This is a genomic window from Streptomyces sp. NBC_01515 (assembly GCF_045040345.1).
GTDB lineage: Bacteria > Actinomycetota > Actinomycetes > Streptomycetales > Streptomycetaceae > Streptomyces.
In genome coordinates, this window is record NZ_CP109416.1 from 6,610,308 (window position 1) to 7,520,492 (window position 910,185).

Consider the following 910,185-nt stretch of genomic DNA (forward strand, 5'->3'; position numbering starts at 1 on the left):
GTGACGCGGTCATGCAGGTCGACTCCCTGGAGGAGGCCATCGCCCGCGCCGACGTCGGCAGCAGCAAGCTCCCCTACGACCGGCTCCTGAACGTCAAACTCGCCGACGCGGCCGACGCGTTGCGGCTCGGCAAGGGCCTTGAGGCACTCCCCGAGTTCCTCAAGGAGGTACCGGTCATCGACGTCGCCGCGGCTGCCGCGTGCGGGTTGGTGGAGGCGAAGGACGACCACGACAAGGGGTGGTCGTGGCAGCACTCGGTGACGGTGGATGTCGGGGTGGCTGTGGGGGGTGTGGCGGTGGGGGCGCTGGCGGTGTTGGCGGCGCCGGTCGAGGGGGCGGCGGCGGTGGCGGCGGTGGGGGTCGGGGCCACGATCCTTGCGACCAGCGTCCTTGACCACGCCGTCCACGAGCACTGGAGCGAGGACATCCATGACCACGGCGTGGTCGGCGGTGTGCTCACCGGTACCGGCCATGTCGGCACGGAGACCTGGGACGACGGGAAACGACTGGCGAAGGACGTGTGGCACGGTGTCAAAAGCATCTTCTGAGGTCACCGCCGGGGCCCCCGTGGAGATCCCGAAACTGCCGAAGCTCGGTAGAACCTGGTACAAACGCGGCGCGCTCTACTGGCTGTGCCGGACCCGTACGACGCTGTTCCTCCTCATCCTGATGACGGGGATCTCCTTCTTCTCGCTGGCCCTCTACTCAGGGTTCCGGGACGAGATGCCGTCCACCGTACGCACGGTGTGTGACTGCGTGCAGGCGATCGCGGCCTGCGCGGCCCTGGTCTGGGGCTGGATCAAGCAGCGCCGGAGTCATCGGCAGGCACTCCTGGACCCGCCCAGCCCGAAGCAGACCTGGATCGCCAAGCGCGACCACAACAGGCAGGCCGGCAGGTCGGCCGGTTTCGGCGCGGCGGGCGGGCGGGTGCTCATCGCCCTGGCGGCACCCGTCATGCCGGCCTTCGCCGCGTACCTCGTCGGCTGGCTCGCGGCCTGGACCACCGTCCGCGAATACCCGAGCGAGGTCGGCGCCCGCCGCTGGATGCGGGAGCACCCGTCCGGAACATGACCCCGTCCGACATCCCGAACCTGCCCGGACTTCCGGAGCCCTCCTGCGGTTCGTCGTGCCGGCCTTCTCCCACTACATCGCGCTCGTCCGCTACGGCGGCTTCCGCACGAGCCTGCCGCGGGCTGTGCGCACGGTGGGGGACTGGGCGCAGGTGGCCCTGTCCTTCGTAGCCCTGGTGCGGGGATGGCGGGTGCAGCGCCGGGACCACCACAAGAAGCTGCTCGACCCGCAGTCACCCGACCAGGCCCGCCAGGCCGAACGGGACGAGACCCGCCGCTCCACCGGGCTGGCCGTCGCGTTCACCGTCCGCGAGTATCCCGGCGAGATGGGCGCCCGCCGAGCCCTGGAGCGTGCCCACCACCTTCCGGGCAATCAGAAACGCCTGCGCTGACGACTCCCCGAGTTCCTCTTCCGCCTCCCGCACGGTCCGTGACCGCACCCTGAACCCCGCCGCCTCCAGCAGCTCGGCCATCAGCTCCGGTCGCCGGCGTTCGAAGTCGAGGGTCACCGGGTGGCCGAAAGGTTGGTCGAGGGTGAGGGGTTGGTCCCCGGCCTGGAAGGCGAGCAGCAGATACCCGCCCGGTGCGAGGATCCGGTGGAACTCCGCGAAGAGGTACGGGAGTTGGTCCGCAGGCGTGTGAATGGACGAGTACCAGGAGATGGCCGCCGCCAGCGCCCCGTCGGGGATGTCCGGCTCCAGCATCGAACCCTGCCGGAAGCGCAACCCCGGGTTCTCACGGCGCGCGATCGCGAGCATCGACTCGGACAGATCGAGCCCGAACACGTCCAGGCCGAGGGAGGCGAGGTACGCGGTCGTCCGGCCCGGCCCGCACCCGAGGTCGGCCACCTGCCCGCCCCCGCTCCGACTCACCAACTCGGCGAAGCCGGCCAGCACCGCCCCGTCCCGCGGCTGGGTGCGCTCCCCGGCGAACATCTCCGCGTAGTCCTCGGCGATGGCGTCGTAGAAGATCCGGGTACTGGCCACGAAGCCGGCTTCGGCGGAGGCGGAGTTGGAGGGCATCGACGTCATGGCCGGGGACCCTACCGACCCCCACTGACAACCGACCGAGCTTCCGAGCCCCACCCGGCGACACCCACCCGGCGATGACAAAGCCCGCCCAACCGCCGGAGGCAAAGGCAGGAGCCCCGCTGCCTTGCGGCGCGGGGCTCCTTGGGTGTTGCTATCTGTTCCGGATCAAAGCACCAGGCTCCGAGACCGAAGGACTGCGATCAGGTGACTCAGACGGGGGTGACGTTCTCCGCCTGCGGGCCCTTCGGGCCCTGGGTCACGTCGAAGGAGACCGCTTGGTTCTCCTCCAGCGAGCGGAAGCCGCTCGCGTTGATCGCGGAGTAGTGAACGAAGACGTCGGGGCCTCCGCCTTCTTGGGCGATGAAGCCAAAGCCCTTTTCGGCGTTGAACCACTTCACGGTTCCGGTAGCCATAAGCCCTCCTTGGGCCCAAAGGGTTGCCCTGCTCCAGAACCCTGCAAGTGTGAAAACAAGTCCCGCACTACTGCATACGTCTGAAAACGACAAGAGCCCGCGGTTACATGCTCCGCAGGCTCTGTACTGCAAGGGAAACCAAACTGCAACTTGCGGCGAGCCTAGCACTCGGGCAGCCGAAAGCAATAGAGGCCAAGATCACATCACCCGGACGTTTGAAGATCGCCGCGGGCTTGACTGTGGGGCCGAAGTATGGAGCGTACCGCATGAGGTCTAGCCTCACGTTGTGGACAATTCTCGCACCCGGCCGCGCGTCGGCCACATCCAGTTCCTGAACTGCCTGCCCCTGTACTGGGGGCTCGCGAGAACAGGCACGCTTCTCGACTTCGAGCTGACCAAGGACACCCCGGAGAAGCTCAGCGAGCAGCTGGTGCAGGGCGACCTCGACATCGGGCCCATCACGCTCGTCGAGTTCCTCCGCAACGCGGACGACCTGGTCGCCTTCCCCGACATCGCCGTCGGCTGCGACGGCCCGGTGATGTCCTGCGTGATCGTCTCGCAGGTCCCGCTGGACCAGCTGGACGGCCGCCGGGTCGCCCTCGGCTCGACCTCGCGGACCTCCGTACGCCTCGCCCAGCTCCTCCTCGCCGAGCGCTACGGCGTCCAGCCCGACTACTACACCTGCCCGCCCGACCTGAGCCTGATGATGCAGGAGGCCGACGCCGCCGTCCTCATCGGCGACGCCGCCCTGCGCGCCAACCTGCTCGACGGGCCCCGCTTCGGCCTGGAGGTGCACGACCTCGGCTCGCTCTGGAAGGAGTGGACCGGGCTGCCGTTCGTCTTCGCCGTGTGGGCCGCCCGCCGCGACTACCTGGAGCGCGAACCGGTCATCACCCGCAAGGTGCACGAGGCCTTCCTCGACTCCCGCAACCTCTCCCTCGAAGAGGTCGGCAAGGTCGCCGAACAGGCCTCCCGCTGGGAGGACTTCGACGCGGAGGTTCTGGAGCGGTACTTCACCACCCTGGACTTCCGTTTCGGCGCGCCCCAGCTCGCCGCCGTCGCCGAGTTCGCCCGCCGCGTCGGTCCCACGACCGGATTCCCGGCCGACGTGAACGTGGAACTGCTCCAGCCGTAATAGCCGTATAGAAGGCAGAGGCCGTAGAACGCGGATCTGCTCCAGCCGTCATCGCCGGTGGGGTGTGGCGCACTACCCTGCTGGAAGTCGTGCGGGGGAGGGGTGGACGGCATGCAGCCGCTCGGAGACGACGAACCCAGGGTCGTGGGGCCCTACCGGCTGCTCGGCCGGCTCGGGTCCGGTGGGATGGGCCGGGTCTATCTCGGGCGCAGCGCGGGCGGTCGTACGGTCGCGGTCAAGATCGTGCATCCGCACTTCGCGCTCGACGAGGAGTTCCGCGCCCGCTTCCGCCGCGAGGTCGACGCCGCGCGCCGGGTGGGGGGTGCGTGGACGGCCCCCGTGCTGGATGCGGATCCCGAGGCCGCGGTGCCGTGGGTGGCTACGGCCTACGCCGCCGGGCCCTCCCTCTCCGCCGCCGTCGCGGACGGCGGGCCGCTGCCCACGGCCACCGTACGGGCGCTCGGCGCGGGACTCGCCGAAGCGCTCACGGCGGTGCACGAGTTGGGACTCGTGCACCGGGACGTGAAGCCGTCCAACGTGCTTCTCACCCTCGACGGGCCGCTGTTGATCGACTTCGGGATCGCCCGCGCCACGGAGGGCACCGCCTCCCTCACCTCCACCGGCGTCTCCGTCGGCTCACCCGGTTACATGGCCCCCGAGCAGATCCTCGGCAAGGGCGCGACGGGTGCGTCCGATGTCTTCTCGCTGGGGGCTGTGTTGGCTTACGCGGCCACGGGCGAGTCCCCTTTTCCCGGTGACTCCTCCGCCGCGCTCCTCTACAAGGTCGTCCATGAAGAGCCCCAACTCGGGGAGATGGACGGGGACTTGCGGGAGCTGGCGAGTGCGTGTCTGGCGAAGGATCCCGCCGCGCGGCCGACCCCGGGTGAGGTGGGACGGTGGCTCGCGCCGGACGGGGCCGCCCGGCTGGTGGCAGGAGGGTGGCTGCCGGGGGCGTTGGTGGAACAGGTCAGCCGAAGTGCCGTACAGCTGTTGAACCTTGAGGCCGCGGGGGTGGTCGAGGGGGTGCCTTCGGGGCCGGTGGCGTTCAGCAGTCCGTCGGTGGGGGCGGGGGCCGGGGCGTTCGGGCCCGCGCCGGTGATGCCCAAGTCACCTGCGGGGCCAACCGGGTTCGTCCCCGAACCCCGTGACGCGGCCCCGTACGACACCGTCCCACCGGCCTCCGGCCATCGGCCCGGAAAGGTCTCCGTCTCCGTCGCGGCGACGGCGGCTCCCGGGCCCAACGGGCGTGGCCGCAGGGTCGGTTGCGCGGTGGCGCTGTCCGTCGCCGGGGCGCTGGCGGTGGTGACGCTGGTGCCGGTGCTGTTGTACTGGATGCAGCCGGACGACAAGGGCAAGGATTCCTCGGCGGGCGCGATCCCGACCTCTTCCGCCACTTCCTCCGCTTCCGCTACGGCGAGCGGCGCGCCGAGCACGGGTGACGGCTCCTCGCTCCAGTCCATCCCCGACTCCTACCTCGGCACCTGGCAGGGCGAGGGCACCGCGCTGGGCGGCACGCTTCCCGACGGGACCTTCCGGATCACGATCGCCAAGGTGGGCGTGGGGCAGCGGCTGGGCATCCTCCGCCAGACCGACCAACTCGGCGGCGTCTGCGACGACATACTGACCCTGAAGCAGGTGACGAAGACCCGGCTCGTCGCCTCGGCCGCGGGCGCGACGTCGAACCGCGACGTCTGCAACCAGGCCGCCCACACCGTCACCCTCACCCCCGTCGGCGACGACCTCAAGTACCTGTCGGACAGCTCGGCCGAGGGCTCCCCGACCGCGCGGCTGTCCAAGGTCAAGTAGGGCGTCGGGGCCGGCGAGTGGACTACGACCAGCTGCTGATCGCCCTCGCGGGGGTGTGGGGCGCGGGTGCGGGAGCGGTGGTGGCGCGGGTCGGCCGGCGCGGTGCCGGTACCGCGCTCCTTGTCGTGCTGACGTGTGTCGCCCTCGCCGCCGCCACCGGGATCAGGCCCGAACTGGCGGTCTGGCTGCTGCTCGCGCCCGTCGCCGTCCTGTCCGCCGGTGCCGTCGGCCTGACGCTTCCCCTCGCGGGCGCCGCCCTCGCCCTCCTCGGTCTCGTCACCCTCCTGCCCGAGCACGCCGGGCACTGGACGACCGCGCTGCTCGGCGCCCTCGTGCTCGGCGGCGGGTACTTCGCGCTGAGCCGTATCGACTCCGGCAGCGGTGGCGGTCTGGGCATCGACGAGGTGAGGCTCGCGGTCGGGGCGGGGGTCGTGCTCGGGTGGTACGGGTGGCCGACGGTGATGCTGGGCGCGTTCGCGGGGTTCCTGCTGAGGGCGGTCTACGGGGTGTTCGCGGCCCGGAGACCGCGGGACGGCCGGGGGATCGTCGTCCCCTTTGGGCCGTTTCTGCTCGCCGGCGCCTTCCTCGGACTGCTGGTCGGCGCGTACACGGCCTGAGGTGCGGGCGGTATCCGCCGGGCGTCCGCCTGGCGTCCGGCGACGGAAACGGCTGGCGTAGGCTGGCCAGGTCCGTCAGCAACCGTTGCCCGTCCGCAACCCTTGACGAAAGGGACCTCCCGGTGACCGAGAAGGCCGAGCTTCAGTCCGTCCTCGACCGTGCCGCCGAGGGCGGGCGCATCACCCCCGAAGAGGCGCTCGACCTCTACCGCGACGCCCCGCTGCACGCGCTCGGCGCCGCCGCCGACGCCGTACGCAAGCGTCGGTACGCGGGTACGGAGCACATCGCGACGTACATCATCGAGCGGAACATCAACTACACGAACGTGTGCGTCACGGCGTGCAAGTTCTGCGCGTTCTACGCCGCCCCCAAGGACACCGCGAAGGGCTGGACGCGGGACCTCGACGACATCCTGCGCCGGTGTGCGGAGACCGTCGAACTCGGCGGTACGCAGATCATGTTCCAGGGCGGACACCACCCGGACTTCGGCGTCGAGTACTACGAGGAGCACTTCGCCGCGATCAAGGGCGCGTACCCTCAGCTGGTCATCCACTCCCTCGGCGCGTCCGAGGTCGAGCACATGGCCCGGATCTCGAAGGTCACCGTCGAAGAGGCCATCACCCGCATCCACGCGGCCGGCCTCGACTCCTTCGCGGGCGCCGGCGCCGAGCTGCTCCCCGCCCGCCCCCGCAAGGCCATCGCGCCCCTCAAGGAGTCCGGCGAGCGCTGGCTGGAGATCATGGAGGCGGCGCACAACCTGGGCGTCGAGTCCACGTCGACGATGCTCATGGGCACCGGCGAGACCAACGCCGAGCGCATCGAGCACCTGCGGATGATCCGCGACGTACAGGACCGCACGGGCGGCTTCCGGGCCTTCATCCCGTACACCTACCAGCCCGAGAACAACCACCTGAAGGGCCGCACGCAGGCCACGCTCTTCGAGTACCTGCGGATGATCGCCATCGCGCGTCTCTTCATGGACAACATCGCCCACATCCAGGGCAGTTGGCTGACGACGGGCAAGGAGGTCGGCCAACTCTCCCTGCACTACGGCGCGGACGACCTCGGCTCGATCATGCTGGAGGAGAACGTCGTCTCCTCGGCCGGTGCCAAGCACCGCTCCAACCGCATGGAGATCATCGACCTCATCCGCAAGGCGGGCCGCGTCCCCGCCCAGCGGGCCACGACGTACGAGCACATCGTCGTCCACGACGACCCGGCGAACGACCCGGTCGACGAGCGCGTGATGTCCCACATCTCGTCCACGGCGATCGAAGGCGGCACGGCTCACCCGGAGTTGAAGCTCCTGTCCGCCAACTAGGCCTCCTGTGCTGACGATTCACACGGCCGACGAGGGCGGGGCCGTCGCCGTCGAGGGCGCCCGGATCGTGGGCGTCGGGACCCTGGCGGAGATCCAGGACCGCTTTCCCGCCGCCCGGGTACGCAGTTGGCCCGGCGTCCTGGGCCCCGCCCGCGTCCACGAGGGCCCCCTCCCGGATGCCCCGAGCCCACGGGAGCGGATCCACGCCGTACTGAAAACGGGCGCGACCGCTGTCCTGGCGCAACACGCCGACTCACCCGAACTCCGGGCGGCGGCGGAGCGGAACGGGGTCATGGTCCTGGTCGCCGCGCGCCCTACGGCTCTTGCAGACCTCGGCCGAGCCGACCTCGCCGTATTCGACGAGGCCGGCGAGTGCATCGCAACGGTGTGTGGAGGGCGGCTCCTCTACAGACGCCGCTAGGTTTTTAGGGGCGCGGGGCTGTGTCGATTTGCGGCTCCGCCGCGTGGGCGCGACCAGCGCCGCTCAGGCCAACACCCTTCTTTTGGGGGCGCGGGGAACTGCGCGACCAGCCACAGCGGACCGTAAGTCGGCGAACAACCAGTCACCCGGCAAACGCTTCCCCGAACGCGCCGGCCGACTGCGTCACCCCACTGCAGTCCGTAGCCGCGTCATCGTCCGAACTCCCGCTCGCACACTGCTGATCCCGGAACGTCGACCACATAGACACCCACGCGACCTTCTTCGACTCGGCGAACGTCCGCACCTGCGCCGCGTCCGAGAGCGAGAACGTCTCCCCGGAGACATCGTTCACCCCGATCATCGACGTGAGCGCCATCCCCTGCCAGGCCCCCGCGTCCGACAACCCGAACACCTTCTTCAGCTGGGTGTGCGTGGCCGTAGCGGACGTGATCGCGTAGTCGCCCATGTCAGCCGTGTACGACTCGCCGTAGTTCATCGTCATGATGTTGACCGTGGAGACGGCCACCGCGTTGTCGTTGGCGGACTCCAGCAGCGCCAGGCTGTCGGAGTCGAGACCGGACGGCATCACGGGCAGGGTGAAGGAGACCTTGAGGCCGGTGCGCTCCTTCTGGAGCAGGGCTATCGCCTTGGAGCGCAGGGCGACCGACGTCGAGTCGGTCAGCGCGTCGCCCTCGATGTCGAAGTCGGCCTGGGACGAACCCGCCGCGTCCAGCGCCTCGCCGTACGCCTTCGCGAGGGCCGTCGCGCTGGTGCAGGTCTCCGCCAGCTCCTTGCCGGACGCCCCGCCGAAGGAGATCCGGACCGTGGCCCCGGAGGTCTTCAGCGCCGAAATCCTGGACTTGACGGCCGAGTTGCCGATCGCGGTCGTACCGTTCCACGTCGGCGTGCACGTGCTCCCGCTCGCGATGGCGAAGGACAGGTTGTACGTCGACGGCGACCCCTTGCTGTCCATGTCCGCGGCCGTCGTGGCGCTGACGTACGGGGCGTAGGACGTGGTCGACGACGAGCCCGACGAGGCGGACGACGACGGCGTCGACGACGGTGTGGACGTAGCGCTCTCCGTCTCTCCGGAGGACGAGTTCGACGAGTCACCGGAGCTGGAGGAGCATCCGGTGACCGCGAGGGCAAACAAGCAGGTGAGCCCGGCCGCCGGTTTCAGGAAACTCCTCATATGAGCATGCACCCTTTCCGTCTCGGGACGGTGATTTCTGTCTCAGGATGGAAACAGAGTCGGTTTCCGAAGGCTAAATGAAGCACATGGGGCTGTGTCTCACGAAGACAGAAAAAACATAGGAAACCCACGGGTATCGTTGCACGAAACGGTCAAGCCGGGCGGCGAAGCGGAAAATTGGGGACACTACTGACACCGGCCGCTCATAAGGCTTTTCCTGGGTTCTCTAAGGGAAGGCACAGGTTGCGACTTTTCTCTGGGCGGGCTCACAAGAGAATCAGAGTTTTGGTCACATAAAGGCGGCCTAATGTCTGGGGAATGCAATCCGAGTCCGCCATCGATAACCGCGCCTCTGCGCGGGGTCGCCGCCGCAAAGCCGGCAACGGGTCCGCTGAAGGTCCCGTGTTCGTTGACAACTCCGGCCGCCGGTCAAAAGTGCTGCGCCGGATCGGCCTCCTCATGGGCACCGTCTGCCTCGGGTACGCGTTCGTACTCGGCATGGCGTTCATGGGCTGGGGCATCTCGCTCAACCCCTCCTCGCTGCTGCCCTTCGGCGGCGGCCAGGCGGGTTCCGCTCCCGGCGGCGGCAACGCCCCCGACGGAGGCAGAGGCGGCGTAGCGCCCTCCGGTGTTCCGACCGGCGCCCCGACCGACATCCCCTCGGGCACCCCCACGGGTGCGGTCCCGTCGTCCTCAGCCACCGCACACTGACCGGAGCGCCCCCGCAGCCATGACTACGACGACTCCCTCGCGCGGGCGCCGACGCGCCCCGACCCGGATGGAACGCGCGGCCGGCAAGGCCTCCGCGCTCCAGCGACCCCGGGTGATTCTCGCCCTGCTGCTTCTCCTCGGCCTCACCTGCGTGATGCTGCTCGACGGCTACCTGCGCGCGGAAGTCGGCGGCGACGAACGCGTCCGGGACGGCGCGAGCGCCAACAAGGTCCCCGACAAGGTGCTCAACGGCGGCCCGATCCTGACCTTCCGGAACGGCAAGCCGGTCACCCAGACCATCCCGAAGAAGACCATCGTCCTCACCTTCGACGACGGCCCGAACCCCACCTACACGCCCACGGTCCTGAAGATCCTCAAGAAGTACGACGTTCCCGCCACGTTCTTCCTGGTGGGCTCGATGGTCTCGCGCTACCCGGACATCGTGAAGCAGATGGTCGCGCAGGGCAACGAGGTGGGCATCCACACGTTCACCCACGTCGACCTCTCCTACCAGAGCGACGCCCGCATCAAGCGCGAGATGGAGCAGACCCAGCTCGCGCTCGCGGGCGCGGCCGGCATCACCACCACGCTGTTCCGCGCGCCGTACTCCTCGGAGACGGACGCCATCGACAACTACAGCTACCCGGTCTACAAGAAGCTCGGCGCGTCCGGCTACACCAGCGTCTTCGTCGACACCGACAGCGACGACTGGAAGCAGCCCGGCGTCGCGAAGATCATCAAGTGGGCGACGCCGTCCGGGACTTCGGGTTCCTCGGTGCTGTTCCACGACGCCGGTGGTGTGCGTTCGCAGACCATGAAGGCGCTGCCCACGTACATCGCGAAGATGAAGGCGAAGGGCTACACGTTCACCACGGTGAGCGGCGCCATCGCCAAGAACAACTCCGCCACCCGGCCTGTCACGGGCACGGGCGCGGCAGCCGGGACGAGCACCGGCAACGTCGAGGCCGGCGCCCAGCCGTCCGCCGCACCCGGCGGCACCGGTGGGGCGGGCGGCACCGGCCGGACCCCGGTCGACTCGGCCGTCGGCGGCACCGGAACGGGCAACAACCGCAACGGCACCCGGCAGACCTCGGTCCTCCAGGGCGCCCACCGCGAGGCCACCGGCATGACCCTCTACGAGGGCAAGGCGCTCATCTACGCCGTCACCGTCGCCGAGTGGGTGGTGCCGGGACTCGCGGCCGGCCTCACCGTCGTCGGCGTCGCTGTCATGAGCCGCTTCGGGATGATGCTGATCCTCGCCCGGCGCCACTACAGACAGCGCAACAAACGCAGGTTCAGCTGGGGACCGACGGTCACCCGCCCGGTGACGGTGATCGTCCCGGCGTACAACGAGAAGGAGTGCATCGCCAACACCCTTGAGTCGCTGGCGAAGAGCACCCACCCGATCGAGGTCATCGTCGTCGACGACGGCTCCTCGGACGGCACCTCCGAGATCGCCCGCGAGGCGGCCCGCTCCTTCGGCATGACGAACGTCCGGGTCATCCGCCAGGAGAACGCGGGCAAGCCCGCCGCCCTCAACAACGGTGTGCGCAGCGCGAGTTACGACATCGTCGTGATGATGGACGGCGACACCGTCTTCGAACCCGACACCGTACGGCACCTCGTGCAGCCCTTCGCCGACCCCGAGGTCGGCGCGGTCGCGGGCAACGCCAAGGTCGGCAACCGCAACACGATCATCGGCGCCTGGCAGCACATCGAGTACGTGATGGGCTTCAACCTCGACCGCCGCATGTACGACCTGCTGCGCTGCATGCCCACCATCCCGGGCGCGATCGGCGCGTTCCGCCGCGAGGCCGTGCTCGCCGTCGGCGGCATGAGCGAGGACACCCTCGCCGAGGACACCGACATCACCATCGCCCTGCACCGCGAGGGCTGGCGGGTCGTCTACCAGGAGCACGCCAAGGCCTGGACCGAGGCCCCGGCCTCCCTCAAGCAGCTCTGGTCGCAGCGCTACCGCTGGTCCTACGGCACCATGCAGGCGCTGTGGAAGCACCGCAAGTCCCTTACGGACAAGGGTCCTTCGGGCCGCTTCGGCCGGGTCGGCATGCCGCTGGTGGTCATCTTCCAGATCATCACGCCGGTCTTCGCCCCGCTGATCGACGTCTTCACCGTCTACTCGATGATCTTCGTCGACTTCTGGGCGTCCCTCGCGATGTGGTTCGCGGTCCTCGGCATCCAACTCCTGTGCGCGGCCTACGCGTTCAGGCTGGACCGGGAGAAGTACCGCTACCTGCTGATGATGCCGCTCCAGCAACTGGCCTACCGCCAGATGATGTACCTCGTCCTCATCCACTCCAGCATCACCGCCCTGACCGGCGGCCGGCTGCGCTGGCAGAAACTCAAGCGCACCGGCGAGGTCGGCACACCGGCGGGGGCGAGCTGATGAGCTGGGAACAGCAACAACAACAGCAACAGCAGGGGTACGGGGGTGGCTACGGGCAACCGCAGCAGCCCCAACAGCCGTACGGCTACGACGGATACGGGCAGCCTCAGGCGTACGGCCAGCCCCAGCCCTACGTACAACACCCCTACGAGCAGCAGCAGTACGTCGACCACGGGCAGCCGCCGTACGCGACGGCGCCCCTGCCCGTCGTAGAACCGGAGCCGGCGCCCGAGCCCGAGCCGGTGGTCGAAGAGGTTGCCGAAGAGCCGACGCCCGTGCCCCAAAAGGTGGGCCGGGACCGGTACTTCGACACCTTGCGGGCCGTCGCGCTGGTCCGGGTCGTGACGTACCACACCTTCGGGTGGGCCTGGTGCGGGATGGTGTTCCCCTCGATGGGGATCATGTTCGGGCTGGCCGGGACGCTGATGGCGAAGTCGCTGGAGCGGCCGGCGTTCAAGGTGGTCAAGAGCCGGATGCGGAGGCTGCTGCCGCCGTTCTGGTTCTGGGGCTTCTTCGTGCTCGTGGCGATGATGATCCACGACTGGATGCCGGGCTGGCAGATCGTGTTCTGGATCGTGCCCGTCGGGGATCCGCCGGGCAACGCCTGGGGCACGCAGGCCTGGGAGATCCTCTGGTACCTGCGGACGTATCTGTGGTTCGTGATGCTCTCGCCGGTGCTGCTGTGGATCTTCCGCAAGGCGCCGATTCCGGTGCTGCTGCTGACACTTGTGCCGATCGTCGTCCTCAAGTACGTGTGGGCGGGGCCGGACAACCGCTTCGGCAACGCGCTCTGGGACCTGTCGACGTACCTCTTCTGCTGGATCCTCGGCTTCGCCCACCGCGACGGGGTGCTCCAGAAGCTGAAGCCCTTCCTGGTGGTGACCCTGTCGGTCGCCGCGATCGTCTTCGGCGGCTGGTACGCCTTCACGCACCAGGCCGAGGCCGGGACGTACGACCTGGACGAGAACCCGCTCGCCCAGACGTACTGGTCGGCCGGCTACGTCATGCTGCTGATGTGGGCCAAGGCCTACTTCAACATCGACTTCGCCTGGCTGACCCGGTTCAAGAAGCTCGACCGGATCGTCACGATCTTCAACTCGCGGGCCGTGACGATCTATCTCTGGCACGAGATCGCGCTGGTGCTCGCGGTGCCGCTGACCGACCAGTTCTGGAAGGTGCCCGCCTTCGAGAAGTGGCTGCCGCTGGGGAGCCAGTGGTTCATGTTCGGCATCGGCTGGATTCTCATCGCCGTCTTCATCGTGCTGTGCGGCTGGGTGGAGGACGTGGCGGCGAAGAAGAAACCGAGACTGCTGCCGTCGTGAGATTCCTTTTCGGTACGGGCGGTACGGGCCGGGCGCCTTCGGTGTGCCGGGCCCGTACTGCCACAATGGGCCCGTGACCCGCGCATCCCTGGACAAGCAGCCGCACGAAGTCGCCTCGATGTTCGACGACGTGGCGGAACGGTACGACCTGACCAACGACGTGCTGTCGCTCGGCCAGGACCGCCGATGGCGCAAGGAGGTCACGAAGGCGGTCGACGCCCGCCCCGCGCAGAAGATCCTGGACCTCGCCGCCGGTACGGCGACCTCGTCCCTCCCCTTCGCCCGCAGCGGCGCCTATGTCGTGCCCTGCGACTTCTCCCTCGGCATGCTCCAGGTCGGCAAGAAGCGCCACCCCTGGCTGCCGCTCACGGCCGGCGACGCGACGAAGCTGCCGTTCAAGGACGACACGTTCGACGCCGTGACCATCTCCTTCGGGCTGCGCAACGTGCAGGACACGGACACCGCGCTGCGCGAGCTGTACCGGGTGACCAAGCCCGGCGGCCGGGTGGTGATCTGCGAGTTCTCGCACCCCACGTGGGCGCCGTTCCGCACGGTCTACACCGAGTACCTGATGCGCGCGCTGCCGCCGGTCGCCCGGACCGTCTCCTCGAACCCGGACGCGTACGTCTACCTCGCCGAGTCCATCCGCGCCTGGCCCGACCAGCCCGCACTGGCCGAGCGGCTCCGTAAGGCCGGCTGGTCGAAGGTCGCGTATCGCAACCTCAGCGGCGGGATCGTGGCCCTGCACCGGGGTTTCAAGGACGGCGTGGGCTCCGCTACCTGATCACCGTCTCGAAGAACGCGTCGCCCGGCGGCTCGTCCAGCTCGCGCTGCATTCCGCCGCTCGGCGGCCGGGGGATGCGCGGCTCGCGCATACCGCCTCCGCCGTCTCCCTCGCCGAAGTCGAACCAGACGTAGATCACGGAGTCCCGCGGCACCTCGGCGTCGGGCTGCGGGTACTGCCGTACGACGTAGTCGACGACGGCGAGATGGAGGTCGGGCCGGTCCGGCGAGTTGATGAACAGCCCGCGCGACCGGGCCGTCTCGCGCGCGTCCACGGCCATCAGGCCGACGAGCCGTGGCACGCGCACTTCAGGTGTTTTGGGCGTTATACGCACAGATGTCACCCCCAGCGGTACCGGAAGGGTAACCCCGGTCCGGTGCCGACCGGAAGCGTCAAGTGTCGTTCTGTAGCGGATAGTTACTCTGAGTTACAGTTCGAGCCGGTAGCAGTGGCCCTCCTCCTCGCGCGAGGGCGTGGTGAAGACCTCGGCGAGATGCATGCCCAGCCGCTGGGTCACCGCGATGGACCGGGTGTTGCGGGCCAGCACCATCGCCACCACGCTCGGCACCCCGGCCGCCCGCACCCGCTCCAGGGTCGTCTCCGCGGCTGCCGTGACATACCCCTGGCCCCAGAACTCCCGCCCCAGCCGCCAGCCGATCTCGATCTCACCCTTCGGTCCCCAGTCCTGCGGCCAGGGCTGGGCGCCGGTGAAGCCGATGACGCGGTCCGACGCGTCGAGCATCGTCCACAGGCAGAAACCGCGCTCCGCGTCGTGCCGGCGCTGGCGGGCGGTGAGTTCCTCGTAGACGGACAGCTCCGCGGCTTTCCCGCCGTGGAACTCCATGACGTCCGGGTGGGCGAAGGCCTGGTGCCAGGCCACGGCGTCCTCGTCGGTCGGGACACGCAGCCGTACTGCGGGGAGAGCTCGGTTCACGGGGCAGCCCTTCAGCCTGGTGATCAGTGGCGCTGAATAGACTGCCCATGTCCAGTGCCGGTCGGCACGCAGATTCCGAACTTGGGGAGATCCCGCCGTGACCGAGCCCCTCTCCGAAAACACCGCCGACGTGATCGTCGTCGGCGCGGGGCCAGCCGGCTCCGCCACCGCCTATCACCTCGCCAAGTCCGGACTCGACGTACTCCTGCTGGAGAAGACCGAGTTCCCGCGCGAGAAGGTGTGCGGCGACGGACTCACCCCGCGCGCCACCAAGCAGCTCGTGGCCATGGGCATCGACATCTCCGAGGAGGCCGGCTGGCTGCGCAACAAGGGCCTGCGCATCATCGGCGGAGGCGTGCGACTCCAGCTGGACTGGCCGGAACTCGCCTCCTTCCCGGACTACGGCCTCGTCCGCAAGCGCGACGACTTCGACGAACAACTCGCCCACAACGCCCAGAAGGCGGGCGCCCGTCTCTACGAGCGCTGCAACGTCGGCGCCCCGATCGTCGACGAGCGCACCGGCCGGATCACCGGCGTCAACGCCAAGCTCGGCGAGGAGAAACGCGAAGTCACCTTCCACGCGCCCCTGGTGGTCGCGGCCGACGGCAACTCCACCCGCCTCTCCCTCGCGATGGGCCTGCACCGCCGCGAGGACCGCCCGATGGGCGTGGCGGTCCGGACGTACTTCACCTCGCCCCGCCACGAGGACGACTACCTGGAGTCCTGGCTGGAACTGTGGGACCGCCGCGGCGCCGAGGACCGCCTGCTGCCCGGCTACGGCTGGATCTTCGGCATGGGCGACGGCACCTCGAACGTCGGCCTCGGTGTCCTCAACACCTCTGATTCCTTCAAGGAGTTGGACTGGCGCGAGGTGCTCAAGGCCTGGTGCGCGTCCATGCCCGAGGACTGGGGTTACACCCCCGAAAACATGACCGGCCCGATCCGCGGCGCCGCCCTCCCGATGGCCTTCAACCGTCAACCCCACTACACGAAGGGGTTGTTGCTGGTCGGCGACGCCGGCGGCCTGGTGAACCCCTTCAACGGCGAGGGCATCGCCTACGCCATGGAGTCCGGCCAGATCGCCGCCGACGTCATCGTCCAGGCCCACGCCCGCCCGACCCCCGCGAGCCGTGAACTCGCCCTGCAGCGCTACCCGCAGGTCCTCAAGGACACCTACGGCGGCTACTACACGCTGGGCCGCGCCTTCGTGAAGCTCATCGGCAACCCGAAGGTCATGAAGATCGCGGCCCAGCGCGGTCTGACGCACCCCCTGCTGATGAAGTTCACCCTGAAGATGCTGGCCAACCTCACCGACCCCACGGGCGGCGACGCGATGGACCGCATCATCAACGGGCTGAGCAAGGTGGCGCCGAAGGCGTGACCGTGGGTGCGATCAGCCGCTGAGCGCGGCTGTCTTGGCGGCCCGGCGCGCGAACACCTCGTCGCGCCGGTCCGCCACCTGCCGCAGCGCCTCCTTGCGGTCCCGCTTGGAGAGCCGGTCCAGGTACACCTGACCGTTGACGTGGTCGGTCTCGTGGGCGAGGCAGCGCGCGAAGTACCCCGTGCCCTCGATCACCAGCGCGTTGCCGTCCTTGTCGAGCCCGCGCACCACGGCCCGGTCCGGACGCGGTACGTCCATCACGGCGCCCGGCACCGACAGGCAGCCCTCGCCCTCGTCGAGCAGCCGGCGCCCGGCCGGGTCGAGCGGGTCGAGGACCGGATTGACGATGTGTCCGACATGCCGGACACCATCGTCATCGGGGCAGTCGTACACGAACAGGCGCAGATCGACGCCCACTTGGTTGGCCGCGAGGCCGGCTCCTTCGGCGACGTACATGGTGAGGAACATGTCGTCGATGAGTGCGGCGAGGTCGGGCCCGAACTCGGTCACGTCCCGGCTCGGCCGGTGCAGGACCTCTTCGCCGACCTCGGTGACGCGTCGCACGGACCCGCGTCCGGCCTCGGGCGCGGGCCGGGGGTAGGAGTCGACGGGGCTGCCCTGGACGAAGACACGTGGCATGGCTTGCTCTCCTCATGTTTGGCGTCCGGCCGTCTGGTTAGCCGAACTTGAGAACCTTGAGAGGAGAGCCTTTCAGGAGAGTCGCGAACTCCGGTAGTGGGAACGCCCCGTGGGTCCGGGGCGACCGGAGGGTACGCCGAGGGGACCGCTGCCCCGAGCGGCAGCGGCCCCATGCTCACGGCGTCGTGCGCGGGTTCAGAGCACCCGCACCGCGCCGGTCGGCATGTCGTACGACAGCGGCCTCTCCACGATGCCGGTGGAGGGGTTCTGCGCGCCGACGAACATGCCGTCGCCCACGTACACCGCCACGTGGTAGGCGCTGCCTGCGCTGCCCCAGTACAGGATGTCGCCGGCCTGAAGGTTGCTCAGGGACACCTGAGTTCCCGCGGTCGACTGGTCCTGGGAGACACGCGGCAGGCTGATGCCCACCTGCTTGAAGGCGGCTCCGACGAGTCCGGAGCAGTCGTACGCGCTGGGGCCGGTGGCGCCCAGGACGTACGACTTGCCGATCTGCGCCTTCACGAAGGCCACGATGGTCGCGGCCGAACCGGTCGCCGTCGACGAGCTGGTGCTCGTGGATGCGCTCGTCGTCGCCGTAGAGGCCAGGGTGGTCCTCTGGGAGCTGCGTGAGGCTGCCTGCGCCGCAGCGTCCTTACGAGCGGCCTCCTGGGCCTTCTTCTTGGCCTCCGCCTTCTTCTTGGCGACCGCGAGGTCCGCCTTGGCCTGCTTCGCGGCGTTTGCGGCTGCCGTGTCGCGCTCGGCCTGCAGCTGGTAGTTCGCCGCGGCCTGCTGCGTGGCCTCGGCGGACTGGGCGACCTGCGTGGACAGGTCGGCCGTCAGGGTGGGCAGTTGCAGGGTCTGCGTCGTCTCGGCAGCGTTGGCCGAGGCTGCACCAGCCGCCGCCATGCTGAGAACGCCACCGGCAACCCCGGCACGCACGGCGATGTTCGTCGTCGCGCTGCGGCGGGGTTTCCGGTGGCTGCGTATGTGAGCGGTGTGGGACATGAGACCAACCGGTATCAGGGGCTCCTCCATACCTTCAAGAAACGTGTGCTGCGCCACAATTGTTCAACGGGCACCATCAACCCCTGGTGTCTCGTTCCTTATTGACGCCGTAACGGACATTGCGGACCTGGGCGATCAGGCCCGTGATCACGGCCTTTCGTCGGTACGCCCGAATTGCCCGTCACCTACCACCTGTTGGGACAGGTGGCCAAGCCCCGTTCTCATGCGCCTCTCATGAGTGTGGCGGAGGTCACGGAACGGTTACCGGAATGCGTGCGTCCTGCGTGGGTACCGCGAGCGAGTGACTTCGTGAACGCGTGCACGCGTCCACACCGTGCCGCGCGCCTCCCCCTGATGTGTGAACGGGCTTCCACTATCAAGCCGCCGCGTCCAACTCCAATTTGCATGCAAGGGAAGCCTCTTGATATTGAGATGCCACCCTCGGCCTGCGATGACGAGCGGAAATGTCACCTCTGGTGATCAGTCGGACGCTTCACGTGCGAAGATCACCGCCCGCCCGACTTGATGATCCACCGTCAGGTGGTGGAGATCACAAAGCTTGTGTAATACCCCGTGTCGCAGATCACAGAGCGCCGGGCATAAGATGCGAGGCAGTTGGGCTTGTGACCTGCTTCACATGTTCTCGATCTTCGTTGGGACGAACGGGGGTTGAGCGGCGCGTGAGCCGGAAGCGGACCCGATGCCATCGCCAGCAGTCAGTGCCGACTGAGAGGAGCGAGGAGCGGTGAACGCGTATGCGCCCATCCTCGTACTGGGAGCCCTCGGGGCAGGCTTTGCGATCTTCTCCGTGGTCATGGCCACGCTGATCGGTCCGAAGCGATACAACCGGGCCAAGCTCGAAGCGTACGAGTGCGGTATCGAGCCGACCCCCACGCCGGCCGGCGGCGGGCGCTTCCCCATCAAGTACTACCTGACGGCGATGCTCTTCATCGTCTTCGACATCGAGATCGTCTTCCTCTACCCCTGGGCCGTCACCTTCGACGCCCTGGGTGTTTTCGGGCTCGTGGAGATGCTGCTCTTCGTGCTCACCGTCTTCGTCGCGTACGCGTACGTATGGCGGCGCGGCGGCCTGGAATGGGACTGAGGGGCCTTTAACTCATGGGACTCGAAGAAAAGCTGCCGAGCGGTTTCCTGCTGACCACCGTCGAGCAGGCCGCGGGCTGGGTGCGCAAGGCGTCCGTCTTCCCGGCCACGTTCGGACTCGCCTGCTGCGCCATCGAGATGATGACGACCGGCGCCGGACGCTACGACCTGGCGCGCTTCGGCATGGAGGTCTTCCGCGGATCTCCCCGCCAGGCGGACCTGATGATCGTCGCGGGCCGGGTCAGCCAGAAGATGGCGCCGGTGCTGCGGCAGGTCTACGACCAGATGCCGAACCCCAAGTGGGTCATCTCCATGGGCGTCTGCGCCTCGTCGGGCGGCATGTTCAACAACTACGCGATCGTGCAGGGCGTCGACCACATCGTCCCGGTCGACATCTACCTCCCGGGCTGCCCGCCACGGCCCGAGATGCTGCTGGACGCGATCCTCAAGCTCCACCACAAGATCCAGACCTCCAAGCTCGGTGTGAACGCCGAGGAGGCTGCCCGTGAGGCGGAGGAAGCGGCGCTCAAGGCACTGCCCACCATCGAGATGAAGGGCCTGCTGCGGTGAGTGACGCGAACGGCACCAACGGAGCCGACCCGGAGCAGGACCCGGGCGACTCCAACCTCCCCGGCCAGCGCGGCGAGGGCGAGGAGATCCGCGTCCAGCGCGGCATGTTCGGCGCCAACAACGGCGGCGACACCTCCGGTTACGGCGGCCTGGTCCGCTCGGTCCGCCTGCCGGGCGAGACGAGCCGGCCCTACGGCGGCTGGTTCGACGAGGTCGCCGACGAACTGGAGGGCGCCCTGGAGGAACAGGGCCTGCTGCCCGGCAACGCGATCGAGAAGACGATCGTCGACCGCGGTGAACTCACCTTCCACATCGAACGCGAGCACCTGGTCCGCGTCGCCCAGACCCTGCGCGACGACCCGGCCCTGCGCTTCGAACTCTGCACCGGCGTCAGCGCGGTCCACTACCTGCACGACAAGGGCCGCGAGCTGCACGCCGTCTACCACCTGCGCTCGATCACCCACAACCGGCTGATCCGCCTCGAAGTCAGCGCCCCGGACAGCGATCCGCACATCCCGTCCCTGGTCCCGGTCTATCCGACCAACGACTGGCACGAGCGCGAGACCTACGACTTCTTCGGCATCGTCTTCGACGGTCACCCGGCCCTGACGCGGATCATGATGCCGGACGACTGGCAGGGCCACCCGCAGCGCAAGGACTACCCCCTCGGCGGCATCGCCGTCGAGTACAAGGGCGCCCAGATCCCGGCTCCGGACCAGCGGAGGTCGTACTCGTGAGCACGCAGTCAGCATCCGCTCGGGAAACCACCGAGGGCACCGTATATACGGTCACCGGTGGCGACTGGGACGAGGTGGTCCAGTCCGCGGCCAAGGCCGACGACGAGCGCATCGTCGTCAACATGGGGCCCCAGCACCCCTCCACGCACGGTGTGCTCCGTCTGATCCTGGAGATCGACGGCGAGACGGTCACCGAGGCCCGCTGCGGCATCGGCTACCTGCACACCGGTATCGAGAAGAACCTCGAATACCGCACGTGGACGCAGGGCACCACGTTCGTGACGCGCATGGACTATCTGACGTCCTTCTTCAACGAGACCGCCTACTGTCTCGCCGTCGAGAAACTCCTCGGCGTCGAGGACCAGATCACCGAGCGGGCGAAGATCATCCGGGTGCTCCTGATGGAGCTGAACCGCTTGTCCTCCCACCTGGTGTGCATCGCCACCGGCGGCATGGAACTCGGCGCCACCACGATCATGATCTACGGATTCCGCGATCGTGAAATGATTCTCGACATCTACGAGCTCATCACGGGCCTGCGGATGAACCACGCGTACATCCGCCCCGGCGGACTCGCCCAGGACCTGCCGCCCGGCGCGGTGGACCACATCCGCGAGTTCGTGAAGAAGATGAAGAAGAACCTCCCCGAGTACGACAAGCTCGCCACCGGGAACCCCATCTTCAAGGCCCGTATGCAGGACGTCGGTTACCTCGACCTGGCCGGCTGCATGGCCCTCGGCGCCACCGGCCCGATCCTGCGCTCGACGGGTCTGCCGCACGACCTGCGCAAGGCGCAGCCGTACTGCGACTACGAGACGTACGACTTCGACATCCCGACCGCCGACACCTGCGACTCCTACGGCCGCTTCCTCATCCGCCTGGAGGAGATGCGCCAGTCGCTGAGGATCGTCGAGCAGTGCCTGGACCGGCTGCAGCCCGGCCCGGTCATGGTCGCCGACAAGAAGATCGCCTGGCCCGCCCAACTCGCTCTCGGGCCGGACGGGTTGGGCAACTCGCTCGACCACATCAAGCAGATCATGGGCACCTCCATGGAGGCCCTGATCCACCACTTCAAGCTGGTGACCGAAGGCTTCCGCGTCCCGCCGGGACAGGCGTACGCGGCGGTCGAGTCGCCCAAGGGCGAACTCGGGGTGCACGCCGTGTCCGACGGAGGCACCCGCCCCTACCGGGTCCACTTCAGGGACCCGTCCTTCACCAACCTTCAGGCCATGGCGGCGATGTGCGAGGGCGGCCAGGTCGCCGACGTCATCGTCGCCGTCGCGTCCATCGATCCCGTGATGGGAGGCGTCGACCGGTGACCACCAGTTCTTCGGAGCAGGGCGTCAGTCTGGGCATGCCCCAACTGCCCGCGCCCGCCTACCCGGACGACGTCCGGGCCCGACTGGAGGCCGACGGGCGGGAGATCATCGCCCGCTACCCGGACTCCCGCTCGGCCCTCCTGCCGTTGCTGCATCTCGTGCAGGCGGAGGAGGGGCATGTCACGCGCACCGGGCAGCAGTTCTGCGCGACCCTGCTGGGCCTGACGACGGCCGAGGTCGCCGCGGTGGCGACCTTCTACTCGATGTACCGGCGCCGGCCGAGCGGTGACTACCAGGTCGGGGTCTGCACCAACACCCTGTGTGCGGTGATGGGCGGCGACGCGATCTTCGAGTCCCTCCAGGAGCACCTGGGCGTCGGCAACGGTGAGACCACCGACGACGGCAAGGTCACTCTGGAGCACATCGAGTGCAACGCGGCCTGCGACTTCGCGCCGGTGGTGATGGTCAACTGGGAGTTCTTCGACAACCAGACCCCGGCCAGCGCCCGGCGCCTCGTCGACGACCTGCGCACGGGCGCTCCGGTCGAGCCCACGCGCGGGGCGCCGATGTGCACCTTCAAGGAGACCGCGCGGATCCTCGCCGGCTTCCCCGACGAGCGGCCAGGGGCCGTCGAGGCGAGCGGCGGTGCGGGACCCGCGTCGCTGGTGGGCCTCCGCCTGGCCAGGGGAGAGACCGCACCCGCGCGCGTGGTCCATCCGCGGGGCTCCTCGGCGCCGCAGGACCAGTCGCCGACGACCGAGCACCTCAGTTCGCACGATGCGCCGCAGGACACGTCGGCCTCGGATCCCGCCCACCCGGCGGGGCCTGTCGCCGAGGAGGGGGAGTGATGACCTTGGCACCCGAACTGAAAGACCACAGCCCCGAGAAGTTGCTCGCACCCGTACTGTCGGCTTTCTGGGACGAGGACAAGTCCTGGAGTCTGGACGTCTACAAGAGGCACGAGGGATACGAGGGGCTCCGCAAGGCGCTCGCCATGTCTCCGGACGACCTCATCGCGTATGTGAAGGACTCCGGTCTGCGCGGTCGCGGTGGCGCCGGCTTCCCCACCGGAATGAAATGGCAATTCATTCCCCAAGGGGATGGAAAACCACACTATCTAGTTGTCAACGCCGACGAGTCGGAGCCGGGAACCTGTAAGGACATCCCGCTCCTCTTCGCGAACCCGCATAGCCTCATCGAGGGCATTGTCATCGCGTGTTATGCCATCAGGTCGTCGCATGCCTTCATCTATCTGCGTGGTGAAGTCGTCCCCGTTTTGCGGCGGTTGCACGAGGCCGTACGCGAGGCGTACGAGGCGGGCTACCTCGGCGAGAACATCCTGGGCAGCGGACTCGACCTCCAGCTCACCGTGCACGCGGGCGCCGGCGCGTACATCTGCGGTGAGGAGACCGCGCTGCTCGACTCGCTCGAAGGCCGCCGTGGTCAACCGCGGCTCCGTCCCCCTTTCCCTGCGGTCGCGGGCCTCTATGCGTGCCCGACTGTGGTGAATAACGTCGAGTCGATCGCGTCAGTTCCCGCCATTCTGCAAAAAGGCAAGGAATGGTTCAGGTCGATGGGCAGCGAGAAGTCTCCGGGCTTCACGCTCTACTCGCTCAGCGGCCATGTCACCAGTCCCGGTCAGTACGAGGCGCCGCTCGGCATCACCCTCCGTCAACTGCTCGACATGAGCGGCGGCATGCGGGCCGGGCATCGCCTCAAGTTCTGGACGCCGGGCGGGTCTTCCACGCCGATGTTCACCGACGAGCACCTCGACGTCCCTCTTGACTACGAAGGAGTGGGCGCCGCGGGTTCCATGCTCGGCACCAAGGCTCTGCAATGTTTCGACGAGACGACCTGCGTCGTGCGCGCCGTCACCCGCTGGACCGAGTTCTACGCCCACGAGTCCTGCGGCAAGTGCACCCCGTGCCGTGAAGGGACGTACTGGCTCGTGCAGTTGCTGCGCGACATCGAGGCCGGCAAGGGCGCCATGTCCGACCTCGACAAGCTGAACGACATCGCCGACAACATCAACGGCAAGTCCTTCTGCGCCCTCGGCGACGGCGCCGCCTCGCCGATCTTCTCCTCGCTCAAGTACTTCCGCGAGGAGTACGAGCAGCACATCACGGGCCGGGGCTGCCCCTTCGACCCGGCCAAGTCCACGGCCTGGGCCGACCGCACGGAGGTGAACGCATGACGGTACAGCAGTCGACTAGCGGCTCCGCCGCGGGCTCACGCTCCTCCGGAGGGAGCGACGCGGCGGTCCCGCCCGAGGATCTCGTCTCGCTGACGATCGACGGCGCCGAGATCAGCGTGCCCAAGGGCACTCTGGTCATCCGCGCCGCCGAGCAACTCGGCATCGAGATCCCCAGGTTCTGCGACCATCCCCTCCTCGACCCGGTCGGCGCCTGCCGCCAGTGCATCGTCGAGGTCGAGGGCCAGCGCAAACCGATGGCGTCCTGCACGATCACGTGCACGGACGGCATGGTCGTCAAGACCCAGCTCACCTCGCCCGTCGCGGAGAAGTCCCAGCACGGCGTGATGGAGCTGCTCCTCATCAACCACCCGCTGGACTGCCCGGTCTGCGACAAGGGCGGCGAGTGCCCCCTGCAGAACCAGGCGATGTCCCACGGCAACGCCGAGTCCCGCTTCGAGGGCAAGAAGCGGACCTACGAGAAGCCCGTCCCGATCTCCACCCAGGTGCTGCTGGACCGCGAGCGGTGCGTGCTGTGCGCGCGCTGCACCCGCTTCTCCAACCAGATCGCGGGCGACCCGATGATCGAGCTCCTGGAGCGGGGCTCGCTCCAGCAGGTCGGCACCGGTGAGGGCGACCCCTTCGAGTCGTACTTCTCCGGGAACACCATCCAGATCTGCCCGGTGGGCGCGCTGACCTCGGCGGCGTACCGATTCCGCTCCCGCCCCTTCGACCTGGTCTCCACGCCCTCCGTGTGCGAGCACTGCTCCGGTGGCTGCGCGACCCGCACCGACCACCGGCGCGGCAAGGTCATGCGGCGCCTGGCCGCCGTCGACCCCGAGGTCAACGAGGAGTGGATCTGCGACAAGGGGCGCTTCGGCTTCCGGTACGCGCAGCAGCGCGACCGGCTGCAGACGCCCCTGGTGCGCAACGCGGACGGCGTCCTGGAGCCCGCGTCCTGGCCGGAGGCCCTGGAGGCCGCCGCCCAGGGGTTGTCGGCCGCGCGGGGCCGCACCGGTGTTCTGACCGGTGGCCGCCTCACCATCGAGGACGCCTACGCGTACAGCAAGTTCGCGCGCGTGGCGCTCGACACCAACGACATCGACTTCCGCGCGCGTGTGCACAGCAGCGAGGAGGCCGACTTCCTGGCCGCCCGGGTCGCCGGCCGCGGCCGGGACCTCGACGGCAACGGCGTCACGTACACCTCCCTGGAGAAGGCGCCCGCCGTCCTGCTGGTCGGGTTCGAGTCCGAGGAGGAGGCGCCCGGCGTCTTCCTGCGGCTGCGCAAGGCCTCGCGCACGCACGGGCAGCGGGTGTTCTCGCTCGCCACCCACGCCACGCGCGGACTGGACAAGGCGGGCGGCATCCTGCTGCCGGCCGCTCCCGGCACCGAGACCGAGTGGCTGGACGCGCTCGCCAGCGGGTTCGGTCTGGAGAACGACGGCGCCCGCGCCTCCGAGGCGCTGCGCACCGAGGGCGCCGTGATCGTCGTCGGCGAGCGGCTGGCCGCCGTCGCCGGGGGTCTCACCGCCGCCGTACGGGCCGCGTTCGCGACCGGTGCCCGGCTGGTGTGGATTCCGCGCCGGGCCGGGGAACGCGGGGCGATCGAGGCGGGCGCGCTGCCGTCGCTGCTGCCGGGCGGACGTCCGGCCACCGACCCACGCGCGCGTGACGAGGTCGCCGTCGCCTGGGGCGTCGCCGAACTCCCGCACCGCTACGGCCGCGACGCCGGCCAGATCGTCGAGGCCGCCGCCGGTGGTGAACTCCGGGCACTGCTCGTCGCCGGTGTGGAGCCGGGCGACCTGTCCGACCCGGCACGCGCGCGTGCGGCACTGCACGAAGTCGGCTTCCTGGTGTCGCTCGAACTGCGGCCCAGCGAGGTCACCGAACACGCGGACGTCGTCCTCCCGGTCGCGGCGGTCGCCGAGAAGGCGGGCGCCTTCCTCAACTGGGAGGGCCGGGTCCGCTTCTTCGACGCCGCGCTCAAGCCCGACCAGATGACCCGCACCCTCGCGCCGACCGACGCGCGCGTGCTGCACATGCTGGCCGACGCCATGGACGTACACCTGGGTCTGCCCGATCTGCGCACCACGCGCGCGGAGTTGGACCGGCTCGGGCCCTGGGACGGGCCGCGGGCCAGCGATCCGCTGGAGACCGCGGGCGTGCTGCCCCGGCCGGCCGCGGGGGAGGCCGTGCTCGCCGGGCACCGGCTGCTGCTCGACCAGGGCGCGCTCCAGGAGGGCGACGAAGCACTCGCGGGCACCCGGCACGCCGCCCACGCGCGCGTGTCGGCCGCCACGGCCGCCGAGGCGGGCGTCAAGGACGGTGACGCGCTCGCCGTGACCGGCGGCTCCGGAACGGTCGAACTCCCGCTGCGGATCACGGAGATGCCCGACCGGGTGGTCTGGCTCCCGCTGAACTCCACCGGCGGGGGCGTCGCCTCCGACACCGGGGCGCTGCCCGGCGCACTCGTCCGCATCGGCCCGGCCACGCTCGCGGGCGAGGCCCCCAAGGAGGTGGAGGCATGAGCCCGTACCCGTACCTCGCTGCCGAAGACCTCTCGATGTTCGGCCGCGACCCGTGGTGGCTGGTCGTCGTCAAAGCGGTGTTCTGCTTCGCGTTCCTGATGATCACCGTGCTGTTCTCGATCGTCTGGGAGCGCAAGGTCGTCGCCTGGATGCAACTGCGCATCGGCCCCAACCGGCACGGCCCGTGGGGCATGCTCCAGTCGCTCGCCGACGGCGTGAAGCTGATGCTCAAGGAAGACCTGATCGTCAAGCGCGCGGACAAGGTGATCTACGTCCTCGCGCCGATCATCGCGGCCATCCCGGCCTTCATGGCGATCGCGGTGATCCCCTTCGGGCCCGCCGACAACGAGGTCTCGATCTTCGGCCACCGCACCACGATGCAGCTCACCGACCTGCCGATCGCGATGCTCTACATCCTCGCGGTCGCCTCGGTCGGCATCTACGGCATCGTCCTCGCCGGCTGGAGTTCCGGCTCCACCTACCCGCTGCTCGGCGGCCTGCGCTCCTGCGCCCAGATGATCTCCTACGAGATCGCGATGGGCGCCGCGTTCGCCTCGGTGTTCCTCTACTCCGGGTCGATGTCGACCTCGACGATCGTTGAACAACAGCACGACCGCTGGTACATCATCCTGCTGCCGGTCTCCTTCATCATCTACATCATCACGATGATCGGCGAGACCAACCGCGCCCCCTTCGACATGCCGGAGTCCGAGGGCGACCTGGTCGGCGGCTTCAACACCGAGTACTCGTCCATCAAGTTCGCGCTCTTCATGCTCGCCGAGTACGTGAACATGGTGACGGTCTCCGCGGTGTCGACCACGCTCTTCCTGGGCGGCTGGCGGGCCCCGTGGCCGATCAGCTCCTTCTGGGAGGGCGCGAACCACGGCTGGTGGCCGATGCTCTGGTTCGTCATCAAGGTCCAGCTGCTGCTGTTCTTCTTCATCTGGCTCCGCGGCACCCTCCCGCGCGTGCGCTACGACCAGTTGATGAAGCTCGGCTGGAAGGTCCTCATCCCGGTCTCCGTGGTCTGGCTGATGCTCGTCGCGACCGTACGGACCCTGAAGAACGAGAACTACGACTTCGCCGACATCGCCCTCTACATCGGCGGCGGTGTGCTCGTCCTGCTGTTGCTGTCCTTCATCGCGGACATGTTCCGCCAGAAGGCCAAGGACGACGCGCAACTGGCCGAGGAACCCGCCGGGTTCGACGCGATGGCGGGCGGATTCCCCGTACCGCCGCTGCCGGGACAGGAGTTGCCACCGGTGCCTCGGCGCCCCTCGCGACGCGAGCGGGAGCTGATTGTCAGTGGTGGCTCGGATACTGGCAGTGACGGATCTCTGGATGGAAAGGAGGCGTCCGATGGCTGAGGAGCCCAAGGAGACCAAACCCGGTTTCCAGAACCCCGTGGCCGGCTTCGGCGTGACCTTCAAGGCCATGTTCAAGAAGCGGCTGACCGAGCAGTACCCGGAGCAGGAGAAGACCACAGCCCCCCGGTTCCACGGACGGCACCAGCTCAACCGCCATCCGGACGGCCTGGAGAAGTGCGTCGGCTGCGAGCTGTGCGCCTGGGCCTGCCCCGCCGACGCCATCTATGTGGAGGGCGCCGACAACACCGACGAGGAGCGCTACTCGCCGGGCGAGCGGTACGGCCGCGTCTACCAGATCAACTACGCCCGCTGCATCCTGTGCGGCCTGTGCATCGAGGCGTGCCCCACGCGCGCGTTGACGATGACCAACGAGTTCGAGCTGGCCGACACCAGCCGCGCGAACCTCATCTACACCAAGGAACAGCTGCTGGCGGGCCTCGACGACACCATGGTCGACAGCCCGCACGCCATCTACCCGGGGATGGACGAACAGGACTACTACCGGGGCCTGGTGACGGAGGCCGCACCGGGCACGGTGCCCCAAGTAGCCGTCTCCAAGGGCGAGAAGCCCGAAGAAGAGGGGGCGGAGGCATGAGCGCGCAGTTCGCCGCCGCCTACTCCACCTCCACCGGCGAGGCCTTCCAGTTCTGGGTCCTCGGCACGGTCGCGGTGATCGGCGCCCTGTCCACCGTCCTCATGAGGAGGGCGGTGCACAGCGCGCTCTCCCTCGCCGGGACCATGATCATCCTGGCGGTCTTCTACCTCGCCAACGGCGCCTACTTCCTGGGCATCGTGCAGATCGTCGTCTACACGGGCGCGATCATGATGCTGTTCCTCTTCGTGGTGATGCTGGTCGGCGTCACGGCCGCGGACTCCCTGACGGAGACCATCAAGGGCCAGCGCTGGCTGGCCCTTCTCTGTGGACTCGGCTTCGGCATCCTGCTGCTCGCGGGCATCGGCAACGCCTCGATCACGCAGTTCAACGGCCTGGGCACGGCCAACGCGAACGGCAACGTGGAGGGCCTGGCCGCCCTCATCTTCACGAAGTACGTGTTCGCCTTCGAGATCACCGGCGCCCTGCTGATCACGGCCGCCGTCGGCGCCATGGTGCTCACGCACCGCGAGCGCACCGAGCGGCCCAAGACCCAGCGCGAGCTGTCCGAGCAGCGCGTCCGCGAGGGCAAGCACCTCCCGCCGCTGCCCGCCCCCGGCGTCTACGCCCGGCACAACGCGGTGGACATCGCGGGCCTGCTGCCCGACGGCACCCCGTCCGAGCTCACGGTCAGCAAGACACTCCGTGACCGCGGCCAGATCCGTGACGTGTCCAGCGAGGCGCTCAACGACCTGCGGGCCCTGGAGCAGCGCGCCGAGGAGCGTCTGGAGCGCACCGAGATCGAGCCGGCGAACCTCAAGCGGACCGAGGAGGCGTCGAAGTGAACCCCGTCAACTACCTCTATCTCTCCGCCCTGTTGTTCACGATCGGCGCGACCGGCGTGCTGATCAGGCGGAACGCGATCGTCGTGTTCATGTGCATCGAGCTGATGCTCAACGCCTGCAACCTCGCGTTCGTCACCTTCTCCCGGATGCACGGCAACCTCGACGGTCAGGTCATCGCCTTCTTCACGATGGTCGTCGCCGCCGCGGAGGTCGTGGTCGGGCTCGCGATCATCGTGTCGCTGTTCCGTTCCCGCCACTCGGCCTCGGTCGACGACGCCAGCCTGATGAAGCTCTGAGGGGTCGCTGAATCGTGGAGAACCTGATTGCGCTGCTGGTAGCGGCGCCTCTGCTCGGAGCGGTCGTCCTGCTGTGCGGCGGCCGGCGGCTCGATGCCGTCGGCCACTGGATCGGCACGATCCTGTCGTCCGCCTCCTTCGTGATCGGTGTCGTCCTCTTCACCGACCTGCTGGGGAAGAACGCCGAGCACCGGACGCTCATGCAGCACCTGTGGACCTGGGTCCCCGTCGAGGGCTTCCAGGCGGACGTCACCTTCCGCCTCGACCAGCTGTCGATGACCTTCGTCCTGCTGATCACCGGTGTCGGCTCGCTGATCCACCTGTACTCGGTCGGGTACATGGAGCACGACGAGCGCCGGCGCCGCTTCTTCGGCTATCTGAACCTGTTCCTCGCGGCGATGCTGATCCTCGTCCTCGCCGACAACTACCTTCTCCTGTACGTCGGTTGGGAAGGCGTCGGTCTCGCCTCCTACCTGCTGATCGGCTTCTGGCAGCACAAGCCCAGCGCGGCCACCGCCGCGAAGAAGGCCTTCCTGGTCAACCGGGTCGGCGACATGGGCCTGTCGATCGCCATCATGCTGATGTTCACGACGTTCGGGACCTTCGCCTTCGGCCCGGTCCTCAGCCACGTCGGTGACGCCTCCGAGGGCAAGCTCACGGGCATCGCCCTGATGCTGCTGCTCGCCGCCTGCGGCAAGTCCGCCCAGGTGCCGCTGCAGTCCTGGCTCGGCGACGCGATGGAGGGCCCGACCCCGGTCTCGGCCCTCATCCACGCGGCGACCATGGTGACCGCGGGCGTGTACCTGATCGTCCGCTCCGGAGCGATCTTCAACGCCGCACCCGACGCCCAGTTGGTCGTCACCGTCGTCGGTGCCGTCACGCTCCTGTTCGGTGCGATCGTCGGTTGCGCGAAGGACGACATCAAGAAGGCCCTCGCCGGCTCGACCATGTCGCAGATCGGCTACATGGTCCTCGCCGCGGGCCTCGGCCCCATCGGCTACGTCTTCGCGATCATGCACCTGGTGACGCACGGCTTCTTCAAGGCCGGGCTGTTCCTCGGCGCCGGTTCGGTCATGCACGGCATGAACGACGAGGTCGACATGAGGAAGTACGGCGGCCTCAGGAAGTACATGCCGGTCACGTTCATCACCTTCGGCCTCGGCTACCTCGCCATCATCGGCTTCCCGGGCCTGTCCGGCTTCTTCTCCAAGGACAAGATCATCGAGGCGGCCTTCGCGAAGGGCGGCACCGAGGGCTGGATCCTCGGCGGCGCGGCCCTGCTGGGCGCGGCCATCACGGCGTTCTACATGACGCGCGTGATGCTGATGACCTTCTTCGGCGAGAAGCGCTGGCAGCCCGACGAGAACGGCAACGAGCCGCACCCGCACGAGTCCCCGAAGACGATGACGATCCCGATGATCGTGCTGGCCTTCGGATCGGTCTTCGCCGGCGGCTTCTTCGGCATCGGCGACCGCTTCCTGCACTGGCTGGAGCCCATCACCGGCCACGAGGAGGGCAACTCCCCGGTCAGCGCCCTGACGGTCACCCTGGCCACCATGGTCGTCCTGGTCATCGGCGTCGGGATCGCCTGGGCGCAGTACGGCCGCAAGCCGGTCCCGGCCGTCGCCCCGCGCGGATCGCTGCTCACCCGGGCCGCCCGCCGCGACCTCCTCCAGGACGACTTCAACCACGTCGTCCTGGTGCGCGGCGGCGAGCACCTCACCCGCTCCCTGGTCTACGTCGACCACACCCTGGTCGACGGCGTCGTCAACGGCACGGCGGCCTCCATGGGCGGCCTCTCCGGAAGGCTGCGCAAGCTGCAGAACGGCTACGCGCGGTCGTACGCGGTCTCGATGTTCGGCGGTGCGGCCATCCTCGTCGCCGCGACCCTGCTGATGAGGGCGGTCTGATACCGATGTCCTTTCCCCTCCTGACAGCGACGGCGGCGCTCCCGGCCCTCGGGGCGGTGGCCACGGCCGCCGTCCCGGCCGCCCGGCGCACCGCCGCGAAATGGCTGGCGCTGCTCGTCTCGCTGGCGACGCTCGCGCTGGGCATCACCATCCTGGTGCGCTTCGACCCCGGCGGCGACCGCTACCAACTCACCGAGTCCCACGCCTGGATCGCCGACTTCGGGGTCCGCTACGAGCTGGGTGTGGACGGCATCGCGGTCGCGCTCATCGCGCTCACCGCCCTGCTGATCCCGTTCGTGATCCTGGCCGGCTGGCACGACGCCGACCCCCTGGAGACGGGCAACAAGCGCTGGCGGCCCACCCAGGGCTTCTTCGCTCTCATCCTTGCGGTGGAGGCGATGGTGATCATCTCCTTCGAGGCCACCGACGTCTTCCTCTTCTACATCTTCTTCGAAGCCATGCTGATCCCGATGTACTTCCTCATCGGCGGCTTCGGGGACAGCGCCCACGAGCACGGCGACGAGGCGGCGGCCACCCAACGGTCGTACGCCGCCGTCAAGTTCCTGCTCTACAACCTGGTCGGCGGGCTCATCATGCTGGCGGCCGTGATCGGCCTCTACGTAGTCGCCGGGAACTTCTCGCTCGCGGAGATCGCGCAGGCGCGGGCCAACGGCACGCTGCACATGGCGACCAACACCGAACGCTGGCTGTTCCTCGGCTTCTTCTTCGCCTTCGCGGTGAAGGCGCCGCTGTGGCCGCTGCACACCTGGCTGCCCAACGCGATGGGCGAGGCGACGGCGCCGGTCGCCGTACTGATCACGGCAGTTGTCGACAAGGTCGGCACCTTCGCGATGCTCCGCTTCTGCCTCCAGCTGTTCCCGAACGCCAGCAAGTGGGCCACGCCCGTCATCCTCGTCCTCGCCGTGATCAGCATCATCTACGGCGCGCTGCTCGCGGTCGGGCAGCGGGACATCAAGCGGCTGGTGGCGTACGCGTCGATCTCGCACTTCGGGTTCATCGTGCTGGGCATCTTCGCGATGACCAGCCAGGGCCAGTCCGGCGCGACGCTCTACATGGTCAACCACGGCATTTCCACGGCCGCGTTGATGCTCGTCGCCGGCTTCCTGATCTCGCGGCGCGGCTCGCGTCTGATCGCCGACTACGGAGGGGTGCAGAAAGTCGCCCCGGTGCTCGCGGGCACCTTCCTGATCGGCAGCCTGGCCACGCTCTCGCTGCCGGGACTCGCGCCCTTCGTGAGCGAGTTCCTCGTCCTGGTCGGCACGTTCTCGCGCTACCCGGCGATCGGGATCATCGCCACCTTCGGCATCGTCCTCGCCGCGCTCTACACCCTCGTCCTCTACCAGAGGACGATGACCGGTCCGGTGAAGCCCGAGGTCGCCTCGATGCCGGACCTGCGCCCGCGTGAACTCCTGGTCGTCGCCCCGCTGATCGTGCTGTTGATCTTCCTGGGCGTCTACCCGAAGCCCGTCACGGACATCGTGAACCCGTCGGTCAAGCAGACCTTGTCCGACGTGCACAAGAAGGATCCCAAGCCCTCGGTGGAGGCGGCCAAGTGAGCGCAACAGCCGTCCACAGCCTGTGGACAACGGCGGCAACCGCGGCCGACCCGATCTCCAAGATCGACGCGCCGAAGATCGAGTACGGGCAATTGTCGCCCACCTTGATCATCCTCGGCGCGGCCCTCATCGGGGTGCTGGTCGAGGCGTTCGTCCCGCGCAAGTCCCGTTACTACGCCCAGGTGTTCGTGTCCGCCGTAGCGCTCTGCGCCGCCTTCGCGGCGGTCGTGGCGCTCGCGGCGGACGGGTACGGCACCACCAAGGCGCACATCGCGGCGATGGGCGCGATCGCGGTCGACGGACCGGCCCTGTTCCTCCAAGGCGTGATCCTGCTGTCCGGACTGGTCGGCCTGTTCACCTTCGCGGAACGGCGACTCGACCCCGAGGCGCACGGCAACCGGGTCGACTCGTTCGCCGCCCAGGGCGCGTCCGTACCCGGCAGCGACAGCGAGAAGGCGGCGATCAAGGCCGGGTTCACCACCACGGAGGTGTTCCCCCTCCTGCTGTTCGCGGTCGCCGGAATGCTCGTCTTCCCCTCCGCCAACGACCTGTTGACCCTGTTCGTCGCCCTGGAAGTCTTCTCCCTCCCGCTCTACCTCCTCTGCGCCCTGGCCCGCCGCAAGCGGCTCCTGTCGCAGGAGGCCGCGGTCAAGTACTTCCTCCTCGGCGCCTTCGCCTCCGCGTTCACCCTGTTCGGCATCGCGCTGCTCTACGGCTACGCGGGCTCGATGTCGTACTCCACGATCGCGCAGGTCGTCGACGGCTCCATCACCAACATCAACCCGGCCCTCGCCGACACCATGGGCAACGACGCGCTGCTCCTCATCGGCGGCGCGATGATCGTCATGGGGCTGCTCTTCAAGGTGGGCGCGGTCCCGTTCCACATGTGGACGCCCGACGTCTACCAGGGCGCGCCGACCCCGGTCACCGGCTTCATGGCCGCCGCGACCAAGGTCGCCGCCTTCGGAGCACTGCTCCGCCTGCTCTACGTCGTGCTCCCGGGCCTGCGCTGGGACTGGCGGCCCGTCATGTGGGGCGTGGCGATCATCACGATGCTGGGCGGCGCGATCGTCGCGATCACCCAGACCGACATCAAGCGGCTCCTGGCGTACTCGTCGATCGCGCACGCGGGCTTCATCCTCGCGGGCGTCATCGCGACCACCCGGGACGGCGTCTCGTCCGTGCTCTTCTACCTGGGCGCGTACTCGTTCGTGACGATCGGCGCGTTCGCGGTCGTCACCCTCGTACGGGATGCGGGCGGCGAGGCGACGCACCTGTCGAAGTGGGCGGGGCTCGGGCGGAGGTCGCCGTTGGTCGCGGCCGTGTTCGCGGTGTTCCTGCTGTCCTTCGCGGGCATCCCGCTGACGGCCGGCTTCGCCGGGAAGTTCGCCGTGTTCAAGGCGGCGGCGGCCGGTGGCGCGGCACCGCTGGTCGTGGTCGGTGTGCTTTCCTCCGCCATCGCGGCGTTCTTCTACATCCGCGTGATCGTGCTCATGTTCTTCAGCGAGCCGAGGCCCGACGGCCCGACCGTCGCGGTCCCGTCTCCGCTGACCATGGCGACGATCGGGGTGGCCGTGGCGGCCACGCTCGTCCTCGGTGTGGCCCCGCAGTACTTCCTGCACCTGGCCAACCAGGCCGGGGTGTTCGTGCGCTGAGCACAGGCCGATGAGCCCATGCGCAAGGCCCCGGTTCGCTTCGAGCGAGCCGGGGCCTTCGCGTGTGCGCGGTCAGGCCGTGCGGTCAGGCCGTCGGGCAGATGACCTCGGGGTTCCACGCGGCGAACAGGCCGGCCGAGTTGGGCTTGTAGAGCCAGGCGTGCAGGGTGAAGTAACCGGGGAGCTGGTCCTTCTGGAAGGTCTGCCCGAACAGCGTCGGCGCGGTCGCCTGGCCCGTGTCCTTCACGACCCACTCCACCGCGACCAGCTTGCGTCCGTCGGTGAAGCCGGACCCGTCCGCGTACACGAGGGCCGCCGGCTTCTGCGGATCGACCGAGCCGATGTTCGCCGGGTTGACGTAGTGGTAGCCCATGCCGCCCTCGGTGGGGTCGGCGACGCAGGTGTCGGTGCGCGCGTATCCGCCGGCCGCCGCGAACCCTTCGTACCCGTACTTGGCGGTGGCCTGAGTCGTTCTGCTCAGCTGGGTCCACACGGACGGGTCGGGTTCGGGCGCGGCGTGGGCCGGGGCGGCGGTCAGCGCGAAGGCCGCGGCCGTCGCCGCCGCGAGGGTGGTCTTGACGGTGCTCCGCAGGGGCCGAGGGGACCGCGAGGACCGAGGGGACATGGTGGGGCTCCTTGGACTTTCGGGAGGCGTCCGCACGCACGGCGCGCCGTCCGTTCGGGGCGTGGCGGGCCTCCGCGGTCCCGCCCGAGCAGCATGTTCCGGCCGTATCCGTCGCGCCATGTGACGGGAGCCAATCGAATGACCACATTCGGTCACCGCCGCCAGCCTGTGGATAACTCCGACGCTGTCAGCGCGGAGCCCTATCGTGGACGCAGTGGTCGAGGGACGACGTACGGGGGACGAGCGATGCACGGGATGGGCGGGACGGTTGTGACGACCGAAGTACGGACGCCGGCGGCACAGGGCGAGAGCGAGGCGCTGGCCACGCTCCACCGGGTCTTCGGCTACGACAGCTTCCGCGGCGAGCAGGAAGAGGTCATCGAGCATGTGGTGGCGGGCGGCGACGCCGTCGTCCTTATGCCGACCGGCGGCGGAAAGTCGTTGTGCTACCAGATCCCGTCCCTGGTCAGACCCGGTACGGGAGTTGTCGTCTCGCCGCTGATCGCGCTGATGCAGGACCAGGTGGACGCGCTGCGGGCGCTCGGGGTGCGCGCCGGGTTCATGAACTCGACGCAGGACTTCGACGAGCGGCGCGTGGTCGAGGCGGAGTTCCTGGCGGGCGAGCTGGACCTGATCTATCTCGCGCCGGAGCGGCTGCGGCTCGACAACACGCTGGACCTGCTGTCGCGCGGCAAGATCTCGGTGTTCGCGATCGACGAGGCGCACTGTGTGTCGTCGTGGGGTCACGACTTCCGCCCGGACTATCTGTCCCTCTCGGTGCTCGGCGAGCGCTGGCCCGACGTTCCCCGGATCGCGCTCACGGCGACGGCCACGGACGCGACGCACAAGGAGATCACCCAGCGGCTGAACATGCCGACCGCCCGGCACTTCGTCGCGAGCTTCGACCGGCCCAACATCCAGTACCGGATCGTGCCGAAGGCCGAGCCCAAGAAGCAGCTGCTGAGCTTCCTGCGCGAGGAGCACGCGGGCGACGCGGGCATCGTGTACTGCCTGTCGCGCAAGTCCGTGGACACGACCGCCGAGTTCCTGTCGCGCAACGGCATCGAGGCGGTGCCGTACCACGCGGGCCTGGACTCGGGCACCCGCGCGGCACATCAGTCCCGGTTCCTGCGCGAGGACGGCCTGATCGTCGTAGCGACCATCGCCTTCGGCATGGGCATCGACAAGCCGGACGTACGGTTCGTCGCCCACCTCGACCTGCCCAAGTCGGTGGAGGGGTACTACCAGGAGACGGGTCGTGCGGGGCGTGACGGATCGCCCTCCACGGCGTGGATGGCGTACGGCCTGAACGACGTCATACAACAGCGCAAGATGATCCAGTCCAGCGAGGGCGACGAGGCGTTCCGCCGCCGGGCCGCCTCCCACCTGGAGGCGATGCTCGCGCTGTGCGAGACCGCGCAGTGCCGACGCGGCCAACTGCTCGCCTACTTCGGGCAGGACCCGGACGCTGCGGCCTGCGGCAACTGCGACACCTGCCTCACCCCGCCCGAGACCTGGGACGGCACGGTCGCCGCGCAGAAGGTGCTGTCGACGGTGGTGCGACTCCAGCGGGAGCGGGGCCAGAAGTTCGGCGCCCTGCAGATCGTCGACATCCTCATGGGGCGCCGGTCGGCCAAGGTGATCCAGTTCGACCACGACCAGCTGTCCGTGTTCGGCATCGGCCAGGACCTGGCCGAGGGCGAATGGCGGGGCGTCGTACGGCAGTTGCTGGCGCAGGGGCTGCTCGCGGTCGAGGGGGAGTACGGCACGCTGGTACTCACCGAGGCGAGCGGCACGGTGCTGCGGCGCGAGCGCGAGGTGCCGCTCCGCAAGGAGCCGAAGAAGCCTGCGGGCTCCTCGCGGTCGGGGTCCTCGTCCTCGGGCCGGGGCGAGCGCAAGGCCAAGGCCGCGGCGGTGGAGTTGCCCGAGTCGCTGCAACCCGCCTTCGAGGCCCTGCGCGCCTGGCGTGCGGAGCAGGCGCGGGAGCAGGGAGTTCCGGCGTACGTCATCTTCCACGACGCCACGTTGCGGGAGATCGCGACGATCTGGCCTACGTCCGTGGGGCAGCTCGGCGAGATCAGCGGGGTCGGCGAGAAGAAGCTGGCGACCTACGGGGAGGGCGTGATCGGGGTACTGGCGGGGCTGGGTGAGGCGCCGGCCGTTACTCCGACTTCGACGCCGGCTGCGGTGGAAGTGCCGGCGCCGGTACCGGCACCGGCGCGGGCACAGGCGTCGGCACCCGCTCCGGGTCGGGCGGCGAAGGATGTTGACCCCGGTGCGGATTACTGGCCGGAGATGGATGAGGAGCCGGAGCCCGAGGACTGGATGTAGGCGGTAGGGGCGGGACTGGGGTGTTGGGGCCCGGACAGGGGCATGGGTAGTTCCCGGTACGGCCCTCATCCCAGGGCGGTCAGGCTGGGGAGAGGGCGTCGGCGCAGTGCCGTGAGTCCAGGCTGCTCGGGCCAGGCTCCTCGGGTCGGGCCCCGCAGCGCCGGGGCCGTAGCTCGGTGCGTTCGGGTGGGCGCCGCCGGGCCGTCCCGTCGGGCGAGTGCGTCGGGCCGGAGCGTCGGGCCGGAGCGCCAGTCCGGTGCCGTGAGGCCGGGGCTGTCTGCCGTTGCCGTCAGGTCGGCGGTGTCGGCTGCTGCCGCCGGACACCGCTGTCGGGTCGCTGCCGTCTGCCCGGTGCCGTCGGCCGACTGCGGTCCGCCACAAGGTCGTTGACCCGGGACCACCTACCCAGTGCCGCCGGCCCGGGTGCGTCGGCGCGGAACCGTGAGCCCAGGTTCTCGGGCCCGGGGTGTGAGTTCAGGCCCTCAGCTCAGGGCCCTCAGCCCAAGGCCGTAAGCCCCGGTGCGAAGACGATCAGTAGGGGCAGCAAGGGGACCAGGGTCGCCACCGTCGTCGTCAGGGCTCGGTGGCGGCGGCCCAGCCTCGGGCGGGGGTCCAGGAGGCGGTTGACGCGTTCGCCCAGGAGGCGGTGGCTGGAGGCGCAGGAGAGGACGCCTCGGTGGTTGTTCAGTTCGATCAGGGCCAACGCCGTTGTCAGGTGGCCGCATTGGCGGGAGGCCGTGTCGTCGGCGGCCAGTTCGACCAGGCGGTGGGTCTGGTCGCAGAAGTGGGCGAACAGGGGGACGTGCGGGAAGCCCGAGGCCAGGGCGGTGGAGAGGTGCAGGAGCCAGTCGTGGTGGGCTCGGGCGTGGCCGCGTTCGTGGGTGAGGACCGCGTCCAGCTGGTGACCGGTAAGGCGGTGCAACGCGCCTGTGGTGACCACGAGTTGGGGTGGATGGCCGGGCATCCACCAGGCGTCCGGGTACTCGTCCTCCAGGACGAGCAAGGGGCCGCGTGCCGGGGGCAGGCCCGCCGGTAGGTCGGGGGCGCGTTCGCGGAGGTGGGCGCGGGCCTGGCCTCGGCGGCGGCGGGCCTCGGCGAGTTCGCGGGCCAGCATCGCGGTGGTCCAGGCGGCGCCGCAGGCCAGTGACAGCGTGAGGGCGACCGCCCAGACGGGGGCGGCGGAGAGGTCGTAGGCCGCGGTGACGGCCGGGGGAGCGGGGGCGAAGACATGATCGCGGACGGTGTGGAAGACGGCGGCGGCGCCCAGGACCAGGGCGGCCAGGCAGCACAGCAGGACCGTGGCGACCAGGCACTGCCACACCCACAGGCCGATGACGGGTTCCCGTTCGGGCCACAGCGCCCGGGTCAGCGCGCGTGGAGCCGGCACGGCGGCCGAGAGGGCGACGACGCTCAGCAGGAGCAGGCAGACAGTCATGCCATGGGCTCCGGATCCTGGTCAGCGGAACGAACGGAACGAACGGGGGGACCTGAAATCGCGGGTGCGGCTGTACCCGAGGGCCGGCACATGACGTGTGTGCTGCCCGCCGTCAGTATGACTGCACGGGCGGCTGGAGTCAGGTGTACAGAGACCACCGGACTCATCTCACCCGCCGGCCCCCACGCCTCGGACTCCGCCGACCCCGCCGACCCTCGCGCCTCAGTCCCGCGCCACGATCCGCCCCGTGACCTCGCCCAGTCCCACCCGCGTGCCGTCCGCCCCCGGGGCCCACGCCGACAGGGTGACCACATCCCCGTCCTCCAGGAACGTCCGCTTGCCATCCGGGAGTTCGAGGGGGTCGCGGCCGTTCCAGGTCAGTTCCAGCAGGGAACCCCGCTCGCGTTCCGTCGGGCCGCTGACCGTGCCGGAGCCGTAGAGGTCGCCGGTGCGGAGGGAGGCGCCGTTGGCCGTCATCTGGGCGAGTTGCTGGGCGGCCGTCCAGTACATGGTGGCGAACGGCGGCTCGGAGACCGTGTGGCCGTTGATCGCGACGGTGATGCGGAGGTCGTAGCCGCCGGGTTCCTCGGCCGCGTCGTCCAGGTAGGGGAGGAGGTCGTGGGTGCGCTCCGGCGGGGTTGCTCGCGACTCCTCCAGCGCGTCCAGCGGGGTGATCCACGCCGACACCGACGTGGCGAAGGACTTGCCGAGGAACGGGCCGAGGGGGACGTACTCCCAGGCCTGGATGTCGCGGGCCGACCAGTCGTTGAGGAGGCAGAGGCCGAAGACGTGTTCGCGGAAGTCGGCGAGCGGCACCGGCCTGCCCATCGTCGACGGCGCGCCGACCACGAAGCCGACCTCCGCCTCGATGTCCAGGCGGACCGACGGGCCGAAGACCGGCGCGGGGTCGGCCGGGGACTTGCGCTGGCCGGACGGGCGTACGACCTCCGTGCCCGAGACGACGACCGTGCCGGCGCGGCCGTGGTAACCGATCGGCAGGTGCTTCCAGTTGGGGGTCAGGGAGTCGGGGGCGTCGGGGCGGAAGATGTGGCCGACGTTCCGGGCGTGGTTCTCCGAGGCGTAGAAGTCGACGTAGTCCGCGACCTCGAAGGGGAGGTGCAGGGTCACGGACGAGAGGGGGTGGAAGTACGGCGTGATCGTGTCCTGGTGGGACGGGACCGTCACCCACGCGGTCAGCGCGCGGCGGACGTCGGACCAGGCCGTGTGGCCCGCCGCGAGCAGCGGGGTGAGGCTCGGGTGCGCGAGGAGGGAGACGTACGGCGAGCCGAGTGCCTCCGCTGCCGCGCCCGCGTCGAGCACGTGGTCGCCGAGCCGGACGCCGACCCTCCGTTCGTCCGAACCGACCGGCGAGAAGACGCCGTAGGGAAGGTTGTGCGGGCCGAAGGGGTCGCCCTCGGGAAGATCGAAGGGGGGCATGGGTGCTGCCTCACTCTCGTGCGTACTCGCATGTGGCCGCGCCACACGTTACGGGTGAGTTGCGGTAACCGGCAGTGTCTAAAGAGTTCGCAATGTCCGAATAGGCCTTGTCGGAGGAGGCAATTCCGGCTTAGCGTCCTTTGTGGGACATGGACGGGGTGGGTCCGGTCCGTAGGGGGGACACGTGGGGGGACCCGTGGCCAAGCGCACCAGCGGTGTGCCTTTCGAGGCCGACCGCGAAGTGCCGGGCCTGATCGTGAAGTTCGGCGACTATCCGCTGCATCACGGCGGGGTGGGCGCGATCCGGAGTCTGGGGCGCCTCGGCGTGCCGATGTATGCGATCACGGAGGACCGTTACACGCCGGCGGCCGCGTCCCGTTACCTGGAGCGCGCGTTCGTGTGGCCGACGACCGGCACGGAGGAACCCGGGCGACTGGTGGAGGGCCTGCTGCGCGTCGGGCGCCGTATCGGCCGGCCCGCGGTCCTCATCCCCACCGACGAGGAGGCCGCTGTCCTGATCGCCGAGCACCAGGACGTGCTCGGCTCCCGCTTCCTCTTCCCGCGGGTGGAACCGAAGTTGCCGCGTCACCTCGCGAGCAAGCAGGGCCTGCACGAACTCTGTGTGGAACACGGCATCCCCAGCCCCGCGGCGGCCTTCCCGCAGTCGTACGACGACATCGTCGACTTCGCCGAGAAGGCCCGCTTCCCGATCGTCGCCAAGAACAGGGAGGCATTCGTACGGCGCTCCCAGCCGGCCGTCAACGGTACGACGAAGATCACGACCCGCGAAGGGCTGCTCACGCTGGCCCGGGACTGGGGCGCGCACCCCGGCGTGATCCTCCAGGAGTACCTGCCGAGGGAGGACGCCGAGGACTGGATCGTGCACGCGTACTTCGACCAGGACTCGACCCCGCTCGCCATGTTCACCGGCGTGAAGGTGCGCTCCTGGCCGCCGCACGCGGGCATGACGGCAAATGCGTATGTCGTGGACAATCCGGAACTCGCGGACCTCGCCGCACGTTTCATCAAACAGATCGGCTTCACCGGAATCATCGACCTCGACCTGCGCTTCGACCGGCGCGACGGTCAGTACAAACTGCTCGACTTCAACCCCCGCATGGGCGCCCAGTTCCGGCTCTTCGAGAACGAGTCGGGGGTGGACGTGGTCCGCGCCATGCACCTCGACCTGACCGGCCGCTCCGTCCCGGAGGGGGAACAGCGCGCCGGCCACCGGTACATCGTGGAGAACATCGACCTGCCCGCCCTCCTCGCCTACCGCCGCAGCGGCTATACGACGCCGCACGCACCGGCGCGGGCGAGCGGGACGGAGCTGGCCTGGCTCGCGGGTGACGACCTGCGGCCGTTCTTCACGATGCTGGCCCGCTTCGTGCGGCCGGGCGCGAAGCATCTGTACCAACTGTGGCGCACCAACCGGCGCGGCAGCAGCACCAGCAGCGGTAAGCAGTAACTCCAGCTGCGAGCAAGTAGCGCAAGGGGCACGCGGGTTCGAGCAGCGGCCCCGGCACGAAGTGACGAATTGACGTCCTGGGGAGGGACTTCGTGATTCAACCGGTAGCAGTCATCGGCGCCGGGCCGTTCGGCCTTTCCACCGCCGCGCATCTGCGGGCGCGCGGCATTCCGGTCCGTGTCTTCGGCGAGCCCATGGTCAGTTGGCGTGACCACATGCCCGCCGGGATGCTCCTGAAGTCGACCCCCGCCGCCTCCAGCCTCGACGCCCCGCAGCCCGGCCACAACCTCGTCGACTACTGCGACGCGGCCGGCATCCCCCGCCTGGTCACCGACGAGGACATCATCCCGGTGGAGACCTTCATCGCCTACGGCGAGTGGTTCCAGCAGAAGCTGGTGCCCGAGTTGGAGCGGGTGCGGGTCGTCTCCGTGGACCGGAAGACGGGCGGCGGCTTCGAACTCAAGCTGGACTCGGGGGAGTTGTTCACGGCGAGGGCGGTCGTGGTCGCGACCGGCCTGTACGGCCTCGCCCACCTCCCGCCGGAGCTGGCCGCGGCGGCGGTCGACGGGCCCGCGCCCGCCGGTCCCGTCTCGCACAGTTCGCAGCACCACGACCTGAGCGGGTTCAAGGGCAAGGAGCTGATCGTCGTCGGCGCCGGTCAATCCGCCCTGGAGACGGCGGTGTTGGCGGCGGAGGCGGGCGCGAACGTGCGGATCGTCTCGCGCGGGCACGGCCGGGTGGCGTTCGGCGCACCTCCGTGGAAGCAGCCGAAGCTGCGCCCCGAGTCGCCGTTCGGGCGGGCTTGGTCGCTGTGGGCGCTGAGTTACCACCCCCAGCCGTACCGCTACCTCCCCGAGCAGGCCCGGCACTACCTGGTCCGCCGGGTGCTCGGGCCGCTCGGGGCGTGGTGGCTGCGCGAGCGGTTCGAGGGGAAGGTGCAGGTCAGCGAGGTCGAGCGGATCGTACGGGCGGAGGCGGACGGGGGCGCGGGCGCGGCGAACGGCGGCCCGGTACTCACCGTCGCGACACCGGGCGGGGGAACGCAGCAACTCACCGCCGATCACGTCATATCCGCGACGGGGTACCGGGTGGACATCGCGGCGATGGACTTCCTGGGGCCTGAGCTGCGCACCGAGCTGGCGGTGAGCCGGGGTACGCCGAAGCTCGGGGAGGGGTACGTGTCCTCGGTGCCGGGCGTGTACTTCACGGGGCTGCCGTCGGCGTCGTCGTACGGGCCGGTGATGCGGTTCGTGTGCGGGACGGAGTTCGCGTCGCCGAGGCTGGCGAAGCATCTGGCGTCCGCGCACGGGTAGTTGGCGACCGGGTGGCTGCGACGGGGGACGGGGGCTCAGTTCCTGACGGACCGGGCGACGCGGAAGCCCACGTCGTCCACCCGGAACGTCGGATGGCTTCGGCGGCGTACGGAGGCGCGGCAGCTCCAGTGCTCGTCGAACCAGCCGCCGCCGCGCAGGACGCGGTACGTGCCGTAGACCTCGGGGTCGTAGAGGTCCCAGCACCATTCCCAGACATTGCCCAGCATGTCGTGCAGGCCCCAGGGGTTGGGGAGTCGGGCGCCCGGTTCGTGGGGGCGTTCGTCGGAGTTGCCGCGGTGCCAGGCGATGTCGTCGAGGGGGCCGTAGCGCGGGCCGCTCGTCCCGGCCCGGCACGCGTACTCCCACTCGGCTTCGGTGGGGAGGCGGTAGCCGTCGGTGGAGGGGGAGCGTAGGAGGGGTTCGCCTTGGGCGTCGAAGTCGTACGCCGGGGTCAACTCCTCTTGCCGGGAGAGGGAGTTGCAGAAGAGGACCGCGTCCCGCCATGACACGGTCTCCACGGGGAGGTGGTCGTTGCCCTTCGCGGTGCTCGGGCGTTCGCCGGTGATCTGGGCGTACTGCTCCTGGGTGACGGGGAGGGTGCCGAGGTGGAAGGGGGCGAGGTCGACCGTCCAACTGCGTTGCGTGCGGCGGTCGTTGAGGGTGACCCGGCCGGGTGGGACGGGGGTGAGGTCGATGTGCGGGGGCGTGCCCATGGCCATGCCTTACGTCAGTTCCGCGAACATCGGCCTCAGGCGGGCCGTGAGTTCGGGGTCGGAGCGGTCGAGTTCCATTGTCGCGACCGTGATCGTCGCGGTCAGCGCACGGCGGAGTTCCGGTTCCGTGAGGGAGCGGACCAGGGTGGATTCCAGTGGGGCCGTGACCTCCTCGGGCAGCAGATGGGCGCCCTTCGTGTCGGCCGTGGGCAGGCCCAGACGCAGACAGGCCAGGGTGATCACATGGTCGCGCAGGGCGCTGATCCAGTGCTCGGCCTGCCAAGTCCGGCCGCGTACAAGGCAGTTGAGGGCGTGCAGCGCGTGGTGCCAGATGAGCCCGGCGAGCGTGTCCGCGTCGGGCGGCGGGAACGCTTCGACCGGCTGATCCCGGCCGAACACGGTTCGCCACTGTGGGCCCCGGGGGCCGAACTCGTCCTCCGGCGTGAAGGTGATGTCCAGTTCCACCCAGCCGGGCAGCAGGAACAGCCGGATGACGCTCGCACCCGGCACCGGCAGGTCCCAGTGGTGCCGGGTGCCGAACTCGTCGTAGATCCAGGCCGTCCATCGGTTCACGGCGTCGGCGACCCCGGTCTCGCCACGGACACCCATCACGATGTCCGTGTCCGACCAGCGGTCGCCGGTGCCGGTGGCGAGCGAGCCGGTGTAGGCGAAGCCGGTGATCGAGTCGTCGGACTCGGCGTGGGCGAGGAGTTGGGCGCGGGTGCGGTCGCGTTGTTCGGGGGTGAACATGCCTCGATGATGCCTTCCAGGTCTTTGCCACGCGTTGTCAGTGGGGCAGGGCATGATCCGGTGGATGCGCTGCACGACGTGGACTTCGGATCGCATGTTCGTCTCCTACCGGCAGTACTACCTGCAGGGCGACGAATTTCTCAGCGAGTACGACGACGCCGACACGGTCCGGCGGATCTTCGCGGGGAACAGCCTGGCGGCAGGGGGCCCGGAACACCTCACGGTGCTCGCGGGCACGCACACCGGCTGGATACGCCTGACCACCCGGCAGTGCGCGGACGAACCACCGCTGCCGGGCGAGGAGTGGGAGACCGTGGTGGACGTGAGCATCTGCAGTACGAGTGGCGACCTGCGGCTGTTCCGGTGGGGAGGTGACGTAGAGGAGGACGCCGGGAACTTCGCGACGGGCGGCGCGGGTTGGTATCGCGTCCGGGTCCAGGCGCGTGGACGCGATGAAGGCGAGGGGTACGCCGGTGACACCCCGGTGGAGGAGCACGTCCTCAGCGTGTGGCCGGCGCCGCCCGAACCCGACACCGTGCACCGCGCGAACGACACCTTCGCCCGCACGCACTACGACCCGACCCGGCCTCCCGGCCTGCCTGTTCAGCCCTGATCGGAGGTCTCCGGGCCGGGGCGGGTCAGTCCGTCGCGCGGCGGGGGACAGGACGCACGCAGAGCGGCCAGCTTCTCCGCGGCGGTGGTCTCGGCCGCGGTCGCACACGTGAGGATCCTGAGGTCGGTGCCGGCCGGAATCAGGGTGTCGATGTCGAGGGCGATGTCACCCACCAGTGGATGCTCGATGGTCACGTGGTCGCCGGCATAGGGGCCGGCAGTGCCGTTGGACCACAGACGGGCGAAGCGCCGGTTGCTTCGAAGCACGCGTTCGACGAGTGAGGCAAGACGTACGTCATGGGGATGGGCGGCGGCCGTCACACGGAGGTCGGCGACGAGGTCCTCCTCCTGCGCTTCGATGCCTTTTTCCGGCCGAATGGGCCATGCCGCAATCGGTGCCATTCCTCGGCTGCCGCTCGCCGGGAACGTCCCGGCAACGAGACTGCGCTCGTCCCAACCGTACGCACGGGGATCGCCGATCGCGGCCGTCCACATCCTGTTCCAGCCGAGGATGGTCCAGTCGGCGGCGAAGACCGCGGCGGGAACGTCTCCCAACTGCCGTACAAGTCGCCGCGCGCTCAGGGGTATCTCCCTGGAGACCTTCCCCACCGAGGGCGGTACGAGGCCGGCGCAGCGAAACAGATGGTCACGCTCGGACGGGTCGAGACGCAGTGCTCTGGCCAGAGCGGTGACCACTTGGACCGACGGATTGCGAGCGCGGCCCTGCTCCAGCAGCATCACGTAGTCGACCGATATGCCCGCCAGACCGGCCAGCTCTTCGCGGCGCAGTCCGGAGATGCGCCGTTCCCCGCCGACCGTCAGCCCGCTGTCCTGCGGTGACATGCGCTCACGCCAACCGCGCACAGCCATGCCGAAGTGGTTCATCACCGGCATGTCAACCGTGTCAACCGTGTCAACCGTGTCAACCGTGTCAGCCATGTCAGCCATGTCAGCCATGTCAGCCATGTCAGCCATATCGGCCATGTCATTGGAGAGTCCACGTCTGGTTGTCCCAGGCGTTGCATTCCCACAGGACCACCACCGTGCCGCTCGTGCCCCCGAAAACGGTGACGCATTTCTGTGACTGATCGGCCACCAGTTCCGTACCGGAGAAGTGGAATCGCTGGCTGGAGTCGCCGCTGCACGCGCTCAGTTGGATCTCGGTCCGGTCGTCGCTCGCTCCGCCGGCCACGGTCATGCATTTCCCCAAGGAGCGGAAGGTGCCCCCCGATCCGGTCTGCCAGCGCTGGGCCGCGGAGCCGTCGCAGGCGACATGGACCAGCTGGATTCCCTCGGTCCCGGCGCCGCCGCTCAGGCACTTCTGCGTGGCGGGGACCACCAGGGCCTGGCCGACGGCCGGGTCGACCGTTGCGTCGGATCCGCTGTCCTCGGATCCGGCATCGCTTCCGGACTCCGGCTCGGAGCCCTCCCGCACGGTCGTGGACGTCGGCTTCGAAGAGGCGTGCGGTGTCGGCCACTTGGCGCCGGAAGTCGCGGAGTAGGACGCCTTGGGGGAGGAGGCCGTGGGTGCGGATGTGTCCGTGGACCGCTGGGTGGGGTTGTCGGCCGGGAGCGGGCCGTCCGACGCGGTGGCGCTGACGCTGGCGCTGCTCTTCCCCGTTGGCAGGTTGGTCAGCAGTACGGCGATCGTGATCAACAGCGCCGTGGCGACGGCTGCGGCGAGCACGACCGGCTTCTTCGAACGGCCTGGGGGCCGGTGCGCCTGTTGGTCGGTCGTATCGGGCTGCGGAGGTTCTGCGGGTGGCTCGGCTGCGGGGGCCTCGCCGGTTCCGTGGTCCGAGTTGAGCCCCGATGCCGATGCCGATGCCGATGCCGATGCTGATGCTGATGGCGATGGCGATGGCGATGGCGATGGCGATGGCGATGCGGACTCGGGCACTGGGTTCGCGGCCGGAGTCGGAGCCGGAGCCGGAGCCGGAGCGTCGTCGGCCACGGCCGTTGGGTGGGCGGCGGCGGGTGGAACAACGGAGGACCCCGCTGCGCCCGCCGGTCTTCGCAGCATGCGTTCGGCGTCCTCGGCCGACAGCCGGTCGGCCGGTTTGGCCACGAGCAGGCCCTGGATCAGCGGGGTGAGTGGTCCGGCACCGCGCACTTCGGGGGCCGGTTCCATGGCGATGGCGTACATCGTCTGGGCCACCGTTTCCCGGAGGAACGGTGAGCGGCCCTCGACCGCTTCGAAGAGCGTCGCGCCCAGTGCCCACAGGTCCGCCTCCGGCCCCGGTTTGGCGCCGACCAGCCGCTCGGGGGCCATGAAGTCGACCGATCCCACCAACTGGCCGGTGCGGGTGAGCGCCGAGGTCTCGACGGCCTGGGCGATGCCGAAGTCGGTGAGGACCACGCGGCCGTCCTCGGCGAGCAGCACGTTGGCCGGTTTCACGTCCCGGTGCAGGACCCCGGCCCGGTGCGCGGCCCGTAGCGCGGCGATCACGCCCCGGCCGATCCGGGCGACCTCGTCGAGCGGGACCGTGCCGTACGCCTTGATCCGGTCGGCGAGGGTGGTGGAGCGCACGTACTCCATCACGATGGTGGGCCGGCCCTCGTCGTCCACGACGTCGTGGACGACAACGACGTTGCGGTGGCTGATCCGGGCGGCGCTGTGCGCCTCGCGCCGGGCGCGTTCGAAGAGGGTGGCGAGTTCGGCGTCGTCGAGTTGGGGCTGGGAGTGGAGCTTCTTCACGGCGACCTGGCGGCCGAGGAGTTCGTCGTGGGCGCGCCAGACGGTGGCCATGCCGCCCCGACCGATGCGGTCGAGGATGAGGTATCGGCCGGCGATCAGCCGTCCTTCGTCGGACACCGTGGGTTCCTTTTCTCTGCTTCAGGACCGATCCGGCCGACGGCGCCACGGGGTTCCTCCGGCCGACCGCACGCCCAACGGCCCCTTGCCTACGGCTAATTGAGGAGCATTGTGGCAGCGAAGGGCCCGGAAGCAGCCGCTTTCTACGGCGCGCCGGGCCCGGTTGTCGCGCGCGGGGCGACAACCGGGCTGTTGGTCGGTTCCATGAGGAGCAGGGCCCGGCCGCGAGCGGGGCGGCGCCGCCGTCTCACGTCAGGAAGGTCCGGCGACCGTGGTCGACGAACTCGCCGGGCCCTTCGCGTGCCGATCATCCTCTACGGGGGCGGCAGCGGCCTAGGGGGCAGGGTAGGGACAGCAGTACTACCCACGGCATTGCTCCAACCAACTCCAAGGGCGGGGCTGGTTGTTCGAGACGCAGGGGATGAAGTCGGTCCAGGTGGAGGGGATGAAGGTGAGGCGGGGGCCCAGGGTGTTGTGCTTGGAGTCGCGGATGTGGATCGTGGCGGGGTGGTGGCTACTTCATCGCCGAGATCAGCCCATCCGCCCTCAACACCTCCTCCGCCTTGTCCAGATACTCAGGCCGAGGAATCCGCTTCCCGCCCTCGATCTTGTAGACCCCTGCCGACAGCCCGGACAGCACTGGACAAGCACCGGACAGTAACCGTACGGGTTGGACTCGTCACTTGCGGGCGTTACGACCGGTACCGCCCCAGCGTCCTCAACCCCGGCAACGCCCTGTCCTGGAAGTCGAACAACGCCAGGTTCTCCCACGCGTTGCCGGACGTCGGGTCGGTCGGGTCCCAGCCGTCACCGGCCCGGTACGTCCACACGCCCTCCCAATAGCAGTAGCCCAGGCCCTTGTTGCCAGGCACATCCACCATCAGGTCCGCCACCGTCCGCAGCCACGCCGCCTGCCCCGCCGGTGTCGCCGGATACCCCTCCGTCAGCTGCGAGGGGTCGTACATGATGTCGTTCGTCGCGTCCTCGCTCTTCAGCGTGAAGGGATACGCCGTCTCCGCGATCAGCACCGGCTTGTCGTAACGCGCGGCCAGATCAGCCAAGTTGGCCGCGGCTGCCGCCGGGGCTCCGTGCCAGAACGGGTAGTACGACTGGGCGATGATGTCGAAGTCGACGCCGTCGGCGACCACGTTGTCGTACCACCAACGCGACGTGCCGTTGTCGCCGCCGGAAGCGATGTGGAGCATCGTGCGGATACGCGGGGTCGTGTCGCGCGCCGCGTTCAGGCCCGCCTTGAGGAACGTCGTCAGGTTGCCCCAACCCCCGCCGTCGTCACCCCAGTTCTTGCCGGTGGGCCAGAGCAGCCCGCCGTTGATCTCGTTGCCGATCTGCACCAGGTCCGCCGGGGTGCCCTGGCGGCGCAACGCGCCCAGGATGTCCGCCGTGTGGTCGTAGACCGCGCGCGTCAGGCCCGCCACGTCCAGGTCCGCCCAGGCCGCCGGCTTGGTCTGGTGGGACGGGTCCGCCCACGTGTCGGAGTAGTGGAAGTCGACCCAGATGCCGATCCCCGCCCGGCGCAACCGCTTCGCCAACGGCAGGATGTGCCGCTTGTTGTTGTAGCCGTCGGCCGGGTTCACCCAGACCTTGAGGCGGGCGTGGGTGACGCCCGCGTCGGCCAGGATGCGGATCGGATCGTCCCGGCGACCGTCCGCCCGGCGGTAAATCGCCCCGAACGCCTCGTCCTTGGGGAGCGACGAGATGTCCATCCCCCGGATCTCCAACCGGCGCCGGTCGGCAGCGGCTGCGGGCGTCGTGCCCAACACCGGTACCGCGAGCGCGGCGGCACCGACTGCCCCCGCCGCCGTAAGAACACTGCGTCTGCGCATCACGAAGTTCCCTTTCACCGAACAGAAACCACAGAACAGAAACACCAGAACTGGCGTACGCCACAAGCCAGTTGGTCAGTGCGGGTCCCGGAAGACCTCCACCCCGCCCGCCGGCACCGCCGCCCGACTCCCGTCCGGCAGCACCACCTTCACCTCGCCCCCGGTGTGGTTCACCGCGAAGCGAAACGTCCCCGACTCGCCCTCCCGTACGACGAGTTCGACATCGCGGGGCAGATCGACCGGCGTGATCCCCGCGTCCGCGAGGGCGAGGTCCACCACGGCGGCCAGGTCGGCACCGGTCAACCGCGTCGCCAGGTACCACGCCGCCCCCGACCCCACCGCGTGCCGCGTCAGCGCCGCCCCACCCGCCGTACGCCCATCGGCGAACACGGCGACCGTCTCGCAGCCCGCACCCGGCACGACCACCTCCGACCACAGATCCGCCTCGTACAGCGCGCCGTCCGTCCCCCGAACCGACACCACCTCACCCGGCAGCAAGGGGTCGAACTCCTCGACCGTCAGCCCGAGTACGTCCCGCAACGCCCCCGGATACGCCCCCGGATGCAGCGTGTCGTTCTCGTCGACGATCCCGGAGAAGAAGGAGACCAACACGGTCCCGCCCCGCGACACGTACCGCTCCAGATCCGCCCCCACCCCCACCGGCGCCGCGTACAACTGCGGTACCACCAGTAGCGGATACCGCTCCGGGTCCAGGTCGGACAGCCCCGTCGGCGGCAGGAAGTCCACCGTCAAGTGCCGGTCGTACAAGGCCTCGTAGAACGAATCCAACCGTTCCCGCGCGTCCAGGTCCTGGCTCGGCCGCCACTCCAGGCTCTGCGCCCACCAGGAGTCCCACGACCAGACCATCGCCACGTCACCCCGGGTCCGCGTACCCCGTAGACCGGCCCGGCTCAACTCCCCGACCCGGCGGCCGAGTTCCGTCACCTCGCGCCAACCCCGGTTGTCCGTACCGGAGTTCGCCAGCATCGCCGTGTGGAACTTCTCCGCCCCCGACTGCGACTGCCGCCACTGGAAGAACATCGCGCCCTCGGAACCCCGGGCCACGTGCCCGAGTGAGTTCCGCGCCATCTCACCTGGGCGCTTCGCGGGGTTGTACGGCTGCCAGTTGACCCCGGACGTGGCGTGTTCCAGCAGCAGCCACGGGCCGCCGCCCGCCACCGAACGCGTCAAGTCCGCCGCCAGCGCCAGGTTCACGTGCGTACGGCGGCCGTCGGTCATCAGGTAGTGGTCGTTGGTGACGAGGTCGACCTCCTTCGCCCAGGCCCAGTAGTCGACGGTCTGGCCCTGGCTCGGCGCGACCATGAAGTTGGTGGTGACGGGGACGCCGGGGGAGAGGCGGTGCAGGATGTCCCGCTCGGCGACGAAGTTGGCGCGGGCCTGGGCGTCGGCGAAGCGGTGGTAGTCGAGTTGCTGGGTGGGATTGCATACGGACGGGGTCGCCCGGGGCGGGGTGATCTCCTCCCAGTCGCCGTACTGCTGGCCCCAGAACGCCGTCCCCCAGGCGTGGTTGAGGGCATCGAGGGTGCCGTAGCGCTCACGCAGCCACCCCCGGAAGGCCGCCGCGCAGACATCGCAGTAGCAGGCGAGGACCGGGGCGCCGTACTCGTTGTGGACGTGCCACAGGACCACGGCCGGGTGGCTGCCGTAGCGCTCGGCGAGCGCCGTCGTGATCGTGGCCGCCGCCGAACGGTAGTCGGGGTCCGAGTGGCAGATCGCTCCGCGTGAGCCGAACGCGAGGCGCACGCCCTCCCGCGTCACCGGCAGCGCGGAAGGGTGCGCTCGGTAGAACCACGCCGGCGGCACCACCGTGGGCGTGCCGAGGTTCACCGCGATGCCCGCCGCGTGCAGCAGGCCGATCACCGTGTCCAGCCACTCCCAGTCGTACGCACCCGGACGCGGCTCCATCCGGGCCCAGGAGAAGACGCCGAGGGAGACCGTCGTGACCCCGGCCTCCCGCATCAGCCGTACGTCCTCCTCCCAGACCTCCTGCGGCCACTGCTCGGGGTTGTAGTCACCTCCGAAGGCGAGCGGCAGACGGTCGTGCGGGGCGGGGGACGGCATGGGTTCACTCCCGGGGATCGGTGACTGAGACGGCCAAACCGCGACTGAAACGCGGCTGTTTCTGTGATCGTGCACATGGATGGTTGTGGCGTCCATCCGTCAGCAACAAGTAGGTAACCCCAGGGTTCATCCATTGACAAGGGTCCGAAACAATTCTCTACTGTGCACGGTCACAGAGCCGTGCGGAGCAGGTGGGACACATCCGAGGCCGGCTCGCACTCAGTCAGGGGAGATGAAGATGTCGATCCACCGCCACCAGTTCAGCAGGCGCAGCATCCTTGCCGGGGCAGCAGCTGTCGGCCTCACGGGCACCCTCGCCGCCTGTGGCGGTTCCGACGACGACTCCGGCAAGAGCAGCGGGCCCGTCAAGCTGACCTACTGGACCTGGGCGCCGAACATGGAAAAGGTCGCCGCGATCTGGAACAAGAAGAACCCGGACATCACGGTCACCGTGTCCAAGCAGGCGGCCGGCAAGGACATCGTCTCCAAGCTGATCACCGCGAAGAAGGCGGGCAACGCCCCCGACCTCATCCAGGTCGAGTACCAGTCGCTGCCGACGCTGGTCTCCAACGACGTGCTCGCGGACATCTCGAAGTACGCGAAGTCCGCCAAGTCCCAGTTCGCCGAGGGACTTTGGAGCATGGTGACGCTCGGCACCGACGCGGTGTACGCGATCCCGCAGGACTCCGGGCCGCTGATGTTCTTCTACCGCGAGGACCTGTTCAAGAAGCACAACCTGACGGTTCCGGCGACCTGGGACGACTTCGCCAAGACCGCCCGCGCCGCCAAGAAGGCTGTTCCGGACGCCTACTTGACGACGTTCTCGTCCAACGACCCTGGTCTGTTCGCCGGGTTGGCGCAGCAGGCCGGTGCCAAGTGGTGGACCGTGCAGAGCGGCGGCAAGTGGACCGTCGGCATCGACGACGCGGCCACGAAGAAGGTCACCGACTTCTGGGGCGGGCTCGTCCAGGAGGGCGCGATCGACAACCAGCCGATGTACACGCCGGCTTGGAACAACGCGCTGAACAAGGGCACCCACCTCGGCTGGGTCTCCGCCGTGTGGGCGCCCGGTGTGCTCGTCAGCTCGGCCCCCGACACCAAGGGCAAGTGGCGCATGGCCCCGCTGCCGCAGTGGAGCGCGGGCGAGGACGTCACCGGCAGCTGGGGCGGCTCCTCCACCGGCGTCTCCACCGACTCCAAGCACACCGAGGCCGCGACCAAGTTCGCGAACTGGCTGAACACCGACCCGGAGGCGCTCGCCGCCCTGGTCAAGGAGGCCGGCATCTACCCGGCGGCCACCAAGGGCCAGTCCGGCTCGGTCCTCACCACCCCCGAGTTCTTCCCGAACCAGACCGACTTCTACGACACGGCCGCGAAGATCGCCGCCACCACGGCCGCGTCCGCCTGGGGCCCGAACGTCCAGGTCGCCTACGACACCTTCAGCGACGCGTTCGGCAAGGCCACCAAGGCGAAGAAGGCGGCGCAGTTCGACACCGCGCTCGCCACCATGCAGTCGTCGACCTTCACCGACATGAAGAAGCAGGGCTTCAAGGTGACCGAGGCATGACCAGCACTCCGCTCAAGGGCGCCGACCGGCCGACGGTCGGGCCCTTGGCGGACGGCACCGCCACCTCCGTCCGCCCCCGCCGCCTCCGTCGCCGTGGCCGCAGCGCGCCGTACTGGTTCCTCGTACCGGCCGTGCTCCTGTTCGCCGCCTTCACCGTCGTACCGATCGGGTACGCGGTGTGGCTCAGTCTCCACAAGGTCCAGGTCAAGGGCATCGGCCTCGGCAAGGGCGCCCGCCGGCAGGTCTGGAACGGCATCGGCAACTACACCGACGTCCTGCACGACTCCGAGTTCGGCCACAGCGTCCTGCGCGCCTTCGGCTACGGCCTGATCGTCATCCCCACGATGCTCGGTCTGGCCCTGGTCTTCGCGCTGATGCTGGACACCCCGCAGGCCCGCAGCGCCAAGTTCGCGCGCCTCGCGATCTTCCTGCCGTACGCCGTCCCCGGCATCATCGCCGCCCTGATGTGGGGCTTCCTGTACCTGCCGACGGTCAGCCCGTTCTACTACCTCCTGCGCGAGTTCAACCTCCCGCAGCCCGACCTGTTCGACGGCGGCAACCTGTACCTGTCCTTCGCGAACATCGCGGTGTGGGGCGGCACGGGCTTCAACATGATCGTCATCTACACCGCCCTGCGCTCCATCCCGCAGGAGATCTACGAGGCCGCCCGCATCGACGGCGCGTCCGACCTGAAGATCGCCCTGCGGATCAAGATCCCGATCGTGATGCCGTCCCTCGTGCTCACGTTCTTCTTCTCGGTCATCGCCACGCTCCAGGTCTTCACCGAGCCCATGGCACTCAAGCCGCTGACCAACGGCCTCTCCAGTTCCTGGAGTCCGCTGATGGCCATCTACGACGCCGCCTTCCTCAGGTCGGACATCTACGGCGCCTCCGCCACCGCCGTGGTGCTGGCCCTGGCGACCTTCGCGCTCTCCTTCACGCTGCTGCGCGTCTCCGACCGCTACACCCGGGAGGACCGGGCATGACCCCCCTCACCCTCACCGCCACCGACGCCCGCCCGGGCCCCGCGAAGCCGAAGCGCACCGCGTGGGTACCCACCGTGGTGCTGGTCATCGGCTCGCTGTACTGCCTGATCCCCGTGGTCTGGGTGGTCATCGCGGCCAGCAAGGGCCGCGGCGAACTGTTCTCCACGTTCACCTTCGCCCCCGGCTCCGGCTTCCTCGACAACATCAAGGACCTGAGCGCGTACCGCGACGGCATCTACTGGCAGTGGATGGTCAACTCCCTCTTCTACGCGGGCGGCGGCGCCCTGCTCTCCGCCGCGGTCTCGGCCGCCGGCGGCTACGCACTGGGCCGATTCGCCTTCAGGGGACGGGAGTTCATCTTCAAGCTGATGCTGGCCGGCGTCCTCGTCCCGAGCATCGTGCTGACCGTCCCCCAGTACTTCCTCCTCTCGAAACTGGGCCTGGCCGACTCGTACTGGTCGATGCTCCTCCCGTCGATCCTCTCCCCCTACGGCGTCTACCTCGTCCGTATCTACGCGGCCGCCTCCGTGCCCGCCGAACTCCTCGAAGCCGCCCGCATGGACGGCGCGAGCGAGTGGCGGATCTTCTCGCGGATCGCGGTGCCGATGATGATGCCGGGGCTCATCACGGTGTTCCTGTTCCAGTTCGTCGGCATCTGGAACAACTTCCTGCTGCCGTACGTGATGCTCGCGGACGACACCAAGTTCCCGCTCACGCTGGGCCTTTACACCCTGCTCAACCAGGGCGCCTCACAGCCCGCGCTCTACACCCTGGTCATCATGGGCTGCTTCCTCGCGATCCTGCCGCTGATCGCGCTGTTCCTGGTGATCCAGCGCTTCTGGTCCCTGGACCTGCTGAGCGGATCGGTCAAGGCCTGAGGTGTAAGCGCTGAGCCGTATCTCCCCCCACCGCACCTGAACCGGCAGAACGAGGACCATGGCCACCAGTCCGAACGGACGCCGTAAACCGCCCACCATCCACGACGTGGCCCGGGAGGCAGGGGTCTCCCGGGGGACCGTCTCCCGGTTCCTGAACGGCGGCCACTACGTCTCGCCGGCCGCTCGCACCGCGGTGGAGACGGCGATCAGGAAGACGGGCTACGTCGTCAACCGGCACGCCCGTTCCCTGAGCACCGGACGGTCGGACTCGGTGGCGTTCCTCCTCACCGAGCCGCAGGAGAAGTTCTTCGAGGACCCCAACTTCAATGTCCTGCTGCGGGGTTGCACCGAACACCTGGCCCGCCACGACATCCCGCTCCTGCTGATGCTGGCCTCGTCGAAGGACGAACGCCGTCGCCTGACCCGGTACATCACCTCGGGCCACGTGGACGGCGTCCTCCTCGTCTCCAACCACAGCGGCGACCCGGTGGCGGCCGAACTCCGGGACGCGGGCATCCCGTTGGTGGCCTGCGGCAAGCCGCTGGGCGCCGCCTCCAAGTACAGCTACGTCGCCGCGGCCGACCGCGACGGCGCCCAGGAGATGGTCCGCCACCTCATCGCCGCCGGCCGCCGCCGCATCGCCATGGTCACCGGCCCACTCGACGCACCCGGCGGCCCCGACCGCCTGGCCGGCTACAGGGACGTCCTCACGGAGGCGGGCTTGCCCCACGACCCGACCCTCGTGGTCGAGGGCGACTACCGGCGCACGGGCGGCGAGGAAGCGGCCCGCAGACTCCTCGCCCAGGCCCCCGACATAGACGCGGTCTTCGTAGCCTCGGACCTCATGGCCCTGGGAGTCGTCAACACCCTTCAGCAGTCCGGCCGTTCGGTCCCGGATGACATCGCTGTCGGAGGCTTCGACGACTCGGCGGCGGCCACCTCCATCACCCCGGCCCTCACGACGATGCGCCAGCCCTACGACCGCATCAGCGCCGAAATGGTGAGGATGCTCCTCGCCCAGATCGCCGGCGAGGACACGGCGGGCGTGATTCTGCCTACGGAACTGGTGGTACGCGAGTCGGCATAACGGTCGTAATTGTCAAACCAACCGGAACACGAGTACACGCATGTGAAGGCAGCAGCCGTCCGGTTCGTGTCGAGTCGGTGGGGCGTTCCATCCGTATTCTCTGATCATGGCCGCACCCCTCGCATATGCACTGATCGCCACCGACCTGGACGGAACGCTGCTGCGCGGCGACGACACGCTCTCCGACCGGTCCCGCGCCGTACTGCGGCGGGTGGCGGAGGCCGGTGCCCGGCACCTCGTCGTCACCGGCCGGCCCGCCCCGAGGGTGCGGCCCCTCCTCGACGACCTCGGCTCCAGAGGGCTCGCGGTGTGCGGACAGGGCGCGCAGTTGTACGACGCCGGCGCGGACCGTCTGCTCTGGTCGGTCACCCTGGACCGGGAGTTGGCGGAGACCGCGCTCGGCAAGATCGAGGCGGAGGTCGGCCAGGTGTACGCGGCGGTCGACCAGGACGGCGTGGACGGCCTGACGCTGATCGAGCCTGGCTACTTGATGCCGCACCCCACGCTCCCCGCGGTGCGGGTAGGCAGGCGCGACGACTTGTGGTGCGAACCCATCAGCAAGGTGCTGCTCCGTCACCCCGCCCTGGAGGACGACGAGTTGGCCTCCACGGCCCGCTCGGTGGTCGGTTCCCTGGCCTCGGTCACCATGTCGGGCCCCGGCACCGTCGAACTCCAGCCACTCGGCATCACCAAGGCGACGGGACTGGCTCTCGCCGCCCGCCACTTGGGCCTGACCCCGTCCGACACCATCGCCTTCGGCGACATGCCGAACGACATCCCGATGTTCGACTGGGCAGCCCACGGCGTCGCCATGGCCAACGCCCACCCCGAACTCAAGGCAGTGGCCGACGAGGTGACGTCCTCGAACGAGGACGACGGAATCGCGCTGGTCCTCGAAAGACTCTTCAGCTAGAACGCCCTGTTTTTAGGGGCGCGGGGAACTGCGCGACCAGCCACGACGGCGCTGCACTCAAAACACAACCCGTCGTGGCTGATCCAACGTTTTCTAGTAAGCGCCGTACACGTTGTCGATGGACCCATACACGGCCGCCGCGTAATTGCAGGCGGCGGTGATGTTCGCAACCGGGTCATACGGATCGAACGAAGTCCCGGCAACGTGATACGCGTTGAACGTCGGGTCGATCACCTGAAGCAACCCCTTCGACGGCGTACCCGCCGCCGCGTTGGAGTCCCAGTTGTTGATCGCGTACTGGTTCCCGGAAGACTCACGGATCACGTTCCGGTAGATCCCGTTGTACGTACCCGGAATCCCCTTCTGCGCCATGATCGCGAGCGACTCCCGGATCCACCCGTCAAGGGTGTTGGGGTACCCGGCAAGCGTGGTCGAGGCGGTGGTCGACGTGGTGGCCGCGGACGCGGTGGTCGCACCGACGACAGGCAGCGCGAGGATCGCGACACCGGTACCGGCGACAACGACACGGCGGACGAGGCGGGCGCGGCGGGACTGAGCGGTTGCAGGCATGACGAGGTTCCTCTCCGTCGCCTGCGAGGTGAGCTGTCGGGTTCGGGCTGGGAGGTGCCCGGCCAAGCCCTTGCGGACGTGACTTAACCCCAAGCCGTTCCGGTCATGACGACCGGCCCGGCGACTTACCTGGTTCCCCCGCTCCTGCCGTGCGAGAAGTTCGTGACTGGGATGCCGGGCGGCGGCAGGATTCGGCGTTCCGCTCGACAGGCCGGGAAACTATGCGAGAGCACATGTCCGGAACAAGTGGCGGAATCACACCTAACCCCTATTGACCTTGGTCTGAGGCGTATGGGGCGCTTGATCCTTTGCGCGAGCCAAGGGTCAACTGTCAAATGCCGTAAGGGAAAACGCGGGCAGACCAGGACACAGGTCACACACAGAAACGCGTGACCCAACTCACGGGAGGATTAAGAACGGCAAATCGGGCATTCGCCCTCAACTGGCAGTTCTCGGAATCCTTTTCTCCCATGTGCGGTGGAAGATCACTTCTTCGCCCTCGGTGCAGATGACCTCGTTCGAGGTAATAAATTCCGTTTCGTCGCAAGTAATCTCCGACCGCGTCCGCACGGTCGTGTCCCATCCCAGCTCCGGCCGGTGCAGCCGGATCGACCAGTCCGACCGGGTGCGCGCCGACAGCGGGTCCGACTCGTCGATCGTGTACGTCTCCAACGCGTCCTCGGTGAATTCGAGCCCGTCCGGGTACACGCGCGTGCCGCCGTACCGGGGATCCACTTCGAGCCGCCACTCGCCCTTCGCGACATCCCGTACGACCAACCGCTCGGGGCGTGGTTCGTCAAGGGTCGCCGGGTAGTTGACCCCGAGCGGCTCGGCCTCCTCGGGTTCCTCGAAACGGATGCCCTCCGTCAACTCCTGCTCCCGCACCGGGAGTTCGAGCGCGCTGCCCTCCGGGTCCAGCGTGAACCCCGCCGAAGACTCCGGCTGCGGCCAGATCCACGGCCAGTACGCCGACGACACCGCGAGCCGGATGCGGTGCCCGGGCGGGAACGCGTGCCCGATGCCGTTCAGCTCGAAGGTGACGTCCTCGGTGGTGCCCGGCGTCCACGGCACCGCCCGGTCCCGCCCGTGCCGCGCCGACAGGTTCAGCACACCCCGGGTGACGAGGGTCGAGGCACCGTCGGGGGCCACGTCGCACAGCCGGGCGATCACCTGCCCGCGCGGCACCCCGCAGGTCAGCCGGAGCCGTACCCTCGGCCGCCCCAGCACCCATGTCTCGGCCGGCACCTCGAACTCGAAGCAGGCCGACCGCGCGTCCTCGTCCCGCTGGTCCGGCGGGAGATCGGCGTCGTTCCCGAAGGGGAAGAAACGGCCCGCGTCCACACCGGTGTGCATGGGGGAGCGGACGATCACGGGCGCACCCCGGAGGCCGTACGTCGTCGTCTTCACGTGCGGCGAGGGCCACGCGGGCTCGCCGACCCAACGGCCCGGGAGGGTGTCGTAGACCGTGGCCGGGGGGTGGGAGTCGCTGACGTAGGCCCGTAGGAGCGGGTCGGACGTGACGCCGGTGTCCTTGTCCTTGAGCCAGTGGTCCCACCAGCGGAGGGTCTCCTGGAGGAAGCCGATCGCGGGGCCCGGCGGCAGGCCGCGGTCCGGGTACTGGTGCGACCAGGGGCCGATGAGGCCGCGTACGCGGTCCGGCGGGAGGTGTTCGACGAGCCGCAGGACCGTGTCGCGGTACGGGTCGTGCCAGCCGCCCACCGCGAGGACGGCCGCGTCGATCGCGCCGTAGTCCTCGCAGACACTGCCGTGCTTCCAGTAGTCGTCGCGGATCTGGTGGGCGAGCCAGGTGTGGATGAACGGGTCGATCCGTTCGAGGCGCTTGAGCCACATGTCGCGCCAGATCAGGCCCGCGTACTCGGGGTCCGGCGGGCGGGCGACGAAGGCGAGCATCGTGGCCGCCCAGGCGTGCAGGTCGACGGCGAGGGCGGAACCTCCCATGTAGTGCACGTCGTTGTCGTAGCGGTCGTCCGTGGAGCAGACCGTGACGATCGCCTTGAGCGGCTCGGGCGCGAGGGCCGCGATCTGGAGGGAGTTGAAGCCGCCCCAGGAGATGCCGAACATGCCGACCCTGCCGGTGCACCAGGGTTGCGCGGCAAGCCAGTTGACCACTTCTACGCCGTCGGCGAGTTCCTGGGCGTCGTACTCGTCGCCGGGGGCACCCTCACTGTTGCCGTGCCCGCGCACGTCGACCCGGACGGAGGCGTAGCCGTGGCCCGCGTACCAGGGGTGGCGCTGGGCGTCCCGGGGCGCGGTCCAGTCGGTCAGGCGGTACGGGAGGTATTCGAGGAGTGCGGGGACGGGTTCGTCCGTCACCGGGCGCCACACGCGCGCGTAGAGGCGGGTTCCGTCCGCGAGGGGGATGCGGATGTCCTCGTGGGTCGTCTCGTGGGGGAAGGACGTACGGATGCGCATGAGGGGACCCCTGGGTTCAGTGGACCGGATGCATGGTCCGGCGCAGCCACGGCGCGGCGGCCATCACCGCGAGGCCCGCGGCCACCGCGATCGCGCCGTTGACGCCGAAGTAGGCCGGCTTGGAGACGTCGTCGTAGAGCTTCACCGTCTGGGCCTGGATGCCGTTCGCGAGGGCGAGGGACAGGAACCAGAGGGACATGGTCTGGCTGGAGAAGGCGGCCGGGGCGAGCTTGGTGGTGGCCGACATGCCGGAGGTCTCCAGGAGGATGTCGCCGAGCCCGAGCAGGAAGTACGAGCCGACGATCCACCAGGCCGACATCCGGTAGGCGTCGCCGCTGTGCCCGCTGGTCGGCAGGACCATCAGAAGGAAGGAGAGGCCGCCGAGGACGACGCCGATCGCGATCTTGTTGGAGGCGTGCGGCTGGCCGCGGCCCATGCGGACCCAGAGCGCGGCGACCACGGGCGCGAGACCCACCTCGAAGGCACCGAGCGCGCTCGCGTACCAGCTGGCGGGGAAGTCGAAGCCCAGGATGGTCGTCTCGGCGTTCGACGCGGCCAGCAGCATCATCGTCGAATAGGCCTGGAAGAGAATGAAGTTGAAGACCGTGGAGGCCAGGAAGAGCACGATGTACGGGCGCAGCCGGCCGCGTTCCTCGGACGTCACCCGGGGGCTCGTGAACATCACCGAGAAGAACACGACCGGGGCGATCACGGAGATCACCGTGAGCAGGTCGACGAAGCGGCCCATCGTCAGCCAGCCGGCGGTGGCCAGCCCGGTCGCGAGCACGGCGGCGACCAGGATGCCCACGACGATCAGCCGCACCGCGCGGCGCAGCGCGTCCGGCGCGAGCGCGAACTCCGCGGTGTTCCTGCGACCGGCCAGGTGGCGGCGCCCTGCGACGTACTGGATGAGCCCGAAGGTCATGCCGACCGCGGCGGCCGAGAAGCCCCAGTGCCAGCCCTCGTGGTCGCCGAGCCAGCCGGTGATCAGCGGGCCCGCGAAGGCGCCGATGTTGATCGCCATGTAGTAGAGCGCGAAACCGGCGTCACGGCGCTCGTCGTCGGTGCGGTAGAGCTTGCCGACCATGGTGGCCACGTTGGGCTTGAGCAGGCCGGTGCCGGCGCTGATCAGGCCGAGGCCCACCCAGGTCATCGTGGAGGTGGGGACCGCCATCGCGTAGTGCCCGCAGGCGATCAGGATGCCGCCCCACAGCACCGCGCGGTACGAACCGAGGATGCGGTCGGCGAGCCAGCCGCCCGCGACCGAGACGAGATAGACCAGCGTTCCGTAGGCTGCCGACACGGACGCGGCCGTTCCGGACGACATGCCCATGCCGCCGTGCGCGACGGTATCCGCGAAGTAGAGGACGAGGATGGCCTGCATGCCGAGGAACGAGAAACGCTCCCAGACCTCAAGCCCGGAGAGCGTGAGCAGCCCCTTGGGCTGGCCGAAGAAGGCGTGGTCGTCCTCGGGGGGCGGTTGGTCGTCGGGTTCGGCTTCCAGTGCGGTTCGAGACACCATCCACTACTTCCGCGTAAGTCGATAAATATCCGTTCTTATCAGGTGATCGAAAACATACCGGTCGTGATCCGATACCGCCCCTGCTGGACGGGGTGGGCGGCATGGGTGATCGAAAGCTGACCGGATACGCTGACTTGAGTGATGCCAGCGACCTATCGACAAACCGTGTGACCGCCCAGGGACACCAGCAGACAGGAGACCCCTCGTGACCGTCGTCGGGCCGTTCGGGCTGAGCGTGCGGGACCAGGCTCTGGAAGCCGATGTCCAGGCCGGATTGACGGCCGTCGAGGAGGGTCTGCTCGAAGCCACCAAGAGCGAGGTCCCCTTCATCACGGAGGCCGCCCAGCACCTCGTGCGCGCGGGCGGAAAGCGGTTCCGGCCGCTCCTCGTGATGCTCGCCGCGCAGTTCGGCGACCCCTACGCGCCGGGTGTCGTGCCCTCGGCCGTCGTCGTCGAGCTGACCCACCTCGCCACGCTGTACCACGACGACGTCATGGACGAGGCGACCGTACGCCGCGGGGTGGAGAGCGCCAACGTCCGCTGGGGCAACTCGGTCGCGGTCCTCACCGGCGACTTCCTGTTCGCGCGCGCGTCGCACACCCTGGCCGACCTCGGCCCCGAGGCGGTGCGGGTGCAGGCCGAGGCGTTCGAACGCCTCGTCACCGGCCAGATCCTGGAGACCGCCGGCCCCTCCGACGGGCGCGACCCGGTCGAGCACTACCTCGACGTGCTCGGCGGCAAGACCGGCTCCCTGGTCGCGGTCGCCTGCCGCTTCGGCGCGATGATGTCCGGCTGCGACGACACGGTCGTGGACGTCCTCACCCAGTACGGCGAGCGGCTCGGCGTCGCCTTCCAGCTCGCCGACGACGTCCTGGACATCGCCTCCGACGGGGAGGAGTCCGGCAAGACCCCGGGCACGGACCTCCGCGAGGGCATCCCCACGCTGCCGGTGCTGCTGCTCCGCGAGCGGGCCGCCCGCCTGGGGCTCGCCGAGGACATCGCCCTGTGCGAACTGCTCGACTCCGACCTCACGGACGACGCCCGGCACGCCGAGGCGCTCTCCCGGCTCCGCGTCCACCCGGCCCTGGAGCAGGCCCGCCGCGACACCGTCCGCTACGTGGAGGACGCCCGCGCGGCTCTCGCCCCGCTCCCCGAGTGCGACGCCAAGGTCGCGCTTCTGGAGATGTGCGACGCGGTGGTGCACCGGGCGGGCTGAGGTCGGCTCCTTCGGGGGCCTCAACTGCTGTACGGAGGCGGCGTCTTCCCCCTAAGGGTTTGGGGAGGCGTCGCCTCCGTGTGTCATACCCCAGGCGTACGCGGAGTTGGCTCCCGGGTCTGACGCTTATCTCTCGGGGATTTGGTCAGATGGAGAACACGGAAAACACCACTCCTCACCGAATCGGGTGAGAATGGCGGCACAGGGTGGGACGCGTAGAAGACGGACTGGCCGCCGCCGACGACGGAGGTAAGGCAGACATGGCACCGTACGAAACCGACGACAGCACGGACACCGGAGAGCGCGACGAGCTCCGGGCCGGGCGGCGCAGGGCGGCGCGGTACATCGTCCCGGTCACCGTGGTGGGGGTGGCGGCGGCGACCATCGGACTGGTCCCGGCGCTCGCCGACTCCGGCGACCCGAACCTTCCCAAGGTCACCGCTCAGCAGCTCATCGACAAGATCGCCAAGTCGGACGTCCAGCAGCTGTCCGGCACCGTGAAGATCAGCACCGACCTGGGCCTGCCCGACCTCGGCGGCCTGGAGAGCGGCATGCTGTCCGGCGCCACGAAGTCCGGCGACGGCTCCTCCGCCGACCCGACGACCAAGCTCACCGAGCTGGCCACCGGCACCCACACCCTGCGCGTCGCGGCCGACGGCCCCGACAAGCAGAAGGTCTCCCTGCTGGAGAACGCGGCGGAGTACAGCCTCATCCACAACGGCAAGGACGTCTGGGGCTACGACAGCCAGACGAACGAGGTCTTCCACGGCACGACCGCGGCCGACGCCTCCAAGAGCGACGAGACCCGGGCCACGCCCCAGGGCCTCACCGACGAGGCGCTCAAGTCGGTCGACGACACGACGTCCGTCACGGTCGACGGCACGGAGCATGTTGCCGGGCGGGACGCCTACAAGCTGCTGATCAAGCCCAAGCAGTCCGGTACGACGGTCGGCGCGATCAGCATCGCGGTGGACGCGAAGACCGGCCTGCCGCTCAAGTTCACGCTCACCCCGGCGAGCGGCGGCGCGGCCGTCGTCGACGTCGGCTTCACCCAGCTCAGCCTCAGCAAGCCGGCCGCCTCGACCTTCGACTTCAAGACGCCCAAGGGCGCGAAGGTCACCACGGAGGACAGCCCGGGCAAGGCGACTCCGGACCACTCCGCCCCGTTCGGCAAGAACGACAAGACGAACAAGGCGGACAAGGGTCTGGGCAAGGGCGCCGACGATCCCACGGTCATCGGCAAGGGCTGGAACTCCATCGCCGTCTTCGAGACCGGCGGCCAGGGCATCCCGTCCGGCTCCAAGTCCGGTGGCGGCGACCTCGGCGGCTTCCTCAGCTCGCTCGGCGACCAGGTGAAGGGCTCCTTCGGTTCGGGCACGGTCTACTCGACCCGGCTGATCAACGCCCTGGTCACCGACGACGGCAAGGTCTACGTCGGCGCGGTCACCAAGAGCGCGCTGGTCAAGGCGGCGGACGCGGCGAAGTAGGTACCGGCGGCTGATCAACTGCCGCAGGGGCACGACGAATTGAGGGAGCCGATGGGCGAACCGTCCGCTGAGGTGCCGGAAAAGGTGGACCCGGGTGACGGCATCATCGCCACCCGTGGTCTCACCAAGCGCTTCCGCGGCGGGCAGCTCGCCGTGGACGGTCTCGACCTGACCGTCCCGGCGGGCAGCGTCTTCGGCTTCCTCGGACCCAATGGCTCGGGCAAGACCACCACCATCCGCATGCTGATGGGGCTGATCGAACCTACGTCCGGGACGGCCCGTGTGCTGGGGCGACCTATGCCTCGGTCTGTGCGTACGGTTCTGCCGCGCGTCGGTGCGCTGATCGAGGGGCCTGCCTTGTACGGGTTCCTGTCCGGTCGCGACAACCTGCTTCGGTACGACGCCGCCGACCCGACCGCCGATCCGCGTACCCGGCGGGATCGGGTCGCCGTCGCGCTGGATCGGGTGGGGCTGACTGCCGCCGCCGGCAAGAAGGCGAAGGCGTACTCGCTGGGGATGAAGCAGCGGCTGGGGCTTGCGTCTGCCTTGCTCCAGCCCCGTGAGCTGCTCGTGCTGGACGAGCCGACGAACGGGCTCGACCCGCAGGGGATGCGTGAAATCCGGTCTCTGATCCGGGAGTTGGCGTCCGACGGCACGGCAGTCTTCCTCTCCTCGCACCTCCTGGACGAGATCGAGCAGGTCTGCACCCACGCGGCGGTGATGGCACAGGGCAGGCTGATCACACAGGGCTCGGTGACCGAGCTGGCGGCGGGGACACGGGGCAGGCTGTTCGTGGCGACCCCCGACACCGGGGACGCGGCACGGGTGCTGAAGGAACTGGGGCTGGCCGACGTGGTCGTAGCGGAGGAGCGGGTGACGGCGGAGCCGCCGGAGCGTGAACTGGCCGAGGTGAACAAGGCGTTGGTGACCGCCGGAGTCCGCGTGCGTGGCTTCGGGGTCGAGCGGGCCTCGCTGGAGGACGCGTTCGTGGCGCTCACCGGGGAGGGCTTCGATGTCGCAGGCTGACCTCGCCGTGCGGGCACCCCGCCTGATGTGGACCTTCGGACTGCTGCGCAGCGAGCTGGTGACGACGTTCCGGCGCTGGCGCACGCTCGCGCTGCTCGGCGTGCTGGCCGCCGTGCCGATCCTGGTCGGGATCGCGGTCAAGCTGGAGACTCAGGACGGGGCTGGGCCTGGGCGTGGGGACGGGGGTGGTGGGCCCGCGTTCATCGCGCAGATCACCAACAACGGGCTGTTCCTGGTGTTCACGGCGTTGGCCGCTACGCTTCCGTTCTTCCTGCCGATGGCCATCGGGGTTGTCGCGGGGGACGCGATCGCGGGTGAGGCCAGCGGGGGTACCTTGCGGTATCTCCTGGTGGCTCCGGCCGGTCGTACTCGGTTGCTCCTCACCAAGTACGCGACGGTGCTGACGTTCTGTGTGGTGGCGACGCTGGTCGTGGCGCTTTCGGCGCTGACGGTGGGGGCGTTGCTCTTTCCGCTGGGGGATCTGACGACCATCTCCGGTACGCAGATCAGTTTCGCGGAGGGATTGGGGCGGGCGCTGTTGATCGCGCTGGTCGTTGCCGCGTCGCTTGTCGGTATCGCGGCCCTGGGGCTGTTCATCTCGACGATGACCAGCAGTGGGATCGCGGCGATGGCTACCACCGTGGGGCTGCTGATCACCGTTCAGATCCTTGACCAGATTCCCCAACTGCACGCGCTTCAGCCGTACTTCTTCTCCCACTACTGGCTGTCCTTCGCCGACCTCATGCGCGAACCGGTGTACTGGGACGACCTGGTGAAGAACCTGGGTCTTCAGGCGTTGTACGCGGCGGTGTTCGGGTCGGCGGCCTGGGCGCGGTTCACGGCGAAGGACATCACGGCGTAGGGAAGCGGGCGAGCGGGGCTTCCTGGGTGAAGAACGTCTTCGCTCGGGTCAGTGCCTCGGTGTCTTTCAGCACGTCTCCGGGGGCGCTGCCGTTGCCGAGCAGGACTCCGCCGAAGCGCATCTTGAGGTAGGCGGCCGAGTTGTTGAGCGTGCCGATCACCGGGTCGGCGACCACGGGTTCGGTGTCGGCGAGGGCGGAGACGCCCCAGAGCGTGCGGCCGGCCATCGTCGCCTTGAAGTCGGCGCCGGGGACGCGCAGCCAGTCGGACCAGTAGTCCAGGTAGCGCTTGGTGAGGCCGGAGAGCGAGTACCAGTAGACCGGCGAGGCGATCACGATGTCCGTCGCGGTGAGGGTGGCGTCGAGGAGTTGCCGGATGGTGTCGTTCTCGGTGGGCTGGACCGCCCCGACGATTCCGTCGTGCCGGATGTCCAGGAAGTCGGGGAGCGGGTGGTCGGCCAGGCGGATCCACTCCTGCTCGACGCCCGGGGGCAGCTGCTCGGCGGCCCTGCGGGCGAGGAGTTCGGTGTTGCCGTCCAGGCGGGCGCTGCCCAGCACGAAGAGGAAGCGGCGGGTCATGGGTCCCCCAGGGGTAATCGGCGTGCGGCGGTTATAGCCGTATGCATTATATGCGCGCGCAATCATCTGTCCATGGGGTGCCTGTGGAGAGTGCGGTGCGGGATGCGGTGGGTTCGCCCGCAGGTGTGGGGGTGGGCCGGGCTCGTGGGCCATCCCGGCCCGTTCCGGGCGGGCTTCAGCGTGGGTGGCGGATCGTGCCGGTGAGGCGGGCCAGGGCTTCTGTTTCGCGGGGTGGGTCGCCGGTGAGGTCGCCGATGCGCCAGGAGGGGACCCAGGGGACGCGGTAGACGTCGATCACCGACTCGATGGCCTTGATGTGCTGGACGAGTTGGCGGGGGAGACGGCCGGGTGCGTCCGCTACGAGGACTACGGCGTCCAGGTCGAGCCCCGCGGGGGCCTCGCCGCGGCGGAAGACCTCCAGGGCGCGGGAGACGGCGGCCAGCCCTGCGGCATGCGTGCGGGCGACGAGCAGGATGGACGGGGGGTCCTCGGGGCCCGGCCAGTCGCGGCCGCAGTCCTGGCCGCCGTAGACCTCGGCGAGGGTGGTGACGCCGGTGCCGCCGTGGGTGGCGACCCAGGAGAAGCGGCGGCGTGGGGTGGTGGCGATGCCGGCCGGGATGCGGGTGGGGATACTGGAGGGGCGCTCGGGTGGTTCCGGTGCCTCTGCGTGCGGGCCGTTGTCCACCGGCAGCGGTACCGGTCCGCGGAGCCAGATCTCCGGGCCCTGCCGTCCACCTGTCTGCATGACCGAGTTCCTCCCTCGTGGTCCCGCCGGTCCTCACGGAACTCCTGGGACGAGGCTGTGACGTCGCGGTTACCTGAGAACCTGAAGGGAACGGCGAGACTCAACAGTACGCGTACGAACGGATCTTGACGCTGGGGAACGCGGGCCGCCTCCCCGACGCATGCGAGTGAGGGAACCGATGACTCGACTCAGCCGCGAGAAGAAGCGGGAACAGAAGCGAGCCGCACGCTCGGCACCCGCCGCGTCACCTTTCGAGGTACGCGTCCCCGTGGACGGCACGGGCGCCGGGGGTGCGTCGATCGGTGGAGTGCCGGTGGCCGTGGCCGCGGGCGAGGAGATCCAGCAGGCGGTTCTGAGTCAGCTTCATCGCATCGCCTCGGCCACGGGGCACCCCGTGCACGCGACCGTCCACGACGACCGGATCGGGTACGTCGTTCCGCTCCAGATCGATCCGGACGGGTCCAGTCACTTCTCGGCGGAGCCGATGGCGATGGGCGGCCCAGGGGAAGGGGCTGCCCCGGTCGGGTTTCCGCCGCCGCCGCCCGCGCTGCCGCCGGCGGTGTCCGCCGACGTCGTAGGACCGGAAGCGGAATTGTCGCGGGAACCTGCGGATCGCCGTGGGGTGAGCGGTGATCCGGTGACCCATCGGCTGCGGGCCGTGTCCGCTCCGGGGGTGGAGGGGGAGGTGGTTCCGACCTTTCCGTTGCGGGCTGTGCCTGAGTCGGTGGGGGAGTCGGCGCCGACCTTTCCGCTGCACGCGGTGCCGGAGTCGGCCGAGGGGGGTGCGCCGCTGGGGTCGGTCCAGGCGCCTACGGGTGCGTTCGGGCCGCCGCCGGTGATGGACGCGGCGCCGGTCGCGGACGTACCGCCGGTCGCTCCGGAACGTGCCTCCCGTCCTGCCGCCATTCCCATTCCCGACCTCGCGCTCACCGCCCCGGAACCGGACCCCAAGCCGACGCCCGCGCGGGGGTTCGACGCCGTGGCCGAGGCCGTGCTCGGGGACGAACCGGTGACGACCGACGGTGCGGGGACCGCGTTTCTCATCGAGCCGATGGTGCGGATCAACGAGGCCGTCAAGGCGGGGCGGATCGAGGAAGCGGTGGGGCTGGCGGAGCGGACCGTCGGGGATGCGGCGGGCGCTCTCGGGCCTGAGCACCCCGAGGTTCTGCGGTTGCGCGAACTCGCCGCCTACATCGCCTACTTGGCCGGTGACCCGCTCCGCGCCTTCCATCTCTCCCTCGACCTCGCCCGCATCCGCCACCGCGCCCACGACGCGGAGGCCGCCTACGGCAACGTCCAGAGCGCGGCCACGGCCTGGCGCGCCGTACGCGACCCGGAGCAGGGCCTCGCCCTCGGCCGCGACCTCATCGACCTGTGGACCGGACTCACCACCGAGGACGGCCCCGCCGTAGAGGACATCGAGGAACTGGAGTCCGCCCGCGCCCGTATGGGGCGTCTCACGGAGCGCGCCCGCAGGGCTGCTGAGTGAAGCCCGGCCTCTAGGCCACGCAGAACTCGTTGCCCTCGGGGTCCGTCATCACGACCCAGGCGCCGGCCGGTTCCGTCACCCGGCGCAGCACGCTCGCGCCGAGGGTCGTCAGGCGTTCCACCTCGGCCTCGCGGTGGTCCGGGCCCGGGTGCAGGTCCAGGTGGAGGCGGTTCTTGGTGGTTTTCGGCTCGGGTACGCGCTGGAAGAGGAGGCGGCGGCCCAGGCCTGTGCCGCGGTCCTTGTCGTAGGGGTCGTCGGGGTGGCGTACGGCCATCAGGTCGCGGAAGGCCGGGCGGCCGTGGAAGTCGACGGTCGCGGCTTCGGGCAACGCGCCCATTTTCAGGAGCTGTTGGACGAGGGTGCTGTTGTCCTCGGGCTCGTAGTGGAGCGCCGCGGCCCAGAAGTCCGCCTGGGCGTGCGGGTCGGCGCAGTCGACAACCAGTTTCCAGTGGATGGGTGTGGGTGTGGATGCGGGCGTCTGTGTCATGCCCTTCACTCTGGCATCGGTGCGGTGTGCCCGCGGGCTACGCCTCTACCGTGTCCGCTGTGTCCAATGGGTTCGGACTTCCGGCCGGGGGCGTCTCCTGTGGGATCGCCGCCGCCGCTGCCGCCGCCCTGCCCCTCCGCGCCGTACGCCACGCGTCCGTCGTCATGAGGACGAGGGCCAGCCATACGAGCCCGAAGCCCGCCCAGCGTGCGGGTGGCATCGACTCGTGGAAGTACAGGATGCCCAGCAGGAACTGGAACACCGGTGCCATGTACTGGAGCAGGCCCAGGGTCGACAGCGGTACCCGGATCGCCGCCGCGCCGAAGCAGACGAGGGGGAGGGCGGTGACGATGCCGGTCGAGGCGAGGAGGGTGGCGTGGCCGACGCCCTCCTGGGCGAAGGTCGCCTTGCCGTGCGCGCCGAGCCACAGCAGGTAGGCCAGTGCGGGCAGGAACTGGACCGCGGTCTCCGCGGCCAGTGACTCGATGCCGCCGAGGTTGACCTTCTTCTTCACCAGGCCGTACGTCGCGAAGGAGAAGGCGAGGGTGAGGGAGATCCAGGGCGGCTGGCCGTAGCCGACGGCCAGGACGATCACGGCGGCCAGGCCCACGCCGACCGCGGCCCACTGCGCCGGGCGCAGGCGTTCCTTCAGGAGCAGGACGCCCATCGCGATGGTGACGAGGGGGTTGATGAAGTAGCCGAGCGAGGCCTCGACGACGTGGCCGCTGTTCACGGCCCAGATGTAGACGCCCCAGTTCACGGTGATGAAGGCCGCGGCGATCGTGACGAGGCCCAACTTGCGGGGCTGGCGCAGGAGTTCACCGGCCCAGGCCCAGCGCCGGATCACGAGGAGGGCCACGGCGACGAAGGCCAGCGACCACACCATGCGGTGGGCGAGGATCTCGGCGGCGCCCGCGGGCTTGAGCAGCGGCCAGAACAGCGGGACCAGGCCCCACATGCCGTATGCCGCGAAGCCGTTCAGCAGTCCTATGTGGTGCTGGTCGCCCTTCGGCTTCCCGCTCGGCTTCCCGCTCACGGGCCCCTCCTTCGTACGCGCCCTGCCGCGTCGATGCGGCCAGCACGAAGGTAGCGCCGAGCGGGCCCGGCTGTCATGGCCGTATCGCCATACGGTCATGACAGGCGAGGGGGTGAGCGTCTGACATGCGGTCGCGTCCAGCCGATGCCGAGATGGATGGGCGCGCCCTGTGTCGGTCCGAGCCCCCGCCGCGTGTACGCCGGAGCCCTGGAACGGAGCCCCCAGATGACTGACGCCGCCCTTCCCTTCGAGGACACCGCCGACTTCGAGAACGCCGACCGGGGCTTCGTCGACGCCCTCGATCCGGGGGTCGTGACGGGGGCCGACGGCCGTGTCGTCTACGACAACGACGCCTACGCGTTCCTTCAGGGGGACTGCCCGGACACCGCGCATCCCAGCCTGTGGCGCCAGGGGCAGCTCTGCTCCCGGCAGGGCCTGTACGAGGTCAGGGAGGGGGTGTACCAGATCCGGGGCCTGGACCTGTCGAACATGACGCTCGTCGAGGGGGAGCGCGGGGTGATCGTCGTCGACCCGCTGCTGAGCGTGGAGACGGCCGCCGCCGGGCTCGCGCTGTACCGGCGCCATCGCGGCGACCGCCGGTCACCGGGCTCATCTACACGCACTCGCACGCCGACCACTTCGGCGGCTCCCGCGGCGTCCTGCCGCCCGGTACCGAGGAGGACGTCCCGATCCTCGCCCCGGCCGGGTTCCTGGAGCACGCGGTCAGCGAGAACGTCTACACCGGCAATGCCATGACCCGTCGCGCGATCTTCATGTACGGCGACCGGCTGCCGAAGTCGGCCGAGGGGCAGATCAGCGCCGGCCTCGGCATGACGACCTCGACTGGCCGACCTGGGGGCACGGCAACATCGTCCAATTCCTCGCCACACAACGGGACTTGTACGCCTACCTGCACGACCAGACCCTGCGCATGCTCAACGACGGTCTGACCGGGCCCGAGATCGCCGAGCGGCTGGAGCTGCCGCCCGCGCTGGCCAAGTCCTGGTACGCGCGCGGCTATTACGGCCCTCAGCCACAACGTCAAGGCGATCTACCGGCGTTGCCTCGGCTGGTTCGACGGCAACGGCGCCCACCTGTGGGAGCACCCGCCGGTCGAACTCGCCCAGCGGTACGTGGAGTTGGCGGGCGGCACGGACGAGGCCCTGCGCAAGGCGCGCGGTTACGTCGAGGCCGGTGACCCGCGGTTCGCGGCCACGCTTCTCAATCACCTCGTCTTCGCCGACCCGGCCCGCGCCGACGCCAAGGAACTCCTCGCGCAGGTCTACGAGTTGCTCGGCCACGGCGCCGAGAACGGCACCTGGCGCAACTTCTGTCTGACCTCCGCCATGGAACTGCGCCACGGCGTCAACCCCATCACCATCGACACCGGCGGTTCGGAGACGGTGATGTCGCTGACCACGGACATGCTGCTGGACTCCGTCGCCGTCCGCATCGACGGCCCCCGCGCCTGGGACGACGACCTCACCATCGACCTCGTCCTCACCGACGAGGACCGCCGCCACCGCCTCACCCTGCACAACGGCGCGCTCACCCACCGCACCCTGGACACCCCCAAGACCCGGGCCGCCCTGACCCTCACCCTCACGAAGCCCCAACTCCTGGGCGTCCTCGCGGGCAAGGGCCTCGACGGCGTCACGACCGAGGGCGACGCGTCCCTGCTGGCCCGCCTCTTCTCCCACGTCACGCGGCCCGACAAGGGGTTCCCGATCGTCACGCCGTGACGGCCGGGGGAAGAGGCCGTCCGGAGGCGGGTCAGCCCTTCAGCGCGACCGCGATCGCCTCGCTGATCGGCGTGGTCGGGCGGCCCGACAGGCGGGACAAGTCGCCGCTGGACACGACCAGTTGGCCCTGCGCGATGGACGCGTCGACCCCGGCGAAGATCGCGGCGAACGCCTCGGGCAGACCGGCGCCGGTGAGGATGCCGATCAGGGTCTCGCCGGGCACGTTGTTGTAGGCGATCTCCTTGCCGGTCTGCCGGCTCAGCTCGGCCGCGTACTCGGCGAAGCTCCACGCCTCGTCGCCGCCCAGTTCGTACGTCTGGTTCTCGTGGCCCTCGCCGGTCAGTACGGCGACGGCGGCAGCGGCGTAGTCGGCGCGCGAGGCGGAGGAGACCCGGCCGTCACCGGCGGCGGCCACGACGGCGTTGTGCTCCAGCACGGGGGCGAGGTTCTCGGTGTAGTTCTCGTTGTACCAACCGTTGCGGAGCAGGGCGTACGGCACTCCGGACGCCAGCAGCGCCTCCTCCGTGCCGCGGTGGTCGTCGGCCAGGGCGGCGGAGAGGGGGCCGGGGGCGCTGGTGTAGGCGAGGAGCGCGACACCGGCGGCCTTCGCGGCCTCGATGACGACCTTGTGCTGCCCGACGCGGCCCTTGTCGAACTCGTTGCCGGAGATCAGCAGCACCTTGTCGCCGGCGGCGAAGACGGTGTCGTAGGTCTCGGGGGCGTTGTAGTCCGCGACGACGATCTTCACGCCGCGCTCGGCGAAGTCGGCGGCCTTCTCCGGCGTCCGTACGACAGCGGTGATCCGGTCGGCCGGGACCTTCTCCAGCAACTGCTCCACGACGTGACGGCCGAGGTGTCCGGTGGCTCCGGTGACGACGATGCTCATGGTGACGACTCCTTGTAGGGGTGCGGCGTGGTGCGGTGTGACGCGCTGCGGTGCGTGCCGCTAACCCTAGGGGAGGCGCTAACTCGTGGAAAGTACCCACTTTGAAGTAAGGTACCGGCATGGCAGTAAGTGCAGAGGTGGCCGGCGGCAGTCGCGCGGTGGGCGAGGCGATGTGCCCGCACCGCCTGATCATGGAACACGTCACGTCCCGCTGGGGCGTCCTGGTCCTCATCGAACTCCTCGACCGCCCCTACCGCTTCAGCGAACTCCGCCGGGCGATCGGAGAGGTACGGCAGGTCAGCGAGAAGATGCTGGCCCAGACCCTGCAGACGCTGGAGCGTGACGGCTTGGTCCATCGCGACGCGCAGCCGGTGATTCCGCCGCGCGTCGACTACTCCCTGACCGACCTCGGCCGCGAGGCGGCGGAACAGGTACGGGGGCTGGCGCTGTGGGCCACGGATCGGATGGGGCGGGTGCTGGAGGCGCGGGAGGCGTACGACACGGCGAAGGAGCGAGCCGGTACCGCTGGGGCGCGCTAGTCCTGCCCTGTGCGCGACGCGTCCTTCCGTACGCCCCCTTTCCGCCTGGCGCGCCGCGTTCGGGGGCGGGGCAGGGTGGTGGGCATGGCTGCGTCACAACAGGAGCAGCTAGTAGGGGAGTTGGCCCGGCAGCTCGGCCGTACAGCGGAGGAACTGCACAGGGCGAACCAGATACTGAGCACCTTGGACGGTGTCTCGGAGGGCAAGCGGCGGCAGCTGGTCTTCGCCAACAGGCAGTACGCGTTGATGTTCAGTCAGGGGACTCCTGCCCCGACCTCTTCGAGGTGGCCGACGGCAACTTCGCGGTCATCGGAACCGACCGCACCGAAGAACTCGACGCCCTGCTGCCCGCCGACACCGCCCGCGCCGACTACGAGCGCATCGTCGTCATCACTCGCGACACCCTGCTCCGTGCCAAGCGGGACATTCCCGACGCCTGATCAGCACAGTGACGGAAGGGCCGGGGTGCGAGAACCGCACCCCGGCCCTTCCGCGTGAGCGGAACCGTCAGCCCACAACAGTCCAGGTATCCCCGCCCGCCAGCAGCGCGGCCAGGTCACCCTTCCCGTTCTGCACGATCGCTGTGTCGAGCTGGTCGGCCATCTGTGTGTCGTAGACGGGGCGTTCCACGGACCGGAGTACGCCGATCGGGGTGTGGTGCAGGGTGTCCGGGTCGGCCAGGCGGGAGAGGGCGAAGGCGGTGGTGGGGGAGGTCGCGTGGGCGTCGTGGACCAGGATCTGGGACTCGTTGTCCGGGGTCACGTCGACCACCTTCAGGTCGCCCGTGGCCGGATCGCGGACCACACCCCGCGCACCCTCCGCGCCGAACCGGATCGGCTGCCCGTGTTCCAGGCGGATCACCGCCTCCTCGGCCTGCTGGCGGTCCTTCAGCGCGTCGAAGGCGCCGTCGTTGAAGATGTTGCAGTTCTGGTAGATCTCGACGAGCGCCGTGCCGGGGTGGGCCGCCGCCTCACGGAGGACCTGGGTGAGGTGTTTGCGGTCCGAGTCGATCGTGCGGGCCACGAAGGACGCCTCCGCGCCGATCGCCAGCGACACCGGGTTGAAGGGGGCGTCCAGGGAGCCCATCGGCGTCGACTTGGTGATCTTGCCTACCTCGGAGGTCGGCGAGTACTGGCCCTTCGTCAGGCCGTAGATCCGGTTGTTGAAGAGGAGGATCTTCAGGTTGACGTTGCGGCGCAGGGCGTGGATCAGGTGGTTGCCGCCGATGGAGAGGGCGTCGCCGTCACCCGTGACCACCCACACCGACAGGTCCCGCCTGGAGGACGCCAGGCCCGTCGCGATCGCAGGGGCTCGGCCGTGGATCGAGTGCATGCCGTACGTGTTCATGTAGTACGGGAAGCGGGAGGAGCAGCCGATGCCGGAGACGAAGACGATGTTCTCCTTCGCGAGGCCCAGTTCCGGCATGAAACCCTGCACCGCCGCGAGGATCGCGTAGTCACCGCAGCCGGGGCACCAGCGCACTTCCTGATCGGACTTGAAGTCCTTCATGGACTGCACTGCCTCGGCCTTGGGGACGAGTGAAAGTGCCTCGATCGTGCCCGTGCCTTCCGTGGACGTCTCAGCCATCGATGGCCTCCTTGAGAGCCGTGGCGAGCTGCTCAGCCTTGAACGGCATGCCGTTCACCTGGTTGTACGAGTGCGCGTCCACCAGGTACTTCGCCCGCACCAGCATGGCGAGCTGACCGAGGTTCATCTCGGGGATCACCACCCGGTCGTAGCGCTTCAGGACCGCGCCGAGGTTGCGGGGGAAGGGGTTGAGGTGGCGGAGGTGGGCCTGGGCGATGGACTCGCCGGATGCCCGCAGGCGTCGTACCGCCGCCGTGATCGGGCCGAACGTCGAGCCCCAGCCGAGGACCAGCGTCCGCGCCCCGTGCGGGTCGTCGACGTCCAGATCCGGTACGTCGATGCCGTCGATCTTGGCCTGGCGGGTGCGGACCATGAAGTCGTGGTTGGCGGGGTCGTAGGAGATGTTGCCCGTGCCGTCCTGCTTCTCGATGCCGCCGATGCGGTGTTCCAGGCCGGGCGTGCCGGGAATGGCCCACGGGCGGGCGAGGGTCTGCGGGTCGCGTTTGTAGGGCCAGAAGACCTCGGTGCCGTCGTCCAGGGTGTGGTTCGGGCCCTGAGCGAACTGGACGGTGAGGTCCGGGAGTTCGTCGATGTCGGGGATGCGCCAGGGCTCGCTGCCGTTGGCGAGGTAGCCGTCCGAGAGGAGCATCACCGGGGTGCGGTAGGTGAGCGCGATGCGCGCGGCCTCGATCGCCGCGTCGAAGCAGTCGGCCGGTGTGCAGGGGGCGACGATCGGGACCGGCGCCTCGCCGTTGCGGCCGAACATCGCCTGGAGCAGGTCGGCCTGTTCGGTCTTGGTGGGGAGGCCGGTGGAGGGGCCGCCGCGCTGGATGTCCAGGACGAGGAGGGGGAGTTCCATGGAGACCGCGAGGCCGATGGTCTCCGACTTCAGGGCCACGCCCGGGCCCGACGTGGTGGTGACCGCGAGGGAACCCCCGAAGGCCGCCCCGAGCGCCGCGCCGATGCCCGCGATCTCGTCCTCGGCCTGGAAGGTCCGTACACCGAAGTTCTTGTGCCGGCTCAGCTCGTGCAGGATGTCCGAGGCCGGGGTGATCGGGTACGAGCCCAGGAAGAGGGGCAGGTCCGCCTGTCGGGACGCGGCGACCAAGCCGTAGGACAGGGCCAGGTTCCCGGAGATGTTGCGGTAGGTGCCGGTCGGGAACGCGGTGGTGGCCGGGGCGACCTCGTAGGAGACCGCGAAGTCCTCCGTCGTCTCGCCGAAGTTCCAACCCGCCCTGAACGCTGCGATGTTGGCCGCCGCGATCTCGGGTTTCTTGGCGAACTTCGACTTCAGGAACTTCTCGGTGCCCTCGGTCGGCCGGTGGTACATCCACGACAGCAGGCCCAGCGCGAACATGTTCTTGCTGCGCTCGGCCTCCTTGCGGGTCAGGCCGAAGTCCTTCAACGCCTCGACGGTGAGGGCCGTGAGGGGCACGGGGTGCAGGCTGTAGCCGTCCAGCGACCCGTCGTCGAGGGGCGAGGCGGCGTAACCCACCTTCTGCAGCGCGCGTTTGGTGAACTCGTCCGTGTTGACGATGATCTCCGCACCGCGCGGCACATCGGCGATGTTCGCTTTCAGGGCGGCCGGATTCATCGCGACCAGCACGTTGGGCGCGTCGCCCGGGGTCAGGATGTCGTGGTCGGCGAAATGCAGCTGGAACGACGAAACCCCCGGCAGGGTGCCTGCGGGGGCGCGGATCTCGGCCGGGAAGTTCGGCAGTGTGGAGAGGTCGTTCCCGAAGGACGCCGTCTCCGAGGTGAAGCGGTCGCCGGTGAGCTGCATCCCGTCACCCGAGTCACCGGCGAACCGGATGATCACCCGGTCCAGGCGGTGGACGTCCTTCACCCCCGCCGGTTTGCGTTGTTCCCCTACCAACGTGCTGTCGGCTCCGTCGGCCTGCTCCGCTGGGCTACTGACCTGGCTGGTCACTGAACTGGACCTCCTCTTCGAGGACGCTGTCCGGGCATGGTCGTCACGCCGACCCTCCCAGGATCAACCCTACGTCTGTAAGGGTCGCCTTCCTTCGGCCGCTCGCATGATGGACGCTGTTTTGAGACGGCCTGACGCCCTGACTTGTCATGATTTCTCCCCCCCCCCGACACTTCCCTCGGAGACGCTCCCGTTGTGTTGACTGGTTCTCGGACCTGGCTGTCCGGCCCTCGGCCCCGGCTGACAGGCGACTGACGGCGGTGAACAACCGCCGGTCGGCGGCCGGACAGCTGACACGGTGTCAGTTTGGCAGGATTCTGTCAGGAGTTGAGGTAGGTGAGGACGGCCAGAACACGTCGGTGATCCCCGTCACTCGGCGACAGCCCCAGCTTCAGGAAGATGTTGCTGACGTGCTTCTCGACCGCGCCGTCGCTCACCACGAGCTGCCGGGCTATCGCGGAGTTCGTCCGCCCCTCGGCCATCAGCCCCAGCACCTCGCGCTCCCGCGGGGTGAGTCCCGCGAGCACGTCCTGCTTACGGCTGCGCCCGAGCAACTGCGCGACCACCTCCGGGTCGAGCGCCGTACCCCCCGAGGCCACGCGCACCACCGCGTCCACGAACTCCCGCACCTCGGCCACCCGGTCCTTCAGCAGATAGCCGACGCCGTGCGTGGAACCGGCCAGCAGTTCGGTGGCGTAGCGCTCCTCCACGTACTGCGACAACACCAGCACGCCGAGGCCGGGATGCGCCTTGCGCAACTCCACGGCCGCCCGCACTCCCTCGTCGGTGTGCGTCGGCGGCATCCGTACGTCGGCCACGACCACGTCCGGCAGCGCGCCCTGCTCGGCCAGCTCGGTGATGGTCTTCACCAGCGCGTCCCCGTCGCCCACCCCGGCCACCACGTCGTGCCCGCGGTCGGTCAGCAACCGGGTCAGGCCCTCCCTGAGCAGCACTGAATCCTCGGCGATGACCACCCGCACCCTGTCCTCCACGATGTTCGGCCCCCCATTGCCCGCCCTGCCGGCCCGCGTCGGTCCGCGTCCGTCCATACGACAGGTCCAGCATTCCAGGGTTCGCGACCCGGTGCGGGCGAGGGGATGGAATCGGGGGTCAGGGGGTGCTGGAGGCTGGGGGTAAATCTAACCGCTGTTGGGTGCGTTGAGTGGTTAGAACGAACCCCAGCCTGTGGAGGGTGGAGGGTGGAGGGTGGAGGGTGGAGGGTGGAGGGTGGAGGGTGAGGGGGAGGGGGAGGGTGGTGGGGGCGGAGGAGTCCGGCCCCTCCGATACTCCCCGCCCCTCAACCCCGCCAGGGCAGCTCCGCCGTGATCCGGGTGGGCCCACCCACCGGCGAGTCCACCACCAGAATTCCGTCCACGGCATCGAGTCGCCCGGCGAGACCAGCGAGCCCGGAGCCGCCGGAGGCATCCGCTCCGCCCACCCCGTTGTCCACGACCTGAAGCATCAGCCGGTTCTCCACCCGCCACACGTCCACCGCGGCCCAGGTCGCCTTCGCGTGCTTGCTGATGTTCTGCAGCAGCTCGGAGACGGTGAAGTACGCGATCCCCTCGATGGCGGCGGCCGGCCGCGCGGGCAGATCCACGTCCACCTGCACCGGCACCGTGCACCGCGAGGCCACGGAGGACAGGGCGGCGTCCAGCCCCCGGTCGGTCAGCACCGCCGGATGGATCCCGCGCGCCAGATCCCGCAGCTCCTGCAACGCCGTCTTGACCTCGCCGTGCGCCTCGCCGACCATCCGCGCCGCCGCCTGCGGGTCCTCCGTCAGCTTCTCCTTCGCCAGCCCCAGATCCATGGCCAGGGCCACGAGCCGAGCCTGCGCCCCGTCGTGCAGGTCGCGCTCGATCCGCCGTAGATCCGCCGCCGCCGTGTCGACCACGACACCCCGGTCCGACTCCAGCTCCACGACCCGGGTGGCCAGCGTCGACGGGCCGAGCAGCCCGTGCACCATGACCCGGTCCACCATCGTCAGTGCCCGCACGATCCACGGCGTGGCCAGCGTGAACAGCAGTCCGACCAGCGCGGTCACGGTGATCTCGAAGGGGTTGTCCAGATAGATCCGGTGGTGCTCGTCGCCGTAGAGCTGAAGGCCGCCCCCACCGCCGTACATCGGGAAGACCCAGAACCACAGCGGGTACGTCAGGAGGGCCCAGCCGTACGTCCAGAAGCTGAGGCCGACGACGAAGGAGAAGACCGCCCACGGGAGGTGCAGCAGGGCGTACAGCAGATGGCGCCAGGACGCGCCGCTCTTGAGGACCGCGCCCATCCAGGCCATCGGGCCGTTCTTCTTCATGCGCAGCGGCTCGGGGGAGGCGACGTCCAGGTCGAGCAGCCGGCGCGCCCGCGCCCGCTCCAACGCGCCGAAGCCGCGGCAGCCGGCCAGGGCGCCCGCGAGGACCGGCACGCCGAGGAAGGTGATCAGCAGGCCCGCGCCCAGCGACACCATCGTGACGGCGTAGGTGAAGAGCAGGATGCTGATCGGCAGGCTCAGCAGCACATAGCCGAACTCCCGCCAGCTGCGCGCCTCGAAGGGTGCGCGCAGCACGGTCGGCACCCGGTGCCGCCGCTGACGCCGCTCGTCGAGGCCGAACGTGCCGTGCGTTCCGTACCCCTGCCCGTACTCCGTGGCCATTGACGTCGTCCCGTTCTACTCGTTGTCCGCAGCCGTGCCGGCCGTGCTGTCGTATCTCCAGACTGCTCGACCGCAGGTCCGTGGACCATGGAGTCCGTCGGCCTCCCGGGAGGGGGGTTTTCCCTACCCCCGGCCCGGTTCGGCGGTCCGGTCACGCTCGCGCCACGGCAGCTCCGCCGTGACGGTCGTAGGACCGCCCGGCGGGGAGTCGAGGACGAACAGGCCGTCGACCGCGCCGAGTCGGTCGGCGAGGCCGCGCATGCCGGTGCCGCCGTCCAGGTTCGCGCCGCCGCGGCCGTCGTCCCAGACCTGGATGAGCAGGCGGTCCTCCGACCGCCACACGTCCACCGACGCCGAACGGGCGCCGCTGTGCTTGCTGATGTTCTGCAGCAGCTCGGAGACGGTGAAGTACGCGATGCCCTCGATGGCCGCGGCCGGGCGCGCGCCGATGTCGGCGGTCACCTTCACCGGCACCGTGCAGCGAGAGGCGACGGAGGAGAGGGCGGCGTCGAGCCCGCGGTCGGTGAGGACGGCGGGATGGATCCCGCGCGCGAGGTCCCGCAGCTCCTGGAGCGCCAGCTTCACCTCGCCGTGCGCCTCGTCGACCATCGCGGCGACCTGTTCGTCGGCCCGGCCCTCCAGCAACTTCTCCTTGGCCAGCCCCAGGCCCATCGCCAGATTGACCAGCCGGGCCTGCGCCCCGTCGTGCAGGTCGCGCTCGATCCGCCGCAGATCCGCCGCCGCCGTGTCGACCACGACACCCCGGTCGGACTCCAACTCGGCGATACGGCGCTCCAGTTCGTCGGAGGGGGAGAGGAGGCCGCGCACCATCGCCCGGTCCGCGTTCGCCAGCCCGCGCGCGATGAACGGCAGCACCGGCCACAGCACGAACAGCGAGGTCAGCGTGACGGTGAAGGTGACGATGCCCCACGGCAGCCGCATCCCGTCGTACAGCACCGTCCGCCAGCCGACCGGGTCCTTCAGCGCCATCCACACCCGTTGCAGCAGCCCGCCGCCCTTGCGCCACGGCAACGGGCTCGGCTCGTCGATCCGCACCCCGAGCAGCCGCCGGGCCCGGCCCCGCTCGAACTTCCCGATCAGCCGCGCGCCCATCAACCCCAGCGCGAGCAGCGGGAACCCGACCACGGTGACGGTCAGCCCGCCGCTGATGGCCAGCATCGTCACCACATAGACGAAGCCGAACACCGACACCGGCAGATTCGTCAGGAGATGCGCGATCTCCTTCCAGGTGTGTCGGTCGTAGGCGAAGCGGGCCGGCGGCAGCGGCTCGTCGAGCTCGCCGCCGGGTGCCGCCGGGTCGGCGTAGGGGATGCGTACGGTCATATGGGCCAGCGTGCCCCGCGACGCGCTCCAGCGCCATGAGGTCCGCCGCCCGGGTCTGCTGGGGAAAACCCCACCATCGCGTCCGTCCCGTCATTCCGAGCGGATCTCAAGCCGTGACGGGCTGCTTACCGTGCCTTTAACAGGGCCTAGACTCCCGTGCGTACAGATCGTCGAACACAGAGTTCACATGGGTCACGGGGGCACCGGGTCACCGGAGCGGGCCGTGGGCAAGCCCGTGCCGAGGAGGAGGGGTCGGACTTGCGGGAGATGTTGCCGGGGACCTTGCGGGAGCCGACCGCGGTCGTCGCGGCGGACTCGGCGGACTACTTCCGGTCCTACTCCGTCGTGGGACTGCTCGCCGTCGTCGGTGTCCTCTTCGTCGCCGTGGCCTTCGGCGCCGGCCGCCTGCTGCGCCCGGTCGTCCCCACCCCCGAGAAACTCATGACCTACGAGTGCGGCGTCGACCCCGTCGGCGAGGGCTGGGCCCACACCCAAGTCCGGTACTACGTCTACGCGTTCCTGTACGTCATCTTCGCCGTCGACTCGATCTTCCTCTTCCCCTGGGCGACGGTCTTCGCCGCGCCGGGCTACGGCGCGACCACCCTCGTCGAGATGTTCATCTTCCTGGGCTTCCTGACCGTGGGCCTGCTGTACGCATACAAGAAGGGCGTCCTGGCATGGACGTGACCCCCGAGCCCGTGATGCTGCCGGAGCCGAAACGCCTGGGCACCCTCGCCCGCCTCGCCCCCGAACCCATGAAGGTGGTCCTCAACTGGGGGCGCCGCTACTCCCTCTGGGTCTTCAACTTCGGCCTCGCCTGCTGCGCCATCGAGTTCATCGCCGCGTCCATGGCCCGCCACGACTTCATCCGCCTCGGCGTGATCCCCTTCGCACCGGGCCCGCGCCAGGCGGACCTGATGGTCGTCTCCGGCACGGTCACGGACAAGATGGCCCCCGCCGTGAAACGCCTCTACGAGCAGATGCCCGAGCCCAAATACGTCATCTCCTTCGGCGCGTGCAGCAACTGCGGCGGCCCGTACTGGGACTCCTACTCGGTCACCAAGGGCGTCGACCAGATCATCCCGGTCGACGTCTACGTCCCCGGCTGCCCGCCCCGCCCCGAGGCCCTCCTCCAGGGCATCCTCAAACTCCAGGAGAAGATCGCCCGGGAATCGCTGGGAGAGCGGTACGGGGTGGCCGGGGGCCGGGCTTCCACGGCGGCGCTGCAGAGCGGGCTGGTGACGGCTCCGGTGTCGCAGTCGGTGGTTGATGGGGGTTCTGCGGGTAAGGGTGCGGGTGCGGGGGCGGACTCGCCGGGTGCGGGTGCGGGTGCGGACTTGCCGGGTGCGGATGCGGGTGCCGGTCCGTCCTCCGACTCGGGCTCGTCCTCGGGCTCGGGCTCGGGCACCGACTCCGGCCCGTCCTCCGGCTCCGGCTTGGGCTCCAACTCCGGCTCGGGGGACGCCCGATGACCGCCGTCGGTTGGCTGCCCGCACCGGTCGAGGAACTGTTCGGCACGGAGGCCACGGCCGAGGAGTCCTACGACCTCCTCACGGTCGACGTACCCCCCACCGCCTGGCTCGCCGCCCTGCGCACCGCCCGCGACGGCCTGGGCTGCACCTACTTCGACTGGCTGAGCGCGGTCGACGAACCAGGCACCGGCTTCCACGTCTCCGCCCACGTCGTGGCACTGGCACCCGTACGCCGACTCCTCGTCCGTACGACCGTCCCGCACGAGACCCCGGCACTTCCCACCGCCGTCGACGTCTACGCGGGCGCCGCCTGGCACGAACGCGAGACCCACGAAATGTTCGGCGTCGACTTCGAGGGCCACCCGGCACTGGACCACCTCCTCCTCCCGGAAACCTTCGAAGGCCACCCCCTCCGCAAGGACTTCGTCCTCGCGGCCCGAGTCGCCAAGGCCTGGCCCGGAGCGAAGGAACCCGGCGAGTCCGACCACGGCGGCCCGAAACGCCGCCAGATGCTCCCGCCGGGCGTCCCCGACCCGAACGAGTGGGGCCCGTTGAAGGGCCAGCTTCCGGCAGCTCCGGCGCGACCTGCGCGGGGGGCGGGGCGGGCTGCGGGGGAGCGTCCGGTGCGTCCGGCGGGTGACCGTCCTGTACGTGCGGCGGGTGACCGTCCGGTGCGTGGAGCGGGTGACCGTACGACAGGTGCGGCGGGTGAGTCTCCGGCCCGCGCGGCCGGTGACGGTCCAGCACGTGCGGCGGCCGGCGATCGCCCTGTGCGGCGGGCTCGTTCGGCTTCGGAGGGGTCGGTGAGTCAGGGGGCGCCGGCTGGGGGTGCGGTGCCCCCGACTGGGGGTGCGGTGCCTTCGGAGGAGAGTGCGGGGTCGTCGGCGGGAAGTGCGGCGCCGTCTGCTTCGGGTGCGGTGTCATCGGCTGGGTCGGCAGGGGCGCCCGCCGGGAGTGAGGCCTCGCCGGTTGGGGGCGCAGCGCCGGCGAGTGAGGGTGCGGTGCCGTCGACAGAGGGGCAGGCTCAGTCGGCCGAGGGTGTTCGTGACCCTGCGGTACCGCCTGCTGGACCGCGCCGGGCGCGCAGCGCGAGCGAGGGTTCGGCATCGCAACAGGCGCCGGCGCCTGAACCTGTGGCGGCACCGGAATCGGCACCTGCGGCAGAACCGTCACAGGGACCGGCATCAACGCGAGAGGGCAGCACTGCCCAGCCCTCCGCCGCTCCCCGCAGCACGGACGCCCCGTGGCACAACGCCCGCCCAGCCTTCGAGGAGCCCGAGCCCGACTCGGACACAACTGCAGCTGACGCGGAAGCAGTTGAACGGCCCGATTCACCCCCCACCCCCGAAGACCCAACGCCCGAACCCCCCAAGCCCGACGACCCCCCAACTCCCGACACCCCCACAGGAGGCCCGCAGTGAACGACGTGCTCGACGTCGCCCTGCGACTCCTGATCGTCTTCGTCGTCTTCCTCACCTTCCCCCTGATCGTCGGCCAGACCGAGCACAAGGTGATGGCCCACATGCAGGGCCGCCTCGGCCCGATGTATGCCGGCGGCTTCCACGGCTGGGCCCAACTCGTCGCGGACGGCGTCAAGTTCGCCCAGAAGGAAGACATCGTCCCGGCGGGCGCGGACCGCCGTATCTTCCAACTCGCCCCCGCCGTAGCCCTCCTCCCGTACCTCCTCGTCCTCCTCGCCATCCCCATCGGCCCGAGCGAGGGCGCCGTCGGCCAGGTACTGGACGCGGGCATCTTCTTCGTCCTCGCGGTGATGGGCGTGAGCGTCCTCGGCTCGCTCATGGCCGGCTGGGCCTCCGCCAACAAGTTCTCCCTCCTCGGCGGCCTCCGCACCGCCGCACAACTCCTCGCCTACGAACTCCCCATGCTGCTCACCGCCGCCTCCGTGGCGATGGCAGCCGGCACGGTCTCCCTCCCCGGCATCCTCGACGCCTTCCACTGGTGGTGGCTGCCCTGGCAGATCGTCGGCGCGATCGTGTTCTTCATCGCCGGCCTGGCCGAACTCCAGCGGCCCCCCTTCGACATGCCCGTCGCCGACTCCGAGATCATCTTCGGCGCCTACACCGAATACACCGGTCTCCGCTTCGCCCTCTTCCTCCTCGCCGAGTACGCCGGAATCGTCGTCCTGTGCGGCCTGACCACCGTCCTCTTCCTGGGCGGCTGGCACGGCCCCTGGGGCGCGGACGGCCTCGGCTGGGTCTGGACCCTGCTGAAGGCCGGGCTCCTCGCGTTCGTCGTCATCTGGCTCCGCGTCACGTATCCCCGCCTGCGCGAGGACCAGCTCCAGAAGCTCTCCTGGACCCTGCTCGTCCCCCTCTCCCTCGCTCAGATCGCCCTCACCGGCATCGTGAAGGTGGTGTTCCTCTGATGGCCCCGATCCCCGGCTCCGGTCTCGCCAAGGGCCTGGCCGTCACCCTCCGCACGATGACGAAGAAGACCGTCACCGAGCAGTACCCGGACACCCAGCCCGACCTCCCGCCCCGCACCCGCGGAGTCATCGGCCTGTTCGAGGAGAACTGCACGGTCTGCATGCTCTGCGCCCGTGAGTGCCCCGACTGGTGCATCTACATCGACTCCCACAAGGAGACGGTCCCGGCGGCGGCCCCCGGTGGCCGTGAGCGCAGCCGCAACGTCCTCGACCGCTTCGCCATCGACTTCTCCCTGTGCATGTACTGCGGTATCTGCATCGAGGTCTGCCCTTTCGACGCGCTGTTCTGGTCCCCGGAGTTCGAGTACGCCGAGACCGACATCCACGAACTCACCCACGAACGCGACAAGCTCCGCGAGTGGATGTGGACCGTCCCGGCCCCACCCGCCCTCGACCCCAACGCCGAGGAACCCAAGGAGATCGCCGCCGCCCACAAGACCGCCGAGAAGCTGGCGGCAGCACAGGCAGCACAGGCAGCACAGGCCGCTCAGTCGACTCAGGGAGCACAGGCCGCGGAAGCCGCAGCGACCACGGAGATCATGCAGACTCCGGGGACCGCAGCGCCCGCAGGGACCGCGCAGACCAAGCCCGCAGAGACCGCTCAGGCCACGGAAGCCGCAGGGTCCGTGAAGGCCACGCAGGCCGTAGAGGTCACCGAGACTGCGCAGCCCAAGCCTGCAGAGGCCTCGCGGGTTGCGGAAACCGCAGGGCCCGCAGCCGCCACGCCAGCCACCGACGTCACCGGGGCCGAGCAGGCCAGGCCCGCAGAGGCCACCGAGACCGCGAAGCCCGACCCCGCAGAAGTCACCGAAGCCGCGCCGACCACCCCCACCGAAGCCGCGAAGCCCAACCCCACCGATCCGCCGGAGGGCCAGTCGTGACCCTCGCCGAAACCGTCGCCGTCACTGTCAACGCCACGGCACCCCTCGCCGCCCCCCACACCCACGGCTTCCTCTCCCCGACCGGCGTCGAGATCGCCTTCCTCCTCGTCGGCCTGGTCACCTTCGGCGCCGCCCTCGTCACCGTCACCACCAAGCAGCTGGTGCACGCCGCCCTGTGGCTCGTGGTGACCCTCGGGGGTCTCGCCGTCGAATACCTCCTCCTCACCGCCGAGTTCATCGCCTGGGTGCAGGTCCTCATCTACGTCGGTTCCGTCGTCGTCCTCCTTCTCTTCGGTCTGATGCTCACCAAGGCCCCCATCGGCCGCTCCCCGGACGCGGACTCCGGCAACCGCTGGGCCGCCCTCGCCGTGGCCGTCGCCGCCGCGGCGGCCCTGCTCTGGGTCGTCGTCGACGCCTTCCGCGCGACCTGGATGGACCTGGACGGTCCGGCCGCCGGCTCGACCGCGGTGACCGGCGCGAGCCTGTTCCAGAACTGGGTCCTCCCCTTCGAGGCCCTCTCCGTCCTTCTCCTCGCGGCCCTGGTCGGCGCGATCGTCCTGTCCCGCAAGACGAAGTCGGAGCTGAGCTCTCCCCCTCTGAACTCCCGGGGTGCGACCGGTAGTTCCCCATCCGCCCCGGATTCCCGTAATCACACGTTCAGGCGAAATAGCCGGTCTCAAGGCAACGATCCGACCCCGCGGGACAACCGGACCGAGCGGAACGACCCGACCGAGCAGAGCCAGACCACGCAGAACGACGCAACCGAGCAGAACGACGGAACCGCGCAGAGCGACGCAACCGAGCAGAACAACCTCACCGAGCAGAAGGGAGCCAGCTGATGCACCTGGTCTATCCCGCCGTGCTCGCCGCCCTCCTCTTCTGCACCGGCATCTACGGCGTCCTCGCCCGCCGCAACGCGATCCTCGTCCTCATGTCGGTCGAGCTGATGCTCAACGCCGTCAACCTGAACCTGGTCGCCTTCGACGTCTGGCTCAGCAGGACCGCCGAGGAGAAGCTGCACTCCGGCCAGGCCCTGACCCTGTTCACCATCGCCATCGCCGCCGCGGAGATCGGCATCGGCCTGGCGATCGTCCTCGCCGTCTACCGGGGCCGCGGCACCTCGGACATCGACAAACTCCGCGACACCGCCGAGGGCCACGAATCCGACGGCCCCGACGAATCCGACGGCCCGGACGGATTCAGCGGCCCCGACGGCCTCGGCGGCTCCGACGGCCCCGACAGCACCGGCGGGTCCAACCCCAGCGGCTCGGACAGCAACCGCACCGAGCCCCCCGCGGCCGAGAAGGCTGAGGCCACCGCGTGACCACGACCACCCTCGCCGTCCTCGTTCCCCTCCTCCCCATCCTGGGCGCCGCGGCCGGCCTGCTCCTGGGCCGCACCGCCCCCGGCTTCGTCCGCCCGCTCGCCGTCCTGCCGTCGCTCGCCGCGCTCGCGCTGGCCGCGGTCGTCGCCGTACGGCAGGGCGGCGACGCGGCCATCGACTCCGCCACCGAACTCACGCCCACCGGCTCGGTCCCCGTCGAACTCGCCCTGCACATCGACGGCTTCGCCGCCCTCGTAGCCGTACTCGTAGCCTTCGTCGCCACCTGTGTGCAGATCTACTCGACGGGCTACCTGCGCGACGACCCGCGCTACCCCTCGTACGCCGCGCTCGTCTCCCTCTTCACCTCCGCGATGCTCCTCGTCGTCTACTCCGGCGACCTGATCGTGCTGCTGGTCGGCTGGGAAGTCATGGGCATCTGCTCCTACTTCCTCGTCGGCCACTACTGGGAGACCCCGGAGGCCCGCGCCGCCTCCATCAAGGCCTTCCTCGTCACCAAGCTCGGCGATGTCCCCTTCCTGATCGGCCTGTTCGCGCTCGCCACCGACGCCGGGTCCTTCCGCATCACCAAGATCCTCAGCACCGTCGCGAACGGCGGGCTGCACCACCCGACGCTGATCGCCCTGCTGCTCCTGGCCGGCGTGGCGGGCAAGTCGGCGCAGTTCCCGCTGCACACCTGGCTCCCCGACGCGATGGCGGGCCCGACCCCCGTCTCCGCGCTGATCCACGCCGCGACGATGGTCGCCGCCGGTGTCTACTTCGTTGCCCGTCTCCTCCCGGTCTTCGAGGCATCCTCGGCCGCGATGGTCGTCCTCGCCGTCATGGCCGCCGTGACGATGGCCGGCTCGGGTCTCGCCGCGCTCGCCCAGGACGACATCAAGCGCGTCCTCGCCTACTCGACGATCGGCCAACTCGGCTACATGACCGGCGCCCTCGCCGTCGGCGACCGCGGTGCAGCCGTCTTCCACCTCCTGTCCCACGGCGCCTTCAAGGCGCTGCTCTTCCTCGCGGCCGGCGTGATCATCCACGCCTCCGGCACCAACTCGCTCGCCGCCATGTCCCGCATGGGCAACCTGCGCGCCCGCGTCCCCGACGCCTTCTGGACGATGACCGTGGCGCTCCTCGCGCTCGCCGCGATCCCGCCCTTCAGCGGCTTCTTCTCCAAGGAGTCCGTCCTCGGCGCCGCCGAACACGCGGCCTCCGGAGACACCGCGCACATCCCCGGCATCGCGGGCTGGATCGTCCTCGTCGCCGGCCTCCTCGCCGCCTTCCTCACCGCCGCGTACGCGACGCGCCTGTGGCTGCTCGCCTTCCACGGACGGGGAGTTGAGGCTCCCGACCACGGCAGGCAGCCCGTGGCGATGAACGCCGTGCTGTGGGTGCTCGCCGTCCCGTCCCTCGCCCTCGGCGGACTCGCCTACCGCGTGCTCCCCGACTGGTTCGACGGCCGCGACCTGACCCCCACGCTCACCACCTCGGTGCTGGGCACGGGTGTCGCCCTCGTCGGCGGCATCGTCACCTACGGCGCCTGGCGGCACACCACCGCGCTCGCGGCCCGCACACCGCTGGGCGCGGTCGCGGCCCACCCGGAGGGCGACGCCGGACTCGTCGAGGCCGAGGCCATCGCGAGCCACACGCCCGCCTACGGAGACGTGGCCTCGGCACCCGACCCGGCGGACCCGGGCCGGCTCCTGCTCGGCCCGCTGCACCGCCACGCGGCCTCCGGATTCCACCTGGACGCCGTCTACGCGGCCCTGTTCGTCCGCCCGGTGATGGCCGCGGCGAGTCTCGTCCGGTTCCTCGACCGCGAGGTCGTCGACACCTACGTACGCGGCGCGGGCACCCTGCCCCGCCTGCTAGGAGCCGCCGTCAGGCGCGCCCAGACCGGCAATATGCAGACCTATGTGAGCGCGCTGCTCGCCGGCACCGTCGTCCTGACGGTCGCCGTCCTCCTCGTCGCCACGGGAGCGTGAGCAGGCGTGATCGATATCAACGAGTCCGTGATGCAGGTCCTTCTGGCGTTCATCGTCGTCGGCCCGCTCCTCGGCGCCGTCACCGCCCTGCTCCCCGCCCCGCCCGGGCTGAAGGGGAAGTCGCCCGACCAGGCCGTACTACGGCACGGCGTGACCGTGACCGGCGTGATCCTCATCGCCGCGATCGTCCTCGCGCTCGGCTTCGACCACGACCATCCCTCGAAGATGCAGGCCACGACCGACATCAGCTGGATCCCCGCACTCGACGTGCGCATCCACCTCGGCATCGACGGCATCTCCCTCCCTCTCCTGCTCCTGACCGCGCTGCTGACCTTCCTCTGCGCGCTCTACTCCTACTTCAAGATGCCTGCGGGCCCGTCCCCGAAGGCATTCGTCGCCCTGATCCTCGTCCTGGAGTCCGGCACCCTCGCCACCTTCGCCGTCCTCGACCTGATCCTGTTCTTCCTCGCCTTCGAGACCGTCCTGATCCCGATGTACTTCCTCATCGCCCGCTGGGGCGGTGCCCAACGGACCCAGGCCGCCTGGAAGTTCATCCTCTTCACACTGCTCGGCTCCGTCGTCATGCTGCTCGGCCTGCTCCTGATCGGAATCAAGGCGGGCACATTCGACATGGTGGCACTCGCCACTGACAACGGCCGGTCGCTGACCACATCCGTGCAGGTCATCGCCGTTCTGGCGATCGGGATCGGACTCGCGGTCAAGACCCCGATGTGGCCCCTGCACAGCTGGCTGCCCGACGCCCACACCGCCGCCCCGACCGTCGGCTCGGTCCTGCTGGCCGGCGTGCTGCTCAAGATGGGCACGTACGGGTTCGTCCGCATCCTGCTGCCGATCGCCCCCGACGGCATGCACACCTTCGCGCCCTACCTCGCCGCCTTCGCCGTCGTCGGCATCATCTACGGCTCCCTGGCCTGCCTCGCCCTCGCGAAACAGGGCGCGAAGGGCGACCTCAAGCGCCTCATCGCGTACTCCTCCGTCGGCCACATGGGCTTCGTCCTGCTCGGCATCTCGACGATGACCCCGACCGGCGTGAACGGCGCGCTCTTCGCCAACATCGCCCACGGCCTCATCACCGGCCTCCTGTTCTTCCTCGTCGGCGCCCTCAAGGACCGCACGGGCACGACCGACTTGGACACCCTGGCCGAGGAGACCGGCGCCGCCCTCTACGGCAAGGCACCCCGCCTCGGTGGCCTGCTCGCGTTCGCCGCAGTCGCCTCGCTCGGACTGCCCGGACTCGCCGGATTCTGGGGCGAGATGCTCGCGCTGTTCGGCGCGTTCAAGCCCGCCGCCGACCTCAGCCGCCCGGCGTTCCTCACCTTCATGGCGATCGCGGCCTTCGGCACCCTGCTGACCGCCGCCTACATGCTCGCCGTGGTCCGCCGCGTCTGCATGGGCGCAGTGGCGCAGGAAGCGCCGAAGCTCGCCGACGTCCAGACGTACGAGTTCGCCGCCTGGACCCCGCTCGTCGCCCTCACCGTCGCCGCCGGCCTGTGGCCGAAGGCACTCCTCGGCCTGACCGACCCGGCCGTGCAGCAGCTCCTCTCAGGAGGCACCCGATGAGCGCCCTGGCGCAGCCTCTCGCGGAGTCGATGGTCCAGTCCGTCGACTGGCTCGCGATCGCACCGCCCACCATCACGGCGGTCGTCGGCCTGGTGGTCCTCGTCGCCGACTTGTTCCTCCAGGAGGCTCGAAAAGCCCTCCTCGGCTGGGCATCGGTCGCGGGCCTGGCCGCCTCCGCGCTGATGCTGCTGCCCCTCCTGGACGGCGACCGCGCCACCTTCTGCCTCACCGGCGACGCGACCGCCTGCAGTTACACGGCGGACCGCTTCACCCTGGTCATCCAGCTCCTGGTCCTCGGCGGCGCCCTATTGGCTGCCCTCCTGTCGATCACCACCCTGAAGGACGCCGACAAGGGACTCCCCGAAGGGGAGTACTGGTTCCTGCTGCTGTCCTCCGCCGCGGGCGCCGCCCTCCTGCCCGCCTCCCGCGACCTCGCGACCCTGATCGTCGCCCTGGAGGTCGCCTCCCTGCCCGCCTTCGCTCTCGTCGGCATCCGGCACGGCGACAGGAAGTCCGCCGAAGCGGCCCTCAAGTTCTTCCTGTCCTCGGTCACCGCGACCGCGGTCAGCCTGATGGGTGTCAGCTTCGTCTACGCCACCACGGGCACCCTGTACCTCACCCGGATCGCCGACCGCATCCAGCACGTGGACGGCCAGTTCCACACCCTCGCCCAGACCGGCGTCGCCCTCACCCTCATCGGCTTCGCCTTCAAGACGGCCGCCGTCCCCTTCCACTTCTGGGTACCCGACACCTACGTAGGAGCGCCCCTCCCGATCGCCGCCTACTTGTCGGTCGTCGGCAAGGCGGTCGGCTTCTCCGGCCTGATCCTCGTCACGGTCGTCGCTTTCCCGTCGTACGCCGACGTGTGGGGCCCGGTACTCGCCGCCCTGGCCGCCCTCACCATGACGGTCGGCAATCTGGGAGCCCTGCGCCAACAGACCACGCGCGCGTATAGCGCGGTACGGCTGCTCGCCTGGTCCTCCGTCGGCCAGGCCGGCTACCTCCTGGTGCCGATCGCCGCCGCCGCGTACTCCAAGGACGCCCAGAAGTCGATCGGCTCCACCGTCGCCTACGCCCTCATGTACGCGGCCGTGAACCTCGGCGCCTTCGCGGTGGCCGCACTGGTGGGCCGTAGCAGAGCCCTCAACCGCATCAGCGACTATCGCGGCCTGTACGCGTCGAACCCGCTCGCAGCACTGCTCCTGGCCTTCTTCCTGCTGTGCCTCGCCGGGCTGCCGCCGGGTGTCATCGGGCTCTTCGCCAAGGTGACCGTGTTCTCGGCGGCCGTCGACGCGGGCCTGGGCTGGCTCGCGGTCGTCATGGCCGTCAACGTGGTGATCGCGCTCTTCTACTACCTCCAGTGGACGGCCCTCCTGTTCCGCGCCCCCGAGGGCGAGCACGCCAAGCACCGCGTCCCCGCGCCCCTCACCGCCGCGCTCGCCCTCACCGGCGCCCTCGGAATCGCCCTCTCCGGAGCACCCCAACTGGTCCTGCGCTTCGCCGGTACCGGACTCTTCTGAGCCACCGGCACATACCACCGTCCTCACCCGGACGGCCCACCCCCGGCGTCGTACGCACAAGGGAACTAGAGCCCCCCGCCTGGCGTTGACCAGTACGGGAGGGTCCACTGGACGTGACACCACGACACCGGTGGCATCAGAGATCAGCAAGCAAAGGGTTCCCCTGCTGCACGATTTGGAGGGCGTACCGTGCACCGCCGGCACAACGGGCTCAGGACCGCAGTTCTCCTCGGGGGACTGTCCGCACTCATCATCGTCATCGGCAGCTTCTTCGGCCGCACGGGCCTCGTCGTAGCGGTCGTGATCGCGCTGGGCACGAACGCGTACGCGTACTGGAACAGCGACAAACTGGCGCTACGCGCGATGCGCGCCCGCCCGGTGAGCGAGTTCGAGGCCCCGGCCCTGTACCGGATGGTCCGCGACCTCTCCACCCAGGCCCGCCAGCCCATGCCGCGCCTGTACATCTCGCCCACGGAGGCCCCCAACGCCTTCGCGACGGGCCGCAACCCGCGCAACGCCGCTGTGTGCTGCACGGAAGGCATCCTGCGCATCCTGGACGAGCGCGAGCTGCGTGGAGTCATCGGCCACGAACTCAGCCATGTCTACAACCGCGACATCCTGATCTCATCGGTCGCCGGCGCCCTCGCCTCGGTGATCATGTTCCTGGTCAACTTCGCCTGGCTGATCCCGATCGGCCGCTCGAACGACGACGACGGCCCCGGCATCCTGGGCATGCTGATGATCATGATCCTGGGTCCCCTCGCGGCCAGCCTCATCCAGTTGGCCATCAGCCGCTCCAGGGAGTACGAGGCGGACGCGTCCGGCGCCCAGCTCACCGGAGACCCCCTCGCCCTCGCGAGCGCGCTGCGCAAGCTCGACGCCGGCACCAAGCAGCTTCCGCTGCCCCCGGAGCCCCGCATCGAGACCGCGAGCCACATGATGATCGCGAACCCCTTCCGCCCGGGCCAGGGACTCTCCAAGATGTTCTCGACACATCCGCCGATGGCGGAGCGCATCGCCCGGCTAGAGAAGATGGCAGGTCGCCCTCAGTGAAAACCATCCTGAACGTCATCTGGCTCGTCCTGAGCGGCTTCTGGCTGTTCCTCGGGTACCTGCTCGCCGGCGCGCTGCTGTGCATCACGATCATCGGCATCCCGTTCGGCATCGCCGCCTTCCGTATCGGCGTCTACGCCTTGTGGCCCTTCGGGTACACGACGGTCGAGCGCCGGGACGCGGGCGCCCCCTCCTGCGTCGGCAACGTCCTGTGGCTGGTCCTCGCGGGCTGGTGGCTGGCCCTCGCGCACATCGTCACCGGCATCGCCATGTGCATCACGATCATCGGCATCCCGTTCGGCATCGCCAACTTCAAGCTGATCCCGGTCTCGCTGTTCCCCCTGGGCCGCGAAATCGTGCCCACGGACCAGCCGTTCACCACCCGCTGACGGCGGGCAGCGGTGGGGGCGCCCAAGTACGTCCTGCTGTCGTACGACGAAGGCGCCGAGTCCACCGGCGAGCACGGCTACGAGGAGACCTGGGCCCTGTACCAGGACGCAGCCGACCTCTTCGCCGACCCGCCCCCACCCGCGCGCGGGACGTACGAACTGCTCGGCTGCGCACCCGAGGGCGACCTGCGAACAGCCCTCGCACGCGCGCGTACCGGCGGTTCGGCACCGCTCGGCCCGCTCACCCTGGAGACCCTCGACAAGACCGGCGGGGGAGAGGGCGAGTGGCGGCTGGAGGACGTGCGCGTTGTAGCCGACCGTCCCTGCGCGCGTGACCTGTCGTTGAGGGACGTCACCGTCGAGGGCAGGCAGTCCGACGACAACCCCTACGACTATCCGCAGTGCCCGCCCCTGTCCCCGGGCTACCGGGTACTGGGCGCGGACGGCGAACCATGGAGCGGTTACCGGGACCTGGCCCACGTCCAGGAGGACCGGCCCGAACAACTGGAGCCTCCTCTACGCCTGTTGGGCTGCTCCCCGCGCGGTGCGCTGCGGGCGGCACTGGACAGCGGGGAAGAGGACCTGGGCCACGTCAAGGCGGTGCGCATCGACACGTCCGGTCGGCCCGTGCAGCCCGCCGCCGAGGGCGAGTTACGGGCCTGGATCCCGTCCGCACGCGGCCCAAGCCTGGTCGACCTCACCCTCGACCCATGGTCGGAACGGCCCCCGCTCGCGGCCCGGGAGGTGTGGGACCTGTGGGGCGAGGGCCGCCCCTCCGAGCCCAACCGCTGGGCCGATTGCGACGCCGAAGGCCGCCGATCCTGGCTCGACACCGCCCTGACGAACCACGCCCACACCACCCCGGACCGTCCGCCGGGCACCACCTACCACCTCGACGGCAGTCACATCACCGACGCACCCGGCTTCTTCTGCGCCCTGGGCGAGGCGGTGAACGGCCCCGCCGGATACTTCGGTGGGGGCCTGGACGCTCTGAACGACTGCCTGCGCGGCAGTTGGGGAGCCACCCCGCCCTTCACCCTCGTCTGGCACGATGCCGCTGTGGCCCGCACCTGCCTCGGCGCCACCTCGCACACGGGCCGACGCCCGCCGACGTTCGAGGAGTTGCTCGGGTTCCTCGCCGAACGGCACGTCGACGTCCGCCTGGCCTGACCGCTCGTCACCGAACCACACCCGCAGCCGGGGCGTACGACCAGCGGTTTTCCACAACCGCAGGGTTGTCCCCAGGCCGGCCCGATTGTCAGTGGTGCGCGGCACTATGAAGCCATGACCGAGAACGAGCAGCAACTGCTGACACGGGGGGCCGCCGAGGCCCGCAACACCCGCCCGTCGGGCTGGACTTCACTCCCCGCCCCCGTGGACGAGGCCACGGTGACCCGCGCCGAGGCCGCCCTCGGCTTCCGCCTGCCCCCGCTGCTCGCCGCGCTCTACACACGCATAGGAGACGGCGGATTCGGCCCGGAGTACGGCCTGTTGCCCTTGCTCGACAACCCACCGACCGGTGAGCCCGCCGCCGTCACGCAGTACCTCGCCAACCGCGCGAGCGGACACAAGGACCCCAACTGGCCCTGGCCCGAGGGCGTCCTGCCGATATCCCACTGGGGCTGCGCGATGTATGCCTGCGTGGACTGTCGAACCCCACAGGCCACGGTCCTCCTCTATGAGCCGAACGCCGATGAAGCCGACCACGCGTGGTATGTCGACGCGCCCGGCCTCGCCGACTGGCTGCGCGCCTGGCTCGACGGCACGGGCTGGTACGGGGACTACGACGGTGCCCCCGAACCGACGCCGTGGACCGACTTCCGCATACGCGCGACGGCACCGGCATCCTGAGCGGTCGTCGCAGGCCACCGATGCCTGCAACCACCACACGCATCCGTGACGTCCTGTTCATCGGCACGGCAGAATATGCAGGGCACAGGCCGTGCGCAAGGACCTACGAACACAGCCTGTCCGGGCGGAATTCACAGCTCCGGATCAGTGCAAGCACAGCGTGAGAGGGCAGGTTCACGGCATGGGCATCATCAGCTGGATCATCCTGGGACTGTTGGCCGGAGCCATCGCCAAGTTCCTGCTGCCGGGCCGCGACCCGGGCGGCTTCATCGGTACGACCATCATCGGCGTCGCGGGCGCGTTCATCGGCGGCTGGATCTCAGCCCGCTGGCTGGACCACCCGGTCGCCAAGAACTTCTACGACGGCGCCACTTGGGCCTCGGCGATAGGTGGCGCGCTCGTCCTCCTGATCGCCTACCGCGTCCTGTTCGGCAACTCGCGCAACTAGGACCCGCCCGGCCGACCATGCCGCGGACGCGGGGCCCGGCACGCACTCCCACTGCCTCAAGGCGTGGGGGACGCCCCCCAGTGGTGTTGTTCGTCGGTCGTCGGTGCCGGTCAAGTGGCCGCTGCCTTCCCGCGACTTGGCCGGCCGGACAGGCCCCAGCGCGCCCCATGCCGCAGCCGGCAGGAGAGAAGGGTGGACATCGACGGATGCCCACCCTTCCTCGTAACGGCGCGCGGCGGACGCGCGAAGCGTAGTTCTACTGGTAGTTCACGAAGCTGCTTCTACCGGTAGTTCACGAACTGCAGCGCGAAGTCGAAGTCCTTGCCCTTGAGCAGGGACTGCACAGCCTGGAGGTCGTCGCGGCTCTTCGAGCTGACCCGCAGTTCGTCGCCCTGCACCTGGGCCTTCACGCCCTTGGGGCCCTCGTCGCGAATGATCTTCGCCACCTTCTTCGCGTTGTCCTGGGAGATGCCCTCCTCGATCGACGCGAAGATCTTGTACTCCTTGCCGGAGAGCTGAGGTTCACCGGCGTCCAGCGCCTTCAGCGAGATGCCGCGCTTGATCAGCTTGGACTGGAAGACGTCGAGGATCGCCTTGACCCGCTCCTCGGAGTTCGCCTCCATGACGATCTTCTCGGCGGACCATGCGATCGAGGCACCCACGCCCTTGAAGTCGTAGCGCTGGGAGATCTCCTTGGCGGCCTGGTTGAGGGCGTTGTCGACCTCCTGCCGCTCGACCTTCGAGACGATGTCGAAACTGGAGTCGGCCATGTCCTGTGGCTCCTTGTATCGGGGTGCGTATCGATGCGTGTCACTGCGTATCGGCGTGCGTGGGGGCAGCCGCCGAGCCCGGTGTAGGCCCCGGGCCGCATCCGCATAAGCGTAGCCACCCCCTTCCCTCCGAGCGCCGGTCAATCGGGTGGCGAAGCACCCCTGGGCATCGGGTATCGTTTACGTCGTTGCCACGGAGCACCGCCGAAAAGCGGTTCGAGAGGCAGCAGCCCCGGCGGTGTGCCCGAGTGGCCAAAGGGAGCAGACTGTAAATCTGCCGGCTTAGCCTACCCAGGTTCGAACCCTGGCGCCGCCACACGGAAACGAAGGGCCCGTGACCTGCACTCAGTGCAGGTCACGGGCCCTTCGTCATACGCCGTAGCGATTCAAGTGCTGTCTCGCTCTGTCTCGCATTCGAACGCCCTATCTCGAAGTGTGTGGACGGAGCGTGGACGGGATTTCGGGCCCCGTCACCTGCCCTGTCCCAGCCGAGCGGAGATCTTGGCGTTGGCAGCGTCATCGCCGTCCTTGAGGAACTTGGCGTAGACCCGGAAGAGCACCGCCACACTGTGGCCGGCGCGCTCGGCAACGAGCTGAGGTTCTACGCCTGAGCTGAGCCAAGTGGACACCGCAGCGTGGCGAAGATCATACGGACGCTTGGCCAACACAGACTCGAACTCACTGCTGGTCAGGGCCCGGATGCGAGCCTCTGCCCAGACCTCGCCATAGCCCGTGTCCTGGACCAGCCCACCGCGCATCGTTTGGAACACCCGTCCGTCAGTGGCCGTGCCGTACGCGGTGAGATGCCACCGCAGCAAGGCGACCAGTTCGGGCGGGATCGGCACGTGCCGGACGGCCTTCCGCGGGCGGTGCTTCAGGCCGCGTTTGTCGTGCGCTTCACCGCTGTCCGTCCAGGCCGTACCGGAACGGGGACGGGTGTCCCTGAGGCGGAGCAGGCCCCATCCGCGCCGGGGCAGGTCGCAGTCCCTGCGCCGTAGCCCGATGACTTCGGCCGGCCGTGCCGCCGCGTAGTAGATGCAGCCGAAGAATGCTGCGAGACGGCGACCGCGCGGGCTTTGGTCTCGTACGGCGGCCAACAACTTGCCTGCCTGCCGAGGGTTCGGCACGCAGGCCGGATCGACCTCTTCGACCACCTGCTCGGGGGCTTTCCACTTGATGCGGGTGAGTGGGTTGTCGGTGAGGAGTTCGGCCTCCACCGCGTACTCAAGGGAGTTGTAGAAGATTGCACGCTTTCGGCTGATCATTCCCGCCGATGCGGTCTTGCCGTCCAGCCGAAGGGAGACGGCATTGAGGGCGGCTCGTACGCGAATGAGGTCAGAGAGTGCCGACGTAGCCAGCGACTTGCGGTCGAACCAGTCCAGAACCTTGGCCACGTCGGCGGGAATCTCCTGATTCCGGCGCTTCATGTTGAAAGCCCAGCCGTAGAGGGCTGCGCGGGCGGCTCGTGCGTCCGGCATGCCCTTTGTGTCCTTCACGAACACGGGCGTCACGGTCGCCATGGCTTCGGCCAGCGTGCGGCGGGTCGACGCGGGGGAGTGGTCCCACTTCATCTCGATGTAGTTGCGTGCGTGCTCGTACCACGAGATGTCCCGGTCCTTGGCGACCAGTGACTTCGGCAGGCCGCTTTCCACATCGAACGGTTCGCCCTCACGTGCCGCTGTGACGAGTTGAGCCCGGCGACTCTCCGCCAGGCCCAACGTCAGGAACGATTCCGAGTGGGGGCGCAGTCCCACCTTCCAGCGGAGTTGGTAGGGCTTCCGATAGTCACGCTTGCGGATGGCCCAGATCTTTACGGTGTAGCTCCACTCGGTCACGCGGCATCCATTCCGTCGAGAAAGGCGTCCAGGACGCTCCGGCGCACGCGGATGCGGCCGGTCTGCGTGCGCTTGGCTTCAGGTCCGTAGCCGCGATTGCGCCAGCGGTACCAGGTCGCGCGGGTTATGCCGATTTCCACGAGTGCATCGCTCAGGTCCAGCCACGGATCGGCAGGGGTGTGGCGACGCCGGGTAGGGGTGCTCATGCGGAGATCTCCCTGGGGTGAGGAGAGGGCGAGGCGGGGCGGGATGTGGTTGGCCGCACAATGCTGTGGGTCGCGGACCATCGCGGACCACCACTGCTGACCAGCGGTTTTATTGGATTTGTTGTGCGGACCATCGCGGACCACTTGAAGGGGTGTGGTCCGCGATGGTCGTGTTTTTGGGCTGGGTGAATGCGCAGGTCAGCAGCGGTGGTCCGCGATGGTCCGCGACCCGGCGGAATGTCGGCGGCGCTCTACGCGGGGGCGTCCGGTAAGGGACGCAGGGTGATTCCGGTGTACGTCCGGACGCGGGTGTCGCCCTCTCGGGGGCGGGTGAGGGTGAGCTGGGGGACCACGGAGAGCAGGTTGCGGCCGAACACCTGCTTCGTGCCGGCGCGGACGCCGTTGTCTTCGGCCCACTCGCGCCAGACGGTCCACAGTGCGTCTACGGGGACCGTGCAGGTGGGTCCGGTGGTGCAGCGCTCACGGACGAATGCGCTGGTGGGTGAGGCGGTGTCCTGCATGGTGGTGACCGCTTCGCGGCTGGACTGCGGTTGGGTGATCCGTCCGGTGCGTTGGAGTCGGGCGAGGCCGTCCAGGGCCCAGTTGAGGATGCCCGGCATCTCTGCGGTCAGGCGGTCGACGAGGGTGGGATCTTCCTTGCCCAGCCACGACAACCGCATGCTGAGCAGCACGAACCGTTTGGCGATGACCCCGGAGGAGTCGCCGAAGTGCGGCAGTTCGTTGGACAGCATCATCAGCCGGGTGGGCAGTTTCCCGGTCCACACCTCGCGGTACTTGCGGTCGACGTCGATGGTGTCCTCACCGGAGATCGTCAACAGCCGTTCCACGACTTGGCTGTTGTCGTTGCCGGACAGGCGGGCGTCGGAGATGACCGCGAGGGGCTTGCCGACGAGGGTGGACAGTCCGAAGTTGGTGCCGAGTCCGGCGAGGGTGGGGCCGGCGAGGTTCTCCTTTCCGACGAGGGTCTTCAGGACGCGGGCGATGGTGCCTTTGCCGGAGCGGGAGGGGCCGACGATGAGCAGGATCTTCTGTTGGTCGGTGCGGCCGGAGAGGACGTAGCCGAACCATTCCTGGAGTGCGGCGATGGCGTCGGCGTCGTCGGGCCAGACCTGCGCCAGGAAGCGTTCCCAGGTCGGTGCCTGCGCTGCGGGGTCGTAGGCGAAGGGCACGGAGCCGAGGTTGAAGAATCCCGGTCCGTGCGGGAGCAGGGCGCGGTCGTGGATGCGTAGCAGGCCGTTCTCGCAGGCCACGATCAGGCCCTGGTCCTGCTCGGGGGCGCCTTGGTCGTCGATCCACGAGGGGGCGTCGGTGTCGGTGGGTACCAGGGTGATGGAGCCGAGCGCATCGAGCAGGTTGCTGATCTTCTGCTTCGTGGGTGCCCAGTCGCGTTCCTCGGTCTCCCCGTCCTTCGTCGGAGCCAGGAAGACGACGTGTTCGAGGCGCTCGTACATGGCCTTGCGGATCTGGGCCTCGTCGATCTCGCGCCAGCAGGTACCGGTCCAGCGCATCCACGAGGCACGCCAACGCCGGAACACGAGTTTGCCGTCCTCGCTCTGCCAGTCGGGCAGCAGACGGCGTGCCACGGCCAACGGGTTGGAGGGCGGGGGTAGTTCCTCGGTCTGGGTGTCGGGGCGGTTCATCATGCGGCCGTCCTCCCTTCCTGCGGGGCCCGCAGCGGGCACGTGTCGCGATGGCCGGCGTGCTCGGAGATCAGGGCGAGCACCTTGCGCGCGCCGAACGCGCGGCGGTCCCAGCCGCATAGGCACGCCGACCGGGCGGTCGGGGTGGCCCCGTACGGTGTGCAGATGGTCAGCCACGCGATCGGGTACCGGCCGTCTCCCCGCTGCTGGTCAGGGACAACAGCAGTGGGGACGCCTTCGGCGACGCCCTTCGAGTCGCCCAAGTCCGCCTGTGGCGAGGCGAGTTCGGCGGGGATCGGGCCGTCCGGGGTGGGGGTGAGGCTCTTCAGGCGGGGGCGGGGAGGGGTGTTCATGCCGCATTCCGCCTGCTCTGGTTGTGGGCGATGGACCAGTTCAGTGCGCTGCGGAGAGTGGAGCGGCACTCGGCGGCGGTGAGTCCGGTCGACTCCCCCGCCTCCTGAAGAGCCTGCTCGACCACGTGCCGGGGGAGGTCGCCCCACGCGATCAGCCGCCCCAGGGCGCGCGCCGCCCGGAACAACGAGGCTTCCCGCCCGCCCTGTTGGGCCGACGCCACGTTCCGCGTCTCGTTTTCGAGTGCGATGTCAGCGTATGAGCTGGATTGCGTCGTTACGGGCCCTGAGGGCGCCTGTACGGCCCTGGGGGCGGGTTGCAGGATGCTCAGCAGCCATGCGGGCACAGGGGCCGTCACGGGGGCGCTCAAGGCTTTGTAGTGTCCGGCGGGGGTGATGCTGCCGGCGGCGACGACGTACCCGCCCCATGCGCGGGTGTCGACCAACTCCCCGATGGTTCCCGCCGTGTTGGACAGCCGCACCCCGTCCTGGGCGGTGAAGTGCAGGTGCTGTCCGCCGCTCGCGGTCCGGGTCCGGTAGGTGTCGGGGACGGCATGGCCGGCGCGCTCGCAGAGCGCTGCGAAGATTGCCGCGCCGCAAGGCGCGTCCGAACTGCCCTTGACGTTCTGCTCCTTGGGCATGTCGAGGTCGACGACGAGCAGACCGGACGGGCCGGTGGCGATGCCGACGTTGAACGGGGCACGCGACCAGGCCGCACGGATGCGGTCGGGGTCGGTGGTGGCGCGCTGCTCCCACTTCCGGTGACCGTTCACGCAGGCGCCGGCGCGGGGGCAGGTGGCTTCGCCGTGCAGCGCGGGGCGCTTGGTGCCGGGCCGGAGGGGGAAGACGTGCCAGCCGCGCGCGGCGGCGTCCAGCGCTGCGCACAGCAGCGCGGATCGGGCGTCATGGGTCATGCTGGAGACCTCCAACAGGTCTGTTGAGGGCTGGTTGGGCAAGGGCGGCCCCGCGTTCTTTGGCGAGAGGTGGGGGCCGCCCTTGGCGCAGCTAGGCGGCGGTGCGGGGGCGCTGCTGTTCCTGCTGGCGCCATGCCGCGTACTGCTGGCGGACGTAGGTGCGGGGGTCGCCGGCGACGGTCGCGCCGTCCAGTTCGATGAGGAAGTGGGCCAGTTCCAGGGCCTGTTCGTCGCGCAGGTGGTGGTCGGGCGGGATGTGGGCGCTCCGGCGGTCGACGACGGCGGCGCGGCGCAGCCACCATTCCCGGTCCCGCTTGCCGAGGTGGGCCTGACTGATGAGCCAGTCGAACTCATCGCGGGGGTGCGGAGCGTCGGCGTAGGCCTCGCTCGCGGTGGGCCACTCCGGCACGGTCTCGCCGGTCACGGGCTCGCTGTCGGCGGTGGGCTGGGGTGCGGCGGTGTCGAGTCGGCGGGCGACGGCATGCAGTTTGGCGTCTAGGACGGCGGGCGGTGCGGTGGTGAAGGCGTGCAGGGCGACGGTCGCGGCGATGATGACGTCACAGAGTTCGTCGGCCACGTCCGCCGCGGTGTGGGTGGTGCCCTTGCGGGGGTTCTGGCCGGTCATCCCGATGTACGCGGCGGATGCCTCGCCCGCCTCCTCAACGACCTTCATCAGCCGCATCGCGGCCTCGTGCTCACTGGTGCCGTTGGCGGTGTTCAGGGCGGTGACGATGCGGGCTGTGACGGGCCACAGAACAGCACTCATGGAAGTCCCTTCCCGGGGTGGTTAGTTGCGGTGGTCGTTGTGGGTGCGGGCGAAGATCCCGCGCGTGTGGGTGGTCGTGTGCTCCTGCGTGATCGGGCCGGTGTAGTGGTGGTGGTGCGTGTCGGGGGCGGCCTCGCCGGCGCTGCGGATCAGGCGGGCGATGGCGAGGATGGGCACGGCGATCGCGGCGGGGGCGGCGCAGATCATGCCGATCACGGTGGGATCGGCGTGCCGGGAGGCGATCAGGACGCCGATCGCGATGAGCCCGGGCGGCACGGTGGACAGTCCGGCGGTGAGCATCAGCCGGGAGGCGTCCACGGCCCGTTGAGACATGGGCGGGGTGCCCGGCTGGGCGACCGGGGGCGTGCTGCCGTAGGCGGGCACGGGGCTCGGGTCGCGGTAGGACGTCGGCGTCTCGGGGGCGGGGCGGTAGGCGTCCGCGATGATCCGCGCGGCTTCGGCAGCCGCTTCGGCGTCGCTCATCACGGCGTCCTGCGGGGTGGTCTCGGGGTACATGCGGAATCCCTTCCGAACATGGGTCAGGGAGGCAGGGACACCCCCTTGCGGGGGCGTTGTGGAGGGGGTTTTCGGGGTCTGGCCTGCGGGTCCTCCCTGCCTCCCTGAACGATCATCTGTGCAGGTCAGGAGGAGGGAGGCGGGTCAGGGAGGGGTTTAGGGACTTCTCCCTGCCTCCCTGACCCGCCCGGGTGCGGCTCCCTGTCATCCGGCAGTGGAAGCGGAACCCTCGCCGTTGGTGTCGTCGTCGCGGTTGGCGAGGGCGCGGGCGAGGCGGTCACGGCCGATGACCATGCGGCCATCCGACTTGTACGGCTCGGCTCCGGTGCCGTCCAGGACGCGCTTGAGGTCGAGGAACGACCACTTCCCGTAGGCGTCCGCATTCAGCGCGGCGAGCCGCTTCAGCACGTCCTGGGTCAGGACCCGGGAGGCGTCACCGACCACGGACGCGATGTCTGCGAGCGGGTCACGGTCCTCGCCGCGCTCGATGACGGTCAGCGTGGTGACTCCGTCGCGCAGAGCCTTGGCGCGCTCGATGATGGCTTCGGCCGCGTCGTCGTCGACGTAGTGCGTGCGCACCGTGATCGAGGACTGGCCCTTGGGAATGTCGATGCCCGACGAGGCGACGACGAGGGTTCCCTGATCCAGACCGGGGCGCAGCAGGTTCGGCGCGGCGCCCCCGTCGACGGCCTTGTCCCCCAGCGCCATCCGCGCCTGCGACTCCGTACCGAGAGCGAGCGAGGCACGCGTGTGCGCCCCTTCGCGGACCAGCTTGGGCAGGTTCTGGTCGGTGGGGTCCTGGGTGCCCTGCCACATCAGCACGTTCACGGCACGGCCCTGATTGTGGATCTTGCGGACGGCCATGAAGTAGCGGGAGGTGGCTTTGGATCCGCCGTAGAAGCGGCCCTCGTCGTCCTTGAGCGGGCACATGAACGCCACCTGCGCCTCGTCGACCAGCACGATCAGGGCCGGGAACACGGTGCCGGGCGGGGCCATCAGGCGGCGGTTCATCTCGTCGACGGCACCTTCGACCATCTCGGTCACCTGGATGACGTGCTCGTCGGTCGGCCCCTGGATCAGCGTGGTCGCCACGCCGTCGAACATCTTCCAGTCGCCGATGCCCTTGAGGTCGCCCATGAGGAACTGCACCGACTTGTCGAGCGCGAGCCACAGGGCGAGGGAGCGCAGGGCGACGGTCTTGCCCTGGTTCGACAGGCCGGTGATGAGCAGGTGGCGCTGATACACGCTCAGGGCCGCGGCGTCCCCGCGCAGGTCCTGCCCCCAGGGGGCTTTGCCCTTGGTGTAGTCGGCGGTCATCGTTTCGTCGGTGACCAGCGGCGAGGGGCCGATCGGCTCATCGAGCGCCCCGGAGTCGGCGACCCACAACCGTACGGTGCGGGCGGCCTGCGGGATGGTGATGAACACCTCGTGCTCGTGCCGGGTGAGGTTCTCTGCCAGCTTGCGGCGCTTGTTCTGTACCTCGTTGGTCGAGACCCCGGAGGGCAGGGTGACGTCGACTTCCACGCCGCATCCGGCGATCCGGATCGGACCCAGCATCGCCGCGCCGGCGTCGCCCATTTCCTTGATGGCGTTGCGCAGGGCGGGCACGCCCAGGTCGCGCAGGGCCTTGACGACGATGGACGGGGTGATCGGCTCACCCTCGCTGCTGCGGGTGTTGGCGGGGAGCGCCCATTGGGGTGCGGCCTGCTGCTTGCTGCCGACCGCCCACAGGGCGAGCAGGGCGAACAGCGGACCGAGGACGACTGCGGTGGGCCAGATGATCTGCACGATCCGGATCAGGGTCGCGATGAAGTCGATCGTGGCCTTCAACGGGGTGATGACGTCGCCGACGTTCTTGGTGTTGATGGCCATCACGACCCCGAGCGCGACCAGCACCCCGACGCCCATACCGGCGCCAACCCCGACGCCCTTGGCCGCTTCCACGGGCGAGTGGAGCAGGTCCATGCGGCGGTGGTGGCGGGCGGCGCGGAAGCGCTGCAACCGCTCCTCCCACTCCTCCGCCAGCTCCAGGTTCCCCGCGGCTTCCGCCGCGCGGATCATCCGCTCGTAGCGGGCGCCGGTCTTGCCGTCCCAGGTGCGGCGGGCCACGATCCGCCCGCCGTTGAACGTGTAGAGGCTGTGCCGGGCGACCGCGCGGGCGGCGGCCTTGGTGTTCTCGTGGGTGACCGCAGTCTTCACGGCACGGCCGGAGCGCACCCACAGGGGGACCAGGGGCGTCGGCGGGGCGTCGGGGACCACGGTCAGCACCGTGGGGGCGACCTCCGGTATATCGCCGGTGGGCGGGGTTTTGAGGAGGCGTACGACGTTCTCGGACATGCGGGAACTGCTCCTGACTGCCCTGTGCGGGGCGGGAGTTCGAGGAAAGGCGCGGGGGTCAGTGCTGGTGCCGGTTGCGGTTCTCGGCGTGGCTGAGCTGGGACGGCTCGCTACGGGGGCCGTCGAACCAGCAGAAGGGGCGGGTCGTGTCGGCGGCCTTGAACACGCGGATGGCGGCGCCCTCGGGGGCGTCGGGCAGGGGGTAGACGCGGCCCCCGTCCAGGGAGGCCAACAGTCGGGCGCCGTGGTGCTCGCACCCGTCCGCGCCGTCGCCCGCCGGGTCCAGCACGGTCACGGCGGGCGGCCCGTCACAGGGGGTGGGGTCCTGCGGGTGGGCGGCAGGGCAACGCTGCTGGTTCACGCTCACCACCACCCCGACGCCTTCTTCGCGGCCTTGGCGCGGGCGGCCTCCGTGATGAGCCGCTGCTTCTCGGAGTGCAGGGCGGTCAGTTCGGCGTTCAGCCGGGACTCGGCAGCGGAACCGGTGGTTTCCATCTGCCGCTCGGCACGGCCCGGGTTCTTGCCGCGTACGACCTGGTAGGAGCCGCCCGCGATGGCGCGGGCCATGGCCCGGCGCTCCGAGCCGTTCAACGGCCACCACTCGCCCTTGCGGACCGCTTCCAGCTTGTTCTGCGTCTTCTGGATCTCACGGTCCAGACGGCGGATCTCGGACTTGGACACGGTCAACTCCCTTCCGTGGCCGGGGTGTTGGTGGGGTAGGCGCACAGGACGCACATGCCGAACGCGGCGGACATCAGGCGACCCGCTTCCATGCGGCGCGGAGGCGGACCTCGGATGCGGAGTGGCCGGCCGCCCGGAAGCGGATGGCCATCTCGCGATACGACAGGGCGGGGGTCTCGCTGTGGCGGATCTCGTCGACCAGGCCGTCAAGCTCAGCGTCGGACAGTGCAGGCGGCGCCCAACCGAGGGCCGGTACCGGCTCGGAGCGTCCCCACACGGGAAGCTCCCACTGGGTTGTGACGCTGGGTGTGACGGGCCTCGTCACGCTGGTCAGCGCCCTGCCGGTGTCCTCGCCTTGACGGGCGGTCTCCAGCGTCGACCACGCACGCGACAGACTCCCGGCGGTCCGCGCCTGCACCCGGGCGACGCTCGCCCCCGCCTGCGTCACAGCCGTCAACCGCGTCGTCTCCGTGGCCGCTTCCGCCCGCAACCGGGCACGGGCGACGGCGGCTTCGTCACGGGCTTCCTGCTGGATGCCCCGGATGGCGTCCAGCGCGGTCGGGGTGAGCGCGGTCCGCTCCCACATCCCATGGACCAGCCACAGGGCCTTGGCCGCGATCGGCAGCCAGGCCACCGCCAGCCACGCCCCGGAGGACGCTTCAGCGGTGAGCGCGTGGGCGACGAGGACGCCGGCCGCGATGGCACCGAAGCACCAGCCGACCCCCGTGACGACCCGGGAGTGGTCGCCCTGCGCGGCCAGGCGCCGTTCGTAGGCGAGGGTGGCGAGCCATCCGCCGTCGATCCCGAGTCCAACGACGAGGGCGACAAGCCACGGCATCGCGCTGCCGAGCCACATCGTGACGACGGCGAGGGTGAGGACCATGGATACCGCCGTCATGGCGACGGCGGGCAGCACGGTCTTTGCGTTCTTGGCCCTCATGCTGCACCTCCCACCGCGATCACAACGGCGAGGATGAGCAGGGCGCCGCCGGTGAGGGTGAGGTCGACCGCGCGGCGCAGGCCCGTGTACTTGGCGACCGCCAGACGGGACAGGCCCGCGATGTCGGCAGCGAGGTCACCGGATACGGCGTCGGTGATCTGTTCGGGGGTGAGGGTGGCCCACAGGGGGAAGCCGTGCCGGCCGCTCAGGTTGGGGCGTGCCGAGCGCAGCAACAGCCCTGCCGCGCCGATCAGCAACCCCATGCCGAGCGCGCCGACCACCAGGACGGGCGGGCTGAGGGGGAGGCCGTTCGCGATGGTCCAAGCGCCGGCGAGGACCGCGCCGACGAACGCCAGCAACAGGGCGGTCTTGTTGTCGGTCCGCGCGATCTCCGCCTTCACCTCAGCGTGCGCAGCGGTCAGATTCTGCTCGGTGGTCATGCCCCCACCTCCGGCAGCGTCGCGCCGGCGGTGCGGTTGGCCTGCTCGCGGTAGGCGGTGAGCAGGCGGCGCCGGGCGCGGCGGATGCGCTGCGCGTCCAGCTCGGACGGGGTGCGGTCCAGCGTGATGATCTGTGCGTCGAGCAGGTCGACGTCCGCGAGGATGACGGGCATCTCCTGCTCGATCGCGTCCAGTTCCGCGTCGGTGGGCTCAAGCCATTCGGCGAACGCGGTAACAGCGTCCTGAACAGTGACGATGTTGCTCATTGGGTCGTGGTTCCTCTCGAAGGGTGAACGGCCCGAACAGCACCCCCGGAGTTGGCCCTCCGGGGGTGCGCGCCGTTGGGGGGAGAGCCGCGCGAGGCGCGCGGCGTGACCGCTGAGCGGCGGTCGCAGTGGCCCCGGGCGGGATTCGGTCCCGCGCCCTCACGGCATGGATGCCGGGGCTGTGAAACGTGCGCGGACCAGGCCGCGCGGCCGTCTTTTCGACTCGGGGAGACGGGGCCCACCTGTTGAGTTGTCAACCAATGCGCGCTCACTTCGTACTCACCCCTTGCGGGGCTTTCCTCCGGGCACACCCCTAGGGTTCCCTAGGGTTCCCTGCGGTGTCAAGCGGTAAGGTAGGGAACCTCAGGGAAGCGACCACAGGGAGCGAGTGACATGGCAGGCCAGGCCGACAATCGGGCCCCGTACGCGAAGATTGCCGCCCACTACACGGAGCTGATTACGTCTGGTCAGCTAGAGCCGGGCACCCTCTTGCCGAGCATCAAGAACCTCGCGGAAGAGTGGAAGGTGAGCACCGCGACAGCCGAAAAGGCCCTGCGTAAGCTGCGCAACGAGGGTCTTGTGCGCGGGATCCACGGGATCGGGACGGAGGTCCTAGACCAGCCCGGGCCGATGTCTTCCGGGGCGCAACGCCAGGACCGGGGACGCCGTACCGGGTCTAGCTGGGGAGCAGGCGAAAGGTCCGACTCGCATCAGGCGGCTGTAGTGCCGGCCCCCGCCGAAGTGGCTCAAGCGCTGGACATTCAACCCGGCTCCGACGTGATCCGCCGGAGCCGGGTGTACCGCGACCGTCACGGCATCGTCGCCCACAGCACGTCATGGATTCCCGCGCGGTACGGGAAGTTGATCCCCCAACTCGCGGCGAGCGAGCGTCTTACGGGAGGGACCTCACTCCAGCTCATTGCTCAGGCGACCGGTCACCCGATCAGTCACCGCATCGACACGGCTTCAGCTCGCCTACTGACGCCGGAGTACGTAGAACTCTTGGAGCTGAGCCCCGAAAGCCCCCAGGCGGAACCCGTGGTCGTGATGACGGCAAAGTTCGTGAACAGTGAAGGAAGCATCGTGGAATACGGCGTGGACCTGGGGGGCCCGGGCCGCACATGGCGCACAGAATCCGAGGTCACCTCATGACGATCATGGATGACACGCTCATGAACGTGCTCGAAGAGCGCCTAGGGTCGCTGCTCACGGCCCGCAGAGCTGGCACAATCACGCTCGAAGCCGAAGCGGAGATGGCCGTCATCTCCCAGACCATGACGAGACCGATGCCACCACGTCCACCGTTCTGTGTCCTGATGGCCGGGCTCCCCGGCTCCGGCAAGACCACCCTTTCCCGCGTCCTCACAGATCGCGGGTTCGTACGGCTGTGCCCGGACGAAGAGATGTACCGCCGACATGGCGTCTACGGAGTCGACTTTCCGCGAGGCACTTTCCCCACTCTTGAGCGTCCGGTTCTTGAGGATGTCGCGGTTGAACTTCGCGAATACCTCATGGCGGGGCGCGATGTTGTGGTTGACCATGGCTTCTGGACTCCGGACGACCGCACCCGTTGGCGAACCATCGCAACCGATGCCGGCGCAACTCCGCTACTCGTCTACCTCGAAGCAAGTCACGATGAACTCTGGTCAAGGATCAACAAGCGCAACGAGGACCATGAGCACGATCCCAACTCGGTCTACTTTTCCGAGAGCGACCTCCAGCGCTACCGCACCCGATTCATACCTCCTGTGTCGGACGAACCGCACGTCCTCTTCGGCGGCGAGCCTGCGACCGTAATTGAGGTGCTGGAAGGGCGCCGCAAGTAGGCCTGATTCCTTCAGGTACCCCCGACAGCGGAGCTTTCGCCACCTGTGGTGGCGCGGTATGCTGCCGCGCCACCGTCTACCACTTGCCCAGCTAGACCCAGTGCCCAGTCGTATCCGCGTCTTCCATTGTTCAGTGTGAGCCGGGTTGAGCTAGGGGCAGTGTGACCTGTACGCCAGATTTCGCGAGACCCTTCCGCAGGCGTTCCATTGAACACTTGTGAAGGCGGATCGGTCAGTCGTCAAGTTCCAATTCTGGAGTGATGGCCGAGGGTTTAACTTCTCGATACACGGCAATCGGGATAACTGAAATTGCTGGCCAGGTTGGAGCTTCGCTCAGCCCCATCCCTTCCATTGCTCTGTTGGCCTCTTGAATCATCTTCTCAAGGATTCGGCGGTTCATCTCGCCCTTGTCAAGCGCAACCTGCAGAGTTGCCATCACTTGTTCGAATCGAACGGTAGGAGCGATGTGATCCCGTTCTGGAACCCTGCTGATTGTTGCTACTGTTGTCCACGTCTGAGGGTCTGCTCCGAGGCGAGAAAATAGGACCGACTTTTCACCGGCAAGATATCCTCCTGGATCAGAAATAACTCCGGAGTATTGATATTCCCAACCTTCTTCCCCGCAAGGGTAAACGCGGAGTGTCAGGTGTTCTCCATACATTGCTCGCACGATCTTGCCGACGTCCTGAGAGAAAGTATTATCGTCGCTCAATGAGTCGAATGCTGCTGCTGATGTCGCGAATGATGCTGGATAGATAGTGGATGTCGGAGCCGTAATTCTGATGAGTGACCCTGGATTGAGGGCTTTATGTATGCGCCCACGATTCCAGTTCTTTGGTTTCTTCGAGATCTCGGTAACATCCAGCAATATGTTAGCGTATTCGGCTGCGTCTTCTAGCATTGCAACATGGAGATCGGCCAGGGAGCGTACTTCTTGGTGGCGTGAACTTTCGTCATGCTGAGGGCCGTCGAGTCCGGTCAGTGAAACAGTCCACTGTCGCGTTCGCTCTGAATTCCGTTCCTCTGGCAAGCCGGAAGAAAGCTGTGCGAGAAGGGTTCTTACCCTTGCTGTGTCGACGTACAGATATTCGCGCACACTCGTCTTGCCTGTCTGGTCGGTCATGACATCTCCCGGAGCGAAGTGGGGGTTGAATCATACTCAGGTAGACACGAGATGGAAGAATGTCAAGCTAGCCTTGGCCAAAGCATTCATGTGCGTAACCATCTGCGGCTCGCCTGTGCCGCATGCGATAATGACATCGACAAACGTCAAGGGAGGCGCGGTAGAGTCGTCACGTGCCCTCTGTGAACGAAGACTTTGCGATTCTGGAGTACGTGTACGACAAGGCGGAACGCGACCTTGATAGAGCAGTAGATGTTTGGTCCGATTTTGAGCCTGACGACTGGGGTGCCGCAGCTCGCCGGTTGCAGCAATCTGGTTTGCTTGAGATGGCATCTATGGCAGGTGACTATAAAATCACTCCCCTTGGGCTCCACGTGGTCACTGAACTGCGCGCGAAGAGGCGTAACGGTCCAGCCAGAATGGAGGCTTTGCGTCTGGGGTTGGTGCAGTGGCTTTACGACTACTATCTTGAAGATGTTCGACCCGAAAGCACAAAGGATTTTCATTCCTCGGAAAAGGACCAGTATCTGGGGTTTCCCTTCCGTGGCCAAGAAGTTCTGAGGGCTCTTTCGTACATGCTGTCAAATGGGCTTATTCAAGGTGTTCAGGTCGACCAGACCGATCACTTGTTGCAGCCTTTTCTTACACCTAAAGGCCTAGATTGTGCGGAAAGCGGGAAAGCAGTGTCGGAATTTCTGAATCCGCCATCAAGTAATGGTCCGACGTTTAACGTTAGGATTGATGGTTCGCAGAATGTCGTAGTCGGGACTCAGTCCGACTTCACTCAAAACAATACTTCTGGGATCGATCCCGAAGTATTGGCCCGCGTTGCGCATTTTGCTAACGTGGCCCGTCAGGGAATTGCTTCCTATGGTCTGGGAGAAGATCAGCAAGTTGAGGTCGAGCAGATCGCCCAGGAGCTTGAGGCGGAGACTGCAGCCGACGCTCCGGACCGCGGACGCCTTGGTCGACTGACTGACCGACTTGTCGCAGCGATTGCGCCCGCTGCCGGGTCCGCGCTGGGTGGCATGGTCATGGCTCTCGGGGAGCAGGCTGCGCACGCGATTGCAGGATGACGTCACTCTCGGGTGCGGCGGTTGACCTGATCGGCGCCTGTAGCCGGAGTGCTCTAGGTGCCCTCGTGGTCTCGCGGCCAGGAGTCAACGGGTGACCAGTGTCAGCGGGCACCTGTGAACCCGCACGCAAACGGCCGTGGTGCCGGATGGCCTGCGCGGTTGTCTGGAGCGTCTGTGCCTGTTCTAGATCGCGTTCAGTGCAGCTCTGGACGAGGTGTGGACGGCAGGAAGCAGATTTGAGGCGAACGCCAATGTTTTCGCAGGTCAAGGGAACTATGCGTGTGTGATCTTGGGCAGACTGTAAATCTGCCGGCTTAGCCTACCCAGGTTCGAACCCTGGCGCCGCCACATGATCGAAAGGGTCTGTGATCAGCAGCAATGCTGATCACAGACCCTTTCGTCGTTCCCGGGGCCTTCCCGAGGCATCCCGAAGCCGCCCCCGAGGCATCCCCGCGGCCCCCTCCGCCCTGCCGCCAACCTTGACGTGCCCGTGCCACAGCCCTACTGTCGCGACACCGCGTTCACGTTGAAACATAAAGTTCATACACGTGAACGCTCGCTCCGCCAACCGAGTCGAGTCCACAGAGCAGACAGGAAGGCACCCCCCATGCGCATGCGTACGCTGCTCACCTCCCTGGCCACCGTCGTCGCCGTCACCGGCGGCCTCGCCCTCACGGCGCCCGCCGCGTCGGGCAGTACCGGCGCCGCCCACGTCGTCGCCTCCCCCCTGGCCGACCCCTCCGTCGCGCCCGGCGGGAACTTCGACCTGGGGGTGTGGCAGCTCCAGGAGCCGATCGGTTCCCCCGGCTCGCCCACGACGATCTCGTCGTCCCGCCTCCAGGGGGCCAACGGCTTCCAGGACTCGTACTTCTACACGGACACCCGCGACGGCGCGATGACCTTCTGGGCGCCGGAGAAGGGCGTCACCACCCCCAACTCGAACTACGCCCGCTCCGAACTGCGGGAGATGAACCGCAGCGGCAGCGCCGCCGACTGGTCGCTCAGCGGCACCCACACGATGAAGGCGACGCTACGGGTCGTCTCCGTCACCTCGAACGTCTGCGTCGGCCAGATCCACCTCGGCAGCGGCGGCACGTCCACCAAGCCGCTGCTGGAGCTGTACTACCGGTCGAGCGGCGACATCGTCCTCGGCACCGAGAACTCGCCCTCCGGCGGCCAGACCCTGCACACCGTGGGCAACGTGTCGGTCGGCAAGACGTGGAGCTACACGATCGGCGTCTCGGGCGGGAACACCATCAACCTGACGGTCAACGGGAGCACCACGCACTACGCCATCCCGTCGTCCTTCAACGCCTACAAGCAGTACTTCAAGGCGGGTTCGTACAACCAGTCGTCCTCCGACAGCACCACCAAGGGCGCCCGCGTCGCCTTCTACGGCCTCACCGTCGCCCACAGCTGAACGCGCCTGAGCGAGCCTCGACGGCCGACCCGGCCTGCGGCGGGGCAGACTGATCCCATGTCGTCTCGCCGCAGAAGCTGCCCCGAGTGCCGTCGTGAAATCGCCGTCGTGGCCGGCCGGTTCGCGCGACACGATCCGCCCGGCGCCCGGGAGAGCGGGGACCTCGTGTCGTGCCCCGGGTCCCGCCGCCAGGCGGAACTCGGGGCGGCCCAGCCCGCGTTGGACGGATACGTGGTCCCGGAGTTCCCCGGCCAGATGCCACTCTTCTGAACGGCGGCCCACCCCGCCGCCGGGGAACCCCAGTTGCTCAGATCCTCATTTGCTCAGACCCTCAGTTCCCCGCCACCGACTTCACCGCCACCGACACCGGCGCGGACCCGCCGATCAGTTCCAGCGTCAGGCCGGCCGTCGCCGGGGTCTCCACCAACTCCGCGAGTACGGCGGCCACATCGTCGCGCGGGATCGCGCCGCGACCGGTGTGGGCCTCCAGCCGGACCAGCCCGGTGCCGGCGTCGTTCGTGAGCGAACCGGGGCGCAGGATCGTCCAGTCCAGGGCATCCAGGCCGCGTACGTACGCGTCGGCCTCGCCCTTGGCCCGCAGATACACGTCGAAGACGCCGTCCCCGGAGTGCGTCGGATCCGCGCCCATCGAGGACACGACGACATGCCGCCGTACGCCCGCCAGGACCGCCGCGTCGGCGAACAGCACCGCCGAACCCCGGTCCACCGTGTCCTTGCGGGCCGTGCCGCTGTTCGGGCCCGCGCCCGCCGCGAAGACCGCCGCGTCCGCGCCCCGCAGTCGCGCCGCGACCTCCTCGACCGAGGCCGACTCCAGGTCCAGCAGCAGCGGTTCGGCGCCGGCCGCCCTTAGATCGTCGCTCTGTTCGGCGTTGCGGATGATGCCCGCGACCTCTTCACCGCGCGCGGCGAGCAGGCGCTCCAGCCGCAGCGCGATCTGACCATGACCTCCAGCGATGACAATGCGCATGCCTTCGACCGTACGCCCGGACGGCCGCACGCGCCGCATGACTTCAGCCGCGTCCCAGCGGCGCACACCCGCGACGGACGCGCCGGGCGCGCGGACCCGAGCCATGGCGCCTCAGGCGTACGCCCCGGCGCGACGACAGCCGCTCACGACAACTCGCCCCGTCCCTGCCGGGGCAGCCCCAACTCCGAGCCCGCCGCCGTGTTGCAGTACTCCCGCACCGCGCTGGTCCGTGCCACCACGCGCCCCCGGTGCACCACGATCCGGCTGTACGCCAGCGACAGCGCGCCCGCGAGCCGGTCGCCGCGCACCGCGAGCAGTTCGGCCGGAAAGCCCGCCTCGACGCGGACCTCGGGCAGACCGAGCGCCGAGCGCGCCGACGAACTCACCGTGTCGTAGGCGTCCTCGGGCCGCATCCCGTGCCGCGAGGCCAGCAGGTAGGCCGCCTCCAAGGGGTCCCCGCGGCCCACCGGGTTGGACACGTCCCGCAGGGCGCCGCTGCCCGCGGCGACCTGGACGCCGGCCGTGCGCAGCAGTCGTACGGGAGCCGTGCCCCGCCGGTCGACGCCGCCGCAGCCGCCCTGCGGCAGGCAGACCACCGTCACGTCGGCGGCGGCCAGTTGGTCCGCGATCCGCGTGACCGTGTCCGCAGGCAGCCGCCCCAGGCCGCCGCACGGGCCGAGTGTCACCCCGGGGCGCATCCCGCCCGCGACCGCCGCCAGCCGGGCCAGGCGGGTCGGGTCGGCGGCGTCCGTGTGCAGGTCGACCGGACAGCCGTGCTCGGAAGCGACCTCCAGGACGGCCTCCACGTACCCCGTCGGATCGGGGTCCAAATCTGGACAACCGCCCACTACGGAGGCACCCATTTTCAACGCGTCCCGCAGCATCGCGAGCCCGTCCGCCCCCGCCACCCCGGTCAGCAGCCGGGGCATCGCCACCGCCGTCAGCTCCGCCAGCCCCCGCAGCGCCCGCCGCGCCTGCAGTACGGCGGCCAGCGCGCTCAGCCCCTGAACGTCCCCCACGCGCACGTGTGCCCGCTGCGCCGTCGCCCCGTGCCCGAGTTGCAGGAGGGCGGCCTCGGTGGCGCGGCGCTGGACGTCCTGGGGGTCGTAGGAGACCGGTCCGCCGTTCTCGGCCGACAGGGCGGTGTCACTGTGCGTGTGCGGCTCGGCCGGGGCCGGGAGGAGGAGATAGCCACTGAGGTCCACGCGCGCGCCGCACGCGCGCGTGGCGTCCGTCGCCAGGCTGCCGGCCGTGCCGACCGCCTCGATGCGCCCGCCGCCCAGCCGTACGTCCACGGTCCGGCCGTCGGTCAGCCGGGCCCCGCACAGCAGGAGCGCGGCCGGGTCGGCCGGTCCCGACGAGCCTGAGGAACCCGACGGGCCGGACGACGAGGGGGACGGCTGGGGCTGGCTGTCGGGCATCGCGCTCCAGGGGCTCAGGGCTTCGCGGGCTCGGGGCTTCGGGGCTCAGGACTGGGGACTGCGCAAAGGGGCGCAAGGTCACGCAGAGTGAGTCGAGCCTAGGGCGGTGATCCGCTCACGGCCGGGAGGAGCGCAATAGTCGTACCGGTGTGGTCCCCCATACGTGAGGGGCCCCTGAGGCCTCTGGGAGGGCCTTGGAAGCGGCTGGAGCGGGGCCGCGAAACGGATTTGGGCGAACGGTCGCCGAGCGTGTAATGTCTTCATCGCTCGCCCCAATAGCTCAGTCGGTAGAGCGTCTCCATGGTAAGGAGAAGGTCTACGGTTCGATTCCGTATTGGGGCTCTGGTGTGAAAGGTTCTCGTCGCAAGATGGGAACCGATCGCATCACAGCGGTGTAGCTCAGTCGGTAGAGCAAGCGGCTCATAATCGCTGTGTCACCGGTTCAAGTCCGGTCACCGCTACTGACAGTAGCCGATTGCGGGGTCGGTCCTTCGATCGGCTACTCTGTTATGCGTTCATAGTCCCATCCGTTCGTCAAGGAGCACTCCTGTGGCTGCCACCGACGTCCGCCCGAAGATCACGCTGGCCTGCGTGGAGTGCAAGGAGCGGAACTACATCACCAAGAAGAACCGGCGTAACAACCCGGACCGTCTTGAGATGAAGAAGCACTGCCCGCGTTGCAATGCGCACACCGCGCATCGCGAAACGCGATAAGTATCAGGCTCGTACACGAGGCCGTCCCCGAAGTCTGGGGGCGGCCTCGCGTCGTTCTCCACACAGCAGGCCACATGCCAGGCCACACGGCAGCAGGAACATCAGGAGGTACCGGGCCATGGCGCTCGACCAGTCCTTCGTGGGGCGGACCTATCCGCCCACCGACCCCTACGAGGTGGGCCGGGAGAAGATCCGCGAGTTCGCGGAGGCGGTGGGCGACGCCAACCCGGCGTACACGGACCCGGAGGCCGCCAAGGCGCTCGGGCACCCCGATGTGATCGCCCCGCCGACCTTCGTCTTCTCCATCACGTTCAAGGCGGCCGGACAGGTCGTCCAGGACCCGCAGCTCGGCCTCGACTACAGCCGCGTCGTGCACGGCGACCAGAAGTTCGTCTACGTCCGCCCCGTGCGCGCCGGCGACCGCCTCACGGTCACCTCCACGATCGAGGCGATCAAGTCGATGGCGGGCAACGACATCCTGGACATCCGCGGCGAGGTCCACGACGAGGCCGGCGAGCACGTCGTGACCGCCTGGACCAAGCTCGTGGCCCGCGCGGCGGAGGGGAACTGACATGACGGCGAAGATCGCGTACGACGACGTCGAGGTCGGCACCGAGCTGCCCGCCCAGACCTTCCCCGTGACCCGCGCCGCCCTCGTCCAGTACGCGGGCGCCTCCGGGGACTTCAACCCGATCCACTGGAACGAGAAGTTCGCCAGGGAGGTCGGGCTCCCGGACGTCATCGCGCATGGCATGTTCACCATGGCCGAGGCGATCCGCGTGGTCACCGACTGGACCGGCGACCCGGGTGCGGTCGCCGAGTACGGCGTGCGCTTCACCAAGCCCGTCGTCGTCCCGAACGACGACCAGGGCGCGACCGTAGAGGTCAGCGCCAAGGTCGCCGCCAAGCTCGACGACAACACGGTCCGCGTGGACCTGGTGGCGATGAGCGCAGGCCAGAAGGTGCTGGGCATGTCACGAGCGGTCGTACGACTGGCGTGAGCTGAGGTAAGGGGCGTCCGCTATTGCGGGCGCCCCTTACGCATGGGTCGGCCGGGCCGATTCGGTCACCGGCAGTGACGCCGGCCAGTATCGGAGCCGTCCCGCCTGTGCGTCGTGTCACAGCGCGGAACGTCGCGCCACTCCCTGGAAGCCCGCCGCGCGGTACCCCTTGACGTAGTTAGTGATTGAGTACTAACTTTCTCGCATGGTCAGGATGAGCGCAGAAGAGAGGCGTGAGAGCGTCGTCCGCGCGGCGATCACCGAGTTCGCGCAGCGGGGGTACTACGGCACCTCCACCGAGGCGATCGCCAAGCGGGTCGGTGTCTCGCAGCCGTATCTCTTCCGGCTCTTCCCGGGCAAGAAGGCGATCTTCGCGGCGGCCTCGCTGCGGTGCGTGGCGGACGTGTGCCAGGCGCTGGAGGAGGCGGCCGAGGGGCTGGAGGGCGAGGATGCCCTGCATGCCATGGCCGACGCCTACGTGCGGCTCATCACGGAGAATCCCGAGAAGCTCCAGATGCAGATGCAGACGTACATCACCGTGGCCGCCGCCGAGGCGGAGGGTGACCACGAGTTCGGCGAGGTCGTGCGGAACGGCTGGATGAAGCTCTGGGAGATCGTGCATCTGCCGCTGGGGGCGGATGTCGAGGAGACCACGACCTTCATGGCGTACGGAATGCTGATCAACACCCTTGCGGCCATGGGTTTTCCGCCCGAGCACCGGGTCTGGGAAGGGTTGTATCCGGAGGCCCGTGTCACCGGTCGGCTGGAGAAGTCGTAGTAGCGGGCAAAGGGCGGATTCTGCGCCTTTTCATGCCCGGCAAAGTTAGTCATCAATAACTAATCATCGGTTCGAGCACCCTTTGGGGGAGCGATGTCACAGCCAACCGCACGTCGCGGGGGAATGGTCTGGGCCCTTGTCATCACCAGCGTCGCCGGATTCATGGCGGCCCTGGACAACCTCGTCGTCACCACCGCCCTGCCGTCCATCCGCAAGGACCTCGGGGGCGCGCTGGGCGACCTGGAGTGGACCGTGAGCGCCTACACGCTCACCTTCGCCGTCCTGCTGATGTTCGGCGCGGCGCTCGGCGACCGGTTCGGGCGCCGCCGGCTCTTCCTCGTCGGCATCACCGTCTTCACCGTCGCCTCCGCCGCCGCGGCCATGGCGCCCGGGATCGACTCCCTGATCGCGGCCCGCGCGGTCCAGGGTGTCGGCGCGGCGATCATGATGCCGCTGACACTGACCCTGCTGACGGCGGCCGTACCCGCCGCCAAGCGCGGGATGGCGTTCGGCATATGGGGCGCGGTGAACGGACTCGCCGTCGCCTCCGGACCCCTCATCGGCGGCAGCCTCACCGAGCACATCTCCTGGCACTGGATCTTCTGGCTGAACGTCCCGCTCGGCCTGGCCCTGATCCCGCTCGCCCGCCTGCGCCTCTCCGAGTCCCACGGCACCGGCGCCCCGCTCGACTTCCCCGGCACCCTGCTCGCCAGCGGCGGCCTCTTCGGGATCGTCTACGGCCTGGTCCGCGGGCCCGCCGACGGCTGGACCAGCTCGCTCGTCCTCACCGGGCTGTTCGCGGGGAGCGCGCTGTTCGCCGGATTCATCATCTACAGCGTCAACGCCAAGAACCCCATGCTCCCGATGCGGCTGTTCCGCTCCCGCGCCTTCTCCGGGATCAACGCGGCGAGCCTGTTGATGTTCCTCGGGATGTTCGGGTCGATCTTCCTGCTCAGCCAGTACATGCAGGGCGTCCTCGGCTACTCGCCCACCGAGGCGGGCCTGCGGATGCTCCCCTGGACCGGCATGCCGATGCTCGTCGCCCCCATCGCCGGCATCCTCTCCGACCGCATCGGCGGCCGCCCGGTCGTCGCCGCGGGCCTCTTCCTCCAGGCGGCCGGCCTCGGCTGGATGTCCTACGTGGTCACGACCGACGTCTCCTACGGCGCCCAGCTGCCCGGCCTGATCCTCAGCGGCATCGGCATGGCCCTGTTCTTCGCACCGGCCTCCAACCTGGTCATGTCCAGCGTCCGCCCCCAGGAGCAGGGCATCGCCTCCGGCGCGAACAACGCGCTCCGCGAGGTCGGCGGCGCCCTCGGCATCGCGATCATGGCCTCGATCTTCTCGGCCCAGGGTGGCTACCAGACCGCCCAGACCTTCGTCGACGGCCTGAAGCCCGCGCTGGTCACCGGCGCGGCGGTGGTCGCCCTCGCGGGAGTCGCGACGCTGCTGATCCCGACACGGCGGCGGGCGGCGGAGCTTGCGGCGACGTCCGCATCCGCTGAGCCGGTGGGGGCTTCCGAGTCCGACTCGGTACTGGAGAACGCCGGTCGCTGACCGGGACGCCTGTGCACGCACGCGTGGGGCCCTGCCATTGGTGGTGGGGCTTCACGCGTGCGTGCGGCTTGGTTGGTGGGGCTTGTGCGGGCGGGCGGGTTCGGTGGTGGGGCTTTACGTGGGTGAGCGGCTTCGTCGGTGGGGTTCTGCGTGGGCCGGCGTCTGCTGTCGCCGGGGGAGCTTCACGCGCGCGTGGGCTTGGCATTGTGGGGGGCTTCACGCGTGCGCGCGGGGGCCGGCTTCGGTGGTGGGGGTTCTACGGGTGTGTGCGTTCGGCTTCGCCGCGGGCGGTGAGGTGGTGGCCGGGGAGTTGGCTGCATGGGGACGCGTGGCCGGGGTGGAGGCGGAGGGCAGTGGCGGACGCGGTGCATCGCGCTGGGCGCGTGTCTCGTGCCCGGAGGCGGTGCCGGTGCCGGACGCGCGTTGCGCGGCGCACGCGCTGTTGGGCGCCCGCTCGACGGCGGTTGGGGGACCCGGGTCGGACACTTGCCTTGTGCTGAGGCGCGTTGCCTTGTGGCGGGTGGGTTCTCGTACTCGCGTCTGGCGCGTGTCCTGTACCGGATGCGTGCGTTGTGCTGGGCGCGTGTGTCCCGGATGGGGTGCCGGTGTCGGGCGTTCTCCTGGCCGTAGAGGCGGTGCCCCGTGGCGGAGGCGTGCCTCATGCCGGGTTCGGCACCAGTGCTGGATGTGCGCCTGCATGTCACGCGCTGCTGGTGTCGGCCACCCGCCCGGCAGCAGACGTGGTGCCTGGCGCCGGACGCGTACCCCGCGCCCCATTGGCGCCCTACGTGCTCTCGGCGCCGGAAGCCCTCCCCACACGCGGAGCTCCACCCCGCCGGCCCCGTACTCCTCCCCCCGCCCACCAAAATGACCACCCCCACCCCGCCACCCCCGGACTTGTCAGTCCCGTCTCGTAGTCTTGGCCCCGTGCAGGAACTTCACGACGCTCCCCTCGCCCCCCTCACCACCTTCCGGCTGGGTGGTCCCGCGACCCGGTTGGTCACCGCGACCACCGATGCCGAGGTGATCGGCGCCGTGCGCGCGGCCGATGACGCCGGGACGCCGTTGTTGGTCATCGGGGGCGGGTCGAACCTCGTCATCGGGGACAAGGGGTTCGAGGGGACCGCCCTGCGGATCGCCACCCGTGGCTTCGAACTCGACGGTACGCGGCTGGAGTTGGCGGCCGGTGAGGTGTGGACCGACGCTGTCGCCCGCACCGTGGAGGCCGGTCTTGCCGGTGTGGAGTGCCTGGCCGGGATTCCCGGTTCGGCCGGTGCGACCCCGATCCAGAACGTGGGGGCGTACGGGCAGGAAGTCTCCGCCACGATCACCGAGGTCGTCGCCTACGACCGCACCACCCGCGAGACGGTCACCCTCACCAACGAGGAGTGCGCCTTCTCCTACCGGCACAGCCGGTTCAAGGCCGAGCCCGAGCGGTATGTCGTGCTCCGCGTCCGCTTCGAACTGGAGGACGCGGACGGGCTGTCGGCGCCCGTGAAGTACGCCGAGACGGCCCGCGTCCTCGGGGTCGAGCCCGGTGACCGGGTGCCGTTGGCGCAGGCCCGGGAGACCGTGCTCGCCTTGCGTGCCGGGAAGGGCATGGTTCTTGATCCCGAGGACCACGACACCTGGTCGGCCGGTTCCTTCTTCACCAACCCGATCCTCACCGACGCGCAGTTCACCGCGTTCCACGCGCGCGTGGAGGAGCGCCTCGGGGAGGGCGTGGAGCCGCCCGCGTACCCGGCGGGGGAGGGGCACACCAAGACCTCCGCCGCCTGGCTGATCGACAAGGCCGGCTTCACCAAGGGGTACGGCAGCGGACCCGCCCGTATCTCCACGAAGCACACCCTCGCCCTCACCAACCGGGGCGAGGCGACCACGGCCGACCTGCTCGCCCTCGCGCGTGAGGTCGTCGCCGGGGTCCACGACACCTTCGGGGTCACGCTCGTCAACGAACCGGTGACCGTCGGCGTCAGCCTCGACGGCCAGTAGAACCCCCTCGGCCGGCCTCAATAGGCCAGCCCCACCCCCTGTTTCACCGTCCGGGGATCGTCGGTCATCGTCAGCATCGCGTGGGCGACATCGGCCCGCGCGATGAACCGGCCCTTGTCCGGGAAGCCGCCCACGACCGTGCGGTACGTGCCCGTCACCGGCTTGTTCTGGAGGCGTGGCGGGCGGACGCTCGTCCAGTCCGTGGCGCTGGCGGCGAGGGTCGCCTCCATCTCCCGCAGGTCGTCGTAGACGTCCTTCAGGAGCGCCGAGATCAGCCCGCGCGCGGTGCGGTCCAGGAGCCCGGCACCCTCCGGGTCCGGGCCGATCGGACCGGCGCTCACCACCAGCACCCGGCGCACCCCCTCCGCCTCCATGGCCGTCAGGACCGTACGCGTGAGCCGGGTCGCGATCCCCGCGTCCTTGCGGCTGCGCGCACCGAGCCCGGACAGCACCGCGTCCCGGCCCGCGACCGCCGGGCGTACCGCCTCCGGGTCGGTGAGGTCCGCGCGGAACACCTCAAGGCCCGAGCCCCGCGCGGTCAGCCGTGCCGGGTCCCGTACGACCGCCGTGACCTCGTGGCCCGCGGCCAGTGCCTGGCGGACGATCTCCTGGCCGATGCCTCCGGTGGCACCGAAAACGGTGAGCTTCATGGCGCACTCCTGCCCCTGTACGAGGTGGGTGAGTGTTTACTCACCCCTGCCTCCCTCTAGAGTGAGTAAGTACTCACCCACCCGTCAAGCCCGAACGGACCGGCCGTGGAATCCTTGGGCCCCATGCAGCAGAAACAGGCGGCGGAGCCCGCCGCGCAGAAACCCGCCCGGGTCCGCATCCTCGACGCCGCCCACGAGTTGATGCTCACCGTCGGCCTGGCCAAGGCGACCACCAAGGAGATCGCGAAGGCCGCCGGCTGCTCCGAAGCCGCGCTCTACAAGTACTTCGCCGGCAAGGAGGAGCTGTTCATCCGCGTCCTCACGGAACGGCTGCCCCAGCTGACCCCACTGCTGCGCAGCCTCGCCGCCGAGCCCGGACGGCACTCCCTGGAGGACAACCTCACCGAGATCGCCCGCCAGGCGGCCCTCTTCTACGAGCAGAGCTTCCCGATCGCTGCCTCCCTGTACGCCGAGACCCAGCTCAAGCGACGCCACGACGAGGCCCTGCGGCAGCTCGGCTCGGGCCCCCACAAGCCGATCGAGGCCCTGGACGCCTATCTGCGCGCCGAACAGGCCGCCGGCCGCGTCCGCCCCGACGCGGACACCTTCGCGGCCGCGTCACTCCTCCTGGGCGCCTGCGCACAGCGCGCGTTCGCCTACGAGGCCGCGGGGACCGGCGTACGACCGCCCGTGGACGAGTTCGCGCCCCGCCTGGCCCGGACGCTGCTGGGCGGAATCTCCGTTGCCGAGAACCCCTCCTGACCGGGGCCCTTGCCCCATGAGGCACCCCGTGTGGAGCTGTTCTCGTTCGCCGCGTACTCCCGGCACACCGTCGTGCACATCCCGCTGCGGGGAACTGGTCGATCTGGTGGTGGCGCACCAGGAGGCGGGCCTGCGCCCCTCCACTTCCCTACCCGGACGGCTAGCGCTGCCCCGAGCTCGCGATCTGTTTCAAGCCGTATCCGCCTTACGCCCACTTCAAGAGACCGGGGCACTGAGCCAGTCGTCGATGCCCGACAGGAGCTTGGTCTTCATGTCCTCCGGGGCGGCCGATCCGCGGACCGACTGCCGGGCCAGTTCGGCCAGTTCGCGGTCCGAGAAGGCGTGGTAGCGGCGGGCGATCTCGTACTGGGCGGCCAGCCGGGAGCCGAACAGGAGCGGGTCGTCGGCGCCGAGGGCCAGCGGGACGCCCGCTTCGAAGAGGGTCCTCAGGGGGACGTCCTCGGGCTTCTCGTAGACGCCCAGGGCCACGTTCGACGCGGGGCACACCTCGCAGGTGATGCCCCGGTCGGCGAGCCGCTTCATCAGCCGCGGGTCCTCCGCCGCGCGCACCCCGTGGCCGACCCGGGTCGCGTGCAGGTCGTCCAGGCAGTCCCGCACCGAGGCCGGGCCCGCCAGTTCGCCGCCGTGCGGGGCAGACAGCAGGCCGCCCTCCTGGGCGATCGCGAAGGCCCGGTCGAAGTCCCGTGCCATACCCCGGCGTTCGTCGTTCGAGAGGCCGAAACCGACCACTCCATGGTCCGCGTACCGGACCGCCAGCCGGGCCAGCGTGCGCGCGTCCAGGGGGTGCTTCATCCGGTTCGCGGCCACCAGGACCCGCATCCCGAGCCCGGTCTCGCGGGAGGTCGTCTCCACCGCGTCCAGGATCACCTCCAGCGCCGGGATGAGGCCCCCCAGGCGCGGTGCGTACGACGTCGGGTCCACCTGGATCTCCAGCCAGCCCGAGCCGTCCCTGACGTCCTCCTCGGCGGCCTCGCGGACCAGCCGCTGGATGTCCTCGGGCTCCCGCAGGCACGACCGCGCCGCGTCGTACAGCCGCTGGAAACGGAACCAGCCCCGCTCGTCCGTCGCCCGCAGCTTCGGCGGCTCCCCGCTGGTCAACGCCTCGGTCAGGGCGTCGGGCAGGCGTACGCCGTACTTGTCGGCGAGCTCCAGCACGGTGGTCGGCCGCATCGACCCGGTGAAGTGCAGGTGCAGATGGGCTTTCGGCAGTTCAGAGACATCACGTACACGCTCCATCTGGGAATCCTGCCGTACGTTTCCGCCGTCCCGGTACCACTTTCCTCGATCGTGGTCTTGCTCGCACAAAGCAGCGGGCCGCCTCCCCGGAGGGAAACGGCCCGCACGCACGCGTGGAGCACGAAAAACGTCAGCCCTTGGCCTCCGCCAGCAGCTTCTGGATGCGGCTGACGCCCTCGACGAGGTCCTCGTCACCCAGGGCGTACGACAGCCGCAGGTAACCGGGGGTCCCGAAGGCCTCGCCCGGGACGACCGCGACCTCGGCCTCCTCCAGGATCAGCGCGGCCAGCTCGACCGAGTCCTTGGGGCGCTTGCCGCGGATCTCCTTGCCGAGCAGCGCCTTGACCGACGGGTACGCGTAGAACGCGCCCTCGGGCTCCGGGCAGAGCACGCCGTCGATCTCGTTCAACATCCGCACGATCGTCTTACGACGGCGGTCGAAGGCCTCGCGCATCTCCGCCACGGCCGTCAGATCACCGGAGACGGCGGCCAGCGCGGCGACCTGGGCCACGTTGGAGACGTTCGAGGTGGCGTGCGACTGGAGGTTGGTCGCGGCCTTGACGACGTCCTTCGGGCCGATGATCCAGCCCACCCGCCAGCCGGTCATGGCGTACGTCTTGGCGACGCCGTTGACCACGATGCACTTGTCGCGCAGCTCAGGGAGGATCGCGGGCAGCGAGGTGAACTTGGCGTCGCCGTAGACCAGGTGCTCGTAGATCTCGTCCGTCATGACCCACAGGCCGTGCTCGACGGCCCAGCGGCCGATCGCCTCGGCCTCGGCCTCGCTGTAGACGGCGCCGGTCGGGTTGGACGGCGAGACGAAGAGGACGACCTTGGTGTTCTCGGTGCGGGCCGCCTCCAACTGCTCGACCGTGACGCGGTACCCGGTCGTCTCGTCGGCGACGACGTCCACCGGGACACCGCCCGCGAGCCGGATCGACTCCGGGTACGTCGTCCAGTACGGCGCAGGGACGATGACCTCGTCGCCCGGGTCGAGGATCGCGGCGAAGGCCTCGTAGATGGCCTGCTTGCCGCCGTTGGTGACCAGGATCTGCGAGGCGTCCACCTCGTAGCCCGAGTCGCGCAGCGTCTTCGCGGCGATCGCGGCCTTCAGCTCCGGCAGACCGCCGGCCGGGGTGTAGCGGTGGTACTTGGGGTTCGAGCAGGCCTCGATGGCGGCCTGGACGACGTAGTCCGGGGTCGGGAAGTCCGGTTCACCCGCGCCGAAGCCGATCACCGGACGTCCGGCGGCCTTGAGGGCCTTTGCCTTGGCGTCCACGGCGAGGGTGGCGGACTCGGAGATCGCGCCGACTCGGGCGGAGACCCGGCGCTCGGTGGGAGGGGTTGAGGCGCTCATGGGGCCCATCGTTTCAGACCGGAAACCCGCCCGGCACACCGGTTTCACAGACTGAACAGGATCGGGCGAGCGTTGAACAACCGTCCGGATTCCCGCCCCGGCCTGGGCGATCTTCCTCCGGCAATCCCCGTACAGGCACTTTCTGTTCGACGACCGGCCCCGGAGCACGTACACTCCTAGCTCGTTGGCCTTCAACAGCCGCGCCCTACCAGGTGCACACCGAGCACTCGGGCGGATGCGGTACGTTGGGGACGTCACAAAGGGTCGTAGCTCAATTGGTAGAGCACCGGTCTCCAAAACCGGCGGTTGGGGGTTCAAGTCCCTCCGGCCCTGCTACACACACCTTCACCAGGATGTGTGCGCAGCGCATGTACGTACAGCAATGCATCGCCGTGCGGCTCAGACCGGGCGCGGCACGGCCACGACCCGGGAACAGGTGAGGATGAATGGCGGACGCCGTGGGCTCCATCGACATGCCTGATGCCCAGGACGAGGTGACGGAGTCCAAGAAGAAGGCCCGCAAGGGTGGCAAGCGCGCCAAGAAGGGCCCGCTCAAGCGCCTCGGCATCTTCTACCGCCAGATCGTCGCGGAACTCCGCAAGGTCGTCTGGCCGACCCGTAACCAGCTGACGACGTACACGACGGTCGTCATCGTCTTCGTCGTCATCATGATCGGTCTCGTGACCGTGATTGACTATGGACTCAATCACGCCGCGAAGTACGTCTTCGGCTGAGGCCGGAAGCGAAGGGCGCCCTGACCGGCGCCCCTTTCGCGTGTTCCACCCCCATGTATCCAGGAAGAAGCAGCCACGTGTCTGACCCGAACCTGAACGAGGCCGTCGAGCCGGACGAGTCCGTGGAAGACGAACTCGACATCGTCGAGGGCGCGGACGAGGAGCTGGACGAGGTCGAGGCTGCGGACGCCGACGCGGGCGAGCCGGCCGAGGAAGCCGCCGTACACGTCGAGGACGAGGAAGCGGAAGCGACCGAGGACCTCGACGACGAGGCCACGGCCGAGGACGACGAGGAAGAGGCCGAACCGGCCGAGCCCGTCGACCCCGTCGTCGCCCTGCGTGAGGAACTGCGTCTCCTGCCCGGCGAGTGGTACGTCATCCACACGTACGCCGGTTACGAGAACCGCGTGAAGACCAACCTGGAGCAGCGCGCCGTCTCGCTGAACGTCGAGGACTTCATCTTCGCGGCCGAGGTGCCGCAGGAAGAGGTCGCGCAGATCAAGAACGGCGAGCGCAAGACGATCAAGCAGAACAAGCTCCCGGGCTACGTCCTGGTCCGCATGGACCTGACGAACGAGTCCTGGGGCGTCGTCCGCAACACCCCCGGTGTCACCGGCTTCGTGGGCAACGCCTACGACCCGTACCCGCTGACCCTGGACGAGATCGTCAAGATGCTCGCCCCGGAGGCCGAGGAGAAGGCCGCGCGCGAGGCCGCGGAGGCCGAGGGCAAGCCGATGCCGCAGCGCAAGGTCGAGGTCCAGGTGCTGGACTTCGAGGTGGGCGACTCGGTCACCGTCACGGACGGGCCGTTCGCGACGCTGCAGGCCACGATCAACGAGATCAACGCCGACTCGAAGAAGGTCAAGGGTCTCGTCGAGATCTTCGGCCGCGAGACGCCGGTGGAGCTCTCCTTCGACCAGATCCAGAAGAACTAGTTCTTCCTGGAGTTACGTCTTCCGCGCAGGTCAGACAGGCTGTCAAAAGCCTCTCTGACCTGCGCGGTTTTTAGCCGCACATAGATACCCGTTATCGTTGTGCGGTATGCCTCCATCCGGATTAACCGGACAGAGGCCGAACACTCTCACTAGGACCCGGAGAGAGCAATGCCTCCCAAGAAGAAGAAGGTCACGGGGCTCATCAAGCTCCAGATCAACGCCGGTGCGGCGAACCCGGCCCCGCCGGTCGGCCCCGCGCTCGGTCAGCACGGCGTCAACATCATGGAGTTCTGCAAGGCCTACAACGCGGCGACCGAGTCGCAGCGTGGCTGGGTGATCCCGGTGGAGATCACGGTCTACGAAGACCGCTCCTTCACCTTCGTCACCAAGACTCCGCCGGCCGCGAAGATGATCCTCAAGGCCGCCGGTGTCGAGAAGGGCTCGGGCGAGCCGCACAAGACCAAGGTCGCCAAGATCACCCAGGCGCAGGTCCGTGAGATCGCCACGACCAAGCTTCCCGACCTGAACGCCAACGACCTGGACGCCGCGTCGAAGATCATCGCCGGCACCGCCCGTTCCATGGGCATCACGGTCGAGGGCTGACCTTCACCTCGTAGGAAAGACCGTGGCAGGGCCTGCTCGGCCCACACCACGACTCCTCAAGAACACACACAGGAGCAGTAGTGAGCAAGCGCAGCAAGTCTCTCCGCGCTGCGGACGCCAAGATCGACCGGGAGAAGCTCTACGCCCCGCTCGAGGCCGTCCGTCTCGCCAAGGAGACCTCCACCTCCAAGTTCGACGGCACCGTCGAGGTCGCCTTCCGTCTGGGTGTCGACCCGCGCAAGGCGGACCAGATGGTCCGTGGCACCGTGAACCTCCCGCACGGCACCGGCAAGACCGCCCGGGTCCTGGTCTTCGCGACCGGTGACCGTGCCGAGGCCGCGCTCGCCGCGGGCGCCGACATCGTCGGTTCCGACGAACTCATCGACGAGGTGGCGAAGGGCCGGCTGGACTTCGACGCCGTCGTCGCCACCCCGGACCTCATGGGCAAGGTCGGCCGCCTGGGCCGCGTGCTCGGTCCCCGTGGTCTGATGCCGAACCCCAAGACCGGCACCGTGACGCCGGACGTGGTCAAGGCCGTCAACGAGATCAAGGGCGGCAAGATCGAGTTCCGCGTCGACAAGCACTCGAACCTGCACTTCATCATCGGCAAGGCGTCCTTCGACGACACCCAGCTGGTGGAGAACTACGGCGCGGCCCTGGACGAGATCCTTCGTCTGAAGCCGTCCGCCGCCAAGGGTCGCTACATCAAGAAGGCCGCGATCAGCACCACGATCGGCCCCGGCGTTCCGCTCGACCCGAACCGCACCCGCAACCTCCTCGTCGAGGAGGACCCGGCCTCCGTCTGAGCCCCGCGCTCACTCCGGTAGCCGCGTCCAGCGCGCGTCAGGATTCAGCGAGCCCCGCAACCTTCGAGTTGCGGGGCTCGTCCTCTTTCCGGACGGGGTGTCAGTGCGCTGCGCTAGCGTTTCTGGCAGGCACAGCAATCGCATAGGGGTGGGGACGAATGAAGAGCACGACCGTGCGCCGGGTGGGTCTCTCGATCGCGGTGGCCACCGCGCTGGCCTCGGTGGCCGCCTGTGGTTCCTCGGGGTCCTCCGGAGGCTCCGGCAAGGACGACAAGGCCGTGGGCAAGGGCTCGACCCGGGTGAGCCCCATAGCGGCCCTGCGCAGCGCCGAGCAGTCCACCGACAAGGCGGACTCCGCGAAGGTCGAGTCCTCCACCGTGATGGGCTCCCTGATGTCCATGGACGCCAAGGGCGACCTCGGCTGGGGCGACGGCATCACCGGCGTCCTCACGATGACGTACACCGGCGGCACGATGGCCCAGACGATGCGCGCGGCCGGCAGCACGTCGATGGAGGCCCGCTATCTGCCCGACGCCTACTACGCGAAGATGGGCGACAAGTTCGCCGAGCAGGCGGGCGGCAAGCACTGGCTGAAGTACGCGTACGACGACCTGGCCAAGCTCGGCGGCAGCTCCGGCGCGTACCTCAAGGACCAGATGCAGAACTCCACGCCGAACCAGTCGGTGAAGCTCCTGCTCGCCTCCGGGGACGTCAAGAAGGCCGGTACGGAGTCGGTCCGCGGCCAGCAGGCCACGCACTACTCGGGCACGGTGAACGTCGCCGACCTCGCCGCCAAGAACTCCAACCTCACCGCCAGCCAGCTCGCCGGCCTCAAGAAGCAGCTCATCGCGGCCGGCGTCACCACGGAGCAGGTCGACATCTGGGTCAACGCCCAGAACCTGCTGGTCAAGAAGGTCGAGAAGGGCCAGATGTCCTCGGGCCAGTACACCCAGACCGCCTACTACAGCGACTACGGCGTGAAGGTCGACGCGACCGTGCCCCCGGCGAGCGACACCGAGGACTTCACGGCACTGCTGAAGCAGCAGGGCCTGACACCGGGCAGCGCCGACACGGCGACGGGGTCCGGCACGAGCTCCTGAGCCGCTCACAACTCCGGTCGGGCGCAAGTCCGGCCAGGGTCAACTCCGGTCGGGGCCAAGGGACTTCGAGGGCCCACGGGAGCTTGCCGAGGCGCACGGGAATTCGCCGGGCTCGCCGCCCTGCTCGTCGCCGTCGGTACCGTCGACTGCTCGAAGCTCCTCGCGGACCAGTCGCCGGACATGGCGTGCGCGGCCGCCGTAGCGGAGGCGTCGAAGAAGACGGGGAAGGGCGTCGGCAAGGGCCGGGCGGCGCTGTACGTCGGCAAGGCCGCCCTCGCCGATGTAAGGCCACCGGGGAGCGGCGTGAGGCGAGGGTCAAGCCGTACGCGGGGATGGGCGTCGATGCGCCGACCATGGACATGTGGGTCGACGGCGACGGCCGCGCCAAGCCGTTCCGGATGCGCGGCGAGGGCGAGAAGGGCTCGCTCGACATGACGGTCGCCGCGCTGATGATGGACGCCCAGGGCTGAGCCGTACGGGCGGATTTGCTTCCGTCCGTGGCGCTCGCGTACGGTGGTCCAGAAGCCAAAGACCGCTGGTCGTTGCCGTGCCTGTCAAAGGGTGTGGTGACCGAAGGATCCGCTGAACAGTGGACGGCCCGCGCAGGTGAACTGGATGTGTTCCCGGAGATGTTGTTTCCGGTCGAGCTACGCCCCGTGCGCCTGCGCCGGGGCGTTTTTTCTGTCCCAGCCCCTTCTGAGCGGTCCTCATCACCCGGAAGGAGGCCGACGCTCTATGGCAAGGCCCGACAAGGCTGCCGCGGTAGCCGAGCTCGCGGACCAGTTCCGCGACTCGAACGCCGCCGTGCTGACCGAGTACCGGGGTCTCACCGTGGCGCAGCTCAAGACGCTGCGTCGTTCGCTCGGTGAGAACGCCCAGTACGCCGTGGTGAAGAACACGCTGACCAAGATTGCGGCCAATGAGGCCGGGATCTCTACGCTCGACGACCTGTTCAACGGTCCGACGGCGGTCGCCTTCATCACCGGTGACCCGGTGGAGTCGGCGAAGGGTCTTCGTGACTTCGCCAAGGACAACCCGAACCTCGTCATCAAGGGCGGTGTCCTTGACGGCAAGGTGCTGTCCGCCGACGAGATCAAGAAGCTCGCGGACCTTGAGTCCCGCGAGGTTCTGCTCTCCAAGCTGGCGGGTGCCTTCAAGGGCAAGCAGACTCAGGCTGCGCAGCTCTTCCAGGCGCTTCCGTCGAAGCTCGTCCGCACGGTGGACGCCCTTCGCGCCAAGCAAGAAGAGCAGGGCGGTGCCGAGTAATTCGGCTCGCATCATGACCGCCGCCTGAGGCTCCGCGCCCCACGGCAACGGTCGTAGCGGGCCGAACGTACGCCCGCCAGACATGTACACCCCGGCACCAGCCGAAATTAGTGGAAGGAAGCCATCGTGGCTCTCACCCAGGACGAACTGCTCGCCGAGTTCGAGACCATGACCCTCATCCAGCTTTCCGAGTTCGTGAAGGCGTTCGAGGACAAGTTCGACGTCACCGCCGCCGCCGCGGTCGCCGCTGCGCCGGCCGGCCCGGCCGCCGCCGCTGACGCCCCCGAGGAGCAGGACGAGTTCGACGTCATCCTCACGGGTGCCGGCGAGAAGAAGATCCAGGTCATCAAGGTCGTGCGTGAGCTGACCTCGCTGGGTCTCAAGGAGGCCAAGGACCTCGTGGACGGCGCCCCGAAGCCCGTCGTCGAGAAGGTCGCCAAGGACGTCGCCGAGAAGGCCGCCGAGTCCCTCAAGGCCGCCGGCGCCTCGGTCGAGGTCAAGTAACACCGTCGAGGTCGTGGACGAGGTCCCAAGGACCTTGTAACGCCTCAGCACTGAAGAGCGATCATCCATCTGGGTGGTCGCTCTTCGGCGTTCCTGGGTCGGGTGAGCGGCAGCCTTGCGATCAGGGGTTCGCGGAGTATGGTGATCTTCTTCGGGCCTCCGAGCATCCCTGGTGGCATGTGGTGTGGGCCATGGAGGCCTTGACGAACCGCACGCAGCGCGCAATTCTCAGGACGCGTCGTCACAACGATCCGAATCCGAGGCATGGATCGGCGGCGAAGAGGGCAGTATCAACGCGTTGAGGACGTGAGCTTGCCGAGGGTGTTGAGCACGACGAGGGTCTCAAAAAAGCGGGGCTGGACATCAGTGCGCCAAGTGGCTACACTGACCCTTTGCGCTGCCTGTTAGCTGCTCCCTGCCCGTCACCAGGGGCATGCCCTCACTTGAGCATCGATGACCGGACCAACCCTGACCTGGCCTTTCCGGGCCGTCTCAGGAAGTCCATGTCTCTTTGCCCCTGCGAGGGGCCGGTACGCGCGTAGTGAGTCCGAGCCCTCGGAAGGACCCCCTCTTGGCCGCCTCGCGCACTGCCTCGACCGCGAATATGAACAACGGCGCCAGCACCGCCCCGCTGCGCATCTCCTTTGCAAAGATCAAGGAGCCCCTCGAGGTTCCCAACCTGCTCGCGTTGCAGACCGAGAGCTTCGACTGGCTGCTCGGCAACTCCGCCTGGCAGAGTCGGGTCGAGGCGGCTCTGGAGTCGGGTCAGGACGTCCCCACGAAGTCCGGTCTGGAGGAGATCTTCGAGGAGATCTCTCCGATCGAGGACTTCTCCGGGTCGATGTCTCTGACCTTCCGCGACCACCGTTTCGAACCTCCCAAGAACAGCATCGACGAGTGCAAGGAGCGCGACTTCACGTACGCCGCCCCGCTCTTCGTAACCGCTGAGTTCACCAACAACGAGACCGGCGAGATCAAGTCCCAGACGGTCTTCATGGGCGACTTCCCGCTCATGACCAACAAGGGCACCTTCGTCATCAACGGCACCGAGCGTGTCGTCGTGTCGCAGCTGGTCCGTTCGCCGGGCGTCTACTTCGACTCCTCGATCGACAAGACGTCCGACAAGGACATCTTCTCCACCAAGGTCATCCCGTCCCGGGGTGCCTGGCTGGAGATGGAGATCGACAAGCGCGACATGGTCGGTGTCCGCATCGACCGCAAGCGCAAGCAGTCCGTCACCGTCCTGCTCAAGGCTCTCGGTTGGACGACCGAGCAGATCCTGGAGGAGTTCGGCGAGTACGAGTCCATGCGCGCCACCCTGGAGAAGGACCACACCCAGGGCCAGGACGACGCGCTCCTCGACATCTACCGCAAGCTGCGTCCGGGCGAGCCCCCGACCCGCGAGGCCGCGCAGACGCTTCTTGAGAACCTCTACTTCAACCCGAAGCGCTACGACCTCGCCAAGGTCGGCCGTTACAAGGTCAACAAGAAGCTGGGCAGCGAAGCCCCGCTGGACGCCGGTGTGCTGACCGTCGAGGACATCATCTCGTCGATCAAGTACCTGGTGAAGCTGCACGCCGGCGAGACCGAGACCGTCGGGGACAACGGCACGACGATCGTCGTCGAGACCGACGACATCGACCACTTCGGCAACCGTCGTCTGCGTAACGTCGGCGAGCTCATCCAGAACCAGGTCCGTACGGGCCTGGCGCGTATGGAGCGAGTCGTCCGCGAGCGGATGACGACCCAGGACGTCGAGGCGATCACGCCGCAGACCCTGATCAACATCCGGCCGGTCGTCGCCTCCATCAAGGAGTTCTTCGGCACCAGCCAGCTGTCGCAGTTCATGGACCAGAACAACCCGCTGTCGGGTCTCACCCACAAGCGCCGCCTGTCGGCTCTTGGCCCGGGTGGTCTCTCCCGTGAGCGGGCCGGCTTCGAGGTCCGTGACGTGCACCCCTCGCACTACGGCCGCATGTGCCCGATCGAGACCCCTGAAGGCCCGAACATCGGCCTGATCGGCTCGCTCGCCTCCTACGGCCGGGTCAACGCGTTCGGTTTCGTCGAGACGCCGTACCGCCGGGTCACCGACGGTGTCGTCACCGACGAGGTCGACTACCTGACCGCCGACGAAGAGGACCGATTCGTCATCGCGCAGGCCAACGCGCCGCTCGGGGACGACTTCCGGTTCGAGGAGTCCCGCGTCCTGGTCCGCCGTCGTGGCGGAGAGGTCGACTACGTCCCCGGTGACGACGTCGACTACATGGACGTCTCCCCGCGCCAGATGGTGTCCGTCGCGACCGCGATGATCCCCTTCCTGGAGCACGACGACGCCAACCGTGCCCTCATGGGCGCGAACATGATGCGTCAGGCCGTGCCCCTCATCAAGTCCGAGGCGCCGCTGGTCGGCACCGGCATGGAGTACCGCTGCGCGGTCGACGCCGGTGACGTCCTGAAGTCGGAGAAGGACGGTGTGGTCCAGGAGGTCTCCGCGGACTACATCACCACCGCCAACGACGACGGCACGTACACCACGTACCGCCTCGCCAAGTTCTCCCGCTCCAACCAGGGCACCTCCGTCAACCAGAAGGTTGTCGTGGACGAGGGCGCCCGGGTCATCGCCGGCCAGGTGCTGGCCGACGGCCCGGCGACCGAGTTCGGCGAGATGGCGCTCGGCAAGAACCTGCTCGTGGCGTTCATGCCCTGGGAGGGTCACAACTACGAGGACGCGATCATCCTGTCGCAGCGCCTCGTACAGGACGACGTCCTCTCCTCGATCCACATCGAGGAGCACGAGGTCGACGCCCGTGACACCAAGCTGGGCCCCGAGGAGATCACCCGGGACATCCCGAACGTCTCCGAGGAGGTCCTCGCCGACCTCGACGAGCGCGGCATCATCCGTATCGGTGCCGAGGTCGTCGCCGGCGACATCCTCGTCGGCAAGGTCACGCCCAAGGGCGAGACCGAGCTGACCCCCGAGGAGCGCCTGCTCCGCGCGATCTTCGGTGAGAAGGCGCGCGAGGTGCGCGACACCTCGCTGAAGGTGCCGCACGGCGAGATCGGCAAGGTCATCGGCGTCCGCGTCTTCGACCGCGAGGAGGGCGACGAACTGCCGCCCGGCGTCAACCAGTTGGTCCGGGTGTATGTTGCGCAGAAGCGCAAGATCACCGACGGCGACAAGCTGGCCGGCCGCCACGGCAACAAGGGTGTCATTTCCAAGATCCTGCCGATCGAGGACATGCCGTTCCTTGAGGACGGCACCCCGGTCGACATCATCCTGAACCCGCTGGGTGTCCCGTCCCGAATGAACCCGGGACAGGTCCTGGAGATCCACCTCGGCTGGCTCGCCAGCCGCGGCTGGGACGTCTCCGGCTTCAGCGAGGACTGGGCGAAGCGCCTGCAGGTCATCGGCGCCGACCAGGTCGCGCCGGGTACCAACGTCGCGACCCCGGTCTTCGACGGTGCCCGCGAGGACGAGATCTCCGGTCTCTTCCAGGCCACCATCCCGAACCGCGACGGCGACCGGCTGGTCAAGCCCTCCGGCAAGGCCAACCTGTTCGACGGCCGCTCCGGCGAGCCGTTCCCGGAGCCGGTCTCGATCGGCTACATGTACATCCTGAAGCTGCACCACCTGGTCGACGACAAGCTGCACGCCCGTTCGACCGGTCCGTACTCGATGATCACCCAGCAGCCGCTGGGTGGTAAGGCGCAGTTCGGTGGTCAGCGCTTCGGCGAGATGGAGGTGTGGGCGCTTGAGGCTTATGGCGCCGCTTACGCCCTCCAGGAACTGCTGACGATCAAGTCCGACGACGTGACCGGCCGCGTGAAGGTCTACGAGGCCATCGTCAAGGGCGAGAACATCCCCGAGCCCGGCATCCCCGAGTCCTTCAAGGTGCTCATCAAGGAGATGCAGTCGCTCTGCCTGAACGTGGAGGTGCTGTCCAGTGACGGTATGTCCATCGAGATGCGTGACACCGACGAGGATGTCTTCCGCGCAGCGGAGGAGCTCGGCATCGACCTGTCCCGGCGTGAGCCGAGCAGCGTCGAAGAGGTCTGACGGGAGTCCGGAGACCTGCGCCACGCAGGTCTCCGGCCCCAGGACCCCCGTATCAGACCCCAAGACTTACAACCCTGAGAGGGATTGACGCATAGTGCTCGACGTCAACTTCTTCGATGAGCTCCGGATCGGTCTGGCCACCGCTGACGACATCCGTCAGTGGAGCCACGGCGAGGTCAAGAAGCCTGAGACCATCAACTACCGCACGCTCAAGCCCGAAAAGGACGGACTCTTCTGCGAGAAGATCTTCGGTCCGACCCGGGACTGGGAGTGCTACTGCGGCAAGTACAAGCGCGTTCGCTTCAAGGGCATCATCTGTGAGCGCTGCGGCGTCGAGGTGACCCGCGCGAAGGTGCGCCGTGAGCGGATGGGCCACATCGAACTGGCCGCCCCCGTCACCCACATCTGGTACTTCAAGGGTGTCCCGTCCCGGCTGGGATACCTGCTCGACCTCGCCCCGAAGGACCTCGAAAAGGTCATCTACTTCGCGGCGTACATGATCACGTTCGTCGACGAAGAGCGCCGTACGCGTGACCTGCCCTCGCTGGAGGCGCACGTCTCCGTGGAGCGTCAGCAGGTCGAGAACCGGCGTGACTCCGACCTCGAAGCCCGCGCCAAGAAGCTTGAGACCGACCTGGCCGAGCTTGAGGCCGAGGGCGCCAAGGCCGACGTGCGCCGCAAGGTGCGCGAAGGTGCCGAGCGGGAGATGAAGCAGCTGCGCGACCGTGCGCAGCGCGAGATCGACCGCCTGGACGAGGTGTGGACCCGGTTCAAGAACCTCAAGGTCCAGGACCTTGAAGGTGACGAGCTGCTCTACCGCGAGCTGCGTGACCGCTTCGGCACGTACTTCGACGGTTCGATGGGTGCCGCGGCGCTGCAGAAGCGCCTGGAGTCCTTCGACCTGGATGAAGAGGCCGAGCGGCTTCGCGAGATCATCCGTACCGGCAAGGGCCAGAAGAAGACCCGTGCGCTGAAGCGGCTGAAGGTCGTGTCTGCCTTCCTGCAGACCTCCAACAGCCCCAAGGGCATGGTCCTCGACTGCGTCCCGGTCATCCCGCCGGACCTCCGCCCGATGGTGCAGCTGGACGGTGGCCGCTTCGCGACCTCCGACCTGAACGACCTGTACCGCCGTGTGATCAACCGCAACAACCGCCTGAAGCGGCTTCTCGACCTCGGCGCCCCCGAGATCATCGTGAACAACGAGAAGCGCATGCTTCAGGAGGCCGTCGACGCGCTCTTCGACAACGGCCGTCGTGGCCGCCCGGTGACGGGCCCCGGCAACCGTCCGCTGAAGTCGCTGTCCGACATGCTCAAGGGCAAGCAGGGTCGCTTCCGTCAGAACCTGCTCGGCAAGCGCGTGGACTACTCCGCGCGTTCCGTGATCGTCGTCGGTCCGCAGCTGAAGCTGCACCAGTGCGGTCTGCCGAAGGCCATGGCGCTGGAGCTCTTCAAGCCGTTCGTGATGAAGCGCCTGGTGGACCTGAACCACGCGCAGAACATCAAGTCGGCGAAGCGGATGGTCGAGCGCGGCCGCACGGTCGTCTACGACGTCCTCGAAGAGGTCATCGCCGAGCACCCGGTTCTGCTGAACCGTGCGCCCACGCTGCACCGCCTCGGCATCCAGGCCTTCGAGCCGCAGCTGGTCGAGGGCAAGGCCATCCAGATCCACCCGCTCGTCTGCACCGCGTTCAACGCGGACTTCGACGGCGACCAGATGGCCGTACACCTGCCGCTCTCCGCGGAGGCGCAGGCCGAGGCCCGCATCCTGATGCTGTCCTCGAACAACATCCTGAAGCCGGCCGACGGTCGTCCCGTCACCATGCCGACCCAGGACATGGTGCTGGGCCTGTTCTTCCTCACCACCGACGGTGAACTCCGCGACGTCAAGGGCGAGGGCCGTGCGTTCGGCTCCACGGCCGAGGCGACGATGGCGTTCGACGGCGGCGAGCTGGCGCTCCAGTCGGCCGTGGACATCCGCTTCCCGGTGGGCACCATTCCGCCGCGTGGCTGGGTGCCGCCGGTCCGCGAGGAGGGCGAGCCCGAGTGGCAGCAGGGTGACACCTTCCGCCTGAAGACGACCCTGGGCCGCGCGCTCTTCAACGAGCTGCTGCCCGAGGACTACCCGTTCGTCGACTACTCGGTGGGCAAGAAGCAGCTCTCCGAGATCGTCAACGACCTGGCCGAGCGCTACCCCAAGGTCATCGTGGCGGCGACGCTCGACAACCTGAAGGCGGCCGGCTTCTTCTGGGCGACCCGTTCCGGTGTCACCGTGGCCATCTCCGACGTCGTCGTTCCCGAGGCGAAGAAGGAGATCGTCAAGGGCTACGAGGCGCAGGACGAGAAGGTCCAGAAGCAGTACGAGCGCGGTCTGATCACCAAGGAAGAGCGCACGCAGGAGCTCATCGCGATCTGGACCAAGGCGACCAACGAGGTTGCCGAGGCGATGAACGCGAACTTCCCGAAGACCAACCCCATCTTCATGATGGTCGACTCGGGTGCCCGAGGAAACATGATGCAGATGCGTCAGATCGCGGGTATGCGCGGCCTGGTGTCGAACGCCAAGAACGAGACGATCCCGCGTCCGATCAAGGCCTCCTTCCGTGAGGGCCTGTCGGTGCTGGAGTACTTCATCTCGACTCACGGTGCTCGTAAGGGTCTGGCGGACACGGCCCTCCGTACCGCCGACTCGGGTTACCTCACCCGTCGTCTGGTCGACGTCTCCCAGGACGTCATCATCCGCGAGGAGGACTGCGGCACCGACCGCGGCCTCAAGCTGCACATCGCGGAGCGCGGCGCGGACGGTGTCCTGCGCAAGGCCGACAACGTCGAGACCAGCGTGTACGCCCGTGCGCTGGCCGAGGACATCACCGTCGACGGCAAGGTGCTGGCCCCGGCCAACACCGACCTCGGCGACGTCCTCATCGACGAGCTGGTCAAGCACGGCATCGAGACGGTCAAGACCCGCTCGGTCCTGACCTGCGAGTCCGCCGTCGGCACCTGCGCCATGTGCTACGGCCGCTCGCTGGCCACCGGCAAGCTGGTCGACATCGGTGAGGCGGTCGGCATCATCGCCGCCCAGTCCATCGGTGAGCCCGGTACCCAGCTGACGATGCGTACCTTCCACACCGGTGGTGTGGCCGGTGACGACATCACCCAGGGTCTGCCCCGTGTCGTCGAGCTCTTCGAGGCTCGTACGCCGAAGGGTGTCGCCCCGATCTCCGAGGCCCAGGGCCGCGTGCGGATCGAGGAGACCGAGAAGACCAAGAAGCTCGTCGTCACCCCGGACGACGGCAGCGACGAGACGGCGTTCCCGATCTCGAAGCGTGCCCGTCTCCTGGTCAGCGAGGGCGAGCACGTCGAGGTGGGCCAGAAGCTCACCGTGGGTGCCACCAACCCGCACGACGTGCTGCGCATCCTGGGTCAGCGTGCCGTCCAGGTCCACCTGGTCGGCGAGGTCCAGAAGGTCTACAACTCGCAGGGTGTGTCGATCCACGACAAGCACATCGAGATCATCATCCGGCAGATGCTCCGCCGCGTGACGATCATCGAGTCCGGCGACGCCGAGCTGCTGCCCGGCGAGCTGGTCGAGCGCTCGCGCTTCGAGCAGGAGAACCGTCGTGTGGTCCAGGAGGGCGGTCACCCGGCCTCCGGTCGTCCGCAGCTCATGGGTATCACCAAGGCCTCGCTGGCCACGGAGTCCTGGCTGTCGGCGGCGTCCTTCCAGGAGACGACCAGGGTGCTGACGGACGCGGCGATCAACGCCAAGTCCGACTCCCTGATCGGCCTCAAGGAGAACGTCATCATCGGTAAGCTCATCCCGGCCGGTACGGGCCTGTCCCGCTACCGCAACATCCGGGTCGAGCCGACCGAGGAAGCCAAGGCCGCGATGTACTCGGCCGTCGGCTACGACGACATCGACTACTCGCCGTTCGGCACGGGCTCCGGCCAGGCCGTACCGCTGGAGGACTACGACTACGGTCCGTACAACCAGTAGGCGAGCAGCCTGAGTTGAACTGAAGGGCGGTCACTCCGTTTCGTACGGGGTGGCCGCCCTTCGGCGTTGTCTCAGCGCGCGGTGATTTCGAGCCCGGTGACCACGACAGTCGCTACGGCGGCCAGCGCGCCGATGCTCGCCAGCGGCCGGCGGGAGCGTTCCAGGGCGTCCAACCGCTGTTCGTGCTCGGCGAGTTGGCGGCCGAGGGCACCCCCGAGGCGCCGCGGCCGAGCTGTCGTGTCCGCTGACGGAACTGCCGACCGGCCGCCTGCTGTGCCTGCTGCGTCTCTCCGGAGGTACGTTCCGGCCGGAGTCCCAGTCGGCCGTTGTCGTCCCGTCCGATGTACCGGCGTTCTCCTCCCGAGAGCTGGCCCGTGACATTCAGCATCAGGTTCTTCAACGTCGCCAGGGCGCCTTTGTTTTTTCGATGAAACCGGTGATCAGCGCGCGAACCTTGCCGACGAGAGCGACGGAGGCGCCGACAACGCCGATGGCCAGGATGATCTTCGCCAGAGGATCCTTACCCTGGAAAACATCCGCGATCTGCTTGAAAATCGCCAGAACTTCTCCGACGCGCGGCTGCTCCTTGGGGAGTTCCCAGCCGCTCTGATTCATCTCCTTTTTCTCTTCGGATGCCCCGGCGGAATTCCCGACCTTCTCGATCGCTGCCTTCAGCTCGGAAATCTTCGAGTCGAAGTGACCGGTGGTTCTGGGTCTTGCTCGCGTGACGGATTCTCGGTACCCTCGAAGATCCAATGCGGGAATGTTGGATTGAGGGGGAGAGGTGGCGGGTTTCCTGTTCTGGGTTATCGGTAGCTGTTTCCTTATTGCTGGACTGCTTTGTTTCTACTTCGCTTTCGCGTTTTTCCTCGGATGGCGACAGCGGTTGACCGGGTATTCGTTCTTGAGATTCTTTCTGTGTGCCAGCGCAGGAGTTGCCGCTGAGGGGCTCATGGTATTTTTCTTCAGATTCACACCTTGAGCGTGCGGCCCACGGCTGAGGTTCCTGATTCTGGAACTGTGAAACCTGGAACGTTATGGAGTCGAGTCAAGGGGGGATGCGGTGAGTGTAATCCTGGCCATGGCCGGAGTTATTCTGATTGTTCTCGGTACAGTCGCTTGCGCGCTCAATTCAGCCTCGTACACACTCCAGAGGGGATGTGATGGGTAACATCGCGGGTGTTGGATTCGTCCTGATGGGCATTGGCGCACTGCTCTGATTCGCGAATTCAGGGGGATTCGTGAAGTTTATGAAGCTGAGAAATCTTGAGCGTCACGGTGTCGAAGGGGAGGCGGTGTCCGACCTTCAGGAATGGATTAGCAGTGGGCATCGCGTCTACTACCACATCCGCATCCCGGGAGCCTCGCCCCAGGACGCACCGCCGCACTTCATCGAAGTCGGGCCGGAGCCGAGGGGGCCCGTGGGCACGGTCGTTCCGGTGGTGTACGACCGTAGAAAGCCGAAGCGGGCCAAGACCGGCAGTCTCGCGGAAATCGACTCTTCCGAAGAACGAGGCATGGTGGTGTTCTTCTGGGTTCCGGGATTGACGCTCATCATCGTGGGCGCCGCGCTCGCGATCTTCTTCCACTGAGGCCGTCAGGTGGTGGGCGCGCAGTGAGCATCCTGCTGAGTCTGGGAATTGTTCTTGCACTGTTCGGTGTTTTCGCTTTGCTGGCGCAGTCGGGGAGTTGCGTGGAATATCGCCTCATGCGTGCCCTGAGGGATCACGGCGTCGAGGGAGAGGCGGTTTTCCGGCGCGAGGAGTACGCGAGCGGGTCGAAGAACCGGATGTACTTCGATGTGTGCCTGCCTGAGGGGGAGGTCCAGGCAGAATTCCATGAGTACCTGCCCGGAATTCCGGGGCCGACGGGCACGGTCGTTTCGGCTGTCTACGATGCCCGGAACCCGAAGCGTGCTCGAACGGGGCTCCGGAAAGACCTCGACTTCGAGAAGGAGTGGCCGGTCGTCCTGTTGCTGGGAGGGGGAGGACTGGTGCTGTTTGGGGTGGGGGTTCTGTTGTGCGTGATCGATGCCGTGGCGTGAGGCTCTTCGAACGTGAGCGGTGCGGCCTTGCCGGAGCTCCGGGGCCCTTGCCCCGTGAAAATCGGACACTTCAGCGCGGAGTGTCACACTTTCGAGCTGCATCCTCCTGGCGCCGAGGGCTCACCGTGCGGGCAGCGCGCCGGTTCTCAGGGCGCCGGTGAACTCCGACCATGCCGCGCGGCTCACGGTGGTCCAGGGCAGTTCCGGGTGCTTCGAGTCGCGGAGCGCGATGAGGGGGCCGGCGGTCGCCATCTCGACGCAGTTGTTGGCGGATGCCTCGGAGTACGAGGACTTGATCCACTTCAACTCGGGCACGGCGGCTCTTCCTCTTACAGCTCTTTGATGATGTCGAGGATGGCGTCCCTCGACTGGCTGCGATTCAACGCTACTTGTTCGACCGCGTCCATACGGCGCCGGAAGTTGGCCAGTTGGGCGGGGGCATCGAAGAAGACGGCCCCGGTGGGTGAGTCCAACTGGACCGTGTCCAGGTGAGGGCTGTCGGCTGCGACGTAGAGCACGGAGTCGCCCGCCATGGGGAACCCGCCCGCGCTGAACGGGATCACTAGGAGCGTGACGTTGTCCCGTTCGCTCTCCGCGAGCAGGTGGTTGAGCTGTGCGCGGGCCACCTGCCGGCCGCCCACCCGCATACGTAGCGCGGCCTCGTGAATCACGCCCTGGTACCGCACCGGGGGCTGCTTGGTGATCACTGAGTGGCGGGCGAGGCGTTGGGCGATGCGCAGTTCCACCTCCAGGCGCGGCAGCGCCGGGATGAACAGGTCGAAGAGCGCGCGTGCATGGTCCTCGACCTGGAACATGCCCGGCAGATGGGCGGTCTGGAGCGTGCGCAGCGACGCCGCGTGGTGCTCCAGTTCGGCCAGGTCCAGGAAGTCGGGCGGCACCTTGCCCCGGTACTCGTCCCACCAGCCTCCGCTGCGCCCGCCCGTCATCGAGGCCAGCGCGTCGATCAGCGTCGGGTCGTCGCACTCGTAGATGGCGGCCAGACGCCGTAGGCGCTGCTCGCTGATGCCGAAGCGGCCCGCCTCCGTGTTGGAGATCGTGGTGCGGTCCGTGCCGAGGAGTTCGGCGGCTCGCGGCGCGGACATGCCGGTGGCCTCGCGCAACCGTCGTAGCTCGGCGCCGAAACGGCGTTGCCGGACTGTCGGGGTCTGCCTCGGTGCCATGTCGTCCTCTCCTCGCTCGCGCACAGTGTGCCCACCGGTGTCGGGCCCGTCCATCGAACACCAAAATTCAACCTGTTGGGGTTAATTTAGTCTCACGGGTTGGAAATCGCCGCTACGGTATGGCGCAAGCCGCTCATCGACTCCCCGCGAGGTGAACGATGGATCTCCCTCCCTTTAGCACCACCCCCACCCGCGTCGGTTGGGACACCTCCGCCCTCGACCCCCTCCGCCCCGTCGCCGAGGCCCGGCACCGGACCCGCGTCTGGCTTCAACAGCACTGGAAACTGGGCGAGTTGGCCGACTCCGTGGAGCTCGCCGTGGGGGAGCTGTGCACGAATGCCGTACGGCACGGTGGCGGGCTCGCCGGGTTGGAGCTGACCCTCGGGGCCGGGCGGCAGTTCGCTCCGCCGTTTCTGCGGGTGATGGTGACCGACCACGCCCCCGCGCTGGTGCCCGAACTGCCCGCGCGCGCCGACCTGTTGGACGAGGGCGGGCGGGGGCTGCGGCTCGTCGAGGCGTTGGCGCGGCGGTGGGGGTGGCACCGTACGGGGTTCGACGAGAAGCAGGTGTGGTGCACCTTCGGGCTCGGGTGCGGATCCGGAACCGCCCCTACGGGATCGGCGGATCCGGACCCTTCTCCTCACCGGTTTCGCTGAGGGGCGGTCACGGCCGTGTCGCTACGGCGCCTGCTCGACCGGCCGTGGGCCGAGGGCCGGCAGTACGAAGACGGACGCCCGGACAATGAGGCCGCCCAGCAAGGCGGTTGGGAAGTTGTCGACGTGGAAACCGCCCTGAATCTTGCCGCTGACCCAGGGGACGAGCGGCCAGATCATGGCGCTTCTGGTGTGCGACTCGGTCTCGTTGCGGGCGTTCCCGGAGCGCGGGGCCGTGCTCTGTGTGAACCTCGCGTGCCGTTGCCCGGCGCCGGACTGCGGCTGCCACGACGACCCGGCCCACCGGCACGGCTGGGACGAGGGGGAGTGGAGCCGATGACGAGGACCGAGGCGCCGACCCTGATCCCCGGACCGCTCGCCGCGCGGGAGGCCGGGGTCGCCCCCGCCGCCGTCCGCAAGTGGGTCCGGCTCGGGCGTCTGACGCCGGTCGGCAGGGCGGGGCGTGCGCAACTGTTCCGGCTGGAGGACGTGTTCGCGGCGGAACGTGCCGCCGGGGGTAGCAGGCGCGCACGCTGAGGGACGGCCACCCCGCTCCCCTCTGCAGGGGGCCAGGGGCTCAGGGGTTCTATATGGGGCGGGGGTGGCCGACCTCTTTCGGTATTGATGGGGAACCGGTGCCGTTTTCGGCGCGTTGGAGCATCATGGAGGCATTCGGTCTCCGGCGCCGGGGGAGGTGTTCCGTGTCGTACCCGACACCGTGGCAGGGGCAGTGGCCAGGACCGCACCAGCCGTCGCCGGCACAGGCCGGGGCGTCGATGCTGGCGGCGACCGCGGACCGGGAGCGGGCGGTGGACGTGCTCCGGGCCGGTTTCGCCGAGGGGCGGCTGCGCGAGGACGAGCTGGAGAAGCGGGTCGCGCGGGCCTACGACTCCCGGACCGTGGGCGAGTTGATGCTGCTGGTCGCCGATCTGCCCCAGGGCCCGCAGGTGACGCCCGTCCTCCAGGTGCCGCCGCCGGGATTCCGGCCGGTGCCGCCGACCTTCCTGCCGCCCCCGGTGCCGCCGACCAACGGCAAGGCGGTCGGCTCGCTGGTCTGCGGCCTGCTCATCGTGCCGACGCTGGGCCTCACCGGCATCCCCGCGGTGATCCTCGGCCACACCGCCCGCGCGGAGATACAGCGAACCGACCAGGGCGGCGACGGCCTCGCCCTGACCGGCCTGGTCTTCGGCTGGCTCGCCGTCGCGGGCTGGGCGCTGATGCTGCTGCTGATGATCGCGGCGACGGCGAGCTCGACCTGAGGCGTGCGGCCGGGGGTTTCGTACCGTAGAGCCGGCAGCTCGGAGCGGCGGAGTCGCCGTAGATTCGAAGATCGTGGACGGTGCGCGGCTTCGGCGTCTCTCGTGCCGAGCCGTGGGTGGCACCCATTTGTTTTGACCGCAGCGAATGAGGTAGGTACGCTCCTACCTTGTGCCTGGGGTGTGCCCTGGCTCCCGTGCGTGCCTTGAACCGCACTAAGGGAGCCGACACTGGCCACCGCAATCTGCGCCCCTTTTGCTCACCGGCGAAAGTCTGCGGGATTCGACACACCCGACCGCGTGGGTCGGCGACGTTCCAGGTTAGCTTCACCATCGGCACACAGAAACCGGAGAAGTAGTGCCTACGATCCAGCAGCTGGTCCGGAAGGGCCGGCAGGACAAGGTCGAGAAGAACAAGACGCCCGCACTTGAGGGTTCGCCCCAGCGTCGTGGCGTCTGCACGCGTGTGTTCACGACCACCCCGAAGAAGCCGAACTCGGCCCTGCGTAAGGTCGCGCGTGTGCGTCTGACCAGCGGGATCGAAGTCACCGCTTACATTCCGGGTGAGGGACACAACCTGCAGGAGCACTCCATCGTGCTCGTGCGTGGCGGTCGTGTGAAGGACCTGCCCGGTGTTCGCTACAAGATCATCCGCGGTTCGCTCGACACCCAGGGTGTCAAGAACCGCAAGCAGGCCCGCAGCCGCTACGGCGCCAAGAAGGAGAAGTAGAAAATGCCTCGTAAGGGCCCCGCCCCGAAGCGCCCGGTCATCATCGACCCGGTCTACGGTTCTCCTCTTGTCACCTCCCTGATCAACAAGGTGCTGCTGAACGGCAAGCGCTCCACCGCCGAGCGCATCGTGTACGGCGCCATGGAGGGCCTGCGCGAGAAGACCAGCAACGACCCGGTCATCACGCTGAAGCGCGCGCTGGAGAACATCAAGCCCACGCTTGAGGTCAAGTCCCGCCGCGTCGGCGGTGCGACGTACCAGGTTCCGATCGAGGTCAAGCCCGGTCGCGCCAACACGCTCGCGCTGCGCTGGCTGGTCGGTTACTCCCGCGCCCGTCGCGAGAAGACCATGACCGAGCGTCTGCTCAACGAGCTTCTGGACGCTTCGAACGGCCTCGGTGCGGCCGTCAAGAAGCGCGAGGACACCCACAAGATGGCCGAGTCCAACAAGGCCTTCGCGCACTACCGCTGGTAGTCGCTACCCACGACGAGACCGAGAGAAGACCGAAGCCTTATGGCTACCACTTCACTTGACCTGGCCAGGGTCCGCAACATCGGGATCATGGCTCACATCGACGCGGGCAAGACGACCACCACTGAGCGGATCCTCTTCTACACCGGCGTCAGCTACAAGATCGGTGAAGTCCACGACGGCGCCGCCACCATGGACTGGATGGAGCAGGAGCAGGAGCGTGGCATCACGATCACCTCTGCTGCCACCACCTGTCACTGGCCGCTTGAGGACAACGACTACACCATCAACATCATCGACACCCCGGGGCACGTCGACTTCACGGTCGAGGTGGAGCGCTCGCTGCGCGTCCTCGACGGTGCCGTCACGGTGTTCGACGGTGTCGCCGGTGTCGAGCCGCAGTCCGAGACGGTGTGGCGTCAGGCCGACCGTTACGGCGTCCCGCGCATCTGCTTCGTCAACAAGCTCGACCGGACCGGCGCGGAGTTCCACCGCTGCGTCGACATGATCAAGGACCGCCTCGGTGCGGTGCCGCTGATCATGCAGCTTCCGATTGGTGCCGAGATGGACTTCAAGGGCGTTGTGGACCTGGTCCGCATGAAGGCGCTCGTGTGGTCCGCCGAGGCTGCCAAGGGCGAGATGTACGACGTCGTCGACATCCCGGCCACGCACGCCGAGGCCGCCGAGGAGTACCGCGGCAAGCTGGTCGAGGCCGTCGCGGAGAACGACGACGACATCATGGAGCTGTTCCTGGAGGGCATCGAGCCCACCGAGGAGCAGCTGTACGCCGCGATCCGTCGCGTCACCATCGCGTCCGGCAAGTCCAACGGCATCACGGTCACCCCGGTGTTCTGTGGCACCGCGTTCAAGAACAAGGGCGTCCAGCCCCTGCTCGACGCGGTCGTGCGCTACCTGCCGACCCCCCTGGACGTCGAGGCCATCGAAGGCCACGACGTCAAGGACCCCGAGGTCGTCGTCAAGCGCAAGCCGTCCGTGGACGAGCCGCTGTCCGCGCTCGCGTTCAAGATCATGAGCGACCCGCACCTGGGCAAGCTCACCTTCGTCCGGGTCTACTCGGGCCGCCTGGAGACTGGCACCGCGGTGCTGAACTCCGTCAAGGGCAAGAAGGAGCGCATCGGCAAGATCTACCGCATGCACGCGAACAAGCGTGAGGAGATCGAGGCGGTGGGCGCCGGCGACATCGTCGCCGTCATGGGCCTGAAGCAGACCACCACCGGTGAGACGCTGTGCGACGACAAGAACCCGGTGATCCTGGAGTCCATGGACTTCCCGGCGCCGGTCATCCAGGTCGCCATCGAGCCCAAGTCCAAGGGTGACCAGGAGAAGCTGGGTATTGCCATCCAGCGTCTCGCGGAGGAGGACCCCTCCTTCCACGTTCACTCGGACGAGGAGACGGGCCAGACCATCCTCGGCGGTATGGGCGAGCTGCACCTTGAGGTGCTGGTCGACCGTATGAAGCGCGAGTTCAAGGTCGAGGCCAACGTCGGCAAGCCGCAGGTCGCGTACCGTGAGACGATCCGTAAGGCCGTCGAGCGCGTGGACTACACCCACAAGAAGCAGACCGGTGGTACCGGTCAGTTCGCCAAGGTGCAGATCGCGATCGAGCCGATCACCGAGTCGGACGGCCCGGCGTACGAGTTCGTGAACAAGGTCACCGGTGGCCGTATCCCGCGGGAGTACATCCCGTCGGTGGACGCCGGTGCGCAGGAGGCCATGCAGTTCGGCATCCTCGCCGGGTACGAGATGACGGGTGTCCGCATCACGCTTCTCGACGGTGCCTACCACGAGGTCGACTCCTCCGAGCTCGCCTTCAAGATCGCCGGATCGCAGGCCTTCAAGGAGGCCGCGCGCAAGGCGTCCCCCGTGCTCCTTGAGCCGATGATGGCCGTCGAGGTCACCACGCCCGAGGACTACATGGGTGAGGTCATCGGCGACATCAACTCCCGCCGTGGCCAGATCCAGGCCATGGAGGAGCGTGCCGGTGCACGTGTCGTGAAGGGCCTCGTGCCCCTCTCGGAGATGTTCGGCTACGTCGGCGACCTCCGCAGCAAGACCTCGGGTCGCGCAAGCTACTCGATGCAGTTCGACTCCTACGCCGAGGTTCCCCGGAACGTCGCCGAGGAGATCATCGCGAAGGCCAAGGGCGAGTAACACACACCGTTTGCACGCTTTAGGCTTGACACCGACCGCCGGGGTTCACCCGGGAGGGCAGACCTCGGCGGGCGGCATCCCAGCAAAGATCACCTGGCGCCGATGAGTAAGGCGTACCAGAACCACTCCGCAGGAGGACCCCAGTGGCGAAGGCAAAGTTCGAGCGGACTAAGCCGCACGTCAACATCGGCACCATCGGTCACATCGACCACGGTAAGACGACCCTCACGGCCGCCATTACCAAGGTGCTGCACGACGCGTACCCGGACCTGAACGAGGCCTCGGCCTTCGACCAGATCGACAAGGCTCCTGAGGAGCGCCAGCGCGGTATCACGATCTCGATCGCGCACGTCGAGTACCAGACCGAGACGCGTCACTACGCCCACGTCGACTGCCCCGGTCACGCGGACTACATCAAGAACATGATCACGGGTGCCGCGCAGATGGACGGCGCGATCCTCGTGGTCGCGGCCACCGACGGCCCGATGCCGCAGACCAAGGAGCACGTGCTCCTGGCCCGCCAGGTCGGCGTTCCGTACATCGTCGTCGCCCTGAACAAGGCCGACATGGTGGACGACGAGGAGATCCTGGAGCTCGTAGAGCTTGAGGTCCGTGAGCTCCTCTCCGAGTACGAGTTCCCGGGCGACGACCTGCCGGTCGTCAAGGTCTCGGCGCTCAAGGCGCTTGAGGGCGACAAGGAGTGGGGCCAGACGGTCCTCGACCTGATGGCCGCCGTCGACGAGTCGATCCCGACCCCCGAGCGTGACGTCGACAAGCCGTTCCTCATGCCCGTCGAGGACGTCTTCACGATCACCGGTCGCGGCACGGTCGTCACCGGCCGTATCGAGCGTGGTGTCCTGAAGGTCAACGAGACCGTTGACCTCATCGGCATCAAGCAGGAGAAGACCACCACCACGGTCACCGGCATCGAGATGTTCCGCAAGCTGCTCGACGAGGGTCGCGCGGGCGAGAACGTCGGCCTGCTCCTCCGTGGCATCAAGCGCGAGGACGTCGAGCGCGGCCAGGTCATCATCAAGCCCGGCTCGGTCACCCCGCACACGGAGTTCGAGGCCCAGGCGTACATCCTGTCCAAGGACGAGGGTGGCCGTCACACGCCGTTCTTCAACAACTACCGTCCCCAGTTCTACTTCCGCACCACGGACGTGACCGGCGTCGTGACCCTCCCCGAGGGCACCGAGATGGTCATGCCGGGCGACAACACTGAGATGACGGTTTCGCTCATCCAGCCCGTCGCCATGGAAGAGGGCCTGAAGTTCGCCATCCGCGAGGGTGGCCGCACGGTGGGCGCCGGCCAGGTCACCAAGATCAACAAGTAGTCTTGGCTGATCCGACCGGTCTCTGATCGGTAGGTCTCGAAGGGGCCCGTACGACTTCGGTCGTACGGGCCCCTTTGCTGTTCCCCGGCTGCTGTTACGAAACTATTCGGCGCGTACGACCCGTTGTTCCCTCCCTCCACTCGCCCCACCATTTGTCATGCCGCTGACCAAATTAGGTGTGGAGGGGTGTGCCATGTCTGCGTCCGTCAGGCGAAGGGCCGTTCTGGGTGCGGGAGTTGCTGCGGTGCCGGTGCTGTCGGGGGCGGGGTCGCCGAAGGCGTCAGGGCCCGTGGACGCGGGGGCGTACATCTCCTTCTCGCGTACGACGGGTGCGTTCCCCCTCGGCGGTGCCCCGGTCGTGGTGGACCCCGACGATCACCCCGGAGTCGTACGGGTGGCAGGGGACCTGAGGGATGACATCGAACGCGTCACCGGCGTACGCCCCGGGAGCGCGCTCGCGGCCGTGCGTTCGCGTGAGGTGGTGCTGGTCGGCACGATCGGGCGCAGCGCGCTGATCGACGGCTTGGTGGCCGCCGGGAAGCTGGACGTCTCCGGGGTGCGGGGCCGGTGGGAGACCTCGCTGCAGACGGTGGTCGAGCGGCCGATGCCGGGTGTGGAGCGGGCGTTCGTCGTCGCGGGGAGCGACCCGCGCGGCACGATCTTCGGTGCGTACGACGTGTCGTACGGCATCGGGGTCTCGCCCTGGCACTGGTGGGACGACGTGCCGCCGACGCGTCGCGACGAGGTGTGGGTGCGGCCCGGGCGGTACTCGCAGGGGACGCCGGTGGTGAAGTACCGGGGCTTCTTCATCAACGACGAGAACCCGGCGCTGGGGACGTGGGCGCCGGCGTACTTCGGGCCGGGCAAGGCGCCGGGGTATCCGGGCGGCTTCACGGCGGACTTCTACGGCAAGGTCTTCGAGGTGCTGCTGCGGCTGAAGGGGAACTACCTCTGGCCGGCGGTGTGGGGGCGGGCCTTCGCGGAGGACGACCCGGAGAACCACCGGCGGGCCGCGGAGTACGGGATTGTCATGGGCACGTCGCATGAGGCGCCGATGATGCGGGGGATCGAGGAGTGGAACCGGCACGCGGTCGCCGCCGTGCGGGACTCGTCCGGCGCGATCGTGACGCCGGGGCACGATCCGTACGGCGGGACGGGGGAGTGGTCGTACCGGCTCAACTCCCCGGCGATACGCGCCTATTGGCGGGCCGGGGTGCAGCGGATGGTCGACCAGGGCTTCGAGGGCGTCGTCACGCTCGGCATGCGCGGGAACGGCGACACGAGCCTGCCGGACGGTGACGGCATCGAACTCATGCAGGAGATCATCGCGGCGCAGCGGCAGATCATCGAGGAGGTGACGGGGCGGCCGGCGGCCGAGACTCCGCAGGTGTGGACGTTGTACAAGGAGGTGCAGCGGTATTGGGACCGGGGGTTGCGGGCGCCGGACGACGTGACGGTGGTCCTCACGGACGACAACTGGGGGAACGTCCGCAAGCATCCGGACGCGGGGGAGCGGGATCGCGTTGGGGGCTACGGCCTGTACTACCACTTCGACTACGTGGGCGCCGGGCGGAACTACAAGTGGGTGGACACGGCGAACCTGCGGAACGTGTGGGAGCAGCTGCACGCGGCGTACGCGTACGGGAACCGAGGGTTGTGGGTCGCGAACGTGGGCGACCTGAAGGGGAACGAACTGCCGACCGAGTTCTTTCTCGACTACGCCTGGAATCCTGAGGGTTGGGATGTCGATGCGCTTCCGGGCTGGGAACTCCGTTACGCGCGGCAGAACTTCGGCGAGGGGCAGGCGGAGGAGATCGCCTCGGTGCTGGCGGCGTACGGGCAGTTGCAGGCCCGCCGCAAGCCGGAGTTGCTGAACCGGCGGATCACTCTCGTCGACGGCCAGGTGGTCTACGACGATCAGCAGACCCCATTCGCCTTCGGGCACCGGGAGTTGGAGCGGGTCACGGAGGAGTGGCGGGAACTGGGGCGACGGGCCGAGCGGATCGGGCGGCGGTTGCCGGCCGGGGTGCGGGACGCGTGGTTCGAACTCGTCGGGTACGAGGTGCGGGCCACCGCCAACCTGTACGGGCTGCGGTCGGCCGAGTTTACGAACCTCCTCTACGCGGCGCAGGGCCGGGCCGCGACGAACGACCTCGCGGATGTGGCGGAGGCGGGGCTGGAGCGGGACCTCGCGCTGGCCGACCGTTTCAACTCGGCGGTGGCGGGCGGGAAGTGGGCCGGTTTCCAGACGCAGCCACACATCGACTACGGGGATGTGGAGCGGTACGGGCCCAACGCCGGGTGGCAGCAACCGGAGAAGGACAACGTGGCGTTGCCGGACGTGCTGTTCCCGGCGGTGCGGCGGATCGGGGTGCCGGGAGCGGCGGGGCTCGGGGTGTCGGTGGACGGTGCTTCGGGGTCGGAGTCAGGGGCGTGGTGGCCGGGGGGTGCGGCGGGGGCGGCGGCCGTACTCCCCGCGTTCAGTCCGTATCAGACACGGCCGCAGCAGTTCGTCGAGGTGTTCAACCGGGGGCGTACCGCCTTCGACTACCGGATCGAGGTGTCGGTGCCGTGGCTGGTGGTGGAACGGCCGCGGGGGCGGGTCGAGCGGCAGGTGCGGGTGGAGGTCGGGGTGGACTGGGCGCGGGTGCCGGTCGGGCGGGCCGAGGGCGAGTTGACGGTGACCGGCGCCGGGGGATCGGTCACCGTCGGATGCGTCGCCGAGCGGCCGTCGGGGCGGGGGCTGCGGGGTTTTGTGGAGGCGGGCGGTTATGTGGCGATCGACGGGGAGCACTACGACTGGGTGGTCGGCGGGTGGCGTCGTATCGACGGCATTGGTCGTACGGGTCGTACGGGTGGTCGTACGGGTCGTACGGGTCGTACGGGTCGTACGGGGTGGACCGGGGCGGGGATGACGCCGTGGCCGGTGACGCTGCCCAGGCAGACGCCGGGTGGGGTGGATTCGCCGCGACTGGAGTACGAGGTGAGTCTTCTGGCGGCTGGGGAGGTGACGGTGTGGGCGTACCTGTCCCCTCGTAACCCCGCGTTGCCGACGGGCGGTCTGCGCTACGGCGTCTCCCTCGACGGCGGGCCGGTCGAGACCGTCGACATCAACATCGGTGCGGATGACGGGCTGTTGAACGCGGTGTGGGCCCGCAACACCTCCGACAACGTCAACGCGACGGCGACGAAACACTCCGTGACGAAGGCCGGGGTCCACCGGTTGAAGTTCTGGATGGTGGACCCGACGGTGGTGCTGCAGCGGCTCGTGATCGACACGGGGGGTCTGCCGGCGCTGTACCTGGGGCCGTTGGAGAGCCGGCGGGTGTAACGCGCGGCGGAGGGCGGAGGGTTACGGGTGGGCGTGACGGGCGTTTCGGGTGGCGTGCCGGGTGTGCTGGACGTTTCGGGGGTGCCAGGTACGCCGGGGGTTTCGGCGCGGCGGGACCTGGCGTCCTCCCCGAGTGAGAAACGGGCGGCGGCTCGGGCGTTCGAGGATCACATCGAGCCCGGTACGCGTGCGGCGGGGCGGTGGGCGGACGACGAAAACGGCGCCGCTGTACGGGAGTTCGCCGCGAAGGACGGGGACGGGTGGGTGACGTCGGCGGCCCTGAAGAAGGCGCACGGGGCGTGGGCGGACCAGGTGAAGAACCTGATGGACCGGCTCGGCGCGGAGAGGGATGCGTTGCGGAGCGGGAACGCGGTGCTGACGAGTACGGATCTGGCGGTGGGGTCGACGCTGCGGGAGCGGTCGGCGTTGGACACGTTCTGAGGCGAGCGGGTGAGCGGGTGAGTGGGCCAACGGGCGGGTGGGCGAGTGGGCCAACGGGCGGTCGGGCCAGCGGAGTTATTGGGTCAGCGGAGCTATTGGGGCAACTGGGCGCATGCCGACGTATCACGAGATCATGACCACCGACCTCGCCGCGCTGACCACCGCGGCCGAGCGCTGGGAGGGCATGGCGGGCGAGTTCGAGAAACAGGAGACGGCGTACCGGCGGGATGTGCACGGCATCTCCATGGGCACGTCGTGGACCGGGCTCAGCGCCGACGCGGCGACCGCCCGCTTCGACGCCACGCTCAAGGAGTTCCAGTACGCGCAGACGGAGGCCAAGGGGATCGCGGCGCTGCTGCGGGACGCGCACGACCGTTTCGTGGAGTTACGGGGCCGGGTGGTGGCGGCACGGTGGGACGCGGTCCGGGCGGGCATGCGGGTCTCGGAGTCCGGGGTGGTGACCCCGAGTTCGGACCAGCCGCACACCCCCGCCGCTCCCCATGCAGCACAGCCGTGGCAGGACGGGATCAACAAGGCCGTACGCGATGTCACGGACGCGGACACGGGCGTCCGGGTCGCACTGGCGGCGGTGGTGATCGACTCCGAACTGCTGGCCGGCGGCCGGGGGTTCAACGGCAGGGCGCTGGGCGACATCGAGGCGTACGAAGCCGAGGAGACGGAGGGGTACCTCCAAAAACTGAGCGGGGGTGGAGAGTTGACGGCTGCTCAACTCAGCGAACTGGAACGCTCGTTCCGCGACAACAGCGAGGACGAGGGTTTCTCGCGGATGGTCCTGGACGACCTCGGCCCCGCCGGCACGCTCAAGCTCACGAACGAACTGAACGACCGCATCCATGTCCAGGGCGGCGTGGGCGCGGGTACGTACTCGTCGATCGAGACGGGCCTGGCGAACGCTCTCGCTACGGCCACGAAGCACACGAAGTCGGACTGGTACCGGAAGTGGCGCACGGCCATGCGGCACGCGGGCCTCGCGCACTACGCCACGGACGCCCAAGGCCTCCACCTGGACAAGGCCGTCGGGTACCAGTCCCTCGTCACGCTGATGCAGAAGGGCCACGGTTACGCCCCGGCGATGGTCGAGGACCTCACCGACGACATGATCGCCGCGGAGAAGAAACACCCCGGGATCTGGCAGGTGAAGGGCACGTATGCCGGGGCGCGTGGCGGTTGGTTCGCCAATGACCCCGTCGACGGCATGCTCGGCATCATGAGCCGCGATCCGGCGGAGGCGGCGCGGTATCTCCATTCCGACGCCCACATGAAGTACCTCATGAAGGACCGGGACTGGAATGTCGCCCTGAATGACGAGGGGGTTTCCAAGGGTGGGCATTATGTGCCGCGGTTGGACGGGGACGATCGGGCTGGATTCGGGGCGGCGTTGCAGGCGGGGGCGACGGGGATCGATCCGGGGGATCCGGGTGGGGGGCGTGTGGGGGATCGGGGGACTAACGATGCGGTGTTCAAGTCGGCGCTTACGTATTTGGCGGACAGCGGGGATGATTTTCCGCCTTCGTTGCGGAGGCCGATGGCCAACGTGCTTGTCAATCATGGGGATGCGGTGCATGCGGCTATGAGCGAGGTGGATGTCGCCAATTCACCCTTGGATCAGCATCGGCTTTTCGAGGTTGCGAAGCAGGTGTCCAAGGATGAGGGTGCGTATGGGGTTTTGAACGGTGGGATGAACCAGTCATTGGTGTCGGATATTCATCACGATCGCTCTCACTCGCCCGATTCCCTGACCCGGGCCGGACGAACCGTCGGTTTTCTGGAGGAGGCGCGGGTACAGGCTGCGGGGGACCCGAAGGTCGCCGAGTTCGAGACCAAGCCGTTCTTCGACAAGGCGATCAGTTATATCCCTGTGGTGAGTGGCGATGTACAGACGGGATTTGACTACGTGACGGACCAGTGGCTGGCTGATGAGCAGCGTAGGCTGGACGAAAAACAGGCGAACGCCAACGTTCAGGCGTACACCAAGAGGAACGGTCAACTGATGGCACTCGCGGAGGAGTGGAAGAAGACTCACCGTACGGATGGCGATTCATACTTCGACCCCAAGGTTGAGGTCAACAAGTCGGCCCGAGAAGGGATTGCGCAGGCAACTGGCATGTCCGGAGAGCAGCCGAAGTGAGTGTCCGCCAGTTTCTGATCGTGTTGGCGATTTCTGTTCTCGTGGTGTCCTGCAGCTCCTCCAGCAGTCGCGAACTTCCGGGAGCTATTTGCGGTACACCCATCAATCCCGCTGTCACGCGTCCGCTCTTGACGTCCACGGATGATTTGAACGAGTTCACCCGAGTTGATCGTCACGAGGCAATCACCGCACCCTGTGTGCTTCTCTCAGGGCGCGATCCTGTTCTCGATTTCCGATTCTCCTGGGATGACACGGAAAGGGACCTCATGTATCTGGCGATGGATACAGGATCGATCTCGGGAATCAGGGAACCGCAGGAGATCGACTTCACCTACAAGACCATCGTCGGCACCGACGGAGCCATCTCGATCGCCCCCTGCGAAACCAACGGCGGCAAATACTTCACCCTCACCCTCCAAGTCCCTCAAATCAAACTGATGGATCAGACCCACCGCAAGGACATCGAGAAGTTCATGCGGGCCTACTTCCCGGCGACGCTCAAGACCTTGGGGTGTAAGTGACGTTGCCTGAATGAGTACGGGCGCTTCATGTTCCAGCCCTCAGCCCCGGTGATCCCCCAGCACCCCCACCGCCCCCTCGAACCCAGAATCCCGCCCCGCCGCGAACTCCTCCTCCGTGAACACCGGCACCCGCACCCGCGGCGGAATCCCGGTGCCGTCGAACGTGTGGCCCGAGTGGGTCAGGAACTCCTCGTTCGGGAGCCAGGCCGCCATGCCGTTCGGTAGGTGGCGGGTCAGGGTGTCCGAGAAGACGCCCTGGGTGGGCTGGCCGATGCGGAGGGTTTCGCCGGGGCGGTTCATCAGGGCCTGGGTGAAGGTCTCGCCCGCGCTCACCGTCGAGCCGCCGGTCAGTACCGCGATCGGGCCGGTGTAGCGGGGGGCGTGGGCCGGGAGTACCGGGATCGGTTCGGGGCGGGTGTGGTGGGCCGGGTTCTTCGGGTCGTCGCGGGCGCGCTTGGCGTAGGCGATGTACGGGGTGTCCGTCAGCCGGGAGGCGATGTGGAGGCCCATCGCGTCGGAGCCGCCGCCGTTGATCCGGACGTCGATGATCAGGCCGTGCAGCCGGCTCACCCGCTTCGATGTGAGGATCGTGTTCAACGCCCGGTCCAGCTCGGCCAGTTGGGCCGCGTACGAGGCGTGCTCCTGCGGCAGGTAGCCGCCGAAGCCCGAGATGCGCAGATAGCCCAGGTGACCGTCGTCGCCTCGCAGATCCGCGTACGTGATGCGGCCGTTGGCGAAGTCCCGGCGGTAGGGGGCGCCCGCCAGGTCGTGCCGCTCGATGAACTGCTTTGTCCTGGCGTCCAGTTCGGGAGTCGGCGGCTCCGTGCCGGGGCGGCCGACTGCGAACACCTGGTCGCCGTCCTGGACCGCGACGTGCGCGTCGTGCAGCGGACGCACCATCCTGCTGAAGATGTCGAACAGTTCCGCCCTGGTCGTGTCCGTGTGCACCTGAGGGCGAAACTCGGCCCGTACCGCCCGCCAGTCGACGCCCTTGGCCGCGAAGAAGGGGTAGTTCTCCTCGAAGGACTGCCAGAAGACGTCGAAGGAGGTCAGGGGGTCCTTCGGCAGCTGCCTGGCGCAGTCCGCCGGGAGGGAACTGATCCGGTGGAGCTGCTTGTGGCCCGCGGAACTGGCCGTCGCGACCGACGCGCGGTTCCCGTCAGCGCCGAGCTTCACCGTCAGGACATCGCCGCCCACGGTGTACGTCCCCGGGTCCGTCCGCCGCGCGGTGTCGCCCTTGATACAGCTCACGGCGGTGGTCTGGTACTCCTGGTACGTCCCGTGGCCGACGGCGACGACCGTGCCGTAGCCGTCCATGCGCCAGAGGCCGTCGACGGAGGGCCGGCCAGGGCCGCGGGAGGCCGCGGCGGGGGCCGCGAGTCCGGCGGTGAGGAGCAGGGTCAGGGCGGCGGCGGTGGACGCGGTGGCGATACGCACGTTCGGTTCTCCCCGTGGCGTGACGACGCACATCTGTGTGCCTCATCACCCTGGCCGCCCGCCCGACGTCCCCACCATCCGGCACACCCGCGTATCGGGGTGAGGGAAACCCCCGGCACCCCCGTTCCGATGCGCGGGTGTCCCGAGCGGTCGAGTTGCAGCCTTACGCGGCTGGATCAGGAAGCTCCCTGAGCCGATCGCTCCTTCTCGATCTCTGCCGCCTGTTCCGCCAGGTACGCCCGTGCCGCCGCCTCCTGGTTCGCGCGTTCGGTGGGGGAGACGCTGTGGTACTCGCGGAAGCCCTGAACCATGCGGTCACCCAGTGCCTCCGCGTACGCGGGGACGCGGGCGGCCTCGCGCAGGCCCGCCCGGCCGCTGAGGACCTCGCGGGCCATCTCGCGCAGCGGATCGTCGGGGGCACGGTCGTCGGCGAGTTTCTGAAGGGCCTTGCGAAGCGACCGGGCGCGGGCCTGGTCGCCGCCGGTGATGTTCGTCAAGTCCGCGTCGCCGATGCGTAGTTCGTCGGACATGCGGGTCCTCCTCGTGGCGTGGGGGCGGTTGTCGGGTGCCGGGCGCGGCGTCAGATCGACGGGCTCGGGTGGTCGTACTCGCCGATCTTCGTGAACTCGGAGACCGTTCCGTAGAGGGTCGCGCCGATGGTCTCCACCACGCCGACGGTGCCGTTCACGATGCCCTGTACGTTGCCGAGGGCCTGGGTGGCCTGGCCCCACAGGCGGAGCATGGTGGCGATCTCCAGTGCCGCGAGGCCGTAGCCCACCGCCGCGCCGACGCCGGTCCACGACAGTGTTGTTGCGGCCGCCATCTCGACGGCCGTGATCAACAGGCCGTCGATGATGCCGCTCAGGTAGCCGTTGACGGCCTCGGCCGTTGAGTAGGCGGAGTGGGCGAGGTGGTCGTACTCCGTTCTCAACCTGTCGAACTCGCCCCTGATCTCTTCGAGTTTCGCCGCGCAGGTGTGGAAGTACGTGTACGCCGCGTCGGCGGCACGGCCGTCCCATGCCAGGTCGAGCGTCCTGTTGCCGGACCTGATGTTGCCGGAGACCGCCTCGACGGCCCGGCCCAACTGGCCCCAGACATCACCGCACTTGGCGAACGACTCCCAGTCGCCGGCGAACCACTTGATCGCTTCGTCGAGCGGATTGAAGCCGAAGACCGCGCTGTACGCCTCCGTCAGCCAGTACGTCGGGCTCATCAGATCGCCGCAGCTGTTGAACGTGTCGAGGATCGGGCCCTGGGCGTACTCGGCCGGTGCGGACGGGGCCCTGAGCAGAGCTGTCGGTTCGATGACATCGGTGAAGTCGGACATGGGGTTACCCGGCCGGGCGCTCGACGACGGGGTAGGTCGCGTCGACGCGTGCCGCCACGGCCAGGTCCGTGTGTGCGTAGTACTTCTTGTTGCGCTCCAGCTCCGAACTCGCCGCCCCCAGGACCTCCCACAGCCTGTCCATCGCCAGGTTGACCGTCTTCACCGTCGACGTGTGGGTGGTCAGGAAGAGGTTCAGCAGGCCCTGGTCCGAGGCGTCGACGTCGGTGTACCTGGTGCAGTGGGTCTTGAAATCCGCCGCGTCGTGCGCCGCGCGGCCGACCTGACGTGCGTATCCACTGAGGGCCCAAGGGCTCACCCTGAGGTTCATGTGAAGCCTTCCGTGCTCGCGGCCGTGCTGCCGCTTCTGCCAACTCCCGTAGGGGTGCGCGCGTTTCGCGATTCGCCGGAAGGAACCGGAAGGAATGATCGAACGTGGCGATCTACGTCAGTAAAGTGCCCAACGTGACGAACTACGGGAGTCGGGCAAACGATCGGAACGAGGTCGGCCTCGACGACGGCGCGGTCGCGCGGGCCGTGGTCGACGACCGTGGTCGGAGTCTGTTCTCCGGTCTCACCTGTTTCTGCGCGGTCCTGCTTGCTGTCGGCTCGCTCTCGGTTCTCGGTCGGAGCGTGGCGGGCCGGGGGGAAGCGCCCGGCGGGCTTCAGGTGGCCGCGGCCGTCATGGGGCTCGTGGTGGACGCGGCCGTGGTGTGGCTGGTGGTCCGGGCCCGGCGAGCCCAGAGCTGGGCGCCGCTGCTCGTCGCGTGCGGGAGCTGCGTGGGCTGGATGGGTGCCATGGCCCTCGCGGGGAGGGTCTAGGTGTGCCGTCCCGGCACGTTGGTGACGGGGGCTTGCGTGTGCCGCGTTGGTGTCGCTCTCCTGCGTTCTGATCCGGCGGGGAGGCCCTGGCCGCGGAGTTCCCGGCGGGCGTGCCTCGGATTCGTGGCGTTGTCGAGGGGCGTGACCTGCGCGGAATGATCAGGCTCGGCCTCGGGGCATTTCGGGGCAGCCCCGGGGGCCGCAGCGCGCATGTGTTTGACCTACGTCACTCCAGGGGTAATCTCTACGCCCCGATTGGCCAGCCGCCTGCGCCATATGGCAGACTGTCGGAGTTGCTCGGTCGAGTGTTGATGCTGCGCGCCTCCCGTCGGGAGGACCGGAAGCGAGTCCCACGGTACTCGTCGTCCCAACTGCCTTACGGCAGCGCTGGGGCGGACGTACGGGAATCTTTCGGGAAGTGTCAGTGCGGCGCCGGCCAGGCACCCGGTGGGCTTCTTCGCCCTCGGCTTGCGGTTCCGGAAGGGCCGTGCTTTCCCAGCAGGGAAGTTCCGTATATGGGACTTCTGTGTCGGTGAGAGCGCGACACACCCGACCGCGTGGGTCGGAGGAATCGAAGCGGTAAGAGAGCAGAAGGGCTTGCCGGGGTGCAGAGCGTTACTAGAGACAGGACTACTGAGTAGCCATGGCGGGACAGAAGATCCGCATCCGGCTCAAGGCCTACGACCACGAGGTCATCGATTCCTCGGCGAAGAAGATCGTCGAGACGGTGACGCGCACTGGTGCGTCGGTCGCGGGCCCGGTGCCGCTGCCCACTGAGAAGAACGTGTACTGCGTCATCAAGTCGCCGCACAAGTACAAGGACTCGCGCGAGCACTTCGAGATGCGCACGCACAAGCGCCTGATCGACATCCTCGACCCCACCCCCAAGACCGTTGACTCTCTGATGCGACTCGACCTCCCGGCCGGTGTCGACATCGAGATCAAGCTCTAGGGGCCGGTGAGCTGAAGATGGCTAAGCAGATCAAGGGCATCCTGGGCGAGAAGCTCGGCATGACGCAGGTGTGGGACGAGAACAACCGTGTTGTTCCGGTCACCGTCGTCAAGGCCGGCCCGAACGTCGTGACCCAGGTCCGTACGAATGACTCCGACGGCTACGAGTCGGTCCAGATCGCCTTCGGCGAGATCGACCCGCGCAAGGTGAACAAGCCCCTCAAGGGTCACTTCGCCAAGGCCGACGTCACCCCCCGTCGTCACCTCGTCGAGATCCGTACCGCTGGTGCCAGCGAGTACACCCTCGGCCAGGAGATCACCGCCGCGACCTTCGAGGCCGGCGTCAAGGTGGACGTGACCGGCAAGAGCAAGGGCAAGGGCTTCGCCGGTGTCATGAAGCGTCACAACTTCCGTGGCCTCGGCGCCGGCCACGGTGTCCAGCGCAAGCACCGCTCTCCCGGCTCCATCGGTGGCTGTGCCACCCCTGGCCGTGTCTTCAAGGGCATGCGCATGGCGGGCCGTATGGGCAATGAGCGGGTCACCACCCAGAACCTGACCGTTCACGCTGTCGACGCGGAGAAGGGACTGCTCCTCATCAAGGGAGCCATCCCCGGTCCGAACGGCGGCCTCGTCCTGGTCCGTACCGCCGCCAAGGGGGCCTGACATGAGCACCATTGACATTCTGTCGCCCTCCGGCGACAACGCCGGGACCGTTGAGCTCCCGGCCGAGATCTTCGACGTAGAGAAGATCAGCATTCCGCTGCTTCACCAGGTCGTCGTCGCACAGCTGGCCGCCGCCCGTCAGGGCACGCACAAGGTCAAGCGTCGTGGCGAGGTCCGTGGTGGCGGTAGGAAGCCGTACCGCCAGAAGGGCACCGGCCGCGCCCGTCAGGGTTCGACCCGCGCCCCGCAGTTCGCCGGCGGTGGTGTCGTGCACGGCCCGACGCCGCGCGACTACTCGCAGCGGACCCCGAAGAAGATGAAGGCCGCGGCCCTGCGCCACGCCCTCACCGACCGGGCCCGCAACGCTCGCATCCACGTCATCACCGGCGTGATCGAGGGCGAGACCCCCTCCACCAAGGCCGCCCGGAGCTTCCTCGGCAAGGTCAGCGAGCGCAAGAACGTGCTCCTGGTCATCGAGCGCTCCGACGAGGCCGCGCTGCTTTCCGCGCGCAACCTGCCCCAGGTCCACATCCTGGAGCCGGGCCAGCTGAACACGTACGACGTTCTCGTCTCGGACGACGTGGTCTTCACCCAGGCCGCTTTCGAGTCCTTCGTGTCTGGCCCCCAGGCCGCTGACACCGAAGGGAGCGAAGCCTGATGGCTACGCGTCACCCGAGCATCGCCTCGAAGGCCGCCAAGGCCAAGAAGGTCGCGCGCATCGCCAAGGCGAAGCGCCACGAGACCGAGGGCAAGAACACCGTCGAGACGCCGATCAGCAAGTCGTTCACGGACCCCCGTGACGTGCTGCTGAAGCCGGTCGTCTCGGAGAAGAGCTACGCGCTCCTCGACGAGGGCAAGTACACCTTCATCGTGGCCCCGGGCGCCAACAAGACCCAGATCAAGCAGGCCGTCCAGGCGGTCTTCTCGGTCAAGGTCACCGGGGTCAACACGATCAACCGCCAGGGCAAGCGCAAGCGCACCAAGACCGGTTTCGGTCAGCGCGCGGGCTCCAAGCGCGCGATCGTGACCCTCGCTGAGGGCGACCGTATCGACATCTTCGGCGGTCCGGCCGCGTAAGCGGGTCGGATCGTCCGATATCGGACGAGGACTGAGAAATGGGAATCCGCAAGTACAAGCCGACTACGCCGGGCCGCCGTGGCTCCAGCGTCGCCGACTTCGTCGAGGTCACGCGGTCCACGCCGGAGAAGTCGCTGGTTCGCCCCCTGCACAGCAAGGGCGGCCGTAACAATTCCGGTCGTGTGACCGTTCGCCACCAGGGTGGCGGACACAAGCGCGCCTACCGCGTCATCGACTTCCGTCGCCATGACAAGGACGGCGTGCCGGCGAAGGTCGCGCACATCGAGTACGACCCCAACCGCACCGCGCGCATCGCGCTGCTGCACTACGCGGACGGCGAGAAGCGTTACATCCTCGCCCCCCGCAACCTGTCGCAGGGTGACCGCGTCGAGAACGGTCCCGGGGCCGACATCAAGCCGGGCAACAACCTGGCGCTCCGCAACATCCCGGTCGGTACCACGATCCACGCGATCGAGCTCCGTCCCGGTGGCGGCGCCAAGTTCGCCCGCTCCGCCGGTGCCTCGGTGCAGCTGCTCGCGAAGGAGGGCACCATGGCCCACCTCCGCATGCCCTCCGGTGAGATCCGCCTGGTCGACCAGCGCTGCCGCGCCACGGTCGGCGAGGTCGGCAACGCCGAGCAGAGCAACATCAACTGGGGCAAGGCAGGCCGCAAGCGCTGGCTGGGCGTCCGCCCGTCCGTCCGCGGTGTTGCGATGAACCCGGTCGACCACCCGCACGGTGGTGGTGAGGGCAAGACCTCCGGTGGTCGCCACCCGGTCTCCCCGTGGGGTCAGAAGGAGGGTCGTACTCGCTCGCCGAAGAAGGCATCGAGCAAGTACATCGTCCGCCGCCGCAAGACGAACAAGAAGCGCTAGGAGCGGGTTTAGATGCCGCGCAGTCTCAAGAAGGGGCCCTTCGTCGACGGCCACCTCATCAAGAAGGTGGACGTACAGAACGAGGCCGGCTCCAAGAACGTCATCAAGACCTGGTCCCGCCGCTCGATGATCGTCCCGGCCATGCTCGGCCACACGATCGCGGTGCACAATGGCAAGATCCACATCCCGGTGTTTGTCACCGAGTCGATGGTCGGCCACAAGCTCGGCGAGTTCTCGCCGACGCGCACCTTCCGGGGTCACGTCAAGGACGACCGGAAGTCGAAGCGCCGCTAGCGCGGGGTGACTGACCATGACAAACACTGAAGGGACAACCATGGAAGCCAGGGCCCAGGCGCGGTACATCCGCGTCACGCCCATGAAGGCCCGCCGCGTGGTGGACCTCATCCGTGGCATGGACGCCACGGAGGCTCAGGCGGTCCTGCGTTTCGCCCCGCAGGCCGCGAGCGTGCCGGTCGGCAAGGTGCTTGACAGCGCCATTGCCAACGCCGCGCACAACTACGACCACACCGACGCCGGCAGCCTCGTCATCTCCGAGGCCTACGTCGACGAGGGTCCGACCCTGAAGCGGTTCCGGCCGCGTGCCCAGGGCCGTGCCTACCGGATCCGCAAGCGGACCAGCCACATCACCGTGGTCGTCAGCAGCAAGGAAGGAACCCGGTAATGGGCCAGAAGGTTAACCCGCACGGGTTCCGGCTCGGCATCACCACGGACTTCAAGTCCCGGTGGTACGCCGACAAGCTGTACAAGGACTACGTCAAGGAAGACGTCGCCATCCGTCGGATGATGACGTCCGGCATGGAGCGCGCCGGCATCTCGAAGGTGGAGATCGAGCGCACCCGTGACCGCGTGCGTGTGGACATCCACACCGCTCGCCCGGGCATCGTCATCGGCCGCCGCGGCGCCGAGGCCGACCGCATCCGCGGCGACCTGGAGAAGCTCACGGGCAAGCAGGTCCAGCTGAACATCCTCGAGGTCAAGAACCCCGAGCTCGATGCCCAGCTGGTCGCTCAGGCCGTCGCCGAGCAGCTCTCCTCCCGCGTCTCCTTCCGTCGGGCCATGCGTAAGAGCATGCAGTCGTCGATGAAGGCCGGCGCCAAGGGCATCAAGATCCAGTGCGGCGGTCGCCTCGGCGGCGCCGAGATGTCCCGCTCGGAGTTCTACCGCGAGGGCCGCGTGCCCCTGCACACGCTCCGCGCGAACGTCGACTACGGCTTCTTCGAGGCCAAGACGACCTTCGGCCGTATCGGTGTGAAGGTCTGGATCTACAAGGGCGACGTCAAGAACATCGCCGAGGTCCGCGCCGAGAACGCCGCTGCCCGTGCGGGTAACCGCCCGGCTCGCGGTGGCGGCCCGGGCGGCGACCGCCCGGCCCGCGGCGGTGGCCGCGGTGGCGAGCGTGGCGGCCGCGGCCGCAAGCCGCAGCAGGCCGGTCCCGCTGCCGAGGCCCCCAAGGCCGAGGCTCCGGCGGCTGCCGCTCCGGTCGAGGCCGCGCCCTCTTCTACCGGTGGAACGGAGGCCTGACCGAAATGCTGATCCCCCGTAGGGTCAAGCACCGCAAGCAGCACCACCCCAAGCGCCGTGGTCAGGCCAAGGGCGGTACGCAGGTTTCGTTCGGCGAGTACGGCATTCAGGCCCTCACGCCGGCGTACGTGACGAACCGCCAGATCGAGGCCGCCCGTATCGCGATGACCCGCCACATCAAGCGTGGCGGCAAGGTCTGGATCAACATCTACCCGGACCGCCCGCTCACGAAGAAGCCTGCCGAGACCCGCATGGGTTCCGGTAAGGGTTCTCCCGAGTGGTGGATCGCGAACGTGCACCCGGGCCGGGTCATGTTCGAGCTGTCCTACCCCAACGAGAAGATCGCCCGTGAGGCCCTCACTCGCGCAGCGCACAAGCTGCCGATGAAGTGCCGGATCGTCAAGCGCGAGGCAGGTGAAGCGTGATGTCGGCCGGTACCAAGGCGTCCGAGCTGCGCGAACTGGGTGACGAGGAGCTTCTCAACAAGCTCCGCGAAGCCAAGGAAGAGCTGTTCAACCTCCGCTTCCAGGCGGCGACCGGTCAGCTCGAGAACCACGGTCGGCTCAAGGCCGTCCGGAAGGACATCGCGCGGATCTACACCCTGATGCGTGAGCGCGAGCTGGGCATCGAGACGGTGGAGAGCGCCTGATGAGCGAGAGCAACGTGACTGAAGAGCAGACCGCGAGCCGCGGCTTCCGCAAGACCCGTGAGGGTCTCGTCGTCAGCGACAAGATGGACAAGACCGTCGTCGTCGCTGTCGAGGACCGCGTGAAGCACGCGCTGTACGGCAAGGTCATCCGCCGTACGAACAAGCTCAAGGCCCACGACGAGCAGAACGCCGCCGGCGTCGGCGACCGCGTCCTCCTCATGGAGACGCGTCCGCTGTCCTCGACGAAGCGCTGGCGCATCGTCGAGATCCTCGAAAAGGCCAAGTAGGTAGTTCCCGCAAGGGAATTCCAATGAATGCGGCCTGCGGGCAAACCCGCAGGTCAGTTCCGCCAGGCTCCGGGGGCCGTTCACTGAACGGCCCCCGGGGAACCGGCAGACGATCAGGAGATAGACGTGATCCAGCAGGAGTCGCGACTGCGCGTCGCCGACAACACTGGTGCGAAGGAAATCCTTTGCATCCGTGTGCTCGGTGGCTCCGGTCGCCGCTACGCGGGCATCGGTGACGTCATCGTCGCCACCGTCAAGGACGCGATCCCCGGTGGCAACGTGAAGAAGGGTGACGTCGTCAAGGCGGTCATCGTTCGCACCGTGAAGGAGCGCCGCCGTCCGGACGGCTCGTACATCCGCTTCGACGAGAACGCCGCCGTCATTCTGAAGAACGACGGTGACCCTCGTGGTACCCGCATCTTCGGCCCGGTCGGGCGCGAGCTGCGCGAGAAGAAGTTCATGAAGATCATCTCGCTGGCTCCGGAGGTGCTGTAAGCATGAAGATCAAGAAGGGTGACACGGTTCAGGTCATCACCGGCAAGGACAAGGGCAAGCAGGGCAAGGTCATTGCGGCCTACCCCCGCGAGGACCGCGTCCTGGTCGAGGGTGTCAACCGGGTCAAGAAGCACACCAAGGCCGGCCCCACCGCCAAGGGTTCGCAGGCCGGCGGCATCGTCACGACCGAGGCGCCCGTCCACGTCTCCAACGTCCAGCTGGTCGTTGAGAAGGACGGCAACAAGGTTGTCACGCGTGTCGGTTACCGCTTCGACGACGAGGGCAACAAGGTTCGCGTTGCCAAGCGGACGGGTGAGGACATCTGATGACTACCACCACCAGCCCGCGTCTCAAGACGAAGTACCGCGACGAGATCGCCGGCAAGCTGCGTGAGGAGTTCTCCTACGAGAACGTCATGCAGATCCCCGGCCTCGTCAAGATCGTGGTGAACATGGGTGTCGGCGACGCCGCCCGTGACTCCAAGCTCATGGACGGTGCCGTCCGTGACCTGACCACGATCACCGGTCAGAAGCCGGCCATCACCAAGGCCCGCAAGTCCATCGCGCAGTTCAAGCTGCGCGAGGGTCAGCCGATCGGTGCCCACGTCACGCTCCGTGGCGACCGCATGTGGGAGTTCCTGGACCGCACCCTGTCGCTCGCGCTTCCGCGCATCCGCGACTTCCGCGGTCTGTCTCCCAAGCAGTTCGACGGTCGTGGCAACTACACCTTCGGTCTCACCGAGCAGGTCATGTTCCACGAGATCGACCAGGACAAGATCGACCGCGTCCGGGGTATGGACATCACCGTGGTGACCACGGCGACCAACGACGCCGAAGGCCGTGCCCTTCTCCGTCACCTCGGCTTCCCCTTCAAGGAGGCGTAAGCGAGATGGCGAAGAAGGCTCTGATTGCCAAGGCTGCTCGTAAGCCCAAGTTCGGAGTACGCGGCTACACGCGCTGCCAGCGCTGCGGCCGTCCGCACTCCGTGTACCGCAAGTTCGGCCTGTGCCGCGTGTGCCTTCGTGAGATGGCTCACCGTGGCGAGCTGCCGGGCGTGACCAAGAGCTCCTGGTAGTCCGGTAGTTCCGGACTCCCGAAGCTCTCGGTAAGCAGAGGGCACGGTCAGGTGCCCACCCCTCCATGGCATAGGCTAGGAGGGTTGGGCGCCTGATTGCCGCCCATACGACTTACTACGCCGTAGGTCCACCGCACCGCACCCGCCTCGTCTCGGATCGAGGAGAGGGATGGGCACCAGGAAACCCCGGCGAGAGAGGCCGAAGGCCAATTCATGACCATGACTGATCCGATCGCAGACATGCTTACGCGTCTGCGGAACGCGAACTCGGCATACCACGACTCCGTGACGATGCCGGCATCGAAGATCAAGTCTCACATCGCGGAGATCCTCCAGCAGGAGGGCTTCATCACGGGCTGGAAGATCGAGGACGCCGAGGTCGGCAAGAACCTCGTCCTTGAGCTGAAGTTCGGCCCGAACCGTGAGCGCTCCATCGCGGGCATCAAGCGGATCTCCAAGCCCGGTCTCCGGGTTTACGCGAAGTCCACCTCCCTGCCCAAGGTGCTCGGTGGCCTCGGCGTGGCGATCATCTCCACGTCGCACGGTCTCCTCACTGGACAGCAGGCCGGCAAGAAGGGCGTAGGCGGAGAAGTTCTCGCCTACGTCTGGTAGCGGAAGGGAAACGGAAGAAGCTATGTCGCGTATTGGCAAGCTCCCCATCACGGTTCCCGCCGGCGTGGACGTCACCATCGACGGCCGTACGGTCTCGGTCAAGGGCCCCAAGGGCTCGCTGACCCACACCGTCGCTGCGCCGATCGACATCGCCAAGGGTGAGGACGGCGTGCTGAGCGTCACCCGCCCCAACGACGAGCGTCAGAACAAGGCCCTGCACGGCCTGTCCCGCACGCTGGTGGCGAACATGATCACCGGCGTGACCGAGGGTTACGTGAAGAAGCTCGAAATCAGTGGTGTCGGTTACCGCGTCGCGGCCAAGGGTTCCACCCTTGAGTTCGCGCTCGGCTACAGCCACTCGATCACGGTCGAGGCGCCCGAGGGCATCTCGTTCAAGGTCGAGAACCCGACGCACTTCTCGGTCGAGGGCATCGACAAGCAGAAGGTCGGCGAGGTTGCGGCGAACATCCGCAAGCTGCGCAAGCCCGACCCGTACAAGGCCAAGGGCGTCAAGTACGAGGGCGAAGTCATCCGGCGCAAGGTCGGAAAGGCGGGTAAGTAAGCCATGGCATACGGTACGAAGATCGCTAAGGGCGACGCTTACAAGCGTGCTGCCATCAAGCGTCGTCACATCCGCATCCGGAAGCACATTTCCGGTACGGCTGAGCGTCCGCGCCTGGTCGTGACCCGCTCCAACCGCCACATCGTGGCCCAGGTCATCGACGACATCAAGGGTCACACCCTGGCGTCGGCGTCGACCCTGGACACCTCGATCCGCGGCGGCGAGAGCGACAAGTCCGCGCAGGCCAAGTCGGTCGGCGCCCTGGTCGCCGAGCGCGCCAAGGCCGCCGGTGTCGAGGCTGTCGTATTCGACCGCGGCGGCAATCAGTACGCGGGGCGCATCGCCGCCCTGGCGGACGCCGCCCGCGAAGCCGGACTGAAGTTCTAGTCGCTTCCGTAGCTAGCGGAAAGAGAGAGGTAATCCAATGGCTGGACCCCAGCGCCGTGGAAGCGGTGCCGGTGGCGGCGAGCGGCGGGACCGGAAGGGCCGTGACGGCGGCGCTGCTGCCGCCGAGAAGACCGCGTACGTTGAGCGCGTAGTCGCGATCAACCGCGTCGCCAAGGTTGTCAAGGGTGGTCGTCGCTTCAGCTTCACCGCGCTCGTCGTGGTGGGCGACGGTGACGGCACCGTCGGTGTCGGTTACGGCAAGGCCAAGGAGGTGCCGGCCGCGATCGCCAAGGGTGTTGAAGAGGCCAAGAAGCACTTCTTCAAGGTCCCCCGTATCCAGGGCACCATCCCGCACCCGATCACGGGCGAGAAGGCCGCGGGCGTCGTCCTGCTCAAGCCTGCTTCCCCCGGTACCGGCGTCATCGCCGGTGGCCCGGTGCGAGCTGTCCTGGAGTGCGCCGGCGTTCACGACATCCTGTCGAAGTCGCTCGGCTCGTCCAACGCGATCAACATCGTGCACGCGACCGTGGCGGCCCTCAAGGGCCTGCAGCGTCCCGAGGAGATCGCGGCTCGCCGCGGTCTGCCCCTTGAGGACGTCGCCCCCGCGGCTCTGCTTCGTGCACGTGCGGGAGCGGGTGCGTAATGGCTCGCCTCAAGGTCACGCAGACGAAGTCGTACATCGGCAGCAAGCAGAACCACCGTGACACCCTGCGGTCCCTTGGTCTCAAGGGGATCAACACCGTGGTCGTCAAGGAGGACCGCCCCGAGTTCCGCGGAATGGTGCACACCGTCCGCCACCTCGTGACGGTTGAGGAGGTCGACTGATCATGGCGGAGAACAACCCGCTCAAGATCCACAACCTTCGTCCTGCCCCGGGCGCCAAGACCGCCAAGACCCGTGTGGGTCGTGGTGAGGCGTCGAAGGGTAAGACGGCTGGACGTGGAACCAAGGGCACGAAGGCCCGTTACCAGGTTCCGGAGCGCTTCGAGGGTGGCCAGATGCCCCTCCACATGCGTCTCCCGAAGCTGAAGGGTTTCCGTAACCCGTTCAAGACCGAGTTCCAGGTCGTGAACCTCGACAAGCTGGGCGCGCTGTACCCCGAGGGTGGCGAGGTCACCGTAGAGGGTCTCGTCGCCAAGGGTGCCGTTCGCAAGAACAGCCTCGTCAAGGTGCTCGGCCAGGGCGAGATCTCCGTGGCGCTGCAGGTTTCGGTTGACGCCGTCTCCGGCTCCGCCAAGGAGAAGATCACTGCCGCGGGCGGTACGGTCACCGAGCTCGTCTGATATGTCGGACCGAGCCTGACCTACGTCAGCAATGGCGGCCGGGGTTGGCCCTCTCTGAGGGTCAACCCCGGCCGTTTTTTCAGTAGTCGTGACTCATGGGACGTTCGATCGGTATCCCCTAGGGGCGTTGATGTAGGTAGGCTGTGCGGCTGGTACCCAGCGTCGTCTTGGCATGCCGTAATCTCGTTCCACAGGCCATCAACCACACTTAGTCGTCACCTCACGCGCACGCGCGCGGGGGTCGCAGGAGGCACCGTGCTCACCGCGTTCGCCCGGGCGTTCAGGACACCCGACCTGCGCAAGAAGCTGCTCTTCACGCTCGGGATCATCGTGGTGTACCGGGTCGGTACGCACATCCCGATCCCGGGCGTCGATTACAAGAGCGTCCAGACCTGTATCGACGTCTCGAACGGCAACCAGGGTCTGTTCGGTCTGGTCAACATGTTCAGCGGTGGCGCGCTGCTCCAGATCACGATCTTCGCGCTCGGCATCATGCCGTACATCACCGCGAGCATCATTCTGCAGCTGCTGACCGTGGTGATCCCGCGTCTGGAAGCCCTCAAGAAGGAGGGGCAGGCCGGTACGTCGAAGATCACGCAGTACACGCGTTATCTGACCGTGGCGCTCGCCATCCTCCAGGGCACCGGTCTGGTGGCCACCGCCCGCAGCGGCGCCCTCTTCTCCGGCTGCCCGGCGGCGAATCAGATCGTCCCGGACCAGTCGATCTTCACCACCGTCACCATGGTGGTCTGCATGACCGCCGGCACCTGCGTCGTGATGTGGCTCGGCGAGCTCATCACCGACCGCGGCATCGGCAACGGCATGTCGATCCTCATGTTCATCTCGATCGCCGCGACCTTCCCGTCCGCTCTGTGGGCCATCAAGAAGCAGGGCACGCTGGCCGGCGGCTGGATCGAGTTCGGCACCGTCATCCTCGTCGGCCTGGTGATGGTCGGCCTCGTGGTCTTCGTCGAGCAGGCCCAGCGCAGGATCCCGGTCCAGTACGCGAAGCGCATGATCGGCCGCCGTTCCTACGGCGGTACGTCGACCTACATCCCGCTGAAGGTCAATCAGGCCGGTGTGATTCCGGTCATCTTCGCGTCGTCGCTGCTCTACATCCCGGCTCTGGTCGCTCAGTTCTCCGGCGGTACGTCCACCTGGAAGACCTGGATCCAGACCAACCTGACCAAGGGTGACCACCCGATTTACCTGGTCAGCTACTTCCTGCTGATCGTTTTCTTCGCGTTCTTCTACGTGGCGATCTCGTTCAACCCCGAGGAAGTCGCCGACAACATGAAGAAGTATGGTGGCTTCATCCCGGGCATCCGGGCTGGCCGGCCCACCGCTGAGTACCTGAGTTACGTACTCAACCGGATCACCTGGCCGGGTTCGCTGTATCTGGGTCTGATCGCTCTCGTACCGACGATGGCGTTGGTCGGTTTCAACGCAAGCGGCAACTTCCCGTTCGGCGGGACCAGCATCCTGATCATCGTGGGTGTCGGTCTTGAGACGGTGAAGCAGATCGAGAGCCAGCTCCAGCAGCGCAATTACGAAGGGTTCCTCCGCTGATGCGAATCGTCCTCGTCGGGCCGCCGGGTGCCGGTAAGGGAACGCAGGCTGTGCGCCTCGCCAAGACGCTGCACATCCCGCACATCTCCACGGGCGACCTCTTCCGTGCCAACATCAGTCAGGCCACGGAACTCGGCAAACTGGCGAAGTCCTACATGGACGCGGGCAACCTGGTCCCGGACGAGGTCACCATCGCGATGGCCAAGGACCGCATGGAGCAGCCGGACGCCGTCAACGGCTTCCTGCTGGACGGTTTCCCGCGCAATGTGTCGCAGGCCGAGGCGCTGGACGAGCTGCTGAAGACCGAGGACATCAAGCTGGACGCGGTCCTCGACCTGGAGGTCTCCGAGGACGAGGTGGTCAAGCGCATCGCCGGCCGCCGTATCTGCCGCAAGGACTCCAGTCACGTCTTCCACGTGACGTACAGCCCGCCGAAGCAGGACGGCGTCTGTGACGTCTGCGGCGGCGAGCTGTACCAGCGCGACGACGACTCCGAGGACACGGTCCGCACCCGGCTGGAGGTCTACCACACGCAGACCGAGCCGATCATCGACTACTACAAGGCCCAGGGCCTGGTGGTCACGATCTCCTCGCTCGGTCCGGTGGACGAGATCACGCAGCGGGCGCTGGACGCGCTGCAGCGCGAGGACGAGAGCGCGAAGTAGTCGTCGAGCAGATCCGGCCGCGGTGCCCGCAGGGGCGCCGCGGTCGTACTGTTGTGTACGGCTATTTTGTGTACGGCCATTTTGTACAGCCATCCTTTGTGTCGCGGAAGACGGAGAGCGCAGGCCCCCATGGTGCAGATCAAGACCCCCGAGCAGATCGCCAAGATGCGCGAGGCGGGGCTGGTCGTCGCCGCGATCCACGCGGCCACGCGTGAGGCGGCCGTACCCGGCGCCAGCACGAAGGATCTGGACGAGGTCGCCCGCAAGGTCCTCGCGGACCACAACGCGAAGCCGAACTTCCTCGGCTACGGCGGCTTCCCCGCGACGATCTGCACCTCGGTGAACGAGGTCGTCGTCCACGGCATCCCGTCCGACGAGGTCGTGCTGAAGGACGGCGACATCATCTCCATCGACTGCGGCGCGATCATCGACGGCTGGCACGGGGACGCGGCGTACACGGCGTTCGTCGGCTCGGGGCACGCCCCGGAGCTTCTTGAGCTGTCGCGGGTGACCGAGGGGTCGATGTGGGCCGGGATCGCCGCGATGAAGCTCGGCAACCGGCTCGTGGACATCTCCCGGGCCATCGAGACGTACATCCGTCGGCAGCCGAAGCCGGGTGGGGGCAAGTACGGGATCGTCGAGGACTACGGCGGTCACGGCATCGGTACCGAGATGCACATGGATCCGCATCTGTTGAACTACGTCGAGAAGCGGCGGGGCAAGGGGCCGAAGCTGGTGCCGGGGTTCTGCCTCGCCATCGAGCCCATGGTGTCCCTGGGTACCCCGAAGACGGAGGTTCTCTCGGATGACTGGACGGTCATCACGACGGACGGGACCTGGTCGTCCCACTGGGAGCACTCGGTCGCTCTGACGGAGGAGGGGCCGCTTGTGCTGACGGCTCCTGATGGTGGTAAGGCGAAGCTGGCCGAGTATGGGATCACGGCTGCGCCGGATCCGCTCGCGTAGTTGCCTGGCTGACCGCCGGTGGGGGCTGGGCGCGCAGTTCCCCGCGCCCCTGAAAACGGGGCATTACAGGTGCCCTGTGCTTAACGATCTCCCCGTCGGGGCATCCTTCCTCGATTCGTCTTTCCGAGTGGCCTGACGTAGACTGACTCGTCGGCTCTCGTGCAGCCGCATGTCCGCATGCACCCCGTAAGGGGACGCACTGAGTCGATCAAGGTAGTCGATTCGAAGGGCGAAGCGTGGCCAAGAAGCAAGGTGCCATCGAGATCGAAGGCACTGTCGTCGAGTCTCTCCCGAACGCCATGTTCAAGGTGGAGCTCCAGAACGGCCACCAGGTCCTGGCACACATCAGCGGCAAGATGCGTATGCACTACATCCGTATCCTCCCTGACGACCGGGTCGTGGTGGAGCTGTCTCCGTACGACCTGACGCGTGGCCGGATCGTCTACCGCTACAAGTAGATCTTGCCCAGGTTCCGCGCAAGCGGCGCCGAAGGCAACTGACCCGGAGAACCTCACCAATGAAGGTCAAGCCGAGCGTCAAGAAGATCTGCGACAAGTGCAGGGTGATCCGCCGTCACGGTCGGGTCATGGTCATTTGCGAGAACCCGCGCCACAAGCAGCGCCAGGGCTGACGCAGGACCTTCCCTCTGCATCTTTCGCAGAGTTTCGCGCGACGCGAGCAGTACATGTTCATACGCAGGACCCGGGCGTAGTAGGCGCCCGACACCCCCGGCTCGGAGGCTGGGGACCCACGCCGTACCAAATCTTCGACAGAAGAGGCCGGCGGCTGGGATCCGGTTCTGCGGAAGACCTCCGAAGATCAACTGGAGCCATTGAATGGCACGCGTTTCCGGTGTCGACATCCCGCGCGAAAAGCGCGTGGAGGTCGCCCTCACCTACGTGTTCGGCATTGGTCGGACTCTTTCCCAGCTGACGCTGGCCGAGACCGGTATCGACCCCAACACCCGCGTTCGCGACCTCTCGGAAGAGCAGCTCGTCGCGATTCGTGAGTACGTCGACGCCAACATCAAGACCGAGGGTGACCTCCGTCGCGAGATCCAGGCCGACATCCGCCGCAAGGTGGAGATCGGCTGCTACCAGGGTCTCCGTCACCGTCGTGGTCTGCCCGTACGCGGTCAGCGCACCAGCACGAACGCTCGTACCCGCAAGGGTCCGCGTCGCGCCATCGCCGGCAAGAAGAAGCCGGGCAAGAAGTAGTCCGCAGCGGACAACGCTTCACCAGCGGTCTTCGCTGTAGGACCGACCACCTCCCCGTAGGAGTAATAGATGCCCCCCAAGGGTCGTCAGGGCGCTGCCAAGAAGGTGCGCCGCAAGGAAAAGAAGAACGTCGCTCACGGCCACGCGCACATCAAGAGCACGTTCAACAACACGATCGTCTCGATCACGGACCCCGCGGGCAACGTGATCTCCTGGGCCTCCGCCGGCCACGTCGGCTTCAAGGGCTCGCGCAAGTCCACCCCCTTCGCCGCGCAGATGGCCGCCGAGTCGGCTGCCCGTCGCGCGCAGGAGCACGGCATGCGCAAGGTTGACGTCTTCGTGAAGGGCCCGGGCTCCGGTCGCGAGACCGCGATCCGCTCCCTCCAGGCCACTGGCCTTGAGGTCGGCTCCATTCAGGACGTCACCCCCACCCCGCACAACGGCTGCCGTCCGCCGAAGCGCCGCCGCGTCTGACGCACGGTTGTCTCAGGTTTCGGGCGGTATGGCCTTTCGGGGCTGTGCCGCCCGTACCCTTGCAGTACTAGTCGGACATCAAATAGTGGGTGTCCATGACTGAAGGACTCACTTCATGCTGATCGCTCAGCGCCCCTCGTTGACCGAAGAGGTCGTCGACGAATTCCGCTCCCGGTTCGTGATCGAGCCGCTGGAGCCGGGCTTCGGCTACACCCTCGGCAACTCCCTGCGTCGTACGCTCCTCTCCTCGATCCCCGGTGCGGCTGTCACCAGCATCCGGATCGACGGCGTTCTGCACGAGTTCACCACCGTGCCGGGCGTCAAGGAGGACGTCACCGACCTGATCCTCAACATCAAGCAGCTGGTCGTCTCCTCGGAGCACGACGAGCCGGTCGTGATGTACCTGCGCAAGCAGGGTCCGGGTCTGGTCACCGCCGCCGACATCGCGCCCCCGGCCGGTGTCGAGGTGCACAACCCCGATCTCGTCCTCGCCACGCTCAACGGCAAGGGCAAGCTGGAGATGGAGCTCACGGTCGAGCGTGGCCGCGGTTACGTCTCCGCCGTGCAGAACAAGCAGGTGGGCCAGGAGATCGGCCGTATTCCGGTCGACTCCATCTACAGCCCGGTGCTGAAGGTCACGTACAAGGTCGAGGCCACGCGTGTCGAGCAGCGGACCGACTTCGACAAGCTCATCGTCGACGTCGAGACGAAGCAGGCCATGCGTCCCCGTGACGCCATGGCGTCGGCCGGCAAGACCCTGGTCGAGCTGTTCGGTCTCGCCCGCGAGCTGAACATCGACGCCGAGGGCATCGACATGGGCCCGTCCCCGACGGACGCCGCCCTCGCCGCTGATCTCGCCCTGCCGATCGAGGAGCTTGAGCTCACCGTTCGGTCGTACAACTGCCTCAAGCGCGAGGGCATCCACTCCGTGGGTGAGCTCGTGGCTCGTTCCGAGGCCGACCTCCTGGACATCCGCAACTTCGGTGCGAAGTCCATCGACGAGGTCAAGGCGAAGCTGGCCGGCATGGGCCTGGCCCTGAAGGACAGCCCGCCCGGATTCGACCCGACGGCCGCGGCGGACGCGTTTGGCGCGGACGATGACGTGGACGCGGGTTTTGTGGAGACCGAGCAGTACTGATCGGTTTTCGGGTGCGGGAGCATTGTGGCTGGTCGCGCAGTTCCCCGCGCCCCTTCCGGGAGCGCCCCTTCGGGGCTGCTCCCGGATCTCCGACGGGCGATCGCCCGCTCGGACACTGACCTCGGTACCTGATACGGCCGGGGCAGACACTGAGGAGAAAGACCATGCCGAAGCCCACCAAGGGTGCCCGTCTGGGCGGCAGTGCCGCGCACGAGAAGCTGCTCATCGCGAACCTCGCGAAGGCGCTCTTCGAGCACGGCCGCATCACCACCACCGAGGCGAAGGCCCGCAAGCTGCGGCCGTACGCCGAGCGTCTGATCACCAAGGGCAAGAAGGGCGACCTTCACAACCGCCGTCAGGTGCTTCAGGTGATCACGGACAAGAGCGTCGTCCACACGCTCTTCACCGAGATCGGCCCGCGTTACGAGAACCGTCCCGGTGGCTACACCCGTATCACCAAGATCGGTAACCGTCGTGGCGACAACGCGCCCATGGCTGTCATCGAGCTCGTCGAGGCCCTGACCGTCGCGCAGGCTGCGACCGGTGAGGCCGAGGCCGCGACCAAGCGTGCGGCGAAGGACACCGAGGCTGCGGCTCCGGTTGAGGTCGTTGAGGACGCGAAGCCGGTTGAGGTTGAGGCCGACGAAGAGGCCAAGGACGCGTAACACCGTTTTTGGCTGCCGGTCCGCTGTGGCTGGTCGCGCAGTTCCCCGCGCCCCTGAAGACGGGCGTGTTGGCGGGTCCGCTCCTTTCATGGAGCGGGCCCGCTTTCGTTGTTCTTGAGAGGATCTCGGTGTGAGTGACGACGTAGAGGCTGGGTTCGTTCGTGTGCGGCTTGATCTCTCCTACGACGGGACCGAGTTCTCCGGGTGGGCCAAGCAGGCCGGGGGGCGGCGGACCGTGCAGGGGGAGGTCGAGGACGCTCTGCGGACGGTGACGCGGTCGGGGGCGGTGGCGTACGACCTGACCGTGGCGGGGCGGACCGATGCCGGGGTGCATGCTCGGGGGCAGGTGGCGCATGTCGATCTGCCGGGGGAGTTGTGGGCGGAGCACCGCGAGAAGCTGCTGAAGCGGCTTGCGGGGCGGTTGCCGAAGGATGTGCGGGTGTGGGGCGTCGCGGAGGCTCCCGAGGGCTTCAACGCGCGGTTCGCGGCCCTGTGGCGGCGTTATGTGTATCGGGTGGGGGACCGGCCGGGGGGCGTGGACCCGTTGCTGCGGAATCATGTGCTGTGGCACGACTGGGAGTTGGACGTCGAGGTGATGGACGCCGCCGCCAAGTCCCTTGTGGGGGAACACGACTTCGCCGCTTATGCGAAGAAGCGCGAGGGGGCGTCGACCGTTCGGGAGATTCTCGACTTCGGGGTGCGGCGGCGCGCTGATGGTGTCGTCGAGATCGAGGTGCGTGCCGACGCTTTCTGTCATAACCAAGTGCGCTCGATGGTGGGCGCGTTGGTGTTCGTCGGCGATGGGCACCGGGGTGCCGAGTGGCCGCGGAAGGTGCTGGACGCGCGGGTGCGGGACAGTGCCGTGCATGTCGTACGGCCGCACGGGCTGACGCTGGAGGAGGTCGCGTATCCGGCGGACGGGCTGTTGGCGGAGCGGCAGTTGCTGGCCCGGCGGGTGCGGGGGGCCGTGCACTGAGGGCCGGCCGGGTGGGCGCGCTGGGCGCCAACTCCCGGTGGCGCCCAGCTTGTTACTGCGCAGCCGCCGAAGCCTGGGCCTCGCCGCGGGCGTGGATCTGGTCGAAGGCGAACTTGGCGAGGTCGTCGCCGATCGAGAAGACCTTGGTGTCCTTCGCCGTCACGTCCGTGCCGTTGGTGAAACCGGCGACGGTGAAGTAGGCGTAGCGGCCGTACGCGTTGGTCGTCGTGCGGCAGATCGCGCCGTCGCAGAAGGGTTTGACGCCCTTGCCGGACAGTGATCTGACGGCGCTCTTGGTGTCCGCCTGGCCCTTGGCCTTCGTCGCCTGTGCCTCGGTGTCGAAGAGGGCCACACCGACCGTGACCGCGATGTTGTCCTTGATGTACGAGACCCGCATGAGGCGGGTGCAGCCGTTCGCGGTGAGGACCTTGGGGAGGGTGCCCGAGGCGACCGAGGCGCAGTTCGTGGTGTCGGCCGTCGGGCCCTTCTTGTACACCGTCGAGGCGACCGTCAGCTGGGTGCCCGGGAAGAGGGTCGCGGGGCTGAGCGGTGCCGTGTCCTTCGCCTTGCTGGAGATGAACTCCTTGGGGTCCAGCGGCGGGGGCGCGCTGGTCGGCGCGAAGGACGGCGAGGTGGCGTCGGCGCTGGGCACGGAGGCGCTCGCGGGCAGGTTCGTGGGCTTGCCCGACGCGCTCGTGTCGTCGTTCGCCGACATGACGGCCATGGCCACGGCTGTCCCGACGGCCACCGTCGCGAGCGCGCCGCCGCCTATCAGCAGCACTCTCCTGCGCTTGTTGCGCGTCTCCGCCTGGTCGGCGAGCGCGGCCCAGTCAGGCGTGTCGTCGTCGTCGACGCTGCCGCCCCACGGCTGCTGCGAATTGGGTTTCCAGGGATCCCACTGGGACTGGGGTCCCCCCTGTCCGAAGCTCATGGGTCGCATCCTAGACGGGGTGACGGCGGTACCGGTGCGCCTCAATGAGGCCTGTGGCGACTGACGTTGGGGATGTCACGGTAAGTGTTTCCGCCGTCGCTTTCCGCATCCGTTCTGGCCGCTTTCCGCACCTGTTCCGGTGGCGCCGACCCCGTTTTGACCCGTCCGGGGCCGCGCGGGTACTCTTACGGTTTGTTATGCGTATCGGCTTGGTCGTTCTCACACGAGTGGCCCTTACGTAGGTTCCCTGGAGCAGTTTCCAGTGGGCGGCATACGGGCATCGTCCCCGGCCATTGTCGTCCCCAGCTGCACGATCGCTTCAGTGATGCCATGTGTCAGCACCCATCCACTGAAGAAGAAGGCTGCGAAGTGCGTACGTACAGCCCCAAGCCCGGCGATGTGACTCGCCAGTGGCACGTCATCGACGCCCAGGACATCGTCCTCGGCCGTCTGGCTACCACTGCTGCGAACCTCCTCCGCGGCAAGCACAAGCCGACCTATGCCCCGCACATGGACATGGGTGACTTCGTCATCATCATCAACGCCGACAAGGTTCACCTGTCCGGCAACAAGAAGACCCAGAAGCTGGCGTACCGCCACTCCGGTTACCCGGGTGGTCTGCGCTCCGTCCGTTACGACGAGCTGCTGGCGAAGAACCCCGAGAAGGCCGTCGAGAAGGCCATCAAGGGCATGATCCCCAAGAACACCCTGGGCCGTCAGATGATCAGCAAGCTGAAGGTCTACTCGGGCGACCAGCACCCGCACGCTGCCCAGCAGCCGGTGCCGTTCGAGATCACCCAGGTCGCGCAGTAGTTCCGGCCACACACCCCCTAAGACAGAAAAGAATCTGAGGAGAACCGTGGCCGAGACCACCGTTGAGCAGCCGGTCGAAGAGACTGAGACCGAGCTCGTCGACATCGAGAGCTACACCACCGAGTCCGACGTCCCCGTCGAGGGTGAGTACACGTCGGAGTCGCTCGCCGGCCGCTTCGGCGACCCGCAGCCCGCCGCCGGCCTGGGCCGTCGCAAGAACGCCATCGCGCGCGTTCGCATCGTGCCCGGCACCGGCAAGTGGAAGGTCAACGGGCGCACGCTTGAGGACTACTTCCCGAACAAGGTCCACCAGCAGGAAGTCAACGAGCCCTTCAAGGTGCTCGAACTCGACGGCCGCTACGACGTCATCGCCCGCATCTCGGGTGGCGGCGTCTCCGGTCAGGCCGGTGCCCTGCGCCTCGGCGTGGCCCGCGCGCTGAACGAGGCCGACGTGGACAACAACCGCGCCGCCCTCAAGAAGGCCGGTTACCTCCGTCGCGACGACCGTGCGGTCGAGCGCAAGAAGGCCGGTCTCAAGAAGGCCCGCAAGGCCCCGCAGTACAGCAAGCGCTAAATCGCGTCTGCTGTCTGTACTCCGAACGCCCCGTCGGCACGCCACTTGTGCCGTCGGGGCGTTCGTTTATCACAGCCGGGGGCGTATAACGGCACAAGACGCTCAAAGGCTTGTGTGATCGGATGAACAGGCATCGTATGCCTGGAATGCAGGACTTCAGCTCTGCGGGACTTCGGCCTCGCAGGACTTTCGCCTTCCTCAGGAGGACAAGTGGGACGACTCTTCGGCACGGACGGCGTGCGCGGTGTCGCCAACGTGGATCTGACGGCCGAGATGGCCCTCGGGCTCTCCGTCGCGGCGGCGCATGTACTCGCCGAGGCGGGCACCTTCGCGGGCCACCGGGCGACGGCCGTGGTCGGACGGGACCCGCGCGCGTCCGGGGAGTTCCTGGAGGCCGCCGTGGTCGCGGGCCTGGCCAGCTCGGGAGTGGACGTACTGCTCGTCGGTGTGCTGCCCACCCCCGCGGTGGCGTATCTCACCGGCGTGCTGGGCGCCGACCTCGGAGTGATGCTCTCCGCGAGCCACAACGCGATGCCCGACAACGGACTGAAGTTCCTCGCGCGCGGCGGGCACAAGCTCGACGACGAGCTGGAGGACCGGATCGAGAAGGTCTACGACGAGCACCGCACCGGCGCCCCCTGGGACCGTCCGACCGGCTCGGGCGTCGGCCGGGTCCGGCACTACAGCGAGGGCTTCGACCAGTACGTCGCCCACCTCATCGGCGTGCTCCCGAACCGGCTCGACGGGCTGAAGATCGTCCTCGACGAGGCGCACGGTGCCGCCGCGCGGGTCTCCCCGGAGGCGTTCTCGCGGGCCGGCGCCGAGGTCATCACGATCGGCACGGATCCCAACGGGCTGAACATCAACGACGGTTGCGGCTCGACCCACCTGGGTCTGCTCAAGGCCGCCGTCGTCGAGCACGGCGCCGACTTCGGCATCGCGCACGACGGTGACGCCGACCGCTGCCTGGCCGTGGACCACACCGGTGAAGAGGTCGACGGGGACCAGATCATGGCCGTGATCGCGCTGGCGATGCGGGAGCGTTCCGCACTGCGCTCCGACACCGTCGTCGCGACCGTCATGTCGAACCTCGGCTTCAAACTGGCCATGGAGCGCGAGGGCCTGACGCTCGTCCAGACCGCGGTCGGCGACCGCTACGTCCTGGAGGAGATGAAGGAGCACGGCTACGCGCTGGGCGGTGAGCAGTCCGGCCACGTCATCATCCTGGACCACGCGACCACGGGCGACGGCACGCTGACCGGCCTGATGCTGGCGGCCCGCGTCGCCGACACGGGCCGCACGCTGAAGGACCTCGCGTCCGTGATGACGCGGCTGCCGCAGGTGCTCATCAATGTGCCGGACGTGGACCGCACACGGGTCGGCACGTCCGCCGACCTGGCGGCGGCTGTCGCCGAGGCGGAGCGTGAACTCGGTTCCACGGGGCGGGTGTTGCTGCGCCCGTCGGGTACCGAGCCGCTGGTGCGCGTGATGGTCGAGGCCGCTGACATCGACCAGGCCCGGTCGGTGGCGGGGCGGTTGGCCGACGCGGTGAAGTCGGCGCTGGGGTAGGTGGGTTGGGCGGATGCCGTCGAGGTGGTGTCCGGTTCAGTGAGTTGAGCTGGTGCCGTGAAGTCGGTGTCCGGTCGGGTGAGCTGAGTCGGGGCTGTTGAGGCGGTGTCCGGTTGGATGAGCTGAGCCGAGTCGATGTTGTGAAGTCGGCGCGCGGCTGAGTGAGTTGGGCGGATGCTGCCGTGAAGTCGACGCCTGGCTAAGTGAGTTGTGTGGTGCGCTCGCGTTGCATCGTCCAGAACCACTTCTGGGCGAGCAGGGTGAGCGTGCCGGCCAGGACGATGCCGCCGAGGTTGGCGAGGAGTTGCCAAGTGGAGCCCCAGGTCTGGGAGTAGTCGCGGTAGCTGAAGGCGACGGCGGCGTTCGCGGCGGCCGGGACGGTTGTCACCGAGATGGCTACGCCGATCAGGGCGCCGGACTTGGCGGAGGTCAGGGACAGGGTGCCCGCGATGCCGGCCAGGAAGGCCACGACGAAGGACATCCAGTCGGGCTTCCAGATGAAGGCGGTGTTGGGGCGGGCGGCCTCCACCATGGACTTCTCGAAGAGCCCGAGGGTGTCCAGCAGCCAGCTGAAGCCCACCGTCAGCACCATGGCCGCCGCGAATCCGGCGAGCAGGGCCCACAGTGACCGCCACACCAGTTGGGGTGCCTTCCGCACCAGCGCCGTCGAGATCCCGGCGAGCGGCCCGAACTCGGGTCCTACGGCCATCGCGCCCACGATCAGGATCGCGTTGTCCAGCATCACACCGCAGGCCGCGAGCATGGTGGCGACGGTCAGGAACGCGACGTAGGTGACGGTGAGGGTGGACTCCTCGTGCGTGGCGTCGGCGAGGTGCTCCCACAGCACGGCGTCCGCGCCCTCGCCGGGTGCGTCGTCCTGGGCCTGGTCGGCCCGCTCCGACAGGGACAGGTCGATGTTCTCGACGGCGATCGAACCGGTGCGGTCCAGTCCCAACTCCCTTAGCGCGCCGATGAGTTCGTCACCGGCCTCGCGGGCGACATCGCACATGACGACGTCGCCGGGCGGGTTGCGGGCGGCGCCGGTCATGACGACGAGGTGTGCGGTGCCGACGGTCGTCTCGATGAGCCGGACCACGTCGTCGGTCCTGTCGGCGGGGGTGATGAGGCGCAGGTGCAGCATGACGCCTTTTTAACAGGCGGCGCGTGTGGGGCTGTGGGTCTGCGGGGTTACAGCTTGCGCAGGCTGAGGCGTCGGACCTTGTGGTCGGTGCCCTTGCGGATGACGAGGGTGGCGCGGCCTCGGGTGGGGGCGATGTTCTCCACCAGGTTGGGCTTGTTGATGGTGCGCCAGAGGGTGCGGGCGTAGTCGACGGCCTCGTCCTCGGAGACCTGGGTGTACTTGCGGAAGTACGAGTCCGGGTTCTGGAACGCGGTGGCGCGCAGCTTGCGGAACCGGTTCAGGTACCAGCGCTCGATGTCCTCGGCGCTCGCGTCGACGTACACACTGAAGTCGAAGTAGTCGGCGAGCCCGACGCGGGTCCGGCCGTCCTTGCCCGGGAGCGCGGGCTGGAGCACGTTGAGCCCCTCGACGATGAGGATGTCGGGGCGGCGGACGGTGAGCCGCTGGTCAGGGACGATGTCGTAGATGAGGTGGGAGTAGACGGGCGCGGTGACCTCGTCCTTGCCGGCCTTGATGTCGGCGACGAAACGGGTGAGCGCGCGGCGGTCGTACGACTCGGGGAAGCCCTTGCGCGACATGAGCCCGCGCGCCTCCAGGTCCCGGGTGGGCAGCAGGAACCCGTCGGTGGTGACCAGCTCGACACGGGGGTGTTCGGGCCAGCGGGAGAGCAGCGCCTGGAGGAGCCGGGCGACGGTCGATTTCCCTACGGCCACCGACCCCGCGACGCCTATGACGAACGGGGTGCCGGACTGGGAGCCCTGCTCGCCCAGGAAGGTGTTCAGCGCGTTTCTCAGGCCGTCCGTGGCGCCGACGTAGAGGTTGAGGAGTCTGGACAGCGGGAGGTAGATGTCACGCACCTCGTCGAGGTCGATGACATCGCCCAGGCCGCGCAGCTTCTCGACCTCCTCGGCGGTGAGCGGCAGCGGCGTCTTGTCGCGCAGCGCGCTCCACTCGGCTCGGGTGAGGTCGACGTAGGGAGTCGCCTCCGGCTTGTGCCGGTGGGCGCTCCGGGGCATCGGGGAGACCGGAGAGATCACAGTCCATTGTTAACGGAGTTTGAACGGGGTGGCGGGTGGGGTGCGTCACGCCGGGTGTCCGGACGCTTTATCAGGCCCTTCGGCCGGTGGCCGTAATTTCCGAAATCGGGCACGGAGTGCCGTGTTCGGGTGGGGTTCGGCGCCTAGGCTGCGGCGCATGTGCGGAATCGTGGGATACGTGGGGTCGCAGTCGGCGCTTGATGTGGTGATGGCCGGGCTGAAGCGGCTGGAGTACCGGGGGTACGACTCGTCGGGGGTCGCCGTGCTCGCGGACGGGGGGCTGGCGGCGGTGAAGAAGGCGGGGAAGCTCGTCAATCTGGAGAAGGAACTGGTCGACCACCCGCTGCCGGCGGGGTCGACGGGCATCGGGCACACGCGCTGGGCCACGCACGGCGGGCCGACGGACGCGAACGCCCATCCGCATCTCGACAACGCGGGGCGGGTCGCGGTCGTCCACAACGGCATCATCGAGAACTTCGCCTGTCTGCGGGCCGAGTTGGCGGAGCGCGGGCACGATCTCGCCTCCGACACGGACACCGAGGTGGTCGCGCATCTGCTGGCCGAGGAGTTCTCGGGGTGCGCGGATCTGGCGGAGGCGATGCGGCTGGTGTGCCGGCGGCTGGAGGGCGCGTTCACGCTGGTCGCCGTGCACGCGGACGAGCCGGATGTGGTCGTGGGCGCGCGGCGGAACTCGCCGCTCGTGGTCGGGGTGGGGGAAGGGGAGGCCTTCCTCGCCTCCGACGTCGCCGCGTTCATCGCCCACACGCGTTCCGCGATCGAGCTGGGGCAGGACCAGGTCGTCGAGCTGCGGCGGGACGGGGTGACCGTCACCGGGTTCGACGGGGCTCCGGCCGAGGTGCGTTCGTACCACGTCGACTGGGACGCGTCCGCCGCGGAGAAGGGCGGCTACGACTACTTCATGCTCAAGGAGATCGCCGAGCAGCCGAAGGCGGTCGCCGACACGTTGCTGGGGCGGATCGATGCGGCGGGCCTGCTCTCGCTGGATGAAGTCCGCATCCCCGTGCATGAGTTGAGGGAGATCGACAAGGTCGTCATCGTCGCGTGCGGTACGGCCTTCCACGCCGGGCTGATCGCCAAGTACGCCATCGAGCACTGGACGCGGATTCCGTGCGAGGTGGAGCTGGCGAGCGAGTTCCGGTACCGGGATCCGATCCTGGGCGCGCGGTCTCTGGTCATCGCCATCTCCCAGTCCGGCGAGACGATGGACACGCTGATGGCGCTACGGCACGCGAGGGAGCAGGGCTCGAAGGTGCTGGCCATCTGCAACACCAACGGGTCGACGATTCCCCGTGAGTCGGACGCGGTGCTGTACACGCATGCCGGGCCCGAGGTCGCCGTAGCGTCGACGAAGGCGTTTCTGACGCAGTTGGTGGCGTGTTATCTGGTCGCGCTGTATCTCGGTCAGGTGCGGGGCACGAAGTGGGGGGACGAGATCCAGGCCGTCATCCGGGACCTGTCGCAGATCTCCGGGGAGGTCGAGCGGGTGCTGGAAACGATGGAGCCGGTACGGGAGTTGGCGCGGTCGGTGGCGTCGAAGAACACCGTGCTGTTCCTGGGCCGGCATGTCGGATACCCGGTGGCTCTTGAAGGTGCCCTGAAGCTCAAGGAGTTGGCGTACATGCACGCCGAGGGCTTCGCGGCGGGGGAGTTGAAGCACGGGCCCATCGCGCTGATCGAGGAGGGGATGCCGGTCGTTGTCGTGGTTCCGTCGTCGCGCGGGCGGTCGGTTATCCACGACAAGATCGTGTCCAACATCCAGGAGATCCGGGCGCGGGGCGCGATGACCATCGTGATCGCGGAGGAGGGGGACGAGACGGTCGTCCCGTACGCCGATCACCTGATCCGGATCCCGGCCACGCCCACGTTGCTCCAACCGCTTGTCGCGACCGTGCCGTTGCAGGTGTTCGCCTGTGAGTTGGCCACGGCTCGGGGGAATGAAGTGGATCAGCCTCGGAACCTGGCGAAGTCGGTGACCGTGGAGTGAGGGCGGCCCTGGCCGGGGAGTCGGAGGGCTTCCGCCAGTTGGACGCTGTTGGCGAATCCGGTGCGGCCGGGCTACCTCTCCGAAAAAGTGTGACACTTCCGGGGAAAGTGTCACACTTTTTCAGGTGTGCATGGGGGCTGCGGCGTGCTGACGCGATTGGCCAACAGTGTCCAGAGCTCGTCGTGCGGGAGTTCGGGGACCCTGTTGGAGAAGATGGCTCGGGCGTAGTCCTCCGTCTGTAGTGGTCCTGGTACGAACAGTCGGCTGCCAAGGCCGGAGACCGGTATTTCAGGCTGGTCGCGCTTCGCTGAAAGCGTGCTGAGGGCGTCGTGAAACCCGGTGCGCGCAGGCTCTGTTGCAGAAGGAAGCCGATGCAGAACTGACGAACCCAGGAGCACATCACCATGGGCATCAACCTCACCGACCAGGACAAGCTCACCCTCCGTACCGCCGCGTACGGTGCCATCACGCTCATGGCCGCCGCCGGTGCCACCACCGGCTCGCCGCACCGGATCGCCACCCAGGGCAGCCTCGCCCTGGCCTCGGCGACCGGGCCGGTCGGGTACGTGCTCGCCGAGAACACGAAGATCCCGAACCTGAACGGCAAGTCCGTGGCCGAGATCGCCGATCAGGTGCTGCCGGCCCTCACCACCGCCATGAGCCTGCTCAAGAAGCAGGACCCGGCCGAGGCCGACAACTTCCGCGGCACCGTCCTCGTCGCCCTCGAAGCGGCCGTACGGCCCAAGAAGGGCGAGCCCGGCCCGGTCATGCTGGAGATGGTCCGCAAGATCACCGGAGCCCTCGACGCCGCCTGAGCCCGGTGACCACGGTCATCACGGTCGTCGCATGCGGCGTGTCATGTACAGCGTGCGGACGACCGCGAGCAGCGGGATCTCGAAGAGGAGGACGACGAGGACGACACCCCAGTCCGGGTTGGACTCGGTCAACTCGTCGGCGATCGTGACTGCGCCGAGCACGCCCCACACGGCCGCCAGCATGCCGAGCAGCCAGATGGCGATGGTCCAGCCCCAGGTCGCCTGGCCGGAGTCCTTGGACCGCTCGGTATCCGGCGTTGCCTCCCGCGGCTGCGGGATGCGCTCCGGAGCGCGGGCCGGCAGCCGTACCACCGCCGCCTCCGGTACCGCCGCGTCGATCGTCGCGATCCGGTCCGGGGTCACGTCGAGGTACAACGTCGGTTCCACGGTGACCGCGAAGCCGTCGGGGCCCGTGAGGCCGCGGGCTCCGTCGGGGCGGGTGGTCATCGCCACGCAGGTGTCGTAGGGGACGGTCACCGCGCCGCGCGGGGTCGTGACGCTCACGCCCTCCTCGCCGATGACCAGCGTGACGTTCTCGTTCTCCAGGGACTGGTGGCGGCTTCCCGCGACCGTGGTCCCGGAGTACTGCGGGGCCAGGGTCAGGCCCGCCCAGTCGACGCCCCGGTGGCCCGGGACCTGGAGCAGAGCGGACGCCCACGCCTCGCGGGCCACCTCGCGCAGGTCCGCGACCGTGACCGCCTCCAACTCGGCCCGGTGCTCGGCGGGGGAGAGGACGCGGTGGCCGAGGAGGAGGTTCAGGGCGTACCCGGGGAGGGAGGATGCGGCGAAGTCCGGGACGTCGTACATCTTGAGCTTCTTGCCGCGGACGGAGTCCAGTTCGGACTGTGCGATGGTGCCGTTGCGGAGGCGCGCGAGGGTGTCGACGAAGCCGCCGACCACCGCGTCCTGCTTCGTCGGCAGCGCGTCGGCGTACGCGGTGAGCGTGGCGAAGTCGGCGTCGCGCGGGGTGTAGTCGGCCTCCGCCGAGTAGGAGTATCCGCCCTCCTGGCGCAGGTCCTGGAAGAGCGCCCGGCCCAGGACGTCCGCGAACACGGTGGCCGCCGTGGACCGTCGTACGACCGCCGTCAGGACCACCTGGCCGTCCTCGCCGCAGATGTACGCGGGGGTCGTCGGGAGGGCGCTCGTCGCCGTGGGCGCCGGGTGACGGGTGCCTGTCGGCAGGGTGAGGTCCAGGCCGTCCGGGACGGACTCGCTCGTGATCCACAGGACCGCGTTCTCCCGGGTGAAACGGGTCCGCGCCCACTCGCCGACCTGGTCGGGTGTCACGCCCCAGGTCCCCAACTCGTTGTAGCTGGACAGTCCGTAGCCCTGAGCGCCGTAACGCCAGAGCGGGAGCTGGGAGTTGGCGCCGTTCTGGCGGCCCGCGGCCTCCGTGCGCAGGATCTCCCGCTCGGTGTCCAGCCGCGCCAGCGGCAGTTCGCGCAGGGCCGCGCAGACACTGTTGAGATGCGCTACGACCTCTTCCTCGTCGCCGGTCGCGTGGAAGAGGGTGTACGCGTTCGCCGTCGCGCCGTTGTAGTGCAGGTCGGTCAACTGCAGCCGGTGCAGGGCCAGATGCTCGACGAGATGGGTGAGCCCGGCCGTCGCCAGGGTCTCGTCGGCGCGGCCCACCCGGAAGAAGAGGCCGGCCGTGACCTCGCCGCCCTGGCGCGGGGCGTAGAGCGTGGGAACGCCCTGGGTGGTCGTGCAGCCGATCAGGCCGGCGAGGGCCTCCGGCGCGAACTCGGTGGTCTTCATCGTCGGCTCCCCCTAGAGCGTCGCGAGCGCGGACTTGCGGTACTTCACGAACGCGGCCTTCCAGCCGGGCAGGTACTGCCACTGGTACTCGCTCACCCGGTCTTCGAGGGAGACGAAGTGCGCGGCCGCGTCCTTGACATGGCCGCCGATCGAGAAGGCCAGGGCGAACGCGCTGTCCGCCGCGATCCAGCTCCACCCGGGGGCGTAGTCCGGGTGCAGCACGGACTTCCGCGCGGCGGCCCGCAGTTCGTCGCGGACGGAGACGCTCCGCATGTACGTGCGCTGCTCCACGCCGTCCAGTTCCGCCCAGTGCTCGATGTGCGCCTCGGCGACCAGCGCCCCGGCGTGCGAACCGGCAGGGGCCGCGGCCACGCACTCCCGCGCGAAGGAGTGCGCGTCCTCCCAGGAACCGCTCCACTTGGGGCACACCTGCTGGAGCAGCTGGGACTGCGCGCGGAAGTGGTGGGGGTGGTGGGCGGAGAGACGGTCGTAGCGGCGGCGGGCCTCGGTCTGTCCGAGTTCCAGGCCGCGGGCGGTGAGCAGCCGGGCGGTCCAGGCGGCGGCGTTGCCGGGCTGCTCGGCGCACACGTCGATCAGCAGCAGCTCGGCCCGCCGCAGCCAGTCGTGGAACTGGCCGAACTGGTCGCGCGAGACGTGCTCCGCGCGGGCGCGGCTGCGGATGGCCCAACCGATGCGGATGTAGCGCTCGGCGAGGAGGGTACGGGGGAGGGGGTCGGCGGGGTGCTCGGCCGCCGCCCGCTCCAGGTAGGTCTCCACGCCGTCCAGGCCTGCGAGTTGGCCTGACGCGAAGGACATCTTTTCTACGGAGTTCTCCACCGGGTTCTCGACCGGGTTCTCGGTCGGGTCAAGGGTGGTGAAGAAGGCCTGCGTTGCCTGCCAGTCGCCTGCCTGGGCCGCGTCCCGTAGCGGGGTGAGGTCGGGCAGCGTGGTGAACGGGTCCGTGACCGGTTCCGACAGGGCTACGGGTCTTTCGTCGTCGTCGGTCGTCGTGCTGGTGGTGGTCATGCTCCGCCCCCCTGGCGAATCCTGAACCCACGGCGCGTCTACTGGCCCCCCAGGGCGCGCGAACGTGAGTGGTGTCATGCGAGTTGCCGCAGGTTAGCAGCCGTCTGTGACAGGCGGGACGGGGGTGGGCGCGGTCGTAGGGTGCTCGGCATGAGCATCATCGGGGTTGGTATCGATGTGGCCGAGATCGACCGGTTCGCGGCGTCGCTGGCGCGTACGCCGGGGATGGCTCGGCGGCTGTTCCTGGACAGTGAGTTGTTGTTGCCGAGTGGGGAGCGGCGGGGGGCGGCCTCTCTCGCTGCGCGGTTTGCGGCGAAGGAGGCGGTGGCGAAGGCGTTGGGGGCGCCGGCCGGGCTGCACTGGACGGATGCGGAGGTGTACGTCGAGGAGAGTGGGCGGCCTCGGTTGCGGGTCACCGGGACCGTCGCGGCTCGGGCGGCCGAGTTGGGGGTGCGGTCTTGGCATGTTTCGTTGAGCCATGACGCGGGGGTGGCCTCGGCTGTGGTGATCGCGGAGGGGTGACGGGGTGGGGGGCGTACGGCCTCGGCTTCGCCTTCGGCCTCTTTTGTTTCCCGCCCGTGCTGCCCGTACAGCTTTCGTTGTCGGGGGCGGGGTGGCCCCTGCGGGGGTAGATCGCCGTTGGCGGCTGCCTGTTCCGTCGGGTGCGCGGGTGCGGTCTCGGTTGCTTACGGGGCAGACTCGAACGTATGCGTACTGCGTACAGCGTGGAGACGGTAAGGGCCGCCGAGCGACGGCTGATGGCGCGGGTTCCGGAGGGTGCGCTCATGCAGCGGGCCGCTGCCGGACTGGCCGTTGTCTGTGCCCAGTTGGTGGGGCGGGTCTACGGCAGTCGGGTCGTGCTGCTGGTGGGGAGTGGGGACAACGGGGGTGATGCCCTGTATGCGGGGGCTCGGCTTGCGCGGCGGGGGGCCGGGGTTGTGGCTGTGCTGCTTGCGCCCGAGCGCACCCATGCCGGCGGGCTTGCGGCGCTGCTGCGGGCCGGCGGTCGTAGCGTCGCGCCCGGTGAAGCCGAGGGACTGCTTCTCCGTGCCGACCTTGTTCTCGACGGGATCGTCGGGATCGGCGGCAAGGGCGGGTTGCGGCCCGAAGCCGCGCGGCTGGCCGGGCTTGCCTCGGAGGCGCGGGGGGTTGTCGTCGCCGTTGATCTGCCCAGCGGGGTCGACGCGGACAGCGGGGAGGTGCGGGGGGCTGCCGTGCGCGCCGATGTCACCGTCGCCTTTGGGGCGCACAAGCCCGGGTTGTTGATCGATCCCGCGCGGGAGTACGCCGGGGCCGTGCGGCTTGTCGATATCGGGCTGGGGGGTGAACTGCCTGGTGAGGCTGCGCTGGAGGCACTCCAACACGCGGACGTGGCGCGGCTGTTGCCCGTGCCGGGGGCAGAGAGCGACAAGTACCGGCGTGGAGTCGTCGGGATCGCCGCCGGGTCCGGGCGGTATCCGGGGGCCGCTGTGCTCGCTGTCGCCGGGGCCTTGCGGGGTGGGGCGGGGGCGGTGCGGTATGTCGGGCCGGCCTCTGACGCGGTGATCGCCCGGTTTCCTGAGGTGCTGGTGTCGGAGGGCGGGCCGCTCAAGGCCGGGCGGGTGCAGGCCTGGGTCGTGGGGCCCGGGGGTGGTGATGACGCCTCGACCGTGGCTGACGTGGTGACCGCTGATGTGCCTGTGCTCATTGATGCGGACGGGTTGCGGCTGGTCGACGCGGATGCCGTGCGGGGGCGGCGGGCGCCGACGTTGATGACTCCTCATGCGGGGGAGGCGGCTGCGTTGCTCGGGGTTCCTCGGGGGGACGTTGAGGGGGCTCGGTTGGAATCCGTGCGGGAGTTGGCCGGGCGGTATGGGGCGACCGTGTTGTTGAAGGGGTCGACCACGCTTGTCGCCGACTCGGGGGGTGGGGCTGTGCGGGTCAATGCGACGGGCACGGGGTGGCTGGCTACGGCGGGGAGCGGGGACGTGTTGTCGGGGCTCTGCGGGTCGTTGTTGGCGGCGGGGTTGTCGGCGTTCGACGCGGGGAGTGTGGGGGCGTATCTGCATGGGCTGGCGGGGAGGTTGGCCGCGGACGGGGCGCCTGTGGGGGCGCATGATGTGGCTGAGGCGGTTCGGGTTGCCTGGCGGGATGTGCGGGGCTGATTTTTCTCGCCCCCGCCGCCCCTACCCGTCCCATCACTGGGGGCTGCCGCCCCCAGACCCCCGCTTCGGCCTGAACGGCCTCGTCCTCAAACGCCGGACGGGCTGGTAGTGAATGCTCGGCAATAAGGGTGACCCCTCCGCGCGGCACCCGCCTCCCGGTGTACCGTCGCGTTTCTCTGATCGCATGATCAGTACACGAATCGCGCACAGAAGTATCGCGGTGCTGCTCACCGCGGTGATCGCTCTCCCCGTCGGGGCCGGTAGTGCCTGGGCGGACGGGCCGGTGCCGCCGGCGGCGGGGCCGGGGGAGACCGAGTTGGTGCCGGGGGTGCCGCCGGGGCCGTATCAGCCGTGGCAGATCGATACGCCGGATCAGGCGCTTCCGCCGGAGGTGTACACGCCCACCGCCGAGGAAGACCGGGTCGAGCCGCGCGACGCTGCCGTGGGGACCTACGCGCTCGTCGAGTACGTGCCCATCGCGGACGCCGTCGCCAAGGTGAGCTGCAGCAAGCAGACCGGGCCGTATCAGCGGGGCGTCGAACGCTGGCTGAAGCTCAAGGTGGACGGGAAGCAGTCGGGCCGCGACTGCACGGCCATCCGTGCCTTTCAGAAGAAGCAGGGCATCAAGCCCGCTATCGGGTTCGCCGGGCCTGTCACCTGGGCTCGTATGCAGCTGATCGGTGCCAAGAAGAATCCGAACGCCGCCCGGAAATGCCCTGTCCGCTCGTACCGCGTCGCCTGTGTCGATCTCGACCGGCAGCTCACCTGGGTGCAGAAGGGGAAGAAGGTCGTCTTCGGGCCCGTGCCCATGCGCAGTGGGCGGACCGGTCACGTGACGCGGGGCGGTTGGCACAAGATCTACTGGAAGCACAAGAACCACTGGTCGACGCTCTACAACAGCCCTATGCCGTATGCCCAGTTCTTCGACGGCGGCATCGCCTTCCACGCCGTCTACGGCAGCATCTACACCACCGTCGGCTCCTGGGGCTGCGTCAATCTGCGGCTGGCCGACGCCCGCAAGCTCTGGGGTGTCCTCAAGAAGGGCGACCGTGTGTACGTGTGGGGGCACCGGCCCGGGAACTAGCGAACAAGGAGGGCTCAGAGGGGGTGTCAGTCCCCTCTGAGACACTGGGGGTGCCATGAATGAGACAGCGACACAGCCCACCGCACCGTTGCGCGCCCGCGCCGAGATCGATCTGGGCGCCCTGCGGGCCAATGTGCGGACCCTGCGCGCCCTCGCGCCGGGCGCGGCCCTCATGGCCGTGGTGAAGTCCGACGCCTACGGCCATGGGGCGGTGCCCTGTGCGCGTGCCGCCGTGGAGGGCGGGGCCACCTGGCTCGGTACTGCCACGCCCGAGGAAGCGCTTGACCTGCGGGCGCGCGCCGGGCTGCCCGACGGCGTGCGGATCATGTGCTGGCTGTGGACCCCGGGCGGGCCCTGGCGGGAGGCCATCGAGGCCGACCTCGATGTGTCCTTGAGCGGGATGTGGGCCTTGGAGGAGGTCGTCGCGGCCGCTCGCGCTGTCGGGCTTCCCGCGCGCGTGCAGCTCAAGGCCGATACCGGGCTGGGTCGTAATGGGTGCCAGCCTGGTGATGACTGGGCCGAGCTCGTCGGGGGTGCTCTCCGCGCGGAGGCCGACGGGCTTCTCCGTATTACCGGGCTCTGGTCCCACCTCGCCTGCGCCGACGAACCCGGGCATCCCTCCATCGATGCCCAACTCGCCCTCTTCCGCGAGATGGTGGCGTACGCGGAAGAGCGTGGGGTGCGGGCTGAAGTGCGGCACATCGCCAACTCGCCTGCCACGCTCACCCGTTCCGACTCGCACTTCGATCTCGTCCGGACGGGCATCGCCGTCTACGGCATCTCCCCCAGCCCTGAGGTGGGGTCCTCGGCCGACTTCGGGCTGCGGCCGGTGATGTCCCTGAAGGCGTCCGTCGCGCTGGTGAAGCAGGTGCCGGGCGGGCACGGGGTCAGTTACGGGCATCACTACGTCACCCCGGGCGTGACCACCCTCGGACTCATCCCCGTCGGGTACGCGGACGGCATCCCGCGGCACGCCTCCGGTACCGGGCCGGTGCTCGTCGGCGGGAAGTGGCGGACCGTCGCGGGACGGGTCGCCATGGACCAGTTCGTCGTGGACCTGGGTGGGGACGAGCTGGAGGCCGGGGCGGAGGCGGTTCTGTTCGGGGCCGGTGATCGCGGTGAGCCAACCGCCGAGGACTGGGCGCAGGCCGCCGGAACCATCGCGTACGAGATCGTGACCCGCATCGGAACACGCGTTCCCCGCGTCTACGTCAATGAGGTCGCCGGTGAGGGCGGTTCCGGGGGCGGTCCCAAGGTCGTCCCCGAGGTCATCCCCGAGGTCATCCCCGGGTATGAGGGAGACGACGTAGCGCAGGGTCTTGACGTGAAGAGGAGCGGCACGTGAGCGAGAGCAGTGCGGAGGCGGTTGCCGCGGTCGCCTCCGCCGCCGCGGGGGCGGGCGGGAACTGGCGGAAGGTCACCGGTATCGCCGGTGCCGCGATAGGTGTGATCGCCGCCGGGGCCGCGGCCGGTGTCGCCATAGAGCGGATGACCGTCGGGCGCGGGATGCGCGAGCGGGCCCGGCTGGCGCTCGACTCCACCGGGCCGTACGGCTCGCTGCGCGGCACCCCCGGTACGGCCCGGGCCGACGACGGTACCGAGCTGTACTACGAGGTCGACGACATCGAGCCGGAGGTCGCCGTCACGCCCAAGCGGCGACGGCTCTTCGGGCGGAAGGCACCGGCTCCCGTCACCGTCGTCTTCAGTCACGGGTACTGCCTGAACCAGGACTCCTGGCACTTCCAGCGGGCCGCCCTGCGCGGGGTCGTACGGACCGTGCACTGGGACCAGCGCAGCCATGGGCGTTCCGCGCGCGGGGTGGCGCAGCTGGAAGACGACATGCCGCTCACCATCGACCAGTTGGGGCGCGACCTGAAGGCCGTGATCGACGCGGCCGTGCCCGAGGGGCCGATCGTGCTCGTTGGGCACTCCATGGGCGGCATGACGGTGATGGCCCTCGCCGACCAGTACCCCGACCTGATCCGCGACCGGGTCGTCGCCACGGCCTTCGTCGGTACGTCCTCCGGGCGGCTCGGCGAGGTCAACTTCGGGCTGCCCGTCGCCGGGGTCAACGCGGTACGGCGGGTGCTGCCCGGTGTGCTGAAGGCGCTCGGGCAGCAGGCCGCGCTGGTGGAGCGGGGACGGCGGGCCACCGCCGATCTGTTCGCCGGGATCATCAAGCGGTACTCGTTCGCTTCGCGGGACGTCGATCCGGCGGTCGCGCGGTTCGCCGAGCGGATGATCGAGGGGACGCCCATCGACGTCGTGGCCGAGTTCTATCCGGCCTTCACCGACCACGACAAGACGGCCGCCCTCACCCACTTCAAGGACATGCCCGTGCTCGTGCTCGCCGGGATCGGCGATCTCGTCACGCCCAGTGAGCACAGCGAGGCCATCGCCGACCTGCTGCCGGACGCCGAGCTGGTGCTCGTGCCGGACGCCGGGCACCTGGTCATGCTGGAGCACCCCGAAGTGGTGACGGACCGCCTCGCCGACCTGCTCACCCGCGCGGGTGCCGTGCCGGCAGGGGCTACCGTAAGTGGCTATGGAAGCACCAGCAGCACCGCACAACGCGGCTGAGCCCCTGTCCGTCTCCCTCACCGTCAACTCCCCCGAGCGCATGCGGGAGTTGGGGCGCCGCCTCGCCGAACTGCTGCGCGCGGGCGACCTCGTGATGCTCACGGGCGAGCTGGGCGCCGGCAAGACGACACTCACCCGGGGACTGGGGGAGGGGCTCGGGGTCCGCGGCGCGGTCACCTCGCCGACCTTCGTGATCGCCCGGGTGCATCCCTCGCTCGGTGAGGGGCCGCCGCTTGTGCATGTCGACGCGTATCGCCTGGGCGGCGGGCTCGACGACATGGAGGACCTCGACCTCGATGTCTCGCTGCCCGAGTCCGTGATCGTCGTGGAGTGGGGCGAGGGCAAGGTCGAGGAGTTGACCGACGACCGGCTGTCGCTCGTGATCCACCGGGCGGTCGGGGATACGACCGACGAGGTGCGGCATGTGACTGTCACCGGGCTCGGGCAGCGGTGGGCCGCGGTGGAACTGGGCGTGCTCGGCGGCTGACCGGGGGGTGCGAGGGGTGTGGGTTCCGACAAGGTGTCGGCAAGATGTTGCGTTCCGGGTCTCGCGCGTGGTCACATGGTATCCAGTTCGTAGTTAGGTCTACCTAACTACGTCTGCCCCCGGCTCCCAGGAGGCGTCCATGTCGGCTTCAGAGAACCAGTGTGAGCAGGCGCGGCGGTATGCGTTCGCCGGGGTGTCCATGCGGGAGCTGTTGGCGGCGGGGGACGCGGCGCTGGCCGTTTCGACGCCTCCTCGCGCGCCGGAGCCGGTGGAGGTGCCGGGCGAGCAGCGTCAGCGTAAAGCGGCGTAGTCGTCCGTCTGCGGGCGCGTCGTGGCTGGTCGCGCAGTTCCCCGCGCCCCCTGTTGGGTTGCGCTGCCCCCAGTTGAATTGCTCAGCGGATTACGACGATGCTCTGCCCGATCGTCGCGAACTCCCACATTGCCGCGCCGTCCTCGGGCGACTCGCGGATGCCGCCCGACTTGTTCATGGGGTCGGGGGCGTCCGTCGCGCCGCTGACCGCCGCGCTGAAGCCGATGGCGACGTTGTCCGCGTTGGTGAAACGGACGACGTGCTGGATGGGGGTGCCGTCGGTGCCGGTGATGGCGTTCGAGCGGGAGGTGACCGGATAGGTGCCCGTGGGCGGGTCCACCGTGCCGGGGGTGACCTTGAACGTGCGGTTGACCTTGTTGTTCTCGGCGACCAGCCACACCCGGTCGTCGTCCACCGAGTACACGACCCGCTCGCCCTTGCCGGAGCCGGCGGGCAGCGCGGCGGGGTTCTTCTTGTCGCGCGGGGCCTTCGAGGTGGCGACCGCCGCGGGTGAGGCGCTCGCGCGGGCCTTGTCCGCCAGCCCGGGCGGGACGGTCGCCGATGCCTGATAGGCGAGGAAACCGACCGTGGCGACGGCCGCCACGGTGAGCCCGGCCACGATTCCCGAGCTGCTGCCGGCCATCAGCGCCCACCTCCGCGTCTCATACGTCTACGTCCTGTGACGGTGCCTCGTACAGCCCCGTACGGCCCCGTACGTCCCGTAAGTCCGGTGACCCTAGGTGACCGTAGCAGCCGGGGCCGGGCCGACCGGGGCGGCCGTGCTCGCGGCGCCGGAGCCGTAGGCTGTTTGCGTGCTCTTGCTCGCTCTGGATACCGCCACCCCCGCCGTCACCGTCGCCCTGCACGACGGCGAGGCCGTCATCGCCTCGTCGAGTCAGGTGGACGCGCGCCGCCACGGTGAGCTGCTGCTCCCGGCCGTCGACCACGTGCTCGCCGACGCGGGGCTCACGCTCGACGCCGTCACGGGAATCGTCGTGGGCATCGGCCCCGGCCCCTACACCGGGCTGCGCGTCGGCCTGATGACCGCCGACACCTTCGGACTCGCGCTCGGCGTGCCCGTGCACGGTGTGTGCACCCTGGACGGCCTCGCCTACGCCGCCGACCTCGACGGCCCCTTCGTCGTCGCCACGGACGCGCGGCGCAAGGAGGTCTACTGGGCGCGCTACGCCGACTCCCGCACCCGCCTCACCGACCCGGCCGTGGACCGGCCCGCCGACATCGCCGAGCAGGTGGCCGGAGTGCCCGCCGTCGGCGCCGGCGCGCTGCTCTACCCGGACACCTTCCCGTCCGCCCACGAGCCGGAGCACGTGTCCGCCGCCGCGCTCGCCTCGCTGGCCGTCGAGAGACTCGCGGCGGGTGTCGAACTGCCCGCGCCCCGGCCGCTGTACCTGCGCCGTCCCGACGCCCAGGTGCCCAAGAACTACAAGGTGGTCACCCCCAAGTGACCGAATCCCTGAGCCCTCGGCTGCGCGAGATGCGCTGGTGGGACATCGACCCCGTGCTGGAACTGGAGAAGGACCTCTTCCCCGAGGACGCCTGGTCCCGGGGCATGTTCTGGTCCGAACTGGCGCATGCGCGGGGGGCGGAGGCGACCCGGCGGTACCTGGTGGCCGAGGCGGACGGTGCGGAGACCGGGAGCGGTGTGCGGGTCATCGGCTACGCCGGTCTCGCCACCGCCGGCGACCAAGCCGACATCCAGACCATCGCCGTCGCCCGCGACCACTGGGGCACCGGTCTCGGCTCCACCCTCCTCACCGAACTCCTCAGCGCGGCAAGCGAGTTCGAGTGCGCCGAGGTCATGCTCGAATGCCGCGTCGACAACGTCCGCGCGCAGAAACTGTACGAGCGCTTCGGCTTCGCCCCGATCGGATTCCGGCGCGGCTACTACCAGCCGGGCAACGTCGACGCCCTGGTGATGCGCCTGACCACAGATCCCGACAGCAGCTCCGCTGCGGGGTCACCTTCCGTACAAGGAACCGAGATCCATGACTGACTCACGCGACGAGCCCCTCGTCCTGGGCATCGAGACCTCCTGCGACGAGACCGGCGTCGGCATCGTCCGCGGCACCACCCTGCTGGCGGACGCGATCGCGTCCAGCGTCGACGAGCACGCCCGCTTCGGCGGGGTCGTACCGGAGGTGGCGTCCCGCGCCCACCTGGAGGCGATGGTCCCGACGATCCAGCGCGCGCTGAAGGACGCGGGGGTGAGCGCGCGGGACCTGGACGGCATCGCGGTCACGGCCGGGCCCGGCCTCGCCGGCGCCCTGCTGGTCGGCGTCTCGGCGGCCAAGGCGTACGCCTACGCGCTCGGCAAGCCCCTCTACGGCGTCAACCACCTCGCCTCCCACATCTGCGTGGACCAGCTCGAACACGGCCCGCTCCCGGAACCGACGATGGCGCTCCTGGTGTCCGGCGGCCACTCCTCCCTCCTCCTCTCCTCGGACATCACCTCGGACGTACGGCCGCTGGGCGCGACGATCGACGACGCGGCGGGCGAGGCCTTCGACAAGATCGCCCGCGTCCTGAACCTCGGTTTCCCGGGCGGGCCGGTCATCGACCGGTACGCGAAGGAGGGCGACCCCAAGGCGATCACGTTCCCGCGCGGCCTGACCGGGCCCCGCGACCCGGCGTACGACTTCTCCTTCTCCGGGCTGAAGACGTCCGTGGCCCGCTGGATCGAGGCGAAGCGGGCGGCGGGCGAGGACGTGCCGGTGCGCGACGTGTCGGCGTCCTTCCAGGAGGCCGTCGTCGACGTCCTGACCCGCAAGGCCGTACGCGCCTGCAAGGACGAGGGCGTCGACCACCTGATGATCGGCGGCGGCGTCGCCGCCAACTCCCGCCTGCGCGCCCTGGCCGCGGAACGCTGCGAGGCCGCAGGCATCCGCCTCCGCGTCCCGCGCCCCAAGCTGTGCACGGACAACGGCGCGATGGTCGCCGCACTGGGCGCGGAAATGGTCGCGCGGAACCGGGTCCCCTCGGACTGGGACCTGTCCGCGGACTCCTCCCTCCCGGTGACGGACCCGCACGTCCCCGGCCACTCCCACGATCACGACCACGTGCACGAGGTCAGCAAGGAGAACCTGTACTCGTGACGACGGTCGCGTTGATGTGGGAGGCCCGGGCGACGGACGGGCGAGGGGCCGAACTCCTCGCCTGGGCGCGAGCACAGCGACTTCCCGCCGAGCCGCTGCGCCGGGAGTTCCTGCGCGCACCCCAGGACCGGGTGCTCGTCATCACCTGGTGGGACGCGGAGTACGACGCGGACCTGCCCGAACTGCCCGAGCCGGGCGGGGAGTTGGTGACCCGGGCGGTGCATCGGTGGCGGTTCGAGTCGGTGGGCGGGTAACGGCGGTTTTCACCCCTCCCCGCGCACCTCCGTCTCGCACCGCAGCCGCCGCTCCGCCCCCACCACCCGCACGGGACCCGTCAGCGTCACCCGTGTCGTATGCCGCACCTCCGCGCTGGAAACCCCCAACCTCAGTTCCAGTACGCCCGGTTCGACCACCCGGCGGCCCGAGCGGTCCGTGAACGCCGACAGGTCGGCGTGGAAGGGGAAGGTCACCCGTGTCGCCTCGCCGGGGGCCAACTCCAGTCGCCGGTAACCGATCAGGCGGACGTCCGGGCGGGTCACCGAGGCGACCGGGTCGTGGAGGTAGAGCTGGACGATCTCCGTGCCGGGGCGGTCGCCGGTGTTGCGGACGGTGACGGGCAGGTCGTAGAAGCCGGCCGTGTCGATCTCCAACTCCCTCTCCAACTCCCCTGATTCGGCGGGCTCCCACTCGAACGTCGTGTACGAGCGGCCGTGGCCGAAGGGGTACAGCGGGGTCGGGTCCAGGCTGCTGACCTCGTCGGCCAGGCCCAGCGGAGGCTGGAGGTACGTCCACGGCTGGCCGCCCGGTGCGTGCGGGACGCTCACCGGGAGGCGGCCGGACGGGTTGACGCGGCCCGACAGCACTCCCGCCACTGCCGGGCCGCCTTCCTCCCCAGGGAAGAACGCCTGGACCACCGCGCCCAGTTGGCCGTGCCAGCGGCCCAGCGCGTAGGGGCGGCCGGTCAGGAGGACCAGGACCACCGGGACGCCCGTCGAGACCAGGGCGTCCAGCAAATCTGCCTGTACGCCGGGTAGTTGGAGGTCCGCCACATCGCAGCCCTCGCCCGACGTGCCGCTTCCGAACAGGCCCGCGCGGTCGCCGAGTACCGCCACGCACACGTCCGCCTCCGCCGCCCGCGCCACCGCCTCCTCGAAACCCGAGGTGTCCGGGCAGGAGACGTCGCACCCCTCCGCGAACGTCACCTTGGCGTCCGGGAGTTCGGCCCGGAGCGACTCCAACAGCGTCGGGATCTCGATGCCCATCGGCACCTCGGGGTGGTGCGTACCCACATGGGACGGGAAGGAGTAGCAGCCGAGCATGGCGAGAGCGTCCGCCGCCCGCGGGCCGACCACGGCGATGCGCGCGTCCGGCGTCAGCGGCAGCAGACCGTCCGGGTTGTCCAGCAACACCACTGACTCTTCCGCCAGTTGGCGGGCCAGGGCACGGTTCGCCGTCGAGTCCAGGTCGATCCGCCCGGTCGGCTCCGGGGACCAGTCCTCGTCCAGGAGCCCCAACTCGGCCTTCTGCACCAGCACTCGCCGCGCCGCCCGGTCCACCAGCGCCTCCGGGATCTCCCCCGCCCGCACCGCCTCCACCAACGGTTTCCCGTAGCACTTCAGCGTCGGCAGTTCTACGTCGACGCCCGCCTCCAGCGCCGCCCGCGCCGCCTGTGCCGGGCTGCCCGCCACCCGGTGCAGCGTCTCCAGGAAGCCGATGCCGAAGTAGTCGGCGACCACCGTTCCCGTGAACCCCCAGTCCTCGCGCAGGAGTTGGGTCAGCAGTGCGGGGTCCGCCGACGCCGGGACGCCGTCCGTCTCGTTGTACGCCGCCATCACCGAGCGCGCCCCGCCCTCCCGCAACGCCATCTCGAAGGGGGGAAGAGTGACGTCCGCGAACTCCCGCACCCCCGCCCGCACCGGCGCCAGATTCCGCGCCCCCACGGACGACGCGTACCCGGCGAAGTGCTTCAGCGTCGCGACGACCCCGGCCGACTCCAGCCCCCGCACATACGCCGTACCGATGGTCCCCACCAGGTACGGGTCCTCCCCGATCGTCTCCTCCACCCGGCCCCAGCGCGGATCCCGTACGACGTCCAGGACCGGGGCGAGACCCTGGTGGATCCCGGCCGCGCGCAGGTCCGCGCCGATGCGCCGGGCCATCTCCTCGACCAGCCCCGGGTCGAAGCTGGCGCCCCACGCCAGCGGCACCGGATACGCCGTCGCACCCCACGCGGTGAACCCCGCCAGGCACTCCTCATGGGCGACCGCCGGGATGCCGAAACGCCCCGCCGCCGCGATCCGGCGCTGCGCGCGGGCCAGCGCCTGCGCGCCCAACTCCGGGTCCACCGGCGCCGTACCGAAGGAACGGGTGAGCTGGCCAAGACCCCGGGTGATCAGCTCGTCCCAGTCGTACTCCGAGGTCATCTCCCGCTGGAGCGGGGCGACCCCGTCGCCGTCCGTCGCGGCGCCCACCCACACGCCGTAGAGCTGGGCGGTCTTCTCCTCCAGGGTCATCCGGGCGAGCAGGTCGTCGACGCGGGCGGCGGCGGGCAGGGCGGGGTCGCGCCAGGGGGCGGTGGTCATGAAACTCCGTTCGAAAAGGGTGAGTTGGGGCAGCTCACTTGCCGCCCACGCCCATCAGGCCGCCGACCAGGGCGCGCCGGGCCACCAGGTAGACGGCGAAGATCGGGATGCCGGAGAGGACGACCGAGGCGAGCAGGGCCGGGATGTTCACGCCGAACTGGCTGACGTAGTTGAAGAGTCCGAGCGTGAGGACCCTCGGTCCGTCGGACTGGGTGAAGATCAGCGGGAAGAGGAAGCCGTTCCAGGCCTGCAGCGCCGCGTAGATGACGACCGTGCTGATACCGCCCTTGGTCATCGGGATGACCAACTGGAACAGCATCCGCGTCGCCGACGCGCCGTCGAGCGCCATCGCCTCGTACAGGTCCTCCGAGATGTCCCGCAGCGTGCCGGTCAGGATCAGCACGGAGACCGGCATGGCGAAGGCCGCCGTAGGGAGGATCACCGCCAACAGGCTGTCGTACAGGTCGAGTTTGGCGATCATCAGGTAGAGGGGGACCACGACCGCCTGCGCCGGGATCGCCACTCCCATCAGGAACAGGCGGAAGGCACCGGTCGACCAGACCGTCCTCGTGCGGACGGCCACGTAGGCGAGCGGCACGCACAGCACCAGCACGATGCCCACGACCGCCGCCGCGACCAGTGCCGTGTTCGCGAGGAAGTGGCCGAAGCCGTTGTGCAGGACGGTGTTGTAGTTGGCGAAGGTCGGATCGGTGGGCGGTTTCAGGACGTTGTTGCCCAGCGCCTTGTCCTGGCGGGTGAGGGACGCCGAGATCATCGCGTAGATCGGGATGATGACGACCGCGAGCCAGAGGAGTGAGCCCAGGCCGGCCACGGGGTTGGGGCGCCTGGTCCAGTGCCGGCGCCTGCGGGTGCGCGGAGGTTCCACCGGTTCGCCTGCCGTCTTCACCGGACGCGGCAACGTGTCGTGTGACACTCCGTCACATCCCTTCGCGGGTACTGCGCATGGCGCCGAAACCGGTGAGCCTGACCAGGACCAGGGAGAGCGCGGTGGCGATGACGACCAGGAAGGTCGCGATCGCGCTCGCGTAGCCGAAGTCGTAGCTCTTGAAGCCGGCTTCGTACATCAGGTACGGCAGGATCGCCGTGTCCGTGCCGGGGCCGCCCTGGGTGAGGATCAGGACGGTCTCGAAGTAGGTGAGCGAGCCGACGATCATCAGCACGCTGGAGGTCGTCGCCGTGTTCCTGAGTTGAGGCAACGTGATCGAGAAGAACTGCCGGTAGCGCCCGGCGCCGTCAATTGCCGCCGCCTGATAGAGCACTTCGGGAATCTGCCGGGCCCCGCCCTGATAGATCAGCGTGTGGAAGGGGATGAACTGCCACCCCCCGACAAACACGATCGCGAGAAACGCACCGCTCGTGGAGCCCAGCGTGTCCTGGCGGATAACACCGAAGTTGGGGTCGAGGAGCGCGTAGAAGAGCAGCGCGATGGCGGTCGAGGAGAGCAGGAACGGCACGAAGAAGATCGCGGAGAGGATGGCCCGGTTGCGTTGACGGCCCGCCGCCCAAACACCGAGAAGGAGGGAGACCACCGTCTGGAAGGCCCAGCTGGTCACCGTCAACAGCACGGTAATCGTGAGGGATTGGGTCAGCCGATCGTCGTGCAGCAACTTGTCCCAGTTGGCGAGGCCTACTGGTTTCGGATCCCCGAGCCCGTTCCACGTGGTGAAGGAGAGATAGACGGCCAACACCATGGGCGCAACGGCGAAGAAGACGAAGAAGAGAACCCCGGGCACAGCCCACACGACGTGAGGTGAATTCCGGTGCGCTGATGAACTCCGCTGTGCTGGAGCGCCCCTATAGGGGCGCGGGGAACTGCGCGACCTCACTTCAACCCCTTCAGCGCTGAAACGAACTCCGTCGGCGAACTCTTCCCCACAAACAGCTTGTTGATCTCCGTCAGCATCGGCGTGGACACATCCGGATCCACCGCCTGGTCCCAGCTCAACGTGAACGCCGGTGCCTGCTGCACCATTTGGTACTGGAACTTCGCGAACTCCGGGTTGGGCGAGGAGTCGAGAAGCTTCTCCGCGTTGGAGGTGGTCGGAATATCCCCGTTGGCGACCAGGTCCTTCGCATACGCCTCCGACGCGCAGTCACGGAGGAACGCGATCGCCGCGTCCTTGTTGCCCGTACGGGCGTTCACGGACCAGTAGTTGGTGGGGTTCCCGACGACGTTACGGATATCACCGGCGCCGCCCTCGTACTTCGGGAACGCGGACCACCCCAGATTGTTCTTCGCGAAGTCGGGAAACTTCCCGAGCTGCGTCGAGTACTCCCACGACCCCATCAGATGCATCGCCGCCTTGCCCTTGGCGAACACCGCGGGCGCACCCCCGTTGACGTACGACACAGAGCTGAACCCCTTGCCGAACGCGCCGTCGTCGATGAGCTGCTTGACGGTCTCGGCGGCCTTGAGGACAGCCGGGTCGCCCCACCCGGACGCGTCCCCGTTCTTGATCTTGTCGAAGACCTCGGGGCCGCCGATCCGGTCGACCAGGTACTCCAGCCACATCAACTCGGGCCAGATGTCGGCACCCCCGAGCGCGAACGGCGTGATGTTCGCCGCCTTCAGCTTCTTGTTGATGTCGAGCAACTCGGCCCAGGTGGTGGGCGGTTGGAGCTTGTGCGCGGCGAAGACGGTCTTGTTGTAGAAGAGGATCACCGGCTGCATGCCGCGCATCGGTATGCCGTAGTTCTTGCCCTTGAGCGCGCCCGCCGCGAGCACCGACGGCAGGAAACCGTCCTTGAGGACCGAGTCGCTCTTGATGGTGTCGGTGAGGTCGACCAGCTGGTTCGCCTCCTGGTACGCCTTGATCGAGCCGCCGCCCCAGTTGAAGAAGACGTCCGGCGCGTTCGGCGAGCCCATCGCGGTGCGCAGCTTGGCCGGGTAGTCGGTGCCGGGCACCTTCTCCAGCTTGATCTTGCCCTTGGCCTTCTTCGCCGCCGCCGACGCGTTGAACCGGGTGACGGCCTTGACCTGCACCTTCGCCGCGTCGTCGCCGTAGGTGAAGGCGGTGACCGTGCTGCTGTCGCCGGTGTTGTCACTGGAGCCGCAGGCCGTGAGCCCGGTGGTGAGCAGGGTGGTGGCACCGGCGCCGAGCACCCAGCGCCTGCTGAACGTACGCCCGCCGTTGGACGTGTTGGGCTCCATGGACAGCACCTCTCGTGCGAATGTTTCGAGCCGTTCTACGAATGTTCCGGGAACGTAAGGCGCGCTGGGGGGTTCGTCAAGAGGTCGCGCAGGGATACGATCGCCGCCATGACAGCCCCGGATTCCGCCGAAACCCAGACAGCGGGTCGGCCGACCCAGACCGCCACGCTCGCCGAGATCGCCCGCGAGGCCGGAGTGTCGGCTCCGACTGTTTCGAAGGTCCTCAACGGCCGTGCCGACGTCGCCCCCGCGACCCGCACCCGCGTCGAGGACCTGCTCCGCGTCTACGGCTACCGGCGCCGGCGCGCGGAGGCGACCCGCTCCCCGTTGATCGACCTGGTCTTCCACGAGTTGGAGAGCGCCTGGGCGATGGAGGTCATCCGGGGCGTGGAGAACGTGGCGCGGGACTCCGGGCTGAGCGTGGTGCTGAGCGAGAGCGCGGGGCGGCTGACCCCGGGCCGGACCTGGGCCGACCAGGTCGCCGCGCGTCGCCCGCACGGCGTGATCCTCGTCCTCTCCGGGCTCGACGAGTCCCAGCGGGCGCTGCTCACCAGCCGTTCCATCCCGTTCGTGGTGATGGACCCGGCCGGTGACCCGGGCGCGGACGTGCCGTCGATCGGCGCGACGAACTGGCAGGGCGGGCTCGCCGCCACCCGGCACCTGGTCGAACTCGGCCACACCCGGATCGGCGCGATCAGCGGACCGTCCCGGATGATGTGCAGCCGCGCCCGGGTGGACGGATACCGGGCCGCGCTGGAGACGGCCGGGCTGCCGGTCGACCCCTCGCTGATCACCACCGGCGACTTCCACCACGAGGCCGGCTACCGACTGGGGCTGGAGCTCCTGCGCCGCCCGGACCGGCCCACCGCCGTCTTCGCCGGCAACGACCTCCAGGCCCTCGGTCTGTACGAGGCCGCGCGCGAACTCGGGCTGCGCATCCCGGAGGACCTGAGCGTGGTCGGCTTCGACGATCTGCCGGTGGCGCGCTGGGTCGGCCCGCCGCTGACGACCGTACGGCAGCCCCTGACCGAGATGGCCGAGGCGGCGGCCAAGCTGGTGCTCGACCTCGGGCGCGAGCAGAAGACCTCGGCGGCACGGCGGGTGGAACTGGCGACGAGCCTGGTGGTGCGGAGCAGTACGGCGGCGCCCGCCGAGTGACACCGGGGGCCGTGACAGTGAGATGCGTGGCCGGAAGGTGACGTATTGACGAGTGGGGTGCGTCGCCCCACACTCCTCCGAAGCCAATCGGTTGCACAACCGAAACTTTCGGAGGCACCCGCATGAGATCTCTGAGAACCGGCTTGTCCCTGGCGGCCCTGTTCACCGGCGCCGTCATGCTCTTCGCGGCACCCGCCGCGCACGCCGCCGACACCCCGCTGCGCGACCTCGCCGCCGCGAAGGGCAAAGTCATCGGCACCGCGGTCACCGGCTCCAAGCTCACCGGCACGTACGGCGACATCGCGGGCGGTCAGTTCAGCTCGCTCACTCCCGGCAACGCCATGAAGTGGGAGACGGTCGAGCCGACGCAGGGCAGCTTCAACTGGTCGGAGGCGGACCAGATCGTCGCCTTCGCGCAGGCCCACAACCAGCAGGTGCGCGGCCACACCCTGGTCTGGCACAGCCAGAACCCGAGCTGGCTGACCAACGGCACCTGGACGTCGGCCCAGTTGAGCAGCCTGCTGCAGAACCACATCAGTACCGAAGTCGGCCGCTACAAGGGGAAGATCACCGCCTGGGACGTGGTGAACGAACCCTTCAACGAGGACGGCACGTACCGCTCGACCCTCTGGTACAACGGCCTCGGCGCCAACTACATAGCCCAGGCGCTGACTTGGGCGCACGCCGCCGACCCGGCCGCCAAGCTGTACATCAACGACTACAACGTCGAGGGCGTCAACGCGAAGTCCACCGCCCTCTACAACCTTGTCAAGTCCCTGAAGGCGGCGGGCGTTCCGATCGACGGGGTCGGCCTCCAGGCCCACCTCGTCCTCGGCCAGGTCCCGGCCACGCTCCAGCAGAACATCCAGCGCTTCGCCGACCTGGGCGTGGACGTGGCGATCACCGAGCTGGACGTACGGATGGCGCTCCCGGCGGACAGCACGAAACTCGCCCAGCAGAAGGCCGACTTCAAGAGCGTCATGGCCGCCTGCGTGGCGGTGACACGCTGCGTGAACGTCACCGTCTGGGGCTTCACCGACTCCGACTCCTGGGTCGACAGCACGTTCCCCGGCTACGGGGCGGCGACACCGTACGACGCCAACTACGCGCCGAAACCGGCGTACTACGGCCTCTCGGAGGCGCTCGGCGGCACGACCACGACCCCGCCGCCGACCGGGGCGTGCTCGGCGACGTACAGCGTGGGCAGTCAGTGGAACACCGGGTTCACGGGGCAGGTGACGATCGCCTGTTCCGGGGCCTCGCTGTCGTCCTGGAAGGCGAGTTGGACGTACGGTGCCGGCCAGCAGATCACCCAGGCCTGGAACGCGGCCTGCACCCAGTCGGGCACGGCCGTGAGTTGCGCGAACGCGAGCTACAACGGGACGGTCCCGGACGGCGGTTCGGTGACCTTCGGCTTCAACGCGTCGTGGAGCGGGAGCAATCCGGTGCCGGTGGTGACCCTGGGCTGAGGGAGGCGGGGGAGGCGCACGGGAGAGCTTCGGGGGAGTGAAGCGGGGCTGAGAACCGTGAGATTTTCCGTAGAAAACCGTCCTGGGACGTCTCCCCTAACTTTCTCCTAATAATTCGGACTTACGTTCCTCCCCGTGACGGACACAGAGAACGTTGACGAGGACAGACGCGTTGGCCGGCGGTCGAGAGTGCTGAAGATCGCCGGCCTCACTCTGGCCGGCGCCCTCGTCCTGGGTGTCGCCACGGCCGGCTGGGCCTACTGGCACCTCAACAGCAACATCAAGAGCGTCGACATCGACAGCGCGCTCGGCACCGACCGCCCCGCGAAGGCGGTGACCACACCGTCCGCCGCCGCGTCCGCGTCCGCTGTCCCCGTGCCGACCGGCTCCCTGAACATCCTGGTCCTCGGCTCCGACTCGCGCAGCGGCAAGGAGAACAAGGCACTCGGCGGCGGCGACAGCTCCGGCGCCCGCTCCGACACCGCGATGGTGGTGCACATCGACGCGGGCCGTAAGAAGGCCACGATCGTCAGCATCCCGCGCGACACCCTCGTCACCCGGCCGTCGTGCCCGCTGTCGTCGGGCGGGTCCACGTCGGTGGCGTACAACGCGATGTTCAACACGGCGTACTCGGTGGGCGGGCCGGTCTGCGCGGTCAAGACGGTCGAGTCGATCACCGGCGTCCGCATGGACCACTACATAGAGATCGACTTCGCGGGCTTCGCGAAGCTGGTCAACGCGCTGGGCGGTGTCACGGTCACCACGACGCAGGACATCGACGACGACGACAGCCACCTGCACCTGAAGAAGGGCACCCATCACCTCAACGGCAAGCAGGCCCTGGCCCTCGCCCGCACCCGGCACGGCATCGGCGACGGCAGCGACCTCGGCCGAATAGGCCTCCAACAGATGCTGGTGAAGGCCCTGTTGACCCAGATCTCCACCCATGACCTCCTCACCGACCCCACCAAGCTCTACGAGGTCACCGACGCGGTCACCGACAGCCTCACCACCGACACCGGCCTCGACTCCCTCAGCGAACTGATCAGCCTCGGTCAGAGCCTGAAGAGCCTGTCGGCGGACGCGGTGACCACGGTGACGATGCCGAACGTCACGGCACCGTCCGACCCGAACCGGGTGGTGGCGAAGGAGCCGGCGGCGAGCGATCTGTGGGAGTCGCTGCGCTGACCTGCGTAGACAGGCGGGCGGAAAAAATCTTCGGGGTTTTCCGGCGAGTGTGTCGATCCGCTCGCCCCTCGTTCGACGCATGGTTGAAAGGCCGGGAAGAGCCCGGTCGGACAACGTCAGAGAACGTCAGCGAAACACCCGAGGAGTCACCATGCCCCGCTACCTCTCCCTCGTGCAGATCGACGAGAAGACCACCCCCGCCGAGGGCCCCAGCCCCGAGCTGATGCAGCGCATGGGCGAGCTGATCGAGGAGATCACCAAGGCCGGCGTCATGCTCGACACCGCCGGCCTCACCCCGACCGCGCAGGGCGCCCGCGTGCACTGGGAGGGCGGCAAGATCTCCGTGACCGACGGCCCGTTCACCGAGTCCAAGGAGGTCGTCGGCGGCTACGCGCTCATGCAGTGCAAGGACATGGCCGAGGCGATCGAGTGGACGAAGCGGTTCCTGAAGGTGCACGAGGAGTTCTGGACCGTGACGTGTGAGGTGCGGGAGATCGCGGAGGGCTGAGCCTTCCTTGGCACTGCTCGTCCTGCCGGTCTTCCTTGGTCTGAGGCCGCCGGGGGTGTTGCATGGTGGGTTGTGACTCCGGAATCACAACCCACCGCAGACCCGCGTGCCACCGCCACGAACGCTCGCGGCGACGCCACGGACCCGCACAGCATCATCGAGACCGTCTTCCGCATCGAGTCCCCGCGCATCATCGCCGCCGTCGCCCGCCTGGTCCGCGACGTCGGCATCGCCGAGGAACTCGCGCAGGACGCGCTCGTCGCCGCGCTGGAGCAGTGGCCGAGGGACGGCGTGCCCGACAACCCGGGCGCCTGGCTCATGGCGACGGCCAGGCACCGCGCCGTCGACCTGATCCGGCGCCGGGAGAACTACGCCCGCAAGCTCCAGGAGATCGGCCGCACCCTGGAGACGACGGCCCCGCCCGAGGAACCCCCGGCCCCCGACGACATCGACGACGACCTCCTGCGCCTCGTCTTCACCACCTGCCACCCGGTCCTGTCCCCGGAGGCCCGCACCGCCCTCACCCTGCGCCTCCTCGGCGGCCTGACCACGCCCGAGATCGCCCGCGCCTTCCTCGCCCCCGAGCCGACGATCGCCCAGCGCATCGTCCGCGCCAAACGCACCCTGGCCACCAGGAACGTCGCCTTCGAGGTCCCCTACGGCCCCGACCGCGAGGCCCGCCTGGGCTCGGTCCTGGACGTCATCTACCTGATCTTCAACGAGGGTTACGCGGCGACGGCCGGCGACGACTGGCTCCGCCCCAGCCTCTGCGAGGACGCCCTCCGGCTGGCCCGCCTCCTCTCCGGCCTGATGCCGAAGGAACCCGAAGTGCACGCCCTGGCCTCCCTGTTGGAGTTCCAGGCCTCCCGCTCGGCCGCCCGCACCGCCCCGAACGGCGACCCCGTCCTCCTCAAGGACCAGAACCGCCGCCGCTGGAACCGCCTCCTCATCGCCCGCGGCATCACCGCCCTCGGCCGCGCGGACGCCGTGGCGACGGGCGCCCCCGGCCCCTACGCCCTCCAGGCCGCCATCGCCGCCTGCCACGCCCACGCGTACACCTACGCCGAGACCGACTGGCAGACGATCGCCACCCTGTACGCCCTCCTCGCCGCCCGATCCCCTTCCCCGGTCGTCGAGTTGAACCGCGCGGTGGCTGTCTCGATGGCCGAGGGCCCGGCCCCGGCGTTGGAGATCGTCGACACCCTCGCCTCCGAACCCGCCCTGCGCGACTACCACTTGCTGCCGAGCGTCCGCGGCGACCTGCTGCTCCGCCTCGGCCGTACGACGGAGGCGAAGGAGGAGTTCACCCGGGCCGCCTCCCTCGCCCGCAACGAACGCGAACGCCAACTGCTGCTGCGCCGGGTGGATGAGGCGACCCAGAGGCGTCCTAGGCAGGCCGCCCGATCAGCATCGCCGGCGCCCCCGCCACCCGAGTGAGGAACACCGTCGCGGAGTTGGGCCCCTGGGGCTTCACCTTCCGCCGCAGTTCCTCCGGTTCGACGGCCGACCCCCGCTTCTTCACGGTGAGGACGCCCACCTCGCGCTCCCGCAGTAGCGCCTTCAACTTCTTGACGCCGAAGGGGAGTTGATCGGTGATCTCGTAGGCGGAGGCATAGGCGGTCGGCCGTAGCTCATCCGCTGTCACATACGCGATGGTCTCGTCGATGAGTCCGCCCCCGACCTCCTCCGCGACCTCGGCGACGAGGTGGGCGCGGATGACGGCGCCGTCGGGTTCGTACAAGTACCGCCCCACGGAGCGGACTTCAGGGTCGGGAAGCCCGCGTCCGTGCAGAACTCGCGGACCCGGCAGGAGAGTTGCCCGTACTGCCCCCGGCCGCACCCCCGTCCCGAACCACAGCACCGCCTCCTTCACGTCGCCCCCGTCCGAGATCCACTCCGCCTCGGCCGCCGCCGGGATCGCCTCGTGCGGTACCCCGGGGGCGATCTTCAGTGCGGCGAGCGGGGCCGTCGTAGCGGCGCCGATGGCCCAGGACAACGGGGGCGAGTACGCCTCGGGGTCGAAGATGCGGCCGCGGCCGCCGCGCCGTGCGGGGTCGACGAACACGGCGTCGTACGCGGACGTGTCGACGTCGGTGACATCCGCCTCGCGCACCTCGATCAGGTCGGCGAGGCCGAGTGCCTCCGCGTTGGCCCGTGCCACGGCCACCGTCAGCGGATCGCGGTCCACGGCCAGGACGCGCACCCCCGCCCGCGCCAGCGCGATCGCGTCGCCGCCGATTCCGCAGCAGAGGTCGGCGACGGAGGTCACGCCGAGGTCCAGGAGGCGGGCGGCGCGGTAGGCGGCGACGCTTGTCCGGGTGGACTGCTCGAAGCCGTTCGGGGTGAAGAACATCCGGTCGGCGTCCTCGGGCGTGAATTTCGCCGCTGCCGCGCGTTGGCGCAGCCGGGCCTGGCCGAGGGCCGCCGAGACGAGGTCGGCGGGGTGGTCGCGGCGCAGGCGGGTGGCGACGGCGAGTTCCTTGGCCGGGTCGGTGCCGCGGACCTCGTCGAGGAGGGCGCGGCCCTCGGGGGTGAGCAGGGCGGCGAAGGCGAGTACGGGGTCGGTCACCGGGTCAGTGGGGTCGTTCACCGGGACATTGTGGGCCAGTCGGTGGACGGTGTGTCTCCGGTGGCGGTGTCGGCGCGGGATCGGGGCCGGGGGCTGAAAAGATCCGACCCCATGCGAGTAGTCGTACAAAATGACATCAATCGGGCGCGCGGGGACCGGGAGGACCGAGGGGACCGGGGAACCCGGGGCGACCGCGGCAACCGGGGTCGGATGACGGGAGGCGCCCGTGGCGCGCTCGCCGCCCTCGCGCTCGCCGCTCTCGTCTCCGGGTGCGGGCAGCCCGGCTCGGGCGCGGCCGTGCACCCGGCGCAGGGCGCGCAGCCGCTGCACGCGCCCCCGGCCCGCGCGTTGGACTCCTACGCGACCAAGCTGCGCGCCGCGTACGCCGCGCGGGTTGCCGCGGCCAGGCGCTGGGGGCTGGCGAAGGTGCCGCTCGCGGCGCCGCCGGCGCCCGCGCACAAGCCGGAGATCACCGCGCGCAAGGGCTTCGAGGTGGACGACCAGGAGGAGTTGAACCTCCCGCCGGTCTTCACGACGATCCCCACGAAGCAGAAGATCGTCTTCCTCACGATCGACGACGGCGAGAACAAGGACCCCGCGTTCCTGCGGATGATGAGCGACCTGAAGATCCCGTACACGGCCTTCCTCAGCAACTACCTGGTGAAGGACGACTACGGCTACTTCCGGAAGATGCAGGCCGAGGGCCACACCATCAACAACCACACCCTCACGCACCCGTACCTGCCGGGCCTGTCCTACGCCGAGCAGAAGCGCGAGATCTGCGGGATGCAGGACATCATGAAGAAGCAGTTCGGCAAGGCCCCGACCCTCTTCCGGCCGCCGTACGGGAACTACAACCACGACACCCTCGTCGCCGCGAAGTCCTGCGGCATCAAGTACGCCCCGATCTGGGACGAGGAGGTGTTCGTCGACCACTGGGAGTACCGCGAGGACGACCGGTCCCTGCACCCCGGCGACATCGTCCTGACGCACTTCCGGGGCCGCGAGGACTGGAAGGGCACGATGGTCGACGACATGCGCCGCTTCCTGGGCAAGGTCACGGCCGAGGGCTACGCGGTGGCCCGCCTGGAGGACTACCTGTGAGGCGGGCGGGCCGTCTGCGGGTACCGGTGGCCGTCGCGTCGGCGGCCGCTCTGCTGCTCCTCACCGGTTGCGCCCAGTCCGTCGACCCCATCGAACGGCTCGGCAAGAAGGCCGCCCAACGCGTCCACCCGCACGGCCCGTCCCGCGAACAGCCGTACCGCCACTGGGGTTTGACGGCCCCGCTGGCACCCGCCCCCAAGCCCTCCCTCCGGCCCGCCGCCCGCTCGGCGGGCCCGGGCCTGCCACCCGTCGTGGACCACGTCCGCACCCACGACAGGGTCGTCTTCCTGACCTACGACGCCCAGGGCACGGGCGCGGACACGCGACGGGACCCGAGGTTCGCCGACCTGGTCCGCGAACTACGGCTCCCGGTCACGGTGTTCCCCGCCGCACCGCGCCCCGGCCACTTCGCCGGCCAGCCCTACGCCACCCAGCGCAGCGAGATCTGCGGCCACCGGCCCCGGCCCGACTCCCGGCTGCTCCGGCCCCCTTACGGCACGTACGACACGACGACCCGCCGTGCCGCGGCCGACTGCGGAGTCTCCGCCCTGGTCCTCTGGCGCGCCTCCACGACGACCGGAACCCTGACCTACGCCCGCGGGGACCATCACCTCGCCCCCGGCGACATCGTCCGCGTGGGCCCGGCCGACAGCACGGCCAGGCTGCTGCGGGGCATCCAGGGGCGGGGGCTGACGGTGGGGCGTCTGGAGGACTACCTGTAGGCCGGCGCCTTCGCACACGGACGGATGTTGTACCTCTCCAGCACCGTCCGCGACGTCCAGCACAGGCCCGCCACGCGGCTCAGGGTGACCTCGGAATTCCGGTCAAGCGCCGCGGGCATTGGCACTCCGCTTGACCGAGTGCTAATCGCAGTCATAGTCTCAGACCTGGCACTCCCCCCTGGAGAGTGCCAATAGCGACGGGCAGGTCCGGCACCCGCGACGACGGATCCACCTGGTCGCCACCTCAGACAGTTAACCCCGTGAGATCTCCGAAGGGGGAGGTCGGATCGTGACGACCACCAGCTCCAAGGTTGCCATCAAGCCGCTTGAGGACCGCATTGTGGTCCAGCCGCTCGACGCCGAGCAGACCACGGCCTCTGGCCTGGTCATCCCGGACACGGCCAAGGAGAAGCCCCAGGAGGGCGTCGTCCTGGCCGTGGGCCCGGGCCGCTTCGAGAACGGCGAGCGTCTTCCGCTCGACGTGAAGACCGGCGACATCGTGCTGTACAGCAAGTACGGCGGTACCGAAGTGAAGTACAGCGGCGAGGAGTACCTCGTCCTCTCGGCTCGCGACGTGCTCGCGATCATCGAGAAGTAATTCACCCAGTTTTGCAGTGAGCTGCGCCCCTGGCCCCCGCGACCTTATGAAGCCGGGCGTCAGGGGCGTAGTTCGTTTCACCCACGTTTTCCGAGAGGGCTGAACCGCTCCCATGGCGAAGATCCTGAAGTTCGACGAGGACGCCCGTCGCGCCCTCGAGCGCGGCGTCAACAAGCTTGCCGACACGGTCAAGGTGACGATCGGCCCCAAGGGCCGCAACGTCGTCATCGACAAGAAGTTCGGCGCCCCCACCATCACCAACGACGGCGTCACCATCGCCCGCGAGGTCGAGCTCGACGACCCGTACGAGAACCTCGGTGCCCAGCTGGTGAAGGAGGTGGCGACCAAGACCAACGACATCGCGGGCGACGGCACCACCACCGCCACCGTGCTCGCCCAGGCGCTCGTCCGCGAGGGCCTGCGCAACGTCGCCGCGGGTGCCTCCCCGGCCGCCCTGAAGAAGGGCATCGACGCCGCCGTCAAGGCCGTCTCCGACGAGCTGCTCGCCACCGCGCGGCCGATCGAGGACAAGGCCGACATCGCCGCCGTGGCCGGTCTGTCCGCGCAGGACAGCCAGGTCGGCGAGCTCATCGCCGAGGCGATGGACAAGGTCGGCAAGGACGGTGTCATCACCGTCGAGGAGTCCAACACCTTCGGTCTGGAGCTGGACTTCACCGAGGGCATGGCCTTCGACAAGGGCTACCTGTCGCCGTACTTCGTGACGGACCAGGAGCGCATGGAAGCGGTCCTCGAGGACCCGTACATCCTGATCCACCAGGGCAAGATCAGCTCCATCCAGGACCTGCTGCCGCTGCTGGAGAAGGTCATCCAGGCCAACGCCTCCAAGCCGCTGCTGATCATCGCCGAGGACGTCGAGGGCGAGGCCCTGTCGACCCTGGTCGTGAACAAGATCCGCGGCACGTTCAACGCGGTCGCGGTCAAGGCCCCCGGCTTCGGCGACCGCCGCAAGGCGATGCTCGGCGACCTCGCCACCCTCACCGGTGCCCAGGTCATCGCCGAGGAGGTCGGCCTCAAGCTCGACCAGGTCGGCCTGGACGTGCTGGGCTCCGCCCGCCGCGTGACGGTCACCAAGGACGACACGACCGTCGTCGACGGTGCCGGCGACTCCTCCGAGGTCGCGGGCCGCGTCAACCAGATCAAGGCCGAGATCGAGAACACGGACTCCGACTGGGACCGCGAGAAGCTCCAGGAGCGCCTCGCGAAGCTGGCCGGCGGCGTGTGCGTGATCAAGGTCGGCGCCGCCACCGAGGTGGAGCTGAAGGAGAAGAAGCACCGTCTGGAGGACGCCATCTCCGCGACCCGCGCCGCGGTCGAGGAGGGCATCGTCTCCGGTGGTGGCTCCGCTCTGGTGCACGCCGCCAAGGTCCTTGAGGGCAACCTCGACAAGACCGGCGACGAGGCCACCGGTGTCGCCGTCGTCCGCCGCGCGGTCGTCGAGCCGCTGCGCTGGATCGCCGAGAACGCGGGCCTTGAGGGCTACGTCATCACCGCCAAGGTCGCCGACCTGGAGCCCGGCCAGGGCTTCAACGCCGCGACCGGCGAGTACGGCGACCTGGTCAAGGCCGGCGTCATCGACCCGGTCAAGGTCACCCGCTCCGCCCTGGAGAACGCCGCCTCCATCGCCTCCCTCCTCCTCACGACCGAGACCCTGGTCGTCGAGAAGAAGGAAGAGGAGGAGCCGGCCGCCGGTGGTCACAGCCACGGCCACTCCCACTGACGCGAGTCGGTGAACCCGTAGGACGTGTACGTCGAAGGCCCGGCACCCCTCAGGGGGCGCCGGGCCTTCGCGTTCCACCGGAATCCTCGTCACCGAGCCCGCCCCCGCCGGGGCGGCCGCCGTCACTGCGGGCCGTACTTCCGCCCGGTCTTCGAGGTGATTCCGCCCAGCACCGCCTGCGGAGTGACCTTCACCAGACCCATCAGCGCCTTGTAGCGCGGGTCCGGGATCGACAGCGACTTGCCGCGCGCCAGATCCGCGAGCGCCGCCGCGACCAGCTTGTCCGCGTCCAGCCACATCCAGTTCGGGATGTTGTCCGTGCCCATCCCGGCCCGCTCGTGGAACTCGGTCCGCACGAACCCGGGCGCCAGCGCCATCAGCCGTACGCCCGTACCCGCCAGGTCCTTGGCCGCGCCCTGCGTGAACTGCACGACCCACGCCTTCGACGCGCCGTACGTCCCGCGCGGTACGAAGGCCGCCACCGACGCCACGTTGACGACCCCGCCGCGCCCGCGCTCCCGCATCGCCTCGGTCGCCGCGCTGGTCAGCCGCAGCACCGCCTCGCAGTGCACCTTGAGCATCTTCAGCTCGTCGGCCATGGGTACGTCGAGGTAGTGGCCCTTGTTGCCGAAGCCCGCGTTGTTGACCAGCAGGTCGACGGGGTTCTTGCGGTCGGCGAGGCGGGCGGCCACCGTGTCGATGCCCTTGTCCGTGGCGAGGTCGGCGGTCAGCACCTCCGCCTCGATGCCGTGCCGGTCGTGCAGTTCGGTCGCCTGCTCCCCGAGCCGCGCGGTGTTCCGCGCCACCAGCACGAGGTTGTGTCCGTCCGCCGCGAGCCGCCGCGCGAACGCGGCACCGATCCCCGCGGTCGATCCCGTAATCAATGCCGTTGTCATGGCGCAAGATTAGTGACCCGGAGCAAGCCGGTCCGATCTCTGCACAGGCCCTCCCGATCCGTGACGAACACGTGTCGAACAACGTGTCGAACAGGCCGTGACGGCTGGTCAGCCCGGCTGCTCCGCGACATATTTCCGGGCCTGCGCGAGGGACTCCGGATGCAGCGCCTCGCCCGCCGGAAGCAGCCGCGGCAGCAGCTCCCGCTCGGTCGTCACCGCCCGGAACTGCAGGGCCACCGTCACGTCGTGATCGGGCCGGTGCACGATCTCGATCGGATCGCCCGCGCGGATCTCACCGGGTTCGATCACCCGCAGATAGGCCCCCGGCGCACCCTTCACGGTGAACCGTTTCACCCACCCGCGTTCGCCCAGATGGTCCTGGAAGGTACGGCACGGGATCCGCCCGCAGGTGACCTCAAGGACCACCTCGGGACCGATCCGCCAGCGCTCGCCGATCCGCGCCCCGGACACGTCGAGCCCCAGGGTCGTCAGGTTCTCCCCGAAGGAACCGCTGGCCAGCGGGCGCCCCAACTCCCGCTCCCAGTCGTCGAGATCCTCGCGCGCGACCGCGTACACCGCCTGGTCGTCGCCCCCGTGGTGGCGCCGGTGACACACCGCGTCCCCGGCGAGCCCGCTCCCGGCGACGCCCTTGGGTCCGGGCGCGCTCACCCGCACCGGCGCGTCGGTCGGCCGCTTGTCGATGCCGGTCACGCCCTCGGGCTGGTCCGTGTACGGCACGGCCGTGGCCCGGCCCAGATTCAGCGAGAGAAGCTTCATGACGGCACGGTAGACGAGAGCCCCCCAAAGGCGCGGCGCATTATTCGTCGGCGTAGCAAAGAAGCACTTATGCTCGGGGCGTGATCGAGGCCCGACATCTCCGTGTGCTGCGTGCCGTCGCCGCCACCGGCTCCTTCTCGGCGGCCGGGCGTGAACTGGGCTGCACCCAGCCCGCGGTCAGCCAGCAGATGAAGGCCCTGGAGACCTCGGTCGGCACCCCGCTGCTGATCCGCACCGGCCGCGAGATGCGGCTGACCCAGGCGGGCGAGGCGCTGGTCCGGCACGGCGCCGGCATCCTCGCCGGTCTGACGGCGGCCGAGGAGGAGGTCGCCGCGATCGCGGGCCTGCGCGCCGGCCGGGTCCGCCTGGTCTCCTTCCCCAGCGGCAGCTCGACGCTCGTCCCCACCGCCCTCGCCGCCCTGCGCGCCGCGCACCCCGGCACCCGCGTCTCCCTGGAGGAGGCCGAGCCGCCGAACTCCGTCGACCTCCTCCGGGAGGGCGACTGCGACATCGCCCTCGCCTTCCGCTACGAGGCGGCGGCGGGCGCCGAGGACTGGTCCGACCTGGTGGTACGACCGCTGCTCAGCGACCGCCTGGTCGCCCTGGTCCCGGAAAAGCACCGGCACGCGCGCGTGCGGTCGGTCGCCATCGGCGAACTCGCCGACGACCCCTGGATCGCCGGTTGCCCGCGCTGCCGGGGCCAGTTGGTCGAGGTGTGCGAGGCCGCCGGCTTCACCCCGCGCATCGACTTCGCGACCGACGACTATCCGGCGGTCGTCGGCCTGGTGAGCGCGGGCCTGGGCGTCGCCGTCCTGCCCCAGCTCGCCATCGAGTCCGTACGGCCCAGGGGCGCGCGGACGGTGACGCTGGAACCGGCGGTGCGGCGGGAGATCGTCGCGCTGACCCTGCCCGACCTGGCGCGGGTACCGGCGGTGGCGGCGACCCTCGACCAGCTGGCGCGGGCGGCCCGCGACAAACAGGCCCGCGACAAACAGGCCCGCGACAGACAGGCTCGCGACAAACAGGCTCGCGAAAAATAGCGGGGCACGCGTGCGCGTACCCCTGGAGGAGAGCTGGGCGTGCCCCTGGTGGAAGGCTAGTTGGAGAAACGTTCCTTCAGTTGTTCGAAGCCATGTCCCCGGCGGCCGAAGCCGACACCAGCCGGTTGCGGGCACGCCCCATGAGCTCTTCGCGCTCGTCCTCGGTCAGGCCGCCCCAGACGCCGTACGGCTCGCGCACCGCCAGCGCGTGTGCCGCGCACTGTGCGCGGACCGGGCACCTCATGCAGACCTCTTTGGCCGAGTTCTCACGAGCGCTTCGTGCCGCACCGCGCTCGCCCTCGGGATGAAAGAAGAGCGAGCTGTCGACCCCTCGGCAGGCAGCCAGGAGCTGCCAGTCCCACAGGTCCGCGTTCGGTCCGGGAAGGCGGGAGAAATCTGCCATTGCGTGACCCCTTGTAGCCGTTATGGGCGGATACGGTGTCCACGACCGTACAACTACGATCTAAGGAGATGAAAATATGACTCATTGCGAATCTAGCCTCAGACACCAGTAAAAGGGAAGAAATAGGGCTGAATGGGGCACCGGTTGTGATGAAAGCTTGTGGGTCGGCCGCGCACGCCTCCACCGTGTCCGCACCCTCACGTAGAGTGCCGAAGATGGCACACGGCCCCGTAACTCTTTCGAGTGACCGTCGTTGAGAGTGCGAGGCGGTTGAAAACACAAGTGCTCGGGCAGGCGTCCGAGACGGTCGACCGCACAGGTGACGATTTCGTACCAGCCTGGAGGCTCAAGGTGACGCGCATCAGTTGCGGAGGGCGGCCATGACATCCGTCCTCGTCTGTGACGACTCCCCGCTTGCCCGAGAGGCGCTCCGCCGCGCGGTCGCGACCGTGCCCGGTGTCGAGCGCGTGACGACGGCGGCCAACGGCGAGGAAGTCCTCCGCCGCTGGGGTGCCGACCGTTCGGACCTCATCCTGATGGACGTACGCATGCCCGGACTCGGCGGTGTCGAGACCGTGCGGCGGCTGCTGTCCGCCGACCCGGGCGCACGCATCATCATGCTCACCGTCGCCGAAGACCTGGACGGCGTGGCCCTCGCGGTCGCGGCCGGCGCCCGCGGCTATCTGCACAAGGACGCCTCGCGCGCCGAACTGCGGGCCACGGTCACCCAGGCCCTCGCCGACCCGACCTGGCGACTGGCCCCGCGCCGGCTGCGGTCCGCCGAGATGGGCGCCGCACCGACGCTCACCGCGCGCGAGATCCAGGTCCTCGAAGGGATGAGCCACGGCCGCTCCAACGCGGAGATCGGCCGTGAGCTGTTCCTCTCCGAGGACACCGTCAAAACACACGCACGGCGCCTCTTCAAGAAACTCGGCGCCTCCGACCGGGCACACGCCGTGGCGCTCGGTTTCCGGTGGGGCCTGGTCCGTTAGGGCCAGGTCAGTGGGTCGTAGCGGGGATACGAGAATCCCCGCCCGCCACCGGGTGGGCGGGGACGGTGAAGGGGCTCGCCGGGCACCCGCTGCTCGTTTCGCCGCGGATGCCGCATCCTTGAGGTGTGGAGTTCCTCGGGGACGAGTCGGTCGAGCGGGAGGGGAGGGCGCAGGAGATGACTTCCGGCGCACCTGCTCATAACGCTTCGGTGCACAACAACGGACGCGGTGCCACGGACCCTTCGGCCGCAAGGCACCATGGACCGATGCGTGACGACGAGGCGGCCAGAGCCCCAGGGGCGATTGGTGGACTCGTCCTTCGCGCGGTCGACGGAGACGAGCAGGCGACCCACGATCTGCTCGCCCACGTCCACCCACTGGCCCTGCGCTACTGCCGCACCCGGCTGTCCCGACTCCCGGGCGACGCACGGCACTTCGTGGAGGACCTCGCCCAGGAGGTCTGCGTCGCCGTCCTCCTCGCACTGCCCCGCTACAAGGACACCGGCCGCCCCTTCGAGGCCTTCGTCTTCGCCATCGCCGCCCACAAGGTCGCCGACCTCCAGCGCGCCGCGATGCGCCACCCCGGTTCCACGGCCGTCCCCTCCGACGAGATGCCGGAGCGCCCGGACGACTCCCTCGGCCCCGAGGAGCGCGCCCTGCTCAGCAGCGACGCCGAATGGGCCAAGAAACTCATGGCCAACCTCCCGGAGAACCAGCGCGAACTGCTCCTGCTGCGCATCGCCGTCGGCCTCACCGCCGAGGAGACCGGCCAGATGTTGGGAATGTCACCCGGCGCGGTCCGGGTCGCCCAGCACCGCGCGCTGAGCCGACTGCGGGCACTGGCCGAGCAGTAACTCCCGTACGGGCACTGCCCTCGACGGCGGAGCCCTGCGCCGCGACGCCTTTCGTGAACAGCCGGGCGACGGCGTACGTACGAACATACGAAGCCCGGAGCGGGCCGTAGCCGTGGAATCGTGGAATGAGGTGACCGCGCTTCCCGTTAGCATGGACATCCGCACCGATCAAGGCCATTTGGGGAAGGTGTCATGACTGCCAACGTCGACGGAGTGCCCGCCAAATTCGCGACACTAGGGCTGACCTACGACGACGTGCTGCTGCTGCCGGGCGCGTCCGACGTGCTCCCGAACGCGGTCGACACCTCGTCCCGCATCTCGCGCAACGTCCGGGTCAACATCCCGCTGCTCTCCGCGGCGATGGACAAGGTGACCGAGTCCCGGATGGCGATCGCGATGGCCCGCCAGGGCGGTGTCGGTGTCCTGCACCGCAACCTCTCGGTCGAGGACCAGGTCAACCAGGTCGACCTCGTGAAGCGTTCCGAGTCCGGCATGGTCACCGACCCGATCACCGTGCACCCGGACGCCACGCTCGGCGAGGCCGACGCGCTGTGCGCCAAGTTCCGCATCAGCGGCGTCCCGGTGACCGACGGCAACGGCAAGCTGCTCGGCATCGTCACCAACCGCGACATGGCCTTCGAGACCGACCGCTCCCGTCAGGTGCGCGAGGTCATGACCCCGATGCCCCTGGTCACCGGCAAGGTCGGCATCACCGGCGCCGACGCCATGCAGCTGCTGCGCCGCCACAAGATCGAGAAGCTGCCCCTCGTCGACGAGGCCGGCATCCTCAAGGGCCTCATCACGGTCAAGGACTTCGTCAAGGCCGAGCAGTACCCGAACGCCGCCAAGGACGCCGAGGGCCGCCTCATCGTCGGCGCCGCCGTGGGTGCCAGCCCCGAGGCCCTTGAGCGCGCCCAGGCCCTCGCCGAGGCCGGTGTGGACTTTCTGGTCGTCGACACCTCGCACGGCCACAACAGCAACGCCCTCAACTGGATGGCGAAGATCAAGTCGAGCGTGAACGTCGACGTGATCGGCGGCAACGTCGCCACCCGCGACGGCGCCCAGGCCCTGGTCGACGCCGGTGTCGACGGCATCAAGGTCGGCGTGGGCCCCGGCTCGATCTGTACGACCCGTGTCGTCGCCGGCATCGGCGTCCCGCAGGTCACCGCGATCTACGAAGCCTCCCTCGCCGCCCGCGCGGCCGGCGTCCCGCTCATCGGCGACGGCGGCCTGCAGTACTCCGGCGACATCGGCAAGGCGCTCGCCGCCGGCGCCGACACGGTGATGCTCGGCAGCCTGCTCGCGGGCTGCGAGGAGTCCCCGGGCGAGCTGCAGTTCATCAACGGCAAGCAGTTCAAGTCGTACCGCGGCATGGGCTCGCTCGGCGCGATGCAGTCCCGCGGCCAGGGCCGGTCGTACTCCAAGGACCGCTACTTCCAGGCCGAGGTCGCCTCCGACGACAAGCTCGTGCCCGAGGGCATCGAGGGCCAGGTGCCCTACCGCGGCCCGCTGGCCAACGTCCTGCACCAGCTCGTCGGCGGGCTGCGCCAGACCATGGGTTATGTCGGCGCGGCCACCATCGAGGAGATGGAGACCAAGGGCCGCTTCGTCCGGATCACCTCGGCGGGCCTCAAGGAGAGCCACCCGCACGACATCCAGATGACGGTCGAGGCACCGAACTACAGCCGCAGCAAGTAGTCGGCAGGCTTCCTCAAGGGCGGCTCCGGACACACCGGGGCCGCCCTTGTCGTACCCGTCGGCGATACTGGAAGACGCTGAGACGCAAGAAGGAAAGGCCACACACGTGACTGAGATCGAGATCGGGCGCGGCAAGCGCGGCCGCCGGGCGTACGCCTTCGACGACATCGCCGTCGTCCCCAGCCGCCGTACGCGGGACCCGAAGGAGGTCTCGATCGCCTGGCAGATCGACGCCTACCGCTTCGAGCTGCCCTTCCTGGCCGCCCCCATGGACTCGGTCGTCTCCCCGGCCACCGCGATCCGCATCGGCGAGCTCGGCGGCCTCGGCGTGCTGAACCTCGAAGGCCTCTGGACGCGCTACGAGGACCCGCAACCGCTCCTCGACGAGATCACCGGGTTGGACGTGGACACCGCGACCCGCCGCCTCCAGGAGATCTACGCCGCTCCCATCAAGGAGGAGCTGATCGGGCAGCGCATCAAGGAGGTGCGCGACTCGGGCGTGGTCACCGCCGCCGCGCTCTCCCCGCAGCGCACGGCCCAGTTCTCCAAGGCCGTCGTCGACGCGGGCGTCGACATCTTCGTCATCCGCGGTACGACGGTCTCGGCGGAGCACGTGTCGGGTTCGCACGAGCCGCTGAACCTGAAGCAGTTCATCTACGAGCTGGACGTCCCGGTGATCGTCGGCGGCTGCGCCACGTACACCGCGGCCCTGCACCTGATGCGCACCGGCGCGGCGGGCGTCCTCGTCGGCTTCGGCGGCGGCGCGGCGCACACCACGCGCAACGTGCTGGGCATCCAGGTCCCGATGGCCACGGCGGTGGCCGATGTCGCCGCCGCCCGCCGCGACTACATGGACGAGTCCGGCGGCCGGTACGTGCATGTCATCGCCGATGGCGGTGTCGGCTGGTCCGGCGACCTCCCCAAGGCGATCGCCTGCGGCGCGGACGCGGTCATGATGGGCTCCCCGCTGGCCCGCGCCACGGACGCGCCGGGCAAGGGCCACCACTGGGGCATGGAAGCGGTCAACGAGGAACTCCCGCGCGGCAAGAAGGTCGACCTCGGCACGGTCGGCACGATCGAGGAGATCCTCGCCGGCCCGTCCCACATCCCCGACGGCTCGATGAACATCTTCGGGGCGCTGCGGCGGGCGATGGCGACGACCGGGTACAGCGAGCTGAAGGAGTTCCAGCGGGTCGAGGTCACGGTGGCCGACTCGCAGCACAAGCGGTAGGCGGTAGGCGGTTCTACGACGCTTCGAGGGGCCCGGGCCTGGGTGGTCCGGGCCCTTTCGTGTGCCCAAGTGGGTCTGGTGGGGCGCGTGTTGGGACTGGGGGGCGCACGGTTGCGTTCGGGGTGATGGTGAGCCGTTTGGCCGTATCGGGCGACTAGTGTCCTTGATCGGCGGCCCTGTTCTTCTGGGTCGCCCCCTTCCAGGGACATGGTTCCGGACCCGGGCTCTCGGGGCCCGGCCCGAGTTCCGACGAGCCGCCTACCGGGCCAATGGGTGGCGTCGCGGAAGGGGGCGCACCCATGGGTCGTCACCGCAAGCCCACCCGATGGGACCGAACTTGGCTTCGGCTGGTGAAGTTCCGGAGGAGGTGCATCTTGTGGATCTATGGAGGAAAGTGAGCGGCCACCCCTATAAGGACTAGACGAGTAGTTCCGATTGTGGGGTTCACGGACGCAGGGAGGGTGTCCAACATCGGGTTGTGACGACCGATTTAGACACCCTCTTGACGGCACTGTACGTGCATGTCGATGACCATTTGAAGACACCGCGGTGGCGTGGGCGTCCGCCGCTGCTGACCGATGCCGAGCTGGTGACCCTGGCGGTGGCCCAGGCCGTCCTGGGCTTCCACTGCGAGGCCCGATGGCTGCGCTTCGCGCACGCTCACCTGCACAGAATGTTCCCGTACCTGCCGCAGCGGCCCGCGTACAACAAGCGCCTGCGAGCGGCTCTGCCCCTGGTCAAGCGGGTCATCCGGTCACTGGCAGCCGACACCGACCTGTGGCTGGACCCGCTGTGGGTCGTGGACTCCACGCCCGTCGAGTGCGCCCGCTCCCGGGAAACCGTGCGCCGCTCGGACCTGGCCGGCTGGGCCAACTACGGCTACTGCCGCTCCCACTCCCGTTTCTACTGGGGCCTGAAACTGCACCTGGTGTGCACCCCGGCCGGACTGCCCGTCACCTGGGCCCTCGCCGACCCGAAGATCGACGAACGGCAGGTGCTGGCCGCCCTGATCGACGAGGAGCCGCACCTGGCAGCCGCCCGGCCGGGCCTGCTGATCCTGGCGGACAAGGGCTACACCGCCGCCGAACTCGACCGCTTCCTCGCCGCCCGCGGCATCCAGCTGCTGCGGCCCTCCTACCGCAACCGCGGCACCCCACACCCCGCAGAAGCCCTGCTCAAGACCGTGCGGCAGCTGATCGAGTCGGTCAACGACACCCTCAAGGGCCAGCTCGACCTCGAACACCACGGCGGCCGGACCATCGAAGGCGTCGGCGTCCGCGTGGCCCAGCGGATCCTGGCGATGACCTGCGCGATCTGGCACAACCGCGCCATCGGCGCACCCATCACCAGGTCACTGATCGCCTACGACCACTGAGACACATCGGAACTACTCATCTAGGGGTGGACACTCCGTTCACTTTTCAGGAGCCCGCCGCAGCGCCCGCTGCGGTGGGCTCCACCTGTTTCTTACGGTACCGGCGCCGCGAGTCGCACGCCACCAGCCCCCGACGCACACCCCACCTCATGCGCCCCCCTGCACAACCCGCGCGCCGGGGTCAGAGCGCAGCCTTCTTCGCGCCCGAGAACGCGGCGAACGCGGCGATGGCGAAGAAGACGAAGGTGAGCGGGTCGGCGTCGGCCTTCCAGGCGTCCTGGACGACGTCGAAGTGGTCGAAGAACACCTTGCTGAAGCTCACGCCGAGCTCCTCCGCGCCGATCATCGCCTCGCCGATCAGCTGGCCGAGGTAGACCGCGCCCAGGGCCAGGACGGCGCTGAACACGGGGAGGACGGGGTTGCGCCCGCCCAGCTTGCCCGCCGCGAGGCCGATGACGAAGCCGACGCCGACCGCCGCCCAGCCGATCTCGTGCTTGGTGGTGCCGATGACGACGCCGTAGATGCCGGCGGCGACCAGGGCAGCGGCGACGGCGGTCAGCAGGCCGAGCACCATGGTGTTCCGCTGGGGAGCGGGCGGGGCGTACGGAGCCGGGGGCGGCGGCGGTACGGCTCCGGGCTGCTGGGCGTACGGGTTGCCGTCGACCGGCTGCGGCTGTGGCTGCTGCGGTGGCGTGGCTGACTGGCTCATGACAGAAATCCCCCCACGGGATGTGAAGACAGGAAAGGTGAAGCGGAGTCGCGTGCGCGCAGATATGCGACAGCTGTGCGACGAGTGGGGGGGAGATTAGCAGGTCGACGTGCCCCTGTGACCAGTCGTTTTCGTGCTCGGAGCCGGTGCGCCTGCGTGCTCAGAGCCGGTGTGCCGCGCCCGTCGGTGTGGCCCCGCGCGTGTCCAGCAGCAACTGCGCCTTCACGGACAGGCCCTGGAGGTCGTACGTCCGGTGCTGCTGGAGCAGGATCGTCAGGTCGGCGTCGGCCGCCGCCTCGTAGAGGGAGTCCGCGCGGGGGACCGGGCGGTCCAGGACGCTCCAGGACGGGATGTGGGGGTCGTGGTAGCTGACGGAGGCGCCGAGTTCCATGAGGCGGATCGCGATCTCCTGGGCGGGGGTGCCCTGTTGGTCGGCGAGGTCGGCCTTGTAGGTGACGCCGAGGAGCAGGACGCGGGCCCCGCGCGCGGACTTGCCGTGCTCGTTGAGGAGCGTGGCGGCACGCTGGATGACGTAGCGGGGCATCTGGTTGTTGACCTGCTGGGCGAGTTCGACCATGCGGAGGGGGCGGGGGCCGTGGCCGGTGAGGTCCTGGGGGACGGCGTGGCCGCCGACTCCGGGGCCGGGGCGGAAGGCCTGGTAGCCGAACGGCTTGGTCTCCGCGCAGCGGATGACGTCCCAGAGGTCGACGCCCAAGTCGTGGCACAGGACGGCCATTTCGTTGACGAGGGCGATGTTGACGTGCCGGAAATTGGTCTCCAGTAGCTGCACGGTCTCCGCTTCGCGCAGGCCACGCGCGCGTACCACCTTGTCGGTGAGGCGGCCGTAGAAGGCGGCGGCCGACTCGGTGCAGGCCGGGGTGAGGCCGCCGATCACCTTGGGGGTGTTGGCCGGGGTGAAGTCGCGGTTGCCGGGGTCGACGCGGCTGGGGGAGTAGGCGAGGTGGAAGTCGCGGCCCGCGCGGAGGCCGGAGCCCTCTTCGAGGAGTGGGCGCAGGAAGGTTTCGGTGGTGCCGGGGTGCACCGGTGACTCCAGGATCACCGTGGTGTGCGGGCGCAGGTGGGCCGCGAGGGCGCGGGCGGCCGTCTCCACCTGGCTGAGGTCGAGGCCGCCGTCGGCGTCCCGGGGGGTCGGCGCGCAGATCACGGCGGTGCGTACGCGGCCGAGCTCGGCGGGGTTGGTGGCCGGCCGGAAGCCCCCCGAGAGCATCCGGCGCAGTTCGGCGGGGCTGAGGGAGCCGGCCTCAGGACCGGTCTTGAAGCCGACCGTGGCGATACCGGCGGCGACAGCGGCCTGGGCCAGGGGCAGGCCGAGAGGACCGAGTCCGATGACGGCGAGATCTGCGGGCATGGCGTGGGCCGTCCTTCCCAATAACCGAAGCGGGACAGATAACCGAAGCGGGACAGGTGCGCAAGCCCTGTGGACAGAACGAGCGAGCGCAATGTCAGACTAGGAGTAAATATGACCGTTATGCGGGATTGGACGGCTGTGTTTTTCGGCAGTCCTGTGATTGTTGTCCACAGGCTGGGGGCGAGTGGTGGCTGAAGTCGGGCAACCCGGTCAGAATTTGGGCAGGAGGGATACGAACCGGGCTTCGCCGAACGGGTGCGGCCGGCGCTACCGATAGCGGGAGGCAGCGGTGAGGACAGCGACACTGGGTCCGGCGCAGCGAGCCGAGGCACTGGCGGGAATGGCCGAGCGCGAACTGGATGTGCTCGTGGTGGGCGGAGGTGTGGTCGGCGCGGGCACCGCCCTGGACGCGGTGACGCGCGGCCTGTCCACGGGACTGGTCGAGGCGCGCGACTGGGCGTCCGGCACATCGAGCAGGTCGAGCAAGCTCATCCACGGAGGTCTGCGCTATCTGGAGATGCTCGACTTCGCCCTCGTCCGCGAGGCACTCAAGGAACGCGGACTGCTCCTGGAGCGGCTCGCCCCGCACCTGGTGAAACCGGTGCCGTTCCTGTACCCGCTCCAGCACAAGGGCTGGGAGCGCCTCTACGCCGGCTCGGGCGTCGCGCTCTACGACGCGATGTCCATGGCCCGCGCCCACGGCCGGGGCCTGCCCACCCACCGCCACCTGAGCCGCCGGCACGCCCTGCGCGTGGCACCCGCGTTGAAGAAGGACGCCCTGGTCGGCGCCCTGCAGTACTACGACGCGCAGATGGACGACGCCCGCTATGTGGCCACCCTGGTGCGCACGGCCTCGTCGTACGGCGCGAAAGTCGCCAACCGCGCGCGGGTGACCGGTTTTCTGCGCGAGGGCGAGCGCGTGGTCGGCGCCCGGGTGCAGGACGTCGAGGCGGGCGGCGAGTACGAGATCCGCGCCAAGCAGATCGTGAACGCCACGGGCGTGTGGACCGACGACACCCAGGCGATGGTCGGGGAACGCGGCCAGTTCCACGTCCGGGCCTCCAAGGGCATCCACCTGGTCGTCCCGAAAGACCGCATCAACTCCACCAGCGGGCTGATCCTGCGCACCGAGAAGTCCGTGCTGTTCGTCATCCCCTGGGGTCGGCACTGGATCGTCGGCACCACCGACACCGACTGGGACCTCGACAAGGCCCACCCGGCCGCGTCCAGCGCCGACATCGACTACCTGCTGGAGCACGTGAACTCGGTGCTCGCGGTACCGCTGACCAGAGACGACGTCCAGGGCGTGTACGCGGGACTGCGGCCCCTGCTGGCCGGCGAGTCCGACGCCACCAGCAAGCTGTCGCGCGAGCACACCGTCGCGCATCCGGTGCCGGGGCTCGTCGTCGTGGCGGGCGGCAAGTACACGACGTATCGGGTGATGGCCAAGGACGCCGTGGACGAGGCGGTGCACGGGCTCGACATGCGGGTCGCCGAGTGCGTCACCGAGGACGTGCCGCTGCTCGGCGCGGAGGGGTACCGGGCGCTGTGGAACGCGCGGGCGCGGATCGCCTCGAAGACCGGCATCCACGTGGTGCGCGTGGAGCACCTGCTGAACCGTTTCGGTTCGATGGCCGAGGAGGTCCTCGACCTCATCGCCAAGGACCCCGCACTCGGCGAGCCCCTCCAGTTCGCCGACGACTATCTGCGCGCCGAGGTCGTCTACGCCGCCTCGCACGAGGGCGCACGGCACCTCGACGACGTCCTCACCCGCCGCACCCGCATCTCGATCGAGACCTTCGACCGGGGCACGCGCAGCGCCCGTGAGGCGGCCGAGCTGATGGCACCGGTGCTCGGCTGGGACAAGGACCAGATCGAGCGCGAGGTCGAGCACTACGAGAAGCGGGTGGAGGCCGAGCGGGAGTCGCAACGCCAGCCCGACGACCTGACGGCGGACGCGGCGCGGTTGGGGGCGCCGGACATCGCGCCGCTGTAGCGGCCCCGGGCGGGGTCGGCTTCGCCCGGAGCCGGCTTCGCCCGAAGTTCGCCGCAGCCTCCGCCCGCTTCACTCGAACGAGTGTCGCGAACTGGGATCTTTGTCCGGAACCCGGCCGTTCTACGAGGTGCGGGGGCAGAACTCGGCGGCGAGCAGGGCCGGTTCGAGACCGGGGTCGGCCATCTCGCTCGTGTTCACCCGGAAGGTGAGGACACGACGACCGTCGACGGTGGCTGCGGTGCGCACGTAGCTGCCGGAGATCCGGCCGTTGTGCCCCCACACCGTGGTGCCGCACGGGAGCTTCACGGGGAACAGGCCCATGCCGTACGAGCCGTGTGCGGTACGTGTGTCGAGCATCTCGCGCAGCCAGTGCGAGGGCAGAAGTCCGCCGCCGAGCAGGGCCGAGTAGAAGCGGTCCAGGTCGGAGAGCGTGGTCACCAGCTCGCCCGCGGCGCCGGCCACCCGCGGGTCGAGATCGGTGACGTCGGAGCCGTCGGTCGCGTAGGCGCGGCCGTGCGGCGAGGGAAGAGTGGTGCGGGAGCCCGGGAAGGAGGTGCCCGTCAGACGCAGCGGAGCGATGATGCGGCGCTCGGCCTCGGTGGCGTACGAGTTGCCGGTGACCTGTTGGATCACCAGGCCGAGCAGCACGTAGTTGGTGTTCGAGTAGGAGAAGCGGCCGCGATCGACCGGAGGGTGGGTGACTGCTATACGGACGGCCTGAGTTGGGGAGACGGGGACCGTGCCCCCGGTGACCGCGGTGAAGTCGTACAGACCGCTGGTGTGGGTGAGCAGGGAACGGAGGGTCAGCGCGCGCCCGTCGTTGCCCGCTCCGTGTACCAGACCGGGCAGGTGTCGCTCCACCGTGTCGGACAGGGACAGCCGGTGTTCGGCGGCGAGTTGGAGGATCACGGTCGCGATGAAGGTCTTCGTGATGCTGCCGGCGCGGAAGTGGTCGGCTCGGCTGATGCCTTTTCCGGCCTGTGCGTATTTCGTCGTACCGAGTGCGTAGTCCGACTCGGACCGGGCGATGTCCGTCCCGGCCCGCGCGTCACCGGTCCCGGTCGGTGAGCTGCCGGAGCCCGTGCTGTCGTGGGCCAGTAGGGCCGCGGCGGGGGCCCTGCCCCGGGCGACCAGCAGTCTGACCAGGGCGTTCGTGTCCGGCGCGGGGTGGGCCTGGGAGGCGGCCGCGGACAGGCAGAGGAGGGTCAGGGACACCGGAAGGGCGAGCAGTGTCCGAGGTGTGGGCATCGTGATCCTCCGTTCTCATCGGTCATCCTGCCCGGCTTGGCTGTGTGACCTGCGGTGGATACGGGACCGGATGTGCTGTCGGTGCGCGGGGAGAGGCCCCCTGGGCGTTGGGCACTTGTTCGGTGGGGGACAATGGAGGCTCTGTCAGGGCGGGTTGCATGAGGGGACGCATGTCGGAGGCGGAGCGGGCGGGGACATCCCGTCAGGACAAGAGCGAACGTCTCCTCGCCGGGCGGTACCGGTTGGGAGCAGTGCTCGGCCGCGGAGGCATGGGCACGGTGTGGCGTGCCGAGGACGAGACCCTGGGCCGGACGGTCGCCGTCAAGGAGCTGCGGTTCCCGACCAGCATCGACGAGGACGAGAAACGCCGGCTGATCACGCGGACGTTGCGCGAGGCCAAGGCCATCGCGCGGATCCGCAACACCAGCGCGGTGACGGTCTACGACGTCGTCGACGAGGACGACCGGCCGTGGATCGTCATGGAGTTGGTCGAGGGCAAGTCGCTCGCCGAGGCCATCCGGGAGGACGGCCTGCTGGAGCCGCGGCGCGCGGCGGAGGTCGGGCTCGCGATCCTCGACGTCCTGCGGTCCGCGCACCGCGAGGGCATCCTGCACCGCGACGTGAAGCCGTCGAACGTGCTGATCGCCGAGGACGGCCGGGTCGTGCTCACCGACTTCGGTATCGCACAGGTCGAGGGCGACCCGTCGATCACCTCCACCGGCATGCTCGTCGGCGCGCCCTCCTACATCTCCCCGGAGCGGGCCCGTGGGCACAAGCCCGGTCCGGCGGCCGACCTGTGGTCGCTCGGCGGGTTGCTGTACGCGGCGGTCGAGGGCGCACCGCCGTACGACAAGGGTTCCGCGATCGCCACGCTCACCGCGGTGATGACGGAGCCGTTGGAGGAGCCGAAGAACGCCGGGCCGTTGAAGGACGTCATCTACGGCCTGCTGAAGAAGGACCCGGCCCAGCGTCTCGACGACACGGGTGCCCGGGCGATGCTCAACGCGGTGATCCACGCGCGCGAGCCGAAGGCGGCCGAGCCGGAGCCGGTGGCGGACGCGACGAAGGTGGTTCCGTTGCCCGCGCAGCCGGGGCCCGCGGAGTCCGGTGGCAAGAAGAGCGGTGGCAGTAGCGGGAGTTCGGGTCCTTCTGCGGGGGCCGAGCGGTTGCGTGGGGCGTTGCGGTCCATGCGGAAGGCTGCGGGTGGGTCGGCGGGGGCCGGGGCGGCCACGTCTTCGGCGGCTGCGGGTTCTGCCACGAGTCCCGGTGCGGCCGCGAGTCCGGCTACGGGTTCGGGTTCGGGTTCTGGTGGGGCTTCAACTCCCGTTGCCGGTAAGCCGGGTGGCTTGGGTGCGGGTGCCGGGGCAGCTGCTGCCGGGGCTGGTTCGGTCGGCGTCGCTGGTACTTCGGGCAAGAGCGGCTCCGGTGCTGCTGGGACCGCTGGTTCCGGTGGTGCGAAGGGCGCTGCTGCCGGCGGGAGTTCAGGGTCTGCTGCCGGACCTCGGACGCCCGGGGTGCCTTCGGCTCGGGCGGCGGATGCTTCTGGTGCGGCGACCCGTTCCGGGACGTCGGCCGGTGCGGGGACTGCGGCCGGCGCCGGGGCTCCGGCCGGTTCCGGGACTGCGGCAAGTTCCGGGACTGCGGCTGGTTCCGGTACTGCGGGCGGCTCCGCTGCGAAGGCCGGTGCGGCGGACTCGGGTACGCGTGACTTGGCGGGTGCACGTGACCCCGGTACCCGTGACCCCGGTACCCGTGACCCCGGTACGCGTGATCCCGATGTGCAGGCGTCCGGGCTGCGGGAGACGGGACTGGGGGACTCCGGTGCCCGGGACCTGGGCGCGACGCGCGAGTCGAGTACTCGGTCGGCCAACTCCGGTTCGGGTGGGCGGAGTTCCGGGTGGCCCGTGATGACGCCGCCGGATCTGCCGCCGCGGCCGGTGCCGAGGGCGCCGCTCACCGATGTGGTGCCGAAGCGGACGTTGGTGATCATCGCGGTCGTCGTCGCGCTCGCGGTGATCGGTGTCGTGCTGGCGTTCACGCTCGGTGGCGATGACGGCGACTCCAAGGGGTCGAAGCACAACGGCGGCGCCAAGGCGGACAGCAGTGTCAGCGCGAGCGCGAGTTCGAGCACCGACACCAAGAAGGACAGCGGCGACACCGGAAGTACGGGCGGTTCCCAGAGCGACTCCAAGGCGACGGCAACGGCCTCGGGGAGTAAGGCGAGTTCGGGTACGAACGCGTCCGGCGGGAGCGGTGACGAGACGGACGGCTCCTCGGGCGGCGCCGCGGTCGTGAAGACGTACAAGGGGAGCCAGGGTTTCTCGATAGGCCTGCCCGCCGGGTGGTCGTACCAGTCGACCGATTCCGCCGGGGTCCGGCTGACCGGGCCCGACGGGCAGAAGCTGCTGATCGCCTGGACCAGTACGCCGAAGGGCGACGCGGTGGCGGACTGGAAGAACCAGGAGCAGTACATGACGCGCTCCGGGTACCACCGGATCCGAATAGAGAAGGTGGACTACCGGAGCTGGAACACGGCCGACTGGGAGTTCACCTATGAGGACGGCGGGACGCAGTACCGCACCATCGACCGCGGGTTCGTCGTCAACAGCCATCTCGGATATGCGCTCATGTACACCGCGAAGGCGGCCAATTGGGGTACTGAGCTTCGTAAGGACACCTGGACGACCCTGACGAAGACGTTCGAACCGAAGTCCTGAGGCGGGTGGGTCCGGGTTTGGCGCGCCAGATCCGTCAACCCCTCTTTGGGGGTTGCCTCCGGCACGTATCGTGAGTGGTTGCGGACCGTACGCATCCAGGAATGTGGGCGGAACGGGGCGCAAGGCGAACGGAATTGACCAACCGGGCGGCCGGGGGAGGCAACGTGGACGACTATGCGGGTCGGGTGCTCGCCGACCGCTACCGCCTGCCGCTGCCGCCCTCCGACGAGTACGAACTCACCGAGACCCGGGCCTTCGACACCTACAGCGGGCAGGAAGTCCTGGTACGCCAGGTGCCGTTGCCGGAGGTCGTCGAGGCGGAGGTGCTCGGCGAGGACGGGCTGCCCGACGGGTTCACGGCGCGTGATCGCGGGGCGCGGCGGCCGGCCGCGGCGCGGACCGCGACGCGGCGGCCCTCCGATCCGGCGGTACGGCGCGCGGTCGAGGCCGCGCAGGCCGCGGCGCGGATCCCCGACCATCCCCGGCTGGACCAGGTCTTCGACGTGTTCGCCGAGGGCGGTTCGCTGTGGATAGTGAGCGAACTGGTGTCCGCCCAGACGCTTGCCACGCTGCTCGTCGAGAAGCCGTTGTCGCCGTACCGGGCGGCCGAGGTCGCCGCCGACGTGCTGATGGCACTGCGGGTGCTGCACGCGCACGGCTGGGTCCACCGGAACATCACCGCCCGCACGGTGCTCGTCTGCGACGACGGCCGCGTGATGCTGACCGGCCTCGCGGTCGGCGCGGCGGAGGAGGCACTGTGCGGCTACGACCCGGTGCCGGTCCAGGACGGCGACGAGGACGGACGCGGAGAGCAAGGACGGCACGGCGGCGGGGCGGCGGTACCCGCGAGTTTCCGGGCACAGGGCGGCGGCGCCGTACCGCGGGCGGGTTCCACGGCCCCGCACGGTTCCGCATCTCCTTCGGGCTCGACGACTCCGCCCGGTCCCAGGGCTCCCGGCGGTTCTACGGTCCCTGCGCTCCCCGGTAACTCCCGCGGCAGCGGCGCGATCGGCTTCGGCGGCGCGGGTGGCGGAACGGGCACAGGTGCAGCTGCCGCTGCCGTAGACCCCGGTGCTGTGGACCCCGAGGCCGCCCGGCGGGCCGCGATCGAGGCGCGGGCCGCCGGAGGGCTGCCCGGAGCCGGTGCGGAGGGCGGTGGCGGGAGCGGGCCTTCCGCCGCGCTGGCCCGCAGGGAAGCGGAAGTCGGCGGTGACGTCCGGGCCGCGCGGGCCGGTGCGATCGCCGCGTACCGGGCAGGCGCGCGCGCCGCCGCCCGGGTTCAGGAGACCCAGCAACCGGCACTCCCCGGTGCCCGGCCCCCGGCCGAGGGCGAACGCGGCACCGCCCAGGCCAACGGTTCGGCCCAACTGCCGTACTCCGGCGGCAACGGCGTGGAACAGCACCCGGCCGGCACCACACCCCCGGGCCAGATAGCCGACCCCTACGGCGTCCGCAACACCGCCTGGCACGGCGCGACACCGCGCCCCGGCACCGGCGACCCGGCCCCGAGCGTCCAGGGCGACCGGCCGTCCCCTCCGCAGCAGGGCGGCACCGCCGGTGCACCGTCCCCGGGCGGAACAGGCACGTTCCCCGGCACGAACACCCCGGCCCGCGATGGAGAGGCCCGCCCCTATGGCTCGGGCGCCTCGGCGTTCGGCCCAGGCGTCCCGGCCCAGGGCACCGATGCCCCGCCCTACGGCAGGGAAGCCCGCCCCTACGGCGAGGACGCGTCGGCGTACGGTCCGGACGCCCCGGCCCCCGGCGCCGGCACCCGTCCCCACGGTGCGGACCCTTCGGCCCATGGCCGCGAAGCTCGTCCCCACGGCGCGGACGCGTCGGCCTACGGTCCGGAGGCTCCGCCCTATGGCCCGGAGGCCCCGCCCTACGGCGGGGACACCCGTTCCTACGGCGGGAACGCGCCGGCCCGTGGCGGCGACCCCCGCCCCTACAGCGCGAACACCGGGGTCCACAGCACCGACCCCTCCACCTACGGCGCCCTAACCCCCGCCACCGGTCACCCCACCCCGCCTTCCATCGGCAGCCCCCACCGCCCCAGCCTGGACGGCCCCGTCCCTCCAGGTCGGGCCGTCGCACCCGCCTCCGGCAACTCCCCTCGCCCTCCGGCCCGTTGGGACGAGCTGGCTTCCGCAGGCGCACCTACCCACCGTGGTCCCGCCACCGCGCTGGCCGCCGAGCGTGCGCGCCAGGTGCGGATGACCGTCGTAGGGCCGGTCACCGAGCGGTGGGCGCCCGAGCAGGCCGTACCGGTGCATGAGAACTGGCAGTTGGCCGCGCCGATCGGACCCGCCACCGATCTGTGGGCGCTCGGGGCGTTGCTCTTCCGGGCCGTGCAGGGGCATGCGCCTTATCCCGAAGAGACGACCGCCGAGCTGGTGCAGCTGGTGTGTGCGGAGCCGCCCGCCTTCGCCGAGGAGTGCGGGCCGCTCAGGCCGGTCGTGGAGTCGCTGTTGCGGCAGGACCCGACCGAGCGGCTCGACTTCGAGGAACTGCGGGGCTGGCTGCGGTCGTTGGTGCGTTCGGCGCCCGAGCCCGAGGCCGGTACGCATGTCGTCGCCACCCCGCCGACCGATCCCCGGCGGCTGCCGATCGTCCGCAGGCGCGGCGAGTTGGTGCGCAGGCGGCGGGCCGGGCTGCCCGCGACCAGTCCGCACGGGCGGCACAAGCGGGCCAAGGAGGAGGTCGGTGGGTCGCCGCGGCGGTTGGGGCGGACCCTGTTGATTCTTATCTTCCTGCTGCTGGCCGGTGCGGTCGCGTACGCCATGGTCTTCCTGCCCAAGTCCGGGGAGAACTCCGGGGCGGGGCAAGGGGATCGGACCGGGGCCGCGGGGGAAGTCAGTACCGCGCCCACTCAGTCCTCGGCCGGGGCCAGTAGTCAGCCGCAGCCCGATCAGACCTCGCCCAGTGCCCACAACAGCCCCTCGAACTCGGCCAGTTCGACCGACACGCAGACGGACCCGAACGTCGCCGACGGGTTCGTGCTGCGCAAGGACCCCGCCGGGTTCCAGGTCGCCGTGGCCAAGGGATGGACCCGTACGCCCAAGAACGGCAGCGGCCAAATCGTCTACTCCCACGGCGACTTCGAGCTGATCGTCGTAGCCGGGCGGGACAGTGCCACGGCGGACGGCAGTGACCCGATGGTCTACCAGCGGGACAAGGAGGCCGAGTTGCAGCCGTACCGCAACTCCAGCTGGGCCACCGCGACCGGGCTGCGGACCATCACGGTGGGCGGAAAGACCATGGCCGAGGGGCAGTTCACCTGGACGGACAGTCAGGGGGGCGCCCTGTTCGTGCGCAACATGGCGTTCCTCATCAACGGGCGGTACCACATCGTGCAGGTGCGCGGCCCGGAGGCTCAACGGGACGAAGTGACACGGCTGTACGAGCAGGCGTCGTCCACCTATCAGTACACCGGGTGACCTGCGGAGGCGGCGCGCCGAGGCCCGGCGGTTCCCGTTCGGGCGCAGAAGCGACAACCGTCACAGTGCGGTCTCCGTGGTACCCCGCTGGTTCCCTGTACGAGGCCCTGTCCTTACGCTGAGCCTGTCAAGAGCATTGCGGGGAAACGTGAATCAGATGCAGGGCCTGCTCCTCGCGGGGCGCTATCGGCTGGCCGAATCGATCGGCAGCGGCGGTATGGGCCGGGTGTGGCGGGCGCACGACGAGGTGTTGCACCGGACCGTCGCCATCAAGGAGTTGACGGCCGCGCTCTATGTGTCCGAGAGCGACCAGCCGAGGCTGCTGGCGCGCACCCGCGCCGAGGCGCGCGCCGCCGCGCGGATCAACCACTCCGCCGTCGTCACGGTGCACGACGTCCTCGAACACGACGGCCGCCCATGGATCGTCATGGAACTCGTCGAGGGCAACTCCCTTGCCGACGAGGTCAAGGAGCAGGGCCGGATCGAGCCGGCCGAGGCCGCGCGCATCGGCATATGGGTGCTGCGCGCGCTGCGTGCCGCGCACGCCGCCGGTGTCCTGCACCGTGACGTCAAGCCCGGCAACGTGCTGCTCGGGCAGGACGGGCGGGTGCTGCTCACCGACTTCGGCATCGCGCAGATCGAGGGCGACAGCACCATCACGCGCACGGGAGAGGTCGTGGGCTCCGTCGACTACCTCGCCCCCGAGCGCGTCCGCGGCGCCGACCCCGGACCGTCCTCCGACCTGTGGGCGCTGGGCGCCACGCTCTTCACGGCGGTCGAGGGCCGTTCGCCGTTCCGCCGCACCTCGCCGCTGTCCACCATGCAGGCCGTCGTCGAGGAGGACGCCGGCGAACCGCGGTACGCCGGCGCGCTCGCGCCCGTCATCGCCGCGCTGCTGAACAAGGACCCCGCGCTACGGCCCGACGCGGACCAGACCGAGCAGATGCTCGCGGAGGCGGCCGAGGGGCGGCGCCCGCGCGCGGCGGAGGAGTGGCTGCCGACCCAGCAAGTGGGCTCCCGGCAGGGCGGGTTGGCGGAGGACTTCGGTTCGGGCTCGGGTGCGACGCCGTATCCGTCGGCTACCGGGGGTGCGGCGCCGTACGCGTCGGCGACCGGGGCCACGTACCAGCACACACCGCCCGTCTCCCTCGTGCCTCCCGGGGCGGTCGCCCCGCCGAAGCGCCGCCGGCTGCGCTCGGTGGTCCTCGTCGTCGTCGTCGCCGCGCTCGTCGGCGGCGGTACGGCGCTGGGGCTGCAGAAGTGGCATCAGGACCGGGACCAGGACCAGGGCGGCACCCCGGGCGCATCGGCCTCACAGAGCGCCACGCCGACCCCGCACAGTTCGGGTCCCGCCAACTGGCAGGTCTACCAAGACGCTTGGGGCTTCGACATATCCCTCCCCAAGGGCTGGGCGCGGAAGGTCTACGGCGACTCCGGCGGCATCAAGCAGGTCGACTACACGCCCGACAACGGCAAGCACTTCGTCCGCATAGCCATCGACACCTCCCCGGACTTCCCCACCGCGAACGCCCACCAACTCGACCTGGAAGCGCAGCTCCAGCGGCTGGTCGACTACAACCGGGTGACCCTGGAGGCGAACACCTACCGCGACCGTCCGGGCTCCCTCTGGGACTACACCTGGACCGCGCAGGCGAAGGACACGCCCTACCCGGGACCGCGGCGCGCCATCGAGGAGACGTACATGTCCCGTGACGGCGTCGAGTACGCGATCTACATGTCCGCGCCGGCCGCGGACTGGGCGACGACCGGCGCGCAGTTCAAGTCGGTCCTGCAGAGCTGGAGTCCCGACTCGGGCTGACCGCTTCCGGTTGCGTCATGATGGTGCGCATGGGGACCGAGGGGGACAACGCCCGGGTGATCGCCGGGCGTTACCGACTGGAGAAGCGGCTCGGGCGCGGTGGCATGGGCGTCGTGTGGCGGGCGACCGACCAACTCCTGGGCCGTCAGGTCGCGGTGAAGGAGATCGCCCAGGACGACTCCCTCTCCGAGGAGGAGGCCCGCCAGCAGCGCGACCGCACCCTGCGCGAGGCGCGGGCGGTGGCGCAACTGCGGCACCCGCACATCATCGTCGTGCACGACGTCGTCGAGCAGGACGAACGGCCGTACATCGTCATGGAGTTGATCGACGGCGGCTCGCTCGCCGAGCGGATCTCCGGCCGCGGCCCGGTCGACGCCGCCGAGGCCGCGCGGATCGGGATCGCCCTCCTCGGCGCGCTGCGCACGGCCCACGCGGCGGGCGTCCTGCACCGGGACATCAAACCGGCCAACGTCCTGCTGCAGACCGCCGCCGACGAGGCCGACTCCGAGCGGGTCGTGCTGACCGACTTCGGTATCGCGCAGGTCGCGGGTGCTACGACCCTCACCGAGAGCGGCGCGTTCGTCGGCTCGCCCGAGTACACCGCGCCCGAGCGGATGTCGGGTGTGCGGACAGGTCCCGCGTCCGACCTGTGGTCGCTCGGCGCGCTGCTGTGCACGGTGCTGAGCGGTGAATCGCCGTTCCGGCGCGACTCGTTGGGCGGCATCCTGCACGCGGTCGTCATCGACGAGATCCGCCCGCCGGAGCAGGCCCGGCCACTGCTGCCCGTCGTACGGGGACTGCTCGAACGCGATCCGGAACGGCGGCTGGAGGCGGCGGAGGCCGAGCGGATGCTCCGGGCGTTTCTGGACACCGGGCGGACGCCGAGCGCCGCGTCGTCCAGTCGTACGGCACACCCGACGCCGGGCTACACACCGACCCAACGTGACGTTCCCAGAAGGCAGTTGAGCACCCCGGCGTCGCCACCCGCCCCCGCGCCTTCCGTCCCCGTGCCGCCCGCCCCCGCGCCTTCCGCCACGGCGGAGCAGCAGTCGCCCCGGCGCAGCACACGCGGTGTGCTCGTCACCGCGCTGCTGGTCGCGGCGATGGCGGGGGCCGGGGTGTCGGCGGCGGCGCTGTTGATGCGGGGGGACGACGGAGGCGGGGGTGCGGGGGGTGCCCTGCCGGTCACCTCGGCGCCGTTGACCTCCACGAGTGCCGGTACGCCGTCACCGTCGCCCACCCCCTCGGCGGGCACCGAGACGCCCAACACCCCTACCGCGCCGTCCGGTTACCGCATCGCCCATGACCCCGACGGCTTCTCCCTCGCCGTACCGGAGGACTTCGTGCGGGTGCCGCAGGGGGAGCGCATCTTCTACATGTCGCCGGGGGAGACTTTCCGGCTCGGCATCAAGATGTCCGACCCCGAACAGGGCGGCCCGCTCGCGGTGATGAAGAGCGCGGCGGCCAACGGGGCGGCCACGAACCCCGGTTACCACGACGGCAAGGTCACCGACACCACGCACGACGGACACCCCGCCGCGCTCTGGGAGTTCAGCTGGAACGGCTTCAGCACGGCGGAGGGACCCCGGCACACGTACGACATGTGCTGGGAGGAGAACGGCCGGATGTACGACGTGTGGGTGTCCGCGCCGGTCGGGAAGGTGCGGGAGGCGAAGGAGTACTTCGACGTCGCGCTGGACACCTTCGCCCGCACGTGAAGCCGTACATGAAGGGTGCATTGGGGACATCCCGCGTCACGGGTCTGTGACCGGAAAGCACCAGAGGTGGATACGGCGGCGGTTGGCGCGATATGGATGGACGCATGAGCAGCAACGGGGGAGCCAGACACGGGGCCGACGAGCCGACGAGTTTCGCCCTGCAACCGCCGAACCCGCGCATGGCCGTACCGGCGCAGGTGCCGCACCCGAACAACCCGTACGCGACGCCGAGTTCATCGCCCGAGCCGACTCCGGATCCCGGCACCGGACGTCTCATAGCCGGGCGGTACCGGCTGCTCGGCAAGCTCGGGCACGGCGGTATGGGCACGGTGTGGCGGGCCAAGGACGAGACGGTGGACCGCGAGGTGGCCGTAAAAGAACCACGTGTCCCGGACCACCTTCCCGAACGCGAACGTGCCAACGCCTTCGAGCGGATGCGCCGCGAGGCCCGCGCGGCGGCACGGCTCGACCACCCCGCTGTCGTGAACGTGCATGACGTGGCCGTGGTCGACGGTCAGCCGTGGATCGTGATGGAGCTGGTCACCGGCCGCTCGCTGGGCGACGCGTTGCAGGAGGGCACCCTCGACGCGCGGGACGCGGCCCGGATCGGCCTCCAGGTGCTGGGAGCGCTGGAAGCGGCACACGCGGCGGGCATCCTGCACCGTGACGTCAAGCCGGACAACGTCCTGCTGGGCCGCCACGACCGCGTCGTCCTCACCGACTTCGGCATCGCCCAGATCGAGGGCGAGACGAACCTGACGGACACCGGCGGTATCGTCGGCTCACCCGAATACATCGCGCCGGAACGGGTGTTGGGCCAGCGGCCCGGACCCGCCTCCGACCTGTGGTCCCTCGGCGTGGTCCTGTACGCGGCGACGGAGGGCGTCTCCCCGTTCCGCCGCAGCAACACCCCCGCCACCCTCCAGTCGGTCCTCAACTCCGCACCCGCACCGCCGACTTCGGCCCCCGGCCCGCTCGCCGACCTCATCACCGCCCTCCTCGCCAAGGACGCCGCGAGCCGCCCGAACGCGGCCCAGGTACGCACCGCACTGGAATCGGTGGCCAACCCGCCGGCACCGGTGCCCACCCAGGAGGTGCGGTACGTCGAACGCCCCGGAACCGGAAGCGGATTCCGCCCGGGCCGCAAGACGTGGTTCGGCCTCGGCGCGGTGGTCGTCGCGGCGGCGGTGACGGCCTACCTGCTGATCGCCAACCCGTTCGCCGGATCGCGGACACTCCCGCAGGGCTGGAAGAAGCACCACGTGCGGGACGTCGCGGCGACGCTCGCGGTCCCGGCCAAGTACCAGCCCGGCCTGCCCGACCGCAAGACGGACAAGGGTCACTGGATCACGTACACCGACTGGAGCGGGAGCATCTCGATCGGCCTGGCCCTCGTCAAGAAGTCCGAGGACACCCTCGGCGAGATCAAGGACTCCGCCGCGGCCCAAATGTACGACGACAACGGCGACTTCAAGCAGAGCGGCAGCTCCGGCCTCGACATGCCGGAGAACCCGAAGACGGCCACGAAGCCGACCGACTCCTACCGGGGTAAGCCCGCCGCCATGAACACGATCGTCTACGACACCGACGACAGCCAGTACCCCCGCCCCCGCGAGGTCCAGATCTTCTACTACAAGACCACCTCCGGCAACATGTACCGACTCACGATCGGCTACCCGGGCAACGGCGACTTCACGGCCCGCGGGCGCGAGGTGGCGAAGGCGGCGATCGCGAACCTGGACGTCGACACGCTGTGAGCGGTGATACGGATGCCGACCTCGCGGTCCTGAGCGTGCGCGCGCTCGGCGACCGCGGTCTGCCGGCCGATGTGGTCGACGTGTACGCCGCCCGTCGCCACTACTCCGCCGTGGAACTGGAGCAGTTGGGCCTCCGGGCCGACGGCACGGACTTCGACCTCTTCGGCCTGCGCGACCGCCTGGAGAGCGTCGTCTGGGTGAGCGACGAGGAGTTCGCGGCGCACGGGCTCGACGCGGCGGAGATCGCGGAACTGCGGCGGTGGGCCCTGGAGTGGGAGTCCGATCTCGGGCTGCGGCTCGCGGAGGAGTACGACGACGGTCCTGACGGCGAGGGCGAGTAACTACGAACTCCCCGCCGATACCCGGTACTTCCCCGGCGTCACCCCGAACTCCCGGCTGAACGCGTGCGACAGGGCGTACGGGCTGCCGTAGCCCGCCTCCCGCGCCACCGCCGCCAATGAGGCGTCCGTGTCCCGTAGCCGCGTCGCCGCCAACGTCAGCCGCCACCACGTCAGATACGCCATCGGCGCCCGCCCCACCAGCGCGGTGAACCGGCGGGCCAGCGTCGCCCGGGACACGCCCGCCGCGGCGGCCAGGCGGTCGTTGGTCCAGGGGGCGGCGGGGTCGGAGTGCAGGGCCCGTAGCGCGGCCGTGGTGACCGGGTCGTTCAGCACGGACGGCCAACTGCCCGTCTCCGCCTCGGACATCCACGCCCGCACCATGTAGATGAGCAGCAGGTCGAGCAGACTGGGCAGCGCCAGGCAGGCCCCCGGCCGCCGTTCGTCGAGTTCGTTCGCCAACAGGTCTACCGCCGACCGGAGTTCGGGGTGACGGCCGACCCGGTTCGGCAGGTGGACCACCTCCGGCAGCTCCGCCATCAGCGGATGTGTCCGGCTCCGGTCCAGCCGGTACTTCCCGCACAGCAACTCGACCTCACGCCCGTTCCCGCCGTCCCCGTCCGGCCGCCGCATCTCCTCGAACGGCACCGCACGCGCCGTGTCCCCGGGCGAGTCCGCCAGCACGTGGCCCGCGCCGTGCGGCAGCAGTACGACGTCCCCCGCGCCCAGCGTCACCGGCTCGCCGCCCGTGTCGGGCACCAGCCAGCAGCCGCCCGCCAGCACGACATGGAACCCGGCACCGTCGTACGGCGCGAGCCGCGTGCACCAACTGCCGCCCACACGCAGGCGGTTGGAGGAGGGCCGCCCGGTCCGTACGGCGGAGATCGCGTCGCTCACCACGTCCATGCGGCCAGGCTACGCCAGAGACAGCAGTGGTGAGACGTCCACGTATCAGGGTGAGTCATTCACGCATTGAGACACTCACACCACCCTCCCTAAGCTCATTTCCATGACCGAGGACAACGCGCAGACCCGGATGAACACCGCACAGACCTTCACCATCGGCGACGTCCAAGTCGTCCGAGTCGTCGAGTGGGCGCGGCCCTACGCCCCCGCCCGCACCCTCGTCCCCGACCTGCCGCCCGGCGTCTGGCAGGAACACCGCGAGACGCTCGCCCCCGACCACTGGGACCCGGAGACCGACCGTGCCGTCGTGGCGCTCCAGACCTGGGTGGTGCGCAGCGCCGGCCGGACCGTGCTCGTGGACACCGGGGTCGGCAACGGGCGGGAACGGCCCGGCAATCCGCTGTTCCACATGAGCCAGGGCGACCTCCCGGGGCGGCTGGCGCGGGCCGGTGTACGGCCGGAGGACGTCGACGTCGTCGTCAACACGCACATCCACGGCGACCACGTCGGCTGGAACACCCATGACGTGGACGGGAGTTGGGCGCCGCTGTTCCCCAACGCGCGGTATCTCCTGCCCGCCGCCGACGACTTCCACTTCGGGCCCGAGAACCACTACGGCGGTGCGGTACGCCCCGACGACCGCCTGACCTACGAGGACAGCGTCGCGCCCGTGCACCGCGCCGGGTTGGCGACCCTGTGGGACGGCACGCACCGCGTCGACGAGCAGCTGACGTTGGAGTCTGCGCCGGGGCACACGCCCGGGTCGTCCGTCCTCCGGGTCGCCTCCGGCGGTGAACGGGCCGTGTTCGTCGGGGACTTGCTGCACAGCCCCGTCCAGATTCCGCATCCGGAGTGCAGCAGCTGCTTCTGCCTCGATCCCCGGCAGGCCGCGGACAGCCGTCGGCGTGTGCTCGAACGGGCCGCGGATGAACGGGAGTTGGTGATTCCGGCACACTTCGGCGGTACCGGTGTCGCGGCGGTGCGGCGGGTGGGCGACACGCTGGAGCTCGGGAAGTAGGACGCGCGTCGACAAGGCCGTACCGGGCACGGTACTGATGGGGGCATGAGCGAAGTCGGCGAACAGGTGCGCGACGGACGTGTGGTCGGCAGTCGCTACCGGCTGCTCGAACGGATCGGCTCCGGCGGCATGGGCACCGTATGGCGGGCCTTCGACGAACTCGTGGACCGCGAAGTCGCCGTAAAACAGCCGCGGTTGCCCGGCGACCCGGCGGACGAGGAGTTCCAGCGCGCCGCCCACCGGCTCTACCGGGAGGCCCGCGCCGCCGCCCGGGTCGACCATCCCTCCGCCGTCGCCATCCACGATGTCGTCATCGAGGACGAACTCCCCTGGATCGTCATGGAGTTGGTGCGCGGCGAGTCCCTGCACGAACTGCTCAAGCGAGGCCCCCTCGCCCCCGTCGACGCCGCCCGCATCGGCCGCGCCGTCCTCGGCGCCCTGCGCGCCGCGCACGCCGTGGGGATCGTGCACCGGGACGTGAAGCCCGCCAACGTCCTGCTCGGCCCGCACGACCGCGTCGTCCTCACCGACTTCGGCATCGCGCACATCCAGGGCGAGGAATCCCTCACCGCCAGCGGGGAGTTCGTGGGCTCGCTCGAATTCATCGCCCCCGAGCGCATGTCGGGCACCGGCGCCGGACCGGCCTCCGACCTGTGGTCCCTCGGCGTCCTGCTGTACGCGGCCGTCGAAGGGGCATCTCCCTTTCGCCGTACGAGTGTTGAGTCCACCCTCGGCGCGATCCTCGCCGGCGAACCACCCGAGCCGACCCGCGCGGGGCCTCTCGGGCCGCTGGTCGTACGGATGTTGGCGCGGGACCCGGAGGAACGGCCGGGGGCGGAGGAGGTCGGCGCGGTACTGGACGCGGTGGCCGAGGGGAAGGACGTACCGGAGCCGGCGGTCGCCCTCCAGGAGGCGCCGCCCAGCGAGGAGCCCGAGGGTGCCGCCGCCGTCTCCGACGCCGTACCGGAGCCCGAACCCGAGCCCGAACCTGAGACCGAGCCCACGCCCAAGTCCCGCCCCCGGCGCGCCCTTCTCATCACCCTCAGCACCCTCGGCGTACTCCTCCTGGCCGGTCTGGTCTTCGGCACCGTCGTCGACAGCCTCCTGGACCGGAACATCACCAAGAGCGCCCCTTGGACCGCCCACCCGGAGAAGGAGCTGTCCGCCGTCCTCTCCCTCCCGGACCGGTCCAAGCGGCTCGGCGCGCAGACGGGATCCGGCAGCCGTACCGTCACCTACGGCATCGGCACCCTCCGGGTCCGCCTCACCGAGTGGGACCCGGCCGCCGACTCGCCGCTCACCGAAGCGCACTCCCTGGGCAAGGGCACGTCCCATCCGCAGTACACCCGCACCAGCTTCCGGGGAAACAAGGACGCCGTCCTCGCGGACACGGTCTACGAACAGTCCGGCATCCCCACCCGCATCATGGCCCTGATCATCCGTACCGCGGACGGCCGTATGTACGAACTGCGCGTGGACATGCCCAAGGGCACCCCGGACGAGAAGAAGGGCACCGCGCTCTTCAAGGGCGCCCGCGCCCGGCTCGCGCTCACGGAAAAGTGATCCGGCGGGGTCCGGCGGCGGTCCCGTGGCAATCCGGTGGTGATCATCCCCGTACAACGCCCTGATCAGGGCGTTCGTTGCCAGTGATCGCTGGCGTGATGTGAGTACCAGGTGAATCCCGATTACCGACGGGTACCCAAACCTCCCCTCGCGGCATACCCTGCCGCACATGACGGACTCGCAGGCCCCGGAAAAGACCGGTACGGAAACGACGACCGGCACGAACCCCCTCGCGCCGGCCCCCACAGGCGCCCGTACCGCCGCCGATGTGGTCACTCCGGAGCTGGTCGCCCAGCTCACGAAGGGTGTGGTCGGCTCCGGCCGGACCGCCAACCACTCGCCGTTCACCGGTGAGAAGCTCGCCGATCTGCCCGAGTCCACCCCCGAGGACGTGGCGAAGGCCTACGACGCGGCCCGCGCCGCGCAAGCGCTGTGGGCGCAGACGCCGGTACGGCAGCGCGCGGCCGTGCTGCTCCGCTTCCACGATCTCGTCCTCGCCCGCCAGGCCGAGGTCCTCGACCTGATCCAGCTGGAGACCGGCAAGGCACGGCTGCACGCGCACGAGGAGGTGCAGGCCGTCGCCGTCGCGGCCCGCCACTACGGCCGCAGGGCCCCCGCCTACCTCAAGCCGAAGCGGCACACCGGCGCCGTCCCGACCCTCACCAAGGTCACCGAACTCCGGCACCCGCGCGGGGTAGTTGGGCAGATCGCCCCCTGGAACTACCCGTTCGAGCTCTCCGTCGGCGACGCGCTCCCGGCCTTCGCCGCGGGCAACGCGGTCGTGATGAAGCCGGACACGGAGACCTGCCTGACCGCCCTGTGGGCCCGTGACCTCCTCATCGAGGCCGGCCTGCCCGCCGACGTCTTCCAGGTCGTCCTCGGCGAGGGCCCGGTCGTCGGCCCCGAGGTCGTCAAGCACGCCGACTACGTCTCCTTCACCGGCTCCACCCGCACCGGCCGCGAGGTCGCGCAGGCCGCCGCCGCCCGCCTGATCGGCGTCTCCCTCGAACTCGGCGGCAAGAACGCCATGTTGGTCCTGGAGGACGCCGACATCGAGAAGGCGGCGGCGGGCGCGGTCCGCGCCTGCTTCTCCTCCGCGGGCCAACTCTGCGTCTCCATCGAGCGGTTGTACGTCCACGAGTCGATCGCCGACACCTTCCTGGAGCGCTTCGCCGCCCGCACGAAGGCGATGCGCCTCGGCACGTCCCTCGCGTACGGCGCGGACATGGGATCGCTGGCGGGGGAACGGCAGTTGGAGTCGGTCACCCGGCATGTGGACGAGGCGGTCGCCAAGGGCGCGAAGCTGCTGGCAGGCGGAGTGGCCCGCCCGGACATCGGCCCGTACTTCTTCGAGCCCACCATCCTCGACGGCGTCGAGGCCCCCATGGCCGTCTGCGCCGAGGAGACCTTCGGCCCGGTCGTCTCCGTCTACCGTTTCAAGACGGAGGACGAGGTGGTGGCGGAGGCCAACTCCACGCCGTACGGCCTCAATTCCTCGGTCTGGACGAAGAGCGGCAGCCGGGGCCGCGCGATCGCCGCCCGCCTCAGCACCGGCACGGTCAACGTCAACGAGGGCTACGCCTCCGCCTACGGCAGCGTCCAGTCCCCGATGGGCGGCATGAAGGACTCCGGCCTGGGCCGCCGCCACGGCTCCGAGGGCATCCTCAAGTACACGGAGGCCCAAACCATCGCCCAGCAGCGGTTGTTGCCGATGGCTCCGTCGCTGGGGATGGATGACGAGGGCTACGCCCAGTTCATGAGCCGCAGCCTCCGGGCGATGAAGGCATTCAGGCTCAGGTGAGTTGCTTCTAAGGGGCGCGGGGAACTGCGCGCTCAGCCACACACGACCCGCAGCGAATCTCAATGAGGAGAACACGTTGTCGCAAGATGCCTACGACTATGACGTCCTCGTCGTCGGTTCCGGTTTCGGTGGTTCAGTGACTGCCCTCCGCCTGACCGAAAAGGGCTACAGCGTCGGCGTGTTGGAAGCAGGCCGCCGCTTCACCCCGTCGACGCTCCCGAAAAACTCCTGGGACCTCAAGAACTACCTCTGGGCCCCCAAGCTCAACATGTACGGCATCCAGCGCATCCACCTGCTCGGCAACGTCATGGTCCTCGCCGGCGCAGGCGTGGGCGGCGGCTCCCTCAACTACGCCAACACCCTCTACGTCCCCCCGAAGCCGTTCTTCGAAGACCCCCAGTGGCGCGAAATCACCGACTGGGAAGAGGAGTTGACCCCGTACTACGACCAGGCCCGCCGCATGCTCGGCGTACGCCTGAACCCGACGATGACCCCGTCGGACGTGCACCTGAAGGCCGCGGCCCAGCGGATGGGCGTGGGCGACACCTTCCACATGGCCCCCGTCGGCGTCTTCTTCGGCGACGGCAAGGACGCCGAGGGAACGGCGAAGGCACGCCCCGGCGAGCAGGCCGCCGACCCGTACTTCGGGGGCGCGGGCCCGGACCGCAAGGCCTGCACCGAGTGCGGCGAGTGCATGACGGGCTGCCGGCACGGCGCCAAGAACACCCTGAACGAGAACTACCTCTACCTCGCCGAGAAGGCGGGCGCGAAGGTCCACCCCATGACGACGGTCGTATCGGTGACGGACGACTCGCAGGGCGGCTACGCGATCGCCACCCTGCCGACCGACGCGCGCCGCACATCGGAGGGCCGCACCTTCAAGGCCCGCCAAGTCGTCCTCGCCGCCGGCACCTACGGCACCCAGACCCTGCTGCACCGCATGAAGGCGGGCGGGCAACTGCCGTACCTCTCCGAGAAGTTGGGCGAGCTGACCCGCACCAATTCCGAGGCGCTGGTCGGCGCGCAGACGAACAACCGCCGTTACCGCAAGGCGACCGGCACCCGGCAGGTCGACTTCACGCGCGGGGTCGCCATCACGTCCTCGATCCACCCCGACGAGAACACCCACATCGAACCGGTCCGCTACGGCAAGGGCTCCAACTCGATGGGCGGCCTCTCCATCCTCCAAGTCCCGTACGCGGAGGGCTCGTCGAGGGCACTGGGCTGGCTGGCGAACGCGGCGAAGCACCCTCTCCTGGTCCTCCGCTCGCTCTCCAACCGGCGTTGGTCGGAGCGGACCATCATCGGCCTGGTGATGCAGTCGCTGGACAACTCCCTGACGACGTACCTGAAACCGGACGGCGTGGGCAAAGGGCTGTTGACGGCCCGTCAGGGACACGGCGCCCCCAACCCCAAGCAGATCAGGGCGGCTTCGGAGGGCGCGGCGGCGATCGCCGCCGAGATCAACGGCTTCGCGGGCTCGAACGTCGGCGAGTTGATGGGCACCCCGCTCACCGCCCACTTCCTCGGCGGCTGCCCCATCGGCGCCTCCCGCGAGACCGGCGTGATCGACCCCTACCACCGCCTCTACGGCCACGCGGGCATCTCGGTCGTCGACGGCTCGGCGGTCTCCGCGAACCTCGGCGTCAACCCGTCCCTCACCATCACGGCACAGGCCGAGCGCGCGATGTCGTACTGGCCCAACAAGGGCGAGCCGGACCCGCGCCCGGAGCAAGGGCTGTCGTACGAACGCCTGACGCCGGTGGAACCGCACCAACCGGCGGTCCCCGAGGGCGCGTTCGGCGCGCTGAGGCTGCCGTTCCTGGGGATACCGACGGTGCCGCCCAAGTCGTAGCCGATCAGGGGTACTTGAACGGTCGGCACAAGCAGAAGGACCTGCGCCCCCCTCCGAGCGCAGGTCCTTCCTTGTGCGGCGAGCCGTGTGTTACGCGCTCGCCCCGCTCTTGCGCCGGCGCACCATGACCACCGCGGCGGCACCCGCGACGACGGCGGCGCCGCCGACGAGGCCGATCACCGGGAGCGCGGAACTGGAGCCGGTCGCGGCGAGGTTGCCGGTCGGGAGGTCGGAGACCTCGCCCTGCGGCTTCTTCACCGAGGTGTCCTTGTCACCGGTGCTCGGGGTGGCGGTGCCCGGGTCGGTGTTGGTGGAGCCGGCCTTCAGGACCTCGAAGTCGTACTGGGCCCAGCCCTCGGCGATGCAGTCCTGGCCCTTGATGTTGTCGAGGTAGGCGCCGGAGCCGAAGGAGTAGGCGTCGCCGGCCGGGGCCTTCGCGCTGATGCCGACGCGCAGGTCGACGGTCTCGCTCTTCCCGGACTTCAGGGCGTTGATGTAGAAGAAGTAGTCGCCGGCCCACTCGTCGTTGCCGATGCGGTCCCACTTGCCGGACTCGGGGTTCTTGAACTCCAGGTCCACGTACGGGCTCAGGAACTTCGACTCGTCGAGCTCGTAGTTCTCGACCTCGGCGTAGAAGGCGACGCCCTCGACCGTGGTCTTCGACTTGTTGGTGACGGTCAGCTTGAAGCTGTGGAAGCCGTCGCCCGCGACGATCTTGCCCGGCAGGCCCTTGATGTCCGCGGACACCTTGGCGTCGGAGAAGTCCTCGTCCAGGTCCTCGCAGAACGGCACGTCCGGGTCGGTCGGCTCCTCGCTCGGCTCGGCCGAGGTGGAGGGCGTGGCCGACGTGGAGGCACTGTCGCTCGCCGTGGGCGAGGTCGAGTCGCTCGGCAGGGTGCTGCCGGACGGCGACGCGGAGTCGGAGTCGGACGGCGTCGGGGAGACCGAGTCGGACGGCGAAGCGGAGACGGACTCGCTCGCACTGTCGCTCGGGGTCGGTGACGCCGAGTCCTCCGCGAACGCGGCGGGCGCGGAGAGCAGGGCGAGGGGAGCGATGACGGCCGTCGCGGCCGCCGCGGCCATGGCACGGCGCAGCTTCATGAAGTCCTCGGGAAGTCCGGTGTGCCGCGGCAGCGCAGCACACTGGGCGGAGGGCTCCGCGTGTGGGGCGCGGGTGTGGCCCTTGGTTACGCAGGTGAGACCCGGGAAAGCTGTGAACGGTTGTGCCCACTCTCACCGGATTCTTATGTGTGCTGTGTCACACCCAAGGTCTCCTTGTGAACAGGCTTTCGGAACGTCTAGAACTTGGGGACGTGTCTGACAAGCCTCCCGAGGAACCGTCCTCGACCCCGGAGATCCCCGACGATGTCTGGGAACAGTTCGCCCGTGACACGGAGCGCGACATCCGCGCCTCCGCCCCGAAGGAACCGTCCGCCCGCGCCCGTGAGGTGACCGAGCGGCTGAAGAAGGCCGAGAGCAAGGGGAAGGGCAAAGGGAAAGGCAAGGGGAAGGCCGAGCGCCAGGAGCCCGAGGGCTGGCGGACCGGTCCCGCCTGGCAGGAGATGAACGGGCGGTCCCGGCGCAGGCGCCGCGTGTGGGCCGTCCTCGGCGTTCCGCTCGCGATAGCCGTCGCCGTGGTCGCGATGAAACCGTCGCTCATCCCCGGCGACCCCTTCGGCGGCAAGGCGGATTCGGACCCAGGCGCGGCGACCCCGCTCGCGCCGGAGACGGCCGCCCCGACCACCGCGCCCTCCGCCGTCGACCCCCAAACCCCCACCCTGGACCGGCCGTTCGCCGGTTCACCCGCCCTGAACTGGGCCGACGGCGCGGCCGGCATCGTCCTGCCGAAGGCGACGGCCGTGGGAAAGTTCTCGAAGGACCAGGTCGAACTGGCCCTCCAGCAGACGAAGATCCTGCTCGTCGGCGCCAACCTCGACCCGAAGACGATCCGTGGCGACCGCCCAGCCGCCGCGCTCGCCGTCCTCGACCCGAAACAGACCAAGACGTTCGACCGGCTGAACGCGTCCCTGACCGCCCCGACCAAGGCGCAGGACCCCACGCTGCTCTTCAGCCGCTTCGACCCCAAGGACGTGCGACTGGTCGGCGACGTCGTGAAGACGCGCGGACGCATCACCTTCGGGAAGAGCGACGACGGCGGCGTCACCGTGCACACCGACTACACCTTCGTCTACCCGCTGGTCCGCACCGACGGCTCCACCACGGTCGCCCGCACCATCGTCCGTCGCGTGATCGACCTGGAAGTCCTCGACCCCACGCGCTACCAGGCCACTCCCGGCCTGCTGGCACTCGGGCAGAACAACGCGGACTTCGGCAACTCGGCCTGCGGGGTCTACGACGGCTACCTGCACCCGGAGTTCGGCTCCGTGTCCTCGACGGGCGCCGCGCCCACCGGTCCGACGGAGGACCCGTACGACCGGAGCCGCGACCTAGGCAAGGGCGAGGGCACCTGCGGCACGGCCACCCGGACCTGACCTGACCTGAGGCCGGCAGGCAACGGGCAAGCGAAGGGCCCCGCGGGACGGAGCCGCGGGGCCCTTCTCCGTCAGCACCGACGTCAGGGCAGCGCCGGTGCCTGGGAGCGGCGCCGGGGGGTTGCGCCGCTAGTCTCAAGTGCCCTGGGTCGGCGCCCCGGCGCACACGGGGCGCGCGCTTGGTCTCGACCTTTGGCGGGGGTCCGGCAGAGGGACAGTGCACTGCAATGCGGTTGTCTGCATGGGGACTTGGGGTTTGGGGAAGCCTCAGGGCCCTCTACGCATCGTGCTGGATGGACGCGGCCTCCGCAACCGTTCGATCCGGCTTTGTGCATTTTTGCAGTTTCCGCCGGGCGGCCCCGGGCGTCCCCGGAGCCGACCGTTCTCTTGGGTGACCGGGCTGCTGTCCCCTGCCGTCCGGTCACGACCCTGGAGCGAGGTCCCACGACGCACGGCACGATCCGTACGTCTCATCGCCCCAGCCGAGCCACGCGTGGTTCTTTCGGGCCCGCCCCTGGCTGGCGCGGACACCACCCCCAACGAAGCGGTTCGCGAGGCGGTCACGCGCCGTACGGGTGAGAGCGGCCCCGAACTCAGATGCGACCGGCCTCAGATACGACCCCGGGACAGTTCGAGCAGCGTCATGGCCAGGGAGGTGCCGGGCTTGCCGAGCGCGGCACTGTAGTGGCTGAGGATCTCGTTCTCCCGGGTCAGGCTCACCCGCCGCCCACCCGACGCGATCCGCGCCTCCTGGACGACGGCGGACACGGCGACCCGTTCCTGGATCAGACCGATGATCCGGTCGTCCAGGGCGTCGATGCGCTCCCGGGCATCGGCGATGGTCTGCTCGGGCGTGGTGGTGGTCATAAGGATCTCCTCGTCGCGGAAAGGCCACCCCCGACCGACAACCCCCGGAAAACGACAGGCGCCCCGGGCCTTGTCGGCCCGGGGCGCCTGGAAAGTCGCTCGTCAGTAACTCAAGCAGCTCGACCATGGCAGCCGGCGGGCCGGTTGCCATAGGTAAAGAGGGAGGTCGGGTGCGTGAGCATGGGGCCGAGTATGGCACAGGCCCGGGAGTCCGGGGGCGGAGTCCCCAGGCACGACCCGGTGACCCACCCGAGCCCCGTTAGAATCGATACCCCAGACCCCCGCCCCACCGCCGGAAGGCCCCGCCCCCGTGTCAGCAGCGACCCCCGCCCCCGACACCGTCCTGGTCGTCGACTTCGGCGCGCAGTACGCCCAGCTCATCGCCCGCCGCGTCCGCGAGGCCCGGGTCTACAGCGAGATCGTGCCGAGCACCATGCCGGTCGCCGAGATGCTCGCCAAGAACCCGGCGGCGATCATCCTCTCCGGCGGCCCCTCGTCGGTGTACGCGGAGGGCGCCCCCCGCCTGGACCGCGAACTCTTCGACGCCGGCGTCCCCGTCTTCGGCATGTGCTACGGCTTCCAGCTGATGGCCACGACCCTCGGCGGCACCGTCGACAACACGGGCGCCCGCGAGTACGGCCGTACGGAACTGCACGTCTCCAAGTCGTCCTCCACCCTCTTCGAGGGCACCCCGGACGAGCAGTCGGTGTGGATGTCCCACGGCGACGCCTGCTCCGCCGCCCCCGAGGGCTTCGCGGTCAGCGCGTCCACGGACGTCGTCCCGGTCGCCGCCTTCGAGAACGACGAGAAGAAGCTCTACGGCGTCCAGTACCACCCCGAGGTCATGCACTCCACGCACGGCCAGCAGGTCCTGGAGCACTTCCTGTACCGGGGCGCGGGCCTCACCCCGAACTGGACCACCGGCAACGTCATCGACGAGCAGGTCGCCGCGATCCGCGAGCAGGTCGGCGACAAGCGCGCCATCTGCGGCCTGTCCGGCGGTGTCGACTCCGCCGTGGCCGCCGCCCTCGTCGCACGCGCCATCGGCGACCAGCTGACCTGCGTCTACGTCGACCACGGTCTGATGCGCAAGGGCGAGACCGAGCAGGTCGAGAAGGACTTCGTGGCCGCGACCGGCGTCAAGCTCGTCGTCGTGGACGCGGAGGAGCGCTTCCTCACCGCACTCGCCGGGGTCTCCGACCCGGAGCAGAAGCGGAAGATCATCGGCCGCGAGTTCATCCGCGTCTTCGAGCAGGCGCAGGCCGAGATCATCGCCGACGAGGGTCCCGAGGTCGCGTTCCTGGTGCAGGGGACGCTCTACCCGGACGTCGTCGAGTCCGGCGGCGGCACCGGCACGGCCAACATCAAGTCCCACCACAACGTGGGCGGCCTCCCCGAAGACCTCGAATTCCAGCTCATCGAACCGCTCCGCAAGCTGTTCAAGGACGAGGTCCGGATGGTCGGCCAGGAGCTGGGCCTCCCGGACGAGATCGTCCAGCGCCAGCCCTTCCCGGGCCCCGGCCTCGGCATCCGCATCGTCGGCGAGGTCACCAAGGACCGCCTCGACCTCCTCCGCGAGGCCGACGCGATCGCCCGCGAGGAACTGACCGCGGCCGGCCTCGACCGCGACATCTGGCAGTGCCCGGTGGTCCTCCTCGCGGACGTCCGCAGCGTCGGCGTCCAGGGCGACGGCCGCACCTACGGCCACCCGATCGTCCTGCGCCCGGTCTCCTCCGAGGACGCGATGACCGCCGACTGGTCCCGCCTGCCGTACGACGTCCTCGCGAAGATCTCCACCCGCATCACGAACGAGGTCGCCGACGTCAACCGGGTCGTCCTCGACATCACGTCGAAGCCGCCGGGCACGATCGAGTGGGAGTAGGCCTTTCCTGAGGCTCAGGTCCGCTTGAGCGTGCGCACCGGCTCTCCGGGGTGCCAGACCTGAGTGACGAGATACGTCTCGTCCTCGACGAAGGTCCGCACGACCTCCGTCACCTCGGTGCGGAAGAGGTGGAACGGCTCCGGCGGTTCCACCTCTTTGCTGTACGCCCCCTTCACCCCGGCATCCGTCACCTCCACCGCCCGCCCGCCGACCCGCACATCCCCGCCGCCCATCTCCGTACCCGCCCCCGGATTGGCCTGGAGCGCGAACCGCGGATCGCGCCGCAGATCCAGCGCCTTGAGCGAGTCGGGCATCATCCCGAGCCACAACTCCCCGTCCAGGAAGCGCACTTCGATCCCGCTCGTCCGCGGCGACCCGTCCTTGCGCAGGGTCGCCAGGATGTGGTGAGTGAAGGCCCCGAAGCGCTCCTCCACGGTCGCGGCGAGTTCGGGTTCCGCGGCGACGAATACCGCCCAGTTCGCAGTCATACGACCACTGTCCCGCCGATACCCGACACCCGCTGTCCGGATTCGGGAAGGACTCAGGACGGACTCGGTCGGGACTCGGGACGGACCCAGAAAGCCCTCGGAAGGCACCCGGCCACGCTTGGTGCCGCATCTTTACAGAACACCACTGCCCTTTTCGCCTCACCGACGGTAACTTCCGCCGGTAACAGGAACCCAGTGCTGGAGGACCGATGCACGGGCCGACACCGCCCTCCCCCCTGCCCACCGACCGGCTGCGGTTCGCCATGCCGCCGATGCACGAGTCGGTCGAGGACGAACGCCGGCACCGCAAGGAACGGCTCGCGGGCGCCCTGCGCCTGTTCGGCCGGTACGGCTTCGAGGACGGGGTCTCGGGGCACATCACCGCCCGCGACCCCGAGTTCAGCGACTGCTTCTGGGTCAACCCCTTCGGGATGCCCTTCCGGCACGTCACCGTGAGCGATCTGGTGCTGGCCAACTCGGACGGCCAGGTCCTCCAGGGCCGCCACCACGTCAACCAGGCCGCCTTTACCGTGCATTCGCAGGTCCACGCCGCCCGCCCGGACGTCGTCTCGGTCGCCCACTGCCACTCGGTGCACGGCCGCGCGCTCTCCGCCCTCGGCGACTTCCTCGACCCGATCAGCCAGGAGAGCTGCGCCTTCTACGAGGACCACGCGCTCTACGACGCCTACAGCGGTGTCTCCGTCGACGCCGAGGAGGGCAAGCGGATCGCCGCCGCCCTCGGCTCGCGCAAGGCGCTCGTCCTGCGCAACCACGGACTGCTGACCGTGGGCGACTCGGTGGACGCGGCGGCCTGGTGGTTCCTGTCCATGGAACGCTCCTGCCAGGTCCAGCTCCTCGCGAAAGCGGCCGGCCGCCCTCTCCTCATCGACCACAAACTCGCCGTCGCCACCCGCGAACAGACCGGCGGCGACCTCGTCGCGTGGATCAACTACCAGCCCCTGTGGCAGGACATCAGCCGCAGCGAACCGGACCTCCTCAGCTGAGGCCCCTACCGGAAACCCCGCAGCACCGCCGCCTTGGTCATCGTGAACTCCTCGTCGGTGAGCACCCCTTCCCGGTGCAGCTCGCCCAACTCCCGCAGCCTGCGCAGGAGTACGTCGTGATGGTCGGCCGGAGGCGGGACGACGGCCGCCCGTCGGGGCCGGTCCGCGAACTCGCCGTTGTCGCTTTCGTGTTCCCGGGCCGACGGATGCGGCAGCCGCGCGGTCACCGCCGTCGCGACCAGCGCCGTGAGCAGGTCCCGACGGGTGCTGCCCCACAGATCGAGGGCGTACGGGTCCTTCTCCGGCGGCAGCTTGGAGAACACCGTCTCGCGGGTCACGAACCGCATGAACCCGTCCTCGTACCCGGAGTTGGGCAGCCACTCCACCTGGACCAGGTCGCCCACGGCGACTATGCGCGGCCCGGTGGCACGCTTGACACGCTCCGAGGTGTCGGACCAGTCGATACGCACCTGGGCGCCGTCGAACGACACCGTGCCGTCGGACGAACGCACCGAGACCGGCACCGGCGGGCCCGGCAGGAGATAGGCCTTGGTGGGGTCCTTGGGGATCTGGTCGAGGAGCAGCCCGTGCCGGATCTCCTCCGCCACGTACTCGGCCACCCCGGACCGGTCGATGTCCACGATCAGCCGGTACGGATCCGCCGCGTCCGGCAGCCGGCCGCCGGTCGCCTGGAGCAGCGGGTCCGCGCCCTCGCGCAGCCTCAGCCGCAGGCGGCCACGCCTGCGTTCGGGTTCGTAGACGACCCCCGCGACGGCTTCGAGGGGCACGGCGATCTCCCCGTACGTCTGCCGGAACAGTGGCACGGAGCGGTGAAGTCCCGGCGTGATACGGACCGTTGTGCCGTCGAAGGCCCAGGTCCCGTCGCGCTGGATGATCTCGGCCATAGGGAAATTCTCGCAGCCGGGTCAACACGGCGGCCGCCACTTCACCCGCGCTGACCAGACCTGCCGGACGCGGGCCGTGTCCCGTAGGGCACAATCCGCTGTTGTCGTACGGGAGTTGCAAGGCGGTGGCCAAAGGCTTCGGAGCCGGCCGCCGAACGTGAGGGTCCGGGGTCGCGGGCCGAGGGGCATGGGGAAGGCAGGCGTCGGGCGTGGCGGTGCAGGAGGCGAGACAGGGCGGCGAGCACGTCGGTGCCCACGGAGGCGGCTGCACCTGCGGGGACTGCCCGCACGGAGCACGTGAGGGGCATCGGCGCGCGGTCGCCGCGTTCCTCGTCAAGCGGGACGGCTTCGCGGCCGGCCAGGGCTTGCCCGCGGCGGTGGCGCACTCGGTGTCCGCCTCCCGGCAGTGGGTCTCGGACGAACTGACCCAGTCCGCCGACGTCGTCGCCGAACGTGGCCGCGCCGAGGGCGGCGCCTGGCTGGCTCGCCTCTGGCACCGCACGGCCTTCGCGGTGTGGAGCGCCTTCGTCGTACTGCTCCTGGTGCAGGCGCTCACCGCGATCGGCGCGGGCTGGACGGCGGCCCGCACGGCCGGACTGCTGGCCGCGCTCGTGATCGCCGGCGCGCTGACGGCGGCCTCCTGGTTCCACCGGGCGCGCGGCGGGGCGCTGGCCCCGGTCATCGGTGAGGACAACCGGCTGTCGACCTCCCGTGCCGTGGCCGTGTCCTGGGTGCTGTTCGTGGCGTACGCGGTGCTGGTCCTGGCCGGCCGCCTCGCCGCCGCCTCCGACCACGCCGAACGCGACACCCTCATCTCCGGCCTCGAACTCGCCCGCGGCGCCGGGGTGGTGACCGTCCTCGCCGTGGTCTGCGCGATCGCCGTCCTCGTCCGCCGGGTCGTCGGCCTGCGCGTGCTGGGCCAGCGCCTCCAGAAACTCCCCGCCGACCGCCCCCGCGCCGCCGACCTCCTCACCGACGACGCGGGCCGCGGCACCTTCGCCGACATCCAGTACGTCGCGATCAGCGCCGTCGCCCTCGTCTTCGTCGCCGTACGCCTGGCCCGCCGCCCCGACCAACTGCCCGACCTGCCCTGGGGGTTGGCGGTGGTGGTCCTGATCTCGGCCGCGACATACCTGGCCGGCAAGTACGCGGAGGGCGGCCGCCCGGTCATCCTCTCCGTGGTGCGCTCCCGCGAGGCGGGCGACCTCGACGCCCCCATCCGCACCGGCGACGACATCGAGATCCGGGGCGCGGGCTTCGTCCCCCCGGGTGCCCAGACCGCCGACCGCCTCTCCCGGATGGTCGTCCGCATCGGCCCGGTCAACGTCCATGTCCCCCTGGTCCCGGTCACCGGCGGCTTCTCCAACCCGACGGACACCCTCCTGACCGTCCCCGTCCCGGTCGATGTCGAGCCCGGACGGGTGGAGGTACAGGTCGTGACCGCGGCGGGCGTGGAGACGAACGCCTGCGTCGTCGACGTCACGGACTGACGCCCTCGACGGACCGACCACCGCACGAGTCGTGCCAAGGTCGCGAAAATTAGTTGAAGCATGATTGAGCGGGTCCCCCTATTCGTACGTATGGTCTGTTGAGGGGTCACGGCACAGCAGGCGAGAGGCGGCTACGGGCGATGACTCACGGCACTCGAATGGATACGCAAACCCCATACCTCGACGGCGACCGGGGCTGGCGGGACACCGCCACGCGATACGCCCTGCTCCCATTGCGCGTCTTCCTCGGCGTCACCTTCATCTACGCAGGCCTGGACAAACTCACCGACAGTGCCTTCATGAAGTCCTCCGGCGCCGGCTCGATCGGCGAGACGATGCGCGCGGTCCGCGACTCGGCGGCGATCCCGGCCCTGGTGGACCTTGCCCTGAAGAACCCCGTCGGCTTCGGCTACGCCATCGCCTTCGGCGAACTCGCCGTCGGCATCGGCACGTTGATCGGCCTGCTGGCCCGCCTCGCCGCACTCGGCGGCGCGCTGATCTCGCTCAGCCTGTGGCTGACCATCAGCTGGGCCAACGACCCTTACTACTACGGCAACGACCTCGCCTACCTGATGGCCTGGCTGCCCCTCGTCCTGGCCGGCGCTTCGATGTTCTCCTTCGACGCGGTGATCCGCGGAAGGCGAAGGCAACGGGCGGGCGGCTACCGGTAGTTCCCGAGGAGGGAGCCGCCGGCGGTGAAGCCGCCGGGCTCTTTCCGGGCGGGCCGTCCGTCCCGTTCGTAGACGATCTTCAGCCGGATATGTCCGGACCGGGGTCGGCCGTGTTCCTGCGGTCGGCCCCTCGGCGTCTGCGGACCGCGCCGTTGACGCCCGCCACCACGCCGGCCAGGACCAGGCCGACCGTGACCAGCGGGATCACCGCGAACCACTCGGTCACCCACAGCCCGCCCGCGTCCCCGGCATAGACCACGCCCGCGGTGGCGAGGAAGAGACCGGCGACCAGCTTCCCGGGCTGGAACTCATGACGCAGCACGGCTGACCTCCGCCTGTCCGACGCCGACCTGGAGGTCCAGGTCCAGCGTGCCGATGCTCTTGACGCCCGTCGCCGGGGTCAGGGTGACCTGCTTGTGCTTGCCCGGCTCCACGTCCACGTCCTTCTTGTCGTCACCGGGCAACTGGATGTCCCCGACGCGTACGTCCACGCTCAGCCGCACCGTCACGTTCGGCGGCACGATCACCTTCAACTGCCCGACGCCCACCTCCGCGTCCGTCGCGACCGTCTGCCCCTTGGCCAGCCGCAGCCGGGTCAGGTCGAGCGTGCCCACCCCGTTCCCCAGGTCGTACTTCTGCCGCACGTCCGCCACCGCCGCGGGCTGCCAGGTGAGGTGCTCCCAGTGTGTGGTGAGGTCCTTGGGCAGGGCCGCCGAGGCGGCGAGCAGACCGGCCGTGACGATCGCGAGGAACACCGAGCCCGCCCCCGTACGTCCCAGGAACGCGCTGATCGCGATCCCCAGACCGAAGACGACGAGCGCACAGGCCAGGCCCGCCTGGAGGCTGGTGCCGAGCGCCTGGTCGTCCCACTTGGCGGCGGTGCCGAGGGCCCCCGCGAGCAGTGCGAGCAGGAACACCCAGCCGCCGATCCAGCGCGGGCCGCGCGTTTTCGGGGGCATTGGGCGCGGGGTCCGCTGATCCGCGGGCCAGTGCGGGTAGGAGGGGGCGAGCCTGACGTCGATCACGTCCGCGATGTCACGGTCGCGGGAGTCGCCGGGGCCCCACAGATAACCCGTGCCACCGACGTGTGTGCCGTCCTTGACGATCGGATCACGCCACCAGGAGGGGTAGGCGGTGACCACCGGCGGCGCCTGGGCCTCCGGCGGGGCGTCGGCGACGGCCTGCGCGGCGAGCGGGTCGGGGTCGGGGGCGCCGCGCTGCTGCGACCAGTACCCCGCGCCCGCCAGCAGGAGGGAGAGGACGACGGCGAAGGTCAGCACACTGGCGTTGTTCAGCATCGACAGGAACACACCGCAGCCCACCAGTGCGAACAGCACGGCGGCCAGGGCCTGGCCGTCCACGCGGCCGGTGAAGAGCTTGCGGACCTCGTTCTCCTCCTCGTCGTCGTACGGGACGAAGAGCCATGCGAAGCCGTAGAAGATGAGGCCGATGCCGCCCGTCGCCGAGAGCACGGCGAGCGTGATCCGGAAGATCACCGGGTCCATGTCGCACTGCCGCCCGAGCCCCGCGCACACCCCCGCGAGCACCTTGGACCGGCGGTCCCGCCGGAACCGGTGCGGAGCCGCGGACACGGTGCCGCCGCCGGGCACGGCACCCGGCGAGGAGGCGGCACCCGCGCCGGGCACGGCGTCCTGCGGCCCGCCGCCCGCTTGCGGACGTGGGCCGGAGCCGGGTCCCCGACCCGTCGCGGCGCGCTCGTGATCTGTCATGCGTCCATGCTGCCCGCCGCGAGCCGCCGATGGCAGTCGGGACGACCCTGGCCGAACCCTGAAATCGGCCCTGACCCGGACCGGGGGAGTGTTCGAGGGGCTGTGGTGCTGTGCCGCCAGCTGTTCGCCGGGCGGGTGCGGTCGCCGCGGGCGGCGGATTGCCTGCCGGGCTTCCTGTGGCACGGCAGCTGACATCGCGCCCGGCATCGCGACGGGCTTGTGTGCCGGTGGTGCTCGGATCTCCGGCAGCTGTCGGCGACCTGCGGACTGCGGCGGTGGGTTGCCCCGCCGGGCTTCCGTGCCATGGCGCTCGGCATCGCGACCGGCTCGTGTGTGGGTGGCGCTCGGATCTCCCCGCAGCCGTTGGCCACCCGCGGACCGCGGCGGCGGGTGGCCTGCCGGGCTTCCTGTGGCCCGGAGGCTGACATCGCGGCCGGCATCGCGACGGGCTTGTGTGCCGGTGGCGCTCGGATCTCCCGCAGCCGCAGCCGCAGCCGCAGCCGCAGCCGCAGCCGACCCACGGACCGCGGACGCCCGCCTCACCTTCCGGTGACCCGTCAGAACCCCCGTCGCACGCCGTTTTCGCGGACCGAGCGTGCCGGATTCGAAGATCAGGGGAGTCTCGGGGGTCGACCCTGATGCTCCGGGCGGCGGGGCGTGTGAACATCGGTGGCATGCCGGAAGCCGCAGCATTGCCCGTCGAGGACCCGCGGCCGCCGCGCAAGCTCTACCGCAGCAGTGACGGACGCTGGCTCGGTGGTGTGGCGCGGGGGCTCGCCGGGCATCTCGGGCTGCCGGTGATCTGGGTGCGGCTGGTGTTCGTGGGGCTGTTCCTCGCGGACGGACTCGGCGCGCTGCTGTACGCCTCGTTCTGGTTCTTCGTGCCGCTCGGCGTCGGCGGCGTCGCCGGTCAGCGGCCCCCGTCGCTCGTCTCCACCGAGACCTCGCCGGACGGCCGCCGCAGACTCGTCGCCCGCAAGCCGGACAAGGGCCAGATCGTCGCCCTGCTCCTCATGGTCGTCGTCGCGCTGGTCTTCGTCGGCAATGTGAACCTGGGCAATGGCGCCAAGGCCTATCTCTTCCCGACCGTGCTCGTCGGCGCGGGCGTCGCCCTCGTCTGGCGCCAGGCGGACAACGCCCGCCGCGCCCGCTGGGCCGAGGTCGGCAGCCGCCGCCGTACGCTCAGTCTGCTGCGCGCGGGCGGCGGCGTCCTGCTCGTCACCGCCGGTGCCACCGCGATCTTCGTGCTGCAGGGCTCCGCCGACCACCTCGGCTCGGTTCTCCAGGCAGCCCTCGCGGTCCTCGTCGGCATCACGCTGCTCGCCGGCCCGTACCTCGTGCGGATGACCCAGGACCTGTCGGAGGAGCGCCTGATGCGCATCCGCGCCCAGGAGCGCGCCGAGGTCGCCGCCCATGTCCACGACTCCGTGCTGCACACCCTGACCCTGATCCAGCGCAACGCGGAGAGCCCGAACGAAGTGCGCCGCCTGGCCCGCGCCCAGGAGCGCGACCTGCGCGCCTGGCTCTACAAACCGGAGGGCACCGGCAAGGACGAGGCCGACGAACCCGACACCCTCGCCGAGGCGGTGCGCCGCAGCGCGGCCGAGGTCGAGGACAAGCACGGCGTCCCCATCGAGGTCGTCATCGTCGGCGACTGCCCCCTCGACGAGAGAATCGGCGCCCAGATGCAGGCCGCGCGCGAAGCGATGGTGAACGCGGCCAAGTACGGTGGCGAGGGCGGCGCCGTACAGGTCTACGCCGAGGTGGAGGGGAAGACGGTCTTCGTGTCCGTCCGTGACCGCGGACCGGGCTTCGACCTGGACTCGATACCCGCCGACCGCATGGGTGTCAGAGAATCGATCATCGGCCGTATGGAGCGCCACGGCGGCACGGCACGACTGCGCGCGGTGCCGGACGGCGGTACCGAGGTCGAGCTGGAGATGGAGAGGGTGGAGAAGACGTCATGAGCGACGCGACCGAGACGAACGAACCGGCGGAGCCGACCGGCGGGAGCGTGGGCGGGCGTCACGTGCGCGTGGTCCTCGTCGACGACCACCGCATGTTCCGTACGGGGGTCCAGGCCGAGATCGGCCGCACCGAGGAGACCGGAGTCGAGGTGGTCGGCGAGGCCGCCGACGTCGACCAGGCGGTCACGGTCATCACCGCGACCCGGCCCGAGGTGGTCCTCCTCGACGTCCACCTCCCGGGCGGCGGCGGGGTCGAAGTCCTGCGCCGCTGCGCCCCGTTGATGAGCGACGCCGAGCAGCCCGTCCGCTTCCTCGCCCTGTCCGTGTCGGACGCGGCGGAGGACGTGATCGGGGTGATCCGCGGCGGTGCGCGCGGCTACGTCACCAAGACGATCACCGGCACGGACCTCGTCAACTCCATCTTCCGGGTCCAGGAGGGCGACGCGGTCTTCTCACCCCGCCTGGCCGGCTTCGTCCTCGACGCCTTCGCGTCGACCGACGCCCCGCCGGTCGACGAGGACCTCGACCGCCTCACCCAGCGCGAGCGCGAGGTGCTCCGCCTCATCGCGCGCGGCTACGCCTACAAGGAGATCGCCAAGCAGTTGTTCATCTCGGTGAAGACGGTCGAGTCCCATGTCTCGGCGGTACTGCGGAAGCTCCAGCTGTCGAACCGGCACGAGCTGACGCGGTGGGCCACGGCACGTCGACTGGTGTGACCCGTAAGGGAGTTCACCCGGGACCCCTTGGGCCCTTGGGGGATCCCTCGGGGATTCACACCACCCGGGTCGCCCCGGCGAACGGCATCTCGTCGATCGGCGCCAGTCGCACCGGGGCTGTCGGGTTCGGTGCGTGGATCATCTGGCCGTCGCCGACGTAGATGCCGACGTGACTGATGCCCGAGTAGAAGAACACCAGGTCGCCGGGGCGCAGTTCGGACCGGGAGACCCGCTGGCCGGCGTTGATCTGGGCGTAGGTCGTGCGGGGCAGGGAGACCCCGGCGGAGCTGTACGCGGCCTGCACGAGGCCCGAGCAGTCGAAGGCGTTGGGGCCGGTCGCGCCCCAGACGTAGGGGCTGCCGAGCTTCTGGTAGGCATAGGAAACGGCCGCCGCCGCACGCGAGTTGGGGGCGTCGGCCGTAGCGGCGGAGGAGCGGGGCGCGGCCAGGGCGCCCCGGGCTGTCGTGGAGGAGCGTGACGCGCGGCCCGTGCCGCCGGTCGTGCCGTCCCCGACCTGGGCCCGCTGCTGCGGGGTCAGGCCGGACAGCAGCCGGCGTGCCTGGTCCAGCTTGCCGTTGATGGTCTTCTTCTGCCTGCCCAGCTCCGTCTGCCGCGACTTCAGCGAGGTCAGCTCGATGTGCGCGGCGCCGCGCAACTGCTCGATCTCCCGCAGCTGTTGCCGTACGAGTTCGACGGCCGTCGTCTGCCGGTGGCCCACCCGGTCGGCGAACTCGGCGCCGTCCAGATACCGTTCGGGGTCGCTGGAGAGCATGAGCTGCACCGCGGGGTCGATCCCGCCGCTGCGGTACTGGGCGGCGGCGACATAACCCAGCGAGTCCCGGGCCGAGTTGAGCTTCTCCGTCCTGCGGGCCGCCTCGTCCCGCAGGGTGTTCAGCTGCTTCTCGGCCGCGTCCGCCTTCTCCTTCGCGCCGTCGTACTTCTCGGTCGCGACCTCCGCCTCCTGGTACAGCTTGTCCACCTTGGTCTTGACCTGCGTCGGTGTCAGCTGCGGCTCGGCGTGCGAGGTCCCGTCGAAGCCGGTCGCCGTCGCCGCGCCCGCGAGGGCGATCGTCGCCGCCGTCCGGGCTGTATTGCCGCTGAGCGAGCGCTGTCGGGGCTTGCGGTGCGCTGCCACGTGGACTGCACGTCCTTTCGTACGACCGCCGGGGGAGCGGGCGATTGCGCGTCCGGCGGCGGCCCGCACAGGGGGAGCGGGCCGCCGCCGGACATTCTTCGGCGGTGGTGGCCGACTGCCGCCCCTGGTCCGGGCGGCGGTGGGGAGCCGGTCACCTGGTGGAGGACGCTAAACCTGATGGTGACGGCCCGGTAACGCATGTGCACAACTGACATGAGGTGATCGGCAATTGACCGCAAGTGACGTTGATCGCGGTCCGGGGCCGCCGCCTTCGCACGGAGCGGTGACCGAAGCGGCGGTTCCGACGCGGGGCGGGACGACACGGTGCTATGGGCCGCATATATGCAAGGTCATGCAGGCCGCTACAGAGGGGCGGTGTCGGTCGGTCCCGGAGTCCCTGACTAGGCTCCGGCCCCATGGACGTACTCATCCATCTCTTCGTCGGCCTGCACATCATCGGCATCGCCGCGCTGCTCGGCGGTTTCCTCACCCAGATGAAGGCGATGGGCCAGGGCACGGCCCGCTTCGTCCCCGGTATGCTGCACGGCGCGCTCACCATGCTGGTCACCGGCGCGATCCTGGTCGGCCTCAACCAGGCCGACGATCAGCACGTCAACAACATCAAGATCGGCATCAAGCTCGCGCTGCTGATCGTGATCCTCGGCCTCGTCTATGTGAAGCGGGACGAGGAGACGGTCGACAAGAGCCAGTTCGCGCTGGTGGGCGGGCTCACCATGGTGAACATCTTCATCGCGGTCCTGTGGACGTGACCCCGGACGTGGCGGCGAGGTAGAACCGGACCGTCCCCGCGGCGACCACCAGCCAGGCCGCCACCGCGATCCACAGCACCACCTCACCGGGCGTCCGCAGCCACGAGACGCCCACGGCGGTCCCCACGGACAGCATGGTCGCCGCCGTCATCCCCAACGGGAACACCGTCGACCAGCGCCGCACGTCGAAGCGCGGCCGTGGCCGGGCGATCTCGGCGCCCAGCAGGACGACACACCAGGCCACGTCGAGCACCAGCAACGTCACCGTCACGGCCCGCAGGACGCCCCGGTCGTCGGAGTTCCACAGGTACAGGCGCGCGCTGTCGGCGGCGATCAGCTTCGACCCGGCCAGCGCCGAGACGGCCAGCGCGCCGCCGACGATCCAGTGGTCCCCGACCCCGATGATCACCTGCCGCCACTCGAACCGGGCCAGCGCGAACCCGTAGAGGACCAGCCCGAACCAGAACAGCACCAGCGCCGTGTGCGCGAGCCAGGGCACCGACTCGGCCCCGGCGATCGTCGCCCCCAGCACGGCCAGCGACTGCGTGGCCACACACCCGAGGAACACGGTCCCGGGCATCCGCCCCTGCCAGTTCCGGACGACCCGCACGAGCAGCCAGGGCCACAGCACCGCGGCCAGCGCCAGCAGCGCCTCGGCCACCGTCTGCCGGCCCGCCGCCGCGAACCGCGTCCCCAGGACGGCGGTCGCGGCCGTGGCGGTCAGCGCGCCGGGCGTCCCCGCCTCCGTGAGCCACCGCCGCCGGTCCCACAGCAGCCGTACGGCGAAGTCCGCGGCCAGCCCCAGCCAGAAGGCGCAGGCCACCGCGAAGGCGATACGGGACAGCACCTCGTACCCCGTGACATGCAGGCCGACCGACATGATCGCGGTCGCCATCACGACGGCCCCGGCCGCCGGCGGACGCTGCGCCCACCAGGCGCGGAAGCGGGAGATACCGGTATCGGACATGGCCCGATGCTAGGGAGCCGCTCCGGTGCCGACGACGGGCCACGCGCGCGTGGACGTCAAAAACACCTGCACGCGTGCGTGGCGCTCGAAAACACGCTCACGCGCGCGTGGGGACTCCACTCAGGCCGGTCGCACCACGCTGTGGACGGTCGCCGCGTCGTCGTGGTGGATCGACTCCTCGCGCACGTAGGCGCCGGGCTTCGGGGCGTGGATCATCGTGCCGTCGCCTACGTAGAGGCCGACGTGGCTGACGTCGTCGTAGAAGAAGACGAGGTCACCGGGTTGTGCGTCGGCCAGGGAGACCGTCGTGCCGGCGTTCGCCTGATCGGTGATGACACGCGGGAGGGTCACTTCGGCGGCCTTCCAGGCGGCCTGGGTGAGGCCCGAGCAGTCGTACGAGCCGGGGCCTGCGGCGCCCCAGACGTACGGCTTGCCTACCTGGGCGCGGGCGAAGGCGACCGCCTTGGCGGCCTTGGTGGCGTAGAAGGAGTCGACGGGCGAGGAACCGGAAGAGGTGCTCCGCGTCGCCTCGGTCCGCTGGGTCCGCGCGGTCGGCCGCGACAGCAGCTCGCGCGCGGTGGAGAGCTTCTTCTGGACGGTGGCCTTGGCCGTCCTCAGGTCGCTCTGCGTGTCGTCGGGGGTCCGGAGGTTCTCGGTCGTTTCGTGCCGGACCGCGTTCTTCTGGCGGCTGGTCAGCCGGCTCATCAGCTGGGCCTGCTCGAAGTAGTCCTGCGGGGTGTCCGGGAGCAGGAACGCCGAGGCGTCCGGGGCGGCGGCCCCGGTGCGGTACTGCGCTGCGGTGAACGAACCCAGCCGCTCCCGCGCGGAGTTGAGCTTCCGTGCCAGCTTGGGCACGTCCTCCGGGCCGGTGTCGACGCGCCCGCGCTGCCTGGCCGCCCTCTCCCTGGTCGCGTTGTACGTCTCGGTCCCCGACTCCGCCTGCCGGTAGAGGTCGTCGACCTTCCGCTCGACCTCGCCGATACTCCGGTCGCCGTCGTCGGCGGGGGCCCATATGCCTGTGATGCGCGAGCCCGCGGAACGCGGCTTGCGGTGCGACGACGCCAAAGGAGGCGACTCCTTCCAGAGGGTGCCCTACGGGCCGTTGCTGTCCTGCGGGCCGTGGTTGCCCTGCGGTCCGTGCCCGGAAAGGGAGTTGGACCGACGCACCCCAGGTCCGTGGGGTCGTACGGCCTGATCGAACGTTAACCAACTCGTGTGGTTTGTGTGAAGGTTGATGTTCGATATGCCTGATATGCGGCCGTGACCTTGGCCATGCGCCAGGCCGGTCATCGCTGATCGTGACCGACCGGTTCTGGTCCGTGAATTTCCCCGAGTTCCCGGGGTGGCAGTCGGTTGTCAGTGGGGCGCCCTAAACTCGGAAGGCGATGAGCAGCCTCTTTGACGACAGCTTCCTGGCGGATCTCCAGGGCCCCCGGGCCCCCGAGGGAGAGCCCCCGCCCCCGCCCGAGGACGAGCACGGACCGGAGCCGATTCCGGACGACCTGTTCGGCGGGAAGTTCGACGTGCCCGCGAGCAGAGACGCCCACTACCGGGACGGCGCCCCACGCCCCGTGGTCGACCCGGCCGCACTCCTGGACGGGCTGAACGAGAACCAGCGCGCGGCCGTCGTGCACTCCGACACCCCGCTGCTCATCGTGGCCGGCGCCGGCTCCGGCAAGACCCGCGTGCTCACCCACCGCATCGCCTACCTCCTCGGCGAGCGCAACGTGCACCCCGGGCAGATCCTCGCGATCACCTTCACCAACAAGGCCGCGGGCGAGATGAAGGAGCGCGTCGAGCAGCTCGTCGGCCCGCGCGCCAACGCGATGTGGGTGATGACCTTCCACAGCGCGTGCGTCCGCATCCTGCGCCGCGAGTCGAAGAAGCTCGGCTTCACGTCCTCGTTCTCGATCTACGACGCCGCCGACTCCAAGCGCCTCATGGCCCTGGTCTGCCGCGACCTGGACCTCGACCCGAAGCGCTTCCCCCCGAAGTCCTTCAGCGCCAAGATCTCGAACCTGAAGAACGAGCTGATCGACGAGGAGGACTTCGCCGCCCAGGCCGCCGACGGTTTCGAGAAGACCGTCGCCCAGGCCTACGCGATGTACCAGTCGCGGCTGCGCGAGGCCAACGCCCTCGACTTCGACGACCTGATCATGACGACGGTCAACCTGCTGCGCGCCTTCCCGGACGTCGCCGAGCACTACCGCCGCCGCTTCCGGCACGTCATGGTCGACGAGTACCAGGACACCAACCACGCCCAGTACGCGCTCGTGCGCGAGCTGGTCGGCACCTCCGAGCACCCGGTCGACGTCCCGCCCGGCGAACACGACCTGCCGCCCGCCGAGTTGTGCGTCGTGGGTGACGCCGACCAGTCGATCTACGCCTTCCGGGGCGCGACGATCCGCAACATCCTCCAGTTCGAGGAGGACTACCCGAACGCGACGACGATCCTCCTGGAGCAGAACTACCGCTCCACGCAGACGATCCTGAGCGCGGCCAACGCGGTCATCGAGCGCAACGAGTCCCGCCGCCCCAAGAACCTGTGGACCAACGCGGGCGCGGGCGCGCAGATCACCGGCTATGTCGCGGACACGGAGCACGACGAGGCGCAGTTCGTCGCCGAGGAGATAGACCGTCTCACCGACGCGGGTGACGCGAAGGCCGGAGACGTCGCCGTCTTCTACCGGACGAACGCGCAGTCCCGTGTCTTCGAGGAGATCTTCATCCGCGTCGGCCTGCCCTACAAGGTCGTCGGCGGCGTCCGCTTCTACGAGCGCAAGGAGGTCCGGGACGTCCTGGCCTACCTCCGCGTACTGGCCAACCCGGAGGACGCGGTCCCGCTGCGCCGCATCCTCAACGTCCCCAAGCGCGGCATCGGCGAGCGCGCCGAGGCGATGATCGACGCCCTCTCGCAGCGCGAGAAGATCAGCTTCCCGCAGGCGTTGAAGCGCGTCGACGAGGCCTACGGCATGGCCGCGCGGTCGACGAACGCGGTCAAGAAGTTCAACACGCTGATGGAGGACCTCCGTACGATCGTCGACTCCGGCGCGGGCCCGGCGACGGTCCTGGAGGCGATCTTCGAACGCACCGGCTACCTCGCCGAGTTGCAGGCCTCGACCGACCCGCAGGACGAGACCCGCATCGAGAACCTCCAGGAACTGGCCGCCGTAGCCCTGGAGTTTGAGCAGGAGAACAGTTCAGGTGAGGGGGAGAGCGAGACTCCGGTCGGGCTCGCCGCCTTCCTGGAGCGGGTGGCGCTGGTCGCCGACTCCGACCAGATCCCCGACGAGGACGAGGACGGCTCCGGAGTCATCACGCTGATGACCCTGCACACCGCCAAGGGACTTGAGTTCCCGGTCGTCTTCCTCACCGGCATGGAGGACGGCGTCTTCCCGCACATGCGTGCCCTCGGCCAGGCCAAGGAGCTGGAGGAGGAGCGGCGCCTCGCGTACGTGGGCATCACGCGCGCGCGGGAACGCCTCTACCTGACCCGGTCGTCGCTGCGCAGCGCTTGGGGGCAGCCGTCGTACAACCCGCCCTCCCGCTTCCTGGAGGAGATCCCGGCGGCGCACATGGAGTGGAAGCGGACCGGCGCGATGGCGGCTCCGCCGTCGACGGGTCCGGCCTCGGGCATCGCGGCCTCGCTGTCCTCGTCCCGCTCGCGCTCGTCGGCGTCGGGTGCCTCGGGCTTCGCCACCCGCAGGACCTCGGAGAAGCCGGTCGTGGCGCTGGCCGTCGGGGACCGGGTCACGCACGACCAGTTCGGGCTCGGCACGGTGGTCGGCGTGAACGGCACGGGGGCGAACGCGGAGGCGACGGTCGACTTCGGGGAGCCGAAGCCGAAGCGGCTGCTGCTGCGGTACGCGCCCGTGGAGAAGCTGTAAGCCGTAGTGGCTTGAGCCGCAAGGGAGTTGGGGCGGCTCAGGTCGGGTCGAGCCCGTGGCTGCGGAGCCACGGGAGCGGGTCGACCGCCGCCCCGCCCGCCGGGCGCACCTCGAAGTGCAGGTGCGGGCCGGTGGAGTTGCCCGAGTTCCCGGAGTACGCGATCGGGTCGCCGGCCTTCACCGTCGTACCGGAGGCGACCCGGTAGCTGGAGAGGTGGCAGTACCAGGTCTGCGTGCCGTCCTTCTCCGTGAGGATCAGCATGTTGCCGTAGGCGCTGTTCCACTTCGTGGAGACGACGCCGTCGGTCGCGGCCATCACCGTCGTGCCGTACGAGACGGGGAAGTCGATGCCCGTGTGCACGGACATCCAGTTGACGCCGGCCTGGCCGAAGTAGGCGCTGAGGCCCCGCTGCGTGACCGGCAGCACGTACTTGGGGCGCAGTCGCTCCTTGCGGGCCGCCTCCGCCGCCGCCTTCTTCTTGTCGGCCTCCTGCTGGGCCTTGAGATCGATGCGTTCCTGCGTACGGCTGGCCCGGTCGGCGAAGTCGTCGGCACCGGCCGACAGGCTCTTGATCTGGGCGTCCAGCTTGTTGTTCGCGACGGACGGCTTGACCGAGGTCGCGTCCGAGGCCGAGGCCGTCGTGTCGCTGCCGCCGGTCAGCGTGCCGACGGACGCGGCGGCGATCCCGGCGACCCCCATCACACACGCGGACGGCACGGCGATGGTCATCAGCGCGGACCGTTTCGGAGGCGTACGGCGCCGGGAACGGCTCCCGTTGCGGGCCGCGGCGCGCGAGCCGGCCGGGGCCGGGCTCGGGGTGAACTCCTCCTGGTCGTCGAGGAGTTCGGGGTGTGACGGGGTCCCGCTCTGTTCCGGCTCGACCTCGTCGAGGGCGGGCATCTCGCCGGTGGCGGTCAACTCGCCGTCTTCCGGGGCGGGTTCGTCGTACGTACCCTCGTGCGTCGCGTCGTACGACGCCTGTTCAAAGGTGGTGGTCGCGTCGGCGGCGGTGCCGTCGGCGTTCCACCGCGTGGCGTCGTAGGCGCCGGTGTCGAAGGCCTGCGTGCCCCATTCCCACTGCTGGGTCTGGTCGGCGGGGGCCGGGGCATGCGCCGAGGTGTCGGGCTGGAGCCAGGCGTTCGCGTCCCACTGGCCGCTGACGTCCGGGGCTCCGGTCTGCGGCGGGATGGCGGACAGCTGCTGGTAGTCGGCCGACCAGGCGGTGGTCTCGTAGGCGCCCGTGTCGTAGGCGGCGTGGTGCTGGGCCGCGTACGGGTCGTAGTTCAGGGTGTGTTGGGCACCCGTGGACCAGGCGGAGGAGTCGTAGGCGCCGGTGGCGTGCGACCCGGTGTCATGGCCGTGGCCCTGAGCGTTGCCCGGCATGTCGCCGAAGAGGGGGTCGGTGGCGAAGCTCGCGGTGGCCTGCGCGCCCGGGTGGAAATCCGTGGCGGTGTGGTCGCCGTACGTGGTGAAGTCACCGTACTGGGCGTCCTGCCCGCCGTACGACGCGTAGTGCGCCGAGGTGGCATCGGAAGCCGGAGCCGGGGTGGTCATGGTCCCCGACGGGTGACGATCGTTCACCAACTTCTCTATTCGCCTCGACAACAGGGGCTGCCAGAGCAGTGCGGTGGACTGTACCCGGCAGTATGCGGGCACGACAATCTTCGTCAGGTTTCGCGTCAGCAGGAAACGGGCATTCGGCCGTGTTTCGGGGGACGGCGGGCACGGGTTTGGCCGTGGGTTCGAATAGCGTTCGATCTTCGGGAGGCTGTGAGCCCGCTGTCGGTGTCCGGTCAGGCCACTGTCAGGCCGCCGGTGTGGGTGCCCGCGCGGGTGCCGGCGTGGGTCGCGGCCGGGGTTTCCGGCAGCGGGGTGTCGAGGGCCTGGCGGATGCCGTTCGCGACGGCGGGGTGGACCGGCAGGGCGAGGTGGCCGATGCCGCTGACCTGGACGTTCTGGGCGATCAGGTCGGGATGGTCGATGCAGGCCGTCTCCAGCGGCTCCATCAGGTGGTCGAGGTCGCTCCAGAAACTGACGAAGTGCGTACGGCAGCCGGGCGCGGGCCGGGTCAGTTCCTCGATCACCGGCGAGCCGGGCCGCATCTGCCGGACGATCGGGTGGGCGTTGGCCAGCGGGACGACGGCCGTGCCGGAGTGCGGGGTGCCGAGCGTCACCAGCGTGCGGACCCGCAGGTCGCCGCCGAGCCGCTGCACGTAGTAGCGCGCGATCAGCCCGCCGAGGCTGTGCCCGACGATGTCGACCTCCCGGCTGCCCGTGCGCTCGCAGATCTCCTCGATGTGCCGGCCGAGAAGCTCGGCGGCGGTGCGGATGTCGCAGGTCAGCGGCGAGTAGTTGAGCGACTCGACCTGCCGGCGGTCGTGCTGGGCCAGGGAGCGGCGCAGCAGCACGAAGACCGAGCGGTTGTCGATGAACCCGTGCAGCAGCACCACCGGCGGTTTCGCCTCGGTCGGCAACCGCGTCGCGTCCTCCGGTGCGGGCGGCTCGGGCAGGGGTTCCCGGCGCTCCTGGGCGATGCCGGAGGGATAGAGGAGAAGGTGGCCCGCGAGGATCACGATCTCCAGGGCGGTCGCTTTCAGGAGGGTCATCGAGAGGCCCGCCAGCCTGCTGGGCAGGAGGCGCTGACATAGAGGGAGAAAGGGCGCTGCGACCCCGGTGACCTTCATGGCCGACCTCCTGTCGGCACACGGAACGACAGCTCCGTCCCCCGTGTGCCCTCGTGGGAGGCCACGGCGAGGGTCACCGACGGTGCCCGAGGGGTACGCGCCGGGTGAGCGCGGCGCACGGCGTGACCGACGCCGTTGACGTACCGAGGAGCCCTGTCGGTCTGGCGACGAGGCTTCCCGCTGTCGTGCCGTACCTGCCCTGCGTGCCCTTCGTGCCTGCGCCGATGCGCCGTACCACCGCGCCGCGCGGCCTGCTGCGCGGCGGTACGGCGACCTCGTTGCGGCTCCCGGTGCGCTTGTTCCCGCTGGAACGCTGCGCGGCGAACGTGTCCCATCGTGTGATTTCCCCCTCGGTATCCGCCGCGAAACTGCCGGTTGCGGGATGCTGGAGATAACGTTCGTTCACTTCCCGCACTGAAGCGGGTACCGCGGTACCCGTGGGTAGGGATGAACGCAGTCGCTTCATGGAGGCAGTGATGGGTGTGGCAGCCGGTCCGATCCGCGTGGTGGTGGCCAAGCCGGGGCTCGACGGCCACGATCGCGGGGCCAAGGTGATCGCGCGGGCGCTGCGCGACGCCGGTATGGAGGTCATCTACACCGGTCTCCACCAGACCCCCGAGCAGATCGTCGACACCGCGATCCAGGAGGACGCCGACGCGATCGGCCTCTCCATCCTCTCCGGCGCCCACAACACCCTCTTCGCCGCGGTCATCGACCTCCTCAAGCAGCGCGAGGCCGAGGACATCCTCGTCTTCGGCGGCGGCATCATCCCCGAGGCGGACATCGCCCCCCTCAAGGAGAAGGGCGTCGCGGAGATCTTCACGCCCGGGGCGACGACTCAGGCGATCGTGGACTGGGTGCGGGAGAATGTGCGGCAGCCGGCAGGGGCGTAGGGCCTTCGGCGAGCGGGGCTTGGCTTCTCGGCGCAGGGTGGCATCATCCAGCTCGTACGGGGTTCGCTTTTCAGCGCAGGCCAGCATTTTCAGCCCGTCCGGCGTTTGAGGACGAGGCCGTTCAGGCCGAAGGGGGGTTTGGGGGCGCAGCCCCCAAGCTTCTACGGCGCAGCCAACTCCGGCAGTTTCTACGGCGCCTCCAACCCCCGCCCCTTCTACCGCGCCCCCAACTCCTCCGCCATCGCCGCGCGCAACCGCAACGTGGTCACCAGCCGCTGGAACGCCTCCGCCCAATAACCCCCCGCTCCCGGCGCCGCGTCCTCCGTCTCGTCCGGCACCGCCAGCAACCCGTCGAGCCGACTCGCCTCGGCCGGATCGAGACACCGCTCGGCCAGACCCATCACCCCGCTGAAACTCCACGGGTAACTCCCCGCGTCCCGCGCGATGTTGAGCGCGTCCACGACAGCCCGCCCAAGCGGCGCAGCCCACGGCACCGCGCACACCCCGAGCAGCTGGAACGCCTCGGACAGCCCCTGCGCCGCGATGAACCCGGCCACCCAGTCGGCCCGTTCGCCCCCGCCCAGCGTGCTCAGCAGCTTGGCGCGCTCGGCCAGGGACACGGCCCCCGGCCCGCCCGCCTCGGGCGCCGACGGCGTCCCCAGCAGCGCCCGGGACCACTCGGCGTTCCGCTGCCGCACCGCCGCCCGGCACCACGCGGCGTGCAGCTCGCTCCGCCAGTCGTCCGCCACCGGGAGCGCCACGATCTCCTTGGGCGTACGTCCGCCGAGCCGCCGCTCCCAGGTCCCGAGCGGAGTCGCCTCCACCAACTGGCCGAGCCACCACGAGCGTTCACCCCGTCCCGCCGGAGCCTTGGCCACCACACCGTCCCGCTCCATGCCCGAGTCGCACTCGTGCGGTGCCTCGACCACCAGCCCCGGTTCCTCGCGCGTACGGTCGACGGCCACGCAGGCCGACGCCCGGACCGCCATCCGCGCGGCGAGCGCCGAGTCGGGGAGCGCCGACAGCAACTCGGCCGCCGTAGCGCGTACGTTGCGGCTCCGGTCGGCCAACGCCTGCTCCAGGAACGGCTCGTCCTCGGCGGAGAGTCGCATCCGCAGCGAGTCGAGGAACATCAGCCGGTCCTCCGCCCGCTCCGTCGCCCAGGTCGTGACCAGCAACTCGCGCGCGGAGGAAGGCCGTTGGGCGCGTATCGCCGCGAGCAGGGCCACCCGCTCGGCGAACAGGCCCTCCTGCCAGAGCAGTTGGACCTGGTCCGGGGCGTCCAGGTCCGGCAGGGCGGTGCCGCCGCCCGGTGTCGCACGTAGGGCGAATCGCCAGTCCGGGTTCAGCCGGGCCAGCCACAACGCGCGCGGGCCCGCGAACTCCAGCGCCGCCGGCCGCAGATCCGTACGCCCCCGGGCCGCGTCCAGCAGCGCGGGCAAGGCCTGGACGGGCGCGGCGAAACCACGCGCGTTGGCCGCTGTCAGCCACTGGGGCAGCAGTTCCATGAGATCCGGCGAGGTGCCCCTACGGCCCCCGCCGCCCGTACCCGGGCGGTCGGTCAGGAGCATCGCCAGCCTGCGGGCCGCCGCGGCGGGCAGCGCCGGACGCGCGTCGGGCGCGGCGGGCTCGGGGCGCTGTGCCGCCCGCGCGGGGCACAGTCCCGCCCGCCGCCGTACGGTCTCCACGGCCGCCGCGTCCAGCAACGCCACGGGTGCGTCCTGGCCCGGCGCGCACCCCGGAGGCGTACGGCGGTCCGTGCCGAGCAGCGCGGTGGTGACGAGCTCTTCCCAGTCGGCCGCCGGGGGCGCCGGTGCGGGGGTGGTGTTCATGCGGTGCCTTTCCGTCGAGTTGATGAGTGGGTTCAGCACAGGGACACCGGTTCTCCCGCACCCTCCGGCCAGGCCGTCAGCGGGGTGAAGCCTCGGTGGCCCAACTCGCCGAAGACCTTCACCGGGGCGCCGCCGGAGAGGGCGACCAGTCGCCACAGACCGGGGCGGGAACGGGCAGTGGGCGTGAGGGGGAGCGCCAAGTCCCCTTCAGCGTCGGCCAGTTGCCAGGAGTCGTCGTCCGGGGTGGGGACGACCCGGTCCAGCGTCACCGGGACCGAGTCCAGCCATGGGTCGTGCCGCAGGGCCTCCCCGTAGTGGACGGCGGCCTGAGCTGTCGGAACCCCCTGCGGTCGGGCCGTCGTAGGCGAAGGTGCCGCGAACTGCTCACCCAGGGCGGCCCGGAGCTGTCCGGCGCCCGGGAATGCGGACACCTCCGCGTCCAGGGCGAGCCCCATGGGCAGTGCCAACTCGGGGGCGCGGCCCGCGGCGCCGTAGGAGAGGAGGAGGGAGGTGCGGCCCGAGTCCGTGCCGTGCAGCCATATTCTTCGGGTCGTCAGTTTCGGGTCGGTCGTGTCGTACTGGGCGAGGACGAGCCAGTGGTCGCGCAGGGGTGGGCCGTCCGGTGAGGCGGGCAGGCCGATGCGGGAGCGGACCGTCGCCGCCAGGTCGTCGGGCAGGTGTTCGCGGCGCAGCCAGGCCTGGTCGAGGAGGTGGAGCAGCGCGCTCTCCTCCAGCAGGCGGATCGGCCAGCCGGGTCCCGATGACGGGATGGCCCCCAACTCCCGTGCGCGCGCGGCCAGTCCGGGGGCCTGGGCGTCGACCATGCGGGCCGCGGTCTCCTCCCACAGCCCGTACCCCGCCTGCTCCGCCGAGGCCAGGCCGGTGCGCAGCAGGTCCGTCAGCCGCTGCTCCAACTCGCCCGCGCCCGCGGTGATCCGCTCGGCCCGGCGCTCCGCCCGGCGCCGCGCCGCCTCCGGATCAGCGGCTGTCGGGGAACCGGACGCCCCCGCCGCCCGCTTCTCCTCCGTCCGCTTCCGACGCCCCGCCAGCCACTCCTCGGCCCAGCCCGGCGCCTGCCCCGACGGCACCGCGCCGTCCTCGCCCGCCCACAACAGCAGCAGCCCCAGCGCGTGCTTGCACGGGAACTTGCGGCTCGGACAACTGCACTTGTACGCCGGTCCCGCGGTGTCCGCGATGTCGACGACCGTCTGATACGGCTTGCTGCCACTGCCCTTGCACAGCCCCCACACCGTCCCCTCGTCAGAACTGCCCGCCTCGGACCACGGCCCCGCCGCCCCGAGCTTGCTTCCCGCTTTGCGTGACGCTGCGTCAGGCGCCAGTGCCAGCACCTGATCAGCCGTCCAGCGCACCCCCTGCTGAGTCATGTCATCGAAGGTAGATCCCAGCACTGACAATCGGTCCGCGAGCGGGTGGTGGGTGGGGTGGGGGGCGGCGCCGGCGTGGGAGTTGGAAGCTTGGGGGCCGCGCCCCCAAATCCCCCTTCGGCCTGAACGGCCTCGTCCTCAAACGCCGGACGGGCTGAGCTGCCACCGGTCTCCGCGAACGCGTTTCCGCAGGTCGGATCGCGTTGTCAGTGGCGTCGTGCAAGGTGGACACCAGATCCGAACCGGCCGAGCTGGAGGGGGCCTCAGCCATGACTGTGTCCGTAGAAACCACGCCTGGGCAAGCGCACGAGAAGCCGTCGGACGAGGTGTTGCGGCCGCACGCCGAGGACGCCTTCGCCGACGAACTCGCCGCGCTGGCCGCGCAGGACGACCGGCCGCGCCCGGTCCGCTGGAAGATGTCGCCGTGGGCGGTCGCCACCTATCTGCTCGGCGGCACGCTGCCGGACGGCACGGTGATCACACCGAAGTACGTCGGCCCGCGCCGCATCGTCGAGGTCGCCGTCACCACCCTCGCCACCGACCGCGCCCTGCTCCTGCTCGGCGTGCCCGGCACCGCGAAGACCTGGGTCTCAGAGCACCTCGCGGCGGCGGTCAGCGGCGACTCGACCCTCATCGTGCAGGGCACCGCCGGCACCCCGGAGGAGGCGATCCGCTACGGCTGGAACTACGCGCAGCTGCTCGCCAACGGCCCGAGCCGCGACGCCCTCGTGCCCAGCCCCGTCATGCGCGCCATGGCGGAGGGGATGACCGCGCGGGTCGAGGAGCTGACCCGTATCCCGGCCGACGTACAGGACTCGCTCATCACGATCCTGTCGGAAAAGACGCTGCCGATACCGGAGTTGGGGCAGGAGGTGCAGGCCGTCCGCGGCTTCAACCTGATCGCCACGGCCAACGACCGCGACCGCGGGGTCAACGACCTCTCCAGCGCCCTGCGCCGCCGTTTCAACACGGTGGTGCTGCCGCTGCCGGAGAGCGCGGACGCCGAGGTCGAGATCGTCGCCCGCCGCGTCGACCAGATCGGCCGCTCCCTGGACCTGCCGGCGGTACCTGAGGGCGTCGACGAGATCCGCCGGGTGGTGACCGTCTTCCGCGAACTGCGCGACGGGATCACGGCGGACGGCCGGACGAAGCTCAAGTCGCCCAGCGGCACGCTGTCGACGGCCGAGGCGATCTCCGTCGTCACCAACGGGCTTGCCCTGGCAGCCCACTTCGGCGACGGACTGCTGCGGCCCAGCGATGTCGCCGCGGGCATCCTCGGCGCCGTCGTCCGCGATCCGGCGGCCGACCGGGTCATCTGGCAGGAGTACCTGGAGGCGGTCGTCCGTGAGCGAGACGGCTGGAAGGACTTCTACCGGGCCTGCCGTGAGGTGAGCGCGTGAGCGACTCCCGGGGGCTGGTCGACGAGGACTTCAGTTGGAACTGCCGGAGCGGGATCCGGAGGGGAGGGGAGCGTAGTGGCGGGTACTGAGGGGGGCCGGGGCGCGGGGCCGCTGTTGCTCGGGGTGCGGCATCACGGGCCCGGTTCGGCGCGGGCCGTGCGGGCGGCGTTGGACGCGGCCCGGCCGCGGGTCGTACTGATCGAAGGGCCGCCCGAGGCCGACGTGTTGATCCCGCTGGCCGCCGACGAGGGCATGCGGCCGCCGGTCGCGCTCCTCGGCCACGCCGTGGACGAGCCGGGCCGCTCGGCCTTCTGGCCGCTGGCCGAGTTCTCCCCGGAATGGGTCGCGATCCGCTGGGCCCTGGAGCACGAGGTCCCGGCCCGCTTCATCGACCTCCCGGCGGCGCACACGCTGGCGTGGGGGAAGGACGACGCCGAGGGCGGGTTGACGGGGGAGGAGCAGCCACCGGACGTGACTGCCGAGACGCCGACTGCCGAGACTCCGACCGCCGGGACCCCGTCCAGCGAGTCCCCTTCTGCCCCGGAGCCCTCCGGTTCGGACCTCCGCGTCGATCCCCTCGCCGTCCTCGCCGAGGCCGCCGGTTACGACGATCCCGAGCGCTGGTGGGAGGACGTCGTCGAGCACCGCGGTGTGGGGGAGCGGGACGCGTTCGCGCCGTTCACCGCGCTGGAGGAGGCGATGGGGGCGCTGCGCGAGACGTACGGGGCCGGCGGGCACGAGCGGGATCTTGTGCGGGAGGCCTATATGCGGCTCCAAGTGCGGGCGGCGCAGCGGGAGTTCGAGGACGACGTGGCCGTGGTGTGCGGGGCCTGGCATGTGCCCGCGCTGCGGCAGAAGACGGCCGTCGCGGCGGACCGAGCGCTGCTGAAGGGGCTTCCCAAGGTCAAGGTCGATCTGACCTGGGTGCCGTGGACGCACCGCCGGCTGTCGCGGGCCAGCGGTTACGGCGCGGGCATCGACTCGCCGGGCTGGTACGGCCACCTGTTCGGCGCCCCGGACCGGCCGGTCGAGCGGTGGATGACCAAGGTGGCGGGGCTGTTCCGGGAGGAGGACCGGATCGTCTCCCCGGCCCATGTCATCGAGGCCGTACGGCTGGCGGAGACACTCGCGGTGATGCGCGGCCGGCCGTTGCCGGGGCTCGGGGAGACCACCGACGCGGTGCGGGCGGTGATGTGCGAGGGCTCGGACATCCCGCTGGCGCTGGTGCGCGACCGGCTCGTGGTCGGGGATGTGCTGGGCGAGGTACCGCCGGGAGCGCCCGCCGTGCCGTTGCAGCGCGACCTCGACCGGTCGCAGCGCAGGCTGCGGATCAAACCGGAGGCGCTGGAGCGGGAGTTGGAGCTCGACCTGCGCAAGGAGACCGACGCCGGGCGCAGCACGCTCCTGCACCGGCTGCGGCTGCTGGGTATCGAGTGGGGCGAGCCGACCGTGTCGCGGGGGAGCACGGGGACGTTCCGGGAGACCTGGCGGCTGCGCTGGGAACCGGAGTTGGCGGTGCGGGTCGCCGAGGCGGGGGTGTGGGGGACCACCGTGCTCGCGGCGGCGACCGCGAAGGCGGAGGCGGACGCGATCGGGGCGCAGAGCCTCGCCGACGTCACCGCACTCGCCGAGCACTGCCTGCTGGCCGAACTGCCGGACGCGCTCCCGGTGGTGATGAAGGTCCTCGCCGACCGCGCGGCCCTCGACACCGACGTCGGCCACCTCGCCCAGGCACTGCCCGCGTTGGTCCGTTCGCTGCGCTACGGCGACGTGCGCGGCACCGACACCGGCGCGCTGACGGAGGTCGCCGCGGGTCTCGCCGAGCGGGTCTTCGTCGGGCTGCCCCCGGCCTGCGCGGCCCTCGACGCGGATGCCGCGGAGGAGATGCGGCGGCATGTGGACGCGGTGCATGGGGCGGTGGCGCTGCTGGGCGACGCGGGTGGGACGGAATCCGGTCACGGTGACCTGCGGGTCCGTTGGCGCGCGGTGCTCCGCACGCTCTCCGCGCGGGACACCATTCCCGGTGTCATTCGCGGGCGGGCCGTACGACTCCTGTTGGACGAAGGGGAGTTGGGGCCGGACGAGGCGGCCCGGTTGATGGGGCTCGTGCTCTCGCCGGGGACACCTCCGGCGGACGCGGCCGCGTGGATCGAGGGGTTCGTCGGCGGTGGGGGCGGACTGCTCCTCGTGCACGACGAGCGGTTGCTCGGGCTGGTGGACGCGTGGCTGACCGAGGTGCCGGCGGAGGCGTTCACGGACGTACTGCCTTTGCTGAGGCGAACGTTCTCGTCGTACGAACCCGGAGTGCGCCGGACACTCGGGGAGTTGGTGCGGCGCGGTCCGGGGAAGCAGGTGGGTACGACGGCGACGGCGGCCGGGATACCCGGGTTCGGCGCGGAGCTGGACGCCGGGCGCGCGGACGCGGTGGTGCCGGTGCTGCGGCTGCTGTTGGGGCTGGACGACAACGAGCTTGTGGGGGTGGCGGGATGACGAACAACGGCAGGCAGAGCAGCAGGAAGCCGGAGACGCCGGGTGCGGGCGAGGGCGTGCGCGGGCGGCGGGCCGAGGGCGGCCCGGCGAAGGGCGTACGGGTCGTACCGCTGTGGGAAGGGCTGCGTACGGGGGCGCGCGGATGAGTACGGGGACCACCGGGGCGGCTGATCCGATCGCGGGCAGCGGGGTCGCGGAGCCCGGACAGCCCGACCAGGAGCGGTTGCGGCGGTGGCGGCTGGTGCTCGGGGGCGGTGCGGCCGACGGCACCGGGTGCGAGTTGTCCGGGCAGGACGCCGCGATGGACGGGACGCTGGCCGCGCTGTACGGCAGGGAGGACAAGGGGCGGGCGGCGAAGGACCGTTCGGCGGGGCTCGGGGCGTCGGCGCCGTCCGTCGCGCGCTGGCTCGGGGACATCCGGACGTACTTCCCGTCCTCCGTCGTCCAGATCATGCAGCGCGACGCCATCGACCGGCTCGGGCTGTCCGCGCTGCTCCTCGAACCGGAGATGCTGGAGGCGGTCGAGGCCGACGTGCATCTCGTCGGCACGCTGCTCTCCCTCAACAAGGCGATGCCGGAGACCACGAAGGAGACGGCGCGGGCGGTCGTCCGCAAGGTCGTCCAGGACCTGGAGAAGCGGCTCGCCACCCGCACCCGGGCCACCCTCACCGGCGCGCTCGACCGCAGCGCCCGTATCAACCGGCCGCGCCACCACGACATCGACTGGAACCGCACGATCGCGGCCAACCTCAAGCACTACCTGCCCGAGTACCGGACGATCGTGCCGGAGCGGCTCATCGGATACGGGCGCGCGTCCCAGTCCGTGAAGAAGGAGGTCATCCTCTGCATCGACCAGTCCGGGTCGATGGCGGCGTCCGTCGTCTACGCCTCCGTGTTCGGGGCGGTGCTGGCGTCCATGCGGTCGATCAACACCCGGCTCGTCGTCTTCGACACGGCGGTCGTCGACCTCACCGACCAGCTCGACGACCCGGTGGACGTGCTCTTCGGGACCCAGCTCGGCGGCGGTACGGACATCAACAGGGCGCTCGCGTACTGCCAGTCGCAGATCACCCGGCCCGCCGAGACGGTGGTCGTGCTGATCAGCGACCTCTACGAAGGGGGCATCCGGAACGAGATGCTGAAGCGGGTCGCGGCGATGAAGGCGTCGGGGGTGCAGTTCGTGACCCTGCTCGCGCTCTCCGACGAGGGCACGCCCGCCTACGACCGCGAACACGCCTCCGCGCTGGCCGCGTTGGGCGCGCCGGCCTTCGCCTGTACGCCCGACCTGTTCCCGGAGGTGATGGCGGCGGCGATCGAGAAGCGGCCGTTGCCGATACCGGACACCGCGTGACGAACTGGCTTGGGAGGCAGGGGGGTTGCTCGTCCTAGCGCGGCCCGTGCAAGGATCGTCGCCTCATGAACTGGCCCGCCGCACTGTCCGGTGCCGCTCTGCGCGTGACGCGTACGGCGGTTGGGCGGCGTGTGCGTCAACGGGTGCGTCAACGGGTTCTTCAAGTCGCCCTGCTGGTCGGCGGGTTGTTCGTGCTCGGCGTTGCCTTCGGGGGACAGGCGCAGGCGGCGGACGGGGACACGGGGCAGCGGCCGGTGATTCCGGTGGTGGCTTCGGTGACCAAGCCTGTTCCGGCTCCGGTTCCGGCCCCGGTTCAGCTTCCGGTTCCCGTTCTCGCCCCGGTGCTGGCTCCGGTACTGACTCCCGTCTCGGACACCGTGGAGCGGGTCGTGCGGCCCGTGAGTGACGTGGTGACGAAGACGCTGACCGAGGTGTTGGCCGAGGCACCTTCGTTGCCGACCTTGCCCGCGCCGCCCTCGGTCCCCGCGGTGCCGAGTCAGCCGGTGCCGGTGGTTCCGGTGCCGACGCCTCCGGCGCACACCGCGCCCGCGCCGGTATCGACGCCCGTCCGGTCCGCCCCGCGGTCTTCGGGCGGTGGGCATCGTTCGGATGCGAGGCCTGCCGAGCTGACGGTGGGCGTGGGGGCCACGTACGGGCCGCGCTTCGTCGCGGACACCGCCGATGCGCTCCGCGCCGTAGGACATGTGGTCGTAGGTCATGCCCCTTCGCCCTCCGCCGGACATGCTCCCGCCCAGCACCAAGCACCGGCCGGCGACCCGGATGGCGCGGACAACGGGTCGTCGCGGCACTGTGACGCGCATGCCGTGACGTTGGACAGCCGGGTGCCGGTGCGGATCGTGCCCGGTGCCGCCGCGCGTGCGGACGTGGGCGAGACGCGGGACAGGTACCGGGACGTTCCCGTTTTCCCGGGCTAGGCAGGGCCTTTCCGGCAGTTGAGCTGTCCGGAACGCCGCCATGTCTCCAGCCCCGGAATCCCTGAGGAACCGACGCACGCATGAGCACGAACGCCGGCACACGTATGAACCAGAACGCCGACACCACCCCCGCCGAACTCCGACGACGCCTCGTCGACGCCCACGTCTCCGTCCCGAGGGAGTCCAGGGTCAGGGCCGCCGCGGCCATCCAGGGCGCCCAGGCCGCACGCACTGTCCGCGCCCGGAGAGGCCCTGCCGCGCAGCCGCGCCGCGCCCGGCACGGGGAGTGACCGACTCCGTGAGGCAGTGACCCCGGACGGCCGAACGCCGTCGGTCTGTCCGGAGCGCGTCTCGCGGTATGGGGCCTCGCCGGGCCAACCCCAACCCGGTGAGGCCCCGCCCGAACCATCCACCCACCGACTCCACCGACCCACCACGCGCCCGAACCACGCACCCACCCCACCCACCCGAACGACCTGCCCGAACGTCCCGTCCGCGGCACTCCGTGTCACAAAAACCGGCATCATGTGACAGGTATCACCGCTCAGGTGTGACCCTCGATTTAGGGGCCCCCTGCAAGCAGCGATAACCTGCGAGACGGACATGCCGCGCGCTCGGTCACCGTGTGCGCCTCCCTTGTGACAGCGGACGTCACGTTGCCCTTCGCGGCACGCCCACGCATCCAACGAACCGCGATATCACTGAGGACGGAAGCGCGTGGACCTGTTCGAGTATCAGGCGAGGGACCTCTTCGCCAAGCACGATGTACCGGTGCTGGCCGGTGAAGTCATCGACACGCCTGAGGCGGCCCGCGCAGCCACCGAGCGGCTCGGTGGCAAGTCCGTCGTCAAGGCCCAGGTGAAGGTCGGCGGCCGTGGCAAGGCCGGTGGCGTGAAGCTCGCCGCCACCCCGGACGAGGCCGTCGCGCGTGCGACGGACATCCTCGGCATGGACATCAAGGGCCACACGGTCCACAAGGTGATGATCGCCGAGACCGCGCCCGAGATCGTCGACGAGTACTACGTCTCGTACCTCCTCGACCGCACCAACCGCACCTTCCTCGCCATGGCGTCCGTCCAGGGCGGCGTGGAGATCGAGGTCGTCGCGGAGGAGAACCCCGAGGCCCTCGCGAAGGTCCCGGTCAACGCCAACGAGGGCGTCTCGATCGAGAAGGCCCGCGAGATCGTCGCGCAGGCCAAGTTCCCGGCCGACGTCGCGGAGCAGGTCGCCGAGATCCTGGTGACGCTGTGGGACACCTTCGTCAAGGAGGACGCCCTCCTCGTCGAGGTCAACCCCCTCGCGAAGGTCGCCGACGGCCGCGTCATCGCGCTCGACGGCAAGGTCTCCCTCGACGAGAACGCCGAGTTCCGCCAGGCGGACCACGCGGCACTTGAGGACAAGGACTCGGCGAACCCCCTTGAGGCGGCCGCCAAGGAGAAGAACCTCAACTACGTCAAGCTCGACGGCGAGGTCGGCATCATCGGCAACGGCGCGGGTCTCGTCATGAGCACCCTGGACGTCGTCGCGTACGCCGGTGAGAACCACGGTGGCGTGAAGCCGGCCAACTTCCTCGACATCGGCGGCGGCGCGTCCGCGGCCGTGATGGCGAACGGCCTGGAGATCATCCTCGGCGACCCGGACGTCAAGTCCGTGTTCGTCAACGTCTTCGGCGGCATCACCGCGTGCGACGAGGTCGCCAACGGCATCGTCCAGGCGCTGCAGCTGCTCGCGGACAAGGGCGAGGAAGTCACCAAGCCCCTCGTCGTCCGTCTCGACGGCAACAACGCCGAGCTGGGTCGCAAGATCCTCTCCGACGCCAACCACCCGCTGGTCCAGCGCGTGGACACCATGGACGGCGCGGCCGACAAGGCCGCCGAGCTCGCGGCTGCGAAGTAAGGGAAGAGGGACAGACACAGCCATGGCTATCTTCCTCACCAAGGACAGCAAGGTCATCGTCCAGGGCATGACCGGCTCCACGGGCATGAAGCACACCAAGCTCATGCTGGCCGACGGCACCAACATCGTCGGTGGCGTCAACCCCCGTAAGGCCGGCACGTCCGTCGACGTCGACGGCACCGAGATCCCGGTCTTCGGCACGGTCGCCGAGGCGATCGAGAAGACGGGCGCGAACGTATCCGTCCTCTTCGTACCGCCGGCCTTCTCCAAGGCCGCCGTGGTCGAGGCGATCGACGCCGAGATCCCGCTCGCGGTCGTCATCACCGAGGGCATCGCCGTCCACGACTCGGCCGCGTTCTACGCGTACGCCGTGGCCAAGGGCAACAAGACCCGGATCATCGGCCCGAACTGCCCCGGTCTCATCACCCCGGGTCAGTCGAACGCCGGCATCATCCCGGGCGACATCACCAAGCCGGGCCGTATCGGCCTGGTCTCGAAGTCCGGCACGCTGACGTACCAGATGATGTACGAGCTGCGTGACCTCGGCTTCTCGTCGGCCGTCGGCATCGGTGGCGACCCCGTCATCGGCACCACGCACATCGACGCGCTGGCGGCCTTCGAGGCCGACCCCGACACCGATCTGATCGTGATGATCGGTGAGATCGGTGGCGACGCGGAGGAGCGGGCGGCGGACTTCATCGCGAAGAACGTGACGAAGCCGGTCGTCGGTTACGTCGCGGGCTTCACCGCGCCCGAGGGCAAGACGATGGGCCACGCCGGTGCCATCGTCTCTGGTTCCTCCGGTACGGCCGCCGCGAAGAAGGAGGCCCTTGAGGCCGCCGGCGTCAAGGTCGGCAAGACCCCGACCGAGACGGCGAAGCTGGCCCGCGAGATCCTGGCCGGCTGATTCACCCTGCTTCACGTCGATGGGCTCGCTCCGTAGGTTGGAGCGGGCCCATCTGCGCGACATGGGGTGCCGGGTCCGGTTGTCGGTCGGCTGCGGGCGCGTCGTGGCCGGTCGCGCAGTTCCCCGCGCCCCTAAAAGACGGGCCCGCTGAAAGGGCTGGGGCGGGCCCATCGGTGCGTTGTCGGTCGGCTGCGGGTGCGTCGTGGCTGGTCGCGCAGTTCCCCGCGCCCCTAAAAGACGGGCCCGCTGAAAGGGCAGGGGCGGGCCCATCGGTGCGTTGTCGGTCGGCTGCGGGTGCGTCGTGGCTGGTCGCGCAGTTCCCCGCGCCCCTGAAAGACGGGCCGGCTGAAGGGGTCGGGGCGGGCCCATCGGTGCGTTGTCGGTCGGCTGCGGGTGCGTCGTGGCTGGTCGCGCAGTTCCCCGCGCCCCTGAAAGACGGGCCGGCTGAAGGGGTCGGGGCGGGCCCATCGGTGCGTTGTCGGTCGGCTGCGGGTGCGTCGTGGCTGGTCGCGCAGTTCCCCGCGGCCCTAAGAACTCGGGCCCACGTTTCTTTCAGGGGTGCGCAGTTTCCCGCGCCCCTGAAAACCGGCCTTGTTTCAGCCGACCTGCCTTTAAGGGGCGCGGGGAACTGCGCGACCAGCCCCCACCGGCCCGCAGCCGGCGACGGCCTACCGACCCAGCGGTGCCAGCCTCTCCGGACCGCTGGTCATCCCGTTTCGCAGACGGTCCCGAAGAGCGACCTCCTCCTCGGACAAGGAACCCTGCATCACCCGCGCAGGCACCCCCTCCACCCGTTCCCCCAACGGCACCGGCGGCTCGTAATGCGTGGGCGCAACCCGCAGCGTGAACGTCGTCGCCCCGATGATCGCGACGGTGAACGCGATCGCCGCCCGGGTCCAGAACACGGTCCGGCGTTCACCCACGAAACGAACCGTCGGCGGCTTGGCCGCGTGCAGCCGCCCCGTGGAGGCGAGTTCGGTCATCCGCCGGTGGAGTTCGGTCGGGTCGGACAGGTCCGGAAGCTGCGCGGCGAGCGCCTCGCGCGCGTGCAGCAGCCGGTTCGCCGCCGCCGGCGTACTCGCCTCCGTCTCCGCCGCGGTCTCCGCGATCCCGAGCCCGACCCCGTCGTAGAGGAGAAGCGTGCGGCGGTACGACGGCGGGAGCTTGAGGAGGGCGGTCAGCAGGGCGCGGTCGGCGGCGTCCGGGGGCGGGGGCTCCGGGTGGCGGTATCTGGGGCGGAACCGGTGCCAGGGGGAGAGGGCGTGCTCGTACGCCACCGAGCGCACCCAGCCGGCCGGGTCGCGGTCGACGGCGACCTCGGGCCAGCGCTGCCAGGCGACCTGGAAGGCCCGCTCGACGGACTCCCGCGCCAACTCGCGCCGCCCGGTCAGCAGATACGCCTGCCGTACGAGAGCGGGTGCGCAGAACGCGTAGAGCGCGTCGAAGGCCTGAGCGGGCGTCAGGGGTACGCGGGACGGTTCCTCGATCGGTACGGGTACGGGGGCGGGGACGAGGACGGGTTCGAGCACGGCGGTGTCGTCCACCACCTCGACCTCGACCACCTCGATCTCCACCACCTCGACCTCGGCCTCGGCCACCTTGACCTCGACCACCTCTGCCCGCGGCCCCAGTTGCTCCTGTTGCCGCTCCGTCACGGTCTCTTCTTCACCCAGGCTGATGAGCAATTTCGCGTACGCCTCCCGTTTCCGGCCACGTGGTGTCGTACGGCCGGTCTCCCACGAACGCACCGTCTCGCGGCTGACGCCCACCCGCTCGGCGACCTGAGCCTGCGTCAGCGAGCCAGCCTCGCGCAGGCGTCGGCGTTCCTTGGGCGGAGGGAGCGGGGTTGCAGGGCTCTGCGTCACCGGACGCCCCTTCGTACGAAAAAGTACATAAACGTATATTGAGCGACACTTCCAAGGTTCGCCTGTTACGACGAGAAAGCGCGTGTCGTTGGGAGCATGGCGGGCGTGATGCCGATGACCCACCGCCGAGCGCTGTTGTCGCCCCTGCTCACCCGGATGCGCGACCGATCCCCCGGACTGGCCGCCAGCCTCTTGGGTGGCGCGGTCGCGGCGGGGCTCGGGCTCGGCTCGTTCGCGGTGCTCGTGATGGTGCTGTGGATCAGCTCGCCCTACCCCGACAGCGGACCCGGCGGCGCCCTGCACATGGCCGCCGCCCTGTGGCTCCTCGCGCACGGCGTCGAACTCGTCCGCGCCGACACCCTCTCCGGAGTCCCCGCCCCCGTGGGCGTCACCCCGCTCCTCCTCCTGGCCCTGCCGCTGTGGCTGCTGCACCGGGCCGCCCGGCACGCGGTGCTGGGCGGGGAGACCGGCGAGGACGACGCCGAGGCCCCGCCCCTGATCGCCGCCCGCACCGCCTGGACCGGCGTCGCCCTCGGCTACCTCGCCGTGGGCACCGCCGCCGCCCTCTACGCGTCCGGCGGCGAATTCTCCCCCTCCTGGAGCTGGACCGCGGTCTGCCTGCCGCTGCTCGCCGCGGGCGCGGCCGGTTCCGGCGTGTGGACGGCGTACGGGCGTCCGCGCGAACCCGTGCTGAGCGTGCTGATCCACCTGCCGGCCGGGCTGCGACGGCTCGTTCTCGGTCCGGAGGCCCGTGAGTCGAGGGCTCGTATCGGTACCGCGGTACGCGCCGCGGGACTCGGCACGGCGGTGCTCGTCGGGGGCGGCGCTCTGCTGCTCGGGGCGTCGCTGATCTGGCACGGCGGTGCCGCCCGGATGTCCTTCCTCCAGCTGACGGAGGGGCTGTCGGGCCGGTTCGCCGTCCTGCTGCTCTGCCTCGCGCTGATCCCGAACGCGGCGGTGTGGTCCGCGTCCTACGGCCTGGGCCCCGGCTTCGCCCTCGGCGTCCACCACACGGTCGCCCCGCTCTCCTCGGCCCCGGCCCCCCTCCTCCCGCCGTTCCCGCTCCTCGCGGCGGTCCCGGACGCGGGCACCGGAACCCCGCTGAACTGGCTCGCCGGGCTGGTGCCGGTGGCGGCCGGGGTGATGGTGGGGTGGTTCGTGGCACGGGTCGCGATGGGCGGCACGGCCGGTCAACGAGGCGACAGCGCGGGCGAGTTGACGGAGGAGCGGAAGCGGAAGGCGGCCGGTGCCGGCCTCCGCCAACAACCGCCGCACGCCCACCCCGCGCACGCCCTCTCCGCCCATGGCTCCTCCGCGCACACCCCCTCCGCACAAGCCCCTTGGGCGCAGGGCCGCACCGCCGCCACCGCCCTGCTCGCCGCCGCGCTCTGTGCCGTAGTGCTGGGTCTGCTCGCGGAGTTGTCCGGCGGGCCCCTCGGGAGTGCCGCGCTCGCGCGGTTCGGGCCGGTGTGGTGGCAGACCGGGGGAGCGGCGCTGGCGTGGATCGCGGCGGTGGCGGTGCCTACGGCGCTCGGGTTGCGGGCGTGGCGGCTGCGGGAACGCCGGGTGCCCACGCCGACGATCGGCAAGTCGACGATCGGGAAGCCGCGCGAGGGCGAGGCCCAGACGGTGCCTGACACTGCGGCGGAACGCTGGTTCCGGCGGCCGTACGCGCTCGGCCGGGGCTGGTTCGCGCGCAAGCCGAGGAAGGCGGAGCAGCCGGTCGCGGTACCCGTACCGGCGCAGGCGCCAGTCGACCAGCCGTACATCGCCTACGACCACGACCCCACGTTCGACCCGTACGACTTCCTGCCCGTCGACGTGCCGTCGGAGCCGACGCCCACGCCCTGGTACGACGACGCCTCCCGCGAGGCCCGCTGGGCGGCCTTGAGGGAGGCGTCCATGCCACCTGAGCCCGAGCCGTCGGAACCTTCGGACGAGCCGGGACCGCCCGATGTGAAGGGGCCGAACTGACCGGTGCCGTCTGTCAGTTGGCGGTGCCCAGGAACCCCCGCAGCTCCTTCGGCAGCAGCTGGTTGCAGGACTGCTTCGCCTCGTTCGTGAGGGCGTCGTTGGCGCAGGTGTAGTAGTCCTTGTAGGCGAGCTGCGCGACGAACATCGCGGCCACCAGGGCGATCGCCAGCGACGCGGTGACCAGGCCGCTGATCGCCGCCGTCGTCTGCGGGCGGGCCTGCGTCTCGGGCACCGCCGGGGTGTCCGGGTCGGGCGTGGGGGACTTGGCGCGCAGGGCGCTGCCGCCCCAGTAGAGGGCCAGCGCGCCGAGCAGCAGGGCCACGTACGGCCAGCTGAAGAGGGCGAAGAAGAAGGCCCACATGCCGCTCAGCAGGGCGTAACGGGCGCGCCGCTGGGCCGGGTCCGTCGGGTCCCAGCGCATGCCGCCCTGGCCGGGGCCGCCGTTGCCCGGTCCCTCGGGGCCGCTCTGCCCGGTGGGTCCGCCGGGCCGGTCGCCGAAGTTGCCCGACGAACGCCCAGGCTGCCGGTCGCTCCACTGACTGCCCCACGGCGAGTGACCGCCGTCACCCTGCGGGGCGTCGCCGTCCTCGCCGGCCTCCGGGCGCCGCGGCTGCCACGGCCGGTCCGGGGTGCCCTCGGGCGGCGGCGCGAAGGGATTGTCGTCCTGCCCCGCACCGCTCTTCCCGTCCGAGGGCGCGTCGGGCGGCGACGAGGGCCGCTCCCGGAGCAGCACGGTGCCGCGCTCCCCTCCCTGCGCCGACAGCGGGGGGAACGTGAGGAGTCGCAGACTGCGGTCCGGCATCAAATGAGCGTCTTCCCCTTGTGGATGTGCTTGGTGGATACGTCTCTCCGACATGAGCTGGCGGTACGTGAACGCCTCGCACGACAACGGCGTTCCCGAACCCGCTCTCCGCAGACGCTACCTTCCGGCCACGCCCCCGTCCCGTGGGGGCTGTCCGGTGTGCCGGTATCGTTGCTGACGGTCGGCCGCTTCGTAGACTTCCCCGTATCCCGGGGCGCGAAGCATTCGTATGAACGCACGAGCGGACGCACGAGTCGGCCGTACAGACGACGCTCCCCCGAGAAAGGGCCCCGCCGTGGCCGCCAAGCCCGTGGCCAAGCGCCTCGTCGTGCTGGTCTCCGGATCCGGTACGAATCTGCAGGCGCTCCTCGACAGCATCGAGACCGCCGGCAGCGAGGCGTACGGAGCCGAGATCGTGGCCGTGGGCGCGGACCGCGAGGGCATCGAGGGCCTCGCCCGTGCCGAGCGCGCCGGGCTGCCCACCTACGTGTGCAAGGTGAAGGACTTCGGGACGCGTGAGGAGTGGGACGCGGCGCTGGCCGAGGCGACCGCCGCCCACGAGCCCGACCTGATCGTGTCGGCCGGGTTCATGAAGATCGTGGGCAAGGAGTTCCTGGCCCGTTTCGGCGGCCGGGTCGTGAACACGCACCCCGCCCTGCTGCCCAGTTTTCCGGGAGCCCACGGCGTACGGGACGCGCTCGCGTACGGCGCCCGGGTCACCGGTTGCACCGTCCACTTCGTCGACGACGGCGTCGACACCGGGCCGATCATCGCTCAGGGCGTGGTCGAGATCCGGGACGAGGACGACGAGAGCGCTCTGCACGAGCGCATCAAGGAAGTCGAGCGCACGCTGCTCGTCGATGTCGTGGGGCGGCTCGCCCGCAACGGCTATCGCATTGAGGGACGAAAGGTAGTTATCCAGTGACCGCCGAGAACATCGACAGCGGCAAGCGGGCCATCCGTCGCGCGCTCGTCAGCGTCTACGACAAGACCGGCCTGGAGGAGCTGGCCCGCGGCCTGCACGAGGCGGGCGTGGAGCTCGTCTCCACGGGCTCCACCGCCGCCCGTATCGCCGCCGCCGGTGTCCCCGTCACCAAGGTCGAGGAGCTGACCGGCTTCCCCGAGTGCCTGGACGGCCGGGTCAAGACCCTGCACCCCAAGGTGCACGCCGGCATCCTCGCCGACCTGCGCCTGGAGAGCCACCGTCAGCAGCTCGACGAGCTGGGCGTGGCCCCCTTCGACCTCGTGGTCGTCAACCTGTACCCGTTCCGGGAGACGGTCGCGTCGGGTGCGTCCGCCGACGAGTGCGTCGAGCAGATCGACATCGGCGGCCCGTCGATGGTCCGCGCCGCCGCCAAGAACCACCCGTCGGTCGCGGTCGTCACCAGCCCCGCGCGCTACGCCGACGTCCTGAACGCCGTACAGAACGGCGGTTTCGACCTCAGCACCCGCAAGCGGCTCGCGGCGGAGGCATTCCAGCACACGGCGTCGTACGACGTGGCGGTGGCGAGCTGGTTCGCGAGCGAGTACGCCCCGGTCGACGAGTCGCAGTTCCCCGACTTCCTGGGCGCGACCTGGGAGCGCGAGAACACCCTGCGCTACGGCGAGAACCCGCACCAGCCGGCCGCGCTCTACGTCGACGGCAGTGGCGGTGGCCTGGCTCAGGCCGAGCAGCTGCACGGCAAGGAGATGTCGTACAACAACTACACGGACACGGATGCCGCCCGCCGTGCCGCGTACGACTACGCCGAGCCCTGTGTCGCGATCATCAAGCACGCCAACCCGTGCGGTATCGCGATCGGTTCGGATGTCGCCGAGGCGCACCGCAAGGCACACGCGTGTGACCCGCTGTCGGCGTTCGGCGGGGTGATCGCGGTCAACCGCCCGGTGACGAAGGAGCTGGCCGAGCAGGTCGCGCCGATCTTCACCGAGGTCATCGTCGCGCCCGACTACGAGGAGGGCGCGCTGGAGATCCTCGCCAAGCGGAAGAACCTCCGGGTGCTGAAGACCCCGGCCGGTCCGTCGAACGCGGTCGAGTTGAAGCCGATCGACGGTGGCGTGCTGCTCCAGGTGACGGACCGCCTCCAGGCGGACGGCGACGACCCGACGAACTGGACGCTGGCGACGGGCGAGGCACTCTCCGCCGCGGACCTCGCCGACCTCGCCTTCGCGTGGAAGGCCTGCCGCGCGGTGAAGTCCAACGCGATCCTGCTGGCCAAGGACGGCGCCTCGGTCGGCGTCGGCATGGGCCAGGTCAACCGGGTCGACTCCGCGAAGCTGGCCGTCGAGCGGGCGGGCGAGGAGCGGGCGCGGGGTTCGTTCGCGGCCTCGGACGCGTTCTTCCCGTTCCCGGACGGGCTTGAGGTCCTGACCGAGGCGGGCGTCAAGGCCGTTGTCCAGCCCGGCGGTTCGCTCCGCGACGAGCTGAGCATCGAGGCCGCGAAGAAGGCGGGCGTCACGATGTACTTCACGGGGACGCGGCACTTCTTCCACTGAGATCGGCCCGATCCTCCGGGATCGCGGCGGGAGTTGAAACAGGGGCCGGGGCAGGCTCGGGCGGTGGCAGTTCGCACCACACCGTCTTGCCCTCCGGCCCCTGTTCCACGCCCCACCGCGTCGCGAGCGCGTCGAGCAGCACCAGCCCGCGGCCGTTCTCGTCGTCCGGCCCGGCCGCGCGTACGACGAGCCAGGTGTACGGCTCCGGGTCCGTGACGGCGATTCGGGTACGGCCGTCGGTGTGGGTCACTCTCAGGGTCACCGGGGTGCCCTCGCCGATGTGCCGGATCACGTTGGTCAGCAACTCGCTGACACAGAGCTGGACTTCGGGACACGGGACGCCGAGGTGTTCACGTACGGCACGGCGGGCCTCCGGCAACACCTTGGGTACGGCGAGGAGTTCGAGGCAGAGCGGAGTCACCGGCCGGCCGCCTTGCGGAGGGCGGCGGTGAGGGCCCGCGCGGTGTCGAGGTTGCAGTTCCCGAGTTCGACGAGCGGGGGGCCGTAGGTCTGGACGACGGAGGGCAGATCGAGGCCGAGGGACGGCAGGATGATCCCGTTGGCCTTCAACGCGGCCTGGAGTTCGGCCACTTCGCTGTTGGCCTCGTGGGTGTAGGGGCTGCTCATTGCCGTACGCCTCTCTCTGTGACGAATTGCTCACAGAGTGACGCGGAATCTCGTACCGTGGCAGTGGTTTGGGTTGCACCCGGGAACTGGCAAAAGGCGGTGGTGAGTTGTGCCCCCACGCAAGGACACCGACGCGTCGGCGAATGTCCCTTCCTTCTACGGCGCGGAGTTGCGCTTCAAGAGGGAGGCGGCGGGCCTGACGCTCGAACAGCTGGCGGAGGGAAGCTATCGGGGTATCCCGTTCCTGAGCCTCATTGAGCGCGGTGAGCGGCGAATGCCGTTGGATCTCGCCCAGCACGTCGACAAGAGGCTCGGCACGGACGGCTTTTTCGAGCGGCGTTGTGAAGACGCCCGGAAGGCGAAGAAGTCGGGGCATGCGGAGTACTTCGCGGATGTCGCGGAGATGGAGCAGCACGCGGACTCGATCGAGGACTGGGCGCCGGCGTTGCTTCCAGGGTTGTTGCAGACGGAGGCGTACGCCCTGAAGGTTGTTCGGACCGGTAGTCCGTGGCTCCCGCCCAAGACCGTCGACAATCAGGTAACGGCTCGCATGGCGCGCGCCAAGCTCTGGCAGCGGGAGGAACGCCCGGCGTTCTGGGCGATCGTGCGCGAGGAGTTGATCCGCAAGCCGCTCCTGCCGAGCGAGGAGATGGCAGCGCAGCTGGAGCACATCGCGGACGTGATCCGCTCCAATCAGGGCGTTTTGCAGATCCTGCCGGAAACGACGGTGGCCTACCCGCTGATGATGGGGATGATCCGGGTCATGACCTTCCCGGACGCACCACCGGTGGTGTACACGGAGGGTCTGCACAGTGGCCAAGTGATCGACTATCCGGCCCTCGTGAAGGACTACCGCAGGTCGTACGATCTGCTCAGGGCCGCGGCACTGCCGCCGGAGACGTCCCTGGACATGATCGAGCAAGCGGCGGAGGACCACAGAAATGGCAAGCACAGGGCCTGACTTGAGCACCGCTGCTTGGCGTAGGAGCAGCTACAGCAACAGCAGCGGCGGCGAATGCCTCGAAGTCCGTGACGATCTCGCCGGTGTCGTCCCCGTCCGGGACTCCAAGGTTCCGGACGGTTCGGCGCTACTCATTCCCGCCGTCGCGTGGGCGTCCTTCGTCGACTGGGCCGGTACTGCCTAGCCGTCCACCTTGGAGGATCACGGAAATGGCAAGCGCAGGGCCTGACTTGAGCACTGCGGTGTGGCGCGCGAGCAGCTACAGCAACGGCAGTGGCGGTGACTGCGTTGAGGTCTGTGACGACCTCCCCGGCATCGTCCCCGTCCGGGACTCCAAGGTCCCGGACGGTTCGGCGCTGCTCATTCCCGCCGTCGCGTGGGCGTCATTCGTCGACTGGGCCGGTACCGCCTAGCTTGGCCAGGCGGCCTACGCGGTTGTGGCGATGCCGCCGTCGACGGGGATGATGGCGCCCGTCAGGTATGCGCCTGCCCGGCTGGCGAGGAACACGGTGACACCCGCCATGTCGTCGTCGCGGCCGATCCGGCGCAGTGGGGCCGACGCCGCGATCGCCTCGCCGAACTCATCGAGGGTCGCGGCCATCATCGTCGACGGGAACGGTCCCGGCGCCACGGCGTTCACGGTGACGTGCTGCGGTCCCAGTTCCTTGGCGAGCACTCTGGTGAGTTGATGCAGTGCGGCCTTGCTGCTGGAGTACGAGTAGTTGGGCCGCTGGGGGATGTGGATGGCGGCGATGCTGCCGATGTTGATGATCCGCGCGGGATCGTCGGCGGTGCCCGCCTTGCGAAGTGCGGGCAGCAGCGCCTGGACCAGCCAGAACGGCGACTTCAGGTTGAGGTCGACGACCGTGTCCCAGGCCGCGTCCGGGAACGTTTCCAGCGGCTCGTCCCACAGGGCGCCCGCGTTGTTGACGAGGATGTCGAGACGCTCGGAGTCGGCGGTGACGAGGTCGGACAGTCGCCGACACTCGTCGTGGCGGGACAGGTCGGCGGGGATGGCCCGCACCTCACCGAATGCGGACAGCTCTTCCTGCGCCTGAGCGCACGCTTCTGCGTTGCGTGAGCTGATGACCACGCGGACGCCCGCCTGGAGAAGGCCACGCGCGATCATCATCCCGATGCCTCTGGTGCCACCGGTGACGAGCGCGCGCTTTCCACTCAGATCGAAGAGTTCTGCATGCGTCGTGAATTGGTTGTCTACCACTTGCCGTCTTTCTCGTTGGCCGTGCGGGATGATGCGTCGACGCGTCGGGTGTTCGGTTCAGCTGTCTCGACGCTATGGCCCTGGAGAGCGCTCCAAGCAAGCGGATCAGCCCCTGCCCTCGCCCGTACGACGCGCCCGCCGAGCCGGTCACCACGCAGGGGGCCGACGAACACCTGCTTGTGATGGCGAGTCAGCGGTCCTTGGCCCTCGGCGGGGCACGACCGCTCCCTGCGACTGGTGAGGTCCGGGGTGTCATCGAGAGTGTCGGCAAGGGTGATGATCGCGAGCCCGATCCGGCGGACGGCCCGACTTGATGCCTCGCGGCAACAGCGGCTCAGGTCGGGCCCACCGGCCGTTCGTCGGATCCCCACGTCCCACAGGACATGATCACCCCGGTCACCCTCACCCCGTCCCGCCTATTGACGCGTACCTGGCAAATCAATAACCTCCCAGCGACATCGGTGATTGAAACGTTTCATTCGGCGAGGTGAGCCGCCCGCCGTCCGCTTCTCGTCAACTGGACCTCCCATGGCCGCTGACCGTCGAACAGTCCCCCGCCGCAGACGAAACCGCGTCCTGGTGGCCCTCGCCGGCGCCGCCGCACTCCTCCTCTGGTGCCTCCCACAGGCGGCACAGGCCGCACAGGCCACGTCCGCCGCCGTGTCCGCCACTCCGTGGCCGTCCGCGCCGAACTGGCAGAGCTACGTCCAGGCGCCGAGCGGCGCGACCGTGTGCCCCACGGCGGTGACGAGCACGTCGGGCAGTGTCAGCGGGGCGGCGAATCTGGTGTGCGGGGGGTCGGGCGGGGCGACGCTGACGCTGGTCGCCGGAGGGACGACGCCGACCGTCGTGCTGGACTACGGGAAGGACGTCGGCGGGCTGCCGTACTTCACGGTCTCCGCGGAGTCGGGGTCGCCGCAGCTCAAGGCGGGGTACAGCGAGAGTTCGCGGTATCTGTCGGCCTCGGGCGACGGCGGCACCCCGTGGGGCGAGGGCGACTCGGCCCGCTCGGACACGTACACGGTGACCGGGCCGGGGACGATCACCAACCGCTCGGTGCAGGGCGGTGAGCGGTACGAGGAGATCACCCTCACCTCGCCCGGCACGCTCACGCTCACCGCCGCCGGGGTCCAGTACATCGCCGACCGTACGACGGCCGACGGGTACCAGGGCTACTTCGTCTCCAGCTCGGACCAGTTGAACAAGATCTGGTACGAGGGCGCGTACACCGCGCAGCTCGACTCGGCCGCTGCCGGTTCCCTGCCCGGGAGTTGGCGGGTCGGCGGGGGCGTCCTCGACGCGTACGGCAGTGCGCCGCCCAACGTGGGGCTGCTGAACCAGGGTGGTGCGTGGGGCGACTACACCACCACCTTCGACACGAACATCGTGAGCAACCAGGCGGGTTGGGCGGTGCGCGGCCAGAACGCGGACAACGGCTACGTGTTCATCCTGAACGCGCACGACGACACCAGCGGCACCCCGGACACGCTCCAGGAACTCGACCTCCACGACGGCACCTACACCAGTGTCGGCAGCACCCCGCTCCCCGCACCGCTGACCTCCGGCAGCTGGCACACCGTCACCACCACCGTGTCCGGCACGACCATCACCGTGTCGCTGGACAACACCCGGCTGGTGAGCCTGAGTTCGGCGTCCTTCCCCGCCGGCACCACCGCCTACCCGACCGGCACGGTGGGCTTCCGCGAATACACGGGCGAGGAGGCGTACTTCCGCAATCTGAAGGTCGTGAACAGCTCCGGCGCCACCCTCTACAGCAACGCGCTCGGCACGACGTCCGCGCTGTCCGACTTCGCCGTACCCGGCGTCAACTCCGTGGCGTCCATCCTGGACGGCGCGAAGCGCGACCGCGCGATCTGGTCCGGCGACCTCAACGTCGAGGGCCCGACGGTGTACGACTCCACCGGCCGGACCGACTACCTCAAGGGCGCCCTCCAACTCCTCGGCAGCTACCGGCTGTCCAGCGGTTTCGTCACCGGCGCCCTGCCACCGCAGAGCGCACCGCACACCGGCGCCGCGATCCAGGGCACCACCGGTACCTACTCGGCGACGTACTCGATGTACTGGCTGCTCGCCCTGGAGTCGTACTACCTCTACACCGGCGACACGGCGTTCGTGCAGCAGGAATGGCCCATCGCCCAGGCCGAGTTGGCCTGGAACGCGACCCAGGTCGACTCCCGCGGGCTGCTGGTCACCGACGGGTCCACCGGCGCCGACTGGGACTTCTACGACAACGTGAAGACGGGCGCGGTCACCGAGTACAACCTCATCTACTACAAGGCACTGCTCGACGGAGCCCAACTGGCCACCGCCGCAGGGCAGTCGACGCTCGCCGCGCAGTACACCCAGCAGGCCGCGACCCTCAAGGCGGCCATCAACACCTACCTGTTCAACAGCGCGACCGGCCTCTACCGCATCAGCGACACCAGGACCACCGGTGTGCCGCAGGACGCCAACGCCCTCGCCGTGCTGTACGGGGTGGCCCCGGCGGCGAACCACGCCTCGATCCTGGCCGCGTTGAAGACCGCCCTGTGGACCACTCCCTACGGCCCCCTGCCGTTCAGCTCCGACGCGGGCTACAGCCCGGTGATCAGCCCGTACGCCAGTGGGTACGAACTCGAAGCCCGGCTGGCCGCGGGCGACACCGCCGGCGCGGAGTCCCTGCTCGGCACGCTGTGGGGCCACATGGCCACCGCGGGGACCGACTTCACCGGGACCATGTGGGAGAACATCGCCACCGACGGCTCCCCGGGCCTGGGAACCAGCACCAGCCTGGCGCACGGCTGGTCGACCGCCCCGACCTCGGCCCTGTCCGGCTACGTACTCGGCGCCCAGCCCGTGACCGCCGGATACGCCACCTGGTCCGTACAGCCCCACCCGGGCGACCTGACCTGGGCCGAGGGCAAAGTCCCCACCCCGCACGGCGCGTTGGCGGTGTCCTGGGCGGGGCAGAGCGGCATCGGCCAGTTCGGTATGCAGGTGACCGCGCCCTCCGGAACCAGCGGCACGATCGCGGTGCCGACGTACGGCGGAGCCAACCCCGTCGTGTCGGTCGGCGGTCAAGTGGTGTGGAGCGACGGCACGTTCACCGCGACGGGCGGCATCGGCGGCGCCCACGCCGACGCGGACCACGTCTATCTCACCGGAGTCCAGCCCGGCACCTACCTGGTCGCGGCGAACCCCGGCGGCGCGGCCACCCCGGCCGGGTACACCTCCTGCGCGCAGGAGAACGGCACCTGCTCCTTCACCGGGACCCGGTCGGTGGCCTTCGGAGCGAACGGCATCTACTCGTACCAGACCCTGACCGACGGCACGCCCTGCACGAGCGACGCGCTCGTCGACCCCGACTACGGCGTCGTGAAGTCCTGTTACACCGGCCCCGTCACCACCGGCCCGGCCGGATCGACGCTCTGTGCCACGGAGAACGGCATGTGCCCCTTCACCGGCACCCGCACGGTCGCGTACGGCGCGGGGAGCACGTACAAGCAGAAGACGCTCACCAGCGGTACCCCTTGCACCAACGCGGTGTTCACCGACCCACTGCAGGGCACGGTCAAGGCCTGCTATCTGCTTCCGGCCGACTGACCGGTGCCGTACGACGAGACGGCCGCCGGTTCTCCCGCGAGAACCGGCGGCCGCCGTCGTTCGACGAGCCAAAGCTCACTGCGTGCGGATCACGATCGAACCGCAGACCTTGTCCGCGAACGTCTGGCGCTTCGCGTCCCACGCCGGCCACAGCCAGCCCAGGTAGCACGCGATGGAGTCGAGGAAGTGGGCGAGGCGGCGGACGAACGCCATGCCGACACCCAGGGGCTGGCCGTCGCTCTCGCGGACCAGGCGGATGCCCAACGCCTTCTTGCCGACGGTCTGGCCGGTCTTGCCCTCCTGGATCAGCTGCCAGATGGCTATGCCGATGATGACGATGGCGCCGATCGCGAGCAGCACGCCCTTGCCCTGGCTCACGATGATCAGGATGTACGGCACCAGGAAGATGAGACCGTCGACCAGCGTGCCGAGGAAACGCTGGCCCCAGTTCGCGTACGGCGGGGTCGCGCCGTAGCCCGCCTGCTGGTAACCGGGGTACGCGGGCTGCTGCGGGTAGCCGTAACCCTGCTGCGGCGGGACACCCTGGGGCGCGCCCTGCGGGTAGCCGTAGCCGGGCTGGCCCTGGGGCTGGCCGTAGCCCTGCTGCGGGTTCTGGGGAGGCTGCTGCCCGTAGGGGTTGTTCGGGTCGTAACTCATGGCGGGTTTTCCTCCGTTGGCACTGCGGGGACGACGCGGATTGCGCGGAGGTACGTCACGAGATGAGCGGTTTGCCCCCCAACACCTACCGCGGTACTGCGGCGTTCATCGTTCTCTTCGGGGCGACTTTTTGTCCAGTTGCATTCCGTAGGCGTTGTGTAAGTGCAACATCCTGATCATTCGGTACCCGGATTGGAACCATGAGGGCGTCATCCGCGAGGATGGGTCCATGACTGCCCAGATTCTCGATGGCAAGGCCACCGCAGCCGCGATCAAGTCCGATCTGACCGCCCGGGTGGCGGCGCTGAAGGAGAAGGGCGTCACGCCCGGCCTCGGCACGATCCTGGTCGGGGACGACCCCGGCAGCCAGAAGTACGTCGCCGGCAAGCACCGGGACTGCGCCCAGGTGGGCATCGCGTCCATCCAGCGCGAACTGCCCGCCACCGCCTCGCAGGAGGAGATCGAGGCGGTGGTGAAGGAGCTGAACGAGGACCCCACCTGCACCGGGTACATCGTCCAACTCCCGCTCCCCAAGGGCATCGACGAGAACCGCATCCTCGAACTCATGGACCCGGACAAGGACGCCGACGGCCTCCACCCGATGAACCTCGGCCGTCTCGTCCTCAACGAGCCCGCCCCGCTGCCCTGCACCCCGAACGGCGTCCTCACCCTCCTGCGCCGCTACGGCGTGGAGATCAAGGGCGCGGAGGTCGTGGTCGTCGGCCGCGGTGTCACCATCGGCCGCCCGATGCCGCTCCTGCTCACCCGGCGCAGCGAGAACGCCACCGTGACCCAGTGCCACACCGGTACCCGCGACCTCTCCTCGCACCTCAAGCGCGCCGACATCATCGTCGCCGCCGCCGGTTCCGCCCACCTGATCCGCCCCGAGGACGTGAAGCCGGGCGCCGCCGTCCTCGACGTGGGCGTCTCCCGGAACGCCGACGGCAAGATCGTGGGCGACGTCCACCCGGGCGTCGCCGAGGTCGCCGGCTTCATCTCCCCGAACCCCGGCGGAGTCGGCCCGATGACCCGCGCCCAGCTGCTCGTCAACGTGGTCGAGGCGGCCGAGCGCAGTGTCGCCTGAAAGCCCTTTGAACCCTGAAAGCCCCGAAAGCCCTGACAACCCTGAAGGCCCTGCGAGCAAGGACCCCGGTCCAAGTAAGGGTGTGGACGCCGTGGATGACACCGAGGTGACGGACCCCGGTACGAGCGCGGACGCCGTGGCCGCCGTAGCTCCTGCGGACGACGACATCGAGGTCACGGACCCGGTCAGCGCGCCCGACGCCGACGGCAAACCGCGCCGCGCCACCCGCCGCTTCCCCCTCTTCACCCGGGACACCGCCCGCCCCGAGGGCGGCGGCCGGGCCGCCCCGCGCGACGCCCCGGCCCCGGCCCGCCAGTGGCCGATCCTCGCCATCCTCGGCACGGTCGGCCTCGGCCTCCTCCTGACCGCCTTCGACGTCTTCCGCTACGGCATCCTGCTGATCGGCGCCGCGCTGCTGGCCGGCGCCGTCCTGCGCTGGGTCATGCCGGACGTCGGCATGCTCGCCGTACGCTCCCGCTTCACCGACATCGTCACCTACGGCGTGCTCGGCGTCGCGATCGTCCTGCTGGCGCTGATGGCGCAGCCGAAGCCGTGGCTGACGATCCCGTATCTGAAGGACACGCTCCACTACACGGTCAACAGCAACTAGCTTGCCGCTCCTGGAAGTTCGCGACACACGACGGCGGCCCGTCCTCTCCCCCGAGCAAGGACGCGCCGCCGTCTGCGTTCACCGTGGCGCCCGGTGGGGGTCCCGCTCAATACCTGTCGGCGCGCTGTGGCAGGGAGGTGACCGTTTCGCTACGCGCTCCGCACCGCCCGGCGACGAGGGAACCGTTCCCCTTCCGGTGTCGTCATTTCGCTCGGAGCGGGCGCAAGAGGACACCGAGGACACCGGGGAGGTGCGATGGGCGGCTGGCAGCCGCTGCCGGACGAACTCCCGGCGGAGGTACGGCACTTCGTGGAGCAGCTGCGCCTCCTCAAGGACCGCACCGGGCTGAGCCTGGTGGCGCTCGGCGCGCGCACCGCGTACAGCAAGTCCTCCTGGCACCGCTATCTCAACGCCACCCAGCCGCCGCCCCGGCAGGCCGTCGTCGCCCTGTGCCGGGTGGCCGGTGTCGACCCCGAACGCATCGGCGTGCGCTGGGAGTTGGCGGTCCAGGCGTGGCCCCGCCCGGAGGCGGCTCCGGAGACGGTTCCGGTGAAGGGGGAGGGGGCTGGGCAGGCTGGGGACGAGTACCGGGACGATCCGACCCTGCCGTGGTGGGACACCCCGCCGGAGAAGCCGGAGAGCGGGCACGGGCAACCCGGTGGACGGCTGCTCCGGTATGCGTTGTTGCTGTTGCTTTTCATGCTTCTTACGGCTGTTGTGGGAGTGGCAGCCCTTGTGTCGATGTATTGACAAGTTTGCGGATGTGCAACGAACTCGACCAACAACCGCGTTAGCGTGGGCGATTCAGGGCAGAGGGGGGAAGCAATGCCTCGTTGGAGGGCCTTGCCGGATGAACTCGATCCGCAGGTCAGAGAGTTCGCGAGCCAGCTGCGCAGGCTGGTGGACCGCAGCGGCCTGAGCATCGCGGCGGTGGCCGACCGCACGGGCTACAGCAAGACGTCCTGGGACCGCTACCTCAACGGCCGGCTCCTCGCACCGAAGGGTGCGATCATCGCCCTGGCCGAGGTCACCGGCACCAATCCCGTACATCTGACCACGATGTGGGAGCTCGCCGAGCGTTCCTGGAGCCGCTCGGAGATGCGGCACGACATGACGATGGAGGCGATCCGGGTCTCCCAAGCGCGTGCCGCGCTGGGGGAGTTCGGGACGTCCCCGGCGCCCGCGGCACCCGCGAAGGGCGGCAAGCCGGCCCGTAGGGGTGGCGGCAGTGCCGCCGCGACTCCGGGGATCGCGGGCCCGGCGGGAGTGTCCCCGACGGTGCCGCCGCAGCCGGCGGCGCCGGACAGCGACGTAGGGGACGGTGCTTCGAAGGACGTTTCGAAGGACGTAAGGGAAGGTCCGTCGAAGGTCGCCAACTCGTGGGGGATCGCCGGGTATTCGAGGCCGAAGCCGGCCGGTGCCGAGACGGCCGCCGTGCAGCCCGAGGCGTCCGAGGCGCCGGTCCCGTACGGCGAACCCTCGCAGCCGTCCCGGCCCGCGCCGCCCAAGGGAGTGGGCGGGGCCAAGCGGCGGGCACTGATGTTCGGCGCCGGGGTCCTCGGGGTGCTGGTCGTGATCGGGGCGGTGTTCCTGTTCACCAACAAGGGCGGCGCGGACAAGAAGGCCGGTGCCGCGCACACCTCGGCGTCGGCGCCCGCCAGTACGAACGCCGATCTGCCGGCCGGAGTGAAGTGCGTGGGCGCCGGCTGCACCGGCAAGGACGCCGAGGCGATGGGCTGCACCACGGACGCGGGCGCGGTGACCACCGCCAAGACCGCGACCGTGGGGACGACCGTCGTCGAGGTCCGCTACAGCAAGACCTGCGGTGCCGCCTGGGGCCGTATCACCACGGGTGTGGCGGGGGACTCCGTCCAGATCAGCGCGGGGACCGCCAAGGAGACCGACAGCATCACCGCGTCCGGCGACGCCATCGCCTACACCCCGATGGTGGCCGTGAAGGACGCCGGCGAGGCGAAGGCGTGCGTGACGCTGGCGTCGGGGCAGAAGGGGTGCACCACCTAGGCGCACCACCTGGAGGGGCCCGGGTTGCGAGCGTCTGTGGGGATTCTGTGAACGTGGGGAATGCCCGCTCCGGATCGGGGGCAGGCGGAAAGTACCCCCACGGGATTCCGGACCCCCGGTTCCCCCCCCACGGCGGTCGTCCGGTGTTCCTCTCCCGAGCCGGACGGCCGCCGCGTTTGTGCGTGGTCCCTGTTTCTCCGGGGTTCTGTGGGGTGGGCCACACGGACCCGGGAGTCCGGGATCGCGGATGCGCGATAGCCTGACCGGTGGATCTCTTGATGCCAAGAGATCGATCATTTGTACGTCCCGCACCCCGGGGCAGTGCCGCCCCACCGCCAGCTGTCATAACGGAGAACGCCATGACCCGCACTCCCGTGAACGTCACCGTCACCGGCGCGGCCGGCCAGATCGGTTACGCCCTGCTCTTCCGCATCGCCTCCGGCCAGCTGCTCGGCGCGGACGTGCCGGTCAAGCTGCGTCTCCTGGAGATCACCCCGGCGCTCAAGGCCGCCGAGGGCACGGCGATGGAGCTCGACGACTCCGCCTTCCCGCTCCTCCAGGGCATCGACATCACGGACGACCCGAACGTCGCCTTCGCCGGCGCGAACGTAGCCCTCCTCGTGGGCGCCCGCCCCCGCACCAAGGGCATGGAGCGCGGCGACCTGCTCTCCGCGAACGGCGGCATCTTCAAGCCGCAGGGCAAGGCCATCAACGACAACGCGGCGGACGACATCAAGGTCCTCGTCGTCGGCAACCCGGCCAACACGAACGCGCTCATCGCGCAGGCCGCCGCCCCGGACGTACCGGCCGACCGCTTCACCGCGATGACCCGCCTCGACCACAACCGCGCGCTGACCCAGCTCGCGAAGAAGACGGGCACCACGGTCGCCGACATCAAGCGCCTGACCATCTGGGGCAACCACTCCGCCACCCAGTACCCCGACATCTTCCACGCCACGGTCGCCGGCAAGAACGCCGCCGAGACCGTGAACGACGAGAAGTGGCTGGCCGAGGAGTTCATCCCGACCGTCGCCAAGCGCGGTGCCGCGATCATCGAGGCCCGAGGCGCGTCCTCGGCGGCCTCCGCCGCGAACGCCGCGATCGACCACGTCCACACCTGGGTCAACGGCACGGCGGACGGCGACTGGACCTCCATGGGCATCCCGTCGGACGGTTCCTACGGCGTCCCCGAGGGCCTCATCTCCTCCTTCCCGGTCACCACGAAGGACGGCGTCTACGAGATCGTCCAGGGCCTGGACATCAACGAGTTCTCCCGCGCCCGCATCGACGCGTCGGTGAAGGAGCTGGAGGAGGAGCGCGACGCGGTCCGCTCCCTCGGCCTCATCTAGTCGTCTGCGGGGAGTCACCCGTGGGGCCGTTCTCGACGGCTCTGTCACGGACTTGCGCGGGCCTTGTTCCGGTTACGGCCGGAGCGGGGCCCGTTCCCTGTTTCCACCGCTAACTTCGGAAGAAGTGCGTGGTGGGTGATTCGGGGGGTTCGTGATGAGTGACTGGGATCGTTTCGCGGCGGAACGCGGGCCGAGCGAGGAGCGCGGGCAGGCGGCCTGGTCGGTGTGGTCGACGGCGGAGACGCAGACCTCGCTGACACCGCCGGCGTGGGTGTCCCCACCGATTCCTGTCCCGGCTCCAACTCCCGCCCCCGCGCCCGCTTCCGGCCGTCGTGCCTGGCGGCTGGTTCTCGCCGTGGCACTCGCGGTGGTGCTGGGCGCGGGTGCCGGGGGAGGGGTCTGGTACGTCACGCACGGCCGCGGCACGCACAAGCGCGTGGAGGTGAGCGCGGGCGCGGCCGGGTCCGGATCGTCGTACCGCACCGCCAAGGACCCCACCGGCTACACCGTTGACATCCCACGAGGCTGGACCCGCGCCCAACGGCAGGGCGCGAAGGCGCCGGTGGTCACTTACAACTCCCCGGACGGCAACCGCCGCCTACAGATCTTCCGGATCACCGAGAACTCCCCGGCCGAGTCCCTCGATCTGGCGGAGAACGACCCCGGCTACGGCTTCGCCCGCCAGCCCGGTTACCAGGTCATCGGCCGTGCCACTGGCTCCAGTTGGGCCGAACTCACCTATCGCTACGACGACTCGGACAGGGGCTCCCGCCGGGTGATCGACCATCGCTTCGAGGCGGCGGACGGTTCGCTCTACGCGATCCGGTCCAGTGGCCCAGAGTCTCTCGGCCCCGCGCTGGTCAGGGGCCCGCTCACCGCGGCGGTGGACTCCTTCTGCCCGGCGGGGACCAACTGCTGACTACTCCATCCCCCGCTTCCCCGGCGCCCAGAACGGCTTCGTGAGCACGGAACGCCGGTCCCAGCCCAACTCCCGTACGAGCACCTGCCGGACGTGCTGCACGGTACGGGCCTCCCCGGCGACGTACGCGATGCCGCCGGGCTCGGGAGCGAGCTGTTGTACCGCGTCCGGGAGGGAAGTCCCGCCCCTGGTAAGCCAGTTGAGGCGCTCGGAGTGGGCCAACGGCAGCCGGTCCGCCTCCGACTCCGTCTCCACGCAACCGGAGACCCGCGCCCCCTCGGGCAGCGCGGCCAGCATCGCGCCGAAGGCGACCGAGGCCGTCTCCTCGCCGACGAAGACGTGGTGGGAGGCGTCGGGGCGGAGCGTGAAGGTGCCCTCCGGCTTCCGCAGGCGCACCTGCTCGCCGGTGCCGACGCTCCTTCCCCAGCGGGTCCCGGGTCCGTCCTCGGAGTGGTCCAGCACGCACAACTCGACGGCGCCGGACGGGTCGTAGCGCCAGATGGAGTACGTGCGCAGGGTCAGGCCGGTGACCAGGACGCGGACCTGTTGGCCGGGGCGGACGTCGAGTCCGGCGAGGGCGTCGCTCTCGATGCGCAGGCGGCGCATGCGGGCGGTGATCGGTTCGGCAGTGGTGACGGTGGCTCGGAGGGTGACCAGGTCGAGGACGGGGTTCAGGAGGGCGGACGGCACAGGGGCTCCTCAACTGGGTGGCGCGTGAGGGGAGTTGGCGATCAGGAGTGGCGGGCTGGACGCGATAGTACGCGTTCCTCGTCAGACACGATAGTGCGTGTGGTGGTCTTGCGGTCGCGGTAGCCGATGATCACGAGTGCGGTGGCCGCGAGGACGATCAGGGCGACCGTGCGCAGGGCCGGGGCCATGCCGTGACCGAGGTCGGGGTGGGCGGCCAGGATCGTGCCGGTGACCGCCACGCCCAGGGCCGCGCCGAGTTCGCGGGCCGAGGTGCCGAGACCGGAGCCGAGGCCCGTCCGGTGCGGCGGCAGCGAGGTGACGACACCGACCGTGAGCGCGGGCATGGAGAGCCCGGTGCCCGCCGAGATCACGAGCAGCCAGCAGGCGTACGTCCAGTACGGGGTGGCCGCGTCGGCGGTGGACGCGCCCAGCAGGCCCAGGCCGATGAGGGCGAGACCGGTGCCGATGACCGGGCGGGGGCGGTGCGACCAGCGGGCGGCGAGCTTCGGGACGAGGGCCATGCCGATGGTCAGCGGCACGATCGCGACCCCGGTGACGGCGGCGCCGTAGCCCTTGATTCCTTGCAGGTACTGGGAGTTGACGTAGAAGAGGGAGAACAGGCCGAAGAAGCCGGTGGCCGTGCCGAGGGTGGCCGCGCGGAGGGTGGGGGAGGTGAAGACGCGCGGGTCGAGGAGCGGGGTGCGGGAGCGCAGGGCGTGGGCGGTGAACGCCGTGACGAGTACGGCGCCCGCGGTGAAGGCGGTGATGATGCGCGGGGAGGTCCAGCCGTGGGCCGGGCCCTCGATGATGCCGAAGAGGACGGCGACCAGGCCGGTGGTCAGGAGGGCGGTGCCGGTGGGGTCGAGGTCGCTGTGCGCGGACCGCTCCGTGCGGGGTGTGGTGCGGGCGACCGCGAGGGCGAGCAGGGCGGCCAGCGGGACCATCACCCCGAACAGGGCACGCCAGGACAGGAATTGACCGACCAGGCCGCCGCCGAGATTCCCGGCGAGTCCGCCGAGGCCGAGTGCGAGGGTCCAACTGCCCATGGCGCGGGCCCGGTTCTCCGGGGCGGACAGGTGCACCAGGATCGACATCGTCGCGGGCGTGATGAGCGCCGCGCCCGCGCCGGACAGGCCGCGGCCCGCGATCAGCGTCCCCGGGTTCTGGGCGAGCGCGCTGGTGGCGGCGCCCGCCGCGAACAGGGCGAGACCGGCGAGCAGCGCGCCCTTGCGGCCGTGCCGGTCGCCGAGCGCGCCGGCCGGGATGAGGAGTCCGGCGAACACGATGACGTACGCGTCGACCATCCACAGCAGTTCGCTGTGCGAGGGGTGCAGGGAGGACGAACTCAGCTGCGGGATGAGGAGGTTGATAGCGGCGACCATGCTCTGCGCGACCAACACGCAGGCGCAGAGGGTGAGGAGGGTGGAGCGCTTGAGGGTGCGCTCGGGGGCGGGTTTTTGGGCGTAAGAGGGCACGGCTCCTCCAAGGAGTCCGGTGTGGTGGTGGGTGCCCTGTCACCGTAGGCTCGGCAGTGACCTGCTTTCCAGTGCAACCTTTGCAAGGGGCGAATGCGCGTGACGCAATCCGCGAGTCCCGGCGGTTCCGGTGGTCCCGGCGGTCCGGGCGGTCCGGGGAGCCTGGATCTCAATCTGCTGGTCGCCCTCGACGTGCTGCTGGAAGAGCAGAGCGTGCAGGGCGCCGCGCACCGACTGCATCTCTCCGAACCCGCGATGAGCCGCACGCTGGGCCGGATCCGCAAGGCGCTCGGTGATCCCGTGCTGGTCCGGGCGGGGCGGCGGATGGTGCCCACCCCGCGCGCGCTGGCCGTGCGGGCGGAGGTGAGCGCGGTGGTGGAGCGGGCCCGCGCGCTCTTCGCGCCCGGCCGGGACACCGACCTCAGGACCGTCAGCCGTACGCTCACGATCATCGGCCACGACTCGTTCCCCGCGCTCTACGGCGCCCGGTTGCTCGCCCGTGCCGCCGCCGAGGCGCCCGGCATCCGCGTCCGCTTCCTCGCCGAGAGCCATGTGGACACGCCGTATCTTCGGCAGGGCACCGCCGACCTGGAGGTCGGTGTCGTCGACTCGACCGCGCCCGAGGTGCATGTCGATACGCTGCACGAGGACCGGATGGTCGGTGTGGTGAGGGACGGACACCCCTTGCTGGAGGGGGAGTTGACGCCCGAACGCTTCGCCGTCGACGCTGACCACCTGATCGTCTCGCGGCGCGGCAAACTGCACGGCCCCGTCGACACCCGGCTCGCCGAACTCGGCCTGAAACGCCGGGTGGTGGGCACGGTGGGCACCTTCCCCGCCTCGCTCTTCGTGCTGCGCGACACCGACCTGGTCGGCCTGATCAGCCTCTGGAGCGTGCCCCTCGCCCACTCCCTGGGCCTGGTCACCTTCGACGTACCGCTCCAACTCCCGGGCCTGGCGGTCGGTCTGGCCTGGCACCCACGCCACGACGCCGACCCGGCACACGCCTGGCTGCGCGCCTGCGTACGGGAGTTGCTGGCGGAGGGGATGTCGGCGGGCCCCGGCTAGCCGCTTCTCGAACCGGTCAGCCGCTTCTCGAACCAGTGGTCCGCGTAGACATGGTCGACGTACGCCGGAATCTCCGCGTACCCACACGCCCGGTACATCGCCTGAGCCTCCGTGAGTGCCGCATGCGTGTCCAGCCGTACGACGGTGAAGTCGTGCTCCACGGCGGCCAGTTCGAGCTCCGTGAGGATGCGGCGGGCGAGGCCGAGCCGGCGGGCGTCGGGGTGCACCCAGACGTGCCGGATCTCGCCGACGCCCGGCTCCAGGGTCCGCAGCGCCCCGCAGGCCACGGGCCGCCCCTCCTCGTACGCGACGAAGAACGCGCCCGCGTCCCCGGTGACCTCCTCCGGCCGTACGAGATCCGTCTTGTCGAAGCCCTCGGGGAAACGGGCGTCGATGTCGGCGGCGTAGGCGTCGAGGCAGGCGCGAGCGTCCTCGGTGGCGCCGTCGACGAGGGTGACCGTGATGCCGGCGAGGCGGAGGAGGCGTCGGGTGGTTGCCAACGCGGCGGTCAGTTCGGTGCGTTGGGGTCCGGTGAGGGTGGCGAGGAGGCCGGCGGCGAGTGCGTTGGCGCGGCGCTGCTGTTCCTCGACCTCGACGCGGCCGGCGTCGGTCAGCTCGATCAGGCGCAGGCGGGTGTCGTGCGGGGGCGCGGTCAGCCGGACCAGTTCCTGAGCCTCCAGCGACTTCGCCATCCGGCTCAAGTAGCCCGCGTCCAGGGCGAGTCGGCCGCGCAGTTCGCGCAGCGAGACGCCGTCCCCGATCTCGAAGAGCAGCCGGGCCTCGCCGAGGGGGCGGTCCTGGCCGAGGTAGTGGTCGTCGAGCGCGCCGATGCGGCGGGTGAAGTAGCGGTTGAAGTGCCGGAAGGCGGCGACAGCCTCGTCCTTGGGCGACACCGGGTTCGTGACTGGCTCCATAGTTCTTTGACTTTAGTCAAAGGAATCAGGGGAGTCCACGGTAGTGATGCGGCTTTTGCCCCCCTGTTAAGTGACTCGGCCCACTTTCGGCCACGGATTGCGCATGCATATGGATGTCCCGGGCAGGCGCTCGCAGTCCCCGAGAGTGACAGTTAGGTGACGCTGGGGCGCTGAACAGGAACGGAAGGCAATACCGATCATGGCCGACAACACGGAACAGCAGGCGGGGAAGACCATTCACGCGGGCGGGGAGTGGCTTGAAGCGGTCTCCGGCGCCACCCGCGAGATCATCGACCCCGCGGACGCGCTGCCGTTCGCCGTGGTCGCGGAGGGCGACGAGAAGGACACGGACATAGCCGTGGCCGCCGCCCGTGCCGCCTTCGACGGCGGTGCGGGGGGCGCTGGTGAGGGGGACTGGCCGCGCACGCCGGTCACCGAGCGCGCCGCCCTGCTGCGCCGCGTCGCCGACCTGCTCGTGCGCGACCGCGAACAGCTCGGGTTGCTGGAGAGCCGGGACGCGGGCAAGACCGTGGAGGAGGGCCGTGTCGACATCGACTGTGTCGCCGACGCCTTCCGCTACTTCGCCGACCTCGTCGCCGGCGAGGCCCCCGGCCGGGTCGTCGACGCGGGCACGCCCGAGGTGCACAGCGTCGTCGTGCACGAGCCCGTCGGCGTCTGCGCGCTGATCACCCCCTGGAACTACCCGCTGCTCCAGGCGAGTTGGAAGATCGCGCCCGCCCTCGCGGCCGGCAACACCTTCGTCGTCAAGCCCAGCGAGATCACCCCGCTGACGACGGTCGCCCTGATCGACCTGCTCGTCGAGGCCGGTCTGCCCGCCGGTGTCGCCAACATCGTCACCGGCCCCGGCCACTCGGTCGGTGCCCGGCTCGCCGAGCACCCCGACGTCGACCTCGTCTCCTTCACCGGCGGCCTCATCAGCGGCACGAAGGTGGCGCAGGCCGCCGCCGTGACCGTCAAGAAGGTCGCCCTCGAACTCGGCGGCAAGAACCCCAACGTCGTCTTCGCCGACGCCTGCGCCACCGAGGAGGGCTTCGACACCGCCGTCGACCAGGCCCTCAACGCGGCCTTCATCCACAGCGGCCAGGTCTGCTCGGCGGGTGCCCGCCTCATCGTCGAGGAGTCCGTCCGCGAGCGCTTCGTCGCCGAACTCGCCCGCCGCGCCGAGAAGATCCGCCTCGGCCGCGGCACCGAGGACGGCGTCGAGTGCGGCCCCCTCGTCTCCGAACAGCAGCGCGCCAAGACCGAGTCGTACGTCGCCGCCGCACTCGCCGAGGGCGCGGTGCTGCGCTCCGGCGGCAAGCGCCCCGAGCCGACCGCGACCCGGCCCGCCACCGGCTACTTCTACGAGCCGACCGTCCTCGACCAGTGCCACCGCGAGATGACCGTCGTACGCGAGGAGGTCTTCGGGCCGGTCCTCACCGTCGAGACCTTCCGCACCGAGGACGAGGCGGTCGCGCTCGCCAACGACACCGAGTACGGCCTCGCGGGCGCCGTCTGGACCGCCGACGCGGGCCGCGCGCGCCGTGTCGCCGGACGGCTGCGGCACGGCACCGTCTGGATCAACGACTTCCACCCCTACCTCCCGCAGGCGGAGTGGGGCGGCTTCGGAAAGAGCGGTGTGGGCCGGGAGCTGGGCCCCGCCGGACTCGCCGAGTACCGCGAGGCCAAGCACGTGTACCAGAACCTGGCGCCGAAGCCGGTGCGCTGGTTCGCGGGCTGACGACTGTCCGGCCCGCGGGCCTCGGTTCGCGTCCGGCTCGCGGGCCGACGACCCCACCTCCCCTTCAACCCCCAGCCCCCACTGGAGTGAGTACCCCCATGCCCGACAACGAGTACGACTTTGACTACGTCGTCATCGGCGGCGGCACCGCAGGATCCGTCATCGCCTCCCGCCTCACCGAGAACCCCGACGTCACCGTCGCCGTCATCGAGGGCGGCCCCAGCGACGTCGGCCGCGAGGACGTACTGACCCTGCGCCGCTGGATGGGCCTCCTCGGCGGCGACCTGGACTACGACTACCCGACCACCGAGCAGCCGCGCGGCAACTCCCACATCCGGCACAGCCGCGCCCGCGTGCTCGGCGGCTGCTCCTCGCACAACACCCTGATCGCCTTCAAGCCGCTGCCGTCCGACTGGGACGAGTGGGAGGCGGCCGGAGCGAAGGGCTGGGGAGCGATCTCGATGGAGGCGTACTACGCCCGCCTCCTCAACAACATCATCCCCGTCGACGAGGAGGACCGGAACGCCATCGCCCGCGACTTCGTCGACGCGGCCCAGGAGGCGCTCGACGTCCCGCGCGTCGAGGGCTTCAACAAGGCGCCCTTCACGGACGGCGTCGGCTTCTTCGACCTCGCCTACCACCCCGAGAACAACAAGCGGTCCAGCGCGTCCGTCGCGTATCTCCACCCGGTGATGGACGAGCGCCCCAACCTCACCCTCTTCCTTGAGACCTGGGCCCATCGCCTGGAACTGAACGGCACCCGCGCGGAAGGTGTGCACGTCCGCACCAAGGACGGCGAGGAACTCCTCGTCCGCGCCCGCCGCGAGGTCGTCCTGTGCGCCGGTGCCGTGGACTCCCCGCGCCTGCTCCTGCACTCGGGCATCGGCCCCCGCAAGGACCTCGAAGCCCTCGGCATCCCGGTCGCCGTCGACCTCCCGGGCGTCGGCGAGAACCTCCTCGACCACCCCGAGTCGGTCATCGTCTGGGAGACCAACGGACCGATCCCGGAGAACTCCGCGATGGACTCCGACGCGGGCCTGTTCGTCCGCCGCGATCCCCAACTCCCGGGCCCGGACCTGATGTTCCACTTCTACCAGGTCCCCTTCACGGACAATCCCGAGCGCCTCGGCTACGAACGCCCCGAGTTCGGCGTCTCCATGACCCCGAACATCCCCAAGCCGAAGAGCCGCGGCCGGCTGTACCTGGAGAGCGCCGACCCGGCCGTCAAACCCGCCCTGGACTTCCGCTACTTCACCGACGAGGACGACTACGACGGCCGCACCCTCGTCGACGGCATCCGTATCGCCCGCGAGATCGCGAAGACCGAACCCCTCGCCGGCTGGCTCAAGCGGGAGGTGTGCCCCGGCCCGGAGATCCTCGGCGACGCGGAACTCGGCGAGTACGCCCGCAAGGTCGCCCACACCGTCTACCACCCGGCCGGCACCTGCCGCATGGGCGCCGAGGCCGACGAACTGGCCGTCGTCGACCCCGAGTTGAGGGTCCGCGGCCTGGACGGCATCCGCATCGCCGATGCCTCCGTCTTCCCGACCATGCCCGCCGTGAACCCGATGATCGGGGTGCTCATGGTCGGCGAGAGGGCTGTCGACCTGATCGGAGGTGGTGCGTGATGAGTACCGCGACGACGAGTACCCCCAGTACCCCCAGTACCCCCAGCGCCTCCGGCAACCCCGTGTTCTCGGTGGACGGCCTCTGGAAGGTCTTCGGCCCGAAGGCCGACCAGGTCCCCGCCGACCCCGAACTCACCGCCCTCGACGCCGCCGGCCTGCGCACCCGCACCGGCTGCACCGCCGCCGTCCGTGACGTCTCCTTCGACGTCCGCAAGGGCGAGGTCTTCGTGGTGATGGGCCTGTCCGGCTCCGGCAAGTCCACCCTGGTCCGCTGCCTCACCCGCCTCATCGAACCCACCGCCGGCACCATCGCCATCGACGGCGAGGACGTCCGCGCCATGGACAGGTCCCGACTGCGCGAACTCCGCCGCCACCGCGCCGCGATGGTCTTCCAGCACTTCGGCCTCCTCCCGCACCGCACGGTCCTCGACAACGTCGCCTACGGCCTGGAGATCCAGGGCGTCGGCAAGGCCGAACGCCGCCGCCGCGCCGCCGAGGTCGTCACCAAGGTCGGCCTGGAAGGCATGGAACAGCGCCGCCCCGGCCAGCTCTCCGGCGGCCAGCGCCAACGCGTCGGCCTCGCCCGGGCGTTGGCGGTCGACCCCCAAGTCCTCCTGTTCGACGAGCCGTTCAGCGCGCTCGACCCGCTGATCCGGCGCGACATGCAGGAGGAGGTCGTCCGGCTGCACCAGGAAGAGGGCCGCACGATGGTCTTCATCACCCACGACCTGAACGAGGCGCTCAAGCTCGGCGACCGCATCGCCCTGATGCGCGACGGCCGCATCGTCCAGCTCGGCACCCCCGAGGAGATCGTCGGCTCACCCGCCGACGACTACGTCCGCGAGTTCGTACGCGACGTACCGCGCGCGGACGTCATGACGGTCCGTACGGCGATGCGGGCCGCGTCCGCGGAGGAGGCCGGCGGGGTCGGCGGCGCGGGCAGCGGTCCCGCCGTCGCGCCCGACGCCACCGTCTCCGAAGCCATCGAGGCGGTCGCGCGCGCCGGGGTCCCGGCGAGGGTCGTCGACCAGGGCCGCTGCGTCGGGATGGTGGACTCGGACGCGCTGCTCGGCGTGGTCGCGGGCACGGGCGACAGCGGTGGCGCAGGGGGCGGTGGCGGCGCGGGTGTCGGCACCGCGACCAGCACGGGCGGCGACAGCACCGGCGACGGCACCGACACCGGCGTCCGCGAGGAGCTCGCCGATACCGGCAAGGAGGCGGTCTGATGGCAACGGTCACCGCACCCGCCCCCCGCCTCGCCCTCCCCGGCGTCCTCCGGCACCGGGCCGCGCACAAGCTCCTGCTGCTCGCGCTCGCCGCCGCGATCCTCGTACCGCTCGCCAACGCGCACTGGGCCAGCGGGAGTTGGCCGCACGCTCTCACCGTCGACCTGTCCGGTCCGCTGGGCCGGGCCAACGACTGGATCATCGACAACCGCGACAGCTCCCCGCTGTTCCTCTACTTCTTCGGCTACATCAGCAACGCCGTCGTCCTCTCCGTACGCGCCGTCTACCTGGTGCTGCTCGCCGCGGGCTGGGCGGGCGTCACCGCGTTCGGCGCCCTCGTCGCCTGGCGGGTGGCGGGCGTACGGCTCGCGGTCGGGACCGGCGTCGCCTTCCTCGCCTGCGGACTGCTCGGCATGTGGGTACCCACCATGCAGACCCTCGCCCTGATGGTGGTCGCGGTGCTCACCTCGGTCGTCGTGGGCGCCCTGCTCGGCCTGGCCGGCGGCCTCTCCGAGCGCACCGACCGCGCACTGCGCCCGGTCCTGGACACCATGCAGGTGCTCCCGGCCTTCGCCTACCTCCTCCCCGTCGTCCTCGTCTTCGGCATCGGCGTCCCCGCCGCCGTCCTCGCCACCGTCGTCTACGCCGCCCCGCCCATGGCCCGCCTCACCACGCTCGGCCTGCGCGACGCCGACCCGGAGGTACTGGAAGCCGTCGACTCCCTGGGCGCCACCGGACGCCAACGCCTGCTGACCGCACGGCTCCCGCTGGCCCGCAAGCAACTCCTCCTCGGCCTCAACCAGACGATCATGATGGCCCTCTCCATGGCCGTCATCGCCTCCGTCATCGGCGCCGGAGGCCTCGGCGACCGCGTCTACCAGGCCCTCGCCTCCGTGGACGTCGGCGCCGCCCTGGCCGCAGGCATCCCGATCGTGCTCCTGGCCGTCGTACTGGACCGGGTTACGGCCGCAGCGGGTGAACAGACCGACGAGTCCGCGGGTGAGCCGGGGTCGACTCTCCGCCCGTGGCTGTACGCGCTCGGCGCCACGGTGGTCGTAGCGGTCGCCGTCCGCCTCGCCGGCGCCCTCGACTGGCCCTCCGGCTGGACCCTGAACATCGCCGAACCGGTGAACCGCGTCGTCGACTGGATGACCGCCCACCTCTACTCCGGCGTCCCCTACCTCGGCGGCACCGCCGACTGGGCCGGACACTTCACCACCTGGGTCCTGGACCCCGTACGCGACGGTCTGCAGTGGCTGCCGTGGTGGTCGGTGCTGCTGGTCGTCGCCGCCCTCGCCTGGGTGATCGGCACCTGGCGCACCGCGCTCACCGCCGTCCTCGCCATGGCCGCGATCGGCGTGCTCGGGGTGTGGAAGCCGTCGCTGGACACGCTGTCGCAGGTGCTGGCCGCCGTGGCCGTCACCCTCGTCCTCGGCTTCGCGACCGGCATCGCCGCCGCCCGCAGCGACCGCTTCGAACGCGCCCTACGCCCCGTCCTCGACGTCTGCCAGACGATGCCGCAGTTCGTGTACCTGATCCCGGTCGTCGCCCTGTTCGGCGTCGGCCGCGCCCCGGCCGTCGCGGCGGCGGTCGTCTACGCCCTCCCCGCCGTCGTCCGCATCACCACGCAGGGCCTGCGCCAGGTCGACCCGGCCGCCCTGGAATCGGCCCGCTCGCTCGGCGCGACCAGCACCCAGCAGCTGCGGCAGATCCAACTTCCGCTGGCCCGCCCGGCGTTGCTCCTCGCCGTCAACCAGGGCGTGGTCCTCGTCCTCGCCGTCGTCATCATCGGCGGCCTGGTGGGTGGCGGCGCCCTCGGCTACGACGCCGTGTTCGGCCTGGCGCAGGGCGACCTGGCGACCGGCCTGGTCGCGGGTGCCGCGATCGTCTGCCTCGGCCTGATGCTCGACCGGGTGACCCAGCCGACGGAACGCCGCACCAAGAAGGGAGCGTGACATGCGAGTTCGTACGGCTTACTCAGTGGCCGCGGTGACATCCCTCGCCCTGCTCTCGGGCTGTGGCGCCGCCGACATGACCAAGCAGGCCTCGCCCTTCGCCAACGCGCAGGGCTCCAAGACCGTGACCCTCTCCGTCCAGTCCTGGGTGGGCGCACAGGCCAACGTGGCTGTCGCGCAGTACCTGTTGGAGCACAAGCTCGGCTACCGCGTCGACACCGTCCAGGTCGACGAGGTCCCCGCGTGGGACGCGCTCAGCCAGGGCCGGGTCGACGCGATCCTGGAGGATTGGGGCCACCCCGACCAGGAGAAGCGCTACGTCGACGACAAGAAGACGATCACGCGCGCGGGCGGCCTCGGCGTCACCGGGCACATCGGCTGGTACGTCCCGACCTACCTGGTCAAGCAGCACCCGGACATCACCCATTGGAAGAACCTCGACAAGTACTCCTCGCTGTTCCGCACCGCCGAGAGCGGCAGCAAGGGCCAGTTGATGGACGGCTCGCCCTCCTACGTCACCAATGACAAGGCCCTGGTGACGAACCTGAAGCTCAACTACCAAGTGGTGTTCGCCGGTTCGGAGGCCGCGCAGATCACCCAGATGAAGCAGTTCGCCAAGGAGAAGAAGCCCTTCCTCACCTACTGGTACGCCCCCCAGTGGCTCTTCAAGAAGGTCCCCATGACGGAGGTGAAGCTCCCCGCCTACAAGGAGGGTTGCGACGCCGACGCCGCCAAGGTCACCTGCGCCTACCCCCACACCCCGCTGGAGAAGTACCTCAACACGGACTTCGCCAAGAAGGGCGGCAAGGCGGCGGCCTTCCTGAAGAAGTTCACGTGGACGACCGAGGACCAGAACGAGGTCTCCCTGATGATTGCCGACCAGAAACTCTCCCCGGCCGACGCCGCGAAGAAGTGGGTGGACAACCACCCCTCCACCTGGAAGGCCTGGCTGTCCTGACCCCGCTCACCCCTTCAGTTCTACGGCCCGCTCCTTGAGCGCGAGTGCCGCCCAGCGCTGGAGCCCCGGCCCGAACGTGACGCGTGTGGCCCCGAGTTCACCCAGTGCGGTGGGCGAGGGGCCCTCGCCGTCCAGCCGCGCGAGCACGTTGACCGGCCCCTGGATACCGGACCGCAGCAACGGCAGCACCTCCGTCGGAGCCATGATCGGATAGACACAGTCGGCACCCGCCGCGACGTACAACGCGGCCCGCTCGATGGCCCGTTCGGGGTTCCCGTCACCGTGCAGGAAGGTGTCGACCCGCGCGTTGACGAACAACCGCTCCGCCGCCACCGCCCGCACCTCGGCCAGCCAATCAGCGTGCCGCCGTGGATCCTTGAGCACACCCCCGTCGGAGTCCTCAAGGTTGCAGCCCACCGCCCCCGCCTCCAGCAGCCGCTCCACCAGCTCCTTCGGGGCGAGCCCGTACCCGCCCTCGACATCCGCCGACACCGGCACGTCCACGGCCCGCACGATCCGCGCGACCGCCGCGAACATCTCGTCCGCAGGCACCGCCCCGTCCTCGTACCCGAGCGAGGCGGCGACCCCGGCACTGGGCGTGGCGAGCGCCGCGAACCCGGCCTCCACGAACACCCGCGCACTGACCGCGTCCCAGGGCCCGGGCAGCACCAGCGGATCACCGGGCAACCGCCGCCGATGCAGACTCCGGAACAGCTCCACCTCGCTCACGGCCGACACCCCCGCACCTCGCGGCCCAACACCCGTGCAGGCGACGTCACTTGAACTGTCCCGCCTTGTAGTGCCCCGGCACCATCCGCGTGCTCACCCCGAACCGGTTCCACGCGTTGATCACCGTGATCGCGGCGATCAGCTGCGCCAGCTCGGCCTCCTCGAACTGCTCGGCCGCCCGCGCGTACACCTCGTCCGGCACGAAACCGTCCGTGATCACGGTGACCGCCTCCGTCAGTTCGATCGCCGCCAGCTCCTTCTCGGTGTAGAAGTGCCGCGACTCCTCCCACGCGCCGAGCTGGATGATCCGCTCCACGCTCTCGCCCGCCGCGAGCGCGTCCTTGGTGTGCATGTCGAGGCAGTACGCGCAGTGGTTGAGCTGCGAGGCGCGGATCTTCACCAGTTCCAGCAGCTTCGGGTCAAGGCCCCGCCGGGCGGCGATGTCGAGACGGACCATCGCCTTGTAGACCTCGGGCGCGTGCTGGGCCCAGTCCAGGCGGGGGCTGTGCTCGTGGGCGTAAGGAGTTTCCTGTGTCGTGGTCATGTCTCGACTCTAGAAGTCAGGCAGCCCAGGAGTATGGTCCATTTCCATGGCGAAATCCTGGGCCACTTTCGGCGTCGACCTGCATCTCGATCCGACCGCCACCAGCACCGGCGTCCGCCGCGGCCTCACGGACGCGCTGCGCGACGCCGTCCGCACCGGCCGCCTCGCCCCCGGCACCCGGCTGCCCTCCTCCCGCTCCCTCGCCGCCGACCTGGGCATCGCCCGCAACACGGTCGCCGACGCCTACGCCGACCTCGTCGCCGAGGGCTGGCTCACCGCCCGCCAGGGCTCCGGCACCCGCGTCGGTGAACGCGCCGTAGTCCCGCCCGCGGACACCACCCCACCCCGCCGCCTCCTCGCCCGCCCCACCTACGACCTCGTCCCCGGCACCCCCGACCTCGCCGCCTTCCCCCGCACCGAGTGGCTCAAGGCCGCCCGCCGCGCCCTCACCAATGCCCCGTACCAGGCCCTCGGCTACGGCGACCCGCGCGGCCGCGTCGAACTCCGCACCGCCCTCGCCGCCTACCTCTCCCGCGCCCGCGGCGTACGCGCCGACCCCGAGCACATCCTGATCAGCGCGGGCATCTCCGGCGGCCTGCGCCTCCTCGGCGCCGTCCTGCGGGCCCGCGGCGCCCACTCCATCGCGGTGGAGTCCTACGGCCTCGCCGTCCACTGGCAGATCCTGGACGAGGCCGGCCTGCGCACCCGCCCGCTCCCCTTCGACGAACTGGGCGCGAACCCAGGCCAGTTGACGGACGAACCAGCGGTCCTCCTGACCCCCGCCCACCAGTTCCCCATGGGCGTCCCCCTCCACCACGACCGCCGCTCCGCCGTCGTCGACTGGGCCCGACGCACCGGCGGCCTGGTCCTGGAGGACGACTACGACGGCGAGTTCCGCTACGACCGCCAACCGATCGGCGCCCTCCAAGGCCTCGACCCGAACCACGTCGTCTACCTCGGCACCGCCAGCAAGTCCCTCGCCCCCGGCCTCCGCCTGGCCTGGATGGTCCTGCCCCCCTCCCTCATGGAGGAGGTCGCGAAGGCCAAGGGCGGCACCGACACCTGCGGCGTCCTGGACCAACTGACCCTCGCCGAGTTCATCACCTCCGGCGCCTACGACCGCCACGTCCGCGCCGCCCGCCTGCGCTACCGACGCCGCCGCGACACCCTGGTCGACGCCCTCGCCCAGCGCGCCCCCGACGTCCACGTCACCGGCATCGCGGCCGGCTTCCACGCCGTCCTCAGCCTCCCACCCGGCACCGAACAGTCCGTGGTCCAAGCCGCCGCCTGGCAGGGCCTCGCTCTCCACGCCCTGTCCTTCTACCGCCACGAACACGCCCTCGTGGATCCCCTGGACGCGCTGGTGGTGGGCTACGGCACGCCGCCGGATCACGCGTGGGCGGGGGCGGTGGAGGCGTTGTGCAGGGTGCTGCCGTGACCTGAGCCGCCGTTTTCGTGTGGCCCGGCCTACGCCGTTTCCACGGGAGCTTCGTCGGCTGCTTCCGCCGGCGCCTCACCAAAGCGCGCCAATGCCAACGCCCCCGCCACAGCCACCAGGAACCCCAGCACCGCCAGCCACTCCAACCCGTCCCGCGTACGGTCCCCGAGCCACACGACACCCACCGCCGCCGGCCCGAGCGTCTCCCCGATCACCAGCCCCGCCGTCGCCGTCGTCACAGACCCCCGCTGCAACGCCGTCGTCAGCAGCAAGAACGCCGCACCCCCACCGACCAGCAGCGCGTACGTCGCCGGATTGCCGACCAGCGTCGAGGGGGAGAGCGAGTCGATCAACCGCACCGCCACCTCGACCACCCCGAACCCGAACCCCGCCCCCAGCCCCAGCGTCAACGCCCGCCCCCGCTCCGGCAGTCGCCCCCCGACCAGCCCGAGCAACAACACCGCCACCGACGTCCCCAACATCGCCCACTTCAACGCCATGGACCCGTCCCGGTGCCCCTCCGCCCCGGACGCCAGCCCCAGCATCGCCAGCCCCGCGCACACCACGCCGACGGCCGCCCACTCCACCCCGCTGAGCCGAACTCCCAGCAGCCGGGCGGCCACCACGGCCGTCACCGCGAGGCTCGACGCCAGCGCCGCCCCGACCGCGTAGATGGGAAGCGACCGCAGCGCCACGATCTGGAACACGAACCCCAGACAGTCCAGCCCCAGCCCCGCCAGATACCGCCACTGCCGCACCGCCCGCAGCAGCAGCGCCGCATCTCCACCCCCACCGGTCGTGGCCGCCCGCGCGGCGACCGCCTGCAACACCGTCGCCGTACCGAAGCAGACCGCCGCGCCGAGCGCGCACACCATTCCAAAGAGCACAAAGTGACTCTAGGGGAGGGGAGATCGCCACGGGCCTCCCGTGTGGGCCCTCTCACCGATCTCTGGAGATTCCCCGGACCGGCAACGACCCCTAGACCCCCAACACCACCCGCAGTTGGGCCAGCCCCCAGTCCAGGTCCTCCCGGCTGATCATCAGCGGCGGCGCGATCCGGATCGTCGACCCGTGGGTGTCCTTCACCAGGACGCCCCGGTCCATCAGCCTCTCCGAGATCTCCCGGCCTGTCCCGACCGCCGGCGCGATGTCGACCCCCGCCCACAGACCCCGCCCGCGCACCGCCGTCACCCGCCCGGTACCGGTCAACTCCCGCAATTCCCCGAGCAGATGCTCCCCCAGCTCCGCCGCCCGCGCCAACTGCTCGCAGAACGCGCCGAACCGGTCGTGGTGGAACGCCCGCGACGTCAGCGTCACCCGCTCCAACTGAGCCTTCGCCGCCGCGATCAGCCGCGGGTTGCCGTGCCCGAAGTTCAGCGCCGAGTACCCGGCGAGCAAGTCCAGATAGCGCCGCCCCCGCACGTCCGTCATCCACGCCCCGTCGGCGGTGGCGACGACCACCGGCAGCGGGTGGTAGTTGCGCGCGGTGTGCGCCTCGGCGGCGACAAGGGCTTCCGTACTGGCTTCCGTACTGGTCACGGCGTCTCCCGGGGGTGAGGGTGCCCCTTTCCTATCCTCGCCCGCATGGTGGACGCGGGAGCCGCACCGTCCGGCACGCCCGGTAGGCTGACCGGCGGGCCGTGACTGGCGCGCTGGGATGGGACCGACCATCGGGGAGCGGCCCGAGCTGGACTGTGTGCCGTGCGCCTGGGCCGTACCGAGAACGCCGAACGCCACGTCCGGAGGTCCCCATGCCCGACAATTCCGCGCCCCTTTCCAACGAGTCCACCGCCTTCCGTGCCGCCCTCGATGTGATCCGTGCCGTCGAGCCGCGCGTCGCCGACGCCATCGGCCAGGAAGTCGCCGACCAGCGCGAGATGCTCAAGCTGATCGCCTCCGAGAACTACGCCTCCCCGGCCACCCTCCTGGCCATGGGCAACTGGTTCAGCGACAAGTACGCCGAGGGCACCATCGGCCGCCGCTTCTACGCCGGCTGTCGCAACGTCGACACCGTCGAATCCCTCGCCGCCGAGCACGCCCGCGAACTCTTCGGCGCCCGCCACGCCTACGTCCAGCCGCACTCCGGCATCGACGCCAACCTCGTCGCCTTCTGGTCGATCCTCGCCGCCCGCGTCGAGGTCCCGGCCCTCGCGAAGGCGGGCGTCCGCCAGGTCAACGACCTCTCCGACGCCGACTGGGCCGAACTTCGCCAGGCCTTCGGCAACCAGCGCATGCTCGGCATGTCCCTGGACGCCGGCGGCCACCTCACCCACGGCTTCCGCCCCAACATCTCCGGCAAGATGTTCGACCAGCGCTCCTACGGCACCGACCCCGTCACCGGCCTGATCGACTACGAGGCCCTGCGCGCCTCCGCCCGTGAGTTCAAGCCGCTGATCATCGTCGGCGGCTACTCCGCCTACCCGCGCCTGGTGAACTTCCGCATCATGCGCGAGATCGCCGACGAGGTCGGGGCGACCCTGATGGTGGACATGGCGCACTTCGCCGGCCTGGTCGCGGGCAAGGTCCTGACCGGCGACTTCGACCCGGTCCCGCACGCCCAGATCGTCACCACCACCACCCACAAGTCGCTGCGCGGCCCGCGCGGCGGCATGGTCCTGTGCGACGACTCCCTCAAGGACCAGGTCGACCGCGGCTGCCCGATGGTCCTCGGCGGCCCGCTCCCGCACGTCATGGCCGCCAAGGCCGTCGCCCTCGCCGAGGCCCGGCAGCCCTCCTTCCAGGACTACGCCCAGCGCATCGTCGACAACTCCCGTGCCCTGGCGGCCGGGTTGATGCGCCGGGGCGCCGCCCTCGTCACCGGCGGCACCGACAACCACCTCAACCTGATCGACGTCGCCTCCTCCTACGGACTCACCGGCCGCCAGGCCGAGGCCGCCCTCCTCGACTCGGGCATCGTCACCAACCGCAACGCCATCCCCGCCGACCCCAACGGCGCCTGGTACACCTCCGGCATCCGCATCGGCACCCCCGCCCTGACCACCCGTGGCCTGGGCACCGCCGAGATGGACGAGGTCGCCGGTCTCATCGACCGCGTCCTCACCACCACCGAGCCCGGCACCACCAGCAAGGGCGCGCCGTCCAAGGCCCAGCACATCCTCGACCCGAAGATCGCGGACGAGATCTCCCACCGCGCCACCGACCTCGTCGCCGGCTTCCCGCTGTACCCGGAGATCGACCTCGGCTGACAGCCGACACCCGCCCTCTGTTGAGTTGTCAAAGATCGGCGACTCTCACAGATCGATGAGTTCCTGTCGTGGTTCCTCGCGCGGCGGTCCGGCCTCACGCCGGGCCGCCGCGCGGCGTATCAGCAGCGTGCCGCCGACCCCGACCACCACTCCCGCCGCCGCCCACCAGACAGATCCGGCTGGCCCGGCTGACCCAGACCCACCCCCAACTGCCTTGCTGTCGTTACCGGTTCCGCCCAGCACCCCCGCCCGCTCCATCTGCGCGAAGACCGCGCGCGGCGCCCGATGCCAGCGGATGTCGTCGTCCGCCACCTCCGGAGCCGGATCAGTCCGCACCCACGGTGTGCCGTCCGAGGCCACGAACAACTGGTCCTCCCGCTCCACGGCCACATCACCACCCGGAGCCCGATTCGTCCGAGGCCAGCCCCCGACCCCGGTGAGCCCCCACACCACGGTGATCCGCACCGCCGGATGCCGGCCCGCCTCCCACTCCTGCGACACCCGCTCCGTCCCCGCGTACGTCGGCTGCAACAGCGTCCACAGGCGGGCGAACGACGACTCCCCGGAACGCCACGTCTCCGTCCGGCCCGTGTCACCCGCCACGACCAGCGCCAGATCCGGGATGTCCCGGAGCGGGGCCTGAGCCCGGGTCTGCGCCTGATCCACGGCCCCGGTCCACGCCTGTTCCGTCCCGACAGCCCGAGCCTGAGCAGACCCGGCCAGAACCATCAACACCGACCCAGCCACGAGACACAGGCCCCGCAACCTCGCCCGTCCCAGCGCCCGTCCCCTCCCGCGTTCCATCCGTCCCCCTCTCCATCTCTCCTTGTCCCCTCCGCCCCTCACATGTCCCGCAACTCCTGCCTGGATCCCGGCTCCCGTCCCTTCCGCCACCGGTCCAACGGCAGCCGCGCGACGAACGGCCGCAGAACCAGGGCCAGTACGGCTCCGGCCGCCGCACCCGGTATCGCCCACCACCAGTCGGTGCCGTGGCCCTTGTCCGGCAGGGAGACCTGCACCGTGGTGGTCCCCGTCCCTGTTCCCGTGTCGATGTCTGGTGCGGCCGTGGCAGGCTCGGTCGACTGCCACGGCGCCGGGAAGATGCCGGGGTACCCGGCACCGGCGGCCTTGCCCATCACGTCCAACTTCTCCAAGAGGACGCGCAGTTGGGCGGGGTGGCTCGCCCGGTGCCAATAGCCGTTCAGGTTCGTGTTCTCCGACGCGTCGGCCGCCGTGTGGATCCAGACCGCCTGCGGCCGGGACTCGACGGGAAAGACCCGGTCGATCCGCCAGGGCGATATGTCGTGCGCCAGCCAGGTGACGTTGATCTGCCGGGCGTGGGCCAGATCGGCCTCGGGCGGCTTGTCGCGGGTGCCCTTGCCCTCCGGGCCGAGCAACTGCTGCAGTTCTCCGTACTGTTGGTCCGAGTAGTACAGCGCCTTGGCCTGCCCGCTTGCCGGCGAAGTCACGAGCACGCTCGTCGGTCCACCCGCCGCAGCGTCCGACGCACCCCACATCATCAGGGCCAGCGTCATCGCCAACGCCCCGCTCAGTGCGGCCAGTTCACGAACCCGGCCCGAACGCCTCTCAGGCCTGCCCGTAACCCCGCCTGCCCCGCCCGTACTTCCGCCTCCGGACATCCGAACCCCCAACCAGCCGATCCCCGTACGGCCCGCCCGCGAGCCGCCTGTCACTTCTGGTACACCGCTCGGCCCGCCGAGGTTCCCACCCCGCCCGCACTGCTTGAACTACTCGTTGAACTACTCGCACCCCTCACACGACTTGCGCCACCCACACCCGTCGCACCACTCGCCCTACCCCCGCCCGTCCTACCCCCGCCCGCCGAGCGACCGCGCGATCTCCAATGCCCGCCGCTTCGACCCCACCCCCTCCAGACGGAACGTCAGGTCCCCGCCCGGAACCCCGCCGACCGCATGGGTCCACAACAGCGTCGGCCCCGCCGTCCGCTCCTCCCGCGTATAACGGTCCCCGTCCGCGTCCACCAGCCAGAAGCTCAGCAGATGCGGTCGCGCGAACCACAGTGCCGGGTCCTGTATGCCTTCCGGAGGGACGGTCCCGTCCAGCGACAGCCACTCCGGCGGCTCGCGCACCGTCTTGGCGAAACCGACGTCCAGCCGCGCCGGATACTCGTCGACCCGGACCGTGTGCCCGCCCTCCCGCCAGCACAGGCTCACCAGAAAGCGCCCCCGCGGCTCGCCGGTCACCGTCACCGCGTCCGGCACGCCCAACGCGTCCGGCACCACCGGCTCGAACCCCGCGCGCCGACCAGCCTGAGCCAGCGTCACCGACCGCCCGCACCCCGGCACCACAGCTCCGGCCGAGGGCACCGCCGACGGGTCGTACCGCACCTCGACCCCGCCGAAGCCGAACCAGTCGAAGACCGCCGCCCGCACCGGAGGCGTGAGCACGAGCACCGTCAGGACACCGCACAGGGCTGCCACCAGCGCCCGCCACCGCATCCGCATCCAGCGCCGGACGGCCTGGACCCGCGCCCGGACCCCGGTAGGCCCGGGCACAGGCACGGGTACCGGGATCTGCTCGGCCAATATCTGCGCCAGCACCCGCTCGACCATCGTCTCGGACCCGGCGGCCTCGCCCTCGCCTCCACCACCGCCCCGCGCATCCAGCGAACGCCCCAACGCCCGCAACTCCGCGGGCAACCGAGAGGCACCCGCGTGCCCATCGCGCCCCACCCGCCGACGCCCGGTGCCCTCACCTGTACCGGCACTGGCACCTTCGCCCGCACCCTCACCGTCGTACGACTCCCGTCCGTCACTCACACTCATCACCCCCTTCCCGAGGTCGGAAATCCGGCAGCAGCCGCCCGAGTTTCCGCAACGCGCGGTTCAGCCGGGACTTCACCGTGCCGCGTGGCCAGCCCAGGGCCTGGGCCGTCTCCGGTTCGTCCATCTCCAGGAGATAGCGGTAGGTCACGACCAGGCGGTGCTCCTCGCTCAGCTGCTCCAGGGCGGAGAGCAGGGCCGCGCGGCGCTCCGTCTCCAGCGTGGCGACCGCCGGGTCCGCCGATTCCGGTATCAGCGGCTCGGCCTCCGCGAACGCCGCCTCCCGGCCGGCGAGCGTGCGCTGACGCGCCGCCGTACGCACTGTGTTCCTCGTCTCATTGGCGACGATCGACAGCAGCCAGGGCTTGAACGCCGCGCCGTCCCGGAATCTGCCCAGCGCGCAGTACGCCTTGACGAAGGCCTGCTGCACCACGTCCTCCGCGTCCGCTCCCGCCCCGAGTGCCGCGGCCGCCCTGAGTGCGATGCCCGTGTGGGCCCGCACCAACTCGGCGTACGCCTCCGGCTCTCCGGCGCGTACGCGTGCGATCACCGCGACCTCATCGACGATGCGGCCCCCCTCCCGCGTCTCCACACATTTGGTACACCGCCCGAGCCGGATCGGTTCCCACCCGTGTCGCATCTCTTCCGAACGGGTTCCGAACGAGTTCCGAACCCGGCTCCGGGCCTGTTCCTGACCGGCCCCCAAGACCTGAGAGAATGGTGAACATGGCTTCTGACCGACCCCGCGTGCTCTCCGGAATCCAGCCCACAGCAGGCTCGTTCCACCTCGGCAACTACCTCGGCGCCGTCCGCCAGTGGGTGGCCCTGCAGGAGTCCCACGACGCGTTCTACATGGTCGTCGACCTGCACGCGATCACGGTCCCGCAGGACCCGGCGGACCTGCGCGCCAACACCCGGCTCGCCACCGCACAGCTGCTGGCCGCCGGGCTCGACCCGGAGCGCTGCACGCTCTTCGTCCAGAGCCATGTCCCCGAGCACGCCCAGCTCGCCTGGGTCATGAACTGCCTGACCGGCTTCGGTGAGGCGGCCCGCATGACCCAGTTCAAGGACAAGTCCGCCAAGCAGGGCGCCGACCGTGCCAGCGTCGGCCTGTTCACGTACCCGATCCTCCAGGTCGCCGACATCCTGCTGTACCAGGCGCACGAGGTGCCGGTCGGCGAGGACCAGCGCCAGCACATCGAGCTGACCCGCGACCTCGCCGAGCGCTTCAACGGCCGCTTCGGCGAGACCTTCACGATCCCGAAGCCGTACATCCTCAAGGAGACGGCGAAGATCTACGACCTTCAGGACCCGTCGATCAAGATGAGCAAGTCGGCGTCGACTCCGAAGGGCCTCATCAACCTCCTCGACGACCCGAAGGTGACCGCCAAGAAGGTCAAGAGCGCGGTCACCGACACGGACACCGTGATCCGCTACGACGCGGAGCACAAGCCGGGCGTCAGCAACCTGCTCACCATCTACTCGACCCTCACCGGCACCGGAATCCCGGAACTGGAGCAGAGGTACGAGGGCAAGGGCTACGGTGCGCTCAAGACGGACCTGGCCGAGGTCATGGTCGAGTTCGTGACGCCCTTCAGGGAGCGCACCCAGCAGTATCTGGACGACCCGGAGACGCTCGACTCGATCCTGGCCAAGGGCGCGGAGAAGGCGCGAGCCGTCGCGGCGGAGACCCTCGCCCGGACGTACGACCGGGTCGGCTTCCTGCCCGCCAAGCACTGAGGCGTACGACCGCACCGAAGCACCGGCTGACGTACCACTGGACAGAGCGCTGCACATCACTACGGTTGCGCCTGCCCACAACTCAGGTGTGGCCGTACAGTCGATAGCCGGGTGGCCGCGCGTGGCCGCCCCCGCGCACCATGAAGAGCACCATCAGGACCACCGACAGGACGACAGGAGACGACGTGGGGACCGTAACGATCGGTGTGTCGATCGCGGTCCCGGAGCCTCACGGCAGCCTGCTCCAGGAGCGGCGCGCGGGCTTCGGCGACGCCGCGGCTCACGGTATCCCCACGCACGTCACGCTGTTGCCGCCGACCGAGGTGGACGCCTCGCAGCTGCCCGCGGTCGAGGCCTACCTGGTCGACGTCGCCGCCGCCGGGCGCCCGTTCCCGATGCGGCTGTCCGGTACCGGGACCTTCCGGCCGCTGTCCCCGGTCGTCTACGTCCAGGTCGTCGAGGGCGCTTCCGCCTGCACCTGGCTGCAGAAGCAGATCCGCGACGCCTCCGGGCCGGTGGCACGCGACCTGCACTTCCCTTACCACCCGCACGTCACCGTCGCGCACGGCATCGACGACGAGCTGATGGACCGCGCCTTCGAAGCGCTCGCCGACTACCGCGCGGAGTGGTCGTGCACCGGCTTCGCGCTCTACGAGCAGGGCCCCGACGGCGTCTGGCGCAAGCTCCGCGAGTTCGCCTTCGGAGGAGCCGTCGTACCGCCCCAGGCGGCCCACACCGAGCGCGGCACGATCCCCAGCCACTAGGCCGGACACGACCTGGGCGCGGTCAGACCGCCAGCCGCCGGAACAGCGCCCGCGGCAGGTGCCGCAGCGCCGACATCACCACGCGCAGCGTCCCGGGCACCCAGACCGCCTCCGAGCCTCGGCGCAGGCCCAGTTCGATGGCCGTGGCGACGGCTTTCGGGGTCGTCGCGAAGGGTGCCTTCTCCGGACCGGCCGTCTTCTTCGACCGTACGAATCCCGGGCGTACGACCATGACGTGCACGCCCGTGCCGTGCAGCGCGTCGCCCAGCCCCTGGGTGAACGTGTCGAGGCCGGCCTTGCTGGAGCCGTAGATGAAGTCCGCGCGGCGGGCCCGTTCGCCGGCGACGGAGGAGAGCACCACCAGGGAGCCGTGCTCCTGGGTCTGCAGCGCCCGCGCGCTGACCAGGCCGGCCGAGACGGCACCGATGTAGTTGGTCCGCGCGACGCGCACCGCGGCGGCCGGTTCGCGCTCGTCCCGTGCCTGGTCGCCGAGGATGCCGAAGGCGAGCAGCACCATGTCGACGTCGCCCTCCGCGAAGACCTTGCCGAGCACGGTCTCGTGGGAGTCGGGGTCGAGCGCGTCGAAGGCGACGGTGTGGACGTCGGCCCCCAGGACACGCAGTTCCGAAGCGGCGGTCTCCAGGGCGGGCGACGGACGGCCCGCCAGCCACACCGTGCGGGTGCGTCGCGCGATCATCCGGCGGGCGGTGGCCAACGCGATCTCTGAGGTACCGCCGAGGACAAGGAGGGACTGTGGAGGACGCATGCGGGTGACCGTATCGTCCCTTTATGGGCGTTCAGTTGTGCGGCATCGACCCCCTCCCTGAAATGGGCGATTAATCGGATGCCGCCGACGATGACGGCACGCGCGCGTGTTTGCGGGGTACCCGCACATCGGTCTCCCCGGAGGAGGGCAGAATCGGATCATGGACTGGCTGAAGAAGCTCCCCGTCATCGGGCCGCTCGTGGCGCGCTTGATGCTCACGCACGCGTGGCGGTCGTACGAGCGGCTGGACCGGGTGAAGTGGTCGCAGCTGGCCGCCGCGATGACGTTCATCAGCTTCATCGCGCTGTTCCCGCTGCTGACCGTTGCCGCCGCGATCGCCGCCGCCACCCTGAGCACCGACCAGCAGCACCAGCTGCAGGACAAGATCGCCGAGCAGGTCCCCGGCATCTCCGAGCAGCTCAACATCGGTTCCCTGGTGGACAACGCGGGCACCATCGGTCTCATCGCCGGTGCCGTCCTGCTGTTCACCGGCATCGGCTGGGTCGGCTCGATGCGGGAGTGTCTGCGCGCGGTGTGGGAGCTGCCCGACCGCGACGAGAACCCCCTCCTGCGCAAACTCATCGACACCGGGGTGCTGATCGGCCTGGGCGGCGCCGTCCTCGCGACGATCGCCATCTCCACCGTCGCCTCCGCCCTGGTCGACTGGATCAGCCGCGAACTGGGCCTGGTGCAGGGCGGCTGGGGCGGAATCCTGCTGCGCGTCGCGGCCTTCGGCGTCGCCGTGTTCGTCGACTTCCTGCTTCTGCTCTACGTCCTGACGCTGCTGCCCGGCGTCGAACCCCCGCGCCGCCGGCTCCTGGTGGCCGCGCTGATCGGAGCCGTCGGCTTCGAACTCCTGAAGCTGCTGCTCAGCGGCTACATCCAGGGCGTCGCCGCGAAGAGCATGTACGGCGCGTTCGGCGTCCCCGTAGCGCTGCTGCTGTGGATGAACTTCACCTCGAAGCTGGTCCTGTTCTGCGCCGCCTGGACGGCGACGCCGAGCAAGGGCGACCCCGAGGACGACGCGTACGACCCGGCCGACGAGACCGAGAACCCCAAGGTCAGGGACGACGGCGCCGGACCAGATCCGGCAGCGGCCAGCGCCGGTTGACCAGGAAGACACCGGCCGCGAGCAGCACCAGCAGCCCGCCGGTGACCGCGAGCGCGATCCCGACCCCGCTCGAACCGTCCTCCTCGGAGGCCGTCGCCGAGGCCGACCCACTGGCGCTCGGCTTCGTGGACGTGTCGCCGCCCGCCTCCCCGGTGGCCGTCGCACCCGGCTGTGCGCTCGCCTGCGGGACGTTCTTGGGCGCGACGAGCTCACCCACCGGCTGCACCTTCCCGTCCGCCTGGAAGCCCCAGTCGAGGATCTTCGCGGCCTCCTTGTAGACCTCGTTGTGCTCGGCCTTCTCCGGGTTCATGACCGTCACCAGCAGCACCTTGCCGTTGCGTTCGGCGACGCCGGTGAAGGTGGCGCCCGCGTTGGTGGTGTTGCCGTTCTTGACGCCCGCGATGCCCGGGTACACCGAGACGTCCGAGTCGCCGCTCAGCAGCCGGTTGGTGTTGCGGATCTCGAAGGTCCCGCGGACCGACTTGCCCTTCTTCTTCGTCGTCTCGCCCGGGAACTTCGTGCTCACCGTCGAGCAGTACTCCCGGAAGTCCTTCTTCTGCAGCCCGGAGCGCGCGAACAGCGTCAGGTCGTACGCCGACGAGACCTGCCCCGGCTCGTCGTAGCCGTCCGGCGTCACCACGCGCGTGTCGAGTGCCTGGAGGTCCTGGGCGTGCGCGTTCATGTCGGAGACGGTCTTGTCGACGCCCCCGTTCATGTGGGCCAGGACGTGCACCGCGTCGTTGCCGGAGCGCAGGAAGACACCGAGCCACAGATCGTGGACCGTGTAGCTCTCGCCCTCCTTTATGGGCACCACACTGGAACCGGCGCCCATGCCGGCCAGGTCGGACGCGACGACCTTGTGCTCGGTCGTCTTCGGGAACTTCGGCACCACGGTGTCCGCGAACAGCATCTTCAGGGTGCTCGCCGGAGGCAGCCGCCAGTGCGCGTTGTGCGCGGCGAGCACCGCGCCCGACTCGGCGTCGCTCACGATCCACGACCGCGCGGTGACGTCCTTCGGCAGCACCGGGACCCCGGACGTCAGGTTGACCTGCGTCCCCGCCTGGCCGAGCCGGGTGCCGCCCACCGACGACATGTTCGCCGGGGGAGTGGCCGTAGGAGTCGCCGACGAACTGGCCGACGAACTCGGAGTCGCGGTCGGGGTGGGCGTCGGACTCGGGGCCGCGAGGGCGACGGGCGCGGTGAGCGCGAGGGACGACAGGGCGGCGGAAAGCACCAGCAGGGGTCGCCTGATGGTCTGCAGTGGAGCGGGCACGGACGAGAACGTACATGCCCGGGGACCCGAAGTCCCGTCACCGGCCCCACCCCGGACACGGGCCCCCGGGGACGACGGCGATACTGGACTCATGAAGCTCAGCCGCCCCGTCTCCTGGTTCCTGCTCGCCTTCGGGGTGTGGAGCTGGGTCATCTGGGTCACTTTCGTCAAAAACCTCGTAGCGGACAGCAGCGGACTGGCCTTCGACGACGGCCACCCGACGGCGTACTTCTGGGTGCACCTGACCCTCGCCATCGTCTCCTTCGTATTGGGGACGGTCATCGGGGGCCTCGGGTTGCGTGGACTGCGCGCACTGCGCGAGACGTCATAAAGAAGTGGCCGTCGTCGTCATCGCTCTCGTCGCCCTGGTCGCGGTCGCCGTCCTCGGCGGCGGGCACTGGTACGTCTGGCGCCGCCTCGTCCGCGACACCACGCGCGCGTGGGGCCCCGCCCGCATCACCGGCACGGCCGTGCTCGTCGCCGGCCCGGTCCTGATGATCGCGGCCCTGGCCGCCGAACGCGGCGGCGCGCCCTTCTGGCTCCAACAGGCCCTGGGCTGGCCCGGCTTCCTGTGGATGGCCCTCGCGATCTACCTCCTGCTGGCCGTCCTCGCGGGCGAGGTCCTACGGCCGCTGCTGCGCCGGCTCCTCGAACGGCGCGGGCGGCCCGGGACGGCCGTAGAAGAGCACGAGGCCCCGGTCTCCGCCACAGCCCCGGAAGAAGCCTCTGGAACGGCCTCTGAAGGGCCGCAGGGCGGGGGTCCGCTCGCCGGCCCCTCCCGTCGGCTCTTCGTCTCCCGTGTCGTCGGGGGTGCGGCCGCCGCGGCGGCCGTCGGGACCGTCGGGTACGGCACCTACGGCGTGCTGCGCGGGCCGAGTGTCAAGCGGGTCACCGTGCCGCTGGCCAAGCTGCCGCGGTCCGCGCACGGATTCAGGATCGCGGTCGTCAGTGACATTCACCTGGGGCCGCTCCTGGGGCGCGGGTTCGCGCAGAAGGTCGTCGACACGATCAACGCGACCCAGCCCGATCTCATCGCGGTGGTGGGCGACCTGGTCGACGGGAGCGTCAAGAACCTGGGGCCCGCCGCGGCTCCCCTGGCTCAACTGCGGGCGCGGCACGGGTCGTTCTTCGTCACGGGGAACCACGAGTACTTCTCCGGCGCCCAACAGTGGCTGGAAGAGGTCCGCACGCTCGGGATCCATCCCCTGGAGAACGCCCGTACCGAACTGGCCGGGTTCGACCTCGCCGGGGTCAACGACCTCCAGGGCGAGAGCGAGGGGCAGGGACCCGACTTCGGGAAGGCGCTCGGCGACCGTGACACCACGCGCGCGTGCGTGCTGCTCGCGCACCAGCCCGTGCAGATCCACGAGGCCGTGAAGCACGACGTCGACCTCCAGCTCTCCGGGCACACCCACGGCGGCCAGTTGTGGCCCGGCAACTTCGTCGCGGCGGCGGCCAATCCGACGGTCGCGGGCCTGGAGCGGTACGGCGACACCGAGCTGTACGTCAGCAGGGGCGCGGGCGCCTGGGGACCGCCCACGCGCGTGGGGGCGCCGTCGGACATCACGGTCGTCGAACTGGCCTCGAAACAGGCTTAGTTGCCCATGCGGGCGCGCACTTGCGAACTGGCTGAGAACCGGCTGTGAAACGGGCAATTAACACCCGTCGGTAAGTTCTTTCTCATCTCGGCAGAACCCTCTTCCCCCAGATGAAACTCCTGTGGTTAGGTGATCCGCGCCACTAGGGGAGTGGCATATGGGAGGGGCCCGGGAGGGCCCTCGGGAGGGCACACCGATGCGGTCGGTTCGCATACGGATTCTCGTGACGCTGCTGGTTCTGGCGGTCGTGGGAGTCGGGGGCTGGCAGTTGCTGCCCCCGGACGGGAGCAAGGACAAGACGATCACGGTCGGGACGACGGACGCTGTCACGTCCCTCGACCCGGCCGCCGCCTACGACGCCGGTTCCTGGGCGTTGTACAGCAACGTCTTCCAGTCGCTCATGACGTTCGACTCGGGCGGTACGACACCCGTGCCGGACGCGGCCAAGAGCTGCGCGTTCGTGGGCGGGGGGCTGACGACGTACCGCTGTGTGGTGCGCGACGGGCTCACCTTCCCGAGCGGGCGCGCGATGACCGCCGAGGACGTGAAGTTCTCCTTCGACCGGGTCAAGAAGATCAACTCCGATGTGGGTCCGTCGTCGTTGCTCTCCACGCTCGGCTCGGTCGACGCCTCCGGGATGACGGTCACCTTCCATCTGTCGTCCCCGGACGCCACGTTCCCGTTCAAGGTGGCCACCGGCGCCGGTGCGATCGTCGACAGCACCAAGTACCCGAAGGACGCCCCGCGCAACGGCTACCAGGTCTACGGCACCGGGCCGTACACCCTGTCCACGTATACGAAGGACAAGAAGGCGGTCCTTTCGCCGAACAGCCACTACAAGGGTGCCGTCAAGAACACCGGGAGCCCGATCGAACTGCGCTACTACGCCGACTCGGACGCGCTGCAGAAGGCCTACCAGGCGAAGCAGGTCCAGGTGGCCACCCGCCAGTTGCCGCCGAAGATGCTCTCCGGGCTCTCCGCGAGCGACCCCAACCAGCGCGTGTCGGAGGCGGACAGCTCCGAGACCCGCAACCTGTACCTCAACACCCGTCAGGGCACGCCCCTGCACGACGTCCTCGTGCGGCGGGCGATGGCCTGGCTGATCAACCGCGAACAGCTGGCCGCCACGGTGTACGACGACACGGTCGACCCGCTGTACTCGCTGATCCCCACCGGCATCGTCGGCCACACGACGTCGTTCTTCGACGACTACCCCTCCCAGAACGTCAAAAAGGCGAAGACACTCCTCGAAGAGGCCGACGTCTCCGTCCCGGTGCACTTCACCTACGGCTACGGCATCGGGCACGGTTCCGGCAAGGAGGAGGCCGCCGAGCTGAAGAAGCAGTTGGAGGCGGGCGGGCTCTTCAAGGTGGACGTCAAGGGCTACGAGTGGACCGACTTCCAGAAGCGCTGGGCGACCGGCAAGCTGGACGCGTACGCCGTCGGCTGGGTCGCCGACTACCCCGACCCGGACACCTTCGGCTCCCCGCTCGTCGGCAGCGGCTCCACCATGAACACCGGCTACAGCAACAAGATCGTCGACCAGCTGATCCTCAGCAGCCAGAAGTTCGCCGACCGCAGCCGCGTCGACGACGACTTCCGCGACCTGCAGTCGGACGTGGCCGCGGACGTGCCGCTGATCCCGCTGTGGCAGCGCAAGGAGTACGTCGTGAGCAGCGAGGACGTGGGCGGCATCTCCTACCTCACGGACGGCACCGGCGTGTTCCGGCTGTGGGCGCTGGACTGGATCTGAGGCGATCCCGCGGCATCGGACGTGATGCCGCGGGACTGACCTTTGTTCGATCTTTTGTCCGAGTGACGCCGGTGGGCCATCGCACGCAGCACCATGTGACGGAGGTGCGTGGGGTGAGGAGCCGACGTGGTCAGACGCAACGCCTTCCGGCTGCCCCGGCACCCGGCCTCCGTGGGTCTCGCCCGGCGCCGGGTCCGGGACCATCTGGCCGACTGGGGACACCGGAGTGACGACCCGGCGCTCCAGGACGCCGTACTGCTGGTGTCCGAGCTGGCGACCAACGTCGTACGCCACGGGCCGCTCCTGGAGCGGGAGTTCGAGGTGGCGGTGACGGCCCTCGCGGACGGCTCCTGCCTCATAGAGGTGTCGGACGAAGGCCACCTCGAACCCCGTCTGCGGGTCGTGACGGCCCTGGAGGAGGCCGGTCGCGGCCTCCACCTCGTGGAGGGCATCGCGGCCGCCTGGGGCGTCTGGAGCCGCGGCCCACACGGCAAGACGGTCTGGGCCCTGGTCCAGGCCGACACCCCCTGACACCCGTGTTCCTCTACGACCCGTCGTGCTCTACGACTTCTACGACGGCACGGGCGTCCGCGTCGGCAGGGTCACCGTCACCGCGAGCCCCTCGCCCGGTGCCGTCCGCACCGCGACTTCGCCGCCGTGCGCCTTGACGACGCCCTGCACGATCGCCAGCCCCAGACCGCTGCCCGCGCCGCCGCCCGCCCGGAAGAAGCGGTCGAAGATGCGCGCCGCGTCGTCCTGGCAGAGTCCCGGACCCTGGTCCGCGACACACAGCCGTACGACCCCGTCCTCGCGCTCCACACCGAGCCGCACGGGCACGTCGGCGGGCGTGTGGGTGCGGACGTTGGTCACCAGGTTGCCGAGTATCTGGCGCAGGCCCGACTCGTCGGCGCGCACCAGGAGGGAGCCGTCGGCGCCGACCGTGACGGGCCGCTCCGGCTGCTGCACCCGGAGGTCCTCGGCCGCGTCGCGCACCAGGCGGCTCAGATCGACGCTGCGGAAGCGCAGTTCGGGCTGCTGGTCCAGGCGGGCCAGCATGAGGAGTTCGTCGACGAGACGGCCCATACGGTCCGCCTCCGCGTTCATCCGGTCCCAGGCCCGCTTGCGCTCGTCGGGTTCGGTCAGCATGCCCTTGTCGTACAGCTGGAGGTAGCCGCGTATCGCCGACAGCGGGGTGCGCAGCTCGTGCGAGGCGTCGGCGACGAAGCGGCGCAGCTGGGCGGCGGAGTGCTCGCGGGTGCGGTACGCCGACTCGACCTGGTGGAGCATCGAGTTGAGGGCGACCCGCAGCTGCTCGACCTCCTGCGTCGGATGGTGACTGGAGGGCACCCGCCGGGTCAGATCGCCCTCGGCTATCGCCGACGACGTCTCGACCATGTCCTCCAGGGGCAGCAGCCGGCGCCGCAGGCTGAGCATCGTCAGCCAGGCGAGCAGCACGATCAGCAGGGTGCCGAAGGCCAGGTCGAGTCTGAGGGCCTTACCCATGCCCGTGTGCAGGGCCTCGGTCGAGGTGGCCATGAGGACGTACGTACCGTCGGACAGGCGGACGGCGGTGACCCGGTAGGAGTCGCCGTGCACCGTCACGTCCCCGGGGTCGGTGTGCCGGGCCAGCGCGGGGGCGTCGCCGACCGCGCTCGCCAGGCCGACCTGTGCCTCGGTTGGCTTGACGCCGAAGATGCCGACGGCGGCGCCCCGGTTGTCGACCGCCGCGTAGATCGAGTCGGGAGTCGACCGCTCCTTGGCCGTGTCGTCCGGGACCAGACGGTCGCGGACGAATCCCAGTGCGCTCAGCGAGTCGATCTGCCGGAGGGTGAGCTGCGAACCGGCCAGCGAGTCGCGCATCTTGGTCAGCTCGCCGTCGACCTGGGCGAGCAGGTAGTACCGCATGCCCATGAGGCTGATGGCGGTGGTCGCCACGATGCCGAGCGCGAGGAGCGCCACGTTCGTCAGGGTCAGCTTGGCGCGCAGGGAGTGGACCCCGCGCTCGCAATTGGGCAGCCGGAGCATCATGCGAGCCCGTATCCGACGCCCCGCCGCGTGGTGATCACGGGCGGTCCCAGGGTCTCCAGCTTGCGCCGCAGATAGCTGATGTAGGTCTCGACGACGGTCGACTCCGGCGGGGTGTGCTCGTACTGCCAGACGTGGCGCAGGAGTTGCTCCTTGGGCACGACCCGCCCGCCGTTGCGCACCAGGAAGCGCAGCAGGGCGTACTCGGTGGGGGTCAGCTCGACCGAGCGGCCCGCGCGGTGCACCGAGTACGTCGTCTCGTCCAGCTCCAGGTCGCCGTAGCGCAGGGGCGGGCGCTGGGGGAGGACGTCGGCGGGGCGGGTGCGGCGCAGGACGGCGGTGATGCGGGCGACGACCACGTCGATGTCGAACGGCTTGGTGATGTAGTCGTCGCCGAAGCCGAGGGCGCCGACGATCTCGGCCGGCGCGTCCCGCGCGGTCAGGAAGACGACCGCCAGGTCCGGCCTGCGGGCGCGCAGTTCCCGCCCCAGGGCGCGGCCGTCGCCGTCCGGGAGCATCACGTCGAGCAGTGCGCAGTCCGGGCGGGTGCGCTCGGCGAGGGCGAGCGCCTCGCGCACGGTGCCCGCGACCATCACCTCGAAGCGGTGGTAGCGCAGCGCGATGGCGAGGACGTCCGCGATGCTCGGTTCGTCCTCGACCACCAGCACGGTTCCTGGAGCCGTCATGCCCCCAGTATCGGCCGGGGCACTGACAGTCGGGCCGGTTCGGTCTTTGGAGTTCCTTGAGAGTCATGGCCAGAACATGTCCACGCGTGCGTGCCGCGCCAATTCTGTAGGCCAGGACCTGGGGGACCATCCGACCGATCGACCGAGTCAACTCGGTTGCGAATAAGGAGCGTTGAGCGTGGCGGCATTGGCACGGTGGTGCTATCGGCACCGGCTGGTGGTCCTGTTGCTGTGGGTGGGGGCGTTGTTCGGCCTGGGCCTGTCGGCCTCGACGGCCGGGACGGACTACGCGAACGTGTTCTCCCTCCCGGACACGGACTCCAAGAGCGCGTACGACCAGATGGCGAAGGCCTTCCCGAACACCTCGGGCGACACCGACACGGTGGTCTGGAAGGTCGACTCGGGTTCGGTGAAGGACCCGTCCGTACGGTCCCGGATCCAGCCCGCCCTCGACAGGATCGCGGACATGAAGGGCGTCGGCGGGGTCACCGGCCCGTACTCCGGTGCCCGGGGCGCGGCGCAGATCAGCTCCGACGGGACGATCGCGTACGCGCAGATCACCTTCGCCGAGCAGGCGAACGCCGTCCCCAAGGACCTCGTCCAGAAGGTCGTCGACACCGCGCAGGACGCCGGACGCAAGGGCCTCCAGGTGGAGCTGGGCGGCCAGGCCGTCCAGCGGGTGGAAGAACCCCCGGGCGGCATCGCCGAGGGCGTCGGCATCCTCGCGGCGGCGATCGTCCTGTTCCTGGCCTTCGGCTCGTTCTACGCGGCCCTGCTCCCGATCGGCATCGCCGTCTTCGGCGTCGGCACGGGCCTGTTCTCCACCCAGCTCCTGAGCCACACCACCGACATCCCCGACCTGGCCCCGCTGCTGGCCACCCTGATCGGCCTCGGCGTCGGCATCGACTACGCCCTGTTCATCGTCACCCGGCACCGACGCGGCGTCCAACGCGGCCTGGATCCCGAGGAGTCGGCGGTCATCGCCCTCAACACCTCCGGGCGCGCGGTGCTGTTCGCGGGCGGCACGGTGTGCATCGCGCTCGCCGGGATGCTGGTGACGAACCTGCGCTTCCTGGACGGCGTGGTCATCGGCACCTCGCTCACGGTGGTCCTGAGCGTGCTCGCGGCCACGACGCTGCTGCCCGCCCTGCTCGGCTTCCTGGGCGTGCGGGTGCTCAGCCGCAAGCAGCGCCGCAAGCTGGCCGCGACCGGGTCCGAGCCGGAGCGCACCGACAACCTCGCGGCCCGCTGGTCGGCCGCCGTGCAGAAGCGCCCGCGCCGGATCGCCGTGTTCGCCCTCGTCGTCATGGCCCTCCTCGCCTTCCCCATCCTGTCGTTGCGCCTCGGCGCCACCGACCAGGGCAACGACGACACGTCGACGACCACCAGGCAGGCGTACGACCTGCTCGCCGACGGCTTCGGACCGGGCTTCAACGGCCCCCTCCAGGTGGTCACTTCGGGCGGCGACACCGCCACGCTGGTGGAGAACATCCGCGCGACGAAGGACGTGGCCCAGGTGGCCGCGCTGCCGCCCGCGCACGGCGTGACGGTGATCCAGGTCGTCCCGAAGACCTCGCCCCAGTCCGTGCAGACGGACGACCTGATCGACACCCTGCGCGACAAGGTGATACCCGAGGCCGGTGTCACCGGCCACGTCGGCGGCGTGACAGCGATCTCCAAGGACTTCGCGACCGTCACGGGCGACCGCCTCCCGCTCTTCGTCGCGACGATCATCGGCCTGAGCTTCCTGCTCCTCCTGCTGGCCTTCCGCTCGCTCGTGGTGCCGCTGACGGCCGCCCTGATGAACCTCATCGCGGCGGCGGCCTCCTTCGGTGTCCTGGTGGCGATCTTCCAGTGGGGCTGGGGCCTGGACATGCTCGGCCTCGGCAAGGAGGGCCCGATCAACGCCTTCCTGCCGGTCATCATGCTGTCCCTGCTGTTCGGCCTCTCCATGGACTACCAGGTGTTCCTGGTGAGCCGTATGCACGAGGAGTGGGTCCACACCAAGGACAACGCCCGCGCGGTCCGCGTCGGCCTCGCGGAGACCAGCCGCGTCATCAACAGCGCGGCCCTGATCATGGTCTGCGTCTTCCTGGCCTTCGTCCTCAGCGGCAACTCCGGCGCGGCGACGGCGGGCGTCGGCCTGGCAGCCGCGGTCGCCCTCGACGCCTTCATCCTGCGTACGGCCCTGGTGCCGGCCGCGATGCACCTCCTGGGCAAGTCCAACTGGTGGCTGCCCGGCTGGCTCGACAAGGCGCTGCCGCACCTCGCCGTGGAGCCCGCCGAGGAGCCCGCTCCGGCCGCCGTGGAGGGCCCGTCCTCGGCCGTCCACGGTTTCGTCCGTACGACCGAGGGCGAGCCCGTGGAGGGCGCGTCAGTGACGCTGCTGTCGGCCGGGGGACGCCAACTGGACCGCGTCGAGACCCTGGCGGACGGCTCGTACATCGTGTCGGTGCCGGCACCGGGGACCTACCTCGTGGCGACGACGGCCACGTCGTACGGCTCGATCGCCCGCCACGTGGAGGTGGCGGACGGTCCGCTGGTCTACGACGTCGAGCTCGTGGAGGGCGAGGTGGACGCCGTCAACTGAGCGTTCAGGGGCGCCCGTTGTCGTCAGGCACATCGGCGGGCGCCCCGCGCTTCTCCTGCTTCTTCTTGGCCTTCGCCGGGTCGGGCAGCGCGTGGGTCATGCCCGGCAGGAAGTCCGTGAACAGCTCGTGCACCTCCAGGACGAGCGGCCGCAGCACCCGGAAGCGTGCGAGGGACACCCCGCGCGCGGTGAGACGCGCGCCGCGCTCCGCGAGCCGGTAACTCCGCTCACGGTCCTCGGTCCGGTCGAACACCCAATAGAGCACGAGCCCCATCTGGGAGAGCCACATCAACTCCGGGAGCACGTCCCGCAGTTCCGGCGCCACCTTGGTCTTAGCGCCGAACAGCACCTCCTTGTGGACGTCGATGGCCTGCACGCGCGCGTGCTCGCTCTCCGCGGAGAACGGGCTCAGGGGGCTGTCCGGGTCGGCGGCGTTCTTGAAGAACTGCACCGCGAACTCGTGGTACGGCTTCGCGATGTCCAGCCACACCCGCAGCACGCCCGCGAGCCGCGCCTCCAGATCGGTCTCCCGGTCCAGCACCTCGCGGACCGCGAGCCGGTGCTCCTCGGCGAGCCGGTCGTAGAAGCCCTGGACCAGGTGCTCCTTGCCGGCGAAGTAGTAGTACGCGTTGCCGACCGAGACGCCCGCCTCCTTGGCGATCGCCCGCATCGTCGTCTTGTCGTAGCCGTGCTCCTGGAACAGCCGCATGGCCGTCTCCAGGATGAGCGCACGGGTCTGCTCGGACTTCGCGGACCTGGCGGGCGTACCGCCGTCCTCTTCGGGGCTGTCGTTCTTCGCTGGCACGGAAAGAGAGCCTATCCAGTGGGGCAGGAACCGTCGGCGCAGCCCGGCGCGGTGTACGACCACCCCTTGCGCGGGTCGTACGTCCACCCGTCGCCCTGCCGGTAGACCCCGCCACCCCATCGCCCGGCGCCCCACTGCGCCCCGCGCCACTTGGCGGCGGCGAGCACGGCGCCCCTGGCGATCCTGGCCCCGGCCGGGGTGCTCAACCGGTGGGCCAGCGGCCGGTGTTCGCGCAGCGCCCACAGGGTGACGATCCAGGCGGCGGCGCCCTGGTAGACCTGCCCGGAGTCGCCGACGACGGTGATCTCGTCGAGGGTGGCGCGATGGTCGAGCCCGGGGAAGCGCCGCCGGGCCTCTTCGGAGGACGCCGGTACCAGCTCCAGGGGCACCAGCTGCGACTGCCGTACGAGCCAGTCGCGCAGGAAGGCGCACAGGGAGCAGTCGGCGTCGTAGAGGACGGTGAGCCCGCGGACCGGGACGCGCGGGGCGTCCCGGTCCTGGGTCCCGCCGAGGGCCGGGGCCACCCCCGTCACGCCCCGGCCGTCGGCGGAACCCAGCCCTGCGGCGCGATGGGCGGCACTTGCTCCCGCTCCATGACCCCGCGCCGCCGGATCTTGTTCAGCACGAACACGTTCCCCAGGTGCATCACCCCGAGCACCAGCAGCACCACGCCCACCTTCTTCGACAGGGCCTCGAAGATGCCCCGGGTGTCGTCGATGGTGCCGTCGCCGCTCAGGTACAGGGCGACGAACCCGAGGTTGACGAGGTAGAAACCGACCACCAGGAGGTGGTTCACGGCCTCCGCGAGTTTTTCGTTCCCCCGTAGGACGTCGGCGAGGAAGATCCGCCCGTTGCGGCTGAGCGTGCGGGCCACCCAGACGGTGAGCCCGATGCTGACGATCAGGTAGATGACGTAGGCGATGACCGTGCGGTCCATGCGCCTCCCCCTTCTTGAACACGTTCAAAAACGCTGACAGGAAGAACTGTAGGAGCATTTTTGAACGTGTTCAACTCGCGTGCGCTGGGACCTGCGTCACACCCGCCGCGCCAACTCCGGCCGCTTCGAGTAGTCCGTGAATCCGATGACGTTGCCCCAGGGATCGGCGATCTCGACGGTCCACCCGGTGGCCACGGAGAAGGGTGCGTCGAGGAGGGGGACACCGGCGGCGGTGAGGTGCTGTGCCGCCTTCCGCGCGTCCGGCACCTCCAGCCACACGCGGGGCGAGGGCCAGGGGGGTGGTCTGTGTCCGAGCCCGTCCTCCTGTCGCAGGAGAACCCCGGGCGTCTCGCCTCCGACCTTCAGGATCGCGATCCCGGCCTCGTCGAGCCGGAACCCGACGGTGAACCCGGCGCGCTCGTAGAAGGGGACGGCCTCGGCGAGGTCCCCGACGGGGAGGAGGAGGTTGTCGAAGCCGAGCAGTTCGTACGACTCTTCGTCTGACATGCCATCAGATTAGGTCGATGATCGGCGCAGGCCCGGGATTGCCCGCCGATCCTGAGCCGGTTGTGAGCCGAGCGGCGAGGTCAGTCGCTCTTGGGCTGCCCGGCCTTGAGGATCTCCGCGACGTCCAGGGTGACCTTGGCGCCGAGGGTGTCGGGGAGGGTGACGAGTTCGCCGGGGGCGTGGACGCGGTGGTTGGTGTACTCGCCTGTGGCCGGGTCCGTCAGGACGTGGAGGCGCTGATGTTTGCGGTCGACGATGACGTAGACGGGCACAGCGGCACCGGCATAGGCGGCCACCTTGGTGCGCAGGTCGGTCTGGTAGTTGCTCGACGTTACTTCCAGGACGAGGCGGAACGGCGCCGGGTCGTAGCAGTTGTTCTCGACGTAGTGGTCTTCGATGTCGGTGTCGACGACGGCGAGGTCAGGGATGGCGTAATCCTCTGTCCCCGTGGGCAGCCACAGCCCAATGCCCTGAAGCACCTTTGACTCGATCCCGTGCAGCCCGGCCGTAAGGAAGGGGACCATGAGGTCGGTCAGCGCGCGGGCGTGAGGTACGTCCGGGGGCGGGCTCACGAGGATCTGGCCTCCGATGATCTCGACTCGGTAGCCCGGGTTGCGGTCCATGAGACGGTTCGCCTCCGCGATCAGCGGACGGTCGTCGTGGGGCCGCTCGACGGATGCTGCGGACATCGCGTGCCTCCTGCTGGGCTGGTGTCGAGAGCATCATCGTAGGCCGGACAGCACCGGTATGTCCTTGACGATCACGTTCGCCCAAACGGGCTACCGGCGCGCAGGAGGGCCCCGCTCCCAACCCGGAAACGGGGCCCTCGCAGCCGTACAGAAAAGAACCTCAGAAGCGCCGCGTGATCAGCGCCCGCTTCACTTCCTGGATCGCCTTCGTGACCTCGATGCCTCGCGGGCACGCGTCCGTGCAGTTGAAGGTGGTGCGGCAACGCCACACGCCGTCGCGGTCGTTGAGGATCTCCAGGCGTTGTTCGCCCGCGTCGTCACGGCTGTCGAAGATGAAGCGGTGGGCGTTGACGATGGCGGCCGGGCCGAAGTACTGGCCGTCGTTCCAGAAGACCGGGCACGAGGACGTGCAGGCCGCGCAGAGGATGCACTTCGTGGTGTCGTCGAAGCGCTCGCGGTCCTCCGCCGACTGGAGGCGTTCCCGGGTCGGCTCGTTCGTGTCCTTCGTGATGAGGAACGGCATCACGTCGCGGTACGCCTGGAAGAACGGGTCCATGTCGACGACCAGGTCCTTCAGGACCGTCAGACCCTTGATCGGCTCGACCGTGATCGGCTTCTCGGGGTTGAGGTCCTTGATCAGGGTCTTGCAGGCGAGACGGTTCTTGCCGTTGATCCGCATCGCGTCCGAGCCGCAGATGCCGTGGGCACAGGAACGGCGGAAGGTGAGGGTGCCGTCCAGTTCCCACTTGATCTTGTGGAGACCGTCGAGGACGCGCTCCTTGGGGTCGATCTCCAGCTGGAAGTCTTCCCAGACCGCTTCCGCCGAGACCTCGGAGTTGAAGCGGCGGATGCGGAAGGTGACCGTGATGTACGGGGAGTCGGCGAAGCCGGGCTCGGGCTGGCCGGCCGCTTCCGCCTTGTCCAGAACAGGGGTAGCCATCAGTACTTACGCTCCATCGGCTGGTAGCGGGTCTGGACGACCGGCTTGTAGTCGAGACGGATGGACTCGGTGCCGTCGTCGCCGACCTCGCGGTACGCCATGGTGTGGCGCATGAAGTTGACGTCGTCGCGGTTGGGGTAGTCCTCGCGGTAGTGACCGCCGCGGGACTCCTTGCGGGCGAGAGCGGAGACCGCCATGACCTCGGCGAGGTCGAGCAGGTTGCCCAGCTCGATGGCCTCAAGGAGGTCCGTGTTGAAACGGCGGCCCTTGTCCTGGATCGAGACGTTGCGGTAGCGCTCGCGCAGCTCCGCGATCTTCTCGACCGCCGTCTTGATCGTCTGCTCGGTGCGGAACACCATGACGTTCGCGTCCATGCACTCCTGCAGCTCGCGGCGGATGACCGCCACGCGCTCGGTGCCCGTGGAGTTGCGCAGGTGCTCGACCTGGTCGACGACCTGCTGCGCCGGGTCCTCCGGCAGCTCGACGTACGACGCCTTCCGGCTGTACTCCGCCGCCGCGATGCCCGCCCGGCGCCCGAACACGTTGATGTCCAGGAGGGAGTTGGTGCCGAGACGGTTCGCGCCGTGCACCGACACGCAGGCGACCTCGCCGGCCGCGTACAGGCCCGGGACGACCGTGGTGTTGTCGGTGAGGACCTCACCCTGGACGTTCGTCGGGATGCCGCCCATCGCGTAGTGCGCGGTGGGCTGGATCGGGATCGGGTCCGTGTACGGCTCGATACCGAGGTAGGTGCGCGCGAACTCCGTGATGTCGGGCAGCTTGGCGTCCAGCTGCTCCGGCGGGAGGTGCGTCAGGTCCAGGTACACGTGGTCGCCCTCGGGACCGCAGCCGCGGCCCTCCCGGATCTCCGTGTAGATGGAGCGGGAGACGACGTCACGGGACGCGAGGTCCTTCATGACCGGCGCGTACTTCTCCATGAAGCGCTCGCCGTCCTTGTTGCGGAGGATGCCGCCCTCACCGCGGGCGCCCTCCGTCAGCAGGATGCCCATGCGCCAGATGCCGGTCGGGTGGAACTGGAAGAACTCCATGTCCTCCAGCGGCAGCCCGCGCCGGTACACCGCGGCCTGGCCGTCACCGGTCAGGGTGTGCGCGTTCGACGTCACCTTGAAGAACTTGCCGCAGCCGCCGGACGCGTAGATCACGGCCTTCGCCTGGAAGACGTGGATCTCGCCGGTCGCCAGCTCGTACGCGACGACGCCCACCGACGTCTTCACGCCGTCGACATCGGCGATCAGCTGGTCGAGGACGTAGAACTCGTTGAAGAACTCCACGCCCTCCTTCACGCAGTTCTGGTACAGCGTCTGGAGGATCATGTGGCCGGTGCGGTCGGCCGCGTAGCAGGACCGGCGGACCGGCGCTTCACCGTGATTACGGGAGTGGCCACCAAAACGCCGCTGGTCGATCGTGCCGTCCGGCGTGCGGTTGAACGGCAGGCCCATCTTCTCCAGGTCGAGGACCGAGTCGATGGCCTCCTTCGCCAGGATCTCGGCGGCGTCCTGGTCGACCAGGTAGTCACCGCCCTTGATCGTGTCGAAGGTGTGCCACTCCCAGTTGTCCTCCTCCACGTTGGCGAGCGCGGCGGCCATACCGCCCTGCGCGGCGCCCGTGTGGGAGCGGGTGGGGTAGAGCTTCGTCAGGACAGCGGTGCGGCTGCGCTTCGTCGACTCGATCGCGGCGCGCATACCGGCGCCGCCGGCGCCGACGATGACGGTGTCGTATTTGTGGATCTTCATCAGAATTCCTCAGTCCCTCAGCCCGATGGCCTAGCGGATGTTCGGGTCGAAGGTGAAGATCACCAGCGTGCCCAGCAGGATGGTGAACACCGTGGCGGTGTAGAGCAGGCCCTTGAGCCACAGCCGGGTGTTCGCGCGCTCCGCGTAGTCGTTGATGATCGTGCGCAGGCCGTTGGCGCCGTGCAGCATCGCCAGCCAGAGCATCAGCAGGTCCCAGACCTGCCAGAACGGCGAGGCCCAGCGGCCCGCCACGAAGGCGAAGCCGATCTTGGAGACACCGCCGTCCAGCACGAGCTGGATCAGCAGGTGGCCCAGGACCAGGACGACCAGCACGACGCCGGACAGGCGCATGAAGAGCCAGCCGTACATCTCGAAGTTGCCCCGGGTCGACTTCGGGGTCTTCTTGGTGCGCTTGCGGGGGGCCTCGATGAGGGGCGCGGGGTTGTCTACGGTGTAGACGGACGCGCTCTCGACGGGGCCGATGCCCGACGCGGTTTCAGTCGTGGACATCTGCGTCAGCTCCCGAACAGAACACGAGCGGCGTGGCCGAGCACGGGGTAGATCGCCCCGAGCATGAGCACGAGCCACAGGCCTACGACGGACCAGAGCAGCTGCTTCTGGTAGCGCGGGCCCTTCGACCAGAAGTCGACGGCGATGACGCGCAGGCCGTTGAGGGCGTGGAAGAGGATCGCGGCGACGAGGCCGTACTCCAGCAGTGCCACGATCGGCGTCTTGTAGGTGGCTACGACCTTGTCGTAGTCCTCGGGGGAGACACGCACAAGAGCGGTGTCCAGCACGTGTACGAACAGGAAGAAGAAGATGAGGACGCCGGTGACTCGATGAGCCACCCAGGACCACATTCCTTCCCGGCCGCGGTACAGCGTTCCAGCCGGCACGGAAGAACCCTCCGGGAGCGGGGATTTAGGGCCGCGCCGGCTTCTCTGTCGGTCGGGCCCGGCCGGGTACGGTCCTCCGGCCCTCAGCATCGTATCCAGCCGTTGACGCGGGTCTTACGGCGGGCCTGCTGGTGTGATCGAAATGGCACCCAAAGGTGCGCGTATGGGCTAGTTTCGGGCGGCTAATGGGGTGGGTGATTGTGTTGAATGCCGGGTGCGGCGCCGTTGTGGCTGGGCGCGCCCCGCGGCGGAGCGGCAAATGTCACAGCCCCGCGCCCCTTAAAAGCTAAAAAGCACGCAGCAAGCGCCCTCTTGCAAGGCGGCGGAGTTCCTCTGCCACCACTACCCGTTCCTCCTCCGGGTCGTTCGTCAGGCGGGATCGGATGCCTGCCAGGACGTGGTCGAGGACCTCGTCCGGGGCAATGCCGTCCGGGCAGATGACGAACACGTGGCCGAAACGGGCCTCGTACGCCGCGTGGGCCGCGTCCAGGGCCATGTGGGCGGCCTCGTAGGTGTCGGCCGGGAGGACCGGGAGGGACTCGCCCGCCAGCGCTTCCGCCAAGTCGCCCGGCGTCAGGTCGTACGCCGCCTCGTCGGACGCGGCGAGCAGGGAGTCGAGGTCGGGGTAGGGGCGGTGGTCGGTGAGGCGGCGGGACCAGCGGAGGCTGTGGAGGCAGGTGAGGAGGGTGTGGCGGGCGTCCTCGGGGGACGCGGCGTTGAACCCCGCCAGCGATTTCGGGGACGGCGAGGTGCGGGACTGCTCGGGCAGCGCCGGTATGGCCACTCGGCCGGGGAGGTGGGGGAGGCGGTGCGCAGGCAGGGTGGATCCTCGCGTCACGGACGGTGCGGCAGGGGATGCGGTGCTGAAGAGTGAGAAGTGCGTCACCACGTTATCGGGAGTGGTCATGAGGTGTCCGACAGGTGCCCGAATTTCACCCGGACGGGAGAGTTTCGGAACGCGTGGTGGACACCCGCGATCCACCCGGGGCCGTAGGTTGGCGCCGTGAGCCAGCACAGGCGCCGCTCGTCGGCGAAGCAGGTGAAGCCGTCGAAGCCCTTGAGGCAGCGGCGGGGGCTGATCGCGGTCGCCGCGGCCACGGTGGTGGTCGGCGGCGGGGTGGGGCTCGGGCTGTGGGCCGCGTCCGGGGACGAGGGGGGGTCCGGGGGTACGGCGGTCGGGTCCGCCGACGAGACCTCCGCCGCCTCGCGCGGCGCGGCCTCCCGTTCCGCGTCCCCGACGCCGAGCCCGACCCGGTCGTATCCGCTGTCGCAGACACCCCGCACCATCCCCGCCGTGCGTTCCCACACCCCCGCGCGCGGTCCCGGCTGGCGGCCCGCCAAGGGGGACCGGGTGGTCGTCGAGGACGCCGATCTCGTCGACGAGGGGCGGCTGATCGCCGGTGAGCTGGGGCTGACGTACGGCGGCGAGTCGGGTGACGTGCGCGCCGGGGACGTACGGCTGGCCCTGAACGACGACGAGGGCGCGAACCCGGAGTCGTACGCGATGACCGTGCGCGGGGGAAGGGTCACCATCAGTGGTCCTTCTGACGCGGGGGTGTTCTACGGCACCCGGACGCTCAAGCAGGAAGTGCACGGCGGCGGTACGGCGCCGGAGGGCGTCGTGCACGACCAGCCGGCCAAGCCGCGGCGCGGGTTCATGCTGGACATCGCGCGCAAGCCGTTCACCGCGGCCTGGATCGAGGACCGGGTACGGGAGTTGGGCGACCTCAAGTTCAATGAGCTGGGGCTGCACTTCTCCGACGACCAGGGCTTCCGGATCGAGTCCACCAGCCATCCCGAGATCGTGTCGAAGGACCACCTCACCAAGGCGCAGGTCAAGCAGATCGTCGACCTCGCGGCCAGCCGGCACATCACCGTCGTGCCCGAGATCGACTCGCCGGGGCACCTCGGTGCGGTGCTCGCCGCCCACCCCGATCTGCAGCTGCGGAACGTGTCGGGCGTCGCCACGCGCGGCGCGATCGACATCTCCAAGGACGCGTCCGCCGCGATCGTCGACGAACTCCTCGACGAGTACGCCGGGTTGTTCCCCGGCGACCAGTGGCACCTCGGCGGCGACGAGTACCAGGCGCTGACCGCCGCCAACCCCCAGGCATCCTTCCCGCAGTTGGCGGCCGAGGCCACGAAGGCCTACGGCTCCCGCGGCACCGTCGCCGACCTCACCACCGGCTGGCTCAACGACCGCGCCGACACCGTCCGCGACCACGACCGCACGATGCGGGTGTGGAACGACGGCTTCTTCGCGAATACGTCCGTGCAGGCCGCCAAGGATCTCCAAGTGGCGTACTGGACGGGCAAGGAGATCGGCGCCCGGCAGCCCGTCGCGTACCTGAGCGCGGGGCGCAAGGTCCTCAACTACAACGACGAGTACCTGTATTACGTCCTCGGCGAGCCGCAGACCTTCGTCTATCCGACGGGACGGCGGATCTACGAACAGTGGACGCCGCGCGTGCTGCGCGGCACGACGGCGGTCCCCGCGAAGTACGACGGCCAGATCCTCGGCGGGTCCTTCGCGGTCTGGTGCGACCTCGCCAACTCCCAGACGCAGAACCAGGTCGCGGCCGGTATCCGGATGCCGTTGCGGGCCACGGTCCAGAAGCTGTGGGACCCGGGGACGCCCGCGCTGACCTGGACTCAGTTCAAGTCGCTTGCGGACAAGGTGGGTTGAGCGGGGACCGGGCGGGGGCCGAGCGGGGCGGTCGGTGCGGCTGGGCGGCCGCTGGACTTCCGGGGACGGCGGATCGTATGTTCCCCCTTCTGTTCGCACTCGGGGGGTTGCCGCATCATGTCCGTTCCCATGCCCACGTCCATGCCCGGACCCACGTCCATGCCCGGACCCACGTCCATGCCCGGCCCCGCGTCTTATCCGCGCTCGCCGATCGGCCTCGGCCGGGCCGCCGTCGCGTCGCTCGGGCTCGTCATCGCCGTCGACCTGTTCGCCGGCTACGCCGGTCTCGCCCTGTACGACGTGACGGGCGACCTCATGGACGGCGCGACCGGCAGCGGGATCCTCCGGCGTGCGGACGCCGCGGAGTCGCTCAACTCGCTGGCCGGAAAAGTCCAGTCGGGCTCGATGCTCGTGTGCGTCATCGTGTACCTGTCCTGGTTCGTGCTGGTGCGGGGCAACGCCGGGGTGTTCGATCCGGCCGAGCAGAGCATGAAGCCCTGGTGGGCGGTCGTCGGGTGGTTCGTGCCGCTGCTGAACTTCTGGTATCCGCGACGGATCACCCTGGAGATCTGGGACGCCAGCAGCCCGGTGGGTGCCCGCAGGTCGCATCTGCTGGTCAACATCTGGTGGACGCTGTGGATCCTGTCGCTCCTCGCCGACCGGGTGAGCTACCTGGAGTACGGGGATGCCGCCGACGACATCCACGCCGCCGTCGGTCAGACGCTGATCCACGAGGCCATCCACATCGCCGCCGCCGCGCTCGCGGTCCTCGTCGTCCTGCGCCTGACCCGGATGCAGCACGAGAAGGCGCTGGCGAGGGCGGGCGTTCCGGTCGAGGCCTGAGGGATCCCGTTCAGTTGGCCGAAAACCTCTTCTTCCCTTTTCTCTGCCTGCTCGGGGGTGTCCCGTGTGACACTCCCGGGGTGGGGCGTGCCGTCAGGGGAGATGCGGGCTCCATAGGGGAGGGGCCCCGCTGAGGGAGGTCTGGATGAGTCTGGTGGAACTGATCGCGCAGGCCGACGAACGCGCACTGACTGCCAGTGGACTGGCTTGTTTGGATCGGTGCGTGCCGCTGCTGGGCGGCGACGACGAGGTGCTGCGTCCGCTGTGGACCAGCCTCGCCGACCCGGCCGCGGGGGAGACGTGGGGCGAGTGCCTGGAGCGGGCCCGCGCCAAGCTGCCCGCGCACTTCGAGGAACCCGGTGAGGAATCCGGTGAAGGACCCGGAGAGGGATCCGGTGAGGACCGCGCCGTGCGGCTCGCCCGGCAGATGCTCGCGACCGCACCGGCCGAGCCGGTCGGCACTCCGGTGCGGGAGTGGGCCGACGCCTGTTCGGTCGCCTCGCTGCGGATCCACCGCCTCCTGGAGGTCATGGCCCCCGCCGACGATGCCGACGGCGCCGACGACATCGCCGCCCGCCGTGAAGGTCGTACGGAGGGACTGTCGCCCCTCGTCGCCGCCGAGCTGCGCCGCCAGATCACCGTTCTCGAACTCCTCGCCGGAACCGGAAGCGGTCCCGCAGGCGGCGGACTGCGCCAGGTGCTCGCCGTGTCGACGGAGGGGCGCCGGGTGCTGCGCGCGGTGGTCTCGCGGCGGGCGCGCGGCCGGAGTTGAGCGGGAGCTGAGGGCGAGGTCTGTGACCGTCGTGCGGTGAGGGTGGGGCGGTCCTGCGCCGGTCCGGGGAAATGCCCGGACCGGGGTGCCGGGAAGCCCCGTGACTAGGGTTTTCTCGGTGCGATGACACACGTGATGACAGCGCGGGAGCACAGGCCCTCCGCCGCCGCCCGGCCCGTGCGGTGGGCGGCGGACGCGGTGGCGACGATGCGTGAGGGGGCCCGGGTGCGGCTCGACTACTCGGCGCAGAGCCTGTGGCGGGTCGACCGGATGATCGAGGAGATACGGCGGGACGGGGTGCCGTACGCCGCGATCGAGAGCGAGTTGCGCGGGTTCGGGGCGTACGCCGGTGAGGTGATCGCGCGGCAGACCGGTGGCGAGTGGTGGGCGACCGGGGGTGAGCACTGGCTGCGTACTCCGGAGGGGCGGTTGTGGGACCCCATCGACGAGGCGCGGCGGTGTTTCGGCGGGCACGGGTCGTTGCGGCTGCTGTGCCGGGACGCGGTGAACGGCGTGCGCCGGTAGGGGAGTTCGGCGCCCGGCGCGCAGCGGGGCCGGGTCGGCAAAATCGGCGTAATAAGAGACGCTGGCGTTCCCAAGGGGCCGGGTGCGGGAGGACGATGAGGGCGATCGCCGGACCCGGGGAGGATCCATGGCCGAGAACCGTCGTTGGTGGGCGCTGGTCGTCATCGCGCTCGCGCAGTTGATGGTCGTCCTGGACATGACCATCGTCAACATCGCACTGCCGTCCGCCCAGACCGACCTCGGCATGTCGGACGGGAACCGGCAGTGGGTCATCACCGCCTACACCCTCGCGTTCGGCGGGCTGTTGCTGCTCGGTGGCCGGATCGCGGACCTCGCCGGGCGCAAGAACACCTTCATGATCGGGCTGATCGGCTTCGCCGCCGCGTCCGCGCTCGGCGGGGCCGCGGCCAACCAGGGCATGCTGTTCGGCGCCCGCGCGCTGCAAGGAGTCTTCGCCGCCCTGCTGGCACCCTCCGCGCTCTCGCTGCTCACGACGACGTTCACCGACCCGAAGGACCGCAGCAAGGCCTTCGGGGTGTTCGGCGCGATTGTCGGCGCGGGCGCGGCAGTTGGGCTGCTGGCCGGCGGCTTTCTCACCCAGTACCTGGACTGGCGCTGGTGCCTCTACGTCAACGTGCCCATCGCGCTGGTCGCGTTCGCCGGTGCCTGGGTCCTGCTCAGCGACAGCTCCCGGCACCCGGACGCCCACCTCGACATCCCCGGCGCGCTCCTCGGCTCCCTCGGCATGCTGACGCTGGTGTACGGCTTCTCCGAGGCGGAGTCGCGGAGTTGGGGCGACGGGCTGGTCCTGACCCTGCTCGCCGCCGGGGTCGTCCTGCTCGGCGCCTTCGGGTTCTGGCAGACGCGGGCACGGGTTCCGCTGCTGCCGATGACGGTGGTGAAGGACCGTCAGCGGGTCGGCGCGTTCCTGACCATCCTGTTCGTCACCATCGGCATGTTCGGCGTGTTCCTCTTCCTCACCTACTACATGCAGCGCGTCCTCGGATACTCGCCGGTCAAGACGGGCGTCGCCTACCTCCCCATCACCGTCGGCATGATCACCGGCTCGACCCAGATCGCGGCCCGGCTGCTGCACCGGGTCCCGCCGCGCACCCTGATGGTCCCGGGCCTGCTGTGCGCGGCGGGCGCGCTCGCGCTGATCGCACAGGTCGGGGTGGAGCCCGCGTACGCCACGTACATCCTGCCCGGCATGCTGATGCTCGGCCTCGGCATGGGTACGGCGATGATGACCTCGGTGTCCCTGGCCACCGGAGGCGTCGCACCCCGCGACTCCGGCGCGGCCTCCGCCACCTTCAACACGGCCCAGCAGGTGGGCGGTTCGATCGGTACGGCCCTCCTCAACACGATCGCCGCCACCGTCACCGCCCGCTACGCCACCGCCCACGCGGGCCCCGGCGTGAACCGGAAACTCCTGGAGGCGAAGGCCGCCGTGCACGGCTTCAACGTCGCCACCTGGTGGGCCATGGCCTCGATCCTGCTCGCCGCACTCATCGCCGGCGTCCTGGTGAACGCGGACCGGGTGCCCACACCGGGCGCGGTGGCGGAGGAGACCCCGCAGCAGCCGGTGGAGACCTCCATCTGAGAACCAGGCCCACGGCCCCCAACCAGGCCTACGACGCCCGCACTTGGCCCCGCTCGAAGTAGGCGGCGAGTTCCGGGTCGAGGGGCGGCACCTCGCGCGGGGTGCCGCCGTCCCGCAGCGACTCGGTGGCCCCGGACCCGGCGGCCACGGCCATCCGCGCGGCGACGGGCGAGGTGTCCGTGCGCCCGCCGTGCCGTACGAACCGCAGGAACTCGTCGATCAACAGCGGGTCGGCGCCGCCGTGTTCGCCGTCCCGCTCGGTGTCCGGGACCCGGTGCTCGGCGTCGGCGCGCTCCCGGTGTTCCGAACGGCGACTGTTCCACACCTTCACGACCGCGCCCGGTCCGTCGCCGAAGTTCTCCAGCCTCCCCGCGTCGCCGATGACGGTGTAGTTGCGCCAGTAGTCGGGGGTGAAGTGGCACTGCTGGTAGGCGGCCAACACCCCGTTGTCCAGGCGCATGTTGACCAGCGACACGTCCTCGACGTCGATGACCGGGTTGAGCGCCCGCTGGGTGTGCGGCGGCCAGTGTCCGTCCTCGGTGTACCAGTCCGCGGTCTTCGGCTCGCCGGGCGCACGCCGGTGCGGGAGGTCGCCGTAGACCAACAGGTCGCCGAACGCCTGGACTTGGCGGGTGTATCCGCCGGCCAGCCAGTGCACCACGTCGAGGTCGTGCGCGGCCTTCTGCAGCAACAGGCCCGTGCTGTACCGGCGTTCGGCGTGCCAGTCCTTGAAGTACCAGTCGCCGCCGTAGCCGACGAAGTGCCGTACCCACACCGTCTTCACGGTGCCGATCGCGCCGCCCTCGACGAGGTCGCGCATGAGGCGGATCACCGGCATGTGGCGCATGTTGTGGCCGACGTAGAGGCGGGTGCCGGTCTCGTGGGCCGTACGGAGGACGCGGTCGCAGTGTTCGACGGTGATGTCGAGGGGCTTCTCGACGAGGACGGGCTTGCCCGCGCGCAGTGCCTCGCAGGCGAGGTCGGCGTGGGTGTGGTCGGGGGTGAGGACGAGGACCGCGTCGACGTGGGGGGACGCGACAACTTCCCTGTGGTCGGCGGTCGTCGAGACACCCGGGAAGTCCTCCGTCGCCTGTCGGCGGGCGGCCGGGTCGGGGTCCGCGAGGGCGGTGACGTGCGAACCCGCGCCGGGGCGGTGGGCGACGCGGGCGAGGCTGCCGCGCAGGCCGTAGCCGAGGACACCGATACGGAGGTCGGACATGGGTCTCCTTCGTTCGCGGGGACGCCACGGGCGGACGTGCACCGGGGCCAGAGGGACCGTGCCCCGCCGACGGGCCGGAGATGTGTCGGGCGGGCGGCGGGCTGTGACGTTTCTGTGAGGGGCGGCGCTGATGGCGATGGGGGGTGCGGGGGATCGCTGCACGGGGGTGCGGGGGTGCGTCGCGCCGGCACGGGCGGCGGGGAACCGCCGCCCGGACATGGATACTTCGCGCACTCGGTACGGACGAGGACAGTCCTTGGGCAAGACAGGCGAGCCCCGCCGCGGGCACGCGTACGACGGGGAACTGGGCGCGGCCGTCGCGCGGGCCCAGGAGGGCGACGACGGCGCTTTCGCGGTCGCGTACCGGATCGTGCAGCCCGGGCTGCTCGGGTATCTGCGCGGGCTGGTCGGCGACGACGCCGAGGACGTGGCGTCCGACGCGTGGCTGGAGATCGCCCGCGACCTGAGCCGGTTCCGCGGCGACGGGGCGGGCTTCCGCGGCTGGACGGCGACCATCGCCCGGCACCGGGCACTCGACCATCTGCGGCGGCTGAGGGTGCGTCCGAGACCGGCGACGCTGGAACAGGACGTACTCGAACTGCCGGGTCCGCACAGCACCCACGACCAGGCGCTGGAGTCCCTCTCCACGGAGTACGCGCTCGGGCTGGTCCGGGGTCTGCCGCAGGACCAGGCCGAGGCCGTGCTGCTGCGGGTGGTCGTGGGGCTCGACGGGCCTGCCGCCGCACGGGTGTTGGGGAAGCGGCCTGGTGCGGTGCGTACGGCCGCCTATCGGGGGTTGCGGCGGCTGGCGCGCGAACTGGGCGTGGCGGAAGGCGTGGGGGAAAGGGACGGAGACGGACACCATGGCTGACCGTGACACGGGCCTTCCGGGTCTCCCCGGCCCCTCCGATCTCCCCGGCCTCCCCGGTCTGCTGGGTGCGGCTCTCCGCGAGGGAGACGTGGACCGCGAGGCGGAACGGCGGGCGGTGGCGGCGTTCAGGGCGGCGCGGGACGCGGGGTTCCAGGAGGCGCCGACACGCAGCCAGGACGATTGGCGGCCGAGGGGCGGCGGCGCGCGGTAGGGATTTCGCCCATCGCCACTTCTGCCTGTTCCTGACCGCTGCTGGTCACGCGCTGGTCATGCGGCCAAGGGTGCCCGGCATCGGTGGGCTGTCGCGCCAGGAGCGGGGACGGGTTGCGGTGGGGCAACAGGAAGCGGCTGGACTTTCGCGGCTGTCCGGCGAAGGCGCGGCCGGCCCGGCTCCTCGGGGAACTCGCCATCGTCTACGGGTGTCCGCAGGACGGCGGCGCTGACAGGGCCGCCGAGCCGTCGTTCACGCCGTGCTGCGTTCGCTGACCGGAGATGGAGCCGCCCTGGCCCCCTCGTGGAGACGACGCTCGAACCGGTCGGGCTCAGGGAGTCCGGGGCCGAGGGTTGCGCCGGGTCCGGATCCACCTCGACAGGTCAGGGCCGCCCAGCCGTTGCCGGGCGGCCCTGATTCTGGGCGCTGCAAGTCCTGCCGACGCCCGGCGCTCCCTCCGGGGAGGGGTGCTAGGTCAGGCCGGGCTGATGTTTTCGGCCTGGGGGCCCTTCTGGCCCTGGGTGACGTCGAACGTCACGGCCTGGCCCTCCTGGAGCTCGCGGAAGCCCGACGAGTTGATGGCGGAGTAGTGCGCGAAGACATCCGGGCCGCCGCCGTCCTGGGCGATGAAGCCGAAGCCCTTCTCCGCGTTGAACCACTTCACAATTCCCGTAGCCATGTCTCATGCCTTCCAGTCGATGAACGCCTCCCACTCTCTGTGGAAGGCGGAGGTGATCGCCCTGGTCCCTGCGGCAGAGCACAGCAAAACGCCCACGCCGAGAGCGTGGGCTATAGGGAATTCCGAACCACGACAGCTGACACAGACGCTACATGCCCACACCCCGTGTCACCAGGGAAAGCGATCACTCGGGACATCGGGACCGGGAGGACGGTGCCCGCCGTTGCCGACGGGCTCAGCCGTCTCAGGCCGTGCTCGTCGGGTCCGCCGCTTCCGCGGTACGGCGGTATTCGGCGTTGATGCGCTGGGCTTCTTCGAGCTGGTCCTCGAGGATGATGATGCGGCAGGCAGCCTCGACGGAAGTGCCGTGGTCGACGAGTTCCCGGGCGCGGGCGGCGATGCGCAGCTGGTAGCGGGAGTAGCGGCGGTGGCCGCCCTCGGAGCGGAGCGGGGTGATGAGGCGCGCCTCGCCGATGGCGCGGAGGAAGCCCTGGGTGGTGCCGAGCAGTTCGGCGGCTCCGCCCATCGTGTAGGCGGGGTAGTCGTCGTCGGCGATACGGCTGAACGAGTCGTCTGCTGTCATTTGCACCTCTCTGTGGAACGCGTCGAGGGGCCTTGGTGCCGTACGGCACCAAGGCCCCGAAGGAACTGCTACACCATCTGCCGACCCTGACGAGGCGTCGGCCCTCTGTTTCCGCTGCCCTGACCTGTATGCCGTCGGGGCCGCTGGGATCGCGGTTGCTTGACCGGAGACCACCTCACTATCGATGTCCTGCGGTACCCGGGTTCAAGATGTCGGCCCGGGCGATCCTGATGGCGCTCGGCTCCTCCGTTCTTCCCTCTGGGATCAGCTGCTGACAAGTGGGGTACTGCGTACTGCTGGGTCCTGCTCACGGCGGCCCCTGATCACTGCGGGCCACCCGGTCCGGTCGTCAGTCCCGTCGCCGTCCTGCAACCGCTCTGGCTTCGGAACTCCACCACCGCACCGCTCTGCGAACTGCACCTGCGGGTACTGCTCCGCCCGGCAGTTCGTGTCTGCCGGGCCCTGCTGTTTCTCTGGGCTACGAGAGAACCATAATCACGCCCCCGCACCAATGTCTACTCCAGCAAGCATAGATTTCCGCGTGTTCGACAGCCAGGCAATCCGCCTCGAACAGTGGCAGACGCAGGAGCGGGGCAGAACCGGACAACGATCCAGAGACCGGGGAGACCTGATGAACACCGTGAGCGTCGACGTCGCGAGCGTCGGCTCCGCGACCCCCGCACGCTGCGCCCGCCCACGGCAGGTACCGGTGAAATCCGCAGGAGTGAAGATCGCTCCACAGGGCACGTGGAGGATCGGAGGTTGATAACGATGGTTCCTGTTCTTCTTGTTCTTCTGCTTGCCCTGATCCTCTTCGGTGCCGGTTTCGCACTCAAGGCGCTGTGGTGGATAGCCGTCATCGTGCTGATCGTGTGGGTTCTCGGCTTCGTGGTCCGCCCCACGGCAAGCGGGGGCAAGCGTGGCCGCTGGTACCGCTGGTAGGGAATTGAAGAGACGTCACTGAATTCGACATGAAGAATCTCGATGAGGGAGCCGTTCTCATGAGCGACAACATCTGGGGCTACCAGCCGACCACCGGTCACACCACGGGCGCCGACCTGATCGGATACAAGGTCGAGGCCATCGACGGCAGCATCGGCAAGGTCGACAAGCACTCGGACGACGTCGCCGCCGCGTACCTCGTCGTCGACACCGGCGTATGGATCTTCGGCCAGCACGTCCTGCTGCCCGCCGGAACGGTGAAGACGGTCGACCAGGCCGAGGGCAAGATCTACGTCGGCCTCACGAGGGACCAGATCAGGGAGTCCCCCGAGTTCGACAAGGACAAGCACGTCGGCGACGCCGGCTACCACGAGCAGGTCGCCGGCTACTACCAGACCCAGCGATGCGTCTGACGTCAGCATCAGCCCGGATGCGGGGCCGGCCGGAGACACTCCGGCCGGCCCCGCATCCGTCGTCCGGGCCGGTGGACCCGCTCTGAAATCTCCAGGTGTGCATTCCGCGAACCCGGGTAAGCCGATCCTTGTCGGCGGACAAGGAACCGGCGGCACGGAGTCCGGACAACGCGGGAGGGGCCTGACATGACGGTGACGAAGACGGCGGACGCAGGGACCCGGGTACTGCCGGAGATCGCGGACCCCTCACAGGTCGCTCCCAAGGACGCCCGCCGGCTGACCAGGCTGTTCCTCGACCAGCTCGCCGTCCTCGAAGAGGGCACGCACGAGTACCAGTACGCGCGCAACACCCTCATCGAAATGAACATCACGCTTGTCCGGTACGCGGCTTCGCGGTTCCGCAGCCGTGGCCAGGACGAGATGGAGGACATCGTCCAGGTCGGCACGATCGGGCTGATCAAGGCCATCGACCGGTTCGAACTCACCCGCGAAGTCGAGTTCACCTCCTTCGCCGTCCCCTACATCACCGGCGAGATCAAGCGCTTCTTCCGCGACACCTCCTGGGCCGTCCACGTTCCCCGCCGCCTTCAGGAAGCCCGCGTCCAGCTCGCGAAAGCCACCGAAGAACTCCGCAGCCGGCTCGGCCGTACGCCCACCACCAAGGAACTCTCCGAGCTGATGTGCCTCAGCGAGGAAGAGGTCAACGAGGCACGGCTCGCCTCCAACGGCTACAACTCCGCCTCCCTCGACGCCGCCATCAACTCCGGCGACGACGGCGAAGCCGCGCTGGCCGACTTCATCGGCCTCGACGACAACGCCCTCGAACTCGTCGAGGACTTCAACGCCCTGGCCCCCCTGATCGCCGAACTCGGCGACCGCGAACGGCGCATCATCCACATGCGGTTCGTCGACGAACTCACCCAGGCCCAGATCGGCGAACACCTCGGCGTCTCCCAGATGCACGTCTCCCGCCTGCTCAACCGCACCCTCGCCCAGCTCCGCGCAGGCATGCTCACCACCAACTAGGCCGCGCTGGTCCGCAACGCACCGGCTGCTCCCCACCTCGCAAGGACGATGGGGAGCAGCCGGTGTGTCGCGGCACTGTCGACGTGTGACGGGGTGCCGCGACCGCGCCCGTCGGGTCAGACGTCGCGCCAGCGTGCGTTGGCCCAGGAGAAGACGCCGAAGGCCATGAGGCCGACCGCTATCAGCGCCAGCAGCCAGGGTCCCGCGGGGGTGCCGGCGAAGGTACGCAAGGTGTCGTCCATGCCCTTGGCCTCGCCGGGCTTGTGCTGGACCGCCGCGGCGATGGCGAAGCCGCCCGCCGTGGCGAACACGATGCCCCGGGCCGTACCGCCGAACACACCGAAGAAGACGACGACTTGGCGCGTCGTCCGGGACATCCCCGCCATCTTCAGATGCTTCTCGAACTTGCGCAGGAGCGCCCGGACGGCGATCCACACGCCGCCGGCGGTCACCGCGGCACCGGCGATGCCGACGATCCACTGCCCGCCGGGCCAGTCCAGCGCCTTCGCCGTGACGTCCTGGGAGTTCTTGTCGGAACTGCCGCTGCCGCTGCCCTTGTCGCCGGCCGCGTAGGCGAGCACGGAGTACGCGACGAAGCCGTAGAAGACGGAACGGGCCGCCGCCATCGCCCTCTTGCCCGGCTTGCCGCCGTCGGGGCCCGCCTGCCCGAAGGCGGCCTCGGACAGCCGCCACAGGGACATTCCGGCCAGCGCGATCCCCAGCAGCCACAACAGCACTGTGCCGAAGGGCTTCTGGGCGATCTCCGCGATCGCGCCACCCCGGTCGGCCTGCTTACCGCCGCCGAAGAAGGCGATCCGCAGGGAGAGGACGCCGATCAGTACGTAGATGACCCCGCGGGCGACGAAGCCCGCACGGGCCGCCGCCGCGACCGCCTTGCTGTTCGCCGCACGGTGGGCCTGTCCCCGCCCGCGTGCCGTTGCCGATCCAGTAGCCATGCCGTTCCGGATGCCCTCGAAGTACGAGGCCATCCCGGTTTTGTCCTCCGGGTCGATGTCCAGGAAGGTGCAGCCATCTTCGCCGTGCCCGGGCCGTCCCACCGATGCCCTGGACGTCCGCACGGCCTCGCCCCCGGTTCAGGGGCGCCGAGGTCGGATTTGTCGTCGGCCGTCGGGGTACCCGCGCCGTGGGAGCCGAGGCGGGCGACGCTGAAAAGGTCGCCCGCGTGACCGTCGCCGTGGGACGGGCCGGCATGTTCCTCACCCCCGTGTCCGGTCGACCGCGGGCCGGCACCGTGAACCGTTCGTTCGATCCTCCGCGTCCCGTCGTCTTGAAGGAGAGTGAGCCCGATGGCCACCGTGTCCCTCACCGGAGCGTCCAAGGAGGATGCCGCCACTGTTTTCGGCGTCCTGCGGATGGCGTTCCCGACCGGCCGTTCCCTCTACGACATGCCCCAGGAGCAGCCGGGCGGCCACCCCGCCGTGTGGACCGCGGAGTTCGAGCCGGAACGGGAGCGGATCCCGACCGATCCCGTTCCGCTGGACAGCTCGGTCTCCGCCACGCTCCAGGGCGCCTACGCCGCCGTGGACCGGCTGTTCGAGGCCCTGAGCACGGCGTTCGCCGTGGACCACTGGGGTGCGGTGTCAGGAGACCAGGAGAAGGAGGTCGGCCTGCGGCTCACGACGAAGGGGTGACGGGACAGGGCGTCTTCCTTGCGAGAGTCCGACCCATGCATGAGGAGACGAGCGCCGTGGTGAAGATCGGGCACACGACGATGACCGAGCAGGCCGGTCCACGGGAGCCGGTGGGCCGTGTGGTCGGCGCCGCCGCGCGGGTTACGGGTCCCGCCTCGGCTCTGGGAGAACCTCAACGAGCATGTGGTGGGCGGCGGTTGGCCCGCCGCGCATGTCCGGCCGACGAGGTTGGAGAACCCCAAGGTCCGGGACCTGCCACGCCGACTTGCTCATCGCCACCGAACCCGGGCCGGAGCTGACCTCCGCCTTCGACGGATACGGCGGCGCGGGCAAGCCCAAGGCCGGCCGCCCATCTGTCCACTTCTACGCCGAGCACGTGGAGGCCACGCGGTCCACGAGCAGATCGTCCGCCGGGACGTCGTGGGCGGCCTTCTCGAAAGCGACCCCTCCGTGGACGACACCGACCCTTCCGTGGACGACACCGACCCCTCCCTCGACGAAGGCGTCTCCTTCGGCGTCGTCGCCACCGAATGGGCCCAGAACCGGCTCGGCGACCACTTCCTCACGGCCTGGGCGGACGGCCGTACCTCACCGCGCACACCGGTGTGACCTGCCCTCGACACAGAGGCGGGACAGGCGGGACACGCGGGCCCGGCGCGTACGCGGTACGAGCGGAGGGCCTGGGTACCCGGGACGGGTGCCACCCGCCCGGGTGAGGCAGCCGAGGAGAGGCGTCGAGATGTCTGCGCAGTCCGAGTCCGAGTCCGCCCGGGACGAGCACGGCGGGCCGGAAGGGGCGGACGTGAACGGCTCCGACGGCGGGCCGCCGGACGCCGTACAGGAGTTTCGGGAGGCGCCGCGGCAGCCTCCGCGGCGAGATGCGCGCGGCGAGCGCAAGCGGTCCTGGGTGACGGTCGGTTTCGCGCTGGGCCTGGGGGCGAGTCTGGCGTGGCTCGCCGTCCAGACCGTTCTGCGGGTCAGCTCGATGCTGACCCTGATCCTGCTGGCCGTGTTCATCGCGATCAGCCTGGAACCGCTCGTCGTCTGGCTGACGCGCCGGGGTCTGCGGCGCGGCTGGGCCGTGGCGATCGTCCTGACGGGGTTCCTCGTCGTGCTCGCCGGATTCCTGGCGCTGGTCATTCCGCCGGTCGCCAAGGAGATCAGCGCGCTGGTCGACGCGGTGCCGGGCTGGCTGGAGCAGGTGCACAACCACCAGTCCACGATCGGCCGCCTGGAGGACCGCTACCACGTGGTCGAGAAGGCCAAGGAGCAGATCGGCTCGGGAGACGGAGCGTCCGGTCTGGCGGGAGGCGTCCTGGGCGCCGGACAACTGGTCCTGAGTACCGTCACGTCCACGGCGATCGTGATCACGGTGACCCTGTACTGCATGGCGGCCCTGCCGACGATCAAGCAGTTCGGCTACCGCTTCGTGGCGGCAAGCCGCCGTGAGCGCGTCGAGGGCGTGGCCGAGGAAATCATGAACCGGATAGGCAAGTTCATGCTCGGCAACCTCGTCACCTCGGGGATCGCCGGCGCGGCGACCTTCGGCTGGTGCGCGGCCACCGGCGTTCCGTACGCCGCCGCGCTGGGCATCTTCACCGCCCTGATGGACCTGATCCCGATCGTCGGCTCCACCCTCGCCGGAATCGTCGTCAGCCTCGTCGCGCTCTCCGTGTCCCTGCCCATCGCGATCGCGACCGCGGTCTTCTACGTCGTCTTCCGGGTCGCCGAGGACTACCTCATCGTGCCCAGGGCCATGAAGTTCGCCGTGGACGTCCATCCGCTGGTCACCGTTCTCGCGGTGCTGGTCGGCGGGGCGCTCCTCGGCATCATCGGCGCGCTCGTCGCCATCCCGGCGGCCGTCGCCGTCGGCCTGATCCTCGACGAGTACGTCTTCCCCCGGAAGGAACGGAAATGACGCGGGCGGAGCCGTGAACCGCGGAGACGGCCGGGGCCGCCACCCCCCACAGGAGAGGCCCCGGCCGTCGCGCTGTACGGGCCGCGCGGCGGCCCGTACTTTTTACAGCGCCGGGAGTGCGTTTTCTGTCACACCGGGGGTCCGAACCAAGTAGTTGAGTCTTGTACGGACATGGACGAGGAACAGTTTCAGGTCGTAACGTGCCTTTCGCGCCGGAGGGCGGACGCGACCAACAAAATTCGAGGGACCACGTGCTGGGGGACGACGCGGAGCTGACCGCCGCGGTGCTTGCGGCACAGGACGGGGACGAGACCGCGTTCCGGACTGTGTACCGCACGGTGCACCCACGGTTGCTCGGATACGTACGGACGCTGGTCGGCGATCCGGACGCCGAGGACGTCGCGTCCGAGGCCTGGCTGCAGATCGCCCGTGACCTCGACCGGTTCAGCGGGGACGCGGACCGGTTCCGGGGATGGGCCGCCCGCATCGCCCGCAACCGCGCCCTGGACCACATACGGATGCGTGGCCGCCGCCCCGCGATAGGCGGCGACGAGACCGAACTCACCGGCCGCGCCGCCGAGTCCGACACCGCCGACGAGGCCATCGAGGCCCTGACCACCGGCAGGACCCTCTCCCTCATCGCCCAACTCCCGCAGGACCAGGCCGAGGCCGTCGTCCTGCGGGTGGTCATGGGCCTCGACGCCAAGACCGCCGCGGAGACCCTCGGCAAGCGTCCCGGCGCCGTCCGCACGGCCGCGCACCGCGGGCTGAAACGGCTGGCGGAACTGCTCGGCGGCGACCCGGAATCGGCCGCGGCCCTCGACGCCCTGCCGCCCCAGCGAGAACCGCGCGACCGCGCGGTGACGTCCGCCACTGTGACGCATACGCGCGCGCGGACGCAGAAGGACATGTGATGGCCGACGAGCGCTCTGCTTTTCCGGGGGACACCCCTCGGACCCCCGGCCGATGGCTGGACCGTGAGACCGCCGAACTGCTGCTGCGCGGCGAGTCCCCGGAAGCCGTCGACCCGGCCGCCCGCGCCCAGGCCGAGCGGCTCGCCAGAACCCTCGGCGCGCTGTCCGTGGAACCCTCGCCGGCCAAGGTCGAACTCCCGGGCGAGGAAGCCGCGTTGGCCGCCTTCAGGGCCGCGCGCACCGGCAACGATGTCGAGCGGGCCACCCTCGGCCGGCGCGGACGCGGGCCGTCCTCCGACGCCGGTCTCGTCCGGCTCGGGCGGCCCGACGCGACCGCCCCGGGGCCGCGCTGGGGAAGACCCGTACGGGTCGGCCTGACCGCCGCGGTCGCCGTCGGCATGCTCGGCGGAGTCGCGGCCGCGGTCGGCACGGGAGCCCTCCCGACACCGTTCTACGACGACCCGACGCCCGCCTCCTCCATCTCCGCCGCCGTGACACCGCCCGACCGCACGCTCGTCTCGCCCTCGCCGAGCGGCACCGGCGGCCCGGGCACGCCCACGGCGGGCGGCGGCTCCGACGACTCCTCCGGCGAGGCCGCCGGCAGCGGCACGAACCCCACGTCCTCCGCCGGCACCGGTGACGGCAAGTCCTTCGGCTCCGGCGGCTGGTGGAGAGGTGTCACCTCGTCGTGCCGTGCCGTGCGCGACGGCAAGCCCCTGGCCCCCGGCCGCAAGCAAACCCTGGAGGGCGCGGCGGGCGGCACGTCCCACGTGTGGTCGTACTGCAAGGGCCTCCTCCAGCACACCGGCACCGGAACCGACACGGACGACAAGAACGCCGGCGGCAAGGGCAGCGGCAGCGGTGACGGCAAGAACGGTGGCGTTCAGGGCGGCGACCAGAACGGTTCCGACGAGCAGGTCGGCGGTCAGGGCGGCGGCAGCGGCGGGAACCTGGCCCCGGTCGCCCCGGGCGGCGGCAATGGCGGCGGCGGTGGCGGTAACGGCGGTGGCAGCGGCGGCGGTTTCCAGAACAACGGCGCCTCCACCTCCGGCCCCTCGGTCTTCGTCCCGCTCGCCCGGCACCCGTCGACGACCACCCCGGCCCCGTCGCACACCACCGACACCCGGCAGACCCCGGCGCCGAGCCCGACGTACAGCGTGCTCTGACGTGCGGCGTGCACTGGCGTACAGCGTGCTCTGAACCGATCGCACGCCGCTGACCTGCGCTTTCGTGGCTCGCGGAAATTTCCTCGCGGCAGGTGTGACATTTCCGGCCGCCGTGGCGCAGTACTGAGTGAGCCGACTGGTCATCGGCCGACGCACAGAGCCGGGGTTCCCCCCGTACCTACGGCTCGTGCACCCGGCGCGGGTGGGACACGTTCCCCCGGTCCCGCCCGCGCCCCATACCCCTACTGGTAGACGACGACCTTGTCGCCGGTCCGCACCTGCGCGAAGAGACTCGCGATCGCCGCCTCGTCCCGTACGTTGACGCAGCCGTGCGAGCCGCCCGCGTAACCCCGCATCGAGAAGTCGTACGAGTAGTGCACCGCCTGGCCGCCGCTGAAGAACATCGCGTACGGCATGGGGGAGTGGTAGAGCGTGGACACCCAGTTCCGGGCCTTCCAGTAGACCTGGAACACACCGTCGCGGGTCGGGGTGAGCTCCGCGCCGAACCGCACCGACATCGTCGACACGGTCCGCCCGTCGATCATCCAGCGCAGGGTCCGGCTCGTCTTGTCGATGCACAGCACCCGGCCGGTGAGACAGCGCGGGTCGGGCGCGCCCGCCGGCTGGCCGCCCATCAGGTACAGGTCCCACTTGCCCGGCTCGTGCGTCATCTTCAGCAGCCGCTGCCAGGTGACGGTGTCGGTCTCGCCCGTCTTCGGCAGCCCACGCTTGCCCTGGAAACCCGCGACGGCCTGCTCGGTGAGGTCGTCGTAGGTCCCGGTCGGCCCGTCGAAGAGCCAGTCGACCTGCCGTAGCCGCGCCTGCAGTTCGCGTACGTCCCCGCCGCTGTCGCCGCGCGACCACAGGACGTTCGCGGCGCGGCCGGTGCTCGGGGAGGCGGAGGTTTTCCCGTCACCGCTGCCATCGGTGCTGGTACCGCTACTGCTGCCGGGCAGCTTGATGCGGACGGGCAGATGGTGGCCGCCGTCCGCGTCGGTGCCCTGCACCGTGCAGCCGCACACCGCCACCAGTACCGCCAGGGCCACCGCGGCGGCGATCGCTCTCGCCCTGCCCGTTGCACGCCTCCCCATACCCGTAGTACGCATCGCGGACCCCCGTCGTCTCACCGGCCTCGTACCCCGGACACGTACCCCCGGACAAGGGGCCGCGAACGGCGTCCGGCGCGTGCGACACTCGTTCCCATGTTCGGTGTCATAGACCTCCCCACCTACCTGGCCGGCCTGGTCCTGATCGTCCTGCTGCCCGGTCCCAACTCGCTGTACGTCCTCTCGGTCGCCGCCCGGCGCGGCACCCGGGCCGGGTACACGGCCGCCGCCGGTGTGTGGTGCGGGGACACCGTGCTGATGACGCTCTCCGCGGCAGGGGTCGCCTCGCTGCTGCAGGCCAACGCCGTGCTGTTCGGGATCGTGAAGTACGCGGGGGCCGGGTATCTGACCTGGCTGGCGTTCGGGATGCTGCGGGCCGCGTGGGCGATGTGGCGCAGCCGCAAGGAGCGGGCCGCGATGGAACCGGCGCCCGTCGCGGAGGCGGCCGAGGAGCGGCCGTACCGCCGTGCCTTCGTCGTGAGCCTCTTCAACCCGAAGGCGATCCTGTTCTTCGTCGCCTTCTTCGTGCAGTTCGTCGACCCGGGGTACGCCTACCCCGCCCTGTCGTTCGTCGTGCTCGGCGCCTTCGCGCAGCTGGCGAGCTTCCTCTACCTCAGTGCCCTGATCTTCAGCGGGACCCGGCTGGCGACGGCCTTCCGCCGTCGCAGGCGGCTCGCGGCGGGGGCCACCTCGGCGGCGGGGGCGCTGTTCCTGGGCTTCGCGCTGAAGCTGTCACTGGCGAGTTCGGTCTAACTGCCGTTCGGCAGGCCGAGGTTGAAGCGTTCCGCGTACTTGGCCAGGCCGTCCTCCGTGTCGCCCGCCCAGCCGACGTAGCCGTCGGGGCGGACCAGGAAGAGGCCCGTGCCGTACGTCTCGGCGGCGGGACCCTGTACGACTCGTACCGCGTCGCCGACCGCCGGTGCCTCCGTGCCCAGCGCCAGCAGGGTCCAGTGCGGGCCCCGGAAGGCGTCCAGGAGGCGTACGCCCGCGACGGTCCGGTTCGGGGCGCGGTCACCGGCCCGGAGTCCCTCGCCCGTCGGCCGGGTCTCCTCCGTGAGGCTCGACTCCCGGTAGCCGATGCCCAGTTGGCGGGTCGCCTCGCCGCGGCGGGCCTCGCCCCGGTGGACCTTGGTGGACAGGCCGAGCATCTCGGCGGCGTTGGGGCGCCGCTCCTCCTCGTAGGTGTCGAGCAGGCTCGCGGGTGCCTCGCCGCGCAGCACCGCGCCGAGCTTCCAGCCCAGGTTGTAGGCGTCCTGGACGCTGGTGTTGAGGCCCTGGCCGCCGGCCGGCGAGTGGATGTGCGCCGCGTCCCCGGCGAGGAGGACCCGGCCCTGCTGGAAACGGTCGGCGAGGGCCGCCCGGGGCCGGAAGTCCGAGGCCCAGCGGAGTTCGGTCACGTCCTCGGGGGCGAGGTGGGTGCGGCCGGCCACGGTCCGGCGGATGCCGTCGAGCGAGAGGTCGACGCCGGTGCCCTCCGGGAACTGGGCGATGACCTGGAAGTCCTCGGTGCCGGCCAGCGGGAAGACCGCGAGGAAGCCGTCGTCGCCGCGCGGCGGGAAGACGTGCACGTTGTCGCGGTCCAGGCCGGTGATCCGGACGTCCGCCACCAGCATCGGGTTCGGATCGACCGTCTCGCCGGTCATGCCGATCCCCAGGGTCCGGCGTACGACCGAGCGACCGCCGTCGGCGGCCACGATGTACCGGGCGCGGACGGCCGTACCGGAGGCGAACCCGACGCTCACCCCCGTCTCGTCCTGGGCGAAGCCGGTGACCTCGCGTCCGAAGGCCACCGTCCCGCCCAGCTCCGTCAGCCGGGCGAAGAGGATCTCCTGGGTGCGCCACTGCGGCACCATCCACGGGGTGCCGTACGGGGTGTCGGGGTCCGTCTCGGACGGGTCGAACATCTGGTGCTCGCCGACCTTCCGGCCGTCCTGCCAGACCGCTCCGACCGGGTAGGCGCCGCCCTGCGTGAGGATCGCGTCGATCACGCCTAGGTCGTCGAAGACCTCCATCGTGCGCGGCTGGATCCCCTTGCCGCGCGAGCCGGGGAACAACACGTCCGCCTTCTCCACGACCAGCGCGTCCACGCCGCGCCGGGCCAGGTCGATCCCGAGGGTGAGGCCGGTCGGGCCGGCGCCGACGATCAGTACGTCCACGTGCTCGGCCGGGTTTCGGTGCTCGGTCATGATCCAGTCTCCTTAACGCTGTTAAGTTCCGTCGATTCCGAGAGTGGACTTAACGGTGTTAAGTTGTCAAGCGTGAGTACGGAACGACGCACCCCCCTCGACCGCAAGCGCGTCGCGGACACGGCCCTGAGACTGCTGAACGAGGTCGGTCTCGACGGGCTGTCCCTGCGCGCCATCGCCAAGGAGCTGGACGTCAAGGCGCCCGCTCTGTACTGGCACTTCAAGGACAAACAGGCGCTGCTCGACGAGATGGCGACGGAGATGTACCGCCGGATGGTGGCCGACGCCCGGCTCGCCCCCGAGGACACCTGGCAGGAGCGGCTGCTGAAGTCCAACCGCGGACTGCGCGACGCGCTGCTCGGCTACCGCGACGGCGCCAAGGTCTTCAGCGGCTCCCGCTTCACCGGCACGCCGCACGCCGTGGAGATGGAGAACACCCTGCGCCTGTTCACCGAGGCGGGCTTCACCCTCGCCCAGGCGGTCCGCGCGACCTCGACGTCGTACCTCTTCACGATCGGTTTCGTCACCGAGGAGCAGGGCGTCCAGCCGCTGCCGGACGAGCGCCGCGAGGGGTACGACGTAGACGAACGCGCCCGCCTGATGGCCGACTTCCCTCTCTCGGCCGCGGCGGGCGCGGAGATCTTCGAGGACTACGGCCGGCACTTCGAGGAAGGGCTCGACCTGGTCGTCGCGGGTATCGAGGCCCGGTTCAGGACCTGCTGAGGCCGTTGCGGATCGCGCGCGTGAGGATCGGCGGCAGTACGTCGGCCGCGAGGCGGCGGGCGCGGGTGGTGCCGCGGCGGCGGAGCGGGACTTCGGCCGTCGACGGCCGGGACGGGGTTTCCGCCGTGCCGTGGGCGGACTCGTGCGCGAACCGGGACGGCGGGAAGGGCGGGGCCTGCATGCCCTTCTTGGACTTGAGGCGGACGAGGCGGTGACCGGCGGCCTGCTGGATGCTGAGATGGCAGTCCTCGCGCTCGCGCACCATCGCCAGCAACTCGTCCTGGACGGGGCCGGGTTCGCCCCACGTGCCGTACAGCTTCTGGGTGCTCAGGCAGATCGGGCGCAGGCCCCTGGTGAGCACCGCCTCCCAGGTGGCCACGGAGACGCCGGGCGTGTGCTCCGAGCGGAAGTCGTCCAGGACCACGATCCCGCCGGGCAGCAGGGCGTCGCGGGCGGCGCCGATGTCGTTGTGGACGTGCTCGTACAGGTGCGAGGCGTCGATGTGGACGAAACGACAGCTGGCGGGAGCGACCTCCGCCGGGACGATGCTGCTGGGGCCCCGCAGGACCCGGGGCAGTGCCTCGTGGAAGCTGAGGTAGTTCTCCTCGAAGGTGCGCTGGGTGAGCGAGGCGTACGACTTCGTCGACTCCGCCTGGTTGGCGTCGTCCAGCGCGTCGCCCTCGAACAGGTCGCACACGGTGAACTTCTCGTCGTCCTGGCGGTGCCGGCCGACGCAGATCGCGCTCTTGCCCATGTACACCCCGACTTCCAGCAGATCGCCCCGCGTTCCGGCCGACTCCTGCCGGTCCAGGAACCACTCGAACAGCGTCTGGTCGAGAACGGGGAACCAGCCGGGAACGTCGTCGAGCCGGCGGGGCGGTCGTATCGTGCGGGGTACGAGGGTCATTGTCGAGAACACTCCCTGGTACGGACAGGCTCGCCTGGTTGAGCCAGTGCGGGACTCCTCAGCATCTGCCCAATACCGCCCGCCCAAACGGGCCGTGAGGTGAACGACAGACCAATTCCTGTGAGTCCGTTGTGAGCGGCCCGGAATCGGCGAAGGCGAATTCGTCGGGCGGGCGAATTCGTCAGGCGTTGGTGCCGACGTGAAGAGTGCCATTGGGTGTGCCGGCGGCGTAGGTGCCGAACAGGGTTTCCCGTGAAAAAGCCCGCCGCGGCCGACAGTTGATATGTCGGCCGCGGCGGGCGCGGAGTTCTGCGGGGCCTGGCGTGCGGTCAGTCGCGCGGTGTCGACAGCAGTGTGCGCAGTCGTGGTGTCAGCCGTTCCTCCACCACGCGGTTCAGCACCCAGGCCAGGGTGAGCATCGTGACGACGGTGAGCAGGACGGTCGCGTACGACGGGATGCCCAGGGTCTGGTGGTAGGCCTTGATGGCGACCCAGCCCAGGTGTTCGTGGACGAGGTAGAAGGGGTACGTCAGCGCGCCCGCGACCGTCAGCCAGCGCCAGTTCGCCCAGCGCATCCAGCCGAGGGCGATCGCGGCGACAGCGACGTAGCCGAAGGTGACGACCAGGATGATGCCCCAGGCGGAGCGGTTGGAGAACGCCGTGTCGTTGGGCGCGTGCCACAGCTTCGCCACCGCGTAGTGCTGGCCGATCAGCCAGCTGACGGCGACGATGCCCCACGCGTAGGCGTCCTTGCGGTCGCGGTGCACGAGGTAGAGGCCGACGCCGCCGATGAAGTACGGCGCGTACTCGGGCATCAGGATGATGTCCAGCAGCGGCGACTTGGCGCCCTGCGTGATCGCGGCGGCGAGCGTCCAGCCGGCGCAGAACATGATCACGCGGCGCCGGTTCGCGCCGGGCAGCACCACGCACAGGGCGAACAGGGCGTAGAAGCGGATCTCCGCCCACAGCGTCCAGCACACGCCCAGCACCCGGTCGACGCCCAACGGCATCTGCAGCATGGTCAGGTTGACCAGGAGGTCGCTCGGGGCAGCCGCCTTGTACGCCACCATCGGCAGCGCGAAGACACCCGTGATGATGAGGATCGCCGCCCAGTACGCGGGCAGCAGCCGGGAGGCGCGGGAGGCGAAGAAGGAGCGCAGCGGGCGGCCCCAGCCGCTCATGCAGATGACGAAGCCGCTGATCACGAAGAACACCTGCACGCCGAGGCAGCCGTACGAGAACAGCGTGTGCAGCGTGGGGAACTGGTGCTTCGGCGAGGAGCCCCACGCCCGGGCGACGTCACCGTCCCGGCCGCCGTAGTGGTAGGCCGCCACCATCAGCGCGGCGACCAGGCGCAGCCCGTCCAGGGCGCGCAGCCGGGTCTCCCGGCGTTTGGGCGGCCGCGGCGGTTCGGCCGGGGGAACCGCGTCGGCGGTCGGCGGGAGGACGGCGCGGACCACGGTGCCCGTCGGGTTCTCCCGGGTGTCCGCGGGCGTGTCGATCACAGGTTTCCCCTCGATGGGACTGGGCTGGGTCTCAGCACACTAGTCCGAGATCCGGGCGGGTTTACGCCTCGGACGCGACCCTTCGTCACCCTGTCCCCGGCCGTTCACCCAGGCTTCGTCTTGGCGTACACAACCTCATGGGGCCACCGCTACGGCCCCCGTGTAGGGAGCCCGGAAAACAGCGCGGGCCGGCTCCAGGGGAGCCGGCCCGGCGGTGTGTTCGCGTGTCCCCGTGGGTCAGCGGCTCACGGTCCGCTTCAGCAGCCGCGCGCGCCGCGCGACCCGGCGCACGGTCGCGTTGCGCGGGATGAACGCGAGCTGGGACGGTACCGCGCCGGGCAGCGCCAGCGAGGTGAGGCGCTTGCGCTTGAAGTAGCGCCAGCTGTGCGAGTCCAGGCGCCGGGTCAGATAGGCCTCGGCGGCCGGGCGCAGGTTCGGGTAGATCTTCGGCTGCATCGCGTAACCGACCGCCTGGACCAGCTCGTTCAGCGTCGCCACGGCCATGCCCGGACGCTGCTCGGCGACCGCCGCACGGTCCGACAGCTCGGGCAGCAGTGCGTCGACCACCGTCACCGGCACCCGGTTGCTGTTCTCGTACGGCGTCAGCCGGTCCAGCAGCGTGGCTGTGCCGACCCGGGCCACCGGGAGGCCGTAGAGCGCACTCGCGGTGAGCAGCGCCGTCGAGAAGCAGCCGACGACCAGGACGGGCCGCAGCCGCTGGTAGAGGACCTCGGCGAGGACCGGGGTGTCCAGGACCGTGAGGTCGGCGCCGAGCTTCCCGGCCTCCTCCTCCAGTGCGCGCGACCAGCGGGCCGGCGCCGAGGGGTGCGGCTTGAACACCACGCGGGTGTGGCCGAGTTGGACCACGCCGCGCAGCATCCGGACGTGCAGGTCCTCTTCCTCCTCGGCGGTGAGGATGTCGAGCGCGGAGAGGTACTGGCCGAGCAGCAGGGCGGGTTCGTCGGGGAGCGCGGGCAACTCCCCGGCGGTGTCGCCGAGTTCGGACAGCACCTTCACGAAGGCGTCGGTCGGCACGATCTCCGGCTCGACGCCGAACTCGGTGAGGAGCAGCGGGACCAGACCCGGGACCAGGTCCAGGTGGAGCAGGCGGTCCACCCGGGTGCCGACCAGCGGGTCGATCTTGTTGCGGGTCGGGCCGTAGCTCATCAGGCCGTCGGCGTAGACGGTGACGGGGGCGCCGGTGAAGATCTGACTGACGCCGAGCGCCGGGTTGACCTGGATCGACTCGACGACCAGTTCCACGTCGTCGTCGCCGAGGTTCCACAGGAGCCGCAGGTGGCGCTCCCACATCGGGACGTCGTCCAGGCGCGGGGCCCAACCGCCGGGGTGGAAGGGGGAGATGGTCTCGTTCCACGACAGCACGTCGTCGAAGCGTTCCCGCAGCCGGTCGAAGCCGGGTGCCTCGTCGAGGCCGGGTGTGGTCTCGGGGGTCGCCGCGTTGTTGCAGACCAGGAGGATGCGCCGGTCCGCCGGGCGGAAGCACTCGGAGTCGAGGGCGGCGGCGAGCGTGGCGGTGCCGTACAGCGTCGACGCCAGGAAGATCTGGGTGGTCACGCGGCGGCCCCCGCGGCGGCGGGACGGCGGCGCAGTCGGCGCAGCCTCGTCGCGCGCTGGATGTCCATGGAGTCGAGCGCCTCGTCCACCACGTCCTGCGGCATGCGCCGCAGCGCGACGGCGCTCATCGACTTCAGTTTTCTCGCCACCGCCGGCTCGAACCTTTCGATGGATCCCAGATGATGGGAAATGATTGCGCAATAGGTACGGACGGCCTTGGGGAGCAGTTTCGCCGCGTCCCGGTCCTGCGCCGTTTCCTCGATGACCTGGTCGAACGCGCGAATGAAATCGAGTTGGCGGACGTCCCCGATCTGGGTGAGCGAGGAGGCGACCCCGCGCCGGTAGAAGACACCGAGCAGGTTCACCGCGGCGAACGATTCCGCCTCCCGGTGCAGCTTCCAGATCCACGGCCGGTCCTCGGCCGTGCGCAGCCCGTCGGTGAAGTGCAGCAGGCCGCGGTCGACCAGCCGGCGGTGGTAGATCCCCGCCCAGGCGTACGCGTAGTCGACGGAGGTGGACCGGTCGGCGGGCAGGATCGCCTCGCGCGGATTCATCACGACCCCGCGCCGGCCGTGCGGCACACGGTTGATGGTGCGGGCCCGCGCGGTGCACTGGACATGGTCCGTGCGCACGAAGTCGCAGCCCAACTCCTCGATGGCGTCCACCAGTTGGGGGAAGTAGCCGGGGGCGAGCCAGTCGTCCCCGTCGAGAAACGTCAGGAACTCCCCCCGGGCCCTGTCGATCCCGGTGTTGCGCGCGGTCGCCAGTCCTCCGTTCTTCTCGTGTCGGACATGCACCGCTCCTGGCAGCTCGCGCTCCGCGCGCGCGAGAATGTCCGGTGTCCCGTCGCGCGAGCAGTCGTCGACGAGAATGAATTCGAAGTCCGCGCGCGCGTTCGCCCGCAGACTCTTGAGCGTGTCGGGCGCGTATTGCTGCACGTTGTAGAACGGCACGATGACGGAGAGCTTGACCACGCAGACGACGTTAGGGGGCGGCCCGTCATCCGTCTTTACCTTCACCTTGATATTGGATGAACGACACGTGGCGAACCTATGAAGCGGACAGGTTTTCGCGCTCCAGGCGCCCTGATTCGCCATTCGGCGGTGTGCTGTTAACCGTTTGTTGCCTTCGGGTTGGGCCGATCAACGGAATGGCTTCCTAGCGTCTTCGGTGTGCCAGCAAGTGCAACGCAGACCCTGCGAGTCGCCGTCCTCGCGGATTCCGACACCCGGTGGAAATGGGGTTCGCTCACCGCGAACCGTATTGCTCCGTCGAATTCGGACATCTCTTTGGACGGGTACCTTCTGCGGGGTCGTGCCACCCCAACAGCCCGCCAGCTGAAGGAAGTCGGCGTCACCGCCGACTCCCTCCGCGAGGTGACCGCCGTCGAGTTCCTGCGCGCCATGGAGAGGGAGCCGTACGACCTCCTCGTGCTCTCCCTCGTCGGCGGCGGGGTCCAGGCGATGCTGCACGGACTGGCCCGCGCCTGGGACGGGCGCACCGAGCGCCCCGTGGTCGTCACCGGCTATGTCGGTGTCGTCTACGAGAAGCTCACCGACGGCCTGCTGCTGCGGCACGGCGCGGACCTCGTGCTCGCCAACTCCCGCCAGGACGCGGACCGTTTCACGGCGGTCTACGACGGGGTCGGCGCCGACTCCTCGGCGGTCACCGAGGTCGCCCTGCCGTTCCTCGGCGGGGACGCCTACACCGGTGAGCGCGACCCGTACACGGTCGTCTTCGCCGTGCAGCCCTCGGTGCCCGACAACCGCCGGGACCGCGACTACCTGCTCAACCGGGCGATCCAGCACGCCCGTTTCCACCCGAACCGCGAGGTGCTGCTCAAGCTCCGCTCCAAGCCGGGCGAACACACCACGCACATCGAGGAGTTGCCCTACCAGAAGCTGGTCCAGGGCAAGGACCTCCCCGCCAACTTCAGCCTGGTGTACGGGCACATGGGCGACGTGCTCGACCGCACCGACCTCCTGGTCACCATCAGCTCGACGGCCGCCCTGGAGTCCCTGCACCGCCGTATCCCCACCGTCGTGCTGACCGACCTCGGCATCCGCGAGGGGCTCGGCAACCACCACTTCGTGGGCTCCGGGTGCCTCGCCTCCTGGGACCAGCTCGACGCCGGGTACAAGCCGGTGCCGGACGCGGAGTGGGTGGCCCGGCAGGGCGTCGCCGCCGAGGGGTCGTACGAGACGGCCTTCGACGCGGCCCGGGAGCGCATCGCCAAGCTGCTGGCCGGTGACGGGATGCCCGCGCTGACCCCGTACTACACGCCCGAGACCGCCCCCGGCTATCTGCCCGGCATCCTCGCCCGCCACCACCTCGGCCCGGACGGCACCCCGCTGCCCGGCGCCCCGGCCGCGGACAAGGCGCCCGGTCCCGTCCGGCAGATCGTGCGCCGGGCCGCGCGCGGCGCCTACCGCCACGGCGTGCAGCGCGTGGCGCCCGTCATCCGCCGGATGGGGGAGCTGTGAACGCCAGAGCCGCGAACGCCAAGACTTCCGCTCAAGGAGCACATCCCATGGGAGTAGAGCCCATGTCCAACTCGCAAGCAGGGCAAGGCGCTTCGGTGCGCCGGGTGCTCGCGGTGATCCCCGCGCGCGGCGGCTCCAAGGGCGTCCCCGCCAAGAACCTCGCCCCCGTCGGCGGAGTACCGCTGGTGGCCCGCGCGGTGCGTGAGTGCCGGGCCTCGCGGCTGGTGACGGACGTGGTCGTCTCCACCGACGACCAGGCCATCGCCGCCGCCGCCCGCCAGGCCGGCGCCGAGGTCGTGCTGCGGCCCGCCGCCATCGCCGGCGACACCGCGACCTCCGAGGCCGCCGTCCTGCACGCCATGGACGCCCACGAGGCGCTGCACGGCGCGGCCGTGGACGTGGTCCTGCTCGTGCAGTGCACCAGCCCCTTCATCGTCCGCGAGGACGTCGACGGCATCGTGAACGCGATCGTCGTGAACGGCGCCGACACCGCGCACACCGTCGCCCCCTTCCACGGCTTCGTGTGGCGCGACGCCGACGACGAGGCGACGACGGTCGTCGAGCCGACGCGCATGGGTGAGGTCGGGGGCGCCACGAAGGTCGCCAACCCGCCTGTCACCAGCGGCGGTTACGGCGTCAACCACGACAAGTCGTTCCGCCCGCGCCGCCAGGACCGCCCCCAGGACTTCCTGGAGACCGGCGCCGTCTACGGCATGGACGCGGCCGGCTTCCGCAAGGTCGGCCACCGCTTCTTCGGCCGCACGGAACTCGTCAGGACCGACCCCGCACGGGTGTTGGAGATCGACGATCCCCACGAGCTGGCCAGGGCAAGGGCGTTGGCGCCGCTCTTCGACGCCGACCGCCCCGGCTCGCTCCCGACCGCCGACGACATCGACGCGGTCGTACTCGACTTCGACGGCACCCAGACCGACGACAGGGTGCTGATCGATTCCGACGGACGGGAGTTCGTCTCCGTGCACCGCGGAGACGGCCTCGGCATCGCGGCCCTGCGCAAGACCGGGCTCAAGATGCTGATCCTGTCCTCGGAGCGGAACCCGGTCGTCGCCGCCCGGGCCCGGAAGCTCCAGCTCCCGGTCCTGCACGGCATCGACCGGAAGGACCTCGCACTCAAGCAGTGGTGCGAGGAGCAGGGCATCGCGCCGGAGCGCGTGCTCTACGTCGGCAACGACGTCAACGACCTCCCGTGCTTCGCCCTCGTGGGCTGGCCCGTGGCGGTCGCGAGCGCCCACGACGTCGTACGCGGCGCCGCACGCGCGGTCACCACCGTGCCCGGTGGCGACGGCGCTGTCCGAGAGATCGCCAGCTGGATCCTCGGCCCCTCTCTCGATTCCCTCACCAAGTAAGGAAACCCGCTGTCATGAGCAACAACTCCCGTCTGCGCCAGTTCGGTTCGAAGACCGCAGGCCCCGGCCACCCCGTCTACGTCGTCGGCGAGATCGGCATCAACCACAACGGTGAGCTGGAGAACGCCTTCAAGCTGATCGACGCCGCCGCCGAGGCCGGCTGCGACGCCGTCAAGTTCCAGAAGCGCACCCCGGAGATCTGCACCCCGCGCGACCAGTGGGACATCGAGCGCGACACCCCCTGGGGCCGCATGACCTACATCGACTACCGCCACCGCGTGGAGTTCGGCGAGGACGAGTACCGCCAGATCGACGAGTACGCCAAGTCGAAGAACATCGACTGGTTCGCCTCCCCGTGGGACACCGAGGCCGTCGCATTCCTGGAGAAGTTCGACGTCCCGGCCCACAAGGTCGCCTCCGCGTCGCTGACCGACGACGAGCTGCTCCGCTCCCTCCGCGCCACCGGCCGTACGGTCATCCTCTCCACCGGCATGTCGACGCCGAAGCAGATCCGCCACGCGGTCGAGGTCCTCGGCAGCGACAACATCCTGATGTGCCACGCCACTTCGACCTACCCGGCGGTGGCCGAGGAGCTCAACCTCCGCGTCATCAACACCCTCCAGGCCGAGTACCCGAACGTGCCGATCGGCTACTCCGGTCACGAGACGGGCCTGCAGACCACCCTCGCCGCGGTCGCGCTCGGCGCCGCCTTCGTCGAGCGGCACATCACCCTCGACCGCGCCATGTGGGGCTCGGACCAGGCCGCCTCCGTCGAGCCGCAGGGCCTGACCCGCCTCGTCCGCGACATCCGCACCATCGAGGCCTCCCTCGGCGACGGCGTCAAGAAGGTCTACGAGTCGGAGCTCGGCCCGATGAAGAAGCTGCGCCGCGTCAACGGCGTGGTGGCCGAGGCGGAGATCGCCGCGGCCGCGGGCGAGCCCGTCGCGGTCTGAGCCTGAACCATCAAGCGCCAGCGCCAGCGTCACTTACGGTCACGGGACGGTCGTACGACAATGAGCCCCCACGCCGGCACCGCCGGCCTCACCCCCCACACTCTCGCGTTCGTGGAGAGTCCGGTACAGCTTCTGAACGTGCTGGAGTGGGCGCACCTGCGTGCGCCCCGGGCCGAGGAGGCACCCGGCGGGGGGCTCACCCTCGTGGTCCTGTCACCGACCGACCCGATGACCCGCGGCCAGCTGCGCCGCATGGCCGACCTCGCCCGCGACGAGGGCCACACCGTGCGCTGGGAGGAGGCGCGGGGCGGACCCCTGGCCCCCTTCCAGACCATCGGCGGCCTCACCCGGCTCCTCCGCCGGGCGGACCGGATCGTCATGGGCGACCCGTTCTCGCGCTACGTACAACTGCTGCTGACCATCACCAAGGCACGCGACCTGGTGGTGGTCGACGACGGCACCGCGACGATGGAGTTCGTCGCCCAGCTCGCCAGTGGCGAACGCCTGGTCCGCTGGCACCGCAAGGGTGGGCGCCCCGGCCCCCGCGACCTGATCTTCGCCCCGGTCTCCTCGGCGGCCCGCCGCCGCCTGACCCCGAGCACCCGCCGCAAGGTGGAGATCTTCTCGTCGATGCCGATCGAGACGACCCCCGAGGGCGTCACGATCACGGCCAACGCCTTCGCCTGGACCCGGGCCACCTTCGGCCCGCCCCGCATCACCAAGGGTGCGGACCTGGTGGGCACGTCCCTGGTGGAAACGGGAGTCGTCGACAACGACCGCTACCTGGAGGCGGTGGCCACCCTCGCCAAGACCCACGGCGCCACCCGCTATTTCGCCCACCGCCGCGAAAGCACCGAGAAACTCCACCGGTTGGCGGTGGAGACAGGCCTGGAGATCGTCCGCCCGGACCTCCCTCTGGAACTGATCGCCCGCCGCGGCCCCATCGGCCGCACGATCCTGAGCTTCCCGTCGACGGTCGTGCACACGTTGCCGCTGGCGTTGGTGGGTACGGAGGTGCGAGTCGCGGTGTGCGACATCGACCCCGCGTGGCTGACGGAGAACGCCTCGCCCCGCGCGCAGGGGTTCCTGTCGGGGGTCACGGGGACGGCGCGGGATGTGCATCGGCTGTCGGCGGTGACGGCGGCGTAGTCGCGGAGGAAGAACCCTCTGCCACGGCTGCGTCACCCCGAGGATCACCGCTCTCGGCGATAAGGGTCCGCGTACGGCTCCAGGGACTGGCGGACCTCGTTCCGGACGGGGTTCATGAGCGGGCCGGGCGCGTAGTAGCGGGCACGGGCCTTGCCGTGGGGGACGAGCCAGCCACGAGCCACGAGTTCGCGGACGTCGCGGATGGCTTGCTGATCGCTGAGGTCGGCGTCCTGCTGGTAGACGGTGCGGCGGACCTTGGCGTCGGAGAAAGCGGGGAGAAGGGCGTAGACGACACGCTCGTCCAGACCGGTTGCTTCGACGGCCTCGACGAGGTGGGTCCAGGCGCGGGACATCACGTCGAAGCGCCGCTGTGCCTGCTGGGCCTGTCGGTGGTGGGCGGTCAGGCAGAACCGGATCCAGGGGCGGGTGTCCCGTTCGGGGCTCCAGCGCGGACCGCCCACATCCTGCAGGATCTGGTAGTAGGCGTAGGTGTTCTGGCCGCGGCCGAGCCACTCCTCGATCGAGGAGAACTCGGGCGGCATCAGGGCCTCGCGGGAGAAGACCAGCGTGGAGAGGGCGCGGGACATGCGTCCGTTGCCGTCCTTCCACGGATGGATCTTGACGAGGTTGAGGTGGGCCATGGAGGCGCGCACGTGGACCGGTGCGTCGCGATCCCCTTCATTGAGCCACTCGACGAACTCCCGCATCAGCGGCGGGACTTCGTCGTGGCCGGGTGCGGTGTAGGCGGGCACCAGGGGATCGTCGGGGCTGGTGACGTAGACGGGGCCGTCGCGCCAGCGGCCGGGACGCTTGTCGAGGTGGTGGCCCTGGAGCATGAAGTGCAGACCGTTGAGCAGCCCGGCGTCGTACCGGAAGTCGTCACCGGCGTCGGCGAGGGCCTGGATGTAGGTCATGCCCCGCTGGTAGCCCTCAAGCTCCGCGCGGGTCCGGTCCCCGGTCTCCAGGGGTTCCTCGCCGGACATGAGGGCTTCCACGTCGTCGACTGTCGCGGCATACCCCTCGATGGTGTTCGAGCCGGCGATCGCGCGGGCGGTGAGGTTGCGCCGCAGCTGCCGTGTCCACCGGGGAGTGGCCCGCAGCAGATGTCGGAGGGCGCGGCGCATGGTCTCGATCTCGTCGAGGGCGCGCAGGTCGTCGGCGTCCAGGGAGGGGGTCACGTACAGCATGACGCAATGACACTATGATTGTGTCATGCGGTCAAGCTCGACCCCGCAGCCTTGTGAGCCAGCGCGAAAGCCCGCCCCCACTTCTGCTGCCCCTGCGGCTCGACGCGGGCCTGGGCGTACAGGCTCAGGCCCGCGTCCGTGAGGTACGTGGCGATCTCGGCCGGGGTGCGGAAGTAGTAGTCGAGGGAGATGTCCTGGCCGTAGCGCTCGGTCATGTGGATGTGTTCGCCCTCCGAGGCCTGGAACGCGAGCAGGACGTAGCCGCCCGGCCGTAGGACCCGGTGGAACTCGGCGAGGACGCCGGGCAGGTCGGCGTCCGGGATGTGGATCGTGGAGTAGAGGGCGATCAGGCCGCCGAGGGTCGCGTCCGGTACGTCCAGGGATGTCATCGAGCCGACCCGGAACCGGAGTTGGGGATGCGCCTCGCGGGCCAGCGCCACCATGTGCGGGGAGAGGTCGATGCCGAAGGCCTGGAGGCCGAGGGCGTTCAGGCGCGCGGTCACGTAGCCGGGGCCGCTGCCGATGTCGGCCACCTGTGCCTCGCCCGCAGCCGCCGTACGGACGAGCTCGGCGAAGGCGGTCAGCAGGCCGGTCTCGACGGGGCCCTCACCCAGGCCGTCCGGATGCTCGGCGCCATAAGCCGGCGCGATCGCGTCGTAGGAGGAGCGGGTGGCCTCTATGAAGTCCGCGTTCGGAGCCGCGTTCGGGTCGGTCACGTCGGCGGACCCTACCAAGGGACGCGTCGGGTGACCGTGTCCGTGATGCGGACGGGGTGAGCCGTGCTGGGGTGAGGCGTGGTATCCCAGAAGGAGCAGGGAGTTTACCCATCTCCACTAGCGGCTATGCGGTCGGCGGTCAGATTTTCTTCGACTAACGGGTTGAACTTTTGTTGATCGAGGGTCAGTTGACCACCCGGGCGCCCTACCCTTCAGAGGGTGAAGCAATTGATGTCACCAGAGTCCGAGGCAGAGTCCGAGGCCGAATCCGTCGGGAATGTGCTTCCGGGCACCCTGTCGGAGACCTTGCGTGCCGAACTCGTCGCGTTCCGGCGGGACTTGCACATGCACCCCGAGCTGGGCAACCAGGAGTTCCGGACCACCGCGGCGATCAAGGCGCGGCTGGAACTGGCCGGTCTCGAACCCCGGGTCCTCGCCATGGGTACCGGGCTCGTCTGTGACATCGGACCCCGCGACACCGCCGTACCCATGCTCGCGCTGCGCGCCGACATCGACGCCCTGCCCATCCCGGACACGAAGAGTGAGTGCGCGTACCGCTCCACCGTGCCCGACCGCGCCCACGCCTGCGGCCACGACATCCACACCACCGTCGTGCTCGGCGCGGGCCTCGTGCTGGCCCGGCTGCACGAGCAGGGACTGCTGCCGCGTGCCGTACGGCTGCTCTTCCAGCCCGCCGAGGAGGTCCTGCCCGGCGGTGCCACCGACGCCATCGAGTGCGGGGTGCTGGACGGGGTCGGCCGGATCATCGCCGTGCACTGCGACCCCAAGGTCGACAGCGGGCGGATCGGGCTGCGCATCGGCCCCATCACCTCCGCCTGCGACCGGCTGGAGGTCTCCCTGGACGGCCCCGGCGGACACACCGCCCGGCCGCACCTCACCACCGACCTCGTCACCGCCGCCGCCCGCGTCGCCACCGACGTGCCCGCGATCGTCGCCCGAAGGATGGACGCGCGCAGCGGGGTCTCCGTGACCTGGGGGCGCATCGAGTCCGGCCACGCGCCCAACGTCATCCCGCAGCACGCCGAGCTGTCCGGCACCGTACGGTGTCTCGATCTCGACGCCTGGCGGCAGGCGCCCGACATCGTGCACGCGGCGATCGACGAGGTCGCCGGGCTGCACCGGGCCAAGTCCGCGATCACCTACGTGCGCGGGGTGCCGCCCGTCGTCAACGACGCGCTCGTCACCGAGCTGCTGCGGGACGCGATGACCGCGCGCCGCGGCCCGCTCTCCGTCGAGGACACCGAACAGAGCCTGGGCGGCGAGGACTTCTCCTGGTACCTGGAGCACGTGCCCGGCGCCATGGCCCGGCTCGGCGTGCGGACCCCGGGGGAGCGCACCGTACGGGATCTCCACCAGGGCGACTTCGACGCCGACGAGTCCGCGATCACGGTCGGCGTGGAGCTGTTCACCGCCGCCGCACTGATCGACGGCGCGATCTGAGCGGAACGCCTCGGCCCAGGTGGACGTAGGGGCGCCCGTTCGGTACCCCTACGTCCCCTTGTGTCACCCGGGTGTAACCACCGGCGCGTGAACGTAACGCGACGGCGGCACGATCCGGTAACGGCGAGGAGAAACACCGTTCCCCTCCTCGTCTACGCGCGTTACTGTGCGCGGAAATCGCCACAGAGGCGGCGGCTTGGGGAAGCGGTCCGGTGACGGTGCCGTGAGGACGAAGGAGTGCTTGCTGTGCGTCAGACAACTCGGAGGACGAAGTTCTCCCAAGCAGCGGTGGCCGTCACGGTCATCGCCCTCGCGGCCACCGCCTGCGGTAGCTCCAGCAAGGACGCCGACAAGGCGAGCGACACCTCGTCGTCCTCGTCCGGCAAGTACACCGGCAAGGGCATCGGCCTCGCCTACGACGTCGGCGGCAAGGGCGACCAGTCCTTCAACGACGCCGCGTACGCCGGTTTCCAGAAGGCCGAGAAGGAGTTCAAGCTCACCGGCCGCGACATCGAGCCGCAGGACAACGAGTCCGACGCGGACAAGGTGCAGCGCCTGGAGAGCCTGGCCACGGCCGGCTACAACCCGGTGATCGGTGTCGGCTTCGCCTACGCGCCCGCTGTCAAGGAGGCCGCGGCGAAGTTCCCGAACATCACCTTCGGCATCATCGACGACGAGCAGGACAAGGCCGCGAACGTGGCCGACCTCGTCTTCCACGAGGAGCAGTCCTCGTACCTGGCGGGCGTCGCCGCGGCCAAGGCGACCAAGAAGAACCACATCGGCTTCATCGGTGGCGTGGACGTCCCCCTCATCCACAAGTTTGAGGCCGGCTTCGACCAGGGCGCCAAGTCCGTCAACCCGAGCATCAAGATCGAGTCGCAGTACCTGACGCAGACCGCGGCCCAGGGCGGCTTCTCCAGCCCCGACAAGGGCAAGGACGCGGCGAGCGGCCAGATCGACGCGGGCGCGGACGTCATCTACGCCGCCGCCGGTCTCTCCGGCCAGGGCGTCATCTCCGAGGCCTCCGCCAAGGGCATCTGGGCCATCGGCGTGGACTCCGACCAGTACAACCAGAAGGCGCTCGCCAAGTACAAGGACGCCATCCTCGGCTCGGCCCTGAAGAACGTCGGCGGCGCCGTCTACGACCTGGTCAAGTCGGTCTACGAGGGCAAGCCCAAGACCGGCGTGATCCGCTACGGCCTCGACAACGACGGCGTCGGCTTCGCCGACTCCAACCCGAAGTACAAGGCGATGACCGCCGCCGTGGCCGCGGTGGACAAGGCCAAGGCGGACATCGTCTCGGGCAAGATCACCGTCAACACCAAGTAGTACGACCCGCTACGACTAGCCCCTCCGGGCATCGTTGCAGCCGGACGCCCCTTGCCTCCCGCAAGGGGCGTCCGGCTGTCCGTACGCTGGCCACCATCTGTGGCCACAGCTCTATAACGGACCGGACAGATGGGGTTTTCCGTCTGGTCTACGCGCGTTACGCTGCGGCGGAACCAGCGCCTGGTTTGGGCGCTTGCACGAAGGAGTCTCGTTCCATGCGCCGGGTGTCCCGAATCGCGGTTGCAGGCGTTGCAACCGCAGCTCTTGCAGTAACCGTCTCCGCCTGTGGCAGCTCGTCCAACGAGTCCACGACCAGCAGCAGCAGCTCCGGCACGTCCAAGGGAATCGGCCTTGCCTACGACGTCGGCGGCAAGGGCGACCAGTCCTTCAACGACGCCGCGTACGCGGGTCTCCAGAAGGCCGAGAAGGACCTCGGTGTCAGCGGCCGTGACGTCGAGCCGCAGGACAACGAGTCCGACGCGGACAAGACGCAGCGCCTGGAGACGCTCGCCAGGTCCGGCTACAACCCGGTGATCGGTGTCGGCTTCGCCTACGCCCCCGCCGTCAAGGAAGCCGCCGCGAAGTTCCCGAAGACCACCTTCGGCATCATCGACGACAACACCATCACGGCCTCGAACGTCGCCGACATGGTCTTCCACGAGGAGCAGTCCTCGTACCTGGCCGGCGTCACCGCCGCGCTGACCACGAAGTCGAACACGGTCGGCTTCGTCGGCGGCGTGGACGTCCCGCTGATCCACAAGTTCGAGGCGGGCTTCGAGCAGGGCGTCAAGGACACCAAGAAGGGCGTCACGGTCAAGGCGCAGTACCTGACCCAGACCCCCGCCCAGGGCGGCTTCTCCAGCCCCGACAAGGGCGAGGCCGCCGCCGACGGTCAGATCGAGGCCGGCGCGGACGTGGTCTACGCCGCCGCCGGTCTCTCCGGCCAGGGCGTCATCAAGTCCGCCGCCGCGCACAAGGTGTGGGCGATCGGTGTCGACTCCGACCAGTACAACCAGGCCGCGCTGGCCAAGTACAAGCCGTACATCCTCACCTCGGCGCTGAAGAACGTCGCGGGCGCGGTCTACGACCTCTCCAAGTCCGTCATCAAGGACAAGAAGCCCCTGAGCGGCGAGATCCGCGGCTCGCTGAGCAACGGCGCGGTCGGCCTGGCCGACTCGAACCCGACCTTCAAGAACAACGCCACCCTCCAGGCCGCGCTCGCGAAGGCCGAGGCGGGCATCAAGGACGGCTCGATCAAGGTCAAGACCTCCTGAACGGTCGGTTCTAGGCCAGTCACGACCATGGCCAAAAGAGCGCTGTAATGACAGCGTTACGGCCACGGAACGGGGTGTGGGGAGGATGTCTCTCCACGCGCCCCTGCCGTCGATCTCCCGCCTGCCGCGCGACGCCTGGCACGCACGCTCGCCGCGTTGCCGAAACGCCCACGTGGCTCCGCCACGAGGACGCTTCGGCGCCTTGCGATCGCACGCACCAGACGCCGCGCGGCCCGCCCTCCGGGCGGACGACGGGAGATCGACGGCAGGGACGCACCCCGTTCGCGCGGCAGAATGCTCGGAACGGATCGGATGCCAGACAGAAAACGATCAGGTCCGGGCACTATTTAAAGCAGGGGCGCTACGCGCGTAGAGAGGCCCCTTTCCACGAGGAGAGTTCGCCATCGACGCGTCCAGCAACCCTCCACTCGGCGATCAGTCGACGATCGCGGTCGAGCTGGTGGGGATCACCAAGCGATTCCCGGGTGTCGTCGCCAACAGCGACATCCGCCTCAGTGTCCGCAAAGGCACCGTGCACGCCCTGGTCGGCGAGAACGGCGCCGGCAAGTCGACCCTGATGAAGATCCTCTACGGCATGCAGAAGCCGGACGAGGGCACCATCGCCGTCGACGGCGAGCTCGTCACCTTCTCGTCCCCCGCCGACGCCATCGCCCGCGGCATCGGCATGGTCCACCAGCACTTCATGCTCGCCGACAACCTCACCGTCCTGGAGAACGTCGTCCTGGGCAGCGAGAAGCTGCACGGCATCGGCGGCGGCGCCCGCAAGAAGATCAAGGAGATCTCCGACCGCTACGGCCTGAACGTCCGCCCGGACGTCCTCGTCGAGAACCTCGGCGTCGCCGAGCGCCAGCGCGTCGAGATCCTCAAGGTCCTCTACCGCGGCGCCCGCACCCTGATCCTGGACGAGCCCACCGCCGTCCTGGTGCCGCAGGAGGTCGACGCCCTCTTCAGCAACCTGCGCGAGCTGAAGTCCGAGGGCCTCGCGGTCATCTTCATCTCGCACAAGCTCGGCGAGGTCCTCTCCGTCGCCGACGAGATCACCGTCATCCGGCGCGGCACCACCGTCGGCACGGCCGTCCCCTCCGCGACAACGCCCCGCCAGCTCGCCGAGATGATGGTCGGCAGCGAACTCCCCACCCCCGAGACGGCGGAGTCCACGGTCACCGACACCCCGGTCGTCGAGGTCAAGGGCCTCACCGTCTACGCGGCCGGCGGCGCCTCCCTGGGCGCCGAGTCCGAGCCCACCGCAGGCGGGCTCCTCGGCGACCTCGCCCCCGCGACCGGCACCGCCAAGCGCGTCCTGGACGACGTCACCTTCACCATCCACGCCGGTGAGGTCATGGGCATCGCCGGCGTCGAGGGCAACGGCCAGACGGAACTGATCGACGCGCTGATCGGCCTGAAGAACGCCGACTCCGGCTCCATCGGCTTCCTCGGCGACGACATCACCCCCTGGGCCACCCGCAAGCGCCGCGAACAGGGCATCGGCTACATCCCCGAGGACCGCCACCGCCACGGCCTCCTCCTGGAAGCCCCGCTCTGGGAGAACCGCATCCTCGGCCACGTCACCGAGAAGCCCAACTCGCGCGGTCGCCGGGGCCTCTGGCTCGACATCAAGGGCGCCCAGGCCGACACCCGCCGGATCGTCGAGGAGTACGACGTCCGCACCCCCGGCATCGACGTCACCGCCGCCTCCCTCTCCGGCGGCAACCAGCAGAAGCTGATCGTCGGCCGCGAGATGAGCCACAAGCCGAAGTTCCTGATCGCCGCCCACCCCACCCGCGGGGTGGACGTCGGCGCGCAGGCCGCGATCTGGGACCAGATCCGCGAGGCCCGCCGCGAGGGCCTGGCCGTGCTGCTCATCTCCGCCGACCTGGACGAACTGATCGGCCTGTCGGACACCCTGCGCGTGATCTACGACGGCAGGCTGGTCGCCGACGCAGACCCGGCCACCGTCACACCGGAGGAGCTCGGCTCGGCCATGACCGGCGCCGCGACCGGTCACCTCGAACACGTCGAGGAAGAAGCAGACGGCGCGGAGAGCACCGTAGAAAACGGCGCGGACAGCACCGTAGAAAACGCGGACGACACCGCCGCCCCGGAGGACGAGGCCCGATGAAGAAGTTCGACAAGGAGCGCGTGCTCCTCGCCGTGGCCGGACCGGTCATGGCGCTGGTCGCCGCGATCCTGCTGACCTCGGTCGTACTGCTCGCCTCGGGCAAGAACCCGATCGAGCCGTACAACCTGATGCTCCAGCAGATCGGGTACTCCGACGTCCAGGTGCTGATCATCAACCAGGCGTCGATGTACTACATCGCCGCCCTGGCGGTCGCCCTCGGCTTCCGGATGAACCTGTTCAACATCGGCGTCGACGGCCAGTACCGCCTCGGCGCCGTGATGACCGCGGTCGTCGGCGCGCACGTAGCGCTCCCGGCCGTCCTCCAGGTGCCGCTGCTGCTCCTGGTCGCCGTCCTCACCGGCGCCTTCTGGGCCGGCATCGCGGGTGTCCTCAAGGTCACCCGCGGGGTCAGCGAGGTCGTCGCCACGATCATGCTGAACGCGATCGCCACCAGCCTGATCCTCTACCTCACGCAGACCAACACCTGGGGCGTGCAGGTCGGCAACAACATGACGACCGGCATCATGAAGAAGTCCGGCTGGATCCCGGGCATCGACCTGGGCTCGGACGTCGGCGAGATCTACGGCCTGGTCTTCCTCGCCGCGATCATGGGCGTTCTGTACTGGCTCGTCCTCAACCGCACCCGCTTCGGCTTCGACCTGCGCGCCACCGGCGAGTCCGAGTCCGCCGCCGCGGCCTCCGGCGTCGACGCCAAGCGCATGACCCTCACCGCGATGCTGATCTCCGGCGGGGTCGCCGGCCTCGCCGGTCTGCCGCTGCTCCTCGGCGACAGCCACACCTACAGCCTCACCTTCCCCGAGGGCCTCGGCTTCACCGCCATCGGCATCGCCCTGCTGGGCCGCAACAACCCCGGCGGCATCGCGCTGGCCGCCCTCCTCTGGGCCTTCCTCGACAAGGCGTCGCCCGCCCTGGACTACGCGACCCCGGTCGCGTACCAGAAGGAGATCGCGACGATCATGCAGGGCCTGATCGTCTTCGCGGTCGTCATCTCGTACGAGGTCGTCCGCACCTGGGGCCTGCGCCGCCAGCAGAAGCTCGTCGGCGAGGAACTCGCCGCTGCCGCCCGCAACAACTCCGAGAAGAAGGAGGTGGCGGCCCGATGAGTACCGCGACCATCGCCAAGCCGCAGGCGCAGCAGCCCGGCAAGGGCGGCCGCCGTTTCTCGCTCCCCGTGCTCCTGCTGATCATCGCGGGCGCCCTGATCCTCACCTCGCTGGTCCGCGTGATCACCGGCGCGGACGGCATCACCTCCACCGGCCAGATGTCCACGGCCCTCCGGGCAGCGGTACCGATCGGCCTCGCCGGTCTCGGCGGCCTCTGGGCCGAGCGCGCGGGCGTCGTCAACATCGGCCTCGAAGGCATGATGATCCTCGGCACCTGGTTCGGCGCCTGGGCCGGCTACCAGTGGGGCCCGTGGGTCGGCATCGTCTTCGGCATCATCGGCGGCTGCCTCGGCGCCCTGCTGCACGCGATCGCCACGGTGACGTTCAACGTCAACCACATCGTCTCCGGTGTCGCCATCAACATCCTGGCGCTGGGCACCACCCGTTACCTCTCGAAGTTCACCTTCGCCAACACCGAGCAGGGCTCCGCCAAGCAGTCCCCGCCGATCGACTCGCTCGGCACCTTCGACATCCCGGGCCTCTCCACCTGGCTGGACAAGCTCAACGAGAAGCACTGGTTCCTGCTCTCGGACATCGCGGGCCTCATCGGCGGCCTGATCACCGACCTCTCCCCGCTCACCGTCATCGCGGTGGCCCTCGTCCCGGCCACCTGGTGGGTCCTGTGGCGCACCGCCTTCGGCCTGCGCCTGCGCTCCTGCGGCGAGAACCCGGTGGCCGCCGAGTCCCTCGGCGTCAACGTCTACAAGTACAAGTACATCGCCGTGATCATCTCCGGCGGCTTCGCCGGCCTCGGCGGCGCCTTCCTGTCGATCGTCGCGTCCAACGTCTACCTCGACGGCCAGACCGGCGGCCGCGGCTACATCGGCCTCGCCTCGATGATCTTCGGCAACTGGATGCCGGGCGGACTCGCCCTCGGCGCGGGCCTGTTCGGCTACACCGACAGCCTCAACCTGCGCGGCGGCTCCACCAACGTCCACGCCCTGATCCTGCTGATCGGCTTCCTGCTGGTCGCCGGCTGCGCGTACATGGTCTGGAAGAAGCGCTACGTCCCCGCCGTCGTCACGGCTGTCATCGCGGCCCTGATGTTCGTCTGGTACGCCACCACCGACGACGTCCCGACCCAACTCGTCGGGGCCAGCCCCTACATCGTCACCCTGCTGGTGCTCTCGCTGTCCGCGCAGCACCTGCGGATGCCGAAGGCGGACGGCCTGCCGTACCGGAAGGGACAGGGCAAGTGACCTCGCCCACCGTCGAGTTGGCCGTCGACTGGGACGAGCTGCGGGCGGAGGCGCGGGAGGCGATGTCCCACGCGTACGCGCCGTACTCGGGCTATCCCGTAGGGGTGGCCGCCCGGGTCGACGACGGCCGCACGGTCTCCGGCTGCAACGTGGAGAACGCGTCGTACGGCCTCGGCCTGTGCGCCGAGTGCGGGCTGGTCTCCAACCTCCAGCGCACCGGCGGTGGCCGGCTGACGCACTTCACCTGCGTCGACGGCAAGGGCGACATCCTCGTCCCGTGCGGCCGCTGCCGGCAGCTGCTGTACGAGTTCGGCGGCCCCGGCCTGCTGGTGGAGACACCGGCGGGCATCCTGCCGCTCTCGGAGATGCTCCCGCAGGCCTTCGGGCCGGACCATCTCACCAGGTAACTCCCGTGCGGCCCCGCTGAGTTGGGCATCGAGGCAACTCGTCGACTCCCTCAGCGGGGCCGCGCATTTTCTGAACGTTCGGAAGGAAAGCCAAGCCATGGCGCAAGTCTCGATGGATGCCATCTCCGTCATCCGCACCAAGCGGGACCGCGGTGAACTGAGCGACGAGCAGATCGACTGGGTCATCGACGCGTACACCCGCGGGGAGGTGGCCGACTACCAGATGGCCGCCCTCAACATGGCGATCCTCCTCAACGGCATGAACCGCCGCGAGATCGCCACCTGGACCGCCGCGATGATCGCCTCCGGCGAGCGCATGGACTTCTCGTCCCTCTCCCGCCCGACGGCCGACAAGCACTCGACGGGCGGCGTCGGCGACAAGATCACGCTCCCCCTGGCCCCGCTGGTCGCGGCCTGCGGCGCGGCGGTTCCGCAGTTGTCGGGCCGAGGCCTGGGCCACACGGGCGGCACCTTGGACAAGCTGGAGTCGATCCCCGGCTGGCGCGCGCTGCTCTCCAACGAGGAGATGCTGTCGGTCCTGGAGACCACGGGCGCGGTGATCTGCGCGGCGGGCGACGGCCTGGCCCCGGCCGACAAGAAGCTGTACGCACTCCGCGATGTCACCGGCACGGTGGAGGCAATCCCGCTGATCGCCTCCTCGATCATGTCGAAGAAGATCGCCGAGGGCACGGGCTCGCTGGTCCTGGACGTGAAGGTCGGCACGGGCGCGTTCATGAAGACGATCGAGGACGCGCGGGAGTTGGCGTCGACGATGGTGGGCCTGGGCACGGACCACGGCGTCCGGACGGTAGCGCTGCTGACGGACATGTCGACCCCGCTGGGCCTGACGGCAGGCAACGCGCTGGAGGTCCGCGAATCGGTGGAGGTCCTGGCAGGCGGCGGCCCCTCCGACGTTGTCGAACTGACCATCGCCCTGGCCCGAGAGATGCTCGACGCGGCCGGCGTGAAGGACGCCGACCCGGCGAAGGCCCTGGCCGACGGCTCCGCGATGGACGTCTGGCGCCGGATGATCGCGGCGCAGGGCGGCGACCCGGACGCGGAACTGCCGGTGGCCCGCGAGCAGCACGTGCTGACGGCCCCCACCTCCGGTGTCCTCACCCGCCTGGACGCCTACGACATCGGCATCGCCGCGTGGCGCCTCGGCGCGGGGCGTGCGCGCAAGGAGGACCCGGTCCAGGCGGGCGCGGGTGTGGAGATGCACGCCAAGCCGGGAGACGTGGTGACAGCGGGCCAGCCCCTGTTGACCCTGCACACGGACACACCCGAGCGCTTCGAATACGCCCTGGAGGCGGCGAAGGGTTCCTACGACATCGGCGCTACGGGGGCTGAGTTCACGGCTTCGCCGGTGGTGCTGGAGCGCATCGCCTGATCGGCGGTCGCCGGTTCGTCACGCGAGAGGGGCTGGGCCTTCGAGGGCTCCGGCCCCTTTCGCTCTGCCTGGGGGAAGCGGGCTGAGGCTTGCAAGTCCCAGCCCCCTCACGGCTTTTCAGGGACGCGGGACCGAGCCTTCTCAGGCCCCGGCTGCTCGAAGTTTCCAGGGGCGGAGCTGGTACTTGCTCGTGGCCGGGTGACGGGTGCCGGGTGCCGGGTGCCGGGTGACGGGTGACGGCTTTTAGGCGCGTGGCGCGTGGCGCGTGGCGCGTGGGGCGTGGGGCGTGGGGCGTGGCGCGTGGCGCGTGGCGCGTGGGGCGAGGGGCGTGGGGCGTGGCGCGAGGGGCGTGGGGCGTGAGGCGAGGGGCGCGAGGAGTGAGGTGCGCGGGGTGAGGCGTGAGGGCGCGGGGCGAGGCGCGAGGCGCGCGCGAAGGGGGCGAGGCGCGAAGGGGCTGGGTTCTCGAATCCCGGGCCCCTGCCTCTTTTAGGGGCGCGGGGAACTGCGCGACCAGCCACAGCGCACCCGCAGACAAACAACAACCGCACCTACCCGAGCAGCGCAGCGATCCCCACCAACACCGGCACCGACAACACCGTCGACAGCAGGATCGAATCCCGGGCCAACCCCTCACCCACCCGGTACCGGCTCGCGTACGTGTACAGATTCTGCGCAGCGGGCAACGCCGAGGTCACCACCACGTCGAGCAACGCAGCCCCGTGAATCCCGAACACCCACACCGCCAGCGCCCACGCGATCACCGGCTGCCCCACGACCTTCAACCCGACCGACAGCAGCACCGGTTGACGATCCGCCCCCCGCCCCGGCATCTGGCTGCCCCGCAACGAAATCCCGAACCCGATCAGAACCGCCGGCACAGCCATGTTCCCGATCAGCGTGAGGGGTTCCATCACCGGGTCCGGCACATGAACCCGGCTCGCCGCCACGGCAACCCCCGCAAGCGACCCCACCGCGATCGGATTCCGCAACGGCGTGAGCAGCCGTAGCCACAAGGGCCCCTTCTCGCCCGCCCCCGACAGATCGAGGACCGTCAACGCGAGCGGGCTCACCACCACGAGCTGGAACAACATCACCGGCGCCACGAGCGACGCATTGCCGAGGACGTACACCGAGATCGGGATGCCGAGGTTGCCGGAGTTGACGTAACTCGAACAGAGCGCCCCGATCGTCGTACGGCCGATGCCCCAGCCCCGTACGACCCCCGCTGCCACGAACAGCCCCGCCACCGCCGCCGTGCTCAGCACCGTCACGAGCAGTCCGCCGGAGAAGATCACCGACAGGTCGGCCCGCGCGAGGGTCGTGAACAGCAGCGCCGGGGACGCGACGTTGAAGGCCAGCTTGGTCAGGACGTCCCGCCCGTGTTCGCCGAGGGAACCGCGCACGCCGATCAGATAGCCGACCGCGATGACCACACCGATCACCGCGAACCCGGTCAGCACCCCCTGCACGACATCCCCTCGGCAGCGACTTCGGCGCGCGGGAGGGCGTCGGGTATCCAGGGCGGGGCTGATCCGTGGGGCATACAGCAAATCTAGGCGGTCGCCCCCGATGAGTTACGACCGCCCACCCGGTCTACCGATCGTGGACGCCAAGACACCCGCTGTACTCGTGCCGGCCCGCCCCGTCACCCGTGACGAGGTGGCGGGGCTGTGCGCCGAGGTACGGGCACTGCTGGAGGCGACGACCGGTGCCGGAGCGGTCCTGGTCGAGATCGAGGTCGTGGGGCCAGGCCCCCCGGGGCTCGGTACCGTCGACCTCCTGGCCCGCCTCGCGCTGACCGCCCGCCGGGCCGGTGGCCGGATCAGACTGCGCGACCCCGCCCCCGAACTACGCGCCCTCCTCGATCTCGTCGGACTCCGCGTCGAGATGGAGGGGCAGGTCGAACAGCGGGAACCAGCGCTTCGTGTCCAGGAAGAAGTGGAACCCGGTGAGCCCGCCGTCTGAGATCTCCAGGATCTGGACCGCCCAGGGCGCGTAACCACCCGCCTCGGGGTCCGGCTTGTACTGGGCGAAGCCCGGCAGACCGTTCACCTGGACCGGGATCAGGCGGGAGCCCTCGCAGGCGGAACCGATCGTCGTCATGAAGCCCGTGATGTCGTCGTGGCCGGTCAGCCACAGGTCGAACGGCGGCATCGTCATGATGGCGTCCTCGTGCAGCAGCGCGGTGAGCGCGGCCATGTCGTAGCCCTCGAAGGCGGCGACGTACCGCTCAAGAAGCTTGCGCTGCTCCTCGTCCAGCGGGTCGGAGACGGCGGCGTCGGCCGCCTTGTCGTCCCGCTCGGCGAGGGTCGCCCGGGCCCGCTGCAACGCGCTGTTGACCGACGCGACCGAGGTGTCGAGCAGCTCGGCCACCTCGTTCGCCCGCCAGGCCAGTACCTCGCGCAGGATCAGCACCGCCCGTTGTTTGGGCGGGAGTTGCTGCAGGGCGGCCATGAACGCGAGCCGTACGGACTCCTTGGCCACGGCCGCCTCCGCGGGGTCTGCGACGGTCGGCAGCACGCGCGCGTCCGGCATCGGCTCCAGCCAGGTGTTGTCCGCGCGGGGCGACAGCGCGGCCTGCGCGAGAGGGGTGGAGTCGCTGAGATCGACGGGCCGTGCCCGCTTGTTGCCTGCGGCCAGCATGTCCAGGCAGACGTTGGTCGCGATCCGGTACAGCCAGGACCGCAGACTCGACCGCCCCTCGAACTTCTCGTAGTTCCGCCAGGCGCGGACCATCGTGTCCTGTACGGCGTCCTCGGCCTCGAAGGAGGAGCCGAGCATCCGGTAGCAGTACCCGGTCAGCTCGACGCGGTGCTTCTCCAGCCTGACATCGAGGTCGTCCGTCGTAGTCACAACGCTGTCACTCATGGTCTCGCCCACCCACCCCTGTGGCCGTTCTTCCCTTACCCCGAAACGTAGCGCAGCCCACTGACAATGGCGCGAGGAGTGAATGAACGTGCAGCTCAGAGCGATTACAGGTCACCCGGTATTGATGCGAGCGTCACTGGGGATCGATGCGGGCGCCCTCTCAGGCAGCCGCCGCCCCAACCCCCCGCCGCTCCACCCGAGCGGCCCGCGACCCCAGCACAGTGATCGTCACAACCCCGACCACCGCCAGCACCCCCACACCCACCGTCCCGGCCCAGCCCCCCGCGTGGAACGCCATCGCGCCGACCGTGCTGCCGGTGCTGGAGCCGATGTAGTACGCGGACTGGTAGAGAGCGGAGGCCTGCGCGCGCCCCGTCGTCGCCGTCTTGCTGACCGCCGAGGACGCGACCGCGTGCCCCGCGAAGAAGCCGGCCGTGATGAGGACCAGGCCGAGCAGCACCAGGGGAAGCGAGTCGGCGAGGGAGACCAGCAGACCCGCCGCCGTCGTACCGCCCGCCAGGTACAAGGCACCCCGGCGCCCCAGCCGGCCCACCAGCCGCCCCGCCGTGGACGCCGACACGGTCCCCACCAGATACACGAGGAAGATCGAGCCGATGATGCCCTGCGGGAGGGAGAAGGGGGCCTCGGTGAGGCGGTAGCCGATGACCGTGTAGACGCCGCCGAAGACCGTCATGAACAGGGCGCCGATCGCGTACAGCCGGCACAGCAGCGGGTTCGCGAGGTGGTCGCGGACCGTGCGGGCCAGCACGCGCGGGCGCAGCGAACCCGGCGTGAAGTGCTGAGGGGCGGGGAGCAGGAGGCGGAAGGCGACCGCGCAGCCGACCGCGATCGCACCGATCACCGCCACCGCGACCCGCCAGCCCCACTCCTGCGCGACCCACCCGGTGATGACCCGGCCGCTCATCCCGCCGACACTGTTGCCCGCCACGAACAGCCCGATCGCCGTGACCAGCGCCTTCGGCCGGACCTCCTCCGCCAGATACGCCGTCGCCGAGGCCGGCAGCCCGGCCAGCGCGGCCCCCTGAAGGAACCGCAACGCCACCAACGCGCCCAGCGACGGCGCGAACGGCACCAGCACCCCGAGGCTCACCGCGACCACCAACGACGCCGTCATGACCGTACGACGTCCAAAACGCTCCGACAGCGCGCTCATCGGCAGGACGAACAACGCGAGCCCACCCGTCGCCGCCGCCACCGTCCAGCTCGCCGCACTCGCCGACACGTCGAAACCGGAGGAGATCAGCGGCAGCAGCGCCTGCGTGGAGTAGAGGAGCGCGAAGGTCGCCATGCCCGCGAGGAACAGCGCGAAGCTCATACGGCGATAGCCGGGACCACCCGGCGTCAGCCGCGAGTCGGAGGCGGAGTCGGAGGCGGAGTCGGGGACAGGGCTGGCGGCGGCCACGATCGTGGACGCCCCGGTGTCGGCGGGAGACATGCTTCGAAGTTACGTACGGCCCCGCTCATCCGTCCAATGCACGGAAACGCCATAATCGTTCCCATGGTGCATCAGTACAGCTCACAGGCTCACCTGTCACCGTCCGGTGACACAGAAGACATCGTCGCGCTCCTCGCGCCCCGCCTCGCTTACTTCGCCGGCGTCGCCCGCACCGAACACGTCACCCGGGCCGCGCAGGAGATGCGGGTCCCGCAGTCCACCCTGTCGCGGGCGATGGTCCGCCTCGAACAGGACCTGGGCGTCGACCTGTTCGCCCGCAGGGGCCGCACGGTGTCGTTGACCCCCGCCGGCCGCACCTTCCTCACCTCGGTCGACCGCGCCCTCGCCGAAATCGAGAAGGCCGCCGACGAGGTCCGCGCCGACGCCGACCCCGCCACCGGCAAGGTCGCCTTCGGCTTCCTCCACACTCTCGGCTCCGAAACCGTCCCCGGCCTCATCCGGGCCTTCCGCGCCGACCACCCCCGCGTCCGCTTCAGCCTCGTCCAGAACTACGGCGAGGCCATGCTGGAGCGGTTGCGCGCGGGCGAGCTGGACCTGTGTCTCCTGACCTCCCCGACCCTCGACGCCCCCGACGTCGTCGCCCACCGCCTCGACGTACAGAAGCTCCGCCTCGTCGTCCCGGCCGACCACCGCCTGGCCACCCGCAAGCGCATCCGCCTCGCGGAAGCAGCCGACGAGACCTTCGTGACCCTGGAACCCGGCTACGGCCTCCGCAGCATCACCGACGCCGTCTGCAAGGAGGCCGGCTTCCGCCCGAAGATCGCCTTCGAGGGAGAGGAGGCCGAGACCCTGCGGGGCCTGGTGGCAGCGGGCCTGGGGGTCGCCCTCCTGCCCCCACCGGCCGTACCCCGTCCGGGAGTCGCGGAGCTGACGGTCACGGCTCCAAGGGCCGTGAGGGAGATCGGCGTGGCTTGGCTGGACGGCCACCCGGACACACCCCCGGTGGCAGCCTTCAAGCGGTTCCTCCTGTCAAGAAGGGGCAACTTGCTCCCAACGTAAGGGTGTTCCTCTCAGCGGTCGGCTCCGGAAGTCCTTCGGGGGTTGACCCTCGACTTGGTGGAGGGCCCAGAGTCCCGGGTGTGGAGAGCGAGATGCGCAGTATTGGTGAGATGGCTCGGGACAGTGGACTGAGCGTGAGCGCCCTGCGGTTCTACGACGGTGCCGGCGTGCTGGTCCCGGCCTGGGTGGATCCGGTGAGCGGCTATCGCTGGTACGGCCCCGAGCAGCTTGACGAGGCCCGGTTGCTGGCCCGGCTGCGCCGGGCCGGTATGGCATTGGCGGACATCCGGCTGGTGCTGGCCGGCTGGTCCAGTGAGGACACCGACCTGGTGCGGAAGCTGCTTCAGGCGCATCTGCGCCGTCTTGAACTGGGGCTGTCCGATGCCCGCATCGAGTTCTCCATGGTCCGAGCGCTACTCGAACGCAGGGAGAATCCCATGGCTTTGTTCCGCACCGACACCACCGTCCGATTGGCTCTCTCCGCGCCTGAGTTGGCCGCGGCGTTGGACGCGGTCCGCTTCGCCGCCAGTACCGACCCGGAGCTGCCGATGCTCGGCGGTGTCCTGTTCGACATCCAGGGTGAGACGCTCCGTGTCGTGGCCACCGACCGGTACCGGATGGCCGTCGCGCAAGCCGGTACCACCGGGCATGGCGGGCCCCGTGCGCAGGTCATCGTGCCGTCCCCACTCGCCGACGCGATGCGGGCGCTGCTGAGTGACGACGCATCCGTCCAGCTCACTGTGGACGGTGACCGCGTGGTCTTGGAGGCAGGGGACCGTCAGGCGGCTGGTCAGTGTCTCAACCACGACTTTCCTGACTACCGGCGCCTTGTCCGCCTGCCGGCCGGGCACCGTGCCCTCGTCGACGTCCCGGCTTTCCGGGCGGCGGTGGAAACCGGCTCCGTCCGCGTCGGCGAGGTGCGCGAGCAGGACGGCGTGTCCTGTGACCTCAGCGTGCTCAAGGTGACGGGCGACGGCACGGTCTGCGTCTGTGCGGACGGTGACGACGGCCAGGGCGACATCGCCGTCAATCGCGAGTTCCTGCTGCATGCACTCGCCGCCGGAGCCCGGGACCGACTGATTCTGGAGTTCGGTGCCGCTACGGCACCCCTGGCGATCCGCCGGACCGACACCGAGGGCACCTTTTCGATACTGATGCCTGTCCGCCTGGAGAATTGACCGGTCTGCTCCGGAAGTCTTTCGAGGGTCGGCTCTGGTGCCGGGTGCCGGGTGGCGTTGGTCGGACGCCCGAGGTGGCGAGGTGGAGGGCGAAGTCGCAGGTGGTTACGGAGCCGCCGTAGCGCGGGCGCATGAGCTTGATGCTTCTGCCGGCGGCCGGGCGGGGCCAAGAAGACGGCTTGGTGCTCCAGCCGTGGATCGCCGGTTCGACGTCCGACCGACCGCGCCTATGGGTGCGTGTCCGTGATCGCGATGACCCCGTCGAGGCGGTCCAGGGCAGCCTGCATGTCGTCGATCTTGGCCTGGATGCGGTCCCGCTCGGCGCGCAGCATGGCTCGTTGATCTGCGTCGGTGTGCCCGGAGTCCCAGCACGGAAGGAGTTCCATGATCCTTCGGCTGGTCAGGCCGGCGGCGAACATCTGCTGGAAGAAACGGATCAGGGCGACGGCATCCTGCCGGTAGAGGCGCTGGCCGGATGGGCTGCGCTCCGCGATGAGCAGCCCCTGCTGCTCGTAGTAGCGCACGGCGCGTACCGAGACGCCGGCGCCCCGCGCCACCTCGCCGATGCGGATCAGTCGCCCGGTCGCGGCCTCTGTGACGGTCATGGTGATTCCTCTCGCCCCGGCCCTGACGACCACACTTGCCTCTGACGTCAGCGTCAGGTTCTAGCGTACCGGGCATGGACATCAACAACTCAGTCGCCCTTGTCACCGGAGCCAACCGTGGCCTGGGCCGCGCCTTCGCCCAGCGTCTGCTCGAACGGGGCGCCCGCAAGGTCTACGCGACGGCTCGCCGGCCCGAGACCGTGGACCTGCCCGGGGTCGACGTGCTGCCCCTCGACATCGCCGATCCCGCATCCGTGAGGGCCGCGGCCGAGGCCGCCCCGGACGTAACGCTGATCATCAACAACGCGGGGATCCAGACGGGGACCGACCTGGTGACCGGTTCGCTGGACGCGGTACGGCACGAGCTGGAGACCAACGTGTTCGGCCACTTGGGAATGATCCGGGAGTTCGCGCCGGCGCTCGCCGGGAACGGCGGGGGCGCGATCGTCAACGTCCTCTCCGCCATGTCATGGTTCGGGGGCGCGGGCGCCAATGCCTACCACCTGACCAAGGCCGCCGCCTGGGCCATGACCAACGGTGTCCGCCTGGAACTCGCCGAGCAGGGCACGCTCGTGACAGCGGTGCACCTCGGCCTGGCCGACACCGACATGGCCGCGGGCTGGCCCGTGGCCAAGATCGCGCCGTCGGACCTGGCCGACGCGGCGCTCGACGGTGTCGAGGCGGGCTCCGCCGAGGTCCTCGCCGACCAGTGGAGCCGGGACGTCAAGTCCCGCCTGCCGCTGACGCCGGAAGAATTCAACGACGCGATGGCCCGCGCCCTGGCGGCGCTGACGGCGGCCTGAGGGGCCCCTCGGGCCGCACTGACTTCGGTCGTCGCTGTATTTCGTCGCGGGTGAGAGCGATGAGTCCGGTGGGGGCGGGGCGTTCGTGGTGCTCGTTCCGGTGACGCGGACCGGGGCGGGCAGCGCCACCGGCCGTGCGCTGAAAGAGCGGTGGTAGGCCACCTCGCCGGTGGTGCGGTTGCGGCGGATCAGTAGCCGGCAGGTGCCCGCCGAGTGGGACAGTTGCTGCCGGGTCGCCACCGTGGACCTCGTCGCCGGTGACCCGGCAGGCCGGGTGACCGCCGGCTCAGGACCACTCAGGGGCGCGGGGCTGTGTCAATGTGCGGCTCCGCCGTGTGGGCGCGACCAGCCGCACCGCACCCGCACCCGGCAACGAACCCTCAACCCTTACGAAGCGACCGCCCGAACCCCGCGGCCAACGGCATCCTCAACCCCAACGGCGGCGGAGCCTGCAGCGCATCCTCAACAGGCCGGGAAAACGCCCGCCCGAACAACGCCCCCATCACGAAGTCCTGCGTCAGCGCATGCACTTCCTGCCGATGCTGATGCAACCCGTGCCCGTCGGAATGCACTTCGAACCGGCAGATGTCCCGGTTCGCCTTCTTCGCCCGGGCCGCCAACCGGAACGACAGCTCAGGATCGGTCCGTTCGTCGTTCGTGCCGTGCACGATCAACACCCGCCGTCCCGCCAGCTGCTTCACCGGTTCGGGTGGCGCGGCGACATCCTGTTCCGGCAGCCAAGGGGCCAGCGCGACAACGGAGTTCACCGCCTCGTGCCCCGCGGAGCGCAACGCCGCGCGGGCGCCCATGTCGATCCCGGTGAGACACACGGGCACGTCCCCGTACCGCCGTACGACCTCCTCCACCGCCCACGCCGCGTCGTGCGCGAGAGACGCCTCGCTGCCGTTCCAGCCGCGACAGCGGTAGTGGACGACATGCGCGGCGAGCCCGTCATCGGCGCCCGCGCGGGCCAGCCGGCGGCCCAACGTCCGTACGGAGGCCGTCGCCAACATGGGGGAGGGTCTGCGGCTGGACATCTCCTCGCCGCCGGGGAGCAGCAGCACCACGCCGCTCACCGAGGTCGGTTCGGGACCGAGCGCTCTCCCCAGCCGGGCCGTCCTGACCGGCGTCGCTTGCTGTGCCATGACAGAACAGTGTCAGAAGCGAGCGTGTACGCCATCCTTCCGCGCGGTCACCGTTACGTATCGACGGATTCGTACAGCGGGCGATCTACGCGCGTAGGAGTTAGAGTGCGGAAATGACGAGCCAGAGCACCCCGAACACCCCGACGCCGGACCAGATCCGCCGGGCGCCGAAGGTTCTGCTGCACGACCACCTCGACGGCGGTCTCCGCCCGGGGACGATCGTCGAACTCGCGCGGGACGCCGGGTACGCCGGACTCCCCGAGACCGACCCGGAGAAGCTCGGCGTGTGGTTCGCCGAGGCCGCCGACTCCGGTTCGCTGGAACGGTACTTGGAGACCTTCTCGCACACCGTCGCCGTGATGCAGACCCGGGACGCGCTGATCCGGGTGGCCCGCGAGTGCGCCGAGGATCTCGCCGAGGACGGGGTCGTCTACGCGGAGGTGCGGTACGCGCCCGAGCAGCACCTCGACGGCGGGCTCAGCCTCGAAGAGGTCGTCGAGGCCGTCAACGAGGGCTTCCGGCAAGGGGAGTCGCTCGCGCGGGAGAGCGGGCGGCGGATCCGCGTCGGGGCGCTGCTCACCGCCATGCGGCACGCCGCCCGTTCGCTGGAGATCGCCGAACTCGCCAACCGTTACCGCGACTCGGGCGTCGTCGGCTTCGACATCGCGGGCGCGGAGGCCGGGTTCCCGCCCACCCGGCACCTGGACGCCTTCGAGTATCTGAAGCGCGAGAACAACCACTTCACGATCCACGCCGGCGAGGCCTTCGGGCTGCCGTCGATCTGGCAGGCGCTGCAGTGGTGCGGCGCCGACCGGCTCGGGCACGGGGTGCGCATCATCGACGACATCCAGGTGAAGGAGGACGGTTCGGTCGAGCTGGGCCGCCTCGCGTCGTACGTGCGCGACAAGCGCATCCCGCTGGAGCTGTGCCCCAGCTCCAACCTCCAGACCGGCGCCGCCGACTCCTACGCCGAGCACCCGATCGGGCTGCTGCGCAGGCTGCATTTCCGCGCCACGGTCAATACCGACAATCGCCTCATGTCGCACACCAGCATGAGCAACGAATTCGAGCACCTTGTCGAGGCGTTCGGTTATTCGCTCGACGACATGCAGTGGTTCTCCGTCAATGCTATGAAGTCAGCATTCATTCCTTTCGATGAACGACTTGCCATGATCAATGACGTGATCAAGCCCGGATATGCCGAGCTGAAATCCGAATGGCTGTTCCGGCAGACCGCTTCCACCAGCGGTTCTGCGGTCGAAGAGGGCTGAACGGGGCTGAGGGGTGGGACCGGAATGCGGGCGGGTGTTCACAATCCGTCCGCATTTCGATGTTTGCGGCGGATGCCTTCGCGTGTTTACGGTCTTGGACCGCTCACATCCCCCGTCACCCCATTCAAGGACGCATTCACCATGAAGCAGTCTGCTGCCAAGACCCTCGGTGTCGCCGCCCTCGGTGCCGCCTTCGCCGCTGTTGCCGCCGGGTCGGCTTCAGCCGCCGTGGCGGCTCCGGCGCTTCCGGACGCCACCCAGGCGCTGGGCACCGTGACCCACACGCTGCCCGCGGAGAACGTAGCCAAGGCGCTGCCGGGCGCCGGCCAGGCCCTGAGCCAGGCGCAGCCCGCGCTCGCGGGTGGTCTGTCCGCCGTGCAGCCCGCCGCCGAGAAGGTGCTGTCCGACGGCCCGACCGCGCCCGTCGCCGGGCTGCTGGGCGGCCTGCCCCTGTCGCAGACGGGCCTGCCCACCCACGGCGTCCCGCTGAACGGCATCCCGCTGGGCTGAGCCCCGCCCCCGAACGCGCCGATGGGGCGCACCCTGGACGAGGGTGCGCCCCATCGGCGTACGTGCGCCGGGGTCCTACCAGGCCTCGGTGCGCACCTTGTCCTCGGCCGGGAACAGGATCCACAGCGCGATGTAGAGCAGGAACTGCGGGCCGGGCAGCAGGCAGGAGACCAGGAAGATCACCCGCATCGTGGTCGCGGAGGTACCGAAGCGCCGCGCCAGCGCTGCGCACACTCCGCCGATCATGCGGCCTTGGGTGGGGCGGGCAATGGCGGTCATGGTTGGCTCCTTCGCGAGCGGCTGTCCGAGGCTCCCCGTGTGGTCGCCCCATCTGCCTTCAACCGTACGGAGCCGCCGCCCGCCCGGCGTCGCTCTACGGTGCGATGCCGACCCTGGGAATCGTCGGGGTCCGTCCCTGAGTCGGTTCCTCCTGGAGGACGGTCAGGGGCGGTCGGCTCTCGGCCCTGCGGCGGAGCCAGGAACGGGCCGCAGGAACGATCGCGGCGTGCGCGAGGGCCACGCCCACCGTGTTCATCAGCAGCGAGTCGATGTCGACGACCTGGCCGGGCACCCCGGTCTGCAGCAGTTCGATGCCCAGGGAGAGCAGGGCGCCCGCCGCGACCGTACGGATGAAGGACGCGAGCGGGGAGACATGGAGCCGGCCGCTGACCATCGGGAGCAGGACACCCAGCGGGGCCAGCAGCGCGAGGCCCTCGCCGATCCGCTTCGACGCCTCCGGCCAGCCCATGGCCAGATCGGCCCGGATACTGGCCAGCGGGTGCAGATTCGGGGGCATCACCCAGGGGACATCCCTTGGGCGCAGCGTGACCCAGGCGACGAGCACGAGATGTGCGACGAGGAGGACACCTCCTGTCACACGGATGCGAATCGCGGCGCTGCCGCCGATGGAGCCTTGACGCTGCACGCCCCACAAGACGCCCTCTCCGGCACGATCGGTTCCGGGTAGGCACCGGGCACCAGGGTGAGGCATGCGCCACACGCCCCTTTTCGCGCCTCGTTCACCTCCGGGGCGCACGCGGCTTCAGCCGCCCGTCACCTCGCTGGACGGCGGCGCCTTGGTGCCCGGGTCGGAGCGGACGTCGTCCGTGCACTCGTAACGGCGCAGCGGCGAGCCGTCCGGGCCGCCGAGGATGACGGAGCCGTCGCCCTCGGCCGCGGCCGAGTCGGAGAACGTACAGACGATCTGGGCGAGCGCGTACGACGTCAGGTCGGCCGGTGAATTGCTCAGCCGCAGCGCGTCCTTGGGATCCTTGGCGCGCGGCCCGCTCACCGTCATGCCGCCGCGCACGTCGGTCGTGTACCCGGCGTCCTTCTCGCCCGACGACGGCGACTCCGCGAGCTGGTCCAGCAGCCCCTGGGCGACGATGACGCGCCGCTGCACGTCCGCCGTGCCGTCCGGCACCTGTACGGCCCGGTCGACGGTCACCAGCGACGACCCGCACAGCAGGAACACCTGCACGGGCACCCCGCGCGCGGCCTGCGGCGACCCGTCCGGCTCGGTGAGCGTGCACGGCACCCGGGACGGCGCCGCCCCGAAGTCGGTCGGCACCTCCGTGGCCCGGATCCCGCACCCGGCGAGCAGCAGACCGAGCAGGGGCAGCGCCAGCAACGGCCGTACCGGCAGGGCACGTTCGCGGGACCGGGCCGTCAACTGTCGTACGGTCATGACGCGTTCCCCTCGGAGCCGACCGAGCCGTCGCCCTCGCCCTTGTCGGTCTCCGTCTCCTCCGTGAGCGTGGAGGCGTCCCGGGGCAGCCGCAGGGTGAACACCGCGCCGCCGTCGGGGGAGTTGGCGGCGGTGATCTCGCCGCCGTGGATGTGGGCGTTCTCCAGGGCGATGGAGAGGCCGAGGCCGCTGCCCTCGGAGCGGGGCCGGGAGGCGCTCGCCTTGTAGAAGCGGTCGAAGACGTGCGGCAGGACGTCCTCGGGGATGCCGGGCCCGTGGTCGCGGACCGCGATGACGAGGTCGTCGTCCTCCAGCCGGACCGAGACCCGGACCGGCGAGCCGCCGTGCTTGAGGGCGTTGCCGATGAGGTTGGCGAGGATGACGTCCAGGCGGCGCGGGTCGAGCACGGAGTGGATGCCGCGCTCGGCGTCCAGGTCCACGGCGTCCAGCCAGGCGCGGGCGTCGATGCACGCGGTGATCTGGTCGGCGAGGTCGACGTCGTCCAGGACCAGCCGGGCGGTGCCCGCGTCGAAGCGGGTGACCTCCATCAGGTTCTCGACGAGGTCGCCGAGCCGCTTGGTCTCGCTGACGACGAGGCGTACGGCGGGCTCGATCATCGGGTCCACGCTGCCGGTCTCGGCGTCGAGTTCCTCTTCGAGCACCTCCACCACCGCCGTGATCGCGGTCAGCGGGGTGCGCAGCTCGTGCGACATGTCGGCGACGAACCGGCGCGAGGCGTCGTCCCGGGCGGCCATGTCGGCGACCCGCTTCTCCAGCGCCTCGGCGGTCTGGTTGAACGTCCGTGCCAGCTCGGCGAGTTCATCGGTCCCGGAGACCCGCAGCCGGGTGTCCAGCTTGCCCTCGCCGAGCCGGCGCGCGGCGATGCCGAGCCGGTGCACGGGCTTGAGGACGGTCGTCGCGGCGGCCTGCGCGAGCAGCGCGGAACCGATCAGCGCGAGCCCGGTCGCGATACCCAGCGACCAGGCGAGGGAGTTGAGGTCCTTCGCCTCCGGCTCAAGGGACTTGAGCATGTAGCCGGTCGGCCCGCCGCCGATCATCCGGGTCCCGGCCACCAGATACGGCGTGCCGTGCTCGGTGACCCGCTGCCAGTACAGGTGGTACGGCTCCTTGTTGCCGTCGGACACCGACTGCTGCTTGTTCACCGCCGTCCGCAGCGACTTGGGCACGTCCTCCAGCGAAAAGCCGTTCAGGCCGCCCGAGTTGCCGTAGACCGTCTTGTCGTTGGCGTCCTCGCCGACGAGCAGGACGCTGAAGCGCTGGCTGCTGTTGGCCATCTGGCCTGCCGTGCGCATCAGTTCGTCCTGCGTGGGGTGCACCGGCAGCGCGCCCGCGCGGTTCTGCATCTCCTGGCGGAAGTCGCGCAGGACGGCGTCCTGGGCGCGGGTGAGGACCGCCTCGCGGTTGAGCCAGTACGCGATGCCGGACGCGGACACGGCGGCGGTCAGCGCGACCAGGCCGAAGACCACGACCAGCCTGAGGCGCAGGCTGGTGAACCGCAGCCGCCACAGAACTCCCTTACGACCCGGGCGCCAGCCGCGGATCCCCCCTGGTGCGTCGGTCACTGAGGCGAGTCCAGGCGGTAGCCGACGCCGCGCACGGTACGGATGAGGGTCGGGGACGACGGGATGTCCTCGACCTTGGCGCGCAGCCGCTGGACACAGGCGTCCACCAGCCGCGAGTCACCGAGGTAGTCGTGCTCCCACACCAGGCGCAGCAACTGCTGCCGGGACAGGGCCTGTCCGGGCCGCCGGCTCAGTTCGAGCAGCAACCGCAGCTCGGTGGGCGTGAGTTGGAGGTCCTCGCCGTTCTTCGTGACGGTCATCGCGGCCCGGTCGATGACGAGCGAACCGAACGACGCCGCGTCGTTCGCCTCCCGCTCGCCGCGCCGCAGCACGGCCCGGATGCGGGCGTCCAGCACGCGCCCCTGCACGGGTTTGACCACGTAGTCGTCGGCACCGGACTCCAGTCCGACGACGATGTCGATGTCGTCGCTGCGCGCGGTGAGCAGAATGATCGGCAGCTGGTCCGTGCGCCGGATACGACGGCACACCTCGAAACCGTCGATGCCGGGCAGCATCACATCCAGCACGATCAGGTCCGGCCGCTGCTCACGCAACAGCTTCAGACCGTCCTCGCCGCTGGCAGCGGTGGCTACCCGGTGTCCCTGGCGCGTCAGCGAGAGCTCCAGGGCCGTCCGGATGGCGTCGTCGTCCTCGATCAGCAACAGGGAAGGCACGGGGCTCATTCTGGCCCATGTGGGGGTGGGGTTTCGACACCTGTACGTGTACGTAGCCCTTGTAGGTAGGTGTGCGCACCCGTAGCGCCCTTTTCTGTGACCGGACTGTCCGTTTTCTGAGGGCAGCCGCAGAGACGGGGCCCTGTGACAGGTCTGTGACAGTCGGGGGACACGTCCATGAAGTGACCCCGGCAGGATTTTCGGCACAGGCAAGGAACCACGAGGGAACCGAGCCGGAACATCCGAACACCGGGCAAGTCCACTACGGGGGGCGCGAGATGAACACGCTGCACAGCACCAGCAACAACGCAGTCATCACGCGTCTGCACGACGTCACCCGGGGTTCCGAGAAGTCCGGTGCCGTGAGCGGGCGGGGGTGCGCTCGCGGCACTGGGCGTCAGCACACCGGTTACATGACGGTGGTTGACGCGCACACGGGGGAAGCGCACGGGGGAAGCGCGTACAGGGAGGACACGGGGGAGCGGCACTCGCTGTCGGAGGCGGAGTTCACCGCCTACGTCCAGGAGCGCCGCGCCTCCCTGTACGCCACCGCGTACCACCTGACCGGCGACCGCTTCGAGGCCGAGGACCTGCTGCAGAGCGCGCTGTTCTCGACGTACAAGGCGTGGGACCGGATCAGCGACAAGGCCGCGGTCGGGGGCTACCTCCGCCGCACCATGACCAACCTGCACATCAGCGCGTGGCGCCGCCGCAAGCTGAACGAGTACCCGACCGAGGAACTGCCGGAGACGCCCGGCGACACGGACGCGATGCGCGGCACGGAACTGCGCGCGGTCCTGTGGCAGGCGCTGTCCCGGCTGCCGGAACTCCAGCGCACCATGCTGGTCCTCCGCTACTACGAGGGCCGCACGGACCCGGAGATCGCGGAGATCCTCGACATCAGTGTCGGCACGGTGAAGTCCAGCATCTGGCGGTCGCTCCGCCGCATGCGCGAGGACGAGGTCCTCAGCTTCGGCCGTGACGAGGAGGACGCCTTCGGGGAGCTTGTCGCCTGAAGGTTGGGGGGGAGTAGGTAACGGGGGAGGTCCGGGGGGACCGCGGGGGATCGGTACCGGGGGGTGCCGACGGGGTCACGGGGACCATGGGGGGAAACACGGGGGAAGTACCACGGGGGAACGGGGAGAGCGGGACTGGAGGGCCGGGGGGTCCGTCCAGTCCCGCTTTTTCTTGGGTCTACGGCGCGGAGGGCGCCGGAGTCGTCCGTGCCGGGCGCCGGCCCACCGCAGCCGCCGCGAGCCTGCCCAGCGCCTCGTCCTTGTCGCAGGCGTACGCGCCGAGTCCGGTCTGCCGGGCCACGATCGAGCGCTCCAGCCGCATCAGCCGCCAGCCCCGCCGCAACAGGAACGGCACGGACTTACGGCCCTCCCGGAGATCCCGCAGGAAACGGCGCCGGAAGGTGCGCATCGGGCCGCGGCTCAGGCACAGCGCGTCCGCGAGCACGCCCAGCTCCTGGCACCGGGTGATGACCTCGGCGGCGAAGATGCCCTCCGCTATGAACAACGGGGTCCGGCCCACGTCGACCGCCTCCGTGCCCGTGCGCGCGCTGAGCGAGATGTCGTAGACCGGCACGTCCGTACGGCCCGTGCGGCACAGCTCGACGATCGCGGCGACCGCGACGTCCGCGTCCCACGAGTCGGGGTGGTCCCAGTCGATGTCCGAACTCCCCGCCACCTGCGGCAGCGTCGGGTCGTCGCCCTCTTTGTAGAAGTCGTCGAGCCGCAGCACGGGCAGACCGGACCGGGCGGAGACGAGGGACTTGCCGGAACCCGAAGGGCCACACAGCAGCACGACACGGGCCGGTGACGGGGAAAGGATGCTCACGGGACACCAGTTTGACGCATTCCGTACGTCCTGCCGACCCCGCGGGTCGCCAGTGGAACGCGCATCACACGTCAACTACCCTTCGTGCTGACCTGATTACCCTGCGCACCAGAAGGTGGCACCAGCAATGGCACGACACACGTCCCCCCAGCATCCGACCGCCCAGCGCGCCCTGGTCGCCCTCGCGACCGCCGGAGTCGCCCTCGGTGCGGGGGCGGCGTCGGCCGCCGCGGACACCGCGCCGGTTGTCGACGCGATGCGGACGCGGCCCACGTCTCTGGGCAAGATCGACCCCGCGGCGGGGCTCGGTGCGCTCACCGGCACGGTCGGGTATGTCACCGGGCCGGTCGCGGGTCTCAAGCCCAACCCGCTTGCGGGGACGGGTGTTGACCCGCTCGACAACGGGGTCGCGACCCAGCTCGCGGACTTTCAGCCGTTGGCCTCGCAGGCGTTGACGGGGCCGGTGGCCGAGGCTCAGTCGATCGGGAGTATGCCGGTGGTGGGGCAGGTGACGGGGCTGCTCGGGGGGTGAGTTGAGTTGCGGGGCGGTCGGGGAACTGCGGTCTCGTTGCCGGGTGCGCGTCCGTCGTGGCTGGTCGCGCAGTTCCCCGCGCCCCTACTGAGCGGCCTGCGGCCTGCTCAATAGGACGACCCCGACGCCCCCAGTGAACCCGTGGGGTGCCAGACCGTCTTTGTCTCCAGGAAGGCTGTCAGGCGGTCGATGCCGGGAGTCTCCGTGTAATCCACAGGCTGTGGACGGAGGACTCGCTTGAGGTTGTCGGCCGCTGCGATCTCCAGGTCCTTCGCCAGTACGTCGTCCGCGCCGGCCAAGTCGATCGCGTTGACGTCCTGGTGTGCGGCCAGGGGCGCCGCGATCTCCGCCGTCCTGCCGGAGAGGACGTTGACGACTCCGCCGGGGAGGTCGGAGGTGGCCAGGACCTCGCCCAACGACAGGGCGGGGAGCGGGGAGTTCTCGCTCGCGATGACGATGACCGTGTTGCCGGTCGCGATCACCGGGGCGATGACCGAGATCAGGCCCAGGAACGATGATTCCTGGGGGGCCAGGACGGTGACCACGCCCGTCGGCTCGGGGGAGGAGAGGTTGAAGTACGGGCCCGCCACCGGGTTCGCGCCCCCGACCACCTGCGCGATCTTGTCCGTCCAGCCCGCGTACCAGACCCAGCGGTCGATCGCCGCGTCGACGACCGCGGCTGCCTTGGACTTGGACAGGCCTTCCGCGTCCGCGACTTCGCGCGTGAACTGGTCCTTGCGGCCCTCCAGCATCTCGGCGATGCGGTAGAGGATCTGGCCGCGGTTGTAGGCCGTCGCGCCGGACCAGCCGCCGAACGCCTTGCGGGCCGCTACGACCGCGTCACGGGCGTCCTTGCGGGAGGACTGCGGTGCGTTCGCCAGCCACTTGCCCTTTGAGTCGGTCACCTCGTACACCCGGCCGCTCTCGGAACGCGGGAACTTCCCGCCGACGTACAGCTTGTAGGTCTTGAAGACGGACAGTCGTGCATCAACTGTGCTCATTTATCGCTCGCCCTCCGGGCTCGACGGGGCGAGGTACGCCTCCAGGCCGTGGCGACCGCCCTCGCGGCCGAAGCCCGACTCCTTGTAGCCGCCGAACGGCGAGGTCGGGTCGAACTTGTTGAACGTGTTGGACCAGATGACACCCGCGCGCAGCTTGCTCGCGACCGCGAGGATGCGGGAGCCCTTCTCCGTCCAGATGCCGGCGGAGAGGCCGTACTGCGTGTTGTTGGCCTTCGCGACCGCCTCCTCGGGCGTACGGAAGGTCAGCACGGACAGCACCGGGCCGAAGATCTCGTCGCGGGCGATGGTGTGCGCCTGGGTGACGTTCGTGAAGAGCGTCGGGGCGAACCAGTAGCCGGAGGACGGGAGTTCACAGGACGGGGACCAGCGCTCGGCACCCTCCGCCTCGCCCTGCTCCACGAGTGTGGTGATGCGCGAGAGCTGTTCGGCGGAGTTGATCGCGCCGATGTCCGTGTTCTTGTCGAGCGGGTCGCCGAGGCGGAGGGTGGAGAGCCGCCGCTTCAGGGAGTCCAACAGCTCGTCCTGGATGGACTCCTGGACGAGCAGGCGGCTGCCCGCGCAGCAGACCTGGCCCTGGTTGAAGAAGATGCCGGTGACGATGCCTTCGACGGCCTGGTCGATGGGGGCGTCGTCGAAGACGATGTTCGCGCCCTTGCCGCCGAGTTCGAGGGTGACCTTCTTGGTCGTGCCCGCGACGGTCCGCGCGATCTGCTTGCCGACCGCCGTGGAGCCGGTGAAGGCGACCTTGTTGACGTCCGGGTGCGCGACGAGCGCGGCGCCCGAATCGCCGTAGCCAGGAAGGATGTTGACGACACCCTTGGGGAGGCCGGCCTGGCGGCAGATGTCCGCGAAGAACAGCGCCGAGAGGGGGGTGGTCTCGGCGGGCTTCAGGACGACCGTGTTGCCGGTCGCCAGTGCCGGGGCGATCTTCCACGCGAGCATCAGGAGCGGGAAGTTCCAGGGGATGACCTGGCCCGCGACGCCCAGCGGCTGCGGGTTCGCGCCGAAGCCGGCATGGTCCAACTTGTCGGCCCAGCCCGCGTAGTAGAAGAAGTGCGCGGCGACCAGGGGGAGGTCGGCGTCCCTCGTCTCCTTGATGGGCTTGCCGTTGTCCAGGGTTTCCAGGACGGCCAGTTCGCGGCTGCGCTCCTGGATGATCCGGGCGATGCGGAACAGGTACTTCGCGCGCTCGGAGCCGGGCAGTGCCGACCACTTCTCGAAGGCCTTGCGGGCGGCCCGCACCGCGCGGTCGACGTCCGCCTCGCCCGCCTGGGCGATCTCGGAGAGGACCTCTTCGGTGGAGGGGGAGACGGTCTTGAAGACCTTGCCGTCGGCCGCCTCGGTGAACTCGCCGTCGATGAACAGGCCGTAGGAGGGCGCGATGTCGACGACCGAGCGGGACTCGGGGGCGGGTGCGTAGTCGAAAGTAGCCATGATGGTCAGTCCACCGTCACGTAGTCGGGGCCGGAGTAGCGGCCGGTGGCCAGCTTCTGACGCTGCATCAGCAGGTCGTTCAGGAGCGAGGACGCGCCGAAGCGGAACCAGTGGTTGTCCAGCCAGTCCTCGCCCGCCGTCTCGTTGACGATGACCAGGAACTTGATCGCGTCCTTGGAGGTGCGGATACCGCCCGCGGGCTTCACGCCGACCTGGATGCCGGTCTGGGCGCGGAAGTCGCGGACCGCCTCCAGCATCAACAGGGTGTTCGCGGGAGTCGCGTTGACGGCGACCTTGCCCGTCGACGTCTTGATGAAGTCCGCGCCGGCCAGCATGCTGAGCCAGCTCGCGCGGCGGATGTTGTCGTACGTCGAGAGTTCGCCGGTCTCGAAGATGACCTTCAGGCGGGCGGCGCCCGAGGCCTCCTTCACGGCGACGATCTCGTCGTACACCTTCATGTAGTTGCCCGCGAGGAACGCCCCGCGGTCGATGACCATGTCGATCTCGTCGGCGCCCGCGGCGACCGCGTCCCGCACGTCGGCCAGCTTCACGGCGAGCGCGGCGCGGCCGGCCGGGAAGGCGGTGGCGACGGAGGCGACCTTCACGGAGGAACCGGCGACGGCCTCCTTCGCGGTGGCCACCATGTCCGGATAGACACAGACGGCCGCGGTCGAGGGGCTCGTGCGGTCGGTCGGGTCGGGGCGGACCGCCTTGGCGCCGAGCGCCCGGACCTTGCCGGGGGTGTCCGCGCCTTCCAGCGTCGTCAGGTCGACCATCGAGATGGCGAGGTCGATGGCGTACGCCTTCGCGGTGGTCTTGATGGAACGGGTCCCGAGCGAGGCGGCACGCGCCTCCAGGCCGACCGCGTCGACGCCGGGCAGCCCGTGAAGGAAACGGCGCAGCGTGCTGTCGGAAGCCGTTACCTCGCCGAGTGCGTGTGCAGCAGCAGGTGCAGTGGTGGGCATGGTCACCACCCGAGCATATCTACGCGCGTAGCAGCTGTACACCCCGGAGGTCGAGCTTGGGCACACCGCCGAGGTGCATGCCCTGGGGACGCGGGGAACTGCGCGACCAGCCACCCACGCACCCGCACTCGCGGACGAAGAGGTCCCCAACGGCGAGCAGGCGCACCTCTGAGGCAGAATCGGCACCATGACGACCCCGCACCCCGAGCCCAAAGACCGGATCTACCGCTCACCCGCGGGCCTCATCGGCGGTGTCCTGCTGCTGGCCATCGCCTGTTGGCTCGGCATCGACGCCCTTGTGTCCGGCCACGGCCGCACCCCGTGGCTCGCGCTGGCCGGCCTGATCCTCGTGGTCCCGGCGATCGCCGCGTTCACGCTCCGCCCGGCGGTGTACGCGGGCCCGGACCGGCTGCGCGTCCGCAACCCGTTCCGGCTCGTCGTACTGCCGTGGGGCGAGATCGCCAGTCTGCGGTCCGGGTTCTCGAACGAGGTCGTCACGAAGTCGGGCGCCAAGTTCCAGCTGTGGTCGGTCCCGGTCTCGCTGCGCGGCCGCAAGAAGGCGGCACGGCGTGAGGCGAAGGCCGCGGCGGAGGCGGCGGGAGCGCGGCGCGGCGGCAGATCCGGCGCCCTGGGCTTCGGCGGCGGCATCGGCGGGTTCGGCGGCGGCATGGGCGCGGGCAGCGGCATGCGGGGCGGCGCCGTGCAGGCCGGGCCCACGCGCGCGGAGTCCGACCAGATCATGGCCGACCTGCGCGAGCTGCTGGAGACCAGGGAGCAGGCGGAGTCGGCGCAGGGCGAGGTCACCGTGCGCTGGGCGTACGAGGTGATCGCGCCGGTGGTCGCCGGTGCCGTACTCCTGGCGATCCTGCTGGCGACGGGCTGACCGGACGGGCACACCCCCGTACTCACACCTCCCCACCCCTACCTCTCTGGGATGTCATGACCGCGAACGTCCGGGAGTCGTCGCCGCTGCCCGCCACCGCGATACCCGACGGGTGCGTGGACTGGAACGCGGAGCACGCGCGCGTGTGGGCCGGTGCGGTCCTGCCGTGGTGGGTGCCGGTCCGGCCGCGGCGCTGGGCCGTCGAACTGGCCGTCTGGTGCGCCCTGTTCGCCGCCTTCGGCCTGCTGGCGACGACCGACCTGCCCCCGGACCTGATCGCGCTCCTGCCGCTCCAGGTCGTCTGGTGGCTGTGGCGCCCCGAGGTCGTACGGTTCTCCGCCCCCGGGCTGATCGTGCTGGTGGCGGTCCGGGCGACCGGGCTGCCGTGGCCGGTCCTGGTGTGTGCCGCCCTGCTGGTCCTGGCCTCCGTGACGGCCACCGAACTACGGGCACGCGCGCGTGCCCGCCAGCGGCAGCGTGCCCTGGCCGCGACCGGCGGGGTCACCGCCGTGCCGCCGGACGCGGACGGGCCGGTGCGGAGGGGCCGACTCCTCCTCAGGTTCGGGGCCGGTACAGCCGTACCCGGAGTCGTACTGCTCGCCACCTCCGGCCTGTGGCACTCGGCGGGCGACCGCCAACTGGCCGTCGCGGAGGGCCTGTTCGTCGTGGGCCTGGCACTCACCCTCCTCCTCTCCGGAACCCTCGGCCGACGACGGGCCCTCACGCTGCGCAGGACACCCGCACCCGTGCTCCGCGTCCTCGTCGGCAAGGACGAGCACGAGGACGCCGTGATCTACGCGACGGACGACACGGAGGCGCTACGGCCGCTCTGCACGGTCGCGACGAGGGCGGAAGAAGAGGGGGAGGGGAACGACGAGGCGGAGGTGGAGGAGCTGGAGGAACTCCTCGACGCGCCCGCGAAGACCGGCGCTCCCGCTCCCCTGCGCGAGGCCGTCCTGTACGGCACCCTTTACGACGGCGCCGAGATCCTGCTGCTGACCGCGCCGGAGAAGCCCGGCGAGCCGCCGGGGACGGAGTGGTCGACCGGGCCCGTACGACCGTTGCCGGAGGGCGCCGCGCGGCGGCGGCTCGTCCGGGAGGAGCGGGCGGCGGTCCGGGCGGCCCGGGACGAGGAACTGGCCGCGACCCTGCGCGCGGGGACCACCGTGGTGCCGGTACGGCGCTGGCGGGCCGGGCCGGTGGACTGGCTGGCGGGCTTCCTGACCGCCCAGTGGTGCCTGGGGTACTTCCTGCTGGGGATCGACGACAGCCTCTGGTTCCGAGGGCTGCTCCTCCTCCTCGGCCTGATGTGCGCCGTCCGCGTCCCCGTGAAACTGCGCTGGCGCATCACCGCCGACCGCACCGGCATCTGGCTGAACCGGCTGCGCGCCCCGCGCCACATCCCCTGGGACGACCTCCGCGCGGCCCGCAGGGAGTCCTTCGAACTCCAGCTGCGCGTGCGCGACGGCGACGACTGGTCGATGGCCGCACCCCGCTGGCCCTGGCTGCAGCGCAGACGCCAACTCGCCCATCCCTACGACGCGTTGGCCGCCGAACTCGCCGCGATGATCGCCGACCCCGCCCTGCGCCCCACCGGTGAGAGCGAAGTGGGCGAACGGGGACGCCAGTTGTGGCCGTTCGCCCTGCTTCTCGGCCTGGCCTGGACCGTGTTGCTGGCTACGCGCTGGCTGTCCTGACCGCAGCGCGGGACGAGCACGGGGTGCCCCCGGACAGGGACACCCCGTGTCGTGTGTTCCGCTACGGCTCAGATACCGGCCGCGGCCGACAGCTCCCGCTTGATCGTCGCGAGGGTCTCGGCGGCTTGCGCGCGGGCCGTCGGAAGATCGGCGTGCGTGGCCACAGGCACCACGACCTCCAGGTAGCACTTCAGTTTGGGCTCGGTGCCGCTGGGCCGGACGATGACCCGGGCGCCGTCGAGCGTGTAGCGCAGGCCGTCCGTGGGCGGGAGCTTCTCCGTGCCCTCGGTCAGGTCCTCGGCCTTGGTGACGGCCAGCCCCGCGAGCGCGGTCGGCGGCTGCTCGCGCAACCGCCGCATGGCGTCCGCGATGACGGTCAAGTCCTCGACGCGGACGGCGAGTTGATCGGTGGCGTGCAGACCGTGCTCCACGGCGAGATCGTCGAGGAGGTCGAGCAGATCGCGCCCCTCGGCCTTCAGCTCGGACGCCAGCTCGGTGATGAGGAGGGCGGCCGTGATGCCGTCCTTGTCGCGCACGCCGTCCGGGTCGACGCAGTAGCCGAGGGCTTCCTCGTAGCCGTAGCGAAGGCCCTCCACCCGGGCGATCCACTTGAAGCCGGTGAGGGTCTCCTCGTAGGGCAGACCCGCCTTCTCGGCGATACGGCCGAGGAGGGACGAGGAGACGATCGACTCGGCGAAGGTGCCCCGGGCGCCGCGTCGCACGAGGTGTGCGGCGAGGAGCGAACCGACCTCGTCGCCGCGCAGCATCCGCCAGTTCCCGTCCGCCTTCACGGCTGCGGCGCAGCGGTCGGCGTCGGGGTCGTTGGCGATGATCAGGTCGGGGTCGCTCGCGCGGGCCTGCGCGAAGGCGAGGTCCATCGCGCCGGGTTCCTCCGGGTTGGGGAACGCGACGGTCGGGAAGTCCGGGTCGGGCTCGGCCTGTTCGGCGACGAGCACGGGTTCCGGGAACCCGGCCCGGGCGAACGCGGCCAGCAGTACGTCCTTGCCGACGCCGTGCATCGCGGTGTAGACGGTGCGGGCGGTGCGGGGGGAGTCGGGGGTGAGGACGGCGTCGGTGCGGGCGAGGTAGGCGTCGAGGACGCTGTCGTCGAGGGTTTCCCAGCCGGTGGTGGGTCGGGGCACGTCGTGCAGTGAGCCGATGGCCTCGATCTCGGCGGCGATCTCCGCGTCGGCCGGGGGCACGATCTGGGAGCCGTCGCCGAGGTAGACCTTGTAACCGTTGTCCCGGGGCGGGTTGTGGCTGGCGGTGACCTCCACGCCCGCGATCGCGCCCAAGTGCCGTATGGCGAAGGCGAGTACGGGGGTGGGGAGGGGGCGGGGCAGCACGGCCGCCTTGAGTCCCGCGCCGACCATCACGGCGGCCGTGTCGCGGGCGAAGTCCGCCGACTTGTGGCGGGCGTCGTAGCCGATGACGACGGTGCCGGTTCCGTCGGTGTGGCCGGTCTTCTTGAGGTACGCGGCGAGTCCGGCGGCGGCCCGGATGACGACCGCACGGTTCATCCGCATGGGCCCGGCGCCGAGTTCGCCCCGGAGTCCGGCGGTGCCGAACTGGAGGGTGCCGCTGAAGCGCTCGGCGAGTTCGGCGACGTCCCCGGCGTCGATGAGCTTGGCCAGCTCGTCACGGGTGTCCGCGTCGGGGTCCTCGGCGAGCCAGGTCCTGGCCCGCGCGATGAGTTCGTCGTCGTGCACGTCGGGGCAACCTCTCGTGGGGGTGGTACGTCGGCTTCCTGGCCGACGGCGAACGGGTGGGTCGGTGGGAAACATCCGGGGGTCCAGGGGGCGGAGCCCCCTGGGGACGGTGCCTACAACCGCCCGAGGACCTGGGCCAACAGTGACCCCATCTGCGAAGCGGAATCCCGGCCGGCCTGAAGAACCTCCTCGTGGTTCAGCGGCTCGCCGGTCATACCCGCGGCGAGGTTCGTCACCAGGGAGATGCCCAGCACCTCCGCACCCGCCTCGCGCGCGGCGATGGCCTCCAGCACCGTCGACATGCCCACCAGGTCCGCCCCGATCACCCGGGCCATGCGGATCTCGGCCGGAGTCTCGTAGTGCGGCCCGGGGAACTGGGCGTAGACGCCCTCCTCCAGAGCCGGGTCGATCTCCTTGCACAGGGCGCGCAGCCGGGGGGAGTACAGGTCGGTCAGGTCGACGAAGTTCGCGCCGACGATGGGGGACGTGGCGGTCAGGTTGATGTGGTCGCTGATCAGGACCGGCTGCCCGGGCCGCATACCCTCGCGGAGCCCCCCGCAGCCGTTGGTCAGGACGATGGTCTTGCAGCCGGCGGCGACGGAGGTGCGGACGCCGTGCGCGACGGCGGCGACACCGCGGCCCTCGTAGTAATGGGTACGGCCGAGGAAGACCAGCGCGCGCTTGTCACCGATCTTGTACGAGCGGACCCTGCCCCCGTGTCCCTCGACGGCCGGCGGCGGGAAACCGGGCAGCTCGGTGACGGGGAAGTCGGCCTCGGGTACGCCGAGGGCGTCGACGGCCGGTCCCCAGCCGGAGCCCATCACAAGGGCGACGTCGTGGGTCTCGGCGCCCGTCAGTTCGCGCAGGCGCGTGGCGGCGGCGTCAGCGGCGGCGTGGGGGTCGCCCTGGATGTCGTCCGGAAGAAGAGATGCGTTCACGCGGATGAGCGTAGCTGGTCTGGGCCTACGCGCGTAGATGACAGAGCGCACGGGATGGCGATCGTTGTCTTGTCGTTTCCAACGAGACCTGTGACGGGCGTTATGTGTGGGAAACCCTCAGCGGAATCACGGGGAACCCGCGGCAGAGCCGTGCGGAACCCGCGGCAGAGCTGTACGGAACCCTCAGCAGGGCCGCTTCCGCAGCTCCATCACGTAGTCGTGCGGCGCGCCCGCGGACTCGGCGGCGTCCGCGAGTTCACCGAGGTACCGCGCCGACGGGAGCCCGCCCTCATACCCGTTGAGGACGTACAGCCAGACGGGTTCCTCGCCCTCCAGGGTGTGCACCCGGACCCGCATGCGGCGGTAGACGTCGAGGCCGACGCCCTCCCACCGGTCCATGGAGTCCTCGTCGGGCGGCGCGATCTCGTACAGCGCGACGAAGACCTGGGAGCGCGGGGCCTCCACGATCGTCGCGAGCGCGCCCTCCCAGCCCATGTGCTCGCCGCCGAAGGTCAGCCGCCACCCGTTCAGCCAGCCCGTGGCGCGCAACGGCGAGTGCGGGGCGCGGCGGGTCATCAGCCGCGCGTCGAGATTGCCGGCGTACGCGGCGTAGAGCGACATGCTTCGAGAGTACGGCAGCGGAACCACCCGCCACTCCCGTAACCGGGGGTACCTCACGACACCGGGGTATGGGGAGGGCCGGGGTGTGCAGCCGCACCCGCAGGGGCCCGCGCGTCCGCCGCCGCCTTTCGTGCCCGCGTCTGCCGCCGCCTTTCGTGCCCGCGTCCGCCGCCGCACTCCGGGCCCCGTCGCCGCAACGGCCGATGGCTGCTCGGCCCCACCCCACAGGCGCCCGCCCCTGCCCCCGGGTTCTTGACTTCGCTCACACCCTGCCGCCCACCCCGCGCCTCCCTCACCTGTACCGACGACTCCGGCTCACCGTCCACCGCCCCCCTCCGCCCGGCAGGGCCCTCGCCCCCGGGCGGAAGCACCTTGAAGCGTGCGGGACAATGGGGTACGTGACTCGGATCGTGATCATCGGTGGCGGACCCGGCGGCTATGAAGCGGCGCTGGTGGCAGCGCAGCTCGGCGCGGAGGTGACCGTCGTCGACTGCGACGGTCTGGGCGGGGCGTCGGTGCTGACCGACTGCGTCCCGTCGAAGACCCTTATCGCGACGGCCGAGGTGATGACCACCTTCGACTCGTCGTACGAGGAGCTGGGGATCATCGTCGCCGACGACACCCCGCCCCTGGAACAGGCGGCCCGGGTCGTCGGCGTGGACCTCGGCAAGGTCAACCGCCGTGTGAAGCGCCTCGCGCTCGCCCAGTCGCACGACATCACCGCGTCCGTGACCCGGGCCGGCGCCCGTGTGATGCGCGGCCGGGGCCGGCTCGACGGCATGCAGGCCATCGACGGTTCCCGCAAGGTGATCGTGAAGGCGGCCGACGGCACCGAGGAGACCCTCGTCGCCGACGCCGTCCTCATCGCGACCGGCGGTCACCCCCGCGAGCTGGACGACGCCCGCCCGGACGGCGAGCGCATCCTGAACTGGACCCAGGTCTACGACCTCACCGAACTCCCCGAAGAGCTGATCGTGGTCGGCTCCGGTGTCACCGGCGCCGAGTTCGCCGGCGCCTACCAGGCCCTCGGCTCCAAGGTCACCCTCGTCTCCTCCCGTGACCGGGTCCTGCCCGGCGAGGACCCGGACGCCGCCGCCGTACTCGAAGACGTCTTCCGGCGCCGCGGCATGAACGTCATGGCCCGCTCCCGCGCCCAGTCCGCCAAGCGCGTCGGCGACAAGGTCGAGGTCGTCCTCGCCGACGGCCGTGTCATCACCGGCTCGCACTGCCTCATGGCCGTCGGCGCCATCCCGAACTCCGCGGGCATGGGCCTGGAGGAGGCGGGCGTCAGGCTGCGCGACTCGGGCCACATCTGGACCGACAAGGTCTCCCGTACGACGGCTCCGGGCGTGTACGCCGCCGGTGACGTGACCGGGATCTTCGCGCTCGCCTCGGTGGCCGCGATGCAGGGCCGTATCGCCATGTACCACTTCCTGGGCGACGCGGTGGCCCCGCTCAACCTGAAGACGGTCTCCTCGAACGTCTTCACCGACCCCGAGATCGCGACCGTCGGCTACAGCCAGGCCGACGTCGACGGCGGCAAGATCGACGCCCGCGTGGTGAAGCTCCCGCTGCTGCGCAACCCGCGCGCGAAGATGCAGGGCATCCGGGACGGCTTCGTCAAGATCTTCTGCCGTCCGGGCACCGGCATCATCGTCGGCGGTGTGGTCGTGGCGCCCCGCGCCTCGGAACTGATCCACCCCATCTCGATCGCCGTCGACAACAACCTGACGGTCGAACAGATCGCGAACGCCTTCACCGTCTACCCGTCTCTTTCGGGCTCGATCGCCGAGGTGGCCCGGCAGCTCCACACGCGGAAGGTGACGGGCGAAGTCTGAGCCGAAACGGACTCCCCGCTGGTCACGGGGAGTTGTCGACCATTCGGGCGGCATAGGCGGCGAGACTAGGCCCTATACCACTTCCGGTCCTGCTGTACGAACAACTTCCGTTATTCGGCGCAAACACCTGAAAGCAGACGGTCGTTGGGGTTACTGTCAGTTTCGTGTTCGCTGCAGAACGTCGCCAATTGATCCTCGAAATGGTGCGAGCGAATGGGGCCGTATCGCTCCGTGAGCTCGCCCGCGTCGTCCAGACCTCCGAAGTGACCGTACGGCGGGACGTGCGCGCACTGGAGGCAGAAGGACTCCTCGACCGCCGGCACGGCGGTGCGGTATTGCCGGGCGGGTTCACGCGAGAATCCGGCTTTCCGCAGAAATCGCATCTCGCGACCGCCGAGAAGACGGCCATCGCCGATCTCGCCGCGAGCTTCGTCGAAGAGGGCGAAGCGATCGTGGTGGGGGCGGGTACCACGACCCAGGAGCTGGCCCGTCGGCTCGCCCGGGTGCCCGGACTGACCGTAGTCACCAACTCCCTGCTGGTGGCCCAGGCGTTGGCCCATGCCAACCGCGTGGAGGTCGTCATGACCGGGGGCACCCTGCGCGGCTCCAACTACGCGCTGGTGGGCAGCGGGGCCGAGCAGTCCCTCCAGGGCCTGCGCGTCTCCCGAGCCTTCCTCTCCGGGAGCGGACTGACCGCCGAGCGCGGCCTGTCCACGTCCAACATGCTGTCGGCGTCCGTCGACCGGGCTCTCGTCCAGGCGGCGGCCGAGGTCGTCGTCCTGGCCGACCACACCAAGCTCGGCACGGACACCATGTTCCAGACCGTGCCCACGGACGTCATCACCCGCCTCGTCACCGACGAGCCCCCGGGCCACGACGACCGCGCGGCCACGGAGTTGCAGGCGCTGGCCGACCAGGGGGTGCAGATCGCCGTGGCCGGCGCATCGGGAAGCCAGGGGGGTGACCAGACCCCGACGCGGGACCAACGCCGCCGGGACGTACCCCTCCCGGCACCGCGACGGGGTCAAGTACCGGGCGGCGGACCGGGGTTGCGCGCGGCGGGCGTACTCGGCGGGGAGTCCCCCGAACGGGAGCGCGCGGCGAGGGTGGCGGATCTGCGCAGGCGTTGACCGGTTCGATGTCGGCGTACAGGCCGGTGGGGGCTGGTCGCACCCACGCGGCGGAGCCGCATATCGATGCAGCCCCGCGCCCCTTAAAACGCGGGTCAGCCCATGTCTTTTGGGGGCGCGGGGAACTGCGCGACCAGCCCCCACCGGGCCCGCACCCGAAAACCGAACCAGCGCTACGGCTTCAGTCCCCGCAACGTCAACGTCAGCAACCTGTCCGCCAGTTCGGGATCCCCGGGATTGCCCTCAGCCGCGAGGGCGATCGCATGGGTCAGTTGGAGAAGGTCGCCGATCTCGACATCACCGCGCACGTCACCGGCGGCCTGCGCTCGGCAGAGCAACGCACCCCCCGCCTCCCGGATCGGGTCGCTGCACCGGGCCAGCGCGGACGTCCCGTCATGGGCGACCGCCATCAACGCCCGGGAAAGCCCCCGGTACTCACTCGCGTGGGTCACCATCTCGCGCAACCAGGTCACCAGGGCCGCACACGGCTGCGGCGCGGAGAGCAACTCACGGGAACGGGCGAGGAGTTCACCCACCGCGTCCTCGAACACCGCGCTCATCAGGGCCTGCCGGTTCGGGAAGTGGCGATACAGCGTGCCGATACCGACACCCGCCCGCCGCGCCACGTCCTCCAGGGACGCGTCCGTACCGTGCGCGGCGAAGGACACCCGGGCCTCGGCGAGCAGCCGCTCGTAGTTGCGGCGGGCGTCGGCGCGTAGCCCCGCCGGCGGCCTGACTGTGTCGGCCATCGGTCCCACCTGCCCTCCTCGGCGCGATACGGCATTGTCCCGTCACATTACAGAGGTGCCCGGCGGACAGGCTGTTCCTGTCGGCCGGGCACCTCTGGACGTACCGCCGGATCAGTCCTTGATCTCGCAGATCGCCGCGCCGGACGTGATGGACGCCCCGACCTCGGCGCCAAGTCCCTTGACCGTGCCGGACTTGTGCGCGTTCAGCGGCTGTTCCATCTTCATGGCTTCGAGTACGACGATGAGGTCGCCCTCCTTGACCTCCTGGCCCTCCTCGACCGCGACCTTGACGATCGTGCCCTGCATCGGCGAGGCGAGGGTGTCGCCGGAGGTGACGGGGCCGGACTTCTTGGCCGCGCGGCGCTTCGGCTTGGCCCCGGCGGCGAGGCCGGTGCGGGCCAGTGACATGCCGAGCGAGACCGGGAGGGAGACCTCCAGGCGCTTGCCGCCGACCTCGACGACGATCGTCTCGCGGTCCGCGTCCTCGTCCGCCTCGGCGTCCGTGGGGGCCGCGAAGGGCTTGATCTCGTTGACGAACTCGGTCTCGATCCACCGGGTGTGGACCGTGAACGGGTCGGTGGAGCCGGTGAGTTCGGGGGCGAACGCCGGGTCCCTGACGACCGCGCGGTGGAACGGGATGGCCGTGGCCATGCCCTCGACCTGGAACTCGTCCAGCGCACGCGCGGCACGCTGGAGCGCCTGCTCGCGGGTCGCGCCGGTGACGATCAGCTTCGCGAGGAGCGAGTCCCACGCGGGGCCGATGACCGAGCCCGACTCGACACCGGCGTCCAGGCGGACGCCCGGGCCGGACGGTGCCGCGAACGTGGTGACGGTGCCGGGCGCGGGCAGGAAGCCGCGGCCGGGGTCCTCGCCGTTGATGCGGAACTCGAAGGAGTGGCCGCGCAGTTCGGGGTCGCCGTAGCCGAGTTCCTCGCCGTCGGCGATGCGGAACATCTCGCGGACGAGGTCGATGCCGGCGACCTCCTCGGTGACCGGGTGCTCCACCTGGAGGCGGGTGTTGACCTCAAGGAAGGAGATCGTGCCGTCCTGGCCGACGAGGAACTCGACGGTCCCGGCGCCGACGTAGCCGGCCTCCTTGAGGATCGCCTTCGAGGAGGCGTACAGCTCGGCGACCTGAGCCTCGGAGAGGAACGGCGCGGGCGCCTCCTCGACGAGCTTCTGGTGCCGGCGCTGCAGCGAGCAGTCACGCGTCGACACGACGACCACGTTGCCGTGGGAGTCGGCCAGGCACTGGGTCTCCACGTGCCGCGGCTTGTCCAGGTAGCGCTCGACGAAGCACTCGCCGCGACCGAAGGCGGCGACCGCCTCGCGCACCGCGGAGTCGTACAGCTCGGGAATCTCTTCGAGCGTGCGGGCCACCTTCAGACCGCGACCGCCGCCACCGAAGGCGGCCTTGATCGCGATGGGCAGCCCGTGCTGCTCGGCGAACGCGACGACCTCGTCCGAGCCCGACACCGGGTCCGGCGTACCGGCCACCAGCGGGGCACCGGCGCGCTGGGCGATGTGCCGGGCGGCGACCTTGTCACCGAGGTCCCGGATCGCCTGCGGCGGCGGGCCGATCCAGATCAGGTCCGCGTCGAGCACCGCCTGGGCGAACTCGGCGTTCTCCGACAGGAATCCGTAGCCGGGGTGGATGGCGTCGGCACCGGACTCGCGGGCCGCGTTCAGGACCTTGCCGATGTCCAGGTAACTGCTCGCCGGTGTGTCACCGCCCAGGGCGAACGCCTCATCCGCGGCGCGGACATGCAGAGCGTCCCGGTCCGGGTCGGCGTATACGGCCACGCTCGCGATCCCGGCGTCCCGGCAGGCCCGGGCTACGCGGACAGCGATTTCGCCACGATTGGCGATGAGCACCTTGCGCACGATTGAGGCTCCCTCCTTGAAACAAGCCGAGTTTAGGGACTGCCGACACGGCGCATCGACCCATCCCCAGTGGTGAGCTTGCCCACACGGAGCGTGATGCGAGGCTTGCTCGACCCGCGAAATCCCTTGTCGCACCTCGGTACGCAGGACTCCTCGTGGAAACCCTAGCTCTCCGGTGTGGGCAAGGTCTCTGTGAGAGCGTGCCGCGCGCCACGCCGTTTCTTTGTGGAGTCCCTACGAATGGCCCAATGATTCTTTGCCCCTGCTGCAACCCTTGTCCCGCGGTTTACCCGTTAGTAGCGTTCACTGTGCCTCGAACGTACTTGGGGTAACGCAAACTTTGGTCGAGTGGTGGTCGAGAGTGGGTGGGGGCCGGTGGTACGCAGGCCGGTGGCATGGATCTTGGCGCTCGTCCTCTTCGTGGAGGCGCTCGGAGTGGCCGCGCTGAACTGGTTCCTGGGGATCGTCGTCGACCGCCAGGACATGTCCCTGGCCGGCCTCGACCCGGGCGCGATGTCCATCTCCTCGAAGGTCGGCGGAATCGTCTTCGGCCTCTACTTCGCCCTGTGCGGAGTGGTCGCGCTGCTCGTCGCCCTGCGCGACCGGGCCCCGGCGGGCCTCGGCCGCATCCTGCTGATCAGCGTGGCCGTGGTGCACGGTCTGCTGGGCGCGTTCGCGTGGGGCCTGGTGGGCCCGGGAGCGTTCGTCTCCATGGTGGTGGTGCTCGCCCTGGTCGTCCTGCTCCTGATGACCTACGACCGCCGGGAGGCCCCCTCCGAGGGGAGCCCCGAGCAGGGGGCGGGCAAGAACGAGGGCCCGGGGCCGATCGCCCCGCCGGCCGCTCCCAACCCCTCCTGACCGAACTCCTCCCGACCGAACCTCTCCCGACCGACGGCTAGTTCTCCCGCGGGGTCCACAACTCCGTGATGCCGACGCCCAGTTCGGCCAGCAGGCGGCGAACGAGCGGCAGACTGATGCCGATCACGTTGCCGTGGTCGCCGTCGATGCCCTCGATGAACGGTGCCGACAGGCCGTCGAGGGTGAACGCCCCGGCGACGTAAAGGGGTTCGCCCGAGGCGACGTACGCGGCGACCTCGGCGTCGGTCGGTTCGCCGAAGCGGACGACGGTGGACGCGGTGGCCGAGACGTACCGGCCGCTCGTCGTGTCGTAGACGCAGTGGCCGGTCTGGAGTGTCCCGGCCCGGCCGCGCATCGACTTCCAGCGGGCGGTGGCCTCCTCGGCGTCGGCGGGCTTGCCGAGGGCCTCGCCGTCCAGGTCGAGCACGGAGTCGCAGCCGATCACCAGGGCACCCTTGACCTCGGGCTTCGCGGCGACGACGGAGGCCTTGGCCTCGGCGAGCGCGAGGGCGAGTTCGGCCGGGGTGGGGGCGCTCACGGCGTCCTCGTCGACCCCGCTCACGATCACCTCGGGGTCCAGTCCGGCCTGGCGCAGCAGGCCCAGCCGGGCGGGGGACTGGGAGGCGAGCACGAGTCGGCGGCGCGGCTGATCTGTCATGCGTCCAGGGTATCGGCGCGGCCCGGGGCGCTCACGTCAGCCCGAGCACGATCATCGCCAGCACCATCGCCAGCGCCATGAGAATCCCGAGCCGCCGCAACATGACCTGCGTCTCCCGCAGTTCCTCGGGAGGCTCGTTGTCGGGGTCGGACCACAGCATGTCACCAGCGTGCGGCTTGGCCGGGGCGGGCGCCTGAGTACGGGTACTCAACTCTTCCAAAGGGGTCCACGGTTCCGTTAGAGTAATGGGACTGTGGTTCCTTTTGGAGAGGTGCGTCATGTTCGCTGCTGCCTGGACCGCGTCACCCCAGCTCCCGAGCGAGGGCTTCACGCCGAACTGGTCCCGCGAGGGATTCTGGCGTCAGTCGCTGCGGCAGGTCGTGCGGTTGACGGCGGGTGGGGAGAGGGTGCGGGTGCGGTTCTCGAACGCGTACGGGAACTCGCCGGTGAGGGTCGCGGCGGGCGCTGTGGCCGCTGGAGGGTCTGCGGTGCGCCTGACCTTCGAGGGCGCGGCGGAGGGGGAGATGCCGGCGCGGGGGGAGTTGGTGAGCGACGCGGTCCAACTCGCCGTAGAAGCGGGGGAGTCGGTGGTCGTCACGCTGTACTTCGACACGGCCACCGGGCCCGCGACCTTCCATGCGCAGGCGTTCACGACCAGTTACCGAGGTGACGGATGCCTGTTGGGTGGGGAGGGGTTCACCGAGTCCAGTGAGTCCTGGTACTTCCTGTCCGCCGTGGAGACCGACTCCGGGCGTACGGACGGGATCGCCCTCTTCGGTGACTCCGTCACCGACGGGTTCGGGTCCACGCCGGGGGCCGACCGGCGGTGGTCGGACGCGTTGGCCTCGCGGACGGGGCGGGCCGTGCTGAACGCGGGGATCGGGGGGAATCTGCTGCTCAACGACTCCGCGTGGTACGGGGAGCGGGGTGTGGGCAGGTTCGGGCGCGACGTGCTTCAACTGGCCGGGGTGGACACGGTCGTTGTGTTGCTGGGGCTCAACGACATCGGGTTCAGCGAGACGGATGAGCAGCCGACGTACAAGCCGGCGCCGGTGGTCTCTGCGGGTGAAATCGTCGCTGGGTACCGGGAGTTGATACGGCAGGCCGGTGAACTCACCGTGATCGGGGCGACCTTGTTGCCGTTCGGCGGGTCGGATCACTGGGGGGAGCGGGCGGCGAAGGTGAGTCATGAGGTCAACGAGTGGGTTCGTTGCTCGGGGGAGTTCGACGGGGTCGTCGATCTGAATCGGGTGATGGCCGATCCGGGGGATTCGGATCGGCTGCACCCTGCTTACGACTTCGGTGATCATCTGCACCCCCATGACGAGGGGTACGGGGTGATGGCCGACGCTGTGGTGCGTTGTTTGTAGCCCCGCGCCCCTTGGAGTGGGGAGGCGTGTCAGCGGGAGGGCCCAGCTGTGGGTGGCGTCGTGCACGATGCCGAGGAGCAGGGGGCCGGCCGCCGCCACGAGGTAGCCGATGGACCGGGCCATGCCCGCCAGGGCGGCGGCTTCGCCGGCATGCGGAGGCCAACGGCCCGGGTTCCTACGCCGTTCTCTCGCCTCCGTCCGGAACCGGTACAGCGTCACGTGGCGGAAGCGCGAGGGCGTGCTCGATCACCGCACCCGCGAGGGGCGGTTCTCCCTAGCCGGGCCAGAAAGTGCGGGTCCACGCGCTCGGCCCGGGGTGGGGCAGCCGGGCGCCCGCGACGCGCGACGGGTCGGACCACGCGTCCCGCTGCCTCGGGGTGCCCGGCGGTGTGGAGGTGGCCGCCGCGGCGCGGGCCCTGACCACCGCCAGGGCCGCTGCCAGTTCCTCCGGGGTCGGGTTGCCCCGTACGACTTTGATGTTCATGAGGGCGCTCCTCTACAGGGGGATGTTGCCGTGCTTCTTGGGGGGCAACGACTCGCGCTTGGTGCGGAGTTGGCGCAGGCCCCGGACCACGTGGCGGCGGGTGTCCGAGGGGAGGATCACCGCGTCGATGTAGCCGCGTTCGGCCGCGATGTAGGGGTTGAGGAGGGCGTCCTCGTACTCCTGGATCAGGCGGGCCCGGGTCGCCTCGACGTCACCGGCCGCCTCCGCTTCGGCGATCGTGCGGCGGTGCAGGATGTTGACCGCGCCCTGGGCGCCCATGACGGCGATCTGGGCGGTCGGCCAGGCGAGGTTGAGGTCGGCGCCGAGGTGCTTGGAGCCCATGACGTCGTAGGCGCCGCCGAAGGCCTTGCGGGTGATCACCGTGATGAGCGGGACCGTTGCCTCCGCGTACGCGTAGATCAGCTTCGCGCCCCTGCGGATGATGCCGTAGTGCTCCTGGTCGACGCCCGGGAGGAAGCCGGGGACGTCCACGAAGGTGATGACCGGGACGTTGAACGCGTCGCAGGTGCGGACGAAGCGGGCCGCCTTCTCGGACGCGTCGATGTCGAGGCAACCCGCGAACTGCATGGGCTGGTTGGCCACGATGCCCACCGGGCGGCCCTCGACCCGGCCGAACCCGGTGAGGATGTTCGGCGCGAACAGCGGCTGTGTCTCGAAGAACTCCGCGTCGTCCAGGACGTGTTCGATCACCGTGTGCATGTCGTACGGCTGGTTCGCGCTGTCCGGGACCAGCGTGTCCAGCTCGCGGTCCTCGTCCGTGACGGTGAGGTCCGCCTCCTCGGGGAACGCCGGTGGCTCGCTGAGGTTGTTGGACGGCAGGTACGACAGGAGCTGCTTGACGTACTCGATCGCGTCCTTCTCGTCGCCCGCCATGTGATGGGCCACGCCCGACACCGAGTTGTGGGTCCTGGCCCCGCCCAACTCCTCGAAGCCCACGTCCTCGCCGGTGACCGTCTTGATGACGTCCGGGCCGGTGATGAACATGTGCGAGGTCTGGTCGACCATCACCGTGAAGTCGGTGATCGCGGGGGAGTACACCGCGCCGCCCGCGCACGGGCCCACGACCAGACTGATCTGCGGGATCACGCCGCTCGCGTGCGTGTTGCGGCGGAAGATCTCGCCGTACGCGCCGAGCGAGGCCACGCCCTCCTGGATGCGGGCGCCGCCGGAGTCGTTGATGCCGATGACCGGACAGCCCGTCTTCAGCGCGAAGTCCATCACCTTGACGATCTTCTGGCCGTAGACCTCGCCCAGGGCGCCGCCGAAGACCGTGAAGTCCTGGGAGAAGACGGCGATGGGGCGGCCGTCGACCGTGCCGTACCCGGAGACGACGCCGTCGCCGTAGGGGCGGTTCTTCTCCAGGCCGAAGTCCGTGGAACGGTGCCGGGTCAACTCGTCGAACTCGACGAAGGACCCCTCGTCGAGGAGCAGCTCGATCCGCTCACGGGCCGTCAACTTGCCCTTGGCGTGCTGTTTTTCGACGGCACGTTCCGAGCCGGCGTGCGTCGCTTCCTGGATACGGCGCTGAAGATCCGCGATCTTCCCGGCGGTCGTGTGAATGTCGATCTCTTGAGGCGCTTCCGGCTCGGACATCGGGATTGCGGCTCCCTGCCTGCTCAAAAGGGGGACGGGTTACTCATCCGTAGAGTAGTGGCGGCCCTGGCGATCGGCAGTGCGGCGTACAACACACCTCGGGTGGCTTGCACGACACACCCCTAGGGTGGCTGGCATGACGCCGCGAGATGCATCAGACGCGAACAGCAACCGGTGGTCCGACCTGGACCGTCCACCGCTCAACGGCGCTGCGCTGCGCAAGGGCCTGGTGCGGGACGGCGGCCACGGGGGCCTCTACTGCGACATCGAGGTCGTGCAGCGCACCGGATCCACCAACGCCGACCTCATGGCCCTGGCACTCGCGGGGAACGCCGAAGAAGGTGCGGTGCTCGTCGCCGAGGAGCAGACCGCCGGGCGCGGACGGCTCGACCGGCAGTGGACGGCGCCGGCCCGCTCCGGGCTCTTCTTCTCCGTCCTCCTGAAGCCGGCCGACGTCCCCGTGGCCCGCTGGGGCTGGCTCCCGCTGCTCACCGGCGTCGCCGTCGCGACGGGCCTGTCCCGCTCGGCCGGCGTGGACACGGCACTCAAGTGGCCCAACGACCTCCTGGTGACTGTCGGCGGCGAGGAACGCAAGGCAGGCGGCATCCTCGCCGAGCGCGCGGGCGACGACGCCGTGATCGTCGGCGTCGGCATCAACGTCACCCTGCGCGAGGACGAGCTGCCCGTGCCGCAGGCGGCCTCCCTGGCTCTGGCGGGGGCGGTCACGACCGACCGGGACCCCCTCCTGCGGGCGGTGCTGCGGTCCCTGGAGCACTGGTACGACAAGTGGCGCGCGGCGGGCGGCGACCCGGTCGCCAGCGGCCTCCAGGAGACCTACGCGGCCGGCTGCTCGACGCTCGGCCGGGTCGTCCGGGCCGAACTGCCCGGGGACCGGTCGATCACCGGCGAGGCCGTCGCGATCGACGGCGACGGGCGGCTCGTGCTGGCCACGGAGGACGGCGTGCAGGAGCCCGTGGGGGCGGGCGACATCGTCCACCTGCGCCCCGCGTGACCCCGACCGCCCTTGTGGCGGCTCGGTCCGTGTGACTCACGGAGTGAGCTGGCCCACACCTGCCGTAGCATTGGGCCCGGTCGATACCTGACCGTGGCAGATCGGAAGGGCAGCAGGCGTGACCGTCGACGACACGGGCTCCGGCGCGGACGCGGACGGCCGGGTGGCCCCCGATGCCGCCGAACCCGGCGAGGACCCGCTCGCGCTGCGCCTCGAAGGGCTCATTCTGGGCGCCGAGCGCCGCTACACCCCCTTCCAGGCGGCCCGCACCGCCGGCGTCTCCATGGAGCTGGCCACGCGCTTCTGGCGGGCCATGGGCTTCGCCGACGTCGGCCAGGCCAAGGCGTTCACCGAGGCGGACGTCCTCGCGCTGCGGCGCCTCGCCGGTCTCGTCGAGGCGGGGCTGCTCAGCGAGGCGATGGCCGTGCAGGTGGCCCGCTCCACCGGGCAGACCACCGCGCGACTGGCCGGGTGGCAGATGGACTCGTTCCTGGAGGGCCTCACCGAGCCGCCGGAACCGGGCATGTCCCGCACCGAGGTGACGTACCCGATCATCGAACTGCTGCTGCCCGAGCTGGAGGAGTTCCTCGTCTACGTCTGGCGGCGCCAGCTCGCCGCGTCCGCCGGCCGGGTCGTCCAGGCGGGCGACGACGAGGAGATGGTCGACCGGCGCCTGGCCGTCGGCTTCGCCGACCTGGTGGGCTTCACGCGGCTGACCCGGCGCATGGAGGAGGAGGAACTCGGCGAACTCGTCGAGGCCTTCGAGACCACCGCCGCCGACCTCGTGGCAGCGCGCGGCGGTCGCCTCATCAAGACCCTGGGCGACGAGGTCCTCTACTCCGCGGACGACGCCGGGGTCGCCGCCGAGATCGCCCTGCTCCTGATCGAGACCATGGCGAACGACGAGACCATGCCCGAACTCCGCGTCGGCATGGCCTTCGGCACGGTGACGACCCGCATGGGCGACGTCTTCGGCACGACGGTCAACCTCGCCTCCCGCCTCACGTCGATAGCTCCACGCGACGCCGTCCTCGTCGACAGCGCCTTCGCCGAGGAGCTGATCCGCAGCGGCGAGGCCCCCGCCTCCGAGGCGGAGGCGGCGGAAGCCGCGGCCACCGCCGAGAAGGAGGGCGAGGAGCCCCCGACGTACCGCTTCGGGCTCCAGCCGATGTGGCAACGCCCCGTGCGCGGCCTGGGAGTTGTCGAACCCTGGCTCCTCACCCGCCGGGACTCGTCACCGGCGTAGGCCCAACTCGCTTACGCCGGTCAGTGTTTGGCGAGTCCGTCCACGCAGAGCCCGATGATCGGCACGCACAGACTGGGCCGACTCGGGGCGGGGGCGGGGGAGTTGGCGGTCCGGCTGGGTGTGGGCGCGGGCGTCGGGGTCGGAGTCGAGGTAGGCCGGGGAGCCGGTGCCTGAGGCGGTGGCGTGGTGGCCGTCGTCGTCTCCGGGACGGTCGTCGGGTTCGCGTCCACGGGTGTCTGCGCCGCCGTCGCATACGGAGTCGGTACGACCCCGAAGGTCGTCGTAGGACTGGGCGTCGCGCTCACGCCGCCCATCGCCGAGGTCGCGGAGGGGATCGCGGCCGGGCCCGCGCTGATGGTCGCGGCGGCGTTGGCGGGCCGGTCGGTGCCGTCGCCGGTACCGCTGCCGGGGTCCGGGCGGGGATCCGCCTCCGCCGTACCCAGCCCGCCGATTCCCGACTCGGGCGCCAGCCGTACGAGGCTCAGCACCCCGGCGGCCACGGCGAGCCCCCCGACGGCGAGCAGGACCTTGCGGGGCCGGGGACGGCGGTGCCGACCCCTGGCGAGCGGCGGCGCTATGTCCGCCGCGCCCTCGGCCGGCTCCGCCTTCGTGGTCGTCGTCACGATCCCTCCCCTGTGGTGTGGCGGACGCACGTTATGCGCTTCTACGGGCGGTGCGGCGGGAGTTGGGCGGGATGTCACCCGAACGGGGAAGCCGCGTGCGATGATCGGGGCGAGGTCTGTTAACCCACGTTAACCAGGAGGCGGTCATGGGCGAGGAGCGGTTCGGGGAGTTCGTGCTGGTGCGACGGCACGGGTACGTCGCGGAACTGGTCCTGGACCGGCCCAAGGCCATGAACGCCGTCTCTACGGCGATGGCGCGCTCGATCGCCGAGGCCTGCACGGCGCTGGCGGCGGACCGGGACGTACGCGTGACCGTCGTGACCTCGTCGCACGAGCGGGCGTTCTGCGTGGGCGCGGACCTCAAGGAGCGCAACGCGTTCAGCGACGCGGATCTCGTACGGCAGCGTCCGGTCGCGCGGGGTGCGTACACGGGGGTGTTGGAGCTGCCCATGCCGACGATCGCCGCGGTTCATGGCTTCGCCCTCGGCGGCGGCTTCGAACTCGCCCTGTCCTGCGACCTGATCGTGGCGGACGGTACGGCGGTGGTGGGGTTGCCGGAGGTGTCGGTGGGGGTGATTCCGGGAGGTGGCGGTACGCAGTTGCTGCCTCGGCGGGTGGGTGCGGCGCGGGCGGCCGAACTGATCTTCACGGCGCGGAGGTTGGAGGCGGCGGAGGCGGCGGGGCTGGGCCTGGTGGACGTCCTGGTGGAGCCGGGGCAGGACCGCGAGGAGGCGCTGGCGCTGGGTGCGCGCATCGCCGCGAATTCGCCCGTTGGGCTGCGGGCGGCGAAGCGGGCGTTGCGGTTGGGGCATGGGTTGGATCTGCGGGCCGGGCTTGAGGTCGAGGATGCGGCGTGGCGGTCGGTGGCGTTCTCGGGGGACCGGGCGGAGGGGGTCGCGGCGTTCAACGAGAAGCGGACGCCGGAGTGGCCGGGGGAGTAGGGGGGCCGCGGAGGAGGAAGAGGGGGTCTTTGTGCGTTGCCGGGTGCGGGTTCGTTGTGGCTGGTCGCGCCCGCGCGGCGGAGCCGCATATCGATACAGCCCCGCGCCCCTAAGGGGTTGCGGCTGGCCGTGTTGGTCAGATGCGCCGGTTCACCCCTCGAACCAGCCCCGCTCACCCCTCGAACAACCCCGCCCCGCCCCCACCCCGCCCCGGCGTCGTCACGTGATACCGGCCGCACGTCATCGACCAGTCCACGTTGCCCCGGATCCACGCCCCCATCCCGCGGACGTACCGGGTCAGCCTCGCGTCGCCCTGCGTCAGCAGGGGGCGGGACAGGTGGTCGTACAGGGAGATCTGGCTCTCGCACATGTGGACCGCCCTGTTCAGCGCGTCCTGGAGGGAGCAGTGGAAGTGTTGTGCCAGGACGGTGATCAGGTTGGTGTGGTTCGGCCAGTGCAGCTCGCGTACGCCCGAGATGATGTCGTTGGTGTACGCGACCGCGCGTGCGGCGGCCTGTTCGCAGGAGCGGACGTCGGGGCGGGCCCAGAGGGGGCCCGGCAGGTAGCAGTCCTCGGCGAGTTCGATGAGGACGAAACACATGCCCCGCATCAGGATCGTGGACTCGCGCAGGCGTAGGTACTGGTCCAGGTCCGGCACGATGCCCTTGGTGCGGTAGATCGCCTCCGCCGCCGCGGCGCCCAGGTAGCGGTTGAAGCCGTCGGTGATCCGCTCGACCTGTTCGTGGTGGGCCGCCATGTGGGCCACTCTGGTGCGCAGGTCCACCAAGGCTTCCAGGTAGGGCTCCGGTACCGGCACCCGCGCGCCCTGCAACACGCGCTGCGACCAGAGGATGTGGTCGGCCAGGTCTTCGATCCGGCCCTGCGCGGGGGCCTGTTCGGCGAAGCGGTCGTCCTGGAGGAAGAGCCACACCATCAGCTGTGCCGCGAGAACGGCGCCCTCCAGGCTGCCGTGCGGATGGGTCAGCGCCCCGAGTTCGCCGAACTGCACGGCGCGCGCGGCGACTTCGTCGGCGGGGGTGGCGATGTAGCCGTAGCGGCGCATCCAGGTGATCGTCCGCTCGGTGATCTCCGCCTCCCCGGGGTGCCGGGCCGGGGGCACGGGACACCACAACTCCGGTACGGCGAGCCGGGGTTCAGCCGGTCGCGGGGTCGGTCGGGTGGGCGGGGCAGCGGGCCGTTCCCGCGGATTCGCCGGCTTCATCAACGGGCTCCTCTTGCGGGCTGGTCGGCACCCTCAACCTCAACTCCTGCCGATGTTCTGCCTGTTCGGCCGCCGTGGCCCTCGTGCCGCGCGGCTCCACCGTCAGGTTCAGCGGGACCGGGGACAGCGTCATCCGCAGCATCGGCCGCGGATCGGGGGTGCCGGGGACCTTGGCCAGGCGGACCCTGGACAGGATGTGCGCGGCGGCCAGGGTCGCCTCGGCCATGCCGTACGCGTCGCCGATGCACTTGCGGGTGCCTGCCCCGAACGGGATGAACGCCTCGCGCTGCTCGCGGCCGACCCGGCCGGGCAGCCAGCGGTCCGGGGCGAAACGGTCCGGGTCGGGGAAGAGTTCCGCGTCCCGGTGCAGGCAGTACGGGCTGAACATGACCTCGTCCCCGGGGCCCAGCCGGGTGCCGCCGAGGTCGACGTCCCCGGTGACCCTCCGGCTGAGGACCGAGACCGACGGGTACAGGCGCAGGGTCTCGGTCAGGGTCCGGCCCAGGAGGGGCAGGGCGGGGATGTCGTCGTGGACGGGAGCGCGGCCCGGCAGCACGGTGTCGACCTCGTCGTGCAGGTTCTGCTCCAGCGTCCTGTCCCCGGACAGTACGGCGAACGTCCAGGAGAGCAGGTCGGCGGTGGCGGGGATGCCGCCGATCATGAGGGTGGCGATCTGGTCGCACACCTCCTCGTCGGTGAAGACCCGCCCCTGGTCGTCCCTGGCCGCCATGATCAGGGACAGCCCGTCGCTCAGGTCCGCGCCGCGGGCACGGTACGCGGCGACCATCCGCGCGATCAGGGACCGGGCGGTGACCCGGGCCCGCTCGAAACGGCGGTTGGCCGGCAGCGGAACCCGGTGCACCACCCCGAAGGGGATCACCATCTGCCACCACATGCCGGGCATCAGGACGGTGTACGCCTCCTCGATCTCGGCGGTGAGCCGCAGCTGGGCCGGGTCCGAGAACAGGGTGCGGGTCAGCGCCCGGCAGGCGAGGCGGCGCATCTCCCGGCACACGTCCACGATCTGGCCCGGCGCCCACGAGGCGACCGTCTCGCGGGCGCAGTCGACCATCGCGGCGGTGTAGCCGGTGACGCGGGCGGGACGGAACGCCTGGTTCATCAGCGGGCGTTGGTAGCGGTGGTCGGCGGCGGAGCAGGTGCCCAGGCCGTCGCCGATCAGGGTGCGGGCGGCGTCCACGAACGGGCCGCCCTTGTCGAAGCGTTGGGGTTCGGTGACCAGCGCCCTGCGCACCAGTGCGGGATCGGTGAGGAGGTGGACGGGTTTGGGGCCGAGACGTAGTCGCACCACAGGCGCCCGGGTGTGCTGGCGCAGCAGGAACGGCATGGGGTCGCGCCACATCGGCAGCGCGTGCCCCAGGATCGGCAGCGCCTCGGTGGCGGACGGCGGAGGGGTGACGGGGGTCGGTGCGGACATGCGGCGCTCCTCGGCTCGGAGGTCCGGTCGTCGGATCCGACGGTCACCATGGTCGGGCGCCGAGGGGGTGGGCCGTAAGGGCGTGTGCGGGAGCGCAACAGGGGCGCTGGGCTGGGCAGTTGGCGCCCTGTCCGGCCGGCCGGACGACGAGGACACTGCTGTCGGTACGAGATCGGGGCACCCGGACCACGGGGTGAGCGCCGTCCGTGACCGAAGGGGGCTGTCCTGTGCCGACCGTCGACGACGTACCCACCGCGCCGGGCGCCCTGCCCGGCATCGGGCATCTGCACCACCTCGTCGGCGACCGGCTGGGGTTCCTCGAATCGCTGCGGCGGGAGGGGCCGTTGGTCCGGGTCCGGCTGGGGACCGCGCCGGTCTACGTCGTGACCGACCCCGCGCTGGTGCATCAGGTGCAGTCCTCCAAGGCGCGCAGCTTCGGGCGGGGCAAGCAGTTCCAACGGCTGGCGGCCCTGCTGGGCAACGGCCTGATCACCTCGGACGGGGAGCTGTACCACCGGCAACGCCGCACCGTCCAGAAGGCGTTCACGGTGGCGCACATCGAGCGGTACCTGACGGCGATCCACCGGCAGGCCGAGCGGACGTGCGCCGGCTGGGAGGAAGGGCGCCCGGTGGACGTGCTGCACGAGATGAAGGCACTGTCCGTGGCGGTGATGGCCGAGACGGTCTTCTCCGGGCGCATGACCGACCGGGTCCTCGACCAGGTGGTCCGGGTCCTGCCGGTGATCGAGAAGGCGGCCGTCGAACGCCCGATGATGCCCGAGGTGGTGGACCGGCTGCCGCTGCCCTTCGTGCGCCGCGGGGACGAGGCCATGGCCCGGATGCGGGCCGTGGTGGGCGAGGCGCTGGAGGCCTGCCGTGACCGGGAGCCGGTGGACGGGGCCGCGGGTGACGTGGTGGCGTGTCTGCTGGCGGCGCGCGATCCGGACACCGGCCGGCCGCTCGACCACGACCTGGTGTGCGACGAGATCATCGCCCTGCTGGTCGGTGGCGCGGCCAACGTGCCGACCATGCTGGCCTGGACGTGGTTCCGGCTGGCGCTGCGGCCGGGGGCGGAGGAGCGGGTGCTCGCCGAGATCGCCGCCGTGGACGGGGCGCCGGCCATGGCGGATCTGGACGGCGGGATGCCGTACACGCGGGCGGTGATGTTCGAGGCGATGCGGCTGCACTCGGTGCAACTGGTGACCCAACGCACCGTGGCGGCAGTGGAGTTGGGCGGAGTGATGCTGCCGAGCGGCACCGACACCGCGTACAGCATGCACTCCCTGCACACCGATCCGCGGCTCTTCCCGCAGCCGAAGGTGTTCTCCCCGGAGCGGTGGCTGCCGGGCAGTGGGTGGGAGCCGGTGCGGCACGCGTTCGTGCCGTTCGGCGGTGGCCGGTTCAAGTGCGTCGGCGACAACTTCGCCTGCGCGGCGATCCTGGCCACGATGGCGGCGGTGGGCGCCCGCTGGCGGCTCGGGATTCCGCCCGGCCTGAGGGTCGGTGTGTCGGTCAGGGAACCGATCCCCGGCCCGAAGGGCCTACGGCTCGTCCCGCATCCTGTGAGGTCTGCCGCCTGAGGTACCCGTTCGCCGCATTGACATCCCTTTATGTCCCTAATGTCCCTAGCCTGGAGTGATGGGTGAGGACAGGCGGCTGGCGGCCGTGGTGGAGCTGGCGCAGGGGATGGCGGCGGCGCACACCCCGCGGGAGTCCTGGCGGGCGGCGGCGGCCGGGGCGTGCCGGGCGCTGGACGGGAGTTTCGCGGCGCTGTCGGTGTGGGAGCGGGAGCTGGGGCGGCTGCGGGTCCTGGTGAACGTCGGGGAGCGGGCCGCGGGCGAGGAGGAGTTCCCGGACGGCGAGACCTACCCGGTGCACCAGTTCCCGGAGATCACCGAGTTCCTGCACGAACGGTGGGCGGGTGGCGGCGAGCCCAACGCCTGGGTCGAGACCGCCGAGGGCCCGGCCGCGGGCAGTCCCGGCTACTGCCACCAGCGCGTGGCCGCCCTACGGCGTCGTAGGCGCGGATGCTGTGTCGTCGCCCCGATCGTGCTGCACGGGCGGGCGTGGGGCGAGCTGTATGTGGCGCGGCCGGTCGGTGCGCCGGTCTTCGGCCGGGGTGACGCCGACTTCGCCACGGTCCTGGCCTCCGTCGTCGCGGCCGGGATCGCGCAGACCGAGCGGCTGGAGGAGGCGCGGCGGCTCGCCTTCACGGACGCGCTCACCGGACTCGCCAACCGCCGTGCCGTCGACGTACGGCTCGACGAGGCGATCGAACGGCACCGGCGGGACGGGGTCGTCGTCAGCCTGGTCGTCTGCGACCTCAACGGGCTCAAGCGTGTCAACGACACCCGGGGGCATGCCGTGGGGGACCGGCTGCTTGAGCGCTTCGGTTCGGTGTTGTCGTTGTGCGGGGCGATGCTGCCGGGTGCGCTTGCCGCGCGGCTCGGCGGGGACGAGTTCTGTCTGCTCGCGGTCGGGCCGCCCGCCGATGAAGTGGTCGACGCGGCGGTCGAACTGTGCCGCCGGGCAGCCGAGTTGGAGCTGGGCGAAGGTGTCGCGTGCGGGGTCGCGTCGACCGAGGATCCGATCGGAGCGGTGCGTTCCGGCCGGCGGCTGTTCCGGCTGGCGGACGCGGCCCAGTACCGCGCGAAGGCCCTCCGCGCCGACAGGCCGGTGGTCGCCGGGCGGGACGGGCCGGACGATCCGGTGGTGCGGCTCGCGGACTCGCCCACGCCGGAGATGCCTGCCGAGCGGCGGCGGTTCCGGGGCCGTAGGACGGGGCTGTAGGACGGGGCTGTAGGGCGTGACCTACCTGTAAGGGTCTAAGTGGCCACCCGGTAGTGACACCACCGCATTCAATGCGTACGCTCCTGAATATGGATATGCACACTGTGGTGGTGGGGACGTCCGGGGTCACCGCGTCCGACGTTCTTGCCGTGGCGCGTGGAGGCGCCCGGATCGAGCTTTCCGGCGAGGCCGTCGCGGCGCTCGCCGCGGCGCGCGAGATCGTGGACGCGCTGGCGGCCAAGCCGGAGCCCGTGTACGGGGTGAGCACCGGGTTCGGGGCGTTGGCGTCCCGGCACATCAGCCCGGAACTGCGGGCGCAGTTGCAGCGCAACATCGTTCGTTCGCACGCCGCCGGTATGGGGCCGCGGGTGGAGCGGGAGGTCGTGCGCGCGCTCATGTTCCTGCGGCTCAAGACCGTCTGCTCCGGTCACACCGGTGTGCGGCCCGAGGTCGCGCAGACCATGGCCGACGTGCTGAACGCCGGGATCACCCCCGTCGTCCACGAGTACGGCTCCCTCGGCTGCTCCGGCGACCTCGCGCCGCTCTCCCACTGCGCGTTGACGCTCATGGGCGAGGGCGACGCCGAGGGCCCGGACGGAGTTGTACGGCCCGCCGGTGAGCTGCTCGCCGAACACGGCATCGCACCCGTCGAGTTGCGCGAGAAGGAGGGCCTCGCCCTTCTCAACGGCACCGACGGCATGCTCGGCATGCTGGTCATGGCCCTCGCCGACCTCGACATGCTGTACAAGTCCGTCGACGTCACGGCCGCCCTCTCCCTGGAGGCGCTGCTCGGTACCGACAAGGTGCTCGCGCCCGATCTGCACGCCATCCGCCCGCACCCCGGGCAGGGCGCCAGCGCCGCCAACATGCTTGCCGTGCTTGCCGGTTCGGAGCTGACGGGGCACCACCAGGACGGTGCGCCCCGCGTCCAGGACGCCTACTCGGTGCGGTGCGCCCCGCAGGTCGCCGGTGCCGGACGCGACACGATCGCGCACGCACGGCTCGTCGCCGAGCGGGAGTTGGCGTCCGCCGTCGACAACCCCGTTGTGCTGCCGGACGGTCGGGTCGAGTCCAACGGCAACTTCCATGGCGCGCCCGTGGCTTACGTCCTCGACTTCCTCGCCATCGCCATCGCCGACCTCGGTTCGATCGCCGAGCGCCGTACCGACCGGCTGCTCGACAAGAACCGCTCGCACGGGCTGCCGCCGTTCCTCGCGGACGACGCCGGTGTCGACTCCGGGCTGATGATCGCCCAGTACACGCAGGCCGCGCTGGTCAGCGAGATGAAGCGGCTCGCCGTACCGGCGTCCGCCGACTCGATCCCGTCCTCCGCGATGCAGGAGGACCACGTCTCCATGGGCTGGTCGGCCGCGCGCAAGCTGCGCACCGCCGTCGACAACCTCACCCGGATCATCGCCGTCGAGCTCTACGCCGCGACGCGCGCCGTGGAACTGCGCGAGGGCCTGGCTCCGGCGCCGGCGTCCCGCGCGGTCATCGATGCCGTACGGGCGGCGGGAGTTGAGGGTCCGGGTCCGGACCGGTTCCTGTCGCCCGACCTCGCCGCGGCGGACGCGTTCGTGCGGGGCGGGCACGTCGTCGAGGCCGTGGAGAAGGTCACCGGGCCGCTGCGGTAGGGCAGTTGGGGCACCAGAAGTGAGGCAGTCGGGGCCCCGTCCGCCAACGGCGGTGCCTCGTCGGTCACTTGAGCTTGGCGGCCTGGGCGTCGATCACGGCCGACGGCACGTCGTAGGCCTTGGCCGACATCAGGGCGCCGAGGTTGACCGTGTAGTACGTGACGAGGGTGCTGCCGTGGCGCACCACCTCGGTGTGCACGGTGCCCGTCTCGCCGCCGGAGTCCTCCATCACGGCGCTCGCGCCGAACGCCACCGACTCGTCACCGGTGTCGGACGCCTTCTCGGCCGCGATCCCGGTGTACTTCTGGCTGTCCTTGCCGTCCTTGCCCGAGGCGATGGTGAAGCCGCCGGAGCAGCTCTTCACCCCGTCGGAGACGGACTTGAACGCCTTCTCCGCGCCGTCGCCGTCGTACGAGGACAGTCCGACGACGGTGGTCGTACGGTCCAGTGCCGCACCGAACGCGTCGTCGAACTCCTCCTCGGTCATGTCCTCCACGGACTTGGAAGGGCTGGAGGAGGGCTTCTTCGCCTCGGTGACCATCCTGTTCGTGGCCCCGGCGGCGTCGCCGGGCGCCTGCCCGGCCATGGCCCAGGCCAGCGGCCGGCACTGCGCCTTGTCGACGGTGACGGCGCTCTTGGTCGCGGGGTACGTCTTGCCGACCGACCCGACCTCGTAGCCGACGACATCGCCCTTCACGAGGGCCAGCTTCTTCAACTCGGCGGCGCTGAGCGCCTTCGCGGAGTTCTTGGCGGTGCCTTCGGCGTTGCTCTTGCCGTCGTTGCTCTTGGTGTCGTCCGAACCGCCGTCGGAGCAGCCGGTGATGAGGGCCAGCGACAGTGCGCTCACCGCGACGGTGACGCACAGCCGTATGCCCGATGATCTCTTCATGAGCGGACTATGAAGCTTGGGTCAAGGAGTCGTCAAGCAAGTTAAAAGCCGAGGCGTTCCCGTCGTACCGAATAGGCCACGAAACCGGCGCCGAGGCCGAGGAACACCGTGCCGCCGACGATGTACGGCGTGGTGTTCGGGCTGCCGGTGTCGGCGAGTTGGGTGTCGTGGGCGGAGGCGGTGACGGCCGTCGAGGTGACCCGTGCCTGCTGGGTGACCTGGGAAGTCGGGGTCGCCGAAGTCTCCACTCTGGCCTGGTCGGTCACCGTCGCGTTGGCGGAGGGGACGAACCAGAGGGCGCCCAGCAGGGTGCCCGCGGCGGTGGCGGTCAGCATCGTTCGGCGAGCGGTTGACACGGAATATCGATCCCCTTGTGGCGCTGGCGAATTGGCCGTGTGGAGCGATGCTAATGAACTGTGCGGGTCGCGGGAAAGTCACGGGAGCTGTGGGCCGTACGCTCCCGGCATGAGCACCCCAGAGACATCACGTTTTGTACGCCTTCGTGTCGAACTCGTTCTGGAAGTCGAGAACGAGGACGCCGTGACCAAGGCCGCGCTGGCCAAGATCGCCGAGGATCCCGAGCTGCCCGGCGACGAGCGCGGGCACGCCGAGACCGCTGTGACGGAAGACACCGCCGAGGCGCTCGCCTATCTCGTGGACCCGTTCGACCTGGTCAGTGAGATGCCCGGGGTCGAGCTGGCCCAGGCATCGTGGAGCAGTGAGGAGATCGACTACGACCCGGATTCGCCGGATTGGGACATCGACGAGGATGATGTCGACGGCGATGAGGAAGCAGACGGGGTGGCAGTGGTCGGCTGAGCCGTGCGCGGGAGAATGTGACCCCGGGCGGCAACCGCTGCCCGGGGTTTCCTCGTCTCATACGGTTCCGAGGGCCACGGTGGGTGCGGTGGACGTGGTGTGCCCCACATGTGGGCGACAAGCGGAACGGGACGCACCAGTCGTAGCGTTGGTTTCTTAAGAAACTGGTTAACGGGGCGCTCGGGGTTTTCGGGGATTCGGCAACGATGGAGAAACGTGTGATGACGGACAGTAAGCGGCGCAAGGGTCTTGTGGCCGCGTCCGCACTGCTCGGCGGTGTGCTCGTGCTCACGGCGTGTTCCGGCAGCGACGACAAGTCGTCCGGGAGCGATTCGAGCCAGAGCTCGCAGTCCAAGGCCGACGAGGCGGCCGCGAAGAAGTCCTCCGAGGCGCAGATCAAGATCACGCCGGCGGACGGTTCGGACAACGCCTCCATCAACAACTCGGCCGCGGTGACGGTCAGTAAGGGCACGCTCACGGCCGTGTCGATGACGACCGCGGACGGCAAGGCCGTCGCGGGCACCATCGCCGCCGACAAGCTCAGCTGGAAGCCCAGCGCGCAGCTGGACCGCTCGACCACGTACAAGGTCGCGGCCACCGCCAAGGACTCCGCGGGCCTCGCCGCCCACGAGAACGCCTCCTTCACCACGGTCTCCCCGGCCAACAGCTTCATAGGGAACTTCACACCCGAGGGTGGCTCGACGGTCGGCGTCGGTATGCCGGTGTCGATCAACTTCAACAAGGCGATCACGAACAAGGCCGCCGTCCAGAAGGGCATCACGGTCACCTCCACCAGCGGCCAGGAAGTCGTCTGCCACTGGTTCAACACCCAGCGCATGGACTGCCGCCCCGACGAGTACTGGAAGGAGAACTCCACCGTCACGCTGAAGCTCGCGCTCGACGGCGTAGAGGGCGCCTCCGGTGTCTTCGGCGTGCAGCAGAAGACGGTCACCTTCCACATCGGCCGCAACCAGGTCTCGTACGTCGACGCGAAGACCAAGCAGATGAAGGTCGAGCAGGACGGCAAGGTCGTCAAGACCATCCCGATCTCGGCCGGTTCGCCCGAACACACCACGTACAACGGCCAGATGGTGATGTCCGAGAAGTTCACGCAGACCCGTATGAACGGCGCGACGGTCGGTTTCACGGATGACGACGGCAAGGGCGAGTACGACATCAAGGACGTCCCCCACGCCATCCGCCTCACCAGCTCCGGCACGTTCATCCACGGCAACTACTGGGGCTCGCCCTCGGTGTTCGGCAGCGTCAACACCAGCCACGGCTGCGTGGGCCTCCAGGACGTGAAGGGCGCGGGCGACAAGAACATGCCGGCGGCGTGGTTCTACAACAACTCGATCGTCGGCGACGTGGTCGTCATCTCCAACACCGGCGACAAGACGGTGTCTCCGGACAACGGCCTCAACGGCTGGAACATGGACTGGGCGCAGTGGAAGGCGGGCTCGGCGGTCTGACCCGACTCGCCGACGCCGGTCAACTCCGGTTCGCTTGAAGGCGGTTGCCCCTGGTCGGGGGTGACCGCCTTTGCGTTGCCCGGCTCAAGTGGTGCATGGCGCAGGTGAGTTGACGGTAATATCCGTCATGTGACGTGCCTCCGGGCGCGCCTCCCTTTTCCGGGCCCCGTCCCCTCGGGGCCCGGCCCGAAGCGAGGCGGTTCCGGGTACAAAAAAAGCCGCCTCCCTAGGTAGGGAGGCGCGCCTGTGGGACATCATGCAAAGCCGAAACCGACTCTCATGTGTCGGCTCACCCGGTTGCTGCCGGAGAAGTGGGCCAAGCATGTGAGGAGGTGGTGGCTCTGGTGGCTCACTCGGTAGCGGGAGACCCCCCGAAGGACTAGGGGCCTCCCACTGAGCTCCCGGTGAGCTGGAGCCCCTGTCACGGATACCGGCCGTGGCGGGGGCTCGTTCCTCTTCTCCGACGACGATACCGGCTACGGCGCCCGCAGCAACCCCGACTCGTCAACAGGGGGCTTGAGCGCGGTGATGAAGGGGGTCCAAGCGGTGGCGGTGAGGATGAGGGCGGGGCGGTTCGGGGCCTTTGAGTCACGGACGGGGACGAGGCCGGGGAGGTTGTGGGCGACCTCTACGCAGTTACCGCCGTCCCCGTTGCTGTAGCTCGACTTGCGCCAGAGCGCGGCGCCGGGGAAGTCGCTGGCGACCTCTACGCAGTCCCCGCCGTCCCCGTTGCTGTAGCTGCTCTTGAGCCAGAGCGCGTCACTCAAGTCGGTCCCGTTGCTTGCCATTTCGGAATTCCTCTGCCGCTGCCTTGATCATCGCCAGGGACGCCTCCGGTGACAGTGCGACGGCCCTGAGCCGATCGTATGCCTTGCGGTACTGCTTCACGAGGGCCGGATCGTCGATGGTGTCACCGCTGTACGACGCCTCGGTGTAAATCAACGGCGGGGCGTCCGGGAAGGCCATGACCTTGATCGAGGCGGCCATCAGAGGATGCGCGCCGCACGTCCGCGGAACGATCTGCGGAGTAACCCGACGCCGTTCGGCCAACTCCACGATCCGGTCGAGCTGTTCGGCCATCTCCCGTGGCGGGAGGACAGGGTCGGCAAGCAACGACTCGTGCAGGATCGCCCAGTACTCAGGCGTGGCGTGGTCGTCCTCGAAGAGACGGGCACGGGCGAGGCGGCCCACCACCTTCTCCTCGACCCATTCGTCGGAGGCCGCCGGGTGAGCCGACCGGACCATCGTCCGCGCGTACGCGGCGGTTTGGAGCAGCCCCGGGATGTTGATGGGGCACCACTCCTCGATGGACTCCGCGTGCTTCTCCGCCTCCAGGACCTTCTCGAAGTACGCGGCGTGCGGTCCCCTCCGCGCCTTCCGTACGACCTCACAGTTCCGCTCGAAGAACCCGTCCGTCCCCAGCTTCTGATCCGCATGCTGGGCCAGATCGAGCGGCATCCTTCGCTCGCCGTGCTCAATGTCGCTCAGGGACGTCTTGCTGTAGAAGCTGCCCTTGAGGAACGCATCCAACGACAGCCCCGCCTCCTCCCGCTTCCACCTCAACTCCTTGCCGTAGAAGGTCGGAACGCTCATCGACCCGTCGATGTCCTTACCCCGTGCCACCACTTGCCCTCCTCCGCAGCCCCGGTCGCGAACGCGAAACCTCTTTTACGGTAGCCAGCGGAACGCCAGTCTGTGAGGAGTTCGTCACAGAGCGCACAGGAGGCACCCGTTCATGTCCACCCCCTACGACACAACCCTCTGCGTGGAGGAACTCCGCGACGCCCTCGCCCTGCACGACATCACGCTCCCCTCCCTCGGCGTGGACATCCTGTACGCCGGCCTCGTCGCGCTCGGGAACTGCAACACCGCCACCGCCCGCGAACTCGCCGCCGCACTGCGGAAGGCGGCGGAACGGTGACCCTCGAACTCCGCCTCCTCGCCACCCCCAAGGCCGTACCGGAACTGCGCCATCACCTCCGCCACCACACCTACGACGTCCGCCTCTGCGCAACGGAGTTGGTGACGAACGTGATCGACCACGTCGGGGAGGGAACTCCGGTGACCGTCAGAGTCCTGGGCACGGAGGACGGCCACACGCGCATCGAGGTCACCGATCCGGATCCGAGGGCGTTGCCCCTGCTGCTCCGGGCGACCGCGACGGACGAACACGGCCGAGGTATGGCGCTGCTTGACGCGTTGACTCGGCGGTGGGGTGTAGAGCAGGGGGCGGATCGCAAGACGGTGTGGTGCGAGCTGGAGGGCACCAACAGCCTTGCCGGAACGGGCTGTTGAGGTGATCGGAGCTGAACTCAGCCCAGTTGCCGGGCTACGGCCTCGCGGGCGGCGGGGGAGAGCAGGGTGCCCGCGCGGGTGAGGAGGGCGTGCAGGCCGGGGCCGTAACGCTCGGCCAGTTCCGGGTTGTGGGCCAGTACGTCCAGTTCGTTGGCGGCCGTGATGTCGAAGAACGCCCGCAACTGGTCGGCGGGTGGGCTGAGTTCGCGGCCGGTGAAGCGGTCCCGGAAGGCGAACTCGGTTGTGCCGTCGACGCGAGGGTAGACAGCGCCGCGGTCGCAGCTGGCGTAGAGGTACACCAGCGCCTCCGTCCGTTCACCGACCAGCGCGACGAGCGTGGCCCGCTCGGAGAGGGGCAGCAGGGCCGGTGCGAAGCCGTCCGTACCGTACGTCGCATGGCACAGCCCCGCGGTCTGCACGACGGCGTCCGCCCCCCAGTCCGCCAACAGCCCCTGAACACGGCCCAGATGGGCCAGCAACGTGCCACCGGGATGCGGCATCTGGTCAGCTCCCCGATCGCGCAGAAACGCCTCGATCGCCACGCGTCCCTTACCCGTCAGGTGATGCTGCTCGGCCGGTGCCATGACTGGAGATCCTCTCGCGGTAGGGCGGTAACACTGAGCCCATTCCATCTTCGGCCTGAGTTGGGGTGGGCTGCTCGGGGCACCGAACTCGTATGATCTCGCGGTGAAGTTCCGGACGGAGCACCCTGCCAGGGCCGACGGACACGCGGGTGTGTGGTGCGGGCTGTCACTTCACGGGGTGTCTGAGGCGCGGTAACCGCGTGTCCTGGTCAGGCGAACCGCTGACGCCTGGAATCTGACCCCGGATGTCTCGGTCCCGAGTACAACCTTGACCGATCCGTCCTCTTGGGCGGTCAGGTCGACTTCACGGGCCTCGGCGGGGCCCCACCCGGTGACTCGTAGCCCCGCGATATCCACGAAGACGAGGTAGTACTCGAAAGCGTTGAACCCCTTTCCCTCCCACTCGGCCGGAGGGTTCGAGGGGAGACTTCTTGTGTCGAACCCAAGGGTCGCCGAGTTTTCTCTTTCATCGATGTGCAGATAGAAGAGATCGCATGATTCCGGCAAGGTGAGGAGTTGCAACCAGTCAGCGCTCATAGAAAGTCTTCTCATCCATTGCGGGAAGGTGGTTGTGACGCAACGCATCGATTTTGCTCGTGAAGAGATGCCGCTCGGCGTCCGATCCGTCCGCCTGTTTCCTGAAGGCGCTCACGTGGCCGACGGTGATGGAGTCGCTGCAGTCGAATTCGAGTTTCACTCCGCGGCCATCGGCCCGTACCCGCATACGTCGTTCTGTGCCATGGGGGATCATCTCGATTCCGGCCGTGGCCGGCGGGTCCCACTCGGTCAGGGAGACGGTGTCCACGGCCAGGAAACGGAACTGGCACTGGACCGTGTCCATGTGCTCGTCGATCCACTCCTGAGGTGCGGAGTCGGGAAAGCGGGGCAGGTCGACGCGGAGCGTCACACTGGGACCGCGCCAGTTCAGGTTGATCGAACGGATCCTGACCTCGCTCAGGTCCGGGACCTTCCCGTAGAGCGACTGCAGTACCTCCCGATTCACGAGAAAAGCGTCAACGGTCATAGTAGTAATGCTCCTCGCAGCCGGGAATCTGTCCATTGCGGGTGTCCTCGAACGGTCGCACATGGACGTGCGAGGGCTGATAACCAGGCTCGCCGGGCTTCTGATGTCCGAACCAGTGGTCCTGGAACACTACAAGGTCCTGCCCGTTGGGATGCTCGTACACCTCTTCCGTGTAGTAGATCGGCTCGTGGTCCTCGGTCATGAGCTGCTTGGACCCTTGCCATTCCGGTGTCGTGGCCGGAACATGATGGTTCACCTCCAGAGGTTCGGCGCCCTCGGGAATTCCCGCCTCCCGCAATGCGAGTGCCTTGGTCTCGTCGAGAGATCGGCCGACCTTTTCCGGGTATCCAGGGGCCAGTCCGAGCGGGTCGATCCAGATGGTGGGGTTTTTTACGTAAGTCGCTGGATTCGGAGCGGGTGCAAGGCCGAGCGGGTCCGGAGTGAGGTAGCGCGCCGTTTCCGGGTCGTAATGGCGGAAGTAGTTGTAGTGGAGCCCGGATTCGGGGTCGTAGTACTGGCCCGGGAAACGGAGAGGTGTGTACGTGCTGCTATCGGTCGCCCAGGCGGTGGTGCCCCACAGGGTGCTGCGGGTGTGCCAGGCGATGTCGCCCTGTTCGTCGATGAGTTCGGTCGGGGTGCCGACCAGGTCGGTGACGACGGCGAAGAAGCGGGAGTCGATCTCGTCCTGCGGGGCGTCGGCCGCGGTGATGCGTTCTGTTTGGGCGATGGGGCGTAGGCCCTGGTGGTCCCAGGTGAGGGTGACCGGGTTCGGCAGGTCCGGGGACGAGGTGGTCTGTTCGCACAGGGTGGTGCCGTCCCAGGTGAACACCACGCGTTCTACGACCGTTTCGCCGTCGGCGGCCAGGCGGGACTTCGCCGTGCGACGGCCGAGAGGGTCGTACGTGTAGCGCCAGCACGTCCCGTCCGGAGTCGTCACCGACGTCAGGCGGTCCTCGGCGTCCCACTCGTAGCGCCAGGTGTCCGGCTTGCGGGAGAGGCAGGTTCTCTGGCGCAGGGTGATCCGGCCCAGGCCGTCGTGTTCGTAACGGACGTTGCCCGCGCGGGTGATGCGCGTGCCTGTGTAGGTGCGGGCGCCTGTTGCCTCCTGGCCCGGGTGTCCTGTCGGCCAGTGGGCTTGCGTCTGGTTGCCTGCCTCGTCGTACGCGTACGTCTCGGTCCAGTTCGCCGCGTGGACTGCCGTCACCCGGCCCGCCGCGTCCAGGTCGAAGCGGCGGGTGCCGGAGAGCTGGTCGTCGATCGCCGTCAGGTTGCCGTCGGCTCGGTAGGTGTAGGCGCGGTGCTGGAGTGAAGTGCCCGTCGCGCCGACGACCGACTGGGTCGTCAGACGGCCCAGGGCATCGAAGGTGTGCTCCAGGGTGAGCATCTCGCCCACCTGGCGGGCCAGTTCGCGGCCCACCTCGTCGTACGTGAAGTCGATGGAGCGGCCCGAGGCCGTCATTCCGGTGCGGCGGCCGGAGTCGTCGTACGTCCATGCCGTGGTCGCGCCGGAGGGGGTTGTGCGGGCCTTACGCCGGCCGAACTCGTCGTAGGTGTACGCCAGTTCACGGTCGTCGACCGTCTCGGAGCGGACGCGGCCGTGGCGATCGCGCAGGACCGTCAGGATGGTGCCCGGGGCGGTCGCCTGGGCTAGTTTGTCCGTCATGTCGTAGGCGTACGTGGTGACTTGGCCGGCTGCGTTCTTGCGGATCACCTGGCCCAGTGTGTTGCGTTCGAACTCGATCGTCTGGCCGAGAGCGTTCGTACGAGTGGTCAGGCGGCCTGTCTCGTCGTGGGTGTAGGTGAGGGCACGGTTGTCGAAATCCGTCTCCGTGGCGAGGCGGCCTGCCGCGTCGTAGTCGTAACTCCAGGTCAGGCCTTGGGGGTTGGTGACCTGGGTGAGGTTGAGTTCCTTGTCGTGGGCGAACTCGTAGCGCACCCCGTCCGGGCCCGTACGGGCCGTCAGCAGGTCGAAGTGGGTGTACTCGAAGCGGGAGACGCCGCCCAGCGGGTCGGTGTGGCTCGTGCAGTTGCCCTCGCCGTCGTACCTCCAGGACTCGGTCGTGCCGTCCGGTGCCGTGCGGCGGGACAGGTGGCCCTCGGTCGTCCACTCCAGGCGGGTCGTCGCACCCAGTGCGTCTGTGAATGTGACAGATCGGCCGAGACTGTCACGTTCGTAGCGGGTGACCCCGCCGAGCGGGTTCGTGATCCGCAGCGGGAGGCCGGTGCGGTCGCAGTGGACCGTCGTGGTCCGGCCGAGCGGGTCGGTCACCGTCGTGAGGTGGCCCGCCTCGTCGTAGGTGAAGTGGGTGGTGTGGCCCTGAGAGTCCGTCACCGAGGTGCGGTTGCCGCGGTCGTCGTACGACTGGCGCACGGTCGTGCCGTCCGGGTTCACCAGCCTTGTGGGCAGGCCGAGTTCGTTGTACTCGGCTCTCGCCTCGCGTCCGTCGGGGCGGGTGGCGGCGAGCAGGTTGCCGTTCTCGTCGTAGCGGAACGTCGTGGTGTGGCCGAGCGGGTCCGTGCGGGACAGCAGGCGATGGTAGCGGTCGCGTCGGAATCGGGTGACCCCGCCCAACGGGTCTGTTTCCGCGACCACTTGGCGTGCGTCGTTGACCAGGTAGCGGCGGGTGTGGCCCTCGCCGGTGGTCGTGGTCGTCACCCGGTGGCCGGTTTCCGGGTCCGTCTCGTCGTAGGAGAGGCGCAGGGTCATGTGGCCGTGCGTGCCGCCCTCGGCGACGCAGCGGTCCTGGTCGTCGTACTCGTACGTGTAGCCGCGGTCGTTGGTGTCCGTCCAGGAGGTGACGCGGCCCTCGCCGTCGTAGGTGAGGCGCAGGGGGAGGCCGGAGGAGTTGGTGACCTCGGTCAGGTTGCCGTCCGTGTAGCCGTAGCGCTTCAACTCCTCGCCGGTGGCGGCAAGTTGGAAGGCCGTTACGCGGTCCGCCTCCGTGGTGACACGGACCTCGTAGCCGCCGCTGGAGACGACGGAGAGCGGGGTGCCGTCGGTGTCGTACTCGAAGGTGATCCAGTTGCCGTTGCGGTCGTCGATCTGTTCCAGGACCGCGAGGTTCTCGGTGCGGTCGGTGAAGTGCCATACGCGGCGCGACCGCGGGTCGGTGACCGTGTAGCCGCCGTCCTCGCGGTCCAGCGGCCAACGCGGGCCGTGGCTCGGGAGGGTGGGGAGGCCGGGGGCCGGGTGCGGGTAGGCCAGGAGCAGGCCGTCCTCGGTGACGAGGACCACGCCCTCGGCGTCGATCTCCAGGCGCTGGTCCAGGGTGGAGGCCCAGGACGGGCCGAACCAACGGCCCAAGTGGTAGCCCGACTCCACCCGCCGCTTGAGGACCAGGGGCAGGGCGCCCGGCAACGTGACGTCCGTCTGCGGCAGATACATCTTGCCGGTGGTGAGGTCGACGGGGTCGGTCGGATCCTTGGCGACCTTCTCGCTCGGGTCGGTGGTGTCGTGCTCCTGCGGCTTCTCGTCGACCTTGCTCCGGGCCGAGTTCTCCGCCGCATCCCCCGCCGCATCCCTCGCCGACCGCTGCACCCCCGTCTCGACCGCGCTCTCCATTCCCTCCTTGAGCGCGGCCCGCCCGAACGCCGCCTCCAGCCCCGCCCCGTCGCCGAAGAGGTTGGGGATCAGCCGTCCCGTCCCCTCCGACGGGTCCTTCATGAAGTCGTCCAGCATCGTCTTCGCGGCCCGCTCGGGGTGCGCGGCCGTCGAAACCAGGCCCGCCAGCGTCATGTTGACGTTCTGGACGTACGCCGCCGGGTGCGTGAGGTTGTACGGGTCCATCGGGTTGAGGCCGCGGGCGAAGTTCAGGATGCCTGCCGTGCCCTTCACCACGCCGGCGTCGAAGTGGAGGATCTCCGTGTTGACGGCCTGGTAGCCGTCTACCGCGTCCGCCTTCAGCCGGGTGAGTGGGGGCGGTTCGGCGGGGGCGTGGGCCAGGGCCTTGCGGACCGCGCTCGCGGCCGTGCGGGCGGCCTCGTCGCGTTGGCGGCGGGCCTCGTTGAGGATCTCGTGGGCGCGTTCTACGACGGCTGCGCCCGGGTCCGTCGTCGGCTCCTGCTTCTTGTCGCCGTCCTTGTGCTTCGCTACGTCCGCCTTGTACGCGTCCGATGCCTTCTTGCCCGGGCCGTACAGATCGATCGCGTCCCGCGCCTGCCCCTGCGCCCACTCCACTGTCTCCGCGTACGACGACAGCGCCTTGCCCGCCGCGTCGCAGGCGTCCGCCGCCTGGAGCCACTTCGTGGGGTGCATGGCGAATTTCTCGCGGAAGGCATTCGCCGCTTCGCCTTGCCAGGACGACGAGTTGAGCCTCCGCATGCCGTCGCCGACCTTGTCGAAGGCCGTGTAGAAGTCGGCCAGGTGCTTGGCCGTCGCCCTGATCGCCTTCGCGTCGCCGTGGAGGAGGTCCTTCGGCTGGTCGCTCTGGCCCAACTGTTGTTCGCCCGGGGTCGCGCCGAGGTCCGAGGCGATGCGGTCGCCCGCGTTCTCGACCTTGTTCGCGAGGTCGTGTGCGCCGACCTTGTCCAGCGCGTCGCCGGCGGCGTCCGTGCCCTTGTCGACCAGCTCGCCCGTGAACTTCTTGCCCGCGTCGACCGCGTCGCCGACCTTGCTCAGGCCGGAGTTGACCAGATCGCCGATGCCCATCAGCCCGCGTCCCCGCCCTGCTGAGCCTGTTCCTGTGCTGCCTGCGCGGCCTCCGCCGCCTTCGTCCGTTCCTCCGGTGACGGGCCCAACGGGCCGTCGAGCATGTCGTTGTACTCGTCACCGCTCAGCCCCGCCGCGCTCGCCAGGTTGGCCGGGTTGAGACCCGGGCCCAGCGGGCTGAACGTGTGCGAGGTCATCACGTCCCGCGCCGCGTCCTTGTACGCCTGCCCGCTGTTGTCCAGCGCTTTGTCCATCGACTCGGCGCTGTAGTCCACGCCGCCCGTGTACTCGTTGTCGCGCACCAGGTCGCCCCAGCTCTGCTTGGTGACGTCGTCCTCCGACGCGTACGGGTTGCCCATCCCCGCGTTCACCACGATCTTCATCGTGCCCTGGACGTACTGGTCCGTCTCGTACAGCGTGCCCGCCGAAAGACCCACGCCCGTCGCGAAGTTGTTGCCCTCGATCACCAGCGTGCGCACGCCCCACTCCCAGCGTTCGCAGAACGACGTGAACCCCGACAGCAACTCCTCGTTGCCCAACTCCAGCCCCGAGAGGGCGAGTTCCGAGAATCCGCGGCCCGCTCCGGCCAGACTGTCGATGCCCAGGTCCTTCAACTCGCCCAGCACCAGGGTGATCCCCTGCGCTATCTCGTCGAGCCCGGCCGCCTTGATGTCCTCGCCCGCGTCCCCGCTCATCCCCGTATTCCCTCCGCGTCCAGCGCCGCCGCCTCCGGCACGATGCCCAACACCGGTGGAAACAGTGCCCCTTCGCCCTCGGTACCCACATCCAGGGCCACTCCGCACGGCACACCCACGGCGCTCACAGCCGGCACCGTCGCGTCCAACAAGCGGGCCCCCAGCAGCCGTTGATACGGCCACTCCCGCCCGCCTTCACCCCTCGCGATCGCGAACCTCGCCAACGCCGACTCGTTGGAAAACGCGTAGATCCACCGGATACCGCCGAAATCGCCGACCAGGGGCGCCTCGTCCTCATCTGTCGGCACCAGGACCGCCGTACGGCGGAACTCGCCCAGCAGTACCGCGAATTCGTGCCGCCCGCGCGCCGCGACGTCGTCGCTGGTCAGGGGCTCGGGGCGGGGGATCGGCGCAGGTGGCGACTCCGGCTCGCCCATCTCCGCGTAGTCCAGCAACCGGGACCGCCGTATGCCCCCGGGCTCCCCGGCGGCCTCGGAAGCCCCGGCCTCCCCGTCGGCCTCCCCGCCGTTCTCCATGTCGCTTCCCCCGCGATCAGACATGGGTGAAATCATCACACCAGCACATCGCGTACGGCAACGCGGAAAGCCTCAGCAGGGCCTGGACAGGGTCCGGGCGGCGCCGTAAACGTCGTAGAACGGGATATGGCGCAACCCCATTGACAGCCCCGCTTGGGCTCATTCTTTGGCCACGGACAGCCTTCTCATCGTTCTCTTATGTCGGCCTTATGGCATCATCACGCGCCGTACCTAGCTTGCGGGCCATGTTCTTCACCTACCTGAGGCGCGAGTTGCGCCGCCGCAGAAAAGCGGCCCTCGTCGTCGCCTCCGGCCTCGCACTGGGCATTGCGCTGGTCATCGTGGTCAACTCCGTGTCCTCCGGCATGGGGAAGGCACAGGACAAGGTCCTCCAGTCGCTGTACGGACTCGGCACGGACATGACCGTCACCAAGGCGGCCACGCCCACGGCCAGCGGTTCGCAGCAGCCGCGGTTCCAGTTCGACGCCAACAACAACGGCGACAGCAAGACGCAGAGCAGTGACCGCGTCATGGTCCAGGGCTTCACCACGCTGGCCTCCAGCACCGTCACCAAGGTGGCGGGGCAGAAGGGCGTCTCCGACGCGGTCGGCGGGCTGAGCCTCAACGTCGTCAAGGTCGACGGGCAGTTCACCCGCGGCCAGTTCCAGCAGAACCAGGGGAGCGGCAGCACCGGAGGCGGTGGCAACCGCGGCGGTGGCACCGGCGCACCGCAGGGCTCGGTCACCGGCGGTGGCGCCAACTTCAACATCAACGCGTACTCGGTCTACGGCACGGACGTCACCAAGCCCGCGCTCGGCCCGCTGACCTCCTCGAAGATCACCAGCGGCCGTACCTTCACCACCGCCGAGGCCAACTCCAAGGTCGTCGTCGCCGACTCGGCGTACGCCAAGGAGAAGAAGCTCAAGGTCGGTTCGACCGTCACCATCAAGAGCGTCAAGTACAAGGTCATCGGCGTCGCCACCGCGACCAGCGGCGACGCGGCGGCCAACCTGTACGTCCCGCTGACGCAGGCGCAGACCCTGAGCGGTGACAAGAACAAGGTCACCACGATCTACGTCAAGGCGACCGACTCCAAGCAGATCTCGGCCGTCAAGAAGACCATCACGAGCAACGTCTCCGGTACGACGGTCACCACGTCCGCCGACCTGGCCGACACCGTCTCCGGGTCCCTGTCCACCGCCTCCTCCCTCGCCACCAGCGTCGGCAAGTGGCTGTCGATCGCGGTCCTGATCGCCGCGTTCCTGGTCGCCGGGCTGCTCACCTCGTCCGCGGTCTCGCGCCGGGTGCGGGAGTTCGGCACGCTGAAGGCGCTCGGCTGGAAGTCCGGCCGGGTGACCCGGCAGGTGGTCGGCGAGGCCGTCGTCAACGGTCTGGTCGGCGGTGTCCTCGGTATCGCGCTCGGCCTGGCGGGCGCGTACGTCGTGACCGCGATCAGCCCGACCCTGTCGGCGTCCCTCGGCAACACGGCCGGTGGCGGTGCCCGGGCGGGCGGCGGACCCGGTGGTGGCGGCGGTGGCTTCGGCGGCGGCCGGCAGGCCGCGGCCAAGACCCTCGACGTCGCGCTCACCGCGCCCGTCAACGCCACCACCATCGCCCTCGCGGTCGGCCTCGCCGTGGCCGGCGGCCTGATCGCCGGCGCCTTCGGCGGCTGGCGCGCCTCCCGACTCCGCCCGGCGGACGCCCTGCGCAGAGTCGAGTAGCCAACACCGGTACGGGTCCGTCGTGGTGGTCAGCGGTGCAGCGCCCTGAAGGGGCGCGAGGAACTGCGCGACCAGCCACGACGGACCCGCAGACGACTGACGGCGCCCAACCCCCTTTACTTACCCAGGAGTTACCCCATGTACGAACTAAGAGGCGTCACCAAGCTCTACTCACGCGGCAAGGAAACCGTCCACGCCCTGGACGGCATCGACCTCACCATCGGCGACGGCGACCGCCTGGTCATCCAGGGGCCCACCGGCGGCGGCAAGTCCACCCTGCTCCAGATGATCGGCGCCCTCGACCGCCCCACCGCGGGCGAAATCGTCCTGGACGGCGTCGACTTGGCGAAGCTGTCGGAGGCCAAGCTCACCAAGGTCCGCAGCGAGAACATCGGCTTCGTGTTCCAGTCCTTCAACCTGATCCCGACACTCACCGCCCAGGAGAACGTCGAGACCGCCCTCGTACCGCTCGGCATGAAGGCGAAGCTCCGCCGTGAACGGGCCGCCGAGGCACTGGTCTCGGTCGGCCTGGGCGAGCGGGCCAACCACCTCCCCGGCGAGATGTCCGGTGGCCAGCAGCAGCGTGTCGCCATCGCCCGCGCGCTCGTCAAGCAGCCCAAGGTGCTGCTCGCGGACGAGCCGACCGGCAACCTCGACGAGTCGATGCGCGACGAGATCATGGACGTACTGGAGCGCATGTGGAAGGAGCACGGGCTGACCTTCATCATGGTCACCCACGACTCCGCCATCGCGAAGAAGGCGCCGCGTCTCGCCACCATCCGCAAGGGCAAGATCACGGTGAAGGAGAACGCCGGGTCGAAGTAACTGGGCCTCCACGCACGGGAGTTCGGCGCTCAGATGAGTGATTCGGCGGAGCCCTAGCGGAGTTCTCGCGCGCTTCACCCGTCGACTGCGTAACGGAGTCCGGGCGGCGGCGTAACAGTTCGCGGATGCGCTTTCTTACCCGCCTCTCATCTCTTGAGCGGGTGATCACCCCTCGGCATACTGCGTATTCCGGGGGGTGTCACGCACGGGTGTGCGGGCTTTCCCCCGGTCGGGTGAACGGGGAATTCGCCCGGTACCTCAGCTCCAGGGGGAGCCTTGCGCAGACACGTGAAGAGAGCGTGCGCGGCCACCGTCGCCGCGTCCGCCGCCGTAGCCCTCGCCGCCGGAATGACCAGCCCGGCGTCGGCGAAGTCCGAGCAGAACACGGCCAGTTCCGAACAGCGTGCGGCCGGTGCCCCGCAACTCGGCGCCGCACAGGCCCGGTTGAAGGGTGAGCACCGCATCACCCTGATCACCGGCGACCGCGTCACCGTAGACGCGAAGGGCCGGGTCGCCGGTCTGCAGCCGGCAAAGGGCCGTGAACACATACCGGTTCAGGTCCGCAAGGTCGACGGGCACACGCTCGTCATACCCGTCGACGCGGCTCAGCTGATCGCGTCCGGCAAGCTCGACCAGCGGCTCTTCGACGTCACCGAGCTGAACAAGTCGGCGGAGCGCGCCTCCCAGAAGGCCGGCCTGAAGGTCATCGTCGGCTACCAGGGCGCCGCCACCGCCACCAAGGCCGATGTCCGGGACGCGGGCAGGCTGCGCCAGTCCCTGAAGACCCTGAACGCCGACGCCGTGCAGACCCCGCAGCAGGACACCTCCGAGCTGTGGAAGGCCGTCACCAACGGCGACAAGTCGGCCGCCGGCATCGCGCACGTCTGGCTCGACGGCGTCCGCAAGGCCAGCCTCGACAAGTCCGTGCCGCAGATCGGCGCCCCGAAGGCGTGGGCGGCCGGCTACACCGGCAAGGGCGTCAAGATCGCCGTACTGGACACGGGAGTCGACGCCGACCACCCGGACCTGAAGACGCAGGTCATCGAGTCCAAGAACTTCTCCACGGCGGCCGACGCGAACGACCACTTCGGTCACGGCACGCATGTCGCGTCCATCGCGGCGGGCACCGGTGCGATGTCGCACGGCAAGTACAAGGGCGTCGCGCCCGACGCGAAGATCCTCAACGGCAAGGTCCTCGACGACAACGGCTCCGGCGACGACTCCGGCATCCTCGCCGGCATGGAGTGGGCGGCCCAACAGGGCGCCAACATCGTCAACTTGAGCCTCGGCGGCCAGGACACCCCGGGGATCGACCCGTTGGAGGCGGAGGTCAACAAGCTCTCCGCCGAGAAGGGGATCCTCTTCGCGATCGCCGCGGGCAACGAGGGCCCCCAGTCGATCGGTTCGCCCGGCAGCGCGGACGCGGCCATCACGGTCGGCGCGGTCGACGGCAACGACAAGCTCGCCGACTTCTCCTCCACCGGCCCGCGCGTCGGCGACGGCGCCATCAAGCCGGACGTCACCGCACCGGGCGTCGACATCACCGCCGCCGCGGCCCCGGGCAGCGTCATCGACAAGGAGGTCGGCGAGAACCCGCCCGGCTACCTGACCATTTCGGGTACGTCGATGGCGACCCCGCATGTCGCCGGTGCCGCCGCCATCCTCAAGCAGGAGCACCCGAGTTGGGGCTACGCCGAGCTGAAGGGCGCGCTCACCGGGTCCGCGAAGGGCGGCAACTACACGCCGTTCGAGCAGGGTTCGGGCCGGATCGCCGTCGACAAGGCCATCAAGCAGAACGTCATCGCCGACCCGGTGTCGGAGAGCTTCGGCGTCCAGCAGTGGCCGCACACCGACGACACCCCGGTCACCAAGCAGGTCACCTACCGCAACCTCGGCACCGCGGCCGTCACCCTCAAGCTCACCGTGGCCGCCACCAACCCCAAGGGCCAGGCCGCTCCTTCGGGCTTCTTCAAGCTCGCCAAGACGTCGGTGACCGTACCGGCGGGCGGCACGGCCCCGGTCGGCCTGACCGTCAACACCAAGCTCGGCGGCACGCTCGACGGCGCCTACTCCGCGTACGTGACGGCGACGGGCGGCGGGCAGAGCGTCCGTACGGCCGCGGCCGTGGTGCGCGAAGTCCAGTCGTACGACCTCACGTTGAAGTTCATCAACCGTGACGGCAGCCCCGCGAAGTACTACTCGGCCACGGTGGCGGGCCTGTCCGGCCTCGGCGCCGACAGCTACTTCACCCCGTACGACGCCTCGGGCACCGTCAAGGTCCGTGTCCCCAAGGGCGGTTACATCCTCGACACCGGGATCTTCGTGGACCCGGAGGACTTCACCAAGGGCGCCGACTGGATCGCCCAGCCCAAGCTGGACATCGCCAAGAACACCTCGGTCACGATCGACGCCCGCACCGCCAAGCCGGTCGACATCACCGTGCCCGACACCGGCGCCAAGTCGGCCTTCGCGTCACCGAGTTACACGGTCACGACGGCGGACAGCGGCGCCTCCTTCGGCTGGTTCCTGGACACGTACGCCAACTTCCGCTCCGCACACCTCGGTCCCCAGATCACCGACGGTTCGCTCGCCGAGCAGTGGGACGCGCACTTCCTCAAGGGCACCGACGAGCAGTACGACACCGCGACCGGCGGCAAGGTCAAGCAGATCGCCACCGGCTTCACCAAGCACTACAAGGCGAGTGAACTCGCCACGGTGAAGGCCCGCATGGGCGCCGCGGCCAGCGGCAAGACCGGCCTGCTCCTCGCCTTCGGCTACCTGCCCGACGGTGGCGGCGGGGCCTCCTCCACCAGCATCGCGCAGCCGCTGCCCGGCACCCGCGTCCTGCACGTCTCCACCATCAACGGGGCGCTGTGGGAGCTGGACTTCGAGCAGGACGGCGCGCTCGGCCCGGACGGCTTCCCGATCGCCGAGTCCTTCTACGTCTCGAACGACCTGGAGACCTTCAAGGCCGGCCGGACGTACACCCGGACCTTCAACACGGCGGTCTTCGGCCCGCACCTCGACGACGTCTACGGCGTGTACCGCAACGGCAACGAGATCTCCGGAATCGTGCCGCTGTTCGCCGACTCCGCGCAGCACGCGGGCTCGTCGCTGTTCACCTCGGTCAACACGACCCTGTACCGCAACGGCACGAAGGTGGGCTCCAACCAGGACCCGCTGCTCGGCCAGGAGGTGTTCAAGGTCCCGGCCGCCAACGCCTCGTACAAGCTGACCACTTCGGTCATCCGGAGCGTCAAGGTCGCCGCCGCCTCCACCCGGATCGACGCGAGCTGGACGTTCTCCTCGAAGAAGCCGTCCGGCGCCGACATGGCCCAACTCCCGGTGTCCACGGCCCGCTTCAACGCGACGACCGGCCTGGACAGCCGGGTCGCGGCCGGCAAGAAGGCGACGATCCCGGTCACCGTCGAGGGCGCGGCAGCCGGCCGCAACCTCAAGTCCCTGGGCGTGTGGGTGTCGTACGACTACGGCCAGACCTGGAAGAAGGTCAACGTCGTCAACGGCAAGATCACCGTCACCAACCCGGCCAAGGGCAAGGCCATTTCGTTCCACGCGAAGATCGCCGACAAGAAGGGCAACAAGTCGACGATCTCGATCTACAACGCGTACTACGGCAAGTGAGCCGCTAGTGCCTGAGTAGGCCGACAGCGAACGGCCCGCCGGAAGTGCAGCTTCCGGCGGGCCGTTCGTGTTTCCGTGGCCCCATGACAGCCGAGACCGTCGAGTACATCCGGTACCGCATCCCCGAGCAGTGGTCGGTGGAGTTCCTGGCCGCTTACACCCGTGCCGCACGACAGCTGGCCGCAGCCCCGCAGTGCGTGGCGTACGAACTGGCCCGTTGCGAGGAGGACGCCGAGCACTTCGTCCTGCGCATCACCTGGACGTCGACCGAGGCACACCTGGAGGGCTTCCGCAGGTCGGAGCTGTTCCCGCCGTTCCTCGCCGAGATCGGCCCGTACGTCGAGAACATCGAGGAGATGCGCCACTACGAGCCGACACCGGTGCGCGGCGACGGCTCTGCCGTCCCCACCCCGTACGACTGGGCGGGCGGCGCCGAGGCCTTCTCCCGGCTGACCGAGGTCTTCTACGACAAGGTGCTCAAGGACGACCTCCTCGCACCCCTCTTCGCCGGTCTGGCCCCCGCGCACGCCGCGCACGTCGCCCTCTGGCTCGGCGAGGTCTTCGGCGGCCCGGCGACCTACTCCGAGACCCAGGGCGACCACGGCCACATGGTCGCCAAACACTTCGGCAAGAACATCAGCGAGCGCCAGCGCCGCCGGTGGGTCGACCTCATCCAGGACGCGGCGGACGACGCGGGCCTGCCGACGGACGCGGAGTTCCGGTCGGCGTTCCTCGCGTACGTGGAGTGGGGGACGCGGCTGGCGGTGTACTTCTCCGGCCCGGACGCGCAACCGCCCGCCAAGCAGCCGGTGCCGCGCTGGAGTTGGGGGTCGATGCCGCCCTATCAGGGGTGACACTGCCGTGCAGGGGGTGTCGTAGGGTCACCCCATGACCGTCGCCGTGACCGCCATGATCACCGCCGTCGTCGGCGTGCTCGGCACCCTCTTCGCCCCCGTCCTCAGTCAGCGCCTCACCGCCCGGCAGCGCGCGGAGGAGGCTCAAGTCGCCGAGCGGACACGGCGGTTCGAGGAGCGGCGGGACGCCTACACGGCGATGAACCGGGCCTCGCGGCAGTTCCACACGCTGCTCAAGGACGCCCTGCACCGGATCCGCGACGGTGTCTACACCGAGCTGGAGCGCGATCAGTTGGAGGAGGCGCGGCGGGACTACCGGGATCGGTACGCCGAGGCGCAGATGGTCGTGCCCGAGCGGATCCTGGACGCGTCCCGCGCGGTGAACCAGGTGCTCGCCGGTGTCGACGCCGTCGTGAAACGCCTGGATCGCGGCCTCGCCCGGGACGGCGAGAGTGCCGAGGAAGCTCTGCTCGACCTGAAGGAGGCCGAGCCGCGGCTGGCCGCGATGCGGCGGCTGATGCGGGCAGATCTCGGCGTCACGGAGTGAGGTCGGGGCGCTGGGTCGACGCCCCCGCCCGGGTCGCGTCCGTGCCCCAGCTCGCCAGCAGGCGCAGGGCGTCGGCCGATGGAGAGTCCGGCTCCGCGTGGTAGGTGACCAGGGACTGCTCGGAGCCGTCGCTCAGGCGGAAGCCCTCGAAGTGGAGGGTGAGGTCGCCGACCAGGGGGTGGTGGAGGCGCTTGACGCCGTAGGTCTTCTCCTTGACGTCGTGGGTGGCCCACAGGCGCCTGAACTCCTCGCTCTTCACGGAGAGTTCGCCGACCAGCGCGGACAGGCGCGGGTCGTCCGGGTGGCAGCCCGCGTCCATCCGGAGCATGCTGACGATGTCCGTGGCCTTCTGCTCCCACTCCACGAACAGCTCGCGGTACTCGGGCCGCAGGAACACCAGCCGCGCCCAGTTCCGCTCCTGCGGCGGCAGCTCCGACCAGTCGCCGAAGACGGCCGCGGCCATCCGGTTCCAGACGAGGATGTCCGAGCGGCGGCCGGAGATGTACGCCGGGACCGTCTCGATCGAGTCGAGCAGCTGCCGTAGCGGAGGCCGCACGTGCTGGGTGGGGGCCGACGGCTTCTTCTTGTGCTGCTTCGGCTTCGCGAGGTGGGTGAGGTGCGAGGACTCGGCGTCCGACAGGCGCAGGGCGCGGGCGATCGCTTCGAGGACCTCGGCCGAGACGTTCCGGCCGTTGCCCTGCTCCAGGCGGGTGTAGTACGCCACCGAGACCCCGGCCAGCTGCGCCAGCTCCTCGCGGCGCAGCCCGGGTACCCTGCGGTGCCGCCCGAAGTCCGGCAGCCCCACGTCCTCCGGCTTCAGCCGGGCCCGCCGGGTGCGCAGGAACTCGCTCAGCTCGGCGCGTCGGTCCAGGTGCCGGCCGGGGTCCGGGGGCGCGGGGGAGGATTCGGGCTGTTCGTCCATACGGCCCAGTATTCCCGGTCCTACGTCCAGGAGCCTGATCCCGCTGGTGGTAGGCACAGCGGACGTACGCAGAAGCGTGGTCTGGGCAGCCCCGGGACTTTCGGGCAGGCTTTGCAGCGTGCCCGGCCGGAAGGCAGCCGGGCGCACATCCCCCCGCTAGGAGACTTTCGGCATGACCACAGTCGCCGCATACGCAGCCCCCGCCGCCAAGGCTCCCCTGGAGCGCACCACCATCGAGCGCCGGGCCGTACGTGAGTTCGACGTCCTGATCGACATCAAGTTCGCCGGTATCTGCCACTCGGACATCCACCAGGCCCGCGAGGGCTGGGGCAAGGCCACCTTCCCGATGGTCCCGGGCCACGAGATCGCCGGCATCGTCTCCGAGGTAGGACCCGGCGTCACCAAGTTCCAGGTCGGCGACCGCGTGGGCGTCGGCTGTCTGGTCGACTCCTGCCGCGAGTGCGACAACTGCAAGGCGGGCCTGGAGCAGTACTGCACCGGCGGCAACGTCGGCACGTACAACTCCGTCGGCAAGGACGGCGAGCCCACCTACGGCGGCTACTCCGAGAAGGTCGTCGTCGACGAGAACTTCGTCCTCGGCATCCCCGAGGGCATCTCCCTCGACGAGGCCGCGCCGCTGCTCTGCGCCGGCATCACCACGTACTCGCCCCTGAAGCACTGGAACGCCGGCCCCGGCAAGAAGGTCGCGATCATCGGCATGGGCGGCCTCGGCCACATGGGCGTCAAGATCGCGCACGCGCTCGGCGCGGAGGTCACCGTCCTCTCGCAGTCCCTGCGCAAGCAGGACGACGGCCTGAAGCTCGGCGCCGACCACTACTACGCGACCAGCGACCCGAAGACCTTCGAGGAACTGCGCGGCACCCTCGACCTGATCATCTCCACGGTGTCGGCCCCGCTGGACCTCGGCGCGTACCTGTCGCTGCTGAAGACGGACGGCGCGCTGGTCAACGTGGGCGCCCCCGAGGAGCCCGTCTCCCTCAACCTGTTCTCCGTGATCGGCGGCCGCAAGACCCTCGCCGGTTCCGGCATCGGCGGCATCCCGGAGACCCAGGAGATGCTGGACTTCTGCGCCGAGCACGGCTTCGGCGCCGAGATCGAGCTGATCTCCGCGGACCAGATAAACGAGGCGTACGAGCGGGTGCTGGCGAGTGATGTCCGCTACCGGTTCGTGATCGACGTGGCCACGATCTGACGGCGTCGCTTCAACCCGGGCCCCGGAGCACTGCGGCTCCGGGGCCCGGTGCGTTGTCGAGTGCGGGCCCGTGGGGGCTGGTCGCGCAGTTCCCCGCGCCCCTAAAGACGCCTGGCGTTTCCCTACCAAGGGGCGCGGGGAACTGCGCGACCAGCCACGACGCACCCGCAGCCGCCGACGAACCTCAGCCCCCCGCCCTGTTCCGCCCCAGCAGCCACAGCAGATACGGCCCACCGACCAGCGAGGTGAGCGCGCCGACCGGCACCTCCAGCGGGGGCAGGATCGTCCGCGCGGCGAGATCGGCGGCCACCAGGATCACCGCACCCGTCAACGCAGAGCACACCAACGGCAGTTGAGGCGTACGGGTGAGCCGCCGGGCCAACTGCGGCGCGGTCAGCGCCACGAACCCGATCGGCCCGGCCGCCCCCGTCGCCGTCGCGGCCAGCACCACCCCGAGCACGGTCACCGCGAGCCGCGTCCGGTCCACCCGCACCCCGAGCGAGGCCGCGGTGTCGGCGTCCAGCCCGAGCGGCCGCACGGCCCGGCTCGCCCACACCAACGCGGGCAGACACACCAGTAGTACGACGGCCAGGGGCCCCGCCTGCTCCCACCCCCGCCCGTTGAGGGAACCGGTCAGCCACAGCTTGACCTGCTCGGCGGCCTGCAACTCGCTGTCCGCGAGATACAGCTGCACCACGGCCGACAGCGCGACCCCGATCCCAACCCCCGTCAGCACGAACCGACTTGGCTGCATCCCGTGCCGCCACGCCAGCACATACACGAGGGCCGCCGCCGCGAGTCCGCCCAGGACGGAGACGGCGGGCATGGCACTGGGCGAGTTCACCATCCCGGCGGACAGCGCGAGCACGGTCGCGGCGGCGGCACCGTGCCCGACCCCGATCACGTCCGGACTGGCGAGCGGATTCCGGGTCACGGTCTGCACAAGCGCTCCCGCGAGCCCGAGCGCGACCCCGACCAGCGCCCCGAGCGCGATCCGGGGAACCCTCAACTCGTTGACGACAAGGTCGTATTGCCCCGAACCGGTACGCAGCGTGTGCCACACCGCAGCGGGCGAGATGTAGGTCTGCCCGCAGCAGGCGGCGGCGGTCATCGCAACGGCCAGCACGAGCAGGAGAGTTGCGGCCACGACGGCCGAACGGCGGTGCAGGAGTAGGGAGATGGTGAGGTGGGGGCGGAGGACGGTGACGCCGGTGGGACGGAAGGCGTCGGTCGCAGGGGCGGGCTCGGCGGGGTGGGGCGCGTTGTTCATACGGCCGTCCCCTTCCGCCGTACCAGCACCACCAGCACCGGCACCCCCACCAACGCCGTCATCACCCCGGCCGGCACCTCGGCGGGAGAGCGCACGACCCGCCCCGCCACATCCGCCCCGACCAGCAGCGCGGCGCCGAGCAGTGCGGACAGCGGCAGCAGACTGCGATGCCCGCCGGAGGTGAGGCGCCGGGCCAGGTGCGGTACGGCGAGGCCGACGAACGCGATCGGTCCGGCGGCGGCCACCGCGGACGCCACCAGCAGGGTCGCCCCGAGCGCCGCACACACCCGCACGACCCCCACCCGATGCCCCAGCGCCCGCGCCGTCTCGTCCCCGAGGGCCAGCGCGTCGAGCCCGCGCGCACAGGCGAGCACCAGCAGCGCCCCGGCCACCAGGAACGGCAGCATCGCTACGACGGTGTCGGCGTCCCGGCCGCTCAGTGAGCCGACCTGCCAGAACCGGAACTGGTCCAGCGTCGCCGAACTCGACGTCAGGACGACGGTCGTACCACCGGCGGTCATCGCCGACAACGCCGTACCGGCGAGGGCGAGTTTGACCGGTGAGGCCCCGCCCCGGCCGCGCGCGGCGATGCCGTAGACGAGGCAGGCGGCGACGACGGCGCCGGCGAAGGCGTACCAGACGTAGCCGCTGAAACCGCTCGCGAGGCCGGTCGCGATGGCGAGGACGACGCCGGCCGCCGCGCCCTGGCTCAGGCCGAGGATGCCGGGGTCGGCGAGCGGGTTGCGGGTGACGGCCTGCAGCGCGGCGCCCGCGACGCCCAGTGCCGCACCGGCCGTCAGCCCGATCTCGGTGCGGGGCAGCCGTAGCGACCGTACGACCAGGGCGTCCGGTGAACTCCCGCCGTGGAAAAGGGCGTTGAGCACCTCGGACGGGGGGATCGGGCGGGTGCCGACGGCGAGGCTGAGCAGCACGGCGGCGGCCACCGCGAGGGTGGCCGCCGGCCAGGCGAGACGTCTGACGCTCACTGCGTACTCTCTGTTGATCCGCTACTTGCTGATGTCCTCGGCGAGTTGGAGGACGACGAGGCGGGCGGCGGTCGGGCCGGCGTTGAGGTACCAGGGGTCGTCGTCGACCTTGACGGCGTGTCCGGCCTTGACCGCGCTCATCGACTTCCAGAGCGGGCCGGCGAGCACGCTCGCGGCATCCGTCTTGGCCGCGTCGCCCTGCACGGAGTAGAAGATCCAGTCGCCGTCGGCCTTGTCGATGCTCTCGGCGCCGATGTCCTCCGAAATGGCCTTGAACTGTTGGGACTTGGGCCGGTCCAGCCCCATGTCCACGGCGATGGAACCGGTGAAGGAGGAGACACCGAACATCCGGGTCCTGCCGGGCGTGAACCGCAGCATCGACACGGAGGTCTTCGACAGCGCCTCGCCCTTCTCGCCCGCGTCCTCGACGATCCCGTCGAGCAGCTTCTGCGCCTGCTGACCCTTGCCGATCGCGTCGCCGACGAGGAGGAGGTCGCGCTTCCAGTTGATGCCGTTGCCGGCGGTGATGACGGTAGGCGCGATCTTCGACAGCTTGGGGTAGAGGTCGCCGAGCGAGTCGTTGGCGAGGATCAGGTCGGGCTTGGCGGCGGCGAGCGTCTCCAGGTTGGGCGCCTGTCGGGTGCCCGCGTCGGTCATCGCGGCGAGCTTCGACTTGTCGGCCGGGAAGGCGTCCGCGAGGTAGTCGGGGACGAGGCCGGCGTTGTCGGCGCGGGTGGTGGCGGTCGGGACGGTACCGAGGGAGAGCAGGTCGTCGAGCTGTCCGGTGCTGAGCACGGCGATGTTCGTGGGCTTCGACTTGATCGTCGTCTTGCCCTCGAAGTGCGTGACGGTGCGGGGGAAGGTGCCGTCGGTGTCGTTGTCCGAGCCCATGCCGGTCGCGAGGGTGCTGGGCGCGGCGGCGGGGCCCTCGGAGGCGCCGATCACCTTGTTCTGCGAGCCGTCGCCGGTCTTCTCGGCATCGTTGTCGGCGGAGGAGGACGAACACCCGGCCAGCAACCCCCCGACGGCGGACACGGCGACCATCGCCGTGACAGCCTTCCTCTTGAACGCACGCACTATCACTGTCTCTCCGATCAAATCCGGCCAGGTAAGGCTTACCTTAGCTTGCTGTCGGAGTAGCTTGGGCATGAGGAGGCCCACACGATGACCGTGCAGCTGAACCACACCATCGTCACCGCGCACGACAAACACACGTCGGCCCGATTCCTCGCCGACCTCCTGGGCCTCCAAGTGAGCCCGCAGTACGGCCCGTTCATCCCGGTGGCGATCCCGAACGGGGTGACCCTCGACTACATGGACCAACCCGGCTCAGGCTTCGCCGAGATCACCCCGCAGCACTACGCGTTCCTCGTCTCCGAGGACGACTTCGACGCGATCTTCGGCCGGATCAGGGCGGCGGGGCTGACGTACTGGGCGGACCCGGCGCACCGTCGCGCGGGGGAGATCAACACGAACGACGGCGGCCGGGGGGTGTATTTCGACGACCCGAACGGGCACGTCCTGGAGATCCTGACGCGGCCGTACGGGAGCGGAGGCTGATGCGGATTCAGGCAGCGGGGAAGGACTCGCCCGCGCCGTAGGACCGTACGAGCACGCCGTCGTCCGCCGACGGCCGAACCGAGTGCGCGCGCCCCAGCCCGGAGACATGGGCACGGCCGTCCGCCGCCACCTCGACCAGCGTGTTCTCGTCGACGGCGACGCCATGGGGGAGCCGGTGCCGGGCGACGGCGGCGGTGAGCCGAGGCAGCGTCCCCCACTGCGCCGCATGCGCGTCCACGGCAAAGGACACCAGCCCGAACCCGTCCCGTACGGCGATCTCGTCCAGGTCCTCGGCGGTGTCCTCCGGGCACACCGCGACGCCGTCGAGCAGCCACCCCCCGACGACAGCCGACCGCGCGGCGAGGGCGGCCCCGGCGGAGAACCCGGCGTACGGGACACCCCGCTCGGCGAGCACCCGCGGCAACCGGTCGAGGCAGTCCGCGAAGGCGTCCTGATAGGCGGGGGTCAGCCCACCGCACACGAGCAGCCCGTCGACGTCACGGGCCGCCTCGACGTCGAATCGGTGGCCGATCGGCACGAGCACCGGAACGGGTGTGCAGTCACCGGCACTCCTCAACGCGCCCTCGTAGCGGGCGAATTGACGCTCCCCGTCCCCCTCCCCCTCGTCGACGATCACGCAGGCGATGCGGGGCGCGGACCCGGCGGACCTGCCCGCGGCGCGGAGGAAGGGTTCGTAGACGACGGGGGTGGCCCATCCGCCGCCGATGAGGAAGGTGCTGGGTGCGAGCGGACTCGGCTCACTCGGGTCACTGGGCTTGCTCGGCGCGTTCACGGACGCATCAAATCCCGGCCCTCTGGGGCCTGTCACACTCTTTTGCCGCCCGGGGCCATGCTGGTGAGGGAGGTCGACACGGCAACTCCGTTGCGCGAAGCGGCATTTCGTGGCTTCTCGGCATGGTCGTTACGGTCGGATCCATGGAGCCGAACCTGTGGAATTTCCCGACGGCCGAAGAACTCGCCGCCGCCCTGCGCGCCGGTGACGTGTCCTCGGCGGAACTGACCGACGAGGCGATCAGCCGTATCGAGCGGCACGACAAGGCGGTCAACGCGGTCTGCGTGCCGGACTTCGACCGTGCCCGGGCCGCCGCACGCGCCGCCGACCAGGCCCGCGCCCGCGGTGAGGACCGGCCGCTGCTCGGCATCCCGGTGACGGTCAAGGAGTCGTACGACATCGCCGGACTGCCCACGACCTGGGGCATGCCGCAGCACCGGAGCCATCTGCCGGCCGAGGACGCGGTGCAGGTCTCGCGGCTCAAGGGCGCGGGCGCGGTGGTGCTCGGCAAGACCAACGTGCCGTTCGGGCTGCAGGACATACAGAGCTTCAACGAGATCTACGGCACCACCAACAACCCCTGGGATCACGGCCGTACGTCGGGTGGCTCGTCCGGCGGATCGGCGGCGGCCCTGGCGTCCGGGTTCGGCGCGCTGTCCATCGGGTCCGACCTCGCCGGTTCGTTGCGCACCCCCGCGCACTTCTGCGGTGTCTACGCGCACAAGCCGACGCTCGGGCTGGCGGCGACCCGCGGCATGGTCCCGCCGGACGCGCCCGTACTGCCGGTCGAACTCGACCTCGCCGTCGCCGGCCCGATGGCACGCACCGCCCGCGACCTCGGCCTCCTGCTCGACGTCATGGCCGGACCGGACCCGCTGACGCTCGGCGTGGCGTACGACGTGACGCTGCCGCCCGCGCGCCACGAGCGGCTCGGCGACTTCCGGGTCCTGGTCCTCGACGAGCATCCGTTCATCCCGACCGGGTCCGCGGTGCGGGCGGGCGTGAACCGGGTCGCCGACGCGCTCGCCGACGCCGGTGCCCGCGTCGAACGGCACAGTCCGCTGCTGCCCGACCTGGCCGAAGCCGCCCTGCTCTACACGCAGTTGCTGTTCTCGGGCTCGGTCGCACGTTTCCCCGTCGAGGCGTACGAGGAACTGCGCACCCGTGCCGCCGGGCTGAGCCCGGACGATCACAGTCTCGACGCGGCGCGGCTGCGCGGCATGGTGTTCAGCCACCGGGACTGGATCGAGGCGAACAACCGCCGCGAGCTGCACCGGCACGGCTGGCGGCGGCTCTTCGGCGCGTTCGACGCCGTGGTGTGTCCCGTGACGCCCACGCCCGCGTTCCCGCACGACCACAACCCCGATCCGCTGGCACGCCGGCTCGACATCGACGGCGTACCGCACCCGTACTTCGACCAGCTCGTCTGGGCGGGCCTGCCCACCATGCCCGGGCTGCCCGCCACGGCCGTACCGGCGGGGCGGTCGCCGGAGGGGCTGCCGGTGGGGGTGCAGATCGTCGGGCCGATGTTCGAGGACCGGACGCCGCTGCGGCTGGCGGAACTGCTGGAGGAGCGGATCGGCGGTTTCCAGGCGCCGGTGTAGGGGCCCGGGCCCGGTCGGACAGGCGCGGGATCGGCCGGTCGTGGAATCGGCCGGTCGTGGAATCGCGCGGGGCCCTCATGCGTTGACGACACTGGGTAAGGGATGCCGGTGACGTACGAGCCGAGTGACCGAACTGCCCGAGTGATCGAGCTGACGGAAATTGGAGGGTCGCGATGGCTGCGCAGACGCAGAGGGCCGTACTGGCGGGCGGATGCTTCTGGGGGATGGAGGAGCTGGTCCGCCGGCTGCCGGGCGTGACGGCGACCCGGGTCGGCTACACCGGGGGAGACGTGCCGAACGCGACGTACCGGAACCACGGCACGCACGCGGAGGCCATCGAGATCGTCTACGACCCGGAGCGGACCGACTACCGCGCGCTCCTGGAGTTCTTCTTCCAGATCCACGACCCGAGCACCAAGAACCGCCAGGGCAACGACATCGGCCTCAGCTACCGCTCGGCGATCTACTACGTCGACGACGAGCAGAAGCGCGTAGCCGAGGACACGATCGCTGACGTGGACGCGTCGGGCCTGTGGCCGGGCAAGGTCGTCACCGAGGTGGAGCCGGTGGGCCCCTTCTGGGAGGCCGAGCCGGAGCACCAGGACTACCTCCAGCGGTACCCGGACGGCTACACCTGCCACTTCCCGCGGCCGGGATGGCGACTGCCGGCCCGCGCGGACAGCTGACGGCGAGGCGCGAGCCGTAGATCATCCGGAGGCGTGCGCCCCGCTGTCGTGAGGGGGGCGCACGCACTGCTGTCCGGCGGGTGGTTCCGTTCTGTCTAGCGGGTGGTGCCGCTCGTGCCGTTCTTGGCGAACGTCCACACCGCACGGCTGCCGGGGCCGACGGTGAGGGTCGAGTTGCCGATCCGCTCCACGTGCCGGTCCTTCACGGGCCGGTTGAGTGAGATGTCGACCTGCTGGTACCCCGCTTGCTCGCGGGGCGCGACATCGAGCCGGATCGTGGTGCCGCCGCCCTCCGCGACGACGCCCCCGCCCGTCACGGTCCGGACGGTGAACCCGCCGGCCCGCAGCAGCGGCACGGTGTCGGCGAGGTCGCCCGGGGTGACCGCGATCCGGACGGCGGTCACGTCCCGCATGAGGTGGGTGCGGTAGTCGTCGGAGAGGTAGCGCTCCCGGCCGACGTCACCGGGGAAACTCGGCGGCTCGGTGTTGCCGCGCGGGTCGGCGAAGTACTCCGGCCGGTACTCCATCCCCCAGGCCCCGAAGGCGTCGTACTGGGTGTCGGTGAGCACGGCGTCGAACCACGGCACGGGCACACCGTCACCGAAGTCCTTGGTCTGGAGGAAGTCGAGGGGTTGGGCGACTCCCTCGTCCTTCAGCCGTTCCTCGACCGTCGCCAGGTCGCCCGCGTGTTCGACCGAGAGGCCGAGTCCGGCGGAGCCGAGGGTGCCGTCCTGGCCGGGCACGTCACCGACTCCGAACAGTTCCAGGTAGGTCTCGCGGCCCATCAGATAGCGGCCGGTCCAGGTCTCGCCGCCGGTGCCGGTCGTGGTGCGGACCTGGAAGTTGGCGAACTCCCGCAGGTAGGCCGAGTGCTCGATGGCGTCGGCGGTCTCCCGGTCGAAGACTCCGTAGGAGTGGTTGTAGAACAGCAACTGCCGATCGTACGAGCCGCCCGGGCCCCGGCTCCCCTCGGCCTGTGCCGTCCCCACTCCACCCCCGATCGCTCCGGCGAGAGCCACAGCGAGCACGATGATCATCCGTAGTGTGCGACGAATCAGCATGTGCCGGATCGTAAGGCGGGGAGGGCGCGGCCACCGTTCATTCTGAACGGGGTCGAAATGCTTGACACGTGACGTTTTGGCGCGGTCGGGGGCTGCGTGGACGAGCCAGGTCTTGAACTCTGGGGGATACGGAGGATGGACGCGCGGCCCGTCACACCCGGCGTTGGTCCCGGACTGTCCAGCCCGCACCCAATTCGCGGCGCAACGCCTCCAGCGCGGTGTCCGCCTGCTGGGTGAACAGCTGCAGCTCCTCATCCGGCCACGGGGACGGGTCCGGCGGATAGTCCCAGTCGATCGACGACTGGTACCAGTCGCTCAGCCTCGCCAGCTCGGCCTGGAGGGCCGGGGTGATCGGCAGGCGCTCCAGCTCGCAGGGATAGCCGTAGGGGCTGTCCATGTCGTCCGGCCACAACGGCACGTCTACGCCGGCCTCGAAGAAAAAGCGCAAGTGATGAACCACGCCGCACCCTCTCACGACGCCCACTGAGTCCTCGCTGTACGTCTGGGTCCTGACCGTACGTCTGGCGGGCAGTGTTCGTGGTTGGCGGCGGGCGAGCAATGGTCAGGCCTTGTGGGGGAGGGCAGCCGGGCCGACCCAACGGCGATAGGCGGCCCCGTCGACGTTGCTGCCACACACGATGGTGACCACATGCCGGCCGGCGAAACGGTCGCGGTCTTCCAGAATCGCCGCGATGCCGAGCGCGGCCGACGGTTCGACGACGAGGCCGGCGTGGTCGAGGAGCATCCGCATACCGGCGACGATCGACGCCTCCTGAACAAGGACGGCGTCGTCGGCGACCAGGAGGAGATCGTCCAGGACGGCCGGGATGGGGCGCCGCCCGGCCACGCCGTCGGCGATGGTGTCGGCCGAGTCGGTGGTCACGACGCGCCGTTCGCGCCACGAGCGCGTCATCGCCGGCGCGCCCGACGGCTGGACGCAGATCACCTCGACGCCGGGCGCCAAGGCCTTCAGCACATGCCCTACGCCGGTGGCCAGCGCCCCACCGCCGAGAGCGATCAGGACGGCGTCGAACGGGGGCGCGGTGCCCGCGAGTTCCGTGTGTTTCGCCGGTTCCGCCAGCCCTGCCAGCCCCGCCAGCCCTGCCCGTTCCGTCTGTCCCGTCAGCCCCGTCAGCCCCGTCAGCCCCGTCTGTTCTGCCTGTTCACGTGCCTCGACCAGTTCCAGGCCGATGGTCGCCGCACCCTCGCACGTCTCGATGTCCAGGCTGTCCTCGACCAGCCGGATGCCCTCGTACCGCGCGATGTCCGCCGCCCGCTCGCGCGCCAACTCGTGGTCCCCGTCCACCAGTTCCAGCCCGGCACCCAACGCACGAATACGGTCCAGCTTGGCCGCCGTGGCGAAACGGGACGCTACGACGGTCACGTCGAGCCCACGGCCACGACCGGACCAGGCGAGGGCCTGGCCGAGGTTGCCCGCGCTGGCGCACACCACGGCCCGCGGACCGTGCTCGGCGAGCAGACTCGCGACCAGCTCGGTGCCGCGGCCCTTGAAACTGCGCACCGGGTTCGCCGTTTCCAGCTTGATACTCACCGCACACCCGAGCCCGGGCTCCAACGCCTCGCAGCGGTACAGCGGCGTGTCGAGAAACACCGGGTCGATCACCCGGCGAGCGGCCCGGATCCGAGCGGTGTCGAGACGCGTCTGCTGCACGAGAGGGGAGCGTAGCGCCACCGGCGCGGTCACGGTTGTTCCGTCAGAGCCCTGGCCGTCGCCCGTGCTCATCCGTCATCCCTGCAGGTGGGCAAGGAGTTCGTCGCCCAGTAGGTACGGGCGTTCCTGCGGCAGCAGTCGGGCGGCGGAGTCCGGGTCACCACCGCTGACGAGGGCCCGGATCTCGTGGGCGAGCGGTGTCACGTCGCGGATGGCGACCGTCCACTCGTCCGCGTAGCGGCGCACGGCCTCACCGGACAGGCCGAGCTGCAGGGCACGGTGGGGCAGCGGCTGCAGGCGCACATCCCGCTCGGGGTCCCACTGCACGCGAGCGGGCGCACGCTTCAACTGACGCTGCCAAGTGGCTCGGTCGGGGTGCAACCCACGTACATAGCTCGACAGGCACGCGTGTCGCAGCGCCCACTCGAAGCCGGCACACGTGATCTCGACCGCCAGGACAGTCTCCTGGCCTGCCTTCTCACCCCAGCCGCAGCGGTACATCATCCACAGGAACGACGGCTTGATCCATGTCATCCGGTCCCGCTTCCACGCAGCCGGGAAGCGGCTCTCGCGGGCGGCGGGCAGGCCGATCTCCGGGGGATACGCCTGGTAGACGGTGATCGTGGACTCCGAGTGGACCGCACGGATTCCGCGCCGCGGTTCTTCCATGGCGTACAGGTCTTCCATGGCGTACAGGGTGGGGGCCGGGCGCTTCACGAAGACACCGGTTTTCGACGGCCGTTCACCTGCGCCGCTCGCGTGTCGGCTCAGCAACTCGGCTGTCCAGCCCCGTGCTTCACGACCGCCGCCGCTCCCGAATCGCAGGCAGCGCATACTCCGTCACCGCGCTGATGACCCCACGGGCAACCGGCTCCGGGTCGGTCGTGGCCGAGATGGTCCACCAGGTGTCGCGGTTCGCGGGGAGGAGCCGGCCTATGCGGCTGTGCCAGGCGGCGGGGCCGTAGACGGTGTTCGGGCTGGGGCGGGCGGGGAGGTGGGGCTCGCGTCTGCGGGCCTGGGCCCAGCCGAGTTTGTCGGCCACGGTGACGTTGAGGGTGAACTCGACCTGCCCCGCTGTGTTGTGCGCGGACTTCTGGAAGCCGATGAGCGCCCAGGTTTCGAGGTGGGGCAGTTCGTACGTCTGCCCCGAACCCTTGAAGCCGAGTGCGCGCAGCCCGGGAGCGATCCGTGCGCGCATCAGTGCGGTGAACGCCTGCTGCGCGGTGGGCGCGGAGCCGTCAGCCATCGGACGGCGCCACGACGGTCGGGCAGGACACTCCGGTACCGGTGAGCCTGTGCTGCCGTATGACCCATCGGTCGCAGCCGGCTGGTGAGTGAAGCAAACCGTCATCCCCGTAGGTGGGCAATAAGTTCTTCTCCGACAGGATATGGGTGTTCCTGTGGCAACAGTCGGGCCGAGGAGTTCTGATCGCCGCAGCTGACGAGGGCGTGGATCTCGTGAACAGGCGGCCTGCTCGCCGCAGTTGAGCCGAAGCGGCACAAATGGACGCAGCCGGCCGATGCCCCGCCGTCGAAGGCGAAAGGAAACCGTTTTGCCGTACAACCACAGGCTGCTCTCATGAATCCCTTATCCGGTAGGACTGCCTGCGGGGCAGCCACGTGTCCAAAAGGGGACTCAGTGAGCAGTGTCGGAAGATCCCGTCTGGCCGCCGCGACCGCGGTGGTGACCGTGATGACGGGCGGTCTCGCCGCGGTGGCCACCTCGTCGGCGTCGGCGGCGGCCTGCACGACGAACACGTACACCCGGCAGGTCTTCGCGAACACCGGTTTCTCGGGTACGGCGAAGCGCACGGACTGTGACACGGCGATCAGCGAGAACTGGGGCACCAACTCGCCCGGTGTCTCCGGCGTCGGCAAGGACAACTTCGGCGTCCGCTGGACCGTGACCCGTGACTTCGGCTCCGGGGGGCCCTTCGCGTTCGCCGCGTCCGGCCAGGACGGCATCCGCGTGTACCTCGACGGCGTACGCGAGATCGACCTGTGGAAGAACGGCACCGGCACCGTCTCCAAGACCGCCAACCTGACCATCCCCAAGGGCACGCACACCCTGCGCGTCGACTACGTCAACTGGACCGGTTCCGCCGCCGTCAAGTTCGGCTACACCCCGCGCACCGGAGCCACCGTGGACCGGGTCGCCCCGCTCACGCCGACCGGGCTGTCGATAGCGCGCGACGCCGGCGCCAAACGCAACCTCCTGCGCTGGTCGGCCAACAAGGAGATGGACGTGGCCGGTTACCGCGTCTACCGCCGTACCCCCGACCAGACCTCCTTCGGCAGCCCCCTCGCCACGGTCACCGGAACGACCTTCACCGACACCACCGCCGGTACGACCACCCACCTCTACGAGGTCCGCGCGGTCGACAGGTCGGGCAACACCTCCGCGGGAACGGCCGACGTCTCGGTCACCGGCAACCCGACCTTCCTGCGCCAGTACTTCGCCAACACCACCCTCACCGGCACCCCCAAGCGCACCGACACCGACACCGCGATCAGCGAGAACTGGGGCACCAACTCGCCCGGCGTGTCCGGCGTCGCCAAGGACGACTTCGGCGTCCGCTGGCAGATCACCCGTGACTTCGGCTCCGGGGGGCCCTTCACGTTCACCGCCTCCGGCCAGGACGGCATCCGCGTCTACCTCGACGGCGTACGCAAGATCGACCTGTGGAAGAACGGCACCACCACCGTCTCCAAGACCGTCGCCCTCACCATTCCCCGCGGCACCCACGTCCTCCGCGTCGACTACGTCAACTGGACCGGCTCCGCCGCCGTCAAGTTCGCCTACACGCCCGGCGCACCCGGCCCGGACGACGTCGCCCCGCTCGCGCCCACCGGGACGAAGGTGGCGTACGACGAGGTCGCCGGCTCCGCCACCGTCACCTGGGCGCCCAACAAGGAGATGGATCTCGCCGCCTATCCGTATCAGGTCTACCGGCAGGTCGCGGACGGCGGCTGGATCTCCATGGGGCCGACCAACAAGACCACCTGGACCGACCCCGACGTGGCACCCGACGGCAGGACCCGCCAGTACGTCGTCCAGGCCACCGACCGCGTGGGGAACGCGTCCGAGCGGACTCCCGTCCTGACGGTCACCCCGCCCGACACCATCATTCCGGCCGCCCCGGTCCTCGCCGTGTCCCACAAGCCGGGGACGGCCAACTCCCTCGACATCAGCTGGTACTTGCCCAACGAACGCACCCCGAACGAGCTGCGCACCGGCGGCACCCTCAAGCTCTACCGCTCCACCGGCGACACCCTCGGCGACGACCCCGCACTCCTCGCCACGGTGACGGCGGCCTCACCGTCGATCGACACCTTCACGGACGCACTGCCGGCGTTCGACGGCACCACCTACACCTACGCGGCCGTGGTCAACGACGCCGCCGGCAACGTCTCCCCGATGTCGGAGCCGGTCACAGTGACCCCCGACAGCGTTCCCCCGCCCGCGCTCACCGGCCTGACCGCGACCCCGCGCGCGGACGGCATCGTGCTGAGCTGGGACACCCCCGCAGAGAGCGGCCTGCACTACGTCGCCGCCCGCGTCGTCCAGCGGCCCGACGGCAGCATCCACTACGACACCACCGGGTGCAGCGATGCCGGGTCGATGTTCCCGGAGAGGGACATACCGAACGAGCTGCTGTGCGCGGGACCCCCGGACGGCGAGACGGTGACCTTCATGGTTACGGCGCTCGACCGCTGGGACAACCACATCGCCTGGGCCGACGCCACCACCGTCACCGTCACCGAACCCGACAACAGGCCCGACGAAGCCCGCGGCGAGAACACCGGCCCGCTCGCCATCGCCAACCCCGAGACCGTGGGCCAGCTCGGATACGTCCAGTGGACCTGCGACGACGAGACCCGCTGCGGCACCATCACCGAGTACCACCTGGACAAGTGGAACCCGTCCACCCACACCTACGAACGGGTCAGCAAGATCGCGAGCTCCAAGGGCCCCCTCTACAAGGCCTACGTGCCGGGGGTCCACGGCGATACGACGTACTTCCGGATCACCGGAGTCCTCGCCGACGGCACAACCGCCGCCGTGACGTACGGCGCCGGAGCCTTCGGCTTCTCACTGTGAGGCCCAGGGGCCGCTCCCACCGCTGAGCACCACCCGTTCCCGCCGCCGGCTATTTCTCCGTGCGGTCCGGAGTGTCCCGCCCGATCCCGATCGGGCAGGACACTCCGGTCCCGCCGATCCCGCAATAGCCCGCCGGATTCTTGTCGAGGTACTGCTGGTGGTACCCCTCGGCCGGATAGAACACCTGGCCCTCCGCCGGAAGTATCTCCGTGCTGATCGTGCCGTAGCGCGACCTCGTGAGGACCTGCTGGTAGGCCACCCGGGACGCTTCCGCCGCGGCTGCCTGCTCGGGACTGTGGGTGTAGATCGCCGAACGGTACTGCGTGCCCACGTCGTTGCCCTGGCGGAAGCCCTGGGTCGGGTTGTGCGACTCCCAGAACGTCTTCAGCAGCCTCTCGTACGAGATCAGCTTCGGGTCGTAGACCACTCGGACCACCTCCGTGTGACCGGTCAGGCCCGAACAGACCTCCTCGTACGCGGGGTTCTCCGTGTAACCACCCTGGTAACCGACCAACGTCGTCCACACGCCGACCGGAAGCTGCCAGAACTTGCGCTCCGCACCCCAGAAGCAGCCCATTCCGAAGTCGGCGACCTGCACGTGCTCGGGGTACGGACCGAGCAACGGCCCGCCGAGAACGCTGTGCCGATCGGGGACCGTGAACATCGGCTCCGGCCGGCCCTGCAAAGCCTGTTCGGGGGTTGGCAGTTGGGGCGTACGGCTGTGCAGGAACATACGATCTCCAATCGGGCCACAACGGGGGTCCGCACCCGTTGAACGGGCGAGCCCCGCCGAGAATTCCGCCTTCCTGTCAGTACGACCCGTTTCGTGTACGACCGCCTTGGCACTCAGCGTTCACCCCCATGCTCGGCACCCGGCACCCGGCATTCAGTGCGGCAAGCTCGCCGGACTCCCGCCGTTCGCCTCGTACCCCGCCACCGCCAGCGCCCGGTAGACCGCGAACTCCGCCGCCGGGTCCGGAGACAGGGTCCAGGGAAGCGCCCCGACATGGCCGTCGATGTGTATGAGCTGGTTCATCGCCTCGGACCAACGCTCCGCGCGGACCAGGAAGAAGACCAGGAGATGCCGGACGTGCGCCAGCATCGGGTCGTCGGGGCGGGCCGCGTGGACGGCGAAGAGCGCACCGTGGATCGCCTTCTCCACGACCTCGCTCTGGTAGAAGCTGTTCACCAGGTTCACCTCGGGGAGGTGCTCGAAGACCGCGAAGAGCGGCATCGCGGCGAGCAGGGAGCCCTGCGGGGCGCGCGCGGCGGCCGCCTCCGCGAACGAGTTCGCCAGCTCGCGCGAACCGTGCCACTTCTCGCACCAGTAGTGCAGAGCCGCCAGATGCGCTCCCATGTGTGCCGGCGCGCGGTCCAGGATCTTCAGCCACAGCTGCTCGAACTCCGGCTGCGGATACGTCAGTCCGCGCGCCACGGACAGCTCGACGATGTACGGCACCGGGTCACCGGGGGAGAGAAGCGCCGCCTGTCCGCAGGCGTCCCGCGCCTCCTCCATGATGATCCGGAACTCGTCCGTCCCCCGCGTCGACGTACGCCACGCCTGCTGCACCAGGAACTCCGCGTGGACGGCCGCGCCGCCCGCGTCCTTCGGGTGCTCCAGCCGCCACACCCGCAGCCACTGCCCGCCCGGCGTCTCGCTGACCCCGCCGGGCCGCTGCTGCAGCTCCAGCGACGCGGCACCCGCGAAGGCCTGCACGCGCTGCCAGCGCAGCTCACCCGTGATCTCGGTGCCGGCCAGCAGCTGCATCGCCGCGCGGTAGTCCTGCGTGCGCTGCACCAGGTCGAGGACGTCCAGCAGGTCCTGGTCGGGGCCGGGCATGCGGATGTCCAGCTCCTCCTCGCGCACGAAGCCGTAGGTCGCCGGGTCCGCGGCGTCCGGGTGGCCCGGCGAGACCTGCTCGATCGCCCCGCGCCTGCGCCGCAGGAACGGGACCAGCACGAAGCCCAGCATGACCAGCGCCATCAGGACCCAGAGAATCTCCATGCCACAAGCGAACCAGACGCGTCCGACAATTGGCCAACCCGGTCCGCCGCCCTGTGGAAAACTCCCCCCACCCCGCCCCGCGGCCCTGTGGAGAACCTCCGGATCGTCGTCCACCCCGCAGGCGCACTACGCTCGGGGCTCATGAGCGACAGGCACATCAGTCAGCACTTCGAGACCCTCGCGATCCACGCGGGCAACACCGCCGATCCCCTGACCGGCGCGGTCGTCCCGCCGATCTACCAGGTCTCGACCTACAAGCAGGACGGCGTCGGCGGTCTGCGCGGCGGCTACGAGTACAGCCGTAGCGCCAACCCCACCAGGACCGCCCTGGAAGAGAACCTCGCCGCCCTGGAGGGCGGCCGTCGCGGCCTCGCGTTCGCGTCCGGACTGGCGGCCGAGGACTGCCTGTTGCGTACGCTGCTCAGCCCCGGCGACCACGTCGTCATCCCGAACGACGCGTACGGCGGCACGTTCCGCCTCTTCGCGAAGGTCGTCTCCCGGTGGGGCGTCGAGTGGTCGGTCGCCGACACCAGCGACCCGGCGTCGGTACGGGCGGCCATCACCCCGAAGACCAAGGTGGTCTGGGTGGAGACCCCCTCGAACCCGCTGCTCGGCATCACCGACATCGCGGTCGTCGCGCAGATCGCCCGGGACGCGGGCGCGAAGCTCGTCGTCGACAACACCTTCGCCACGCCCTACCTCCAGCAGCCGCTGGCCCTCGGCGCGGACGTCGTCGTGCACTCCCTGACCAAGTACATGGGCGGCCACTCGGACGTGGTCGGCGGCGCGCTGATCGCGGCCGACGAGGCGCTCGGCGAGGAGCTGGCGTACCACCAGAACGCGATGGGCGCGGTCGCCGGGCCATTCGACTCCTGGCTGGTGCTGCGCGGCGCCAAGACGCTGTCGGTGCGCATGGACCGGCACAGCGAGAACGCCACCAAGATCGCCGAGATGCTCACCCGGCACGCACGCGTGACGCGCGTTCTCTACCCGGGCCTCCCGGAGCACCCCGGTCACGAGGTCGCCGCCAAGCAGATGCGGGCCTTCGGCGGCATGATCTCCTTCCAGGTCGAGGGCGGCGAGGAAGCGGCCGTCGAGGTCTGCAACCGCGCCAAGGTGTTCACGCTCGGCGAGTCCCTGGGCGGCGTCGAGTCGCTGATCGAGCACCCGGGGCGCATGACGCACGCGTCCGTGGTCGGTTCGGCCCTGGAGGTCCCCGGCGACCTCGTACGCCTCTCCGTGGGCATCGAGAACGTGCAGGACCTCCTGGAGGACCTGCAGCAGGCCCTCGGCTAAACCGCGGCCCGTCTCACCAACCCGTCAGGGGTGGGGTCGTCTCCGACGGCGGCTCCACCCAGGGGTGGACCATCAGCGCCCACACGGTGAACGCCACGACCGCCGTCCACAGCAGCACCCACATCAGCCGCCGGGCGGCCCGTCTGCGGCGCAGCATCCGGCCGCCGCGCCGCACGACCTCCGCGTACAGCTCCGGCGGCACCTGCGGCGGAGTCCGGTCCATGATCCGCCGTACGGCCGCTTCCCGCTCGGGCCTGTTCACGCGCGCGTACCCCCGCTCCACGGCTTCCCGGGTCTCATGACGGCACCACCTTGGCGCCGCCCACCTTCGGTGCCGGACCGCGCGGCGGGTGCAGCAGCGTCGCCGTCGCCCGCTCGCAGATCGTCCGGACCCGCTCCGTGGGGAGGCCGAGCAGTGCGGCGGCCTGTTCCTCGGCGACCCCCTCGTACAGCCTGAGGACGAGGATCAGCCGCTCCTGGGGCACGAGCGCGCCCAGCGGGCTGTCGGGGTGGGGGCGGCCCCGGCCGAGGCCGCCGTACTGGTGCCAGGCCGTGCGGGCGAAACGGGTGGCCAGGTACTGGCGGGCGCGGTCGTACGGGTCCTCACCGTGCAGCCGGTCCCAGCACGCGTACGTGTGTGCCAGGGACAGCGTCAAGAGGCGCCGCGCGCGCGGGTTGTCGTCCGGTGCCTCCGCGGTCAGCAGCGTGGCGGCATGCAGCAGCCGCCCTGCCGCGCCCGCGACGAACGCCTCGAACTCCCGGGCCCGGCGGGCGCCTTGGGACACCTGCCGTTCTCGCACCGCGCAGCCTCACCCCCTGAAGGACCCGGTCTCATCTGAGGCCAGGGCCGACGCGAGGTCAAGAGTTCGGTACGAAAGGCGGAGAGCCGGGCACCATGCGCGTGTGCCCGCACCCTTCGGAAAGCCGAGCCCTGAAGAACCCGCGTCCTTCAGGAAGCCGACGGCGTCTCGGTGCCCGGGACCGCCATCCGCGCGGAGAGGGCGCTGTTGAAGCGGGTGAGGAGCGCGCAGAACACCTCGCGCTCCTCCGGCGCCCAGTCGTGTGTCAGCTCGTCCATCAACTGACGCCTGGACGACCGCACTTCCTCCAGTCGCGACTGCCCGCGCGGGGACAGCTGCAGCACCACCGCCCGGCCGTCCTCGGGGTGCGAGGTGCGCTTCACGAGCCCGGTGTCGACGAGCGGCGCCACCTGCCGGGTGACCGTCGAGGAGTCGATCCCCATGCTCGCGGCGAGCGCCTTGACGCCCATCGGACCTTCCTTGTCCAGGCGGTTGAGCAGCAGATACGCGGCGCGGTCCATGGAGTTGCGCACCTGTCCGACTCCGCCGAGCCGGGTCTGTTCGGCACGGCGCGCGAACACCGCCACCTCGTGCTGCAGCGTGTCGAGGAGACCGGGTTCACCGACGGTCGTCATGTCCATCGACATTTCAGGTGTTGTGGGCATGGCCGGGGGCTCGCTTCATGAAGGGGCTGCTGGGTTGGGGGACAGGGTACGCGGATGGAAGGCGGCCCGTACCGGGGCTGCGCAAACCAGTCTCGGAGGTTGGTCACAGCCGTGGCGCGCGGCTGTGAACTGCGATGCTTGAGTCATGAGCTACAGCACGGCTGACTCCTTGCGACCCGTCACCCTCGACGATGTGCGCGGCGCCCAGAAGATGCTCACGGGCGTGGCGCGGGTGACCGCGATGGAAGGCAGCAGGCATCTCACCCAGCTCGTCGGCTCGCCGGTGCACCTCAAGTGCGAGAACCTCCAGCGGACCGGTTCCTTCAAACTCCGCGGCGCCTACGTCCGTATCGCCGGACTGCTCCCCGAGGAGCGCGCCGCCGGTGTCGTCGCCGCGAGCGCCGGCAACCACGCCCAGGGAGTCGCCCTCGCCTCCGCACTCCTCGGCGTGCGCTCCACGGTGTTCATGCCCAAGGGCGCGCCCCTGCCGAAGATCAGCGCCACCAAGGAGTACGGCGCCGAGGTGCGCCTGCACGGCCACGTGGTCGACGAGACGCTGGCCGCCGCGCAGGAGTACGCCCATGAGACGGGCGCGGTGTTCATCCACCCCTTCGACCACCCCGACATCATCGCGGGCCAGGGCACGGTCGGCCTGGAGATCCTGGACCAGTGCCCCGAGGTGCGCACGATCGTCGTCGGCATCGGCGGCGGCGGGCTCGTGGCCGGTGTCGCGGTCGCCGTGAAGGCGCTGCGGCCCGACGTGCGGATCGTGGGCGTCCAGGCGGCGGGCGCCGCCGCGTTCCCGCCCTCGCTGGCGGCCGGCCGCCCGGTGGCGATCAAGAACCCGGCGACGATGGCCGACGGCATCAAGGTCGGCTGCCCCGGCGAGGTGCCGTTCGGGATCGTCGCCGATCTGGTGGACGAGGTCCGCACGGTCAGCGAGGACGAGCTGTCCGCCGCGCTGCTGCTGTGCCTGGAGCGGGCCAAGCTGGTCGTCGAGCCGGCCGGTGCCAGCCCGGTCGCCGCGCTGCTGAGCGATCCGCGGGGCTTCGAGGGACCGGTCGTCGCGCTGCTGTCCGGCGGGAACGTCGACCCGCTGCTGCTCAACCGCATCCTGCGGCACGGCATGTCCGCGCAGGGCCGCTACCTGGCCGTGACGCTGCGGCTGACGGACCGGCCGGGGGCCCTCGCGACGCTTCTCGGGGTGTTGTCAGTGGTCGACGCTAACGTCCTCGATGTGAGTCACGTCCGGACCGATCCGCGGCTCGGGCTCACGGAGGCGGAGGTCGAGCTGCATCTGGAGACGAAGGGTCCGGTGCACTGCGCCGAGGTCGGACAAGCCCTGCGCGACGCGGGCTACACGGTCATCGACTGAGGCCGGAGCCCGTTCCCCACCCGTCCCCTCACCTGTCCCGTCACTCGTTCGAGAAAATCCGTTGAGACTCGCGATACATCGCGTTATGGTGTGTCTCGTGTCGCCCGCAGGCAGTGGCATGCCGCTCCCACGGGCAGAACAAAAGACACATACCTAGGCTTTTCAAAGAATCCCCGACGACGTGGAGACTGATATGCCAGGCGCCATCTATGCCGAAGGCCTGGTGAAAACCTTCGGCGACGTGAAAGCTCTGGACGGCGTCGACCTCGATGTCCCCGAGGGCACCGTGCTGGGCCTGCTCGGGCCCAACGGCGCGGGCAAGACCACCGCCGTCCGCTGTCTGACCACGCTGCTGCGCCCCGACAGCGGCAAGCTCGTCGTGGCCGGCCTGGACGTGCTGAAGCAGCCCAACGAGGTACGGCGCTCCATCGGCCTCTCCGGCCAGTTCGCCGCGGTCGACGAGTACCTGACCGGCCGGGAGAACCTGCAGATGGTCGGCCAGCTCTACCAGATGAAGGCCAAGGCCGCGAAGGCCCGGGCCGACCAGCTGCTCGACCAGTTCAACCTCGCGGACGCGGCCGACCGTACGGCCAAGACCTACTCCGGAGGCATGCGCCGCCGGCTCGACCTGGCGGCGGCGCTCGTCGTCTCCCCGCCCGTGATGTTCATGGACGAGCCGACCACCGGCCTCGACCCGCGCAACCGCCAAATGCTGTGGGAGGTCATCAAACAGCTCGTCTCCGGCGGTACGACACTCCTGCTGACCACCCAGTATCTGGAGGAGGCCGACCACCTCGCGCACGACATCGCGGTGGTCGACCACGGCCGCGTCATCGCCCGCGGCACCTCCGACCAGCTCAAGGCCCGCACCGGCGGCGAGCGCGTCGAGGTCGTCGTGCACGAGCGCGACCACATCCAGATCGCCTCCGACATCCTGCTCGGCTTCGGCAAGGGCGACACCACCGTCGAGGAGCACACCCGCAAGCTCACCGTGCCCGTCACCGGCGGCGCGAAGCTCCTCGCCGAGGTGATCCGCGAACTCGACTCCCGCGGCATCGAGATAGACGACATCGGCCTCCGCCGCCCCACCCTCGACGACGTGTTCCTGTCCCTGACGGGCCACCTGGCCGAGGAGAAGGCCGAGGAGAACGGCACGGACGAGAACCAGACCCCCAAGGACCGCAAGCAGAAGAAGGAGGCCGCGAAGTGAGTGCCGTCACCGATGCCGCGCCGGTCGCGGCGCCGAGCAGCGCGCTGGGCCAGTCCGTGCACGACTCACTGGTCGTCGCCAAGCGCAATCTGATTCGCATGAGCCGGATTCCCGAGATGGTTATTTTCGGGCTCATCCAACCCATCATGTTCGTGGTGCTGTTCACCTACGTCTTCGGCGGTTCCATGCAGATCGGCGGCAGCACCAGCGCCACCGACTACAAGAACTTCCTGATGGCCGGCATCTTCGCGCAGACCGTCACCTTCGCCACCGCCAGCTCGGGCGCGGGCATCGCCGACGACATGCACAAGGGCCTCATCGACCGGTTCCGCTCGCTGCCCATGGCGCGCGGCGCCGTGCTGACCGGGCGGACCCTCGCGGACCTCGTGCAGACCGCGCTGACCCTGCTGGTCCTCGCGATAGTCGCCCTGCTGGTCGGCTGGCGGGTCGGATCGGACGGGGGCACCAACGCCGGCAAGGTGCTCGGCGCCTTCGGGCTGCTGCTCCTGCTCGGATACGCGTTCACCTGGATCGGCGCCCTGATCGGGCTCAGCGTCCGTACGCCCGAGGCGGCCACCTCCGGCGGGCTGATCTGGCTCTTCCCGGTGACGTTCATCTCGAACGCGTTCGTGGACACCAGCAACATGACCCCGTGGCTGCGCCACATCGCCGAGTGGAACCCCTTCAGCGCCACCGTGCAGGCCTGCCGGGTGCTCTTCGCCAACCCGGGACAGTCGCCCTCGGACGCCTGGCCCATGGTGCACCCGGTGTGGGCCTCGCTGATCTACTCCCTGCTGATCATCCTCGTATTCCGGACGCTGGCGGTACGGAAGTACCGCTCGGCGACGGCCTGAGGACGCACGACGAAGCCCCCGGCGCCGCAAGGTCGCCGGGGGCTCGTCGAAGGGCGGGGGTCCTGAGGGTCAGCCGTTGTACGGCACGGCCTTGAGGATCGTCACCGAGGCCTTCTTGCCGTTGGGCAGCTCGTACTGCGCCACCTCGCCGACCTTGTGGCCGAGCACGCCGGAGCCCAGCGGGGACTGCGGCGAGTAGGTCTCGATGTCGGCGCTCGCGTACTCGCGCGAGGCGAGCAGGAAGGTCGTCGTGTCGCTCTCGTCGCCGTCGAAGGCGATCGTGACGACCATGCCGGGCGCGACCGCGCCGTCCGACGACACCGGGGCCTCGCCGACCTTGGCCTTCTCCAGGAGCTGGGTCAGCTGGCGGATGCGGAGCTCCTGCTTGCCCTGCTCCTCCTTGGCCGCGTGGTACCCGCCGTTCTCGCGCAGGTCGCCCTCCTCGCGAGCGGCCGCGATCTTCACGGTGATCTCGGCGCGCGCGGGACCAGACAGGTACTCCAGCTCGTCCTTGAGCTTGGTGTACGCCTCCTGCGTGAGCCAGGTGACGTCTTCGCTGGTCTGGGTCACAGGTGCTCCTCGTAGGTACTGGGAATACAAAGCATCGCCCTACCCAGAAGAATGTTCCTTCATGGAAGGGCGAAACCACGAGCCTAACAATTCAATGGCGTCAGGGGGAGGACATAAGCCGTCAGATATACGTCAACGCTGGTCAGCGCCTACGTAACAAGGGTGACGTCAGTCGGAGTGGCAGCCCAGCAGCTCGGCCGTGGTGCCCCTGGCCGTGGTGCGCAGGGTGACGACCCGGTCGATGCGGGTCGCGGAGCCGCCGAAGTGGAAGTCGGCGCGGCCCACCTCGGACTGGTCGGCGGCCTGGGAGCGCAGGGTGCAGTAGCCGGTGGTCCCGGAGTCCTTGTGGACCTCCAGATGCACCTTGACCTCGTTGCCCGAGGCCTGGAAGGTGATCACCTCGGCGCTGATCTTGGCCTCGACGACGTAGTGGTAGGCGAAGTACCCGACGAGGGCGAGCAGCATCGCCGCGAGGACGGCGCCGGCGATCCTGAGCTTGTGGTCGGCACGCTCGTCCGACGAGTGGCCGTAACGGCCCTCGGGCAGTCGCGTACTCGCCGTACTCATGATCGTCCTCTCGGCAAGGGGCCGTAGAAGCGGGCCCCCGGAATTATTCGCCCCCGGATTCGGTCACTATAGAAGCCGCCGATCGCACCCCAATACACCGGGGCGCCGACCTACTGAGGATTGAGTCTTGACTGACCAGCTGCGACTGATGGCCGTCCACGCGCACCCCGACGACGAGTCGAGCAAGGGCGCGGCCACCATGGCGAAGTACGTGTCCGAGGGGGTGGACGTGCTGGTCGTGACCTGCACGGGCGGGGAGCGCGGCTCCATCCTCAACCCGAAGCTCCAGGGCGACACGTACATCGAGGAGCACATCCACGAGGTGCGCAAGAAGGAGATGGACGAGGCCCGCGAGATCCTCGGCATCAAGCAGGAGTGGCTCGGCTTCGTCGACTCGGGGCTGCCCGAGGGCGACCCGCTGCCGCCGCTGCCCGAGGGCTGCTTCGCGCTGGAGGACGTCGACAAGGCGGCCGGCGAGCTGGTGAAGCAGATCCGGTCGTTCCGTCCGCAGGTGATCACCACCTATGACGAGAACGGCGGTTACCCGCACCCCGACCACATCATGACCCACAAGATCTCGATGGTGGCGTTCGAGGGCGCGACGGACACCGAGAAGTACCCGGAGTCGGAGTACGGCCCGGCGTACCAGCCGCAGAAGCTGTACTACAACCAGGGCTTCAACCGGCAGCGCACCGAGGCCCTGCACAACGCGCTGCTGGCGCGCGGCCTGGAGTCGCCGTACGAGGACTGGCTGAAGCGGTGGAACGAGAACGAGCGGACGGAGCGGGTGCTGACCACGCACATCCCGTGCGCCGAGTTCTTCGAGATCCGCGACAAGGCGCTGCTCGCGCACGCCACGCAGATCGACCCCGACGGCGGCTGGTTCCGGGTGCCGATGGAGATCCAGAAGGAGGTCTGGCCGACCGAGGAGTACGAGCTCGCGAAGTCCCTCGTCGCTACCTCCCTCCCCGAGGACGACCTCTTTGCGGGCATCCGCGACAATGCCTGACATGAGCTCAAGCGCAGCCCTGGCAATGACGCACCTGGTCCCCCTCGCCGAGGTCGACGAGAACAAGGTCACCCCCGGCGTCCTCGGCTTCATCGTGTTCGCGGTGATGGCCCTGGCCGTCTGGGGACTGATGAAGTCCATGAGCAAGCAGATGAACAAGGTCGACTTCAAGGAGGGCGCGGACCCGAAGGCCGAGTCGGCCGCGGAGTCGAAGGCCGAGTCCGGGGCCGCCCCGGCCGAACCCAAGGCCAAGCAGGGCTGAGGCGGCCGACCCGGCGGCCCGCGCGTGGGGTGCTCAGGGGGTGCCGGACACCGCCACCCCCATCACCTCCCGCGCATGCCGGCTCGGCACCATGCCCAGCCGCCACGCCTGCCAGCCCGCCTCCAGGTTCACGCCCCGCTCCAGCAGCAGCTGGTACGCCGCCACGTAGTCGTCGAGTTTCTCGTCGCGGTACGGATGGCGGGCGCGGGACAGCTGGGCCAGTTCCTCCTGGGCGACGGCCGTGCCGACGACGACCCCGCCGGGGGCCGCGTACGGCAGCAGCGTGGAGCGCAGGAAGTGGGCCCAGTCCTCGCCGCGGTGGTCGCCGTACGAGGTGAACAGGCCTACGGCCTCGTCGCACAGCGTCAACGCCTGTTGGGTACGGGCGTTGCCCGCGTCGACGACCGCGAGCTCCAGGCAGGTCCACGCCTCGCCGTGGGCGACGCCGATGCGCTGGAAGTCGGCGCGGGCGTCGACCAGGAGCTGGCGGGCGAACCCGGAGTTGCGCAGCGAACCCGTCTGGGCCGCGCGCTGGTCGCGGGTGACGCGTGCCGAGTGGTGCCGGGCGCAGGCCAGGCCGTAGACGTCGCGCATGCGGGAGAACATCGTGCGGGAGCGTTCCAGCTCGCGCACCGCGAGGTCCAGGTTGCCGGTCTCCTCCAGGGCCTGGCCAAGGTAGTAGACCGTCCAGGCCTCGCCGCGCGCGTCCTCGTTGTCGCGGTGCCGGGCGGCGGCCTGGCGCAGGCCGTCGATCGCGGGGGACGGGTCGCCCGCGACGAGTCGGGCGCGGGCCAGCTGGGTCAGGGCCCAGGCCTCGCCGCGGGCGTCGCGGGTGCGGCCGTAGAGGCCGAGGGCGGTGGTTAGTTCGGACTCGGCGCGGGGGATGTCGCCCATGCGCAGGCCGAGTTGGCCGAGCTGGAAGTGGGCCCAGGCCTCGCCGTGGACGGATTCGCCGGCGCGGTGCAGGACGAGGGATTCGGTCAACAGCCGCATGGCTTCGGGGAGTCGGCCGCGGTCGCGCTCCACGGCGGCCAGCGCGTGCATGGTCCAGGCGCGGTCCGTGGCCAGTTGGGGCGGGGCCTGGAGGTCGAGGGCCTCGCGGAGTTTCGCCGCCGCCTCGGTGAGGTTGCCCTGGTGGTGGAGGGTGATGCCGAGCGAGCAGAGGGCGCGTGCGGCGCCCGCGTCGTGATGGGCCTCCATGTAGAGGTCGACGACGGAGGTGAGGGTGGTGCGCGCCTTGTCGAGTTCGCCGAGCTGCCGGGCCGCGATACCGGTGCGCCACTGCACCGAGCGGACCAGCAGCCCTTGGTCGACGGCCTGCGCCAACTCGCTGATCTCGCCCAGGCGGTAGAGGTCGCCGCGCAGCAGGCAGTAGTCGCAGAGCGCGCCCAGCAGATTCAGTACGGCGCCCTGGTCGACGCCCTCCGCGTGCCGCAGCGTCGAGGTGATGAAGCTCGACTCGTCGTCCAGCCAGCGCAGCGCCTCGTCGAGCGAGGTGAAGCCGTGCGGGCCGAAGCGGTCCGAGCGCGTCGACATGTTGCCGTCGACCAACCGCAGGACGGAGTCGGCGAGTTCGCCGTAGTTCACGATCAACCGCTCCTGCGCGGCCGTACGTTCCGAGGGCTCCTCCTCGTCGAGGAGGCGGGCCTGGGCGAAGGCGCGGACCAGGTCGTGCAGGCGGTAGCGGGTGCCGCGGACGTGGTCGATGAGGCCCGCCCGGGACAGGGCCTCCAGTTGGCGGGTGGCCTCCGTGTCGTCGGTGGCCAGCAGGGCGGCCGCGGCCGCCGCGCCCAGCGAGGCCCGGCCGGCCAGCGCGAGCCGCCGCAGCAGGGTGCGGGCCTGGTCCGACTGGTCGGTGTAGCGCAGCCACAGGGCCCGTTCGACCGGTTCCACGGGGCCGTACGCGGCCAGATCCGTGGCCAGTCGCCCCGGTGAGCGCGGGCCGAGGGACGAGCCCGCGATCCGCAGCGCCAGTGGCAGCCCGCCGCACAACTCCCTGATCCGGTCGGCGGATTCGGCGTCGTACGGCTCCGAACCGTCCTGCGCCGCCGCGCCCAGCAGCTCCTCCGCGCCCGCCGCGTCCAGCGACTCCACCGGCAACTGGTGCACCCAGGCGGCGAGTTCGGCGGGCAGGTCGAGGGGCTTGCGGGCGGTGACCACGACCAGGCTGTCCGAGCGCTCGGGCACCAGCGTCGCCACCTGCGCGATGTCGGAGGCGTCGTCCAGGACGATCGTCACCGGCAGTCCGGTCAGGTGCTGGTGGTACAACTCGCCCAGCCGCTTGACCTGTTGGTCGGGCGAGGAGCGTTCGCGGAACAGCAGCTGCTCGCGCGGTGCGCCGAGCCGGTTCAGCAGATGCAGCAGGGCGTCGCGGGTGGGCAACGGCGGCTCGCCCGGGCTGTCCCCGCGCAGATCCACCACGCAGGCCCCGCGGAACTGGTCCCGCAGATCGTGCGCGGCCCGCACCGCGAGGGTGGTACGCCCCGAACCGGGTGCCCCGTGCAGTACGACCACGGTCGGCCGGGTCTCCGTACTCGCGCGCCCCGCCTGCACCAGTTGCCGAATCCGGGCCAGCTCCACCCGCCGCCCGGCGAACGCCCCCACCGCATCCGGGAGTTGACCGAACGACTGCTCCAGCACACTCCGCCTGCGTGCCGCCGCGCTCTTGTCCGCGCCGCGCAACTGCGGCCCCGGCTTCCGCGTCGGCCCGGTCGAGGCGGCGAGCACCCGCTGCTGGTCGAGGAACGGCCGGATGCCCCGCACCTCCAGCGCCGTCAGCCACTGCAACCGCAACTGCTCCGGACCGCCGGGCTGGCTCACGGCACCCGCGCGGTGATGCGCGGCGGGCAGATGCGAGGCGGTCACCTTCACGACGGTCGCCGCCGCGCCCACGACCCCGACGGCCACCCCGGCGCCGAACGCCGTACCGGTGCCGGTCCCGAGGGCGAGGTCGGCCACGACAGCGGCGACCGCGCCAACACCCGCCACCAGCAGGGGAGTTCCGCCACCCTCCTTGGCGTACCGCTGCCCGAAGGTGAGCTGCCCCGCCGACGCCTCGTCGAGAGCCCCCGTATAGGCCTCGTACTCCTCGGCCGCCGTCTGGGCCATGGCGTCCAGAGCGGCCCGGGACCGCGCCAGCAGCACCTGCCCGTCCGTGCGCCCGCCGGAGCGCCGCACCTCCTCCTCCACGGCCCGAGCCAACAGCCGCTCGGCATCGGTCCGATGGCCGTCCCGCATGTGTCGTCCCCCTCCGGCGGCAACTCCCTGGCCTACGAGTGTCCTTCGGCGAGCGCGCGAGCGCGAGAGGGCGACGATCATCCGTTGGCCGCGACGATCGAGCATTTGCCGTGCCGATCGATCGTTCGCGGTGCGGAAGCGGAGGGAACGCTGGTCGTCAGACGGATCCCAGGTCGACGGTCACGGAGAAAGGCGCGGCAGCCTTGATCACTCCGGTGAACATCTCGCCGTCCCTGTAGGCCTTGGTGGCGGGGTCGAGAACGTACGTGTAGACGATCGGGACACCGGTGGCGGCCTGTTCGACACGCCAGTAGAAGGGGATGCCGGCCTTGGCGTACTGGTCCACCTTCACGATCCGGTCCGTGGTCTCCGAGCCGGGCGACACGACCTCGACGACCAGGAGTACGTGTTCGGGGCGAGTGGGCGTGACGTCGATGGTCTCTGCCCGGTACACGGCGACGTCCGGACGCCGGTTGGTGAGCGGAACGTCCTGCAGTCGGACATCGAAGTCCGTGTCGGCGTTCCAGTCCGGGCCTGCGGCGGCGTCCAGGGCATTGGCCAGGATTCGGGCCAGCCGGTTGTGCCGCTTGGACGCACTCGGGCTCACCACGACCATCCCGTCCACGATCTCGATGCCGGCACACTGCTCCTCGGACCAGGAGTCGTACTGCTCCGCGCTGATCTGCGTGTGCATCCAGGCGGGCGCGACCATCTCGGCGGTCATGGCGTACCTCCTTCGAGGATGCTCGACGGTTCCGGTGCTGCTCGGCTCAGCGTACTGTCCTGTGCCGTCAGGGCGCCCGACCGCAGATGAGAGCCGTGGGGGCCGACGCCCGCCGTGGGATCGGGTGCCGTTCAGGCGCGGGCCGCCGGGCCGCCGGGGAGCGACGTGAGAGGGTGAGGGGCGTGAACCGACTGGCCCATGAGACCTCCCCGTATCTGCTCCAGCACGCCGACAACCCCGTCGACTGGTGGCCCTGGTCGGCCGAGGCCTTCGACGAGGCGCGGCGGACGAACCGGCCGGTGCTGCTCAGCGTCGGGTACAGCAGCTGTCACTGGTGCCATGTCATGGCCCGCGAGTCCTTCGAGGACCAGCCCACCGCCGACTACCTCAACGAGCACTTCGTCAGCATCAAGGTCGACCGCGAGGAACGCCCCGACGTCGACGCCGTCTACATGGAGGCCGTGCAGGCGGCCACCGGGCAGGGCGGCTGGCCCATGACCGTGTTTCTCACGCCGGACGCCGAGCCCTTCTACTTCGGGACGTACTTCCCGCCCGCGCCCCGCCACGGCATGCCCTCCTTCCGGCAGGTGCTGGAGGGGGTGCGCAGCGCCTGGACCGACCGGCGGGACGAGGTCGCCGAGGTCGCCGGGAAGATCACCCGGGACCTGTCCCAGCGCGAGATCGACTACGGCGGCACCGAGGCCCCCGGCGAGGAGGAGCTGTCCGGCGCGCTCCTCGGGCTCACGCGGGAGTACGACCCGCAGCGCGGCGGATTCGGCGGGGCGCCCAAGTTCCCGCCGTCCATGGCACTGGAGTTCCTGCTCCGCCACCACGCCCGCACCGGCTCCGAGGGCGCCCTGGAGATGGCCCGGGACACTTGTGAGCGGATGGCGCGCGGGGGGATTTATGACCAGCTCGCGGGCGGGTTCGCGCGCTACTCCGTCGACCGCGAGTGGGTCGTCCCGCACTTCGAGAAGATGCTCTACGACAACGCCCTGCTGTGTCGTGTGTATGCGCACCTGTGGCGCAGTACCGGTTCCGAGCTGGCCCGGCGCGTGGCCGTCGAGACCGCCGACTTCATCGTGCGTGAACTCCGCACCGGCGAGGGCGGGTTCGCCTCCGCCCTCGACGCCGACAGCGACGACGGGACCGGCAAGCACGTCGAAGGTGCCTACTACGTCTGGACGCCCGCGCAGCTCACCGAGGTCCTGGGAGAAGACGCCGAACTCGCCGCCCAGTACTTCGGCGTGACCGAGGACGGGACCTTCGAGGAAGGGCAGTCCGTCCTTCAACTCCCGCAGAGCGAAGGGGTCTTCGACGCCGAGAAGGTCGATTCGGTCAAGAGCCGTCTCCTGGAAGCCCGTTCGCGGCGCCCCGCCCCCGGCCGCGACGACAAGGTGGTCGCCGCCTGGAACGGCCTCGCGATCGCCGCGCTCGCCGAGACCGGCGCCTACTTCGACCGCCCCGACCTGGTCGAGGCCGCCGTCTCCGCCGCCGATCTCCTCGTACGCCTGCATCTGGACGAGCACGCCAAGCTGGCCCGCACCAGCAAGGACGGCCAAGTCGGGGCGAACGCCGGGGTGTTGGAGGACTACGCCGATGTGGCCGAGGGCTTCCTCGCGCTCGCCTCGGTCACAGGGGAGGGGGTCTGGCTGGAGTTCGCCGGGTTCCTGCTCGACCACGTGCTCGCCGGGTTCGTCGATGAGTCGGGGGCGCTCTACGACACCGCCGTCGACGCCGAGCAGCTGATCCGTCGGCCGCAGGATCCGACCGACAACGCCACCCCGTCCGGGTGGACCGCTGCCGCCGGTGCCTTGCTGAGCTATGCCGCGCAGACCGGCGCCGAGCCCCATCGCACCGCCGCCGAGCGGGCGTTGGGGGTCGTGAAGGCGCTCGGTCCGCGTGTGCCGCGCTTCATCGGGTGGGGGCTCGCGGTCGCCGAGGCGTATCTCGACGGGCCGCGCGAGGTGGCCGTCGTAGGGCCCTCGCTCGGCGACGAAGGTGCAAAAGCCCTGCACCGTACGGCACTTCTGGGGACCGCGCCCGGGGCCGTGGTGGCCTTCGGGGTGGCGGAGAGTGACGAGCTGCCGTTGCTCGCCGACCGGCCCTTGGTCGACGGTGGACCGGCCGCGTACGTTTGCCGTAACTTTACCTGCGACGCGCCGACGACCGACCCGGAGCGGCTGAGCACCGCGCTGAGCAGGTGAAATGTCATAGCCGTAACCGTCTCAAACGAGACCAGTGCGAGAAATGCTCAGGGGGGAGCCGCATGGTGACGAAACACGCTCTTCACTGAAATCACCTGTTCGCTTCACAGATCGCCCATAGTCTCTGCCTCGTGACGCGACGGCGGTAACTCACCGTCGCGCCAGGGGGTATTGGGATCTGGGGGGATCTGTTTGTTGACGTCCGTCTTCATCGCTGTCGTTTCGCTGGCCCTGTTCTGGATGGCCGCCTTCACCCTGTGGTGGCAGATGCACGCGTGGCGTACGCCCGAAGTGCTCGCCTCCACCCGATTCAGCAGCCCGGACGGGGACGAGCACGTCTCGTTCTCGTTGCTGCTGCCGGCCCGGCACGAACAGGCCGTGCTCGACCACACCATCCAGCGGCTGCTGGAGTCCACGCACACCGACTTCGAGATCATCGTGATCGTGGGGCACGACGACCCCGAGACCGCGGCGGTGGCCCACAGTGCCGCCGAACGCGACCCGCGCGTCCGTGTCGTCGTCGACACGCACGAGAAGAAGAACAAACCGAAGGCCATGAACACGGCGCTGCCGCACTGCCGCGGCGATGTCGTCGGGGTCTTCGACGCCGAGGACCAGGTCCATCCGGCGCTGCTCGCCCACGTCGACCACGCGTTCCGGACGACGGGAGCGGACGTCGTCCAAGGGGGCGTCCAGCTCATCAACTTCCACTCCAGCTGGTACAGCCTGCGCAACTGCCTGGAGTACTTCTTCTGGTTCCGGTCCCGGCTGCACCTGCACGCGCAGAAGGGGTTCATCCCGCTGGGCGGCAACACCGTCTTCGTGCGGACCGACGTCCTGCGCGAGGCCGACGGCTGGGACCCCAACTGCCTTGCCGAGGACTGCGACTTGGGCGTGAGGCTGTCCAGTGTCGGCAAGAAGGTCGTCGTCGCCTACGACTCCGACATGGTGACGCGGGAGGAGACCCCCGGCTCGCTGATGTCTTTGCTGAAGCAGCGAACTCGCTGGAACCAGGGCTTCCTTCAGGTCTACCGCAAGAAGGACTGGAAGCAACTCCCGGGATTCGGGCAGCGGTTGCTCGCCCGCTACACGCTGATGACGCCGTTCCTGCAGGCCTTCTCCGGGGTCGTCATCCCGCTCAACGCTGCGGTCGCGCTCTTCCTGGACGTGCCGGTGGGCATCGCCTTCCTCACCTTCCTGCCGCTGGTCACCGCCGCCGTCACCTTCGTGTTCGAGGTCGTCGGACTGCACGACTTCGGCAAGCAGTACGGACTCCGCGTCCGCGCCGTCCACTATCTGAAGCTCGTCGTGGGCGGCCCGTTCTACCAGGTGCTCCTCGCCGGAGCCGCGATCCGCGCAGTGTGGCGTGAGCAACGTGGCCGGAACGACTGGGAGTTGACGTCCCACGTCGGCGCGCACCTCACCGAAACCGCAGTGATCCGAGAGGACGTTCCTGCGTGACCTCCACACTTCCCGCGGTGACCACCACGGTCCCCGCGCAACGGCAGCCTGCGCCTGAAACCGGTTCGGCCAGTCGAACAACGCCACCTTCACGGCTCCGTTCCTCCCGGCCCGACCTCCTCCTCTGCGGTCTCCTCCTCGCGGCGATCCTCGTCGTGCAGGGCTGGAACATCGCCGACTACCCGACGCTCAGCGACGACGAGGGCACCTACCTCGCCCAGGCCTGGGCCGTCCAACAGGGCACCGGGCTGGCCCACTACACCTACTGGTACGACCACCCGCCCCTCGGCTGGATCCAGATCGCCCTGCTCACCTGGATCCCCGCGCACTTCAGCCCCGGCTCGATGACCGTCGGCACCATGCGCCTCGCGATGCTGGTCATCAGCGCGATCAGCGCGGTCCTCGTCTACGTCCTCGCCCGCAGGCTCTCGCTGCCGCGCTGGGCGGCCGGGCTCGGCATGGTGCTCTTCGGGCTGTCCCCGCTGTCCGTGATCCTCCAGCGGGAGATCTTCCTCGACAACATCGCCGTGATGTGGATGCTGCTCGCGTTCTGCCTGGCCGCGTCCCCGAGTCGCCATCTCTGGCACCACTTCGGGGCGGGTCTCGCCGGTGCGGCCTCGGTCCTCACCAAGGAGACGATGCTCGTCATCCTGCCCGCGCTGCTGCTCACCATGTGGCGCCACGGGCACCGCGACACAAGGAAGTTCGCGCTCACCGGCGCCATCACCGCCTGCGTCCTGATCGGCTTCTCGTACCCCCTCTTCGCCCTGCTCAAGGGCGAGTTGCTGCCGGGCAGCGGCCACGTCTCCCTGTGGGACGGCCTCAAGTACCAGATGACCAGACCGGGTTCGGGCTTCATCCTCGACCAGGGCACGGGCTCCTACGGCGTCCTCCACTCCTGGCTCTACTACGACCGCGTCCTGCCGCTCGGCGGCCTCGCCGGGGCGCTGCTCCTGCTGGTCACCTGGCGCTGGTCGGTCACCGCCCGCTCCCTCGCCGGACCGGCCATGACCGTGGCGATCCTCGCCCTGGTCTCGATGCGGCCCAACGGCTACCTGCCCGCGATGTACATCATCGGCGCGCTGCCCTTCCTCGCCCTCGTGCTGGCAGGGGGCACCGCCTCCGTCGCCCACGCGGTGCTGCGCAGATGGCGTGGGGAAGGGGAGAAACGATACGTCACGGGAGGCCGGTACACGCTCGCCGTGGTCCTCGCGATCGCGGCCGGCGCCTATGTCGTACCGAAGTGGTACGACGGCGACCGCACCGCCATGACCACCGACGCCAACGCCCCCTACCGGGCCGCCTCCAAGTGGCTGTCCACCGAGGTCGCCGACCCGAAGGACACCCGCGTCCTCGTCGACGACGCGCTCTGGCTGGACCTGGTGCACGCCGGGTACCGGCCCGGGCTCGGGGTCATCTGGTTCTACAAGGCCGACCTCGACCCCGCCGTCACCAAGACGCTGCCGCACGGCTGGAAGGACATCGACTACGTCGTGGCCTCCCCGACGGTACGGCGCGACGCGGTCGACCTGCCCAACGTCAAGGCGGCGATCGAGCACTCCATCCCGGTCGCCACCTTCGGCACCGGCGACGACCGCATCGAGATCCGGCAGATCCAGTCCGAGACCGTGGGAGCCCAGTGATGAGCCAAGAGTCCATGGTCCCCGGGGAGTTGGGCGATCCGGCCGTACGCGGCGCCGAGATCGCAGAACCCGGCGCCGTCACCATCGTCGTGCCGACCTTCAACGAGTCGGCCAACGTACGGGAGTTGCTGCACCGGATCACCGAATCCGTGCCGACCAGGCTGCCGTGTGAGGTCGTCTTCGTGGACGACTCCACCGACGACACCCCCGAGGTGATCTCCGCGGCGGCGCAGGACTGCCCGTTCCCGGTGACCGTGCTGCACCGGGAGGAGCCGGTCGGCGGGCTGGGCGGTGCGGTCGTCGAGGGGATCAAGGCGGCGACGTCCGACTGGATCGTCGTCATGGACGGCGACCTCCAGCATCCGCCGTCCCTGGTACCGGAGTTGGTCGGCACGGGCGAGCGCGCGAACGCCGGGCTCGTCGTCGCCTCCCGGTACATCAAGGGCGGCAGCCGCGAGGGCCTGGCGGGCGGATATCGCATCGCCGTTTCGCGCGGGGCGACTTGGCTGACCAAGACGCTCTTCCCGCGCAAGCTCCGCGGTATCAGCGACCCGATGAGCGGTTTCTTCGCGATCCGCCGCAGCGCGGTGACGGCGGAGGCGCTCAAGCCGCTCGGCTACAAGATCCTGCTCGAACTCGCCGTACGCAGCCGTCCGCGCCAGGTCACCGAGGTGCCGTTCGTCTTCCAGGACCGGTTCGCGGGAGAGTCCAAGTCGACGGCGCAGGAAGGCTTTCGCTTCCTCCGTCACCTCCTCGGACTGCGTACGGCGTCGCCGGTCGCGCGCATGATCGTGTTCGGCCTGATCGGCGCCACCGGCTTCGTCCCGAACCTGGTCGGCCTGTGGGCGCTCACCAAGACGGGCATGCACTACGTCCCCGCCGAGATCCTCGCCAACCAGCTGGGCGTGGCCTGGAACTTCCTGCTCATCGAGCACCTGCTGTTCCGCGACCGGCGCCGGCACCGCAGCTGGTGGGACCGGGCGGGCCGGTTCGCGCTGCTCGCCAACGCCGACCTGGTGCTGCGGATCCCGCTGATCGCCCTGTTCATCCACAAGTTCGGCATGGGCGCCGTGTCGGCGACCGCGCTCGCGCTGGTCATGACCTTCGTCCTGCGCTTCGTGGGCACAGAGGCGTTGGTCTACCTCCCGCGCCGCAAAGGGAGCCGCAAGGGGAGTCGTACAGCACCAAGGAGAGCCGCGTGAACAAGTACCGCAGAAGAACCGCCTTCGTCGGGGTGGGCGCCCTGACCGCCGGACTGCTGCTCACCTCGCCGCAGTCCGCCGAGGCCGCGAACCTCGTCCTCAATCCGGGGTTCGAGACGGCGGGCACGGACGGGATGCCGTACTGCTGGGAGAAGTCCGGCTGGGGCGACAACGACTTCGATTTCACTACGACTTCGGACGCCCACTCGGGTTCGAAGGCCATGAAGGTCACCGTCACGCGGCGCGTCGACGGTGACCGCAAGGCGCTGATCACCGAGTCGACGGGGTGCGCGCCGGTGGTGACGGCGGGCAAGCAGTACGACCTCGGGCTCTGGTACAAGACGACGACGCCGGACGCGAACATCACGCTGTTCCGGCACGACGCCACGGCCGGGTGGCAGTACTGGACCGACCTCAAGACCCTGGAGATGCAGGGCAGTTGGACCCGGGCCACGGTCCGTACGCCCGAGGCGCCGGCCGGTACCGACCGGATCACCTGGGGTGTCTCGGTCTACGGCACCGGCTCCGCGACCACCGACGACTACACGATGGACCAGGTCCCGGACACGCTCCCGCCCGCGACCTGTACGGCCACCGCCGAGGAGTGTGCGAACGGCCGTTGGGACGTGCTCCCGACCCAGAACCCGGTGCGTTCGATGCACTCCGTCGTGCTCAACAACGGCAAGGTGCTGCTGATCGCGGGGTCCGGGAACAGCGAGGAGCAGTTCGACGCGGGGACGTTCACCAGCGCGGTGTACGACCCGGTGGCCGGGACGTACAAGGTGATCCCGACGCCGAAGGACATGTTCTGCTCGGGGCACATCCAGTTGCAGGACGGCCGGGTGCTGGTGCTGAGCGGGAACAAGGCGTTCCCGGCGGCGGACGGTTCGCACGGGTACGAGGGGTACAAGGACTCGTACATCTTCGACCCGGTGACCGAGACGTACAGCAGGACGAACGACCTCAACGACGGTCACTGGTACCCGTCGGCGACCGAGCTGGGCAACGGTGACGTCATCTCCTTCGGCGGGCTGCGCGAGGACTCGACGGGTTCGGTGACCGCCGAGTACTGGTCGGACGCCCAGCAGAAGTGGCTGCCGTTGTCGCAGGTCAACCAGACCTGGTCGTACTGGGGGCTGTACCCGTCGATGGTCCTGATGCAGGACGGCCGGCTCTTCTACACGGGCAGCCATGTCTTCGGGAACAACATCCCGGGGACGGGCAGCGCGATCTACGACTACGACGCGAACACGATCACGTCGGTCTCCGGGCTGCAGAACAAGGACCAACGCGACCAGTCCGCAAGCGTGTTGCTGCCTCCGGCGCAGGACCAGAAGGTCCTCACCGTCGGCGGCGGCAACATCGACTCCAACCCGGACGCGAACCGGCTGACCGACATCATCGACCTCAAGGCCGCGAACCCGACGTACACGGTCGGTCCCCAGATCCCGCAGGGGACGGTCGACTTGGGGAACGGTCCGGTGGCCGAGACCGGAGCCCAGGGCAAGATGTACGTGTCCACCGTGATCCTGCCGGACGGCACGGTCCTGGAGACGGGCGGCGGGCTGCACAACCGCGCGAACCCGGTGTACGAGGCGTCGATCTTCGACCCGGCGACCACGACGTTCGACCCGGTGGCCGCCGATCCGGAGGCCCGGGGCTACCACTCCTCCTCGTTCCTGCTGCCGGACGGCCGGGTGATGTCGACCGGTGACAACCCGGGCAACGGCACCTGGAACCACAACGTGTCGATCTACACCCCGCCGTATCTCCTCAAGGGCACGCGGCCGACGATCACTTCGGTCATCGACAACGAGTGGGAGTACGGCGACACCCAGACGATCACCGTCGACCGGCCCATCGCCAAGGCCGAGTTGATCCGCCCGGCCGCGGTCACGCACTCCTCGGACCCGAACCAGCGTTTCGTGGACCTGCCGCTCTCGGTGAACGGCGACACGGTCGACCTGAACGTGACGAGCAACCCCAACCTGGCCCCGCCCGGCTGGTACATGCTCTTCGCGGTCGACGCCAACGGGGTCCCGTCGGTGGCCAAGTGGGTCCATCTGCAAGGCCCTTCGGCCCTGACCACGGACACCGCCTCGGCTCACGTCCACTCCTTCGCGGACGCCCTGAAGGGCAAGGTCACCGAGCCGGGCAAGAAGCGCACCTCCCAGAAGGTCAGCCCGACCATCTCCGGCTGCGACCGCCACTACGGCACGATCAACGTCTGCGTCCCGACCGTCTTCCCGAAGGAGGTCAAGTCGACGACCGCGGCCCGCTGTTCATGGCTCCAGCAGAACGACTACGGCCGCCTGAAGGTCAACGGCAAGGACGACCCGCTGCGCCTCGACCCGAACAGGGACGGGGTGGCGTGCGGGAAGGGTGACGTGAAGACCGTAAAGAAGAAGGGGTAGTTGTCGCCTGCGAACTCGGCGAGGGCGCCGCCCTGTTGGGGGTGTGCGCCCTCGCCTGGCTCACAGGTTTCGATGTGCCCCTGGAGGGCCTCGATGTCGACGTCCTCCCTCTCGGTCGCCGGCGCGCTCGGGTCACGAACGTGACGGACGTACACCCGGGTTCATTCGGAAAGCCCGTGCTCCAGGACATCCATCGCGCGCTCCACCAGGTCCGAGAACTCCCCCTGGTGGCCGGTCTCCGCCCAGTACAGGGTCGCCTCCATCAGGCCGCCGACCAGGGCCATGGCGTAGACCCGGACCTCCAGGCTCTCCGGGTCCCGGCCGGTGCGTTCGGCGATGGCGTGGCAGAGCATGTTGCCGGTGACCGACATGCTCTCCATCATCCGTGAGCGCACGGCCGGGACCTGGACCATGAGGTGGGAGCGGAGGCGGGACGTCTCCTCGTCCTCCTTGAGGCCGTACTGGATGGCCTTGCGCATCACGTACCTCAGGGTGATCATCCAGGGTTCGTCGGCGGGGCGGGCCCGCAGCTCCTCCAGGATGATCGGGTCGAACTCGTCCGTGATGACGATGTCTTCCTTGGTGGGGAAGTAGCGGAAGACGGTCGACGGCGACACCTCGGCGCGCTCGGCGATCTGCTCGATCGTGGTCGCGTCGTAGCCCTGCTCCTTGACCAGTGCGTACGTCGCGGTGCGGATCGCCTCGCGGGTCTTGATCTTCTTGCGCTCGCGGAGCCCCAGTTGGGGGCGGTCGGCGGGGCTGAAGGGGGAGGGTGTCGCCGTCATGGTGTTCATTGTCCGGCATCCGCCAGAGCGATGGCCACGGCTGTGGCCGGGTCTTCCTCGGCCTCCTCCTTCTTGGTGGGCGCTGCCGGTGTATTCGGCAGGAATGCCGCGGACAGCAGGGCGGTGGCGAGGGCCGCGACGCCGCACACCAGCAGGACCAGGCCCATGCCGTGGACGTAGGCGCTGTTCGCCGAGGAGATGAGGTCCGCCGAGCCCGTCTTCTGCGCGACCAGGTGTGCCGCTACGACGGACTCCCCGGCCGTGTCGGCCGCCTTCGCGGGCAGGCCGGTGACGTCGAGGCGGTCGCGGAAGGTGCTCGCGAGCAGGCTGCCCAGCAGGGCGATGCCGATCGCGGCGCCGACCTGGCGCATGGTCATCAGGAGCCCGGCGCCGCTGCCGGCCCGGTCGCGGGGCAGCGCGCCCAGCGCGCCGTCCATCGCGGGGACGATCGAGAAGCCGAAGCCGAACCCGGTGATGGACAGCCACAGCGCGGTGAAGCCGTAGCCGGAGTCGACGGTCGTACGGCTGCCGAGGATCGCGGCGAAGGCCAGGACCACCAGTCCGGCGCAGACCACCGCGCGGGAGCCGAACCGGCCGACGAGCGGTTGCGCGGCCCGGGCCGCGACGATCAGGCCGCCCATCATGGGCAGCAGCCGGACGCCGGTGCCGAGCGCGTCGTTGCCGAGCACCGCCTGGAGGTACTGCGGCAGCACGAACAGCAGGCCGGACAGGACGAACATCACGAGGGTCGCCGCGAGTGAGCTGAAGAGGAAGCCGCGGTGCCTGAGCAGGGTCATGTCGAGCATGGGGCGTTCCATGCGCCGCTCGCGCAGCACGAGCGCGGCGATGAGGATCGCGGATCCGACGAGCATGCCCACGATCAGCGGGTCGCCCCAACCGCGGCTGGGCGCCTCGATGATCGCGTAGATGAGGGCGCCGAGGCCGGCCGCCGTGAACGCGGTGGAGAGGGCGTCGACCCTGGGCGAGGCGGGGTCCTTGGTCTCGGGCAGCAGGAAGACGCAGGCCGCTATGCCGATCGCGGCCATCGGGATGTTGACCAGGAAGACCGAGCCCCACCAGAAGTGGTTGAGCAGCCAGCCGCCGATGATCGGGCCGAGCGGCAGCCCGAGCGACGAGGCCGCGGAGATGATGCCGACGGCCTTGGTGCGCTCGTCGGGGCCGAAGAGGGAGGGCAGCACGGACAGGGCGAGCGGGGTGACCAGGGCCGCGCCGACGCCCATCACCGTGCGGGCCGCGATGACCCAGTTGACGTCGCCGGCCAGGGCGCCCGCCACGGAACCGGCGAGGAAGATGCCGAGCCCCACGATCAGCATGCGGCGCCGTCCGAAGCGGTCGCCGAGCAGTCCCGCCGGGAGCATCAGCGCGGCGAAGACGATGACGTAGGAGTCCGCCATCCACTGCTGCTGGCCGGTGGTGGCGCCCAGCTCACCGGCCATCGTGGGCAGGGCCACGTTGAGGATCGTCGTGTCGAAGCCGAGCGTGAGCATGCTCGCGACCAGGGCCCCGAGGGCCCACCAGCGGCGCGGGTCGCGTCGCACGTCGTTGGATTGAGTGACAGTAGCCATGAAATGAGAGTAGCTCTCAAAAGGTGGTGGATGTCAACAGAGATATACTGTCAGGAAGTGGAACCGGACATGAGAAATGGCCACGGCTCGAAAGCCGTGGCCATGAAGGGGAGGTGTCCCGGGTGGATGTCTCAGGTGCTACCCGTGCTGGTACGCCACCAGGGAGATCCCCACGTAGTGCACCAGGAACGCCGCCACCGTGAGGGAGTGGAAGACCTCGTGGAAACCGAACCAGCGCGGTGACGGATTCGGGCGCTTGATGCCGTAGATCACGCCCCCCGCGCTGTAGAGCAGTCCGCCGACGACCACCAGGACCAGGACGGCGATGCCGCCCGTGCGCATGAAGTCGGGCAGGAAGAAGACGGCCGCCCAGCCCATCGCGATGTAGCAGGGGGTGTAGAGCCAGCGCGGTGCGCCGACCCAGAAGACGCGGAAGGCGATGCCGGCCGCCGCCGCGCCCCAGATGCTCCACAGCAGCCACTCGCCCTTGGCGCCCGGCAGCAGCAGCATCGTCAGGGGCGTGTACGTGCCCGCGATGATCAGGAAGATGTTGGCGTGGTCGAGTCTGCGCAGGATGCCGTCCATGCGCGGGCTCCAGTCGCCCCGGTGGTACAGCGCGCTGACCCCGAAGAGCAGACAGGCCGTCAGGGCGAAGATCCCGCAGGCGATACGGGCCCGGGGTGTGTCGGCGAGAGCGGTGAGCACCAGGCCGGAGACGAGGACGGCCGGGAACATTCCCAGGTGCAGCCAGCCGCGCAGCTTCGGTTTCACGTGGTCGGGAATCGAGAGCGCGGAGGGACCGTGGCCGTCTGTCGGCGTGTCCGTGGGCGCGTCGGGGACGGACGCAGTCATGCGCGCAATCGTACCTACGGAACCGTAAGTTACGTGTCAGTGCGGCGAGATGAGGGGTCGGAAGTGGCCACTCTCTCATGCGTGGCCGACGCCCGGGTACCTGGGGTGAAGCGGTGGTGACGCACGGAAAACATCTCGATGAGTGGCTGATGAGTGGCGATCCTCACGTCGCTCGTATGTGAGGCCCTCTGGACATATGGGCGCGTGCGTCGGATGATCAAATGAGTGCGGTCGGCACCGGATGAGCGCCAAGATCGACCATCGTGAAGCATCCGGGTCGCGGCCCCCACGGGGCAACAAGGACAAAATCCCTCATCATAGGAGCAATCGTGGCGCGCGACATCGCGGCTCCCCCCGTCATCCCAACCGAACACAAGGAACTGATCTCGTGGGTCAACGAGATCGTCGAACTGACGCAGCCGGACAGCGTGGTCTGGTGTGACGGATCCGAAGCGGAGTACGAGCGGCTCAGCGAGGAGCTCGTCCAAAAGGGCACCTTCAAGAAGCTCGACCCGATCAAGCGCCCCAACTCGTACTACGCCGCCTCCGACCCGACCGATGTCGCCCGGGTCGAGGACAGGACGTTCATCTGCTCCGAGCAGGAGCAGGACGCGGGACCGACCAACCACTGGAAGGCTCCCGCTGAGATGCGGGACATCTTCGCGGGAGACAAGGGCATCTTCCGCGGCTCCATGAAGGGCCGGACGATGTACGTCGTCCCGTTCTGCATGGGCCCCCTCGGTTCGGACCTCTCCGCGATCGGCGTCGAGATCACCGACTCCGCCTATGTCGCCGTCTCCATGCGCACCATGACCCGCATGGGACAGCCCGTCCTCGACGAACTCGGTACCGACGGCTTCTTCGTGCGTGCTGTGCACACGCTCGGAGCACCGCTGGCCGAGGGCGAGGCGGACGTGCCGTGGCCGTGCAACTCCACCAAGTACATCTCGCACTTCCCCGAGAGCCGCGAGATCTGGTCCTACGGCTCCGGCTACGGCGGCAACGCGCTGCTGGGCAAGAAGTGCTACGCCCTGCGCATCGCCTCCGTGATGGCGCGGGACGAGGGCTGGCTCGCCGAGCACATGCTCATCCTGAAGCTGACCCCGCCGCAGGGAGAGTCCAAGTACGTGGCGGCGGCCTTCCCTTCGGCCTGCGGCAAGACCAACCTCGCCATGCTGGAGCCCACCATCTCCGGCTGGACCGTCGAGACGATCGGTGACGACATCGCCTGGATGCGGTTCGGGGAGGACGGCCGGCTCTACGCGATCAACCCCGAGGCCGGTTTCTTCGGCGTCGCGCCCGGCACCGGCGAGCACACCAACGCCAACGCGATGAAGACGCTGTGGGGCAACTCCGTCTTCACCAACGTGGCGTTGACCGACGACAACGACATCTGGTGGGAGGGTATGACGGAGGAGACCCCGGCCCACCTCACGGACTGGAAGGGCAACTCCTGGACGCCGGAGTCCGGTTCGCCCGCCGCCCACCCCAACGCCCGCTTCACCGTGCCCGCTTCGCAGTGCCCGATCATCGCGCCCGAGTGGGAGGACCCCAAGGGCGTGCCGATCTCGGCGATCCTGTTCGGCGGCCGACGCGCCTCGGCCGTACCGCTGGTGACGGAGTCCTTCGACTGGAACCACGGCGTCTTCCTCGGCGCCAACGTGGCCTCCGAGAAGACCGCCGCCGCCGAGGGCAAGGTCGGCGAACTGCGCCGCGACCCCTTCGCCATGCTGCCGTTCTGCGGCTACAACATGGGTGACTACATGGGCCACTGGGTCGATGTGGCCAAGGGCCGGGACCAGGCGACGCTGCCGAAGATCTACTACGTGAACTGGTTCCGCAAGAACGACGCGGGCAAGTTCGTGTGGCCCGGCTTCGGCGAGAACAGCCGGGTCCTGAAGTGGATCGTGGACCGCCTCAACGGCCGCGCCGAGGGCGTCGAGACCCCGATCGGCGTGCTGCCGGCCAAGGGCGCCCTCGACACCAAGGGGCTCCAACTCTCCGAGTCCGACCTGGACTTCCTGCTCACCGTCGACAAGGACGTGTGGCGCGAGGAGGCCGCCCTGGTCCCCGACCACCTCAACACCTTCGGCGACCACACGCCGAAGGAGCTGTGGGACGAGTACCGCGCGCTGGTGGAGCGCCTCGGCTAGATCCCGCCGAAGACTCCGCGGCCGGCCGCCGATTCTGCCCTGACCAGCAATGTCGTCACAGGCCGGCCGCGGTGGCAGTACGACGGGCAGGGCCCCGCACAACGGCGTGCGGGGCCCTGCCCGTTGCCCTTACACCACCGGGACACCGCCGCGTAGTCATGCCTCCCATTTCACGCATCTCCCCTGCCCAAGACGGGATTTCGGGAGACACTCGGGACAACCTGCAACGAACCCCGAAGTGAGGTGAGCGGGGTGCGCACACCGGTCAGCGATCCCCTGAGCGTGGGGCCGTACCGGATCACCGGGCGGCTCGGCTCCGGCGGGATGGGCTGGGTGTATCTCGGCCGTTCGCCCGCCGGGCGCGAGGTGGCGGTGAAGGTCGTACGGCCCGAACTGGCCGCGGAGCGCGAGTTCCGCGAGCGCTTCGCCCGCGAGGTCGCCGCCGCCCGGCTGGTCAGCGGCGCCTACACGGCGGCCGTCGTCGACGCGGACACCGAGGCCGAACTCCCTTGGCTGGCAACGATGTACGTGCCCGGGCCGTCCCTCGCCGAGGCCGTCAGGTCGGACGGGCCGCTGCCCGAGGCGCAGGTCCGCAGGCTCGGCGCGTTCCTCGTCGAGGCGTTGCAGGCGATCCACGCGGCCAACCTGGTCCACCGCGACCTCAAACCGGCCAACGTGCTGCTCGCCTCGGACGGCCCCCGCGTCATCGACTTCGGCATCTCCCGCGTCGAGGGCGCCCCGAGCCTCACCCAGGCCGGGATCGTGGTCGGCACCCCGCCCTTCATGTCCCCGGAGCAGATGACGGCCGGTCAGATCGGTCCGCCCAGCGATGTGTTCTCCCTCGGCGGCGTCCTGGTGTACGCGCTGACCGGCCGCCCGCCGTTCGGCGCGGGGGAGGCGGTGAGCCTGCGGGTCGTGCACCGCCCACCCGAACTGGACGGCGTACCAACGGGCATACGGCCGTTGCTCGCCCGGTGTCTGGCGAAGCGGCCCGAGGACCGGCCCCAACTGTCCACGCTGCTGGACGAGTTGCTGGCGCAGCCGCGCCCCGCGACCTGGCCGCCGCCCGCCGTGGCCCGCACGATCGAGGTCCGCCGTAGTGAGCTGGCGGCCCGGCGCGGGGGCGGCACCAGCCTGCCGGTGCCGTCCTGTCTGCTGCTGCACGCGCAGGCCCTGCTGGACGCGGGCCTCACCGACGACATGATCACGCGGGCGGTGGCCCGTGGCGACGCCTGAGGCCTCCCTCCCGCCCGGCCGGGACTACGACATCGCCTCGTCCTGGCGGCAGTTGACGCACACCTGGGGCGCGCGCCGCAATTACCACGTCGAGAGCGATGTCGATTCCGTCTCCCTGCAATTCGATCTAGAGGCGTCGGGGCGCACGCTCACCGTGCGATTCATGACCACGAAAAGACTCCTCGTCGCCTTTGTCACCGACGGTCATTCTCTGCGCAAGGATCAATTGGCGATCGCCGCCGCCGCGTCGAACGCGTGGAACACCGAACAGCTGAATCCCATGCTCTCGGTGTGGGACGTGCGCGGACCGAGACCGTGCCTCGCCGGGGTCTGCGACCTCCCGCTGACCTGCCGGATCTCGCAGGCCGATTTCGATGTTCTGGCCAGTGATTGGGTGGAACGGGCGCGACAGATGTTCACCCGTTGTCATCAGGTTTTCCAGCTGTAGAAGTGAATTGAGCATTCTCAGTCAACCCCTTTCGGCCACCCGCCTGTTGGCTCCACTATGGGCGCCAACGGGGGGTCGTCATGAGACATACGTTGTTCACTGTCCTACTGTTCGGCTTGTTGATCGCGGTGATTCCGGCGGGTCCGGCTGCCGCGGCCGGCGCGGACTGCGGCAAGAACTTTCCGACGCGGCTGGGCTGTTGGCAGGACGCGCTGGACGACGGGGCCGTGGTCACGGTCACGCTGAACAAGCCCCTGGGCTTCGACGCCGGCCAGAAGGGCAGCGGGGCCGCCGTCCGCCGGAACCTCAAGAACCTTCGGGTCCGGGTGCCGGCCGGCGTCCACACCGGCCAGGGCGGCACCGCGCTGCTCGTCCTGGCCGGCCACGCACTCGTCGACCGGGACGCCCGGATCGACCGGCTGGACGACAGGACACTGGCCGAACTCCCCGCCTGCGACGGCGACTTGTGCAAGGCGCTCAAGAAGTCCTCACTCACCGGCGGCCAACTGATCGACAAGAAGGTGGGCGTCGCCGAACTCGGCGGACACAAGTCCACGGACCACACACGCGTCCTGCTCCTCGCCCTGACCGCCGTACTCCTCCTCCTGCTCCTCGCCCTCCTCCTCGCCGTCCGCCGCTCCCGCACCCCGGCCGCGGCGGGCGCGACGGAGGCCCGCTCCGAGGAGACCGGCGCCGAGACCACCGCCCGACTGCGGCCCGTCCCGCCCGCCCCGGCCCCTTCCTCCTACGGCCGCCAGGTCGGCCCCCGCCCCGGCCCGTCCCGAACAGCCGTCGTCCGTACGGCACTTCACCCGCAGGGCTACGTCGAACTCGACCACGTCCTGTACCGCGCGGTGTGGGCCGAACCGGACCGGACGCCGCCCGTGCCCGGCGCGTACGTCGAGGTCACCGACGCCCACGAAGCCGACTCCGACGTCCTGTACGCCTTCCCGCCCGCCGCCCGGCACCACGCGCGCGGCGGTTCGTGACCCCCGTACCACCCGTACTCCCGTACCACCCGGTCGACCAGGAGACGCTCATGCACAGCGAATACCCGCCCACGATGCCGGCGGAGTACGCCGACATCGAGTTCGAGAACAACGCGCAACGGCTGCCGCTCGTGCTGTGTCTCGACACGTCGAGTTCCATGGCGGGCGCGCCGATCCAGACGCTCAACGACGCGCTCGCCGAGTGGACCCGGGAACTCCACGACGACGTCTCCCTCAGCTACAGCGTCGAGGTCGCCGTGATCACCTTCGGCGGCCGGGGCGTCGGCGCCTGGCGCGGGCCCCAACTTCTCGACCCCCAAGCCAGGTTGAGCCCCTTCGTGCCGGCGCACGCCTTCCAGGCACCCCGGTTCACCGCGTCCGGGGTGACCCTGATGACGGAGGCCTTGGAGCTGGCCATGCATGTCGTCGCGGCCCGCAAGGCGGAGCTGCGCGCCTCCGGGCTCCAGTACTACCGACCGCAGATCTGCCTGGTCACCGACGGCCTCCCCACCGACGCCACCGGCCATATGACCGACTCTTGGCACCGGCTGCTGCCCGTCCTCGCCGACGAGCAACAGGCCCGCCGTTTCCGGCTGTACGCGATCGGCGTCGGCGGTATCACCGACCGCGGCGAGCAGGTGCTCCAGGCCTTCGCGCCGAAGTTCAACGCGCGCATCCAGGGCTTCCCGTTCCGCGAGCTGCTGCAGATGATGTCGGCCAGCGCGAACGCCGAGCAGAAGGGCGCGGGCGACGAGGTCTTCGAGAAGATCTTCAGCCAGTTCAAGACGCAGCGCCCGGCCTGGGAGAGCTGAGCGGTGGCCGAATCGCCCTGGCGCATCCACGGCCTGAGCGTCGAGGGCTACCGGCACCGCCGTACCGGCACGCCCTGCCAGGACGCCTGCACCTACACGGCCTCCGCGTCCGTGTCCGTCCTCGCCGTCGCGGACGGCGCGGGCAGCCGCCCGCACTCCGACCAAGGGGCCCTGCACGCCGTCGAGTTGGCGGCCGAGCACTTCCGGCGCCGGGCAGCCGCCGCGTCCGGCTGCCCGCCGGGCGAGGAGGTCCACGAGCTGCTCGCGGACGCCTTCCACGACGTGGCCAAGATCTTCCTGGACACCTACGGCAGCACGGCCCCCGACTACGCCACGACCCTCACCGTCGTCGTCCTCACCCCTGGCTGGCTGGGCCATCTCAGCGTCGGCGACGGCTTCGTCGTGGTCCGTGCCGGAACGGAGGACGGGGAACGGCAGTTCCACCTCCTCCCGCAGCCGCCCGCCGTCAGCGAGTACAGCAACGAGACCGTCTTCCTCACCTCGCCCGACGCACCCCGCCGACTGCGCACCGACTGCGTGGCGGACCCGCGCGTCGACGGCGTCCTCCTCTCCACCGACGGCCTCACGCAGGCAGCCCTGTCCCTCTCCGGCGGCGGCCCGCCGCAGCCCAACACCTCCTTCGTGGAAGCGGTGTTGGGCTCCCTCGACACCCCGGGACCGGTGACCGACAAAGCGCACGAGAGCCTCGCCGCCCTCCTCAGGTCGGACCGGCTCACCAGCCTCAACGCCGACGACAAGACCCTGCTGCGGGCCGTGCGCGCGGTGACGCCATGACCGGCCGCACGGTCCACCTGGACGGCAAGCCCGTCACCCTCGCCGAACTCCCGCTCAAGGGCGGCGGACAGGCCGCCGTCTTCCCGGTGGAGGGCGACGACACGATCGTCGTCAAGCTCTACCGCGACCGCCCCGGGCCCGACTTGGAGCGCCGCCTGGCCCGCATGCTCACGATGTCCCCCCTGGCCGCCCGCCCCACGGACGCCAACCAGCCCCCCGAACTGGCCTGGCCCACCGCCATGGCCCGTAGCCCCGAGGGCGAGTTCCTCGGCTACGCCATGCGCCGCTTCGGCGAACCCCAACACGTCCAGCTGGTAGGCCTGTTCACCCGCGTCCAGCGCCTCCGCCTCTTCGGCGACCGCGCGGACTGGCGCTTCCTGCTCGGCGTCGCCTGGAACCTCGCCTTCATGACGGCCCGCATGCACTACGACCAGCTCGTCATCGGCGACTTCTCCAGCAGCAACGTCGTCGTGGACGCCAACGGCTTCGTCACGTTCCTCGACTGCGACTCCATCGCCTTCACCGACCCGGTCACCGCCGAGCCCTTCCCCTGCCTGATGCACACCACCGACTACTCCTCACCGGAACGCCAGTCGGGCGCCGCGGCCACCGAGGAGAGCGACAACTTCGCGCTGGCGGTGCTCATTTACCAGCTCCTCACCGCCGGCAACCACCCCTTCGGCGGCGTCCCGCACGACAGCACCCCCGAGTCCACGGTCAAGGACAACATCGCCGCGAGCGTCTCCTACGTCGTCCGCCCCGAGGCGGTCGTCATCCCGCGCGGCACCGTCGACCCCTCGGTCCTCCCGCCCGGCCTCCTCACCCTGGCCCACACGGCGTTCGGCGCGGGCGTCCACGCCCCGTCCGCCCGCCCCACCCCGGAAGTCTGGCTACGCGCCCTCGACCAGGAACGCTCCCGCGTCCAGATCTGCCCGCAACGCCCCCTGCACTCCTACGGCTCCCACCTCCCGACCTGCCCGTGGTGCACGCGGGCGGCGGTGACGGGACACGACGTGTTCAACGTGCCGGTACGGCCCACGGTCCCGGCGCCTCCCGCAGCCCCACCGGTGCGGGAGCACCGATTCGGCCTTCTGAAAGTGCTCGGCGTACTGCTCCTGGTCGTCCTGGTCCTGATCGTGCTGGGTCACCTGTCCTGAGCACGCCCGCGCTCCTCCAGGAACCGGGTGTGCGTCTCCTGCCGCCGCTCCTCGGCCTCGCGAAGGGCCCGCGCCAGCCCCCGCGCCTCCTCCTGAAGCACCGTCAACTGCCGTTCCAGGTGCCGCTCAGGGGGTTCGGCGCCCGGCGCCAACCGCGTCCACCACCGCGTCCGTACGAACGTGTCGACCGCCTCCGGCACGTCCTGCCGGATCGCCCGCGACATGATGTGCACGCCCTCCGGATCCTGCGCGAGGTCATGCGTGACCTGCGGATCGAGGAGCCCGGCGAGGAGCTGGTTCAGCTCGGTGAGCCGACCGGCCGCGGCGGGCGGCAGTTCGACGTCCGCCAGATAGCCGCCGAGCTTCTCGAAGTCGTCCCGCAGTTCCTCCAGTTGGGCCGAGGGGTCCGGGAAGTCGGGCAGCGGCGGCAGCTCCGGCGGGGCGATCAACGCACCCGCGCCGTACAGACCGACGACCACGACCGGCCAGTACGGCCCCGCCACACCCACGAACGTCAGCACCAGCCCGACGAGCCCGCACGCGCTGCCGGTGAGGTTCTTGCGGGACTCCAAGTAGCCCAGGAATCTACTGGTAGCCACGGATCTCCTCGAAGGCGCCGTCCAGCGAGCCCTGTTGGGCGTCGAAGAGCCGGCCGCCGGTCAGGTCGGCGATGTGCTGGAGCTCCGCCTTGTCCGAGTCGCCGAAGAGGATGGGGAAGACGGGGATGTCTCGCTGAGCGGCGGGGAGTTGGCCGTAGAAGCCGTCGAAGTCCTTGGCCTTGGCGCCGGTTGTGTTCTCGCCGTCCGTCATCAGCACGATCGAGGTGAACGTGTCGCCGCCGGTGCCGAGATGCTCGTACGCCTTCTCCAGCGAGGTGTAGATCGCGGTGTTGCCGGCGGCGCCGAGCGCCTTGGTGTCCGCGCGGATGGCGTCGAGCCCGGCCTGCGGATCGCTCGGGCTCACCACATGCGTCCTGACGCTCTTCACGGCCGACCCGAACGGCATCAGCGTGACCTCCTCGCGCTGCCGGAAGTCCCCGGTGAGATCGGTGAGGGCCTTCTTCAGCCGGGACAGCCGGTCGCCGTCCATCGAGCCCGAGGTGTCGAGCACGTATACCGTCCGCGAGGGTCGGCGCAGCTTGTTCTCGTACGAGTCGAGGAGGCCATCGGCGACGGACCGGCTGCCGGGGAACGGGAGTTCACGCCGTCGGCTGGTGTCCAGGCCCGACGCGGGCGGTACGGAGGGGACGACCGGGCGGCGGTGCGTGCGGGTGGTGATGAGCCGCTGGAGGGCGTCCGTGCGCAGGTCCGCCGTCACGCGCCGGACGTTCTCGCGGGTCGTGGCGTCCGTCGAGGCGAGGGAGGTCAACGGGTAGTCGGCGGTGACGACTCCGTCGCTCGGGCGGATCACCGTCAGCCCCGGGATGCCCTTGAGGACGGACTCGTAGTTGAGCAACGCGTCCACGTTTCCCCGGCGTTGGTAGGCGGTCGCCAGCCAGCCCGACGAACCCGACGTCAGCTTCTGCCCCTTGAAGAACTCCTTCAGCCGGGGAGTCGCCTTCGTGACGTCCGCGTCGGTGAGCGCCGACTGGGCGCCGGAGAGGGCGGAGGCGACCGAGATGAGGGTCGAGAAACCGGAGTTGGAGCGGGCCGGGTCCGTCATGCCGTAGGTCAACCTGCCGTCCTGGACGGCCTGTTCGATCTGCGACCAGGTGACCTTGTCGGGCGTCCAGCCCAGTGCCGTGACGGTGGCCGTCCTCACACCGATCGCGACCGGGCTGGACATGATCGGGGTCTCGGACACGACCTTCTTCGCCGCGTCGGGCCGTAGCCGCAGATAGTCGTTCGACGACAGCCACAGGGCGTCGTACCGCCCGTCGACCTTGCCCTTCGCCAGCAGGTCCACCGCGTCGAGGGTGCCCATGTAGGTGGGGCGGATCGTGACGCCGGTGTCCTTGCGGACCTGGGCGAACACCGGCGCCATGTCGCTGAGTTCACTGGAGGCGAGGACGCGGAGGGTCCCGGGGCGGGGCGCGTTGTCGGTCTCGGCCTTCGTGTCAGGTGCCGCCGACGTGCACGCGGTGAGCAGCGCGGCCGTACCGAGGGCGAGCGCGAGGAGACGTCTCATCCGAGCCCACCCTCCAGCGCGCTCCGCGACCGGCTCCGCTCCAAGTACGTGTTGGCGTTCTGGAGTTCGGACGTCAGGGACTCCACGGTCGCCGCCATCACCTCGGTCGCCTGGACCTTGTAGGTGTCGATGGCGTCGAGCGTGCGGTAGATCTGCTGGAAGGCCGTGCGGAGGGTCTCCGCGCCCACCGCCGGGTCGGCCGCGATGCGCTGGATCTCGCCGCTCTGCGTGGAGAGCATCTCGGCGTTGCCCCGGATGAGGTCCTCGGTCGTGCCGCGCAGGGCGTTGACCTGGTCGACGACCTTGCGCTGGTTGTCGAGCGCGGAGGCGAGCATGACCGAGATGCGAAGGGCGGAGACGGTCGTGGTGGCCGCCCGGTCGACACCCTTGATCAGCTCGTCGTTGTTGCGCCGTACGACGTCCATCGCCAAGTAGCCCTGCGCGCACACCGCGAGCTGGGTCAGCAGGTCCTGGTGCTTCTGCCGGACCGGGAAGAGGACGTCCGCGCGCAGGGTGTCGGCCTGGCTCGGATCGGCGGCCTCGACGCCGGTGATGTGCTGCTCGACGGCCGTGTCGAGGGCCTGGGTGAGGACCACGTACTCCTGCAACTTGCCCATGGTCTCCCAGAGGCGGACCCGCTCGGTCTGCAACGCGGCGTTGTCACGCCGGAGTTCGTCCTGGCCACCGCGGAGAGAGCCCACGATCTTGTTGAGAGTCCCCTGCGCGGAGGCGTACTTGGCGACGTGGTCGCGCAGCTTGTTGCCGCCGGGGAGCCGGGACAGGAACTTCCGACCCTTGGAGGCGGACAGCTCACGCGGGTCCAAGTCCTCGACCACACGCCGGAGTTCGACGAGCGAACCGGCGACCTGCGACTGCGCGTCCCCGCCCTTCGACGGCAGGCTCCGCACGGTCCGCTCCAGCATCCGGTTGGACTGCGCGGTGGCGGTCCGCATCTCACCGGCGCCGAGCGCGCTGATCTCCCCGACCTTGCCCGCGAATTCGGGCGAGCGGGCATCTAGGGAGGCGAGCCCGTCGACATAGGCGGCGGCCTTCTGGGCGATGTCCGTACGGACGCTCTCGTCCACGGGCACAAGCCCGCCGGCCCTCTCCTTCGGCACCGGCGCGACGGCCTCCGGCGGGGTGAGGGTGAAGACGTCGTCCCCGCTCTGGGTGTGCTGACTGCTGTTCTGGCTGGTGTTGGAACTGCCGCTCATGTGGTTCCCCCCGTTCAACCGCGCGCCCGGCGCGCCATGTCGTGCAGCACCGTCGAGGTGGGCACGGGCGCCTGCCGGACGCCGGTCAGCGTCTGGTTGAGGTAGCTGGAGTGGGCGGCGGTGGCCGCGACGAACTCGGCGGTGTCCCCCTGCGGCCGGAACCCGTGCCGTACGGCGAGCTTGCGCAACACCGGGTCGCTGCTGAGGAGTTGACCGAGTTCACGGCCCTCCGGAGTGAGCGGCACGACGGTGTGGTCGCTGTTGGCCGTGGTGTCCGGGTAGAGCATCACGAGGTCGCCGACCGGTTGCTTGTCGAGGAGCAGCGAGGCCACCTGCGACTCGTACACGAGGACCAGTGGATTGCCGGCGCCGCTGATGAAGTCCCTGAACGGCGCGTCGGAGCTGGACTGTTGAGCCCCCTGCACGCTGATCAGCTTGTGCATGAGCGGCGCGGTGCGATTCACGTCGGCGCTACTGGCCGCCACCCGACCGCCGTTGGCGACGTAGGAGGCGGCGGCGAGGTACAGAGCACCCGAGTTGGAGGTCTCGGGGTCGGTGGTGGCGATGTAGAGGGTGCCGGTCAACTCCCCATGTCTGTCAGCCCCCTTGAGCTGCTGCCAGGTCAGATCCCGCTGGGCGGCATCGAGATAGGCGCCCATCTTCAACGTGCCGCGATCCTTGCCGATGTCCAGCGTGGCGAGCCCGTTGTCCGCGAGGACCTGGGCGGCGCTGCGGTGGGCCACGACGACGAGCGGCGAGTAGAAGGGCCGCGGCAACGGCTGCTGCACCTTGTACTTGGCGGCGAGCGCGTCGGCCGGCGCCTGACTGGACGGGAAGGCGAAGTCGTACCCCTTGAGGTTGAGCCCCTCCATGGCCCAGGACCCGGAGGTCTCCGTCCGCACGGTGAAGCCCTTGGCGGCGAGAGCCTTCACCACATCGGGATCGGCGAAGAAGTCCGCCTTCTCCGAACCGATCACACCACGCACGGTCTTCGTTGCCGTGCCCTTGTCCCCGTTGTCCCGGCCCGCTACGACGGCTGCCACCACGCCACCGATCAGCAACACCGCGAGGACGATTCCCGCGATACGTCTCACGAGGGGCAGCGTGCTCGCGGAACCCAACATTCCCCGAGGAAAGGGATGAACGGGAGGTGTCGGCCGGGTCCCGGATCAACACGGTTCAGAGGAGCGCCCCTTTAGGGGCGCGGGGCTGTATCGATATGCGGCTCCGCCGCGCGGGCGCGACCAGCCACAACGGGGGCGCACTCGCAAGCGCACAGAACCCCCACGGCGGTTAGGCGACCACAGTCACCGCATGCGCGTCCATCCGCTCGGCAGACAGAATCGCCGCCGCGGTATCCGCCCGCGACGCCGCAACAACCAACGCCCGCCCGGCAAGCGCATGAGCCTTCAGGTGCAGGGCGTCCAAACGGGACGTAGAAGCGGCCGCAGACGACGCCCGGCTGGGCGAGGCCCCACGCAACCGCGTCAACTGCCCGGCGAGCCTCTCCGCAGCCACGTCCAACTCGTCGGAAGGCTCCAGCGCCCGCAGTTCATCGGTCACCGCAAGCAGTGCGGCGAGGTGCCCCGCAAGCTGAATGTCCAGCTCCTCCTCCCGCGACCGGTGCGGAAAGTCGGAGGAAGGGGTGCGGGCCACCGTGCTGTGGACCGACTTCGTGCGGATCGGCTCGTACATGGCATGGTCTCCTGTGCTCAGACAGGAAACCATCCTAGCTTAGATCTCGTCTAAAGTTGTGCTGGCTGAAAAAATGGCCGGAAGAAGGCTGACCGGGGAGGTTTACGGCTGGCTGTACCCGTCCAGGAAGTTCCCGATCCGCGTCACCGCGTCCCGCAGATCCCCGACCGACGGCAGCGTCACGACCCGGAAGTGATCGGGCTCGGACCAGTTGAACCCGGTCCCGTGGACGACCATGATCTTCTCCTGGCGCAACAGGTCGAGCACCATCTGCCGGTCGTCCTTGACCTTGAACACCTGCGGATCGAGCCGGGGGAACAGGTACAGCGCCCCCTTCGGCTTCACGCAGGTCACACCCGGAATCTGGGTCAGCAGCTCGTACGCCACATCCCGCTGCTCCTTCAACCGCCCACCCGGCAGCACCAGATCGTTGATGGTCTGCCGCCCACTGAGCGCGGCGACCACCCCGTGCTGCCCCGGCATGTTCGCGCAGAGCCGCATGTTCGCCAGGATCGTCAGACCCTCGATGTAGGAGTCGGCGTGCGCGCGCGGCCCCGAGATCGACATCCACCCGACGCGGTATCCGGCCACCCGGTACGCCTTCGACATCCCGTTGAAGGTGAGGGTGAGCAGGTCCGGGGCGACCTTCGAGGTCGGGGTGTGCGTGGCGCCGTCGTAGAGGATCTTGTCGTAGATCTCGTCGGAGCAGACGAGCAGGTTGTGGCGGCGGGCGATGTCGGTGAGGCCCTTGACCATCTCCTCGTCGTACACCGCGCCGGTCGGGTTGTTCGGGTTGATGATGACGATCGCCTTGGTGCGGTCGCTGACCTTGCGCTCGACGTCGGCGAGGTCGGGCATCCAGTCGGACTGCTCGTCGCAGCGGTAGTGCACGGCGGTCCCGCCGGAGAGCGAGACGGCGGCGGTCCACAGCGGGTAGTCCGGCGACGGTACGAGGACCTCGTCGCCGTCGTCGAGCAGCCCCTGCATCGCCATGACGATCAGCTCGGAGACGCCGTTGCCGATGAAGACGTGTTCCACGTCCGTCTCGATGCCCAGGGTCTGGTTGTGCATGACGACCGCGCGGCGGGCCGCCAGCAGCCCCTTCGCGTCGCCGTACCCGTGCGCCGACGACACGTTCCGGAGGATGTCCTCCAGGATCTCGGGCGGGCACTCGAACCCGAAGGCCGCCGGATTCCCGGTGTTCAGCTTCAGGATGCGGTGGCCTGCCGCCTCCAGACGCATCGCCTCTTCGAGAACCGGGCCCCGGATCTCGTAACAGACGTTGGAGAGCTTGGTCGACTGGATCACCTGCATGTCGGTGAGCTTACGGCGCGGTAACGGGACTTGGCTCGTGCTTTCCGCCACATGAGACGCGCCGCGAACGGCCGGAAACCGATCCTTGCCCCCTCCCCTCTCAACGATCACAATGCCCATGACAAAAAGACGGCGGCCGGAAGATCTCCGGTCGTCTCGTCATAAGAGGGGACCCCCACATGAACAAGCCTCTCCTTGCCGCGCTCTCCACCCTGGCCATCGCCGGGGCGGGCGTGGCACCCGCGGTCGCCGCACCCCGGGTGGCACCGAAGGCCGCCGCGGTGACCGTCGACTTCGCCGGTACCGTCTCGCTCAGCAACTGCTCCGGCTCGGTCATCCGCTTCCCGAACTCGACCGACACCTCGCCGGCCCTCGTGCTGACCAACGGCCACTGCCTGGAGACCGGGTTCCCGGCGGCCGGCCAGGTCATCACCGGGCAGTCCTCCAGCCGTACCTTCGGGCTGCTGAACTCGGCCGGCACCAAGGTCGCCACACTCCGCGCCAACCAGGTCGTCTACTCGACGATGACCGACACGGACGTGACGATCTACCGCACGACCACGACGTACGCGGCGATCAAGAGCGCGTACAACATCAGCCCGCTCACCGTGAGCGCCACGCACCCGACCGCCGGCACCGCGATCAAGGTCGTCTCCGGGTACTGGAAGACGATCTACAGCTGCAGCATCGACGGGTTCGTGTACCGGCTGAAGGAGGGCTCCTGGACCTGGAAGGACTCCGTCCGCTACACCTCCGCCTGCAACACCATCGGCGGCACCTCCGGCTCCCCGGTCATCGACACCAGCACCGGCCAGGTCGTCGCCGTCAACAACACGGGCAACGAGGACGGCGAGACCTGCACCCTCGACAACCCGTGCGAGGTCGACGAGAACGGCACGGTGACGGTCCGCGAGGGCATCAACTACGCCGAGGAGACCTACAACATCCCGGCCTGCTTCACCTCGGCCAATGTGCTCGCCCTCAGCGCGACCGGCTGCACGCTGCCCAAGCCGTAGATCACAAGCGGGAGTTGGCGTTCCGTCGCACGGGACTGCGACGGACCGACCGCCCCGCCAGTACGTCCGTCCGCCGGCCGTCCTCGATCACGAAGCGGCCGTCGATCAGTACGTGGGGGATGCCGGTCGGCAGCTTCCGCGGTTCCTCGAAGGTCGAACCCGCCGCCACCGTGTGCGGATTGAAGAGGACCAGGTCCGCGCGGTAGCCCTCCTTGACCAGGCCCCGGTCCGGCAGGCGCAGCCGCGCCGCCGGGCGTGACGTCAGGTGTGCCACGCACTCCTCCAGGGACAGGAGCCCCAACTCCCTTACGTAATGGCCGAGATAGCGCGGGAACGTGCCGTACGCCCGCGGATGCGGCTTCGCGCCCTGGAGGATGCCGTCCGAGCCGCCGGTGTGGACGCGGTGCCGCATGATCTGCCGGACGTTCTCCTCGTGGCCCACGTGCTGGAGGATCGACGGGGCGAGCCGGTCGGAGAGGAGCAGGTGGCGGGCCGTTGCCCAGTTGTCGAGGCGGCGGCCTACGTACTCCGCCAGCGCGGGGTCGGTGACCCCCGCGATCTCGATCGTGTCCCACTCCATCGGCACCCCGTGGCAGCCGTCCGAGCCGATCACCTCCAGGTGGTGGCGGATACGGTCGGCGGTGTCGTCGTCCGCCAGCCGCCTCAGGATCTGCTCCGGGCCGCCCTCGCTCGCCCAACTCGGCAGCATGGCCACGAGAGTTGTGCAGCCGGGGGTGTAGGGGTAGGTGTCGAGGCTGATGTCCGCGCCGGTCGCCAGGGCCTCGTCGAGGAGGGACAGGAGCTCCGGTGCGCGGCCCTCGTTCACGCCGAAGTTCATGGTGGCGTGGGCCAGATGGAGGGAGCAGCCCGCCTCGCGGCTCAGTTCCACCATCTCCGCGTAGGCCTCCAGCGCGCCCGCGCCGTACGAGCGGTGGTGGGGGCAGTAGTAGCCGTCGTAGGACGCCACCACCCGGCAGAGTGCGGTGAGTTCGGCGTCCTTGGCGTACATGCCGGGGGTGTAGGTGAGCCCGGACGACATGCCGACCGCGCCCTGTTCCATGCCCTCGGCGACCAACTGCCGCATCCGGTCCAGCTCTTGGGGTGTCGCCTCCCGGTCCTCCCAGCCGACCGCGAGCATCCGGACCGTGCCCTGCGGGATCAAGTAGGCCGCGTTGACCGCGATGCCCCGGCCCTCGAAAGCGGAGTCCAGCCGGTCCAGGTACTCGCCCACCGAACGCCAGTCGAAGTCGATGTCGTCGCCGTACCCGTTCCACCCGGTGATCGCCCGGCGCACCTCGGCCAGCGTGCGGTCGTCGACGGGGGCGTACGACAGCCCGTCCTGGCCGATGACTTCGAGGGTCACCCCCTGCGCGGCCTTGGCGCTGTGGTCCGGGTCGCGGAGCAGGGCGAGGTCGCTGTGGGCGTGCATGTCGATGAAGCCGGGGGAGAGGACCAGGCCCTCCGCGTCCAACTCCCGGCGCGCCTTGGGGCGTTGGCAGCCCGCCGCCGCGGCCTCCTGCACGATCGAGACGATCCTGCCGCCGTCCACGACCACATCGGCGCGGTACGACGGTCCACCGCCGCCGTCGACGACGTCCGCGTCCCGGATGACCAGCTCTTCCATGCCCATGCCTCCAGCGGGGTCCGACACGGCCTCTAGAAGAACGTACGGATGTAGTCGACGACCGTCCCGTCCGCCTCCGCCACCGGGATCAACTGCCACTTGTCGAAGGACGTGCAGGGGTGGGACAGACCCATCCCGATCCAGTCGCCCACCTCAAGATCCGCCTCCGGGGCCGTCCGCAGCCAGGCGTGCTGGTCGGACAGGCCGGTCACCTCGACGCCGGTCGCCGGGCGCTCGGTGCCGTCGCGGCGGACGACCTGGGCGACGGGGAGGTCGAGGTCGTAGGCCGCGTCCCGCTTGCCCGCGTTGGCGAAGGCCTGCTCGGGGGAGGGGCGGGAGACGATCTGCGCCCAGAGCCGGAACGCGGGCTCCAGGGCGCCCTCTTCGGGGATACGGGTGAAGGGGGTGATCTCGCGGTAGTGGCCGTCGTCGTGCGAGACGTACGCACCCGAGCGCAGCAACTTCAGCGCGGGGAGCGAGAGTTCGGGCAGCTCGGCGAAGACGTCGGCCACCGCGTCGAACCACGCGCTGCCACCCGCGCTGACCACGATCTCGTCGAGCCCGGATCCCGAGAAGCGTCCGTCCTTGTCGAAGTCCACGGCGAGCGCGGTCAGTTGACGCAGCCATGCGTGCACCCGCTCCGGATCGGCCTGCGGCACCTCGCCCTCGTAGCCGGCGACCCCGACCAGCCGCAGAGTCCCTACGGCGGCCACCGCGTCCGCGACCGCCGCGCACTCCGCCTCCGTGCGCACGCCGGTGCGGGCGCCCTCGCCCGCGGCCAGTTCGACCACGACGTCCAGCGGGCGGGCGGCGCCGCGCAGGGCCGCGTCCATCAACTCGACGCCGCGCACGGAGTCGACGTAGCAGATGAAGCGGAAGTCGCTGTCGGCGTCCAGTTGGGAGGAGATCCACTTCAGGGCGGCCGGGTCGACCAGTTCGTTGGCCAGGAAGATGCCGCCGATCCCGAACTCCCTTGCCACGCGCACCTGGTGGGGGACCGCGAGGGTGATGCCCCAGGCGCCGTGGGCCAGTTGGCGGTGGAAGAGCTGGGGGGCCATGGAGGTCTTGCCGTGCGGGGCGAAGGCGAGGCCGTGGCGGGTCGCGTAGGTCTCCATGAGGCGGAGGTTGTGGTCCAGGCGCTCGGCGGAGAGGGCGAGGACCGGGGTGGTGAAGCCGCCGGTGAAGAGATTGCGGCGCTGGGCCGCCAGCTCGGCGACCGTGAGGCCGTCCGCGTCCGGGGGGAGGCCCTTGAAACGGTGGTCGACGCGTTCCCCGGCGAGCCGGGTGAGCGCTTCGGTACCGGAGTCGCGGACCATGGGGCCTCCCTGAGCTGGAGTGTTGCAATCCCTGCAACCTTCATTGCGTATATCGCTTACCGCTGTCTAACATCTCGCCCAACACCGGGTCAACGGAGCCGCCGCCCCGGCGCACCGGACGAGGAGCCATCACCATCGTGACCGCCGACGGACAGTCCACCGCCGCCCGTGACGTCGTGGACGTCGTAGCGCTGGGCGAGTCCATGGTCACGTTCCTACCCAGCCGACCCGGCCGCCTCGCCGACGTGCCGTCCTTCGATCGCGCCATCGGTGGCGCCGAGTCGAATGTCGCCTGCGTGCTGGCCGCCGCCGGGCACTCGGTGCGGTGGGTCAGCCGGGTGGGGGCGGACGGCTTCGGTGATCATCTCGTCGAGACCATCGGCGGGTACGGCGTGGACGTGTCCGCCGTACGGCGTGATCCCGCGCGGCCGACCGGTATCTACTTCCGCACCGCCGGGGACCGGGCCACCGACGCGCACGAGGTGGCGTACTACCGGGCCGGGTCCGCCGCCTCCGCGATGGCCGCCGGGAACGTCGACCTGAACGCCGTACGGGGCGGGCGGGTGCTGCATCTGTCCGGGATCACCCCGATGCTGTCCGAGGGCTGTCTCGGTCTGGTGCGGGAGCTGACCGCCATCCGCGCCGGCCGTCCGCTGATCTCGTTCGACGTCAACCACCGTCCCGCGCTGGGGCGTTCGGCCGACGGGCCGAGCGTGCTGCTGGAGCTGGCGCGCGGCGCGGACCTCGTGTTCGTCGGGGAGGACGAGGCCGCCGAGGTCTGGGGGCTGGTCGGGGCCGATGCCGTACGGGACGCGTTCCCCGACCCCGAGACGCTCGTCGTCAAACAGGGCGGGCGCGGGGCCACCGTCTTCCACCGGGGCGACGCCACCTTCGTGCCCGCGCCGCACGTCGACGTCGTGGCCGCGGTCGGCGCGGGGGACGCCTTCGCCGCCGGGTTCCTCTCGGCGACCCTGCGGGGACTTCCCGTACGGGACCGGCTCCGGCACGGGCATCTCACGGCCGCCGCCGCCCTCACCGTGCCCGGCGACCTCGCCGCGCCGCCGGTCCGCGACCACGCCGACCGGCTGGTCGCCCTGGACGAGCGGGCGTGGGGGAGACTTCGACTCGGCCCCGGCTGGACCGACGCCGCCGACTGGGCCGACGAGGAGGTACGCACACCATGAGTCAGACCGTCGACCGCGCGCTCAGCATCCTGCCGTTGCTCGCCGAGGGCCCCGCCGACCTCGGCCAGGTCGCCGAGCGTCTCGACGTCCACAAGTCGACGGCCCTGCGCCTCCTGCGCACCCTGCACGAACACGGCCTGGTCTACCGCCAGTCCGACCAGCGCTACCGCCTCGGCGCCCGCCTGATCGCCCTCGCCCAGGAGGCGATGGAGAACCTCGACATCCGCGAGATCGCCCACCCCCATCTCGCCCGGCTGAACGAGCAGTGCGGTCATACCGTCCACCTCGCGGTGTACGAGGAGAACGAGGTCCTCTACATCGACAAGGTGGAGAGCCGCTACCCGGTGCGCATGTACTCACGGATCGGCAAGCCCGTCGCCATCACGGTCGCGGGCGTGGCGAAGCTGCTGCTGGCCGACCTGCCGGAGGGCGAGCGCCGGGTGCTCGCCGACAAGCTCGAATACCCCATGTACACGGCCCGCTCCACCCCCAACGCCCCTGCTTTCCTGCGGGAGTTGGAGAAGGTACGGGAACAGGGCTGGGCCACCGACCTCGGCGGCCACGAAGAGTCCATCAACTGCGTCGCCGCGCCGATCCGGGGCGCCGACGGACGGGTGGCCGCCGCGATGTCGGTCTCCGCGCCCAACGTCGTCGTCACCGCCGACGAACTCCTCACCCTGCTTCCACTGGTCCGTCGTACGGCGGACGCCATCAGTGGTGAGTACTCCGGCAGAACAACAACCAGGGATACCGAATGACCGACAAGATCGCGCTCACCCCCAAGACCCACACCACCCCGCCGGCCAAGTTCTCGCACGGCGTCCGCAAGGGGAACATCCTCCAGGTCGCGGGCCAGGTCGGCTTCCTCCCCGCCGAGGAGGGCAGGCCGCCGACACCGGCCGGGACGACCCTGCGCGAGCAGACCCTCCAGACCCTCGCCAACGTCCGGGCGATCCTGGAGGAGGGCGGCGCGAGCTGGGAGGACGCGGTGATGATCCGCGTCTATCTGACGGACGTGGACCACTTCGCCGAGATGAACGCGATCTACAACGAGTACTTCGAGGAGCAGGAGTTGAAGGCTCCTCCCGCCGCGCGCACGACGGTCTACGTCGGCCTGCCCGCCGGGCTGCTCATCGAGATCGACGCGCTGGCCGTCCTGGGCTAGCACCGGGTTAGTACCGCTCCAACTCCCGCACACCGTACGACGGTTCGGCACCCCGATGGGTGCCGCGCCGCGATCCCCCCTGCCCGGCTGTGCCCTCTGGGGGACATCCCCCAGACCCCCGGACCCATGCTCTTACGACGACAACGAGGACCCCCACATGTCCCTACCGCTCGCCGCCACCGCCCCCGCGACACCACCCCACACCGGAGGCCTGCTCCTCCTGCTCGACGGCACAGCAGGCCTGTTGACGGTCGCCGCCCTCGGGATCGCGCTCCTCCTCTTCCTGATCATCAAGGTCAGACTCCAGCCCTTCGTGGCCCTCCTCGCCGTCTCCATAACCGTCGGCCTGCTCTCCGGCCTCTCGGTCACCGAACTCTTCGGCACGGTCCAGCGCTCCGACGCCGTCTCCACCATCGAGTCCGGCATGGGCGGCATCCTCGGCCATGTCGCGATCATCATCGGCCTGGGCACGATGCTCGGCGCGATCCTCGAAGTCAGCGGCGGCGCCGAGGTGTTGGCGTCCCGGCTGCTGAATCTGTTCGGCGAGAAGCGGGCCCCGCTCGCCATGGGTCTGACCGGCCTGATCTTCGGCATCCCGGTCTTCTTCGACGTCGGCATCTTCGTCCTCGCGCCGATCGTGTACGCCGCCGCCAAGCGCGGCGGCAAGTCGATCCTGCTGTACTGCCTGCCCCTGCTCGCGGGCCTGTCGATGACCCACGCGTTCCTGCCGCCGCACCCCGGCCCGGTGGCCGCGGCCGGCCTGCTCCACGTCCAGCTCGGCTGGGTCATCCTCATGGGCGTCGTCTGCGGCATCCCCGCCGTGCTCGCCGCGTGGGCCTACGCCGCCTGGGTCGGCAAGCGGATCTTCGTCGCCGTACCGCAGGACATGGTCGAGGCGGCGGCCGAGGCGAAGCAGGCGGTCATCGACGAACAGCGGGAGTCCGGCGTCGTACCGCAGGAGAAGCCGGTGTCGCTGGGCACGGTTCTCGCGATCATCGGTACGCCTCTCGTCCTGATCCTCGCGGCCACCTTCTCCTCGATCGCCTTCGACCCGTCGACCGGCCGCTCGGTGGTGGAGTTCTTCGGCAGCCCCTTCGTCGCCCTGACGATCGCGCTCCTTCTCGCGTACTACCTCCTGGGTCTGAGGCGCGGCTGGTCCCGCAAGTCCCTGGAGACCGTCTCCACCGCGTCCCTCAAGCCGGTCGGCAACATCCTGCTCGTCGTCGGCGCCGGCGGGATCTTCGGCGCCGTCCTCAAGGCGAGCGGGGTCGCGCAGGCCCTCTCGGACACGTTCCACGACGTAGGCCTGCCGGTGCTCGTGCTGTCGTACCTGATCTCGCTGGTACTACGGGTCGCACAGGGTTCGGCGACGGTCGCGATCGTCACGACGGCGGGCATCGTGGCCCCGCTGCTGGCCGAGGGCGACCACTCGCAGGCGTTCGTCGCGCTGGTCATCATGGCGATCTCGGCGGGGTCGATCTTCGCCTCGCACGTCAACGACGGCGGCTTCTGGATGGTGGCGAAGTACTTCGGGATCAGCGAGCGGGACACGCTGAAGACCTGGACCGTGCTGGAGTCGGTGCTGTCGGTCGCGGGGTTCGCTGTGGCCGCTGTGCTCAGTGTGTTCGTGTAAGCCGCTTGTAGGCGTCTGATAACAAAGTTGGGGCTGGCTGTGCCCGACACAGGATCGTCGACCATACTTCGCGCTGTGGAGCAGCGCATAGGTTCGAGCAGCCAGCCCCTGGAGGGCGCCGGATTCGACCCGGCCTTCGTCCCCGGGCTCACCGCACCCGCCGTGTCCTCCGACCAGCCGGAGGACAAGAAGCCGCGGGACGCGGAGCCGGAGGACGCGAAGGCCGAGAAGCCGGCGGCACCGGAGGAACCGAACGAGTCGGAAGGGCGGGAAGGGCCCGACGGCGAGGAGTCGCCGGTCGCGAAGGTCGACGTCACGAAGGCCGACGCGGACAAGGCCGTTGCCGAGGACGACGACGGTGACGCCGACGCGGATGAGGATGAGGACGGCGAGGAGTCGTCCTCGGGCGGTCCGGTCTTCGAGGCGTCCGACCGTCGCGCGGAGATCGTCGCGGACGAGAAGGGCGTACGACTGCGCCTGGACGACCAGAACTGCGAGTTCCGCTGGGACGAGATCGGCGCCATAGAGACCGAGTCCCCGCGCTTCGGCAAGCGGTTCACCATCACGGTGCACACGCCTGACCGCCGTTGGTACCCGATCGAGATCGAGGCGGCGGCCCGGAGCAGGTTCGCCGAGTGGGAGACGCGGCTGGACGCGGTCCTCGACGCGTACTTCGACGAGGGTGACGACGGAGAGGACGAGGCCGACGGCTCCGAAGAGGTGGACGAGGCGGCACTCGCCGCGGCGGAGGCAGAGGTCCGCGAGGACTGAGTTCTGTTTTCAGTCCGGCGCCGGACCAACTACCTTTCGGATCACAGCCAGTTCGGGCTGAGGGCGATCGTCCGGAGCTGGTTCATGGTCAGCGCCGGGGTCGTGCGGGTCGCGGGGGTGTCCTGGGCGCCGGAGTTGAAGGCGCTGATCACCACCCGCCGCCCGTCGGTCCTGATGGTGTCGACGGTCCACATCACGACACCGGAACCGCCCTTCTCGCCGGGGCCCTGGTGCTCGGCGACCTTCGTGCCGTCGGACAGGACCTCGGCGTCGGAGCCGAACAACTCGCCCTCGACATCCGACATGTCGGCCTGGACGTTGACCTGTACGAGGGTCTTGCCCTTGCCGTCGTCGACGACGGCATAGCCGAACCCGGAGTCGTCGGTGTCGCCGCTCTCGGACACGGTGAGGCCCTTCGGGAGCAGGGTCCGGAGCGTCGAGGTGACGGACAGGGTGGCGCCCGTCTCGCTCGGACTCGGCGGTGTGACCGGCGAGTTGGGGTCCACCGGCATCGCGTCGACCGCGTCCCGCCAGGCCGTGGCGGCGGCCACCTTCCTCAACTGGGCCGGGGACAGCGGGGGTTGGCTCCTGGTGATCGGCGCGTCCTTCTCGGCGGCGGCGTTCCACTCGCTGATGCTGACGTGCTGGCCCTGCGGGGTGACGAGTTCGGCGCTCCACAGCTTGGTGTCCACCCGACGGTCGGGATACTCGTACCCCTGAAGGACCATGACCACCGACCCGTCCGCCAACCGGCTCGTGCCGCACGCGTCGTAGTGCGCGAACGCCTTCCCCGGGCACTGGGTCGTCTGCCGCGCCTGGTCACTCCCCGGCTGCACCCGTCCCAGGCCGACCTCCACGGCCGACGCGCCCTTCCCGTCGTCGTAGACGACATGGACGTACGGCGACGGTTCCTCGTCCGTGCCGCGGGCCTCGGCCTTCGAGAACGTGCCCTCCGGGAGCAGCTTTTCGAGCGTCTTGATGAGCGCGGCGCCGGAGACGGGGGCGGGCGTGGACGTGGCCGTGGGTGTCGCGGCGGTGGCGTGCGCGGCCTGTGCCTCGGCGGGGTTTCCGCTGGGCAGCAGCAGTGCGCCGCCCACGCCGACGAGGGCGATGCCGGCCGCGCCGCTCATGACGGCGGCGTTGCGGCGGCGCAGCAGGCGCCGGCGGCCCTTGAGGGCACCGGCGGTGGCGAGGGCGGCCCGGTCGGTCTCGAAGGCGTTGCCCGCGTCGTGCAGACCGGCGGTGAGCCGTTCCTCGAAGGGGTCGAGGGGTTCGCTGTGCTGGGTGTCGGGCATGGCGGACCACCGTTTCGCGTAAGGGGATGTAAAGGATGTACGGGTACTAAGGGGTGTAACAGGCGTGAGGGGGAGGGGAGTTGAAGGCGGGGTACGGGTGTTCAGGGGCGGGCGTATTCGTCGAGGTTCTCGCCCAGGAGTTCGCGCAGCCGGCCGAGCGCGCGGACGCAGCGGGTGCGTACGGCGGCCGAGCTGACGTGCATCACGTCGGCGGTCTCCTCGACGGACCGGTCCTCCCAGTACCGCAGGACGACCACGGCACGGTCCTTGGCGGGCAGCCGGGCGAGGGCCTGGAGCAGGGTCAGCCGGAGCGGTGTGTCGGCACCCGGGGCTCCGGGGTCGGGCAGGTCGGGGAGGACGCCGGTGGCGCGTTCGGTGCTGCTGCGGCGCCGTTGGTGGGCGAGGTAGGTACGGGTGAGGACGGTCTGTGCGTACCCGGCCGGGTTGCCGACCCGGGACAACCGCCCCCAGCCGACGTACAGCTTGCCGAGGGTCTCCTGCACGAGGTCCTCGGCGAGATGCGTGTCCCCTGCGGTCAGCAGACAGGCGGACCGATAGAGATGCCCGGCACGCGCGGAGGCGAACTCCGCGTACTCGTCGGCACGTTCCTGACGTCTCATGCCTGTTCCCCCTGATTTCGCGGGCTGTCGCAAGCACCGCCCTCACTTGTACTGATGCGGTGGGCCCACAGAAATGTTTCAGGTCGGTGCGCCCCGAACACGCCCCGCCCCGCGCCTCCGTCCGCCGGGGCATCCGCGGCGGGGCCACCTTGTCCTCCGGGGCCGATCGTGACGACCATGTCCCTGACCGCGTAAGCCCGTTGCAGCGAGGGGGAACTGTCGTGTTCGACAACCTGGGTGACCTGGGGAAGCTCAAGGACAAGGCCGAGGAGGTCGCCGAGGAGCACGGTGACAAGATCGCCGAGGGGCTGGAGAAGGCCGGGGATCTCGTCGACGAGAAGACGGACGGCAAGCACAGCGAGCAGATCGACACCGCGGTCGACAAGGCGCAGGACCTGGTGGCGAGGCTCGCCGCGCAGGCCGCGGACGGGGAGAAGAAGGGCTGAGAAGGGAGGGTTGAGAAGGGAGGACTGAGAAGGAAGGACTGAGAAGGGCTGAGGTGGGCCGGCCAGCGGGGGAACTCTCAGGCCACGGGGTCCAGTTCGTCGCTTGCTGTCGGGAGCGTGCGCATCGTGCGCAGCGGTGACAGGAGGTTCGGGAGGACGCTCGCCGTCATGCCCGCCGCGCCGATCCACAGTGTCGCCGTAGCCCCGAACACCGAGCCCGACGTGCCGCCCAGCAGTCCGCCCAGCGGGATTCCGCCCCAGGACACGAACCGGGCCGTCGCGCTCACGCGGCCTAGGAGCCGGTCGGGGGTGAGGGACTGTTGGAAGCTGGACTGGGCCACGACGCGGACGACTCCGCCGAAGGAGAGCGAGGCGAGGCCGGCCGCCGCCACGCACACGCTCCAGCCCGGGTGGGCCAACGGCATCAGGACGGTCAGCGGGCAGGTGACCAGGGACGCGAGCCAGATGACCCGGCCCTGGCCGACCCACCGCGCGACCCGGGTCGCCGACAGCGCGCCCAGCAGCGCACCGCAGCCCATCCCCGACAGGACGAGGCCGATACCGGAGGAGTCGAGCCCCAACTCCCGTTCCAGGAAGACCAGCAGCATGGTCTGGTACATCACCAGGAAGAGGTTGAAGATCGCGTCGCTCACCATGATCGCGCGCAGGGCCGGGTACTTGAGGACGAACCTCAGGCCCTCCTTGATGTCACGGCCCAGCCGGGACCGCTCGCTCGGCCCCGACTCCCGTTCCGGCCGGGCTTCTTGCTTGCGGATGGTGATCGCCAGCAGCCCCGACATCGCCATCCCGGCCGCGCTCACCAACAGCGTCGCGGGCGCACCGACCCACCCGACCAGCGGCCCGGCGATCCCCGGCCCGCTGATGCTCGTCACCGAGCGGATCGCCGAGAGCTTCGCGTTCCCCTCGACGAGGTTGTCGCGCCCCACCAGGTGCGGCAGGTAACTGACGTACGCCACATCGAAGAAGACCGTCAGCACCCCGTGGACCAACGCGACCGCGTACAGCCACCACACGGTGAGCAGGCCCGCCCACCACGCCACCGGCACCGTCACGAGCACCAGCGCCCGCGCGAGGTCGGTGCTGATCATCACCGACCGTTTCCGCATCCGGTCCACCCACGCGCCCGCCGGCAGCCCGACCAGCAGCGAACCCGCCGTCGTCATCGCGGTCAGCAGCCCGACCTGGAACTCGTCCGCGTCCAGGGCCACGATGGCGACGAGGGGCAGGGCGAGAAAGATGATGCGGTCGCCCAGCTGCCCGAGCGCGGTGGCGGCGAAGAGGCGTCCGAAGTCCGGTTCGCGGAGGAGTCCGAGCCGTGCGGGTAAGGGCATACGAGGCACCTGCCGGGAGGTCGACGTCACGGATGATCACGTCAACCTAACCGAGAGGTGGGGAGCGCGACCCGACAGGGGCCGCACTCCCCACCCTCCCCGCCTACCGAGTGCTACGGCAACGCGTGCACATGCGCCCCCACCGAGTTCGACCACGAACTACCCGCGGCCGCGTCCCAGTTGGTCGACCATGTCATCGCGCCCCGCAGGTCGGGGTACGTCTTCGACGGCTTGAAGGTGCCGCAGTTGGTGCCGGCGGTCAGGCAGTCGAGGGCGTTGTTCACGATGGTGGGGGAGACGTAGCCGCTGCCGGCCGCGCTCGTCGAGGCCGGGAGACCCAACCCCACCTGGGACGGGGCGAGGCCGCCCTGGAGCTGGATGCAGGCCAGCGCCGTCAGGAAGTCCACCGTGCCCTGGCCGTAGACCTTGCCGTCGCAGCCGAGCATCGTGCCGCTGTTGTAGTACTGCATGTTGACGACCGTGAGGATGTCCTTGATGTTCAGGGCCGTCTGGAAGTACGCGTTCGACGTCGACTGCATGTCGATCGTCTGCGGGGCCATCGTGATGATGAGCGACGAGCCCGCCTTCGAGGAGAGGGACCTCAACGCCTGTGTCATGTACGTCGAGTTGATGCCGTTCTCCAGGTCGATGTCGACGCCGTCGAAGCCGTACGTCTGCATCAGGGAGTAGACGGAGTTGGCGAAGTTCGTCGCGGACGTCGAGTCGCTCACCGAGATCGTGCCGTTCTGGCCGCCGATCGAGATGACGACCTTCTTGCCGGCCGCGTGCTTGGCCGCGATGTCCGCCTTGAACTGGTCGACCGTGTAGCCGCCGAGGCCGGCCGAGTCGAGCGTGAAGGAGACCGCGCCCGGGGTCGAGGTCGCGTCCGCGAAGGCCACCGCGATGATGTCGTACTGGGAGGAGACGGCCGAGAGCTTCTGGACGGTCGCGCCGTTGTTGAAGTTCTGCCAGTAGCCGGTCACCGCGTGCTTCGGCAGGGTGCCGCCGCCTCCGCCGCCCGTCGCCGTCGTCGTGCCCGTGACCGCCGTCGACTTGCCCGACTCACCCGCCGAGTTGGTCGCCGTGACCTGGAAGGAGTACGCCGTCGACGCCGCAAGTCCCGTGACGGTGGCGGACGTTCCTGTCACCGCCGTGATCTTCGTGCCGCTGCGGTAGACGTTGTAGCCCGTCGCTCCCGACACCGCGCTCCACGCGAGGGAGACCGAGGAGGAGGTCGTCGAGGAGACCGTCAGGCCCGTCGGTGTCGCCGGGACCGTCGGGGCCGGGTCGCTGCCACCGCCGCCGTCCGGGCCGTAGACCGAGATGTCGTCCGCGTAGTACGCGGCCTGTCCGTACCAGCCGTGGGTGTACACCGAGACGGACGTGGTGGAGGCGCCCGTCGTGAACGTCGTCGAGAGCTGCTTCCAGGCGGCTGTGTCGGGGGTCCACGTCGACACGTCCGTCGTGCCCGTGCCGGTGACGCCGAGGTAGGAGTAGCCGCCCTGCACCCACGCGCTCAGTGTGTAGGTCGAGTTGGGCTTCACCGCCACCGACTCGCTGCACTGGGCGTTGTCCTGGCCGGCCGGGGTGGCCTTCAGGGCCGCGGCGCCGCTGTGGACCGGGGACGAGACGGTCGTGCCGCTGCCCGCCGTACAGGTCCAGTTGGTCAGGCCCGACTCGAAGCCGGCGTTCTTGGCGTTGTTGATGTCGGCGGCGGACGCCTGGCCGGTGCCCGCGAAGGAGAGGGCGAGGGCGGCCATGGCGACCCCGGCCCACAGACGTCTTTTCCTGAGGACGGGCATGCCTGGTGCGCGGTCCACTGATGCCTCCGGTGGGGGAGTTTGGAGGGGATGTGACTGTGACTGTGCCGACGGTGGCCACCGCTGGGAGTCCCAGAGTTGGTCCAGACCAATGTGATGTCAAGAGGTCCAGACCAACTTCGCCCGCACCGGTTTCGGCACCCCGGCCGCGATCGGATGCTCGACCTGCCCCGATTTGGCGTGTTGTGTGCGATGACAGTTGCCGCACAGCTACAGAAACGCTGTTCTCCGGTCACAGGGGCGTGGTTACAGTGCTGAGGTAGTCACGCAGTGAAGTCAACTCGGTGTGCCGGAGTAATGCCGGTGGACCGACAGGCGTGAGACGGGGAGCTGCGCGTGCCAACTGCCATTGCCGTGACCAGCGCCGACATGGCGCTGCCGCCACAGGACGAACGGACCCTGCCCGCCGTCGTCCTGCGGGACCTCGATCAACGACCGCTGGACCAGGCGCTGTCGGAGATGCAGGCCCTGATCGACCAGCACGGGCATGTCGTCGTCGTGTCCTCGCAGGCCGTGTCCGAGGGCGTCGACCGACGGCTGCACACGATCCGGTCCATCCTGGAGACCGACCGGATCGCCCTGTTCCGTCCGAATCTGCCCCCGCTCGGACTCGCCGTCCTGGCCCGGCAGTTGAGGCAGCTGGCGTCCTGCGACCTCAGCCCCGGCGTCCTCGCCTCGGCCGGCCGGCTGCTCACCCACTACATCCACGCCGGCGCGCTCCTCGGCTCGGTCACCAAGCTGGACCGGGTCCCCGTCGGCCTCAAGTCGCACGCCAAGTCCTGGGTTCCCGGCAGTCAGTTCGCGGTGATCGCCCACCCCGAGCCGCAGTTGGTCCGGGTCGGCCCCGGAGTCACCCTGGAGGGGCCGGAGTTCGGCACCTGGATGCTGGTCGCCAAGGGGCAGCTCCAGTCCGACTGGATCGGCACCACCCTCGCCCCGGCGTGGAACGCGATGGGGCTGCGCGAGGCCACCCTGCCCGCCGAATCGGTGACGTGGTGGGGTACGAACAAGTTGATCGAGTTCTGTACGTATCTGCCCGACCTGTCGGTGCTGTACCAACTGGTCACCTCGGTACGGCAGTCCGTGTGCCACTGGTGCGGCATCGACGTCATCGGCGACCGTTGTGTCTTCTGCTCCGCCACACCGCCCGTTCACGAGAACCAAACATCGAGCGGATAAGTCCTCAACTCACAGGACACGCTTACAGCACACGGTTCGCTTGATCCCGCTCGATCCGCTCGTTTCCGCTCGACCGATATCCCCGATGAGGTTGTACGGTTCATGAACTCCCGTCAGCGCCGCGGCGTGATACTCCTGCTCCTGTCGGTGATCTGCGCCCTCGGCGCGTTCGTCGGCGTCCTCTCCGTCATCCGTGACGTGAAGTCCAAGGTCGGACCCGAGGTCGCGGCGTACCAGGTCAAGGGCGACGTGGCGCCCTACACGGCGCTCACCGCCGCCCAGTTCAAGAAGATCGAGATGCCCAAGCGGTGGCTGTCGGACAACGCCGTGACCGATCTGCGGCAGATCACGGGCAAGATCGCCGTGACCACGCTGCGCCAGGGCTCCCTGCTGCAGACCGACATGATCGTGGACCAGCCGGCCCTGCAGCCCGGGCAGCAGGAGGTCGCCATCATGATCGATGCGGCGACCGGCGTCGCCGGCAAGATCACCCCGGGCTCCACGGTCAACGTGTACGCCACCTTCGCGGGCCAGAAGGAGGGCGACCCCGACCAGTCCAAGATCATCGTGACCAACGCGAAGGTCATCGACGTCGGCCACATCACCGCCCTCGACCCCGGCAGCAACAGCGACAAGAACCAGCAGACGTCCACCGACGGCGTGCCGATCACCTTCGCGCTCTCCACGCTCGACGCCCAACGGATCACCTACGCCGAGTCGTTCGCCGAGCGGGTGCGCCTCGCACTGGTGGCACCCGGCACCGATACGACCGTGCCCGACAAGGACCGGACGTACGAACTCGCGAAGGACAAGTGAGAGGCCCGCATGCCCACCAGGATTCTTCCGGCGGTCGGAGACGCGGACGCCATCCGCGCCATCACGACCCTGCTCAGCCAGCTCCCGGACGCCGACCCGGTGGCCCCGGTGGCCGACTCGACGCAGCTCATCGACACCCTGGCCCGGCTCGCCGCCGAGTCCGTCGACGAGCTGCCCGAGGTCGTGGTGGTGCATGAACGCATCGGTCCCGTCCCCGCGTTGGAGCTGGTCCGCGAGGTCGCGCTGCGCTTCCCCGCGGTGGGCGTCATCCTCGTCACCACCGACGCCAGCCCCGGCCTCTTCCAGGCCGCCATGGACTCCGGCGCGCGCGGACTGATCGCCCTGCCGCTGAGCTACGAGGAGTTGGCCACCCGCGTCCAGGCCGTCGCCGCCTGGTCGGTGGGCGTACGGCGTCATCTGGGCCACGGCGGCGACGTGTTCACCGGCGTCGGCGGCACCGTCGTCACGGTCAGCGGCGCCAAGGGCGGGGTCGGCGCCACCCTCGCCGCGATCCAACTCGCCCTCGCCGCCCAGGTGTCGGGCCGTACCGTCGCGCTCGTCGACATGGACCTCCAGACCGGGGACATCGCCTCCTACCTGGACGTCCAGTTCCGCCGTTCCGTCGTCGACCTCGCCGCGATCACCGACATCTCGCCGCGCGTCCTGGCCGACGCCGTGTTCCGGCACGACACCGGGGTGGCGCTGCTGCTGGCCCCCGGCGAGGGCGAACGCGGCGAGGAGGTCACCGACCGGGCCGCCCGCCAGATCGTCAGCGCCCTGCGCTCCCGCTACGAGGTCGTCGTCATCGACTGCGGCGCCCAGATGAGCGGCGCGAGCGCGGCGGCCGTCGAAATGGCCGACACGGCACTGCTGTTCACCACCCCGGACGTGGTCGCCGTACGCGCCGCGAAGCGCACCGTGCGGATGTGGGACCGGCTGCAGATCCGCAAGGCCGAGGAGACGACCATCGTCGTCAACCGCTACACGCGCGGCACGGAGATCCAGCCGGCGCTCATCCAGCGCATCACCGGCACGACGGTCGCCGCCACCGCGATCCCCGCCAACTTCAAGGAACTCCAGGGCGCGGTGGACGCGGGCCGGCTGCACGAACTCGACAACAAGAGCGTGGTGAAACAGGCCCTTTGGGGTCTCGCGGGCGAACTCGGACTGGTCAAGGTCCCCGAAGTCGCCCAGAAGAGCGGGCGGTCGCGGGGCGGCGGCGACCGCGGCGCGGTGAGCTTCCGGCGCCGGAGAGAGTGAACGGGGATGCGTATGTCTTCGATGCCTGCCGTGCTTTCGACGGCTTCGCGGGAGCGGGACCGGGGCCAGGTCACCATCGAGTTCCTCGGCATGACCCCGCTGATCATTCTGACGCTGGTGCTGATGTGGCAGTTCGTGCTGGTGGGGTACACCTTCACGCTCGCGGGGAATGCTGCGGACGAGGCGGTGCGGGCGGGGACGGCCGCGGCCCCGGGGGACCGGGAGGCCGCCTGCGAACAGGCCGGCCTCGACAAGCTGGACGGCGCGTGGAAGGGGGACGCCACGGTGACCTGCGGAGGCACGGGGTTCGTCACCGCCGACGTCGACCTCAAGGTGCCCGTCCTCTTCCCGGGCGCGATCGGCTTCCCCTTCACGGTGCACGGCCACGCGGGCGCCGTAGAGGAGGCGAAGTACTGAGATGCGGATGGGTAAGAGGGAGAAGGGGAGGCGGGACCGTGGCCAAGTCGCCATCGAGTACCTCGGGTTCATCCCGGTCCTGATCCTCGTCGCCATGGCGGGAGTGCAGCTCGGGCTGATCGCGTACACCGCGATCCAGGCCGGTACGGCGGCCAGGACCGGGGCGCGCAGTGCCTCGCTGGAGCAGAACTACGCACAGGACTGCAAGGACGCGGTCAGTGGATTCCTGGCGGGCGGCACCAGTTGCAGCCGGGCCGACCTGGGCACATCGGTCCAGGTCACCTCCACCGTGAACATCCCCTCGATCGTGCCCGGTTGGGACTTCGGCACGGCCAGCAAGACCGCCACCATGCCGCTCGACCACTGAACGCGGAGCAAGGAGCACAGCACTCATGGGCCTGCGGGAACGAGTCAACCATCCCGAGGAGAACGGCCATCGGGGCGAGGACGGCCACATGGTCGCCTCGTACCGCGCCAAACTCCTGGAGGAGATCGACCTCGCGGAGATGAGCGCGCTGGCCACCGCCGAGCGACGGGCCCGCCTGGAGCGGGTGCTCGGGCACATCATCAGCCGTGAGGGGCCGGTCCTCTCGACCGTCGAGCGCTCGCAGCTGATCCGCCGGGTCGTCGACGAGGCGCTCGGCCTCGGCATACTCGAACCGCTCCTCGAAGACGCGTCGATCACCGAGATCATGGTGAACGGCCCGGACGCGATCTTCGTCGAACGCGGCGGCCGGGTCGAGCAGTTGCCGCTCCGCTTCCCCTCGCACGACCAGCTGATGCAGACGATCGAGCGGATCGTGTCGACGGTCAACCGCCGCGTGGACGAGTCGAATCCGATGGTCGACGCGCGGCTGCCGTCCGGCGAGCGCGTCAACGTGATCATCCCGCCGCTGTCGTTGACCGGCGCGACGCTCACCATCCGCCGCTTCCCGCGCTCCTTCACGCTCCAGGAGATGGTCGGCTTCGGCTCGCTGGACGAGCACATGCTGTATCTCCTCGCGGGCCTGGTGCACGCGAAGTTCAACATCATCGTGTCGGGCGCGACCGGCACCGGGAAGACCACCCTCCTCAACGCCCTCTCCGGCCTGATCCCGGAGACCGAGCGCATCATCACCATCGAGGACTCCGCCGAACTCCAGCTCCAGCAGTCGCACGTCATCCGCCTTGAGGCCCGCCCGCCGAACGTGGAGGGCAAGGGCCAGGTCACGATCCGCGACCTGGTGCGCAACTCGCTCCGCATGCGCCCCGACCGGATCGTCGTGGGAGAGGTCCGGGGCGGCGAGTCCCTCGACATGCTCCAGGCGATGTCCACGGGCCACGACGGCTCCCTCGCCACCGTCCACGCGAACAGCGCGGAGGACGCCCTGATGCGCCTCAAAACCCTGGCGTCCATGTCCGAGGTGGAGATCCCCTTCGAGGCACTGCACGACCAGATCAACAGCGCCATCGACGTCATCATCCAGCTCACCCGCTTCGCCGACGGCGCCCGCCGCATCACCGAGATCGCCCTCCTCGACAGCCACGGCAGCGAGCCGTACCGGCTGGCGACGGTGGCCCGCTTCAGCCCGCAGCCCATCTCCGCCGACGGCCGGGTCTACGGCACCTTCGAGTACTTCCCGCTCTCCCGCCGCACCGCCGACCGGCTCTACATGGCGAGCCAGCCCCTGCCACAGGCCTTCGGCGTCGCCCACACCGCGGAACAGCTCGCCCTCAGAGAAGCCAGTAGGTAGGGACCGACCCCATGGATCTCCAGACGATCGTCACGCTCACCACCGGCGTCACCCTGCTGACCTGTGTCCTGGGCGTCGCCGGCGTGCACGCCTACGCCACGGGCAGGGCACAGCGCGCGGCCCTGGTCGACCGGCTCTCCTCGACCGGCCAGATCCAGGTGGGCCGCGTCCGCCGCTTCCGCGACCTGGACCGCAGACTGCGCCGTACCCGGCTCGGCCGACAGCTCGAACTGCGCCTCGCGGCAACGGGGTTGGACATGACGCCGGGCGAGTTCTTCGTCTACATGCTGGCCACGGTCGCGGCGCTCTGGCTGATCGGGCAGGCGTCCCTGGCCCCCTTCTTCGGGCCGATAGCGGGCCTGTTGGGCATCGGGGTGGCGATCCAGTTCCTCAACTGGCAGCGCCAGAAGCGCATTGAGAAGTTCATCAACCAACTCCCCGAACTGGCCCGCATCATGGCCAACGCCACCCACGCCGGCCTCGCGCTGCGCACCGCGATCAGCATGGCGGCGGAGGAGCTGGAGGCACCGGCCGGGGAGGAACTCGCCAAGGTGGCCAACCAGTTGGCGGTCGGCGCCTCGATGGACGACGCGCTGAGCGAGCTGGCGGACCGCCTCCCGTCCCGCGAACTCGTCGTACTGGTCACGACGTTGGTGCTCTCCAACCGGGCGGGCGGCCAGGTGGTGAGTGCCCTGCGCAACCTCACGGAGACCCTGGAGGAGCGCAAGGAGACCCGCCGCGAGGTCCGCACCCAGCTCTCCCAGGTCAACATGACGTCGTACGCCGTTCCGGTGATGGGCGTGGGCGCCCTCTTCCTGATGAACGGCGTCAAACCCGGCGCCCTGGACCGGATGACGGGCTCCCCGATCGGCCAGGCCTGCGTGATCATCGCCTTCGGGCTGTACGCGGTCGGCTTCATCCTCATCCGCCGCCTGTCCCGCATCGACGTCTGAGACGTACGAGATCCGAGAGGGGGAGACCTGATGACAGCACTGGCACTCGGCCTGGTGATGGGCCTCAGCGTGTGGGGCGTCTTCGCGGGAATCCGCATGTACCGGGCGGACGCGAAACTGCCCAGCGACCTCGTCCTGGCCCTGGAGGTCGGCGCGACCCGCACCGGCGCGGTCGACTCCCTCATCGACCGCATGGGCATGCGCTACGCCCCGATGGTCCTCCGCCTCATGGGCCCCAGGCTGGTCGCCAAGTACCGCCGCAGGATTGACCTCGCGGGCAACCCCGGCGGCCTGACCATCGACCGCTACGCGGCCCGCCGGGCGGTCTACGGCTTCCTCGGCGGCTTCGGCGGCCTGCTGATGCTGCTCGAAGGGCACTACGTCGTCGCCGTCATCCTGTTCGCCTTCGGCGCGTTCTGGACGGAGGTCGGCATCTGGTCGGCGATCCGCATCCGCAAGGACGTCATCGAACGGACCCTGCCGGACTTCCTCGACGTGCTCGCGGTGGTGGTGAGCGCGGGCCTGGGCTTCCGCCAGGCCCTGGACCGCGTCGCCTCGAAGTACGAGGGCCCGTGGGCGGACGAACTCCGCATCACCCTCCGCCAGATGGACCTCGGCATGAGCCGCCGCGCCGCCTTCGCGGAACTCCGGCGACGCAACGACAGCGAGCAAGTGGCCATGTTCGTCACGGCGTTGCAGCAGGGGGAGGAACTGGGCGCGCCGATCGTCGACACGCTGGTCTCGCTGGCGAAGGACATGCGCCGCACGGACGCGCAGAACGCCCGCCGGAAGGCGGCCCGCGCGGTCCCCAAGGCCACCATGATGATCACCACGTTCATGGTCCCGGCCACGATGCTGCTCCTGGGCGCGGGCCTTCTCCTCGGCTCCGGCACGGACTTCAGCACGATCACGGGCAAGTAGGGACGGACGGGGGCGACGGGGGCCATGGCGACGACGGACGAGAACGGACGTACGGGACTGCTGCGGCGGCGTCCCAAACCGGCGGAGATCACCACTCCGCCGGCCGGGACGGTGCTGCCGGACCACGTGCGGTCGGGCGCGACGGACATACCAGTCACGTCGGTCACGCCGGCGCTGCCCGCGGGCTGGACGCCGGTGCGGGCGAGGCTGTCGGGGGTACCGGCACCGCCGGCGCAGCCGAGTGCGGAACGGCTGGCCGCCGACGGCGGGGAAGCCCCACAGGGGCCACCCGCACCCGACAAGGAGAGCGAAACGAGTGGTGCGGGTGGGAGTCAACTCCCGGCCGAAGGCCGGGAAGTCGCCCTCCCCATCCAGATCAGCGCCCTACAAGCGATGTGCAGGCAGGTCTTCGGCTTCCGCCTCGCGATGATCGCCCTGGCCGCCCCCTCCGCCCTGGTCAACGCCACCCCCGGCGTAGCCACCCGCCTGGTGGGCGCGGCCGTAGTGGTCACGTTCATGGCGTCCTACGTCCTGTTCCGCGACTGGGAACGCTTCGGCCCCCTGCTCCTCCGCCACCCCTCCCTCCTGGCCGTGGACACCCTCTTCGGCTCCCTCCTCCTGATCTCGGCAGGACCCACCAGCACACTCGCCTACGTCAGCGTCTGCACCCCCCTCCTCGCCGGCATCGTCTACGGCTGGCGGGGCGCCGGCTGCTTCGCGAGCCTCCAGGCGCTGATCCTGGTGCTGGCGCAGACCGCCGCGGCGGACGCCCACCGGGTCGTGGCGCAGAGCTTCCTGCTCCCGGGCCTGTGCGTGATCGCCGGCGCGGTGGGAGTGACCCTGCGCAACCTGATGCTCCGCTTCGGCGAAGCCACGGCCGCGTTGACGACGGTCCAGGCCCGTCTCGCCGTGACGGAGGCGGTAGGAGCCGAACGGGCGCGGCTGGCACGGGAGTTGCACGACTCGGTGGCGAAGACCCTGCACGGCGTCGCCCTCGCGGCGGACGGCCTGGCGGGTTCGGCGGGCGCGGACCACATGAACCCGACCCTGATCCGGCAGCAGGCGGAACTGGTGGCCCGCTCGGCGCGCAGGGCGGCGGCGGAATCCCGCGAACTCCTGGCGGACCTACGGCGGGAGTCCAACCCGGACGAGGGCACGGACGTACTCGTCGAACTGGCCGCCCGCACAAGGGACTTCAGCACCAGGACCGGCCTGCCGACGACCTACCGCCCGACCGGCGAACACGGCGTACCGCCGGTCCCGCCCGCCGTGGCACGCCAACTCCTCACCATCGCGACGGAAGCGATGGAGAACGCCCACCGCCACGGCACCCCCACCAAGGTCGACGTGGAGGCCGGGGTCCACGACAGCCTCCTCCGCATCAGCGTCTACGACGACGGCCGCGGTCTGCCGCCCGGCACCACCCTCGAACAGCTGCGCAGGGCAGGCCACTTCGGCCTGGTCGGCATGGTCGAACGGGCCGCGTCGGTCGGCGCCCGCATCCGCATCGGACGGGGCGGCCACGACGCGGGCACGGAGGTCCGCCTGGAACTCCCGCTGGGAGCCCTGACGTCGTAAGCCACACACAGCCGTATTCACCCCCACACAAACGACTTGAGAGACCTGAGAGACCTGAGAGGAGGCAGCCATGCCGGACCAGACGACGCCCCACCCCGGCGCACCCCAGCCGCCACCGAACCCGTTCCACAACTTCCCGCGACCGGCCGCGACTTCACTCCTCCGGGTCGTCGTGGCCGACGACAACCCGGTGGTCCGGGCAGGCCTGACGGCCCTGCTGTCGGGCCGCGCGGACATCACGGTCGTGGCGGAGGCGGCGGACGGCCGGGAGGCGTACGAGGCGGCCCACTTCCACCGCCCCGACGTGGTCCTCCTGGACGTCCGCATGCCGGGAGTGGACGGCATCTCGGCGCTGCCGTACCTCGTGCGGATCGCGCCGGTCGTGATGCTCACGTACAGCAGTGAGTCGGAGATCGTCCAGGAGGCGCTGCGGCGCGGGGCGGGCGGCTATCTGGTCCACGGTGAGTTCACGGCGGACGAACTGGTCGCCGCCGTAAGGGACATCAGGCAGGGCAGGGCCCATTTCACGCCATCGGCGGCGGGGGCACTGCTGGCGCAGCTGCGCCAGGAACAGGCGGCCCGTTCGGCCCCGTCCCTGCCCGAGGGCCTGGGCTCTTACGACTCTCAACTAGGTGCAGCTGCAAATGGAGCGGCCCCTTCAATGCCCCATCCCCGGCCGAATTCCCCGCATAGCCTTTCGCAACTGCAACCAACTGTGAGACAGTCATCCTCGGACAGGTCACGGTTCCAACTGAGCGCGAGGGAGGCGGAGATCATGGACCACATCGCGTCCGGCATGACCAACCAGCAGATCGCCGCCACCTGCTTCATCTCCGAGAAGACCGTCAAGAACCACATCAACCGCATCTTCGCCAAGCTCCACAGCACCAGCCGTTCCGAGGCCGCGGCCAAGTGGCTTGGTACGGCGCCGGGTTCGGCCCGAGGGCTGGGGTGACGCGTGACACCGCGACGGGGGACCCAACTGCCGCGCCTACGGGCCCGGTTCGGCGACGGGCGGGCCCAGTGCGCAGGCCGGGACTCCGATTGGGCCCGATTTTGGGCCCTGGGGCCCTCTGGCGTACCCGTGGTTCGGGCATACCGTTCTCATGTCGAAAGCGGCACCGGCGACGAGGAAGCCGGTAACGCGTCACTCGGAGGGGAACACCATGAGCGACCTGATGCTGAAGACCGCCGTTGCGACCAAGGCGCGCGTGAACGGCTGGAAGAACACGACTGTCGAGGCCCTTCAGCGCCGTGCCGGCGACAAGGGGCAGACCGCGGTGGAGTACCTGGGCATCATCGCGGTGGTGGTGGCGATCGTGCTGGCGATCACGGGTACGTCCATCGGACAGTCGATCCTCGACGCGATCAACAACAAGATCTCCGAGGTGACCGGCGGCTGATGCGGCCGCGTAGGTACAGCGACGCAGGGCAGGCCTTCCCCATCTACATCACGGTGGTGGCGGGTCTGCTCTTCCTCGCGTTCGCCTACCTCGCGGTCGGCCAGGCCGCGGTGAACCGGGGCGGAGCCCAGACGGCCGCCGACGCGGCGGCGCTCGCGGCGGCCCAGGACACCCGGGACCAACTTGCGGGCGTGTGGAAGCTGGACGTACTCGACCCGACCAAGTGGCAGGACATCTTCGACGGCATCGCGGACGGGCTCACCCCCTCGTGCGGGCGTGCCGACGAACTCGCGGGGCAGAACGACGCCGGTGTGGACAGCTGCGCACAGACGGAGCCCCTGAGCTTCACGGTCGCCGTCAAGACCAACAAGCCGGTCGGAGACTCGATCGTCCCCGGCACGGAAAACACGTACTCGAAAGCCCATGCCACCGCCGTGATCGAGCCGCTCTGCACGTTCCCGCCCCTCGGTCAGGGCGCCGGTGACGACGTGCTGCCGAAACTCACCTGCAAGAACAACAAGGAGTGGGACCTGGACCCGACGGATCTCACCGATCTGCCGGGCCCCGAGGACCTCTTCGATGTCCACCTGGCCGACTGACAAGCGAACGACGAGTGATGAAGGAAGCAGAGTCATGAGCATTCGGTTCACTTCGACGGCCCGCAGGGGGTTGGTCGCGCTGGCTGTCGCGACCGGCCTGACACTCGGCGTGGCCGGCTGCGGGGGTGGCGGCGGCGACAAGAAACCGGACACTCCGGCGTCGGCCTCCAAGAGCGGTGGATCGGATCCGAGTGCACAGGAGGGCCAGTCGGACGCGCCCTTGGCCGAGGTGAAGGGCTCCAACGGCCTGATCCTGGACATCACTTCGGCCGCACGGGACTCCGGCGGCTTCGTCACGGTGAACGGAAGTCTGAGGAACGACGCGGACAAAAGCGTCGTGGTCCCGGCCGCGTTGAGCGGCAACGAGACCGAGGTCATCAGGAACGGCCCGTCGCTCGGCGGCGCCACGCTCGTGGACTCGAAGGGCAAGAAGCGCTACTACGTGCTGCGCGACACGGACGGCCGTCCGCTGACGACCACCGGCTTCACGACGATCAAGTCGGGCGACGAACTGGCCGTCTTCATGCAGTTCCCGGCACCGCCGACGACCACGACCGAGGTGTCCTTCGAGCTGCCGACGTTCGCCGTCGCCACGATCAAGATCTCCGGATGAGGCGGCCGTGACCACCACTCCCCGTCTCGCCCTGGTCGTGACCGCCGCCACGATCATGGTCGCCGCGAACATCGTCGGCGCGGTGGCCGCGCACGCCGACGACACCCCGAGCCCGAGCGTCCCACCGGGCACCGAGGCCTCGGCCACCGCCCCGGTGAAGGTCGACCCGAACGACCCGGACCTGAAACTCCCCGAGGGCGCGACGCTCGCCGCCCCCAAGGTCCTGGACATCAAGTCGGTCGTGGAGGACCAGGGCGGCGAGGAGCGCCGCGAGGACACCAACTCGGACGTGACCTTCGCCCTCCAGGCCGAGGTCCTCTTCAGCAAGGACAGTTCCAAGCTGAGCGCCGAGGCGAAGTCCCGTATCGACGCGATCGCCGAGGAGATCAAGAAGCAGAACGCGTCCACGGTCCGCGTCTTCGGCTTCACGGACAACCTCGGCTCGTCCGCCCACGGCGACGTCCTCTCCAAGCAGCGCGCCGACGCCGTACAGGCCGTCCTGGACTCGGACTTGAACAACCCGAACATCACCTTCGAGGTCCGCGGCTACGGCGAGCAGTACCCGATCGCCGACAACTCGACAGAGGCCGGCCGCAAGAAGAACCGCAGGGTCGAGGTGACGTTCCCGCGCACGGAGAGCTGAGGCCCACCCAGGACTTGGGTGTCGATTTGGGTCCACGGGCCCATCTCGGGCGTCGGCCCGGTCCCTAACCTCTGGAAGCGCTGGTGGTGTTGAGCGATTTCGGGGGACGGGGGAGACATGGCCTCGATCGGGGGAGTCGGCGGGAGCGGTGGGCCGGGCGGGCGTCAAGAGATGCCGGTGCCTCTCGCCACCGCGCTGGTGCTGGTCCACGCGCTGTTCGCGGTCACCGTCGTCGGCGGGCTCGGGCTGCTGATGACCGCCGGGGCGTACGACGCCCTCGACGGACAGGTGATCGCCCTCGTCGCGTACGCCGCCGCACCCGGTGTCCTCGGCTGGTGGCTGGCCCGGCGGAGTTGGGAGGGCGGGGTCCGCGTCCGGCGTGGACTCCTCGCCGTGCAGGGCTGGTTGGTCCTCGGCGGGGTCGTCAACCTCGTCTCCGGGTCCGCCCGCGGAGGCCTGCAACTCCTCCTCCCGATTCTCATCCTGTTCTTCCTGTCCCGCCCGGAAAGCCGTCAGTGGTACGGGCTCGCCGAACTGGACCGCGTGGAGCGCCGCCCGTTCTCCCTGTCCCGGCTGATCCGTTGGCGCCGGGACGAGGGGCAGACGGCGGTCGAGTACGCCGGGTTCATCGCCATCGTCGCCGCGATCATCACCGCGCTGCTGGTCAGCGGCCTCGGCACCCAGATCTTCACCGGCATCCAGTCGGAGGTCTGCAAGGTCACCGGCATGGCCTGCCCCGCTTCGCCGGGCGGCGACACGGACACAGCCGCCGGCGACAACAACGGCAATGGCAACGGCGGGACTTCAGGCGGCACCGGCACCACAGGCGGCACCGGCACGACCACCACCACCGACCCGGACCAGACCGACGACCAGCAGCCCGCCCCCGCCCCCGCCGACGACAAGGACGACAAGAAGGACGACGACGGCTGCTTCTCCGGCGTCGGCGCCTTCTTCGGCTGCGCCGGCAACCAGGTCAAGCAAGTCGGCCAAGGCGTCTTCGTCGACGGCGTCTGGGGCGACCTCACCGGCATCTACGACATGGTCCGCCACCCGATCGACACCGTGAAGGGCATCGGCGACTACGGCAAACAGCTCGGCGAGGACTGGTCGAAGAACTCCAAGGACGCCGGCAAGAAGTGGTCCGACGGCGACTACGGCGGCGCCCTCTGGGACTGGGCCGGTGCTTCCGTCAAGACCGGTGGCACGGTTCTCTACGACGTGTTCATCGGCGACGACGTCGCCAAGGACTGGAACAACGGCGACAAGACCCGCGCCGTCAGCCACGTCCTCTGGAACGTCGGCTCCCTCTTCATCCCGGGTTACGACGGCGCCAAGGTCGTGGAGAAACTCGGCGACCTCGGCAAGGTCGGCAAGCTGGGGAAGCTCGGCGAACTCGCGGAGAAGGCCGCCAAGGCCGCGGAGGACGCGAAGAAGGCGGCCAAGGCCGGTGACGTCGAGGGCGCCGACAAGGCCGCCAAGGAAGCCGACGACGCCGCCGAGGAAGCGGAGAAGAAGGCCGAGAAGACCGGCTGCACGATCGGCGCGCCGAGTCGCCTGATCCCGTACGACGGCAATGGCCCCGATACGCCCGGCACCCTCACCGGTTCCTCCGGCGCGGGCACCACCGTCCTCGCCGCCGGCGGCTCCCCGTACGTCGTCCTCGCCGAGGAAGGTTGCGACGAGGACGCCAAGAAGGAGGCGGAGGACGCCCGAAAGCAGGCGGACGAGGCCGACAAGGCGGCGGACCGGTGGGAGGCGGACGACGACGTCTCCGGGCCGGCGCGCGGGAAGACACTGAGGTTCCCCAACAAGCGGCACACCATCGGCGGAGCCGGAAGTGGTCAGGTCAAGGAAGCGAACACAGTGATCCTCCGGGGAAACGAGGATCTGGTCCGCGCGGACATCGAGGGCATAGCGAAGAACCGTGCCACGCTGTCGCCCGACGGAAACACGTACGAGATCAACGGTCGCAAGTACCGGGTCGAGGACAATGGAACGGTCTTCCCGGTCTCCGGCCCCGGCCTGGTCGACATGGACCGCATTGAATACGCTGCGCTGAAGGAGATCGTCCGGAACAAGGGCGACCTCAGCAAGTCGCAGCAACTGCAGCGTGACCCCAAGTTCGTCAACAACCCCGAAAAGGTGGCGAAGGCGAAGCAGGTGTACGACGGGACGTACAAGTGATCGCGAATCTCTTCACCGTCACGGAGGTCGAGCCGACGATCCTGCGGAGGGTGCTGGCGGATCTGCTGGGCGTAGCGGTGGACGCCGTCGACGTCGCCGATACGGACGGAGACCAGGAAGCGCGGCGTTGGGACGCACCCGTCCTGTGCACCTACCGTGTGCTGCCGCCCGGTGACCTGGCGCTGGAACTCGACCTCTACGTCGAGGACGGGACGGCGGGTGCCCGCACGGAGGCGGCGCTCGCACACGGGCTCGCGGTGGGGACGGCGACCTCGGTTCTCCACCCCTCGCTGGACCTCGTCCTGGACAGTGCCTACTGGGTCGCGGTGCCGGACGGACGGGCCGTGCGATGCCGTCTGGAGGCGATCGACTCCGACGAGGACACGACGTACCGGGTGGACGCGGTGGAGGAGTACGTGCGCGACCTTCCGCGAGCCAGGGTGGAGAGTCTTCCCGAAGTGCTCGACGGTGAGCACATGGAGACCCCCGTCGCCGACGCCTTCCTGGCCACGTATCCGACGGGCACGACGGCAAGCGTGGAGGGCCGCGTCCACTACTGCCTGCGTGTATGGGAGCGGCTCGTACGTCGTCTGAGCACCGGGTGGAGTCCTTCAGGGCGTTACCGTGAGGACCTTTTCCAGCGTGACCTCCGGGCCCGGGACGACCTGACGCGGCTGACGGCCGAGGTCGACGCCGAGTATGCCGAGGGTCTGCGTACAGCGCTGGCCCGTCTGGACGACGAGTTCCGGAACGGCACGGAGCCCGGCGACCACACGGAGACCGAACGCTGGTGGTGGGACCGCGGCCTGAGGAGTACCCCCTGGTGACTTGCCCTGGTTACGAGGCCCGCACACACCAACCGGCCCAGGACGAGCACCACTTGCCGCCCATGGCCCCTCGGACCGTGAACCCGGGAAGCCGCCTACCGCCTACTCCTGCTACCGCCTACCCCGCCCGCCCCCCTACTCCGTCTCCACCCCCACCCGAACCCCCGCCTCGACCCCCCACCCCGCCATAACCCCCGCCCCCGCCTCCAACACATGCCGGGACCGCAACCGCGGCAACCCCAGCCGCCCCGGCTTCATCGTGTGGACGGCGATGACCTTCAAGTCCCGGTCCAGGTAGGCCACATCGATCGGGAACCGCATCCGGAACGTGTGCACACTGCTCGCCGGTGAGAGCAGCATCGCGCCGTCGATCGTGTCCCGGCCGAGCAGCCCCTTCGTGCGTGCCCGGTACGAGGTCGCCAGCTCCAGCGGGACGGCGACCGTCCCCGCGGCGCCCTGCACGATCAGCTTCCCGCGCCCATCACTCCAGCGTCGTCCCATGTCAGGTCACCTTCCTGCGCCACCTCGGAACCGGTGTGAACCGAGTCAACCGACCGTATCCATACGGGAGTAGGCCCGACATGGGCCCACGGACCCATGCCCCGACCGTCGCCCACTCGATATCGTCCCCGCGTGCGCCTGATTCTGATCGTCGTGGGTGCCCTGTGGGGCGCGTGGTCGGGCCTCCTGCTGCCCCGCGCCGCCCACCGACTCTCCGTGGACCCTGAGGAACCCTGGAACGGGCAGTGCCCCGACGGCCACCCGATCACCGGCCCGTTCGACGGCTGGCTCGGCCGGGCCCGCTGCACCACCGACACCACCGACACCAGCGACACGAGCGGCCCGCAGCCCATCACCACCGCCTGCGGTCCCTACGGCCCCCGCACCCCCGCCGTGTCCGCCGCCACCGCCCTCGTCTGCGCGGCCCTCGCCGCGGCCACCGGCCCCCGCCCCGAACTCGCCGTCTGGCTGCTCGCCGCCCCCGTCGCCGTCCTCCTCGCGCTGGTCGACCTCCGGGTCCACCGCCTCCCCGACGTCCTCACCCTCCCGCTCGCCGCGGCCACCCTCGCCCTCCTCGGCATCGCGGCCGCGCTCCCCGCCGACGCCGGTTCCTGGGTCACGGCCCTGCTCGGCGGACTCGCCCTCGGCGCCGCGTACTTGGTGCTCTACCTCATCAACCCCTCCGGCATGGGCTTCGGCGACGTGAAACTCGCCCTCGGCCTCGGCACGGCCCTCGGCTGGTACGGCTGGCCGGTGCTCGTCACGGGCGCCTTCGCGGGGGTGCTGTACGGCGCGGTCTACGGCCTCGGCATGGTCGCCCTGCGCCGGGCGGGCCGTAAGACGGCGATCCCGCTGGGGCCGTTCATGCTCGGGGGAGCGTTCACCGGTGTGGTGCTGGGAGCGTTCGCGGTCGCGTGAGACGGTGGTGGACCCGGCGCCGGGCGGGGCCGGCCACGAACGAGGCGGTGCACGCATGCGGAAGATCAGCCTGATGATGACCGTGTCCCTCGACGGCTACATGGAGGGCCCCGACCGCGACATCGACTGGCACATGGTCGACGAGGAACTCCACCAGCACATGAACGACACCCTCAAACACATGGGTGCCTTCGTCGACGGCCGCGTCACCCACGAACTCATGGCCGACTACTGGCCCACCGCCGACGCGGACCCCGACGCCCCCGCCGTCATCGCCGAGTTCGCCCGCATCTGGCGGGACATGCCGAAGATCGTGTACTCGCGGACCCTGCCCAGCGGCCCCGCCGACTGGAACACGACCGTCGTGCCCGAGGTCGTCCCCGAGGAGGTGCTGGCCCTCAAGCAACAGCCCGGCGGAGACCTGGGCCTCGGCGGCGCCGACCTCGCCGCGACCTTCCTCCGCCTCGGCCTCGTCGACGAGATCAAGGTGTACGTCAACCCGATCCTCCTCGGCCGCGGCAAGCCGATGTTCCCCGTCTCCGACACCCGCACCCCGCTCCGCCTCACCGAGTCCCGCACCTTCGGCAACGGGGTCGTCCTCCTGCGCTACGAGCGCGCGAACGTCGACCCCAACTCCGGCCAGGCGTAAACCTGTTGTCCACGGCACTCTCCCCAGGTAGGAAGAACCCATGACCGGACTCGGCGCTGTATTCCGTCCCCAACTTCCGCCCGAGCGACTGCGAGCCGTAGTCCGACTCGCCGACGCCTCGGGGCTCGAAGAGCTCTGGCTCTGGGAGGACTGCTTCCGGGAGGGCGGGATCTCGGCCGCCGCCGCGGCGCTCGCGTGGAGCGATCAAGTGCGGGTCGGGGTAGGGCTGTTGCCGGTGCCGTTGCGGAACGTCGCCATCACCGCGATGGAAGTCGCCACGCTGGACCGGCTGTTCCCGGGGCGCGCGATCATCGGCGTCGGGCACGGCGTGCAGGACTGGATGGGGCAGGTCGGGGCGCGTGTCGAGTCCCCGGTGACCCTGCTGCGCGAGCATCTCGACGCGCTGCGCGCCCTGTTGCGCGGGGAGCGCCTCACGACCGACGGGCGGTACGTCAAGCTCGACGACGTCGCCCTCGACTGGCCGCCGGCCGGCCCCGTCGAGATCCTCGCCGGTGCCACCGGACCGCGCACCCTCCGCCTCTCCGGTGCGGCGGCGGACGGCACGATCCTCACCGCGAGCACCCCGCCGGACGGCGTCCGCCGGGCCCGTCAACTCATCGACGAGGGGCGGGAGTCGGCCGGCCGCACCGAGCCGCACAAGGTCGTCGTCTATCTCCTCACCGCCACCGGTCCCGACGCCGCCGCCCGCCTGCGCGCCGAACTCGCCGACGAGGGCGTGGAGTCGGTGCCCGACCTCGGTGTCGCCGGAGACGCGGCCACCGTCGCGAAGGCAGTCCAGCGCCTCGCGGAGGCCGGCGCCGACACGGTGATCCTCCAGCCCACCGGCGACGAACCCGACCCGGAGGCCTTCGTACGCTTCGCGGCCGAGGAGGTAGCGGAGGAGGTCAGGACACTCATCCCCTGACGCCCATGCCCACGAGTTGTCGCCCACGCCCACGAACTGTTGGCCCCGCCGCCCCGCCGCGACCAGCCTCCGCCGCCCCGCAGACAAAAGCACACAGCCAGAACCACTCCCCGCACACTCAAAAAGCGCCGCTGACATCCCCCCCAGGGGCGCGGGGAACTGCGCGACCAGCCCCCACCGGCCCGCAGACCTGCCAACCTGCCAACCCCGACAGCCGGCTACGCCGGAAAAGCTCCGCCGCTCAGCTACCCCGGCCGATGATCCCCCGCCGCCCCGTCGATCAACTCCCGCACGATGTCCATGTGCCCCGCGTGTCTCGCCGTCTCCTCGATCAGCTCGACCAGCACCCAGCGCAGCGACACGGAGTGCTCGCGCCACGGCGGCCGGCCGACCGCGTCCAGCGGCAGTTCCGCGATCGTGCGGTCGGCGGCGGCGCGGGCACGGCCGTAGAAGGCGACGATCTGTTCGGTCGTCTCGTCCGGGCCCGCGGCCATGTCCTCGCCCTGGTACGCGTCGAACCACAGCGGCTCCACCTCGCGGCCGTAGCTCTCCACGAAGTAGCCGTACTCCACCGACGCCAGATGCTTCACCAGGCCGAGCAGGCTCGTGCCCGAGGGTGTCATCGGGCGTCTGGCCTGCTCCTCGTCCAGCCCGTCCAGCTTCCACAGCACCGCGTCCCGGACCCGGTCCAGGCTCGCGCGCAGCGTCGCCTTCTCGTCGCCGTGGTACGGCGGCCCCGTATCCCCGTTGTCCGCACCCGTATTTCCGTCGTTGGCCATGCTTCGGAAATTAGCAGCGCCCACTGACAACGCCCTGCGACCATCGCCCCATGGACAACAGCGGGAGCAGCACGAGCGGTACGGGCAGCTTCGAGGATCTCGTGGCGGAAGGCGTCGCCGTTCCCACCGAGGGCTGGGACTTCTCCTGGTTCGAGGGCCGGGCCACCGAGGCGCGGCCCTCGTGGGGGTACGCGCGTTCCGCCGGGGACCGGCTCTCGCGCGCGACCACCGCCCTGGACGTCCAGACCGGGGGCGGGGAGGTCTTCGACTTCGCCCTGAGCCGGGCCGCCGCGCAGCCCCCGATGCTCGTCGCCGCCACCGAGGGCTGGCCGCCGAACGTCGCCAAGGCCACCGAACTGCTCCGCTCGCGCGGTGTCGTGGTGGTCGCCGTGCCCGAGGACGCCCCGCTGCCCTTCGCCGACGCCGCCTTCGACCTCGTCCTGAGCCGCCACCCGGTCCGCGCCCACTGGCCGGAGATCGCCCGCGTCCTGCGCCCCGGCGGCACGTACTTCGCCCAGCACGTCGGCCCCCGCAGCGCCTTCGAACTCGTCGAGCACTTCCTCGGCCCCCAGCCGGAGGCCGTGAGCGGCGCCCGCGACCCCGAACGCGAACGGGCCGGCGCCGAGGCGGCGGGGCTTGAGATCGTCGAACTCCGCACCGAGCGGCTGCGCATGGAGTTCTACGACATCGCGGCCGTCGTGCACTTCCTGCGCAAGGTGATCTGGATGGTCCCCGACTTCACGGTCGAGGCCTACGAGCCCCAACTCCGTGCCCTGCACGAGCAGATCGAGGCCACGGGCCCGTTCGTGACCCACAGCGCCCGCCACCTCTTCGACATCCGCAGGCCGACCGGATGAGACGCACAGGGCGACCTCACTTCATGTCCCCCATACGTACACAGGTTTTCCACATCGTTATCGGGATCCACTCGCATCCCGCCCGCCACCTCACGTAAGTTCAGACCAAGGTAATTCGCGTGAGCAAAGCCGCACGGTCGGCACCGTGCGGTGGAGGGGGCCGCGCGGTGCCCTGCCCCGTCAAGTGGACGTTCGCTGACGGCGTCACCCCTGAGAGCGACACGCCGGGAGTCGGCGGAAAACCTCCACGTTCTCCTTGGAATCCGCTGTGAATCGGCCATGATCAGGGCCGGAATCGGGGGTTCCGCACCCCCTGACGCGTCGTCGGACGGTTTCGGAGAGTAGTTGTGGCGCGCTGATGCACGCAGCATCACTTACGAAGGGTTATGGTGGAAACCCCCCCTCGGGCCGGTCCGTATCCCCCCCACGGACCGGCCCGATTTTTTTGTGCCGTGCGGTGACCGTCCGCACATCGGCCGGGTCCGACCTTCGTGCCGAACCGGGATGAGCCCAGACACCCCTTGGGGGAACAGGGCTCCAGCGGGGGTAGGCTTCGACGCCGGGGACTGCCATCCACGGAGGGGCTGACAACACGTGAACCTGCGCGACACCCTGCGCCGCCTGCTGGTCAGGTTCTACGCACGCAGGGTGGGAGGCCATCTCGACCACGCTCAGGTGCCCAAGCACGTCGGCGTCATCATGGACGGCAACCGGCGCTGGGCGAAGGCAGCCGGCTCCACGACCGTCCAGGGGCACCAGGCCGGCGGCGACAAGATCGAGGAGTTCCTCGGCTGGTGCAGCGAGACGGACGTCGAGGTCGTGACGCTCTGGCTGCTGTCGACGGACAACTTCGACCGCCCCCAGGAAGAACTCGGCCCGCTGCTCGGCATCATCGAGAACGTCGTCAGTTCCCTCGCCGCGGACGGCCGCTGGCGCGTCCACCACGTCGGCACCCTCGACCTGCTGCCGTCGGGGATGCAGTCCGCCCTCAAGGAGGCGGAGGAGTCCACCGCGCACGTCGACGGGATACTCGTCAACTGCGCCATCGGTTACGGCGGCCGCCAGGAGATCGCCGACGCGGTCCGCTCGATGATCCTGGACGCCGCCGACAAGGGCACCTCCATGGAGGAGCTCGCCGAGCACGTGGACGTCGACCTCATCGGCAAGCACCTCTATACGGGTGCCCAGCCCGACCCCGATCTGGTGATCCGCACGAGCGGCGAGCAGCGGCTGTCCGGATTCATGCTCTGGCAGACGGCCCACTCCGAGTACTACTTCTGTGAAGTCTTCTGGCCGGCCTTCCGCAAGGTCGACTTCCTGCGCGCGATGCGTGACTACGCGGCGCGACACCGGCGTTACGGCGGATGAAGAGGCCGCTACGGCGCGTGACGGCCGTAGCGGAGGAGGATCGGGCCGCTACGGCGAATGACGGACAGAACCCCGGTACCACCCCCCTTGGGACGTAAGTAACAAGGAGTTCACCAGGGCGCCGTCATATGCCGTGGCATGGCGGCGCATGTTCGAGGGCATAAGCCAAGCAGGTCGACGCCCGAACCACGGGTGTCGTATCTCAGCGGACGGCACGGGGCCGTCCGCCCGGGAGGCCCTTTGCACCAGTTCGACCGTGCGGTCAGTACGGGCGAGACGGAGGGCCGGTTCTCGGCCCGCGCATCGCGGCCTGGACCGGTCCAGCTCCTCTCCGTCGCTCCCCGACCTCTTCCGAGGGGGTACGTCCTTCCGTGGTGACCAGCACAAAGCGCCGCATGCCTGACCGGCGCACCTATGTTCTCGACACCAGCGTTCTGCTGGCCGACCCGAACGCACTGAACCGCTTCGACGAGCACGAAGTCGTGCTGCCGATCGTCGTGGTCACAGAGCTGGAGGCCAAGCGGCACCATCCCGAACTCGGCTACTTCGCCCGGCAGGCCCTGCGCATGCTGGACGAGTTCCGCGTCCGGCACGGTCGCCTCGACGCCCCCATCCCGATCGGGGAACTCGGCGGCACCGTCAGGGTCGAGCTCAACCACTCGGACCCCAGCGTGCTGCCCAGCGGCTATCGCCTGGGGGACAACGACTCCCGCATCCTCGCGGTCGCCCGCAATTTGCAGGCCGAGGGGTACGACGTCACCGTCGTGTCGAAGGACCTTCCGCTCAGGATCAAGGCATCCTCCGTCGGACTCCTCGCCGAGGAGTACCGCGCGGAGCTCGCCATCACGGGCTCCTCCGGCTGGACCGGAATGTCCGAACTGACCCTGCCGGGCGAACAGGTGGACATCCTCTTCGAGGAGGGTCACATCTACGTCCCGGAGGCCGCGGATCTTCCCGTGCACACCGGTCTCACGATCCAGTCCGAGCGCGGCAAGGCGCTGGGCCGGGTCACGGCCGAGGGCAACGTCCGCCTCGTACGGGGCGACCGGGAGGCGTTCGGCATCAAGGGCCGCAGCGCGGAGCAGCGCATCGCGCTGGATCTGCTGCTCGACCCGGACATCGGGATCCTGTCGATGGGAGGCCGGGCCGGCACCGGCAAGTCCGCGCTCGCGCTCTGCGCGGGCCTGGAGGCGGTCCTGGAGCGGGGCCAGCACAAGAAGGTGATGGTCTTCCGGCCGCTGTACGCGGTGGGCGGACAGGAGTTGGGCTATCTGCCCGGCTCCGAGGCCGACAAGATGGGCCCCTGGGCCCAGGCGGTCTTCGACACGCTGTCCGCGGTCACCAGCCGCGAGGTCATCGAGGAGGTCACCGCCCGCGGGATGCTGGAGGTCCTGCCGCTCACCCACATCCGCGGCCGCTCGCTGCACGACGCGTTCGTGATCGTGGACGAGGCGCAGTCCCTGGAGCGGAACGTCCTGCTGACCGTCCTGTCCCGGATCGGCGCCAACTCGCGGGTGGTCCTCACCCACGACGTGGCCCAGCGGGACAACCTGAGGGTCGGTCGCTACGACGGTGTCGTCGCCGTGGTGGAGAAGCTGAAGGGTCATCCGCTCTTCGCGCATGTGACCCTCACGAGGTCCGAGAGGTCCCAGATCGCGGCGCTTGTGACCGAAATGCTGGAGGACGGCCAAATCTGAGGTAGTACAGGCCAGTTGGCGCCGCTCCGTAAAGCCGATGAGCTTAGCGGGGCGGCGCTTCGGCGTCTTGCTGTTTCTCCAAATCCCGTGGGGCAAACGGGATGTGAGCTTTCACACGCAACTCAGAATTGCCACCCGGCGTCCGGTTACGGCAGAGTCTCATTCCTGTCAGGCCCCGCATACGACACACGTGTACCCCCAGCGGTACGCACCACTTGAGCATCACAGCCAACTCCACAGCGAAGTCGTATGCCGCCCGCTCTCCATGCGGCGCTCCCCGAGCGGGAGTTGCCCACCGGGCCCGTGCCTCCCGTGACCCCGTAGTTGGGAGGCCAGCGTTCAGGGGCACGATTGCGTCCGCCAGGGTCACCGAAGCGGACGATGCTGGAAGGACACCGTGTGAGCCGGATTTCGGTCCGGGGATTCGCAGTGGCTTCGGCCACCGCGGTCACCGCCGTCGGAAGCGTCGTAGGCGTTGCCTCGGGCAGCGTCGCACAGGCGCAGAACAATGACGCCGAGACGACGGCAGCCGACACCACGCTCCTGGCGGACATCCCCACGGGCCAGCAGGCCCAGGTACAGACCGCCTCCTTGACGCAGCAGGCCGACGCCCAGGCGATCCAGGCCGACGCCAGCGCCAAGAAGGACGCGGAGGAGTCGGCCCGCCTGGCCGCCGCCAAGACCGCCGTCGCCAAGAAGGCGGCTGCGGAGAAGGCGGAGAAGGCAGCCAAGGAGAAGGCCGCGGCGAAGGCCGCGTCCGCCAAGGCAAGCAGCTCCTCGTCGAGCTTCCCCGTGCAGGGCTCCTACACGGTCGCGCAGATCCAGTCGATGGCCGCCTCCATGGTGCCCAGCGGCCAGTACCAGTGCTTCAGCAACATCGTGGACCACGAGTCCAGCTGGAACTACCGCGCGGTCAACGCCTCTTCCGGCGCCTACGGCCTCTTCCAGGCCCTGCCCGGTTCCAAGATGTCCTCGGTCGGTTCGGACTGGCAGACGAACCCGGCCACCCAGATCAAGTGGGGCCTCAACTACATGGACAGCCGCTACGGCAGCCCGTGCGAGGCCTGGTCCTTCTGGCAGGCGAACAGCTGGTACTAGAGCAGGCACGGGACCGGAGTCCGTTCCGGTTCGCTCAACCCCACGAGGCCCCTCCCCGTCATAGGGGGAGGGGCCTTCGCCCTGTACGGTCGGACTCGCAGCGACTCCAGGGGGGAGTAGTGGGGCAAGACGGGGGAAGAGGACAATTCATGTCGCGTGTACCAGGATGGCTCGGCAAGGTCGGCGCCGGACTGAGCGAGATGGGGGAGCGGTTGGACGAGCGCCGCACCGAGGTGGCCAAGGAACACGCCGAGGCCGCGCCCGAACCGCCCGCCGACGACCTCCAACCCCCGCAGCCCGTACCGGTACCCGTCGTCATCGCCCGTGACCGCCCCGAGCCGGCGCTCGCCGTGCCCTGGGGAGTGCGGGTCGCCGCGGAGGCCGGCTGGCGGCTGCTGATCCTGGCCGGCACGGTCTGGGTCCTGATGCGGGTCATCAGCGCCGTCCAACTGGTGGTCCTGGCCTTCGTCGCCGCCCTCCTGATCACGGCCCTGCTCCAGCCGACGGTGACCCGCCTGATCCGCTACGGCCTTCCGCGCGGGGTGGCCACGGCGCTCACCGCGATCCTCGGCTTCGTCGTGATGGGGCTGATCGGCTGGTTCGTGACCTGGCAGGTCATGGCGAACATCGACAACCTCTCCGACCAGGTCCAGAACGGCGTCGACGACCTGCGCAACTGGCTGCTCAAGGGCCCGTTCCACGTCACCGAGAAGCAGATCAACCAGATCGCGAAGAACCTCCGCGAGGCCATCGGCGCCAACACCGACCAGATCACCTCGGCCGGCCTGGAGGGCGTCCAGGTCATCGTCGAGGCCCTGACCGGCATCCTCCTGACGGTCTTCTCGACCCTCTTCCTCCTCTACGACGGCCCGCGCATCTGGCAGTGGTCGCTGAAGCTGGTGCCCGCGGCGGCGCGGCCGGCGATGGCGGGCGCGGGTCCTCGCGCGTGGCGCACGCTGACGGCCTACGTCCGCGGCACGGTGATAGTGGCCTTCATCGACGCGGTCTGCATCGGCGTCGGCATCTACTTCCTCGGCGTGCCGATGGCCGTACCGCTGGCCGTCTTCATCTTCCTGTTCTCGTTCATCCCGCTGGTCGGCGCGGTGGCCTCCGGCGCGCTGGCGGTCGTCGTCGCGCTGGTCACCCAGGGCGTGTTCACGGCCCTGATGACCCTGGCGGTGGTCCTCGCGGTCCAGCAGATCGAGGGCCACATCCTCCAGCCCTTCATCCTGGGCCGCGCGGTCCGGGTGCACCCCCTCGCGGTGGTCCTCTCGGTCGCCGCGGGCGGGATGATCGCGGGTATCGGCGGAGCGGTCGTGGCGGTGCCGCTGGTGGCGGTGCTGAACACGGTGGTGAGCTACCTGAAGTCGTACTCCCAGGAACCGGCGTCGAGCCTGTCCCCGAAGCCGCGGGGGGCTACGGCGGTGTCATCGACGCCGGAAGCCACCCCGAGGCCGAACCCGGAACCGTAAAGCCCTGGGGGCTCCGCCCTCAGGCGAAGCCCCCGGCGAGACGGACGGAGAGCCGAAATCACACGGCGGCCAGAACCGCTTCCGCCTCCAACGTGACCCCCACCGCCTGAACCACAGACGCGATCTTGAACGCCTCCTGGATCACCTCGCGCTCAACACCCGCCTTGCGCAACACCTGTTCGTGCGAGTCGAGACACATCCCGCACCCGTTGATCGCGGACACGGCGAACGACCACAACTCGAAGTCGACCTTGTCGACCCCGGGGTTGCCGATCACGTTCATCCGCAGCCCGGCGCGGAGCGTGCCGTACTCGTGGTCGGACAGGAGATGACGCGTCCGGTAGAAGACGTTGTTCATCGCCATGATCGCGGCGGCGGACTTGGCGGCCGTGTACGCCTCCGGCGACAGCGCGGCCTTCGCCTCGGGCGCCAACTCCCGCAGTACGAGGGGAGATCGGGAGGCGATCGCCGTGGCGAGGACCGTGCCCCACAGTTGCTGCGCCGGCAGGTCGGAGTTGCCGATGACCGAACCGAGGTTGAGCTTCAGGTCCTTGGCGTAGTCCGGTATGGCGGACTTCAGGGTGTCCAGTGACATGTCAGGTCACTCCCCGGCCAGCAGCGCGCCCGCGTCGAGCGTGTCGTCGCCCTTGGTCCAGTTGCACGGGCAGAGCTCGTCCGTCTGGAGCGCGTCGAGGACCCGGAGGACCTCCTTCGGGTTACGGCCGACCGAGCCCGCGGTCACCATGGAGAACTGGATCTCGTTGTTCTGGTCCACGATGAACACCGCGCGCTTGGCGAAGCCGTCCTCGCCCTCGATGCCGAGGTCGCGCATCAGCTCGTGCCTGGAGTCGGCCAGCATCGGGAACGGCAGGTCGCGCAGGTCGTCGTGGTCCTTGCGCCAGGCGTGGTGGACGAACTCGGAGTCGCCGGAGAAGCCGAGCACCTGGGCGTCACGGTCGGCGAACTCGTCGTTCAGCCTGCCGAAGGCGGCGATCTCGGTGGGGCACACGAAGGTGAAGTCCTTGGGCCACGCGAAGACGATCTTCCACTTGCCCTCGTAGGTCTTGTGGTCGATCTGCCGGAACTCCTGGCCCTTCTCCAGCGAGACACAGGCGGTCAGATCGAACGACGGGAACTTGTCACCGACAGTGAGCACACGCACTCCTTGCAGCGGAGAAACACCCAAGCGGAATGGGTGCTTCTCGTGGGTTGGTCGGCCCTGATCCTGGCACAACGTGCATTGATTGTGGAAATAGCTACACTGGGTCGTGTTGATCGGAGGCGGTTATCAGTGACCGTTAGTAATACGAGTAAGAGGCGCCAGCCCAGCCTCGCGCAGCTGCGCGCCTTCTCCGCGGTCGCCGAGCACCTCCATTTCCGGGACGCCGCCGCCGCGATCGGCATGAGCCAGCCCGCCCTCTCCGGTGCCGTCGCCGCGCTGGAGGAGACCCTCGGCGTCACCCTCCTGGAGCGCACCACCCGCAAGGTGCTCCTCTCGCCCGCCGGTGAGCGGCTCGCCGTACGGGCGAAGGCGGTGCTGGAGGAGGTCGTGGCGCTGCTGGAGGAGGCGGAGGCGGTGCGGGCGCCGTTCACCGGGGCGCTGCGGCTCGGGGTCATCCCGACCGTCGCGCCGTATCTGCTGCCGACCGTGCTGCGGCTGGTGCACGACCGGTACCCGGACCTCGACCTCCAGGTGCACGAGGAGCAGACCGCGAACCTGCTGGAAGGGCTGACCACCGGACGCCTCGACCTGCTGCTGCTCGCCGTGCCCCTCGGTGTGCCCGGCGTGGTCGAACTCCCGTTGTTCGACGAGGACTTCGTGCTCGTCACCCCGCTCGGCCATCCGCTCGGCGGCCGGTCCGGCATCCCGCGCGAGGCGCTCCGTGAGCTGAACCTGCTGCTGCTCGACGAGGGGCACTGCCTGCGCGACCAGGCCCTCGACATCTGCCGGGAGGCGGGGCGGGCGGACGCCCCGGTGACCACGACCGCGGCGGGACTGTCCACCCTGGTGCAGCTGGTCGCCGGCGGGCTCGGGGTCACGCTGCTGCCGCGTACCGCCGTGCGCGTCGAGACCACCCGCAGCGACCAACTCCTCACCGGCTACTTCACCGAGCCCGCCCCGACCCGCCGGATCGCCCTCGCGATGCGCACCGGCGCGGCCCGCCGCGCCGAGTACCAGGAACTGGCCGCCGCCCTCCGCGAAGCCCTGCGACCCCTGCCCGTAAGGGTGTTGGGAACCGGCAACTGACCCGCCCCCGTTCGGTCAAATGAGCGTCGGACAAAGGAAATCGAACGGCGGGAATTCTCAACTTCCGTCACCCGCAGGCAGGTAGGAAGAACCCGTCCGGAATATGCGCGCGGACTGATACACCTTCACCCCTCAGCGCTACACGTCAGTTGCGTGTACGAAAAGCCTAGGGGAGTGATGTCGGGCATTCGGGATTCCCTCGGCCGGGTCGGTCACGACCTGCTCGCGCGGGCTCTCGCGACCTGTGGGCGCGAGGAGTTCACCGGGGGACTGCGGGTGTCCGGCAGACCCGGCGGCACCTTCCATCTGCGCGGCGGACTCGTCGTGGCCGTGGAGAGTCCCGGCGCTCCGGGGCCCGAGGCGCTGCTGCTGCGCTCCGGCCGGGTCGGCGGCGAGCAATGGGCCGATCTGGTACGGGAGTCGGGCGGCACGCGCTGGCCGCTGGACGGGCTGGTCGCCCACGGGTACGCGGGCGCCGCCGAGTTGCGGATCGTGTGTGTGCTGGCCCTCCACGACGCGGCCTTCGCGGTCGTCGCCGGAGACGTCGACGACTGTGAACTCGCCCCGGACGAGCGGCCGTTCGCCCCCGTCGCGCTCGGCGAGCCCTCGTCCCGGCTGCTCCAGGACGCGGCCCGGAAGGCCGCCGCGATCGCCGCGCTGCCGTATCCCGTACGGCCCGACCGGGAACGCCCGCGGCCCCCGGCGTACGTTCTCGACGAGGCCGGACTCGGGCTGCTGCAACGGGAGTTGCTCGCCCATGTCGACGGCCGCCGTACCGCGCGCGATCTCGCGTTCCGTGCCGGGCGCGGGGTCTACCCGGTCACCGCCGAGGTCGCGCGGATGCTCGCCGAGGGGCTGCTGGAGTGCGCGGACACCCCCGTGCCGATCGCGGTCCGGGTGCCGGCCGAGGCGCCCGTCGTACGCCGTCGTGAGCAACCGGCGCCCGCGCCACCGCAGTTCACCGCACCCACCGAGCTGCCCCGGCGCAATCCGGGCGCCAGCGGTATCACCGAGACTCTCGTCCCCGAAAAGAGCGGGGCGGGCTGGAAAGGGTTCTTCCGCCTGCGGAACGGAACCTGGAAATGACCCCGATGGACACATGCGATCAGTTTTAGGGGAGTTGAGTAAGTGGATCACAAAGCCCTGACTTTGGAAATGCGCGAACTGCGGGAAAAGGTGACCGGTATCACCGACACCGCGCTTACGGCGGCCGACGGGCTGCTCATCGCGGCCGACACCGCCGACACGATCGACCCGGAGGGCCTCGCCGCGCTGGCCGCGGCCGGCCTGGGCCTGGCCCGGCGCACCGCCGAGGCCACCGGCCGCGGCACGCTGCGCCAGACGGTGACGTACGGCAGTCACGGCTGCGCCGCGACCTACGCCGTCGGCGACACCGCCCTGATGGTGGTGCTCGGCGACGAGGGGATGGACATCGACCGGCTGCACCTCGCGGCCCGGCCGACGCTCGACCGGATCGAGTCGATCCTCACGGAGAAGGCGTCAGAAGGAGTGTGAAGGGATGGCGACAAAACGTATGACCCCAGGATTCTCCGACCAGGTGATGGGCCTGGTCAAAACCCTCCGTACCGATGCCCCCGACTGTGTGGCCTCGGGTGTGGTCGACATGTCCACCGGCATGCTGCTGTCGTACGAGACCATCGACAACCACCCGCCAGAGGTCCTCGACCTGCTGGCGGGTGCGACCCTCGACCTGTTCCAGGGCCGGACGGTCGCGATGATCGAGGACGTCTTCAAAGAGCGTCGCGGGATCACCAGTGACCACCACTACTTCCAGGAGATCCTCGTCAACAGCGAGAACCTCACCCATCTGTTCGTGCGGATGACCGAGCAACAGGACGTCGTCGCCGTGGTCGTCTGCCGCAAGTCCGTCAACGTGGGCATGCTCTTCGCCCAGGTCCGGCGCGTGGTGCGGGAGTACGGACTCTGACACCGGGCGGGCGGACGGGTCGCGGACGGGCCGGGGACAGGCCCTACTCCGTGCGCAGCCCGTCCGGCCGCATCATCCGCAGCAGCGGCGGCAGGCTCAGCAGGGTCACCCCCAGGACCACCCCCGCGCCGATTCCGGTCATGGCCAGCACGCTCGACCAGTCGATCCGGATCGCCGTGGCGCTCATCTTCAGCAGCACCGCGCCCAGGGTCAGCCCCACCACCGTGGCCAGCACCAGGCCGAGGCCGATCGGGATCGCCGTCTGCCACAGCACCGACAGACTCAGCGTGCGCCGCCGGGTGCCGAAGGCGACCAGCGCCGACAGCAGCTTCCTGCGCTCCCGCAACTGCTCCAGCTGCGACACCAGCAGACTCGCCCCGATGAGGAGCAGGACGCAGGTGGCGCCGACGAACAGCCCGGTGCGGATCGAACGGAACTGCGGCGACACGTCGTTGCTCGCCAGGGTGAACACGTCCGCCAGCGGGTCCATCGTCGCGGCGGTGTTCCGTACGTGGTCGGTCGCGTCCGCCACCGACGGGTCGAGCGTGACGAACACCTTCTGCTCCAGGCCCTTCACCGCGCTCGCGGGCAGCGCGCCGGAGGTGATCAGCAGCCCGTCGCGCGCGTAGCCGGTCGGGTCCTCGCGCGGGGTCGCCGTCTTCACCCCGGCCGGTACCTTCCAGGTGGCCGGGGTGGCCGGGGTCTGGTCGTACGACGGGTCGAAGTACACCGTTCTGCCGGCCCTGGACAGCCGCTTCGTCATGGCGACGGTCCCGCTGTCGGTGCTGGTGATCCGGAAGACGTCACCGTCGCGGCAGGCGGTCAGGTGGGCCACCGCGCGCAGTTGGGCGCAGCTGCCGACGGTCACTCCCAGCTCGTCGTTCGGGTTCTTCGCCCGGTCGCCGACCGTGGTCTGCGAGATGGCCGACGTACCGCTCACGCCCTTGGTCCCCGCGATGTTCCGGTCGGCGTCTGCCAGCGAGGTACCGCTGCCGATGGAGACCTCCATCTGGGCCCGGTTCAGATCGTTGCCGGTCGGCTTGGTGTAGCTGCCCTGGACGCCGGAGAACAGCATCTGCAGGGCGATCGCCCCGGCCACCGCGACCGCGATGCCGTTGACCATCCGGGCGGCCGTACCACTGCTCAACTGGAGCCTGCGGACGGCGAGTTGCCAGGACACCGAGCCGGAGTTCAGCCGCGCCACGGTGGCCTCGACGACCCAGGGCAGCAGCGCGGTGACGCCGACGAGCAGCAGGACCGTGCCGCCGGTCACCAGATACTGGTTGAAGTTCCCGTTGGAGTCGCCCTTGCCCATCATCGGGTAGAGCATCGCGAGGCCGGCCAGCGGCAGCAGCAGCCGCCACCACAGCCGGCGCCGCGGCGGCTTCGCCTTGCGGACCACACCGAGCGGCTCGATGACGACCCCGCGCAGCGCGAGCAGTGTCACCAGCACGGCCGCGGCCGGTACGGCGACGGCGACGAGCAGGGCGAGCGCGGGCGACGGGTTGAGGTCGCTGGGGTACAGGCTGATGTCCCGCACGTCCAGCAGGGACGCCAACTGCCGCCCGACCAGGAAGAATCCGGTGCCGAAGACGAGCCCGAGGAGCGCCCCCGCGAGCGCCTCGCCGCCCGCGATCCGGCGGGCCATCCGCCCGTCGGCGCCGACCAGCCGCAGGGCCGCGAGCCGCCGGTCCCGGCGCTCGCCGCCGAAGCGTACGGCCGCCGCGATGAACACCGCGACCGGCAGCAGCAGCACGACGAACACGATCAGGATCAGCAGGAGCAGCACCGGGTCCAGCTTGTCCGGCTGGTTGCCCGGGGAGGGCCCGTAGTAGTTGATGCGCTCGACGCTGCCGCCGGACTGACGCCCTTCCAGTCCCTTACCGCCCGCGTAGTAGGCGAGTTCGGCGGGCCCGATGAGTCCCCGGTCCGCGATGGTGCCGGCGATCCGGTAGGGCAGCCGCTCGCGCAGCAGCTTCCCGGAGTCCGACCTCAGCAGCTTGTCCAGCGCGGGGGAGACGACCATGTCGCCCACCGCGGGGAACGTCGCGACCCCTGGCGGCAACGGTGCCTTGGTGCCCTCGGGCTCCAGCAGCCGGCCGCGGATGTCCTTGGCGCGGAACGTGGTGTCCGTGTCCGCGACGACGACGGTGTTGTCCGCCTTCGGCAGCAGCTTCCCGCTGTACGTGAAGTCCATCCGGGCGTTGCCGCGCGCGTCCCGCTCGGACAGCGCGTTCGGCAGTGCGGTGGTGAGCAGCAGCAGCGCCACCCCGAGCCCGACGCCGACGGCCGTCAGTACGGCCCGCACCCAGCCCTCACGCCCGCCGCCGAAGGCGAACCGCACCCCCATGGCCAGATCGGCCGACCACTGACGCACGTTCATACGACGCGCTCCATGTCCCTGGACTTGCCGTCCCGTACGACGATCTCGCGGTCCGAGTACGCGGCCACCCGCGCCTCGTGCGTGACCAGCACGACGGCCGCGTTCGTGGACCGGGCCGCCTCGGTGAGCAGCTCCATCACCCGCTCGCCGTTGAGCGAGTCGAGCGCGCCGGTCGGCTCGTCGGCGAACAGCACCCGCGGGCTGGTGACCAGCGAGCGGGCGACGGCGACGCGCTGCCCCTGCCCGCCGGAGACCTCACCGGGCCGCTTCTTGGCGAGGTCGTCGACCTCAAGCCGCTCCATCCAGCTCAGCGCGGCGCGCTCGGCCTCCTTGCGGTGCGTGCCGTTCAGCCGCAGCGGCAGGGCCACGTTCTCGACGCAGGTCAGCTCCGGCACCAACTGGCCGAACTGGAACACGAACCCGAACTCCGAGCGGCGCAGCGCACTGCGCTGGGCGTCGCTCATGGTCGCCATCTCCTGCCCGTTGTACGTGATCGAGCCCGAGTCGGGCGGCACGATCCCGGCGAGACAGTGCAGCAGCGTCGACTTCCCCGACCCGGAGGGCCCCATCAGGGCGACGACCTCGCCGGGATGGATGGAGAACTCCGCGCCGTCCAGCGCGGTCGTCGGCCCGTAGGCCTTGCGCAGCTCCTGGGCCGCGAGCAGGGAACCGGCGGGATGTGTCGTCACTTGGCCACCACCTCGGCGAGTTTGTCGAGGCGCGCGGCGGTGAGCTCCAGCCACCGCAGGTCGGCCTCCAGATGGAAGAGGGCGTGGTCGCAGATCAGCTGATCCGCGAGATCGCCCTTGCGCTTGCGGTCGGTCAGGATCCGCATGCTGCGCAGATGCTCGGAGCGCTGCACGTCGAGGATCTCGGCCGCGTTCCGGTGGGTCAGCAGCGCGAGGACGACCTTGGTGTAGAGGGCCGACTGCAGATACGGCTCGGGCTTCTCCGGCGTCGCGAGCCACTTCTGTACGTCGGTGATCCCGGCGTCGGTGATCGCGTACCGCTTGCGCTCGGGACCGCCGCCCGCCTCTATCCCGTCGACCTCGACGAGACCGTTCTTCAGCAGGCGGGACATCGTCGAGTAGACCTGGCCGTAGTGCAGCGGCCGGTCGTGACCGAACTTCTCGTCGAAGGCCCGCTTCAGGTCGTAACCGTGACGCGGGCCGGACTCCAGGAGCCCCAGAAGGGTGTGACCGATGGACATGCGGAGCACTCTACACACGGGGTATACCCGGTGTGTATACGCACGGTGTGTAGATCATGGCGGGGGGTACTGCCGTGCAGGTGGGAGCCGATTGTCACGGTTCTGTCATTGAGGTGGCGCGGGTGGCCGACCGCGACGGGGGATGGGGCCCGCCTCACCGGGCAGCCGTCCCGCCTCCGCCAACGCCCTGCGCAGCAGGAACTCGATCTGCGCGTTCGCGGACCGGAGTTCGTCCCCGGCCCACCGTGCGATCGCCTCGTACACCGCAGGGTCCAGCCGCAGCAGCACCTGCTTGCGCTGCTGCGGCCGGCGCTTCGCCTCGGAGGCCTCGGAAGGTTCGGTCACTGGTACAGGGTGCCCGTGTTCAGCACGGGCTGCGGCGCCCGGTCCCCGCAGAGCACCACGAGGAGGTTGGAGACCATGGCCGCCTTCCGTTCGTTGTCCAGCTCCACGATGTCCTGCTCGGTGATCCGGGCCAGTGCCGCCTCGACCATGCCCACCGCGCCGTCGACGATCTGCCGCCGGGCCGCGACGACCGCCCCGGCCTGCTGCCGCTGGAGCATCGCCGAGGCGATCTCGGGCGCGTACGCGAGATGCGTGAAGCGGGACTCGATGATCTGGACACCGGCCGCCTCGACCCGGGCGCTCAGTTCGACGGCGAGCTTCTCGGTGATCTCCTCGGCGTTCCCGCGCAGCGAGAGCCCGCCCTCGTCGTGGGCGTCGTAGGGATACTCGATGGCGATGTGCCGTACGGCCGTCTCGGTCTGGGTGGCGACGAACTCGGTGTAGTCGTCGACCTCGAAGGTGGCCTGCGCGGTGTCGCGGACCTTCCAGACCACGACCGCGGCGAGCTCGATCGGGTTGCCGTAGGCGTCGTTGACCTTGAGGGCCGCGGTCTCGTGGTTGCGGACGCGGGTCGAGATCTTCGTGCGCGAGGTGAACGGGTTCACCCAGCGCAGCCCGTCCCGCCGGATCGTCCCCTGGTACCGCCCGAAGAGCTGCACGACCCGCGCCTCGCCCGGCGCCACCGTGTTGAGCCCGCTCATCGCGGTCACGGAGGCGAGGAAGAGAAGGATGCCGCCGATGATCAGGGCGGCCTTGCCGCCGGCACCGTCGACCGCGGTGGCGGTGATGATCAGGCCGACGGAGACCAGCACTCCGGCCAGCCCCAGAATCAGCGCGAGTCCGCCGCCGATGCTGTGCGCGGTGAATTCCCGTACGCGTGGGGCGGGCATGTCCGGTACGTCTGCGGGTACTTCGGTGGTCATGGTGTTCCCCCGTAGCTTGGTTGAATCAAAGTGATATCACTTTACCCGGGTACGGCAACCCTCAACCCCTCTCGTACGTCGGTTCCATAAGGACGGGTGCTGATTGTCACGTCCGTAATGGACCGGATCGACAGCCCTTTGTCACAACTCCTGGTGTTAGCTTTCTGAGCTGACTTGACGGGCGAACCTGTGTGACACCAGAGCACAAGAGAGCGAAGCGGAGCGGAACGGACTCATGGGACGAGCGGAAGAGAGACGAGCGCGCCAACGCGGTGGCCACCGCGCGGCGCCCAAGACCCGCCGCTCGTCGGGGGCGGACGGCGCGGGCGCGACAGAAGGCAAGAGCGCCAAGGACGGCAAGAGCTTCATACGCAGGCTCTTCACCTGGAAGAAGATCCTCGGCACGTTCCTCGGTTTCTGCCTGCTCGGGATCGGCGCGTTCATCGTGCTCTACATGATGATCAGCATCCCCGCGGGCAACGCCGACGCGAAGCTGCAGAGCAACGTCTACAAGTACAGCGACGGCTCGATCCTGACCCGCAAGGGCGATGTGAACCGCGAGAACGTCGACCTCTCACAGGTCCCCAAGGCCGTCCAGGAGACATTCGTCGCCGCCGAGAACAAGACGTTCTACAGCGACGCCGGCGTCGACCTCAAGGGCACCGCCCGCGGTCTGCTCAACACGCTGTCCGGCAAGGGCGCGCAGGGCGGTTCGACGATCACCCAGCAGTACGTCAAGAACTACTACCTGACGCAGGACCAGACCGTCACGCGCAAGCTGAAGGAAATGGTCATCTCGCTGAAGCTGGACCGCGAGAAGTCCAAGGACTACATCCTCGCCGGGTACATCAACACCAGTTACTACGGCCGCGGCGCCTACGGCATCCAGGCCGCGGCCCAGGCCTACTACCGGGTCGACGCCAAGGACCTCTCGGTCGAGCAGGGCGCCTATCTCGCCGCACTGCTCCAGGCGCCGAACCAGTACGACTGGGCGATCGCGACCGACACCGGCAAGAAGCTGGTGCAGGCGCGCTGGAACTACGTCCTGGACAACATGGTCGGGCAGGACTGGCTGAGCTCCACCAAGCGCGAGGCCATGACGTTCCCGGTCCCCAAGGCACCCAAGGCCGAGGCCGGAATGGCGGGCCAGACCGGTTACATGGTGACCGCCGCCAACGAGGCCCTGGAGAAGCAGCTGATCGCCTCGGGGCAGGCTGCCAACACCAAGGACGCCGAGACGCTGGTCAGCGCGGGCGGCTGGACGATCACGCTCAACATCGACAAGAAGAAGCAGGCCCAGCTGCAGAAGTCGGTCAAGTCCCAGCTGACCAGCAAGCTCGACGCCAAGAAGCGCAAGGTCGACGGCAACGTCCAGCCCGGCGCGGTGTCGGTGAACCCGAAGACGGGCGCGGTCGTGGCGATGTACGGCGGCGCGGACTATCTGAAGCACTTCACGAACAACGCGACCCGCAGCGACTACCAGCCCGCCTCCACCTTCAAGCCGGTGATCCTGGCCGCGGCCCTGGCCGACGAGGCCAAGACGCAGTCGGGCAAGACGATCACCACCAACACGCTCTACGACGGCACCAGCAAGCGCCCGGTCGTGGGCAGCGACATCGGGTTCGCGCCGGAGAACGAGGACGACCAGAGCTACGGCAAGGTCACCGTCCAGACGGCGATGAACAAGTCGATCAACTCGGTCTTCGCGCAGCTCGGTGTCGACGTCGGCATGGACAAGGTCCTGAAGACCGCGGGCGAACTGGGCATGGACACCGGCGACTTGAAGGCCGTACCGGCGCAGACCCTCGGCACCATGGGCGCGAGCCCGATGGAGATGGCCGGTGTCTACGCCACCTTCGACAACCACGGCAAGAAGGTCACCCCGGCCCTCATCAAGTCGGTCGCGCACAACACGCGCACGGTCACCATGCCGAACCCGATCGGCGCCCAGGTCATCCCGCGGGAGGCCGCCGACACGGTGTCCTCGGTGTTGACCGGTGTGGTCGACGACGGTACGGCGAAGGTGTCGGTGGCCGAGAACAGCAAGCGCGACGGGCAGCAGGTCGCGGGCAAGACGGGTACCTCCGACAACAACAAGTCGGCCTGGTTCACCGGTTACACGCCCGACCTGGTCACCTCGGTGGGCCTGTTCGGTGAGGGAGCGCCCGGGACCAGCAAGGCGAGCCAGCAGGTCCCGCTGACCGGTGCGACCGGCCTGATCACCGCGGGCGCCGGCCGTATCAACGGTGGTGGTTACCCGGCGCAGATCTGGGCGACGTACATGTTCGGAGTGACCAAGGCGAACGGCAAGTTCGACCTGGACACCGACCAGGGCGCGGCGGTCGAGCCGGACTTCACGCCGACGGCGACCCCAACCCCGTCGCCGACGCCGTCCCCGACCCCGACGACCAAGTCGCCGTCGCCGACCCCGTCGACGGAGTCACCCACGCCGACGCCGACGCCGACCCCGACCCCGACGCCGACCCCGACGCCGACGATCAGTCCGCCGGTGACACCGAGCGACGACAACACGGACAACCCGTTCGACCAGCTCGACCAGTAGCCAGGTCACACGGAGAGAGGGCGCCCGGCACTTCGCCGGGCGCCCTCTCTCGTACCGCTGGGTGAACTCCCGTACCGCTACTCGAAGTTCGCGGCGATCCGGTCGCCGAGTTCCTTGTCCACGTTCTGCCAGTAGCGCAGGGCGCGGTCGAGGACCGAGCGGGAGACGTCGGCCTTCAGGTGGCCGGTGATGTTCGCGACGAGGCGGTCACGGGCCGCGTCGTCGAGGACCTCGCGGACCATGGTGCCCGCCTGGCCCCAGTCGTCGTCCTCGCTGTGCAACTTCGTTGCCTCACGCACCAGTTCACCCGCGGTCTGCCAGCTCGCCGGGTCGCCGAACTGGCCGTAGTCCGCCGCCGGTCCGCCGTAGGAGTTCGGTGCGTACGGCCGCGCCGCGTTGGACGCCTCGTACCGCATCGGGCCGTCCTTGGCGTACGAGTTGACCGGGGAGTGCGGCCGATTGGGCGGCAGCTGGGCGTAGTTGGGGCCGATCCGGTACCGGTGGGTATCCGGGTACGAGAACAGCCGGCCCAGCAGCATCTTGTCCGGGGAGGGGCCGATGCCCGGGACCAGGTTCGAGGGCTCGAAGGCGGCCTGCTCGATGTGGACGAAGTAGTCGTCCGGGTTCCGGTTCAGGGTCATGCGGCCGACGTCGATCAGCGGGTAGTCCCCGTGCGGCCAGACCTTCGTCAGGTCGAAGGGGTTGAAGCGGTAGTCCGCCGCGTCCTCGAACGGCATGATCTGGACCTTCAGGCTCCAGCTCGGCGCGTTCCCGGACTCGATCGACTCGTGCAGGTCGCGGCGGTGCTTGTCGCCGTCCGACCCGGCCAGCTCGTCGGCCTCGGCCTGCGTGAGGTACTCGACGCCCTGGTCTGTCTTGAAGTGGTACTTCACCCAGAACCGCTCACCGGCGCCGTTGATCCACATGTAGGTGTGGGAGCTGTAGCCGTTCATGTGGCGGTACGTCTTCGGGATGCCCCGGTCGCCCATCAGCCAGGTCACCTGGTGTGCCGACTCGGGAGAGAGGGTCCAGAAGTCCCACTGCATGTCGTTGCTGCGCAGCCCGGTCGCCGGGTGGCGCTTCTGCGAGCGGATGAAGTCCTGGAACTTGATCGTGTCACGGACGAAGAAGACCGGAGTGTTGTTGCCCACCATGTCGTAATTGCCGTGCTCGGTATAGAACTTGAGCGCGAAGCCGCGGGGGTCCCGCCAGGTGTCGGGCGAGCCCTGCTCACCGGCGACGGTGGAGAATCGCGCCAGCATCTCGGTGCGTCTGCCCGGCTGGAAGAGGTCGGCCCGGGTGAACTGGCTGACGTCGTTGGTGACTTCGAAGAAGCCGTACGCGCCGCTGCCCTTGGCGTGCACCACCCGCTCGGGGACCCGTTCCCGGTTGAACTGGGCCATCTTCTCGATGAGGTAGTGGTCCTGGAGCAGGATCGGGCCGTCGGGGCCGACGGTGAGCGAGTGTTCGTCGCTCTCCACCGGGATGCCGGCGTTGTTCGTGGTGTACGGAGTGTGCTGGGGTGCCTGCGTCACGAGCGTCCTCCTGTTCGGAAGAAAGTAGGTCGCTTTCGCTTCGCGTACCCCAGCAGTCAACTCCGACGCCGGTATGTCGGCAACTTTTGGACGATGTCTAATTCCGGTTCAGTTCGAACCAGACCACCTTCCCGGTGCTCAGCCGCGTGGCTCCCCACCGACGGGCCAGTCTGTTGACCAGATACAGCCCGCGCCCACCCTCGTCCGTGGCCCGCGCCTGCCGCAGCCGCGGCAGCTGGGGCACGTCGTCCCCGACCTCGCAGCGCAGCACGTCGGTCCGCAGCAGACGCAGGGTGACCGGGCGCGAGGCGTACCGCACGGCGTTGGTCACGACCTCGCTGACCAGCAGCTCGACGGAGTCGGTCATGTCCTCCATGCCCCAGCGGGCCAGCGCGCGCCGGGCCAGCCGGCGGGCCTGGCCGGGGGCCGAGTCCTCCGGGTCGAGGAACCAGTACGCCACGTCGCTGGGCGCGATCCCGTCGAAGCGGGCGGCGAGCAGCGCGATGTCGTCGTCCCGGTCACCCGGGCCGAGCATGTCGAGCACCTCGTCGCACAGGGCTTCCAGGGGCGGCGGATGATCGGGTCCGGTGAGCTGCGCGACCGCGGCGAGCTTCTCGCGCAGCTGCTCTATCCCGGTCCACACGTCCCGCAGCCGCGACTCGACCAGCCCGTCCGTGTAGAGGAGCAGCGTCGCTCCCGCCGGGGCGTCCAGCTCCACGGCCTCGAAGTCGACCCCGCCGACGCCGATCGGGGCGCCGGGCGGCACCCGCAGGACCTCGGCCCGGCCGCCCAGGTGCAGCAGCACCGGCGGCGGATGCCCCGCGTTGGCGATGGTGATGCGGTGCGAGACCGGGTCGTAGACCGCGTAGAGGCAGGTCGCCATGCGGTCGGTGCCCAGCCGCTGGGCCTGTTCGTCGAGGTGGTGCAGGACCTCCTGCGGGGGCAGGTCGAGACCGGCCAACGTCTGCGCGGTGGTGCGGAGTTGGCCCATGATCGCGGCCGAGGTCATGGAGTGGCCCATGACGTCGCCGACGACCAGGGCGACCCGGCTGCCGGGCAGCGGGATCGCGTCGTACCAGTCGCCGCCGACGCGTGCCGTCTCGGCGGCGGGCAGATACCGGGACGCCAGCCGGACGCCGGTGGGGCGCGGGAGGGTCTCCGGGAGCATGGTGCGCTGCAGCTCGTCGGCGATGTACGCCTCACGGCCGTAGAGCACGGCCTTGTCGATGCCCAGCGCGCTGTGGGTGGCGAGTTGGGCGGCGACGAGGAGGTCGTCGGCCTCGAAGGCCATGCGCTCGGGGCGGCGCAGGAAGAGCGCGGCGCCGATCACCCGGCGCCGGCCGCGCAGCGGCGCGAGGATCGCGCGCTGACCGGCGGGGACGATCAACTCGCCGCCCTCGCCGAGGAGTTCCGGCAGCGCGGCACGGGCGGCGGGCGAGTCCGCGAAGACCGGACGTACGCCCCGGAGCACCTCGTTGAGTGCGCCGCCGGGCCGTACCTCGCACAACTCGGCGGTGACCGCGGACAGTTCGGAGGGCTGCTCCGGCTGTATCGCGGGCATGAAGCCGTTCTCCGTGTCCCGCTCCTCCGGGATGCGGTCGGTACGGCGCAGGCGCAGCACGACGGGACCCGTGGGCCGCTCGTCGCCCACGGGCAGCGGGTCGCGCAGGTAGACCAGGATCGCGTCCGAGAACGTCGGCACGGTCGCCCGGCACAGGCCCATGACGATCTCGTCGAGGTCGATGCCGCGGGCGATCCGCCGGGTCGCGGCGCCCACGAAGCGCAGCCGGTCCCCGTCCCGCCGCATCGGCATGGGACCGCCGGGCGGCAGCCCCTGTCCCGTACGGCGCTCCTTGGCGGCGGCGTCGGATACCTCGCCGACGCCCGGCTGGGCCGGGATGCCGTCGGGCGAAGGGCGCGGGCGGTGGGCGTCGGGTTCGGCGGCCGAGGGCTGGGAGTGCTCGGAGCCACCTGCGGTGTCAGGCTTCACAGGGGTACCTGCCGGGTCCTTCCCCTTGGCGCGGGACGTGCTCGTACCCGGCGCCGAAGGCGGCTCGCCGGTGCGTGCCTGTGCCGGTAAGCCGGCTCCACCGGACGGCCTGGACGGCGTCGAGGTGTGCAGGAGCGCCCCGCGGGGGTCTGCGGGGTCGGCGCCGCTCGGGCGCTCGAACGAGGTGGGGTGCTCCGTCACGCGTGTCGAATCCGTCCGTCCGGGACCGCACGCGGTACGTGCGGATCGTCCCGCTGAAATGCCGATACCCGGAATACGTGCCCCAGGAACGGAATTCCCGCGTGGTCAGAGGCTGTTCCTGTGCCACCGGCGGACCGGCGGCTCGAACCGCTGTCGCCCTGATACCCCTCGCTCACGTCCTGCCGCCCCTCGGTGACGTCTGGTCAGTCCCGGTACATGCCCCGGGAGTTGTGCGGTGCCCTTGCGGAGGACGATCCTACGGTTGCGCACCGGGGGCGCATCAAGGGTCTCATGTGGACATGTGCGCGGGGGTGCGGTCCCAGTCCTCCGGAAGTGAAGGTACAGCCCAGGACGGATCCGGGCGCCAGTGCTGCCAGCCGTCCGCGAACGGAGACCCCCACGAGCGGATCGTCTCGATCGCCGACCAGCCCGCTTCCCTTACCCGCTCGGCGAGTTGGAGATCCATGAGACCGTCCCGCTGGGCCTGCGCGAACTCGTCCTCGTCGAGCCAGTGCCAACTGCGGTCCGGGTGGACGGAGATGTCCAGGAAGTGATCCACGGAGTCGACCCCGCCGTCCCAACGGACGTGCGGTTCCTCAAGGTTCACGTACCAGTTCTTGAACTGCCATCCGGGTTCCCAGAAGAGCCACACCGACCAGGGCTCACCGGGCCGTGCCAGCTTCAGCACACCGGTGCCGAACCAGTGGTCGCGCAGGACCGTGCGCGGCTTCGTGTACCGGGTCTCCAGCGGCTCCCCGTGCACCGACGTACCGTCCGCGAGCACCGGCCGCACGCACTCGGTGCCGGGCGCCATCCAGACCGCGAGCAGCTCCTCGTCGTCCCGGACGACCGTGACGGGGCGGGCGATGTGGAAGCGCGGTCCGGCGTTCTCCCGGTAGCGCCACAGGATCTGATCCCCGGGCGCCCAGAAGGCCGTAGACGTACCCGCTTCCACCGCTCGTACCGCTCCACCGTCTGTCATGAAGAGATATTAGGTGCCCCGGGCATACGACGCTGCGGTGCGCGTCACGGTTCACGCCAGGGCGACAATTGGTTACGGACGCGTCATCCGCAGGACATCGAGGGCCTCGTCGAGCTGCACGACGGTCAGGTCGCCGCGCTCCACATAGCCGTTCTCCAGCACGACCTGGCGGATCGTCTTCCGTTCCGCCAGTGCCTTCTTGGCGACCTTGGCGGCCTCCTCGTACCCGATGTACTTGTTGAGCGGAGTGACCACGGACGGCGAGGACTCGGCGTATTCACGCGCCCGCTCCCGGTGCGCGACGATCCCCTCGACGGTCCGGTCGGCGAGCAGCCGCGAGACGTTGGCGAGCAGCCGGATCGACTCAAGAACATTCTTGGCGATCACGGGAAGCATCACATTGAGCTCGAAGTTGCCCGCGGCCCCGGCGGTGGCGACGGTCGCGTCATTGCCGACGACCTGCGCGGCGACCATCAGCACGGCCTCCGGAATCACCGGGTTGACCTTGCCGGGCATGATCGAGGACCCCGGCTGCAGATCGGGCAGCGAGATCTCCGACAGCCCGGTGCGCGGCCCGGACGCCATCCACCGCAGATCGTTGGCGATCTTCGTCAGTCCTACGGCGATGGTCCGCAACTGCCCGCTGGTCTCGACGATCCCGTCCCGCGCGCCCTGTGCCTCGAAGTGGTCCCGCGCCTCGGTCAACGGCAGCCCGGTGACCAGCGCGACCTCGGCGATCACGGCCGCGGAGAACCCGGGCGGGGTGTTGATCCCGGTCCCGACGGCGGTCCCGCCGAGAGGCAGCTCGGCGAGCCGCGGCAGCGAGGCCTCCAGCCGCTCGACGCCGTAGCGCACCTGCGCCGCGTACCCGCCGAACTCCTGCCCCAGCGTCACCGGCGTGGCGTCCATGAGGTGGGTCCGCCCGGACTTCACCACATCGGCGAACTCGATGGACTTGCGCGACAGCGCGCCCGCGAGATGCTCCAGCGCGGGGATCAGGTCATGGATCACGGCACCGGTGGCCGCGATGTGGATGGAGGACGGGAACACGTCGTTGGACGACTGCGAGGCGTTGACGTGGTCGTTCGGGTGGACGTCCTTGCCGAGCCGCTCGGTCGCGAGGGTGGCGATCACCTCGTTGGTGTTCATGTTGGACGAGGTCCCGGACCCGGTCTGGAACACGTCGATCGGGAAGTGCTCGTCCCACTTCCCGCCGGCCACCTCACGGGCGGCCTCCCGGATCGCCTCCGCGATGTCCTTGTCGAGTACGCCCAGTTCGGCGTTCACCTTCGCGGCGGCACCCTTGATCTGTGCGAGCGCCTCGATGTGGGCGCGCTCGATGCGCTGACCCGAGATCGGGAAGTTCTCCACCGCCCGCTGGGTCTGCGCTCGCCACTTCGCGTCGACCGGGACCCGCACCTCCCCCATCGAATCGTGCTCGATACGGAACGGACCCACTGTCTGACCGTCGGCCATCGCCGATCACCTCCTGTGGGGCACAGCATCGCGGACACGTCCCGTGTTCCCACCTCAGCGGAGGGAAACGGAGTGTCCCGGCCCGGGCCGTGTCCGACCCGGCGCTCAGTGGACGGGCCCGGTGCACACCGGCTGCCCGCCCACCTCGGCGCAGGCCTGTGCCCCGCGCGGGTCGGCGGCGGCCAGCATCGGGCTGCTGTAGCCGTCCGAGCGGTGGCCCGGGTACTCGGCGGACAGCTCGTCCTGCCCCGCCCTGATGGAGATCTCCCGCGACCCGGCGACCCGGGTGCGCACTTCCGACCAGACGGTGGCGCAGGACGGCGAGTACCGCAGCCGCACGACCTGACTGGCCCGGGTCACGACGCTCTCCGTACGGGCGTCCCGCGCGCAGGTCTCGGAGGACGGCAGCGCCCCCTGGCAGCCACTGCCCCGGCAGGAGGCGACCGCGTGATCGAGGACGCCGGCGGCACCGGCGGTGACCGCGACCGTGGTGGCCATCGCGGCGAGGGCGACGAGCGCGCGGGTCGGCGGCCGGAGGCGGAACCGGCGGGACCGTACGGACGGGACGGGGGCCGGGGCCGGAACCCGCGGCGGGGGAGGCGCGGGCCGGGACTGCTCCCGGGCCGCCGTGTCCCACAGGGAGAGCAGCGCCCCGGGTTCGGCGTGCGCGAGCCGGGCGAGGGCCTCGACGGCCGCCCGGGGCGGGAGTTGGTCGCCGTTGAGGTAGCGGTGCCAGGTCGACTTGCTGAACGGGGTGACGGAGGCCAGCGCGGCCAGGCTCAGCCCGGTCCGCCGCTTGAGGAGCCGGAGCCGTTCCGTCAGGAGCGGCCCCGCGTCGTCGTAAGGGCCGGACAGGGGCTGCTGCTGCCCGACCGTCACGTGGCTTTCCATCGAACTCCCTGTTCCCTGTTCCCCGTTGCCTCGCCGTACCGGGGCGACCGCGGTGATCCGTTCCCGGGGGAGGTGCGGGGTCACACCCGGATCGCCCGAATATGCCGGAATATGAAGGGGTGTTGACCTGGCGCCACCCGACGGGACGCATGGGACTGTCCCGTCGGGTGGCGCCGTGGGTCAGACGTGGGTCAGGCGAGGGTCAGCACCAGCGGACGGCGCTGTGGTTGTGGACGTAGTGCGCGGAGACGTAGCCCTCGTGGTGCGGGAGCTTGTACCAGCGGTGGTTGCCGAAGACGTCCGACCCGCGCGTCTCGCAGACGATGGGCAGCGCCCGCCCGACCGGCCGCGTGCCGACGACCCGGTAGCCGGTGCCGGGGCCGGAGCGGACGTTCAGGTGCCGGTAGTGGTGGGTCGCGACCCGGCCCCAGGCGGGGGCGGTGACGTGGTGCCGGGCGGGGTTCGCCGGGTGGGCGGCCGGGGCGGCGACGGCCGTCACGGGGAAGAGGGCGACGGCTGCGATCGCGGCGACGAGACCGTTGCGCAGAGTGCGTCGGATCATGGGGGGTTCCTCCGAGTGGACCGGGGACCACGGGCTGTGATCCAGTCAGTTCGGAGCTTTTCCGGCAAACCGGGCGAAGATGCCGTCCCGTGTGTCCCTGGGACGAATTGGGACGGGCCGGGGCGGGATCAGTCAGCCCGTCCGGCGTTCGAGGACGAGGCCCCTTCAGGGCCGATGGGGGTCCAGGGGGCGGAGCCCCCTGGCGGGGTGGAAGGGGCAGCGCCCCTGGTGATGGGACGGGTAGGGGCGGCGGGGGCGAGCCGCATCCATCAGCGGCCCCGCCGCGGGCCCTACGCCAGCCCAGGCCCCCGCACCGGAATGTGCGTGAACGTAGGCTCCGGCGCCGGGTTCTGGAAGAAGTCGTTGCCCTTGTCGTCGACCACGACGAACGCCGGGAAGTCCTCGACCTCGATCCTCCAGACCGCCTCCATGCCGAGCTCCTCGTACTCGACGACCTCGACCTTCTTGATGCAGTCCTGGGCGAGCCGGGCCGCGGGCCCACCGATCGACCCGAGGTAGAAGCCGCCGTGCGCGTCACACGCGTCGGTGACCTGTTTGCTCCGGTTCCCCTTGGCCAGCATCACCTTGGACCCGCCCGCCGCCTGGAACTGCTCGACGTACGAGTCCATGCGCCCGGCGGTCGTAGGCCCGAAGGACCCGGACGCGTAGCCCTCGGGGGTCTTCGCGGGCCCGGCGTAGTACACCGGGTGGTCCTTCAGGTACTGCGGCATCTCCTCCCCCGCGTCCAGCCGCTCCTTGATCTTGGCGTGCGCGATGTCACGCGCCACGACGAGCGGCCCGGAGAGCGAAAGCCGGGTCTTCACCGGGTACTTGGTCAGCTCGGCGAGGATGTCGTCCATCGGCTGGTTGAGGTCGACGCGGACGACATCGCCCTCTTCGAGATGCTCGTCGGTCGTCTCCGGCAGGAACCGCGCCGGGTCGGTCTCCAGCTGCTCCAGGAACACACCCTCGGCGGTGATCTTCGCGACGGCCTGCCGGTCGGCGGAGCAGGACACGGCGATGGCGACGGGGCAGGAGGCACCGTGCCGGGGCAGCCGCACGACTCGCACGTCGTGGCAGAAGTACTTGCCGCCGAACTGCGCCCCGATCCCGATCCGCTGCGTCAGCTCGAAGACCTTCTGCTCCAGGTCCTTGTCCCGGAACCCGTGCCCCAACTCCGAACCCTCGGCCGGGATCTCGTCCAGGTAGTGCGCCGAGGCGTACTTCGCGGTCTTCAGCGCGTACTCGGCGCTCGTACCGCCGACCACGATCGCCAGGTGGTACGGCGGGCAGGCGGCCGTCCCCAGCGAACGGATCTTCTCCTCCAGGAACTTCATCATGGAGCCCTCGTTCAGGACCGCCTTCGTCTCCTGGTAGAGGAACGACTTGTTGGCCGAGCCGCCGCCCTTCGCCATGAACAGGAACTTGTAGGCGCCGCCGTCGGTCGCGTACAGCTCGATCTGGGCGGGCAGGTTCGATCCGGTGTTCTTCTCGTCCCACATGGTCAGCGGGGCCATCTGCGAGTACCGCAGATTGAGGTTGAGGTAGGCGTCGTAGATGCCGCGCGACAGGGCCGACTCGTCCTCACCTTCGGTGAGGACGTTCTGTCCGCGCTTCCCCATGACGATCGCCGTACCGGTGTCCTGGCACATGGGCAGCACGCCGGCGGCGGCGATGTTCGCGTTCTTCAGGAGGTCCAGCGCCACGAACTTGTCGTTGTTCGACGCCTCGGGGTCGTCGATGATCCGGCGCAGCTGCGCGAGGTGGGCGGGCCGCAGGTAGTGCTGGATGTCGTGGATCGCCTCGGCGGCGAGCTTGCGCAGCGCCTCGGGCCCGACCTTGAGGAACGTCCGCCCGTCGGCCTCGAAGGTGGAGACACCCTCGGAGGTCACCAGCCGGTACGGGGTGGTGTCCTCTCCCATAGGGAGCAGATCGGTGTACGCGAACTCAGGCATGTCGCCCATTCCTCACTCGACAGACAGCGCGGCCGGCCTCCATTGGCAGGCGTCACCAGCGTAGAACCTGCCACTGACACCGGGCTTGTGAGGTAAGGCTCAGTTGTTCCGGGCGTTCGCCGCCGCGCCAACGTTGTCCACACCCCTAGTCGCGATCTATCGCGTTTCGGTACGCTGCTGCCGTGGATTTTCAGAAGCAGCCCGCATCCGCGCCCACGGCCCCGCAGCCCGCGCCCGCCGCGACCCAGCTGCGCGCCTCGGACGCCGACCGTGACCGCATCGCCGACATCCTGCGCGAGGCCCTGGCCGAGGGGCGCCTGGACGCGGAGGAGCACGCCGAGCGGGTCGAGGGGGTGCTGAGCGCCAAGACGGTCGGCGAGCTGGAGGTCTTCATCCAGGATCTGCCGGCCGCCCATGGCCGCCGGGCGACGACCCCGTCGTACAGCCCCGCTCCGAACCGCCCGACGGAGGGCGCGATCCCGGCCGAGGCCGACGAGCACGTGGTGGCGGTGTTCAGCGCCGCGATGCGCAAGGGCCGCTGGCGCGCGGGCCGCCGGATGCACGCGTACGCCGTGTTCGGCAGCGTCGAGATCGACCTCAGCGAGGCGATCTTCGAGTACCAGCAGGTCGTCATCAAGGCGGTCTCGGTCTTCGGCAACGTCGAGATCCGCGTCCCGGAGAACGTGTCGCTGCGCGGCACCGGCGGTGGCGTCCTCGGCAACTTCGAGGTGGACACGCTGGACTCGCTGGAGCCGGACGCGCCCGTGGTCTACGTCGACGGGTGGGCCGTACTCGGAAACATCGAGGCAAAACCCAAGCGGGGCAAGCTCGTTGCGGACATTCTCGATCGGGTTCAGCGCAAGGTCGACAAGAATTTGCGCAAGCACCTGGACCGTTGACGGTTGTGAATCGGAACACATGTGGAGCTGATCGGTCCACGCCCGCCAGGGCCTGACATCGCGCAGAAGCGCCCGAATACCAGCGGTTCGGAACTCAGTGCATAGGCGCGCGCACAGCGGGTAGGCCTTGCTGCATCGTCTCTCGCTCGCGAAGCCGTCGTCAGGAGTAGACCGTGCTGCAACCGCCGCATTCGTCCCTGCAGGTAGCTGCTGTTCCGGCTCAGCGGGTGCCTGCGCGAGACAGGGACCAAGACGCTCCCTGGCACACCGAAGCGGTGTGCCGGCGCGACGAGGCAGGCCTGTTCTTCGCGCCCTCCAAGGAACCCACCGCCGCCCGACTCTCCCGCGAGGACGCCGCGAAGCGCGTCTGCGCCCGCTGTCCGGTCATGGTCGAGTGCCGGGAGCACGCACTCCTGCAACCCGAGCCCTACGGCGTCTGGGGCGGCCTCACCGCCGCCGAACGCCGCGTGGTCCTGGCCAGGCGCCGCCGCCGCGACCTGGAACTCCAGAAGGCCCGAGCGGCAGGCCGCATAGCAGCGGCAGGCTGACAAAAGGCGCCCCCTCCGCACCAGGGGGCGCCTTTTTCATTTGCCGGGCAGGGCTACTCACCTAGGGGCGCGGGGCTGTGACATGTGCGGCTCCGCCGCATGGGCGCGACCAGCCACAGGCGACCCGCACCCGCCAACGGTCCGCAGAACCCCACTCCTAGGCGCTACTTGGCCCGGTCGAAGTCAATCGCGCTGTACGCCCGCAGCTTGCTCAGCCGGTGCTCCGAGTCGATCCGCCGCACCGTCCCGGACTTGGACCGCATCACGATCGAGTCGGTCGTCGCGGTCTCCGCGCGGTAGCGAACACCCCGCAGCAACTCCCCGTCGGTGATCCCGGTGGCGACGAAGAACACGTTCTCGCCCGACACCAGGTCATCGGTGGTGAGCACCCGGTCAAGGTCATGCCCCGCGTCCAGCGCCCGCTGCCGCTCGGCATCGTCCTTCGGCCACAACTTGCCCTGGATCACACCCCCCAGGCACTTCACGGCACAGGCCGAGATGATGCCCTCGGGCGTGCCACCGATACCGAGCAGCAGATCCACGCCGGTACCTTCGCGCAGCGCCAGGATCGACCCCGCGACATCGCCGTCGGAGATCAGCTTGATCCGCGCACCGGTCTCCCGGATCTCCTTGATGATGCCGTCGTGCCGCGGCCGGTCCAGGACGACGACGGTGACGTCCTCGGGCGTGACCCGCTTGGCCTTGGCGACCCGGCGGACGTTCACCGAGATCGGCGCCTCGATGTCGACGAACTCGGCCGCCTCGGGCCCGGCGACGAGCTTGTCCATGTAGAACACGGCGGACGGGTCGAACATCGAACCCCGGTCCGCGGCGGCCAGCACGGCGATCGCGTTCGGCATGCCCTTGGCGTTGAGCGTGGTTCCGTCGATCGGGTCGACGGCGATGTCGCACTCCGGCCCGGTGCCGTCACCGACACGCTCGCCGTTGAAGAGCATCGGCGCCTCGTCCTTCTCGCCCTCGCCGATGACGACGACGCCGTTCATCGAGACGGTGGAGACGAGGGTCCGCATGGCACGCACGGCGGCACCGTCGGCGCCGTTCTTGTCGCCGCGCCCGACCCAGCGGCCCGCGGCCATCGCGGCGGCTTCGGTCACCCGGACGAGTTCCAGGGCGAGGTTGCGGTCGGGGGCCTCGGAGGGGACTTCGAGTTCGGACGGCAGATGATGATGCTCGGTCATCGGAGCGCACCTTTCTGATACGACGACGGCCGGATGAGGGTATGGCCCCGACTCTATCGCCAGGCAGACAAAATGAGCAGGGGGGCCCACGGATGAGCGGACCAGGGCACCTGCGACGATAGGGACGTGGCAGGTTCGAACGGTAAGCAGAAGACGGTCCGGGACATGATTCTCTCCCTGGGCCTGATCGGGATCGCGGCGGCGATCGTCTACATCTTCATCCCGCACAGCGACCACGCTCCCGACATCAAGCGGGTCGACTACCGCGTGGAGCTGCTCACGGCCCGCCGCGCGGCGCCGTACCCGGTGGCGGCCCCGGAGGGCCTGTCGAAGACCTGGAAGGCGACCTCGGTCAGCTACGACGGCGCCGCGTTCGACGCCTGGCACCTCGGATTCAGTGCCCCTGGCGGACAGTACGTGCAGATAGAACAGTCGACTCAGAAGCCGGCCGACTTCGTCGACACCGCCAGCCAGGGCTCCGCCGCGACGAAGACCACCCAGGACATCGACGGCCAGACGTGGACCCGCTACACCGGCGGCCGCTACGACGCGCTCGTGCGCGCGGGCAAGGGGTCGACGACGGTGGTGGCGGGCACGGGTTCGTTCGCGCAGCTGACGGAGATGGCGAAGGCGCTGCAGACGAAGTAGACGGACGGGATCGATACGCACGAGGAAGGCCCCCGGCACGGGTTCGGTGCCGGGGGCCTTCGTCATGTCATCAGGGGGTCATCCGTCTCAGACGGTGGTGACGACCTCGTCGTACTCCAGGCGCGGGGAGCGCGGGAACCAGGCGTCCTCGCCCGGCTTGCCGATGTTGATGACGACGAACGGGGTGTGGTCGCCGTCCAGGAACTCCTTCTGGACGCCCGCGAAGTCGAGACCGGTCATCGGGCCGGCGGCGAGGCCGGCGGCGCGGATGCCGATGATGAAGTACGCGGCCTGGAGGGCGGCGTTCAGCGCGGCGTTGCCCTCACGGACCGAACGCTCGCCGAAGACGGCGTCCTTGGCCTGCGGGAAGTGCGGGAACAGGTTCGGGAGCTCCTCGTGGAACTCGTTGTCCGCGGAGAGGATCGCGACCAGCGGGGCGGCGGCGGTCTTCTTCTGGTTGCCCTCGGCGAGGTGCTGCACGAGGCGCTCGCGGGCCTCGGGGGAGCGGACCAGGGTGATGCGCAGCGGCGACTGGTTCATGGAGGTCGGGCCGTACTTGACCAGGTCGTAGATCGCCTGCACCTGCTCGTCCGTCACCGGCTCGTCGGTGAACGTGTTCGCGGTACGGGCCTCGCGGAACAGCAGGTCCTGGGCGGCGGGGTCAAGAACGAGAGACATACGAGAACTTCCTCGGATAGCCGGAAACCGGAACCGGACCGTGGTCCGGATAGGCTGACGAGACCGACCGTACGCGACGTGAGGTTCAACATTCAACCAAATCCGGAGCATGGTGATCCGCATCACAGAGAAACACCGCTGGGGCTGCTTGCCAGGGGTCGGCTGTTGCCGGCGATCGATCGGCGTTGCCGGCAGCGGGCGACGCCGGGTACCGGCTGGCCGCCGTCAGGGACGGGTGCCTACGGGTCGGTGCGGCTTCCTGTTCGCCGCCGGCTGTCGATACTCGTCATCGGCTGCCAGCCGTTGCCGACTGTTCGCCGACGCCGACAGCTGCTGTGACCCGCTGTCGGCTGGCGCTACTTGCCGTTCGCTGCCAGCTGTTGTGACTCACCATCGGCTGCCAGACTTTGGCCTGCTGGCGCGGCGCCGTCGATGACAGCTGGTGGCTGCTGCTACTCGCCGTCTGCCGCTGGTTGGTGGCGGTTGTTTTCGCCCTCCACTGACAGGCGTCGGCTGTTGCCAGCCGCTCGCCGTCGCCGGGTCGGCTGGCGGCCGCTGCGGCTTGCTGTCCGCCGCCAGCTGCCGCTACGTGTGAGCCGCCAGCCGCCAGCCGCCAGCCGCCAGCCGCGCGACCCGCCCGCCGCGAGCCGCCCGCACTCGCTACTCGCCGTCCGCTTCTCCGGCCCCGGCCGCGCTCTCGTCCTCTTCTTCCGCCAACGCCGCGTCCAGTCGGGCCCTCGCCCCGTCCAGCCAGCGGCGGCAGACCTTGGACAGTTGCTCGCCGCGCTCCCAGAGGGCGAGGGACTCCTCCAGGGTCGTGCCGCCCGCCTCCAGGCGCCGTACGACCTCGATCAGCTCGTCGCGTGCCTGCTCGTATCCGAGCGACTCTTCCGTCACCTTGCTGGTCATTCGCCCACCCTATGCATCAACAGGAACTACGCCTCGACCCGAACCGTGAACTCGCCCTCGGCGACCCGCGCGCGGAGCACCTCGTCCGGGCTCACCTCTTCCGGGTCCCGGATGACGTGGCCGTCGGCCCGCTGCAGTACCGCGTACCCGCGCTTCAGGGTGGCCGCGGGGGAGAGGGCGACCACGCGCGCGTGTGTGTGGGTCAGTTCCGAGTCGGCTCGGTCCAGGAGGTGCCCGAGGGTGCGTCGGCCGCGGTCGAGGAGGGCGGCGACGTGATCCGCGCGCTCGTCGATCATCCGGTGCGGATCCTGTATCGACGGCCGCGACAACGCCTGCGCCAGCCCGCGCTCCTCCCGGTCCACGAACGCCACCACACACCGCCGCGCCCGGTCACGCAGCTGCCGTACGCGCTCGTACTCCTCGCCGACGTCCGGTACGACCTTCTTCGCGGCGTCGGTGGGGGTGGAGGCGCGCAGGTCGGCGACGTAGTCCAGGAGGGGGTTGTCGGGCTCGTGCCCGATCGCGGACACCACGGGGGTACGACAGGCCGACACGGCCCGTACGAGCTGCTCGTCGGAGAACGGCAGCAGGTCCTCCACGCTGCCGCCGCCCCGCGCCACGATGATCACGTCCACACCGTCGAGCGCGTCCAGTTCCTTCACCGCCTGCACGACCTGCGGCACGGCGTGCACGCCCTGCACGGGCACGTTGCGCACCTCGAAACGGACCGCGGGCCAGCGATGCCGCGCGTTCTCCAGGACGTCCCGCTCGGCCGCCGAGGCCCGCCCGCAGACCAGCCCGATCAGCTGCGGCAGGAACGGCAACGGCTTCTTCCGATCCGCCGCGAACAGCCCCTCCGCGGCCAGCGACTTCTTCAACTGCTCAAGCCGCGCGAGGAGTTCACCCACCCCGACCGGCCTTATCTCGGTGGCCCGCAACGACAACTGCCCCCGCGGCGCGTACCACTCCGGCTTCGCGAGTACGACGACCCGCGCGCCCTCGCTGACGACATCGGCGACCTCGTCGAACACCTGCCGGAAGCACGTCACGCTCACCGAGATGTCGTACGACGGGTCACGCAACGTCAGAAACACGACCCCCGCACCGGGCCGCCGCGACAACTGAGTGATCTGCCCCTCGACCCACACCGCACCGAGCCGATCGATCCACCCGCCGATCAGCCGGGAGATCTCACCGACGGGGAGCGCCGCGTCCGGAGCCGTGTTGAGAGCCATGCGCCCGAGAGTAACGGCCACCTGTGACAACGGGGTCGAGGTGCGGGCCGGGGCGGGAGCCACGCATACCCGGCCCCGCCCCCACGCCGGGCAACTACTGCCGGATCGCCGCGCGCGACTGCACCGCCAGCACCACCAACCCCACCGCCAGCCAGATCGCGCCCACCACCTGCGCGGTCCCGGACGCCTCCACGATCACCGCGATCGTGATCGCGGCCCCCAGCACCGGCACCAGCACGTGCCGCCACCACACCACCGGGCCGCCTCGCCGCCGTACCGCGAACCAGCCCACCACGCTCGCGTGCAGCAACGTGAACGCGGTGAGCGCGCCGATGTCGACGACCGAGACGAGGTGGTCGAGGCCGTCGTCGCGGCGGGCCGCCCAGACCGCGGCGATCAGGGTGATGACCGCCGCGGAGAGCAGGGCGACCCGGGGTACTCCGTCGTCGGTCTTCGACAGGGCGCGGGGGAGGCGTCGGTCGCGGGCCATCGCGAAGACCAGGCGGCCCGCCGCCGCCTGCCCGGCCAGGGCCGCGAACGCCGCGCCGATCGCCTTGCTGACGGCGACCAGGTTGTGCAGCCAGTCGCCGACGGAGACGTCGACCGCGTCGTAGAACGCCGTTCCTTGTTTCCCCGCGTCGGCGGCCAGCTGCGCGGACGTCGTCGGCTCCAGGAGGGCGACCAGGTACGTCTGGGCGATGAACAGCACACCGGCCAGCGCGAGGCAGAACAGCAGCGCCCTGGCGACCTTCTCGGAGCCGCCGGTGACCTCCTCCGCGAAGGTGGCCACCGCGTCGAAACCCAGGTACGACAGGACGGCCACCGAGACCGCGCCGATCACCGCCGACAGCGCGAACGCGCCCTGCGTGCCGTCCCCGGAGAGGGGTGACAGCCAGCCCCGTTCGGCGCCGTCGCGCGCGAGGACGACGATCGCCGACACGATGAAGATGACGAGGACGACGATCTCCATCGCGAGGACGAGGAAGCCCACGCGGGCCGCCGCACGCACACCCCAGAGGTTGAGGCAGGTCGTGATGACGACCGCCAGCGCGGTCCACACCCACCGCGAGACGTCCGGGACCAGCGCGTTCATGGCGATCCCGGAGAAGAGGTAGGCGACGGCGGGGATCAGGATGTAGTCCAGCATCGCCATCCAGCCGGCGATGAACCCGGCCTCCCTGCCGAGCCCCACGCGCGCGTAGGCGAACACCGAGCCCGCCTGAGGGACGACCCGCACCATCTGCGCGTAGCTGAACGCCGTGAACGCCATCGCGACCGTGGCCACGATGTAGACCAGCGCGACGGCACCGTGCGACTTGGCGTCCAGGGTGCCGAACACGCCGACCGGCGCCATAGGGGCGATGAACAGCAGCCCGTAGACGACGAGATCGCGGAAACCGAGGCTGCGCCGCAGCTGGGGCCCGTCGCCGGCCGCGGTCTCCGTGTCCGTACCGCTGTCCCTGTCCGCCATCTCGCGTCTCCCGTAGGTCGTGCCCGGCCCCCACCCCTCCCACTCCACGGCCAGTCTCCCCAAGGACGCGATCTTTGACCCGTCGAGCGCGGCCTTACGATGGGACGCATGACTGCTTCGTCTGGCCGCCGTGTCCTGCTCGCCGCCCCCCGGGGCTACTGCGCGGGTGTGGACCGCGCCGTGATCGCCGTCGAGAAAGCCCTTGAGCAGTACGGGGCTCCGATCTATGTCCGGCACGAGATCGTGCACAACAAGTACGTCGTCCAGACCCTGGAGAAGAAGGGCGCCATCTTCGTCGAGCGGACCGAGGAGGTCCCCGAGGGGAACATCGTGATGTTCTCCGCGCACGGCGTCGCGCCCGTCGTCCACGACGAGGCCAAGCAGGGCCGCCTCGCCACCATCGACGCGACCTGCCCCCTGGTGACCAAGGTCCACAAGGAAGCCGTCCGTTTCGCCAACGACGACTTCGACATCCTGCTGATCGGCCACGAGGGCCACGAAGAGGTCATCGGCACCTCCGGAGAGGCCCCCGACCACATCACCCTGGTCGACGGCCCGTCCGACGTCTCCAAGGTCGAGGTGCGGGATCCGTCCAGGGTCGTATGGCTGTCCCAGACCACCCTCTCGGTCGACGAGACCATGGAGACGGTCGACGCCCTGAAGGAGAAGTTCCCGCAGCTCATCTCCCCGCCCAGCGACGACATCTGCTACGCCACGCAGAACCGCCAGCTCGCCGTGAAGCAGATGGGCGAGGAGGCCGACCTGGTGATCGTGGTCGGTTCCAAGAACTCCTCCAACTCGGTACGGCTCGTCGAGGTCGCCAAGCTGGCCGGCGCCCGCGCCGCCTACCTGGTGGACTTCGCCGACGAGATCGAGGAGGCCTGGCTGGAGGGCGTGACCACGGTCGGCGTGACCTCGGGCGCGTCCGTGCCGGAGGTTCTGGTCGAACAGGTGTTGGAGTGGCTGTCCGGTCGCGGCTTCGAGGACGTCGAGCTGGTCAAGGCGGCCGAGGAGTCCATCACGTTCTCGCTGCCCAAGGAACTCCGCCGTGACCTGCGCGAAGAGGCGGCCGCGCTGGTCGCCGAGCGCACGGGTTCGGACCGTACGGCACCCTCCGGGCAGTGACTGTCAGTCGTTCGTCGTAGCGTGGATCCATGCAGATCTTCGGCGTGGACATCGGTGGATCCGGGATCAAGGGCGCCCCTGTGGACCTGGACAAGGGCGAACTGACGGAAGAGCGGTGCAAGGTGCTGACCCCGCACCCGGCGACACCGGACGGAGTGGCCGACGGCGTGAAGGAAGTCGTCGACCACTTCGGCTGGACGGGACCGGTCGGGCTCACGTTTCCAGGTGTGGTCACCGGCGGGGCCACGATCCGTACGGCGGCGAACGTCGACAAGAGCTGGATCGACACGGACGCGGGCGCGCTGTTCAGCGACAGGCTCGGCGGTCTCCCGGTGACCGTCGTCAACGACGCGGACGCGGCGGGCGTCGCCGAGATGCACTTCGGCGCCGGCCAGGGCCGCAAGGGCACGGTCATCCTGCTGACCTTCGGCACGGGCATCGGCAGCGCCCTCTTCGTCAACGGTGTCCTGGTCCCGAACACGGAGCTGGGCCACCTCGAACTGAACGGCCACGACGCCGAGAAGAAGGCCTCCAGCAAGGCCAAGGAGGACGGCGAGCTGACGTGGGAGCACTGGGCGCACCGCGTCCAGAAGTACCTCGCCCACGTCGAGATGCTGTTCTCGCCCGAACTCTTCATCATCGGCGGCGGAGTCAGCCGCAAGGCCGACAAGTTCCTGCACTTCATCGAGGACATCAAGGCGGAGATCGTCCCGGCGCAGCTGCAGAACAACGCGGGGATCGTGGGGGCGGCGATGCATGCGGCGGGGGATGACTAGGGCTGGCTAGCGGTCAGTAGGGCTGACTTTCGGCGGTGCTGGTCGGCGCCGGTGGAGCTGGTGGCGGGGGCTCGGCGGCGCCTGGTCGGTGCGGGTGTGCGGGTGTGCGGGTCTCGGTGGGCGGAGTCCGGTGGGCGTCGGCTGTGAGGCGGGGGCCTGTGACAGGTGACAGGTGGCTACGGAGGAAGTCCGCCGCGACCTGTGCGAAGGGGCGGCGGCGCTGGTCGCCGAGCGCGCGGGTTCGGACGGGCTTGTACGGGCTCGGTGGACGGCTCGGTCGACGGGGAATGCTCCGCGGCTGGGTCTCCGGCCCCGGAACCGACCCTGCGACCGGCTCCCGGACCGGTGGCTTCAGGACTGGTCCTGGGGACGACCCTGACCCCGGTCCCGACCTCGACCACCCGGTCCTGACCTGACCTGACCTGGCCCCGGTCCTGACCTGGCCCCGGTCCCGGTCCCGGTCCCTGAGCTGGCCTGGACCTCGACCTCGATCCAGGTCCCGACCTGGCCCCAGTCCCGGCCCCTGAGCTGGCCTCTGGGACGGGACCCGGATTCGCCCCGGGGTCAGTCTTGCGGCCGGGCATAACTCCCCCGGGCCCGGGGGAGTCACGCCCGACGGCGACGCCTCAGCAGCCGAATCCTGCGGACGGTTGCGATGAGTCCCGCGACGAGGGTCCCGCCGTACAGCCAGCCGGCCTGGGTGGCGAGGCCGGTGAACAGGCCCATCAGCCGGTTGACGAGGCCGCCGCTGCCGTCGGCCACCGGGAAGAGGCCGACGGCGAAGGCGATCGGTACGACGACCGGTGCGGTCAGCAGGTCGCCGCGCCGGATCCAGACCGCGGTGAGCACGCACACCGGCACGAACAGCACGCCGTACACGGTCAGCGAGGCTCCGAACAGGAACTGGTCGATGCACCCGAGCACGAACATCACGGCCGCGCAGAACAGCCCGCCGCCGAGCCCGGTGAGCCGGGGGTTCGGCAGCTGACGTACCGTCTCGGCCGCCGTAGGGCTCGGGCGTCGTACGGCCGCCGGGCGGCGCTGTGCGGTGCCGCGTGCCTGCGGGCCCGGGCGGGTCGTGCGGGCCGGGCCGCCGTTCGGGCCCCGGCCCGCCTGCGGGGGCAGGGGCGGGGCCCCGCGTCTTGCGCCGGGCTGTGGGGGTCGTGTCCTGTGTTGCTCCACTGGACCAACTTAGGTCGGTTTATGTGCCGAATAGGTCCTCAGACACGCCGATGGGCAGAGCTTGGCCACGTGTTCGACGCGGAGCCGGGAGGGCGCGGCTCACGCCGTAGACTGGTGGATCGGCCCCGGGGCCCGGTCTCCGCAGCCTCAGCCGGTTCCCTCCACTGCTCTCACGCCACTCACGTACGGGAAGTCGCAACGTGTCGCTCACGATCGGAATCGTCGGTCTGCCGAATGTCGGCAAGTCGACCCTGTTCAACGCCCTGACCAAGAACGACGTGCTGGCGGCCAACTACCCGTTCGCCACGATCGAGCCGAACGTCGGCGTGGTCGGCGTCCCCGACCCGCGTCTGGCGAAACTGGCCGAGATCTTCTCCTCGCAGAAGATCCTCCCGGCGACGGTCGACTTCGTCGACATCGCGGGCATCGTGAAGGGCGCGTCGGAGGGCGAGGGCCTGGGCAACAAGTTCCTCGCGAACATCCGTGAGTCGGACGCGATCTGCCAGGTCATCCGCGCCTTCAAGGACGAGAACGTCGTCCACGTCGACGGCAAGGTCTCGCCCAAGGACGACATCGAGACGATCAACACCGAGCTGATCCTCGCCGACCTGCAGACCATCGAGAAGGTGCTGCCGCGCCTCCAGCGCGAGTCGCGCATCAAGAAGGACATCGGCCCGAAGGTCGCGGCGGTCGAGGCGGCGCAGGAGATCCTGGAGAAGGGCGACACCCTCTTCTCACAGGGCATCGTCCAGGGTTCCGGCAACGAGGAACTCCTCCACGACCTGCACCTGTTGACGACCAAGCCCTTCCTCTACGTCTTCAACGTCGACGAGGACGAGCTGGTGGACGAGGACTTCAAGACCGAACAGCGCGCCCTCGTCGCCCCCGCCGAGGCGATCTTCCTCAACGCCAAGCTGGAGGCGGACCTCGCCGAGCTCGACGAGGAGGAGGCGATGGAGCTCCTGGAGTCGGTCGGCGTGGAGGAGCCCGGCATGACGACCCTGGCCCGCGTCGGCTTCGACACCCTCGGCCTCCAGACCTACCTCACGGCAGGCCCCAAGGAATCCCGCGCCTGGACCATCAAGAAGGGCGCCACCGCCCCCGAGGCCGCCGGCGTCATCCACACCGACTTCCAGAAGGGCTTCATCAAGGCGGAGGTCATCTCCTTCGCCGACCTGGTGGAGACGGGGTCGGTCGCCGAGGCCCGGGCCAAGGGGAAGGCGCGCATGGAGGGCAAGGACTATGTGATGCAGGACGGGGATGTGGTGGAGTTCCGGTTCAGTGTATGAACTCCACCACGTCGCTGACCTGGTGAAATGAGATTCCAAAGTGCAAGTGGCTTGAGATGTCGGGTTGGGTCGGCCCGTCGCTGATCATTTACCGACGTTCTCCACGGCGGCCTCGTTTTCCGTCGCCGCCGCGGAGGACGGCTTAGCGGTGTCGGGGGCGTCCTGATCCGTCTCTAATGCCGAGTCAGGTGACGGTCGCTCTGCTGACGACCTGGCGCAGCCGTTCGTCGGTGCCGTGCTTCCTGTTTGACGTCGCGGTGCAAGTCGGCGAATTCAGTGGAGATCGGGGTCTGTTCCCAGGAAGAATCACTCCCATGGCTCCGATGCTCATCGATATGCCGTCTGACCGGTTGGACACCCTGATCAAGCACCCGTTTCATCGGGAGAACGGTGAGCGGCTGATCGGCTTCATCAAGGATCTGCGCGAGTGCCGTAGTGCAGAGGACTTCGCGACGTTCCAGCGGGAACTTCTGCACGCCACGCTTGCCGCGAACCTTGCGCGTGCGGAGCGCTCGCGAGTGATCAAGCGCCTCAGGAAGAGGCAGTCGCTGCCTGCCGACGCTCCCGATCTCGTCGTTGGCGATCCTCACGACTTGGACGACTGGCGATTGGAGTCGGACGTCCTGGAGCGGGTGGGACGCCAACTGCGCTCTGTCGGTGACGCCTTGGCGTGGCGGGTATTCCGGTATGACCGCCGCTACATTCTCACGCTGCGCAGAAATGAATCGCCGGGACCCATGACTCTCAGCAAGGAGGGCACGGTCCATGAGATCCAGTTCGCGGAGCAGCAGTGGAGCGAGCACAGGCGCTTCGCTCTCCTGCATGACCTGACTGGCTGTCTGCGTATCGGCGACGTGAGCGTGTTTCAAGACGGGGACAACGGTGAGCAGGACATCCTTCTGTACGAGCTGAAGACGAATCCGAGGCGGCGGGAGAGCGCCCAACTGACCCGGACCCGGCTGGCGGCTGAGGCACTGCACATGGGTGGGCCGCTCCCAGGCCAGGACAAGGCCGTTCTCGTCGAGACCGGCGTGCCCTATGCCACCCATCTGTCCGTGCTGAGCGATGCCTTGGCCCGAGCCCATCAGGATGGGCTGAAGACGATGCGGGCGCCGGGTCAGCGCGGTGTCCTGGCCCTCGACATTGCGGTAGCCGGCAACAGGTGGGGCGGACAGGAGGCGACCCGACAGTTCCACGCCGCATACGCGGCGCTGCTACGCCGAATGCGGCTGACCGGGCAGACGATTTCCTTCAGCAGTGGAGACAGCGCTGCTCGCAACACCATGGCCCCACCGTGGGGTATCTATCCGCTGCAGCCCGCGCAGTGCGCCGGACTCATTGCCGATGTTCTTGTCTTCACCGTGACGCTGTCGTCTGACAACTTCATCGAAGAGCTCCGCAAGCAGGGGCTGGACGCGGAGTGGGTCCTACCGCGCGGAGCGGAGATGGAGCATGCCCAGCCTGTCGTTACTATTCAGGGGCACGGCCGACGGCTCACGATGGCCAGAGCAGGGATCGAACAGCTCATGCTGGAGCTGACCGACCTGCAAGCCTGGGCGCATGGCATGGACCAGCTGCTCCGAAAGGGGGTAGCCGGATGTCAGCCGTGGCCTTACTTCACCGATGAGTGCAAGGTGTGGGTCTGAGACGCCATCCGCTCAGGTCGGAGGTGATGAGACGCGGCTCGCCCCTGGGAGCGACCTCCAGTCAGTCAGCCTGGGCGATCAGGGAGTCGCGCAGGTCGGAGAGTGTCCGGGTCGTGCCGTCCACCGTCAACGACCAGAAGGCCCATCCGTCCACATGGTCGTCGCCAGTCGCCATCCGTGCCGCGGACATGGGCGTGTTCAAGGGCCGCTGGAAGCAGATGATCCTGCCGTCTTCCAGCAGCGTCGCCTTGGCCGGGCCCCGCTTCCCCTGGCCCGTCAGCGCGATTCCGCCCGCTGAGAACGCCTCGGGGGGAAAGGCGGCCACTAGGGTCCGCAGGTCGACGTGGTTGCCCTCCCCCGCGGCAGCCGGGGGCTCGGTTCCACGGTTTGCACCTATCGCTACCTCGCCCTCCGCCTCTCCACCAGGGGGCGTGTCGTCTCCCGGGCGGTCGTGGGCGAGGAGGGCCAGGCGTTCGGCTGCTGCTGCCGCCGCGCTCCACTCGGCGGTCGTCTGTGTCAGGCCGTCGATCTCGGTGCGAGCGTACAACGCCACACCGGCGTTGCCTCTGCTGGTGAGGTATAGCTGGACGAGTCCGACCACCCTGTCGATCAAGCTGGATCTGCTCTCGATGAGCAGGTCGGAGTTGAGCGCGAGCATGCGAACGGTCTCATCCACCCGACAGAGGTCCCGGGCCACCTCGTCGTCGGAGTACGGCTGCTCGGGCCTCCGCCGGGCGTGGCCCTGCCTGTCGAACCCCACGAGTTCGGCGTCCTCAGCCACCACGGGATCAAGTAGCACCGGCAGTTCGCCGTCCAGGCTTTCGCCCTCCGACGCGCGTTGCCCGAGCAGAGGGAAGCGGGCTCCCTTGCCCGGTCCGGCGCTCTTATTGCCGTAGCGGGCACCGCCGCTGTTGCAGTGGTGGCAGGCAAGACGGTAATTGGCGGGGTCGTAGGCGAGCCACCAGTACCCGCGGCGCTCCGCCTCACCGACGACGACGGACTTCGGCCGGTAGTGGTCGACGTGGTAGGGCGAGCGGACGAACCTGGTCTCGCAGTACCAGCATTTCTCCCCGATGAGGGCGATCAGCCGGTCGCGGATCGCGTCCTCCCGCCACATCTCGCGGAAGGAGAACTCCTTGTCCGCGTCCTCTGCGTCCTCTTGGAGCTTCTCGAGTTCCTTGGCGGCCCGGTCCGCCCACCTCTGCGGCGCGGTGAGTCCGCTGTTGTCCACGTGGCGCACCGGGATCAGACCCCCCGGGAGAAGCGCTCGTGGAAGAGCACCCGTGCAGTTGCTTCGAGCTCCTCGCCTGTCACGGTGCCGCCGTTCCGGGCCCGCTCGATGAGCTCCGTGCGCCGCCGGTGCAGTTCCGCCAGGAAGGAGGAAAGCACCTTGTCTCGGCGCCCCGTGGCGAAGCCCAGTCCGTCGAGCTGGTCGGTCACCTCCTGGAGTTCCCGGCGGGCCTCGGGGTCGTCCTCGGCCACAGGTATGAGGCGGTACTGGGTGTCGATCAGGTCCTGGGTGTGCTCGTCGAGTTGGCTTCGGAGGCGGAACAGGTCGGAGGTGAGCAGCCCACCGGCCCCTTGACCGCGAGGGGCGGTGTTCGGGACGAGCGCCGTCGTCTGTCCGTCGGCATCCGTGTCGAGCACTCGGATCTGCCGCCGCAGCATGTTCGAGACAAGGAGGGGCTCGTGGGTGGCGGCGATGAACTGCGAGCGCTGTCCGTCGCCGAGCATCCTCTGGACGGACGAGTACCAGCGCTGGCTCCACTCGGGATGGAAGTGCGCGTCGGGTTCGTCGAGCAAGAAGAGCGACTCCTGGCCTCGCTGCAGCCGCAGCAGACCGAGCACGGTGAGGATCTGCTGTTCTCCGGAGCTCAGTTGATCCGCCCGGACGACGACGCCGTCCGCCTTGCGGACGCGCACGTCGACGGTCAGGTAGCCGACCATCTGGAGGGTAGACAGGAGCCCGAACATTGACAGGTCGCTGTCGAAGAGGTTTCGGAGGGCGAGCACATCCTCGGGGCTGCTCATGGTGAGGGCGAACCCGTCGTCGGGGGTGCCCGCGCTGTACAGCGGGTCCGAGTCCGGCACCGGTCCGAAGCGGCCGGACGCCGCCGCCTCAGCGAAAAGGACGCGCGGAGGTCCGCCAAGGCCCCAGTACGGCAGGGCCGACAGCTCCTCTCCCACCGACGCGGGAGCGCGTATGTGGAGAGCGGCGGACACCACCCCGTCCACCCGGGCCTGTTCCCTGAGATAGTCGCCGAAGACATCCGCCCACTGGGTGGCCAGGGAGAGCAGGACCAAGGGGAGCCAGTCGGGCGTGCACAGGAATCCCGGGGTGTACAGCGGGCACGAGATCGGCAGCTCCAGCTGTTCCGACCACACCCCGTCCTCGTTCTCCGGCCGGTCCTGCCAGGCGAACCAGGACTCCGTCCACTGCTCGCGCCACGCGACCAGCTCCGCTTCGGCGAAGTGCACGTGCCGTTCGAACTCGGAGCCCCAGGGGACCCTGCCGTGCACCTGGTACCCGAAGACGTGGTCCGGAAGGTGCTGGAGCCAGTTGTGATGCGGTGTCTCGTCGCGCGATCCGGCGGCGTTCGTCACCCACATGACCGGTTCGGCGTCGGCGGACGGCTGCACGATGTCGACTGTTGTGTCGCGGAGCCGGTAGCGCACCTCGTATCCGAAGTCTGAACGGCCCGAATGGCCGAGGGCGCAGCGGTAGAGGGCCCCGAAGAGTTCCGCGAGCGCGTGCAGGACCCGCGACTTCCCGCCTCCATTGGCGCCGATCAGTACCGCGATGGCCTGCCCCTTGTCGACGGCGTCTTCCAGGTCGAGGGCGAAATCCCGCAGGCCACGGTAGTCGGGCAGCCTCAGCTGCAGCAACTGCATCGGATTCCCCTCAACCGGACCGGAACGTACGGGCGTCCCGCGGCGGCGTGAGCTCCTCCGCGAGCCTCGAGAACCGTCGCCACGCGTCCTCTAGCAGCCCGGAGATCTGCTGGGCAATCAGGTGCGGCTCGGGGGCATCCCTCGACTCTTCCTCGCGTAGGTCGGCGCCGAGGTCGAGACTGATGCCCTGCCCGGCGAGGAGTGCGTCCACGGAGTAGGGCTTGAACACCGGCGACGCGGCGCGGGTGTCGGGTGGGTGCCCAGGCCGGTACGCGGCCACGAATGCGTCGAGACCGGAGCCCGTGGAATCCGGGGCGTCGGCGGCGGGCGCGCGTCCGGTCCGCAGGTCGTAGACCCAAAGGCGGCGGGTGGCCGGCGATCCGTCGGGGCGGGCCGCGGCCTTCTCGAAGAACAGGACATTGAGCTTGACCCCCGAGGAGGCTCCGGAGAGCCCGGAGGGGAGGCGGAGGAGGGTGTGCACGTCGCACTGCTTCAGCAACTGCCTCCGTACCCGTTCCCCGGCACCCCGTTGGAAGAGGACACCGTCCGGTACGACGACGGCGGCCCGGCCGCCGATCTCCAGCAAGGTGTAGACGTGCTGCAGGAAGTCGAGCTGCTGGTGGCCGGTGGCCGCCCAGAAGTCCGGCCGGGCGATGGAGAGGTCCTCCTCCGTGTCGTGGAGGCCGGGCGCGCCCGAGGACGGGACCGTCGAGCGCCGCTGCCCCAGGGGCGGATCAGCGAGGACGAGGGTGGCCCGGCGGCCGGGGCTCACGGCGAGGGAATCCCGTACCTCGATGGCCGCTCGGTCGCCGTCGAGGCGCTCAACGCCGTGCAGCAACAGATTCATGGTGGCGAGGCGCGCCGTTGCGTCCACCAGTTCCGTCCCCCGGATCCCGCCGTGGGACAGCCGCTCCCGCTGGGAGGGGGAGACACCCGGCGGAAGGCACCGGGCGATGTGCTCGAAGGACCGCACCAGGAATCCGCCGGTGCCCGCCGCCGGGTCCACGATCGTGTCCTCGACGGTCGGACGCGTGCACGAGACGATGGCGTCGACTAGACCCCGGTGAGTAAAGTACTGGCCCGCGCCGCTGCGGTGGCGCTGACCGGACCGGGCGAGGAACGCGTCGAAGACCGGAGCGCGCCACTGCGGCCGTTCGTCCCACCAGGACAGCCCCTCCCTGACCTGTTGGATCAGGTTCTGGAGGTGCATGGGGTGGCGCAGGGGGTTGTGGGCCTTGTGGAAAATCCGACCGACCACGCCGCCGCGCTCACCCAGCTCCGCCAGAAGCGTGCCATAGTGCCGGGTCAGTTCTGTGCCCTCGCGCAGCGCGAGCTCGTCCCAAGCGTCGCGCCCCAGGACATCGACGCGGTTGAGGGGCCGGTGCCGCAGCTCCTGCGCCACCTTGAGAAAGAGCAGATATGCCACCTGCTCCACGTACTCCAGTGCCGTGAGGCCGTCGTCGCTCAGCGGGGGGAAGGAGGACCAGAGCTGCTCGGCCCGGCGCTCGACCTCGGAAGGTCGGTCGACAGGCCGTCGGGCGGGCGTCGTCGGCGGCACGGTCACTACTCCCTCGGGTCTTACGTCGTTCTCGCTGCTCGGCGCGGCGCCGTGGGGCAGCCTGCCCGTGAGTGCCTGCTCCCGGCAGCCGTCGCGCAGCCGGTCCGCCATTGCTAGGGCTTCCTCGGCCGAGGTCGTAACGGAGATGAGTCCGCCGTCCCACGCCTCCAAAGAGGCGAGGAGAGCGCCCTGTTCGGCGAGTGGAGGCACGGGGACGGGTGTCCGCCGTAGCTGGTCGAGTCCTAGGGAGGCCAGGCCGGCCGTGCCCCTTGCGGCGCCCCGCAGCCATCGTCGACCGGCCCCGTTCGCGTACAGGGCGAGCAGCCGGGGGTGCAGGGCGTCCCCGGCCATGCGGACCCGTGCCACGTGGTGGTTCGGCACGTACGTGCGGTGCGAGGAGTCTTGTTCCCACACCCGGCTGAGGCCGAGGCTGTCGGGCTGTCCGCTCAGCACGAACAGGACGTCCCCGGGGCTCAGGCGGTTTGCCTCTGCCGTGTCGGCGTCGAGCCGCACCGTCGGCATCCGCTCGTGTGCCCACTGCTCGCCCCGCAACTCGGCCGGGCGCAGGGAACCCACCTCGACCCCGTGCCGTTCGTCGGGGCGCCGGCTGTCCGCCATGGGCCCGCGCACTACCTCGGCCAACTCGCCGAGGGGAACCCACCGCCATCCCTCGGGAACGGCGGGCAGAGGCGCGCGGTGTGCTGCGGTGGAGGGCTCGGGGTCCAAGTGCGGCCCGGGCGCAGTGCGGCCGACGGCGCCGCGGTTAATGACGAGGGCGCGGAGGTCCTCGATCCGCCGCAGCGTGTCGCGGACGGCGGCCTCCTCCTCGTCCACTCGGGTGAGCCAGAAGGCGAGGGAACTCTTGATTCGTTCCTGTTCGGCGCGCGGGGGCAGCGGCAGCCGTACTCGTTCCAGGTCCCGTACCGCGATGTGGTGCAGGCCGGATCCTTGGCGGACTGACGACTCTATCTGGCGGCGTACGGCGCGGGATTCCCACGACAGCACCAGGTACTCGGGGTCGATCAGCCGCTCGTCGACCCGCACCCGCACCATGGTGGCGGGGTACGTCATGGGGTCGGTGATTTCCCGGACCAGGGCCGCCCGCCCGATCCGTGTCCCGGGTCCGCCATTGCGGCTTATCAGGATGTCGCCCGGCCGGATCAGACGTTGCGCCGCTTCGGCCGTCGTGGCCCACGGGCCCTCCCGAGACTCCGCGAGGTCGACCGTGGCCGACCGTAGCGCGGGCAGGCGGAGGACGGGCACTCCTCCCGGGACGGGCGAACCGGACCGGCCCGCTGCCAACGGCTCGCGCAGGAGCTCTCCCAGTGACATGTCGGTCCAGCCGAGCGGCAGTCCCGCGCTCACGCGAGTACGCTCCGCAGCTCGTCCAGCAGGCAGACCGCACCCTGTTCGCCGAAGGCGCGCAGGAAGCCCGACGTGCCGCCCCGGAGGGTGAAGGGAACGGCATCCAGGGACGCGGCGGCGAAGTGTCCGTCGGCCGCCGTGCCGTCCGCGATGTGCTCCATCCACCAGACATGGTCGGAGTCGAAGGACCGTCCCAGGCGCTCCTGGCGGTCGATCCACGCGTCGAGCCGGTCGAAGACCTGGTCGCGGTAGGGACGTGGGCGCGGCTCCACGTCCGCTTCGTACCTGACGAGGACGAGGAGATCTACGGGACCCTTCGGCGTCCGGGGCCGGCGGGGATCCGACACTGTGACACCGGCGCGTTCGTAGGCGTTCCAGAGCCGCTCCGCCGTCAGGTCGTGCGGTGGCCGCGCCAGAGACTCGGCCCATGAGCGAAGCCTTCGGACGTCCGCCTCGGTCAGGACCCTGGTGCCGACGATCAGCTCCCGCGCCGGGCCGTTGCCTGCCCGGAGGAAGGACCGCCAACGCTCCATGACCTCGGCGTCGTCGTCGACTGTTGCCGGGGCCTCGTATGCCTCCTTCCCCTGCTCCCGCTTCCGCGCCGTGGAGGACCGACGACCGGCATGGTGCCGGGTGACGCCGAACGGATCTACGACCACGCATTGGGTCTTGGCCGATGCGCCGGGGGTGACCGCCCGCAGTTCCGCCGATGCGATGGAGCGCGTCCCGACCGCGATCATCTGGAAATAGCGGTTCGCGGACTTGACGTCCCGCAGGAACAGCACACATTCGACGGGGGCGGTATCCGTCCCGGCGAGCACCAGGCCCACTACGACGACGACCCGCAGCTCGACGGTGTTACGGAACTCCGCGAGCCACCGGTACGGTGATCCGCCCTTGAGCGTGACCTTCCGGCAGAAGCCGGGCCCCTGCCCGAACACCGCGCGCACCGCGGCGACCACCTCGTCCGCGTGACGGTCGTCGTCCGCGTAGACGACGGTCTTGGGCAGCGACATGCCCCCGGAACCGAGCTGTGCCCGTTCGGGGAACATCGACGGCAGCCCCTCCTTGAACGCCGTCAGCGCGGCGTGGAGCGCCTTGCCGCTCACCACGGAGCGACGGCGCCCGGGGATCTCCTCCGCGTCGGGGCCGAACCCCTCCTCCAGTGTGTCGGCCGTCCACTCCAGTCGCGTGGGGAGGTCGCCGAGGCTGTAGACGGTGACACCCACGGCCCGGCCGTCGGCAACAGCGTCCTCGAAGGTGTAGGAACTGACCAGATTGCCCTGGAAGACCTCCAGCGCCCGGTCCGTCGGGGTGGCCGTCAGTCCGAGAACCGGGGCATCGAAGTAGTCGAACAGTGCACGCCACCGGGGGGAGACGGACCGGTGGCAGTCGTCGGCGATGACGAGGTCGAAGGACTCAGGGGGCAGATCGGGCAGGTAGCGGACTCCGGACGTCGCTTCGCCCCCGGACAGGGCCCTGAAGAGCCGCTGCACGGTGCTCACGACAACTCCGTGGGACCGCACGGCGTCCGGGCCCAGCCGCTCCACCCGGTACGACTCGGTGAACTTCCTGCCGTCGTCGCCGGGGCCGGAGTACGCCGCGAAGGTTGCCAGCACCTGCGTTTCGAGCTCCACCCGGTCGACCAGAAAGAGGATCCGGCGGGCCCGGGCGTGCTGTAGCAGGCGGTGGGCTGCGGTTACGGCCGTGACCGTCCGGCCGCCCCCCACAGCGATCTGGACCATAGCCCGGCGCTCGCCCCGGCGCAGCGAGCTCTCGAACGCCAGCACCGCTTCGTACTGCACCGACCGGAGGGAGTCCTGGGTATAGCCGTCATCGCCGAGGTTCGGAAGACGGTGGCGCACGCGGCCCTGGAACGTAGGCGTCTGGGGGTCGGCCACGGCCTCGCGCAGCCAGCGGGTCACGGTGTCCGGCTGGTGGAAGGTGAAGACCTCCCGGGGGCGCGGCTCGGGGTCGTCCCCGTTCCGGAACAGCACCCGGACGCCGTCCGTGGTGTACATGTAGGGCATCCGGTGCTCCGCGGACGCCGTCAACGAGGTGCCGGCCCCACGGGACTGGGCCACCGCCGCTAGCAGATCCCCGCCGCGGGGCCGCACCTCGACGGTGCCCACCGGGCGGCCGTCGACGCGGAGCACGTAGTCCGGTCCCGCCGCCCCGTCCGGTTGCGCCGTGCCCCGTACAGCGACACCCCGTACCGGTAGCTCGTGCGGCGCGTCCGTATCGTCCCGTACGGTCCATCCCGCCTCGGTCAGCCGGTCCGCGACGCGCCACTCCGCTTCCAGGAGGGCCGCCCGTGCCTTCAGGGACGCGCGGGTGGCCGTCCCGGCGGGCGTCCGCCGGTCGAAGGTCCGCCGCAGTACGGGGACGTACTCGTCGAGCAGGGCGACCCAGGTGGCCAGGTCGGTCACAGGCTTTCCCACGGTGACCTGCCGGTGCGGTGAGCCCGCCGGGGTATCGTCCCATTCGGCCAGCGGGACGAAGGAGAGCGCATCACGCACCCCGGTCCGCAGCCGGAAGTACCAGACGCCCAGGTCAAAGCAGTGCAGTACGAGACGCCGGGCACGGGACCCGTCGTCCGGTCCGGCCTTGCTGTTGGGCACGGGGTCACTGGAGCGGCGCAGTTCGGTCAGCGCGCGGTGCACCGGGCCATCGGCCGCGCCGTCGGCGGACTCCGGGCCGAGCAGTCGGGCGGACTCCGTGCTCAGCACCTCCGCGAACTGCCGGGCCTGGGCGAGGGACCGTTCAGGGCGGGCGTGTGCGTTGGCCTCGGCACCCGCGCCGTATAGCAGCAGGAGGGGCTCAAGCGGCAGCAGGAAACCGAAGTTCGCGGAAGCGGCGGCCAGCTCCGCGAGGGCTTCCTCGTCGCCTGCCTGGTGCACTCGGCCCACATTCCCTTCACTCTTCGTCAGCGTCACCGGCGACCGTGTCACGGCGTCGAACAAGCACCCAAATCTATCGCCTCGGGTCGGGCCCCGAGCCCGTCCGACAGGAACCGCTAACCGAGGAACGACGAGGGCGGGTGCATCTGCCGCTGCGGATTGTCCTTGTGCATGTCGACGAGGCAGCCCGACTGGCAGGTGCCGAGGACGCGGCGGTCCGTGATGACGGGGAGCACGTGGTTGCGGCCATGGCCGGGGTTCGTGGCAGCTGCCGGCGGTCGTCTGCCGGAAGCAGGTGGTGGAGAGTGATCAGGAGGTCGCTGTCGCTGCCTATACCGGTCTCCGGGATCTCGGCAACCACTGTGGAGGAAGGGCGGCGTTGTCTAGATCGGTGTGTAGTCCACGCCGTCGACACGCCGGACGTCGCCGGGGCTCGCCCCAGGCGCGGTACTCCGCTGCCCGCCCCGCCACCTTCTGAGCTCGGTACGAGGGGAGTTCCTACTCCCCGGGAGCTGGCCGGGGTCTGCACCTGGGCGTACAGGCGGCCGAACACCTCCTGTCCCCGACAAGTGTGGCCCCAGGCGGGCACGGCGGTTGCTCCGTCTACGGATGAGGGGTTCACGTTCGCCGGAAAGAGCGGATTGGCGACGAATGTCTTGCCCGGTTGTGAGCTGGTGGCGAGGATTTCACGTGCTGGATCGGGCTGCAGATCGGGGGCTTGGGTGGCGAGCATCTTTCAGAAGTGCAAGCGGGATGTCCGGGACCGGAATTATCCCTGCGCCCGTCCAGGGTGCCGGCATGGGTGGACGGTGCGGTATCGGGAGCTGGGGGGAAGGCGGGGGCGGCAGCGGGAGAGGTCGTTTCCTCGGCGGGTGGGCTCGGACGGTGCGGACGCTTTTGCCGCCAGGGTCGAGAACGGCAAGAAGGCGGACGTCTACGTCGATCCTGCGCGTGGAGTCGTGCCGTTGCGGGTCTGGGCGCAGGAGTGGCTGGAGCGGCGGGTCATCGCAGAGTCGACACGCCGCAACTATGAGGGGTTCATTCGCAACCATCTCGTGCCGCGTCTGGGTCGGAAGACGCTGGCCGCACTGGCGCGGCACGACTTCGAGAGGCTCGCCAAGGACGTCCATGCCTCCGGTGCGGGGCTGGCGGCCTCCACGGTCAATGACCGCGTGGTGATGGTGGCCGCCATGCTGGAGGCGGCCGTCGTCGACAAACGGATCCCGGACAATCCCGCCCGGGGCGTCCGGATATCCCAGGCGGGCGGGCTCGCGGTGGACGAGGACGAGATTCCGACGCCGGGCGAGGTCGATCTGATCGCGCAGCACATCGCGCCGCAGTACCGGCTCACCGTCTACCTTCAGTCGGGCACCGGCCAACGCCCCAGCGAGGCCCTGGCCTTTTCCACCGAGTGCCGGCGGCCCGGCTTCGTCAGGATTCGCTGGCAGGTCAGCGCCAGGGCCCACCGTGCGGACTGCCGCACAGTCTTCGTTTCCCTCAAGAACCGGAGTGAGGGCGAGTACCGGGACGTTCCGACCGCCTCCTTCGTCGATCAGGAGATCGACGCTCACCTGACGAAGTGGAAGCCGGTGCCGGTGATCTTTACCGGCCGGAGGGGCAAGAGGCTCCGGCTTGCAGTCTTCTTCGCCCCGCGACAGGGCGGCAAGGGCACGATGCCCACAGCCTCCACCTACGGCTACCACTTCAAGAAGGCGTGCCGGGTGGCTGGTCTGGTCGATGCGGACGGCAAGGCGAAGTACACACCTGGCAGCCTGCGGCACTTCTTTGCCTCGACCGCCTTGGCCCACGGTGTTCCGATCCACGAGGTCTCACTCTGGCTGGGTCACCGGTCCATCAAGACCACGATCGACATCTACGGGCATCTGCTGCCCAGCGCGTGGGGGCGCCTTCGTGCGGTCCTGCAGCACGCCATGCGGCCCGAGGGGGGGCGAGATGCTGGCCGCGTAGGCGCTGAACCGTTCGATGCTGACTTGTTCGAACCGTGCTGATTCTGTGCTGACTCGGATCACTCAGGCGCCCGTTTCCGCAGGTGGGAGCCCTGTGGTGAACGTTCCGGTTCAACGTGTAGTCGTGTGCGCGGTGTGCGCCGTGTGTTTCTGCGCGTGATTGCTGGTCGAGTGTGCAGGTCGGAAGAGGTCGGACTCCGTCGAGTTCGGCCTCTTCGTTGTCACCGGGCTGGATGGGTGGATCGGTGGATGGGTGCTGGAAGGCCTTCAGCGTGGTGAGTCCGCGGTGGCGCGGAGTTCGAACCAGTTGACGATTTCGGTCACGATCGTCGGGATCAACAGCAGCACGCAGCATGCGAAGCCGAACAGGCCCGCCTCGAACCAGTGGACCGGATGCCAGTCCGCGCATTCGAGGGCCGGCGAGCAGCCGATGTTTTCAGGCCTGGCCGGCGGCTGCTTGGTGAGGCCCGCGATGGCGACGCAGAGGACGGAGATGACGGCCGCGGCGGCGAGCAGACTCCACCGGATCCACCGCGGTCCCCACCACGACAGGATCCATCCGGCGGTGGTCAACGCCGGCAGGATCCAGACGTAGGCACTGATCATTCCCGCACCGAGTCTGTCCGCGCCATCGAGTTCCGGCCGGTCTGCTGTTGGGTGGCGTGGTTGCCCATGGCGAACAACCCTACCGAGGGGTGCTTGATCGTCTGGAGATCACCCGTCAACTTCCGCGTTTTATCGTAAAAGTGATTAATTCTGTTTTGTTTTCCTGCGAGGGTTTCCTTCGCTTCACCCGTAAACAAGGGTGAAGGGTGGAGGGCGCATGGATGCGAAAAACAGATTCGAGACGAGAACCACCTTCCTGCTGCTGCGCTTGGAATGGCTGGGCGGCCTGGTCGTGTGTGCCGTGCTTGCCGTGTGGCATTTTTCGGAGATTCGGTGGGGGGTGTTTGTTGCGCTCTTTGTCGTCATCGACGTCATCGGGTATCTTCCCGGCGCTCTGGCCTTTCGGAGGAGTCGGAGTGGGTGTATCTCGCGGTGGTACTTCGTGGCGTACAACACCATGCACAGCCTGGTGACCGCGGGTGTCGTCGCCGGGGTGTGGGCGCTGCTGGCGGGGCCGGAGTGGGCGTTGCTCGCTCTTCCTCTGCATCTGTTGGGGGACCGTGCTCTGTTCGGGAATTCGCTCAAGCCGTTCGGGGTGCTTTTTGAACCGGATCCGCATCCGGCGTATGTCGAATTCGAGCGGGCGTACTCGCATTCGGCCGGAATTGATTCCGAGGAGTCCCGGAGGGGTGCGGATGCCGTCCGTCTTTGAGACCCTGGTCCGGCACAGTGACAATCCGAGTTCTTTTCTTGCTCTCAATCAGGGCAATGAATACTTCCGGGATCCGCGTTTCGACGGCACCTGCGTGTATCGGCGGTCGGGGCGTCACCTGCTGCAGTTCGCGGGGCCCTTCGCGGCGGAGGAGCAGCGTGCGGGGCTGCTGGTCGCCTTCGCCGCGCAGGCCCGGCCGCGGCGGCTGGTCGCCGTACAACTGCAGCGGGCGGACGCCGAGTTGTACGGGGCGCACGGGTTCACGGTGAATCAGCTGGGGGCGTCGTACGCGGTCGACCTGGCCCGGTTCACGCTGCGCGGATCGGCCTTCGTACGGCTGCGGAACAAGATATCCAGGGCCCGTCGCGCCGGTCTTGAGGTGGTCGAGGCTCCCTCCGTGGCCGACGAGGAGGTGCAGAGCGAACTGGATCTGATCGACCGGGCCTGGCTCCAGGGCAAGGGCGGGGCCAAGGAGTTGCGGTTCCTGGTGGGGGAGCGGACCGGGCTGGCCCAGCGGCACCGGCGGTTGTTCGTGGGGCGGATCGGCGGGGTGGCCGTCGGGTACATCAGTTACTCGCCGGTGTTCGGCAGCCGGCCGGGCTGGCTCCATGACCTCAGCCGGCGTTCCCCGGACGCTCCGCCCGGGGTGATGGAGGCGCTGAACGCGACCGCGATGGAGCGGATGTCGGCCGACGGCGCGGGCTGGCTGCACTTCGGCTTCACGCCCTTCACCGGTCTCGCTGATGAGCACGAACTGCCGTGTGCGAGCCGTACTTTCACGCGCTGCGTGCGGTTGCTCGCCCAGCACGGCGAGCGGATCTACCCGGCCGCCGCGCAGCTTGAGTACAAGCGGAAATGGGCGCCGCATGTGGTGCTGCCCGAGTACATCGCCTTTCAGGGGCGGCCCGGGCTTGCGGCGGTGTGGCAGTTGCTGCGGGCTACGCGGGCGCTGTAGGGCGGGCTGGGGTGCCGTGGGGCGGGCCTGGGTGTCGTAGGGCGGGCCCGGGTGCCGTGGGGTGGGGCGGGGTGTCGTAGGGCAGGCCCGCCCGGGCGACCAGCCTCGCCTGTCCGGCCAGTCCTATCTGTCCGACCCGTCCGACCCGTCCGACCCGTCCGACCCGTCCGACCCGTTCTACCGGTCCGGCTTGGCTGACCGGTCTTGCCAGTCCCGCCGTCCGACCAGTCCTGCCAGTCCCGTTGGGCCGACCGTTCTCGCCGGTCCTGCCGGTCCTGCCGGTCCTGACCGTCCCGTCATCCCGTCATTCCCGCCACCCGTCATTCCCGTCCGCCGGACGGGGTTCAGCGCGACCGGGTCGTCCCGGAGCAGGGGAGCACATGAGGTTTCTGGAGCGCGAACGCGCCGTACTGACGAAGTTGCTGCCGGGGCTCGACGAGAGTCTGCGGGCGGTGCCGCTCTTGGAGTTGGAGAGTCCGGGCAGCCCCGGTATCGGGCTCTTCCGCGACAGTGGTGGTCCGGGGCTTGTGGTGCCGGTCTCCTGCAAGGGGAAGGGGGCCAGCGCGCTGGACGCCCTGCGGGTACAGCGTGCGCTGGGCAGCAGGTCGCCGTCCCTGGCGGTGGCCACCACGATGCACCACTTCTCCATGGCCACCCTGGTCGGTCTGGTCACCGACGGCGAGGGGCTGGAGTGGATGCTCGTCGAAGGGGTGGCCTCCGGTAACCGCCTGGTGGCCTCCGGCTTCGCCGAGGGGCGGCCCGGCGTCGGCATCCTCTCGCCGTCGATGACCGCGACCGTGGGATCCGACGGGGTGCGGATCAGCGGGGTGAAGCGGCCGTGCAGTCTCGCCCGGTCCATGGATCTGCTCACCGCCAGTGTCCTGGTACCCGGTGAGCGGGGGGCGCGTGACGAGCTGGCGGTGGCGCTGGTGCCCGCCGAGAGTGAGGGCGTGAGCGTCAGCGGTTTCTGGTCCAGTTCCTTTCTGTCGGGAGCGGAGAGCGATCAGGTCACCCTCACGGACGTGCTCGTACCGCCGGAGTTGCTGCTGCGGACCTCGGGCTCGGAGGGGCGCCTGGACGAACTGCAGACCGCGGGTCTTGTCTGGTTCGAGCTGCTGATGACGGGGAGTTATCTCGGGGTCGCCAGTGCGCTGGTGGAGCGGGTCCTGCTCAACGAGCGGGTGCCCGAGTCCGAGCGGGTCCGGCTGCTGGTGGAGGCCGAGGGCGCGATGGCCGCCGCGGAGGGTGTTGCCCGCCGGCTCGACGAGGGCTGCCCGGACGAGTCGACGCTCGCCGACTCGCTGTACGTGCGGTACTGCGTGCAGGACGCCCTTGCCCGCATCGTCCCGCGGGCGGTGGAACTGCTCGGCGGCCTCAACTTCATGAGCTCGGACGAGGTCGGACACCTCGCGGCCTGCGCCAACGGGCTGTCCCTGCACCCGCCGGCACGGTCCAGGATGACCGGCCCGCTGGCGGCCCACCTGGCGGACGGCCCGCTCACCGTCGCCTGATCCGGCCGACGTTGAGGTCGAGGTCGCGAACCCGAACCCGACGCCGATCCAGACCGCGACCCTGATCCAGACCCTGATCCAGACCCCGGTCCCGGTCCCGACCCCGGTCTCGACCCCGGTCCCGGTCCCAATCCCGGGCACGACTCCTCACACCCCCACGACCCCCTCCCACCCCACCCCAACACCCCCCACCCGATGGGAGTTTCCGAACCATGCCGCCAGAACCCACCGGTCCGTCCCGTCAGTCCCGTCCGTCCCGCCCCCGGAACCAACGCCCCACCCTGCTGCTCACCGGCGCCGCGGGCGTACTCGGCCAGGCCCTGATCGACGAGCTCTGCGACGACTACGACCTGATCTGCCTGCGTCACCGGGCACCGCTGGACGACCCCCGGGTACGCGAGGTGACGGCGGACCTGAGAGCCCTCGGTCTGGGGCTCTCCGCCGCCCAACGGCTGGACCTCGCCGCCGAGGTGGACGTGGTGGTGCACTCCGCCGCGGCCACCAACTGGCGGCTGGCCCCGGCCGACATCTGGCGCACCAACCTGGACGGCACCCGGTCGATGCTCGACCTGGCGGCCCGCGCCGACGCGCCCTTCTTCTACATGAGCACCGCCTTCGTGGCGAACCCGCTCGCGCCCGAGGAACAGGAGCGTTTTCCCGGGGCGGCGGCCTACCTCGCCTCCAAGACGGCGGCCGAGGAGGCCGTACGGTCGGCCGAGGTTCCCGGGGTCATCCTGCGGCCGTCCCTGGTCATGGGTGACTCGTCCACCGGCCGGATCGCCCGGGTGCAGGGTCTGACCCGGGCGCTGGGAGGGATCGTCAAGGGCCAGGTCCCGGTGCTTCCGGGCTCGCCGGGGACACGGATCGACATGGTGCCGCAGGACGTGGTGGCCCGTGCGGTGGGCGACCTGGTCAGGTCCGGTGTCGCCCAGGGCGAGTACTGGCTGACCGCCGGGCGCGAGGCCATCCTGCAGCGGGAGGTCGTCGACATCTGCCTGGAGTTCGCCGGACACCACGGTGAACGTCCGCACCCGCCGCGGCTGATCCCCGTGGAAGCGGTGCACCGGCTGTTGCTCCCGCTGTTGGAGGGGCCGTCCTTCCCCGCGCTGGTGCGGCGCCGGCTCCAGGACTACGCCGAGCTGTTGCTGGTCTTCCAGCGGGAGTTGCCCTTCGCGTCCGACCTGGGGACACCGCACTGCGGTACGGCCCCGACCCGCGCCGCGATCCGGTCGGCGCTGGCGCGCAACGTGGAGTGCTGGGCCACCGGGCGAGGAGGCCTGCGCCGGTCGCGGACTGCTCAGACACCGGCTGCTCAGACGCCGACGGAGCTGGCGTCGTGAGCGCCGTGGAGGTGGCAACTCACGCCACCGTAGGAGTGGTTGCTCCTGCCGCCGTAGAGACCGCTGCTCCAGCCCCCGTAGAGACTCCAGTCCCAGCCGTCGTAGGGGTGGCCGCTCCAGTCACCGTAGAGACAGCCGCTCCAGCCCCCGTAAAGACGGCCGCTCCCCCCGCCCCAGAGACCACCGCCCCCACCCCACCACCCCCCGACACCGCCGAGCTATACCGCCGCCACCTCGGCACCGGCCGTGCCGTCATGGGAACCGTGCTCGGCGGTATGGCCGAGGTGTACTCCGAGGGTGCCTGGGTGCACACCGATGACGGGCGTCGTTACTTGGACTTCGGGGGCTACGGCGTCTTCATCCTGGGGCATCGTCATCCGGCCGTACTTGAGGCCGTGCACCGGCAGTTGGACGCGCATCCGTTGGCCACCCGGGTGTTTTTGGAGCCCGTTGCCGCGCGGGCCGCCGCCGCGCTGGCCGCTCGTACCCCGACGGGGCTCGACCACGTGCACTTCGTCAACTCCGGTGCCGAGGCGACCGAAGCGGGTCTGAAGCTGGCCCGTGCGCATGGGCGCAGCGCGCTGGTGACCACCGTGTCCGGGTACCACGGGAAGACCCTGGGGGCGTTGAGCGTCACCGCCAACTCCCTTTACCAGCAGGCCTTTGAGCCGTTGCTGCCGGACACCACGCAGGTCGCCTACGGGGACCTGGCCGAACTGGAGGCGGCACTCCGTGCGCGTCGCGACCGGGCCTGCGTGATTCTCGAACCGGTACAGGGCGAGGGCGGGGTGCGTATCCCGCCGCCCGGGTATCTCGCGGAGGCGGCCGGGCTGTGTCGTACGTACGGCGCCTTCCTGATTGTGGACGAGGTGCAGACCGGGCTGGGGCGGCTCGGTAGTTGGTGGGGCGTGGACGCCGAGGGTGTCGTGCCCGATGTTCTCCTCGTCGGGAAGGGGTTGAGCGGTGGTGTCGTACCGGTGGCCGCGATGGTCGCCACCAAGGACGCTTACCGTCCGTTCTCCCGCGATCCCTATCTCCACACCTCCACCTTCGGCGCCTCGCCGATCGCCTGTGCGGCGGCGATGGCGGCGGTGGAGACGATCGATGGCGAGGACATCGTGGGCCGCGCCGCCTTGCTCGGCCGGCAACTGCTCGCCGGAGTCGTGGAGGCCTGTGCCCCCTACCAGGAACGCCTCGTGCACGAGGTGCGCGGCAGGGGACTGCTGATCGGTATCGAGTTCGCGCGGGCGCAGGCCGTCGGCGAGACGCTGCTGGAGCTGGTGAGCCGGGGGGTCCTGGTCAATCACTCGCTCAACTCCACGCGCGTGCTCCGGCTGACGCCCCCGGCTGTCGCGGACGCCGACCAGGTCCAGCTCTTCCTGGACGCCCTCGCCGAAGCCCTGCGGGCCGTGCACACCCGCCTCGCCTGACCGGTCAGGACAGCACCACCCCACGACATCGGCACGACAGCACCCCCACGTCAGTCACGACAGCACCCCCACACCAGTGAGGACGAACCCCATGCGCCATGTGACAGTCCGGATGACGGCCCAGGGCATCGACCCCGAGCACGCCTACCGGAGGATCAGCGACTTCAGCCGGTACCCCGAACTCACCACTACGGTCCGCGCGGTGGAGGTGCAGCCGCCGCGACCGGACGGTTCCGTGGTCTCCGCGTGGACGGTCGCCTTCCGCAACGGGCTGATGCGGTGGACGGAACGCGACACCTTCTCGCCGGCCACCCGATCCATCGCGTTCGAGCAGCTCAGCGGCGACTTCGAGACCTTCGAGGGCAGTTGGGCCTGCGAGGCGCACCCGGACGGCACCACCGTCACCTTCCGGGCCTCGTTCGACCTGGGGATCCCCACGCTGGCCGAGATCCTCGACCCGGTGGCCGAGTCGACGCTACGTACGAACATCGAGAAGATCCTCCAGGGTCTGCTCGGCACGGTGTCACCGGCCGGTCTCGCGGACGCCGCGCATGGCTGACCTCGCCCTGAACCTCGCCCTGGCCCGGCCGCCGGACCCGGGCGAACAGTTGCGGGACGAGCCCGGCCCGGACACCGAGCACTGCCTGCGCCTGTACGCGAAACTCGCCTCCGGTGTCACCGTGGTCACCACCCAGGGCGGGGACGGGCGGCCCACCGGGATGACCGTCTCCTCCCTCACCTCGCTCTCGGCCCGCCCGCCCCTCCTCCTCGCCTGCCTGCGCAACGGCTCGCACACGCTGTCGGCGATCGGCGGCCAGGGCGTCTTCGCGGTCAACCTGCTCCGGGACAACCAGCGTTCGCGGGCCGTCCGCTTCGCGGATCCGGCCGTCTCACCGAGCGAGCGGTTCCGCGAGATCCCGCTCCGTCCCGTCCTGGGAGCACCCGTCTTCGGCGACGCGCTCGGCTGGTCGGTCTGCCTGGTCGAGGACATCCGCCGCTACGGCGACCACAGCGCGGTGGTGGGAAGGGTGGCCGTGGTGCAGGTGGCGTCGGGGCGGCCGTTGCTCTGGCACGACCGGAGGTTCGGGTCGCTGGCTGGGGCTGGGGCTGGGGCTGGGGCTGGGGTCGGGGAAGGGGTGCCCCGGTGACCCTGTTCGCGCCGGGCACGCCCTGCTGGGAGTCCGGGGGCCCGGACGGCACCGACCCGCCGTCCACCGTGTGCGGCCGGATCGGTGCCGATGTCGCGGTGGTGGGCGCGGGGCTCGTAGGACTGTCCACCGCGTATCACCTGGCGGAACGTCAACCCTCCCTGGACATCGTGGTGGTGGACGCGCGGCGGCCGGCGGCCGGTGCCAGTGGGCGGGGCACCGGGCTGCTGGGGCCGCGGGTGGGGCCGCCGGTCGACCGGGCGGTGCGGCGGCACGGGCCCGCCGCCGCCCGCCGGATGCACCGGGCCAGCGTCGAGGCCGTACGACAGGTCGTGGAGCTGTGCGACCGGCTCGGTGTGCCCTGCGCGGACGGGGAGCAGATCGTCGCGGCGCGCTCCCGTGCCGGGCTGGTGTCCCTGGCACGGCAGGCCGCCGCCTATCGCGCCCTGGACCTGGAGGTGCCCGTCCTGTGCGCCGCCGACATCCGGCGCCGGGTGGACGTGCCGTACCACGCGGGTCTGCTCCACCGGCACACCGCCACCCTCGACCCGGCCGCGCTGACGGCGGCCCTGGCGAGGGCTTGTGTGGCCAAGGGCGTACGGCTCTACGGCGGCAGCCCGTTGCGGGAGGTGCGCGGCGGGGACGGGCACCGGCCCGAACTGGTCTTCCCGCACGGCACGTTGCGGGCGCCGAAGTCGGTGCTGGCGGTGAACGCCGGGGTGGCCGGGCTCGGGCTGCCGGTCGGCACGGTGCTCGGGCTTGAGGTGCACGCGGTGGCGACCGAGCCGCTGGGCCACGAGGCGCGGGCGCTCCTCGGGCACGGTGGGCTGGCGGTGATCGACGCGGTGCCGCTGGCCCCGTACTTCCGTCTCAGCGCGGATGGACGGTTGGTGGTCGGGGGCGGTACCGCCCTGTGTCCTGACGGGATCGGGCCCCGCCGCAGGGCCGTGCTGCGGGTGTTCGCGTTCCACCGGCTGGAGCAGTGGCTGCGGGCGCTGCACCCGGCGCTGGCCGGGGTGGAGGTCACGCACCGCTGGGCGGGCGGGATCGGGGTGACGGCGGACGGCCTGCCCGTGGTGGGGCCGGTCCGGGGGCGGCCCGGTGTCTGGTACGCGGGCGGCTGCAACGGGCACGGTCTCGCGATGTCGGTGGCACACGGCTCCTACCTCGCCGCGACCCTGCTCGGTGACGGGGACACCGGCGAGCCGCTGCCCTGGCACCGCTCCCGGGCACCCCGGCTACCGGTGTCGGGACCGGCCCGGCCGCTCCTGCGGGCCCACTTGGCCGCGATGGACCGCACCGCCCGCCGTGCGGCGGGGCCTGCACTCGGGCCGCGGGGGTGAGGAGCCGGCGTGGACCGTCCGTCCGACTTCTCCCGAGACTGCCGCACCACCGCACCACCGCACGGATGCCCGGCCGTTCCTGCGCTCGGGCCGCGGGGGTGAGGAGCCGCCGTAGACCTCCGTGCCGTAGACCATCCGTCCGACTTCTCTTCGACTGCCGTACCACCACACGGACGCCGGGCTCACCGGGAAAGGAACACCAATGATCGGGACACTGCTGGCAAGGCCGTTGGAGCTCATGGAGGAGAACTTCCGCAGGCCGACCGGGCGGGCCGGGCGGTTCTTCGGGAATCTGATGGCGGTGCAGCATCGGAGTCTCACCGCGTGGACGATCGAGCACATGGACGTGCGCGGCCGTCAGCGGGTGCTGGACGTCGGGTGCGGCGGGGGCATGGCGGTGAAGCTGCTGTCGGGGCGGGCCGCCCAGGGGTTCGTCGCCGGGGTGGACTACTCGATGGAGATGGTCGAGCAGGCGGTACGGCGGAATCTGCCGGCCGTCGCGCGCGGCCGGGTCGAGATCCGGCACGGGGACTGCTCCCAACTGCCGTACGAGGACTCGTCGTTCGACCAGGTCTGCGCGATCGAGACCTTCTACTTCTGGCCGGATCCGCTGGGCGGCCTCGCCGAGGCGTACCGGGTGCTGAAACCGGGCGGGCAGGTGGCCGTCACGCTGGAGATGAGCCGGGAGGCCGCCGACGATCCGTCGCTGACCCAGCGGTTCTTCGGGCGGCGCTTCACGGAGCGCTCGCAGCGGGCGGGGCTGCACATCCTCTCCGGGGACGACCTGGTGGAACGGCTCACCAAGGCCGGGTTCCAGGACGCCCGGTTCGTGGCGGAGCCGCGCCGTTCGCTGGGCTGGGTCTGCGCGCTGGCGCGGAAGTGAGGGCGATGGCGATGACTGATGTACGTGATGGTGTGGTGGGTGCGCCCAGGGCTGCCGGGCTGCCGTTGCTGGGCAGTGTGCTGGACTTCCGGCGGGACATCCTCCAGGCCATGCACCGGGGGCGCACCGCCCACGGCGACCTGGTCCAGTACCGGCTCGGGCCGGTCGCGGTGCACGGGGTGTCCAGTCCGGAGCTGGCCGCCGAGGTGCTGACCGACAGCGAACGGTTCGGCAAGCTCGGGCCGGACAACCCGCTGCGGCTCGTCCTCGGTGAAGGCCTGCTGACCAGCGACGACCACAAGAGCTGGCTGCGCAACCGGCGGATGATGCAGCCGATCTACACCAAGCAGGCGCTCGCGGGCATGTTCGCGACGATGGGGGTCTCGGCGGCGGAGCAGATCGCGCACATGGCGGACCGCTACCGGACGGGCGCGGTGCTGGACCTGCACACGGAGATGATGCGGGTCACCCTCGACATCGTCAGCCGCTGCATGTTCAGCACCGATGTCAGCCGCACCCTGGCCGGGCTCGGACCGGACGCGGTGGACGTGGCGATCAACTACGCCTTCGACCGGCTGCAGAACCCGCTGAGCCCGCCCACGTCCTGGCCGACCCCGCGCAACCGGCGCTTCCACGAGGTCATGCGGGGACTCGACGACCTCATCTACCGGATCATCGCGGAACGCCGGCGGCCCGACGCCCCCACCGGCGGCGGGGACCTGCTGGACATGCTGCTGGCCGCCCGCGACGCCGACACCGGCCAGGGCATGACCGACCGGGAGCTGCGGGACGAGGTCATCACCACCTTCGCCGCCGGCCACGAGACCACCGCGATCACCCTCACCTGGGCCTTCTACCTGCTCTCCCGGCACCGCGAGGTGCTGGAGCGGGTCCAGCGCGAGGTGGACGGCGTCCTGGGGAACGAAGAACTGCCCACCCCGGACGACCTGGCCGCGATGCCCTGCACCCTGCGGGTCTTCGAGGAGGCCCTGCGGCTCTACCCGTCGGCGCCGATCCTGCCCCGGCTGGTGCTGCGGGACACCGAACTGGGCGGCTACCGGGTGCCGGCCGGGTCACGCGTCCTGGTGAACCTGTACGACATCCACCGGCACCCGCGGCACTGGCCGGACCCCGAGCGCTTCGACCCGGACCGCTTCCTGCCGGAGACCGGCAAGGGGCGGCATCGCTTCGCGTATCTGCCGTTCGGCGCGGGGCCGCACCTCTGCATCGGGAAGCACTTCGCGCTCATGGAGGCCCATCTGCTGCTGTGCGCCCTGGTGCGCCGCTGGGAGTTCCGCCATGTTCCCTCCCACCGGGTGGTGAACCACGCCACCATCACGCTGCGGCCGCGGTACGGAATGCTGATGACGATGCATCAGCGGACGCCCTCGGCCGCACGCACCGCCCATGTCGCCGGAGAACGGACCTCATGAACGCCGACGCCTCGCTCCTCGACCCCGAGCACATCAACCGGACCCGCTACCGGCCGGGCCAGCGGGCCGGTCACTACGAGAGCTTCTACCAGCGGGGCAACCACCCCACGGAACCCCGCGCGTTCTGGATCCGCTACACCGTGTTCAGCCCCGCGGACATGCCGGAGGCGGCCATCGGCGAGCTGTGGGCGATCTGGTTCGACGGGGTGACCGGTCGGCATGTGGTGGCCAAGGAGGAACACCCCATCGCCGACTGCCACTTCAGCACCGACTCGTTCGGCGCCCGGGTCGGCGACCGCGTGCTGGAACCCGGCAGCCTCAAGGGCGAGGCGCGGGGACCGGACGGCCGGATCGGCTGGGACCTGACGTACACCGGGGACCAGCCGCCGCTGTTCCTGCTGCCGCCGAGGATGTACACGGGCGGGTTCCCCAAGGCCAAGAGCCTGGTCGGCACGCCGCTCGCCCGGTACAGCGGCAGCCTGGACATCAACGGCGAGAGCGTCGACATCGACGGCTGGACGGGCAGCCAGAACCACAACTGGGGCAGCCGGCACACCGACCACTACGCCTTCGGGCAGGTCGCCGGCTTCGACGGGGAGCCCGACAGCTTCCTGGAGGTCGTCACGGCCCGCGCCAAGCTCGGTCCCGTGCACATCCCGCAGGTCACCTTCCTCGTCCTGCGCCACGACGACCGCGAGTACTCGCTGGTGTCACTGCGTCAGGCGCTCACCGCCAAGGCGGACTTCGGCTACTTCTACTGGGACTTCGCCACGACCGACGGCACCGTCGACATCCGCGGCCGGATGACCGCCCCCAAGGAACGGTTCGTAGGCCTGAATTACTACAACCCGCCCGGCGGGATCAAACACTGCCTCAACACGAAGATCGGCTCCTGCACGGTCGAGATCGCCAACCGGGTCACCGGCAAGCGCACCGCACTCAAGACCGACAGCCGCGCCCTGATGGAGATCCTCACGGACGACCGTGAGCACGGCGTCACCATCCGCGCGTGAGCGCCCATCCGCGCGTGCGGGGCCCGGTCCCGCTCAGCGAGCGCGTCACGGTCCGGGTGCCGCCGGACACGGCGTACGCGGCCGTCAGCGACGTCACGCGCATGGGGCAGTGGAGTCCGGAGGTCCGCGGCGCCCGCGTGCTGGGCGACGCGGGCGCCGTACGCGTGGGCACCCGCTTCGTGGGGCTCAACCGCGCCGCGTGGCTGCCCTGGGCCACCCTGTGCACCGTGGTCTCCGCCCGGCCGGGAAGCTGCTTCGCCTTCAAGGTCAGCTTCCTGGGCGTCGCCCTGTCCCAGTGGACGTACCGCTTCAGGGAGGTACCCGGGGGATGCGAGGTCACGGAGGAGTGGCTCGACCTGCGGTCGGCGGTCGCCGGACGACTGCTCACCGCCGTCAGCCCGGCGGTCACCGGCGTGCTCCGGCGCCGCGAGCGCAACCGCGCGACGATGCGGGCGACACTGGCCGCGCTCCGGGGGGCTTTGGAGGGCGGTGGTTGAGGTGGGGGCCGGGGGTGTCCGAGGCGGGAGCCCGGGAGGCGGTCGAGGCGGGTTCCAGTCGGGTGACTAAGCGGGAGCCTGGAGGCGGCCTGAGGCGCGGGCCCGGGGTGGCGTCCGAGCCGGGAGCCAGGAGGAGACCTGGGGTGGGAGCCCGGGGGCGGCCGAGGCGGGTTCCCGTTGGGCGGTCGACGCGGGGAGCCTGGAGGAGGCCTGCGGCGGGAGCCTGGTGGGTGGTCGACGTGAGGGAGCCGGGAGGAGACCTGAGGCGAGTTCCGGTCCGCTGGGCGACGCGGGAGCCCGGAGGGCGTCCGAGACGGGTTTCTGTCGGGCGGGCGCGGCAGGGTGTGCGGGGGGAGCCGGACGTGTCAGCGGGACCTGCGGCGGTGGTCCAGCAGCAGTGCCATCGCGCCCAGGGCGATCAACCCGGCGTAGGAGGAGCCGCGTTCGCCTCCCAGGGCGGCCGGTGTCCTCGGGTGGTGGACCTGGAGCGCGAACCGCCGGTTGGACGCGTCGGCCAGCAGTCCGCGCAGCTGCTCGGGGCTGGTGGTGGCCGTGACCATCAAGTCCATTGCCGTACGGCCCAGTTGCTCCAGCGAGATGAACTCGCCCAGCAGGGACATCACGATGCCGCGGACCTCGCCCTTGAAGATCTCCGCCAGCGACAGCTCGGGCGCCAGGCAGCGCACCGAGCCTTCGAGGTTGGCGAAGGACTTGCCCAGCAGCGAGATCGAGGGCGCGGAGCCGATGCCCCGCTTGGTGGCCTTCTCCAGCACCGTGGTGAGCGAGACGCCGAAGTTCAGCTCGCCCAGCGAGGCACTGGAGATCTTGGGGACCAGCGCCGCCATGTCGGCGGCGAACGCCGGCAGGTTCGCCCAGGCGGTGAGCTTCCCCATGTCGGCCCAGGCGCGGGCCAGCCCGTGTCCGTCGTTCTGCGCCAACGCCATGAGCAGGGGCAGCAGTTGGAGGCTGGTCCGCTTGTCCAGGCGCCCGACCATGCCCCAGTCGATCAGGGTCGCGGGGCCGCCGGGCAGCGCGAAGACGTTCCCCGCGTGCGGGTCCGCGTGGAACGTCCGCTGCACGAAGTACCCGCGGTACATGAACCGCAGCAGGTCCTTGCCGATGTCGGTGCGCTCGCTGTCGCTGAACGACCTGGGGTCCAGATGCCGTACGGACATGCCCGGAGCCATCGACTGGACCAGCACCCGGGGTGTGGCCGAGAGGACCTCGGGGACGGCCAGGGTGCGGAAGTCGCGGGCCGCCTCCCGGCCCTCCTCCATGTTGCGGGCCTCGCCGGTGAAGTCGAGTTCGGGTTCCATGGCGTCGAAGATCGAGCCCAGCATCGCCTCGACGTCGATGACCTCGTTGAACCGCGGTGCCGCCCGCGCCACGATGCGGGACGCCCGGCGCAGCAGGGCCATGTCGGCCCGTACCGCCTCGCGGATCTCCGGCCGCTGGATCTTCACCACGGCCTCCCGGCCCCCGGGCAGGGTCACCCGGTAGACCTGGGCCAGCGACGCCGCGCCCAGGGGCTTGGTGGTGTCGATGTCGTCGAACCTGAGCTTCCAGTCGGGGCCGAGATCCTTCTCCAGGACCGGCTCGAACAGGGAGAACGGCTGCACGTCGACCTGGTCGTGCAGGTTCTGGAACTCGGCGATCATCGAGGGCGGCACCATGTCCGGCCGGGTGGAGAGGATCTGGCCGAGCTTCACATAGAACGGGCCGAGGCTCTCCAGAGCCCTGCGTACGGCCCGTGCACGTCGTTGGGCGTCCCCGGCGGCGGATTCCTCCTCCTCCGCCGGGGACCGGCCGTTCCCCTTGGATCTCCCGCGTTCCCGCGCCGTGTGACCGACCTCGTCGGCGATCAGACTGCCCAGCACCTTCACGACCAGCCGGAGCCGGTCGCCGATCAAGGTCCTCACGACGCGGGTTCCCTCCTAAGGGTTCTGCGGAAGCCGGCCCGGCGCACCGGGCACGGACCGCGGGTCAACGGCCTTGTGCCGGGGCGGCGTCGGTCAGCCCTTCTTGGCCGGCGGACGGACGCCGGCACTCGCCGCGACATCACTGATCGCGTCGAGGGAACTGACCAGCGTGGAGAGCAGGTCGGTCAGCCTGGCGATCTGCTGGGGCAGGGTCGCCAGGGATTCGGCCAGCCCGCCGAGACCGCCCACGGCACCGGGCAGACCCGCCGCCGCACCGGCGAGTTGTCCTACGGCCGCGAGCGGATTGGCGGAGTTGGAGGAGCCGGCCAGCCCGGCGAGGGCAGCCGCCGCCGGATTCGCACCCGCCAGGACGGCGAGCGGGTTGGCGTTCGCGAGTGCGGCCAGCGGGTTCACCGGACCGGAGCCCCGGTCCGAGGAGGCGCCCGCCAGGAGGGCGAGCGGGTTGGCGCCGGCGAGTGCGGCCAGGGGGTTCATGCCGCCGCCGCCGAACGCCGCCATCGCCTGCAGTGCCCCGAGGGGCGTACCGGCGAGGGCCGCCATCGGATTGCCGGAGCCGAACCAGTCCGGGTAGTCGGACTTCCTGGACTTGTTCGGCGGGTCCAGGAAATCGTTGAACGCCTTGTTGGAACTGTCGGCGATGTCGCCGAGTAAGTTCTTGATGGTGTCCTGGGTGCTCGGTTTGTCAGCCACTTTTTCGGGTGTCCTTCCCTAGGGGCATCATGGAATTCACCAGGATGCCCAACCATTTTTCGGTCATCCGCAGGATTCGCCCAGAGACTGGGTGCACATGTGCCGGAGCCTCGCTCTGCCACGTGTGAATGCACCCTCGGCGGCCTTTACGGAGATCTGGTTGAGCCGGGCGAACTCGACGATGGAGATCCCGTCGGCCCGCGCGAGCATCACCTGCCGCTCCCGGCCGCGGAGCTGGCCGGCCTGCCGGAGCAGCCAGCGACCGAATTCCTGGTCGCAGACGGCTTCCTCCAGCATCTCCGGCTCCCCGTCGGTGATGCGCAGCAACAGCCGCTGCCAGCGCTCCCGTTCCCGGTAGCTGTCGATGCACAGCCGCATGGCGACCGTGGTCAGGAACGCCCCGAGCCGGTCGCGGTCCAGGTCGCGGTGGGTCGCCGCCCGCAGCATGGCCTCCTGGACGCAGTCCTCGGCGTCATGCGGATTGGGCAGCCGGCGGCGCACCAGACGCAGGAGGCGCTCGCGATGCTGAAGGACTTCAGTCCAGAAGGAATCGCGGCATAAGTGCATGCGCATCACCAATGATCGAACGAAAGAAATGTTCCCGGCGATTGGGTTCACGCACACCTTCATGCGACGAAAATCCCCTCCACTCTTTCCACCCCCTCGCCCTTCCTTTTCATTCTTTGCTGGAAACACCGGCTTTCTGCCCTGGGGGGAGGTGGTTAACCCGCGCATCACACCCTTCCTTCGTTTGAATGAGAAAATGAGAAGGGATAACAGTATCTTCGGCTCGGTCGATCCACGGTTCGGTGCCGCGTGGGCGGCGGGGCCGCGGCCGGCACGGAATCGTCTCTTCGCCTGACGGTCGGCATCGCGGCGGCTACTGTCCTACACCGTGGAGCAAAGTGGACCAGAGGCCCTCCGGTTCTCCCTGCTCGGCCCGCTGCGTGCCTGGCGGGGCACCGCCGAACTGGCGCTCGGCCCCCCTCAGCAGCGCGCCGTGCTCGCGACACTGCTGCTGAGCCGGGGGCGGGCGGTCGGCGTCGCCGATCTCGTGGACGGGATCTGGGGTACGCAGCCGCCCCGGGGTGCTGTGGCGGTGGTGCGCACCTACATCTCCCGCCTCCGCAGGCTGCTCGAGCCCGAGCGGACGCCGGGGCGGCCGTCCGGGCTCCTGGTCTCCATCGGGGACGGGTACGCCCTGCGGACCGACCGGGTCTCCAGCGACCTGGCCGAGTTAGAGGAGGCGGTGGCGTGGGCCGGGCAACGCCGCGCCGCCGGTGACCGAGCCGACGCGGTCCGGTTGCTGCGTACCGTACTGGCCGCCGGGGACGGTGCGGCACTGGCCGGCGTGCCCGGTCCGTACGCCGAAGCCGCGCGGGCCGACCTGGCCGAACGTCGGCTGGGCGCCTTGGAGTTGAGGCTGTCCATGGAGCTGGAGCTGGGCCGGCACGAGGCGGTGGTGCCGGAACTGCTGGTGTTGCGTGACGCGCATCCGCTGCGTGAGGCCGTGAGCGAGCTGCTGCTGACCGCTCTGTACCGGTGCGGGCGGCAGGCCGAGGCGCTGGAGACCTACGCGAGGACGCGCCGCATCCTGGTCGATGAACTGGGCATCGAGCCGGGCCCGTCCTTACGCGCCGTACACGCGCGACTTCTGGCCGGTGAGCCCGGGCGCGCTCGGCCGATGCTCGACGAACCGACCGGGGACGCCCCCGCACCGGACAGTCCCGGTGGCGGCCCTCGCCCGGAACCGGACGCTCCCGCACCGGCCCGCCGGACCGGAGCCGTGGGCCCTGCCCAACTCCCGGCCGATCTGCCCCTGTTCATCGGTCGCCGCACCGAACTCGACTACGTCGCCACCCTGTTCCCCGAGGGCGACGGGCCGCCCGGCACCGCGGTCATCGGCGTCGTCGACGGCATGGCGGGGACCGGCAAGACCACGCTCGCCGTCCACTGGGCCCACCGGATCGCCCACCGCTTCCCCGACGGCAACCTCTACGTCAACCTCCGCGGCTACGACCCGCACGGCTCCCGCATGCTTCCGGGCTCCGCGATCGAGATGTTCCTCGTGGCGCTCGGCGTGGCCCCGCAGGCGGTCCCCGAGGGACTCGACGCCCAGGCCGCCCTGTACCGCACCGTCCTCGCCGACCGGCGCGTCCTGATCGTGCTGGACAACGCCGGTGACGCCGGGCAGGTACGGCCGCTGCTGCCCGGCACACCCGGCAGCCTCGTCATCGTCACCAGCCGCAGCCGGCTCGGCGGACTGGTCGCCGGGCACGGCGCGCATCCGATCACGCTGGGCCTGTTGAGCGCGGAGGAATCGTTCGAGTTGCTGACCCGACGGCTGGGCGGCGCCCGCGTCGCCGCCGAGCCGGAGGCCGCCGCCGCCATCGCCGACCTGTGCGCCCGGCTGCCGCTGGCCCTGGCCATCGTGGCGGCCCGCGCCGCCCACCACTCGGGCTTCCGGCTCGCCGACATCGCCGAGGAGCTCCGGCACGACCACGGCAGTCTCGACGCGTTCGTCGGCGACGACATCGGCACCGACGCCCGTGCCGTGTTCTCGTGGTCGTACCAGGCACTGTCCCCCGAGGCGGCCGGGCTCTTCCGTCGCCTCGCCCTGCACCCCGGCCCCGACATCACCACCGCCGCGGCCACCGCGCTGACCGGCGCACCACCCCGTGGCGTCCGCGCCCTGCTGACCGAGCTCACCGGGGCGAGCCTGCTCATCGAACGGGTCCCCGGCCGGTTCGTCTTCCACGACCTGCTGCGCGCCTACGCCGGCGAACTCGCCGAGACCGAGGACAGCGAGAGCACCCGCGGCGCGGCGCTGCTGAGGATGCACGACCACTTCCTGCACACCGCCCACAACGCCTCCTCGGTCCTCGACCCGTTCCGCGAAACGATCGCCCTGCCGCCGAGCACAACGGGCAGCGAGCACCTCCGGTTCAACGACCGGGCACAAGCGACCGCCTGGCTGCGCACGGAGCGGTACGTCCTGCGCGCGATCGTCGGGCACGCCGCCGCCCACGGCTACGACGAACACGCCTGGCGCACCGCCGCGGCCCTGGACGTCTACTTCAACCGGCTCGGTTTCTGGCACGACCTGCTGGAGATCAACAGCGCGGCGCTGGGAGCGGCACAGAAACTCGGCGATCCCACAGGCCAGGCGTACTCCCTGTGCGGTCTGGGCGTGGCCCACTCGCAGCTCCACCATGCGAAGCCGTCGTTGCGGTACCTCGAACGCGCGCTGGCCCTGTTCAGGGACGCCGGCGACCCGTTCGGTCAGGCCCGGGTCCATCGTGGCCTCGCCTACCTGGCCAACCGGACGGACCGGCGCGCCGCCGCCCTCGACCACTACGCACAGGCCCGCGCGCTGTTCCGGGCCGAGGGCGACCTCAACGGCGAAGCCGGTGTGCTCAACCAGGTCGCCTGGACGTACATCCTGATCGGCGACTACGAACAGGCCCTCGACTGCTGTCGGGAGGGACTCGTCCTCTACGAGGAGATGGGCGACCCCTACGGCGCGGCGGCGACCCGGGACACCATCGGTTACGCCTACCACCACCTCGGCCGGTACGCGGAGGCCATCGAGCACTTCGAGCTGTCGGCGCGCATGTTCGCCGCGATCGGTGACCGCTATCTCGAATCCGATGTCCTGCTCCACTTGAGCGACGCCCGCCGCGCCACCGGCGACCGGGACGCGGCCCGCGAGGCGATGCGGTCAGCGCTCGCACTGCTGGAGGAGATGGGTCACCCGGACGCCGAGCACGTGCGCGGGCTTCTGCGCGAACTGGACATCGACGAGCCGGACGCTCCGGCAGGTCGTTGACGACCGCCCGGACCCTGCTCCGTTGATCAACAAGCCACGTCCCTCTCACCCTCCCGCAGGTCCTCCACCACGACCCCGTGTTCCCGCAGGGCCAGACGCAGACTGCGCAGCGCGTAGTACACGCGGGACTTCACGGTGCCGCGCGGAATCCCCAGATCCTCCGCTGCCTGCTGGGTGGTGCGGTCCGCGACGAACGTCGCCAGGAGCACCTCGCGGTGCGCGGGCGTGAGGGACTGCAGGGCCTTGTGCAGCACCATGGACGACAGCATCCGTTCGATGTCGTCCACCTCGGCGCACATGTCGCCCAGCCAGTTGGTGCCGCTGACCTCCAACGGGCGTGCCAGCCGGGTCCGGTGCGCGTCGATGACGAGGTTGCGGGCGACCCGGAACATCCAGGGGCGTACGGCCATCCCCTCGTCGTCGGTCAGGTTCCCGTTGTTCCAACAGCGCAGCAGCGTCTCCTGGAGGACGTCCTCCGCGCGGTGTGTGTCCCAGTCCAGCATGCGCAGTACGTACGAGTAGAGGGCCGGGCCGTGTTCTAAGTAGAGGTTGCGCAGCGCCCGTTCCTCGGGCGAGACCGCGCTCGCCGATCCGATGGCTGTCACGTTCATGGACATGCTCCTGCTTCTCCGTCCGACCGGCTCCGGCCGATTGCGGGCCGGAGCCGGGGCTGGGGCTCCTGGGGAAGGGAGTGTTCCGAGGGACGGTCCACGTCCGTTTGACGCCCGTTGTACGAGGCGATTGACGGGCCGGTCAGCGGCGGTGCGGGCCGCGCGCGGGGTTCAGGCGTACGCGGCCTCCAGCGCCGTCACGTATCTGTGGACCTGTTCGGCGAGTTCGACGTGGCCCGGTGGCAGGGGACCTCGACGGTTCAACACGCCCCACATGTGCAGCAGTTCGCGTCCATGGGCGACGGCGGTCCGGGAGTCGTCGAGCTGCTGCCAGGCCGCCGCCGCCCGCGCCACGTCGCTCGCCGCCCGCTCGTCCCCGGCCCCGCACCGGATCCGGGCAACGGCCAGCGCCAGTACGACGGCCTCGCGATGGTCGCCGCGCAGGTACGCGAGGTACGCCTCCACGGACCGCGCCTCCACCGCGTGCGGATGCTCGGCGCCCACCGAACCGGTCAGGCTCTCGCGCAGCGCGGTCGCCCGGGCGAACGCCTCGTCGAGCCGGCCGGCGATCCCCAACGCGTTGATACGGCCGATCTGTTCGGAGAGTCCGGCGGGAGGGAGGTCGGTGCCGGTGACGGGTTCCTTCGCGGCGCCACGGGTGGCGGCCGTGGCGCGGGCGTGGGCGACCGCGGTGGCGATGGCGGAGGTGGCGGGCGCGGCGGACGCGGTGACGGTGGGTGGGGGAGCGACGTCGGGGGACGGCTCGGGTTCCGGTGCTTCCCCGGTTTCGTGCGCGAGGACGTGGCTGGAGCCGTCCGGCAGTACCCGGAGGACGAAGTGGGTCGTGCCGGGTCCGTCGCCGACCGTGGCGTCCACGGCCGCGCCGGACTCCTCGGCGTACTGGTGCAACCGGTCGAGCACTGCCTCGTGCACGGACTGGCCGGGGGCGGGGACGAGCGGGTCGCCGTTGATCTCGGCGATGCCCTCGTCGGAGACGTACACCTTGAAGCGGTTCATGGCTGGCTTCCTCGTACGGCAGGTCCGGTGGAGTCGGAGGGTGGGTCAGTTCGTGGGTGTCGGCGTCGGGGTGGGCGTGACGCCGGGGGTGGCGCCCGAGGGCGGGGCGGCGATGCCCTGGTACTTGGCGAACTGGGCGCGGATGGCGAGGACGTAGCTCAGGGCGTCGTTCGACTCCGGGACGCCCTTGGCCGCCTTCACGGCGTCCATCCCGATGGCGTAGCCGGCCAGGGCGAGGTCCAGGACGCTGTTGGTGGTGTTGCCGTCCTTGTCGGTGGTCTTCACGACCGTGCCGTTGTCGAGCAACGTCTGTCCCTGGCCCGCCAGATCGCACATGTAGCGGCCCAGGGCCATGATCGAGTCCTTGTTGTCCGTCGCCTGCGTCTTGCCGTTGTCGTCGTCGTCCTTGCCGTACTTGGCGAAGATGTCCGGCGTCAGCTGTGAGATGCCCGTCTCGCCGTGCGGGCCGACCAGGGTCGAGTTGAAGCCGGACGCCTTCTCCAGCTGGGAGGCGATGACGATCGGGCCGATCGCGTCGCACTGCTCGCCGGCCTTCTGGATGGGGTCCACCAGGTCCGTGGGGACGGTGGCGGTGTCCAACTCGCCCTTCCCGTCGCCCTGGAGGATGGTCATCATCTGGTTCGCGGTGGCGTTGTCACTGGCGTAGTTGTCGGCGCTGCCGCCGCCTCCTCCGAAGAGCAGGATCAGCGCGATGAGCGGGGCCAGCAGGACCCCGAGCCCGCCGAAGATGATGATCAACGGCACGGCGCCCGCCACGGCGAGCGGGATCATCACGCAGCCGCCCACGCCGGCGCCGGCCACGCCGTACATGACGGCCTTCGAGCCTGCGCCGTCTTCGCTCTCTGCCGCACCCATCCGCGTCCTCCGCCTTCTTCGGTTCGCCTTGAACCGCTGTGGCCACATGGCCCGTTGTGCTGTCCGACGGACCCGGTAGACCGAAACGGGTCCCGCGGCCAAGAAGTTCAAAACAGTGGAAACCGGATGAGCCAGAACAGCGGAAGCACGAGGCAAGAGGGGGGCGGGAAAAACATCATGGGCACTCCTTCGGCACCACAGCCGGGCCCGCAGTCGTGGGTGCGGGGACCCAAGTCCACACAGTCCGCGCAGCCGGCCCGCCCGGCGACGGACGACAGCGCGGCCGCCCCCGTCGGACATCCCGCACCGGCCGGATACCAGGCCCCCGTCGGGCAGACGGCGTACTCCCCGCACCAGGGTTTCGGCGGCGGGCTGCCGTCCGCACCGGTACGACAGGGCGCGCCGGCCCCGCGGGCGCAGACCGTCGTACAGCCCGCCCCGCGGCCCGTCGCCCCCCGGCCCGCGGCCCCCGCGCCCCGGTCCGACACCCCGGCACGCAAGGCCGGTTCGGGCCGCCCGGCGGATCCGGGCCTGGATCGGCCGAAGCGGCCGAGGACGGTGGGGCGCGGCAGGCCGCGCGAGGACGTCGGGTGGGTCAAGGCGCACGGCGGCTCCGGCGCGACCTCGCTGGTCGAGGCCCTCGGCGGCGTGGACGTGGGCGCCCGCTGGCCGGAGCCCGCGCGGGGCGAGCCGTACCGGGTCGTCCTGGTCGGCCGGACCAGCGCGAGCGGACTGCGGTCCGTGTCCCAGGCGCTCGGCGCGCTCAAGGACGGCAACGCCCCGCAGGGGCTCGAACTGCTGGCCGTGGTGCTCGTCGCCGACGCCCCCGGCCGACTGCCGCTCAGCCTGCTGCGCCGCATCCGGGTGCTGCGCTCCGTCGCCCGCGTGCACCGCGTGCCGTGGATCCCGGCATGGCGCACGGACGATCGGTTGAAGTACATCCCCAGGCAACTCGTCACGCTCTCCCGGCTGGTGGGCAGCGACGTCTACGGCGAGGGAGCCATGTCGTGAGTCAACTCCTTTCCAGCGCCCAGTACTTGGCCTGGGATCCGGGTGCCGACGGCCAGATGATCCTCAACACCCTGTGCTGGTGCGCCTCGGCCTGCGGCGTCGCCGGACTGATCATCGTCGGCATGCAGATGGCGCTCCAGCTGCGCCGCGGCGACCCGGGCGAGGGCGGTGAGCACTTCCGCGGGGTCTTCTTCGTGGTCCTCGCCTGTGTGATCGCCTCCACGGCCGGTCCGCTCGTCACGTTCCTCGGCGATCTGACCCTGCAAGGCCCGTAGCGCCGACTGACCTTTCGGCACTGCCAGTTCACCCTCCCGCCCACCGCTCAGGCCGGGCGCCGAATCCTCGGAGAATCCTTATGTCCGCCATGCTCCACGAAGCCTCCACCTTCCTCGCCGCCACCGTTCCCCAGCCGACGAGCGACGCCCCCTCCGAACTGACCGACAAGGTCAACCTCGTCCTCGGCATCCTCGCCTGGGCCGGTACCGCCGCCGGTGTCTGCGGCGTGCTGATCACCGGCGCGATGATGGCCATCTCCGTGAAGCGGGGCGAGAGTTCGGAGCACATGAGCCGCCTCGGCATGGTGCTCGGCGGCTGTGTCCTGGTGGCCACGGCCGGCCCGCTCGTCCAGTTCGTCTTCAACTAGGGAGCGCGGGGCAGTGGGCATTCTCAAGCGCGGAGAACGGCGGACCGAGGAGTCCGGGCCGTACTGGAAACAGCGCAGTTGGCAGGCGTCGGCGGGGTTTCTCGCGCTGGTCGTCGTGCTGGGCGTGATCGCCACGCTGACGTCCGGCTCGGGCACCGCAGGCCGGGCCGAGGCACCGGCGTCCAAGGGCCCGCTGTCCGGCACCGTCACCAAGAAGGACGGCCGCCCCGGCGGCTGCCGTACCGACGACAGCGCGGGCGACGCGATACCGACCTCCGTGCCGAAGGACATCAGTTGGCACACGCTCGGCATCGGACGGGTGCCGGTCTCCGCCTCGGCGGGGCCGACCAGGATGCAGGGCGCCGTGTGGTGGTGTTTCGCGCACACCCCCATGGGCGCCGTGCTGGCCGCGACCGACATCCCCACCCAGATGAGCGGATCGCAGTGGCGCACCGTCACCGACCAGCAGGTCGTCGCCGGGCAGGGGCGCGAACTGTTCGTGTTCCAGCGCACCGCCGTGCCGGACTCGGACGGGGCGAACGCGGCCCCGGCCACCTCGTCGTACGCCGGGTTCCAGGTGACCTCGTACACGAGCGGGGCGGCGGCCGTCGGGCTGTTGATCAAGAACGACCAGGGCTATGCCAAGACCACGGTCTACGTGCGCTGGAGCGGTGGCGACTGGAAGATCCAGCCCGACGGCAGCGGCGGACTGTACTCGCAGTTGGCCTCCGAGCAGAGTGCCGTCGGCTACACACTCTGGGGGGCCTGACGTGGCGGCCTGTAGCAACGGGAATCCGCTCGCGGACGCGATCACCGGTTTCTTCAGTTTTCTCGGCGACCCCGTAGGGACGGTCGTCAGTCTGATCGCGAAGACGATCCTCGCCGCCGCGATCGCCGTGTTCGCGGGGCTGGCCGAGAGTGTCCCGACCCTGGAGGACACGACCACCTCGCACGATCTCAGCGACAAGACGTCGTGGATCGTGATCTATCTCGCCGTCGGTTCGCTGGTGTTCGCGGCCGGCAGGATGGCGATCGAGCGCAGAGGCACCGCGGGCGTCACCGCCCTGAAGGGCATCATGCGCGTCGTCCTCGTCTCGGGCGTCGCCACCACCATCTGCCTGGCCGCCGCGAGGGTCGCGGACAACTACTCCTCCTACCTGTTCGACAACTCCGTGCAGAACGCGCTGGACAACATCGGCGCCTGTGGCGACAGCAGCAACATCCAGTCCTTCCTGCTGCTGATCCTCGCCTTCCTGCTGCTGCTCGCGGGGATTCTGCACACGATCCTGATGTACATCCGGCTCGGCGTCATGATGATCATGCTCGGCACCCTTCCGATGGCCGCCGCGGCCTCGATGACGGACTGGGGCGCCGGCTGGTGGCGCAAGCACATCGGCTGGATGATCTCCTGGCTGCTCTACAAGCCCGCGGTCGCCCTCGTGCTGAACGCCGGCATGTCGATGATCACCGCGGGCCAGAACAGCCCGACGGGCGCCAATGTCAACACCCGCATCGCCGGTATCGGCGTGATGCTGCTGTCCGCCATCGCGCTCCCCGCGCTGCTGAAGCTCGTCGTACCGGCCGCCGCTGCCATGGGCACCGGCAACCCGATGGCCTCCATGGGCCAGGCGGGCAGCCAGCTGGCCAGCGGTGCCGTGCAGGTCGGCGCCATGAGCGGTTCGTCCGGCGGCGGCGGTGGCGGTGGCGCACAGAAAGGCCCGAGCGGAGCCAGCGGCACCGGCGGCGCGTCCGGCGGCAGTGGTTCGGACGGCGCGTCCGGCGGCAGCGGTTCCGACGGCGCGTCCGGCTCGGGAGGTCCGAGCGGTGCGGGCAAGAGCGGTGGCGGTGCCGGCAAGGCCGCGGGCGGCGCGGGCAAGGAAGCCGCGGCGGCGATGGGCGGCCCCGCCGGCATGGCGATCCTCGCGGCCGTGGCCGCGACCCAGGTCGCGAGCTCGACCGTCTCCGGCGCCGTCGAGGGGGCCGACGGAGACCTCGGCAACAACAAGTGAGCCCGGGGGAGTCCACGACACCCGGGCCGTACGCCCGTAGCTCCTCCTGGCGTCGTCTCCCCTGACGAACGGCCGCCGGGCGCCCTCCCCCGGGGCGTCCGGCGGTCTCCCCACCGGCACCCGACGCACACCGCACCACCGTCACCTCACGAAAGGAAACCGGTCACATGTCCACGGAAGCCGTCTCCCACCCGACCTACGGGAACTGGCGCAGGCCGAGGCGCGCGGGGCTCGGACCGCTCGGACTCGTCGGCACCTTCGTGATCTTCGGCGGCCTCGTCGCCACCCTGCTGGCGTCGCTGATCTCGCTGTACGCGGCGATCATCGTGTTCGTGCCGGTCGTCCTGTTCCTCATACCGCTCACCATCCGCACCCAGGACGGCCGCAACGTCTACCAGCTCTTCGCCCTGCGCGTCGGCTGGTGGCGCAGGAAGGCCGCGGGCTCGCACCTCTACGTCTCGGGCCCGCTGTCCGCGCGTCCCGGCGGCCGGTTCCGCCCGCCGGGCCTGCTCAACAAGGTCACCGCGAGCGAGGGCCGCGACGCCTACGACCGCCCCTTCGGGATCCTGCACCACCCCCAGCGCGACCTGTACACGATCGTCCTGGGCTGCGACCCCGACGGCGGTTCGCTCATCGACCCGGACCAGGTCGACGTCTGGGTCGCGCTGTGGGGCGAGTGGCTGGCCCGGCTCTCCCACGAACCCGGTCTCAAGGGCGCCACCGTGATCGTGGAGACCGCCCCCGACCCCGGCACCCGGCTCGCCCACGAGGTGCTGCCCCGCATCCACCCGAACGCGCCGGCCGCCGCCCGCGCCGTGATGGAGGAGGTCGTCGAGCGCTACCCGAGCGCCTCCTCCGAGATGCACACCTACGTCACCCTCACCTACGGCAACCCGGCCGGCCAGAAGCGCCGGAAGGAGGACGTGATGACCGAACTGGCCATCCGCATCCCCGGCCTGCTCAGCGGCCTCGTCGCGGCCGGCGGCGGTGCCGCCTACCCGCTGTCGGCCGAGCGGATCGCCGAGGTCGTCCGGGTCGCCTACGACCCCGCCGTCGCCGCCGACGTCCTCAACGCCCGTGCCCTGGAAGGCGGAACGGGCCTGGAGTGGGACGACGCCGGTCCCGCCGCCGCCGTGGAGACGGTCAACGCCTACCAGCACGACTCGGGTGTCTCCCGCACCTGGATGCTGACCCTGGCACCCCGCGGCACCGTCCGCTCCTCGGTGCTGCGCGGCATGCTGGAGGCCGCCCCCGGCACCCGGCGCAAGCGGGTCGCCCTGGTCTACCGGGCCATCGACCCCGCCACCTCGGCCCGCATCGTCGAGGCCGACCGGCGCAGCGCCCAGTTCATGGCGACCTCCGGCAAGGGCATGGTCCAGGCGCGCGCGGCCTCCGAGGTGCGGGCGGCCGAACAGACCGCCGCCGAGGAGGCGTCCGGCGCCGGACTCGTGGAGTTCTCCCTGATGCTGACGGTCACCGTCGACAACCTGGCGGAACTCGCCGACGCCAGCGTCACCGTACGCAACCTGACCGCGGCGTCCCGGGTGCTGATGCGCCCCGCCGACCGGATGCAGGCGGCCGCGTTCAGCTGCACCCTGCCCGCCGGGATCCTTCCGTGGGAACAGACCCTCGTCCCGCACGAACTGCAGGAGGCGCTGTGAGCCGCCGTAGCGAGGAGAAACTGGCCGAGCGCGCGGACCTGATGGCCGAGGAGCAGGCGCTCCGGGACCTGGCCGCGGGCGGGTCGGGGCTGGTCGGCCTGGACGGTTCCGGGGCCGAGGCCGCCGCGACGAAGTCCGCGAAGGCCAGGGCGAAGTCCGACGCCAGGCGCGGCGGCAAGGGCAAGGCCCCGGCCAGGCCCCGCGAGCCGTACGTCCCGGCCCGCGGCTGGGAGGGCGCCGGCGGTGGCCGCGTCGGCTACATGGACCCGCCCACCATGTGGCGCGCCACCACCGTGCAGGCCTGCGGCATGTGGCCGTTCGCCGCCGGTTCGGGCTCGCCCATGACCGGAGTGCCGCTCGGACAGCACCTGTTCACCGGCGCCACGGTCTGCGGCGACCCGCTGAACTGGTTCACCCGGGCCCGCTACATCTCCAACCCCTCCCTGTTCATGCTCGGCATGCCGGGCCTGGGCAAGTCGACCCTCATCAACCGGATGCTGATCGGGCTCGCCGCGACCGGTGTCGTCCCGCTGGTCCTCGGCGACCTCAAGCCCGACTACGCCGACACCGTGCGCGCGCTCGGCGGCCAGGTCATCTCCATCGGCCGCGGCCGGGGCGGCATCAACGTCCTCGACCCGGGCGCCATGGGCGAGGCCGCCGCGAAGGTCGGCGGCGAGGCCGGCGAGGTCCTGAAGGCCGAGGCCCACGGCCGGGTGCTGAACATGGTCGCCGCCCTCATCACCATCGTGCGCGGCCGGCCCATGGACGACCACGAGCAGTCCGTGCTCTCCGCCGTCCTGCACCACCTGCGCGAACGCACCCGGCCCGGTCGCAGCGTGCTGCTGCCCGACGTGCTGCGGGTCCTCACCGAGGGCCCCGACCGGGTCCGCGCGGTCACCCTCGACCGCGGCGACGACACCCGCTACCGGGACGCCGTGGACCCGCTGCACCGCTCCCTGCTCGGCATCCTCGACGGCCCGCTCGGCGACACCTTCGCCTCCGAGACGTCCACCCGGATCGACGCGAACGCGCCCGCCGTGTGCATCGACATCTCCGGCATCGGCGAGGCCGACACCCAGCTCACCGCCGCCGCGATGCTCGCCGCCTGGTCCGACGGCCTCGGCACGGTCGCCGCCTCGCACGCCCTCGCGGACGCCGGACTCGCCCCCCGGCGCTGGTTCTTCACCGTGCTGGACGAGCTGTGGCGCCCGCTGCGCGCGGCCTCCGGCATCGTCGACCGCATCGACGCCCTCACCCGCCTCAACCGCTCCCTCGGCCTCGGCGACGCCAAGATCACCCACACCCTCAAGGACGCCGAGGCCCTCGGCACCGACGCCGACCGGGCCAAGGCGCGCGGCTTCGTCGAGCGGGCCGGCATGGTCGTCTGCGCCGGGCTGCCGAAGACCGAGATGGAGGATCTCGGCAAGGTCGTCGGACTCTCCCGCCGCGAGATCGAACTCGTCTCGTCCTGGTCCTCGCCACCCGGCTGGGGCGTACGCGGCGAGGACGAGGAGCCGCCGGGCCGCGGCCGCTTCCTCATCAAGGTCGGTGGCCGCCCCGGCATCCCGATCAAGGTCGCCATCACCGACGCCGAGCGCGACCTGCACAACACCAACACCCGCTGGACGACCAACGAGGCGGCCATCGAACAGGCCGCCGCCCGCGCCGCCGCCGAGGTCGCCCGGGCCGCGCGGGAAGGACCCCTGCCCCTGGCCCTCCCCGGCGATCCGGGCGCCCTCGCCCTCCCCGGCGACCCGGGCTTTCCCGCCGTAGAGGCGTCGGCCGGGGGGTGGACGGCGTGAGCGGGCCCCGCAGCACCGACCTCGGCGACCAGATGCAGTGGGCGATCGCCGCGCTGGCCGGCTTCGGCATCCTCGCGTTCACCATCGTCTGGGCCGGCGGCACCTTCGGCGCCGGTCTCGCCGGCTACGGCTGGGACGCCCCGCCGTTCGCCATGTCCACCGTCTCCGCCCTGATCTCCGACGGACCGACCGCGCTGTGGCCGGGCACCCCGGCCGCCGTGCTCTACGCCGGCATGTTCGGCGTCCTGGCGCTGATCACGGTGCCCGCCGCCCTCGCCGTCAACTTCTTCATGGACCGCGGCAGAGCGCCCAAGGGCCTCGCCGGGCGGCGCGAACTCGCCGCCATGTGCCCCAAGGGCATCGAGGCCCGCGCCCGTGAACTGCGCCCCACCCTCAAGGGCCGCGCGGAGGTCCACCCCGACGAGACGGGCAATCTCCTCGGCGACCTCGACCCCAAGGGCCCCGAACTGCGCAGCAGTTACGAGGACGTGGAGCTCGACCTGATGGCACCCCGCGCCGGCAAGTCCACCGGCATCGCCGTGCCCCGGGTGCTGCGCGCCCAGGGCGCGGTCCTGCTGACCTCCAACAAGTCCGACGTGTACGCCGTCACCCGCGCCCAGCGCGAGAAGGCGGGCACGGTGTGGACGTTCGACCCGCAGGGCATCGCCCACGCCCCGCGCGCCATGTGGTGGAACATCCTCGGCGAGTGCCACACCATCGAGGGCGCCCGCCGGATGGCCGGTCACTTCGTGGCGTCCGTCAACGACGACACCGCGAAGAAGGACTTCTGGATCTCGGCCGCCCAGAACACCCTGACCGCACTGTTCCTGGCCGCCGCCCGCGGCCGGGCCCCGCTGACCGAGCTGCTGGCCTGGCTCGCCGACCCCGCCGACCGCACCCCCATCGACCTGCTCCGCGAGGTCGGACTCGTCGCGATGGCCGAGCAGTTGCAGGGCACGGTGCGCGGCGCGGTGGAGACCCGGGACGGCATCTACGAGACCGCCCGCCAGACCGCGTCCTGCCTCCTCGACCCCGATATCCTCGCCTGGGTCACCCCCGACCCCCAACTCCCGGAATTCCGCCCGCACGAGCACGTCCTGGGCACCGACACCCTCTACCTCCTCTCCAAGGACGGCGGCGGCTCGGCGGCCGGCGTCATCGCGGGTCTCGCCGACGCGACGATGCGGGCGGGTGTCGTGGCCGCCGAGCGGATGGGCGGCCGGCTCGACCCGCCGCTCACCGCGGTCCTCGACGAGGCGGCCAACGTGTGCCGCATCTCCGATCTCCCCGACCTGTACTCCCACTTCGGCTCGCGCGGCATCAACGTCGTGACCCTGCTGCAGAGTTACCGCCAGGGCGCCCGCGTGTGGGGCGACGTCGGGATGGACGCGCTGTGGAGCGCGGCGACCGTCAAACTCCTCGGCGCGGGCCTGGACGACGCCGACTTCGTGCAGAAGATCTCCACCCTGGTCGGCCAGCACGACGTGAAGACCCCGAGCATCTCCCGCAGCAAGGACGGCACTTCACGCTCGTACTCCTACCGCCAGGAATCCGTCCTGCCGCCCGACAGGATCCGCGCCCTCCCCAAGGGCACCGCCCTGCTCCTCGCCACCGGCGTCAAGCCGGCCCTGATCCGGCTGCGCCCCTGGTACAAGGAGCCCGGCGCGGAGGTCATCTCGGCGGCGGCGAAGGCGGAGACGGCGGCGATCACGGAACGCGCAGCGGCTCGTCTGCTGCCGGGCCCGGGTCTGACCCTGGAGAAGGACAACGTCGTGGAGATGGACGACTACCGGGACGCCGCCACAGCGTGACGGTCCGCAGCACCAGCTCGGCCGGCGCGTACCGCACCCGTCCCATCAGCCATACACCCAGGGCGAGTTGAGCGCCGTACAGCACCAGGCACCCGGCGAGGACGACGGCGGTGCCGACCCGGTCGTAGAGACCGAAGCCGTAACCGGTGAAGACGAACGCGAGGACCAGCGACTGCGAGAGGTAATGCGTGAGGGCCATGCGCCCGGAGGCGGCCAGCACACGGCCCGCCGCCGGGCGCAGCGCGCCGACCAGCAGGAGCAGGCCGCAGGCGTACGACGCCGTGAGCGCGGGTGCGGTCAGCAGCGACACCGCGTGTCCGACCAGGAACCAGCGGCTGTCCAGCGGCCCGTTCGCACAGCACGCGGTGACGATCCCGCCGGCCAGGCCGACCGGCAGCCACCGTACGACGACCCGCCTGAGCCAGGCCCGGTCCCGGCCGCGCCGCTCCACCAGACCCGCCTTCGCCGCCGCGAGGCCGGCCAGGAACGCGGCCAGCATGTCGGGGGCGTACAGGGCGTTCGCGCCCATGGTCGTGGGCAGTTCACGCAGACGGGCCTCTACGACCGACAGGAAACCGCCGCGATAGCCGGCCACCGTGCGCGCGGCCTCGGGAGCGTACTGCGCCGGGGTGACCGGCTGGGTGAAGGCGACGGTCAGCAGCCCGTACCCGAGCAGCAGCACCGCGAGGCCCGCCACCAGACAGACCGCGACCCGCAGCGCGGCCCGGGGACCCAGCCCGCGCAGGCCGTACAGGACCAGTCCCAGGACGGCGTACGTCATCAGGATGTCGCCGGTGTAGAGCAGCACCGCGTGCAGGAGTCCGAGGCCGAACAGCCCTGCCGTACGCCGGAGTTGGCGCCCGGCGGAGCCGCCGTCCGGCTGCCCGGCGGAGCGTTCCTGGAGGACGAAGCTGTAGCCGAAGAGGAACGAGAACAGCTGGTAGAGGGTGGTGGTCGCGGTCACCGCCCAGGCGGCGGCCCGGTCGACGGCAGTGGCGTCAGGCCCGCCGCCGAACGCGGTGTAAGGACCCGCCATCAGCTGGGAGTTGACGAGCAGGATGCCCAACAGGGCGAACCCGCGCAGCACATCGACGTCCCGGACCCGCCCGGGACCGACCTTCCCGCGCCCGCTCACCGCGTCAGCCGGGTACCGCACACGAAGGCCACGGTCGACGTCAGGAACCACCCGAACGTCGGCGACAGCAGATACCGCGGGGTCCAGAGCCGGGCCGCCGTGGGCCGGTCGCGCGGATAGCACACGGGCACCGTCCCGCCGACCGGCGGCAGTCCGCGCAGCGACCCGTACACCCCCGTGTCCACGACCACGGGCCGCCCCAGGTGGTCGGTGAACAGCACGAGCCCGGTCCGCCGCCGGTCGCCCACGACACGCGGGATCACCGTGCCCGTCACGAGCACTCCGCGCACCCACAGGCGCGCCACGGTCACCAACTGCCCTACGGCGAGCAGGAGAAACCCGAGACCCACCCCCGTGCACAGGGCGAGCAGCAGCAACCTGGCGTCCATACGGTCCCCTTCACCGGCCGTCGTACCTCTTCGCGCACAACGTCTGCCGCGCGCCGCGGGTTCACGCCGTCACCTCCTCACTGAACCGCCGTACGGGTGGCGCCCGTTGTGCGTACGCATCCTCACCGACGCGTACGAAGGGAGCTTCGGCCCAGATGAGACGGCCTCTGCGCACACACGGCCACCGGGCGGCGGCAGCCGTCGCCCTGGCCTGCGCCCTGACGGCGGCGAGCCAACAGGGCGCCCAGGCCGACCCCCAGACCCTCACCGAGGTACAGGCCAGGCTGGCGAGCCTGTACCACCAGGCGGAGGTGGCGACCGACAAGTACGACGCGGCCGACGGCAGGGTGACGGCGCAGACGAAGCGTGTCGGTTCGCTCAGCTCCCAGGTCCGCACGGCCGAGGCGAGACTGACCCGCCTCAACTCCCTTGCCGGAGCTGCGGCCAGGGCCCAGTACCGCGGCGGCGGAGTGCCCGCCGAGCTCCAGTTCGCGCTGGCCAGCGACCCCGGACGGGCCCTGGACAACGCGGGGTTGGCGCTCCAGGCCCAGCAGAACACGCAGAACCTTTTGACGGACCTGAAGACGACGAAGGCGTCCCTGCGCACCCGCACGGACGAGGCGGCGGCCGAACTGAAGCGGCTGCGGGCGAGTCGGCGCGCGATGGCGGCGCAGCGCACGACGATCGAGCAACACATCGACGAGGCGAAGGCGTTGGAGTCCTCGCTGGCGGCGAAGGAACGCCAACGCCTCGCCGACCTGGAGAAGAAGGACGCCGACCAGGCCCAGGCGAAGTGGGAGAGCACGGGCATCCTCAAGAAGGTCGGCACCGACGCGACGACCGCCGGCCAGAAGGCCATCGCCTTCGCCGTCCAGCAGATCGGCAAGCCCTACGTCTGGGGCGCCGAGGGCCCCGACTCCTACGACTGCTCCGGCCTCACGTCCCAGGCGTGGCTCGCGGCGGGCGTCACCATCCCCCGCACATCGGAACAGCAGTGGGCCCGGCTCAAGCACGTCCCGATCGAGGACATGCGACCCGGTGACCTGATCATCTACTTCTCCGACGCGAGCCATGTGGCGATCTACGTCGGGGGCGGGAACATCATCTCGGCGCCGCGGCCGGGGCGGTACGTGTATGAGTCGCCGGCGGCCTCGATGCTGATCTTGGGGGTGGTACGGCCGGACGCGTGACGTGGAGAATCGGTCGCGCACATCGCCGTTCCCCTCGCCGGCCCGCGAGAGGAACGGCTTTCTCGTACGGCCGCACAGCGAAGCATCCTGCCCACCGGAGCGGTGGACAGGATGCCTGGGGACTGCTGACGCCGTGGGCTACTTCGCCGCTATTTTCGGATGGGTGGCCAAGCTCGGCGACGGCGGGGGACTGCGATGCTCGCCGCTCTCCGGCACCGCGCTGAGGGACGACTGGAACTTCCCCGCCTGTGCCGCGGCCGCCCGCCTCTGCACCTCCGCGGTGTTGGCGCGGAACGGCCGGTCGAACTCCGCGAGCGCGCCGGGCGCTTTGCCCCTGACATGACGCCGGGCAGCCTCATGGCTGATCCGCACGTGGCGGGGCCGGTCGTCCTGATACGTGTTGGTGAACGCGGCGATGCTGGTGGTGGGTATCCACTTGCCCCCTTTGCCCTCGATCGAGAACACCTGATCCTGGAAGCTCTCCGGGCTCGGTATGCGCCTCGAAACAGCCCCCGGCCTGGCCGAGTCGCCGATCAGGCGCTGGGTGTACACGTACAGCTCCTGCGGAGCGCGGCTGCTCATGTCCCTGGCCTGTTGCTCCGACAGCTGACGCAGCTGGTTCGGCACGGGTGCGCTCGGTCCGCCGTCGAGACGGGGCTGATGCCACTCACTGTCGATGAGAGACCGGTACTCCCACGTCCTCGCGGCGTCGGAGTGCCGCCACAGACTGTCGGCGGTGCCGAGTTCCGGGATCTCCATCTCATGGGCCCAATACGTGTAGGCCATCCGGCTCCTCCCTCCTTCACGTGCTCCGATGTGGTCCTGTCGTGGTGGTCAGCGCGCCGGGGCCGGGGCCGGGGTGTGGCGGGTGGGGGACACGGCCGGGGCCGTGTGCACGGGTATCTCGCCGGGTGCGCTGTTCGTGCGACTGATCGCCGGCAACTGTGCCGCCTCGGCCGCCCGCTCGTAGAGCGACTGGTTGCTGTTCCTTCGCTGGAGAGGCTGCTGGTTCTGGATGGCCTCCATGGCGAACAGGATCCTGTTCACCTGGGCCAGCGCTTCCGGCTTCGGTGCCGGAACGGAGGCAGGTCCGTCCAGCACCTTGCCGACCTTCATCGACCGCGTCAGCGCGTCCAGGCGATCCAGGTTGGCCGGCATGACGTCGTCGCGGCCCTGATACATCGAGGCCATCACATAGTCGGTCGCCTGCTTGTAGGCCTGCGCATCAGCACCGAACTTCTTCTCCAGCATGCCTGAGCGCTGAAGTTCATAGGGCAGATGCAGCTTGTCCTTGACCTTGAGGTTGCCCGGGGTGTGCATCTGGAACTCGCAGGGGACGTCGAACCCTCTGGCCTGCAACTCGACCGTCACTGCCGGGCTGGGGGCACCGAGGTCGGTGGGGTCCTCCCTCGCTGCGATCGTCTTCGCGGCGTCCTGAACGATGCTGTCCTTCTGGAAGGCACGCACCTCCGGGTCCGTGGCGTCGACCTGTATGGCCGGCTTGACCACGGCGTTGCCGCCCTTGTAGACGGGATTGCGCCAGCTGTGATTGAACTTGATGAACTCGGCGTTCTCGCCGTTCAGATGGTTGACGGCGCCTTCGGCCGCCGCCGTGTAGTTGGCGGGTTCGGTGGCCGACGAGTAGCGGTGCAGGTCCTTGACGTCGGCGAGGACCGCCTGGATGTCGCCTTCGTAGTCGGGGAGCTGACTCGCGACCTTTCGGCGCAGCGAGTTCAGACCCTTGAGGGAGTGCTCGATCTCGCCCTCTCCCGTGTCTCCCACCAGCACCATCCCGAGACCCGCGTTGGCGGCGACAACACCGCGCATCATGGCGTCGTAGGCCGGCCGGCGGGCCACTCCGGCCTCGTGGAATTCCTTTACTGCGGCGTTCTGCTCGGGGGTCAGGCTCAGCGATACCTCTGTGCCTTCTCCCTGCCAGCTTCCATCGGGCTTTTCACCCATTGCGCGGACCTCCGGAATTCTCGGTGTGTGAACCGAAATTGTTCACGCATCTGTCTGAACTCAACGGAACGGAGGGGGAAAAGGGTTCAACGAACTTAGGAAGGATCTTGGCGTCGAGGTCAGAAGCCGTACTCATCGGCTGTCGGCGCCTCCTTGGCCCGATGGCTCCCCGCCTTGCAGCCGGCGAACGGCCCGGAAGGGTCGCGCAGCGAGGCCATCACATGGGCCATGCAGTCGCGGTGCCAGTTGAGCGGGCCGCTCAGCGAGGAGCCGGGGCCCGTCAGCTCCTGCCAGGACATCCACAGGGCGTGCAACTGCGCGACCGCTTCGGGATGTTCCCACCAGCGAGGACACCAGGGGGAGGACGAGTGCGGCTCCCTGCCGTACACCGGAAGCAGCAGGAACCCCACCCAGTCGACCAGACCCTTCAGCGCGTCGTCGTATGCGGAGCCCTCCAGGTAGAGGATGAATTCTGCTTTCTTCTCCGGTGCGGGGCTCTTCGCCGGTTCGGTGTTCGTGGTCGTCTGGGACATGTCGAGTTCCTTTCGAAGGGGTGCACAGCCAAAACGGCTGGACCGTTACGAGCGGTTCAAACGTTGAACCCCCGGTGGACGCGATCCGTTGTGCGTCTCGAACGCGGAATGCGGCCATGGCCGTCCACCACAGGGAGAAGCGGCATGATGAGGTACGAGGTCGAAGCATTCGGCGGAATCGACTCCGAGACGGTTCGCGAGGAATGCGAGCGGGCGGCCACCGGTGCCGGACGCTTCGCGCCGGCCGGGCTGTTGAGGCGACGGCAGCCCGGGTTCGAGGCGCCCGGAGATTTTCCTCGTCGAGCTTCTGGCCGGCCCGTGAGCAGTGTCCGGCAGCCTCCCCGATCACCGTTGCCGGCCGGCTTGTTGCCGTTGCCGGCGGGGTTCGAGTTGTCGGTCGTCGCCCCGGCGGGGTGAGCCGGCAGGATCGGTCGACGCGCGCAGTGGCCCTTGCAGTCGGCATCCGACCGGCTGCAAGGGCCGCGCTGTGTCCACGGTCCCTCGGTCACCGGACTCGCGGGCTCCCGGACCGGCTCGGCGGGGGCACGGGACGGGACGGGGAACTGACGCTGTTCGCGGGGCTGGTGGAGGTCGGGGTCGTCGTCCGGCCGTTCTGGGTCGAGGAGAGGTATCCGGCCGCCCGCTGGAGCGCCGTTCTGTCGGACGTGTCCGCCGGTGGCTGCTCGCGGTGTTCCCGCGTCGGAATGCTGGGGAACGGGTAGGGGGCTTTCTCGCCAGGGGGAGTCGGGAGATGCGCGACATCCTCGACGGGAGTCACGGTGGCCCGCAGATCAGGTGTGTCGGGCAGGATCACCGGGGAATCCATCGGTGTGTGATCCGACAGTGTGTGATCCGCCGACGCGTGGTGATCGCCTGTCAGGTCGAGAGACTGTTCCTGCGCTGAACGGTCGTCGAAGATCGCGCTCAGTGCGTGCGCTCTGTCGAGAAGGTTCCGCAGATCCAGGGGACCTTTGGGCCGCGCCGGCGGGGGATCCAGGAGCGGGAATTCCAGGGGCGAGAGCGCCGGGGACGGCGTCGCCGGTCCGGAAGGCGTGAGCGACGGGGTCGACGCCTGACGTCCGTGGCCGATCGAGTCGGGGTCGTACGTCAACGGCCGCGACCACGGAACCTCTCGCATGGGAGGGGAGTCCGTCGGCGGTCGCTCCCATGGGGAAGTGGGCCTCGTCGGCGGTCGCTCTCGTGGGGGAGACGGCACCGGGGACGACGGCGGGGGCGTTCGGGGGACTTGGGTGGTTCGGTGCGGCGGCTGGTTCTCCGGGGCGCCCCGCTCCAACAGTTCCTCGAGTATCGGGAGCCGGTTGTTCTTGTACGCCCTCTGCAACTGGGGGCTTTCCGCGATGAGCTCCAGCATCTCGTGCGTGACCTGCTGAAGCTGCTCCAGCGTAAGAAGGTTCAGCGCCCCGGCCGCGGTGGGAGGGAGACGCGCGACAGGGGGCGCGCTCTCCCCGGCCGGGGAAGGTGACTCGCCGCTTCCACCGGCCTCACCGGACGGTCCGGCACTGCCCCCGGAGCGCGATCCCGTCAGCCTTCGCCACAGCTGCGAGAGGCCCTCTGCCAGATCGCGGGTGCTCGAAGTCGCACGGAGATCGTCGTCGATCAGATGCCGCGCCATGGACTTCCAGGGAGTGTCCCGCTGGGAGGCGGGCTGCCTCTTGGTCAACCGCCTTGATCGTCGGGGAACCGGATTGGTGTTGGCCACGGCGACCCCTTTCGCTTCGGTTTTCTCCTCGGTCGGATCTCATGGCGCGCCTGGACGCACAGGAGCACAACGGGCCGCCGGGGCGAACGGTTCAACAAGGTGGTTCGGCAGGTCCGGAACGGGGATCGGCACACACCCCCCTGAACCATCCACCGTGCTGATCCGTCGTGCCTGCGGCGGCGACGACTGATCGTCGGACAACCCGCGCAAGCCCGATGGAGAGACCCGCTCTATGCGTAGACGTACTTCATTGCTCCTGGCCCTGCTCCTGGTGATCGTCGGTGTCACAGGCACCGCCGTGGGGATACAGGTCCACCGCTCCCACAGCCAGAACATCGACGGATCGACGGTCGCAGCGGTCGCCGACCACACCATCACCCTGCGGAACAACACAGCCGCCCGCATCTGGGTCGGCAGCGAGGTCAACGCGGACGGTTCGACCGTGATCACCGGGCTGCCGACGCTGGACCCGGGCCAGTCCGCCACGATCACCGTGCCGGAGCACGAGGGTGCCGGGCACTGGCGCGGCACCTTCTTCGCCCGTCAGGGGTGCGGCGGTGACGACGGGAGCACGTTCCACTGCGCCGTGGGCGACTGCGGACCCTACGTCGACCACTGCACGCTCGGCCAACAGCCCACCGGACTCGCCGAGTTCAACTTCGACCCGGCCGACTCGCTGGCTCCCTGGTACGACGTCAGCTACGTCGACGCCGTCGCCGCGCCCGTCACCATCACGCCGAACGACGTGACCCCGCCCGCGAGCGGCGAGTGCGCGGTGGCGGGCTGCGCCGAGGATCTGCTGTCCGGCTGCCCGGCCGAGGACCTGATCAAGGACCCGGGTACCGGGCAGGCGCTGGTGTGCGTCAATCCGGACCGGGACGCGAAGACCCCGTACAGCGACATGATCAACCAGAAGTGCCCCACGGCGTACGCCTGGTCCAAGCAGGACGCCGAACCGGGCAACAAGGTCATGTACCAGTGCACCAAGTGCAGCGGCCTGACCGTCGCCTTCGGAACCGGCAGCCCCGCCCCGGCCGACCCCGCCACCACTCAGCCCGTCCCCGCCACCCAACCCGCCACCACGGCCGCCTCGACCCGCAAGGGCGTCAGCCTCAACGCCGTCGACGGCGCCTCCCAGGCGCTGGCCGAGTCCGGCGCGTCCTGGTACTTCAACTGGGCGTCCTCCACCGGCGCGGTCACCAAGCCGGACGGTGTCGACTACGTGCCGATGATCTGGGGGCCCGGCTCCGTCACCGACGCCGAACTGAGCGCCGCGACCCAGGGCGGCAGCAAGGAACTCCTCGGCTTCAACGAGCCCGACAACGCCGGGCAGTCCAACATGACGGCTGAACAAGCACTGGACCTGTGGCCCCGGCTGGAGTCCACCGGACTGCGGCTGGGAGCGCCCGCGGTGTCCGCAGGCGCCGCCGACGACGGCGGCTGGCTGGACCGTTTCATGAAGGGAGCGAGCGACCGCGGTCTGCGCGTCGACTTCATCCCCGTGCACTGGTACGGCTCCGACTTCGGCCCCGATGCCGCCAACCAGCTGCGCGGCTATCTGCAGGCCGTCTGGGACCGCTACCACAAGCCGATCTGGCTGACCGAGTACGGCCTCATCGGCTTCCCCGCGCCCACCCCCGACGTCCCCCAGCCCGCCCCCCGCTACCCCAGCGAGCAGGAACAGACCGCCTTCATCACGTCGTCGACGCAGATGCTGGACAGCCTGGACTTCGTGGAACGCTACGCGTGGTTCACGCTCTCCACGCAGACCAGCCCGACCGGCCTCTACGACGGCACGACCGCCAACGCCAGCGGCCGTGTCTACCACGACGCGAGCTGACCCGGGGTTGAACCATCCTCACGTCCCGCCCGTTGTACGGGTGCAGCCTGGCCGTGTACCCGCCCCCCGGGGGCACGGCCAGGCGGTGATCGACCGGAGGCCCTGTCAGGCGGCCCGCCCCGGCACGGCCCGCCGCACGCCGGAGTGCGGCGGACCGTCCTCCAGCCGGCCGAGGCGCTCGCGGATCTTCGCGGCGTCCCGGTGGTCGAACTCCACGAAGATCGCCAGTGCCTCGCGCCAGCTGTCACGGGCGGACTCCGGTTCGCCGACGGCCAGTTGGGCGTCACCGAGGTTGCCCAGGGTGTGGCCCTCTCCCCACCGGTTGCCGATGTCCCGGTGTGTCCTGAGCGCCTGGTGGTAGTACTCGACGGCGTCGTCGTGGCGATCGAGCCGGCGATGGGCCGTGCCCAGGATGTCGAGGGTGACGCCTTCGACCCAGCGGTTGCCGTTGGCCCGCAGGAGGTCCAGCGCCCGCTCCAGGCAGCCGACGGCCTCGTCGAACCGGCCGAGCCGCTGGTAGACGTCGCCCAGGTTGCACAGGGAGATCCCCTCCCCCCAGGCGCTGCCGACGACCTGCTCGACTGCCAGCCCCCGGCGGATGTACTCGACGGCCTTGCCGAGCCGGCCGGACTGCAGATAGGTGTCGCCCAGATTGGTCACGGCCGACACTCTGGCATCGGCGTCCCCGAGCTCCCGGAAGGCGACCATCGCCAGGCGGAACTGGTCGGCGGCCTCGTCGAGCCGGCCCGAGCCGCGCAGCGCGGCGGCCAGGTCCGCGAGGCCCTGCGCCTCGCCCCAGCGGTCGTCGGCCGCGCGGGCGGCGGTCAGGCCCACCTGCGCGGTGTCCACCCAGTCGTGCGTGTGGCTGCGCAGGTAGAAGAACCCCCACAGCACGGCGGGCAGCCGCCAGGCGACACCCGGCCGACCGGACCCGGCCGCCTGGTGCACGGCGGTGACGAGGTTGGCCCGTTCGGTCTCGCACCAGTCCAGGGCCTGGTCGTGCGTCGTGAACTCCAACGGCCGGCACCGGGCCGGCAGCGGTTCGAGCGGGATCCGGCGACGCTGCGGGGTGATGTGCGGGTAGGCCGCGTCGGCGGTGTGCAGATACCAGGCGAGCAGCCGCTCCACGGCCCGCTCCCGCTCCGCCGCCGTCTCCTCGGCGCGGACGCGTTCGGCGGCGTAGACGCGCAGTAGGTCGTGCAGGGTGTAGCGGCCCGGGAAGTGTTCGGTGAGCAGGTGGGCGCGGGTGAGCTCGATGAGCAGACCGCGGGTCTCCCGCACCGGGAGCCCGGCGAGGGCGGCCGCGGCGGGCGCGGAGATGTCGGGTCCGGAGTGCAGGCCCAGCAGATGGAACATGCGCGCGGCCGGAGCGGACACCGCCTTGTACGACCAGGAGAAGACGGCCCGTACGTCGGTGGTGATGTCGTCGCCGGAGGCGAAGGCGTCGAGGCTGCCGTGGCTGTCGCGCAGTTCCCCGGCGATGGCACTCAGCGGGAAGCCGGGGTGGGCGACGGCATGGGCGGCGACGATGGCCAGCGCCAGCGGCAGCCGGGCGCACCGCGTGATGATCTCGTCCGCCGCCCGCGGTTCCGCCGCCGGCCGGGCGGCGCCGAGCCGGCGCGCCAGGAGGGCGTGCGCCTCGGCGGGCGTCAACTGGTCCAGGGTCAGCGGATGCGCCCCTTCGCCGGCGACCAGGCCGGTGAGCCGGCTGCGGCTGGTGACGATGACCAGGGAGCCGGGGGAGCCGGGCAGCAGCGGGCGGGCCTGGTCGGTGTCACGCGCGTTGTCGAGGAGGACCAGCATCCGCCGCTGCGCGAGCATGCTGCGGTACAGCGCCGTCTGGGCGTCGAGGCCGGAGGGGATCCGCATCGGGGGGACGCCGAGCGCGCCGAGGAAGGCGCGGATGGCCTCGTCCGGCGTCACGAGCGAGCCGGTCGGATCGAAGCCGCGCAGATTGACGTAGAGCTGTCCGTCGGGGAAGCGGTCGGCGACCTCGTGCGCCCAGTGCACGGCCAGGGTCGTCTTGCCGATGCCGGCCATACCGCCGATCGCGGTGATCACCACCGTGCCCGGGGCACCGCCCCGCTCGGGCAACAGGGCCCGGGCCCGGTCGAGTTCGGCGCACCGGCCGACGAACGTCGGCAGATCGGCGGGCAGTTGTGCGGGGCGGGCCGCGTGTACGACGGCCGGGGAGGCCGTTGGCACCGGGGAGTCCGGCTCCGCCTGCGGAGGTGTCCGCCCGGGCGGGCCGGGGTCCAGGGTCGCGTCGGCCGCCAGTATGCGGTCGTGCAGGTCCCGCAGCGCCGTACCGGGTTCGATGCCCAGTTCGGCCACCAGGGTGCTCCGCGTACCGCGGTAGGCGGCCAGTGCCTCGGCCTGTCTCCCGGACCGGTAGAGCGCCAGCATGAGCAGTCGGCACAGTTGCTCCCGCAGCGGGTGTCTGCCGGTCAACGAGACCAGTTCGGCGACTACCTCGCTGTGGTGGCCGCGTTCGACCTCGATGTCCAGCCAGGTCTCCAGCGTGGCCAGCCGTTCCTCGTCCAGCCGGGAGCCCTCGGACTCGGCCAGCGGGCCTGGGAGGCCTCCCAGTGCGGCCCCCTGCCAGCCGCCGAGTGCCACGCGCAGCAGTTCCGCGGCGGCGGCCGACCGCCCGGCGGCGCGCAGCTTCTTCGCCTCCGTGACGCGCCGCTCGAACACGGCGAGGTCCAGGGCGTCCGCCGGCAGGTGGACCAGGTATCCGTCTCCGACCGACACGACCACCCGTGGCGGGTCGGCCGTCGCCCGGTCCGGTTCCAGGACCTTGCGGAGGCGCGACACATAGGTCCGCAGCACGGACACGGCGGCCTGCGGCTGTTCCTCGCCCCAGACCGCGCCGAGGAGTTCGGCGAGCGCGACAGCGTGTCCCCGCCGCAACAGGAGCGCGGCCAGGACCGACCGCTGCTGTGGCGAACCGAGGTCGAGTTCCTGCTCACCGCGCCATGCACGGACCGGCCCCAGCACGGCGAAACGCAGAGATTCTTCGTAGCCGTTCACGCCCCGGACTGTACTCAAGACCCTTGCGCCACAAGGCACCTGCCGGAGTGTGGGGATTTCTGTTCGATCGATGCGGGCCCGTGACCGAGGAATTGAACCGTTCCCGTACGGCACCCGTTGCGCTGTCCGGGGACCGTCACGCCGTTCCCGACCGGGGCCGTGTCGGCCGGGAGACGTCAGAGGAGAGGAAGCGCCATGAGCCGGGGTGAAGAGACGGACGAGCCGATCGCGGGGGACGACCACGCCGTGTCCGGTGAGCCGGTGGATCTCAGCGAACCGGAATCCGCCGGGGAGCCGTCCGGGCCGGCGCCACGCCATGCGGTGGTCATCTCCGGAGACGGCTCGGCCGCCATCGACGGCGAACCCGTACTCCTGGGGGACGGGGAGGCGGTCGACGCCGCGATCCTCGACAGACTGCACGGATACGCCCGTGAGCGGAACACCACCGTGACGGCGACCATCTCCGATCCCGCCGCGGGATACGTGGCGTTCGTCGAGGTCGCTCCCGACGGTTCGAGCAGCCTCCTGGAGCAGGAGGGGCAACCGCAGGAACCGGCACAGGAGTTGGGACCCGTCCCGCCGCCACTGGGAGATGCCGGGCCCGCCGAACGGGCCGTAGGCCCGGAGCCGGATGAACCGACGGCGGATGCCGTCCCTTCCGGGGACGACGACGATCTCGACGACCCCGACACCCCCGACGACCGTGCGGACGACCGCGACGACGACCTTGACGACGACCTCGACCACGGCGATGACGACGGTGATGGTGACCGCGACGACGCCGACGACCCCTTCGACGTCGAGGCGTACACACTGGAGCAGGAGAGGCAGCGCCGGCTCGCGGGGCCGCCCCCGCCTCCGCCCTCGCCCACGGTCCGCCCGGCCTCGAAGGTTGCCCCGGGGAACGGACGGCGCCAGTCGGACGACGAGTACGCGTCGCCCGGTCTGCTCCACAAGCCCCTGGTCGTGGGGCCGATGGCCCTCGCCGTGGCCGCTCTCGTCATCGTTCCGCTGGTGATCCTGGGCAGCGGCGCGCCGGACGACGGGGGGCGCCAGAAGCAGACCGCCCGTTCCGGCGCCGAGACGAGCGGGACCCCGCTGGCCGGGGAGACGGCGCCGACCGACTCCGCGTCCGCGAGCACACTGCTCCCACCGCCCAGCGCGACGGCCACCTCACCGTCGGCCGAGCCGAAGACCTCGAAGGGCGCGAAGGCCCCGAAGAGCGGGGGCGGGACGGGAGGAGGGCCAGGAGGACTGGCGGGGGTCACCGTCACCGTGACCGCGAAGCCGCCGCGCGCCACCGTGACCGCGAAGCCCGCGCAGGACACCGCCGCCACCGCGGTGAACCGGCTCCACCGGAGCGACCCGTCCGGGCGGCACATCTGCTACCGCGCGTACCTCACCGGACAGGGCTGGCAGAAGCCCGTCTGCGACGGCACGCTGGCCGGAACGACGAGCGGGACCCATCCGATCCAGGCCCTCAACATCGCGGTGTACGGCGGTGGCGGCTCGGCCGCCAACGCCTTCGTGCACGACGCCAAGTCGACCAGTGGCCAGGGCAAGTGGGAACCGCAGTGGACGGCCGTCATGGGCAACGGCAAGAACAACTACATCGGGAGCACGAAGTCGGGCGCCCCCTACATGACGGGCTTCGCCATCAACATCGGCAGCGGGCAGCTCTGCCGGTCCGCCATCGTCCACGGCTACGACTGGGGCGGTTCGGACTGCACCCAGCCACGCCCCGGCTACATCTTCGGCGGCACCCTGGAGAACACCCGCTGGCTCGAAGCCGTCAAGCTCTGGATATGAGCGGCCGAAGCACCGCCGCGTGAGCTACGGCCCTGGGGCGCGGGGCACCGAGCAAGCGCCCCGCGCCCCAGGGCCGACCGGTCTCAGAACCCCCGCCGCGCCCCGCCGTCCACCGACACCATCACCCCGGTGACGTAGGAAGCCGCCGGCGACAGCACGAAGGCCCCCACGCGCCCGAACTCCTCCGGCGCCCCGTACCGCCCCAGCGGAATCGCCGACTCGTTGCCGGCCCGCCTGGCGCCGGGGTCGGGGGCGAGGCCGTCCAGTTCGCGCATACGGTCCGTGGCGATGCGGCCCGGGAGGACGCCTACGACGCGGATGCCGCGGGGGCCCAGTTCGTCGGCCAGGGACTTGGCGAAGCCGGCGAGGCCGGGGCGCAGGCCGTTGGAGATCGCCATGCCGGGGGCCGGTTCGTGGGTCGTGCCGGAGAGGACGAAGCCGATCACACCCCCAACTCCCAATTCCGCCGCGGCCGTTCGGGCCAGCCGTACCGCGCCCAGGAACACCGACTCGAAGGCCGCCTGCCACTGTGCGTCGGTGGTGGCCGCCACGTCGCCCGCCGGCGGGCCGCCGACGCTGACGAGGATGCCGTCGAAGGCGCCGTACAACTCCCTTGCGGTGGCGATCAGTTGGTGCGGAGCCTGCGGGTCGGAGTTGTCCACGGCGACTCCGGCCGCGTTCGGGCCCAGCTCGGCCGCCGCCTCCGCCGCGCGCTTCTCGTCGCGGCCGGTGACGAGCACCTTGGCGCCGTCGGCGACCAGTTCGCGGGCGACGGCGTAGCCCAGCCCGCGGGTGCCGCCGGTGACGACGTACACCCTGTTCTTCAGTCCGAGGTCCATGAGTCCGGTTCCTTTCTAGCGGCCGAGGGTCGTGGCGACGACCGCGTCCACCCGCGCCGCGAGCTTCGTGTCGTCCTCCTCCGTCCACGCCCAGGTGACGTGTCCGTCGGGGCGGATCAGGGCGGCGCGTACGTCCGCCCACGCGGGCCGGGTCCGGTCGGGCGCACCGGCGTGGACCGTGATCCGCTCCTGGGCGCGGTCCGCCAGCGCGCCCTCCGCCGTCAGGTCGAGCAGGACGTACGAGTCCGCCCGCAGCGCGCCGAACAGGGTGCTGTCGGTGCTGGGGAGGGGGACGTCGGGGGCGCGGGTGCCGGTCACCGGGTGGGCCGCGGGGTCGGGGCTCGGGTAGGCGACGTCGAGGGCGGTCAGGCGGCCGGCCAGTACGTCGCTGAACTCCCGTGATTCGGGGACCATCCGGCTGAGCAGGTCGCGCAGGGCGAGGCCCTCGGGCGTGAAGGCGTGGAACAGGTAGGTCTGCGCGCGGCTGTGCTCCATCAGTTGCTCCCCGACCGGGTAGCGGTCGGTGTGGTAGCTGTCCAGCAGGCCGTCCGAGGCCCAGCCGTCGATCGTCGCGGCCAGCTTCCAGCCGAGGTTGAAGGCGTCCTGGAAACCGACGTTCATGCCGACCCCGCCGGTCGGGTAGTGCTGGTGCGCGGCGTCGCCCGCGAGGACGACGCGGCCACGCCGGTAGTGGGAGGCGAGCCGGGTTGCGTTGCCGTAGCGGGAGAGCCAGGACGGGTCGCGCATGCCGAAGTCGTCACCGGCGATGTGGACGACCTTCTGCCGCAGTTCGTCCATCGTGAGGTCGCCGGGCCATTCGCCGGTCTCGCTGTCGGGGCTGGTCCCGGCGATGCGCCAGCGGTTGTCGGGCAACGGCACGATCATCAGGCCGCCGCGCTCGGTGAAGCGGTTGAAGCCGGGCGCCGGCGGGTTGTCGAACAGGACGTCGCCGAGCCAGCCGAGATAGCGCGACTCCGTGCCGGGGAACTCGATCCCGGCCGCCTCGCGCACGGTGCTCCGCGTGCCGTCGCAGCCCGCGACGTACTCCGCCTCGATCTCGTACGGCCCCTGCGGACCCTCGACCCGGACGGTCACCGAGTCCGCGTGCTCGGTGAAGCCGGTGACGCGATGCCCGCGCCGGATCGTCGCGCCGAGCCCGCGGGCGTACTCCTCGAAGAGCGCCTCCGTGCGGGCCTGGGGGATGAAGAGGGTGTACGGGAACGGGGTGTCCATGACGGAGAAGTCGAGCCGGTTGGACAGGTTCGCGAAGTGGCCGGTGGAGATCTTCAGGCTCTCGTCGAGGAACCGCCGGTGGATGCCGCGCGAGGCCAGCACCTCGACGCCGCGCGGGTGCACGGTGAGCGCCTTGGAGCGGTTGTCGATCTCCGTGCGGAGTTCCAGGACGATGACGGAGATGCCGTTCAGCCGGAGTTCGGCGGCCAGCCAGAGGCCGACGGGGCCGCCTCCGGAGATGACGACCTGCGCTGTCTCCGCCCGCTGCGCTCCCGCCCGCCCTGTCCCCACCTGCTGCGCTGCCATGAGATCACCCATTTCTTGGTCGCTGACCTAGAGTCTTCGGGTGAAGTAAACTAGGTCAGTGACCAACAAGCAACAGAGCGACCGACTGGATCCGGCCACGGTGATCCGCGCAGGGCTCGACCTCCTCGACGAGAAGGGCCTGGACGCGGTGTCCACGCGCGCGGTCGCCGACCGGCTCGGCGTGCGGATCAACACCGTGCAGTGGCATGTGAAGACCAAGGCCCGGATGCTGGACCTGATGGCGGACGCCGTACTTGGCGAGATTCCGCTCACCGATCTCCCGGACGTCCCCGCCGAACGGGCCCGCGAACTCGCCCGCCGGTTCCGCCGCGCCCTGCTCTCCCATCGCGACGGCGCGGCACTCGTCGTCGGCACCTACGCGGCCGAGCCCATGACCCTGGCCTTCGCGGAGGCTCTGGTCGAGGCGCTGCTCGCGTGCGGCCTGGGCGACCGCGAGGCCGCGTGGACCTCGTGGGCCGTCGTCTACTTCGCGCTGGGTCTCACCCAGGAGGAACAGGCCGTGGACCACCGGCCGTTGGGCGACATCCTGGCGCGCGCGATCTCGGAGACGACCCATCCCGCGCTCCACCGGGTGGCCGGGCACCTCGCCCCGGCGTCGTTCGAGGAGCGGTACGAGTTCGGGGTGACGGCACTGCTTGCCGGGCGGCGATGAGCAGCCGTGGCGAAAACCCTGCCGCGCGGACGGGTCGGCGGCGGGCGCCGTACCGCAGGGGTGCGTACAGCGCAGGGCGTCGTACGTGCGGGCCGGCTGGAGCCGGGTGCGACCCAGGTAACGGCGGCGGGACCGGCGGGATGGCGGTTCGCATGATCGGGGGATTCTTCGAAACATTCGGGCGAAAACATTCGATGGTCGGATCTTGATCGTCGACGACCTGTGAGCGACCTCCTGGCGTGAATCGTTCAATTGTGCCTATGAGCTGCGGAGTTCGGTAGAGCGATACGTGTTGGCGAGCCTCGAATATTTCGCACTCGTAACCGAAACTATTGACAGTTGACAGGGCCAGACCAACACTGACGCCGTCGTGACCGTGATGTGCGAGGACGAGGAGGAAGCACCCGCATGAACAAAGCACCCGCACCCCCACTCCGGCCCTTCAGGCTGTTCGTCAGCGGCGTCTGCACCCTGCTGCTGGCACTCCTGGCGGCGATGACCCTGCCCGGCACCGCCAGTGCCGCCACGGTCGTCACCACGAACCAGACCGGCACCAACAACGGCTACTACTACTCGTTCTGGACCGACTCCCAGGGGTCCGTGTCCATGAACCTCGGCTCCGGCGGCAACTACGGCACCACGTGGCGCAACACCGGCAACTTCGTCGCGGGCAAGGGCTGGAGCACCGGCGCCCGCCGGAACGTGACGTACTCGGGCACCTTCAACCCGTCCGGCAACGGCTACCTGTCGCTGTACGGATGGACGTCGAACCCGCTCGTCGAGTACTACATCGTCGACAACTGGGGCACCTACCGGCCCACGGGCACGTACAAGGGCACGGTCACCAGTGACGGCGGCACGTACGACATCTACAAGACCACGCGCTACAACGCCCCCTCCGTGGAAGGCACGAAGACCTTCGACCAGTACTGGAGCGTCCGGCAGACGAAGCGCACCGGCGGCACCATCACCACCGGCAACCACTTCGACGCCTGGGCCCGCGCCGGAATGCCGCTCGGCAGCTTCAGCTACTACATGATCCTCGCGACCGAGGGCTACCAGAGCAGCGGGAACTCCAACATCACGGTGGGCTGACCACCTTCCGACTCCCCCCACTGGAGGGACCACTTCACATGAAACCCAGCGCCTTACGATCCCTACGATCCCTGGTCGCCACGCCGGCCGTCATCGCCCTGGCCGCCGCGGGCACCCTCGCCGCCGGTGTCAACACCCCTGCTCAGGCAGCCACTTGCGGCGGCTACGTCGGCCTCACCTTCGACGACGGCCCGTCCGGCAACACCCCCACCCTGCTCAACTCGCTGAAGCAGAACGGTCTCCGGGCCACGACGTTCAACGAGGGCCAGTACGCGGTCGCGTACCCGGCGCAGGTCAGGGCTGAGGTCGCCGCCGGTATGTGGGTCGGCAACCACAGCTACACCCACCCGCACCTGACCCAGCAGACCCAGGCGACGGTCGACTCGGAGATCTCCCGGACCCAGCAGGCCATCGCGGCCGCGGGCGGCGGCACCCCCAGGCTCTTCCGCCCGCCGTACGGCGAGACCAACGCGACGGTGAAGGCCGTAGAGGCCAAGTACGGTCTGAAAGAGATCATTTGGGACGTCGACTCGCAGGACTGGAACGGCGCGAGCACCGACGCGATCGTCGCGGCGGCAGCCCGGCTCACCAACGGCCAGATCATCCTCATGCACGACTGGCCCGCCAACACGGTCGCGGCGATCCCGCGCATCGCGCAGGGCCTGGCCGCCCGCAACCTGTGCGCCGGGATGATCTCCCCGACGACGGGCCGCGCCGTCGCTCCCGGATAGGTCCGCAGCGGCGACGGCGAGTTCCGTCAGGAACACCGTCCACGCGGCGCGGCGGCCTTCGCTGTCGCGCCGCGTGTAGCACTCAACACACGCCCCTGACCGGCGCGTCGGCCACCGCTTTCAGGTTGTGTTCAGGCTCGGCGGGGCCTTGGGCAACTCATGCACCGGAAGCCCCAAAGCTCTGGCAAAGGGGTCTGGGGCAACCCTCGGACAGCGTGCCATCGTGCCTGTCATGACGACTGATCACCTCACTCACGACCGGCCCTCGCGCCGCATCCGGCACGCGGCGAGCAAGGTGCCGGAGGTGACCGTCTACTTCTGGATCATCAAGGTGCTGACGACGGGCATGGGGGAGACGGCCTCCGACTTCCTGGCCCACGCGTTCGGCCCGATCCCCGCCGTCGGCCTGGGCGGCATCGCCCTGGTGGCCGCGCTGGCGGCGCAGTTCGCCGTGCGGCGGTACGTGGCCTGGGTCTACTGGACGGCGATCGTCATGGTCAGCGTGTTCGGCACGATGGCCGCCGACGTCCTGCACGTCGGCCTCGGTGTGCCGTACGCGCTCTCGACACCGTTCTTCATGGTCGTCCTGGCCGCCGTCTTCACCCTCTGGTACCGCCGCGAGGGCACCCTGTCGATCCACAGCATCCACACCCGGCGCCGCGAGGCCTTCTACTGGGCCGCCGTGCTCGCCACCTTCGCGCTGGGCACGGCCTGCGGGGACCTCACCGCCACGATCGGCCTCGGCTACCTGGGCTCCGCCGTCCTGTACGGCGCGGCGATCGCGGTGCCGGCACTCGCGCACCGGTGGGGCAAGCTGAACGCGGTGGCCGCGTTCTGGGCGGCGTACGTCCTCACCCGCCCGCTCGGCGCGTCGGTCGCCGACTGGATGGCCGTCGGCCACCAACGGGGCGGTCTCGCCTGGGGACTTGGTCCGGTCACCCTGTCCTGGACGGTGGCCATCCTCGGCTTCGTCGGCTATCTGGCCGTCTCCCGCAAGGACATCCGGCACGACGCCGTGGCGTGAGCGCGCGGCGCGGTCATCCGGCGGGCAGCTCGACCACGAACCGCGCGCCGGGGGCGTGCCCGGCGTCGTACGTCACCTCACCGCCGACGGAACGGGCCAGGCGGCGCGCCAACGGCAGCCCGAGGCCCGCGCCGCCGTGGCCGTCGCCGGGATCCGCGCGACGGCCGGGCTCGAAGAGCCGTCCGGCGAACGGGGGCGGTACGCCGGGGCCGTCGTCCGTGACATCGAGGCGTAGGCCGTCGGGGGCGCGGTACGCGCGGACGGTGACGACGGACGCGGCGTAGCGGCAGGCGTTGCCGAGGAGTGGGCTGACGATGCGTTCGAGAAGGGCGGGTGCCACGCCGGCCACGAGGTGCGGTCCGACCACGGTGATCCTCAAGTGCCCGGGTCCGTAAGGGGCTTCAGTCAGGCCGCGCAGTACGGGCAGGACCTCGGCCGTGCCCGGCGCGGTGAGGGTGCCGTCGCGGGCGTCGTCCAGAAGGGTGTCGCAGATGGCGCGCATCGACTCGGCGGCGTCCGCGATGACCTGGTGGGTGGCACGGGTCTGACCGGCCGTGCGGGGGCGGGCCCGCCACCAGTCGAGCTCGGCGATGATCCGGCTCAACGGCGTGCGCAGCTCGTGCGAGAGCTCGCCGGTGAGCTGGCGTTCGTGGCGCAGAAGAGTGCGGATGCGGTCCAGCAGGGCGTCCAACGACCCGCCGAGCCGGGCTAGTTCGGCCGGATGCCGCATGCTGTCGAACCGTTCCTCGGAGGCGGTCGCGCTCCACTGGGTGGCCTGGTCGGTCATCGCACGGACGGGGCGCAGCGCGCGGCCGACGGCCAGCCGGGTCAGGGCGTAGGTGCAGGCGAGCATGACGACGTCCAGCGCGAGCGATCCCAGGAGCAGGGTGTCGGCCGAACTCCGGTAGGGGGAGAGGTCCAGCGCGGTGACCACCGTGGCCCGGCCGCCGGCTCCGGGCCGGGTGGGAGCACAGACGGAGCGGGCGACGGACCGTGGCGGTCACGCACCGCTGTCCGCCCCGCACGGCGAGCGCGTCGGCGACGCGGGTCAACGGGCCTGCGGCCGGCGGCTGTTCGAGCAGGCGCCGCCCGGAGTAGATCCACACGTTGGCGTCGAGGAGGTCGTCGTGGGACGTCTCCAGCACCCGCACCGTCGCACCGCTGGTGTCGACGGTCGTCGCGACGGCGGCGGCCCGGGCGCGCAGCTCGTCGTCCGCCTGATGCCGAAGCCGATGCCCGGCAACGGAGTTGAACGCCACGGTGAGCACCAGCATCAGCAACGCGGCCGTGAACAACGCCACGAGGGAGAGCCGGCCACGGAGAGTGCGGGGCGGGAGGTGACGGAGGGCGGTGGTGGGGGTGGCTTGGGGTCGGTGGCGAGGGTTGCTCATGACGGGTGGCTGCCGATCGTGAGGAGCGTGCGGGGCGGCAGATGGCGGAGGGCGGCGCTCATGGGGGCCCGCAGCCGGTGTCGGGCCTCGCTCATGACGGCGGCGCCGATCCCCCGGCGCGCCACGCGGGAACCGAACGATCCCGGACGACGTAGCCCGCAGCCCGTGCGCGAACCCCGTTCATGACAGCCGGTGTCCGACCCCGCGGGCCGTGGCGATTGTCCGGGTGCTGCTCGCCTCGCGGAGTTTGCGGCGCAGGCGGGTCAGGTACTGGTCGAGGGTGTTGTCGTGAACCCGGGCGCCTTCGGGCCAGCCCGCGCGGACCAGTTCGCGGCGGCTGACGATGCCGCCGGAGGCCGCCATGAGCGTGGCCAGGAGCCGGAACTCGGTCGGTGTCAGGTCGACCCGGGTGTCCCGGACGTCGACCGTGTGCCGGACGGCGTCCAGCACCAGGTCTCCCGCCGTGGCGGCCGGCGCCGGCGCCGCCCGCTTGAGGGCCGCCCGCAGCCGGGCCGCGAGTTCGGCGAGGTGGAACGGCTTGGGCAGATAGTCGTCGCCCCCGGCCGAGAACGCGGACAGCCGGTCGGGCAGCCGGTGATGCGCGCTGAGGAAGATGACCGGGGAGAGGAACCCGTTCGCCCGCATCGCCTGGCACACGTCCCGCCCGTCCGCGTCGGGCAGCCCGATGTCGAGCACGGCGGCGGAGACACCGGCGGTGGCCAGCCGCAGGGCGGTGGCGCCGTCCGGCGCGGGGACGGTGTCGTAGTCCTCGTCGCGCAGTCCGCGCATCAGCACGTCCCGCAGGGCGTGATCGTCCTCGACGACCAGGATCGTCCGGCGCATGGTCCTCCCTGACTACAATCCTGTAGACGGTCTACGGAACTGTAGACGATGCCGGGGCGGGAGCGCGCCGCTCGGCAGTCAGGAAGCGTTCAGGTGTCCGATGACACGGTCGGGCCTCATGACGTACGAGACATCCGAGACATCCGAGACCTCTGCGCCCGGCACGACCGGCGTCGCACATCCGTCGCGCTGGAACAAGGTGCCCGAGGTCACCGCCTACTTCTGGATCATCAAGGTGCTGTGCACGACCGTCGGCGAGACCGCGGCCGACCTGCTGAACGAGAAGGCCGGCCTGGGCCTGACCGGTGTGTCGGTGCTGATGAGCGGGCTGCTGGCGGTCGTGCTGGTGGTCCAGTTCCGTACGACCGCCTACCGCGCCGGCGTCTACTGGCTCGCCGTGGCGCTGATCAGCGTCGTGGGGACGCTCATCAGCGACAACCTGACCGACAACATGGGCGTACCGCTGGAGACGAGCACCGCGGTGTTCGCCGTCGCCCTCGTGGCCGTGTTCGTGGTCTGGTACCGGCGCGAGGGGACGCTGTCCATCCACAGCGTCGACACCACCGGCCGCGAGGCCTACTACTGGCTCGCCGTGCTGTTCACCTTCGCACTGGGCACCGCCGCCGGCGACCTCGTCTCCGAGCGCATGAACCTCGGCTACTGGCTCTCCGCGATCCTGTTCGCCCTGGCCATCGGGGCGGTCGCGGTCGCCCACTTCGCCCTCGGCCTGGACGCGGTGCGCGGCTTCTGGATCGCCTACGTCCTCACCCGCCCGCTGGGTGCCTCGATCGGCGACTATCTCTCCCAGCCGACCGGCGACGGCGGCCTCGGCTTCGGCACCGTCGTCACGAGCGTGCTGTTCCTGGCGGTCATCCTGGGCCTGGTGGTGTACCTCGCGGTGACCCGCAGGGACGTCATCGACCGCGCGGGTGCCGCTCGACGGACGGCCTGAGCGCCGCCGCGATCGCCGGGGTCACGGGGTGGCCGGCGAGGACGTGGCGGACGGCGTCGAGCGGGACGGGGCGTTCGTAATAGTCCGCGAAGTGGGCCTGGACGGCTTCCGGGGAGCGGTCGGTGAGGAGATGGAAGAGGAAGCCGGAGCCGTCCGGGCTCTCGTGACCCGCGGGGAAGTCGATGGCCGAGCCGGTGCGCCACGCGGTGTCACCGGTCTCGCGCCACAGGCAGACGGTGACGCGAGTGAAGTCGAGGCCTTCGTCGCGGAAGGCGGGGTCGTCCAGCAACGGACGCAGCGCGGCGGGTACTTCGTCGACGACACCGGGCCAGACCTCCTCGTCGTCCGTCCCGTACGGGCTCATCGCCGACTCGTGGTCGAAGCCGCGGATGAGCACGCCGGCCGGGGTGAAGTGGACGGAGAAGTCGTCCCCCGAGCCGTTGTCCATCAGGGCCGCCTCCTGGTCCGGGCCCCAGTCGGCGTCGAGGGTGTACGCGCAGAACTGCGGATCGTCGCCGATCGTCGAGTCCAGGACCGCCAACGCCCGCAGATGGACGCGGAGTTCGGCGGGGTCGGGGAGGAGGGCGGCGGCCTCGTACACGGTGGTCATGACCACATGGAAGCAGCCGCCACTGACAACCCCGGCGGGCGCTACTCGGCAATCCCGGGCAACGAGATCCCCGCCTCGGCCAGCAACCCCCGCTCCCCAACCGTGAACGTAGGCCCGTCGAGCTGCGGTCGCAGTGGCCCAACTACCGCCGCCGCAAGGACACTTGGCCGGAGCAGCGCCGTGCCGGGCGACTGAAGAGTCAGTACTTCCGTCATCGCGGTCGCCACGCGGTACGAGCCCGTCGCGGTGTGGGACAGCCGGCTGACGTACCGCTGAAGGAGGCGGTCGAGGGTGCCGGCGCTCCGGCCCTTCGTCGTCTCGTAGTGGATGTCCTGGCCCACGGCGAGACTCCAGGCGAGTTCGACAGGCTTCGAGATGGCCCGTTGTGCCTTGCGGGAGAGGCCGTTGGCGAGGCCGAGGGACGCCAGTTGGGAGCGCAGCGCCACGGCGCCGAGGGCCGCCACCGACATGCCGTGGCCGTAGATCGGGTTGAACGCGGCGACCGAGTCGCCCAGGGCGATCAGGCCTTCCGGCCAGGACTTCAGGCGCTCGTAGTAGGAGCGGCGGTTGACCGTGCTGTGGGTCAGGGCCACGTCGGTGAGCGGCTCGGCGTGGGACAGGAGGTCGGCGACGACCGGGTGGCGGAGGGTGCGTGCGTACGGCTCGAACTCGGCCGCCTCGCGGGTGGGTTGGGCGCCCGGGGTGCCGATCAGGCTGACGTGCCAGCGGCCGTCCTCGATCGGGACGATGCCGCCCGTCCGGCCGGGTTCGCCCCGCCGCGGGTCGGCCTGGACGCTGATCACGGGCCAGTCGCGGGTGGAGACCGGGGCGCGGTAGATGCGGCTGGCGTACGCGATGCCGGAGTCGATGCTGTCCCGGGCCGGGCCCGGGATGCCCAACTCGCCCAGCCAGGCCGGAGTTTGGGATCCCCTCCCGGACGCGTCGATGACCAGGTCCGCGGTCAGATCGGTCTCCGTGCCGTCCGCCGCGCGCAGCCGTACGCCGGTGACGCGGTGCGAACTCCCCAGCAGGGCCGTGACTTTGGTGTGCGGGCGGACGCTGACGCGCGGGTCCTTCAGCACCTGCCTGCGGACGACGGAGTCCGTGAGGTCGCGGCTCGCGGTGATCAGATAGTGGCTGTCACGCTGCCAACGGCGGTACCAGCCCTCGGGCGAGTAGATCAGCATGTTCGTCGTCATGGGCACCCGGTTGGCGCCCGCGCACAGCAACTCCTTGAGCGTGCCCGGCAGCAGGTCCTCGATCGCGTCGGCCCCACCGGACAACAGGACGTGGAAATGGGCCGCTTGGGGAACGCCCGGGCGTGCCTCGGGTCCCTCGGGCAGGTCGTGCGCCTCGATGATCTCGACGGTGTCGACGGAGTCCTTCACCGCGGCGGCGGCGAGCATGCCGGCGAGGCTGCCTCCGACGACGACGGCACGGGTGGACAACCGGGTTGTCCTGTGCGGCGATTCGCTCATGGGGGCTGCTTTCTCCAGACGGGCACCGTTCGTGCGTGGCAGAGGTACCGGCGAACCGGATCACATCAAGAGGCCTCGCAGAATATGCCAATCGCAAGGCGACCGAAACGGGGCCGTCGCCCTCACGCGCCGTCGAGCAGCGAGGCGAGCCCCCGGTCGAGGGACGGTTCCAGGGCCTCCCGGCCCGGCTCGGTCACCCGGTACGTGCGGCGCAGGAAGTGGTGCAGGGCGACCGAGTCGAAGCGGATCATCGCGATGCCCTCCGCCGAGTGGAACTCAACGGCCGTGTGGGCAGGGCCGTATGGCCGGATGTGCACGTTGCCCATCCCGGCGGGGGTGGCGAGACCCTCCTCAAGGAGCGCCCGCGCGAAGGTCCACGTCACCTTCTTGCCGTCGAGCGATATCCAGGCGGGGAACAGGAGTTGGACGGCGAAGGGGTCGCCGGAGGAGTAGCGGAGGGTGACCGTGACGGCCAGCTCCTGGTCGTCGTCGGCGATCAGGCGGGCGCTGGTGGGCTGTTCCAGGGTGACGTGGCGCATGGGCGGTCTCCGATTCGGCTGGGGCGGCGGCCGGTTGTGCCGACTCACCCTCCTTGAGCGCGCGGAGGGGCGCTTGATTACGCCGTGACGGAAGATGGTTGATGTGATCTGGGTCACCTTCCGTTCTTGCTGCAACTTTAGTTGAAAGTTTCGGCATCTAGGCTTGCAAATCCATCCCCACGCCTCCCTTGGCAACTGGAGCGTTGCTGCCATGAACGACGGTCCCACCGCCGAGTACGCCCGGATCTACGAGGAGCAGCAGCCGCGCCTCGTCGCCTACGCCCGCTCGCTCACCCGGAACACCTGGGTCGCCGAAGACCTCGTCGCCGAGGCGCACTTCAGGGTGTGGCGCAGGCTGTCCGCCGGCCATGAGATCGAGAACGTACCGGCGTACCTCATGACGACCGTGAAGCACCTCGCCACGGCCGCGGGAAGCGCCGCACGCGAGACGCCGCGCGATCCGCAGGCCGACGAGCGGGCGGACGCCGGCCACGCGCACGTCCATGGGGGCGACCCGGCCGAGCAGGTGTCCTCAACCGACCTGCTGGTACGGGTACTTGAGCACCTGCCCGAACGCTGGGTGAAGGCGCTGTGGCTGGCCGAGGCGGAGGGCCTCCCGCTGGCCGCGATCGGCCCCCAGCTCGGCACCAAGCAGGGCGCGACGGCCGTACTGCTGCACCGTGCGCGCGAGGGCATGCGGCAGGCGTTCCTGCGCGAGCAGACCGGCGTCCCGGACGATCCCGCGTGCCAGGTCCACTGGGCCCGGATGCCCGCGTACGTGCGCGGCGGCGCCACCGAGCGGCAGTCCGAACGCCTCCTCGGCCACGTCGACGCGTGCGACGACTGCCGCGCCCGCCTCGCGGCCCTGATGCGCGCCAACGACCGCCTGCCCGCACTCGTCGCACCCGCCCTGCTCGTGTTCGTCCTCGGCGGCACGGGCAAGTTCCTGCTCGCCGCGTTCGGAGCGGGCTCCGCGGGCGCGGCCACGGCGGCAGGCGGTCACGGCGCCGGACTGCTGCACGGCGTACGGCACGTGGCGGTTGGCGCTTCGAAGACACAGATGGCGGCCGCCGTCGGTACGGCCGTGGCGGGCGCCGTCGCGGTCTGCGTCCTTCTCGGCGGCACCGACGCCTCCGAAGTCCCGGTCGCGAAGGGCCCGTTGGCCGAAGCCCCGGTCTCCCAGGCACCGGTGGCGTCCGAGCCGCGCACGGCGAAGCCCTCGAAGACGCCGGGCGACCGAGGTCGTTCTACGGCGCCTGCGGCGGACGGGTCCACAAGTGCCGTACCTCCGGCCGCACTTGGCGGCATCGGGGGTGGGTCGATCGTGATACCGGTGGGGGGCGGTGGCGGAACTCCCGTTCCTACGGCGCCTGTTGAGCCGCCGCCGGTGACCACTGAACCGACTCCGACTCCGACTCCGACCCCACCTCCGACTCCCACACCGCCCGTGGTCACGGAACCGAACCCGGACCCGACACCGACCGACCCGACACCGACGAACCCGACGCCGGAGCCGAGCACTCCCGTGAAGGGGACTCCGGATCCCGTCACCACCCCGGAGCCCACGACCCCGTCCGAGCCCTCGACGTCTCCCACGCCCGAACCGTCCGACCCGGCCGGAGACCCGCCCTGTTCGGACGGGGCCGGATCAGCCGATGGCGTAGGCGCGGTAGACGGTCTCCACTGACGTGCCGCCGGTGGAGTCGGTCACCTGGGAGCGCAGGGCGACCGCACCGGAGGCCGGGTTGTGCACGGAGGCATTCCAGGACGACCCGGAGCGGGTGACCGTGACGGCCTTCCAGGTCGTGCCGCCGTCCGAAGACGCCCACACCTTCAGGGACTTGACCGTCGACTTGGTGAACTTGACGTCCGGGCCCTGGGATCCACGGCCCGCGCTGACGGTGACCGAGGTGGTGCTGCCCGCCTTGGCCCGGTTGCGGCTGTCGAGGCCGGCGGGCAGGAAGCGGGTCATGAAGACGGGGGCGACCACCGACTTTGCAGGGTCGGCCCTGAACCGCCAGTCGAGGGTGACGCGCGACGACAGCATGCCGGACGGGAAGGTGATGCCCGGGCGGTAGCGGTGGGCGTCCACGGTCAGCCGGTAGGTGCCGGCCGAGTGGATGCGGGCGGCGAAGTCGGCTTCGCCGTCACCCCAGTTGGTCAGGGTCTGCTTCTTGACGGTGGTGCTCCCCTTGGACAGGACCACCGTCTCCTTCGTCGGGTCGGCGCCGCTCGTGCCCACGTCGGGGTCGCCGATCAGCGCGTCCGGGACGAAGTTCACGGACTTCTGCCAGACCGTCGGCAGATAGTGCATCGGACTCCACACGGCCCGCCCGAAGGACTGGGTGAAACTCTGCCCCGCCGCCAGCGTCCGCACCGCCGGGAAGCCGCCGCCGATGTCGTCACCGTTGCTCGCGAAGATGTCGTCGCGCGACTGCCAACTCCCGGGCGTCACATGGGTGGTGGCGCTGTAGGGCGCGTTGTCGTCGCGTACCTGCGCCATCAGGTCGGTCGTGCAGTTGTCGGTCTTGGGCGTGGCCTGGAGCGCGATGTCGTGCTGGTTCGCCATCTGCGTTCCGCCGCGCACGGAGAAGCGCATCGTCGCCAGCTTCGACCGCTTGAACGACCCGCCGGGCGCGGCCGGGATGCCGGTCGTGTTCTTCACCGCGACATAGCTGTCGTTCCCCGACCACTGCGCCAGGTACCCGAACTGCAGCAGCTTGGAGGAGTTGGGGATGGCGTAGAGGGACCCGGCGTAGTTCCAGCCGCCCGCGCTGAAGGCGGAGGGCATGCCGGTACCGGCGGCGCACACCTGCGCGCCGATCCGGGCCGGCTCCGTCACATCGGCCGGGGTGTCCAGCGACACCTTCACGGCCTTGCCCTTACGGGCGTCCAGCGTCACGGACTTGGCCCCCGACACCGTCACCACCTGCGCGCCGATCGTGTCGGTGCCCAGACCGTCCGTGGCGCTCTCGTAGATGTCGGTCATCGCGAGGTACTTGCCCGCCGGCAGGCTCAGCCGCTTGCCCGACTTGACGGTACGCGTCTCACCCGACGACGCGTTGACGACGGTGATCGTCGTCGCCACCTTGGCGCCGTGCCGCCCCAGCGTGGTCACGGTCAGCGAGCCCGACGCCGCCTGCGCGGACGCGGCGGGCACGAGCAACGGCCCCGCGAGCGCGGCCACTCCGACGAACGCGAGCGATGCGATCGGCGTACGTCTTGTCCCTCGTACGGACATGCTTCCCCCTGTGGACATGGTTCCCCTCCGAGCCCCGAACCCTGAATCCCAACCCCCGAAAACGGCTCATCGTAACCGTGTCGCAGACGCGTTCGATCAGCGCCCCGCCCCCAGGCGACAGGCCTCCGCGTACGCCCTCACCAGCGGCCGTCCGCCGTCCTCCCGCCGCCAGGCCAGGGCATAGCGGCTCGGCGAAATCCCGTGCACCGGGCGGGTGATGACCCCGCCGAGAGTGATCAGATGGGCGTTGCCCGTGGCCACCAGGCAGACGCCGAGACCGGCGACCAGCGCCTCGTACGTCTCCTCCGTGCTCGCGATCTCCGCCCCGATACGCGGTGGTCGGCCGCCGCGTTCGTCGAGGGCGAGCCAATGGTCGCGCAGGGGACCGGCGTTGGACGGCAGGGCGAGGAACGGCTCGTCGACGAGGTCCGTGAAGTCGACCTCGGCGCGCACGGCCAGCGGGTGGGTCTCCGGGAGCGCGACCAGGCGGGGTTCCTCCGCTACGACCGTCCAGCCGTAGCGCTCCGCGTCGGGCAGCGGCAGCCAGACGAACGCCACGTCCGCGTCGCCGTCCGCGAGACCCGCCGTCGGATCGTCCCAACTCACCTGCCGCAGCCGTACGTTCGCCTCCGGACGCGCGGCCGTGAAGCGGGAGCGGATCGCGGGCAGCAGGCCGCCCCGGCCCGGGCTGGTGCTCATCCCGACCACGAGGGTGCTGCGCTCGGCCGCGCTCACCTCCGCCAGCGCGGACGCGCCCTCCGCCCAGACCGCCAACACCCGCCGGGCGTACGGCAGTAGGGCAGCGCCAGCGGCGGTGAGCGCCACGCCCTGCCGGTCACGCCGGAACAACTCGGCGCCCAACTGCCGTTCCAGCGCCCGGATCTGCTTGCTCAGGGCGGGCTGCGAGACGTACAGCTTCTCGGCCGCGCGCGTGAAGTGGAGCTCCTCGGCGACCGCGACGAAGTAGCGCAGGTCCCGTACGTGGACGTCCGTCGTCATAGCCATTGGTTATCAGCGTAGGTCTTGGACGGGGGACCGGGGGCGGGAGCAGGCTGGTCGGCAGTTGGGCAACAGGGATCAGGGATCTCAAGGGGAGACGTCATGAACAAGGTGTGGCTGGTCACCGGCGCGAGCAGCGGGTTCGGACGGGCGATCGTCGAGGCGGCGCTCGCCGCAGGTGACGTGGTCGTGGGTGCGGCGCGGCGGACCGAGGGGCTGGACGATCTCGTCGCCGCCCGCCCCGACCAGATGGAGGCGCTGCGCCTGGACGTCACCGACACGGGGGCCGCCGAGGCGGCCGTACGGGACGTGGTGGCGCGGCACGGGCGGATCGACGTGCTCGTCAACAACGCGGGCCGTACGCATGTCGGGGCCTTCGAGGAGACCACCGAGCAGGAGCTGCGGGACCTGTTCGACCTGCATGTCTTCGGGCCCGCGGCCCTCACGCGCGCGGTGCTGCCGTCCATGCGGGAACGGCGCTCCGGGGCGATCGTGCAGATGAGCAGCATGGGCGGGCAGATGTCCTTCGCGGGCTTCTCGGCGTACAGCGGAACGAAGTTCGCCCTGGAGGGACTCTCCGAGGGGCTCGCGGACGAGGTCGCCGAGTACGGCATCAAGGTGCTGATCGTCGAGCCGGGCGCCTTCCGGACCGCGCTGTTCGACACGAGCCGGGCCGGGGTCAGCGCCGACAGCGGGGTGTACGCGCGCGTGAGCGAGACCCGCGGCGCCGTCGACAGCAGCGGCGGGGTCCAGCCCGGCGACCCCGCGAAGGCGGCGGCCCTCATCCTGGCCGCGCTGGACGCCGAGGAGACCCCGCTGCACCTGCCGCTCGGCGAGGACGCGATCGGCGCCGTGCTCGGGCACCTGGACCAGGTGCGCGGCGATGTCGAGGCGTGGGAGAAGCGGACCCGGGCGACGGCGTTCGACGCCTGACGGAGGGCCGGAGGCCGGCCGAGAACGCTGATCCGCCCGCTCCCGCTCCCGTTGTCAGTGCCGCGTGCCACGATGGGTGCACAGCGAGACGCATGGGGAGCGGGGGGTGACATGGAGGGCGAGTTTCCGCGGGCCGGACGGCGGGCCAGGGAGCTGTGCGCGCGAGGCACGCGGCTCTACGACGTGGCACGCGCCCTGCGTGAGGACCACACCCGCGCGCTCGGCACCGTCCGCTCCGCGCTGGAGCCGCTGCGGTCCGAACTCGTCGCGCAGGAGCTGGAGTCCATCCCGGTCGCCCGCCTGAAGGACGTCACCGAGGGGCGGCTGCGGCTCGGGGCCGTGGAGGCGGCGGGGCTCGCCTCCGTGCGCGCGGTGCACGAGGCAGGCCGCTACCAGCTGCGGCAACTCCCCGGAGTAGGGCAGCAGACCGCCGACCGGGCCATCGCCGCCGCCCGGCAGATCGCGCGGGCCGTCGCGGAGACCGTGTCCGTCCGCATCGACGTCGACCACCCCGAGCCGCGCACCACCGCCCTGGTCATCGCCCTGCAACGGCTCGTAGAGGCCGGACCCGAACTGCGCCGCGCCCTGGACGCCGCCACCAGGCTCGACGAGCGGCTCGGCGCGCTGCTGCCCGTGGCCCGGCCCGCCAGCAGCAGGCTGCTGCTGGCACTCGCCGGTCGCAAACGGCGGGAGAGCGCGCTCGCCGCGGTCGCCGAACTCCACGAACTGGTCGCCGACCCGGCCGCCAAGGACGTACGGCTGCTGATCGCGCAGGCCTCCACCGACCTGCTGCGCCCGCCGGTCTCCGACATCGAGGCGTGGGTCGACTTCGAGCTGCGCTCCGCCGAGTACTACAGCCAGCTCGCCGAGGTCGACGGGCAGCAGCCGGACCTCGCGGCGAGCGAGGGTTTCCTGCCGGCGGAGCTGGCCGAGCGCGTACACGCCCAGCCGCTGGACGACACCCATCGCCGGGTCTCCCTGCGCGGATACCAGTCCTTCGGCGCCCGCTTCGCCCTGGCCCAACGCCGGGTCGTCCTCGGAGATGAGATGGGGCTCGGCAAGACCGTCCAGGCCATCGCCGCACTCGCCCATCTCGCGGCCGAGGGGCACAACCACTTCCTGGTGGTCTGCCCGGCCAGCGTGCTGATCAACTGGACCCGCGAGATCGGCGCCCGCAGCACCCTGCGCGCACTGCCCGTGCACGGCCCGGACCGGCAGGAGGCCTACGCGGAGTGGGGCGAGCGGGGCGGGGTCGCGATCACGACCTTCGACACGCTGCACACCCTGCCCGCGCCGCCCGACAGGTCACCGACGGGCAAGAGGTCCAAGGCCGAGGCACCGACCGGCCCCACCCCGGGCATGCTCGTCGTGGACGAGGCCCACTACGTGAAGAACCCGGACACCCGCCGTACCAAATCGGTCGCCCTGTGGACCGAGCGCTGCGACCGCGTCCTGTTCCTCACCGGCACGCCCATGGAGAACCACGTCGAGGAGTTCCGCACCCTCGTCCGCCACCTCCGCCCCGACCTCCTGCCGACCGTCCGCAACGGCGCCGCGGCGGCCGGACCGCACGCCTTCCGCAAGTCCGTCGCCCCCGCCTACCTGCGCCGCAACCAGGAGGACGTGCTCACCGAACTGCCCGCCCTGGTCCAGGTCGACGAGTGGGTGGAACTCGGCGTCGCCGACCGCGAGGCCTACGACCGCGCGGTCGGCGACGGCAACTTCATGGCGATGCGCCGGGCCGCCTACGCCGACACCGAGAAGTCCGCGAAGCTGCAACGCCTACGGGAGCTGGTCACCGAGGCCGCGGGCAACGGGGCGAAGGTGGTGATCTTCTCCTACTTCCGGGATGTGCTCGCCGCGGTGGAGCAGGCACTCGAACGGCCCCTGAGGAAGGGGGTGTTCGGGCCCATCTCCGGAAGCGTCCCGGCCGCCCGCCGACAACAATTCGTCGACGACTTCACCCAGGCCCCCGGTCACGCCGTCCTGCTCTCCCAGATCGAGGCGGGCGGGGTCGGCCTCAACCTCCAGGCCGCCTCCCTGGTCATCCTCTGCGAACCCCAGGTCAAGCCGACGGTGGAGCACCAGGCCGTGGCCCGCGTCCACCGCATGGGCCAGATACGCACGGTCCAGGTGCACCGCATGCTCGCCACCGACAGCGTGGACGACCGGCTCCTGACCATCCTCAAGAACAAGGACCGCCTCTTCGACGCCTTCGCCCGGCGCAGCGCCCTGGCGGACGCCACCCCGGACGCGATCGACATCTCGGACGCCACGCTGGCCCGCCGCATCGTGGAGGAGGAGCAGCGGAGACTGGCGGCGGAGGCCACCAACTGACCCTGCCCGCGGGGGAGTTCGGCCGTCACGAGCGCACGTCGAGTTCGGCGAGAGCGGCACCCTTGCCGCCACTCCGTACGGTGACGCGGACGTACCGGGCGGGCGCCCCGCCGGGCGAGTGCCAGGTACGGCGGTCCGCCGAGACATCGATGCTGTACGACCCCGGCCGCTTGGTCCACGTGGGCCGAACGGTCCCGACGCGCACCGCCCGCCCCAGGTCGACGGTCAGGGATGCGCGATCGGCGTCCGGGGACCAGGCGGTCGCGGGGCTGCCGTCCACGGCGGCCTCCGGGTAGAGGCCGGAGACGGAGGAGGTGGCCGTCGCCGGGCGGCAGCGGGCCAGGTCGGTGGTGGGGGCGAGGTCCGGGCGCCGGGTCTTGAGGGTGACCGTGCCGGAGAGGGTGCGGCGCCCCTCGGGAGTGTCCAGCGTGAACGGCGCCCCGGACCGCAGCCGTACCGTCGTCGTCCTCGCCTCGATCGAGATGTCGTACGTACGACCGCGCCAGCGCAGCCCCGACAGCCGTACGCCGTCCGCGAGTTGGGGTGGCAGGGTCGGGTCGAGGTGGAGGGCGTCGGGGCGCAGCCGCAGGCCGGTGAGGCCGTGGGTGAGGACCTGGAGGAAACCGCCCTTGCCGGTGAGGAAGTCCTGGGCGGGGGAGCCCGCGAGGGGGTCGGACGCGCCGGCCTTGTCGCCGCGCGACTCGGAGAACAGGGCGAACGGGCCGCGCGCGAAGGGCTGGTAGGCCCGCCGCAGGAAGGTGTAAGCGGCACAGCCCGGTGCGCCGATCGCCGCCGCGTCGATCGCGTGGACGGCGTCGGTCATGGCGGGGCCGTCCGGGTCGGTGCGCTGGGCGTAGTAGTCGAGGGTGGCGGCCGCGGCACCGGCCGGCATGGGCCACTCCAGCGGGTAGATCAGCAGCACGGTGTCGGCCTGCTTGATCTGGGAGCCGCCGTAGCCGTCGTACTGGAGGAAGATCCTGCGCTTCGGGTCGTAGGGGATGCGCAGGCGGTCCGCGATCGTGAGCCAGTCGGCGGGGGCGGTCGTGCCGAGGACGTGGGCCGCGTCGGTGGCGGCGCGGAGGGCGGTGGCGGCGACGGCGTTGGTGTAGACGCCGTCGTTGACGCCGTTGCTGTACTCGTCGGGTCCGGCGACCTCCTTGACGGAGTACGACCCGTCGGTGTTCTTCGTGACCCGTGAAGTCCAGTACTGGGCAAGGCCGTTGAGGAGGGGCAGGCCGCGGGTGCGGAGCCAGGTGCGGTCGCCGGTGGCGAGGTAGTACTGCCAGGCGGCGAGGGCGATGTCGCCCTGGAGGTGGTTCTGGGTGACGCAGTGCGGTGGCTGCCAGCTCTGGCACTCGTTCCACAGCCGGCCGTGACTCGCGCTCGTCCAGGGGAAGAACAGGCCCTTCACCGCGGTCCTCGCGGCGTTCTCGGCGGCGGCCGTGCGGGTGCGGTAGCGGTATTCGAGGACCGGGCGGGCGAGGTCGGGGTGGGTCGCGAGCAACGAGGGGAACATCCAGGTCTCGGCGTCCCAGAAGACCATGCCGGCGTAGTTGTCACTGGTCAGCCCGGCGGGCGCGATGCTGTTCCGGGCACCGGGCCGCAGCGCGGACAACAGCCCGTACTGGGCGGAACGGGCCCAGAGTTGGAGGTCCGGGTGGCCGGGAACCTCGATGTCGGACGCCCACAACGCCCGCCACGCGGAGGTGTGCGAGGCGAGCAACGCGTCCCACCCCCGGCGCGCGGCCCGCCCGGCGGCGTCCTGGGCGGCGGAACGGGGGTCGTGGGAGGTGAGGGCGGTGTCGACGCCGACGTACTTGGTGGCGGTGTAGCTACGCCCGGAGCGGACAGGGAGGACGATGGCCTGACGGGCACTCAACTCACCCTGTTTACGGGGCTGTCGGGCACGCCGCCCGGGCGCATCCAACACAGACGCGACGGCCCCGACGACGCCTGTCCCCTCCGTGCGGAACGCCACGCCGATGGTGCGTTCGCCGAGGTGGCCGCCGACGGTCTCCGTGACACGGCGGGCGCCGCGGCCGTCGAGGCGGTCGGTGAGGGTGAGTTGGCCGTCCCAGTGCGGGGTCACGCGCAGGTGTACGGCGCCGGTGTGCGGGGAGTCGCGGGCGGCGAGGACGTCGTAGACGAGGTCGGTGCGGCGACCGTCCGTGCTGGTCCAGGTGAGGGACGTACGGACGTACCCACAACGGAGGTTGAGAGTCTGACGGTAGCGGCTGACCCGGCCCCCGCCCCCACCGCCGTACGTCTCGGCCCCCACCGTGACATCAAGCCCGGTCCAGTTCGGCAGCGCGGCGAGAGCCTCACGGCCGGCCGTGTCGGCGGGCCCCCGGGCATACAGGCCGGAGACGAACGCGCCGTCGTAACGCGGCGTGTAGAGCGGCCAGCCGGTCTTCTCCCCGGACGCGGCGTACCCCGCCCCGGCGGGCGGGATCCGGGCACCGAGGTAACCGTTGCCGACGTAGGGGTGGTAGGTGTCCGCCGGGTCGATCCGGCTGGCGGAGGGCGCCCAGCCGCGCGCGTCGCAGGCGTCGCGGGTGTGGGAGTGGGGGAGGGGTGCGGCTGACGCCGGAGGGAGCGGGAGGAGCAGGGCGGCGGCGAGGAGGGGGAGCAGCAGGCGGGTCGGCTTGGTCACCGTTCGACGATGGGGTGCCCCGCGGGACGACGGCGGGAAGCGCGCGGGGGATTACCACGTACGGAGCGCACCCGGCCCCGCGCCCCTACCTCCCGTACGGCGCCGGGTCGGTGACCCAGCCCGCCGTCAGGATCAGGCGGGACTCCCGGTGTACGGCCAGGAAGCCGAACGGGCGGTCGAAGCGGGCGGTGACGACGGTGGTCGTGTGGCGGAGGTCGGGCCGGGCGCCGCCGAAGACGGGCGCGACCGCGGTCACCGCGCCGGCGCGGAAGCCGAGGGCGCCGAACTGGGCCACCGTGGACTGTTCGGCCTGGCCGATGGCCAGCGGGGTCGGGCTGATGCCCGGGAAGTGGCCGTCGCCGGTGTCCATCGCCGTCGTGAGCCCGAACAGGCCGTGCAGGTCCAGGAGATCGTGCCGCGCCCGCATGTCGAACGCCACGGTCGTGACCGACAGCTCCGGCGGTTGCGGTGTGGCGCAGCGCTGTTGCTCGACGCGCAGGCCCGGTCCCACGTCGCCGTACGGGAGTTGGCCGCTCGGGACCACGGGGAGCCGGCGGGCCAGGGCGTCAACTCCCGTGCCCAGCACCTGACCTGAGGTCATGCGCTGCTCGCCGAGCAACAGATGGACGTCGATCCCGTTGTCGCCGGGGACCTTCAGCTCGGTGACGCAACCGTGCGGGCCGCTCACCACACCGACCCGGTCGAGACGGACTCCGGTGCGGTGCAGGCCCACCAACTGCCGTCCCTGCCAGGGTCCGGCATCCGGGGTGAGCCTCAACTCGCCGAAGGGGCGCGGCCATTCGGTCCGGAGCGCGAGCGCGCTCGCCAGGACCATCAGCACGCCCTCGTCCAACGCGACCGGCATCCGCTCGACCAGCCCGTCCGTCCGCTCGGCCGCCCACGCGTCCAACGCCCGCTGTGAGGCCGGGAGATCCTCGGTGAGCACACCGTGCGTGCCCGCCGCCAGCCCGGCCCGCCACTCCTCCCGTACGGCCAGTTCACGCCGGGTCCACAGTCCGAGCGCGGAGTTCAGGCCGGGCATCGACCCCATCGCGTCCAGCAACTCCCGGGCGGCGGCGGCCGCTTGGTCGGCGGGCACCCCCACCGCATCCGCGAGCTCCGCCCGCGCGGCCCCCCACGCCCCGTCGGCAAGAAACGCCAGCAACGGCCACACCCCGGCCGCCGAGAACACCGAGCCCCCGGTCACCGAGCCGGCCCAGCGCGCCGTCAGCCGATTGACCGCGTCGACGCTCCCACCGACCCCCGAGCCCTCGATCCCCGCGCGCCCAGCCACCGCGCCCTGAACCGCTGTCAATTCCGCCCCCGTGAGTCCCGTAGCGCAAGATCACCCGATCACAAGATCGCGCACGGGAAGGCTATCGTCGGCCGCTCCGCCCCGATGATCAGCCCCAGCCCTGCGCGGCGAACGGCCCCGGTCCCGTGCCCCCGCCGCCAGCCCGCCCACCAACTCCCGCGCCACGGCAGCGGATTGCCCCGCCGGCACCCCCACCGCGTCCGCCGGCTCCGTCCGAGCCGCACCCCCGGCACCGTCCGCGAGCAGGGCCGGCAACGGCCACACCCCCGCCGCCGAGAACACCGTGCCCCCGTCGACCGCCCCCGCCCACCGCGCCGTAAGCGCGTTCACCACCTGCACGGTCGTCCGCGCAACCCGCATTCCGCCCCCGCTCACCCCGCGCTTACCATGCGCCAAGTCGTACGTCAGTTCCGCGTCTGAAGATCTCCCGTTCTCCCTCCGGAGATCCCCGCCCGAACCAGGAGCACGGTAACCGGTGTCCATACCCCCGCCCCCGGAGCCCCAAGGGCCGCCCACCCAGGGTCCCGAGAGCCCCCGGGACCAGCCCCCGGCCCAGGCTCCCTCCCCGCAGGCATCCACCCCGTACAACCCGTACGCCCCACCGGCACAGGACCCGTACGCCCCACCGGCACAGGACCCGTACGCCCCGCCCGCGCAGGACCCGCACATCCCCTACGGCGCACAGCCCCAACCCCCGTACGGGACAACGCCGCAGAGCCCCTACGCCCCGTACCCCCAAGGTCCGCAGAACCCGCCGGGTCCCTATGGGCCGCAGCCCTACCAGACCTGGGCCCAGGGCTACACCCCGTACAACAACCCCGCGCCCCTCAACGGCATGTCCGTCGCCGCTCTCGTGCTCGGCATCCTGTGCTGCATACCGGGGGTCGGACTCGTCCTCGGGCTGATCTCGCTGAACCAGATCAAGAAGCGGGGTGAGCGCGGGCGGAGCATGGCGGCGGCCGGGATGGTGCTGTCGGCATTCGGGCTGGCGGTGTGGGTGCTCGGGGTGACCGGTGCGGCGACCGGGTTCTGGGACGACGTGAAGGACAGCGCGCGGACCAATGCGAGCGCCTCCCCGGCGAAGGGCGAGTGCTTCGACGCGCCCAGCGGTTCGCTGGAGGGGATGACGTACGACTTCGACGTGGTGTCCTGCGACGGCGAGCACGACGGGGAGGTGTTCGCCGTCGTGCGGATGGGCAGCGGCTCGTACCCGGGGGACAAGAAGGTCACCGCGACCGCCGACGACAAGTGCTACGCGCTCCAGGACGCCTACGCCATGGACGGCTGGGCCGTGCCCGACGACGTGGACGTCTACTACGTCACCCCGACCTCGCAGAGCTGGAGTCTGGGCGACCGCGAGATCACCTGCGTGTTCGGCAACACGGACGAGGAGGCGAGCCTGCCCGGCGGTTCGCTGCGCAACGACGCCACGACCCTCGACTCCGACCAGCTCGCGTACCTGAAGGCGGCCCACGTCCTCAACTCGGCGCTGGACTCGGCCCCCGACGCGCGGTACGTCGAGGACGACCTGCCGGGGCACAAGGCCTGGGCGGGCCGGGTCTCCACCGCGCTGACCCAGCAGGCCGATCTGCTGGAGAGCCATGAGTGGGCCGGTGGTTCCGACAAGCCGGTCGCGGCCCTGGTCAAGGATCTGCGGGCCGCGCAGAAGGAGTGGGCGAAGGCGGCCGGGGCCTCGGACGCGGACGAGTTCTACGGGTACTACGACAAGGGCGCCGACCTGATCGACCCCCAGAAGTCGGTCACCGCCCGCGAGGCTCTGGGGCTCGCCACGACCCCTCCGTCGTACGACCAGAACGACGGTGGCGGGGACGGCGGGGGAGACGCCGGCGGCATGGAGGTGTGACGGCTCCTATAGCGGGGAGAAAGTGCCTGGGTAAAGCCCACGCCGGGCATAAGTCATCACATCGAGTGATTCTCTGGCCTTTGCTTGCATGGCACAACCCACGGTTGCCAGGCTGTCGCTGTCTGTACAACCTGATGGGAGCGGCCAGTGACATTCGGTGAGCAGCCGGCGTATCTGCGCGTCGCGGGTGATCTCCGCAAGAAGATCGTCGACGGCCAGCTGCCCCCGCACACCCGGCTGCCCTCGCAGGCCAGGATCCGCGAGGAGTACGGGGTCTCCGACACGGTCGCGCTGGAGGCGCGCAAGGTGCTGATGGCCGAGGGGCTGGTCGAGGGCCGCTCCGGGTCGGGGACGTACGTACGCGAACGTCCCGTGCCGCGGCGCGTCTCCCGCTCCGGGTTCCGGCCGCCGGCCGGCGCGACCCCGTTCCGGCAGGAGCAGGCCGAGGGGGAGGCGCGCGGCACCTGGGAGTCCAGCAGCGAGCAGGCCGAGGCCGGCGTCGCCATCGCCGAGCGGCTCGCCCTCCAGCCCGGTGACCGCGTGATGTGCACGAGGTACGTGTTCCGGGACGCCGGCGAGACGATGATGCTCTCCACGTCCTGGGAGCCCCTCGCGGTGACCGGCCGTACGCCCGTGATGCTGCCCGAGGAGGGCCCGCTCGGCGGCATGGGCGTCGTCGAGCGGATGCGCGCGATCGACGTCGTCGTCGACAACGTCACGGAGGAGGTCGGCGCCCGGCCGGGCCTCGCCGAGGAGTTGCTCGCCCTGGGGGGAGTCCCCGGGCATGTGGTCCTCGTCATCCAGCGCACGTACTACGCCTCGGGGCGCCCGGTGGAGACGGCCGACGTCGTGGTCCCGGCCGACCGCTACCGGATCGCCTACCACTTGCCGGTCAAGTAGCGCATCGAGGAGTGCGCTTCATGTGAAGTAGTCCACCCCTTACGGCATTTGTCGCCGGAACCGGTCAATCCGCCCCGTCCCGGGCGCCGTTGGATTCCGGTCTTTCTCGCAGGTCGTTCGCGGCGCCCGCGGCGTGCCTCTCACCGGATGTATCGAGGTGCGCCAACGGCGCGTTCGTCGTCGTGCGCCCCCTCCGTCCTGGCTGGTTGCGTACCTCTTTGTGAAATTCCGTATTCGCTGCGTGAAGGTTAGGCGTACGCTCCGGCATATGCGGATTGCGGTTTCCTTATGGGGTGGGGCACGGCACGAACCGCGAGTGGGAGGCGGAGGGGCGCGATGGCGATGAACGACGGCACGATCACTCTTCCCTGGCTCGTGATACGGCAGGACGACAACGGCAATCGCTACCGCGTGGGGCGGTACGCGACCCGCGCCGAGGCCCAGAAGATCGCGGACAGCCTCGACGACCGCGGGCACAGGCAGCTGTACTGGGTCGAGCGGATCGGCCAGAGCGAGGACGCCACCCGCAACTGACGGCGCTCCCGCGCCCCGTAGGCTCCGGCGCATGACGACACGGATCGTGGTGGTCGGCGCCGCCCTGTTCGACGGTGGCGGCGACGACGGCCGACTGCTCGCCGCCCGCCGCAGCGCACCTCCCGAACTGGCCGGACGCTGGGAACTCCCCGGCGGCAAGGTCGAACCCGGCGAGCGCCCCGAGGCCGCGCTGGTGCGCGAGTTGCGCGAGGAACTCGGCGTCGACGTCGAGACCGTGGAGCGCGTCCCGGGAGAGTGGCCGCTGAAGCCGCCGTACGTCCTCCAGGTCTGGACGGTCCGGCTGCTTCCCGGCTCGGCGGAGCCCGAGCCCCTCGAAGACCACGACGAACTGCGCTGGCTCGCCCCCGCCGACATCTGGACCGTCGACTGGCTCGACCAGGATGTGCCCGCCGTACGGGAGGCACTCGCGCTCATCGACGCGGGGGCGCGCTGAAGCCGTCGTAGGCCGAGACGGCGGCGCGCTCCGAACCCGGCGTACGCCGTTCGTGCCACAGTGCGCCCTCGGGGACGGTACCGGGCCCTGAATATCGGGTATGTGCCCATTAACCCCATGAAATCGGACATGGGTGAGCTGGCTGGCCCGGGATGTGATCGGCTTGATCGACACCGATGGCGACTGCGCCGAGTGGACCTTTCCCGCGGACCCCGGAGCCGTCCGCACCGCACGCACCGCCGTCCGCGGCCAGTTGCGGGACTGGGACCTCGACTCCCTCGCCGACATCGCGGCGCTGTTGGTCAGCGAGCTGGTGACCAACGCGCTGCGGCACGCCACCGGCCCCATCGGCGTCCGGCTGGTCCGCCCCGTCGGCCCGGCCGGTGTGCTGCTGGTCGAGGTCTCCGACCCGCTGCCCGACCCGCCCCGCGAACGCGTCGCCCGCCCCGAGGACGAGAGCGGCCGGGGTCTCCAACTGGTCGCCGGCGCCTGCGTCCGCTGGGGCACCCGGCCCGGTGGGACGGGCAAGACCGTGTGGTTCGAGCTGGCCGTACCCGGGTGAACCGGGGCCGAACACAGCCGAACACAGCTGTACGAACCGGACAGTCGTGTCCATCGAGTGGTCCAGGCCTGTGACGGTTGTCGATCGGCGTGGTTCGACTGCGTGTCCGCTGGTTAGAAGACTGGGAGTGTTGTCGCAGGCAGGTCCGAAATGCATCGGGATTGTCCTGTGATCGTGAACACCGTGTTGTGCGGCGCCGTAGTGCTGGATACTGCGGGCAGCCGCCCCCGGTGACCGGTGCCGGACGCGGTGAGCTGGAGGGGACGGTTCGCGTGAGCGAGATACCAGCGAAGGCCACGGAGTCCGAGGACCCGTCGGACCGCGCGAGGGCTGAGGCCGCGAGTCGCATCGACGTGCCCGGAGGCGACGGCGTGACCGCCGCCGACGTCATGGCGGGTGTGTCCGGCGGCGACGCGATGACCGTCGGCGACGCCATGTGGCAGAGCAGCCCACCCGGTTCGATCTACGACTACATCAAGGTCGCCTCCTTCTCCATAGGCCCCGACGGGCTCGTCGACCAGTGGAGCCTGCGGGCCGAGCAGCTCTTCGGCATCCCCACGGACCGCGCGGTGGGCATGGACCCCATCGAGGCGTTCGTCGACCCCGAACTGCACGAGCGCGGCCAGCGGAAGATGGCCGAGATCCTGGACGGCCGGGAGTGGACCGGAGTGGTCCCCTTCAAGGTGCCGGGGACCGCCGGGGGCGAGCCGGGCAAGGAGGGTCTCGCCGAGGTCTATGTGATGCCGACCCGGACCGAGGAGGGCGAGCGGGCCGCCGTCTGCATCGTCGTCGACGTCCGCATCCTGCGTCGTATCGAGACCGATCTCGCCGCCTCGCAGTCGATATTCGGTCAATCTCCGTTCGGGTTCCTGCTGATCGACCCCGATCTGCGGGTCCGGCGGGCCAACCAGCAGATCGCCAACACCTTCGGCGGCAGCCCCGACGACCACCGCGGCCGGGGCGTCCAGGACTATCTGCAGAGCCCCGAGGCCGAGCGGGTCACCGCGACCCTGCGCCGGGTCCTGGAGACCGGCAACTCCATCACGGACATGCATGTCACCGGCCTGGTACCGGGTTCCGAGGAGCGCCGGCACTGGTCCATCAACCTCTACCGCGTGCACAGCGGCAGCGGGCGCCCCATCGGCATCGCCTGGCTCGGCACCGACGTCACCGACCGCCGCGCCGCCGCCCGCGAGGCCGCCTCCGCGCGGCGCAATCTCGCCCTTCTGAACGAGGCCGGCGCCCGCATCGGGAACTCCCTCGACCTGGAGACCACGGCCCGCGAACTCCTCGACGTCGTCGTCCCCGGCTTCTGCGACCTCGCGACCGTCGACCTCTACCAGGGCCTCCTGGCCGGCGACGAGACCCCGCCGGGCCGCGCCGACGGCAGCGCGGAACTCCGCCGGGTGGCCTTCGCCAGCGCGGTCTCCGACGCCCCCTTCGTAGGCGGCGGCGCACCCGTGGACGTGGGCGCGGTCCACCACTACCCCTTCAACTCGCCCTGCGCGGACGCCCTGCGCACCGCCCGCCCGCAGTCCGTCGCCGCCGAGGAGGGCGGCCCGGTCCAGTCCACGCTGGTCGTTCCGATGGTCGCCCACGACACGGTCGTAGGACTCGCGCAGTTCGCCCGTACGAAGGGCAGCGAGCCGTTCGGGGACCGGGACCGGGATCTCGCGGTGGAGCTGGCGGCGCGGGCCGCCGTCTGCATCGACAACGCGCGGCTGTACCGGCGCGAGCACGAACGGGCGTTGATACTGCAGCGGTCCCTCCTCCCGCCCGGCGACCCGGAGGCATCCGGCCTCGACATCGCCTGCCGCTACCTGCCCGGGAACGCGGCGACGGAGGTAGGCGGCGACTGGTTCGACGTCATCGAACTCCCCGGCCACCGCACGGCGTTGGTGGTCGGAGACGTGATGGGACGCGGTCTACGCGCGGCGGTGGCGATGGGCGAACTCCGCACCGCCGTACGCACGTTGGCCCTCCTGGACCTCGAACCGGCCGAAGTCCTCTCGGCGTTGGACGAGATCGCGCGAGGCCTGGGCACCCCCGGCGGAGTCCAGCAAGCCACCCGGGCGGCCCGCCGCCCCCGCGAGGCGGACCTCGCGGAGGTGTATCTGGCCACCTGTATCTACGCGGTCTACGACTCGGTGACCAGGCGCTGCACCTTCGCCAACGCGGGCCACCTCCCGCCGGTCCTGGTGGAACCGGGCGAGGCCGCGCTGATGCTCGACGTCCCACCGGGTATGCCCCTAGGGGTCGGCGGCGAGCCCTTCGAGGAGGTGGAGGTCGAACTCCCCGAAGGCGCACTGCTGGCGCTCTACACGGATGGACTGGTCGAGTCCCGCGACCACCCCCTGGACGAGGGCCTCCAGGCGTTCGTGGGCGCGCTGACCGACCCGGCGACCCGTGGTTCGTCCGACGGCAGCCCGCCCACCGCGGCGGCCCTGAACGCCGAGACCCACCGCGACCTGGAGGACGTCTGCGACCACGTCCTCAGCACCCTCGACACCCACCACGGCGAGGACGACATCGCGCTCCTCATGGCCCGCGTCCAGGGCCTGCCGGCCGACTCGGTCGGCGACTGGACCCTGCCGCGCGAACCACGCAGCGTGGGCCGCGCCCGCGAGTACGCCCGCGCCCGCCTCCAGTCCTGGGACCTCGAACCCCTCATCGACACCGCCGAGTTGCTGGTCAGCGAACTGGTGACGAACGCGCTGCGGTACGGCGAGGGTGACATCCGGCTCCGGCTCCTGCTGGACCGCACCCTGGTGTGCGAGGTCTGGGACGCGGGCCTGGTCCAACCCCGCCGCCGCCGCGCCCGCGACACGGACGAGGGCGGCCGGGGCCTGCAACTCGTCGGCCTCCTGTCGGCGGCGTGGGGCTCACGCCGGACGCCACGCGGCAAGACGGTGTGGTTCGAACTGCCGTTGCCGGACGGGGAGAACGGCTTGGTGGACCCGGCGGAGGCGTTGCTGAGCCTGTTCTGACGGCTACGGCTCCGGCTCTGGCTCCGGCTCCGGTGATTCCGGCTGCTTTCGTTGTTCTGGGGGCGGTCGGCTGGTGGCCTGGATTGTGCCTGTGCTGTGCCTGTGCTTGTCCTGGTGCCTGTCGAGGCCGACTGCGGTGTTCTACGTCGGCGGGAGTGCGCGGCGCTTTCGTGTGGCCGGTCCGCCGAAGGTGAGGGGTGGGCCGCCGTCCGGGTCCTCGCCGAGGAGGATGCCGCCGAGGACCGCCCCGCCGACCCCGCTCGTGTGCTCGTCGGCGGCACCGGCATACGGGTTCCCGTGCACACGGACGTCCTGCTCGGCCGACTCGCGGGCCTCCAGCGCGGGTACGTCGGCCGCGGCGGGGTCGGTTGTGAGCAGCAGCGCCGCTTCGGCCAGCAGGGTGCGGGCTTCTACGCCCACGGCACCCCGGTGCGTCGCAATGAAACCGTCCGCCGAGCCGACGTCGTTCCGCGCGACGAGCCACGCGGCGGCGCTGAGGACTCCGTCCCGCGTCGCGCCCAGCGGCTGCATGGCCTGGACGATGCGGCGCAGGGCGTCGAGGGGGTCGTGGGCGTAGGGGCGGTCGCGGGTGAGTTCTTCTCGTACGGCGGCGAGGGTGGTGCGGGCGTGGGTGAGGTGGGTGTGGAGGGGCCCTGTCGGTGATGCGGCCCTTGCCCTTGCGATGTCGGCTTCGGCGCCGGTGAGTGTGGCGGGCACCAACTCGCCTGCGGCGGCGAGTGAGTTGGCGAGCCGGTCGACGTCGTTCAGGAAGGTGTCGGCCTGACTGATGGCGCCCTCGGCGGCGCGGAGGGAGCGTATGGCCTCGCCGGTGTGTTCCAAGTCGGCTGCCTGCCGGGCCTGGTTGAGGTGGGTGGTGGCGAACACGAGCCGGTCCTTGGCCTGTTCGACGTATCCGGTGACGGTGACGGTGGTGGTCGAGGCCGCGGGTGAGGGGTAGCGGGCGTGGAGGTCGGCGAGGGTGGCGTCGACGCTCCCTGTACGGCCGGCGAGTTCGCGGAACCGCACCTCCGCGACGCCGAGGGTGTCGTCCAACTCCTGCTCCAACGCCCGGAGTTGATCGAAGGCGGGCGCTTCGGTATCCAACCGCCGCCCGGCCTCGGCACACCGTCCGACGATGCCGGCGAGGGCCTGCCGCCGGGCGGCTTCTTCTTTCGGTTCCGGGACGCCTCGGTCGTAGCGCAGGCGTATCGCGAAGGCGGCGGCGAGCTCGCGCTCGGCGTCCCGCAGGGCCCGTAGGAACGGTTCGACGGCCGTGTCCCCGAACCGGGCCTGGACGAAGGCGAGTTCCGCACGGCTGGTGCGCAGGCAGTCGTCGGCCTGGACGAGGGCGGCACCGGCTTGGCGTTCCAGTACGGGGAGTGGAGTGACGGGAGGTTGGGGGGACACGACACCGACACCGGGAGTAGTACGGGTACGGCCCCTACGGGTGCGCCGCACATACCCGTACCCCGCGAGTACGCCTACGCCGCCGACGGCGACGAGGGGGAGGACGAGGTCGGCGCCGGAACTCCCCTCAGCCTCCTGCTGACCATGTCGGCCCGCACCGGCGACGGCCCCACCCCGGCTCGCCGCAACCGGAGCCTCCGCATTGATCGTCATCACCGGCAACACCAGCCAGACGACCCCGACCGCCCCACCCAACACGGCATGCCCCACCCGCACGGATATGTGGGAGCTACCGCGCCGCGGCCGGCCCCGTATCAAGGATGACGTCACGTTTCGGAGCGTATGAGCAGGATTGCGGTCGCGCGACCGGGGTGGGCCTGGGGTGGGACGGGGGGTGGGTGAGGTGCGATGGGTGCGGCTATGGGGAGGGGTGGCATGGGGATGGGGCGTGTAGGGGGTTCGGGGTCGGGAGCGGAGTCGGGGATGGGCTCGGGGCGAGTGGGTGCGGGGGCCGGGACTGGTCCGGATTCGCAGATACGTGGGGACGACCTATCCGCAGGTCCGGAGAGCGAGGGGCGAGAAGCGTCGAACGGTCTCGGGGACCCAGCGGAGCCAGACGACCCGAAAACGGGGAAGCGCGGAGGAAGCGAAGCGACCGACGCGCCTGCGGCGACCGACGCGCCTGCGGCGACCGACGCGCCTGCGGCGACCGACGCGCCTGCGGCGACCGACGCGCCTGCGGCGACCGACGCGCCTGCGGCGACCGACGCGCCTGCGGCGACCGACGCGCCTGCGGCGACCGACGCGCCTGCGGCGACCGACGCGCCTGCGGCGACCGACGCGCCTGCGGCGACCGACGCGCCTGCGGCGACCGACGCGCCTGCGGCGACCGACGCGCCTGCGGCGACCGACGCGCCTGCGGCGACCGACGCGCCTGCGGCGACCGACGCGCCTGCGGCGACCGACGCGCCTGCGGCGACCGACGCGCCTGCGGCGACCGACGCGCCTGCGGCGACCGACGCGCCTGCGGCGACCGACGCGCCTGCGGCAATCCTTCCCCCCGAGGCCGCCGACGGCGCCGTACCCCCACAAGGGCCACCCGCACCCGACGACGAAAGCAGCACGGGTGGGCGGGGTGGGAAGGCGAAGTGGGTTCGGCGGAGCCTCGTCGCGCTTCTGGTTGCCCTGTTGGTGCCTGTCCTCGGTGCCGAGATCGCCCTGCGGCTGAATTACACCGGTGAGGTCTCCGACGGTACGTACACCCGGGGCCAGGACGCGATCTGGCTGGGTCATGCCTGGGTGGACGGGCGTAAGACCGACGCGGACATGGCAGCGCTGGCCGGTCGGCTGAAAAGCACCGGTATCCGTGACCTGTACGTCCATTCAGGCCCCCTGGAGCACGACGGCACCCTCCCGGAGTCGGACTATCCCAAGGCCGCGTGGTTGATCGAGTCGGTGCACAGGGAACTTCCCGGGGTCCGCGTACAGGCCTGGCTGGGTGACAAGCTGGCCACCGAGAGCCCGGACGGCCTGCGCCTGCAGAACGCCGCGACCCGCACCGCCATCGTCGCCTCGACCCGCCAGATCCTCGCCGCCGGCTTCGAGGGCGCCCACTTCGACCTGGAACCCCTCCACTCCGGCGACGCGAACTACCTCGACCTCCTCGACAGACTCCACGAGGTCACCCGGGCCAACCACGCCCAACTCTCCGTCGCCGCCCACCAGATCGACCCGCTCCCCGCCTTCCACTCCTTCTGGGGCACCGTCACCAACCACCCCAAGTGGTGGTCCCAGGCCTACTTCGGCCAAGTCGCCCGCCGCGTCGACCAGATCGCCGTCATGTCGTACGACACGATGCAACCCCTCCAGAGCCTCTACGGCGGTTACGTCGCCCAACAGACCTCCCTCGCCCTGGAGGTCACCCCGGCCGACACCGACCTCCTCATGGGCCTGCCCTTCTTCCACGAGGACCGGTTCGGCCACCACGGCGCCGCCGAGACCGTCCCCGCCGCCGTACGCGGCGTACGCCTCGGCCTGTCCCGCACGGACGCGCACCGTACGAACTTCGGCGTCGCCCTGTACGTCGACTTCGCGGCGACGGAGGCGGACTGGACGGCGTACCGGGAGGGTTGGGTGCGCTGAGCGCGCACGCTCAAGTTCCCTGAAAACACCGCGCTGTTCGGAGCCCGGGGTGCGATGATCGGCCAGGTCCGATGGGGGTGGGCGATGGTGGGGACGGTACTGGCCGCGGCGGCCTGTGCGCTGGTGGCCGTGAGCGGAGTCGTCGCGGTGACGACCGGCCGTATGCTGCCGACGCTGCAAGGCCGGGTGGTACGGCCGGAGTTGTGGGGTTACGGGCAACTGATCTTCGCGTCGGGCATGGCGACGGGTATCTCCCTGCGCTGGTGGGCGGGTTCCCTGGCCATGGGCGACGCGGGTGGCGTGACGGCGCTCGCCCTGATCGCCCTCGGCTGCGTACTCCAGTGGCGTGCGCAGCGTCCCGCGCCCCGATGACCGCCACCCGCAGGACCCTCACCCGCACCGACCTCGCCCCCTTCGCCCAGGCCCTCGGCCACACCCTGAACGACGTGACCCGCCTCCGGGGCGGTTCGAAGAAGGGCGTCTACAGGCTCACCTTCCAGAACCGTTCGACCGCCGTCGCCTACGTCTGGTCCCCGGACGAGGACCTCTGGGACGCCGGCCCCGGCGACCCCCGCGACCCCTTCTCCCACGCCTCCGGCCTCACCCTCTTCACCGCCGCCGCGAACCGCCTCGCCGCAGCCGGCGTCCGCGCCCCGCGCCTCCTCCACGCCGACCCCACCCACACCCACCTCCCGGCGGACGTGGCGATCGTCGAGGACCTCCCGGGCGGCACCCTGGAGGACCTGCTGGACGACGACAAGGCCGCCGTACCGAAGGCGCAGGCGCAGGCGCGGACGGAGGCGCTGGAGCGGACGGCGGCCCTGCTCGACACCCTGCACGCCCGCACGGGCCCGCGCTTCGGCAAGGTCGCGGTCGTGGACAACGGCGGTTCCTCGTACGGCGTTTCGTGTCAGGCGGTCGTAGCCGAACGAGCCCTGAGCGACCTCGACGAGCTACCGGCACGCGACCCACGAGCGGCAGCCGCCCACCCCCAACTGGCCGACACGGTAAGGACGTTGGCCGCCCGCATCCAACCCCGCACCGAGCCCCTCACCCTCATCCACGGCGAACTCGGCCCCGACCACGTCCGCGTGACCCCTGACGGCGACCTCGCCCTCATCGACATCGAAGGCCTGATGTACTTCGACGCCGAGTGGGAACACGTCTTCCTCCGCCTGCGCTTCGGCCACCACTACGACCCGCTGCGCACCGAGGGCCTGGACGAGGACCGGCTACGCCTCTACGCCCTGGCGATGCACCTCTCCCTCGTCGCCGGCCCTCTCCGCCTCCTGGACGTCGGGGACTTCCACGACCCGGAGTTCATGCGCGGCATCGCGGAACACAACCTCCAGCAGGCGCTGTCCCTCGTGGAGCGGACATGAGCGACACCGAACTGACCCTGGCAGTGCTGCTGATCGCCGTCCTCGCCGGTGTCGGCCTCGGTGCGGTCACGCGCGGCTGGACCCCGCTCGCGCGCCGGAACCGCATCGTGCGACCCCGGTTGTGGGGCTACGGCATCCTGGTCAGCGACGCGGGGCTTGCCGCGTGCGTGTTCTTCGGGCCGTTCCAGGGCCCGGACGACTCGCGGCTGGCCCCGTTCGCAGTGGTCGGTGCCGTCGTCGTCTTCGCCGGGGTCCTGGTACAAGGTGCCGCCCTCGACCTCGCGAAGCCTACGAAGAACGCCTCCTGATCTTCGACCCCAGCCACACCAGCGGGTCGTACTTGCGGTCAACTGCCCGTTCCTTCAAGGGAATCAGCGCGTTGTCCGTGATGTGGATGCCCTCGGGGCAGACCTCGCTGCAGCACTTGGTGATGTTGCAGTAGCCGAGGCCGTGTTCGTCCTGGGCGGTCTTCTTGCGGTCGAGGCCGCTCTCGGCCGCCGCGTCCAGCGGATGCATGTCCAACTCCGCGACCCGCATGAGGAATCGGGGACCGGCGAACGCCGTCTTGTTCTCCTCGTGGTCGCGGACGACATGGCAGGTGTCCTGGCACAGGAAGCACTCGATGCACTTGCGGAACTCCTGCGAGCGGTCGACGTCCTCCTGCATCATCCGGTAGTCGCCGGCCGCGACCCCCTCCGGCGGTACGAACGACGGAATCTCCCTGGCCTTCTGGTAGTTGAAGCCGACGTCCGTCACCAGATCCCGTACGACGGGGAAGGCGCGGAGCGGTGTCACCGTGATCGTCTCCTCGCGGGTGAACACCGACATGCGGGTCATGCACATCAGCCGGGGGCGCCCGTTGACCTCCGCCGAGCACGAACCGCACTTGCCCGCCTTGCAGTTCCAGCGCACGGCGAGGTCGGAGGCCTGGGTGGCCTGGATGCGGTGGATGATGTCCAGGATCACCTCGCCGTCGTTGACCTCGACCTTGAAGTCCTCAAGGTCGCCGCCCTTGACGTCTCCCCGCCACACCTTGAAGCGGGCCTCGTAGCTGCTCACTCGTACAGCTCCTCTTCGGCGAGGTACTTGACCAGCTCTTCCTTCTCGAAGAGGGCGAGCAGGTCGGCGCGGATGGGGTCGGTCGTCTCGCGGGTCAGGCTGATCTGGCCCGACACCGGGTCCGCGGCCGCCAACCCGCCGTTGGGGTCGGTCAGTTGGCAGATCAGGTTGATGCGGCGCCAGTCGCGGTTCATGCCGGGGTGGTCCTCACGGGTGTGTCCGCCGCGCGACTCGGTGCGTTCCAGCGCGGCCCGCGCCACGCACTCGCTGACCAGCAGCATGTTCCGCAGATCCAGAGCGAGATGCCAGCCGGGGTTGAACTGCCGGTGGCCTTCAACTCCCGCCCTGCGGGCCCGTACTCGAAGTTCGGCCAGTTTCTCCAGCGCCTGTTCCATCTCGCCCTCGCGGCGGATGATGCCGACGAGGTCGTTCATGGTCTGCTGGAGTTCCTGGTGGAGGGTGTACGGGTTCTCCGGCGGGCGGCCGTTCTCCTGCCCCGGTTCCGGGCCCTCCGCCGAGAAGGGGCGCAGCGCCTCCGCCGCCGCCAGGTCGACCTCCGTGTCGTCCACCAGCGGGCGGCTGTCCGCCAGGTCCGCCGCGTGGTCGGCCGCGTGCCAGCCCGCCCGGCGGCCGAACACCAGCAGGTCGGACAGGGAGTTGCCGCCGAGCCGGTTGGAGCCGTGCATGCCGCCGGCCACCTCACCGGCCGCGAACAGCCCCGGTACCCCGCGCGCCGCCGCCGTGTCCGACTCGACCGCGACGCCGCCCATCACGTAGTGACAGGTCGGCCCGACCTCCATCGCCTCGGCGGTGATGTCGACGTCGGCCAACTCCTTGAACTGGTGGTACATGGACGGGAGTCGGCGCCGGATCACCTCCGCCGGCATCCGCGTCGACACGTCCAGGAAGACCCCGCCGTGCGGTGAGCCGCGGCCCGCCTTCACCTCGGAGTTGATGGCGCGGGCGACCTCGTCGCGGGGGAGCAGTTCGGGGGGACGCCGGTTGGTGTCGGGGTCCTCGTACCAGCGGTCGCCCTCCGCCTCCGACTCGGCGTACTTCTCCTTGAAGACGTCCGGGATGTAGTCGAACATGAACCGCTTGCCCTCGGAGTTGCGGAGCACCCCGCCGTCGCCGCGCACCGACTCCGTGACCAGGATGCCCTTCACGGACGGCGGCCAGACCATGCCCGTCGGGTGGAACTGCACGAACTCCATGTTGAGCAGCGGCGCCCCGGCGAGCAGCGCCAGCGCGTGCCCGTCGCCCGTGTACTCCCACGAATTCGACGTCACCTTGAAGGACTTGCCGATCCCGCCGGTCGCGATCACCACGGAGGGCGCTTCGAGGACCATGAAGCGGCCGGTCTCCCGCTCGTAGGCGAAGACCCCCGAGACTCGGCTCCCATCCTTCAACACCCGTGTGACCGTGCACTCCTGATAGACCTTCAGGCGGGATTCGTAGTCGCCGGTCTCCTTGTAGTCCTCCTGCTGGAGCGACACGATCTTCTGCTGGAGCGTGCGGATCAGCTCAAGTCCCGTACGGTCGCCGACGTGTGCGAGGCGCGGGTACTCGTGGCCGCCGAAGTTGCGCTGCGAGATCCGGCCGTCCTGCGTGCGGTCGAAGAGGGCGCCCCAGGTCTCCAACTCCCAGACCCGGTCCGGGGCTTCCTTCGCGTGCAGCTCCGACATGCGCCACTGGTTGAGGAACTTGCCGCCGCGCAGAGTGTCGCGGAAGTGGACCTGCCAGCTGTCGTGGGAGTTGACGTTGCCCATCGCCGCCGCGATGCCGCCCTCGGCCATCACCGTATGGGCCTTGCCGAACAGCGACTTGCAGATCACCGCCGTACGGGCACCGCGCTCGCGCGCCTCGATGGCGGCCCGCAGGCCGGCGCCACCGGCACCGACCACGACGACGTCCCACTCCTGTCGCTCGACCACGGACATCAGAAGGCCCCATCCAATCTAAAAGAAGCGCGGATCATCGAAAGCTCCGGATGCGACCAGGTACACGTAGAAGTCGGCGGCCGCCACGCTGATCAACGACGCCCAGGCGAGCTGCATATGACGGTTGTTCAGCTTCCCGACGAACTTCCACGCCTTGTAGCGCACGGGATGTTTGGAGAAGTGCTTGAGCTTGCCGCCGACGATGTGCCGGCAGGAGTGGCAGGACAGGGTGTACGCCCAGATCAGCACGATGTTGGCCACGAAGACGAGGGTGCCCAGGCCCATGTGGCCCCAGTGGTAGTGCTCGTCGCGGAAGGTCAGCACGGTGTCGTACGTCAGCGTGCCCGCCACCAGGAGCGCCGCGTAGAAGAAGTACCGGTGGACGTTCTGCAGGATCAGCGGGAAGCGGGTCTCACCGCTGTACTTCTTGTGCGGCTCGGCCACCGCGCAGGCCGGGGGCGAGGCCCAGAAGCCCCGGTAGTAGGCCTTGCGGTAGTAGTAGCAGGTCAGGCGGAAGCCGAGCGGGAAGATCAGGATGATGATGGCGGGGGAGATGCCCCACCAGCTCCCGAAGAGATCCGCGTTCGGGCCCGCGTGCATGGTCCGGCACCGGTCGGCCAGACAGGGCGAGTAGAACGGCGAGACGTAGGGCGCCGAGTAGTAGTTCGAGTCCGCGAAGGCCCGCCAGGTCGAGTAGACGACGAAGGCCAGCAGTCCGGCGGCGGTGACGGCCGGGGCCAGCCACCAGCGGTCGGTCCGCAGATGCGGGGCGTCGATCGCGGCGCGCGTACCGGTGTGTACGCCGCCGCTCTTCGGTTGGGGTTCCGTACCAGTGGCCAAGTCAGGACTCCGGTCGGTTCAGGGTGCGTGGCGGTCGTGGGCGCCGAGTCCTTCGTCGTCCGAGTCCGTCCACAGGGTGTTGTCGTAGGGGGTGTCGGGGATGGAGACGAGATCGGGGCGCCGGGGGCGCTCGATCCCTGGTGCGGCGTCGCGCAGCAGTGCGACGCTCTCGCGCAGCCGGTCGGCGTCGGCCTTGACCCTGCGCATTTCCAGGCCGCCGCTGCCGAATTGGTTCTCCAGCCGCCCCACCGACCTGAACAGGTCGTCGAGACAGCGCTGGACTGACGTCAGTTCGTCGTGCACGGACATGACGTGACCTCACTTCCGTGGGCGTCGACCATGGACGGCAACGTTCATGCGCCTGCGAGTGTTGCGCGTCACGCCTACCGGTGGGAAGCGGTGTGCACGGATTGGCCGGGGTGCGTTGGTGTGTACGGGGGCAGATTCGAACATTGCGCCGCACGGGTGGGCTTCCCGGCGCCCCTCGCCGTGTCGCCCTTCATGGCCGAACCGTTTCCTCTTCAGTGGCCGCAAAGATCTGATCAGCTCCATATACGCCCATAAGTGATCAGAAGCCCGCGGCTTACCGGAGGTAGCAGTGATGTCCCACGACGGCGTCAGACTGCGCGCGGTCATGCGCTCGGTCGTCTTCCTCACCGCGGGCGCGCTCGCGGTGCCCACCCTCGCGGCGTGCGGTTCCGACGACGAGTCGGGCAAGCCGCTGGCCGGACAGGACATCGCGCCGGTCGGCCGTGACCTGGTCGCCGACGGCGGCACCCTGAACTGGGCCGTGGACGACGTACCGGAGACCCTCAACACGTTCCAGTCGGACGCCGACGACGCCACCACCCGCGTCGCCCAGGCCGTCCTGCCCGCGATGTTCCGGCTCGACGCCCAGGGCCGGCCGCAGCGCGACGCCGACTACCTGGAGTCCGCGAAGGTCGTCGACACCGAGCCCAAGCAGGTCGTCCTCTACAAGCTGGACCAGCAGGCGGTGTGGAGCGACGGCCGCGAGATCGGCGCCGCCGACTTCGCCGCCCAGTGGCGCGCCCTGTCCGGCAAGGACTCCGCGTACTGGACCGCGCGCAACGCCGGCTACGACCGCATCGAGAAGATCGAGCGCGGCGCCAACAACCTTGAGGTCAAGGTCACCTTCAGCAGGCCGTACGCCGACTGGAAGGCGCTGTTCTCGCCGCTGTACCCCAAGGACGTCATGGGCACCCCGGACGCCTTCAACGACGGCGCGCGCCGCAAGCTGAAGGTCACCGCCGGCGCCTTCGGGGTGCAGAAGATCGACCGCAAGGACAAGGAGATCGTCCTCGCCCGCAACCCGCACTGGTGGGGCCGGCCCGCGAAGCTCTCCCAGATCGTGCTGCACGCCGTACCCCTCGACAAGCGGGCCGCCGCGCTCGCCGACGGCACGGTCGACCTGGCCGAGATCGACCCCGCCGACGCGAGCCGTATCGCGCTCGCGGGCCGCGCCAAGGGGACGAGCACCCCGCTCCAGGGCGCGAGCCCCACGGGCAGGGACGAGAACAAGAACGAGAGCCGGCAGAAGAAGAAGCCCAGCAAGAAGCAGCGCAAGGCGCTCGCCAAGTACCTGCGCCAGCAGGACGCGCTGCGCGCCTTCACCGTCCGCCGCTCCTTCGAGCCCGCCTACACCCAGCTCGCCCTCAACGGCTCCGAGGGCCCCCTAGCCGACGAGCGCGTCCGGCGTGCGGTGGCCCGCGCGCTCGACCGTACGGCGCTGGCGAAGGTCGTCCTCACCCCGCTCGGCCTGCCCGCCGTGCCGGTCGGCAGTCACCTCGCGCTCTCCGGTCAGGTCGCGTACGCCGACAACAGCGGCGCGCTCGGCGACCACGACACCGCGGAGGCGCAGGCACTGCTCACCGACGCCGGCTGGGTGCCCGGCGGACCGCTCAAGGACAAGGGCGAGAAGGCCGCGGGCGCCGAGAGCAAGAAGAGCGGGAAGTCCGACGACGAGGCCGACTCCGAGGGCGGCTCCGACGGGCAGTACATCGTCGGCGAGGACAACAAGGACCCGCAGGACCACACCAAGAAGCACGACAAGGCCTCCGGGCACGGCGGCGACGAGGGCTCCAAGCACCTCGCCGACGGCAAGCAGTACGACGGCCGCAAGGTGAAGCAGGGCGGCGCGCCCGGCGCGTACGCCCCCAAGGGCACGGCCGCCCCGGCGGGCGCGAGGACCGGGCCGCTCGCCAAGGACGGCAAGCCGCTCACCCTCCGCTTCGTGCTCCCCTCCGGCACCGGTTCGGAGTCGCTGAGCGCGGTCGCCGACAGCATCTCCCGGATGCTGGCGAAGGTCGGCATCCGCACGGAGATCACCAAGGTCTCCGACGACAGCTACTTCAAGGACCACATCGCGTCCGGCCAGTACGACCTCGCCCTCTACTCCTGGCCCGCGTCCGCCTTCCCCGCCACCGACGCCCGCCCGATCTTCGCCAAGCCGGTCCCGGCCGCGGACGGCTCCCTGAACGTCGAGCAGAACTACACCCGCGTCGGCACCGACCAGGTCGACCAGCTCTTCGACCAGGCCGCCTCGACCCTCGACGAGGACGAGTCCGCCGCCCTGGTCCGCAAGGCCGACGCCCGCATCTGGGCGGCGGCCGGCTCCATCCCCCTCTACCAGCGCCCCCAGCTCACGGCCGCCCGCAGGACCGTCGTCAACGCCGGCTCCTTCGGCTTCCAGACCCCGGTCTACGAGGACATGGGCTTCCTGAAGAAGGGCGCCCACCCCTCGGCCAGCCCGACCAAGGACTGAGGGATTAGCATCACCCGCACATGACGAGCACGGCCGCCGTCCCGCAGCTACTCGCGGGGCGGCGGTCGTCGTACGGGGGTGGGTTGTGCGGGGTTGGGGAGCGGCGGTGGCCGTGGCGGTACTGGGCGTGGGTTCGGCGGCGTGCGGTGTCACGGCGGGTGAGAGCCGGCTGTCCGCCGACGCGGCCACGATCTGCGCGCACGGGACGTACGCCTGGTCCGGCCTCCGGCACGTCGAGCGGCTCACCGGGCTGCCCGACCGGATCACGTACACCGACGGCGGGTACCAGGGCGTCATCGAACCCGTCTCCGGCACCGTCTACCGCCCCACCGTGACCCACCCGCCCAAGGGCGTCGGCGCAGCCCGCGTGATCAAGGCGCTGGGCACCCATCTGAAGACGGACAACCCGCTCGCCGGGCCGTCCGAAACGGCCGGGCGCGAGAAGACGGACTTCTTCAACGAGATCGCCGGACCCCGGCAGCAGTACTACGCCTGGGATTCGGTCGACCTGATCGAGGCCGACTTCACATATACCTGCGGACTGAACCAGCCGGTGCACGGCCATGTGCACACCTGGGACACCTACGCCGGCGGGTTCCTGCCCTGTTCCGAGCCCTCCGAGGGCGCCCCGGCCAAGGTCGCGGCCGTGAAACTGTGCCCCGCCGAATCCCCTGCCGTGACCGGCGCCTGACCGGTTCCGGCGCCGCCCGTAAGGCCCTGCGGAGGCTCCTTCCCCGTACGCCACGTACGATGGGGTAAGGCCGTGGCGTGTCCAGCCCGGCAGGGTCCGCGTAACACAGACGTACGCGCAGGCCTTCCTCACTCTCCGGGAGTTCGCCGCAATATGGCCACGCGCCACGACATCCGCAACGTCGCCATCGTCGCCCACGTCGACCACGGGAAGACGACCCTCGTCGACGCCATGCTGAAGCAGGCCGGTGCCTTCGCCGCGCACGCCGCCGAGTCGCTCGACGACCGAATGATGGACTCGAACGATCTGGAGCGTGAGAAGGGCATCACGATCCTGGCCAAGAACACGGCCGTGAAGTACCACCCGAAGGATGGCGGCGACGTCATCACCATCAACATCATCGACACCCCGGGCCACGCCGACTTCGGTGGCGAGGTCGAGCGCGGTCTGTCGATGGTGGACGCGGTGGTGCTGCTCGTCGACGCGTCCGAGGGCCCGCTGCCCCAGACCCGCTTCGTGCTGCGCAAGGCGCTCCAGCAGCGCCTGCCCGTCATCCTGTGCATCAACAAGACGGACCGCCCCGACTCCCGGATCGACGAGGTCGTCAACGAGACGTACGACCTGTTCCTGGACCTGGACGCGGACGAGGAGCAGATCGAGTTCCCGATCGTCTACGCCTGCGCGCGTGACGGCGTGGCCTCGCTGACCAAGCCCGAGAACGGCACGGTCCCGCAGGACAGCGACAGCCTGGAGCCGTTCTTCACCACGATCCTGTCGCACGTCCCGGCCCCCGAGTTCGACGAGGCCGCCCCCCTCCAGGCGCACGTCACCAACCTGGACGCGGACAACTTCCTCGGCCGTATCGCGCTGCTCCGCGTCGAGCAGGGCGAGCTGCGCAAGGGCCAGACCGTCACGTGGATCAAGCGCGACGGCACGATGTCCAACGTGCGCATCACCGAGCTGCTGATGACCGAGGCGCTCACCCGCAAGCCGGCCGAGATGGCGGGCCCCGGTGACATCTGCGCCGTGGCCGGTATCCCGGACATCATGATCGGCGAGACCCTCGCCGACCCCGAGAACCCGATCGCGCTGCCGCTCATCACGGTGGACGAGCCGGCGATCTCCATGACCATCGGCACGAACACCTCGCCGCTGGTCGGCCGCGGCGGCACCGGCAAGGGCGCCTCCGCGAAGGCGGCCGTCAAGGACCGTAAGGTGACCGCCCGTCAGGTCAAGGACCGCCTGGACCGCGAGCTGGTCGGCAACGTCTCGCTGCGCGTGTTCGACACCGAGCGTCCCGACGCCTGGGAGGTGCAGGGCCGCGGTGAGCTGGCGCTGGCCATCCTGGTCGAGCAGATGCGCCGCGAGGGCTTCGAGCTGACCATCGGCAAGCCGCAGGTCGTCACCCAGCAGGTCGAGGGCAAGACGTACGAGCCGGTCGAGCGCATGACGATCGACGTGCCCGAGGAGCACATGGGCGCGGTCACGCAGCTCATGGGCGTCCGCAAGGGCCGGATGGACAACATGTCCAACCACGGCTCCGGCTGGGTCCGTCTGGAGTTCGTCGTGCCGTCCCGCGGTCTCATCGGCTTCCGTACCGAGTTCCTGACCGGGACGCGCGGTACGGGCATCGCCCACTCCATCCACGAGGGCCACGAGCCGTGGTTCGGCGTGCTGACGACCCGTAACAACGGTTCGCTGGTCGCCGACCGCGCGGGCGCCGTCACCGCGTTTGCGATGACGAACCTCCAGGAGCGCGGTGTGCTGTTCACCGACCCCGGCACCGAGGTGTACGAGGGCATGATCGTCGGCGAGAACTCGCGCGCCGACGACATGGACGTGAACATCACCAAGGAGAAGAAGCTCACCAACATGCGCTCGGCCGCCGCCGACTCGTTCGAGGCGATCGTCCCGCCGCGCAAGCTCTCCCTGGAGCAGTCCCTGGAGTTCTGCCGCGACGACGAGTGCGTCGAGGTGACCCCGGAGTCCGTTCGCATCCGCAAGGTCGTCCTCGACCAGAAGGAGCGCGGCCGCTCCGCGAGCCGCGCCAAGCACGGCTGACGCATACGATCGCAGGCCGTTCGAGGCGCTGATACCGGCCAACTGAGCCCGGGTGCCCCCATCTTGGGGGTGCCCGGGCTTTTTGCAACCGAATTAAGCCCCGCTTCCCGAGACGGTCTGTCCGTAATGCGGAGATCCTCGCCCGATAGCCATGTAACAAGTCCGTTTCGTGGCCTTCTCGCATCGAACAGTTTGTCCATGTTTTGGAAGATGTACGGGCGAGCTGTGACTGAATTGAGATTTAAAGACAGTGGTCGGCACCTGGCACATGGCAGATAGTTAGCCGCGTAGCGCTCGGGTCAATGGGTCATCGCGCCGTGGGGACGGCGCCGACTCGCGAGCACCAGGGGGTGTCTGACCCTCCGTCAGGGGTGACGGAGGAAAGACGTGAACCCCCTCCTGTTGGTGAATACGTGGAGTCATGAGGAGGAGCCCCATGCGTGGTGTCACGAACGCCAGGTGGGACACGTCGTCCGTCGGTAGCAACTTCGGCCGCCCATGCGGAGATTGGCTCTGAGGAGTCGGCCGGCGGTCTAGTGCCGCCGTTCAACTACGCGCGTCCGGCTGCGGGATCTCCCGCCGCACCGGGACGCACCGGACCTCTTTCCTAGCTCCGAACGGTGATCGCGCACACCCTGCGCCGGTCGCCCACTCGGCACACCCACACCTGTGAAATGGGCGAACAGTGACAAGTCCTATCGACATTGAGGGCGGCGGAACCTCGGTCGTCGTCGACGGCGAACCAGGGCCGCAGGCGGAACCCGAGGCCAAGAAGATGGAGGGCCGGTCGCCCGGCCAGCTGATGTGGATCCGCTTCAAGCGCGACCGCACCGGCGTCGTCTCGGCCTACGTCGTGGCCTTCTTCTTCCTCGTCGGACTCCTCGCACCACTGATCTCGAAGCTGTACGGCAAGGACCCGTACACCGTGTACGCGGACGAACGCCCCGAGCTCTTCGACAGCGCGGGCGTCCCGCTGCAGCCCAACGGCGGGATCAGCAGCCAGTTCTGGTTCGGCCTCGAACCGGGCAACGGCTACGACGTGTTCACCAAGCTCCTCTACGGCATCCGCACCTCGCTGATGATCTCCGTCTGCGTGACGATCGCGACCGTCCTCACCGGCATCCTGCTCGGCGTCGCGGCCGGCTACCTCGGCGGCAAGTCCGACTACTTCATCAGCCGGGTCATCGACTTCCTGCTGGCCTTCCCCGCCCAGCTCTTCTTCATCGCCAGCATGCCCGTCGTCGTGTCGCTCTTCGTGAGCCCGACCGACGAGACACCGACCTACGTCCGTGTCGTGGCGCTCATCGCGGTGCAGTGGTTCCTGGGCTGGATGAGCCTCGCCCGTATCCTGCGCGGCACCAGTCTGGCGCTGCGCGAACGGGAGTTCATCGAGGCGGCCAGAGTCAGCGGGGCCTCGTCCTGGCGGATCATCAGCAAAGAGATCCTGCCGAACGTGGTCACGCCGATCCTCGTGCAGTCCACGTACATGCTTCCCGGCTTCGTGACCGCCGAGGCCGGACTGTCCTTCCTGGGCGTGGGCATCGTCGAACCGACGCCGGACTGGGGACAGATGTTCTCCAAGGCGTCCACCGAACTCGTGATGTCGAACGACATCACCTACATGTTCTTCCCGGGTGTCTCGATGATCATCTTCATCGTGGCCTTCAACCTGCTCGGGGACTCGGTCAGGGACGCCTTCGATCCCAAGACGGCACGCTGACCGTCCGTTGGAGGGCGTCCGCGCCCGGATACCGCACGGCAATCCAGCACAGCAATCCAGCACGGCGATCCAGCACGGGAATTCCTTTGTGCACTGGTGACACACAGATGGGTGGAAACTGAGTGATGAGTAGGGGCGGACGCCACGTATACGCCGCGCTCTCCGTGCTCGCGGCCGGGGCTCTTGTGCTCACCGGTTGCAGCAAGGGCGGCAGCGACGCGAGTGACAACAACAAGCAGGACAAGGAGAACGCGTCCAGACAGCAGAAGTCGATCAAGTTCGGCGACACCGCGGACTCCACCGGACCGGCCGCGGCCGTACCGGGCGCCAAGTCGGGCGGTTCGATAGAGGTGCTCCAGCGTGACAGCTACGCCCACCTCGACCCGGCTCAGATCTACGTCTCGGACGAGGGCTCGCTCGCGACCCTGATCCACCGTGGTCTCACCGGCTACAAGACGACCACCAGCGACGGCAAGGGACACGAGGTCGTCGGCGACCTCGCCACCGACTCCGGTACCACCACGGACGGCGGCAAGACCTGGAAGTACACCCTCAAGGACGGCATCAAGTTCGCCGACGGGACGCCGATCACGTCCACGGACTTCCGCCAGACCTTCGAGCGGCTCTTCGCGCCCTTCATCAACCAGGGCCCGTCCTACCTCCAGCAGTGGCTGGCCGACACCTCCGGCGCGGACTACCGCAAGCTGCTGCCGGACGGCCCGTACAAGGGCAAGCACCTGCCGAGCACCGTCCTGGAGACCCCGGACGCCAAGACCATCATCTTCCACTTCAAGACGGCGCACTCCGACCTGCCGTACGCCCTGGCCATGTCGGGCTACGCGGTCGTCTCCGCCAAGGGTGACACCCAGGCGAAGTACGACAAGTCGCCGGTGACGAGCGGCCCGTACAAGATCCAGTCGTTCAAGTCCGGCAAGTCGATGGTGCTCGTGAAGAACACCAACTGGGACCCGAAGACGGACCCGATCCGCCACCAGTACGTGAACCAGTTCAACTTCACGTTCAACCAGCAGTTCGAGACGTCGACGAAGGCGCTCCTCGCGGACAGCGGCGCGGACCAGACCGGCATCAGCTTCAACAACCAGGTCGACGCGGGCAACCTGTCCAGCGTGCTCAAGGACCCGAAGCTGAAGGCCCGCACGATCTCCGGCTACCAGCCGTACGTGGGCCAGATGAACATCAACATGAGCCACCCGGCCATGAAGGACAAGACGGTCCGTGAGGCCATCGCCTACGCGCTGCCCATCACGCCGTTCATCCGCGCCTTCGGCGGCACCGACGCGATGGAGGTCGCCGGCGGTCTGATCTCCCCGACCGTTTCCGGCTACGACGCCGCGTTCGACCCCTTCGGCAAGAAGAAGAAGCCCGCCGGTGACCCGGTCAAGGCCAAGGAGCTGCTGAAGAAGGCCGGCAAGCTCAACATGAAGCTGACCTTCGGCTACACCAACACCCCCGAGGGCCAGCAGTACTCCACCGCCATGGCGGCGGGCCTGAAGAAGGCCGGCTTCAACGTCCAGCGCCAGGAGATCCCGGCCGAGACCTACTACGACCAGGTCTCCAAGCTGGACAACAACTACGACATCTTCCACACCGCGTGGGGCGCCGACTGGCCGTCCGCCTCGACCGTCATCCCGCCGCTCTACGACGGACGCGGCATCGCCGACGGTGCGCAGAACTACTCGCAGGTCAACGACCCCAAGGTGAACGCCGACATCGACGCGGCGAACAAGATCACCGACCCGGTCAAGGCCGCGGCCGCCTGGGAGAAGATCGACCAGTACCTGGTGAAGGACGTCGTCAACGTCGTCCCGACCGCGTACTACAAGCAGACCCAGATCGCCGGCTCCAAGGTCGGCGGCCTCGTCTACGACGACGTCATCGGCGGCGTCGACCCGCGACGCCTGTTCGTCAAGTAACCGCAGTCCGTCCGGCACCCGTTGCGTCCGTCCCCCTCCGGGGCGGCGCACCGGGTGCCGGACGGCCCGCCGACGTCAGAGAGCTGCCCCTGTCATGCTGCGCTTCCTCTTCCGCCGGTTCCTCGGCGCCGTTGTCATCCTCTTCCTGCTGAGCATCGTCACGTTCCTGCTGTTCTTCGGGATGCCACGCGACCCGGGCCTGCTGATGTGCGGCAAGACGTGCAACCCGACCAGCCTCGCGAACATCCACCACGTGCTCGGCCTCGACAAGCCGATCAGCACGCAGTACGGGATCTTCCTGAAGAACCTCGTCATGGGCAGCAACGGCTTCGCCCAAGGCCCGTGCCCCGCCCCGTGCTTCGGGTACTCGTACCACACCAACGACCAGGTCTGGGCCACGCTGATCGACCGGTTGCCCACCACCATCTCGCTCACCCTCGGTGGCGCCTTCTTCTTCCTGCTCATCGGCCTCGGCACCGGCCTGCTCGCCGCCTGGAAGCGCGGCACGATCATCGACAAGACGGCCACGGCCGGGGCGATGGTGCTCAGCTCGATGCAGATCTACTTCCTGGGACCACTGGCCCTGGCCCTGCTCGTCTACCAGACCCACATCTTCTCCAAGCCGGCGTACAACAACTTCACCGCGGACCCGATCAGCTGGTTCTCGGGGCTGATCATCCCCTGGGTGGTGCTGTCCACGATCTTCGCCGCGCAGTACACCCGTATGGCGCGCTCGGCGATGATCGAACAGCTCCAGGAGGAACACGTCCGTACGGCCAAGGCGAAGGGCATGTCCCGCAGATACGTCTTCTTCCGCTACGCCTGGCGCGGTTCGCTGATCCCCATCGTCACCATCTTCGGCATCGACCTGGGGGCGCTGCTCGGCGGCGCCATCATCACCGAGTACACCTTCAGCCTGCCGGGCCTCGGCAACCTCGCGGTCCAGGCGGTGTTCTACAGCGACCTGCCGCTGCTGCTGGGCGTGATGATCTTCTCCGCCACCATGATCCTGCTCTTCAACATCATCGTCGACGCCTGCTACGCCTTCATCGACCCGCGCGTGCGGCTGGCCTAGGAGCACTCGTGACCACATTGACCAAGGAAGCCGGCGCTCCCTCGCCGGCCGACGCGGGTGCCTTTCTCTCGGTGCGGGACCTGCACGTCAGCTTCAAGACCGAGGACGGCATCGTCCGTGCCGTCGACGGTCTCTCCTTCGACGTCGAACGCGGCAAGACGCTGGGCATCGTGGGGGAGTCGGGCTCCGGCAAGTCGGTCACCAACCTGACGATCCTCGGCCTGCACAACCCGATGTTCACCACCGTCGAGGGCGAAATCCTCCTGGACGGCCAGGAGTTGACCACGGCCCGCGAGTCCGAGATGGAGAAGCTGCGCGGCAACAAGGTCGCCATGATCTTCCAGGACCCGCTGACCGCACTCTCCCCGTACTACACTGTCGGCCGCCAGATCGCCGAGCCGTACATGAAGCACCTGGGCGCCTCGAAGAAGGTCGCCTGGGCGCGCGCGGTGGAGATGCTCGGCAAGGTCGGCATCCCCAACCCGAAGGAACGGGCGAAGGACTACCCGCACCAGTTCTCCGGCGGTATGCGCCAGCGCGCGATGATCGCCATGGCGCTGGTCTGCGACCCGGACCTGCTGATCGCCGACGAGCCGACAACGGCCCTCGACGTCACGGTCCAGGCCCAGATCCTCGACCTCCTGAAGGACCTCCAGCAGGAGTTCGGGTCCGGGATCGTGTTCATCACGCACGACCTCGGCGTGATCGCCGACATGGCCGACGACATCATGGTGATGTACGCGGGCAACGCGGTGGAACGCGGTTCGACGAACGAGGTCCTCCGCTCACCTCAACACCCCTACACCTGGGGCCTGTTGAACTCCATGCCCCGCCTGGACTCGGACCTGAGCGCGCCTCTGGACCCGATCCCCGGCGCCCCGCCCTCCCTCCTGAACCCGCCCTCGGGCTGCCGCTTCCACCCCCGCTGCACCTTCCAGGACCGGGTCGGCGGCACCCGCTGTGCCACCGAACGCCCGCTGCTCGCCCCCGACCGCGCCTCGGCCTGCCACCTCACGGCGGACCAGAAGCGCAGCATCTTCATCGAAGAGATCAAGCCCCGACTGGGCTAGGAGGAGACGTCATGACAGAGGACCTCGTCCTGCCCGCCCCGCGCGACGCGGTACCGGAAGCCTCCGGCGACCCGTTGCTGGTGGTGGAGGGCCTGACCAAACACTTCCCGGTGAAGGGCGGCTTCCCGATCCGCCGTACGGTCGGCGCCGTGCAGGCCGTCGACGGCATCGACCTGACCGTGCACGTCGGGGAGAGCTTCGGCCTGGTGGGGGAGTCGGGCTGCGGCAAGTCGACGACGGGCCGCCTGATCACCCGCCTGCTGGAGCCGAGCGCGGGCAGCATCACCTACCGCGGCCAGGACATCACCCACGCCTCCCGCAGGCAACTGGCCCCGATCCGGTCCGAGATCCAGATGATCTTCCAGGACCCGTACTCGTCGCTGAACCCGCGGCAGACGGTCGGCAAGATCATCTCGGGCCCGATGGAGATCAACGACATCCAGCCGGAGGGCGGCCGCGAGGCCCGCGTCCGTGAGCTGCTGGAGATCGTCGGCCTCAACCCCGAGCACTACAACCGCTTCCCGCACGAGTTCTCCGGCGGCCAGCGCCAACGCATCGGCGTCGCCCGCGCGTTGGCCCTCGAACCGAAGCTGATCGTCGCGGACGAACCGGTATCGGCCCTGGACGTCTCCATCCAGGCCCAGGTCGTGAACCTCCTCCAGGAGGTGCAGAAGGAACTCGGCATCGCGTTCCTCTTCATCGCCCACGACCTCGCAGTCGTACGACACTTCTCGCACCGCGTGGCGGTCATGTACCTCGGCAAGATCATCGAGGTGGGCGACCGCGACTCCATCTACACCCGCCCCCGGCACCCGTACACCCACGCCCTGCTGTCCGCGGTGCCCGAGGTGAACCTCGGCGACAACGAAACGGTCGGCCGCGAACGCATCCGCCTCGCGGGCGACGTACCCTCCCCGATCTCACCCCCCTCCGGCTGCCGCTTCCGCACCCGCTGCTGGAAGGCCCAGGACAAGTGCGCGACCGAGGAACCCCCCCTCATCCAGATCGAGGGCAACCGCCCCGCCCACCTGACGGCCTGTCACTTCCCGGAAGAACCGACGATCGAGAACCGGGGCGAGGACATCGTGCTGGACCCGGCGTTGGCCGCGCTGGAGGAGTCGCTGGAGGAGTAGGAAGTTGCTCCGGCCCTGAACTGTGATGTGGACGTTGGGCCGCCCGCTTCTTGGTCAGTGTCGGGATTGCGGGAGCCGAGTAAAGGGCGCTCCCTGCGGTCGCGTCGGCTGCGCCGATTGCGCTGCGCTCCACCCTTGACTCGTCTCCCGCAATCCCGTTGTGAGAAGCGAGCGGGCGGCCCCGAGGGATGGGTGGCCAGGCGCGAATCCCGTCGGGTGGGCTGCGTTCCGGGCCGGGGTGTGGGGGCGCGGTCGCGTCTCGCCTGCACGCCGGGCCGGCTCAGCGGCCAACGGTGAGTGAGTGGGCGGGTGGTTGCTGGAAGCCGGGGGTAAATCTAACCACTGTCGCAGGCTTTTACTGGTTAGAAATGACCCCGGCTTTTGGAGAAGGACGGGTCGGGGCGAGGGTGGCGCGTTGGCGTCCGGCCCGCACGCCGGGCCGGCTCAGCGGCTACCGGCCGGTGGGGACTCGCTGCACAGCAGGCCAAGTGGCAAGAAGCGCTGGGGAGTCCATGGCCGGGGGAGAGGGTGATGGGCGGATCTGAACCTTGGGCGCGTACATCAGGACTCCAAGCCCAGGCCTGGGCGAGGGTAGGCGTTCGCGTCTCGCCTGTACGCCAGGTCGGGCCGGCGACTACCGGCCAGTGGGGGGAGAGTGCGGGCGGGGACCAACGTCACAAGCATCGAGTCATGGGCAACAGGCAGTGGGTGATGGGCAGTTCCGGGCCACGGGCATAGAGGAAGGCTTCGGGCTGGTTCTGGGCGGCGGCCCGGGCCATGTCCTGGGTGGTGGCCTAGACGATGGGCTCCCCGTTTGCCAGTCGACTCTCCCCGGGGTACCCGGTCCGCAGAAATGTGACAGTCGAAGGGGAAGTGTCACACTTCGCGGACCCACCTCCCCCTCCTCGCCCCGGCCTCCGGTCCTGTCCCCTCGGGTGGCTGGAGTCTTTTCTAACCGGTCAAAGGTCGTGACGGTAGTCAGCTCTACCCCCGGCTTCCAGCCCCCTCACCCGGGGTCGGCCGCTGAACCGAGGCGGCGTACTGGCAAGAAGGCAGCGCGCCCCCGTGCCCCCGTGCTCTCGCCACCCCCACCGGCCGATAGCCGCCGAGCCCACCCGGCGTGCAGGCGAGACGCGAACGCACCACGTCGCACCGGCCCGGATCCAACCACGAGGGAGCAGTCCCCACCGCACCTCCCACCCCACTGGCCGATAGCCGCTAAGCCGACCCGGCGTGCTGGCGAGGCGCGGATGCGTCCCCTCGCACCGGCCCGGATCAGCCCAGAGGTGCAGTCCCCGCCGTGCCTCCCACCCCACCGGCGGGCAGCCGCTGAGCCAGCCCGGCGTGCAGGCGAGACGCGAACGCGCCCCCTCGCACCGGCCCGGATCTAACCACGAGGCGGCAGCCCTCACCGTGCTTCCCACCCCACCGGCCGATAGCCGCTGAGCCGGCCCGGCGCGCAGGCGAGGCGCGACCGCGTCCCTCCGCTCCGGCCCACGACCCAGTACAGGCAGGGGCCCGCCCACCTTGGCCACCCATCCTTCCGGGCCGCTCGCTCGCTTCTCCAACGGGCTGGAGCGGCCCTAGTCAAGGGTGAAGCGCAGCGGAATCGGCGTAGCCGACGCGACCGCAGGGAGCGCCCTTTACTCGGGCCGCGGAAGCACGACACTGACCAAGAAGCGAGTGGCCCAACGTCCACTGGAGAGCGCCCTAGCTGTCGCTGTCTTGATGCCCCGCAGATTCAGCGACGGTGATGATTTCAGGGCTGGCAGGGGTCAACACCCCTCGTTCCCAGTCGCCGTACCGCTCGACAACAACAAACCCGGCCTCGCGGAGGAAGCCGTCCAGGGTGTCGGTGTCGAGGAATCGCAGGGTGGTCCGGTCGACCTGCGGCCGTTCCCACAGGGTTCCGTCAAAGGTCTCGGTGAACGTGACCCGGTCGTCGGCAGGTGACACGGACTCGACCTCGTGCCACACACGTACGACCCCGCCATGTCCGTCGGGAATCTCCCGCACTCGGTCCGCCGTCCACGTCTCCCAGGCCCGGACCTCCGGATTCCGCGTCTCGAACACGAACCGCCCGCCCGGCACGAGAGCGGCGCGTACGGCACGTAGGGCGAGGCGCAACTCCTCGTCGCCGAGCAGCACTTGGAAGGCGTGCCCGGTCATGACGGCGAGTTCGAACTCACCGTGCCACGCGCGTGCCCGTAGATCTCCGAGCACCCATTCGACGCCGGGTTCATGAGCCCGCGCCCGCACCAGCATCGCGGCGGCAGGATCGAGCCCCGTCAGCCGCCCCCGATGCCCCTCCCGCCGGGCCTGCCCGAGCAACCGCCCGGTACCGCACCCGACATCGAGCACGGAGCCGGCGGACATGACCAGCCCGAGACAGAAGTCGTCGCCGGGCCCCCACGAGTTGAGGGTGTCGTACAGCGCGGCGAGCGAAGGATCCGCGAACGAACGATCAACCATCGCGGCAGTGTGTCATGGGAGGAGGGGACGCCCACCCGTTCATGGCGAAGGCCCGCGCCTGGGTGGGCGCGGGCCTTCGTCCCCTGGATCGGACGTTCATGGGCTCGGGTCAATGGGCCGGTGAAAGTCCGTTCCTGAAGGGGGCGGCTGACTAAAGGGGTGTGTCAGGCCGCCGCCTCGGGGTCCTTGGAGAGACGGGGTGCCGGAACGGTGTCCGCCATCTCGGGATAGTGGCATGCGGTCAGGTGGCCGGGCTTGTTGCCCTCGACCTGTACCAGCGGCGGAGCCTCCGTCGCGCACTTCTCCGTCGCCTTCCAGCACCGGGTACGGAAACGGCAGCCTGTGGGCGGATTGATCGGCGACGGCACGTCACCGACCAGCCGGATACGCTCCCGGGCGGGCGTCTCGTCCACCGTGGCCTCGGGCACGGCGGACAACAGGGCCCGCGTATAGGGGTGGCGCGGGTTGCCGTACAGGTCGTCGCGGTCGGCGATCTCCACGATCTTGCCGAGGTACATTACCGCGACTCGCTGTGAGAAGTGCCGGACGATCGCCAGGTCGTGGGCGATGAACACGAACGCGATGCCGAGTTCCTTCTGGACCTTCTGGAGGAGGTTCACGACCTGGGCCTGGATGGAGACGTCCAGGGCCGATACCGGTTCGTCCGCGACGATCAGCTTCGGTTCGAGGGCCAACGCGCGGGCGACACCGATGCGTTGGCGCTGGCCGCCGGAGAACTCGTGCGGGAAGCGGTTGTAGTGCTCGGGGTTGAGACCGACGATCTCCAGCAGCTCACGGACGCGGGCCTCGCGGCCGCTGGCCGGGTTGATGTTGTTGATCTCCATCGGGCCGGCCACGATCTTGCCGACCGTCTGCCGCGGGTTCAGCGAGGCGTACGGGTCCTGGAAGATCATCTGGATCTCGGACCGGATGGGCGCCAGCTGCTTGCGGCCCGCGTGGGTGATGTCCTGGCCGCGGTAGGTGATCTTGCCGTCGGTCGGCTCCAGCAGGCGGGTGATCAGGCGGCCCGTCGTCGACTTGCCGCAGCCCGACTCGCCGACCAGGCCCAGGCTCTCGCCCTCGCCGACCTGGAAGTCCAGCCCGTCGACCGCCTGCACGGCACCGACCGTACGCCGGATCGGGAAGCCGCCCTTGATCGGGAAGTGTTTGGTCAGCCCGCTGACGTCCAGGAGGGGGTTCGCGTTGCTCATGATGGGAAGTCCCGTTTCTAGTACGTCAGTTGTGCTGGGCTACGGCGAGAAGGTCGGCGAAGAGTTCCTGGCGCTGCTGGGTGGTGAGGTGGCAGGCGGAGCCCCGGCCGTCGACCACGTCCAGCACGGGCCGCTCGCTGGAGCACAGTCCGCCCTCGACCTTCTCGGCGAAGGTGCAGCGCGGGTGGAAGCGGCAGCCGGACGGCGGATTGAGCAGCGAGGGCGGCGAGCCGGGGATCGGCATCAGCGGCACGTCGACCGGTCCTTCGAGGCTCGGCATGGAGCTGAGCAGACCGAGCGTGTAGGGGTGCTGCGGGTCCGTCAGCACCTCCTTCTTGGTGCCGCGCTCCACGCACCGGCCGCCGTACATCACGAGGACGTCGTCGGCGATGTCGGCGATGACGCCGAGGTCGTGCGTGATGAACACGATGGCGGTGCCGAACTCCTGCTGGAGGTCCTTCAGCAGGTCCATGATCTGGGCCTGGACCGTCACGTCGAGGGCGGTGGTCGGCTCGTCGGCGATCAGCAGCTCGGGGTCGCAGACCAGCGCCATGGCGATCATCGCGCGCTGGCGCATACCGCCGGAGAACAGGTGCGGGTAGTCGTCCACCCGGACCTCGGGCTGGGGGATCCCGACCCGCTTCAGCATCTCGATCGCCCGCGCGCGGGACTCCTTCTTGGAGGCACCGGTGTGCTTGCGGTACACCTCGCTGATCTGCTTGCCGACCGTGTGGTACGGCGACAGCGAGGCCAGCGCGTCCTGGAAGATCATGGACATCTTGTTGCCGCGCAGCCGCTCCAGTTCCCGCTCGCTCGCGGTGAGCAGCTCCTTGTCGTCGAGCAGGATCTCGCCCTCGATCGCCGTACGGTCGCGGTCGTGCAGACCCAGGATCGTCAGGTTGGTGACGGACTTGCCGGAGCCCGACTCGCCGACGATGCCGAGCGTCCTGCCCTTGGCGAGGTCGAAGGAGAGCCCGTCGACGGCCTTGACGATGCCGTCCTCGGTGGAGAAGTGGACTTTGAGATCCCTGACGGAGAGGAAGGGCTGCTGATCGGTGCTCGTCACGGAGACGCTCCTGGGGGCGATGCGGGGGGTAGGGGGTACGGGCGGAGGGTCAGGCGAGCCGGATCCGCGGGTCGATGAAGGCGTAGGCGGCGTCGACGATGATGTTGAAGAACACGATCGCCGCGGCGGCCAGCACGGTGACGCCGAGCAGCATCGGCAGGTCGCTCTGGATGACGGAGATCACCGCGAGCCGGCCGATGCCCTGGAGGCTGAAGACCTGCTCGGTGATGATCGCGCCGCCGATCAGCGTGCCCAGGTCGATGCCGAACACCGTGACGATCGGGCCCATGGCGCCGCGCCAGGCGAAGCGCAGGAAGACGTTCGCACGCGAGAGGCCCTTGGCGCGGGCGGTGCGGACGTAGTCCTCGCTGAGCTGCTCGACGAGCTGGGAGCGGGCCATGCGGGTGTAGTTGGCGGTGAAGATGATCGACAGCACCAGCCACGGCAGCAGCAGGCCGGAGAACCACGAGACGGGGTTGTCGGTCAGCGGCGTGTACGAGGGCTGGTCGAGGATGCCCGTCTTGAAGACCAGGAAGTACAGCGCGATGTAGCCGACGAAGTAGATCTGGAGCGATGAGCCGAGCAGCGACGCCGAGGTCGCGAACTTGTCCAGGAACTTGCCCTGCTTGAGCGCGGCGATCATGCCGGTGCCGACACCGAAGATCAGGAAGATGACGGCCGAACCGAAGGCGAGCGAGAGGGTCAGCGGCAGCCGGTCCATGATCGTGCCGAAGACGGGCTCGTTGTTGGCGAAGGAGTAGCCGAGGCACGGCGCATTGCACATTCCGTAGCCGCTGTAGTCCCGCCCGACGAAGATCCCCTTCAGCCAGTACCAGTACTGCACCGGGATCGGATGGTCGATGCCCAGGTTGTGCCGGATCTGCGCGAGCGAGGCCGGCGTGCAGTTCTTGCCGCAGGACATCATGGCCGGGTCACGCGGGACGGCGTAGAAGAGCCAGAAGGTGATGGCGCTGATGATCAGCAGAATGACCAGCGCGCCGATCGTACGGCGGACAAGGAAGCGGAACATGGGGTCAGGACTCTCCGGGCGAGGCGCCGTTGCCGGGGCGTGAGGGGTGAGGGGCCGGTGGGGGCGGCCCGGTGAAGGCCGCCCCCTGGTGCCGTGTGGCGCCTACGCCTTCGCGTAGAGCCTCGTGAGTGCGATGCCGGTGTTTCCGGCGTCGTAGACGAAGCCGCCGACCTTCGAACCGTGCATCCAGTTGCGGATGGCGTGGTAGTCCGGGACGCAGGCCGCGAGCTCCATGACCTGCTTGTCGATGGCGCCCCAGGCCTTGTTGGCCGCGTCCGCGTCGGTGATCAGGGACGCGGACGCGATCGCCTTGTCGACGCTGGCGTTCTTCAGCTGCGAGTAGTTGCTGCGGCCGTCGCCGATGTTGGCGCCGTCCCAGCAGGGGTAGAAGACCGAGTAGCCGCCCGGCCAGTCCGGGCTCCAGCCGGCCGCGAACAGGTCGTACGTGTTGTCGATCTTGCCGATCTGGGTGTAGAAGGTCGACTTGTCGATCTGCTTGTTGACGACCGTGAAGCCGGCGGCCTCCAGCGCGTTCTTGATCGCCACGGCCTGCTTCACCGCGTTGTCCGACGTCTGGTAGGCGATGACCAGCTTCTGCCCGACCTTGCCGGCCTCCTTGAGGAGGGCCTTGGCCTTGACCGGGTCGCCGCCGGGCTTCGTGGTCTTGCCGTAGAGGTCGAACTCCACGTAACCGGGCGTCACCGGGGAGAAGATCGTGGTCGCGATCTCGCTGGTGGACGCGCCACCGCGGATGGTCTGCAACTGCTGGTTCGGCCAGGCGTAGTTGATGGCCTGGCGGACCTTGACGTCCGTGATCCGGGTGGTGTTGATCGGCCAGTAGTAGGTGACCGTGTCGACCGCGGTGAGCACCCGCTGCTTGAGCTTCGCGTTGGTGAGGACCGTGGCGATCCGCTCGGGGGCGATCTCGTTGAAGATCGACATCGTGTACTGGTCGTTGCCCTTGTCCGCTATGTAGCGGTCGGTCGAGGCCAGCAGTTCGAAGCCGAACTGGAAGAGGTACTTGTCCGGGTAGGCGTTGCGGATCGGGTCCGTCGCCGCGTCCCAGTGCGTGTTGCGGGTGTACGTCAGCGACTTGCCGACGTCGCGGGCGGAGATCTTGTACGGGCCGCAGGAGAACGGCTGCTTGTCGTACTTCTCCTTGGTGTCCTTCGACTTCTTCACGAAGGAGTACGCCCGCTCGGCCAGCGTGAAGTTGAAGTCACCACGGGCCTCGTTGAGGCGGAAGGTGATGGTCTTGCCGTCGACCTCGATGGAGTCGAGGCTCTTGCCGTCGTAGGGGCCCTTGTACTTGTCGCCGCCCACCAGGAACTGCTGGACGTAGCGCGGACCCTCGGTGACGAAGGAGGCGAAGAGGCGCTCGAAGGTGTGCCGGACGTCGTCCATGGAGAGGTCGGAGCCGTCCTCCCACTTGATGCCGTCCTTGATGGTGAACGACCAGGTCTTGCCGCCGTCCTTGGCCGTGCCCGCGTCCGTGGCGACGTCGCCGACCAGGGTGGCGCCGCCCTTGGAGTCGAGCTTGTAGCCGGTCAGGCCGCGCATGATCGGCGTGGTGATGAGGATCTCGGTGGAGACGTAGATCTGCGCCGGGTCGAGGTGGTCCATGTCGAACTGGTCGAGCCCGTAGATCGTCCCGCCCTTGACCGCGCCGGCGACCTCGGGCGCGGGGCCCGTCGAGTCGGCCTTGGTGCCGACCTCGATCTTGCTCTGCTTGGCCTTGCTGACCGAGGGGACCTTGCTGTTCGAGGTCGAGTTGCCGCCGCCGCAGGCGGTCAGCACCGAACTCGACGCGGCCACCACACCGGTGGCGATCATGAAGTTTCTACGGGAAAAAGACACAGTAGCCCTGCCTTACGGGTGGGACGGACCAGCCGGACGACATTGACCGGGCCGGAGATGAGAGATGTGTCAGCGCTTGGACTTCGGGTCGAGCGCGTCGCGCGCCGAGTCGCCGAGCAGGTTGAACGCCAGGACGAAGATCACCATGGCCAGGCCCGGGAAGAGCATGAAGGTGAAGTCCTGGGTGTAGAACTGGGCGCCCCGCTGGATCATGACGCCCCAGTCGGGGGTCGGGTCGATCATGCCGACCCCGAGAAAGGCGAAGCCCGCCTCCGCGGTCACGTACGCCGGGAGCATGAGCGTGGACTGGATGAGGATCGGGGTCCACAGGTTGGGCAGCAGTTCCTTGAACACGATGCGCGCCGGTGACGCCCCGGTCACCTTGGCGGCCTCGACGAACTCCCGCTCGCGCAGGCCGAGTACCTGGCCGCGCAGCAGACGGGCGATCGACGCCCAGCCGAAGAAGGACATCATGACGATGAGCGCGGTGGCCCGCAGCCAGGTCGGGATGTTGTCGTCGGCGGCGACGAACAGGCCGAACACCACCGGCATGAAGGCGATGATGAACAGCGTCGAGGGGATCGACAGCACGATGTCGATGATCCGGCCGACGAAGTAGTCCGTCTTGCCGCCCAGGTAGCCCGCGGTCACGCCGACCACGACGCCGACGGCGGTGGTGATCAGGGTGGCGGCCACGGCGATGCCCAGCGAGGTCCGGATGCCGTAGAGCAGGAAGGTGAAGACGTCGCGGCCCAGCTGCGGCTCGATGCCGAACCAGAACTGCGAACTCATGCCGCCGTTGGCACCCGCCGGGTACGAGAAGGCGTCGAGCAGCCCCGGGTCCTGGCTCGCGTACGTCGTGTACGGATCTTTCCCGTAGAGCTTGGATATCAGCGGCGCGGCCAGCGCGATCGCGAAGAAGAAGATCACGATGATCGCCGATATGACGCCCGTACGGTCCCGTTTGAAACGGCGCCATGCGAGCTGACCCGGGGACCGGCTCTCGTTGGCCTTCGAGGCGGGAGAAGTGATCGACTTCTCAAGGCTCTCGTCGGTTACTTCGAGCGGGACCGCGGATGAGGTTGGGGGGATCATGCTGCTCCTGGCCCAAGGGGGTCTGATGAGACTCCGCAGGGCACTCCCCTACGGGCTACGCCGGACTTTTTCAACGCAATTCATGCAAGGTCAATAAAATCTGGGCCGACTTGGGTTTCTCTTTACCTTCTTTGCTTTCTCTTGGGCAGTCCGTAGCTACGCGGGTAGCATGCCGTGATCGATCCGTGCTTTATATCGGGCCAACTGCACTAAACGGGCAATGAGTTCGTTATGCGGACGCCGCTGTATCGGAATGCGTACATCGGGACGTCTGAATCCAACGGTTCCGCATCGCTTCGTGGTGATCCATTGTGCGCTACACCGAAGATCCTCTGAACGGACGGCGGGGGTCCCCCGAAAGGGTGGGCCCGCAGGCGATGTGCTCCTTTTCGGTCGATATTGACCGGTAACGGATCGGCATGGATCGGCTTTCCTGAGGAGGCACTCGATGCGTGGAGCCACGCACGCCAAATGGGCCGCTTGCGCGGCGGCGGTAGCCCTCGCGGCGACCGCCTGTGGGGGCGGCGACAGCAGTAGCGGCGGTGGCGGTGGTGACGGCAGCGCGGTGCTCAGCGCCTCCTGGGGTGACCCGCAGAACCCGCTGGAGCCGGCCAACACCAACGAGGTGCAGGGCGGCAAGGTCCTCGACATGGTCTTCCGCGGACTGAAGCGGTACGACCCGAAGTCGGGCAAGGCCGAGGACATGCTCGCCGACAAGATCGAGACCACGGACTCGCAGAACTTCACGGTGACGGTCAAGAGCGGCTGGAAGTTCAGCAACGGCGAGGCGGTCACCGCGAAGTCGTTCGTCGACGCGTGGAACTACGGGGCCAGCCTCAAGAACAACCAGAAGAACGCGTACTTCTTCGGGTACATCGAGGGCTACGACAAGGTCCACCCCGACAGCGGCTCGCAGAGCGCCACCACGCTCACCGGGCTCAAGGTGACCGGCACGGACACCTTCACCATCAAGCTCACCCAGAAGTTCTCGACCTTCCCGGACACCCTCGGCTACGCGGCCTACTCGCCGCTGCCGTCGACGTTCTTCTCGGACCACGCGGCCTGGCTGAAGAAGCCGGTCGGCAACGGGCCGTACACGATCTCGTCGTACACCAAGGGCTCGCAGATGCAGCTCAAGAAGTGGGCCGGCTACACCGGGACGGACAAGGCGCAGAACGGTGGCGTGACCCTCAAGGTCTACACCGACAACAACACCGCCTACACCGACCTGATGGCCGGCAACCTCGACCTCGTCGACGACATCCCGGCCTCGCAGCTCAAGAACGTCAAGAGCGACCTCGGCGGCCGGTACATCAACACGCCCGCCGGCATCATCCAGACCCTCGCGTTCCCGTACTACGACAAGAACTGGAACAAGAGCGGCTCGGACAAGGTCCGCACCGGCCTGTCCATGGCGATCAACCGGGACCAGATCACCAACACGATCTTCCAGAAGACCCGCACCCCGGCCACCGACTGGACCTCACCGGTGCTCGGCACCGAGGGCGGCTTCCAGGACGGGCTGTGCGGGGACTCCTGCAAGTACAACCCGACCGAGGCGAAGAAGCTGGTCCAGGAGGGCGGCGGGATCCCCGGCGGCCAGGTCAAGATCACGTACAACGCGGACACGGGCTCGCACAAGGAGTGGGTGGACGCGGTGTGCAACTCCATCAACAACGCGCTCGGCAACGACAAGGCGTGTGTCGGCAACCCGGTCGGCACCTTCGCGGACTTCAGGAACCAGATCGGCCAGCACAAGATGACCGGGCCGTTCCGGGCCGGCTGGCAGATGGACTACCCGCTCATCCAGAACTTCCTGCAGCCGCTGTACTACACCAACGCCTCCTCCAACGACGGCCAGTGGTCCAACAAGGACTTCGACAAGCTCGTGAACCAGGCCAACGCGGAGACGGACACCAGCAAGGCGATCAAGCTCTTCCAGCAGGCCGAGGGTGTCGTACGGGACAACATGGCCGCCATCCCGCTCTGGTACCAGAACGGCAGCGCGGGCTACTCCGACCGGCTCTCCAACGTGGCTCTGAACCCGTTCAGCGTCCCCGTCTACAACGAGATCAAGGTCAGCTGAGCCTGAGTCGCACCGGGGGCGGGTTCACGAGCGCCCGCCCCCACGATCCCCGGAGCCCCCATGGGACGGTACGTAATCCGGCGCCTGCTGCAGATGATCCCGGTCTTCATCGGCGCCACACTGTTGATCTTCCTGATGGTGAACGTGATGGGCGACCCCATCGCGGGCCTGTGCGGCGACCGGCAGTGCGATCCGGCGACGGCCGCCCAGCTGAAGCGGGAGTTCGGCCTCGACAAGCCCGTGTGGCAGCAGTACCTGACCTACATGGGGAACGTCTTCACCGGTGACTTCGGGACGGCGTTCAACGGCCAGAAGGTCACCGAGCTGATGTCGACCGCGTTCCCGGTCACCATCCGGCTGACCCTCGTGGCCATCGTCATCGAGGTCGTCGTCGGCATCGCGCTCGGCGTGATCACCGGCCTCAAGCGGGGCCGCCCGATCGACACCGGCGTACTGCTGCTCACCCTCGTCGTCATCTCCATCCCGACCTTCGTCACCGGCCTGCTGCTGCAACTGCTCCTCGGCGTGGAATGGGGCTGGATCAAACCGTCCGTCTCACCGGAGGCGACCTTCAGCGAACTGATCGTCCCCGGGCTGGTGTTGGCCTCGGTCTCCCTCGCGTACGTGACCCGGCTGACCCGGACGTCCATCGCGGAGAACCGGCGCTCCGACTACGTCCGTACGGCCGTCGCGAAGGGCCTGCCGAGACGCCGGGTGATCGTCCGGCACCTGCTGCGCAACTCCCTCATCCCCGTGGTCACCTTCATCGGCACCGACATCGGGGCCCTGATGGGCGGCGCGATCGTCACCGAGCGGATCTTCAACATCCACGGCGTCGGCTTCCAGCTCTACCAGGGGATCGTGCGCCAGAACACGCAGACCGTGGTCGGCTTCGTGACCGTCCTCGTCCTGGTCTTCCTGGTCGCCAACCTTCTCGTCGACCTCCTCTACGCCGTACTCGACCCGAGGATCCGCTATGCCTGAGCAGCCGTTCGAACCGGAGCGCGCCATCGCCGGCACCGGCATGGGCGGCCCGATGGACCTCGCGACGAGCGAGGCGGAGACATTGGAGAAGACTCCGGGAGGGCCGGAAGGAACAGGCCCGGCCGGCAAGCCCCACTCCCTCTGGTCCGACGCCTGGCGCGACCTGCGCCGCAACCCCGTCTTCATCATCTCCGCGCTCGTCATCCTCTTCCTGGTGGTCATCTCCCTCTGGCCCTCCCTGATCGCCTCGGGCAACCCCCTCAAGTGCGACCTCGCCAAGGCCCAGGAGGGCTCCCAGCCGGGCCACCCCTTCGGCTACGACGGCCAGGGCTGCGACGTCTACACGCGCACGGTCTACGGCACCCGTACGTCGGTCACGGTGGGCGTCCTCGCCACGCTGGGGGTCGCGATCTTCGGCTCGGTGCTGGGCGGACTCGCCGGCTTCTTCGGAGGGATCTGGGACTCGATCCTGTCCCGCCTCACGGACATCTTCTTCGCGATCCCGGTGGTCCTGGGCGGCCTGGTGCTCCTGTCCGTGGTGACCAGCAACACGGTCTGGCCGGTCATCGGCTTCATGGTCCTGCTCGGCTGGCCGCAGATCTCCCGCATCGCCCGCGGCTCGGTCATCACCGCCAAACAGAACGACTACGTCCAGGCCGCGCGAGCCCTCGGCGCCTCCAACTCCCGCCTCCTGCTGCGCCACATCACCCCGAACGCGGTCGCCCCGGTGATCGTCGTCGCCACGATCGCCCTCGGCACGTACATCTCGCTGGAGGCGACCCTGTCGTACCTCGGGGTGGGCCTGAAACCCCCCACGGTCAGCTGGGGCATCGACATCTCGGCAGCCTCCCAGTACATCCGCAACGCCCCCCACATGCTCCTCTGGCCCGCCGGCGCCCTGGCCGTCACCGTCCTCGCGTTCATCATGCTCGGCGACGCGGTACGCGACGCCCTCGACCCGAAGCTGAGGTGACGGAGCGGTGGCGCTTCAAGTGCGGGGCACGCGACGGAAGTTGCGGGGCGGGACGACCGCTCCGCGCGCCCGACACCGGCCGCGCGGCGGGCAGGCGGTCACGGCACCCCTGTCCCTCGTACGCGGCGGCCTCGGGGTCGCGAAGAGGCCGCCGCGCGGGCCCGACGGCCCGGCCGACGGGAGAGCGATCGACGACCGGGACACGGACACCCTCCTTGCTCGGCGGCGCGGAGCCGGGGTGACGGCGTGACGGTGCTGGAGCTGAGTGGTCCGGTTCCGGGGTTCCGGGCCGCCCTTGCCGGGGCGCGGGTGGTGGAAGGGGCTGCGCGGCTCGCCCGGCGCGTGCTGACTGTGCCGACGGGCCGCGGCGTAGGCGTCCTTTCAGCCCGTCCGACCTGGCCTGGCCGCGCCGACGACCGCCGCCTCCGCGTTCTTCCTGTACGGCGACCCGGTGTACGGCGCCCTCGACGTGGAGTTGAAGGTGACGGCGTGATGGTGCCGGCGCCGTGTGGTCCGGGGCTCCGAGCCCTCGTCCTCAGGGGGCCGGCGCGAGTCGTCGGCGGTGCTGTGGACGCGGGTGCGCCGCGCGTCCTGTCCGCTCGGCGCCCCTCGCCCGCGCTCGCGACCCCCATGCCCGTGTTCAGCACGCTCGGCGACGCGACCCGCGGCGCTCTCGATCCGAAGGTGAGGTGACCGGCGTCATGCTGCTCGAAGTGCGGGATCTGCATGTGGAGTTCAGGACCAGGGACGGGGTCGCCAAGGCCGTCAACGGGGTCAACTACAGCGTGGACGAGGGGGAGACCCTGGCCGTGCTGGGGGAGTCGGGGTCCGGAAAGTCCGTGACCGCGCAGGCCGTGATGGGGATCCTCGATGTGCCGCCGGGGAAGATCACCGGCGGGGAGATCCTCTTCCGGGGCAAGGATCTGCTGAAGTTCAAGGAAGAAGAGCGGCGCAAGGTCCGCGGTGCCGAGATGGCGATGATCTTCCAGGACGCGCTGTCCTCGCTCAACCCCGTGCTCTCCGTGGGCGACCAGCTCGGCGAGATGTTCATCGTGCACCGGGGGATGTCCCGAAAGGACGCGCGGACCAAGGCCGTTGAGCTGATGGACCGGGTGCGGATCCCGGGGGCGGCGCAGCGCGTGCGCGACTATCCGCACCAGTTCTCCGGCGGTATGCGCCAGCGCATCATGATCGCCATGGCGCTCGCCCTGGAGCCCGCGCTCATCATCGCCGACGAACCCACCACCGCCCTCGACGTCACCGTCCAGGCCCAAGTCATGGACCTGCTGGCCGAGTTGCAGCGCGAACTGCACATGGGGCTCATCCTCATCACCCACGACCTCGGAGTCGTCGCCGACGTCGCCGACAAGATCGCCGTGATGTACGCCGGACGGATCGTCGAGTCGGCCCCGGTCCACGACATCTACAAGTCCCCGGCCCACCCGTACACGCGCGGCCTGTTGGACTCCATCCCGCGGCTGGACCAGAAGGGCCAGGAGCTCTACGCCATCAAGGGCCTGCCGCCGAACCTGATGCACATCCCGCCCGGCTGCGCCTTCAACCCCCGCTGTCCGATGGCCCAGGACGTGTGCCGGACCGACGAACCCGAGCTGTACGAGGTGGATCAACACCGGGGCAGCGCCTGCCACTTCTGGAGGGAGTGCCTCAATGGTTGAGTCGACAGCCGTGACAGGATCAACAGTTGAGCCGATCCTTGAAGTGACCGGACTCGTCAAGCACTACCCGTTGACCCAGGGCATCCTCTTCAAGAAGCAGGTCGGTGCCGTCAAGGCCGTCGACGGTGTGGACTTCGCGCTCACCAGGGGAGAGACCCTCGGCATCGTCGGGGAGTCCGGCTGCGGCAAGTCGACCGTGGCCAAGATGCTGGTCAATCTTGAGCGGCCGACCGAAGGGTCGATCAAGTTCAAGGGCGAGGACATCAGCAAGATGTCCGGCCGCGCCCTGAAGGCCGCGCGGCGCAACATCCAGATGGTGTTCCAGGACCCGTACACCTCCCTCAACCCCCGGATGACGGTGGGCGACATCATCGGGGAGCCGTACGAGATCCACCCCGAGGTGGCCCCAAAGGGCGACCGGCGCAAGCGGGTTCAGGATCTGCTGGACGTGGTCGGGCTCAACCCCGAGTACATCAACCGGTATCCGCACCAGTTCTCCGGCGGCCAGCGCCAACGCATCGGCATCGCCCGGGGGTTGGCCCTGCGCCCCGAGGTGATCGTCGCCGACGAACCCGTCTCCGCGCTCGACGTCTCCGTGCAGGCGCAGGTCATCAACCTCCTCGACCGGCTCCAGGACGAGTTCGACCTGTCGTACATCTTCATCGCGCACGACCTGTCGATCGTCCGGCACATCTCGGACCGGGTCGGGGTCATGTACCTCGGCCGGATCGTGGAGATCGGCAAGGACGAGGAGATCTACGACCACCCGACGCACCCGTACACCCAGGCGCTGCTGTCCGCCGTGCCCGTGCCCGACCCGGACGCGCGGGACCACCGGGAGCGGATCATCCTCGCGGGTGACGTGCCGTCGCCGACGAACATCCCCTCCGGGTGCCGCTTCCGCACCCGCTGCTGGAAGGCGCAGGAGCGCTGCTCACTGGAGGTGCCGCTGCTCGCCGTACCCGCCGAGTTCCGGCTCGTGAACGGGCCCGCGGCGCACGACTCGGCCTGTCACTTCGCCGAGGAGAAGACGGTCGTACCCCAGGACGCGACCCCCGCGAAACCGGCGGACGATCTTGATCAGGGGGCGGAATAACCGCACAAACAGGCACCAACCGCGTTAACACGCAGGCAACTCGGCCGACCCTGTCTCGATATACGGACGCGTCAATCTGAATGACGTACGGCCGTGCGGGTGCCGTAAACGGACCGGGGCGCGCCATGTCGCCCCGGTCCGTTGCCCTTTCTTTGCGCCTAGACCGGCGCCGCTCTCGCGGACCCTGGCTGATGCTTCGTCGTGGTTCCTCAATTGATGGCCGCGGTGGTCCGTGGAGTGCTACCGCCCAGCCAGGCCGAGAGCGCGCCGCAGGAAGTCCACCTGGAGCAGGAGCAGATTCTCCGCGACTTGTTCCTGCGGGGTCATGTGCGTGACGCCCGAGAGCGGCAGCACCTCGTGCGGGCGGCCGGCGGCCAGTAGCGCGGAGGACAGCCGCAGGGTGTGCGCGACCACCACGTTGTCGTCGGCGAGGCCGTGCACGACCATCAGCGGGCGGTGCGGGTCGGCGGGCGCGGACAGCCCGTCGTCGGTGATCAGACCGCTCTTCGCGTACGCCTCCGGGTCCTTGGCCGGGTCGCCCAGGTACCGCTCCGTGTAGTGGGTGTCGTAGAGCCGCCAGTCGGTGACCGGGGCGCCCGCGATGCCCGCGTGGAAGACGTCCGGGCGGCGGAGTACGGCGAGCCCCGCGAGCCAACCCCCGTACGACCAGCCGCGGATGGCCACCCGGGAGAGGTCCAGGGGGTGGCTCTTCGCCAGGTCCTGGAGGGCGTCGACCTGGTCGTCGAGGGAGAGCGTGAAGTCGCGGTGGATCGCCTTCTCCCACGCCGGTGAACGGCCCGGGGTGCCGCGGCCGTCGGCGACGAGCACCGCGAAACCCTGGTCGGCGAACCACTGTGACGTGAGGTGCGCGTTGTGCGCCGCGACCACGCGTGGGCCGTGCGGGCCGCCGTAGGGGTCCATCAAAACCGGAAGGGGACTGCTGCCTTTGTAGTCCCGTGGCATAAGCAGGGCGCACGGGACGCGCCGTGCGCCCCCCTCGGTGAACGTGATGCGCGGGGACAGGCCGGGATCTTCGGCGTACGACGCGATCGGCACCGCCTTCTTGTTCCCGCGCAGCACCCGGACCTGGGTGCCCGGCCGGTCCGGCACCGCCGAGACCAGCACGGTCACGCCCCCGGCGCGTACCGCCGAGTGCACGCCGGGTTCCAGCGAGAGGCGCTCCAGGCCGAGTTCGTTGACGCGATAGACGTGCACCTCGCCGGTCTCCGGAGCGGGGGCGTTCTCGCCCGCCGACGCGGAGATCAGCACGTTGTCGTCGGAGACGTCGAGCACCGCGCGGACGTGCAACTGCGGCCCTGTGAGCAGGCGTTCACCCACCGCGAGCACCCGCGCGCCACCCTCGTCGGCGATCCGCACCAGCCGTCCCGAAGGGCTCCAGCACGGCACGCCAGGGAAAAGATCAAGCCAAATTGGATCTTCGTCGGCATGCACCATCCGGGTCGCCCCCGAGTCGGGCTCCACGGCGAGGAACAGCTGGCTGCGCTGGTCCCGGGCCTGCACGAGCAGCAGCGGCGCACCCGCCGCTGACCAGTGCACTCGCGCCAGATACGGGTACCGCGCCCGGTCCCAGACGACCTCCGTGCGCGTCCCGTCCAGCCCGATCACGTACAGCCGCACGTCCGCGTTGGCCGTGCTCGCCGCCGGGTACGCGACCCGCTGCGGCTCGCGCTCCGGGTGGGCCGGGTCGGCGATCCACCAGCGCTGGACCGGCGTGTCGTCCGCGCGGGCGACCAGCAGCCGCTCCGAGTCCGGCGACCACCAGAAGCCGCGCGTACGGCTCATCTCCTCGGCCGCGATGAACTCGGCCAGCCCGTACGTGACTTGGTCCGACTCCGGCTCGGCGAGTGCCCGGTCGCCGTCGCCGTCGGCTCCCACGACGCGCAGGGCGCCGCCCGTGACGTAGGCGATGTGCCGTCCGTCAGGGGCCGGGCGGGGGTCGATCACCGGTCCGGGGACCGGGAGTTCGCGCGCCGTGCCGGATTGCAGATCCGCCGTGAAAAGCCGCCCTGACAAGGCGAAAGACGCCAACTCGGCCTCGCTGTCGGTGGCGTAGCCGACGATCCCCGCACCGCCCTCGCGGGTGCGCTCGCGGCGGGCCCGCTCGGCGGGCGAGAGGTGCTCCGAGGCGCCGCCGAGGAGGGCGCGCGGGTCGGCCGCGACGCGCTCGGTGCCGACCGCCGGATCGAGGACCCACAGCGCGTTCGCCCGGTCCGTGCCGGACGGCGAGCGCAGGAACACGACCCGCGAACCGTCAGGTGACACGGTGAACGCGCGCGGCGCGCCGAGCGTGAACCGCTGGGTACGGGCGTGCCGTCGGGGGAAGGAGTCAGCCTCGGTCGTCATGCCCCGACCATATTGGCCATGCGCCCCCTTGTGCGGCTGTGCGCCGAGCGATGCGCGAGCGCGGATAGTTATGATCACTAGCGCTGCGTGGGTATGAACCTGCTGGCTCCTGTATGGATTTGCTCTACCGATTTGCGCTGGGGATCCACCCCATGGATCCATATGCCCCCATAGTCCGACCCCCCCTAGTCCCTGGGATCATTGGAGGTGAGCCGCCGTGGCACTCTCGATTTCGGCGGTGGTGCTGCTGGCGATCGTCGTCTTCCTTCTGGTCAAGAAATCAGGGCTGAAGGGCGGACATGCGGTCGTCTGTGTCCTCCTCGGGTTCTATCTGGCCTCCTCGACCATCGCGCCCACGATCAGCGATCTCACGACGAACATCGCGAGCATGATCGGCAGCATCAAGTTCTGACGGCTCGCCTTTAGGGTGGGTCCATGACGGAACTGCCCTCCCCCACCCTGCGGGCGGGGGGACCCCCATCTCGCTGCGCCCGTCGTCTGCTGCTGGTGCACGCGCACCCGGACGACGAGTCGATCAACAACGGCGCGACGATGGCCAAGTACGCGGCCGAGGGTGCGCACGTGACGCTGATCACGTGCACCCTCGGAGAGCGCGGCGAGGTCATCCCGCCCGCACTGCGGCATCTGTCGGGCGCCGGACTGGCCGCGGAGCGGGAGCGCGAGCTCAGCGCCGCCATGAAGGCGCTCGGGGTCACCGACCACGGCTTCCTGGGCGGCCCCGGCAGATACCGGGACTCCGGGATGATGGGCACCTCGGACAACGACGACCCCTCCTGCTTCTGGCGGGCCGACGTCGACGAGGCCGCCGGACATCTCGTCGAGGTGATCCGTGAAGTGCGTCCGCAGGTCCTCGTCACCTACGACCCCGACGGCGGCTACGGCCACCCCGACCACATCCAGGCCCACCGCGTGGCCATGCGTGCCGCCGAACTCGCCGCAGCAGCAGGGGAGTCGGTCGCCAAGGTCTACTGGAATCGCGTCCCGCGGACCGTCGTGGAGGAAGGCTTCGCGCGGCTGCGTGACGCGCTGCCGGAGCTGCCCTTTGCCGAATCGGCCGCCGTGGACGACGTACCGGGTGTCGTGGACGACGGGCGGATCACCACCGTGATCGACGGCACCGCGTACGCCGCCGCCAAGACCGCGGCGCTGCGCGCGCACGCCACGCAGATCGAAGTGGCCCCGGAACAGCCGTACTTCGTGCTCTCCAACCATCTCGCGCAGCCCGTGTTCACCACCGAGTACTACGAGTTGGTGCATTCTTCTGTGAACGGCGGGCGCGGCGGGGCGACCGAGTCCGATCTCTTCGAAGGGCTGGGCCTGTGATGAGCGCCACCAACAGCGGGAGCCTGCTCGCGCAGCCGCTGCAACGGCCGTCCGCGCTGCGGGTGTTGGCCTACCTCGGGCTCTTCGTCCTCGGCGCGGCCGTGGGGGCGGCGGGGGCGCTGGTGCAGGCCGCGTGGTTCCCGGGCGGGCTGCTGCTCGCGCTCGCGGGAGCGGCCGGGGCGTTCCTCGGCGGGGCGAGAGCGACCGAGGGCCGGGGCGGTGCCGTGGCGCCCGCCGCCGGCTGGATGGTCGCCGTCATCCTGCTCACCGCCAGCCGCCCGGAAGGTGACTTCCTCTTCGGCGCGGGTGTCGGTTCGTATCTGTTCCTGCTCGGCGGGATGGCCGTAGCTGTGATCTGTGCCACGTTGGGTTTGGGGCGGCAACCAACCAGCCCTGACGTCCGACTTGGCAAGTGACGTACCACTTCGCGGTGACGCGCGCGTGCGAGTCCGGTGTGGGTTTCCTCAGCGGCCGTGGGATACCGCCAAGAAGTGGCCAGTATGGTGGTGCGCGCCGCCGAGTCGCCCGTGGGTGTCGGGCGGCGGAGCCAACCGGGAGAACCTGCCTTGAGTCGTGAAACTGACACTCCGTCCTCCGGGCCCGACGGGCGCGGCGGAGCCGCTTACCCCTCGGGGACCCCGCCGTACGGGACGCCGGCGGCTTCCGACGACCGTACGGACGTGGGGCGTTCGGCCGCGCAGCCGGAGGAACGCAAGACCGAGACGACGCTGACGACCCGGATCCGGATCAACATCCCCGGTTCGCGGCCCATTCCGCCTGTCGTCGTGCGCACGCCCGTCGCGGACACCGGGTCCGGCGACGGATCCACGACCGCCGAGGTGCAGCTGCCGAGTTCCGCGCTGCCCACGGGCGGCGTCGCCGAGCCGTCCACCGAACTCGCGCTGCCCGGCGCCGAGGACAAGACGAGCGACTGGTTCGCACCCCGCAAGTCCGGCCCCGCGAAGGGCGGTCAGGGCGGCGGCGGCACCAACGGCGCCGGGATTCCCGGCGGTTCGGCCGCGGGCACCCCGAGTGCGCCCGCTGCCGGTGCCCCCGGCGCGGGCCGGCCGGGTGCCGGTCGTCCCGGTGGTGTGGTCGGCGCCATGAACGTGACGGGCGCCGCCCGTCAGGCCGCGGCGAACGGCGGCACGAACGGCGCCGGAATCGGCGGCGCCACCGGCGCCGGACCCGTCGCCCCCGGGCACGGTGGCGGCACGGGTTCCTTCGACGTGACGGAAGCGCTGGCGGCCGGCAACGGGTCGCGCCCGAACGGCGGTGGCCCCACCGGCGGCCCCGGCGAACCCCGCCGCGACGACCTGCCGTACTTCTCCGACAACGGACAGCAGGGCGGTTACCCCGGGCCCAACGCTCAGGGCGGCCAGGGTGGTTACCCCGGGCTCAACGCTCAGGGCGGCCAGGGTGGTTACCCCGAGCCCAACGGCCAGGGCGAGCTGGGCGTCTTCCCCGGGGGCAACGGCCCCGGCGGACGAGCCGAACAGTTCCCCGGGCCGAACGGCCAGGGCATGGGCCCCGGAGGCACTGGCGGACCGGGTGGTCCGGGTGGCCCGGGTGGACCCAACGGTTTCAACGGCCCGAACGGGCGCGGCGGCCAGGGCGGTCCCGAGGGTCCCGCGGGCCCGACCGGCGGTCCGGTCACCGGCAACGGCCTGATGCTGCCGCCCGGCCCCATGGGCGGCGGAGCACCGGGCGGGCCCAGCGCGCTGAGCGGTTACGCGGACGGACCTGGACCGGGCGGCCCGAACGGCGCCGGTGGTCCCGGAGGTCCCGGTGGATTCGCCGGACCGGGTGGCCCCGGTGGTCCCGGCGCCCCGGGTGCGTCCACCGGCCGGCACGGCGGCGGTCGCGGCAGGGGCCCTGCCGGTCCTGGCGCGGGCCCCGGCGGTCCCGGCGCGGGCCCCGGCGGCCCAGGCGCGGTCCCTGGCGGTCCCGGCGCGGTGCCCGGCGGTCCCGGCATGGGACCCGGTGGCCAGGGCATGGGTCCCGCCGGCGCGAGCCTCCCCGGCACGATTCCCGGCGGCGGGCTCAGCGACGACACCGCGATCCTCACCCCGCAGAAGTCGGCCACCGGACCCGGTGGTCCCGGTTACGGCGCCCCCGCCGACCAGGTCTCCGGACACACCGTCACCAGCGGTATGCCGGTCATCCCGGGTGCGGGGAACTCGCCGTTCGGCACGGGCACCCACCCCGACGGACCCCTGCCGCACACGCCCCCGAAGCTGCCCGAGCCCGGTGCCGCGCAGAGCGCGCCCGCCGCGGCCAAGAACACCGGCAAGAGCGCGAAGAAAAAGAAGAAGGGCCGCAGCAAGCTGGTCCTGCTCTGCGTCGGCGTGATCGTCATCGGCGGCGGCGCCTACTGCGCCGGTCTGCTGATGAACCACACCGACGTGCCCAAGGGCACCACCGTGCTCGGCCTCGACATCGGCGGCGGCACCCGTGACGACGCCGTCAAGAAGCTCGACGACGCGTTCGGCGACCGCGTGAACAAGCCGCTGAAGCTGTCGGTCGGCGGAAAGACGGTCTCGCTCAAGCCGGACCAGGCGGGGCTGCAGTTCGACTTCGCGGCCACCGTCAGCAAGGCCGCCACCAGCGACTACAACCCGGTCTCCGTGATCGGCTCGCTCTTCGGCCAGCACCGGGTCGTCCAGCCCGAGATGCCGACCGACGAGGAGAAGCTCCAGGCCGCCCTCTCCGACCTCGGCGGCGGCTCCGGCTCCGGCGCGGTCACCGAGGGCACGATCCAGTTCACCTCCGGCAAGGCGGTCGCCGTCTACGGCAAGGCGGGCAAGGCCATCGACGCGGCCGGCTCCGTCACGGCCGTGGAGGAGGCGTACCGCACCGAGGTGGAGACCGACACGGCCACCACGGTGACGGTCCCGACGACCACCAGGCAGCCGACGGTCACGAACGCCGAGGTCGACCGCGAGATGGAGGCCTTCGCCAAGCCGGCCATGTCCGCGAAGGTCACCGTCCAGACCGACGCGGCGCACGCGGTCCCCCTGAGCCCGCAGAACTCGCTGTGGAAGTTCCTCAGGGTGACGGCCGTCAACGGCAAGCTGGTCGACAAGCCCGACCTGACCGCCCTGAAGGAGTTGTACGGCCAGACCTTCGACGGCGTGCTGATCTCCCGGGCCAACGGCAAGAAGACCGCCGTCACACCGCAGGACGTCTACCTCGCGCTGCGCGAGGCCCTGACGAGCACGACCGACCGGGTCGCTGTCATCGACACCGACCCGAGCTAGCGCACGACCGCACGAGAGGGCCACCCGGCACCGGCGCCGGGTGGCCCTCTCGTCGTATGACATCTGTCATGCGCCACACCGGACCGCCGACACTGCCGGGGACCGGCCCCCGGCCGCCACGATGGGTGGCATGACGACAACAGCGGGGACCGCGACCACGGCGGTGGTCGGGTTCGATCAGGTGAGCAAGAGCTACGGCGAGGTCCGGGCCGTCGACGGGCTGTCGCTCGTGCTGCACCCGGGGGAGACGGTGGCCCTGCTGGGGCCGAACGGGGCCGGGAAGTCGACCACCCTGGATCTGCTGCTCGGGCTCAAGCAGGCCGACCGCGGGACGGTGAGCGTCTTCGGGACCAGTCCGCGGGAGGCGATCGTCGCCGGGCGGGTGGGCGCGATGCTGCAGAGCGGCGGGCTGATGGACGAGGTCACGGTCGGCGAACTGGTCCGGCTGGCCTGCGACTTGCACCCCAAGCCGTACAAGGTCGCCGACGTGATCGCCCGCGCGGGCGTCGCGCAGATCGCCGACCGCAAGGTCAACAAGCTCTCCGGCGGCCAGGCCCAGCGCGTCCGCTTCGCCCTCGCGACCGCGGGCGACAGCGACCTGATCGTCCTCGACGAGCCGACCACCGGCATGGACGTCACCGCCCGCCAGGCCTTCTGGGCCACCATGCGCGAACAGGCCGACCAGGGCCGTACGGTCCTCTTCGCCACCCACTACCTCGAAGAGGCCGACGCCATCGCGGACCGCGTGCTGGTCCTGCACCGCGGCCGGCTGCTCGCGGACGGCACCGCCGCCGAGATCAAGGCGAAGGCCGGCGCGCGCAAGGTCGCCTTCGACCTGGAGGGCGAGATCGACGAGACCCCGCTGAGGTCCCTCCCCTTCCTGACCACCATCGACATCAGCGGCCAGACCATCCGCATCCAGTCCACCGACGCCGACGCGACCGTCCACGCGCTCTACGGCCTCGGCGTCTACCCCCGCAACCTCGAAGTCGCCGGGCTCGGCCTGGAGCAGGCCTTCGTCGCCATCACCGCCGCCGAGGAGGCCAAGCAGTCATGAACAGCCTGATCAAACTGGAACTCACCCGCGCCCTGCGCAACCGCAAGTTCCTGTTCTTCTCGGTGATCTACCCCTCGGCCCTGTTCCTGCTGATCGCGGGCAGCGCCGGCGGCACGGACAAGATCGACGGCACGGGCCTGACGGTCGCCACCTACATGATGGTCTCGATGGCCTCCTTCGGCGCCCTGACCGCCGTCCTGATGGGGAACAGCGAGCGCATCGCGAAGGAGCGGGAGAGCGGCTGGGTACGGCAGTTGAGGCTCACCACGCTGCCGGGCCGCGGCTATGTCATCGCGAAGACGGCCAGCGCCGCAGTGGTCAGCCTGCCCTCCATCATCGTCGTCTTCATCGTCGCCGCGACCGTGAAGGACGTACGGCTGGACGCCTGGCAGTGGCTCGCGCTGACCGGCGCGATCTGGGCCGGCAGCCTGGTCTTCGCCGCGCTCGGGGTGGCCATCGGGTACATGGCGAGCGGGGACGCGGTCCGGCCGATCACGATGATCACGTACTTCGGACTGTCGATGCTGGGCGGCCTGTGGATGCCCACCACGACGTTCCCCGACTGGCTGCAGTCCATCGCGAAGTGGCTGCCCACCCACGCGTACGCTGCCCTCGGCCAGGCGATCGAGCAGAGCCGGTCGCCCCACGCCAAGGACGTCACCCTCCTCGTCGTCTACTTCGCCCTGTTCGCGGGCGGGGCGGCGTGGCTGTACCGGAAGGACACGCTGAAGGCGTGAGCGCGATGACCGAGGACCCGCTGCCGGAGAAGGCCCGGGTGGAGCGGCTGATCCGGATCGGACAGCCGCCCCGCGACCGGGGCGAGATGCTGCGCAAGCTGGTGTGGATCCTGCCCTGGCTGGTCTTCCTCGGCGCACCCGTGCAGGACCTGCTGGCCGGCCACCACACCACCGCGGCCACGACGGCGGGCTGGGTGGGCCTGCTGTCCTTCACCGGGACCTACCTGGCGGTCGTCTTCCGCACCATGGGCCGCCCCTACTCCGGCTGGCTCGTCGGCGCCATGGTCGCCGTGCTGTGGGTCCTGGCCGTCGCGCTGGCCCTCAGCCTCGGCGAATCCTGGCTCGGCCTCTTCGTGTACGTCTCCGTCACCTGCGGGGTCACCCTCCCCCTGACCGCCGCGTACTGGACGATCCCGCTGACCACCGCCGCGATGATGCTGGCGGGCTGGTTCGTCGACGACCTGGACGACGCCTGGGGCCTGTTCCTGATCGTGCTGCTGGTGGGCTATTCGATGACAGGCGTACGGCAACTGGTGCGCACGACGGTCGAGTTGCGCAAGGCACGGGCCACGGTCGCCCAACTGGCCGCGAACGAGGAGCGGTTGCGCCTGGCCCGAGACCTGCACGACCTCCTCGGCCACTCCCTCTCCCTGATCACCCTGAAGAGCGAACTGGCCGGCCGGATGCTCCCCGACCACCCCGACAAGGCGGCCCAGCAGGTCGCCGACATCGAACAGGTCAGCCGCCAGGCCCTGGTGGACGTCCGCGAGGCGGTCACCGGCTACCGCCGCCCCCGTCTGGCCGGCGAACTCGCGGGCGCGCAGGTCGCGTTGACGGCGGCGGGCGTCATCGCGGACCTCCCCGCGGAACCGGACCTGACCGCCGTGTCCAAGGAGAGCGAGTCGGCCCTGGCCTGGGCCCTGCGCGAGGCGATCACGAACGTCGTACGGCACAGCGGCGCCCAGCGCTGCGTGGTGGAACTGGTCCGACGCCAGACCCTGGACGGCCCGATGCTCGAACTCTCCGTCGAGGACAACGGATCGGACGGCTCCGGCAAGGGCCCCGGCAACGGTCTGACCGGCCTCACCGAGCGCCTGGAGAAGGCCGGCGGCTCCCTGGAGGCGACCTGCCTCAAACGCGGCTTCCGGCTGGTGGCACGGGTGCCCGCCGACGCTCCGGCCGCTGTGACGGACGTAGGATCGCCCGCATGAGCCGTACGATCAAGGTCCTCCTCGCCGAGGACCAGTCGATGGTCCGCGAGGCACTGGCCGCACTGCTCGGCCTGGAGGACGACATCGAGGTCGTCGCCCAAGTCGCCCGCGGCGACGAGGTGTTGGCGTCGGCACAACAGCACGCCGTGGACGTGGCCCTCCTCGACATCGAGATGCCGGGCTGCACGGGCATCGAGGCAGCGGCCCAACTCCACAAGGCCCTCCCCGAGGTGAAACTGGTCGTCCTCACGACCTTCGGCCGCCCCGGTTACCTCCGCAGCGCGATGGAAGCGGGAGCGGACGCCTTCCTGGTGAAGGACGCCCCCGCGGCCCAACTGGCCGAGGCGGTACGGAAGGTGCTCGCCGGGGAGCGGGTCATCGACCCCACCTTGGCGGCAGCGGCCCTGGCGGAGGGGGCCAACCCGTTGACCGAGCGCGAGCGCGAGGTGCTGCGGGCGGCGGCGGACGGTTCGACGAACGCGGAGCTGGCCAAGGCCCTTCATCTGTCCCAGGGGACGGTCCGCAACTACCTGTCGACAGCGATCCAGAAGCTGGCGGTGCGGAACAGGGCGGAAGCGGTGCGGATCGCGAGAGAGAAGGGCTGGCTGTAGAACGCAGGCCAGGGCAGTTCCGCCAAGGGGCGCGGGGCTGTGTCGATGTGCGGCTCCGCCGCGTGGGCGCGACCAGCCCCAACGCGCCCGCACTCGCCAGATCAGTTCAGCATGGCCCTCGCTGATTGCGCCTGCCCCCGCACCCGATCCGCGGCAGGCTCGTCCACAACCGCCACCACCTCGGCATACGCGTCCAGTTCAGCCGCGCCCGTGAGGAAATCCCCGCGCTGAACGAGCAGTTGAGCCCGCTCATACCGCAACCGAGCCGCATGAGACGGCAACACCAACGCCAACTCCACGGCCCACAGGGCAACATCGGACCGCTCAGGCCGAGCCGCTGCCCACGCCCGGATGTTGTTGAGAACCCGCACGACCACATCGAGGGGATCGGCGGGCGCCAGCATGGAAGGCTCCAGCGAACCCCCCGTCGCCCCGGCCACCAACACCTCCGCATCGCCCCCGGACAACACCCGCCCCCCGTCAAAGGGATCGGCCAACACCTGCTCCTCGGCCGCCCCGAACCCCACGACGAAATGCCCCGGCAAAGCGACCCCGTACACCGGCGCCCCCGCCCGCCGAGCCACCTCCATCCACACCACGGACAACAGGATCGGCAACCCCCGCCGCCGCCGAAGCACCGTGTGCAGCAGCGAGGACTCCAGCCGCTGATAGTCACCGGGCGAGCCCCGGAACTCGAAACGCCCGCCCAGGAGTTGACGCAACGCGTCGGCCCAGGCAGCGGGCCCGCCGGGGCGATACGGCACCTGCCCGGCCAGCCGATCCAGTTCGACCTGGGCCGAGTCGATGCCCGCGTCGTCCAGCGTCCCGTCCGCGGCGGCCCCCACCAGCAGACACAGCGTGGCGAGATCGGGCCGCTCGCACCGAGCCTCCTCGGCGAACAACTGCCGTACCGCAGCGGCTCGTTCAGCCGCCGGAGGCCGGAGCGCAGGCATGGCGAACTCGAACCCGAACCCGCTCACGAGGAACCGTCGCGGTAGTGGTGGTAGGCGTGATGCGCGGAGAACCCCATCCCGGAGTACAGCGCCCGCGCCCCCGCGTTCTCCGCCTCGACCTGCAACCACGCGGCCGAAGCCCCCTCCTCCAACGCCCGCGAGGCCAACGCGGCCATGACGAGCGAGGCGAGCCCCCGTCGCCGTAGCGCCGGATCGACCTCGACCGCGGCGAACCCGGCCCATCGCCCGTCGACGACACACCGCCCGATCGCGGCGGGAGCCGAATCCGCACCCTCGCCACCCTCGCCGGGCACGGTCGCGAACCACACCGAGGGTCCGCTCCCCAGCACCTTCAGGGCCACCTCGCTCACCCCCTTGCGCTGATAGCGGGCCAGCCACGCCTCGTCGGCCGACCGGGACAGCACGACTCCGGCGGCGTCGGCGCGGTCGGCGACAGGGGCCAGGCCGCCGACCCACAGCTCAGCCGTCACCTCACGGGTCCAGCCGCGCCGTTCCAGCTCGGCGCAGAGCAGCTCCTGCGTGCCCTCGGCGCCGGTCGCGGTCTGGACGTACGCGGGCAGGCCCCGGGCGCCGTACCACCGTCGTACGACGGTCAGGGCCTCGTCGAGGGGCAGGCCGGGATCGCCGAGGGGCAGCACCGAGTTGGCGCGGCGGGTGAATCCGGCGGCGGCGCGCAACTCCCACCCGCCGAGCCGCTCGCACTCCACCGGCCGCCACGCGCGCGAGGAGACGTGGGCCAACTCCGGGTAGCCGGCGGACGGTCCCCGACGGCGGGCCGGAGCGGCCGGGACGACCTTGCCCGCCACCAGCGAGGATTCCGAAACACGGACGGACTCGCCACCCTTCCGTGTGATCGTCAGCACACCGCTGTCCCATGATGTGAGAACACCCACCGTGTCGGTGAACTTCTCCGTCGTGTCTTCAGCACCTGTCAAGAGCCTGACGGACACTCGTTTGCCCACGTCAGCAGCGGTGATACGGACCTCAAGACGTCCCGCCGCAGAGATTTCCACAGGTCAGTTCACCCCTCCTGTATGGATCACGCCCCGGAACGGAGATACTAGGTGCGGGCATGGACGACGCCGCGCTCCCGCGCGCCGGGCGGCGGGCCTACGGAGGCCCGCCAGCGCCCTATCGAGGAGGAACGACAGCGTGACCTACGTCATCGCGCAGCCTTGTGTCGACGTCAAGGACAAGGCGTGCATCGAGGAGTGCCCGGTCGACTGCATTTACGAGGGCTCACGGTCCTTGTACATCCACCCGGACGAATGCGTCGACTGCGGAGCCTGTGAGCCGGTGTGCCCGGTCGAGGCGATCTTCTACGAGGACGACACTCCCGAGGAGTGGAAGGACTACTACAAGGCCAACGTCGAGTTCTTCGACGAGCTCGGCTCCCCCGGCGGCGCCAGCAAGCTGGGCCTGATCGAGCGCGACCACCCCTTCGTCGCCGCGCTGCCGCCGCAGAACCAGTAAGAGCGGCCCGCACAGACGCGCCGCCTCGGTCCCGTACGGCCTGATCACGCCCGATCAGCGCCCTACGGGGCCGAGGGGTTTGCCGTACGACGGCTGCGCGGCGCGTAGGTACGGGGCGCACGCACCAGAAAGTGAGCCAGTCATCGTGTCCGCAGTCACCGACCGCCTGCCCGCCTTCCCCTGGGACAAGCTGGAGCCGTACAAGAAGACGGCCGCGGCACACCCGGACGGCATCGTCGACCTGTCGGTCGGCACCCCGGTGGACCCGGTTCCCGATCTGATCCAGAAAGCGCTGATCGCCGCGGCCGACTCGCCCGGCTATCCCACGGTCTGGGGCACACCGGCACTGCGCGACGCGATCACCGGCTGGGTGGAGCACCGCCTGGGCGCCCGCGACGTGACCCACCGCCACGTCCTGCCCATCGTCGGCTCCAAGGAACTCGTCGCCTGGCTCCCGACCCAGCTGGGCCTGGGCCCCGGCGACCGCGTGGCCTACCCGCGCCTGGCGTACCCCACGTACGAGGTGGGCGCCCGCCTGGCCCGAGCCGAGTACGAGACCTACGACGACCCGACCCAGCTGAACCCCGAGGGCCTGAAGCTCCTCTGGCTCAACTCCCCGTCGAACCCCACCGGCAGGGTCCTCCCCAAGGACGAGCTGACCCGGATCGTCGCCTGGGCCCGCGAACACGGCATCCTGATCTTCTCCGACGAGTGCTACCTCGAACTCGGCTGGGAGGCCGACCCGGTCTCGGTCCTCCACCCGGACGTCAACGGCGGTTCCTACGACGGCATCGTCGCGGTCCACTCCCTCTCCAAGCGCTCGAACCTCGCCGGTTACCGCGCCGCCTTCCTCGCCGGCGACCCCGCGGTCCTCGCCCCGCTCCTGGAGATCCGCAAGCACGGCGGCATGATGACCTCGGCGCCCACTCAGGCGGCGGTGGTGGCGGCCCTGGGGGATGACACCCACGTCCAGGAACAGCGCGAGCGCTACACGGCCCGCCGCACACTCCTGCGCGAGGCCTTGCTGAAGCACGGCTTCCGCATCGAACACAGCGAGGCGAGCCTGTACTTGTGGGCAACGAGGGACGAGTCCTGCTGGGCCACGGTCGCCCACCTGGCCGCCCTGGGCATCCTGGTGGCGCCGGGCGACTTCTACGGAGAAGCGGGCGAGACCTTCGTAAGGGTGGCTTTGACGGCGACGGATGAGCGAGTCCGTGCAGCTGTAGAGCGGCTGGGCTGAGGTTCCCTAGGGGCGCGGGGCTGTATCGATGTGCGGCTCCGCCGCGTGGGCGCGACAAGCCCCCACCGGCCGCAAGCCGACAAACAACGCAGAAAGGGGTCCAGGGAACTCCCTGGACCCCTTCAACGCAGGCGCACTGAAACGCAGGCGCTTTAGCCGAGCGGCAGCCCCTTCAGCGGCAGCTCCTGAGCCGTCGGCAGCCCACCCTTGGTCACCGCGTCCGTCGGCAACCCGCCACCCGCAGTCGCGGTCTTGGCCGTCTCACCGAGCAGACCCCCGGCCTGCCCAGCCGTGTCCCCGGCAACATGCTGCGCGGCCGGAGCCACCGTCTTGGCAACCTTCCCGCCGGTCTTGCCTGCGGCCGGCACCGCCTTCTCCAGCGTCTGGCCACCGGACTTGCCGGCGACCCCCGTGACGTTCTGGCTCGCGCCGTCGACCGTGTTGCCGACGCTCGCCCCGTCCAGGGCGGTCAGCGCGCCCAGGTTCGGGGTGGCCGGCAGGGAGGGGGCCGCACTGGCGGAGCCGGCCGCACCGACCCCGGCTGCCGCTCCCGCTGCGACGAGCAGCGCGGCACGGGCGATCCGGCGGGTCAGGGGGAGGGACATGATGCTCCTTGTGTTGATCTCCGGGCTCGGACGCAGTGACTACCGCTCGAAGCGCGCGAAGGTTGCGGAGCGGCAACGTAAAGAGTTCGCAATGCGTCGCATAATCAGCTACGGATAAAAACGGACAAAGAGCGCCTGGTCTGAAAGTCTGTCAAATACGTACAGCCCTTTGTTCTCAAGGGTTCCGGCGCATGTGAGGGTGACAGCCCGACGACCGGAACGCACCCGGACCCGGAACGACCACCCGTAACCCCTACGGGTGACGACCCGTACGACTGCCCGGCCACTGCCTCGCGGCTACTTCTCCCCGCCCTGCCGCGAGGTCACTATCCGCACCCCGGCGGAGGCCTTCGCGGCGGTCGAGTGCCACGGGTCGTCCGCGCTGCCGGCGGCCCACTCGCGGCCGGCGTACGACACGCGCTCGATGTGCAGCACCGAGGAGTTGGCCACCGCCCAGTGCGCGAGCTGCCAGCCGGTCCGCGTGCTGCCGGACCCCACCGGCAGGGTCACCGTGCTGCTCCCGCCGCTCGCACTCGCGCTGGGCGCTGGCGTGGACTTGGCCTTCGCCTTGGACTTGGACTTCGACTCCTTCGACGCCGAGCCGCCCCCGGTCACCTCCGCACCCGTCTCCTTCAGCACCGTGCGCCCGAAGTCCCGTACCAGCGCGGCCCGTACGGCGTCCGGGCCGACGGCCGTCTGGGTGGTGTCCGGGAGACCCTGGCAGGTCAGCGTGGCGGCCGCCTGCCCGGTGAGGGCGGCGGACAGCAGCGTGGCCTCGGGCTCGTGCTTGGCGTACGCCTCCGGGTAGCCGCTGCGCTGCACGCGCTGGGCGGCGACGGTGAGGGGGAGCTGCTGGTAGTCGTCCACCTTGGACAGATGCTCGTAGAAGACGCCCGCCGCGTACGTCGGGTCCAGGATCTCCTTCTTGGTGCCCCAGCCCTGCGAGGGCCGCTGCTGGAACAGGCCGAGCGAATCCAGGTCGCCGTGCTGGATGTTGACGAGCTGCGACTCCTGGAGGGCGGTCGCGAGCGCGATCGTCACGGCCCGCTCGGGCATGCCGCGCCCGGTGCCGACGGCGGCGATCGTCGCCGCGTTCATCGTCTGCTCCTGCGAGAACTCGTACGCCTGGCCGTCGTCCTTGCCTGAGACCACCTTGCAACCGGGGCCGCCCCGGCCGCCGGTGACGTACTGGACGAGCAGATAGCCCGCGACCGCGAGCAGTACCACGAGCGCCGAGGAGAACCGGAAGAGGCGGCCGCGTCGACGCTTCTTGGGGGTGGGGGACTGCAGCATCCCCACAAGGTACTGGAGGCTGCTGTTACCGCTGCGCCGGGTGTGGACAAACGGTGGAGAGGCCCTTCGCGTTAGGGTCGACGCCATGTCCGACACCGCACTTGACCTCACGCTGGACGCCGCACGGCTCACCGCGCAGCTCGTCGACCTCCCCTCGGAGAGCGGCAACGAGAAGCCCCTCGCGGACGCGATCGAGACCGCGCTGCGCGCCCTGCCGCACCTCACGGTCGACCGGTACGGCAACAACGTCGTCGCCCGCACGAACCTCGGCCGTACGGAACGCGTCGTCCTGGCGGGCCACATCGACACGGTCCCGATCGCCGACAACGTCCCCTCACGCCTCGACGGGAACGGCGTCCTGTGGGGCTGCGGCACCTGCGACATGAAGTCCGGCGTCGCGGTCCAACTCCGCATCGCGGCAACGGTGTTGACCCCCAACCGCGACCTGACGTTCGTCTTCTACGACAACGAGGAGGTCGCCGCCCACCTCAACGGCCTCAAGCACGTCTCCGAGGCCCATCCGGACTGGCTGGAGGGCGACTTCGCGGTCCTCCTGGAGCCGACGGACGGTCAGGTCGAGGGCGGTTGCCAGGGCACGCTCCGGGTGTTCCTGAAGTTCAAGGGTGAACGAGCGCACTCCGCGCGCGCGTGGATGGGCTCCAACGCGATCCACGCCGCCTCCAGGGCGCTGTCCAAGCTCGCCGCGTACGAGCCCCGCACGCCCGTCGTGGACGGCCTCCAGTTCCACGAGGGGCTCAACGCGGTGCGTGTGGAAGGGGGAGTGGCCACCAACGTCATCCCCGACGCGTGCACCCTTGTTGTCAACTTCCGCTATGCGCCCGACCGCAGCGAGGAGGAGGCGGAGGCCTTCGTACGCGACTACTTCGCCGACTGCGGGGTCGACGAGTTCGTCGTCGACGACCACACCGGAGGAGCACGCCCCGGGCTGACCCACCCGGCCGCCGCGGCCTTCATGGCGGCCGTCGGCGGCGAGGCCCGCCCCAAGTTCGGCTGGACCGACGTGGCCCGCTTCAGCGCGCTGGGCGTCCCCGCGGTGAACTACGGCCCCGGCGCCCAACTCCTCGCCCACAAGGTCGACGAGCGGGTCGAGGCGGCCCTGATCCCCGAGGCGGAGCGGCGGCTGCGGGACTGGCTCACCGCCTGACATCCGTATGTCCCCCCTCCGTAACCCGCGTAGACCTACGCTGAAGTACGAAACACCTGCAAGTGGAGGGAGCGCACATGGCTACAGGCAACCCCGAGGGCAAGCAGCAGCCACCGGAGGAGCAGCGCCTGGGACCGGTCCTCCGGCGGCGCGATCAGGTGACCGCGAGCACGACCGACCAGCGCCTCCTGGACGCGGGCGGGCCCTCGGACTGGGTCCACACCGACCCGTGGCGCGTCCTGCGGATCCAGTCGGAGTTCATCGAGGGCTTCGGCACCCTGGCCGAACTGCCGCCCGCGATCAGCGTGTTCGGCTCGGCCCGCACCAAGCCGGACTCACCGGAATACGAAGCGGGCGTACGGCTCGGACACGCCCTCGTGGAGGCCGGGTGGGCCGTGATCACCGGCGGCGGCCCCGGAGCCATGGAGGCGGCCAACAAGGGCGCCCTGGAGGCCAAGGGCATCTCCGTCGGCCTCGGCATCGAGCTGCCCTTCGAGCAGGGGCTCAACGCCTACGTCGACATCGGGCTGAACTTCCGTTACTTCTTCGTCCGCAAGATGATGTTCGTCAAGTACGCCCAGGGCTTCGTGGTCCTCCCCGGCGGCCTCGGCACCCTCGACGAACTCTTCGAGGCCCTCACCCTGGTCCAGACCCAGAAGGTCACCCGCTTCCCGATCGTCCTCTTCGGGAGCGAGTACTGGGGCGGCCTGGTCGACTGGCTGAAGAACACGCTCATCGCCCAGGGCAAGGCGTCGGAGAAGGACCTGCTTCTGTTCCACGTGACGGACGACGTGGACGAGGCGGTCGCGCTGGTGTCGAAGGAAGCGGGCCGGTAGCGGCGGTTGTTTTCAGCCCGTCCGGCGTTCGAGGACGAGGCCCTTGGGGGCCGAAGCGGGGGTCTGGGGGCGGCAGCCCCCAGGGACGGGACGGGTAGGGGCGGCGGGGGCGAAAAAATCAGGCCAACCCCCGCCGCGCCACAGCCGGAGGCCGATGCCCAGCAATAGACGCCACCATGTCCAGCACCTGCCGCGTCTCCGCGACCTCGTGCACCCGGTACACCTGCGCTCCCAGCCACGCCGACACGGCCGTGGTCGCGAGCGTCCCGACCACCCGCTCCTTGACCGGCTTGTCGAGCGTCTCGCCCACGAAGTCCTTGTTGGACAGCGACACCAGCACGGGCCACCCCGTGTCGACCATCTCCCCGAGCCGCCGCGTCGCCTCCAGGCTGTGCCGCGTGTTCTTCCCGAAGTCGTGCCCGGGATCGATCAACACCGACTCCCTGGGAACACCGAGTTCCACGGCCCGTTCGGCGAGCCCCAGGGTGACGCGCAGGATGTCGGCCATGACGTCGTCGTAGGTCACCCGGTGCGGCCGGGTCCGCGGCTCCGCGCCGCCCGCGTGCGTGCACACCAGCCCCACGCCGTATCGCGCGGCGACCTCCGCGAGCCGGGGATCGACGCCGCCCCACGCGTCGTTCAGGAGATCCGCGCCGGCCTCGCAGACGGCCTCGCCGACCTCGTGCCGCCAGGTGTCGACGCTGATGACGACGTCCGGGAAGCGCCGCCGCACCTCGGCCACGAAGCCGACCGTGCGCCGCGCTTCTTCGTCGGCGGTCACTTCCTCGCCGGGCCCGGCCTTGACCCCGCCGATGTCGATGATGGCGGCGCCTTCGGCCACCGCCTGCTCCACGCGCGCGAGGGCGGGCTCGTCGCGGAACGTGGCCCCCTGGTCGTAGAAGGAGTCCGGGGTCCGGTTCACGATCGCCATGATCACCGGCTCGTGCGTGTCGAATTCACGCCTGCCCAGCCTGAGCATCCCCTGTGACCTCTCCTAGTGCGTACCGGTCTTCAGCCGCCTGTGACCCTAACTGTCAGCGTCGCATGGCACGATCGGACCCTGACACATTCGGCTTCGGCACGTCCGACATCGACGCCCGTGGAGACCCCAGAGATGTTCATGTTCCTGTTCCTGGTCGTCGGGCTCGCCGTCGTGGTCGGCGCCGTGACCCTCTCGGTGATCGGCGGCGGCGACAGCGCCCCGCTGCCCGACGCGGCACCCGAGCGCCTCGACGACCCGCTGCCCCAGGACCGGCCGGTGAACCACGCCGACATCGAGACCCTCCGCTTCCCGCTCGCCGCGCGGGGCTACCGCATGGACGAGGTGGACGACGTACTGAGCCGCCTCGCCGCCGAACTCGCCGAGCGCGACGCCCGGATCGCCGACCTGGAGTCCGCGCTCGCCGGCGCGCAGGCCAGCGCCCACGTCTCCATGCAGAAGCCGCTCGAAGGCGACCAGCAGTGAGCGAGGGCGGGGCCGTCGCCGGTCCGGACGGCGCTCTGCGCTGCCCCTGGGCGCTGTCCACGGAGGACTACGTCGCGTACCACGACGAGGAGTGGGGCCGCCCGGTCCACGGCGACGACGCCCTCTACGAGCGGCTCAGCCTGGAGGCCTTCCAGTCAGGCCTCTCCTGGATCACGATCCTGCGCCGCCGCGAGGGCTTCCGGGCCGCGTTCGCGGGCTTCAAGATCGCCGAGGTGGCGACCTTCACGGACACCGACCGCGAACGCCTCCTCCTCGACGCGGGCATCATCCGCAACCGCCTCAAGATCGACGCGACGATCGCCAACGCGCGCGTGCTGGCGGACTGGGCCCCGGGCGAACTGGACGAGTTCATCTGGTCCCACGCCCCGACCCCGGGGCCGGCCCCGAAGACCCTGGGGGACGTCCCGGCGGTCACGACCGAGTCGACGGCGTTGTCGAAGGCGCTGAAGAAGCGGGGCCTGAAGTTCGTGGGGCCCACGACGGCGTACGCGTTGATGCAGGCGTGTGGGTTGGTCGACGACCACCTGAAGACATGCGTCGCCAGAAACGCCTCCTAGGAGGTGCCTACCGCCCCAAGTACTTCGGCTTCTCCTTGTTGACGAAGGCCTGCACGGCGATCGCGTGGTCCTCCGACGCGCCCGCCCGAGACTGAAGTTCGTCTTCTTTCTCCAGCGTCTCCTCAAGGGTGTGCGTCAGGCCGTAGGCGACGGCCTCCTTCAGCGCCGCGTAAGCCACCGTCGGCCCGTCCGCCAGCTGCCGGGCCACCTTCTCGGCCTCGGCATGCAGCTCGCCGACGGTCACCAGGCGGTTGGCGATCCCCAGGTCGTACGCGTCCTGCGCGGTGATCGTGCGCGGAAACAGCAGCAGGTCGGAGGCGCGACCGGGGCCGACCACCCGGGGCAGCGTCCAGGAGATGCCGGAGTCCGCCGTCAGGGCGACACCGGCGAAGGACGTGTTGAAGCCGGCGGTGTCGGCCACGACCCGGTAGTCCGCGGCCAGGGCGAGCCCGAAACCGGCGCCCGCGGCGACTCCGTTGACCCCGGCGACCACGGGCTTCGCCATGCCGGCGAGCGCCCGCACGATGGGGTTGTAGTGCTCCTTCACCGTGGTCATCGTGGCCCCGGTCCCGGCCTCGCGGTCGGAGGCCAGCAGCGTGATGTGCTCCTTGAGGTCCTGGCCCACGCAGAACGCCCGCTCCCCGGCCGCGGTCAGCAGCACGGCCCGTACGGCGTCGTCGTCCGCCGCGGCCCGTACCGCGTCCCGGAGGGCGACTTTGGTCGCGATGTTCAGCGCGTTCATCGCCTCGGGGCGGTTCAGCGTGATCGTCGCGAGTCCGTCGCTCACCTCGTAGAGCACGGTGTCGGCCATGGCGTATCCCCTCGGGTGTCGCGGCTCCGGCGTACCGGTCGGTACGCCGTACGTCCGTAGGACAGCATGGCGGAGATCACCGTCCGCGCACCGGACCGGACGTGTGACCTGCGTCAAAGAATTCCGCTCCGGATTCGGTCGGCCGAGGTCCGCGCGGCGGCGGAGTATCGCAGTCACATCGGCGAATTGAGTGGTTTTGCTCGCGCGCGTTGCCCAAGCGATGCCGACTGATGTTGGTCATCGGGTCCTGAGATGCGGGATAATGGCCTGGAAGCAATGTGTTCGATGCCGGTGACGCGTGTCTCATTAGGGGCCGCGCGTGCCCTCCATGGGGCCGTCGGCGACGATGAGCTGGTTTCAGGAAGGGGAACGAGCATGGCGGCCATGAAGCCGCGGACGGGCGATGGCCCGCTCGAGGTGACCAAGGAGGGGCGGGGCATCGTCATGCGCGTTCCGCTCGAAGGCGGCGGGCGGCTCGTCGTCGAGCTGACCCCTGACGAGGCCGACGCGCTGGGCGACGCCCTCAAGAAGGTCGTCGGCTGACGCGGCGGAACGCGACCATACCCCTTCAGCTGCCCCGGCACCCGAGACGGTGCCGGGGCAGCTGTCTGCCCTGAGTCCTGAGTTCGGATTTCTACGGCAGGTCCGGCGTTGGGCGCCTGTCTACCGCTTGACGGCGCAGAGCAGGCCGTCGCCCACCGGGAGCAGTGACGGCACCAGCTCGGGGCTCTCGCGTACGGCGCGGAGCAGCTCGCGCAGCCGTAGGACTTCGGTGGGCTGGGGGCTTGAGTCGACGGTGCGGCCGTTGGCGAAGACGCCCTCGAAGACCACCAGGCCACCCGGACGCAGCAGGCGCAACGATTCAGCGAGATAGTCCAGGAACTCCAGCCGGTCACCGTCGCAGAACACGAGGTCGTACCCCGCGTCCGCGAGCCGGGGCAGCACGTCCAGGGCGCGGCCCGGAATGAAGCGGGCCCGGTTGCTGGCGAAGCCGCACGCGCGGAAGGCCTGGCGGGCGAACTGCTGGTGGTCCGGCTCCGGGTCGACGGTGGTCAGTACCCCGTCCGGCCGCATGCCGTAGAGAAGATGCATTCCGGAGACGCCGGTCCCGGTTCCGATCTCGGCCACCGCTTTCGCGTCCACGGTGGCGGCGAGCATCCGCAGCGCGGCGCCCGTGCCGGGCGACACCGAGCGCAGCCCTGCCTCGCGGGCCCGGTCACGGGCCCAGCGCAGTGCTTCGTCCTCGGCGACATAGGCGTCGGCGAACGCCCAGCTCGTCTGCCGGTTGCCGGTAATGACCCTCTCCTGTCCCCGTGGTTGCCTGGGCGTGACTGTATCCGTTGGTGCCGGGAACCTGCTGATGGGACCGGGCGTTTAGAAGGGGGAGGAAAGCACTGCGGGACGCGACCGGAGGGAAGGGCGGGGGATGACGATGGATCAGGTTGTCGAGCACGACGTCGAGCGAGACGCCGGGCAGGGTCACGGGTATCGGCTCACACCACCGCCAGGTCGGTATGAGCGTGTATCAAATTCTCGTAAAACCGCTTATCCGGAGCTAACGGGCGAGGTGGCTATGGTAGGGGCTCCACTGGACACCACCAGAGCCGACAGGGGAGGTGCGGCTGTACCTGTGGATCGGGGAGGAGTGCTTCGGCGCTTTCTCGGATCGGCGGGCAGGCCGAAATCCGTGAACGACACCGCTGCTGACCACAGCCACGCCGCTGACCATGCCCAGACCGCGACCTTCTCCACCGACGCGGACGGGCAGGCGTGGACTCCGCCCACCTGGGAGGAGATCGTCAGCACCCACAGCGGCCGTGTGTACCGGCTCGCGTACCGCCTGACGGGGAACCAGCACGACGCCGAGGACCTGACGCAAGAGGTCTTCGTCCGGGTGTTCCGTTCGCTGTCGACGTACACGCCCGGCACCTTCGAGGGCTGGCTGCACCGCATCACCACCAACCTCTTCCTGGACATGGTCCGCCGCAAGCAGCGCATCCGTTTCGACGCGCTGGGGGAGGACGCGGCCGAGCGACTGCCGAGCCGCGAGCCGTCACCCCAGCAGGTCTTCAACGACGCGCACTTCGACGCGGACGTCCAGCAGGCCCTGGACACCCTCGCCCCGGAGTTCCGGGCGGCGGTCGTCCTGTGCGACATCGAGGGTCTCTCGTACGAGGAGATCGCTGCGACCCTGGGCGTCAAGCTCGGTACGGTCCGTTCCCGGATCCACCGTGGCCGCTCCCAGCTCCGCAAGGCCCTCGCGCACCGCTCGCCGGAAGCACGGGCCGAGCGCCGTTCCTTCGTGGCGCGTGTGCCCGCGCTGGGGGGAGGGGGCGCGACCGCGTGAGTGGATCACGTCCTACGCCTGCGGAGCAGCATCTGGGAGACCGACTTTCCGCCCTGGTGGACGGGGAGCTCGGTCATGAGTCGCGCGAGCGTGTACTGGCGCACCTGGCCACCTGTACGAAGTGCAAGGCCGAGGCCGACGCGCAGCGCCGACTGAAGAACGTGTTCGCGGAAATGGCCCCACCGCCCCCTTCCGAGAGCTTCCTGGCCCGTCTGCAGGGGCTTCCCGGGGGAGGTGGCGACACGGACGGCGAGGAGCCGCCCGGCGGGGGACTGTTCGCCGCCGGGATCGGTGTCTTCGGCGTCAGAAGAGACGGCCCGCTCGACGCGTTCGAGTTCGGCTACGTCCCGGCGGGCCCGCACGCGGCCACGGCCCTGACCCCGTCCGCTCCCTCCCGGTCCGCCCGCGAGGGCTTCCGTATCCATGACGTCAGCCGGCACGACGCCGACCGGTCCGCCTCGCGCGGGATGCGGTTCGCGTTCGTCGCCGCCGGAGCGGTCTCGCTGGCCGCGATCGCGCTGGGCGGGGTGGCCACGGTCGCGCCGGGCGACACGGCGGCGGAAGCGCGGGGCGGTACGGGTGTGACACCGGCACGTACGCAGGGCACGGGTACGGCGGCGACCACCGACGCCGGGCGCCGCCGAGGGGTCGGCCCCCTGCTCGCCCAGGGCACGAGCCAGCGCTCGATGCTCGGCGACACCGCGGTCCCGCCGACCTCGGTCTCCGCACCGCTCCTGCCCGGAGTGCCGTCACCCGCGGCCGTCCAGGGCGACGAGGTCATGCACACGCTCACCGCGCCGGTGATGGCCGGAGCGGCGGTCATGTCCCCCCTGATACGCCCCCTCAACGCGACCCCGCCGGTCGCCCTCACGTCCTGGTCCACGGCCCCCGAGGTCATGACCCCGGGCCTGCTCCGCACACCGGCGCCCGACACCACCTCGTCCCCCTCCACCACCCCCACGCCCCCCTCCCACCCCCTCCACTGACCGGCCTCTGACCGGCCCCTGCGCCACGGCCCGCGAACCTGGTTGAATCCGGGGAGTACGGGGTGGCGCGGGCTGTTGTGGGGGGACGGGGACCATGGACGAGGGGATGCGGGAGCGGGGGTCCGCGAGGTCCGCGAAGCCGAAGTGGTGGGGCCGGGGTCGAGGTCCGGCTGCGCCAGGGGCGACGGGCGATCCGATTCCGGGCACGACTGACGCCGAGGCGGAGGGTGTGGCGCCTGGGCCTTTGGGCGATGCCGAGGTCCATGTCCGTGGGGTTGGCGTCGATGGGGATACCGGTGCGGATACCGAGAGTGTCGGGGATACCGACGGGGATTTTGCGTTGCGGCCGCCGGGTGCGGTGCGGGGTGAGACGTCGCGGGGAGCCGGCGACGGGGACTTCGAACTGCGGGCACCTGTTGAGGGGCTCAGCGGTGAAGTGGCTTCTGGTGGGGGTGACTTCGAGGTTGGGCGTCCTGTGGTGGGGGGCTTGGCCGGGGGTGCGGCTGAGGATGTCCGCGGTGACGTCGAGTGGGGTCGGCCTGTGGGTGGGGCTCCTACTGGCGGTGCGGTTGCGGACGTTGATGGCGATTTCAAGTTGGGGCGCCCCGTAGCGAGGCCTTCGGCTGCAGGTGCGGGCGTAGGCGCTGGCGGTGACTTTGAGCCGGGGCGTCGTGTTCCGGAGAGCCCGACTGGCGTTGTGGGTGCGGGAGTTGACGCCGACTTCGAGTTGGGTCGCCCTGTGCCGAGGGCTTCGGTCGGCGGTGCGGTTGTGGGTACGGGTGGTGACGCCGAGGTGGATCTTCCTGTGGGCGAGTCTCCGGCTGGCGGTGCGGGCGAGGGCGTGGATGTTGGCTTTGAGCCCGACTGTCCTGTGGGCGAGTCTCCGGCTGGCGGTGTGGTCGCGGATGTTGACGGTGACTCGGAGCTGGACCGGCTTGTGGCTGAGTCTCCGGCCGGCCTTGTGGCAGGGGACGTTGGTGTCCAGCTGGACCAGTCGGTGCCGGAGTCCTCGGCTGGCCGCGCGGCCGTAGACGTTGATGGTGACTTCGGGTTGGGTCGACCTGTGCCGGTGTCTTCGCCTGGCGGTGTCGTCGTGGGCGAAGGCGGTGACTCGGCTCTGGACCGGCCTGTGCCCGAGATTCCAACTGGACTTGCAGCAGCGGACGTTGGCGTCCAGCTGGGCCACCCTGCCTCGGCGTCCCAGGCGGACGGGGCGGTCGTAGACGCCGGCAGTGACTTCGAGTTGAGCCACCCCGCGTCGGGTTCCCCGGCCGGCGGCGTGGCCGTAGTAGCCAGTCGTGTTTCCGGGCTGGACCACCCCGTGTCGGCCTCTCCGGCTGGGGCCGTGTCTGTAGGCGTCGGCGCTGACTTCGCGTCGGAACCACCTTCCGTGCGGCCCGAACCCCCGACCATCCCCGGCGCGGTCCTCCCGCCCACCGGTCGCCCCAAGCCCCTGCACGACCCCGACCCCTACAGCACCCCGCCGTACGGCGAGCCGGGGCCCTGGGCGCTCGCGCCGCCTGTTCAGCACCCTGCGGTCACCTCTGCGCCCGGCGCGGCCCCACAGGCCCACACAGCAGCTCCTGGCACTCCCGTCCCGTACACCGCACCCGTGCCACCTGGCACTCCTGCACTGCCTTTCGTCGAGGCCGCGCCTCCAGGCACCCCCGCGCCCCCCGTCACGACCCCGGCGTCCTTTGCTCCCCCTGCACCGCCCTTCACCGACACCGCGCCCGGCGCCGACACCTCAGCCCCCGGCATCTCCGCACCCCTCGTTCCCCCCGCACCGCCCCTCTCCGACACCTCGACCACCGCCTCCCTCACTCCACCAGACCTCGCCCGCACCCCTGTCGTCCCGGACCAGGCCTCCACTCCCTCCCCGGACCAGGCACCCCCACCCACCAACCCCTGGCACCGCTACGACCCCTGGGCCACCCCCGCTCCCCTCCAACAGGCCGGCACCCCCACCCTCACCCCCGACCAGCACCGCACCCGCACCCGGAAGCTCCTCGCTGCCTCGGCGCTCGCCCTCGCTCTGATCTCCGGCGGTGTCGGTGGTGTCGTAGGGGCGCATCTGGAGCGGGACGGGATCGGTGGGGGCGTCGTGTTGCCGCAGGCCGGTAAGGAAGACGCTCAGCGGGTGCCGGGCAGTGTTGCCGGGATTGCCGCTCGGGCTCTGCCCAGTGTGGTGACTCTGCATGTGAGCGGGGACGAGGAGTCGGGGACCGGGACCGGGATCGTGTTGGACAGGCGGGGGCACATTCTCACCAACAACCATGTCGTCCGGCCCGCTGGTGGTGACGGGGCGATATCCGTCCGCTTCAGTGGGGGACAGACCGTCAAGGGCAAGGTCGTCGGGCGGGACACCGGGTACGACCTCGCCGTCGTGCAGGTGAGGGGGGTGCGGGGGCTGACGCCGATGCCGCTCGGGAATTCCGACAACGTGCGGGTGGGGGACCCTGTCGTCGCGATCGGCGCGCCCTTTGATCTCGACAACACCGTGACCTCCGGGATCATCAGCGCCAAGGAGCGGCCGATCACCGCCGGGGGTGAGTCGTCGGACGGGAGCGATGTGTCGTATGTCGACGCGTTGCAGACCGACGCGCCCATCAATCCCGGGAACTCCGGTGGGCCGTTGCTCGATGCTCAGGGGCGGCTGGTCGGGGTCAACTCGGCTATTCGGTCCGCCGATTACGGGGACGGGGGTGGAGGCGGGGACGGGGACGGGAGTGGGCAGGGCGGGTCCATCGGGCTCGGGTTCGCCATTCCTGTCAATCAGGCCAAGCTCGTCGCCGAGGAGCTGATCAACACCGGGAAGGCGACCCATCCCGTCATCGGCGTCACCCTCGACCTGGACTACGCCGGAGACGGAGCCCGTGTCGCCTCGAAGGGCGGCGACGGGCCCGCCGTCACCCCGGGAGGGGCCGGTGCCGAGGCGGGGCTCAAGGCCGGCGACGTCATCACCGAGGTCGACGGCGTGCGGGTTCACTCCGGTGACGAGCTCATCGTCAGGACGCGTGCTCATCGGCCCGGCGACCAGCTGCGGCTGACTCTGCGGCGGGGTGGCAAAGACATGACCTTGTCGCTCGTTCTGGGCTCGTCGACCGGCGATTGACAGAAACGTCACAGGTGAGAGGCCCGCGCCCCGTCCCACTAGGCAAACAACCCGGAAAACCGGTGGTGTACACCCACTCGTAGCCCCCGGGACAGTACCGGTCGGGTGGGATCGCCGGGTACCGTGGACCCGGCCCGGACCACGGAAGACCCGCACAGACCACCGAGGGCCGAGGACCGAGGACATCGCAAGGAGCTTCAGGTGTTCAATGACATAGGCCCGCTAGAGCTGGTGACGATCATTGTCCTCGCCGTGCTCGTCTTCGGTCCGGACAAGCTCCCGAAGGTCATCCAGGACGTCATGCGGACGATCCGGAAGATCCGAGAGTTCTCGGAGAGCGCCAAGGCGGACATCCGCGAGGAGCTGGGTCCGGAGTTCAAGGACTTCGACTTCGAGGACCTCAACCCCAAGACGTTCCTGCGCAAGCAGCTGGACAACGACGAACTGGGGCTCAAGGAGATCCGCAACGGCTTCGACCTGAAGAAGGAGATGGCCGAGGTCACGGAGGCGGTCCAGAGCGCGGACACCCCCTCCTCTTCCTCGTCGTCCCCTTCGTCGTCGTCCTCCGGCAGCGGTCGTCTCGACATGACCAAGAAGCCCGAGGACCCCGAGAAGGACGACCGCCCGCCCTTCGACGCGGACGCCACCTGAGTCGTACGGACGCCACCTGAGCCGTACGGGGACAGTCGTCCCGCGGCTTCCTACGTGACGCGTTTCATACCGCTCCAGCCCCTTCCGCGCCTCCGTACGGCCCGAACAGGGCCCCTGTGCGCCTCGCGCGCCGGGCGCTTTCCGGGCTGCCTCGCACGAGGTGGCTATGCTGCCGAGTTGTTGTGCGGACCGGGCGAGTCGCCCGAAGGGGGGCGGGCCGCCCCGGTCCGACGAGAACGAGGAGGCGTCCGGAGCATGGAGACGACGAGTCGGGTAGGCGCGCAGGCGCCGGCCGCGGAGGGTGGACAACCACTCCCCTCCGCCCGGCGCACGGTCGACGGCTACCTGCTGGCGCCCTTCCCGTGGTACGGCCTCGACGAGGCCTTCACGGGACCGCGCTGGCTGATGCAGGTGGGCATGGCGGCGGACGGAGCCGTCGAACACGGTTCGATCGGGCAGGGCGACGAGCCCTCCGTACGCAACGAAGGCACCGAGGACAAGGAGAAGTTCGCGGTCGTCGTCACCGTCGCGGGCAACCCCGCCCGGCGCACCGCCGACGGCACGGGCCTCCTGGAGGCCACCTCGGTGTCCTCCGCGGCCTGGCTCGCCGGTGTGGGGCTGCTGTCCTTCACCTGGCCCGGGCAGATGGACCACACTCTGCGCGACGACTGGCTGGAGCAGCAGACCGAGACGGCCTGGGTCCTGGCCGACGACCTCGCCGGCGACGACTGGTCGACCCTGTCCCTCCCCGTGGACGGCGTGCCGACGCCCTTCCACTACCGCGAGTCCGAGTTCGGCTGGGTCCTCGCCGGGTCGACCCAGGAGGGCGTCCACGTGGGGGCGTACGGCAGGGGCATGAGCGCGTACGGGCTCGGCTTCGCCATGATCAAGGACATCACGACCTACGCCGCCCAGTAGCGGTTACGACGATGGGGGCGCCGTCTCAGCGGACGGCGCCCCCATCGTCGTAGAGAAGTCCCTGTAGGACCTCGTAAGAAGATCCCTAGAACTTGTTCCTCGGGGTGATCCCCAGCGACATGCCCGAGAGGCCTCGCTGCCGGCCGCCCAGCTTCCCCGCGATCGCCCGCAGCGCCGCCCCCGCAGGGGAGTCCGGGTCCGTCAGGACGACCGGCTTGCCCTCGTCGCCGCCCTCGCGGAGGCGGACGTCGATCGGGATGCTGCCCAACACGGGGACGCTGGCGCCCGTCGTGCGGGTCAGGCCGTCCGCCACCGACTGGCCGCCGCCCGTGCCGAAGACGTCGACCATCTCGCCGCAGTGCGGGCAGGGCAGGCCCGCCATGTTCTCGACGACGCCGACGATCTTCTGGTGGGTCTGTACGGCGATGGAGCCGGCCCGCTCGGCGACCTCGGCCGCCGCCTGCTGAGGGGTCGTCACGACCAGGATCTCGGCGTTCGGGACGAGTTGGGCGACGGAGATCGCGATGTCGCCCGTGCCCGGGGGAAGGTCGAGGAGCAGGACGTCCAGGTCGCCCCAGTACACGTCCGCCAGGAACTGCTGGAGCGCCCGGTGCAGCATGGGGCCGCGCCACACCACCGGTGCGTTGCCCGGCGTGAACATGCCGATGGAGATGACCTTCACGCCGTGTGCCGACGGCGGCATGATCATGTTCTCGACCTGGGTGGGACGGCCGTCCGCGCCCAGCATGCGCGGCACGCTGTGGCCGTAGATGTCGGCGTCGACGACACCGACCTTCAGGCCGTCGGCGGCCATCGCGGCCGCGAGGTTCACCGTCACCGAGGACTTGCCGACGCCGCCCTTGCCGGAGGCGACCGCGTACACGCGCGTGAGGGAGCCGGGCTGCGCGAAGGGGACCTCGCGCTCGGTCTTGCCACCGCGCAGGGCGGTCGCGAGTTCCTTGCGCTGCTCGTCGCTCATCACGTCCAGGGTGACGTCGACACCGGTGACGCCCTCGACCCCCAGGACCGCATCCGTCACGCGCTGCGTGATCGTCTCGCGCATGGGGCAGCCGGAGACCGTCAGGTACACGGTCACCGCGACCGCTCCGTCCGCACCGATCTCCACCGACTTGACCATCCCCAACTCGGTGATGGGTCGGTTGATCTCGGGGTCGTTCACCGTCGACAGCGCTTCACGCACCGCGTCTTCCGTAGCCATGGGGTCGATGGTACGGCGCCGCGCGGGGCGCCCGGTAAGCCCGTCACCGGTCGTCTACGTCACGTCCGTGCGACCGTTCCGCCGGGAATACGACGTGTTTGTGGTGGCCGTTCTCGCGTGCCTCGCCGCGTTCCTCCAGCTCCTTCACCAGATCCTGGAGTTCGGAGCGGATCCAGTCCCGGGTCGCCACCTCGCCGAGGCCGATGCGCAGGGCGGCGATCTCGCGGGTCAGGTACTCGGTGTCGGCGATCGACCGCTCGTTCTGCTTGCGGTCCTGCTCCAGGTTGACCTTGTCGCGGTCGTCCTGCCGGTTCTGCGCGAGCAGGATCAGCGGGGCCGCGTACGAGGCCTGGAGCGACAGCATCAGCGTCAGGAAGATGAACGGGTAGTTGTCGAACCGCACGTCCCGCGGCGCGAAGATGTTCCACAGCACCCACGCGATGATGACGACCGTCATCCAGACGATGAACCGCCCGGTGCCCAGGAACCGCGCGATCCGCTCCGACAGCCGCCCGAAGGCCTCCGGGTCGTACTCGGGCAGGAACCGGCGCCGGGGCGAACGCGGCTGGTCGAGCCTGGCCCGGGGCCTGGTGGTGGCGGTCGCGCCCGCCGGTGTCCGCTCGCGCGTGGACTCGCGCTCAGGAGTCATGAGCCGCCACCTCCTCCGCCTCTGCCGATGCCTCTGTCGAAGCGTCCGCCGATGTCTCTTCCGATGTCTCTGGCTCTGCCTCGTTCTCGCGGTCGCCCTCGTTCCCGCCCTCGCCCTCGCTCTCGTCGAGGTGGAACTCGGTCTCCCGCCAGTCCTCCGGCAGCATGTGGTCCAGCACGTCGTCCACGGTCACCGCCCCGAGCAGCGACCCGGTCTCGTCGACCACGGGCGCCGCGACCATGTCGTACGTCGCGAAGAACCCGGCGATCAGCTGCAGTGACGCGTCCGGGTCGAGCGGTTGCAGGTCGTCGTCGATGATCGCGCTGACCAGGGTGTACGGCGGGTCGCGCAGCAGCCGCTGGAAGTGGACCGTGCCGAGGTACTTGCCGGTCGGGGTGTCGTCGGGCGGCCGGCAGACGTACACCTGGGCGGCGAGCGCGGGGGAGAGGTCGGCGCTGCGGACCCGGGCGAGCGCGTCGGCGACGGTCGCGTCGGGCCGTAGGACGATCGGCTCGGTCGTCATCAAACCGCCCGCGGTGTGTTCCTCGTACGACATCAGGCGGCGTACGTCGGCCGCTTCGGAGGGCTGCATCAGGTTCAGCAGGCGCTCCTTGTCGTCCTCGGGGAGTTCGGAGAGGAGGTCGGCCGCGTCGTCCGGGTCCATGGCCTCCAGGACGTCGGCCGCGCGCTCCTCCTTCAGCTTGCCGAGGATCTCGATCTGGTCGTCCTCCGGGAGCTCTTCGAGGACGTCGGCGAGGCGGTCGTCGTCGAGGGCGGCGGCGACCTCGGCCCGGCGCTTGGGGGAGAGATGGTGCAGGACGTTGGCCAGGTCTGCGGGGCGCAGCTGCTCGAAGGTGGCCAGGAGGCTCTCCGCGCCCTGTCCCTGCTCCTCAAGGGAGAAACCGGTGACGCTGGACCAGTCCACGGTCAGCGTCTCGCCCTTGGCCCTTCTGAAGGCTCCGCCGGTGCGGCCCTTCCGTACGAAGATGCGGTCGATCTCCCAGTCCCGGCGGGCGGGGAGATGCTGCACCGACAGGTCGAGGACGGTGACCTCCTCGTCGGTCTCGACGAGCGTGACGCGCCGGTCCAGGAGTTCGCCGAACACCAGCCGCTCGGTGGGCCGTTGCTCGAAGCGGCGGACGTTCAGCACGCCGGTCGTGATGACCTGGCCGGACTCGATGCCGGTGACGCGGGTCATCGGGAGGAAGATGCGGCGCCGGGTGGAGAGTTCGACGACGAGGCCGAGCAGCCGCGGGGGCCGCCGCCCCACGCGGAGCATGGCGACGAGGTCGCGGACGCGGCCCACCTGGTCGCCGTTCGGGTCGAAGACGGCGACACCGGAGAGGTGCGACACGAAGACTCGGGGAGCGCCGGCTGCCATGGCCGCACCTCCTTCTTTCTCTTCTGATTTGCCGATGGATTCCGTGGTTTCCGGATCTTCCGAAATGCCTGCTCGGACGGGCTTCAGGCTAGCCCGTCCCTATGTGATCCGCGCTGGTGGGCGGTCCGGACGGACTGGCTCCGCCGGCGTCTCGCGGCCCCGGTACGCTGCCGTACGCCATCGCCCCCCCCGCACGGAAGGCAACCCACCTGTGACTGCGATTCCCCAGGTCCGAAACCGTCGTGCGGCGCTGCTCGGCGCGGTCTGTGTCCTGACCCTGACGGGGTGCGGCGGCGGGGACCCGGACGCGGGGACCAACGGGGTCGGCAAGCTGGCCGCCGACAAGATCCAGTCCAGGTCCGTGACGGCCGCGGGCGCCGCCGACGCGGTACGGCTGTCGGGGACCGTCGTCACCAGCGGGCGGACGTACACGCTCGACATGCGGCTGAAGTCGGACGGCGGCAGCGGGTCGGTCACCTCGAAGGGGTCGACCTTCGGGCTGCTGCGGATCGGCGAGGAGCTGTACCTGAAGGCCGACGCGGACTTCTGGAACGGCAACGGGGACTCGGGCGTCGGCGACTCGCTGCACGGCAAGTACGTGAAGGTGCCGCAGGGCGATCCCTCGTACAAGAAGTTCAGTGGTTTCACGGACAAGGCCGTCCTCCTCTCCAGTCTGCTGACCCTGCACGGCTCACTCGCGACGGACGGACACCACGCGCAGAACGGCGTCCGCACGATCCGCATCACCGGCGACGACGGCTCCGGCGGCACCCTCGACGTCTCCCTGGAGGGCAAGCCGTATCCGCTCCGTCTGGTCCGCGCGGGCGGCGCGGGCACCCTGACCTTCTCGGACTGGGGCAAGAGCTTCGCCGTGACGGAGCCGGCCGACGGCGACACTGTCGACTACGGCAAGCAACTGCCTTCTTCCTGAGGGCGGTTACCGGCGTTTGCGTTTCTTCAGGAGCAGGCGCGGCAGGCCGGCCGGGATCGGTTGTCGGGTCGTCGCCGGGGTCGGCAGCGGGGGTTCCGCCAGCGAACCGTCCGGCAGGTCGGCCGTCGTTCCCGTCGGTTCCAGGCGCAGCACCCGGCACTCGCGGGACCAGCGGGCCGTCATCGCCTCGCCGTCGGGGGCGTTGAGGCGCTTGCCCTTCAGCTCGGCGACGGTCGCCGTCCAGGCCTCGGAGTCCGGGGCCAGTTCGACGACCTTCGCGGTCCACGAGACCAGTCGGCCGCCCTTGTCCTTGCTGCGGACGGTGACCTCGGCGGGGCCGCCGTCGGTCAGTCCCGGCAGCGGCTGTTCGCCCGGTCCGTCGCCGATCAGGCAGGCCGCGCCCTCGTGCCAGACGTGCCACAGGGCGCGGGCCGGGACGCCCGGACCGTTGACCCAGACGAGGCCGGACTTCTTCGTGGCCTCCTCGACGAGGGCCTGGTCGAGCAGCTCGCTGCTAGTCATGGCGCTCAGCCTATCCAGGCCGCTCACAGCCAGCCGTTGCGCTTCAGCGTGCGGTGGATCGCCAGGCAGACGGTCACGGTGAAGGCGAGCACCGCCGGATACCCGTACCGCGCGTGGAGTTCGGGCATGTGCTCGAAGTTCATGCCGTACACGCCCGTCACCATCGTCGGTACGGCGATGATCGCGGCCCAGGCGGTGATCTTCCGCATGTCCTCGTTCTGGGCGACGGACGCCTGCGCGAGGTTGGCTTGGAGGATCGAGTTGAGGAGTTCGTCGAAGCCGATGACCTGCTCGTGGACCCGGGCGAGGTGGTCGGCGACATCGCGGAAGTACTTCTGGATGTCCGGGTCGATCAGCCGCATCGGCCGCTCGCTCAGCAGCTGCATGGGACGCAGCAGCGGCGACACCGCGCGCTTGAACTCCAGTACCTCGCGCTTGAGTTGGTAGATCCGTGCCGAGTCGACACCGCGCGACACCCCGCCCTTGCGGCCCGGCGTGAACACCTCGGTCTCGACCTCGTCGATGTCGTCCTGCACCGCGTCCGCGACCGCGACATATCCGTCGACGACGTGGTCGGCGATCGAGTGCAGCACCGCCGAGGGGCCGCGCGCGAGCAGCTCGGGGTCGTCCTGCAGCCGGTGCCGCAGCGCCCGCAGCGAGCCCTGGCCGCCGTGCCGGACGGTGATGAAGAAGTCCCGCCCGGTGAAGCACATGACCTCGCCGGTCTCGACTACCTCGCTGTTGGCGGTGAGTTGGTCGTGCTCGACGTAGTGGATGGTCTTGAAGACGGTGAAGAGGGAGTCGTCGTAGCGCTCCAGCTTGGGTCGCTGGTGGGCCTGTACGGCGTCCTCGACGGCGAGCGGGTGGAGTCCGAACTCCCGGGCGATGACGGCGAATTCGGCCTCGGTGGGCTCGTGCAGGCCGATCCACACGAAGCCGCCGTCCCGGCGCACCAGACGCATCGCCTCGTGCGGGGTCAGCGGCTTGCCGGTGTCGATGCGGGCGCCGTCGCGGTACACGGCGCAGTCGACGACGGCCGAGGGGGTGCCGGGGTCGCGGGTCGTGTCGTACGCGCCGCCGTCCTTGCGCAGGGCGGGACGGGACGGGCGGACCACGGCACGCAGGTCGCGGATCATCGACATGGCGGGCTCCTTCGCGACGAGCAACGAAAGGCGCCGACGGACGGTTGGAACTGCCCGGAATGGGGACGTCCTGGGTACGGATGTTTGGCACGTCCACAAAGCGGGGAGCACCGCACCGTCGCGGTGGCGAACTTCGTTACTGATACAGGCACTGACTTCGGAACAGACAGATCGGTCGGATCGAACACACCGGACAGATCAGGCAGATCAGGAAAAAGAAACGAAGTGCTCTTCCGCGACGGTGAAGAAGTGCGAGAGGCGGCGGCAGCCGGCTGGAGGCTAGAAGCAGAGCCAGAGCGACGAGATCAGCGGCCGGAAGAGCGGGTGGTACTGCCAGGCCGACTTCGGTCCATTGCAGCCCCACCTCCTCCGGCCGGTCCCCCGTGGGGGAGTGTCGACGGCGTCGGGACGTGATCGCGACGCTTCTGCGTGCTGCCCGAACGACCGGCCAAGACTATCAGCCGACCGAACTGTCAAGGCGCTGCTTTGCCCGGTACTGACGAGTTCTATGCTCGCCGCATGGTTGATGTTCTTGCTCTGGTCGAGGCACGGTTGCGTACCGCGCTGGGCGATCCGGACGCCCGCGCCGCGGTCACCTTCCTCGGCACGGACCGCGTCGAGGTCCTGCGTTTCCAGGACGACAGCCAGGACGGGACCGTCGTCCGCTACGCCACCCTCGGCATGTCCGCGCAGCCGATGAGCGACCCCACGGCGACGCTCGCCGACCCGGTCGCGGGCCCGCGCGCCGAGCTGGTCCTCTCCGTCCGCGGCGGCCTCGCCGACACCGACAAGGTGCTACGGCCCCTTGCCGTTCTCGCCGCGTCCCCGCAGGTCGAGGGTGTGGTCGTGGCCCCCGGCGCCTCGCTCGACGTGGGCGAACCGCTGTGGCCCGGCGCTCCGTTCACCTCGGTACTGGTCGCCGAGCCGGGCGGTCTGGTCGAGGACCTGGAACTCGACGCGCCCCTCGACCCGGTGCGCTTCCTGCCGCTGCTCCCCATGACCCCGAACGAGGCCGCCTGGAAACGCGTCCACGGGGCGCAGGCCCTCCAAGAGCGCTGGTTGACGAACGGGACGGACCTACGGGATCCCTCCCGTAAATCCGTCCCGCTCGACTGACACCGGAGTGAGCAAGCTCACCAACGGCGGCCGGGAATCGGCTAGTTGGCGAACACCGCGACACCGTCCTCCACCGCGTGCCTCGGCTCCAGCTCCTCGGCCTCGTGCGTGAGCGCGTTCCGTCGTACGAGGACCACCAGCGCGCCCAGCGCCGCGGTGACCGCCGCGACCACGAACGGGATGTGGATGTTGCTCCACCCCTCGATCTTCGGCGCGAAGAACGGCGCGGCAGCGGCGGCGAACCAGCGGACGAAGTTGTAGCCCGCGCTCGCCACCGGGCGCGGCGCGTCCGAGACGCCGAGCGCCAGTTCGGTGTAGACGGTGTTGTTCACGCCGATGAAGGCGCCGGACAGGATCGTGCAGACGACGGCGGTGGTGTGGCTGCCGTAGCCGAGGACCAGGACGTCGACGGCGAGCAGCACGAGTGAACCGCCGAGCACCTTCAGGGAGCCGAACCGGGCCTGGAGGCGCGGGGCGACGAAGACCGAGAAGACGGCGAGCAGGACGCCCCAGGCGAAGAACACGGCACCGGACTTGTACGGGGTCATGTTCAGCACGAACGGGGTGAAGGCCAGCACGGTGAAGAACGTGTAGTTGTAGAAGAAGGACGAGACGGCCGCGGAGGCCAGACCGCCGTGGCCGAGGGCCTTGAGCGGGTCGAGCAGTGAGGTCTTCTGGGCCGGCTTCGGCTGTTCCTTCAGGAACACCGTGATGCAGAGGAAGCCGATCGCCATCAGGAACGCGGTGCCGAAGAAGGGGTAGCGCCAGCTCTGGTTGCCCAGCAGGGCGCCGAGCAGCGGGCCGCAGGCCATGCCCAGCCCGAGGGCGGACTCGTAGAGCAGGATCGCCGCGGCGCTGCCGCCGGCCGCCGCGCCGACGATGACGGCGAGGGCCGTGGACACGAAGAGCGCGTTGCCGAGACCCCAGCCGGCCCGGAAGCCGACGAGTTCGCCGACCGAGCCGGAGGTGCCGGCGAGACCGGCGAAGACCACGACGAGGGCGAGGCCGAGCAGCAGGGTCTTCTTGCCGCCGATGCGGCTGGAGACGAAGCCGGTCACCAGCATCGCGATGGCGGTGATCAGGAAGTACGAGGTGAAGAGCAGAGAGACCTGGCTCGCCGTGGCGTCCAGGCCCTTGGCGATCGACGGCAGGATCGGGTCGACGAGTCCGATGCCCATGAAGGCGACGACCGAGGCGCCGGCGGTGGCCCAGACCGCCTTGGGCTGCCGCAGGATGCTGCCCGAGCCGGTGTCGGCTCCCTTGTCGAAGGGGTCGTCCATGCTTCCTCCCAAGTAGTTGGTATATGCACATAGTAAGTTAGGTAAGGTAATGAATGCAAGCTACATCTAGTTAGGGGTCGGCTTCCGTCCGGTTTCGCTCCGTGAGTGGCCCGGCCGGACGGGTGATCGTCCTTGACGTGCGCGGGTGAGGGTAGGACCGTGGGGCCCTATGAGGGGCGAACCCAGTTGCCCGAAGTGTGGTGGCCGGGTCAGGGCTCCCGGACTCTTCGCCGATTCCTGGCAGTGCGATCTCCACGGGACGGTGCATCCGCTGCAGCCCGTGATCCCGCCCAGCGTCGAGGCGCTCAGTGTGGTGGTGCACCGGACGAAGGTGCCGGTGTGGATGCCGTGGCCGTTGCCGGTCGGATGGCTGTTCACCGGCGTGGCCTGTGCGGGGGACGACCGTAGTGGGGGGCGGGCTACGGCGGTCGCGTGTTCCGGGCCGGGGCCGCTCGGGGGCATCGGGGAGTTGATCCTTGTCGCCGAGGAGCTGGGGGTCGGTCTCGGGGCGCGGTATGCGGGGATCGACGGGCCGGATCCTGGGCCCTACATGAACGTCGAGAAGCCTGCGCAGACGAAGTTGTTGGCTGCGGGGCGGCCTACGCCGTTGTGGCACGTCTCCACGGCGCCGGATGATCGGGCCGTTTTCGCCGGGGAGGCGTTGGGGTTGTGGCTGTGGGCCGTTGTGTGGCCCGAGCAGTCGGGGTTGTTGATGTATGACGAGCTGGTGTTGACGGATTTGCGGGATGCGGGGGCCGAGGTTGATCTCGTGCCGTGTGGGGCGTTGTCGCCGCGCTTGCTGGAGCCGTAGCGCCTGAGGGGGGTGCCTCGCTCGGTTGTGGGGCGGGTGCGGGCTCGTTGTGGCTGGTCGCGCAGTTCCCCGCGCCCCTTGGTTGGCTGCCCTGAGCGGTGTTCATGAGGGGCCCGGGGTTGCCGTTACCCTTGAGTGGTCCCTTTTCGTATCGTCACCGTCTGGAGTCTGCGCGTGCGTATCGATCTGCACACCCACTCCACGGCCTCGGACGGGACGGACTCGCCCGCTGAGCTGGTGCGGAATGCCGGTGCTGCTGGGCTGGACGTTGTCGCGCTGACCGATCACGACACCAGTCGTGGGTATGCGGAGGCGATCGAGGCGCTGCCCTCGGGGCTCACTCTTGTCACCGGGGCCGAGATGTCCTGTCGGATCGACGGGGTGTCCATGCATCTGCTGGCCTACCTCTTCGACCCGGAGGAGCCTGCTCTGCTCGCCGAGCGGGAGCTGGTTCGGGACGATCGGGTGCCTCGGGCCCGGGCCATGGTGGGGCGGCTTCAGGAACTGGGTGTGCCGGTGACCTGGGAGCAGGTCGCCCGGATCGCCGGGGAAGGGTCCGTCGGGCGGCCTCATGTGGCCACCGCGTTGGTCGAGTCGGGTGTTGTGCCCACGGTGAACGACGCGTTCACCGGGGAGTGGCTCGCCGACGGTGGGCGCGCTCATGTGGCCAAGCACGAGACCGATCCGTTCGAGGCGATTCGGCTGGTGAAGGCTGCGGGGGGTGTGACCGTGTTCGCGCACCCGGGTGCCAGCAAGCGCGGGCACACCGTGCCCGAGGCCGCCATCGCCGAGATGGCCGCTGCCGGGCTCGACGGTATCGAGGTCGAGCACATGGACCACGACGCCGAGACTCGGGTGCGGTTGCGGGGGCTCGCCAAGGAACTCGGGCTGCTCGCCACCGGGTCCAGTGACTATCACGGGAGCCGGAAGAGCGTGCAGCTCGGGGAGTACACGACCGATCCCGAGGTGTACGGCGAGATCACGCGGCGCGCCACCGGGGCGTTCCCGGTGCCGGGGGCCGGCGGAGTCTGACGCCCGCCGCCGTCCGTTCGTCCCCGTTCACTCTCACCTGCAAGGCTCGTGGCTCACCCATGTTCGACGTCGCCGTCTTCGGCTCCCTCTTCCTGACCCTTTTTGTCATCATGGATCCCCCTGGGATCACCCCGATCTTCCTCGCGCTGACCGCCGGACGACCGTCCAAGGTGCAGAAGCGCATGGCCTTCCAGGCCGTGTGTGTCGCCGGTGGTGTCATCACCGTCTTCGGGCTGCTCGGGCATCAGATCCTCGACTATCTGCACGTCTCCGTGCCCGCGCTGATGATCGCGGGCGGGCTGCTGCTCCTGCTCATCGCGCTCGACCTGCTCACCGGCAAGACCGACGAGCCCAAGCAGACCAAGGACGTCAACGTCGCCCTCGTGCCGCTGGGCATGCCGCTGCTCGCCGGGCCGGGTGCGATCGTGTCCGTCATCCTCGCCGTGCAGAGGGCCGACAGCGCGGCCACGCAGGTGTCGGTGTGGACGGCGATCCTCGCCATCCATGTCGTGCTGTGGCTGGTGATGCGGTACTCGCTGCTGATCATCCGGGTCATCAAGGACGGCGGGGTGGTGCTGGTGACGCGGCTCGCCGGGATGATGCTCTCCGCCATCGCCGTGCAGCAGATCATCAACGGGATCACCCAGGTGATCCGGACGAGCTGAGCGGGGCCGGAAACGCGGAAACCCCGCACGGCGTCGGTGCCGTGCGGGGCTCTGAAGTGTGGTCGCGATCCGCGTCGGGGTCGCGGGCTCTGTCGTAGGTATTACGTCGTCGGTGTTACGTCGTAGGTAGTGCGCGGCCTCGGTGTTACGAGGCCTTGGTCTCGGCGGGACGGATCCACAGGCGCTGTCCGATGGCGGCGGCCTGTTGCACGATCCGATTGACGGAGGCGGCGTCCACGACGGTGCTGTCCACGGTGGTGCCGTCGACCTCGTCGAGACGCATGATTTCGAAGCGCATGGGCTTCTCCCTTCGTCTGGTCATCCTCCTGAGGAGAACTACTTGGTTACGTATGTAGTCAACGGGATGCGTGTTACAAACATTCCCTACGCTAAGGAAATTTTTCGCACGCCTAATTACTGACCGGTAAGAGATCGACGCGAGACTGACCGGGACCGGTTGTGTTCGCAGCGTGACCGCCGGGACAATGGAGGCGATGAACGACGACCTCGCGGCCCTCAGCGCCCGCATCGACCGCACGAACGAGCTGCTGCAGCGCATGCTCGCCGAAGTGGCGAAGACGCCCTCGACGCATGCGATCTTCGTCGACGCCGGGTATTTGTATGCAGCCGCGGGCCGGCTCGTCTCCGGGACCGAGGACCGACGCACCTTCGACCTCGACGCCGAGGGCCTCATCGAGGCGCTCATCGACAAGGCCCGCACGATCTTCGCGGACAGCCGGCTGCTGCGGGTCTACTGGTACGACGGTGCCCGGCGGCGCATCCACACCTCCGAGCAGCAGGCCATCGCCGAACTCCCGGACGTCAAGGTGCGGTTGGGCAATCTGAACGCCAACAACCAGCAGAAGGGCGTCGATTCACTCATCCGCTCCGACCTGGAGTCCCTCGCCCGGCACCGCGCCATCAGCGACGCGGCCCTCATCGGCGGCGACGAGGACCTGGTCTCGGCGGTCGAGGCGGCCCAAGGGTACGGCGCCCGCGTCCACTTGTGGGGCATCGAGGCGCCGGAGGGACGTAACCAGGCGGAGCCGCTCCTCTGGGAGGTCGACAGTCAGCGCACCTTCGACCTCGACTTCTTCAAGCCGTACGTCTCCCGGCGCGCGTCCGCCGTCTACGAGGCCGCCGCCACCCGGCCCACCCGCGACGACGTCCGTTTCGTGGGCGCGCAGATCGCGGCGAAGTGGCTCGCGGCGCGGGGGAGGGAAGCGCTGGTGGAGCTGCTGCCCGGGCATCCGTATCTGCCGGGGTCCGTCGACCAGGACCTGCTGGTCGAGGCGGAGGGGCTGCTGCAGTACTCGCTGCGCGGGCAGGCCGATCTGCGGCGGGCGCTGCGGGACGGGTTCTGGGAGCACCTGCAGACGCAGTACTGATATTCAGGGGGCCGTGCTGTCCCAGAAGTCGGCGATGGCCTGTGCCGTCGCGGCCGGCTGGTCCGTGTTCGGTGAGTGCTCGGCCCGCGCGATGACCGTCCGCCGCGCCTTCAGCCGTACGGCCATGTCGTCCAGGAGCGGCACCGGCCAGGTGTCGTCGCGCGAGCCCGACAGGACATGGACGGGGAGCGGGACTGCGGCCAGTTCGGCTACGCGGTCCGGTTCCACGCACAACTGCCGTCCGGTGGCCAGGAGTTGGGCCGGCTTGGTGCCCAGCCAGCGGCGGCGCAGGTCGGCCCGGTCGTCGAGACCCTCGTCCAGCGCACCGCCGGTCTCGGTCTCCTCCGGTGCGTCCATCGCCTGGATCGCGTCCCACACCTCGGCCATCGACATCACGGCGAGCGCGTCCCGCAACAGCTTCACGCGCTGCTGCTGGGAGGCCGAGATCTCCGCCGGCCCCGACGACATCAGCGTCAACGACACGAACGGCGTGGGATCGAGGAGTACGGCCGCCCGCGCGATGTGCCCGCCGAAGGAGTGCCCGAGCAGGTGCACCGGCGCGCCCACGGTCTCGGCCAGCGCGAGCACGTCCAGTGCCAACTCGTCCTGGGTGTAAGGGGATTCGTCGTCCGCGGGGCCGTCCGTCTCGTACTGGCCCCGCCCGTCCACGGCCACGGTCCGGTACCCGCGCGCCCCGAACGCCTCGTGCAGCGGGTTGAAGTCCTCCTTGCTCCCGGTGAACCCCGGCAGCAAGAGCGCGACCCCCTTCGGCTCGACACCGTCACCCGCGGGCGAGTCCACGACGGCGAACTCACCGCGAGCGGTCCGCAGGGGGTACGCGCGAGCGCCGGGGGGCGGGGTGAAGGAGGGGGGCCTACTCATGGGTAGAGGTTAACCGGCAAGCCGGAGCGGGAGGGGGACGGGAGGGTGTGACCGGGGTAACGGGCTGGTGGAACGCCGATGGCCCGACCCACGTGAAGTGGACCGGGCCATCGGCGTCACTGAGCTGGTCAGGCCTCGGTGGCCTCAACTGCCGCCGTCGCCGCGGTCTTGCGCGGGCGGCGCACCCTCGGCTTCGCCTCGGGCGCCTCCGCCGTCTCGGTCACGACCGGGGCCTCGGCGGCCTTGCGGGTCGTACGACGACGCGGCTTGACCTCCGCCTCCTCGGCCAGCTGCGCCGGGATCTCGGCGGTGGCGGCCGTCTTGCGGGCCCGACGGGGCTTGGCCTCGACAGCCTCGGCCGTGTCGACAGCGGCGACCGCCGCCTTACGGGTCCGACGCGGCTTGGCCTCGGCGACGACCTCCGCAGGTGCCTCAACGGCAACGGCAGCGGCCGTCTTACGGGTGCGGCGCGGCTTGCTCTCGACAGCCTCGACCGTGTCCACGGCGGCCTCGGCGGCGACCGCGGCCTTACGGGTGCGGCGCGGCTTGGCCTCGGCGACCTCCACCGGTGCCTCTACGGCAACAGCGGCGGCCGTCTTGCGCGTACGGCGCGGCTTCGCCTCGACGGCCTCGGCGGTGTCCACGGCGACGACCTCGGCCGGAGCCGCGGTCTTCCGGGTCCGCCGCGGCTTGGTCTCCGCCACGACCGGCGTCTCCACGGCCTCCACCACCGGCTCCGCGACCTTGCGGGTACGGCGCCGGGGCGTGGCCGCCACGGCGTCGCCCTGCTCCTCGACCACCTGCGCGGGGATGTCGGCGACGGCCTTGCGGGTCGCGGTACGGCGACGCGGCTTGGCCTCCTCGACGGCCTCGACCGTGTCGACGGCCTCGACCGCCTCGACCGGAGCCGCGGTCTTCCGCGCCCGGGTCCGACGCGGCTTGGCCTCGACGGCCTCGGCCGTGTCGACCACGGCCACGGCGGCGGATTCGGCAACAGCGGGGGTCGCGACCTCGACCGGCTCCGCGGCCTGTACGGCCTTGCGGGTCCGGCGGCGCGGCTTGGTCTCCTCGACCGGAGCCTCGACCACGGGGGCCTCGACCACCGGGGTCACTGCCGCGGTCTCGACCGCGGGCTCCGCCGACTTCCGCGTACGCCGACGGCGCGACGTCGTCGGGGCGTCCAGGGCCGAACCCTCAGCCGTGGCTACGGCGCTCTCCGCGACCTCGGACACGGGCGTGACGGGCGTGGAGGTGACTGTCGTGGCCGGCAGCTGCTCTCCCGTCGCTCCGTTGCGGTTGCGGCGACGGCGGCGCGGCGTGCGGGTCGCGGTGTCCTCGGAGGCGGCCACCGCCGTCTCCTCCGGAGAGGACGACGGCACGGCCGTAGCCGCCGAAATCCCTTCCATCGGGGTGCCGTTGCGGGTACGACGGCGGCGGCGCGGGGTGCGCGCCGCGCGCTCGGTGTCGGCGGGACGGGACTCGTCGCGGCTGTTGTCACGGCCGCTGTCGCGACCGCCCCGGCCGGCGTCGCGACCGCTGTCACGGCCACCACGACCGCCATCGCGACCGCCCCGGCCACGCGGGCCGCCGCGACCGCCGGTCTCGCCGAGGTCCTCGACCTCCTCCGCGGCCAGCCCGGCGCGGGTGCGCTCCGAGCGGGGCAGGACACCCTTGGTGCCCGCGGGGATGTTCATTTCCTCGAAGAAGTGCGGGGACGTGGAGTACGTCTCCGGCGGGTTCGGGAAACCGAGGTCCAGCGCCTTGTTGATGAGCTGCCAGCGCGGGATGTCGTCCCAGTCGACGAGGGTGACCGCGATGCCCTTGGCGCCCGCGCGGCCGGTGCGGCCGATGCGGTGCAGGTAGGTCTTCTCGTCCTCGGGGGACTGGTAGTTGATGACGTGCGTGACGCCCTCGACGTCGATACCGCGGGCGGCGACGTCGGTGCAGACGAGCACGTCCACCTTGCCGTTGCGGAACGCGCGCAGCGCCTGCTCGCGGGCGCCCTGGCCGAGGTCGCCGTGGACCGCGCCGGAGGCGAAACCGCGCTGCTGGAGCTGGTCGGCGAGGTCGGCCGCCGTGCGCTTCGTACGGCAGAAGACCATGACCGGGCCCCGGCCCTCGGCCTGCAGGATGCGGGCGACGAGCTCGGGCTTGTCCATGTTGTGCGCGCGGTAGATGAACTGCTTGGTGTTCGCGACCGTCGCGCCCTCGTCGTCCGGCGAGGTGGCGCGGATGTGCGTGGGCTGCGTCATGTAGCGGCGCGCGAGACCGATGACGGCGCCCGGCATGGTCGCCGAGAACAGCATCGTCTGACGCTTGGCCGGCAGGAAGTTGATGATCTTCTCGACGTCGGGCAGGAAGCCCAGGTCGAGCATCTCGTCGGCCTCGTCCAGGACGAGCGACCGGATGTGCTTGAGGTCGAGCTTCTTCTGGCCCGCGAGGTCGAGCAGTCGGCCCGGGGTGCCGACGATGACGTCGACGCCCTTGCGGAGCGCCTCGACCTGCGGCTCGTAGGCCCGGCCGCCGTAGATGGCGAGGACGCGTACGTTGCGCACCTTGCCCGCGGTCAGCAGGTCGTTCGTGACCTGCGTGCACAGCTCGCGCGTGGGGACCACGACGAGCGCCTGCGGGGCGTCGGTCAGCTGCTCGGGCTTGGCCCGGCCCGCCTCGACGTCGGCGGGGACGGTGACGCGCTCCAGGAGCGGGAGGCCGAAGCCCAGCGTCTTGCCGGTGCCGGTCTTGGCCTGGCCGATGACGTCCGTGCCGGAAAGGGCTACGGGGAGCGTCATCTCCTGGATCGGGAAGGGGGAGACGATACCGACGGCCTCAAGGGCCTCAGCGGTCTCGGGAAGGATTCCGAGCTCTCGGAAAGTAGTCAGGGTGCTGCCTCTTCTGTGTGCGCGGTGCGAGGCGAGCGCGGGGGTCGTGTCAGGACCGTGCCGGGACGTCGGCTGCCTTACGGACAACCCGCGAGGGCAAGCCGTACTGCACGGGACCACTGCCGACGCTCTAGCGCTCGAACCGCTGAGGGTCCCCCTCCGAACGACGTACGCAACATGCCGTACGGGCGAGGAGGGCTGTCGGGTCGGAGCCGATCGGGCCACCGACCGGGCATCCTCATTCGTGCGGCCCGGCGAATACTCGGCGGGCGCATTACCACCATACCCCGGAATCACGCACATGCGTTGGCCGATTTGGTCACGTTGTCGTCGTCACACTGATTGACCAGGGACTTCCGCCGTGCTGTGAGCGGGCTATTGTGCGCTTCATGACGACCGCTGACAACGCCTCCGACGCACCCGCCGAACCCACCGGAGTCGCCGCCCAGGACTGGGCCACGGCCTCCGTCGACCCGCGGTACCGCAACGCGGTCGTAGACCTGCTCGGCGCGCTCGCGTACGGCGAGCTGGCGGCGTTCGAGCGGCTCGCGGAGGACGCCAAGCTGGCGCCGACGCTCTCGGACAAGGCGGAGCTGGCGAAGATGGCGTCGGCCGAGTTCCACCACTTCGAGCAGCTCAGGGACCGGCTCACGGAGATCGGCGCCGAACCGACCGAGGCGATGCAGCCGTTCGTCGCCGCACTCGACGGCTTCCACAAGCAGACGGCGCCCTCGGACTGGCTGGAGGGCCTCGTCAAGGCCTACGTAGGCGACTCGATCGCCAGCGACTTCTACCGCGAGGTCGCCGCCCGCCTCGACAAGGACTCCCGCCTGCTGGTGCTCGGGGTGCTCGACGACACCGGGCACGCCAGTTTCGCGGTGGAGAAGGTACGCGCGGCGATCGACGCGGAACCGCGCGTGGGGGGCCGACTCGCCCTGTGGGCACGGCGGTTGATGGGTGAGGCGCTGTCGCAGTCCCAGCGGGTGGTCGCCGACCGGGACGCGCTGTCGACGATGCTCGTGGGTGGTGTGGCGGACGGCTTCGACCTCGCGGAGGTGGGCCGGATGTTCTCCCGGATCACCGAGGCGCACACCAAGCGGATGGCGGCCCTGGGGCTCGCCGCCTAGTCCAGGTCACGCGGGGGCGGATCGTCCCCGGAGCCGTCGCGAGGGTCGAAGGAGCAGCGAGAGCGAGGCCGCCGAGACGACCGCCGCGCCGAGCAGGCTCGCGAGTCCGGTGCCGGGGCCCAGCGCGCTGTGGGTGACGAAGTCACCGAAGAGGGCTCCGGCGACACCCGTGGAGAACACCAGGGGGCGGGTCGGCAGACGGTGTGCGAGCCGGTGCGTGGCGGCCCATGCGAGCAGCACACCCAGCACAGCGGAGCCGAGCGCTTCCAGGATCATCACGGGGGTCCCTCCCACGGCCGTCGTCGTTGTGCGGTCGTAGCCGGTCATACCCGTGACCTGCGGAATGCAATCCTCCCCTGTGGGTGACTTGTGCTCCATCTGTGGTGGAAACGCGAGGGGGCCCGGTGACCTCCGCGGTCACCGGGCCCCCTCGTGCGTTCGCGACTACAGCGCGCCGAAGCCCACCTTGCGCGGGGCCGCCTCGCCGAGCTCGACATACGCGAGCCGGTCGGCGGGGACGAGGACCTTGCGGCCGTGCTCGTCCACGAGGCTCAGCAGCGGAGCCTTCCCGGTCAGCGCCTCGGCCACGGCCTGCTCGACCTCCTCGGCGCTCTGACCGGTCTCCAGAACGATCTCGCGAGGCGTGTGCAGCACGCCGATCTTGACCTCCACGGCTATGTCCCTCCGACGGTCAGCAAAGTGCGCGATCTTCCGCGCTGTACGCAGCACACATTAGCCCGGCGAGGGGACGTAGATGTTCCGCGCCGGAACGCCAAGAGCGAACAGCCCACGGGAACAAACGACCGTCAGTGGTGCTGTTCGCTGCCGTGCAGCGGGAAACCGGCGATGCCGCGCCACGCCAGCGAGGCCAGCAGCTGGACCGCCTGGTCGCGCGGGACGCTGCGGTCGCTGTGCAACCAGGAGCGGGCGACGACCTGGGCGAGACCGCCCAGCCCCGAGGCCAGCAGCATCGACTCGTCCCGCGACAGGCCGGTGTCCTCGGCGATGACCTCGCAGATCGCCTCGGCGCACTCGTTCGTCACCTTGTCGACGCGCTCGCGCACGGCGGGCTCGTTCGTCAGGTCCGACTCGAAGACCAGCCGGAAGGCGCCGCCGTCGTCCTCGACGTAGGCGAAGTACGCGTCCATGGTCGCCCGGACGCGCTGCTTGTTGTCCGACGTCGACGCGAGCGCGGTGCGCACCGCCTGGATCAGCGACTCGCAGTGCTGGTCGAGGAGGGCGAGGTAGAGGTCGAGCTTGCCCGGGAAGTGCTGGTAGAGCACCGGCTTGCTGACGCCGGCGCGCTCGGCGATGTCGTCCATCGCGGCCGCGTGGTAGCCCTGCGCGACGAAGACCTCCTGGGCGGCGCCCAGCAGCTGGTTCCGTCGGGCACGGCGCGGCAGGCGGGTGCCCCGCGGGCGCGCCGCCTCTGTCTGCTCGATGGCTGTCACGCCGCCTCCCAAATGTCGTCCTCATGCGGTGAGCGCCGCGCCGCCATCGTACTTTTCGGTAACCGTGGTGTGCGCGGTGCGAGCGCAGAATTTCACGTACCGGACGATGGTGAAAGCGGCGCGAATGCCCCTAGAAGGGGATGTAGAGGTCGCGGGCGGTCGGAGGTTAAGTGGCTTCTTCTTACTGAAGGGGCTCGGTCCGCCTGCTGAAGGGGCCGGTCGGTGTCACCGGTAGTCGTCTTCGTCGAGGGCGACGACGCGGGCCTGTTCGACCACGTCGGCCTCGTTGGCTTTGGCCGGGTCGACGTCGGTCGGTTGTTCGTCGGCGGTGTCGTCCTCGGGGGCTTCTACGTCGAACGGGGTGTCGCTCTCGTCCTCGAAGGTCTCCGGATCGCTGGGGTCGACGGTCATGGCGGACTCCCTTCCTGGTACGTCCTGAGCCTAGGAGACTGTGGGCAGGGGTGCCATGGCGGACGCCGTGGGGCTGTCGTAGGTGGTTGCCGTAGGGCTTGTGACGGCGAACACACGAGCTACTGCGTGATCGTCTCGTAACATTGCCGCATGTCTTCGACAGAGCTGCCTTCCGTGTCGGCCGCCACCAGCGTGCTCCCCAAGGTGGCGCCCGTCAGGGTCGGCGAGGGGGAGCGGCTCAGGTCGGTCGGGCTGCCGGGGATCACCCTGACGGTGCGGTCGAGAGATGCGGTGCGCGAAGGACTGCCGCCGGCGCTGTACGTCCACGGGCTCGGCGGTTCCTCGCAGAACTGGTCGCAGCTCATGGCCGAGCTCGACGGCCTGGTCGACAGCGAAGCCCTGGACCTGCCGGGCTTCGGCGACTCCCCGCCACCGGACGACGGCGACTACTCCGTCACCGGGCACGCGCGCGCGGTCATCCGTTACCTCGACGCGGCCGGGCGCGGCCCGGTGCACCTCTTCGGCAACTCACTCGGCGGCGCGATCACCACGCGCGTGGCGGCGGTGCGCCCGGACCTCGTCCGCACGCTCACGCTGATCTCCCCGGCCCTGCCGGAGATCCGCGTCCAGCGCTCGGCGGTACCGACCGCGCTGCTGGGCCTCCCGGGGGTCGCGTCCCTGTTCACCCGCATCAGCAGGGAGTGGACAGCCGAACAGCGCGTCCGCGGTGTCCTCGGCCTCTGCTACGGCGATCCCGGCCAGGTGACCCCGGAGGCGTTCCGGTACGCGGTCGAGGAGCTTGAGCGACGACTCCAACTCCCGTACTTCTGGGACGCGATGGCCCGTTCCTCCCGGGGCATCGTCAACGCGTACACCCTGGGCGGCCAACACGGCCTCTGGCGCCAGGCCGAACGCGTCCTCGCCCCCACCCTCCTCGTCTACGGCGGCCGCGACCAACTCGTCGGCTACCGCATGGCCCAGCGAGCGGCCCGCACCTTCCGCGACTCCCGCCTGCTGTCCCTCCCGGACGCGGGGCACGTCGCGATGATGGAGTACCCGGAGTCGGTGGCGGCGGCGTTCCGTGAACTCCTGGCGGATGCGGGGGAGTTGGGAGAGGCCGGGAAGCCGGGGAAGCGGGGAGAGCCGACGGGATCCGGTGCGGGTGCGGATGCCGCGCGGGGACGTCGTGCTGTCGAAGCGGACGGTTTCGGCCGAGGTGGCGTGAGCGGTGCGCGGGGGTCCCGGGGCGGCGGTTCAGTGAGTACGGTGAGTGATGCCGGCGGCGCGGGAACGGGCGCGGGGTCCGGATCCGGTGCCGGGCACGATGGCAACGACGATACGAACGCGGGGAGTTGAGGGGGCGACGTGGGACGCCATAGTCGCCGTAGGTCCCCTGCGAAGGGTGACTCCGCGGACGTAGGCAGCGGTGGGGCGGGGAAGGGCGGAGCGGGCGCGCAGGGGGCTTCTCGGGAGGCTCAGGGGGCGCAGCGGGGGCAGGGGCAGGGGGGTCAGCCTGGTTCTGCTGGTTCTGGTCCTGGGTCCGGATTTGGGTCTGCGGCTGGGGCTGTACCTGGCCGACAGCAGCCTTCTGGGAGCGGGAATCCGGGGTACGGGGCGTCGAGCCTGCCGGACGGGACGGCGGCTCGTGGGATGCCGGGTCCGGGGATGGTCGACGGCACGGGTGCGCGGGGAGGTCCGTGGGCTCAGGGTGGGCCGACTGCTCAACCTGCTCAAAGGGGGCCGCGTCCTCAGGGCGGGTCTCCCGCGCAGGGCGTACCGGGTTTCGCCGGTGGGACTCCGGGTCATGGAGTGCCGCCCTTCCAAGGGGCGCCGCCTGCGCAGGGTGTACCGCGTTCCGCGGACGGGACTCCCGCTCACGGAGTGCCGCGCTTCCAAGGCCAGCCTTCCGCTCAAGGTGGGCCGCGTCCCCCGGAGGGGATTCCCGCTCACGGAGTACCGCGCTACCAGGGGCAGCCGCCCGCTCAAGGTGGGCCGCGTCTTCCTGATGGGACCCCGGCTCACGGGTCGCCGCGTTTCTTCGGTGGTGGTTCTGCGGCTGGAGGGACCCGTCTCCCTGATGGCACTCCCGCGCGTGGGGTCCCGCGTTTGCCGGACGGCTGGTCCGCGCAGGGGGCGCCGGGTTCCGCTGACGGCACTCCGGGGCACGGCGTTCCCCGGCTTCCGGACGGGACGCCGGCCCATGGATTTCCCCGGTTGGCCGATGGCACTCCGGCTCATGGTTTTCCGAGGCTTCCCGATGGCACACCGGCTCGTGGTGTTCCGCGTGCGCCGGACGGCACCTCCGCGCAGGGCACTCCCCGTTTTCCCGACGGCACTCCGGCCCATGGGTTTCCGAGGCTGCCCGATGGCACTCCCGCGCGCGGGATCCCTCGCTCGCCGGATGGCACCTCACGCGCGCGTTCCGGCCATCCTGAGCAGCCTGAATCCGGGGGTGCCTGGGGTGAGTTGAGAGGGCGGAGCGGGGTGGGGCCCGGTGAGCAGCGCGGGCCACTCGGCGCTTCTCAAAGCCCGACCACCGCACCCGGTACGCCAGGCGCGTCCGGTGTACCCCAGAGCCCCGTCGCCGGTACGCCCTCCGCTCCGGGCCCGGGGCTCCCCATCCCCCGGCAGCGCCAGGCCCCTCAAGCCGGTTCCCGGCGAGGCGGGCACGCCGGTCGTAGTCCCCGGCAGGACTACGTCGACGCCTTCGAAGCGGACGCGGACGGCGACGACGTCTTCGCGCCCCGGACCGGCGTCGCGACCCACCCCTCCGACCCGTACGGCTCCGTCACCACCTGGACCCCCGAGAGCGACGCCGACGACGCGCCCCCTGCCGACCTCGACTCCGCGTCCGCGCCCGGCAAGGGCCGTAAGGGACGGACGTACACCGGTATCGCGGCCGCCGCCGTCACCACCGTGCTGGCTGTCATCGTGGCCGGGCAGGTGGCCAAGGACGGGGACGGGGACGGTGACGGGACGCGGTCGCAGGCGGCCGCTGATCGGGCCCGGGATGCCAGAGAGGCGGCCTCGCCGCAGGCAAGCGCGTCCAGTGCGCCGCGCCTGGTGGCCCTGACGTACGCCCAGAAGATGGCCAAGAAGTACCCGCTCAGCGCGAAGCTCAAGGGGCCGGACAAGTTCGACGCGGTGCCCGGTGTCGACAAGGCGCCCGGCAAGGGGCGCAAGTACACGTACCGCGTGGACGTGGAGAAGGGGCTCGGGCTGGACGGGACGCTCTTCGCGGAGGCCGTGCAGAAGACGCTGAACGACAAGCGGAGCTGGGCCCACAACGGCGCCCGTACCTTCGAGCGGATCTACACGGGCAAACCGGACTTCGTGATCACCCTCGCCAGTCCTGGTACCACCGCCACGTGGTGTGCCAAGTCCGGGCTCGACACCACCGAGGACAATGTGTCGTGCGACTCGGCGGCCACCGAACGTGTGTTGATCAATGCGTATCGATGGGCGCAGGGGTCATCAACATATGGGGACAAGATGTACGCGTATCGACAGATGTTGATCAACCATGAGGTCGGTCATCGTCTCGGCTACGGGCACGTCACCTGCGACAAGGACGGCGAGCTGGCGCCCGTCATGCAGCAGCAGACCAAGTTCCTCGATCACGACGGGATCCACTGTCTGCCGAACCCCTGGCCGTACCCGGGCAGTTGACCGGCGACGCTTATGTCACATTGACACGAGCCGCAACTTCCATCATATTTTTGCGCATGTGGTCTAGTCATGTCCCGAGCCGCGCCACCATCGAGCTGGCGCTCATCGGCGTGACCCCGATCTGCGTGGCCGACATCCTCTGTCGCTGAACACCGCCCCTGGCGTTCGTGTCGCGACCCGCACCACCACGCCCTTGCCCGTGTGACCTCGGCAGGGCTTTTTCGACGACCTGACGCCAGGGCAGACGGCTGTTCACTTCCGTCTCACTCCTCGTCCATCAGTCTCACTATTCGAGAAATCTCCTGGAAACCCCAGCGGGATCCCCGAAAGTCACCCGAGAGGTCGTCATTCCGATGCGTCAACCGTCCGTCATAGCCCGGCGCGTGGCCGTGGCATCCGTCAGCCTGGCCGTGGCAGCGGGTGCCGCCGCCTGCGGGCCGAAGGACAACGATGCCAAGGCTTCCGGCGGCGACTCCACGCCCCACAAGGGCGGCACGCTCACGGTCCTGAACGCGCAGCCCCAGGAGGACTTCGACCCGGCCCGCCTGTACACCTCCGGCGGCGGCAACGTCCCCTCCCTCGTCTTCCGCACGCTTACCACTCGCAACCGCGAGAACGGCGCGGCCGGCGCCAAGGTCGTCCCGGACCTCGCCACCGACACCGGGCGCCCCAACAAGGACGCGACCGTCTGGACGTACACCCTGAAGAAGGGCCTCAAGTACGAGGACGGCACCGCGATCACCTCGGCCGACATCAAGTACGGCATCGAGCGCTCCTTCGCCCCCGAACTCTCCGGCGGCGCGCCCTACTTGCGGGACTGGCTGGTCGGCGCGGCCGACTACCAGGGGCCGTACAAGGACAAGAAGGGGCTCAGCGCCATTGAGACTCCCGACAGCCGGACCATCGTCTTCCATCTGAACAAGCCCGAGGGCGAGTTCCCGTACCTCGCCACGCAGACGCAGTTCACGCCCGTCCCGAAGGGGAAGGACACGGGCACGAAGTACGAGGAGCACCCGGTCTCGTCCGGCCCGTACAAGGTCGTCAGCAACCAGAACGACGGTGAGACGATCGTCCTGGAGCGCAACAAGTACTGGTCCACCGCGACGGACGCCGAGCGCAAGGCCTACCCGGACAAGATCGACGTGAAGTCGGGGCTCGACTCGTCCGTGATCAACCAGCGGTTGTCCGCGTCCCAGGGGACGGACGCCGCGGCTGTCACGACGGACACCAACCTCGGGCCCGCCGAACTCGCCAAGGTGACCGGCGACAAGGAACTCGCCGCGCGCGTCGGCACCGGGCACTTCGGTTACACGAACTACATCGCGTTCAATCCCAAGGTCGCGCCGTTCAACAACGTCAAGGTGCGGCAGGCGATCTCGTACGTCATCGACCGCTCGTCGGTGGTGAACGCGGCGGGCGGTTCGTCGCTGGCCGAGGCCGCGACCACCTTCCTGCCGAACCAGAAGTCCTTCGGGTACGACCCCTACGACCTCTTCCCGGCGGGCGCGTCCGGCAACGCGGCGAAGGCCAAGGAGCTGCTCAAGGAGGCCGGTTACCCGAAGGGGATCACCGTCACGCTGACGCACTCCAACGACAAGGACTTCGAGACCAGCCCGGAGATCGCGACCGCGATCCAGGACGCGCTCAAGAAGGCCGGCATCACCGTCAAGCTCCAGGGCCTGGAGATCAACGACTACAAGGACAAGATCCACAGCGTCAAGACCGAGCCGGGCTTCTTCCTCGCCCACTGGGGTGCCGACTGGCCCTCCGGCGGTCCCTTCCTCGCCCCGATCTTCGACGGCCGCCAGATCGTCAAGGACGGCGCGAACTTCAACACCGGCCTGCTCAATGACAAGTCGGTCAATGCCGAGATTGATTCGATCAACAAGTTGACGAATCTTGACGAGGCCGCCAAGCGATGGGGTGCACTGGACAAGAAGATCGGCGAGCAGGCCCTGACCGTGCCGCTGTTCCACCCCGTCTACAAGCGACTGGTCGGCAAGGACATCAGGAACGTCGTGATCAGCGACTGGACCGGCGTCCTGGACATCTCCCAGGTCGCGGTCAAGTAACCCCATGAGCGAGGCACTTGTCGCCTCCCAGGCCGCCGGGACGGGCCTCTCCGTCCCGGCGGGCTCGGGGGCCCGTCAGTTCTGGCGGCGGCTGCGAGCGCAGCGCGCCGCCCTCGTCGCGGCGGCCGTCGTCGCCCTGCTCGTCCTGGTCGCCCTCGCCGCGCCGCTGCTCACCGCGATCGAGGGCCAGGACCCCTTCACCTACCACCCCTCGCTCATCGACTCCGCGCGCGGGGGCGTGCCGACCGGCTCCCTCGGGGGCATCACCGGCGACCACTGGCTCGGCGTCGAACCGCAGACCGGCCGCGACCTGTTCGCCCGGCTCGCCTACGGCGCCCGGGTCTCGCTCGGCGTCGCCCTGGGGGCGACCGTCGTGCAGGTCCTCATCGGGGTCGTGATCGGTGTCGCCGCCGGGCTCGGCAGCCGATGGGTTGATCAACTGTTGAGCCGGATCACCGACATCATCGTGGCGATGCCGTTGATGATCATGTCGTTGGCGCTGCTCGCGATCGTGCCCAACAGCTTCCCGAGGCCCCTGCTGGTCGCGGGCGTCATCGGGCTGATCGCGTGGGGCAACGTCGCGAAGATCGTGCGCGCCCAGACACTCACCCTGAAGGAACTCGACTACGTCTCCGCCGCCCGGCTCAGCGGCTGGGGCACCTGGCGCATCGCCCGCCGCGAACTGCTGCCCGGCCTCGCCGCGCCCGTCATCACCTACGCCGCGCTCCTCTTCCCGATGAACATCAGCGCCGAGGCCGCGCTGTCCTTCCTCGGTGTCGGCGTGAAGCCGCCGACGCCCTCCTGGGGACAGATGCTCACCGCCGCCGACGTCTGGTACCAGGCCGCCCCGCAGTACCTGCTGCTGCCCGCCGTCGCCCTCTTCGTCACCGTCCTGGCGCTGACCGTCCTGGGCGACGGCATCCGCACGGCCCTCGACCCGCGCGCGGCCTCCCGCCTGCGCATCGGCACGGGCCGCAAGCGCGAGGCGAAGGCGGACGCGAGCGCCAAGAAGGCGACGACGGATGGGAACTCCGGCCAGTCAACAGTTGACCTGAGCGTCAATGCGGTCAATGCGAGCGGCGAGAAGGAGGACCCGGCATGAGCGGCTTCGGAGGCTTCGTCCTGCGCCGAGGCATCGGCACCGTGATCACCCTGTTCGCCATCTCGGTGATCGTCTACGTGGTCTTCTTCGTCACCCCCGGGAACGTCGCCCAGATCACCTGCGGCCCGCGCTGCTCCCCGGAGCAAGTGCACCAGGTGGCGCAGCAGTTGAGGCTCGACGACCCGTTGTACCTCCGCTACTGGCACTTCCTCCAGGGCATCCTCGTCGGCCAGGACTACTCGACGGGCACCTCCGTGGAGCACTGCTCGGCGCCCTGCCTCGGGCAGTCCTACCAGGGCGACCAGCAGGTCACCCAGCTGATCCTGGCCAAGCTGCCGGTCAGCCTGTCGCTCGTGTTCGGCGCGATGGTGCTCTGGCTGATCCTGGGCGTCGGCACGGGCATCCTGTCGGCGTGGCGGCGCGGCCGGTTCACCGAGCGCCTGCTGACCGGCATCACCCTCGCGGGCGTCGCCACCCCGGTGTTCGTGATCGGCCTGGTGCTGATGATCGTCGTCTGCGGGCAGCTGCAACTGCTGCCCTTCCCGCAGTACGTCGGCCTCACCGACGACCCCGAACAGTGGGCCTGGAACCTGCTGTTGCCCTGGCTCTCCCTGGCCCTCATCGAGGCCGCCGCGTTCGCGCGGCTCACCAGGGCGTCGATGCTGGAGACGCTCGCCGAGGACCACATCCGCACCTTCCGCGCGTACGGCGTGGGGGAGCGGTCGATCATCGGGCGGCACGCGCTGCGCGGGGCGTTCGCGCCGATCATCGCCCTCAACGCGAACAACGTCGGTTCGGCGATCGGCGGTGCGGTGCTCACCGAGACGCTGTTCGGGCTGCCCGGCATCGGACAGGAACTCGTCCATGCCGTCAATGTCGTCGATCTGCCGGTGGTCGTCGGCATGGTCCTGGTCATCGGCTTCTTCGTGGTCATCGCCAACGCCGTCGCGGACGTGCTGTACGCGGTGGCCGACCGACGGGTGGTGCTCGCATGAGTTCGGCGGACGGCTCGGTGGACGTCCTGGCGGACGTCCTGGTGGAAGTCACCGACCTGACGGTCGGGTTCGGGTCCCTACGGGCCGTGGACGGCCTCTCCTTCCGGCTGGAGAAGGGTGCCGCGCTGGGCCTGGTCGGCGAGTCCGGCTCGGGCAAGTCCACGGTCGCCTCGGCCCTGTTGGGGCTGCACCGCGGCACGGGGGCCGACGTCGGCGGCTCGGTGCGGGTGGCCGGCATCGACGTACAGGAGGCGTCCGACGCGGACCTGCACCGGCTGCGCGGCGGCAAGGCCGCGATGGTCTTCCAGGACCCGCTGTCGTCCCTGGACCCGTACTACGCGATCGGCGACCAGATAGCCGAGGTCTACCGCGTGCACACGCGCGTGTCCCGTCGGGCCGCACGCGCGCGTGCCGTCGAGGTACTGGACCGCGTCGGAATTCCGGACGCGGTACGGCGATCCCGTTCGCGCCCGCACGAGTTCAGCGGTGGCATGCGGCAACGCGCCCTCATCGCCATGGCATTGGCCTGCGAGCCGGACCTGTTGATCGCCGACGAGCCGACGACCGCGCTCGACGTGACCGTCCAGGCCCAGATCCTGGACCTGTTGCACACGCTGCGCGAGGAGACCGGTCTGGGGCTGCTGCTCGTCACGCACGACGTGGGTGTCGCCGCCGGGAGCGTCGACGAGATCCTGGTCATGCGGCACGGGCGGGCCGTCGAACACGGGCCGGTGGGCACGGTCCTCGGGGCGCCGACCGAGCCGTACACCCGGGACCTGCTCGGCGCGGTCCCGCGCGTGGACGTGCCGCGCGCGCTCTCAGCGGCGTCCTCAGCGCCCGCGGAGGTCGTTCTGGAGGCGACGGGCCTACGGCGTGAATTCGGGCGCGGGAAGCGGGCGTTCGCGGCCGTGGACGACGTGTCGCTGACGATCCACCGGGGCGAGACCCTCGGCATCGTGGGCGAGAGCGGCAGCGGCAAGACGACGCTTGGCCGGATGCTGGTCGGGCTCCTTAAGCCGACGGCCGGCGAGATCAAGCCCGGCGGCGGCGTCCGCCCCGACGTCCAGATGGTGTTCCAGGACCCCGTCTCCTCCCTCAACCCCCGCCGCAGTGTGGGCGAGTCGATCGCCGACCCGCTCCGCGCGCGGGGCGAACGCGACGAGGAGAGCATCCGGGGGCGCGTACGCGAACTCCTGGAGCGCGTGGGGCTCGAAGGGGCGCACTACGACCGCTACCCGCACGAGTTCAGCGGCGGCCAGCGCCAGCGCGTCGGCATCGCACGGGCGCTCGCGGCCGACCCGCGCGTGATCGTGTGCGACGAGCCGGTCTCCGCGCTCGACGTCACCACGCAGGCCCAGGTCGTCGCCCTGCTCGGCGAACTACAGCGCGAACTCGGCCTCGCGCTCGTGTTCGTCGCCCACGACCTCGCCGTCGTCCGCCAGGTCAGCGACCGGGTCGCGGTGATGCGACGCGGGAGGATCGTTGAACAAGGCCCCGCCGACGAGGTCTACGACTCCCCGCAGGACCCTTACACGAAGCAGCTCCTGGCTGCCGTACCGGCCCTCGATCCCCAGGTCGCGGCCCAACGGAGGTCGGCCCGAAGGGAGTTGGCGACGACGTGACGGTGCCGTCGCGACGACGAGACGGTGCCGTCGCGACGACGAGACGGTGCCGTCCTTACGACGGGACTGTGCCGTCCCCGCGACGTGACGGCCTCGTCGCTACGGCGCCGTAGCGACGGCACGACAGCGGTCTGACGTTCCGTACGCGATTGATCTCTTAGCGCGACGGAACGCGATCCGCACCGGAAAGTTACGCCCGTTCACCCCTTTTGGTGGCGCGATGGACAACCGTCCGTCGCGCCACCGCCTTGTCCGCATACGTTCGTCCCGCTGCGAGCCGCCGGGTCAACGGCGGCTCCCCATATGGGAGATCGGGGGTGTGCCCGTGCGCATAGGACTGCTTACGGAGGGTGGCTATCCGTATGTGAGCGGTGACGCCAGACTCTGGTGCGACCGGCTCGTACGCGGGCTCGGGCAGCATGAGTTCGACATCTACGCGCTCAGTCGCAGCGAGCGCCAGGAGGACGAGGGCTGGCTCGAACTGCCGCCCCAGGTCGCCCGGGTGCGGACCGCGCCGCTGTGGACCGCCGAGGACGACGGGGTGACCCTCGGGCGCCGTGCGCGCCGGCGGTTCGGTGAGTGCTACGAGGAACTGGCGGCCGTGCTGTGCGAGGGGGACGGCCAGGCCCCGGAGGCTGCGGAAGGGGTGCTCGGCGAATCGGGGGAGCCCTCCGCCGATGTGGCGGACCGTTTCGCCAACGCGTTGTACGGGCTCGCGGAACTCGCCCGCGACGAGGGCGGACTCGTAGGCGCGCTGCGTTCAGAAAGCGCCGTACGTGCGCTGGAACGCGCCTGTCGTGCGCCCGGCGCACTCCGTACGGCACGCGAGGCACGCGTACCCGAACTCCTCACCGTCGCCGCGCAGTTGGAACGTTCCCTGCGCCCCCTCTCGCTCGACTGGTACGAGGACGACGCCCTCGGCTCCGTGGACCTCTGCCACGCGACCGCCGGCGGCACCGCGGCCCTGCCCGGACTGCTCGCCCGCCACTTCGCCGGCGTACCGCTCCTGGTGACCGAGTACGGCGTACAGCTCCGGACGCACTACCTGGCCTCCGCCGACGCGCCGCCCGCCGTACGGGCCCTGCTCGCCGCCTTCCACGGCAGGCTGGCCGCCGAGATCTACCGGCGGGCCACGCTGATCACCCCCGGCAACAGCCACACCCGCCGCTGGCAGGAACGCTGCGGCGCCGACCGTACGAAACTCCGCACGGTTCACCCGGGCATGGAGGCGACCCGCTTCGCGGAGGTGGGCGAGGCGCCCGACGGCGCGGACCCGGACACGCTCGTGTGGGTCGGCCGGGTCGAACCCGCGAAGGACCTGATCTCGCTGCTCCACGCCTTCGCGGAGATCCGCAAGGATGAGCCCAAGGCGCGCCTGAGGATCGTCGGCGCGCCGTCCGGCGCCGAGGGCGAGGCCTACCTGGGCCACTGCCGGGCGCTGGCCGCCCAGCTCTTCCCCGACGAGGCCGAGGGTGTGCACGCGGTCGGCGACAACCCGGTGTCCTTCGAGGAGATCGGCGGCCCGGACGCCCCCACGCTCGCCGAGGCGTACGCGGCCGGCACGGTGATCGTCCTCTCCAGCGTCGTCGAGGGCTTCCCGCTCAGCCTGGTCGAGGCCATGTTCTGCGGCCGGGCGACCGTGTCCACGGACGTCGGCGCGGTGGTCGAGGTCATCGGCGGCACGGGGCTCGTCGTGCCCCCGCGCAATCCGCGGGCGCTCGCGGAAGCGTGTGTGAGCCTGTTGCGCGCCCCCGAGCGCCGCGAGCGCCTGGGCGCCGCCGCACGCGCCCGAGCACTCGAACTGTTCACCGTCGAGCAGAACATCGCGGCATTTCACGGCATTTACCTGGAGATCGTCTCGCACTCCCCGGTACGCCGGGTCGTCCTCGACGAGTCAGGTGATCCCCTTCCCTTCGCAGCCCCCGCCGAGTCCCACGTCCCCGGCCGCTGGACCGGCCCGATGGCCCGCGTCGTGGCCCGCGGCGGCCCCACCTGGGCGACGGCGACGGGAACACCGGTACGCGCCACAACTCCGCTGCCGACGACGGAGGCGGCCCGATGAGCGGCCTCGGCGAACTCGACCGCCCCGGGACACCCGGCAGCGCGGGGGCGTGGGACGCGCGATCGGAGGAGTGGCTCGGGGAGAACGGGCAGAGCGGGGAGTCGGGGGCGGCGGGTGAAGCGCCGGGCGAGCAGTTGGCTGTCGGTCAGGATGCCGGTGACGTGCGTGTCGCCGTAGACCGCGAGGAAGCGGTACCGGTCGCCGGCCAGGACGCCGGTGATGCCGGTGTCGCCGTAGCCGGTGACGAAGCCGTGCCGGCCGCCGGCCCAGACGCTTACGACACCGCCCGGATCACCGCCGCCCCGGCTCCACGCGCCGCCCGCCCCGCAGACGACGCCGAGCAGCCACACCCCCGTACGGCGCCCGCGCCAACCCCTCGCGCCACCGACCGCAAGCCCGCCCCCACCCGCCGCGGCGCCGCCGACCCGGTCAAGGCGTTGATGCACCGCCACCGCGAGCTGTGCGAACGGGCCGTCGACCCGCTGGAGATCGCGGCGGGGCTGGAGGCCCACGGCGTCACCGATCGGACCGCCGCCCGCTTCCGGCACCGGGACGTGTTCTCGCTCGCCGAGGAGATGTACGCACGCGTGCCCCGCGACGACGCGGCGGCCCCGCCCTCCGACGCCGTGGCCGCGCAACCACCCCGAGCCGCCTGGGCCGTACTCGCCCTCCTGCCCGGAGTCCTCTGCGCCGCGGCCGTGACCGGTGTGCGGCTCACGGACGGTCGGCTGCGGCTGGCGGTGGTCGTCGGCGGTGTTCTCGCCGTGGCGCTCGGTGTGCGCGCGGCCCTCGGCCGCGGCCCGCTGAGCAATCCGCCCGGCACGCACGCGTGGCGCACGCCCCCGGGCACCCGCCTGTGGACGTACTGGCTGCTCGCCTACGCCCTTCTCGGCGACGGGCTGCTCCGCGCCGCGGACGACGGCGGCCCCGACGGCCTGCCGACCGGCCTCGCGGGCGGACCGTGGCCCACGGCCACCGCACCGGTCCTGGCCCTCACGCTGGCCTGCGTCCCCGCGGCCTGGTGCGCCCACCGCTTCGCCGTACGCGCCCGTCGCAAGCTCGCGACCAGTCGCGGGCTTGAGGACTTCGCCGACTCCGTACGACCGCTGCTGCTCGGCATGTTCGCCCTGTTCCTGTGCGCTCTGACCGCCCTCCTCGCCGTCTGCGGCGCGGCCCTGGGCGAGCCCGCCGCGTACGTCCAGGCCATCACCCTGGGCGCCCTGTTGCTGCTCGCCCGCCTCCTCACCGTCCACGGCTTCACCCGCGCCCCGACCCTCGCGCTCGGCGCGGCTGCCGCGACGGAGGCGACGGCCCTGGCCCTGGACCTCATCGGCCGGCTCCCCGGCTGCGGCTTCCTGGCCACCCCCGTCGAAACCGTCCTGGAGTCCTGGGGCCCGGGCGGCATCCCCGCTCTGGCCTGCGGAGCAGCCGCCCTGGCCCTCCTGTTCCACACCACCCGCACGCTGACCAGAGCCTCCGCGCACGCGCCGGCGGACGAGCCGCGGTGACGCCGCCGATGACCCGCACCAACCAGAGGCGTCACCCAGCCGCAGGCGCCCGGCCCCACCGCCGGAGGCAACCGCATCACCCTGTGAAGGAGAACACCAGATGATCACCTCCCGATCCGGAGAGTCGGCCCCGGGAGCCGTCCGATGAGGGTCCTGCTGATCGGAGCCAACGGCTACCTCGGCCGCTTCGTCGCCGACCGCCTGCTCGCCGACCCGGCCGTCCAGCTCACCGCGCTCGGCCGCGGCGACGACGCCGACGTCCGCTTCGACCTCGCGACCGGCAGCCCCGGCGCGCTCACCCGCTTCCTCGACGCCGTCCACCCCGGAGTCGTCATCAACTGCGCCGGGGCCACCCGGGGCGGCGCCCGCGAACTCACCCGGCACAACACCGTCGCCGTCGCCACCGTCTGCGAGGCCCTGCGCCGCAGCGGCTGCGGAGCCCGGCTCGTGCAGATCGGGTGCGGCGCGGAGTACGGCCCCAGCCAGCCCGGTTCCTCCACGGCCGAGGACGCCGTACCCCGCCCCGGCGGCCCGTACGGCGTCAGCAAACTCGCGGCCACCGAACTGGTCCTGGGCTCAGGCCTCGACGCCGTGGTGCTGCGTGTCTTCTCGCCCGCCGGACCTGGCACGCCCGCCGGGTCCCCGCTCGGCCGGCTCGCCGAGGCCATGCGCCGGGCCATGCAGTCCGGCGACGGCGAACTCAAGCTCGGCGGCCTGGGCGCGCAACGCGACTTCGTCGACGTACGGGACGTGGCCCGCGCGGTCCACGCCGCTTCGCTCTCCGCCGCGCAGGGCGTCATCAACATCGGCTCGGGCCGCGCGGTCCGGCTGCGCGACGCCGCCGCGGTCCTCGCCCGCGTGGCCGGATACGGCGGCGCGCTGCACGAACTCGACGGCCCGCCCGGCCCGTTGAGGGCGGCCATCGGGCACCCGCGCACCGACCCCGACCACGCGGCCCCGGTCGCGTACCCGTACCCGGACGGCTGCGGCAGCTGGCAGCAGGCCGATGTGCGCACCGCGCGCGACCGGCTCGGCTGGCGGCCCCGGATCAACCTCGAAGAGTCCCTCGCCGACATCTGGATGGAGGCTGCATGCCGCATCTGACCAGCACGACCCCGGGCACCGCGAGCACCGGCGTCCGCACCGGCTTCGGCATCCCCGGCTACGCGCACCCCTTGGTCGCCCCGACCGAATGGGGCGAACTCACCCGCCCCGGCACCCCCTTGGACTGGGTCGTCCTCAACGTCGCCTCCGGCCCGGGGGCCCGCCCCGACCCGCACTGTCTGGAGGCGGCCGGGCGGCTCCGCAACACCGGCGTCCGCGTCCTCGGCCACCTGGACGCCGCCCACGGCGCCCGCACCTTCGGCGACCTGATCTCCGAGGCGCACCGCTACCGCGACTGGTACCAGGTCGACGGCTTCCTCCTGGACCGCTGCCCCACCGAACGGGCGGCGCTCCCCGAGGCCCGCCGCACGGTCGGCGCGCTCCGCGAGATCCGTGACGGCGCACACATCGTCCTGGGGCACGGCACCCATCCGTACCCCGGCTACGCCGAGTGCGCCGACCAGTTGGTGACCTTCTCCGGGCCGTGGAGCGACTACCGCTGGTCGCAGGTGGCCGAGTGGACCGCCGACTACCCGCCCGAGCGCTTCTGCCACTTCGTGCACGGTGTCCCGCGCGGCCATCTCGACGAGGCGCTGCGCATCGCCCGCTGGCAGGGCGCCTCGACCATCTACTTCACCGACCGCACCGATCACGGCGGGCGCACCGACCCCTGGGAGACCATGCCCGGCTACTGGGACGAGATCGTCTCGCGGATCGGAACGGGTGTCTCGGAATGAAGAAGGGCATGGCAGTGTTACGGGGAGAACAACTGTAGTGATTGACCGACCAACGGAGTCCCCGTGTCGCTGCCACCCCTGGTCGAGCCGGCTGCCGAGCTCACCGTAGACGAGGTCCGCAGGTACTCCCGCCACCTGATCATCCCCGACGTGGGCATGGACGGGCAGAAGCGGCTGAAGAACGCCAAGGTGCTCTGTGTGGGCGCCGGCGGTCTGGGCTCGCCGGCGCTGATGTACCTGGCCGCGGCGGGCGTGGGCACGCTCGGCATCGTGGAGTTCGACGAGGTCGACGAGTCGAACCTGCAGCGCCAGATCATCCACAGCCAGGCCGACATCGGCCGTTCCAAGGCCGAGTCGGCGCGCGACTCCGTGCTGGGCATCAACCCGTACGTGAACGTGATCCTCCACGAAGAGCGGCTTGAGGCCGAGAACGTGATGGACATCTTCAGCCAGTACGACCTGATCGTCGACGGCACGGACAACTTCGCGACCCGCTACCTGGTCAACGACGCCGCCGTGCTGCTGAACAAGCCGTACGTATGGGGTTCGATCTACCGCTTCGACGGCCAGGCCTCCGTCTTCTGGTCCGAGCACGGCCCCTGCTACCGCTGCCTCTACCCGGAGCCCCCGCCCCCCGGCATGGTCCCCTCCTGCGCCGAGGGCGGCGTCCTGGGCGTGCTGTGCGCGTCCATCGGCTCCATCCAGGTCACCGAGGCGATCAAGGTCCTCACCGGCATCGGCGACCCGCTCGTCGGCCGCCTGATGATCTACGACGCCCTGGAGATGCAGTACCGCCAGGTCAAGGTCCGCAAGGACCCCAACTGCGCGGTCTGCGGCCCGAACGCGACCGTCACCGAACTCATCGACTACGAGGCCTTCTGCGGCGTCGTCTCCGAGGAGGCCCAGCAGGCGGCCGCCGGCTCGACGATCACTCCCAAGCAGCTCAAGGCGTGGATCGACGACGGCGAGAACATCGAGATCATCGACGTCCGCGAAATCAACGAGTACGAGATCGTCTCGATCCCCGGCGCCAAGCTGATCCCCAAGAACGAGTTCCTCATGGGCACCGCCCTGGAGACGCTCCCGCAGGACAAGAAGATCGTCCTGCACTGCAAGACGGGTGTCCGCAGTGCGGAGGTCCTCGCGGTCCTCAAGTCGGCCGGCTTCGCGGACGCGGTCCACGTCGGCGGCGGCGTGATCGGCTGGGTCAACCAGATCGAGCCCGACAAGCCCGTCTACTAGACCCACGCTTTCCCGGAAGGGGCTCGGCACCACACGTGCCGGGCCCCTTTCCGCTGCCCCCGTCGCTTCTGTCGCTTCGACCGCCCCGACCGCTCCGGCTACGAGGCGCAGACCTTCCCGTCCTTGGGCACCGTCCCCTTCAGCAGATACGCGTCCACCGTCGAGTCGACACAGTCGCTCCCACTCCCGTACGCCCCGTGTCCCTCGCCCTTCCAGGTGAGCTCCACACCGGCGCCCTTGCCCAGCTCGTCGACCATCTTGCGGGCACCCTCGTACGGCGTCGCCGGGTCCCCGGTGTTGCCGACCACCAGGATCGGCGCCGCACCGGGCGCGCTGACCTCCGGGGTGTCGTACTGCCCGGCCACCGGCCAGTCGTGACACCACCCGGCCGTGTCCCAGCCCAGGAAGTCGCCGAACACGGGGGAGATCTTCTCGAACTCGGGCAGCAGCTTCTCCGTCTGCTCCGCCGTCGGCCGCTGCTTGTCGTCCAAGCACGATATGACCCGTTGGGAATGGGTCGTCGTGCCGTAGTGCCCCGCGCTGTCACGGTCGTTGTAACCGTCGGCGAGCGCCAGCAGCTCCGAACCGTCGCCCTCCTCCGCCGAGTTCAGGGCGCTGGTGAGTGTGGGCCAGCTCTGCTTGCTGTACAGCGGGAGGACGATGCCGGTCAGCGCGAGCGTCTCGGTCAGCGTCCGCCCGGTCGAGGTGGCCAGCGGCTTGGCGTCGATCCGCTTCAGCAGGGCCGCGATCTTCTTCGAACCCTGAGCCGGGTCCTGGTCCGTCGACTTGAGGTAGTCGTCCAGCGCGCGCTGGAAGCCCCGGGTCTGGTTCAGCGCGTGGCCCACCGTGTCGGCGCTCGGGTCGACGACCGCGTCCAGGATCAGCCGCCCCACCTTCTTCGGGAACAAGTGGGCGTAGACACCGCCGAGTTCGGTGCCGTAGGAGATGCCGAAGTAGTGCATCTTCGTGTCACCCAGCACCTGGCGCATCAGGTCCATGTCGCGGGCCGTGTCGGTCGTCGACACATGCGCCATCAGCTTCCCGGCGGCCTTCTCGCAGCCCTTGCCGAAGTCGGTGGCGTCCTGGAAGTACGCCTTCTCCTCGGCCGGTGTGTCCGGCGTGGCGTCGATGTCCTCGGAGGCCTGGATCGCCTTGTCCCCGCGGCAGCGGACACCCTCGCTGGCGGCGACCCCGCGCGGGTCCCAGCTCACCAGGTCGTAGCGCTCGTGCAGCGCGGACACCGTGGTGGCGTACGCCGGCATGTAGTCCACACCCGAGCCGCCCGGGCCGCCGAAGTTGAACAGCAGCGAGCCGATGCGGTCGCCGCCCGTCGACTTGGAGCGGATCAGCGCGAGCCCGATCGTGGAGCCGCCCGGCTTCGCCCAGTCCAGCGGCACCTTGAGCGTCGCGCACTGCCAGTCACTGCTCGGCGCGGCCGAGTCGGCGGTGGCCTTGCAGCGTCCCCAGCCGAGCTTCTGCGCGGTCAGCGACGCGGGCAGCGCGGCCGTAGCGGAAGAGGACGAGTCGGCTGTGGACGGCTTGGCGTCCCCCGCGCCCGCGCTGTCCTTGCCGTCGTCCGACGAGCCGCTGCTACAGCCGGCCGTCAGCAGTGCGGCGGCGGCCATCAGGGCCGTCCACCGTACGAATCGCGCCATGAGCATTTCCCCCCTCGCAGGCCGTCCGCGTCACGCCGCGGATGGCGGTCAGGCCATAGTAGGCGGCACGAGCCGAGCCCGTGACGGCCTGTGGATAACCTTTTGACCTGCGCTTTTGCCCGGATTTCGGGGGTGGGTTCAGGAGCAGACGGTGCCGGCCGCCGGGACTTTCCCGTTCAGTAGATAGCCGTTCACCGCGCTCTGCACGCACTTGTTCTTGCTGTCGTACGCGCCGTGCCCCTGGCCCTTGTACGTCAGCTCGACCGCGACGCCCTTGCCGAGCGCGTCCACCATCTTCTTCGCGCCCTCGTACGGCGTGGCCGGGTCACCGGTGTTGCCCACGACGAGGATCGGCGCCGACCCGGCCGCGCTCACGTCGGGATGGTCGGCGGCGCCCGGCACGGCCCAGTCGGTGCAGCTGACCATGCCCCAGGCGAGGAAGTCGCCGAAGAGGGGAGAGGCGGCCCGGAACTCGGGCAGCTTCCCCTCCACGTAGTCGGCGGTGTATCTCGGCTTGTCGTCGGCGCAGTTGATGGCGATGTTCGCCGCGGTGATGTTGCTGTACTCGCCGTTCTCGCTGCGCCCGTTCATCGAGTCGGACAACGCCATGAGGACCTTGCCGTCACCGCTGTAGGCCTGTTCGAGGCCCTCGGTGAGGTACTCCCAGAAGTCCTTCGAGTACAGCGCCTGCGCGATGCCGTTCGTCGCGGCGGTCTGGGTCAACTGGCGGGGGAAGATGCCCGGGATCGGCTTGCTGTCGAGGCTCTTGAGCAGCTTGGCGATGCGGTCCTTGACGTCCTGCGCGGTGTCGCCGACCGGGCAGTCCGTGGTCTTCGACGTGCAGTCGTCGGCGAAGTTGTCGAGCGCGAGCTGGAAGCCCTTGGCCTGTCCCAGGGAGCCCTGTTCGGAGTTCTGGGTGGGGTCGACGACCGCGTCGAAGACGGCGCGCCCCACGTGCTTGGGGAACAAGTGGGCGTAGACACCGCCGAGTTCGGTGCCGTAGGAGATGCCGAAGTAGTGCAGCTTGTCGTCGCCGAGGACCTGGCGCATCAGGTCCATGTCGCGGGCCGCGTCGGTGGTGCGCACCTGGGGGAGCATCTTCTTGGAGTTCTTCTCGCAGGCCGCGTTGAACTGCTTCGTGTTGGCCAGGAGCTTGGTGCGCTCGGCCGAGGTGTCCGGGGTCGCGTCCTGCTGGAAGTACTGGTCGAGCTGGGAGTCGCTCTCGCACTCCACGCCGGCGCTGCGGCCCACTCCGCGAGGGTCGAAGCTCACCAGGTCGTAGCGCGTGCGCAGGGTCGCGTAGTCCTCGCCGAACGCGGGCAGCGTGGTGACGCCCGAGCCGCCGGGGCCGCCGAAGTTGAAGACGAGCGAGCCGATCCTCTTGCCCGCGGCGCCGCTGGCCTTCGCCCGCACCAGGGCGAGTCCGATCGTGTCGCCCTTGGGCTTGCTCCAGTCGAGCGGCGCCTTCATGGTGGCGCACTGCCACTTCGTGCCGTTCGGCAGCGGTGACGGCGCTGCGCCGCCGCCCTCCGACTCGGACGGGGCCGGGCAGTCCTTCCAGCTCAGCTTCTGGGCCGTCGGATCCTCGTCCTTGGAGTCGCCGCCGCAGCCCGCCAGCGTGGCGGACAGCAGGACGACGGTGGCGGTCAGGGCAGCGGCACGCAGCCGGGAGGGGTTCGGCATGATCCCATCCTGGGGTCGTACACGGCGGTGCGCTCGGGGCGCGGGCCGTACGAGGTACGCACGCGTGCGTGCCCTGCATGCCCAGGTGGTGCGGCACGCGTGCGTGCACCACGTGTGTTCCTGCGCGTGCTCTACAGGGAGCCCTTGCGGGACAGGTGGTTGAAGAACAGCCAGCCCGGCAGCACCGGGATCCACAGCGTCAGCAGCCGGTACAGCAGCACCGCCGGAGCGGCGACCTCCTTGGGGAGGCCCACGGCGATCAGACCCAGGGTCAGGCTCGCCTCGACCGCGCCCACACCGCCCGGGGTCGGGGCCGCGGAACCGAGCGCGTTGCCCGCGAGGAAGACGACGGCGACGCTGGCCAGGCTGAGCGACGTCGACTGGTCGCCGAACGCCCGGATCGACGCGTCCAGGCACATCACGAAGCAGGCCGTCAGCAGCAGCATGCCGCCGATGCCGGTGACCAGCTTCTGCGGCCGCTGCAGCACGTCGAGCATGCGCGGGATGACGCCCGCGAAAAGCGACCGCACGCGCGTGACGAGGAACTTCCGCAGGAACGGCACCGAGGTCACCACGAGCACGAGCACCGCCACCGTCAGCAGACCGGCGATGACCGTCCGGGACGGCGACAGCGACGGCGTCTTCTCGGTGCCGGTCAGATAGCCGAACGACAGCAGCATCAGGATGTGGCAGCCGAGACCGAACAACTGCGACGCGCCGACACTCGCCACCGCGAGCCCGGGCCGCACCCCGGCACGCTGCAGGAAGCGCGTGTTCAGGGCGACACCGCCGACCGCGGCCGGGGCCACGATCTTCACGAACGACCCGGCGACCTGCGCCCCCACGGCCCGCAGGAACGGCACCCGCTCCGGCACGAACCCCAGGAGGGCCATCGCCGCCGCGAAGTAGCTCAGCGCCGAGAACAGCACGGCCGCGGCCACCCAGCCCCACTGGGCGTTGGCGACGATCGGGCCGAACTCGATGTGTGTGAGCTGCGTCAGCAGGAAGTACGCGCCGATCGCGCCCGCGATGAAACTGATCAGCGTGCGCGGCCGCACCCGCTCCAGACGGGCCGGTTCGACGTGCGCCTGCGGCCTGATCAGCAGCACCTGATGACGGATCTGGGTGAGCAGATCCTCCTCGCGCGCCTCGTCCAAGGCCTCGTCGATGGCCCGCTTCTCGGCCCGCTGCTCCGCCCGTACGGCCTTCTTGTCGGGCTTTTCGAGAACGGGCGTGGAGCCCTCAGAGGCCTCCTCCGCGCGGGCCAGCCTGGTCTGCCGGGACGCCTCCAGGATCGCGTCGCGCTCCCGCTGGGCCCGCTCCCTGGACAGGCGTCTCAGCGTCGCGCGCGTGGAGCGCGACAACGCGATCGGCTGGAGCATCGGCAGGCAGTCGGCCACGGCGTCGGGTCCGAGGACACCGACGGCCGAGGCCACCGCGCGCTCGGCGCCCACCAGCAGACCGATCGTCGTCACCAACTGGGCCACGTCCATGCGCAGCAGCAGCTCACCGGCCGCGATCTCGCCGCCGCGCAGGTCGGTCAGGATCACGCTGCCGGAACGATCCACCAGAATCGCGTCACCGGCGAGTCTGCGGTGGGCGATGCGCCGCGACTGCAGCGCCTGCACCTGGTGCCAGGTCAGGCGCAGCAGATCGTCGGTGATCTCCTCGTCCGCGAGCGAGTCGAGCGTGCGCCCACCGGTGTGCTCGTAGACGAGCATCACGGCGTCGGGGCCGAGTTCCGAGGTCGCGATCAACTTCGGGGCGTTGGCCCCGGCCGCGATCGCCGCGTACGCCAGCAGAGCCTCCTGCTCCAGCGCCTGGCGCAGCGACTGGAGGCTGCTGCGGGTCGCGAAGCCGCGCAGCGTCAGATTGCGCCACGCACGGTAGAAGAAGCCCTGGGCCTGCTGTTCCCGGTCGACCACGGTGACGTCCAGCGGTGGACCGTCCTCCAGGGTCACGAAGTAGCGTCGGCCGCGGTCGCCGTTCTCCGTGTCGACGACCTCCTCGCGGGCCGCGCCCACGGGGTGGAAGCCGACCGTCCGCAGGCCCGCCATCAGCGTCCGTCCGGTAGGACGGACGTTCGGCGAACCCACCGCGTACAGCGTCCCGTAGGCGACGGTCCAGCCGATCAGCACCGTCAGGATGATCGAGAACGGCGTCGTGTACCCGGTGACCAGCATCGAGAAGGCGTCGAGCAGCAGCACGATCCACAGCACGGAGCGCCAGCGCGGCCTCCGGGACATGCCTACGGCCGTCATGTAGGCGATGACGGGCGCCAGATAGCCGTGCACCGGGTCGGTGAGGGCGTGGATGTCGCCGGGGGAGGGCTGGGTGAGCGCCTCCTGGATGGAGCCCGGGGCGGCCTTGGCGACCCACAGGTCCGTGGCGAGTGTCACTCCGTGGGCGAGGACCGCCGCGAGCACGCCGTCGGCGATGCGCAGCCCGTCCCGCTTGATCAGCCGCTCGATCGCGAAGGCGACCGGAACCAGCAGGATGGCGATGCTGGACGCCAGACCCGCGATCTTGATCAGCAGGTCGGGCGCCTGCCCGGTGCCCTTGTTGATGTCCTGTTCGAGCCCCGAGGTCGTGCCGTGCGCGAACGCGGCGATCGCGAGCAGTACGACGATCGCGAGAAAGCCCACCAGGAGGCGCATGAGATCGGAAGGGCGGTGCACGCGCGCGGGGAGCAGCGGTTCGTCCCCCTCGACCTCCTCGACGTGCGGGTCGTCACCGCAGTCGTCGAGACCGGGCGCGGTACCGGGCGTGGACGTCTCGGCGGGCCCCTCCGCGGGGTCCTGCTCGTGGGCGTCGGCGGTGTCCGGGCGCGACGCAGCGTCAGAGGTGCCCTCCGCGTCTTCGGGTTGCACACCCTGCTGCTTCATCGTCTCTTCTTGATCTCGTATCACCGGTCACCGCCCGCACGATGGTGGCATGCCCCACCGACACACGGGGGCATCAGGGTGCAAATGCGGGGGCGCACAGTCTGCCCCACGCGCTGCTCCGGGGCGAGGGATACGCAGAGTCGCCAGCGCGTCGCATTGTCGGTGGGGTGCGGCAGGATGGGACGGATGAGCGAGGAGAGCCTTCCGGACGACACCGGCCCCGAGCACGGCGACGCGCTGCCCGAGTACGCCGAGCGCGTCCTCGACGTGGCCGAACGGATTCCGCCCGGGCGCGTCATGACGTACGGCGATGTCGCCGAATGGCTGGAGGAGGGCGGCCCCCGGCAGGTCGGCCGCGTGATGGCCCTCTACGGGGGAGCCGTTCCGTGGTGGCGGGTTGTCCGCGCGGACGGCACGTTGCTCCCCGGCCACGAGCTGCGGGCGCTCGACAACTACCGCTCGGAGGGCACCCCTCTTAAGGAGGCGAGCAGATCCGCCGAGGGTCACCTGCCGCGCGTCGACATGAGACGGGCGCGATGGGACGGCGGCGAGCGCGCGGACGGTCACACCTGACAGCTTCCGCCATCGGACGCGCCCCGGGGCGACCTGTGGCCCGTACGGGGGAAACCCGGCACGTCCGTGGCATGCCGTACGTTCGAGGGGCGAGGGACGCGAGGGTCGCGCGAGCCGTGAGGGAACGCGCGGAAGTCCTGCTTCCCTACGACCCGTCGGCGTAGCGTCGGCTGCACCTGTCCCCCTCACCACGCGGTCACCGCCCTCCACGCGCGGTGGTCAGGCAACCAGCACACCCACCAGGACCGGCGAACCACGTGAGCTCCTCTTCCTCCACCAGGCGTCTGTCGCACCCCCAGGTGCGACAGGGGAACCGTGGCGCTTACCGACTGGTGCGTACCCCGCCGACCCGGCCGGCTCCCCCTCGTCTGGACGCGCCACAGCGCTCCGTGGTTGACCACGGGGCCGGTCCGCTGCTCGTCCTCGCAGGTCCGGGCACCGGCAAGACCACCACCCTCGTGGAGTCCGTCGCGGCACGGATCGCCCGGGGAGGTGACCCCGCGCGGATCCTCGTGCTGACGTTCAGCCGCAAGGCGGCCGTCGAACTCCGCGACCGCATGGCGCTGCGCATCGGCGCCGCCCGCGCGCCCCGCGCGACCACCTTCCACTCGTTCTGCTACGCCCTGGTCCGCGCCCACCAGGACAGCGAACTGTTCGTCGAGCCGCTACGGCTGCTGTCCGGCCCCGAACAGGACGTCGCCGTACGCGAACTGCTCGCCGGCCAGCCCGACCTGGAGCGGCTCGGCCTCGCGCATGTGCGCTGGCCCGACGAACTGCGGGCCTGCCTCACCACCCGCGGCTTCGCCGACGAGGTCCGCGCGGTCCTCGCCCGCAGCCGCGAACTGGGCCTGGGCCCCGGCTCCCTGGACGCCTTCGCCCGTCGCATCGGCCGCCCCGACTGGCGTGCCGCCGCCGCCTTCCTCGCCGAGTACCTCGACGTACTCGACCTCCAAGGAGTGCTCGACTACGCGGAACTGGTCCACCGCGCGGTGCTCCTCGCCCAGCGCCCCGAGGTCGCCGAGCGACTCGCCGCGCAGTACGACGCGGTGTTCGTGGACGAGTACCAGGACACCGACCCGGCCCAGGTACGCCTGCTGCACGCCCTCGCCGGCGGCGGCCGCAATCTCGTCGCCTTCGGGGACCCCGACCAGTCGATCTACACGTTCCGGGGCGCCGACGTGAACGGCATCCTGGACTTCCCGAGCGCCTTCCCGCGCGCGGACGGCAGCCCGGCCCCCGTAGAGGTGCTCCGGACCTCCCGCCGCTCCGGCGCCGCCCTGCTGACCGCCACCCGCCTGCTCACCCAGCGCATGCCCCTGACCAGGCTCCCGGCGCAGAAGGTGCGCGCCCACCGCGAGTTGACCCCGGTACGGGACGGCGGCCGGGTCGAGGTGTACACGTACCCGACCCCCGGCACGGAACTGGACAACATCGCCGACATCCTCCGTAGAGCGCACCTGGAGGACGGCGTCCCCTGGAGCGACATGGCCGTCCTGGTACGCGCCGGCTCCCGGACCATCCCCACGATCCGACGCGCCCTCACCGCGGCCGGCGTCCCCCTGGACATCGACGGCGACGACCTGCCCCTGCGCCACGAACCCGCGGTGGCACCGCTGCTGACGGCCCTGCGGGCGGTGGCGGCGGCGGAAGCATCAGTACGGCCCGAGGACGACCCCGAAGCCGCAGGAGCTGTAGGGGAGGGCGACGACGTAGAAGACGCCGTGTCGGAAACCGACGATGAACAGGCCACGCCGGAAGCCGGACCTGAAGAGCCCGCTGCCCCCTCCTGGCTCGACACCGAAACCGCTCTCACCCTGCTCGCCTCCCCCCTCGCCGCCATGGACGCCGCCGACCTGCGCCGCCTGGGCCGGGCGCTGCGCGAGGAGGAGCGGGCCGGTGGCAATCCCGTGCCGCCGCCCTCGGACGAGCTGCTCACGCGGGCGCTCGCCGAGCCGGAGCGGCTGGTCGCGCACGACCCGACGTACGCGCGGGGAGCCCAGCGCCTGGGCGCGCTGCTGCGCAAGGCACGGGAGCGCCTGGCGGGCGGCGGTACGGCCGAGGAGGCGCTGTGGGACCTCTGGCAGGGCACACCGTGGCCCGGGCGCCTGGAGCGGGCCGCACTGCGCGGCGGCGCGGCCGGGCGCAACGCGGACCGCGACCTGGACGCCGTCTGCGCGCTGTTCGCGACCGCGGCCCGCGCGGAGGAGCGCACCGGGGGCCGGGGCGCCCTCAACTTCCTGGAGGAGATCGACGCCGAGGACATCGCCGCCGACACGCTCACCCGGCGTGCCGTACGCCCCGACGCCGTACGCCTGATGACCGCGCACCGCTCCAAGGGCCTGGAGTGGAACCTGGTCGTCGTAGCCGGCGTCCAGGAGGGCCTGTGGCCGGACCTGCGTCGACGCGGCTCCCTCCTGGAGGCCGACCGCATCGGCCGCGACGGACTCGCCGAACCGCTCACCCCGGGGGCCCTGCTCGCCGAGGAACGCCGCCTGTTCTACGTCGCCGCCACGCGCGCGCGTGAACGCCTCGTCGTCACCGCCGTGAAGGCACCCGCTGACGACGGCGACCAGCCGTCCCGCTTCCTCACCGAACTCGGCGTCGAGCCCAAGGACGTCACCGGCCGCCCGCGCCGCCCGCTGTCGGTCGCCGCACTGGTGGCCGAGCTGCGCGCCACGACCGTCGACCCGCGCGTGTCCGAGACCCTCAGGGAGGCTGCCGCGCGCCGGCTGGCCCGGCTGGCCGCGCTCGCCGACGAGGAGGGCCGCGCGCTGGTCCCGTCCGCGCACCCGTACCGCTGGTGGGGCATGTACGACCCGACCGAGAGCAAGGTGCCGCTGCGCGACCGCGACCAGCCCGTCGTGCTCTCCGGAAGCGCCCTCGACCAGCTCGCCAACACCTGTGCCCTGCAATGGTTCCTGGGTCGTGAGGTGAAGGCCGACGCGCCCGCGACCGCCGCCCAGGGCTTCGGGAACGTGGTGCACGTCCTCGCCGACGAGGTCGCCTCCGGACGCACCCCGGCCGACCTCGACGCCCTCATGGAGCGCCTCGACACCGTGTGGAACGCGCTCGCCTTCGACGCGCCCTGGAAGTCGGTACAGGAGAAGGACAACGCCCGCGTGGCGCTCGAACGCTTCCTGAAGTGGCACGTCGACTCCAACGGCATCCGTACGGGCCGTACACCGGTCGCCAGCGAGCACGACTTCGAGGTCACCCTCGAAGCGGGCGACTACGAAGTGCGCATTCGCGGCTCCATGGACCGCGTCGAGGCGGACGGCGAAGGACGCGCCTACGTAGTCGACTTCAAGACCGGCAAGGCCACACCGACCGCCCGCGAGGTGGAGCGCCATCCCCAACTCGCCGTCTACCAGCTCGCGGTCCGCGAGGGCGCCGTCGACGAGGCCTTCGACGGAGTGCGCCCCGAACCGGGCGGCGCCGAACTCGTCCAGCTGCGCCAGGGCGCCGCGCAACGGGACGGCGGCGAGACCCTGCCCAAGGTGCAGGCCCAGGAGCCCCTGGAGGGGGAGTGGGCCGGTGAACTGCTGGCCACGGCCGCGGGCAAGGTCCTGGACGAACGGTTCACGCCCACGGCCGGACAGCACTGCGCGCACTGCGCGTTCCGGGCCTCGTGCAGCGCGCGGCCCGAGGGACGACACGTCGTCGAGTAACTCGCGTGACGTATCGCACCACATGTGTTGACCTGCGCTTCTTCTGCCCCTGAGGGCGATTGGTCCTCGACTGTCAGTGGCCGCCGCTAGCCTCTCCGACATGCCCGCCCGTATCACCGATCCCGATCAGCTCAAGGAGCTCCTCGGCATCCCCTTCACCCCGGAGCAGACGGCCTGCATCGTCGCGCCGCCCGCCCCGCAGGTGATCGTGGCCGGAGCAGGGTCGGGCAAGACGACGGTGATGGCGGCCCGCGTGGTGTGGCTGGTCGGCACCGGCCAGGTCGCCCCCGAGCAGGTCCTCGGCCTGACCTTCACCAACAAGGCCGCCGGTGAACTCGCCGAGCGCGTCCGCAAGGCGCTCATCAAGGCGGGTGTCACCGACCCCGACGTCATCGACCCGGACAACCCGCCGGGCGAGCCTGTGATCTCGACCTACCACGCCTTCGCGGGCCGTCTCCTGACCGACCACGGCCTGCGCATCGGACTCGAACCGACATCCCGGCTGCTCGCCGACGCCACCCGCTTCCAGCTTGCCGCGCGCGTGCTGCGCGAGGCCCCGGGCCCCTATCCGGCACTCACCCGCTCCTTCCCGGACCTAGTCAGCGACCTCCTCACGCTCGACGGAGAGCTGTCCGAACACCTCGTACGCCCCGAGGAGTTGCGCGCCTACGACGCCGAGCTGCTGCGCGCTTTGGAGGGCCGCAAGCTCAGCAACGCCGAGTTGCGCAAGGTGCCCGAGGCGGCCGCCGCCCGGCGTGAACTCACCGAGCTGGTCAGCCGCTACCGGACCGCCAAACGCGAGCGCGACCTGCTCGACTTCGGTGACCAGATCGCCCTCTCCGCGACCCTGGCCCGCACCCGTCCCGAGGTCGGCGACATCCTGCGCGACGAGTTCCGGGTGGTGCTGCTCGACGAGTACCAGGACACCTCGGTCGCCCAACGCATCCTCCTGGCAGGCCTGTTCGGCGCCGGCACGGGCCACCCGGTGACCGCCGTCGGCGACCCCTGCCAGGCGATCTACGGCTGGCGCGGTGCATCCGTCGCCAACCTCGACGACTTCCCGGAGCACTTCGCGCACGCCGACGGCCGCCTCGCCGCCCGTCAGTCGCTCAGCGAGAACCGCCGCAGCGGAGGCCGCCTCCTCGACCTCGCCAACAACCTCGCGGAACCCCTGCGCGCCATGCACGCGGGCGTGGAGGCCCTCCGCCCGGCCCCCGGCGCCGAGCGCGACGGCACGGTCCGCTGCGCGCTGCTGCCCACCCACACCGAGGAGATCGACTGGCTCGCCGACTCCATCGCCCACCTCGTACGGACCGGGAAGGAGCCCGGCGAGATCGCCGTCCTGTGCCGTACGGCCACCGACTTCGCGGAGATCCAGGGCGCCCTCGTCGCCCGCGACATCCCGGTCGAGGTGGTCGGGCTCTCCGGGCTGCTGCACCTGCCCGAGGTCGCCGACCTCGTCGCCGTCTGCGAGGTCCTCCAGGACCCCGGCGCCAACGCCTCCCTGGTCCGGCTGCTGACCGGCCCGCGCTGGCGCATCGGCCCGCGCGACCTCGCCCTCCTGGGCCGGCGCGCCCGGTTCCTCGTGTCCCCCACGCGCGTGGGGGACGACGACGACCCGGACCGCCGACTCGCCGAGGCCGTCGAGGGGGTCGACCCCTCCGAGGTGATATCGCTCGCCGACGCCCTCGACACGTTCCTGGAGACGCCTCTCTACGGTGCCGACCGCACCGGGGACGACGACGGGCTGCCCTTCTCACCGGACGCGCGCGTGCGCTTCGCCCACCTGGCCACCGAACTGCGGGACCTGCGGCGCTCCCTGTCCGACCCCCTGATGGACGTCCTGCACCGCGTCCTCGCCGTCACCGGCCTGGAGGTGGAACTCGCGGCGTCTCCGCACGCGTTGGCCGCCCGCCGCCGCGAGACCCTGTCGAACTTCCTGGACGTCGCCGCCTCCTTCGCCGCGGGCGACGGCGAGGCGACCCTGCTCGCCTTCCTCGGCTTCCTGCGCACCGCCGCCCAGTACGAGAAGGGCCTCGACAATGCCCTGCCCGGCGGCGAGAACACCGTCAAGGTCCTCACCGCGCACAAGTCCAAGGGCCTGGAGTGGGACGTCGTGGCCGTCCCCGGCCTGGTCACCGGGACCTTCCCCAGCAGCCAGGGCCGCGAGAAGTGGACCGCCCAGGGCAAGGTCCTGCCCCACGCACTGCGCGGCGACACCGCCACCCTGCCCGACGTGGCCTCCTGGGACGCCAAGGGCCTGAAGGCCTTCCACGGGGAGATGAAGGACCACCAGCACACCGAGGAACTCCGCCTCGGCTACGTCACCTTCACCCGCCCCCGCTCCCTGCTGCTCGGCTCCGGCCACTGGTGGGGTCCCACCCAGAAGAAGCCCCGCGGCCCCTCCGACTTCCTCCAGGCCCTGTACGACCACTGCGCGGCCGGGTACGGCGAGATCGAGGCCTGGGCGGACCAGCCCGAGGAGGGCGAGGAGAACCCCGCCCTGCACACGGCCACCGCCGACCAGGCCTGGCCGCTGCCCCTGGACGACGCGGCGATGGCCCACCGCCACAAGGCCGCCCAGCTGGTCATGAACCACTTGGAGTACCTCGCCTCCCACGACGAGGGCCACCCTGCGGCCACCCACGACCCGAACGCCCACGACGACCCGGACTGGCCCCCGCCCCCGGAGGACGACGAACCTCCTTACGACGAGCCCCCCTTCGGGGAGCCTCCCTACGAGGAATCGCTGCCCGAGACGGACGTTCAGGTTGAAGGCGCCCTCCCGGAGGACGACCCCGCGGACTGGGACGCCTGGACCACGGACCGCCCGACCGTCCCGCACCAGGCGGCGGCCCCGCACACCGCCGAACACTCCAGTGCGCCAGGAGGCGCACGCCCGCACCCCACGGAACCGCCTGGGACACCCCTCACTCCGGAGGAGGCCCGTGCCATCGCCTCCTGGGACCGTGACCTCGACGCCCTCACCGGCGAACTCCTGCGCGCCCGCCGGGGAGTCACCGACGTCCCTCTCCCGGCCTCCCTCACGGCCACCCAGCTGATGCTCCTGGCCGCCGACCCGGACGCCCTCGCGCAGGAACTCGCGCGCCCGCTGCCCCGCCCGCCACAACCCGCCGCACGCCGAGGCACCCGCTTCCACGCCTGGGTGGAATCACGCTTCGAAGAGCTGACCCTGCCCATGCTGGAACCGGACGAACTGCCCGGCAGCGAGGCCGAGATCGCCGACGAACGCGACCTGGAAGCCCTCAAGGAAGCCTTCGAACGCACCGAGTACGCCCGGCGCACGCCCTACCGCGTCGAGACCCCTTTCCAGCTGGCGATCGCCGGCCGCGTCGTACGGGGCCGTATCGACGCCGTCTACAAACAGGGCGACGGCGACGGGGCGACGTACGAGATCCTCGACTGGAAGACCAGCCGCACCCGTACCGCCGACCCGCTCCAGCTCGCGATCTACCGGTTGGCCTGGGCCGAGCGGCAGGGCGTGCCCCTGGAGACGGTCACGGCCGCGTTCCTGTACGTGCGCGGCGGCGAGGTCGTACGGCCGGAGAACCTCCCGGACCGGGCCGCGCTGGAGCGGCTGCTGCTGGAGGAGCCGGGCGCGCAAGCAAACTGTGAGGAACCGCCCACCGAGGATGTCAGTGCGGGCCGATAGGCTCGTGACCATGAGCCACACCGTTGACAGTGCCGTCAGCGCGGTCCGCACGTACATCGAGCAGCACCGCGCAGCCTTCCTCGACGACCTCGCCGAGTGGCTGCGCATCCCGTCCGTCTCGGCGCAGCCCGACCACGCGCCCGACGTCCGGCGCAGCGCGGACTGGCTCGCCGCCGCGCTCCGGGAGACCGGCTTCCCCACCGCCGAGGTCTGGCCGACCCCGGGCGCCCCCGCCGTCTTCGCCGAGTGGCCCTCGGACGACCCCGAGGCACCCACGGTCCTCGTCTACGGCCATCACGACGTCCAGCCCGCCGCCCGCGAGGACGGCTGGGACAGTGAGCCCTTCGAGCCCGTCGTCCGCGAGAACCGCCTCTACGCGCGCGGGGCGGCCGACGACAAGGGCCAGGTGTTCTTCCACACACTCGGTGTCCGCGCCCACCTCGCCGCGACCGGCCGCACCGCCCCGGCCGTGCACTTGAAGCTGCTCGTCGAGGGCGAGGAGGAGTCCGGCTCCCCGCACTTCCGGGCGCTCGTCGAGGAGCACGCCGACCGGCTCGCCGCCGACGCCGTGATCGTCTCCGACACCGGCATGTGGTCCGAGGACACCCCCACGGTGTGCACCGGAATGCGCGGCCTCGCCGAGTGCGAGATCCGGCTGCACGGCCCCGACCAGGACATCCACTCCGGCTCGTTCGGCGGCGCCGTGCCCAACCCGGCGACCGTCGCCGCCCGCCTGGTGGCCGCCCTGCACGACGAGCACGCACGCGTGGCCGTCCCCGGCTTCTACGACGGCATCGTCGAACTCACCGACCAGGAGCGCGCACTCTTCGCCGAGCTGCCCTTCGACGAGAAGGAGTGGCTGCGGACCGCCAAATCGCACGCCACCCACGGAGAGGCCGGACACACCACCCTGGAGCGCATCTGGGCCCGCCCCACCGCCGAGGTCAACGGCATCGGCGGCGGCTACCAGGGCCCGGGCAGCAAGACGATCATCCCGTCCTCGGCGATGGTGAAGCTGTCCTTCAGGCTGGTCGCCGGCCAGGACCCCGACCACATCGAGAAGGCCGTCCGAGCCTGGGCCGACCGGCAGGTGCCCGACGGAATCCGGCAGGAGATCACCTTCAGCGCGGCCACGCGCCCGTGCCTGACGCCCCTGGACCACCCGGCCCTGCAGTCCGTCGTCCGCGCGATGGGCCGCGCCTTCGAGAAACCGGTCCTCTTCACCCGCGAGGGCGGCTCGGGACCGGCCGCCGACCTCCAGGAAGTCCTCGGGGCACCCGTCCTCTTCCTGGGCATCTCCGTCCCCTCCGACGGCTGGCACGCCCCGAACGAGAAGGTCGAACTCGACCTCCTCCTGAAGGGCGTCGAAACCACCGCCCATCTGTGGGGAGACCTCGCCGACACCTGGCGCCGCGCGCCCTGACGAATCCGCGCGATCCGGAACGGCTCCGCGCGCGAGGCACACTGGAAGAACCGCCCCGCACACCCCGTCCCGCCGGACCCGGTCGCCTCCTGCCGTACGTCCCGCTGAACCGCCCGCCGAAACAATCCGCATTGCCGGGGGAGTTGGAAGCACCCGTGACCACCTGGACCGACCACACAGCCGACCGACCCATCTCGCTCACCGCCCCGAGCGGCATCGACCGAGCCGCCCACCACCGGCTCGACGAGGCCTGGCTCGCCGCGGCGTGGAGCCACCCCACCACCCGTTGCTTCGTGGTCTCCGGCGGCCAGGTACTCATCGACGAGACACCCGACGGCAAGACCGAACTCGTCATGACGCCCTCCTTCGAGGCCCCCCTCACCGAGGCACACCGCTACTTCCTGGGCACCGACGACGACGGCGTCAGCTACTTCGCCCTCCAGAAGGACGCCCTGCCCGGCCGTATCGACCAGTCGGCGCGGCCCGCGGGCCTGCGCGAGGCGGGCCTGCTGCTGTCACCCCGGGACGTGGGCCTCATGGTGCACGCGGTCGCCCTGGAGAACTGGCAGCGACTGCACCGCTTCTGCTCCCGCTGCGGCGAGCGCACGGTGATCGCCGCGGCCGGCCACATCCGCCGCTGCCCCGCCTGCGGCGCCGAGCACTACCCGCGCACCGACCCCGCCGTGATCATGGCCGTCACCGACGAGGAGGACCGCATCCTGCTCGGCCGGCAGGTCCACTGGCCCGAGGGCCGCTTCTCGACGCTCGCCGGCTTCGTCGAGCCCGGCGAGTCCATCGAGCAGTCGGTGCGCCGCGAGGTCTTCGAGGAGGCCGGCATCACCGTCGGCCACGTCGAGTACGTCGCCAGCCAGCCCTGGCCCTTCCCGTCCAGCCTCATGCTCGGCTTCATGGCCCGCGCCACCTCGACCGACATCAACGTCGACGGCGACGAGATCCACGAGGCCCGCTGGTTCTCCCGCGAGGAGTTGCGCGCGGCCTTCGAGTCCGAAGAGGTGCTGCCCCCGTACGGCATCTCGATCGCGGCCCGCCTGATCGAACTCTGGTACGGCAAGCCCCTGCCGACGCGCACCTTCGTCTGAGGCGACTCGGAGGGAAACTCGGCCCCGTCGGCATGCCGGTCGAGGACTCGGCCATGCGCTGGGGAGAGGCTCGCGAGGCCGTCCGGCGCCTGACGACGACAAAGAGGGTGGCCCCTGACATCAGGGGCCACCCTCTCCGGAGCTGTGTGCGCCGACCGTCGTTCAGGCGCCGAGTGCCTGCTTCACCTGGGCGAGGCTCGGGTTCGTCATGACGACCTCGGGGCCGCCCTGGGAGGGAATCACCAGAACTGTCGGCACCGTCTGATTCCCGCCATTCGCCTTCTCGACGAACGCCGCCGAAGCCGGGTCCTGCTCGATGTTGATCTCGTTGTACGCGATTCCCTCGCGGTCCATCTGGCTCTTCAGCCGACGGCAGTAACCGCACCACGTGGTGCTGTACATCGTCACAGTGCCCGACATCTTCTCGCGCTCCTCAACAGCTCGGGGGATGGGTGCTCGCAGAGGTGCGAACGTACGCGACGCACCCGCCATTCCCGCCGGAGGTATGACGCACCCGCCATTCCCGCCGGGGGTATCCCGCGGCACGTGACGCCTGCCGTATTAGTACGACCGCGGGTGCCTCCCTGTGGACAACCGACTCACCTGTCTCCGGCGACCTGGCAGCATGGCCGTGTGACAGCAGCAACGCACTCCTCCCTCTTCCCGCAGGTACCGGACTCGGCCGACGCGGTGCTCGAAGGACTCGACCCCGAGCAACGCGAGGTGGCCACCGCCCTGCGCGGCCCGGTGTGCGTGCTGGCGGGCGCCGGCACGGGCAAGACACGGGCGATCACCCACCGGATCGCCTACGGAGTGCGCGCCGGGGTCCTGCAGTCCTCCAGCGTGCTGGCCGTCACCTTCACCAACCGCGCCGCCGGCGAGATGCGCGGCCGGCTGCGCCAGCTCGGCGCCACCGGAGTCCAGGCACGGACGTTCCACTCGGCCGCGCTCCGCCAGCTCCAGTACTTCTGGCCGAAAGCGATCGGCGGCATCATGCCCCGGCTCGTCGACCGCAAGATCCAGCTCGTCGCCGACGCGGCGGCCGCCTGCCGCATCCGCCTCGACCGCGGTGAACTGCGGGACGTCACCGCCGAGATCGAGTGGTCCAAGGTCACCCAGACCGTGCCCTCCGACTACGCGGCCGCGGCGGCCAAGGCGGGCCGCGACGTCCCCCGTGCCCCCGCCGAGATCGCCCAGCTCTACGCCACCTACGAGGACGTCAAGCGCGACCGCGCGGTCATCGACTTCGAGGACGTCCTGCTGCTCACCGTGGCCGTCCTCCAGGACCGGCACGACATCGCCGAACAGGTCCGCTCGCAGTACCAGCACTTCGTTGTCGACGAGTACCAGGACGTCAGCCCGCTCCAGCAGCGCCTCCTGGAGCTGTGGCTGGGCGACCGCGACAACCTGTGCGTCGTCGGCGACGCCAGCCAGACGATCTACTCCTTCACCGGAGCGACGCCGGACCACCTGCTCGACTTCCGCACCCGCCACCCCGGCGCCACCGTCGTCAAGCTGGTCCGCGACTACCGCTCCACACCCCAGGTCGTCCACCTCGCCAACGGCCTGCTCTCCCAGGCCCGCGGCCGGGCCGCCGACCACCGGCTGGAGCTGATCTCCCAGCGTTCCGCGGGCCCCGAGCCCGTCTACGCCGAGTACACCGACGAACCCGCCGAGGCCGAGGGCGCCGCCCGCCGCATCCGCGACCTCATGGACGCGGGCGTCCCGGCGAGCGAGATCGCGATCCTGGTCCGCACGAACTCCCAGTCCGAGACCTACGAACAGGCCCTCGCCGACGCCGGAGTGCCCTACCAACTGCGCGGCGCCGAGCGGTTCTTCGACCGCCCCGAGGTCCGCAAGGCCGGCATCGCCCTGCGCGGCGCGGCTCGCTTCGGCGGCAACGACTCCCTCCTGGACGACGTCATCGACCTGCCCTCCCAGGTCCGTGCCGTCCTCTCGGGCGAGGGCTGGACCACCGAGCCCCCGGCCGGCTCCGGCGCCGTCAGAGAGCGCTGGGAGTCCCTGGCGGCCCTGGTCAACCTCGCCCAGGACTTCGCCGCGGCGAAACCCGGGGTCACCCTCGCCGACCTGGTCGCCGAACTCGACGAGCGGGCCAACGCCCAGCACGCCCCGACCGTCCAGGGCGTCACCCTCGCCTCCCTGCACTCGGCCAAGGGCCTGGAGTGGGACGTCGTCTTCCTGGTCGGCGTCGCCGAGGGCATGATGCCCATCACGTACGCGAAGACGGACGAACAGATCGAGGAGGAGCGCCGCCTCCTCTACGTCGGCGTCACCCGCGCCAGAGAGCGGCTGCACGTCTCCTGGGCCCTCTCCCGCTCACCCGGAGGCCGCCCCAACCGCCGCCCCAGCCGCTTCCTGGACGGCCTGCGCCCCGGCTCGACCGGCGTCGCGGGCAGACCCGGCACGATGGCCCCCGGAGGCATCGAGCGCGGCTACGCGGGCACGCCCAAGGCCGTACCGCGCCGGACGCAGCGCACCGTGGCCCGCTGCCGGGTCTGCGGCCGCACCCTCACCGAGGCCGGTGAGATGAAGCTGATGCGCTGCGAGGACTGCCCCTCGGACATGGACGAGGGCCTCTACGAGCGGTTGCGCGAGTGGCGGGAGATCCAGGCGCAGCTCAGCGGTCAGCCCGCCTTCTGCGTCTTCACCGACAAGACACTGATGGCGATCGCCGAGACCGTCCCCGACGACGACGGCGAACTCGCGCGGATCCCCGGCGTCGGCGTCCGCAAGCTCAACCGCTACGGGGCCGATGTGCTGGCCATCTGCGGCGGTCAGGAGCCTGCGGAGGGTGTCGCGGAGGACTGATTCAAACTCGTCGAGAAAATAGTTTGCGCATGCCCCAGCAATCCCCATAGGTTCTTAAGCACGGGAACAGGGGGCCTTCTCGAAGGCCCTGATTCCGTGCTGTACTTGCCTAACCGAAGGACCGGTCTCACCCCCGGTCCCCCGAGACGCCGAGAGGAGGCGATTCCAGTGATCAGCATCAACACCCGCTCCAGCAGCACCGTGAAAATGACCGATCCCTCGGTCGTCTCCCTGTGCATCCTCGGCGTTTCGAACCTGGGCACCGGTCTGTCCGGCATTTCTGCCGCCCGTCCGACGTCCGCCCTGTCTCTCGCGGTCCTTCCCGTCCGTGAGCGCAATGAGCGACCGACCAAGGCACTGGAAGCAGTAGGGGCACAGGCGCAGGCCTATGCCTTTGCACCCGGTGCCGGAAGCCGGAAGCAGACGACGCAGCACCACCAGATGTGGGCCTTCCGTGGGCCAGAACCCTGGAGTGATCCAGCCTGATCGATCAGGCCGGCGCCTTCAGGGCCGCGGAACCCCATCCGGGATCCGCGGCCCTTCTGTTTTCCCCGAACGGGGACGACGGAGCGAAGGGGCCTCGGGACAAGAAAAGAACCCGGTACCACGCCGACAACCGGCCCAACAGGGCCGGACCGACCAGACGAGGAAGAACAACCGTGCAACTCGAAGCGCACGCCCCGTCCGTACCGCCTTCCGAAACGATCCCCCCGCCCGGCCTCACGGAGGACTCCACCTTGACTCCGCTCACTACGCTCACCGCGCTCGACGACGCCATCGAGAACCTGGGCGTGCCCGTCCCCTGCCGTTCCTACGACCCGGAGGTCTTCTTCGCCGAGTCGCCGGCCGATGTCGAGTACGCCAAGTCCCTCTGCCGCACCTGCCCGCTGATCGAGGCCTGCCTCGCCGGCGCCAAGGAGCGGCGTGAGCCCTGGGGCGTCTGGGGTGGCGAGCTCTTCGTCCAGGGTGTCGTCGTGGCCCGCAAGCGGCCGCGTGGCCGTCCGCGCAAGAACCCGGTCACGGCATGAACATCACCTTCGGAACGATCGACCGCCCCCTCACGCACGACCCCAAGAAGCAGGCCCCGATGAAGCCGTCCACTCCCAGCGAGCCCGTGGGCTCCGCGATCCCAGACTTCACCACCCCGGGTGCGACCGAGTCGCGCCAGAACAGGACCCGAGAGATGCAACTCATCCCAGAAGCTCTGGCTCGTGCGCATATGCACGAGCGCCTGCACGAGGCCGAGCGGGAACGCCGGGCCGTGCGCCTGGTGACCGCCCGCCGGATGCAGCGCAGGGCCGAGCGCGCCTCGATGCGCGCCCGCCGTGCGCTCGCCATGGCCGTCATGCAGTAACCGATCACACCTGAAGCGGTGGCCTCCCGACCCCGGGAGGCGAAAGCTCCCCTGCGGGGCCGGTCCGTCCGAACGGACCGGCCCCGCGGTGCGTTCCGCCCGCCGATCCCCGGCCGCGGAGATATCGTCACCGCGTGACGAGTCCTCCCGGAGGCAGTGACACCGGTGCCTCCACCGCGAAGCCCCAACTCCTCGTGTGCGCCCGCTGCGGCACCAGGTCCGAAGGCCCACAGCCCACCTGGACCTGCTCCGTGGAGCACGGAACCCGGCACTACTTCTGCGACACCTGCGCCAGAGAGAACCTCAGGGCGATCGAGGGACGGCTCGACTCGGTCTGGTGGTAGGCCGCACTCGCACCACCCACTACCCGACTCGCGCCGTCAGCGGCCCGACTCGTATTACCTGCGGCCCGGCTCAGGCCTCCGCCGCGGGGTCCTCCTCGTCCAGGTACTCCTCGTACTCGTCCGGATCCTCCGGTACGAACCCCGGCAGCCACTCCTCCAGCTCATCGCGCAGCCGCACCGTCGCGCCCAACTGGCACAGCACGCCGATTGTGCTCAATGTCACCCGGTGTATCAGGAGATACGCCGGGGGCAGGTTGAGCTGCTTGCCCAGCTGGTGGGCGGGGGAGCGGGGGTCGGCGATACGGGCCGCCTGGCTGCGCATCCAGCCGCGGCTGAAGGTGAACGCGTCGACCTGCGCCGGCTCGATGATCGGCACGAGGTAGTCGAGGACGGCGTCGGGGTCCAGCTCTATCGAGTCCTTGACGAAGCCCTCTGTGCGCAGCAGCTCGTAGACCCCCTCGGCGTCGCCGTCGAGCGTCATGCGCAGGGAGTCACCGATGGGCGTCGGCAGACCACCGGGAAGGCGGTCCACCGTGCCGAAGTCCAGGACACCCAGCCGCCAGTCGCCCTTGCCGTCCGGATCGGCGGGCAGCAGACGGAAGTTGCCCGGATGCGGATCCGCGTGGAGGAGACCCGTGCGGGCCGGGCCGGAGAACAGGAAGCGGGCCAGGAGCTGGCCTGCCCGGTCACGCTGCTCCTGGGTGCCGTCGGCGATCACTTCCGACAGCGGGATCCCGTCGATCCACTCCGTGACCAGGACCTGGTCGCACTGGTGGACCACGGCGGGCACCACGACATCCGGGTCGCCCTCGAACTCCTCCGCGTGCGCCTGCTGGGCCTGCGCCTCCAGGCCGTAGTCCAGCTCCTCGGAGACCCGGTCGCGCAGCTCCGCGATGAGGGGCTTGATGTCCATCCCGGGGATGAGGGGGCCCAACAGGCGGGCGAATCGGCTCAGTTGGGTCAGGTCGGAGAGGAGGGCCTCGCCGGCGCCCGGGTACTGCACCTTGACCGCGACCTCGCGGCCGTCGTGCCACACCGCCCGGTGCACCTGGCCGATCGACGCGGCCGCCGCGGGCTTGTCCTCGAACTCCAGGAACAGCTCCCGCCAGTCCTCGCCGAGCCGCTCCACCAGCACACCGTGCACGGTGCGTGTCGGCATCGGCGGCGCCGCCTCCTGGAGCTTGGTCAGCGCGGCACGGTAGGGGCCGGCGACCTCCTCGGGCAGCGCCGACTCGAAGACGGACAGCGCCTGCCCGAACTTCATCGCACCGCCCTTGAGCTCGCCGAGCACCTTGAACAGCTGCTCCGCCGTGCGCTGTTGCAGCTCGCGGCCGACGATCTCCGCGGACTCGCCCACGATCCGTTTCCCGAGCCCCCACGTCGCTCTCCCGGCGAAGCCGAGCGGGAGCGCGGCGAGCTTGGCGGTGCGGGTGACCGCCTTGCGGGGAAGATCAGACATGCGCCCTCCAAGTCCCGGCCGGCCGGGCCGAGTCTGCCTTACGGCGCACATCCCTCGACGGCCGGTCCCCTGCCATTGTCGCGTGTCGATCCTCGTCCGTAGAGGTGTGTCCCTCCTTACCTTTCTTCGTACCCTTCTCCGCGGCCCCGCACGGGCAGGCGGAATGCGCCCAGACCGGTCGCGCGTGCCAGTCCAGTCCGGGCAGCGAGACCTCCCACCGAGCGCCCGCGCTCGACGGCGACCGCCCGTCCAGGAAGGCCAGCGCGTGCGCGGCCGCCAGCCCGGCGACGGTCGTGGCCAGCGTCAGGTCGCACGGCCGCACCTGCGGCTGTTTACCGGAGCGCCACTGCGCGACCAGACGCGGCCAGGTCGGATCGCGGTCGGTGCGCGCGTGGTGCAGGCAGCCCGCGCAGGACGTCTCGCCGGGCAGGACCAGTGGGCCCACGACACCTGTGCCCTCCACCACACCGGCGTACAGATGAGGGGTCCCCGAGACGATCAGGCCGGTGGCGGCGGCCGGGTCGGGCGCGTGCACGGCGACGTCGTCGCGCGGGGCGAGGATCACCAGGGAGAAGCCCGGGTCGCTCTCCTCCGCCGTGGCCCGCGAGGTCCGGCGGGGCGGGCGGTCCGGTGCCGCCCGGCGTACCGCGCGGCGCGCCGCCTCGTCCCGGCGCTCACCGACCGCCTCCGCGGGCAGCCCGCCCGGAGCGACGTCCCAGGGCTCGGTGTGACCGCCGTCGCGCACGTCGACCTCGCCGATCCCCGCGCCCGACAGCAGCGCGGCGAGCACGGCGCCCACCCGGCCCGCGCCTCTCACCTGCACCCGCAGTTCGCGACGCGCCGCCAGACGGCTCATCGACTCGCCCGGCTCGCCGGTGATCAGGGAGAGCGACGCGAGGTCCGGGCGCAGCCGGTCGAGGACGTCCTTCTTCGCACGGAGGGCATCGGCGGCGGGCCCGCCACCCCTCGCGTCGTCGAGCAGTCCCGCGTGCGTCAGCCTCTCCACCAGCTGGTCCACCTGGCCCTCGGGCAGATCCATCCGGTGTCCCTCCTCGCGCAGGAGAGGCAGTCCGCGCGTGCCGTTGAGCAGGTCCAGGAAACCGCCCGTCGCCGTGTCCATCGGGCCCAACGTCATGGCGTGCGCCGGTGTCATCCCGAACTGCACGGTGTGGAGATCGCGCCAGCCGCGCCGCAGCGCGGGCTTCACCATCGGATGCATGACAGGCCCCCGTAGCCCTAGGAAGTACGTCCCGTGTGCCGGCGGAACCGGTCGGTGCTCCGCCTGCGATGCCAGCCTGCCCGGCCCGGGCGTCGGGTGCAGAAAGTTGTCCACAGGCTGTGGGATTCGTCGTACAAATCAAACGCTTGGTGGCGGATCGATACCGAAACCGCCCCGGAGTCGGGACTTCCCGCGTGTGCAGAGGGTAACGTCGTGCCGTGCCCGCCGACCCACTGCACAGCGCCGGAAAACCACAGCGCAGTACGACGAGCCAGCCGCCAAGCGGCTCGGGGGCGAGCGCGATCGAGGTCCGCAGGAGTGCGCGTCGGCGCAGAACTGTCTCCGCGTACCGCGAGGGCGATCGCACCGTCGTGCTCATCCCCGCCCGCATGTCCGAGGCGGAGGAGAAGCGCTGGGTCACCGTCATGCTCGACAAGCTGGCCGCCCAGGAAAGCAAACGCGTGCTGGGTGACGCCGAGCTGTCGGAGCGCGCCGAGCGACTGTCGGCCCAGTACTTCGACGGCCGCGCCCGGCCCACCTCCGTGCGCTGGGTGACCAACCAGAACACACGCTGGGGCTCCTGCACGCCCTCCGAGGGCAGCATCCGCCTGTCCCACCGGCTACAGGGCATGCCCGAGTACGTCGTCGACTACGTGCTGCTGCACGAGCTGGCGCATCTCCTGGTGCCCGGACACGGGCCGCGGTTCTGGCGGCTCCTGGAGGCGTATCCGCGCACGGAGCGGGCCAAGGGCTACCTCGAAGGCGTGGTCGCGGCCGAGCGGCTGCCCCATCCGCCGGGCGCCCGCGACGAGTGAGGCCCTCTTGTGGGGGATTGTGTACCGGGTCTGTACCGACTTCCTCCGGTGTCGGTGATTGCCGTTAGCCTGGCGCGACTCACTTGCATCGGGATGGGGGACGGTCGTTACGCATGGCCAGGGAATTCCAACGCGGCCACAAGGCCAAGATCAGTGACCTCACCGCGGGCACGGATCTGTACGTAGGTGTGCAGATCACCGGCCCCGGACTGACGTTCGACATCAGCTGCTTCGGCCTCGACGCCGAGGAGCGGCTCTCGGACGACCGGTACTTCGTCTTCTTCAACCAGCCGAAGTCCCCCGAGGAGTCCATCCAGCTCCTGGGTGCCCAGGCGGGCGACTCGGAGTCCTTCCGGGTCACGCTCGACAAGATCCCGCCGCAGATCCACAAGCTGGCGTTCACGGCGACCCTCGACGGCGCCGGGCAGATGTCGCAGATCGCCCCCGGGTACGTCAGGATCGTCGCGGGCGGCGAGGAGGTGGCCCGCTACTCGTTCAACGGTTCGGAGTTCACCACCGAGCGGGCCGTGATGCTGGGTGACTTCTACCTGAAGGACGTCTGGCGGTTCGCGGCCGTCGGCCAGGGCTTCGACGGTGGCCTGGAAGCGCTGCTGAAGAACTTCGGCGGCGAGGTCGCCGAGGAGGAGACGCCCGAGCCGCAGCAGGCGCAGCCCGCGCCACCGCAGTCCGGTGCCGCCCCCGGCTTCGCCCCGCCCGCGTTCGGCGCCCCCGCGGCCCCGGCACCCCAGGGGTACACACCCCCACCGGCGCCCGCGCCCTCCGTGCACGCAGCGCCGACCATCATCGCGCCCTTGACCCCGCCCGGGGCCGGCACCGTGCCGCCCCCGGGTCCCGTGCCCGCGCCCTACGGCCAGCCGCAGGCGCCGTACGGACAGCAGGCCCCCGGCCAGAGCCCGCCTCCGCCGCCCGGCTACGCGCAGCCCCAGGCCCCGCACGCGCCGGGCCCGCCGCCCGGCTACGGCCAGCCGACTCCGCCCCCTGGCTACGGCCAGCCGCCCGCGCCTCCCGGCTACGGGCAGCAACAGCCTCCCTTCGGGCAGGTGCCGCCCCAGGCCGCCGGCTACGGAGTGCCCCAGGGATCTCCCCAGGGCGCCGGTGTGTCGGCCGCGCTGGAGAAGTTCAAGGAGACGCCCACCGGACAGCGCTGGACGCAGCAGAACAAGAAGCTGATCCGCGTCGACCTCGGCATCGGCGGCCAGCCCGTGCTCGCCCGCCAGGGCAGCATGGTGCTCTACCAGGGCAAGGTCGACTTCGGCTACAAGGGCGCCGGATTCGCCGGGCGACTCGTGGGCAACGCGACCGGCCAGGAGATGCAGCTGATGCGCTGCACGGGCCAGGGCCAGGTGTTCCTCGCAGAGAACTCGACCAACCTGCACCCCGTCGAGCTCCAGGGGGACGCGATCTGCGTCTCCGCCGAGAACGTCCTCGCCTTCGACGAGAGCCTCCAGTACGAGGTCAGACGCATCGAGGGACACGGCATCCCCGGGGGCGCGCTGTTCACGATGCAGTTCCAGGGGACCGGCACCGTCGTCGTGAAGACCCACGGCGAGCCCGTCGTCCTGCCGGTCACGCCGACCACGTTCGCCGACTGCAACGCGGTCGTCGCCTGGTCCGCCGCCGCCCAGGTGATCGTCTCCAGCCAGGTCCGGATGCGCCGCAACGCCTATCCGGGCGACACCGGGGAGAGCGTCAACCTGCAGTTCCGGGCCGCCCCCGGAAACTTCATCGTCGTCCAGCCGTACGAGGTCTGAGGGAGCCCGTCATGAACCAGCCGCTCGCGGGCTACGCCCCCGCACCCGTCTCCGCCCGCATGGAGAACCACGGCAACAACATGCTGAAGGTCGCCATGCAGACCGGAAGCGACCTCTTCGCGCGCGTGGGCTCGATGATCGCCTACGAGGGCTTCATCCAGTACGAGCCCAACCCGCCGGCCGTGCGCCAGATCGCGCGCGACTGGATGACCGGCGAGGGCGCGCCCCTGATGAAGTGCTCCGGCGACGGACTGCTCTACCTCGCCGACTACGGCGCGGACGTCGTCGTGATCAACCTCAACGGCGACGGGATCTCCGTCAACGCCACCAACCTGCTCGCCTTCGACGCCCACCTCACCTGGGGCGTGGAGCGGGTCAAGGGGCTGGCGAAGTTCGCCGGACAGGGCCTGTGGAACACCAAGATCACCGGCCAGGGCTGGGTCGCGCTGACCTCCCGCGGCAAGCCGATCGTCGTCGACTGCGGCGGCGGCGAGGACGAGACGTACGTCGACCCGGACGCGCTCGTCGCCTGGTCCCCGAACCTCAAGGTGAAGGGCAAGCGCAGCTTCAAGGCGCAGTCGCTGATCGGCCGCGGCAGCGGCGAGGCCTACCAGATGGCCTTCTCCGGGACGGGCATCGTCGTCGTCCAGCCCAGCGAGGACAGCACCGACCGTCTCCGGTTCCGGGGCTGAGGGGGGAACACGACACCATGCAGAGCCCGCTTTTCGCGTTCAACGACTCGCAGTCCCAGGACCGCTACAGCCTGCAGAACAAGCAGATGCTGCGCATCGTCCTGGAGGGTCACGACGACATCCTCGCCCGCAAGGGCACCATGGTCGCCTACCAGGGGCTCGTCGAGTTCGACGCCGAGTACCAGAACACCCAGCAGGCCTACGCGCGTGCGGCGACCGGCGAGGGCCTCAGCCTGATGCGCTGCCACGGGCAGGGCACGGTCTTCCTCGCCAACCTCGCCCAGCACGTCCACGTAGTGGATGTGGAACAGGACGGCCTGACCGTCGACAGCAGCTACGTCCTCGCGATGGACTCCTCGCTGCACCACGAGGTCATCGCCGTGGACAGCCAGTACGGCATCTCCGGCTCCGGGAAGTACCAGCTCAACATCACCGGCCGCGGCAAGGTCGCCCTGATGACCTCGGGCGCGCCGCTGATGATGCAGGTCACGCCCGACAAGTACGTCAACTGCGACGCCGACGCGATCGTCGCCTGGTCCACCGGTCTGCGCGTCCAGATGCAGGCTCAGACACACTCCTCCGGGGTGTGGCGGCGCCGCGGCAACACCGGTGAGGGCTGGGAGCTGAGCTTCATGGGCAGCGGCTACGCGCTCGTCCAGCCCAGCGAACTCCTGCCGCCGCAGAACGCCGCGATCGGCCAGGGCGTGGCCGCCCAGTTCGGCATGGGCCAGCACGGCGCACACGCCCAGAACCAGGGCAACGCCTGGAGCTGACCGTCCGGAAAACCGACGTAAGGGGCGCCCGCAACTGCGGGCGCCCCTTACACGTTCAGCTCTTGCCACACCCCGCCCGCTCAGAGCCTGGCGCGCGTCGCCTCCAGCAGCCGCAGGACCGACTCGTCCGCGACGGCCGGTACCTCGTCGTAGGGGAACCAGCGCAGGTCGAGGGACTCGTCGCTGATCTCCTGGACGGCGCCGGGGGGTGCCAGCACCGCGTACTGGACGTCGTAGTGGCAGTGGCACGGCGGGGGGATCGGGTGCCGGTCCAGGCGGACCGGGCCGCCCGGGAGCAGGGTCAGTCCGGTGATGCCGGACTCCTCCGTGGCCTCACGCAGCGCCGCCACCTCCAGGCAGGCGTCCTCCGGCTCGCAGTGGCCGCCCATCTGGAGCCACATCCGCAGCTTCTTGTGCAGGGTCAGCAGCACGCGACCCTGCTCCGGGTCGATCACCAGGGCGCTCGCCGTCACATGCCCGGCGTGGCAGGACTTCCACATGCCGTCCGGGTGGGCGGCCAGGTGGTCCAGGTAGGCCTGGCACAGCTCCGTCTGGTCCTCGTAGCTCTTGAGTACGAGGACCGCGTCGTCGTACAGGCTCACTCGGTGTCGTCGTCCTTGGAGTCCTCGTCCTTCTTCAGGTTCGGCTTCTCCGCGGTGCCGCTCGCCGCCTCGCCGAGCATCTTGTCCAGCTCGGAGAAGTCCATCTGCTCACGGTGCACGAAGCCGTCCGGGTCGTCCAGGTCGGAGGCCGTCGGCAGCATGTCCGGGTGGGCCCACAGGCCGTCCCGGCCGTCGACACCGCGCGCGTCCGTGAGCGAGGCCCACAGGCGGGAGGCGTCGCGCAGCCGGCGCGGGCGCAGCTCAAGGCCGATCAGCGTGGCGAACGTCTGCTCGGCGGGACCGCCCGTCGCGCGACGGCGCCGCAGGGTCTCGCGGAGCGCGTCGGCGGACGTCAGACGCGGCTTCGCGGCCGCGTGGACCACCGCGTCGACCCAGCCCTCGACGAGCGCCAGAGCCGTCTCCAGACGGGCCAGGGCGGCCTTCTGCTCCGGGGTGTCCTCCGGCTGGAACATGCCCTGCTGGAGCGCGTCCTGCAGCTGCTCCGGATTCGCCGGGTCGAACTGGCCGACCACGTCCTCCAGCTTCGCGGTGTCGACCTTGATCCCGCGCGCGTACCCGTCGACCGCGCCGTACAGGTGCGAGCGCAGCCACGGCACGTGCGCGAACAGGCGCTGGTGGGCCGCCTCGCGCAGGGCGAGGTAGAGCCGCACCTCCTCCTGCGGGACGCCCAGGTCCTTGCCGAACGCCTGGATGTTCAGCGGCAGCAGCGCGGCCTTGCCGACCGGGCCGAGCGGCAGGCCGATGTCGGTCGAGCCGACGACCTCGCCCGCGAGGACGCCCACGGCCTGCCCGATCTGCGTGCCGAACATGGCGCCGCCCATCGAGCGCATCATGCCGATCAGCGGGCCGGCCATGGCCTGCATCTCTTCCGGCAGGACGTCACCCATGGCCGCGCCGACGCGCTCGGCGACCGGGTCCACGAGCTCCTTCCAGGCGGGCAGGGTCGCCTCGACCCACTCCGCGCGGGACCACGCCACGGCGGTGCCGGCGCCGGACGGCAGCGAGGTCGCGTCGTCCAGCCACAGGTCGGCGAGCCGCACGGCCTCCTCGACCGCGCTGCGGTCGGCGGGCCCGATGCTCGCGTCCTTGACGCCGTCCTGCGTGCCCTGGGAGACCGTCTGGCGGGCGATCTGCTTGGCCATGTCCCAGTTCACCGGGCCGCCCTCGTACGAGAGCATCTGGCCCAGCTGCTGGAACGCGGCGCCCAGGTCATTGGGGTTCAGCGAGCCGAACATGGCTGCGAGCGGATTGTCCGCGCCCGGGCCGCCAAAGCCCCCGGCACCTGGCAGGCCGCCAAAACCGAACGGGTTGGCCGGTCCCTGACCACCACCGCTCTCCTGGTCCTTCTTCTTGCCCTCGTCGCCGTCGTCCGGCTCCTCCGGCGGAAGGCCGAATCCGAATGGGGTGTCACTCACGGGATTCCTCGGCTGTTAAGGCCGCCGGTTCTCTCCGACGGCGCGACTGCCCTTCAACACCACCCAGCGTAGACACCGCGGGCCGATCGAGCCTCGGTGCTTCGCCGAGACCCGGCCTGCGGCAGGATGGATGCCACCTGGTCCGGACGCGTCACGCGCATCCGTACTGAAGACAACCGCTGGAGACGCCCGGTGAGTTCCCCAGATCCGCAGGTTCGCGCAGCGCGAAACCACTCAACCAGTCCCGCCGTGCGCGGGCCCGTCGTCGCGGTCACCGGCGCCGCGTCCGGGGTCGGGGCGCTGCTGACCGAGCGGCTCGCTGCCTCCGAGGAGATCAAGCAGGTCATCGCCATCGACGAGCGGCGCGGCGAGTGTGCCGCGGCGCAGTGGCACATCCTCGACGTACGGGATCCGGCCATCGCGGAGAAGCTGCGCGGCGCGGACGTCGTCGTCCATCTGGCGCTCGATCTCGATCTGGAGACCGACCCGGCCGCCCGTTCGGCGTACAACGTGCGGGGGACGCAGACCGTGCTGACCGCCGCCGCGGCCGCCGGTGTCCACCGGGTCGTGCTGTGCACCTCGGCGATGGTCTACGGAGCGCTGCCCGACAACGAACTGCCGCTTTCGGAGGACGCCGAACTGCGCGCCACCGCCGAGGCCACCGGCGTCGGCGACCTCCTGGAGGTCGAGCGCCTCGCACGGCGCGCGCCCCGGGCGCATCCCGGGCTCAACGTCACCGTCGTCCGCCCCGGAGTGCTCGTCGGCGGCACCGACACCGCGCTGACCAGGTACTTCGAGTCGCCCCGGCTGCTGGTGGTGGCCGGGTCGCGGCCCGCCTGGCAGTTCTGCCATGTCGAGGATCTGTGCAGCGCCCTGGAGTACGCCGTCCTGGAGAAGGTCGAGGGCGAGCTGGCCGTCGGCTGCGACGGATGGCTGGAGCAGGAGGAGGTCGAGGAGCTCAGCGGCATCCGCCGCATGGAACTGCCCTCCGCGGTCGCGCTCGGCGCTGCGGCCCGCCTGCACCGGATCGGGCTCACCCCGTCCCCGGCCGGCGACCTCGCCTACACGATGTACCCCTGGGTGGTGAGCGGGAGCCGGCTGCACGACGCGGGCTGGCGGCCGCAGTGGACCAACGAGGAAGTGCTCGCGGAGCTGCTGGAGGAGGTCTCCGGGCGGCACACGGTCGTCGGACGACGGCTCGGCCGCAAGGACGCGACGGCGGCGGGCGCAGCAGGCGCGACGGTCGCACTGCTGGGCGCGGCGGCGGTCGTACGACGGGCGCGGAAGGCGCGGCGGCGGATCTGACGGGCGGGCACATCCGGGACACGCCGGCCTCGCCCCGTAAACGTGCCCCTTCTGGGACACCCGACCCCGCTCCCGTAAATCGCGCCCCTGTAGAAGGCTCCAAGTCCCCCCACGCGCGTGCCTGGTGAAAGTGCTATTCCTCGCTGTCCGCGAGGTGCGGCACGATGGAGGCATGGCACCCACGATCGACCATCCCGGTGAGCAGGCCGCGCAGGATCCCATCAAGCTGATCGGGATCCGGGAGACGCCGCTCTCCGTGGACGAGGTCTTCCGGGCCGTGGGGGACGACGCGGCCGGTGGGATGGCCCTCTTCGTAGGGACCGTGCGCAATCACGACGGCGGCGCCGACGTCGACGAGCTGGGGTACTCGTGCCACCCCAGTGCCGAGGACGAGATGCGGCGCGTCGCCGAGAAGGTCGTCGCGGAGTATCCCGTGCGGGCGCTGGCCGCCGTCCACCGTGTGGGGGATCTCGGCATCGGCGACCTGGCGGTCGTCGTCGGCGTGTCGTGTCCGCACCGGGGTGAGGCCTTCGAGGCCTGCCGGAAGCTGATCGACGATCTCAAGCACGAGGTGCCGATCTGGAAGCACCAGAAGTTCTCGGACGGCACCGAGGAGTGGGTCGGCGCCTGTTGACGCACGATCACGCACTTCTCGTCCGCCCTCCGGTTGCGTAACCGCCCCCCGGGCACGAGCGTTGTCAGTGGGGCTGGCTAATCTGCTGATCAGTCAGTTGAGGTCACTCATCCGGGGTTGGGAGGTCGGCATGGCGGCACTCGCCTGGTTGTTGATTCCGTTGGCGGCTGCGATAGGTGCCGGCGTGTGGGGCAGTTGGGCGAACCGGACCCGCAGGATGCGGAGCGACGGCCCGGAACTGGACGGCTATGCCCGGTTCCGCGAGGCCATGGAGAAGTCCCACTCCGGCACATGATCGGAAGGCGGCCCTGACGGTGCGCCGACAGACGCGTCCCGTACTGTCGTGCCATGCCACGCCGCACCGCGACGATGCTCGCCTCCACCCTGATGCTGATCGCGCTCCTGTGCGCGGGAGTCCTCATCAACGTCCCGTACGCGGAGATGTCGCCGGGCCCGACGGTGAACACGCTCGGGGACCACGACGGCGAGCCGGTACTGCAGATCAACGGGCGCAAGACCTACCCGACGACCGGTCACCTGAACATGACGACGGTCCGCGTCACCAGCGCCGACTACAACATGAACCTCATCGAGGCCGTGTACGGCTGGCTCGCCCACGACGACAAGATCGTCCCGCACGACACGCTGTACCCGGACGGCAAGACGGAGCAGCAGTCGACCCAGGAGAACGCCGAGGAGTTCAGCCAGTCCCAGGAGAGCGCCAAGGTCGCCGCCCTGGAGCAGCTGGGTGTCCCGGTGAAGTCCTGGGTGATCGTCTCGACGGTCGTCAAGGGCACCCCGGCCGAGGGCAAGCTGCACGCCGGTGACGTCATCAAGGCCGTCGACGGTACGACGGTGAAGCAGCCCGACGATGTCGCGAAGCTGGTCACCAAGCACAAGCCCGGCGAGAACGTCGTGTTCACGATCGTGCCCGCCAAGGAGCAGGCCGCCGCCGTGAAGGCGAACAAGACGGCGACCGCGACGAAGAACATCACGATCACCACCGCGACCTCCGACGACAGCGGCACCAAGCGCGCCATCGTCGGTATCTCCGCCGGAACCGATCACACGTTCCCGTTCACCATCGACATCAAGCTCGCCGACGTCGGCGGCCCCAGCGCCGGCCTGATGTTCGCGCTCGGCATCTACGACAAGCTCACCCCGGGCGACCTCACCGGCGGCAAGTTCGTCGCGGGCACCGGCACGATCGACGACACCGGCAAGGTCGGCCCGATCGGCGGCATCTCGATGAAGACGGTCGGCGCGCGCAGCAAGGGCGCCCAGTACTTCCTGACCCCCGCCGACAACTGCGCGGAGGCCGCGAAGGACACCCCCGGCGGTCTCAGGCTCGTCAAGGTCAACACCATCAAGGACGCGATCAGCTCCCTGAAGCTGATCAAGAGCGGCAAGACCGACGACCTGCCGAAGTGCAGCACCAAGGGCTGACAAGCCTCTTCTTAAGAAGACCTCGCTACGACTCCGGGGGCGCCCTCAAGCAGAGGGCGCCCCCGGAGTCGTAGAAGAGGAAGCGGAGTCGTAGCGGACGGCCGTCAGTCCTCGAAGGTCGCCGACAGGGCCTCCGCGAGGCCGGGGACCAGGGCGCCGCCTGTGAGGACCTCCGTGGGGGAGTCCTTCTCGCGCAGGCGCAGGGCCGAGTCGCGGGTGCCGTCGCGCAGGACCGCGACCGTCATGCGGACCTCCTGGCGGTCGGCGTGCTGGGCGACCCACTGGGTGAGCTTCTTCTCGCTCAGGCCCTCCGGGACGGAGGCCTCGGCGGACGGCGGCAGCATCAGGCGCTCGACCGTGAGCGCGCAGCCGACCACCGCGTCGGGCCAGGCGATCGTGCCGAGGAACTCGTCCAGCGGCTTTCCGGCCGGAATCTCCTCCTGCTCGATCGGGGTGAGACCAGTGGTCTCGGGCTCGTCCCGCAGGCCGAGTTGGGCCGCGAGGCCGGGTTCCTGGGCCCGCAGCCGCGCGGTGTCTACCAGGGCGAAAAGGCGAGCGGGCTGGTCCCAGCCGAGCCCGGACGCGTACTCGTCGATCTCCAGTACGGCCCGGGTGAGGGGGTTCGCTGCCATGGGAGTGTTGGACATGGTCACAATCCTGCCTCGTTCATGGCCGGAATCGGGAACCGAGTAAACGGTGAGTAAGTTGCATAGGTGTGGGCCCGCGATCACGCGGGGCTACGGAGGGTCCGCGAAACCGGGGACCTGACGCAACGACAGCGACCAACAGCGAACTTCGAGGTGCGCACCTTGGCTTTCCAGATGCCGGACCGCGGCGGAGGCCCGACAGGGCCGCGGATCAGAGTGGGCCGCCCGTCCCGGCGCGTCCGGACTTTGCTCATGACACTGGGCGTCCTTGCCGTACTCGGCATGGCGTTCACGATGTTCGCGGGCTTCTGGACGGACTGGCTCTGGTACCGGTCGGTGCATTACTCGTCCGTGTTCACCACCACCCTCTCGACGAAGATCGGGCTCTTCTTCGTCTTCGGCCTGCTGATGGCGGCGGCGGTGGGCGTGAACATCTGGCTGGCGCACCGCCTGCGCCCGCCGCTCAGCGCGATGTCGATGGAGCAGCAGAGCCTCGACCGCTACCGCATGGGCATCGCGCCGTACAAGAAGTGGCTGCTTCTGGCGATCACCGCCCTGGTGGGGCTGATCGCGGGGGCGTCCGCGTCCAGTCAGTGGCGGGTCTGGCTGATGTGGGTCAACGGCGTGCCCTTCCACCAGAAGGACCCGCAGTTCCACCTCGACGTGTCCTTCTACGCGTTCGACCTGCCCTGGTACCGCTTCCTGCTCGGCTTCGGCTTCGCCGCCGCGATCCTCTCGCTGCTGGCCGCCGCGCTGACGCACTACCTGTACGGCGGCCTGCGCATCACCAGCCCGGGCGCGCGCGCCACGGCCGCGGCCACCGGACACCTGTCCGTGCTGCTCGGCATCTTCGTCGCGCTCAAGGCGGTGGCCTACTGGCTCGACCGGTACGGACTCGCCGTGAAGTCCAGCGACTTCAAGGCGACCGGCGACTGGACGGGCCTCAGATACGTCGACGCGAACGCGTATCTGCCGGCCAAGACGATCCTCTTCTGCATCGCCGTCATCTGCGCGCTGCTGTTCTTCGCCACCCTGTGGCGGCGCACCTGGCAGCTGCCCGTCATCGGCTTCGGCCTGATGGTGCTCTCCGCGATCCTCATCGGCGGCCTGTACCCGGCGATCGTCCAGAAGTTCACGGTCCAGCCGAACGAGCAGGCCAAGGAAGCCCCGTACGTCCAGAAGAACCTCAAGGCGACGCGCGAGGCCTACGGCATCGACGACACCAAGGTCACGGAGTACTCGGGGACGAGCACCACCAAGGACAAGACCAAGCTGCGCGCGGACGTCGACTCCACGGCGAGCATCCGGATCGTGGACCCGAACGTCGTGTCGCCCACGTTCCAGCAGCTCCAGCAGATCAGGAACTACTACGCGTTCCCGACCAACCTGGATGTCGACCGCTACAGCGAGGACGGCAAGGACCAGGACACGGTCATCGGTCTGCGTGAGCTGAACCTCAACGGCATTCCGAAGAACAACTGGATCAACGACCACTTCCGCTACACGCACGGCTACGGAGTGGTCGCCGCCAAGGGCACCGAGGTCGACTCCGAGGGCCGCCCGGTCTTCACCGAGTCCGATCTGCCGTCCACGGGTGAACTCGGCAAGTACGAGCAGCAGATCTACTACGGCGAGAAGACCACCACGTACTCGATCGTCGGCGGTCCCCAGAAGGAGATCGACTACTCCGACGACAGCGGTGAGAAGACCACCAGCTACACGGGCAAGAGCGGGGTCAACCTCTCCAACCCGCTCAACCGGGCCGCGTACGCGGTGGCGTTCAACGAGCCGCAGATCCTCTACTCCGGTGCGATCGGCGAGGGTTCTCGGATCCTGTACAACCGCACGCCCAAGGACCGCGTCGAGGCGGTGGCGCCCTGGCTGACCATCGACGGCGACGCCTACCCGGCGGTCGTGGACGGCCGTATCCAGTGGATCGTCGACGCGTACACGACCAGCAACGGATACCCGTACGCCTCGCGTACGACCCTGGGTGACACCACGGCCGACTCGCTGACCGCGACCAACAACAACCGCACGGTGGTGGCCCAGCAGAACCAGGTCAACTACATCCGCAACTCGGTGAAGGCGACCGTCGACGCGTACACCGGTGCCGTCAAGCTCTACCAGTGGGACACCAAGGACCCGGTCCTGAAGACCTGGATGAAGGCGTTCCCGAACACGGTCGAGCCCAAGAAGGACATCTCGTCCTCGCTGATGGCCCATCTCCGGTACCCGCAGGACCTGTTCAAGGTCCAGCGCGAACTCCTCACCCGCTACCACGTGACGGACGCGCAGACGTTCCTCAGCGGCAGCGAGGTGTGGCAGGTCCCGAACGACCCGACGAACCAGTCCAACAGTGCGGTGCCGCCGTACTACTTGAGCATGAAGATGCCGGACCAGTCCGCGCAGGCCTTCTCGTTGACGACGACGTTCACACCGAACGGCAGAGACAACCTCAGCGCCTTCATGGCCGTCGACTCCGAGGCGGGCACTCCGGACTACGGCAAGATCAGAATCCTGAAGCTGCCGACCAGTACGACCGTCGGCGGACCTAAACAGGTGCAGAGCGCCTTCAACTCCCAACAGGACATCGCCGAATCCATCAAGCTGCTCAAGGGCGGCGACTCCGACATCGAGTACGGCAACCTGCTGACGGTGCCGCTCGACGGGGGACTGCTGTACGTGGAGCCCGTCTACGTACGCGGTGGTGGACTCAAGTACCCGCTCCTGCGCAAGGTGTTGGTGGCCTACGGCAACAAGACCGCCTTCGAGGACACCCTGGACGAGGGGTTGAACAAGGTCTTCGGCGCGGAGAGCACCACGACCCCGCCACCGGACACCACCACTCCACCGACGTCCAGCAATCCCACGGTCCAGGCCGCGTTGACCGACGCCCAGAAGGCCTTCGACGCCGGGCAGCAGGCGTTGAAGAAGGGCGACTGGGAGGCGTACGGGCAGGCGCAGAAGGATCTCCAGTCCGCGCTGCAACGGGCCGAGGACGCGCAGGCCGCGGCCGACAAGAGCAAGACCGGCAGCGGCAGTAGCGGCAAGAGCACCAGTAGTCCGAGTCCCAGTAAGAGTCCCAGTCCGAGCAGCAGTCCCAGTAGCGGATAGGGAAAAACCCCACCTCACGCCGTGGTACGGTTGCAACACAACGGCGCGGGGTGGAGCAGCTCGGTAGCTCGCTGGGCTCATAACCCAGAGGTCGCAGGTTCAAATCCTGTCCCCGCTACTGATCGCGAAGGCCCGGATCCTCTAAGGATCCGGGCCTTCGCGCTGTGCGAACGCATGTGCCGACGAGGGTGACGGCCGTGCCGCCGGGGGGACTTGGCGAAACCGTGTTTGTGTTGTCTCTCTGTGGGCATGTCGACAAAACGCTGTAGAGACCTCACTGGCTGCGGTATACCAGGTGTACCCAGGTTGCAGGTGGTGCGACGATGGACGTTATGGGGGACAAGGCAACTCTGTTGGATACAGGGCGTTTTGTGCAGCCTTCCGATCGGGACGAGTCCGGTGACGGGGAGGCTGTCGACGAGGCACGCACACGGCTCGCCGCACAGGCCGGCGACGTCGAGGCGACGAGTGTCCTCGGAGCGATGCTGCTGCGCCGCGGTGATCTCGACGGAGCCGAGCCCCTGCTGCGTGCCGCCACCGCCGAGGGCGACCGGGCCGCGGCCAACAACCTCGGCGTCCTCCTGCACCAGCGCGGATACACCGACGACGCCGCCGGCTGGTGGCGGATCGCGGCCGTAGCGGGGTCCGCGGCCGCCGCGCACGCGCTCGGCCGGTACCACCGCGAGCGCGGCGACGAGCCCGCCGCCGAGTACTGGCTGCGCCAGTCCGCCGAACAGGGTCACGCACTGGGCGCGTACGCGCTCGCCGATCTGCTGGAGCACCGCGGGGACGCCGCTGCCGAGCGGTGGATGCGGTCCGCCGCCGAGCGCGGGCACCGCGAGGCCGCGTACCGGCTGGCGCGGGCGCTCGATCGGCAGATGCCGCACGAGGACGAGCGTGAGTACGGGGACGAGCGTGAGTACGGAGACGGGCGTGGGGCTGGGAACGGGCGTGGGGCTGGGGGCGACAACGGTGTCGCATCGGCCCCAGGAGCCTCTGGTGCCCCAGGGTCCCCGGGCGACGAGGCCGAGCAGTGGTACCGGCAGGCCGCCGCGCGGGGGCATCAGCGGGCCGCGCTGCAGCTCGGGGCGATCCTGGAGAAGCGGGGCGAGCTCAAGGAGGCCGGGCGTTGGTATCTGACGTCCGCCAAGGACGGGGAGGCGCGGGCCGCCTGCGCGCTCGGGTTCCTGCTGCGCGACGCCGGCGACACCGAGAGCGCCGCCGTGTGGTGGCTCCGGGCCGCCCAGGACGGCGACGGCAACGCGGCCAACGCGCTGGGCGCGCTGCACGCCGAGCGCGGTGAGACACAGACCGCCGAGCGGTGGTACCGGGCCGCGATGGACGCCGGGGACGTGAACGGCGCGTACAACCTCGGACTCCTCTGCGCCGAGCAGGCGCGCACCGCGCAGGCCGAGCAGTGGTACCGACGGGCTGCCTACGCCGGGCACCGGGAGGCCGCCAACGCGCTGGCCGTGCTGCTGCTCCAGGGCGGCGACGCGACCGGGGCCGAGCCGTGGTTCTCCAAGGCCGCCGAGGCCGGGAGCGTGGACGCGGCGTTCAACCTCGGGATTCTCTTCGCCGGGCGGGGCGACGAAGGCGTCGCGCTGCCCTGGTACGAGCGGGCCGCTGCCGCCGGGCACACCGAAGCGGCGTTGCAGGTCGGGATCGCCCGGCTTCGGGACGGGGACGAGCGGGAGGCCGAGCGGCATCTGCGGTGCGCGGCCGGCGGGGGGAGTGCGGAGGCCGCCTATCGGTTGGCCTCGGTGCTCGATGCTCGGCGACCGCCCGCGCCCGCGCACGAGCTGGGTGAGCAGGTGCACGAGAAGACCGAGTGCGAGGAGTGGTACGAGCGGGCGGCTTCGCAGGGGCATCGGCGGGCGCAGGTTCGGGTCGGGATGCTGGCCGCCGCGCGGGGCGATGTCGTCGAGGCGGCTCGGTGGTACCGGGAGGCTGCCGAGGCCGGGTCTCGTAACGGGGCGTTCAATCTCGGGCTGCTGCTGGCTCGGGAGGGCAGTGAGCCTGAGGCCGCTGTCTGGTGGGCTCGGGCCGCGGATGCGGGGCATGGGCGGGCCGCGTTGCGGCTGGCTCTGGTGTACGCGCGTCGGGGGGAGCTGGCCGAGGGGCAGCGGTGGGCTGATCGGGCGGTGACGCTGGGGCCCCGGGAGGTTTCCGAGCGGGCGGCTCGGTTGCGGGATGCGTTGCGGCAGGAGCTGACGGCGTAGGTTTTCGCCCCCGCCGCCCCTACCCGTCCCATCACTGGGGGCTGCCGCCCCCAGACCCCCACTTCGGCCTGGACGGCCTCGTCCTCAAACGCCGGACGGGCTGAGTCGAGCTGACCTGGGTTGATAAACGATTTGCTTCTGTCCGGTCGTCTGACGTAGCGTTGCAATCACAACGGCGCGGGGTGGAGCAGCTCGGTAGCTCGCTGGGCTCATAACCCAGAGGTCGCAGGTTCAAATCCTGTCCCCGCTACTAAAGGCCGAGGGCCGGAATCCAGAAATGGGTTCCGGCCCTCGGTGTTTCTACGGCTGGTGGCCCACCGCCTCCTCGTACAGGGAACGGTTCACCGTTCTGGATTCCGGGAGTGCCGGGCCCTTCGATACGCCCGCCGCCTTGTACGCCGACTGCAGTCGGGTCGTCGTGCCCGCGCGGATCTCCCAGTCCATGGTCAGTGACGGGGTCGACTTGAGGACCGCCTCGTCCGTCTTCAGGAGTTTCGCCAGGTAGGCGACGAAGGACGGGTCCGCCTTGTAGTCGCCGGCGAAGTACGTGTTCACCGTGCGGATGTAGGCGCGGAGGAGGGCCACGCCGGCGTCCACGTCGTCGCTCAGGAGGCTGGGGCCGTACAGCATGCCTCCCAGGGGCTCGCCCGGCGGCTGGCCGCCCAGGAAGGCGTACCGGGGGTTGTCGTCGACCTTGCGCCAGACCGGGTCCAGGAGCCAGGCAGAGTCGACGCCGCCGTTCTGGAGGGCGGTGAGGACGTCGGCCGAGCCGAGTTGCTGGTACTGGATCTTGTCGAGGCCGCCGCCGTGGGTCGCCAGGGCCTTTTCCATGGGGTACGCGATCACCGAACCCTTGCCGATCATCGTGCCCATCCTGCGGCCCGCCATCCTGACGTCGGCCGCCGCCTCGCCCTTCTTCAGCTTCACCCAGAGGCCGCTCTTCGACTTGGGGTCGGGGGAGAAGTTGCCGGCCACCCACTTGATGTCGAAGCCGCCCTTGACGCCGTTCATGACGGCCGCCTCCGGGGCCGCCCACATCGCGTCTATGTCTCCCTTGGCCAGGAGTGGCAGCGCGTCGGGAGTCGGGAGGACCTTGAGGGTGACGTCCAGGCCCTCCTTCTTGAACTCGCCTTTGTCGACGGCTACTTCGAGCGGGGCTACGTACTCGGCGCTCAGCGTTCCCGTCGCGATCGTCAACTTCCGCGTCTTGGGGAGGGGTTGGGGGGAGGGGGCGAGGGGTTCGCAGCGGGCCGGGACGCGGGTGGGGGAGAGGTCCGCCGGGTCCGTCCAGGAGGACTTGCCGCAGCCGTCCACCGCTGTGACCGTGCGGTGGCCGGCGGCGGTTGTGCCTGAAGTCCCGCTGTCCCCCGCGTACTTGGAGGAGCAGCCCGCCGACGCGAGCAGGGCCGCCACGACAACCGCCGTACCGTACGCACGTCTTCTCATGACTGGCCCCGTCCTCGGTCCCTGGGTGCCCAAGGTGTGAGCAACCGGCCTGCTATACGCACCAGTTCGGAGAAGACGACGCCCAGGACCGCCACGCACACGATGCCCACGAACATCACGTCGTTCTCGAACAGCGCGCGGGAGTCGAAGATCAGGTGGCCCAGGCCGTTCGTCGCCGCGATCTGTTCCGAGGCGACGATGACCAGGACCGCCACGCCGGCCGCTATCCGTGCGCCCACCAGGACCGACGGGAGGGAGGCCGGGAGGAGGACGTGGCGGAACATCTGCCAGGGCGTGGCGCCGAAGACCTGGCCCGCGTCCCGGTGGCCGGCGGGGATCGCCACCACCGCCGACATCGTCGAGATCCAGACGAAGAAGAACACCGTGGTTGCGACCAGGGCTATTTGTGGGCCTTCTCCCAGGCCGAACATGTTCAGGAAGATGGGCAGCAGGGCCAGTTTCGGTACGACGTACAGGGCGTCCAGCAGTGGTTCCAGGGCGGCCCGGACCAGGGACAGGGAGCCCATCAGCAGGCCCAGGGCGTAGCCGGTCGCCGTGCCGATCGCGTAGCCGCCGAGGACGCGCTTGGTGGTGGCCCAGACGTCCGGCCACAGGTCGCCCGCCGCGGCTCGGGACCAGCCGTCGGAGAGGATCGTGGAGGGGGACGGGTAGACGCGGGGGTCTATCCAGCCCTGGGCGGCGGCCAGTTGCCACCAGAGGATCAGGGCCAGGGGGACCGCTGCGGCGAGGGTGAGTTCCAGGGCGCGTCGACGGCGGTGGGTGCGCAGGGGGTTGAGTTCGTGGGGGCCGGGGCGGCGGACCAGAACCGACTCCTGGCGGTCGGGGGCGACGGTGGTCATGCCGGTACCGCCTCCTTCCGCAGCAGCTCCCACAACTCGCTTTTCAGGGCGGTGAATTCGGGGGTGTCGCGGATGTCGCCGGTACGCGGGCGCGGGAACGGCGGGCGGTGTTCGGCGATGATCCGGCCCGGGCGGGCGGACATCACCAGGACCCGGTCACCCAGGACCAGCGCCTCCTCCAGGCTGTGCGTGATGAAGAGGGTGGTGGTGCGCAACGACTGCGTGAGATCGAGGAGTTCGTCCTGGAGGATCGTGCGGAGTTGCGCGTCCAGGGCCGCGAACGGCTCGTCCATCAGCAGGAGTTCGGGTTCTACGGCGAGTGCGCGGGCGATGGCGACGCGCTGGCGCATGCCGCCCGAGAGGGTCGCCGGGTAGGCGTGCGCGAAGTCGGCGAGGCCCAGGCGGGTCAGCCACTCGGTGGCGCGGGCGTTCGCCTCGCGGCGCGGGACGCGCTGGATGTCCAGGCCGAAGCGGACGTTCGCCCTGACCGACTTCCAGTCGTAGATGCCGTAGTCCTGGAAGATCATGGCTGCCGGGCGGGGGCTCGATGTGCGGATCTCCAGGGTGCCCGTGGTGGGGCGCAGCAGGCCCGCGGCTATGCGGAGGAGGGTGGACTTGCCGCAACCCGACGGGCCCACCAGGCAGACGAACTCGCCCGGGGCGACGGTGAGTTCGAGGGGGCCGAGGGCGTCCACCTGGTGCGGGGGGCGGCCGAAGGTGCGGGTCAGTTGGGTGGCGTGGAGTTTTGGGTGCGGGTCTCCCACAGTTGCTCCTTGCGGAGGGCGGTGCGTCTGTCGGTACGGGTGGGGGGTGCCGCACGACGATATGACGGTCCGTCAGATTCGGGAAGCCCGTACGCAGCACAAAGCCCCGGCGTCCGTGTCGCACGGATACCGGGGCCTGCGAAGGGAGTTGCTACGCGCTCGCGCAGTTCGGGCACAGCCCGCGGTACGTCACTTCGACGTCCGAGACCGTGAAGCCGAAGCGCTCCGAGTCGGGGAGGTCGGCGAGGGGGTTGCCGCCCGGGTGGACGTCGCGGATCTGGCCGCACTGGGCGCAGACCAGGTGGTGGTGCGGGCGGTGCGCGTTCGGGTCGTAGCGCTTGGCCCGCTTGTCGGTGGAGACTTCGAGGACCTCGCCGAGCGAGACCAGCTCGCCCAGCGTGTTGTAGACCGTCGCCCGGGAGATCTCGGGGAGCTTGGTCACGGCGCGGGAGTGGACCTCGTCGGCGGTCATGTGGACGTGGTCGCCGTCGAGCACTTCGGCCACGACGCGCCGCTGTGCGGTCATCCGCCATCCGCGTCCGCGCAGCCGCTCCAGAAGGTCACTCATGCGGGCCAGCTTAACAGCAGGGTGACCAGTTCCCGAATAGGTGTGACTTTGGAGGGGGGCTGGACTTGGACTGAGTCCAAGCCGAATTCCGGCTCTGGATCCGGTTCCGGTTCCGGTTCTGGCTCCGGCCCCGGTTCCGACTCTGGCTAGGCCCCGCCCGCCGTCAGGCCGGCACCTGCTGTCGTGCCGGTGCCCAGCAGCGGATGATGTCGCGGACCGAGACGATGCCGGCGGGCTCGGCGCGGTCGAGGACGATGAGGTGGCGGAAGCCGCCGTGGGCCATCGCGCTGGCCGCGTCCTCCAGGGTCCAGGCCGGGGTGGCGAAGACGACGTCGGTGGTGGTGTGGGCGTGGGCGCGCTCGGTGTCCGGGTTCTGGCCCCGGCCGAGGGAGTTGAGGATGTCGCGTTCGGTGAGGATGCCGATGCCGCCGGCGTCCGGGTCGAGAACCACGGCCGCGCCGACGTGGCGGGAGGCCATCAGGGCGGCTGCCTGGCGGAGGGTGTGGGCGGGGCCGATGGTGAGGACCACCGTGCTCATGGCGTCGCGGACCAGCGTGGACTGTGGAGTGGATCGCGGTGTGGGTTGCGGGGTTGGATGCAGCATGGGATGAGGCCACCTCCTAGTGGAATCCGCGTGGTTCACGGACCGCGGGTCCGCTAGTTACCGGATTCACAAATTCACAAGTGGGGGGACTCTCAGAGTTGCAGGTAAAGCACGGGTCAACAAGAGGGCGCGTGCGGCCGGTTGGGGGCGTGTGCGGGCGTCCCGTGGTGCTCAGTAGCGCTGGTATTGATCGTGATCGTTGGTGGGGTGCGGGATCACCCTCCACCCCGGCGACGAGCTGCGCGGTTGCGGCTGTCTTTGGTCGTTATTGGTGGTCGTTGGCCACGCTCGGACGGCCCACAGGCGGCCCGGCGAGGCCGCCGTGGCAATGCCCAGCTCGTCTCCGGACATCAGCTTGGGAAGCTGGGGGCATTTGGCGGCGGAGTGGGCGCTGACCTGGTCGGACGGATAGGGCGCGGCCTCGATGGGCCGGTCCGCTTTCACCGTGATTCCCCGATGTTCCCCGCTGGATCTGGTGCGCTTGTGGTGCGGTGTTTGCCCATAGCGGCGGCAGGCTGGGGGGTTTGACCGAGGTAGGCCGCGTGCTGCCGACGGCCGGTGTGAAGATCGCTCTTTCGGCTGTGAGGCTCCGCAAGTAGTGTCCAGGCTGTGTCTATCTGATCGGGGGGACATGTCGGGAGAGTTGTTCGCCTTGGCAGGTGTGCTCGTGGGCGCGGCTGCGTCGTACGTGGGCGGAGCGTTGACAGAGAGATCACGATGGCGACGCCAGCTCTCGACACGATGGGACGAGCGTCGTTTGGAGGCTTACCTTCGGTATGCCGATTCCATCAAGAGATTCACGTCGGTGGCTGGCCGCCTGGCAGCGGGCAAAGGGCTCTTTGACCTTCCCCAACCCTTGACGGGAGACGTTGGTTTGGAGCGCCTGGCCGACGCCGAGTTGGAGCGTGGGTACGCGTTCGAGGCTGTTCTTCTCATGGGGGACGCTGGGACCATTTCGGCGGCGCGGACGCTGCAACGCCACGCATGGGTGCTGGAGCAGTTCGTTCGTGACATGCGCTCGGGTACGGCAGAGGACTGGACGCGGGCGTTCAGGCAGTTCCAGGAGAAGCGCGACGAGTACTACATCGCTGCGCGTGAAAGCCTGGGTGTGCAGGCAGCGTTTCGGTTGCGCGCCGAAGATCCGGTCATCCTTGGACAGGATCCCAGGCAGATGTAACGCAACAGAGGCACAGGTGATCTGTCGACGGCGCACGCTTTTGTCGATGACAGGCATGATCCCCCAGCACGCTTTCCAACTGTGGTGGTGGGGGCTGAGGTGTCGTTCGGAGGCGTTCATCTGCGTTCATGGGCGGCTGCGTGCTGGAGTGGGGACGGCTCCGGGTCTGGCCTGAACGGCCGTGAACGGGGCTGAATGAGACGGAAACTGAGACGGGCGGCCGAACCGCCGACGCACCTTGCCCTCTCAGGAACATGATCACCTTAGAGGTGTTTCACCGCAGGAAATCACTGTTTGTCCTACACGGACTGACTCAGGGCACCACGATGTACGCACCATCGTGAGAGGGCACCCATGACTACCACCCTTGCCAAAGGCGGCAACGCTGTCTTGTCCGCAGCGGTCTGCCGCGTCACCCTTTCCTCCCTCACTACGGGCATCGACGTATCTGCTGTTCTGCTCGGGCAGGACGGCAAGGTGCGGAGTGATGACGATCTGGTCTTCTACAACCACTCCTCGCAGGACGGGATCGTACTGAACGGGCAGACGATCGCCGCGAATCTGGTTGCGGTCCCTGCGACAGTGGACCGTGTTGCAATCGTCGCCAGCATTGACCCTGAGCTGAGGGCTACTCACTTCGACGCGAGCAACACCCCTCATGCAGTCATCGAGTCTGGGAGCGCACGAATCACGTTTGCGCCGCCGCCGCTCACGCATCGGGAGACGGTGGTCATCCTCGTTGAGCTCTACCGACGGGCAGGCGTTTGGAAGGCAAGGGCAGTAGGCCAGGGGTGGGACACGGGACTGGCGGGTCTGGCCTCGGACTTCGGCATTGTTGTGGATGACCCCGGGCCGGCCATGGCGCAATCTCCGGCTGCGGCGACTTCCTCCGAGGCACGGCATACGACTGCTGCGCCGCCACGACCCGCCTACGCACCGAATGCCGCACCGGGGGGTGTACCAGTCCCGCTGACGACGACACCGACTCGCCCTCTCGTCCCGCTGGGCAAAGTTGCCCTCACCAAGGCCGGCCACGCGACTATTGACATGCGCAAGGACGACCCGAGTCTCGTCGTGACGGCCACACTCGAATGGAACGGCGGAAGCGCAGCCCGAAGACAAGCTGGCGCCGACCTCGACCTGTACGCCCTCTATGTCCCTGGAAGTCTTGTCACTCTGCCTGGAAAGCGCCCAAACAAGTCAGATCAGGTCGTCTACTACCGCCAGCTGGGATCGCCCTTCGCGCCGCCCTACATCGCCCTGGATGGCGACGCTCGGGCGCCGGGCCGCGAGACGATTACGATTCGTCGCCCCGACCTCCAGGGCTACGTCCTTCTCTGTGCCTACAGCGCGGTGGAAAACGGGGCCGGTTCGTTCAAGTCCTACGGTGCTCGGGCAGTCGTCACCGACGGGCGGGGTTCCACGGTGGCGGTGCCACTGTTCAACAACCGCAACTTGTCCTACTGGGTCGCCATCGCCTTGATCGACTTCACCGTTCCCGGCGGTGCCCAGATCCGGCACGTCGAGAAGTACAGCGGCAACCACGTCGAGGCCCGCCCCACCCTCTACTCGAACGGGAACTTCCGCATGAGCACCGGAAAGGTCGAATTCAAGTCGAGATAGTTGGCAGCAAGATCAGGTCCATCCTCAAGTGGCTGGAGCCTGCCGGGCCTCCGCATCCCGGAAGCTCTGAGCTTGGGAAGTTTGGGTTTCTTGACTGGCATCGCTGCGCTGACCTGCTGCGGAGTGGCATGGGAGCCTCGGTCGCATCCGGGCAAGCTCCCGCTGTTCCCCGCAGGATCTGGCACGCGAATGGCACGGCCGCTTCGCGTTGGAGCACTGCGGGCGGAAGTGGCTTGCAACGTCTGAGCCGCAGCCGACGACAGTCAGCCACGACGGTGGGTGCGTCGGCCGACCACGCGCGCGTGTGCCTCGCTGCACCCCCACCGTCCACAGCTGCGCTGCTGCGCCGTCGGTTGCGCAAGCTCCGACGACAGGCCCGTTTAAGTGGATGATCTCTGGAAACCGGCGCATTTTGGGCACAGGAACTTATCAGCCAACTTCAGGGGACTCTCTCAATTTCTCGTCGAGTTTTGCTAGGTGAGGATTAATAGGGTCGCGTTGAAGACCCTCTGCCACTACTTCACTGGCTTTGGTGGTATCTTTTGAATACAAGTAAAGCCATGCCAGTCGACTAAGTTCCGTCGGAGTCGCTTCGGGTTTTCTGCTCTCCATAAGATGGGTTAGATTAGAAATCATCATGGTTCTTACTTCTGGATCGAACTGAAGAGATTGATTCCTTTGTGTGTGGGCGAAGAAACTTGCCGCATTCGCAATCTCTGAGTAGTCCGCATCAGGCATTTCCGCCAGAACAATACGAGCGTTGAGCTCCTGTGGGACGTCACCCAGCCGTTGATTTACGTAGATCAATTTGCGCCACGCTGAAACGTTAGATTCATCAAGTTCCAGGAGCCTTTCGATGCTGTCCCGCGCTCTACACCAGTCGTCCCGAGAACCCTCTAGGTAAAACTCGGCGATCCGCAGCCATGCCTCCGGGTAGCGCCCCGCGACATACTCAAGGGCTCTTATCTGAGGTTGGTAGTCCTTACCGGATTGGCGAAGAGAGGCGATCACTCTAATCATTCGTTCGATCCTGGGAAGCATCCCCTTTGAGACGTCGGTAACTTGCATTGGGCCGAACTGCTGAATCAATTGAGTGTCGGCAAGAACAAGGGGCCTGAATTGACTCACCTTGAGTTTGCTTTGGCCGAAGAATGCTGCGGTCATAGGCGTCCGCAAGAACTCGGATCCATCATCGTCCGTTAGAACCTCGATCATTGAGTAGCGTTCTAGCTGGCTAAGGGCGTCATCGACGTCCATACTCTCATTCTGAGGCCTAATTAGAGCGGCTTCCAGGGCAAGTCTAGGGACTAGAGATCGCCAGTTGCTCAGTGTCAGAAAAACACGTTGTGCTGCGGGAGATAGGACCCCGTAGGATCGTTCGAAAAGAGCCCTCAGGGAGTCTTCTTTGTTGAGAAAGAGACGCCCGACAGGAATTGCCTTACCTTCTCGTTTCGTATCTCCCAAAAGAATCTTCACGAAGTATGGATGTCCGTCAGTTTCGTCATAGAGCGAGTCGATGTATGAGACGGTCAGGAGGTTTTCGATCCCCAGCTTTCGAGAGGTTGACATCACAAGGTCCTCGAATTCCGCCCTCTTCATTCCGCGGATTTCGACGGGGAAGTCCGCTTTAAAGTCGCGCATTCGAGTAGTAATGAGGACCTTATTTGGGCATCGAACGTGAGAGTCGATGAACTGATACAGCTCAAGTGGATGTGAGGCGGTTTCGAAGTTATCGAAGACCAAGAGCAGTTTCCTGTTTTCGTCTCGCTCGGCTAGGATGCCTGCCAGATATTCGACAGCCTTAAACCCCTTAGCCTTCGCCTCGCTCGGGTTCATAAGTTCCACAAACTGTTTGGCGATGTCTTCCTTGGAAAGGACTGCCGGACGAACAGGCTTCGGACCGCTAGGAAGCAGGTCGATGTCTCGAGAACTGAACCACAGAATCGCAAAATAGTGACCAGTTTGCGCAACGCGATGAAGGACCTCCAAAGCGAGCGAAGTCTTTCCGATGCCGCCCCTTCCAACAAGAGTAACCACCGGATGTCTATCATCTTGGAGGAGGGAGAAAACCTCTGACTCCAAGTCCGGCCTCTTGATGTAGTCCTTCAGAGAGGGGGGAATGTTGGCAAATGACTTACCTTCGACTTCGAGGTCAGGATGCCCCTCCGTCTCGCTGGGTGGTAGCGAATTGGGAGGCGTCTGATACGCCTCAGCGCTTTCACGCCTCCTGGTGTCCGTGATATATGAGAGTGTTTCATAGGTCGGCCCGGTGCTTCCCTTGCCTTCCTTATATCCCCCGTTCGCCATGTAGAAGTCATGAATGTCTACGTCGCTATGAATTAGAGGAAGGCATGCGAGCCTCTCCTCAAAAGCAATGTGGATTCCATCTACGTATACGTGATCCCTTTCTGACTTAAGATATGAAAAATCGGATGAATCTCCCGAGATTACAGATAGGCGATATTTCCCTGAAATATTTCGGTGCAAATAAATCCACGGTGCAGAAAATGCTGCGCAGCCGGTCATCAGTGACAAGATGGACGCTTCGAGAAGCGGGGCCGCAGTCGAGCACTTGCGAATGGTGATGGCACCATGGCCGCGCGTCCTGTTGCGCAGAGTGGAGAAATTCCTTACCCACCACTGAAGATTTGTTTTTCGGGCGGCTTGTTCGAGATCTGAGTCGATCTCCTGGGATGCGGCACTAAGGTTGTCGATCGCTACCCTCTGCCACGAAGTCTCACCAGTCAGAAAGTTCTCGGTAAGCTCGCGAACGAGAGGTCTAGCCTCGGGAAGAATGTGGGCATTTGCTGGCCCAGAAATTACCTCTTCCAAGGCTCTCGACCATTCGCCGATACCGTCAGCTCGAACTAGCTGATACTCAACCTTGTACCTTTGTCGATCTCTATCGTTTCCTACGCTGGCTAGGATTGTCGATGTGAGGAGTTTGACCAGGAATTCCCCAAGAAGCATCAGGTCGTGAAAATATGCGACATCGGAATCTTGCTTACTCTGCTCAACTCGTTCCCACATTCGAGCAAGGATTTTAGAGTTGAAAGAAGCCGACATTGCGCTCCCTCTCAGGCCTGGATACATGCTGAATCATGGATCCTATGAGCCTGACGTCCTATCAGCAAGCCGCCGGGCAGCGGCGGTCGACAGGTGGCGTGTCCGGTGCTAGACGGAAGCGGCGGGCATGGTCTGTTAGTTGATCTTAGAATCTTGGTGAGGCGACCTGGTGAGGTGGCTACTTTATGACGCGTGATCTTCGCGGTTCTTGCCTCAGCGGCTATGCAACGTTGTCGGGCTGACAGCCTCGCAACGTGCGTTTTCTGTGGAATGAGGGGACGCCTGCCGAAGCGCGGCACGGGCGCCGGCCGGGCTGGAGCGGGGCGGAGACAGGAGCGCAGGCCCGGCCGGGGGTCGGGCCGCGCGCGGGGAGCGGAGCGAGCCGCCTTGAAACCAGTAGAGAAGGTTGTAACTCAGTTGGTCGCGTGGGGTAGCGACGACTTGCAAGACCGGCCTGATTTCAGTGAGGAAGCGGACCACAAGAAGCCGGGGCGTACTGGTCTACTGAGATTCGCGGCGTGATGTCGCGACGAGATGGACGCTGAACTGCGCGGACTTGTCTTTCTCCGGCGGCAGCATGCCGGGATCATCGGTAGCCCGGAACCAGCTTGCGGTCCCTGTCACGCGAGCCAGCGATAGGGCAGGCGGAGGATGGCGGCCACTTCCTCGGCAACGACGGCAGCGTGGGAAGGAACCCCTCCCTCGGCAAGGCCGCGGGTCAGATGCAGATGCAGCGACTGCAGGGTCGCAATCGTGTTGAACGCCCACGGAGGCACCGGACCGTAACCGCCGGCCTCCAGCGCCTTGGTCACCACGCTCAGCCACCCCGTGGCCTGCTCAGCCGACAGGCCGGGCACGAGCAGGATGCGGCCGATCGCACGGGCCAGACGGGCATCCTCCAGCTGTACATACCGGTAGTCGACCGCAGCCGTCATCCGGCGGGCACACAGCTCCAGCAACTCCGCGCACCGACCCGGCAACGCCTGCGCGAACGCCGCAGCCGCGTCGGCGCCATGCGCGACAGCGTGCAGCCAGCCCAGGGAGTCGTCCCAGCCACGGGTGTCGCTCTCAGCCGGATACCAGGCGGTGAAGGGGGCATACCAACGCTCAGCGGCGGCCTTCGGCGCGTCGCCGGGCGCTGCCACCGCGCGCGCCAGCACGCATCGCAAGACGAGCGGCGCGAACGTCCGCGCCTGTATCTCGGGATGCTTGAAGCGACCCGCGGCCGTGTCTCCAAGGTCCTCCAGGACCTCATCGAGATGGCCTTCATCTATCCAGCGCGCGGCGGCGGTATACGCCTGATCATCACGGACCTTGGGGTCAGGGGAGACCAGCATGACTGACAGCTCATCACTGAGCCGGGATGCCGGAACGCCTTCAGGAAAGGGGAAGCCCTCGGCGGTAATCGACGACCAAGCGAAATGATCCATAGGCATCGCAACACCCTAATCACGGCCCTCCGGTCAGGGAAGAGCTGCTGGTGATCTTGGAGTGCTGTCGTCGGAGGAAGACAAGTCCGCGCAGTTCAGCGTCCATCTCGTCGCGACATCACGCCGTGAATCTCAGTAACGGACTGCCGTCGGTGAATAGCCCGTGGAGAGTCGGCCCGGGAGCTCGTAGGTCAGGCATCAGCGGGCTCGGCGTGCCGTACAGCCCGCTTCGCTGCCTGTTCCACCTCATGCCGCGACATGGTCACGTCCTCGTGTGTCGCGTATACGGTCACTGCGGCCTGGAAGTCCTCGGCCGCCGTACGCCATGCCTTCCACTGCGCCTCGTACTCCTCACCAACAAGGCCGGCGAGTTGTTGACGGGCGTCTTCGGAGGAACGTTCCAGCTTGATCAATTCGTCGGGGATGTCTGCCATGGCCCGGATCTTAAGCCGCCTCCGGGACAGACCTGGGGATGTGGCTCTGGGAACGGCAAGGTCTACAGGCGCGGTGACGACGACGAGGGGCAACCGACGGGTGGACGTAGATCGACCACCGATTTGGTCGAAGTCAGGGCTCAGTGCAGGGCTTCGATGGCCTTCACGATCAGAGCGCGAGCGTCCGCGCCGTACACGGCCATGCTGCGCAACTTCTCGAACGCCTTCGCGTACAGGGCGATTTCGGAGGGCTGGGTGACGTTCACCTCGGCGGACACCAGCTCGACGGAGACGTGCTTGTCGTCGTAGAGGTGGAAGGTCTCTTCGGGCCAGTGCGTCCGGCGGATGGTCATGGGGATGACTCCGAGAGAGACGGCTGGGAGGGCGCCGGCGGTGAGGAGGTAGCCGAGTTGCGCTGCCATCGCGTCGGGGGCGGCCACCTGGGAGTGCAGGACGGCCTCCTCGATCACCACGATGAAGCGGTGTCCCTGTTCGTGAATGATGCGGGAGCGTTCGAGCCGAGCACGTGCGGCATCCGCGCTGTCGTCGATATCCAAGTCGTGAATGCCTGCGGCGATACCGAGGACAGCGAGGGCGTAGCCCTCTGTCTGTAGCAGCCCGGGGACGATGCTGGAGGAGTAGATCCTGAAGTTCTCGGTCTCGCGGGACGCCTGCATCCTGCTTTCCTGGATGTGGCGCAGTCCGGCGCGGACCTGGTCGCGCCATTGCCGGTACATCGACTCGGCGTTGATGGACTGTACGACGAGATCCTGCGCTTGTCCGTCTGACCCAGTCGCGGTGCACCACCGTCGGATGTCGTTCGCGGACGGCCCGGTGAGGGCGTTCTCGATGCGTGAGGTTTTGGAGTAGTGCCAGCCGCACGCGGCAGCCAACTGGACGACCGTCAGGCCGGCTTCCTTGCGGAGGTCGCGCAGCCGGTGGGCGACGGCTTCACGTGCGGCCTGGGCGGAGGAGGAGGGCGAGGCGGGCATGGTTTGGCTGCCGGTGCTTTCTGGTCAGTGGATCTGGTACTGGTTGTGCGGGATCGCGCGCGCCCATACGGCCTCGAAGGACTCAGCGCACAGCTTCGCGGAGGCAGGGTCCTCGGAGACCTCGTGCCCGATCATGGCCCCGTCGCCGGAGAAGTAGCCCCACCGGATCACCTGGTCGTCGAAGAGCCAGAAGTCGTTGCCTGGCAGGGCGATATCCGAGGCATGGCGGCGGGGCAACCAGCGCACCTGTTCCCCGGCGTGCACGTTGACGCCGGTGGAGGCGTGTTCGTAGCGGATGTAGTCGGAGACGGGTTCGGACACGATCCGGGCGCGGTGCACCGCAACGCCGCGCACAACGGCACGGGAGATCAGGTCCACCCAGGGTGCCCAGTCCGGCGATCCGGGGTCGGTGTCGAGACGGCCGGTCTCCAGCCATGTCCGGAAGTCCTCAGCCTCTGCGGCCACCCCGTAGTGATCTCGCATCTCAAGGTGCACAGCGGAGCGTGTGCACTCGTCCATGAGTTCAGCGATCGTCGGAACGGTCGAGGGCATCGCACGCCTCCCTGATCATGTGCACCATCCTGGCAGGGATCCGGATGACGGCCTCGTCCACCGGAATGCCGACGGCATGACCAGGTACCTCGAACGCGGCGCACTCTGCTTCGAGTTGAGGGTCGGGCTTCCATCCCTGGAAGACGAGTTCGCCCTTCTCCTGGTCGACCCACACGGTCGGTGAGTCCGCGGTCTTGGTCTCGGGATCGATCCCGATGAACCGTAGCGACATGACTGTCTCCATCCATGAGATGTGCAGTTCTTTGCGACACGCTCCGACAGATGGCGTAGCTGGTCAAGAGGACGAACTCGTCAAGATGTACGGCCAGTTGGCATGACTGCAAACATCTGCACATTGCTGGTATTGGCGTCCATCGAACTCCTAGCTTCAAGAGGAACGACGAGACCCGGCGACCTCGCGAACGGCCCCGGGCGTGGCCGACTGGGCAGGGGTCGACATGGCGAACCGCACCACCGCGGCATCCGAAGGCACTGAGCGCCGGCAAGCCGATCGCCCTGACATCACCGTCATGCGCGAGAGCGTGCAGATTCTGCTGGACCCAGACGCCGTGGCGCTGCCCCCAACGGCTGATGAGCTGGAGACGCTGACGCAGATGATCCGGGGTCACCTGGAGCTGCTCATCCCCGAGGTCGAGCAGTCCGTCAGGCGGTTGAAGAAGGAAAGCGTCCCTCGGTACTGCGCGCTTGCTTGTGTAGGTGAGGCGAGGGGGAAGCTCCGTGCCGAGCCGAACCGCAGATTCGGCGCCGAAGTCGGCTATGCCCGGCGCTTGGCACGCACCTTGAACGCTTTGTGCGACCACTACGAGAACCTCGGCGAGCGTCCGTGACCGCAGCTATCGACGACACTTCGATGCGCTCTGCCAAGTGCGCTCCGGCTGCCCAGGACGGCTACCAGGAACTGCACCCCGAATGCCGCCAGACCGAGGACATCCCACTGCCCCACGGGGTTGGCCTGGTCCTGGTACGGCGCTGTGCCTGTCCCTGCCACACGCGTATGGCGGGTGCGTTCGAGGGAGGTTGGCTCGAAGACCGATGACTGCCTCACGACGGTTCAGGAGCCCTGAGGAAGGCGAATCGATCAGGTCAGGCAGCAAGCCAGCTCAGTACCGCTGGTTGAGATACCCCAGGAACTCGTCGTGCAGGATGCCGTTCGACGCCGCCGCGTTGCCGCTGTGCGGGCCCGGGTGGCCGTCGAGGCCCGTGAAGGTGCCGCCGGCCTCGGTGACGATGATCGCGGTGGCCGCCATGTCCCAGAGGTTGAGTTCGGGTTCGGCGCAGATGTCGACCGCGCCCTCGGCGACCATCATGTAGGGCCAGAAGTCGCCGTACGCGCGCGTGCGCCACACCTCGCGGGTCAGGTCGAGGAAGCCGCCCAGGCGGCCCTGGTCCTCCCAGCCGGTGAGGGAGGAGTACGCGAAGGAGGCGTCCGTCAGCTTCGAGACCTGGGAGACGCGCAGCCGGGACGCGGAGGACAGGCTGCGGCCGGTGTAGGCGCCGTGGCCCTTCGCGGCCCACCAGCGGCGGCCGAGCGCGGGCGCGGAGACCAGGCCGACGACCGGCTGGAAGCCGCCCTCCGCCGCCTCCATCAGGGAGATCAGCGTGGCCCAGACCGGGACGCCGCGCACGTAGTTCTTGGTGCCGTCGATCGGGTCGATCACCCAGCGGCGCGGGCCGGTGCCCTCGCTGCCGTATTCCTCGCCGATGACCGCGTCGCGCGGGCGTGCGCGCTGCAGATGACCGCGGATGACTTCCTCGGCCGCCTTGTCCGCCTCGGTGACCGGAGTCATGTCCGGCTTGGTCTCGACCTTGAGATCGAGGGCCTTGAACCGCGCGGTCGTCGCGGCGTCGGCGGCGTCCGCGAGGACGTGGGCGAGGCGCAGGTCATCGTGATAGTCGGCCATGCGTGAACCGTATCTTCAGGGGTCGCGCCGGGGCTACAGGATCCGGTGGGCGAAACGGGAGGTGGGGGACCCCGGGAGACCGTCAAGGGGGAACCCTCACCGCAACCCCCGCCTCAACCTCCGCCCCAACTCCCGCGCGCAATGGCCGAAGTGCGCCCCCCTGCACCGCCGCGAACCCTTGACACTGCTCCCGTGCGCGTCAAATCTGGGCGCAGAGCCGCTCGCCCCCGGGAGGCGAATGATGCCTGCAGCGCGGGAATCCCTGCTGGACGCCGCCTATACGGCGCTGGCGCGCCGGTCGTGGTCCACCGTACGGATGGTGGACGTGGCCGCAGCCGCCGGAGTGTCCCGGCAGACGCTGTACAACGAGTTCGGGAGCAAGGAGGGGCTTGCGCGGGCGCTGGTCAGAAGGGAGGCCGACGGCTATCTCGTCGGTGTCGAGCGGGCGCTCGGGAGCCACAGCGGTGCCCGCGAGCGGCTGACCGCGACCGCCGAGTGGACCACGTCGGCGGCCCGCGAGAACGCGCTGGTACGAGCCATGCTCACCGGCTGCTGGAGCGAGCGGCTGCCCTCGCCGACCCTCTCCGCGGTGCCTTCCTCCTCCGCCGTACCGGCCCAGCGCCGGGCCGACGGGCCGCTGCCCTCACCCGGTGACTTCGTGGCCGTCGTCCGCGACCGTGCCGTGGCGGCGCTGGCCGGACCCGGGGCGGCCAAACCGGACACCGCCGACCTGGCCCGGTCCTGCGAACTCGTCGTACGGCTGGCGCTGTCCTGTGTGGCGGCACCGCCGGGGGAGGGCGGGGTCGGTGAGCTGGTGCGCGGTGCGCTGACGCCGACCCATCGGATCCTGGGGGTCTGACGGGCGGGCCGGCCTGCCTAGTGCGCGGAGCCCGACAGTTGGAGGCCGATCACGCCGATGATGACGAAGCTGATCGACACGATCTTCAGGGTCGACACCAGGTCGTCGAGGAAGATCATGCCGTAGATCGCGGTGCCGGCCGCGCCGATGCCGGTCCACACGGCGTAGGCGGGGCCCACGTCGAGTTTCTTCAGGGACAGGGTGAGCAGGCCGAAGCTGCCCAGGGCGAAGGAGCAGAAGGCGACCGTCGGCCACAGGCGCGTGAAGCCGTGCGACAGCTTCAGGCACACGGCGAACCCGGTCTCCAGAATTCCGGCCACGACAACCAGCAGCCACGCCATTGTGCTGTCCTCCCGTTTGTCCGGCTCGGTGCGATTATGCACTCACCGAACTTGAGTCCCCACAAACACGCGGTGGTCAGCCGGTGATCAGTCGCCTTCGGTTCGCTCACGGGTGGCCAGCAGCCGCCGTAGCGAATAAAGCCGCTGCGGGTCCGCGTGACCGTCCGCCACCCACTGGTCCAGCGCGCAGTCCGGCTCGTCGTGGCTGCACGCGCGCGGGCAGTTCTCCGTGCCCGGCTCCAGGTCGGGGAAGGCCTTGATGACCCGGGACGGGTCCACGTGGTGCAGGCCGAAGGAGCGGACGCCCGGGGTGTCGACGACCCAGCCGGAGTCGTCGGGCAGCGGGATCATGCGCGCCGAGGTCGTGGTGTGCCGGCCGCGGCCGGTGACGGCGTTGACGATGCCGGTGCTGCGCCGCCGCTCCAGCGAGACCAGCGCGTTCACGAGGGTCGTCTTGCCGACGCCGGAGTGGCCGACGAACGCGGTGATCTTGCCGTCCAGTTGCTTGCGGACCCGCTCCACGGCGGTGCCGTTCTCCAGCTCCTCGCGGCTCGTGACGACGTAGGGGACGCCCAACGCGCCGTACATCTCCAGGAGTTCGTCCGGTGAGGCGAGGTCCGACTTGGTCAGGACGAGCAGTGGGTCGAGGCCGCCGTCGTAGGCGGCGACCAGGCAGCGGTCGATGAGGCGCGGGCGCGGCTCGGGGTCGGCGAGGGCGGTGACGATGGCGAGCTGGTCGGCGTTGGCGACGACCACGCGCTCGTACGGGTCGTCGTCGTCGGCCGTGCGGCGCAGCACGGAGGTGCGCGGCTCGATGCGGATGATGCGGGCGAGGGTGTCCTTGTCGCCGGAGAGGTCGCCGATGATGCCGACGCGGTCCCCGACCACCGCCGCCTTCCGGCCCAGTTCGCGGGCCTTGACCGCCATCACGACGCGGTCCTCGACCAGGCAGGTCAGCCGGCCCCGGTCGACGGTGACGACCATGCCCTCGACCGCCTCCTCGTGCTTGGGGCGGATGTTCGTACGCGGCCGGTTGCCCTTGCGGTTCGGGCGCTGGCGGATGTCGTCCTCGTCGGTGTTCTTGCCGTAGCGACGCATGGCGTGTGTCCCCTACGCCCCATCGCTCCCGAGCATTCCGGCCCACAGGTCGGGGAAGTCCGGAAGGGTCTTCGCGGTCGTCGCCACGTTCTCGATCTGTACGCCCTCGACCGCGAGGCCGATGATCGCGCCCGCGGTGGCCATGCGGTGGTCCTCGTACGTGTGGAAGATCCCGCCGTGCAGGCGGCGCGGGCGGATGTGCAGACCGTCGGCGGTCTCGGTCACGTCACCGCCCAGCTCGTTGATCTCCTTGGTGAGCGCGGCCAGCCGGTCGGTCTCGTGCAGGCGCAGGTGCGAGACGCCCCGCAGGGTCGAGGGGGAGTCCGCGAGGGCGGCGACGGCCGCGATGCCGGGGGTCAGTTCGCCGACCTCGCCGAGGTCCACGTCGATGCCGTGGATCGCACCCGAACCGGTGAACTCCAGCCCGTACTCGGTCAGTTCGCAGGAACCACCCATCTCGGTGAAGATCTCCCGCAGCCGGTCACCGGGCTGGGTCGTCCGCGCCGGCCAGTCCGGTACGACGACCTTGCCGCCGGCCACGAGCGCCGCGGCGAGGAAGGGCTGGGCGTTCGACAGATCCGGCTCGACGGTCAGGTCCCGGCCGAGCAGCGCGCCCGGGGTCACCCGCCAGACGTTGGACTCGCCGCCCGACTCCGGGGTGTCCACCTGGGCACCGACCGCGCGCAGCATGTCGACCGTCATCCGGATGTGCGGCATCGAGGGGAGCGAGGAGCCGATGTGGCGGACCTCGACGCCCTGGTTGAAGCGCGGGCCGGAGAGGAGCAGGGCGGACACGAACTGCGACGACGAGGACGCGTCGATCTCCACCGGGCCGCCGTCCAGCGCGCCTCCGCCGTGCACCGTCAGGGGCAGCGCGCCCCGGCCGTCGTCGTCGATGCGGGCGCCGAGGACGCGCAGGGCGTCGATCACGCCGTGCAGGGGGCGTTCGTAGGAGCGCGGGTCGCCGTCGAAGCGGATGGGGCCGTTGGCCAGGGCGGCGACGGGGGGGAGGAAGCGCATCACGGTGCCCGCGTTGCCGACGTCCACCGTGGCCGGGCCGTGCAGGCCCGAGGGGATGACCCGCCAGAACTCTCCGGAGCCCTTCTCCGTGCCTACGCCCTCCTCGATGCCTACGCCCATCGCGCGGAGGGCGGCTGCCATCAGGAGGGTGTCCCGGGAGCGGAGGGGGCGGCGCAGCCAGCCCGGTTCGCTGGCGAGGGAGGCCAGGACGAGGGCGCGGTTGGTGACGGACTTGGACCCCGGGACGTGGACCGTCGCGTTGACGGCTCCGCGGGCGTGGGGAGCGGGCCAGAGGGCGGTGTGGTCGTTGTTCGGGGCCATGTGACCCACTGTATAAGTAGGCCGTCTTGCGGGTGCCGCGCCGTTGGGGCTGGTCGCGCCCGCGCGGCGGAGCCGCACATGGATACAGCCCCGCGCCCCTAGTGACTCGCCCCTTCGGGGCTTGTCACAGCTCCAGCAACCATCGTCCCCCGCCTATGAGCGAGCACAGTGACACCAGGTGGAACAGGAACAGCCACAAGCCCGCCGGTACGTGCGTCAGTCGCGCCAACTGGTCCGCGTCCGAGTCGCCCGCGCCGCCCCTCGACCTCTTCGCCTGGAGCTCGAACGCGGGGCGTACGCCACCCAGCAACAGGAACCACACCACCGCGTACGCGAAAGCCGCCTGGACCTGGGGGCCCGTCAGCCAGGACACGAGGAGGAAGGCCGCTCCGCTGAGGATGACCGTGAGGGCGCCGTAGGCGTTCCGGATCATGACCAGCATGGCTATGAGGAGGAGGGTGGACAGCCAGAGGAGGAGGGTGATGTGGCCGGCGCCGAGGAGGGCCGCGCCGCCCAGGCCGAGGAGCGGGGGAGCGGTGTAGCCGGCGGCTGCCGTGAGGATCATGCCGAGGCCGTGCGGCTTGCCGCGGCTGACCGTGAGGCCGCTGGTGTCGGAGTGGAGGCGGATGCCGGTGAGGGTGCGGCCGGTGAGCAGGGCCACCAGGCCGTGACCGCCCTCGTGGGCGATGGTGATGGCATTGCGGGAGAGGCGCCACAGGCCGTGCGGGACGACCACGGCCAGCGCGGCGACCATGGTGGCGATGACCACCCACAGATCGGGGTCGGGCTGACTGCCGAAGACCTCGTCCCACAGGGCGCTGAACGAGGTGATTGCGGTGCTGTCCATTGGCGGCGGAGGCTCCCGTGGTGGTCGTCGAATCTGGCAGTCTGGCACGTATGTGCGGACGGTATGCAGCGAGTCGTGGGCCCGAGGATCTCGCAGGAGTCTTTGAGATCGAGAAGTGGGAGCCCGAGGAGGTTTTGGCCCCCGACTACAACGTGGCCCCGACCAAAGAGGTCTATGCAGTCCTCGACCGTCCACTTAAGGACGCGGACAGCCCGGAGCCGGTTCGCCAGCTGCGCAAGCTCAAGTGGGGGCTCGTGCCGAGCTGGTCGAAGACGCCCGAGGGCGGGGCGCGGATGATCAACGCGCGTGCCGAGACCGTGCACGAGAAACCGTCGTACCGTCGCGCCTTCTCCACCCGGCGCTGCATCGTCCCCGCCGACGGCTACTACGAGTGGGTCACCGCCAAGGACGAACGGGAGCTGGAGGTCGAGGGCAGGAAGAAGCGGCAGCGCAAGCAGCCGTACTTCGTGCTGCCCGCCGACGGGTCGGTGTTCGCGATGGCCGGGCTGTACGAGTTCTGGCGGGACCGGACCCTGCCCGACGACCATCCGCTGGCCTGGTGGGTCACCTGCTCGGTGATCACGACCGAGGCGGAGACGACCCCGCTGGCGGTGCCCCCGGCCGAGGGGCCGCACACGCTGGCCGACATCCATCCCCGGATGCCCCTGATGCTCACCCCGGACCGCTGGGACTCCTGGCTCGACCCGTCCCGCACCGACCCGGACGACCTGCGCGAGCTGCTCGCCCCGCCGCCCGCCGGGCTGTTGCGCGCGTACCCGGTGTCCACGGCCGTGAGCAACGTCCGCAACAATGGGCCGGAGCTGCTGAAGGAGCTGGAGGGGCCCGAGGAGGGCACACTCTTCTAGCGTGAGCGAGATCATTTCCAGCGAGACCATCAAGACCATCGAGACCGATGCGGGGACCGCCCGGGTCACCTGGCACCAGGCCAAGAAGGCGCGGTTCGTCCTCGCCGTCAGTCACGGCGCCGGTGGCGGTATCGACGCCCGGGATCTGCAGGCCCTCGCCGCCGTACTTCCCGGGCACGGGGTGACCGTCGCGCTCGTCGAGCAGCCGTGGCGGGTCGCCGGGAAGAAGGTGGCGCCCGCGCCCAAGACGCTCGACGTGGGGTGGCGGGGGATCTGGGCGGCCGTCGCGCAGCCGGGGCTGCCGGTGATCTCCGGGGGCCGTAGCGCCGGAGCCCGCGTGGCCTGCCGTACGGCCGCGGAGCTGGGCGCCGCCGCCGTTCTCGCGCTGAGCTTCCCGTTGCATCCGCCGGGCAAGCCCGAGAAGTCCCGGGCCGGCGAACTGCTCGGGGCCGGAGTGCCCACGCTCGTCGTGCAGGGCGGGAACGACCCCTTCGGGAAACCGGCGGAGTTCCCGGAGGGCGACTACGAGCTGGTCGAGGTGCCGTACGCCGATCATGGGTTCGCCGTACCCAAGCGGGCGGAGATCGGGCAGGACGAGGCGCTGGAGATCATCACGGGGCGCGTGGTGGAGTGGACTCGAACACTTGGGTAAGGGGCGGGAATGCCGGGGCCCTTACCACTGTTGTGGCCGGACATAGACAGTCGTAGAAAGGAAGTCCGCCGCATGGGTTCGACCTTCTGCCCGGCCCGTAGCAGCCGCTCCGACCTGGACTGGTCGGTGCTGCGCGCGACCAAGGCCACGCCCATTGGGGCGGCGGGCGGACCGGATCGTCGTCTATCCTCCGATTCTGGTGACATCGGCTTCGGTGCCACCCGGAATCTTGAGGAGGTGGGTCCGGTTCCCGGTACCGACGCAGGGACCGAACACGGCCAGGCGGAGCAGCCCGAGGGCCAGGGCACGAGCGAGGTCACAGCGGAATCGACCTCGGAGCGCAGCGCGCGCTTCGAGCGGGACGCGCTCGAATTCCTCGACCAGATGTACTCGGCCGCGCTGCGCATGACGCGAAACCCGGCCGACGCCGAGGACCTGGTGCAGGAGACGTACGCGAAGGCGTACGCGTCCTTCCACCAGTTCCGCGAGGGCACCAACCTCAAGGCGTGGCTGTACCGGATTCTCACCAACACGTTCATCAACTCGTACCGCAAGAAGCAGCGTGAACCCCAGCGTTCCGCGGCCGAGGAGATCGAGGACTGGCAGCTCGCGCGCGCCGAGTCGCACATGTCGACCGGTCTGCGCTCCGCCGAGTCGCAGGCGCTCGACCACCTGCCCGACTCGGACGTGAAGGAAGCGCTCCAGGCGATCCCCGAGGAATTCCGCATCGCCGTCTATCTCGCGGACGTCGAGGGCTTTGCGTACAAGGAGATCGCGGACATCATGGGGACACCCATCGGTACGGTGATGTCCCGGCTGCACCGGGGCCGTCGTCAGCTGCGCGGCATGCTTGAGGACTACGCGCGTGACCGCGGACTGGTCCCGGCCGGTGCCGGAGAGTCGAACGAAGCGAAAGGCTCGGGCTCATGAGCTGCGGAGAGCCGCACGAAACGGACTGCAGTGAGGTCCTCGACCATCTCTACGAGTTCCTCGACAGCGAGATGCCGGACGTCGACCGCGCCAAGTTCAAGCAGCACTTCACGGAGTGCTCGCCGTGCCTGGAGAAGTACGGGCTCGAAGAGGCCGTGAAGAAGCTGGTCAAGCGGTGCTGCGGCCGGGACGACGTCCCGACCGACCTGCGGGCCAAGGTCCTGGGGCGGCTCGATCTGATCCGTTCCGGGCAGGCCGTGCCCGAGCACGACCTGACGGCCGCCCCCCAGGAATCCTGACCGTTTCCTGAACACGCGTCCTGAACGGGCGATCGTCACTCGAACGTGCTAATCCGCGGGTGATACGCCCGCAGCCCGCCCCCGACCGCCCTAGGCTCCTCGGCCTGGACAGGCATGGTCGGGGGAAGGGCGTCAGCCATGGAGGCGACACCGGCACGGGCACGTGCGTACGTCGTCTGTGTCGTCGCCGGCGCCCTGTGGTGCCTGCTGCCGCTGCCGACCGTCCACACACCCTGGTGGGCGGTCGCACTGCTGGCCGCGCTCTACGCCGGCTGCGAGCAGGTCGCCCGGCGCCGCTTCGCGGGCACCTTCTACCCGGTGCTGCTCGCCGCGGCCTTCCTCCTCCCGCCCCCCGCCGCCGCGCTCGTGCCGCTGCCGGGGGCGCTGTTCTCCCGCGTCGAGCAGGGCTCGCCCTGGCTGCGGCGTAGCTGGCGGGCCGCGCAGCTCGCGCTGGGCGTGTGGGCGGCGGCACGCGTGCACTGGGCGCTGGACGGGCGGAACGCCGTCGTCGCGTCCGACTTCCCGTACGCGCTGGTGCCCGCCCTGGCCGCCGTCCTCGCCTTCTGCCTGGTCCTCACCGTGCTCGACGGCGGGATTCTCGCGCTGGCCGAGCGGATGCCCGTACGACGGGCCTGGCGAGGCCTGTTCCTACGGTCCCTGGCGCCCATCGGCGTGCACGGGCTCGCCGGGCTGATGATGGCCGTCCTGTGGCGCAGCCCCTACGGCCCCGTCGCCGCGCTGCTCGTGCTGTTGCCGATGGGGGTGTCCTGGTGGGTGTTCGCCCAGTACCACCAGGAGCGCGCCGCCCATCAGGCCACCATCCGCGCCCTCGTCCAGGCCGTCGACATCAAGGACGGGTACACCCGCGGGCACAGTGAGCGGGTCGGGCAGGCGTCGATGATGATCGCGCGGGAGCTGGGCATGGACGACTCCCGCGTCGAAGTGCTGCGCTTCGCCGGCATCCTGCACGACGTCGGAAAGCTGGGCGTGCCTACGCGCCTGCTGCGCAAGGACGGGCCGCTCACTCCCGAGGAGCGGCGGGTGATCGAACTGCATCCCGAGTACGGCCACGAGATGGTGCGCGGCATCGGTTTCCTCGGGGAGGCCCGGGCGGCTGTCCTGCACCACCACGAACGGTTGGACGGGAGCGGGTATCCCTACGGGCTGCTGGGGAGTCAGATCCCGGAGTCCGCACGGGTAGTCGCCGTAGCCGACGCCTTCGACGCGATGACGTCCACGAGGTCCTACCGGAGGGCTCGGCCGGTGTCTGTCGCGCTGGAGGAGTTGTCGCGCTGTGCCGGGACGCAGTTCGACCCGTTGATGGTCCGGGCGTTGGTGCGGGCGCTGGGGCGGTGTGGATGGCATCCGGCGGTGACAGCCGACGAGGTCCAGTCATCCATTGTTTTCCCACCGAGCCCGCCCGTTTCCAGTGTGTTGAGGGGTTGACGAAATGCTCTCGCCCCGCCCCCCTCTCCTCCTCACCCTCATCCACACCTCCGCCGCCCTCCTCGCCCTGACCTCCCTCACCCTCACCCTCCGCACCGGCCTCGACGAACCCGGAGTGGCCCTCGCCTTCGGAGTACTCGTCGCCGTAGGCGAGTTGAGCCGCTGGAACGGCACGACCGGTCTCAGGGAAACCGCCCCGCTCGGCGCCGCGGGCGCCCTCTCCTACGCCCTGCTCGGCGCCGACGCCGGCCGGCCCACCCACCACGGCGTCTTCCAGACCGTCGCCGTGGTCGTGGCCGCCGCCCTCGTCGGCTGCGTGCCGCACATCGCGCGCGGCCACAGCCGTACCCCCGACCACATGGCACGGCGCGTCCTGACCGTCGGCTTCGCGGCCGTGTGCTTCCAACCCCTGTACAACCAGGGCGTGTTCAGGCACTGGGGCGGCCCCGCCTACGCCCTGCTCCTGCTCGCGCTGCTCTCCCTCACCGCGCTCTGCGACGCCGTCCTCGCCGCCGCGCTCGCGCACTCGCGGACCCGGTGGCCGTTCGGGCCGCTGCTGCGGGACGAACTGCGCGGGATGCCCGGGATCGGGTCGGCGGTGTGCGCGACCGGCGCGGTGATGGCGCTCGCGGTCGCCGTCGTGGGGCTGTGGGCGCTGCCCGTGTTCTCGCTGCCGCTGCTGCTCACCCAGCTGTCCTTCCGGCGCTACGCGGCCGTACGGGACACCTACCGGCAGACCATCGCCTCCCTCGCCCGGTCCACCGAGATAGCCGGATACACGCCTGCCGGGCACGCCCGCCGGGTCGCCGCGCTGTGCCAGGCGGTCGGGCGGGACCTGGGGCTGTCCGAGCCCGACCTCACCGTCCTGGAGTACGCAGCCCTGATGCACGACATCGGCCAGCTCAGCCTCGTCGACCCGGTACCGGCCGGCGCCACCGCCGTACTCCCGCCGGCGGAGCAGCGGCGGATAGCGCTGCTCGGCGGGGCCGTCGTACGGCAGACCGGGGTGAGTCCTCAGGTGGCGGCCGTCGTGGAGCGGCAGGCCGACCCGTGCCGGGAGCAGCCGCTGTCCGCGCGGATCGTCCGGGCCGTGAACGCGTACGAGGAGAAAACCCGGGCAGGCGGCCCGGGCGGGCCGCTCCAGGCGCTGGAGGAGCTGCGCCTCGGGACCGCCGGGGACTACGCTCCCGAGGTCGTGGAAGCACTGGCCCGGGTACTGTCCCGGGACTGTCTGACCTTGCCTTCGGCTGGGTAACCCATGGGTAATGAGCGGCGTCCCAGCCGTACGTGGTTGGATGCGAAGAAGAGGGTGTCCGGGGGCAGAGCCAGCCCACTGAACGGAACTGGCAGGCGGGAATCGTGAGGATCTTCGGCAAGGGACGGCACCGGCCCTCCGCCTCCTGGCGGCAGGCCACAGACCGCGCGTTCACGCTGATCGGCGACGGTCGGTACGAGGACGCGGGCGCGCTGCTGACGCGGGCCGCCGATCTGGAGCCCTGGCTGTCCGAGTCCTGGTTCAATCTCGCCCTTCTCCACAAGTTCCGGCACGACTGGGAGCAGGCGCGGGCGGCCGGGCTGCGGGCCGTCGCGCTGCTCGACCGGGAGGCCGGCGCGCCTGACTGGTGGAACGTGGGCATCGCGGCCACCGGGCTCCAGGACTGGCCGCTGGCACGGCGGGCCTGGCAGGCGTACGGGCTGCGGGTGCCGGGTGGGGTCACCGGGGCGGGTGAGCCGGCCGGGATGGATCTCGGCAGCGCGGCCGTACGGCTCTCTCCCGAGGGGGAGGCCGAGGTGGTGTGGGGGCGGCGGCTGGATCCCGCGCGGATCGAGGTGCTGTCGATTCCGCTTCCCTCGTCCGGGCGGCGGTGGGGTGAGGTCGTGCTCCACGACGGAGTTCCGCACGGGGAGCGGACGACTGCCGCCGGGCACTCGTACCCCGTGTTCGACGAGATCGAGTTGTGGGCGCCCTCTCCTGTGCCCACGTGGGTCGTGCTGCTGGAGGCTGCCGCCGAGGCCGACCGGGATGCGCTGGAGCAGTTGGCGGCGGACGCGGGGTTCGCGGCGGAGGACTGGTCGTCTTCGGTGCGGTTGCTGTGCCGGATGTGTTCCGAGTCCCGGATGCCTTCCGATGAGGGCGACGGGGAGCATCTTGATCCGCATGATCACAGTGAGCCGGGGCATCCTGGGCCGCTGGGGCATCGGACGGACGGGCAGTTGTGGGTGCCGGAGCGGGAGTGTGGGCTTGCGGCCCCCGCGTCGCTGGTTCGGGGGTTGTTGGACGGGTGGGTCGCCGACAGCCCTGACTCCCGGGACTGGCGGGATCTGGAAGAGGTCTGCTGAGGTCTGTGGTCGGGTGCCGCGCCGTCGTGGCTGGTCGCGCAGTTCCCCGCGCCCCTAAAAGACAGGGCGCGCTCGCGCGGCGGAGCCGCACATCGGCACAGTCCCGCGCCCCTTAAGGACAGGGCATAGACACAGGCCCCGCGTCTCTTGAAGAACTCCACGTACCCTGTATCAGCAACTTCTCCCCCTTGGTTTTCAGGAAGGCTTACGTCGGTCATGGCGCAGCAGGACACCGATCAGCAGCACGTGGGCGTGCTCCCCGTGGATGACGAGGGGTTTGTCGTCGACACCGAGGGGACCGAGGAGCGTGAGGCGGCCTGGCGGGAGCGGGGGGCCTCGCGGGCGATCACGGTCGTCGGGAATCCGGTGCTGCACAAGGAGTGCAGGGACGTCACCGACTTCGGCGCGGAACTGGAGACGCTGGTGGCCGACATGTTCGCCTCGCAGCGCACCGCCGAGGGCGTCGGCCTCGCCGCGAACCAGGTCGGCGTCGACCTGAAGGTCTTCGTCTACGACTGCATGGACGACGAGGGCAAACGGCACGTCGGTGTCGTCTGCAATCCCAAGCTCGTCGATCTGCCCGCCGACAAGCGGCATCTGGACGAGAGCAACGAGGGGTGTCTGTCCGTGCCGACCGCGTATGCGCCGCTCGCACGGCCCGACTACGCCGAGGTGACCGGGCAGGACGAGCGGGGCAACCCGATCAGGGTCCGCGGCACCGGCTACTTCGCTCGGTGTTTGCAGCACGAGACCGATCACCTCTACGGCTACCTCTACATCGACCGGCTCTCCAAGCGCGACCGCAAGGACGCGCTGCGGCAGATGGCCGAGAACGAGCCCCGTTACGCCGTGGTCGCCAACGACTGATCCGGCCGACCCCAGCGGTCGACACATCTCCCTTACGTACGGCGTCTGTTCAGGTGCAACTCCCTGACCAGGCGCCGTTCGTCTGTCCCTCGCACATTCGATCGTTTCCGTGCGTGTAATGATCCAGAATCGGTCACACAAGGGGGGATTCTCGGCACTTGGGGGTAGTGAAGGGAGCAAATCCGTTCCCAGAACGGTCAGTTGTGGTGCTGAATAGGAAGTGCGGGGATACGCAACGGCGCACGCCCGGCACAGCGGGAGGGGCGTGCGCAACTGGCGGCTGAGAGGGGTTTGTTCGTGCCTGCTTTCTCACACAGCACCACATCGACTACGGCAACGGAAACGACGGCGATCGCGGTACCACCGTCGCTCTCTCTCCCGGTGATCGAGGCGGCGTTTCCCCGGCAACTGCATCCGTATTGGCCGAGGCTCCAGGAGAAGACACGTGTCTGGCTGCTGGAAAAGCGCCTCATGCCGGCGGACAAGGTAAGGGAATATGCCGACGGTCTTTGCTACACGGACCTGATGGCCGGGTACTACTTGGGCGCACCGGACGAGGTGCTCCAGGCGATAGCGGACTACAGCGCGTGGTTCTTCGTCTGGGACGACCGCCACGACCGGGACATCGTGCACCAACGCCCCGACGCCTGGCGGCGGTTGAGGTTCCGGTTGCACGCGGCACTGGATTCACCACGGCACCATCTGCTCCACCCGGATCCCCTGGTCGCCGGGTTCGCCGACAGCATGATGCGGATCTACTCGTTCCTGCCCGACACCTGGAACGCGCGGTTCGCCCGGCACTTCCACGCGGTCATCGAGGCCTACGACCGTGAATTCCGCAACCGCACCGAGGGGACCGTCCCGACGGTCGAGGAATACCTCGCGCTGCGCCGGCTCACCTTCGCCCACTGGATCTGGACCGATCTGCTGGAGGCGAGCGCGGGACTCGAACTCCCGGACACGGTGCGGAAACACCCGGGATATCGCCGGGCGGCCCTGCTCAGCCAGGAATTCGCCGCCTGGTACAACGACCTCTGCTCGCTGCCGAAGGAACTCGCGGGCGACGAGGTCCACAATCTCGGAATCAGCCTCATCAAGCACGAGGGGCTGACCCTTGAGGAGGCGGTCGCCGAACTGAGGCGCCGTATCGAGGAATGCATCACCGAATTCCTCGTCGCGGAACAGGACACCTTACGTCTCGCCGACCGGCTCGACGACGGCACCGTGCGCGGAATGGAATTGAGCGCCGCGGTACGGACCTGCCTCGGCAATATGCGGAACTGGTTCAGCACCGTCTACTGGTTCCACCACGAGTCCGGCCGTTACATGGTCGACAGCTGGGACGACCGGTCCACACCCCCGTACGTCAACAACGAAGCGGCAGGTGAGAAATGACCGTCGAGTCTGTGCGGCCCGCGGCACCCGAGGTGCCGGAGCTGCTTGAGCCGCCCGTCGCGGGCGGCAGGATCCCGCTTCTCGGCCACGGCTGGAAGCTGGTCCGCGACCCCCTGGCCTTCATGGCCCAACTCCGCGACCACGGCGACGTGGTGAGGCTCCGCCTCGGCCCGAAGACGGTCTACGCCGTCACCGCGCCGGCCCTCACCGGCGCCCTGGCGCTGAACCCCGACTTCATCATCGCGGGCCCGCTGTGGGAGTCCCTGGAGGGACTGCTCGGCAAGGAGGGCGTGGCCACGGCCAACGGGCCCCTGCACCGGCGCCAACGGCGCATCATCCAGCCCGCGTTCCGGCTCGACGCGATCCCCGCGTACGGGCCGATCATGGAGGAGGAGGCGCACGCGCTCACCGAGCGCTGGCGGACCGGCGAGACGATCGACTGCACCTCCGAGTCCTTCCGGGTCGCGGTGCGGATCGCGGCCCGCTGTCTGCTGCGCGGCGACTTCATGGACGAGCGCGCCGAGCGGCTGTGCGTCGCGCTCGCCACCGTCTTCCGGGGCATGTACCGGCGGATGGTGGTACCGGCGGGGCCGCTCTACCGGCTGCCCCTCCCGGCCAACCGCGAATTCAACCGGGCACTGGCCGATTTGCATCTCCTCGTCGACGAGATCGTGGCCGAGCGACGCGAATCTGGTCAAAAGCCGGACGATTTGCTGACGGCATTGCTGGAGGCGACGGACGACAATGGCGACCCGATCGGGGAACAGGAGATCCACGACCAGGTCGTCGCGATCCTCACCCCGGGAAGCGAAACAATCGCGTCCACGATCATGTGGCTGCTCCAGGTCCTCACCGAACACCCGGAACACGCCGACAAGGTACGCGAAGAGGTCGAATCCGTGACGGGTGGCCGCCCGGTGGCATTCGACGACGTCCGCAAGCTCACGCACACGAACAATGTCGTCGTCGAGGCGATGCGGCTGCGTCCCGCCGTATGGATATTGACGCGGCGGGCGGTCGCCGACGCCGAACTGGGGGGCTATCGGATTCCGGCCGGGGCCGACATCATCTACAGCCCGTACGCCATCCAGCGCGACGCGCGTTCGTATGCGCACAACGAGGAGTTCGACCCCGACCGCTGGCTTCCGGAACGGTCCAAGGACGTACCGAAGTTCGCCATGAGCCCGTTCAGCAACGGCAACCGGAAGTGTCCCAGCGACCACTTCTCGATGGCCCAACTGAGCCTGATCACGGCGGCGGTGGCCACGAGGTACCGCTTCGAGCGGGTGTCCGGCTCCGACGACACCACCCGCGTCGGCATCACCCTGCGCCCCAACCGGCTGCTGCTCAGGCCCGTGTTGAGGTGAGACGCGAAGGCGTACGTTCAGGCGGCTTCCGGGCCCCTGAACGTGCGTCGGTAGGCGTTCGGGGTGGTGCCCAGCGCCCGGACGAACTGGTGGCGCAGGGCGGGTGCGGTGCCGAAGCCGGCGCGCCAGGCGATCGCGTCCATCGTCTCGTCCGTCCCCTCCAGCAACTGCTGGGCCAGCAGCACCCGTTGACGCAGGATCCAGCGGTACGGAGTGGTCCCGGTCTCCTGCTGGAAGCGGCGGGCGAAGGTCCGCGGTGACATGTGGGCACGGGCGGCGAGCTGTTCGACGGTGACCTCCTGGTCGAGGTGCTCCGCCATCCACACCAGCACCTCGCCCACCGTGTCGCACTGCGAGCGCGGCAGCGGCCGCTCGATGTACTGGGCCTGGCCGCCGTCGCGGTGCGGCGGTACGACCATCCGCCGCGCGATGGCGTTGGCGACCTCCGGCCCCTGCTCCTTGCGCACGATGTGCAGACAGGCGTCGATACCGGCCGCGGTGCCGGCGGACGTGATCACCGGGTCCTCGTCGACGTACAGCACATCGGGCTCCACGACGACCTTCGGGTACCGCTGGGCGAGCAGCTCCGCGTGGTGCCAGTGCACCGCGCACCGCCGTCCGTCCAGCAGCCCGGCGGCGGCCAGCACGAACACGCCCGAGCAGACGCTGAGCACCCGGGCACCCCGGTCCACGGCCCGTCGCAGGGCATCGAGAAGTTCCTCCGGGTACTCCCGCTCCGCATAGGTCGCGCCGGCCGGTACCGCGATGAGGTCCGCGGTCTCCAGGCGCTCCAGGCCGTGGTCGACGGTCAGGGAGAAGCCCGCGTGGGTGGTGAGGGTCGGTCCCTCGGCCGAGGCGACCGCGAAGTCGTAGACCGGCAGTCCCTCGTCGCTGCGGTCGAGGCCGAACACCTCGCAGACGACGCCGAGTTCGAAGGGGGCGACTCCGTCGAGCAGGACCACGGCCACGTTTGTCAGCATGCTGCCAGTGTGCCCCCGGAATGGCAGTAAATCGAGGGTGTACGGCAGTCCTGCCACTCACGGTAAGGAGTCAAAAGGACGAGACTCATGTCCATGAACACAGCCGTGGACAACCTCATCGCCCTCCTCACCGTCGTCGGCATCTTCGTGGCCGTGACCTTCCCGTCGCTGCTCGGCATCGCGCACGACCGGCGCGTCGACCGTCAGATCCGCACCGCCCACCGGGTCATCACTTCGACACCACGACGGTGACCGACCATTCCTGAATGCCCTTGCACGAGATCTTGTGCGGCGCGGTCGCACACAGCGGCCGGGACGACGTGAGCTTCACGGTCCCGGCCGACACCGCCTCGTACGCGTTGCTCGCGTCGCCGGGCCGGATCAGGATCCCGCTGTTGGTGGCCTTCAGGCCGCTGCCCACCGTCTTGACCGGCGCCCAGGGGCGGGTGGTCGTCCCGTCCAGCAGGATGCGGACGGTGTTGCCGGTCGTCACGCAGAACGTGCCGTTCGTGTCGGTGGCGGCGAGTGTCTCCTTCGCCGTACAGGCCGACCCGCTCTTGCTCGGTGTGGGGGAGGACGACGGCGACACACTGCCGCTGCCGGTGTCGGACTTCGTGCCGCCGCAGCCCGTGAGGGCGAGTGCCAGGGTGGCGACGGCGAGGGACGGACCGAGAATCGATCGGCGCATGGGGGGCCTCCTTTGTCCCTTTGACGTGTCACGGTCGTATCCGGATCCCCCGTGAACTGTGAAGTATTCGTGGACATGACAGAGCCCCGGCCGCTGCGAGACGACCGGGGCCCGGCTCATGAGGAGGTCAGCCGGTCGTCACGGCGGTGTCGTCGACGACGAAGCTGGTCTGGAGCGAGGAGTCCTCGACTCCGCTGAACTTCAGGGTGACGGTGGTACCGGCGAAGGCCGACAGGCTGAAGGACTTCGCGACGTACCCGGTGGCCGCGTTGAGGTTGGAGTAGGTGGCCAGGGTGGTCGATCCGGCGGTGACCGTCAGCTTGTCGTACGCGGTGCTGGTGGTGGTCTCCGCGGTGTCGACGTGCAGGTAGAAGGTGAACGTCGTGGCCGTGCAGCCGGACGGGACCGTCACCGACTGGGACAGCGTGTCGGTGTGGGTCGAGCCGTACCCGTCGAGCCACGCGTAGTACGAACCGGCGTGTGCCGACTCGCCGCTGTCGTTGGTGATGACCCCGCTGCTCGCGGTCCAGGTCGTGTTGCCCGACTCGAAGCCCGCGTTGCCCAGGAGCTGGGTCGAGGTGCAGCTGCCGCCGCCGGAGGTGCTGACCGTCCAGGTGAAGGAGGCCGAGCCGGAGGCGCCGGTGGAGTCGGTCGCGGTCACCGTGACGGCGTAGGTGCCGGCGGTGGACGCGGTGCCGGAGATCAGCCCGGTCGAGCTGCTGATCGACAGGCCGGTCGGCAGCCCGCTCGCGCTGTACGTGAGGGTCGCGCTCGCGCTGTCCGAGGCCGAGATCTGCAGGCTGGCCGTGGAGCCGGTCACGGTGGACTGGCTGCCCGGGTTGGTGACGGTCACCGTGTTGCCCGTGGTGGTGCCGGAGGTGAAGGCGGCGGTGCCGTCGGGGGTGCCCCAGCCGGTCGGGCCGTCGTAGCCGGTGCCCGCGGTGCAGAAGTAACTCGTCGTGCAGGAGCCGTTGTTGCCGCTCGTGACGTCGTACAGGTTGCTGGTGTGGGAGTAGGGGTACTTCGCCGGGTAGTCGCTGGTGCCCGGGGTGCCGGCCAGCGCGTAGACGCCCGCGATGATCGGGGACGAGGCGCTGGTGCCGCCGTAGACCGCCCAGCCGGAGCCGCCGTAGGTGTCGTAGACGGCCACGCCGGTGGCGGGGTCGGCGACGGCGGAGACGTCGGCCTCCATGCGCTTGGTGCAGCCCGTGTCGGTCTGCCAGGTCGGCTTCGCGTCGTAGGCGGAGCAGCCGGAACCGCCGCCCTCGGTGCTGCTCGTCTTCCACACGGACTCGGTCCAGCCGCGGGTGGTGGACGACGTGGACAGCGCGGTGCCGCCAACTGCGGTCACGTACTGGGATGTTGCCGGGTACTCGGCACCGTAGGCCTCGTCACCGGAGGAGACGGTGATCGCGACACCCGGGTGCTTGAAGTACGAGGTGTCCTCGGAGGTCTGCGTGGAGGCCTCGGAGCCGCCCCAGCTGTTGGAGACGAACTTCGCGCCCAGGGCGACGGCCTCGTTCTCGGCGGTGCCGAGGTTGGCGTCGGTGGCCGAAGTGGCCTCCACCAGGATGATGTTGCAGTTCGGGCAGACCGCGCTGACCATGTCGATGTCGAGCGCTTCCTCGCCCGCCCAGCCGGTGTCGTTCGTCGGCAGGGAGGTGGTCGAGCCGGTCTGGCTGACCTGCTTGAAGCAGCCGCTGGCCACGGTGCAGGCCGACAGCCCGAAGTTGGAGCGGTAAGTGGCCAGGTCCGAGGCCGCGTTGGGGTCGTTGTACGCGTCGACCACCGCGACCGTCAGGCCGGAGCCGCCGGTCGAGGGAAGCGCGTACGCGCTGTGCAGGTTGGCCGGGCTCAGCCCGGACACCGCGGCTGCGGCGTCCGCGTGCACGGCGGAGGCCAGTCGCTGCTTGATGTCGGTGCGCCGCTGGGCGAAGCAGGACGCCGAACCGGGGGCCGCGGTCGCGCAGAGGCGCTCGGTCGGCACCTTCTGCCCGGCCTTGCCGGTCGAGTGGACGGCCTGGGCCGCGGGGGACGTCAGGGCCTTGGAGTTCTGGGTGACCTTGGAGACCTGGGCGGACTGGACGGCGGCCTGTGGGGCGGGCTGCGCGTCGGCGGGGGAGGCCGCCACGAGCCCGAAGACGCTGAGGGTGAGGGCGGGTACGGCGGCGGTCAGCAGTCTTCGCAGACTCCGTCTGGGCTTCTCACGCATGGGGTACTGCCTCCATCGTTGGAGTGGGGTTCCTCGGCGTGGTGGCAGGCCTGTGACGCGCGTAGCGGCGGCAGATGACGTCGTCATGGGCATGACACTTTGAGCGTCCTGTGGGGCCATTGATGAATGACATGAACAGGACGGGTGGAACGTAGCCGGGGCGACGAGACCGCGAACAGACGCACCCCATGAACTTTGCCGCTCCATAGAAACTCCATGGACGGCCCATGGAAGCTCCATGGGCCGTCCGCGAAGTAAGACACAGATAAAGGGCGACCGGGGGTCGGCCGGGTGGGGCTAGAAGTCCTCGTCCAGGTCGACCGTGCCCTCCACCGCGACCTGGTACGCCGACGGGCGGCGCTCGAAGAAGTTGGTCAGCTCCTGGACGCCCTGCAACTCCATGAAGGAGAAGGGGTTCTCGGAGCCGTACACCGGGGCGAAGCCCAGCCGCTGGAGGCGCTGGTCCGCGACGCACTCCAGGTACTGGCGCATCGAGTCGGTGTTCATGCCCGGCAGACCCTCACCGCACAGGTCGCGCCCGAACTGCAGCTCCGCCTCGACGGCTTCGCGCAGCATGTCGGTCACCTCCTGCTGGAGCTGGTCGTCGAACAGCTCCGGCTCCTCCTTGCGGACGGTGTCGACCACCTCGAAGGCGAAGCTCATGTGCATGGTCTCGTCGCGGAACACCCAGTTGGTGCCGGTGGCGAGGCCGTGCAGGAGACCCCGGCTGCGGAACCAGTAGACGTACGCGAACGCGCCGTAGAAGAACAACCCTTCGATGCACGCGGCGAAGCAGATCAGATTCAGGAGGAAGCGGCGGCGGTCGGCCTGGGTCTGGAGGCTGTCCAGCTTCTCGACCTCGTTGATCCACTTGAAGCAGAACTCGGCCTTCTCGCGGATGGAGGGGATGTTCTCCACCGCGTCGAAGGCGGCCGTCCTGTCCTCCGGGTCGGGCAGGTAGGTGTCGAGCAGCGTCAAGTAGAACTGGACGTGCACGGCCTCCTCGAAGAGCTGACGGCTCAAGTACAGCCGCGCCTCGGGGGAGTTGATGTGCTTGTACAGCGTCAGCACGAGGTTGTTCGCCACGATCGAGTCACCCGTCGCGAAGAACGCGACCAGCCGGCCGATCATGTGCTGCTCACCCGGCGTCAGCTTCGCGAGATCGGCGACGTCCGAGTGGAGGTCGACCTCCTCGACGGTCCAGGTGTTCTTGATCGCGTCCCGGTAGCGCTCGTAGAAGTCCGGGTAGCGCATCGGGCGGAGGGTCAGCTCGAAGCCCGGGTCGAGGAGGTTCTTTTCGGTGGAGCTCATTACTGGCAGGCCTCGCAGGACTCGGGGTTCTCAAGAGAGCAGGCGACCGCGTCTTCGTCGGGGGTCAACTGCTGTACGGGGATGGGGGTTTGGGTTTGAACCTGGGCCTGGGCCGCGCGGGCGATGCGGGTCGCCGGGCGGGAGCGCAGGTAGTACGTCGTCTTCAGGCCCTGCTTCCAGGCGTACGCGTACATCGAGGAGAGCTTGCCGATCGTCGGCGTCTCCAGGAACAGGTTCAGGGACTGGGACTGGTCCAGGAACGGGGTGCGGGCGGCGGCCATGTCGATCAGGCCGCGCTGCGGGATCTCCCACGCCGTGCGGTACAGGGCGCGGACCTCGGCCGGGATCCAACTGAAGCCCTGCACCGAGCCGTTGGCCTCGCGCAGGGCCTCACGGGTGCGGGCGTCCCACACGCCGAGCTGCTTCAGCTCGTTCACCAGGTAGGAGTTGACCTGGAGGAACTCGCCGGACAGCGTCTCGCGCTTGAAGAGGTTCGAGACCTGCGGCTCGATGCACTCGTAGACACCCGCGATGGACGCGATGGTGGCGGTGGGCGCGATGGCCAGCAGGAGTGAATTGCGCATGCCGGTCTGGGCGATACGTTCCCGCAGCGCGGCCCAGCGCTCCGGCCAGGTCAGCTCCACGTCGTAGTGGTCCGGGTGCAGGACACCGCGGGCCGTGCGGGTCTTCTCCCAGGCGGGCAACGGGCCGTTGCGCTCCGCGAGTTCGGCGGAGGCCTCGTACGCGGCGAGCATGATGCGCTCGGCGATGCGCGTCGAAAGGGCCTGCGCCTGCGGGGAGTCGAAGGGGACGCGGAGTTTGAAGAAGACGTCCTGGAGGCCCATCGCGCCCAGGCCGACCGGGCGCCAGCGGGCGTTGGAACGGCCCGCCTGCTCGGTCGGGTAGAAGTTGATGTCGACCACGCGGTCCAGGAAGGTGACGGCCGTGCGGACGGTCTCGTCCAGCCGCTCCCAGTCGATGTCGTCGCCGACCACGAACGCGCCGAGGTTCACCGAACCCAGGTTGCAGACCGCCGTCTCGCCGTCGTCCGTGACCTCCAGGATCTCCGTGCAGAGGTTGGAGGAGTGGACCGTGTGGCCCGGCTCGGCCGTCTGGTTGGCGGTGCGGTTGGCCGCGTCCTTGAAGGTCATCCAGCCGTTGCCGGTCTGCGCGAGGGTGCGCATCATGCGGCCGTAGAGGTCACGGGCCGGGATGGCCTTCTTGGCGAGCCCCTGCGCCTCGGCCTTGCGGTACGCGGCGTCGAACTCGTCGCCCCACAGGTCGACCAGCTCGGGCACGTCGGCGGGGGAGAACAGCGACCAGTCGCCGTTCTCGTTCACCCGGCGCATGAACTCGTCCGGGATCCAGTGCGCGAGGTTCAGGTTGTGCGTACGGCGGGCGTCCTCACCCGTGTTGTCCCGCAGCTCCAGGAACTCCTCGATGTCGGAGTGCCAGGTCTCCAGGTACACCGCGGCGGCACCCTTGCGCCGGCCGCCCTGGTTCACCGCGGCGACCGAGGCGTCCAGCGTCTTCAGGAACGGGACGATGCCGTTGGAGTGCCCGTTCGTGCCCCGGATCAGCGAACCCCGGCTGCGGATGCGGGAGTACGACAGCCCGATGCCGCCGGCGTGCTTCGAGAGGCGGGCGACCTGGTGGTAGCGGTCGTAGATGGAGTCCAGCTCGTCCAGCGGGGAGTCGAGGAGGTAGCAGGACGACATCTGGGGGTGCCGGGTGCCGGAGTTGAAGAGCGTGGGGGAGGACGGGAGGTAGTCCAGGCGGCTCATCAGGCGGTAGAGCGCGGCCACTTCGTCCAGGGCGCGGGTGCTGTCGTCCTCGGCGAGACCGGCGGCCACGCGCAGCATGAAGTGCTGGGGGGTCTCGATGACCTTGCGGGTGATCGGGTGCCGCAGGAGGTAACGGCTGTACAGGGTGCGCAGGCCGAAGTAGCCGAAGCGGTCGTCGGCGCCCTCATCGAAGGAGGCGGCGATCAGCGCGTCGAGGCGGGCCGCGTGCAGCGTCGCGAACTCGGCGGTGCGGTCGGCGATGAGGCCCTCGCGGTGGCCCACGGCGACGGACTCGGTGAACGTCGTGACGCCCTGGGAGGCGGCCTCGGCGGCGATGCTGACCGTCAGCAGCCGGGCGGCCAGCCGGGAGTAGACCGGGTCCTCGGAGATGAGGCCGGCGGCCGCCTCCGTGGCCAGCTCGCGCAGTTCCGCCACGTCCGCGTGCGCGGACCGGCCGCGCAACGTGGCGGCGGCGACCCGGCCGGGGTCGGCGTCGGGGAGGTCGGCGGTCAGCTCGGTCAGGGTCCGCAGGATCGCGGTACCGGGGCCGTCGGCGCCCTGAACAGCCGTACCGGGAACGTCGGTTCCGGGTCCGGTCGCGGTCGCTACGATCGCCTCGTTCACCTGGGTCGCTGATGCCGGCTCTGCTGGCGCGATGGTCACGGTGGGGCTCTCCCTCGCTCGGCACGGGGCCTCGCCGAGGGCAGGCGGCAGTACACGAGCGCACGGGGCGTCGCGTCCACCGGCCCACTCCACGAGGCCCGGACGTCATGCGCCTGGCCGGGTGGCCGGACGCGAGCTGTCGGCAGGTCCTCGGACTGACCATGCGTGCATATGCACGTAAGTACACCGTTGCGGGACAGTTCCGGATTCGCACCGGATTCCCCTGCGGCGACAGCGAGCATGAGCATACATCTTGTGCTCGCCTGTCACGTCACCACCAGATGTTGTGTCGCGGTGGTTTCAGAGTGTCAGCTTGTAGGTGAGCAGAGTGAGATCGTCCAGGTGTGGCACGGGGTTCCAGTCGCGGTCGGGGGTGCGGACGAAACCCAGGCGTTCGTAGATGCGGTGGGCCGCGTGCATGGAACTCTGGGTCGACAGGACTACGGCCTCGCAGCCCTCGGTGGCTCGGGCACGGTCGATGCAGGCGCGGACGAGGGCCTCGCCTGCGCCTCGGCCGCGGGCGGTGCGGGCGATCGCCAGTGCGCGGATCTCTGTCTCGCCGGGTCGCGCTATGTCGGCGACCGGGCCGGGGCCGGGGACGAAGGTGACTCCGCCGAGGAGGTGGTCGCCCTCCACGGCGACGAGGACTTCGGCTGCTGCGGCTCGGCTTGCTACGTCCTTCAGTACGGGGAGGTAGGGGTCGTCGTCGCCGTAGTCGAGGAGGCCGTCGTCGAGGTAGGCGTGGGCTGTGAGGGTGCCGAGGTCTTCGTATTCGGTGGGGTTGGCTCGGCGGATGAGGATGTCCATGGGGGTCAGTGTGTACGAACAGCGGGCCGCCGAGGGGGGTGCTCCCGGTGGCCCGCTGCGGGTCGTGTGTGGCTGGTCGCGCAGTTCCCCGCGCCCCTGGGTGGGGACGGTCAGCCTGCGTTAGTGGGTTGCCCCTGCTGTTGCCGGAGGTAGTTCCACCTCTACGCCCGGGTCGCCCGCGTCCGCCGTGTAGTCGGCGGGGCTTGTCTCGTCCACGCCCTCGGGGGCCTTGAACGCCTTCAGCGCGAACGTGAGGACCACCGTCACCACGACGTTCATCACGAACGCCGTCAGGCCGATGTAGCCGATCTCGCCGATGCCGGGGATCTCCTTGGACGAGCCGCCGAAGTGGTCCTGGGTCGGGGAGGCGACCCCGTACGCGGCGAGGGTGCCGTAGATCATGCCGACCGCCCAGCCGGTGAGGAGGGCCCAGCGGTGGGGCCAGCGGGTGAAGAGGCCGCCCACCAGGGACGGGAAGGTCTGGAGGATCCAGATGCCGCCCAGGAGCTGGAAGTTGATGGCGACCGTCTTGTCCATCGTCAGGACGAAGGCCAGGGCGCCCACCTTCACCAGGAGGGAGACGATCTTGGAGACCTTTGTCTCCTGGGCCGGGGTCGCGTCCGGCTTGATGAAGTCCTTGTAGATGTTGCGGGTGAAGAGGTTCGCCGCCGCGATGGACATGATCGCCGCGGGGACGAGGGCGCCGATGCCGATCGCCGCGAAGGCCACGCCCGCGAACCAGTCCGGGAACATGTTCTCGAACAGCTGCGGGATCGCCAACTGGCCGTTGGTGACCTTGACTCCGGCCGCGATCGCCATGAAGCCGAGCAGCGCGAGCAGGCCCAGCATCAGTGAATACAGCGGCAGGATCGTGGTGTTGCGGCGGATCACGTTGCGGCTCTTGGAGGAGAGCGTCGCGGTGATCGAGTGGGGGTACATGAACAGGGCCAGCGCCGAGCCCAACGCCAGTGTGGCGTACGTCCATTGGCCCGCCGGTGCGGGGACGAGTCCGCCCGCCCCGGCCGCCTTGAACTTGGCGCCCGCCGCGCTGAAGATGTCGTCGAAGCCGCCGAGCTTGATCGGGATGTAGATGATCGCCACCGTGATGACGAGGTAGATCAGCCCGTCCTTCACGAACGCGATCAGCGCGGGCGCCCGCAGGCCCGATGAATAGGTGTACGCCGCCAGCACCGCGAACGCGATCAGCAGTGGCAGGTCCTTCACGAACCAGTTGGAGTTCGCGCTGCCGCCGACCCCCATGACGTCCAACACGGCCTGGATGCCGACCAGTTGGAGCGCGATGTACGGCATCGTCGCGAGGATGCCGGTGACCGCCACGGCCAGGGACAGCCCCTTGGAGCCGAAGCGCCCGCGCACGAAGTCCGAGGTCGTCACGTATCCGTGCTTGTGCGACACCGACCAGAGGCGGGGCAGGAACGTGAAGATGAGGGGGTACACGAGGATCGTGTACGGCACCGCGAAGAAGCCGGCCGCGCCCGCCGCGTAGACCGCCGCCGGGACCGCCACGAACGTGTAAGCCGTGTAGAGGTCGCCGCCGAGCAGGAACCAGGTGACCCAGGTGCCGAACGACCGTCCGCCCAGGCCCCATTCGTCGAGGCTCTGCTCGTTGTCGGCGCGGCGCCAGCGGGCGGCCAGGAAGCCCAGGACCGTGACGGCCAGGAAGAAGAAGATGAAGACGCCGAGAGCGACGCCGTTCACGCCGTCGTTCACCGGTTACCTCCATGGCGGGTCCGCTGGTCGCGCTGCCACAGCTTGTAGGCGGTCATCGTCAGCACCGTCGAGATCAGCACCCAGAGCATCTGGTACCAGTAGAAGAACGGGACGCCGATGAACGTGGGGTCGATCTTGGTGTAGGAGCCGACCCAGAGCAGCGCCACGAACGGCGCGACGAGGCAGACCGCGATGACGACGCGGGCCGGTGTCACCAGCGGTGGTGCCGGTTCGGGCGGAACTTCGGGTACGTCTGACATGTCGCGGCTCCGTCACCTCAATGATCGCCTGTGTAATGCGCAGGCAATCTAGGTCACGGCATCGCGCGTACGGAAGACCTCGTCCGCATATCGGCATGTCGATTCTGTGAAGGCCTGACATCGGTGTCAGCAGCAGCGGAAACCCTGGCGAGGGTCGGCCTCCTGGCGGTCTGTCCGCATGCGTTCGAAGTCGCGGCGGTTCGGGACCTCCGCGTCGGGGTGGTTCCGGCGTACGTGCGCCACGTAGCGGTCGTACGCCGACTCGTCCATCAACTCCCGGACGTACCAACGCACTCCACCGGCCAGCCGGTCAGCCGCCCGCCTCGGCGCCGACCGCATCGCGTGCCACCTCCTCCTTCTCCTCGCGGGTCGGGATCAGCCCGGCCGGTGCCATGATGTTCGACTCGACGTACGGCGTCTCGCTCAGAGTCGAGAGCGCGGGGCGGCGGATGTGTCGAACGCAGACGCGAAGGGCGTCCACGATCACGACCACGACGAGCACCGCGAGAATGGCCGAAAGTACCCCGTCCACCGTGGAGTTGGTGACCACGGTGCGCATGTCGTCCATCGACTTGGCGGGCGGCAGGACCTTGCCCGCGTCGATCGCGTCCTGGAACACCGAGCGTTGCTTGAAGAAGCCGACCTTCGGGTCGCCGGAGAACACCTTCTGCCAGCTCGCGGTCAGGGTGACCGTCGCGTCCCAGGCGAGTGGAATCCCGGTGATCCAGGCCCACTTGAGGCGCCCGGACTTCACCAGGAGGGTGGTGCAGACGGCAAGGGCGACCGCCGCGAGGAGCTGGTTGGCGATGCCGAAGATGGGGAAGAGCTGGTTGATTCCGCCGAGGGGTTCGTGGACGCCGACCCAGAGGAAGTAGCCCCAGAGCGCGCACACGATCGCGCTCGTCAGGGCCAGGCCGGGCCGCCAACTCACGTTCTTGAACGGCCGGTAGACGTTCCCGAGCATGTCCTGGAGCATGAACCGGCCCACGCGTGTGCCCGCGTCCAACGCGGTCAGGATGAACAGCGCCTCGAACATGATCGCGAAGTGGTACCAGAAGGCGCGCAGGCTTCCGCCGGTCACCTTGGAGAAGATCTCCGAGACGCCGACCGCGAGGGTGGGCGCCCCGCCGGTGCGGGACAGCAGGCTCGCCTCGTCGACGTTCTTCGCGGCCTGCGCGAGGTCGGCGGGGGAGATGTGATAGCCCCAACTGCTCACCACCTGCGAGGCGTTCTGCACCGTCGTGCCGATCGCGCCGGCCGGGGCGTTCATCGCGAAGTACAGACCCGGGTCGATGACGCTCGCGGCGACCAGCGCCATGACCGCGACGGACGACTCCATCAGCATGGCGCCGTAGCCGATCATGCGGATCTGGGTTTCCTTCTGGATCATCTTCGGGGTCGTGCCGCTGGAGATGAGCGAGTGGAAGCCGGACAGGGCGCCGCAGGCGATCGTGATGAAGACGAAGGGGAAGAGCGAGCCGGCGAAGACCGGGCCGTTGCCGTGCTTGGCGAAGTCGGTGACGGCGGGCATCTTCAGGGCGGGCAGGGCGACCACGACGCCGATCGCCAGCAGGCCGATGGTGCCGATCTTCATGAAGGTGGAGAGGTAGTCGCGCGGGGCGAGCAGGGTCCAGACGGGGAGGACCGAGGCGACGAAGCCGTAGCCCACCAGCCAGATCACCAGCGTCGAGGGCGCGAGGGTGAAGGTGCCGGCCCAGGACGACTCGGCGACCCAGCGGCCCGCGACCAGGGCGAGCAGCAGCAGGGCGACGCCGATGAGGGAGACCTCGGAGATGCGGCCGGGGCGAAGTACCCGTAGGTAGAAGCCCATCAGGAGGGCGATCGGGATGGTCATGCCGATGGAGAAGGTGCCCCAGGGGGAGGAGGCCAGCGCGTTCACGACGACCAGGGCCAGCACGCCGAGCAGGATGATCATGATGGCGAAGGTGGCGACCAGCGCGGCGGCGCCGCCGAACGGGCCGATCTCCTCGCGGGCCATCTGCCCGAGTGACCTGCCGTCGCGGCGGGTTGAGAAGAACAGGACCACCATGTCCTGGACCGCGCCCGCGAAGATGACCCCGGCGATGATCCAGACCGTGCCGGGCAGGTAGCCCATCTGCGCGGCGAGTACGGGTCCGACGAGCGGGCCCGCGCCGGCGATCGCGGCGAAGTGGTGGCCCAGCAGGACGCGGCGGTCGGTGGGGTGGTAGTCGATGCCGTTGTCGAGGCGTTCGGCCGGGGTGGCCCGGGTGCCGTCGACCTTCAGGACCCGGTACGCGATGAACTTCGCGTAGAAGCGGTAGGCGATGGCGTACGAGCCGAGCGCGGCGGCGACCATCCAGGCGGCCGACACGTTCTCGCCCCGCGCCAGCGCGAGCACGGACCAGCCCGCCGCGCCGACGAGCGCGACGAGGGTCCAGACGACGATGGTTCGGACGTTCGCGGTACGCACCGGGTTGCCCTCCCGTCCATGCGGCGACGGGTGGAACGTAGAGCAACCCGGGTAACTCCGTAAGTCCCCTAGTCCTGCGGGCGCTTGAGTCGCGCCACGAACTTGTAGCGGTCGCCCCGGTACACCGACCGCACCCACTCCACCGGCTTGCCCTCCTTGTCGATGGAGTGGCGGGAGAGCATCAGCATGGGCAGGCCGACGTCGGTGCTGAGGAGGCCGGCCTCGCGCGGGGTGGCCAGGGAGGTCTCGATGGTCTCCTCGGCCTCGGCGAGGTGGACGTCGTAGACCTCGGCCAACGCGGTGTACAGGGACGTGTACTTGACGAGCGACCTGCGCAGGGCGGGGAAGCGCTTCGCGCTGAGGTGGGTCGTCTCGATGGCCATCGGTTCGGCGTTGGCCATGCGGAGGCGCTCGATGCGCAGGACCCGGCCGCCGGCGGTGATGTCGAGCAGGTCGGCGAGGGTGTCGTCGGCGGTGATGTAGCCGATGTCGAGGAGCTGCGAGGTCGGTTCGAGGCCCTGGGCGCGCATGTCCTCGGTGTACGAGGTGAGTTGGAGGGCCTGCGAGACCTTCGGCTTGGCGACGAACGTGCCCTTGCCCTGGATGCGCTCCAGGCGGCCCTCGACGACCAGTTCCTGAAGTGCCTGGCGCACGGTGGTGCGCGAGGTGTCGAACTCCGCGGCCAGGGTGCGCTCGGGCGGGACCGGGGTGCCGGGCGGCAGCGTCTCCGTCATGTCGAGAAGGTGTTTCTTCAGGCGGTAGTACTTCGGCACACGCGCGGTGCGGACGGTGGCCCCACCCTCGTTCTCCGCACTGCTGACGTCGGTGCTCATGCTCCGCCTTCCGGGCTCCGGACAAGGGTCACTTGGTGATCCCCTCTGTATACCGTCGCCGTCTCTTTTGGTCTAGTCCACAGCGCCAAGTGGTCTAGCGGAAGAGAGTACTCCGGCGCCGTTGTTTTCGCTGCCTTCTTACTTAAAGGTTCCTGCATATGTAGGTCGCATAACGGCTGGTCAGGGGTGTTTCGGGGGCTCTTGACAGGCCCTGTGGTCTGGTCCAAGCTCCCGGTACTGGTCTACACCATTGGTTCAGGTCCCGGCTCTTGGGCGGGAGGTGTGGCAGGCATCCCTGAGGAGGGTGGCGTGAAGCGCAAGCTGATAGCCGCGATCGGTATCGCGGGCATGATGGTCTCCATCGCGGCGTGCGGGGGCAACGACGACAAGAGCTCTTCGAACAGCGGCGCCGACGCCAAGGAGCTGACCGTCTGGCTCACCGTCGACGCGCAGAACAACTGGCCCCAGCTGGTGAAGGCGGCCGACGCGGCCGTGCAGAAGGCCCACCCGGGCGTCAAGATCAAGCACGAGTACTACGGCTGGCCCGACAAGAACACCAAGCTCGACGCGGTTCTCGCCACCGACAAGGTGCCGGACGTGGTCGAGATGGGCAACACCGAGATGCTGAGCTACATGGTCAAGGGCGCCTTCGCACCCGTCGACCCGGCCAAGTTCACCAACTCCTCCGCCTGGCTCGACGGCCTCAAGGCCTCCGTGACCTACGACGGCAAGACCTACGGCGTCCCCTACTACGCCGGTGGCCGCGTCGCCAACTGGCGCAAGGACATCGCCGCTTCGGCCGGCATCAAGTCGACCCCGACCACGTACGCCGAGCTGACCGCCGACCTGGACAAGATCCAGAAGAAGGAAGGCAGCAAGTTCAGCGCCTGGTACCAGCCCACCCGTGACTGGTACGCGGCCATGTCCTTCGTCTACGACGCCGGCGGCGCCATCGCCACCCAGTCCGGCAGTGAGTGGAAGGCCAGCCTCTCCTCGCCCGAGTCCATCAAGGGACTCAACGAGTGGAAGTCGGTCATCGACAAGTACATGCACGGCGACAAGACCAAGGACGAGTCCGACCGTTACATCGTCTACGGCCAGGGCAAGGCGGCCATGATCTTCGGCGCCGCATGGGAGGGCGCGACCGCCGCCGACCCGAAGAACGACAAGACCGGCGGCAAGCTGGCCACCAGCCTCGTCAACTTCGTGATGCCCGGCCCGTCCGGCAAGAACATGCCCGTGTTCCTCGGCGGTTCGGACCTCGCCGTCCCGGTGAAGTCCAAGGCGCAGGCGCTCGCCGCCGAGTGGATCAACGCCTTCACCGGTCCGTCCGGCCAGAAGGGCCTGATCGCCAAGGGCAACCTGCCGAACAACAAGACCGACCTCGCGACGCTGAAGAGCGACCCCGCGACGGCGGTCCCGGCCACCGCGGCCGAGTCCAACTGGTTCGTCCCGATGGCACCGGGCTGGGGCCAGGTCGAGAAGGCCCAGGTCCTGCAGACCATGCTGCAGAACATCGGCACCGGCAAGCAGTCGGTCGAGGACGCCGCGAAGGCCGCGGACACCGCGATCGACAAGGTCATCAACACCAAGTGACCGGGGGCCCTGCCGCCAAACTCCCGCCTGCCCGGCGACGCCTGGCACGCACGCTCGCTGCGTTGCCGAACCGCCCACGTGGCTCCGCCACGAGGACGCTCCGGCGCCTTGCGATCGCACGCACCAGACGCCGCCGGGCCCGCCCTCCGGGCGGACGACGGGAGTTTGACGGCAGGACCCAGTGCGGGGCCCTGTTGGACACCTCGGTGTTCTCGGGGCAGGGCCCCGCCACTCGTACGAAGCACGGCCGTACGACCTGAGGGATCGCTGAGGAGCGCGCGATGAGTGCCGACACGACCACCCCTGCCAAGGTGCCGCCGCCGCGGCAGGCGCCCCCACCGCGCGTCTCCGACGCACCCCGCGGACGGCGGACGTCGAGAGGGGCCGGGGTCCCCTGGCTGCTGCTCGCGCCCTGTCTGCTCATCCTCGGCCTGGTCATGGGCTATCCGCTGGTCCGCCTGGTCACCCTGTCGTTCCAGTCCTTCGGCCAGTCCCAGCTGTGGGGCTTCAAGCCCGCCGAGTGGATCGGCTTCGACAACTTCTCCGGCATCCTCGGCGACGGCGAGTTCTGGGGCGTCGTCGTCCGCACGATCGTCTTCGCGGCCGGCTCGGTCATCTTCACGATGGTCGCCGGCATGGCCCTCGCCCTGCTCCAGCAGAAGGTCTCCGGCTGGGTGAAGACCCTCATCAACGTTGTCCTGGTGGCCAGTTGGGGCATGCCGGTCATCGTCGCGACCACCGTCTTCAAGTGGCTCTTCGACACGGACTACGGCGTCTTCAACGCGCTGCTCAGCAAGTTGCCGGGCGTCGACATGATCGGCCACAACTGGTTCGCCAGCGGACCGCAGGGCCTCCTCGTCATCATGCTGCTCGTGGTGTGGGGCGCGGTGCCCTTCGTGGTGATCACCCTCAGCGCCGGACTCACCCAGGTCCCCCAGGAGTTGGAGGAGGCCGCCCGCCTCGACGGCGCCGGCGCGTGGGGCGTCTTCCGGTACGTCACCCTGCCCATCCTCAAGCCGATCATCGTGATGCTCACGACCCTCTCGGTGATCTGGGACATGGGCGTCTTCCCCCAGGTGTTCGTGATGCGCGGCGGCCACCCCGAGGCCGACTTCCAACTGCTCAGCACCTATTCCTACGACCGCGCGTTCGTCGTCAACGACTACGGACAGGGTTCCGCGATAGCCCTGGTCACGGTGGTGCTGCTGCTCGGGGTCGTCGCCGTCTACATGCGTCAGATGCTTCAGATCGGAGAGGTCGAATGAGCGCGCTCACGACCGACGCGCCCCGGAAGCCGACCGGTGGGCGCCGGAAGTCCAAGGTCGGCTGGAACCTCCTCGGCCTGCTCGTCTTCGTCGTCGTCGGCTTCCCCCTCTACTGGATGCTCGACACGGCGTTCAAACCGGCGAAGGACGCCATCGACCCGGACCCGAGCCTGCTGCCCACCGGCATCACGCTCGACAACTTCCGCCGGGCGCTGGACATCGCCGACTTCTGGGGCCCGGTCGGCCGCAGCCTCATCGTGTCCCTGTCGGTGGTCGTGATCGGCGTCGTCGTCGGCCTGCTGGCCGCGCTCGCCATCTCCCGCTTCGCCTTCCGCGGCCGCAAGGTCGTGATCGTCGGCATCCTCGCGGTCCAGATGGTCCCGCTGGTCTCGATGATCATCCCGGTCTTCCTGCTCCTGAACGACCTCGACCAGTACGACAAGCTCTCGGGCCTGGTCATCACGTACCTGACCTTCATCCTCCCGTTCACGGTGTGGACCCTGCGCGGCTTCATCGTCAACATCCCGAAGGAACTGGAGGAGGCGGCCATGGTCGACGGCTGCTCCCGCACCGGCGCCTTCATCCGGGTCGTCTTCCCCCTCCTGGCCCCCGGAATGGTGGCGACTTCGGTCTACGGCTTCATCCAGGCCTGGAACGAGTACCTGTACGCCCTCATGCTGCTCAGCCAGGAACACCAGACGGCGACCGTCTGGCTCGGCAACTTCACCACCAAGCACGGCACCGAGTACGCCCCGATGATGGCCGGCGCCACGATGATGGCCGTGCCGATCGTCGTCCTGTTCCTCATCGTCCAGCGCAAGATGGCCGCGGGGCTGACCGCGGGCGCTGTGAAGGGATAACGCCACCGATGACGACACTCGCCAGCGGTACCACAGCGTCTGATTCTGTAAAAGATGGCCTGACGCGCGACGCCCTCACCGTCCTGCAACCGGGCTTCCCCGGCACCACGGCCCCCGACTGGCTGCTCCGGCGCCTCGGCGAAGGCCTCGCCTCGGTGGGCCTGTTCGGCCGCAACATCGCGTCACCCGAGCAACTCTCCTCGCTGACCGCCCAGTTGAGGTCCGAACGGGACGACGTCCTGGTCGCGATCGACGAGGAGGGCGGAGACGTTACCCGCCTGGAGGCCCGCACGGGCTCCTCCTTCCCGGGCAACCACGCCCTGGGCGCGGTGGACGACGTGGACCTGACGCGGGCGGTCGCCCACGAGCTGGGCCGCAGACTCGCCGCCTGCGGAGTGAACCTGAACTGGGCCCCCTCCGCGGACGTGAACTCGAACCCCTCCAACCCGGTCATCGGCGTCCGGTCCTTCGGCGCCGACCCGGAGCTGGTCGCCCGGCACACGGCGGCCTACGTCACCGGCCTCCAGTCGGCGGGCGTCGCGGCCTGCACGAAACACTTCCCGGGCCACGGCGACACGGCGGTCGACTCCCACCACGCGCTGCCGCGCATCGACGCGGAGTCGACGGTCCTGGAGCACCGCGAACTGCTCCCGTTCCGCGCGGCGATCGCCGCCGGCTCCCGCGCGGTGATGAGCGCCCACATCCTGGTCCCCACCCTGGACCCGGACCACCCGGCCACCCTCTCCCTCCGCATCCTCACCGAACTCCTCCGCGGCCAACTCGCCTACGACGGCCTCATCGTCACCGACGGCATGGAGATGCAGGCCATCGCCGCCACCTACGGCATCGAACGCGGCAGCGTCCTCGCGATCGCCGCCGGCGCCGACGCGATCTGCGTCGGCGGAGGCCTCGCGGACGACGAGACGGTACGACGCCTGCGCGACGCGCTGGTGGGAGCGGTGCGCTCGGGAGACCTCCCGGAGGACCGCCTGGCCGAAGCGGCGGAACGGGTACGGGGGTTGGCCCGGTGGACGGCTTCGGGTGCCGCTGCCGCTTTGGAGGCGGAGGCCGACGCACAGACGGGCTCCGCGTCAGCGGGAGGCGTGACGCGCGTCGACATCGGACTCGTCGCCGCCCGTCGCGCCCTCACGGTCACCGGGGCCGACGACTTCACCCCGCTCACCGAACCGCCGTACGTCGCCCTCCTCACCCCGGTCGCGAACATCGCCGTGGGCGACGAGACCCCCTGGGGTGTGGCCGCGGAACTCGCCCGGCTGCTGCCCGGTACGGAGACGGGCGGGTTCGCCGGGGAGGACGCGGGGGGCGTGGTCCTGGAGGCGGCCGGGACGCGGCGCATCGTCGTCGTGGTCCGGGACGAACACCGGCACCCCTGGATGGCGGACGCCCTCGACACCCTGCTGGCCGCCCGCCCCGACACCGTCGTGGTCGAGATGGGCGTCCCGCAGGCACCGCCCCGAGGCGCCCTCCACATCGCGACTCACGGCGCGGCCCGGGTCTGTGGCCACGCGGCGGCGGAGGTCATCGCGGGCGCGTGACCGTGAGCCGGGGGAGCGACCCCGACCAGGGGAACACCCCCGAATACACCGGTGCCGGGCCCTCCACGAGCGGGCCCGGCACCGGCACGTACAGATGTGAGACTCTGTCAGATTCCCTGCCAGTCCGGCTTGTTGACGAACGTGTGCCGGAAGTAGTCCGCGAGCTTCAGCTTGGACGCGGCGCCCTCGTCGACCACGACCGTCGCATGGCGGTGCAACTGCAGCGCCGACGCCGGGCACACCGCGGCGACCGGTCCCTCCACCGTCGCGGCGACCGCGTCCGCCTTGCCCTCGCCGGTCGCGAGCAGCACCAGGTGCCGGGCCTCCAGGATCGTGCCGATGCCCTGGGTGATGACGTGGTGCGGCACCTGCTCGATGGCGCCGTCGAAGAACCGCGCGTTGTCCACCCGCGTCTGCTCGGTCAGCGTCTTGATCCGGGTCCGTGAGGCCAGTGACGAGCACGGTTCGTTGAACCCGATGTGCCCGTCGGTCCCGATCCCCAGTATCTGCAGGTCCACCCCGCCGGCCTCGCCCAGCGCCCGGTCGTACGCCTCGCACGCCGCCTGCACGTCGGCGGCGGTCCCGTCCGGGCCGATGAACGCGTCGATCCCGACCCCGAGCGGCTCCAGCACCTCGCGCCGCAGCACCGAGCGGTACGACTCCGGGTGCTCGGCGGGCAGCCCCACGTACTCGTCGAGCTGGGCGATCCGGGCCCGCGAGGTGTCCACGGCCCCGGCGCGGACCTTGGCTGCGAGGGCTTCGTAGATGGGCAGCGGCGTCGACCCGGTGGCCACGCCGAGAAGGGCGTCCGGCTTGCGCCGGAGGAGCTGTGCCATGGCCTCGGCGATGAGTTCGCCGCCCGACTTGGCGTCCGGAACGATGACAACTTCCACGCTGGCCTGCCGTTCTGCAGAGGGGCTTCGAGGAACCCGGAAGAGCTGTGTGGTTTAGACCAATCCGCGCACCAATCTAACAGAGGAGGCTTCTCCCTCCCAGAGTTCGCCGCCTGTCCGAGAACCGGTAACCGCCCCACAGAGGCGTACCTCGCGCAGAGGGGGTGAAATGGACACCGCAGCACAGCCCCGACCGACCTCCGGAGGACCCCGCATGACCGCCACGACCCCGGCCCCCGACAACGAACTCCCCGGCCGGATCATGGCCCGCGAGATGGCCGAACAGCCCGCCGTCCTGCGCCGCATCCTGGACGAGGGCGCCCCGCGCATCCGCCAGGTCGCCCAGGAGGTCGCCGCCCGCAAGCCCCGCTTCGTGCTGCTCACCGCCCGCGGCACCTCCGACAACGCGGCCCTCTACGCCAAGTACCTCCTGGAGATCCGCCTCGGCCTGCCCTGCGGACTCACCTCGATGTCGACGACCACGGCCTACGGCGCCCGCCCCGACCTGACCGACGTCCTCGTCGTCACCGTCAGCCAGTCCGGCGGCTCCCCGGACCTGGTCGCCTCGACCCGGGCCGCCCGCGAGGCCGGCGCGATCACGGTCGCCGTGACCAACAACCCGGACTCACCCCTGGCCGCCGTGTCCGAGTACCACGTCGACATCATGGCCGGCCCGGAGAAGGCCCTCCCCGCGACCAAGACGTACACGGCCTCCCTGCTCGCCCTCTACCTCTTCGTCGAGGGCCTGCGCGACGGCGACGGCGCGGCGGCCAAGGCGCTGCCCGACCTCGCCGAGCAGCTCCTCGCCCGCCAGGACGAGGTCCGCACCCTCGCCTCCCGCTACCGCTTCGCCGAACGCATGGTGATCACCTCGCGCGGCTACGGCTATCCCACCGCCAAGGAAGCCGCCCTCAAGCTGATGGAGACCAGCTACATCCCCGCCCTCGCCTACTCCGGCGCCGACCTCCTGCACGGCCCCCTCGCCATGGTCGACAACGTCTCCCCGGTCATCGCGGTCGTGACGGCCGGCAAGGGCGGCGCCGCCCTCCAGCCCGTCCTCGACCGGCTGCGCGGCCGGGGCGCCGACCTGGTCGTCATCGGCCCGGCCGGCCAGGTCGACCAGGCCTCGGCCGGTTTCGTCCTGCCCGTGGAGGGCGTCCCCGAGGAACTCCAGCCGATCCTGGAGATCCTCCCGCTCCAGCTCCTCGCCTACGAGGTCACCATCGCCCGCGGCCAGGACCCGGACGCGCCCCGCGCCCTGGCCAAGGTGACGGAGACCCGCTGAGCCCGTGGTCCGGCCACGGAAATTCGCATGACCAATCAGTCCCGCACAGGACCCGACACGGTTAGGCTCGTCAACATCCTTCAAAGCATGGACACGGAATGTGGTCTAGTCCACAATGTGTTAACGGCGCAAGCCTCCGTCCTCCCCGCACAGGAGGACGGACCGAGGAACCGAGGCTCTCTGCCCTGACTGCCCCGGCTCCTCATCCATCGGCCGATCGGGACCGCACACCCCGTGGCCGTTGCTGCTCCGGGCTGCGGTGCCGAGAGGGCTGAGGGTCCCTCTCAGGCGCCGCGGCCCGCGGGTGTTTTTAGGACAGGTACAGACCGGCGGGTACGCTCGCAGACGTGCCCTCCATGAACGAACTCGTACGCCAGCACACAGCACTCGACGACTCCGATCTTGAGTGGCTGCACCTGCTGGTCTCGGAGTGGCAGCTGCTCTCCGACCTCTCCTTCGCCGACCTGGTCCTGTGGGTCCCCACGCGTGACGGCACCCGCTATGTCTCCGTCGCCCAGATGCGGCCGAACACCGGGCCCACCTCGTACCAGGACGACATGGTCGGCCACCTCGTCCCGCGTGGCCGCCGCCCCATGCTGGACGCGGCCCTGGACGAGGGCCGGATCGTCCGCGAGGGCGACCCCGAGTGGCGCGAAGAGGTCCCCGTCCGGGTCGAGTCGATTCCGGTACGACGGGACGGGCGCGTCCTGGGTGTCATCGCGCGCAACACCAACCTCCTCACCGTGCGCACCCCGAGCCGCCTCGAACTCACCTATCTGCAGAGCGCGTCGGACCTCGCGCAGATGATCGCGGCCGGTTCCTTCCCGTTCCCGAACCAGCAGGTCGACATGGACGCCTCGCCGCGCGTCGGCGACGGACTGATCCGCCTCGACGGCGACGGCATCGTGCAGTACGCCTCGCCCAACGCGCTCTCCGCCTACCACCGTATGGGCCTCGCCACCGACCTCGTCGGCCAGCCCCTGGGCACGACCACCGCCGAACTCGCCCCGACCCGGGGCCCGGTGGACGAGGCGCTCGCCAAGCTCGCCAGCGGCTGGGCGCCGCGCGAGTTCGAGATCGAGGCACGCGACGGCGTCATCCAGTTCCGGGCGATCCCCCTCAAACCCAAGGGCACCCGCATCGGTTCACTGGTGCTGCTGAGGGACGTCACCGAACTGCGGCGCCGCGAGCGGGAGTTGATCACCAAGGACGCGACCATCCGGGAGATCCACCACCGGGTGAAGAACAACCTCCAGACGGTCGCCGCCCTGTTGCGCCTCCAGGCCCGCCGGATCGACTCCGAGAGCGGCCGGGAGGCCCTGGAGGAGGCCGTACGCCGGGTCGGCTCGATCGCGATCGTGCACGAGACGCTGTCCCAGAACCTGGACGAGCGCGTGGAGTTCGACGAGATCGCCGACCGGGTGCTCGCGATGGTCGCCGAGATCTCCCCGGGCAAGGTCACCGGCCGGCGCAGCGGACGCTTCGGGATACTGGACGCCGAGGTCGCGACCCCGCTCTCCATGGTCCTCACCGAAATCCTGCAGAACGCCCTCGAACACGGCTTCCGCGAGGGCGAGACGGGCACGGTCGAGGTCTCCGCGGTCCGCGGCGGCACCGCGAAGGAGGCCCGCCTCCTGGTCACCGTGCAGGACGACGGCGTAGGCCTCCCCGAGGGATTCGACCCGCACCGCTCCGGCAACCTGGGCCTGCAGATCGTACGGACGCTGGTGGAGGGCGAGTTGGGCGGCACGTTCGACATGGTGCCGGGTCCGGAGCGGGGGACCCGGGTGATCCTGGACGTCCCGGTGCAGGCGCACAAGTGACCTACGTGCACACGATCTTCACCTGGGCAGGTCCGAACAGCCGTATGCGCGACGGCGTTTGAACAGCAAAGAGCCCCGGATCAAGTGATGATCCGGGGCTGCTCGCTCGTTGCTATGCGCATCGGGGGTACTGCGCGCTGCGGCTCGGGGGCGGGAGATGCGTACTCGCTGTACGCGCCGCCAAGCTCAGGCTGTTAGCAGGGTGGGCGTCAGGCGGAGGCCTGACGGGCACGGTTGCGAGCGGCGCGGCGCTTCATGGCGCGGCGCTCGTCCTCGCTGAGACCACCCCAGACGCCGGAGTCCTGGCCGGACTCAAGCGCCCACTGCAGACACTGGTCCATAACGGGACAGCGACGGCAGACAGCCTTGGCTTCCTCGATCTGCAGCAGCGCAGGACCGGTGTTGCCGATGGGGAAGAAGAGCTCGGGGTCTTCCTCGCGGCAAACGGCGTTGTGACGCCAGTCCATGGCTGCTACCTCTCCTTGGTATTACGTGCGGGTTGCTTGTGAATGTGAACGCTTTCACGAATCCCTCAACAAGTGAAGGGCCGAACGCCAGGTTCACTGGCGGAGGTCCTGTGGATTGAAGAGGGGTTCCGGTGATCCGTGGAGGCCGGTGTTGCGGGCCGTCTCGATCGCCACGTAGAGACTCGCAAACCTCAGCGGCGGATACAACCCCTTCCGGAAAGTTTTTTTTGATTCCTCGGTGTCGACTAGGTCACAGCCGTACTTCCATGGGGTGGACCCTGGTCTAAACGTTCGAGTGAAAGGACTTCAGCCCTTTCTGCTCACACAATCACACGCAGTGCACGGCGTACGCCTGTGAACGTCACGCTCGTACGCAGTCCGAGGTGGTCGCCGTCCATCTGGAGGGGCAGGGGGACCTTCGAATGCAAGGTGAACTCACTCAGGTCGTGCAGAGCCGCAGCGTGCTTGCCATGGGGCCCGCGTTCGGGGGACGAAGTGAGCAACTGGGTGCCATACCGGGCAACCGCGGCGCTGGACAGGCGGCTGAGACCGAGTACGTCGAGGCCTTTATCGAACGACGCCTTAGGTGACGTGTACATCGGGCGATTGCCGAGATACGTCCAGGGCGAGGTGTTCGAGACTATGGCCACCACGAGATCGGTGACCGGGTCCGCGCCGGGCTGCTCCAGCGTGATCGTCCCGTGCCGGCGGTGCTGCTCGCCGAGAAACTGCCGGACCACCTGACGCACGTAGAGAGCGTGTGTGGATTTCTTACCCTGCTCGCGCTGCTGCTCGACCCGTCCGACGACCCCGGCGTCGAACCCGAGCCCGGCGTTGAAGGTGAACCAGCGCGAGGGCACGGCCTCGTCCTCGGTGCCGGGCGTCCCGGAGGTCAGCCCGAGGCCGACCGTGCGCTCGCGGCCCTCGCGCAGGGCGTCCAGGATGGCGCCGGTCGCTTCCACGGCGTCGTTGGGCAGGCCCAGGGCGCGGGCGAAGACGTTGGTGGAGCCGCCGGGGACCACGGCGAGGCCGGGCAGGCGCTCCGGGTCGGGGCCGGTGTGGAGCAGGCCGTTGACGACCTCGTTGACCGTGCCGTCGCCGCCGAGGGCCACGACCAGGTCGACGTTCCCGCTCTCCGCGGCCTGCCGGCCGAGGTCGCGCGCGTGGCCCCGGTACTCCGTGGTGACCGCTTCCAGCTTCATCTCGCTCGCCAGCGCGTGGAGCAGGACGTCGCGCGTACGTGCGCTTGTGGTGGTTGCCGCCGGATTGACCACGAGAAGTGCACGCATGAGTTGCAGCGTACCTACTGGGGGGTACTCGGCCCATACCGAGGTAGGCGTTGGGTAAGAGGAGACGGCGTGAGCCTGAACACCTGGGGCCCGATCCCGAGGGCTACCCTTCTGGGGTGAGCGCTGAGCAGACCCCCGCCCCGGAGACCGACGGCCCCGACGGACCCCGTCCGCGCCGTCTGACCTACGCGGCGGTGCTCGTCGCCGTCGAGGGGCTCGCGCTGGCCGTCGCCGGCGTGTGGATGCTCGTCCTGGGTGTCACCGGCGAACCGGACGACCGGCAGCAGGCCGTGACCGGTGGGGTGACCCTGGTGGTGCTCGCGCTGCTGCCGCTGCTCGCCGCGCGCGGGCTGATCGGGCGGCGCGGCTGGAGCCGGGGTCCGGCGGTCATCACCCAGGTCATGGCGTTGCCCGTGGCCTACAACCTGCTCCAGGCCGACAGTGTGGCCATCCCGGCCGGTATCGCGCTCGCGGTGGTCGCGATCGCCGCGCTGGTGCTGCTGGTGAACCCGGCGACGACACAGGCCCTCGGAATCCGAGGGCCCGGTCGACGAACCGAAGAGCCGAAGAGCTGATCCCGGCCGGAGCCTGCTCTCGGACGCCACTTACTTGACGCTTACTCCTCTTACTCCTCGACGAGGAGCTTCTCCCGCAGCTGGGCCAGCGTCCGGGCCAGCAGCCGGGACACGTGCATCTGCGAGATGCCGACCTCCTGCGCGATCTGCGACTGCGTCATGTTGCCGAAGAACCGGAGCAGCAGAATCCGCTTCTCCCTGGGCGGCAGGTCCTCCAGCAGCGGCTTGAGCGACTCGCGGTACTCGACGCCCTCCAGCGCCTCGTCGTACGAGCCGAGCGTGTCCGCGACCGCCGGGGACTCGTCGTCCGTGTCGGGGACGTCCAGGGACAGCGTGGAGTAGGCGTTGGCCGACTCCAGGCCCTCCAGGACCTCCTCCTCCGAGATGCCCAGCTTCTCGGCCAGCTCGTGGACCGTGGGGGAGCGGCCGTGCCGCTGCGAGAGCTCCGCCGTCGCCGTGGTCAGCGAGAGGCGCAGCTCCTGGAGCCTGCGCGGGACGCGCACCGCCCAGCCCTTGTCACGGAAGTGCCGCTTGATCTCGCCGACGACCGTCGGGGTCGCGTACGTCGAGAACTCGACGCCGCGCTCCGGGTCGAAGCGGTCGACCGACTTGATCAGGCCGATGGTGGCGACCTGGGTCAGGTCGTCCAGCGGCTCCCCGCGGTTGCGGAAGCGGCGCGCGAGGTGCTCGACGAGCGGCAGGTGCATACGGACCAGCCGGTTGCGCAGCTCCGCGTACTCGACGCTGCCGCCATCGAGCGTGCGCAGCTCGATGAAGAGTGCGCGCGCCCCGCTGCGGTCCTGGGGGTCGTGCCGTGTGACCTGCACGCTCTGCGTGGCCGCCACGTTGTCCCGCTCGTGCTCGTTCATCGCCTGGCCCGTCGCCCCTTCCCGAGCTTTCGCCTCCTCCCCCGCGCTCGACCCAGTCGGAGCGGGGGAACCCCCGGCAACGGGGGAGACCCCACCAATACGCACGGCACCGTCCTGCTCACGTTGACCGTCGTCCATCACACCGGCCTCCGAGGGTTCTTCCTCCGGGTGCGGCCGGGCCTGTTCGGGGATTCCGCCGCGTGGCACGAGGGAGCCGTCGTCCGCCGTGCGGCGGGATCCGCCTGAGCCGCCCTCGGCCGGCAGCTCCCGTGTGCCGCGCTCTTCGTCCCGCACCGGCCCGTCCCCGTTCCTCACGCCGGCCCGGGTCCCGCGCCGCGCTGTTTGTAGAGGCTGATCGAAACGGTCTTGTCCTCGTCGACTGCCGATGAGACCTTGCCCGCGAGGGCCGAGAGCACGGTCCACGCGAAGGTGTCGCGCGCGGGGGCGTGACCGTCCGTCGTCGGGGCGGAGACGGTGACTTCGAGCGAGTCGTCCACGAGGCGGAAGACACAGCTGAGCACCGAGCCCGGCACGGCCTGCTGGAGCAGGATCGCGCAGGCCTCGTCCACCGCGATGCGAAGGTCCTCGATCTCGTCGAGGGTGAAGTCCAAACGGGCCGCGAGGCCGGCCGTGGCCGTACGCAGCACCGACAGGTAGGCACCCGCAGCCGGCAGCCGGACTTCCACGAAGTCCTGGGTCGCGGGCTCGCCTGCGATCTGGGACACCCTCACCTCCAAGGTGGTACAAGCTCTTTCGGGGGCCCAGGGGTCGCCCCCCGGGGTAACGCGATACTTGGTTCAGCGGTGACGCTACCGCGCTCCGAACTTTTCTGTCCCCGGGACCCCAACCCCATGCTGTCACTCATAGTAAACCTACGGATACGCTCCGTGGCTAGGGGTCCTGCGGGCCCAATTGGGAAGAGCGCGCGCCGGGTTGACGTACCCAGACGTCAGACGGTCGAACCGTCGAAACCGGCGGTCGGATTACGGCGTCACAGGAGTACGTGATTCACGGCGTCACAGGAGGACGTGGTCGACGAAGCACCAGCGCCAGCTCTCCCCGACCTCGAACGTCCGCATCACCGGATGTCCGGAGTCCTTGTGATGTGCTGTGGCATGGCGCAGGGGCGAGGAGTCGCAGCAGGCGACATGGCCGCAGAAGAGGCACAGTCTCAGCTGCACCGGGTGGGTGCCTGCCGCCAGACACTCCAGACAGGTCTCGCTCTGGGCTCCCGGTTCGGGGAGCGGCAGCGCGTCGGCGTGCGTGCACGGTTTCATGATTGCCAGATTACGACGGGTGTGCGGTTGGCCGCGCGAAAAAACGAGGGCGGGCGAGAACGATGGACGTGATGCCACTGCTGTTGCTGGTGGCGGGGAGCGCCGTGGTGGCGGCCGGGGCCCGGCGCACCCCGGTGCCGGCACCGCTGCTGCTGGTCGCGGTCGGGCTGGTCGTCTCGTACGTCCCGGGGGTGCCCGACTACACCCTCGACCCGGAGGTCGTGCTGCCGCTGCTGCTGCCCCCGCTGCTGTACACGTCGGCCACCGACAGCTCGTACCTCGATCTGCGGGCCCAAGTGCGGCCCGTGGCACTGCTGTCGGTCGGCTACGTGCTCTTCGCGACCTTCGTCGTCGGCTGGGCCGCCTACGTGATCGTGCCGGGGCTGCCGCTGACCGCCGCCTTGGTGCTGGGCGCGGTGGTGGCACCGCCGGACGCGGTCGCGGCGACGGCGGTGGCCCGCCGGGTCGGATTGCCGTCACGGATCACGACGATCCTCCAGGGCGAGTCCCTGCTGAACGACGCCACCGCGATCACCGCCTACAAGGTGGCCCTCGCGGCCGCGATCGGCGAGGGCGCCACCTGGGCCGGCGGCATCTGGGAGTTCCTGCTCGCGGCCGTCGGCGGGGTCGGGGTCGGGCTCCTGATGATGGTGCCGATCCACTGGCTGCGCACCCACCTCAAGGAGGCGCTGCTGCAGAACACGCTCTCCCTGCTGATCCCGTTCGTCGCCTACGGGGTCGCCGAGCAGGTGCACGCCTCCGGGGTGCTCGCCGTCGTGGTCGTGGCGCTCTATCTGGGCCACCGCGCGTGGGAGGTCGATTTCGCGACCCGCCTCCAGGAGGAGGCCGTGTGGAAGATGGTCGCCTTCGTCCTGGAGTCCGCGGTCTTCGCCCTGATCGGACTCCAACTGCCGGTGGTCCTCAAGGGGCTTGGCGAGTACCGGGGCCTGGACGCCGCATGGTACGCGATCGCGCTCTTCCTGGTGGTCGTCGCGACCCGGTTCGTGTGGGTGTACCCGGCGGCCTTCATCCCCCGCATCCTGTCGGCGCGGATCCGGGAGCGCGAGGACAGCCCCACCTGGAAGGGGGCGATGACCACCGCGTGGGCCGGCATGAGAGGCGTGGTCTCGCTGGCCATCGCCTTCTCGATCCCGCTCACGGTGCACGGCGGCGGTCCCTTCCCGCAGCGCAACCTCATCCTGTTCCTGACCTTCACGACGGTCATCGGCACCCTGGTGGTGCAGGGCCTGAGCCTGCCCCCGATCATCCGGCTGCTGAAATTCCCCGGCCGCGACCAGCAGGCCGAGACCCTCGCCGAGGCCAACGCCCAGGCGCAGGCCTCCCGCGTCGCCGAAAAACGCCTGGAGGCCCTCCTGGAGGACGAACGCAACGCCCTGCCGCCTCCGCTCGCCGACCGCCTCCGCGAGGTCCTGGAACGCCGCCGCAACGCCGTCTGGGAGCGCCTCGGAGCCACCAACCCCGTCACCGGCGAGACCGTCGACGACACCTACCGCCGCCTCTCCCGCGAGATGATCAGCGCCGAACGCTCGATGTTCGTCCGCCTCCGCGACGGCCGCTACATCGACGACGAGATGCTCCGCACCTTGCTGCGCAGGCTGGACCTGGAGGAGGCGGCGGCTTACCGGGAGGCGGCCTGAACGGGTCGGGGCGTGGGGCCGTGTCGATTCTGCGGCTCCGCCGCGCGGGCACGGCCAGTCACGATGGTGCCGTAGACGACCAACGGCACCTCGCGGCAGCTCCCGGCTCCAGCGGAGCGCTCAGTGGTGGCTACGGCGTCTGGAGGGGGCCTTACGGGAATGGGCGCCCGGTGACGACCGCCGCGATCGTCGTCCCGCTCGGAAAGGCACCCTCGTCGGCCAGGACGACAAGTCCGTACAGCAACTTGGCGACATAGAGACGCTCTACGGCCGGCCCGTGCCGGTCCTCGAAGTCCTCGGCGAAGGCGTCGAGTTCGGCAGGCACGCGCGCGTAGCCCCCGAAATGGAAGCGGTCGTCGAGCGACCAGTCGCCCCGTCGGCCACCGAAGGCGCGCTTCTGCAGTTCCTCTATGTCGGCGCTCAGGAAGCCGCCCTTGAGGACCGGTATCCCCAAGGCGCGCTGGTCAGGGGCGAGTCCGGCGGCCAGTCCGGCCAGTGTGCCGCCGGTCCCGCACGCGAGGGCGACGACATCGACGTCGGCACGCGCGCGTAGTTCCTCACCCAGGGCCCGGCAGCCGCGCACGGCAAGGGAGTTGCTGCCGCCCTCGGGGACGACGTACGCGTCCTCCGCGCCCGCCCCGCGCAGGATCGCGGCCAGGCTCTCCGGTTCGCTCTTGCGCCGGTACGTCGACCTGTCGACGAAGTGGAGGCGCATCCCGTCGGCCGCGCACCGGGCCAGGGACGGGTTGAGCGGGCGGTCGGACAGCTCCTGCCCACGGACCACGCCCACTGCCGACAGCCCCAGGAGGCGCCCCGCGGCGGCGGTGGCGCGCAGGTGGTTGGAGTAGGCACCGCCGAACGTGACGACCGTACGGCCGCCCGCCGCCGTGAGGTTGGGCGCGAGCTTGCGCCACTTGTTGCCGATGAGATCCGGGTGGATCAGGTCGTCCCGCTTCAGCAGCAGCCGGACGCCATGCCGGCCGAAGCGCCGGTCCGTGATCTCCTCCACCGGCGACGGAAGCCGGGGCCGCAGGGCGGCGAGGTCGGTGCTGGTCACGGCACCATTGTCACCCGGGGCGTACGGATATCCGGGCTGCCGGGGTTGCCCGGGTTGCGAGGGGAGTCCGTGTCGCTCGGGGTGCCCGGGGCATTCGGATCGCCCGTGTCACCCGGCGCCCCATGCCGCCCCCTCCCTATGCCACCCCCGCCCCATTCCACCCCGCGCCCCCCGCCCCACGCCACCCAGGAGTCACTTCAGCCGGTCGTGGACCCGGTCCCGCAGCCACGTCATCGTGAACCCCCGCGGGTCCACCTTCCCGGGCTGCCACTCCAGGTGGCCGATCACCGATCGCTCCGACCAGCCGTGGTGGCGGCAGATCGCCGCGCAGACCTTCTCGATCGTCTCCAACTGGGCCTCGGGCCACGGGTCCTCGCCGTCGCCGAGGTTCTCGCACTCGAAGCCGTAGAAGTGCCGGTTGCCGTCGGTGTTGGCCTCGTTGTCGTGCGGCAGCGCCTTCTCGGCGATCACCGCGCGCAGGACGTCGTCGTCGCCGAGGCCCGCGTGGTTGGCGCGGCCGTAGCCGACCAGGTGGAGGCGGCCGTCCTTGGTGATGACGCCGTGGCAGAGCGGGCCGGGGAGGTCCGGGCGGCCGTCGCGGCACAGTGCCACCGTCTGCGCGCTGCCCTTGGTGACCGTGTGGTGGATCATCACGCCGTGGACGGGTCCCCACGGGCCCTTGTGGTTGCGGTTGTGGTGCTCCCAGTCGCCGACCTCGACGACGGTGACGCCCTCCGCCTTGATACCGGCCAGGAAACCGCCCGCGGACATGGGTGAGGCCATGACGCCTCCTTCGTGCTGTGCGACGGCCGCTGTGCAAGGCCGTCTCGTATCGCTGCTTGTACCGAAAAAGCGCGGTACGGACGACTTGTTCGCACGGCGTGCGAGCCGTTCCGGACACCGGCCGACCCGGCGGCAACTCGAACACCATTCGACGTAAACAGGCCCTGTGCCCAGCAGTTGAAGATCCATTCCCGCTCTTTCGGGTAATACCACCAGCACGCTCCGTGAGGAAGGCTGGTGCGCGAGAACGATGCCGGGCGCACAGGTGCCGGGCATGAATGGGGAGGGCATTTCTCTATGTCGGTAGGCGAAGAGGTCCGCGCGGAGCAGAACAAGCCGCAGCAGAGTCTTGGTACGGCGGCTGCGCGGAACCTGGCCACGACCACGAAGTCCGCGCCGCAGATGCAGGAGATCAGCTCGCGCTGGCTGCTGCGCACACTGCCGTGGGTGAACGTGCAGGGTGGCACATACCGGGTGAACCGACGGCTGAGCTACTCCGTGGGCGACGGCCGGGTGACATTCGTGAAGACCGGCGACCGCGTCGAGGTCATCCCCGCGGAGCTGGGCGAACTGCCCGCGCTGCGGGACTACGAGGACGAGGAGGTGCTCTCGGAGCTGGCGACCCGCTGCCGCCAGCGCGAGTACGCCCCGGGGGAGGCGATCGCGTCGTTCGGCGGCCAGGCCGACGAGGTGTACCTGCTGGCGCACGGCAGGGTGGAGAAGGTCGGCACGGGCCCGTACGGCGACGACACGGTCCTCGGGGTCCTCGCCGACGGCGCCTACTTCGGCGACCAGGCACTGCTCGACCCGGAGGCCATCTGGGAGTACACGGCCCGCGCGGACACCGCCTGCACGGTGCTGATCCTGGCCCGCGGGGACGTCGAGCAGGTCGCGGAGCGCTCCGAGACCCTGCGCGACCACCTCACGCAGCTGCGCGCGATCCCCGAGCAGCGCACCAACAAGTACGGCGAGAAGTCCATCGACCTCGCCTCGGGCCACTCCGGCGAGCCGGACATCCCGCACACGTTCGTCGACTACGACGCCAGGCCGCGCGAGTACGAACTGAGCGTCGCCCAGACCGTCCTGCGCATCCACTCGCGCGTGGCCGACCTCTACAACCAGCCGATGAACCAGACGGAGCAGCAACTCCGGCTCACCGTCGAGGCGTTGAAGGAGCGCCAGGAGCACGAACTCATCAACAACCGCGAGTTCGGCCTGCTCAACAACTGCGAGTACGACCAGCGGCTCCAGCCCCACGACGGCGTCCCCAGCCCGGACGACCTGGACGAACTGCTCAGCAGGCGGCGCGGCACCAGGATGCTCCTCGCCCACCCGCGCGCGATCTCCGCGTTCGGCCGCGAGCTGAACAAGCGCGGACTGGTCCCGGAGTCCATCGACGTCGGCGGCAACCGCATCCCGACCTGGCGCGGCGTGCCGATCTACCCGTGCAACAAGATCCCGGTCAGCGACCGGCGGACCACCTCGATCATCGCCCTGCGTACCGGCGAGGCCGACCAGGGTGTCATCGGCCTCCAGCAGGCCGGCATCCCGGACGAGATCGAGCCGAGCCTCTCGGTGCGCTTCATGGGCATCAACGAACAGGCGATCATCAAATACCTGGTGACGGCCTACTACTCGGCGGCGGTCCTCGTGCCCGACGCCCTCGGCGTCCTGGAGAACGTCGAGATCGGCCGCTGGAGGTGACGTTTCACCAGCTGGACGCGGTGTTCCCGCCCAAAAGGGCGGGTACACCCCGGTCGAACGCGACCGGCCGCAGCGGAAACGTCACCGTCCGCGGACTCTCCGAGGGGGACCCCATGGCCGAGTTCGGGACGGAGACGAAACACCCCGCCGACGGGAGCCCGAAACCTGACGGGAGCCCGCCACCTGACGGGACCCGGCCGCTCGACGGGACACCGCCGGCACCTTCGACACGGCCGGCACCGCCGTCCGACGGGCACGAGGCGGCGGTGATCCTGGAGGGGGCCAGGACGTCCGTCGACCCCGGACTGCGCGCGGCGATCGACTCGTTGCCCGGCTCGATGCGCCGGATCGCGCTCTACCACTTCGGGTGGGAGCACGCGGACGGCACACCGGCGGCGGGCAATGCCGGCAAGGCGATCCGCCCCGCCCTCGTCCTCGCCGCCGCCACCGCGCTCGGCGGCGAGCGGGCCCGGGCGAGCGCACTGCGGGCCGCGGCGGCGGTGGAACTGGTCCACAACTTCACGTTGCTGCACGACGACGTGATGGACCGGGACACCACCCGCCGGCACCGGCCCACCGCGTGGACCGTGTTCGGCGACGCCGACGCGATCCTCGCCGGGGACGCCCTCCAGGCGCTGGCCCTCCGGCTGCTCGCCGAGGACCCGCACCCGGCGTCCTCGGCCGCCGCGGCCCGGCTCGCGGACTGCGTCGTCGAACTGTGCGAGGGCCAGCACGCGGACACCGCCATGGAGAAGCGGGCCCCCGGCGAGGTCACCCTCGACGAGGTGCTCGTCATGGCCGAGGCCAAGACCGGCGCGCTGCTCGGCTGCGCCTGCGCGGTGGGCGCGCTGTACGCGGGGGCGTCCGCCGAGGACGTCGAGGCGCTGGACGCGTTCGGCCGCCAGGCCGGGCTCGCGTTCCAGCTGATCGACGACGTCATCGGGATATGGGGCGACCCCGGCCGCACCGGCAAACCGGCCGGCGCCGACCTCGCGGTCCGCAAGAAGTCCCTGCCCGTGGTCGCCGCCCTCACCTCGGGCACACCGGCGGCCGTGGAACTCGCGGAACTGTACGGAATGCCGTACGAGGAAGGGGAGTTGGAGCGCACCGCGCTCGCCGTCGAGCGGGCGGGCGGCCGGGACTGGGCGCAGGACCAGGCGGCCGACCGGATGGCGCGGGCCGTGCAGGAGCTGGCCCGGGCGATCCCGGACCCGCAGGACGCGGGCGGTCTGCTCGCGCTGGCCGAGTTCGTGACCCGGCGCAGCAGTTGATGACTCCGGAGCCTCCCGGAACCGCGCGGACCTGACCCCGCACGGCCACCGGAGGCCCCGGACCGGCGGGTCCCGCGCATCCCCACGGTGCGCGGGGCCCGCCATCGTTCACCGAAAACCGGATAGGCTCAACACCCGTACGGAATACGACTGTTGAGACGTTGGGGTGGACGGAACATGGGCGTGGCGATACGGGCGGCGGGCGAGGGCGACAGGGAGCTGGTCGTCCGGCTGCTGGACGAGGCGTTCCAGGACGATCCGGTGAGTGGCTGGGTCTTTCCCGACGCCGAGTACCGCCGTACGACCCACCACAGGCTGATGGCCGCCTTCACCGACGCGGTGTTCGCCGACGGCCGTATCGACCTCGCGGAGGACGGCGCGGCGTGCGCGCTGTGGCTGTCGGTACCGGCCGAGGCGCATCCGGAGGACGGCGAGGACGAAGCCGTAGGGCTACGGGAGTTGGTCGATCCCGACAACGAGCGGGTGGAGACGATAGCCCGGCTGATGTCGGAGTCCCATCCCGCCGGCCGTGCCCACGAGTACCTGTGGATGATCGCCGTGGCACCGGGCCGCCAGGGCGACGGCCTCGGCGCCGCGCTCATCCGGCACGTCCTGGACCGCTGCGACCGCGAGGGCCTGCCCGCGTACCTGGAGGCGAGCAGCGAACGCAGCACCAAGCTGTACGAACGCCTCGGCTACACCTTCACCGACACCACCCTCGACCTCCCGGACGGCCCGAGCATGTACCCGATGTGGCGCGAGCCGAAGCCGTAGCGAGGGCGGGCGCAGGGGTCGTAGCGTGGGCTTATGCCGGAACAGGAACTCACCACCACTCCCATCCTCCACATCACCGAGCGCGCCCTGTGGGACGCGGCCCGCGCGCGGGGGAGCTACGAGTGGTCGACCCGTGGCCGCACCCTCCAGGAGGAGGGCTTCATCCACTGCTCGACCCGTACCCAACTCCCGCGTGTGGCGGCCTTTTTGTACGGTTCCTACGACGGCCCCGACGAGCTGGTGGTCCTGGTCGTGGACCCGGCCCGGCTCGACGCACCGCTGAAGTACGAGGCGCCGGAGCCGGGCGGGGAGGAGTTCCCGCATGTGTACGGGGCGATTCCGGTGGACGCGGTGGTGGATGTGGAGGTGTGGACGGGCTGAGCCCGTCGCCTCAGGAGCGGCCAGGCAGCCCGCCGGTCTCCGGGTCGCGCCCCGTGAGGCAGTAGACGCCGCCCGCCGGGTCCCGCATCACCGTCCAGTGCGTGCCCTGGGAGACGGCGGTCGCGCCGAGGTGCTCGTGCAGCGGGACCGCCTCGTCGATGTCCGCGCAGGCCAGGTCGAGATGGGCGGAGGCGGGGCGTTCCTCGCCGAGGCGTTGGAGCAGGATGCGGATCGGCAGGCCGGGCGGGGGCTTGAGCACATGGAACTCGGGCAGCGCGCCCGACAGTGCGGTCCAGTCGGGCAACAGGGCGCTCCAGAAGACGACTTCGGCGTCGTAGGAGCCGGGTCCGATGTCGAGGGAGACCTGGTCGAGGCGGGTGCCGGCCACGACGGGCGGCCGTACGGACTCGCCGTGCCAGGGGCCGGCGCAGAACAACTCCCCGGCGGGGGACCGGAGTACGGCCCAGCCGTCGTGCTCGGCGACCGTCTCCGCGCCGAGCCGCAGCGCGGACTCCACGAACGCCGGTACGTCCTCGACGGAGAAGTCGAGATGAACGCCACCCGGGCCGGAGTCCACGCCCTGGATCTTCACGCAGGCGTCGGTGCGGTCGGACAGCAGGGTGACGAACTCGCCCTTTTCACCCCGGAGTTCGGACAGCCGGGTGTCCGTGACGGCCGTCCAGAAGTCGCGGGCGGCGCCGAGGCGGCCGTGCGGGCGGTCGACGAAGGCGTAGGTCCAGCGGATGTTCGTAGCGCTCATGGCGTGATCGTAGGCGCGGGGTGGGGAGCCGCCCGCGTGTTTTCCGGCCCCCGGTCGGTCCTCGCTCCGTCAGTCCTCACTCAGTCCTGACTCAGTCCTCGCTCCGCTGCATGAACCGCAGCATGTTCCCGGCCGGGTCGCGGAACGCGCAGTCGCGGACGCCGTACGGCTGGTCCGTCGGCTCCTGGACCACCTCGGCGCCGGACTCCTGGACCCGGGCGTAGAGGGCGTCGCAGTCGGCGGTGGTGAAGTTGACCCCGCGCAGGGTGCCCTTGGCGAGCAGTTCGGCCATGGCCTGCTTGTCGGCGGGGGAGGCGTCCGGGTTCGCGGCCGGCGGCTCCAGGACGATCTCCACGTCCGGTTGCAACGGCGACCCCACGGTCACCCACCGCATGCCCTCGAAACCGACGTCGTTGCGGATTTCCAGCTCCAGCACGTCGCAGTAGAAGGCGAGCGCCTTGTCGTGGTCGTCGACGGCGATGAAGCACTGGCGGAGTTTCAGGTCCATGCAGGACAGGCTAGGGGCGGAGGGGCGGTCCCGCCCGGTTCGGCCGGGTAAAGGTGCGGGCCACGCAGGACGGGATCACCGCGCCCGCCTCGTGCGAACGGGCGCGGTAGGCGCTGGGCGTCTCGCCGACCAGCTCGGTGAAGCGCGAGCTGAACGAACCGAGGGACGTACAGCCGACGGCCATGCACACCTCGGTCACACTCAGGTCCCCGCGCCGCAGCAACGCCTTCGCGCGCTCTATCCGCCGGGTCATGAGATAGCTGTACGGCGTCTCCCCGTACGCGGCGCGGAAGCTGCGCTGGAAGTGGCCCGGGGACATCAGCGCGGTCCGCGCGATCGAGGCCACGTCGAGCGGTTCGGCGTACTCGCGGTTCATGCGGTCGCGGGCCTGGCGCAGCCGTACGAGGTCGTCGCGGTTCACGGTGTCCAGGATGGCACGGGGCCGCTCGCGCCGGGCCGGGAACGACGAAGGGACCCCGCCGGCGAACCGGCGGAGCCCCTTCCCCGTGCCCGCTGACCTGCGATGGTGCACCGATCGCCGGTCGGTCGGGACGGGCCGACTGGGTGTCAGGCCTTCTTGGTCTCCCAGAAGATCTTGTCGATCTGGGCGATGTAGTCGAGCGCCTTCTGGCCCGTCGCCGGGTCGGTGGACGCCTTGGCGGCCGAGAGGGCCTTCAGGGTGTCGTTGACCAGCTGGTGCAGCTCCGGGTACTTCTCGAAGTGCGGGGGCTTGAAGTAGTCGCTCCAGAGCACCGAGACGTGGTGCTTCGCGAGCTCGGCGCGCTGCTCCTTGATGACGATGGCGCGCGCCTGGAAGTGCGGGTCGTCGTTGGCGGCCATCTTGTCCTGCACGGCCTTCACCGACTCCGCCTCGATGCGGGCCTGGGCCGGGTCGTACACACCGCAGGGCAGGTCGCAGTGCGCGCTGACCTTCACCTTGGGGGCAAACAGGCGGGAAAGCATGGAGCGTTCCTTCCTCGTGATCGTCTTCTCAGGTGGGACATTACTCCCTGGAGAAGCTGATTTCGCGAGTGCCCCCATGGGCTTAGGACAAAAGTCCAGGGTCGGACTCAGACTGGTGGAGGATAGGACCGGGGAGGTGCCGGGGATGCCGGAGCTGTCGCAGGAGACCGAGCGCGGGAGGGCCGCACTGCCCTTCGGGACGGCCGAGGTGACCGGGCCGTCCATGGTGCCGACGCTGCTGCACGGGGATCTGCTCGTGGTGCAGTACGGCGCCAGGGTCAGGCCGGGGGACGTCGTCGTGCTGCGGCATCCGTTCCAGCAGGACCTGCTGGTCGTGAAGCGGGCCGCGGAGCGGCGGGACGGGGGGTGGTGGGTGCTGGGGGACAACGCGTTCGCCGGAGGCGACAGTACGGACTACGGCACCGTTCCCGAGGATCTGGTGCTGGGCAAGGTGCGTTTCCGGTACCGGCCGCCGAAGTCCGGTCAGCGTTCGCCGGTCGCGCTCGTGCGCTGGGCGCTCTCGGCGGCCAGGCCCGTGTTTCCCGACCGGTCGGCCTCCAGGCGCTTCCGGGCCCGGTAGGCGGCGACGTTGGCGCGGGTCGCGCAGCGGTCCGAGCAGTAGCGCCGGGAGCGGTTCGTCGAGGTGTCCAGGTAGGCGTTGCGGCACGGCGCGGCCTCGCACAGGCCCAGGCGGTCGACGCCGTACTCGGTGAGGTGGAAGGCCAGGCCCATGGCCGCGATCGCCGCGTAGCCGGCCGTCGCGTTCGACGGGTGGTCCGCGAGGTGCATGTGCCACAGCGGGCGGCCGTCGTCGTCGCGGAAGTTGTGCCCCGAGATCTGCGGGCTGACCGGGAACTCCAGCAGGAGCGAGTTCAGCAGGTTCACGGAGAGCGTCTCGTCGCCGCCGTCGGCCGCCTCGAAGACCGCCCGCAGCCGCGCCCGGACCGAACGGAAGCGGGTGACGTCGGCCTCGGCGGCGCGGCGGGCCGCCTCCTGGTTGGTGCCGAACAGGTCCCGCACGGCCTCGACCGAGGTCAGGGCGTCCTTGCCCCGCGCCGGTTCCTCGGTGTTGACGAGGCGCACGGCGTAGTCCGAGTAATAGGCCAGTTCCACTTGTAGTCCTTACGGAGGCGCTCTATGGTCGTGGATGCGGTCGGGTAACAGCTGATCGTGCTTCCAGGGTATTACGACAGTGAGTGGACAGGGGGTCCTCATGACGACCGGTGTCGGAACCGACTGGCAGGCCTGGCAGGAGAGCTGGGACCGGCAACAGGAGTGGTACATGCCCGACCGGGAGGACCGCTTCCGGATCATGCTCGACATGGTCGAGGCCCTCACGGGCCCCGCACCCCGCGTGCTCGACCTCGCCTGCGGCACCGGCAGCATCACCGCCCGGCTGCTCGCCCGCCTCCCGGACGCCACCAGCACCGGGGTCGACCTCGACCCGGCGCTCCTGGCCATCGCCGAGGGCACCTTCGCGGACCACGACCGGGTCACCTTCGTGACGGCCGACCTCAAGGACCCGGCGTGGACGACGCGGCTGCCGTACGACACGTACGACGCCGTGCTGACCGCCACGGCCCTCCACTGGCTGCACAGCGAACCCCTCGCGGCCCTCTACGGTCAGGTCGCGGGACTCGTCCGCGACGGCGGTGTCTTCATGAACGCGGACCACATGATCGACGAGTCGACGCCCAGGATCAACGCGGCGGAGCGCGCGCAGCGGCACGCACAGATGGATCAGGCCAAGGGGAACGGCGTCCTGGACTGGGCCGAGTGGTGGCAGCTGGCCGCCCAGGACCCCGTCCTCGCCGGACCGACGGCCCGCCGCTACGAGATCTACGGCGAGCACGCGGACGGCGACATGCCCTCGCCGGCCTGGCACGCGCGCGTACTGCGCGAGCAGGGGTTCGGGGAGGCCCGGGCGGTGTGGTGCTCGCCTTCTGACACGGTGCTGCTCGCGCTGAAGTAAGCCGGCACCGACGGTGGTCGAGGCGGTACGGGAAATCCGTACCGCCTCCGCTGCGTCCTGAGGCGTGGCCCGCCGCACTGATAGGAGTGAGGCGGGCCGTCGCGAAGGGCGGGCCGGGGGAGGCGGAGTGGTGGGGAGAGGCGCGGAGACGGCGTTGCACGCCTTTGTCGAGGGCAGACGGACAGCGCTGTTCCACAGCGCGTATCTGCTGTGCGGGAACCGGGACGAGGCGGAGGACCTCGTCCAGACGGTGCTGGTGAAGGTGGTGCTCGGCGCGCGCCGGCACGGGCGGCTGGAGAACCTTGAGGCGTATGCGCGCATGACGCTGGTCAACACCTTCATCGCGGGGCGGCGACGGTTCTGGCGGCGCGAGCAGGCCTACGGCGAACTGCCGGACGCGCCGGGGGAGTTGGTCGACAACGACACGGGGCTGGTGGTGCGGGCGGCGCTCGCGACGCTCACGCCCAAGCAGCGGGCCGTGCTCGTGCTGCGCTACTGGGAGGACCTCAGCGTGGCCGCCACCGCGGAGCTGCTCGACATGCGGGAGAGCACGGTCAAGAGCCACGCGGCGAGGGGGCTCGCGGCGATGAGGGCCGCGGTGCGGGAGGAGGAGGAACACGTATGAGTCCTGTGAGTCTTGACGAGGCCGGGTCGGCCGAGGTGAGGGATCTGCTGGGGCGGGCCCTGGAAGGGGTCCCGGCTCCGACGGGGTGCGGCACGGGGGAGGTGCTCGCGCGGGCACGGCGGGTGCGGATGCGACGGCGTGCCGCGGTCACCGGGGTGGTGGCGAGCGTGGCCGCGGTGGGCGTGGCGTTCGGGTCCGGGGTATGGACGGGCGGCGCCGAGAAGGCCGTCGAGCAGGCACAACACCCTTCCAAGGCGGGCGAGTTCAAGAAGCTGCTGCCCTCGGACGTCGGCAGGATCCGCGAGGTGGACCCGGTGCGGATGAGCGGGCTGCGGTCCGACGGGATCCTTGGAGCGGAGGCGAAACAGCGAGCACTGCGGGAAGGGGGGTACGACGGGACCTACGCGGTCTACAAGGACGGCGGTGTCGGGTATCTCTCCGTCCTCCGCCGGTCCGGCCCGAAGGAAGACGTCTGGAATCACCCCTGCGGGCCGACGCCCGGCAGCGGGGTCACCGGGAGGTGCTCCTACGAGAGGCTCCCGAACGGCGACGTCCTGGAGTTCCGGCAGGACTGGATCAACGGCCCCTTCATCGACAACAAGCTCCAGACATGGGGCAGTCACCTCGTGGCCAGGCTCCATCTGAAGGGCGGCGGCACCCTCGAAATCGGCGACATGAGCGGTTTCAAGGGCCCGTACGGCTTGGGCCCGATGCTCGAATCCCCGCCGCTGAGCAAGAGCCAGCTGCGTGAACTGGCCCTGAAACCCCAGTTGTTGGAGAAGAAGCGGCGGTAGGCGAGACGGAAGGGGCGGTACGGGGATCCCGTACCGCCCCTTCAACTCACGTACCGCTAGAGCACCTTGGACAAGAACCCCTGGGTGCGCTCGTGCTGAGGGTTCGTCAGGACGTCGCGCGGGTGGCCGGATTCGACCACCACGCCGCCGTCCATGAAGACGAGGCTGTCGCCGACCTCGCGGGCGAAGCCCATCTCGTGGGTGACGACGATCATCGTCATGCCGGACTCGGCGAGGTCGCGCATGACGTCGAGGACGTCGCCGACCAGCTCCGGGTCGAGGGCCGAGGTCGGCTCGTCGAAGAGCATCAGCTTCGGGTCCATCGCCAACGCCCGTGCGATCGCGACCCGTTGCTGCTGGCCGCCGGAGAGCTGCGAGGGGTAGTTCTGCGCCTTGTCGGACAGCCCCACCCGCTCCAGGAGCTGCATCGCGCGCTCCCTGGCCTGGCCCTTGTTGACGCCCCGGACCTGCACCGGCGCCTCGATGATGTTCTCCACGGCCGTCATGTGCGGGAACAGGTTGAAGCGCTGGAAGACCATGCCGATGTCCCGGCGCTTCACCGCGACCTCGCGATCGCGCAACTCGTAGAGCTTGTCGCCCTGTTGGCGGTAGCCGACCAGCTCGCCGTCGACGTACAGCCGCCCCGCGTTGACCTTCTCCAGGTGGTTGATGCACCGCAGGAAGGTCGACTTGCCGGAGCCGGAGGGGCCGATGAGGCAGAACACCTCGCCGGACTTCACCTCCAGGTCGATGCCCTTGAGGACCTCGACCGGGCCGAACGACTTGTGCACGCCCTCGGACTTGACCATCGGGACCGAGGGGTCGGACGGGTTCCGGTCCGCGGAGCCGGTCTTGCTGAGCTTCGGGCTCATGCCGCGCCTCCCTTCGGACGGCCGATGGACAGCATGTTCGCCTTGATCTTCTGGTACGGCGTCGCCGGCAGCGCGCGGCTGGAACCGCGGGCGTAGTAGCGCTCGACGTAGTACTGCCCGACGCTCAGGACCGACGTCATGATCAGGTACCAGGCGGCGGCGAGGAAGTACATCTCCACCGGGGCGCCGGAGTTCTGGCCGATGTCCTGGGCGTAGCGGAAGAGTTCCGGATACTGGACGGCCGCCACGAGCGAGGTCGTCTTCAGCATGTTGATCACTTCGTTGCCCGTGGGCGGCACGATCACGCGCATCGCCTGCGGGATCACGATCCGGCGCAGCGTCTTGGCGTGGCTCATGCCGAGCGCGTGCGAGGCCTCGGTCTGGCCCTCGTCGACGGCGAGCAGACCGGCGCGGCAGATCTCCGCCATGTACGCGGCCTCGTTGAGGCCCAGGCCGAGCAGCGCCGTCAGCAGCGGCGTCATGAAGTCCGACCAGTAGTCCTTGTAGATCGGACCCAGGTTGATGTACTCGAAGACCAGGCCCAGGTTGAACCAGAGGAACAGTTGGACCAGTACCGGGGTGCCGCGGAAGAACCAGATGTAGAACCAGGCGATCGACGAGGTCACCGGGTTCTTCGACAGCCGCATCACCGCGAGGCCGATGCCGCCGACGATGCCGATGACCATCGACAGGACCGTCAGCAGGAGGGTCTTGTAGACACCGGTCATGATCCGGTGGTCGAAGAAGTAGTCCGGTACGGCATGCCAGTTGATCTTGCCCTGGCCGAACGCGTAGACGATCGAGACCAGGATGCCGATCGCGATCAGGGCGGAGACGTACCGGCCGTAGTGGCGGACCGGAATGGCCTTGATGGGCTTCGGGGCGTCCGGGGGCACGTCCTGCGGCCCCGGCGCCTCGTCGATGTCAGTAGTCACGGATATTGCCTCTCAGCGACGGCGGACCCGCGGTCACTTGCCGCCGTTGATCACGGACGACTTGACGGCACCGTCCTCGGCGCCCCACTTCGTCAGGATCTTCTCGTACTCACCGCTCTTGATCACGGCGTCCATCGCGGCCTTCAGCGCGTCCCGCAGCTGGGTGTCGCTCTTGGCGACCGCGATACCGTACGGCGCCGCCTCGACCTGGTCGCCGACGAGCTGGAAGTCCTTGCCGCCGCCGGAGGTCTTCACCGCGTAGGCCGCGACCGGGAAGTCGGAGGAGGCCGCGTCCGCGCCGCCCGACCGCAGCCGGGTCTGGGCCTGCTGGTCGTCGTCGAAGGGCTCGATGGTGATCTTCTTGCCGCCCGTACACTTCTTCGTCTCGCTCTTGGCGAGGTCCTCGGAGACCGTGCCGCGCTCGACCGCGAGCTTCTTGCCGCACAGGTCGGCCCACGACGCGATGTTCCCGGTGTCGCCCTTGCGGGTGTAGATCGAGACACCGGCGGTCAGGTAGTCGACGAAGTCGACGCCCTCGCCGACCTTCTTGCCCGTGTCGGGGTCGACACCGTCCTGGCGGTTCTTGTTGTCCGTCATCGCCGACATCGCGATGTCGTAGCGGTTGGACCGCAGACCGGTGAGGAGCGCGTCGAAGGTGCCGTTCTTGAACTCGAACTTCACCCCGAGCTGCTTGCCCATCGCGGCGCCGAGGTCCGGGTCGAGACCGACGACGTTGCCGGCGTTGTCCTTGAACTCGACCGGCGCGTACGCGATGTCCGAGCCGACCGTGATGACGCCCTTGTCGCGGATCGCGGAGGGCAGCTTGCTCGCCAGCGGCGCCGAGCTGGTGGACGCGCTGGAGTCGTCCTTCTTGGTCTGGTCACCGCAGCCGGTGAGTACCAGGGCGCCGGCGACCGCGATCGCACCGACCGCTGCCAGCCGGGTGTGCGGGGCGGTCGTACGACGGGTGAATCGTGCGGTCATGGTGGGTTCCTCCGGCGGATGGATGGCGGTGCCGACGGGTCGACGAGAACACACACCTTCGGGTGTCGCGACCTCGTGTGATTAGGGCATCTTGCCATTCGGACTAGACCGTTCAGGGGACCAGCCATGTCAAAATCGGATAACGGGTGAACCCCGAATCGCATCAGGTCGGTACATCGAGACGCCCTGATCACGGACCATCTGCTGGAATCACTCGTTCCGGCCGGAGGATCTCCGGTATGTCTCACGATGCGATCGATCATCGTTCCGTCCTCGGCCGGCGAGATGTGACCTTGCGCCTATTGGACTCGTCCTCGGTGCCGTCCGTCCGGTAAGAAGGTTCTTTACACCCCTCATCCGGGGCTCAGGGCGCGTGTGCGGCGCGCCCGTCGCGCAGGTGCTCGTACGCATCAAATTTCTGGGCCCTGCGCGGTGCCCGCCCACCCCTCACCAGGGAGTGGCCACCCTCAAATCAATGAAGACCTAAGGGGTTAGACAAAGTGGCAGCGGAGATCGTCAATCCTCGCAGCGACAGCAGTACGGATCAGGACGGCGGGGCCGAGCCCCTCGATTCCTTCGATCCGGCGTTCGCGCTGCACCGCGGCGGCAAGATGGCCGTGCAGGCCACCGTGCCGATCCGCGACAAGGACGACCTGTCCCTCGCGTACACACCCGGCGTCGCTCGCGTGTGCACCGCGATCGCCGAGCAGCCGGAACTCGTCCACGACTACACATGGAAGTCGTCCGTGGTCGCCGTCGTGACGGACGGTACGGCCGTGCTCGGACTCGGCGACATCGGTCCCGAGGCCTCCCTCCCGGTCATGGAGGGCAAGGCGATCCTGTTCAAGCAGTTCGGCGGCGTGGACGCGGTGCCGATCGCGCTGGCCTGCACCGGCGTCGACGAGATCATCGAGACCGTGGTGCGGCTCGCGCCCTCCTTCGGGGGCATCAACCTGGAGGACATCTCGGCGCCGCGCTGCTTCGAGATCGAGCGCAGGCTCCAGGAGCGGCTGGACATCCCGGTCTTCCACGACGACCAGCACGGTACGGCGATCGTGACGCTGGCGGCGCTGCGGAACGCCGCGCGGCTGACCGGGCGGGAGCTGGGTGAGCTGCGGGCCGTCATCTCCGGTGCGGGCGCCGCCGGCGTGGCCATCGCCAAGTTCCTGCTGGAGGCGGGGCTCGGCGATGTCGCCGTCGCCGACCGCAAGGGTGTCGTCTCGCGCGACCGGGACGACCTCACGCCGGTCAAGCGTGAACTCGCGGAGATCACCAACAAGGCGGGGATCTCGGGGTCGTTGGAGGCGGCGCTGGAAGGTGCCGACGTCTTCATCGGGGTGTCCGGCGGTACGGTGCCGGAGCCCGCGGTGGCTTCCATGGCCGAGGGCGCGTTCGTCTTCGCGATGGCCAACCCGAACCCCGAGGTGCACCCGGACGTGGCGCACAAGTACGCGGCGGTCGTCGCCACCGGGCGGTCGGACTTCCCGAACCAGATCAACAACGTGCTGGCGTTCCCGGGGATCTTCGCGGGGGCGCTGCAGGTGCGGGCGTCCCGGATCACGGAGGGGATGAAGATCGCGGCGGCGGAGGCGCTGGCCGGTGTCGTCGGCGACGATCTCGCCCCGGACTATGTCATCCCGTCACCCTTCGACGAGCGGGTCGCGCCGGCGGTCACCGCGGCTGTGGCTGCGGCGGCGCGGGCGGAGGGTGTTGCCCGGCGGTAGCTTCATCGGCCCCGCCCGGTCATGGGCGGGGCCGTTCTTTTGCCCACCCGCCCGCCCGTTCGGGTGACGTGGAGGGTGGACGTTGCCCGTCGGTGGCTGGTGCCGTTTGGAGGCCGCGGGCCGTGGGGGCTTTTTCCTTTCCCGCCCGCCCGCCTGTTTCTGGGCGACTGAAGGGTGAGCCTTTGCCGTGGGGTCGGGGTCGCTCGGCGGCTGCGGGCGGTGTGGGGCTGGGGGGGGGCGCGGCCCCCGGGAAACGGTCACGCGGACACCCCGCACGCTTCGTGCAAGAGGGCATGTGTCACAACCCGAGGTAGTTCCCTGGTCAACCGGCGGAGCCTATCGTCGGGGGCATGTTCGCCGTCTACGCCGCCCGAATCGACCGCGACCAGCCGCTCTCCGGCCTTGAGTTGGGGGAGCGTCCCGCCCCCGAGGCCCGGCCGGGCTGGAGTGTCGTCGACGTCAGGGCCGCCTCCCTCAATCACCATGACCTCTGGTCCCTGCGCGGCGTCGGCCTCGCGGCGGACAAGCTGCCGATGATCCTCGGCTGCGATGCCGCCGGTGTCGACGAGGACGGCAACGAGGTCGTCCTGCACTCCGTCATCGGCCAGTCCGGTCACGGCGTCGGTCCCAAGGAACCCCGTTCCATCCTCACCGAGCACTACCAGGGCACCTTCGCCGAGCGGGTCGCCGTACCGACGTGGAACGTGCTGCCGAAGCCCAAGGAGCTGTCCTTCGCGGAGGCCGCCTGTCTGCCCACGGCCTGGCTGACGGCGTACCGCATGCTCTTCACCAACTCCGGTGTACGGCCCGGTGATTCGGTGCTCGTGCAGGGTGCCGGCGGGGGCGTCGCCACTGCCGCCATCGTCCTTGCCAAGGCGGCCGGGCTGCGCGTCTTCGCGACCAGCCGGGACGAGGCCAAGCGGAAGCGGGCGCTGGAACTCGGTGCCCTGGAGGCGGTGGAGCCGGGCGCGCGGTTGCCGCAGCGCGTCGACGCCGTCATCGAGACCGTCGGCGCCGCCACCTGGTCCCACTCGGTGAAGTCCCTGAAGCCCGGCGGCACGATCGTCATCTCCGGCGCCACCAGCGGCGACCGGCCCTCGCACGCCGAACTCACCCGCATCTTCTTCCTCGAACTCAAGGTCGTCGGCTCGACCATGGGCACCAAGGACGAGCTGGAGGATCTGCTCGCCTTCTGCGCGACCACCGGTGTCCGCCCGGTCATCGACGAGGTGCTGCCCATGGACCGCGCCCGCGAGGGCTTCGAACGCCTCGACTCCGGCGGCCAGTTCGGCAAGATCGTCCTCACGAACGGTTAGCGACCAGGGTTGGCAACCCCCCTTCCCCGTCTTCGCTGCGCGTGGCTCTGTGCGGCCGGTCCGGTTCTCCGGGCCGGCCGTCCGCGTGTGCCGCCCTCGCGTGTCAACTTTGGTTGACATTTGAGGCGTGTCAACTTAGGTTGACATCATGACCGAAGCAACGGATCTCGCCGAGCGCGCGGGTGACCGTGATCCACGGGTCGGCCTGCGTGCCGTCTCCGCGCTGCGCAGGCTGGTGGAGCAGTTGGAGGCGGTGCAGGTGCGCAGTGCGCGCAACCAGGGCTGGTCGTGGCAGGAGATCGCCGCGGAACTCGGAGTCAGCAGGCAGGCCGTGCACAAGAAGTACGGGAGGCAGTGATGTTCGAACGGTTCACGAAGGACGCCCGCGCCGTGGTGCGGGGCGCGGTGGAGCACCGTGAGCGGTCGGGGCCCGGTTCCGTCGAACCCGAGCACCTGCTGCTGGCCCTCCTCGACCGCCGGGGCAGCCGGGCCTCCTTCGCCCTGACCGCCCTCGGTCTCGCTCCCGAGGAACGCAAGGAGTCCGTACGGCAGGCTCTCGGTGACGCCCGTCGGCGTGCGGGGCTCTCGCAGGCCGACGCCGACGCGCTGGCCGGGCTCGGTATCGACGTCTCGGAGATCGTCGCCCGGGTCGAGGAGGTGCACGGCGTCGGGGCGATGTCCGGCGAGGGGAAGTCCAAGGAGTCGTGGTCGGGCCGCCGTACCTTCGGCCGCGGTGCCAAGAACGTCCTGGAGAAGTCCCTGCGCATCGCCGTCGCCCACCGCGACCGGCACATCGGCGACGAGCACCTGCTCCTCGCCCTGACCATCCTCCCCGGCGTGCCGGGTGAGGTGCTCGCCGATCACGGGGTGACCCACGAGGCGGCCACGCGCGTGCTGTACGGCGGGGGAGAGGCGAGGGCGGCGGGCTGAGGGGCCCGGATCTGCCCGGCGGGGTGGTGCGCCTGGGGTTGATCCCCTGGGCGCACCACCTGCGGTTCGCGGCGTCGGCTCAGGCTTTGCGGCCGCCGCGCAGTACCGCCCCGATGTGTGCCGCCGCCGCCGACAAGTGGCGGCGGGTGTCGCGGAGTTGGTCCTCCGTGACGCCATGGTCGCGGGCCGCGTCACGGATGTCGTCCCGGAAGCGGTCGAGGAGCCGGTCCAGATCGCGGGCCGGTTCGCCGGTGGAGTCCTCGTGGGCCCAGGTCGGCTCGTACTCCGCGGGGAAGTCCTCCGGGGTCTGGCCGTACTCGGGTGCCGACGGGGTGCCCGGTGCCGAGGCCGACTTACCACCAGCACCAGCACCAGCACCAGCAGCTGTGCCAGCACCTGTGCCCGCACCCGCACCCGCTCCTGTCCCCGCACCCGTGCCCGGTCGTCCGAATCCGAAGTCCTTGCCGAACTCCTTCCCGAAGTCGCCGAACTCCTTGGCCAGTTCGGTCAGGCTCTCCCGTACGCCCGTGGGCCAGTCGCCACGTGCGAAGTGGTCCTGGGCGTGCTCCTGGACCTGGCGGCCGATGCGCTGCATCTCCTCCTGGGCCTGTGCCCACGCCCGCGTCTGCGCCTCCTTGGCCTGGCGCCGGGCCTGCTGGGCCTCCTCGCGGGCCCGTCGGCTCTCGTCCTTCGCGCGGCGGGCCTGTTCCTTCCACTCCTGCTTGGCGCGGCGCATCTCCTCCTTGGCGGCGCGCCACGACTCCTTGTCACCGAAGTCCGTGAAGTCCCCGGCAGGACCTTCGTGTTCGCTCCGCTGACCCCGTCCGGAACCGGCTCCCTGCCGGGCCTCCGTGGCCGCAGCGCGCATCTCGCGGCGCAGGTCGCCCGCGGCGCCCCGGACGTCGGCCCGGATCTCGGCGGCCAGTTCGGCGACCGACTCGCGGATCTCCAGCTCCAGGTCGGCCAACTCGCCGCTGCGGTCGGCCAGTTCGGCGCGGCCGGCGTCCGTGATGGCGTACACCTTGCGGCCGCCCTCGGTGGTGTGGGTGACCAGGCCCTCGGCCTCCAGCTTGGACAGGCGCGGGTAGACCGTGCCCGCCGAGGGTGCGTACAGCCCCTGGAAGCGCTCCTCCAGGAGGCGGATGACCTCGTAGCCGTGTCGGGGGGCCTCGTCCAGCAGCTTCAGCAGGTAGAGGCGGAGGCGGCCGTGGGCGAAGACGGGAGGCATGTCAGAGCACCTTCTTGTCGGTCGTGCCGTCGGCTGCGGTGGTGCCGGTGGCACCGCCCGGGCCGGAAACGGAATTGTCCCCCGAGTCGCCTTGAGCCCCGTCCACAGGGGCACCGGAAGCGTCGTCCGTCACGTCGGGCGCGGGTGCGGGTGTGCCCGTGGCGTCGTCCGAAGCGTCCGGGGTCTTGCCCTGGGCTTCCGACTCCCCGGCGGTGTCGTCCGCAGTGCCCGGCGCGGGCGCGTCCGCAGAGGTGTGCGCAGAGGTGTCCGGCGCGTCAGGCCCCTTGTCTTCGGGTCCCGCATCATCGGCCGTGTCACCCAGCCCACTGCCCTCGGGCTCCGTCGCCGCACCGGGCCCCGCTGCTGCTTCGGCCCTCGCCGCTGCATCAGGCCCCTTCGTCATATCAGGCCGAGGCGTCTTGTCGGCCCGCGTCGTGGAGGCGGTCGCCTCCGTGTCCCCGCGCCAGGGCCCGTCGTCCTCGCCCTCGTCCTCCACCGCCGGGCGGCGGAGCAGGGCGATCGAACCGGAGACGGTCGTCGCGCGCAGCTTCCCCGTGCCCGCGCCCAGGCGGCCGGTGATCTTGTGGGCGCCCCACTGGCCGTGCACCCGCAGGCCGTCGAAGGCGTTGGAGATCGAACCGCTCGCCGTATTGGCCTCGACGTCCGCGTCCGCCGGATGCGGGAGGCGGATGGCGATCTCGCCCGAGACGTTGGTGAGACGGACGTCGGTCGGGCCGTCCGGGTCGAGGTCCACGATCATGGAGCCGCTCACGGACTCGGCGCGCACGGAGGGGCCCGAGCCCTCGACGACGGTGAGGTCGCCGGAGACCGAGTTGAAGCGGAGGTCACCGGTGACGGCCTGGGCCTCCAGGTTTCCGGAGACCGTCTCGGCGCGGACGGATCCGGAGAGGCTGACGAGGGTCGTGTCGCCGGTGACCCCCCGCACCACCGAAGGCCCGCTGATCCCGGAGACGACGGCCGCCGCACCGACCACCCCGACCTCGACCCGCGTGCTCGCGGGCACGGCCAGGGAGACCACCGCGCTGCGCCGCCAGCCCTTCCGGTCGAGCCACTTGAGGAAGCCCTTCCAGGGGAGATCCTCGTACGCCACCGTCAGCGTGCCGTTCTTCTGGGTCACCACCAGGGGCGGCCCGTCGATCTCGGAGACTTCCATGCGGGCGGAACCCTCGTCCGTCCCCACGACGTTCACCGTTCCGTTGACGATGCGCACGTGGAGATCGCTCACGGGCTCGTCGAACGTGAGCTTCTTGGGCTCTGCGACGGACCACTCGGACATGATGCAGACCTCCTCGGCCTAACCGGACGGAACACGACGCGCCATATCGCGTCTTCCGAGAAACACGATATATCGCGGATGGGGAAAGTCAAGACACTCGTTCCGGTGATCACCGGGCATCGAACAAACGGCGGAAATGGGCACATTGCCCTAGCGTGTGACCATGTCGACGGAGAAGCCGCAGGCCAGACACCGGACCGGTGCCACCCCGGGCGCCCTGCTGCTCTGCCGGGCGGACCCCGACTCCGTCGCCCAGGCGGCCCATCCGCTCCGCGAACGCATGCTGCTGACCCGAGCGGGCGACGACTGGAGCGTGCTCGTCCCCGAGGGCAAACCCTGGCTGCACGGCGGGGAACCGGTCGACCGCGTCCTCACCGGCTGGGCCACCGCGCTCGCCGTCGGCGCCCCCTGGCCGGTACTCGCCCTGTGGTGGGACGCCGACCGCGCGGGCTGCACCCTGGCCTCGGGATTCCGCCGCCCCGTCGGCTACGTCTGGCTCACCGACGGCACCCCGGCCGGCGAGGACGAGGCGATGCGCACCTTCGCCGCCCGCCTCGGCCTGGACCCCGTACTGGACCTGCAGTCCCTGGACCAGCTCACGAAACCGGACCCCGAAGCCGACGCCCGTGCCCGCCTCCGCGGTCTCCTGGCGGTCCTCACGCGCGCGGGAGTGGCCCTGCCCACCGGCCTCACCCCGGGCGAACCCGCCGACCGCCTCCGGGAGATCGCCCGCGTCCGCCCCGACGCCCAGCAGATCGAGTGGGCGGGCTGGCGGGAAGCGGTCCGTGCGGAACTCGACGCGGTCGACAAAAGCCGCCTCGGTCCCTGGATGCCCTGGTCCGGCACGCCCAGGGCACGCGCCCTGGCCCTGACCCAGGCGGCAGCGGGCCTCCCGCTCGCGACCTGGGGCCTACGACGCCGTAGCGGAGGCTGGGCCGTCGCGGGGGCGCTGCTCCTGGCCCACGGCACGCTGGGCCTCGCCTACGACCTCGCCCGCCCGCGCGACTGACGCACCCGGGCGGCACCGCCGTAGGAACTAGCGGCACCGCCGTAGGAACTACTCCTCGTCGTCCTCGTCGTCCAGTCGGGCCAGCCAGGTCGCCAGGCGTTCCACCGGGACCTCGAAGTCCGGGTTCAGGTCGACGAAGGTGCGGAGCTGCTCGGCGAGCCACTCGAAGGTGACCTCTTCCTCGCCGCGTCGCTTTTCGAGCTCTTCGATGCCTCGGTCGGTGAAGTACACGGGGGATTCTCCTGGGGGCGTGGGTCTGACATCCCAAGGTTATGCGGGAGGGCAATGGTTCCGATCCCGCACTTCACGCGCGCGTGCCTGGGCACAATGACCACAGGCGGACGGGATCGTCGTACGGGGGCGTGATGGAACGGAAGATCCAGGAGATCGAGCTGCCCGGGGGAGAGCGGGTACTCGCTCGGGTCAGCGTGCTCTCGGCCGAGGAAGTGCCCGGCGGGGCCGACGAGTTCGCGTACGAGGACGTGGGCGCCCTCGATCACATGGCCGCGCGGATCGACCAGCTCAACGAACTCGTCAGCGGTGTCGGCGGTGCCGTGCTGGCGGCGGCGCGTGCCGTGCGGCCCGACGAGGTCAGCGCCACCTTCGGGGTGGAACTGGCGATGAAGCCCGGCAAGGCCGTGGCACTCCTCGCCGACGGTGAGGCCAAGGCGGCCCTGTCGATCACGCTCACCTGGCGCGCGGACAGCGTGCAGGCCCAGGCCGCGGGGGACGCATCCGTCACGGCTCTCCAGGACGGCCGGAACGCCGCCGCCACATGACCGGCCAGCTGGAACAGTTGGCGATTCGCGCCACCGTCCGGATCGGTCCGGACGGGGCACCCGGCACCCTCTGGGGGAGTGGTTTTCTTGTCGCGCCCGGCTGGGTGCTGACCTGCGCGCACGTCCTGCACATCGACGGCGATGTCGAAAGCGTCGGCACGCTGCGCGTACAGGGCCATCAACTCGACACCCCGGCCCGGCTCGCGTACTGGCTCGGCGGCGGCACCGACCCCGAACAGGACCTCGCCCTCGTACGCCTGAAGGATGACGCGGCCGACGGCCACGCGTGCGTGCGGCTGACCGATCGCTACGACCCGCCGCACCAGGTCACCGCGTTCGGCTGGCGCACCCCGACCGGCGGCGCGCCCCAGCGCTGGAACGGCCACAGCGAGTGCAACGGCAGGGACGGCTCCTACGGGTTCACCCTCGCGCCCCACATGGAGATACCGCACGGCGCCTCCGGCGGACCCCTGCTGGACCGTGACCACGGAGTCGTCGCGGGCATCGTCAAGGCCCGCCGCGCAGGCAAGGACGGCGGCCTGGCCGTCGCGGCGACGGCACTGCGCGGCTTCCGCGAGGCGCGCGCCGTGGGCGGCGAGGACAGCCTGGGCCCCGACCCGTACGCGGCGCTGATCCGCGCGCACGACCGGTGGCACCACCGCATGACGGCCGGCCCCAACTGGGTGCGGTTGCAGGGCGAACCGCGGGCGGGCGGCTGGGGAGCGCGCGACAGCGCCGAGGCGTCCGCGCTGCTCGCCGAACTCCCGCGGCCCGTCTCGTCGGCCGAGCTCCAGCGGATGATCAGCCGCGTGCTCGGCTACGAGCCGCTGTGGGAGGACGAGTTGGCCCCGGTCGACTGGCGCGACGGGCAGGGCTGGGCGCACGACCAGCCCGAGGGCGCCGAGATCGTCGCGCTGCACTACCTGCTCGCCGTGGCCCATGCCTGCCGGCGACGGGCACCGGACGCCGTCGCCGAACTGGAGCGCTGGGTGAAGGCGCGGATCGAGCGGCTCCCCGGCCCGTTCGCGGCGCTGCTGCGTGAACGGGCCGAAGACGAAAGGGAGTTGGTCGTCGGTGACGACCGGCTCGCGGACGACACCGACGACCACGGCAGTGCGGGGCCCGCCGCCCCGGACAGTGAACGGCCCGTCGTAGCCGTCGAGTTGGAACTCAACCCGTACGGCCCCGGTGAGCGTTTCCACTGGCGGGTCTGGTCCTGGCCCGACGGTCCCGACACCGCGCGGATGCTCGACGAGGACGCCGAGGACGAGGGTGCCCCGCTCGCCGATCTCCAGCGGGCGCTGCACCAGCCGCTGCGCAGGGCGTTCCGGAAACTGGACGCCGAGCACCGCCGTGCCCGGCTCGAACTGGCCCTTCCCGTCGAGCACTTCGGGCTCGACGCGCACCAGTGGCCGCGGACCGCCGAGCCGTCCATGGGCGCGCAGCGGCAGGTCGTGCTGCGCTCGCTGAACCGGCGCGGCGAGCCCGCCCCGGTGTGGCGGGAGCGCTGGGACGGGGTCGCCGGGAGCGCGCTCAAGGCCTTGCCGGTGCACGCGCCCGAGTACGCGAAGGAGGCGCTGGAGGCGGCGGCACCCGACGCGGTGCCGGTCCTGTGCCGCCCGCCGCACCAGAACGCCGACTCGCTGACCGACGCGATCGGCGCCGGATACGGCGTCGCCCTGTGCGGCCTCAAGGGCGAGCACGCACGCGCGTGCGGCGTGGACTGCGGCGAACTGTACGGCCGTAGCGCGCAGTTGCTCGGTTCGGTCGACGGCGCCGCGGCCCTGCCCGAGCGGCTGCGAGCCCTCCGGGAACAGGCCGGTGAGGAGGGCGGCGAGAACGCGGCCTGGACGGCACACGTCGCGCTCCTCTACGACGACCCGCGGCGCCCCCTCCCGGTCTGCGACGACCCGTTGGACTCCCCGTGACCCGCCAACTCACCACCGCGACCCGTGGATTGTGACCGCCCGGCAGAAGGAGACTCCCGTGACCACCCCCGACTGGTTCGTCTTCCGGGGTTCCGGTGAGCCGCACGACGGTGTCGAACGGCTGCCCGCGCCGCCGCCGTGGCGCGACTTCGACGGCGGCCCGCTCGTCGGGACGGTCCCGCCGCTGGGCACCGAGTCGACGCGCCGCCTCGGCACCCGGGGCGCGGGCGGCCTCACCTGGCGCCCGGAGGAACTCGAACTGATCAACGCGGCCCTCTACTTGAGGCGCCCCCTGCTGGTGACCGGCGACCCGGGCTCCGGCAAGTCGACGCTCGCCCACGCCCTCGCGCACGAACTCGGCCTCGGCCGCGTCCTGCACTGGCCCATCGTCAGCCGCACCACCCTGCGCGACGGCCTCTACACGTACGACGCGATCGCCCGCCTCCAAGACATGCAGATGGCAAAGGAGTTGGGCGAGCCCTACACGGAGGACATCGGCGAGTACCTGCGCCTGGGCCCGCTCGGCACCGCCCTGCTGCCCCGCACCCGCCCCCGGGTCCTCCTCGTCGACGAACTCGACAAGAGCGACATCGACCTGCCCAACGACCTCCTGAACGCCCTGGAGGAGGGCGAGTTCGGCATCGCCGAGCTGCAGCGCATCGCGCGCCGACAGTCCGAGGTCCAGGTCCTCACCGACGACGGCGACCGCGCCCCCGTCCGGAAGGGGCAGGTGCGCTGCCGCGCCTTCCCCGTCGTCGTGATGACCAGCAACGGTGAACGCGACTTCCCCGCACCGCTGTTGCGCCGCTGCCTCCACCTCGACCTGCCCGCGCCCCGCAACGACGAGTGGGGCACCGCCCGTCTCGACGCCATGGTCCGCGCCCACTTCGGCGACACGGACACGTCCGGCAACGAGCAACTGATCCGCGAGTTCCTGGAGTCGAGCCCCGGCTCCCTGCGCGCCGCCGACCAACTCCTCAACGCCATCTACCTCACCCAGGAAGCGGTACGCGACAGCGAGCCCGACCGGCAACGGCTCGCCGAGCTGCTGATGCGGCCCCTGGACCAGGGCGAGCACGGAACGCGCTGATGACGGCACCTTCGACGCCCTCTTCGGCGGACGGACCGCTCGGTGGACTCGCCGAGCGGTTGCGCGCCCGGCTGGGCGTCGACCCCAGCGCACGCGAACTCGCGGAGGCGCTGTGGCTGGCGGAACACGTGTCCCGCGCCGAAGTGACCCCTCCGGAAACGGAGTTGGCGGCGGATCCGCTGGACGAGCCTTCGAGCATCCCCACCCCACAGGAGCCGACACCCCGCCCGGACTCCACGGCGGCCCCCACCCCCACCCCGCCCGACGACCGCACCCACCTCTACGCCGACCGCCGCCCTCGCCCCACACCCCGTGCCGGCACCGAACAACCCACCCCCGAACCGGACTTCGTCCCCGTCCGGGTCCCCGTGGCGACCGCCCTCCCGAACTCCCTCGCCCTCCAGCGCGCCCTGCGCCCCCTCCAGTGCTACCGCCCGCCCGTCCGCACCACCGCCCACCTCCTCGACGAACAGGCCACCGCCGAACGGGCCGCCGAGACCGGCCTGTTCACCCCGGTGTTGCGACCGGGCGCACGCCGCGAGGCCCGGATGCGGCTGCTGATGGACGCGTCGACCTCAACCTCCGTCTGGGACAGCACACTTGAGGAACTCCGCCAGATCTGCGCGGGCCTCGGCGCCTTCCGCGAGGTGCAGGTGCACTACGTCCACCAGGGCGCCGACGGCCAGTTGGCGATCGGCACCTCACGGGAACCGGGCCGTGGCCTGCGCGCCGCCGAGCAGCTGCGCGACCCCACGGGACGCCAACTCACCCTCGTCCTCAGCGACTGTGCGGGCCCGCTGTGGCGCTCGGGTCAACTTCAACGGCTGCTGCACCACTGGACGCGGGCCGCGCCCGTCGCCGTGGTCCAGACCCTGCCGCAGCGGTTGTGGCGGCGCACGCACCTCCCGGCCCTCCCGGGCACGCTGCGCCGTCGCGAAGGGCTGGGCGCCAGGCTGGAGTTCAGGCCGGCCGAGGGTCAAGTACCGTCCGGCGCGCTCCCGGTGCCGGTGCTCGGGCCCACCCGGGCCGCGCTCGGCACCTGGGCCCGGTTGCTGTCGGGCGGCACCGGCCTCTCCCTGCCCGCGGCGGCCGCCTGGGTCCACGCCGGGCACCCTGCGGCCCCGCCCAGGCCCGAACGCCCGCCCGCCGACCCCGGCCCACTCGTCACCGCCTTCCGCCGCTCGGCCTCCCGCCAGGCGGTGTCCCTCGCCGTCTCCTTCTCCGCCGTACCGCTGAGCCTGCCGGTGATGCAGCTGGTCCAGCGGGCGGTACAGCCGCGCAGCGGGCCGTCCGTGCTTGCCGAGGTTCTGCTCAGTGGGCTGTTGAAGCGCGGTGACGGGGAGGGGTGGTACGAGTTCGTTCCCGGGGTGCGGGAGGAGTTGCTGCGGCTGCTGCCTCGGGGGGATGCGCTGCTCGTGCTCAAGCACTGCGGGGAGTACGTGGAACGGCACTTCGGGCGCCGGGCGCGGAACTTTCCGGCGTTGGCGCTGGCTCGGTTGACTGGGGACACGGGGGCGGTGCCTGCGGGGGAGGAGGGGGTTCCGGAGGCGTTCGCCGAGGTGTCGCGGGTGGTGTTGGGGCGGTTCGGGGCGCCGGAGGTGCGGCGTGAGCGGTTTGCCGTGTTCTACATGGCGGACGACAGGGCGTGGGCGCTCTGGACGGCCCACGTGCTGGGCGCTGCGGGATACGGCGTGGATCTGCGGATCTGGACCGAAGTCGAGGAGTTGCGGGAGCCGTTCGCGTCACCGGTGCTCCTCCTTCTCGGCAACGGCTGCAAAGTGTTCGAAGTGGCACTGGCAACCCTCGTGGCGATGGCCGAACAGCTGATCGTCACCGTCGATGTCAGCCCTCCCTGGCCTCCACCGCACTGGAGCCCGGGTCTGGAACCGGTCGTCTCCCTGGCCAACTTGACCGAGCGCATGGCCAGATGGCGGCTGCTGGACATTCTGGGCGACGATCCAGGCGCTTACCCGCCTGAAGCCCCGGACTTCGAGTTTCCCGGACCTATCCAGGTGGTGTGGGGCATGGTGCCCACACCTTCGCCGGGATACGTCCTGCGGGAAGACCTTCTCGGGCAACTGCGCGGGAGGCTGTCGACTGCTCAAGGCGGTTCGGCGGCCTGTGCTCTGGTCGGACCGCCGTCGTCCGGCAAGACACAACTTGCGGCGGAGTACGTGCGTCGGTTCGCCAGTGACTACGACTTCGTGGGGTGGATCCGGGCTCGGGACCATGAGACGAGACTCGGCGACATCCAACGGTTCGCTTCCACACTTGCGTACGCCGATGACCTCGCACAACTCCATGAACTGTTCCGTCACCTGCGCGAGGCGAACCTCCGCTGGCTGATCGTCTACGACGACTGGGACGACCTCCAGGACGCCAACGACCTCCTGATCAGCGGCGGCCACGCGCTGATCACCACGAAGGACGGGGCCTGGGCGGAGGCGGTCCCCGCGCTGAGGGTGTCCGCCGCCGAGGAGAACCCGGCCGCACCGGCGGCCGAGCGGGACGAACTCGTCCGGCGCGCCCTCGTCCGAGTCCACGCCCCGGCCGGCGCGCAGGGTGTCGTATCGGCGAGTGGTTTCTTCCTGGCGCCCGGCTGGGTGGTCACCGCGGCCCACGTGGTCGAGGGCCGCGACCGGCAGTCGGGCGTCGGCGTCACCACGATGGACGGCCGCCGCCACCAGGTCGAACGGGTCCGTGACGTGGGCGAGTTGGCGCTGCTGCACGTGCCTGACGTGGACGGAGTCGACTGCTTGTGGCTCACCGACCGCCAGATCGCCCACAACGGACCGGCGACGCTGTACGGCGCCGAAGGGCCCCTGGACGCACCCCGGGTGGTATTCACGGCAGCCGCGGTCTCCGGACGGCTGGGCCGGGACACCCTCCTGCTGGACGGCGAGTTGATCCCCCTCGGAAGCGCGGGCGGCCCCGTCGTCGACGAACACGACGGCTCCGTCATCGGTGTCATCAAGTCCCGGCGGGCAGACGGCGGCGGGAGGGGAGAGGCAGTCCGCATCGAGGAGTTGCGGGCGCTGTGCGAAGAGGGCCCTACGGGCGCCGAGTTGTGGCACGGCCTCGTACGGGCGCATGACCGGCACCACGCCGAGCGGTTCGCCGAACGGGGTCCCCACATGACGTGGACCGGCGTCCAACTCGGGCTCACCGACCCACCGTCTCAGGCCCTCCCACCCGACGAGCGGACCGAACTCTACGGACTCCTCGCCGAGTTGGATCCGCCCATCGAGCCGAAGATGGTCCTGGAACTGCTCGGGCCACGAGAACGGCCGGATGTTCCCCCGCGCCACTGGCGGGACGGCGCCGGATACCTGAACCACCTCGTCACCGACGAGCGCCTGCTCCTGTACGCCGCACGCGTCTGGGCCCACCAGGCCACCCGGAGCGGACCGGCCCAGGCCCCCGCTCTCGCCGCGCTGCGGAACTGGACCGACGTCACCCGGCAGCGCCTCGCGGGTGAGGGCGGGCAGGATGTCAGCGCCGCCTTCAGCCGCGTGGACACGGACTTCACCCGGATCGGACCCGTTGTGCGCGTGGAGATCGAGCGCACCGGCGCCGAGGCCTACGGCTGTCGCCTTGTCCTGGTGCGGGGAAGCGAGGAGGAGGCCCATTGGCAGGACATGTTGGGTGGGCGGCCCGAAGAACTGCTGGAGTGGCTGCGCGGGCCCCTTCTGGAGGCGCTGTCGGTGGCCGAGACACCCGGCACCACGGCCTCCGTCCAGTTCTTCCTGCCGAGCGCGTTGCTGTGGGAACTCCCCGTGGAGGACTGGCGGCTGCCAGAGGGCAACGCCCTCGGATGGGGGCGGAACGTCTTCGTACGCAGCAAGGACGGTCTGGGCAGTAGTTCGGCCCAGAACTGGCGGCGGCGTTGGGACGTGGTGTCCAGAGGCCCACTGCAGGGCCTCCGGGTGCATGGTGCAGGCCCTGTCGATTGGGCGGCGACGCCCTTCAACGCAGTACCGCTCCTGTGTCGGCATGCGGACACGGTCACGCGGACCAACGGCCTCAATGTGGCCAAGAACTTGGGCTTCCCCCTCATGCTGTGGAGCCGGTCAGCGACCCACGCCGACTGCACCGACTTCTACGGCCGCGCGGAGGACCTGCTTCAACGGGTCGGCACCGCCCGTGAACTCGTAGCGCAGGTCGGCTACTTGAGAGCCCAGTTCACCCGCCGCGACCCCGAAGCCGCCTGGGCCCGCCACCTCGCCGTCTTCTGCGATCCCCCCGACGACCGCTGACCCACCCCCCCCGGATACGCCAATGGGCCCGCCCCCAAGTCCAAAGACTCGGAGCCGGGCCCACCGTACGTAAGACCAAGACGTCGAGACCTACGCCTCGAACACCTCCCGCACCAACTGCTCCTGCTCAGCCTGGTGCCGCTTGGCCGACCCCACCGCCGGCGACGACCCGTGCGGACGCGAGATCCGCCGCAACCGCTCCCCGTGAGGAACATCCGCGCCGACCGCCAGGTCCAGGTGGTCGATCAGGTTCAGGGCGATGAACGGCCAGGCGCCCTGGTTGGCCGGCTCCTCCTGGGCCCAGAGGTACTTCTCGGCGTTCGGGTACTTGGCGATCTCGGCCTGGACCTCGGCGCCGGGCAGCGGGTACAGCCGCTCAAGGCGGATGATCGCCGTGTCCGTGGAGCCGCGCTTGACCCGCTCGGCGTCCAGGTCGTAGTACAGCTTGCCCGTGACGAAGACGACCTTGCGGACGGCCGCCGGGTCCGTCACCGACGCGTCGCCGATGACCGGGCGGAACTGGCCCGTCGTGAACTCCTCCGTCTTCGACGCGGCGGCCTTGAGGCGCAGCATCGACTTCGGGGTGAAGACCACCAGCGGCTTGTGGTGCGGGTTGTGCACCTGCCACCGCAGGAGGTGGAAGTAGTTCGAGGGGAGCGTCGGCATCGCTACCGTCATGTTGTTCTGGGCGCAGAGTTGCAGGAAGCGCTCGACCCTCGCCGAGGAGTGGTCCGGGCCCTGGCCCTCGTAGCCGTGGGGGAGGAGCAGCGTCACACCGCTCGTCTGGCCCCACTTCTGCTCCGCCGCCGAGATGTACTCGTCGACCACCGACTGCGCGCCGTTGACGAAGTCGCCGAACTGCGCCTCCCACATCACGAGCGCGTCGGGGCGGGCCAGCGAGTAGCCGTACTCGAAGCCCATGACCGCGTACTCGGAGAGGAGGGAGTCGTAGACGTTGTAGCGCGCCTGCTCCTCGGAGAGGTACTGGAGCGGGGTGTAGTCCTCGCCCGTCTGACGGTCGATGAGGACCGCGTGGCGCTGGCCGAACGTGCCGCGGCGGGAGTCCTGGCCGGAGAGGCGCACCGGGGTGCCCTCAAGCAGCAGGGAGCCGATCGCCAGCGTCTCGCCCATGCCCCAGTCGATCGTCCCGTCCTCGACCATCGTCGCCCGGCGCTGCAGCTGGGGCAGCAGGCGCGGGTGGACGTGGAAGGTGTCCGGGATGTTGACCTGGGACTCGGCGATCCGCTTCACGACCTCCGAGGAGATCGCCGTGGAGACCGCGACCGGGAACTCCGCCTGCGGGTCCGACATCGGGACGGCGCCCGGCTGGGCGGTCGCCTCGCGGACCTCGGTGAAGACCTTCTCCAGCTGGCCCTGGTAGTCCTGGAGAGCCTGTTCGGCTTCCTCAAGGGTGATGTCGCCGCGACCGATCAGCGACTCGGTGTACAGCTTGCGCACCGAGCGCTTCTTGTCGATCAGGTCGTACATCAGGGGCTGGGTGAAGGCCGGGTTGTCCGACTCGTTGTGACCGCGGCGGCGGTAGCAGATGAGGTCGATCACCACGTCCTTGTTGAACGCCTGACGGAACTCGAAGGCCAGCCGCGCGACGCGGACCACGGCCTCCGGGTCGTCGCCGTTCACGTGGAAGATCGGGGCCTCGATCATGCGGGCCACGTCCGTGGCGTACATCGAGGAACGCGACGACTCGGGAGCCGCCGTGAAGCCGACCTGGTTGTTGATGACGATGTGGATCGTGCCGCCGGTGCGGTAGCCGCGGAGCTGCGACATGTTGAGCGTTTCCGCCACCACGCCCTGGCCCGCGAAGGCCGCGTCACCGTGCAGGGCGAGGGGCAGGACCGTGAAGTCCGTGCCGCCCTTGTTGATGATGTCCTGGCGGGCGCGGACGATGCCCTCGATGATCGGGTCGACCGTCTCCAGGTGGGACGGGTTCGCCGCGAGGGTGACCTTGATCTGCTCGCCGTCCAGGCCGGTGAAGGTGCCCTGGGCGCCCAGGTGGTACTTCACGTCGCCGGAGCCGTGCATCGACTTCGGGTCGAGGTTGCCCTCGAACTCGCGGAAGATCTGGGCGTACGACTTGCCGACGATGTTCGCGAGCACGTTCAGGCGGCCGCGGTGGGCCATGCCGATGACGACCTCGTCGAGGCGCGACTCGGCCGCGCTGTCGATGACCGCGTCGAGCAGCGGGATGACCGACTCGCCGCCCTCAAGGGAGAAGCGCTTCTGACCGACGTACTTCGTCTGCAGGAAGGTCTCGAAGGCCTCCGCCGCGTTCAGGCGGCGCAGGATGCGCAGCTGCTCCTCGCGCTCCGGCTTGGAGTGCGAGCGCTCGATGCGGTCCTGGATCCACTTGCGCTGCTTCGGGTCCTGGATGTGCATGAACTCGATGCCGGTGGTGCGGCAGTAGGAGTCGCGCAGCACGCCGAGGATGTCGCGCAGCTTCATCAGGGACTTGCCGGCGAAGCCGCCGACCGCGAACTCCCGCTCCAGGTCCCACAGGGTGAGGCCGTGCTCGGTGATGTCCAGGTCGGGGTGCTTGCGCTGGCGGTACTCCAGCGGGTCGGTGTCGGCCATGACGTGGCCGCGGACCCGGTAGGAGTGGATCAGCTCGAAGACGCGGGCGGCCTTCGTCACGTCGTTGTCGTGCGACGCGTCGATGTCCTTGAGCCAGCGGACCGGCTCGTACGGGATGCGCAGCGCCTCGAAGATCTCGTCGTAGAAGCCGCTCTCGCCGAGCAGGAGGTTCGCGACGATCCGCAGGAACTCGCCGGAGGCGGCGCCCTGGATGACCCGGTGGTCGTAGGTCGACGTGAGCGTCATGACCTTCGAGATGCCGAGCTTGTTGAGGGTGTCCTGGCTCGTGCCCTGGAACTCGGCCGGGTAGTCCATGGAGCCGACGCCCATGATGACCGACTGACCGGGCATCAGGCGGGGGACCGAGTGGACGGTGCCGAGGCCGCCGGGGTTGGTCAACGACACGGTGACGCCCGTGAAGTCATCCATCGTCAGCTTGCCGTCGCGGGCGCGGCGGACGATGTCCTCGTAGGCCTGCCAGAACTCGAAGAAGTTCAGCGTCTCGGCCTTCTTGATGCCGGCGACGACGAGCTGGCGGTCGCCGTTGGGCTTCACCAGGTCGATGGCGAGACCGAAGTTGACGTGCTCCGGCTTGACCAGGGTCGGCTTGCCGTCCTTCTCCTGGAAGGAGTAGTTCATCGACGGCATGGCCTTGATGGCCTGCACCATCGCGTAGCCGATGAGGTGGGTGAAGGAGATCTTCCCGCCCCGGGCACGCTTCAGGTGGT

The 910,185-nt window shown here is 69.8% G+C and carries 832 protein-coding genes, 7 tRNA genes, 7 pseudogenes and 2 riboswitches (2 of these 848 running past the window's edge); of the genes and pseudogenes, 502 read left to right on the forward strand and 344 right to left on the reverse strand.

Annotation, left to right across the window (positions count from 1 at the left end):
* Positions 1-548 carry the 3' portion of a WXG100 family type VII secretion target gene (locus OG407_RS29975; RefSeq protein ID WP_405862765.1) on the forward strand. Its footprint begins 727 nt before the window's first position, so only the last 548 of its 1,275 coding nucleotides appear in the window; the start codon falls outside the window, past its left edge; the stop codon is at positions 546-548.
* A gap of 19 nt (positions 549-567) precedes the next feature.
* Complete coding sequence (locus OG407_RS29980) at positions 568-1,071, forward strand: hypothetical protein (protein WP_405862766.1); 504 nt, start codon at positions 568-570, stop codon at positions 1,069-1,071.
* Positions 1,072-1,303: 232 nt separating this feature from the next.
* Here the strand turns inward: OG407_RS29980 and OG407_RS29985 are convergent, their stop codons facing one another.
* A complete protein-coding gene (locus OG407_RS29985; RefSeq protein ID WP_405868684.1) occupies positions 1,304-2,092 on the reverse strand; it encodes a class I SAM-dependent methyltransferase in 789 nt (262 codons plus the stop codon).
* 218 nt (positions 2,093-2,310) lie between these two features.
* A complete protein-coding gene (locus tag OG407_RS29990) occupies positions 2,311-2,514 on the reverse strand; it encodes a cold-shock protein (protein WP_003998944.1) in 204 nt (67 codons plus the stop codon).
* A 286-nt stretch (positions 2,515-2,800) separates the two neighbouring features.
* On the opposite strand from OG407_RS29990, the gene OG407_RS29995 reads away from it, so the two are divergent.
* The 5 genes from OG407_RS29995 (at position 2,801) to OG407_RS30015 (ending at position 7,815) form a co-directional block, all read left to right on the forward strand.
* Positions 2,801-3,649, forward strand: a complete 849-nt coding sequence (locus OG407_RS29995) for a menaquinone biosynthetic enzyme MqnA/MqnD family protein (protein ID WP_405862767.1) — start codon at positions 2,801-2,803, stop codon at positions 3,647-3,649.
* A gap of 111 nt (positions 3,650-3,760) precedes the next feature.
* On the forward strand, positions 3,761-5,455 hold the full coding sequence (locus tag OG407_RS30000; RefSeq protein ID WP_405862768.1) for a serine/threonine-protein kinase: 1,695 nt from the start codon (positions 3,761-3,763) through the stop codon (positions 5,453-5,455).
* Between the two features lie 17 nt (positions 5,456-5,472).
* Entirely contained in the window at positions 5,473-6,072 is a 600-nt protein-coding gene (locus OG407_RS30005) for a hypothetical protein (protein WP_405862769.1), read from the forward strand.
* A gap of 122 nt (positions 6,073-6,194) precedes the next feature.
* Positions 6,195-7,394: a cyclic dehypoxanthinyl futalosine synthase gene (gene mqnC, locus OG407_RS30010; protein ID WP_328680290.1), complete on the forward strand. Its 1,200-nt coding sequence runs from the start codon at positions 6,195-6,197 to the stop codon at positions 7,392-7,394.
* 7 nt (positions 7,395-7,401) lie between these two features.
* The gene (locus tag OG407_RS30015; protein WP_405862770.1) at positions 7,402-7,815 is read left to right on the forward strand and encodes an imidazolonepropionase-like domain-containing protein; all 414 of its coding nucleotides are present in this window, start codon (positions 7,402-7,404) and stop codon (positions 7,813-7,815) included.
* Positions 7,816-7,957: 142 nt separating this feature from the next.
* On the opposite strand, the gene OG407_RS30020 is transcribed toward OG407_RS30015, so the two are convergent.
* Positions 7,958-9,007, reverse strand: a complete 1,050-nt coding sequence (locus tag OG407_RS30020; protein ID WP_405862771.1) for a chitinase — start codon at positions 9,005-9,007, stop codon at positions 7,958-7,960.
* Positions 9,008-9,409: 402 nt separating this feature from the next.
* Between OG407_RS30020 and OG407_RS30025 the strand changes: the two genes are divergently transcribed.
* The 4 genes from OG407_RS30025 to OG407_RS30040 all read left to right on the forward strand — a co-directional run bounded on the left by OG407_RS30025 (position 9,410) and on the right by OG407_RS30040 (position 14,228).
* Positions 9,410-9,718, forward strand: a complete 309-nt coding sequence (locus tag OG407_RS30025; protein ID WP_405862772.1) for a hypothetical protein — start codon at positions 9,410-9,412, stop codon at positions 9,716-9,718.
* Between the two features lie 19 nt (positions 9,719-9,737).
* The gene (locus OG407_RS30030) at positions 9,738-12,122 is read left to right on the forward strand and encodes a bifunctional polysaccharide deacetylase/glycosyltransferase family 2 protein (protein ID WP_405862773.1); all 2,385 of its coding nucleotides are present in this window, start codon (positions 9,738-9,740) and stop codon (positions 12,120-12,122) included.
* Positions 12,122-13,444 carry an acyltransferase gene (locus tag OG407_RS30035; RefSeq protein ID WP_405862774.1) on the forward strand — a complete coding sequence of 441 codons (1,323 nt, stop codon included), beginning with the start codon at positions 12,122-12,124 and terminating at the stop codon, positions 13,442-13,444. The genes OG407_RS30030 and OG407_RS30035 overlap by 1 nt, the downstream gene beginning before the upstream one ends.
* Before the next feature lie 73 nt (positions 13,445-13,517).
* On the forward strand, positions 13,518-14,228 hold the full coding sequence (locus tag OG407_RS30040) for a demethylmenaquinone methyltransferase (protein WP_405862775.1): 711 nt from the start codon (positions 13,518-13,520) through the stop codon (positions 14,226-14,228).
* Here OG407_RS30040 and OG407_RS30045 read toward each other — a convergent pair.
* Complete coding sequence (locus OG407_RS30045) at positions 14,221-14,535, reverse strand: PASTA domain-containing protein (protein ID WP_405862776.1); 315 nt, start codon at positions 14,533-14,535, stop codon at positions 14,221-14,223. The two genes, OG407_RS30040 and OG407_RS30045, sit on opposite strands and share 8 nt — an antisense overlap.
* Before the next feature lie 120 nt (positions 14,536-14,655).
* A complete protein-coding gene (locus tag OG407_RS30050) occupies positions 14,656-15,162 on the reverse strand; it encodes a GNAT family N-acetyltransferase (RefSeq protein WP_405862777.1) in 507 nt (168 codons plus the stop codon).
* Positions 15,163-15,259: 97 nt separating this feature from the next.
* Here OG407_RS30050 and OG407_RS30055 point away from each other — a divergent pair, with 97 nt between their 5' ends.
* Entirely contained in the window at positions 15,260-16,543 is a 1,284-nt protein-coding gene (locus OG407_RS30055; RefSeq protein WP_019061216.1) for a geranylgeranyl reductase family protein, read from the forward strand.
* Positions 16,544-16,555: 12 nt separating this feature from the next.
* On the opposite strand, the gene def (OG407_RS30060) is transcribed toward OG407_RS30055, so the two are convergent.
* Positions 16,556-17,182, reverse strand: a complete 627-nt coding sequence (def, locus tag OG407_RS30060; RefSeq protein WP_405862778.1) for a peptide deformylase — start codon at positions 17,180-17,182, stop codon at positions 16,556-16,558.
* Between the two features lie 195 nt (positions 17,183-17,377).
* Entirely contained in the window at positions 17,378-18,187 is an 810-nt protein-coding gene (locus tag OG407_RS30065) for a C40 family peptidase (protein ID WP_328680273.1), read from the reverse strand.
* Between the two features lie 745 nt (positions 18,188-18,932).
* On the opposite strand from OG407_RS30065, the gene OG407_RS30070 reads away from it, so the two are divergent.
* The 14 genes from OG407_RS30070 to nuoN are packed head-to-tail and all read left to right on the forward strand — an operon-like array spanning position 18,933 to position 34,878.
* On the forward strand, positions 18,933-19,292 hold the full coding sequence (locus tag OG407_RS30070) for an NADH-quinone oxidoreductase subunit A (protein WP_007383963.1): 360 nt from the start codon (positions 18,933-18,935) through the stop codon (positions 19,290-19,292).
* Positions 19,293-19,306: 14 nt separating this feature from the next.
* A complete protein-coding gene (locus OG407_RS30075; RefSeq protein ID WP_094215591.1) occupies positions 19,307-19,861 on the forward strand; it encodes an NADH-quinone oxidoreductase subunit B family protein in 555 nt (184 codons plus the stop codon).
* The gene (locus tag OG407_RS30080; RefSeq protein ID WP_405862779.1) at positions 19,858-20,598 is read left to right on the forward strand and encodes an NADH-quinone oxidoreductase subunit C; all 741 of its coding nucleotides are present in this window, start codon (positions 19,858-19,860) and stop codon (positions 20,596-20,598) included. Before OG407_RS30075 ends, OG407_RS30080 begins: the two co-directional genes overlap by 4 nt.
* The gene (locus tag OG407_RS30085; protein ID WP_019061212.1) at positions 20,595-21,917 is read left to right on the forward strand and encodes an NADH-quinone oxidoreductase subunit D; all 1,323 of its coding nucleotides are present in this window, start codon (positions 20,595-20,597) and stop codon (positions 21,915-21,917) included. Before OG407_RS30080 ends, OG407_RS30085 begins: the two co-directional genes overlap by 4 nt.
* Entirely contained in the window at positions 21,914-22,765 is an 852-nt protein-coding gene (nuoE, locus tag OG407_RS30090; RefSeq protein ID WP_405862780.1) for an NADH-quinone oxidoreductase subunit NuoE, read from the forward strand. Before OG407_RS30085 ends, nuoE begins: the two co-directional genes overlap by 4 nt.
* On the forward strand, positions 22,765-24,111 hold the full coding sequence (gene nuoF, locus OG407_RS30095; RefSeq protein ID WP_405862781.1) for an NADH-quinone oxidoreductase subunit NuoF: 1,347 nt from the start codon (positions 22,765-22,767) through the stop codon (positions 24,109-24,111). Before nuoE ends, nuoF begins: the two co-directional genes overlap by 1 nt.
* Positions 24,108-26,636, forward strand: coding sequence for an NADH-quinone oxidoreductase subunit G (locus OG407_RS30100; protein ID WP_405862782.1), 2,529 nt, complete (start codon positions 24,108-24,110; stop codon positions 26,634-26,636). The genes nuoF and OG407_RS30100 overlap by 4 nt, the downstream gene beginning before the upstream one ends.
* A complete protein-coding gene (gene nuoH, locus OG407_RS30105) occupies positions 26,633-28,003 on the forward strand; it encodes an NADH-quinone oxidoreductase subunit NuoH (protein WP_405862783.1) in 1,371 nt (456 codons plus the stop codon). Before OG407_RS30100 ends, nuoH begins: the two co-directional genes overlap by 4 nt.
* Positions 27,996-28,598: an NADH-quinone oxidoreductase subunit NuoI gene (gene nuoI / locus OG407_RS30110; RefSeq protein WP_366497389.1), complete on the forward strand. Its 603-nt coding sequence runs from the start codon at positions 27,996-27,998 to the stop codon at positions 28,596-28,598. Before nuoH ends, nuoI begins: the two co-directional genes overlap by 8 nt.
* Positions 28,595-29,440, forward strand: a complete 846-nt coding sequence (locus OG407_RS30115) for an NADH-quinone oxidoreductase subunit J (protein WP_405862784.1) — start codon at positions 28,595-28,597, stop codon at positions 29,438-29,440. Before nuoI ends, OG407_RS30115 begins: the two co-directional genes overlap by 4 nt.
* Positions 29,437-29,736: an NADH-quinone oxidoreductase subunit NuoK gene (nuoK, locus tag OG407_RS30120; protein WP_016437642.1), complete on the forward strand. Its 300-nt coding sequence runs from the start codon at positions 29,437-29,439 to the stop codon at positions 29,734-29,736. The genes OG407_RS30115 and nuoK (OG407_RS30120) overlap by 4 nt, the downstream gene beginning before the upstream one ends.
* A 14-nt stretch (positions 29,737-29,750) precedes the next feature.
* Entirely contained in the window at positions 29,751-31,646 is a 1,896-nt protein-coding gene (nuoL, locus tag OG407_RS30125; protein WP_405862785.1) for an NADH-quinone oxidoreductase subunit L, read from the forward strand.
* A 5-nt stretch (positions 31,647-31,651) separates the two neighbouring features.
* Positions 31,652-33,223, forward strand: coding sequence for an NADH-quinone oxidoreductase subunit M (locus OG407_RS30130; RefSeq protein WP_405862786.1), 1,572 nt, complete (start codon positions 31,652-31,654; stop codon positions 33,221-33,223).
* Positions 33,220-34,878, forward strand: a complete 1,659-nt coding sequence (gene nuoN, locus OG407_RS30135) for an NADH-quinone oxidoreductase subunit NuoN (RefSeq protein ID WP_328680221.1) — start codon at positions 33,220-33,222, stop codon at positions 34,876-34,878. Before OG407_RS30130 ends, nuoN begins: the two co-directional genes overlap by 4 nt.
* Positions 34,879-34,963: 85 nt before the next feature.
* Here nuoN and OG407_RS30140 read toward each other — a convergent pair whose 3' ends face one another.
* A complete protein-coding gene (locus tag OG407_RS30140; RefSeq protein WP_405862787.1) occupies positions 34,964-35,503 on the reverse strand; it encodes a hypothetical protein in 540 nt (179 codons plus the stop codon).
* 255 nt (positions 35,504-35,758) lie between these two features.
* Here OG407_RS30140 and recQ point away from each other — a divergent pair, with 255 nt between their 5' ends.
* A complete protein-coding gene (gene recQ / locus OG407_RS30145; protein ID WP_405862788.1) occupies positions 35,759-37,834 on the forward strand; it encodes a DNA helicase RecQ in 2,076 nt (691 codons plus the stop codon).
* Positions 37,835-38,330: 496 nt separating this feature from the next.
* Here the strand turns inward: recQ and OG407_RS30150 are convergent, their stop codons facing one another.
* Together OG407_RS30150 and fahA are read right to left on the reverse strand one after the other, a co-directional pair.
* Complete coding sequence (locus OG407_RS30150) at positions 38,331-39,269, reverse strand: M56 family metallopeptidase (protein ID WP_366099681.1); 939 nt, start codon at positions 39,267-39,269, stop codon at positions 38,331-38,333.
* A gap of 222 nt (positions 39,270-39,491) precedes the next feature.
* On the reverse strand, positions 39,492-40,706 hold the full coding sequence (gene fahA / locus OG407_RS30155; protein ID WP_405862789.1) for a fumarylacetoacetase: 1,215 nt from the start codon (positions 40,704-40,706) through the stop codon (positions 39,492-39,494).
* A gap of 196 nt (positions 40,707-40,902) precedes the next feature.
* Here fahA and OG407_RS30160 point away from each other — a divergent pair, with 196 nt between their 5' ends.
* The gene (locus tag OG407_RS30160) at positions 40,903-42,174 is read left to right on the forward strand and encodes an ATP-grasp domain-containing protein (RefSeq protein WP_405862790.1); all 1,272 of its coding nucleotides are present in this window, start codon (positions 40,903-40,905) and stop codon (positions 42,172-42,174) included.
* A 92-nt stretch (positions 42,175-42,266) separates the two neighbouring features.
* A complete protein-coding gene (locus tag OG407_RS30165; protein WP_405862791.1) occupies positions 42,267-43,487 on the forward strand; it encodes an NAD(P)-binding domain-containing protein in 1,221 nt (406 codons plus the stop codon).
* A gap of 35 nt (positions 43,488-43,522) precedes the next feature.
* Here OG407_RS30165 and OG407_RS30170 read toward each other — a convergent pair whose 3' ends face one another.
* Together OG407_RS30170 and OG407_RS30175 are read right to left on the reverse strand one after the other, a co-directional pair.
* Positions 43,523-44,200, reverse strand: a complete 678-nt coding sequence (locus tag OG407_RS30170; protein ID WP_405862792.1) for a formylglycine-generating enzyme family protein — start codon at positions 44,198-44,200, stop codon at positions 43,523-43,525.
* A 9-nt stretch (positions 44,201-44,209) separates the two neighbouring features.
* Entirely contained in the window at positions 44,210-44,950 is a 741-nt protein-coding gene (locus OG407_RS30175; RefSeq protein WP_405862793.1) for a hypothetical protein, read from the reverse strand.
* Positions 44,951-45,014: 64 nt separating this feature from the next.
* On the opposite strand from OG407_RS30175, the gene OG407_RS30180 reads away from it, so the two are divergent.
* Positions 45,015-45,563 carry a hypothetical protein gene (locus tag OG407_RS30180; protein ID WP_405862794.1) on the forward strand — a complete coding sequence of 183 codons (549 nt, stop codon included), beginning with the start codon at positions 45,015-45,017 and terminating at the stop codon, positions 45,561-45,563.
* Here the strand turns inward: OG407_RS30180 and OG407_RS30185 are convergent.
* From OG407_RS30185 to OG407_RS30210, 6 genes and pseudogenes are all read right to left on the reverse strand, one after another.
* Positions 45,554-46,546 carry a helix-turn-helix transcriptional regulator gene (locus tag OG407_RS30185; protein WP_405862795.1) on the reverse strand — a complete coding sequence of 331 codons (993 nt, stop codon included), beginning with the start codon at positions 46,544-46,546 and terminating at the stop codon, positions 45,554-45,556. The two genes, OG407_RS30180 and OG407_RS30185, sit on opposite strands and share 10 nt — an antisense overlap.
* A 1-nt stretch (position 46,547) precedes the next feature.
* Positions 46,548-48,377, reverse strand: coding sequence for a serine/threonine protein kinase (locus OG407_RS30190; RefSeq protein ID WP_405862796.1), 1,830 nt, complete (start codon positions 48,375-48,377; stop codon positions 46,548-46,550).
* A gap of 360 nt (positions 48,378-48,737) precedes the next feature.
* Positions 48,738-48,875: a DUF397 domain-containing protein gene (locus OG407_RS30195; RefSeq protein ID WP_405868686.1), complete on the reverse strand. Its 138-nt coding sequence runs from the start codon at positions 48,873-48,875 to the stop codon at positions 48,738-48,740.
* Positions 48,876-48,894: 19 nt separating this feature from the next.
* Positions 48,895-48,993: pseudogene (locus OG407_RS30200) on the reverse strand (transcriptional regulator); the annotation flags it as partial.
* A gap of 76 nt (positions 48,994-49,069) precedes the next feature.
* Positions 49,070-50,221: an arabinogalactan endo-beta-1,4-galactanase gene (locus OG407_RS30205; protein ID WP_405862797.1), complete on the reverse strand. Its 1,152-nt coding sequence runs from the start codon at positions 50,219-50,221 to the stop codon at positions 49,070-49,072.
* 75 nt (positions 50,222-50,296) lie between these two features.
* Positions 50,297-52,303 (reverse strand): beta-galactosidase, encoded by a 2,007-nt coding sequence (locus OG407_RS30210; RefSeq protein WP_405862798.1) that lies wholly within the window; start codon positions 52,301-52,303, stop codon positions 50,297-50,299.
* A 232-nt stretch (positions 52,304-52,535) separates the two neighbouring features.
* On the opposite strand from OG407_RS30210, the gene OG407_RS30215 reads away from it, so the two are divergent.
* From OG407_RS30215 to OG407_RS30235, 5 genes are all read left to right on the forward strand, one after another.
* The gene (locus OG407_RS30215; protein WP_405862799.1) at positions 52,536-53,870 is read left to right on the forward strand and encodes an ABC transporter substrate-binding protein; all 1,335 of its coding nucleotides are present in this window, start codon (positions 52,536-52,538) and stop codon (positions 53,868-53,870) included.
* A complete protein-coding gene (locus OG407_RS30220) occupies positions 53,867-54,856 on the forward strand; it encodes a carbohydrate ABC transporter permease (RefSeq protein WP_405862800.1) in 990 nt (329 codons plus the stop codon). The genes OG407_RS30215 and OG407_RS30220 overlap by 4 nt, the downstream gene beginning before the upstream one ends.
* Entirely contained in the window at positions 54,853-55,734 is an 882-nt protein-coding gene (locus OG407_RS30225; RefSeq protein ID WP_405862801.1) for a carbohydrate ABC transporter permease, read from the forward strand. The genes OG407_RS30220 and OG407_RS30225 overlap by 4 nt, the downstream gene beginning before the upstream one ends.
* Before the next feature lie 58 nt (positions 55,735-55,792).
* Positions 55,793-56,821: a LacI family DNA-binding transcriptional regulator gene (locus OG407_RS30230; RefSeq protein ID WP_366497370.1), complete on the forward strand. Its 1,029-nt coding sequence runs from the start codon at positions 55,793-55,795 to the stop codon at positions 56,819-56,821.
* Between the two features lie 106 nt (positions 56,822-56,927).
* The gene (locus OG407_RS30235; RefSeq protein WP_403582837.1) at positions 56,928-57,734 is read left to right on the forward strand and encodes an HAD family hydrolase; all 807 of its coding nucleotides are present in this window, start codon (positions 56,928-56,930) and stop codon (positions 57,732-57,734) included.
* 93 nt (positions 57,735-57,827) lie between these two features.
* Here OG407_RS30235 and OG407_RS30240 read toward each other — a convergent pair whose 3' ends face one another.
* The 3 genes from OG407_RS30240 to OG407_RS30250 form a co-directional block, all read right to left on the reverse strand.
* Positions 57,828-58,304: a transglycosylase SLT domain-containing protein gene (locus OG407_RS30240; RefSeq protein WP_266860791.1), complete on the reverse strand. Its 477-nt coding sequence runs from the start codon at positions 58,302-58,304 to the stop codon at positions 57,828-57,830.
* Between the two features lie 5 nt (positions 58,305-58,309).
* Positions 58,310-58,511: riboswitch (cyclic di-AMP (ydaO/yuaA leader) on the reverse strand.
* 231 nt (positions 58,512-58,742) lie between these two features.
* On the reverse strand, positions 58,743-60,737 hold the full coding sequence (locus tag OG407_RS30245) for a CocE/NonD family hydrolase (protein ID WP_405862802.1): 1,995 nt from the start codon (positions 60,735-60,737) through the stop codon (positions 58,743-58,745).
* 16 nt (positions 60,738-60,753) lie between these two features.
* Positions 60,754-62,259 (reverse strand): peptide MFS transporter, encoded by a 1,506-nt coding sequence (locus tag OG407_RS30250; RefSeq protein WP_405862803.1) that lies wholly within the window; start codon positions 62,257-62,259, stop codon positions 60,754-60,756.
* Between the two features lie 205 nt (positions 62,260-62,464).
* Here OG407_RS30250 and OG407_RS30255 point away from each other — a divergent pair, with 205 nt between their 5' ends.
* The 4 genes from OG407_RS30255 to OG407_RS30270 all read left to right on the forward strand — a co-directional run bounded on the left by OG407_RS30255 (position 62,465) and on the right by OG407_RS30270 (position 66,850).
* Positions 62,465-63,475 carry a polyprenyl synthetase family protein gene (locus tag OG407_RS30255; protein WP_033282530.1) on the forward strand — a complete coding sequence of 337 codons (1,011 nt, stop codon included), beginning with the start codon at positions 62,465-62,467 and terminating at the stop codon, positions 63,473-63,475.
* A 260-nt stretch (positions 63,476-63,735) separates the two neighbouring features.
* A complete protein-coding gene (locus OG407_RS30260; protein ID WP_405862804.1) occupies positions 63,736-64,962 on the forward strand; it encodes a LolA family protein in 1,227 nt (408 codons plus the stop codon).
* 51 nt (positions 64,963-65,013) lie between these two features.
* The gene (locus OG407_RS30265) at positions 65,014-65,988 is read left to right on the forward strand and encodes an ABC transporter ATP-binding protein (protein WP_405862805.1); all 975 of its coding nucleotides are present in this window, start codon (positions 65,014-65,016) and stop codon (positions 65,986-65,988) included.
* On the forward strand, positions 65,975-66,850 hold the full coding sequence (locus tag OG407_RS30270) for an ABC transporter permease (protein ID WP_403582851.1): 876 nt from the start codon (positions 65,975-65,977) through the stop codon (positions 66,848-66,850). The genes OG407_RS30265 and OG407_RS30270 overlap by 14 nt, the downstream gene beginning before the upstream one ends.
* Here OG407_RS30270 and OG407_RS30275 read toward each other — a convergent pair.
* Positions 66,840-67,427: a flavodoxin family protein gene (locus tag OG407_RS30275; protein ID WP_405862806.1), complete on the reverse strand. Its 588-nt coding sequence runs from the start codon at positions 67,425-67,427 to the stop codon at positions 66,840-66,842. The genes OG407_RS30270 and OG407_RS30275 overlap by 11 nt on opposite strands.
* A gap of 175 nt (positions 67,428-67,602) precedes the next feature.
* Positions 67,603-68,172, reverse strand: coding sequence for a DUF6668 family protein (locus OG407_RS30280; RefSeq protein WP_405862807.1), 570 nt, complete (start codon positions 68,170-68,172; stop codon positions 67,603-67,605).
* Between the two features lie 178 nt (positions 68,173-68,350).
* Between OG407_RS30280 and OG407_RS30285 the strand changes: the two genes are divergently transcribed.
* On the forward strand, positions 68,351-69,661 hold the full coding sequence (locus tag OG407_RS30285) for a tetratricopeptide repeat protein (RefSeq protein ID WP_405862808.1): 1,311 nt from the start codon (positions 68,351-68,353) through the stop codon (positions 69,659-69,661).
* Between the two features lie 10 nt (positions 69,662-69,671).
* Here the strand turns inward: OG407_RS30285 and OG407_RS30290 are convergent, their stop codons facing one another.
* A complete protein-coding gene (locus tag OG407_RS30290) occupies positions 69,672-70,148 on the reverse strand; it encodes a VOC family protein (protein ID WP_405862809.1) in 477 nt (158 codons plus the stop codon).
* Between the two features lie 37 nt (positions 70,149-70,185).
* A complete protein-coding gene (gene rarD / locus OG407_RS30295) occupies positions 70,186-71,184 on the reverse strand; it encodes an EamA family transporter RarD (RefSeq protein ID WP_405862810.1) in 999 nt (332 codons plus the stop codon).
* Positions 71,185-71,409: 225 nt separating this feature from the next.
* Between rarD and OG407_RS30300 the strand changes: the two are divergent.
* Positions 71,410-72,926 (forward strand): annotated as a pseudogene (locus OG407_RS30300) (alkyl/aryl-sulfatase).
* A 31-nt stretch (positions 72,927-72,957) separates the two neighbouring features.
* Here OG407_RS30300 and OG407_RS30305 read toward each other — a convergent pair.
* The gene (locus OG407_RS30305) at positions 72,958-73,812 is read right to left on the reverse strand and encodes an SDR family oxidoreductase (RefSeq protein WP_405862811.1); all 855 of its coding nucleotides are present in this window, start codon (positions 73,810-73,812) and stop codon (positions 72,958-72,960) included.
* 119 nt (positions 73,813-73,931) lie between these two features.
* Between OG407_RS30305 and OG407_RS30310 the strand changes: the two genes are divergently transcribed.
* Both OG407_RS30310 and OG407_RS30315 read left to right on the forward strand, forming a co-directional pair.
* Positions 73,932-74,351, forward strand: coding sequence for a winged helix-turn-helix transcriptional regulator (locus tag OG407_RS30310; protein WP_405862812.1), 420 nt, complete (start codon positions 73,932-73,934; stop codon positions 74,349-74,351).
* A 284-nt stretch (positions 74,352-74,635) separates the two neighbouring features.
* A complete protein-coding gene (locus tag OG407_RS30315; RefSeq protein WP_405862813.1) occupies positions 74,636-74,791 on the forward strand; it encodes a hypothetical protein in 156 nt (51 codons plus the stop codon).
* Between the two features lie 67 nt (positions 74,792-74,858).
* Here the strand turns inward: OG407_RS30315 and OG407_RS30320 are convergent, their stop codons facing one another.
* The 5 genes from OG407_RS30320 to OG407_RS30340 all read right to left on the reverse strand — a co-directional run bounded on the left by OG407_RS30320 (position 74,859) and on the right by OG407_RS30340 (position 81,859).
* Positions 74,859-75,938 (reverse strand): 2-oxoacid:ferredoxin oxidoreductase subunit beta, encoded by a 1,080-nt coding sequence (locus OG407_RS30320; RefSeq protein WP_405862814.1) that lies wholly within the window; start codon positions 75,936-75,938, stop codon positions 74,859-74,861.
* Positions 75,931-77,868, reverse strand: coding sequence for a 2-oxoacid:acceptor oxidoreductase subunit alpha (locus tag OG407_RS30325; protein ID WP_405862815.1), 1,938 nt, complete (start codon positions 77,866-77,868; stop codon positions 75,931-75,933). The genes OG407_RS30320 and OG407_RS30325 overlap by 8 nt, the downstream gene beginning before the upstream one ends.
* Positions 77,869-78,188: 320 nt before the next feature.
* Positions 78,189-78,848 carry a response regulator transcription factor gene (locus OG407_RS30330; protein WP_328686389.1) on the reverse strand — a complete coding sequence of 220 codons (660 nt, stop codon included), beginning with the start codon at positions 78,846-78,848 and terminating at the stop codon, positions 78,189-78,191.
* A gap of 317 nt (positions 78,849-79,165) precedes the next feature.
* A complete protein-coding gene (locus OG407_RS30335; RefSeq protein WP_405862816.1) occupies positions 79,166-80,515 on the reverse strand; it encodes a sensor histidine kinase in 1,350 nt (449 codons plus the stop codon).
* Positions 80,516-80,638: 123 nt separating this feature from the next.
* The gene (locus OG407_RS30340) at positions 80,639-81,859 is read right to left on the reverse strand and encodes a sensor histidine kinase (protein ID WP_405862817.1); all 1,221 of its coding nucleotides are present in this window, start codon (positions 81,857-81,859) and stop codon (positions 80,639-80,641) included.
* Positions 81,860-82,126: 267 nt separating this feature from the next.
* Between OG407_RS30340 and OG407_RS30345 the strand changes: the two genes are divergently transcribed.
* From OG407_RS30345 to OG407_RS30415, 15 genes and pseudogenes are all read left to right on the forward strand, one after another.
* On the forward strand, positions 82,127-82,546 hold the full coding sequence (locus tag OG407_RS30345; RefSeq protein WP_405868689.1) for an NADH-quinone oxidoreductase subunit A: 420 nt from the start codon (positions 82,127-82,129) through the stop codon (positions 82,544-82,546).
* Positions 82,537-83,331, forward strand: coding sequence for an NADH-quinone oxidoreductase subunit B (locus OG407_RS30350; RefSeq protein ID WP_405862818.1), 795 nt, complete (start codon positions 82,537-82,539; stop codon positions 83,329-83,331). Before OG407_RS30345 ends, OG407_RS30350 begins: the two co-directional genes overlap by 10 nt.
* Positions 83,328-84,752, forward strand: coding sequence for an NADH-quinone oxidoreductase subunit C (locus OG407_RS30355; RefSeq protein ID WP_405862819.1), 1,425 nt, complete (start codon positions 83,328-83,330; stop codon positions 84,750-84,752). Before OG407_RS30350 ends, OG407_RS30355 begins: the two co-directional genes overlap by 4 nt.
* Positions 84,749-85,717, forward strand: coding sequence for an NADH-quinone oxidoreductase subunit H (locus tag OG407_RS30360; protein ID WP_405862820.1), 969 nt, complete (start codon positions 84,749-84,751; stop codon positions 85,715-85,717). Before OG407_RS30355 ends, OG407_RS30360 begins: the two co-directional genes overlap by 4 nt.
* A pseudogene (locus tag OG407_RS30365) lies at positions 85,717-86,271 on the forward strand (NuoI/complex I 23 kDa subunit family protein); the annotation flags it as partial. The gene OG407_RS30360 and the pseudogene OG407_RS30365, both read left to right, overlap by 1 nt.
* Before the next feature lie 383 nt (positions 86,272-86,654).
* On the forward strand, positions 86,655-87,497 hold the full coding sequence (locus OG407_RS30370; RefSeq protein ID WP_405862821.1) for an NADH-quinone oxidoreductase subunit J: 843 nt from the start codon (positions 86,655-86,657) through the stop codon (positions 87,495-87,497).
* The gene (gene nuoK / locus OG407_RS30375; protein WP_405862822.1) at positions 87,497-87,982 is read left to right on the forward strand and encodes an NADH-quinone oxidoreductase subunit NuoK; all 486 of its coding nucleotides are present in this window, start codon (positions 87,497-87,499) and stop codon (positions 87,980-87,982) included. Before OG407_RS30370 ends, nuoK (OG407_RS30375) begins: the two co-directional genes overlap by 1 nt.
* On the forward strand, positions 87,979-89,973 hold the full coding sequence (locus OG407_RS30380; protein WP_405862823.1) for an NADH-quinone oxidoreductase subunit L: 1,995 nt from the start codon (positions 87,979-87,981) through the stop codon (positions 89,971-89,973). The genes nuoK (OG407_RS30375) and OG407_RS30380 overlap by 4 nt, the downstream gene beginning before the upstream one ends.
* A gap of 6 nt (positions 89,974-89,979) precedes the next feature.
* A complete protein-coding gene (locus OG407_RS30385; RefSeq protein ID WP_405862824.1) occupies positions 89,980-91,554 on the forward strand; it encodes an NADH-quinone oxidoreductase subunit M in 1,575 nt (524 codons plus the stop codon).
* Positions 91,551-93,074 carry an NADH-quinone oxidoreductase subunit N gene (locus tag OG407_RS30390; protein ID WP_405862825.1) on the forward strand — a complete coding sequence of 508 codons (1,524 nt, stop codon included), beginning with the start codon at positions 91,551-91,553 and terminating at the stop codon, positions 93,072-93,074. Before OG407_RS30385 ends, OG407_RS30390 begins: the two co-directional genes overlap by 4 nt.
* A 189-nt stretch (positions 93,075-93,263) precedes the next feature.
* Complete coding sequence (htpX, locus tag OG407_RS30395) at positions 93,264-94,127, forward strand: zinc metalloprotease HtpX (protein ID WP_043682714.1); 864 nt, start codon at positions 93,264-93,266, stop codon at positions 94,125-94,127.
* A complete protein-coding gene (locus tag OG407_RS30400) occupies positions 94,124-94,516 on the forward strand; it encodes a YccF domain-containing protein (RefSeq protein WP_405862826.1) in 393 nt (130 codons plus the stop codon). Before htpX ends, OG407_RS30400 begins: the two co-directional genes overlap by 4 nt.
* A 12-nt stretch (positions 94,517-94,528) precedes the next feature.
* On the forward strand, positions 94,529-95,686 hold the full coding sequence (locus OG407_RS30405) for a barstar family protein (protein ID WP_405862827.1): 1,158 nt from the start codon (positions 94,529-94,531) through the stop codon (positions 95,684-95,686).
* Positions 95,687-95,800: 114 nt separating this feature from the next.
* Positions 95,801-96,367, forward strand: a complete 567-nt coding sequence (locus OG407_RS30410; RefSeq protein WP_405862828.1) for an SMI1/KNR4 family protein — start codon at positions 95,801-95,803, stop codon at positions 96,365-96,367.
* Between the two features lie 181 nt (positions 96,368-96,548).
* Complete coding sequence (locus tag OG407_RS30415; RefSeq protein WP_366489088.1) at positions 96,549-96,815, forward strand: GlsB/YeaQ/YmgE family stress response membrane protein; 267 nt, start codon at positions 96,549-96,551, stop codon at positions 96,813-96,815.
* 281 nt (positions 96,816-97,096) lie between these two features.
* On the opposite strand, the gene OG407_RS30420 is transcribed toward OG407_RS30415, so the two are convergent.
* Entirely contained in the window at positions 97,097-97,585 is a 489-nt protein-coding gene (locus OG407_RS30420) for a YajQ family cyclic di-GMP-binding protein (RefSeq protein ID WP_405862829.1), read from the reverse strand.
* 234 nt (positions 97,586-97,819) lie between these two features.
* On the opposite strand from OG407_RS30420, the gene OG407_RS30425 reads away from it, so the two are divergent.
* Positions 97,820-97,901, forward strand: a tRNA-Tyr gene (locus tag OG407_RS30425).
* A 154-nt stretch (positions 97,902-98,055) separates the two neighbouring features.
* Here OG407_RS30425 and OG407_RS30430 read toward each other — a convergent pair.
* The 13 genes from OG407_RS30430 to OG407_RS30490 all read right to left on the reverse strand — a co-directional run bounded on the left by OG407_RS30430 (position 98,056) and on the right by OG407_RS30490 (position 108,497).
* On the reverse strand, positions 98,056-99,420 hold the full coding sequence (locus tag OG407_RS30430) for a tyrosine-type recombinase/integrase (protein ID WP_405862830.1): 1,365 nt from the start codon (positions 99,418-99,420) through the stop codon (positions 98,056-98,058).
* Positions 99,417-99,626, reverse strand: a complete 210-nt coding sequence (locus OG407_RS30435; protein ID WP_366430990.1) for a helix-turn-helix domain-containing protein — start codon at positions 99,624-99,626, stop codon at positions 99,417-99,419. The genes OG407_RS30430 and OG407_RS30435 overlap by 4 nt, the downstream gene beginning before the upstream one ends.
* Positions 99,627-99,877: 251 nt before the next feature.
* Positions 99,878-101,290, reverse strand: coding sequence for a phage/plasmid primase, P4 family (locus tag OG407_RS30440; RefSeq protein WP_405862831.1), 1,413 nt, complete (start codon positions 101,288-101,290; stop codon positions 99,878-99,880).
* Positions 101,287-101,640, reverse strand: a complete 354-nt coding sequence (locus OG407_RS30445) for a hypothetical protein (RefSeq protein WP_405862832.1) — start codon at positions 101,638-101,640, stop codon at positions 101,287-101,289. The genes OG407_RS30440 and OG407_RS30445 overlap by 4 nt, the downstream gene beginning before the upstream one ends.
* On the reverse strand, positions 101,637-102,551 hold the full coding sequence (locus OG407_RS30450; protein ID WP_405862833.1) for a bifunctional DNA primase/polymerase: 915 nt from the start codon (positions 102,549-102,551) through the stop codon (positions 101,637-101,639). Before OG407_RS30450 ends, OG407_RS30445 begins: the two co-directional genes overlap by 4 nt.
* Before the next feature lie 91 nt (positions 102,552-102,642).
* Positions 102,643-103,317 carry a MazG-like family protein gene (locus tag OG407_RS30455; protein ID WP_405862834.1) on the reverse strand — a complete coding sequence of 225 codons (675 nt, stop codon included), beginning with the start codon at positions 103,315-103,317 and terminating at the stop codon, positions 102,643-102,645.
* Positions 103,318-103,338: 21 nt separating this feature from the next.
* Positions 103,339-103,833 (reverse strand): hypothetical protein, encoded by a 495-nt coding sequence (locus OG407_RS30460; RefSeq protein ID WP_405862835.1) that lies wholly within the window; start codon positions 103,831-103,833, stop codon positions 103,339-103,341.
* 204 nt (positions 103,834-104,037) lie between these two features.
* Positions 104,038-106,170, reverse strand: a complete 2,133-nt coding sequence (locus tag OG407_RS30465; protein ID WP_405862836.1) for an FtsK/SpoIIIE domain-containing protein — start codon at positions 106,168-106,170, stop codon at positions 104,038-104,040.
* 58 nt (positions 106,171-106,228) lie between these two features.
* Complete coding sequence (locus OG407_RS30470) at positions 106,229-106,531, reverse strand: hypothetical protein (protein ID WP_405862837.1); 303 nt, start codon at positions 106,529-106,531, stop codon at positions 106,229-106,231.
* A 2-nt stretch (positions 106,532-106,533) separates the two neighbouring features.
* On the reverse strand, positions 106,534-106,851 hold the full coding sequence (locus OG407_RS30475) for a hypothetical protein (RefSeq protein ID WP_405862838.1): 318 nt from the start codon (positions 106,849-106,851) through the stop codon (positions 106,534-106,536).
* Positions 106,852-106,924: 73 nt separating this feature from the next.
* Positions 106,925-107,791: a protein spdB gene (locus tag OG407_RS30480; RefSeq protein WP_405862839.1), complete on the reverse strand. Its 867-nt coding sequence runs from the start codon at positions 107,789-107,791 to the stop codon at positions 106,925-106,927.
* Positions 107,788-108,231: a Pycsar system effector family protein gene (locus tag OG407_RS30485; protein ID WP_405862840.1), complete on the reverse strand. Its 444-nt coding sequence runs from the start codon at positions 108,229-108,231 to the stop codon at positions 107,788-107,790. Before OG407_RS30485 ends, OG407_RS30480 begins: the two co-directional genes overlap by 4 nt.
* Entirely contained in the window at positions 108,228-108,497 is a 270-nt protein-coding gene (locus OG407_RS30490) for a DUF6284 family protein (RefSeq protein WP_405862841.1), read from the reverse strand. The genes OG407_RS30485 and OG407_RS30490 overlap by 4 nt, the downstream gene beginning before the upstream one ends.
* A 393-nt stretch (positions 108,498-108,890) precedes the next feature.
* Here OG407_RS30490 and OG407_RS30495 point away from each other — a divergent pair, with 393 nt between their 5' ends.
* Both OG407_RS30495 and OG407_RS30500 read left to right on the forward strand, forming a co-directional pair.
* Positions 108,891-109,649, forward strand: coding sequence for a GntR family transcriptional regulator (locus OG407_RS30495; RefSeq protein WP_405862842.1), 759 nt, complete (start codon positions 108,891-108,893; stop codon positions 109,647-109,649).
* Complete coding sequence (locus tag OG407_RS30500) at positions 109,646-110,323, forward strand: AAA family ATPase (RefSeq protein WP_405862843.1); 678 nt, start codon at positions 109,646-109,648, stop codon at positions 110,321-110,323. The genes OG407_RS30495 and OG407_RS30500 overlap by 4 nt, the downstream gene beginning before the upstream one ends.
* A 232-nt stretch (positions 110,324-110,555) precedes the next feature.
* Here OG407_RS30500 and OG407_RS30505 read toward each other — a convergent pair whose 3' ends face one another.
* Entirely contained in the window at positions 110,556-111,446 is an 891-nt protein-coding gene (locus OG407_RS30505; protein ID WP_405862844.1) for a hypothetical protein, read from the reverse strand.
* A 173-nt stretch (positions 111,447-111,619) separates the two neighbouring features.
* Here OG407_RS30505 and OG407_RS30510 point away from each other — a divergent pair, with 173 nt between their 5' ends.
* From OG407_RS30510 to OG407_RS30525, 4 genes are all read left to right on the forward strand, one after another.
* Positions 111,620-112,522 (forward strand): hypothetical protein, encoded by a 903-nt coding sequence (locus OG407_RS30510; protein ID WP_405862845.1) that lies wholly within the window; start codon positions 111,620-111,622, stop codon positions 112,520-112,522.
* Positions 112,523-112,762: 240 nt separating this feature from the next.
* Positions 112,763-112,870: transfer RNA gene (locus OG407_RS30515), tRNA-OTHER, on the forward strand.
* Between the two features lie 259 nt (positions 112,871-113,129).
* On the forward strand, positions 113,130-113,942 hold the full coding sequence (locus OG407_RS30520) for a polysaccharide lyase family 7 protein (RefSeq protein ID WP_365613403.1): 813 nt from the start codon (positions 113,130-113,132) through the stop codon (positions 113,940-113,942).
* Between the two features lie 57 nt (positions 113,943-113,999).
* Entirely contained in the window at positions 114,000-114,212 is a 213-nt protein-coding gene (locus OG407_RS30525) for a hypothetical protein (protein ID WP_026150157.1), read from the forward strand.
* 61 nt (positions 114,213-114,273) lie between these two features.
* On the opposite strand, the gene OG407_RS30530 is transcribed toward OG407_RS30525, so the two are convergent.
* Together OG407_RS30530 and OG407_RS30535 are read right to left on the reverse strand one after the other, a co-directional pair.
* Positions 114,274-114,930 (reverse strand): NAD(P)H-binding protein, encoded by a 657-nt coding sequence (locus tag OG407_RS30530; protein WP_405862846.1) that lies wholly within the window; start codon positions 114,928-114,930, stop codon positions 114,274-114,276.
* 143 nt (positions 114,931-115,073) lie between these two features.
* On the reverse strand, positions 115,074-116,351 hold the full coding sequence (locus OG407_RS30535) for an amidohydrolase family protein (RefSeq protein ID WP_405862847.1): 1,278 nt from the start codon (positions 116,349-116,351) through the stop codon (positions 115,074-115,076).
* 269 nt (positions 116,352-116,620) lie between these two features.
* On the opposite strand from OG407_RS30535, the gene OG407_RS30540 reads away from it, so the two are divergent.
* The 8 genes from OG407_RS30540 (at position 116,621) to OG407_RS30575 (ending at position 122,393) form a co-directional block, all read left to right on the forward strand.
* Positions 116,621-116,693 (forward strand) — tRNA-Thr (locus OG407_RS30540).
* 46 nt (positions 116,694-116,739) lie between these two features.
* Positions 116,740-116,812: transfer RNA gene (locus OG407_RS30545), tRNA-Met, on the forward strand.
* A gap of 88 nt (positions 116,813-116,900) precedes the next feature.
* Positions 116,901-117,065 carry a 50S ribosomal protein L33 gene (gene rpmG / locus OG407_RS30550; RefSeq protein WP_003948671.1) on the forward strand — a complete coding sequence of 55 codons (165 nt, stop codon included), beginning with the start codon at positions 116,901-116,903 and terminating at the stop codon, positions 117,063-117,065.
* A 118-nt stretch (positions 117,066-117,183) separates the two neighbouring features.
* The gene (locus OG407_RS30555) at positions 117,184-117,636 is read left to right on the forward strand and encodes a MaoC family dehydratase N-terminal domain-containing protein (protein WP_365308688.1); all 453 of its coding nucleotides are present in this window, start codon (positions 117,184-117,186) and stop codon (positions 117,634-117,636) included.
* A 1-nt stretch (position 117,637) separates the two neighbouring features.
* Positions 117,638-118,066 carry a MaoC family dehydratase gene (locus OG407_RS30560; RefSeq protein ID WP_405862848.1) on the forward strand — a complete coding sequence of 143 codons (429 nt, stop codon included), beginning with the start codon at positions 117,638-117,640 and terminating at the stop codon, positions 118,064-118,066.
* 205 nt (positions 118,067-118,271) lie between these two features.
* Positions 118,272-118,844 carry a TetR/AcrR family transcriptional regulator gene (locus OG407_RS30565; protein ID WP_405862849.1) on the forward strand — a complete coding sequence of 191 codons (573 nt, stop codon included), beginning with the start codon at positions 118,272-118,274 and terminating at the stop codon, positions 118,842-118,844.
* 93 nt (positions 118,845-118,937) lie between these two features.
* On the forward strand, positions 118,938-120,401 hold the full coding sequence (locus OG407_RS30570; RefSeq protein ID WP_405862850.1) for a DHA2 family efflux MFS transporter permease subunit: 1,464 nt from the start codon (positions 118,938-118,940) through the stop codon (positions 120,399-120,401).
* Positions 120,402-121,328: 927 nt separating this feature from the next.
* Complete coding sequence (locus OG407_RS30575; protein ID WP_405862851.1) at positions 121,329-122,393, forward strand: UDP-N-acetylmuramate dehydrogenase; 1,065 nt, start codon at positions 121,329-121,331, stop codon at positions 122,391-122,393.
* A 17-nt stretch (positions 122,394-122,410) separates the two neighbouring features.
* Here the strand turns inward: OG407_RS30575 and OG407_RS30580 are convergent, their stop codons facing one another.
* Positions 122,411-123,043 (reverse strand): NAD(P)-dependent oxidoreductase, encoded by a 633-nt coding sequence (locus tag OG407_RS30580; protein WP_405862852.1) that lies wholly within the window; start codon positions 123,041-123,043, stop codon positions 122,411-122,413.
* Between the two features lie 123 nt (positions 123,044-123,166).
* Between OG407_RS30580 and OG407_RS30585 the strand changes: the two genes are divergently transcribed.
* Positions 123,167-123,805, forward strand: coding sequence for a TetR/AcrR family transcriptional regulator (locus OG407_RS30585; protein ID WP_405862853.1), 639 nt, complete (start codon positions 123,167-123,169; stop codon positions 123,803-123,805).
* Between the two features lie 216 nt (positions 123,806-124,021).
* Here OG407_RS30585 and OG407_RS30590 read toward each other — a convergent pair whose 3' ends face one another.
* The gene (locus OG407_RS30590) at positions 124,022-125,062 is read right to left on the reverse strand and encodes an adenosine deaminase (RefSeq protein WP_405862854.1); all 1,041 of its coding nucleotides are present in this window, start codon (positions 125,060-125,062) and stop codon (positions 124,022-124,024) included.
* A gap of 130 nt (positions 125,063-125,192) precedes the next feature.
* On the reverse strand, positions 125,193-126,419 hold the full coding sequence (locus OG407_RS30595) for a pyridoxal phosphate-dependent aminotransferase (protein WP_405862855.1): 1,227 nt from the start codon (positions 126,417-126,419) through the stop codon (positions 125,193-125,195).
* A gap of 260 nt (positions 126,420-126,679) precedes the next feature.
* Here OG407_RS30595 and OG407_RS30600 point away from each other — a divergent pair.
* From OG407_RS30600 to OG407_RS30650, 11 genes are all read left to right on the forward strand, one after another.
* Positions 126,680-126,752, forward strand: a tRNA-Trp gene (locus OG407_RS30600).
* A gap of 113 nt (positions 126,753-126,865) precedes the next feature.
* Entirely contained in the window at positions 126,866-127,153 is a 288-nt protein-coding gene (secE, locus tag OG407_RS30605; RefSeq protein ID WP_405862856.1) for a preprotein translocase subunit SecE, read from the forward strand.
* Between the two features lie 77 nt (positions 127,154-127,230).
* Entirely contained in the window at positions 127,231-128,088 is an 858-nt protein-coding gene (nusG, locus tag OG407_RS30610) for a transcription termination/antitermination protein NusG (protein ID WP_405862857.1), read from the forward strand.
* Positions 128,089-128,256: 168 nt separating this feature from the next.
* The gene (rplK, locus tag OG407_RS30615; protein ID WP_019072313.1) at positions 128,257-128,691 is read left to right on the forward strand and encodes a 50S ribosomal protein L11; all 435 of its coding nucleotides are present in this window, start codon (positions 128,257-128,259) and stop codon (positions 128,689-128,691) included.
* 80 nt (positions 128,692-128,771) lie between these two features.
* A complete protein-coding gene (rplA, locus tag OG407_RS30620; protein WP_328680160.1) occupies positions 128,772-129,497 on the forward strand; it encodes a 50S ribosomal protein L1 in 726 nt (241 codons plus the stop codon).
* 158 nt (positions 129,498-129,655) lie between these two features.
* The gene (locus OG407_RS30625) at positions 129,656-130,597 is read left to right on the forward strand and encodes a hypothetical protein (RefSeq protein WP_405862858.1); all 942 of its coding nucleotides are present in this window, start codon (positions 129,656-129,658) and stop codon (positions 130,595-130,597) included.
* A 332-nt stretch (positions 130,598-130,929) separates the two neighbouring features.
* Positions 130,930-131,067: a hypothetical protein gene (locus tag OG407_RS30630; protein ID WP_405862859.1), complete on the forward strand. Its 138-nt coding sequence runs from the start codon at positions 130,930-130,932 to the stop codon at positions 131,065-131,067.
* 265 nt (positions 131,068-131,332) lie between these two features.
* Positions 131,333-131,863: a 50S ribosomal protein L10 gene (gene rplJ / locus OG407_RS30635; protein ID WP_359608910.1), complete on the forward strand. Its 531-nt coding sequence runs from the start codon at positions 131,333-131,335 to the stop codon at positions 131,861-131,863.
* Positions 131,864-131,986: 123 nt separating this feature from the next.
* Complete coding sequence (gene rplL, locus OG407_RS30640) at positions 131,987-132,367, forward strand: 50S ribosomal protein L7/L12 (RefSeq protein WP_365308827.1); 381 nt, start codon at positions 131,987-131,989, stop codon at positions 132,365-132,367.
* A gap of 571 nt (positions 132,368-132,938) precedes the next feature.
* On the forward strand, positions 132,939-136,424 hold the full coding sequence (gene rpoB, locus OG407_RS30645; RefSeq protein ID WP_328680158.1) for a DNA-directed RNA polymerase subunit beta: 3,486 nt from the start codon (positions 132,939-132,941) through the stop codon (positions 136,422-136,424).
* A 94-nt stretch (positions 136,425-136,518) separates the two neighbouring features.
* Positions 136,519-140,418 (forward strand): DNA-directed RNA polymerase subunit beta', encoded by a 3,900-nt coding sequence (locus OG407_RS30650; protein ID WP_328680157.1) that lies wholly within the window; start codon positions 136,519-136,521, stop codon positions 140,416-140,418.
* Positions 140,419-140,814: 396 nt separating this feature from the next.
* On the opposite strand, the gene OG407_RS30655 is transcribed toward OG407_RS30650, so the two are convergent.
* Positions 140,815-141,174 (reverse strand): hypothetical protein, encoded by a 360-nt coding sequence (locus OG407_RS30655; protein ID WP_405862860.1) that lies wholly within the window; start codon positions 141,172-141,174, stop codon positions 140,815-140,817.
* Between the two features lie 485 nt (positions 141,175-141,659).
* Between OG407_RS30655 and OG407_RS30660 the strand changes: the two genes are divergently transcribed.
* Together OG407_RS30660 and OG407_RS30665 are read left to right on the forward strand one after the other, a co-directional pair.
* Positions 141,660-142,010 carry a hypothetical protein gene (locus OG407_RS30660; RefSeq protein WP_405862861.1) on the forward strand — a complete coding sequence of 117 codons (351 nt, stop codon included), beginning with the start codon at positions 141,660-141,662 and terminating at the stop codon, positions 142,008-142,010.
* Positions 142,011-142,033: 23 nt separating this feature from the next.
* Positions 142,034-142,462 (forward strand): DUF3592 domain-containing protein, encoded by a 429-nt coding sequence (locus tag OG407_RS30665; protein WP_405862862.1) that lies wholly within the window; start codon positions 142,034-142,036, stop codon positions 142,460-142,462.
* Positions 142,463-142,582: 120 nt separating this feature from the next.
* On the opposite strand, the gene OG407_RS30670 is transcribed toward OG407_RS30665, so the two are convergent.
* Both OG407_RS30670 and OG407_RS30675 read right to left on the reverse strand, forming a co-directional pair.
* Entirely contained in the window at positions 142,583-142,777 is a 195-nt protein-coding gene (locus tag OG407_RS30670) for a DUF397 domain-containing protein (protein ID WP_405862863.1), read from the reverse strand.
* 14 nt (positions 142,778-142,791) lie between these two features.
* Positions 142,792-143,643 (reverse strand): helix-turn-helix domain-containing protein, encoded by an 852-nt coding sequence (locus OG407_RS30675; RefSeq protein ID WP_405862864.1) that lies wholly within the window; start codon positions 143,641-143,643, stop codon positions 142,792-142,794.
* A 158-nt stretch (positions 143,644-143,801) separates the two neighbouring features.
* On the opposite strand from OG407_RS30675, the gene OG407_RS30680 reads away from it, so the two are divergent.
* The 12 genes from OG407_RS30680 (at position 143,802) to OG407_RS30735 (ending at position 156,704) form a co-directional block, all read left to right on the forward strand.
* Entirely contained in the window at positions 143,802-144,299 is a 498-nt protein-coding gene (locus OG407_RS30680; RefSeq protein ID WP_405862865.1) for an ATP-binding protein, read from the forward strand.
* Positions 144,300-144,441: 142 nt separating this feature from the next.
* Positions 144,442-144,636 carry a hypothetical protein gene (locus tag OG407_RS30685; protein WP_405869002.1) on the forward strand — a complete coding sequence of 65 codons (195 nt, stop codon included), beginning with the start codon at positions 144,442-144,444 and terminating at the stop codon, positions 144,634-144,636.
* The gene (locus OG407_RS30690; RefSeq protein WP_405862866.1) at positions 144,633-144,833 is read left to right on the forward strand and encodes a hypothetical protein; all 201 of its coding nucleotides are present in this window, start codon (positions 144,633-144,635) and stop codon (positions 144,831-144,833) included. Before OG407_RS30685 ends, OG407_RS30690 begins: the two co-directional genes overlap by 4 nt.
* A 164-nt stretch (positions 144,834-144,997) precedes the next feature.
* Positions 144,998-145,555 (forward strand): DUF1707 and DUF4190 domain-containing protein, encoded by a 558-nt coding sequence (locus tag OG407_RS30695; protein ID WP_405862867.1) that lies wholly within the window; start codon positions 144,998-145,000, stop codon positions 145,553-145,555.
* 355 nt (positions 145,556-145,910) lie between these two features.
* A complete protein-coding gene (gene rpsL / locus OG407_RS30700; protein WP_003948652.1) occupies positions 145,911-146,282 on the forward strand; it encodes a 30S ribosomal protein S12 in 372 nt (123 codons plus the stop codon).
* Positions 146,283-146,285: 3 nt separating this feature from the next.
* Positions 146,286-146,756 carry a 30S ribosomal protein S7 gene (rpsG, locus tag OG407_RS30705; RefSeq protein WP_005481264.1) on the forward strand — a complete coding sequence of 157 codons (471 nt, stop codon included), beginning with the start codon at positions 146,286-146,288 and terminating at the stop codon, positions 146,754-146,756.
* A gap of 39 nt (positions 146,757-146,795) precedes the next feature.
* Positions 146,796-148,925: an elongation factor G gene (gene fusA / locus OG407_RS30710; RefSeq protein ID WP_405862868.1), complete on the forward strand. Its 2,130-nt coding sequence runs from the start codon at positions 146,796-146,798 to the stop codon at positions 148,923-148,925.
* 143 nt (positions 148,926-149,068) lie between these two features.
* Positions 149,069-150,262, forward strand: coding sequence for an elongation factor Tu (tuf, locus tag OG407_RS30715; RefSeq protein WP_327401929.1), 1,194 nt, complete (start codon positions 149,069-149,071; stop codon positions 150,260-150,262).
* 193 nt (positions 150,263-150,455) lie between these two features.
* The gene (locus OG407_RS30720; RefSeq protein WP_405862869.1) at positions 150,456-153,593 is read left to right on the forward strand and encodes a glycosyl hydrolase 115 family protein; all 3,138 of its coding nucleotides are present in this window, start codon (positions 150,456-150,458) and stop codon (positions 153,591-153,593) included.
* A gap of 81 nt (positions 153,594-153,674) precedes the next feature.
* Positions 153,675-154,034 carry a hypothetical protein gene (locus tag OG407_RS30725; RefSeq protein ID WP_405862870.1) on the forward strand — a complete coding sequence of 120 codons (360 nt, stop codon included), beginning with the start codon at positions 153,675-153,677 and terminating at the stop codon, positions 154,032-154,034.
* Positions 154,035-154,167: 133 nt separating this feature from the next.
* Positions 154,168-156,183 carry a hypothetical protein gene (locus OG407_RS30730; protein ID WP_405862871.1) on the forward strand — a complete coding sequence of 672 codons (2,016 nt, stop codon included), beginning with the start codon at positions 154,168-154,170 and terminating at the stop codon, positions 156,181-156,183.
* A complete protein-coding gene (locus tag OG407_RS30735) occupies positions 156,180-156,704 on the forward strand; it encodes a hypothetical protein (protein ID WP_405862872.1) in 525 nt (174 codons plus the stop codon). Before OG407_RS30730 ends, OG407_RS30735 begins: the two co-directional genes overlap by 4 nt.
* A 39-nt stretch (positions 156,705-156,743) precedes the next feature.
* Here OG407_RS30735 and OG407_RS30740 read toward each other — a convergent pair whose 3' ends face one another.
* From OG407_RS30740 to OG407_RS30755, 4 genes are all read right to left on the reverse strand, one after another.
* Positions 156,744-158,141: a S41 family peptidase gene (locus OG407_RS30740; RefSeq protein ID WP_405862873.1), complete on the reverse strand. Its 1,398-nt coding sequence runs from the start codon at positions 158,139-158,141 to the stop codon at positions 156,744-156,746.
* A gap of 176 nt (positions 158,142-158,317) precedes the next feature.
* Positions 158,318-158,671 (reverse strand): hypothetical protein, encoded by a 354-nt coding sequence (locus OG407_RS30745; RefSeq protein ID WP_405862874.1) that lies wholly within the window; start codon positions 158,669-158,671, stop codon positions 158,318-158,320.
* A 50-nt stretch (positions 158,672-158,721) separates the two neighbouring features.
* A complete protein-coding gene (locus OG407_RS30750) occupies positions 158,722-159,468 on the reverse strand; it encodes a hypothetical protein (protein WP_405862875.1) in 747 nt (248 codons plus the stop codon).
* 4 nt (positions 159,469-159,472) lie between these two features.
* On the reverse strand, positions 159,473-159,796 hold the full coding sequence (locus OG407_RS30755) for a hypothetical protein (protein ID WP_405862876.1): 324 nt from the start codon (positions 159,794-159,796) through the stop codon (positions 159,473-159,475).
* A 104-nt stretch (positions 159,797-159,900) separates the two neighbouring features.
* Between OG407_RS30755 and OG407_RS30760 the strand changes: the two genes are divergently transcribed.
* The 32 genes from OG407_RS30760 (at position 159,901) to truA (ending at position 178,414) form a co-directional block, all read left to right on the forward strand.
* On the forward strand, positions 159,901-160,287 hold the full coding sequence (locus tag OG407_RS30760) for a hypothetical protein (RefSeq protein ID WP_405862877.1): 387 nt from the start codon (positions 159,901-159,903) through the stop codon (positions 160,285-160,287).
* 643 nt (positions 160,288-160,930) lie between these two features.
* Positions 160,931-161,239, forward strand: a complete 309-nt coding sequence (gene rpsJ / locus OG407_RS30765) for a 30S ribosomal protein S10 (RefSeq protein ID WP_003948644.1) — start codon at positions 160,931-160,933, stop codon at positions 161,237-161,239.
* Positions 161,240-161,256: 17 nt separating this feature from the next.
* The gene (gene rplC / locus OG407_RS30770) at positions 161,257-161,901 is read left to right on the forward strand and encodes a 50S ribosomal protein L3 (protein WP_328680119.1); all 645 of its coding nucleotides are present in this window, start codon (positions 161,257-161,259) and stop codon (positions 161,899-161,901) included.
* A 1-nt stretch (position 161,902) separates the two neighbouring features.
* Entirely contained in the window at positions 161,903-162,559 is a 657-nt protein-coding gene (rplD, locus tag OG407_RS30775) for a 50S ribosomal protein L4 (protein ID WP_328680117.1), read from the forward strand.
* Positions 162,559-162,978, forward strand: a complete 420-nt coding sequence (gene rplW, locus OG407_RS30780) for a 50S ribosomal protein L23 (protein ID WP_200681734.1) — start codon at positions 162,559-162,561, stop codon at positions 162,976-162,978. Before rplD ends, rplW begins: the two co-directional genes overlap by 1 nt.
* 38 nt (positions 162,979-163,016) lie before the next feature.
* Complete coding sequence (rplB, locus tag OG407_RS30785; protein WP_327401914.1) at positions 163,017-163,853, forward strand: 50S ribosomal protein L2; 837 nt, start codon at positions 163,017-163,019, stop codon at positions 163,851-163,853.
* A gap of 12 nt (positions 163,854-163,865) precedes the next feature.
* Positions 163,866-164,147: a 30S ribosomal protein S19 gene (rpsS, locus tag OG407_RS30790; protein WP_328680113.1), complete on the forward strand. Its 282-nt coding sequence runs from the start codon at positions 163,866-163,868 to the stop codon at positions 164,145-164,147.
* Between the two features lie 40 nt (positions 164,148-164,187).
* Positions 164,188-164,535 carry a 50S ribosomal protein L22 gene (gene rplV, locus OG407_RS30795; protein WP_006604878.1) on the forward strand — a complete coding sequence of 116 codons (348 nt, stop codon included), beginning with the start codon at positions 164,188-164,190 and terminating at the stop codon, positions 164,533-164,535.
* Positions 164,535-165,395 (forward strand): 30S ribosomal protein S3, encoded by an 861-nt coding sequence (gene rpsC / locus OG407_RS30800; RefSeq protein ID WP_403583035.1) that lies wholly within the window; start codon positions 164,535-164,537, stop codon positions 165,393-165,395. The genes rplV and rpsC overlap by 1 nt, the downstream gene beginning before the upstream one ends.
* 5 nt (positions 165,396-165,400) lie before the next feature.
* Positions 165,401-165,820, forward strand: coding sequence for a 50S ribosomal protein L16 (gene rplP, locus OG407_RS30805; protein WP_010986348.1), 420 nt, complete (start codon positions 165,401-165,403; stop codon positions 165,818-165,820).
* Positions 165,820-166,044, forward strand: coding sequence for a 50S ribosomal protein L29 (gene rpmC / locus OG407_RS30810; RefSeq protein ID WP_005481220.1), 225 nt, complete (start codon positions 165,820-165,822; stop codon positions 166,042-166,044). Before rplP ends, rpmC begins: the two co-directional genes overlap by 1 nt.
* Complete coding sequence (gene rpsQ / locus OG407_RS30815) at positions 166,044-166,331, forward strand: 30S ribosomal protein S17 (RefSeq protein ID WP_019055521.1); 288 nt, start codon at positions 166,044-166,046, stop codon at positions 166,329-166,331. The genes rpmC and rpsQ overlap by 1 nt, the downstream gene beginning before the upstream one ends.
* A 126-nt stretch (positions 166,332-166,457) precedes the next feature.
* On the forward strand, positions 166,458-166,826 hold the full coding sequence (gene rplN, locus OG407_RS30820; protein ID WP_003998823.1) for a 50S ribosomal protein L14: 369 nt from the start codon (positions 166,458-166,460) through the stop codon (positions 166,824-166,826).
* Positions 166,827-166,828: 2 nt separating this feature from the next.
* Positions 166,829-167,152, forward strand: a complete 324-nt coding sequence (gene rplX, locus OG407_RS30825; protein WP_019055522.1) for a 50S ribosomal protein L24 — start codon at positions 166,829-166,831, stop codon at positions 167,150-167,152.
* Positions 167,152-167,709, forward strand: coding sequence for a 50S ribosomal protein L5 (rplE, locus tag OG407_RS30830; protein ID WP_328680109.1), 558 nt, complete (start codon positions 167,152-167,154; stop codon positions 167,707-167,709). The genes rplX and rplE overlap by 1 nt, the downstream gene beginning before the upstream one ends.
* Positions 167,710-167,714: 5 nt before the next feature.
* Positions 167,715-167,900 (forward strand): type Z 30S ribosomal protein S14, encoded by a 186-nt coding sequence (locus OG407_RS30835; protein ID WP_003948630.1) that lies wholly within the window; start codon positions 167,715-167,717, stop codon positions 167,898-167,900.
* Positions 167,901-168,113: 213 nt separating this feature from the next.
* Complete coding sequence (rpsH, locus tag OG407_RS30840) at positions 168,114-168,512, forward strand: 30S ribosomal protein S8 (RefSeq protein WP_266769350.1); 399 nt, start codon at positions 168,114-168,116, stop codon at positions 168,510-168,512.
* A 22-nt stretch (positions 168,513-168,534) separates the two neighbouring features.
* On the forward strand, positions 168,535-169,074 hold the full coding sequence (gene rplF, locus OG407_RS30845; RefSeq protein ID WP_019055525.1) for a 50S ribosomal protein L6: 540 nt from the start codon (positions 168,535-168,537) through the stop codon (positions 169,072-169,074).
* A 3-nt stretch (positions 169,075-169,077) separates the two neighbouring features.
* Positions 169,078-169,461, forward strand: coding sequence for a 50S ribosomal protein L18 (rplR, locus tag OG407_RS30850; protein WP_019055526.1), 384 nt, complete (start codon positions 169,078-169,080; stop codon positions 169,459-169,461).
* A 37-nt stretch (positions 169,462-169,498) separates the two neighbouring features.
* A complete protein-coding gene (gene rpsE / locus OG407_RS30855; RefSeq protein WP_006376045.1) occupies positions 169,499-170,104 on the forward strand; it encodes a 30S ribosomal protein S5 in 606 nt (201 codons plus the stop codon).
* Positions 170,104-170,286, forward strand: a complete 183-nt coding sequence (rpmD, locus tag OG407_RS30860; protein ID WP_006376032.1) for a 50S ribosomal protein L30 — start codon at positions 170,104-170,106, stop codon at positions 170,284-170,286. The genes rpsE and rpmD overlap by 1 nt, the downstream gene beginning before the upstream one ends.
* Before the next feature lie 2 nt (positions 170,287-170,288).
* Entirely contained in the window at positions 170,289-170,744 is a 456-nt protein-coding gene (gene rplO / locus OG407_RS30865; protein ID WP_019055527.1) for a 50S ribosomal protein L15, read from the forward strand.
* A gap of 255 nt (positions 170,745-170,999) precedes the next feature.
* Entirely contained in the window at positions 171,000-172,313 is a 1,314-nt protein-coding gene (secY, locus tag OG407_RS30870; protein ID WP_328680096.1) for a preprotein translocase subunit SecY, read from the forward strand.
* Positions 172,313-172,978, forward strand: coding sequence for an adenylate kinase (locus OG407_RS30875; protein WP_026150164.1), 666 nt, complete (start codon positions 172,313-172,315; stop codon positions 172,976-172,978). Before secY ends, OG407_RS30875 begins: the two co-directional genes overlap by 1 nt.
* Positions 172,979-173,107: 129 nt before the next feature.
* Entirely contained in the window at positions 173,108-173,944 is an 837-nt protein-coding gene (gene map, locus OG407_RS30880) for a type I methionyl aminopeptidase (RefSeq protein ID WP_403583042.1), read from the forward strand.
* A 236-nt stretch (positions 173,945-174,180) separates the two neighbouring features.
* Positions 174,181-174,402, forward strand: coding sequence for a translation initiation factor IF-1 (gene infA / locus OG407_RS30885; protein ID WP_003948620.1), 222 nt, complete (start codon positions 174,181-174,183; stop codon positions 174,400-174,402).
* Positions 174,403-174,461: 59 nt separating this feature from the next.
* Positions 174,462-174,575, forward strand: a complete 114-nt coding sequence (gene rpmJ, locus OG407_RS30890) for a 50S ribosomal protein L36 (RefSeq protein ID WP_003998809.1) — start codon at positions 174,462-174,464, stop codon at positions 174,573-174,575.
* Between the two features lie 205 nt (positions 174,576-174,780).
* The gene (gene rpsM, locus OG407_RS30895) at positions 174,781-175,161 is read left to right on the forward strand and encodes a 30S ribosomal protein S13 (RefSeq protein WP_019055531.1); all 381 of its coding nucleotides are present in this window, start codon (positions 174,781-174,783) and stop codon (positions 175,159-175,161) included.
* A gap of 69 nt (positions 175,162-175,230) precedes the next feature.
* Positions 175,231-175,635, forward strand: a complete 405-nt coding sequence (rpsK, locus tag OG407_RS30900; RefSeq protein ID WP_006376016.1) for a 30S ribosomal protein S11 — start codon at positions 175,231-175,233, stop codon at positions 175,633-175,635.
* 115 nt (positions 175,636-175,750) lie between these two features.
* Entirely contained in the window at positions 175,751-176,773 is a 1,023-nt protein-coding gene (locus OG407_RS30905) for a DNA-directed RNA polymerase subunit alpha (protein ID WP_019055532.1), read from the forward strand.
* 164 nt (positions 176,774-176,937) lie between these two features.
* On the forward strand, positions 176,938-177,438 hold the full coding sequence (rplQ, locus tag OG407_RS30910; RefSeq protein ID WP_405862878.1) for a 50S ribosomal protein L17: 501 nt from the start codon (positions 176,938-176,940) through the stop codon (positions 177,436-177,438).
* 130 nt (positions 177,439-177,568) lie between these two features.
* Positions 177,569-178,414, forward strand: a complete 846-nt coding sequence (gene truA / locus OG407_RS30915; protein WP_405862879.1) for a tRNA pseudouridine(38-40) synthase TruA — start codon at positions 177,569-177,571, stop codon at positions 178,412-178,414.
* Between the two features lie 52 nt (positions 178,415-178,466).
* Here truA and OG407_RS30920 read toward each other — a convergent pair whose 3' ends face one another.
* Positions 178,467-179,345: a hypothetical protein gene (locus OG407_RS30920; protein WP_405862880.1), complete on the reverse strand. Its 879-nt coding sequence runs from the start codon at positions 179,343-179,345 to the stop codon at positions 178,467-178,469.
* Positions 179,346-179,714: 369 nt separating this feature from the next.
* Between OG407_RS30920 and rplM the strand changes: the two genes are divergently transcribed.
* From rplM to glmM, 3 genes are all read left to right on the forward strand, one after another.
* The gene (gene rplM, locus OG407_RS30925) at positions 179,715-180,158 is read left to right on the forward strand and encodes a 50S ribosomal protein L13 (protein WP_013001400.1); all 444 of its coding nucleotides are present in this window, start codon (positions 179,715-179,717) and stop codon (positions 180,156-180,158) included.
* A gap of 46 nt (positions 180,159-180,204) precedes the next feature.
* On the forward strand, positions 180,205-180,732 hold the full coding sequence (gene rpsI / locus OG407_RS30930; RefSeq protein WP_019055538.1) for a 30S ribosomal protein S9: 528 nt from the start codon (positions 180,205-180,207) through the stop codon (positions 180,730-180,732).
* Between the two features lie 210 nt (positions 180,733-180,942).
* Complete coding sequence (glmM, locus tag OG407_RS30935) at positions 180,943-182,301, forward strand: phosphoglucosamine mutase (RefSeq protein WP_366489173.1); 1,359 nt, start codon at positions 180,943-180,945, stop codon at positions 182,299-182,301.
* A 199-nt stretch (positions 182,302-182,500) separates the two neighbouring features.
* Here glmM and OG407_RS30940 read toward each other — a convergent pair whose 3' ends face one another.
* A complete protein-coding gene (locus OG407_RS30940) occupies positions 182,501-183,442 on the reverse strand; it encodes a DUF389 domain-containing protein (RefSeq protein WP_405862881.1) in 942 nt (313 codons plus the stop codon).
* A 47-nt stretch (positions 183,443-183,489) separates the two neighbouring features.
* Positions 183,490-184,458, reverse strand: coding sequence for a type I pantothenate kinase (gene coaA / locus OG407_RS30945; protein WP_405862882.1), 969 nt, complete (start codon positions 184,456-184,458; stop codon positions 183,490-183,492).
* Positions 184,459-184,636: 178 nt separating this feature from the next.
* Here coaA and glmS point away from each other — a divergent pair, with 178 nt between their 5' ends.
* Positions 184,637-186,484: a glutamine--fructose-6-phosphate transaminase (isomerizing) gene (gene glmS / locus OG407_RS30950; RefSeq protein WP_405862883.1), complete on the forward strand. Its 1,848-nt coding sequence runs from the start codon at positions 184,637-184,639 to the stop codon at positions 186,482-186,484.
* A gap of 110 nt (positions 186,485-186,594) precedes the next feature.
* Here glmS and OG407_RS30955 read toward each other — a convergent pair whose 3' ends face one another.
* Positions 186,595-186,993 carry a Scr1 family TA system antitoxin-like transcriptional regulator gene (locus OG407_RS30955; RefSeq protein WP_405862884.1) on the reverse strand — a complete coding sequence of 133 codons (399 nt, stop codon included), beginning with the start codon at positions 186,991-186,993 and terminating at the stop codon, positions 186,595-186,597.
* Between OG407_RS30955 and OG407_RS30960 the strand changes: the two genes are divergently transcribed.
* A complete protein-coding gene (locus OG407_RS30960) occupies positions 186,889-187,299 on the forward strand; it encodes a hypothetical protein (RefSeq protein ID WP_405862885.1) in 411 nt (136 codons plus the stop codon). The genes OG407_RS30955 and OG407_RS30960 overlap by 105 nt on opposite strands.
* Positions 187,300-187,317: 18 nt before the next feature.
* Here OG407_RS30960 and OG407_RS30965 read toward each other — a convergent pair whose 3' ends face one another.
* A complete protein-coding gene (locus OG407_RS30965) occupies positions 187,318-189,057 on the reverse strand; it encodes a M16 family metallopeptidase (RefSeq protein ID WP_405862886.1) in 1,740 nt (579 codons plus the stop codon).
* 12 nt (positions 189,058-189,069) lie between these two features.
* Complete coding sequence (locus OG407_RS30970) at positions 189,070-190,083, reverse strand: hypothetical protein (protein ID WP_405862887.1); 1,014 nt, start codon at positions 190,081-190,083, stop codon at positions 189,070-189,072.
* A 150-nt stretch (positions 190,084-190,233) separates the two neighbouring features.
* Here OG407_RS30970 and OG407_RS30975 point away from each other — a divergent pair, with 150 nt between their 5' ends.
* From OG407_RS30975 to OG407_RS31005, 7 genes are all read left to right on the forward strand, one after another.
* On the forward strand, positions 190,234-190,605 hold the full coding sequence (locus OG407_RS30975) for a holo-ACP synthase (RefSeq protein WP_405862888.1): 372 nt from the start codon (positions 190,234-190,236) through the stop codon (positions 190,603-190,605).
* Between the two features lie 185 nt (positions 190,606-190,790).
* Entirely contained in the window at positions 190,791-192,227 is a 1,437-nt protein-coding gene (locus OG407_RS30980) for an NAD(P)H-hydrate dehydratase (protein ID WP_405862889.1), read from the forward strand.
* A gap of 184 nt (positions 192,228-192,411) precedes the next feature.
* Positions 192,412-193,311, forward strand: coding sequence for a L,D-transpeptidase family protein (locus OG407_RS30985; protein WP_405862890.1), 900 nt, complete (start codon positions 192,412-192,414; stop codon positions 193,309-193,311).
* Between the two features lie 55 nt (positions 193,312-193,366).
* Positions 193,367-194,656, forward strand: coding sequence for an alanine racemase (gene alr / locus OG407_RS30990; RefSeq protein ID WP_405862891.1), 1,290 nt, complete (start codon positions 193,367-193,369; stop codon positions 194,654-194,656).
* Complete coding sequence (locus tag OG407_RS30995; RefSeq protein ID WP_405862892.1) at positions 194,653-195,891, forward strand: alpha/beta fold hydrolase; 1,239 nt, start codon at positions 194,653-194,655, stop codon at positions 195,889-195,891. Before alr ends, OG407_RS30995 begins: the two co-directional genes overlap by 4 nt.
* Positions 195,857-196,378, forward strand: a complete 522-nt coding sequence (tsaE, locus tag OG407_RS31000; RefSeq protein WP_405862893.1) for a tRNA (adenosine(37)-N6)-threonylcarbamoyltransferase complex ATPase subunit type 1 TsaE — start codon at positions 195,857-195,859, stop codon at positions 196,376-196,378. The genes OG407_RS30995 and tsaE overlap by 35 nt, the downstream gene beginning before the upstream one ends.
* 139 nt (positions 196,379-196,517) lie before the next feature.
* The gene (locus OG407_RS31005; protein WP_405862894.1) at positions 196,518-196,688 is read left to right on the forward strand and encodes a hypothetical protein; all 171 of its coding nucleotides are present in this window, start codon (positions 196,518-196,520) and stop codon (positions 196,686-196,688) included.
* 82 nt (positions 196,689-196,770) lie between these two features.
* On the opposite strand, the gene OG407_RS31010 is transcribed toward OG407_RS31005, so the two are convergent.
* Entirely contained in the window at positions 196,771-197,331 is a 561-nt protein-coding gene (locus OG407_RS31010; protein WP_405862895.1) for a L,D-transpeptidase, read from the reverse strand.
* Positions 197,332-197,500: 169 nt separating this feature from the next.
* Between OG407_RS31010 and tsaB the strand changes: the two genes are divergently transcribed.
* Genes tsaB through OG407_RS31030 form a run of 4 tightly spaced genes read left to right on the forward strand, consistent with a single transcriptional unit; the run spans position 197,501 to position 200,055 of the window.
* On the forward strand, positions 197,501-198,154 hold the full coding sequence (gene tsaB / locus OG407_RS31015; protein ID WP_405862896.1) for a tRNA (adenosine(37)-N6)-threonylcarbamoyltransferase complex dimerization subunit type 1 TsaB: 654 nt from the start codon (positions 197,501-197,503) through the stop codon (positions 198,152-198,154).
* 29 nt (positions 198,155-198,183) lie between these two features.
* Positions 198,184-198,702: a ribosomal protein S18-alanine N-acetyltransferase gene (rimI, locus tag OG407_RS31020; protein ID WP_405868691.1), complete on the forward strand. Its 519-nt coding sequence runs from the start codon at positions 198,184-198,186 to the stop codon at positions 198,700-198,702.
* The gene (tsaD, locus tag OG407_RS31025) at positions 198,695-199,801 is read left to right on the forward strand and encodes a tRNA (adenosine(37)-N6)-threonylcarbamoyltransferase complex transferase subunit TsaD (RefSeq protein WP_405862897.1); all 1,107 of its coding nucleotides are present in this window, start codon (positions 198,695-198,697) and stop codon (positions 199,799-199,801) included. The genes rimI and tsaD overlap by 8 nt, the downstream gene beginning before the upstream one ends.
* 14 nt (positions 199,802-199,815) lie before the next feature.
* Positions 199,816-200,055: a hypothetical protein gene (locus OG407_RS31030; protein WP_405868693.1), complete on the forward strand. Its 240-nt coding sequence runs from the start codon at positions 199,816-199,818 to the stop codon at positions 200,053-200,055.
* 9 nt (positions 200,056-200,064) lie between these two features.
* Here the strand turns inward: OG407_RS31030 and OG407_RS31035 are convergent, their stop codons facing one another.
* The 4 genes from OG407_RS31035 to OG407_RS31050 form a co-directional block, all read right to left on the reverse strand.
* Entirely contained in the window at positions 200,065-202,383 is a 2,319-nt protein-coding gene (locus OG407_RS31035; RefSeq protein ID WP_405862898.1) for a glycoside hydrolase family 3 N-terminal domain-containing protein, read from the reverse strand.
* A 34-nt stretch (positions 202,384-202,417) separates the two neighbouring features.
* Positions 202,418-203,317 (reverse strand): carbohydrate ABC transporter permease, encoded by a 900-nt coding sequence (locus OG407_RS31040; RefSeq protein WP_405862899.1) that lies wholly within the window; start codon positions 203,315-203,317, stop codon positions 202,418-202,420.
* A gap of 4 nt (positions 203,318-203,321) precedes the next feature.
* A complete protein-coding gene (locus OG407_RS31045) occupies positions 203,322-204,146 on the reverse strand; it encodes a carbohydrate ABC transporter permease (protein ID WP_405862900.1) in 825 nt (274 codons plus the stop codon).
* Positions 204,147-204,226: 80 nt separating this feature from the next.
* Positions 204,227-205,555, reverse strand: coding sequence for an ABC transporter substrate-binding protein (locus tag OG407_RS31050; protein WP_405862901.1), 1,329 nt, complete (start codon positions 205,553-205,555; stop codon positions 204,227-204,229).
* A gap of 108 nt (positions 205,556-205,663) precedes the next feature.
* On the opposite strand from OG407_RS31050, the gene OG407_RS31055 reads away from it, so the two are divergent.
* From OG407_RS31055 to OG407_RS31075, 5 genes are all read left to right on the forward strand, one after another.
* Positions 205,664-206,713 (forward strand): LacI family DNA-binding transcriptional regulator, encoded by a 1,050-nt coding sequence (locus tag OG407_RS31055; protein ID WP_405862902.1) that lies wholly within the window; start codon positions 205,664-205,666, stop codon positions 206,711-206,713.
* Between the two features lie 122 nt (positions 206,714-206,835).
* Complete coding sequence (locus tag OG407_RS31060) at positions 206,836-208,182, forward strand: endo-1,4-beta-xylanase (protein WP_405862903.1); 1,347 nt, start codon at positions 206,836-206,838, stop codon at positions 208,180-208,182.
* Between the two features lie 135 nt (positions 208,183-208,317).
* On the forward strand, positions 208,318-209,370 hold the full coding sequence (locus OG407_RS31065) for an LCP family protein (protein WP_327401883.1): 1,053 nt from the start codon (positions 208,318-208,320) through the stop codon (positions 209,368-209,370).
* Between the two features lie 151 nt (positions 209,371-209,521).
* Positions 209,522-209,878 carry a YciI family protein gene (locus tag OG407_RS31070; protein WP_327401882.1) on the forward strand — a complete coding sequence of 119 codons (357 nt, stop codon included), beginning with the start codon at positions 209,522-209,524 and terminating at the stop codon, positions 209,876-209,878.
* Positions 209,879-209,950: 72 nt separating this feature from the next.
* Positions 209,951-211,315: an RNA polymerase sigma factor gene (locus OG407_RS31075; protein ID WP_405862904.1), complete on the forward strand. Its 1,365-nt coding sequence runs from the start codon at positions 209,951-209,953 to the stop codon at positions 211,313-211,315.
* On the opposite strand, the gene OG407_RS31080 is transcribed toward OG407_RS31075, so the two are convergent.
* On the reverse strand, positions 211,266-212,468 hold the full coding sequence (locus OG407_RS31080) for a THUMP-like domain-containing protein (protein WP_405862905.1): 1,203 nt from the start codon (positions 212,466-212,468) through the stop codon (positions 211,266-211,268). The two genes, OG407_RS31075 and OG407_RS31080, sit on opposite strands and share 50 nt — an antisense overlap.
* 189 nt (positions 212,469-212,657) lie before the next feature.
* Between OG407_RS31080 and OG407_RS31085 the strand changes: the two genes are divergently transcribed.
* From OG407_RS31085 to groL, 4 genes are all read left to right on the forward strand, one after another.
* The gene (locus OG407_RS31085) at positions 212,658-213,551 is read left to right on the forward strand and encodes a polysaccharide deacetylase family protein (RefSeq protein WP_405862906.1); all 894 of its coding nucleotides are present in this window, start codon (positions 212,658-212,660) and stop codon (positions 213,549-213,551) included.
* Positions 213,548-214,273: a hypothetical protein gene (locus tag OG407_RS31090; RefSeq protein WP_405862907.1), complete on the forward strand. Its 726-nt coding sequence runs from the start codon at positions 213,548-213,550 to the stop codon at positions 214,271-214,273. Before OG407_RS31085 ends, OG407_RS31090 begins: the two co-directional genes overlap by 4 nt.
* Positions 214,274-214,562: 289 nt before the next feature.
* Positions 214,563-214,871: a co-chaperone GroES gene (gene groES, locus OG407_RS31095; RefSeq protein ID WP_019066754.1), complete on the forward strand. Its 309-nt coding sequence runs from the start codon at positions 214,563-214,565 to the stop codon at positions 214,869-214,871.
* A 112-nt stretch (positions 214,872-214,983) separates the two neighbouring features.
* Positions 214,984-216,609, forward strand: coding sequence for a chaperonin GroEL (gene groL, locus OG407_RS31100; RefSeq protein ID WP_328680023.1), 1,626 nt, complete (start codon positions 214,984-214,986; stop codon positions 216,607-216,609).
* Between the two features lie 122 nt (positions 216,610-216,731).
* Here groL and OG407_RS31105 read toward each other — a convergent pair whose 3' ends face one another.
* Together OG407_RS31105 and OG407_RS31110 are read right to left on the reverse strand one after the other, a co-directional pair.
* A complete protein-coding gene (locus OG407_RS31105) occupies positions 216,732-217,505 on the reverse strand; it encodes an SDR family NAD(P)-dependent oxidoreductase (protein ID WP_403583135.1) in 774 nt (257 codons plus the stop codon).
* 108 nt (positions 217,506-217,613) lie between these two features.
* The gene (locus tag OG407_RS31110; protein WP_405862908.1) at positions 217,614-218,282 is read right to left on the reverse strand and encodes an MOSC domain-containing protein; all 669 of its coding nucleotides are present in this window, start codon (positions 218,280-218,282) and stop codon (positions 217,614-217,616) included.
* A gap of 80 nt (positions 218,283-218,362) precedes the next feature.
* On the opposite strand from OG407_RS31110, the gene OG407_RS31115 reads away from it, so the two are divergent.
* A complete protein-coding gene (locus tag OG407_RS31115; protein WP_405862909.1) occupies positions 218,363-219,322 on the forward strand; it encodes a LysR family transcriptional regulator in 960 nt (319 codons plus the stop codon).
* A gap of 76 nt (positions 219,323-219,398) precedes the next feature.
* Here the strand turns inward: OG407_RS31115 and OG407_RS31120 are convergent, their stop codons facing one another.
* Entirely contained in the window at positions 219,399-219,725 is a 327-nt protein-coding gene (locus tag OG407_RS31120; protein WP_019055584.1) for a WhiB family transcriptional regulator, read from the reverse strand.
* Between the two features lie 380 nt (positions 219,726-220,105).
* Here OG407_RS31120 and OG407_RS31125 point away from each other — a divergent pair, with 380 nt between their 5' ends.
* The 5 genes from OG407_RS31125 to OG407_RS31145 all read left to right on the forward strand — a co-directional run bounded on the left by OG407_RS31125 (position 220,106) and on the right by OG407_RS31145 (position 225,875).
* Positions 220,106-220,717, forward strand: coding sequence for a response regulator transcription factor (locus OG407_RS31125; protein ID WP_003948568.1), 612 nt, complete (start codon positions 220,106-220,108; stop codon positions 220,715-220,717).
* 266 nt (positions 220,718-220,983) lie between these two features.
* Entirely contained in the window at positions 220,984-221,571 is a 588-nt protein-coding gene (locus OG407_RS31130) for a sigma-70 family RNA polymerase sigma factor (protein WP_403583145.1), read from the forward strand.
* Positions 221,572-221,763: 192 nt separating this feature from the next.
* A complete protein-coding gene (gene guaB, locus OG407_RS31135) occupies positions 221,764-223,269 on the forward strand; it encodes an IMP dehydrogenase (RefSeq protein ID WP_328680013.1) in 1,506 nt (501 codons plus the stop codon).
* A gap of 106 nt (positions 223,270-223,375) precedes the next feature.
* The gene (locus tag OG407_RS31140) at positions 223,376-224,500 is read left to right on the forward strand and encodes a GuaB3 family IMP dehydrogenase-related protein (RefSeq protein WP_327401872.1); all 1,125 of its coding nucleotides are present in this window, start codon (positions 223,376-223,378) and stop codon (positions 224,498-224,500) included.
* A 478-nt stretch (positions 224,501-224,978) separates the two neighbouring features.
* Positions 224,979-225,875 carry an IS982 family transposase gene (locus OG407_RS31145; protein ID WP_405854185.1) on the forward strand — a complete coding sequence of 299 codons (897 nt, stop codon included), beginning with the start codon at positions 224,979-224,981 and terminating at the stop codon, positions 225,873-225,875.
* 181 nt (positions 225,876-226,056) lie between these two features.
* On the opposite strand, the gene OG407_RS31150 is transcribed toward OG407_RS31145, so the two are convergent.
* Entirely contained in the window at positions 226,057-226,584 is a 528-nt protein-coding gene (locus OG407_RS31150; protein WP_405862910.1) for a hypothetical protein, read from the reverse strand.
* Between the two features lie 160 nt (positions 226,585-226,744).
* A complete protein-coding gene (locus OG407_RS31155; protein ID WP_403583154.1) occupies positions 226,745-227,953 on the reverse strand; it encodes a nucleotide sugar dehydrogenase in 1,209 nt (402 codons plus the stop codon).
* Positions 227,954-228,242: 289 nt separating this feature from the next.
* Here OG407_RS31155 and OG407_RS31160 point away from each other — a divergent pair, with 289 nt between their 5' ends.
* A complete protein-coding gene (locus OG407_RS31160) occupies positions 228,243-229,949 on the forward strand; it encodes a glycerol-3-phosphate dehydrogenase/oxidase (protein WP_403583157.1) in 1,707 nt (568 codons plus the stop codon).
* Between the two features lie 120 nt (positions 229,950-230,069).
* Here the strand turns inward: OG407_RS31160 and OG407_RS31165 are convergent, their stop codons facing one another.
* Complete coding sequence (locus OG407_RS31165; protein ID WP_405862911.1) at positions 230,070-231,197, reverse strand: serine hydrolase domain-containing protein; 1,128 nt, start codon at positions 231,195-231,197, stop codon at positions 230,070-230,072.
* A 170-nt stretch (positions 231,198-231,367) separates the two neighbouring features.
* On the opposite strand from OG407_RS31165, the gene OG407_RS31170 reads away from it, so the two are divergent.
* From OG407_RS31170 to OG407_RS31195, 6 genes are all read left to right on the forward strand, one after another.
* Positions 231,368-233,914 carry a serine/threonine-protein kinase gene (locus tag OG407_RS31170; RefSeq protein ID WP_405868695.1) on the forward strand — a complete coding sequence of 849 codons (2,547 nt, stop codon included), beginning with the start codon at positions 231,368-231,370 and terminating at the stop codon, positions 233,912-233,914.
* Between the two features lie 164 nt (positions 233,915-234,078).
* Complete coding sequence (locus OG407_RS31175) at positions 234,079-237,351, forward strand: protein kinase domain-containing protein (RefSeq protein WP_405862912.1); 3,273 nt, start codon at positions 234,079-234,081, stop codon at positions 237,349-237,351.
* A 157-nt stretch (positions 237,352-237,508) separates the two neighbouring features.
* On the forward strand, positions 237,509-239,170 hold the full coding sequence (locus OG407_RS31180) for a serine/threonine-protein kinase (protein ID WP_405868697.1): 1,662 nt from the start codon (positions 237,509-237,511) through the stop codon (positions 239,168-239,170).
* A 29-nt stretch (positions 239,171-239,199) separates the two neighbouring features.
* Complete coding sequence (locus tag OG407_RS31185) at positions 239,200-240,888, forward strand: serine/threonine-protein kinase (RefSeq protein ID WP_405862913.1); 1,689 nt, start codon at positions 239,200-239,202, stop codon at positions 240,886-240,888.
* A gap of 104 nt (positions 240,889-240,992) precedes the next feature.
* The gene (locus OG407_RS31190; protein WP_405862914.1) at positions 240,993-242,645 is read left to right on the forward strand and encodes a serine/threonine-protein kinase; all 1,653 of its coding nucleotides are present in this window, start codon (positions 240,993-240,995) and stop codon (positions 242,643-242,645) included.
* Complete coding sequence (locus tag OG407_RS31195; protein WP_405862915.1) at positions 242,642-242,986, forward strand: hypothetical protein; 345 nt, start codon at positions 242,642-242,644, stop codon at positions 242,984-242,986. Before OG407_RS31190 ends, OG407_RS31195 begins: the two co-directional genes overlap by 4 nt.
* Here OG407_RS31195 and OG407_RS31200 read toward each other — a convergent pair whose 3' ends face one another.
* Entirely contained in the window at positions 242,987-243,889 is a 903-nt protein-coding gene (locus OG407_RS31200) for an AraC family transcriptional regulator (protein ID WP_405862916.1), read from the reverse strand.
* A gap of 103 nt (positions 243,890-243,992) precedes the next feature.
* Here OG407_RS31200 and OG407_RS31205 point away from each other — a divergent pair, with 103 nt between their 5' ends.
* The 4 genes from OG407_RS31205 (at position 243,993) to OG407_RS31220 (ending at position 250,126) form a co-directional block, all read left to right on the forward strand.
* Entirely contained in the window at positions 243,993-244,907 is a 915-nt protein-coding gene (locus OG407_RS31205) for an MBL fold metallo-hydrolase (protein ID WP_405862917.1), read from the forward strand.
* 45 nt (positions 244,908-244,952) lie between these two features.
* Positions 244,953-246,470: a serine/threonine-protein kinase gene (locus tag OG407_RS31210; protein WP_405862918.1), complete on the forward strand. Its 1,518-nt coding sequence runs from the start codon at positions 244,953-244,955 to the stop codon at positions 246,468-246,470.
* Positions 246,471-246,639: 169 nt separating this feature from the next.
* A complete protein-coding gene (locus tag OG407_RS31215; RefSeq protein WP_405862919.1) occupies positions 246,640-248,271 on the forward strand; it encodes a succinic semialdehyde dehydrogenase in 1,632 nt (543 codons plus the stop codon).
* A 76-nt stretch (positions 248,272-248,347) separates the two neighbouring features.
* Positions 248,348-250,126, forward strand: coding sequence for a GMC oxidoreductase (locus tag OG407_RS31220; protein ID WP_405862920.1), 1,779 nt, complete (start codon positions 248,348-248,350; stop codon positions 250,124-250,126).
* 90 nt (positions 250,127-250,216) lie between these two features.
* Here the strand turns inward: OG407_RS31220 and OG407_RS31225 are convergent, their stop codons facing one another.
* Positions 250,217-251,227, reverse strand: a complete 1,011-nt coding sequence (locus OG407_RS31225) for a cell wall protein (RefSeq protein ID WP_405862921.1) — start codon at positions 251,225-251,227, stop codon at positions 250,217-250,219.
* Positions 251,228-251,439: 212 nt separating this feature from the next.
* Here OG407_RS31225 and OG407_RS31230 point away from each other — a divergent pair, with 212 nt between their 5' ends.
* Positions 251,440-252,618, forward strand: a complete 1,179-nt coding sequence (locus tag OG407_RS31230) for a hypothetical protein (protein WP_405862922.1) — start codon at positions 251,440-251,442, stop codon at positions 252,616-252,618.
* Between the two features lie 609 nt (positions 252,619-253,227).
* Here the strand turns inward: OG407_RS31230 and OG407_RS31235 are convergent.
* Positions 253,228-253,485 (reverse strand): chorismate mutase, encoded by a 258-nt coding sequence (locus OG407_RS31235; RefSeq protein ID WP_327401855.1) that lies wholly within the window; start codon positions 253,483-253,485, stop codon positions 253,228-253,230.
* Between the two features lie 310 nt (positions 253,486-253,795).
* Here OG407_RS31235 and guaA point away from each other — a divergent pair, with 310 nt between their 5' ends.
* A complete protein-coding gene (gene guaA / locus OG407_RS31240) occupies positions 253,796-255,367 on the forward strand; it encodes a glutamine-hydrolyzing GMP synthase (protein ID WP_405862923.1) in 1,572 nt (523 codons plus the stop codon).
* A 14-nt stretch (positions 255,368-255,381) separates the two neighbouring features.
* Here guaA and OG407_RS31245 read toward each other — a convergent pair whose 3' ends face one another.
* Complete coding sequence (locus tag OG407_RS31245; protein ID WP_405862924.1) at positions 255,382-255,855, reverse strand: pyridoxamine 5'-phosphate oxidase family protein; 474 nt, start codon at positions 255,853-255,855, stop codon at positions 255,382-255,384.
* 209 nt (positions 255,856-256,064) lie between these two features.
* On the opposite strand from OG407_RS31245, the gene OG407_RS31250 reads away from it, so the two are divergent.
* Positions 256,065-256,859 carry a class II aldolase/adducin family protein gene (locus tag OG407_RS31250; protein WP_403583199.1) on the forward strand — a complete coding sequence of 265 codons (795 nt, stop codon included), beginning with the start codon at positions 256,065-256,067 and terminating at the stop codon, positions 256,857-256,859.
* 5 nt (positions 256,860-256,864) lie between these two features.
* On the opposite strand, the gene OG407_RS31255 is transcribed toward OG407_RS31250, so the two are convergent.
* Entirely contained in the window at positions 256,865-257,764 is a 900-nt protein-coding gene (locus OG407_RS31255; RefSeq protein ID WP_405862925.1) for a DUF4429 domain-containing protein, read from the reverse strand.
* 209 nt (positions 257,765-257,973) lie between these two features.
* Between OG407_RS31255 and OG407_RS31260 the strand changes: the two genes are divergently transcribed.
* Both OG407_RS31260 and OG407_RS31265 read left to right on the forward strand, forming a co-directional pair.
* Complete coding sequence (locus OG407_RS31260) at positions 257,974-259,254, forward strand: hypothetical protein (RefSeq protein ID WP_403583204.1); 1,281 nt, start codon at positions 257,974-257,976, stop codon at positions 259,252-259,254.
* A gap of 140 nt (positions 259,255-259,394) precedes the next feature.
* Positions 259,395-259,925: a DoxX family protein gene (locus OG407_RS31265; protein ID WP_328679972.1), complete on the forward strand. Its 531-nt coding sequence runs from the start codon at positions 259,395-259,397 to the stop codon at positions 259,923-259,925.
* Positions 259,926-260,004: 79 nt separating this feature from the next.
* Here the strand turns inward: OG407_RS31265 and OG407_RS31270 are convergent, their stop codons facing one another.
* Positions 260,005-260,247 (reverse strand): hypothetical protein, encoded by a 243-nt coding sequence (locus tag OG407_RS31270; RefSeq protein ID WP_405862926.1) that lies wholly within the window; start codon positions 260,245-260,247, stop codon positions 260,005-260,007.
* The gene (locus tag OG407_RS31275; RefSeq protein ID WP_405862927.1) at positions 260,234-261,655 is read right to left on the reverse strand and encodes a PspC domain-containing protein; all 1,422 of its coding nucleotides are present in this window, start codon (positions 261,653-261,655) and stop codon (positions 260,234-260,236) included. Before OG407_RS31275 ends, OG407_RS31270 begins: the two co-directional genes overlap by 14 nt.
* 638 nt (positions 261,656-262,293) lie before the next feature.
* On the opposite strand from OG407_RS31275, the gene OG407_RS31280 reads away from it, so the two are divergent.
* The gene (locus OG407_RS31280; protein ID WP_405862928.1) at positions 262,294-263,622 is read left to right on the forward strand and encodes a PspC domain-containing protein; all 1,329 of its coding nucleotides are present in this window, start codon (positions 262,294-262,296) and stop codon (positions 263,620-263,622) included.
* Entirely contained in the window at positions 263,619-264,338 is a 720-nt protein-coding gene (locus tag OG407_RS31285; protein ID WP_405862929.1) for a LuxR C-terminal-related transcriptional regulator, read from the forward strand. The genes OG407_RS31280 and OG407_RS31285 overlap by 4 nt, the downstream gene beginning before the upstream one ends.
* 55 nt (positions 264,339-264,393) lie before the next feature.
* On the opposite strand, the gene OG407_RS31290 is transcribed toward OG407_RS31285, so the two are convergent.
* The gene (locus OG407_RS31290) at positions 264,394-265,473 is read right to left on the reverse strand and encodes an NlpC/P60 family protein (RefSeq protein WP_405862930.1); all 1,080 of its coding nucleotides are present in this window, start codon (positions 265,471-265,473) and stop codon (positions 264,394-264,396) included.
* 416 nt (positions 265,474-265,889) lie between these two features.
* On the opposite strand from OG407_RS31290, the gene OG407_RS31295 reads away from it, so the two are divergent.
* Positions 265,890-266,243: a hypothetical protein gene (locus OG407_RS31295; RefSeq protein ID WP_019055618.1), complete on the forward strand. Its 354-nt coding sequence runs from the start codon at positions 265,890-265,892 to the stop codon at positions 266,241-266,243.
* Here OG407_RS31295 and OG407_RS31300 read toward each other — a convergent pair.
* Both OG407_RS31300 and OG407_RS31305 read right to left on the reverse strand, forming a co-directional pair.
* Entirely contained in the window at positions 266,221-267,210 is a 990-nt protein-coding gene (locus OG407_RS31300) for a tellurite resistance/C4-dicarboxylate transporter family protein (RefSeq protein ID WP_405862931.1), read from the reverse strand. The genes OG407_RS31295 and OG407_RS31300 overlap by 23 nt on opposite strands.
* Positions 267,211-267,330: 120 nt before the next feature.
* Positions 267,331-268,275, reverse strand: a complete 945-nt coding sequence (locus OG407_RS31305; protein WP_405862932.1) for a C40 family peptidase — start codon at positions 268,273-268,275, stop codon at positions 267,331-267,333.
* Positions 268,276-268,595: 320 nt separating this feature from the next.
* Between OG407_RS31305 and pcrA the strand changes: the two genes are divergently transcribed.
* Positions 268,596-271,097: a DNA helicase PcrA gene (gene pcrA, locus OG407_RS31310; RefSeq protein ID WP_405862933.1), complete on the forward strand. Its 2,502-nt coding sequence runs from the start codon at positions 268,596-268,598 to the stop codon at positions 271,095-271,097.
* Between the two features lie 37 nt (positions 271,098-271,134).
* Here pcrA and OG407_RS31315 read toward each other — a convergent pair whose 3' ends face one another.
* The 3 genes from OG407_RS31315 to OG407_RS31325 form a co-directional block, all read right to left on the reverse strand.
* A complete protein-coding gene (locus OG407_RS31315; RefSeq protein WP_405868699.1) occupies positions 271,135-272,652 on the reverse strand; it encodes a M23 family metallopeptidase in 1,518 nt (505 codons plus the stop codon).
* A 239-nt stretch (positions 272,653-272,891) separates the two neighbouring features.
* On the reverse strand, positions 272,892-273,782 hold the full coding sequence (locus tag OG407_RS31320) for a lipase family alpha/beta hydrolase (RefSeq protein ID WP_405862934.1): 891 nt from the start codon (positions 273,780-273,782) through the stop codon (positions 272,892-272,894).
* A 73-nt stretch (positions 273,783-273,855) separates the two neighbouring features.
* The gene (locus tag OG407_RS31325) at positions 273,856-274,188 is read right to left on the reverse strand and encodes a hypothetical protein (protein WP_405862935.1); all 333 of its coding nucleotides are present in this window, start codon (positions 274,186-274,188) and stop codon (positions 273,856-273,858) included.
* 70 nt (positions 274,189-274,258) lie between these two features.
* On the opposite strand from OG407_RS31325, the gene OG407_RS31330 reads away from it, so the two are divergent.
* On the forward strand, positions 274,259-274,675 hold the full coding sequence (locus OG407_RS31330) for a cobalamin B12-binding domain-containing protein (protein ID WP_033280095.1): 417 nt from the start codon (positions 274,259-274,261) through the stop codon (positions 274,673-274,675).
* A gap of 215 nt (positions 274,676-274,890) precedes the next feature.
* Here OG407_RS31330 and OG407_RS31335 read toward each other — a convergent pair whose 3' ends face one another.
* Both OG407_RS31335 and OG407_RS31340 read right to left on the reverse strand, forming a co-directional pair.
* Positions 274,891-276,507: a DUF5691 domain-containing protein gene (locus OG407_RS31335; protein ID WP_405862936.1), complete on the reverse strand. Its 1,617-nt coding sequence runs from the start codon at positions 276,505-276,507 to the stop codon at positions 274,891-274,893.
* A gap of 32 nt (positions 276,508-276,539) precedes the next feature.
* Positions 276,540-277,892, reverse strand: coding sequence for an SWIM zinc finger family protein (locus OG407_RS31340; protein ID WP_405862937.1), 1,353 nt, complete (start codon positions 277,890-277,892; stop codon positions 276,540-276,542).
* Positions 277,893-278,161: 269 nt separating this feature from the next.
* Between OG407_RS31340 and OG407_RS31345 the strand changes: the two genes are divergently transcribed.
* The 8 genes from OG407_RS31345 (at position 278,162) to sucD (ending at position 286,871) form a co-directional block, all read left to right on the forward strand.
* Complete coding sequence (locus OG407_RS31345) at positions 278,162-279,292, forward strand: AAA family ATPase (RefSeq protein ID WP_405862938.1); 1,131 nt, start codon at positions 278,162-278,164, stop codon at positions 279,290-279,292.
* Between the two features lie 75 nt (positions 279,293-279,367).
* The gene (locus OG407_RS31350; protein WP_405862939.1) at positions 279,368-281,782 is read left to right on the forward strand and encodes a DUF5682 family protein; all 2,415 of its coding nucleotides are present in this window, start codon (positions 279,368-279,370) and stop codon (positions 281,780-281,782) included.
* On the forward strand, positions 281,779-281,928 hold the full coding sequence (locus OG407_RS31355; protein WP_405862940.1) for a hypothetical protein: 150 nt from the start codon (positions 281,779-281,781) through the stop codon (positions 281,926-281,928). Before OG407_RS31350 ends, OG407_RS31355 begins: the two co-directional genes overlap by 4 nt.
* Complete coding sequence (locus OG407_RS31360) at positions 281,925-283,133, forward strand: vWA domain-containing protein (protein WP_405862941.1); 1,209 nt, start codon at positions 281,925-281,927, stop codon at positions 283,131-283,133. Before OG407_RS31355 ends, OG407_RS31360 begins: the two co-directional genes overlap by 4 nt.
* Positions 283,134-283,198: 65 nt before the next feature.
* On the forward strand, positions 283,199-284,068 hold the full coding sequence (locus tag OG407_RS31365) for a hypothetical protein (RefSeq protein WP_405862942.1): 870 nt from the start codon (positions 283,199-283,201) through the stop codon (positions 284,066-284,068).
* Between the two features lie 80 nt (positions 284,069-284,148).
* The gene (locus OG407_RS31370) at positions 284,149-284,358 is read left to right on the forward strand and encodes a hypothetical protein (RefSeq protein WP_405862943.1); all 210 of its coding nucleotides are present in this window, start codon (positions 284,149-284,151) and stop codon (positions 284,356-284,358) included.
* 427 nt (positions 284,359-284,785) lie between these two features.
* Positions 284,786-285,964 (forward strand): ADP-forming succinate--CoA ligase subunit beta, encoded by a 1,179-nt coding sequence (gene sucC, locus OG407_RS31375; RefSeq protein ID WP_405862944.1) that lies wholly within the window; start codon positions 284,786-284,788, stop codon positions 285,962-285,964.
* Positions 285,965-285,986: 22 nt separating this feature from the next.
* Positions 285,987-286,871 (forward strand): succinate--CoA ligase subunit alpha, encoded by an 885-nt coding sequence (gene sucD, locus OG407_RS31380; RefSeq protein ID WP_019055633.1) that lies wholly within the window; start codon positions 285,987-285,989, stop codon positions 286,869-286,871.
* Between the two features lie 668 nt (positions 286,872-287,539).
* Here sucD and OG407_RS31385 read toward each other — a convergent pair.
* Positions 287,540-288,736, reverse strand: coding sequence for a sigma factor-like helix-turn-helix DNA-binding protein (locus OG407_RS31385; RefSeq protein WP_405862945.1), 1,197 nt, complete (start codon positions 288,734-288,736; stop codon positions 287,540-287,542).
* Positions 288,737-288,832: 96 nt separating this feature from the next.
* On the opposite strand from OG407_RS31385, the gene OG407_RS31390 reads away from it, so the two are divergent.
* Positions 288,833-290,710, forward strand: a complete 1,878-nt coding sequence (locus OG407_RS31390; RefSeq protein ID WP_405862946.1) for a DUF6350 family protein — start codon at positions 288,833-288,835, stop codon at positions 290,708-290,710.
* Between the two features lie 13 nt (positions 290,711-290,723).
* Here OG407_RS31390 and OG407_RS31395 read toward each other — a convergent pair whose 3' ends face one another.
* Entirely contained in the window at positions 290,724-291,512 is a 789-nt protein-coding gene (locus OG407_RS31395) for a hypothetical protein (protein ID WP_405862947.1), read from the reverse strand.
* 295 nt (positions 291,513-291,807) lie between these two features.
* Between OG407_RS31395 and purN the strand changes: the two genes are divergently transcribed.
* Complete coding sequence (purN, locus tag OG407_RS31400) at positions 291,808-292,437, forward strand: phosphoribosylglycinamide formyltransferase (RefSeq protein WP_405862948.1); 630 nt, start codon at positions 291,808-291,810, stop codon at positions 292,435-292,437.
* Positions 292,434-294,008 (forward strand): bifunctional phosphoribosylaminoimidazolecarboxamide formyltransferase/IMP cyclohydrolase, encoded by a 1,575-nt coding sequence (gene purH / locus OG407_RS31405; protein WP_405862949.1) that lies wholly within the window; start codon positions 292,434-292,436, stop codon positions 294,006-294,008. Before purN ends, purH begins: the two co-directional genes overlap by 4 nt.
* Here purH and OG407_RS31410 read toward each other — a convergent pair.
* The gene (locus OG407_RS31410) at positions 293,980-294,429 is read right to left on the reverse strand and encodes an ATP-binding protein (RefSeq protein ID WP_405862950.1); all 450 of its coding nucleotides are present in this window, start codon (positions 294,427-294,429) and stop codon (positions 293,980-293,982) included. The two genes, purH and OG407_RS31410, sit on opposite strands and share 29 nt — an antisense overlap.
* Positions 294,426-294,635 (reverse strand): hypothetical protein, encoded by a 210-nt coding sequence (locus OG407_RS31415; RefSeq protein ID WP_405862951.1) that lies wholly within the window; start codon positions 294,633-294,635, stop codon positions 294,426-294,428. The genes OG407_RS31410 and OG407_RS31415 overlap by 4 nt, the downstream gene beginning before the upstream one ends.
* 109 nt (positions 294,636-294,744) lie before the next feature.
* Between OG407_RS31415 and OG407_RS31420 the strand changes: the two genes are divergently transcribed.
* Genes OG407_RS31420 through OG407_RS31430 form a run of 3 tightly spaced genes read left to right on the forward strand, consistent with a single transcriptional unit; the run spans position 294,745 to position 296,009 of the window.
* Positions 294,745-295,596 carry a helix-turn-helix domain-containing protein gene (locus OG407_RS31420; protein ID WP_405862952.1) on the forward strand — a complete coding sequence of 284 codons (852 nt, stop codon included), beginning with the start codon at positions 294,745-294,747 and terminating at the stop codon, positions 295,594-295,596.
* Position 295,597: 1 nt separating this feature from the next.
* Positions 295,598-295,780, forward strand: coding sequence for a DUF397 domain-containing protein (locus OG407_RS31425; RefSeq protein ID WP_405862953.1), 183 nt, complete (start codon positions 295,598-295,600; stop codon positions 295,778-295,780).
* A gap of 25 nt (positions 295,781-295,805) precedes the next feature.
* Positions 295,806-296,009 (forward strand): DUF397 domain-containing protein, encoded by a 204-nt coding sequence (locus tag OG407_RS31430; RefSeq protein ID WP_405862954.1) that lies wholly within the window; start codon positions 295,806-295,808, stop codon positions 296,007-296,009.
* A gap of 14 nt (positions 296,010-296,023) precedes the next feature.
* Here OG407_RS31430 and OG407_RS31435 read toward each other — a convergent pair whose 3' ends face one another.
* A complete protein-coding gene (locus tag OG407_RS31435) occupies positions 296,024-296,818 on the reverse strand; it encodes an SDR family oxidoreductase (RefSeq protein WP_405862955.1) in 795 nt (264 codons plus the stop codon).
* Between the two features lie 528 nt (positions 296,819-297,346).
* Here OG407_RS31435 and OG407_RS31440 point away from each other — a divergent pair.
* Positions 297,347-300,421 (forward strand): alpha-L-rhamnosidase C-terminal domain-containing protein, encoded by a 3,075-nt coding sequence (locus tag OG407_RS31440; protein ID WP_405862956.1) that lies wholly within the window; start codon positions 297,347-297,349, stop codon positions 300,419-300,421.
* A 75-nt stretch (positions 300,422-300,496) separates the two neighbouring features.
* Here the strand turns inward: OG407_RS31440 and OG407_RS31445 are convergent, their stop codons facing one another.
* Positions 300,497-301,078: an RDD family protein gene (locus tag OG407_RS31445; RefSeq protein ID WP_403583292.1), complete on the reverse strand. Its 582-nt coding sequence runs from the start codon at positions 301,076-301,078 to the stop codon at positions 300,497-300,499.
* Between the two features lie 229 nt (positions 301,079-301,307).
* Here OG407_RS31445 and OG407_RS31450 point away from each other — a divergent pair, with 229 nt between their 5' ends.
* The 6 genes from OG407_RS31450 (at position 301,308) to OG407_RS31475 (ending at position 307,062) form a co-directional block, all read left to right on the forward strand.
* Positions 301,308-302,162 carry a bifunctional methylenetetrahydrofolate dehydrogenase/methenyltetrahydrofolate cyclohydrolase gene (locus tag OG407_RS31450; RefSeq protein ID WP_365307865.1) on the forward strand — a complete coding sequence of 285 codons (855 nt, stop codon included), beginning with the start codon at positions 301,308-301,310 and terminating at the stop codon, positions 302,160-302,162.
* A 136-nt stretch (positions 302,163-302,298) separates the two neighbouring features.
* Entirely contained in the window at positions 302,299-302,772 is a 474-nt protein-coding gene (locus OG407_RS31455; RefSeq protein WP_405868701.1) for a DUF3017 domain-containing protein, read from the forward strand.
* Positions 302,773-303,027: 255 nt separating this feature from the next.
* Positions 303,028-303,522 carry a helix-turn-helix domain-containing protein gene (locus tag OG407_RS31460; RefSeq protein WP_405862957.1) on the forward strand — a complete coding sequence of 165 codons (495 nt, stop codon included), beginning with the start codon at positions 303,028-303,030 and terminating at the stop codon, positions 303,520-303,522.
* 93 nt (positions 303,523-303,615) lie between these two features.
* Positions 303,616-304,794, forward strand: coding sequence for a DUF2690 domain-containing protein (locus OG407_RS31465; RefSeq protein WP_405862958.1), 1,179 nt, complete (start codon positions 303,616-303,618; stop codon positions 304,792-304,794).
* A 359-nt stretch (positions 304,795-305,153) separates the two neighbouring features.
* On the forward strand, positions 305,154-306,143 hold the full coding sequence (locus OG407_RS31470; protein WP_405862959.1) for a malate dehydrogenase: 990 nt from the start codon (positions 305,154-305,156) through the stop codon (positions 306,141-306,143).
* Between the two features lie 154 nt (positions 306,144-306,297).
* Positions 306,298-307,062, forward strand: a complete 765-nt coding sequence (locus OG407_RS31475; RefSeq protein ID WP_405862960.1) for a hypothetical protein — start codon at positions 306,298-306,300, stop codon at positions 307,060-307,062.
* Here OG407_RS31475 and OG407_RS31480 read toward each other — a convergent pair whose 3' ends face one another.
* Together OG407_RS31480 and OG407_RS31485 are read right to left on the reverse strand one after the other, a co-directional pair.
* Positions 307,063-307,752 carry a siderophore-interacting protein gene (locus OG407_RS31480; protein WP_405862961.1) on the reverse strand — a complete coding sequence of 230 codons (690 nt, stop codon included), beginning with the start codon at positions 307,750-307,752 and terminating at the stop codon, positions 307,063-307,065.
* 41 nt (positions 307,753-307,793) lie between these two features.
* The gene (locus OG407_RS31485) at positions 307,794-309,227 is read right to left on the reverse strand and encodes an MFS transporter (RefSeq protein WP_405862962.1); all 1,434 of its coding nucleotides are present in this window, start codon (positions 309,225-309,227) and stop codon (positions 307,794-307,796) included.
* Positions 309,228-309,320: 93 nt separating this feature from the next.
* On the opposite strand from OG407_RS31485, the gene OG407_RS31490 reads away from it, so the two are divergent.
* Entirely contained in the window at positions 309,321-310,295 is a 975-nt protein-coding gene (locus tag OG407_RS31490) for a LysR family transcriptional regulator (RefSeq protein WP_405862963.1), read from the forward strand.
* Here the strand turns inward: OG407_RS31490 and OG407_RS31495 are convergent.
* A complete protein-coding gene (locus OG407_RS31495; protein ID WP_405862964.1) occupies positions 310,292-311,209 on the reverse strand; it encodes a GNAT family N-acetyltransferase in 918 nt (305 codons plus the stop codon). The two genes, OG407_RS31490 and OG407_RS31495, sit on opposite strands and share 4 nt — an antisense overlap.
* A gap of 199 nt (positions 311,210-311,408) precedes the next feature.
* Here OG407_RS31495 and OG407_RS31500 point away from each other — a divergent pair, with 199 nt between their 5' ends.
* The 5 genes from OG407_RS31500 (at position 311,409) to OG407_RS31520 (ending at position 318,717) form a co-directional block, all read left to right on the forward strand.
* Positions 311,409-312,950 (forward strand): aldehyde dehydrogenase family protein, encoded by a 1,542-nt coding sequence (locus tag OG407_RS31500; RefSeq protein WP_329349688.1) that lies wholly within the window; start codon positions 311,409-311,411, stop codon positions 312,948-312,950.
* 98 nt (positions 312,951-313,048) lie between these two features.
* Positions 313,049-314,578 (forward strand): GMC family oxidoreductase, encoded by a 1,530-nt coding sequence (locus tag OG407_RS31505; RefSeq protein WP_405862965.1) that lies wholly within the window; start codon positions 313,049-313,051, stop codon positions 314,576-314,578.
* Positions 314,578-315,804 (forward strand): glycine betaine/L-proline ABC transporter ATP-binding protein, encoded by a 1,227-nt coding sequence (locus tag OG407_RS31510; protein ID WP_405862966.1) that lies wholly within the window; start codon positions 314,578-314,580, stop codon positions 315,802-315,804. The genes OG407_RS31505 and OG407_RS31510 overlap by 1 nt, the downstream gene beginning before the upstream one ends.
* Entirely contained in the window at positions 315,804-317,759 is a 1,956-nt protein-coding gene (locus tag OG407_RS31515) for an ABC transporter permease (protein ID WP_405862967.1), read from the forward strand. The genes OG407_RS31510 and OG407_RS31515 overlap by 1 nt, the downstream gene beginning before the upstream one ends.
* Position 317,760: 1 nt before the next feature.
* Positions 317,761-318,717: an ABC transporter substrate-binding protein gene (locus OG407_RS31520; RefSeq protein ID WP_405862968.1), complete on the forward strand. Its 957-nt coding sequence runs from the start codon at positions 317,761-317,763 to the stop codon at positions 318,715-318,717.
* Positions 318,718-318,723: 6 nt separating this feature from the next.
* Here OG407_RS31520 and OG407_RS31525 read toward each other — a convergent pair whose 3' ends face one another.
* Together OG407_RS31525 and OG407_RS31530 are read right to left on the reverse strand one after the other, a co-directional pair.
* Complete coding sequence (locus OG407_RS31525) at positions 318,724-319,446, reverse strand: isocitrate lyase/phosphoenolpyruvate mutase family protein (RefSeq protein WP_405862969.1); 723 nt, start codon at positions 319,444-319,446, stop codon at positions 318,724-318,726.
* A 46-nt stretch (positions 319,447-319,492) separates the two neighbouring features.
* On the reverse strand, positions 319,493-319,990 hold the full coding sequence (locus tag OG407_RS31530; RefSeq protein ID WP_403583323.1) for a carboxymuconolactone decarboxylase family protein: 498 nt from the start codon (positions 319,988-319,990) through the stop codon (positions 319,493-319,495).
* A 46-nt stretch (positions 319,991-320,036) separates the two neighbouring features.
* Here OG407_RS31530 and OG407_RS31535 point away from each other — a divergent pair, with 46 nt between their 5' ends.
* Positions 320,037-321,428 carry a PLP-dependent aminotransferase family protein gene (locus OG407_RS31535; RefSeq protein ID WP_405862970.1) on the forward strand — a complete coding sequence of 464 codons (1,392 nt, stop codon included), beginning with the start codon at positions 320,037-320,039 and terminating at the stop codon, positions 321,426-321,428.
* Between the two features lie 29 nt (positions 321,429-321,457).
* Here OG407_RS31535 and OG407_RS31540 read toward each other — a convergent pair whose 3' ends face one another.
* A complete protein-coding gene (locus OG407_RS31540; protein WP_405868703.1) occupies positions 321,458-322,303 on the reverse strand; it encodes a hypothetical protein in 846 nt (281 codons plus the stop codon).
* A gap of 103 nt (positions 322,304-322,406) precedes the next feature.
* Positions 322,407-322,967, reverse strand: coding sequence for an aminotransferase class III-fold pyridoxal phosphate-dependent enzyme (locus OG407_RS31545; protein ID WP_405862971.1), 561 nt, complete (start codon positions 322,965-322,967; stop codon positions 322,407-322,409).
* Positions 322,968-323,179: 212 nt separating this feature from the next.
* Between OG407_RS31545 and OG407_RS31550 the strand changes: the two genes are divergently transcribed.
* On the forward strand, positions 323,180-324,634 hold the full coding sequence (locus OG407_RS31550; RefSeq protein WP_405862972.1) for a glycine hydroxymethyltransferase: 1,455 nt from the start codon (positions 323,180-323,182) through the stop codon (positions 324,632-324,634).
* Between the two features lie 45 nt (positions 324,635-324,679).
* Here the strand turns inward: OG407_RS31550 and OG407_RS31555 are convergent, their stop codons facing one another.
* From OG407_RS31555 to OG407_RS31570, 4 genes are all read right to left on the reverse strand, one after another.
* Positions 324,680-325,438, reverse strand: a complete 759-nt coding sequence (locus OG407_RS31555) for a hypothetical protein (RefSeq protein ID WP_405862973.1) — start codon at positions 325,436-325,438, stop codon at positions 324,680-324,682.
* A 38-nt stretch (positions 325,439-325,476) separates the two neighbouring features.
* On the reverse strand, positions 325,477-326,103 hold the full coding sequence (locus OG407_RS31560) for a hypothetical protein (RefSeq protein WP_405862974.1): 627 nt from the start codon (positions 326,101-326,103) through the stop codon (positions 325,477-325,479).
* Positions 326,104-326,463: 360 nt separating this feature from the next.
* Positions 326,464-327,441, reverse strand: a complete 978-nt coding sequence (locus tag OG407_RS31565; RefSeq protein ID WP_405862975.1) for a hypothetical protein — start codon at positions 327,439-327,441, stop codon at positions 326,464-326,466.
* Entirely contained in the window at positions 327,428-327,988 is a 561-nt protein-coding gene (locus OG407_RS31570) for an RNA polymerase sigma factor (protein ID WP_328686379.1), read from the reverse strand. Before OG407_RS31570 ends, OG407_RS31565 begins: the two co-directional genes overlap by 14 nt.
* Positions 327,989-328,164: 176 nt before the next feature.
* On the opposite strand from OG407_RS31570, the gene trpS reads away from it, so the two are divergent.
* Both trpS and OG407_RS31580 read left to right on the forward strand, forming a co-directional pair.
* Complete coding sequence (gene trpS, locus OG407_RS31575) at positions 328,165-329,178, forward strand: tryptophan--tRNA ligase (protein WP_405862976.1); 1,014 nt, start codon at positions 328,165-328,167, stop codon at positions 329,176-329,178.
* A gap of 185 nt (positions 329,179-329,363) precedes the next feature.
* On the forward strand, positions 329,364-329,942 hold the full coding sequence (locus tag OG407_RS31580) for a 2'-5' RNA ligase family protein (RefSeq protein ID WP_405862977.1): 579 nt from the start codon (positions 329,364-329,366) through the stop codon (positions 329,940-329,942).
* 22 nt (positions 329,943-329,964) lie between these two features.
* On the opposite strand, the gene OG407_RS31585 is transcribed toward OG407_RS31580, so the two are convergent.
* Positions 329,965-330,708: a decaprenylphospho-beta-D-erythro-pentofuranosid-2-ulose 2-reductase gene (locus OG407_RS31585; RefSeq protein WP_405862978.1), complete on the reverse strand. Its 744-nt coding sequence runs from the start codon at positions 330,706-330,708 to the stop codon at positions 329,965-329,967.
* Between the two features lie 160 nt (positions 330,709-330,868).
* Between OG407_RS31585 and OG407_RS31590 the strand changes: the two genes are divergently transcribed.
* Positions 330,869-331,819, forward strand: a complete 951-nt coding sequence (locus tag OG407_RS31590; protein WP_405862979.1) for a YihY/virulence factor BrkB family protein — start codon at positions 330,869-330,871, stop codon at positions 331,817-331,819.
* Here the strand turns inward: OG407_RS31590 and OG407_RS31595 are convergent.
* A complete protein-coding gene (locus OG407_RS31595) occupies positions 331,770-333,092 on the reverse strand; it encodes a D-alanyl-D-alanine carboxypeptidase family protein (RefSeq protein ID WP_405862980.1) in 1,323 nt (440 codons plus the stop codon). The two genes, OG407_RS31590 and OG407_RS31595, sit on opposite strands and share 50 nt — an antisense overlap.
* A 91-nt stretch (positions 333,093-333,183) precedes the next feature.
* Here OG407_RS31595 and OG407_RS31600 point away from each other — a divergent pair, with 91 nt between their 5' ends.
* The 4 genes from OG407_RS31600 to OG407_RS31615 all read left to right on the forward strand — a co-directional run bounded on the left by OG407_RS31600 (position 333,184) and on the right by OG407_RS31615 (position 336,974).
* Entirely contained in the window at positions 333,184-333,423 is a 240-nt protein-coding gene (locus OG407_RS31600; RefSeq protein ID WP_327401786.1) for an SCO4848 family membrane protein, read from the forward strand.
* A gap of 4 nt (positions 333,424-333,427) precedes the next feature.
* Entirely contained in the window at positions 333,428-334,690 is a 1,263-nt protein-coding gene (locus OG407_RS31605; protein ID WP_405862981.1) for a metallophosphoesterase, read from the forward strand.
* 196 nt (positions 334,691-334,886) lie between these two features.
* Positions 334,887-336,443, forward strand: a complete 1,557-nt coding sequence (locus tag OG407_RS31610; protein WP_405862982.1) for an ABC transporter substrate-binding protein — start codon at positions 334,887-334,889, stop codon at positions 336,441-336,443.
* Positions 336,444-336,569: 126 nt separating this feature from the next.
* Positions 336,570-336,974 carry an ATP-binding protein gene (locus OG407_RS31615; protein ID WP_405862983.1) on the forward strand — a complete coding sequence of 135 codons (405 nt, stop codon included), beginning with the start codon at positions 336,570-336,572 and terminating at the stop codon, positions 336,972-336,974.
* A 39-nt stretch (positions 336,975-337,013) separates the two neighbouring features.
* On the opposite strand, the gene OG407_RS31620 is transcribed toward OG407_RS31615, so the two are convergent.
* Together OG407_RS31620 and OG407_RS31625 are read right to left on the reverse strand one after the other, a co-directional pair.
* On the reverse strand, positions 337,014-338,471 hold the full coding sequence (locus OG407_RS31620) for an ATP-binding protein (RefSeq protein ID WP_405862984.1): 1,458 nt from the start codon (positions 338,469-338,471) through the stop codon (positions 337,014-337,016).
* A complete protein-coding gene (locus tag OG407_RS31625; RefSeq protein WP_365307899.1) occupies positions 338,468-339,154 on the reverse strand; it encodes a response regulator transcription factor in 687 nt (228 codons plus the stop codon). The genes OG407_RS31620 and OG407_RS31625 overlap by 4 nt, the downstream gene beginning before the upstream one ends.
* Positions 339,155-339,341: 187 nt before the next feature.
* On the opposite strand from OG407_RS31625, the gene OG407_RS31630 reads away from it, so the two are divergent.
* The gene (locus OG407_RS31630) at positions 339,342-341,744 is read left to right on the forward strand and encodes an MMPL family transporter (protein WP_405868705.1); all 2,403 of its coding nucleotides are present in this window, start codon (positions 339,342-339,344) and stop codon (positions 341,742-341,744) included.
* A 4-nt stretch (positions 341,745-341,748) separates the two neighbouring features.
* On the opposite strand, the gene OG407_RS31635 is transcribed toward OG407_RS31630, so the two are convergent.
* The 10 genes from OG407_RS31635 to OG407_RS31680 all read right to left on the reverse strand — a co-directional run bounded on the left by OG407_RS31635 (position 341,749) and on the right by OG407_RS31680 (position 349,110).
* On the reverse strand, positions 341,749-342,549 hold the full coding sequence (locus OG407_RS31635) for a TetR family transcriptional regulator (RefSeq protein WP_405862985.1): 801 nt from the start codon (positions 342,547-342,549) through the stop codon (positions 341,749-341,751).
* Between the two features lie 11 nt (positions 342,550-342,560).
* Positions 342,561-343,082 carry a thiol-disulfide oxidoreductase DCC family protein gene (locus tag OG407_RS31640; RefSeq protein ID WP_405862986.1) on the reverse strand — a complete coding sequence of 174 codons (522 nt, stop codon included), beginning with the start codon at positions 343,080-343,082 and terminating at the stop codon, positions 342,561-342,563.
* Positions 343,079-343,486 carry a hypothetical protein gene (locus tag OG407_RS31645; RefSeq protein WP_405862987.1) on the reverse strand — a complete coding sequence of 136 codons (408 nt, stop codon included), beginning with the start codon at positions 343,484-343,486 and terminating at the stop codon, positions 343,079-343,081. Before OG407_RS31645 ends, OG407_RS31640 begins: the two co-directional genes overlap by 4 nt.
* Before the next feature lie 96 nt (positions 343,487-343,582).
* Positions 343,583-343,993 carry a VOC family protein gene (locus OG407_RS31650; RefSeq protein ID WP_405862988.1) on the reverse strand — a complete coding sequence of 137 codons (411 nt, stop codon included), beginning with the start codon at positions 343,991-343,993 and terminating at the stop codon, positions 343,583-343,585.
* Positions 343,994-344,073: 80 nt separating this feature from the next.
* The gene (locus OG407_RS31655; protein ID WP_405862989.1) at positions 344,074-344,682 is read right to left on the reverse strand and encodes a Uma2 family endonuclease; all 609 of its coding nucleotides are present in this window, start codon (positions 344,680-344,682) and stop codon (positions 344,074-344,076) included.
* 160 nt (positions 344,683-344,842) lie between these two features.
* Positions 344,843-345,622, reverse strand: a complete 780-nt coding sequence (locus OG407_RS31660) for a succinate dehydrogenase iron-sulfur subunit (protein WP_405862990.1) — start codon at positions 345,620-345,622, stop codon at positions 344,843-344,845.
* Positions 345,622-347,376 carry a succinate dehydrogenase flavoprotein subunit gene (sdhA, locus tag OG407_RS31665; protein ID WP_405862991.1) on the reverse strand — a complete coding sequence of 585 codons (1,755 nt, stop codon included), beginning with the start codon at positions 347,374-347,376 and terminating at the stop codon, positions 345,622-345,624. The genes OG407_RS31660 and sdhA overlap by 1 nt, the downstream gene beginning before the upstream one ends.
* Before the next feature lie 30 nt (positions 347,377-347,406).
* Positions 347,407-347,886, reverse strand: coding sequence for a succinate dehydrogenase hydrophobic membrane anchor subunit (locus tag OG407_RS31670; RefSeq protein ID WP_405862992.1), 480 nt, complete (start codon positions 347,884-347,886; stop codon positions 347,407-347,409).
* Between the two features lie 5 nt (positions 347,887-347,891).
* The gene (sdhC, locus tag OG407_RS31675) at positions 347,892-348,272 is read right to left on the reverse strand and encodes a succinate dehydrogenase, cytochrome b556 subunit (RefSeq protein ID WP_405862993.1); all 381 of its coding nucleotides are present in this window, start codon (positions 348,270-348,272) and stop codon (positions 347,892-347,894) included.
* A 286-nt stretch (positions 348,273-348,558) separates the two neighbouring features.
* The gene (locus OG407_RS31680) at positions 348,559-349,110 is read right to left on the reverse strand and encodes a 2-oxo-4-hydroxy-4-carboxy-5-ureidoimidazoline decarboxylase (RefSeq protein WP_405868707.1); all 552 of its coding nucleotides are present in this window, start codon (positions 349,108-349,110) and stop codon (positions 348,559-348,561) included.
* A gap of 219 nt (positions 349,111-349,329) precedes the next feature.
* Between OG407_RS31680 and OG407_RS31685 the strand changes: the two genes are divergently transcribed.
* The 5 genes from OG407_RS31685 (at position 349,330) to OG407_RS31705 (ending at position 354,701) form a co-directional block, all read left to right on the forward strand.
* Positions 349,330-350,958 (forward strand): beta-N-acetylhexosaminidase, encoded by a 1,629-nt coding sequence (locus OG407_RS31685; protein WP_405868709.1) that lies wholly within the window; start codon positions 349,330-349,332, stop codon positions 350,956-350,958.
* A 129-nt stretch (positions 350,959-351,087) separates the two neighbouring features.
* Positions 351,088-351,801 (forward strand): DUF4328 domain-containing protein, encoded by a 714-nt coding sequence (locus OG407_RS31690; protein WP_405862994.1) that lies wholly within the window; start codon positions 351,088-351,090, stop codon positions 351,799-351,801.
* Positions 351,802-351,946: 145 nt separating this feature from the next.
* Entirely contained in the window at positions 351,947-352,573 is a 627-nt protein-coding gene (locus OG407_RS31695; protein WP_405862995.1) for a hypothetical protein, read from the forward strand.
* Positions 352,574-352,696: 123 nt separating this feature from the next.
* The gene (locus tag OG407_RS31700) at positions 352,697-353,098 is read left to right on the forward strand and encodes a hypothetical protein (RefSeq protein ID WP_405862996.1); all 402 of its coding nucleotides are present in this window, start codon (positions 352,697-352,699) and stop codon (positions 353,096-353,098) included.
* Between the two features lie 127 nt (positions 353,099-353,225).
* The gene (locus OG407_RS31705) at positions 353,226-354,701 is read left to right on the forward strand and encodes an MFS transporter (RefSeq protein WP_403583394.1); all 1,476 of its coding nucleotides are present in this window, start codon (positions 353,226-353,228) and stop codon (positions 354,699-354,701) included.
* Between the two features lie 28 nt (positions 354,702-354,729).
* On the opposite strand, the gene OG407_RS31710 is transcribed toward OG407_RS31705, so the two are convergent.
* Positions 354,730-355,920 (reverse strand): Gfo/Idh/MocA family protein, encoded by a 1,191-nt coding sequence (locus OG407_RS31710; RefSeq protein ID WP_405862997.1) that lies wholly within the window; start codon positions 355,918-355,920, stop codon positions 354,730-354,732.
* A gap of 256 nt (positions 355,921-356,176) precedes the next feature.
* Between OG407_RS31710 and OG407_RS31715 the strand changes: the two genes are divergently transcribed.
* Both OG407_RS31715 and OG407_RS31720 read left to right on the forward strand, forming a co-directional pair.
* A complete protein-coding gene (locus tag OG407_RS31715) occupies positions 356,177-356,791 on the forward strand; it encodes an RNA polymerase sigma factor (RefSeq protein WP_405862998.1) in 615 nt (204 codons plus the stop codon).
* A complete protein-coding gene (locus tag OG407_RS31720) occupies positions 356,784-357,002 on the forward strand; it encodes a hypothetical protein (protein WP_405862999.1) in 219 nt (72 codons plus the stop codon). The genes OG407_RS31715 and OG407_RS31720 overlap by 8 nt, the downstream gene beginning before the upstream one ends.
* 475 nt (positions 357,003-357,477) lie before the next feature.
* Here OG407_RS31720 and OG407_RS31725 read toward each other — a convergent pair whose 3' ends face one another.
* Together OG407_RS31725 and OG407_RS31730 are read right to left on the reverse strand one after the other, a co-directional pair.
* Positions 357,478-357,681, reverse strand: a complete 204-nt coding sequence (locus OG407_RS31725; RefSeq protein ID WP_403583405.1) for a cold-shock protein — start codon at positions 357,679-357,681, stop codon at positions 357,478-357,480.
* Between the two features lie 244 nt (positions 357,682-357,925).
* Positions 357,926-358,264: a MerR family transcriptional regulator gene (locus OG407_RS31730; protein WP_405863000.1), complete on the reverse strand. Its 339-nt coding sequence runs from the start codon at positions 358,262-358,264 to the stop codon at positions 357,926-357,928.
* 771 nt (positions 358,265-359,035) lie between these two features.
* On the opposite strand from OG407_RS31730, the gene OG407_RS31735 reads away from it, so the two are divergent.
* The 3 genes from OG407_RS31735 to OG407_RS31745 all read left to right on the forward strand — a co-directional run bounded on the left by OG407_RS31735 (position 359,036) and on the right by OG407_RS31745 (position 360,645).
* On the forward strand, positions 359,036-359,206 hold the full coding sequence (locus OG407_RS31735) for a hydrophobic protein (protein ID WP_403583409.1): 171 nt from the start codon (positions 359,036-359,038) through the stop codon (positions 359,204-359,206).
* A gap of 59 nt (positions 359,207-359,265) precedes the next feature.
* The gene (locus tag OG407_RS31740) at positions 359,266-359,619 is read left to right on the forward strand and encodes a PRC-barrel domain containing protein (RefSeq protein ID WP_405863001.1); all 354 of its coding nucleotides are present in this window, start codon (positions 359,266-359,268) and stop codon (positions 359,617-359,619) included.
* A gap of 186 nt (positions 359,620-359,805) precedes the next feature.
* Entirely contained in the window at positions 359,806-360,645 is an 840-nt protein-coding gene (locus tag OG407_RS31745; protein WP_405863002.1) for an RNA polymerase sigma factor SigF, read from the forward strand.
* Positions 360,646-360,761: 116 nt separating this feature from the next.
* Here OG407_RS31745 and OG407_RS31750 read toward each other — a convergent pair whose 3' ends face one another.
* The gene (locus OG407_RS31750) at positions 360,762-361,601 is read right to left on the reverse strand and encodes a DUF1206 domain-containing protein (protein WP_405868711.1); all 840 of its coding nucleotides are present in this window, start codon (positions 361,599-361,601) and stop codon (positions 360,762-360,764) included.
* Between the two features lie 351 nt (positions 361,602-361,952).
* Between OG407_RS31750 and OG407_RS31755 the strand changes: the two genes are divergently transcribed.
* The 5 genes from OG407_RS31755 to OG407_RS31775 all read left to right on the forward strand — a co-directional run bounded on the left by OG407_RS31755 (position 361,953) and on the right by OG407_RS31775 (position 366,295).
* Positions 361,953-362,297, forward strand: coding sequence for a hypothetical protein (locus OG407_RS31755; RefSeq protein WP_405863003.1), 345 nt, complete (start codon positions 361,953-361,955; stop codon positions 362,295-362,297).
* A 450-nt stretch (positions 362,298-362,747) separates the two neighbouring features.
* Positions 362,748-362,906, forward strand: coding sequence for a hypothetical protein (locus OG407_RS31760; protein WP_405863004.1), 159 nt, complete (start codon positions 362,748-362,750; stop codon positions 362,904-362,906).
* A gap of 130 nt (positions 362,907-363,036) precedes the next feature.
* Positions 363,037-364,215 (forward strand): AI-2E family transporter, encoded by a 1,179-nt coding sequence (locus OG407_RS31765; protein WP_405863005.1) that lies wholly within the window; start codon positions 363,037-363,039, stop codon positions 364,213-364,215.
* 251 nt (positions 364,216-364,466) lie between these two features.
* Entirely contained in the window at positions 364,467-365,129 is a 663-nt protein-coding gene (locus OG407_RS31770; RefSeq protein WP_405863006.1) for an RNA polymerase sigma factor, read from the forward strand.
* Positions 365,129-366,295: a hypothetical protein gene (locus OG407_RS31775; RefSeq protein WP_405863007.1), complete on the forward strand. Its 1,167-nt coding sequence runs from the start codon at positions 365,129-365,131 to the stop codon at positions 366,293-366,295. Before OG407_RS31770 ends, OG407_RS31775 begins: the two co-directional genes overlap by 1 nt.
* A gap of 242 nt (positions 366,296-366,537) precedes the next feature.
* On the opposite strand, the gene OG407_RS31780 is transcribed toward OG407_RS31775, so the two are convergent.
* Positions 366,538-367,401 (reverse strand): L,D-transpeptidase family protein, encoded by an 864-nt coding sequence (locus OG407_RS31780; protein WP_405863008.1) that lies wholly within the window; start codon positions 367,399-367,401, stop codon positions 366,538-366,540.
* Positions 367,402-367,497: 96 nt separating this feature from the next.
* On the opposite strand from OG407_RS31780, the gene leuE reads away from it, so the two are divergent.
* On the forward strand, positions 367,498-368,154 hold the full coding sequence (gene leuE, locus OG407_RS31785) for a leucine efflux protein LeuE (protein ID WP_328679798.1): 657 nt from the start codon (positions 367,498-367,500) through the stop codon (positions 368,152-368,154).
* Here leuE and OG407_RS31790 read toward each other — a convergent pair.
* Positions 368,151-369,587 (reverse strand): FAD-dependent oxidoreductase, encoded by a 1,437-nt coding sequence (locus OG407_RS31790; RefSeq protein ID WP_405863009.1) that lies wholly within the window; start codon positions 369,585-369,587, stop codon positions 368,151-368,153. The genes leuE and OG407_RS31790 overlap by 4 nt on opposite strands.
* 72 nt (positions 369,588-369,659) lie before the next feature.
* Here OG407_RS31790 and OG407_RS31795 point away from each other — a divergent pair, with 72 nt between their 5' ends.
* On the forward strand, positions 369,660-370,310 hold the full coding sequence (locus OG407_RS31795; protein WP_405863010.1) for a TetR/AcrR family transcriptional regulator C-terminal domain-containing protein: 651 nt from the start codon (positions 369,660-369,662) through the stop codon (positions 370,308-370,310).
* Here the strand turns inward: OG407_RS31795 and OG407_RS31800 are convergent.
* The 4 genes from OG407_RS31800 to OG407_RS31815 form a co-directional block, all read right to left on the reverse strand.
* Positions 370,297-371,217, reverse strand: a complete 921-nt coding sequence (locus OG407_RS31800) for a class I SAM-dependent methyltransferase (protein ID WP_405863011.1) — start codon at positions 371,215-371,217, stop codon at positions 370,297-370,299. The two genes, OG407_RS31795 and OG407_RS31800, sit on opposite strands and share 14 nt — an antisense overlap.
* Before the next feature lie 329 nt (positions 371,218-371,546).
* Complete coding sequence (locus OG407_RS31805) at positions 371,547-372,722, reverse strand: acyltransferase family protein (protein ID WP_405863012.1); 1,176 nt, start codon at positions 372,720-372,722, stop codon at positions 371,547-371,549.
* A 237-nt stretch (positions 372,723-372,959) separates the two neighbouring features.
* Positions 372,960-374,297, reverse strand: a complete 1,338-nt coding sequence (locus tag OG407_RS31810; protein WP_405863013.1) for a polysialyltransferase family glycosyltransferase — start codon at positions 374,295-374,297, stop codon at positions 372,960-372,962.
* On the reverse strand, positions 374,294-375,271 hold the full coding sequence (locus OG407_RS31815; RefSeq protein WP_405863014.1) for a glycosyltransferase family 2 protein: 978 nt from the start codon (positions 375,269-375,271) through the stop codon (positions 374,294-374,296). Before OG407_RS31815 ends, OG407_RS31810 begins: the two co-directional genes overlap by 4 nt.
* Positions 375,272-375,469: 198 nt before the next feature.
* Between OG407_RS31815 and OG407_RS31820 the strand changes: the two genes are divergently transcribed.
* The 4 genes from OG407_RS31820 to OG407_RS31835 all read left to right on the forward strand — a co-directional run bounded on the left by OG407_RS31820 (position 375,470) and on the right by OG407_RS31835 (position 380,246).
* Complete coding sequence (locus OG407_RS31820) at positions 375,470-376,780, forward strand: DUF6716 putative glycosyltransferase (RefSeq protein WP_405863015.1); 1,311 nt, start codon at positions 375,470-375,472, stop codon at positions 376,778-376,780.
* A 62-nt stretch (positions 376,781-376,842) separates the two neighbouring features.
* Positions 376,843-378,144, forward strand: a complete 1,302-nt coding sequence (locus OG407_RS31825; protein ID WP_405868713.1) for a cytidylyltransferase domain-containing protein — start codon at positions 376,843-376,845, stop codon at positions 378,142-378,144.
* A 14-nt stretch (positions 378,145-378,158) separates the two neighbouring features.
* Complete coding sequence (locus OG407_RS31830; protein ID WP_365310687.1) at positions 378,159-379,097, forward strand: N-acetylneuraminate synthase family protein; 939 nt, start codon at positions 378,159-378,161, stop codon at positions 379,095-379,097.
* A 60-nt stretch (positions 379,098-379,157) separates the two neighbouring features.
* A complete protein-coding gene (locus tag OG407_RS31835; protein ID WP_405863016.1) occupies positions 379,158-380,246 on the forward strand; it encodes a hypothetical protein in 1,089 nt (362 codons plus the stop codon).
* 44 nt (positions 380,247-380,290) lie between these two features.
* Here the strand turns inward: OG407_RS31835 and OG407_RS31840 are convergent, their stop codons facing one another.
* Both OG407_RS31840 and OG407_RS31845 read right to left on the reverse strand, forming a co-directional pair.
* On the reverse strand, positions 380,291-381,433 hold the full coding sequence (locus OG407_RS31840) for a Fic family protein (protein ID WP_405863017.1): 1,143 nt from the start codon (positions 381,431-381,433) through the stop codon (positions 380,291-380,293).
* Between the two features lie 23 nt (positions 381,434-381,456).
* A complete protein-coding gene (locus tag OG407_RS31845) occupies positions 381,457-382,149 on the reverse strand; it encodes a class I SAM-dependent methyltransferase (protein WP_405863018.1) in 693 nt (230 codons plus the stop codon).
* Positions 382,150-382,380: 231 nt separating this feature from the next.
* On the opposite strand from OG407_RS31845, the gene OG407_RS31850 reads away from it, so the two are divergent.
* The 8 genes from OG407_RS31850 (at position 382,381) to OG407_RS31885 (ending at position 392,533) form a co-directional block, all read left to right on the forward strand.
* Positions 382,381-383,610, forward strand: a complete 1,230-nt coding sequence (locus OG407_RS31850; protein WP_405863019.1) for an amidohydrolase — start codon at positions 382,381-382,383, stop codon at positions 383,608-383,610.
* A gap of 288 nt (positions 383,611-383,898) precedes the next feature.
* Positions 383,899-384,939 (forward strand): BMP family protein, encoded by a 1,041-nt coding sequence (locus OG407_RS31855; protein WP_405868715.1) that lies wholly within the window; start codon positions 383,899-383,901, stop codon positions 384,937-384,939.
* Between the two features lie 215 nt (positions 384,940-385,154).
* On the forward strand, positions 385,155-386,213 hold the full coding sequence (locus OG407_RS31860) for a BMP family protein (protein WP_405863020.1): 1,059 nt from the start codon (positions 385,155-385,157) through the stop codon (positions 386,211-386,213).
* A gap of 445 nt (positions 386,214-386,658) precedes the next feature.
* Positions 386,659-388,353, forward strand: coding sequence for an ABC transporter ATP-binding protein (locus OG407_RS31865; protein WP_405868717.1), 1,695 nt, complete (start codon positions 386,659-386,661; stop codon positions 388,351-388,353).
* Positions 388,350-389,477 carry an ABC transporter permease gene (locus tag OG407_RS31870; RefSeq protein ID WP_405863021.1) on the forward strand — a complete coding sequence of 376 codons (1,128 nt, stop codon included), beginning with the start codon at positions 388,350-388,352 and terminating at the stop codon, positions 389,475-389,477. The genes OG407_RS31865 and OG407_RS31870 overlap by 4 nt, the downstream gene beginning before the upstream one ends.
* Positions 389,474-390,736, forward strand: a complete 1,263-nt coding sequence (locus OG407_RS31875) for an ABC transporter permease (protein ID WP_327401742.1) — start codon at positions 389,474-389,476, stop codon at positions 390,734-390,736. The genes OG407_RS31870 and OG407_RS31875 overlap by 4 nt, the downstream gene beginning before the upstream one ends.
* Positions 390,733-391,143 (forward strand): cytidine deaminase, encoded by a 411-nt coding sequence (locus tag OG407_RS31880; RefSeq protein ID WP_405863022.1) that lies wholly within the window; start codon positions 390,733-390,735, stop codon positions 391,141-391,143. Before OG407_RS31875 ends, OG407_RS31880 begins: the two co-directional genes overlap by 4 nt.
* A gap of 97 nt (positions 391,144-391,240) precedes the next feature.
* Entirely contained in the window at positions 391,241-392,533 is a 1,293-nt protein-coding gene (locus tag OG407_RS31885; RefSeq protein WP_405863023.1) for a thymidine phosphorylase, read from the forward strand.
* Between the two features lie 548 nt (positions 392,534-393,081).
* Here OG407_RS31885 and OG407_RS31890 read toward each other — a convergent pair.
* A complete protein-coding gene (locus OG407_RS31890; protein WP_405863024.1) occupies positions 393,082-394,002 on the reverse strand; it encodes an AEC family transporter in 921 nt (306 codons plus the stop codon).
* A gap of 100 nt (positions 394,003-394,102) precedes the next feature.
* Between OG407_RS31890 and OG407_RS31895 the strand changes: the two genes are divergently transcribed.
* Positions 394,103-394,498 (forward strand): hypothetical protein, encoded by a 396-nt coding sequence (locus OG407_RS31895; protein WP_405863025.1) that lies wholly within the window; start codon positions 394,103-394,105, stop codon positions 394,496-394,498.
* Here OG407_RS31895 and OG407_RS31900 read toward each other — a convergent pair.
* On the reverse strand, positions 394,382-395,401 hold the full coding sequence (locus tag OG407_RS31900) for a sigma-70 family RNA polymerase sigma factor (RefSeq protein WP_403583487.1): 1,020 nt from the start codon (positions 395,399-395,401) through the stop codon (positions 394,382-394,384). The two genes, OG407_RS31895 and OG407_RS31900, sit on opposite strands and share 117 nt — an antisense overlap.
* Before the next feature lie 160 nt (positions 395,402-395,561).
* Positions 395,562-396,857: an MFS transporter gene (locus OG407_RS31905; protein ID WP_405863026.1), complete on the reverse strand. Its 1,296-nt coding sequence runs from the start codon at positions 396,855-396,857 to the stop codon at positions 395,562-395,564.
* A gap of 63 nt (positions 396,858-396,920) precedes the next feature.
* On the opposite strand from OG407_RS31905, the gene OG407_RS31910 reads away from it, so the two are divergent.
* A complete protein-coding gene (locus OG407_RS31910; protein WP_328679751.1) occupies positions 396,921-397,877 on the forward strand; it encodes a LysR family transcriptional regulator in 957 nt (318 codons plus the stop codon).
* A 92-nt stretch (positions 397,878-397,969) separates the two neighbouring features.
* Entirely contained in the window at positions 397,970-399,055 is a 1,086-nt protein-coding gene (locus tag OG407_RS31915) for a MerR family transcriptional regulator (protein ID WP_405863027.1), read from the forward strand.
* Between the two features lie 227 nt (positions 399,056-399,282).
* Here OG407_RS31915 and OG407_RS31920 read toward each other — a convergent pair whose 3' ends face one another.
* Complete coding sequence (locus OG407_RS31920; protein ID WP_405863028.1) at positions 399,283-399,660, reverse strand: MerR family transcriptional regulator; 378 nt, start codon at positions 399,658-399,660, stop codon at positions 399,283-399,285.
* A gap of 74 nt (positions 399,661-399,734) precedes the next feature.
* Here OG407_RS31920 and OG407_RS31925 point away from each other — a divergent pair, with 74 nt between their 5' ends.
* Entirely contained in the window at positions 399,735-400,463 is a 729-nt protein-coding gene (locus OG407_RS31925; RefSeq protein WP_405863029.1) for an SDR family oxidoreductase, read from the forward strand.
* Positions 400,464-400,843: 380 nt separating this feature from the next.
* Here the strand turns inward: OG407_RS31925 and OG407_RS31930 are convergent, their stop codons facing one another.
* Complete coding sequence (locus OG407_RS31930) at positions 400,844-401,608, reverse strand: prolyl oligopeptidase family serine peptidase (protein ID WP_405863030.1); 765 nt, start codon at positions 401,606-401,608, stop codon at positions 400,844-400,846.
* Between the two features lie 113 nt (positions 401,609-401,721).
* Between OG407_RS31930 and OG407_RS31935 the strand changes: the two genes are divergently transcribed.
* Both OG407_RS31935 and OG407_RS31940 read left to right on the forward strand, forming a co-directional pair.
* The gene (locus tag OG407_RS31935) at positions 401,722-402,879 is read left to right on the forward strand and encodes an adenosine deaminase (protein WP_405863031.1); all 1,158 of its coding nucleotides are present in this window, start codon (positions 401,722-401,724) and stop codon (positions 402,877-402,879) included.
* 141 nt (positions 402,880-403,020) lie between these two features.
* Positions 403,021-403,389 carry an ATP-binding protein gene (locus tag OG407_RS31940; RefSeq protein ID WP_328679746.1) on the forward strand — a complete coding sequence of 123 codons (369 nt, stop codon included), beginning with the start codon at positions 403,021-403,023 and terminating at the stop codon, positions 403,387-403,389.
* 75 nt (positions 403,390-403,464) lie between these two features.
* On the opposite strand, the gene OG407_RS31945 is transcribed toward OG407_RS31940, so the two are convergent.
* The 5 genes from OG407_RS31945 to afsQ1 form a co-directional block, all read right to left on the reverse strand.
* Positions 403,465-403,668, reverse strand: a complete 204-nt coding sequence (locus OG407_RS31945; protein ID WP_033280213.1) for a PspC domain-containing protein — start codon at positions 403,666-403,668, stop codon at positions 403,465-403,467.
* A gap of 94 nt (positions 403,669-403,762) precedes the next feature.
* Positions 403,763-404,314, reverse strand: coding sequence for a VanZ family protein (locus tag OG407_RS31950; RefSeq protein ID WP_405863032.1), 552 nt, complete (start codon positions 404,312-404,314; stop codon positions 403,763-403,765).
* 117 nt (positions 404,315-404,431) lie between these two features.
* Positions 404,432-405,076, reverse strand: a complete 645-nt coding sequence (locus OG407_RS31955; RefSeq protein WP_405863033.1) for a hypothetical protein — start codon at positions 405,074-405,076, stop codon at positions 404,432-404,434.
* Positions 405,073-406,659: an ATP-binding protein gene (locus OG407_RS31960; protein ID WP_405863034.1), complete on the reverse strand. Its 1,587-nt coding sequence runs from the start codon at positions 406,657-406,659 to the stop codon at positions 405,073-405,075. Before OG407_RS31960 ends, OG407_RS31955 begins: the two co-directional genes overlap by 4 nt.
* Entirely contained in the window at positions 406,656-407,333 is a 678-nt protein-coding gene (afsQ1, locus tag OG407_RS31965; RefSeq protein WP_019055771.1) for a two-component system response regulator AfsQ1, read from the reverse strand. The genes OG407_RS31960 and afsQ1 overlap by 4 nt, the downstream gene beginning before the upstream one ends.
* 278 nt (positions 407,334-407,611) lie before the next feature.
* Here afsQ1 and OG407_RS31970 point away from each other — a divergent pair, with 278 nt between their 5' ends.
* Positions 407,612-408,349, forward strand: a complete 738-nt coding sequence (locus OG407_RS31970) for a SigE family RNA polymerase sigma factor (RefSeq protein ID WP_403583518.1) — start codon at positions 407,612-407,614, stop codon at positions 408,347-408,349.
* Between the two features lie 178 nt (positions 408,350-408,527).
* Here the strand turns inward: OG407_RS31970 and OG407_RS31975 are convergent, their stop codons facing one another.
* Positions 408,528-409,175 carry a uridine kinase gene (locus OG407_RS31975; protein ID WP_405863035.1) on the reverse strand — a complete coding sequence of 216 codons (648 nt, stop codon included), beginning with the start codon at positions 409,173-409,175 and terminating at the stop codon, positions 408,528-408,530.
* 127 nt (positions 409,176-409,302) lie between these two features.
* Here OG407_RS31975 and OG407_RS31980 point away from each other — a divergent pair, with 127 nt between their 5' ends.
* Positions 409,303-409,707, forward strand: coding sequence for a hypothetical protein (locus tag OG407_RS31980; protein ID WP_328679741.1), 405 nt, complete (start codon positions 409,303-409,305; stop codon positions 409,705-409,707).
* A 107-nt stretch (positions 409,708-409,814) separates the two neighbouring features.
* Here the strand turns inward: OG407_RS31980 and OG407_RS31985 are convergent, their stop codons facing one another.
* The 3 genes from OG407_RS31985 to deoC are packed head-to-tail and all read right to left on the reverse strand — an operon-like array spanning position 409,815 to position 413,128.
* Positions 409,815-410,708 carry an aldehyde dehydrogenase family protein gene (locus tag OG407_RS31985; RefSeq protein ID WP_405863036.1) on the reverse strand — a complete coding sequence of 298 codons (894 nt, stop codon included), beginning with the start codon at positions 410,706-410,708 and terminating at the stop codon, positions 409,815-409,817.
* The gene (locus tag OG407_RS31990; RefSeq protein WP_405863037.1) at positions 410,709-412,163 is read right to left on the reverse strand and encodes an aldehyde dehydrogenase family protein; all 1,455 of its coding nucleotides are present in this window, start codon (positions 412,161-412,163) and stop codon (positions 410,709-410,711) included.
* A gap of 5 nt (positions 412,164-412,168) precedes the next feature.
* Positions 412,169-413,128 (reverse strand): deoxyribose-phosphate aldolase, encoded by a 960-nt coding sequence (deoC, locus tag OG407_RS31995; protein WP_405863038.1) that lies wholly within the window; start codon positions 413,126-413,128, stop codon positions 412,169-412,171.
* A 187-nt stretch (positions 413,129-413,315) separates the two neighbouring features.
* On the opposite strand from deoC, the gene OG407_RS32000 reads away from it, so the two are divergent.
* Positions 413,316-414,011: a PH domain-containing protein gene (locus OG407_RS32000; protein WP_403583535.1), complete on the forward strand. Its 696-nt coding sequence runs from the start codon at positions 413,316-413,318 to the stop codon at positions 414,009-414,011.
* Between the two features lie 56 nt (positions 414,012-414,067).
* On the forward strand, positions 414,068-415,708 hold the full coding sequence (locus OG407_RS32005; protein WP_405863039.1) for a hypothetical protein: 1,641 nt from the start codon (positions 414,068-414,070) through the stop codon (positions 415,706-415,708).
* 68 nt (positions 415,709-415,776) lie between these two features.
* On the opposite strand, the gene OG407_RS32010 is transcribed toward OG407_RS32005, so the two are convergent.
* The 3 genes from OG407_RS32010 to OG407_RS32020 all read right to left on the reverse strand — a co-directional run bounded on the left by OG407_RS32010 (position 415,777) and on the right by OG407_RS32020 (position 418,976).
* The gene (locus tag OG407_RS32010; RefSeq protein WP_405863040.1) at positions 415,777-417,417 is read right to left on the reverse strand and encodes a phospho-sugar mutase; all 1,641 of its coding nucleotides are present in this window, start codon (positions 417,415-417,417) and stop codon (positions 415,777-415,779) included.
* Between the two features lie 113 nt (positions 417,418-417,530).
* Entirely contained in the window at positions 417,531-418,355 is an 825-nt protein-coding gene (locus tag OG407_RS32015; protein WP_403583541.1) for a purine-nucleoside phosphorylase, read from the reverse strand.
* 183 nt (positions 418,356-418,538) lie between these two features.
* Positions 418,539-418,976 (reverse strand): gamma-glutamylcyclotransferase, encoded by a 438-nt coding sequence (locus OG407_RS32020; RefSeq protein ID WP_327401721.1) that lies wholly within the window; start codon positions 418,974-418,976, stop codon positions 418,539-418,541.
* 389 nt (positions 418,977-419,365) lie between these two features.
* Here OG407_RS32020 and OG407_RS32025 point away from each other — a divergent pair, with 389 nt between their 5' ends.
* Positions 419,366-420,814, forward strand: coding sequence for an NAD(P)H-quinone dehydrogenase (locus OG407_RS32025; RefSeq protein WP_405863041.1), 1,449 nt, complete (start codon positions 419,366-419,368; stop codon positions 420,812-420,814).
* 164 nt (positions 420,815-420,978) lie between these two features.
* Positions 420,979-421,944, forward strand: coding sequence for a DeoR/GlpR family DNA-binding transcription regulator (locus OG407_RS32030; protein WP_328679733.1), 966 nt, complete (start codon positions 420,979-420,981; stop codon positions 421,942-421,944).
* Positions 421,945-422,117: 173 nt separating this feature from the next.
* Here OG407_RS32030 and OG407_RS32035 read toward each other — a convergent pair whose 3' ends face one another.
* Together OG407_RS32035 and OG407_RS32040 are read right to left on the reverse strand one after the other, a co-directional pair.
* Positions 422,118-422,693 carry a TetR/AcrR family transcriptional regulator gene (locus tag OG407_RS32035; protein ID WP_405863042.1) on the reverse strand — a complete coding sequence of 192 codons (576 nt, stop codon included), beginning with the start codon at positions 422,691-422,693 and terminating at the stop codon, positions 422,118-422,120.
* 111 nt (positions 422,694-422,804) lie between these two features.
* Entirely contained in the window at positions 422,805-424,577 is a 1,773-nt protein-coding gene (locus OG407_RS32040; RefSeq protein WP_405863043.1) for an acetyl/propionyl/methylcrotonyl-CoA carboxylase subunit alpha, read from the reverse strand.
* Between the two features lie 390 nt (positions 424,578-424,967).
* Here OG407_RS32040 and OG407_RS32045 point away from each other — a divergent pair, with 390 nt between their 5' ends.
* Positions 424,968-425,435 carry a hypothetical protein gene (locus OG407_RS32045; RefSeq protein ID WP_405863044.1) on the forward strand — a complete coding sequence of 156 codons (468 nt, stop codon included), beginning with the start codon at positions 424,968-424,970 and terminating at the stop codon, positions 425,433-425,435.
* 37 nt (positions 425,436-425,472) lie between these two features.
* On the opposite strand, the gene OG407_RS32050 is transcribed toward OG407_RS32045, so the two are convergent.
* Positions 425,473-426,093 (reverse strand): Maf family protein, encoded by a 621-nt coding sequence (locus OG407_RS32050; protein WP_403583552.1) that lies wholly within the window; start codon positions 426,091-426,093, stop codon positions 425,473-425,475.
* Between the two features lie 31 nt (positions 426,094-426,124).
* Entirely contained in the window at positions 426,125-426,253 is a 129-nt protein-coding gene (gene mmpB / locus OG407_RS32055; protein WP_327401714.1) for a morphogenic membrane protein MmpB, read from the reverse strand.
* A 118-nt stretch (positions 426,254-426,371) separates the two neighbouring features.
* Here mmpB and OG407_RS32060 point away from each other — a divergent pair, with 118 nt between their 5' ends.
* Positions 426,372-427,463, forward strand: coding sequence for an SGNH/GDSL hydrolase family protein (locus tag OG407_RS32060; protein ID WP_405863045.1), 1,092 nt, complete (start codon positions 426,372-426,374; stop codon positions 427,461-427,463).
* 274 nt (positions 427,464-427,737) lie between these two features.
* On the opposite strand, the gene OG407_RS32065 is transcribed toward OG407_RS32060, so the two are convergent.
* Together OG407_RS32065 and OG407_RS32070 are read right to left on the reverse strand one after the other, a co-directional pair.
* Positions 427,738-427,947, reverse strand: a complete 210-nt coding sequence (locus OG407_RS32065) for an acyl-CoA carboxylase subunit epsilon (RefSeq protein ID WP_329349639.1) — start codon at positions 427,945-427,947, stop codon at positions 427,738-427,740.
* 12 nt (positions 427,948-427,959) lie between these two features.
* Positions 427,960-429,561, reverse strand: coding sequence for an acyl-CoA carboxylase subunit beta (locus OG407_RS32070; protein ID WP_405863046.1), 1,602 nt, complete (start codon positions 429,559-429,561; stop codon positions 427,960-427,962).
* Positions 429,562-429,697: 136 nt separating this feature from the next.
* Here OG407_RS32070 and OG407_RS32075 point away from each other — a divergent pair, with 136 nt between their 5' ends.
* Together OG407_RS32075 and OG407_RS32080 are read left to right on the forward strand one after the other, a co-directional pair.
* The gene (locus OG407_RS32075; protein WP_405863047.1) at positions 429,698-430,573 is read left to right on the forward strand and encodes a biotin--[acetyl-CoA-carboxylase] ligase; all 876 of its coding nucleotides are present in this window, start codon (positions 429,698-429,700) and stop codon (positions 430,571-430,573) included.
* A gap of 118 nt (positions 430,574-430,691) precedes the next feature.
* The gene (locus OG407_RS32080; protein ID WP_327401709.1) at positions 430,692-431,819 is read left to right on the forward strand and encodes an adenylate/guanylate cyclase domain-containing protein; all 1,128 of its coding nucleotides are present in this window, start codon (positions 430,692-430,694) and stop codon (positions 431,817-431,819) included.
* Between the two features lie 20 nt (positions 431,820-431,839).
* Here the strand turns inward: OG407_RS32080 and OG407_RS32085 are convergent, their stop codons facing one another.
* On the reverse strand, positions 431,840-432,442 hold the full coding sequence (locus tag OG407_RS32085; RefSeq protein ID WP_405863048.1) for a hypothetical protein: 603 nt from the start codon (positions 432,440-432,442) through the stop codon (positions 431,840-431,842).
* A 146-nt stretch (positions 432,443-432,588) separates the two neighbouring features.
* Between OG407_RS32085 and OG407_RS32090 the strand changes: the two genes are divergently transcribed.
* Positions 432,589-433,383: an enoyl-CoA hydratase/isomerase family protein gene (locus tag OG407_RS32090; protein ID WP_405863049.1), complete on the forward strand. Its 795-nt coding sequence runs from the start codon at positions 432,589-432,591 to the stop codon at positions 433,381-433,383.
* Positions 433,384-433,555: 172 nt separating this feature from the next.
* Here OG407_RS32090 and OG407_RS32095 read toward each other — a convergent pair whose 3' ends face one another.
* Both OG407_RS32095 and OG407_RS32100 read right to left on the reverse strand, forming a co-directional pair.
* Complete coding sequence (locus OG407_RS32095) at positions 433,556-434,605, reverse strand: terpene synthase family protein (protein WP_405863050.1); 1,050 nt, start codon at positions 434,603-434,605, stop codon at positions 433,556-433,558.
* Complete coding sequence (locus tag OG407_RS32100) at positions 434,538-436,040, reverse strand: cytochrome P450 (protein ID WP_405863051.1); 1,503 nt, start codon at positions 436,038-436,040, stop codon at positions 434,538-434,540. The genes OG407_RS32095 and OG407_RS32100 overlap by 68 nt, the downstream gene beginning before the upstream one ends.
* A gap of 227 nt (positions 436,041-436,267) precedes the next feature.
* Here OG407_RS32100 and OG407_RS32105 point away from each other — a divergent pair, with 227 nt between their 5' ends.
* The 3 genes from OG407_RS32105 to hutH all read left to right on the forward strand — a co-directional run bounded on the left by OG407_RS32105 (position 436,268) and on the right by hutH (position 440,464).
* A complete protein-coding gene (locus OG407_RS32105) occupies positions 436,268-437,620 on the forward strand; it encodes a cytochrome P450 (RefSeq protein WP_405863052.1) in 1,353 nt (450 codons plus the stop codon).
* Between the two features lie 58 nt (positions 437,621-437,678).
* Positions 437,679-438,830, forward strand: a complete 1,152-nt coding sequence (locus tag OG407_RS32110; protein WP_405863053.1) for a diguanylate cyclase domain-containing protein — start codon at positions 437,679-437,681, stop codon at positions 438,828-438,830.
* A gap of 95 nt (positions 438,831-438,925) precedes the next feature.
* Positions 438,926-440,464: a histidine ammonia-lyase gene (gene hutH / locus OG407_RS32115; RefSeq protein WP_405868719.1), complete on the forward strand. Its 1,539-nt coding sequence runs from the start codon at positions 438,926-438,928 to the stop codon at positions 440,462-440,464.
* Positions 440,465-440,528: 64 nt separating this feature from the next.
* Here hutH and OG407_RS32120 read toward each other — a convergent pair whose 3' ends face one another.
* Together OG407_RS32120 and OG407_RS32125 are read right to left on the reverse strand one after the other, a co-directional pair.
* On the reverse strand, positions 440,529-441,353 hold the full coding sequence (locus OG407_RS32120) for a hypothetical protein (RefSeq protein ID WP_405863054.1): 825 nt from the start codon (positions 441,351-441,353) through the stop codon (positions 440,529-440,531).
* A 41-nt stretch (positions 441,354-441,394) separates the two neighbouring features.
* A complete protein-coding gene (locus OG407_RS32125) occupies positions 441,395-441,688 on the reverse strand; it encodes an LAETG motif-containing sortase-dependent surface protein (protein ID WP_405868721.1) in 294 nt (97 codons plus the stop codon).
* A 130-nt stretch (positions 441,689-441,818) separates the two neighbouring features.
* Between OG407_RS32125 and OG407_RS32130 the strand changes: the two genes are divergently transcribed.
* Together OG407_RS32130 and OG407_RS32135 are read left to right on the forward strand one after the other, a co-directional pair.
* Complete coding sequence (locus OG407_RS32130) at positions 441,819-442,172, forward strand: hypothetical protein (RefSeq protein WP_328679704.1); 354 nt, start codon at positions 441,819-441,821, stop codon at positions 442,170-442,172.
* Positions 442,173-442,393: 221 nt separating this feature from the next.
* Positions 442,394-443,644 (forward strand): Ig-like domain-containing protein, encoded by a 1,251-nt coding sequence (locus OG407_RS32135; RefSeq protein ID WP_328679702.1) that lies wholly within the window; start codon positions 442,394-442,396, stop codon positions 443,642-443,644.
* A 476-nt stretch (positions 443,645-444,120) separates the two neighbouring features.
* Here OG407_RS32135 and OG407_RS32140 read toward each other — a convergent pair whose 3' ends face one another.
* Positions 444,121-444,432, reverse strand: coding sequence for a DUF397 domain-containing protein (locus OG407_RS32140; RefSeq protein WP_405863055.1), 312 nt, complete (start codon positions 444,430-444,432; stop codon positions 444,121-444,123).
* Entirely contained in the window at positions 444,404-445,267 is an 864-nt protein-coding gene (locus tag OG407_RS32145) for a helix-turn-helix domain-containing protein (protein WP_405868723.1), read from the reverse strand. Before OG407_RS32145 ends, OG407_RS32140 begins: the two co-directional genes overlap by 29 nt.
* 112 nt (positions 445,268-445,379) lie before the next feature.
* On the opposite strand from OG407_RS32145, the gene OG407_RS32150 reads away from it, so the two are divergent.
* Entirely contained in the window at positions 445,380-445,565 is a 186-nt protein-coding gene (locus tag OG407_RS32150; protein ID WP_033280244.1) for a hypothetical protein, read from the forward strand.
* Positions 445,562-445,939: an ATP-binding protein gene (locus OG407_RS32155; RefSeq protein ID WP_405863056.1), complete on the forward strand. Its 378-nt coding sequence runs from the start codon at positions 445,562-445,564 to the stop codon at positions 445,937-445,939. The genes OG407_RS32150 and OG407_RS32155 overlap by 4 nt, the downstream gene beginning before the upstream one ends.
* 17 nt (positions 445,940-445,956) lie before the next feature.
* Here the strand turns inward: OG407_RS32155 and OG407_RS32160 are convergent, their stop codons facing one another.
* From OG407_RS32160 to OG407_RS32185, 6 genes are all read right to left on the reverse strand, one after another.
* Entirely contained in the window at positions 445,957-446,523 is a 567-nt protein-coding gene (locus OG407_RS32160; protein WP_405863057.1) for a DUF6817 domain-containing protein, read from the reverse strand.
* Positions 446,524-446,694: 171 nt separating this feature from the next.
* Positions 446,695-447,060: an Imm50 family immunity protein gene (locus OG407_RS32165; protein ID WP_405863058.1), complete on the reverse strand. Its 366-nt coding sequence runs from the start codon at positions 447,058-447,060 to the stop codon at positions 446,695-446,697.
* The gene (locus OG407_RS32170) at positions 447,050-447,547 is read right to left on the reverse strand and encodes an Imm50 family immunity protein (RefSeq protein WP_405863059.1); all 498 of its coding nucleotides are present in this window, start codon (positions 447,545-447,547) and stop codon (positions 447,050-447,052) included. The genes OG407_RS32165 and OG407_RS32170 overlap by 11 nt, the downstream gene beginning before the upstream one ends.
* Entirely contained in the window at positions 447,537-452,195 is a 4,659-nt protein-coding gene (locus OG407_RS32175; RefSeq protein WP_405863060.1) for a putative T7SS-secreted protein, read from the reverse strand. Before OG407_RS32175 ends, OG407_RS32170 begins: the two co-directional genes overlap by 11 nt.
* Positions 452,195-452,890, reverse strand: a complete 696-nt coding sequence (locus OG407_RS32180) for a hypothetical protein (protein ID WP_405863061.1) — start codon at positions 452,888-452,890, stop codon at positions 452,195-452,197. The genes OG407_RS32175 and OG407_RS32180 overlap by 1 nt, the downstream gene beginning before the upstream one ends.
* Positions 452,887-453,327 carry a hypothetical protein gene (locus tag OG407_RS32185; RefSeq protein WP_405868725.1) on the reverse strand — a complete coding sequence of 147 codons (441 nt, stop codon included), beginning with the start codon at positions 453,325-453,327 and terminating at the stop codon, positions 452,887-452,889. Before OG407_RS32185 ends, OG407_RS32180 begins: the two co-directional genes overlap by 4 nt.
* A gap of 344 nt (positions 453,328-453,671) precedes the next feature.
* On the opposite strand from OG407_RS32185, the gene OG407_RS32190 reads away from it, so the two are divergent.
* The 5 genes from OG407_RS32190 to OG407_RS32210 all read left to right on the forward strand — a co-directional run bounded on the left by OG407_RS32190 (position 453,672) and on the right by OG407_RS32210 (position 461,015).
* Positions 453,672-455,147, forward strand: coding sequence for an ABC transporter permease (locus tag OG407_RS32190; protein ID WP_405863062.1), 1,476 nt, complete (start codon positions 453,672-453,674; stop codon positions 455,145-455,147).
* Between the two features lie 138 nt (positions 455,148-455,285).
* Positions 455,286-455,972: an ABC transporter ATP-binding protein gene (locus OG407_RS32195; RefSeq protein ID WP_405863063.1), complete on the forward strand. Its 687-nt coding sequence runs from the start codon at positions 455,286-455,288 to the stop codon at positions 455,970-455,972.
* 288 nt (positions 455,973-456,260) lie between these two features.
* Complete coding sequence (locus OG407_RS32200) at positions 456,261-459,614, forward strand: S8 family peptidase (RefSeq protein ID WP_405868727.1); 3,354 nt, start codon at positions 456,261-456,263, stop codon at positions 459,612-459,614.
* A gap of 83 nt (positions 459,615-459,697) precedes the next feature.
* Entirely contained in the window at positions 459,698-460,468 is a 771-nt protein-coding gene (locus OG407_RS32205; RefSeq protein ID WP_405863064.1) for a group II truncated hemoglobin, read from the forward strand.
* A gap of 34 nt (positions 460,469-460,502) precedes the next feature.
* Complete coding sequence (locus OG407_RS32210) at positions 460,503-461,015, forward strand: hypothetical protein (RefSeq protein WP_405863065.1); 513 nt, start codon at positions 460,503-460,505, stop codon at positions 461,013-461,015.
* On the opposite strand, the gene OG407_RS32215 is transcribed toward OG407_RS32210, so the two are convergent.
* On the reverse strand, positions 461,005-461,937 hold the full coding sequence (locus OG407_RS32215) for a helix-turn-helix domain-containing protein (protein ID WP_405863066.1): 933 nt from the start codon (positions 461,935-461,937) through the stop codon (positions 461,005-461,007). The genes OG407_RS32210 and OG407_RS32215 overlap by 11 nt on opposite strands.
* Positions 461,938-462,109: 172 nt before the next feature.
* Between OG407_RS32215 and OG407_RS32220 the strand changes: the two genes are divergently transcribed.
* Positions 462,110-463,150 (forward strand): NAD(P)-dependent alcohol dehydrogenase, encoded by a 1,041-nt coding sequence (locus OG407_RS32220; protein WP_366489441.1) that lies wholly within the window; start codon positions 462,110-462,112, stop codon positions 463,148-463,150.
* A 184-nt stretch (positions 463,151-463,334) separates the two neighbouring features.
* Here OG407_RS32220 and OG407_RS32225 read toward each other — a convergent pair whose 3' ends face one another.
* The 3 genes from OG407_RS32225 to OG407_RS32235 are packed head-to-tail and all read right to left on the reverse strand — an operon-like array spanning position 463,335 to position 466,450.
* On the reverse strand, positions 463,335-464,420 hold the full coding sequence (locus OG407_RS32225) for a FecCD family ABC transporter permease (protein WP_405863067.1): 1,086 nt from the start codon (positions 464,418-464,420) through the stop codon (positions 463,335-463,337).
* The gene (locus OG407_RS32230) at positions 464,417-465,406 is read right to left on the reverse strand and encodes a FecCD family ABC transporter permease (RefSeq protein ID WP_405863068.1); all 990 of its coding nucleotides are present in this window, start codon (positions 465,404-465,406) and stop codon (positions 464,417-464,419) included. Before OG407_RS32230 ends, OG407_RS32225 begins: the two co-directional genes overlap by 4 nt.
* Before the next feature lie 21 nt (positions 465,407-465,427).
* On the reverse strand, positions 465,428-466,450 hold the full coding sequence (locus OG407_RS32235; RefSeq protein WP_405863069.1) for an ABC transporter substrate-binding protein: 1,023 nt from the start codon (positions 466,448-466,450) through the stop codon (positions 465,428-465,430).
* Between the two features lie 120 nt (positions 466,451-466,570).
* Here OG407_RS32235 and OG407_RS32240 point away from each other — a divergent pair, with 120 nt between their 5' ends.
* The gene (locus tag OG407_RS32240) at positions 466,571-466,966 is read left to right on the forward strand and encodes a VOC family protein (RefSeq protein ID WP_405863070.1); all 396 of its coding nucleotides are present in this window, start codon (positions 466,571-466,573) and stop codon (positions 466,964-466,966) included.
* 7 nt (positions 466,967-466,973) lie between these two features.
* Here OG407_RS32240 and OG407_RS32245 read toward each other — a convergent pair whose 3' ends face one another.
* On the reverse strand, positions 466,974-467,759 hold the full coding sequence (locus OG407_RS32245) for a hypothetical protein (RefSeq protein WP_405863071.1): 786 nt from the start codon (positions 467,757-467,759) through the stop codon (positions 466,974-466,976).
* A gap of 143 nt (positions 467,760-467,902) precedes the next feature.
* Here OG407_RS32245 and OG407_RS32250 point away from each other — a divergent pair, with 143 nt between their 5' ends.
* Positions 467,903-469,363, forward strand: a complete 1,461-nt coding sequence (locus tag OG407_RS32250; RefSeq protein WP_405863072.1) for an amidase — start codon at positions 467,903-467,905, stop codon at positions 469,361-469,363.
* A 173-nt stretch (positions 469,364-469,536) separates the two neighbouring features.
* Positions 469,537-470,049, forward strand: coding sequence for a peptide-methionine (S)-S-oxide reductase MsrA (gene msrA, locus OG407_RS32255; protein WP_405863073.1), 513 nt, complete (start codon positions 469,537-469,539; stop codon positions 470,047-470,049).
* Between the two features lie 95 nt (positions 470,050-470,144).
* On the opposite strand, the gene OG407_RS32260 is transcribed toward msrA (OG407_RS32255), so the two are convergent.
* The 5 genes from OG407_RS32260 to OG407_RS32280 all read right to left on the reverse strand — a co-directional run bounded on the left by OG407_RS32260 (position 470,145) and on the right by OG407_RS32280 (position 474,028).
* Entirely contained in the window at positions 470,145-471,086 is a 942-nt protein-coding gene (locus OG407_RS32260; RefSeq protein ID WP_405868729.1) for a DUF5829 family protein, read from the reverse strand.
* Positions 471,087-471,261: 175 nt separating this feature from the next.
* On the reverse strand, positions 471,262-471,558 hold the full coding sequence (locus tag OG407_RS32265) for a hypothetical protein (protein ID WP_405863074.1): 297 nt from the start codon (positions 471,556-471,558) through the stop codon (positions 471,262-471,264).
* Positions 471,559-471,672: 114 nt separating this feature from the next.
* On the reverse strand, positions 471,673-472,782 hold the full coding sequence (locus OG407_RS32270; protein ID WP_405863075.1) for a threonine/serine dehydratase: 1,110 nt from the start codon (positions 472,780-472,782) through the stop codon (positions 471,673-471,675).
* Positions 472,783-472,857: 75 nt separating this feature from the next.
* Positions 472,858-473,451: a DUF4291 domain-containing protein gene (locus OG407_RS32275; RefSeq protein WP_405868731.1), complete on the reverse strand. Its 594-nt coding sequence runs from the start codon at positions 473,449-473,451 to the stop codon at positions 472,858-472,860.
* A gap of 127 nt (positions 473,452-473,578) precedes the next feature.
* Positions 473,579-474,028, reverse strand: coding sequence for a DUF4304 domain-containing protein (locus tag OG407_RS32280; protein ID WP_405863076.1), 450 nt, complete (start codon positions 474,026-474,028; stop codon positions 473,579-473,581).
* A gap of 393 nt (positions 474,029-474,421) precedes the next feature.
* Between OG407_RS32280 and OG407_RS32285 the strand changes: the two genes are divergently transcribed.
* Positions 474,422-476,884, forward strand: coding sequence for a PA14 domain-containing protein (locus tag OG407_RS32285; RefSeq protein WP_405863077.1), 2,463 nt, complete (start codon positions 474,422-474,424; stop codon positions 476,882-476,884).
* Positions 476,885-476,933: 49 nt separating this feature from the next.
* Here the strand turns inward: OG407_RS32285 and msrA (OG407_RS32290) are convergent, their stop codons facing one another.
* Both msrA (OG407_RS32290) and OG407_RS32295 read right to left on the reverse strand, forming a co-directional pair.
* Complete coding sequence (gene msrA, locus OG407_RS32290) at positions 476,934-477,617, reverse strand: peptide-methionine (S)-S-oxide reductase MsrA (protein ID WP_405863078.1); 684 nt, start codon at positions 477,615-477,617, stop codon at positions 476,934-476,936.
* Between the two features lie 153 nt (positions 477,618-477,770).
* Positions 477,771-478,889, reverse strand: a complete 1,119-nt coding sequence (locus OG407_RS32295) for a hypothetical protein (protein WP_365305400.1) — start codon at positions 478,887-478,889, stop codon at positions 477,771-477,773.
* A 141-nt stretch (positions 478,890-479,030) separates the two neighbouring features.
* Between OG407_RS32295 and OG407_RS32300 the strand changes: the two genes are divergently transcribed.
* A complete protein-coding gene (locus OG407_RS32300; RefSeq protein ID WP_328679646.1) occupies positions 479,031-480,185 on the forward strand; it encodes a cystathionine gamma-synthase in 1,155 nt (384 codons plus the stop codon).
* A 13-nt stretch (positions 480,186-480,198) separates the two neighbouring features.
* Here OG407_RS32300 and OG407_RS32305 read toward each other — a convergent pair whose 3' ends face one another.
* The 3 genes from OG407_RS32305 to OG407_RS32315 all read right to left on the reverse strand — a co-directional run bounded on the left by OG407_RS32305 (position 480,199) and on the right by OG407_RS32315 (position 481,632).
* Positions 480,199-480,447: a hypothetical protein gene (locus tag OG407_RS32305; RefSeq protein ID WP_405863079.1), complete on the reverse strand. Its 249-nt coding sequence runs from the start codon at positions 480,445-480,447 to the stop codon at positions 480,199-480,201.
* 34 nt (positions 480,448-480,481) lie between these two features.
* The gene (locus tag OG407_RS32310) at positions 480,482-480,985 is read right to left on the reverse strand and encodes a sigma factor-like helix-turn-helix DNA-binding protein (protein ID WP_405863080.1); all 504 of its coding nucleotides are present in this window, start codon (positions 480,983-480,985) and stop codon (positions 480,482-480,484) included.
* Between the two features lie 149 nt (positions 480,986-481,134).
* Positions 481,135-481,632: a MarR family winged helix-turn-helix transcriptional regulator gene (locus OG407_RS32315; RefSeq protein ID WP_033285243.1), complete on the reverse strand. Its 498-nt coding sequence runs from the start codon at positions 481,630-481,632 to the stop codon at positions 481,135-481,137.
* Between the two features lie 163 nt (positions 481,633-481,795).
* Here OG407_RS32315 and ilvA point away from each other — a divergent pair, with 163 nt between their 5' ends.
* From ilvA to OG407_RS32330, 3 genes are all read left to right on the forward strand, one after another.
* Positions 481,796-483,025, forward strand: coding sequence for a threonine ammonia-lyase (ilvA, locus tag OG407_RS32320; protein ID WP_405863081.1), 1,230 nt, complete (start codon positions 481,796-481,798; stop codon positions 483,023-483,025).
* Between the two features lie 193 nt (positions 483,026-483,218).
* Positions 483,219-484,235: an ATP-binding cassette domain-containing protein gene (locus OG407_RS32325; RefSeq protein ID WP_405863082.1), complete on the forward strand. Its 1,017-nt coding sequence runs from the start codon at positions 483,219-483,221 to the stop codon at positions 484,233-484,235.
* A complete protein-coding gene (locus OG407_RS32330) occupies positions 484,232-485,089 on the forward strand; it encodes an ABC transporter permease (protein WP_327401663.1) in 858 nt (285 codons plus the stop codon). Before OG407_RS32325 ends, OG407_RS32330 begins: the two co-directional genes overlap by 4 nt.
* A 69-nt stretch (positions 485,090-485,158) precedes the next feature.
* Here OG407_RS32330 and greA read toward each other — a convergent pair whose 3' ends face one another.
* Positions 485,159-485,659, reverse strand: coding sequence for a transcription elongation factor GreA (gene greA / locus OG407_RS32335; protein WP_403583670.1), 501 nt, complete (start codon positions 485,657-485,659; stop codon positions 485,159-485,161).
* Positions 485,660-485,827: 168 nt separating this feature from the next.
* Complete coding sequence (locus OG407_RS32340; protein WP_405863083.1) at positions 485,828-486,226, reverse strand: DUF4307 domain-containing protein; 399 nt, start codon at positions 486,224-486,226, stop codon at positions 485,828-485,830.
* Between the two features lie 148 nt (positions 486,227-486,374).
* On the opposite strand from OG407_RS32340, the gene mca reads away from it, so the two are divergent.
* Positions 486,375-487,235 (forward strand): mycothiol conjugate amidase Mca, encoded by an 861-nt coding sequence (mca, locus tag OG407_RS32345; RefSeq protein ID WP_405868733.1) that lies wholly within the window; start codon positions 486,375-486,377, stop codon positions 487,233-487,235.
* Complete coding sequence (locus OG407_RS32350) at positions 487,228-487,497, forward strand: hypothetical protein (RefSeq protein ID WP_403583676.1); 270 nt, start codon at positions 487,228-487,230, stop codon at positions 487,495-487,497. Before mca ends, OG407_RS32350 begins: the two co-directional genes overlap by 8 nt.
* Before the next feature lie 33 nt (positions 487,498-487,530).
* On the opposite strand, the gene OG407_RS32355 is transcribed toward OG407_RS32350, so the two are convergent.
* Together OG407_RS32355 and OG407_RS32360 are read right to left on the reverse strand one after the other, a co-directional pair.
* A complete protein-coding gene (locus OG407_RS32355; RefSeq protein ID WP_405863084.1) occupies positions 487,531-490,734 on the reverse strand; it encodes a tetratricopeptide repeat protein in 3,204 nt (1,067 codons plus the stop codon).
* Positions 490,735-490,891: 157 nt separating this feature from the next.
* Positions 490,892-491,458, reverse strand: coding sequence for a Uma2 family endonuclease (locus tag OG407_RS32360; RefSeq protein ID WP_405863085.1), 567 nt, complete (start codon positions 491,456-491,458; stop codon positions 490,892-490,894).
* A 182-nt stretch (positions 491,459-491,640) separates the two neighbouring features.
* Here OG407_RS32360 and OG407_RS32365 point away from each other — a divergent pair, with 182 nt between their 5' ends.
* From OG407_RS32365 to OG407_RS32385, 5 genes are all read left to right on the forward strand, one after another.
* Entirely contained in the window at positions 491,641-493,665 is a 2,025-nt protein-coding gene (locus OG407_RS32365) for a thioredoxin domain-containing protein (RefSeq protein WP_405863086.1), read from the forward strand.
* 192 nt (positions 493,666-493,857) lie between these two features.
* Entirely contained in the window at positions 493,858-495,126 is a 1,269-nt protein-coding gene (locus OG407_RS32370; protein WP_405863087.1) for a glycosyltransferase, read from the forward strand.
* Positions 495,123-496,769, forward strand: coding sequence for an ArnT family glycosyltransferase (locus OG407_RS32375; protein WP_405863088.1), 1,647 nt, complete (start codon positions 495,123-495,125; stop codon positions 496,767-496,769). Before OG407_RS32370 ends, OG407_RS32375 begins: the two co-directional genes overlap by 4 nt.
* Positions 496,769-497,971: a glycosyltransferase gene (locus OG407_RS32380; protein ID WP_405863089.1), complete on the forward strand. Its 1,203-nt coding sequence runs from the start codon at positions 496,769-496,771 to the stop codon at positions 497,969-497,971. The genes OG407_RS32375 and OG407_RS32380 overlap by 1 nt, the downstream gene beginning before the upstream one ends.
* Positions 497,968-500,385 carry a galactose oxidase-like domain-containing protein gene (locus OG407_RS32385; protein WP_405863090.1) on the forward strand — a complete coding sequence of 806 codons (2,418 nt, stop codon included), beginning with the start codon at positions 497,968-497,970 and terminating at the stop codon, positions 500,383-500,385. The genes OG407_RS32380 and OG407_RS32385 overlap by 4 nt, the downstream gene beginning before the upstream one ends.
* Positions 500,386-500,546: 161 nt before the next feature.
* Here the strand turns inward: OG407_RS32385 and OG407_RS32390 are convergent, their stop codons facing one another.
* The 3 genes from OG407_RS32390 to trhA all read right to left on the reverse strand — a co-directional run bounded on the left by OG407_RS32390 (position 500,547) and on the right by trhA (position 503,608).
* Entirely contained in the window at positions 500,547-501,179 is a 633-nt protein-coding gene (locus tag OG407_RS32390; protein WP_403583699.1) for a TetR/AcrR family transcriptional regulator, read from the reverse strand.
* Positions 501,176-502,756, reverse strand: a complete 1,581-nt coding sequence (locus OG407_RS32395) for a DHA2 family efflux MFS transporter permease subunit (protein WP_405863091.1) — start codon at positions 502,754-502,756, stop codon at positions 501,176-501,178. The genes OG407_RS32390 and OG407_RS32395 overlap by 4 nt, the downstream gene beginning before the upstream one ends.
* 138 nt (positions 502,757-502,894) lie before the next feature.
* Entirely contained in the window at positions 502,895-503,608 is a 714-nt protein-coding gene (gene trhA / locus OG407_RS32400) for a PAQR family membrane homeostasis protein TrhA (protein WP_405863092.1), read from the reverse strand.
* Positions 503,609-503,937: 329 nt separating this feature from the next.
* Here trhA and OG407_RS32405 point away from each other — a divergent pair, with 329 nt between their 5' ends.
* The 7 genes from OG407_RS32405 to OG407_RS32435 all read left to right on the forward strand — a co-directional run bounded on the left by OG407_RS32405 (position 503,938) and on the right by OG407_RS32435 (position 511,198).
* Complete coding sequence (locus tag OG407_RS32405) at positions 503,938-505,761, forward strand: phosphoenolpyruvate carboxykinase (GTP) (RefSeq protein WP_405863093.1); 1,824 nt, start codon at positions 503,938-503,940, stop codon at positions 505,759-505,761.
* A 252-nt stretch (positions 505,762-506,013) separates the two neighbouring features.
* On the forward strand, positions 506,014-506,997 hold the full coding sequence (locus OG407_RS32410; protein ID WP_405863094.1) for a serine/threonine-protein kinase: 984 nt from the start codon (positions 506,014-506,016) through the stop codon (positions 506,995-506,997).
* Positions 506,984-507,445: a hypothetical protein gene (locus tag OG407_RS32415; protein ID WP_403583713.1), complete on the forward strand. Its 462-nt coding sequence runs from the start codon at positions 506,984-506,986 to the stop codon at positions 507,443-507,445. The genes OG407_RS32410 and OG407_RS32415 overlap by 14 nt, the downstream gene beginning before the upstream one ends.
* 92 nt (positions 507,446-507,537) lie before the next feature.
* Positions 507,538-508,434: a hypothetical protein gene (locus tag OG407_RS32420; RefSeq protein WP_405863095.1), complete on the forward strand. Its 897-nt coding sequence runs from the start codon at positions 507,538-507,540 to the stop codon at positions 508,432-508,434.
* Between the two features lie 50 nt (positions 508,435-508,484).
* Positions 508,485-509,246, forward strand: coding sequence for a VWA domain-containing protein (locus tag OG407_RS32425; RefSeq protein ID WP_403583717.1), 762 nt, complete (start codon positions 508,485-508,487; stop codon positions 509,244-509,246).
* Positions 509,247-509,249: 3 nt separating this feature from the next.
* Complete coding sequence (locus tag OG407_RS32430) at positions 509,250-510,041, forward strand: PP2C family serine/threonine-protein phosphatase (protein WP_328679595.1); 792 nt, start codon at positions 509,250-509,252, stop codon at positions 510,039-510,041.
* Positions 510,038-511,198, forward strand: a complete 1,161-nt coding sequence (locus OG407_RS32435) for a hypothetical protein (protein WP_405863096.1) — start codon at positions 510,038-510,040, stop codon at positions 511,196-511,198. Before OG407_RS32430 ends, OG407_RS32435 begins: the two co-directional genes overlap by 4 nt.
* Here OG407_RS32435 and OG407_RS32440 read toward each other — a convergent pair.
* The 6 genes from OG407_RS32440 to OG407_RS32465 form a co-directional block, all read right to left on the reverse strand.
* Complete coding sequence (locus OG407_RS32440) at positions 511,186-511,797, reverse strand: hypothetical protein (RefSeq protein WP_405863097.1); 612 nt, start codon at positions 511,795-511,797, stop codon at positions 511,186-511,188. The two genes, OG407_RS32435 and OG407_RS32440, sit on opposite strands and share 13 nt — an antisense overlap.
* Positions 511,784-513,325, reverse strand: a complete 1,542-nt coding sequence (locus OG407_RS32445; protein ID WP_405863098.1) for a substrate-binding domain-containing protein — start codon at positions 513,323-513,325, stop codon at positions 511,784-511,786. The genes OG407_RS32440 and OG407_RS32445 overlap by 14 nt, the downstream gene beginning before the upstream one ends.
* Complete coding sequence (locus OG407_RS32450; RefSeq protein WP_405863099.1) at positions 513,322-514,539, reverse strand: toxic anion resistance protein; 1,218 nt, start codon at positions 514,537-514,539, stop codon at positions 513,322-513,324. Before OG407_RS32450 ends, OG407_RS32445 begins: the two co-directional genes overlap by 4 nt.
* A 14-nt stretch (positions 514,540-514,553) precedes the next feature.
* Positions 514,554-515,633, reverse strand: a complete 1,080-nt coding sequence (locus tag OG407_RS32455) for a hypothetical protein (RefSeq protein WP_405863100.1) — start codon at positions 515,631-515,633, stop codon at positions 514,554-514,556.
* 199 nt (positions 515,634-515,832) lie between these two features.
* Positions 515,833-516,234 carry a hypothetical protein gene (locus OG407_RS32460; protein WP_405863101.1) on the reverse strand — a complete coding sequence of 134 codons (402 nt, stop codon included), beginning with the start codon at positions 516,232-516,234 and terminating at the stop codon, positions 515,833-515,835.
* A gap of 102 nt (positions 516,235-516,336) precedes the next feature.
* Positions 516,337-517,548: a pyridoxal phosphate-dependent aminotransferase gene (locus OG407_RS32465; RefSeq protein WP_405863102.1), complete on the reverse strand. Its 1,212-nt coding sequence runs from the start codon at positions 517,546-517,548 to the stop codon at positions 516,337-516,339.
* 179 nt (positions 517,549-517,727) lie between these two features.
* On the opposite strand from OG407_RS32465, the gene OG407_RS32470 reads away from it, so the two are divergent.
* Positions 517,728-518,564, forward strand: a complete 837-nt coding sequence (locus tag OG407_RS32470) for a trypsin-like serine peptidase (RefSeq protein ID WP_405863103.1) — start codon at positions 517,728-517,730, stop codon at positions 518,562-518,564.
* 1 nt (position 518,565) lies between these two features.
* Here OG407_RS32470 and OG407_RS32475 read toward each other — a convergent pair whose 3' ends face one another.
* Both OG407_RS32475 and OG407_RS32480 read right to left on the reverse strand, forming a co-directional pair.
* A complete protein-coding gene (locus OG407_RS32475) occupies positions 518,566-520,188 on the reverse strand; it encodes an amidohydrolase family protein (RefSeq protein ID WP_405863104.1) in 1,623 nt (540 codons plus the stop codon).
* 32 nt (positions 520,189-520,220) lie between these two features.
* Positions 520,221-521,504, reverse strand: a complete 1,284-nt coding sequence (locus OG407_RS32480) for an amino acid deaminase (protein ID WP_405863105.1) — start codon at positions 521,502-521,504, stop codon at positions 520,221-520,223.
* 137 nt (positions 521,505-521,641) lie between these two features.
* On the opposite strand from OG407_RS32480, the gene OG407_RS32485 reads away from it, so the two are divergent.
* From OG407_RS32485 to OG407_RS32505, 5 genes are all read left to right on the forward strand, one after another.
* The gene (locus OG407_RS32485) at positions 521,642-522,688 is read left to right on the forward strand and encodes a sugar kinase (protein ID WP_405863106.1); all 1,047 of its coding nucleotides are present in this window, start codon (positions 521,642-521,644) and stop codon (positions 522,686-522,688) included.
* On the forward strand, positions 522,685-523,446 hold the full coding sequence (locus OG407_RS32490) for an IclR family transcriptional regulator (RefSeq protein ID WP_327401632.1): 762 nt from the start codon (positions 522,685-522,687) through the stop codon (positions 523,444-523,446). Before OG407_RS32485 ends, OG407_RS32490 begins: the two co-directional genes overlap by 4 nt.
* On the forward strand, positions 523,443-523,853 hold the full coding sequence (locus OG407_RS32495; protein ID WP_405863107.1) for a RidA family protein: 411 nt from the start codon (positions 523,443-523,445) through the stop codon (positions 523,851-523,853). The genes OG407_RS32490 and OG407_RS32495 overlap by 4 nt, the downstream gene beginning before the upstream one ends.
* 157 nt (positions 523,854-524,010) lie before the next feature.
* Positions 524,011-525,486 carry a GntP family permease gene (locus OG407_RS32500; RefSeq protein WP_405863108.1) on the forward strand — a complete coding sequence of 492 codons (1,476 nt, stop codon included), beginning with the start codon at positions 524,011-524,013 and terminating at the stop codon, positions 525,484-525,486.
* Positions 525,487-525,561: 75 nt separating this feature from the next.
* Entirely contained in the window at positions 525,562-526,257 is a 696-nt protein-coding gene (locus tag OG407_RS32505; RefSeq protein WP_405863109.1) for a hypothetical protein, read from the forward strand.
* A 41-nt stretch (positions 526,258-526,298) separates the two neighbouring features.
* On the opposite strand, the gene OG407_RS32510 is transcribed toward OG407_RS32505, so the two are convergent.
* Positions 526,299-527,552, reverse strand: coding sequence for a hypothetical protein (locus OG407_RS32510; protein WP_405863110.1), 1,254 nt, complete (start codon positions 527,550-527,552; stop codon positions 526,299-526,301).
* Positions 527,553-527,653: 101 nt separating this feature from the next.
* Positions 527,654-528,172: a SigE family RNA polymerase sigma factor gene (locus tag OG407_RS32515; protein WP_405863111.1), complete on the reverse strand. Its 519-nt coding sequence runs from the start codon at positions 528,170-528,172 to the stop codon at positions 527,654-527,656.
* A 221-nt stretch (positions 528,173-528,393) separates the two neighbouring features.
* Here OG407_RS32515 and OG407_RS32520 point away from each other — a divergent pair, with 221 nt between their 5' ends.
* Complete coding sequence (locus tag OG407_RS32520) at positions 528,394-528,618, forward strand: antitoxin (protein WP_403583754.1); 225 nt, start codon at positions 528,394-528,396, stop codon at positions 528,616-528,618.
* A gap of 77 nt (positions 528,619-528,695) precedes the next feature.
* Here the strand turns inward: OG407_RS32520 and OG407_RS32525 are convergent, their stop codons facing one another.
* On the reverse strand, positions 528,696-529,970 hold the full coding sequence (locus tag OG407_RS32525; protein ID WP_405863112.1) for an MFS transporter: 1,275 nt from the start codon (positions 529,968-529,970) through the stop codon (positions 528,696-528,698).
* A gap of 113 nt (positions 529,971-530,083) precedes the next feature.
* Complete coding sequence (locus OG407_RS32530) at positions 530,084-531,772, reverse strand: chitinase (protein WP_405868735.1); 1,689 nt, start codon at positions 531,770-531,772, stop codon at positions 530,084-530,086.
* A gap of 387 nt (positions 531,773-532,159) precedes the next feature.
* Between OG407_RS32530 and OG407_RS32535 the strand changes: the two genes are divergently transcribed.
* The 16 genes from OG407_RS32535 to OG407_RS32610 all read left to right on the forward strand — a co-directional run bounded on the left by OG407_RS32535 (position 532,160) and on the right by OG407_RS32610 (position 546,919).
* Positions 532,160-532,969: a hypothetical protein gene (locus OG407_RS32535; RefSeq protein WP_329353435.1), complete on the forward strand. Its 810-nt coding sequence runs from the start codon at positions 532,160-532,162 to the stop codon at positions 532,967-532,969.
* A gap of 102 nt (positions 532,970-533,071) precedes the next feature.
* A complete protein-coding gene (cpaB, locus tag OG407_RS32540; RefSeq protein WP_327401623.1) occupies positions 533,072-533,785 on the forward strand; it encodes a Flp pilus assembly protein CpaB in 714 nt (237 codons plus the stop codon).
* Between the two features lie 9 nt (positions 533,786-533,794).
* Entirely contained in the window at positions 533,795-535,045 is a 1,251-nt protein-coding gene (locus OG407_RS32545; RefSeq protein ID WP_405863113.1) for a CpaE family protein, read from the forward strand.
* Between the two features lie 21 nt (positions 535,046-535,066).
* Positions 535,067-535,462, forward strand: a complete 396-nt coding sequence (locus OG407_RS32550) for a TadE/TadG family type IV pilus assembly protein (protein ID WP_405868737.1) — start codon at positions 535,067-535,069, stop codon at positions 535,460-535,462.
* Between the two features lies 1 nt (position 535,463).
* On the forward strand, positions 535,464-535,829 hold the full coding sequence (locus OG407_RS32555; protein ID WP_405863114.1) for a TadE/TadG family type IV pilus assembly protein: 366 nt from the start codon (positions 535,464-535,466) through the stop codon (positions 535,827-535,829).
* Positions 535,830-535,854: 25 nt separating this feature from the next.
* Positions 535,855-537,195 carry a CpaF family protein gene (locus tag OG407_RS32560; RefSeq protein WP_328679551.1) on the forward strand — a complete coding sequence of 447 codons (1,341 nt, stop codon included), beginning with the start codon at positions 535,855-535,857 and terminating at the stop codon, positions 537,193-537,195.
* 11 nt (positions 537,196-537,206) lie between these two features.
* Positions 537,207-538,148: a type II secretion system F family protein gene (locus OG407_RS32565; protein WP_328679550.1), complete on the forward strand. Its 942-nt coding sequence runs from the start codon at positions 537,207-537,209 to the stop codon at positions 538,146-538,148.
* Positions 538,149-538,178: 30 nt separating this feature from the next.
* Complete coding sequence (locus OG407_RS32570) at positions 538,179-539,069, forward strand: DUF5936 domain-containing protein (protein WP_405863115.1); 891 nt, start codon at positions 538,179-538,181, stop codon at positions 539,067-539,069.
* Between the two features lie 24 nt (positions 539,070-539,093).
* A complete protein-coding gene (locus tag OG407_RS32575) occupies positions 539,094-540,647 on the forward strand; it encodes a histidine kinase (RefSeq protein WP_405863116.1) in 1,554 nt (517 codons plus the stop codon).
* Positions 540,648-540,717: 70 nt separating this feature from the next.
* Positions 540,718-541,602 (forward strand): response regulator, encoded by an 885-nt coding sequence (locus tag OG407_RS32580; RefSeq protein WP_405863117.1) that lies wholly within the window; start codon positions 540,718-540,720, stop codon positions 541,600-541,602.
* Between the two features lie 211 nt (positions 541,603-541,813).
* Positions 541,814-542,050: a hypothetical protein gene (locus OG407_RS32585; RefSeq protein ID WP_328679542.1), complete on the forward strand. Its 237-nt coding sequence runs from the start codon at positions 541,814-541,816 to the stop codon at positions 542,048-542,050.
* On the forward strand, positions 542,050-542,649 hold the full coding sequence (locus tag OG407_RS32590) for a pilus assembly protein TadG-related protein (protein WP_405863118.1): 600 nt from the start codon (positions 542,050-542,052) through the stop codon (positions 542,647-542,649). The genes OG407_RS32585 and OG407_RS32590 overlap by 1 nt, the downstream gene beginning before the upstream one ends.
* Positions 542,650-542,683: 34 nt before the next feature.
* On the forward strand, positions 542,684-543,262 hold the full coding sequence (locus OG407_RS32595; RefSeq protein WP_405863119.1) for a hypothetical protein: 579 nt from the start codon (positions 542,684-542,686) through the stop codon (positions 543,260-543,262).
* 55 nt (positions 543,263-543,317) lie between these two features.
* Positions 543,318-543,905 (forward strand): OmpA family protein, encoded by a 588-nt coding sequence (locus OG407_RS32600; RefSeq protein ID WP_405868739.1) that lies wholly within the window; start codon positions 543,318-543,320, stop codon positions 543,903-543,905.
* 171 nt (positions 543,906-544,076) lie between these two features.
* Positions 544,077-546,092, forward strand: a complete 2,016-nt coding sequence (locus OG407_RS32605; protein WP_405868741.1) for a hypothetical protein — start codon at positions 544,077-544,079, stop codon at positions 546,090-546,092.
* Positions 546,089-546,919, forward strand: a complete 831-nt coding sequence (locus OG407_RS32610; protein WP_405863120.1) for a hypothetical protein — start codon at positions 546,089-546,091, stop codon at positions 546,917-546,919. The genes OG407_RS32605 and OG407_RS32610 overlap by 4 nt, the downstream gene beginning before the upstream one ends.
* Before the next feature lie 135 nt (positions 546,920-547,054).
* Here OG407_RS32610 and OG407_RS32615 read toward each other — a convergent pair whose 3' ends face one another.
* Entirely contained in the window at positions 547,055-547,420 is a 366-nt protein-coding gene (locus OG407_RS32615) for a DUF192 domain-containing protein (protein WP_405863121.1), read from the reverse strand.
* 132 nt (positions 547,421-547,552) lie between these two features.
* Between OG407_RS32615 and OG407_RS32620 the strand changes: the two genes are divergently transcribed.
* The 3 genes from OG407_RS32620 to OG407_RS32630 are packed head-to-tail and all read left to right on the forward strand — an operon-like array spanning position 547,553 to position 549,912.
* Positions 547,553-548,338, forward strand: coding sequence for a prepilin peptidase (locus tag OG407_RS32620; protein ID WP_405863122.1), 786 nt, complete (start codon positions 547,553-547,555; stop codon positions 548,336-548,338).
* A 55-nt stretch (positions 548,339-548,393) separates the two neighbouring features.
* Positions 548,394-548,987, forward strand: coding sequence for a dihydrofolate reductase family protein (locus OG407_RS32625; protein ID WP_405863123.1), 594 nt, complete (start codon positions 548,394-548,396; stop codon positions 548,985-548,987).
* Between the two features lie 40 nt (positions 548,988-549,027).
* On the forward strand, positions 549,028-549,912 hold the full coding sequence (locus OG407_RS32630; protein WP_405863124.1) for an LLM class flavin-dependent oxidoreductase: 885 nt from the start codon (positions 549,028-549,030) through the stop codon (positions 549,910-549,912).
* 245 nt (positions 549,913-550,157) lie between these two features.
* Here the strand turns inward: OG407_RS32630 and OG407_RS32635 are convergent, their stop codons facing one another.
* On the reverse strand, positions 550,158-550,691 hold the full coding sequence (locus OG407_RS32635) for a DinB family protein (RefSeq protein ID WP_405863125.1): 534 nt from the start codon (positions 550,689-550,691) through the stop codon (positions 550,158-550,160).
* 50 nt (positions 550,692-550,741) lie between these two features.
* On the opposite strand from OG407_RS32635, the gene OG407_RS32640 reads away from it, so the two are divergent.
* The 5 genes from OG407_RS32640 (at position 550,742) to OG407_RS32660 (ending at position 557,183) form a co-directional block, all read left to right on the forward strand.
* A complete protein-coding gene (locus tag OG407_RS32640) occupies positions 550,742-551,548 on the forward strand; it encodes a class I SAM-dependent methyltransferase (protein ID WP_405863126.1) in 807 nt (268 codons plus the stop codon).
* A gap of 594 nt (positions 551,549-552,142) precedes the next feature.
* Positions 552,143-552,916 (forward strand): isoprenyl transferase, encoded by a 774-nt coding sequence (locus OG407_RS32645; protein WP_365305339.1) that lies wholly within the window; start codon positions 552,143-552,145, stop codon positions 552,914-552,916.
* A gap of 371 nt (positions 552,917-553,287) precedes the next feature.
* Entirely contained in the window at positions 553,288-554,613 is a 1,326-nt protein-coding gene (locus OG407_RS32650; protein ID WP_328679518.1) for a PhoH family protein, read from the forward strand.
* A 381-nt stretch (positions 554,614-554,994) separates the two neighbouring features.
* Positions 554,995-555,711 carry a lytic transglycosylase domain-containing protein gene (locus OG407_RS32655; protein WP_405863127.1) on the forward strand — a complete coding sequence of 239 codons (717 nt, stop codon included), beginning with the start codon at positions 554,995-554,997 and terminating at the stop codon, positions 555,709-555,711.
* Positions 555,712-555,860: 149 nt separating this feature from the next.
* On the forward strand, positions 555,861-557,183 hold the full coding sequence (locus OG407_RS32660; RefSeq protein WP_405863128.1) for an AI-2E family transporter: 1,323 nt from the start codon (positions 555,861-555,863) through the stop codon (positions 557,181-557,183).
* Positions 557,184-557,241: 58 nt separating this feature from the next.
* On the opposite strand, the gene OG407_RS32665 is transcribed toward OG407_RS32660, so the two are convergent.
* The gene (locus OG407_RS32665; RefSeq protein WP_405863129.1) at positions 557,242-557,778 is read right to left on the reverse strand and encodes an alkyl hydroperoxide reductase; all 537 of its coding nucleotides are present in this window, start codon (positions 557,776-557,778) and stop codon (positions 557,242-557,244) included.
* Positions 557,779-557,784: 6 nt separating this feature from the next.
* Positions 557,785-558,339 carry a peroxiredoxin gene (locus OG407_RS32670; protein ID WP_405863130.1) on the reverse strand — a complete coding sequence of 185 codons (555 nt, stop codon included), beginning with the start codon at positions 558,337-558,339 and terminating at the stop codon, positions 557,785-557,787.
* A 135-nt stretch (positions 558,340-558,474) separates the two neighbouring features.
* Here OG407_RS32670 and OG407_RS32675 point away from each other — a divergent pair, with 135 nt between their 5' ends.
* The 4 genes from OG407_RS32675 (at position 558,475) to OG407_RS32690 (ending at position 561,379) form a co-directional block, all read left to right on the forward strand.
* Positions 558,475-559,431: a LysR substrate-binding domain-containing protein gene (locus OG407_RS32675; protein WP_405863131.1), complete on the forward strand. Its 957-nt coding sequence runs from the start codon at positions 558,475-558,477 to the stop codon at positions 559,429-559,431.
* Between the two features lie 177 nt (positions 559,432-559,608).
* Positions 559,609-560,517, forward strand: a complete 909-nt coding sequence (locus OG407_RS32680) for a MarR family transcriptional regulator (protein WP_405863132.1) — start codon at positions 559,609-559,611, stop codon at positions 560,515-560,517.
* A gap of 69 nt (positions 560,518-560,586) precedes the next feature.
* Positions 560,587-560,946: a roadblock/LC7 domain-containing protein gene (locus tag OG407_RS32685; RefSeq protein ID WP_328686357.1), complete on the forward strand. Its 360-nt coding sequence runs from the start codon at positions 560,587-560,589 to the stop codon at positions 560,944-560,946.
* Between the two features lie 4 nt (positions 560,947-560,950).
* The gene (locus OG407_RS32690) at positions 560,951-561,379 is read left to right on the forward strand and encodes a hypothetical protein (RefSeq protein WP_026150674.1); all 429 of its coding nucleotides are present in this window, start codon (positions 560,951-560,953) and stop codon (positions 561,377-561,379) included.
* Between the two features lie 43 nt (positions 561,380-561,422).
* On the opposite strand, the gene OG407_RS32695 is transcribed toward OG407_RS32690, so the two are convergent.
* The 5 genes from OG407_RS32695 to OG407_RS32715 form a co-directional block, all read right to left on the reverse strand.
* Positions 561,423-563,762, reverse strand: a complete 2,340-nt coding sequence (locus tag OG407_RS32695; RefSeq protein WP_405863133.1) for an ABC transporter permease — start codon at positions 563,760-563,762, stop codon at positions 561,423-561,425.
* On the reverse strand, positions 563,759-564,451 hold the full coding sequence (locus OG407_RS32700; protein WP_405863134.1) for an ABC transporter ATP-binding protein: 693 nt from the start codon (positions 564,449-564,451) through the stop codon (positions 563,759-563,761). Before OG407_RS32700 ends, OG407_RS32695 begins: the two co-directional genes overlap by 4 nt.
* On the reverse strand, positions 564,448-564,972 hold the full coding sequence (locus tag OG407_RS32705; protein WP_033286588.1) for a PadR family transcriptional regulator: 525 nt from the start codon (positions 564,970-564,972) through the stop codon (positions 564,448-564,450). Before OG407_RS32705 ends, OG407_RS32700 begins: the two co-directional genes overlap by 4 nt.
* 105 nt (positions 564,973-565,077) lie before the next feature.
* Positions 565,078-565,317 (reverse strand): hypothetical protein, encoded by a 240-nt coding sequence (locus OG407_RS32710; protein ID WP_403583817.1) that lies wholly within the window; start codon positions 565,315-565,317, stop codon positions 565,078-565,080.
* Positions 565,314-566,240, reverse strand: coding sequence for an SPFH domain-containing protein (locus OG407_RS32715; RefSeq protein WP_365305330.1), 927 nt, complete (start codon positions 566,238-566,240; stop codon positions 565,314-565,316). Before OG407_RS32715 ends, OG407_RS32710 begins: the two co-directional genes overlap by 4 nt.
* A 235-nt stretch (positions 566,241-566,475) precedes the next feature.
* Here OG407_RS32715 and OG407_RS32720 point away from each other — a divergent pair, with 235 nt between their 5' ends.
* Positions 566,476-568,803, forward strand: coding sequence for a transglycosylase domain-containing protein (locus OG407_RS32720; RefSeq protein WP_405863135.1), 2,328 nt, complete (start codon positions 566,476-566,478; stop codon positions 568,801-568,803).
* A gap of 77 nt (positions 568,804-568,880) precedes the next feature.
* Here OG407_RS32720 and OG407_RS32725 read toward each other — a convergent pair whose 3' ends face one another.
* The 7 genes from OG407_RS32725 to OG407_RS32755 form a co-directional block, all read right to left on the reverse strand.
* A complete protein-coding gene (locus tag OG407_RS32725) occupies positions 568,881-570,338 on the reverse strand; it encodes a catalase (RefSeq protein WP_405863136.1) in 1,458 nt (485 codons plus the stop codon).
* Positions 570,339-570,435: 97 nt separating this feature from the next.
* The gene (locus tag OG407_RS32730; protein WP_328679488.1) at positions 570,436-572,529 is read right to left on the reverse strand and encodes a SpoIIE family protein phosphatase; all 2,094 of its coding nucleotides are present in this window, start codon (positions 572,527-572,529) and stop codon (positions 570,436-570,438) included.
* 289 nt (positions 572,530-572,818) lie between these two features.
* Positions 572,819-573,511: a DUF402 domain-containing protein gene (locus tag OG407_RS32735; protein ID WP_405863137.1), complete on the reverse strand. Its 693-nt coding sequence runs from the start codon at positions 573,509-573,511 to the stop codon at positions 572,819-572,821.
* A gap of 72 nt (positions 573,512-573,583) precedes the next feature.
* Entirely contained in the window at positions 573,584-574,987 is a 1,404-nt protein-coding gene (locus OG407_RS32740) for a class II fumarate hydratase (RefSeq protein ID WP_405863138.1), read from the reverse strand.
* 105 nt (positions 574,988-575,092) lie between these two features.
* Positions 575,093-575,878 (reverse strand): DUF2690 domain-containing protein, encoded by a 786-nt coding sequence (locus OG407_RS32745; RefSeq protein ID WP_405863139.1) that lies wholly within the window; start codon positions 575,876-575,878, stop codon positions 575,093-575,095.
* Between the two features lie 202 nt (positions 575,879-576,080).
* Positions 576,081-576,440 (reverse strand): SH3 domain-containing protein, encoded by a 360-nt coding sequence (locus tag OG407_RS32750; RefSeq protein WP_405863140.1) that lies wholly within the window; start codon positions 576,438-576,440, stop codon positions 576,081-576,083.
* Between the two features lie 290 nt (positions 576,441-576,730).
* A complete protein-coding gene (locus OG407_RS32755) occupies positions 576,731-578,395 on the reverse strand; it encodes a fumarate hydratase (RefSeq protein WP_405863141.1) in 1,665 nt (554 codons plus the stop codon).
* A gap of 182 nt (positions 578,396-578,577) precedes the next feature.
* Here OG407_RS32755 and OG407_RS32760 point away from each other — a divergent pair, with 182 nt between their 5' ends.
* Together OG407_RS32760 and OG407_RS32765 are read left to right on the forward strand one after the other, a co-directional pair.
* Positions 578,578-579,294, forward strand: coding sequence for a DUF1707 domain-containing protein (locus tag OG407_RS32760; protein WP_405863142.1), 717 nt, complete (start codon positions 578,578-578,580; stop codon positions 579,292-579,294).
* Between the two features lie 173 nt (positions 579,295-579,467).
* Positions 579,468-579,842 (forward strand): WhiB family transcriptional regulator, encoded by a 375-nt coding sequence (locus OG407_RS32765; RefSeq protein ID WP_026150672.1) that lies wholly within the window; start codon positions 579,468-579,470, stop codon positions 579,840-579,842.
* Positions 579,843-580,006: 164 nt separating this feature from the next.
* Here OG407_RS32765 and glpX read toward each other — a convergent pair whose 3' ends face one another.
* A complete protein-coding gene (gene glpX, locus OG407_RS32770) occupies positions 580,007-581,041 on the reverse strand; it encodes a class II fructose-bisphosphatase (RefSeq protein ID WP_033286599.1) in 1,035 nt (344 codons plus the stop codon).
* A 126-nt stretch (positions 581,042-581,167) separates the two neighbouring features.
* On the opposite strand from glpX, the gene OG407_RS32775 reads away from it, so the two are divergent.
* Positions 581,168-581,689: a DUF4245 domain-containing protein gene (locus OG407_RS32775; RefSeq protein ID WP_405863143.1), complete on the forward strand. Its 522-nt coding sequence runs from the start codon at positions 581,168-581,170 to the stop codon at positions 581,687-581,689.
* An 87-nt stretch (positions 581,690-581,776) separates the two neighbouring features.
* On the opposite strand, the gene OG407_RS32780 is transcribed toward OG407_RS32775, so the two are convergent.
* The 4 genes from OG407_RS32780 to OG407_RS32795 form a co-directional block, all read right to left on the reverse strand.
* Positions 581,777-582,367: a malonic semialdehyde reductase gene (locus tag OG407_RS32780; RefSeq protein WP_403583847.1), complete on the reverse strand. Its 591-nt coding sequence runs from the start codon at positions 582,365-582,367 to the stop codon at positions 581,777-581,779.
* A 660-nt stretch (positions 582,368-583,027) separates the two neighbouring features.
* Entirely contained in the window at positions 583,028-583,276 is a 249-nt protein-coding gene (locus tag OG407_RS32785) for an exodeoxyribonuclease VII small subunit (RefSeq protein ID WP_405863144.1), read from the reverse strand.
* 26 nt (positions 583,277-583,302) lie between these two features.
* The gene (gene xseA / locus OG407_RS32790) at positions 583,303-584,511 is read right to left on the reverse strand and encodes an exodeoxyribonuclease VII large subunit (protein WP_405863145.1); all 1,209 of its coding nucleotides are present in this window, start codon (positions 584,509-584,511) and stop codon (positions 583,303-583,305) included.
* A 94-nt stretch (positions 584,512-584,605) separates the two neighbouring features.
* Entirely contained in the window at positions 584,606-585,982 is a 1,377-nt protein-coding gene (locus OG407_RS32795) for an APC family permease (RefSeq protein WP_405863146.1), read from the reverse strand.
* 99 nt (positions 585,983-586,081) lie between these two features.
* Between OG407_RS32795 and OG407_RS32800 the strand changes: the two genes are divergently transcribed.
* Entirely contained in the window at positions 586,082-587,107 is a 1,026-nt protein-coding gene (locus tag OG407_RS32800) for a 4-hydroxy-3-methylbut-2-enyl diphosphate reductase (protein ID WP_403583859.1), read from the forward strand.
* A gap of 29 nt (positions 587,108-587,136) precedes the next feature.
* Positions 587,137-587,883, forward strand: a complete 747-nt coding sequence (gene ppgK, locus OG407_RS32805) for a polyphosphate--glucose phosphotransferase (protein WP_327401571.1) — start codon at positions 587,137-587,139, stop codon at positions 587,881-587,883.
* A gap of 606 nt (positions 587,884-588,489) precedes the next feature.
* Here ppgK and OG407_RS32810 read toward each other — a convergent pair.
* A complete protein-coding gene (locus tag OG407_RS32810) occupies positions 588,490-589,065 on the reverse strand; it encodes a DUF6542 domain-containing protein (protein ID WP_405863147.1) in 576 nt (191 codons plus the stop codon).
* Positions 589,066-589,265: 200 nt separating this feature from the next.
* Between OG407_RS32810 and ychF the strand changes: the two genes are divergently transcribed.
* Positions 589,266-590,354: a redox-regulated ATPase YchF gene (gene ychF, locus OG407_RS32815; RefSeq protein WP_405863148.1), complete on the forward strand. Its 1,089-nt coding sequence runs from the start codon at positions 589,266-589,268 to the stop codon at positions 590,352-590,354.
* Positions 590,355-590,668: 314 nt separating this feature from the next.
* The gene (locus tag OG407_RS32820) at positions 590,669-592,000 is read left to right on the forward strand and encodes a hypothetical protein (RefSeq protein WP_405863149.1); all 1,332 of its coding nucleotides are present in this window, start codon (positions 590,669-590,671) and stop codon (positions 591,998-592,000) included.
* Positions 592,001-592,061: 61 nt separating this feature from the next.
* Here the strand turns inward: OG407_RS32820 and OG407_RS32825 are convergent, their stop codons facing one another.
* From OG407_RS32825 to OG407_RS32845, 5 genes and pseudogenes are all read right to left on the reverse strand, one after another.
* On the reverse strand, positions 592,062-593,231 hold the full coding sequence (locus tag OG407_RS32825; protein ID WP_405863150.1) for an HNH endonuclease: 1,170 nt from the start codon (positions 593,229-593,231) through the stop codon (positions 592,062-592,064).
* Positions 593,232-593,245: 14 nt separating this feature from the next.
* Positions 593,246-594,892, reverse strand: a complete 1,647-nt coding sequence (locus tag OG407_RS32830) for an AAA family ATPase (RefSeq protein ID WP_405863151.1) — start codon at positions 594,890-594,892, stop codon at positions 593,246-593,248.
* A 10-nt stretch (positions 594,893-594,902) separates the two neighbouring features.
* On the reverse strand, positions 594,903-597,815 hold the full coding sequence (locus tag OG407_RS32835) for an N-6 DNA methylase (protein ID WP_405863152.1): 2,913 nt from the start codon (positions 597,813-597,815) through the stop codon (positions 594,903-594,905).
* Positions 597,812-600,715 carry a DEAD/DEAH box helicase family protein gene (locus OG407_RS32840; protein WP_405863153.1) on the reverse strand — a complete coding sequence of 968 codons (2,904 nt, stop codon included), beginning with the start codon at positions 600,713-600,715 and terminating at the stop codon, positions 597,812-597,814. Before OG407_RS32840 ends, OG407_RS32835 begins: the two co-directional genes overlap by 4 nt.
* Positions 600,716-600,831: 116 nt before the next feature.
* Positions 600,832-601,088: pseudogene (locus OG407_RS32845) on the reverse strand (YjbQ family protein); the annotation flags it as partial.
* A 499-nt stretch (positions 601,089-601,587) separates the two neighbouring features.
* Here OG407_RS32845 and OG407_RS32850 point away from each other — a divergent pair.
* Positions 601,588-602,724: a tyrosine-type recombinase/integrase gene (locus tag OG407_RS32850; RefSeq protein WP_405863154.1), complete on the forward strand. Its 1,137-nt coding sequence runs from the start codon at positions 601,588-601,590 to the stop codon at positions 602,722-602,724.
* A 225-nt stretch (positions 602,725-602,949) separates the two neighbouring features.
* Here the strand turns inward: OG407_RS32850 and OG407_RS32855 are convergent, their stop codons facing one another.
* Positions 602,950-603,288 (reverse strand): hypothetical protein, encoded by a 339-nt coding sequence (locus OG407_RS32855; RefSeq protein ID WP_405863155.1) that lies wholly within the window; start codon positions 603,286-603,288, stop codon positions 602,950-602,952.
* A gap of 217 nt (positions 603,289-603,505) precedes the next feature.
* Between OG407_RS32855 and OG407_RS32860 the strand changes: the two genes are divergently transcribed.
* The 12 genes from OG407_RS32860 (at position 603,506) to OG407_RS32915 (ending at position 615,553) form a co-directional block, all read left to right on the forward strand.
* A complete protein-coding gene (locus OG407_RS32860) occupies positions 603,506-604,000 on the forward strand; it encodes a hypothetical protein (protein ID WP_405863156.1) in 495 nt (164 codons plus the stop codon).
* Entirely contained in the window at positions 603,984-604,955 is a 972-nt protein-coding gene (locus tag OG407_RS32865; RefSeq protein ID WP_405863157.1) for a bifunctional lysylphosphatidylglycerol flippase/synthetase MprF, read from the forward strand. Before OG407_RS32860 ends, OG407_RS32865 begins: the two co-directional genes overlap by 17 nt.
* Positions 604,956-605,335: 380 nt before the next feature.
* Positions 605,336-606,466: an acyl-CoA dehydrogenase gene (locus OG407_RS32870; RefSeq protein ID WP_405863158.1), complete on the forward strand. Its 1,131-nt coding sequence runs from the start codon at positions 605,336-605,338 to the stop codon at positions 606,464-606,466.
* A gap of 212 nt (positions 606,467-606,678) precedes the next feature.
* Entirely contained in the window at positions 606,679-607,806 is a 1,128-nt protein-coding gene (locus OG407_RS32875) for an SDR family oxidoreductase (protein ID WP_405863159.1), read from the forward strand.
* Positions 607,807-608,060: 254 nt separating this feature from the next.
* On the forward strand, positions 608,061-609,236 hold the full coding sequence (locus OG407_RS32880; RefSeq protein ID WP_405863160.1) for an aspartate aminotransferase family protein: 1,176 nt from the start codon (positions 608,061-608,063) through the stop codon (positions 609,234-609,236).
* A gap of 91 nt (positions 609,237-609,327) precedes the next feature.
* Positions 609,328-609,795, forward strand: coding sequence for a type II toxin-antitoxin system RatA family toxin (locus OG407_RS32885; RefSeq protein ID WP_403583886.1), 468 nt, complete (start codon positions 609,328-609,330; stop codon positions 609,793-609,795).
* Complete coding sequence (locus OG407_RS32890; protein ID WP_405863161.1) at positions 609,788-610,384, forward strand: flavin reductase family protein; 597 nt, start codon at positions 609,788-609,790, stop codon at positions 610,382-610,384. The genes OG407_RS32885 and OG407_RS32890 overlap by 8 nt, the downstream gene beginning before the upstream one ends.
* Positions 610,381-611,727 (forward strand): NAD(P)/FAD-dependent oxidoreductase, encoded by a 1,347-nt coding sequence (locus tag OG407_RS32895; protein ID WP_405863162.1) that lies wholly within the window; start codon positions 610,381-610,383, stop codon positions 611,725-611,727. Before OG407_RS32890 ends, OG407_RS32895 begins: the two co-directional genes overlap by 4 nt.
* 202 nt (positions 611,728-611,929) lie before the next feature.
* Positions 611,930-612,610 carry a class I SAM-dependent methyltransferase gene (locus OG407_RS32900; RefSeq protein ID WP_403583894.1) on the forward strand — a complete coding sequence of 227 codons (681 nt, stop codon included), beginning with the start codon at positions 611,930-611,932 and terminating at the stop codon, positions 612,608-612,610.
* 11 nt (positions 612,611-612,621) lie between these two features.
* A complete protein-coding gene (locus tag OG407_RS32905; RefSeq protein ID WP_405863163.1) occupies positions 612,622-614,043 on the forward strand; it encodes a cytochrome P450 in 1,422 nt (473 codons plus the stop codon).
* On the forward strand, positions 614,040-615,056 hold the full coding sequence (locus OG407_RS32910) for a hypothetical protein (protein ID WP_405863164.1): 1,017 nt from the start codon (positions 614,040-614,042) through the stop codon (positions 615,054-615,056). The genes OG407_RS32905 and OG407_RS32910 overlap by 4 nt, the downstream gene beginning before the upstream one ends.
* Positions 615,053-615,553: an SRPBCC family protein gene (locus OG407_RS32915; protein ID WP_405863165.1), complete on the forward strand. Its 501-nt coding sequence runs from the start codon at positions 615,053-615,055 to the stop codon at positions 615,551-615,553. Before OG407_RS32910 ends, OG407_RS32915 begins: the two co-directional genes overlap by 4 nt.
* Positions 615,554-615,918: 365 nt before the next feature.
* Here the strand turns inward: OG407_RS32915 and OG407_RS32920 are convergent, their stop codons facing one another.
* From OG407_RS32920 to OG407_RS32930, 3 genes are all read right to left on the reverse strand, one after another.
* Positions 615,919-617,472: an ABC1 kinase family protein gene (locus OG407_RS32920; protein WP_403583904.1), complete on the reverse strand. Its 1,554-nt coding sequence runs from the start codon at positions 617,470-617,472 to the stop codon at positions 615,919-615,921.
* A 93-nt stretch (positions 617,473-617,565) separates the two neighbouring features.
* A complete protein-coding gene (locus tag OG407_RS32925; protein ID WP_405863166.1) occupies positions 617,566-618,183 on the reverse strand; it encodes a hypothetical protein in 618 nt (205 codons plus the stop codon).
* Between the two features lie 63 nt (positions 618,184-618,246).
* The gene (locus OG407_RS32930) at positions 618,247-618,750 is read right to left on the reverse strand and encodes an RNA polymerase sigma factor (protein ID WP_405868743.1); all 504 of its coding nucleotides are present in this window, start codon (positions 618,748-618,750) and stop codon (positions 618,247-618,249) included.
* Positions 618,751-619,078: 328 nt separating this feature from the next.
* Here OG407_RS32930 and OG407_RS32935 point away from each other — a divergent pair, with 328 nt between their 5' ends.
* Positions 619,079-622,012, forward strand: coding sequence for an AfsR/SARP family transcriptional regulator (locus OG407_RS32935; protein WP_405863167.1), 2,934 nt, complete (start codon positions 619,079-619,081; stop codon positions 622,010-622,012).
* A gap of 26 nt (positions 622,013-622,038) precedes the next feature.
* Here the strand turns inward: OG407_RS32935 and OG407_RS32940 are convergent, their stop codons facing one another.
* The 3 genes from OG407_RS32940 to OG407_RS32950 all read right to left on the reverse strand — a co-directional run bounded on the left by OG407_RS32940 (position 622,039) and on the right by OG407_RS32950 (position 624,516).
* The gene (locus OG407_RS32940; protein ID WP_405863168.1) at positions 622,039-622,623 is read right to left on the reverse strand and encodes a sigma-70 family RNA polymerase sigma factor; all 585 of its coding nucleotides are present in this window, start codon (positions 622,621-622,623) and stop codon (positions 622,039-622,041) included.
* 171 nt (positions 622,624-622,794) lie between these two features.
* Positions 622,795-623,640 (reverse strand): hypothetical protein, encoded by an 846-nt coding sequence (locus tag OG407_RS32945; RefSeq protein ID WP_405863169.1) that lies wholly within the window; start codon positions 623,638-623,640, stop codon positions 622,795-622,797.
* Between the two features lie 45 nt (positions 623,641-623,685).
* Complete coding sequence (locus OG407_RS32950) at positions 623,686-624,516, reverse strand: lytic transglycosylase domain-containing protein (protein WP_365305294.1); 831 nt, start codon at positions 624,514-624,516, stop codon at positions 623,686-623,688.
* A 177-nt stretch (positions 624,517-624,693) separates the two neighbouring features.
* Between OG407_RS32950 and OG407_RS32955 the strand changes: the two genes are divergently transcribed.
* The 8 genes from OG407_RS32955 to OG407_RS32990 all read left to right on the forward strand — a co-directional run bounded on the left by OG407_RS32955 (position 624,694) and on the right by OG407_RS32990 (position 633,453).
* Complete coding sequence (locus OG407_RS32955; RefSeq protein ID WP_405863170.1) at positions 624,694-625,527, forward strand: hypothetical protein; 834 nt, start codon at positions 624,694-624,696, stop codon at positions 625,525-625,527.
* Positions 625,524-625,802 (forward strand): hypothetical protein, encoded by a 279-nt coding sequence (locus OG407_RS32960; protein WP_365305292.1) that lies wholly within the window; start codon positions 625,524-625,526, stop codon positions 625,800-625,802. Before OG407_RS32955 ends, OG407_RS32960 begins: the two co-directional genes overlap by 4 nt.
* An 80-nt stretch (positions 625,803-625,882) precedes the next feature.
* The gene (locus OG407_RS32965; RefSeq protein ID WP_365305291.1) at positions 625,883-626,170 is read left to right on the forward strand and encodes a hypothetical protein; all 288 of its coding nucleotides are present in this window, start codon (positions 625,883-625,885) and stop codon (positions 626,168-626,170) included.
* Between the two features lie 13 nt (positions 626,171-626,183).
* Positions 626,184-626,939 (forward strand): hypothetical protein, encoded by a 756-nt coding sequence (locus OG407_RS32970; RefSeq protein ID WP_405863171.1) that lies wholly within the window; start codon positions 626,184-626,186, stop codon positions 626,937-626,939.
* Between the two features lies 1 nt (position 626,940).
* Positions 626,941-628,179, forward strand: coding sequence for a hypothetical protein (locus OG407_RS32975; protein WP_365613800.1), 1,239 nt, complete (start codon positions 626,941-626,943; stop codon positions 628,177-628,179).
* 167 nt (positions 628,180-628,346) lie between these two features.
* Positions 628,347-629,840, forward strand: a complete 1,494-nt coding sequence (locus OG407_RS32980; protein WP_365613797.1) for an SCO6880 family protein — start codon at positions 628,347-628,349, stop codon at positions 629,838-629,840.
* Positions 629,837-631,642 carry an ATP/GTP-binding protein gene (locus OG407_RS32985; protein WP_405863172.1) on the forward strand — a complete coding sequence of 602 codons (1,806 nt, stop codon included), beginning with the start codon at positions 629,837-629,839 and terminating at the stop codon, positions 631,640-631,642. The genes OG407_RS32980 and OG407_RS32985 overlap by 4 nt, the downstream gene beginning before the upstream one ends.
* Positions 631,630-633,453 (forward strand): type IV secretory system conjugative DNA transfer family protein, encoded by a 1,824-nt coding sequence (locus OG407_RS32990; RefSeq protein ID WP_405863173.1) that lies wholly within the window; start codon positions 631,630-631,632, stop codon positions 633,451-633,453. The genes OG407_RS32985 and OG407_RS32990 overlap by 13 nt, the downstream gene beginning before the upstream one ends.
* On the opposite strand, the gene OG407_RS32995 is transcribed toward OG407_RS32990, so the two are convergent.
* Positions 633,350-634,609 (reverse strand): DUF418 domain-containing protein, encoded by a 1,260-nt coding sequence (locus tag OG407_RS32995; protein WP_405863174.1) that lies wholly within the window; start codon positions 634,607-634,609, stop codon positions 633,350-633,352. The genes OG407_RS32990 and OG407_RS32995 overlap by 104 nt on opposite strands.
* Positions 634,585-634,977: a hypothetical protein gene (locus OG407_RS33000; RefSeq protein ID WP_365305284.1), complete on the reverse strand. Its 393-nt coding sequence runs from the start codon at positions 634,975-634,977 to the stop codon at positions 634,585-634,587. Before OG407_RS33000 ends, OG407_RS32995 begins: the two co-directional genes overlap by 25 nt.
* Before the next feature lie 155 nt (positions 634,978-635,132).
* On the opposite strand from OG407_RS33000, the gene OG407_RS33005 reads away from it, so the two are divergent.
* Entirely contained in the window at positions 635,133-636,167 is a 1,035-nt protein-coding gene (locus OG407_RS33005) for an NlpC/P60 family protein (RefSeq protein WP_405863175.1), read from the forward strand.
* 138 nt (positions 636,168-636,305) lie between these two features.
* On the opposite strand, the gene OG407_RS33010 is transcribed toward OG407_RS33005, so the two are convergent.
* The 3 genes from OG407_RS33010 to OG407_RS33020 form a co-directional block, all read right to left on the reverse strand.
* The gene (locus OG407_RS33010) at positions 636,306-636,953 is read right to left on the reverse strand and encodes a hypothetical protein (RefSeq protein WP_365305282.1); all 648 of its coding nucleotides are present in this window, start codon (positions 636,951-636,953) and stop codon (positions 636,306-636,308) included.
* A 48-nt stretch (positions 636,954-637,001) separates the two neighbouring features.
* Entirely contained in the window at positions 637,002-638,129 is a 1,128-nt protein-coding gene (locus OG407_RS33015; RefSeq protein WP_405863176.1) for a hypothetical protein, read from the reverse strand.
* A gap of 119 nt (positions 638,130-638,248) precedes the next feature.
* Positions 638,249-638,662, reverse strand: coding sequence for a DUF4913 domain-containing protein (locus tag OG407_RS33020; protein ID WP_405863177.1), 414 nt, complete (start codon positions 638,660-638,662; stop codon positions 638,249-638,251).
* 1,952 nt (positions 638,663-640,614) lie between these two features.
* On the opposite strand from OG407_RS33020, the gene OG407_RS33025 reads away from it, so the two are divergent.
* Complete coding sequence (locus OG407_RS33025; protein WP_405863178.1) at positions 640,615-642,222, forward strand: glycosyl hydrolase; 1,608 nt, start codon at positions 640,615-640,617, stop codon at positions 642,220-642,222.
* A 105-nt stretch (positions 642,223-642,327) separates the two neighbouring features.
* Here the strand turns inward: OG407_RS33025 and OG407_RS33030 are convergent, their stop codons facing one another.
* Positions 642,328-645,255: an AfsR/SARP family transcriptional regulator gene (locus tag OG407_RS33030; protein WP_405863179.1), complete on the reverse strand. Its 2,928-nt coding sequence runs from the start codon at positions 645,253-645,255 to the stop codon at positions 642,328-642,330.
* Positions 645,256-645,450: 195 nt separating this feature from the next.
* On the opposite strand from OG407_RS33030, the gene OG407_RS33035 reads away from it, so the two are divergent.
* Complete coding sequence (locus OG407_RS33035; RefSeq protein ID WP_405863180.1) at positions 645,451-647,064, forward strand: hypothetical protein; 1,614 nt, start codon at positions 645,451-645,453, stop codon at positions 647,062-647,064.
* Between the two features lie 83 nt (positions 647,065-647,147).
* On the opposite strand, the gene OG407_RS33040 is transcribed toward OG407_RS33035, so the two are convergent.
* Both OG407_RS33040 and OG407_RS33045 read right to left on the reverse strand, forming a co-directional pair.
* Positions 647,148-647,903, reverse strand: coding sequence for an SDR family NAD(P)-dependent oxidoreductase (locus OG407_RS33040; protein WP_405863181.1), 756 nt, complete (start codon positions 647,901-647,903; stop codon positions 647,148-647,150).
* A 15-nt stretch (positions 647,904-647,918) separates the two neighbouring features.
* Positions 647,919-649,442 carry an FAD-dependent monooxygenase gene (locus OG407_RS33045; RefSeq protein WP_405863182.1) on the reverse strand — a complete coding sequence of 508 codons (1,524 nt, stop codon included), beginning with the start codon at positions 649,440-649,442 and terminating at the stop codon, positions 647,919-647,921.
* A 58-nt stretch (positions 649,443-649,500) separates the two neighbouring features.
* On the opposite strand from OG407_RS33045, the gene OG407_RS33050 reads away from it, so the two are divergent.
* The 4 genes from OG407_RS33050 to OG407_RS33065 all read left to right on the forward strand — a co-directional run bounded on the left by OG407_RS33050 (position 649,501) and on the right by OG407_RS33065 (position 652,965).
* A complete protein-coding gene (locus tag OG407_RS33050) occupies positions 649,501-650,115 on the forward strand; it encodes a TetR/AcrR family transcriptional regulator C-terminal domain-containing protein (protein WP_405863183.1) in 615 nt (204 codons plus the stop codon).
* A 408-nt stretch (positions 650,116-650,523) separates the two neighbouring features.
* Complete coding sequence (locus tag OG407_RS33055; protein ID WP_405863184.1) at positions 650,524-651,210, forward strand: glycoside hydrolase family 11 protein; 687 nt, start codon at positions 650,524-650,526, stop codon at positions 651,208-651,210.
* Between the two features lie 38 nt (positions 651,211-651,248).
* Positions 651,249-651,941, forward strand: a complete 693-nt coding sequence (locus OG407_RS33060) for a polysaccharide deacetylase family protein (protein ID WP_405863185.1) — start codon at positions 651,249-651,251, stop codon at positions 651,939-651,941.
* 232 nt (positions 651,942-652,173) lie between these two features.
* Positions 652,174-652,965 (forward strand): hypothetical protein, encoded by a 792-nt coding sequence (locus OG407_RS33065; protein ID WP_405863186.1) that lies wholly within the window; start codon positions 652,174-652,176, stop codon positions 652,963-652,965.
* A gap of 13 nt (positions 652,966-652,978) precedes the next feature.
* Here OG407_RS33065 and OG407_RS33070 read toward each other — a convergent pair.
* Together OG407_RS33070 and OG407_RS33075 are read right to left on the reverse strand one after the other, a co-directional pair.
* Positions 652,979-654,356, reverse strand: a pseudogene (locus tag OG407_RS33070) (ATP-binding protein).
* 180 nt (positions 654,357-654,536) lie between these two features.
* Positions 654,537-655,199: a response regulator transcription factor gene (locus OG407_RS33075; RefSeq protein WP_403583961.1), complete on the reverse strand. Its 663-nt coding sequence runs from the start codon at positions 655,197-655,199 to the stop codon at positions 654,537-654,539.
* 118 nt (positions 655,200-655,317) lie between these two features.
* Between OG407_RS33075 and OG407_RS33080 the strand changes: the two genes are divergently transcribed.
* Positions 655,318-656,151, forward strand: coding sequence for a hypothetical protein (locus OG407_RS33080; protein WP_405863187.1), 834 nt, complete (start codon positions 655,318-655,320; stop codon positions 656,149-656,151).
* Here the strand turns inward: OG407_RS33080 and OG407_RS33085 are convergent.
* From OG407_RS33085 to OG407_RS33095, 3 genes are all read right to left on the reverse strand, one after another.
* Positions 656,114-656,761: a hypothetical protein gene (locus OG407_RS33085; RefSeq protein WP_405863188.1), complete on the reverse strand. Its 648-nt coding sequence runs from the start codon at positions 656,759-656,761 to the stop codon at positions 656,114-656,116. The genes OG407_RS33080 and OG407_RS33085 overlap by 38 nt on opposite strands.
* Positions 656,762-656,802: 41 nt before the next feature.
* The gene (locus OG407_RS33090) at positions 656,803-658,239 is read right to left on the reverse strand and encodes an NAD(P)/FAD-dependent oxidoreductase (RefSeq protein WP_405863189.1); all 1,437 of its coding nucleotides are present in this window, start codon (positions 658,237-658,239) and stop codon (positions 656,803-656,805) included.
* Between the two features lie 122 nt (positions 658,240-658,361).
* Complete coding sequence (locus OG407_RS33095) at positions 658,362-658,778, reverse strand: SsgA family sporulation/cell division regulator (protein WP_403583970.1); 417 nt, start codon at positions 658,776-658,778, stop codon at positions 658,362-658,364.
* A 211-nt stretch (positions 658,779-658,989) separates the two neighbouring features.
* Here OG407_RS33095 and OG407_RS33100 point away from each other — a divergent pair, with 211 nt between their 5' ends.
* Positions 658,990-660,465, forward strand: a complete 1,476-nt coding sequence (locus OG407_RS33100) for a sigma-70 family RNA polymerase sigma factor (RefSeq protein WP_405863190.1) — start codon at positions 658,990-658,992, stop codon at positions 660,463-660,465.
* Here OG407_RS33100 and OG407_RS33105 read toward each other — a convergent pair.
* Together OG407_RS33105 and OG407_RS33110 are read right to left on the reverse strand one after the other, a co-directional pair.
* Positions 660,427-662,019 carry a hypothetical protein gene (locus OG407_RS33105; protein ID WP_405863191.1) on the reverse strand — a complete coding sequence of 531 codons (1,593 nt, stop codon included), beginning with the start codon at positions 662,017-662,019 and terminating at the stop codon, positions 660,427-660,429. The two genes, OG407_RS33100 and OG407_RS33105, sit on opposite strands and share 39 nt — an antisense overlap.
* 96 nt (positions 662,020-662,115) lie before the next feature.
* The gene (locus OG407_RS33110; RefSeq protein ID WP_405863192.1) at positions 662,116-663,024 is read right to left on the reverse strand and encodes a LysR family transcriptional regulator; all 909 of its coding nucleotides are present in this window, start codon (positions 663,022-663,024) and stop codon (positions 662,116-662,118) included.
* A gap of 96 nt (positions 663,025-663,120) precedes the next feature.
* Between OG407_RS33110 and OG407_RS33115 the strand changes: the two genes are divergently transcribed.
* Positions 663,121-663,951, forward strand: a complete 831-nt coding sequence (locus OG407_RS33115; RefSeq protein WP_405863193.1) for an oxidoreductase — start codon at positions 663,121-663,123, stop codon at positions 663,949-663,951.
* A gap of 111 nt (positions 663,952-664,062) precedes the next feature.
* Positions 664,063-666,288 (forward strand): DEAD/DEAH box helicase, encoded by a 2,226-nt coding sequence (locus tag OG407_RS33120; protein ID WP_405863194.1) that lies wholly within the window; start codon positions 664,063-664,065, stop codon positions 666,286-666,288.
* 25 nt (positions 666,289-666,313) lie between these two features.
* Here OG407_RS33120 and OG407_RS33125 read toward each other — a convergent pair whose 3' ends face one another.
* The 3 genes and pseudogenes from OG407_RS33125 to OG407_RS33135 form a co-directional block, all read right to left on the reverse strand.
* Positions 666,314-668,941, reverse strand: coding sequence for a discoidin domain-containing protein (locus OG407_RS33125; RefSeq protein ID WP_405863195.1), 2,628 nt, complete (start codon positions 668,939-668,941; stop codon positions 666,314-666,316).
* Positions 668,942-669,026: 85 nt separating this feature from the next.
* Positions 669,027-670,217, reverse strand: coding sequence for a serpin family protein (locus tag OG407_RS33130; RefSeq protein ID WP_405868745.1), 1,191 nt, complete (start codon positions 670,215-670,217; stop codon positions 669,027-669,029).
* A gap of 171 nt (positions 670,218-670,388) precedes the next feature.
* Positions 670,389-670,616: pseudogene (locus OG407_RS33135) on the reverse strand (proteinase inhibitor I4 serpin); the annotation flags it as partial.
* A gap of 115 nt (positions 670,617-670,731) precedes the next feature.
* On the opposite strand from OG407_RS33135, the gene OG407_RS33140 reads away from it, so the two are divergent.
* From OG407_RS33140 to OG407_RS33165, 6 genes are all read left to right on the forward strand, one after another.
* Complete coding sequence (locus OG407_RS33140) at positions 670,732-672,120, forward strand: DUF4190 domain-containing protein (protein ID WP_405863196.1); 1,389 nt, start codon at positions 670,732-670,734, stop codon at positions 672,118-672,120.
* Positions 672,121-672,267: 147 nt separating this feature from the next.
* Positions 672,268-673,020 carry a GntR family transcriptional regulator gene (locus OG407_RS33145; RefSeq protein WP_405863197.1) on the forward strand — a complete coding sequence of 251 codons (753 nt, stop codon included), beginning with the start codon at positions 672,268-672,270 and terminating at the stop codon, positions 673,018-673,020.
* A gap of 342 nt (positions 673,021-673,362) precedes the next feature.
* On the forward strand, positions 673,363-673,554 hold the full coding sequence (locus OG407_RS33150) for an SPOR domain-containing protein (RefSeq protein ID WP_405868747.1): 192 nt from the start codon (positions 673,363-673,365) through the stop codon (positions 673,552-673,554).
* Positions 673,555-673,585: 31 nt separating this feature from the next.
* Entirely contained in the window at positions 673,586-674,008 is a 423-nt protein-coding gene (locus tag OG407_RS33155) for a (deoxy)nucleoside triphosphate pyrophosphohydrolase (protein ID WP_405863198.1), read from the forward strand.
* A 154-nt stretch (positions 674,009-674,162) separates the two neighbouring features.
* Positions 674,163-674,570 (forward strand): ATP-binding protein, encoded by a 408-nt coding sequence (locus OG407_RS33160; protein ID WP_403584134.1) that lies wholly within the window; start codon positions 674,163-674,165, stop codon positions 674,568-674,570.
* Between the two features lie 272 nt (positions 674,571-674,842).
* Entirely contained in the window at positions 674,843-677,557 is a 2,715-nt protein-coding gene (locus OG407_RS33165; protein WP_405863199.1) for a SpoIIE family protein phosphatase, read from the forward strand.
* A gap of 141 nt (positions 677,558-677,698) precedes the next feature.
* Here the strand turns inward: OG407_RS33165 and OG407_RS33170 are convergent, their stop codons facing one another.
* Positions 677,699-679,177, reverse strand: a complete 1,479-nt coding sequence (locus tag OG407_RS33170; RefSeq protein ID WP_405868749.1) for a hypothetical protein — start codon at positions 679,175-679,177, stop codon at positions 677,699-677,701.
* A gap of 837 nt (positions 679,178-680,014) precedes the next feature.
* Between OG407_RS33170 and OG407_RS33175 the strand changes: the two genes are divergently transcribed.
* The 4 genes from OG407_RS33175 (at position 680,015) to OG407_RS33190 (ending at position 682,796) form a co-directional block, all read left to right on the forward strand.
* Positions 680,015-681,106, forward strand: coding sequence for a hypothetical protein (locus tag OG407_RS33175; RefSeq protein WP_405868751.1), 1,092 nt, complete (start codon positions 680,015-680,017; stop codon positions 681,104-681,106).
* A gap of 84 nt (positions 681,107-681,190) precedes the next feature.
* Positions 681,191-681,478 (forward strand): hypothetical protein, encoded by a 288-nt coding sequence (locus OG407_RS33180; RefSeq protein WP_405863200.1) that lies wholly within the window; start codon positions 681,191-681,193, stop codon positions 681,476-681,478.
* Positions 681,475-682,488 (forward strand): phosphotransferase family protein, encoded by a 1,014-nt coding sequence (locus OG407_RS33185; RefSeq protein ID WP_405863201.1) that lies wholly within the window; start codon positions 681,475-681,477, stop codon positions 682,486-682,488. Before OG407_RS33180 ends, OG407_RS33185 begins: the two co-directional genes overlap by 4 nt.
* A complete protein-coding gene (locus OG407_RS33190; protein ID WP_405863202.1) occupies positions 682,485-682,796 on the forward strand; it encodes a hypothetical protein in 312 nt (103 codons plus the stop codon). The genes OG407_RS33185 and OG407_RS33190 overlap by 4 nt, the downstream gene beginning before the upstream one ends.
* Here the strand turns inward: OG407_RS33190 and OG407_RS33195 are convergent.
* From OG407_RS33195 to OG407_RS33210, 4 genes are read right to left on the reverse strand one after another with little or no spacing between them, the layout of a single operon-like run.
* Positions 682,777-683,547, reverse strand: a complete 771-nt coding sequence (locus OG407_RS33195; protein ID WP_405863203.1) for a succinate dehydrogenase/fumarate reductase iron-sulfur subunit — start codon at positions 683,545-683,547, stop codon at positions 682,777-682,779. The genes OG407_RS33190 and OG407_RS33195 overlap by 20 nt on opposite strands.
* Positions 683,544-685,487 carry a fumarate reductase/succinate dehydrogenase flavoprotein subunit gene (locus OG407_RS33200; RefSeq protein ID WP_405863204.1) on the reverse strand — a complete coding sequence of 648 codons (1,944 nt, stop codon included), beginning with the start codon at positions 685,485-685,487 and terminating at the stop codon, positions 683,544-683,546. Before OG407_RS33200 ends, OG407_RS33195 begins: the two co-directional genes overlap by 4 nt.
* An 18-nt stretch (positions 685,488-685,505) precedes the next feature.
* Positions 685,506-686,327 carry a hypothetical protein gene (locus tag OG407_RS33205; RefSeq protein ID WP_403584010.1) on the reverse strand — a complete coding sequence of 274 codons (822 nt, stop codon included), beginning with the start codon at positions 686,325-686,327 and terminating at the stop codon, positions 685,506-685,508.
* Between the two features lie 18 nt (positions 686,328-686,345).
* Entirely contained in the window at positions 686,346-686,636 is a 291-nt protein-coding gene (locus OG407_RS33210; RefSeq protein WP_019058435.1) for a hypothetical protein, read from the reverse strand.
* A 292-nt stretch (positions 686,637-686,928) separates the two neighbouring features.
* Between OG407_RS33210 and OG407_RS33215 the strand changes: the two genes are divergently transcribed.
* The 8 genes from OG407_RS33215 to OG407_RS33250 all read left to right on the forward strand — a co-directional run bounded on the left by OG407_RS33215 (position 686,929) and on the right by OG407_RS33250 (position 698,793).
* Positions 686,929-689,109, forward strand: coding sequence for an ABC transporter family substrate-binding protein (locus OG407_RS33215; protein WP_405863205.1), 2,181 nt, complete (start codon positions 686,929-686,931; stop codon positions 689,107-689,109).
* A 106-nt stretch (positions 689,110-689,215) separates the two neighbouring features.
* The gene (locus OG407_RS33220) at positions 689,216-689,800 is read left to right on the forward strand and encodes a hypothetical protein (RefSeq protein WP_405863206.1); all 585 of its coding nucleotides are present in this window, start codon (positions 689,216-689,218) and stop codon (positions 689,798-689,800) included.
* 153 nt (positions 689,801-689,953) lie between these two features.
* Positions 689,954-691,861: a translational GTPase TypA gene (gene typA / locus OG407_RS33225; protein WP_405863207.1), complete on the forward strand. Its 1,908-nt coding sequence runs from the start codon at positions 689,954-689,956 to the stop codon at positions 691,859-691,861.
* A 685-nt stretch (positions 691,862-692,546) separates the two neighbouring features.
* On the forward strand, positions 692,547-693,581 hold the full coding sequence (locus OG407_RS33230) for an ABC transporter permease (RefSeq protein ID WP_405863208.1): 1,035 nt from the start codon (positions 692,547-692,549) through the stop codon (positions 693,579-693,581).
* Positions 693,582-693,706: 125 nt separating this feature from the next.
* Positions 693,707-695,515, forward strand: coding sequence for an ABC transporter substrate-binding protein (locus OG407_RS33235; protein WP_405863209.1), 1,809 nt, complete (start codon positions 693,707-693,709; stop codon positions 695,513-695,515).
* A gap of 94 nt (positions 695,516-695,609) precedes the next feature.
* Positions 695,610-696,590, forward strand: a complete 981-nt coding sequence (locus tag OG407_RS33240; RefSeq protein ID WP_403584025.1) for an ABC transporter permease — start codon at positions 695,610-695,612, stop codon at positions 696,588-696,590.
* 8 nt (positions 696,591-696,598) lie between these two features.
* Entirely contained in the window at positions 696,599-697,660 is a 1,062-nt protein-coding gene (locus tag OG407_RS33245; RefSeq protein ID WP_405863210.1) for an ABC transporter ATP-binding protein, read from the forward strand.
* Positions 697,661-697,671: 11 nt separating this feature from the next.
* Positions 697,672-698,793 (forward strand): ABC transporter ATP-binding protein, encoded by a 1,122-nt coding sequence (locus tag OG407_RS33250; RefSeq protein ID WP_405863211.1) that lies wholly within the window; start codon positions 697,672-697,674, stop codon positions 698,791-698,793.
* Positions 698,794-700,503: 1,710 nt separating this feature from the next.
* Here OG407_RS33250 and OG407_RS33255 read toward each other — a convergent pair.
* From OG407_RS33255 to OG407_RS33280, 6 genes are all read right to left on the reverse strand, one after another.
* Positions 700,504-701,265 (reverse strand): class I SAM-dependent methyltransferase, encoded by a 762-nt coding sequence (locus OG407_RS33255; RefSeq protein ID WP_405863212.1) that lies wholly within the window; start codon positions 701,263-701,265, stop codon positions 700,504-700,506.
* Between the two features lie 164 nt (positions 701,266-701,429).
* Positions 701,430-702,476, reverse strand: a complete 1,047-nt coding sequence (locus OG407_RS33260) for an ABC transporter ATP-binding protein (RefSeq protein WP_405863213.1) — start codon at positions 702,474-702,476, stop codon at positions 701,430-701,432.
* Positions 702,477-702,501: 25 nt separating this feature from the next.
* Positions 702,502-703,542, reverse strand: coding sequence for an ABC transporter ATP-binding protein (locus OG407_RS33265; RefSeq protein WP_405863214.1), 1,041 nt, complete (start codon positions 703,540-703,542; stop codon positions 702,502-702,504).
* Positions 703,543-703,591: 49 nt separating this feature from the next.
* Positions 703,592-704,572 carry an ABC transporter permease gene (locus tag OG407_RS33270; protein ID WP_405863215.1) on the reverse strand — a complete coding sequence of 327 codons (981 nt, stop codon included), beginning with the start codon at positions 704,570-704,572 and terminating at the stop codon, positions 703,592-703,594.
* Positions 704,573-704,674: 102 nt separating this feature from the next.
* Complete coding sequence (locus tag OG407_RS33275; RefSeq protein WP_405863216.1) at positions 704,675-706,405, reverse strand: ABC transporter substrate-binding protein; 1,731 nt, start codon at positions 706,403-706,405, stop codon at positions 704,675-704,677.
* Between the two features lie 93 nt (positions 706,406-706,498).
* Positions 706,499-707,524 (reverse strand): ABC transporter permease, encoded by a 1,026-nt coding sequence (locus OG407_RS33280; RefSeq protein WP_403591331.1) that lies wholly within the window; start codon positions 707,522-707,524, stop codon positions 706,499-706,501.
* 448 nt (positions 707,525-707,972) lie between these two features.
* Here OG407_RS33280 and OG407_RS33285 point away from each other — a divergent pair, with 448 nt between their 5' ends.
* The 6 genes from OG407_RS33285 to OG407_RS33310 all read left to right on the forward strand — a co-directional run bounded on the left by OG407_RS33285 (position 707,973) and on the right by OG407_RS33310 (position 714,339).
* Positions 707,973-709,610 (forward strand): ABC transporter substrate-binding protein, encoded by a 1,638-nt coding sequence (locus OG407_RS33285; protein WP_405863217.1) that lies wholly within the window; start codon positions 707,973-707,975, stop codon positions 709,608-709,610.
* A 60-nt stretch (positions 709,611-709,670) separates the two neighbouring features.
* Complete coding sequence (locus OG407_RS33290; RefSeq protein WP_405863218.1) at positions 709,671-710,594, forward strand: ABC transporter permease; 924 nt, start codon at positions 709,671-709,673, stop codon at positions 710,592-710,594.
* Complete coding sequence (locus OG407_RS33295) at positions 710,587-711,567, forward strand: ABC transporter permease (protein WP_405863219.1); 981 nt, start codon at positions 710,587-710,589, stop codon at positions 711,565-711,567. The genes OG407_RS33290 and OG407_RS33295 overlap by 8 nt, the downstream gene beginning before the upstream one ends.
* Positions 711,568-711,574: 7 nt before the next feature.
* Complete coding sequence (locus OG407_RS33300) at positions 711,575-711,817, forward strand: hypothetical protein (protein ID WP_405863220.1); 243 nt, start codon at positions 711,575-711,577, stop codon at positions 711,815-711,817.
* A 451-nt stretch (positions 711,818-712,268) separates the two neighbouring features.
* A complete protein-coding gene (locus OG407_RS33305; protein WP_328679321.1) occupies positions 712,269-713,243 on the forward strand; it encodes an ABC transporter ATP-binding protein in 975 nt (324 codons plus the stop codon).
* A complete protein-coding gene (locus tag OG407_RS33310) occupies positions 713,236-714,339 on the forward strand; it encodes an ABC transporter ATP-binding protein (protein ID WP_405863221.1) in 1,104 nt (367 codons plus the stop codon). The genes OG407_RS33305 and OG407_RS33310 overlap by 8 nt, the downstream gene beginning before the upstream one ends.
* Positions 714,340-714,579: 240 nt before the next feature.
* Here the strand turns inward: OG407_RS33310 and OG407_RS33315 are convergent, their stop codons facing one another.
* On the reverse strand, positions 714,580-716,703 hold the full coding sequence (locus OG407_RS33315) for a prolyl oligopeptidase family serine peptidase (RefSeq protein ID WP_405863222.1): 2,124 nt from the start codon (positions 716,701-716,703) through the stop codon (positions 714,580-714,582).
* A gap of 217 nt (positions 716,704-716,920) precedes the next feature.
* Between OG407_RS33315 and OG407_RS33320 the strand changes: the two genes are divergently transcribed.
* The 8 genes from OG407_RS33320 (at position 716,921) to OG407_RS33355 (ending at position 724,923) form a co-directional block, all read left to right on the forward strand.
* Positions 716,921-717,115 (forward strand): hypothetical protein, encoded by a 195-nt coding sequence (locus tag OG407_RS33320; protein ID WP_019058412.1) that lies wholly within the window; start codon positions 716,921-716,923, stop codon positions 717,113-717,115.
* Between the two features lie 23 nt (positions 717,116-717,138).
* Positions 717,139-718,047 carry an N-acetyl-1-D-myo-inositol-2-amino-2-deoxy-alpha-D-glucopyranoside deacetylase gene (mshB, locus tag OG407_RS33325; protein WP_405863223.1) on the forward strand — a complete coding sequence of 303 codons (909 nt, stop codon included), beginning with the start codon at positions 717,139-717,141 and terminating at the stop codon, positions 718,045-718,047.
* Positions 718,047-718,463 (forward strand): DUF6113 family protein, encoded by a 417-nt coding sequence (locus OG407_RS33330; protein ID WP_403591297.1) that lies wholly within the window; start codon positions 718,047-718,049, stop codon positions 718,461-718,463. The genes mshB and OG407_RS33330 overlap by 1 nt, the downstream gene beginning before the upstream one ends.
* A gap of 150 nt (positions 718,464-718,613) precedes the next feature.
* A complete protein-coding gene (locus OG407_RS33335) occupies positions 718,614-721,307 on the forward strand; it encodes a hypothetical protein (protein ID WP_405863224.1) in 2,694 nt (897 codons plus the stop codon).
* 130 nt (positions 721,308-721,437) lie between these two features.
* On the forward strand, positions 721,438-722,364 hold the full coding sequence (locus OG407_RS33340) for an ABC transporter ATP-binding protein (RefSeq protein ID WP_403591291.1): 927 nt from the start codon (positions 721,438-721,440) through the stop codon (positions 722,362-722,364).
* On the forward strand, positions 722,361-723,101 hold the full coding sequence (locus OG407_RS33345) for an ABC transporter permease (RefSeq protein ID WP_405863225.1): 741 nt from the start codon (positions 722,361-722,363) through the stop codon (positions 723,099-723,101). Before OG407_RS33340 ends, OG407_RS33345 begins: the two co-directional genes overlap by 4 nt.
* Entirely contained in the window at positions 723,098-724,312 is a 1,215-nt protein-coding gene (locus tag OG407_RS33350; protein WP_405863226.1) for a sensor histidine kinase, read from the forward strand. Before OG407_RS33345 ends, OG407_RS33350 begins: the two co-directional genes overlap by 4 nt.
* Positions 724,309-724,923: a response regulator gene (locus tag OG407_RS33355; RefSeq protein ID WP_405863227.1), complete on the forward strand. Its 615-nt coding sequence runs from the start codon at positions 724,309-724,311 to the stop codon at positions 724,921-724,923. Before OG407_RS33350 ends, OG407_RS33355 begins: the two co-directional genes overlap by 4 nt.
* A 101-nt stretch (positions 724,924-725,024) precedes the next feature.
* Here the strand turns inward: OG407_RS33355 and OG407_RS33360 are convergent, their stop codons facing one another.
* Positions 725,025-725,876, reverse strand: a complete 852-nt coding sequence (locus tag OG407_RS33360; RefSeq protein ID WP_405868754.1) for a tetratricopeptide repeat protein — start codon at positions 725,874-725,876, stop codon at positions 725,025-725,027.
* 23 nt (positions 725,877-725,899) lie between these two features.
* On the reverse strand, positions 725,900-726,910 hold the full coding sequence (locus OG407_RS33365) for a GNAT family N-acetyltransferase (RefSeq protein ID WP_405863228.1): 1,011 nt from the start codon (positions 726,908-726,910) through the stop codon (positions 725,900-725,902).
* A 139-nt stretch (positions 726,911-727,049) separates the two neighbouring features.
* Here OG407_RS33365 and fdxA point away from each other — a divergent pair, with 139 nt between their 5' ends.
* A complete protein-coding gene (fdxA, locus tag OG407_RS33370) occupies positions 727,050-727,370 on the forward strand; it encodes a ferredoxin (RefSeq protein ID WP_019058397.1) in 321 nt (106 codons plus the stop codon).
* Positions 727,371-727,515: 145 nt separating this feature from the next.
* A complete protein-coding gene (locus OG407_RS33375; RefSeq protein WP_405863229.1) occupies positions 727,516-728,610 on the forward strand; it encodes a bifunctional succinyldiaminopimelate transaminase/glutamate-prephenate aminotransferase in 1,095 nt (364 codons plus the stop codon).
* A 152-nt stretch (positions 728,611-728,762) separates the two neighbouring features.
* Here OG407_RS33375 and OG407_RS33380 read toward each other — a convergent pair whose 3' ends face one another.
* Together OG407_RS33380 and OG407_RS33385 are read right to left on the reverse strand one after the other, a co-directional pair.
* Positions 728,763-729,215, reverse strand: a complete 453-nt coding sequence (locus OG407_RS33380) for an ATP-binding protein (RefSeq protein WP_262055831.1) — start codon at positions 729,213-729,215, stop codon at positions 728,763-728,765.
* A 297-nt stretch (positions 729,216-729,512) separates the two neighbouring features.
* Complete coding sequence (locus OG407_RS33385; RefSeq protein ID WP_405863230.1) at positions 729,513-730,508, reverse strand: heavy metal transporter; 996 nt, start codon at positions 730,506-730,508, stop codon at positions 729,513-729,515.
* 85 nt (positions 730,509-730,593) lie between these two features.
* Here OG407_RS33385 and dapE point away from each other — a divergent pair, with 85 nt between their 5' ends.
* Together dapE and OG407_RS33395 are read left to right on the forward strand one after the other, a co-directional pair.
* Entirely contained in the window at positions 730,594-731,673 is a 1,080-nt protein-coding gene (dapE, locus tag OG407_RS33390) for a succinyl-diaminopimelate desuccinylase (RefSeq protein ID WP_405863231.1), read from the forward strand.
* 77 nt (positions 731,674-731,750) lie between these two features.
* Complete coding sequence (locus OG407_RS33395) at positions 731,751-732,509, forward strand: TIGR00730 family Rossman fold protein (protein WP_019058183.1); 759 nt, start codon at positions 731,751-731,753, stop codon at positions 732,507-732,509.
* A gap of 118 nt (positions 732,510-732,627) precedes the next feature.
* Here the strand turns inward: OG407_RS33395 and folP are convergent, their stop codons facing one another.
* Positions 732,628-733,488: a dihydropteroate synthase gene (gene folP, locus OG407_RS33400; RefSeq protein ID WP_405863232.1), complete on the reverse strand. Its 861-nt coding sequence runs from the start codon at positions 733,486-733,488 to the stop codon at positions 732,628-732,630.
* Between the two features lie 135 nt (positions 733,489-733,623).
* Between folP and OG407_RS33405 the strand changes: the two genes are divergently transcribed.
* The gene (locus OG407_RS33405) at positions 733,624-733,974 is read left to right on the forward strand and encodes a DivIVA domain-containing protein (protein WP_403591404.1); all 351 of its coding nucleotides are present in this window, start codon (positions 733,624-733,626) and stop codon (positions 733,972-733,974) included.
* A complete protein-coding gene (locus OG407_RS33410) occupies positions 733,971-734,552 on the forward strand; it encodes a DNA-3-methyladenine glycosylase I (RefSeq protein WP_405863233.1) in 582 nt (193 codons plus the stop codon). The genes OG407_RS33405 and OG407_RS33410 overlap by 4 nt, the downstream gene beginning before the upstream one ends.
* Before the next feature lie 7 nt (positions 734,553-734,559).
* Here OG407_RS33410 and OG407_RS33415 read toward each other — a convergent pair whose 3' ends face one another.
* A complete protein-coding gene (locus tag OG407_RS33415) occupies positions 734,560-735,363 on the reverse strand; it encodes an enoyl-CoA hydratase/isomerase family protein (protein WP_405863234.1) in 804 nt (267 codons plus the stop codon).
* A 375-nt stretch (positions 735,364-735,738) separates the two neighbouring features.
* Here OG407_RS33415 and OG407_RS33420 point away from each other — a divergent pair, with 375 nt between their 5' ends.
* Complete coding sequence (locus OG407_RS33420; protein WP_003966491.1) at positions 735,739-735,906, forward strand: DUF3117 domain-containing protein; 168 nt, start codon at positions 735,739-735,741, stop codon at positions 735,904-735,906.
* 120 nt (positions 735,907-736,026) lie between these two features.
* Here the strand turns inward: OG407_RS33420 and OG407_RS33425 are convergent, their stop codons facing one another.
* The gene (locus OG407_RS33425) at positions 736,027-736,725 is read right to left on the reverse strand and encodes an O-methyltransferase (protein WP_078622928.1); all 699 of its coding nucleotides are present in this window, start codon (positions 736,723-736,725) and stop codon (positions 736,027-736,029) included.
* A 283-nt stretch (positions 736,726-737,008) separates the two neighbouring features.
* Between OG407_RS33425 and sigE the strand changes: the two genes are divergently transcribed.
* The 5 genes from sigE (at position 737,009) to OG407_RS33450 (ending at position 743,380) form a co-directional block, all read left to right on the forward strand.
* Positions 737,009-737,710, forward strand: coding sequence for an RNA polymerase sigma factor SigE (gene sigE, locus OG407_RS33430; RefSeq protein ID WP_019072074.1), 702 nt, complete (start codon positions 737,009-737,011; stop codon positions 737,708-737,710).
* Positions 737,707-738,696, forward strand: coding sequence for an anti-sigma factor family protein (locus OG407_RS33435; protein ID WP_405863235.1), 990 nt, complete (start codon positions 737,707-737,709; stop codon positions 738,694-738,696). Before sigE ends, OG407_RS33435 begins: the two co-directional genes overlap by 4 nt.
* A gap of 1,390 nt (positions 738,697-740,086) precedes the next feature.
* Entirely contained in the window at positions 740,087-741,811 is a 1,725-nt protein-coding gene (locus OG407_RS33440) for a trypsin-like peptidase domain-containing protein (RefSeq protein WP_405863236.1), read from the forward strand.
* A gap of 201 nt (positions 741,812-742,012) precedes the next feature.
* Entirely contained in the window at positions 742,013-742,462 is a 450-nt protein-coding gene (locus tag OG407_RS33445) for a sec-independent translocase (protein ID WP_328679272.1), read from the forward strand.
* Positions 742,463-742,717: 255 nt separating this feature from the next.
* The gene (locus OG407_RS33450; protein WP_405863237.1) at positions 742,718-743,380 is read left to right on the forward strand and encodes a hypothetical protein; all 663 of its coding nucleotides are present in this window, start codon (positions 742,718-742,720) and stop codon (positions 743,378-743,380) included.
* An 85-nt stretch (positions 743,381-743,465) separates the two neighbouring features.
* On the opposite strand, the gene OG407_RS33455 is transcribed toward OG407_RS33450, so the two are convergent.
* The 3 genes from OG407_RS33455 to OG407_RS33465 are packed head-to-tail and all read right to left on the reverse strand — an operon-like array spanning position 743,466 to position 746,629.
* A complete protein-coding gene (locus tag OG407_RS33455) occupies positions 743,466-744,599 on the reverse strand; it encodes an Mrp/NBP35 family ATP-binding protein (RefSeq protein WP_366489690.1) in 1,134 nt (377 codons plus the stop codon).
* Between the two features lie 43 nt (positions 744,600-744,642).
* Positions 744,643-745,248: a DUF1003 domain-containing protein gene (locus tag OG407_RS33460; protein WP_405863238.1), complete on the reverse strand. Its 606-nt coding sequence runs from the start codon at positions 745,246-745,248 to the stop codon at positions 744,643-744,645.
* Entirely contained in the window at positions 745,238-746,629 is a 1,392-nt protein-coding gene (locus tag OG407_RS33465) for a magnesium transporter MgtE N-terminal domain-containing protein (protein ID WP_405863239.1), read from the reverse strand. The genes OG407_RS33460 and OG407_RS33465 overlap by 11 nt, the downstream gene beginning before the upstream one ends.
* A gap of 211 nt (positions 746,630-746,840) precedes the next feature.
* Between OG407_RS33465 and OG407_RS33470 the strand changes: the two genes are divergently transcribed.
* Positions 746,841-747,560, forward strand: coding sequence for a hypothetical protein (locus tag OG407_RS33470; protein WP_405863240.1), 720 nt, complete (start codon positions 746,841-746,843; stop codon positions 747,558-747,560).
* 6 nt (positions 747,561-747,566) lie between these two features.
* Here OG407_RS33470 and OG407_RS33475 read toward each other — a convergent pair whose 3' ends face one another.
* Positions 747,567-748,082, reverse strand: a complete 516-nt coding sequence (locus OG407_RS33475; protein WP_329349518.1) for a hypothetical protein — start codon at positions 748,080-748,082, stop codon at positions 747,567-747,569.
* A gap of 23 nt (positions 748,083-748,105) precedes the next feature.
* On the reverse strand, positions 748,106-749,224 hold the full coding sequence (locus tag OG407_RS33480) for a magnesium and cobalt transport protein CorA (protein WP_405863241.1): 1,119 nt from the start codon (positions 749,222-749,224) through the stop codon (positions 748,106-748,108).
* A 519-nt stretch (positions 749,225-749,743) separates the two neighbouring features.
* On the opposite strand from OG407_RS33480, the gene OG407_RS33485 reads away from it, so the two are divergent.
* Positions 749,744-750,340, forward strand: a complete 597-nt coding sequence (locus OG407_RS33485; RefSeq protein ID WP_405863242.1) for a suppressor of fused domain protein — start codon at positions 749,744-749,746, stop codon at positions 750,338-750,340.
* A gap of 41 nt (positions 750,341-750,381) precedes the next feature.
* Here the strand turns inward: OG407_RS33485 and OG407_RS33490 are convergent, their stop codons facing one another.
* Entirely contained in the window at positions 750,382-751,620 is a 1,239-nt protein-coding gene (locus OG407_RS33490; RefSeq protein ID WP_403591232.1) for an MFS transporter, read from the reverse strand.
* A 169-nt stretch (positions 751,621-751,789) separates the two neighbouring features.
* On the opposite strand from OG407_RS33490, the gene OG407_RS33495 reads away from it, so the two are divergent.
* The 3 genes from OG407_RS33495 (at position 751,790) to OG407_RS33505 (ending at position 754,128) form a co-directional block, all read left to right on the forward strand.
* Positions 751,790-752,431: a DUF6758 family protein gene (locus OG407_RS33495; protein ID WP_405863243.1), complete on the forward strand. Its 642-nt coding sequence runs from the start codon at positions 751,790-751,792 to the stop codon at positions 752,429-752,431.
* A 174-nt stretch (positions 752,432-752,605) separates the two neighbouring features.
* The gene (locus tag OG407_RS33500) at positions 752,606-753,463 is read left to right on the forward strand and encodes a PHP domain-containing protein (protein ID WP_403591227.1); all 858 of its coding nucleotides are present in this window, start codon (positions 752,606-752,608) and stop codon (positions 753,461-753,463) included.
* Between the two features lie 59 nt (positions 753,464-753,522).
* Positions 753,523-754,128, forward strand: coding sequence for a MarC family protein (locus OG407_RS33505; protein WP_405863244.1), 606 nt, complete (start codon positions 753,523-753,525; stop codon positions 754,126-754,128).
* A gap of 145 nt (positions 754,129-754,273) precedes the next feature.
* On the opposite strand, the gene OG407_RS33510 is transcribed toward OG407_RS33505, so the two are convergent.
* On the reverse strand, positions 754,274-754,426 hold the full coding sequence (locus OG407_RS33510; RefSeq protein WP_019058373.1) for a hypothetical protein: 153 nt from the start codon (positions 754,424-754,426) through the stop codon (positions 754,274-754,276).
* A gap of 196 nt (positions 754,427-754,622) precedes the next feature.
* On the opposite strand from OG407_RS33510, the gene OG407_RS33515 reads away from it, so the two are divergent.
* Positions 754,623-755,516, forward strand: coding sequence for an NYN domain-containing protein (locus tag OG407_RS33515; protein WP_328679254.1), 894 nt, complete (start codon positions 754,623-754,625; stop codon positions 755,514-755,516).
* A gap of 3 nt (positions 755,517-755,519) precedes the next feature.
* Here the strand turns inward: OG407_RS33515 and OG407_RS33520 are convergent, their stop codons facing one another.
* On the reverse strand, positions 755,520-756,398 hold the full coding sequence (locus OG407_RS33520; protein WP_405863245.1) for an alpha/beta fold hydrolase: 879 nt from the start codon (positions 756,396-756,398) through the stop codon (positions 755,520-755,522).
* 128 nt (positions 756,399-756,526) lie between these two features.
* Positions 756,527-759,187: a DEAD/DEAH box helicase gene (locus OG407_RS33525; protein ID WP_405863246.1), complete on the reverse strand. Its 2,661-nt coding sequence runs from the start codon at positions 759,185-759,187 to the stop codon at positions 756,527-756,529.
* 479 nt (positions 759,188-759,666) lie between these two features.
* Here OG407_RS33525 and OG407_RS33530 point away from each other — a divergent pair, with 479 nt between their 5' ends.
* Complete coding sequence (locus OG407_RS33530) at positions 759,667-760,404, forward strand: ferritin-like fold-containing protein (RefSeq protein ID WP_405863247.1); 738 nt, start codon at positions 759,667-759,669, stop codon at positions 760,402-760,404.
* A 6-nt stretch (positions 760,405-760,410) separates the two neighbouring features.
* Here OG407_RS33530 and OG407_RS33535 read toward each other — a convergent pair whose 3' ends face one another.
* The 4 genes from OG407_RS33535 to OG407_RS33550 all read right to left on the reverse strand — a co-directional run bounded on the left by OG407_RS33535 (position 760,411) and on the right by OG407_RS33550 (position 762,266).
* A complete protein-coding gene (locus OG407_RS33535; protein WP_405868756.1) occupies positions 760,411-760,680 on the reverse strand; it encodes a hypothetical protein in 270 nt (89 codons plus the stop codon).
* A gap of 168 nt (positions 760,681-760,848) precedes the next feature.
* The gene (locus OG407_RS33540; protein ID WP_019072095.1) at positions 760,849-761,076 is read right to left on the reverse strand and encodes a DUF3107 domain-containing protein; all 228 of its coding nucleotides are present in this window, start codon (positions 761,074-761,076) and stop codon (positions 760,849-760,851) included.
* A gap of 134 nt (positions 761,077-761,210) precedes the next feature.
* A complete protein-coding gene (locus OG407_RS33545; protein ID WP_328679242.1) occupies positions 761,211-761,855 on the reverse strand; it encodes a TetR/AcrR family transcriptional regulator in 645 nt (214 codons plus the stop codon).
* A 225-nt stretch (positions 761,856-762,080) separates the two neighbouring features.
* Positions 762,081-762,266 carry a hypothetical protein gene (locus OG407_RS33550; protein WP_403591210.1) on the reverse strand — a complete coding sequence of 62 codons (186 nt, stop codon included), beginning with the start codon at positions 762,264-762,266 and terminating at the stop codon, positions 762,081-762,083.
* A gap of 150 nt (positions 762,267-762,416) precedes the next feature.
* On the opposite strand from OG407_RS33550, the gene OG407_RS33555 reads away from it, so the two are divergent.
* From OG407_RS33555 to moeZ, 12 genes are all read left to right on the forward strand, one after another.
* On the forward strand, positions 762,417-763,622 hold the full coding sequence (locus OG407_RS33555; RefSeq protein WP_405863248.1) for an alpha/beta fold hydrolase: 1,206 nt from the start codon (positions 762,417-762,419) through the stop codon (positions 763,620-763,622).
* A gap of 750 nt (positions 763,623-764,372) precedes the next feature.
* On the forward strand, positions 764,373-765,935 hold the full coding sequence (locus OG407_RS33560) for a DUF3152 domain-containing protein (protein ID WP_405863249.1): 1,563 nt from the start codon (positions 764,373-764,375) through the stop codon (positions 765,933-765,935).
* A 56-nt stretch (positions 765,936-765,991) separates the two neighbouring features.
* A complete protein-coding gene (locus OG407_RS33565) occupies positions 765,992-766,084 on the forward strand; it encodes an Ms4533A family Cys-rich leader peptide (protein WP_366489715.1) in 93 nt (30 codons plus the stop codon).
* 204 nt (positions 766,085-766,288) lie between these two features.
* Positions 766,289-768,007, forward strand: a complete 1,719-nt coding sequence (locus tag OG407_RS33570; RefSeq protein ID WP_405863250.1) for an ABC transporter substrate-binding protein — start codon at positions 766,289-766,291, stop codon at positions 768,005-768,007.
* Positions 768,008-768,011: 4 nt separating this feature from the next.
* Positions 768,012-769,109 (forward strand): ABC transporter permease, encoded by a 1,098-nt coding sequence (locus tag OG407_RS33575; RefSeq protein WP_405863251.1) that lies wholly within the window; start codon positions 768,012-768,014, stop codon positions 769,107-769,109.
* Positions 769,106-770,104 carry an ABC transporter permease gene (locus tag OG407_RS33580; protein WP_405863252.1) on the forward strand — a complete coding sequence of 333 codons (999 nt, stop codon included), beginning with the start codon at positions 769,106-769,108 and terminating at the stop codon, positions 770,102-770,104. The genes OG407_RS33575 and OG407_RS33580 overlap by 4 nt, the downstream gene beginning before the upstream one ends.
* Positions 770,101-771,726: a dipeptide ABC transporter ATP-binding protein gene (locus OG407_RS33585; protein WP_405863253.1), complete on the forward strand. Its 1,626-nt coding sequence runs from the start codon at positions 770,101-770,103 to the stop codon at positions 771,724-771,726. Before OG407_RS33580 ends, OG407_RS33585 begins: the two co-directional genes overlap by 4 nt.
* Positions 771,727-772,051: 325 nt before the next feature.
* Positions 772,052-773,788: a DUF3492 domain-containing protein gene (locus OG407_RS33590; protein ID WP_405863254.1), complete on the forward strand. Its 1,737-nt coding sequence runs from the start codon at positions 772,052-772,054 to the stop codon at positions 773,786-773,788.
* Positions 773,785-775,296, forward strand: coding sequence for a hypothetical protein (locus OG407_RS33595; protein ID WP_405863255.1), 1,512 nt, complete (start codon positions 773,785-773,787; stop codon positions 775,294-775,296). The genes OG407_RS33590 and OG407_RS33595 overlap by 4 nt, the downstream gene beginning before the upstream one ends.
* 144 nt (positions 775,297-775,440) lie before the next feature.
* Positions 775,441-776,400: an NAD(P)-dependent oxidoreductase gene (locus tag OG407_RS33600; protein ID WP_033282020.1), complete on the forward strand. Its 960-nt coding sequence runs from the start codon at positions 775,441-775,443 to the stop codon at positions 776,398-776,400.
* Positions 776,388-777,137: a spherulation-specific family 4 protein gene (locus OG407_RS33605; protein WP_405863256.1), complete on the forward strand. Its 750-nt coding sequence runs from the start codon at positions 776,388-776,390 to the stop codon at positions 777,135-777,137. The genes OG407_RS33600 and OG407_RS33605 overlap by 13 nt, the downstream gene beginning before the upstream one ends.
* A 63-nt stretch (positions 777,138-777,200) precedes the next feature.
* Positions 777,201-778,379 (forward strand): adenylyltransferase/sulfurtransferase MoeZ, encoded by a 1,179-nt coding sequence (moeZ, locus tag OG407_RS33610; RefSeq protein WP_405863257.1) that lies wholly within the window; start codon positions 777,201-777,203, stop codon positions 778,377-778,379.
* Positions 778,380-778,477: 98 nt separating this feature from the next.
* Here moeZ and OG407_RS33615 read toward each other — a convergent pair whose 3' ends face one another.
* From OG407_RS33615 to OG407_RS33625, 3 genes are all read right to left on the reverse strand, one after another.
* A complete protein-coding gene (locus OG407_RS33615; protein WP_405863258.1) occupies positions 778,478-780,034 on the reverse strand; it encodes an alpha/beta hydrolase in 1,557 nt (518 codons plus the stop codon).
* Between the two features lie 138 nt (positions 780,035-780,172).
* Positions 780,173-781,717: an alpha/beta hydrolase gene (locus OG407_RS33620; RefSeq protein ID WP_405863259.1), complete on the reverse strand. Its 1,545-nt coding sequence runs from the start codon at positions 781,715-781,717 to the stop codon at positions 780,173-780,175.
* A gap of 131 nt (positions 781,718-781,848) precedes the next feature.
* The gene (locus OG407_RS33625) at positions 781,849-784,602 is read right to left on the reverse strand and encodes a lysylphosphatidylglycerol synthase domain-containing protein (RefSeq protein ID WP_405863260.1); all 2,754 of its coding nucleotides are present in this window, start codon (positions 784,600-784,602) and stop codon (positions 781,849-781,851) included.
* 186 nt (positions 784,603-784,788) lie between these two features.
* On the opposite strand from OG407_RS33625, the gene OG407_RS33630 reads away from it, so the two are divergent.
* The 5 genes from OG407_RS33630 to nudC all read left to right on the forward strand — a co-directional run bounded on the left by OG407_RS33630 (position 784,789) and on the right by nudC (position 795,039).
* Positions 784,789-785,175 (forward strand): MGMT family protein, encoded by a 387-nt coding sequence (locus tag OG407_RS33630; RefSeq protein ID WP_405863261.1) that lies wholly within the window; start codon positions 784,789-784,791, stop codon positions 785,173-785,175.
* A gap of 257 nt (positions 785,176-785,432) precedes the next feature.
* The gene (locus OG407_RS33635; protein WP_405863262.1) at positions 785,433-788,843 is read left to right on the forward strand and encodes an ATP-dependent helicase; all 3,411 of its coding nucleotides are present in this window, start codon (positions 785,433-785,435) and stop codon (positions 788,841-788,843) included.
* A gap of 100 nt (positions 788,844-788,943) precedes the next feature.
* Positions 788,944-792,516: a UvrD-helicase domain-containing protein gene (locus OG407_RS33640; RefSeq protein WP_405863263.1), complete on the forward strand. Its 3,573-nt coding sequence runs from the start codon at positions 788,944-788,946 to the stop codon at positions 792,514-792,516.
* A gap of 10 nt (positions 792,517-792,526) precedes the next feature.
* Positions 792,527-793,939, forward strand: a complete 1,413-nt coding sequence (locus tag OG407_RS33645; protein ID WP_405863264.1) for a dipeptidase — start codon at positions 792,527-792,529, stop codon at positions 793,937-793,939.
* Positions 793,940-794,094: 155 nt separating this feature from the next.
* Positions 794,095-795,039 carry an NAD(+) diphosphatase gene (gene nudC, locus OG407_RS33650; RefSeq protein WP_019058345.1) on the forward strand — a complete coding sequence of 315 codons (945 nt, stop codon included), beginning with the start codon at positions 794,095-794,097 and terminating at the stop codon, positions 795,037-795,039.
* Positions 795,040-795,201: 162 nt separating this feature from the next.
* Here nudC and OG407_RS33655 read toward each other — a convergent pair whose 3' ends face one another.
* On the reverse strand, positions 795,202-795,459 hold the full coding sequence (locus OG407_RS33655) for a glutaredoxin domain-containing protein (RefSeq protein WP_403591154.1): 258 nt from the start codon (positions 795,457-795,459) through the stop codon (positions 795,202-795,204).
* Between the two features lie 156 nt (positions 795,460-795,615).
* Here OG407_RS33655 and OG407_RS33660 point away from each other — a divergent pair, with 156 nt between their 5' ends.
* The 5 genes from OG407_RS33660 to OG407_RS33680 all read left to right on the forward strand — a co-directional run bounded on the left by OG407_RS33660 (position 795,616) and on the right by OG407_RS33680 (position 799,566).
* A complete protein-coding gene (locus tag OG407_RS33660; RefSeq protein WP_405868758.1) occupies positions 795,616-797,868 on the forward strand; it encodes an ATP-dependent DNA helicase UvrD2 in 2,253 nt (750 codons plus the stop codon).
* Between the two features lie 168 nt (positions 797,869-798,036).
* Entirely contained in the window at positions 798,037-798,354 is a 318-nt protein-coding gene (locus OG407_RS33665; RefSeq protein WP_328679209.1) for a hypothetical protein, read from the forward strand.
* A gap of 173 nt (positions 798,355-798,527) precedes the next feature.
* On the forward strand, positions 798,528-798,896 hold the full coding sequence (locus OG407_RS33670; RefSeq protein WP_019058340.1) for a WhiB family transcriptional regulator: 369 nt from the start codon (positions 798,528-798,530) through the stop codon (positions 798,894-798,896).
* Positions 798,893-799,222, forward strand: a complete 330-nt coding sequence (locus OG407_RS33675) for a hypothetical protein (protein ID WP_405863265.1) — start codon at positions 798,893-798,895, stop codon at positions 799,220-799,222. The genes OG407_RS33670 and OG407_RS33675 overlap by 4 nt, the downstream gene beginning before the upstream one ends.
* 134 nt (positions 799,223-799,356) lie before the next feature.
* Complete coding sequence (locus OG407_RS33680) at positions 799,357-799,566, forward strand: hypothetical protein (protein ID WP_405863266.1); 210 nt, start codon at positions 799,357-799,359, stop codon at positions 799,564-799,566.
* Between the two features lie 70 nt (positions 799,567-799,636).
* On the opposite strand, the gene OG407_RS33685 is transcribed toward OG407_RS33680, so the two are convergent.
* Both OG407_RS33685 and OG407_RS33690 read right to left on the reverse strand, forming a co-directional pair.
* Positions 799,637-801,025: an ABC1 kinase family protein gene (locus OG407_RS33685; protein ID WP_405863267.1), complete on the reverse strand. Its 1,389-nt coding sequence runs from the start codon at positions 801,023-801,025 to the stop codon at positions 799,637-799,639.
* Complete coding sequence (locus OG407_RS33690; protein ID WP_405863268.1) at positions 801,018-802,244, reverse strand: TOMM precursor leader peptide-binding protein; 1,227 nt, start codon at positions 802,242-802,244, stop codon at positions 801,018-801,020. Before OG407_RS33690 ends, OG407_RS33685 begins: the two co-directional genes overlap by 8 nt.
* A 218-nt stretch (positions 802,245-802,462) precedes the next feature.
* Between OG407_RS33690 and OG407_RS33695 the strand changes: the two genes are divergently transcribed.
* The 4 genes from OG407_RS33695 (at position 802,463) to OG407_RS33710 (ending at position 806,296) form a co-directional block, all read left to right on the forward strand.
* Positions 802,463-803,059, forward strand: coding sequence for a M48 family metallopeptidase (locus tag OG407_RS33695; RefSeq protein WP_328679205.1), 597 nt, complete (start codon positions 802,463-802,465; stop codon positions 803,057-803,059).
* Positions 803,060-803,172: 113 nt separating this feature from the next.
* Positions 803,173-804,831, forward strand: a complete 1,659-nt coding sequence (locus OG407_RS33700) for a TerD family protein (RefSeq protein WP_405863269.1) — start codon at positions 803,173-803,175, stop codon at positions 804,829-804,831.
* An 11-nt stretch (positions 804,832-804,842) separates the two neighbouring features.
* Positions 804,843-805,523, forward strand: a complete 681-nt coding sequence (locus tag OG407_RS33705) for an AIM24 family protein (RefSeq protein WP_329349496.1) — start codon at positions 804,843-804,845, stop codon at positions 805,521-805,523.
* Positions 805,524-805,540: 17 nt separating this feature from the next.
* Entirely contained in the window at positions 805,541-806,296 is a 756-nt protein-coding gene (locus tag OG407_RS33710; protein ID WP_328679202.1) for an AIM24 family protein, read from the forward strand.
* An 80-nt stretch (positions 806,297-806,376) separates the two neighbouring features.
* On the opposite strand, the gene OG407_RS33715 is transcribed toward OG407_RS33710, so the two are convergent.
* Positions 806,377-806,898, reverse strand: a complete 522-nt coding sequence (locus tag OG407_RS33715; RefSeq protein ID WP_405863270.1) for an NUDIX hydrolase — start codon at positions 806,896-806,898, stop codon at positions 806,377-806,379.
* Complete coding sequence (locus tag OG407_RS33720) at positions 806,895-808,334, reverse strand: zinc-dependent metalloprotease (protein ID WP_328679200.1); 1,440 nt, start codon at positions 808,332-808,334, stop codon at positions 806,895-806,897. Before OG407_RS33720 ends, OG407_RS33715 begins: the two co-directional genes overlap by 4 nt.
* 192 nt (positions 808,335-808,526) lie before the next feature.
* Between OG407_RS33720 and OG407_RS33725 the strand changes: the two genes are divergently transcribed.
* From OG407_RS33725 to OG407_RS33740, 4 genes are all read left to right on the forward strand, one after another.
* A complete protein-coding gene (locus OG407_RS33725; protein WP_033282043.1) occupies positions 808,527-809,639 on the forward strand; it encodes an SDR family oxidoreductase in 1,113 nt (370 codons plus the stop codon).
* Positions 809,640-809,811: 172 nt separating this feature from the next.
* Positions 809,812-810,273, forward strand: coding sequence for a molybdenum cofactor biosynthesis protein MoaE (locus OG407_RS33730; RefSeq protein ID WP_405863271.1), 462 nt, complete (start codon positions 809,812-809,814; stop codon positions 810,271-810,273).
* A gap of 130 nt (positions 810,274-810,403) precedes the next feature.
* A complete protein-coding gene (locus OG407_RS33735; protein WP_365305160.1) occupies positions 810,404-810,568 on the forward strand; it encodes a hypothetical protein in 165 nt (54 codons plus the stop codon).
* A gap of 53 nt (positions 810,569-810,621) precedes the next feature.
* A complete protein-coding gene (locus OG407_RS33740; protein WP_405863272.1) occupies positions 810,622-811,719 on the forward strand; it encodes a PDZ domain-containing protein in 1,098 nt (365 codons plus the stop codon).
* A gap of 104 nt (positions 811,720-811,823) precedes the next feature.
* On the opposite strand, the gene OG407_RS33745 is transcribed toward OG407_RS33740, so the two are convergent.
* Positions 811,824-812,366 (reverse strand): PPA1309 family protein, encoded by a 543-nt coding sequence (locus tag OG407_RS33745; RefSeq protein WP_403591122.1) that lies wholly within the window; start codon positions 812,364-812,366, stop codon positions 811,824-811,826.
* 174 nt (positions 812,367-812,540) lie between these two features.
* Between OG407_RS33745 and OG407_RS33750 the strand changes: the two genes are divergently transcribed.
* The 4 genes from OG407_RS33750 to OG407_RS33765 all read left to right on the forward strand — a co-directional run bounded on the left by OG407_RS33750 (position 812,541) and on the right by OG407_RS33765 (position 817,955).
* The gene (locus tag OG407_RS33750) at positions 812,541-815,483 is read left to right on the forward strand and encodes a UPF0182 family protein (RefSeq protein WP_405868760.1); all 2,943 of its coding nucleotides are present in this window, start codon (positions 812,541-812,543) and stop codon (positions 815,481-815,483) included.
* A 44-nt stretch (positions 815,484-815,527) separates the two neighbouring features.
* Positions 815,528-815,601 (forward strand) — tRNA-Met (locus tag OG407_RS33755).
* A 205-nt stretch (positions 815,602-815,806) separates the two neighbouring features.
* Entirely contained in the window at positions 815,807-817,705 is a 1,899-nt protein-coding gene (locus OG407_RS33760; protein WP_405863273.1) for a tetratricopeptide repeat protein, read from the forward strand.
* Between the two features lie 176 nt (positions 817,706-817,881).
* A tRNA-Met gene (locus OG407_RS33765) sits at positions 817,882-817,955 on the forward strand.
* Positions 817,956-818,005: 50 nt separating this feature from the next.
* On the opposite strand, the gene OG407_RS33770 is transcribed toward OG407_RS33765, so the two are convergent.
* The 5 genes from OG407_RS33770 to OG407_RS33790 all read right to left on the reverse strand — a co-directional run bounded on the left by OG407_RS33770 (position 818,006) and on the right by OG407_RS33790 (position 821,881).
* The gene (locus OG407_RS33770) at positions 818,006-819,151 is read right to left on the reverse strand and encodes an ABC transporter substrate-binding protein (RefSeq protein ID WP_405863274.1); all 1,146 of its coding nucleotides are present in this window, start codon (positions 819,149-819,151) and stop codon (positions 818,006-818,008) included.
* Positions 819,148-820,011, reverse strand: a complete 864-nt coding sequence (locus OG407_RS33775) for an ABC transporter permease (RefSeq protein ID WP_405863275.1) — start codon at positions 820,009-820,011, stop codon at positions 819,148-819,150. Before OG407_RS33775 ends, OG407_RS33770 begins: the two co-directional genes overlap by 4 nt.
* Positions 820,008-820,775, reverse strand: a complete 768-nt coding sequence (locus tag OG407_RS33780) for an ABC transporter ATP-binding protein (protein WP_405863276.1) — start codon at positions 820,773-820,775, stop codon at positions 820,008-820,010. Before OG407_RS33780 ends, OG407_RS33775 begins: the two co-directional genes overlap by 4 nt.
* A gap of 151 nt (positions 820,776-820,926) precedes the next feature.
* Positions 820,927-821,343, reverse strand: coding sequence for a Fur family transcriptional regulator (locus OG407_RS33785; protein WP_327401425.1), 417 nt, complete (start codon positions 821,341-821,343; stop codon positions 820,927-820,929).
* 163 nt (positions 821,344-821,506) lie between these two features.
* Positions 821,507-821,881: a CBS domain-containing protein gene (locus OG407_RS33790; protein ID WP_327401424.1), complete on the reverse strand. Its 375-nt coding sequence runs from the start codon at positions 821,879-821,881 to the stop codon at positions 821,507-821,509.
* An 871-nt stretch (positions 821,882-822,752) separates the two neighbouring features.
* Here OG407_RS33790 and OG407_RS33795 point away from each other — a divergent pair.
* Together OG407_RS33795 and OG407_RS33800 are read left to right on the forward strand one after the other, a co-directional pair.
* Positions 822,753-823,124, forward strand: coding sequence for a hypothetical protein (locus OG407_RS33795; RefSeq protein ID WP_405863277.1), 372 nt, complete (start codon positions 822,753-822,755; stop codon positions 823,122-823,124).
* Positions 823,125-823,478: 354 nt separating this feature from the next.
* Positions 823,479-824,747, forward strand: a complete 1,269-nt coding sequence (locus OG407_RS33800) for a TerD family protein (RefSeq protein ID WP_405863278.1) — start codon at positions 823,479-823,481, stop codon at positions 824,745-824,747.
* A gap of 429 nt (positions 824,748-825,176) precedes the next feature.
* Here OG407_RS33800 and OG407_RS33805 read toward each other — a convergent pair whose 3' ends face one another.
* From OG407_RS33805 to OG407_RS33830, 6 genes are all read right to left on the reverse strand, one after another.
* Positions 825,177-827,813 (reverse strand): NB-ARC domain-containing protein, encoded by a 2,637-nt coding sequence (locus OG407_RS33805; protein ID WP_405863279.1) that lies wholly within the window; start codon positions 827,811-827,813, stop codon positions 825,177-825,179.
* A gap of 620 nt (positions 827,814-828,433) precedes the next feature.
* Entirely contained in the window at positions 828,434-829,243 is an 810-nt protein-coding gene (locus OG407_RS33810) for a DUF2785 domain-containing protein (RefSeq protein WP_405863280.1), read from the reverse strand.
* A gap of 191 nt (positions 829,244-829,434) precedes the next feature.
* Positions 829,435-829,677 carry a hypothetical protein gene (locus OG407_RS33815; RefSeq protein ID WP_405863281.1) on the reverse strand — a complete coding sequence of 81 codons (243 nt, stop codon included), beginning with the start codon at positions 829,675-829,677 and terminating at the stop codon, positions 829,435-829,437.
* 140 nt (positions 829,678-829,817) lie between these two features.
* Entirely contained in the window at positions 829,818-830,669 is an 852-nt protein-coding gene (locus OG407_RS33820) for a helix-turn-helix domain-containing protein (RefSeq protein ID WP_405863282.1), read from the reverse strand.
* A 24-nt stretch (positions 830,670-830,693) separates the two neighbouring features.
* Positions 830,694-831,221, reverse strand: coding sequence for a DUF6879 family protein (locus OG407_RS33825; RefSeq protein ID WP_405863283.1), 528 nt, complete (start codon positions 831,219-831,221; stop codon positions 830,694-830,696).
* Positions 831,193-831,453, reverse strand: a complete 261-nt coding sequence (locus tag OG407_RS33830; RefSeq protein ID WP_405863284.1) for a hypothetical protein — start codon at positions 831,451-831,453, stop codon at positions 831,193-831,195. The genes OG407_RS33825 and OG407_RS33830 overlap by 29 nt, the downstream gene beginning before the upstream one ends.
* 226 nt (positions 831,454-831,679) lie before the next feature.
* Between OG407_RS33830 and OG407_RS33835 the strand changes: the two genes are divergently transcribed.
* On the forward strand, positions 831,680-832,069 hold the full coding sequence (locus OG407_RS33835; protein WP_405863285.1) for a DUF6415 family natural product biosynthesis protein: 390 nt from the start codon (positions 831,680-831,682) through the stop codon (positions 832,067-832,069).
* A gap of 273 nt (positions 832,070-832,342) precedes the next feature.
* Here the strand turns inward: OG407_RS33835 and hisN are convergent, their stop codons facing one another.
* Positions 832,343-833,143: a histidinol-phosphatase gene (gene hisN, locus OG407_RS33840; RefSeq protein ID WP_405863286.1), complete on the reverse strand. Its 801-nt coding sequence runs from the start codon at positions 833,141-833,143 to the stop codon at positions 832,343-832,345.
* 238 nt (positions 833,144-833,381) lie between these two features.
* On the opposite strand from hisN, the gene OG407_RS33845 reads away from it, so the two are divergent.
* On the forward strand, positions 833,382-834,002 hold the full coding sequence (locus tag OG407_RS33845; RefSeq protein ID WP_403591101.1) for a TetR/AcrR family transcriptional regulator: 621 nt from the start codon (positions 833,382-833,384) through the stop codon (positions 834,000-834,002).
* Positions 834,003-834,019: 17 nt separating this feature from the next.
* On the opposite strand, the gene OG407_RS33850 is transcribed toward OG407_RS33845, so the two are convergent.
* From OG407_RS33850 to OG407_RS33865, 4 genes are all read right to left on the reverse strand, one after another.
* On the reverse strand, positions 834,020-834,343 hold the full coding sequence (locus tag OG407_RS33850; RefSeq protein WP_327401410.1) for a multidrug efflux SMR transporter: 324 nt from the start codon (positions 834,341-834,343) through the stop codon (positions 834,020-834,022).
* A gap of 87 nt (positions 834,344-834,430) precedes the next feature.
* Complete coding sequence (rsgA, locus tag OG407_RS33855) at positions 834,431-835,441, reverse strand: ribosome small subunit-dependent GTPase A (protein WP_318018722.1); 1,011 nt, start codon at positions 835,439-835,441, stop codon at positions 834,431-834,433.
* Between the two features lie 12 nt (positions 835,442-835,453).
* Positions 835,454-836,782: a 3-phosphoshikimate 1-carboxyvinyltransferase gene (gene aroA / locus OG407_RS33860; protein WP_405863287.1), complete on the reverse strand. Its 1,329-nt coding sequence runs from the start codon at positions 836,780-836,782 to the stop codon at positions 835,454-835,456.
* A 124-nt stretch (positions 836,783-836,906) separates the two neighbouring features.
* Positions 836,907-837,629 carry a M50 family metallopeptidase gene (locus OG407_RS33865; protein WP_266861988.1) on the reverse strand — a complete coding sequence of 241 codons (723 nt, stop codon included), beginning with the start codon at positions 837,627-837,629 and terminating at the stop codon, positions 836,907-836,909.
* Positions 837,630-837,679: 50 nt separating this feature from the next.
* On the opposite strand from OG407_RS33865, the gene OG407_RS33870 reads away from it, so the two are divergent.
* The 10 genes from OG407_RS33870 (at position 837,680) to OG407_RS33915 (ending at position 847,791) form a co-directional block, all read left to right on the forward strand.
* Positions 837,680-838,495 (forward strand): SOS response-associated peptidase, encoded by an 816-nt coding sequence (locus tag OG407_RS33870; RefSeq protein ID WP_405863288.1) that lies wholly within the window; start codon positions 837,680-837,682, stop codon positions 838,493-838,495.
* A 1-nt stretch (position 838,496) separates the two neighbouring features.
* Positions 838,497-839,147 carry an alpha/beta family hydrolase gene (locus tag OG407_RS33875; protein ID WP_405863289.1) on the forward strand — a complete coding sequence of 217 codons (651 nt, stop codon included), beginning with the start codon at positions 838,497-838,499 and terminating at the stop codon, positions 839,145-839,147.
* A gap of 237 nt (positions 839,148-839,384) precedes the next feature.
* Complete coding sequence (sigR, locus tag OG407_RS33880; RefSeq protein WP_033282150.1) at positions 839,385-840,077, forward strand: RNA polymerase sigma factor SigR; 693 nt, start codon at positions 839,385-839,387, stop codon at positions 840,075-840,077.
* On the forward strand, positions 840,074-840,376 hold the full coding sequence (gene rsrA, locus OG407_RS33885) for a mycothiol system anti-sigma-R factor (RefSeq protein ID WP_365305148.1): 303 nt from the start codon (positions 840,074-840,076) through the stop codon (positions 840,374-840,376). The genes sigR and rsrA overlap by 4 nt, the downstream gene beginning before the upstream one ends.
* Before the next feature lie 138 nt (positions 840,377-840,514).
* Positions 840,515-841,822 (forward strand): HD-GYP domain-containing protein, encoded by a 1,308-nt coding sequence (locus OG407_RS33890; RefSeq protein ID WP_405863290.1) that lies wholly within the window; start codon positions 840,515-840,517, stop codon positions 841,820-841,822.
* A gap of 4 nt (positions 841,823-841,826) precedes the next feature.
* Positions 841,827-843,077 carry an HD-GYP domain-containing protein gene (locus tag OG407_RS33895; protein WP_405863291.1) on the forward strand — a complete coding sequence of 417 codons (1,251 nt, stop codon included), beginning with the start codon at positions 841,827-841,829 and terminating at the stop codon, positions 843,075-843,077.
* Between the two features lie 104 nt (positions 843,078-843,181).
* On the forward strand, positions 843,182-844,162 hold the full coding sequence (locus OG407_RS33900; RefSeq protein ID WP_019058305.1) for a hypothetical protein: 981 nt from the start codon (positions 843,182-843,184) through the stop codon (positions 844,160-844,162).
* Positions 844,163-844,378: 216 nt separating this feature from the next.
* Entirely contained in the window at positions 844,379-845,029 is a 651-nt protein-coding gene (def, locus tag OG407_RS33905; protein WP_405863292.1) for a peptide deformylase, read from the forward strand.
* Between the two features lie 297 nt (positions 845,030-845,326).
* Positions 845,327-846,424, forward strand: a complete 1,098-nt coding sequence (gene cyc1 / locus OG407_RS33910) for an epi-isozizaene synthase (protein WP_405863293.1) — start codon at positions 845,327-845,329, stop codon at positions 846,422-846,424.
* Positions 846,421-847,791: a cytochrome P450 gene (locus OG407_RS33915; protein ID WP_405863294.1), complete on the forward strand. Its 1,371-nt coding sequence runs from the start codon at positions 846,421-846,423 to the stop codon at positions 847,789-847,791. The genes cyc1 and OG407_RS33915 overlap by 4 nt, the downstream gene beginning before the upstream one ends.
* A gap of 17 nt (positions 847,792-847,808) precedes the next feature.
* Here OG407_RS33915 and OG407_RS33920 read toward each other — a convergent pair whose 3' ends face one another.
* Positions 847,809-848,771: a GlxA family transcriptional regulator gene (locus OG407_RS33920; protein WP_405863295.1), complete on the reverse strand. Its 963-nt coding sequence runs from the start codon at positions 848,769-848,771 to the stop codon at positions 847,809-847,811.
* A gap of 87 nt (positions 848,772-848,858) precedes the next feature.
* Here OG407_RS33920 and OG407_RS33925 point away from each other — a divergent pair, with 87 nt between their 5' ends.
* Entirely contained in the window at positions 848,859-849,023 is a 165-nt protein-coding gene (locus OG407_RS33925) for a hypothetical protein (RefSeq protein ID WP_405863296.1), read from the forward strand.
* Here OG407_RS33925 and OG407_RS33930 read toward each other — a convergent pair.
* The 10 genes from OG407_RS33930 to OG407_RS33975 all read right to left on the reverse strand — a co-directional run bounded on the left by OG407_RS33930 (position 849,001) and on the right by OG407_RS33975 (position 861,512).
* Complete coding sequence (locus OG407_RS33930; RefSeq protein WP_405863297.1) at positions 849,001-849,459, reverse strand: hypothetical protein; 459 nt, start codon at positions 849,457-849,459, stop codon at positions 849,001-849,003. The two genes, OG407_RS33925 and OG407_RS33930, sit on opposite strands and share 23 nt — an antisense overlap.
* Before the next feature lie 127 nt (positions 849,460-849,586).
* The gene (locus tag OG407_RS33935; protein ID WP_405863298.1) at positions 849,587-851,671 is read right to left on the reverse strand and encodes a putative Ig domain-containing protein; all 2,085 of its coding nucleotides are present in this window, start codon (positions 851,669-851,671) and stop codon (positions 849,587-849,589) included.
* A 297-nt stretch (positions 851,672-851,968) separates the two neighbouring features.
* Positions 851,969-852,982, reverse strand: a complete 1,014-nt coding sequence (locus OG407_RS33940) for a ribonucleotide-diphosphate reductase subunit beta (protein ID WP_405863299.1) — start codon at positions 852,980-852,982, stop codon at positions 851,969-851,971.
* Positions 852,982-855,429 carry a ribonucleoside-diphosphate reductase subunit alpha gene (locus OG407_RS33945; RefSeq protein WP_405863300.1) on the reverse strand — a complete coding sequence of 816 codons (2,448 nt, stop codon included), beginning with the start codon at positions 855,427-855,429 and terminating at the stop codon, positions 852,982-852,984. The genes OG407_RS33940 and OG407_RS33945 overlap by 1 nt, the downstream gene beginning before the upstream one ends.
* A gap of 123 nt (positions 855,430-855,552) precedes the next feature.
* A riboswitch (cobalamin riboswitch) is annotated at positions 855,553-855,684 on the reverse strand.
* Between the two features lie 45 nt (positions 855,685-855,729).
* Positions 855,730-856,236 (reverse strand): GNAT family N-acetyltransferase, encoded by a 507-nt coding sequence (locus OG407_RS33950; RefSeq protein WP_405863301.1) that lies wholly within the window; start codon positions 856,234-856,236, stop codon positions 855,730-855,732.
* A 120-nt stretch (positions 856,237-856,356) separates the two neighbouring features.
* Positions 856,357-857,967 (reverse strand): monocarboxylate uptake permease MctP, encoded by a 1,611-nt coding sequence (gene mctP, locus OG407_RS33955; RefSeq protein ID WP_405863302.1) that lies wholly within the window; start codon positions 857,965-857,967, stop codon positions 856,357-856,359.
* Positions 857,964-858,227 carry a DUF3311 domain-containing protein gene (locus tag OG407_RS33960; RefSeq protein ID WP_328679169.1) on the reverse strand — a complete coding sequence of 88 codons (264 nt, stop codon included), beginning with the start codon at positions 858,225-858,227 and terminating at the stop codon, positions 857,964-857,966. The genes mctP and OG407_RS33960 overlap by 4 nt, the downstream gene beginning before the upstream one ends.
* A gap of 126 nt (positions 858,228-858,353) precedes the next feature.
* A complete protein-coding gene (locus OG407_RS33965) occupies positions 858,354-858,566 on the reverse strand; it encodes a YbdD/YjiX family protein (protein ID WP_405863303.1) in 213 nt (70 codons plus the stop codon).
* Complete coding sequence (locus OG407_RS33970) at positions 858,538-860,679, reverse strand: carbon starvation CstA family protein (RefSeq protein ID WP_405863304.1); 2,142 nt, start codon at positions 860,677-860,679, stop codon at positions 858,538-858,540. Before OG407_RS33970 ends, OG407_RS33965 begins: the two co-directional genes overlap by 29 nt.
* 68 nt (positions 860,680-860,747) lie before the next feature.
* The gene (locus OG407_RS33975) at positions 860,748-861,512 is read right to left on the reverse strand and encodes a GntR family transcriptional regulator (RefSeq protein WP_328679166.1); all 765 of its coding nucleotides are present in this window, start codon (positions 861,510-861,512) and stop codon (positions 860,748-860,750) included.
* A 309-nt stretch (positions 861,513-861,821) separates the two neighbouring features.
* On the opposite strand from OG407_RS33975, the gene OG407_RS33980 reads away from it, so the two are divergent.
* The 4 genes from OG407_RS33980 to OG407_RS33995 all read left to right on the forward strand — a co-directional run bounded on the left by OG407_RS33980 (position 861,822) and on the right by OG407_RS33995 (position 866,789).
* On the forward strand, positions 861,822-863,108 hold the full coding sequence (locus tag OG407_RS33980) for an extracellular solute-binding protein (protein ID WP_405863305.1): 1,287 nt from the start codon (positions 861,822-861,824) through the stop codon (positions 863,106-863,108).
* Positions 863,109-863,389: 281 nt separating this feature from the next.
* Positions 863,390-864,373, forward strand: coding sequence for a carbohydrate ABC transporter permease (locus tag OG407_RS33985; RefSeq protein ID WP_403591042.1), 984 nt, complete (start codon positions 863,390-863,392; stop codon positions 864,371-864,373).
* On the forward strand, positions 864,370-865,233 hold the full coding sequence (locus OG407_RS33990) for a carbohydrate ABC transporter permease (RefSeq protein ID WP_327401385.1): 864 nt from the start codon (positions 864,370-864,372) through the stop codon (positions 865,231-865,233). Before OG407_RS33985 ends, OG407_RS33990 begins: the two co-directional genes overlap by 4 nt.
* 8 nt (positions 865,234-865,241) lie before the next feature.
* Positions 865,242-866,789 (forward strand): glycoside hydrolase family 3 protein, encoded by a 1,548-nt coding sequence (locus tag OG407_RS33995; RefSeq protein ID WP_405863306.1) that lies wholly within the window; start codon positions 865,242-865,244, stop codon positions 866,787-866,789.
* A 107-nt stretch (positions 866,790-866,896) separates the two neighbouring features.
* On the opposite strand, the gene nagB is transcribed toward OG407_RS33995, so the two are convergent.
* Complete coding sequence (gene nagB, locus OG407_RS34000; protein ID WP_405863307.1) at positions 866,897-867,682, reverse strand: glucosamine-6-phosphate deaminase; 786 nt, start codon at positions 867,680-867,682, stop codon at positions 866,897-866,899.
* Positions 867,683-867,896: 214 nt separating this feature from the next.
* On the opposite strand from nagB, the gene OG407_RS34005 reads away from it, so the two are divergent.
* Positions 867,897-868,967 carry an SIS domain-containing protein gene (locus OG407_RS34005; protein ID WP_405863308.1) on the forward strand — a complete coding sequence of 357 codons (1,071 nt, stop codon included), beginning with the start codon at positions 867,897-867,899 and terminating at the stop codon, positions 868,965-868,967.
* 356 nt (positions 868,968-869,323) lie between these two features.
* Entirely contained in the window at positions 869,324-870,790 is a 1,467-nt protein-coding gene (locus tag OG407_RS34010) for a sensor histidine kinase (RefSeq protein ID WP_403591393.1), read from the forward strand.
* A gap of 209 nt (positions 870,791-870,999) precedes the next feature.
* Here the strand turns inward: OG407_RS34010 and OG407_RS34015 are convergent, their stop codons facing one another.
* Both OG407_RS34015 and OG407_RS34020 read right to left on the reverse strand, forming a co-directional pair.
* Positions 871,000-871,257: a WhiB family transcriptional regulator gene (locus OG407_RS34015; protein ID WP_006142322.1), complete on the reverse strand. Its 258-nt coding sequence runs from the start codon at positions 871,255-871,257 to the stop codon at positions 871,000-871,002.
* A 320-nt stretch (positions 871,258-871,577) separates the two neighbouring features.
* Positions 871,578-872,546, reverse strand: a complete 969-nt coding sequence (locus OG407_RS34020; protein ID WP_328679161.1) for a diacylglycerol kinase family protein — start codon at positions 872,544-872,546, stop codon at positions 871,578-871,580.
* A 116-nt stretch (positions 872,547-872,662) separates the two neighbouring features.
* Here OG407_RS34020 and OG407_RS34025 point away from each other — a divergent pair, with 116 nt between their 5' ends.
* On the forward strand, positions 872,663-873,121 hold the full coding sequence (locus OG407_RS34025) for a hypothetical protein (protein ID WP_405863309.1): 459 nt from the start codon (positions 872,663-872,665) through the stop codon (positions 873,119-873,121).
* A 50-nt stretch (positions 873,122-873,171) separates the two neighbouring features.
* Here the strand turns inward: OG407_RS34025 and OG407_RS34030 are convergent, their stop codons facing one another.
* The 3 genes from OG407_RS34030 to OG407_RS34040 all read right to left on the reverse strand — a co-directional run bounded on the left by OG407_RS34030 (position 873,172) and on the right by OG407_RS34040 (position 875,267).
* Complete coding sequence (locus OG407_RS34030) at positions 873,172-874,305, reverse strand: RNA polymerase sigma factor SigF (RefSeq protein WP_405863310.1); 1,134 nt, start codon at positions 874,303-874,305, stop codon at positions 873,172-873,174.
* Complete coding sequence (locus OG407_RS34035) at positions 874,302-874,715, reverse strand: anti-sigma regulatory factor (RefSeq protein ID WP_019058277.1); 414 nt, start codon at positions 874,713-874,715, stop codon at positions 874,302-874,304. The genes OG407_RS34030 and OG407_RS34035 overlap by 4 nt, the downstream gene beginning before the upstream one ends.
* A gap of 291 nt (positions 874,716-875,006) precedes the next feature.
* The gene (locus OG407_RS34040; protein ID WP_405863311.1) at positions 875,007-875,267 is read right to left on the reverse strand and encodes a UBP-type zinc finger domain-containing protein; all 261 of its coding nucleotides are present in this window, start codon (positions 875,265-875,267) and stop codon (positions 875,007-875,009) included.
* Between the two features lie 62 nt (positions 875,268-875,329).
* Between OG407_RS34040 and OG407_RS34045 the strand changes: the two genes are divergently transcribed.
* Positions 875,330-876,925: a Na+/H+ antiporter gene (locus OG407_RS34045; protein WP_033282091.1), complete on the forward strand. Its 1,596-nt coding sequence runs from the start codon at positions 875,330-875,332 to the stop codon at positions 876,923-876,925.
* Positions 876,926-877,076: 151 nt separating this feature from the next.
* On the opposite strand, the gene OG407_RS34050 is transcribed toward OG407_RS34045, so the two are convergent.
* Positions 877,077-877,982, reverse strand: a complete 906-nt coding sequence (locus OG407_RS34050; protein ID WP_405863312.1) for a 1-aminocyclopropane-1-carboxylate deaminase/D-cysteine desulfhydrase — start codon at positions 877,980-877,982, stop codon at positions 877,077-877,079.
* A gap of 192 nt (positions 877,983-878,174) precedes the next feature.
* Positions 878,175-878,765 carry an N-acetylmuramoyl-L-alanine amidase gene (locus OG407_RS34055; protein ID WP_403591018.1) on the reverse strand — a complete coding sequence of 197 codons (591 nt, stop codon included), beginning with the start codon at positions 878,763-878,765 and terminating at the stop codon, positions 878,175-878,177.
* A gap of 297 nt (positions 878,766-879,062) precedes the next feature.
* On the opposite strand from OG407_RS34055, the gene OG407_RS34060 reads away from it, so the two are divergent.
* From OG407_RS34060 to OG407_RS34075, 4 genes are all read left to right on the forward strand, one after another.
* Positions 879,063-880,469: a family 2B encapsulin nanocompartment shell protein gene (locus OG407_RS34060; protein ID WP_327401374.1), complete on the forward strand. Its 1,407-nt coding sequence runs from the start codon at positions 879,063-879,065 to the stop codon at positions 880,467-880,469.
* A gap of 113 nt (positions 880,470-880,582) precedes the next feature.
* The gene (locus OG407_RS34065; protein WP_405863313.1) at positions 880,583-881,740 is read left to right on the forward strand and encodes a family 2 encapsulin nanocompartment cargo protein polyprenyl transferase; all 1,158 of its coding nucleotides are present in this window, start codon (positions 880,583-880,585) and stop codon (positions 881,738-881,740) included.
* Between the two features lie 177 nt (positions 881,741-881,917).
* A complete protein-coding gene (locus OG407_RS34070; protein WP_405863314.1) occupies positions 881,918-882,514 on the forward strand; it encodes a GNAT family N-acetyltransferase in 597 nt (198 codons plus the stop codon).
* A 33-nt stretch (positions 882,515-882,547) separates the two neighbouring features.
* Positions 882,548-882,895 (forward strand): DUF952 domain-containing protein, encoded by a 348-nt coding sequence (locus OG407_RS34075; RefSeq protein WP_405863315.1) that lies wholly within the window; start codon positions 882,548-882,550, stop codon positions 882,893-882,895.
* Positions 882,896-882,905: 10 nt separating this feature from the next.
* On the opposite strand, the gene OG407_RS34080 is transcribed toward OG407_RS34075, so the two are convergent.
* From OG407_RS34080 to sodN, 4 genes are all read right to left on the reverse strand, one after another.
* Positions 882,906-883,655, reverse strand: coding sequence for a VOC family protein (locus OG407_RS34080; RefSeq protein WP_405863316.1), 750 nt, complete (start codon positions 883,653-883,655; stop codon positions 882,906-882,908).
* 91 nt (positions 883,656-883,746) lie between these two features.
* Positions 883,747-884,163 carry a VOC family protein gene (locus OG407_RS34085; protein ID WP_318018756.1) on the reverse strand — a complete coding sequence of 139 codons (417 nt, stop codon included), beginning with the start codon at positions 884,161-884,163 and terminating at the stop codon, positions 883,747-883,749.
* A 10-nt stretch (positions 884,164-884,173) separates the two neighbouring features.
* Positions 884,174-884,584 carry a helix-turn-helix domain-containing protein gene (locus tag OG407_RS34090; RefSeq protein ID WP_405863317.1) on the reverse strand — a complete coding sequence of 137 codons (411 nt, stop codon included), beginning with the start codon at positions 884,582-884,584 and terminating at the stop codon, positions 884,174-884,176.
* 146 nt (positions 884,585-884,730) lie between these two features.
* Entirely contained in the window at positions 884,731-885,126 is a 396-nt protein-coding gene (sodN, locus tag OG407_RS34095) for a superoxide dismutase, Ni (RefSeq protein ID WP_019058247.1), read from the reverse strand.
* Positions 885,127-885,271: 145 nt separating this feature from the next.
* Here sodN and sodX point away from each other — a divergent pair, with 145 nt between their 5' ends.
* Complete coding sequence (gene sodX, locus OG407_RS34100) at positions 885,272-885,706, forward strand: nickel-type superoxide dismutase maturation protease (protein ID WP_403591000.1); 435 nt, start codon at positions 885,272-885,274, stop codon at positions 885,704-885,706.
* Here sodX and OG407_RS34105 read toward each other — a convergent pair.
* On the reverse strand, positions 885,610-886,239 hold the full coding sequence (locus OG407_RS34105; RefSeq protein WP_403590997.1) for a CGNR zinc finger domain-containing protein: 630 nt from the start codon (positions 886,237-886,239) through the stop codon (positions 885,610-885,612). The two genes, sodX and OG407_RS34105, sit on opposite strands and share 97 nt — an antisense overlap.
* Positions 886,240-886,339: 100 nt before the next feature.
* Here OG407_RS34105 and OG407_RS34110 point away from each other — a divergent pair, with 100 nt between their 5' ends.
* The 3 genes from OG407_RS34110 (at position 886,340) to OG407_RS34120 (ending at position 888,517) form a co-directional block, all read left to right on the forward strand.
* Positions 886,340-887,098 carry a class I SAM-dependent methyltransferase gene (locus OG407_RS34110; protein WP_405863318.1) on the forward strand — a complete coding sequence of 253 codons (759 nt, stop codon included), beginning with the start codon at positions 886,340-886,342 and terminating at the stop codon, positions 887,096-887,098.
* Positions 887,099-887,228: 130 nt separating this feature from the next.
* The gene (locus OG407_RS34115; RefSeq protein WP_405868762.1) at positions 887,229-887,723 is read left to right on the forward strand and encodes a SigE family RNA polymerase sigma factor; all 495 of its coding nucleotides are present in this window, start codon (positions 887,229-887,231) and stop codon (positions 887,721-887,723) included.
* Entirely contained in the window at positions 887,720-888,517 is a 798-nt protein-coding gene (locus OG407_RS34120) for a hypothetical protein (RefSeq protein ID WP_405863319.1), read from the forward strand. Before OG407_RS34115 ends, OG407_RS34120 begins: the two co-directional genes overlap by 4 nt.
* A 56-nt stretch (positions 888,518-888,573) precedes the next feature.
* Here OG407_RS34120 and OG407_RS34125 read toward each other — a convergent pair whose 3' ends face one another.
* The 3 genes from OG407_RS34125 to OG407_RS34135 are packed head-to-tail and all read right to left on the reverse strand — an operon-like array spanning position 888,574 to position 891,308.
* Positions 888,574-889,326, reverse strand: a complete 753-nt coding sequence (locus OG407_RS34125; RefSeq protein WP_328686347.1) for an amino acid ABC transporter ATP-binding protein — start codon at positions 889,324-889,326, stop codon at positions 888,574-888,576.
* 59 nt (positions 889,327-889,385) lie between these two features.
* A complete protein-coding gene (locus OG407_RS34130; protein WP_405863320.1) occupies positions 889,386-890,324 on the reverse strand; it encodes an amino acid ABC transporter permease in 939 nt (312 codons plus the stop codon).
* 33 nt (positions 890,325-890,357) lie between these two features.
* Positions 890,358-891,308: an ABC transporter substrate-binding protein gene (locus OG407_RS34135; RefSeq protein ID WP_405863321.1), complete on the reverse strand. Its 951-nt coding sequence runs from the start codon at positions 891,306-891,308 to the stop codon at positions 890,358-890,360.
* Positions 891,309-891,808: 500 nt separating this feature from the next.
* Between OG407_RS34135 and OG407_RS34140 the strand changes: the two genes are divergently transcribed.
* The 4 genes from OG407_RS34140 to OG407_RS34155 all read left to right on the forward strand — a co-directional run bounded on the left by OG407_RS34140 (position 891,809) and on the right by OG407_RS34155 (position 895,278).
* Positions 891,809-893,032: an NADP-dependent malic enzyme gene (locus OG407_RS34140; RefSeq protein ID WP_405863322.1), complete on the forward strand. Its 1,224-nt coding sequence runs from the start codon at positions 891,809-891,811 to the stop codon at positions 893,030-893,032.
* Positions 893,033-893,382: 350 nt separating this feature from the next.
* Positions 893,383-894,348 carry a zinc-binding dehydrogenase gene (locus OG407_RS34145; RefSeq protein ID WP_405863323.1) on the forward strand — a complete coding sequence of 322 codons (966 nt, stop codon included), beginning with the start codon at positions 893,383-893,385 and terminating at the stop codon, positions 894,346-894,348.
* A gap of 148 nt (positions 894,349-894,496) precedes the next feature.
* Entirely contained in the window at positions 894,497-894,706 is a 210-nt protein-coding gene (locus OG407_RS34150; RefSeq protein WP_266772466.1) for a helix-turn-helix domain-containing protein, read from the forward strand.
* Positions 894,706-895,278 (forward strand): Clp protease N-terminal domain-containing protein, encoded by a 573-nt coding sequence (locus OG407_RS34155; RefSeq protein ID WP_405863324.1) that lies wholly within the window; start codon positions 894,706-894,708, stop codon positions 895,276-895,278. The genes OG407_RS34150 and OG407_RS34155 overlap by 1 nt, the downstream gene beginning before the upstream one ends.
* 79 nt (positions 895,279-895,357) lie before the next feature.
* On the opposite strand, the gene OG407_RS34160 is transcribed toward OG407_RS34155, so the two are convergent.
* Together OG407_RS34160 and OG407_RS34165 are read right to left on the reverse strand one after the other, a co-directional pair.
* Positions 895,358-896,506: a helix-turn-helix transcriptional regulator gene (locus OG407_RS34160; RefSeq protein ID WP_405863325.1), complete on the reverse strand. Its 1,149-nt coding sequence runs from the start codon at positions 896,504-896,506 to the stop codon at positions 895,358-895,360.
* A gap of 477 nt (positions 896,507-896,983) precedes the next feature.
* Positions 896,984-897,803 (reverse strand): annotated as a pseudogene (locus OG407_RS34165) (DUF4097 family beta strand repeat-containing protein); the annotation flags it as partial.
* A gap of 163 nt (positions 897,804-897,966) precedes the next feature.
* On the opposite strand from OG407_RS34165, the gene OG407_RS34170 reads away from it, so the two are divergent.
* Entirely contained in the window at positions 897,967-898,812 is an 846-nt protein-coding gene (locus tag OG407_RS34170; RefSeq protein ID WP_405863326.1) for a hypothetical protein, read from the forward strand.
* Between the two features lie 48 nt (positions 898,813-898,860).
* Here the strand turns inward: OG407_RS34170 and OG407_RS34175 are convergent, their stop codons facing one another.
* A complete protein-coding gene (locus tag OG407_RS34175; RefSeq protein ID WP_005312030.1) occupies positions 898,861-899,043 on the reverse strand; it encodes a DUF6104 family protein in 183 nt (60 codons plus the stop codon).
* 134 nt (positions 899,044-899,177) lie between these two features.
* On the opposite strand from OG407_RS34175, the gene OG407_RS34180 reads away from it, so the two are divergent.
* Genes OG407_RS34180 through OG407_RS34195 form a run of 4 tightly spaced genes read left to right on the forward strand, consistent with a single transcriptional unit; the run spans position 899,178 to position 906,865 of the window.
* Positions 899,178-899,591: a CU044_2847 family protein gene (locus tag OG407_RS34180; protein WP_405863327.1), complete on the forward strand. Its 414-nt coding sequence runs from the start codon at positions 899,178-899,180 to the stop codon at positions 899,589-899,591.
* Complete coding sequence (locus OG407_RS34185) at positions 899,588-901,519, forward strand: trypsin-like peptidase domain-containing protein (RefSeq protein ID WP_405863328.1); 1,932 nt, start codon at positions 899,588-899,590, stop codon at positions 901,517-901,519. Before OG407_RS34180 ends, OG407_RS34185 begins: the two co-directional genes overlap by 4 nt.
* Positions 901,520-901,577: 58 nt before the next feature.
* Positions 901,578-902,609, forward strand: a complete 1,032-nt coding sequence (locus OG407_RS34190; protein ID WP_405863329.1) for an AAA family ATPase — start codon at positions 901,578-901,580, stop codon at positions 902,607-902,609.
* The gene (locus tag OG407_RS34195) at positions 902,609-906,865 is read left to right on the forward strand and encodes an SAV_2336 N-terminal domain-related protein (RefSeq protein ID WP_405863330.1); all 4,257 of its coding nucleotides are present in this window, start codon (positions 902,609-902,611) and stop codon (positions 906,863-906,865) included. Before OG407_RS34190 ends, OG407_RS34195 begins: the two co-directional genes overlap by 1 nt.
* 90 nt (positions 906,866-906,955) lie before the next feature.
* On the opposite strand, the gene OG407_RS34200 is transcribed toward OG407_RS34195, so the two are convergent.
* Positions 906,956-910,185: the 3' portion of a multifunctional oxoglutarate decarboxylase/oxoglutarate dehydrogenase thiamine pyrophosphate-binding subunit/dihydrolipoyllysine-residue succinyltransferase subunit gene (locus OG407_RS34200; protein WP_405863331.1), read on the reverse strand. Its footprint extends 604 nt past the window's final position; the window shows 3,230 of its 3,834 coding nt (coding positions 605-3,834); the start codon falls outside the window, past its right edge — the gene reads right to left on this strand; its stop codon occupies positions 906,956-906,958.

Excerpts from the sequence above, each read along its gene's own strand:
- OG407_RS29985 (WP_405868684.1), bottom strand. The coding sequence starts at position 2,092 with ATGCCCTCCAACTCCGCCTCCGCCGAAGCCGGCTTCGTGGCCAGTACC.
- OG407_RS29990 (WP_003998944.1), bottom strand. The coding sequence starts at position 2,514 with ATGGCTACCGGAACCGTGAAGTGGTTCAACGCCGAAAAGGGCTTTGGC.
- OG407_RS30000 (WP_405862768.1), top strand. The coding sequence starts at position 3,761 with ATGCAGCCGCTCGGAGACGACGAACCCAGGGTCGTGGGGCCCTACCGG.
- OG407_RS30020 (WP_405862771.1), bottom strand. The coding sequence starts at position 9,007 with ATGAGGAGTTTCCTGAAACCGGCGGCCGGGCTCACCTGCTTGTTTGCC.
- OG407_RS30030 (WP_405862773.1), top strand. The coding sequence starts at position 9,738 with ATGACTACGACGACTCCCTCGCGCGGGCGCCGACGCGCCCCGACCCGG.
- OG407_RS30035 (WP_405862774.1), top strand. The coding sequence starts at position 12,122 with ATGAGCTGGGAACAGCAACAACAACAGCAACAGCAGGGGTACGGGGGT.
- def (WP_405862778.1), bottom strand. The coding sequence starts at position 17,182 with ATGCCACGTGTCTTCGTCCAGGGCAGCCCCGTCGACTCCTACCCCCGG.
- OG407_RS30065 (WP_328680273.1), bottom strand. The coding sequence starts at position 18,187 with ATGTCCCACACCGCTCACATACGCAGCCACCGGAAACCCCGCCGCAGC.
- OG407_RS30075 (WP_094215591.1), top strand. The coding sequence starts at position 19,307 with ATGGGACTCGAAGAAAAGCTGCCGAGCGGTTTCCTGCTGACCACCGTC.
- nuoF (WP_405862781.1), top strand. The coding sequence starts at position 22,765 with ATGACCTTGGCACCCGAACTGAAAGACCACAGCCCCGAGAAGTTGCTC.
- OG407_RS30100 (WP_405862782.1), top strand. The coding sequence starts at position 24,108 with ATGACGGTACAGCAGTCGACTAGCGGCTCCGCCGCGGGCTCACGCTCC.
- nuoH (WP_405862783.1), top strand. The coding sequence starts at position 26,633 with ATGAGCCCGTACCCGTACCTCGCTGCCGAAGACCTCTCGATGTTCGGC.
- nuoI (WP_366497389.1), top strand. The coding sequence starts at position 27,996 with ATGGCTGAGGAGCCCAAGGAGACCAAACCCGGTTTCCAGAACCCCGTG.
- OG407_RS30115 (WP_405862784.1), top strand. The coding sequence starts at position 28,595 with ATGAGCGCGCAGTTCGCCGCCGCCTACTCCACCTCCACCGGCGAGGCC.
- OG407_RS30130 (WP_405862786.1), top strand. The coding sequence starts at position 31,652 with ATGTCCTTTCCCCTCCTGACAGCGACGGCGGCGCTCCCGGCCCTCGGG.
- OG407_RS30140 (WP_405862787.1), bottom strand. The coding sequence starts at position 35,503 with ATGTCCCCTCGGTCCTCGCGGTCCCCTCGGCCCCTGCGGAGCACCGTC.
- recQ (WP_405862788.1), top strand. The coding sequence starts at position 35,759 with ATGGGCGGGACGGTTGTGACGACCGAAGTACGGACGCCGGCGGCACAG.
- OG407_RS30150 (WP_366099681.1), bottom strand. The coding sequence starts at position 39,269 with ATGACTGTCTGCCTGCTCCTGCTGAGCGTCGTCGCCCTCTCGGCCGCC.
- fahA (WP_405862789.1), bottom strand. The coding sequence starts at position 40,706 with ATGCCCCCCTTCGATCTTCCCGAGGGCGACCCCTTCGGCCCGCACAAC.
- OG407_RS30170 (WP_405862792.1), bottom strand. The coding sequence starts at position 44,200 with ATGGGCACGCCCCCGCACATCGACCTCACCCCCGTCCCACCCGGCCGG.
- OG407_RS30175 (WP_405862793.1), bottom strand. The coding sequence starts at position 44,950 with ATGTTCACCCCCGAACAACGCGACCGCACCCGCGCCCAACTCCTCGCC.
- OG407_RS30180 (WP_405862794.1), top strand. The coding sequence starts at position 45,015 with ATGCGCTGCACGACGTGGACTTCGGATCGCATGTTCGTCTCCTACCGG.
- OG407_RS30185 (WP_405862795.1), bottom strand. The coding sequence starts at position 46,546 with ATGGCCGATATGGCTGACATGGCTGACATGGCTGACATGGCTGACATG.
- OG407_RS30205 (WP_405862797.1), bottom strand. The coding sequence starts at position 50,221 with ATGCGCAGACGCAGTGTTCTTACGGCGGCGGGGGCAGTCGGTGCCGCC.
- OG407_RS30210 (WP_405862798.1), bottom strand. The coding sequence starts at position 52,303 with ATGCCGTCCCCCGCCCCGCACGACCGTCTGCCGCTCGCCTTCGGAGGT.
- OG407_RS30215 (WP_405862799.1), top strand. The coding sequence starts at position 52,536 with ATGAAGATGTCGATCCACCGCCACCAGTTCAGCAGGCGCAGCATCCTT.
- OG407_RS30220 (WP_405862800.1), top strand. The coding sequence starts at position 53,867 with ATGACCAGCACTCCGCTCAAGGGCGCCGACCGGCCGACGGTCGGGCCC.
- OG407_RS30225 (WP_405862801.1), top strand. The coding sequence starts at position 54,853 with ATGACCCCCCTCACCCTCACCGCCACCGACGCCCGCCCGGGCCCCGCG.
- OG407_RS30230 (WP_366497370.1), top strand. The coding sequence starts at position 55,793 with ATGGCCACCAGTCCGAACGGACGCCGTAAACCGCCCACCATCCACGAC.
- OG407_RS30235 (WP_403582837.1), top strand. The coding sequence starts at position 56,928 with ATGGCCGCACCCCTCGCATATGCACTGATCGCCACCGACCTGGACGGA.
- OG407_RS30240 (WP_266860791.1), bottom strand. The coding sequence starts at position 58,304 with ATGCCTGCAACCGCTCAGTCCCGCCGCGCCCGCCTCGTCCGCCGTGTC.
- OG407_RS30245 (WP_405862802.1), bottom strand. The coding sequence starts at position 60,737 with ATGCGCATCCGTACGTCCTTCCCCCACGAGACGACCCACGAGGACATC.
- OG407_RS30250 (WP_405862803.1), bottom strand. The coding sequence starts at position 62,259 with ATGGTGTCTCGAACCGCACTGGAAGCCGAACCCGACGACCAACCGCCC.
- OG407_RS30260 (WP_405862804.1), top strand. The coding sequence starts at position 63,736 with ATGGCACCGTACGAAACCGACGACAGCACGGACACCGGAGAGCGCGAC.
- OG407_RS30265 (WP_405862805.1), top strand. The coding sequence starts at position 65,014 with ATGGGCGAACCGTCCGCTGAGGTGCCGGAAAAGGTGGACCCGGGTGAC.
- OG407_RS30270 (WP_403582851.1), top strand. The coding sequence starts at position 65,975 with ATGTCGCAGGCTGACCTCGCCGTGCGGGCACCCCGCCTGATGTGGACC.
- OG407_RS30275 (WP_405862806.1), bottom strand. The coding sequence starts at position 67,427 with ATGACCCGCCGCTTCCTCTTCGTGCTGGGCAGCGCCCGCCTGGACGGC.
- OG407_RS30280 (WP_405862807.1), bottom strand. The coding sequence starts at position 68,172 with ATGCAGACAGGTGGACGGCAGGGCCCGGAGATCTGGCTCCGCGGACCG.
- OG407_RS30285 (WP_405862808.1), top strand. The coding sequence starts at position 68,351 with ATGACTCGACTCAGCCGCGAGAAGAAGCGGGAACAGAAGCGAGCCGCA.
- OG407_RS30290 (WP_405862809.1), bottom strand. The coding sequence starts at position 70,148 with ATGACACAGACGCCCGCATCCACACCCACACCCATCCACTGGAAACTG.
- OG407_RS30305 (WP_405862811.1), bottom strand. The coding sequence starts at position 73,812 with ATGAGCATCGTCGTCACCGGAGCCACCGGACACCTCGGCCGTCACGTC.
- OG407_RS30310 (WP_405862812.1), top strand. The coding sequence starts at position 73,932 with ATGGCAGTAAGTGCAGAGGTGGCCGGCGGCAGTCGCGCGGTGGGCGAG.
- OG407_RS30320 (WP_405862814.1), bottom strand. The coding sequence starts at position 75,938 with ATGGCTGAGACGTCCACGGAAGGCACGGGCACGATCGAGGCACTTTCA.
- OG407_RS30335 (WP_405862816.1), bottom strand. The coding sequence starts at position 80,515 with ATGGCCACGGAGTACGGGCAGGGGTACGGAACGCACGGCACGTTCGGC.
- OG407_RS30340 (WP_405862817.1), bottom strand. The coding sequence starts at position 81,859 with ATGACCGTACGCATCCCCTACGCCGACCCGGCGGCACCCGGCGGCGAG.
- OG407_RS30345 (WP_405868689.1), top strand. The coding sequence starts at position 82,127 with ATGTTGCCGGGGACCTTGCGGGAGCCGACCGCGGTCGTCGCGGCGGAC.
- OG407_RS30350 (WP_405862818.1), top strand. The coding sequence starts at position 82,537 with ATGGACGTGACCCCCGAGCCCGTGATGCTGCCGGAGCCGAAACGCCTG.
- OG407_RS30355 (WP_405862819.1), top strand. The coding sequence starts at position 83,328 with ATGACCGCCGTCGGTTGGCTGCCCGCACCGGTCGAGGAACTGTTCGGC.
- nuoK (WP_405862822.1), top strand. The coding sequence starts at position 87,497 with ATGCACCTGGTCTATCCCGCCGTGCTCGCCGCCCTCCTCTTCTGCACC.
- OG407_RS30390 (WP_405862825.1), top strand. The coding sequence starts at position 91,551 with ATGAGCGCCCTGGCGCAGCCTCTCGCGGAGTCGATGGTCCAGTCCGTC.
- OG407_RS30410 (WP_405862828.1), top strand. The coding sequence starts at position 95,801 with ATGACCGAGAACGAGCAGCAACTGCTGACACGGGGGGCCGCCGAGGCC.
- OG407_RS30415 (WP_366489088.1), top strand. The coding sequence starts at position 96,549 with ATGGGCATCATCAGCTGGATCATCCTGGGACTGTTGGCCGGAGCCATC.
- OG407_RS30420 (WP_405862829.1), bottom strand. The coding sequence starts at position 97,585 with ATGGCCGACTCCAGTTTCGACATCGTCTCGAAGGTCGAGCGGCAGGAG.
- OG407_RS30435 (WP_366430990.1), bottom strand. The coding sequence starts at position 99,626 with ATGAGCACCCCTACCCGGCGTCGCCACACCCCTGCCGATCCGTGGCTG.
- OG407_RS30440 (WP_405862831.1), bottom strand. The coding sequence starts at position 101,290 with ATGATGAACCGCCCCGACACCCAGACCGAGGAACTACCCCCGCCCTCC.
- OG407_RS30445 (WP_405862832.1), bottom strand. The coding sequence starts at position 101,640 with ATGAACACCCCTCCCCGCCCCCGCCTGAAGAGCCTCACCCCCACCCCG.
- OG407_RS30450 (WP_405862833.1), bottom strand. The coding sequence starts at position 102,551 with ATGACCCATGACGCCCGATCCGCGCTGCTGTGCGCAGCGCTGGACGCC.
- OG407_RS30455 (WP_405862834.1), bottom strand. The coding sequence starts at position 103,317 with ATGAGTGCTGTTCTGTGGCCCGTCACAGCCCGCATCGTCACCGCCCTG.
- OG407_RS30460 (WP_405862835.1), bottom strand. The coding sequence starts at position 103,833 with ATGTACCCCGAGACCACCCCGCAGGACGCCGTGATGAGCGACGCCGAA.
- OG407_RS30465 (WP_405862836.1), bottom strand. The coding sequence starts at position 106,170 with ATGTCCGAGAACGTCGTACGCCTCCTCAAAACCCCGCCCACCGGCGAT.
- OG407_RS30480 (WP_405862839.1), bottom strand. The coding sequence starts at position 107,791 with ATGAGGGCCAAGAACGCAAAGACCGTGCTGCCCGCCGTCGCCATGACG.
- OG407_RS30485 (WP_405862840.1), bottom strand. The coding sequence starts at position 108,231 with ATGACCACCGAGCAGAATCTGACCGCTGCGCACGCTGAGGTGAAGGCG.
- OG407_RS30490 (WP_405862841.1), bottom strand. The coding sequence starts at position 108,497 with ATGAGCAACATCGTCACTGTTCAGGACGCTGTTACCGCGTTCGCCGAA.
- OG407_RS30495 (WP_405862842.1), top strand. The coding sequence starts at position 108,891 with ATGGCAGGCCAGGCCGACAATCGGGCCCCGTACGCGAAGATTGCCGCC.
- OG407_RS30500 (WP_405862843.1), top strand. The coding sequence starts at position 109,646 with ATGACGATCATGGATGACACGCTCATGAACGTGCTCGAAGAGCGCCTA.
- OG407_RS30505 (WP_405862844.1), bottom strand. The coding sequence starts at position 111,446 with ATGACCGACCAGACAGGCAAGACGAGTGTGCGCGAATATCTGTACGTC.
- OG407_RS30520 (WP_365613403.1), top strand. The coding sequence starts at position 113,130 with ATGCGCATGCGTACGCTGCTCACCTCCCTGGCCACCGTCGTCGCCGTC.
- OG407_RS30525 (WP_026150157.1), top strand. The coding sequence starts at position 114,000 with ATGTCGTCTCGCCGCAGAAGCTGCCCCGAGTGCCGTCGTGAAATCGCC.
- OG407_RS30530 (WP_405862846.1), bottom strand. The coding sequence starts at position 114,930 with ATGCGCATTGTCATCGCTGGAGGTCATGGTCAGATCGCGCTGCGGCTG.
- OG407_RS30535 (WP_405862847.1), bottom strand. The coding sequence starts at position 116,351 with ATGCCCGACAGCCAGCCCCAGCCGTCCCCCTCGTCGTCCGGCCCGTCG.
- OG407_RS30555 (WP_365308688.1), top strand. The coding sequence starts at position 117,184 with ATGGCGCTCGACCAGTCCTTCGTGGGGCGGACCTATCCGCCCACCGAC.
- OG407_RS30560 (WP_405862848.1), top strand. The coding sequence starts at position 117,638 with ATGACGGCGAAGATCGCGTACGACGACGTCGAGGTCGGCACCGAGCTG.
- OG407_RS30565 (WP_405862849.1), top strand. The coding sequence starts at position 118,272 with ATGGTCAGGATGAGCGCAGAAGAGAGGCGTGAGAGCGTCGTCCGCGCG.
- OG407_RS30570 (WP_405862850.1), top strand. The coding sequence starts at position 118,938 with ATGTCACAGCCAACCGCACGTCGCGGGGGAATGGTCTGGGCCCTTGTC.
- OG407_RS30580 (WP_405862852.1), bottom strand. The coding sequence starts at position 123,043 with ATGAAGCTCACCGTTTTCGGTGCCACCGGAGGCATCGGCCAGGAGATC.
- OG407_RS30585 (WP_405862853.1), top strand. The coding sequence starts at position 123,167 with ATGCAGCAGAAACAGGCGGCGGAGCCCGCCGCGCAGAAACCCGCCCGG.
- OG407_RS30590 (WP_405862854.1), bottom strand. The coding sequence starts at position 125,062 with ATGGAGCGTGTACGTGATGTCTCTGAACTGCCGAAAGCCCATCTGCAC.
- OG407_RS30595 (WP_405862855.1), bottom strand. The coding sequence starts at position 126,419 with ATGAGCGCCTCAACCCCTCCCACCGAGCGCCGGGTCTCCGCCCGAGTC.
- secE (WP_405862856.1), top strand. The coding sequence starts at position 126,866 with ATGGCGGACGCCGTGGGCTCCATCGACATGCCTGATGCCCAGGACGAG.
- rplK (WP_019072313.1), top strand. The coding sequence starts at position 128,257 with ATGCCTCCCAAGAAGAAGAAGGTCACGGGGCTCATCAAGCTCCAGATC.
- OG407_RS30625 (WP_405862858.1), top strand. The coding sequence starts at position 129,656 with ATGAAGAGCACGACCGTGCGCCGGGTGGGTCTCTCGATCGCGGTGGCC.
- OG407_RS30630 (WP_405862859.1), top strand. The coding sequence starts at position 130,930 with ATGGGCGTCGATGCGCCGACCATGGACATGTGGGTCGACGGCGACGGC.
- rplJ (WP_359608910.1), top strand. The coding sequence starts at position 131,333 with ATGGCAAGGCCCGACAAGGCTGCCGCGGTAGCCGAGCTCGCGGACCAG.
- OG407_RS30675 (WP_405862864.1), bottom strand. The coding sequence starts at position 143,643 with ATGGCACCGAGGCAGACCCCGACAGTCCGGCAACGCCGTTTCGGCGCC.
- OG407_RS30680 (WP_405862865.1), top strand. The coding sequence starts at position 143,802 with ATGGATCTCCCTCCCTTTAGCACCACCCCCACCCGCGTCGGTTGGGAC.
- OG407_RS30690 (WP_405862866.1), top strand. The coding sequence starts at position 144,633 with ATGACGAGGACCGAGGCGCCGACCCTGATCCCCGGACCGCTCGCCGCG.
- rpsG (WP_005481264.1), top strand. The coding sequence starts at position 146,286 with ATGCCTCGTAAGGGCCCCGCCCCGAAGCGCCCGGTCATCATCGACCCG.
- fusA (WP_405862868.1), top strand. The coding sequence starts at position 146,796 with ATGGCTACCACTTCACTTGACCTGGCCAGGGTCCGCAACATCGGGATC.
- OG407_RS30720 (WP_405862869.1), top strand. The coding sequence starts at position 150,456 with ATGTCTGCGTCCGTCAGGCGAAGGGCCGTTCTGGGTGCGGGAGTTGCT.
- OG407_RS30730 (WP_405862871.1), top strand. The coding sequence starts at position 154,168 with ATGACCACCGACCTCGCCGCGCTGACCACCGCGGCCGAGCGCTGGGAG.
- OG407_RS30745 (WP_405862874.1), bottom strand. The coding sequence starts at position 158,671 with ATGTCCGACGAACTACGCATCGGCGACGCGGACTTGACGAACATCACC.
- OG407_RS30750 (WP_405862875.1), bottom strand. The coding sequence starts at position 159,468 with ATGTCCGACTTCACCGATGTCATCGAACCGACAGCTCTGCTCAGGGCC.
- OG407_RS30755 (WP_405862876.1), bottom strand. The coding sequence starts at position 159,796 with ATGAACCTCAGGGTGAGCCCTTGGGCCCTCAGTGGATACGCACGTCAG.
- rpsJ (WP_003948644.1), top strand. The coding sequence starts at position 160,931 with ATGGCGGGACAGAAGATCCGCATCCGGCTCAAGGCCTACGACCACGAG.
- rplC (WP_328680119.1), top strand. The coding sequence starts at position 161,257 with ATGGCTAAGCAGATCAAGGGCATCCTGGGCGAGAAGCTCGGCATGACG.
- rplD (WP_328680117.1), top strand. The coding sequence starts at position 161,903 with ATGAGCACCATTGACATTCTGTCGCCCTCCGGCGACAACGCCGGGACC.
- rplW (WP_200681734.1), top strand. The coding sequence starts at position 162,559 with ATGGCTACGCGTCACCCGAGCATCGCCTCGAAGGCCGCCAAGGCCAAG.
- rplB (WP_327401914.1), top strand. The coding sequence starts at position 163,017 with ATGGGAATCCGCAAGTACAAGCCGACTACGCCGGGCCGCCGTGGCTCC.
- rpsS (WP_328680113.1), top strand. The coding sequence starts at position 163,866 with ATGCCGCGCAGTCTCAAGAAGGGGCCCTTCGTCGACGGCCACCTCATC.
- rplV (WP_006604878.1), top strand. The coding sequence starts at position 164,188 with ATGGAAGCCAGGGCCCAGGCGCGGTACATCCGCGTCACGCCCATGAAG.
- rpsC (WP_403583035.1), top strand. The coding sequence starts at position 164,535 with ATGGGCCAGAAGGTTAACCCGCACGGGTTCCGGCTCGGCATCACCACG.
- rplP (WP_010986348.1), top strand. The coding sequence starts at position 165,401 with ATGCTGATCCCCCGTAGGGTCAAGCACCGCAAGCAGCACCACCCCAAG.
- rpmC (WP_005481220.1), top strand. The coding sequence starts at position 165,820 with ATGTCGGCCGGTACCAAGGCGTCCGAGCTGCGCGAACTGGGTGACGAG.
- rpsQ (WP_019055521.1), top strand. The coding sequence starts at position 166,044 with ATGAGCGAGAGCAACGTGACTGAAGAGCAGACCGCGAGCCGCGGCTTC.
- rplX (WP_019055522.1), top strand. The coding sequence starts at position 166,829 with ATGAAGATCAAGAAGGGTGACACGGTTCAGGTCATCACCGGCAAGGAC.
- rplE (WP_328680109.1), top strand. The coding sequence starts at position 167,152 with ATGACTACCACCACCAGCCCGCGTCTCAAGACGAAGTACCGCGACGAG.
- OG407_RS30835 (WP_003948630.1), top strand. The coding sequence starts at position 167,715 with ATGGCGAAGAAGGCTCTGATTGCCAAGGCTGCTCGTAAGCCCAAGTTC.
- rpsH (WP_266769350.1), top strand. The coding sequence starts at position 168,114 with ATGACCATGACTGATCCGATCGCAGACATGCTTACGCGTCTGCGGAAC.
- rplF (WP_019055525.1), top strand. The coding sequence starts at position 168,535 with ATGTCGCGTATTGGCAAGCTCCCCATCACGGTTCCCGCCGGCGTGGAC.
- rplR (WP_019055526.1), top strand. The coding sequence starts at position 169,078 with ATGGCATACGGTACGAAGATCGCTAAGGGCGACGCTTACAAGCGTGCT.
- rpsE (WP_006376045.1), top strand. The coding sequence starts at position 169,499 with ATGGCTGGACCCCAGCGCCGTGGAAGCGGTGCCGGTGGCGGCGAGCGG.
- rpmD (WP_006376032.1), top strand. The coding sequence starts at position 170,104 with ATGGCTCGCCTCAAGGTCACGCAGACGAAGTCGTACATCGGCAGCAAG.
- rplO (WP_019055527.1), top strand. The coding sequence starts at position 170,289 with ATGGCGGAGAACAACCCGCTCAAGATCCACAACCTTCGTCCTGCCCCG.
- OG407_RS30875 (WP_026150164.1), top strand. The coding sequence starts at position 172,313 with ATGCGAATCGTCCTCGTCGGGCCGCCGGGTGCCGGTAAGGGAACGCAG.
- map (WP_403583042.1), top strand. The coding sequence starts at position 173,108 with ATGGTGCAGATCAAGACCCCCGAGCAGATCGCCAAGATGCGCGAGGCG.
- rpmJ (WP_003998809.1), top strand. The coding sequence starts at position 174,462 with ATGAAGGTCAAGCCGAGCGTCAAGAAGATCTGCGACAAGTGCAGGGTG.
- rpsM (WP_019055531.1), top strand. The coding sequence starts at position 174,781 with ATGGCACGCGTTTCCGGTGTCGACATCCCGCGCGAAAAGCGCGTGGAG.
- rpsK (WP_006376016.1), top strand. The coding sequence starts at position 175,231 with ATGCCCCCCAAGGGTCGTCAGGGCGCTGCCAAGAAGGTGCGCCGCAAG.
- OG407_RS30905 (WP_019055532.1), top strand. The coding sequence starts at position 175,751 with ATGCTGATCGCTCAGCGCCCCTCGTTGACCGAAGAGGTCGTCGACGAA.
- rplQ (WP_405862878.1), top strand. The coding sequence starts at position 176,938 with ATGCCGAAGCCCACCAAGGGTGCCCGTCTGGGCGGCAGTGCCGCGCAC.
- OG407_RS30920 (WP_405862880.1), bottom strand. The coding sequence starts at position 179,345 with ATGAGCTTCGGACAGGGGGGACCCCAGTCCCAGTGGGATCCCTGGAAA.
- OG407_RS30940 (WP_405862881.1), bottom strand. The coding sequence starts at position 183,442 with ATGCTGCACCTGCGCCTCATCACCCCCGCCGACAGGACCGACGACGTG.
- coaA (WP_405862882.1), bottom strand. The coding sequence starts at position 184,458 with ATGCCCCGGAGCGCCCACCGGCACAAGCCGGAGGCGACTCCCTACGTC.
- glmS (WP_405862883.1), top strand. The coding sequence starts at position 184,637 with ATGTGCGGAATCGTGGGATACGTGGGGTCGCAGTCGGCGCTTGATGTG.
- OG407_RS30960 (WP_405862885.1), top strand. The coding sequence starts at position 186,889 with ATGGGCATCAACCTCACCGACCAGGACAAGCTCACCCTCCGTACCGCC.
- OG407_RS30965 (WP_405862886.1), bottom strand. The coding sequence starts at position 189,057 with ATGAAGACCACCGAGTTCGCGCCGGAGGCCCTCGCCGGCCTGATCGGC.
- OG407_RS30970 (WP_405862887.1), bottom strand. The coding sequence starts at position 190,083 with ATGACCACCACCAGCACGACGACCGACGACGACGAAAGACCCGTAGCC.
- OG407_RS30975 (WP_405862888.1), top strand. The coding sequence starts at position 190,234 with ATGAGCATCATCGGGGTTGGTATCGATGTGGCCGAGATCGACCGGTTC.
- OG407_RS30980 (WP_405862889.1), top strand. The coding sequence starts at position 190,791 with ATGCGTACTGCGTACAGCGTGGAGACGGTAAGGGCCGCCGAGCGACGG.
- OG407_RS30985 (WP_405862890.1), top strand. The coding sequence starts at position 192,412 with ATGATCAGTACACGAATCGCGCACAGAAGTATCGCGGTGCTGCTCACC.
- alr (WP_405862891.1), top strand. The coding sequence starts at position 193,367 with ATGAATGAGACAGCGACACAGCCCACCGCACCGTTGCGCGCCCGCGCC.
- tsaE (WP_405862893.1), top strand. The coding sequence starts at position 195,857 with ATGGAAGCACCAGCAGCACCGCACAACGCGGCTGAGCCCCTGTCCGTC.
- OG407_RS31005 (WP_405862894.1), top strand. The coding sequence starts at position 196,518 with ATGTCGGCTTCAGAGAACCAGTGTGAGCAGGCGCGGCGGTATGCGTTC.
- OG407_RS31010 (WP_405862895.1), bottom strand. The coding sequence starts at position 197,331 with ATGGCCGGCAGCAGCTCGGGAATCGTGGCCGGGCTCACCGTGGCGGCC.
- rimI (WP_405868691.1), top strand. The coding sequence starts at position 198,184 with ATGCGCTGGTGGGACATCGACCCCGTGCTGGAACTGGAGAAGGACCTC.
- tsaD (WP_405862897.1), top strand. The coding sequence starts at position 198,695 with ATGACTGACTCACGCGACGAGCCCCTCGTCCTGGGCATCGAGACCTCC.
- OG407_RS31030 (WP_405868693.1), top strand. The coding sequence starts at position 199,816 with ATGTGGGAGGCCCGGGCGACGGACGGGCGAGGGGCCGAACTCCTCGCC.
- OG407_RS31035 (WP_405862898.1), bottom strand. The coding sequence starts at position 202,383 with ATGACCACCGCCCCCTGGCGCGACCCCGCCCTGCCCGCCGCCGCCCGC.
- OG407_RS31050 (WP_405862901.1), bottom strand. The coding sequence starts at position 205,555 with ATGGAGCCCAACACGTCCAACGGCGGGCGTACGTTCAGCAGGCGCTGG.
- OG407_RS31055 (WP_405862902.1), top strand. The coding sequence starts at position 205,664 with ATGACAGCCCCGGATTCCGCCGAAACCCAGACAGCGGGTCGGCCGACC.
- OG407_RS31060 (WP_405862903.1), top strand. The coding sequence starts at position 206,836 with ATGAGATCTCTGAGAACCGGCTTGTCCCTGGCGGCCCTGTTCACCGGC.
- OG407_RS31070 (WP_327401882.1), top strand. The coding sequence starts at position 209,522 with ATGCCCCGCTACCTCTCCCTCGTGCAGATCGACGAGAAGACCACCCCC.
- OG407_RS31085 (WP_405862906.1), top strand. The coding sequence starts at position 212,658 with ATGACGGGAGGCGCCCGTGGCGCGCTCGCCGCCCTCGCGCTCGCCGCT.
- groL (WP_328680023.1), top strand. The coding sequence starts at position 214,984 with ATGGCGAAGATCCTGAAGTTCGACGAGGACGCCCGTCGCGCCCTCGAG.
- OG407_RS31105 (WP_403583135.1), bottom strand. The coding sequence starts at position 217,505 with ATGACAACGGCATTGATTACGGGATCGACCGCGGGGATCGGTGCCGCG.
- OG407_RS31110 (WP_405862908.1), bottom strand. The coding sequence starts at position 218,282 with ATGAAGCTTCTCTCGCTGAATCTGGGCCGGGCCACGGCCGTGCCGTAC.
- OG407_RS31120 (WP_019055584.1), bottom strand. The coding sequence starts at position 219,725 with ATGGCAGATTTCTCCCGCCTTCCCGGACCGAACGCGGACCTGTGGGAC.
- OG407_RS31125 (WP_003948568.1), top strand. The coding sequence starts at position 220,106 with ATGACATCCGTCCTCGTCTGTGACGACTCCCCGCTTGCCCGAGAGGCG.
- OG407_RS31130 (WP_403583145.1), top strand. The coding sequence starts at position 220,984 with ATGCGTGACGACGAGGCGGCCAGAGCCCCAGGGGCGATTGGTGGACTC.
- guaB (WP_328680013.1), top strand. The coding sequence starts at position 221,764 with ATGACTGCCAACGTCGACGGAGTGCCCGCCAAATTCGCGACACTAGGG.
- OG407_RS31150 (WP_405862910.1), bottom strand. The coding sequence starts at position 226,584 with ATGAGCCAGTCAGCCACGCCACCGCAGCAGCCACAGCCGCAGCCGGTC.
- OG407_RS31155 (WP_403583154.1), bottom strand. The coding sequence starts at position 227,953 with ATGCCCGCAGATCTCGCCGTCATCGGACTCGGTCCTCTCGGCCTGCCC.
- OG407_RS31165 (WP_405862911.1), bottom strand. The coding sequence starts at position 231,197 with ATGCCCACACCTCGGACACTGCTCGCCCTTCCGGTGTCCCTGACCCTC.
- OG407_RS31170 (WP_405868695.1), top strand. The coding sequence starts at position 231,368 with ATGTCGGAGGCGGAGCGGGCGGGGACATCCCGTCAGGACAAGAGCGAA.
- OG407_RS31180 (WP_405868697.1), top strand. The coding sequence starts at position 237,509 with ATGCAGGGCCTGCTCCTCGCGGGGCGCTATCGGCTGGCCGAATCGATC.
- OG407_RS31185 (WP_405862913.1), top strand. The coding sequence starts at position 239,200 with ATGGGGACCGAGGGGGACAACGCCCGGGTGATCGCCGGGCGTTACCGA.
- OG407_RS31190 (WP_405862914.1), top strand. The coding sequence starts at position 240,993 with ATGAGCAGCAACGGGGGAGCCAGACACGGGGCCGACGAGCCGACGAGT.
- OG407_RS31200 (WP_405862916.1), bottom strand. The coding sequence starts at position 243,889 with ATGGACGTGGTGAGCGACGCGATCTCCGCCGTACGGACCGGGCGGCCC.
- OG407_RS31205 (WP_405862917.1), top strand. The coding sequence starts at position 243,993 with ATGACCGAGGACAACGCGCAGACCCGGATGAACACCGCACAGACCTTC.
- OG407_RS31210 (WP_405862918.1), top strand. The coding sequence starts at position 244,953 with ATGAGCGAAGTCGGCGAACAGGTGCGCGACGGACGTGTGGTCGGCAGT.
- OG407_RS31215 (WP_405862919.1), top strand. The coding sequence starts at position 246,640 with ATGACGGACTCGCAGGCCCCGGAAAAGACCGGTACGGAAACGACGACC.
- OG407_RS31225 (WP_405862921.1), bottom strand. The coding sequence starts at position 251,227 with ATGAAGCTGCGCCGTGCCATGGCCGCGGCGGCCGCGACGGCCGTCATC.
- OG407_RS31235 (WP_327401855.1), bottom strand. The coding sequence starts at position 253,485 with ATGACCACCACCACGCCCGAGCAGACCATCGCCGATGCCCGGGAGCGC.
- OG407_RS31245 (WP_405862924.1), bottom strand. The coding sequence starts at position 255,855 with ATGACTGCGAACTGGGCGGTATTCGTCGCCGCGGAACCCGAACTCGCC.
- OG407_RS31250 (WP_403583199.1), top strand. The coding sequence starts at position 256,065 with ATGCACGGGCCGACACCGCCCTCCCCCCTGCCCACCGACCGGCTGCGG.
- OG407_RS31255 (WP_405862925.1), bottom strand. The coding sequence starts at position 257,764 with ATGGCCGAGATCATCCAGCGCGACGGGACCTGGGCCTTCGACGGCACA.
- OG407_RS31265 (WP_328679972.1), top strand. The coding sequence starts at position 259,395 with ATGACTCACGGCACTCGAATGGATACGCAAACCCCATACCTCGACGGC.
- OG407_RS31275 (WP_405862927.1), bottom strand. The coding sequence starts at position 261,655 with ATGACAGATCACGAGCGCGCCGCGACGGGTCGGGGACCCGGCTCCGGC.
- OG407_RS31280 (WP_405862928.1), top strand. The coding sequence starts at position 262,294 with ATGCTCCGGGCGGCGGGGCGTGTGAACATCGGTGGCATGCCGGAAGCC.
- OG407_RS31285 (WP_405862929.1), top strand. The coding sequence starts at position 263,619 with ATGAGCGACGCGACCGAGACGAACGAACCGGCGGAGCCGACCGGCGGG.
- OG407_RS31295 (WP_019055618.1), top strand. The coding sequence starts at position 265,890 with ATGGACGTACTCATCCATCTCTTCGTCGGCCTGCACATCATCGGCATC.
- OG407_RS31300 (WP_405862931.1), bottom strand. The coding sequence starts at position 267,210 with ATGTCCGATACCGGTATCTCCCGCTTCCGCGCCTGGTGGGCGCAGCGT.
- pcrA (WP_405862933.1), top strand. The coding sequence starts at position 268,596 with ATGAGCAGCCTCTTTGACGACAGCTTCCTGGCGGATCTCCAGGGCCCC.
- OG407_RS31315 (WP_405868699.1), bottom strand. The coding sequence starts at position 272,652 with ATGACCACCCCGGCTCCGGCTTCCGATGCCACCTCGGCGCACTACGCG.
- OG407_RS31320 (WP_405862934.1), bottom strand. The coding sequence starts at position 273,782 with ATGAAGGTCACCGGGGTCGCAGCGCCCTTTCTCCCTCTATGTCAGCGC.
- OG407_RS31330 (WP_033280095.1), top strand. The coding sequence starts at position 274,259 with ATGGGTGTGGCAGCCGGTCCGATCCGCGTGGTGGTGGCCAAGCCGGGG.
- OG407_RS31335 (WP_405862936.1), bottom strand. The coding sequence starts at position 276,507 with ATGAACACCACCCCCGCACCGGCGCCCCCGGCGGCCGACTGGGAAGAG.
- OG407_RS31340 (WP_405862937.1), bottom strand. The coding sequence starts at position 277,892 with ATGACTCAGCAGGGGGTGCGCTGGACGGCTGATCAGGTGCTGGCACTG.
- OG407_RS31345 (WP_405862938.1), top strand. The coding sequence starts at position 278,162 with ATGACTGTGTCCGTAGAAACCACGCCTGGGCAAGCGCACGAGAAGCCG.
- OG407_RS31355 (WP_405862940.1), top strand. The coding sequence starts at position 281,779 with ATGACGAACAACGGCAGGCAGAGCAGCAGGAAGCCGGAGACGCCGGGT.
- OG407_RS31360 (WP_405862941.1), top strand. The coding sequence starts at position 281,925 with ATGAGTACGGGGACCACCGGGGCGGCTGATCCGATCGCGGGCAGCGGG.
- OG407_RS31365 (WP_405862942.1), top strand. The coding sequence starts at position 283,199 with ATGAACTGGCCCGCCGCACTGTCCGGTGCCGCTCTGCGCGTGACGCGT.
- OG407_RS31370 (WP_405862943.1), top strand. The coding sequence starts at position 284,149 with ATGAGCACGAACGCCGGCACACGTATGAACCAGAACGCCGACACCACC.
- sucD (WP_019055633.1), top strand. The coding sequence starts at position 285,987 with ATGGCTATCTTCCTCACCAAGGACAGCAAGGTCATCGTCCAGGGCATG.
- OG407_RS31390 (WP_405862946.1), top strand. The coding sequence starts at position 288,833 with ATGGCGGGCGTGATGCCGATGACCCACCGCCGAGCGCTGTTGTCGCCC.
- OG407_RS31395 (WP_405862947.1), bottom strand. The coding sequence starts at position 291,512 with ATGCCGGACCGCAGTCTGCGACTCCTCACGTTCCCCCCGCTGTCGGCG.
- OG407_RS31415 (WP_405862951.1), bottom strand. The coding sequence starts at position 294,635 with ATGAGCAGCCCCTACACCCACGAGGCCAACAGCGAAGTGGCCGAACTC.
- OG407_RS31430 (WP_405862954.1), top strand. The coding sequence starts at position 295,806 with ATGGCAAGCGCAGGGCCTGACTTGAGCACTGCGGTGTGGCGCGCGAGC.
- OG407_RS31440 (WP_405862956.1), top strand. The coding sequence starts at position 297,347 with ATGGCCGCTGACCGTCGAACAGTCCCCCGCCGCAGACGAAACCGCGTC.
- OG407_RS31445 (WP_403583292.1), bottom strand. The coding sequence starts at position 301,078 with ATGAGTTACGACCCGAACAACCCCTACGGGCAGCAGCCTCCCCAGAAC.
- OG407_RS31450 (WP_365307865.1), top strand. The coding sequence starts at position 301,308 with ATGACTGCCCAGATTCTCGATGGCAAGGCCACCGCAGCCGCGATCAAG.
- OG407_RS31460 (WP_405862957.1), top strand. The coding sequence starts at position 303,028 with ATGGGCGGCTGGCAGCCGCTGCCGGACGAACTCCCGGCGGAGGTACGG.
- OG407_RS31470 (WP_405862959.1), top strand. The coding sequence starts at position 305,154 with ATGACCCGCACTCCCGTGAACGTCACCGTCACCGGCGCGGCCGGCCAG.
- OG407_RS31475 (WP_405862960.1), top strand. The coding sequence starts at position 306,298 with ATGAGTGACTGGGATCGTTTCGCGGCGGAACGCGGGCCGAGCGAGGAG.
- OG407_RS31490 (WP_405862963.1), top strand. The coding sequence starts at position 309,321 with ATGCGCGTGACGCAATCCGCGAGTCCCGGCGGTTCCGGTGGTCCCGGC.
- OG407_RS31495 (WP_405862964.1), bottom strand. The coding sequence starts at position 311,209 with ATGGAGCCAGTCACGAACCCGGTGTCGCCCAAGGACGAGGCTGTCGCC.
- OG407_RS31500 (WP_329349688.1), top strand. The coding sequence starts at position 311,409 with ATGGCCGACAACACGGAACAGCAGGCGGGGAAGACCATTCACGCGGGC.
- OG407_RS31505 (WP_405862965.1), top strand. The coding sequence starts at position 313,049 with ATGCCCGACAACGAGTACGACTTTGACTACGTCGTCATCGGCGGCGGC.
- OG407_RS31510 (WP_405862966.1), top strand. The coding sequence starts at position 314,578 with ATGAGTACCGCGACGACGAGTACCCCCAGTACCCCCAGTACCCCCAGC.
- OG407_RS31515 (WP_405862967.1), top strand. The coding sequence starts at position 315,804 with ATGGCAACGGTCACCGCACCCGCCCCCCGCCTCGCCCTCCCCGGCGTC.
- OG407_RS31520 (WP_405862968.1), top strand. The coding sequence starts at position 317,761 with ATGCGAGTTCGTACGGCTTACTCAGTGGCCGCGGTGACATCCCTCGCC.
- OG407_RS31530 (WP_403583323.1), bottom strand. The coding sequence starts at position 319,990 with ATGACCACGACACAGGAAACTCCTTACGCCCACGAGCACAGCCCCCGC.
- OG407_RS31535 (WP_405862970.1), top strand. The coding sequence starts at position 320,037 with ATGGCGAAATCCTGGGCCACTTTCGGCGTCGACCTGCATCTCGATCCG.
- OG407_RS31540 (WP_405868703.1), bottom strand. The coding sequence starts at position 322,303 with ATGGTGTGCGCGCTCGGCGCGGCGGTCTGCTTCGGTACGGCGACGGTG.
- OG407_RS31550 (WP_405862972.1), top strand. The coding sequence starts at position 323,180 with ATGCCCGACAATTCCGCGCCCCTTTCCAACGAGTCCACCGCCTTCCGT.
- OG407_RS31555 (WP_405862973.1), bottom strand. The coding sequence starts at position 325,438 with ATGGAACGCGGGAGGGGACGGGCGCTGGGACGGGCGAGGTTGCGGGGC.
- OG407_RS31565 (WP_405862975.1), bottom strand. The coding sequence starts at position 327,441 with ATGAGTGTGAGTGACGGACGGGAGTCGTACGACGGTGAGGGTGCGGGC.
- trpS (WP_405862976.1), top strand. The coding sequence starts at position 328,165 with ATGGCTTCTGACCGACCCCGCGTGCTCTCCGGAATCCAGCCCACAGCA.
- OG407_RS31585 (WP_405862978.1), bottom strand. The coding sequence starts at position 330,708 with ATGCGTCCTCCACAGTCCCTCCTTGTCCTCGGCGGTACCTCAGAGATC.
- OG407_RS31590 (WP_405862979.1), top strand. The coding sequence starts at position 330,869 with ATGGACTGGCTGAAGAAGCTCCCCGTCATCGGGCCGCTCGTGGCGCGC.
- OG407_RS31600 (WP_327401786.1), top strand. The coding sequence starts at position 333,184 with ATGAAGCTCAGCCGCCCCGTCTCCTGGTTCCTGCTCGCCTTCGGGGTG.
- OG407_RS31610 (WP_405862982.1), top strand. The coding sequence starts at position 334,887 with ATGCGGTCGGTTCGCATACGGATTCTCGTGACGCTGCTGGTTCTGGCG.
- OG407_RS31620 (WP_405862984.1), bottom strand. The coding sequence starts at position 338,471 with ATGATGCTCCGGCTGCCCAATTGCGAGCGCGGGGTCCACTCCCTGCGC.
- OG407_RS31625 (WP_365307899.1), bottom strand. The coding sequence starts at position 339,154 with ATGACGGCTCCAGGAACCGTGCTGGTGGTCGAGGACGAACCGAGCATC.
- OG407_RS31645 (WP_405862987.1), bottom strand. The coding sequence starts at position 343,486 with ATGGACCGCACGGTCATCGCCTACGTCATCTACCTGATCGTCAGCATC.
- OG407_RS31650 (WP_405862988.1), bottom strand. The coding sequence starts at position 343,993 with ATGTCAGACGAAGAGTCGTACGAACTGCTCGGCTTCGACAACCTCCTC.
- OG407_RS31655 (WP_405862989.1), bottom strand. The coding sequence starts at position 344,682 with ATGTCCGCAGCATCCGTCGAGCGGCCCCACGACGACCGTCCGCTGATC.
- OG407_RS31660 (WP_405862990.1), bottom strand. The coding sequence starts at position 345,622 with ATGGCTACCCCTGTTCTGGACAAGGCGGAAGCGGCCGGCCAGCCCGAG.
- sdhA (WP_405862991.1), bottom strand. The coding sequence starts at position 347,376 with ATGAAGATCCACAAATACGACACCGTCATCGTCGGCGCCGGCGGCGCC.
- OG407_RS31670 (WP_405862992.1), bottom strand. The coding sequence starts at position 347,886 with ATGTCCACGACTGAAACCGCGTCGGGCATCGGCCCCGTCGAGAGCGCG.
- OG407_RS31690 (WP_405862994.1), top strand. The coding sequence starts at position 351,088 with ATGCCCACGTCCATGCCCGGACCCACGTCCATGCCCGGACCCACGTCC.
- OG407_RS31695 (WP_405862995.1), top strand. The coding sequence starts at position 351,947 with ATGAGTCTGGTGGAACTGATCGCGCAGGCCGACGAACGCGCACTGACT.
- OG407_RS31700 (WP_405862996.1), top strand. The coding sequence starts at position 352,697 with ATGACACACGTGATGACAGCGCGGGAGCACAGGCCCTCCGCCGCCGCC.
- OG407_RS31705 (WP_403583394.1), top strand. The coding sequence starts at position 353,226 with ATGGCCGAGAACCGTCGTTGGTGGGCGCTGGTCGTCATCGCGCTCGCG.
- OG407_RS31710 (WP_405862997.1), bottom strand. The coding sequence starts at position 355,920 with ATGTCCGACCTCCGTATCGGTGTCCTCGGCTACGGCCTGCGCGGCAGC.
- OG407_RS31720 (WP_405862999.1), top strand. The coding sequence starts at position 356,784 with ATGGCTGACCGTGACACGGGCCTTCCGGGTCTCCCCGGCCCCTCCGAT.
- OG407_RS31725 (WP_403583405.1), bottom strand. The coding sequence starts at position 357,681 with ATGGCTACGGGAATTGTGAAGTGGTTCAACGCGGAGAAGGGCTTCGGC.
- OG407_RS31730 (WP_405863000.1), bottom strand. The coding sequence starts at position 358,264 with ATGACAGCAGACGACTCGTTCAGCCGTATCGCCGACGACGACTACCCC.
- OG407_RS31735 (WP_403583409.1), top strand. The coding sequence starts at position 359,036 with ATGGTTCCTGTTCTTCTTGTTCTTCTGCTTGCCCTGATCCTCTTCGGT.
- OG407_RS31740 (WP_405863001.1), top strand. The coding sequence starts at position 359,266 with ATGAGCGACAACATCTGGGGCTACCAGCCGACCACCGGTCACACCACG.
- OG407_RS31745 (WP_405863002.1), top strand. The coding sequence starts at position 359,806 with ATGACGGTGACGAAGACGGCGGACGCAGGGACCCGGGTACTGCCGGAG.
- OG407_RS31750 (WP_405868711.1), bottom strand. The coding sequence starts at position 361,601 with ATGGCTACTGGATCGGCAACGGCACGCGGGCGGGGACAGGCCCACCGT.
- OG407_RS31755 (WP_405863003.1), top strand. The coding sequence starts at position 361,953 with ATGGCCACCGTGTCCCTCACCGGAGCGTCCAAGGAGGATGCCGCCACT.
- OG407_RS31765 (WP_405863005.1), top strand. The coding sequence starts at position 363,037 with ATGTCTGCGCAGTCCGAGTCCGAGTCCGCCCGGGACGAGCACGGCGGG.
- OG407_RS31775 (WP_405863007.1), top strand. The coding sequence starts at position 365,129 with ATGGCCGACGAGCGCTCTGCTTTTCCGGGGGACACCCCTCGGACCCCC.
- OG407_RS31780 (WP_405863008.1), bottom strand. The coding sequence starts at position 367,401 with ATGCGTACTACGGGTATGGGGAGGCGTGCAACGGGCAGGGCGAGAGCG.
- leuE (WP_328679798.1), top strand. The coding sequence starts at position 367,498 with ATGTTCGGTGTCATAGACCTCCCCACCTACCTGGCCGGCCTGGTCCTG.
- OG407_RS31790 (WP_405863009.1), bottom strand. The coding sequence starts at position 369,587 with ATGACCGAGCACCGAAACCCGGCCGAGCACGTGGACGTACTGATCGTC.
- OG407_RS31800 (WP_405863011.1), bottom strand. The coding sequence starts at position 371,217 with ATGACCCTCGTACCCCGCACGATACGACCGCCCCGCCGGCTCGACGAC.
- OG407_RS31825 (WP_405868713.1), top strand. The coding sequence starts at position 376,843 with ATGTCCAACTCGCAAGCAGGGCAAGGCGCTTCGGTGCGCCGGGTGCTC.
- OG407_RS31830 (WP_365310687.1), top strand. The coding sequence starts at position 378,159 with ATGAGCAACAACTCCCGTCTGCGCCAGTTCGGTTCGAAGACCGCAGGC.
- OG407_RS31835 (WP_405863016.1), top strand. The coding sequence starts at position 379,158 with ATGAGCCCCCACGCCGGCACCGCCGGCCTCACCCCCCACACTCTCGCG.
- OG407_RS31840 (WP_405863017.1), bottom strand. The coding sequence starts at position 381,433 with ATGCTGTACGTGACCCCCTCCCTGGACGCCGACGACCTGCGCGCCCTC.
- OG407_RS31850 (WP_405863019.1), top strand. The coding sequence starts at position 382,381 with ATGTCACCAGAGTCCGAGGCAGAGTCCGAGGCCGAATCCGTCGGGAAT.
- OG407_RS31860 (WP_405863020.1), top strand. The coding sequence starts at position 385,155 with ATGCGCCGGGTGTCCCGAATCGCGGTTGCAGGCGTTGCAACCGCAGCT.
- OG407_RS31870 (WP_405863021.1), top strand. The coding sequence starts at position 388,350 with ATGAAGAAGTTCGACAAGGAGCGCGTGCTCCTCGCCGTGGCCGGACCG.
- OG407_RS31875 (WP_327401742.1), top strand. The coding sequence starts at position 389,474 with ATGAGTACCGCGACCATCGCCAAGCCGCAGGCGCAGCAGCCCGGCAAG.
- OG407_RS31885 (WP_405863023.1), top strand. The coding sequence starts at position 391,241 with ATGGCGCAAGTCTCGATGGATGCCATCTCCGTCATCCGCACCAAGCGG.
- OG407_RS31895 (WP_405863025.1), top strand. The coding sequence starts at position 394,103 with ATGAGTTACGACCGCCCACCCGGTCTACCGATCGTGGACGCCAAGACA.
- OG407_RS31900 (WP_403583487.1), bottom strand. The coding sequence starts at position 395,401 with ATGAGTGACAGCGTTGTGACTACGACGGACGACCTCGATGTCAGGCTG.
- OG407_RS31905 (WP_405863026.1), bottom strand. The coding sequence starts at position 396,857 with ATGTCTCCCGCCGACACCGGGGCGTCCACGATCGTGGCCGCCGCCAGC.
- OG407_RS31910 (WP_328679751.1), top strand. The coding sequence starts at position 396,921 with ATGGTGCATCAGTACAGCTCACAGGCTCACCTGTCACCGTCCGGTGAC.
- OG407_RS31915 (WP_405863027.1), top strand. The coding sequence starts at position 397,970 with ATGCGCAGTATTGGTGAGATGGCTCGGGACAGTGGACTGAGCGTGAGC.
- OG407_RS31920 (WP_405863028.1), bottom strand. The coding sequence starts at position 399,660 with ATGACCGTCACAGAGGCCGCGACCGGGCGACTGATCCGCATCGGCGAG.
- OG407_RS31925 (WP_405863029.1), top strand. The coding sequence starts at position 399,735 with ATGGACATCAACAACTCAGTCGCCCTTGTCACCGGAGCCAACCGTGGC.
- OG407_RS31930 (WP_405863030.1), bottom strand. The coding sequence starts at position 401,608 with ATGGCACAGCAAGCGACGCCGGTCAGGACGGCCCGGCTGGGGAGAGCG.
- OG407_RS31935 (WP_405863031.1), top strand. The coding sequence starts at position 401,722 with ATGACGAGCCAGAGCACCCCGAACACCCCGACGCCGGACCAGATCCGC.
- OG407_RS31940 (WP_328679746.1), top strand. The coding sequence starts at position 403,021 with ATGAAGCAGTCTGCTGCCAAGACCCTCGGTGTCGCCGCCCTCGGTGCC.
- OG407_RS31945 (WP_033280213.1), bottom strand. The coding sequence starts at position 403,668 with ATGACCGCCATTGCCCGCCCCACCCAAGGCCGCATGATCGGCGGAGTG.
- OG407_RS31955 (WP_405863033.1), bottom strand. The coding sequence starts at position 405,076 with ATGACCGTACGACAGTTGACGGCCCGGTCCCGCGAACGTGCCCTGCCG.
- OG407_RS31970 (WP_403583518.1), top strand. The coding sequence starts at position 407,612 with ATGAACACGCTGCACAGCACCAGCAACAACGCAGTCATCACGCGTCTG.
- OG407_RS31980 (WP_328679741.1), top strand. The coding sequence starts at position 409,303 with ATGGCACGACACACGTCCCCCCAGCATCCGACCGCCCAGCGCGCCCTG.
- OG407_RS31985 (WP_405863036.1), bottom strand. The coding sequence starts at position 410,708 with ATGAGCACAGTTGATGCACGACTGTCCGTCTTCAAGACCTACAAGCTG.
- OG407_RS31990 (WP_405863037.1), bottom strand. The coding sequence starts at position 412,163 with ATGGCTACTTTCGACTACGCACCCGCCCCCGAGTCCCGCTCGGTCGTC.
- deoC (WP_405863038.1), bottom strand. The coding sequence starts at position 413,128 with ATGCCCACCACTGCACCTGCTGCTGCACACGCACTCGGCGAGGTAACG.
- OG407_RS32000 (WP_403583535.1), top strand. The coding sequence starts at position 413,316 with ATGACGACCCCGCACCCCGAGCCCAAAGACCGGATCTACCGCTCACCC.
- OG407_RS32005 (WP_405863039.1), top strand. The coding sequence starts at position 414,068 with ATGACCGCGAACGTCCGGGAGTCGTCGCCGCTGCCCGCCACCGCGATA.
- OG407_RS32020 (WP_327401721.1), bottom strand. The coding sequence starts at position 418,976 with ATGTCGCTCTACGCCGCGTACGCCGGCAATCTCGACGCGCGGCTGATG.
- OG407_RS32025 (WP_405863041.1), top strand. The coding sequence starts at position 419,366 with ATGGGGTACGTGACTCGGATCGTGATCATCGGTGGCGGACCCGGCGGC.
- OG407_RS32035 (WP_405863042.1), bottom strand. The coding sequence starts at position 422,693 with ATGGCCGACACAGTCAGGCCGCCGGCGGGGCTACGCGCCGACGCCCGC.
- OG407_RS32050 (WP_403583552.1), bottom strand. The coding sequence starts at position 426,093 with ATGACAGATCAGCCGCGCCGCCGACTCGTGCTCGCCTCCCAGTCCCCC.
- mmpB (WP_327401714.1), bottom strand. The coding sequence starts at position 426,253 with ATGCTGTGGTCCGACCCCGACAACGAGCCTCCCGAGGAACTGCGGGAG.
- OG407_RS32060 (WP_405863045.1), top strand. The coding sequence starts at position 426,372 with ATGTTCGCTGCTGCCTGGACCGCGTCACCCCAGCTCCCGAGCGAGGGC.
- OG407_RS32065 (WP_329349639.1), bottom strand. The coding sequence starts at position 427,947 with ATGAACATCAAAGTCGTACGGGGCAACCCGACCCCGGAGGAACTGGCA.
- OG407_RS32070 (WP_405863046.1), bottom strand. The coding sequence starts at position 429,561 with ATGTCCGAGCCGGAAGCGCCTCAAGAGATCGACATTCACACGACCGCC.
- OG407_RS32075 (WP_405863047.1), top strand. The coding sequence starts at position 429,698 with ATGACGCCGCGAGATGCATCAGACGCGAACAGCAACCGGTGGTCCGAC.
- OG407_RS32090 (WP_405863049.1), top strand. The coding sequence starts at position 432,589 with ATGGGCGAGGAGCGGTTCGGGGAGTTCGTGCTGGTGCGACGGCACGGG.
- OG407_RS32095 (WP_405863050.1), bottom strand. The coding sequence starts at position 434,605 with ATGAAGCCGGCGAATCCGCGGGAACGGCCCGCTGCCCCGCCCACCCGA.
- OG407_RS32100 (WP_405863051.1), bottom strand. The coding sequence starts at position 436,040 with ATGTCCGCACCGACCCCCGTCACCCCTCCGCCGTCCGCCACCGAGGCG.
- OG407_RS32110 (WP_405863053.1), top strand. The coding sequence starts at position 437,679 with ATGGGTGAGGACAGGCGGCTGGCGGCCGTGGTGGAGCTGGCGCAGGGG.
- hutH (WP_405868719.1), top strand. The coding sequence starts at position 438,926 with ATGCACACTGTGGTGGTGGGGACGTCCGGGGTCACCGCGTCCGACGTT.
- OG407_RS32120 (WP_405863054.1), bottom strand. The coding sequence starts at position 441,353 with ATGAAGAGATCATCGGGCATACGGCTGTGCGTCACCGTCGCGGTGAGC.
- OG407_RS32125 (WP_405868721.1), bottom strand. The coding sequence starts at position 441,688 with ATGCTGACCGCCACCGCCGCGGGCACCCTGCTGGGCGCCCTCTGGTTC.
- OG407_RS32130 (WP_328679704.1), top strand. The coding sequence starts at position 441,819 with ATGAGCACCCCAGAGACATCACGTTTTGTACGCCTTCGTGTCGAACTC.
- OG407_RS32135 (WP_328679702.1), top strand. The coding sequence starts at position 442,394 with ATGACGGACAGTAAGCGGCGCAAGGGTCTTGTGGCCGCGTCCGCACTG.
- OG407_RS32140 (WP_405863055.1), bottom strand. The coding sequence starts at position 444,432 with ATGGCAAGCAACGGGACCGACTTGAGTGACGCGCTCTGGCTCAAGAGC.
- OG407_RS32150 (WP_033280244.1), top strand. The coding sequence starts at position 445,380 with ATGTCCACCCCCTACGACACAACCCTCTGCGTGGAGGAACTCCGCGAC.
- OG407_RS32160 (WP_405863057.1), bottom strand. The coding sequence starts at position 446,523 with ATGGCACCGGCCGAGCAGCATCACCTGACGGGTAAGGGACGCGTGGCG.
- OG407_RS32165 (WP_405863058.1), bottom strand. The coding sequence starts at position 447,060 with ATGAGCGCTGACTGGTTGCAACTCCTCACCTTGCCGGAATCATGCGAT.
- OG407_RS32170 (WP_405863059.1), bottom strand. The coding sequence starts at position 447,547 with ATGACCGTTGACGCTTTTCTCGTGAATCGGGAGGTACTGCAGTCGCTC.
- OG407_RS32175 (WP_405863060.1), bottom strand. The coding sequence starts at position 452,195 with ATGGGCATCGGCGATCTGGTCAACTCCGGCCTGAGCAAGGTCGGCGAC.
- OG407_RS32180 (WP_405863061.1), bottom strand. The coding sequence starts at position 452,890 with ATGAGCGGGGACGCGGGCGAGGACATCAAGGCGGCCGGGCTCGACGAG.
- OG407_RS32185 (WP_405868725.1), bottom strand. The coding sequence starts at position 453,327 with ATGGGCGAGCCGGAGTCGCCACCTGCGCCGATCCCCCGCCCCGAGCCC.
- OG407_RS32190 (WP_405863062.1), top strand. The coding sequence starts at position 453,672 with ATGTTCTTCACCTACCTGAGGCGCGAGTTGCGCCGCCGCAGAAAAGCG.
- OG407_RS32195 (WP_405863063.1), top strand. The coding sequence starts at position 455,286 with ATGTACGAACTAAGAGGCGTCACCAAGCTCTACTCACGCGGCAAGGAA.
- OG407_RS32205 (WP_405863064.1), top strand. The coding sequence starts at position 459,698 with ATGACAGCCGAGACCGTCGAGTACATCCGGTACCGCATCCCCGAGCAG.
- OG407_RS32210 (WP_405863065.1), top strand. The coding sequence starts at position 460,503 with ATGACCGTCGCCGTGACCGCCATGATCACCGCCGTCGTCGGCGTGCTC.
- OG407_RS32215 (WP_405863066.1), bottom strand. The coding sequence starts at position 461,937 with ATGGACGAACAGCCCGAATCCTCCCCCGCGCCCCCGGACCCCGGCCGG.
- OG407_RS32220 (WP_366489441.1), top strand. The coding sequence starts at position 462,110 with ATGACCACAGTCGCCGCATACGCAGCCCCCGCCGCCAAGGCTCCCCTG.
- OG407_RS32225 (WP_405863067.1), bottom strand. The coding sequence starts at position 464,420 with ATGAACAACGCGCCCCACCCCGCCGAGCCCGCCCCTGCGACCGACGCC.
- OG407_RS32235 (WP_405863069.1), bottom strand. The coding sequence starts at position 466,450 with ATGGTCGCCGTGTCCGCCGTCGGGGGGTTGCTGGCCGGGTGTTCGTCC.
- OG407_RS32240 (WP_405863070.1), top strand. The coding sequence starts at position 466,571 with ATGACCGTGCAGCTGAACCACACCATCGTCACCGCGCACGACAAACAC.
- OG407_RS32250 (WP_405863072.1), top strand. The coding sequence starts at position 467,903 with ATGGAGCCGAACCTGTGGAATTTCCCGACGGCCGAAGAACTCGCCGCC.
- msrA (WP_405863073.1), top strand. The coding sequence starts at position 469,537 with ATGGCTGCGCAGACGCAGAGGGCCGTACTGGCGGGCGGATGCTTCTGG.
- OG407_RS32260 (WP_405868729.1), bottom strand. The coding sequence starts at position 471,086 with ATGATCATCGTGCTCGCTGTGGCTCTCGCCGGAGCGATCGGGGGTGGA.
- OG407_RS32275 (WP_405868731.1), bottom strand. The coding sequence starts at position 473,451 with ATGGAAGAACCGCGGCGCGGAATCCGTGCGGTCCACTCGGAGTCCACG.
- OG407_RS32280 (WP_405863076.1), bottom strand. The coding sequence starts at position 474,028 with ATGGCTGACGGCTCCGCGCCCACCGCGCAGCAGGCGTTCACCGCACTG.
- msrA (WP_405863078.1), bottom strand. The coding sequence starts at position 477,617 with ATGTTCCTGCACAGCCGTACGCCCCAACTGCCAACCCCCGAACAGGCT.
- OG407_RS32295 (WP_365305400.1), bottom strand. The coding sequence starts at position 478,889 with ATGGAGATTCTCTGGGTCCTGATGGCGCTGGTCATGCTGGGCTTCGTG.
- OG407_RS32300 (WP_328679646.1), top strand. The coding sequence starts at position 479,031 with ATGAGCGACAGGCACATCAGTCAGCACTTCGAGACCCTCGCGATCCAC.
- OG407_RS32315 (WP_033285243.1), bottom strand. The coding sequence starts at position 481,632 with ATGTCGATGGACATGACGACCGTCGGTGAACCCGGTCTCCTCGACACG.
- ilvA (WP_405863081.1), top strand. The coding sequence starts at position 481,796 with ATGAGCTACAGCACGGCTGACTCCTTGCGACCCGTCACCCTCGACGAT.
- OG407_RS32325 (WP_405863082.1), top strand. The coding sequence starts at position 483,219 with ATGCCAGGCGCCATCTATGCCGAAGGCCTGGTGAAAACCTTCGGCGAC.
- OG407_RS32340 (WP_405863083.1), bottom strand. The coding sequence starts at position 486,226 with ATGAGTACGGCGAGTACGCGACTGCCCGAGGGCCGTTACGGCCACTCG.
- mca (WP_405868733.1), top strand. The coding sequence starts at position 486,375 with ATGGCCGTCCACGCGCACCCCGACGACGAGTCGAGCAAGGGCGCGGCC.
- OG407_RS32350 (WP_403583676.1), top strand. The coding sequence starts at position 487,228 with ATGCCTGACATGAGCTCAAGCGCAGCCCTGGCAATGACGCACCTGGTC.
- OG407_RS32355 (WP_405863084.1), bottom strand. The coding sequence starts at position 490,734 with ATGCGGGACGGCCATCGGACCGATGCCGAGCGGCTGTTGGCTCGGGCC.
- OG407_RS32360 (WP_405863085.1), bottom strand. The coding sequence starts at position 491,458 with ATGACCGCCGAGATGGTCGCGCCCGCCTGGATGCACACGCAGATCAGC.
- OG407_RS32380 (WP_405863089.1), top strand. The coding sequence starts at position 496,769 with ATGAGCCAAGAGTCCATGGTCCCCGGGGAGTTGGGCGATCCGGCCGTA.
- OG407_RS32390 (WP_403583699.1), bottom strand. The coding sequence starts at position 501,179 with ATGAACACCATGACGGCGACACCCTCCCCCTTCAGCCCCGCCGACCGC.
- OG407_RS32395 (WP_405863091.1), bottom strand. The coding sequence starts at position 502,756 with ATGGCTACTGTCACTCAATCCAACGACGTGCGACGCGACCCGCGCCGC.
- trhA (WP_405863092.1), bottom strand. The coding sequence starts at position 503,608 with ATGACTGCGTCCGTCCCCGACGCGCCCACGGACACGCCGACAGACGGC.
- OG407_RS32425 (WP_403583717.1), top strand. The coding sequence starts at position 508,485 with ATGCACAGCGAATACCCGCCCACGATGCCGGCGGAGTACGCCGACATC.
- OG407_RS32435 (WP_405863096.1), top strand. The coding sequence starts at position 510,038 with ATGACCGGCCGCACGGTCCACCTGGACGGCAAGCCCGTCACCCTCGCC.
- OG407_RS32445 (WP_405863098.1), bottom strand. The coding sequence starts at position 513,325 with ATGAGACGTCTCCTCGCGCTCGCCCTCGGTACGGCCGCGCTGCTCACC.
- OG407_RS32450 (WP_405863099.1), bottom strand. The coding sequence starts at position 514,539 with ATGAGCGGCAGTTCCAACACCAGCCAGAACAGCAGTCAGCACACCCAG.
- OG407_RS32460 (WP_405863101.1), bottom strand. The coding sequence starts at position 516,234 with ATGTACGAGCCGATCCGCACGAAGTCGGTCCACAGCACGGTGGCCCGC.
- OG407_RS32465 (WP_405863102.1), bottom strand. The coding sequence starts at position 517,548 with ATGCAGGTGATCCAGTCGACCAAGCTCTCCAACGTCTGTTACGAGATC.
- OG407_RS32470 (WP_405863103.1), top strand. The coding sequence starts at position 517,728 with ATGAACAAGCCTCTCCTTGCCGCGCTCTCCACCCTGGCCATCGCCGGG.
- OG407_RS32475 (WP_405863104.1), bottom strand. The coding sequence starts at position 520,188 with ATGGAAGAGCTGGTCATCCGGGACGCGGACGTCGTCGACGGCGGCGGT.
- OG407_RS32480 (WP_405863105.1), bottom strand. The coding sequence starts at position 521,504 with ATGGTCCGCGACTCCGGTACCGAAGCGCTCACCCGGCTCGCCGGGGAA.
- OG407_RS32490 (WP_327401632.1), top strand. The coding sequence starts at position 522,685 with ATGAGTCAGACCGTCGACCGCGCGCTCAGCATCCTGCCGTTGCTCGCC.
- OG407_RS32495 (WP_405863107.1), top strand. The coding sequence starts at position 523,443 with ATGACCGACAAGATCGCGCTCACCCCCAAGACCCACACCACCCCGCCG.
- OG407_RS32500 (WP_405863108.1), top strand. The coding sequence starts at position 524,011 with ATGTCCCTACCGCTCGCCGCCACCGCCCCCGCGACACCACCCCACACC.
- OG407_RS32510 (WP_405863110.1), bottom strand. The coding sequence starts at position 527,552 with ATGCCCGACACCCAGCACAGCGAACCCCTCGACCCCTTCGAGGAACGG.
- OG407_RS32515 (WP_405863111.1), bottom strand. The coding sequence starts at position 528,172 with ATGAGACGTCAGGAACGTGCCGACGAGTACGCGGAGTTCGCCTCCGCG.
- OG407_RS32525 (WP_405863112.1), bottom strand. The coding sequence starts at position 529,970 with ATGCCCTTACCCGCACGGCTCGGACTCCTCCGCGAACCGGACTTCGGA.
- OG407_RS32530 (WP_405868735.1), bottom strand. The coding sequence starts at position 531,772 with ATGCCCGTCCTCAGGAAAAGACGTCTGTGGGCCGGGGTCGCCATGGCC.
- OG407_RS32535 (WP_329353435.1), top strand. The coding sequence starts at position 532,160 with ATGGCGCTGCCGCCACAGGACGAACGGACCCTGCCCGCCGTCGTCCTG.
- cpaB (WP_327401623.1), top strand. The coding sequence starts at position 533,072 with ATGAACTCCCGTCAGCGCCGCGGCGTGATACTCCTGCTCCTGTCGGTG.
- OG407_RS32545 (WP_405863113.1), top strand. The coding sequence starts at position 533,795 with ATGCCCACCAGGATTCTTCCGGCGGTCGGAGACGCGGACGCCATCCGC.
- OG407_RS32550 (WP_405868737.1), top strand. The coding sequence starts at position 535,067 with ATGCCTGCCGTGCTTTCGACGGCTTCGCGGGAGCGGGACCGGGGCCAG.
- OG407_RS32555 (WP_405863114.1), top strand. The coding sequence starts at position 535,464 with ATGCGGATGGGTAAGAGGGAGAAGGGGAGGCGGGACCGTGGCCAAGTC.
- OG407_RS32560 (WP_328679551.1), top strand. The coding sequence starts at position 535,855 with ATGGGCCTGCGGGAACGAGTCAACCATCCCGAGGAGAACGGCCATCGG.
- OG407_RS32565 (WP_328679550.1), top strand. The coding sequence starts at position 537,207 with ATGGATCTCCAGACGATCGTCACGCTCACCACCGGCGTCACCCTGCTG.
- OG407_RS32570 (WP_405863115.1), top strand. The coding sequence starts at position 538,179 with ATGACAGCACTGGCACTCGGCCTGGTGATGGGCCTCAGCGTGTGGGGC.
- OG407_RS32575 (WP_405863116.1), top strand. The coding sequence starts at position 539,094 with ATGGCGACGACGGACGAGAACGGACGTACGGGACTGCTGCGGCGGCGT.
- OG407_RS32580 (WP_405863117.1), top strand. The coding sequence starts at position 540,718 with ATGCCGGACCAGACGACGCCCCACCCCGGCGCACCCCAGCCGCCACCG.
- OG407_RS32585 (WP_328679542.1), top strand. The coding sequence starts at position 541,814 with ATGAGCGACCTGATGCTGAAGACCGCCGTTGCGACCAAGGCGCGCGTG.
- OG407_RS32590 (WP_405863118.1), top strand. The coding sequence starts at position 542,050 with ATGCGGCCGCGTAGGTACAGCGACGCAGGGCAGGCCTTCCCCATCTAC.
- OG407_RS32595 (WP_405863119.1), top strand. The coding sequence starts at position 542,684 with ATGAGCATTCGGTTCACTTCGACGGCCCGCAGGGGGTTGGTCGCGCTG.
- OG407_RS32600 (WP_405868739.1), top strand. The coding sequence starts at position 543,318 with ATGGTCGCCGCGAACATCGTCGGCGCGGTGGCCGCGCACGCCGACGAC.
- OG407_RS32605 (WP_405868741.1), top strand. The coding sequence starts at position 544,077 with ATGCCGGTGCCTCTCGCCACCGCGCTGGTGCTGGTCCACGCGCTGTTC.
- OG407_RS32615 (WP_405863121.1), bottom strand. The coding sequence starts at position 547,420 with ATGGGACGACGCTGGAGTGATGGGCGCGGGAAGCTGATCGTGCAGGGC.
- OG407_RS32625 (WP_405863123.1), top strand. The coding sequence starts at position 548,394 with ATGCGGAAGATCAGCCTGATGATGACCGTGTCCCTCGACGGCTACATG.
- OG407_RS32630 (WP_405863124.1), top strand. The coding sequence starts at position 549,028 with ATGACCGGACTCGGCGCTGTATTCCGTCCCCAACTTCCGCCCGAGCGA.
- OG407_RS32635 (WP_405863125.1), bottom strand. The coding sequence starts at position 550,691 with ATGGCCAACGACGGAAATACGGGTGCGGACAACGGGGATACGGGGCCG.
- OG407_RS32640 (WP_405863126.1), top strand. The coding sequence starts at position 550,742 with ATGGACAACAGCGGGAGCAGCACGAGCGGTACGGGCAGCTTCGAGGAT.
- OG407_RS32655 (WP_405863127.1), top strand. The coding sequence starts at position 554,995 with ATGCTGGAAGGACACCGTGTGAGCCGGATTTCGGTCCGGGGATTCGCA.
- OG407_RS32660 (WP_405863128.1), top strand. The coding sequence starts at position 555,861 with ATGTCGCGTGTACCAGGATGGCTCGGCAAGGTCGGCGCCGGACTGAGC.
- OG407_RS32665 (WP_405863129.1), bottom strand. The coding sequence starts at position 557,778 with ATGTCACTGGACACCCTGAAGTCCGCCATACCGGACTACGCCAAGGAC.
- OG407_RS32680 (WP_405863132.1), top strand. The coding sequence starts at position 559,609 with ATGTCGGGCATTCGGGATTCCCTCGGCCGGGTCGGTCACGACCTGCTC.
- OG407_RS32685 (WP_328686357.1), top strand. The coding sequence starts at position 560,587 with ATGCGCGAACTGCGGGAAAAGGTGACCGGTATCACCGACACCGCGCTT.
- OG407_RS32690 (WP_026150674.1), top strand. The coding sequence starts at position 560,951 with ATGGCGACAAAACGTATGACCCCAGGATTCTCCGACCAGGTGATGGGC.
- OG407_RS32695 (WP_405863133.1), bottom strand. The coding sequence starts at position 563,762 with ATGAACGTGCGTCAGTGGTCGGCCGATCTGGCCATGGGGGTGCGGTTC.
- OG407_RS32705 (WP_033286588.1), bottom strand. The coding sequence starts at position 564,972 with ATGTCCATCGGTCACACCCTTCTGGGGCTCCTGGAGTCCGGCCCGCGT.
- OG407_RS32715 (WP_365305330.1), bottom strand. The coding sequence starts at position 566,240 with ATGACCACCGAAGTACCCGCAGACGTACCGGACATGCCCGCCCCACGC.
- OG407_RS32720 (WP_405863135.1), top strand. The coding sequence starts at position 566,476 with ATGGGACGAGCGGAAGAGAGACGAGCGCGCCAACGCGGTGGCCACCGC.
- OG407_RS32735 (WP_405863137.1), bottom strand. The coding sequence starts at position 573,511 with ATGACAGACGGTGGAGCGGTACGAGCGGTGGAAGCGGGTACGTCTACG.
- OG407_RS32740 (WP_405863138.1), bottom strand. The coding sequence starts at position 574,987 with ATGGCCGACGGTCAGACAGTGGGTCCGTTCCGTATCGAGCACGATTCG.
- OG407_RS32745 (WP_405863139.1), bottom strand. The coding sequence starts at position 575,878 with ATGGAAAGCCACGTGACGGTCGGGCAGCAGCAGCCCCTGTCCGGCCCT.
- OG407_RS32750 (WP_405863140.1), bottom strand. The coding sequence starts at position 576,440 with ATGATCCGACGCACTCTGCGCAACGGTCTCGTCGCCGCGATCGCAGCC.
- OG407_RS32755 (WP_405863141.1), bottom strand. The coding sequence starts at position 578,395 with ATGCCTGAGTTCGCGTACACCGATCTGCTCCCTATGGGAGAGGACACC.
- glpX (WP_033286599.1), bottom strand. The coding sequence starts at position 581,041 with ATGACCGAGCATCATCATCTGCCGTCCGAACTCGAAGTCCCCTCCGAG.
- OG407_RS32780 (WP_403583847.1), bottom strand. The coding sequence starts at position 582,367 with ATGTCTCTCGTTCTTGACCCCGCCGCCCAGGACCTGCTGTTCCGCGAG.
- OG407_RS32785 (WP_405863144.1), bottom strand. The coding sequence starts at position 583,276 with ATGACCAGCAAGGTGACGGAAGAGTCGCTCGGATACGAGCAGGCACGC.
- xseA (WP_405863145.1), bottom strand. The coding sequence starts at position 584,511 with ATGGCTCTCAACACGGCTCCGGACGCGGCGCTCCCCGTCGGTGAGATC.
- OG407_RS32795 (WP_405863146.1), bottom strand. The coding sequence starts at position 585,982 with ATGGCGGACAGGGACAGCGGTACGGACACGGAGACCGCGGCCGGCGAC.
- OG407_RS32800 (WP_403583859.1), top strand. The coding sequence starts at position 586,082 with ATGGGACGCATGACTGCTTCGTCTGGCCGCCGTGTCCTGCTCGCCGCC.
- ppgK (WP_327401571.1), top strand. The coding sequence starts at position 587,137 with ATGCAGATCTTCGGCGTGGACATCGGTGGATCCGGGATCAAGGGCGCC.
- OG407_RS32820 (WP_405863149.1), top strand. The coding sequence starts at position 590,669 with ATGGCTCCGATGCTCATCGATATGCCGTCTGACCGGTTGGACACCCTG.
- OG407_RS32830 (WP_405863151.1), bottom strand. The coding sequence starts at position 594,892 with ATGCAGTTGCTGCAGCTGAGGCTGCCCGACTACCGTGGCCTGCGGGAT.
- OG407_RS32855 (WP_405863155.1), bottom strand. The coding sequence starts at position 603,288 with ATGATCAGTGCCTACGTCTGGATCCTGCCGGCGTTGACCACCGCCGGA.
- OG407_RS32860 (WP_405863156.1), top strand. The coding sequence starts at position 603,506 with ATGGATGCGAAAAACAGATTCGAGACGAGAACCACCTTCCTGCTGCTG.
- OG407_RS32865 (WP_405863157.1), top strand. The coding sequence starts at position 603,984 with ATGCCGTCCGTCTTTGAGACCCTGGTCCGGCACAGTGACAATCCGAGT.
- OG407_RS32870 (WP_405863158.1), top strand. The coding sequence starts at position 605,336 with ATGAGGTTTCTGGAGCGCGAACGCGCCGTACTGACGAAGTTGCTGCCG.
- OG407_RS32875 (WP_405863159.1), top strand. The coding sequence starts at position 606,679 with ATGCCGCCAGAACCCACCGGTCCGTCCCGTCAGTCCCGTCCGTCCCGC.
- OG407_RS32880 (WP_405863160.1), top strand. The coding sequence starts at position 608,061 with ATGGGAACCGTGCTCGGCGGTATGGCCGAGGTGTACTCCGAGGGTGCC.
- OG407_RS32885 (WP_403583886.1), top strand. The coding sequence starts at position 609,328 with ATGCGCCATGTGACAGTCCGGATGACGGCCCAGGGCATCGACCCCGAG.
- OG407_RS32890 (WP_405863161.1), top strand. The coding sequence starts at position 609,788 with ATGGCTGACCTCGCCCTGAACCTCGCCCTGGCCCGGCCGCCGGACCCG.
- OG407_RS32900 (WP_403583894.1), top strand. The coding sequence starts at position 611,930 with ATGATCGGGACACTGCTGGCAAGGCCGTTGGAGCTCATGGAGGAGAAC.
- OG407_RS32905 (WP_405863163.1), top strand. The coding sequence starts at position 612,622 with ATGACTGATGTACGTGATGGTGTGGTGGGTGCGCCCAGGGCTGCCGGG.
- OG407_RS32910 (WP_405863164.1), top strand. The coding sequence starts at position 614,040 with ATGAACGCCGACGCCTCGCTCCTCGACCCCGAGCACATCAACCGGACC.
- OG407_RS32930 (WP_405868743.1), bottom strand. The coding sequence starts at position 618,750 with ATGCACTTATGCCGCGATTCCTTCTGGACTGAAGTCCTTCAGCATCGC.
- OG407_RS32940 (WP_405863168.1), bottom strand. The coding sequence starts at position 622,623 with ATGAACGTGACAGCCATCGGATCGGCGAGCGCGGTCTCGCCCGAGGAA.
- OG407_RS32945 (WP_405863169.1), bottom strand. The coding sequence starts at position 623,640 with ATGAACCGCTTCAAGGTGTACGTCTCCGACGAGGGCATCGCCGAGATC.
- OG407_RS32950 (WP_365305294.1), bottom strand. The coding sequence starts at position 624,516 with ATGGGTGCGGCAGAGAGCGAAGACGGCGCAGGCTCGAAGGCCGTCATG.
- OG407_RS32955 (WP_405863170.1), top strand. The coding sequence starts at position 624,694 with ATGGGCACTCCTTCGGCACCACAGCCGGGCCCGCAGTCGTGGGTGCGG.
- OG407_RS32965 (WP_365305291.1), top strand. The coding sequence starts at position 625,883 with ATGTCCGCCATGCTCCACGAAGCCTCCACCTTCCTCGCCGCCACCGTT.
- OG407_RS32980 (WP_365613797.1), top strand. The coding sequence starts at position 628,347 with ATGTCCACGGAAGCCGTCTCCCACCCGACCTACGGGAACTGGCGCAGG.
- OG407_RS33000 (WP_365305284.1), bottom strand. The coding sequence starts at position 634,977 with ATGGACGCCAGGTTGCTGCTGCTCGCCCTGTGCACGGGGGTGGGTCTC.
- OG407_RS33005 (WP_405863175.1), top strand. The coding sequence starts at position 635,133 with ATGAGACGGCCTCTGCGCACACACGGCCACCGGGCGGCGGCAGCCGTC.
- OG407_RS33010 (WP_365305282.1), bottom strand. The coding sequence starts at position 636,953 with ATGGCCTACACGTATTGGGCCCATGAGATGGAGATCCCGGAACTCGGC.
- OG407_RS33015 (WP_405863176.1), bottom strand. The coding sequence starts at position 638,129 with ATGGGTGAAAAGCCCGATGGAAGCTGGCAGGGAGAAGGCACAGAGGTA.
- OG407_RS33020 (WP_405863177.1), bottom strand. The coding sequence starts at position 638,662 with ATGTCCCAGACGACCACGAACACCGAACCGGCGAAGAGCCCCGCACCG.
- OG407_RS33025 (WP_405863178.1), top strand. The coding sequence starts at position 640,615 with ATGCGTAGACGTACTTCATTGCTCCTGGCCCTGCTCCTGGTGATCGTC.
- OG407_RS33035 (WP_405863180.1), top strand. The coding sequence starts at position 645,451 with ATGAGCCGGGGTGAAGAGACGGACGAGCCGATCGCGGGGGACGACCAC.
- OG407_RS33040 (WP_405863181.1), bottom strand. The coding sequence starts at position 647,903 with ATGGACCTCGGACTGAAGAACAGGGTGTACGTCGTCACCGGCGGCACC.
- OG407_RS33045 (WP_405863182.1), bottom strand. The coding sequence starts at position 649,442 with ATGGCAGCGCAGCAGGTGGGGACAGGGCGGGCGGGAGCGCAGCGGGCG.
- OG407_RS33055 (WP_405863184.1), top strand. The coding sequence starts at position 650,524 with ATGAACAAAGCACCCGCACCCCCACTCCGGCCCTTCAGGCTGTTCGTC.
- OG407_RS33060 (WP_405863185.1), top strand. The coding sequence starts at position 651,249 with ATGAAACCCAGCGCCTTACGATCCCTACGATCCCTGGTCGCCACGCCG.
- OG407_RS33065 (WP_405863186.1), top strand. The coding sequence starts at position 652,174 with ATGACGACTGATCACCTCACTCACGACCGGCCCTCGCGCCGCATCCGG.
- OG407_RS33075 (WP_403583961.1), bottom strand. The coding sequence starts at position 655,199 with ATGCGCCGGACGATCCTGGTCGTCGAGGACGATCACGCCCTGCGGGAC.
- OG407_RS33080 (WP_405863187.1), top strand. The coding sequence starts at position 655,318 with ATGACGTACGAGACATCCGAGACATCCGAGACCTCTGCGCCCGGCACG.
- OG407_RS33085 (WP_405863188.1), bottom strand. The coding sequence starts at position 656,761 with ATGACCACCGTGTACGAGGCCGCCGCCCTCCTCCCCGACCCCGCCGAA.
- OG407_RS33090 (WP_405863189.1), bottom strand. The coding sequence starts at position 658,239 with ATGAGCGAATCGCCGCACAGGACAACCCGGTTGTCCACCCGTGCCGTC.
- OG407_RS33095 (WP_403583970.1), bottom strand. The coding sequence starts at position 658,778 with ATGCGCCACGTCACCCTGGAACAGCCCACCAGCGCCCGCCTGATCGCC.
- OG407_RS33100 (WP_405863190.1), top strand. The coding sequence starts at position 658,990 with ATGAACGACGGTCCCACCGCCGAGTACGCCCGGATCTACGAGGAGCAG.
- OG407_RS33105 (WP_405863191.1), bottom strand. The coding sequence starts at position 662,019 with ATGTCCGTACGAGGGACAAGACGTACGCCGATCGCATCGCTCGCGTTC.
- OG407_RS33110 (WP_405863192.1), bottom strand. The coding sequence starts at position 663,024 with ATGGCTATGACGACGGACGTCCACGTACGGGACCTGCGCTACTTCGTC.
- OG407_RS33115 (WP_405863193.1), top strand. The coding sequence starts at position 663,121 with ATGAACAAGGTGTGGCTGGTCACCGGCGCGAGCAGCGGGTTCGGACGG.
- OG407_RS33120 (WP_405863194.1), top strand. The coding sequence starts at position 664,063 with ATGGAGGGCGAGTTTCCGCGGGCCGGACGGCGGGCCAGGGAGCTGTGC.
- OG407_RS33150 (WP_405868747.1), top strand. The coding sequence starts at position 673,363 with ATGAACGACGGCACGATCACTCTTCCCTGGCTCGTGATACGGCAGGAC.
- OG407_RS33155 (WP_405863198.1), top strand. The coding sequence starts at position 673,586 with ATGACGACACGGATCGTGGTGGTCGGCGCCGCCCTGTTCGACGGTGGC.
- OG407_RS33170 (WP_405868749.1), bottom strand. The coding sequence starts at position 679,177 with ATGACGATCAATGCGGAGGCTCCGGTTGCGGCGAGCCGGGGTGGGGCC.
- OG407_RS33180 (WP_405863200.1), top strand. The coding sequence starts at position 681,191 with ATGGTGGGGACGGTACTGGCCGCGGCGGCCTGTGCGCTGGTGGCCGTG.
- OG407_RS33185 (WP_405863201.1), top strand. The coding sequence starts at position 681,475 with ATGACCGCCACCCGCAGGACCCTCACCCGCACCGACCTCGCCCCCTTC.
- OG407_RS33190 (WP_405863202.1), top strand. The coding sequence starts at position 682,485 with ATGAGCGACACCGAACTGACCCTGGCAGTGCTGCTGATCGCCGTCCTC.
- OG407_RS33200 (WP_405863204.1), bottom strand. The coding sequence starts at position 685,487 with ATGTCCGTGGTCGAGCGACAGGAGTGGGACGTCGTCGTGGTCGGTGCC.
- OG407_RS33210 (WP_019058435.1), bottom strand. The coding sequence starts at position 686,636 with ATGTCCGTGCACGACGAACTGACGTCAGTCCAGCGCTGTCTCGACGAC.
- OG407_RS33215 (WP_405863205.1), top strand. The coding sequence starts at position 686,929 with ATGTCCCACGACGGCGTCAGACTGCGCGCGGTCATGCGCTCGGTCGTC.
- typA (WP_405863207.1), top strand. The coding sequence starts at position 689,954 with ATGGCCACGCGCCACGACATCCGCAACGTCGCCATCGTCGCCCACGTC.
- OG407_RS33235 (WP_405863209.1), top strand. The coding sequence starts at position 693,707 with ATGAGTAGGGGCGGACGCCACGTATACGCCGCGCTCTCCGTGCTCGCG.
- OG407_RS33240 (WP_403584025.1), top strand. The coding sequence starts at position 695,610 with ATGCTGCGCTTCCTCTTCCGCCGGTTCCTCGGCGCCGTTGTCATCCTC.
- OG407_RS33250 (WP_405863211.1), top strand. The coding sequence starts at position 697,672 with ATGACAGAGGACCTCGTCCTGCCCGCCCCGCGCGACGCGGTACCGGAA.
- OG407_RS33255 (WP_405863212.1), bottom strand. The coding sequence starts at position 701,265 with ATGGTTGATCGTTCGTTCGCGGATCCTTCGCTCGCCGCGCTGTACGAC.
- OG407_RS33260 (WP_405863213.1), bottom strand. The coding sequence starts at position 702,476 with ATGAGCAACGCGAACCCCCTCCTGGACGTCAGCGGGCTGACCAAACAC.
- OG407_RS33270 (WP_405863215.1), bottom strand. The coding sequence starts at position 704,572 with ATGTTCCGCTTCCTTGTCCGCCGTACGATCGGCGCGCTGGTCATTCTG.
- OG407_RS33275 (WP_405863216.1), bottom strand. The coding sequence starts at position 706,405 with ATGATCGCCACCGGTGTGGTGGCCGCGTCGAGTTCGGTGCTGACCGCC.
- OG407_RS33280 (WP_403591331.1), bottom strand. The coding sequence starts at position 707,524 with ATGATCCCCCCAACCTCATCCGCGGTCCCGCTCGAAGTAACCGACGAG.
- OG407_RS33285 (WP_405863217.1), top strand. The coding sequence starts at position 707,973 with ATGCGTGGAGCCACGCACGCCAAATGGGCCGCTTGCGCGGCGGCGGTA.
- OG407_RS33290 (WP_405863218.1), top strand. The coding sequence starts at position 709,671 with ATGGGACGGTACGTAATCCGGCGCCTGCTGCAGATGATCCCGGTCTTC.
- OG407_RS33295 (WP_405863219.1), top strand. The coding sequence starts at position 710,587 with ATGCCTGAGCAGCCGTTCGAACCGGAGCGCGCCATCGCCGGCACCGGC.
- OG407_RS33305 (WP_328679321.1), top strand. The coding sequence starts at position 712,269 with ATGCTGCTCGAAGTGCGGGATCTGCATGTGGAGTTCAGGACCAGGGAC.
- OG407_RS33310 (WP_405863221.1), top strand. The coding sequence starts at position 713,236 with ATGGTTGAGTCGACAGCCGTGACAGGATCAACAGTTGAGCCGATCCTT.
- OG407_RS33315 (WP_405863222.1), bottom strand. The coding sequence starts at position 716,703 with ATGACGACCGAGGCTGACTCCTTCCCCCGACGGCACGCCCGTACCCAG.
- mshB (WP_405863223.1), top strand. The coding sequence starts at position 717,139 with ATGACGGAACTGCCCTCCCCCACCCTGCGGGCGGGGGGACCCCCATCT.
- OG407_RS33330 (WP_403591297.1), top strand. The coding sequence starts at position 718,047 with ATGAGCGCCACCAACAGCGGGAGCCTGCTCGCGCAGCCGCTGCAACGG.
- OG407_RS33340 (WP_403591291.1), top strand. The coding sequence starts at position 721,438 with ATGACGACAACAGCGGGGACCGCGACCACGGCGGTGGTCGGGTTCGAT.
- OG407_RS33345 (WP_405863225.1), top strand. The coding sequence starts at position 722,361 with ATGAACAGCCTGATCAAACTGGAACTCACCCGCGCCCTGCGCAACCGC.
- OG407_RS33355 (WP_405863227.1), top strand. The coding sequence starts at position 724,309 with ATGAGCCGTACGATCAAGGTCCTCCTCGCCGAGGACCAGTCGATGGTC.
- OG407_RS33360 (WP_405868754.1), bottom strand. The coding sequence starts at position 725,876 with ATGCCTGCGCTCCGGCCTCCGGCGGCTGAACGAGCCGCTGCGGTACGG.
- OG407_RS33380 (WP_262055831.1), bottom strand. The coding sequence starts at position 729,215 with ATGTCCCTCCCCCTGACCCGCCGGATCGCCCGTGCCGCGCTGCTCGTC.
- OG407_RS33385 (WP_405863230.1), bottom strand. The coding sequence starts at position 730,508 with ATGCTGCAGTCCCCCACCCCCAAGAAGCGTCGACGCGGCCGCCTCTTC.
- dapE (WP_405863231.1), top strand. The coding sequence starts at position 730,594 with ATGTCCGACACCGCACTTGACCTCACGCTGGACGCCGCACGGCTCACC.
- OG407_RS33395 (WP_019058183.1), top strand. The coding sequence starts at position 731,751 with ATGGCTACAGGCAACCCCGAGGGCAAGCAGCAGCCACCGGAGGAGCAG.
- folP (WP_405863232.1), bottom strand. The coding sequence starts at position 733,488 with ATGCTCAGGCTGGGCAGGCGTGAATTCGACACGCACGAGCCGGTGATC.
- OG407_RS33405 (WP_403591404.1), top strand. The coding sequence starts at position 733,624 with ATGTTCATGTTCCTGTTCCTGGTCGTCGGGCTCGCCGTCGTGGTCGGC.
- OG407_RS33415 (WP_405863234.1), bottom strand. The coding sequence starts at position 735,363 with ATGGCCGACACCGTGCTCTACGAGGTGAGCGACGGACTCGCGACGATC.
- OG407_RS33420 (WP_003966491.1), top strand. The coding sequence starts at position 735,739 with ATGGCGGCCATGAAGCCGCGGACGGGCGATGGCCCGCTCGAGGTGACC.
- OG407_RS33450 (WP_405863237.1), top strand. The coding sequence starts at position 742,718 with ATGGAGACGACGAGTCGGGTAGGCGCGCAGGCGCCGGCCGCGGAGGGT.
- OG407_RS33455 (WP_366489690.1), bottom strand. The coding sequence starts at position 744,599 with ATGGCTACGGAAGACGCGGTGCGTGAAGCGCTGTCGACGGTGAACGAC.
- OG407_RS33460 (WP_405863238.1), bottom strand. The coding sequence starts at position 745,248 with ATGACTCCTGAGCGCGAGTCCACGCGCGAGCGGACACCGGCGGGCGCG.
- OG407_RS33465 (WP_405863239.1), bottom strand. The coding sequence starts at position 746,629 with ATGGCAGCCGGCGCTCCCCGAGTCTTCGTGTCGCACCTCTCCGGTGTC.
- OG407_RS33475 (WP_329349518.1), bottom strand. The coding sequence starts at position 748,082 with ATGACTAGCAGCGAGCTGCTCGACCAGGCCCTCGTCGAGGAGGCCACG.
- OG407_RS33480 (WP_405863241.1), bottom strand. The coding sequence starts at position 749,224 with ATGTCGATGATCCGCGACCTGCGTGCCGTGGTCCGCCCGTCCCGTCCC.
- OG407_RS33485 (WP_405863242.1), top strand. The coding sequence starts at position 749,744 with ATGGTTGATGTTCTTGCTCTGGTCGAGGCACGGTTGCGTACCGCGCTG.
- OG407_RS33490 (WP_403591232.1), bottom strand. The coding sequence starts at position 751,620 with ATGGACGACCCCTTCGACAAGGGAGCCGACACCGGCTCGGGCAGCATC.
- OG407_RS33495 (WP_405863243.1), top strand. The coding sequence starts at position 751,790 with ATGAGGGGCGAACCCAGTTGCCCGAAGTGTGGTGGCCGGGTCAGGGCT.
- OG407_RS33505 (WP_405863244.1), top strand. The coding sequence starts at position 753,523 with ATGTTCGACGTCGCCGTCTTCGGCTCCCTCTTCCTGACCCTTTTTGTC.
- OG407_RS33510 (WP_019058373.1), bottom strand. The coding sequence starts at position 754,426 with ATGCGCTTCGAAATCATGCGTCTCGACGAGGTCGACGGCACCACCGTG.
- OG407_RS33515 (WP_328679254.1), top strand. The coding sequence starts at position 754,623 with ATGAACGACGACCTCGCGGCCCTCAGCGCCCGCATCGACCGCACGAAC.
- OG407_RS33520 (WP_405863245.1), bottom strand. The coding sequence starts at position 756,398 with ATGAGTAGGCCCCCCTCCTTCACCCCGCCCCCCGGCGCTCGCGCGTAC.
- OG407_RS33525 (WP_405863246.1), bottom strand. The coding sequence starts at position 759,187 with ATGACGCTCCCCGTAGCCCTTTCCGGCACGGACGTCATCGGCCAGGCC.
- OG407_RS33530 (WP_405863247.1), top strand. The coding sequence starts at position 759,667 with ATGACGACCGCTGACAACGCCTCCGACGCACCCGCCGAACCCACCGGA.
- OG407_RS33535 (WP_405868756.1), bottom strand. The coding sequence starts at position 760,680 with ATGATCCTGGAAGCGCTCGGCTCCGCTGTGCTGGGTGTGCTGCTCGCA.
- OG407_RS33550 (WP_403591210.1), bottom strand. The coding sequence starts at position 762,266 with ATGACCGTCGACCCCAGCGATCCGGAGACCTTCGAGGACGAGAGCGAC.
- OG407_RS33555 (WP_405863248.1), top strand. The coding sequence starts at position 762,417 with ATGTCTTCGACAGAGCTGCCTTCCGTGTCGGCCGCCACCAGCGTGCTC.
- OG407_RS33565 (WP_366489715.1), top strand. The coding sequence starts at position 765,992 with ATGTGGTCTAGTCATGTCCCGAGCCGCGCCACCATCGAGCTGGCGCTC.
- OG407_RS33570 (WP_405863250.1), top strand. The coding sequence starts at position 766,289 with ATGCGTCAACCGTCCGTCATAGCCCGGCGCGTGGCCGTGGCATCCGTC.
- OG407_RS33575 (WP_405863251.1), top strand. The coding sequence starts at position 768,012 with ATGAGCGAGGCACTTGTCGCCTCCCAGGCCGCCGGGACGGGCCTCTCC.
- OG407_RS33580 (WP_405863252.1), top strand. The coding sequence starts at position 769,106 with ATGAGCGGCTTCGGAGGCTTCGTCCTGCGCCGAGGCATCGGCACCGTG.
- OG407_RS33585 (WP_405863253.1), top strand. The coding sequence starts at position 770,101 with ATGAGTTCGGCGGACGGCTCGGTGGACGTCCTGGCGGACGTCCTGGTG.
- OG407_RS33595 (WP_405863255.1), top strand. The coding sequence starts at position 773,785 with ATGAGCGGCCTCGGCGAACTCGACCGCCCCGGGACACCCGGCAGCGCG.
- OG407_RS33600 (WP_033282020.1), top strand. The coding sequence starts at position 775,441 with ATGAGGGTCCTGCTGATCGGAGCCAACGGCTACCTCGGCCGCTTCGTC.
- OG407_RS33605 (WP_405863256.1), top strand. The coding sequence starts at position 776,388 with ATGCCGCATCTGACCAGCACGACCCCGGGCACCGCGAGCACCGGCGTC.
- OG407_RS33615 (WP_405863258.1), bottom strand. The coding sequence starts at position 780,034 with ATGGCGCGATTCGTACGGTGGACGGCCCTGATGGCCGCCGCCGCACTG.
- OG407_RS33620 (WP_405863259.1), bottom strand. The coding sequence starts at position 781,717 with ATGCCGAACCCCTCCCGGCTGCGTGCCGCTGCCCTGACCGCCACCGTC.
- OG407_RS33625 (WP_405863260.1), bottom strand. The coding sequence starts at position 784,602 with ATGAAGCAGCAGGGTGTGCAACCCGAAGACGCGGAGGGCACCTCTGAC.
- OG407_RS33630 (WP_405863261.1), top strand. The coding sequence starts at position 784,789 with ATGAGCGAGGAGAGCCTTCCGGACGACACCGGCCCCGAGCACGGCGAC.
- OG407_RS33640 (WP_405863263.1), top strand. The coding sequence starts at position 788,944 with ATGCCCGCCCGTATCACCGATCCCGATCAGCTCAAGGAGCTCCTCGGC.
- OG407_RS33645 (WP_405863264.1), top strand. The coding sequence starts at position 792,527 with ATGAGCCACACCGTTGACAGTGCCGTCAGCGCGGTCCGCACGTACATC.
- OG407_RS33655 (WP_403591154.1), bottom strand. The coding sequence starts at position 795,459 with ATGTCGGGCACTGTGACGATGTACAGCACCACGTGGTGCGGTTACTGC.
- OG407_RS33675 (WP_405863265.1), top strand. The coding sequence starts at position 798,893 with ATGAACATCACCTTCGGAACGATCGACCGCCCCCTCACGCACGACCCC.
- OG407_RS33685 (WP_405863267.1), bottom strand. The coding sequence starts at position 801,025 with ATGTCTGATCTTCCCCGCAAGGCGGTCACCCGCACCGCCAAGCTCGCC.
- OG407_RS33690 (WP_405863268.1), bottom strand. The coding sequence starts at position 802,244 with ATGCATCCGATGGTGAAGCCCGCGCTGCGGCGCGGCTGGCGCGATCTC.
- OG407_RS33700 (WP_405863269.1), top strand. The coding sequence starts at position 803,173 with ATGGCCAGGGAATTCCAACGCGGCCACAAGGCCAAGATCAGTGACCTC.
- OG407_RS33705 (WP_329349496.1), top strand. The coding sequence starts at position 804,843 with ATGAACCAGCCGCTCGCGGGCTACGCCCCCGCACCCGTCTCCGCCCGC.
- OG407_RS33710 (WP_328679202.1), top strand. The coding sequence starts at position 805,541 with ATGCAGAGCCCGCTTTTCGCGTTCAACGACTCGCAGTCCCAGGACCGC.
- OG407_RS33730 (WP_405863271.1), top strand. The coding sequence starts at position 809,812 with ATGGCACCCACGATCGACCATCCCGGTGAGCAGGCCGCGCAGGATCCC.
- OG407_RS33735 (WP_365305160.1), top strand. The coding sequence starts at position 810,404 with ATGGCGGCACTCGCCTGGTTGTTGATTCCGTTGGCGGCTGCGATAGGT.
- OG407_RS33740 (WP_405863272.1), top strand. The coding sequence starts at position 810,622 with ATGCCACGCCGCACCGCGACGATGCTCGCCTCCACCCTGATGCTGATC.
- OG407_RS33745 (WP_403591122.1), bottom strand. The coding sequence starts at position 812,366 with ATGTCCAACACTCCCATGGCAGCGAACCCCCTCACCCGGGCCGTACTG.
- OG407_RS33750 (WP_405868760.1), top strand. The coding sequence starts at position 812,541 with ATGCCGGACCGCGGCGGAGGCCCGACAGGGCCGCGGATCAGAGTGGGC.
- OG407_RS33760 (WP_405863273.1), top strand. The coding sequence starts at position 815,807 with ATGGACGTTATGGGGGACAAGGCAACTCTGTTGGATACAGGGCGTTTT.
- OG407_RS33770 (WP_405863274.1), bottom strand. The coding sequence starts at position 819,151 with ATGAGAAGACGTGCGTACGGTACGGCGGTTGTCGTGGCGGCCCTGCTC.
- OG407_RS33775 (WP_405863275.1), bottom strand. The coding sequence starts at position 820,011 with ATGACCACCGTCGCCCCCGACCGCCAGGAGTCGGTTCTGGTCCGCCGC.
- OG407_RS33785 (WP_327401425.1), bottom strand. The coding sequence starts at position 821,343 with ATGAGTGACCTTCTGGAGCGGCTGCGCGGACGCGGATGGCGGATGACC.
- OG407_RS33790 (WP_327401424.1), bottom strand. The coding sequence starts at position 821,881 with ATGAGCACGGTGGTCCTCACCATCGGCCCCGCCCACACCCTCCGCCAG.
- OG407_RS33800 (WP_405863278.1), top strand. The coding sequence starts at position 823,479 with ATGACTACCACCCTTGCCAAAGGCGGCAACGCTGTCTTGTCCGCAGCG.
- OG407_RS33805 (WP_405863279.1), bottom strand. The coding sequence starts at position 827,813 with ATGTCGGCTTCTTTCAACTCTAAAATCCTTGCTCGAATGTGGGAACGA.
- OG407_RS33810 (WP_405863280.1), bottom strand. The coding sequence starts at position 829,243 with ATGGATCATTTCGCTTGGTCGTCGATTACCGCCGAGGGCTTCCCCTTT.
- OG407_RS33815 (WP_405863281.1), bottom strand. The coding sequence starts at position 829,677 with ATGGCAGACATCCCCGACGAATTGATCAAGCTGGAACGTTCCTCCGAA.
- OG407_RS33820 (WP_405863282.1), bottom strand. The coding sequence starts at position 830,669 with ATGCCCGCCTCGCCCTCCTCCTCCGCCCAGGCCGCACGTGAAGCCGTC.
- OG407_RS33825 (WP_405863283.1), bottom strand. The coding sequence starts at position 831,221 with ATGCCCTCGACCGTTCCGACGATCGCTGAACTCATGGACGAGTGCACA.
- OG407_RS33830 (WP_405863284.1), bottom strand. The coding sequence starts at position 831,453 with ATGTCGCTACGGTTCATCGGGATCGATCCCGAGACCAAGACCGCGGAC.
- OG407_RS33835 (WP_405863285.1), top strand. The coding sequence starts at position 831,680 with ATGGCGAACCGCACCACCGCGGCATCCGAAGGCACTGAGCGCCGGCAA.
- hisN (WP_405863286.1), bottom strand. The coding sequence starts at position 833,143 with ATGGCCGACTATCACGATGACCTGCGCCTCGCCCACGTCCTCGCGGAC.
- OG407_RS33845 (WP_403591101.1), top strand. The coding sequence starts at position 833,382 with ATGATGCCTGCAGCGCGGGAATCCCTGCTGGACGCCGCCTATACGGCG.
- OG407_RS33850 (WP_327401410.1), bottom strand. The coding sequence starts at position 834,343 with ATGGCGTGGCTGCTGGTTGTCGTGGCCGGAATTCTGGAGACCGGGTTC.
- rsgA (WP_318018722.1), bottom strand. The coding sequence starts at position 835,441 with ATGCGTCGCTACGGCAAGAACACCGACGAGGACGACATCCGCCAGCGC.
- aroA (WP_405863287.1), bottom strand. The coding sequence starts at position 836,782 with ATGGCCCCGAACAACGACCACACCGCCCTCTGGCCCGCTCCCCACGCC.
- OG407_RS33865 (WP_266861988.1), bottom strand. The coding sequence starts at position 837,629 with ATGGACAGCACCGCAATCACCTCGTTCAGCGCCCTGTGGGACGAGGTC.
- OG407_RS33870 (WP_405863288.1), top strand. The coding sequence starts at position 837,680 with ATGTGCGGACGGTATGCAGCGAGTCGTGGGCCCGAGGATCTCGCAGGA.
- rsrA (WP_365305148.1), top strand. The coding sequence starts at position 840,074 with ATGAGCTGCGGAGAGCCGCACGAAACGGACTGCAGTGAGGTCCTCGAC.
- OG407_RS33890 (WP_405863290.1), top strand. The coding sequence starts at position 840,515 with ATGGAGGCGACACCGGCACGGGCACGTGCGTACGTCGTCTGTGTCGTC.
- OG407_RS33895 (WP_405863291.1), top strand. The coding sequence starts at position 841,827 with ATGCTCTCGCCCCGCCCCCCTCTCCTCCTCACCCTCATCCACACCTCC.
- def (WP_405863292.1), top strand. The coding sequence starts at position 844,379 with ATGGCGCAGCAGGACACCGATCAGCAGCACGTGGGCGTGCTCCCCGTG.
- OG407_RS33915 (WP_405863294.1), top strand. The coding sequence starts at position 846,421 with ATGACCGTCGAGTCTGTGCGGCCCGCGGCACCCGAGGTGCCGGAGCTG.
- OG407_RS33920 (WP_405863295.1), bottom strand. The coding sequence starts at position 848,771 with ATGCTGACAAACGTGGCCGTGGTCCTGCTCGACGGAGTCGCCCCCTTC.
- OG407_RS33925 (WP_405863296.1), top strand. The coding sequence starts at position 848,859 with ATGTCCATGAACACAGCCGTGGACAACCTCATCGCCCTCCTCACCGTC.
- OG407_RS33930 (WP_405863297.1), bottom strand. The coding sequence starts at position 849,459 with ATGCGCCGATCGATTCTCGGTCCGTCCCTCGCCGTCGCCACCCTGGCA.
- OG407_RS33935 (WP_405863298.1), bottom strand. The coding sequence starts at position 851,671 with ATGCGTGAGAAGCCCAGACGGAGTCTGCGAAGACTGCTGACCGCCGCC.
- OG407_RS33940 (WP_405863299.1), bottom strand. The coding sequence starts at position 852,982 with ATGAGCTCCACCGAAAAGAACCTCCTCGACCCGGGCTTCGAGCTGACC.
- OG407_RS33950 (WP_405863301.1), bottom strand. The coding sequence starts at position 856,236 with ATGGACATCCTCATCCGCCGAGCCAACCCCACCGAATACGAAGACCTC.
- OG407_RS33960 (WP_328679169.1), bottom strand. The coding sequence starts at position 858,227 with ATGTCAGACGTACCCGAAGTTCCGCCCGAACCGGCACCACCGCTGGTG.
- OG407_RS33965 (WP_405863303.1), bottom strand. The coding sequence starts at position 858,566 with ATGCGGTCGGCGCCGAGGCGGGCGGCTGACCGGCTGGCCGGTGGAGTG.
- OG407_RS33975 (WP_328679166.1), bottom strand. The coding sequence starts at position 861,512 with ATGAGCACCGACGTCAGCAGTGCGGAGAACGAGGGTGGGGCCACCGTC.
- OG407_RS33985 (WP_403591042.1), top strand. The coding sequence starts at position 863,390 with ATGAGTGCCGACACGACCACCCCTGCCAAGGTGCCGCCGCCGCGGCAG.
- OG407_RS33990 (WP_327401385.1), top strand. The coding sequence starts at position 864,370 with ATGAGCGCGCTCACGACCGACGCGCCCCGGAAGCCGACCGGTGGGCGC.
- OG407_RS33995 (WP_405863306.1), top strand. The coding sequence starts at position 865,242 with ATGACGACACTCGCCAGCGGTACCACAGCGTCTGATTCTGTAAAAGAT.
- OG407_RS34005 (WP_405863308.1), top strand. The coding sequence starts at position 867,897 with ATGACCGCCACGACCCCGGCCCCCGACAACGAACTCCCCGGCCGGATC.
- OG407_RS34010 (WP_403591393.1), top strand. The coding sequence starts at position 869,324 with ATGAACGAACTCGTACGCCAGCACACAGCACTCGACGACTCCGATCTT.
- OG407_RS34015 (WP_006142322.1), bottom strand. The coding sequence starts at position 871,257 with ATGGACTGGCGTCACAACGCCGTTTGCCGCGAGGAAGACCCCGAGCTC.
- OG407_RS34020 (WP_328679161.1), bottom strand. The coding sequence starts at position 872,546 with ATGCGTGCACTTCTCGTGGTCAATCCGGCGGCAACCACCACAAGCGCA.
- OG407_RS34040 (WP_405863311.1), bottom strand. The coding sequence starts at position 875,267 with ATGAAACCGTGCACGCACGCCGACGCGCTGCCGCTCCCCGAACCGGGA.
- OG407_RS34045 (WP_033282091.1), top strand. The coding sequence starts at position 875,330 with ATGGACGTGATGCCACTGCTGTTGCTGGTGGCGGGGAGCGCCGTGGTG.
- OG407_RS34055 (WP_403591018.1), bottom strand. The coding sequence starts at position 878,765 with ATGGCCTCACCCATGTCCGCGGGCGGTTTCCTGGCCGGTATCAAGGCG.
- OG407_RS34060 (WP_327401374.1), top strand. The coding sequence starts at position 879,063 with ATGTCGGTAGGCGAAGAGGTCCGCGCGGAGCAGAACAAGCCGCAGCAG.
- OG407_RS34065 (WP_405863313.1), top strand. The coding sequence starts at position 880,583 with ATGGCCGAGTTCGGGACGGAGACGAAACACCCCGCCGACGGGAGCCCG.
- OG407_RS34070 (WP_405863314.1), top strand. The coding sequence starts at position 881,918 with ATGGGCGTGGCGATACGGGCGGCGGGCGAGGGCGACAGGGAGCTGGTC.
- OG407_RS34075 (WP_405863315.1), top strand. The coding sequence starts at position 882,548 with ATGCCGGAACAGGAACTCACCACCACTCCCATCCTCCACATCACCGAG.
- OG407_RS34080 (WP_405863316.1), bottom strand. The coding sequence starts at position 883,655 with ATGAGCGCTACGAACATCCGCTGGACCTACGCCTTCGTCGACCGCCCG.
- OG407_RS34085 (WP_318018756.1), bottom strand. The coding sequence starts at position 884,163 with ATGGACCTGAAACTCCGCCAGTGCTTCATCGCCGTCGACGACCACGAC.
- sodN (WP_019058247.1), bottom strand. The coding sequence starts at position 885,126 with ATGCTTTCCCGCCTGTTTGCCCCCAAGGTGAAGGTCAGCGCGCACTGC.
- sodX (WP_403591000.1), top strand. The coding sequence starts at position 885,272 with ATGCCGGAGCTGTCGCAGGAGACCGAGCGCGGGAGGGCCGCACTGCCC.
- OG407_RS34110 (WP_405863318.1), top strand. The coding sequence starts at position 886,340 with ATGACGACCGGTGTCGGAACCGACTGGCAGGCCTGGCAGGAGAGCTGG.
- OG407_RS34120 (WP_405863319.1), top strand. The coding sequence starts at position 887,720 with ATGAGTCCTGTGAGTCTTGACGAGGCCGGGTCGGCCGAGGTGAGGGAT.
- OG407_RS34125 (WP_328686347.1), bottom strand. The coding sequence starts at position 889,326 with ATGGTCAAGTCCGAGGGCGTGCACAAGTCGTTCGGCCCGGTCGAGGTC.
- OG407_RS34135 (WP_405863321.1), bottom strand. The coding sequence starts at position 891,308 with ATGACCGCACGATTCACCCGTCGTACGACCGCCCCGCACACCCGGCTG.
- OG407_RS34145 (WP_405863323.1), top strand. The coding sequence starts at position 893,383 with ATGTTCGCCGTCTACGCCGCCCGAATCGACCGCGACCAGCCGCTCTCC.
- OG407_RS34150 (WP_266772466.1), top strand. The coding sequence starts at position 894,497 with ATGACCGAAGCAACGGATCTCGCCGAGCGCGCGGGTGACCGTGATCCA.
- OG407_RS34155 (WP_405863324.1), top strand. The coding sequence starts at position 894,706 with ATGTTCGAACGGTTCACGAAGGACGCCCGCGCCGTGGTGCGGGGCGCG.
- OG407_RS34160 (WP_405863325.1), bottom strand. The coding sequence starts at position 896,506 with ATGCCTCCCGTCTTCGCCCACGGCCGCCTCCGCCTCTACCTGCTGAAG.
- OG407_RS34170 (WP_405863326.1), top strand. The coding sequence starts at position 897,967 with ATGTCGACGGAGAAGCCGCAGGCCAGACACCGGACCGGTGCCACCCCG.
- OG407_RS34180 (WP_405863327.1), top strand. The coding sequence starts at position 899,178 with ATGGAACGGAAGATCCAGGAGATCGAGCTGCCCGGGGGAGAGCGGGTA.
- OG407_RS34185 (WP_405863328.1), top strand. The coding sequence starts at position 899,588 with ATGACCGGCCAGCTGGAACAGTTGGCGATTCGCGCCACCGTCCGGATC.
- OG407_RS34195 (WP_405863330.1), top strand. The coding sequence starts at position 902,609 with ATGACGGCACCTTCGACGCCCTCTTCGGCGGACGGACCGCTCGGTGGA.